General features: G+C 69.9%; 834 protein-coding genes, 4 tRNA genes, 11 pseudogenes and 1 riboswitch (2 of these 850 only partly in view). Of the genes and pseudogenes, 423 read left to right on the top strand and 426 right to left on the bottom strand.

From position 1 onward, the window contains the following. Both MMB17_RS10915 and MMB17_RS10910 read left to right on the top strand, forming a co-directional pair. Positions 1-2135, top strand: the 3' portion of a protein-coding gene (locus tag MMB17_RS10915) for a PAS domain-containing sensor histidine kinase (protein WP_238310306.1). It extends 238 nt beyond the left edge of the window; 2135 of the gene's 2373 nt are visible here — the last part of the coding sequence; its start codon lies beyond the left edge, outside the window; it ends in the stop codon at positions 2133-2135. Positions 2136-2301: 166 nt separating this feature from the next. After that, entirely contained in the window at positions 2302-4155 is a 1854-nt protein-coding gene (locus MMB17_RS10910) for an acyl-CoA thioesterase (RefSeq protein ID WP_241101932.1), read from the top strand. A gap of 7 nt (positions 4156-4162) precedes the next feature. Here the strand turns inward: MMB17_RS10910 and MMB17_RS10905 are convergent, their stop codons facing one another. From MMB17_RS10905 to MMB17_RS10885, 5 genes are all read right to left on the bottom strand, one after another. After that, the gene (locus tag MMB17_RS10905; protein WP_241101931.1) at positions 4163-4687 is read right to left on the bottom strand and encodes a GNAT family N-acetyltransferase; all 525 of its coding nucleotides are present in this window, start codon (positions 4685-4687) and stop codon (positions 4163-4165) included. Further along, a complete protein-coding gene (locus MMB17_RS10900) occupies positions 4675-4959 on the bottom strand; it encodes a type II toxin-antitoxin system TacA family antitoxin (protein WP_241101930.1) in 285 nt (94 codons plus the stop codon). Before MMB17_RS10900 ends, MMB17_RS10905 begins: the two co-directional genes overlap by 13 nt. Before the next feature lie 90 nt (positions 4960-5049). Then, positions 5050-7377, bottom strand: a complete 2328-nt coding sequence (locus MMB17_RS10895; RefSeq protein WP_241101929.1) for a putative bifunctional diguanylate cyclase/phosphodiesterase — start codon at positions 7375-7377, stop codon at positions 5050-5052. 501 nt (positions 7378-7878) lie between these two features. Then, positions 7879-8256: a response regulator gene (locus MMB17_RS10890; protein ID WP_241101928.1), complete on the bottom strand. Its 378-nt coding sequence runs from the start codon at positions 8254-8256 to the stop codon at positions 7879-7881. A gap of 148 nt (positions 8257-8404) precedes the next feature. Further along, positions 8405-11335: a bifunctional [glutamine synthetase] adenylyltransferase/[glutamine synthetase]-adenylyl-L-tyrosine phosphorylase gene (locus tag MMB17_RS10885; RefSeq protein WP_241101927.1), complete on the bottom strand. Its 2931-nt coding sequence runs from the start codon at positions 11333-11335 to the stop codon at positions 8405-8407. A gap of 146 nt (positions 11336-11481) precedes the next feature. On the opposite strand from MMB17_RS10885, the gene MMB17_RS10880 reads away from it, so the two are divergent. After that, positions 11482-12009 carry a sugar O-acetyltransferase gene (locus MMB17_RS10880; protein WP_241102170.1) on the top strand — a complete coding sequence of 176 codons (528 nt, stop codon included), beginning with the start codon at positions 11482-11484 and terminating at the stop codon, positions 12007-12009. Between the two features lie 541 nt (positions 12010-12550). On the opposite strand, the gene MMB17_RS10875 is transcribed toward MMB17_RS10880, so the two are convergent. From MMB17_RS10875 to MMB17_RS10860, 4 genes are all read right to left on the bottom strand, one after another. Next, entirely contained in the window at positions 12551-13954 is a 1404-nt protein-coding gene (locus tag MMB17_RS10875) for a HEPN domain-containing protein (RefSeq protein ID WP_241101926.1), read from the bottom strand. Positions 13955-14034: 80 nt separating this feature from the next. Further along, positions 14035-15471 carry a HAMP domain-containing sensor histidine kinase gene (locus tag MMB17_RS10870; RefSeq protein ID WP_420847374.1) on the bottom strand — a complete coding sequence of 479 codons (1437 nt, stop codon included), beginning with the start codon at positions 15469-15471 and terminating at the stop codon, positions 14035-14037. A gap of 65 nt (positions 15472-15536) precedes the next feature. Then, a complete protein-coding gene (locus MMB17_RS10865) occupies positions 15537-16235 on the bottom strand; it encodes a response regulator transcription factor (RefSeq protein ID WP_241101925.1) in 699 nt (232 codons plus the stop codon). Positions 16236-16478: 243 nt separating this feature from the next. Continuing rightward, positions 16479-17426 (bottom strand): hypothetical protein, encoded by a 948-nt coding sequence (locus MMB17_RS10860; RefSeq protein WP_241101924.1) that lies wholly within the window; start codon positions 17424-17426, stop codon positions 16479-16481. A gap of 596 nt (positions 17427-18022) precedes the next feature. Here MMB17_RS10860 and gltB point away from each other — a divergent pair. Together gltB and MMB17_RS10850 are read left to right on the top strand one after the other, a co-directional pair. Beyond that, positions 18023-22741 carry a glutamate synthase large subunit gene (gltB, locus tag MMB17_RS10855; protein WP_238310314.1) on the top strand — a complete coding sequence of 1573 codons (4719 nt, stop codon included), beginning with the start codon at positions 18023-18025 and terminating at the stop codon, positions 22739-22741. A gap of 94 nt (positions 22742-22835) precedes the next feature. Continuing rightward, positions 22836-24269 carry a glutamate synthase subunit beta gene (locus tag MMB17_RS10850; protein ID WP_238310315.1) on the top strand — a complete coding sequence of 478 codons (1434 nt, stop codon included), beginning with the start codon at positions 22836-22838 and terminating at the stop codon, positions 24267-24269. A 79-nt stretch (positions 24270-24348) separates the two neighbouring features. Here MMB17_RS10850 and MMB17_RS10845 read toward each other — a convergent pair whose 3' ends face one another. From MMB17_RS10845 to galE, 3 genes are all read right to left on the bottom strand, one after another. Further along, complete coding sequence (locus tag MMB17_RS10845) at positions 24349-25788, bottom strand: SGNH/GDSL hydrolase family protein (protein WP_420847373.1); 1440 nt, start codon at positions 25786-25788, stop codon at positions 24349-24351. A gap of 107 nt (positions 25789-25895) precedes the next feature. Further along, positions 25896-27074, bottom strand: coding sequence for a lytic murein transglycosylase (locus MMB17_RS10840; RefSeq protein ID WP_420847356.1), 1179 nt, complete (start codon positions 27072-27074; stop codon positions 25896-25898). After that, positions 27071-28063, bottom strand: a complete 993-nt coding sequence (galE, locus tag MMB17_RS10835) for a UDP-glucose 4-epimerase GalE (RefSeq protein WP_238310316.1) — start codon at positions 28061-28063, stop codon at positions 27071-27073. Before galE ends, MMB17_RS10840 begins: the two co-directional genes overlap by 4 nt. Before the next feature lie 376 nt (positions 28064-28439). Between galE and galU the strand changes: the two genes are divergently transcribed. Further along, positions 28440-29306, top strand: a complete 867-nt coding sequence (galU, locus tag MMB17_RS10830) for a UTP--glucose-1-phosphate uridylyltransferase GalU (RefSeq protein ID WP_241101923.1) — start codon at positions 28440-28442, stop codon at positions 29304-29306. 260 nt (positions 29307-29566) lie between these two features. Here the strand turns inward: galU and MMB17_RS10825 are convergent, their stop codons facing one another. Further along, positions 29567-30457, bottom strand: coding sequence for an N-formylglutamate amidohydrolase (locus MMB17_RS10825; RefSeq protein ID WP_241101922.1), 891 nt, complete (start codon positions 30455-30457; stop codon positions 29567-29569). A gap of 181 nt (positions 30458-30638) precedes the next feature. On the opposite strand from MMB17_RS10825, the gene cpdR reads away from it, so the two are divergent. The 4 genes from cpdR (at position 30639) to MMB17_RS10805 (ending at position 32686) form a co-directional block, all read left to right on the top strand. Continuing rightward, positions 30639-30995: a cell cycle two-component system response regulator CpdR gene (gene cpdR / locus MMB17_RS10820; protein ID WP_232631607.1), complete on the top strand. Its 357-nt coding sequence runs from the start codon at positions 30639-30641 to the stop codon at positions 30993-30995. Between the two features lie 99 nt (positions 30996-31094). After that, positions 31095-31352 (top strand): glutaredoxin 3, encoded by a 258-nt coding sequence (gene grxC, locus MMB17_RS10815; protein WP_241101921.1) that lies wholly within the window; start codon positions 31095-31097, stop codon positions 31350-31352. After that, positions 31352-32194: a carbon-nitrogen hydrolase family protein gene (locus MMB17_RS10810; RefSeq protein ID WP_241101920.1), complete on the top strand. Its 843-nt coding sequence runs from the start codon at positions 31352-31354 to the stop codon at positions 32192-32194. Before grxC ends, MMB17_RS10810 begins: the two co-directional genes overlap by 1 nt. An 18-nt stretch (positions 32195-32212) precedes the next feature. Continuing rightward, positions 32213-32686: a DUF1178 family protein gene (locus MMB17_RS10805; protein ID WP_241101919.1), complete on the top strand. Its 474-nt coding sequence runs from the start codon at positions 32213-32215 to the stop codon at positions 32684-32686. A gap of 166 nt (positions 32687-32852) precedes the next feature. Here the strand turns inward: MMB17_RS10805 and MMB17_RS10800 are convergent, their stop codons facing one another. From MMB17_RS10800 to MMB17_RS10775, 6 genes are all read right to left on the bottom strand, one after another. Next, complete coding sequence (locus tag MMB17_RS10800; RefSeq protein WP_241101918.1) at positions 32853-33494, bottom strand: phosphoribosylanthranilate isomerase; 642 nt, start codon at positions 33492-33494, stop codon at positions 32853-32855. A 4-nt stretch (positions 33495-33498) separates the two neighbouring features. Then, positions 33499-33861 carry a lipopolysaccharide assembly protein LapA domain-containing protein gene (locus MMB17_RS10795; protein ID WP_238310323.1) on the bottom strand — a complete coding sequence of 121 codons (363 nt, stop codon included), beginning with the start codon at positions 33859-33861 and terminating at the stop codon, positions 33499-33501. Between the two features lie 142 nt (positions 33862-34003). Beyond that, a complete protein-coding gene (ihfB, locus tag MMB17_RS10790) occupies positions 34004-34315 on the bottom strand; it encodes an integration host factor subunit beta (protein WP_238310324.1) in 312 nt (103 codons plus the stop codon). Positions 34316-34373: 58 nt separating this feature from the next. Then, positions 34374-35354 carry a signal peptide peptidase SppA gene (gene sppA, locus MMB17_RS10785; RefSeq protein ID WP_241101917.1) on the bottom strand — a complete coding sequence of 327 codons (981 nt, stop codon included), beginning with the start codon at positions 35352-35354 and terminating at the stop codon, positions 34374-34376. Positions 35355-35689: 335 nt separating this feature from the next. After that, positions 35690-36064 (bottom strand): YybH family protein, encoded by a 375-nt coding sequence (locus MMB17_RS10780; protein ID WP_238310326.1) that lies wholly within the window; start codon positions 36062-36064, stop codon positions 35690-35692. A 39-nt stretch (positions 36065-36103) separates the two neighbouring features. After that, the gene (locus MMB17_RS10775; protein WP_241101916.1) at positions 36104-36547 is read right to left on the bottom strand and encodes an OsmC family protein; all 444 of its coding nucleotides are present in this window, start codon (positions 36545-36547) and stop codon (positions 36104-36106) included. A 331-nt stretch (positions 36548-36878) separates the two neighbouring features. Between MMB17_RS10775 and MMB17_RS10770 the strand changes: the two genes are divergently transcribed. The 4 genes from MMB17_RS10770 (at position 36879) to MMB17_RS10755 (ending at position 42401) form a co-directional block, all read left to right on the top strand. After that, positions 36879-37343, top strand: coding sequence for a PAS domain S-box protein (locus tag MMB17_RS10770; RefSeq protein WP_373324951.1), 465 nt, complete (start codon positions 36879-36881; stop codon positions 37341-37343). Positions 37344-37431: 88 nt separating this feature from the next. Then, positions 37432-38682 carry a formyl-CoA transferase gene (frc, locus tag MMB17_RS10765; protein ID WP_238310329.1) on the top strand — a complete coding sequence of 417 codons (1251 nt, stop codon included), beginning with the start codon at positions 37432-37434 and terminating at the stop codon, positions 38680-38682. Between the two features lie 248 nt (positions 38683-38930). Beyond that, positions 38931-40151, top strand: a complete 1221-nt coding sequence (locus MMB17_RS10760; RefSeq protein WP_241101915.1) for an HPP family protein — start codon at positions 38931-38933, stop codon at positions 40149-40151. A 120-nt stretch (positions 40152-40271) separates the two neighbouring features. Continuing rightward, positions 40272-42401, top strand: a complete 2130-nt coding sequence (locus MMB17_RS10755; RefSeq protein WP_241101914.1) for an O-linked N-acetylglucosamine transferase, SPINDLY family protein — start codon at positions 40272-40274, stop codon at positions 42399-42401. Positions 42402-42429: 28 nt separating this feature from the next. On the opposite strand, the gene MMB17_RS10750 is transcribed toward MMB17_RS10755, so the two are convergent. The 3 genes from MMB17_RS10750 to oxlT all read right to left on the bottom strand — a co-directional run bounded on the left by MMB17_RS10750 (position 42430) and on the right by oxlT (position 46659). Further along, positions 42430-43146, bottom strand: a complete 717-nt coding sequence (locus MMB17_RS10750) for an alpha/beta hydrolase (protein ID WP_238310332.1) — start codon at positions 43144-43146, stop codon at positions 42430-42432. A gap of 97 nt (positions 43147-43243) precedes the next feature. After that, positions 43244-44995 (bottom strand): oxalyl-CoA decarboxylase, encoded by a 1752-nt coding sequence (gene oxc, locus MMB17_RS10745; RefSeq protein ID WP_241101913.1) that lies wholly within the window; start codon positions 44993-44995, stop codon positions 43244-43246. Positions 44996-45369: 374 nt separating this feature from the next. Next, positions 45370-46659: an oxalate/formate MFS antiporter gene (gene oxlT, locus MMB17_RS10740; protein ID WP_241101912.1), complete on the bottom strand. Its 1290-nt coding sequence runs from the start codon at positions 46657-46659 to the stop codon at positions 45370-45372. Between the two features lie 416 nt (positions 46660-47075). On the opposite strand from oxlT, the gene MMB17_RS10735 reads away from it, so the two are divergent. The 3 genes from MMB17_RS10735 to MMB17_RS10725 all read left to right on the top strand — a co-directional run bounded on the left by MMB17_RS10735 (position 47076) and on the right by MMB17_RS10725 (position 49733). Continuing rightward, positions 47076-47489, top strand: a complete 414-nt coding sequence (locus MMB17_RS10735; protein ID WP_241101911.1) for a CBS domain-containing protein — start codon at positions 47076-47078, stop codon at positions 47487-47489. A 110-nt stretch (positions 47490-47599) separates the two neighbouring features. Next, on the top strand, positions 47600-47896 hold the full coding sequence (locus MMB17_RS10730; RefSeq protein ID WP_238310336.1) for a hypothetical protein: 297 nt from the start codon (positions 47600-47602) through the stop codon (positions 47894-47896). 25 nt (positions 47897-47921) lie between these two features. Further along, positions 47922-49733, top strand: coding sequence for a zeta toxin family protein (locus tag MMB17_RS10725; RefSeq protein ID WP_241101910.1), 1812 nt, complete (start codon positions 47922-47924; stop codon positions 49731-49733). On the opposite strand, the gene MMB17_RS10720 is transcribed toward MMB17_RS10725, so the two are convergent. Next, entirely contained in the window at positions 49722-50444 is a 723-nt protein-coding gene (locus MMB17_RS10720) for an RlmE family RNA methyltransferase (protein WP_241101909.1), read from the bottom strand. The two genes, MMB17_RS10725 and MMB17_RS10720, sit on opposite strands and share 12 nt — an antisense overlap. A gap of 187 nt (positions 50445-50631) precedes the next feature. Between MMB17_RS10720 and MMB17_RS10715 the strand changes: the two genes are divergently transcribed. Further along, entirely contained in the window at positions 50632-51087 is a 456-nt protein-coding gene (locus MMB17_RS10715; RefSeq protein WP_238310339.1) for an SgcJ/EcaC family oxidoreductase, read from the top strand. Between the two features lie 22 nt (positions 51088-51109). Here MMB17_RS10715 and MMB17_RS10710 read toward each other — a convergent pair whose 3' ends face one another. Then, positions 51110-52243, bottom strand: coding sequence for a Ppx/GppA phosphatase family protein (locus MMB17_RS10710; RefSeq protein WP_241101908.1), 1134 nt, complete (start codon positions 52241-52243; stop codon positions 51110-51112). A gap of 156 nt (positions 52244-52399) precedes the next feature. After that, complete coding sequence (locus MMB17_RS10705; RefSeq protein ID WP_238310341.1) at positions 52400-52873, bottom strand: response regulator; 474 nt, start codon at positions 52871-52873, stop codon at positions 52400-52402. A 364-nt stretch (positions 52874-53237) separates the two neighbouring features. On the opposite strand from MMB17_RS10705, the gene MMB17_RS25240 reads away from it, so the two are divergent. From MMB17_RS25240 to MMB17_RS10685, 3 genes are all read left to right on the top strand, one after another. Next, positions 53238-54032, top strand: a complete 795-nt coding sequence (locus MMB17_RS25240) for a cold-shock protein (protein ID WP_276518065.1) — start codon at positions 53238-53240, stop codon at positions 54030-54032. A gap of 105 nt (positions 54033-54137) precedes the next feature. Then, on the top strand, positions 54138-54413 hold the full coding sequence (locus tag MMB17_RS10690; protein WP_420847355.1) for a hypothetical protein: 276 nt from the start codon (positions 54138-54140) through the stop codon (positions 54411-54413). 98 nt (positions 54414-54511) lie between these two features. Further along, positions 54512-54799 carry a PepSY domain-containing protein gene (locus MMB17_RS10685; protein WP_420847354.1) on the top strand — a complete coding sequence of 96 codons (288 nt, stop codon included), beginning with the start codon at positions 54512-54514 and terminating at the stop codon, positions 54797-54799. An 88-nt stretch (positions 54800-54887) separates the two neighbouring features. On the opposite strand, the gene MMB17_RS10680 is transcribed toward MMB17_RS10685, so the two are convergent. The 3 genes from MMB17_RS10680 to leuD form a co-directional block, all read right to left on the bottom strand. Next, a complete protein-coding gene (locus MMB17_RS10680) occupies positions 54888-55172 on the bottom strand; it encodes a toxin-antitoxin system HicB family antitoxin (protein ID WP_241101907.1) in 285 nt (94 codons plus the stop codon). Between the two features lie 54 nt (positions 55173-55226). Next, complete coding sequence (locus MMB17_RS10675) at positions 55227-56417, bottom strand: lytic murein transglycosylase (RefSeq protein WP_241101906.1); 1191 nt, start codon at positions 56415-56417, stop codon at positions 55227-55229. 81 nt (positions 56418-56498) lie between these two features. After that, the gene (gene leuD / locus MMB17_RS10670) at positions 56499-57104 is read right to left on the bottom strand and encodes a 3-isopropylmalate dehydratase small subunit (RefSeq protein ID WP_241102164.1); all 606 of its coding nucleotides are present in this window, start codon (positions 57102-57104) and stop codon (positions 56499-56501) included. Positions 57105-57279: 175 nt separating this feature from the next. Here leuD and MMB17_RS10665 point away from each other — a divergent pair, with 175 nt between their 5' ends. After that, positions 57280-57456, top strand: a complete 177-nt coding sequence (locus tag MMB17_RS10665; protein WP_238310344.1) for a hypothetical protein — start codon at positions 57280-57282, stop codon at positions 57454-57456. Positions 57457-57477: 21 nt separating this feature from the next. Here MMB17_RS10665 and MMB17_RS10660 read toward each other — a convergent pair whose 3' ends face one another. From MMB17_RS10660 to MMB17_RS10650, 3 genes are all read right to left on the bottom strand, one after another. Further along, entirely contained in the window at positions 57478-57786 is a 309-nt protein-coding gene (locus tag MMB17_RS10660) for an alkylphosphonate utilization protein (RefSeq protein WP_238310345.1), read from the bottom strand. Positions 57787-58808: 1022 nt separating this feature from the next. Next, entirely contained in the window at positions 58809-60107 is a 1299-nt protein-coding gene (ccrA, locus tag MMB17_RS10655) for a crotonyl-CoA carboxylase/reductase (protein WP_017482797.1), read from the bottom strand. Positions 60108-60292: 185 nt separating this feature from the next. Beyond that, complete coding sequence (locus MMB17_RS10650; protein WP_241101905.1) at positions 60293-61765, bottom strand: catalase; 1473 nt, start codon at positions 61763-61765, stop codon at positions 60293-60295. Between the two features lie 317 nt (positions 61766-62082). On the opposite strand from MMB17_RS10650, the gene MMB17_RS10645 reads away from it, so the two are divergent. The 3 genes from MMB17_RS10645 (at position 62083) to MMB17_RS10635 (ending at position 66382) form a co-directional block, all read left to right on the top strand. Beyond that, positions 62083-62508: a hypothetical protein gene (locus MMB17_RS10645; protein ID WP_241101904.1), complete on the top strand. Its 426-nt coding sequence runs from the start codon at positions 62083-62085 to the stop codon at positions 62506-62508. 262 nt (positions 62509-62770) lie between these two features. Next, entirely contained in the window at positions 62771-64837 is a 2067-nt protein-coding gene (locus MMB17_RS10640; protein ID WP_238310348.1) for a protein meaA, read from the top strand. 228 nt (positions 64838-65065) lie between these two features. Further along, a complete protein-coding gene (locus MMB17_RS10635) occupies positions 65066-66382 on the top strand; it encodes a glycosyltransferase family 61 protein (RefSeq protein WP_241101903.1) in 1317 nt (438 codons plus the stop codon). Positions 66383-66400: 18 nt separating this feature from the next. On the opposite strand, the gene egtD is transcribed toward MMB17_RS10635, so the two are convergent. Together egtD and egtB are read right to left on the bottom strand one after the other, a co-directional pair. Beyond that, positions 66401-67387, bottom strand: coding sequence for an L-histidine N(alpha)-methyltransferase (egtD, locus tag MMB17_RS10630; protein WP_241101902.1), 987 nt, complete (start codon positions 67385-67387; stop codon positions 66401-66403). A gap of 92 nt (positions 67388-67479) precedes the next feature. Then, positions 67480-68757 carry an ergothioneine biosynthesis protein EgtB gene (gene egtB / locus MMB17_RS10625; RefSeq protein WP_241101901.1) on the bottom strand — a complete coding sequence of 426 codons (1278 nt, stop codon included), beginning with the start codon at positions 68755-68757 and terminating at the stop codon, positions 67480-67482. 224 nt (positions 68758-68981) lie between these two features. On the opposite strand from egtB, the gene murI reads away from it, so the two are divergent. The 4 genes from murI (at position 68982) to MMB17_RS10605 (ending at position 71485) form a co-directional block, all read left to right on the top strand. Then, positions 68982-69854 carry a glutamate racemase gene (murI, locus tag MMB17_RS10620; protein WP_241101900.1) on the top strand — a complete coding sequence of 291 codons (873 nt, stop codon included), beginning with the start codon at positions 68982-68984 and terminating at the stop codon, positions 69852-69854. 100 nt (positions 69855-69954) lie between these two features. Continuing rightward, a complete protein-coding gene (locus MMB17_RS10615; RefSeq protein ID WP_241101899.1) occupies positions 69955-70155 on the top strand; it encodes a hypothetical protein in 201 nt (66 codons plus the stop codon). A 230-nt stretch (positions 70156-70385) separates the two neighbouring features. Beyond that, entirely contained in the window at positions 70386-71003 is a 618-nt protein-coding gene (rpsD, locus tag MMB17_RS10610; protein ID WP_241101898.1) for a 30S ribosomal protein S4, read from the top strand. A gap of 245 nt (positions 71004-71248) precedes the next feature. Further along, positions 71249-71485 carry a hypothetical protein gene (locus MMB17_RS10605; RefSeq protein WP_241101897.1) on the top strand — a complete coding sequence of 79 codons (237 nt, stop codon included), beginning with the start codon at positions 71249-71251 and terminating at the stop codon, positions 71483-71485. Positions 71486-71798: 313 nt separating this feature from the next. On the opposite strand, the gene rplS is transcribed toward MMB17_RS10605, so the two are convergent. Further along, entirely contained in the window at positions 71799-72197 is a 399-nt protein-coding gene (gene rplS, locus MMB17_RS10600; RefSeq protein WP_238310356.1) for a 50S ribosomal protein L19, read from the bottom strand. A 387-nt stretch (positions 72198-72584) separates the two neighbouring features. Next, on the bottom strand, positions 72585-74066 hold the full coding sequence (gene zwf, locus MMB17_RS10595; protein WP_238310357.1) for a glucose-6-phosphate dehydrogenase: 1482 nt from the start codon (positions 74064-74066) through the stop codon (positions 72585-72587). A gap of 274 nt (positions 74067-74340) precedes the next feature. Here zwf and MMB17_RS10590 point away from each other — a divergent pair, with 274 nt between their 5' ends. Then, complete coding sequence (locus tag MMB17_RS10590) at positions 74341-75936, top strand: L,D-transpeptidase family protein (RefSeq protein ID WP_241101896.1); 1596 nt, start codon at positions 74341-74343, stop codon at positions 75934-75936. Between the two features lie 60 nt (positions 75937-75996). On the opposite strand, the gene ppa is transcribed toward MMB17_RS10590, so the two are convergent. After that, positions 75997-76533, bottom strand: a complete 537-nt coding sequence (gene ppa, locus MMB17_RS10585) for an inorganic diphosphatase (protein WP_238310359.1) — start codon at positions 76531-76533, stop codon at positions 75997-75999. Between the two features lie 150 nt (positions 76534-76683). Then, positions 76684-77190 (bottom strand): GNAT family N-acetyltransferase, encoded by a 507-nt coding sequence (locus MMB17_RS10580; protein WP_241101895.1) that lies wholly within the window; start codon positions 77188-77190, stop codon positions 76684-76686. Between the two features lie 217 nt (positions 77191-77407). Here MMB17_RS10580 and MMB17_RS10575 point away from each other — a divergent pair, with 217 nt between their 5' ends. Beyond that, positions 77408-78133, top strand: a complete 726-nt coding sequence (locus tag MMB17_RS10575; RefSeq protein WP_238310361.1) for a fused DSP-PTPase phosphatase/NAD kinase-like protein — start codon at positions 77408-77410, stop codon at positions 78131-78133. A 4-nt stretch (positions 78134-78137) separates the two neighbouring features. Then, positions 78138-79121 carry a WcbI family polysaccharide biosynthesis putative acetyltransferase gene (locus MMB17_RS10570; RefSeq protein WP_241101894.1) on the top strand — a complete coding sequence of 328 codons (984 nt, stop codon included), beginning with the start codon at positions 78138-78140 and terminating at the stop codon, positions 79119-79121. An 11-nt stretch (positions 79122-79132) separates the two neighbouring features. Here the strand turns inward: MMB17_RS10570 and lpxD are convergent, their stop codons facing one another. The 7 genes from lpxD to frr all read right to left on the bottom strand — a co-directional run bounded on the left by lpxD (position 79133) and on the right by frr (position 88098). After that, entirely contained in the window at positions 79133-80224 is a 1092-nt protein-coding gene (lpxD, locus tag MMB17_RS10565) for a UDP-3-O-(3-hydroxymyristoyl)glucosamine N-acyltransferase (RefSeq protein WP_241101893.1), read from the bottom strand. A 47-nt stretch (positions 80225-80271) separates the two neighbouring features. Continuing rightward, positions 80272-82839: an outer membrane protein assembly factor BamA gene (bamA, locus tag MMB17_RS10560; protein WP_241101892.1), complete on the bottom strand. Its 2568-nt coding sequence runs from the start codon at positions 82837-82839 to the stop codon at positions 80272-80274. 325 nt (positions 82840-83164) lie between these two features. Then, the gene (gene rseP, locus MMB17_RS10555; RefSeq protein ID WP_241101891.1) at positions 83165-84325 is read right to left on the bottom strand and encodes an RIP metalloprotease RseP; all 1161 of its coding nucleotides are present in this window, start codon (positions 84323-84325) and stop codon (positions 83165-83167) included. Positions 84326-84536: 211 nt separating this feature from the next. After that, positions 84537-85715: a 1-deoxy-D-xylulose-5-phosphate reductoisomerase gene (gene dxr / locus MMB17_RS10550; protein WP_238310366.1), complete on the bottom strand. Its 1179-nt coding sequence runs from the start codon at positions 85713-85715 to the stop codon at positions 84537-84539. Positions 85716-85763: 48 nt separating this feature from the next. Continuing rightward, a complete protein-coding gene (locus MMB17_RS10545; protein WP_420847353.1) occupies positions 85764-86591 on the bottom strand; it encodes a phosphatidate cytidylyltransferase in 828 nt (275 codons plus the stop codon). A gap of 41 nt (positions 86592-86632) precedes the next feature. Then, a complete protein-coding gene (locus MMB17_RS10540; RefSeq protein ID WP_238310521.1) occupies positions 86633-87394 on the bottom strand; it encodes an isoprenyl transferase in 762 nt (253 codons plus the stop codon). Between the two features lie 140 nt (positions 87395-87534). Beyond that, positions 87535-88098, bottom strand: coding sequence for a ribosome recycling factor (gene frr, locus MMB17_RS10535; RefSeq protein WP_238310368.1), 564 nt, complete (start codon positions 88096-88098; stop codon positions 87535-87537). 302 nt (positions 88099-88400) lie between these two features. On the opposite strand from frr, the gene MMB17_RS10530 reads away from it, so the two are divergent. Beyond that, the gene (locus MMB17_RS10530) at positions 88401-88808 is read left to right on the top strand and encodes a polyketide cyclase (protein ID WP_241101889.1); all 408 of its coding nucleotides are present in this window, start codon (positions 88401-88403) and stop codon (positions 88806-88808) included. A gap of 23 nt (positions 88809-88831) precedes the next feature. Here the strand turns inward: MMB17_RS10530 and pyrH are convergent, their stop codons facing one another. From pyrH to MMB17_RS10470, 12 genes are all read right to left on the bottom strand, one after another. Beyond that, positions 88832-89554, bottom strand: coding sequence for a UMP kinase (pyrH, locus tag MMB17_RS10525; protein ID WP_238310370.1), 723 nt, complete (start codon positions 89552-89554; stop codon positions 88832-88834). A 132-nt stretch (positions 89555-89686) separates the two neighbouring features. Further along, positions 89687-90607 carry a translation elongation factor Ts gene (tsf, locus tag MMB17_RS10520; protein WP_241101888.1) on the bottom strand — a complete coding sequence of 307 codons (921 nt, stop codon included), beginning with the start codon at positions 90605-90607 and terminating at the stop codon, positions 89687-89689. 126 nt (positions 90608-90733) lie between these two features. Beyond that, a complete protein-coding gene (locus tag MMB17_RS10515; RefSeq protein ID WP_238310372.1) occupies positions 90734-91798 on the bottom strand; it encodes a 30S ribosomal protein S2 in 1065 nt (354 codons plus the stop codon). 164 nt (positions 91799-91962) lie between these two features. Further along, the gene (locus tag MMB17_RS10510) at positions 91963-92235 is read right to left on the bottom strand and encodes a hypothetical protein (RefSeq protein ID WP_241101887.1); all 273 of its coding nucleotides are present in this window, start codon (positions 92233-92235) and stop codon (positions 91963-91965) included. A gap of 35 nt (positions 92236-92270) precedes the next feature. Further along, positions 92271-93008, bottom strand: a complete 738-nt coding sequence (locus MMB17_RS10505) for a pseudouridine synthase (RefSeq protein WP_241101886.1) — start codon at positions 93006-93008, stop codon at positions 92271-92273. Further along, entirely contained in the window at positions 93005-93949 is a 945-nt protein-coding gene (locus MMB17_RS10500) for a class I SAM-dependent methyltransferase (RefSeq protein WP_241101885.1), read from the bottom strand. Before MMB17_RS10500 ends, MMB17_RS10505 begins: the two co-directional genes overlap by 4 nt. A 181-nt stretch (positions 93950-94130) precedes the next feature. Then, entirely contained in the window at positions 94131-95609 is a 1479-nt protein-coding gene (locus MMB17_RS10495) for a SulP family inorganic anion transporter (protein WP_241101884.1), read from the bottom strand. 237 nt (positions 95610-95846) lie between these two features. Then, positions 95847-96806: a GTPase Era gene (era, locus tag MMB17_RS10490; RefSeq protein WP_241101883.1), complete on the bottom strand. Its 960-nt coding sequence runs from the start codon at positions 96804-96806 to the stop codon at positions 95847-95849. Further along, positions 96799-97581 (bottom strand): ribonuclease III, encoded by a 783-nt coding sequence (gene rnc / locus MMB17_RS10485; RefSeq protein WP_241101882.1) that lies wholly within the window; start codon positions 97579-97581, stop codon positions 96799-96801. Before rnc ends, era begins: the two co-directional genes overlap by 8 nt. A gap of 1 nt (position 97582) precedes the next feature. Continuing rightward, on the bottom strand, positions 97583-98383 hold the full coding sequence (lepB, locus tag MMB17_RS10480) for a signal peptidase I (protein WP_238310380.1): 801 nt from the start codon (positions 98381-98383) through the stop codon (positions 97583-97585). A gap of 193 nt (positions 98384-98576) precedes the next feature. Further along, positions 98577-98981 (bottom strand): holo-ACP synthase, encoded by a 405-nt coding sequence (acpS, locus tag MMB17_RS10475; RefSeq protein ID WP_241101881.1) that lies wholly within the window; start codon positions 98979-98981, stop codon positions 98577-98579. Next, positions 98978-99739, bottom strand: a complete 762-nt coding sequence (locus MMB17_RS10470) for a pyridoxine 5'-phosphate synthase (RefSeq protein ID WP_238310382.1) — start codon at positions 99737-99739, stop codon at positions 98978-98980. Before MMB17_RS10470 ends, acpS begins: the two co-directional genes overlap by 4 nt. A gap of 233 nt (positions 99740-99972) precedes the next feature. On the opposite strand from MMB17_RS10470, the gene MMB17_RS10465 reads away from it, so the two are divergent. The 16 genes from MMB17_RS10465 (at position 99973) to MMB17_RS10390 (ending at position 114563) form a co-directional block, all read left to right on the top strand. Next, complete coding sequence (locus MMB17_RS10465; protein ID WP_241101880.1) at positions 99973-100980, top strand: LLM class flavin-dependent oxidoreductase; 1008 nt, start codon at positions 99973-99975, stop codon at positions 100978-100980. A 325-nt stretch (positions 100981-101305) separates the two neighbouring features. Beyond that, positions 101306-101734 (top strand): 30S ribosomal protein S6, encoded by a 429-nt coding sequence (rpsF, locus tag MMB17_RS10460; protein ID WP_238310386.1) that lies wholly within the window; start codon positions 101306-101308, stop codon positions 101732-101734. Positions 101735-101736: 2 nt separating this feature from the next. Then, positions 101737-101988: a 30S ribosomal protein S18 gene (gene rpsR, locus MMB17_RS10455; RefSeq protein ID WP_238310387.1), complete on the top strand. Its 252-nt coding sequence runs from the start codon at positions 101737-101739 to the stop codon at positions 101986-101988. A 161-nt stretch (positions 101989-102149) separates the two neighbouring features. Next, a complete protein-coding gene (locus tag MMB17_RS10450) occupies positions 102150-103163 on the top strand; it encodes a DUF2232 domain-containing protein (protein WP_241101879.1) in 1014 nt (337 codons plus the stop codon). 69 nt (positions 103164-103232) lie between these two features. Further along, positions 103233-103805: a 50S ribosomal protein L9 gene (gene rplI, locus MMB17_RS10445; protein ID WP_238310390.1), complete on the top strand. Its 573-nt coding sequence runs from the start codon at positions 103233-103235 to the stop codon at positions 103803-103805. Between the two features lie 139 nt (positions 103806-103944). Next, on the top strand, positions 103945-104319 hold the full coding sequence (locus tag MMB17_RS10440; RefSeq protein WP_238310392.1) for a YciI family protein: 375 nt from the start codon (positions 103945-103947) through the stop codon (positions 104317-104319). Positions 104320-104585: 266 nt separating this feature from the next. After that, on the top strand, positions 104586-106073 hold the full coding sequence (locus MMB17_RS10435; protein ID WP_238310396.1) for a replicative DNA helicase: 1488 nt from the start codon (positions 104586-104588) through the stop codon (positions 106071-106073). An 84-nt stretch (positions 106074-106157) separates the two neighbouring features. Beyond that, positions 106158-107270 (top strand): alanine racemase, encoded by a 1113-nt coding sequence (alr, locus tag MMB17_RS10430; RefSeq protein WP_241102163.1) that lies wholly within the window; start codon positions 106158-106160, stop codon positions 107268-107270. A gap of 62 nt (positions 107271-107332) precedes the next feature. Beyond that, entirely contained in the window at positions 107333-108757 is a 1425-nt protein-coding gene (gene radA, locus MMB17_RS10425) for a DNA repair protein RadA (RefSeq protein ID WP_241101878.1), read from the top strand. A 203-nt stretch (positions 108758-108960) separates the two neighbouring features. Continuing rightward, a complete protein-coding gene (locus tag MMB17_RS10420; RefSeq protein WP_238310400.1) occupies positions 108961-109569 on the top strand; it encodes a CvpA family protein in 609 nt (202 codons plus the stop codon). Positions 109570-109682: 113 nt separating this feature from the next. Then, positions 109683-111152, top strand: coding sequence for an amidophosphoribosyltransferase (gene purF / locus MMB17_RS10415; protein WP_238310401.1), 1470 nt, complete (start codon positions 109683-109685; stop codon positions 111150-111152). A gap of 4 nt (positions 111153-111156) precedes the next feature. Next, complete coding sequence (locus MMB17_RS10410; protein WP_241101877.1) at positions 111157-111897, top strand: SDR family NAD(P)-dependent oxidoreductase; 741 nt, start codon at positions 111157-111159, stop codon at positions 111895-111897. A gap of 43 nt (positions 111898-111940) precedes the next feature. Continuing rightward, a complete protein-coding gene (locus tag MMB17_RS10405; RefSeq protein WP_238310408.1) occupies positions 111941-112348 on the top strand; it encodes a dihydrofolate reductase in 408 nt (135 codons plus the stop codon). 81 nt (positions 112349-112429) lie between these two features. Next, positions 112430-113554 (top strand): carboxylate-amine ligase, encoded by a 1125-nt coding sequence (locus MMB17_RS10400; RefSeq protein WP_241101876.1) that lies wholly within the window; start codon positions 112430-112432, stop codon positions 113552-113554. 351 nt (positions 113555-113905) lie between these two features. Next, the gene (locus tag MMB17_RS10395; protein WP_241101875.1) at positions 113906-114265 is read left to right on the top strand and encodes a hypothetical protein; all 360 of its coding nucleotides are present in this window, start codon (positions 113906-113908) and stop codon (positions 114263-114265) included. 73 nt (positions 114266-114338) lie between these two features. Continuing rightward, positions 114339-114563 (top strand): hypothetical protein, encoded by a 225-nt coding sequence (locus MMB17_RS10390; protein ID WP_238310411.1) that lies wholly within the window; start codon positions 114339-114341, stop codon positions 114561-114563. Here the strand turns inward: MMB17_RS10390 and MMB17_RS10385 are convergent. Further along, on the bottom strand, positions 114556-115170 hold the full coding sequence (locus MMB17_RS10385) for a cytochrome b (protein WP_241101874.1): 615 nt from the start codon (positions 115168-115170) through the stop codon (positions 114556-114558). The two genes, MMB17_RS10390 and MMB17_RS10385, sit on opposite strands and share 8 nt — an antisense overlap. Positions 115171-115310: 140 nt before the next feature. Then, on the bottom strand, positions 115311-116063 hold the full coding sequence (locus tag MMB17_RS10380; protein ID WP_241101873.1) for a TetR/AcrR family transcriptional regulator: 753 nt from the start codon (positions 116061-116063) through the stop codon (positions 115311-115313). 200 nt (positions 116064-116263) lie between these two features. Between MMB17_RS10380 and MMB17_RS10375 the strand changes: the two genes are divergently transcribed. Continuing rightward, a complete protein-coding gene (locus MMB17_RS10375) occupies positions 116264-117388 on the top strand; it encodes a glycosyltransferase family 2 protein (protein WP_241101872.1) in 1125 nt (374 codons plus the stop codon). After that, entirely contained in the window at positions 117376-118494 is a 1119-nt protein-coding gene (locus tag MMB17_RS10370; protein ID WP_241101871.1) for a hypothetical protein, read from the top strand. Before MMB17_RS10375 ends, MMB17_RS10370 begins: the two co-directional genes overlap by 13 nt. Before the next feature lie 65 nt (positions 118495-118559). Here the strand turns inward: MMB17_RS10370 and proC are convergent, their stop codons facing one another. The 3 genes from proC to MMB17_RS10355 form a co-directional block, all read right to left on the bottom strand. Beyond that, entirely contained in the window at positions 118560-119381 is an 822-nt protein-coding gene (gene proC / locus MMB17_RS10365; RefSeq protein ID WP_241101870.1) for a pyrroline-5-carboxylate reductase, read from the bottom strand. Positions 119382-119389: 8 nt separating this feature from the next. Further along, on the bottom strand, positions 119390-119893 hold the full coding sequence (locus MMB17_RS10360; protein WP_238310420.1) for a type III secretion system chaperone family protein: 504 nt from the start codon (positions 119891-119893) through the stop codon (positions 119390-119392). Between the two features lie 293 nt (positions 119894-120186). Next, the gene (locus MMB17_RS10355; protein WP_241101869.1) at positions 120187-120468 is read right to left on the bottom strand and encodes an accessory factor UbiK family protein; all 282 of its coding nucleotides are present in this window, start codon (positions 120466-120468) and stop codon (positions 120187-120189) included. Between the two features lie 270 nt (positions 120469-120738). Here MMB17_RS10355 and MMB17_RS10350 point away from each other — a divergent pair, with 270 nt between their 5' ends. The 3 genes from MMB17_RS10350 (at position 120739) to MMB17_RS10340 (ending at position 123853) form a co-directional block, all read left to right on the top strand. After that, positions 120739-121470 carry a response regulator gene (locus tag MMB17_RS10350; protein ID WP_241101868.1) on the top strand — a complete coding sequence of 244 codons (732 nt, stop codon included), beginning with the start codon at positions 120739-120741 and terminating at the stop codon, positions 121468-121470. 13 nt (positions 121471-121483) lie between these two features. Then, the gene (locus MMB17_RS10345) at positions 121484-123052 is read left to right on the top strand and encodes an ATP-binding protein (RefSeq protein WP_241101867.1); all 1569 of its coding nucleotides are present in this window, start codon (positions 121484-121486) and stop codon (positions 123050-123052) included. Between the two features lie 168 nt (positions 123053-123220). Next, the gene (locus MMB17_RS10340; RefSeq protein ID WP_241101866.1) at positions 123221-123853 is read left to right on the top strand and encodes a hypothetical protein; all 633 of its coding nucleotides are present in this window, start codon (positions 123221-123223) and stop codon (positions 123851-123853) included. Positions 123854-123915: 62 nt separating this feature from the next. On the opposite strand, the gene MMB17_RS10335 is transcribed toward MMB17_RS10340, so the two are convergent. Then, entirely contained in the window at positions 123916-124572 is a 657-nt protein-coding gene (locus MMB17_RS10335) for a glutathione S-transferase family protein (RefSeq protein ID WP_241101865.1), read from the bottom strand. A gap of 377 nt (positions 124573-124949) precedes the next feature. On the opposite strand from MMB17_RS10335, the gene MMB17_RS10330 reads away from it, so the two are divergent. Continuing rightward, a complete protein-coding gene (locus MMB17_RS10330; protein WP_238310429.1) occupies positions 124950-126164 on the top strand; it encodes a polyhydroxyalkanoate depolymerase in 1215 nt (404 codons plus the stop codon). Positions 126165-126359: 195 nt separating this feature from the next. Next, positions 126360-126668 carry a 30S ribosomal protein S21 gene (rpsU, locus tag MMB17_RS10325; RefSeq protein ID WP_238310430.1) on the top strand — a complete coding sequence of 103 codons (309 nt, stop codon included), beginning with the start codon at positions 126360-126362 and terminating at the stop codon, positions 126666-126668. A 111-nt stretch (positions 126669-126779) separates the two neighbouring features. Here the strand turns inward: rpsU and MMB17_RS10320 are convergent, their stop codons facing one another. Further along, a complete protein-coding gene (locus MMB17_RS10320; protein ID WP_338041778.1) occupies positions 126780-127169 on the bottom strand; it encodes a response regulator in 390 nt (129 codons plus the stop codon). Between the two features lie 321 nt (positions 127170-127490). On the opposite strand from MMB17_RS10320, the gene MMB17_RS10315 reads away from it, so the two are divergent. Together MMB17_RS10315 and MMB17_RS10310 are read left to right on the top strand one after the other, a co-directional pair. After that, positions 127491-128276 (top strand): class II glutamine amidotransferase, encoded by a 786-nt coding sequence (locus tag MMB17_RS10315; protein ID WP_241101863.1) that lies wholly within the window; start codon positions 127491-127493, stop codon positions 128274-128276. Between the two features lie 74 nt (positions 128277-128350). Continuing rightward, positions 128351-129784, top strand: coding sequence for an NAD-dependent succinate-semialdehyde dehydrogenase (locus MMB17_RS10310; RefSeq protein WP_241101862.1), 1434 nt, complete (start codon positions 128351-128353; stop codon positions 129782-129784). Between the two features lie 46 nt (positions 129785-129830). Here the strand turns inward: MMB17_RS10310 and MMB17_RS10305 are convergent, their stop codons facing one another. The 5 genes from MMB17_RS10305 to MMB17_RS10285 are packed head-to-tail and all read right to left on the bottom strand — an operon-like array spanning position 129831 to position 137346. After that, complete coding sequence (locus MMB17_RS10305; RefSeq protein ID WP_241101861.1) at positions 129831-130991, bottom strand: VWA domain-containing protein; 1161 nt, start codon at positions 130989-130991, stop codon at positions 129831-129833. Next, on the bottom strand, positions 130988-133300 hold the full coding sequence (locus MMB17_RS10300) for a DUF5682 family protein (RefSeq protein ID WP_241101860.1): 2313 nt from the start codon (positions 133298-133300) through the stop codon (positions 130988-130990). Before MMB17_RS10300 ends, MMB17_RS10305 begins: the two co-directional genes overlap by 4 nt. A gap of 7 nt (positions 133301-133307) precedes the next feature. After that, complete coding sequence (locus tag MMB17_RS10295; RefSeq protein WP_241101859.1) at positions 133308-134408, bottom strand: ATP-binding protein; 1101 nt, start codon at positions 134406-134408, stop codon at positions 133308-133310. Between the two features lie 29 nt (positions 134409-134437). Beyond that, positions 134438-135976 (bottom strand): DUF5691 domain-containing protein, encoded by a 1539-nt coding sequence (locus tag MMB17_RS10290; protein WP_241101858.1) that lies wholly within the window; start codon positions 135974-135976, stop codon positions 134438-134440. After that, a complete protein-coding gene (locus MMB17_RS10285) occupies positions 135976-137346 on the bottom strand; it encodes an SWIM zinc finger family protein (protein ID WP_241101857.1) in 1371 nt (456 codons plus the stop codon). Before MMB17_RS10285 ends, MMB17_RS10290 begins: the two co-directional genes overlap by 1 nt. 498 nt (positions 137347-137844) lie before the next feature. Between MMB17_RS10285 and MMB17_RS10280 the strand changes: the two genes are divergently transcribed. The 4 genes from MMB17_RS10280 (at position 137845) to glnT (ending at position 142156) form a co-directional block, all read left to right on the top strand. Next, a complete protein-coding gene (locus MMB17_RS10280; protein WP_238310451.1) occupies positions 137845-138744 on the top strand; it encodes a class II glutamine amidotransferase in 900 nt (299 codons plus the stop codon). Then, positions 138744-139433 carry a GltB/FmdC/FwdC-like GXGXG domain-containing protein gene (locus MMB17_RS10275; RefSeq protein ID WP_241101856.1) on the top strand — a complete coding sequence of 230 codons (690 nt, stop codon included), beginning with the start codon at positions 138744-138746 and terminating at the stop codon, positions 139431-139433. Before MMB17_RS10280 ends, MMB17_RS10275 begins: the two co-directional genes overlap by 1 nt. Before the next feature lies 1 nt (position 139434). After that, complete coding sequence (locus MMB17_RS10270; protein ID WP_241101855.1) at positions 139435-140769, top strand: FMN-binding glutamate synthase family protein; 1335 nt, start codon at positions 139435-139437, stop codon at positions 140767-140769. 88 nt (positions 140770-140857) lie between these two features. Then, the gene (glnT, locus tag MMB17_RS10265; protein WP_241101854.1) at positions 140858-142156 is read left to right on the top strand and encodes a type III glutamate--ammonia ligase; all 1299 of its coding nucleotides are present in this window, start codon (positions 140858-140860) and stop codon (positions 142154-142156) included. A gap of 173 nt (positions 142157-142329) precedes the next feature. Here glnT and gltA read toward each other — a convergent pair whose 3' ends face one another. Then, positions 142330-143622: a citrate synthase gene (gltA, locus tag MMB17_RS10260; protein WP_238310456.1), complete on the bottom strand. Its 1293-nt coding sequence runs from the start codon at positions 143620-143622 to the stop codon at positions 142330-142332. Positions 143623-143936: 314 nt separating this feature from the next. Next, complete coding sequence (gltX, locus tag MMB17_RS10255; protein WP_238310459.1) at positions 143937-145364, bottom strand: glutamate--tRNA ligase; 1428 nt, start codon at positions 145362-145364, stop codon at positions 143937-143939. A 171-nt stretch (positions 145365-145535) separates the two neighbouring features. Between gltX and MMB17_RS10250 the strand changes: the two genes are divergently transcribed. Further along, complete coding sequence (locus tag MMB17_RS10250; protein WP_420847352.1) at positions 145536-147800, top strand: ComEC/Rec2 family competence protein; 2265 nt, start codon at positions 145536-145538, stop codon at positions 147798-147800. On the opposite strand, the gene lexA is transcribed toward MMB17_RS10250, so the two are convergent. Beyond that, positions 147794-148528: a transcriptional repressor LexA gene (gene lexA, locus MMB17_RS10245; protein WP_241101852.1), complete on the bottom strand. Its 735-nt coding sequence runs from the start codon at positions 148526-148528 to the stop codon at positions 147794-147796. The two genes, MMB17_RS10250 and lexA, sit on opposite strands and share 7 nt — an antisense overlap. 307 nt (positions 148529-148835) lie before the next feature. Between lexA and MMB17_RS10240 the strand changes: the two genes are divergently transcribed. The 4 genes from MMB17_RS10240 to MMB17_RS10225 all read left to right on the top strand — a co-directional run bounded on the left by MMB17_RS10240 (position 148836) and on the right by MMB17_RS10225 (position 151783). Next, the gene (locus tag MMB17_RS10240; RefSeq protein WP_238310523.1) at positions 148836-149573 is read left to right on the top strand and encodes a CoA transferase subunit A; all 738 of its coding nucleotides are present in this window, start codon (positions 148836-148838) and stop codon (positions 149571-149573) included. 20 nt (positions 149574-149593) lie between these two features. After that, a complete protein-coding gene (locus MMB17_RS10235) occupies positions 149594-150253 on the top strand; it encodes a 3-oxoacid CoA-transferase subunit B (RefSeq protein ID WP_238310464.1) in 660 nt (219 codons plus the stop codon). Between the two features lie 160 nt (positions 150254-150413). Beyond that, entirely contained in the window at positions 150414-150833 is a 420-nt protein-coding gene (locus MMB17_RS10230) for a hypothetical protein (protein WP_241101851.1), read from the top strand. A 26-nt stretch (positions 150834-150859) separates the two neighbouring features. Beyond that, positions 150860-151783, top strand: coding sequence for a bestrophin family protein (locus MMB17_RS10225; protein WP_238310466.1), 924 nt, complete (start codon positions 150860-150862; stop codon positions 151781-151783). Positions 151784-152008: 225 nt separating this feature from the next. Here the strand turns inward: MMB17_RS10225 and MMB17_RS10220 are convergent, their stop codons facing one another. Then, complete coding sequence (locus MMB17_RS10220) at positions 152009-152227, bottom strand: hypothetical protein (protein ID WP_238310467.1); 219 nt, start codon at positions 152225-152227, stop codon at positions 152009-152011. A gap of 639 nt (positions 152228-152866) precedes the next feature. Beyond that, entirely contained in the window at positions 152867-153769 is a 903-nt protein-coding gene (locus MMB17_RS10215) for a helix-turn-helix domain-containing protein (protein WP_241101850.1), read from the bottom strand. 593 nt (positions 153770-154362) lie between these two features. On the opposite strand from MMB17_RS10215, the gene MMB17_RS10210 reads away from it, so the two are divergent. The 3 genes from MMB17_RS10210 to MMB17_RS10200 all read left to right on the top strand — a co-directional run bounded on the left by MMB17_RS10210 (position 154363) and on the right by MMB17_RS10200 (position 158220). Beyond that, complete coding sequence (locus tag MMB17_RS10210; RefSeq protein ID WP_238310469.1) at positions 154363-154584, top strand: hypothetical protein; 222 nt, start codon at positions 154363-154365, stop codon at positions 154582-154584. A 215-nt stretch (positions 154585-154799) separates the two neighbouring features. After that, a complete protein-coding gene (locus tag MMB17_RS10205; RefSeq protein ID WP_241101849.1) occupies positions 154800-156077 on the top strand; it encodes a beta-barrel domain-containing protein in 1278 nt (425 codons plus the stop codon). 4 nt (positions 156078-156081) lie between these two features. Further along, positions 156082-158220, top strand: a complete 2139-nt coding sequence (locus MMB17_RS10200) for a peptidase domain-containing ABC transporter (protein WP_241101848.1) — start codon at positions 156082-156084, stop codon at positions 158218-158220. Between the two features lie 15 nt (positions 158221-158235). Here MMB17_RS10200 and MMB17_RS10195 read toward each other — a convergent pair whose 3' ends face one another. The 6 genes from MMB17_RS10195 to MMB17_RS10170 all read right to left on the bottom strand — a co-directional run bounded on the left by MMB17_RS10195 (position 158236) and on the right by MMB17_RS10170 (position 164501). Then, a complete protein-coding gene (locus tag MMB17_RS10195; protein ID WP_241101847.1) occupies positions 158236-159591 on the bottom strand; it encodes a GGDEF domain-containing protein in 1356 nt (451 codons plus the stop codon). Positions 159592-159598: 7 nt separating this feature from the next. After that, entirely contained in the window at positions 159599-160540 is a 942-nt protein-coding gene (locus MMB17_RS10190) for a TIGR02285 family protein (protein WP_238310473.1), read from the bottom strand. Positions 160541-160697: 157 nt separating this feature from the next. Beyond that, on the bottom strand, positions 160698-161723 hold the full coding sequence (locus tag MMB17_RS10185; protein WP_238310524.1) for a sulfate/molybdate ABC transporter ATP-binding protein: 1026 nt from the start codon (positions 161721-161723) through the stop codon (positions 160698-160700). A gap of 25 nt (positions 161724-161748) precedes the next feature. Next, positions 161749-162642, bottom strand: a complete 894-nt coding sequence (gene cysW / locus MMB17_RS10180) for a sulfate ABC transporter permease subunit CysW (RefSeq protein ID WP_241101846.1) — start codon at positions 162640-162642, stop codon at positions 161749-161751. Further along, positions 162635-163501, bottom strand: a complete 867-nt coding sequence (cysT, locus tag MMB17_RS10175) for a sulfate ABC transporter permease subunit CysT (RefSeq protein WP_241101845.1) — start codon at positions 163499-163501, stop codon at positions 162635-162637. The genes cysW and cysT overlap by 8 nt, the downstream gene beginning before the upstream one ends. A 7-nt stretch (positions 163502-163508) precedes the next feature. After that, positions 163509-164501: a sulfate ABC transporter substrate-binding protein gene (locus MMB17_RS10170; RefSeq protein ID WP_238310525.1), complete on the bottom strand. Its 993-nt coding sequence runs from the start codon at positions 164499-164501 to the stop codon at positions 163509-163511. A 485-nt stretch (positions 164502-164986) separates the two neighbouring features. Between MMB17_RS10170 and MMB17_RS10165 the strand changes: the two genes are divergently transcribed. Beyond that, positions 164987-166915: an adenylate/guanylate cyclase domain-containing protein gene (locus MMB17_RS10165; RefSeq protein ID WP_241101844.1), complete on the top strand. Its 1929-nt coding sequence runs from the start codon at positions 164987-164989 to the stop codon at positions 166913-166915. Here the strand turns inward: MMB17_RS10165 and MMB17_RS25235 are convergent. The 7 genes from MMB17_RS25235 to MMB17_RS10135 form a co-directional block, all read right to left on the bottom strand. Next, complete coding sequence (locus MMB17_RS25235) at positions 166894-167028, bottom strand: hypothetical protein (protein WP_276518064.1); 135 nt, start codon at positions 167026-167028, stop codon at positions 166894-166896. The genes MMB17_RS10165 and MMB17_RS25235 overlap by 22 nt on opposite strands. A 5-nt stretch (positions 167029-167033) precedes the next feature. Continuing rightward, positions 167034-167915: a WecB/TagA/CpsF family glycosyltransferase gene (locus tag MMB17_RS10160; RefSeq protein ID WP_420847351.1), complete on the bottom strand. Its 882-nt coding sequence runs from the start codon at positions 167913-167915 to the stop codon at positions 167034-167036. Then, the gene (locus MMB17_RS10155) at positions 167912-169477 is read right to left on the bottom strand and encodes a GumC family protein (protein ID WP_241101843.1); all 1566 of its coding nucleotides are present in this window, start codon (positions 169475-169477) and stop codon (positions 167912-167914) included. The genes MMB17_RS10160 and MMB17_RS10155 overlap by 4 nt, the downstream gene beginning before the upstream one ends. Before the next feature lie 282 nt (positions 169478-169759). Continuing rightward, positions 169760-170530, bottom strand: coding sequence for a polysaccharide deacetylase family protein (locus MMB17_RS10150; protein ID WP_241101842.1), 771 nt, complete (start codon positions 170528-170530; stop codon positions 169760-169762). Positions 170531-170533: 3 nt separating this feature from the next. Beyond that, positions 170534-171340 carry a class I SAM-dependent methyltransferase gene (locus MMB17_RS10145; RefSeq protein ID WP_241101841.1) on the bottom strand — a complete coding sequence of 269 codons (807 nt, stop codon included), beginning with the start codon at positions 171338-171340 and terminating at the stop codon, positions 170534-170536. A 207-nt stretch (positions 171341-171547) separates the two neighbouring features. After that, positions 171548-172507, bottom strand: coding sequence for a DUF6492 family protein (locus MMB17_RS10140; protein ID WP_241101840.1), 960 nt, complete (start codon positions 172505-172507; stop codon positions 171548-171550). Further along, positions 172504-173847 carry a lipopolysaccharide biosynthesis protein gene (locus MMB17_RS10135; RefSeq protein ID WP_241101839.1) on the bottom strand — a complete coding sequence of 448 codons (1344 nt, stop codon included), beginning with the start codon at positions 173845-173847 and terminating at the stop codon, positions 172504-172506. Before MMB17_RS10135 ends, MMB17_RS10140 begins: the two co-directional genes overlap by 4 nt. 139 nt (positions 173848-173986) lie before the next feature. On the opposite strand from MMB17_RS10135, the gene MMB17_RS10130 reads away from it, so the two are divergent. Beyond that, a complete protein-coding gene (locus tag MMB17_RS10130) occupies positions 173987-174925 on the top strand; it encodes a glycosyltransferase family 2 protein (protein WP_241101838.1) in 939 nt (312 codons plus the stop codon). A gap of 5 nt (positions 174926-174930) precedes the next feature. Next, positions 174931-176274 carry an O-antigen ligase family protein gene (locus MMB17_RS10125; protein WP_241101837.1) on the top strand — a complete coding sequence of 448 codons (1344 nt, stop codon included), beginning with the start codon at positions 174931-174933 and terminating at the stop codon, positions 176272-176274. Here MMB17_RS10125 and MMB17_RS10120 read toward each other — a convergent pair. Together MMB17_RS10120 and MMB17_RS10115 are read right to left on the bottom strand one after the other, a co-directional pair. Continuing rightward, entirely contained in the window at positions 176261-177409 is a 1149-nt protein-coding gene (locus tag MMB17_RS10120) for a glycosyltransferase family protein (RefSeq protein ID WP_241101836.1), read from the bottom strand. The two genes, MMB17_RS10125 and MMB17_RS10120, sit on opposite strands and share 14 nt — an antisense overlap. 301 nt (positions 177410-177710) lie before the next feature. After that, complete coding sequence (locus tag MMB17_RS10115) at positions 177711-177914, bottom strand: hypothetical protein (protein WP_238310485.1); 204 nt, start codon at positions 177912-177914, stop codon at positions 177711-177713. A 420-nt stretch (positions 177915-178334) separates the two neighbouring features. Here MMB17_RS10115 and MMB17_RS10110 point away from each other — a divergent pair, with 420 nt between their 5' ends. Genes MMB17_RS10110 through MMB17_RS10095 form a run of 4 tightly spaced genes read left to right on the top strand, consistent with a single transcriptional unit; the run spans position 178335 to position 181451 of the window. Continuing rightward, positions 178335-179657, top strand: coding sequence for an O-acetylhomoserine aminocarboxypropyltransferase/cysteine synthase family protein (locus tag MMB17_RS10110; protein ID WP_241101835.1), 1323 nt, complete (start codon positions 178335-178337; stop codon positions 179655-179657). A gap of 3 nt (positions 179658-179660) precedes the next feature. Further along, positions 179661-180674 (top strand): isopenicillin N synthase family dioxygenase, encoded by a 1014-nt coding sequence (locus tag MMB17_RS10105; RefSeq protein ID WP_241101834.1) that lies wholly within the window; start codon positions 179661-179663, stop codon positions 180672-180674. Next, positions 180671-180847 carry a hypothetical protein gene (locus MMB17_RS10100; RefSeq protein WP_241101833.1) on the top strand — a complete coding sequence of 59 codons (177 nt, stop codon included), beginning with the start codon at positions 180671-180673 and terminating at the stop codon, positions 180845-180847. Before MMB17_RS10105 ends, MMB17_RS10100 begins: the two co-directional genes overlap by 4 nt. Beyond that, positions 180840-181451 carry a beta-class carbonic anhydrase gene (locus tag MMB17_RS10095; protein WP_241101832.1) on the top strand — a complete coding sequence of 204 codons (612 nt, stop codon included), beginning with the start codon at positions 180840-180842 and terminating at the stop codon, positions 181449-181451. Before MMB17_RS10100 ends, MMB17_RS10095 begins: the two co-directional genes overlap by 8 nt. A gap of 27 nt (positions 181452-181478) precedes the next feature. Here MMB17_RS10095 and MMB17_RS10090 read toward each other — a convergent pair whose 3' ends face one another. The 4 genes from MMB17_RS10090 to MMB17_RS10075 all read right to left on the bottom strand — a co-directional run bounded on the left by MMB17_RS10090 (position 181479) and on the right by MMB17_RS10075 (position 185534). Beyond that, positions 181479-182255 (bottom strand): ABC transporter ATP-binding protein, encoded by a 777-nt coding sequence (locus tag MMB17_RS10090; RefSeq protein ID WP_241101831.1) that lies wholly within the window; start codon positions 182253-182255, stop codon positions 181479-181481. After that, on the bottom strand, positions 182249-183253 hold the full coding sequence (locus tag MMB17_RS10085) for an ABC transporter permease (RefSeq protein WP_238310491.1): 1005 nt from the start codon (positions 183251-183253) through the stop codon (positions 182249-182251). Before MMB17_RS10085 ends, MMB17_RS10090 begins: the two co-directional genes overlap by 7 nt. Before the next feature lie 10 nt (positions 183254-183263). Continuing rightward, a complete protein-coding gene (locus MMB17_RS10080; protein ID WP_241101830.1) occupies positions 183264-184346 on the bottom strand; it encodes an ABC transporter substrate-binding protein in 1083 nt (360 codons plus the stop codon). 264 nt (positions 184347-184610) lie between these two features. Further along, on the bottom strand, positions 184611-185534 hold the full coding sequence (locus MMB17_RS10075; protein ID WP_241102161.1) for an aliphatic sulfonate ABC transporter substrate-binding protein: 924 nt from the start codon (positions 185532-185534) through the stop codon (positions 184611-184613). Between the two features lie 540 nt (positions 185535-186074). On the opposite strand from MMB17_RS10075, the gene MMB17_RS10070 reads away from it, so the two are divergent. The 14 genes from MMB17_RS10070 (at position 186075) to MMB17_RS10005 (ending at position 203149) form a co-directional block, all read left to right on the top strand. After that, on the top strand, positions 186075-186980 hold the full coding sequence (locus tag MMB17_RS10070) for an ABC transporter ATP-binding protein (protein WP_241101829.1): 906 nt from the start codon (positions 186075-186077) through the stop codon (positions 186978-186980). Then, positions 186977-187870 carry a branched-chain amino acid ABC transporter permease gene (locus MMB17_RS10065; RefSeq protein ID WP_241101828.1) on the top strand — a complete coding sequence of 298 codons (894 nt, stop codon included), beginning with the start codon at positions 186977-186979 and terminating at the stop codon, positions 187868-187870. Before MMB17_RS10070 ends, MMB17_RS10065 begins: the two co-directional genes overlap by 4 nt. A 6-nt stretch (positions 187871-187876) precedes the next feature. Further along, positions 187877-188911: a branched-chain amino acid ABC transporter permease gene (locus MMB17_RS10060; protein WP_241101827.1), complete on the top strand. Its 1035-nt coding sequence runs from the start codon at positions 187877-187879 to the stop codon at positions 188909-188911. A 31-nt stretch (positions 188912-188942) separates the two neighbouring features. Further along, on the top strand, positions 188943-190292 hold the full coding sequence (locus MMB17_RS10055) for an ABC transporter substrate-binding protein (protein WP_241101826.1): 1350 nt from the start codon (positions 188943-188945) through the stop codon (positions 190290-190292). Further along, positions 190289-191080 (top strand): ABC transporter ATP-binding protein, encoded by a 792-nt coding sequence (locus MMB17_RS10050; protein WP_241101825.1) that lies wholly within the window; start codon positions 190289-190291, stop codon positions 191078-191080. The genes MMB17_RS10055 and MMB17_RS10050 overlap by 4 nt, the downstream gene beginning before the upstream one ends. A gap of 454 nt (positions 191081-191534) precedes the next feature. Beyond that, positions 191535-192917 (top strand): carbohydrate porin, encoded by a 1383-nt coding sequence (locus tag MMB17_RS10045; RefSeq protein WP_241102160.1) that lies wholly within the window; start codon positions 191535-191537, stop codon positions 192915-192917. 56 nt (positions 192918-192973) lie between these two features. Then, a complete protein-coding gene (locus MMB17_RS10040) occupies positions 192974-194377 on the top strand; it encodes an LLM class flavin-dependent oxidoreductase (RefSeq protein WP_241101824.1) in 1404 nt (467 codons plus the stop codon). Positions 194378-194387: 10 nt separating this feature from the next. Beyond that, on the top strand, positions 194388-195158 hold the full coding sequence (locus MMB17_RS10035; protein ID WP_241101823.1) for an ABC transporter ATP-binding protein: 771 nt from the start codon (positions 194388-194390) through the stop codon (positions 195156-195158). 10 nt (positions 195159-195168) lie between these two features. Then, positions 195169-196050 (top strand): branched-chain amino acid ABC transporter permease, encoded by an 882-nt coding sequence (locus MMB17_RS10030; protein ID WP_238310499.1) that lies wholly within the window; start codon positions 195169-195171, stop codon positions 196048-196050. Between the two features lie 6 nt (positions 196051-196056). Beyond that, a complete protein-coding gene (locus tag MMB17_RS10025; protein ID WP_241101822.1) occupies positions 196057-197097 on the top strand; it encodes a branched-chain amino acid ABC transporter permease in 1041 nt (346 codons plus the stop codon). 36 nt (positions 197098-197133) lie between these two features. Continuing rightward, positions 197134-198492: an ABC transporter substrate-binding protein gene (locus MMB17_RS10020; RefSeq protein WP_238310501.1), complete on the top strand. Its 1359-nt coding sequence runs from the start codon at positions 197134-197136 to the stop codon at positions 198490-198492. A 10-nt stretch (positions 198493-198502) separates the two neighbouring features. Further along, positions 198503-199288 carry an ABC transporter ATP-binding protein gene (locus MMB17_RS10015; RefSeq protein WP_241101821.1) on the top strand — a complete coding sequence of 262 codons (786 nt, stop codon included), beginning with the start codon at positions 198503-198505 and terminating at the stop codon, positions 199286-199288. A 29-nt stretch (positions 199289-199317) separates the two neighbouring features. After that, entirely contained in the window at positions 199318-200562 is a 1245-nt protein-coding gene (locus MMB17_RS10010) for an acyl-CoA dehydrogenase family protein (RefSeq protein ID WP_241101820.1), read from the top strand. Between the two features lie 1174 nt (positions 200563-201736). Further along, a complete protein-coding gene (locus MMB17_RS10005; protein ID WP_066922167.1) occupies positions 201737-203149 on the top strand; it encodes a hypothetical protein in 1413 nt (470 codons plus the stop codon). 6 nt (positions 203150-203155) lie between these two features. Here MMB17_RS10005 and MMB17_RS10000 read toward each other — a convergent pair whose 3' ends face one another. The 5 genes from MMB17_RS10000 to MMB17_RS09980 all read right to left on the bottom strand — a co-directional run bounded on the left by MMB17_RS10000 (position 203156) and on the right by MMB17_RS09980 (position 208944). After that, positions 203156-204400: a hypothetical protein gene (locus tag MMB17_RS10000; protein WP_066922165.1), complete on the bottom strand. Its 1245-nt coding sequence runs from the start codon at positions 204398-204400 to the stop codon at positions 203156-203158. A 1566-nt stretch (positions 204401-205966) separates the two neighbouring features. Next, entirely contained in the window at positions 205967-207334 is a 1368-nt protein-coding gene (locus MMB17_RS09995; protein WP_012753009.1) for a ThiF family adenylyltransferase, read from the bottom strand. Further along, a complete protein-coding gene (locus MMB17_RS09990; RefSeq protein ID WP_009865918.1) occupies positions 207331-207801 on the bottom strand; it encodes a Mov34/MPN/PAD-1 family protein in 471 nt (156 codons plus the stop codon). Before MMB17_RS09990 ends, MMB17_RS09995 begins: the two co-directional genes overlap by 4 nt. Next, entirely contained in the window at positions 207798-208235 is a 438-nt protein-coding gene (locus MMB17_RS09985) for a putative metal-binding protein (RefSeq protein WP_043766874.1), read from the bottom strand. Before MMB17_RS09985 ends, MMB17_RS09990 begins: the two co-directional genes overlap by 4 nt. Continuing rightward, a complete protein-coding gene (locus MMB17_RS09980; protein ID WP_142584743.1) occupies positions 208228-208944 on the bottom strand; it encodes a multiubiquitin domain-containing protein in 717 nt (238 codons plus the stop codon). Before MMB17_RS09980 ends, MMB17_RS09985 begins: the two co-directional genes overlap by 8 nt. A 154-nt stretch (positions 208945-209098) precedes the next feature. Here MMB17_RS09980 and MMB17_RS09975 point away from each other — a divergent pair, with 154 nt between their 5' ends. Both MMB17_RS09975 and MMB17_RS09970 read left to right on the top strand, forming a co-directional pair. Next, positions 209099-209488 (top strand): MbcA/ParS/Xre antitoxin family protein, encoded by a 390-nt coding sequence (locus MMB17_RS09975; RefSeq protein ID WP_012753006.1) that lies wholly within the window; start codon positions 209099-209101, stop codon positions 209486-209488. Positions 209489-209552: 64 nt separating this feature from the next. After that, a complete protein-coding gene (locus tag MMB17_RS09970) occupies positions 209553-210191 on the top strand; it encodes an RES family NAD+ phosphorylase (protein WP_238231842.1) in 639 nt (212 codons plus the stop codon). A 13-nt stretch (positions 210192-210204) separates the two neighbouring features. Here MMB17_RS09970 and MMB17_RS09965 read toward each other — a convergent pair whose 3' ends face one another. The 13 genes from MMB17_RS09965 to MMB17_RS09905 form a co-directional block, all read right to left on the bottom strand. Then, positions 210205-210549, bottom strand: a complete 345-nt coding sequence (locus MMB17_RS09965) for a hypothetical protein (protein ID WP_012753004.1) — start codon at positions 210547-210549, stop codon at positions 210205-210207. A 484-nt stretch (positions 210550-211033) separates the two neighbouring features. Further along, a complete protein-coding gene (locus MMB17_RS09960; RefSeq protein ID WP_066923656.1) occupies positions 211034-212893 on the bottom strand; it encodes a TniQ family protein in 1860 nt (619 codons plus the stop codon). 10 nt (positions 212894-212903) lie between these two features. Next, positions 212904-214025, bottom strand: coding sequence for an ATP-binding protein (locus MMB17_RS09955; RefSeq protein WP_066923658.1), 1122 nt, complete (start codon positions 214023-214025; stop codon positions 212904-212906). A 10-nt stretch (positions 214026-214035) separates the two neighbouring features. Next, positions 214036-216282, bottom strand: coding sequence for a DDE-type integrase/transposase/recombinase (locus MMB17_RS09950; protein WP_082222805.1), 2247 nt, complete (start codon positions 216280-216282; stop codon positions 214036-214038). Positions 216283-216501: 219 nt separating this feature from the next. Beyond that, the gene (locus MMB17_RS09945; RefSeq protein WP_012752999.1) at positions 216502-217188 is read right to left on the bottom strand and encodes a TnsA endonuclease N-terminal domain-containing protein; all 687 of its coding nucleotides are present in this window, start codon (positions 217186-217188) and stop codon (positions 216502-216504) included. Beyond that, positions 217188-218351 (bottom strand): hypothetical protein, encoded by a 1164-nt coding sequence (locus MMB17_RS09940; RefSeq protein WP_066927218.1) that lies wholly within the window; start codon positions 218349-218351, stop codon positions 217188-217190. The genes MMB17_RS09945 and MMB17_RS09940 overlap by 1 nt, the downstream gene beginning before the upstream one ends. A 91-nt stretch (positions 218352-218442) precedes the next feature. Beyond that, on the bottom strand, positions 218443-218595 hold the full coding sequence (locus MMB17_RS09935; protein WP_009863639.1) for a hypothetical protein: 153 nt from the start codon (positions 218593-218595) through the stop codon (positions 218443-218445). A 459-nt stretch (positions 218596-219054) separates the two neighbouring features. Then, entirely contained in the window at positions 219055-219546 is a 492-nt protein-coding gene (locus MMB17_RS09930; protein WP_158022375.1) for a hypothetical protein, read from the bottom strand. A 258-nt stretch (positions 219547-219804) separates the two neighbouring features. Next, positions 219805-221043, bottom strand: coding sequence for a hypothetical protein (locus MMB17_RS09925; RefSeq protein ID WP_238231845.1), 1239 nt, complete (start codon positions 221041-221043; stop codon positions 219805-219807). Positions 221044-221841: 798 nt separating this feature from the next. After that, positions 221842-222672: a hypothetical protein gene (locus MMB17_RS09920; RefSeq protein WP_241101819.1), complete on the bottom strand. Its 831-nt coding sequence runs from the start codon at positions 222670-222672 to the stop codon at positions 221842-221844. A gap of 321 nt (positions 222673-222993) precedes the next feature. Beyond that, positions 222994-224142: a multidrug ABC transporter ATPase gene (locus MMB17_RS09915; RefSeq protein WP_241101818.1), complete on the bottom strand. Its 1149-nt coding sequence runs from the start codon at positions 224140-224142 to the stop codon at positions 222994-222996. A 561-nt stretch (positions 224143-224703) separates the two neighbouring features. Beyond that, complete coding sequence (locus MMB17_RS09910; protein ID WP_009862913.1) at positions 224704-224940, bottom strand: DUF6894 family protein; 237 nt, start codon at positions 224938-224940, stop codon at positions 224704-224706. A 367-nt stretch (positions 224941-225307) separates the two neighbouring features. Beyond that, the gene (locus MMB17_RS09905; RefSeq protein ID WP_012752991.1) at positions 225308-225781 is read right to left on the bottom strand and encodes a hypothetical protein; all 474 of its coding nucleotides are present in this window, start codon (positions 225779-225781) and stop codon (positions 225308-225310) included. A 1071-nt stretch (positions 225782-226852) separates the two neighbouring features. Between MMB17_RS09905 and MMB17_RS09900 the strand changes: the two genes are divergently transcribed. The 4 genes from MMB17_RS09900 (at position 226853) to MMB17_RS09885 (ending at position 232004) form a co-directional block, all read left to right on the top strand. Next, a complete protein-coding gene (locus MMB17_RS09900) occupies positions 226853-227569 on the top strand; it encodes a YkgJ family cysteine cluster protein (protein WP_158022374.1) in 717 nt (238 codons plus the stop codon). Positions 227570-227824: 255 nt separating this feature from the next. Continuing rightward, positions 227825-229096: a sodium/hydrogen exchanger gene (locus MMB17_RS09895; protein ID WP_012752990.1), complete on the top strand. Its 1272-nt coding sequence runs from the start codon at positions 227825-227827 to the stop codon at positions 229094-229096. A 384-nt stretch (positions 229097-229480) separates the two neighbouring features. Next, positions 229481-229648: a hypothetical protein gene (locus tag MMB17_RS09890; RefSeq protein WP_012752988.1), complete on the top strand. Its 168-nt coding sequence runs from the start codon at positions 229481-229483 to the stop codon at positions 229646-229648. Between the two features lie 61 nt (positions 229649-229709). Beyond that, complete coding sequence (locus MMB17_RS09885) at positions 229710-232004, top strand: class I SAM-dependent methyltransferase (RefSeq protein WP_012752987.1); 2295 nt, start codon at positions 229710-229712, stop codon at positions 232002-232004. A 19-nt stretch (positions 232005-232023) separates the two neighbouring features. Here MMB17_RS09885 and MMB17_RS09880 read toward each other — a convergent pair whose 3' ends face one another. From MMB17_RS09880 to MMB17_RS09860, 5 genes are all read right to left on the bottom strand, one after another. After that, positions 232024-232539 (bottom strand): MgtC/SapB family protein, encoded by a 516-nt coding sequence (locus MMB17_RS09880; RefSeq protein WP_050772665.1) that lies wholly within the window; start codon positions 232537-232539, stop codon positions 232024-232026. A gap of 129 nt (positions 232540-232668) precedes the next feature. After that, positions 232669-233181 carry an RT0821/Lpp0805 family surface protein gene (locus MMB17_RS09875; protein ID WP_066923538.1) on the bottom strand — a complete coding sequence of 171 codons (513 nt, stop codon included), beginning with the start codon at positions 233179-233181 and terminating at the stop codon, positions 232669-232671. 140 nt (positions 233182-233321) lie between these two features. Then, positions 233322-235019, bottom strand: a complete 1698-nt coding sequence (locus MMB17_RS09870) for a TolC family outer membrane protein (protein WP_241101817.1) — start codon at positions 235017-235019, stop codon at positions 233322-233324. 141 nt (positions 235020-235160) lie between these two features. Further along, a complete protein-coding gene (locus tag MMB17_RS09865) occupies positions 235161-235547 on the bottom strand; it encodes a hypothetical protein (protein WP_012752983.1) in 387 nt (128 codons plus the stop codon). Positions 235548-235709: 162 nt separating this feature from the next. Next, positions 235710-236387, bottom strand: coding sequence for a Crp/Fnr family transcriptional regulator (locus MMB17_RS09860; protein WP_009863996.1), 678 nt, complete (start codon positions 236385-236387; stop codon positions 235710-235712). A gap of 295 nt (positions 236388-236682) precedes the next feature. Here MMB17_RS09860 and MMB17_RS09855 point away from each other — a divergent pair, with 295 nt between their 5' ends. Beyond that, positions 236683-237441: a pentapeptide repeat-containing protein gene (locus MMB17_RS09855; protein ID WP_241101816.1), complete on the top strand. Its 759-nt coding sequence runs from the start codon at positions 236683-236685 to the stop codon at positions 237439-237441. A 373-nt stretch (positions 237442-237814) separates the two neighbouring features. Here the strand turns inward: MMB17_RS09855 and MMB17_RS09850 are convergent, their stop codons facing one another. From MMB17_RS09850 to MMB17_RS09825, 6 genes are all read right to left on the bottom strand, one after another. Continuing rightward, positions 237815-238153, bottom strand: a complete 339-nt coding sequence (locus MMB17_RS09850) for a hypothetical protein (protein WP_012752981.1) — start codon at positions 238151-238153, stop codon at positions 237815-237817. Positions 238154-238240: 87 nt separating this feature from the next. Beyond that, positions 238241-238795, bottom strand: coding sequence for a hypothetical protein (locus tag MMB17_RS09845; protein ID WP_012752980.1), 555 nt, complete (start codon positions 238793-238795; stop codon positions 238241-238243). A 64-nt stretch (positions 238796-238859) separates the two neighbouring features. Next, on the bottom strand, positions 238860-242120 hold the full coding sequence (locus MMB17_RS09840; protein ID WP_012752979.1) for an efflux RND transporter permease subunit: 3261 nt from the start codon (positions 242118-242120) through the stop codon (positions 238860-238862). A 14-nt stretch (positions 242121-242134) separates the two neighbouring features. Further along, positions 242135-243484 carry an efflux RND transporter periplasmic adaptor subunit gene (locus MMB17_RS09835; RefSeq protein WP_012752978.1) on the bottom strand — a complete coding sequence of 450 codons (1350 nt, stop codon included), beginning with the start codon at positions 243482-243484 and terminating at the stop codon, positions 242135-242137. A 134-nt stretch (positions 243485-243618) separates the two neighbouring features. Continuing rightward, positions 243619-243981 carry a hypothetical protein gene (locus tag MMB17_RS09830; RefSeq protein ID WP_050772664.1) on the bottom strand — a complete coding sequence of 121 codons (363 nt, stop codon included), beginning with the start codon at positions 243979-243981 and terminating at the stop codon, positions 243619-243621. Positions 243982-244461: 480 nt separating this feature from the next. After that, the gene (locus tag MMB17_RS09825; protein ID WP_009864682.1) at positions 244462-244749 is read right to left on the bottom strand and encodes a helix-turn-helix domain-containing protein; all 288 of its coding nucleotides are present in this window, start codon (positions 244747-244749) and stop codon (positions 244462-244464) included. Positions 244750-244969: 220 nt separating this feature from the next. On the opposite strand from MMB17_RS09825, the gene MMB17_RS09820 reads away from it, so the two are divergent. The 4 genes from MMB17_RS09820 to MMB17_RS09805 all read left to right on the top strand — a co-directional run bounded on the left by MMB17_RS09820 (position 244970) and on the right by MMB17_RS09805 (position 249018). After that, positions 244970-245974, top strand: a complete 1005-nt coding sequence (locus MMB17_RS09820) for a DUF6634 family protein (RefSeq protein WP_241101815.1) — start codon at positions 244970-244972, stop codon at positions 245972-245974. 226 nt (positions 245975-246200) lie between these two features. Further along, a complete protein-coding gene (locus MMB17_RS09815; protein WP_012752974.1) occupies positions 246201-247535 on the top strand; it encodes a metallophosphoesterase in 1335 nt (444 codons plus the stop codon). A 103-nt stretch (positions 247536-247638) separates the two neighbouring features. Then, positions 247639-248394 (top strand): metallophosphoesterase family protein, encoded by a 756-nt coding sequence (locus MMB17_RS09810; RefSeq protein ID WP_241101814.1) that lies wholly within the window; start codon positions 247639-247641, stop codon positions 248392-248394. Between the two features lie 81 nt (positions 248395-248475). Beyond that, positions 248476-249018, top strand: a complete 543-nt coding sequence (locus MMB17_RS09805) for a metallophosphoesterase family protein (protein WP_241101813.1) — start codon at positions 248476-248478, stop codon at positions 249016-249018. Between the two features lie 163 nt (positions 249019-249181). Here MMB17_RS09805 and MMB17_RS09800 read toward each other — a convergent pair whose 3' ends face one another. The 9 genes from MMB17_RS09800 to MMB17_RS09760 form a co-directional block, all read right to left on the bottom strand. Continuing rightward, entirely contained in the window at positions 249182-249583 is a 402-nt protein-coding gene (locus tag MMB17_RS09800) for an ArsR/SmtB family transcription factor (protein WP_009865682.1), read from the bottom strand. A 119-nt stretch (positions 249584-249702) separates the two neighbouring features. Continuing rightward, positions 249703-250443, bottom strand: coding sequence for a cytochrome c biogenesis CcdA family protein (locus MMB17_RS09795; RefSeq protein ID WP_012752972.1), 741 nt, complete (start codon positions 250441-250443; stop codon positions 249703-249705). Then, complete coding sequence (locus MMB17_RS09790) at positions 250436-251143, bottom strand: ABC transporter ATP-binding protein (RefSeq protein WP_012752971.1); 708 nt, start codon at positions 251141-251143, stop codon at positions 250436-250438. The genes MMB17_RS09795 and MMB17_RS09790 overlap by 8 nt, the downstream gene beginning before the upstream one ends. Beyond that, on the bottom strand, positions 251136-252299 hold the full coding sequence (locus MMB17_RS09785; protein ID WP_012752970.1) for an ABC transporter permease: 1164 nt from the start codon (positions 252297-252299) through the stop codon (positions 251136-251138). Before MMB17_RS09785 ends, MMB17_RS09790 begins: the two co-directional genes overlap by 8 nt. 43 nt (positions 252300-252342) lie before the next feature. Continuing rightward, a complete protein-coding gene (locus tag MMB17_RS09780) occupies positions 252343-252807 on the bottom strand; it encodes a hypothetical protein (RefSeq protein ID WP_012752969.1) in 465 nt (154 codons plus the stop codon). After that, positions 252804-253361 carry a TlpA disulfide reductase family protein gene (locus MMB17_RS09775; protein WP_009863353.1) on the bottom strand — a complete coding sequence of 186 codons (558 nt, stop codon included), beginning with the start codon at positions 253359-253361 and terminating at the stop codon, positions 252804-252806. Before MMB17_RS09775 ends, MMB17_RS09780 begins: the two co-directional genes overlap by 4 nt. Further along, entirely contained in the window at positions 253358-255421 is a 2064-nt protein-coding gene (locus MMB17_RS09770) for a heavy metal translocating P-type ATPase (RefSeq protein ID WP_192285023.1), read from the bottom strand. Before MMB17_RS09770 ends, MMB17_RS09775 begins: the two co-directional genes overlap by 4 nt. 258 nt (positions 255422-255679) lie before the next feature. Beyond that, on the bottom strand, positions 255680-256306 hold the full coding sequence (locus MMB17_RS09765; protein WP_012752966.1) for a DsbA family protein: 627 nt from the start codon (positions 256304-256306) through the stop codon (positions 255680-255682). A gap of 85 nt (positions 256307-256391) precedes the next feature. Then, entirely contained in the window at positions 256392-257153 is a 762-nt protein-coding gene (locus MMB17_RS09760; protein ID WP_142585967.1) for a DsbA family protein, read from the bottom strand. A gap of 335 nt (positions 257154-257488) precedes the next feature. Here MMB17_RS09760 and mog point away from each other — a divergent pair, with 335 nt between their 5' ends. Then, positions 257489-258028 carry a molybdopterin adenylyltransferase gene (mog, locus tag MMB17_RS09755; protein WP_009864996.1) on the top strand — a complete coding sequence of 180 codons (540 nt, stop codon included), beginning with the start codon at positions 257489-257491 and terminating at the stop codon, positions 258026-258028. A gap of 507 nt (positions 258029-258535) precedes the next feature. Here the strand turns inward: mog and merA are convergent. From merA to MMB17_RS09730, 5 genes and pseudogenes are all read right to left on the bottom strand, one after another. Continuing rightward, the gene (gene merA, locus MMB17_RS09750) at positions 258536-259975 is read right to left on the bottom strand and encodes a mercury(II) reductase (protein ID WP_012752963.1); all 1440 of its coding nucleotides are present in this window, start codon (positions 259973-259975) and stop codon (positions 258536-258538) included. A gap of 269 nt (positions 259976-260244) precedes the next feature. Continuing rightward, positions 260245-260583: a cation transporter gene (locus MMB17_RS09745; RefSeq protein WP_012752962.1), complete on the bottom strand. Its 339-nt coding sequence runs from the start codon at positions 260581-260583 to the stop codon at positions 260245-260247. A 29-nt stretch (positions 260584-260612) separates the two neighbouring features. Next, entirely contained in the window at positions 260613-261017 is a 405-nt protein-coding gene (locus tag MMB17_RS09740) for a mercuric transporter MerT family protein (protein ID WP_009865694.1), read from the bottom strand. Positions 261018-261158: 141 nt separating this feature from the next. Next, positions 261159-261536: pseudogene (gene hisI / locus MMB17_RS09735) on the bottom strand (phosphoribosyl-AMP cyclohydrolase); the annotation flags it as partial. A gap of 85 nt (positions 261537-261621) precedes the next feature. Then, complete coding sequence (locus MMB17_RS09730; RefSeq protein ID WP_012752961.1) at positions 261622-262707, bottom strand: Vgb family protein; 1086 nt, start codon at positions 262705-262707, stop codon at positions 261622-261624. 63 nt (positions 262708-262770) lie between these two features. Here MMB17_RS09730 and MMB17_RS09725 point away from each other — a divergent pair, with 63 nt between their 5' ends. Beyond that, a complete protein-coding gene (locus tag MMB17_RS09725) occupies positions 262771-263205 on the top strand; it encodes a MerR family transcriptional regulator (protein WP_012752960.1) in 435 nt (144 codons plus the stop codon). Between the two features lie 732 nt (positions 263206-263937). Beyond that, entirely contained in the window at positions 263938-265296 is a 1359-nt protein-coding gene (locus MMB17_RS09720; RefSeq protein ID WP_012752959.1) for a dihydrolipoyl dehydrogenase family protein, read from the top strand. 766 nt (positions 265297-266062) lie between these two features. Here MMB17_RS09720 and MMB17_RS09715 read toward each other — a convergent pair. The 10 genes from MMB17_RS09715 to MMB17_RS09670 all read right to left on the bottom strand — a co-directional run bounded on the left by MMB17_RS09715 (position 266063) and on the right by MMB17_RS09670 (position 273510). After that, positions 266063-267274, bottom strand: a complete 1212-nt coding sequence (locus MMB17_RS09715; RefSeq protein WP_241101812.1) for an MFS transporter — start codon at positions 267272-267274, stop codon at positions 266063-266065. Beyond that, positions 267271-267510 carry a heavy-metal-associated domain-containing protein gene (locus tag MMB17_RS09710; protein ID WP_241101811.1) on the bottom strand — a complete coding sequence of 80 codons (240 nt, stop codon included), beginning with the start codon at positions 267508-267510 and terminating at the stop codon, positions 267271-267273. The genes MMB17_RS09715 and MMB17_RS09710 overlap by 4 nt, the downstream gene beginning before the upstream one ends. 14 nt (positions 267511-267524) lie before the next feature. After that, positions 267525-268205: a cytochrome c biogenesis CcdA family protein gene (locus MMB17_RS09705; protein WP_009866213.1), complete on the bottom strand. Its 681-nt coding sequence runs from the start codon at positions 268203-268205 to the stop codon at positions 267525-267527. Further along, positions 268202-268546 (bottom strand): heavy-metal-associated domain-containing protein, encoded by a 345-nt coding sequence (locus tag MMB17_RS09700; protein ID WP_012752955.1) that lies wholly within the window; start codon positions 268544-268546, stop codon positions 268202-268204. Before MMB17_RS09700 ends, MMB17_RS09705 begins: the two co-directional genes overlap by 4 nt. After that, a complete protein-coding gene (locus MMB17_RS09695; protein WP_012752954.1) occupies positions 268543-271005 on the bottom strand; it encodes a heavy metal translocating P-type ATPase in 2463 nt (820 codons plus the stop codon). The genes MMB17_RS09700 and MMB17_RS09695 overlap by 4 nt, the downstream gene beginning before the upstream one ends. A gap of 33 nt (positions 271006-271038) precedes the next feature. Further along, positions 271039-271260, bottom strand: a complete 222-nt coding sequence (locus MMB17_RS09690; protein ID WP_043766175.1) for a heavy-metal-associated domain-containing protein — start codon at positions 271258-271260, stop codon at positions 271039-271041. Then, positions 271257-271709 carry a MerR family DNA-binding protein gene (locus MMB17_RS09685; protein ID WP_009866299.1) on the bottom strand — a complete coding sequence of 151 codons (453 nt, stop codon included), beginning with the start codon at positions 271707-271709 and terminating at the stop codon, positions 271257-271259. The genes MMB17_RS09690 and MMB17_RS09685 overlap by 4 nt, the downstream gene beginning before the upstream one ends. A gap of 195 nt (positions 271710-271904) precedes the next feature. Then, on the bottom strand, positions 271905-272414 hold the full coding sequence (locus tag MMB17_RS25470; protein WP_238231528.1) for a hypothetical protein: 510 nt from the start codon (positions 272412-272414) through the stop codon (positions 271905-271907). Between the two features lie 100 nt (positions 272415-272514). Continuing rightward, positions 272515-272757 carry a hypothetical protein gene (locus MMB17_RS25465; protein ID WP_009866593.1) on the bottom strand — a complete coding sequence of 81 codons (243 nt, stop codon included), beginning with the start codon at positions 272755-272757 and terminating at the stop codon, positions 272515-272517. A gap of 522 nt (positions 272758-273279) precedes the next feature. Next, the gene (locus MMB17_RS09670; RefSeq protein WP_012752952.1) at positions 273280-273510 is read right to left on the bottom strand and encodes a DUF1289 domain-containing protein; all 231 of its coding nucleotides are present in this window, start codon (positions 273508-273510) and stop codon (positions 273280-273282) included. 44 nt (positions 273511-273554) lie between these two features. Between MMB17_RS09670 and MMB17_RS09665 the strand changes: the two genes are divergently transcribed. The 11 genes and pseudogenes from MMB17_RS09665 to MMB17_RS09610 all read left to right on the top strand — a co-directional run bounded on the left by MMB17_RS09665 (position 273555) and on the right by MMB17_RS09610 (position 285716). Further along, positions 273555-273833, top strand: coding sequence for a metal/formaldehyde-sensitive transcriptional repressor (locus MMB17_RS09665; RefSeq protein ID WP_009866592.1), 279 nt, complete (start codon positions 273555-273557; stop codon positions 273831-273833). 14 nt (positions 273834-273847) lie between these two features. After that, a complete protein-coding gene (locus MMB17_RS09660; protein WP_012752951.1) occupies positions 273848-274966 on the top strand; it encodes a nickel/cobalt efflux transporter in 1119 nt (372 codons plus the stop codon). A gap of 212 nt (positions 274967-275178) precedes the next feature. Next, on the top strand, positions 275179-275382 hold the full coding sequence (locus MMB17_RS09655) for a hypothetical protein (protein ID WP_009865907.1): 204 nt from the start codon (positions 275179-275181) through the stop codon (positions 275380-275382). 528 nt (positions 275383-275910) lie between these two features. Continuing rightward, entirely contained in the window at positions 275911-276387 is a 477-nt protein-coding gene (locus tag MMB17_RS09645; protein WP_012752950.1) for a hypothetical protein, read from the top strand. Positions 276388-276475: 88 nt separating this feature from the next. Further along, positions 276476-278208 (top strand): annotated as a pseudogene (locus MMB17_RS09640) (efflux RND transporter periplasmic adaptor subunit). An 11-nt stretch (positions 278209-278219) separates the two neighbouring features. After that, a complete protein-coding gene (locus MMB17_RS09635; protein WP_012752947.1) occupies positions 278220-281369 on the top strand; it encodes an efflux RND transporter permease subunit in 3150 nt (1049 codons plus the stop codon). 22 nt (positions 281370-281391) lie between these two features. After that, on the top strand, positions 281392-281757 hold the full coding sequence (locus tag MMB17_RS09630) for a hypothetical protein (protein ID WP_241101810.1): 366 nt from the start codon (positions 281392-281394) through the stop codon (positions 281755-281757). Between the two features lie 25 nt (positions 281758-281782). Then, on the top strand, positions 281783-282181 hold the full coding sequence (gene copM / locus MMB17_RS09625) for a CopM family metallochaperone (protein ID WP_012752945.1): 399 nt from the start codon (positions 281783-281785) through the stop codon (positions 282179-282181). Positions 282182-282360: 179 nt separating this feature from the next. Further along, positions 282361-282693, top strand: a complete 333-nt coding sequence (locus MMB17_RS09620) for a four-helix bundle copper-binding protein (protein WP_009865580.1) — start codon at positions 282361-282363, stop codon at positions 282691-282693. Between the two features lie 55 nt (positions 282694-282748). Continuing rightward, positions 282749-283228: a DUF305 domain-containing protein gene (locus MMB17_RS09615; RefSeq protein ID WP_009865581.1), complete on the top strand. Its 480-nt coding sequence runs from the start codon at positions 282749-282751 to the stop codon at positions 283226-283228. 67 nt (positions 283229-283295) lie between these two features. Next, on the top strand, positions 283296-285716 hold the full coding sequence (locus tag MMB17_RS09610; protein WP_012752944.1) for a heavy metal translocating P-type ATPase: 2421 nt from the start codon (positions 283296-283298) through the stop codon (positions 285714-285716). Between the two features lie 997 nt (positions 285717-286713). Here MMB17_RS09610 and MMB17_RS09605 read toward each other — a convergent pair. Next, complete coding sequence (locus tag MMB17_RS09605; protein WP_012752942.1) at positions 286714-287115, bottom strand: MerR family transcriptional regulator; 402 nt, start codon at positions 287113-287115, stop codon at positions 286714-286716. A 99-nt stretch (positions 287116-287214) separates the two neighbouring features. Here MMB17_RS09605 and MMB17_RS09600 point away from each other — a divergent pair, with 99 nt between their 5' ends. From MMB17_RS09600 to MMB17_RS09585, 4 genes are all read left to right on the top strand, one after another. Continuing rightward, positions 287215-289413: a heavy metal translocating P-type ATPase gene (locus tag MMB17_RS09600; RefSeq protein WP_012752941.1), complete on the top strand. Its 2199-nt coding sequence runs from the start codon at positions 287215-287217 to the stop codon at positions 289411-289413. Further along, positions 289413-289925 carry a signal peptidase II gene (gene lspA / locus MMB17_RS09595; RefSeq protein ID WP_009864915.1) on the top strand — a complete coding sequence of 171 codons (513 nt, stop codon included), beginning with the start codon at positions 289413-289415 and terminating at the stop codon, positions 289923-289925. The genes MMB17_RS09600 and lspA (MMB17_RS09595) overlap by 1 nt, the downstream gene beginning before the upstream one ends. A gap of 88 nt (positions 289926-290013) precedes the next feature. Next, positions 290014-291084, top strand: a complete 1071-nt coding sequence (locus tag MMB17_RS09590) for a L,D-transpeptidase family protein (RefSeq protein ID WP_012752939.1) — start codon at positions 290014-290016, stop codon at positions 291082-291084. 36 nt (positions 291085-291120) lie between these two features. Next, positions 291121-291843: a cytochrome c biogenesis CcdA family protein gene (locus tag MMB17_RS09585; RefSeq protein WP_012752938.1), complete on the top strand. Its 723-nt coding sequence runs from the start codon at positions 291121-291123 to the stop codon at positions 291841-291843. Between the two features lie 145 nt (positions 291844-291988). On the opposite strand, the gene MMB17_RS09580 is transcribed toward MMB17_RS09585, so the two are convergent. Then, complete coding sequence (locus tag MMB17_RS09580) at positions 291989-292180, bottom strand: hypothetical protein (protein ID WP_009861980.1); 192 nt, start codon at positions 292178-292180, stop codon at positions 291989-291991. Positions 292181-292624: 444 nt separating this feature from the next. Here MMB17_RS09580 and dgt (MMB17_RS09575) point away from each other — a divergent pair, with 444 nt between their 5' ends. The 12 genes from dgt (MMB17_RS09575) to MMB17_RS09520 all read left to right on the top strand — a co-directional run bounded on the left by dgt (MMB17_RS09575) (position 292625) and on the right by MMB17_RS09520 (position 311638). Next, positions 292625-294070 (top strand): dGTP triphosphohydrolase, encoded by a 1446-nt coding sequence (gene dgt / locus MMB17_RS09575; RefSeq protein ID WP_012752937.1) that lies wholly within the window; start codon positions 292625-292627, stop codon positions 294068-294070. Further along, positions 294063-294863, top strand: coding sequence for a hypothetical protein (locus tag MMB17_RS09570; protein ID WP_012752936.1), 801 nt, complete (start codon positions 294063-294065; stop codon positions 294861-294863). Before dgt (MMB17_RS09575) ends, MMB17_RS09570 begins: the two co-directional genes overlap by 8 nt. A 58-nt stretch (positions 294864-294921) precedes the next feature. Beyond that, on the top strand, positions 294922-297450 hold the full coding sequence (locus MMB17_RS09565; protein ID WP_238231525.1) for a tellurite resistance TerB family protein: 2529 nt from the start codon (positions 294922-294924) through the stop codon (positions 297448-297450). Between the two features lie 4 nt (positions 297451-297454). Continuing rightward, complete coding sequence (locus MMB17_RS09560) at positions 297455-298780, top strand: ATP-binding protein (protein ID WP_066925038.1); 1326 nt, start codon at positions 297455-297457, stop codon at positions 298778-298780. Beyond that, complete coding sequence (locus MMB17_RS09555; protein WP_012752933.1) at positions 298755-301022, top strand: DEAD/DEAH box helicase; 2268 nt, start codon at positions 298755-298757, stop codon at positions 301020-301022. The genes MMB17_RS09560 and MMB17_RS09555 overlap by 26 nt, the downstream gene beginning before the upstream one ends. Before the next feature lie 244 nt (positions 301023-301266). After that, entirely contained in the window at positions 301267-303927 is a 2661-nt protein-coding gene (locus MMB17_RS09550) for a PD-(D/E)XK nuclease family protein (protein WP_153874040.1), read from the top strand. Beyond that, entirely contained in the window at positions 303927-307301 is a 3375-nt protein-coding gene (locus MMB17_RS09545) for a UvrD-helicase domain-containing protein (protein ID WP_066918778.1), read from the top strand. Before MMB17_RS09550 ends, MMB17_RS09545 begins: the two co-directional genes overlap by 1 nt. 777 nt (positions 307302-308078) lie before the next feature. After that, positions 308079-308402 (top strand): ArsR/SmtB family transcription factor, encoded by a 324-nt coding sequence (locus MMB17_RS09540; protein ID WP_012752930.1) that lies wholly within the window; start codon positions 308079-308081, stop codon positions 308400-308402. Between the two features lie 678 nt (positions 308403-309080). After that, positions 309081-309506, top strand: a complete 426-nt coding sequence (locus MMB17_RS09535; RefSeq protein ID WP_066918776.1) for a YeeE/YedE family protein — start codon at positions 309081-309083, stop codon at positions 309504-309506. A gap of 2 nt (positions 309507-309508) precedes the next feature. Continuing rightward, positions 309509-309967 carry a YeeE/YedE family protein gene (locus MMB17_RS09530; protein ID WP_012752928.1) on the top strand — a complete coding sequence of 153 codons (459 nt, stop codon included), beginning with the start codon at positions 309509-309511 and terminating at the stop codon, positions 309965-309967. Further along, complete coding sequence (locus MMB17_RS09525) at positions 309967-310770, top strand: sulfite exporter TauE/SafE family protein (RefSeq protein ID WP_066918775.1); 804 nt, start codon at positions 309967-309969, stop codon at positions 310768-310770. Before MMB17_RS09530 ends, MMB17_RS09525 begins: the two co-directional genes overlap by 1 nt. A gap of 43 nt (positions 310771-310813) precedes the next feature. Continuing rightward, positions 310814-311638 (top strand): MBL fold metallo-hydrolase, encoded by an 825-nt coding sequence (locus MMB17_RS09520; protein ID WP_238231524.1) that lies wholly within the window; start codon positions 310814-310816, stop codon positions 311636-311638. Positions 311639-311875: 237 nt separating this feature from the next. Here MMB17_RS09520 and MMB17_RS09515 read toward each other — a convergent pair whose 3' ends face one another. Continuing rightward, entirely contained in the window at positions 311876-312115 is a 240-nt protein-coding gene (locus MMB17_RS09515) for a hypothetical protein (RefSeq protein ID WP_066918773.1), read from the bottom strand. A 553-nt stretch (positions 312116-312668) separates the two neighbouring features. On the opposite strand from MMB17_RS09515, the gene MMB17_RS09510 reads away from it, so the two are divergent. Continuing rightward, positions 312669-313787: an acyltransferase family protein gene (locus MMB17_RS09510; protein ID WP_066918771.1), complete on the top strand. Its 1119-nt coding sequence runs from the start codon at positions 312669-312671 to the stop codon at positions 313785-313787. 185 nt (positions 313788-313972) lie between these two features. Beyond that, positions 313973-315493, top strand: coding sequence for a sensor domain-containing diguanylate cyclase (locus tag MMB17_RS09505; RefSeq protein ID WP_241101809.1), 1521 nt, complete (start codon positions 313973-313975; stop codon positions 315491-315493). A gap of 338 nt (positions 315494-315831) precedes the next feature. Here the strand turns inward: MMB17_RS09505 and MMB17_RS09500 are convergent, their stop codons facing one another. Further along, a complete protein-coding gene (locus tag MMB17_RS09500; RefSeq protein WP_241101808.1) occupies positions 315832-316023 on the bottom strand; it encodes a hypothetical protein in 192 nt (63 codons plus the stop codon). Positions 316024-316288: 265 nt separating this feature from the next. Between MMB17_RS09500 and MMB17_RS09495 the strand changes: the two genes are divergently transcribed. The 7 genes from MMB17_RS09495 (at position 316289) to MMB17_RS09465 (ending at position 323036) form a co-directional block, all read left to right on the top strand. Beyond that, positions 316289-317362: a hypothetical protein gene (locus MMB17_RS09495; RefSeq protein ID WP_200672553.1), complete on the top strand. Its 1074-nt coding sequence runs from the start codon at positions 316289-316291 to the stop codon at positions 317360-317362. A 138-nt stretch (positions 317363-317500) separates the two neighbouring features. Beyond that, positions 317501-317878: a hypothetical protein gene (locus tag MMB17_RS09490; RefSeq protein ID WP_009862505.1), complete on the top strand. Its 378-nt coding sequence runs from the start codon at positions 317501-317503 to the stop codon at positions 317876-317878. Between the two features lie 75 nt (positions 317879-317953). Beyond that, positions 317954-318727, top strand: coding sequence for a metallophosphoesterase (locus MMB17_RS09485; RefSeq protein ID WP_200672554.1), 774 nt, complete (start codon positions 317954-317956; stop codon positions 318725-318727). Positions 318728-318770: 43 nt separating this feature from the next. Next, positions 318771-319058, top strand: coding sequence for a hypothetical protein (locus MMB17_RS09480; protein ID WP_096485555.1), 288 nt, complete (start codon positions 318771-318773; stop codon positions 319056-319058). 35 nt (positions 319059-319093) lie between these two features. Further along, positions 319094-320881 carry an AAA family ATPase gene (locus MMB17_RS09475; RefSeq protein ID WP_241101807.1) on the top strand — a complete coding sequence of 596 codons (1788 nt, stop codon included), beginning with the start codon at positions 319094-319096 and terminating at the stop codon, positions 320879-320881. Between the two features lie 218 nt (positions 320882-321099). After that, the gene (locus MMB17_RS09470) at positions 321100-321939 is read left to right on the top strand and encodes a metallophosphoesterase family protein (RefSeq protein ID WP_241101806.1); all 840 of its coding nucleotides are present in this window, start codon (positions 321100-321102) and stop codon (positions 321937-321939) included. Between the two features lie 119 nt (positions 321940-322058). Continuing rightward, the gene (locus MMB17_RS09465; protein WP_200672556.1) at positions 322059-323036 is read left to right on the top strand and encodes a 3'-5' exonuclease; all 978 of its coding nucleotides are present in this window, start codon (positions 322059-322061) and stop codon (positions 323034-323036) included. Between the two features lie 279 nt (positions 323037-323315). Here the strand turns inward: MMB17_RS09465 and MMB17_RS09460 are convergent, their stop codons facing one another. The 15 genes from MMB17_RS09460 to MMB17_RS09390 all read right to left on the bottom strand — a co-directional run bounded on the left by MMB17_RS09460 (position 323316) and on the right by MMB17_RS09390 (position 338845). After that, complete coding sequence (locus tag MMB17_RS09460) at positions 323316-325379, bottom strand: ATP-binding protein (RefSeq protein ID WP_200672557.1); 2064 nt, start codon at positions 325377-325379, stop codon at positions 323316-323318. Further along, entirely contained in the window at positions 325376-325906 is a 531-nt protein-coding gene (locus MMB17_RS09455) for a hypothetical protein (RefSeq protein ID WP_241101805.1), read from the bottom strand. The genes MMB17_RS09460 and MMB17_RS09455 overlap by 4 nt, the downstream gene beginning before the upstream one ends. Then, positions 325906-327279, bottom strand: coding sequence for an SIR2 family protein (locus tag MMB17_RS09450; RefSeq protein WP_241102159.1), 1374 nt, complete (start codon positions 327277-327279; stop codon positions 325906-325908). The genes MMB17_RS09455 and MMB17_RS09450 overlap by 1 nt, the downstream gene beginning before the upstream one ends. A 51-nt stretch (positions 327280-327330) precedes the next feature. Next, positions 327331-328479, bottom strand: coding sequence for an RNA-guided endonuclease InsQ/TnpB family protein (locus MMB17_RS09445; protein WP_241101804.1), 1149 nt, complete (start codon positions 328477-328479; stop codon positions 327331-327333). A gap of 350 nt (positions 328480-328829) precedes the next feature. Further along, a complete protein-coding gene (locus MMB17_RS09440) occupies positions 328830-329210 on the bottom strand; it encodes an adenylosuccinate synthase (protein WP_200671576.1) in 381 nt (126 codons plus the stop codon). Positions 329211-329268: 58 nt separating this feature from the next. Further along, a complete protein-coding gene (locus MMB17_RS09435) occupies positions 329269-330354 on the bottom strand; it encodes a glycosyltransferase (RefSeq protein WP_200671577.1) in 1086 nt (361 codons plus the stop codon). A 95-nt stretch (positions 330355-330449) separates the two neighbouring features. Further along, positions 330450-331088, bottom strand: coding sequence for a c-type cytochrome (locus tag MMB17_RS09430; protein WP_200671578.1), 639 nt, complete (start codon positions 331086-331088; stop codon positions 330450-330452). A 105-nt stretch (positions 331089-331193) separates the two neighbouring features. Next, complete coding sequence (locus MMB17_RS09425; RefSeq protein ID WP_241101803.1) at positions 331194-331907, bottom strand: copper-binding protein; 714 nt, start codon at positions 331905-331907, stop codon at positions 331194-331196. A 71-nt stretch (positions 331908-331978) separates the two neighbouring features. Continuing rightward, positions 331979-332263 carry a copper-binding protein gene (locus MMB17_RS09420; protein WP_012454462.1) on the bottom strand — a complete coding sequence of 95 codons (285 nt, stop codon included), beginning with the start codon at positions 332261-332263 and terminating at the stop codon, positions 331979-331981. Positions 332264-332433: 170 nt separating this feature from the next. Then, on the bottom strand, positions 332434-333855 hold the full coding sequence (locus MMB17_RS09415; RefSeq protein ID WP_063112023.1) for a multicopper oxidase family protein: 1422 nt from the start codon (positions 333853-333855) through the stop codon (positions 332434-332436). A 32-nt stretch (positions 333856-333887) separates the two neighbouring features. Then, entirely contained in the window at positions 333888-335495 is a 1608-nt protein-coding gene (locus MMB17_RS09410; protein WP_238231518.1) for a TolC family protein, read from the bottom strand. Further along, the gene (locus MMB17_RS09405) at positions 335495-335818 is read right to left on the bottom strand and encodes a hypothetical protein (protein WP_063110945.1); all 324 of its coding nucleotides are present in this window, start codon (positions 335816-335818) and stop codon (positions 335495-335497) included. The genes MMB17_RS09410 and MMB17_RS09405 overlap by 1 nt, the downstream gene beginning before the upstream one ends. 179 nt (positions 335819-335997) lie before the next feature. Continuing rightward, positions 335998-336459 carry a hypothetical protein gene (locus MMB17_RS09400; RefSeq protein WP_241101799.1) on the bottom strand — a complete coding sequence of 154 codons (462 nt, stop codon included), beginning with the start codon at positions 336457-336459 and terminating at the stop codon, positions 335998-336000. Positions 336460-337956: 1497 nt separating this feature from the next. Further along, entirely contained in the window at positions 337957-338289 is a 333-nt protein-coding gene (locus MMB17_RS09395) for a DUF305 domain-containing protein (protein ID WP_241101802.1), read from the bottom strand. A 313-nt stretch (positions 338290-338602) separates the two neighbouring features. Beyond that, positions 338603-338845 carry a hypothetical protein gene (locus MMB17_RS09390; RefSeq protein ID WP_063111113.1) on the bottom strand — a complete coding sequence of 81 codons (243 nt, stop codon included), beginning with the start codon at positions 338843-338845 and terminating at the stop codon, positions 338603-338605. Positions 338846-339277: 432 nt separating this feature from the next. On the opposite strand from MMB17_RS09390, the gene MMB17_RS09385 reads away from it, so the two are divergent. Then, complete coding sequence (locus MMB17_RS09385) at positions 339278-339832, top strand: sigma-70 family RNA polymerase sigma factor (RefSeq protein ID WP_238232135.1); 555 nt, start codon at positions 339278-339280, stop codon at positions 339830-339832. Continuing rightward, a complete protein-coding gene (locus tag MMB17_RS09380; protein WP_012454454.1) occupies positions 339829-340479 on the top strand; it encodes an NrsF family protein in 651 nt (216 codons plus the stop codon). The genes MMB17_RS09385 and MMB17_RS09380 overlap by 4 nt, the downstream gene beginning before the upstream one ends. A gap of 65 nt (positions 340480-340544) precedes the next feature. Here MMB17_RS09380 and MMB17_RS09375 read toward each other — a convergent pair whose 3' ends face one another. From MMB17_RS09375 to MMB17_RS09365, 3 genes are all read right to left on the bottom strand, one after another. Next, positions 340545-341444: a DUF6036 family nucleotidyltransferase gene (locus tag MMB17_RS09375; RefSeq protein ID WP_238232134.1), complete on the bottom strand. Its 900-nt coding sequence runs from the start codon at positions 341442-341444 to the stop codon at positions 340545-340547. Then, the gene (locus tag MMB17_RS09370) at positions 341441-341806 is read right to left on the bottom strand and encodes a hypothetical protein (RefSeq protein ID WP_063111109.1); all 366 of its coding nucleotides are present in this window, start codon (positions 341804-341806) and stop codon (positions 341441-341443) included. The genes MMB17_RS09375 and MMB17_RS09370 overlap by 4 nt, the downstream gene beginning before the upstream one ends. 213 nt (positions 341807-342019) lie before the next feature. Beyond that, positions 342020-343168 (bottom strand): RNA-guided endonuclease InsQ/TnpB family protein, encoded by a 1149-nt coding sequence (locus tag MMB17_RS09365; protein ID WP_238232132.1) that lies wholly within the window; start codon positions 343166-343168, stop codon positions 342020-342022. Between the two features lie 262 nt (positions 343169-343430). On the opposite strand from MMB17_RS09365, the gene MMB17_RS09360 reads away from it, so the two are divergent. The 6 genes from MMB17_RS09360 to MMB17_RS09335 all read left to right on the top strand — a co-directional run bounded on the left by MMB17_RS09360 (position 343431) and on the right by MMB17_RS09335 (position 350249). Next, entirely contained in the window at positions 343431-343715 is a 285-nt protein-coding gene (locus tag MMB17_RS09360) for a hypothetical protein (protein WP_066919396.1), read from the top strand. Positions 343716-343850: 135 nt separating this feature from the next. Continuing rightward, on the top strand, positions 343851-344252 hold the full coding sequence (locus MMB17_RS09355) for a hypothetical protein (RefSeq protein ID WP_066919394.1): 402 nt from the start codon (positions 343851-343853) through the stop codon (positions 344250-344252). Between the two features lie 237 nt (positions 344253-344489). After that, entirely contained in the window at positions 344490-345038 is a 549-nt protein-coding gene (locus MMB17_RS09350) for a FixH family protein (RefSeq protein ID WP_066919392.1), read from the top strand. After that, on the top strand, positions 345038-346567 hold the full coding sequence (locus MMB17_RS09345; protein ID WP_241101801.1) for an efflux RND transporter periplasmic adaptor subunit: 1530 nt from the start codon (positions 345038-345040) through the stop codon (positions 346565-346567). The genes MMB17_RS09350 and MMB17_RS09345 overlap by 1 nt, the downstream gene beginning before the upstream one ends. Next, positions 346564-349728: an efflux RND transporter permease subunit gene (locus MMB17_RS09340; RefSeq protein ID WP_241101800.1), complete on the top strand. Its 3165-nt coding sequence runs from the start codon at positions 346564-346566 to the stop codon at positions 349726-349728. The genes MMB17_RS09345 and MMB17_RS09340 overlap by 4 nt, the downstream gene beginning before the upstream one ends. Positions 349729-349778: 50 nt before the next feature. Further along, on the top strand, positions 349779-350249 hold the full coding sequence (locus MMB17_RS09335) for a DUF411 domain-containing protein (RefSeq protein WP_066924570.1): 471 nt from the start codon (positions 349779-349781) through the stop codon (positions 350247-350249). A 556-nt stretch (positions 350250-350805) separates the two neighbouring features. On the opposite strand, the gene MMB17_RS09330 is transcribed toward MMB17_RS09335, so the two are convergent. Further along, entirely contained in the window at positions 350806-352365 is a 1560-nt protein-coding gene (locus MMB17_RS09330) for an HNH endonuclease signature motif containing protein (protein ID WP_066924571.1), read from the bottom strand. A 932-nt stretch (positions 352366-353297) separates the two neighbouring features. Between MMB17_RS09330 and MMB17_RS09325 the strand changes: the two genes are divergently transcribed. The 7 genes from MMB17_RS09325 to MMB17_RS09295 all read left to right on the top strand — a co-directional run bounded on the left by MMB17_RS09325 (position 353298) and on the right by MMB17_RS09295 (position 361226). Further along, positions 353298-354131 carry an outer membrane protein gene (locus tag MMB17_RS09325; protein WP_238232128.1) on the top strand — a complete coding sequence of 278 codons (834 nt, stop codon included), beginning with the start codon at positions 353298-353300 and terminating at the stop codon, positions 354129-354131. 232 nt (positions 354132-354363) lie between these two features. Then, positions 354364-354825 (top strand): hypothetical protein, encoded by a 462-nt coding sequence (locus MMB17_RS09320; protein WP_241101799.1) that lies wholly within the window; start codon positions 354364-354366, stop codon positions 354823-354825. Between the two features lie 179 nt (positions 354826-355004). Then, positions 355005-355328 carry a hypothetical protein gene (locus MMB17_RS09315; RefSeq protein ID WP_063110945.1) on the top strand — a complete coding sequence of 108 codons (324 nt, stop codon included), beginning with the start codon at positions 355005-355007 and terminating at the stop codon, positions 355326-355328. A gap of 388 nt (positions 355329-355716) precedes the next feature. Next, positions 355717-356250, top strand: a complete 534-nt coding sequence (locus MMB17_RS09310; RefSeq protein WP_238231838.1) for a lytic transglycosylase domain-containing protein — start codon at positions 355717-355719, stop codon at positions 356248-356250. Positions 356251-356356: 106 nt separating this feature from the next. After that, a complete protein-coding gene (locus tag MMB17_RS09305) occupies positions 356357-358717 on the top strand; it encodes a heavy metal translocating P-type ATPase (protein WP_063110944.1) in 2361 nt (786 codons plus the stop codon). 134 nt (positions 358718-358851) lie between these two features. Beyond that, positions 358852-359670, top strand: coding sequence for a nucleotidyltransferase domain-containing protein (locus MMB17_RS09300; protein WP_012454435.1), 819 nt, complete (start codon positions 358852-358854; stop codon positions 359668-359670). Between the two features lie 266 nt (positions 359671-359936). After that, a complete protein-coding gene (locus MMB17_RS09295) occupies positions 359937-361226 on the top strand; it encodes an ABC transporter ATP-binding protein (protein WP_241101798.1) in 1290 nt (429 codons plus the stop codon). A gap of 133 nt (positions 361227-361359) precedes the next feature. Here MMB17_RS09295 and MMB17_RS09290 read toward each other — a convergent pair whose 3' ends face one another. From MMB17_RS09290 to MMB17_RS09235, 12 genes are all read right to left on the bottom strand, one after another. Continuing rightward, a complete protein-coding gene (locus tag MMB17_RS09290) occupies positions 361360-362814 on the bottom strand; it encodes an NADH-quinone oxidoreductase subunit N (protein WP_241101797.1) in 1455 nt (484 codons plus the stop codon). Then, positions 362811-364289, bottom strand: coding sequence for a complex I subunit 4 family protein (locus MMB17_RS09285; protein WP_012454432.1), 1479 nt, complete (start codon positions 364287-364289; stop codon positions 362811-362813). Before MMB17_RS09285 ends, MMB17_RS09290 begins: the two co-directional genes overlap by 4 nt. A gap of 14 nt (positions 364290-364303) precedes the next feature. Beyond that, on the bottom strand, positions 364304-366154 hold the full coding sequence (locus tag MMB17_RS09280; protein ID WP_241101796.1) for an NADH-quinone oxidoreductase subunit 5 family protein: 1851 nt from the start codon (positions 366152-366154) through the stop codon (positions 364304-364306). Then, entirely contained in the window at positions 366151-366462 is a 312-nt protein-coding gene (gene nuoK, locus MMB17_RS09275; RefSeq protein WP_012454430.1) for an NADH-quinone oxidoreductase subunit NuoK, read from the bottom strand. The genes MMB17_RS09280 and nuoK overlap by 4 nt, the downstream gene beginning before the upstream one ends. Beyond that, complete coding sequence (locus MMB17_RS09270) at positions 366459-367466, bottom strand: NADH-quinone oxidoreductase subunit J family protein (protein WP_241101795.1); 1008 nt, start codon at positions 367464-367466, stop codon at positions 366459-366461. The genes nuoK and MMB17_RS09270 overlap by 4 nt, the downstream gene beginning before the upstream one ends. After that, on the bottom strand, positions 367463-368368 hold the full coding sequence (locus tag MMB17_RS09265; RefSeq protein WP_241101794.1) for a complex I subunit 1 family protein: 906 nt from the start codon (positions 368366-368368) through the stop codon (positions 367463-367465). Before MMB17_RS09265 ends, MMB17_RS09270 begins: the two co-directional genes overlap by 4 nt. Beyond that, positions 368359-368697, bottom strand: a complete 339-nt coding sequence (locus MMB17_RS09260; RefSeq protein WP_241101793.1) for an NADH-quinone oxidoreductase subunit A — start codon at positions 368695-368697, stop codon at positions 368359-368361. Before MMB17_RS09260 ends, MMB17_RS09265 begins: the two co-directional genes overlap by 10 nt. Before the next feature lie 113 nt (positions 368698-368810). Beyond that, positions 368811-370124, bottom strand: a complete 1314-nt coding sequence (locus tag MMB17_RS09255) for an HlyD family type I secretion periplasmic adaptor subunit (protein WP_241101792.1) — start codon at positions 370122-370124, stop codon at positions 368811-368813. Next, positions 370121-371965, bottom strand: a complete 1845-nt coding sequence (locus MMB17_RS09250; RefSeq protein ID WP_066919349.1) for a type I secretion system permease/ATPase — start codon at positions 371963-371965, stop codon at positions 370121-370123. Before MMB17_RS09250 ends, MMB17_RS09255 begins: the two co-directional genes overlap by 4 nt. 121 nt (positions 371966-372086) lie before the next feature. Further along, positions 372087-373538, bottom strand: coding sequence for a calcium-binding protein (locus tag MMB17_RS09245; protein ID WP_241101791.1), 1452 nt, complete (start codon positions 373536-373538; stop codon positions 372087-372089). A gap of 380 nt (positions 373539-373918) precedes the next feature. Continuing rightward, positions 373919-375205 carry a type II restriction endonuclease gene (locus tag MMB17_RS09240; RefSeq protein ID WP_144766841.1) on the bottom strand — a complete coding sequence of 429 codons (1287 nt, stop codon included), beginning with the start codon at positions 375203-375205 and terminating at the stop codon, positions 373919-373921. 618 nt (positions 375206-375823) lie between these two features. Further along, a complete protein-coding gene (locus MMB17_RS09235; RefSeq protein ID WP_241101790.1) occupies positions 375824-376315 on the bottom strand; it encodes a hypothetical protein in 492 nt (163 codons plus the stop codon). Positions 376316-376531: 216 nt separating this feature from the next. Between MMB17_RS09235 and MMB17_RS09230 the strand changes: the two genes are divergently transcribed. Then, positions 376532-376786: a hypothetical protein gene (locus tag MMB17_RS09230; protein WP_241101789.1), complete on the top strand. Its 255-nt coding sequence runs from the start codon at positions 376532-376534 to the stop codon at positions 376784-376786. Between the two features lie 135 nt (positions 376787-376921). Here MMB17_RS09230 and MMB17_RS09225 read toward each other — a convergent pair whose 3' ends face one another. The 3 genes from MMB17_RS09225 to MMB17_RS09215 form a co-directional block, all read right to left on the bottom strand. After that, positions 376922-377098: a heavy-metal-associated domain-containing protein gene (locus tag MMB17_RS09225; RefSeq protein WP_238179521.1), complete on the bottom strand. Its 177-nt coding sequence runs from the start codon at positions 377096-377098 to the stop codon at positions 376922-376924. Between the two features lie 435 nt (positions 377099-377533). After that, positions 377534-377803 (bottom strand): hypothetical protein, encoded by a 270-nt coding sequence (locus MMB17_RS09220; RefSeq protein ID WP_066927216.1) that lies wholly within the window; start codon positions 377801-377803, stop codon positions 377534-377536. Positions 377804-377852: 49 nt separating this feature from the next. Next, the gene (locus MMB17_RS09215) at positions 377853-378185 is read right to left on the bottom strand and encodes a four-helix bundle copper-binding protein (protein ID WP_144766838.1); all 333 of its coding nucleotides are present in this window, start codon (positions 378183-378185) and stop codon (positions 377853-377855) included. Between the two features lie 160 nt (positions 378186-378345). Between MMB17_RS09215 and MMB17_RS09210 the strand changes: the two genes are divergently transcribed. From MMB17_RS09210 to MMB17_RS09200, 3 genes are all read left to right on the top strand, one after another. Then, the gene (locus MMB17_RS09210; RefSeq protein ID WP_066920382.1) at positions 378346-378648 is read left to right on the top strand and encodes a metal-sensitive transcriptional regulator; all 303 of its coding nucleotides are present in this window, start codon (positions 378346-378348) and stop codon (positions 378646-378648) included. Positions 378649-378946: 298 nt separating this feature from the next. After that, positions 378947-380314, top strand: coding sequence for a hypothetical protein (locus MMB17_RS09205; RefSeq protein ID WP_241101788.1), 1368 nt, complete (start codon positions 378947-378949; stop codon positions 380312-380314). 13 nt (positions 380315-380327) lie between these two features. Next, entirely contained in the window at positions 380328-381161 is an 834-nt protein-coding gene (locus tag MMB17_RS09200) for a hypothetical protein (RefSeq protein WP_241101787.1), read from the top strand. A 1124-nt stretch (positions 381162-382285) separates the two neighbouring features. Here the strand turns inward: MMB17_RS09200 and MMB17_RS09195 are convergent. Continuing rightward, positions 382286-384856, bottom strand: a complete 2571-nt coding sequence (locus MMB17_RS09195; RefSeq protein WP_241101786.1) for a sensor domain-containing phosphodiesterase — start codon at positions 384854-384856, stop codon at positions 382286-382288. Positions 384857-385593: 737 nt separating this feature from the next. On the opposite strand from MMB17_RS09195, the gene MMB17_RS09190 reads away from it, so the two are divergent. From MMB17_RS09190 to MMB17_RS09155, 10 genes are all read left to right on the top strand, one after another. After that, positions 385594-386043: a hypothetical protein gene (locus tag MMB17_RS09190; protein ID WP_066920372.1), complete on the top strand. Its 450-nt coding sequence runs from the start codon at positions 385594-385596 to the stop codon at positions 386041-386043. A 589-nt stretch (positions 386044-386632) separates the two neighbouring features. Continuing rightward, positions 386633-386806 (top strand): hypothetical protein, encoded by a 174-nt coding sequence (locus tag MMB17_RS09185; protein ID WP_009866584.1) that lies wholly within the window; start codon positions 386633-386635, stop codon positions 386804-386806. 100 nt (positions 386807-386906) lie between these two features. Next, a complete protein-coding gene (locus tag MMB17_RS09180; protein WP_009866585.1) occupies positions 386907-387641 on the top strand; it encodes a hypothetical protein in 735 nt (244 codons plus the stop codon). Between the two features lie 1237 nt (positions 387642-388878). Further along, complete coding sequence (locus MMB17_RS09175; protein ID WP_158022282.1) at positions 388879-390132, top strand: hypothetical protein; 1254 nt, start codon at positions 388879-388881, stop codon at positions 390130-390132. A 52-nt stretch (positions 390133-390184) separates the two neighbouring features. Beyond that, entirely contained in the window at positions 390185-390481 is a 297-nt protein-coding gene (locus MMB17_RS25390) for a hypothetical protein (RefSeq protein ID WP_353890197.1), read from the top strand. Beyond that, positions 390417-390683: a zinc ribbon domain-containing protein gene (locus MMB17_RS25385; protein WP_353890196.1), complete on the top strand. Its 267-nt coding sequence runs from the start codon at positions 390417-390419 to the stop codon at positions 390681-390683. Before MMB17_RS25390 ends, MMB17_RS25385 begins: the two co-directional genes overlap by 65 nt. A gap of 1 nt (position 390684) precedes the next feature. After that, the gene (locus tag MMB17_RS09170) at positions 390685-391206 is read left to right on the top strand and encodes a hypothetical protein (protein ID WP_012454410.1); all 522 of its coding nucleotides are present in this window, start codon (positions 390685-390687) and stop codon (positions 391204-391206) included. 479 nt (positions 391207-391685) lie between these two features. Next, positions 391686-393131, top strand: a complete 1446-nt coding sequence (gene dgt / locus MMB17_RS09165; RefSeq protein ID WP_012454409.1) for a dGTP triphosphohydrolase — start codon at positions 391686-391688, stop codon at positions 393129-393131. Then, positions 393124-393969: a nucleotidyltransferase family protein gene (locus MMB17_RS09160; RefSeq protein ID WP_012454408.1), complete on the top strand. Its 846-nt coding sequence runs from the start codon at positions 393124-393126 to the stop codon at positions 393967-393969. The genes dgt (MMB17_RS09165) and MMB17_RS09160 overlap by 8 nt, the downstream gene beginning before the upstream one ends. 395 nt (positions 393970-394364) lie before the next feature. After that, the gene (locus MMB17_RS09155) at positions 394365-394763 is read left to right on the top strand and encodes a hypothetical protein (RefSeq protein WP_131801295.1); all 399 of its coding nucleotides are present in this window, start codon (positions 394365-394367) and stop codon (positions 394761-394763) included. A gap of 432 nt (positions 394764-395195) precedes the next feature. On the opposite strand, the gene MMB17_RS09150 is transcribed toward MMB17_RS09155, so the two are convergent. Further along, positions 395196-395540 carry a helix-turn-helix domain-containing protein gene (locus MMB17_RS09150; protein WP_009866858.1) on the bottom strand — a complete coding sequence of 115 codons (345 nt, stop codon included), beginning with the start codon at positions 395538-395540 and terminating at the stop codon, positions 395196-395198. Between the two features lie 51 nt (positions 395541-395591). Between MMB17_RS09150 and MMB17_RS09145 the strand changes: the two genes are divergently transcribed. From MMB17_RS09145 to MMB17_RS09110, 8 genes are all read left to right on the top strand, one after another. After that, positions 395592-396326: an 8-oxoguanine DNA glycosylase gene (locus MMB17_RS09145; RefSeq protein WP_009866859.1), complete on the top strand. Its 735-nt coding sequence runs from the start codon at positions 395592-395594 to the stop codon at positions 396324-396326. Between the two features lie 119 nt (positions 396327-396445). Then, a complete protein-coding gene (locus MMB17_RS09140) occupies positions 396446-396790 on the top strand; it encodes a hypothetical protein (RefSeq protein WP_009866860.1) in 345 nt (114 codons plus the stop codon). A 161-nt stretch (positions 396791-396951) separates the two neighbouring features. After that, complete coding sequence (locus MMB17_RS09135; RefSeq protein WP_238255313.1) at positions 396952-397974, top strand: PfkB family carbohydrate kinase; 1023 nt, start codon at positions 396952-396954, stop codon at positions 397972-397974. Then, a complete protein-coding gene (locus tag MMB17_RS09130) occupies positions 397971-398603 on the top strand; it encodes a 7-cyano-7-deazaguanine synthase (RefSeq protein WP_012454404.1) in 633 nt (210 codons plus the stop codon). The genes MMB17_RS09135 and MMB17_RS09130 overlap by 4 nt, the downstream gene beginning before the upstream one ends. 48 nt (positions 398604-398651) lie before the next feature. Then, positions 398652-398951: a hypothetical protein gene (locus tag MMB17_RS09125; protein WP_241101785.1), complete on the top strand. Its 300-nt coding sequence runs from the start codon at positions 398652-398654 to the stop codon at positions 398949-398951. Beyond that, positions 398948-400129, top strand: a complete 1182-nt coding sequence (locus tag MMB17_RS09120) for a hypothetical protein (protein WP_142583508.1) — start codon at positions 398948-398950, stop codon at positions 400127-400129. The genes MMB17_RS09125 and MMB17_RS09120 overlap by 4 nt, the downstream gene beginning before the upstream one ends. Before the next feature lie 111 nt (positions 400130-400240). After that, entirely contained in the window at positions 400241-400936 is a 696-nt protein-coding gene (locus tag MMB17_RS09115) for an FRG domain-containing protein (RefSeq protein WP_238255312.1), read from the top strand. 9 nt (positions 400937-400945) lie between these two features. Continuing rightward, positions 400946-401287 carry a pPIWI-associating nuclease domain-containing protein gene (locus MMB17_RS09110; protein ID WP_012454400.1) on the top strand — a complete coding sequence of 114 codons (342 nt, stop codon included), beginning with the start codon at positions 400946-400948 and terminating at the stop codon, positions 401285-401287. Between the two features lie 735 nt (positions 401288-402022). On the opposite strand, the gene gyrB is transcribed toward MMB17_RS09110, so the two are convergent. Together gyrB and MMB17_RS09100 are read right to left on the bottom strand one after the other, a co-directional pair. Beyond that, positions 402023-404470, bottom strand: coding sequence for a DNA topoisomerase (ATP-hydrolyzing) subunit B (gene gyrB / locus MMB17_RS09105; RefSeq protein WP_241101784.1), 2448 nt, complete (start codon positions 404468-404470; stop codon positions 402023-402025). 217 nt (positions 404471-404687) lie between these two features. Next, positions 404688-405335 carry an MBL fold metallo-hydrolase gene (locus MMB17_RS09100; RefSeq protein WP_241101783.1) on the bottom strand — a complete coding sequence of 216 codons (648 nt, stop codon included), beginning with the start codon at positions 405333-405335 and terminating at the stop codon, positions 404688-404690. A 208-nt stretch (positions 405336-405543) separates the two neighbouring features. On the opposite strand from MMB17_RS09100, the gene MMB17_RS09095 reads away from it, so the two are divergent. Together MMB17_RS09095 and MMB17_RS09090 are read left to right on the top strand one after the other, a co-directional pair. Then, complete coding sequence (locus MMB17_RS09095; protein WP_241101782.1) at positions 405544-405912, top strand: DUF2946 family protein; 369 nt, start codon at positions 405544-405546, stop codon at positions 405910-405912. A 73-nt stretch (positions 405913-405985) separates the two neighbouring features. Beyond that, on the top strand, positions 405986-408298 hold the full coding sequence (locus tag MMB17_RS09090) for a TonB-dependent receptor family protein (protein WP_241101781.1): 2313 nt from the start codon (positions 405986-405988) through the stop codon (positions 408296-408298). 22 nt (positions 408299-408320) lie between these two features. Here the strand turns inward: MMB17_RS09090 and MMB17_RS09085 are convergent, their stop codons facing one another. Continuing rightward, positions 408321-409988, bottom strand: coding sequence for an alpha-amylase family protein (locus MMB17_RS09085; protein ID WP_241102158.1), 1668 nt, complete (start codon positions 409986-409988; stop codon positions 408321-408323). A 196-nt stretch (positions 409989-410184) separates the two neighbouring features. Here MMB17_RS09085 and MMB17_RS09080 point away from each other — a divergent pair, with 196 nt between their 5' ends. The 9 genes from MMB17_RS09080 to MMB17_RS09040 all read left to right on the top strand — a co-directional run bounded on the left by MMB17_RS09080 (position 410185) and on the right by MMB17_RS09040 (position 421241). After that, positions 410185-410673, top strand: a complete 489-nt coding sequence (locus MMB17_RS09080; RefSeq protein ID WP_241101780.1) for a hypothetical protein — start codon at positions 410185-410187, stop codon at positions 410671-410673. A 145-nt stretch (positions 410674-410818) separates the two neighbouring features. After that, positions 410819-411397, top strand: a complete 579-nt coding sequence (locus MMB17_RS09075; RefSeq protein ID WP_241101779.1) for a hypothetical protein — start codon at positions 410819-410821, stop codon at positions 411395-411397. A 148-nt stretch (positions 411398-411545) separates the two neighbouring features. Beyond that, entirely contained in the window at positions 411546-414554 is a 3009-nt protein-coding gene (locus MMB17_RS09070; protein ID WP_241101778.1) for a penicillin-binding protein 1A, read from the top strand. A 47-nt stretch (positions 414555-414601) separates the two neighbouring features. After that, positions 414602-415648, top strand: a complete 1047-nt coding sequence (locus tag MMB17_RS09065; RefSeq protein WP_241101777.1) for a hypothetical protein — start codon at positions 414602-414604, stop codon at positions 415646-415648. A 194-nt stretch (positions 415649-415842) separates the two neighbouring features. Then, a complete protein-coding gene (locus MMB17_RS09060) occupies positions 415843-417762 on the top strand; it encodes an ABCB family ABC transporter ATP-binding protein/permease (protein WP_241101776.1) in 1920 nt (639 codons plus the stop codon). A 166-nt stretch (positions 417763-417928) separates the two neighbouring features. Further along, positions 417929-418852: a sensor domain-containing diguanylate cyclase gene (locus tag MMB17_RS09055; RefSeq protein ID WP_238309186.1), complete on the top strand. Its 924-nt coding sequence runs from the start codon at positions 417929-417931 to the stop codon at positions 418850-418852. A 60-nt stretch (positions 418853-418912) separates the two neighbouring features. Beyond that, positions 418913-419623 carry a phosphatidylserine decarboxylase gene (locus MMB17_RS09050; RefSeq protein WP_241101775.1) on the top strand — a complete coding sequence of 237 codons (711 nt, stop codon included), beginning with the start codon at positions 418913-418915 and terminating at the stop codon, positions 419621-419623. A gap of 5 nt (positions 419624-419628) precedes the next feature. Further along, the gene (locus tag MMB17_RS09045; protein WP_241101774.1) at positions 419629-420471 is read left to right on the top strand and encodes a CDP-alcohol phosphatidyltransferase family protein; all 843 of its coding nucleotides are present in this window, start codon (positions 419629-419631) and stop codon (positions 420469-420471) included. A gap of 371 nt (positions 420472-420842) precedes the next feature. Then, positions 420843-421241: a phospholipase A2 family protein gene (locus tag MMB17_RS09040; protein ID WP_241101773.1), complete on the top strand. Its 399-nt coding sequence runs from the start codon at positions 420843-420845 to the stop codon at positions 421239-421241. 46 nt (positions 421242-421287) lie between these two features. Here MMB17_RS09040 and MMB17_RS09035 read toward each other — a convergent pair whose 3' ends face one another. Next, positions 421288-421686 carry a DUF3775 domain-containing protein gene (locus MMB17_RS09035; RefSeq protein ID WP_241101772.1) on the bottom strand — a complete coding sequence of 133 codons (399 nt, stop codon included), beginning with the start codon at positions 421684-421686 and terminating at the stop codon, positions 421288-421290. A gap of 198 nt (positions 421687-421884) precedes the next feature. Here MMB17_RS09035 and MMB17_RS09030 point away from each other — a divergent pair, with 198 nt between their 5' ends. Then, positions 421885-423378, top strand: a complete 1494-nt coding sequence (locus MMB17_RS09030; protein WP_241101771.1) for a hypothetical protein — start codon at positions 421885-421887, stop codon at positions 423376-423378. 282 nt (positions 423379-423660) lie between these two features. Here MMB17_RS09030 and selB read toward each other — a convergent pair whose 3' ends face one another. The 9 genes from selB to MMB17_RS08985 all read right to left on the bottom strand — a co-directional run bounded on the left by selB (position 423661) and on the right by MMB17_RS08985 (position 433998). After that, positions 423661-425562 carry a selenocysteine-specific translation elongation factor gene (gene selB, locus MMB17_RS09025; protein ID WP_241101770.1) on the bottom strand — a complete coding sequence of 634 codons (1902 nt, stop codon included), beginning with the start codon at positions 425560-425562 and terminating at the stop codon, positions 423661-423663. A gap of 90 nt (positions 425563-425652) precedes the next feature. Beyond that, on the bottom strand, positions 425653-426672 hold the full coding sequence (fdhE, locus tag MMB17_RS09020; RefSeq protein ID WP_241101769.1) for a formate dehydrogenase accessory protein FdhE: 1020 nt from the start codon (positions 426670-426672) through the stop codon (positions 425653-425655). Between the two features lie 3 nt (positions 426673-426675). Then, a complete protein-coding gene (locus MMB17_RS09015) occupies positions 426676-427401 on the bottom strand; it encodes a formate dehydrogenase subunit gamma (RefSeq protein ID WP_238309194.1) in 726 nt (241 codons plus the stop codon). Positions 427402-427452: 51 nt separating this feature from the next. Beyond that, a complete protein-coding gene (gene fdxH, locus MMB17_RS09010; protein ID WP_241101768.1) occupies positions 427453-428382 on the bottom strand; it encodes a formate dehydrogenase subunit beta in 930 nt (309 codons plus the stop codon). A 15-nt stretch (positions 428383-428397) separates the two neighbouring features. Next, positions 428398-431478: a formate dehydrogenase-N subunit alpha gene (gene fdnG / locus MMB17_RS09005; RefSeq protein ID WP_241101767.1), complete on the bottom strand. Its 3081-nt coding sequence runs from the start codon at positions 431476-431478 to the stop codon at positions 428398-428400. A gap of 159 nt (positions 431479-431637) precedes the next feature. Next, complete coding sequence (locus MMB17_RS09000) at positions 431638-431973, bottom strand: hypothetical protein (protein ID WP_241101766.1); 336 nt, start codon at positions 431971-431973, stop codon at positions 431638-431640. A gap of 60 nt (positions 431974-432033) precedes the next feature. After that, positions 432034-432786, bottom strand: coding sequence for an N-acetylmuramoyl-L-alanine amidase (locus tag MMB17_RS08995; protein WP_241101765.1), 753 nt, complete (start codon positions 432784-432786; stop codon positions 432034-432036). Further along, on the bottom strand, positions 432783-433508 hold the full coding sequence (locus MMB17_RS08990) for a J domain-containing protein (protein WP_241101764.1): 726 nt from the start codon (positions 433506-433508) through the stop codon (positions 432783-432785). Before MMB17_RS08990 ends, MMB17_RS08995 begins: the two co-directional genes overlap by 4 nt. Before the next feature lie 220 nt (positions 433509-433728). Then, on the bottom strand, positions 433729-433998 hold the full coding sequence (locus MMB17_RS08985; RefSeq protein WP_241101763.1) for a hypothetical protein: 270 nt from the start codon (positions 433996-433998) through the stop codon (positions 433729-433731). Positions 433999-434197: 199 nt separating this feature from the next. Here MMB17_RS08985 and MMB17_RS08980 point away from each other — a divergent pair, with 199 nt between their 5' ends. The 3 genes from MMB17_RS08980 to MMB17_RS08970 all read left to right on the top strand — a co-directional run bounded on the left by MMB17_RS08980 (position 434198) and on the right by MMB17_RS08970 (position 439309). Further along, on the top strand, positions 434198-434797 hold the full coding sequence (locus MMB17_RS08980) for an urease accessory protein UreE (RefSeq protein ID WP_241101762.1): 600 nt from the start codon (positions 434198-434200) through the stop codon (positions 434795-434797). Between the two features lie 96 nt (positions 434798-434893). Continuing rightward, a complete protein-coding gene (gene dusA / locus MMB17_RS08975) occupies positions 434894-435877 on the top strand; it encodes a tRNA dihydrouridine(20/20a) synthase DusA (protein WP_241102157.1) in 984 nt (327 codons plus the stop codon). 240 nt (positions 435878-436117) lie between these two features. Beyond that, positions 436118-439309 (top strand): autotransporter family protein, encoded by a 3192-nt coding sequence (locus tag MMB17_RS08970; protein ID WP_241101761.1) that lies wholly within the window; start codon positions 436118-436120, stop codon positions 439307-439309. Positions 439310-439400: 91 nt separating this feature from the next. On the opposite strand, the gene MMB17_RS08965 is transcribed toward MMB17_RS08970, so the two are convergent. Genes MMB17_RS08965 through cobS form a run of 3 tightly spaced genes read right to left on the bottom strand, consistent with a single transcriptional unit; the run spans position 439401 to position 441175 of the window. Further along, positions 439401-440093, bottom strand: coding sequence for a retropepsin-like aspartic protease family protein (locus MMB17_RS08965; protein ID WP_241101760.1), 693 nt, complete (start codon positions 440091-440093; stop codon positions 439401-439403). Further along, the gene (locus MMB17_RS08960; RefSeq protein ID WP_238309624.1) at positions 440090-440305 is read right to left on the bottom strand and encodes a DUF1289 domain-containing protein; all 216 of its coding nucleotides are present in this window, start codon (positions 440303-440305) and stop codon (positions 440090-440092) included. The genes MMB17_RS08965 and MMB17_RS08960 overlap by 4 nt, the downstream gene beginning before the upstream one ends. Positions 440306-440344: 39 nt before the next feature. Next, on the bottom strand, positions 440345-441175 hold the full coding sequence (cobS, locus tag MMB17_RS08955; RefSeq protein ID WP_241102156.1) for an adenosylcobinamide-GDP ribazoletransferase: 831 nt from the start codon (positions 441173-441175) through the stop codon (positions 440345-440347). Positions 441176-441319: 144 nt separating this feature from the next. On the opposite strand from cobS, the gene cobT reads away from it, so the two are divergent. Next, positions 441320-442339 (top strand): nicotinate-nucleotide--dimethylbenzimidazole phosphoribosyltransferase, encoded by a 1020-nt coding sequence (gene cobT, locus MMB17_RS08950; protein ID WP_241101759.1) that lies wholly within the window; start codon positions 441320-441322, stop codon positions 442337-442339. 48 nt (positions 442340-442387) lie between these two features. Continuing rightward, positions 442388-443605 carry a protein-L-isoaspartate O-methyltransferase family protein gene (locus MMB17_RS08945; RefSeq protein ID WP_241101758.1) on the top strand — a complete coding sequence of 406 codons (1218 nt, stop codon included), beginning with the start codon at positions 442388-442390 and terminating at the stop codon, positions 443603-443605. A 4-nt stretch (positions 443606-443609) separates the two neighbouring features. On the opposite strand, the gene MMB17_RS08940 is transcribed toward MMB17_RS08945, so the two are convergent. Then, positions 443610-445154, bottom strand: a complete 1545-nt coding sequence (locus tag MMB17_RS08940; RefSeq protein ID WP_238309206.1) for a sensor histidine kinase — start codon at positions 445152-445154, stop codon at positions 443610-443612. A gap of 228 nt (positions 445155-445382) precedes the next feature. Here MMB17_RS08940 and MMB17_RS08935 point away from each other — a divergent pair, with 228 nt between their 5' ends. The 4 genes from MMB17_RS08935 (at position 445383) to pyrF (ending at position 450215) form a co-directional block, all read left to right on the top strand. After that, positions 445383-445838 carry a (2Fe-2S)-binding protein gene (locus MMB17_RS08935; RefSeq protein ID WP_238309207.1) on the top strand — a complete coding sequence of 152 codons (456 nt, stop codon included), beginning with the start codon at positions 445383-445385 and terminating at the stop codon, positions 445836-445838. Positions 445839-445927: 89 nt separating this feature from the next. Continuing rightward, complete coding sequence (locus MMB17_RS08930) at positions 445928-448138, top strand: xanthine dehydrogenase family protein molybdopterin-binding subunit (protein ID WP_241101757.1); 2211 nt, start codon at positions 445928-445930, stop codon at positions 448136-448138. A gap of 684 nt (positions 448139-448822) precedes the next feature. Next, entirely contained in the window at positions 448823-449479 is a 657-nt protein-coding gene (locus MMB17_RS08925) for a uracil-DNA glycosylase family protein (protein WP_241101756.1), read from the top strand. Between the two features lie 31 nt (positions 449480-449510). Further along, positions 449511-450215 carry an orotidine-5'-phosphate decarboxylase gene (gene pyrF, locus MMB17_RS08920; RefSeq protein ID WP_241101755.1) on the top strand — a complete coding sequence of 235 codons (705 nt, stop codon included), beginning with the start codon at positions 449511-449513 and terminating at the stop codon, positions 450213-450215. 111 nt (positions 450216-450326) lie between these two features. Here pyrF and MMB17_RS08915 read toward each other — a convergent pair whose 3' ends face one another. The 3 genes from MMB17_RS08915 to MMB17_RS08905 form a co-directional block, all read right to left on the bottom strand. Further along, on the bottom strand, positions 450327-450944 hold the full coding sequence (locus MMB17_RS08915; protein WP_238309211.1) for a TetR/AcrR family transcriptional regulator: 618 nt from the start codon (positions 450942-450944) through the stop codon (positions 450327-450329). Positions 450945-451145: 201 nt separating this feature from the next. Continuing rightward, complete coding sequence (locus tag MMB17_RS08910) at positions 451146-451595, bottom strand: GNAT family N-acetyltransferase (protein ID WP_241101754.1); 450 nt, start codon at positions 451593-451595, stop codon at positions 451146-451148. A gap of 105 nt (positions 451596-451700) precedes the next feature. Then, positions 451701-451775, bottom strand: a tRNA-Thr gene (locus tag MMB17_RS08905). Between the two features lie 522 nt (positions 451776-452297). Here MMB17_RS08905 and rpsT point away from each other — a divergent pair. From rpsT to recQ, 7 genes are all read left to right on the top strand, one after another. After that, the gene (gene rpsT / locus MMB17_RS08900; RefSeq protein ID WP_238309213.1) at positions 452298-452564 is read left to right on the top strand and encodes a 30S ribosomal protein S20; all 267 of its coding nucleotides are present in this window, start codon (positions 452298-452300) and stop codon (positions 452562-452564) included. A gap of 585 nt (positions 452565-453149) precedes the next feature. Then, the gene (gene dnaA / locus MMB17_RS08895; RefSeq protein ID WP_241102155.1) at positions 453150-454667 is read left to right on the top strand and encodes a chromosomal replication initiator protein DnaA; all 1518 of its coding nucleotides are present in this window, start codon (positions 453150-453152) and stop codon (positions 454665-454667) included. Between the two features lie 242 nt (positions 454668-454909). Then, a complete protein-coding gene (dnaN, locus tag MMB17_RS08890; protein WP_238309214.1) occupies positions 454910-456031 on the top strand; it encodes a DNA polymerase III subunit beta in 1122 nt (373 codons plus the stop codon). A 40-nt stretch (positions 456032-456071) separates the two neighbouring features. After that, the gene (recF, locus tag MMB17_RS08885) at positions 456072-457229 is read left to right on the top strand and encodes a DNA replication/repair protein RecF (RefSeq protein WP_241101753.1); all 1158 of its coding nucleotides are present in this window, start codon (positions 456072-456074) and stop codon (positions 457227-457229) included. 7 nt (positions 457230-457236) lie between these two features. Further along, positions 457237-457848: a LysE family translocator gene (locus tag MMB17_RS08880; protein ID WP_241101752.1), complete on the top strand. Its 612-nt coding sequence runs from the start codon at positions 457237-457239 to the stop codon at positions 457846-457848. A gap of 185 nt (positions 457849-458033) precedes the next feature. Further along, complete coding sequence (locus MMB17_RS08875; RefSeq protein WP_241101751.1) at positions 458034-458228, top strand: hypothetical protein; 195 nt, start codon at positions 458034-458036, stop codon at positions 458226-458228. Beyond that, complete coding sequence (gene recQ, locus MMB17_RS08870) at positions 458225-460087, top strand: DNA helicase RecQ (RefSeq protein ID WP_241101750.1); 1863 nt, start codon at positions 458225-458227, stop codon at positions 460085-460087. Before MMB17_RS08875 ends, recQ begins: the two co-directional genes overlap by 4 nt. A gap of 29 nt (positions 460088-460116) precedes the next feature. Here the strand turns inward: recQ and MMB17_RS08865 are convergent, their stop codons facing one another. Beyond that, positions 460117-460302 carry a putative motility protein gene (locus MMB17_RS08865; RefSeq protein WP_241101749.1) on the bottom strand — a complete coding sequence of 62 codons (186 nt, stop codon included), beginning with the start codon at positions 460300-460302 and terminating at the stop codon, positions 460117-460119. Positions 460303-460569: 267 nt separating this feature from the next. Between MMB17_RS08865 and MMB17_RS08860 the strand changes: the two genes are divergently transcribed. From MMB17_RS08860 to MMB17_RS08830, 7 genes are all read left to right on the top strand, one after another. Next, the gene (locus MMB17_RS08860) at positions 460570-461805 is read left to right on the top strand and encodes a hydrolase (protein WP_241102154.1); all 1236 of its coding nucleotides are present in this window, start codon (positions 460570-460572) and stop codon (positions 461803-461805) included. Positions 461806-461996: 191 nt separating this feature from the next. After that, on the top strand, positions 461997-464222 hold the full coding sequence (gene purL, locus MMB17_RS08855) for a phosphoribosylformylglycinamidine synthase subunit PurL (protein ID WP_241101748.1): 2226 nt from the start codon (positions 461997-461999) through the stop codon (positions 464220-464222). A 24-nt stretch (positions 464223-464246) separates the two neighbouring features. Continuing rightward, positions 464247-464483, top strand: coding sequence for a BolA family protein (locus MMB17_RS08850; protein WP_232630094.1), 237 nt, complete (start codon positions 464247-464249; stop codon positions 464481-464483). A gap of 87 nt (positions 464484-464570) precedes the next feature. After that, positions 464571-464909, top strand: a complete 339-nt coding sequence (grxD, locus tag MMB17_RS08845) for a Grx4 family monothiol glutaredoxin (RefSeq protein WP_238309220.1) — start codon at positions 464571-464573, stop codon at positions 464907-464909. A gap of 127 nt (positions 464910-465036) precedes the next feature. Then, complete coding sequence (locus MMB17_RS08840) at positions 465037-465933, top strand: NAD(P)/FAD-dependent oxidoreductase (RefSeq protein WP_241101747.1); 897 nt, start codon at positions 465037-465039, stop codon at positions 465931-465933. Between the two features lie 184 nt (positions 465934-466117). Further along, complete coding sequence (locus tag MMB17_RS08835; RefSeq protein WP_241101746.1) at positions 466118-467071, top strand: SMP-30/gluconolactonase/LRE family protein; 954 nt, start codon at positions 466118-466120, stop codon at positions 467069-467071. 118 nt (positions 467072-467189) lie between these two features. Next, positions 467190-467393, top strand: a complete 204-nt coding sequence (locus MMB17_RS08830; RefSeq protein ID WP_241101745.1) for a hypothetical protein — start codon at positions 467190-467192, stop codon at positions 467391-467393. Positions 467394-467396: 3 nt separating this feature from the next. Here the strand turns inward: MMB17_RS08830 and MMB17_RS08825 are convergent, their stop codons facing one another. Further along, a complete protein-coding gene (locus MMB17_RS08825; protein WP_241101744.1) occupies positions 467397-468212 on the bottom strand; it encodes a hypothetical protein in 816 nt (271 codons plus the stop codon). Positions 468213-468548: 336 nt separating this feature from the next. Here MMB17_RS08825 and MMB17_RS08820 point away from each other — a divergent pair, with 336 nt between their 5' ends. Then, complete coding sequence (locus MMB17_RS08820) at positions 468549-468710, top strand: hypothetical protein (RefSeq protein ID WP_238309225.1); 162 nt, start codon at positions 468549-468551, stop codon at positions 468708-468710. Positions 468711-468837: 127 nt separating this feature from the next. On the opposite strand, the gene MMB17_RS08815 is transcribed toward MMB17_RS08820, so the two are convergent. Together MMB17_RS08815 and frc (MMB17_RS08810) are read right to left on the bottom strand one after the other, a co-directional pair. Next, entirely contained in the window at positions 468838-469026 is a 189-nt protein-coding gene (locus MMB17_RS08815) for a hypothetical protein (RefSeq protein ID WP_241101743.1), read from the bottom strand. 108 nt (positions 469027-469134) lie between these two features. Continuing rightward, complete coding sequence (gene frc, locus MMB17_RS08810) at positions 469135-470412, bottom strand: formyl-CoA transferase (protein ID WP_241102153.1); 1278 nt, start codon at positions 470410-470412, stop codon at positions 469135-469137. Positions 470413-470789: 377 nt separating this feature from the next. Here frc (MMB17_RS08810) and MMB17_RS08805 point away from each other — a divergent pair, with 377 nt between their 5' ends. Further along, positions 470790-471473, top strand: coding sequence for a GntR family transcriptional regulator (locus MMB17_RS08805; RefSeq protein ID WP_238309227.1), 684 nt, complete (start codon positions 470790-470792; stop codon positions 471471-471473). Positions 471474-471726: 253 nt separating this feature from the next. Here MMB17_RS08805 and MMB17_RS08800 read toward each other — a convergent pair whose 3' ends face one another. From MMB17_RS08800 to MMB17_RS08790, 3 genes are all read right to left on the bottom strand, one after another. Continuing rightward, positions 471727-474891 (bottom strand): efflux RND transporter permease subunit, encoded by a 3165-nt coding sequence (locus MMB17_RS08800; protein WP_241101742.1) that lies wholly within the window; start codon positions 474889-474891, stop codon positions 471727-471729. Between the two features lie 16 nt (positions 474892-474907). Beyond that, positions 474908-476101, bottom strand: a complete 1194-nt coding sequence (locus MMB17_RS08795) for an efflux RND transporter periplasmic adaptor subunit (RefSeq protein WP_241102152.1) — start codon at positions 476099-476101, stop codon at positions 474908-474910. A gap of 405 nt (positions 476102-476506) precedes the next feature. Further along, on the bottom strand, positions 476507-476887 hold the full coding sequence (locus MMB17_RS08790) for a hypothetical protein (RefSeq protein ID WP_241101741.1): 381 nt from the start codon (positions 476885-476887) through the stop codon (positions 476507-476509). A gap of 314 nt (positions 476888-477201) precedes the next feature. Between MMB17_RS08790 and MMB17_RS08785 the strand changes: the two genes are divergently transcribed. Both MMB17_RS08785 and MMB17_RS08780 read left to right on the top strand, forming a co-directional pair. Beyond that, positions 477202-477768, top strand: coding sequence for a L,D-transpeptidase (locus MMB17_RS08785; protein WP_241101740.1), 567 nt, complete (start codon positions 477202-477204; stop codon positions 477766-477768). 138 nt (positions 477769-477906) lie between these two features. After that, positions 477907-478710, top strand: coding sequence for a TSUP family transporter (locus MMB17_RS08780; protein WP_241101739.1), 804 nt, complete (start codon positions 477907-477909; stop codon positions 478708-478710). Positions 478711-478794: 84 nt separating this feature from the next. Here MMB17_RS08780 and MMB17_RS08775 read toward each other — a convergent pair whose 3' ends face one another. After that, a complete protein-coding gene (locus MMB17_RS08775; protein ID WP_238309232.1) occupies positions 478795-479841 on the bottom strand; it encodes a MaoC family dehydratase in 1047 nt (348 codons plus the stop codon). Positions 479842-479956: 115 nt separating this feature from the next. After that, a complete protein-coding gene (locus tag MMB17_RS08770) occupies positions 479957-480247 on the bottom strand; it encodes a YggT family protein (protein ID WP_238309233.1) in 291 nt (96 codons plus the stop codon). Between the two features lie 123 nt (positions 480248-480370). On the opposite strand from MMB17_RS08770, the gene MMB17_RS08765 reads away from it, so the two are divergent. Next, positions 480371-480446: transfer RNA gene (locus MMB17_RS08765), tRNA-Ala, on the top strand. 294 nt (positions 480447-480740) lie between these two features. Here MMB17_RS08765 and MMB17_RS08760 read toward each other — a convergent pair. From MMB17_RS08760 to MMB17_RS08730, 7 genes are all read right to left on the bottom strand, one after another. Beyond that, positions 480741-481370 (bottom strand): FRG domain-containing protein, encoded by a 630-nt coding sequence (locus tag MMB17_RS08760; RefSeq protein ID WP_003604313.1) that lies wholly within the window; start codon positions 481368-481370, stop codon positions 480741-480743. Positions 481371-481542: 172 nt separating this feature from the next. Continuing rightward, the gene (locus MMB17_RS08755) at positions 481543-482730 is read right to left on the bottom strand and encodes a carbohydrate kinase family protein (RefSeq protein WP_012455858.1); all 1188 of its coding nucleotides are present in this window, start codon (positions 482728-482730) and stop codon (positions 481543-481545) included. After that, entirely contained in the window at positions 482727-483047 is a 321-nt protein-coding gene (locus MMB17_RS08750; RefSeq protein WP_017484369.1) for a hypothetical protein, read from the bottom strand. The genes MMB17_RS08755 and MMB17_RS08750 overlap by 4 nt, the downstream gene beginning before the upstream one ends. Positions 483048-483083: 36 nt before the next feature. Next, entirely contained in the window at positions 483084-483728 is a 645-nt protein-coding gene (locus tag MMB17_RS08745; protein WP_003604316.1) for a 7-cyano-7-deazaguanine synthase, read from the bottom strand. Further along, positions 483725-484909, bottom strand: a complete 1185-nt coding sequence (locus MMB17_RS08740) for a nucleoside 2-deoxyribosyltransferase (RefSeq protein WP_003604317.1) — start codon at positions 484907-484909, stop codon at positions 483725-483727. Before MMB17_RS08740 ends, MMB17_RS08745 begins: the two co-directional genes overlap by 4 nt. Beyond that, complete coding sequence (locus MMB17_RS08735; RefSeq protein WP_003604318.1) at positions 484906-485307, bottom strand: hypothetical protein; 402 nt, start codon at positions 485305-485307, stop codon at positions 484906-484908. The genes MMB17_RS08740 and MMB17_RS08735 overlap by 4 nt, the downstream gene beginning before the upstream one ends. Before the next feature lie 61 nt (positions 485308-485368). Then, positions 485369-486034 (bottom strand): 8-oxoguanine DNA glycosylase, encoded by a 666-nt coding sequence (locus MMB17_RS08730; RefSeq protein ID WP_012455859.1) that lies wholly within the window; start codon positions 486032-486034, stop codon positions 485369-485371. Between the two features lie 114 nt (positions 486035-486148). Between MMB17_RS08730 and MMB17_RS08725 the strand changes: the two genes are divergently transcribed. Continuing rightward, positions 486149-486481 (top strand): helix-turn-helix domain-containing protein, encoded by a 333-nt coding sequence (locus tag MMB17_RS08725; protein WP_003604320.1) that lies wholly within the window; start codon positions 486149-486151, stop codon positions 486479-486481. A gap of 377 nt (positions 486482-486858) precedes the next feature. Then, positions 486859-487593: a type II toxin-antitoxin system PemK/MazF family toxin gene (locus tag MMB17_RS08720; RefSeq protein WP_003596782.1), complete on the top strand. Its 735-nt coding sequence runs from the start codon at positions 486859-486861 to the stop codon at positions 487591-487593. Positions 487594-487893: 300 nt separating this feature from the next. Here the strand turns inward: MMB17_RS08720 and MMB17_RS08715 are convergent, their stop codons facing one another. Together MMB17_RS08715 and MMB17_RS08710 are read right to left on the bottom strand one after the other, a co-directional pair. Further along, the gene (locus MMB17_RS08715) at positions 487894-488640 is read right to left on the bottom strand and encodes a hypothetical protein (RefSeq protein WP_003596783.1); all 747 of its coding nucleotides are present in this window, start codon (positions 488638-488640) and stop codon (positions 487894-487896) included. Positions 488641-488787: 147 nt separating this feature from the next. Then, a complete protein-coding gene (locus MMB17_RS08710) occupies positions 488788-489321 on the bottom strand; it encodes a hypothetical protein (RefSeq protein WP_003596784.1) in 534 nt (177 codons plus the stop codon). A gap of 402 nt (positions 489322-489723) precedes the next feature. On the opposite strand from MMB17_RS08710, the gene MMB17_RS08705 reads away from it, so the two are divergent. Further along, positions 489724-490236 (top strand): hypothetical protein, encoded by a 513-nt coding sequence (locus MMB17_RS08705; protein ID WP_003596786.1) that lies wholly within the window; start codon positions 489724-489726, stop codon positions 490234-490236. Positions 490237-491201: 965 nt separating this feature from the next. On the opposite strand, the gene MMB17_RS08700 is transcribed toward MMB17_RS08705, so the two are convergent. From MMB17_RS08700 to MMB17_RS08680, 5 genes are read right to left on the bottom strand one after another with little or no spacing between them, the layout of a single operon-like run. Then, a complete protein-coding gene (locus MMB17_RS08700) occupies positions 491202-492482 on the bottom strand; it encodes an MFS transporter (RefSeq protein WP_017484363.1) in 1281 nt (426 codons plus the stop codon). Then, a complete protein-coding gene (gene arsB, locus MMB17_RS08695; protein WP_017484362.1) occupies positions 492472-493539 on the bottom strand; it encodes an ACR3 family arsenite efflux transporter in 1068 nt (355 codons plus the stop codon). Before arsB ends, MMB17_RS08700 begins: the two co-directional genes overlap by 11 nt. Before the next feature lie 7 nt (positions 493540-493546). Then, positions 493547-493972: an arsenate reductase (glutaredoxin) gene (gene arsC, locus MMB17_RS08690; protein ID WP_003596791.1), complete on the bottom strand. Its 426-nt coding sequence runs from the start codon at positions 493970-493972 to the stop codon at positions 493547-493549. Continuing rightward, positions 493972-494499 carry an arsenate reductase ArsC gene (locus MMB17_RS08685; RefSeq protein WP_003596792.1) on the bottom strand — a complete coding sequence of 176 codons (528 nt, stop codon included), beginning with the start codon at positions 494497-494499 and terminating at the stop codon, positions 493972-493974. Before MMB17_RS08685 ends, arsC begins: the two co-directional genes overlap by 1 nt. Next, positions 494492-494851 (bottom strand): ArsR/SmtB family transcription factor, encoded by a 360-nt coding sequence (locus MMB17_RS08680; protein WP_003596793.1) that lies wholly within the window; start codon positions 494849-494851, stop codon positions 494492-494494. Before MMB17_RS08680 ends, MMB17_RS08685 begins: the two co-directional genes overlap by 8 nt. 50 nt (positions 494852-494901) lie before the next feature. Between MMB17_RS08680 and arsH the strand changes: the two genes are divergently transcribed. The 3 genes from arsH (at position 494902) to MMB17_RS08665 (ending at position 497994) form a co-directional block, all read left to right on the top strand. Beyond that, on the top strand, positions 494902-495648 hold the full coding sequence (gene arsH / locus MMB17_RS08675; protein WP_017484361.1) for an arsenical resistance protein ArsH: 747 nt from the start codon (positions 494902-494904) through the stop codon (positions 495646-495648). 262 nt (positions 495649-495910) lie between these two features. Next, positions 495911-497251: an anti-phage deoxyguanosine triphosphatase gene (locus MMB17_RS08670; RefSeq protein WP_003596795.1), complete on the top strand. Its 1341-nt coding sequence runs from the start codon at positions 495911-495913 to the stop codon at positions 497249-497251. A gap of 305 nt (positions 497252-497556) precedes the next feature. After that, a complete protein-coding gene (locus tag MMB17_RS08665) occupies positions 497557-497994 on the top strand; it encodes an EamA family transporter (RefSeq protein WP_003596796.1) in 438 nt (145 codons plus the stop codon). Between the two features lie 167 nt (positions 497995-498161). Here MMB17_RS08665 and MMB17_RS08660 read toward each other — a convergent pair whose 3' ends face one another. After that, positions 498162-500750, bottom strand: coding sequence for a recombinase family protein (locus tag MMB17_RS08660; RefSeq protein WP_003596798.1), 2589 nt, complete (start codon positions 500748-500750; stop codon positions 498162-498164). A 1709-nt stretch (positions 500751-502459) separates the two neighbouring features. On the opposite strand from MMB17_RS08660, the gene MMB17_RS25230 reads away from it, so the two are divergent. Next, complete coding sequence (locus MMB17_RS25230; RefSeq protein WP_276518062.1) at positions 502460-502591, top strand: hypothetical protein; 132 nt, start codon at positions 502460-502462, stop codon at positions 502589-502591. 90 nt (positions 502592-502681) lie between these two features. On the opposite strand, the gene MMB17_RS08655 is transcribed toward MMB17_RS25230, so the two are convergent. The 9 genes and pseudogenes from MMB17_RS08655 to MMB17_RS08615 all read right to left on the bottom strand — a co-directional run bounded on the left by MMB17_RS08655 (position 502682) and on the right by MMB17_RS08615 (position 514424). Then, the gene (locus MMB17_RS08655) at positions 502682-502930 is read right to left on the bottom strand and encodes a hypothetical protein (RefSeq protein ID WP_003596801.1); all 249 of its coding nucleotides are present in this window, start codon (positions 502928-502930) and stop codon (positions 502682-502684) included. Between the two features lie 66 nt (positions 502931-502996). Continuing rightward, positions 502997-504079: pseudogene (locus MMB17_RS08650) on the bottom strand (IS630 family transposase). 2029 nt (positions 504080-506108) lie between these two features. After that, positions 506109-506588: pseudogene (locus tag MMB17_RS08645) on the bottom strand (hypothetical protein); the annotation flags it as partial. Positions 506589-506809: 221 nt separating this feature from the next. Continuing rightward, positions 506810-507694, bottom strand: coding sequence for a 3'-5' exonuclease (locus tag MMB17_RS08640; RefSeq protein WP_231343940.1), 885 nt, complete (start codon positions 507692-507694; stop codon positions 506810-506812). 144 nt (positions 507695-507838) lie between these two features. Continuing rightward, positions 507839-509920 carry an AAA family ATPase gene (locus tag MMB17_RS08635; protein WP_003596813.1) on the bottom strand — a complete coding sequence of 694 codons (2082 nt, stop codon included), beginning with the start codon at positions 509918-509920 and terminating at the stop codon, positions 507839-507841. A gap of 48 nt (positions 509921-509968) precedes the next feature. Next, positions 509969-510484, bottom strand: coding sequence for a hypothetical protein (locus MMB17_RS08630; RefSeq protein WP_238257619.1), 516 nt, complete (start codon positions 510482-510484; stop codon positions 509969-509971). Positions 510485-510834: 350 nt separating this feature from the next. Continuing rightward, complete coding sequence (locus MMB17_RS08625) at positions 510835-511794, bottom strand: metallophosphoesterase family protein (RefSeq protein ID WP_003596815.1); 960 nt, start codon at positions 511792-511794, stop codon at positions 510835-510837. A gap of 244 nt (positions 511795-512038) precedes the next feature. Continuing rightward, positions 512039-513052 carry a metallophosphoesterase gene (locus MMB17_RS08620; protein WP_241101738.1) on the bottom strand — a complete coding sequence of 338 codons (1014 nt, stop codon included), beginning with the start codon at positions 513050-513052 and terminating at the stop codon, positions 512039-512041. A gap of 394 nt (positions 513053-513446) precedes the next feature. Beyond that, positions 513447-514424 (bottom strand): DUF6634 family protein, encoded by a 978-nt coding sequence (locus MMB17_RS08615; RefSeq protein ID WP_003596818.1) that lies wholly within the window; start codon positions 514422-514424, stop codon positions 513447-513449. On the opposite strand from MMB17_RS08615, the gene MMB17_RS08610 reads away from it, so the two are divergent. After that, entirely contained in the window at positions 514417-514968 is a 552-nt protein-coding gene (locus tag MMB17_RS08610; RefSeq protein WP_238229976.1) for a helix-turn-helix transcriptional regulator, read from the top strand. The genes MMB17_RS08615 and MMB17_RS08610 overlap by 8 nt on opposite strands. Positions 514969-515036: 68 nt before the next feature. Here MMB17_RS08610 and MMB17_RS08605 read toward each other — a convergent pair. The 3 genes and pseudogenes from MMB17_RS08605 to MMB17_RS08595 form a co-directional block, all read right to left on the bottom strand. Next, positions 515037-515503, bottom strand: a pseudogene (locus MMB17_RS08605) (VIT1/CCC1 transporter family protein). Between the two features lie 163 nt (positions 515504-515666). Beyond that, the gene (locus MMB17_RS08600) at positions 515667-516095 is read right to left on the bottom strand and encodes a MerR family transcriptional regulator (RefSeq protein ID WP_026105497.1); all 429 of its coding nucleotides are present in this window, start codon (positions 516093-516095) and stop codon (positions 515667-515669) included. A 225-nt stretch (positions 516096-516320) separates the two neighbouring features. Further along, positions 516321-518459, bottom strand: coding sequence for a heavy metal translocating P-type ATPase (locus tag MMB17_RS08595; protein WP_003596824.1), 2139 nt, complete (start codon positions 518457-518459; stop codon positions 516321-516323). Positions 518460-518523: 64 nt separating this feature from the next. Here MMB17_RS08595 and MMB17_RS08590 point away from each other — a divergent pair, with 64 nt between their 5' ends. The 3 genes from MMB17_RS08590 to MMB17_RS08580 all read left to right on the top strand — a co-directional run bounded on the left by MMB17_RS08590 (position 518524) and on the right by MMB17_RS08580 (position 520734). Continuing rightward, positions 518524-518946 (top strand): MerR family transcriptional regulator, encoded by a 423-nt coding sequence (locus MMB17_RS08590; protein WP_003596825.1) that lies wholly within the window; start codon positions 518524-518526, stop codon positions 518944-518946. A 137-nt stretch (positions 518947-519083) separates the two neighbouring features. Next, positions 519084-520040 carry a cation diffusion facilitator family transporter gene (locus MMB17_RS08585; RefSeq protein ID WP_003596826.1) on the top strand — a complete coding sequence of 319 codons (957 nt, stop codon included), beginning with the start codon at positions 519084-519086 and terminating at the stop codon, positions 520038-520040. A gap of 7 nt (positions 520041-520047) precedes the next feature. Further along, positions 520048-520734 (top strand): ZIP family metal transporter, encoded by a 687-nt coding sequence (locus MMB17_RS08580; RefSeq protein ID WP_003596827.1) that lies wholly within the window; start codon positions 520048-520050, stop codon positions 520732-520734. 59 nt (positions 520735-520793) lie between these two features. Here the strand turns inward: MMB17_RS08580 and MMB17_RS08575 are convergent, their stop codons facing one another. Further along, positions 520794-521198: a flagellar basal body rod C-terminal domain-containing protein gene (locus MMB17_RS08575; protein ID WP_003596828.1), complete on the bottom strand. Its 405-nt coding sequence runs from the start codon at positions 521196-521198 to the stop codon at positions 520794-520796. A gap of 525 nt (positions 521199-521723) precedes the next feature. Here MMB17_RS08575 and MMB17_RS08570 point away from each other — a divergent pair. Further along, entirely contained in the window at positions 521724-522470 is a 747-nt protein-coding gene (locus MMB17_RS08570; protein ID WP_017484348.1) for a response regulator transcription factor, read from the top strand. Then, entirely contained in the window at positions 522467-523798 is a 1332-nt protein-coding gene (locus tag MMB17_RS08565) for an ATP-binding protein (RefSeq protein ID WP_003596830.1), read from the top strand. The genes MMB17_RS08570 and MMB17_RS08565 overlap by 4 nt, the downstream gene beginning before the upstream one ends. 8 nt (positions 523799-523806) lie before the next feature. Here the strand turns inward: MMB17_RS08565 and MMB17_RS08560 are convergent, their stop codons facing one another. Beyond that, positions 523807-524502: a YoaK family protein gene (locus MMB17_RS08560; RefSeq protein WP_012455875.1), complete on the bottom strand. Its 696-nt coding sequence runs from the start codon at positions 524500-524502 to the stop codon at positions 523807-523809. A 278-nt stretch (positions 524503-524780) separates the two neighbouring features. Between MMB17_RS08560 and MMB17_RS08555 the strand changes: the two genes are divergently transcribed. Then, positions 524781-525044 (top strand): hypothetical protein, encoded by a 264-nt coding sequence (locus MMB17_RS08555; protein ID WP_003596834.1) that lies wholly within the window; start codon positions 524781-524783, stop codon positions 525042-525044. 223 nt (positions 525045-525267) lie between these two features. On the opposite strand, the gene MMB17_RS08550 is transcribed toward MMB17_RS08555, so the two are convergent. Continuing rightward, entirely contained in the window at positions 525268-525495 is a 228-nt protein-coding gene (locus MMB17_RS08550; RefSeq protein ID WP_003596837.1) for a hypothetical protein, read from the bottom strand. 654 nt (positions 525496-526149) lie between these two features. On the opposite strand from MMB17_RS08550, the gene MMB17_RS08545 reads away from it, so the two are divergent. Genes MMB17_RS08545 through MMB17_RS08525 form a run of 5 tightly spaced genes read left to right on the top strand, consistent with a single transcriptional unit; the run spans position 526150 to position 532696 of the window. Beyond that, positions 526150-527523, top strand: coding sequence for an efflux RND transporter periplasmic adaptor subunit (locus MMB17_RS08545; protein ID WP_003596839.1), 1374 nt, complete (start codon positions 526150-526152; stop codon positions 527521-527523). A gap of 11 nt (positions 527524-527534) precedes the next feature. Next, entirely contained in the window at positions 527535-530783 is a 3249-nt protein-coding gene (locus MMB17_RS08540; RefSeq protein WP_003596840.1) for an efflux RND transporter permease subunit, read from the top strand. A 26-nt stretch (positions 530784-530809) separates the two neighbouring features. Beyond that, positions 530810-531142, top strand: coding sequence for a hypothetical protein (locus MMB17_RS08535; protein ID WP_017484344.1), 333 nt, complete (start codon positions 530810-530812; stop codon positions 531140-531142). A gap of 27 nt (positions 531143-531169) precedes the next feature. Next, on the top strand, positions 531170-531712 hold the full coding sequence (locus MMB17_RS08530) for a hypothetical protein (protein ID WP_003596842.1): 543 nt from the start codon (positions 531170-531172) through the stop codon (positions 531710-531712). Positions 531713-531754: 42 nt separating this feature from the next. Next, positions 531755-532696: a cation diffusion facilitator family transporter gene (locus tag MMB17_RS08525; RefSeq protein WP_003596846.1), complete on the top strand. Its 942-nt coding sequence runs from the start codon at positions 531755-531757 to the stop codon at positions 532694-532696. 249 nt (positions 532697-532945) lie between these two features. Here the strand turns inward: MMB17_RS08525 and MMB17_RS08520 are convergent, their stop codons facing one another. Genes MMB17_RS08520 through MMB17_RS08510 form a run of 3 tightly spaced genes read right to left on the bottom strand, consistent with a single transcriptional unit; the run spans position 532946 to position 538311 of the window. Beyond that, positions 532946-533311, bottom strand: coding sequence for a hypothetical protein (locus MMB17_RS08520; protein WP_003596849.1), 366 nt, complete (start codon positions 533309-533311; stop codon positions 532946-532948). A gap of 32 nt (positions 533312-533343) precedes the next feature. Further along, the gene (locus MMB17_RS08515; RefSeq protein WP_003596851.1) at positions 533344-536571 is read right to left on the bottom strand and encodes an efflux RND transporter permease subunit; all 3228 of its coding nucleotides are present in this window, start codon (positions 536569-536571) and stop codon (positions 533344-533346) included. Positions 536572-536583: 12 nt separating this feature from the next. Next, positions 536584-538311: an efflux RND transporter periplasmic adaptor subunit gene (locus MMB17_RS08510; RefSeq protein WP_003596852.1), complete on the bottom strand. Its 1728-nt coding sequence runs from the start codon at positions 538309-538311 to the stop codon at positions 536584-536586. An 892-nt stretch (positions 538312-539203) separates the two neighbouring features. Between MMB17_RS08510 and MMB17_RS08505 the strand changes: the two genes are divergently transcribed. The 13 genes from MMB17_RS08505 to MMB17_RS08440 all read left to right on the top strand — a co-directional run bounded on the left by MMB17_RS08505 (position 539204) and on the right by MMB17_RS08440 (position 552072). Continuing rightward, positions 539204-540700, top strand: a complete 1497-nt coding sequence (locus MMB17_RS08505) for a DUF2235 domain-containing protein (RefSeq protein ID WP_003596853.1) — start codon at positions 539204-539206, stop codon at positions 540698-540700. Positions 540701-540766: 66 nt separating this feature from the next. After that, entirely contained in the window at positions 540767-541648 is an 882-nt protein-coding gene (locus tag MMB17_RS08500; RefSeq protein ID WP_003596854.1) for an AAA family ATPase, read from the top strand. 111 nt (positions 541649-541759) lie between these two features. Further along, entirely contained in the window at positions 541760-542773 is a 1014-nt protein-coding gene (locus MMB17_RS08495) for an ATP-dependent nuclease (RefSeq protein WP_017484342.1), read from the top strand. 171 nt (positions 542774-542944) lie between these two features. After that, entirely contained in the window at positions 542945-543226 is a 282-nt protein-coding gene (locus MMB17_RS08485) for a hypothetical protein (RefSeq protein WP_231343942.1), read from the top strand. Between the two features lie 302 nt (positions 543227-543528). Next, positions 543529-543750 carry a hypothetical protein gene (locus MMB17_RS08480; protein WP_003596862.1) on the top strand — a complete coding sequence of 74 codons (222 nt, stop codon included), beginning with the start codon at positions 543529-543531 and terminating at the stop codon, positions 543748-543750. 174 nt (positions 543751-543924) lie between these two features. Continuing rightward, a complete protein-coding gene (locus tag MMB17_RS08475) occupies positions 543925-545559 on the top strand; it encodes a Fic family protein (protein ID WP_003596864.1) in 1635 nt (544 codons plus the stop codon). A gap of 526 nt (positions 545560-546085) precedes the next feature. After that, positions 546086-546745, top strand: coding sequence for a response regulator transcription factor (locus MMB17_RS08470; protein ID WP_003596865.1), 660 nt, complete (start codon positions 546086-546088; stop codon positions 546743-546745). Beyond that, positions 546742-548037: a sensor histidine kinase gene (locus MMB17_RS08465; protein WP_003596867.1), complete on the top strand. Its 1296-nt coding sequence runs from the start codon at positions 546742-546744 to the stop codon at positions 548035-548037. Before MMB17_RS08470 ends, MMB17_RS08465 begins: the two co-directional genes overlap by 4 nt. 92 nt (positions 548038-548129) lie before the next feature. Continuing rightward, positions 548130-548906 (top strand): COG4705 family protein, encoded by a 777-nt coding sequence (locus MMB17_RS08460; protein WP_003596870.1) that lies wholly within the window; start codon positions 548130-548132, stop codon positions 548904-548906. Between the two features lie 68 nt (positions 548907-548974). Continuing rightward, positions 548975-549382, top strand: a complete 408-nt coding sequence (locus MMB17_RS08455) for a hypothetical protein (RefSeq protein ID WP_003596871.1) — start codon at positions 548975-548977, stop codon at positions 549380-549382. A gap of 71 nt (positions 549383-549453) precedes the next feature. Beyond that, positions 549454-550251 carry a COG4705 family protein gene (locus tag MMB17_RS08450; RefSeq protein ID WP_238229975.1) on the top strand — a complete coding sequence of 266 codons (798 nt, stop codon included), beginning with the start codon at positions 549454-549456 and terminating at the stop codon, positions 550249-550251. Further along, on the top strand, positions 550224-551000 hold the full coding sequence (locus tag MMB17_RS08445) for a COG4705 family protein (protein ID WP_003596877.1): 777 nt from the start codon (positions 550224-550226) through the stop codon (positions 550998-551000). Before MMB17_RS08450 ends, MMB17_RS08445 begins: the two co-directional genes overlap by 28 nt. A gap of 298 nt (positions 551001-551298) precedes the next feature. Then, positions 551299-552072: a phosphatase PAP2 family protein gene (locus MMB17_RS08440; RefSeq protein WP_003596879.1), complete on the top strand. Its 774-nt coding sequence runs from the start codon at positions 551299-551301 to the stop codon at positions 552070-552072. A gap of 16 nt (positions 552073-552088) precedes the next feature. Here MMB17_RS08440 and MMB17_RS08435 read toward each other — a convergent pair whose 3' ends face one another. Both MMB17_RS08435 and MMB17_RS08430 read right to left on the bottom strand, forming a co-directional pair. Then, entirely contained in the window at positions 552089-554755 is a 2667-nt protein-coding gene (locus MMB17_RS08435) for a PAS domain S-box protein (protein ID WP_003596880.1), read from the bottom strand. A gap of 129 nt (positions 554756-554884) precedes the next feature. Continuing rightward, positions 554885-556246 (bottom strand): sensor histidine kinase, encoded by a 1362-nt coding sequence (locus tag MMB17_RS08430; protein WP_012455880.1) that lies wholly within the window; start codon positions 556244-556246, stop codon positions 554885-554887. 640 nt (positions 556247-556886) lie between these two features. On the opposite strand from MMB17_RS08430, the gene MMB17_RS08425 reads away from it, so the two are divergent. From MMB17_RS08425 to MMB17_RS08395, 7 genes are all read left to right on the top strand, one after another. Then, positions 556887-557120, top strand: coding sequence for a hypothetical protein (locus MMB17_RS08425; protein WP_241101737.1), 234 nt, complete (start codon positions 556887-556889; stop codon positions 557118-557120). Between the two features lie 1107 nt (positions 557121-558227). Further along, entirely contained in the window at positions 558228-561515 is a 3288-nt protein-coding gene (locus MMB17_RS08420) for a PAS domain-containing protein (RefSeq protein WP_003602906.1), read from the top strand. Positions 561516-561663: 148 nt separating this feature from the next. Beyond that, complete coding sequence (locus MMB17_RS08415) at positions 561664-562083, top strand: hypothetical protein (protein ID WP_003602905.1); 420 nt, start codon at positions 561664-561666, stop codon at positions 562081-562083. Between the two features lie 80 nt (positions 562084-562163). Further along, positions 562164-562559 carry a FixH family protein gene (locus MMB17_RS08410; protein WP_003602904.1) on the top strand — a complete coding sequence of 132 codons (396 nt, stop codon included), beginning with the start codon at positions 562164-562166 and terminating at the stop codon, positions 562557-562559. Next, on the top strand, positions 562556-564040 hold the full coding sequence (locus tag MMB17_RS08405; protein WP_003602903.1) for an efflux RND transporter periplasmic adaptor subunit: 1485 nt from the start codon (positions 562556-562558) through the stop codon (positions 564038-564040). Before MMB17_RS08410 ends, MMB17_RS08405 begins: the two co-directional genes overlap by 4 nt. Further along, complete coding sequence (locus tag MMB17_RS08400; RefSeq protein WP_003602902.1) at positions 564037-567210, top strand: efflux RND transporter permease subunit; 3174 nt, start codon at positions 564037-564039, stop codon at positions 567208-567210. Before MMB17_RS08405 ends, MMB17_RS08400 begins: the two co-directional genes overlap by 4 nt. Positions 567211-567229: 19 nt before the next feature. Beyond that, complete coding sequence (locus MMB17_RS08395) at positions 567230-567706, top strand: DUF411 domain-containing protein (RefSeq protein ID WP_026105495.1); 477 nt, start codon at positions 567230-567232, stop codon at positions 567704-567706. Between the two features lie 13 nt (positions 567707-567719). Here MMB17_RS08395 and MMB17_RS08390 read toward each other — a convergent pair whose 3' ends face one another. Both MMB17_RS08390 and MMB17_RS08385 read right to left on the bottom strand, forming a co-directional pair. After that, entirely contained in the window at positions 567720-568460 is a 741-nt protein-coding gene (locus MMB17_RS08390; RefSeq protein WP_003602898.1) for an NYN domain-containing protein, read from the bottom strand. A 479-nt stretch (positions 568461-568939) separates the two neighbouring features. Beyond that, complete coding sequence (locus MMB17_RS08385; RefSeq protein ID WP_003602894.1) at positions 568940-569341, bottom strand: MerR family transcriptional regulator; 402 nt, start codon at positions 569339-569341, stop codon at positions 568940-568942. 100 nt (positions 569342-569441) lie between these two features. On the opposite strand from MMB17_RS08385, the gene MMB17_RS08380 reads away from it, so the two are divergent. The 4 genes from MMB17_RS08380 to MMB17_RS08365 all read left to right on the top strand — a co-directional run bounded on the left by MMB17_RS08380 (position 569442) and on the right by MMB17_RS08365 (position 574064). Next, on the top strand, positions 569442-571637 hold the full coding sequence (locus MMB17_RS08380) for a heavy metal translocating P-type ATPase (protein WP_012455882.1): 2196 nt from the start codon (positions 569442-569444) through the stop codon (positions 571635-571637). Beyond that, entirely contained in the window at positions 571637-572149 is a 513-nt protein-coding gene (gene lspA, locus MMB17_RS08375; protein ID WP_012455883.1) for a signal peptidase II, read from the top strand. The genes MMB17_RS08380 and lspA (MMB17_RS08375) overlap by 1 nt, the downstream gene beginning before the upstream one ends. Before the next feature lie 88 nt (positions 572150-572237). Continuing rightward, entirely contained in the window at positions 572238-573305 is a 1068-nt protein-coding gene (locus MMB17_RS08370) for a L,D-transpeptidase family protein (RefSeq protein WP_017484336.1), read from the top strand. Positions 573306-573341: 36 nt separating this feature from the next. Next, a complete protein-coding gene (locus MMB17_RS08365) occupies positions 573342-574064 on the top strand; it encodes a cytochrome c biogenesis CcdA family protein (RefSeq protein ID WP_003596964.1) in 723 nt (240 codons plus the stop codon). Between the two features lie 127 nt (positions 574065-574191). Here the strand turns inward: MMB17_RS08365 and MMB17_RS08360 are convergent, their stop codons facing one another. The 3 genes and pseudogenes from MMB17_RS08360 to MMB17_RS08350 all read right to left on the bottom strand — a co-directional run bounded on the left by MMB17_RS08360 (position 574192) and on the right by MMB17_RS08350 (position 576901). After that, complete coding sequence (locus tag MMB17_RS08360) at positions 574192-574515, bottom strand: YnfA family protein (protein WP_003596966.1); 324 nt, start codon at positions 574513-574515, stop codon at positions 574192-574194. A 90-nt stretch (positions 574516-574605) separates the two neighbouring features. Then, positions 574606-575524: pseudogene (locus tag MMB17_RS25380) on the bottom strand (efflux RND transporter permease subunit). 12 nt (positions 575525-575536) lie between these two features. After that, a complete protein-coding gene (locus MMB17_RS08350) occupies positions 575537-576901 on the bottom strand; it encodes an efflux RND transporter periplasmic adaptor subunit (RefSeq protein ID WP_003596971.1) in 1365 nt (454 codons plus the stop codon). A gap of 867 nt (positions 576902-577768) precedes the next feature. On the opposite strand from MMB17_RS08350, the gene MMB17_RS08345 reads away from it, so the two are divergent. The 3 genes from MMB17_RS08345 to MMB17_RS08335 all read left to right on the top strand — a co-directional run bounded on the left by MMB17_RS08345 (position 577769) and on the right by MMB17_RS08335 (position 580249). After that, a complete protein-coding gene (locus MMB17_RS08345) occupies positions 577769-578239 on the top strand; it encodes a hypothetical protein (protein WP_017484333.1) in 471 nt (156 codons plus the stop codon). Between the two features lie 176 nt (positions 578240-578415). Further along, a protein-coding gene (locus MMB17_RS08340; protein WP_085987088.1) for an IS3 family transposase occupies positions 578416-579596 on the top strand; the annotation gives its coding sequence in 2 pieces (ribosomal slippage) (positions 578416-578677 and positions 578677-579596; 1182 coding nt in all). A gap of 329 nt (positions 579597-579925) precedes the next feature. After that, positions 579926-580249, top strand: coding sequence for an ArsR/SmtB family transcription factor (locus tag MMB17_RS08335; RefSeq protein ID WP_003596992.1), 324 nt, complete (start codon positions 579926-579928; stop codon positions 580247-580249). Between the two features lie 6 nt (positions 580250-580255). Here the strand turns inward: MMB17_RS08335 and MMB17_RS08330 are convergent, their stop codons facing one another. Both MMB17_RS08330 and MMB17_RS08325 read right to left on the bottom strand, forming a co-directional pair. After that, positions 580256-581572: an ATP-binding protein gene (locus MMB17_RS08330; protein ID WP_003596994.1), complete on the bottom strand. Its 1317-nt coding sequence runs from the start codon at positions 581570-581572 to the stop codon at positions 580256-580258. Then, positions 581569-582231: a response regulator gene (locus tag MMB17_RS08325; RefSeq protein WP_003596996.1), complete on the bottom strand. Its 663-nt coding sequence runs from the start codon at positions 582229-582231 to the stop codon at positions 581569-581571. The genes MMB17_RS08330 and MMB17_RS08325 overlap by 4 nt, the downstream gene beginning before the upstream one ends. A gap of 102 nt (positions 582232-582333) precedes the next feature. Between MMB17_RS08325 and dsbD the strand changes: the two genes are divergently transcribed. The 11 genes from dsbD to MMB17_RS08270 all read left to right on the top strand — a co-directional run bounded on the left by dsbD (position 582334) and on the right by MMB17_RS08270 (position 591210). Then, a complete protein-coding gene (gene dsbD / locus MMB17_RS08320) occupies positions 582334-584079 on the top strand; it encodes a protein-disulfide reductase DsbD (RefSeq protein WP_003596998.1) in 1746 nt (581 codons plus the stop codon). Between the two features lie 39 nt (positions 584080-584118). After that, entirely contained in the window at positions 584119-584754 is a 636-nt protein-coding gene (locus MMB17_RS08315) for a DsbA family protein (protein ID WP_003596999.1), read from the top strand. Then, entirely contained in the window at positions 584754-585602 is an 849-nt protein-coding gene (locus tag MMB17_RS08310; protein ID WP_003597001.1) for a L,D-transpeptidase, read from the top strand. The genes MMB17_RS08315 and MMB17_RS08310 overlap by 1 nt, the downstream gene beginning before the upstream one ends. Beyond that, entirely contained in the window at positions 585589-586050 is a 462-nt protein-coding gene (locus MMB17_RS08305) for a DsrE family protein (RefSeq protein ID WP_003597002.1), read from the top strand. Before MMB17_RS08310 ends, MMB17_RS08305 begins: the two co-directional genes overlap by 14 nt. 253 nt (positions 586051-586303) lie before the next feature. Continuing rightward, a complete protein-coding gene (locus MMB17_RS08300) occupies positions 586304-586729 on the top strand; it encodes a YeeE/YedE family protein (protein WP_003597005.1) in 426 nt (141 codons plus the stop codon). A 3-nt stretch (positions 586730-586732) separates the two neighbouring features. Continuing rightward, positions 586733-587179, top strand: coding sequence for a YeeE/YedE family protein (locus MMB17_RS08295; RefSeq protein WP_003597007.1), 447 nt, complete (start codon positions 586733-586735; stop codon positions 587177-587179). Further along, complete coding sequence (locus MMB17_RS08290) at positions 587176-587985, top strand: sulfite exporter TauE/SafE family protein (protein ID WP_003597009.1); 810 nt, start codon at positions 587176-587178, stop codon at positions 587983-587985. The genes MMB17_RS08295 and MMB17_RS08290 overlap by 4 nt, the downstream gene beginning before the upstream one ends. A gap of 21 nt (positions 587986-588006) precedes the next feature. Further along, positions 588007-588918, top strand: coding sequence for an MBL fold metallo-hydrolase (locus MMB17_RS08285; RefSeq protein WP_003597874.1), 912 nt, complete (start codon positions 588007-588009; stop codon positions 588916-588918). An 11-nt stretch (positions 588919-588929) separates the two neighbouring features. Continuing rightward, the gene (locus tag MMB17_RS08280) at positions 588930-589316 is read left to right on the top strand and encodes a rhodanese-like domain-containing protein (RefSeq protein WP_003597873.1); all 387 of its coding nucleotides are present in this window, start codon (positions 588930-588932) and stop codon (positions 589314-589316) included. Between the two features lie 94 nt (positions 589317-589410). Further along, positions 589411-590133, top strand: coding sequence for a sigma-70 family RNA polymerase sigma factor (locus MMB17_RS08275; protein WP_003597872.1), 723 nt, complete (start codon positions 589411-589413; stop codon positions 590131-590133). Between the two features lie 33 nt (positions 590134-590166). Next, on the top strand, positions 590167-591210 hold the full coding sequence (locus MMB17_RS08270) for a YeeE/YedE family protein (protein WP_012455889.1): 1044 nt from the start codon (positions 590167-590169) through the stop codon (positions 591208-591210). 13 nt (positions 591211-591223) lie between these two features. Here MMB17_RS08270 and MMB17_RS08265 read toward each other — a convergent pair whose 3' ends face one another. Beyond that, positions 591224-591580 (bottom strand): ArsR/SmtB family transcription factor, encoded by a 357-nt coding sequence (locus tag MMB17_RS08265; protein WP_026105494.1) that lies wholly within the window; start codon positions 591578-591580, stop codon positions 591224-591226. Between the two features lie 33 nt (positions 591581-591613). Next, positions 591614-591901, bottom strand: coding sequence for a thioredoxin domain-containing protein (locus MMB17_RS08260; protein ID WP_012455890.1), 288 nt, complete (start codon positions 591899-591901; stop codon positions 591614-591616). 311 nt (positions 591902-592212) lie between these two features. On the opposite strand from MMB17_RS08260, the gene MMB17_RS08255 reads away from it, so the two are divergent. The 13 genes and pseudogenes from MMB17_RS08255 to MMB17_RS08195 all read left to right on the top strand — a co-directional run bounded on the left by MMB17_RS08255 (position 592213) and on the right by MMB17_RS08195 (position 602869). Next, on the top strand, positions 592213-592788 hold the full coding sequence (locus MMB17_RS08255; protein ID WP_003597867.1) for a thioredoxin family protein: 576 nt from the start codon (positions 592213-592215) through the stop codon (positions 592786-592788). Positions 592789-592955: 167 nt separating this feature from the next. Beyond that, positions 592956-593432 (top strand): sulfur oxidation c-type cytochrome SoxX, encoded by a 477-nt coding sequence (soxX, locus tag MMB17_RS08250; RefSeq protein WP_003597865.1) that lies wholly within the window; start codon positions 592956-592958, stop codon positions 593430-593432. A gap of 27 nt (positions 593433-593459) precedes the next feature. Next, on the top strand, positions 593460-593930 hold the full coding sequence (gene soxY, locus MMB17_RS08245) for a thiosulfate oxidation carrier protein SoxY (RefSeq protein ID WP_003597863.1): 471 nt from the start codon (positions 593460-593462) through the stop codon (positions 593928-593930). A 39-nt stretch (positions 593931-593969) separates the two neighbouring features. Beyond that, positions 593970-594299: a thiosulfate oxidation carrier complex protein SoxZ gene (gene soxZ / locus MMB17_RS08240; RefSeq protein WP_003597861.1), complete on the top strand. Its 330-nt coding sequence runs from the start codon at positions 593970-593972 to the stop codon at positions 594297-594299. 58 nt (positions 594300-594357) lie between these two features. Beyond that, the gene (soxA, locus tag MMB17_RS08235) at positions 594358-595224 is read left to right on the top strand and encodes a sulfur oxidation c-type cytochrome SoxA (protein ID WP_003597860.1); all 867 of its coding nucleotides are present in this window, start codon (positions 594358-594360) and stop codon (positions 595222-595224) included. Positions 595225-595239: 15 nt separating this feature from the next. Next, positions 595240-596919, top strand: coding sequence for a thiosulfohydrolase SoxB (gene soxB / locus MMB17_RS08230; protein WP_003597858.1), 1680 nt, complete (start codon positions 595240-595242; stop codon positions 596917-596919). 53 nt (positions 596920-596972) lie between these two features. Further along, complete coding sequence (gene soxC, locus MMB17_RS08225; protein WP_003597857.1) at positions 596973-598265, top strand: sulfite dehydrogenase; 1293 nt, start codon at positions 596973-596975, stop codon at positions 598263-598265. After that, positions 598249-598926 (top strand): c-type cytochrome, encoded by a 678-nt coding sequence (locus tag MMB17_RS08220; RefSeq protein ID WP_012455891.1) that lies wholly within the window; start codon positions 598249-598251, stop codon positions 598924-598926. Before soxC ends, MMB17_RS08220 begins: the two co-directional genes overlap by 17 nt. Further along, a complete protein-coding gene (locus MMB17_RS08215) occupies positions 598923-599873 on the top strand; it encodes an MBL fold metallo-hydrolase (RefSeq protein WP_338041774.1) in 951 nt (316 codons plus the stop codon). The genes MMB17_RS08220 and MMB17_RS08215 overlap by 4 nt, the downstream gene beginning before the upstream one ends. A gap of 62 nt (positions 599874-599935) precedes the next feature. Next, positions 599936-600397, top strand: a complete 462-nt coding sequence (locus tag MMB17_RS08210; RefSeq protein ID WP_003597852.1) for a DsrE family protein — start codon at positions 599936-599938, stop codon at positions 600395-600397. A gap of 167 nt (positions 600398-600564) precedes the next feature. After that, the gene (locus MMB17_RS08205; protein ID WP_017484328.1) at positions 600565-600747 is read left to right on the top strand and encodes an SRPBCC family protein; all 183 of its coding nucleotides are present in this window, start codon (positions 600565-600567) and stop codon (positions 600745-600747) included. Positions 600748-601268: 521 nt separating this feature from the next. Then, positions 601269-601980, top strand: a pseudogene (locus tag MMB17_RS25375) (hypothetical protein). Between the two features lie 637 nt (positions 601981-602617). Continuing rightward, positions 602618-602869, top strand: a complete 252-nt coding sequence (locus tag MMB17_RS08195; protein ID WP_012455893.1) for a hypothetical protein — start codon at positions 602618-602620, stop codon at positions 602867-602869. On the opposite strand, the gene MMB17_RS08190 is transcribed toward MMB17_RS08195, so the two are convergent. The 3 genes from MMB17_RS08190 to MMB17_RS08180 form a co-directional block, all read right to left on the bottom strand. Continuing rightward, on the bottom strand, positions 602870-603565 hold the full coding sequence (locus MMB17_RS08190) for a VIT1/CCC1 transporter family protein (protein WP_012455894.1): 696 nt from the start codon (positions 603563-603565) through the stop codon (positions 602870-602872). A 5-nt stretch (positions 603566-603570) separates the two neighbouring features. Then, the gene (locus MMB17_RS08185; RefSeq protein ID WP_012455895.1) at positions 603571-604116 is read right to left on the bottom strand and encodes a cytochrome b; all 546 of its coding nucleotides are present in this window, start codon (positions 604114-604116) and stop codon (positions 603571-603573) included. A gap of 367 nt (positions 604117-604483) precedes the next feature. Continuing rightward, a complete protein-coding gene (locus MMB17_RS08180) occupies positions 604484-605341 on the bottom strand; it encodes a Dps family protein (RefSeq protein ID WP_012455896.1) in 858 nt (285 codons plus the stop codon). A gap of 263 nt (positions 605342-605604) precedes the next feature. On the opposite strand from MMB17_RS08180, the gene MMB17_RS08175 reads away from it, so the two are divergent. Continuing rightward, positions 605605-605832 carry a hypothetical protein gene (locus MMB17_RS08175; protein ID WP_012455897.1) on the top strand — a complete coding sequence of 76 codons (228 nt, stop codon included), beginning with the start codon at positions 605605-605607 and terminating at the stop codon, positions 605830-605832. Between the two features lie 58 nt (positions 605833-605890). On the opposite strand, the pseudogene MMB17_RS08170 reads toward MMB17_RS08175, so the two are convergent. From MMB17_RS08170 to MMB17_RS08160, 3 genes and pseudogenes are all read right to left on the bottom strand, one after another. Next, positions 605891-606031 (bottom strand): annotated as a pseudogene (locus tag MMB17_RS08170) (glutaredoxin); the annotation flags it as partial. Between the two features lie 321 nt (positions 606032-606352). Then, positions 606353-607165 (bottom strand): hypothetical protein, encoded by an 813-nt coding sequence (locus tag MMB17_RS08165; protein ID WP_231343950.1) that lies wholly within the window; start codon positions 607163-607165, stop codon positions 606353-606355. A 434-nt stretch (positions 607166-607599) separates the two neighbouring features. Then, positions 607600-609054, bottom strand: coding sequence for a tyrosine-type recombinase/integrase (locus MMB17_RS08160; protein WP_017484323.1), 1455 nt, complete (start codon positions 609052-609054; stop codon positions 607600-607602). Between the two features lie 568 nt (positions 609055-609622). Here MMB17_RS08160 and MMB17_RS08155 point away from each other — a divergent pair. From MMB17_RS08155 to MMB17_RS08110, 10 genes and pseudogenes are all read left to right on the top strand, one after another. After that, on the top strand, positions 609623-610294 hold the full coding sequence (locus MMB17_RS08155; protein ID WP_012455900.1) for a hypothetical protein: 672 nt from the start codon (positions 609623-609625) through the stop codon (positions 610292-610294). Between the two features lie 882 nt (positions 610295-611176). Then, positions 611177-611936, top strand: a pseudogene (locus MMB17_RS08150) (IS5 family transposase). 74 nt (positions 611937-612010) lie between these two features. Continuing rightward, positions 612011-612765 (top strand): annotated as a pseudogene (locus MMB17_RS08145) (IS5 family transposase). Positions 612766-612920: 155 nt separating this feature from the next. After that, positions 612921-613985, top strand: coding sequence for a dTDP-glucose 4,6-dehydratase (gene rfbB, locus MMB17_RS08140; protein WP_241101735.1), 1065 nt, complete (start codon positions 612921-612923; stop codon positions 613983-613985). 10 nt (positions 613986-613995) lie between these two features. Then, positions 613996-614151 carry a hypothetical protein gene (locus MMB17_RS08135; protein WP_241101734.1) on the top strand — a complete coding sequence of 52 codons (156 nt, stop codon included), beginning with the start codon at positions 613996-613998 and terminating at the stop codon, positions 614149-614151. A gap of 74 nt (positions 614152-614225) precedes the next feature. Continuing rightward, the gene (locus MMB17_RS08130) at positions 614226-617468 is read left to right on the top strand and encodes a glycosyltransferase (protein WP_241101733.1); all 3243 of its coding nucleotides are present in this window, start codon (positions 614226-614228) and stop codon (positions 617466-617468) included. Between the two features lie 478 nt (positions 617469-617946). After that, a protein-coding gene (locus tag MMB17_RS08125) for an IS630 family transposase (RefSeq protein WP_241099727.1) occupies positions 617947-618908 on the top strand; the annotation gives its coding sequence in 2 pieces (ribosomal slippage) (positions 617947-618298 and positions 618298-618908; 963 coding nt in all). Between the two features lie 59 nt (positions 618909-618967). Further along, on the top strand, positions 618968-620299 hold the full coding sequence (locus MMB17_RS08120; protein ID WP_241101732.1) for a hypothetical protein: 1332 nt from the start codon (positions 618968-618970) through the stop codon (positions 620297-620299). Positions 620300-620333: 34 nt separating this feature from the next. Beyond that, positions 620334-620969: a hypothetical protein gene (locus MMB17_RS08115; protein WP_241101731.1), complete on the top strand. Its 636-nt coding sequence runs from the start codon at positions 620334-620336 to the stop codon at positions 620967-620969. A gap of 53 nt (positions 620970-621022) precedes the next feature. After that, on the top strand, positions 621023-622201 hold the full coding sequence (locus tag MMB17_RS08110) for an autotransporter outer membrane beta-barrel domain-containing protein (protein ID WP_241101730.1): 1179 nt from the start codon (positions 621023-621025) through the stop codon (positions 622199-622201). A gap of 371 nt (positions 622202-622572) precedes the next feature. On the opposite strand, the gene MMB17_RS08105 is transcribed toward MMB17_RS08110, so the two are convergent. After that, positions 622573-622827 carry a hypothetical protein gene (locus tag MMB17_RS08105; RefSeq protein WP_238309234.1) on the bottom strand — a complete coding sequence of 85 codons (255 nt, stop codon included), beginning with the start codon at positions 622825-622827 and terminating at the stop codon, positions 622573-622575. Between the two features lie 160 nt (positions 622828-622987). On the opposite strand from MMB17_RS08105, the gene MMB17_RS08100 reads away from it, so the two are divergent. Beyond that, positions 622988-623662 (top strand): polyamine aminopropyltransferase, encoded by a 675-nt coding sequence (locus MMB17_RS08100; protein ID WP_241101729.1) that lies wholly within the window; start codon positions 622988-622990, stop codon positions 623660-623662. Positions 623663-623695: 33 nt separating this feature from the next. Here the strand turns inward: MMB17_RS08100 and MMB17_RS08095 are convergent, their stop codons facing one another. The 3 genes from MMB17_RS08095 to MMB17_RS08085 all read right to left on the bottom strand — a co-directional run bounded on the left by MMB17_RS08095 (position 623696) and on the right by MMB17_RS08085 (position 624800). Next, positions 623696-623935: a hypothetical protein gene (locus tag MMB17_RS08095; RefSeq protein ID WP_241101728.1), complete on the bottom strand. Its 240-nt coding sequence runs from the start codon at positions 623933-623935 to the stop codon at positions 623696-623698. 428 nt (positions 623936-624363) lie between these two features. Continuing rightward, positions 624364-624534 (bottom strand): hypothetical protein, encoded by a 171-nt coding sequence (locus tag MMB17_RS08090; RefSeq protein ID WP_241101727.1) that lies wholly within the window; start codon positions 624532-624534, stop codon positions 624364-624366. Beyond that, on the bottom strand, positions 624531-624800 hold the full coding sequence (locus MMB17_RS08085) for a hypothetical protein (RefSeq protein ID WP_241101726.1): 270 nt from the start codon (positions 624798-624800) through the stop codon (positions 624531-624533). Before MMB17_RS08085 ends, MMB17_RS08090 begins: the two co-directional genes overlap by 4 nt. A 138-nt stretch (positions 624801-624938) precedes the next feature. Between MMB17_RS08085 and MMB17_RS08080 the strand changes: the two genes are divergently transcribed. From MMB17_RS08080 to MMB17_RS08065, 4 genes are all read left to right on the top strand, one after another. Then, positions 624939-625793, top strand: coding sequence for a DUF6502 family protein (locus MMB17_RS08080; protein ID WP_241101725.1), 855 nt, complete (start codon positions 624939-624941; stop codon positions 625791-625793). Positions 625794-625802: 9 nt separating this feature from the next. Beyond that, positions 625803-627146: a DUF5666 domain-containing protein gene (locus MMB17_RS08075; protein WP_241101724.1), complete on the top strand. Its 1344-nt coding sequence runs from the start codon at positions 625803-625805 to the stop codon at positions 627144-627146. A gap of 65 nt (positions 627147-627211) precedes the next feature. Next, complete coding sequence (locus tag MMB17_RS08070) at positions 627212-627619, top strand: DUF3307 domain-containing protein (protein WP_241101723.1); 408 nt, start codon at positions 627212-627214, stop codon at positions 627617-627619. Positions 627620-627704: 85 nt separating this feature from the next. Beyond that, complete coding sequence (locus tag MMB17_RS08065) at positions 627705-628997, top strand: adenylate/guanylate cyclase domain-containing protein (RefSeq protein ID WP_241101722.1); 1293 nt, start codon at positions 627705-627707, stop codon at positions 628995-628997. A gap of 88 nt (positions 628998-629085) precedes the next feature. On the opposite strand, the gene MMB17_RS08060 is transcribed toward MMB17_RS08065, so the two are convergent. The 5 genes from MMB17_RS08060 to MMB17_RS08040 all read right to left on the bottom strand — a co-directional run bounded on the left by MMB17_RS08060 (position 629086) and on the right by MMB17_RS08040 (position 636500). Next, positions 629086-629361 carry a hypothetical protein gene (locus MMB17_RS08060; RefSeq protein WP_241101721.1) on the bottom strand — a complete coding sequence of 92 codons (276 nt, stop codon included), beginning with the start codon at positions 629359-629361 and terminating at the stop codon, positions 629086-629088. A gap of 253 nt (positions 629362-629614) precedes the next feature. Then, positions 629615-631699, bottom strand: a complete 2085-nt coding sequence (locus MMB17_RS08055) for a hypothetical protein (RefSeq protein WP_241101720.1) — start codon at positions 631697-631699, stop codon at positions 629615-629617. Positions 631700-631724: 25 nt separating this feature from the next. Continuing rightward, positions 631725-634559 carry a DUF4159 domain-containing protein gene (locus tag MMB17_RS08050; RefSeq protein WP_241101719.1) on the bottom strand — a complete coding sequence of 945 codons (2835 nt, stop codon included), beginning with the start codon at positions 634557-634559 and terminating at the stop codon, positions 631725-631727. An 11-nt stretch (positions 634560-634570) separates the two neighbouring features. Next, on the bottom strand, positions 634571-635485 hold the full coding sequence (locus tag MMB17_RS08045; protein ID WP_241101718.1) for a DUF58 domain-containing protein: 915 nt from the start codon (positions 635483-635485) through the stop codon (positions 634571-634573). A 4-nt stretch (positions 635486-635489) separates the two neighbouring features. Next, positions 635490-636500: an AAA family ATPase gene (locus MMB17_RS08040; RefSeq protein WP_238309247.1), complete on the bottom strand. Its 1011-nt coding sequence runs from the start codon at positions 636498-636500 to the stop codon at positions 635490-635492. Between the two features lie 211 nt (positions 636501-636711). Here MMB17_RS08040 and MMB17_RS08035 point away from each other — a divergent pair, with 211 nt between their 5' ends. From MMB17_RS08035 to MMB17_RS08015, 5 genes are read left to right on the top strand one after another with little or no spacing between them, the layout of a single operon-like run. Beyond that, positions 636712-637140: a PaaI family thioesterase gene (locus tag MMB17_RS08035; protein ID WP_238309248.1), complete on the top strand. Its 429-nt coding sequence runs from the start codon at positions 636712-636714 to the stop codon at positions 637138-637140. Positions 637141-637154: 14 nt separating this feature from the next. After that, entirely contained in the window at positions 637155-637730 is a 576-nt protein-coding gene (locus MMB17_RS08030; protein ID WP_238309249.1) for a DUF1285 domain-containing protein, read from the top strand. Beyond that, entirely contained in the window at positions 637727-638392 is a 666-nt protein-coding gene (locus tag MMB17_RS08025) for a CoA pyrophosphatase (protein ID WP_241101717.1), read from the top strand. The genes MMB17_RS08030 and MMB17_RS08025 overlap by 4 nt, the downstream gene beginning before the upstream one ends. An 11-nt stretch (positions 638393-638403) precedes the next feature. Continuing rightward, positions 638404-638661 (top strand): DUF6111 family protein, encoded by a 258-nt coding sequence (locus MMB17_RS08020; RefSeq protein ID WP_238309251.1) that lies wholly within the window; start codon positions 638404-638406, stop codon positions 638659-638661. After that, positions 638658-639893 carry a CCA tRNA nucleotidyltransferase gene (locus MMB17_RS08015; protein WP_241101716.1) on the top strand — a complete coding sequence of 412 codons (1236 nt, stop codon included), beginning with the start codon at positions 638658-638660 and terminating at the stop codon, positions 639891-639893. The genes MMB17_RS08020 and MMB17_RS08015 overlap by 4 nt, the downstream gene beginning before the upstream one ends. An 8-nt stretch (positions 639894-639901) precedes the next feature. Here the strand turns inward: MMB17_RS08015 and MMB17_RS08010 are convergent, their stop codons facing one another. Then, positions 639902-640099: a hypothetical protein gene (locus tag MMB17_RS08010; protein ID WP_241101715.1), complete on the bottom strand. Its 198-nt coding sequence runs from the start codon at positions 640097-640099 to the stop codon at positions 639902-639904. 237 nt (positions 640100-640336) lie between these two features. On the opposite strand from MMB17_RS08010, the gene speG reads away from it, so the two are divergent. Continuing rightward, positions 640337-640891: a spermidine N1-acetyltransferase gene (speG, locus tag MMB17_RS08005; protein ID WP_238309254.1), complete on the top strand. Its 555-nt coding sequence runs from the start codon at positions 640337-640339 to the stop codon at positions 640889-640891. A gap of 42 nt (positions 640892-640933) precedes the next feature. Here speG and MMB17_RS08000 read toward each other — a convergent pair whose 3' ends face one another. The 3 genes from MMB17_RS08000 to MMB17_RS07990 all read right to left on the bottom strand — a co-directional run bounded on the left by MMB17_RS08000 (position 640934) and on the right by MMB17_RS07990 (position 645356). Beyond that, positions 640934-642775, bottom strand: a complete 1842-nt coding sequence (locus tag MMB17_RS08000) for an NADPH-dependent assimilatory sulfite reductase hemoprotein subunit (RefSeq protein ID WP_238309255.1) — start codon at positions 642773-642775, stop codon at positions 640934-640936. A gap of 192 nt (positions 642776-642967) precedes the next feature. Then, positions 642968-644740 carry a diflavin oxidoreductase gene (locus MMB17_RS07995; RefSeq protein ID WP_241101714.1) on the bottom strand — a complete coding sequence of 591 codons (1773 nt, stop codon included), beginning with the start codon at positions 644738-644740 and terminating at the stop codon, positions 642968-642970. Positions 644741-644852: 112 nt separating this feature from the next. After that, a complete protein-coding gene (locus MMB17_RS07990; RefSeq protein ID WP_238309257.1) occupies positions 644853-645356 on the bottom strand; it encodes an Lrp/AsnC family transcriptional regulator in 504 nt (167 codons plus the stop codon). A 207-nt stretch (positions 645357-645563) separates the two neighbouring features. Between MMB17_RS07990 and MMB17_RS07985 the strand changes: the two genes are divergently transcribed. The 4 genes from MMB17_RS07985 (at position 645564) to MMB17_RS07970 (ending at position 649185) form a co-directional block, all read left to right on the top strand. Then, a complete protein-coding gene (locus MMB17_RS07985) occupies positions 645564-646373 on the top strand; it encodes a phosphoadenylyl-sulfate reductase (protein ID WP_241101713.1) in 810 nt (269 codons plus the stop codon). Continuing rightward, complete coding sequence (gene cysD, locus MMB17_RS07980) at positions 646373-647326, top strand: sulfate adenylyltransferase subunit CysD (protein ID WP_241101712.1); 954 nt, start codon at positions 646373-646375, stop codon at positions 647324-647326. The genes MMB17_RS07985 and cysD overlap by 1 nt, the downstream gene beginning before the upstream one ends. Continuing rightward, positions 647326-648735, top strand: coding sequence for a sulfate adenylyltransferase subunit CysN (gene cysN, locus MMB17_RS07975; protein WP_241101711.1), 1410 nt, complete (start codon positions 647326-647328; stop codon positions 648733-648735). The genes cysD and cysN overlap by 1 nt, the downstream gene beginning before the upstream one ends. A 162-nt stretch (positions 648736-648897) precedes the next feature. Continuing rightward, complete coding sequence (locus MMB17_RS07970) at positions 648898-649185, top strand: GCG_CRPN prefix-to-repeats domain-containing protein (RefSeq protein ID WP_241101710.1); 288 nt, start codon at positions 648898-648900, stop codon at positions 649183-649185. Positions 649186-649203: 18 nt separating this feature from the next. Here the strand turns inward: MMB17_RS07970 and MMB17_RS07965 are convergent, their stop codons facing one another. After that, positions 649204-650163 (bottom strand): alginate O-acetyltransferase AlgX-related protein, encoded by a 960-nt coding sequence (locus MMB17_RS07965; protein WP_241101709.1) that lies wholly within the window; start codon positions 650161-650163, stop codon positions 649204-649206. 156 nt (positions 650164-650319) lie between these two features. On the opposite strand from MMB17_RS07965, the gene MMB17_RS07960 reads away from it, so the two are divergent. From MMB17_RS07960 to putA, 3 genes are all read left to right on the top strand, one after another. Next, the gene (locus tag MMB17_RS07960) at positions 650320-651522 is read left to right on the top strand and encodes a pyridoxal phosphate-dependent aminotransferase (RefSeq protein ID WP_238309263.1); all 1203 of its coding nucleotides are present in this window, start codon (positions 650320-650322) and stop codon (positions 651520-651522) included. Between the two features lie 599 nt (positions 651523-652121). Further along, positions 652122-653825 (top strand): MFS transporter, encoded by a 1704-nt coding sequence (locus MMB17_RS07955; protein WP_241101708.1) that lies wholly within the window; start codon positions 652122-652124, stop codon positions 653823-653825. A gap of 123 nt (positions 653826-653948) precedes the next feature. Beyond that, positions 653949-657050, top strand: a complete 3102-nt coding sequence (putA, locus tag MMB17_RS07950; protein ID WP_241101707.1) for a bifunctional proline dehydrogenase/L-glutamate gamma-semialdehyde dehydrogenase PutA — start codon at positions 653949-653951, stop codon at positions 657048-657050. 82 nt (positions 657051-657132) lie between these two features. Here the strand turns inward: putA and MMB17_RS07945 are convergent, their stop codons facing one another. Together MMB17_RS07945 and MMB17_RS07940 are read right to left on the bottom strand one after the other, a co-directional pair. Further along, positions 657133-657372, bottom strand: coding sequence for a DUF2188 domain-containing protein (locus MMB17_RS07945; protein ID WP_238309266.1), 240 nt, complete (start codon positions 657370-657372; stop codon positions 657133-657135). Positions 657373-657454: 82 nt separating this feature from the next. Continuing rightward, complete coding sequence (locus MMB17_RS07940; RefSeq protein WP_241101706.1) at positions 657455-657682, bottom strand: hypothetical protein; 228 nt, start codon at positions 657680-657682, stop codon at positions 657455-657457. Between the two features lie 101 nt (positions 657683-657783). Between MMB17_RS07940 and MMB17_RS07935 the strand changes: the two genes are divergently transcribed. Further along, positions 657784-658050 (top strand): hypothetical protein, encoded by a 267-nt coding sequence (locus MMB17_RS07935; RefSeq protein WP_241101705.1) that lies wholly within the window; start codon positions 657784-657786, stop codon positions 658048-658050. A 76-nt stretch (positions 658051-658126) separates the two neighbouring features. Here MMB17_RS07935 and MMB17_RS07930 read toward each other — a convergent pair whose 3' ends face one another. The 6 genes from MMB17_RS07930 to MMB17_RS07905 all read right to left on the bottom strand — a co-directional run bounded on the left by MMB17_RS07930 (position 658127) and on the right by MMB17_RS07905 (position 662006). Further along, a complete protein-coding gene (locus MMB17_RS07930) occupies positions 658127-658687 on the bottom strand; it encodes a glutathione peroxidase (RefSeq protein ID WP_238309269.1) in 561 nt (186 codons plus the stop codon). 74 nt (positions 658688-658761) lie between these two features. Further along, entirely contained in the window at positions 658762-659211 is a 450-nt protein-coding gene (locus MMB17_RS07925; RefSeq protein WP_241101704.1) for a response regulator, read from the bottom strand. 231 nt (positions 659212-659442) lie between these two features. Then, positions 659443-659748: a hypothetical protein gene (locus MMB17_RS07920; RefSeq protein ID WP_241101703.1), complete on the bottom strand. Its 306-nt coding sequence runs from the start codon at positions 659746-659748 to the stop codon at positions 659443-659445. A gap of 1 nt (position 659749) precedes the next feature. Then, positions 659750-661231: an Asp-tRNA(Asn)/Glu-tRNA(Gln) amidotransferase subunit GatA gene (gene gatA, locus MMB17_RS07915; RefSeq protein ID WP_241101702.1), complete on the bottom strand. Its 1482-nt coding sequence runs from the start codon at positions 661229-661231 to the stop codon at positions 659750-659752. A 94-nt stretch (positions 661232-661325) separates the two neighbouring features. After that, positions 661326-661613: an Asp-tRNA(Asn)/Glu-tRNA(Gln) amidotransferase subunit GatC gene (gatC, locus tag MMB17_RS07910; RefSeq protein WP_238309273.1), complete on the bottom strand. Its 288-nt coding sequence runs from the start codon at positions 661611-661613 to the stop codon at positions 661326-661328. A gap of 114 nt (positions 661614-661727) precedes the next feature. Then, complete coding sequence (locus tag MMB17_RS07905; RefSeq protein WP_241101701.1) at positions 661728-662006, bottom strand: hypothetical protein; 279 nt, start codon at positions 662004-662006, stop codon at positions 661728-661730. Between the two features lie 184 nt (positions 662007-662190). Between MMB17_RS07905 and MMB17_RS07900 the strand changes: the two genes are divergently transcribed. The 4 genes from MMB17_RS07900 (at position 662191) to panE (ending at position 665570) form a co-directional block, all read left to right on the top strand. Continuing rightward, the gene (locus tag MMB17_RS07900; RefSeq protein WP_241101700.1) at positions 662191-662769 is read left to right on the top strand and encodes an SMI1/KNR4 family protein; all 579 of its coding nucleotides are present in this window, start codon (positions 662191-662193) and stop codon (positions 662767-662769) included. Then, positions 662766-663269 (top strand): Holliday junction resolvase RuvX, encoded by a 504-nt coding sequence (ruvX, locus tag MMB17_RS07895; RefSeq protein WP_241101699.1) that lies wholly within the window; start codon positions 662766-662768, stop codon positions 663267-663269. The genes MMB17_RS07900 and ruvX overlap by 4 nt, the downstream gene beginning before the upstream one ends. Before the next feature lie 321 nt (positions 663270-663590). Continuing rightward, positions 663591-664451 carry a tetratricopeptide repeat protein gene (locus tag MMB17_RS07890; RefSeq protein WP_241101698.1) on the top strand — a complete coding sequence of 287 codons (861 nt, stop codon included), beginning with the start codon at positions 663591-663593 and terminating at the stop codon, positions 664449-664451. 186 nt (positions 664452-664637) lie between these two features. Continuing rightward, complete coding sequence (gene panE / locus MMB17_RS07885; RefSeq protein ID WP_241101697.1) at positions 664638-665570, top strand: 2-dehydropantoate 2-reductase; 933 nt, start codon at positions 664638-664640, stop codon at positions 665568-665570. Between the two features lie 31 nt (positions 665571-665601). Here the strand turns inward: panE and MMB17_RS07880 are convergent, their stop codons facing one another. Then, on the bottom strand, positions 665602-665781 hold the full coding sequence (locus tag MMB17_RS07880) for a hypothetical protein (RefSeq protein WP_238309279.1): 180 nt from the start codon (positions 665779-665781) through the stop codon (positions 665602-665604). A gap of 281 nt (positions 665782-666062) precedes the next feature. Here MMB17_RS07880 and MMB17_RS07875 point away from each other — a divergent pair, with 281 nt between their 5' ends. Next, positions 666063-666461, top strand: a complete 399-nt coding sequence (locus MMB17_RS07875; RefSeq protein WP_241101696.1) for an MAPEG family protein — start codon at positions 666063-666065, stop codon at positions 666459-666461. 106 nt (positions 666462-666567) lie between these two features. Here MMB17_RS07875 and MMB17_RS07870 read toward each other — a convergent pair whose 3' ends face one another. Then, positions 666568-668229 (bottom strand): outer membrane beta-barrel protein, encoded by a 1662-nt coding sequence (locus MMB17_RS07870; RefSeq protein ID WP_420847348.1) that lies wholly within the window; start codon positions 668227-668229, stop codon positions 666568-666570. A 291-nt stretch (positions 668230-668520) separates the two neighbouring features. Here MMB17_RS07870 and MMB17_RS07865 point away from each other — a divergent pair, with 291 nt between their 5' ends. The 5 genes and pseudogenes from MMB17_RS07865 (at position 668521) to rsmD (ending at position 674717) form a co-directional block, all read left to right on the top strand. Beyond that, positions 668521-669540, top strand: coding sequence for a KpsF/GutQ family sugar-phosphate isomerase (locus MMB17_RS07865; RefSeq protein WP_241101695.1), 1020 nt, complete (start codon positions 668521-668523; stop codon positions 669538-669540). 73 nt (positions 669541-669613) lie between these two features. Next, the gene (gene mutL / locus MMB17_RS07860) at positions 669614-671524 is read left to right on the top strand and encodes a DNA mismatch repair endonuclease MutL (RefSeq protein WP_241101694.1); all 1911 of its coding nucleotides are present in this window, start codon (positions 669614-669616) and stop codon (positions 671522-671524) included. A gap of 330 nt (positions 671525-671854) precedes the next feature. Beyond that, entirely contained in the window at positions 671855-672031 is a 177-nt protein-coding gene (locus MMB17_RS07855) for a DUF1328 domain-containing protein (protein WP_012456035.1), read from the top strand. A gap of 162 nt (positions 672032-672193) precedes the next feature. Continuing rightward, positions 672194-674138 (top strand): annotated as a pseudogene (locus MMB17_RS07850) (pseudouridine synthase). A 21-nt stretch (positions 674139-674159) separates the two neighbouring features. After that, complete coding sequence (gene rsmD, locus MMB17_RS07845) at positions 674160-674717, top strand: 16S rRNA (guanine(966)-N(2))-methyltransferase RsmD (RefSeq protein ID WP_241101692.1); 558 nt, start codon at positions 674160-674162, stop codon at positions 674715-674717. On the opposite strand, the gene MMB17_RS07840 is transcribed toward rsmD, so the two are convergent. Continuing rightward, positions 674714-675640 (bottom strand): hypothetical protein, encoded by a 927-nt coding sequence (locus MMB17_RS07840; RefSeq protein ID WP_241101691.1) that lies wholly within the window; start codon positions 675638-675640, stop codon positions 674714-674716. The two genes, rsmD and MMB17_RS07840, sit on opposite strands and share 4 nt — an antisense overlap. A 101-nt stretch (positions 675641-675741) precedes the next feature. On the opposite strand from MMB17_RS07840, the gene MMB17_RS07835 reads away from it, so the two are divergent. Further along, the gene (locus tag MMB17_RS07835) at positions 675742-677880 is read left to right on the top strand and encodes a molybdopterin-containing oxidoreductase family protein (protein WP_241101690.1); all 2139 of its coding nucleotides are present in this window, start codon (positions 675742-675744) and stop codon (positions 677878-677880) included. A 90-nt stretch (positions 677881-677970) separates the two neighbouring features. On the opposite strand, the gene MMB17_RS07830 is transcribed toward MMB17_RS07835, so the two are convergent. Together MMB17_RS07830 and MMB17_RS07825 are read right to left on the bottom strand one after the other, a co-directional pair. Continuing rightward, a complete protein-coding gene (locus tag MMB17_RS07830) occupies positions 677971-678702 on the bottom strand; it encodes a L,D-transpeptidase family protein (RefSeq protein WP_241101689.1) in 732 nt (243 codons plus the stop codon). 93 nt (positions 678703-678795) lie between these two features. After that, on the bottom strand, positions 678796-679005 hold the full coding sequence (locus tag MMB17_RS07825) for a hypothetical protein (protein WP_238309289.1): 210 nt from the start codon (positions 679003-679005) through the stop codon (positions 678796-678798). Between the two features lie 285 nt (positions 679006-679290). On the opposite strand from MMB17_RS07825, the gene MMB17_RS07820 reads away from it, so the two are divergent. The 5 genes from MMB17_RS07820 (at position 679291) to MMB17_RS07800 (ending at position 684732) form a co-directional block, all read left to right on the top strand. Further along, positions 679291-680739 (top strand): homospermidine synthase, encoded by a 1449-nt coding sequence (locus tag MMB17_RS07820; RefSeq protein ID WP_238309290.1) that lies wholly within the window; start codon positions 679291-679293, stop codon positions 680737-680739. Between the two features lie 148 nt (positions 680740-680887). Continuing rightward, on the top strand, positions 680888-681451 hold the full coding sequence (locus MMB17_RS07815; RefSeq protein WP_241101688.1) for a Uma2 family endonuclease: 564 nt from the start codon (positions 680888-680890) through the stop codon (positions 681449-681451). A gap of 22 nt (positions 681452-681473) precedes the next feature. Beyond that, positions 681474-681815 (top strand): hypothetical protein, encoded by a 342-nt coding sequence (locus tag MMB17_RS07810; RefSeq protein ID WP_241101687.1) that lies wholly within the window; start codon positions 681474-681476, stop codon positions 681813-681815. Between the two features lie 5 nt (positions 681816-681820). Beyond that, positions 681821-682678, top strand: a complete 858-nt coding sequence (locus MMB17_RS07805; protein WP_241101686.1) for a DUF1206 domain-containing protein — start codon at positions 681821-681823, stop codon at positions 682676-682678. A 92-nt stretch (positions 682679-682770) separates the two neighbouring features. Then, positions 682771-684732, top strand: coding sequence for an SDR family NAD(P)-dependent oxidoreductase (locus tag MMB17_RS07800; protein ID WP_241101685.1), 1962 nt, complete (start codon positions 682771-682773; stop codon positions 684730-684732). Here the strand turns inward: MMB17_RS07800 and MMB17_RS07795 are convergent, their stop codons facing one another. Together MMB17_RS07795 and MMB17_RS07790 are read right to left on the bottom strand one after the other, a co-directional pair. Then, positions 684733-685659 carry an NAD-dependent epimerase/dehydratase family protein gene (locus tag MMB17_RS07795; RefSeq protein ID WP_241101684.1) on the bottom strand — a complete coding sequence of 309 codons (927 nt, stop codon included), beginning with the start codon at positions 685657-685659 and terminating at the stop codon, positions 684733-684735. It abuts the gene before it with no gap. Then, positions 685656-686666 (bottom strand): MraY family glycosyltransferase, encoded by a 1011-nt coding sequence (locus MMB17_RS07790; RefSeq protein WP_238309296.1) that lies wholly within the window; start codon positions 686664-686666, stop codon positions 685656-685658. Before MMB17_RS07790 ends, MMB17_RS07795 begins: the two co-directional genes overlap by 4 nt. Before the next feature lie 222 nt (positions 686667-686888). On the opposite strand from MMB17_RS07790, the gene MMB17_RS07785 reads away from it, so the two are divergent. From MMB17_RS07785 to MMB17_RS07775, 3 genes are all read left to right on the top strand, one after another. Then, positions 686889-689771 carry a sensor domain-containing phosphodiesterase gene (locus MMB17_RS07785; RefSeq protein WP_241101683.1) on the top strand — a complete coding sequence of 961 codons (2883 nt, stop codon included), beginning with the start codon at positions 686889-686891 and terminating at the stop codon, positions 689769-689771. Between the two features lie 163 nt (positions 689772-689934). Further along, positions 689935-690303: a hypothetical protein gene (locus tag MMB17_RS07780; RefSeq protein ID WP_241101682.1), complete on the top strand. Its 369-nt coding sequence runs from the start codon at positions 689935-689937 to the stop codon at positions 690301-690303. 41 nt (positions 690304-690344) lie between these two features. Then, complete coding sequence (locus tag MMB17_RS07775) at positions 690345-691313, top strand: ferredoxin reductase domain-containing protein (RefSeq protein ID WP_373324873.1); 969 nt, start codon at positions 690345-690347, stop codon at positions 691311-691313. Positions 691314-691324: 11 nt separating this feature from the next. Here the strand turns inward: MMB17_RS07775 and MMB17_RS07770 are convergent, their stop codons facing one another. Further along, positions 691325-692290, bottom strand: a complete 966-nt coding sequence (locus MMB17_RS07770) for a homoserine kinase (protein ID WP_241101681.1) — start codon at positions 692288-692290, stop codon at positions 691325-691327. Between the two features lie 101 nt (positions 692291-692391). Further along, complete coding sequence (ispH, locus tag MMB17_RS07765; RefSeq protein ID WP_238309301.1) at positions 692392-693414, bottom strand: 4-hydroxy-3-methylbut-2-enyl diphosphate reductase; 1023 nt, start codon at positions 693412-693414, stop codon at positions 692392-692394. Between the two features lie 290 nt (positions 693415-693704). Here ispH and MMB17_RS07760 point away from each other — a divergent pair, with 290 nt between their 5' ends. Next, entirely contained in the window at positions 693705-695597 is a 1893-nt protein-coding gene (locus MMB17_RS07760) for a monovalent cation:proton antiporter-2 (CPA2) family protein (RefSeq protein ID WP_241101680.1), read from the top strand. A 48-nt stretch (positions 695598-695645) separates the two neighbouring features. Here the strand turns inward: MMB17_RS07760 and glgB are convergent, their stop codons facing one another. The 5 genes from glgB to treZ form a co-directional block, all read right to left on the bottom strand. Continuing rightward, entirely contained in the window at positions 695646-697796 is a 2151-nt protein-coding gene (glgB, locus tag MMB17_RS07755; RefSeq protein ID WP_420847372.1) for a 1,4-alpha-glucan branching protein GlgB, read from the bottom strand. Positions 697797-698077: 281 nt separating this feature from the next. Then, positions 698078-701332: a maltose alpha-D-glucosyltransferase gene (gene treS, locus MMB17_RS07750; RefSeq protein WP_241101678.1), complete on the bottom strand. Its 3255-nt coding sequence runs from the start codon at positions 701330-701332 to the stop codon at positions 698078-698080. A gap of 143 nt (positions 701333-701475) precedes the next feature. Beyond that, entirely contained in the window at positions 701476-704853 is a 3378-nt protein-coding gene (locus MMB17_RS07745) for a maltotransferase domain-containing protein (protein WP_241101677.1), read from the bottom strand. A gap of 84 nt (positions 704854-704937) precedes the next feature. Then, entirely contained in the window at positions 704938-709863 is a 4926-nt protein-coding gene (locus MMB17_RS07740; protein ID WP_241101676.1) for a malto-oligosyltrehalose synthase, read from the bottom strand. A gap of 34 nt (positions 709864-709897) precedes the next feature. Beyond that, positions 709898-711703 carry a malto-oligosyltrehalose trehalohydrolase gene (treZ, locus tag MMB17_RS07735; RefSeq protein WP_241101675.1) on the bottom strand — a complete coding sequence of 602 codons (1806 nt, stop codon included), beginning with the start codon at positions 711701-711703 and terminating at the stop codon, positions 709898-709900. 288 nt (positions 711704-711991) lie between these two features. Between treZ and MMB17_RS07730 the strand changes: the two genes are divergently transcribed. Next, the gene (locus MMB17_RS07730; protein ID WP_241101674.1) at positions 711992-712510 is read left to right on the top strand and encodes a hypothetical protein; all 519 of its coding nucleotides are present in this window, start codon (positions 711992-711994) and stop codon (positions 712508-712510) included. 9 nt (positions 712511-712519) lie between these two features. Here MMB17_RS07730 and MMB17_RS07725 read toward each other — a convergent pair whose 3' ends face one another. The 3 genes from MMB17_RS07725 to MMB17_RS07715 are packed head-to-tail and all read right to left on the bottom strand — an operon-like array spanning position 712520 to position 715610. Further along, positions 712520-714052 carry a PhnE/PtxC family ABC transporter permease gene (locus MMB17_RS07725; protein WP_241101673.1) on the bottom strand — a complete coding sequence of 511 codons (1533 nt, stop codon included), beginning with the start codon at positions 714050-714052 and terminating at the stop codon, positions 712520-712522. Further along, positions 714052-714717: an ATP-binding cassette domain-containing protein gene (locus MMB17_RS07720; RefSeq protein ID WP_241101672.1), complete on the bottom strand. Its 666-nt coding sequence runs from the start codon at positions 714715-714717 to the stop codon at positions 714052-714054. The genes MMB17_RS07725 and MMB17_RS07720 overlap by 1 nt, the downstream gene beginning before the upstream one ends. A 14-nt stretch (positions 714718-714731) precedes the next feature. Next, positions 714732-715610: a putative selenate ABC transporter substrate-binding protein gene (locus tag MMB17_RS07715; protein ID WP_238309311.1), complete on the bottom strand. Its 879-nt coding sequence runs from the start codon at positions 715608-715610 to the stop codon at positions 714732-714734. A gap of 164 nt (positions 715611-715774) precedes the next feature. On the opposite strand from MMB17_RS07715, the gene selD reads away from it, so the two are divergent. Further along, positions 715775-716830, top strand: a complete 1056-nt coding sequence (selD, locus tag MMB17_RS07710; protein ID WP_238309312.1) for a selenide, water dikinase SelD — start codon at positions 715775-715777, stop codon at positions 716828-716830. A 174-nt stretch (positions 716831-717004) separates the two neighbouring features. Here selD and MMB17_RS07705 read toward each other — a convergent pair whose 3' ends face one another. Then, entirely contained in the window at positions 717005-717142 is a 138-nt protein-coding gene (locus tag MMB17_RS07705; protein ID WP_238309313.1) for a hypothetical protein, read from the bottom strand. A 39-nt stretch (positions 717143-717181) separates the two neighbouring features. Next, complete coding sequence (locus MMB17_RS25225; RefSeq protein WP_276518061.1) at positions 717182-717316, bottom strand: hypothetical protein; 135 nt, start codon at positions 717314-717316, stop codon at positions 717182-717184. A gap of 335 nt (positions 717317-717651) precedes the next feature. On the opposite strand from MMB17_RS25225, the gene MMB17_RS07700 reads away from it, so the two are divergent. Further along, positions 717652-721107, top strand: coding sequence for an SbcC/MukB-like Walker B domain-containing protein (locus MMB17_RS07700; protein ID WP_241101671.1), 3456 nt, complete (start codon positions 717652-717654; stop codon positions 721105-721107). 3 nt (positions 721108-721110) lie between these two features. Here the strand turns inward: MMB17_RS07700 and MMB17_RS07695 are convergent, their stop codons facing one another. The 3 genes from MMB17_RS07695 to MMB17_RS07685 form a co-directional block, all read right to left on the bottom strand. Further along, entirely contained in the window at positions 721111-722364 is a 1254-nt protein-coding gene (locus tag MMB17_RS07695; protein ID WP_241101670.1) for a molybdopterin molybdotransferase MoeA, read from the bottom strand. Positions 722365-722482: 118 nt separating this feature from the next. After that, entirely contained in the window at positions 722483-723193 is a 711-nt protein-coding gene (locus tag MMB17_RS07690) for a hypothetical protein (RefSeq protein WP_241101669.1), read from the bottom strand. Positions 723194-723223: 30 nt separating this feature from the next. Continuing rightward, positions 723224-723856, bottom strand: coding sequence for a 2OG-Fe(II) oxygenase (locus MMB17_RS07685; protein WP_241101668.1), 633 nt, complete (start codon positions 723854-723856; stop codon positions 723224-723226). 195 nt (positions 723857-724051) lie between these two features. Here MMB17_RS07685 and MMB17_RS07680 point away from each other — a divergent pair, with 195 nt between their 5' ends. Together MMB17_RS07680 and MMB17_RS07675 are read left to right on the top strand one after the other, a co-directional pair. Further along, a complete protein-coding gene (locus MMB17_RS07680) occupies positions 724052-724351 on the top strand; it encodes a hypothetical protein (RefSeq protein WP_241101667.1) in 300 nt (99 codons plus the stop codon). A 167-nt stretch (positions 724352-724518) separates the two neighbouring features. Next, positions 724519-726633 (top strand): ABC transporter ATP-binding protein/permease, encoded by a 2115-nt coding sequence (locus tag MMB17_RS07675; protein ID WP_241101666.1) that lies wholly within the window; start codon positions 724519-724521, stop codon positions 726631-726633. A 9-nt stretch (positions 726634-726642) separates the two neighbouring features. Here the strand turns inward: MMB17_RS07675 and MMB17_RS07670 are convergent, their stop codons facing one another. The 3 genes from MMB17_RS07670 to MMB17_RS07660 are packed head-to-tail and all read right to left on the bottom strand — an operon-like array spanning position 726643 to position 728239. Beyond that, positions 726643-727359 carry an LrgB family protein gene (locus tag MMB17_RS07670; RefSeq protein WP_238309320.1) on the bottom strand — a complete coding sequence of 239 codons (717 nt, stop codon included), beginning with the start codon at positions 727357-727359 and terminating at the stop codon, positions 726643-726645. Next, the gene (locus MMB17_RS07665) at positions 727356-727772 is read right to left on the bottom strand and encodes a CidA/LrgA family protein (RefSeq protein WP_238309321.1); all 417 of its coding nucleotides are present in this window, start codon (positions 727770-727772) and stop codon (positions 727356-727358) included. The genes MMB17_RS07670 and MMB17_RS07665 overlap by 4 nt, the downstream gene beginning before the upstream one ends. Beyond that, complete coding sequence (locus MMB17_RS07660) at positions 727769-728239, bottom strand: tellurite resistance TerB family protein (RefSeq protein WP_241101665.1); 471 nt, start codon at positions 728237-728239, stop codon at positions 727769-727771. The genes MMB17_RS07665 and MMB17_RS07660 overlap by 4 nt, the downstream gene beginning before the upstream one ends. 257 nt (positions 728240-728496) lie before the next feature. Here MMB17_RS07660 and MMB17_RS07655 point away from each other — a divergent pair. From MMB17_RS07655 to MMB17_RS07620, 8 genes are all read left to right on the top strand, one after another. Then, positions 728497-728572 (top strand) — tRNA-Thr (locus tag MMB17_RS07655). A 90-nt stretch (positions 728573-728662) separates the two neighbouring features. Further along, on the top strand, positions 728663-729085 hold the full coding sequence (locus MMB17_RS07650; RefSeq protein WP_241101664.1) for a hypothetical protein: 423 nt from the start codon (positions 728663-728665) through the stop codon (positions 729083-729085). Between the two features lie 629 nt (positions 729086-729714). Further along, positions 729715-729870: a hypothetical protein gene (locus MMB17_RS07645; RefSeq protein WP_241101663.1), complete on the top strand. Its 156-nt coding sequence runs from the start codon at positions 729715-729717 to the stop codon at positions 729868-729870. Between the two features lie 446 nt (positions 729871-730316). Then, positions 730317-731090 carry a glycosyltransferase family 2 protein gene (locus MMB17_RS07640; protein ID WP_241101662.1) on the top strand — a complete coding sequence of 258 codons (774 nt, stop codon included), beginning with the start codon at positions 730317-730319 and terminating at the stop codon, positions 731088-731090. Further along, positions 731084-731773: a TVP38/TMEM64 family protein gene (locus MMB17_RS07635; RefSeq protein WP_241101661.1), complete on the top strand. Its 690-nt coding sequence runs from the start codon at positions 731084-731086 to the stop codon at positions 731771-731773. The genes MMB17_RS07640 and MMB17_RS07635 overlap by 7 nt, the downstream gene beginning before the upstream one ends. Before the next feature lie 116 nt (positions 731774-731889). Further along, positions 731890-733203 carry a DUF2142 domain-containing protein gene (locus MMB17_RS07630; RefSeq protein ID WP_241101660.1) on the top strand — a complete coding sequence of 438 codons (1314 nt, stop codon included), beginning with the start codon at positions 731890-731892 and terminating at the stop codon, positions 733201-733203. Between the two features lie 483 nt (positions 733204-733686). After that, on the top strand, positions 733687-733887 hold the full coding sequence (locus tag MMB17_RS07625; protein ID WP_241101659.1) for a glycosyltransferase: 201 nt from the start codon (positions 733687-733689) through the stop codon (positions 733885-733887). Next, complete coding sequence (locus MMB17_RS07620) at positions 733887-734780, top strand: SGNH/GDSL hydrolase family protein (protein WP_241101658.1); 894 nt, start codon at positions 733887-733889, stop codon at positions 734778-734780. The genes MMB17_RS07625 and MMB17_RS07620 overlap by 1 nt, the downstream gene beginning before the upstream one ends. 141 nt (positions 734781-734921) lie before the next feature. Here the strand turns inward: MMB17_RS07620 and MMB17_RS07615 are convergent, their stop codons facing one another. After that, complete coding sequence (locus MMB17_RS07615) at positions 734922-735185, bottom strand: hypothetical protein (RefSeq protein WP_241101657.1); 264 nt, start codon at positions 735183-735185, stop codon at positions 734922-734924. A gap of 796 nt (positions 735186-735981) precedes the next feature. Here MMB17_RS07615 and MMB17_RS07610 point away from each other — a divergent pair. Next, a complete protein-coding gene (locus MMB17_RS07610; RefSeq protein WP_241101656.1) occupies positions 735982-737652 on the top strand; it encodes a methyl-accepting chemotaxis protein in 1671 nt (556 codons plus the stop codon). A 590-nt stretch (positions 737653-738242) separates the two neighbouring features. On the opposite strand, the gene MMB17_RS07600 is transcribed toward MMB17_RS07610, so the two are convergent. From MMB17_RS07600 to MMB17_RS07430, 35 genes are all read right to left on the bottom strand, one after another. Next, positions 738243-738479 carry a hypothetical protein gene (locus MMB17_RS07600; RefSeq protein ID WP_241102313.1) on the bottom strand — a complete coding sequence of 79 codons (237 nt, stop codon included), beginning with the start codon at positions 738477-738479 and terminating at the stop codon, positions 738243-738245. A gap of 329 nt (positions 738480-738808) precedes the next feature. Next, positions 738809-742753: a S8 family serine peptidase gene (locus MMB17_RS07595; protein ID WP_241101655.1), complete on the bottom strand. Its 3945-nt coding sequence runs from the start codon at positions 742751-742753 to the stop codon at positions 738809-738811. Positions 742754-743274: 521 nt separating this feature from the next. Further along, complete coding sequence (locus tag MMB17_RS07590; protein WP_241101654.1) at positions 743275-743679, bottom strand: type II toxin-antitoxin system HicB family antitoxin; 405 nt, start codon at positions 743677-743679, stop codon at positions 743275-743277. Between the two features lie 61 nt (positions 743680-743740). Next, a complete protein-coding gene (locus MMB17_RS07585; RefSeq protein WP_241101653.1) occupies positions 743741-743896 on the bottom strand; it encodes a type II toxin-antitoxin system HicA family toxin in 156 nt (51 codons plus the stop codon). A 176-nt stretch (positions 743897-744072) separates the two neighbouring features. Then, positions 744073-744486: a hypothetical protein gene (locus MMB17_RS07580; protein WP_241101652.1), complete on the bottom strand. Its 414-nt coding sequence runs from the start codon at positions 744484-744486 to the stop codon at positions 744073-744075. A gap of 72 nt (positions 744487-744558) precedes the next feature. Next, on the bottom strand, positions 744559-744966 hold the full coding sequence (locus tag MMB17_RS07575) for a hypothetical protein (RefSeq protein ID WP_238310163.1): 408 nt from the start codon (positions 744964-744966) through the stop codon (positions 744559-744561). After that, positions 744966-745226: a hypothetical protein gene (locus tag MMB17_RS07570; RefSeq protein ID WP_241101651.1), complete on the bottom strand. Its 261-nt coding sequence runs from the start codon at positions 745224-745226 to the stop codon at positions 744966-744968. Before MMB17_RS07570 ends, MMB17_RS07575 begins: the two co-directional genes overlap by 1 nt. Before the next feature lies 1 nt (position 745227). Further along, positions 745228-745899, bottom strand: a complete 672-nt coding sequence (locus tag MMB17_RS07565; protein WP_241101650.1) for a lysozyme — start codon at positions 745897-745899, stop codon at positions 745228-745230. 208 nt (positions 745900-746107) lie between these two features. Beyond that, positions 746108-748081 (bottom strand): hypothetical protein, encoded by a 1974-nt coding sequence (locus MMB17_RS07560; RefSeq protein ID WP_241101649.1) that lies wholly within the window; start codon positions 748079-748081, stop codon positions 746108-746110. Then, positions 748081-748533, bottom strand: a complete 453-nt coding sequence (locus MMB17_RS07555; RefSeq protein ID WP_241101648.1) for a hypothetical protein — start codon at positions 748531-748533, stop codon at positions 748081-748083. The genes MMB17_RS07560 and MMB17_RS07555 overlap by 1 nt, the downstream gene beginning before the upstream one ends. A 46-nt stretch (positions 748534-748579) precedes the next feature. Continuing rightward, on the bottom strand, positions 748580-750304 hold the full coding sequence (locus tag MMB17_RS07550; RefSeq protein ID WP_241101647.1) for a hypothetical protein: 1725 nt from the start codon (positions 750302-750304) through the stop codon (positions 748580-748582). A gap of 76 nt (positions 750305-750380) precedes the next feature. Further along, positions 750381-750797, bottom strand: a complete 417-nt coding sequence (locus MMB17_RS07545) for a hypothetical protein (protein WP_241101646.1) — start codon at positions 750795-750797, stop codon at positions 750381-750383. A 3-nt stretch (positions 750798-750800) separates the two neighbouring features. After that, positions 750801-751982 (bottom strand): hypothetical protein, encoded by a 1182-nt coding sequence (locus tag MMB17_RS07540; RefSeq protein WP_241101645.1) that lies wholly within the window; start codon positions 751980-751982, stop codon positions 750801-750803. A 70-nt stretch (positions 751983-752052) separates the two neighbouring features. Beyond that, entirely contained in the window at positions 752053-752772 is a 720-nt protein-coding gene (locus MMB17_RS07535; protein ID WP_241101644.1) for a hypothetical protein, read from the bottom strand. Next, complete coding sequence (locus MMB17_RS07530; protein WP_241101643.1) at positions 752769-753890, bottom strand: baseplate J/gp47 family protein; 1122 nt, start codon at positions 753888-753890, stop codon at positions 752769-752771. Before MMB17_RS07530 ends, MMB17_RS07535 begins: the two co-directional genes overlap by 4 nt. Then, the gene (locus MMB17_RS07525; protein WP_241101642.1) at positions 753887-754456 is read right to left on the bottom strand and encodes a phage GP46 family protein; all 570 of its coding nucleotides are present in this window, start codon (positions 754454-754456) and stop codon (positions 753887-753889) included. The genes MMB17_RS07530 and MMB17_RS07525 overlap by 4 nt, the downstream gene beginning before the upstream one ends. A 3-nt stretch (positions 754457-754459) precedes the next feature. Further along, positions 754460-754954, bottom strand: coding sequence for a phage baseplate assembly protein domain-containing protein (locus MMB17_RS07520; RefSeq protein ID WP_241101641.1), 495 nt, complete (start codon positions 754952-754954; stop codon positions 754460-754462). After that, positions 754954-756003, bottom strand: coding sequence for a phage baseplate assembly protein (locus tag MMB17_RS07515; protein ID WP_241101640.1), 1050 nt, complete (start codon positions 756001-756003; stop codon positions 754954-754956). The genes MMB17_RS07520 and MMB17_RS07515 overlap by 1 nt, the downstream gene beginning before the upstream one ends. Then, positions 756003-757232, bottom strand: coding sequence for a DNA circularization protein (locus tag MMB17_RS07510; RefSeq protein ID WP_241101639.1), 1230 nt, complete (start codon positions 757230-757232; stop codon positions 756003-756005). Before MMB17_RS07510 ends, MMB17_RS07515 begins: the two co-directional genes overlap by 1 nt. Before the next feature lie 23 nt (positions 757233-757255). Then, complete coding sequence (locus MMB17_RS07505; protein WP_241101638.1) at positions 757256-759829, bottom strand: phage tail tape measure protein; 2574 nt, start codon at positions 759827-759829, stop codon at positions 757256-757258. 76 nt (positions 759830-759905) lie between these two features. Continuing rightward, positions 759906-760283 carry a hypothetical protein gene (locus MMB17_RS07500; RefSeq protein WP_238311736.1) on the bottom strand — a complete coding sequence of 126 codons (378 nt, stop codon included), beginning with the start codon at positions 760281-760283 and terminating at the stop codon, positions 759906-759908. Positions 760284-760414: 131 nt separating this feature from the next. Then, positions 760415-760798 (bottom strand): phage tail tube protein, encoded by a 384-nt coding sequence (locus tag MMB17_RS07495; RefSeq protein ID WP_241101637.1) that lies wholly within the window; start codon positions 760796-760798, stop codon positions 760415-760417. Positions 760799-760869: 71 nt separating this feature from the next. Beyond that, positions 760870-762360 carry a phage tail sheath subtilisin-like domain-containing protein gene (locus tag MMB17_RS07490; protein WP_241101636.1) on the bottom strand — a complete coding sequence of 497 codons (1491 nt, stop codon included), beginning with the start codon at positions 762358-762360 and terminating at the stop codon, positions 760870-760872. 3 nt (positions 762361-762363) lie between these two features. Next, complete coding sequence (locus tag MMB17_RS07485) at positions 762364-762594, bottom strand: DUF2635 domain-containing protein (protein WP_238311739.1); 231 nt, start codon at positions 762592-762594, stop codon at positions 762364-762366. An 8-nt stretch (positions 762595-762602) separates the two neighbouring features. Then, complete coding sequence (locus tag MMB17_RS07480; protein WP_238311740.1) at positions 762603-763379, bottom strand: hypothetical protein; 777 nt, start codon at positions 763377-763379, stop codon at positions 762603-762605. Further along, on the bottom strand, positions 763376-763786 hold the full coding sequence (locus tag MMB17_RS07475; RefSeq protein WP_241101635.1) for a hypothetical protein: 411 nt from the start codon (positions 763784-763786) through the stop codon (positions 763376-763378). The genes MMB17_RS07480 and MMB17_RS07475 overlap by 4 nt, the downstream gene beginning before the upstream one ends. A gap of 5 nt (positions 763787-763791) precedes the next feature. Beyond that, positions 763792-764289, bottom strand: a complete 498-nt coding sequence (locus tag MMB17_RS07470) for a hypothetical protein (protein WP_241101634.1) — start codon at positions 764287-764289, stop codon at positions 763792-763794. Between the two features lie 13 nt (positions 764290-764302). Beyond that, the gene (locus tag MMB17_RS07465; protein WP_241101633.1) at positions 764303-765340 is read right to left on the bottom strand and encodes a major capsid protein; all 1038 of its coding nucleotides are present in this window, start codon (positions 765338-765340) and stop codon (positions 764303-764305) included. Between the two features lie 6 nt (positions 765341-765346). Continuing rightward, a complete protein-coding gene (locus MMB17_RS07460; RefSeq protein WP_241101632.1) occupies positions 765347-765721 on the bottom strand; it encodes a head decoration protein in 375 nt (124 codons plus the stop codon). Between the two features lie 15 nt (positions 765722-765736). Next, positions 765737-766999, bottom strand: coding sequence for a S49 family peptidase (locus MMB17_RS07455; RefSeq protein WP_241101631.1), 1263 nt, complete (start codon positions 766997-766999; stop codon positions 765737-765739). Between the two features lie 40 nt (positions 767000-767039). Further along, positions 767040-768674, bottom strand: a complete 1635-nt coding sequence (locus MMB17_RS07450; RefSeq protein WP_241101630.1) for a phage portal protein — start codon at positions 768672-768674, stop codon at positions 767040-767042. Continuing rightward, positions 768674-768940: a gpW family protein gene (gene gpW / locus MMB17_RS07445; protein ID WP_241101629.1), complete on the bottom strand. Its 267-nt coding sequence runs from the start codon at positions 768938-768940 to the stop codon at positions 768674-768676. The genes MMB17_RS07450 and gpW overlap by 1 nt, the downstream gene beginning before the upstream one ends. Positions 768941-768944: 4 nt before the next feature. Next, complete coding sequence (locus MMB17_RS07440) at positions 768945-770951, bottom strand: phage terminase large subunit family protein (protein ID WP_241101628.1); 2007 nt, start codon at positions 770949-770951, stop codon at positions 768945-768947. After that, positions 770860-771522 (bottom strand): hypothetical protein, encoded by a 663-nt coding sequence (locus MMB17_RS07435; RefSeq protein ID WP_241101627.1) that lies wholly within the window; start codon positions 771520-771522, stop codon positions 770860-770862. The genes MMB17_RS07440 and MMB17_RS07435 overlap by 92 nt, the downstream gene beginning before the upstream one ends. A gap of 149 nt (positions 771523-771671) precedes the next feature. Further along, entirely contained in the window at positions 771672-772259 is a 588-nt protein-coding gene (locus tag MMB17_RS07430; RefSeq protein ID WP_241101626.1) for a phage tail protein, read from the bottom strand. A 344-nt stretch (positions 772260-772603) separates the two neighbouring features. Between MMB17_RS07430 and MMB17_RS07425 the strand changes: the two genes are divergently transcribed. Continuing rightward, entirely contained in the window at positions 772604-772864 is a 261-nt protein-coding gene (locus tag MMB17_RS07425; RefSeq protein WP_241101625.1) for a hypothetical protein, read from the top strand. A gap of 259 nt (positions 772865-773123) precedes the next feature. Here MMB17_RS07425 and MMB17_RS07420 read toward each other — a convergent pair whose 3' ends face one another. The 5 genes from MMB17_RS07420 to MMB17_RS07400 form a co-directional block, all read right to left on the bottom strand. Next, entirely contained in the window at positions 773124-773351 is a 228-nt protein-coding gene (locus MMB17_RS07420) for a hypothetical protein (protein ID WP_241101624.1), read from the bottom strand. Next, on the bottom strand, positions 773348-773524 hold the full coding sequence (locus tag MMB17_RS07415; RefSeq protein ID WP_241101623.1) for a hypothetical protein: 177 nt from the start codon (positions 773522-773524) through the stop codon (positions 773348-773350). Before MMB17_RS07415 ends, MMB17_RS07420 begins: the two co-directional genes overlap by 4 nt. Then, positions 773521-773736 (bottom strand): hypothetical protein, encoded by a 216-nt coding sequence (locus MMB17_RS07410; protein ID WP_241101622.1) that lies wholly within the window; start codon positions 773734-773736, stop codon positions 773521-773523. The genes MMB17_RS07415 and MMB17_RS07410 overlap by 4 nt, the downstream gene beginning before the upstream one ends. 2 nt (positions 773737-773738) lie before the next feature. Next, complete coding sequence (locus MMB17_RS07405) at positions 773739-774569, bottom strand: recombinase family protein (protein WP_241101621.1); 831 nt, start codon at positions 774567-774569, stop codon at positions 773739-773741. Between the two features lie 241 nt (positions 774570-774810). After that, positions 774811-775080: a hypothetical protein gene (locus MMB17_RS07400; protein WP_241101620.1), complete on the bottom strand. Its 270-nt coding sequence runs from the start codon at positions 775078-775080 to the stop codon at positions 774811-774813. Positions 775081-775428: 348 nt separating this feature from the next. Here MMB17_RS07400 and MMB17_RS07395 point away from each other — a divergent pair, with 348 nt between their 5' ends. After that, positions 775429-776193 (top strand): hypothetical protein, encoded by a 765-nt coding sequence (locus tag MMB17_RS07395; protein ID WP_241101619.1) that lies wholly within the window; start codon positions 775429-775431, stop codon positions 776191-776193. A 38-nt stretch (positions 776194-776231) separates the two neighbouring features. On the opposite strand, the gene MMB17_RS07390 is transcribed toward MMB17_RS07395, so the two are convergent. Then, a complete protein-coding gene (locus tag MMB17_RS07390; RefSeq protein WP_241101618.1) occupies positions 776232-777023 on the bottom strand; it encodes a hypothetical protein in 792 nt (263 codons plus the stop codon). Between the two features lie 952 nt (positions 777024-777975). On the opposite strand from MMB17_RS07390, the gene MMB17_RS07385 reads away from it, so the two are divergent. From MMB17_RS07385 to MMB17_RS07375, 3 genes are read left to right on the top strand one after another with little or no spacing between them, the layout of a single operon-like run. Continuing rightward, complete coding sequence (locus tag MMB17_RS07385; RefSeq protein ID WP_241101617.1) at positions 777976-778914, top strand: ABC-three component system protein; 939 nt, start codon at positions 777976-777978, stop codon at positions 778912-778914. Continuing rightward, entirely contained in the window at positions 778911-779162 is a 252-nt protein-coding gene (locus tag MMB17_RS07380; protein WP_241101616.1) for an ABC-three component system middle component 6, read from the top strand. The genes MMB17_RS07385 and MMB17_RS07380 overlap by 4 nt, the downstream gene beginning before the upstream one ends. Further along, a complete protein-coding gene (locus MMB17_RS07375; protein ID WP_241101615.1) occupies positions 779159-780934 on the top strand; it encodes an ABC-three component system protein in 1776 nt (591 codons plus the stop codon). The genes MMB17_RS07380 and MMB17_RS07375 overlap by 4 nt, the downstream gene beginning before the upstream one ends. A 78-nt stretch (positions 780935-781012) precedes the next feature. On the opposite strand, the gene MMB17_RS07370 is transcribed toward MMB17_RS07375, so the two are convergent. From MMB17_RS07370 to MMB17_RS07305, 14 genes are all read right to left on the bottom strand, one after another. Next, positions 781013-781956, bottom strand: a protein-coding gene (locus MMB17_RS07370; RefSeq protein WP_241101614.1) for an IS630 family transposase whose coding sequence is annotated in 2 segments (ribosomal slippage) — positions 781013-781620 and positions 781620-781956 — 945 coding nt in all. Because the reading frame shifts where the segments join, the coding sequence is not laid out codon by codon here. Between the two features lie 94 nt (positions 781957-782050). Next, positions 782051-784963 carry a hypothetical protein gene (locus MMB17_RS07365; protein WP_241101613.1) on the bottom strand — a complete coding sequence of 971 codons (2913 nt, stop codon included), beginning with the start codon at positions 784961-784963 and terminating at the stop codon, positions 782051-782053. 700 nt (positions 784964-785663) lie between these two features. Then, the gene (locus MMB17_RS07360; RefSeq protein WP_241101612.1) at positions 785664-786011 is read right to left on the bottom strand and encodes a hypothetical protein; all 348 of its coding nucleotides are present in this window, start codon (positions 786009-786011) and stop codon (positions 785664-785666) included. A gap of 29 nt (positions 786012-786040) precedes the next feature. Further along, positions 786041-786481 (bottom strand): Ros/MucR family transcriptional regulator, encoded by a 441-nt coding sequence (locus MMB17_RS07355; RefSeq protein ID WP_241101611.1) that lies wholly within the window; start codon positions 786479-786481, stop codon positions 786041-786043. A 183-nt stretch (positions 786482-786664) separates the two neighbouring features. Further along, positions 786665-787429 (bottom strand): hypothetical protein, encoded by a 765-nt coding sequence (locus tag MMB17_RS07350; protein WP_241101610.1) that lies wholly within the window; start codon positions 787427-787429, stop codon positions 786665-786667. A 656-nt stretch (positions 787430-788085) separates the two neighbouring features. Beyond that, the gene (locus tag MMB17_RS07345) at positions 788086-788331 is read right to left on the bottom strand and encodes a hypothetical protein (RefSeq protein ID WP_241101609.1); all 246 of its coding nucleotides are present in this window, start codon (positions 788329-788331) and stop codon (positions 788086-788088) included. Between the two features lie 14 nt (positions 788332-788345). After that, positions 788346-788612 carry a hypothetical protein gene (locus MMB17_RS07340; protein WP_241101608.1) on the bottom strand — a complete coding sequence of 89 codons (267 nt, stop codon included), beginning with the start codon at positions 788610-788612 and terminating at the stop codon, positions 788346-788348. An 11-nt stretch (positions 788613-788623) separates the two neighbouring features. Then, positions 788624-789775, bottom strand: coding sequence for a DNA polymerase III subunit beta (gene dnaN, locus MMB17_RS07335; RefSeq protein ID WP_241101607.1), 1152 nt, complete (start codon positions 789773-789775; stop codon positions 788624-788626). Beyond that, positions 789772-789990, bottom strand: a complete 219-nt coding sequence (locus tag MMB17_RS07330; RefSeq protein WP_241101606.1) for a hypothetical protein — start codon at positions 789988-789990, stop codon at positions 789772-789774. Before MMB17_RS07330 ends, dnaN (MMB17_RS07335) begins: the two co-directional genes overlap by 4 nt. Beyond that, positions 789987-790547: a RusA family crossover junction endodeoxyribonuclease gene (locus tag MMB17_RS07325; RefSeq protein WP_241101605.1), complete on the bottom strand. Its 561-nt coding sequence runs from the start codon at positions 790545-790547 to the stop codon at positions 789987-789989. Before MMB17_RS07325 ends, MMB17_RS07330 begins: the two co-directional genes overlap by 4 nt. A gap of 5 nt (positions 790548-790552) precedes the next feature. Further along, positions 790553-790819, bottom strand: coding sequence for a DUF2312 domain-containing protein (locus tag MMB17_RS07320; protein ID WP_241101604.1), 267 nt, complete (start codon positions 790817-790819; stop codon positions 790553-790555). 74 nt (positions 790820-790893) lie between these two features. Beyond that, entirely contained in the window at positions 790894-791346 is a 453-nt protein-coding gene (locus tag MMB17_RS07315) for a Ros/MucR family transcriptional regulator (RefSeq protein WP_241102150.1), read from the bottom strand. Positions 791347-791423: 77 nt separating this feature from the next. Beyond that, complete coding sequence (locus MMB17_RS07310) at positions 791424-791708, bottom strand: hypothetical protein (RefSeq protein WP_241101603.1); 285 nt, start codon at positions 791706-791708, stop codon at positions 791424-791426. Then, a complete protein-coding gene (locus MMB17_RS07305) occupies positions 791705-791956 on the bottom strand; it encodes a hypothetical protein (protein WP_241101602.1) in 252 nt (83 codons plus the stop codon). The genes MMB17_RS07310 and MMB17_RS07305 overlap by 4 nt, the downstream gene beginning before the upstream one ends. 918 nt (positions 791957-792874) lie before the next feature. Between MMB17_RS07305 and MMB17_RS07300 the strand changes: the two genes are divergently transcribed. The 4 genes from MMB17_RS07300 to MMB17_RS07285 all read left to right on the top strand — a co-directional run bounded on the left by MMB17_RS07300 (position 792875) and on the right by MMB17_RS07285 (position 795100). After that, the gene (locus MMB17_RS07300; RefSeq protein ID WP_241101601.1) at positions 792875-793234 is read left to right on the top strand and encodes a hypothetical protein; all 360 of its coding nucleotides are present in this window, start codon (positions 792875-792877) and stop codon (positions 793232-793234) included. A 388-nt stretch (positions 793235-793622) separates the two neighbouring features. Next, a complete protein-coding gene (locus MMB17_RS07295) occupies positions 793623-794360 on the top strand; it encodes a LexA family protein (protein WP_241101600.1) in 738 nt (245 codons plus the stop codon). Positions 794361-794363: 3 nt separating this feature from the next. Beyond that, positions 794364-794894: a hypothetical protein gene (locus tag MMB17_RS07290; RefSeq protein ID WP_241101599.1), complete on the top strand. Its 531-nt coding sequence runs from the start codon at positions 794364-794366 to the stop codon at positions 794892-794894. Further along, on the top strand, positions 794891-795100 hold the full coding sequence (locus MMB17_RS07285) for a hypothetical protein (RefSeq protein WP_241101598.1): 210 nt from the start codon (positions 794891-794893) through the stop codon (positions 795098-795100). Before MMB17_RS07290 ends, MMB17_RS07285 begins: the two co-directional genes overlap by 4 nt. Positions 795101-795178: 78 nt before the next feature. Here MMB17_RS07285 and MMB17_RS07280 read toward each other — a convergent pair whose 3' ends face one another. After that, positions 795179-795436, bottom strand: a complete 258-nt coding sequence (locus MMB17_RS07280) for a hypothetical protein (RefSeq protein ID WP_241101597.1) — start codon at positions 795434-795436, stop codon at positions 795179-795181. A gap of 171 nt (positions 795437-795607) precedes the next feature. Between MMB17_RS07280 and MMB17_RS07275 the strand changes: the two genes are divergently transcribed. The 11 genes from MMB17_RS07275 (at position 795608) to MMB17_RS07230 (ending at position 803875) form a co-directional block, all read left to right on the top strand. Then, on the top strand, positions 795608-796093 hold the full coding sequence (locus MMB17_RS07275; RefSeq protein ID WP_241101596.1) for a hypothetical protein: 486 nt from the start codon (positions 795608-795610) through the stop codon (positions 796091-796093). A gap of 98 nt (positions 796094-796191) precedes the next feature. Beyond that, positions 796192-796539, top strand: coding sequence for a hypothetical protein (locus MMB17_RS07270; protein WP_241101595.1), 348 nt, complete (start codon positions 796192-796194; stop codon positions 796537-796539). Then, on the top strand, positions 796539-796721 hold the full coding sequence (locus MMB17_RS07265) for a hypothetical protein (RefSeq protein WP_241101594.1): 183 nt from the start codon (positions 796539-796541) through the stop codon (positions 796719-796721). The genes MMB17_RS07270 and MMB17_RS07265 overlap by 1 nt, the downstream gene beginning before the upstream one ends. Further along, entirely contained in the window at positions 796721-797131 is a 411-nt protein-coding gene (locus MMB17_RS07260; protein WP_241101593.1) for a hypothetical protein, read from the top strand. Before MMB17_RS07265 ends, MMB17_RS07260 begins: the two co-directional genes overlap by 1 nt. Before the next feature lie 47 nt (positions 797132-797178). Beyond that, positions 797179-797889, top strand: a complete 711-nt coding sequence (locus tag MMB17_RS07255; RefSeq protein ID WP_241101592.1) for an ERF family protein — start codon at positions 797179-797181, stop codon at positions 797887-797889. Then, entirely contained in the window at positions 797889-798539 is a 651-nt protein-coding gene (locus tag MMB17_RS07250) for a lambda exonuclease family protein (protein ID WP_241101591.1), read from the top strand. Before MMB17_RS07255 ends, MMB17_RS07250 begins: the two co-directional genes overlap by 1 nt. Continuing rightward, positions 798539-799030: a zinc-finger-containing protein gene (locus tag MMB17_RS07245; protein WP_241101590.1), complete on the top strand. Its 492-nt coding sequence runs from the start codon at positions 798539-798541 to the stop codon at positions 799028-799030. Before MMB17_RS07250 ends, MMB17_RS07245 begins: the two co-directional genes overlap by 1 nt. Continuing rightward, complete coding sequence (locus MMB17_RS25220; protein ID WP_276518060.1) at positions 799030-799152, top strand: hypothetical protein; 123 nt, start codon at positions 799030-799032, stop codon at positions 799150-799152. Before MMB17_RS07245 ends, MMB17_RS25220 begins: the two co-directional genes overlap by 1 nt. A gap of 5 nt (positions 799153-799157) precedes the next feature. Then, positions 799158-799961 (top strand): hypothetical protein, encoded by an 804-nt coding sequence (locus tag MMB17_RS07240; RefSeq protein ID WP_241101589.1) that lies wholly within the window; start codon positions 799158-799160, stop codon positions 799959-799961. 207 nt (positions 799962-800168) lie between these two features. Further along, a complete protein-coding gene (locus MMB17_RS07235) occupies positions 800169-801368 on the top strand; it encodes a tyrosine-type recombinase/integrase (protein WP_241101588.1) in 1200 nt (399 codons plus the stop codon). Between the two features lie 362 nt (positions 801369-801730). After that, positions 801731-803875 (top strand): TonB-dependent receptor, encoded by a 2145-nt coding sequence (locus MMB17_RS07230; protein ID WP_241101587.1) that lies wholly within the window; start codon positions 801731-801733, stop codon positions 803873-803875. A 66-nt stretch (positions 803876-803941) separates the two neighbouring features. On the opposite strand, the gene MMB17_RS07225 is transcribed toward MMB17_RS07230, so the two are convergent. From MMB17_RS07225 to MMB17_RS07210, 4 genes are all read right to left on the bottom strand, one after another. Beyond that, a complete protein-coding gene (locus MMB17_RS07225; protein ID WP_241101586.1) occupies positions 803942-806080 on the bottom strand; it encodes a TonB-dependent receptor family protein in 2139 nt (712 codons plus the stop codon). A gap of 42 nt (positions 806081-806122) precedes the next feature. Continuing rightward, positions 806123-806512 (bottom strand): hypothetical protein, encoded by a 390-nt coding sequence (locus tag MMB17_RS07220; RefSeq protein ID WP_338041773.1) that lies wholly within the window; start codon positions 806510-806512, stop codon positions 806123-806125. A 66-nt stretch (positions 806513-806578) separates the two neighbouring features. Then, positions 806579-806791, bottom strand: a complete 213-nt coding sequence (locus MMB17_RS07215) for a TOBE domain-containing protein (RefSeq protein ID WP_241101585.1) — start codon at positions 806789-806791, stop codon at positions 806579-806581. Between the two features lie 152 nt (positions 806792-806943). Further along, positions 806944-807246 (bottom strand): hypothetical protein, encoded by a 303-nt coding sequence (locus MMB17_RS07210; protein ID WP_241101584.1) that lies wholly within the window; start codon positions 807244-807246, stop codon positions 806944-806946. A 172-nt stretch (positions 807247-807418) separates the two neighbouring features. Here MMB17_RS07210 and MMB17_RS07205 point away from each other — a divergent pair, with 172 nt between their 5' ends. From MMB17_RS07205 to MMB17_RS07190, 4 genes are all read left to right on the top strand, one after another. Beyond that, on the top strand, positions 807419-809143 hold the full coding sequence (locus MMB17_RS07205; protein WP_241101583.1) for an ArnT family glycosyltransferase: 1725 nt from the start codon (positions 807419-807421) through the stop codon (positions 809141-809143). 8 nt (positions 809144-809151) lie between these two features. Further along, entirely contained in the window at positions 809152-809910 is a 759-nt protein-coding gene (locus MMB17_RS07200; protein WP_241102148.1) for a glycosyltransferase, read from the top strand. 3 nt (positions 809911-809913) lie between these two features. Then, positions 809914-810246, top strand: a complete 333-nt coding sequence (locus tag MMB17_RS07195; RefSeq protein WP_241101582.1) for a lipid-A-disaccharide synthase N-terminal domain-containing protein — start codon at positions 809914-809916, stop codon at positions 810244-810246. 241 nt (positions 810247-810487) lie between these two features. Then, the gene (locus tag MMB17_RS07190; protein WP_241101581.1) at positions 810488-811084 is read left to right on the top strand and encodes a pyridoxamine 5'-phosphate oxidase family protein; all 597 of its coding nucleotides are present in this window, start codon (positions 810488-810490) and stop codon (positions 811082-811084) included. A gap of 6 nt (positions 811085-811090) precedes the next feature. On the opposite strand, the gene MMB17_RS07185 is transcribed toward MMB17_RS07190, so the two are convergent. Both MMB17_RS07185 and MMB17_RS07180 read right to left on the bottom strand, forming a co-directional pair. Then, the gene (locus tag MMB17_RS07185) at positions 811091-811546 is read right to left on the bottom strand and encodes a response regulator (protein ID WP_238309339.1); all 456 of its coding nucleotides are present in this window, start codon (positions 811544-811546) and stop codon (positions 811091-811093) included. A 29-nt stretch (positions 811547-811575) separates the two neighbouring features. Then, positions 811576-812043 carry a BLUF domain-containing protein gene (locus MMB17_RS07180; protein ID WP_238309340.1) on the bottom strand — a complete coding sequence of 156 codons (468 nt, stop codon included), beginning with the start codon at positions 812041-812043 and terminating at the stop codon, positions 811576-811578. A gap of 283 nt (positions 812044-812326) precedes the next feature. Between MMB17_RS07180 and MMB17_RS07175 the strand changes: the two genes are divergently transcribed. The 3 genes from MMB17_RS07175 to MMB17_RS07165 are packed head-to-tail and all read left to right on the top strand — an operon-like array spanning position 812327 to position 817448. Continuing rightward, on the top strand, positions 812327-813703 hold the full coding sequence (locus MMB17_RS07175) for a flagellar hook protein FlgE (RefSeq protein ID WP_241101580.1): 1377 nt from the start codon (positions 812327-812329) through the stop codon (positions 813701-813703). Between the two features lie 41 nt (positions 813704-813744). After that, the gene (gene flgK, locus MMB17_RS07170) at positions 813745-815634 is read left to right on the top strand and encodes a flagellar hook-associated protein FlgK (protein ID WP_241101579.1); all 1890 of its coding nucleotides are present in this window, start codon (positions 813745-813747) and stop codon (positions 815632-815634) included. 14 nt (positions 815635-815648) lie between these two features. Then, a complete protein-coding gene (locus MMB17_RS07165; RefSeq protein WP_241101578.1) occupies positions 815649-817448 on the top strand; it encodes a flagellin in 1800 nt (599 codons plus the stop codon). Between the two features lie 17 nt (positions 817449-817465). Here MMB17_RS07165 and MMB17_RS07160 read toward each other — a convergent pair whose 3' ends face one another. The 6 genes from MMB17_RS07160 to MMB17_RS07135 all read right to left on the bottom strand — a co-directional run bounded on the left by MMB17_RS07160 (position 817466) and on the right by MMB17_RS07135 (position 823510). Continuing rightward, a complete protein-coding gene (locus MMB17_RS07160; RefSeq protein ID WP_241101577.1) occupies positions 817466-818977 on the bottom strand; it encodes a DUF6880 family protein in 1512 nt (503 codons plus the stop codon). A gap of 24 nt (positions 818978-819001) precedes the next feature. Beyond that, complete coding sequence (locus MMB17_RS07155) at positions 819002-819424, bottom strand: (deoxy)nucleoside triphosphate pyrophosphohydrolase (protein ID WP_238309345.1); 423 nt, start codon at positions 819422-819424, stop codon at positions 819002-819004. Next, entirely contained in the window at positions 819421-820134 is a 714-nt protein-coding gene (locus MMB17_RS07150; protein WP_238309346.1) for an SIMPL domain-containing protein, read from the bottom strand. Before MMB17_RS07150 ends, MMB17_RS07155 begins: the two co-directional genes overlap by 4 nt. Beyond that, positions 820131-821387 carry a bifunctional glutamate N-acetyltransferase/amino-acid acetyltransferase ArgJ gene (argJ, locus tag MMB17_RS07145; protein ID WP_241101576.1) on the bottom strand — a complete coding sequence of 419 codons (1257 nt, stop codon included), beginning with the start codon at positions 821385-821387 and terminating at the stop codon, positions 820131-820133. The genes MMB17_RS07150 and argJ overlap by 4 nt, the downstream gene beginning before the upstream one ends. A gap of 228 nt (positions 821388-821615) precedes the next feature. After that, positions 821616-822185 carry a GNAT family N-acetyltransferase gene (locus tag MMB17_RS07140; protein WP_241101575.1) on the bottom strand — a complete coding sequence of 190 codons (570 nt, stop codon included), beginning with the start codon at positions 822183-822185 and terminating at the stop codon, positions 821616-821618. Positions 822186-822343: 158 nt separating this feature from the next. After that, complete coding sequence (locus MMB17_RS07135; protein ID WP_238309349.1) at positions 822344-823510, bottom strand: type III PLP-dependent enzyme; 1167 nt, start codon at positions 823508-823510, stop codon at positions 822344-822346. A 692-nt stretch (positions 823511-824202) separates the two neighbouring features. On the opposite strand from MMB17_RS07135, the gene MMB17_RS07130 reads away from it, so the two are divergent. From MMB17_RS07130 to MMB17_RS07115, 4 genes are all read left to right on the top strand, one after another. Next, positions 824203-825780 (top strand): glucan biosynthesis protein G, encoded by a 1578-nt coding sequence (locus tag MMB17_RS07130; RefSeq protein WP_238309350.1) that lies wholly within the window; start codon positions 824203-824205, stop codon positions 825778-825780. Continuing rightward, the gene (locus MMB17_RS07125) at positions 825777-826277 is read left to right on the top strand and encodes a GNAT family N-acetyltransferase (protein WP_241101574.1); all 501 of its coding nucleotides are present in this window, start codon (positions 825777-825779) and stop codon (positions 826275-826277) included. The genes MMB17_RS07130 and MMB17_RS07125 overlap by 4 nt, the downstream gene beginning before the upstream one ends. Before the next feature lie 140 nt (positions 826278-826417). Beyond that, the gene (locus MMB17_RS07120) at positions 826418-827509 is read left to right on the top strand and encodes an alkene reductase (protein WP_241101573.1); all 1092 of its coding nucleotides are present in this window, start codon (positions 826418-826420) and stop codon (positions 827507-827509) included. An 88-nt stretch (positions 827510-827597) separates the two neighbouring features. Further along, positions 827598-828248: an HAD hydrolase-like protein gene (locus tag MMB17_RS07115; protein ID WP_238309353.1), complete on the top strand. Its 651-nt coding sequence runs from the start codon at positions 827598-827600 to the stop codon at positions 828246-828248. A gap of 42 nt (positions 828249-828290) precedes the next feature. Here the strand turns inward: MMB17_RS07115 and MMB17_RS07110 are convergent, their stop codons facing one another. Continuing rightward, positions 828291-828788 (bottom strand): outer membrane protein assembly factor BamE, encoded by a 498-nt coding sequence (locus MMB17_RS07110; protein WP_238309354.1) that lies wholly within the window; start codon positions 828786-828788, stop codon positions 828291-828293. Positions 828789-828936: 148 nt separating this feature from the next. Between MMB17_RS07110 and MMB17_RS07105 the strand changes: the two genes are divergently transcribed. From MMB17_RS07105 to MMB17_RS07055, 11 genes are all read left to right on the top strand, one after another. Then, positions 828937-829497, top strand: coding sequence for a ubiquinol-cytochrome C chaperone family protein (locus MMB17_RS07105; RefSeq protein ID WP_241101572.1), 561 nt, complete (start codon positions 828937-828939; stop codon positions 829495-829497). Continuing rightward, positions 829494-830030, top strand: a complete 537-nt coding sequence (locus tag MMB17_RS07100; protein ID WP_241101571.1) for a YceD family protein — start codon at positions 829494-829496, stop codon at positions 830028-830030. Before MMB17_RS07105 ends, MMB17_RS07100 begins: the two co-directional genes overlap by 4 nt. 131 nt (positions 830031-830161) lie before the next feature. After that, positions 830162-831196 (top strand): phosphate acyltransferase PlsX, encoded by a 1035-nt coding sequence (gene plsX / locus MMB17_RS07095; RefSeq protein ID WP_241101570.1) that lies wholly within the window; start codon positions 830162-830164, stop codon positions 831194-831196. A gap of 14 nt (positions 831197-831210) precedes the next feature. Beyond that, positions 831211-832188, top strand: a complete 978-nt coding sequence (locus MMB17_RS07090) for a beta-ketoacyl-ACP synthase III (protein WP_241101569.1) — start codon at positions 831211-831213, stop codon at positions 832186-832188. Between the two features lie 137 nt (positions 832189-832325). Then, positions 832326-832646: an integration host factor subunit alpha gene (locus tag MMB17_RS07085; RefSeq protein ID WP_241101568.1), complete on the top strand. Its 321-nt coding sequence runs from the start codon at positions 832326-832328 to the stop codon at positions 832644-832646. 52 nt (positions 832647-832698) lie between these two features. Next, positions 832699-833172, top strand: a complete 474-nt coding sequence (locus MMB17_RS07080; RefSeq protein WP_241101567.1) for a MerR family transcriptional regulator — start codon at positions 832699-832701, stop codon at positions 833170-833172. Positions 833173-833223: 51 nt separating this feature from the next. Continuing rightward, positions 833224-833643, top strand: coding sequence for a hypothetical protein (locus tag MMB17_RS07075; protein WP_241101566.1), 420 nt, complete (start codon positions 833224-833226; stop codon positions 833641-833643). Positions 833644-833752: 109 nt separating this feature from the next. Then, positions 833753-834214, top strand: a complete 462-nt coding sequence (locus MMB17_RS07070; RefSeq protein WP_238309362.1) for a 4-aminobutyrate aminotransferase — start codon at positions 833753-833755, stop codon at positions 834212-834214. 231 nt (positions 834215-834445) lie between these two features. Further along, the gene (locus MMB17_RS07065) at positions 834446-836398 is read left to right on the top strand and encodes a PrkA family serine protein kinase (RefSeq protein WP_238309363.1); all 1953 of its coding nucleotides are present in this window, start codon (positions 834446-834448) and stop codon (positions 836396-836398) included. Between the two features lie 127 nt (positions 836399-836525). Further along, positions 836526-837824: a YeaH/YhbH family protein gene (locus tag MMB17_RS07060; RefSeq protein WP_241101565.1), complete on the top strand. Its 1299-nt coding sequence runs from the start codon at positions 836526-836528 to the stop codon at positions 837822-837824. Between the two features lie 142 nt (positions 837825-837966). Then, a complete protein-coding gene (locus MMB17_RS07055; protein WP_241101564.1) occupies positions 837967-839538 on the top strand; it encodes a SpoVR family protein in 1572 nt (523 codons plus the stop codon). Between the two features lie 13 nt (positions 839539-839551). Here the strand turns inward: MMB17_RS07055 and MMB17_RS07050 are convergent, their stop codons facing one another. Then, a complete protein-coding gene (locus MMB17_RS07050) occupies positions 839552-840373 on the bottom strand; it encodes a shikimate 5-dehydrogenase (protein ID WP_241101563.1) in 822 nt (273 codons plus the stop codon). 60 nt (positions 840374-840433) lie between these two features. Continuing rightward, positions 840434-840823, bottom strand: a complete 390-nt coding sequence (locus MMB17_RS07045) for a tautomerase family protein (RefSeq protein ID WP_238309367.1) — start codon at positions 840821-840823, stop codon at positions 840434-840436. A gap of 180 nt (positions 840824-841003) precedes the next feature. Between MMB17_RS07045 and MMB17_RS07040 the strand changes: the two genes are divergently transcribed. Next, a complete protein-coding gene (locus MMB17_RS07040) occupies positions 841004-841906 on the top strand; it encodes an HpcH/HpaI aldolase/citrate lyase family protein (protein WP_238309368.1) in 903 nt (300 codons plus the stop codon). Positions 841907-841970: 64 nt separating this feature from the next. Here MMB17_RS07040 and MMB17_RS07035 read toward each other — a convergent pair whose 3' ends face one another. Then, positions 841971-842324 (bottom strand): hypothetical protein, encoded by a 354-nt coding sequence (locus MMB17_RS07035; protein WP_241101562.1) that lies wholly within the window; start codon positions 842322-842324, stop codon positions 841971-841973. A gap of 134 nt (positions 842325-842458) precedes the next feature. Next, complete coding sequence (locus tag MMB17_RS07030; protein ID WP_241101561.1) at positions 842459-843133, bottom strand: HAD family hydrolase; 675 nt, start codon at positions 843131-843133, stop codon at positions 842459-842461. Between the two features lie 126 nt (positions 843134-843259). Here MMB17_RS07030 and MMB17_RS07025 point away from each other — a divergent pair, with 126 nt between their 5' ends. Next, on the top strand, positions 843260-844675 hold the full coding sequence (locus MMB17_RS07025) for a Wadjet anti-phage system protein JetA family protein (RefSeq protein WP_241101560.1): 1416 nt from the start codon (positions 843260-843262) through the stop codon (positions 844673-844675). Here the strand turns inward: MMB17_RS07025 and MMB17_RS07020 are convergent. Then, positions 844624-844914 (bottom strand): hypothetical protein, encoded by a 291-nt coding sequence (locus MMB17_RS07020; RefSeq protein WP_241101559.1) that lies wholly within the window; start codon positions 844912-844914, stop codon positions 844624-844626. The two genes, MMB17_RS07025 and MMB17_RS07020, sit on opposite strands and share 52 nt — an antisense overlap. Before the next feature lie 123 nt (positions 844915-845037). On the opposite strand from MMB17_RS07020, the gene MMB17_RS07015 reads away from it, so the two are divergent. Then, positions 845038-845673, top strand: a complete 636-nt coding sequence (locus MMB17_RS07015; RefSeq protein ID WP_238309373.1) for a DUF4194 domain-containing protein — start codon at positions 845038-845040, stop codon at positions 845671-845673. Positions 845674-845681: 8 nt separating this feature from the next. On the opposite strand, the gene MMB17_RS07010 is transcribed toward MMB17_RS07015, so the two are convergent. Then, positions 845682-846401 (bottom strand): cytochrome c biogenesis CcdA family protein, encoded by a 720-nt coding sequence (locus MMB17_RS07010; protein ID WP_241101558.1) that lies wholly within the window; start codon positions 846399-846401, stop codon positions 845682-845684. A gap of 199 nt (positions 846402-846600) precedes the next feature. On the opposite strand from MMB17_RS07010, the gene MMB17_RS07005 reads away from it, so the two are divergent. Then, positions 846601-846677 (top strand) — tRNA-His (locus MMB17_RS07005). 204 nt (positions 846678-846881) lie between these two features. On the opposite strand, the gene MMB17_RS07000 is transcribed toward MMB17_RS07005, so the two are convergent. Then, positions 846882-847553 (bottom strand): MarR family winged helix-turn-helix transcriptional regulator, encoded by a 672-nt coding sequence (locus MMB17_RS07000; protein WP_420847347.1) that lies wholly within the window; start codon positions 847551-847553, stop codon positions 846882-846884. A 191-nt stretch (positions 847554-847744) separates the two neighbouring features. On the opposite strand from MMB17_RS07000, the gene MMB17_RS06995 reads away from it, so the two are divergent. Further along, entirely contained in the window at positions 847745-849886 is a 2142-nt protein-coding gene (locus MMB17_RS06995) for a glycosyltransferase family 2 protein (RefSeq protein ID WP_241101557.1), read from the top strand. Positions 849887-849895: 9 nt separating this feature from the next. On the opposite strand, the gene MMB17_RS06990 is transcribed toward MMB17_RS06995, so the two are convergent. The 5 genes from MMB17_RS06990 to gcvT form a co-directional block, all read right to left on the bottom strand. Beyond that, the gene (locus MMB17_RS06990) at positions 849896-850288 is read right to left on the bottom strand and encodes a response regulator (protein ID WP_238309376.1); all 393 of its coding nucleotides are present in this window, start codon (positions 850286-850288) and stop codon (positions 849896-849898) included. A 132-nt stretch (positions 850289-850420) separates the two neighbouring features. Further along, positions 850421-851674 (bottom strand): adenosylmethionine--8-amino-7-oxononanoate transaminase, encoded by a 1254-nt coding sequence (locus MMB17_RS06985; RefSeq protein WP_241101556.1) that lies wholly within the window; start codon positions 851672-851674, stop codon positions 850421-850423. A 55-nt stretch (positions 851675-851729) separates the two neighbouring features. Beyond that, the gene (gcvP, locus tag MMB17_RS06980; RefSeq protein ID WP_241101555.1) at positions 851730-854576 is read right to left on the bottom strand and encodes an aminomethyl-transferring glycine dehydrogenase; all 2847 of its coding nucleotides are present in this window, start codon (positions 854574-854576) and stop codon (positions 851730-851732) included. Between the two features lie 64 nt (positions 854577-854640). Beyond that, complete coding sequence (gcvH, locus tag MMB17_RS06975; protein ID WP_241101554.1) at positions 854641-855003, bottom strand: glycine cleavage system protein GcvH; 363 nt, start codon at positions 855001-855003, stop codon at positions 854641-854643. Between the two features lie 27 nt (positions 855004-855030). Then, a complete protein-coding gene (gene gcvT / locus MMB17_RS06970) occupies positions 855031-856095 on the bottom strand; it encodes a glycine cleavage system aminomethyltransferase GcvT (protein ID WP_241102146.1) in 1065 nt (354 codons plus the stop codon). A gap of 259 nt (positions 856096-856354) precedes the next feature. After that, a riboswitch (glycine riboswitch) is annotated at positions 856355-856453 on the bottom strand. A 185-nt stretch (positions 856454-856638) separates the two neighbouring features. On the opposite strand from gcvT, the gene MMB17_RS06965 reads away from it, so the two are divergent. Continuing rightward, complete coding sequence (locus tag MMB17_RS06965) at positions 856639-857811, top strand: aminotransferase class I/II-fold pyridoxal phosphate-dependent enzyme (protein ID WP_241101553.1); 1173 nt, start codon at positions 856639-856641, stop codon at positions 857809-857811. Here MMB17_RS06965 and MMB17_RS06960 read toward each other — a convergent pair. From MMB17_RS06960 to MMB17_RS06925, 8 genes are read right to left on the bottom strand one after another with little or no spacing between them, the layout of a single operon-like run. Further along, positions 857808-858071, bottom strand: coding sequence for a catalase family protein (locus MMB17_RS06960; RefSeq protein ID WP_241101552.1), 264 nt, complete (start codon positions 858069-858071; stop codon positions 857808-857810). The two genes, MMB17_RS06965 and MMB17_RS06960, sit on opposite strands and share 4 nt — an antisense overlap. A 19-nt stretch (positions 858072-858090) precedes the next feature. Beyond that, positions 858091-859365, bottom strand: a complete 1275-nt coding sequence (locus MMB17_RS06955) for a hypothetical protein (protein WP_241101551.1) — start codon at positions 859363-859365, stop codon at positions 858091-858093. After that, complete coding sequence (locus MMB17_RS06950) at positions 859359-860297, bottom strand: tetratricopeptide repeat protein (RefSeq protein ID WP_420847346.1); 939 nt, start codon at positions 860295-860297, stop codon at positions 859359-859361. Before MMB17_RS06950 ends, MMB17_RS06955 begins: the two co-directional genes overlap by 7 nt. 1 nt (position 860298) lies before the next feature. Then, positions 860299-861225 carry a vWA domain-containing protein gene (locus MMB17_RS06945; protein ID WP_241101550.1) on the bottom strand — a complete coding sequence of 309 codons (927 nt, stop codon included), beginning with the start codon at positions 861223-861225 and terminating at the stop codon, positions 860299-860301. Between the two features lie 7 nt (positions 861226-861232). Further along, positions 861233-862255 carry a VWA domain-containing protein gene (locus tag MMB17_RS06940; RefSeq protein ID WP_420847345.1) on the bottom strand — a complete coding sequence of 341 codons (1023 nt, stop codon included), beginning with the start codon at positions 862253-862255 and terminating at the stop codon, positions 861233-861235. A 4-nt stretch (positions 862256-862259) separates the two neighbouring features. Beyond that, on the bottom strand, positions 862260-862715 hold the full coding sequence (locus MMB17_RS06935; RefSeq protein WP_241101549.1) for a DUF4381 domain-containing protein: 456 nt from the start codon (positions 862713-862715) through the stop codon (positions 862260-862262). Positions 862716-862754: 39 nt separating this feature from the next. Then, positions 862755-863681, bottom strand: coding sequence for a DUF58 domain-containing protein (locus MMB17_RS06930; protein WP_241101548.1), 927 nt, complete (start codon positions 863679-863681; stop codon positions 862755-862757). 14 nt (positions 863682-863695) lie between these two features. Continuing rightward, entirely contained in the window at positions 863696-864694 is a 999-nt protein-coding gene (locus MMB17_RS06925) for an AAA family ATPase (protein WP_420847371.1), read from the bottom strand. A gap of 235 nt (positions 864695-864929) precedes the next feature. On the opposite strand from MMB17_RS06925, the gene MMB17_RS06920 reads away from it, so the two are divergent. Next, positions 864930-865646, top strand: a complete 717-nt coding sequence (locus MMB17_RS06920; RefSeq protein ID WP_241101547.1) for an MgtC/SapB family protein — start codon at positions 864930-864932, stop codon at positions 865644-865646. A gap of 181 nt (positions 865647-865827) precedes the next feature. Beyond that, positions 865828-866514 carry an SDR family oxidoreductase gene (locus MMB17_RS06915; RefSeq protein ID WP_241101546.1) on the top strand — a complete coding sequence of 229 codons (687 nt, stop codon included), beginning with the start codon at positions 865828-865830 and terminating at the stop codon, positions 866512-866514. A gap of 6 nt (positions 866515-866520) precedes the next feature. Here the strand turns inward: MMB17_RS06915 and MMB17_RS06910 are convergent, their stop codons facing one another. Beyond that, positions 866521-866859, bottom strand: a complete 339-nt coding sequence (locus MMB17_RS06910; RefSeq protein ID WP_373324879.1) for a hypothetical protein — start codon at positions 866857-866859, stop codon at positions 866521-866523. A 187-nt stretch (positions 866860-867046) separates the two neighbouring features. Here MMB17_RS06910 and MMB17_RS06905 point away from each other — a divergent pair, with 187 nt between their 5' ends. After that, positions 867047-867904 carry a C40 family peptidase gene (locus tag MMB17_RS06905; RefSeq protein ID WP_241101545.1) on the top strand — a complete coding sequence of 286 codons (858 nt, stop codon included), beginning with the start codon at positions 867047-867049 and terminating at the stop codon, positions 867902-867904. On the opposite strand, the gene MMB17_RS06900 is transcribed toward MMB17_RS06905, so the two are convergent. From MMB17_RS06900 to MMB17_RS06885, 4 genes are all read right to left on the bottom strand, one after another. Further along, positions 867894-868367: an arsenate-mycothiol transferase ArsC gene (locus MMB17_RS06900; RefSeq protein WP_238309390.1), complete on the bottom strand. Its 474-nt coding sequence runs from the start codon at positions 868365-868367 to the stop codon at positions 867894-867896. The two genes, MMB17_RS06905 and MMB17_RS06900, sit on opposite strands and share 11 nt — an antisense overlap. Before the next feature lie 60 nt (positions 868368-868427). Then, entirely contained in the window at positions 868428-868934 is a 507-nt protein-coding gene (locus tag MMB17_RS06895) for a UPF0262 family protein (protein WP_241101544.1), read from the bottom strand. A gap of 65 nt (positions 868935-868999) precedes the next feature. After that, positions 869000-870295 carry a histidinol dehydrogenase gene (hisD, locus tag MMB17_RS06890; protein ID WP_241101543.1) on the bottom strand — a complete coding sequence of 432 codons (1296 nt, stop codon included), beginning with the start codon at positions 870293-870295 and terminating at the stop codon, positions 869000-869002. 34 nt (positions 870296-870329) lie between these two features. Next, positions 870330-870809 carry a DUF2948 family protein gene (locus tag MMB17_RS06885; protein WP_238309636.1) on the bottom strand — a complete coding sequence of 160 codons (480 nt, stop codon included), beginning with the start codon at positions 870807-870809 and terminating at the stop codon, positions 870330-870332. A gap of 244 nt (positions 870810-871053) precedes the next feature. Here MMB17_RS06885 and MMB17_RS06880 point away from each other — a divergent pair, with 244 nt between their 5' ends. Next, a complete protein-coding gene (locus MMB17_RS06880; protein WP_238309393.1) occupies positions 871054-871344 on the top strand; it encodes a hypothetical protein in 291 nt (96 codons plus the stop codon). A gap of 57 nt (positions 871345-871401) precedes the next feature. Here MMB17_RS06880 and murA read toward each other — a convergent pair whose 3' ends face one another. Then, a complete protein-coding gene (murA, locus tag MMB17_RS06875; protein ID WP_241101542.1) occupies positions 871402-872691 on the bottom strand; it encodes a UDP-N-acetylglucosamine 1-carboxyvinyltransferase in 1290 nt (429 codons plus the stop codon). A gap of 130 nt (positions 872692-872821) precedes the next feature. After that, complete coding sequence (locus MMB17_RS06870; protein ID WP_241101541.1) at positions 872822-872995, bottom strand: hypothetical protein; 174 nt, start codon at positions 872993-872995, stop codon at positions 872822-872824. 298 nt (positions 872996-873293) lie between these two features. Here MMB17_RS06870 and hemA point away from each other — a divergent pair, with 298 nt between their 5' ends. Then, entirely contained in the window at positions 873294-874625 is a 1332-nt protein-coding gene (gene hemA / locus MMB17_RS06865; protein ID WP_241101540.1) for a 5-aminolevulinate synthase, read from the top strand. A gap of 39 nt (positions 874626-874664) precedes the next feature. Here hemA and MMB17_RS06860 read toward each other — a convergent pair whose 3' ends face one another. From MMB17_RS06860 to MMB17_RS06850, 3 genes are all read right to left on the bottom strand, one after another. Then, entirely contained in the window at positions 874665-875426 is a 762-nt protein-coding gene (locus MMB17_RS06860) for an SURF1 family protein (protein WP_241101539.1), read from the bottom strand. 61 nt (positions 875427-875487) lie between these two features. Further along, the gene (pth, locus tag MMB17_RS06855; protein ID WP_241101538.1) at positions 875488-876093 is read right to left on the bottom strand and encodes an aminoacyl-tRNA hydrolase; all 606 of its coding nucleotides are present in this window, start codon (positions 876091-876093) and stop codon (positions 875488-875490) included. A 113-nt stretch (positions 876094-876206) separates the two neighbouring features. Then, on the bottom strand, positions 876207-876893 hold the full coding sequence (locus MMB17_RS06850) for a 50S ribosomal protein L25/general stress protein Ctc (RefSeq protein ID WP_238309398.1): 687 nt from the start codon (positions 876891-876893) through the stop codon (positions 876207-876209). A 418-nt stretch (positions 876894-877311) separates the two neighbouring features. Between MMB17_RS06850 and MMB17_RS06845 the strand changes: the two genes are divergently transcribed. Continuing rightward, the gene (locus MMB17_RS06845) at positions 877312-877569 is read left to right on the top strand and encodes a hypothetical protein (protein ID WP_238309399.1); all 258 of its coding nucleotides are present in this window, start codon (positions 877312-877314) and stop codon (positions 877567-877569) included. 153 nt (positions 877570-877722) lie between these two features. After that, on the top strand, positions 877723-879225 hold the full coding sequence (locus tag MMB17_RS06840; RefSeq protein WP_241101537.1) for a phosphomannomutase/phosphoglucomutase: 1503 nt from the start codon (positions 877723-877725) through the stop codon (positions 879223-879225). Positions 879226-879232: 7 nt separating this feature from the next. Here MMB17_RS06840 and MMB17_RS06835 read toward each other — a convergent pair whose 3' ends face one another. From MMB17_RS06835 to MMB17_RS06820, 4 genes are all read right to left on the bottom strand, one after another. Beyond that, entirely contained in the window at positions 879233-880531 is a 1299-nt protein-coding gene (locus MMB17_RS06835) for a TadE/TadG family type IV pilus assembly protein (RefSeq protein WP_241101536.1), read from the bottom strand. 43 nt (positions 880532-880574) lie between these two features. Further along, complete coding sequence (locus MMB17_RS06830; RefSeq protein WP_241101535.1) at positions 880575-881189, bottom strand: TadE/TadG family type IV pilus assembly protein; 615 nt, start codon at positions 881187-881189, stop codon at positions 880575-880577. Further along, positions 881186-881710: a TadE/TadG family type IV pilus assembly protein gene (locus MMB17_RS06825; RefSeq protein WP_241101534.1), complete on the bottom strand. Its 525-nt coding sequence runs from the start codon at positions 881708-881710 to the stop codon at positions 881186-881188. The genes MMB17_RS06830 and MMB17_RS06825 overlap by 4 nt, the downstream gene beginning before the upstream one ends. A 396-nt stretch (positions 881711-882106) precedes the next feature. Continuing rightward, complete coding sequence (locus MMB17_RS06820) at positions 882107-882598, bottom strand: pilus assembly protein N-terminal domain-containing protein (RefSeq protein ID WP_241101533.1); 492 nt, start codon at positions 882596-882598, stop codon at positions 882107-882109. A 529-nt stretch (positions 882599-883127) separates the two neighbouring features. Between MMB17_RS06820 and MMB17_RS06815 the strand changes: the two genes are divergently transcribed. From MMB17_RS06815 to MMB17_RS06770, 10 genes are all read left to right on the top strand, one after another. Continuing rightward, the gene (locus tag MMB17_RS06815) at positions 883128-883298 is read left to right on the top strand and encodes a Flp family type IVb pilin (RefSeq protein WP_238309405.1); all 171 of its coding nucleotides are present in this window, start codon (positions 883128-883130) and stop codon (positions 883296-883298) included. 535 nt (positions 883299-883833) lie between these two features. Further along, on the top strand, positions 883834-884007 hold the full coding sequence (locus MMB17_RS06810; protein ID WP_238309406.1) for a Flp family type IVb pilin: 174 nt from the start codon (positions 883834-883836) through the stop codon (positions 884005-884007). Positions 884008-884240: 233 nt separating this feature from the next. After that, positions 884241-884747: an A24 family peptidase gene (locus tag MMB17_RS06805; RefSeq protein WP_238309407.1), complete on the top strand. Its 507-nt coding sequence runs from the start codon at positions 884241-884243 to the stop codon at positions 884745-884747. A gap of 352 nt (positions 884748-885099) precedes the next feature. Beyond that, positions 885100-885885 (top strand): Flp pilus assembly protein CpaB, encoded by a 786-nt coding sequence (gene cpaB / locus MMB17_RS06800; RefSeq protein ID WP_238309408.1) that lies wholly within the window; start codon positions 885100-885102, stop codon positions 885883-885885. 11 nt (positions 885886-885896) lie between these two features. Next, the gene (locus MMB17_RS06795; protein ID WP_241101532.1) at positions 885897-887408 is read left to right on the top strand and encodes a type II and III secretion system protein family protein; all 1512 of its coding nucleotides are present in this window, start codon (positions 885897-885899) and stop codon (positions 887406-887408) included. Between the two features lie 63 nt (positions 887409-887471). Further along, complete coding sequence (locus MMB17_RS06790) at positions 887472-888206, top strand: CpaD family pilus assembly protein (RefSeq protein WP_238309410.1); 735 nt, start codon at positions 887472-887474, stop codon at positions 888204-888206. Between the two features lie 115 nt (positions 888207-888321). Next, a complete protein-coding gene (locus MMB17_RS06785; RefSeq protein ID WP_241101531.1) occupies positions 888322-889563 on the top strand; it encodes a CpaE/TadZ family protein in 1242 nt (413 codons plus the stop codon). Positions 889564-889601: 38 nt separating this feature from the next. Continuing rightward, positions 889602-891053 carry a TadA family conjugal transfer-associated ATPase gene (locus MMB17_RS06780; protein WP_241101530.1) on the top strand — a complete coding sequence of 484 codons (1452 nt, stop codon included), beginning with the start codon at positions 889602-889604 and terminating at the stop codon, positions 891051-891053. Next, a complete protein-coding gene (locus MMB17_RS06775) occupies positions 891050-892018 on the top strand; it encodes a type II secretion system F family protein (protein WP_241101529.1) in 969 nt (322 codons plus the stop codon). The genes MMB17_RS06780 and MMB17_RS06775 overlap by 4 nt, the downstream gene beginning before the upstream one ends. 88 nt (positions 892019-892106) lie before the next feature. Further along, on the top strand, positions 892107-893078 hold the full coding sequence (locus tag MMB17_RS06770; protein ID WP_241101528.1) for a type II secretion system F family protein: 972 nt from the start codon (positions 892107-892109) through the stop codon (positions 893076-893078). A gap of 165 nt (positions 893079-893243) precedes the next feature. On the opposite strand, the gene MMB17_RS06765 is transcribed toward MMB17_RS06770, so the two are convergent. Then, on the bottom strand, positions 893244-894089 hold the full coding sequence (locus tag MMB17_RS06765) for a tetratricopeptide repeat protein (RefSeq protein ID WP_241102142.1): 846 nt from the start codon (positions 894087-894089) through the stop codon (positions 893244-893246). A 221-nt stretch (positions 894090-894310) separates the two neighbouring features. Between MMB17_RS06765 and MMB17_RS06760 the strand changes: the two genes are divergently transcribed. Further along, positions 894311-895717, top strand: coding sequence for a leucyl aminopeptidase family protein (locus MMB17_RS06760; RefSeq protein WP_241101527.1), 1407 nt, complete (start codon positions 894311-894313; stop codon positions 895715-895717). 109 nt (positions 895718-895826) lie between these two features. Next, the gene (locus MMB17_RS06755; protein WP_241101526.1) at positions 895827-896405 is read left to right on the top strand and encodes a type 1 glutamine amidotransferase domain-containing protein; all 579 of its coding nucleotides are present in this window, start codon (positions 895827-895829) and stop codon (positions 896403-896405) included. A gap of 102 nt (positions 896406-896507) precedes the next feature. Here MMB17_RS06755 and MMB17_RS06750 read toward each other — a convergent pair whose 3' ends face one another. From MMB17_RS06750 to MMB17_RS06730, 5 genes are all read right to left on the bottom strand, one after another. After that, positions 896508-897338 (bottom strand): acid phosphatase, encoded by an 831-nt coding sequence (locus MMB17_RS06750; protein ID WP_241101525.1) that lies wholly within the window; start codon positions 897336-897338, stop codon positions 896508-896510. 91 nt (positions 897339-897429) lie between these two features. Then, positions 897430-898311, bottom strand: a complete 882-nt coding sequence (locus MMB17_RS06745; RefSeq protein ID WP_241101524.1) for an alpha/beta fold hydrolase — start codon at positions 898309-898311, stop codon at positions 897430-897432. Between the two features lie 17 nt (positions 898312-898328). After that, entirely contained in the window at positions 898329-899171 is an 843-nt protein-coding gene (dapD, locus tag MMB17_RS06740; protein ID WP_241101523.1) for a 2,3,4,5-tetrahydropyridine-2,6-dicarboxylate N-succinyltransferase, read from the bottom strand. A gap of 127 nt (positions 899172-899298) precedes the next feature. Continuing rightward, positions 899299-899754, bottom strand: a complete 456-nt coding sequence (locus MMB17_RS06735; protein ID WP_238309420.1) for a Crp/Fnr family transcriptional regulator — start codon at positions 899752-899754, stop codon at positions 899299-899301. A 90-nt stretch (positions 899755-899844) separates the two neighbouring features. Continuing rightward, entirely contained in the window at positions 899845-900531 is a 687-nt protein-coding gene (locus MMB17_RS06730; protein WP_238309421.1) for a response regulator transcription factor, read from the bottom strand. Positions 900532-900785: 254 nt separating this feature from the next. Between MMB17_RS06730 and MMB17_RS06725 the strand changes: the two genes are divergently transcribed. Continuing rightward, positions 900786-901322, top strand: a complete 537-nt coding sequence (locus MMB17_RS06725; protein ID WP_241101522.1) for a L,D-transpeptidase family protein — start codon at positions 900786-900788, stop codon at positions 901320-901322. A 12-nt stretch (positions 901323-901334) separates the two neighbouring features. Here MMB17_RS06725 and MMB17_RS06720 read toward each other — a convergent pair whose 3' ends face one another. Continuing rightward, positions 901335-902051 carry a YggS family pyridoxal phosphate-dependent enzyme gene (locus MMB17_RS06720; RefSeq protein WP_241101521.1) on the bottom strand — a complete coding sequence of 239 codons (717 nt, stop codon included), beginning with the start codon at positions 902049-902051 and terminating at the stop codon, positions 901335-901337. A 288-nt stretch (positions 902052-902339) separates the two neighbouring features. Here MMB17_RS06720 and leuS point away from each other — a divergent pair, with 288 nt between their 5' ends. The 3 genes from leuS (at position 902340) to holA (ending at position 906658) form a co-directional block, all read left to right on the top strand. After that, positions 902340-904937: a leucine--tRNA ligase gene (leuS, locus tag MMB17_RS06715; protein WP_241101520.1), complete on the top strand. Its 2598-nt coding sequence runs from the start codon at positions 902340-902342 to the stop codon at positions 904935-904937. A gap of 133 nt (positions 904938-905070) precedes the next feature. Next, positions 905071-905619 (top strand): LPS assembly lipoprotein LptE, encoded by a 549-nt coding sequence (gene lptE, locus MMB17_RS06710; RefSeq protein ID WP_241102141.1) that lies wholly within the window; start codon positions 905071-905073, stop codon positions 905617-905619. Between the two features lie 10 nt (positions 905620-905629). Further along, the gene (holA, locus tag MMB17_RS06705; protein ID WP_241101519.1) at positions 905630-906658 is read left to right on the top strand and encodes a DNA polymerase III subunit delta; all 1029 of its coding nucleotides are present in this window, start codon (positions 905630-905632) and stop codon (positions 906656-906658) included. Positions 906659-906687: 29 nt separating this feature from the next. Here holA and MMB17_RS06700 read toward each other — a convergent pair whose 3' ends face one another. The 4 genes from MMB17_RS06700 to mnmG form a co-directional block, all read right to left on the bottom strand. Continuing rightward, positions 906688-907578: a ParB/RepB/Spo0J family partition protein gene (locus MMB17_RS06700; protein WP_241101518.1), complete on the bottom strand. Its 891-nt coding sequence runs from the start codon at positions 907576-907578 to the stop codon at positions 906688-906690. Between the two features lie 71 nt (positions 907579-907649). Further along, positions 907650-908480, bottom strand: coding sequence for a ParA family protein (locus MMB17_RS06695; protein WP_238309427.1), 831 nt, complete (start codon positions 908478-908480; stop codon positions 907650-907652). Beyond that, positions 908477-909112, bottom strand: a complete 636-nt coding sequence (gene rsmG / locus MMB17_RS06690) for a 16S rRNA (guanine(527)-N(7))-methyltransferase RsmG (protein WP_241101517.1) — start codon at positions 909110-909112, stop codon at positions 908477-908479. Before rsmG ends, MMB17_RS06695 begins: the two co-directional genes overlap by 4 nt. 28 nt (positions 909113-909140) lie before the next feature. Next, positions 909141-910933, bottom strand: the 3' portion of a protein-coding gene (gene mnmG, locus MMB17_RS06685; protein ID WP_241101516.1) for a tRNA uridine-5-carboxymethylaminomethyl(34) synthesis enzyme MnmG. Its footprint extends 82 nt past the window's final position; only the last 1793 of its 1875 coding nucleotides appear in the window; its start codon lies off the right edge, out of view — the gene reads right to left on this strand; its stop codon occupies positions 909141-909143.

Here is a 910933-nt window from a genome sequence, read left to right as displayed (position 1 = left end):
ATGCCCATCTCGCGACGGGCGCCCTCGGCCAGGGCCGGGACGTGTCCTCCAATGAGAGCCTGCGCCGCCTGCTGCATCCGCGCAGCCTCGAGACCGGGCGCCAGGTCCTGGTGATCGACGCCGACGACCGGATCGTGGCCGCGCATCCGGCCCTGTCCGGCGGCGAGACCACCCTCACCGGGCTGCTGGAGGACGGGCAGCCCCTCGGCCTCCTGGGCGAGCGCGCGAGCCCGATGGTGGTGCGCCTCGCCGACGGCACCGAGGCGGTCGCCGCCATCCGCACCCTCGGCGGCACCGGTCAGGTGGCGGTGCTGCAGCCCGTGACCCACGTCACCGCGCAATGGTGGCTGGCGCTGCGCAACCAGGCCATCCTGCTCGCGGCGGTCGCCTGCGTCGTGCTCGGGTCCGGCCTCGCCTACGCCCTGCAATCCCGCCGGGCGGAAGCCGCCGACGCGGTCTGCGACCAGATCCGGCAGCGGCTCGAGACGGCCCTGGGCCGCGGCCGCTGCGGCCTGTGGGACTGGGACATCGCCCGGGGCACGATCTTCTGGTCCAACTCGATGTTCGCCCTGCTCGGCTACCCGCCGGAGGGCGTCCTGTCCTTCGGCCGGGTCAACGCCCTGATCCATCCCGAGGACGGCGACCTCTACAGCCTCGCCCAGGGTCTGGCCGCCAGCCAATCCACCGTGGACCACGAGTTCCGGGTGCGGGGCGCGGCCGGCGACTGGATCTGGCTGCGCACCCGGGCCGAGATCGTGGAGGATCACGGCGACGGCAGCCGCCACCTCGTCGGCATCGCCGTGGATGTCAGCGAGCAGCGCCGCTTCGCGGAGACCACCGCCACCGCGGATATGCGCCTGCGCGACGCGGTCGAGGCGATCTCCGAGGCCTTCGTGCTCTGGGACGACGCCAACCGCCTCGTCCTGTGCAATTCCAAGTTCCGCGACCTGCACGCCCTCTCCGCCGACGACGCGACGCCGGGCCGGCGCTACCAGGAGATCATGGGCCGGGGCGTGCTGCCGCCGATCCGCCGGGAGTTGCCCGAGCGCGGCGGGCCCGGCAACGCCGCCCGCACCTTCGAGGTGGAGCTCACCGACGGCCGCTGGCTCCAGGTGAGCGAGCGCCGCACCAAGGACGGCGGCTACGTCTCCGTCGGCACCGACATCACCAGCCTGAAACGCCACCAGGAACAGCTCGTCGCCTCCGAGCGCGAGCTGATCGGCACGGTCAAGGACCTCAAGCGCTCCCGCCGCACCCTCGAATTGCAGACCCAGCAGCTCGCCGATCTCGCCGAGCGCCATCTCGACCAGAAGGCCCAGGCCGAGATCGCCAACCAGGCGAAATCCGAGTTCCTCGCCACCATGAGCCACGAGCTGCGCACGCCGCTCAACGCCATCATGGGCTTCGCCGAGCTGATGGAGAGCGAGGTGTTCGGCGCGCTCGGCTCGCAGCGCTATCTCGACTATTGCCGCGACATCCGCACCAGCGGCACCTACCTGCTCTCGGTGATCGACGACATCCTGCACATGTCGCGCATCGAGGCGAAGCGGGTGAAGCTGTCCTGCCGCGGCCTCCCGATCGAGGGCGCGGTCTCCCGGGCCCTGATGCTCGTCACCGAGGGCGCCCGTGCCAAGGGCGTCGCCCTCGACGTGGAGATCGCCCCGAACCTCCAGGTGCATGCGGACGAGCGCGGCCTGCAGCACATCCTCGTCAACGTGCTCCAGAACGCGGTGAAGTTCACCCCCGCCGGCGGCCGCGTCAGCGTGCGGGCGCGCCCCTGCCACGGCTTCGTCCACGTCTTCATCGAGGATACCGGGATCGGCATCCCGAAATCCGCGATCCACAAGCTCGGCCGGCCCTTCGAGCAGGTCGAGACCAACCTCACCCGCACCCACAAGGGCTCGGGCCTCGGCCTCGCCATCGCCCGCTCCACCGCCGAGATGCATGGGGGCACCCTGCGCATCCGCTCCGAGGAGGGCGTGGGCACCATCGTGCTGGTGCGCCTGCCGGTGGAGGCACCGGGGGACGAGGCCGCCCGGGGCCGGGCCAGCGAGACGGTCGCCTCCCTGCTCGAGGCGGCGGGCGCGACCGCGCGGCCCGAGGCGGAGTGCCCGGGCGCCGTTCCGGTCTTCTGACATTGCACCGCAGCGAAGACCCGCCGGATTCGCCCGGATTCGCGGCGGCCCCTTAACCCGCCGGCAACACTGCCGAAGAAACCACTGATTGTGAGCATGAAGTTCGTGCCATCCGGCACGAACCCCGACATACCTCTCGACGGGGGTAGTGTTGGAGTATCAGGCGATGTCGTCTCCCGGCGGAGCAGGCGCACGGCCCGATTTTGCGCAATTATCCCGTTCCGTCTCCTGGGCCCCGACGATCGGGCTGTCCTGGCTCTGGGGCCTCGGCTTCTTCTACGCCTTCCACGTCACCCTCACCTATGGCTGGCTCGGCTTCCTCGCCTTCGCCCTGCCCAATGCCTTCGGCCTGTTCCTGTTCGGCTGGCTGCTCGGGGCGCCGGGCCGCGACCCGGCCAAGGTCTTCCGCAGCGCGGAATCGGGCTATGCCGGGCTGTTCCTGCTCGGCCAGCTCGGCGCGGTCGCGATCACCCTCTTCGCCTTCGTCGCCTATCTCTGGTTGCCCCTGAGCGGGGCGAGCCCCGCCGTCGCCGTGGGCCTGCTCGTGCTCGTGGCCTGCGCCGTGGGGCATGCGGTGCCGATCGCCCGCCTGCGCTTCCTCCACCTCGCCTATCTCGTCGTCGGGGTCGCCGCCGCGCTGATCGCCCTCGCCGCCCTGCGCGAGAACGCTGCCGCCGCCCCGCTGCCGCTGGCCGCCTTCGACGGGCGCTTCTACGGCCTCGTCCTGCCCTCCCTGGTCGGCTTCCTGCTCGGCCCCTGGACCGACGTGCAGCAATGGCAGCGGGCGGTGGAGATCCACCGCGGCGGCGGCTCGGTGCGCGCCGCCTACACCCTCGGCGCCCTGATCTTCCTCGGCCTCCTCGTCCTCAACGCCCTGCTCGCCGCCGCCGCGGGGCCGGAGGGGAGCATCGTCGCCGCGGACGGCGTCGCCGGGGCGCAGGCCGCCGTGACGCTCGCCTTCCTGCAGCATCCTTCGGGGATCGGGCTCGCGGCCTACGTCACCTGGGTGGTGATCGCGGCGCTCTCGACGATCGACGGCTTCTACGCGGCGACCCGCTGGTGGCTCACCTCCGCCACCGGCCGCAGCGTCTCGCCGCTGCTCGCCATCATCCCCGCGGGCTTCGTGGCCTCCCCCCTCTGGATCGTCCTGGCCGCCCTCGCGGTCGCCACGGCCATGGTCTCGGCCAAGCTGTCGATGATCTACCTGATGCTGCCCTATGCCACGGTGCTGGTCGGGGCCGCCGCCTGCCTCGTCGGCGAGACCCTGGGCGCCCCGCGCCGCTACGATGCCATGCTGTGCTGGCTGATCGGCGTGACCGCGGCGCTGATCTTCCTGCTCGGCTACGTGGCGCCGAGCCCGGCGCTGCTCGCCCTGTCGCCGCTTCTCGCCCTGCTCGGGGCGATCCCCACCGCCAACGCCCTGTTCGGCGGCCCCGAGCCCGCCCCGGCCGCCGCTCCCGCCGCCACGGCTTCCCCCGAGGCGAAGGTCGCGGTGCTGACGGTCTCCAACACCGACGCCGCCGCCTCCTTCGGCTTCGACGGGCAGTGGTTCGTCATGCACCTGCTGCCGACCTACGACGACACCAACTCCGTCGGGAACGTGTACTTCGCCAACTACGTGCGCTGGGTCGGCAAGGCGCGGGAGATGTTCTTCAACATCTGCATGCCGGATTTCGACCTGAAGACGACGAGCTATTACATCCTCACCCGCAACTTCCAGCACGAGTTCCGCCGGGAGGCGATGGAGTTCGAGCCGGTGACGGTGCGGATCCGCATCGCCAAGCACAATCGGAAATTCGTCACCCTCGCCCACGAGATCCACAGCGAGACCCACGGCCTGCTCGGCCGGGGCGAGCAGTCGCTGATGTTCGTGGACGTGAAGACCTACCACCCGCTCGACATCCCCGGAGCCATCATCCAGGGCTTCCTGCGCTACTGGCCCAAGGAATCGCCCCATTCCGGCGACCGCCCGAACCTCCCCGGCGATGTCGGCATGTCCGGCGACGCGCTGCTGATGTGAGGCCGCGCTATGCGTAAGCCGCGATCACGGTCTCGATCGGGAGAAACAGCACGAGGCTGTCGACCGGGTACTCGATGAACTCCGCCTGCGCCCAGTAGAAGCCTCTGGCCGCTTCGCTCTTGGCCTGGACCAGGACGGCACCGATCCCGATGCTGCGCGAGGCCGCCGCGATGCGGCGGAGGGCGTCCGCGAGAAGGTCGCCGCCGAGGCCCTTGCCGGCATGACGGCGATCGACCGCGAGTCGCCCGATCACCGAGACCGGGATCGCATCGGGCGCGTTGCGGCGAAACCTTCCCGGCGCGGCCGCCCGCTCGACCGCGCCCGCGGAGATGCAGACATAGGCCACGACCCGCTCTCCCTCGCAAACCACATAGGTGCGTGAGAAACGGCTCTCGTTCTTGAGCGCCCGGTGCCGCAGCCAATCGTTCAGAGCCGGCTCGCCGCAATCGAATTCGGACGGGTCGTGCCTTGGCGAGAGGGGGACGGGTGGGGCGAGCCGCGGCTCCGACCGTCCGGTCCCTACGTCTCCCATACCGGTGTCCGGCGCAGGAGCGCGCGCAGCTTCGGCCCGGGGGCCGGAGGAGCATCGAGAGCCCGGAGGAAGGACTCGTAACGTTCGGGCTCGAGGGCAAACAACTTCTGGTCGAGCAGAACTTCCAGGGCCTGCCGCCGGGCGCTCTCGACCATGAACTCGGTGCGGGTCTTTCCGAGGGCTGACGCCGCCTCATCGATGAGCCGGCGCGTTCCGGCTTCGATTCGGAGATTGATGCTCCCCTTGGTTTCGGTCGCCGACGCCGAGCCCATCACCGGATTCCCAAGTCTGGAAAGGCAAGGATACGCCTCCCGACACCGCGGGAAGATGATCCTCCGTATTGACAACGTCAATACGGAGGATCACGCCGCGTACGGCTTCCGGTCCGTGAGGCCGCCGCGGGCGGCGAGCGCGGCGGCTTCGGCGGCGGGCATCGGGCGGCCGAACAGGTAGCCCTGGAACTGCCGGCAGCCCTGGCGCATCAGGCAGTCCCGCTGGGCCTCGGTCTCGACCCCCTCCGCCGTCACCGTCATGCCGAGGGCCGAGGCCAGGTCGATGATGGCGCGCACGATGGCGATGTCGCTGGCATCGTCCGGCAGGTCGTTCACGAAGCTGCGGTCGATCTTGATCTTGTCGAAGGCGACCCGGCGCAGATAGCTGAGCGAGGAATAGCCGGTCCCGAAATCGTCGAGCGACAGGCGCAGGCCCAGGCCCCGCAGGGCGCGCAGCACCTCGTGCACCGCCGGCGTCGCCGCCAGGAAGACCGACTCCGTCACCTCCAGCTCCAGCCGCTCGGCCGGCAGCCCGCTTTCGCGCAGGGCCTCCCGCACGATCCCGGCGAGGTCGGAATGGCGGAACTGCACCGCGGAGAGGTTCACCGCGACGCTCAAGGGGCTGCCCCAGGCGGCCGCGATCCGGCAGGCCTCGCGGATGATCCATTCGCCGAGCGGGATGACGACGCCGGTCTCCTCCGCCAGCGGAATGAACTCGGCCGGGGAGACGAAGCCGCGGGCCGGGTGGCGCCAGCGCACCAGCGCTTCGAAGCCCTGGATGCGCCCGCTCTCCGCGGAGACGAGGGGCTGGAAATAGAGCACGAATTCGTGGCGCTCCAGGGCGCCCCGCAGGTCGGCGGTGAGCGCGCGGCGCGCCTCGATCACCTCGTCCATCTCCGCCTCGTAGAAGCGGTGTGCCTTCCGGCCCTCGCTCTTCGCCCGGTAGAGGGCGAGGTCGGCCTTGCGCATGATGTCCTGCTTGCCGTCCTCGGGCGCGACGGCGATGCCGATGCTCACGCCGATGCTGACGCGGATGCCGTCCAGGAAGAAGGGCATGGCGAGGGCGTCGACCACCTGCGCCGCCAGCGCCCCGGTCGCGTGGCGGTCCCGGGCGATGCGCCCCTCGACCAGCATCGCGAATTCGTCGCCGGCGAGCCGCGCCACCAGGGCGCCGCTGCCGGAGACCACCCGCAGGCGGTTGGCGACCCCCTGGAGCAGCGCATCGCCGGCCCCGTGCCCGAAGGCGTCGTTGACCGCCTTGAACTCGTCGAGATCGAGACAGAGCACGGCGAGGCGCCCGTCGGCGCCGAGGGCGTCCAGGGCCGTGTCCAGGCGCTCCTGGAACAGCACGCGGTTGGGCAGCTCCGTCAGGGAATCGTGCGTGGCGAGGTGGGAGAGCCGGTTCTCCGAGAGCTTGCGCTCGGTGATGTCGGAGCCGACCCCGCGATAGCCGGTGAAGATGCCCCGGCGGTCGAAGATCGGCTTGCCGCTCACCTCCCACCAGCGGCTGCGCCCGCCGATCTCCATCGGCAGCATCACGGCGCGGAAGGCGTGGCGGTCCGCGATGCAGTCCCAGATCTGCGCGGCGCCGGGGGCCGACCCCGCCCGGGCGAAGAGCCGTTCGAGGGAGAGGTCCTGAAGGGCGTAGGCCGGAAAGCCGGACACTTCGGCGAAGCGGGCCGAGACGTGCTGGAGCCGCAGATTGGCATCCGTCTCCCAGAGCCAGTCGCTCGCATTCTCCTCGAAGTCGTTCAGGAGCAGGCTGGTCAGCTCCTGCTGGCGCTCGAGATCGACCTGCACCTCCACCCGCATGCGCACGAGCCGGCTGAAATGCAGGATCGTGGCGAAGATGAAGGACGCGTAGAAGGTCAGGAGCACCGCGACATAGGCGTAGAACACGTCGCGGGTCAGCCCGAGGGCGAGATAGGAGCCCAGCACGATCGGCCCGGAATAGCCGATCGCGGCGCCCGGCAGCACGGCCGCGCTCATGCCGCAGGCGATCAGGCCGGCGCAGGTGCAGGCGATCAGCAGCCGCTCCTGCGGGTCGCTATCGACGAAGAGCATGACCGGGATCGAGGCGAGCAGGATGCCGAAGGCCAGGGAGAGGCCGTAGACGCCGAGCAGGTAGAACCGCGACAGCGCCTCCGGCTTGGGCCGGGTGCGCCAGCGCCGGCACTGGTCGATCGCGACCACCGAGAACCCGATGGTCACGGCGTCGAGGCCGCCGAGATAGAGCGCGGTCGCCGGTGACCAGAACAGCCAGGTCACGACCTGGACCACGCTCAGGCTGACGAGCACGGTGAAGGGGGCGAGCCGCAGGGCCACGTCGACCTGCTCGATGCGCACGCGGCGATCGAGGCTCCCGTCCCGGGGGCGCCCTCCGCCATCCGTATCGATCAGAAGCGACAGCAACATCATCTGGACCACACCCGCTGTTCCGCGGTTCTGTCGACTTTGGGCTTGAGCGCTTGCCTGCATGTTAAAGGAATGCCCGCTGCAGTTGCGGCGCTCCTGCGTTCCTGGCGATGCAGTTAAGAAAATGGAAACGTTTTCACGCCCATTCACCATATTCCTCGATGATGACACTGTGATTTCGTCAGAAATTCGTCCCTTTCGCCCCGATTTTCTGAGGCGCATGGAACGAATTTCATGGATCAGGTTTGGTATTCTCGTGTCATACGCCCGCGGATCGATCGGCGATCGATCCTGCCGCAGCGGCGACATCACGGATGCGTTTGCCGCGCAGCCGCTTCCCGACCGGCCATGTCTGGACCGGCCCCGGCCACATCTGACGCGCACGCGTCACGGCGCGGATCGCGGCCCGCCTGGCGGGGCGGCGCAAGTCGGGAGGGGCCCCGTCCCCGAACCGACCCGAAGCACGCTGAGGCTGCAGGATCCAGGCAGCACCGGAGGCCCGGCTCAGGCCGTCTGCATCAGCAGCTTCGACAGGGCACCGACGATGCGCCGGATCTGGATCGGCTTCTCCAGCCGTTCGACCCCGCCGAAGGCCGCCGGGATCACGGACTGGTCGTAGCCCGTGACGAAGACGAAGGGGATGCCGCGCTCCTTCAGGCTCCCGGCGAGGGTGAAGGAGGCTCCCAGGCCGAGATTGATGTCGAGCACGGCCGCGTCGGGGCGCTCCCGCGCCAGCCAAAGCCGCGCCGCCTCCTCGCTGGGGACCGGCCCGATCACCGCGGCCCCGGCCTCCCGGAGGGTGCGCGCGGTATCGGTCGCGATGAAATACTCGTCCTCCACGACCAGGATGCGCTGGCCCCTGAGAGCTGGTTCGACGGTCATGGCGCGCTCCCCCGGACAGGGTGGCCCTTCGCGGGGCTCCGGTCTCCGGGATGCTGGGCCGTCCCAACAGAGGCCTTCCAGCCGGCACCGTGCGCCCGCCCTCCCGAGGACAACCGCCCCGCGACCGCCGAGTTCGGCGGGGCGCGCGTCACGGCACAGGCTTGGCGCCACGTCCGAGCGCCCGGTCGAAGGCGTCGCGCACGAAGCGCCGCTCGGCCTCGATCTGGGCGGTGAGCGCCCGGGCATCGGGCAGGGAGGCGGCACGGGCGAGGCGCGCCAGCGCCACGGGGGAGGCCGTGTCGGGATCACCTTCCACCATCAGGCGCTGCCAATGGTGGATGCCGTCGAGCCAGCGATGGGCGGCGACGAGGTGCTCCGCCTCCGCCCGGTCGAGCAGGCCGGTCTCCCCGGCGCGGGCGAGGACGCCGCCGGTGTCGCGGCCGATCAGGTCCGGGTCCCGGGCCGCATGGGCGAGCACCAGGGCCTGGGCCAGGAAGTCGAGGTCGAGCAGGCCGCCCGGGGCCATCTTGAGGTCGAGGGGGCCCTTGTCGCCCTTCTGCGTCTCGACGAGGGCGCGCATGTCCCGCACCGCGCGGGCGACCTCCGCGGCCTCCCGCGGGCGGGCGAGCGCCGCGCGGATCGCCGCCTCGGCCTCCGCGGCGAGGCCCGCATCGCCCGCGATCACCCGGGCGCGGGTGAGCGCCATGTGCTCCCACAGCTCCGCCTCGCCCTCCTGATAGGCCCGGAAGGCGCGGAACTGGGTCGCCACCGAGCCCTGGCCCCCGCCGGGGCGCAGGCGCAGGTCGATCTCGTAGAGCCGGCCCCGCCGGGTCGGCGCCGTGAGCGCGGCCACGAGGCGCTGGGTCAGGCGGTTATAGGCCACCGCCGCGTCGAGGGGCCGGGGGCCGGCGCTCGTGCGGTCCTCGGGGTCGAAATCGTAGAGCACCACGAGGTCGAGGTCGGATTCCGCCGTGAGCTGGCGGGCGCCGAGGCGGCCATAGCCGAGGATGGCGAGCCGCCCCTTCGGCACCGCGCCGTGCTCGACGAAGAAGGCCGCCGAGACCGCCTCCAGGGCGGTGGCCACCGCCGTGTCGGCGATGGCGGCATGGGCCCGGCCGGCGCTTTCCGGCGTCAGGATGCCGGAGAGCAGGCGGGCGCCCGCCGAGAAGCGGAGCTGGCGGGCGGCGTCGCGGCTGCGGTCCAGGAACTCCTCGAAGCTCCCCGGCCGGCCGAGCAGCGCCCGGTACTGCGCCGCGATCTCCGCCGCGTCCGTGGCCGGCTCGACGAAGCCCGGATCGATCACCGCGTCGAGCACGTGGGGGCTGAAGGCCACGGTCTCGGCGAGCCGCGGGGCACTGCCGAGGAGGTCGGCGAAGAGCAGCCGCAGCCGCTCGTGCTCGCGCAGGATGGTGAGCAGCTCCACCGCCGCGGGCATGCGGCCGAAGGCGCGGTCGAGGGCGGCGAGCGCCGCATCCGGGTCGGGCGTGCCGGCGAGCGCCTTGAGCAGGGCCGGGGTCAGCTCGGTCAGCACCTCCCGCGCCCGCGGGCTGCGCACGGCGGCCCGGCGCCCGAAATGCCAGCCGCGCACGGTCTCGGCCACGGTCTCCGCCGCCCGGAAGCCGAGATGGCGCAGGGTGGCGAGCGTGCCGGGATCGTCCCCGGCCCCGCTGAAGACGAGGTTGCCGAGCTCCGAGGAGAGGTCGTCGCCCCCCTCGAAGAGCAGGGCGTAATGCGCCTGCACCCGCTCCGCATGGGCGAGCAGCGCCGCCTCGAAACCGGCCCGGTCGGCAAAGCCGGAGAACCGGGCGAAGGCCTCCAGCGCCTCGGGCTCGATCGGCAGGCGCTGGGTCTGCTCGTCGCGCAGCATCTGCAGCCGGTGCTCGATGGTGCGCAGGAAATCGTAGGCCGCGCGCAATTCGTCCCGGGCCTCGGCGGAGATCCAGCCGTCCGCGTGCAGCGCGCCGAGCATCGCCACGGTGGAGCGCCCGCGCAGCTCCGGCCGCCGGCCGCCGAAGACGAGCTGCTGCGTCTGCACGAAGAACTCGATCTCGCGGATGCCCCCGCGCCCGAGCTTGATGTCGTGGCCGGCCACCGCCAGGGTCTCGTGCCCGCGCACGGCATGGATCTGCCGCTTCATGGCGTGCACGTCGGCAATGGCCGCGAAGTCGAAATACTTGCGCCAGACGAAGGGCCGCAGCTCCTTCAGGAAGGCCTCGCCCGCGTCGCGGTCCCCGGCGACGGGCCGGGCCTTGATGAAGGCGGCGCGCTCCCAGTTCTGGCCCGTGGTCTCGTAATAGACATAGGCCGAGGCGAGGCTCATCGCGGTCGGGGTCGAGCCGGGATCGGGCCGCAGCCGGTAATCGACCCGGTGGACATAGCCCTCGCCGGTGCGCTCCTGCAGGAGCTTGGCCATGCCCTGGGCGAGGCGGCTGAAGAACGGCGTCGGCTCCAGCCCCTCCTTCAGGCGCCGGGCCTCGGGATCGAAGAACACGATCAGGTCGATGTCGCTCGAATAGTTGAGCTCCCGCCCCCCGAGCTTGCCGAGCCCGAGCACGACGAGCCCCGAGCCCGCCTGCGGCGCCTCCGGATCGAGGGGCCGGAAGCGCCCGGCGGCGGCGGCCTGGCGCAGCAGGGCGTCGGCGGCGGCCTGGACCGAGGCATCGGCGAAATCGGAGAGCGCCCGGGTCACCCGCGCCTGCGGCCAGAGCCCGCCGAGATCGGCCAGCGCCACGAGCAGCGCGTGCTCGGCCCGGTTCGCCCGCAGAGCCCGCCCGACCGCGTCGAGGTCGCCCGCCGGCGCCGCCCGGCCCGCCGCCGCCTGCGCGGCCACGATCCGCGCATCCGCCGCCTCGGGATCCGCGTCGAGGAGCCGGGCGAGGCGGGCGGGGTCGCGGAGGCACAGACCCCACAGGAAGGGCGAATGGTCGGCCAGCGCCAGGAGCAGGTCCTTGGCCGCCCCCTTGCGCAGGGCGGCCGGCAGGTCGGGCGCGATCTCGGCGAAGCGCGCCTCGGCCTGCCCCGGATCCGACAGCGGCGGCGCGGCGCCCAGATGCCGGCGCAGGGCGGCCTCGCGGCTCATGCGGCTCCTCCCGTTTCTTGGCGCCCGTCATCGCGCGTTTCGGGAGGGGGGTCCAGGGGAGGCCTCGCCATCCCGCCCGCCCGATCCATCTACCGCCCGAGCCGCAGGAGGAGCGCCCGTTGGACACCCGTTCGCAGAAGCAGAAGATGCTCGCCGGCGCTCTCTACGTCGCCGACGATCCCGAGATCGCCGCCGATTCCGCCCGGACCATGGCCTGGCTCGCCCGCTACAACGCGGCCCTGGCGCAGGACCCGGCCGAGCGCCAGGGCCTGCTGGAGGAGCGGTTCGGCTCCGTCGGGAAGGGCTGCAACATCCGCCCGCCCTTCCACTGCGATTACGGCTTCAACATCCACCTGGGCGAGGCCGTGTTCATGAATTTCAACGGCTGCATCCTCGACGTGGTCGCGGTGCGGATCGGCGACCGCACGCAGATCGGCCCCGGGGTGCAGATCCTCACCGCCGACCATCCCCGCGACCCGGCCCTGCGCCGGCAGATGCTCGAATGCGGCCGCCCGATCAGCATCGGCGCCGATGTCTGGATCGGCGCCGGCGCCCTGATCCTGCCCGGCGTCACCATCGGCGACGGCGCCATCATCGGCGCCGGCAGCGTGGTGACCCGCGACGTGCCCGTCGGCGCGACGGTGGTAGGGAATCCGGCGCGGGTGCGGGTGTGACGGTCCGCTTCCCCGACACGCGCCATCCCGCTTCGTCTCCACAAAAGGCCCCCGGCGCCCACCCGCATCGTCATGGCGAGGCAAAGCCGAAGCGATCCAGCGACGCCGCCGTTTCGGAGAGGGCAGTGCTCCTGGATGGCTTCGCTCGCGCTCGCCCTGACGAAGGGAGCTCGGCCAAGTCCGGCGTGTCGGGCAGCGACCCCGCCCCCGAGGGCAATAAGAGCCAAGTTTCGCGCACTACCAAAACGCGTGAACGCTGATCGCTTTCCTTTAATGTCATTAGCGATGGCGACTCTGGGCCGTTCCCGACCCATCGTAAGCGCTCAGCCAGCTTACCAGATTAGGCTCTAGAGTATTCAAAGACGGTCGCCCGCTCAGTCTTCACGGTGACAGCAGGATCAGTGTGGGCACCCTGTCCATCCGTACGATCGATAATTTTGCCATCACTTGAGTCCGCAGCATGGCATTCCAGGACGGGGCGTTCGACATGATGGTAGCCAGAATTCTAGCGCAGATGTAGATGTATTATTTAAATATATGGCTAACATTGGTCAGATTGCGTATTTTTGCTTTCTTCTATTAAATTTTCTATAAATTTAACCCTCATATCGTAATATTTAGAAAGTCTTGATACGCTAAAATTATCTTCCCTCAAGCCGACATTACCAAAATCCGATATAATCAAAAGAAGCAAATCTCGACCTAACATTCCCCCGAGATAAGATGCACGAAATAACTCGGGTGATTTGGGCGACATTGATCCATGAACAAGCTTAGATCTAGCGCGATATAGGATCTTTACTTGATCGATTATTTTTTCTCGCTCTCCAATTTCCGGTCGCGTGATGCATATTGCAGATATTCTATCTGCTAGAATAGAAGCAATATCATTTTTTTCATCCGTGATAACCATTCTTTCGAGCGCGGTCGCGTATTTCACAACCTTAGTAGAATAACTTTCATCTCTGACAGCCTCTCCGTACCATTGAGCAGCATCTAAGAATCTGCGCGACAGAGGTCTTTCTAAGATCGGGTTGACAGATGCTTCCAGTGCAACTCCACATAATTCAACTGCCTTCCTGAAATCCTCACGCTCAAAACAACTTGACCATCCAGAAGCAAAGTTGATCTGCCCAGCACCCGACATCGATAAAGATACATCGAGAGAACCTTCAGGCGACAAACTGAAAATTGCCCTATTATCGCGACGCAGCTTCGGACCTCCGACTCTCATATTGTCAGTCGAGCTCGCACCAAAAAGCAAATGCATACAATTTAGCGCCGAAGTAACTGCATAATCCGCAATATCCCTTGACACCTCGTCATCGCATCCAATAATTTCAACCTCTGCACTCCAGCGGAAATCTCTATAATATAACAAACCGTCCCTTAGCAGCCTCCTTAGATACGCTCTCCGCCTTGAATCCGATTCTTTCTTTCCTCTTAGATCCGAATTTTTCATTTTTTCAATTATATAATTTCTAGTATGACTCCTGTTTCTGAATTTTATTGGCCCTATATTGAACTCACCAATTTCATCTTCCGTCATTAGGTGACATGGAATAAGATATTTTTTATTTTTGCATTTAGTTTTTGCTTCTCGCCCAACAATGCTTAGGGTTTTTTCGATAGAAGACATTGTTATTGGTATTTTGCCAGTGAGAAACCGCTCGCTAAACCTTGCTTGCATTAGCTCCCTCAAGCGGATAGTAGATATATTACGAGCAATTCCAGCACGCTTGCCGGCCTCTCTTGCCAAATCATCTAAACTCTCCCCGGCGGCTCTACCAATAAGCCACGATCCTCCTGAAGCTGCCGGCACGCTATATGCCCAATCATCACTATTAATTAATTTGAAATCATGCTTAGAAAGCTCCCTGATCCTAAAAAACTCCCTAACAATAAAATTAGCATTCTCAACTAATTTATTCTTTTGGCCGCTCATAGTACCACCTTAACAATTAATTTATATTTACTAGCTGCACACATCTTACAGAAAACACAGCCATTGTAGATAAGATCTTACTATTCCATTTGTCCCGGCACCGTCACCACCACCCGCAACCCCGGCCCATTATCCTCCAAATCCAACCGCCCGCCATGCAGCCGCACCACGGCGTTGACGAGGCTGAGGCCGAGGCCGAAGCCGGGGTTGGTGCGGGCGGCTTCCAGGCGGACGAAGCGGGCCAGCACGTGGGCGCGCTCGGCCTCCGGGATGCCGGGGCCGTGATCGGCCACGGTGAGGCGCACGCCCTCGGGCACCCGGGCGGCTGTCATGGCGATGACCGGGGGGCCGGGGCCGCCGGCGCCGTATTTGATGGCGTTGTCGGCGAGGTTGGCCAGCGCCTGGCCGATCAACTCGCGGTTGCCGCGGATGGTCAGGCCGGGCTCGGCTTCGAGCGTCAGGGCGAGGCCCTTCTCCTCGGCGAGCGCCTCGTAGAGCTCGGCCACCTCCCCGGCGACCCGCCCGGCATCGAAATCCGCGAAATGGTCCGGCGCGCTGCCGGCCTCCAGCCGGGCGATGGTGAGGAGCGCATTGAACACGCGGATCAGCCCGTCGCTCTCCTCGATCACCGATTCCATCGCCGCGCGCAGCTCGTCGGCGCTGCCGGCCCCGCGCAGGGCCTCGTCGGCCCGGTTGCGCAGGCGGGTGAGCGGCGTCTTCAGGTCGTGGGCGATGTTGTCGGAGACCTCCTGCATGCCGCGCATCAGCTCGCCGATGCGCTCCAGCATCAGGTTGAGGTTCTGGGCGAGGCGGTCGAGCTCGTCGCCGGTGCCGGCCACCTTCAGGCGGCCGTCGAGATCCCCAGCCATGATGGTGCGGGTGGTCTCGGTCATGTCGTCCACGCGCTTGAGCACCCGGCTCGCCACGAACCAGCCGCCGACCACGCCGATCACCAGCACCAGGGCCAGCGAGGAGCCGAAGGTGTTGCCGATGACCTCGCGCAGGCGGTCGCGCTCGGCGGTGTCGCGGCCGACCAGCAGGCGGAAGCCGCCGGCCAGCGTGTAGACCCGCATGATCGCCCGGTGCTCGGCGCCCTCCTCCCCCTCGCTGCCGCGGCCATAGGGGCCCTCGAACTGGCCCGGCGCATCGAGCAGCCCCAGGGGCACCCGGGAGACGTTGCCGACCACATGCTCCCCGGCCGGGGTGGTGACGAGGTAGAGCGAGGCCCCGGGCTCCTTGGCGCGCCGCTCCACCACGGCGATGAGCCGGCGCAGCCCCCCTTGGGTGTATTGCTCGGACAGGCCGTTGATCTCGGCCTCGATGGTCGAGACGATCTGGTCGTCGAGCACCCGGCGGGCGTTCCAGGCGACGTAGCCGAGCGCCAGGGTCACCGAGACGGCGAACAGCACCAGATAGGCGAGGGAGAGCTTGAACGCCGTGGTGCGGAACAGCTTGCCGAGCCGGGCCGGCAGGCCTTCCCGCCCGGGGGGCGCGTCGCGCAGCAAAGCCGGGGGCAGGCGCGGGGCCGGCGGGGCCGGCGCGCGGCCGGAGGCGTCGTCCCCCGCGCCCGGCGACACCGCCCTCACGCCCCGCCCGCCGGATCGGGCCGGACCATGTAGCCGGCGCCGCGGACCGTGTGCAGGATCGGCTGGTCGAACCCCTTGTCGATCTTCGCGCGCAGGCGCGAGACATGGACGTCGATCACGTTGGTCTGCGGATCGAAATGGTAGTCCCAGACATGCTCGAGCAGCATCGTGCGGGTGACGACCTGCCCGGCATGGCGCATCAGGTATTCGAGCAGGCGGAATTCCCGGGGCTGCAGCACGATCTCCCGGCCCGCCCGGGTGACCCGGTGGGACAGGCGGTCGAGCTCCAGGGTGCCGACCTTGTACGCCGTGGGCTCGGCCCCGCCCGCCGGGCCGGCCCGGCGCCGGGCCAGCACCTCCGTGCGGGCGAGCAGCTCGGAGAAGGCGTAGGGCTTGGGCAGGTAATCGTCGCCCCCCGCCCGCAGGCCCTTCACCCGGTCGTCGACCTGGCCGAGCGCGGAGAGAATCAGCACCGGCGTCGTCACCCCCTGCTCGCGCAGGGAGCGGATCAGCGACAGCCCGTCGAGCTTGGGCAGCATCCGGTCGACGATCAGCACGTCGTAATCGCCCTCGCGGGCGAGCGCGTAGCCGTCGAGGCCGTCCGTCGCCTGGTCGGCGACGTGCCCCTCCTCCCGGAACGCCTTGGCGAGATAGGCGACCGCGTCCCGGTCGTCCTCGATGATCAAGAGCCGCATCGGCTCACGGCATAATCCGCCGGGACGCGGCTGGAAATGCGCCGATGCGCCCGGAATGGGGACATCCGAGGGAGCCGGCATGGGACCTCGCGGGGGCCGACGAAGCCGGCCTCGAAGCCCTCGGCCTTCGGCTTCGCGGCCGAAGGGCCGAGGCTTCGAAGCCTCGAGCGGCGTCAGGCTGGTCCCGCGGGCCTTACCGGAGGGTCGCCGGCGGATGACGAATCGGTCATCCGCCCCGGCGCCTCAGTTCGGGCCGGCGGGGGCCGCCTCGCCCCCGCCACCGGGCACGATGGTGGCGCCGCCGATGACGCGGACCTTCTTCTCGCCGGCCGGCGGATCCTGCCAAGCCGCTTTGGTATCAGGGGTTTTCGCCTCGGCCGGCTTCGCGTCGACCGCCGTTCCGGGGGACGGGGGCTGCACCGCGGCCGGCGTCGGCGGCACGCTGTGGGCGGCCTCCTTGACCGGCTCCTTCCCCTCCGGCGCCGCGGGCTTGGCCGCCTCGGCGGGGGCGGGCCTAGGAGGCTCGCCGGCCTTGGCGGAATCCCGGCCAACCTCTTGCGGCATCTCGAGTTTCGGCGCCGGCGCAGCGGGCGTCGCCCGGGGCGCGGCGGGCTTCTGCACGGGGGCGAGCTTGGCGCTGCGCCGCCCCGAATCGGCCCGGCCCCGGGCATCTGGGTTCAGCCCGAACGGCGCGGCCTCGGCCGGCCCGGGCGGCGTCGCGCTCAGGCCCGGCCGCTGCGGGCGGATGCCCGGCGGCCCCGCATCCGGGATGTCGGCGGGCGGCACAAGCCTCTCCGCCTCGCGGTAGACCCGGCGCGGCCGCGGCTCCTCCTCGGTCCAGCCGAAGCCGGCGGCGCGCGGCGGGCGGGCGCCCGGAAAGTAAGGAACATCAAGGCGTTCGCGCCCCAGCACCGCCCCACTGCGCGGATCCACGATCAGCCGGACGCGGGCCCCGGCCGGGTTCGTCGCGTCCACGACATAGGCCGCCCCGTCGAAGCGCGGCCGTCCGATCTCGGTGAAGCCCCGGTCGAACAGGCGGAAGGCCACCGCCCGCGGCGACATCAGCGGCTCGGCCTCCTCGAACTCGAAGGTGCGCCCGTAGCCCTGCGCCATCGCCGCACCGGTGGCGACGCTGAGCGCGAGAGCGGCAAGACTGGCGCGGAGGAAATGCGAGGTGCGGCGCGAAACCATGTGACCTCTCGTCGATCGGCCCGGGCGGCTTGGGCCGGGCGCCGCTTGAGGCGGCTTGTCCCGGCCCGGGCGCAGATCGTTCCCCGCAGGCCCCCGTGCTTGGCAAGATGTCGTTAACTTCAGAATTCGGGCGAGAATGCGGGGCGATTCGAGAACCGGCCCTCGCCCGGGTCGGCGCCTCGTGCCGGGTCGTGACGTGCCGTCGCGTCTGCCCTGCATAAAGCGGGGTCGAGCGCGGTGTCGGTGCACTTGCTGGAATACTTGAAATCTGGCACCGTCGATTTATAGGACAGTATCACTGTCCCTTTTCGGTGGCAGCCGCCTTCGGGCGCGCTGGGGGCTGTTTCGCGTGATCGACGTGACGTCCAAACGAGCTATCAAGCCGATCGCCGACACGGCGATCCGGGCGAGCGCGGGCTGAGCGAGCCTGCGCCACGCCCGCGGGTTGCGGGCGCTTCTCGAAGCCGAAGAGATCCCGCCACGACCCGACGCAAACTAACCGCGGTGTCCGAACGTCGCTTCCGTTCGGGCACGAAACATGCTCGCCTTCGGGTCGGGACGGAGATGTGACGGCGATGCGCATGGATTCATCGGGCATGAACGCCTTGGAACTGTCTGTGTCTGCAAATACCCGCTCTGACGACGTGAACATTCCCTCGCGCGCCGGCGACAAGCCGCTGATCGTCCGCGACCCGGCGCTGCCGAAGGCGGAAGGCAGCTACGATCCCGCGCGCGAGCGCGATGCCTGCGGCGTCGGCTTCATCGCCGACATGCACGACCGGCGTAGCCACGCCATCGTCCAGCAGGGCCTGAAGATCCTCGAGAATCTCGACCATCGCGGCGCGGTGGGCGCGGATCCGACCATGGGCGACGGCTGCGGCATTCTCGTCCAGATCCCGCATGTCTTCTTCGCGGAGGAATGCTCGCGCCTCGGCTTCGAGCTGCCGCCCCACGGCCAGTACGCCATCGGCCAGTTCTTCATGCCGAAGGCCGAGGATGCCCGCCGCATCATCGAGGAGATCGTCGAGACCTCGCTCGCCGAGGAGGGCCTGCCCCTCATCGGCTGGCGCGACGTGCCGGTCGATTCGAGCGACCTCGGCGCCGCCGTGAAGGAGACCGAGCCGCATCACCGCCAGGTCTTCATCGGCTGCCCGGCCACCATCACCGACCAGGACACCTTCGAGCGGCGCGTCTACATCGCCCGCAAGGTGATCTCGTCCAAGGTCTACGGCCATGGCGACGAGCGGCTGATGGAGTTCTATCCGGTCTCCGTGTCGACCCGGACCGTGGTCTACAAGGGCATGGTGCTCGTGCACCAGCTCGGTCACTACTATCTCGATCTGAAGGACGAGCGCTTCGTCTCAGCCATCGCCCTGGTGCACCAGCGCTTCGCCACCAACACCTTCCCGACCTGGCGCCTGTCGCACCCCTACCGGATGGTCGCGCATAACGGCGAGATCAACACGCTGCGCGGCAACGTGAACTGGATGAAGGCCCGCCAGGCCAGCGTCGATTCCGAGCTGTTCGGCAACGACATCTCGAAGATCTGGCCGATCTCCTACGAGGGCCAGTCCGACACCGCCTGCTTCGACAACGCCCTCGAGTTCCTCGTGGCCGGCGGCTACTCGCTCGCCCATGCGATGATGATGCTCATCCCGGAGGCCTGGGCCGGCAACCCGCTGATGAGCGAGGAGCGGCGCGCCTTCTACGAATATCACGCCGCCCTGATGGAGCCGTGGGACGGCCCGGCCGCGGTCGCCTTCACCGATGGCCGCCAGATCGGCGCCACCCTCGACCGCAACGGCCTGCGCCCGGCCCGCTACCTCGTCACCGACGACGGCTTGGTCGTGCTCGCCTCCGAGATGGGCGTGCTGCCGATCCCGGACGAGAAGATCGTGCAGTCCTGGCGCCTGCAGCCGGGCCGCATGCTGCTGATCGACCTGCAGAAGGGCCGCATCGTCTCCGACGAGGAGATCAAGGGCGAGCTGGCCGGCGCGCATCCCTATGCCGAGTGGGTGAAGAACACCCAGATCGTGCTGGAGGACCTGCATCCGATCCAGCCGCGGGCCTCGCGCACCGACGTGTCCCTGCTCGATCGCCAGCAGGCCTTCGGCTACACCCAGGAAGACCTGAAGCTGCTGATGGCGCCCATGGCCGTGACCGGCCAGGAGGCGGTCGGCTCCATGGGCTCCGACACGCCGCTCGCCCCGCTCTCGGACAAGCCGAAGCCGCTCTACAGCTACTTCAAGCAGAACTTCGCGCAGGTCACCAACCCGCCGATCGACCCGATCCGCGAGGAGGCCGTGATGAGCCTCGTCTCGTTCATCGGGCCGCGGCCGAACCTGCTCGACATGGAAGGCGCCTCCCGCCGCAAGCGGCTCGAGGTCCGTCAGCCGATCCTGACGAACGGGGATCTCGAGAAGATCCGCTCGATCTCGCATTTCGAGGACCGCTTCGACACCAAGACCCTCGACATCACCTTCCCCGCCGAGACCGGCGCGGCGGCGATGGAGGGCGCGCTCGATCGCCTCTGCGACCGGGCCGAGGTCGCGGTGCGCGGCGGCTACAACATCATCATCCTGTCCGACCGCGCGGTCGGGCCGGACCGGATCCCGATTCCGGCCCTGCTCGCCACCGCGGCCGTGCACAACTACCTGATCCGCAAGGGCCTTCGCACCTCGGTCGGCCTCGTGGTCGAGTCGGGCGAGCCGCGCGAGGTGCACCACTTCGCCTGCCTCGCCGGCTACGGCGCCGAGGCGGTGAACCCGTACCTCGCCTTCGAGACGCTGATCGCGATGAAGGACGAGTTCCCGCCGGACCTCACCGACGACGAGATCGTCTACCGCTACATCAAGTCGATCGATAAGGGCCTGCTCAAGGTCATGTCCAAGATGGGCATCTCGACCTACCAGTCCTATTGCGGCGCGCAGATCTTCGACGCGATCGGCCTCAATTCCGAGTTCGTCGAGCGGGACTTCTTCGGCACCGCCACCACCATCGAAGGCATCGGCATGGCCGAGGTCGCCCAGGAGACCGCGATGCGCCATCGCGACGCCTTCGGCGACGCGCCGGTCTATCGCAACGCCCTCGATGTCGGCGGCGAATACGCCTATCGCCTGCGCGGCGAGACCCATACCTGGACCCCGGACACGGTGGCGACGCTGCAGCACGCGGTGCGCCTCGGAGCGGCCGAGCGCTACCGCGAGTATGCCAAGCTCGTGAACGAGCAGGAGAACCACCTCAAGACCCTGCGCGGCCTGTTCCGCATCAGGACCGCGGAGGAGCTCGGCCGCCAGCCGGTCGACATCGCGGAGGTGGAGCCGGCCTCCGAGATCGTGAAGCGTTTCGCGACCGGCGCGATGTCCTACGGCTCGATCTCCAAGGAGGCGCACGAGACCCTGGCGATCGCCATGAACTCGTTCGGCGGCCGCTCGAACTCGGGCGAGGGCGGCGAGGAGCCGCGCCGCTTCAAGCCGCTGCCGGACGGCCGCTCGCGCCGTTCTGCGATCAAGCAGGTGGCGTCCGGCCGCTTCGGCGTGACCACCGAGTATCTCGTCAACGGCGACATGATCCAGATCAAGGTGGCGCAGGGTGCCAAGCCCGGCGAGGGCGGCCAGCTGCCCGGCCACAAGGTCGACGCCAAGATCGCCAAGGTCCGCTACGCCACCCCGGGCGTCGGCCTGATCTCGCCGCCGCCCCACCACGACATCTACTCGATCGAGGATCTTGCCCAGCTGATCTTCGACCTGAAGAACGTGAATCCGGCGGCGGACATCTCGGTGAAGCTCGTCTCCGAGGTCGGCGTCGGCACGGTGGCGGCAGGCGTCGCCAAGGCGCGCGCGGACCACATCACGATCTCGGGCTTCGACGGCGGCACCGGCGCGGCCCCGCTCACCTCGATCAAGCATGCCGGCGGCCCCTGGGAGACCGGCCTCGCCGAGACCCAGCAGACGCTCGTCATCAACGGCCTGCGCGGCCGCGTGGCGCTCCAGGCCGATGGCGGCATCCGCACCGGCAAGGACGTGATGATCGCGGTGCTGCTCGGCGCCGACCAGATCGGCTTCTCGACCGCGCCCCTGATCGCGGCCGGCTGCATCATGATGCGCAAGTGCCACCTGAACACCTGCCCCGTGGGCGTCGCCACGCAGGATCCGGTGCTGCGCAAGCGCTTCAAGGGCACGCCGGAGCACGTCATCAACTACTTCTTCTTCGTGGCCGAAGAGCTGCGGGAGATGATGGCGGCAATGGGCTTCACCAAGCTCGAGGACCTGATCGGCCGCTCCGATCTCCTCGACAAGCGCGAGGCGATCGACCACTGGAAGGCGCGCGGCCTCGACTTCACGAAGCTGTTCCACCGTCCCGATGTCGGGCCGGAGGTCGCGATCCGTCACGTCGAGTCGCAGAAGCACCCGATCGACACCGTGCTCGACCGGCGTCTCATCGAGAAGGCCAAGCACGCGATCGAGACCGGCGAGCCGGTGGTGGTCGAGGACGTGATCAAGAACTCCGACCGCGCGGCGGGGGCGATGCTCTCCGGCATGGTGGCGAAGGCGCATGGCCATGACGGCCTGCCCGACGACACCATCGTCGTGAAGCTCTCAGGCACCGCGGGCCAGAGCTTCGGCGCCTGGGTCGCCGCCGGCGTGACCATCGAGCTCTCGGGCCACGGCAACGACTACATCGGCAAGGGCCTGTCGGGCGGCAAGCTGATCATCCGCCCGAGCGAGGCGCTGAAGGCCTCGGCGACGCGGACGATCATGGCCGGCAACACCGTGCTCTACGGGGCGATCGCCGGCGAGTGCTACATCCGCGGCTCCGCGGGCGAGCGCTTCGCCGTCCGCAATTCCGGCGCGATCACGGTGGTCGAGGGCATGGGCGACCATGGCTGCGAGTACATGACCGGCGGCGTCGTCGTCTCGATCGGCGAGACCGGGCGCAACTTCGCGGCGGGCATGTCGGGCGGCATCGCCTATGTGCTCGACGAGGACGGCACCTTCCGCGAGCGCTGCAACCTCTCGATGGTCGATCTGGAGCCCGTGGAGGAGGAGGACGACATCATGCGTCGCTTCCACCAGGACGGCGACCTGGAGACGAAGGGCCGGGTCGACATCCTCGCGGACATGTCGGGCCACGACGAGGAGCGGCTCACGCAGCTCATCACCAACCATCTCAAGTATACCGGCTCGCCGCGGGCGAAGAAGATCCTCGACGACTGGGCGAGCTACCGCACCAAGTTCGTCAAGGTGATGCCCGTCGAGTACCGCCGGGCGCTGCGCGAGATGGAAATGGCCCGCATGCCGGTGGCGGCGGAGTGAGATGAGGGCGGCCGGCTCCGTGCCGGCCGCCGCATGTCAGGAACGGATAGGGCGGAGCGCGCGATCCCGAGGATCCGCGGCGAAGGGCTGATCGATGGGCAAGGTCACGGGTTTCCTCGAATTCGACCGGCAGGAGCAGAAGTACCAGCTCGCGGCGGACCGCGTGCGGCACTTCCGCGAGTTCACCCTGCCCCTCGACGAGTACGACCTGAAAAAGCAGGCGGCGCGCTGCATGGATTGCGGCATCCCGTTTTGCCACGGGCCGACCGGCTGCCCGGTCCACAACCAGATCCCGGACTGGAACGACCTCGTCTACCAGTCCGACTGGGAGGAGGCCGCCCGCAACCTCCATTCGACGAACAACTTCCCCGAATTCACCGGCCGCGTCTGCCCCGCGCCCTGCGAGGAGGCCTGCACGCTCAACCTCGAGAACCAGCCGGTGGCGATCAAGACCATCGAGCAGGCGATCGCGGACCGGGCCTGGAACATGGGCTGGGTGAAGCCCGAGCCGTCCAACACCCGTACCGGCAAGCGCGTCGCCGTGGTGGGCTCCGGTCCCGCCGGCATGGCCGCGGCCCAGCAGCTCGCCCGGGTCGGCCATGACGTGCATGTGTTCGAGCGCGAGCCCAAGGCCGGCGGCCTGCTCCGCTACGGCATCCCGGACTTCAAGATGGAGAAGCGCCACATCGACCGGCGCGTGAAGCAGATGGAAGCCGAGGGCGTGGTCTTCCACTACAAGGTCAATGTCGGCGTGAACAAAACCGTCGAGGAGCTGACCGCGGAGTTCGATGCCGTGCTGTTCTGCGGCGGCGCCGAGGATCCCCGCAACCCGCAATTGCCGGGTCAGGATCTCGACGGCGTGCATTACGCCATGCCCTACCTCGTGCAGTCGAACCGGCGCGTCGGCGCCGAGCCGATGCCGGGCAACGGCGAGCTGCCGATCATCGCAGCGGGCAAGAACGTCGTCGTCATCGGCGGCGGCGACACGGCCTCCGACTGCGTCGGCACCGCCTTCCGCCAGGGCGCGCTCTCGGTCACGCAGCTCGACATCCGCCCGCGTCCGCCGGAGCAGGAGGACAAGCTGACGGTGTGGCCGTACTGGCCGACCAAGATGCGCACCTCCTCGAGCCAGGCCGAGGGCGCCGAGCGCGAGTTCCAGGCCGCGACCCTGCGGCTCGAGGGCAACCGCAAGGGGCAGCTCACCGGCGTCGTCTGCGCCCGCGTGGACGAGAAGCGCAAGCCGATCGAAGGCTCGGAGTTCACCCTGCCGGCCGACCTCGTCTTCATGGCGATCGGCTTCGCCGGCTCGGTCACCAAGGGCCTCCTGGAGGAATCCGGCGTGGCCCTCGACAAACGCAACAACGTGCTCGCCAACACCGAGGATTACCGGACCTCGCATCCGAAGATCTTCGCGGCGGGCGACATGCGCCGCGGCCAGTCCCTGGTGGTCTGGGCGATCCGCGAGGGCCGTCAGGCCGCCCGCTCGATCGACGAGAGCCTGATGGGCGCGAGCCTGCTGCCGCGCTGAGCCGCAACCTCCGCGGAGGCGCGGAGGACGAAGGAACGACGCCCGATCGCTATGCGGTCGGGCGTTTCCTTTTGGCCCGTCAGCTCGGCGGCCACTTGAAATCGTCGGCGCGGCCGGGCTGCGGCATCGGGGCGGCGCCGCGCTGAAGGCTGCGCTCGACGGTCCCGGTGGCATCTCCCTCCCGCGGGCGGCCGGTGATCAGGAGGCCCCCGGGCGAGGTCTCGACCCGGCCGAGCGGCACCACCGGCCCCGCGGTCGGCTTCACCGGGAGGCTCGGAATGCCCGGCGGCTCCGGCAGAGGCGGCAACATCGCCGTGATCTTGCGGTCCAGCGCCGAAGTGTCGTCGAGGCTGACGCCCGCGCTCGCGGGGGCCGATGTGCCCGGCACGGCCGCAACCGGCGCGGCCTGCTCCGGCGTCAGCGTGCCGTTGGCGCCCATGATCCGCTTCAGTTCCACATCGGCGAAATGCGCCACCTTGCGCGCGCCGGCACTGGTGAAGTGAACGCCGTCCGAGGTCCGCAGGCGCGCCTCCTGCCCGTCGACGTCGGGACCGCTCGCGACATAGCGGTTCCGTTCGTCGACGAAGCCCTGCCAGATCTCGACGAAGCTCTGCCCGGCCTTCTGCACGCGCTCGCGCACGAGGTCGTTGATCGCGGTGAAATCGGTGGTGAGCGACTCGCTGCGCACCGGCGGCAGGCCGACCCAGATGAGAGGCACCTTGCGGTCGGTGAAGGCCTTGATCAGCGCATCGACCCGGGCGCCGTAGATCTCCCGCCACTTGTCCGAGAGGGGATCGTAGCTCTGATCCCCCTCGCGGATCGGCTGCCGGTCGTTCACGCCGACCATGACCAGGGCGTAGCTGCTTCCGGAATTGGCCTTGAGCCAGTCCTCGGCGGCTTTCGGCCAGTCGACCACGTCCTTGCGCACGAGCCCGCTATCGCCGCGGGAGCGATCGACGATGGCGACATTGGGATTGTCGGAAAAGGCCTCGTCGAGGCCGCGCCGCAGGTAGGAGGCCAGCGAGTCTCCGAAGACGGCGACCTGCGTCGTCGGTGCGGTTTTGGGCTCCGCCGGCTTCGGGGCGGCGACGGACGGCGCGGGCGGCACGGAGCGCTTGCGGCTGGTCCGCGTGCTGGGGGGCGACGGGCGCGGCCGAGAGGCCCGACCCGGCTCCGCGGAACTCGGCGGCCGCGCGGCGGGGGGCTGAGCCTGTTGCGGGCGGTCCTCCCAGGGCCAGTAGAATTGCCGGGGCGCCTCCTGGGGCGGCGGAGCGTAGCGGCGGGCGGTCGCGCGTCCGCCATAGCCGTAGCCATCGTCCTGATAACGGTCACGCAGGCGGCGCCGGGGCGGGGCGTAGTAGGGGTCGCCCCTCGGCGCGTCGTAGGCGTCGCCCCATTGCGCCCGAGCCGGCCCGGCGGGACTCAACAGCAGCATGAGGGCCGCAACCAGGATGCTAGCGAGAGCGGAGCCGAGCAGGCTCACGGCCAAGGTCCAGCGAGAAAACGGCTTGATGCGCATACCGTTGGGCTTGCCCGGTCGCGGTTGGCGGAGGGCTGTCATCTTAGCCGACCCTTTCCGATCCGTCTAAAGTCGGCCGGCCGCCCGTGCCCCGCCCTTCTGCCGAGTCACGGCCTTGCCTGGAGACGAGCGAGGAGCGCCGGGCTGGCATAGCCGTCGGCTGGGAGCCCTTCGCGGATCTGATATTGCCGCACCGCCTCGCGCAGGCGCGGCCCCGCGCGCCCGTCCTGCTCGCCCGCATAGAGCCCTTGCCCGGCAAGCGCCGCTTGGAGCTGGCGCAGCCCCGCCGTCTCGAGACGGGCCTCGCCCTTCGGCCAGGGGGCGGCGAGGACGGGGGCGCCGGCCAGCCGGTCCGCAAGGTGGCCGACCGCGAGCGCATAGGCGTCGCTCGTGTTGTAGCTGCGGACGACCTCGAAATTGTCGGTGATCAGGAAGACCGGGCCGCCGAGCCCCCCGGGCAGGAACAGGCTCCCCTCCCCCGCCTTCGGCATGGGCTTTCCGTCGGTCCGAGTGACGCCGCGTTGCGCGAAATCGGTCAGCGCCCCCCGGTAGCGCGCCAGGTCGAAGCCGGCCGGAAGCCGCACTTCGTAGCCCCAGGACAGAGCCGGGTTCCAGCCGAGAGACTGGAGATAATGCGCGATGGAGGCGAGCGCGTCGGCGTCGGAGCGCCAGATGTCGCGATGCCCGTCGCCATCGAAATCGACCGCCTCCTTGAGGAAGACGGAGGGCAGGAACTGCACCTGCCCCATGGCGCCCGCCCAGGAACCGACCATCCGTTCCGGCTCGATATCGCCCTGCTGGAGGATGGCAAGCGCGGCGAGCAATTCCCCCCGGAACAGGCTGCCGCGGTGACGGGCATAGGCGAGGCTCGACAGCGCGCGGAGGGTCGGGACGCGGCCGGCGCTGGCGCCGAAGTCGGATTCGATGCCCCAGAAGGCGAGCACCATCCAGCGCGGCACCCCCGTCTTCGCCTCGATCGCCTCAAGCGTGGAGGCGAGACGGGCGGCCTGCGCCCGCCCCTTCGCGATCCGGCCGGGCGAGACCGCGCCGACGAGATACTCCCAGACCGGGCGGCTGAACTCGCCCTGCTTCTTCGTGCGGGCGAGGATGTCCGGATCGGGCGCGGTGATGCCCCGGAAGGCCGCCTCGAACGTCGCGTCCGAGATGCCGCGATCGCGGGCCTCGCTGCGCAGCCCCTCGACGAAGGTGGAAAAGCTTTCCGCCTCGGCCAGGGAGCCGCTCGCGAGGAACAGCAGGGCAACCAGAGCCCGCGACAACAGCCTCAACGGAGATTTCGCTTGGCGAGCGCGTCTTCCCAGGCGAGCGCCTGCTCGACGATCCGATCGAGATCGTCGTGCTGCGGGTTCCAGCCGAGGTCATTCCGGATCCGGTCGGCCTGCGCGACGATCTGAGCCGGGTCGCCGGGGCGACGCGGAGACAGCCGCACCTCGAAATCGCGCCCCGAGACGCGCTTGACCACCTCGATCACTTCGAGAACCGAATAGCCGCGCCCGTAGCCGCAATTCAGGGTCAGGCTCTCGCCGCCCTGGCGCAGGTGGTTCAGCGCCACGAGATGCGCATCGGCGAGGTCGGAAACCTGGATGTAGTCCCGCAGGCAGGAGCCGTCCCGGGTCGGATAATCGGTTCCGTAGACATCGAGATGCGTACGCCGGCCGAGGGCGGCCTGCGTCGCGACCTTGATGAGATGCGTCGCGTTCGGGGTGGACTGCCCGCTGCGCCCCCGCGGATCCGCGCCCGCCACGTTGAAGTAGCGCAGCACCACGTAGCTGAAGCCGTGGGCCTTGGCCGCGTCGGCCAGCATCCACTCGCTCATCAGCTTCGAACGGCCATACGGATTGATCGGATTCGTCGTCAGGTTCTCGGGCACCGGCACCACTTCGGGTTCGCCGTAGACGGCCGCCGTGGACGAGAAGATGAAGTGCTTCACCCCGGTGCGCACCGCGGTCTCGATCAGCGCGCGGGTCTTCACCGTGTTGGCGAGATAGTAGCCGAGGGGATCCGACACGGAATCCGGCACCACGATCTTGGCCGCGAAATGCGCGATCGCATCCACGCGATGCTGGAGGATCGTCTCCGTCACGAGGGCCTGGTCGGCCACGTCGCCGACGACGAGCTTCACCTCAGGCGGGAGCGCCCAGTCGAATCCGGTCGAGAGATCGTCGATCACCACGACCTCGTCGTGGCCTGCGTCGATCAGCGCCAGCACCATGTGGCTGCCGATATAGCCGGCTCCGCCCGTCACCAGAACAGCCATCGCCCCTGCCCTTCTTATGGAACCGCGAACGCGGGTCTTTAGTGGTGCCGGTCGCGTCAGCCCAGCTCACCTGAGATCTCGTTTCGCCCACCCGCCTCCGCGGGTCCAGTCTTCATTCGCGAGACGGGCTTCCGCGCCTGCGACGCGGCGGGAGAGACCGGTTCGAAGGGCGAGCGTGCGACGGGGCGACGCCTCGAACTCCCGGTCGATTGCAACCGGAGCAGGACCAGCCCCGACCCGACAGGCTTCAGGTCCGATTAAGCTGCGGAATGGCCAAGTTTCACCACTTCGGGCGCTGCATGCACCGGAGCGTCGCGCTATGTAACGCACTCGTTACGGGCTCTTCCCGCCGAACGCCACATACGGGTCTCGATTCATGAAACCGATTCGCAAGGCCGTCCTTCCCGTTGCGGGCCTGGGCACACGCTTCCTGCCCGCCACCAAGGCCGTGCCGAAGGAGATGTTGACGGTCGTCGACAGGCCCGTCGTCCAGCATGTCGTGGACGAGGCACGGGAAGCCGGCATCGAGCACTTCATCTTCGTCACCGGCCGCGGCAAGGCGGTGATCGAGGACCATTTCGACATCGCGTTCGAGCTCGACCACACGCTTCGGGAGCGCGGCAAGACCGCGGCCTACGAAGAGCTGAAGAAGGATCTTCCCAAGGCTGGCCAAACCAGCTTCACCCGCCAGCAGGCACCGCTGGGACTCGGCCACGCCGTCTGGTGCGCCCGCGAGATCGTCGGCGACGAGCCCTTCGCGGTCCTGCTGCCCGACATGCTCAGCCGCGGCTGCATGGGCCAGATGCTCTCGGCCTACGAGAAGCACGGCGGCAACATCATCGCCGTCGAGGAGGTGAAGCCGGAGGAAACCCACCAATACGGCATCGTCAGCGTCGGCGAGACCTTCGGCCAGACCTTCGAGATCACCGGCATGGTGGAGAAGCCGAAGCAGGGCACCGCCCCTTCGAACTTCATCATCTCCGGCCGCTACATCCTCCAGCCCGAGGTCTTCTCGATCCTGGAGAAGGGCGAGAAGGGCGCCGGCGGCGAGATCCAGCTCACCGACGCGATGAAGCGGCTCGCGGAGACCCAGAAGTTCTACGGCATGCGCTACGACGGGCGCACCTACGACACCGGCTCGAAGATCGGCTTCCTCACCGCCAACATCGCTTACGGCCTGCAGCGGGAGGAGCTGTCCGACGCTCTCCGTCAGGAGATCCGGCAGCTTCTCGGAGAGGGCTGAGCCAAATCCGACCCGAATCCCCGCTCGCGCTGCATGGCTTGCGACATGCGCGCGCAAGTCATGCGACCGCGTCATGACAAGACCCCATTCTGGCTCTTGCCTTTTGTGCGGTGCACTGTATCTTGTGCATTGCAAGGTCGCGATGGCGTCGCGGCCCTGCAGCCCTTCTTGGGCGTTTCCTCCCTAGACTTCGGGCCGTCCTTCGGGACGGCCTTTTTTATTGCCCACAGGCCCGGACCGCCCTCACGGTCGTGGAGGCTTCATTCCGCCGCGATGCGATGGGGCGGCGCATCGACGACCTCGGCCGCAACGGCGGCCACGACATCCGTGAGCGTCTGCCGCAACGTGTCGAAACCGCAAGTCATCGCAAGACTACTCTCGTTCATATACAGAGCGCGATTGATTTCGATCTGAAGAGTGTGGCGGTTTAGGTTGGGTTCGCCGTAGTGCTCGGTGATGAAGCCTCCGGCGTAGGGCTTGTTTCTCACGACCTTATACCCTCGGGCCCTGAGCTGGGCCTCGAAGCCCTGGGTGAGGGCTTCGGAGCAGGCCGTGCCGAAACGGTCGCCGAGGACGAAGTCGGCATTGGCGCTCTCGTCCCGCCCGAGGCTCGAGGAGGGCATCGAGTGGCAATCGATCAGGATCGCCCGGCCGAACTGGCGGACCGTGCGCTGGATCAGCCCGCGCAGGGTGCGGTGATACGGCTTGTAGAGCTGCTCGATGCGCTGCACCGCCTCCTCCACCGGCAGCCGCTCCCGGTAGATCTCCTGCCCGTCGGCGACGATGCGCGGCACCGTGCCGAGCCCGCCCGCGACGCGCATCGAGCGGGTGTTGGCGAAGGGCGGCAGCCGCCCGTGGAACATGCGCGGGTCGAGCTCGTAGGGCTCCCGGTTCACGTCGAGATAGGCCCGGGGGAAGTTCGCCCGCATCAGCGGCGCGCCGAGGGCGACCACGGGGGCGAAGAGCCGGTCGACATAGGCGTCCTCGGAGCGGCGCAGGGCCAGCGCGTCGAGCCGCGAGGCGGCGAGGAAGTCCGGGGGGTAGACCGCGCCCGAATGCGGCGTGTTGAACACGAACGGCAGCGTATGCGCCGCAGGCTCGTCGATGGCGAAGGGCGGGTCGAAGGCGTCGGCAGGCTGCGTGTCGATCATCGGCGCGCGTTACCGCGGGAAGCGGGCGACAGGGAACATCCCCCCACTGTGGGGTGCCGGCAACGCTCTGTCCACCGTGCCGGTGCGCACGTGGCGGCACGGGCGCGATTTAAGACCTTGTTTACCATACGGACGCTTTATGGAATGAACGAAGCAGGTTCCTGGCCTAGGAAGCCGACCGATGAAGATCCTCCTCGCCGAAGACGACAACGACATGCGGCGCTTCCTCGCGAAGGCGCTGCAGAATGCCGGCTACGATGTCCTGTCCTTCGACAACGGACTCTCGGCCTATAACCGCCTGCGCGAGGAGCCCTTCGAGCTGCTCCTGACGGACATCGTGATGCCGGAGATGGACGGCATCGAGCTGGCCCGCCGGGCCACCGAGCTCGATCCCGACATCAAGGTGATGTTCATCACCGGCTTCGCCGCCGTGGCGCTGAACCCGGATTCGAAGGCTCCGAAGGACGCCAAGGTCCTCTCCAAGCCATTCCATCTGCGCGAGCTCGTCAACGAGGTCGAGAAACTGCTCGCCGCCTGAGCGGCCGGGATGGCGGCCGTGCGATGGCCGCAGTAGGAAGGAACGAGGCTCTTCCCTATATCGGAAGGGCCTTTTCTCATTCCTGCCAAAGCGCGGACGATGCAGCCGGTCACGATCTACACGACGGCCTGGTGCCCCTATTGCTCGGCGGCCAAGAGCCTGCTGCGCGAGAAGAACGTCGCCTTCACGGAGATCGACGTCGAGAAGACCGCCGGCGCCCGGGCAGCCATGGTCCAGCGGGCCGGCGGCCGCACCAGCGTGCCGCAGATCTTCGTCGGCGACACCCATGTCGGCGGCTGCGACGATCTCTACGCCCTCGACCGCGCGGGCCGGCTCGACCCGCTGCTCGCCGCCTGATGGCCGCCCCCGCCCCCACCCGCTTCGTCGCCGCCTGCGCCCAGATGCAGGCGGGCCGCGATCCGGCCGCCAACCGCGAGGCGGCCATCGCCGCCGTGCGCGAGGCGGCGCGGCGCGGCGCGCATTACGTGCAGACGCCGGAGACCACCTCGCTGGTCGAGCGGGACCGGGAGCGCCTGTTCTCCCACGTACGCACGCAGGACGAGGACGAGACCCTGGCCGCCCTGCGGGCGGTCGCGCGGGAGGCGGGCATCGTCGTCCATATCGGCTCGCTGGCGATCCGCAACGGCGAGCGCATCGCCAACCGCGCCTTCCTGATCGACGGGACCGGGGCGATCCGCGCCTCCTACGACAAGCTCCACCTCTACGACGTCGACCTGCCCAACGGCGAGAGCTGGCGGGAATCGGCGACCTATACCGGGGGCGATTGCGCGGTGGTGGTGGAACTCCCCTTCGCCACCCTCGGCCTCAGCATCTGCTACGACATCCGCTTTCCGGCGCTCTATCGCGGGCTGGCCGAAGCGGGGGCGCAGGTGCTCACCGCCCCGGCCGCCTTCACGAAGCAGACCGGCGAGGCGCATTGGCACGTGCTGCAGCGGGCGCGGGCGATCGAGACCGGCTCCTTCATGATCTCCGCCGCCCAGGCCGGCCGGCACGAGGATGGCCGCGACACCTTCGGCCATTCGCTGATCGTCGATCCCTGGGGCCGCATCCTCGCCGAGGCGGAGACGCCGGCCCCGGCGCTCATCCTGGCCGAGATCGACCTCGCGCTCGTCGAGGAGGCCCGACGCCGCATTCCCACGCTCGTTCACGCCAAGCCCTTCCGGATCCGGAAGGCTTGATCGCAAATCTGCTGTCCGATGATCCGTTACACGCTCGCCTGCGATGCGGGCCATGATTTCGAGAGCTGGTTCCCGTCGAGCGCCTCCTACGACGAGCAATCCGCGCGCGGGCTCGTCACCTGCCCGGTCTGCGACTCGGCCAAGGTCGGCAAGGCGCTGATGGCGCCCGCCGTCGCCCGCACCGACCGCGAGCGCTCCCGGCCCCCTGCCGCCCCGGCCGTTCCGGCTCCCCCCGCGGAGAGCCCGGCCGTGCCCATGATCGCCGAGCCCGAGCGGCAGATGCGGGCGATGCTGCGGGCCTTCCGCGAGCAGGTGACCCGCGACGCGGACGATGTCGGCGGCCGCTTCCCCGACGAAGCGCGGGCCATGCACTACGGCGAGGCGCCCGTGCGCGCGATCTACGGCGAGGCGACGCCCCAGGAGGCCAAGGCGCTGATCGAGGAAGGCATCGAGGTGATCCCCCTGCCGCCGGCCCCGGACGACCGGAACTGATCGGGGTTCGAGCGGTCGCCTCGTCCCCGCGCGCGGCTCTCGGCTTTACAGAGCCGCGCGTGCCGACGGAGCCCCTCTCCTCGCCCCCCGGGCGAGGGGATGCGCACCTGACCGAGGCCGCCCTCCGAACAAGGGGGAGCCCGCCGCAAGCCCCCAAAACCCCGCATCACCCCCCGCGGGCGGCGCGGATGAAGGCGGCGATGCGGTCGGGGCATTTGATGCCCGGGCTCGTCTCCACGCCGGAGGAGACGTCCACGGCCCGCAGGCGCGTGCGGGCGAGCGCCTCGGCGACGCTCTCCGGCGTGAGGCCGCCCGAGAGCATGGTGCCCGGTGCCAGTTCGGCCCGCTCGATCAGGGACCAGTCGAAGGCGAGGCCGTTGCCCCCGGGCCGATCCGCGTCGGCGGGCGGCTTGGCATCGAGGAGCAGGCGGTCCGCCACCGCTGCATAGGCGGGAAGCCCGGCGAGATCCGCCGCCGTGGCGATGCCGAGGGCCTTCATCACCGGCCGGCCGAAGCGCGCCCGGACCGCGGCGACGCGCTCCGGCGTCTCGTGGCCATGGAGCTGGATCACGTCCGGCGCGACCCGCTCCACGACCGCGGCGAGCAGGGCGTCGTCGGGATCGACCAGAAGGACGACCCGCTCGGCCCGCCCCCGGGCCCGCTCGGCGAGCGCCCGGGCCCGGTCCAGGTCGACATGGCGCGGGCTCTTCGGGAAATGGACGAGGCCGACGAGATCCGCCCCCGCCGCCAGGGCGGCATCGAGCGTCGCCTCAGTGCTCAGACCACAGATCTTGACGAGGACGGACACGGGATCAGCGCGGGGCGGGCAGCGCCACGCGGTTGGGAACCCGCAGGTTCTCGCCGGTCTGGCCGTTCACCGCCGCGACGTTGCGCAGATGCGCGGCCTCGCGCTCCAGCCGGTCGGCCTCGCGGCGATGGTACCGGGCGCGCCGGCGGGTCGTGCCCTGGCCGAACCAGCTCCCGATGCCGCCGACCAGGATGCCGAGGGCGACCGCGGCGAAGAGCACGGCATAGAGCGGCACCGCCAGGGCGAAGACCGGCTCCGGCGAGAACGGATCGGCCGAGATCGTGACGATCTGCCGGTTGGCCACCGCGAGCAGCACCACGACGATGGCGATGGGCAGCAGAATCAGGCTTTTCAGGAAACGAATCATCTCAAATCTCCGAAGGCTCGCGCCCCTCGCGTCCAGGGACCCCGCCCGGACGAACGCATCGCCTCGTCGCGAAACATGATGCGGAACGGCCGAGTCTCAAGCGCTTGCGCGCGAGGGCAGGGGCGGCCTTGCCGGCATGCCTTCAGCCATCCACCGCCTCGGCCGCGCCGATGCCGGCCTTGTTGAGGCGCAGGCGCATCTCCTTGCCGGTCTTGAACACGGGGATCGCCTTCTCGGAGACGGCGACCGCCTCGCCGGTGCGGGGGTTGCGCCCGCGCCGGGCATCCCGGCGCTTCACCGAGAAGGCACCGAAGCCGCGCAGCTCGACCCGGTCGCCCCGGGCCAGCGCATCGGCGATCGTGTCGAGGATCGCGTTCACCAGGGTCTCGACGTCCCGCTGATAGAGATGCGGGTTCTGCTCGGCGATCCGGAGCACGAGTTCCGACTTGATCATAGGCAGGTCTTCCGAAGGCGATGGTCGGGGCGGGCGCGCAGGGCCGGGCGGCGAGGGATCAGCGGGCCTCGCCCGCGGCGGGCCGCCAGAGGGCGAGCATGCCGCCGGCGCTCAGGCCGCGGCTCTCCTCGCTCCACGCCCTCAGATGGTCGGCGAGCCCGTCGAAGCCGAGCAGGCCCGCCACGCCGGCCGCCGACCACAGCTTGAAGCCGCCTTCCGATTTCGGCTTCCAGTCCTTCACGGGCAGATCCTTGGCGACGCCCTTCTCCCGCTCCAGCCAGGCGATGGCCTGGCGCTCGCCGCCGAGCTCGTCGACGAGCTTCAGGGGGATGCTCTGCCGTCCGCTGAAGACGCGGCCATCGGCGACCGTGGCGAGTTCCTTCTCGCTCAGGCCCCGGCGCTCGGCCACGAGCCCCTTGAACCAGGCATAGGTGTCGGAGACCACGGCGGCCAGCGCTGCCCGGGCTTCGGGGGAAGTCGGCGTGAAGCCCGAGGGCTCGGCCTTGAGGGGCGAGGACTTCACGGCCTCGACCTTGACGCCCACCTTGTCGAGGAGCGCCGACACGTCCGGATACTGGAACAGCACGCCGATGGAGCCGACCAGGGCGGTCTCGCGGGCGACGATGTGGTCGGCGGCGATCGCCGTGATGTAGGCGCCCGAAGCCGCCGTGCCGTCCACGAAGGCGACGATCGGCTTCTTGGCCGCCAGCGCCCGCAGGTTGCGGTAGAGCTCTTCCGAACCCGTGGTGGTGCCCCCGGGGGAGGAGATCGAGACCACGACGCCCTTGACCGCGCTGGCCTCGCCGACGCGCTTGATCAGCTTGGTGGTGTCCTCGCTGCCGGCGATGAAGCCGCCGATCGAGATCCGGGCGATCTGATTCTCGACGGCGCCGAAGCCGATGGGCTGCGTGCCGCTGCGCACCCGCAGGCCGACCGCCGCCACCGCGACGATAAGGCCGCCGATGCCGAGCACGCGCCAGAGGGACAGCTTACGGCGCAGACGGCGCCGGTCGATCAGGAATTCGGCATCCGCGGCCATCCGACGATCCACTCCCTGCGGTCCGGCCTTCGCCGGCCGGCTCTCGTTCGACCCAACCGATCGCGGCGCGCCCGGTCAACGAAGCGACACCGATCATTTCACATCCTCAGGTTGCGTGCATCGCACCTTTCGGACAGGACCAGCCGTCGCGGCGGCGGGCTGAACCCGGCCCGCGGAAGGGAACACCGCCAGCTGAACCCGGGGAGTTCTAGCCCCAGCTCCCACGGCCGGGCAAGGCCTCGAAGGCCCGCGCGGGCGTACCGGGCGGGCCTTCGCGCCTCCACGAAGTCACGACAGCCAAAACAGAATTTTCGTGCGCTGCGACTCGGGCCGGCTCAGGCGGGCTCGCCGCCCCGGACCTTGAGCTGGTCGATGGCCCAGAGCCAGGCCCCGTCCTCCTGGCGCCGGGCCAGCTCCACGGAGAGGGCGCCCTTGGGCAGGCGCGCGAAGGTGAGGGCGACGGCGCCGTTGCGGAGCGGCGCCAGGGTCTCCGGGGCGGGAAAGTCGGATTTCCGCGCCAGGAGATCGGCATAGAATCGGTGGATCTCCGCGTGGCCCGTGGCCACCACCTCGCCTGCGGCCAGCACCGCCTCCGGCTCGTAGAGGGCAACCAGCCCGTCCACGTCGCCGGCATTGGCGCGCTCGTTGAAGAGGCGGGCCAGATCTTCCGGCGCCCTGGCGACGGCGCGCTGCGTCTCGTTGTGGCTCATCGGATGCCCTCCCTGATCGTCTGTCGTTTCGTTGTGTCCCTAGCGGAGACGCGTGCCCTCGCCGTCGCGCACGCTGACCGAGACCGGGATCCCGGCCTTCACGCTCTCCGAGACCGTGCAGAAGCGCTCGAAGCGGGCGAGCACGTCGGCGATGCGGTCCATGCTGGCGGCCGGCGCCCCGAGGGCGATGGCCACCTCGATGCCCTGGAGCCGGAGCCGCCCCTCGTCGTTGCGGCCGACATGGCCGACCGCCTCCGCTTCCACGCCCTTGCCGTCCTGCCCGTAGCGGCCGAGCGCGAAGGCGAGGCTGGCGCAGAGGCAGTTGCTCACCCCGGCGATCAGCAATTGCTCCGGCGAGGGGCCCTCGCCGCCGCCGATCGGCACGGGCTCGTCGGTGAGGAGCTCGGGGAAACCGTCGCCGAACTCCACGCGGAAGGCGAAGCGCTCGATCTGGCGGATCCTGATTCTGGCCTCGGCGCCCATCTCTTTCCGTTCCTCCCCGAGCGCGCCCGCGGGGCCGCTCCCTCAGCGAACCGCCGACCGCGTCGATCGATCCAGACCGATCTTGACCTGAATTTCGTATCTGGTATACCAGATGCCAACACGACGTCGCGATGCAAGTCGCCGACAGTCGACATCAGGGAGGCGCCGAACGCCATGAACGATCGCGGCATCCTCGACGATCTTGCCGTCAGGCTACGGCCAGTATCCGTGCCGAAAATCGCGCAGGAGAACTGCGCCTCATCTTGAGTTCCCTTCAGAACGGAGCAGCCGCAGGCAGGTCTCTGCCTGAAACCGATTGAACAGCGTGGGTATCCCCATGTCCCAGACAATCGACGCGAACCAACCCGATCTCGCCCAGCTCGTGGCCGCGGCCGGGGATGCGGTGGTGGTCTCGGATGCGGAGGGATTGATCACCCTCTGGAATCCGGCCGCCGAACGGATCTTCGGGTTCTCGCAGGACGAAGCGCTCGGCCGGAACCTCGACCTGATCACGCCGGAGCGTCACCGCCAGCGGCATTGGCACGGCTACGCCAAGACCATGCAGACCGGCGTGACCCGCTACGGCACGCAGCTCCTGAAGGTCCCGGCGCTCCACAAGGACGGGCGGTCGCTCTCGATCGCCTTCACCGTCGCGCTGCTGAAGGCGCCCGACGGCACGGTCACCGGCATCGCCGCGATCATCCGCGACGAGACCGAGCGCTGGGAGGAGGAACGCCGGCTCCGCCGCCGCGTCGCCGACCTCGAAGCCGAACGTTCGAAGCTCGCCATTGCGTAACCGTGAATATTGTTAATTTATTTCAACAATAACACAATCACATTAACAAACGATCCGAAACCACAGTTCACTTAGGGAGAAAGCCAAGATGAGCAAGCCTCTCGACGGCATCAAGATCATCGACTTCACGCACGTCCAGGCCGGCCCCGCCTGCACGCAGCTCCTCGCCTGGTTCGGCGCGGACGTCATCAAGGTCGAGCGCCCCGGCGCCGGCGACGTCACCCGCAACCAGCTGCGCCACATCGAGGATGCGGACGCCCTCTACTTCACGATGCTGAACTCGAACAAGCGTTCGCTGACGCTGGACACCAAGACCCCCCAGGGCAAGGAAGTCCTCGAGAAGCTGATCCGCGATTCGGACGTGATGGTCGAGAATTTCGGCCCCGGCGCCCTCGACCGCATGGGCTTCACCTGGGCCCGCATCCAGGAGCTCAACCCGGGCATGATCCTGGCTTCGGTGAAGGGCTTCTCGGACGGCCACCACTACGAGGACCTGAAGGTCTACGAGAACGTGGCCCAGTGCGCCGGCGGCGCCGCTTCCACCACCGGCTTCTGGGACGGCCCGCCCACCGTGTCGGCCGCGGCGCTTGGCGACTCGAACACCGGCATGCATCTGGCCATCGGCATCCTCACGGCGCTGCACGCCAAGAACAAGTCGGGCAAGGGCCAGAAGGTCGCCGTCTCGATGCAGGACTCGGTGATCAACCTCTGCCGCGTGAAGCTGCGCGACCAGCAGCGCCTCGACGCCGTCGGCTATCTCGAGGAGTACCCGCAATACCCGCACGGGACCTTCTCGGACGTGGTGCCGCGCGGCGGCAACGCGGGCGGCGGCGGCCAGCCGGGCTGGGTGCTCAAGTGCAAGGGCTGGCAGACCGACCCGAACGCCTACATCTACTTCACGATCCAGGGCCATGCCTGGGCCCCGATCTGCAAGGCGCTGAACAAGCCCGAGTGGATCGACGACCCGGCCTACAACACCGCCCGTGCCCGCCAGGACAAGATCTTCGAGATCTTCGCCTTCATCGAGGACTGGCTGGCCGACAAGACCAAGTTCGAGGCGGTCGACATCCTGCGCAAGTTCGACATCCCCTGCTCGCCGGTCCTCTCCATGAAGGAGATCGCCGCCGATCCGTCGCTGCGCGCCAGCGGCACCATCGTCGAGGTGCCCCATCCGAAGCTCGGCTCGTACCTGACCGTCGGCAGCCCGATCAAGTTCTCGGACATGCAGGTCGACATCAAGGCTTCGCCGCTGCTCGGCGAGCACACCGACGAGGTGCTCAAGGACCTCGGCTACACCCCCGAGCAGATCGCCGCGATGCACGAGGCCCGCGCGGTCTGACGACCGGACCTCACGAGACGGGGATGGGGCGGCCTTCGCCCCATCCCGGACCAGTCCAGTCCATTCCGTTCCTTTCCTCCGCTCTCCCCCGGGAGGTCGTTTCGGCGGTACGCCGCCGACGCGGTCTCGCGTGTCACTCCGGGCCGATTCGTTCGGCCCGGTTTCTTTTTGGGACCTCGAGCCGTAGGGACCGAACGACGGGAAGCGCGGCCGCTCCGCCGTCGCCTCCAGCTTGAGGGAGTTCGCCGGTGCCGTCATCGCGCCTGAGCCGCCTCCTGCCCCAGCAGGCTCCGGTCAGCCTGCGCGAGCGCGTCCGCGCCGCCTGCGGCGCCCTGCTCGGCCTGCTCGTCACGGGGCTCGTCTCCCGCGCCGCCCTCGGTTCGGGCGCCGAATTCCCCGTCATGGTCGCGCCGATGGGCGCCTCGGCCGTGCTGCTCTTCGCCGTTCCGGCAAGCCCCCTGGCCCAACCCTGGTCGATCCTCGGCGGAAACCTCATCGCCGCCCTGGTCGGCGTGACGGTCGCCGCCCATGTCCCCGACCCGCTGGCCGCCGCCGCGATCGCCGGCGGGGGCGCGATCGGCCTGATGCTCGCGCTGCGCTGCCTGCATCCGCCGAGCGGCGCAGTGGCGCTCACCGCCGTGCTCGGCGGCCCGGCGATCCACGATCTCGGCTACGGCTTCGTGTTCTGGCCCCTGGGCGTGAACACGCTGCTGCTGCTCGCCTCGGCGGTCCTGTTCAACACCCTCACCGGCCGGACCTATCCGCACGGGGCGAGCATCGCGCCGGCCGCGCCCCAGGCCCCCGGCCGCGCGGGCCTCGCCGCGAGCGACATCGACGCGGCGCTGAAGGATTTCGACCAGGTCCTCGACATCGACCGCGGCGACCTCGAGGCGATCCTGCAGCGCGCCCAGCTCAGGGCCCTGCTGCGCCGCTCCGGGCCGGCGACCTGCGCCTCCCTGCTGACGCGGGACGTCGTCGCCATCGCCCCCGACACGCCCCTGCGGGAGGCGCTCCAGCTCCTGCGCCGCCACCACATCAAGATGCTGCCGGTGACGGACGAGAGCGCGCGGGTGCTCGGCGTGCTCACCCAGACCGACCTCATGGACAAGGCGGAGTGGCACCGGAAGGGGCCCCGGCTCGGGCTGGCCCGCCGCCTCCGGCTCACCGTCGGGCAGGGCCGCGCCCCCCATGGCTGCGCGGCCGACGTGATGACCACCTCGGTCGAGTCCCTGAAGCCGGAGATGGCCCTCGCCGAGGTCGCCGTGCGGATGGCGCAGGGGCCGCACCATCACCTGCCCGTGGTCGGGCCGGAGGGCCGCCTCCTCGGGGTGGTCTCCCAGACGGACCTGATCGCCACGCTGGTCGCCGAGGCGGCCACCCGCGGCACCTCCCCCCTGGCCGAGGCCGCGCCGAACCGCGCAAGAGGAGCGGAAGGCGGCCTCCTCGATCTCGCCGCCGGGGCGGGGTAGCCGCCCTGCCCGGACCGGGCCGCAGCGAAAGAGGCTCGCTTACGAAGCGTTAACCATGCGCGCCGACAATCCCGCGACACCAGCAGGGATGCCATGGCGCGCGGTTCGAAGCTCAGCAGGATGGCGTCCGGGAAGGCGCCCTCCCTCGGCAGGCTTCTCAGATCGGCCACCGAGCACCTCGCCGCCGATCGCGTGTCGGAGGCGGAACAGGACTATGCGCGCATTCTCGCGCAGGAGCCGGCGAACGCCGCCGCCCGTTACGGCCTCGGCCTGGCGGCGATGCGGCGCGGCGACCCCGCTCAGGCCGTGCCTCTCTTCGTGGAGGCGCTCCGCCTCCAGCCGCAGCAGGCGGTGCATTGGACGGCGCTCGCGACGGCGCTGCTCGCCTCCGACCGGCTGACCGAAGCACGGGCGATCCTCGACAAGTTCCGGAGCTGGGGCTTCGACGCCGCCACCATCCGACAACAGATCGCGCCCCTCGCCCGGACGCTGCTCGACCACGCCGCGACCCTGGTGCAACAGGGCCGACCGGCCGAGGCGGAGCCGCGGGTCGATCTCGTCATCGCCCTCGACGACAAGAATGCGGCCGCCATCCATCTGGCCGGCGTGATCGCGTCCCGGACGAAGCGGCCGGACCAGGCCTGCACCCTGTTCGAGCTCGCGGCGACGCTCGAGACGGACAACGCCACCTACCAGAGGGATCTCGGGGAGGCGCTCCTCGACTGCGGCCGGAAGGGGGCCGCCCTGCGCGCCTTCGAGCGTGTCGTCGAGCTCGACCCGTCCCAGGCCGATGCCTATGCCCGGCTGGCCGATCTCAACCGCCAGAGGGGGCACCTGCAGGCGGCCCTGCGGGCGAACACGGCGCTCCTCGGGCTCCAGCCCGACGCACCCTACGCCCGGAACAACCGCGGCGTCCTCCTGCAGCAGCTCGGCCGCCCGGCCGAAGCCCTTGCCCTGCTCGAAGAGGCGGTGGCGCGCGATCCCGGCGACGCCATCAGCTACAGCAACCTGGTCCAGGCCGCCCTCTTCACCAGCCCGGCCCGCGCCCTGCAGATCGCCGCCGAATTCGGCCTCCGCTACGCCGGGCTTTCGGAGGCCGCGCGGCGCTTCGCCAACGATCCCACGCCGGACCGTCCCCTGAAGGTCGGCTTCGTTTCGGGCGATCTGCGCGAGCATCCCGTGTCGCGCTTCATCGAACCCTTCCTGCAGCACCACGACCGCGGGCGGATCGAGGCCTTCGCCTACTTCACCGGGGAGGCGGACGCGACCACCGGGCGCTTGAAGCCGCTCTTCGAGGGCTGGCGCGAGATCGCCACCCTCGACGACGATCGCGCCGCGACCCTCATCCAGGCGGACGGCATCGACATCCTGGTCGACCTCGCCAGCCACAGCGCGGACCACCGTCTGCTCCTGTTCGCGCGCAAGCCGGCGCCGGTGCAGGTGACCTGGATCGGGCTTCCCCTCACGACGGGGCTCGCCGCAATCGACTACCGGCTGACCGACCCCCTCTACGACCCGGAGGGCAGCGAGGATCCGCTCTATGCGGAGACGCTCTGGCGGCTGCCGGGCGTGTCCTATTGCTACTGGCCGGACCGGACCGCCCCGGAGCCCGCCGAACAGGCCCCCTTCCAGGCGAACGGGTTCATCACCTTCGGCTGCCTGAACCGCTTCGAGAAGGTGAGCCCGGAGACGCTGGCGGTCTGGTCGGACCTGCTCCGCGCGGTCCCGGATTCGCGGCTGCTCCTCATCGTCACGGACCCGGAGGATCCGGACACGCAGGCGGAGATCGGGCGCCGGCTGACGGAGGCCGGGATCGATCCGCAGCGCGTCGCCTGCGTGCCCCGCTCGGGCACGGAGAAATACGCCCTGCACGGGCAGGTCGACATCGCGCTCGACCCCTTCCCCTTCAACGGCGGCACCACGAGCTACGACACGCTCCATATGGGCGTGCCCTATGTCGCCCTCAGAGGCGGCCAGACCCTCTCGCGGATGGGCGCGGCGGTGCTCGCCGGGGCCGGCCTGCACGCGCTCGTCGCCGAGACGACCGCGGACTACGTCGCCATCGCCGCCGGCCTGGCCGGCGATCCCGCCCGCCTGCTCGACCTCCGCCGCGGCCTGCGCGACAGGCTGCGCGCGAGCCCGCACATGGACCATGTCCGTCATGCGCGGGAGGTCGAAGCGGCCTTCGCGGGGATGTGGCGCCGCTGGTGCGCGGCCCAGGCCGGAGAGGCCGCCGCGGCCACCGCCTGAGGGCCGAGGCGCCGCGCGGGGATCGAGCCTACGCGTCGAACAGGAACGCGACCGCCCGTTCCACCACCGCCGGATCGTAGGCATGCGGGCCGTCATACTCGACATAGGTCAGGTCGTAGCCCGCCGCCTCCAGCAGGCGGGCATGGCGCCGGCCGCTGCGGTCGATCGGGATCTGCTCGTCGCGGGTGCCGTGCGAGAGGAAGATGCGCGGGGCGCCCGCCTGCACCTGGACGGTGAGGAAGCCCGCCGACGAGACGATCATGTGCGAGACCCGGTCGCCATTGGCGAGCCCGAGGGAGAGGGTGTAGCTGCCCCCGTCCGAATGCCCGGCGAAGGCGAAGCGGGCGGGATCGAGCAGGAAGCGGTCGGCGACCGCGGCGAGCGCCGTGTCGAGTCGCTCCCGGTCCGGCCCGTTGCCGGCGATCACGAGGTCCCAGGTCGGGAACAGCGATTGCGGGGCGAGCAGCAGGAAGCCGCGCGCCTCGGCGTGCCGCTCCAGCATCGGCAGGATCTTCTGCGCGCTGCCGCCGCCGCCATGGAACAGCGTCACCAGGGGCGTGGGCCGGCGCGGATCGATGCCGGCGGGGACGACCAGCACAGCGTCGCGCTCGGGGAACAAGCCGAGGTCGTGGCGCCCGGGGGGCAGGGGCGGCTGCGAGGGCAGCCGGTGCCGGAAATCCAGGCGCCCGGCGAGATGGGGATCGATCGGAGAGGCGGCCGGCGGCGCGGCCTGAGTCGCGGTCATGAGAGCCTCGTCGCGAAGGGGAACAACGAAAGGACCGCGATGCGGCTGGCGCATCGCGGTCCCTCGGCGTTTCAGTGCAGGGGACGCAGCCGCCCGATCACTTCTTCTTCAGGGTGCTCTGCGGGTTGAGGTTGCCGATATTGCCGCTCTCGCTGCCCGCGGCCGGGTCGATCACCGCGTTGATGAGGGTCGGCTTGCCGGAATCCATCGCCGCGTCGACGGCGCGCTTCAGCTCGTCCGGCGTGGTGACGTTCACGCCGACGCCGCCGAAGGCCTCCATCATCTTGTCGTAGCGGGAATCCTTCACGAACACCGTGGTGCCGGGATCGCGCCCGGTCGGGTCGATGTCGGTGCCGCGATAGATGCCGTTGTTGTTGAAGATCACGATGCAGACCGGCAGGTCGTAGCGGCAGATCGTCTCCACCTCCATGCCGGAGAAGCCGAAGGCCGAGTCGCCCTCGACCGCCAGCACCGGCTTGCCGGTCTCGACGGCGGCGGCGACGGCGAAGCCCATGCCGATGCCCATCACGCCCCAGGTGCCGACATCCAGGCGCTTGCGCGGCTGGTACATGTCGATGATGCCGCGGGCGAGGTCGAGGGTGTTGGCGCCCTCGTTGACGAGGATCGCGTCCGGCCGCTCCTTGATGACGGTGCGCAGCGCGCCGAGGGCCGAGTGGAAGCACATCGGCGACGTGTTCTTCATCAGCTTCGGGGCCATCTTGGCGATGTTGGCCTCCTTCTTGGAGCGGATCGTCTCGATCCAGTCCGCGGGCGGGGCCTTCCAGTCCTTGCGCAGGCCGTCGAGCAGCGCCTCGACGCAGGAGCCGATATCGCCGACGAGCGGGGCGGCGATCTCGACGTTCGAGTCCATCTCACGGGGCTCGATGTCGATCTGGATGAAGCGCTTGGAGCCCGGCTCGCCCCAGGTCTTGCCCTTGCCGTGCGAGAGCAGCCAGTTGAGGCGGGCGCCGACCAGCACGACGACGTCGGAATCCTTGAGCGCGGTCGAGCGGGCGGCGCCGGCCGAGAGCGGGTGGGTGTCGGGCAGCAGGCCCTTGGCCATGCTCATCGGCACGTAGGGGATGCCGCTCTCCTCGACGAGGGCGCGAACGGCCTCGTCGGCCTGGGCATAGGCCGCGCCCTTGCCGAGCACGATGAGCGGACGCTTGGCCGACTTCAGCAGATCGAGGGCGCGGGCGACGGAGGCCGGGGCCGGGATCTGGGCCGGAGCCGGGTCGATCACCTTGACCAGGGACTTCGCGCCGAGATGGCCGTCGATGACCTGCGAGAACAGCTTGGCGGGCAGATCCAGGTAGACGCCGCCGGGCCGGCCGGACACCGCGGCGCGGATCGCGCGGGCGACGCCGATGCCGATATCCTCGGCGTGCAGCACGCGGAAGGCAGCCTTGCAGAGCGGCTTGGCGATGGCGAGCTGGTCCATCTCCTCGTAGTCGCCCTGCTGCAGGTCGACGATCTCGCGCTCGGAGGAGCCGGAGATCAGGATCATCGGGAAGCAGTTGGTGGTGGCGTTGGCGAGCGCGGTGAGGCCGTTGAGGAAGCCCGGCGCCGAGACGGTGAGGCAGATGCCCGGCTTCTTGGTGAGGAAGCCGGCGATCGCCGCGGCGTTGCCCGCGTTCTGCTCGTGGCGGAAGGAGATGACCCGCAGACCCTCGGCCTGGGCCAGACGGCCGAGATCGGTGATCGGGATGCCGGGCACGTTGTAGATCGTCTCGATGCCGTTGAGCTTCAGCGCGTCGATGACGAGGTGGAAGCCGTCGGTGAGCTCGGTCTCCTGGTGCGGCACGGCCCCGGCCGTGATCGCATCGATGTTTTGGGCGATGGCGGTCATGTCTGCTGTCCTCCCAGGATATCGTTCGCGAATGGCCTTCGCGAGTTCGGGTCTTCGTCGGAGCCCGGCCCGGTGGCGTTCGGCCTCGGGTCCCGTTCGTCTCGGTTCCCGCGGCGCCCTCGGCGTTCGTTGAGGCGGGATGCCCGGCGGCGACCGGCGCGTCGGCCGATCGATTTGCATGTCTGGTATACCAAATACCAGAGAGGGGGTCAACGCGCGAGACGGCGGCGGAGCTCGAAAGACGCCTTCACGTTCGCGCGTGCGCCTCGCCCCCGATCCGTCCTCCCGGACGCCTCCGCAAGGACGTTGACGCGCCGCGGGTCGGGCCCGCGGCGCGTCGAGGACGGCCCGTCAGAGGGGCCTCGGGACGGCGCTCAATGCGCCGTGACGGGGGTCGGGCTCAGGGCCACGGGCGGCTTGGTGTAGGCGGCCCGCATCGGCTTGAGGACGAAGATCGCCATGAACGCGGCGATGATGTTGAGCGCCGCCGCCGCCAGGAACACGGCGTGCCAGCTGCCGGTCATGACCGTCAGCACGCTGGTATAGGGGACGATGAGCGCCGCGGTGCCCTTGGCGGTGTAGAGCAGGCCCGCATTCGTGGCGGCGTACTTCGAGCCGAAGGTGTCGCCGCAGGTCGCCGGGAAGAGGGAGTAGATCTCGCCCCAGGCGAAGAACACGAGGCCGGTCAGGATCACGAAGGCGAAGGGATCCTGGCCGAACTGGCTCAGCAGGTAGATGCCCACGCCCTCGATGGCGAACGAGAGGAACATCGTGTTCTCGCGGCCGATATGGTCGGAGACCCAGCCGAAGAAGGGCCGCGTGACGCCGTTGAGAACCCGGTCGATCGTCGCCGCGAAGGTCAGGGCCGGCAGGGTGATGCCGAGCAGGCTCACCGGGGTGTCGGCGATGTGGAAGTCCTTCGCGATCGGGCCGAGCTGCGCGGTCGCCATCAGGCCGCCGGCGGCCATCATCACGAACATCGCGTACATCACCCAGAAGATCGGGGTGCGCACCATCTCGCCGGGGGTGTAGTCGCGCTTGCTCTGGCTGACCTTGGCGACGTCCGGAACCTGGCCCTTCTTCGGGGCGACGAGGAACAGGGCGAGCAGCATCACGATGAGGCCCTGGCCGATGCCGAAGTAGAAGAAGGCCGACTCGTAGCCGTAGTTCTTGATCATCGCCTGGATCGGCACGACGGTGAGCGCCGAGCCCGCGCCGAAGCCCATGGCCGTGATGCCGGCGGCCAGACCGCGGCGATCCGGGAACCACTTCAGCGAGTTGCCGACGCAGGTGCCGTAGACCGCGCCCGCGCCCGTCCCGCCGATCGCGGCGGCGACGTAGAGCAGGAAGAGCGTGTCGGCATAGGAGTTCATCACCCAGGCGATGCCGCAGAGGGCGCCGCCGATCAGGGTGACGATGCGCGGGCCGTATTTGTCGACGAACCAGCCCTCGATCGGCACGAGCCAGGTCTCGGTGACGACGAACATCGTGAAGGCGATCTGGATGGCGGCACGGTCCCAGCCGTGACGCTCCTGCATCGGGTTCACGAAGAAGGTCCAGCCGTATTGCATGTTGGCGATCATGCACATGCAGATCACGCCGAATACCAATTGCAGCCAGCGGTTCGTCGGCGCTGGGCTTCCTGCTGCGACAGAGCTTGTCATGAGCGTTTCTCCTGAGGATTTGGATCGACTGCTTGATTTTTTGTTTTGTGATTTTTGTTGAGCGAAACCGCCCGCACTTTTCTGGAATTATCCTTCAAAGAATTCACATGGCTGAAATAATCGGCCGGGGCATGACGCCTGTCCGATGGGCAATATCCGGAAAATGGTCGCCAAGTTGTCGGAAGCCGGTTCAACAACCGGTCCGATGAGGAAGACGGGCGAACATCCGTCGCCATGTGCCCTGCGCCGGCACGGAACCTCCTCTCCACCCGCAATTGGCCGATGGACGAATCGTGCAAACCACTTGCCCGACACCGGCACCATAATTCATAATGCAGAATTGACAATAGGTATTTTGTATACCACCGTGGACAACAAGAAAGCTTCCCTCGACGGAGGCAGGACGGAGGAACGCCATGGAGACGATGCGAGGCGCCACGGGCGAGATGCGGGCGGTGCCGCGGATCCAGGCCGATCGCTCCGTGGAGGAGGCGGCCCAGCTCCTCACGCGCAGCGGCAGCAGCGCCGTCGTGGTGGTCGAAGGCAGCGGCGACGACGCCGCGATTCTCGGTCTCCTGACCGAGCGCGACATCTTCCGCGCCGTCGCCGCCGAGGGACCCGACATCTACAACGGCTGCGTCTGGCGCATCACCCGGCACGATTATGCATCGCTCGATATCCGCTCCTCCGACGAGGACCGGGTGCGGATGTTCTGCGAGCGCCAGGTCGACCACATCGCCCTGGTCGACGGCCTGCGCCTCGACTCGGTGCTGAGCATTTGGGACTGCGCCCGCGACGTGTGCGCGGCCTCCCACGGGGCGGGGCGGTGACGTGTCCGGCGAGAGGGACGCGGAACCCGAAGCGCCCTTTCGCTCTCTTCATCTCAGAACCGGCGGGAAGGCTCCCGCCCTCACGTGGCCTGAACGAGCGTAGTTGCACCATGAGCGCCGTCGAAGTGAAATATCTGACCGTCGTCGAATGCCCGGTGATCTTCCCGGGCGAGAACGAATACGCCATGTCGAGCTTCGACATGCTGCCCCGCCTCGGCATCACCCGCGGCCTCGAGAGCCGTCACGTGAAGGTTCTCGACAACCGCATCGTGATGGTCTGCATCTGGAAGAGCTCGTTCTGCGCGCGGCTCTTCTTCGATGCGGCCTGGACCGAGAAGGCGGCCGTGCTCTGGCCCGACACCTACCAGTTCCGTCTGGAGCCGATCGAGAACGCCTCGGCGGCCTGAGGCGAGACGAGGGGCGGCAGATGGCATGAGCAGCAGCCCCGCCCTCGCCGCCCCGAAGGCGGCCGTGCCCGATGCCTGGAATCCCGGGCTGGTCCCCGGGATCCCCCGCGCCTTCCTGCCGCTGGCGACGGTGTTCCGGCCGGAAAACGTCGAGACCACCCTGAGCGAGACCTTCGAGCTCAGCGACGCCTGCGGGCTGCCGGCGACGCAGCTCGCCCTGTTTCGTCCCGAGCGCCTCGTCGTGCACGAGGTGCTGATCCGGGTGATGGCCGATCTCTCGGTTCCGGTGGGCGAGGTCTATGCGGATCTCGGCCTGAACTTCCGGCGCATGGTCGCGACGATCCTGAGCGAGGGCATCGCGGCGCAGATGCCCGCCCTCCTCAAGCTCCTCGCCGCGATCCGGGACGAGGCGGCGGCCCTTCTCGAACGCGAGCTCGCCGAGCTCCTCGACGCGCCGGCCGAGCCGGAGGCCGCCGAGGCGCCGGAGCCCGAGGCGCTGCCCTGGTACCGCCGGCTCGGGAAGCGGCGGCCTCCGGTCGAGCCGTCCCCGCCGCCGGCCCGGCGGGAGCCGGGGGATCTCCTGCGCCGCCTCGAAGCCCGGCGCGCGGAGGCGGCTCCGGGGAGCCTGGAGGAGGCCGCCCGCGACGCGCTCCACCGCGTCCTGTCGAGCGTGCTCGCCCGCCACGGCTGCCTGATCCACGACCGGGCGCTCCTCTGCCGGATCGCCGGGATCCTGGTCTCGAACGACCATGGCAGCCGGCGGATCGGCCTCGCGCTGGAGCCCGCCTTCGATGCGGCCGCATCCCGCGCCGGCTACCGGCGGCTCGCGGCCCAGGAGCATCCCGTGGTGATGACGGTGAAGGGCGCCTCCGCCTCGGGCAAGAGCACGATCCGCCCCTATCAGCGCGACCTCGTCGAGCGCGGCGGCCAGAGCTGGTGCGACTTCGCGGTGATCACCCCCGACGTCTGGCGGAAATACCTGCTCGACTACATGAGCCTGGGCGCAGCGCGGCTCTATGCCGGGCCGCTGACCGGCCACGAGGTCGAGATCGTCGATGCCAAGCTCGACCGGCACGTGGCGCGCAAGGCCGCCGAGGGCCGGATCTCGCATCTGCTGATCGACCGTTTCCGCTTCGACAGCTTCTCCGCCGATCCGGCCGCGGAGGGGGGCGGCCAGTTGCTCAGCCGGTTCGGCCAGCAGGTCTATCTGCAGTTCATGGTGACGCCGCCCGAAGCGACGGTGGAGCGCGCCTGGAAGCGCGGCCAGGAATTCGGCCGCTACAAGGCCGTCGAAGACCTGCTCGCGCACAATGTCGAAGCCTATACCGGCATGCCGCGCCTGTTCTTCAACTGGGCCCTGCGGCGCGACAAGGCGGTGTTCTTCGAGTTCCTCGACAACGGCGTGCCGAAGGGGACCCGGCCGCGCACCATCGCCTTCGGCACCAACAACGCGATGGTGATCCTCGACGCGGCGGGGCTGATCGACATCGAGCGCTTCCGCAAGATCGACATCCACGCCCGCTGCCCGGGCGACGTCTACGGGAACGTCGATTCGGCGCCGGAGCGGAATGCCGGCTTCCTGAGGGATTGCCTGCGCCGGCTGCCGCGCGTCTGCTTCGCCGAGGCCGCCACGGGTCAGGTCTTCGCCCGCTACGAGCGGGGCCGCCTCGCCGGCATCGACCGCGAGACCCTGGCGCGGGCCTGCACCGATCCGGCCACCCGCGCCGCCCTCGCGGCAGCCGGGCTCCCGGCGGCGGCGGAACGGGCCGCCCCGATTCGCGAGGCGCTGCCCCGGCCCGATCCCGCGACTCTGGGAGCCTGGAGCCTACGCGTCTGACTCCGCGTCCTCGGGCGCCCCCGCCGTCGCGCCGCGATAGCCCATGGCCAGCACGTAGAGCTCGCTCGAATCCGCCCGGCTCGCCGCCGGCTTCACGTGGCGCACGCTGGCGAAGTCGCGCTTCAGGTCGGCGAGGAGCGTGCCCTCGGTGCCGCCCTGGAACACCTTGGCGAGGTAGCTGCCCCCCGGCGCCAGGATCTCCCGGGCGAAGGCCGCCGCCGTCTCGGCGAGGCCGATGATGCGCAGGTGGTCGGTCTTCTTGTGGCCCGTGGTGTTAGCGGCCATGTCGGACAGGACGAGATCGGCCGGGCCGCCGAGCAGCGTGGTCAGGCGCTCGGGCGCGGAGGGGTCCAGGAAGTCGAGGGTGATGAATTCGACGCCGGTCATCGGGTCGATCTCCAGGAGATCGATGCCGACCACCCGCCCCTGCGGGCCGACCACCTTGGCGGCGACCTGCGACCAGCCGCCGGGCGCGGCCCCGAGATCCACCACCCGCTGGCCCGGCTTGAGCAGGTGGAAACGCTCGTCGATCTCCAGGAGCTTGAAGGCCGCGCGGGAGCGGTAGCCCTCGCGCTTGGCCCGGGCGACATAGGGGTCGTTGAGCTGCCGCTCCAGCCAGCGCTTCTGGGAGACGGTGCGCCCCCGCGCCGTCTTCACCCGCTGCTTGAGATCGCCTCGCAGGCCGCCCTGCCCGCCGCGCCGGTCGCTCATGATACCAAACCCTTCACGGGATCGTCCTATCGCGCCGCAGCGGGCACGGGAAGATGCGGTCCGTGAACCCGTTCCGCCAAAGCCCGGCGGGATGAATTCACATAATGCAACGTTATAACGTTGTGTATCGTCCGCGACCGAGGGATGGTCCCGGCCGGCTGCGCGACCCAACCGTGAGAGGAGTGCCATGACGATCGACCCGAGCGCCGCGATTCCCGCCGACGCGGAGACAGCGGGGAATCGCAGTGCCGCCTCCTGCCTGACCGAGGCCGGCAAGGTGCTTCTGCAATGGGCGGAGACCATCGCCACGCGCGATGTCGCGGCGGTGCTGTCGCTCTACGCCCCGGACGCGATCCTCGTCCCGACCCTGTCGGACGACATCCGCGGGCGGGAGGAGGACCGGCGCCGCTACTTCGAGTCGTTCCTGTCGAACGACGGCATCAGCTGCGGCATCACCGTGCAGAAGAAGCGGGTCAGCCGAAAGCTCGGAACGGTGGTGATCGGCGGGCTCTATACCTTCACGATCCGGCGCGATGGCGCGGAGGAAGAGGTGCCGGCCCGCTTCCTGTTCACCTTCGAGGAGATCGGCGGCCGCTGGCTCATCACGGGGCACCATTCCTCGCGCACCGCCGAATCCGTCTGAGCGGCGGCGGCGCGGGAACGGGTCAGCGATAGCCCCGCCGGCGCCAGACCCCGTCCTCGCGCATCATGTTCATGAGCAGGCCCTCGCGCAGGCCCCGGTCGGCGATGCGGAGGCGGTCGGCCGGGAAGACCCGGCGGATCGCCTCCAGGATCGCGCAGCCGGCGAGGACGAGATCGGCCCGGTCGCGGCCGATGCAGGGATTGTCGGCGCGCTGGTCCAGGCGGGTGCCGAGCAGGTCGTCGATCGCGTCCGAGACCTCGGCGTCGCTCATCCAGAGGCCGTCGACCCGGCGCCGCTCGTAGCGGACGAGGCGCAGATGCATGGCGGCGAGCGTCGTCACCGTGCCGGAGGTGCCGAGCAGGTGGAAGAACGGCGCGGTGGCCGCGGCGGCGGCGCGGATCGCGAAGGGCGAGAGCAGATCGCCCACCTCCTCCACCATGCCCTCGAAGGTCAGCCGCGTGACCTCGGAGCCGCCATGCCGCTCGGCCAGGGTGACGACGCCCACGGGCAGGGAATCCCAGGCGCGGATGCGTAGGGTGGGATCGGTGGAGGGGTTGGTCGCCGCCCCGTCGAGCCAGGCGATCTCGGTGGAGCCGCCGCCGATGTCGAAGATCACGACCGATTCCGCTCGCGGATCGGCGAGCGCGGCGCAGCCGGTGACGGCGAGATAGGCCTCGGTCTGGCGGTCCACGATCTCGAGATCGAGGCCGACCTCGGCCCGGACGCGCTCGACGAAATCGGCGCCGTTGACGGCGAGCCGGCAGGCCTCGGTGGCGATCACCTTGGAGCGCACCACGCCGCGGGCCTCCATCTTGGCCCGGCAGATCTTCAGGGCCTCGACCGTGCGCGCCACCGCGGCCTCGCTCAGGCGGTCGGAATTCCCCAGCCCCTCGCCCAGGCGGACGATGCGGGAGAAGGCGTCGATCACCCGGAAGCCGTGGGAGGCGGGTTCGGCGATGAGCAGACGGCAATTATTGGTGCCGAGATCGAGGGCGGCATAGGCGTTGCGCCGGCCCGGCCGCATCGGCGGATAGGGCGCGGCATAGGCGCCCGAAGACGCGACCGGCCGTCCCCCGACAGGCGGCATCGTGCCTTCCCGCTGCAGCGACACGCTGGGTGCGGGGCGGACCGTCACGGCGGCACTGTCATCCCTCATCGGACGCGCCGGGTCCTCGCGGATCGTGGTGCGGCGACGCGCCGGACCATCCTGATCCATCACGCTACAATCAGTGCGGAAGTTCTGCAAAGGCCCGTTGTGACGAAGTCGCACTTTCATCACCGGCGCCCGCCGCGGCGGCGCCGGCCGCGGCGGTCACATCAGGGTCTTGCTGGCGCTGTTGGCGCGGGGAATCGGGCGCAGCAGGCTCTTGACCTGCGAGAAGGGCCGCGGCCGGCTGATCACCTCGTCGAGGCGCGACCACAGCGTCTTGGGCGAGAACGGCTTGGCGATGATCTCGTTGACGCCGAGGGCGATGGCCCGGTCCACCACGTTGCGGCGCGGCTGGGCCAGCATCAGGATGATCGGCACGGTCGGCGAGGGCGAGGTGGCCGGCGTGCGGGCGAGGCGGATGAACTCCTCGCCGGACAGGATCGCGAGGTCCCAGTCGAGAATCGTCAGGTCCGGCTTGCTCTCGGCCAGCACGCCCAGGGCCTCGGCCCCGTCCGGCGCCTCGAGGACGCGCTTGATGCCGACGCGCATCAGCATGTCGCGCACGATGCGGCGGATATAGAGGCTCTCGTCCACGACGAGGGCGGAGAGATCGGGGAAGGTCGGAGTCGCGATCATGTCGGCGGTGGCGGGACCCTCGGGCCTCAAGGCCGGATGCGAGGGGCAGGCTAGGCCGCGGAGGATTGCATTTCCCTGAATCTCAAAGCGAAACTTTCACCGTCCCGGCAGGCCGGGCCCGGGGCCCTTTGCCGGGAAAGGGGGACAAAGCGCGGAATCTCCGCATTTCACCCCCGAAAAAGCCGTTGCCGGCCGCCCCTGCCCTCGAAAGGTCCTTGCGGTGCGGGCGGGATTGCGTCAGGACTGACACGTTATTCTTGGTGACCGCTCCAGGGATGATGAGTGTGCGGAGCGTGGGCTGTCTCGCATAACGCGCACGCGATATTCGGGACGTTGGCGGGCGGACGGTTTTTGCGAGCTTTCTATGGGACGTGGGCGTGATTTTCGCGGGGGGTCGCAGAAGCGCGGCTTCGATGAAGGTGGTTCCGAGCCGCGTTGGCCCGACCAGCTTCCCCCCGAAGGTGGCTATGGCGGCGGCGGATACGGCGGCGGCAATTACGGTGGCGGCGGTGGCGGCAACCGGTTCGGTGGCGGCGGCGGCGGTTTCGACCGCGGACCCTCTCGGTCTGCCGCGCCGGCTCCGACCGGCCCCGAGCGCGATGCCACGGTGAAGTGGTTCAACAAGGAGAAGGGCTTCGGCTTCGTCGAGCTGGGTGACGGCTCGGGCGATGCCTTCCTCCACATCCGCGCGGTCGAGGCCGCCGGCCACGACGACCTGATGCCCGGCACGCGCCTCACGGTGCAGACCGCGCAGGGTCAGAAGGGTCCGCAGGTCACCGCCGTGACCAGCGTCGACACCTCGACGGCCGAGGCAGCGCCCCCGCGCGCGCCGCGCCCCCGCTTCGGCGGCGGCGATCGCTTCGGTGGTGGCGGTGACCGCTTCGGCGGTGGCGACCGCTTCGGCGGCGGCGGCGGTGGCGGCGGTGGTCGCTTCGCCAGCGGCCCGTCGGTCGAGATGACAGGCACCGTGAAGTGGTACGACCCGGCCAAGGGCTTCGGCTTCGTCTCCGTCAACGACGGCGGCAAGGACGTGTTCGTGCACCGCTCCGCCCTGTCGCGGGCCGGTCTCGACTCGCTCGCCGAGGGCCAGCAGGTCACGCTCGGCGTGGTCGAGGGCCAGAAGGGCCGCGAGGCCCAGAGCATCAGCGTCGATTACTGATCGACCCTGACGGCATTTCGGGAAGGCGGCGGCCGCAAAGCCGCCGCCTTTCTTTTGCGACATCCCCGGAAGCCCGGCGCCTGCCGTGCCGCCCGGAGTCGCCCCGTGTCCTTTCCCCGCGCTGCCCTGAGCCTTCTGCCCGCCGCCGCGCTGCTGCTGCCGGTCCTTGCCCGGGCCGAGGATTTCACCGGCTTCTATGCCGGCGTGAATGCGGGCTACGCCTTCGACCGGGACCGCGACCGCAGCCCCGCCTCTTCTTTCCCCGGCCCGGCCGGCGCGGCCCCGCAGGACCGCAACGGCCTGCCGCCGAGCGCCGAGGGCGCCGCGCGCCTCATGCAGCGCAACGCGCCCGGACGCGGCGCCGCCGCTCCGGGGCGCTGAAGGCTTCCTTCCTGACAGGACGCTGACGGCGACCGTCAGCCTCGCGGGTCCGCGTGCTGCCATGACGGCGGCGCCACCGAACGAGGAGGACGACCCCCATGCCGATGACATCGTTGACGAAGCCCCTGCTCGCCGCCGCCCTCACCCTCGGCGCGCTCGCCGGCCCCGCCCTGGCGGACGTCCCGGGCAAGGACTGGATGCCGATCGACCAGGCCCTCCGGAAGCTCACCGAGGCCGGCTACACCGACATCCGCAGCCTCGAAGCCGATGACGGCGTCTGGGAGGGCAAGGCCCTGAAGGACGGGAAGGCCGTCAAGGTCACGGTCGATCCCCATGACGGCACCATCGCCGAAAAAACCCGCAAACGGGACCGCCGCGCGGACTGAACAGCGAGAAGCCGGGGCGATGCGCGCCCCGGCTTTTTCATGACGGTCGAAGCGCCGTCCCTTCATGAGGCCGCGCCCGGAGCGGGCGCTACCGCGATCCCCTCGAAAGCGCCTCCTTCCGATCCGCGGGAAGCGAATCTTCCGCGGCCGGAGGCGCATCGGGTACGCGGGCCAGGAACATGTCGAGTTCGTCGAGAGACCGGCCCGCCGCGCGCTGCTCGAAGAACGCCGCCGCAGTCTCGACGGCGCCCACCTTCTGCGCCACGGCGGTCGCGATCCACTGATTGAGGCTGACACCGTCCTCCTTCGCCAGACGCGCCGCGGCACTCTTGATCGAGGCCGGGAGCTTGAGGGGATAGGTCGCCTTGCTCATCGCATCAGTTCCTCAAGGAGCGCCGCGCGTCCTCGCAAAGCGCGAAGGCCGCCCTCACCCCCGCCGCAACGCCTCCAGCACCTTGCCGCCGGCGCGACCGGTCTGGGGCATGCCGAGCTGGCGCTCGATCTCCTTGATGGCGTCGCGGGTCTTCTGGCCGACCTTGCCGTCCGGCTCGCCGACATCGTAGCCGCGGGCGGTAAGGCGGGTCTGGAGGTCGCGGCGCTCGGCGCGGGAGAGCGGCGGATCGTCCGTCGGCCACTCGGCCTGGACGCCGGGCCGGCCGCGCAGGCGGTCCGAGAGCACGGCGATGGCGAGGCCGTAGGATTCGGCGGCGTTGTAGGAATAGATCGCGTCGAAATTCTTCGTGACCAGGAAGGCCGGCCCGTCGATGCCGGCGGGCGCCAGGATGCCAACCGGCCCCTCCCCCGTCAGCGGGCGGCCATCGACCTTAGTGACGCCGAGCGAGGCCCAGTGGCCCACGGGCTTCTTGTTCTTCCGCCCGGCCGCAGCGACGTTGAAGCCGCGGGGCAGCCGCACCTCGTAGCCCCAGCCCTGCGCGTTCGACCACTTGGCCACGCGCAGGAAATTCGCCGTAGAGCCGACGGCGTCGGCCACGGAATCGACCACGTCGCGGCGCCCGTCCCCGTCGAGATCGACGGCGAGACGCTGATAGGTCGTCGGCATGAACTGGGTCTGGCCGAAGGCGCCCGCCCAGGAGCCGGTCAGGCGCTCGGGGGCGATGTCGCCACGGGCGATGATCTTCAGGGTGGCGAGCAGCTCGCCGCGGAAGAAGTCGCGCCGGCGGTTGTTCGAGCAGGCCAGCGTCGCGAGCGACTGCACCAGCGGCATCTTGCCGAGGTTCTTGCCGAAATTCGACTCGACGCCCCAGACCGCGGCGATGGTGTAGCGGTCGACGCCGTAGCGCGCCTCCGCCGCGGCCAGGGACTGGGCGTGCTGGCGCATGGCGGCGCGCCCGTCCTCGACCCGTTCGTCGTCGACGAGGGCGGCCATGTAATCCCAGATCGGCGTCTTGAACTCGGGCTGGGCCTGGGAGAGCTCGATGACCTTGTCGTCGAAGCCGATGCCGCGGGTCGCGGCCCGGAAGGCCTCGGCCGAGACGCCCTGGGCCGCGGCCTGGCTCTGGATCCCGGCGAGGCAGGACTCGAAGTCGGCGCGGGCCGCTCCGGGGAGCACGAGGCCCGTGCAACAGAGGAGGGCGAGGATCGTCGCGCGCGGCGTCATCGGCAGGGCTCCTTCCGGCTGAAGCTGTGGCCTCCGTTTAAGGCGCCCTCAAGGTAAACGAAGCGTGACGATCCGGCCCGGTCACGCCCATTCGCGGGCGGCGAGCTTCTTCTCGTAGGCGTCGATCGCCGCGGCCTGCTGGTCGAGGGTCAGGCCGATCTCGTCGAGGCCGTTGAGCAGGTTGTGCTTGCGGCCTTCGTCGATGTCGAAATGCAGCGTGCCGCCATCCGGGCCCTTGATGGTCTGGGCGGCGAGGTCGATCGTCAGGGTCGCGTTGGCGCCGCGCTCGGCATCCTCGAACAGCTTCTCCAGGTCCTCCGGGGAGACCACGATCGCCAGAATGCCGTTCTTGGCGCAGTTGTTGAAGAAGATGTCCGCGAAGCTCGTCGAGATCAGGCAGCGGATGCCGAAATCGGCCAGTGCCCAGGGGGCGTGCTCGCGGGACGAGCCGCAGCCGAAATTGTCGCCGACGACGAGGATCTTGGCGTTGCGGTAGGCGGGCTGGTTCAGGACGAAGTCCGGGTTCTCCGAGCCGTCGTCGTTGTAGCGCATCTCGGAGAACAGGCCCTGGCCGAGCCCGGTGCGCTTGATGGTCTTGAGATACTGCTTGGGGATGATGCGGTCGGTGTCGACGTTGATGATCCGCATGGGCGCCGCGACGCCCTCCAAAGTCGTGAATTTTTCCATCGTCGTCTCGCGCGCGTCGTCTGTCTCGGGCATCCTCGTGCCCGCCCGTTGGCCGGGCTTCTAGCAAGGGCCGTCCGGCACCGGAAGGCATGCGACGCCGAGAGGCCGCGCCAACGGCATCGGCCTTGCCTATGCTCGGCCGAATTCTGCCGGAAACCGGGGGCTCCTACGAGACATGGCCGAGACGTCCGACACCTTCAAGAAGGCGCCCAAGCGCAAGCCCGCCAAGGGCAAGAACATCGCCGTGTCGCCGGAGATGCGGCAGGCCTACGCGGACATGATCAAGCAGCACCAGGACAAGCAGGAGACCTACGGGCGCCACCTGCCCCAGGATCCGCCCCGCGGCCGCTGAGCCGGCCGCATCCCGGGCCCCTCAGCGCTTGCGCACGAATTCCGTGCGCAGGACGAGACCCTTGATGGTGTCGTGGCGGCAATCGATCTCCTCCGGGTCGTCCGTGAGGCGAATCGAGCGGATCACCGTCCCCTGCTTCAGGGTCTGGTTCGCGCCCTTGACCTTGAGGTCCTTGATCAGGGTGACGGAATCGCCATCCGCCAGGAGGTTGCCGGAGGCATCGCGCACCTCGGGCTTGCCCGCCGCGGCCGTAGCCGCCGCCATCTCGGAGGCCGGGCGCCACTCGCCGGTGGCCTCGTCATACACGTAGGAATCGTCGTCGTCGGACAAGGAACGGCCTCGGCTGGGAAGGGAGGCCCCTTCTCCCCGCTCGCTCCCGATGCGGCAAGAGGTCGCGCGAGCAGGGCAGGCCACCGCCCGATGCAGGCGGCGAGCACGCTCCCCCGGCCTGTTCCCCGCCGCCCGCAGTAGGGCCTCGGAAAGATCCAGGCGGGCCGAGCCGAGCCCCCTCTCCCCGCACGCGGGGAGAGGCCCGCATGGACCTCGTCGTCCATGCGGGAAGCGAAGGCGTAGCCGGAGCGATGGTGAGGGGGTGTCGACGGACGAGACTCCTCCGGAACCGCCCCCTCACCTTCGGCTGCCGCCTCGCTTCGGCGACGATAAGGTCGCCGAAGCCCTCTCCCCGCAAGCGGGGCGAGGGGATGCGCGTCGATCTTGCGCCCTGATGATCGGAGCGGGTGAGCCGAGCCCCCCTCTCCCCGCACGCGGGGAGAGGCCCGCATGGACCTCGTCGTCCATGCGGGAAGCGCAGGCGCAGCCGGAGCGGCGGTGAGGGGGAGTCGACGGACGAGACTCCTCCGGAACCACCCCCTCACCTTCGGCTGCCGCCTCGCTTCGGCGACGACGAGGTCGCCGAAGCCCTCTCCCCGCAAGCGGGGCGAGGGGATGCGCGTCGATCTCGCGCCCGGATGATCGGAGCGGGTCGAGCCGAGCCCCCTCTCCCCGCACGCGGGGAGAGGCCGAGCTGCACCTCGTCGTGCAGCCCGGGAGCGCAGGCGCAGCCGGAGCGATGGTGAGGGGGTGTCGACGGACGAGACTCCTCCGGAACCGCCCCCTCATTCTCGGCTGCCGCCTCGCTTCCGCGACGACAGCCATGAGCAGAACTCGGGTCAACCCGAGTTCCGATGTCGCCCAAGCCCTCTCCCCGCAAGCGGGGCGAGGGGATGCAGCTCGGCCGACGCGCTCGAACAGCCGGCTCGACAACACAAAGGAGCCACGCCCGCCCGGGCATGGCTCCTCGTTCGTCTCTCCCGCGGCGCCCGCCCTCAAGGTGCGCGCCGCAAGCATGAGGCTCACATCGCCTTGAGCGGGCCCGCCTCAATGACGTCTTCGACCGTGCGCAGGCCGGCGCGGGTCGAATTGACGAGCACCGCCATGTTGCCCGGCGGGTGCTGGTTCTTCCACATCTTGGTGTGGGCCGCCGGGATCTTGTCCCAGGGGAATACCTCGCTCATGCAGGGATCGACCCGCCGGTCCATGACGAACTGGTTGGCGGCCGAGGCCTGCTTGAGGTGGGCGAAGTGCGAGCCCTGGATGCGCTTCTGCCGCATCCAGACGTAGCGGGCGTCGAAGGTGATGTTGAAGCCGGTCGTGCCGGCGCAGAACACCACCATGCCGCCGCGCTTCACCACCAGCGACGAGACCGGGAAGGTCGCCTCGCCCGGGTGCTCGAACACGATGTCGACGTCGTTGCCCTTGCCGGTGATGTCCCAGATCGCCTTGCCGAACCGCCGGGCTTCCTTGAGCCAGGTGTTGTATTCGGGGCTGTTCACCTTCGGCAGCTGGCCCCAGCAATCGAAGTCCTTGCGGTTGATGACGCCCTTGGCGCCGAGGCTCATCACGTAGTCGCGCTTCGACTCGTCCGAGATCACGGCGATGGCGTTGGCGCCCGAGGCGGCGCAGAGCTGTACGCCGAACACGCCGAGGCCGCCGGAGGCGCCCCAGATCAGCACGTTCTGGCCGGGCCGCACGGTGTGCGGGGCGTGGCCGAACAGCATGCGGTAGGCGGTGGCGAGCGTCAGCGTGTAGCAGGCCGCCTCCTCCCAGGTCAGGTGCTTCGGCCGCGCCATGAGCTGGCGGGACTGCACCCGGCAGAACTGGGCGAAGGAGCCGTCGCCGGTCTCGTAGCCCCAGATGCGCTGGGTCGGCGAGAACATCGGGTCGCCGCCGTTGCACTCCTCGTCGTCGCCGTCGTCCTGGTTGCAGTGGACGATGACCTCGTCGCCGACCTTCCAGCGCTTCACCTTGGCGCCGACCTTCCAGACGATGCCGGAGGCGTCGGAACCGGCGATGTGGTACTCGCCCTTGTGCACGTCGAAGGGGGAGATCGGCTCGCCGAGGCCGGCCCAGACGCCGTTGTAGTTCACGCCGGCGGCCATGACGTAGACGAGCACCTCGTCGTCGCCGATGTCCCAGACCGGCAGCACTTCGAGCTGATGGGACTGCTCCGGCGGCCCGTGGCGCTCGCGGCGGATCGCCCAGGCATACATCTTGGCAGGCACGTGGCCGAGCGGCGGGATCTCGCCGAGCTCGTAAAGGTCCTTGGCTTCCGCCGTCTGGCCGGTCCAGGCCGGTGCTGCGCTCGCAGCCATCGTGGCTCTCCCTTATACGCTCGTTGTTGCCCGGGCCTCCGGGCTTAGCGACGCTATAAGCACGATGTTTCCGCCCTTCCAAGTGGGCCGAAAGGCGGAGACCGGCTCCAGATCCTGGAAAAAGGGCATCGGCCACAGCCGATGCCCTCCTGAATGCAATATACCGGGATTTCTCGGGTTTTCGGCTACTCGGCCGCGGCCCGGCTCCCGCCGATGCCGAGCCCCTCGGCGACCCCGCGCCCGAAATCCTCGTGCACCTTGTACCAATGGGCGATCATCCGCTCCTGGATGGGGCGGGGGCTGTCACTCATGGAGGTGACGATGTTCTCCACGAGCCGCTTGCGCCCGCCCTCGTCGAGCACTTTGGTCCAGAAGATTTTCGGCTGGCCGTAGAGATCCTCGTCGTCCCCCGGCCAGCCGTAGCGGCCGGCCTCGCCCTTGAGGCGCAGGGGCGGCTCCGCGAAGGACGGATCCTGTACCGGGCCGCCGAAGGAATTCGGCTCGTAATCGACCTGCGCGCCGTGATTGCCGTCGGTGCGCATGGCGCCGTCGCGGTGATAGGTCTGGACGGGGGCGTTCTTGGCCTGGTTCACCGGGATCTGCTGGTAATTGACCCCGAGCCGGTAGCGATGGGCGTCCGCGTAGGAGAGCACGCGATTCTGCAGCATCTTGTCCGGGGAGAAGCCGATGCCGGGCACCACGTTCGAGGGCTCGAAGGCCGATTGCTCGATCTCGGCGAAGTAGTTGTCCGGGTTGCGGTTCAGCTCCATCTCGCCGATCTCGATCAGCGGGTAGTCGGCATGCGGCCAGACCTTGGTGAGGTCGAAGGGGTTGATGCGGTAGCTGTCGGCCTCGAGCTCCGGCATGAGCTGCACCGAGACCCGCCATTTCGGGAAGTCGCCTGTCTCGATGGCGTGGGAGAGGTCGGCAGAGGAGTAGTCGGGATCCTTGCCGGCGACCTCGTCGGCCTCGTCGGCGGAGAAGTTCTGGATGCCCTGCTTGGTGTGGAAGTGGAACTTCACCCAGTGGCGCTCGCCCCTGTCGTTCCAGAGCGAGAAGGTGTGCGAGCCGTAGCCGTTCATGAAGCGCGCGGATTTCGGGGTGCCGCGGTCGGAATAGAGGAACATCACCTGGTGGATCGCCTCGGGCGAGAGGCTCCAGAAGTCCCAGCGGCGCCAATGCGGCTTCAGATGGGTGCGCGGGTCGCGCTTCTGGGTGCGGATGAAGTCGGAGAACTTGATCGCGTCGCGCACGAAGAAGATCGGCGTGTTGTTGCCGACGAGATCCCAGTTGCCCTCCTCCGTGTAGAACTTGAGGGCGAAGCCGCGGGGGTCGCGGGCGGTGTCGGCCGAGCCGGATTCGCCGCCCACCGTCGAGAAGCGGGCGACCATCGGCACGTCCTTGCCGACCTCGGTCAGCACCTTGGCCCGAGTGTATTCCGCCAGTGATCGGGTGAGGCGGAAGGTGCCGTAGGCGCCGTAGCCCTTGGCATGCACCACCCGCTCCGGGATCCGCTCCCGGTTGAAATGGGCCATCTTCTCGATGAGGTGGTAGTCCTGCATCAGCACCGGGCCGCGCGGGCCGGCAGTGAGGGAATTCTGGTTGTCGGAAACCGGGTTTCCGAAGGCTGTGGTCAGCCGCGGGCTCTGGTCTGCCATCGCGGGTTCCTCCTTGGCTGTCGGCACGATCGTCCTCGCCGGCTCAACGCACGAAGCGGAGGTTGGAGCCCTTCGAAACTGCGGCGTGGCGCCGCCTTCTTGCGCGGACGACCGACCGGGCCCGGGACCAGCCGCGGGAGGAAGAACCGCGCCCACGTCGGCGCGGGCGCCATCATCCCGGCAAAATTTCGAGAAGACGAAGGATTAAATCGGCAAAACACCTTCGTGTGCCGCAGCACATATTACCGGTATTTGCCCATTATCTTGCTCATATGCCTCGTCGTTAGGCAGGCCCTGACAATTACTGGAGCAAGATCTTGCGGCGCTTTCTCTCCTGCCTCTCGCTTGCGCTCGCGGTGCTCGCCACCGCGGCCGTCCCTGCAACATCGCGGCCGGGTGCCGGGAACGAGCGGCCCCGGGCCGCCAAGGCGGCCAAGGTGACCAAGCCCGTGCTGCCGAGGAACGCGGCCCCGCATTGGTCGAGCATCGCGCCCGACCTCGACCGCCTGCCCGCGCCGGGCTCGCCCCGCTCCATCCTCGTCCCCCGCGGCGGGCGGCTGGACGTGGTCCAGGTCCCGGCGGCGCCGAGCTGGCCCGCCGCGTCGCGGAGCACGTGCGAGATCGTCGTGAAGCGCCCGGGCGGCAACCCGACCCAGGACATGACGGGCTCGATCGGCCACGCCAAGAGCCACCAGAGCAATGGCGGCCCGGCCCGCATGCGGGTGTGCGCGAACGGCTATTGAGCCCGCACATCCTCTGAAACAGCCGTGAGCCGGCGCTCTCACGCACGGGCGAGTCCCCCTCGCCCGTGCCGTGCATGGCGCAATGCGGGACCTTCACGCGAAAAAATCCGCTTCACGCGGCATCAAGTTTTTCCAGTCGCCGGACCGACCGACCCCGACCTTTCTCCCAGATGACGAGCCGCGGCCGCTTCGCTACGGTGCCGCCGACATCGCGCGGCACGCGCGGGATTAAGACGAATTCTGGTATACGGAGTCGAGCGGGATGAGCGCCAGCGCGAGCGTCGCGGAGGTCAAGCGCGACAAACCTTGGATCATCCGCACCTATGCCGGTCACTCGACGGCGGCGGAATCCAACAAGCTGTATCGCGGCAACCTCGCCAAGGGCCAGACCGGTCTCTCCGTCGCCTTCGACCTGCCGACCCAGACCGGCTACGACCCCGACCACGAGCTCGCCCGCGGCGAGGTCGGCAAGGTCGGCGTCTCGATCGCCCATCTCGGCGACATGCGGAGCCTGTTCGACCAGATCCCGCTCGCCCAGATGAACACCTCGATGACGATCAACGCCACGGCGCCGTGGCTGCTGTCGCTCTATCTCGCGGTGGCCGAGGAGCAGGGCGCGCCGATCTCGGCCCTGCAGGGCACCACACAGAACGACATCATCAAGGAGTATCTCTCGCGCGGCACCTACGTGTTCCCGCCCGCGCCCTCGCTCCGGCTCACCAAGGACGTGATCCTGTTCACGACCAAGAACGTGCCGAAGTGGAACCCGATGAACGTCTGCTCCTACCACCTGCAGGAGGCGGGGGCGACGCCGGTCCAGGAGCTGTCCTACGCGCTGGCCATCGCCATCGCCGTGCTCGACACCGTGCGGGCCGACCCCGATTTCGACGAGGCGAGCTTCCCCGACGTCTTCAGCCGGATCTCGTTCTTCGTGAACGCGGGCATGCGGTTCATCACCGAGATCTGCAAGATGCGCGCGTTCAGCGAGCTCTGGGACGAGATCGCCCAGGAGCGCTACGGCATCACCGACCCGAAGAAGCGCATCTTCCGCTACGGCGTGCAGGTGAACTCTCTCGGCCTCACCGAGCAGCAACCCGAGAACAACGTCCACCGCATCCTCATCGAGATGCTGGCGGTGACGCTGTCCAAGCGCGCCCGCGCCCGGGCGGTGCAGCTGCCCGCCTGGAACGAGGCCCTCGGCCTGCCGCGCCCCTGGGACCAGCAATGGTCCATGCGCATGCAGCAGATCCTCGCCTTCGAGACGGACCTGCTCGAATACGACGACATCTTCGACGGCTCGACGGTGATCGAGGCCAAGGTCGAGGCCCTGAAGGAGCAGACCCGGGCCGAGTTGAAGCGCATCGCCGAGATCGGCGGCGCGGTGACGGCCGTCGAGGCGGGCGAGCTGAAGCGGGCGCTGGTGGAATCCAACGCCAAGCGCATCTCGGCCATCGAGAAGGGCGATCAGATCGTCGTCGGCGTCAACAAGTGGCAGCAGGGCGAGCCCTCGCCCCTCACCGCCGGCGAGGGCGCGATCTTCACCGTCTCCGAGACGGTGGAGATGGAGGCCGAGGCCCGCATCCGCGAATGGCGCTCGAAGCGCGACGACCGGGCGGTGGGCAAGGCCCTGGACGACCTGGAACAGGCCGCCCGCTCCGGCGCCAACATCATGCCGGTCTCGATCGCCGCGGCGAAGGCGGGCGTCACCACGGGCGAATGGGGCCAGCGCCTGCGCGAGGTCTTCGGCGAGTACCGCGCGCCGACCGGCGTGACCCTGGAGACGGTCACCTCCGGCGCCGCCGAGGAGGCCAAGCTCCTCATCGCCGACCTCGGCGAGCGCCTCGGCGAGACGCCGAAGCTCGTGGTCGGCAAGCCCGGCCTCGACGGCCACTCGAACGGCGCCGAGCAGATCGCCCTGCGCGCCCGCGACGTCGGCTTCGACGTGACCTATGACGGCATCCGCCAGACCCCGGCGGAGATCGTCGCCAAGGCGAAGGAGCGGGGCGCCCACGTGATCGGCCTGTCGATCCTCTCGGGCTCGCATGTGCCCCTGGTGCGCGACGTGAAGGCCAAGCTGCGCGAGGCCGGCCTCGACCACATCCCCGTGGTCGTCGGCGGCATCATCTCGACGGACGACGAGCTGGTGCTCAAGAACATGGGCGTCACCGCCGTCTACACCCCGAAGGATTACGAGCTCGACCAGATCATGGTCGGCCTCGCCAAGGTGGTGGAGCGCGCCCTCGACAAGCGCGCCGCCGACAAGGCGGATGCGGAGGCCGGCGTCCCCGGCGCGCCCAAGCGCAACGAGGGCGCCGGGCAGGTGTTCTGATGCGCCTGCCGTCGCGGTGGCCGCCGCCGCCGCGACCCGCCCCCGGAGGCTGACGCCGCGAAGGCCGGCCGCCGGGACGCTCCCGATCCGGCGCGCGACGCCGGATCGCCCTCCGCCGCGGGGCGGGATGTCGCTTGTCTTGCCGTCTCTCCCGGCGCGGCCGGCTCCGCCCCCTCGGGGCGCGCCGGCGCGCGGCTGGGCCGAACGGCACGGTCAGTCGGGCAGCAGATGGCGATCGACCTCGGATCCGTTTTCTGGCGCTACACCCACACGCACGACGCCACGGGACGGGTCATCAAGCTCGCCCCCGACGGGCGGATCGTCGGCCAGGAGCACCCGAACGAGTATTTCTGGGCGATCGAAGACGCGACGCTCGTCTTCCAGCATCTCGACGGCCGCAGAAGCGTCGAATTCGACCTCCCGGCCGGGACGGAGCGTCCGGACACCCTGGCGGGCCGCCTGGTTCTCTGGCCGGATTCCGGCATCGAGACGCGCCTGTCCCGGGAGCCGGGCCTCACCACCCTCACCGTCGAATCCGGCCGCAGACTCGCCGACCGGATCGACCTCATCGCCCCGGCGGTCAAGGTCGCGGCGCCGAAGGCCGCCGGCGACGGGGCGCGGGACAGCTACGTCGCCAGCGGAATCGATCTGCTGACCTTCCACGACGCGATCGTGCTCAACAAGTACGGCGCCATCGAGAAGGACGGCGCCGTCGTCCGCGAATCCCTGTTCCATTTCCCCTTCTTCATGGACAGGAACCTGCTCAAATTCTCGGAGGCGGAACTCGGCCGCTTCGACGTGGTGCCCACCTTGCGCGCGCGCCGGGCGCTCCACGCCCTGGCCGGGGTGTCCGGCAACCACTTCCACTGGCTCCTGTTCTTCGTCTGCAAGATCGCCCTCTACGGCGAGCTGCCGTCGCGCCGGAAGGACCTCGTCGTCCTGCTGCCCGACTATCTCTGGGAGGCGCAGCGGCAATCCGCCGAGCTGGTGGCGGAGCATTACGGGCTGCCGATCGTGAGGCTCCAGGATGCGGGGGCCGTCTTCGTGGAGGAATTGCTGGCGCCCTTCCAGCAGACCCCGCACGGGATCGACATCCATCCCGCCGCGATGACGGCTTTCGCGATCATCAAGCGGGGCACGGCCGGCCAGGCACCCCCGGGGCCGGAGCGCATCTACGTCACGCGCTCGGATTCCAAGTTTCGGCGCCTGGAGAACGAGGCGGAGATCGAAGGGCTCCTCGCCCGTTTCGGCTTCACGGTGGTCCGGCTCACCGGGCTGTCGCTGGCGCAGCAGGTCGCCCTCTTCGCCCATGCGCGCATCGTGATCGGGCCGCACGGCGCCGGCCTGACCAATCTCGCCTTCTGCGAGGCCGGCACGCGGGTGCTGGAATTCCAGCATCCGGACCATGTCAGCTGGTGCATGAAGCACCTGGCCTACCTCGCCGGGCTCGATTACCGCTTCCTCATGGGCCACGTCTCGATCGAGGACCGCTACCGGATCGACACCGAGGCCCTGTTCGCGATCCTGCGGGATCTCGTCGCCTGAAGCCGGCGGGCCGCGGCCTCAATCGCGCGGGCCCGTCCGCTCCAGCACGTGCACGGAGAACAGCCCCTCCGCGTCGGTCCAGACCTCCGCGGCCGACCAGCCGGCCTCGGCGGCGAGCGCCCGGAAGCCGGCGATCGTGTACTTGTAGCTGTTCTCGGTATGGATCGTCTCGCCCCGCTCGAAGCCGAAGCGGCGGCCGGCGATCTCGACCTGCTGCCGCGTGCGGCTGACGAGATGCATCTCGATGCGCGAGGCCTCGGGGTTGAACAGGGCGCGATGGGCGAACTGCGCCGCGTCGAAGCTTCCGGCGAGTTCCCGGTTGATGCGGGCGAGCAGGTTCATGTTGAAGGCCGCGGTGACGCCGGCCGCATCGTCATAGGCCGCCTCGAGCACCGCTCGGTCCTTGACGAGATCGACGCCCACGACGAGCCGGGCGCCCTGGCCGAGGATGCGGCCGAAGGTGTCGAGCAGCGCCACCGCCTCCTCCGGCCGGAAATTGCCGATGGTGGAACCGGGGAAGAAGCCGGCCCGGGGCGCGTCGCCCAGGGAGGCCGGCAGGGCGAAGGGCCGGGTGAAATCGGCCACGACGGGGGCGATCGCGAGATGGGGGAAATCCCCGCGCAGGGTCTCGGCCTGCTCGCGCAGGAACTCGCCGGAGACATCCACCGGCACATAGGCCGTCAGGTCCTTCATGTGGCGGAGCAGGCGGCGCAGCTTCACCGTCGAGCCGGCGCCGAACTCGACCAGCGCCGCGCCTTTCGGCAGGGCCGCCGCGATCTCGGGGCCGCGCTCGTCGAGGATCTTCAGCTCGGTGCGGGTGGGATAGTATTCCGGCAGCACCGTGATCTTCTCGAACAGGGCCGAGCCGGCGGCGTCGTAGAAGTACTTCGCCGGCAGCTCCTTGCGCGCGGCGCCGAGCCCGTTCCAGACATCGTCCCGGAACAGCCGGTCCTCGGGGGCCTGGGCGAGGGGCTTGGCGTCGTCGAAGCGGGGATGGACGGTCAAGGAAGATCCTCCGGCGGCGAGCGTTCGGGACCCCGGCAGGGCGCCGGGCAGGAAGAAACGTGCGATCTTGGGCAGGTGTTCACGTTCGGTCTTCACGCTCCGGTGGAGCGTGCATCCGAGAGGCGCAGGCCGGTGAACTGCCAGCGCTGGTGCGGGTAGAAGAAATTGCGGTAGCCGATCCGCGCATGCCCCTCCGGGGTCGCGACCGAGGAGCCGCGCAGCACGTACTGGTTCGACATGAACTTGCCGTTGTACTCGCCGAGCGCGCCGGGGAGCGGGCGATAGCCGGGATAGGGGCCGTAGGCGCTGCGGGTCCATTGCCAGACGCGGCCGAAGGCATCGCCCAGAAGCCCCTCGCGGGCGGCGACCTCCCATTCGGCCTCCGTCGGCAGGTCGCGCCCCGCCCAGCGGGCATAGGCGTCGGCCTCGTAATAGCTGACATGGGTGACCGGCAGGCCCGGATCGACGGGCCGGAGACCGGCGAGCGTCATGCTCGCCCAGCCGCCCTCGGCCCGGCGCCAGTAGCCCGGCGCCTCCCAGCCCTCGGCCTGGACCTTGAGCCAGCCGTCCGAGAGCCAGAGCTCGGCCCGCGCGTAGCCGCCATCCTCCATGAAGGCGCGCCACTGGGCGTTGGTGACGAGGGCCCGGTCGATCGTGCCCGGCAGCATCAGGACGTCGTGGCGGGGGGATTCGTTGTCGAAGGCGAAGCCTTCGCCCGCATGCCCGATCTGGGTGATGCCGCGGGGGAGCTCCGCCGTGCCGGTGCGCGCCTCCGCGGCGGGGAAGCGCCAGGCCGCGTCGTAGACGGGGCTCAGCGGGTTCTGGGCGAAGGCGTGCAGGATGTCGGTCAGCAGCAGCTCCTGATGCTGCTGCTCGTGGTAGAGGCCGATCTCCAGAACGGGGAGGATCGCGTCGAGGGCGGCGGCGGAGGCCTCGCGCAGCAGGGCGTCGACGGCGCGGTCGACATGGGCGCGGTAGGCCGCCACCTCCTCCATCCGCGGCCGGGTGATCATGCCCCGCAGGAAGCGCGGCTGCCGCGGCCCGGCCTGCACGTAGTACGAGTTGAACAGGTAATGCAGGCGCTCATCGTAGATGGCGTAGCCGGGCAGGTGCTCCCGCAGCAGGAACTGCTCGAAGAACCAGGTGACATGGGCGCGGTGCCACTTGGTCGGGCTCGCATCCTCCATGGACTGGACCTGCTGGTCCTCGGCCGAGAGCGGCGCCGCCCGCCGCTCGGTCTCCGCCCGCACCGCGTGGAAGGCGGCGATCCAGGCCTCCCGGTCGACGGGCCGGGCCGAGACCTCCGGCGGCGGGAAGGCCCGGGCCCCGGAGGCGGGACGGGAGGAGAAGACCGCTGCGCTCGCTGCCATCGGGAGGACCTCGTTCTCTGAACTCACGGCGCAGGTAGTCCGCGATTTCGCCGCGACAACGCGGAGGGAGCGGCACCGTTCGTCGCGCCCCCCCGCGCGCCGGGCCGGCATCCACAGGGTTTGCACGCGGCGAACCGGCGCCGCGGCCTTGATGCGGCCACGGTGAGCCGGCCTTAACCATCGCCCCCCGACACTTCGCCCCGAGGCAGAGACGGGTTACTCGCATGCGGATCGATCTGATGGCCGGAGCGACCTTCGCCGCCGCGTCGCCGGCTTCCCTTCGCGAACCGACGATTCTCGTCTTCGATTCCGGCCTCGGCGGCCTGACCGTGCTGGAGCAGGTGCGGGCGGCCCGGCCGGATGCGCGCACGCTCTATTGCGCGGACGACGCGGCCTTCCCCTACGGCGCCCTCAGCGAGCCGGTGCTGGTGGAGCGCGTCCTCGCGGTGATGGAGCGGCTGCTCGCCCTGCACGCGCCCGATCTCGTGGTGATCGCCTGCAACACCGCCTCGACGGTGGTGCTCCCGGCCCTGCGCCAGCGCTTCGTTACGCCCTTCGTCGGCGTGGTGCCGCCGATCAAGCCCGCCGCCGCCCTCTCGCGCTCGAAGGTGGTGACGCTGCTCGCGACCCCGGGCACCGTGGCCCGCAGCTACACCCGCGACCTCGTCGCCACCTATGCCGGCGATTGCGCCGTCACCCTGGTCGGCGCGCCGAACCTCGCCCGCTACGCGGAGGCCGAGATGGCGGGCGAGCCGGTGACGGATGCGGCGCTCGCCGCGGAGATCGCCCCCTGCTTCCGCACCCTGGAGGATGGCCGGCGCACGGACGTGATCTGCCTGTCCTGCACCCATTACCCGCTGCTGCTGCCCCGCTTCGAGGCCCTGGCCCCCTGGCTCGTCGGCTGGATCGACCCGGCCCCGGCCATCGCCCGGCGGGTGGTGCAGCTGCTCGGGCCGGGCGAGGCGCGGGACCGGCCGCAGCCGGTCCAGGGTATCTTCACCGGCGGCGCGGGCCTGAACCCGGCCCTCGAACGCAGCCTGGCCCGGCGCGGCCTTGCGGAGATCGGCGTCGAGGCTCTGCCCCTGCGGCGCGCGTGAGCGTCCCTGGCCGGCCCCTGACGCGGCCGGGACCCTCGCCGGTGCAGCCATGCATCGGATCCGGTGGGTCGCCGCACCCCTGCATGGCATTATTCTGCACATGCATCTCCAGACCCATCATCCCTACACCCTCACCGTCGAGCCCTCCCCCAGCCAGGCGCAGCGGTTTCGATGGGAGATCCGGCAGGGGCTGCGGGTGGTCGATTCCTCCAAGGATGTCTGGCCGACGCAGCGCCGGGCCGCGCAGGCGGGCCATGCCGCGCTCTGCGATCTGATCGCCGAGTGGCGGGCACAGCATTAGCCGCGCGCAATCGGCACGATCGTGCCGGTGCGCCCGGGGACCCGGCCGTCCTCGATTGACGCCGCCGCTCTTCTCGTCTAGGAGCGGCCGGTTCGCGGGGCTCCGATCAGGGGCCCCGTGGCATTTTCATACGCACCCGCGAGCGGCCCGAAACCCGCTCTGTCGTCCTTGCGGCGCGAGCCGCGAGGAAAAGGAGGGCGCGTTCCTCAACTTGTTCCAGAGGAACAGCGATGTCCAAACGCGTCCAGGCGAAGCACAAGCTCGATCGCCGCATGGGCCAGAACATCTGGGGCCGCCCGAAGAGCCCCGTCAACCGCCGTGAATACGGCCCCGGCCAGCACGGCCAGCGCCGCAAGGGCAAGATGAGCGACTTCGGCACGCAGCTGCGCGCCAAGCAGAAGCTCAAGGGCTACTACGGCAACATCACCGAGAAGCAGTTCCGCCGTTACTACGCCGAGGCGATCCGCCTGCGTGGCGACTCCGGCGAGAACCTGATCGGTCTGCTCGAGCGCCGCCTCGACGCCGTCGTGTACCGTTCGAAGTTCGTTCCGACCCCGTTCGCGGCGCGTCAGTTCGTGAACCACGGCCACGTCAAGGTGAACGGTCGCCGGGTCAACATCCCGAGCTACCAGGTGAAGGCCGGCGACCTCATCGAGGTCAAGGAAGCCTCCCGCCAGCTCGAGATCGTCGTGGTGGCGAGCCAGCTCGCCGAGCGCGACGTGCCCGACTACATCGAGGTCGATCATTCCAAGATGACCGCCCGCATCACCCGGATCCCGGGCCTCTCCGAGGTGCCCTATCCGGTACAGATGGAACCGAACCTGGTCATCGAGTTCTACTCGCGCTGATCCGAAGCTTCCCGCTTCGCCCTCAACGGAAAGGCCGCCCCTCGGGCGGCCTTTCTGCTTTGGGGCACCGGCCTTCGTCCGGCACGAGACGGTCCCGCACCAGGGCTTAATAAAATCCAGATTCTGTATCTTTGTGAACTATCAATCGCACCGGCAAACCATCACAGTATAACAATCACCGGCTGTAAGATCCCAGGCGCCGGTGCCGGAGAGACTTGTCCTCCCGCCGACAACCGGGCGACCTAATGCCGAGCACGGCCACCACGACCGACAGCCCCGCCCCGGGTCTCCCGACCTACCGGGCCTATTATCTCGACCCGACAGGTTCGATCCGCTCCGTCGTGGTGATCGAGGCGGAGGACGACGAGGCCGCCAAGGTGAAGGCCCAGTCCCTGGTGAACGGCCACGGCGTCGACCTCTGGGAGCGCGCCCGCTTCCTTGCCAGCTTCCCGCCCCTGCTCACCGCCCCGAAGGACGATTGAGCACCCGATCGGCGGGGGAGCGCGGCTGTTTCGCGTGCTCGGCCCGGTCTGCGACGGCCTTTCCTCTCCCCTCGGGAGAGGTGGCCGCGAAGCGGACGGAGAGGGCGGCGAGCTTTCCGGACCGCGCTCAGGGTCCCACTCCACCGCGCTGCGCGCGGTTCCCCTCGCCCGGGAGGCGAGGAGAGAGGCTCCGGCTCACCCCCATCGAATCATCCGGACGCGAGGCCAACGCGCAACGAAAAACCCGCCCCGAGGCGATCGGAGCGGGTCGAAGGGAGATCCGGGCCCACGCCGTGGCGCGGGCCGAAAAACCTTACTCGGCGGCGGCGACCTTGGCAGCCTTGGCGGCCTTCTCGGCGCGGTCGGAGCGCTCGACGATACGGGCCGACTTACCGCGGCGGTCGCGCAGGTAGTAGAGCTTGGCGCGGCGGACCTTGCCGCGGCGGGCCACCTTGATCGAATCGATCATCGGCGAATGGACCGGGAAGACGCGCTCGACGCCCTCGCCGTAGGAGATCTTGCGGACGGTGAAGCTCTCGTTGAGGCCGCCGCCGGAACGGGCGATGCAGACGCCCTCATAGGCCTGCACGCGGGTGCGGTCGCCTTCCTTGACGCGGACGTTGACGACGACCGTGTCGCCCGGCTCGAAATCCGGAATGGTCTTGTTGAGACGGGCGATCTCTTCCCGCTCGAGCTGCTCGATGATGTTCATGGAAAATCTCCGCCGTTGCGCCCGTCCGGCAAAGGCCGGGCGTCAGGATTTCGGCATCCTGTTGTGAGTTGGCCGGCTCTCTACAGGAACGGGAGCGGCTTGTCGATATGTCCGATCGTCCGCTTCGAGCGGGGCGACCCGCCGGCGCGCGCCGGCGTCCCCATCCCGGAACAGGTGTCGGAAACCGCGCACGTCCGCCGCAGGGACCCGACTCTTGCGCGAAGAGCATGGCCGGGTTTCTGAATGAGCGGTGCCATGCGCCGCCGGCACCCTTCCGAAACCGCCGCCCAGCCCTTACCTCTGGGAGACATTCTCCTCCCAAGGAAATGGATCGAAACTTTTCAGGCGCACCGGGTTACCGGGGCGCCTTTTTCTTTGACCCCGGCGCTACTTCAGCTCCTCGTGCCAGGTGCGGCCGTCGCGCTCGATCAGGGCGATGGAGGCGGTCGGCCCCCAGCTGCCGGCGGAATAGGGGCGCGGCGGCTCGGGCCGGTCGGCCCAGGCCTTGAGCAGCTTGTCCGCCCATTCCCAGGCGGCCTCCACCTCGTCCCGGCGCATGAACAGGGTGGCGTTGCCGCGCACCACGTCCATCAGCAGCCGCTCGTAGGCGTCGGGATAGCGCTGCTTGAAGGTCTCCTCGAAGGAGATGTCGAGATCGGTCGGGCGCAGGCGCATGCCGCCCGGCCCCGGATCCTTGGTCATTACCTCGAGCTTCATGCCCTCCTCCGGCTGGAGCCGGATGACCAGGCGGTTCGGCTCGCGGCCGAAGGATTCGGAAGGAAAGATCGAGAAGGGCGAGGCGCGGAACTGCACCACGATCTCGGAATGCTTCTTGGGCAGGCGCTTGCCGGTGCGCACGTAGAAGGGCACGCCGGCCCAGCGCCAGGAGCGCACCTCGAGCTTCAGGGCGACGAAGGTCTCGGTGCGGCTGGTGGCGGCCTCCGGCCCCAGATCGTCCTGGTAGCCGGCCACCGCCTTCCCGCCCACGGCACCGGAGACGTATTGCCCGCGCACCGTCACCGTCTGCACGTCGGCGGCGGTGATGGGCTTCAGGGCGCGCAGCACCTTCAGCTTCTCGTCGCGCACCGAATTGGCGTCGAGGGAGAGCGGGCTCTCCATCGCCGTGAGGCAGAGCAGCTGCAGGATGTGGTTCTGCACCATGTCCCGCAGGGCGCCCGAGGTGTCGTAATAGCCGCCGCGCCCCTCGACGCCCACGGTCTCGGCCACGGTGATCTGGACGTGGTCGATCACGTCGGCGTTCCAGAGCCGGTCGAAGATCGTGTTGGCGAAGCGCAGGGCCAGCAGGTTCTGCACCGTCTCCTTGCCGAGATAGTGGTCGATGCGGAAGATCTGGCTCTCGGGGAAGACGGCGCCGACGGCGTCGTTGATGGCGCGGGCCGATTTCAGGTCCTTGCCGATCGGCTTCTCCAGCACGACGCGGCTCTTCTCGCCGATCAGTCCGAACCGGTCGAGATTCCGGCAGATCGGGCCGTAGAGATCGGGGGAGGTCGCGAGGTAATAGGGCCGGATCCGGTCCGGCTGCTCGTCGAGCAGCGCCTTGAGGTCCGGCCAGCCGTCCTCGCCCAGCGCGTCGATATGGACGTAGCTGAGATGGGCCAGGAAGCCGTCGAGCTTGTCCTCGTCGAGATCGAAGGGCGCGATGAAGCTCTTGAGCGCGTCCCGGGCCTTCTCGCGGAAGGCCTCCTCCGTGAGCTCCGTGCGCGAGGCGCCAATGATGCGGCTCGTCTCCGGGATCTGCCCGTCGCGATAGCGGTGATAGAGCGCCGGCAGGAGCTTGCGCTGGGTCAGGTCGCCGGTGGCGCCGAACACCACGTAGTCGAAGGGTGCGACGGGGATGATGGTGGCCAAGGGCTCTTCTCCCGCTTCGTAAGTGCCGAACTTCTATCCCGAACCGATGCGCCGATCCACGCGGCCTGACGCAAGCAAGCCCTCCGCCAGAGCGGGGCCGGGCCGTGTGTTTCCGGCCCCGGCGGACTTGATGACATGGCCTCCGCCTCGATCGAGCGGCCCCGGCATCACGGCGGCGCAACCGTCACGCTCGGGGACAGGCGCGACAGCCTGCGGGAGGGGAAAAGTAACCATCCCGGCGCAACCTGCCGGCACGACCCCTCAGAGGCCGGCGATGTTGCTGCGTCACCACATCCTTCGTCCGGCGCTCCTCGCGCCGCTTCTCCTCGCCGCCGCCGCCGCGGGGGCCGAGTCCGCCCGCGAGGGCGCATCGGCGCCGCTGCCGCTCTCCGTGCAGCCCTCCTCGCAGGAGGCGGGCCCGGTCGCGCCCCCGGCGGCGCCCCAATCCGCCGCGCCGCAAGCCGCGCCGGTTCCGGCGGCCGACTCGGCCTCCGCGCCCGCCCGGAAGAGCCGCGAGCTGCCGGCCACGATCTATGCCAAGATCGCCGAGGACCCGCAGCCGAGCTTCACTCCGGCCACCTTCCTCGACACGGTGCGGATGGCCGAGCAGTACCGGGCGCTGGCGGAGGCCGGCGGCTGGAGCAGCCTGCCCGCCGGGCTCGCCCTCAAGCCCGGGGACCGCAACCCGGCCGTGGCGGCCCTGCGCGGCCATCTCGTGATGACCGGCGACCTCGCCGCCGACGCCGTGCATTCGGACCTCTACGACGCGCCGCTGGTGGCCGCGGTGAAATCCTTCCAGACCCGGCACGGGCTGCCCGATTCCGGCATCGTGGCGCGGCTCACGGTCAATGCCCTCAACGTGCCGGCCAGCGTGCGCCACCGGCAGCTCGCCGCCTCCGCCGAGCGGCTGATGGGGTCCACCTTCGCCTTCGGCGAGCGCTACGTGGTGGTCAACATCCCCTCGGCCGCGGTGGAGGCGGTGGAGAAGGGCGCGGTGGCCCGCCGCTACGTCGCCGTGGTCGGCTCGCCGGACAAGGCGACCCCGGTCGTGGCGACCCGCATCACCGACATCAATCTCAACCCGAACTGGACCCTGCCCGTCTCGGTGATCAAGAACGAGATCATCCCGACGATGCGCAAGAACCCGGGCTATCTCGCCAAGAACCACATCCGCATCTACGGCCCCGGCGGCGCGGAGGTGGACCCGACCGCGATCGACTGGTCGAGCGAGAAGGCGATCAACTACACGCTGCGCCAGGATCCGGGCTTCGACAATTCGCTCGGCCAGGTCCGCATCGACATGCCGAACAAATACGCGGTCTACATGCACGACACCCCGGCGAAGTCGCTGTTCGCCGGCAATGTCCGCTTCCACTCCCATGGCTGCGTCCGCGTCGGGCAGGTCAAGGAATTCGCGGCCTGGCTGCTCCAGGGCACCGAGGGGCCGAACGGGCCGGGCTCGACCTGGGGGCCCATCGAGATCGAGACCGGCATCGCCACCGGCGAGCGCCGGGACATCAAGCTCACCAAGCCGGTGCCGGTCGCCTTCGTCTACCTGACCGGCTACGCCACCGCGGATGGCCGCGCGCATTTCCGCGACGACATCTACGGGCTCGACAACCCGGCCACCCCCGCCCCCGCCGCCGCGGTTCCGGACGTCGCGACCACCGGCGCGATCGTGCCAAAGCCGGCTCCGAAGCCGGCGCGCCCGGCCTCGGAGCCGGCCTCGAAGCCGTCGGCGCCCAAACCGGCCGTCGAGGCGCGCATGCCGGCCCCGAAACCCGCCGCGAAGCCGCAGCCCCTGGAGGCCTCCGCTCCCCCGCGCGAGCAGCCCCCGATCCCGCCGGGCCTCGTCGGCCCCCGGGGCTGACGCACGAAAAAGCCCCGGCGGCGCCTGGCGCCCCGGGGCTGTTTTCAAGGAGATCCGGCCTCAGGCCTTGGACTTCTTGAAGCGCTCGACCCCTTCCAGGATCAGGCGATGGGCCTCGGCCTTGTCGCCCCAGCGCACCACCTTCACCCACTTGCCGGGCTCCAGGTCCTTGTAGTGCTCGAAGAAGTGCTGGATCTGCTGCAGGGTGATGTCCGGCAGGTCCGCATAGTTCTCGATGCGGTCGTAGCGCATGGTCAGGTGGCGCGAGGGCACGGCGATGATCTTCTCGTCCTCGCCGGCATTGTCCTCCATCACCAGCACGCCGACGGGGCGCACGCTGATGATGGCGCCCGGGGCGATCGCCCGGGTATTGGCGACCAGCACGTCGCAGGGATCGCCGTCACCCGACAGGGTGTGCGGGATGAAACCGTAATTCCCCGGATAATGCATCGCCGTATAGAGGAAGCGGTCGACGACCAGGGCGCCGGCATCCTTGTCCATCTCGTACTTGATCGGCTCTCCGCCCAGCGGGACCTCGACGATGATGTTGACGTCCTGCGGCGGATTCTTGCCGATCGAGATGGCATCGATGTTCATGGCTTATCCTGATCTGTCCGGCAGGAGGCCGTCTTTCCGGTCGCGGCTGCCTGCACGGCCCTTCTAGCCGCGCCGTACCGCCAAGGAAATCCGACATTCGACAGGCGGAGCGGCCTGTTACGCCCATGTCCGCACTCTGAACCGTGGGTTCTAAACGAAGATAAAGCCGATCTTCGGCAGGCAGGCGCCGGAGAGGCGCTCGACGGCCTCGGCGCTGCGCAGGCCGCCGAGCCCCTCGTAGAAGGCGATCGCCCGCGGATTGGCGGCGAGGGACCAGACGCCCACCCGCGCGAGCCCGTGATCGATCAGGTCGTTGCGCACCGCACGGAACAAGCGGGTGCCGAGGCCGATCCCCTGATATTCCGGCGTGATGTAGAGTTCGTCGATCTCGCCCTCGGCCCGCAGGGAGCGCTCCCGCGCCCGGCCATAGGCGGCGTAGCCCACGATCGTCTCCCCGAACTCCACCGCCGCGAGCCCGCGGCCGCGCCCGATCATGCCCTTCCAGGCCGTCGGGCCGCGCTTGGCGATGTAGCGCTCCAGAGCCAGGCCGGGGATGACGCCCTGATAGGCCTCTCGCCAGGCTGTATCGAACACGGCCGACAGCATCGCCGCGTCCCCTAGCCGTGCGCGGCGGATGCTGACCGTGGTCGTGCTCATGGAGACGTCCGCTCCCCGATGCGTCGGATGGCGCCATGATGCGCGCAAATCCGGGCGCGGGGCAACGGGGGATCGGCGGCGCCGAAGCGTCTCCCGCGTCGCAGCAGAAGAGGCTCCCCCCTGGCGCCCGTGGCGCCGCGTTGTCGCCCATCCGAACGGCTGCTAGAGCGGCGCGGGGCAGCATCCGGCCCCGGAGCGGCGATCGAGCCGGAGCATCGTGTTCAACCGTTTCCTCAAGCCCGAGACCCGCTACGCGCGCCGCATGGCCCGCATCGCCCGGTTCGAGCAGCCCATCGAAGGCCCGCTTGCCCGCGCCCGGGCCTGGGCGAACATGCTGCTCGTCGATCACGGCGTGTTCCGCCTGGCCTATCTCAACCGGCATCTCGTCGGCACCGGCCTCGTCTGGCGCTCGGCCCAGCCCTCGCCGCACCAGCTCGCCTGGTTCAAGCGCAAGGGCGTGCGCACGATCATCTCCCTGCGCGGGGGCCGCGAGCATGGCTCCTGGCCGCTGCAGCGCGAGGCCTGCGAGCGTCAGGGCCTGAAGCTCGTCGAGTTCGTCCTGCGCTCCCGGGAGGCGCCCTCCCGCGAGACGGTGCTCGCCGCCAAGGCCTTCTTCGAAGGCATCGAGTACCCGGCGGTGATGCATTGCAAGTCCGGCGCGGACCGGGCCGGTCTCGCCGCCGCCCTGTTCCTGATCCTGCACGAGGGCCGGCCCGTGCGGGAAGCCGCGCGCCAGCTCTCCCCCCGCTACGGCCACTGGCGTTTCGCCAAGACTGGGATCCTCGACGCCTTCTTCGCCCGCTACCTTGCCGAGGGCGAGCCCGCCGGCCGCAGCTTCCTGGAATGGGTGGAGCACGATTACGATCCCGAAGCCCTCAAGCGCGAGTTCCGCTGGGGCTTCTGGTCGGACCTCGTCGTCGACCGCCTGATCCGGCGGGAATAGCCGGATGAGCACGGGCTTGATCAGGGGCGCCGTGGCCTGGCTGCTGCCCGGGCGCCGGCCCGCGGAGACGCTGTCCGGCCCAGGGCCGCGCATCGCGGTGATCGGCAATTGTCAGGCGGAGGGCGTGGCCTTGTCCGTGGCGACGCTGCTGCCGGGGGCCCAAGTCCGCCTGTTCGGCCTTGCCGGCCTGCGGGCGCGGCGGGGCGGCCTGGAGACGCTGGTCGGGGAGCTGCGGGCCTTCGACCATGTCTTCGTGCAGGCCCTCGAACCGGGCAGCCTGCCCGGCAGCGGCCCGCAGGCCCTGTGCGCGGCCCTGCCGGCGGCCCGGCTCTATCCCTCGATCGTGTTCTCCGCCTTCCATCCCGACGCGATCTATGTCGGAGCCGCGGGAGGCCGGCTGGTCCCCTCCCCGCTCCACACCTACCATTCGGCGATCGTGCTGTTCGGCTTCCTGCGGGGGCTCACGCCCGGGCGGGTCGCCGCCCTGTTCCGGCGCGACGTGATGGTGCGGCTCGGCTATTTCGCCGCCTGGGACTCCTGCGCCTCCGACCTCATCCGGGCGAGCCGCGCAGTCGACTTCGATCTCTCCGGGGAGATCGCCCGCTGGGCCCGGCGTGGCGTGTTCATGCGGAATATCAACCATCCGAGCATCGGCGTGCTCGGCGAGGTGGCGGCGCGGCTGCTGCGGGAGGCGGGCTTCCAGCCGGCCGACATCGATGTGGGCGACTACGTGCCCGATCCACTCCTCAACGGAGTCGTCTGGCCGGTCTATCCGCCCATCGCCGAATTCTATGGGGTCGCAGGCTCCACCCTGTTCAAGGGACGCCGCCCGTCGGGCGGCGTGGCCCCCAGCTACGACCTCGACCGCCTCATCGCGGAGAGTTTCGCGCTCTACGAGACGACGGCCCGCGCGCAGCTGCGCTGCCACCGCACCGACTTGTGGGACGGCATCCCGGAGATCCGGGCGCTCTTCGACGGGGGCGCCTGAGCGAAAGCCGCTCAGGCCTCGTCGTCGGCGGCGCGCTTGCCGGGACGGGAAGCGGGAGCGTCCTCACCGCCGGAGCGGCGGGCGAGTTGGGCGAGCGCCGTCATCTCGCGGAACCAGGTCCGCACGGGCCGGGCCGGAGTGCCCCCCCAGCGCGCCCCCGGGGGCACGTCGCGGTTCACGTTCGAGGAGCCGGCGATCTGGGCGCCCATGCCGATGCGCAGATGGCCGACCACGCCGACTTGGCCTCCGAGCACGACGTAATCCTCCAGCGTGGTCGAGCCGGAGATGCCGACGCCGGAGACGATCACGCAATGGCGACCGATCACCACGTTGTGGGCGATCTGGACGAGGTTGTCGATCTTGGTGCCCTCACCGATCACCGTGTCGCGGCTGGCGCCCCGGTCGATCGTGGTGTTGGCGCCGATCTCGACATCGTCCTGGATGATGACGCGGCCGACCTGTGGCACCTTGAGATGGCCGCCGGCACCCATGGCGAAGCCGAACCCGTCCTGGCCGACGCGCACGCCCGGATGCAGGATGACCCGGTTGCCGACGAGCGCGTGGGAGAGGGTGACGCCGGCACCGATCGAGGAATCCCGCCCGACCCGGACATTGGGGCCGATCACGGCATTGGCCGCGACCACGCTGCCGGAACCGATCTCCGCGCCCGGTCCGATCACCGCCCCGGGATCGACGCGCACGCCGTCCTCAAGCCGCGCCTCGGGATGCACATGGGCCCCTGGAGAGATGCCGGCAGCGGCAAACAGCGAACCCGGCCGCATCGCATCGGGATGCAGGCGTGCGAGCAGCTTGGCGTAGTGGCGATAAGGATCGGCCGCGACGAGGGCGATCGTCGTCTCGGGCAGCCGGGCGGCGAAGCGCGGCGAGACCAGGCAGACACCGGCACGCGTCCGGGCGAGAGCCTCGGCGTAGCGCGCGTTGTCCATATAGGCGAGGTCTTCGGGGCCGGCGCTCTCGAGGGGCGCACAAGCGACGAAGGCGCGGGACGGATCCGCGCCTTCGGGAAGGGTGAGACCCGTGACGGCGGACACCTCTGCGAGGGTCAGGCCGGGTTCGGGCGCGAAGAAGACGGGATCGGTCATGAAAGCCATAACGCGCCGCCCGGGGATCGGGCGGCGCGTCGTTTCCGTCAGAAGCGCGAGCCGCCGGAGAAGCGGAAGGCCTGGATCTGATCCTTGCCCACGCGCCCGAAGGTCGTCTGGATGCCTTCGTCCTTGGTGAGGGCGTAGGCGTAGTCGAAGCGGATCGGGCCGAGGGGCGAGTTCCACAGGATCGAGGCACCGACCGAGGAACGGATGGTCGGCTTGTCGTGGACGTTCACGCACTCGGGCTCGACCTTGATCGCGTTCGAACCGAAGCTCGTGTAGTTGCAGAGGCCGCCCGGGGCGATGCCGTTGATGAAGCCGTCGCCATTCACGTCGAAGGAGCGGCTGCCGGAGTACCCGAACAGCGTACCCGCATCGGCGAAGACCGCGCCCTTCAGGCCAAGATCCTTCGGGATGCCCCAGATCGGGAACTGAATCTCGAGGGTGCCGCCGAAGTAAGTCGTACCGCCGATGGCGTTGGAGCGGGCATCGGCGATGCCGACGTCGCGCGGGCCGAGGCCGTTCGGGGCGAAGCCGCGCACCAGCGACGGCCCCATGAAGAACTGGTCGGTGATCCGCAGCGGGTTGCCGTCGAGCGCGGTGATGTGACCGCCCTGGATGCGGACGAAGCCGACCACGTCCTCCCAGAGTTCCTTGTAGTAACGGGCATCGCCCGTCACGCGGAAGAACTTGGAGTCGCCGCCGAGGCCGGCGATATCGGGCTTCAACTCGCCGTAGAAGCCGTTGGTCGGCCGCTGCAGGTTGTCGAGGGTCGAGTAGGCGAGCGTCACACCGGCGAGCGAGGTCAGGGTCGAGCCCTGCGAGCCCTTGAGCGCGATCGAGGCCTCGCCGTCGAAGGCGCAGTTCGGATAGGCGGGCAGACCGCCGACGTTGCGACCCGAGACCGGATCGATCGTGCCCGCCGGGTTCAGCTGGGTGTAGCCGGGGATCGGGATCGAGCAGTCGTTGAAGGGCCGCTTGATCGTGTTCGGGACCTTCAGCTCGGTGTTGTACAGCGAGTAGCGGAAGGTGACGCCGAATTCCTGGGTGATCGGCAGGCCGACGCGGAGCTGGCCGCCATAGACCGTGGTCTCGTAGCGCGAGTACCGGGTCAGGTCCGAGTACTTGTAGAAGGCGTCGAAGCCGGCTGCGAGACGGTAGCCGAGGAAGTACGGCTCAGTGAAGGAGAAGTCGAAGCCCTTGGCGTACTGGCCGCCCTGGGCGGCGACACGCACGTATTGCCCGCGTCCGAGGAAGTTGGATTCGGAGACGGAGACTTCGCCGATGATGCCGTCCTGGGTGGAGTAGCCGCCGGCCACCGAGAACGAGCCGGTGGGCTGATCCTCGACGTCGATGTTGACCACCACCCGGTCCGGCGCCGAGCCCGGCTCGTTGGAGAAGCGCACCTTCTTGAAGAAGCCCAGCCCGTTCAGGCGGCGCTCGGCCCGGTCGACCAGAACGCGGTTGTAGGCATCGCCCTCGCCCAGATCGAGCTCGCGCCGGATCACGTAGTCCCGGGTCCGGGTGTTGCCGCGGATGTTGATGCGCTCGATGTAGACCCGCGGGCCGTCCTCGACCACGAAGCCCAGCGACACCTTGTGGGTGGCCCGGTCGCGCTGGCCCGTCGGCCGCACCTGGGCGAAGGGGTAGCCCTGGCGGTTGACCTCGTTGGTCACCCCCACCAGCGTCTTCTCCACGTCCTCGGCGTTGTAGACGTCGCCGACCTGGGCGCGCACCTCGCCGTCCAGCGCGCCGGTATCGACCCCCGGAACCCGGGCATCCACTGCGACCGCGCCGACCGTGTACTGCTCGCCCTCGTCCACCGTGACGGTGATGACCCAGCCGGCATCCTCCGGCGTCTCGACGTAGCGCGCATCGGCGTTGACGATGCGGAAGTCGGCATAGCCGTTCTTGAGGTAGTAGCGCCGGATGATGTCCAGGTCGTTGGCGATGCGGTCGGGATCGTAGACGTCCGAGGTCTTGATGAACGACAGGAAGTTCATCTCGGAGGAGGTCATCATCCCGCGCAGGGTCGACTCCGAGTAAGCGTTGTTGCCCACGAAGTGGATCTCGCGGATGCCGGTCTTGTCGCCTTCCTCGATCTGGTAGACCACGTCGGTCCGCCCGTTCGGAAGATCCACCAGACGGTAGCTCACCCGCGCCGTCCCACGACCCGAACGCTTGTAAACGTCCCGGATCCGCTCAACGTCGGCGGAGATCACGGCCTGGCTCAGCGGGCCACGATCCTTGGCCTCGACCACACCCTCGAGCGTCGCCTTCTCGATCTTCTTGTTGCCCTCGAAGACCACGCGGCCGATCACGCTGTTCTCACGCACCCGCACGACGGTGGCGCCGCCGCGGGCCGAGACCTGCACGTCCGAGAAGAGGCCGGTGGAGAGAAGGTTGCGGCGCGCTTCCTCGGGCGAGCCCGAGGCGGTTCCCGTCACGTAGGAACGAATGGTGTCGGAGTCGACGCGGCGATTGCCCTCGACGACGATCTGCTGCGCCTGAGCGGCGACGCCGCCGAGAATCACGCCAGCGGCGGCGGTGGCGACCAAGACGATGGTCCGCTCCGCCGACTTGCGCCGGCGCTTCCCCGTCATCGACATCATGTATTCGCCCGTCTCTTTTATTATCAGCACGGGTTCGCACCCGCAGACGAGCGTCCATCGGACGCCCACCCTCTGGTCCCAGCCACGCTTCTATCGAGTTTCCCCTCGTTAGCAAACGTGAACGGGGGATCGACCTGTCGGGATTTTGGGGGTCGTGGCCTTCGCGCCACTTAACGGACGATGGCAGACTCGAAGCATCGTCGATTAAGGTGAATAGGGCGTAAATACGGCTACGCCCACGGCTTTTTCGAATAGCCGCGGGCGGGCGCAACGCTTTGTTCACCCTCGATCCGGGCGGAGCCGCGACCCCGCCCAGCGGGTCGCCTCAGGTGCCGCGGCCGCTCCAGGAAGCCCCCAGATTGAGGATGTCGTTCCAGGCCGCGAACAGCATCAGCATGATGACGAAGGCCAGCCCGATACGGAAACCGATCTCCTGCGCACGCTCGCTCAAGGGTTTCCCGCGCACGGCCTCGAAGGCGTAGAACAGGAGGTGGCCGCCATCGAGCAGCGGGATCGGGAAGAGGTTGAGCAGGCCGATCGAGACGGAGAGCAGCGCGGTGAGGCCGATCAGGCCCCCGACGCCGCCGACCCGGGCGACCTCGCCCGAGACCCGGGCGATGCCGATCGGACCGGAGAGCTGATCGGCGGATTCCCGCCCTGTGACCAGCTTGCCGATGTAGCTGAAGGTGCGGTCCACCACGAAGACGGTCTCGTGGACGCCGAACGTCACGGATTCGAGCGCGCCGTAATGGACGAGCTTGGCCGCGCCGGCATTGGGGCCGTTGATGCCCAGGCGGCCGATGCGATGGCGGCCGAAGGGCGTGCGCTCCTCGAAGGTGTCGGGCACGGCGGTCAGCGTCTCACGGCCGCCGTCGCGCTCCACCACCACGGACAGGCTCGACCCGGCGCTGCTGGCCACGATGCGCTGCATCTGCGCGAAGCTGCCGATCGCCTCGCCGTCGATGGCGCGGATCACGTCGCCGCCCTTGAAGCCGGCCCGCTCGGCGGCGCTGCCCGGCTGCACGGCCTCGACCCGGGCCGGCGTCTCGTAGCGGCCATTCACGTAGATCGCGCCGGAGAACAGCACGATGGCGAGGATGAAATTGGCGATCGGCCCGGCGGCGACGATGGCGGCCCGCTTGTGCACGGGCTGGGTCGGGAAGCTGATCCTGCGCTCGTGCTCGCTCATGCGGGCCACGGCCTCGGCATCGGGCACGCTCGCGCCGTTGGCATCGCCCACGAACTTCACGTAGCCGCCCAGGGGGATCGCGGAGAGCTTCCAGCGGGTGCCGCGGCGATCGTTGAAGCCGGCGATCTCGGGACCGAAGCCGATGGAGAAGGCATTGACGCCGACGCCGCACCAGCGCCCGACCAGGAAATGCCCCATCTCGTGCACGAACACGACGACGGTGAGCACGATCAGGAAAGGGATAACCGAGCCGAAGAAGCTCTCGGCCGTGCCGCCCATGGCGGAAAGGAAGTCCATCTGAGTCTCCCGAGGCCCTTCGGCCCCCGTTCTTCTCGACCGCTCCGCGCTGAGATCGGCGTCCCCCTCCACGAGGGCAAGCACGTCGCGTCCCGCGGATGGTCGCACGGCCCGTCGCGCGAGGCGAGCCTTTAATCCCGACCGTCTCGCCCCAGAAACCGGAGCCGGAACGAGGCGGCAGGGGCTTGTTGCGCCGAACGCCGGCGGGGTCTCACTCCGCCGCCGCGGCGGCGGGGAGGGCCTGGGACGCCCAGGCGCGCACATGCGCATCGATGGCGAGCGCGGCCTCGACGTCGGCGGGAGCCGCGCGGTATTCGGCGGCGAAATGCGTGCAGGCCCGCTCCACCAGTTCGGCGATGCCGTAGAAGGGAATGGCGCCGCGGATGAAGGCCGCGACCGCGATCTCGTTGGCCGCGTTCATCACGGTCGGCGCGCCGCCCCCCTCGGCCAGCGCGGCCCGGGCGATGCGCAGGCAGGGGAAACGGGCCTCGTCCGCCGGCTCGAAGGTGAGGCTGCCGGTCGCGGCGAGATCGAGATTGCGCCCCCGCTCGATGGTCAAGCGGTCGCCGAGGCCGAGGCAATGGGCGATCGGCACGCGCATGTCGGGCATGGCGAGCCCGGCGGTCACCGCGCCGTCGCGCCAGTAGACCAAGCCGTGCACGATCGACTGCGGATGCACGATCACGTCGAGGCGGTCGGCGGAGAGCGCGAACAGGTGATGCGCCTCGATCAGCTCCAGCCCCTTGTTCATCAGGGAGGCGGAATCGATGTTGATCTTCATGCCCATCGACCAGGTCGGATGGGCAGCGGCCTGATCCGGCGTCGCCGCGGCGATGCGCTCCCGCGTCCAGGTGCGGAACGGGCCGCCCGAGGCGGTGATCGTCATCTTGGCCACGTCGTCGATGCGGCCGTCGCCCAGGGCCTGGGCCAGGGCGTTGTGCTCGGAATCCACCGGCAGCAGGGTCGCGCCGTAGCGCTTGGCGTCGCGCATGAAGGCGTCGCCGGCGCAGACCAGGCTCTCCTTGTTGGCGAGCGCCACCGTGCGGCCGAGCTTCAGCGCCGCGCAGGTCGGCTTGAGGCCGGCCGCGCCGCTCACTGCGGCGACGACGATATCCGCGTCGCGGGCCACCGCTTCCAGCACCGCCCCCTCGCCCGCCCCGTGGGGGATGCCCGAGCCCGCCAGGGCCTCGGCCAGGGCCGGGCCGGCGGATTCGTCGGCAAGGGCGGCGAAATCGGCCTTCAGCTCCCGGGCGAGCGCGCCGAGGGCGGCGGCGTCGCGGCCGCCGACCAGGGCGCCGACGCGGAAGCGCCCGGCATGCTGGCGCAGGAGATCGGTGGTGGAACGACCGATGGAGCCGGTGGCGCCGAGGACGGTGACGGTGAGGCTCACGGGAGACATCCTGAAGTTTCGTCGGCGGGCATCATCAAGCACCCGAAATCAGACGGCAGCGAGGCGCCGCGCCAGGAGCGCGAGGCCGGCGAGGAGGGCGACCGCGAAGAAGCCGTCCAGGCGGTCCATGATGCCGCCATGGCCGGGAATGGTGTGCCCGGAATCCTTGACCCCGTAGCGACGCTTCAGGGCGGATTCGAACAGGTCCCCCCCCTGGCTGAGGACGGAGGCGAGGGCACTGACGAGCGCCACGGCGAGAAGCGGGAGGCGCCCGAACAGATCCGGGCTGCCCTCGCGGGCCGCGAGAACGACGCCGAGCCCGGCGAGCGTGCCCGCCAGAAGCCCGCCGACCGCCCCCGACCAGGTCTTGTTGGGGCTCACCCGCGGCATCAGCTTGGGGCCGCCCAGGAGGCGGCCGGCGAAATAGGCGGCGATGTCCGTCGACCAGACCACGGCGAAGATCCAGGCCGGTCCGACGAGGCCGATGGCCGGGTCCTCGCGCAGGGCCGTCGGCACGAGCACGACGACCGAGGCCGCGGCGAAGCCGAGCACGGCATGGAGCCGGCCGGTCGCCCCCCGTGCGGCGACCGCCAGGATCGCGACCGCCAGGGCCGCGATGGCGGCCGCTACGGGCAGCGGCAGACGGGCGAGGAGCGCCACGCACAGACCGATAAGGCCGGCGGCGCTGACGATCCCGAGAAGCCGCGTCGGCGCCGTGCGGCTCATGGCGAGCCATTCGCCCGCGCCGAGGATGCCCGCGGCGAGCCAGATCGCCGCGAAGGGCCAGCCACCGACGAGGAGCGCGGCCAGCACCAGGGCCGCGAGCACCACGCCGGAGACGGCCCGCAACGCGAACTCACGGGTGGCGAAGGGCATGCGCCGCGCGCCCGCGGGCGTCGGCGCAGAGCCGCGACCGCTCATCCCTGGGCCTTGCTGCTGAGGCCGCCGAAGCGGCGGTCGCGGCGATGATACTCGGCGACCGCTTCCAGGAAGGCGCCGTGGTCGAAATCGGGCCAGAAGGCCGGCGAGACCACGTATTCGGCATAGGCCGTCTGCCAGGTCAGGAAGTTCGAGAGACGCTGCTCGCCCGAGGTGCGGATGACGAGATCCGGGTCGGGGATCCCGGCCGTGTCGAGCGTGCCCGTGATCGTGTCGAGCCCGATCGCGTCCGGCTGCAGACGGCCGGCGGCGACCTCGGCCGCGATGCGCTGCATCGCCCGCAGGATCTCCTGCCGGCCGCCATAATTGAAGGCCACGACCAGGGTCAGGCCCTTGTTGTCGCGGGTGCGCTCCTCGGCTTCGGCGAGCAGGGCAGCGATGTCGGACGTGAGATCGCTGCGCTCGCCGATCACGCGGATGCGCACGTCGTTGGCGTGGAGCTCGGCGAGGTCCCGGCGCACGAAGAGCTTGAGGAGCCCCATCAGCTCGGCCACCTCGGTCGGGGGCCGGCGCCAGTTCTCCGACGAGAAACTGTAGATCGTCAGGTAGCGCACGCCGAGCAGGATGGCCGAGCGCACGGCGCGACGCACCGCCTCGACGCCCCGACGATGCCCCTCGAAGCGCGGCAAGCCGCGGCTCGAAGCCCAGCGGCCGTTGCCGTCCATGATGATCGCGACGTGCTGCGGGGGAGGCAGCGCGGGCTTGATCTCATGGCTCGTGGGCTCGGACTCGCCGGACAGCGCACCGCCCCCGCCATCGACCGCCGCCACCTGACGCGCGCCTTCCGATCGAATCAACGCGCCTCTCCCCCGATCCAGACCATGTAACACGGGGCGGCAACGCGCCGCCCCGCCTGAAATTACAACGGCGACCGCCGGGATCAGACCTGCATGATCTCCTTCTCCTTGGCGGAGAGTACGGTGTCGATCTCGGAAATATGGTCGTCGGTCGCCTTCTGCACGTCGCCCGCCTGACGCTTCTCGTCGTCCTGGCTGATGGCGCCGTCCTTCTCGAGCTTCTTGAGGATGTCGAGCCCGTCGCGGCGGACATGGCGCACGGCGACGCGGGCCTCCTCGGCGTATTTGTGGGCGACCTTGACCATCTCCTTGCGGCGCTGCTCGTTCATCTCGGGGATGCGCAGGCGGATGGTCTGGCCCTCGGTCATCGGGTTGAGGCCGAGATCGGATTCGCGGATCGCCTTCTCGACATGCGTTACCATCGAGCGGTCCCAGACCGAGATGGACAGGAGGCGCGGCTCCGGCACGCTCACGGTGGCGACCTGCGCCATCGGCATCAGCGCGCCGTAGGCCTCGACCTGGATCGGATCGAGCAGGCTCGGCGTCGCCCGGCCTGTGCGCAGGGAGCCGAGATCCTTGCTCAGGGAGGCGACGGCGCCCTGCATGCGGCGCTTGATGTCGTTGAGGTCGAAGTCCGGTGTGGCCATGTCGAAAGAAGGTCCCGACGCTTGGGCTGTGGAAGCGGCGCAGCCGGGCGAGCGGCTGCCTGCACGCGTTGCGGCTTCAATGAACGAAAACGCGTGCACCCGCAAATAGGAAGCGGCTGCCGAACGCCATCGGGCGGGTGCCGGCGCACCGCCTTTGCAAGCGTGGCGCGGCCCCGTCGCGCGGACGGATCGGGTCCCGTGCCTACCGATCCGCCCGGAGGCGCAACGCGCGATCAGCCGAGAAGGGCATGAGGCTGGTCAAATCCGGCATGCGCTCCGACAATGGTGCCCCTGGAGGAACCATGCTGGAAGCGAAGGTGATCACCTGCTCGGCCCGGCGGGAGGCGCGGGAGCTCTATGAAAGGCTCTGGCGACCCGAGAGCTTCCCGCAATGGGCCTCCGGCCTCAGCCAGGGGGCCCTCGAACGCGACGGCGAAGGCTGGACCGCCCAGGGACCGGAGGGTCCCGTGAGGATCACCTTCACGCCGCACAACCCCTTCGGCGTGATGGATCACCGGGTCGATCTCGGCGACGGCCGAAGCGTCTTCGTGCCCCTGCGGATCGTGCCGAACGGGGAAGGCAGCGAGGTCATGCTGACGCTGTTCCGGCAGCCCGGCACGAGCGACGCGCAATTCGCCGAGGACGAGGCCTGGATCCGGCGCGACCTGGCGGCGCTCGTCGCCCTGGCGGAGGGGCCTCCCGGCCCCTGACGCCTTACGGAGCGGGGACGCCCCTACGGCGCCACCAGGGTAGAGGGCGCATCGCCGGTCAGGATCGCGGTGACGGAGCTCGGCGGATGGAGCGAGCCGACCACGATGGACAGCCTGCTCTCGCGCGCCAGGGCGAAAGCGGCCGTGTCCATGATCTTGAGGTCGCGGGCGATGGCCTCGTCGTGGCTCAGCCGGTCGTAGCGCCGCGCGTTCGGATCGCGCTTCGGATCGGCGGAATAGACGCCGTCGACCTGGGTGGCCTTCAGCACCGCGTCGCAGCGCAGTTCCGCCGCGCGCAGCACCGCGGCCGTGTCGGTGGTGAAGTAGGGGTTTCCGGTGCCGCCGGCGAGCACCACGACCTGGCCCTTGTCGAGATGGTGCAGGGCGGGCTGCCGGGCGAAGGTCTCGCAGATCGTCGGCATCGAGACCGCCGACATGGTGCGGGCCGCCACACCCGCGGCGTTGAGCGCGGTCTCGATGGCCAGCGAATTCATCACCGTCGCCATCATCCCGAGCGAATCGCCCGTCGCCCGGTCGATCCAGCCGGCCTGGGAGATGCGGGCGCCGCGGATCATGTTGCCGCCGCCCACCACCACGGCGATCTCGAAACCATGCCGGATGGTGCTGGCGATGTCCTCGGCCAGGGACGCCAGGGTCGGCGGATGGAGCCAATAGCCGTCCGGGGCGGCAAGCGCCTCACCGGAGAGCTTGACGAGGACGCGACGGAACGGCGCCTTCTCCGGCATCTAGGGCTCCTCAATACGCTGGGGGGAACGCGAAGTCCCGCGGCTTCTATCAAGGCCCGTACCAGAACGTCGAGGGGCGACGGCATCGCTGCCGCCGCCCCTTTTCAACATGGAGGAAAGCGTGGATCGCGCTCAGCGCGACATGCTCGCGACCTCGGCCGCGAAGTCCGGGCCCTCTTCCTTCTCGATGCCCTCGCCGAGGGCGTAACGCACGAAGCCCTTGATCGCGACCGGGGCGCCGGCCTTGCCCTCGGCCTCCTTCAGGACCTGGGTGATGGTCTTGGAGCCGTCATGCACGAAGGGCTGCTCCAGGAGGGTGACCTCCTTGTAGTAGCTCTTCAGGCCGCTCTCGATGATCTTGGCGAGGACATGGTCCGGCTTGCCGGCGTTCTTCTCGCGCAGGATGTTGCTCTCGCGCTCGACGGTCGCGGTGTCGACGCCGGAGGCGTCGAGGGCCACCGGGTTGGTCGCGGCGACGTGCATGGCGATCTGGCGGCCGAGGGTCGACAGGAACTCGACGTCACCGGTCGATTCGAGCGCGACGAGCACGCCGATCTTGCCGAGACCCTCGCTGATCTGGTTGTGCACGTAGGAGGCGATCACGCCCTGGCCAACCTCGAGCTTGGCGACGCGGCGCAGGGTCATGTTCTCGCCGATCGTGGCGATCAGGTTCGAGAGCGTGTCCTTCACGGTCGTGGAGGAGCCGGGGAAGGTCGCGGCCTCCAGGCTCTCCAGGGTGCCGTCGGTGTTCAGCGCGAACTTGGCGGCCTCGCGGGCGAAGGCCTGGAAGCTGTCGTTGCGGGCAACGAAGTCGGTCTCGGAGTTCACCTCGAGGATCGCGGCGTGGCGGCCGGCGGACTCGACGGCGACGAGACCCTCGGCGGCGACACGGCCGGCCTTCTTGGCAGCCTTGGCGAGACCCTTCTTGCGCAGCCAGTCGATCGCCGCCTCGAGGTCGCCGTCGGTCTCGTTGAGCGCGCCCTTGCAATCCATCATGCCGGCGCCGGTCTTCTCGCGCAGCTCCTTCACGAGGGCGGCGGTGATGTTGGCCATGGCGATCCTCTTTCGATTCAGCGGTGTCTTGAAGTGAGTGAGCCCGGCGCTCGCTTAAAGCGCCGGGCTTTGCAGAGAGATGACGCGCGCCGCGGCACCGGGCCCGAGAGCCGGTGCCGTCGCCGATCAGGCCGCAGCGGCCTCGACGAAGGCGCGGGACTGCTCGATCCAGCCGTCGCGGCCGATGCGGCCGTTGAGCTTCAGATCGGCGTCGAGCTTGGCGACGTCGTCGGGCTGCATGGCAGCGATCTGCCAGTAGTGCCACACGCCGGCATCGTTGAGCTTCTGCACGAGCTGCGGGCCGACGCCGGTGAGCTTGGTCAGGTCGTCGGGGGCGCCGCGCGGGGCGGCGAGGAGCTCGAAATGCTCGGTCGACTCGGCGAGCGCCGCGACGTCGGCCGGGTTGATCGAGCCGGACTCGATGGAGGCAACGGCGTCGTCATTGGCCGGCAGCTCCTCGGCGGTCGGCTCCTCGGAGGCGCCGACATCGATGCCGAGCGCGCCCTGGCCGCGGCCGATGCCCTCGATCGCCGCGCGGGCGACCAGATCGCAGTACAGCGCAATGGCGCGGCCGGCGTCGTCGTTGGCGGGGACGACGTAGGTGATGCCGTCGGGGTTGCAGTTCGAGTCGACGATGGCCGCGACCGGGATGCCGAGGCGGTTCGCCTCCTTGATCGCCAGCTGCTCCTTGTTGGTGTCGATCACGAACAGCAGGTCGGGCACGCCGCCCATATCCTTGATGCCGCCGAGCGCCTTCTCGAGCTTCTCCTTCTCACGGGAGAGCATCAGGCGCTCCTTCTTGGTGAGGCCGACGGCGCCGCCATCGAGGGTCTCGTCGACCTTGCGCAGGCGCTGGATCGAGCCCGAGATGGTCTTCCAGTTGGTCAGCATGCCGCCGAGCCAGCGGGAATTGACGTAGTACTGGGCGGAGCGCTTGGCCGCCTCGGCGATGGCATCCGCCGCCTGGCGCTTGGTGCCGACGAACAGCACGCGGCCGCCACGGGCCACGGTGTCGCTCACCGCCTGCAGGGCGGAGTGCATCGCCGGCACGGTCTGGGCGAGGTCGATGATGTGGATATTGTTGCGGGTGCCGAAGATGTACGAAGCCATCTTCGGGTTCCAGCGGTGGGCCTGATGCCCGAAATGCGCGCCCGACTCGAGGAGCTGGCGCATGGTGAAATCGACGGCCATGATTCTTTGTTCTCTCCGGTTGGTACCGCCGCGGAGGAAGCGACCGACCTGAGGCCGGCCACCGGAAACGCCTCATTCATGCATGAGGCCGGCTCCGCGTGTGGGATGGGCGGGGGCGTTAGCAGAAGCGGGGACGCGGCGCAAGCCAAGCCCCTCCTCCAGGCTCAGCCCGCGACGCGGCCGACCTCGTCCCGGGTCCGCTCGATCATGGCGAGCACCGCGACGTAGAAGGCCTGCTGCAGGGGCGAGAAGGTGTCCGGCCGGATGCCGTCCGAAAGCCGGGCGAGCAGCGCGTCCAGGGCGGCCGGGCGCGCCCGCGGATCCGGCTCGGCCAGGGCGTGTTCGAGGACGGCGCCCTGCACCGCGGCGAAATCGTCGCGCTCGGCGCGCGCGATGAAGCCGTGCAGGACGGCGGCGGTCTGATCGATGGAAGCCATCGGCGCTTATGGGCCGCAATCGCCCCGCCAGGCAATCACGCAGATGGGGCGAAGACGGCGGCGATCTCGGCGGGCCCCATCACGCGGCATTCTCCCGCCGGCAGATCGGCCGGCAGGTCGAGGCCGCCGACCCGGTCGCGGTGGAGCGCCGTGACGTGATTACCCAACGCCGCGAACATGCGGCGGACCTGATGGTAGCGCCCCTCGTGCAGGGTCACGGCACAATGGGTCGCGTCCTGGCCCTCGAAGCCGACCGGCAGCAGGGGCTTGTCTTCGCCCTCCAGCATCAGCGTCCCGGAGGCCAGGACCGCCGCCTCGTCGCCCCGGAGCGGCCGGTCGAGCGTCACCTGGTAGCGCTTGGCGACCTTGGCCTTGGGCGAGATGATCCGGTGCAGCAGCGCCCCGTCATCGGTGAGCAGGAGCAGGCCGGAGGTCTCCTTGTCGAGGCGTCCCACCGTCGAAAGTGCGGGGTCGCGCCGGCGCCAGCGCTCGGGCAGCAAGCCGTAGACGAGCGGCCCCGCCTCCTTGTGCGAGCAGGTCACGCCCAGCGGCTTGTGCAGCATCAGGCAGAAACCGGGCAGGGGATCGAGTGGGGCGCCGTCGATCCTCATCCGCTCGGGCAGGTCGGCCTCGAGGGCGATACGGCCGCCGGCATCGTTCAACGCCGCGCCGTCGAGGGTGATGCGACCACCCCAGGCCAAAGCCTGGATCTCCCGGCGGGAGCCGTAGCCGAGATTGGCGAGGAGCTTGTCGAGACGGACGGACTTGCTCATCCGTTCCTCTTGCCGAAGGCCTTGCCGGAACCCGTGGCCTTGCGCGCCTCGATCACCTTGTAGCCGTCGCCCGCGGCCCTCTGCGTCACCTCGCGGAAATGCTCCCGCAGGGTGGCCTCGTAGGGCAGATGGGTGTTGGCGGTGAGCCAGAGGCTGCCGCCGGGGCGCAGGACCTGGGCCGCCCGGGCGATGAAGGCCTGACCCAGGCTGCGGTCCTCGGCGCCCCCGTCATGGAAGGGCGGATTCATCACCACGAAGTCGAGACGCGACAGGGCCTCGTCCGGCTGGCGCAGGTCGGCCCAGCGGAAGCGCGCGCGGGCGTCCCCCACGTTGCGCTCGGCCATGGCGACGGCGCGCCGGTCGATGTCGATCATCGCGAGCTGGGTCACCGCGGGCGAGCGCAGCACGGCCATGGACAGGATGCCGAGGCCGCAGCCGAAATCGGCGCCGCGGCCGGACAGCATCGGCAGGGTCTCGATCAGCAGGGCCGAGCCGGGATCGAGACGGTCCCAGGAGAAGATGCCCGGCTGGGTGCACAGAGCCATGTTGTCGATGTGGCGCGGCGCCCCCTCGGCGATGGCTTCCTCAAGCCCCTCCGGCCGTTCCGGCCGGGACAGGAGGCAGATCCGGTGATGGCGGCGCGCCTCCTCGGCGATCACGGCCCCGAAGGCGGCGAGCTCCTTGGCGAGGCGCGCCCCGCCCCGATCCTTGGGCGCCAGCGCCACGCAGCGCCCGCCCGGGGCGAGCCCGCGCAGCGCCAGTGCGAGGGTGTAGCGCCGCTCGATCGTGCCGGCGGGGGCGAGCACCACGGCGCCGTCGAGGCTGCCGGGGCTCACATCCTCCAGGCGCGGGGAGCCGGGAAAGAAGGGCGAGACCTGCGCCGCGCCGGAGGCGACCTCCACGAGGCCGGCCGGGGGGAGGCCGTAGACGACGTGCTGCATCTTTTCTGGAATTCGGACTTCAAACGCTTCGGTCCGGGAACGCACGTCGTGGCCGGAGGTCACGCGCGAAGCGGTGCCTCAGGTCGCAAACGGACGAATCGACCGGGGATAACTCTCGTATAGCCGGATTCGGCGGCGTCCGGGACGGCTTTTCGTGGGCCGCCCCGGCCTCGGCCGGCCCTCAGTGGCCGGCCGCGTCCAGGGCCGCGCCCGGCTTGTCGTAGCTGCCGAGCCGCTCGACCATGATGGCGGTGGCCGCGTTCATGCCGACGACCTCCACCGCGACGCCGTGATGGCGGAACTTCAGCACCACCCGGTCGAGGGCGTTCACGCTGGTGATGTCCCAGAAATGCGCGGCCGAGAGATCGATCACGATACGGTCGAGATCGGTTTCCCGGACATCGAAGGCCGCATGGAAGGCCTCCGCCGTCGCGAAGAAGATCTGGCCGCTGACCCGGTAGGTGCGAGCCCGCCCCGCGCGCGTGGAGGTGACGCCGAAGAGGCGCGTCACCTTGTGGGCGAAGAACAGCCCGCTCAGCGCCACGCCGAACAGCACGCCCCGGGCGAGGTCGTGGGTCGCCACCACCACCGCGACGGTGCCGAGCATGACGACGCTCGACGAGCGCGGATGCGTGAGGAGCGTCCGCAGCGACCTCCACTGGAAGGTGTTGATCGAGACCATGATCATCACGGCGACGAGCGCGGCCATGGGGATCTGCGCCACGTAGGGCCCCAGTACCACGATCAGGAACAGCAGAAAGGCGCCGGCCCAGAGGGTCGAGAGCCGTCCGCGGCCGCCGGAGGAGACGTTGATCACCGACTGGCCGATCATCGCGCAGCCGGCCATGCCGCCGAGGAAGCCGGAGGCGATGTTGGCCGCGCCCTGGCCAGCGCATTCGCGGTTCTTGTCGGAGGTGGTGTCGGTCATCTCATCGATGATCGCCGCCGTCATCAGGCTCTCCAGCAGCCCGACCATGGCGATGGTGGCCGATGTCGGCAGGATGATGCGCAGGGTCTCCAGGGTGAAGGGCACCTGCGGCAGGGCGAACCAGGGCAGCTCGCTCGGCAGCGCGCCCATGTCCCCGACCCGATGGATCGGCAGGTCGAGGGCCATCGCCACCGCCGAGAACAGCACGATCGTCACCAGGGGCGAGGGGATGGCCCTGGTCAGGTAGGGAAGCCCGTAGATCACCACGAGGCCGGCCGCCGTCATCGCGTAGACGATCGTGCCCTGGCCGATCAGCTCCGGCATCTGGGCGAGGAAGATCAGGATCGCCAGGGCGTTGACGAAGCCGGTCACGACCGAGCGCGAGACGAAGCGCATCAGGTTGCCGAGCCGGGCCGCGCTCGCGGCGAGCTGCAGGAGGCCGGTGAGGATGGTCGCCGCGTAGAGGTAGGCGACGCCGTGCTCCTTCACGAGGCCGGTCATCAGGAGCGCCGTCGCTCCGGTCGCCGCCGAGATCATGGCCGGGCGCCCGCCGGCGAAGGCGCTGACGACGGCGATGCAGAACGAGGCATAGAGCCCGACCTTCGGGTCGACGCCGGCGATGATCGAGAAGGCGATCGCCTCCGGGATCAGCGCCAGGGCGACCACCGTTCCGGCGAGCAGCTCACGGGTGACGTTCGGAGCCCATTCGCTCCGCAGACGGACGAGATTCATGGAGGCAGCGCTTTCGTGCTCCCGCGCGCCACGCGGCGCCGACAGGAGGCATGAGCCCGCGCGGCAGCGGCGCGGACAGATGAGGGAATAAGGGAAAAGGACGACGGAGAGCGCGCGGCTACGGCGGCGTGGGCCGGCTCTGGCGGGGGGCTCGATCCTGCGTCATGGGTCGGCGTGTAACAGGTTCATGCTGCGGCGCAACCGAAACATGGCCGCGCCGCCGAGAGAAAGCCCCTGTCAGTTGCGGGGGAACTCCAGCCCCATCTCCCGGTAGCGGGCGGGATCGTCGGCCCAGTTCTCGCGCACCTTCACATGCAGGAACAGGTGCACCTTGGCCTCGGCGGCCTCGGCGATCTCCAGCCGGGCGGCCTGGCCGATCGCCTTGATGGTCTGGCCGTTCTTGCCGAGCACGATGGAGCGCTGGCTCTCGCGCTCGACGAAGATGGTCTGCTCGATGCGCACCGAGCCGTCCTGCTTCACCTGCCACTGGTCGGTCTCGACGGTGGAGCGGTAGGGCAGCTCCTCGTGCAGGCGGTCGTAGATCTTCTCGCGGGTGATCTCGGCGGCGAGCATGCGCAGGGGCGCGTCCGAGACCTGGTCCTCCGGGTAGAGCCAGGGACCCGCGGGCATCATCGCGGCGAGCGACTTGCGCAGCGCCTCGATGCCGTCGCCGTTGAGCGCCGAGATCATGAAGGTCTCGGTGAAGGAGATGCGCTCGTTCAGGGTCTTGGCGAGGCCGAGCAGCTTCTCGCGGGGGATCAGGTCGATCTTGTTGAGCACGAGGAGCTTCGGGCGCTTCACGTCCGGGATGCGCCCGAGCAGCCGCTCCACCTCCTCGTCCACGCCCTTGCGCGCGTCGATCAGCAGGCAGATCGCATCCGCATCCGCGGCGCCGCCCCAGGCCGATTGCACCATGGCCCGGTCGAGCCGGCGCTTGGGCGCGAAGATGCCGGGCGTGTCGACGAGGACGATCTGCGCCGAGCCCTCCATCACGATGCCGCGCACCAGCGCCCGGGTCGTCTGCACCTTACGGGAAACGATCGAGACCTTGGTGCCGACCAGGGCGTTGAGCAGCGTCGACTTGCCGGCGTTCGGCACGCCGATCAGGGCGACGAAGCCGGCCTTCGCATCGGCCGGGATCTGCGGCAGCAGGCTTTCCGGCGCGGCTTCGTGTCCGTGGTCTTCGTCTTCAGCCATCGCTGTTCCCGTCCTGGGTTGCGCCGATCCCCTCCCGTGCCAGCACGGACTGGGCAGCCTCCTGCTCGGCGACGCGCTTCGAGGAGCCCGTGCCGAAACCGGGCTCGATGCCCTTCACCCGGACGGCGATTCGGAAGACCGGAGCATGATCCGGGCCGGAGCGCTCCACCACCTCGTAGACCGGGATCGGCAGGGAACGGGCCATCGCCCATTCCTGAAGAGCCGACTTGGCGTCGCGCCCGCGGGGCGCCGCCGTCTCCTGCTCCGGCCGGAAGGCCTCGCGCACGATCGCCTTGGCCTTGTCGAAGCCGGCATCGAGATAGACCGCGCCGAGGATCGACTCGCAGGCATCGGCGAGGATGGTCTGGTTGCGCCGCCCCCCGCCCTGCACCTCGCCGATGCCGAGCTCAAGATGCGGGCCGACCTGCCACTGCGTCGAGACCGCCGCGCAGGTCTCCCGGCGCACGAGGCCGGCGAGGCGGCGCGACAGCTCGCCCTCGTCGGCCTCGGGGAAGGCGGCGTAGAGCAGTTCCGCCACGGCGAGGCCGAGCACACGGTCGCCGAGGAATTCCAGCCTCTGATAGCTGCCGGTGCGGCCCGAATTCCCCGCCTTGCTGACATGGGTCAGGGCGAGCCGGAGCAGGTCCGGATCGGCGAAGTCGTGGCCGATGCGCGCCTCCAGCTCCTGCAGGGAAGGCCGGGGGCGCTGGGCGCGGCGGGCGCGGCTCGAGGGGCGCGGGGCTCCGCCGTCTCCGGGTGCGGGTGCGTCGCTCAAATCAGTGGATCGTCGAGAACAGGCGGCCCCAACGGACATCCGCCGGCCAGCGCCAGATCTGCCAGGCGGGCGTTCCCTCGTCGATCGAGAAGAAGATCATCTCCGCCCGGCCGACGAGGTTCTCGAAGGGAACGTAGCCGACGCTGGCGAGGTCCCGCGAATCCGTGGAATTGTCGCGGTTGTCGCCCATCATGAAGAAGTGGCCCGGGGGCACCGTGTAGAGCTCGGTGTTGTCCCAGAAACCGTGGTCGCCGTCGCGCTCGATCGTGCGGTGCACGACGCCGCCGGGCAGCGTCTCCTGGTACTGGGGCACCTTGGTCGACTGCCCGAAGGCGTCGAAGGTCTCGTAATCGGCGATGCGCTCGCGCTTGACCGGTTTGCCGTTGATGTTGAGCACGCCCTCGATCACCTGGATCTTGTCGCCGGGCAGGCCGATCACGCGCTTGATGTAATCGGTCGAGTTGTCCTTGGGCAGCTTGAACACGGCGATGTCGCCGCGCTTGGGCTCGGCGCCCCAGATCCGGCCCTGGCCGCCGATCGGCAGGTACTCGCCCAGCGGCAGGGAGTATTTCGAGTAGCCGTAGGAATATTTCGAGACGAACAGGTAGTCGCCGATCAGGAGCGTCGGGATCAGCGAGCCCGAGGGGATGTTGAAGGGCTGGAACAGCAGCGTGCGCACCACCAGCGCGATCAGGAGGGCCTGAACGCCGACCTTCACGGTCTCGCGGATGCTCGCCCAGGTGCCGGTGTCGGAGGACCGGAGGGCCGGCTTGGTCTCGTGATCCACGCGCGCGGTTTCCATCAGTCTCAGTCGTCTCCGCGGCGTCCGGGCCGGATCGGCCCGCAAGGCAGCCGCGTGGGATGCGGGCGCGTCTCGCCCGCGGGAGTGGCGGCGGTCTAGACCAAGCTTACGCCCCCCGCAACGCAAGCCTTGAGCGCAGTGCCCTTTCGCACCGGGCCGGCCCGCGGCCCGGCGAGGCGCCTTCTTAGCCTGCTCAGGGCTCTCCCGGCACCGCTTCGATGATCACGAAGGCTTGCGCCAGGGGCGGGTCGTCGGTGAGGGAGATGTGCAGCCTGGCCACGTGCCCGGCCGGCACCAGGGCCTCGAGGCGCGCCTGGGCGCCGCCGGTGAGTCGCAGCGTCGGCGCGCCGCCGGGCAGGTTCACCACCTCCATGTCGCGCCAGAACACCCCGAGCGCCATGCCGGTGCCGAGCGCCTTGGCGCAGGCCTCCTTGGCCGCGAAGCGCCGGGCGTAGGACGGGGCGCGGGCCGCCCGGGCGTCGCATTTGGCCCGCTCGGCATCGGTGAAGACGCGGTGGGTGAAACGGTCGCCGAAGCGCTCCAGCGAGGCCTCGATCCGGCGGATGTCGCAGAGATCGGAACCGATGCCGACGATCATGCGAGCCCCGCGGCGTTCTCCCGGGCCCGGTCCATCGCCGCGCGCATGTCCCGCACCGCCTGGCGCAGACCGACGAAGATCGCCTCGGCGATCAGCGCGTGGCCGATATTGAGCTCCTTCAGCTCGGGGATCGCCGCCACCGGGCCGACGCTGTCGAGGGTGAGACCGTGCCCGGCATGCACCTCGAGGCCGATCTGCGTGCCGTAGCGGGCCGCCCGCAGGATCCGGTCGAGCTCGGCGCGCAGGCGCAGGGCATCACCCTCGATCGCCGCCTCGCAATAGCGGCCGGTATGGAGCTCCACCACCGGCGCGGCGAGGGCCCGGGCCGCATCCATCACCGCCTCGTCCGGCTCGACGAAGAGGGAGACGCGGATGCCCGCCTCGGAAAGGGCCGCGATGCGGGGCGCGAGGTGATCCCGGCCGCCGACGATGTCGAGGCCCCCCTCGGTGGTGCGCTCCTCGCGCTTCTCCGGGACGAGGCAGGCGGCATGCGGCCTCGTGGCGAGCGCGATGCCGACCATCTCGTCGGTGGCCGCCATCTCCAGGTTGAGGGGCACGGAGAGCTGGCGCAGGGCGGCGATGTCGGTGTCTCGGATATGCCGGCGGTCCTCGCGCAGATGCGCGGTGATGCCGTCCGCCCCCGCCGCCACCGCCTCGTGCGCGGCGCGCACCGGATCGGGATAGGCGCCGCCGCGGGCGTTCCGCACGGTGGCCACGTGATCGATGTTGACGCCGAGACGAAGGGACGAGGCGGACACGGGGCCGGGTCTCCGAGGATTGCGCGGCCTGCTCTAGACGAGCGGGCCTTCGAAAGGAATGCGGGCGCGCTTCGTCCGGCTCCCGCGCAGCCCAGTCATGCCGGGCCCACATCGGAACGCGGCGGGCAGTCTTAACCCGCTCCGCTTGCGCGCGGGCGCAACACTTCCGATCTGGCAGGCGAAGGGGACATCGCCCGGGCGGCCCGGCCGCCCATCGCCAGGACATCCGCACCATGCCCCGCCTCTCGATCCTGGATCTCGCCTTCATTCCCGAGGGCGCGACCCCGGCCGATGCGCTCGCCAACAGCCTCGATCTCGCGCGCCATGCCGAGCGCCTCGGCTACAACCGGTTCTGGCTCGCCGAGCACCACAACATGGTCGGCATCGCCAGCGCGGCGACGGCGGTGGTGATCGGCCACGTCGCCGCCGGCACGAAAACGATCCGGGTCGGGGCGGGCGGGATCATGCTGCCCAACCACGCCCCGCTCGTGATCGCCGAGCAGTTCGGCACCCTGGCGGCCCTGCATCCGGGCCGGATCGATCTCGGCCTCGGCCGGGCGCCGGGCACGGACGGCCTGACCCTGCGGGCCCTGCGCCGCTCGCCGGACGCCGCCGACAGCTTCCCGCAGGACGTAGTCGAATTGCAGGCGCTGCTCGGGCCGCTCCAGCCGAACCAGCGAGTCCAGGCGGTGCCGGGCACCGGCTCGGAGGTGCCGCTCTGGATCCTCGGATCCAGCCTGTTCGGGGCGCAGCTCGCGGCGATGCTCGGGCTGCCCTACGCCTTCGCCTCGCATTTCGCCCCGGACGCCCTGCTGCCGGCGCTCGAGGCCTATCGCAGCCGCTTTCAGCCCTCCGGGCAGCTCCAGCGGCCCTATGCCATGGTCGGGGTGAACGTCGTGGCGGCGGAGACGGACGCGGAGGCGCGGCGGCTCTTCACCTCGGCCCAGCAGCAATTCACGAACCTCGTGCGCGGCACCCGCGGCCTGCTGCGCCCGCCGATCGACGACATCGAGACCTACTGGAGCCCCGCCGAGAAGGCCCAGGCCTCCCGGATGCTCGCCCGCGCCATCGTCGGCTCGCGGGAGACCGTGCGCGCGGGGCTCGACCGTCTTATCGCGGAGACCGGCGCGGACGAGCTGATGGTCGCCTCCGCGATCCACGATCACGGCGCCCGCCTCCGCTCCTATGCGATCCTGGCCGAAGCGGCGGAGATGCGCACGGCGGAAGAAGTCGCGGCCTGACGGCGCCTCGCCGGCAGCCCTCCCCTCTGCGAGCGACGAAGCCGAAAACCGCGGCCCCCTCGTTGCCATCCCGCGAAAACTCCGTTATGGGCGCGCCTTCGCGTTCGCTCCGGCCGGGGGCTGAACGGACGGTGCCGCCTGTGGCACAGGGTAAGTCAGTACTGACTTAATCCCGTCGTCCCGTGTCTCCGCCTTCGATCAACCGCTCGGGCCATCATCAAGGGCTCGAAGGGCTTGGCGCCGAGCGAAATGCGAGACGAACCGGCCCGAACTCTCCGCGCCCTGCGCGGCCGGGCTACCTTTGACCGTTAGACAAGGCCCGACAATGCCTCTCTACGAACACGTCTTCCTGGCGCGCCAGGATGTGACGTCCCAGCAGGTCGAGACCATGGTCGAGACCTACAAGGGCGTCATCGAAGCCAATGGCGGCACGATCGAGAAGATCGAGCCCTGGGGCGTCAAGTCCCTGGCCTACCGCATCAAGAAGAACCGCAAGGCGCATTTCACGCTCCTCAACATCTCGGCTCCCCCGGCGGCGATCGCCGAGATGGAGCGCCAGATGCAGATCTCCGAGGACGTGCTGCGCTTCATGACCATCCGCGTCGAGCAGCTCGAGGCCGAGCCGTCCGCGATGATGCAGAAGCGCGACCGCGACGACCGCAAGGATCGCGACCGCGGCGACCGTCCGCGTCGTCGTGACGACGACTTCGGCGGCTTCGGCGGCGGCGAGCGCAACTTCGGCGGGGAGAACTGATCATGGCTTTCGGTGCTGGTGGCGGCGGTGGCCGTCGTCCGTTCTTCCGTCGGCGCAAGACCTGCCCGTTCTCGGGCGCCAACGCCCCGAAGATCGACTACAAGGACGTGAAGCTGCTCTCCCGCTACGTGTCGGAGCGCGGCAAGATCGTTCCCAGCCGCATCACCGCGGTCTCGGCCAAGAAGCAGCGTGAGCTCGCCCAGGCGATCAAGCGCGCCCGCTTCCTCGGCCTGCTGCCCTACGTGATCCGCTAAGGGTCGTTCGGCTTCCCGGCCCGCGTGTCTCGCGCGGGCCGGTTCACCTTTCCCGAGGGCAGCCCTGGAACGGGCCGCCCGATCGCTGGGGTGGTCCGGGGATGTCTCTCCGCCGCTCCTAACCCTGCCCTCGACGAGGGACAGCGGGACAGCGGAATTCGATGAACAAGGACATCGCATACGGCGTCGGCGCGGGCCTCGTCTCGGCACTCCTGTTCGGGGTGCTTCTGAAGGCGACCCCGCTCGCGATCGTCCTCTACCTGCTGGCCCCGCTGCCGATCCTGATCGTCGGCCTCGGCTGGAGCTACAAGGCCGGCCTCGCGGCAGTGGCCGCCGGCAGCCTGGTGCTCGCCGCCTTCGTCTCGCCCTATCTGGCCTTCGCCTTCGCGGTCTATCTCGCGATCCCCGCCTGGTGGCTCGCCTATCTCGCCATGCTCGGCCGGCCCTCCGCCGACGGCAGCCTCGAATGGTACCCGACCGGGCGCCTGCTCGCCTGGATCGCCGGCACGGCGGCCCTGGCCTTCGTCGCCATCGCGGTGATCGCCTCGCCGAACTACGAGACCTTCCGCGCCCAGCTCGGGGCGATGTCGAAGCGCGTCGTGCAGGTGCAGACCCAGGCCCGCACCGGCGCCCCCGCCCCGACCGGAGCAGAGACCGGCAGCGACAAACCCGCGCCGGCCCAGGAAGCCGCCCCCGAGGACAAGGGCTCCGAGGACCTGCAGAGCGAGGTGGCCGAGGCCCTGGCCACGGTCGCCCCGGCGCTCGCCGCCCAGGGCCTCGCCGTGCTCCTGACCTTCTATCTCTGGGCGGCGGCGCGCATCGTGCAGATCTCCGGCCGCCTCGCCCGGCCCTGGCCGGACATCCCGGCCACGGCGATGCCGCGGGCCGCGGTGGCGCTGCTCGGGGCCGCCTTCGGCCTCACCCTGGTGCCGGGCTATCCGAGCGTGCTCGGGGTGGCGCTGGTCGGCTCCTTCAGCGCCGCCTTCGCCCTCCAGGGGCTCGCCGCCTTCCACGATCGCAGCCGCGGCCGGCCCGGGCGCGGGGCGCTGCTGATCGGCCTCTACGTGGTGCTGTTCGCGACGCAGGGCGTCGCCTTCGTCGCCCTCTTCCTCTTCGGCATCGCCGACACGGTGCTCGGGCGACGGCGCCCGCAGCCCGTGCCGGGGCGCCGCTGACCCCTCCCGCCGGGTGAACCCGGCGGATCCTGCAAACACCGAAAACCTCGACCGAAAGGACACAGAACCATGGACGTCATCCTCCTCGAGCGCGTCGCCAAGCTCGGCCAGATGGGCGAGACCGTGAAGGTCCGCCCGGGCTACGCCCGCAACTTCCTCCTCGCCCGCGGCAAGGCCCTGCGCGCCACCGAGGCCAACAAGAAGCACTTCGAAGCCCAGCGCGCCCAGCTCGAGGCCCGCAACCTGGAGCGCCGCAGCGAGGCCCAGGCCGTCGCCGAGAAGCTCGACGGTCAGAGCTTCATCCTGGTTCGCCAGTCCGGCGAGACCGGCGTGCTCTACGGTTCCGTCTCGGCCCGCGACCTCGCCGAGATCGTGACCAAGGAAGGCTTCACCGTGAGCCGCGACCAGTTCGTGCTCAACCAGCCGATCAAGACCCTCGGCCTGCACACCGTGCCGGTGCACCTGCACCCCGAGGTCGAGGTCACCGTGACCGTGAACGTCGCCCGCAGCGCCGAGGAGGCCGAGCGCCAAGCCCGCGGCGAGGTCGTCACCGAGCGCGAGCAGTTCAACCTCGACGACCTCGGCCTCGAGGTCGGCCAGGCGCTGGCCGATGCCGGCGAGGGCGCCGACGACCGCGGCTGAGCCGCTTTCTCCCGCGGCGGCAGCGCCCCGGGGAGAACCACTGAAAAAAGATCCCGGGCCGATGTCGGCCCGGGACCAGCCGCATCGTCTTTCGAGGAGACGGGGCCGACGATGCCCCGCTCCTTCGAAGGAGCGGACGATGCGGGTGATGGTTCTGGTGAAGGCGACCACGGAGAGCGAGGCCGGGCAGATGCCCTCCGCCGAACTCCTCGAGGCCATGGGCCGGTTCAACGAGGCGCTGGCGGAGGCGGGCATCCTCCGGGCGGCCGACGGGCTTCACCCCTCCTCCCGGGGCAAGCGGGTCGCCTTCGACGGCACGGAGCGCAGGGTCATCGACGGCCCCTTCGCGCAGACGAAGGAGCTGGTGGCCGGCTTCTGGCTCTGGGAGGTGAAGGACATGGCGGAAGCCGTGGACTGGGTGAGGCGCTGCCCCAATCCCATGCCCGGCCCGAGCGAGATCGAGATCCGCCCCCTCTTCGAGATGTCCGATTTCGCCGCGCTGCAGGGCTGTTGAGCCGGCGCGAAGCGTTCCGGGACCCCGTGGACAGCGGGGACGAAGCGCTTCCGGCGTTGACTTGTTCCCAATTCGTTCCAGCATATCACCCGCGATTCCGGTCCTCGGAACCGCGGGCGCTCGGCTTTCGGCGGGTGTGGCGCGGCGGGTGCAGCGCGGCCGGCGCGCCGCCCCTAAGGATCGGTTCACCGTGCCGCGGCATGGTCGGGCAGAGATACGGAGCGCGGCCCCGTCGGGCCGCCGGGAATGGAGATCGAGAGCGCGCCATGGCCTTGCCCAACGCCCTGACGGCGAAGCTCGAAGCGGTCCAGGCCGAGTACCGCGTCCCGCCCCACAATATGGACGCGGAGCAGGCCCTGCTCGGCGCGATCATGGTCAACAACGACGCCTATTACCGGGTGTCGGACTTCCTCCTGCCCGAGCACTTCATGGAGGAGGTGCACCGCAAGATCTTCGAGGTCGCGGTCTCCCTGATCAAGGCGGGCAAGCTCGCGACCCCGATCACCCTCAAGACCTATCTCGGCGACGCCGATCTCGGCGGCATGACGCCGATGCAGTACCTCGCCCGCCTCGCGGCGGAGGCGACCACCGTCATCAACGCCGCCGAATACGGCCGCACCATCTACGACCTCGCGATCCGCCGCCGGCTGATCACCATCGGCGAGGACCTCGTGAACGGCGCCTACGAGGCGCCGGTGGAGGCCGCGCCCCGCGACCAGATCGAGGCGACCGAGCGCCGGCTCTACGAGCTGGCCGAGGCCGGCAAATACGACGGCGGCTTCCAGAAGTTCTCCGACGCGCTCACTGCGGCCGTCGACATGGCGGCCAAGGCCTATCAGCGCGACGGCAAGCTCTCCGGCATCGCCACGGGGCTGACCGACCTCGACGCCAAGATGGGCGGCCTGCAGCCCTCCGACCTGATCATCCTCGCGGGGCGCCCGGCCATGGGCAAGACCTCGCTCGTGACCAACATCGCCTTCAACATCGCCAAGGCCTATCGCGGCGAGAAGCGGCCCGACGGCGTGATCGAGACCGTGAATGGCGGCATCGTCGGCTTCTTCTCCCTCGAAATGTCGGCCGAGCAGCTCGCCACCCGTATCATCGCCGAGCAATCCGGCGTGCCCTCCTACAAGATCCGCCGCGGCGACATCCGGCCCGAGGACTTCTACAAGATCACCGACGCCGCCCGGGAGATGCAGTCGATCCCGTTCTACATCGACCAGACCGGCGGCATCTCCATCGCCCAGCTCGCCGCCCGCGCCCGCCGCCTGAAGCGGCAGAAGGGGCTCGACCTGCTCATCGTCGACTATCTTCAGCTGCTCTCGGGCTCGGCCAAGAAGGGCGACAACCGCGTGCAGGAGATGACCGAGATCACCACCGGCATGAAGGCGCTCGCCAAGGAGCTGAACGTGCCGATCATCGCGCTCTCGCAGCTCTCCCGTCAGGTGGAGAACCGCGACGACAAGCGGCCGCAGCTCGCCGACTTGCGCGAATCCGGCTCGATCGAGCAGGACGCCGACGTGGTGATGTTCGTGTTCCGCGAGGAATACTACGTCAACAACAAGAAGCCCCGCGAGGGCACGGAAGAGTTCTTCGCCTGGGAGGCGGAGATGAACCGCGTCCACGGCAAGGCCGAGGTCATCCTCGGCAAGCAGCGTCACGGCCCCACCGGCACGGTCGAGCTGCAGTTCGACGCCAACATCACCCGCTTCTCGAACCTCGCCAGCGACGACCGGATGCCCGACCGGATCTGATCCGGATCGTGCTACAAGCCCTCATCCGCGCCCCGCGGGCGCAGTTGTGAGGGTCGCGGCGGGCCGGCCGGAGGAGAGCGGATCATCGCCTTCGAAGAACCAGAGGGTCGCGACGAGGCGCGCTTTTATCCCGCCCACGGCGCCCGCCTGACGATCGACCTGTCGGCGCTCGTCGCGAACTGGCGGCAGCTCGGCGCCTGCGCGCCGCAGGCCGAGTGCGGCGCCGTGGTGAAGGCGGACGCCTATGGCTGCGGGCTCGCCCGGGTCGCCCCCGCGCTGTGGCGGGCGGGCTGCCGGACCTTCTTCGTGGCGCATCTCGCCGAGGGGGTCGCGGCCCGCGCGCTGCTGCCGGAGGCGGCGATCTACGTCCTCAACGGCCTTGCCCCCGGCACCGGCGCGGCCTATCGCGCCCATGCCCTGCGCCCCGTCCTAGGGGACGGGGAGGAGATCGCCGAATGGGCGGCCCTGTCGCGGGGCGCGCTGCCGGCGGCGCTGCATGTCGATACCGGCATGAACCGGCTCGGACTGCCCGTGCCCGAGGCCCTGGCGCTCTCCGGCGATCCGCTGCTGGCGGAAGCGGGCATCGACCTCGTGATGAGCCATCTCGTCAGCGCCGAGCAGCCCGAGGCCGCCGTGAACGACCGCCAGGCGGCGGCCTTCGCCGCGATCCGCGCGGCCTTCCCGGGTCTGCGCGCCTCGCTCGCCAATTCCTCGGGCGGCTGCCTCGACGCCCGGGTCCGGCACGATCTGCTGCGCCCGGGCTACGCGCTGTACGGCGGCAACCCGCATCCCGGCCGACCGAATCCGATGCGGCCGGTGGTGCGGCTCGAGGCGACGATCCTTCAGTTGCGGGAGGTCGAGGCCGGGGAGAGCTGCGGCTACAACGCCCGCTGGACCGCGCCCGGCCGGCGCCGCCTCGCCACCCTGTCCCTCGGCTATGCCGACGGCTATCCGCGCGCGGCGAGCAATGCCGGCCGGGCTCTCGTCGGCGGCGTCCCCTGCCCGATCCTCGGCCTGATCTCGATGGATCTCATCATCCTCGACGTGACGCAGGCCCCGGAGGCCCGACGCGGCGGAACCGCCACCCTGATCGGCGGCGACCTCGACATCGACAAGGTGGGCGAGGCCGCGGGCACGATCGGCTACGAGATCCTGACGGGGCTGGGTTCCCGTTATGTTCGTGTCTATGTAGGGTAAGCCGGGCCGCGAGAGCCGGCCCCTCCCCTTCCTCCGGGCCCCTGCGGCCGGGACCGCAATCCATGGCCAAGATCCACCAGACCTTCGTGTGCCAGTCCTGCGGGGCGGTCTACAATCGCTGGCGCGGGCGCTGCGAGGCCTGCGACGGCTGGAACACGATCCAGGAGGAGGTGGCGGCGAGCGGCCCCCAATCCGGGCCGGCGGCGGCGCGGACCTCGTCCCGCGCCCGTGGCCGGGTCTTTCCCATGGAGGGCCTGACCGGCGAGGCCAAGGAGGCGCCGCGCACGCCCTCCGGCATCGCCGAGCTCGACCGGGTGACCGGCGGCGGCTTCGTGCGCGGCTCGGTGATCCTGCTCGGGGGCGATCCCGGCATCGGCAAGTCGACCCTGCTGATGCAGGCCTCCGCGGCCATGGCGGCCCAGGGTGCCCGCGTCGCCTACATCTCCGGCGAAGAGGCGGTCGGCCAAGTGCGCCTGCGGGCCGAGCGCCTCGGCCTCGCCAAGCATCCGGTGGAGCTCGCAGCGCAGACCAATGTCGAGGACATCGTCGAGACCCTGTCCCAGGGCCATCCGCCGGCGCTCGCCATCATCGATTCGATCCAGACCATGTGGACCGAGACCGTCGAATCGGCCCCGGGCACCGTCACGCAGGTGCGCTCCTCCGCCCAGGCCCTGATCCGCTTCGCCAAGACCACGGGCACGGCGGTGATCCTCGTCGGCCACGTCACCAAGGACGGGCAGATCGCCGGCCCCCGCGTGGTGGAGCACATGGTCGACGCCGTCGCCTCCTTCGAGGGCGACCAGGGCCACCATTTCCGCATCCTGCGGGCGGTGAAGAACCGCTTCGGCCCCACCGACGAGATCGGCGTCTTCGAGATGACGGATGCGGGTCTCTCCGAGGTGCCCAATCCCTCCGCCCTGTTCCTGGCGGGGCGCGACCATGCCGCGCCGGGCACGGCGGTCTTCGCGGGCATGGAGGGCACGCGGCCCCTCCTCGTCGAGATCCAGGCCCTGGTCACGCCCTCGGCTCTGGGCATGCCCCGGCGTTCCGTGGTCGGCTGGGATCCGAACCGGCTCTCCATGGTGCTCGCGGTGCTGGAGGCCCATGGCGGCCTGCGGCTCGGCACCCACGACGTCTATCTCAACGTGGCGGGGGGCCTGCGCATCTCAGAGCCGGCGGCCGACCTCGCGGTGGCGGCCGCCCTGGTCTCCTCGCTCTCCGGCGCGACGCTCGCGCCGGAGACGGTGTTCTTCGGCGAGGTCGGCCTCTCGGGCGCGGTGCGGCCGGTGGCCCAGGCGCAGGCGCGGCTGAAGGAGGCGCAGAAGCTCGGCTTCTCGCGGGCGATGGTGCCGCAGGGCCGGGGCGAGGAGACCGACAGGCTGCTCGCCACCCAGTCCCTGCGCCACATCGCCGACCTCGTGGCGGGCATCGTCGCCGATGCGCCCCGGCGCGGCGCGCGCAATGCCCGCCGGGCGGAGGTCGACTGAGGCTGCGGGGCCGCGCCAGGAGACTCGCATGAGGATCCCCAGCGTCGTGCACGGTGAAATCGGGCGCCTGTTTCGCGCAAGGTGACGGCCGAGGTTCGCGCTTGTATAACGCCCGCATCAAGAGCCGGAGGCGCGCGGCCCGGGCGAGCCCGCGTGTCGATGCCGAGCGGCCGTTCCCCGCCCTAAGCGATGCGTAGCCTGCGATGCCGTTTTCCATCCTCGACCTCGTGGTGCTCGGCATCGTGGTCCTGTCCGCGCTGCTCGCCGCCGTGCGCGGCGTGACCCGGGAGGTGCTGGCGATCTTCGCCTGGGTCGTCGCCGCGGCGGTCGCCTGGTCGCTGCACCCGCTGCTGCTGCCCACGGTGAAGCAGCACGTCACCAGCGACACGGTGGCCCTCGTCGCCTCCATCGCGGCGATCTTCCTCGGTACGCTGATCGTCGTCTCGATCATCACGGTGAAGCTCTCCGACCTCGTGCTCGATTCGCGGATCGGCGCGGTGGACCGCTCCCTCGGCTTCCTGTTCGGCGCCGCCCGCGGCTTCCTGATCTGTGTGATCGGATGGGTCTTCCTGGCCTGGCTCGTCCAGGGCCGGATGCCCGACTGGGCCGCCCAGGCGAAGACGCGCTACTATCTGGAGCAGTCCGGCAACGCCCTGGTCGCCCAGCTGCCCGACAATCCGGAGGGCTGGATCAAGAGTCTGCGCAAGCCGAAGGGCGAGGGCGCGCCGGAAGGCGGCGAGCCGCCGGCCGAGGGCGACACGCCGGCCCAGCGCACCGACGCCCAGCCTGCCACGCCCGCACCGCGGCGCTGACCCCGCCTGCCTGCATGGAACCGTTCTTGGTTCCGCCGCAGAGGTCGCTTAGATAGCGGGCTTTCCAAAGACGCTGCCCGTCGGGATCGGCCGGCAACGAGGAATCGGCAGGCATGTCAGAACAGAGCGCGCGGGACCTCGACTGGGACGCCGAGGGCGATACCCTGCGTGAGGAATGCGGCGTCTTCGGCATCTACGGACACGACGACGCCTCCGCCATCGTGGCCCTCGGGCTCCACGCCCTTCAGCATCGCGGCCAGGAGGCGGCTGGGATCGTCGCCTTCGACGGGGCGGTCTACCATTCCGAGCGCCGCCAGGGCCTCGTCGGCGATTCCTTCTCGGACCGCGCCACCATCGAGCGGCTGAAGGGCCAGGCCGCCATCGGCCATGTGCGCTACTCGACGACGGGCGGCACCATCCTGCGCAACGTGCAGCCGCTCTTCGCGGAGCTGGCGAGCGGCGGCCTCGCGGTCGCCCATAACGGCAACCTGACCAACGCTCTCTCCCTCCGCCGCGACTTGGTGCGCGACGGCGCCATCACCCAGTCCACCTCGGACACCGAGGTGATCCTGCATCTGGCCGCGCGCTCGCGCAAACCCCGCATCGTCGAGCGCTTCATCGACGCCCTGCAGCAGATCGAGGGCGCCTACGCCATCGTAGCGCTGACCAACAAGAAGCTGATCGGCGCCCGCGACCCCATGGGCATCCGCCCCCTGGTGATCGGCGAACTCGACGGCCGCTACATCCTCGCCTCGGAAACCTGCGCCCTCGACATCATCGGCGCCCGCTTCATCCGCGACGTGGAGAACGGCGAGGTGGTGGTGATCTCGGACGAGGGGCTGGAATCGATCCGCTTCGCCGAGCGGCGCCCGATGCGGCCCTGCATCTTCGAATACATCTACTTCGCCCGGCCGGATTCCGTGGTGAACGGCAAGAGCGTCTATGCCGTGCGCAAGAACATCGGCATCGAGCTCGCCCGCGAGGCCGGGGCCGAGGCCGACATCGTGATCCCGGTGCCGGATTCCGGCGTGCCGGCGGCCCTGGGCTACGCCCAGGAGACCGGCCTGCCCTTCGAGATGGGCATTATCCGCAACCACTATGTCGGGCGCACCTTCATCCAGCCGACCCAGTCCGTGCGCGAGCTCGGCGTGCGCATGAAGCACTCGGCCAACCGCGCCGCGGTGGAGGGCAAGCGCATCGTGCTCGTCGACGACAGCCTCGTGCGCGGCACCACCTCGGTGAAGATCGTGCGCATGATGCGCGACGCCGGCGCGACGGAGGTGCATTTCCGCATCGCCTCGCCGCCGATCACCTATCCCGACTTCTACGGCATCGACACGCCGGAGAAGGAGAAGCTGCTCGCCGCCACCCACGACCTCGAGGGCATGCGCAAGTATATCGGCGCGGATTCCCTCGCCTTCCTCTCGATCCCCGGCCTCTACCGGGCGATGGGCGAGGAAGCCCGCAACGAGGCCTGCCCGCAATACACCGACCATTGCTTCACCGGCGAGTATCCGACCGGGCTGACCGACCTCGCCATCGCCGGGCCGAAGCGCTTCGCGATGCTGGCCGAGGCGGACTGAGCGGATGGGGAAGCCCCTCGAAGGTCGCGTCGCCGTCGTTACCGGAGCCTCCCGCGGCATCGGCCGGGCCGCCGCCCTGGCGCTGGCCGGGGCCGGGGCCCACGTCGTCGCCGTGGCCCGTACGCAGGGGGCGCTGGAAGAACTCGACGACGCGATCCAGGCCGCCGGGTCGAGCGCCACGCTGGTGCCGCTCGACCTGACGGATTTCGACGGGCTCGACCGGCTCGGCGCCGCGATCAACGAGCGCTGGGGCCGGCTCGACGCGGTGATCGGCAATGCCGGCATCCTCGGCAACCTGATGCCCGTGGGCCATGTCACGCCCAAGGTCTGGGATCAGGTGATGGCGATCAACGTCACCGCCAATTACCGGCTGATCCGCTCCCTCGATCCGCTGCTGCAGCGTTCGGAGGCCGGCCGCGCCGTCTTCGTCACCTCGGGCGCCTCCGTGAAGTGCCGGGCCTATTGGGGCCCCTATTCCGTCTCGAAGGCGGCGCTCGACGCCCTGGTGCGCACCTACGCCGCCGAGACCGAGCGCACCCAGGTGCGGGCGATGCTCGTCAATCCGGGCCCGCTCCGCACCGCCATGCGCGCCGCCGCCATGCCGGGCGAGGATCCCCAGACCCTCCGGACGCCAGACGACCTCGCGCCCCATCTCGTGCGGCTCGCGAGCCCCGCCTGGAACGAAACCGGCCGGCTCTACGATTTCCCGAGCGACCGGGTGCTGGATTTCCAGCCCCCCGCCTGAGGGCGGCCTTCGTCCCCGGCCCCAACCTACCTTCGAGGACCGCATGATCGACGTCCGCTGCATCTGCGCCATCGGCCAGCGCGGCCAGCTGGGGCTGAACGGGCAATTGCCCTGGGAGGGCAACACCGATCCGGTCTTCGTCGAGGACGTGACCCGCTTCTTCCAGCTCACCATGGGCCACGTGCTCATCGCCGGCCCGAAGACGGTCTCCTCAATCCCCGAATTCGCCTTCAAGGACCGCACCATCGACGTGATCCGCTCGCACGAGGATCCGGAGACGGTGCTGAAGCGCTATCCCGGCCGGCGCATCTTCGTGGGCGGCGGCATCAAGGTCTGGGACGTCTACGCCCCCTATATCCAGCATTGGGACGTCACCCGCCTGCCCTATGACGGCGAGGCCGACCGCTGGTTCGATCCGGCCTGGCTCGTGGGCAGCGGACGGCCACGCTGAACCCTTCGCCCCCGGCAGCGTTCGTACTCACGCGTTGAGTGAGGCGGCGTCCGACCGGTCTCCGCGTCAGGGGATAGGGTGATGTCCGGCCACAGCTACCGCTTCGGCATCGAGGAAGAGTACTTTCTGGCCGATGCCGAGACCCGCGGGACGCCGCGCCGCTCGGTGAAGCCCTTCCATACGGAGGCCGGCGAGGCCCTGCCCGAGATCGGGCGCGAATTGCTCCAGTGCCAGGTCGAGGTCTGCACGCCGCCCTCGACCGCCTTCGGGGCGGCCCGCGACGTGCTCGCGCGCCAGCGGGACAAGCTCGCCGAGATCGCGGGGCGGCACGGCCTGCTCGTCTTCGCGGCCGGCACCCATCCGGTGGCGGACTGGGCGCGGCAATTGCCCACCAAGGGCGACCGCTACCGCGGCATCCTGCGCGATGTCGGGCTCGCCGGGCGGCGCAGCCTGATCTGCGGCATGCATGTTCATGTCGAGGTGGCCGACCCGGAGGCCCGCGTCGACCTGATGAACCGGCTCCTGCCGTTCCAGCCCCTGCTCTTCGCGCTCTCGGCCTCCTCGCCCTTCTGGCAGGGCAAGCCGACCGGGCTCTCCGCCTACCGCCTCAGCGCCTTCGGCGAGCTGCCGCGCACCGGCCTGCCGGAGCTGATCGCGGATGCCGCCGATTACGCGCGCTACATCCGGATCATGACCAAGGCGGGCTCGATCCAGGATGCGAGCTACCTGTGGTGGTCGCTGCGCCCCTCGATCAAGTTCCCGACCCTGGAGCTGCGCATCGCCGACAGCTGCACCCGGCTCGACGACGCCCTCGTCATCGCCGCCCTGTTCCGCTGCCTCGTGCGCCTCGTCGAGCGCCGGCCGGCGCTGAATGCCGGCCTCACCGGCGTCTCCCGGGCGCTCGCGGCGGAGAACCTCTGGCGGGCGCAGCGCAGCGGCGTCGAGGCGGAATTGATCGACGAGGCCTCCGAGGAGGCCTTCCCCTTCTCGGACTATCTCGCCAGCGTCCTCTCCCTCGTGGCGGAGGATGCCGAGGCCCTCGGCTGCGCGGCGGAGATCGAGGGCGCCCGCCGGATCCTGCGGGAGGGCACCAGCGCCGACCGGCAGATCGCGCTGTTCGAGGCGGCCCGCGGCGGCGAGACCAGCAACCGGCAGGCCCTCGACGCGGTGGTCGACTGGCTCGCCGAGACCTCCCGCAGCGCCTGAGGCGCCATCAGCAGTTTATGTGCGATCGCAAATACACGCGATCAGTTTCATGATCCGTTAGCCCTGCCTCGGCCGAGATCAGCCGCGAATTCCTCGATCGTTAACCCTCCATCGAACGTGTATTACCTCGATCCTCTTCCGGATCGACACGGCAATACTTGAGTAAGGCGCGACGCCTTATCCAGCCTTCAAGCGCGACACCCGCGCTGCATCGGGACATCGGTCGGGGCCATTGCCTCCGCCGTCGCCGGGATCGCCGCGACGGGCGGACGGTCCCGCGCGGCTTCCAGATGCTCACGGCAGCGCCCGCACCCCGCGCGGCGCAGGAAGGTTGGAAGGTCTGGAAGTCCCATGCGTTTCATGAATGGTCGCCTGAACGGGCAGCGGCGCGCCCACGCGGCGGAGCGGCAGGGCTCCGGTCGGAGCACGGCTTCGTTCGTGAGCCGGCTCGCCCTCGCCGCCGCCTGCACCCTCTCCGTCACGGCCTGCGTCAGCCCCAAGGAGCAGCGGGCCATGGATCAGAACCAGTGTCTCGGCTTCGGCTTCGAGCCGGGCACCGACGCCTTCGCCCAATGCATGATGGGTGTGACGCAGCACCGCGAAGCGCTGGCGCAAGAGCGAAACCTCGCCCTGCAGCACCAGAACATGGTGCGGTTCTGGCAGAACGAGCGCGAGTGGGAAGAGCGCCGCCGCGCCAATCTCGCCCGCTGAGGCGGCCTTCGGGCGATCGGAGCCGGCCGAACCGGCCCGATCGTCCGGGACGCCACCATTCTTGGAGTGACCGATGACTGAGGAATTCCGCGGCCCGCGCTACCCGACCGGCGCAATCATGAGCCTGGCCGTCCTGATCGGGATCGCGGCTTGGCTGTCGACCGCGAAGCCGAGCTACTTCATCCTGGCGGCGCTAGTCAGCATGATCGCCTTCAGCGTTCTCTACAGCCTCGTGCGCAAGCGCCTCGGCTGGCGGCCGCTGGATCTCGAGGCGCTGCCCAACCTCCCCTTCATCTGAGCGGGAGGGTGTCCGGCAGCGGCGGAAGCCTACGCGGGTCCTGCTCCGGCAGCATCCGGTCGAGGACGAAGTCGCGGCGGATGGCGACGTGCCAGACGGTCGCGAGGATGTGCAGCAGCACCAGCGCGTAGACCGCCCATTGGCCCGCGAGATGCGCCTTCTCGAAGGCCTCGTGCAACTCGGGGTTCTTCTCGAAGCCCGGGATGGAGAACAGCCAGAAATACGGCAGCGGATTGCCGTTGAAGGCGCTGAGCAGGAAGCCGGTGACCGGCATGATCAGGAAGATCGCGTAGAGCAGCCAGTGATTGATCCTGGCGAGAAGCGCCAGGCTGCGCGACTCGGTCGTCTCGGGCGGCGGGGGATTCAGAGCCCGCCACAGGATGCGCAGGGCCACGATCGCGAAGATCGTCAGGCCGACCGACTTGTGCAGGGTGAAGACGACCGGCTTGGCCGCCGCGTCCCTGGCGAGGCTGGTGCCGATCCAGGCGAGCGGAAGCACTGCCACCACTAGGGCCGACGTGAGCCAGTGCAGGGCCTGGGCGACCCCACCGTAGCGGGGAACGGTCGGCGGCGCGGTGCCGAGGGGCGCCATGGGCTGCAGGGGCATGGACATCCTTATCCGCCACGCGCCAACACGCATCGTCCGGGCCGTGACGGGCTCCCGGTCCGCCAGGCTTATTTAGAGCAATTTTAAACGGCAGCGTAGCCCCGAGGACGGGATGCCGCGGCCCAGGCGCAGCCCCCGGCTCAGATCGCGGCGGCGGAATCGCCGTCCACCGCCGGGTCCTCGTCCTTGACGGCGTCCCTGCGCCGGCCGCGGCCGGGGCGACGGTCGAGGAAAGCGCGGCCCAGGGCGCGGAACGGCGCGGCGAGGCGGCGGGCATCCTCCGCCCGCTCCATGAAGCGCTCGCCGCGGCGGATCTCCTGGTCCAGCCGGGCCATGGTGCGGGCGAGCGCCGGGTCGTCGTCCTCCAGCCAGACCTCGACGGTGCGGGCGAAGGCGATCACCACGCCCTGCAGCTTCACCCGCCCGAGCGGGCCCTCCGTGTCGATGCCGGCCGCCGCCAGCATGTAGCGGTGCGAGTTGAGGGCCACGTTGTTCAGCGCCATCAGGGAGAGCGGGTCGGCGCGCAGCGCATAGGCGATGCGGCGCAGGGCCGGCTTGTAGGGCGCCATGGCGTCGAGCCGGCGCATCAGCACGTCGAAGAGGCGCTCGCGGGTCGGCTCGTCGGCGAGGTCGGTCGCCTCCTCCTCCAGCACCTTCCTGTCGATGATGCGCGACAGGCCGCCGAGGATGGCGCCCTTGGACGGGAACAGCTCCCGCAATTCGGCGAGGCTCAGCCCGGCCTCGCGGGCCACGTCCCCGACCTCGATGTCGTTCCAGGGCTGCTCGGCGGCGAGCCGCATCAGCGCCTCGACGGCGGCTTCGCGGGGATTGGGCTTGGCCGACTTCCCCTTCGCGGCCTTGGCCACGGGCTTCGGATCGGGATTCGCTTCCATGGTCGCGCTCCGTCTCTGGCTGAGTGTCGCGGACCGGGACGGGCCGCCTCATCGGGCCTTACTTAAGCCCACTCGCGCCCGCTTGCAGGGACAAGGCGGAAATCAGGGCTGTGCATCACACCGATTCTTAAAAGGCCTGCCTCCATAGCAGGGGATGATCCGGGTGGTCCGCCGCCCGGCCCCGGCAGACGGAGGCCCCGATGCTCCACGCCCCGATCGTTGCCGAGCGCAGGCTCGTCCCGGACGACGCCCCCCTCGAGCTCGCCGTCATCATCCCCACGCGCAACGAGGCGGGCAATGTCCGCCGTCTGCTCGCCGGGCTCGAAGCGGCCCTCGCGACGATCTCCTGGGAAGCGATCTTCGTCGACGACGATTCGCCGGACGGCACCGCCGCGCTGGTGCGCGAGATCGGCCGGAGCAATGTCCGGGTGCGCGTCCTCCAGCGGATCGGACGGCGCGGCCTGTCCTCCGCCGTGATCGAAGGCATGCTCGCCACCTCCGCCCCCGTGCTCGCGGTGATCGACGGCGACGGCCAGCACGACGAGACCCTGCTGCCCCGCCTCTACGCGGCCGTGCGCGACGGCCACGACCTCGCGGTCGGCTCCCGCTACGTCGAGGGCGGCGGCACCGGCGACTGGGATTCGGGCCGCGCCGCGGCGAGCCGCTGGGCGACGCAGCTCGCCCGCAAGGTGACCCGAACCCGCCTGAGCGATCCGATGAGCGGCTTCTTCGTCCTGCGCCGCGAGGTCCTGGAGGCGGCCCTGCCGCGCCTGTCCGGCACCGGCTTCAAGATCCTGCTCGATCTCGTCGCCTCCTCGCCGGAGCCGCTGCGCATGACCGAAGTGCCCTACACCTTCCGGAGCCGCACGGTGGGCGAGAGCAAGCTCGATTCCGCCGTCGTCCTCGAATACCTGAACCTGCTCATCGACAAGACCGTGGGCCGCTTCCTGCCGCCCCGGCTGATCCGCTTCCTGCTGGTAGGCGGCCTCGGTCTCGGCGTGCACCTCGCCGTGCTCGGCCTCGGGCTGGCCCTCACCGCCCCCTTCGCCGCGGCCCAGGCCTTCGCCGTCTGGGCGGCGATGACCTTCAATTTCAGCCTCAACAACGTCTTCACCTACCGCGACCGGCGCCTGCGCGGCTGGCGGCTGCTGCCGGGCCTGCTGAGCTTCTACGCGGTCTGCGGGATCGGGGCCCTCGGCAATGTCGGCGTCGGCACCTGGGTGCACGGGACGCAGCAGATCTGGTGGATCGCGGGCATCGCCGGCGCGGTGATCGGCGCGGTCTGGAACTTCGCCGCCGCAAGCGTGGTGACATGGCGGCGCTGACCGCGGCGCCGGTTCCGGCGGCGTCGCGGCCCTCCCTGCCCGCGAGCCGCCTCGCCCGCCTGCCGGCCCTCGCGGCCCGGGCTCTCCTGGCCGGGCTCGCGGCGCTGATGGTCTACGGGCTCGCCCTCTCCTTCGCGCCGAACGCCGGAATGGTCCGGACCTCGCCCGACCCCGAGCAGACCGACGTGAAGCTCTACACGGCGATCGCCGAGCGCGTCGCCGCGGGCGAGGGCTACTACACCGCCGCCCTCGCCGAGCAGCGCCAGCGCGGCTACCCGCTCAAGCCCTTCGTGACGGTGCGCCTGCCCACCCTCGCCCTGTTGCAGGCACGGATCGGGATCGACGCGGCCCAGCGCATCCTGTGCGGCCTCGCGGCCCTGGCCGCCCTCGCCATGGCGTTCCGCCTGTTCCGGGATCTCGGCCCCGGCCGCGTCCTGGCCGCGGCCATCGCGCTCACCGTCGTCGGGTTGCTGCCCTTCGGCGTCCCGGTCTTCGGCTTCTGGCACGAGGCCTGGGCCTCGGTGCTAGTGGTTCTGTCGCTGGCCTGCCGCAGCCGGGAGCGCTGGATCGGGAGCGTACTGATCGGCTTCGTGGCGGTCGCCTTCCGCGAGCTCGCCCTGCCCTATCTCTGCGTCATGGCCTTCGTGGCGCTGGTCGAGGGCAACCGGCGGGAGGCGCTGGCCTGGATCGCCGCCATCCTCGCCTTTGCCGGGCTCCTCGCCGCCCATGCCCTGACGCTCAGCCACCTCGTGACCGCGGCCGACCCCGCCTCGCCCGGATGGAGCGCGGCCGGCGGCTGGCCCTTCGTGCTGAGCATGATCGGCGCCTGCACGCTCCTCACCCTGGCGCCGTTCCCGCTGGTCGCCCTGGTGGCACCCCTCTGCCTGCTGGGCTGGGCCGCCTGGCCCGGCGGCCTCGGCCTGCGGGTCGCCCTGCTGCTCGGCGGGCTGAGCCTCGCCTTCATGCTGATCGGACGCCCGGACAATTTCTACTGGGGGATGATGCTGGCGCCGCTGCTCTTCACGGGGCTCGCGGCCCTGCCCTTCGGCCTGCGCGACCTCGTTCACGCCGCGCGGGGACAGGCGCAGCCGCGGATCGCGGCCTGACTCACGCCGCCCGGGCGACCGCTCCGATCGAACGGGGAAAGAAGCGCCCGGCCCGCCGGCTTCGATCAGCCGGAAAGCTCGGCCGCCCGGCGGGCCGCCGCGGCCACGGCCTCCCGCATCAGATCCGGCATGGCGCCCTCGCGCATCAGCACCGCCAGGGCCGCCGCGGTGGTGCCGCCCGGCGAGGTCACGTCCCGTCGCAGCTGTCCCGCCTCCGTGCCGGTGGCCTCGAGCAGCGCCCCCGCCCCGGACACCGTGGCGCGGGCGAGCCGCGCGGCCGTCTCGGCGGGCAGGCCCGCCGCGATCCCGGCCGCGGCCAGGGTCTCGGCGAGCAGGAAGACATAGGCCGGCCCCGAGCCGGACAGGGCCGTCACCGCGTCGATCAGCCCCTCGTCGTCGAGCCACTCCACCAGCCCGGAGCAGGCCAGCAGGGCTTCCGCCGCCGCGCGCTGGCCGGGCGAGACCTCCGAGCTTGCCACGGCGCCGGTAGCGCCCCGGCCGATGCTGGCCGGCAGGTTCGGCATGGTGCGCACGACGCAGGCGAGGCCCGGAAGGCGGGCCTTGAGATCGGCGATGGTCTTGCCCGCGAGGACCGAGACGAGGAGCGTGCCCGGGCCGACGAACGGGGCCAGCGCGGCAGCGGCCTCGGCCAGCCCCTGCGGCTTGATCGCCAGCACCAGCGTCTCGGCCGGGGCGGGCGCGGCCGGGTTCACGGCGATGCCGCGCTCGGCGCAGAGCATCGCCATCTCGGGGGAGAGGTGCGGGTCGACGACCGTGGTGCGGGCGGGATCGAGGCCGCCGGCGAGCCAGCCCCGCAGCATGGCCCCGCCCATCTTGCCCACGCCGAAGAGGGTCAGCGAGGCGGGCAGGCCGGTGACGTTCGCCATCGCCCCACTCAGGCCTCGCCCTCGGTCTCGAACAGGACGGCGTCCAGGGATTCCCGGGCGCTCTTGCCGGCCCAAATCACGAACTGGAAGGCCTGGTAGTAGCGCTCGCAGGCATCGGTCGCGCTCTTCATCAGCATGGCGCATTGGCCCTGCGTCGGCGCGATGCCGCCGGTCAGCAGCAGGGAGTGGCGGAACATCACGACGCTGTCGGTCGACCAGAGATCGAAATGGCCGATCCAGAGCTGCTCGTTGACGAGGGTGACGAGCTTCAGCACCTCGGTCCGGCGCCGCTCCGGCACCTTGAGGTCGAAGGCGGAAGCGACGTGCAGCGCCTCGACGTCTTCGATCCAGGTGAAGGCGATGTGGTAATCCGTCCAGCGGCCCTGGACCGAGACCGACATCTCGTCGGCTTCCGCCCGGTCGAACATCCAGTCGCGCAGGGAGGCGATGCGTTCGACGACGTCGAGCGGGTGCTCGGGCCGGTCGTGATCTTCGATCTGGAGCTGGTTCATGGCGATCCAAGTTGTCGGCCGGTCGAGTCATGTCGAAACGGCCGGCGCAAAAGCAATTGCGGCCCGCAGATTGGGCAACCCAAGGTCGCGAACCTTCTCGCGAAGGTCTGCACCACGGATCATTTGACTCCGGCTGCGGTCCCGTCTTTCCGGTCGGGGCGAATCAGTGCTTTAGCGGTTATAACCTGCCCCGCCCGGAAGCTTCAAAGCTCCATTTGGGGTTGAGCGGTGGGCAACGCGCATTTCCACCGATCCTTCCTGTGCAAAATCACAGGCGGCCTCGAAGCCCGGGGTCACACCGCCTCGGAGCCGCCGGCCTTGGCTTCGAGGGCGCCGAGCTTGGTTTCGAGGGCGGCGACCCGGGTGGCGAGCGCCTCGTTCTGGGTCCGCAGCGAGGCGACGAGGTCGCGCAGCACGTCCACCTCCTCGCGGGTGGCGATGTCCATGTCGCGGATCAGGCGCTCGAACTGGCCCTTCACCAGGGTCTCGGCCTCCCGGCGCACGCCCTGGGCGGCACCGGCCGCATCGGTGAAGAGGCGGGCGAAATCGTCGAGGATGCGGTTCGGGCCCTGCATGGTCGGTCTCCCTGGAGCGCCGCCCCGGCGGTTTCGCCGGAGGGCCGAATCAGTGTCCGCTCCGACATAGGAATCGGCGCGACTCCGGGCAATCGCCCCCGTGAAAGGGATTTCGGCTTTTCCCGCCCCGGTTTCGGCAGGTTTCCGAACATCTCGGAGCCGCGGTCCCGCAACATCGGGTTACAAGGTTTGTTTCCCGACTCTCTTCGATCCGCAGCCGGTGCCGGGCATAACACCCGACAGAGGGTCGCCTTTCACTGCAGACGGATCATGAGCACCACCGCCGCCGCGCCCACGCCCCACATCCTTGTCGTCGAGGACGACCGCGAGATCAGCGCCCTCGTCGCCCGCTACCTGCGCGCCAACGAGTGCCGGGTGACGCTCGCGGGCGACGGGAAGGAAATGGACCGGGTGCTGCTCGACGCCCGGGTGGACCTGATCGTCCTCGACCTGATGCTGCCGGGCGAGGACGGCCTCAGCCTGTGCCGGAGGCTGCGGGCCAACTCCTCCATCCCGATCATCATGCTCACCGCGAAGTCGGAGGATGTCGATCGCATCGTCGGGCTCGAGATCGGCGCCGACGACTATCTCGGCAAGCCGTTCAACCCGCGGGAGCTCCTGGCCCGCATCCGGGCGATCCTGCGGCGGGGCGCCGGCAGCGACCGCCAGGAGGACGATGGCCTGCGCAAGCTCCATTTCGCGGGCTGGACCCTGGATGCGGCCCTGCGCCAGGTTCTGAGCCCGGAGGGTGCCCGCATCTCCATCACCGGCGCCGAGTTCGATCTGCTCCACGCGCTCTGCCTGCGCCCGGGCCGGGTTCTCTCCCGCGACCAGCTGCTCGACCTGACCCAGGGCCGCGCCGCCGGCCCGTTCGAGCGCAGCATCGACGTGCTGGTCAGCCGGATTCGCCAGAAGATCGAGCGGGACCCCCGCAGCCCGGAGATCATCCGGACGATCCGTTCCGGCGGCTACCTGTTCGCGCCGGAGATCACACGATCATGAGTGCGGGGATCGCATGAGCGCGGGGATCGAGGGCCTCGGCCCGAAAAACGGATATCACTTTTCGAAAAATGCCGGTGCGGAACCGCCGCAGGGCCCCGCGCGGCTCGCGCCGGCTTCCGGTTCCGAGGCCAGTCGGGAGGCCGCCCTGCCGAAGCGCCGGCGCTTTCCCTGGCCCCGCCCGCGCTCGGCGGCGGGTCAGATCGCCCTGCTCGTCGTCGCCTCGATCCTGGCCGCCCATATCTGCGCCGGCCTCGCCGTCCTGGCTCTGCGCGAGCCCTGGCGGGCGGAAGGTCATCCGGGGGTCGCGGCCACCCGGCTCGCCACGGTCGCCCGCCTCGTCGATGCCTCCGACCCCGCCGCGCGCGAGGGGGTGCTGACCTCCGCGGCCAAGACGCTGCCCGCCCTGCGGCTCTCCGCCTGGGACGGGACGCTGCCGGCCACCGGCGGCCCCAAGCAGGATCTTGGCGAGGGACGGGGGATGCTCGACCGCGTGCGCGAGGTCTTCGGCCCGAATCTCGACCTCACTCTCCTCGGAACCGGCGCCGGTCCGAATGGCGGCCGGCTCCTCCATATCGGCCTCGCCACCCCTTCCGGCGCCCGCCTCCAGGCGGTGCTGCCGGCCGAACCGCCGCGGCCCTCGCTCCAGGGGCCCCTCGTCCTCACCCTGCTCTTCCTGGGGCTGAGCCTCGCCATGCTCTCCCTCTGGGCGACCCGGGCGCTCACGGCGCCGCTCGCCCGCCTCGCCCACGCGGCGGAGGCCTTCGGGACCGAGGCGAGCCCGCTGCCCCTGCCGAAGCGCGGGCCGGAGGAGGTGCTGGCCGTCGCCCGCGCCCTCGACCGGATGCGCGCACGCGTGCATCGCCTGATCGACGACCGCACCCAGATGCTGGCCGCGATCAGCCACGACCTGCGCACGCCGATCACGCGGCTGCGGCTGCGCGCCGAGTTCATCGAGGATGAGCACGCCCGGACCGCGACCCTGCGCGACCTCGACCAGATGAACGGCCTCGTCGAGGCGGCCCTCTCCTACGTGCGGGACGGCCAGAGCGGGAATGCGGGGCCGATGCCGCTGATCGATCTCGCCTCGATCGTCCAGACCGTCTGCGACGATTTCAGCGACGTGGGCGCCGACGTGACGCTGGACCGTGCCCGTCACGTGCTGGTGCGCGGGCGGCCGGAGGAATTGCAGCGGGCGATCACCAACCTCGTGGACAACGCCGTGAAATATGCCGGCGCGGCGCGCATCGCGATGAGCGCCGGGCCGCACGGCATCGCCGTGGAGGTGAGCGACGAAGGCCCCGGCATCCCGGATGCCGAGCACGCGGCGATGCTGCAGCCCTTCGTCCGGGGCGATCGGGCCCGCAATCTCAACGAGGCGAGCGGCTTCGGCCTGGGGCTCTCGATCGTGCTGGCCATCGCCGAGACGCATGGCGGGCGGCTCGCTCTGCGCAACCGCGAGGGCGGCGGCCTCGTCGCCCGCATCGACCTGCCCGCGGCCACGGGTGGGGAGACGTCACGCCCGACGGGGTCGGATCCGGTTCCGGCGCGCAGGACGACGCCGCCGGCCGGACTCGAGGTGTAGGCCCGATCGATTCGAACCGGAAATTTGACGCGAAAGGTTTCTCAAGCCGCCTCCGAAACATCCGGAAACACAGGCACCGCCCGGCATCAGGATCCCGTTAAGCATGGCGGCCTCTCCTGAGCGTCGCGATCACGCATCCTGCGCGTATCGCCGCCACCGGAGCGATCGATGACCGCCATCTCCAGTCTGTTCTCCTCGACGAGCACCCAGGCGACCCGTCCGCCACCCCCGCCGCCCCAGGGCCAAGGCCAGGGCAGCGACCCGATCGCGGACGAGATCAGCAGCGCGCTGTCCTCGGGCTCGATCAGCTCGACCGATGCCACCGCCCTCACCAGCGCGCTGGACAGCATCCATTCGAGCCTGTCCGAAGACGATTCCGCGACCTCGGCGTCGAGCACGGGGTCGAGCAAGGGCGCCGCGCGCCACGACCCGAGCGCGATGAAGTCCAAGATCGACGGCCTGATTGCGGACCAGGTCAGCGCCGGCACCCTGACGAGCGATCAGGCGGACACGCTGAAGTCGATGTTCGCGGATGCCGCCGCCTCGGGTCCGGCCGGCATGCAGGGACCGCCGCCCCCGCCGCCTTCGGATGGCCTGTCCGCCTCCGCGAGCACGGATTCGAGCGACGGATCCTCCAGCACCACCGATTCCTCGAGCGCGGCGAGCAATGCCAGCGCGCTCCTCGCGGATTTCCTGAAGCAATTGCAATCGAATCTGGCGAGCAGCGCCAGCTACGGCGCCAACGGCAGCTCGAGCACCGCCTACGCCAAATCGAGCCTGGTGCTGGATTTCAACGCCTGAGCGGGCCGGCGCGTCGGAGGGCTTCGCGCCGGCCCCTCATCCTCGACGATTCCGGAGGACGATCAGAACTCCATGTCGAGTTCCTGAATCTCCTCCGGCTCGCCGGCCGCGGCCTCGGTCCACTCGGTCATCAGGTCCCAGGCGAGAATCGTGTCCTTGTAGGTGTCCGCCGTGAACGGCAGCCGCACGTCGTAGGTGCGAAAGCGCGTGCAGACGGGCGCGTACATCGCGTCCGCGAGCGTCGGCTTCGGCCCGAACAGGAACGGGCCGCCGGAGCGCGACAGGCAATCCTCGAAGATCGTGCAGATGCGCTCGATGTCGCCCTTGGCGCCGTTGAACACCTTGAAGCCGTGATGGAGCGCCCGCAGGTTCATCGGCAGCGCCGAGCGCAGATTGATGAATCCGCCATGCATCTCGCCCGACACCGAGCGGCACCGTGCCCGCTCGACCGGCGGCTCCGGCAGAAGCCCCGCCTCGGGATACGACTCGTTGAGATATTCCGCGATCGCGAGGGTGTCCCACACGCTGATCCCGCCATGGTCGAGCCGCGGCACCAGGAAGGAGGGCGAGAGCAGCAGCAATTCGGCCCGGATCGAGGCATCGGCCCCCGAGACGACGGCGGTCTCGAAATCGAGGCCGACCATCCGGCAGATCAGCCAGCCGCGCAGGGACCAGGAGGAGTAGTTCCGGCTCGAAATCGTCAGCGTCGCCGCAGCCATGGTCGTTGCCCTCCACCATTGTTGCCGAGGTGCGATCCAAGACTCGTACCAGCCGCCCTCCGGCTTCACGCCGGCCACGCTGTCCACCGAAATCGCCGCACGTCCGGGATCCGAAAATCTTCCTCGAAGTTATCGAATCCCCGGTGGGCATGATGCTCGCGTCGGGAGAAGGGCGAAAGCGGCTTCTCCCGGTGGCCGGTCCGGACGTCGGTGATGCGCGGATACGACACTCGTTCACATATATACTTTTTGCCGGTTGCGCGCCCTTGCGAGGCGGATGACCCTGCCGCCTCCTCGCAGACCGCCTGCGGGCTGCCGCGGGAGGGCGCCACCGGTCGTGCATCGGCGGTGTCCCCTCCCGCAGGAGACACCGGTCGATGATGTACGAAGCCTTCGACGTCCAGAGCGACATCGCGCGCCAGACCCGGGCCTGGGGCCGCGTGATCCGCGATGCGACCGCGCCGTTCGCCGATTCGCCCTTCGGCGGCCCGGCGAAATGGTGGTCGGCCGGTGCGCGCATGATGATGCGGGCGGGCCTCACCTTCACCCGGCCCTCCTACGGCATCAGCCGGGTGACGGTCGGCAACCGCGAGGTGCCCGTTCTCGAGGAGCCGGTGGTGGCCACGCCCTTCGGGACGCTGCTGCGCTTCCGCAAGGACGTCGAGACCGAGCAGCCGAAGGTGCTGGTGCTCGCCCCCCTGTCGGGCCACTTCGCGACGCTGCTGCGGGGCACGATCCGCACCCTGCTGCCCGATCACGACGTCTACATCACCGACTGGCACAATGCCCGCGACGTCCCGGTCTCCGAGGGCCGCTTCGGCTTCGACGACTATGTCGATCACGTCGTGCGGTTCGTCGAGACCATGGGCGAGGGCACGCATCTCCTGGCGGTCTGCCAGCCCGCGGTGCAGGCGCTCGCCGCGACCGCGGTGATGGCCCAGTCGAAGAACCGGACGCAGCCGCGCAGCATGACGCTGATGGCCGGCCCGGTGGATTGCCGCGTCAGCCCGACCAGCGTGAACGAGCTCGCCACCTCGAAGCCGATCGAGTGGTTCGAGCAGAACCTGATCGCCACCGTGCCCGCCCGCCACAAGGGCGCCGGCCGCAAGGTCTATCCGGGCTTCATGCAGGTTTCGGCCTTCGTCGCGATGAACGCCAAGCGCCACAGCCAAGCCCATAGCGACCTGTTCTGGCACTACATGAACGACGAGGCCGAGAAGGCGACCGCGCTGGAGACCTTCTACGACGAGTATTTCGCCGTGCTCGACCTCACGGCGGAATTCTACCTCGAGACCGTCTCGAAGGTGTTCCAGACCTACGACCTCGCCCGCAACGCGCTGACCTATCGCGGCACGCCGATCGACATGGGCGCGATCCGCCGCACGGCGCTGATGACGGTGGAGGGCGAGCGGGACGACATCTGCTCCGTCGGCCAGACCATGGCCGCCCATGATCTGTGCACGGGGCTCGCGCCGCACATGAAGAGCCATCATCTCCAGGCGGGCGTCGGCCATTACGGCGTCTTCTCCGGCCGCAAGTGGGAGGGCCAGACCTACCCGCTCGTGCGCAACTTCATCCAATCCCACGCCTAACGGTTTCACGCCGACTTCCAACGGCGTCGCCGTTGGTGTATGGCGTGAGGTCAGGTGCAAGCTTTCGCGCCGATTCGGACACACGACGCGTCCCTCCCGGGCCGATCCCGGGACAGGGGCGTTTGTCGGTTTTTCCCTTGAGGGGTCCGGATCGGGCGCGGTCCGGTAAAGACGTATTCCAGAGGATCAAGTCCGTTGCAGGTACTCGTTCGCGACAACAACGTCGATCAGGCGCTCCGCGTCCTCAAGAAGAAGATGCAGCGCGAGGGCATTTTCCGCGAGATGAAGCAGCGGAAGGCCTATGAGAAGCCGTCCGTGCGCAAGGCTCGCGAGAAGGCCGAGGCCGTGCGCCGTGCCCGCAAGCAGGCCCGCAAGACCGCCATCCGCGAGGGCCTGATCGCAGCCCCGAAGCCGAAGCCCCGTACCGGCGCCCCGCGCCGCCCCGGCTTCGGCCAGCAGCAGAGCCCGGCTCCGGCCGCCGCTGCTCCCGCCGTGGCCTCCTGAGGCCCTTCGCGCCGAAAACGATGAAGGCCGCTGCGAAGCGGCCTTTCCATCGGACGAGCGAGACGATCTGGCCCGGCTGTCCCCCGACAGCGCGGGCCTTTTCCGTTTGCGTCAGGCGTGCGGCGCCAGGGCGGCGCGCTCGGCCTGGACGAGGACGGCCAGCGGCACCCAGGGCTTGCGCAGGAACACCGCGTGAGACGGCAATTCCGACGCGCGGTCCGTCTCGCGCTTGGAGGTCACGACCAGCCGGACCTCCGGCCAGCGCGCATCCACCGTGCGGGCGAGCGCCACGCCATCCATCGCGCCGGCCAAAGCCGTGTCGGCGAGGACCATCGCCACATCCACGTCGGGCCGCTCCAACACGGAGAGGGCCGCTTCTGCGCTCTCGCAGGCGATGACGTCGAGATCCGTCTCCTCGATGAGGACGGAGGCGAGGTTGCGAAGGTCGGCATCCTCCTCGACGACGAGAGCCACGCGATGATCCGGGTTTGCGTGAGCCATGGAATCTCCTTCGCTCGTTCGAGTGGGGTTCCTCAGGTCCGGCGGAGCGGGACCTGCCTGTACGCGACGCGGGAAGGGGGACACCGCGGACAACGTGCGGCGCTCATCGACAACCGGCGGCCATGCCTTCGGGTTCAGCCCAAATCAGGAGGTTATGCTTCCAGGCGCCACGGCGCATTAAGAACCTGTTCACCATCCTGGCATGAATGTTAGCCTCCGCAAACGAACCTCGGCCTTCCGGACCGAGGCTTGCATGGGGTGCCGTTCAGGCGGCGGCTCGGGCACGCTCCCGAGCGAGACACGGAGGTTCAGAGGTCCGCGATGTGCCGTTTCCTGGCCTATCTCGGTGAGCCGGTTTTCCTGAACGAACTCGTCTGCGCGCCGACGCATTCCCTGGTGCACCAGTCCCTGCACGCCACCGAGGCGAAGACCGAGACCAACGGGGACGGGTTCGGGATCGGCTGGTACGGCGAGCGCCCGGAGCCAGGTCTCTACCGCGACATCTGCCCGGCCTGGTCGGACGAGAACCTGGTCAATCTCTGCTCGCAGGTCCGCGCGCGCACCTTCTTCGCCCATGTCCGCGCCTCGACGGGCACGGCCACCACCCGGGCGAACTGCCATCCCTTCGCCCATGGCCGCCACCTGTTCATGCATAACGGCCAGATCGGCGGCTATCACCGGATCAAGCGGCGGCTGGAGGCGCTGATCCCGGACGAGCTCTACGACACCCGCCGCGGCACCACGGATTCGGAAGCGATCTTCCTGCTCGCCCTGGCCGAGGGGCTGACCGAGGATCCGGTCGGCGCCATGCGCCGGACGGTGACGACCGTGCGCGCGCTGACGCAGGAGGCCAAGGTCACGGAGGCCTTCCGCTTCACCGCCGTCCTCACCGACGGCGAGACCCTCACCGCCTATCGCTGGGCCTGCGACGGACGCCCGCCGAGCCTCTACTACCGCGAGACGCCGCAGGGCCTGACCGTGGTGTCCGAGCCGATCGACGGCTGCCGCGAGGGCTGGAAGATCGTGCCCAAGGGCGGCACCCTGCGGGCGCGCCGGGGCGAAGGGGCGTCGATCTCTGCGCCCGACGCAGAGCGGATCGCCGCCTGAGGAGGAAACGCTCCTAACCGGCCCCGAACTGCGCTAGGTCCCGGCGGTCTCATCGCCGTAAGCGGGGCCTGCCCATGTTTCCCGACGTCAAGCTCCACATCGCCGGCCATTGGCGCGCGGGCGCCGGCGGCGACACCCTCCCGATCCTGAACCCGGCCACGGGCGAGACGCTCGGCCGGCTGGCCTGCGCCACCCGGGCCGACCTCGACGAGGCGCTGGAAGCCCTCGCCCGCGGCTTCGCCGCCTGGCGGGCCGTCTCGGCCTTCGAGCGCGGCAAGGTGCTCCGGAAGGCCGCCGGGCTGATGCGCGAGCGCGCCGAGACCATCGCCCGTCTGATGAGCCTGGAACAGGGCAAGCCCCTGGCCGAGGCGCGCATCGAGACCGCGGTGGCGGCCGACATCATGGAGTGGTTCGCGGAGGAAGGCCGGCGCGCCTATGGCCGGGTGATCCCCGCCCGGGCGGACGGCGTGCTGCAGATCGTGGTGCGCGAGCCGGTCGGCCCGGTCGCCGCCTTCACGCCCTGGAACTTCCCGATCAACCAGGCCGTGCGCAAGCTCTCCGCGGCCCTCTGCACCGGCTGCCCGGTGATCCTGAAGGGGCCCGAGGACACCCCGGCGAGCTGCGCCGAGCTGGTGCGCGCCTTCCTCGATGCCGGGGTGCCGGGCGATGCCCTAGCCCTGGTCTTCGGCGAGCCCGCCGAGATCTCCGGCTACCTGATCCCGCATCCGGTCATCCGCAAGATCACCTTCACGGGCTCCACCGCCGTGGGCAAGCAGCTCGCGGCGCTCGCCGGCCAGCACATGAAGCGGGCTACGATGGAGCTCGGCGGCCACGCCCCGGCGATCGTGTTCGACGATGCCGATGTCGAGACCGCCGTGCGGGTGCTCTCGGCCAACAAGTACCGCAATGCCGGGCAGGTCTGCGTCGCCCCGACCCGCTTTCTCGTCCAGGAGAAGGTCTATGACCGCTTCGTCGACGGCTTCGTGGCCGTCTCGAAGGGGCTGAAGGTCGGCCCCGGTCTCGAGGAGGGCACGCAGATGGGCCCCCTGATCCATGCCCGCCGGCTCGAAGCGATGGAGGCCCTGGTGGCCGATGCCAACGAGAAGGGCGCCACCCTGCGCACCGGCGGCAAGCGCATCGGCAACCAGGGCCATTTCTTCGAGCCGACCGTGTTCACGGACGTGCCCCTCGAGGCGCGCCTCATGAACGAGGAGCCCTTCGGTCCGATCGCCGCGATCCGGCGCTTCAGCCGCGACGAGGAGGCTTTGGAGGAGGCCAACCGCCTGCCTTACGGGCTCGCGGCCTACGCCTATACCCGCTCGGCGGAGCGGGCGACGCGGGTGGGCGCGCGCGTCGAGGCGGGCATGGTCTCGATCAACCACCACGGCATCGCCCTGCCCGAGACGCCCTTCGGCGGCGTGAAGGATTCGGGCTACGGCAGCGAGGGCGGCTCCGAGGCGATCGAGGCCTATCTCACCACGAAGTTCGTCACGCAGGCGAGCTTCTGAGGGCGCAAACGGGAAGAGCCCCCGGCGCCCCGGCGCCGGGCGTTCGCTATCGCGTCTCGGCGGCCGGCACGGCGGCGATGCCGGCCTGGGCCGCCCAGGCGCCGAGATCCTGCTTGCGGATCGCCGCCGCCATCAGGTCGGGGAACAGGTCCGGCGTGCAGGCGAAGGCGGGCACGCCCAGGGCGACGAGCCGCGCGGCGAGCGCCCGGTCATAGGCCGGCGCGCCCTCGTCGGAGAGGGCGAGCAGGGCGATCACCTGCACGCCGCTGGCGACCAGACGCTGCGCCCGCGCCAGCAGCCCGGCCTCGACGCCGCCCTCGTAGAGGTCGGAGATCAGCACCAGCACCGTGTCCTCGGGCCGGGTGATCCGGGATTCGCAGTAGCCCACCGCCCGGTTGATGTCGGTGCCGCCGCCGAGCTGCACCGAGAACAGCACCTCCACCGGATCGTCCATGGTGTCGGAGAGGTCGACCACCTCCGTGTCGAACACCACGAGCCGGGTCGAGACCGCGGGCAGCGAGGCCATCACCGCACCGAAGATGCTCGAATAGACCACGGAATTGGCCATCGAGCCCGACTGGTCGATGCACAGGATCACGTCCTTGAGCGAGCCGCGGCTCTTTCGGCCATGGCCGAGCCGCGTCTCCGGGATGATGGTGCGGTACTCCGCCTGGTAGTGGCGCAGATTCGCCCGGATGGTGCGGTTCCAGTCGATCTCGGCATGGCGCGGGCGCCGGTTCAGGCTCGCCCGGTCGATCGCCCCGTTCACCGCCTGGCGCAGGGGCTCCTCGAGCTTCTTCATCAGGGCGTCGACCACCTTGCGCACGACGAGGCGGGCCGTGTCCCTGGTCCGGCCGCCGAGCAGGCCGCGCAGGGAGATCAGCGTCGAGACCAGGGAGACGTCGGGCACGACCGCCTCCAGCATCTCGGGCTCGCTGAGCATGCGCTTGAGGTCGAGGCGCTCGAAGGCATCGCGCTGCATCACCTGCACGACCGAGGCCGGGAAGTAGTCGCGGATATCGCCGAGCCAGCGCGGCACCGAGGGCGCGGAGGCGCCGAGCCCTCCCTTGCGGTCGGAATCGTAGAGGGCGCCCATTGCCCGGTCGAGGCGCAGGTCGTGCTCCGAGAGGGCGCAGCCGGTCCCCTCGGCCGGCCCCCCCCCGAGCACGAGGCGCCAGCGGCGCAGGCGTTCGCTCTCGTCGCTCATTCCGGCGCTCCCGTTCCCGGCTCCGGGCCGAGCAGCCGATGGAGGATCGGCAGCACCCTGGCCGCGCGCTCCGCGTCGAAGATATAGCCCGGCGGCCCGGCCTCCGGCACGGCGCCTCCCGGCCGGCGCAGGGCCTCGCCGATCGCCCGGCGCTCGGCCGGGGCGATGGTCGCGAAGGTGCGGCGCACGAGGGGCAGAAGCTCCACGAACAGGGCCTCGTCGAGCCCCGTGAGCCAGTCGTCGAGGACGGCGAGCAGGTCCCGCCCGTGGATCAGGGCCGTGCCGCTGTCTTCGAGGAAGCCCTCGATCCAGGCGGCGGCCGGCGCCGCCCCGGAGGCCCGCGACAGGGCGCGGGCGAGGCGCTGGCCGGCCTCATCGCCGCTGACCACGCGATCGTCGAAGAGCAGGCGCACGGCACGGCCGACGACGCGGCCATGGGCATGCTCCTGGTCGGCAAGCGCCAGCAACGCCTCCTGCCAAGCGGCCTTCAGCGCCGGCTCATCCAGGAGCGACAGGGCGGCCGATACGGAAACGAGATGCCTCTTGGCGATGGCGGCGGCCTCGTCGTCGAGGCTCTGGCAGGCGGCGACGAGCCCGGCGGCCGCCCGCGGCACCAATCCGCGCACCACCGCCAGCACCGGCGCGGCGTCGGAGGCGCGGACCGAACCGTAGCGGGCGAGGTCGGCAAGCGGCGGCAGCGCCTCCATCAAGTCGAACACGTCCGCGGAGACGGCGGCGCGGTCGTTGAGCGCGCGGATAACCGCCTGCGTGGCCTCGGCGAGATCCGCATCGAGCAGCGTGCCGATCAGGCCCGACAGTTCCGAGACCCGGCTCGCCGCCCGGGCGCGCGCCGTGACGCGGCTTGCCGCAGCCTCGGCCACGGTGCCGCCCTCGGCGGAGGCCGCCACCAGTTCCACCACCCATTCCGGCTGCCAGGCCAGGAACCAGGCCTCCTTGAAGGTGCCGCGCCCGCGCGCCTCCCGCCGCGTGCCCCAGGGAATCCCGATCAAGGCGAGCCGGTTGAGGAAATGGCTGCGGGCGAGGTCGGTCTCCTTGCGCAGGTCGAGGGTGAGTTCCCCGGCCGTGGCGGAGGGCTTCAGGCGCAGGCGCCTGCACTGGGCCTCGAAATCGACCTCCACCGGCGTGCCCGGGCTGTCCGGCGGGGTGGCGCCGAGGCGCTCGCCGATCACGAGCCTGCGCCGGATCAGCGCCATCGGCCCCGGATCGGCGAAGCAGAGGGTCGCCTGGGCCGCCTCGTCGAGATCGTCGAGGGAGGGCCGGGCCCGGCCGCGGAAGCCCGCCAGGGCCTCGGCGAGGCGGGCCGCCTCGATCACCGAGGCCGGCGAGGCGTCGAGATCCGCCTCCCGCAGCAGCGCCGCGGCCCGGGCGAGCCAACGGGCGGCGACCCGGGATTCGTGGTTCCAGAGGGTGTCGTACCATTCCGGCGAGAGCACGCCGGCCCGGTAGCCGCTCGCCGTGGCGAGCCGCTCGTAGGACCAGGGCGCCCAGGCGGCGGCGACCTTGGTCTTCGGCAGCCCTTTCAGGGTCGCGGCGTCCGCCGCCGACTGCCCGCGCGCGTCGTGCCGCGCCAGGGCGGGCACGTGCCAGGCGCCGCAGATCACCGCGACGCGCTCGAAGCCCTCCTTGGCCGCCTTGCGGATGCACTGGCGCATCTGCGCCTCGCGGGCCTCCTCGCGGAAGGCCTCGTCGGGATCGGGGTCGTCCTGCTCCCGCAGGGCTGCCATCGCCTCCGCGATCGCGGCGAACACGTCCCCATCCGCCCCCGCCCGGCTCTCGACGAAGGCATCCCACCAGCGCTCCCCATCGGGAAAGCCCGCGGCCTGGGCCAGTTCGCCGAAGGGATCGCGCCGGATCGCGGCGGGCGCCGCCGCGGCGCTTTCCGGAGGCGCCGCCCCCGCGGAGGCGAGGGCTTCGGCCGGCGGCGCGTCCTGCGGCGCTTCCCCGCTCTCCTCCGCTTTACCGAAGCCGTCCGCGAGTTGGATCGCGTGGGGCAGGTCGATGAAGCGCAGGCTCGCCCCCGCCGCGATCCCGTGCCGCAACGCCACCCATTCCGGCGAGAAGGCCGCGAAGGGGAAGAAGGCGCAGGCCTGCGGCCGGTCCGGCCGATAGACGAGGAGGGCCACCGGCGGCGTCATGCCCTCCGCGGCGGCGAGGGGGATCAGCGCCTCGGCATCCGGCGGCCCCTCGATCAGCAGGCAATCGGGCGCGAAGGCGTCCAGGGCCGCGCGCAGCGAGCGGGCCGAGCCCGGCCCGTGATGGCGGATGCCGTAGAGGCGGATCTCGGGCATCGCGCGCTCAGGCGCTCTCGCGGGCGGCCCGGTACAGGTCCTTCCACTCGGCCCGCTCCTTGACCACGGTCTCCAGGTATTCGCGCCAGACGATCGCGTCCTGGACCGGATCCTTCACCACGGCGCCGCTGATCCCGGAGACGAGGTCCTGGGCCGAGAGGCGCCCGTCGCCGAAATGTGCGGCGAGCGCCAGGCCGTTGCCGACCACGCTGATGGCTTCCGCCGTCGAGAGCGTGCCGGAGGGCTGCTTGACCTTGCTCTTGCCGTCGGCGGTCACGCCCTCGCGCAATTCGCGGAAGATCGTGACGACGCGGCGGATCTGGTCGGCGCCCGGCGGCTCGGCCGGGATCTCGAAGGCGCGGCCGAGCGCGGCGACGCGGCTCTCGACGATGGCGATCTCCGCCTCGATCGTGGCCGGCGGCGGCAGCACCACGGTGTTGAAGCGCCGCTTCAGGGCGCTCGACAGCTCGTTCACCCCACGGTCGCGGTTGTTGGCCGTGGCGATGAGGTTGAAGCCCTTCTGCGCCGCCACCTCCTCGTTCAGCTCGGGGATCGGCAGGGTCTTCTCGGACAGGATGGTGATGAAGCTGTCCTGCGTCTCCGAGGGGATGCGGGTCAGCTCCTCGACGCGGGCGATGCGGCCCTCGCTCATCGCCCGCATGATCGGCGAGCCCACCACGGCCTCGCGGCTCGGCCCCTTGGCGAGCAGCAGCGCGTAGTTCCAGCCGTAGCGGATCGCCTCCTCGCTGGTGCCGGCCGTGCCCTGGACGATGAGCCGCGAGGTCCCGCTGATCGCCGCCGCCAGGTGCTCGCTGACCCAGCTCTTGGCGGTGCCCGGAACCCCGAGGAGCAGCAGCGCCCGGTCGGTGGCGAGCGTCGCCACCGCGACCTCCATGAGGCGCCGGTCGCCGATATATTTCGGCGAGACCGCGAAGCCGGACGGCAGCCGCCCGCCCAGCAGGTAGGTGACGACGGCCTGGGGCGAGAGCTGCCAGTTCGGCGGCCGGGGCCGGTCGTCGGCCGCGCGCAGGGCCTCGAGCTCCTCGGCGAAGGCGTCCTCGGCGGCTCGGCGCAGCGGCATGGCCTTGGTCCCGTTGGTCTGCGTCATCCTCAGGCTGTCTCCCGTGCGAATGCCCGTCAGGCGAAGTCGCGCCGCAGGGCGACGCGCAGCGCCAGGGTCTCGGCGAAGGCGGCGAGCTGGCCGTGCAGGCGGTGGTCCTCGCCCTCCGGCAATCGTGCCAGGATGGCGGCCGCCGCGGCCGCGGCGTCCTCGGTGGGGACGATCCGCTCGCCGAGGCGGTCGAGGAGCCAGGTCTTGGCGAGGCCGTCCCGGTCGGCCCGGGACCCGCGGGTGACCGCGGCGAGCCAGTCGAGGCAGGCGGCGCCGAAGCGCTCCGAGAAGACCGGAGGGCCGGTGACGAGCAGGGCGAATGCGTCCTCGATCGCGCCGTGAGGCAACGCCGCGGCCACGGTCCGCTCCCATTCCTCCGCCGGCAGCAGGGCCACGGTGCGGGCCCACCTCTCCCGCAGGGGATTCGTCGGCCGGATCCCGGACAGGCGCCCGGCATAGGCCTCCCCCAGAACCGCGGCCTGGGCGCGGACCCAGTCGGGGTCGCGCTCGCGGCGCACGCTGGCGAAGAAGCCCTCGAAGATCGCCTCGGCGAACTCGCTGTGCAGGCCGAGCTCGATCCAGAGCCGCGGCGGATGCTCGGCGAAGACATGCAGGGGCGCGCGGGCGAGAATGTCCCGCAGGAGCCCGGCCCGGGTGCCGCCGCCCCGGCGCTCGTAGGCGTTGGGCTCCACGCCGTCCCGGGCGAGGGCGGGCGATTCCTCGGGCAGCGTTACCACGAGCGCGTGCTTTGTCCCCCCGAGGAGACGCCGCTTGCTCTCGAGGACGAGGGCGGCCCTGGCGCGCGCGCCCATGCGGGCGGCGAGGCGCGAGCGCGGCAGGCGCGGGAGCAGGCCCTGGGCCGCCGCCCGCACGCCGGAGGACCGGTCGTCGAGGCAGGCTTCGAGGAAGGGCTCGTCGGCCTCGCTCAGCCCGATCTCCAGGATCGAGACCAGGGCGTGGCGCATCTCCGCCTTCTCGGCCCGGAAGCCCGCCTCCAGGGCGGCGCGGGCGCCCTCGGGGTCGCGCTGGCGGAAGGCGGCGAAGGCCGCCCGGCGCTCCTCCGTCGTCCCCTCGGTCCAGTCCCGCCCGGCGGCGGGGGAGGCCTCGCCGCCGCAGGCCTGCCGGAACCAGGCGATCTCCGGGCCGGCGATCCGGTCGAGGGCCTCGGGCCAGTCGCTGCGATAGGGAATCAGGGCCGGCAGCAGCCAGATCGGCGCACGCACGCCCGCCGCGCCGGCCAGCGCGCACCATTCCGCCAGCCGCGGGCGCGCGGTGCGGCCCCCGGCGAGGAGCAGGGCGAGCCGCGCCGCCGCGGCGGGCGGGCATTCCGGGCCGGCGGCCTCCCGCGGGGGGAGCGGCGCCAGCGCCTCCGCCGCCAGCCCTCGCCCGGCCAGGTGATGGAGCCCCTGCGCCGCGAGGCGCGCAAGCAGCCGCCCGCCCGAATCCGCCTCCGGGGCGAGGCCGGGGAAGGCATCGTCCAGCAGGGCGGGCGGCGCCCGCTCGGCCCCGATCAGGGCGGCGGCCAGGGCCGCCTCGAACCCGTCCGCGACAGGCACGGCACCCATCAGGCGGCCCGCGTCAGGATGGGCCGGAGGTCCTGCGCCGGCACCGCATAGAGATGGCCCTCCGCCACCAGGGCGAGGACGCTCAGCCCGAACCCGTCATAGAGCCCGAACAGATCGACCGGCCGCCCCGCCGCCACCGCGACGAGGGCGCCCACGCGCGGATCGGCCTTCAGGGCGAGGCTGCCCGTGGCGTCGCCGATGCCGAAGGCGGGAGCCTCCGCCCCCTCGGAAAGGTGCCCGAAGCGGACCTCGCGCAGCCGCAGGGGCCAGCTCTCCAGCCAGGGCGCCTGCGCCAGGGCCTGGGCGAAACCGTCGAGGGCCGCCGCGATGCCCGTCGCCCCCGGAAGGCCGGCGAAGGGCGCGGCACCGGCACGTCCCTCTCGAATCACCGCCCGCAGGGGCGGCGTGCCGGGATGGAAAGCGAGCGCGCCGCAGAAATCCTGACCGGCCGCCGGGACCGGCGGCAGCGGCGCGCCGGCGCTGGCATAGTCCACGATCTGCGCCAGGGCGCCGCTGCGGCGCCCGGCCAGCCAGACCGTGCGTGCGGTGAGCTTGTCCTCCTCCTCGACCGCATGGGCGAGCACCGCCCAGTCGTCGACCGCATCGGGCCGGGCGGCGAGATCCTCCGCACCGACCGGATAGCCCAGCGCCGCGCGCACGCTCGCCACTTGGTCCGGCGCCAGGGCATGGAGCCGCCGCGCCGCCCGGACCAGGAGCGCGAGCCGTCCCAGGGCGAGGGCCAAAGCCGCATCGGGCCGGGCGGCGCCGAGAACGGGGGCGCCCGCCGCCAGCCCCGGCAGGGCACGCACCCGGCGGGCGAGGCCCGGCGCCTGCCCATCGACGAGGCGGCCCGCCATCCGGTCCCAGAAGGCGTAGGGCTCCGCCCGGGCGGCGGCGAGGCCGCGGCGCATCAGGTCGCGCAGCCAGAGATCGAATTCGTCCAGGGCGGCCGCGACGCGCTCCTCGCGGGCCTGACGCCGCTTGGCCTGCGCCTTCTCGTCGACGGGCTTCGCGGGAGCCTGGGCCTTGGTCTCGGCAGCGGTCGCCCGGCTCTCCCGCCCCTTCATCCAGGCGGCGACCCAGTCCGGCGGTTCGGCCTCGGCGAGCGGCGCCGCCGCATCGAGCAGCATCAGCCCGAGGGCATGCTTGCAGGGAAATTTCCGGCTCGGGCAGGTGCATTTCGAAGCCGGCCCGGCGAGATCGGCCACCGTGCGGTAGGGGCTCGCCCCGCTGCCCTTGATCTCACCCCAGATCACCCCGCCCGCCCGGCCCGGTGCGCTCCACTTGGCAGGCTTGGCCTGATCCTGGCCGGCTTTGCGGCTCGACGCATCGGGGGCGAGGTCGAGAATCTGGGCAGCGGTGAGGCTCATGCGGCAGGACGATCGTCTTTCCATCGGGCGGCTGCAGAAGAGCGGCACGTTATACGGTCGAAGCGGCGTTGCAACCCCAATAACGCTCAGAAATCCCCCGGATTGACTTTGGATCTGTTCCGAACAACGCTCCGTTTTTCTGTTTCATATCGCTTGCGCGCCATCGAATGACGTGGCAGCGCGTCGCGATCAAGAGATCCGATAGAACAAGGCCCGGGATGCGGCGCCTGGTATCGCGTCATCGGGCGCCGATTCGGGCCGCCGGGGGCGCTTGCCGGTCCCCGCACCGCCGATCTCTCCCCTCTCACGCTTCGGCAGCCCAGGGCCGTCTCGGGCCGGCTTACCCTTGGATCGGGAGCCGGATTCCGTGCGGCCGCCAGTGGATCGGCGGGCACGAGGCGATTTCCTCTCAAGAAATTTCCATTACTCCTGATTGACGGACGCGGGCCGATATGCGACCTCTTTTCCCGAGAGATCCGACCGGGGGAGAAGAACGCGATGTGCGGCATCGTCGGGCTGTATCTGAAGACACCCAAACTTGAATCGCAGCTCGGCACGTTGCTGGCCGGGATGCTGGAAACCATGACCGATCGCGGCCCCGACAGCGCGGGCTTCGCGATCTACGGGACCGACACGGACGCGAACGGGGTCAAGCTGACCCTGCGCGGCCCGGACGCCGCGTCCCTCGACGAGGCGGTGACCGCCCTCGAGGCCCATCTCGGCACCTCCGTCGCCCGCACCGGCCGCGACACCCACAGCGTCCTCTCGCTGTCGGCGGAGCAGGAGAAGGCCGTGCGCGACTGGCTCGCCGCCGAGCGCCCCGGCATCGACGTGGTCGGCACCGGCAGCCGCATGGAGATCTACAAGGAGGTCGGGCTTCCGGCGCATGTCGCCGCCCGCTTCGACCTCGCCGGCATGACCGGCACCCACGGCATCGGCCATACCCGCATGGCCACCGAGAGCGCGGTGACCACCAACGGCGCCCACCCCTTCTCGACGGGGGCCGACGAGTGCCTCGTGCACAACGGCTCGCTCTCGAACCACAACGACCTGCGCCGGCGCCTGCGCCGCGAGGGCCTGAGCTTCGCCACCGCCAACGATTCCGAGGTGGCCGCCGGCTATCTCAGCTGGCGCATGCGGGAGGGCGACAGCCTTCAGCAGGCGCTGGAGGCGAGCCTGTCGGATCTCGACGGCTTCTTCACCTTCGTGGTCGGGACCAAGAGCGGCTTCGCCGTGCTGCGCGACCCGATCGCCTGCAAGCCGGCCGTGATGGCCGAGACCGACGACTACGTCGCCTTCGGCTCCGAGTACCGGGCGCTCGCCGGCCTGCCCGGCATCGAGAACGCCCGGGTGTTCGAGCCCGAACCCGCCAAGGTCTATGCCTGGGAGCGCCACTGATGCCGAGCTTCGACCTGCGTAGCGCGCCCCTGCGCGAACTGAACCGCAGCCTCCACGCGCTGCCCCCCGACACCAACGAGACCCATTGGACGATCACCGGGCCGGACGGGGCGCATGCCATCGCCGCCGGGCTCGACCGGGCCATCACCGTCGAGATCGAGGGCCATGTCGGCTATTACTGCGCCGGCATGAACAAGCAGGCCCAGGTCGTGATCCACGGCAGCGCCGGCACCGGCGTCGCCGAGAACATGATGAGCGGCTTCGTGCACGTGCGGGGCGATGCCGGCCAGTCGGCGGGCGCCACCGCCCATGGCGGCCTCCTCGTCATCGACGGCAATGCCGGCGCCCGCTGCGGCATCTCGATGAAGGGCATCGACATCGTCGTGAAGGGCTCGGTCGGCCACATGTCGGCCTTCATGGCCCAGGCCGGCACCCTGGCCGTGCTCGGCGATGCCGGCGAGGCCCTGGGCGATTCCCTTTACGAGGCGCGCCTCTTCGTGCGCGGCTCGGTGAAGAGCCTCGGCGCGGATTGCGTCGAGAAGGAGATGCGCGACGAGCACCGGGAGGCGCTCTACGCCAAGCTGAAGGCCGCGGGCCTGGCCGGCGAGGTCGACCCCTCCGAGTTCCGTCGCTACGGCTCGGCGCGCAACCTCTACCACTTCCACGTCGACAACGCCGGAGCCTACTGAGATGGCCGAGCATCCCAAGAGCCCGCGCACCGCGCCGCGCTTCTCGGCGACCTTCACGCCGGAAGTGATGTCGGAGATCCGCCGCGCCGCGGCGACCGGCATCTACGACATCCGGGGCGCCGGCGCGAAGCGCAAGCTGCCCCATTTCGACGACCTCCTGTTCCTCGGCGCCTCGATCAGCCGGTACCCCCTCGAGGGCTACCGCGAGCGCTGCGGCACCGAGGTGGTGCTGGGCTCGCGCTTCGCGAAGAAGCCGATCCAGCTCAAGACGCCGATCACCATCGCCGGCATGAGCTTCGGCTCGCTCTCGGCCAACGCCAAGGAGGCCCTGGGTCGCGGCGCCACGCTCGCCGGCACCTCCACCACGACGGGCGACGGCGGCATGACGCAGGAGGAGCGCGGGCATTCCAAGACGCTGGTCTACCAGTACCTGCCCTCCCGCTACGGCATGAACCCGGACGACCTGCGCAAGGCGGACGCCATCGAGGTGGTGATCGGCCAGGGCGCCAAGCCCGGCGGCGGCGGCATGCTGCTCGGCCAGAAGATCACCGAGCGCGTCGCCGGCATGCGCTGTCTGCCCCCGGGCATCGACCAGCGCTCCGCCTGCCGCCACCCGGACTGGACCGGCCCGGACGATCTCGAGATCAAGATCGGCGAGCTGCGCGAGGTCACGGATTGGGAGAAGCCGATCTACGTCAAGGTCGGCGCCTCGCGGCCCTATTACGACACGGCGCTCGCGGCCAAGGCCGGTGCCGACGTGGTGGTGCTCGACGGCATGCAGGGCGGCACCGCGGCGACGCAGGACGTGTTCATCGAGCATGTCGGCCTGCCCACCCTCGCCGCGATCCGCCCGGCGGTGCAGGCGCTTCAGGATCTGGGGCTGCACCGCAAGGTCCAGCTCGTGGTCTCCGGCGGCATCCGCTCGGGCGCCGACGTCGCCAAGGTGCTGGCGCTCGGCGCCGACGCGGTCGCCATCGGCACCGCGGCCCTGATCGCGCTGGGCGACAACGATCCCCGCTGGGAGGAGGAGTACCAGGCTCTGGGCACCACCGCGGGCGCCTATGACGACTGGCACGAGGGCAAGGACCCGGCCGGCATCACCACGCAGGATCCGGAGCTGATGAAGCGCCTCGATCCCGAGCTGGCCGGCCGTCGCCTCGCCAACTACCTCGCGGTGATGACGCTGGAGGCTCAGACCATCGCCCGCGCCTGCGGCAAGAGCCACCTGCACAACCTCGAACCCGAGGATCTGGTCGCCCTCTCCATCGAGGCGGCGGCGATGGCCCAGGTGCCGCTCGCCGGCACGGGCTGGGTTCCGGGGAAGACCGGAATCTGAGGAGGCACAGGGCCGCTCGCCGGAACGGGGAGCGGCCTTCTTCTTGAATGCGGGCCGGCCTCACGGTCCGCGCTGACGGAGCATGGCGATGCCGCTGGATCTCGAGAACGCCGCCAAGGAGCGCGGCATCAAGTACTTCCTGATCTCCTACACCGACCTGTTCGGCGGCCAGCGGGCGAAGCTGGTGCCGGCGGCGGCGATCAAGGGCATGGCCCGCGACGGCGCGGGCTTCGCCGGATTTGCCACCTGGCTCGACATGAGCCCGGCCGATCCCGACCTCTTCGCCGTGCCGGATCCGGACGGCCTGATCCAGCTGCCCTGGAAGCCGGAAGTGGGCTGGCTGCCCGCCGACCTCTACATGGACGGCAAGCCGGTCGCCCAGGCGCCGCGCAATCTCCTGAAGGCGCAGATCGCCGACGCCGCCCGGGACGGGCTGCAGATGAAGAGCGGCGTGGAGTGCGAGTTCTTCCTGATCACGCCCGATGGCAGCGCCCCGGCGGACAACGCCGACAAGCAGATGAAGCCCTGCTACGACCAGTCGGCCCTGATGCGCCGCTACGACGTCATCACCGAGATCTGCGACGCCATGCTGTCGCTGGGCTGGAAGCCCTACCAGAACGACCATGAGGACGCGAACGGCCAGTTCGAGATGAACTGGGACTACGACGACGCGCTGATCACCGCCGATCGGCACGCCTTCTTCAAGTACATGACCCGCTCGATCGCCGAGAAGCACGGCCTGCGGGCGACCTTCATGCCCAAGCCCTTCATGAACCTGACCGGCTCGGGCTGCCACGCCCATGTCTCGCTCTGGCGCGACGGGCGCAACATCTTCGCCGATGCCTCCGACGAGATCGGCCTGTCGCGGGAGGGCTATCACTTCATCGGCGGCCTGATCCACTCGGCCGACGCGCTGGCGGCGATCACCAACCCGACGGTGAATTCCTACAAGCGCATCAACGCGCCGCGTACCACCTCCGGCGCGACCTGGGCGCCCAACACCGTGACCTACACGGGCAACAACCGCACCCACATGATCCGCATCCCGGATGGCGGCCGCTTCGAGTTCCGCCTCGCCGACGGCGCGGCCAACCCCTACCTGCTCCAGGCGGGCCTGCTCGCCGCCGGCCTCGACGGCATCCGCCAGAAGCGCGATCCCGGCCAGCGCCTCGACATCAACATGTACACCCACGGCCACACCGTGGAGGGCGTGAAGCGGCTGCCGCTGAACATGCTCGACGCGATGCGGGCGCTGGAGGGAAGCGCAGTGCTGAACGAGGCGCTGGGCGCCTTCGTCCCGAGCTACCTCAAGCTCAAGACCGAAGAGTGGAACGCCTATTGCCGCCACCTGACCGAGTGGGAGCGCGAGACCACCCTCGACTGCTGAGGGGCCGGCCCGCGACCGCGGTTTCGCCAAGACAAAAGGGCCGGCGCCAGGCGCCGGCCCTTTTGTTGTGCGTGCGGAGGATCGCTGGAGATAGACGACACGATCGGGCCGACAGGTCGCCCCGTGTCCCGCCCCCAGCCGAGGTGGGCACCGCCCCGGCTGGGGAAAGGCTCTCAGCCCCGGCTGCTGATCGGCACGTACTGGCGCTCGTCCGGGCCGATATAGAGCTGGCGCGGACGACCGATCTTCTGGGACGGATCCTCGATCATCTCCGCCCACTGGGCGATCCAGCCGACGGTGCGAGCCACGGCGAAGAGCACCGTGAACATCGAGGTCGGGAAGCCCAGCGCCTTGAGGGTGATACCCGAGTAGAAGTCGATGTTCGGGTAGAGCTTCTTCTCGACGAAGTAATCGTCCTTGAGGGCGATCTGCTCGAGCTGCAGGGCCACCTCGAGCAGGGGATCGTCCTTCATCCCGAGCTCGTTCAGCACCTCGTGGGTGGTCTTCTGCATGATGCGCGCGCGCGGGTCGTAGTTCTTGTAGACCCGGTGGCCGAAGCCCATCAGGCGGAAGGGATCGTTCTTGTCCTTCGCCTTGTCGACGTACTTGCGCACGTTCTCGGGCCGGCCGATCTCCTCCAGCATCTTCAGCGCCGCCTCGTTGGCGCCGCCATGGGCCGGGCCCCACAGGCAGGCGATGCCGGCCGCGATGCAGGCGAAGGGATTGGCCCCCGAGGACCCGGCCAGACGCACGGTCGAGGTCGAGGCGTTCTGCTCGTGGTCGGCGTGCAGGATGAAGATCCGGTCGAGCGCCCGCGAGTAGATCGGGTTGACCTCGAACTCCTCGCACGGCACCGCGAAGCACATCCGCAGGAAATTCGAGGTGTAGTCGAGATCGTTCTTCGGATACACGAAGGGCTGGCCGATCGTGTACTTGTAGGCCATCGCCGCCAGGGTCGGCATCTTGGCGATCATGCGCAGGGACGCGATCATCCGCTGCGACTCGTCCGAGATATCCGTCGAGTCGTGGTAGAAGGCCGAGAGCGCGCCGACGCAGGCCACCATCACCGCCATCGGGTGGGCGTCACGGCGGAAACCCTGGAAGAAGCGGTTCATCTGGTCGTGCACCATGGTGTGGCGCGTGACCCGGTAGTCGAAATCCGCCTTCTGCGCGGCGGTCGGCAGCTCGCCGAACAGCATCAGGTAGCAGGTCTCGAGGAAGTCGCCCTGCTCGGCGAGCTGCTCGATCGGATAGCCGCGATAGAGCAGGACGCCCTTGTCGCCGTCGATATAGGTGATCTTCGATTCGCAGGAGGCCGTGGAGGTGAAGCCCGGATCGAAGGTGAACTTGCCGGTCTTGGCGTAGAGCTTCCCGATATCGATGACGTCGGGACCGATCGTTCCGGATTTGACGGGCAATTCGACGTGGTTGTCGTCCACGGTGATGGTGCTGGCGGAAGCGCTCATGGGAACGCGGACCCTTTCTCGCGACGGGGACAGCACCGGACCGAAACCCGCCGAAGACCGGCCCGGTCCGAAGCGAAAACCGCCTTTGCTGCGGTTGCTCACTGGGGAACCGGTTAACGGATCGATCGGTCGCCAGCAACGGGGCGGCACTCCCACCCGCTTCGCGCATGCGAAAAGCGGGCCGGGATGAAACCCCTTTTTTCAACCCCTGCTTAGGGCGCTCTCCGCCGAAGCGGACACCGGTTCGGCGTGAGAGCGCGCGTCACAAAAAAGGCTTGGAGCCGCTCCCGATGGCAACGCGATCGGAAGCGGCTCTAGGCGGCCGCGGCCTGATCGCGCAGCCGCGCCAGGCTCTCCTCGCGGCCGAGCACGGCCATCACGTCGAAGAGCGGCGGGGAAGTGGAACGGCCCGTGGTCGCCGCCCGCAGGGGTTGCGCCACCTGGCCGAGCTTGAGGCCCTGCGTCTCGGCGAACTGCCGCACGGCGGCCTCGGTGGCGGCCGCGCTCCAGTCCGGCAACGCCTCCAGCGCCGGCAGAATCGCCGAGAGCCGCTGCGGCGCCTCGCCCGAAAGGAGATTGCGCGCCTTGTCGTCCAGGGCGAGGGGGCGCTGGGCGTAGAGATAATAGGCGCTGTCGAGGAGCTCCACGAGGGTCTTGGCGCGCTCCTTCAGGCCCGGCATCGCCGCGACGAGCCGCGCCCGCAGCTCCGGCGAGAGCACCGCCGGCAGGCCGCGCGCCGGGCCGAGGCTCGGCAGGATCCGCTCGATCGCGGCGACGAGGTCCTCGTCGCTGCTGCCGCGGATATAGAGGCCGTTGAGGTTCTCGAGCTTGGCGAAGTCGAAGCGCGCCGCGGACCGGCCGATCGCCTTCAGGTCGAAGGCCGCGACCATCTCCTCGGTGGAGAACACCTCCTGGTCGCCGTGGCTCCAGCCCAGACGCACGAGGTAGTTGCGCAGGGCGCTCGGCAGGTAGCCGAGATCGCGATAGGCCTCGACGCCGAGCGCCCCGTGGCGCTTCGACAGCTTGGCCCCGTCCGGCCCGTGGATGAGCGGGATATGGGCCATGGCCGGCACGTCCCAGCCCAGCGCCTGATAGATCTGGCTCTGGCGGGCGGCGTTGGTGAGGTGGTCGTCGCCGCGGATGATCTGCGTCACCCCCATGTCGTGGTCGTCGACGACGACCGCGAGCATGTAGGTCGGGCTGCCGTCCGAGCGCAGCAGCACGAGATCGTCGAGATCCTTGTTCTGCCAGACCACCCGGCCCTGCACCGCATCCTCCACCGCGGTCTCGCCCTCGGTCGGGGCGCGCAGGCGGATCACCGGCTTCACGCCGGCCGGCGCCTCGGAGGGGTCGCGGTCGCGCCAGCGCCCGTCATAGCGCAGGGGCCGGCCCTCGGCCCGGGCGGCCTCGCGCATCTGCGTCAGCTCCTCGGGGGTGGCGTAGCAGTAATAGGCGTTGCCCGAGGCGAGCAGGCTCTCGGCCACCTCCCGGTGCCGGGCGGCGCGGGCGAACTGGTAAACCACCTCCCCGTCCCATTCGAGGCCGAGCCAGGACAACCCGTCGAGGATCGCATCGATCGCCCCCTGCGTGGAGCGTTCCCGGTCGGTGTCCTCGATCCGCAGCAGCATGCGGCCGCCGAAGCGGCGGGCATAGAGCCAGTTGAACAAGGCCGTGCGCGCCCCGCCGATATGGAGGTAGCCCGTGGGCGAAGGCGCGAAGCGCGTGACGACGGCAGACGACATCGGTTCTTGAACTTGAAGGCCTAGAGGTGACGACTTCGGGCGCGCGGACGAGCCGGTGACGCGTCTGAGCTGGGGAGGGCTGGCCCAGCCGGCGCTCCGCCCGAGCGGGCCGTGTAGCATGCATGATCCGATGCGTTAAGGAATCCCGGCGGCATCGGCCGCGTCGGGGCCATGCGCGCCATGGGGCGGCACGGATCAGGATGGGCGGAGGACAGGCGCGCGGCCATCGCCGCGATCCGCCTGCCCCCGCTCGCCGCCGCCGGCCCCGCGGTTCTGGCGGCCCTCGGGCAAAGCCTCGCGGAGGAGAGCGAGCGGCGGCGCCTGTTTCCCTGGATCGCCGTCGCGTTCGGGGCGGGCATCCTGGCCTGTTTCGAGATGACGGACGGGCTGCCGAACCTCGCCGCACCGCTCGTCGCCGCCGCCCTGCTCGCGGCGAGCCTGTTCGGCCTGCGGGCCCGCCCTGTGGCGACGGCCGTGGTGATAAGCCTGGCCGCCGCCTTCCTCGGCTTCGCCGCCGCGACCTACCGGATCCAGTCGGTGGCGGGACCGATCCTCGCCCGGACGACGATCGCGCCCCTCACCGGCGTGATCGAATCGATCGAGGAGCGGGAGGAAGGCGCCCGCCTCGTCCTCCTGGTCGAGAGCTTCGGCACGCTGACCGCCTCCGAGCGGCCGACCCGGATCCGCGCCTCCTACCGCAAGGCGCCGCCCCTGACCGCCGGCGACCGGATCACGGCGACGGCGCGGCTGCTGCCGCCGCCGGAAGCGGCCCTGCCCGGCGGCTACGACTTCGCGCGGGACGCCTATTTCCGCGGGATCGGCGCGGTCGGCTCGCTGACGGGGCGCATCGCCGTGCTGCCGCCCACGGCCCCCCTCCCCGGGAACCTGCGCCTCGCCGCGGGGATCGACACGGCCCGCAACGCGCTCACCCGCCGCATCACGGAGTCGATCGGCGGACAGGCCGGCGCGGTCGCCGCCGCCCTGGTCACGGGCAAGCGCGGCCTGATCGACGCCCGGACCAGCGACGTGCTGCGCGCGGCGGGCATCTATCACGTCATCTCCATCTCCGGGTTGCACATGGTGCTCGCGGCCGGGGTGGTGTTCTTTCTGGTGCGCGCGTCGCTCGCGGCCATCCCGATCCTGGCGCTCGGCTGGCCGATCAAGAAGATCGCCGCAGCCTGCGCCATGGCCGGCGTCACGGCCTATTGCGCCTTCTCGGGCTGGGACGTCGCCGCCGAGCGCTCCCTGGTGATGACGCTGGTGATGCTGGGGGCGATCCTGGTGGACCGGCCGGCGCTCAGCATGCGCAATCTGGCGCTCGCGGCCCTGATCGCCCTCGCCCGCGAACCCGAGGCCCTGCTCGGGCCGAGCTTCCAGATGTCCTTCGGCGCGGTGGCCGGGCTGATCGCCTGCGCGCCGCTGCTCGACCGCGTCTTTCCCCGGGCGCGGGAGGGCGGGCGCTGGCTGCGGCTCGCGGCCTCCGCGGCCACGGCCACCCTCGGCACGCTCGCCACCACCCTGGTGGCGCAGATCGCCACGGCCCCCTTCGCCACCTATCACTTCCAGACGGTGCAGCCCTTCGGCCTCGTCGGCAATGCCCTGACGCTGCCCCTGGTCTCGCTGGTGGTGATGCCCTCCGCGGTCCTCGGGATGCTGGCCACGCCCTTCGCCCTCGACCGGCCGGTCTGGTGGCTGATGGGCCTCGCGGTGAAGGGCATGCTCGCGATCGCGACCTGGATCGCGGGCTTCGACGCCGCGACCTTGGTTCTGCCCGCCTTCGGCACCGGCGCCCTCGCGGCGCTGACGCTCGCCCTGCTGCTGCTGGTGCTGCCCGGCGCGCGCCTGCGCTGGCTGGCGCTGCTCCCGGTCGGGGCGGGCCTCTGCCTCGCCGCGGGGCGGGAGCGGCCCGACATCCTGATCGACCGCCACGGCGCCGGCGCCGCCGTGCGCGGGAGCGACGGCCGCCTCGTCGCGCTGGGAAAGCCGTCCGCCTTCGTGCTCGAACAATGGCTGAAGGCGGATGGCGACGGCCGCCGCGCCGAGGCCCTGGCGGACCGGGCCGGCGCCCGCTGCGACCCGCTCGGCTGCACCCTTGCGGCCAAGGGCGGCCTCGTCGTCGCCTATGTCTCGGACAAGCGCGCCTTCCGCGAGGATTGCGCCCGCGCCGACATCGTCATCAGCGGGCGCAGCGCACCGCCGACCTGCGCCGCGCGCCTCGTGGTCGACCGGGGGACGCTCGAACGGCTCGGCGCCGTCGCGATCGACCTCAAGGGCGGCGCACCGGCCCTGACCGGCACGCGCGAGCAGGGCCGCAGCGCCCCCTGGCGCCCGCCCCCCAGGGAGGCGGCCGTTCCGGCAGCGTCTCCCACCGCGAAACCCGAGGCGGAGGACGGCGCCGAAGAGGCGCCGCCCGCCCCGGAGGAGCGGCTTCAGTAGCGGCGCACGAGGCTGACGAGGCGGCCCTGGATGCGCACCCGGTCCGGGCCGAGCACCCGCGTCTCGTAGGCCGGGTTCGCCGCCTCCAGCGCGATCGAGGAGCCGCGCTTGCGCAGGCGCTTCAGCGTCGCCTCCTCGTCGTCGATCAGCGCCACGATGATGTCGCCGGTATTGGCCGTGTCCTGCTTGCGGATCACCACGAAGTCGCCGTCGAGGATGCCGGCCTCGATCATCGAGTCGCCGCGCACTTCGAGGGCGTAATGCTCGCCCCCCGAGAGGAAGTCCGGCGACATCACGAAGGAATGGCTCGGGTTCTGGATCGCGGTGATCGGCGTGCCGGCGGCGATCCGGCCCATCACGGGGATCGAGACCATGCGGTCGTCGATCTCGGTGCTGACCGCCGCGGGCGGGCGGGCCGGGGGCTGCTTGGCGCGGCCGCCCTCGACCACGCTGGGGGTGAAGCGCCGCACCTCGGCGGGCGGGCCCGAACGCTCCGGCGGCCGGCCGGCCGCAACCTCGGGCACCCGCAGGATCTCGATGGCGCGGGCGCGGTTCGGCAGCCGGCGCAGGAAGCCCCGCTCCTCCAGCGCCGTGATCAGGCGGTGGATGCCGGATTTCGACTTGAGATCGAGGGCATCCTTCATCTCGTCGAACGAGGGCGGCACGCCGCTCTCGCTCATCCTGGCCTGGATGAACTGGAGCAATTCCAGCTGCTTGCGCGTGAGCATGCGCGACCCTTCACGAAGCCGGGGCGCGGATCCCGCGCACCTCGGAAACAAAACGCGAACACGTTAAACGTTCCGCAAGTGTTCCGCAAGCAGCGGGCTTCCCCCGACCGCCTTCGACATGAAAGATTCTGCCCGGATCGCCCCGCGCGGCAGGAGCACGACGTCGCGCGCCGTTACATCCCGCCCGCGACGACGCGGAGTCGGGTTTGACGCCGCCGCTTGTTGCGGTGCAAATCGCCATGGGCAGAATAGTGCGCCCCCCGGGCGAATCGATGCCGGCGGAAGGCGACTCTCAAAGGGTGGAATGATGCGGAAGGTGCAACCAGATGCCGCGACCGCGCTGAGCGGCCTCCTGCATGACGGCATGACCATCATGGCCGGCGGCTTCGGGCTCTGCGGCATCCCCGACGAGCTGATCGCCGCGATCCAGGAATCCGGCGTCAAGGACCTCACTGTCGTCTCGAACAATGCCGGCATCGACAATGTCGGCCTCGGCAAGCTGCTCGCCACCCGCCAGATCAAGAAGATGATCTCGTCCTATGTCGGCGAGAACAAGGAATTCGCCCGCCAGTATCTCGGCGGCGAGCTCGAGATCGAGTTCAACCCCCAGGGCACGCTCGCCGAGCGCATCCGCGCCGGAGGCGCCGGCATCCCGGCCTTCTACACCAAGACCGGCGTCGGCACCCTGGTGGCCGAGGGCAAGGACGTGCGCACGTTCGACGGCGAGGAATACGTGATGGAGCGCGGGCTCTTCGCGGATCTCGCCATCGTGCATGCCTGGAAGGGCGATACCGAAGGCAACCTCGTCTACCGGAAGACCGCGCGCAACTTCAATCCGATGATGGCGACCGCCGCCAAGGTGACGGTGGCGCAGGTCGAGCACCTGGTCGAGGCCGGCGAGATCGACGGGGACCACATCCACACGCCGGGCATCTTCATCAAGCGCATCCTGCACGTGCCGATCCGCGAGAAGCAGATCGAGCAGCGCACCGTGCGCAAGCGCAAGGATGCCGAGCCGGCCGCGGCCGGCGGCGGCCAGATCTGATCGAGGGAGAGGAGAGTACCATGGCCTGGACCCGCGATCAGATGGCCGAGCGCGCCGCCAAGGAGCTGAGGGACGGTTACTACGTCAATCTCGGCATCGGCATCCCGACGCTCGTCTCGAACTACATCCCCGAGGGCATGACCGTGCAGCTCCAGTCGGAGAACGGGATGCTCGGCATGGGCCCCTTCCCCTACGAGGGCGAGGAGGACCCGGATCTCATCAACGCCGGCAAGCAGACCATCACGGCGCTGCCGACCACGAGCTATTTCTCCTCCGCCGATTCCTTCGGGATGATCCGCGGCGGCCACATCAACCTGTCCATCCTCGGCGCCATGCAGGTCGCCCAGAACGGCGATCTCGCCAACTGGATGATCCCGGGCAAGATGGTGAAGGGCATGGGCGGCGCCATGGATCTCGTGGCCGGCGTCAAGAAGGTCGTGGTGGTGATGGAGCACGTCGCCAAGAACAAGGACGGCTCGGAGAGCCCGAAGCTCCTGAAGAGCTGCGACCTGCCGCTCACCGGCACGCAGGTGGTCGACATGGTCATCACCGATCTCGGCGTCTTCACCATCGACAAGAAGGGCGATGGCGGCATGACCCTGGTCGAGCTCGCCGAGGGCGTCACCGAGGACGAGGTCCGCGCCAAGACCGAGGCCGCGTTCACGACGGCCCTGCGCTGAGGCGCTTCCCGGAGGGCGCCCCGTTTCGGGACGCCCGCCGGCCCGCGGCCCTTGCCATGGCTAAGCGGGCATTAAGCCGACTCGTCGAAAAGTCGCGATCGGAGATTCGGGCGCCACCCGTGCCCGGCTCCTATCAGCGGACGAGACGAGAGTGTTGCGTATGCGTAGCGTTTCGACGGCGGACAACGTCATTCCCTTCCGTCGCCCGGCCGGCAAGCCGAACACGGGCTTCCAGGGCGGTTCCGCGGCCTTCGCGTTCCAGCCGAGCCCGGCCCATGTCCGGGCGCGCGCCGAGCAGCGCAGCCTGATGGAGGCGGTCTACGCCTCCGGCGGCCTGACCCTCGCCGCCGAGGACCGGGACAACAAGCTTCTCGCCTCCCGCCTCCAGGTCTACGGCTTCCTCGGCATCGAGGAGGTCGGTGAGGATGGCAGCCTGCGCCGCCTGCGCCCGTCCGAGGCGGTGCGCGCCCGCCCGGAGCGGCCCTGGCGCCTCTCGAAGGCCGGCTACGGCAGCGACCTCTCCGTCACCATCCCCTCGACGGAAAGCTTCCTCTTCGAGCAGGCCGGCCTCCCGGCCTGACGCGAGGCCCGGAAAGGCCGGAAACCATGGTCGTCCGCCCCCGCCCCGGCCTGTTCGAGATCCTGTTCACCCTGCGCGGGTCGATCCTGCCGGAGGTGGCGCCCAAGGTGATCGGCATCGCGGCGGTGGCCTGCGGCGTGGTGGCGGTCGAGCGGCACTGGCCTCATCCCTTCCCGGAAGCGGCGGGCATCGGCCCCTTCACCCTGATCGGGCTCGCCCTCTCGATCTTCCTGAGCTTCCGCAACAACGCCTGCTACGACCGCTGGTGGGAGGCGCGCCGGGCCTGGGGCCAGCTCATCACCGAGACGCGCAACCTCGCCCGCACGCTGCCGGCCCTGCTCGCGGGCCCGGAGCAGGAGGCGCGGCGGCAGCGCTGCCTGCGCCGCGTCTGCGCCTTCACCCACGCCCTGCATGCCCGCCTGCGCGGCGGGGACGAGGCCGCGGCGGCGGGGCCCTGGCTGCCGCCGGCGGAGGCGGCGCTTCTGCCGGGCCGCCCAAGCCCGGCGGACGCGACCCTCACCGCTCTCATGGCCGATCTCGGCGAGGGCATGCGGGCCGGCGCCCATGGCGAGGTCGGCCTCGGCCTCCTCGAACGCCCGATCGCGGCCCTCGCGCAGGTCCAGGCGATCTGCGAGCGCATCCAGGGCACGCCGCTGCCCTTCGCCTACACCCTGCTGCTCTACCGCACGGCCTGGCTCTACTGCCTGCTCCTGCCCTTCGGCTTGGCGGCGACTCTCGGCTGGGCGACGCCCATCGCCGCGGCCCTCGTGGCCTATACCTTCTTCGGCCTCGACGCCCTCGGCGACCAGCTGGAAGAGCCGTTCGGAACGGACGCCAACGACCTTCCCCTCGACGCCCTGCTGCACGTGGTCGACGCCACGATCCTCGACGCCCTGGGCGAGCCCCTCCCGGCGCCCCCGGCGCGGGCCCATGCCCATATCCTCAACTGAGGTCGCCCCCTGACGGCGCCGCCCGCCGGTCGGAGCGGGCGCGCCCCCGCGACCGGAAGGACCGGCCTTCGGCGCTCTCGCGCGCAAGCTCCCACGAAACACCCTGGCCCATGGCCCTCCGCGGGGGGATCACGGGGCCGCGAACCAGGGGCTTCGTGGGAGCAGACGGCCTCGAGCGGTCTCAGCGACCGCCCTCGGCCATCGCGAAGGCCCGGAGGGCCAGCCTTACTTGCCGGTCACGCCGCCGAGGACGCCGCCCACGGCACCGAGCACCTTGTCGAGGAGCCCCCCGACCAAGCCGCCGACCTGATCGACCGTCCCGGAAACCGCGCCGAGCTCCTGGCTGAGATCGACCCCGAGCCCGAGGCCGACACCGAGGCCACCCCCGACCTCGTCGAGCTCCGCAGCGTTCAGCTCGCGGACCGTATCGATGTTCTGCGACATAGTTTTTCTCCTAGATGATCAGACTATAGGACAAGTCTATCCCATAGCCACAGAGAGAAGCGCTCTAAGAAACGCCTCTGCCCGATAAAGGAGCACGGCCGGCAGGGAGCATCAACCCACGGATTTTCGCGGACATGCTGCGGCGAACAATTCGGTTGCGGACGATCCATGCGGGGCTATCCTTGGAAATAGCCTCCATCCCCCTCGTAAATTTGCCCTTTCTCGATCCCGCGCCGGCTTGCCATGCTGGGTTGTGGAAACTCTGCCCGCGGCGGGGCCTGGCGGGGGACGCGGGCGCTAAGGGTCTGTTCCCGGGCGAGAAACGAACCGATCCTGCGGCGGCCTGCCGCAGGCGGGCTCGGGATGACCCGCGCGGCCGCGCCGCACAGCATCGCGCACCCCGCAGAGGCGACCTTAACCGATTGTATTGCAAAGATTTTTTCGGAAGGCTCCCGGATCGCGCACGTCCTTTGCCGTCTCGCGGCTGCGAGATCCGAAGCGTGACGGAAATGTGGCGCCTCTCCTCCGGACGCGTCGTCCGGCCGCCTGATGGCCGCTTCGGCCGGGGCACGGCGCTCCGCGAACCCGAGAGCGGCGGCCGCGGCCGAAGGCGAACCGGGCCGTCTCCCCGGATTCGCCTCAGATCCCCGCATCGAAGGCGGCGCTGACCCGGGCGGCGCGGGCGACCTCCCGCGGGGTCACGCCCAGGACGCGTCGGAAGGTCTTGGCCATCTGGCTGGCATCGGTGAAGCCCGCCTGGCTCGCCACCGCGCGCAGGCTCGGCGCCCCCGCTTCGATCAGGTCGCGGGCCCGGTAGACCCGCTCGCGCAGGATGTACTGGTGCGGCGTCAGGCCGAACGAGGCCTTGAAGGCGCGCACGAGGTGGCCGACGCTCATGCCCGCGGCGTCCGCGAGTTGCGGCAGGCCGAGGGGCTGCGTGAGATGCGCGCCGATCAGCGCGCGCAATTCCGCCGCCTTGGTCGAGTGCAGCCGGGGCGCCGCCCGCGGGACCGGCGCCGCCCGCTCCGAGAACATCCGGAGCAGGGCGGTGGCGATGCTCTCGACCAGCACCGGACCGCCGGGGCAGCCCGCCTGCAGATCGGCGGAGACGGCCAGCAGGAGATGCGCCACGGCGGAGCGCGCCTCCGAGGGGAGGAATTGCGTCCGCACCCCGAGCTTCTGCACCGGCTCGTGCGAGAGCCGCTCCACCGCCTCCGGAGCCAGCTTCAGAGTGAGGTTCCGGAACGAGCCTTCCCAGGCCCCGACGACTTCGGAGCCGGGCTCCAGCACCGCGATGTTATCCCCTTGGAAATGATGGCTCTCGCCAGCGCAGGTGAAGGTCTGACGCCCCGGCGAAAGAGAAAGACCGAACTGCACCCCCTGCTGGGTCAGGGCGACGCGGCCGCGGGAGCCGAGCACCACGTCGGTGAAGCCGATGCCGCACCAACCCTGCTCGGCGCTGTTGCCGAGCACGGCATCGACATCCCCATCGAGATCCACCCTGCAACCGTAATCGTTGTAGTGGACCTTCATGGCCGGCATGCTCCCTCCCGCGTGGCCGGCCGCGTCCCAGGCCTTGCGAAGCGCGGCCGAAGCAATCGTCTTCAACTTGGTTCCGGCGACGATCTTGTCGATATCGCGCACCGGCGAAAAGCCCCGCCCCTCGGCTCGACAGAAGATTCGCCGCGTGAGCTCGGCCATTTTCCCGGAGCGAGGAGAATTCGGTTCTCAATCAGCCCCATTCCGTGTGAGGATTTTTCATTTTATGCAAAAGACCATTCGGCCTGCGCTACTGCGACAATCTGTCAGCGCCATCAAAATTTTTCTTGCAAGCTCAGTATTTTAGCGAGGCGACGTCGGCTTCGACGATCCGTGATCAATTTTCGACCAAACCAGACCGCCAGGCACAACCAAGCCGAGAACTTGTCTAGGCGAGCCCGAACACGGCGCTTGCGATCAAAAAACGCCGTTTCGCCACAATCCGGTATCGCGGGCTTCACAAAGGCTAATTTTCACCCTTGCTGACACGAGCCACCGATATACCTTGATCGACAGGAAGCAACGCCAAGCAGCGCTTCCGTATCGTCTAGCGCGAGGCAAGACTAACGCGCCAAAATCCTTCAGGAGATACACGCATGACCGAGAAGTTCGACACCATCCGTGAACTGGACGCGACCGAGCTGGACGCCGTGGGCGGTGGCCTGTCGCTGGGCCTGGGGCTCGATTTGGACCTCAGCAAGGAGCTGGGAGCTGTCTCCGGCGTGGTCGATCAGGTCGGCGGACTTGTGGGCGGGACCCTCGACAAGGTCCTCGGAGCCGTGGGCGGTCTCCTCGGAGGCCTGCTCGGCGGCAAGTAGGCGCCCGCGCTTCCGAACGGCATCGGCCCGGCCGATGCGCGCGGCAGGCCCCACCGGCCTGCCGCCTTTCGTTCGTCCGCCGCGATGTCTTCCCGCAGACCGGACGGGGTGTCGCCCCCCTCCCCTTCACCCGCGGGCGCCCTGAGCCTATCAGGGGCACGCCAAGACGCCCGGGGCGCGGCCCGCCGCGCCCTCCACGCCCATCCCGAGGAGCGATGCGGTCATCCCTGTTCCGCCGCGAGGTCGCCGAAGCCCGCAAGGAGGCATGGCTCGGCGAAGCCCAGATCGCGCAGCCGCTGCCGATCCGGCTGGTGACCGGAATCTGCCTCGCCCTCGTCCTCTGCGCGATCCTCTACGCGGCGCTCGGGACCTATACCCGCCGGATCCACGCCCAGGGCCTGCTCACGCCGAATATCGGCCTGATCACGGTGGCGAGCCCCGTCGCCGGCCGGGTGATCAGCTCCGGCGTGAAGGAGGGCAACCGGGTCGAGCGCGGACGCCTGCTCTACACCCTCGATCTCGACGCGGTCTCCTCCAACGGCCCGACGCAGGAGCGCGTCATCGACGAGCTCGGCCGGCAGAAGGAGAGCGTCCTGCGCCAGCGCAACGCGCGGGCCTCCATGGCCGAGACCGAGAAGAAGGCCCTGCAGGAGCAGCTCGCCAATCTCGAAGCGCAGTCGAGTCAGCTCGACGAGCAGATCAAGCTGCAGGAACAGCTCGTCGTCCCCCTCAAGGACCGGGTCGACGTGCTGGCCAAGGCGGTCTCCAACGGCCTCGCCCGGGCCGGCGACCTGCAGAGCCAGAACTACCTCTACATGCAGGCGAGCTCGCAGCTCGCCACCTTCCGCCAGACGGCCCTGCAGCTCGTCGGCAAGATCGGGGACATCCGGGCCAACCTGGCCTCCTTCGACGACAAGCTCACCCGCGACCTCGCCGAGATGGACCGCGCCGCCGCGCAGCTGGAGCAGCAGAAGGCCGAGAGCGAGGCCCGGCGCAGCATCGAGATCCGGGCGCCGGAAGCCGGCATCCTCACCTCGATCCGCGTGCAGGCCGGCCAGGGGGTCGCGGCCGGCGCGACGCTGCTGACGCTGCTGCCGAGCGAGGGCCGCCTCCAGGTGAACCTGTTCGTGGAATCCTCGGCGATCGGCTTCATCGACACCGGCGAGCCGGTGATGCTGCGCTACGCGGCCTTCCCGTTCCAGCGCTTCGGCCTCTACCGGGGCGTCGTCACCGAGGTCACCCGGGCGCCCCTCGATGCCGCCGACGCGCCGGACGACGCCGACACCAAGAAGCGGGCGGCCGACGGCCTCTACCGCATCGTGGTGCGCCCCGACGAGGACGGCGTGATCGCCTATGGCGAGAAGCGCCGGCTCGAAGCGGGCATGCGGGTGGAGGCCGACATCGCGCTGGAGAAGCGCCCCCTCTACCGCTGGCTGTTCGATCCCCTCTACCGGGTGAAGCGCAGCGTCGATCTCGTCACGCAGGGCGGCTGATTTCGTGAGTCTTCTCGATTCCGTGCAGTTCGGTTTCGGCCGGCGGTTGCCGGTCGTCCTCCAGGCGGAGGCGGCCGAATGCGGCATGGCCTGCCTGACCATGGTGCTCGGCCATCACGGCCGCCACGTCGATCTCGGCGCCCTGCGCCGCCGCCACGCCCTGTCCCTCAAGGGCATGACGCTGCGCAACCTGATCGACCTCGCCGGCAGCATGGGCCTCGCCACCCGGGCCCTGCGGGTGGAGCTGTCCGATCTCGGCCGGCTGAAGCGGCCCTGCATCCTGCATTGGGGCCTCAACCATTTCGTGGTGCTGGCCGAGGTGCGGCCGAAGGCCATCGTGATCCACGACCCGGCCCGCGGCCGCCGGACGCTGAGCCTCGCCGAGGCCTCCCGGGAATTCACCGGCGTCGCCCTCGAGGCCACCCCGACCGCGCAGTTCGTCAAGGAGAAGAAGAGCGCGGGCCTGGCCCTGCGCGACCTGTTCCGCAATGTCGGCGGCCTGCGCGGGGCGCTGGCCCAGATCTTCGTGCTCTCCTTCGGGATCGAGCTCGTCGCGATCCTGATGCCGATCGCCTCGCAGATCGTCATCGACGAGGTGATCGTGAACGCCGATCTCGACCTGCTGCTGGTCGTGGCGATCGGCCTCGCCCTGCTGCTCGTGGTGCAGCTCGTGCTCGCCGTGGCGCGGACCTGGGCGATCATGCTCACGGGCACCAAGCTCAACTACCAATGGTCGGGCTCGCTGTTCGACCACCTCTCCCGCCTGCCCCTCGACTATTTCGAGAAGCGGCATGTCGGCGACGTGATCTCCCGCTTCGGGTCCCTCGCCACGATTCAGAAGGGGCTGACCACCGACCTCGTCCAGGCGCTGCTCGACGGCATCATGTCGATCAGCATGCTGGTGATGCTGACCATCTATGGCGGCTGGCTCGCTTTGGTGGTGATCGCCTCCACGGTGCTGACCACGCTGCTGCGGGTCTTCGCCTACTCGGCCTATCGCGAGGGCACCGAGGAATCGATCGTGGCGGAGGCGCGCCAGCAGACGCATTTCATCGAGACCGTGCGCGGCATGGCGAGCGTGAAGCTCCTCGACCTGCGGGAGCGCCGCCGCGGCATCTGGATGAACCATTTCGTGGCCTCGCTGAACGCGCGGCTGCGGCTGCAGCGGCTCGACCTCGTGTTCGGGCGGGCCAACGAGTTCCTGTTCGGGGCCGACCGGCTGATCCTGCTGGTGCTCGGCGCCCGGGCGGTGATCGACCAGTCGATGTCGCTGGGCATGCTGGTCGCCTTCCTGTCCTACCGCGACCAGTTCTCCAGTCGCATCGGCAACCTGATCGATGCGGGCTTCAAGCTGCGCATGCTCAACGTGCAGACCGACCGGCTCTCCGACATCGTGCTGGCCGAGCCGGAGGAGCGCCACGAGGCGGTTCCCGTCGAGCCGGCGAGCCCGGCCATCGCCGGCAGCCCGGCCGGGGCCATCGCCGTGCGCGACCTCGGCCTGCGCTACGGCGCGGACGAGCCCTGGATCTTCCGCAACCTCGCCTTCGCCGTGCCGGCGGGCTCCTGCTTCGCCATCACCGGCCCCTCCGGCTGCGGCAAGACCACCATGATGAAGATCATGATGGGCCTGCTGCCGGCGAGCGAGGGCAGCGTGCTGGTCGACGGGCGCGAGATCCGCAGCCTCGGCACCGCCGCCTATCGCCGCCGCATCGCCGGCGTGATGCAGAACGACGGCCTGTTCGCCGGCTCGATCGCCGAGAACATCTCCTGCTTCGACGAGCGCCCGGACCAGGGCTGGATCGAGGAATGCGCCGCCCGCGCCGCGATCCTGGAGGACATCCGGCGCACGCCGATGGGCTTCGAGACGCTGGTGGGCGACATGGGCTCGACGCTGTCGGGCGGCCAGAAGCAGCGGGTGATCCTGGCCCGCGCCCTCTACCGGCGCCCGGAGATCCTGTTCCTCGACGAGGCGACGAGCCATCTCGACGAGGCGACCGAGGCCGCCATCGCGGCCGCCCTGCGCGAGTTCCGCATGACCCGCGTCATCGTCGCCCACCGCCCGGCCACCATCGCCCATGCCGATCAAGTGATGAGCTTCGGCCAGCCGGCGACGCAGCCCAAGGCGCTCACCGCCGCGCAGTAGCGGGCCTCCCCGGGATCAGGCGGCCTCCCGCGGGAGGCCGTTCGTCTCGACGCGGTTCCGCCCGCTGCGCTTGGCGCGATAGAGGGCCGCGTCGGCCCGGGCGACCAGCCCGTCCGCGGTCTCTCCGGGGCGGAGCGCGGCCACGCCGAAGGAGCAGGTGCGCAGGCCCACCACCGGCAGCTGGGTCGTCTCGATGCGCCGGCGCAGGGTCTCGGCGACCGACGCCGCCTCGGCCAGCCCGGCCCCCGGGCAGACCAGCATGAATTCCTCCCCGCCCCAGCGGCCGACCGTGTCGTCCGGGCGCCGGTCCGCGCGCAGGATGTCGGCGAAGGCCGTCAGCACCGCATCGCCCACCTTGTGGCCGTGCTGGTCGTTGATCGCCTTGAACTGGTCGATGTCGCCCAGGATCACCGCCAGGCCGGCGCCCTCCCCCGCCGCCCGGGACACGCCCGCCTCCAGGGCCTCGTCGAGCTTGCGCCGGTTGAACAGGCCGGTCAGCAGATCGGTGGTGGCGAGCACCTCCAGTTCCTGCGTCCGCTCGGCGACCTTGGCCTGCAGCGTCGCATTCATCTCCCGCAGGCTCCGCATCAGCAGCGCGTTGTCGTCGGAGGACTGGCGCAGACGGCGCATCATGGTGTTGAGGGCCTCGACCAGCGCGTGCAGCTCGTGGCGCCCCCCGGCCCGAAGCACGAGGGGACGGGTCTCGGGGCAGGCGCCGTCGAGCCGCGCCACGAAGGCGCCGATCTGCGCGAGCGGGCGGCCGACCATCCCGCGGATCACGGCGGCGAAGATGAACCACAGCATCACCGTCTTGATCAGCGAATTGATCAGGATGACGACCAGGGTGTGGCGCACCTGCTCGATGGCGATGCCGGTGTCGGAGAAGACCGTCCAGGAACCGACGCGGTGGCGCTGCCCGGTCTCGTCCGTATGGATCAGGTCGAAGCTGCGGCTGAAGGGCGTACCGAGACGCGCGAAAGCCCCCTCCGGCGCGACGGCATTCGTCCGGGTGTCGTCTCCGACAAGGCCGATCGTCTCGATCCGGACCCCGTGCTCGTCCCGCACCTCGACGCCGATCACGGCCGGGATCTCGCGGATGCCGCTCAGGATGCCGCGGAGCACCTCGGCGTTGAAGCGCCACATCGCGTCCTCCAGCCCCGGCCCGAAGGTCCGCTGCATCGCCGCGACATCCTCCCGAAGGTGCTCCCGCGCATGGGCGTATTCCAGGGCGAGCTGGATGCCGGTGAGCAGCACCGCCACAAGGAAGTAACAGCCGAAGATCACGCGGATCAGGCGGCCGGCCAGGGCGGTGGGACCGGCGCCGTCCGCCTCCGGCGCAGCGGGCGCCGCGTGTCTGCGCAGAAGCGCCATCACCGTCTCACTCGCCCGTCAGGAAACGCGTGTCGTAGACGGCGCGGATCTTTTGCAGATCGGCGGGCTCGGACCAGGACTCGACGATCTCCCGCCAGGCCGCGCCCGGACGCTCCTCGCGCAGGACGGCGTTGACCCGGGCGACGACCTCCTGCCCGTTCGGCGTGTTCGCGCACATGACCCGGGAGAAGACCGGCTCCGGGGTCTCGGCGAAGGGCAGCCCGACGAAAGCCTCCTCCGCACCGAGCCGGCGGGCGCCGTAGCGGGCGATGGTCGGATACTCGACGAGATAGTCGAGACGGTCGTTGAGCAGCATCCGGAAGGCTTCCGAGAACTCGGAATGGGTCGGCAGGGGCGCGTTCGCGCGCAGGAGCGCATCGATCTCAAGGCCGAGGGAGCGGTCGCGCAGGACGCTGGTACGCAGATCGCGCCGATCCTTGAGGAGCCCGTTCAGGGAGAGCGGCCCCAGGGCGTCGAAGGTCGCCCGCCGGGGGGCATGGACCATGATGCGCAGGGGATAGAACATCGACACCGGCAGGGAGAAGACCGCGAAGGTCTCCCGCTCCGGGGTCTTCACCCCGCCCACGAAGCACCAGTCGGCGCCCTTGCGGATCTCGTGGAGCACCCGGGGAAACGGCACGGTCACCATCCGGTGCCGGTAGCCGTCGAGCCGCTCGATCAGGCGCTGCCGGATCCGGTCGAAGATGCCCCGGTCCCGATCCGGCCCGTCGGTGATCATGAAGGGCGCGGCGTCGTAGATCGTCCAGCCGATCTCCTTGTCCTGGGCCTTAGCCGTCCCCGGCAGAAGCGCGGCGAGGAGAAGGGCGAGGACGGCGAAGGCGCCGCGGCCACGGTCGACGACGAAGCGGGAGGGCTTCGAGAACAGCCGCCGCTCCCGCCGATCCGGGGCCGGGGAGGCCACCACGTCGAGGCACGGGGCAGATCTCATTCGCCGGACGGATCCCACAACACGAACATGTGGTGGGCCTAGTCGCAGAAGATGCAGAATCCCCTAAGACGCGCGACACAACTGCATACAATCAAATTGCATGCAGAGATTGCAGCTCTGACGCGAGGGGCGGGACATTTCCCCTCGCGGGCATTGATCAGGGGAAGACGTAGCCGCCGACGATGCGCAGGCCCACCTCGCGGCCGGCCTCGTAGCGCTCGCCATCCGTGTCCTCCACGGCGAGGGTGCGCCCCTCGCCCCGGTCGACCTCGATGCGCTGGCGGCCCTGGCTGCGATGCGAGGAGCGCACGGTGCCGCCGAGATGCGCCTCGAAGCCGTCGGCGAACTGGAACTGCCAGGGCCGGACATAGAGCTTGATCGGGCCGATCACGTCCCGCGGCGCGGCGACCGGCGTCGCCCGGCCGTTGACGAGAACCCGGCCGCCCTCGGCGATCGCCTCGATCTCGATGGCGTCGCCCAGGAACTTGAGCACCGTGGCGGAGGCCGGGCTGTCCTGTACCTCGTCCGGGGTGCCGATCTGCTCCAGGCGGCCCTTGTCGAGCACGGCGACCCGGTCGGAGAGCTCCAGCGCCTCGTCCTGGTCGTGGGTCACGAAGATCGTGGTCTGCCCGGTGCGGTTGTGGATCTCCCGCAGCCAGCGGCGCAGGTCCTTGCGCACCTGGGCGTCCAGCGCGCCGAAGGGCTCGTCGAGGAGGAGCACCCGCGGCTCCACCGCGAGCGCCCGGGCGAGCGCGATGCGCTGGCGCTGGCCGCCGGAGAGCTGCGAGGGGTAGCGGTCCGCGAAGCCCGAGAGGCGGATCAGGTCGAGCAGGTCGCCGACGCGGCGCTTGATCTCCGCCTTGGCCGGCCGGTCCGCCCGCTTCCGGGCGTTCAGCCCGTAGGCGATGTTGTCGGCCACGGTCATGTGCTTGAACAGGGCGTAGTGCTGGAACACGAAGCCCACCGCGCGCTGCTGCACGGGCAGGCCCGTGGCATCGTCGCCGCCGAACAGGATGCGGCCGCTATCCGGGAAGTCGAGCCCCGCGATGATGCGCAGCAGCGTGGTCTTCCCCGAGCCCGAGGGGCCGAGCAGGCCCAGCAGCTCCCCCGCCCGCACGTCGAGGGAGAGGCCGTGCAGGACGGCGGCCGTCTCGAAGGTCTTCGAGAGATCCTCGACCCGGATCGCCGTCGGCTTGCCGACGAGGCCGCTAATGGCGGGCGCCGGAGGCGAGTTCGCTCGCGTAGCGCCACTCGAGAACGGATTTGATGACGAGCGTGACGAGGGCGAGACCGGCGAGGAGGGAGGCGACGGCGAAAGCGGCAACGAAGTTGTACTCATTGTAGAGGATCTCCACGTGGAGCGGGATCGTGTTGGTCAGTCCGCGGATATGCCCGGACACAACCGAGACGGCCCCGAATTCGCCCATCGCCCGGGCGTTGCAGAGCAGGACGCTGTAGAGCAGGCCCCAACGGATATTGGGCAGCGTCACCGTGAGGAAGGCGTGCAGGCCGGAGGCCCCCAGCGTCAACGCCGCTTCCTCCTCCGTGGTGCCCTGCTCCTGCATCAGCGGGATCAGCTCGCGGGCGACGAAGGGGAAGGTGACGAAGATCGTCGCGAGCACGATGCCCGGCAGCGCGAACAGGATCTGGATGCCGTGGCTCGCGAAGAAGGTGCCGAACAGGCCCTGCGCGCCGAACAGCAGCACGTAGATCAGACCCGAGACCACCGGCGAGACCGAGAAGGGCAGGTCGATCAGGGTGATGAGCAGGCTCTTGCCCGGGAACTCGAACTTGGCGATCGCCCAGGCGGCCGCCACGCCGAAGACCAGGTTGAAGGGCACGGCGATGGCCGCGACGATGAGGGTCAGGCGGATCGCCGAGAGCGCGTCCGGCTCGCGGAAGGTCGCGAGATAGGTCTCGAGGCCTTTCGACAGGGCCTGGGCGAAGACCGTGACCAGCGGCAGCACCAGGAACAGCGCCAGGAACACGACCGCGATCCCGATCAGCAGCCAGCGGATGCCGGCCCCTTCCGTGACGGCGCTGCGCGGCGCGGCCGGGGGCGGCGCCACGGCGAAGGTGGAGGCGGGCACGGCCTCAGACATAACCGAATCTCCGCCGGCTCCAGGCCTGGATCAGGTTGATCGCGAGCAGCGTCAGGAACGAGATCCCGAGCATGATCGTGGCGATGGCGGCAGCGCCCCCGTAATCGAACTCGGAGAGCTTGATGACGATGAGGAGCGGCGCGATCTCCGAGACGTAGGGCAGGTTGCCCGCGATGAAGATGATCGAGCCGTACTCGCCGACGCCCCGGGCGAAGGCCAGGGCGAAGCCGGTCAGCACCGCCGGCACCAGCGGCGGCAGCACGACCTTGGTCAGGGTAGCCAAGCGGGTCGCGCCGAGGGTGGCGGAGGCTTCCTCCACCTCCTTGTCGATCTCAGCGATGAGCGGCTGCACCGTGCGCACGGCGAAGGGCAGCCCGATGAAGACCATGGCGATGAAGATGCCCACCGGGGTGTAGGCCGCCTGGATGCCGAGCTTGGCGAGCTGCGCGCCGACGAGGCCGGTCGGCGCGTAGAGCGAGGCGAGGGCGATGCCGGCCACCGCGGTCGGCAGGGCGAAGGGCAGGTCCACCACCGCATCGACCACCTTGCGGCCAGGGAAGCGGTAGCGCGTCAGCACCCAGGCCACGAGGAAGCCGAAGACCGAGGAGACGAGCGCCGCCACCAGCGACACGCCGAAGCTGATCCTGAGCGCGCTCGCCACCCGCGGATCGCGGGCCACCTCGACGATGCCGGAGAGGCCGATGCCCGAGGCCTTGGCCACGAGGGCCGCGAGCGGCAGCAGCACGATCAGCGTCAGGCAGGTCAGGGCGTAGCCGAAGGTAAGCCCGAAGCCCGGGATCACGCTCGGCCGGCGGAAGCGCCGGGCGGGGCGCTGCGTGGGAGGGGCGGAAGCAGCCATGGGCGCCTCAGCGGCCGGCCTTGCTCAGCTGGTCGAACAGGCCGCCATTGTCGAAATTCTTCTTCTGGATATCGTCCCAGCCGCCCTGCAGATCCTCGATCTTGAACAGCTTGATCTCGGGCAGGAGGGCGAGGTCCTTCTTGTCGGCGGCCTCGCGCTTGATCGGCCGGTAATGGTGTTTGGCGAAGATCGCCTGGGCCGCATCCGTGTAGAGGAACTGCAGATAGGCCTCGGCCTGCTTGCGGGTGCCCTTGGCGTCGACATTGGCGTCGACGATGGCGACCGGCGGCTCGGCGTAGATCGAGGAGGGCGGCACCACCACGTCGAACTTGTCGGCGCCGAATTCCTGCAGGACGAGGAAGGCCTCGTTCTCCCAGGTCGGCAGCACGTCGCCGAGGCCGCGCTGGGCGAAGGTCACGGTCGAGCCGCGGGCGCCGGTATCGAGAACCGGCACGTTCTTGTAGACCTGACCGACGAAGGCGTTGGCCTTCTCAGCGTTCTTGCCTTCCTTCTCGTAGGCGTAGCCCCAGGCGGCGAGGAAGTTCCAGCGCCCGCCGGCGGAGGTCTTCGGGTTGGGGGTGATGACCTTGATGTCGGGATTGACGAGGTCGGCCCAGTCCTTGACGCCCTTCGGGTTGCCCTTGCGCACCAGGAACACGACCGTCGAGGTATAGGGCAGGCCCTCGTTCGGCAGCTTGCTGCGCCAGTCGGGAGAGATCTTCTTCGAGATCTTGGAGATGGCGTCGATGTCGGAGGGGATGCCGAGGGTCACGACATCGGCCGGCACACCGTCGATGACGGTGCGGGCCTGGGCGCCGGAGCCGCCATGAGAGGCGCGGACGGTGATCTCCTCGCCGGTCTTGGCCTTCCAGTCGGCGGCGAAGGCGGCGTTGATGTCGCGGTAGAGCTCGCGGGTCGGATCGTAGGAGACGTTGAGCAGCTCCGCCGCGCGGGCCGAGGCCGGCATCCCGAAACAGGCGATGGCGGCGAGGCCGGCCATGGCGAGGACGCCGCTGCGGCGGGTCGCGGAACGGGCGATCTTCGAGGCGTGGGCGGTCAAGACGAGCTCCGGAAGCCGGACGGCCCTCCCGATCCGAGGGGCCGTTCGTTGCGTGAATGCCCGGATGTGTTGTTCTTTTAAAAGAACGTTGTCAAGGCGAAGCCTCGCGTCACCCACTCACCGATCCGGGCCTTCCTCCTCTCGGAACGGCTCATTTTCGGCAAAAATAAAACAAAGTTCTATTATTTGATGCATAAGCGACAAGAACCCTCTCCACATCCGCCGTTCTAAAGAAAGAACGTCCGCCTTGGGAGACCCAAGGGGATTGTTCATATCCGGAGCTCAAAATGATGCCCGGAGCCGGCGCTGCGCGCCCTCGCCACGGACGCATCAGGGTCGGATACGAGGCCGTTCGGGCCTGTGCCGCGCCGGCGCGCCCTGCGGCGGTCGACCGCCGCAGGGCTCCGGAGCCGAAAGACGGTCGCGTGTCCAAACGCCGAAAGACACCCCAGAGCCCGCGCGCGGCGGCGGTCGGCCTGCAAGCCCTGCTCGCGGCGGTGTTCGCGCTCATCATCGTCACGGTCGTCGGCGGCCCGGTTTGGACCACCTATCGCGAGACGGCCGCCCTATCCTCGGAAGAGGCGACGGCCCGGTTCGATGCCCTGGCCTCGACCGTCGCGCAACGCCTGCGCGCGACCTTCGATCCGGGCTTGATCATGCTGGACGCGCTCGCGGCCATGCCGCTCGGGCGGATGGAGCCGCTCGCCGCAGGCCGGGTGATTCTCGCCATCATGCAGTCGGACGCGCGCCGCTCGCCCGCGGTGGCCGCCGTGCAGATCGGACGCGACGACGGCACCGCCCTCATCGTCGGGCGCCTCGACGACGACAACCGGGAGGTCGCCGGTGCCGTCTACGTCTTCAAGGTGGTCACCGCCGCACCGGACGGCCTCGTCCAGCGCACGTACCACCTCGACGAGCAGGGCCGCGAACTTGCCCAGACGGACACCACCCCTTCCGATTTCGATGCCCGGAACCGGCCCTGGTACACCGCCTCCGTCGTCACCCCGGAGACGATCACGACGCCGCCCTACCGCTATATCGGCCAGCGCAACATCATCGGCGTCACCCTCGCCCGGCGTGCCACCTCCGAACCCGGCATCGTCTACGGTATCGACATCACCCTCAAGCGCCTGTCCGGAACGCTGACCGCTCTCAAGCGGTCGAGCGGCGCGGATCTGGCGCTGTTCCATCCGGGCGGCCAGCTCGTCGCCGCCACCGAAGAGGCTGCGGAAGCCGCGCCCGACCGCCCCCTCATCGACGGCCTGCCCTCGATCACCGAGGCGGGCAACCCGCTGCTGTCGGCCCTGTTCCGCGCCTATGCCGCAGGCGGCGCCGTTCGGGACAAGATCCTGTCCATCGACGAGGAAGATTACTTCGTCCGCTTCGACCGGCCGGGCGCGGAAACGGGCCTCGTCACCGCCATCAGCATGCCGGAGAGCATCGTCCTCGGCCCCGCGGCGGCCCTGCGCGACCGGCAGCTCATCATCGGGCTCGCGGCGATGGTGGCGGCGGCCCTCGTCTCGCTCCTGGCGGCCCGGCAGCTCACCCGCCCGCTCGGGGCCGTGACCCGGGCGATCTCCGGCATCTCCCGCTTCGAATTCGAGGCGAGCCGGGCGCGGCCCTCCCACATCCGGGAGATCGACGAGCTCTGGACCATGGTTCTGATGCTCGAACGCACCCTGCGCACCTTCACCTGCTACGTCCCGGCCCACCTCGTGCGCTCCATTGCCCGCGACCGGAAGGTGCCGATGGTCGGCGGCATCCGGCAGGAGGTGACGGTGCTGTTCACGGATGTGGAGGGATTCACGTCGATGTCGGAGCGGGCCGACCCGCACGCCCTGATGACCCAGATGTCGCGCTATTTCGGCACGATCGCCGCGGGGGTGACGGCGTCGGGCGGCTTCGTGGACAAGTATATCGGCGACAGCGTCATGGCGGTCTGGGTCTCCTCGCCCGCCTGCCAGGACCACGCCGCCCGCGCCTGCGCCGCGACGCTGGACATCGTGGCGCGCCTCGAGGCGCTCAACGCCGCCTTCCGCCGCGAGGGCCTGCCGGGCATCCGGACGCGCTACGGCCTGAACACCGGCGCGGGCATCGTCGGCCATGTCGGATCGATCGACCGGCTGAGCTACACCGTGATCGGCCACACCGTGAACGTGGCGAGCCGGCTGGAGCAGCACAACAAGCAGCTCGGAACCACGATCCTCGTCAGCGAGGACGTGGTGAAGGCCGCCGGAGCCGGCTTCGCCTTCGCGCCGGCGGGGCTTGCCGCCATCAAGGGGCTGTCCTCCGGCATCCGGGTCTACGAGCTGCGGTCCGCAGCCTCTGCCGATCAGACCGAGACCCAATTATAGGCCAGCCACAGCCCGTGGGCGACGAGGGCCCACCAGGCCACGGTGATGCCGACCGCGCCGATCAGGCCGGCGGTCGGGATGTGCTTGCGCAGCGTCTCGGGGACCCTTCGCATCGAACCTACTCTCCGTTCTGGGCAAGGGCGCGCGGCGAGTTGCCGGCGCCGCGTCCGGCCTGCATCCGCGCCGCGACGCGGACGGCCTGGGCCCGCAGGCCGCTCCCCACCAGGAGGGCGACGGCGTGCGGATTGGTGAGGGTGTAACGGATCGTCAGCCGGGCCGGCTCCTGGCCGAGACGCCAGGCCCATTCGAAGCCGACGCGCTGGATCCAGGCCGGCGCGCGAGAGCGCGTGCCCGACAGGAAGTTGAACAGGCCACCCGAGGTCTTGATCATGCCGACGCGGGAGAGCCGGGCCCCGTGCTCCTGCACGAAATGCTGCTCCCGCGGCACTCCGAGGCCGAGCCAGAGGATGTCCGGGGCGAGGGCATCGATCTCGGCGAGCTTGGCCTCCAGGGCCGCGCCACGGTGGAAACCGTGGCTGCCTCCCAGCAGGCGCAGGTCCGGATAGAGCTTCCGGACATTCGCGAGCGCCCGCCGGTTCTCCTCCTCGGTGGCCCCGTAGAGATAGAAGCTGACGTCATGCGGGATCGCGGCCCGGGCGACGTGGTGGAACAGGTCGGTGGTCGCGACCCGCTCCGGCAGCCGCCGGCTCCCGAACCAGCGGGACAGCACCACCATCGGCTGCCCGTCGGGATTGATCAGGTCGGCCGCCTCGACGAGCTGCGCGAAATCCGGATCGCGGGCGCAACGCGAGAGCACCTCGCCGTTGGCGGAGGTGAGGAACAGGGGCCGCTCCCCGCGCGGCAGGCGCGCCGCCTCGATCATCAGCGCCACCGTCTCCGCCATGTCGGCGGCGGCGATCGCGACCCCGCCGAGGCGGGTCACCGGTACGGCGCGCATCAGAGCCGCGCCCGGCGCGGCTGCGGATTCCATCAGGCTCATCGCGCGCCTCCATAGGTGCCGACACCACGGCCCGCGGTGGTGGAGACGGCCGTCAGCAGGGGCGGGCGAGGGGGATCGTCGGGAAAGGGGGCGGCGCCCCGGCGCAGCGCCTGGGCGCCGGAGGCGCCCATCTCCCGGCGGAGGCGGTCCTCGCCGAAGGCCAGGGCGAGCCCGAGCAGCAGGCCCGCGCCGAAGCCCAGCATCGCCAGGGTCTTGGCCGGCGGCGGGTAGCTGCGCTGCAGCGGCCGCACCGCCGGGGTGATGACGCGGGCATTGCCGATGTCGAGGCGCGCCTGCTCGCTGGTCTCGCGGGCGCGGACGAGGAACGCCTCGTAGACCGCGCGGCTCGCCTCGGCCTCCCGCTCCAGCTCGCGCAGGCGGATCGAGGCCTGGGCGACGTCGACGGTGCGGCCCTTGGCCTGCTCGAAGCTCTGCTCCAGCGCCTTCACCGTCGCCTGGGCACGGGCGAGATCGGTGCGGGCCGCCTGGGCGAAGCGGCCGATCTCCTGGTCGATCAGGCGGCGGACCTGCTGGACCTGTGACTGGATCGAGCTGACGAGGGGATGGCGCGGCCCGAGATCGTGCATCAGCTCCGCCTGCCGGCGGCTGAGCTCGCTGTACTGGCCGCGCAGGGTCGTGATGGCCTGGGAGGCGAGCACGTCCTCGTTGCCGCCGGCATCGAGCCCGTCCTTGCGCATGCGCTCGATCTGGTCGACGCGGGCCTTGGCGTCGGTGGCCCGGGCGCGGGCGGTGGCGAGCTGAGCGGTGAGCTGGGTGAGCTGCTGATCGGTGACGAGGCTGTCGCGGGTGCCGACGAGGCCGTTCGCGGCCCGGTAGAGCTGAACCTTGCTCTCGGCGGCGTTCACCGCGTCGCGCAATTCGCCCAGCCGCGCGGCGAGCCCGGCGCTGGCGCGGTTGGCGGCGTCCGCGCGGTTGGCCGCCTCCTCCGCGAGATAGGCGGCGACCACGGCATTGGCGAGGCGGGCGGCCTTCTCCGCCTCCCGCGACCAGACCGAGACCTCGACGATGAAGGTGCGCCCGCTCCGGCTGACGCCGATGCGCCGCTGCAGGGCGTCGAGGGCGATGGCGGCGTCTCCGCCCGGATCGGCGACCGGCGGCTGCGACAGGCCGAGGGCGAGGCTGATCTTCCCGAGCAGGCCCGGATCGCCGGTGCCCACGAATTCCGGATCCCGGGCGAGGTTCTGGCTCGCCACCACCCGGGCGAGGACGTTGCTGGAGGTGATGACCTGCGCCTGGCTCTCGACGATGGTCATGTAGCCGGTGGAATCCTGATTGCCCGGCGTCAGCTCCTTGTCCATCAGCCGCAGGTCGCGCGGGTCGAGATAGAGCTGGACGCCGGCGGCGTAGCGCGGCGTCAGGGACTTGCCGACCAGGAAGGCGATGCCCGTGCAGGCGAGCGCGCAGGCGAGGATCACGAGGGCGCGCCGCCGGAGAGTCTGGAACACGCCGCGCAGCGACAGTCCCCAGGCGGAAGGGGCCCGCCCCGCCTCGGCGGCGGGCGGCGGACTCGTCCGGGGCAGACTGTCTTCGTACAGCAGCATGGATCGCTCCCGTGGGCCGCGACGCGGGCCGCGCGTCCCAAACCCGGATCCGCGAGACCGCTTCGAGAAGCGGATGCGCCCTTTCGGGACATCCGCCGCCGCCGCGGGCCGCGATGCCGTCCAGGTCGCAATCGCCTTGCCGCCGAGGCGCCTCGGCGGTGGTGCGCGCAACGCTGGATTTGGAGAAGGGAAGGCTCTCTCGCCGCGCGGCCCGGCCGCCGGCGGAACGCCCGATCGTGCCGAACGCAGGCTTGCGACGTTGCGGCGAAAGCGCGTGACCGATCAGAAGGCGCGGCGGCGGGCTTCGTCCATGGTCACGCAGGCGATGCCCCGCGCGGAGGCCGCGCGCAGCACGGCCTCCAGAAGCTCAGGCCGGCAGCCATAGGGACTCGGCGCGGGCGTGACGTCGTGCCCGTAGAAGATCAGCCAGCCCCGTTTCGCCAGGGCCTCGTCCATCAGGCGGTCGATCTCCCCCGCGTCGAGCGCCCCGTCGATCAGCGGATTGGCGCGCAGGAAGCAGCGGTCGACCCGGCCCGCATTGACGCCGGGGATGATGCTGCGGCCGGTCGCGAAGACGTCCCGCACGACCCGCTTGGCGCTCACCGAGCCATAGCCGTAGGGGAAGGCGAAGCTCCGCGGCTCGATGCCGGTGCCGAAGCTCCGAAGCGTTGCGCGGTTCCGGCCCACCTCCCCGGCGAAGCCCCGTCGGCCCAGCATCGGCACGAAAGCGTGGGACTCCGTGTGGCAGCCGATCTCGTGGCCGGCCCGGTGCAGCGCGGCGAGGCGGTCCGCCCCCGCATTGCGCCAATGCTCCGAGGGCGTGTCGACGAGCTTTCCGGCGATGTAGAATGTGCCCTTCGCCCCGTAGGCCTCGAGCAGGTCCACCCCCGTGGTGCAGGCGGAATCCGGCACGTCGTCGAAGGTGAGGCTGACCAGGGGCTCCCGCCCCTTCAGCAGCACGGTCGAGCCGGCGACATGCATCGCGACGCGATGGGCGAGACGCGCGCGCAGCTGGGACGGCCAGTGCCGGGCCTCGCGGGGCAGCGGACCCACGGCTCAGGCTCCCTGGCCGGCCGAGGGCGCGCGCTTGCGCAGGATCAGGTGGTAATCGCCGTGGCGCAGGTTCACCTTGCCGAGGAGGGCGAGGTTCATCAGGTCGGTGGCCGCGTCCATGAGGCTCGCGAGCAGCGGAAGGCGCTGGCGCATCTCGGCGTAGCGCGGGCTCTCGTAGACCCGCTCGTAGAGCGTCTCGAAGCCGAGGGGCTCGAGATAGGCCTTGAGCCGCCGCGGCAGCACCAGCGGATGGTAATGCACCGGGAAGGGCGGCTCTCCGGGATGGCCGGCCCGGGCATGGCCGCGGATGCGCCGGTAGTACCAGACGTGGAACCAGTGCGGCGAGACGCGCGTCACGAACCCCGACAGGGACCGGGGATTGGGCGCGCCGACGAGGAGGAGGCCGCCCGGCTTCAGAGCCTCGGCGAAACGCTGCAGGGCGGCCGCCACGTCCGGCAGGTGCTCGATGACGTTGTAGGTCGTCACGAGGTCGAAGCTGCCCGCCGCGAAGCGCTGAACCTGAATATCGCCCTCGACCCGGGTCGAGGCGTAGCCGTTGTTGGCAAGCTGGACGGGATCGATGTCGACCACGGTGACGCGACCGCGCCGGATCAGCTCGGCGGGCAGATAGGAATCCGCCCCCCCGCCGGCTTCGTAGATCGCGACCTCGCCGGCGGGCAGATGCTGCTGGAGCACGGCATGGACCCGCGCCAGGCTCGCGCCGGCCTCGCCGGCGGGAAGGGGCGTGCCCTCATGCAGCCCGACGGGCTCGAGCGGGATCGCGTCCAGGCCTGCGAACGTTGCGCTCATGGCCATCGCCTTCCTCCAAAATCTTTACAGGAAATCATCGGTCCAGCCCAGCCAAACAGTTGCACACCGCAACGATGACAATGTCTGGAACGACCGAACCAGTTATGCGTCAGAATTATTTCTGCATTTTTCTCGCTAGAAAGAAAGGATCACGTCCGCGTGATCCGTCGATATCGTTAAAATTGGCTCTTAGATTTGCTACATCCCTCACGCGGCCCGCGAAGAAGCCTCCGAAATCGACGGTTGTGTCTCCGAATAGTATCGGGCGAGGCTCGCACGGATCGTCGCCATGGGCGTCGCGCCGAAGGACTGGATGCAGAAGGCCCGCTCCCAGGGCTCCGCGGCCCGCAGCATCGCAAGGATGTCGGGCACCTCCAGGGGATCGGCGTCCCAGTGCGTCCGGGTGAAACTGCGGGCCGTCGGACTGTGGCGGGCGAGCAAGGCCGGCGTGTTCGCGACGAAGGCGCCGTAGGTCATGTATTCCGAGAAATCCCGGTCCCGGCACATCGCCGCGACCCAGTTGCGGCCGCTCAGGAGCTCCATCCGGGCGGTCATCGCCCGCACGCTCGCCTGATCCCAGACGATGATCTGGTCGATGTAGTCGTCGGCGGGCAGGACGGGCGCCGGCGTCCCCACGAGGCGGCTCGCGGTGGCGACCCAGAGCTTGTGGCGGACGGCCCCCTCCGTGACGCCGCCGGCATGGATGTGGAACGGCGCCGGGTTGGGCTCGGCCAGGGTCGCGAAATCGAAGTCGCGGAAGAAATAGATGTCGGAATCGATCAGGCAGAACCGCTTCTCCCGCAGGGCGCGCGCCGCCTCGATCTTCACGATCTGCTGGATGTGCCAGCCGCTCACCGGCTTGCCGTGGAAGGACCACCAGTAGCGGCGGCGGCGCCAGCGCAGAAGCGGGACCGGGCGCAGCCAGCGCGGCAGGAAGCGCGAGAGCGGCAGGATCTCGCGGTCGGGACGCGCATGGGGCGCGAACAGCGCCACGTCCTCGTCGTCGACGATGACGTAGTGTCGGCCGCGCCGGGGCACGTGCCGGTCGATGCTCTCGAACAGCAGCCGGCAGCGCTCGAGGTCGCCGCGATGGCTCAAGGTGATGATGCCGACGGTCTCGGGACGCGGCTGCGGGCCGGGGCCGGTCTCTTCGGGACTTCCGCTCATGATGCCGCACTCCGAACGAGCAGCCGGTAAACCACGGTGAAGGAGATCGCGTAGATCGCCAGGTAGACGGCGTTCAGCCAGACGCCCCAGGATTCCGAGCCGGGAGCGGCCAGGAGGATGAGGGCGACGGCGAGGGCCTTGAGGAGGACGAAGCTCGCCGTGAGGCCGGCGCGCAGGGTCATGCTGCCGAAGGCGAAGAACAGCTCGCCGTGGAATTCGAGCAGGTTGCGCACCGCCGGCACGGCGATGATGGCCGCGAGCATGCCGTAGGCCGCCGAGACGTTCGGCCCGAGGATGCCCGGGCGCAGATGGAGCATGGCGAGGAGGGCGAGCAGCATGCCGGTCGAGACGAGGGCCACCGTCCCTTCGAGCTTCAAGCATTGCCGGATCCGCTCCCAGCTCGCCCGGCGGGCGCGGATCAGCTCGCGCGAATACATCATGAAGATCGGCCGCAGCGGCACGCCGGTCAGGTCGATGAGCCGCATCGAGATCGCGTAGATGCCGGCCATGCGCTCGCCCGCCAGCGTCAGGATGACGAGCTTGTCGACCTCGGTCTGGGCCGTGAACAGCAGGTAGGAGAAGGCGAAGAGCAGCCCGTCCCGCAGGCGGCCCTTGAGCAGGGCCGTCCGGTGGCGCAGCCGGATCCGGGGATGGAAGGCGATGCTGAGCGCGACCGCCGCGGCGAGGTTGCCCGCGAGGTAATACAGGCTCCAGGTCTCGGCATGCCCCCCGCCCCCGGCCCAGAAGGCGACCGCCGCGACCGCGCGGAAGCCGACCGGCAGGGAGACGAGGGTCGAGGCGGCGGCGAAGCGGCCGAGCCCGTTATTCACCTGGACGAGAAGCTCGATCTGCCGCCACAGCACGATCTCGACGAGCATGATCGCGAGATAGGCCGGCAGCTCGATCACGTTCCGGAACAGGACGAGGTAGACGAGGCCCGCGACCGCGAAGAGAAGCGGCAGCGCCAGCACGGCGCAGAGGTAATAGGCGGCGAGATAGCCCGAAAGCGACGCGCGCCGGCCCGCCGCCGCCCGCATCACGTAGGACTGGAACCCGAACCCGGCGAAGCAGCCGATCAGCATGCCCGCGCCCGAGACCGAGGCGAAGACGCCCATCTCGGCGAGGCTGAGGGTGTTGGCCAGGACGAAGAAGTAGACCACCTGCAGCGCGAGGCGCCCGCCGGAGCCCGCCAGGAGCTGCGCGTAACTCGTAAGCAGCCCGCGATGGCCCGCGAGCAGGACGCCCAGACGGCCCGAAGCGGGACGCCGTCCCGGAACGGTCCGGGCCGGCAGGACGCGCGGCCAGCGCAGCGTCGGAAATCGGGACGAGTGAACGGTCATGGGCCGGTGCCGAGCAGACCGCATGCCAGTGTCGCGGTCCCGGATCGACTCCGCCGGCGCGGTGGCCACGCGGGCCGTCGATCGGCGACCGGACCTCTTCTTGCAGGGTGGGGGGCGACGGATCCACCGAGGTTCCAGAATGAGACATCCCGATCCCGCCGGCATCGACATCGTCGTCTGCGTGCCGACCTTCCGCCGGCCCGCCCATCTCCGGCTGACGCTCGACTCGCTGCTGGCCCAGACCATCGCCCGGCCCTTCGCCGTGGTCGTGGTCGAGAACGACGCCTCGGCCCGGGAAGGCAAGGCCGTCGCGGACGGCTACTTCGCGGCGGGACGCCTGAACGGCACCAGCGTGGTGGAGCCGAACCAGGGCAATTGCCATGCGATCAACACGGCCTTCGGCACGGCCCTCGCGAACTATCCGGCCGCGCGCTTCATCCTGATGTTCGACGACGACGAGATCGCCACGCCGCACTGGCTGGAGCGCATGGTCGAGACCGCCGAGCGCACCGGGGCGGGCATCGTCGGCGGCCCGGTACATCCGGCCCTCGCCGAGGGCCGGCGGGCGCTCGCCGCACATCCGGCCTTCGCCCCGGCCTACGACACCAGCGGACCGGTCCCGGTGATCTACGGCAGCGGCAACTGCCTCATCACCCGCGCGACCTTCCAGCGGCTCGGCCTGCCGCCCTTCGATCCCGGCTACAACTTCCTCGGCGGCGGCGACACCGACTACTTCGTGCGGGCGCAGGCGGCCGGCATCGCCTTCCACTGGAGCGCGGAGGCCGTCATCACCGAGACGGTGCCCCCCGAGCGGCTCCGGCTGCGCTGGCTGATGAGCCGCGGCCTGCGCATCGGCGCGATCAACCACCGCATCGACACGAAGCGGGCGCACGGCGTCGCCGGCCGGTCGCGCCTCCTGGCCAAGACCGCCCTGCTGCTGCCGGTCTCCGCCGTCCGGGCCCTGCGTCTCTACGCCCGCACCCGCGAACCGAGCATCGCCCTGCACCCGGTCCTCGTCGCCTTGGGCCGCCTGCTCGCCGCGCTCCGGATCGAGCCGCAGCCCTATCGCGCGGTGTGAGCCCCGTGGCGACCACGCGGGCGGCCGCTCCGGGCACCCGGACCCGTCCCCCGTCCCTGCTCGGCTATCTCGCCGAGCAGGTGGCCGAGATGCGCGTGCCGTGGCTCGCCCGCTGCCTCGTCTTCCTCGCCGGTCTCCTCGTCTCCTGGATCACCCTCAAGCCCTTCCCGAGCCTGTCGAACCTCGATGCGGGCGACATCACCACCGGCCAGGAGGGCGCGACCTACGTCACCTTCGGCCTGCTCGCCCTCGCCGCCATCGGCTTCGCCCTGCGCGAGCACGCGCCGGCGCTACGCTCCCTGCTGACGCGCAGCCTCGTCGCCCTGGTGGTCTGGCTCGGCCTCTCGGTCCTGTTGTCACAGGATCCTTCGACCTCCGCCAAGCGGCTGGCCCTCACCGGGGCGGTCTCGGTCTTCGCGGCCTGCCTGCCGCTGCTCGCCGGCTCCCGGCGGGAGCTGCGCAACCTGCTGGCCCTGGCCGCGGGCACGCTGCTCGCCCTGTGCTATCTCGGGATGCTGCTCGTCCCGCATCTCGCGATCCACCAGCCCAACGACTTCGTGGAACCCGCGCTCGCGGGGGCCTGGCGCGGCGTGTTCGGCCACAAGAACTACGCCGCCGCGGTGATCGCCCTGGTCGCCTTCATCGGCGTCGGCCTGTTCGGCATGGGCGCGCGCCTGGCCGGAAGCGCGATCGTGGCCGCGTCCCTGATTTTCCTCGCCGGCTCGGGCGGAAAGAGCGCCACGGCGCTGCTCGTGGTCACCTTCGCCCTGACCGGGGCCTTCCACCTGTTCCGCGGCTTCGCCGCCCGCGCGGCGATGACGCTCGGCCTGGTCTTCGCCCTCAACCTGTTCAGCGTCGGCACGGTGATCAGCGAGCCGCTGGGCACGGTGGTGCGGATGCTGCCAATCGACGCGACCTTCACCGGCCGCACCGACGTGTGGCGCTTCGCGGTCGACGCCGTGGCGGTGAAGCCCCTCACCGGCTACGGCTTCTCCGCCTTCTGGGGCACGGCCAAGGTGCGCGACAGCTCCGACGAGGGCGCGACCTGGGCGGGCTACGCCGCCCACAGCCACAACGGCTATCTCGACAGCGCGGTCAATCTCGGCCTGGTCGGGCTCGTCCTCACCGTGCTGGTCTTCCTGATCGCGCCCCTGCGCCACTTCCAGAGACTCCAGGAGGGGGAGGGCCGGAGCGATCCCCTCGCCTGGATGTTCCTGCGGATCTGGCTCTTCGGGATCCTGCTCTCGTCCATGGAGAGCTTCTTCTACGACCGGGCCGATCCGCTCTGGATGACCTTCCTGTTCGCGGTGTTCGGCCTCCACTACCTCGCCCGGTTCAGGACGCGCTGAGCGCCGCCCTCGCCCGGGCCGGCGCCGCCGGCGGGATCAGCCTCTCCAGCACGGCGGCCGCGTCGCGGAACCAGAGATCGGCGTCGATCTCCGGCAGCCGGGTCGGGCGCGCGGCAGCGGCGAGGACCAGCGCGGCATAGGCCTCGGCCTCCGCTCCGGGCGGGGCGAGCACGATGGCGCCCTCCTCCAGCAGCGCCCGGAAGCGGGGATGGTGATCGAACTCGTCCGCCCGCAGCGGCGCCGTCACCACGACCGGCCGCCCGGCCTGGACGCTGGCGAGGATGCTCGCCCGCCGCGCGGTCAGCCCCTCGGGCAGGACATAGGCGAAGGCGTCGACGGTTTCGAACAGGCCGTAGAGCTCCTCCGCCGTCGCGACGTAGCCCGACACCACGACATGCTCCGACAGGCCGAGCGCCGCGACCTTGCGGTGGAAGATGTCCTCGATCCCGTCCGAGGCCTTGATGAAGGAGCCGATGAAGACGGTGAGGACGTCGACGCCCCGCGCCCGCAGGGCGGCGGCGATGGCGAGCACCGCCTCCGGCTGCTTGCCGGGATAGATCGAGCCGAAATGGCCGAGCACCAGGCGCCCGGCCTGCCGCGCCGCGGCGAGGCGGGTGCGCAGGGGGCTGTCCGCGGTCTCGGCCGGCCGCATCATGTTGGGCGGCACCGGCATCAGCACGGCGCGTTTGGCGAGGAATCCGACGATCGGATCCGCGGCGAGCTCGTCGCGCACCTGGGGCGAGACCAGGACCACGTGATCGGACAGGAGCAGGATCGGCCGCAGCACGGCCCGGCGCAGGCGGTGCATGCCGCCCCATTCGTGCAGCACGGCGATGCGCCCGCGCCGGCGCAGGGCGGCGAGGGCGAAGGCGAGGACGGGGCCGGCGAGGGCCCGCTTCCAGGCCACCACCGGCATGTTGGCGACGAGGCTGCGCGAGCGGCCGATCGCCCGCCACAGCCGGCCGACGGGAAGCGTCTTCGGCTCCAGCAAGAGGGCTTCGTGTCGCCCGGGCTCCATCGCCTGCAGGGTGGCGAGCAGCCGGGCGGAGAAATCCCCGATGCCGCAGGGCGGGCGGCCGCTGCCCAGGAGGTGCAGGGCGGCGAGCGGCGTCTCGGAGGGGTCTGCGGGCGGCATGGTGGATCTTCCGGGGCTCGCGGCGAGCCCGGCCCACTCTGTCGCCTGCCCCTTAAGAGACCGCTTCACCGAGCGCGGACGGCCCTCCGCCCCCTCCCAAGGGGATCGGCGCCTCGCCCGAAGGCCCTTCCGTCACGCCGGCCCAGGGCCTAACCTTCCCGAATGAACGACGATCTGCGCGAGTCCCGTGCGGCCCTGATCCTGATCGCGGGCGCGGTCTTCTCCGTGCTCGCCTTCGGAGCGGTGACGCTCCTGTCGCAATTCGGCGGCTGACCGCGCCGGCCCTCCGGTACGGCGCGCTCTACTCGGCGATCTCCTTGAGGTGCCGGTCGATGGCCGCCAGCGCCTTGGCCTGCTCGGGGTCGGGATGCGGGCCGCTGACATAGGCGAGCGTCACCCGGGCGATGCGCAGGGCCGTCGCGAGATCGCGCCCCTCGCGGCGCGCCTCGTCGATCACGGCGGCCACGTCCACCATGATCTGTGCTTTGGCCGCATAGCCTCTCATGGCAGCGGACACCCCACGGGAACCTGCAACGCGTCGTATCCGGTCTCGGCCGCCCGAGCGGAGGCCGCGTTCATGGCCTTACCATAACCCGCCGCCGAATTGAGCCCGGCCCGGGATGCGACCCCCTGCCCGTAGGGAGGGGACCCGGGACGAAGCGCCCCCTTCGGCCGGGCGCGCAGGGAATTCTTCTGCATCCGCCCCCTGACGACGAACAAAGTTTCCCCTGCCGATCTTCAATAAAAAACCGGCTTTCATTGACATTTCTTTCGTCCAGAGGAACATTTTTACCCGCAGACGATCCCATATGATCCGAGAAAGCGCCGATATCGGCACGGCGAATACTTTCCTTTCGCCTTGGATCCGAGCCCGCGCCCGCCCCTGGGATGAACGTCTCCGAATTTCTCTTGACGGAAGCCGCGCATGCCGAACGCTGACCTGCCCTCGTCCCATCCGGAAACGCTCGCCCTCCATGCCGGCTGGCGGGCCGACCCGCAGACCGGGTCGGTGGCGGTGCCGATCCACCAGACCACCTCCTACCAGTTCCGCGACACCGACCACGCCGAGAGCCTGTTCGCGCTGAAGGAGCTCGGCAACATCTACACCCGCGTCACCAACCCGACGGTGGACGTGCTGGAGCAGCGCCTGGCCGCCCTCGAAGGGGGCGCCGCGGCGCTCGCGGTCGCCTCCGGCCAGGCCGCCTCGGCCCTGGCGATCCAGAACCTCGCCCGGGCCGGCGACAACATCGTATCCTCGACCGACCTCTATGGCGGCACCTGGAACCTGTTCGCCAACACCCTGTCCGAGCAGGGCATCGAGGTCCGCTTCGTCGATCCCGTCGATCCCGAGAATTTCCGCCGGGCGACCGACGCGCGGACGCGGGCCTATTACGCCGAGACCCTGCCCAACCCGAAGCTGACGGTCTTCCCCATCGCCGAGGTCGCGGCGATCGGCCGGCCGGAGGGCATCCCGCTCATCGTCGACAACACCGCGGCGCCGCTGCTCGCCCGCCCCCTCGAGCACGGGGCGGCCATCGTGGTCTACTCGACCACGAAATATCTCGGCGGCCACGGCATCGCCATCGGCGGGGCCATCGTCGATGGCGGCAATTTCCACTGGGCGGCCCATCCCGAGCGCCAGCCGGCGCTCAACACGCCGGATGCGAGCTATCACGGCGCGGTCTGGACGGAGGCCGCGGCGCCGCTCGGGCCCATCGCCTACGTGCTGCGCGCCCGGGTACGGCTCCTGCGCGACCTCGGCCCCGCCGTCTCGCCGCTCAACGCCTTCCTGACCCTGCAGGGGCTGGAGACGCTGCCCCTGCGCATCGAGCGCCACAGCCGCAACGCGCAGGGCGTGGCCGACTGGCTGAAGACCCGGCCCGAGGTGGTGCGGGTGATCCATCCCTCCGTCCAGACCGGCGCGGCCCGGGAGCGGGCCGACCGCTACCTCCGCAACGGCTATGGCGGCCTCGTCGGCTTCGAGCTGGCGGCGGGCCGGGCGGCCGGGCGCCGCTTCATCGACGCGCTCAAGCTGTTCTACCACGTCGCCAATATCGGCGACGCGCGCAGCCTCGCGATCCATCCGGCCTCGACCACGCATTCGCAGCTCAATGCGCAGGACCAGCGCGCCACGGGCGTCTCGGACGGCTATGTGCGGCTCGCGGTGGGGCTAGAGCATCTCGACGACATCCTGGCCGATCTCGACCAGGCGCTCGCCGCCGCAGGCACCCTCGCACAGGCGGCCTGAGCCATGGCGACCACCCTCCCCCTCCTCGACCTGCGCCGCCTCGACGGCGCGCCGGACGACCGCGCCGCCTTCCTCGCCGAGCTGCGCGAGGCCGCGCGCCAGGTCGGCTTCTTCTATCTCACCGGCCACGGCATCCCGGCCTCCGAGATCGCCGGCGTGCAGGCCCTAGCGCGGCGCTTCTTCGCCCTGCCGCTCGCCGAGAAGCGGGCGGTCGCCATGGTGAACTCGCCGCATTTCCGCGGCTATACCGAGGCCGGCCGCGAGATCACCCGCGGCCGCCCGGACTGGCGCGAGCAGTTCGACATCGGCGCCGAGCGGGAGGCGCTGCCCCGAGAGCCGGGCCTGCCCGCCTGGACCCGGCTCCAGGGCCCCAATCTCTGGCCGGCCTCCCTGCCCGGCCTGCGGGTGGGGCTCCTCGCCTGGCAGGAGGCGGTGACGCAGGTCGGCATCCGCCTGCTCCGGGCCTTCGCCCTGGCTCTGGGCCAGGAGGCGGAGGCCTTCGCGCCGATCTATGCCGGCGCGCCCAACCAGCACATCAAGATCATCCGCTATCCCGGGCGCGAGGCGACGCAGGACGAGCAGGGCGTGGGCGCCCACAAGGACAGCGGCTTCCTCACGCTGCTGGTCCAGGACGGCGAGGGCGGCCTCGAAGTCGAGACCGAGGGCGGCTGGATCGCCGCGGCGCCGGTCGAGGGGGCCTTCGTGGTCAATGTCGGCGAACTCCTGGAGCTCGCCTCCAACGGCTACCTGCGGGCCACCGTGCACCGGGTGGTCACGCCCAAGGCCGGCCGCGACCGCCTCTCGGTCGCCTTCTTCCTCGGCGCCCGCCACGACGCCACGGTGCCGCTCCTCGACCTGCCGCCGGACCTCGCCGCCGCGGCGCCGGGGCCGGCGAGCGACCCGGACAATCCCCTCTTCCGCGAGGTCGGGCGCAACTACCTGAAGGGGCGCCTGCGCTCGCATCCGGACGTGGCGGCCCGCCACTACGCGGATCTCACGGAGGCGCGCGCGGCATGAGACGCCTCCTCGACAATCTCAGGGCCATCCTGCGACGCGCGGAGCTTCCCGCCGGCCCGATCCCCCTCGCCTCCGGTGCGATGCTGAGCCACGAATGGCTCGCCCCCCACCTCATCCGCCTGCCGGCCGGCATGCCGGCTCCCGGGACGGCCAGCGGAGCCTCCGATGCCTGACCCCGCGACTCCGCCCGTCTACGAGGAGGTTCTCGCCGCCAACGCGGCCTATGCGGCGGGCTTCGACAAGGGCGATCTCGCCCTGCCCCCGGCCCGGCGCTTCGCGATCCTCACCTGCATGGATGCCCGCCTCGACCCCGCGAAATATGCGGGCCTGTCCGAGGGGGACGCCCATGTCATCCGGAACGCGGGCGGACGGGCGAGCGACGACGCGATCCGCTCGCTCGTGATCTCGCACAAGCTGCTCGGCACGCGGGCCTGGTTCGTGATCCACCATTCCGATTGCGGCATGGAGTTCTTCACGAACGCGATCATCGGCGACCTGCTGGAGGACAGCCTGGAGACCGCGGCCCTGGAGGACGGCGCCTGGGTCAATCCCCATCACGGCGGCGGCTCGGCGGCGGGGAAGGCCATCGACTGGCTGACGATCTCCGACCGGCTCGGCAGCGTGGCGGCGGATGTGCGCCGCATCCGGGCGCATCCCCTGGTGCCGGGGCACATCCCGATCTTCGGCTTCGTCTACGACGTCGCCACCGGCCGCCTCCTCGAGGTCGCCGCCGCCAGCGAAGCCGGCCGGCCGACGGCGGAGCCCCCCGGCGCCTGACGCCGCCGGGGCGGGTCGCGGCCGTCCTCAGGCGGGCTGCCCGAGGATGGCCAGGATCTCCCGGCGCAGGCGCACCAGCTCCGGATCGTCCCGGTGGCGCGGATAGGGCGCCGTGACCGGGATCTCCGCGCGCAGGGCTGCGGGGCGGTCGGAGAGGACGATCACCCGCTCGGCCAGCACCAACGCCTCCTCGACGTCGTGGGTGACGAGGACGGCGCTGAAGCGCTTCTCCTGCCAGAGCCGCAGGATCTCCGCTTGCATGGCGAGGCGGGTCAGGGCGTCGAGCTTGCCCAGGGGCTCGTCCAGCAAGAGCAGGCGCGGTTCGTTGACGAGGGCCCGGGCCAGGGCCGCCCGCTGGGCCATGCCGCCGGAGAGCTGGTGCGGATAGGCATCCGCGAAGCCCGACAGCCCGACGAGGTCGAGAGCGGCGCTGATCCGGCCCTGTTCCTGCCGGGCCGTGCCGCGGGCCTCCAGGCCCAGCGCCACGTTCCCGCGCACGGTGCGCCAGGGATAGAGCGTCGGATCCTGGAACACGAGGAGGCGGGACGGATCGGGCCCCTCGACGAGGCCCCCGTCGACGGTGATGCGGCCCTCGCCCGGCGGCTCCAGCCCGGCGATCAGGCGCAGCAGGGTGGACTTGCCGCAGCCGGAGGGGCCGAGCAGGGCGACGAAGCCGCCCGGCGGGAGATCGAGCCCGACGCGGTCGAGCACCGGCAGGGCCTGCCCCCTCAGGGCGAAGGCATGGCTGACGGATTCGACCCGCAGCCGCGCCCCGGCGGCCGTGTTGCGCGTGGCGGCTACCATTGCACCAACCCCTTCTGCCAGGAGAGCACCCGATCGCGCAGGCGGAACAGCAGGGTGATCAGCCCGGAGCACATCAGCGCCATCACGATGAGCGCGGCATACATGTTGGCATAGGCCGCCCAGCCCTGGGCCCATTGCAGGTACCAGCCGAGCCCCGCCTTCACGCCCAGCATCTCGGCCACGACCAGCACCGCGAAGGAGGCGCCGAGCCCCATGAACAGGCCGACGAAGACATGCGGCAGGGCCGCCGGGATCGCGACCCGCAGCACGAGGAAGGCCGGCGAGGCGCCGAGCGTGCGGGCGACGTCGAAATAGGCCTTGTTGACCCCGGCCACGCCCGACCAGGTCAGCACCGTGACCGGGAAGCCCGTGGCCAGCGCCACCAGGAAGGTGCTCGCCGACCAGGAGGACGGAAACACGAAGAAGGCGAGCGGCAGCCAGGCGGTCGCCGGCAGAGGCCCCACGAAGCGCAGGACCGGATGCGCCCAGTAGCCCACCGCCCGCGACCAGCCGATGGCAACGCCGAGGCCGAAGCCGGCCAAGGCCCCGATCAGGTAGCCGCCCGCGAGCAGCAGGAGGGAGGCGAGCGTGCTGGTGCCGAGCCGGGCGTAATCCTCGAGGAAGACTTCGAGGATGGCCTGGGGCGGCGGGAAGAACGGCATCGGCAGCAGCGCGAGCTTGGCCGTGACGACTTCCCAGGCCGTGAGCCCGAGCCCGGCGACCGCGAGCCAGGGCGCCCCATGGCGCAGGCGCTCGCCCGGGCGACCGAGGCGGCCGGCGAATCCAAGGGATGCGGCCAGCACGAGGCCGAGGCCGGCGGCGGCGAGGCCGAACTCGCGGGTATAGGCGAAGTCGCCGTCCTCGTGCAGGGCGAGGGTGACGGCGGCGAGGAGGAGCCAGGCGGGTCCCGCGGCGAGGCGCCCCCAGGGCAGGCGCGGCAGGGCCGCCCGGGCGGCTCGCGGCAGGGCGCCCGCGACGGCGCCGGTGGTCGCGCTCATAAGGCGCTCCTCAGCTCAGCACGTCGGCGTAGATGCGCTCGGCGAACTTGGCCGTGTCGGTCGTCCGCTTGAGCACCTTCACGCGCTTCAACTCGTCCCCGTAGAGCACGAGCTGCTCCTTGAGGTCGCCCCCGACCGGGCGGTCGCCATGCGCCTGGGACCTGAGCATCGCGGCCAGATCCTCGACCGAGCCCTTGCCGCCATAGCCGGAGAAGGCCTTGGCCGCCGCGACCGGGTCCGCGTGGACATGGTGCCCCGCCTCCAGCACGGCCCGGGTCAGGGCGCTCGCCGCCGCGCGGTCGTTGCGGATCAGGCTGCCGCGCAAAGCCACCACGCAGCAGGTGCGGGTGGCGTATTCGCCCGAGAGGTTGGTGGCGAGCTCGGCGAAGCGCGGATCCTTGAGCCAGAGCCAGGTGCGGGGATCGGAATCGGCGAGCGCCTGGGCCTCGCCCTTTTCGACCGCGAGGTTCAGGAGATCGGCCGGGTACTGGCGCCACTCCACCTCCGTCTCGGGGTCGATGCCGGCCTTGGCCAGCAGCAGCCCGAAGAAGTTCTTGGCGGGCGAGGCCTGATCGCTGATCGCGATGGTCTTGCCCTTGAGCGCCGCGATCTCCGTGATGCCGGCCGCTTTCGCGGTGAGGAGGCGCAGGCAACCGCCATGCAGCCCGGCGGTGATCTTCACGTCGAAGCCCTGCTCCAGGGGCTTCAGCCAGCGCAATGCCATGCCGATGCCGGCATCCGCCTTGCCCGTGGCGATGGCCTCCAGCAGCGCCTCGGTCGAGCCGCCGAAATTGACGAATTCCACGTCGAGGCCATGGCGGGCGAAGAGGCCGCTCTCCTTGGCCAGCGGCGCGGCGGCGGTGCAGATCGCCGTGGCGTTCCAGGCGAGCTTGATCGGCTTCAGCGGCCCCGTGGCCTCGGCCGCGGCCGGCCGGCAGAGCGGGCCGGGATCGAAGCCGCCGCCCGGGCCGGGCCCGAAGGCGCGGCCGGTGCCGAGCCCGAGGCCGAACGGCAAGGCCGCCGCCGCGGCGGCCCCCCGCAGCAGGAACCGGCGCGACGGCGAGCGGCCGTGACGCGCGAACGCATCGGTCATGGGGGTCGTCTCCAGGGCGCGTGAGCGCGACAGATGAGGAGCAGGCGGCAACGCGCGCCGCCTACCGAGTCCTCAAATGAATAATGACTTCACCAGTGTTCATTCGCGAAATCTTGAAGTCAATGAACGGTCATTCTCAATATTCATGAAAAGAGAAGAGATTGTTCCAGCAAGCCGGCCGGCACGGGAACGTCCTGCCAAGGACGCGAACCCCCTCCGACCCGCGAGGCGGAGGGGGTTCGAAAGACCTGGGGCGGGACGCCCTCAGCGGGTCGGCGGCTGCCAGAGGCCGAGGGCGGCCGCGTCGACCGGGCGGGGCAGCAGGCCCTCGGCCTTGAAGGCGTCGGCGATCTTCTGCTGCTCGGCGAGGCCCTCCCGCGTCACCGGCTCGACCTTGTAGCTGCGCCGGTCGTTCGCCTGGCGCACGATGGCCGGCTCGATCTTCCAGAGGGCGCCGAGCCGGGTCGCCGCCTCCTCCGGGTTCGCCTTCACCCAGGCACCGGCCTGGGCGAGCTTGGCGAAGAGCACGCCCAGCACCGCGCCGTTCTGCGCCACATAGGCGTCGGAGGCGAGGTAGTAGCGCTTGTAGAGGGACAGGCCGGTGCCGTCCCGCAGGATCCGGGCACCGGACTGCGCCTGGGCCGCCGACAGGAACGGGTCCCAGGCGACCCAGGCATCGACGCTGCCGCTGGTGAGCGCGCCGCGGCCATCGGCCGGGGTGAGATAGGCCGGCGTGATGCTGGTGAAGGGCAAGCTCTCGGCGCCGAGGGCCGCGAGCAGCAGGTAATGGCTCCCGGCGCCCTTGGTGACCGCGACCTTCCGGCCCTTCAGGTCGGCCACCGTCTTGATCGGGGAATCCGCGGCGACCAGGATCGCCTGGGCACTCGGCGACGGCGCCTCCTGCGCCACGTAGGTGATGCGGGCGCCCGCGGCCTGGGCGAAGACGGGGACCGTGTCGGCCACGTCCGCGGAGACGTCGATCTGCCCGACATTCAGGGCTTCCATGATCGGCAGCCCGCTCGTGAATTCGTGCCAGGAGACGGTGACGCCGAGGGGCTTCAGCGCATCCTCCAGGGCCCCCTCCTGCCGCAGCAGCGCGATCAGGGTCGAGGAGCGCTGGTAACCGATGCGCAGGCTCGCGGACGCGGCCGAGGCGCCCTCCGTCTGCCAGGCCAGGGCCAGCAGCATCAGGGCGACCGTCGCGAGCAGGGCGCGAAGACCGTGACGCATCGTTGAAAGACCTCGTTCGAGCCGATGAGGACAGCTCGCCTCGCAGAACTCATGACGTTCGGAAAATCGAACGTCAATGAAACGGAACGGCAAATACTTGGCGCTCAACGAGAGGATCTTTCATCGAATGCCAGCGGAAGAGTAGAAAAATCCCATCGCCTCCGCCGGGCCGGTTTTCTTAAGGTCCGGATTCGAGAGGCCGGAACGCCGCCCGGCGCCGGCAGCCGGGCCTGCAGGGGCGCCGCGGGCGGCATCGAGGGCAAAAACCAAAACCACCTCGCGGCACGGCCCGCCCGCGGAACGATCTTCGCGCGCGCCACCGAAATAAGAACGAATGTACTTTTGACTTTTCGGCCCTCCTCAATCCAAAAATAGACAAGGAAAGACATTGGCGGGTCCACGCAAGGATCCGCCATGGTCTCGCGCCCACCTTAACCGCATTCGGATGCCGCCGCGTCTTGCCGACGCGGCCGGCGTGCCATGGACGGATCCCAGATCATGCAGCCTGCGCTGCGCCTCGTCCGGTCGGCCCCGGACGGGGACGCCCCCCTCCGGCCCGCGGCCCGCCCCAGCGCCGTGCCCGTCCCACGTGCCGCGCCGGGCTTCGGCCGGGCGCAGACGATCCTGTCCGTGGAGGGCCTGTCCCTGTCCTTCGGCGGCACGGTGGCCTTCGCGGAGATCGACCTCACCGTCGGCGCGGGGGAGATCCACGCGGTGATCGGCCCGAACGGGGCCGGCAAATCCTCCCTCATCAACGCCGTCACCGGCCTCTACGCCCCGCAGGCCGGGCGTGTGCGGATCGGAACGGCCGCCTTCGCCCGCGTGCCGGCCGGGCGCCTCGCCGGGCTCGGCGTCGCCCGCACCTTCCAGAACCTCGCCCTGTTCAAGGGCCTGAGCGTCCTCGACAACGTGCTGTCCGGGCTGTCCGCGGCGCGGGAAGCGGGGCTCGCCGCCCAGCTCCTCGGACTGCCGGCCGCCCGGCGGGAGGCGCGGCGCCACCGCTTCGAGGCCGAGGCGGTGCTCGCGCATCTGGAGCTCGACGCCCATCGCGACCGGCCGGCGGGCAGCCTGCCCTACGGCCTGCAGAAGCGGGTGGAACTGGCCCGCGCCCTGGTCGCCCGCCCGAAACTCCTCCTCCTCGACGAGCCGATGGCCGGCATGACCGCCACCGAGAAGGCCGAGATGAGCGGCTTCATCCGGGCGGCGCGGGAGCGCACCGGCGCGGGCATCGTGCTGATCGAGCACGATATCGGCGTGGTGATGCGGCTCTCAGACCGGGTCAGCGTGCTCGACCATGGCCGGCGCATCGCCACCGGCAGCCCCGCCGAGGTGCAGGCGGATCCCGCCGTCATCGCCGCCTATCTCGGGCTCGAGGACGGCGACGCGGCGGAGGACGCGGCATGAGTCCCGATCTCGCCTTCCTCGTCGAGGTCGTCGTCGGCGGCCTGCTGTCGGGCGTGATGTACGCTCTCGTCGCGATCGGCTTCGTGCTGATCTACAAGACCTCCGGTGTGCTGAACTTCGCCCAAGGGGCGATGGTGCTGTTCGCCGCCCTCACCTTCGTCAGCCTGGTCGAGCGCGGCCTGCCCTTCCCCGCGGCGCTGGCCGCGACGCTCGCGGTGATGGTGGTCGTCGGGCTTTCCATCGAGCGGACCGTGCTGCGGCCCCTCGTCAACCAGCCGCCGATCACCCTGTTCATGGCCACCCTCGGGGTCGCCTACGTCATCGAGGGCGCGGCCCAGCTCGCCTGGGGCACGCAGGTGCACGGGCTCGACCTCGGCATCGACGACACGCCGCTCGAATTCGGCGGCGTGCTGGTGAGCCGGTTCGATCTCTTCGCGGCCACCGTCGCGGGCTTGATGGTCGCGCTGCTGACCGCCTTCTTCCGCTTCACCCGCACCGGCCTCGCCTTCCGGGCCGTGGCCGACGACCCGCTCGCCGCCCTCAACACGGGCCTGCGCCTGCCCCGGATCTGGTCCGCAGTCTGGATCGCCGCCGGCATCGTCGCCCTGGTGGCGGGCCTACTCTGGGGCGCGCGCCTCGGCGTGCAGTTCTCCCTGTCGCTCGTGGTGCTGAAGGCCCTGCCGGTGCTGGTGCTGGGCGGCTTCGATTCCATCGCCGGGGCCATCGTCGCCGGGCTGATCGTGGGCGCGGTCGAGAAGCTGTCGGAGGTCTATCTCGGGCCGCTCATCGGCGGCGGCATCGAAGGCTGGATCGCCTATGTCGCGGCGCTCGGCTTCCTGCTGGTCCGCCCCTCCGGCCTGTTCGGCCTGCGCGGCGTCGAGCGGGTCTGACCAGCCATGACCAGCCTCCCCCTCTCCGCCGCTCGCACCCCTCTCCCGGCCCGGGCCTTCGGCCTCGCCGCCCTGCTGGCGCTCGCCTACGGGGTCGTGCCCCTGATCGGCAGCAGCTACCTGTTCGAGGCGATCCTGACGCCGTTCTTGGCGCTGTCGCTGGCCGGGCTCGGGCTCAACCTGCTCACCGGCTATGCCGGGCTGCTCTCGCTCGGCTCGGCCGCCTTCATGGCGGTCGGCGCCTATGCCGCCTTCAACCTGTCCCTGCGGCTGCCCCTCCTGCCGCTGCCGGTCTCGATCCTCCTGGCCGGGCTGGTGGCGGCCCTGGCCGGGCTCGTCGCCGGATTGCCGGCGCTGCGGCTGCGCGGCTTCTATCTCGCGGTCTCGACGCTGGCGGTGCAGTTCTTCGTCGCCTGGGCGCTGAACCGCTTCGGCTGGTTCTCCAACGACAGCCCGTCCGGCGTCATCAACGCCCCCCGGCTGGTGGTGGCGGGCCTGTCCTTCGAGGATGCCCGCGGGCGCTACCTGTTCTCGCTCACCGTCGTCGCGCTGCTCACCCTCGCCGCCTGGCGCCTGGTGCGCTCCCCCACGGGCCGCGACCTCGTGGCGATCCGGGACAACGAGACCGCGGCCCGGGTGGTCGGGGTGAAGGTCGCCCGCACCAAGCTCCTGGCCTTCGCCCTCTCCTCCTTCGTGGTCGGGGTGGCGGGCGTGCTCTGGGCCTTCGCCTATTTGCGCACGGTCGAGCCGGCCGGGTTCAACCTCGACCGCTCCTTCCAGATCCTCTTCATCGTCATCATCGGCGGCCTCGGCACCCTGCGCGGCGCCTTCCTCGGGGCGGGCTTCATCGTGGTGCTGCCCCTGCTGCTCTCGCGCCTCGGCGCGGCCCTCCTCGGCGACGGCTTCGATTCCGGCACCCTGGAGATGGTCCAGCGCATCGTGCTCGGCGCCCTGATCGTGGCCGTGCTGATCCGCGAGCCCGCGGGCCTCGCCGCCCTGCTCGACCGGGCCGGCCGCCGCCTCGCCCGCGGATCCGCCTGAGCCTCCCCCTCTTCAAACCCGAAGGACGACCATGCCCCTGAGATCCCGCAGCCGCGCCGCCCTGCTCGCCGGCGCCGCCTTCCTCGCCCTCGCCGGCGCGGCCGGCGCCGACGAGCAGCATTTCCCGCTCCAGAGCTACCGGGTCGGCCCCTACGCCGCCGGCGGCACCGGCTTCTTCGGCGGCTTCATCGACTACCTGAACCTCATCAACACCCGCGACGGCGGCGTGAACGGGGTGAAGCTCACCTGGAGCGAGGGCGAGACCCAGTACGAGGTCGAGCGCGGCGTCGAGGTCTACGAGCGGCTGAAGTCGCGGCCCGGCATCGCCGCCTGGAACCCGCTCTCGGTGGGCATCGCCTACGCGATGATCGACCGCATCACCGCCGACAAGGTGCCGCTGATCACGATCAACCATGGCCGCACGGATTCCACCGACGGCCGCGTCTTCCCCTACGTCTTCCCCCTGCTGCTCAACCCCTACAGCGAGACCAGCGGCATCATCGAGTATCTCGGCACCCGGGAGGGCGGCCTCGAGAAGCTCAAGGGCAAGACCATCGCCGTGCTCTATCACGGCTCGCCCTACGGCAAGGAAACGATCCCGATCTACGAGCTGCTCGCCAAGAAGTACGGCTTCAAGGTCGAGCAGATCGAGGTGCCCCATCCCGGCAACGAACAGCAATCGCAGTGGCTCGCCATCCGCCGCCTGCGGCCGGATTACGTGGTGCTGCGCGGCTGGGGCGTGATGAACCCGGTGGCGCTCAAGACCGCGCAGAAGACCGGCTTCCCCGCCGACCGCATCGTCGGCAATGTCTGGTCGAATTCGGAGGAGGACGTGATCCCGGCGGGCGAGGCCGCCAAGGGCTACGTGGCCATCACCACCCAGGCCTCGGGCACCGAATATCCGGTGATCCAGGAGGTGGTGCGCAACGTCTACGACAAGGGCGCCGGCAACCTCGCCGACAAGAAGCGCATCGGCAGCGTCTATCACAATCTCGGCGTGCTCAACGGCATCCTCAACGTCGAGGCCGTGCGGATCGCGCAGGGCAAGTTCGGCAAGCGGACGCTCACCGGCGACGAGGTCCGCTGGGGCTTCGAGCATCTGCGCCTGGACGAGGCCCGCGTCGCCGCGCTCGGCGCCAAGGGGCTGTTCCACTCGATCAACGTCACCTGCGCCAACCACGAGGGCGAGGGCCGCGTCACCTTCCAGCAATGGGACGGAGCGAAGTGGAAGGTCGTCTCCGACTGGATCAAGCCCGACTGGGCGAGCCTGCGCCCGATCATCGAGGCCTCCTCGGCGGCCTATGCCAAGGAGCACGGCATCACCCCGCGCGATTGCGGCGCGGAAGAGAGCGGCAAGCAGGCCTCGGCGGAAGGCCGGTGACGGGCGGCGCCGATCCGGTCCTCCTGCGCGTCGAGGCGCTGGAGGTCGTCTATGGCGGCGCGGTCCGGGCGCTGGGCGGCGTGGACCTGACCGTGCGCGCGGGCGAGATCGTCGCCCTCGTCGGCGCCAACGGCGCCGGCAAGACCACCCTGCTGCGGGCGGTGTCGAACCTCCTGCCCGCCACGCGCGGGCAGGTCGTGGGCGGCCGCCTCGCCTATGCCGGGCGGGACATCGCCCGCACCCGCACCGACCGGCTCGTCCGCGACGGGCTCGTCGGCGTGCTCGAAGGGCGCCACTGCTTCCGCGCGCTGACCGTCGAGGAGAACCTGGTGGCTGGCGGCCTCGGGCGCGGCTCGGACCGGAACGCGGTCCGCGCCGATCTCGACCGCGTCTACGGCCTCTTCCCCCGCCTCGCCCAGAAGCGGGGCGTGGCCGCCGGCCTGCTCTCGGGCGGCGAGCAGCAGATGGCGGCGATCGGCCGGGCCCTGATGGGGCGCCCCCGCCTGCTCGTCCTCGACGAGCCCTCGATGGGGCTCGCCCCCCGGGTGGTCGAGGAGATCTACCGCGTCCTGTCCGGCCTGAACCGGGCGGAGGGCCTGACCCTGCTGGTCGCCGAGCAGAATGTCCGCCTCGCGCTGCGCCACGCCCATCACGCCGTCGTGCTGGAGAACGGCCGCAGCGTGCTCGCGGGCGCCGCCGCAGCCCTGCGGGCGCGTGACGACATCAAGGCGTTCTATCTCGGCCTCGCCGAGGTTCCGCCGGAGCCGCGCGCCGTCGCGCGGGCCTGAAAGCGCGGGAGGACGACCTCCTCCCCCAGGGGCCACCGGAGGCGGAAGCATCTTCCGCCGGTCGCCCCAAATAAAGTATGCGCTTTCATTGACTGAATAGCTTCAATACACGAAAACAATATCACACAAGAGCTGGCCGACCCAATGAATACGATATGTATTCTTGGATCGAGCGGGGCGTCGCGCCCGATCCGACCGGACGGCGCAAGACCCCTCCGGCCTCGGTGCAGGCGCCGCGCGCCGGCCTGCACCCGGCGTCCCCGATGCCCCGCCCCGTCCGACCTCACGAACCTGCGATGCCGCCGGTCGCTCGACCCTGCGCGGAGCCGCGAGAAAACGAGCCTTGATGACGAACGACGTGCCTTCCCCCGCCGCCCGATCCGCCGTGGTGCCCTCCGCGGCGCTCCTGCGCCGCCTGCTCCTCGGGACCTGCCTCGCCGGCGCCCTGCCGGTCATGGCCTCGCCCGTCCATGCGCAATCCGCGAGCGCGGTCGAAACCTTCACCCAGGAGGCCGGCCCGGCCACCGATTCCAACGCGATCGGCGTCGCCCCGGACGGCACGGTGAAGTGGCACGGGCCGCTCGCCCCCTACGCGGCCTCCCTCGCCGCCGCGGGCCTGAGCTTCGACGTCAACGTCTACAACTTCTTCTTCGCGAACCCGAGCGCGGGCCTGCGCCCGGGCCAGCTCTCGAACTCCGCCTATTACCTGCTCAGCCTCGATGCCGATCTCGACCGGCTCGCCGGGATCAAGGGCGGCTGGTTCCACTACACGCAGAGCTTCTTCGGCCTGCGCTGGAACAACCGCAACATGGGCGGCGACATCGGCGACTCCACGATCGGGTACCAGCCGACCTTCAACCGCGACTTCGCCCGGCTCTCGATCCTCACCTACGAGCAGCGGCTGCTCGACGACCGCCTCGCCATCGAGGTCGGGCGCACCCATCCCAACCGCTACTACGCCCTGCCCCCCTGCCAATCGAGCGTGAGCTGCTTCCAGGACATCCTGCAGATCAATGCCGGCCTGAGCTCGCCGCTCTACTCGGTCTGGGGCGCCAACGTCGCCTACAAGCTCTCGCCGAACGACTACGTCCAGGCCGGCGCCTTCAGCGTGACCAGCGGCGCCAACTTCCTGTCGGGCTACGACTGGGGCTACGAGCCGCTCAACGGCGCCCTGGTCCTGGCCGAGGCCGGCCATTCGACCACCTTCGCCAACGACCGCTATCCCGGCCGCGTGGCGCTGACCGGCTTCTACAACACCGCCGACCACGACGATAATTACCGCACGGTCTTCGGCACCTCGAAGGGGCTGAACCCGGGCACCCCAGTGCTCCAGCGCTCGGGCACCTCCGGCCTCATCCTCACCGCGAGCCAGGTGATCTGGCGCGCCGATGGCGGCGCGGACGCGGCCAACCTGAATCCGACCTCGATCCAGGCCTATACCAGCCTCGCCTACGCCCCCGACCCGACGATCCCGATCCGCTGGAACGCCTTCGCCGGCCTCACCCTGCAGGCCCCAGACCAGAGCCGGCCGCTCGACCGCTACGGCGTCAAGGTCAACTGGCAGCGCATCGCCGCCGACTACGCCCAGTTCCTGGCGGACGCGAACTTCCTCTCCGGCGGCTCCGGCGCCCTGTATTCGCGCGACAAGTTCGTCTTCGAGGCGAACGCCCATCTGGCCCTCGGCAAGGGCGTCTTCTTCGAACCGGTCGTCCAGTACCTCGTGAACGGCAATTCCTACTGGAACCCCTTCACGGCCAACCGCCCGAAGGACGGCTTCTATGTCGGCGCCACGCTGATCGTGCCGCTCGGGGCGATCCTCGGCCTCGCCCCGGGCTGAGCGGCCCCGGCCGCCAGCCCCGCCGCACGCCGGCTCCCCAGAACGGACGAAGCCCCATGACGCGCCCGATACGTTTCAACGCCTTCGACATGAACTGCGTCGGCCACCAGTCGCCGGGGCTCTGGGCCCATCCCCGCGACCGATCCTGGCAGTACAAGGACCTCGCATACTGGCAGGACCTCGCCCGCACGCTGGAGCGGGGCCTCTTCGACGGGATCTTCATCGCCGACGTCGTGGGCTATTACGACGTCTACAAGGGCTCGAACTGGCACGCCCTGCACCAGGCGGCGCAGATCCCGGTCAACGATCCGCTCCAGCTCGCCGCCCCGATCGCGCTCGCCACCGAGCATCTCGGCATCGGCATCACCGCCTCGACCTCGTTCGAACACCCCTACACCTTCGCCCGCCGCCTCTCGACCGCCGACCACCACACCAAGGGCCGCGTCGGCTGGAACATCGTCACCTCGTATCTGGAGAGCGGGGCGAAGAATCTCGGCCAGGCCGGGCTGAAGCGCCACGACAACCGCTACGAGGTCGCGGCCGAATATGTCGAAGTGCTCTACAAGCTGTTCGAGGGCAGCTGGGAGGACGGCGCGGTCCTGCGCGACCGCGAGCGGCGCATCTTCACCGACCCCTCCAAGGTCCACGAGATCGGCCATCGCGGCCGGCATTTCGAGGTGCCGGGCTACCATCTCTGCGAGCCCTCGCCCCAGCGCACCCCGGTGCTCTACCAGGCGGGCGCCTCGGGGCCGGGCAAGGCCTTCGCGGCGGCCCATGCCGAATGCGTCTTCGTCGGCGCGCCCCTGAAATCCATGCTGAAGGCCTACGTGGCCGATGTGCGCGCCAAGGCCGTCGCCGCCGGTCGCTCGGCCCGCGACGTGCTGATCTACAACCTCACCACCGTCATCGTCGCCGAGACCGACGAGGCCGCGCAGAGGAAGTTCGAGGAGTACCAGTCCTACACGTCCTATGACGGGGCGCTGGTCTTCATGTCCGGCTGGAGCGGGATCGATTTCGGCCAATACGCGCCGACCGACCTGGTCAAGAAGGTCGAGACCAACGCCATCGTCTCGATGGTCGAGCATTTCGCCTCCGGCGAGAAGCCGTGGTCGATTGCGGAGCTCGCCCGCTGGGGCGGGATCGGCGGCATCGGCCCGGTCTTCGTGGGCTCGCCCTCGACCGTCGCCGACATCCTGCAGGAATGGGTCGAAGAGACCGATGTCGACGGCTTCAACCTGGCCTATGCGGTCACACCCGAGACCTTCGAGGACACGGTCAACCTGCTGGTGCCCGAACTCCAGCGCCGCGGCGTCTACCCGAAGGCATACCGCCCCGGCACCCTGCGGGACAAACTGTTCGGGCGCGGCCCGCTCCTGCCCGAGACCCATCCCGCCCACGGCTACCGGGACATCGAGGCGGTGAAGGCCCGCGAGGCCTCCCGCCTCGCCGCGGCGGAGTGAGGCCGGGCCGATGGCGGATCCGATCCTCGAACTCTCCGACGTCTCCCTCTCCTTCAAGGGCATCAAGGCGATCAGCGCCCTCAGCTTCGCGGTGGCCCGCGGCGAGATCTGCGCGCTGATCGGCCCGAACGGCGCCGGCAAGAGCTCCCTCCTCAACATCCTGAACGGCGTCTACCGGGCCGATTCCGGCAGCCTCACCTTCGACGGGCAGCGCTTCGGCCGCATCAGCCCCGGCCGGGCGGCGCGGCTCGGCATCGGGCGCACCTTCCAGCACGCCGCCCTGTTCGGACCCCTCACCGTGCGCGACAACGTGCTGGCGGGGCTTGCCCGCCACAGCCGCACGACCATCGCCGAGCACGCCTTCGGCCTGCCCCGGGACGCGGCCGAGACGCGGCGCTTCCACGCCCTCGCCGAGGAGACCCTGAGCTTCCTCGAACTCTCCGCCCATCGCGACCGCATCGTCGCGACCCTGCCCTACGGCGTGCAGAAGCGGGTCGACCTCGCCCGCGCCCTGGTCGCCCGGCCGAAGCTGCTCCTGCTCGACGAGCCCATGGCCGGCATGAACGGCGACGAGAAGCGGGCGATGGCCCGGTTCATCGCCCGGACGCGGGAGGCCTTCGGCACCACGGTGGTGCTGATCGAGCACGATATCGGCGTGGTGATGAGCCTGTCCGACCACGTCGTCGCCCTCGATTACGGGCGCAAGATCGGAGACGGCGCGCCCGAGGCCGTGCGCAACGATCCGGCGGTGATCGCCGCCTATCTCGGCAAGCCGCATTGAGGGCGTCCCGATGAGCTTCTTCCTGGAAACGCTCGCGGGCGGCCTGCTCGCCGGCGTGATGTACGCCCTCGTCGCGATCGGCTTCGTGCTGATCTACAAGGCCTCGGGCGTGTTCAACTTCGCCCAGGGGGCGATGGTGCTCTGCGCCGCGCTCACCTTCGTGACGCTGACCGAGAAGGGCCTGCCCTTCTGGCTCGCCGGCCTGCTGACGCTGGCGATCATGGTCGCCCTCGGCGTCGCGGTGGAGCGGGTGGTGCTGCGGCCCCTCGTGAACCGCTCCCAGATCACCCTGTTCATGGCGACGCTGGGCCTGTCCTACGTCATTGAGGGCACGGCGCAGTTCCTGATGGGCGCCAGCGTGCACGAGCTCGATCTCGGCATCGTCGACCTGCCGATCGAGGTCGGGCCGATCCAGCTCAGCCGCTTCGACCTCGTCGCCGCGGCGAGCGCCGGGGCGCTGGTGATCGCCCTGTCCCTGTTCTTCGACCGCACCCGCATCGGCGTGGCCCTGCGGGCGGTGGCGGACGATCCCCAGGCGGCCCTCTCCATCGGCATCCGGCTGCAGACCCTCTGGGCAGCGGTCTGGGCGGTGGCCGGCTTCGTGGCCCTGGTCGCCGGCCTGCTCTGGGGCGCCCGCCAGGGGGTGCAGTTCTCCCTCACCTTCGTGGTGCTGAAGGCCCTGCCCGTCCTGATCATCGGCGGCTTCACCTCGATCGCCGGGGCGATCGTCGGCGGCCTCATCGTCGGCGCCGCCGACAGCCTCGCCGAGATCTACCTGGCGCCGCTCCTCGGCGGCTCCGTCTCCACCTGGTTCGCCTACCTGCTCGCCGTCGCCTTCCTGCTGGTGCGTCCCGCAGGGCTCTACGGCGAGCGCGCCATCGAGAGAGTCTGATCCGACGTGAACACCGCCGCCTCCTCCCTCGCCGCCCCGGGCCGGCGCCTCGCCCTGCCCGCGCCGCCCCTGCGCGCCGCCGGCCTCGCCGCCCTGCTCGCCGTCGCCGCCGTCGCGGTGCCGCTCGTCGCCACCGATTACTGGTACAACGCCATCCTGATCCCGTTCCTGATCATGGCGCTGGCCGGGCTCGGGCTGAACCTGACCATGGGCTATGCCGGCCAGGCCTCCCTCGGCACCGGCGCCTTCATGGCGGTGGGGGCCTACGCCACCTACAACCTGCTGCTGCGCCTGCCCGCATTGCCCCTGCCGGCGAGCCTCGCCCTCGGGGCGCTGATCACCGGCGCCGTCGGCCTCGTGGTCGGCCTGCCGTCCCTGCGCATCAAGGGCTTCTACCTCGTCGCGACGACGCTCGCCGCGCAGTTCCTGCTCGAATGGGTCTTCACCCAGGTGGGCTGGTTCTCGAACTACGCCACCTCGAGCTCCATCTCCGCCCCCCGCCTCGCCCTGTTCGGCCACGACCTGTCGAGCCCGGCCGGCCGCTACGGCCTGACGCTCGCGAGCGTCGTGGTGACGACGCTGATCGCAGGCAAGCTGGTGCGCAGCCAGACCGGCCGGAACTGGAAGGCCGTGCGCGACATGGAGACCGCCGCGGCGGTGATCGGCGTACCGGTGGCCCGCGCCAAGCTCTCCGCCTTCTTCGCCGGGGCCGCCGTGTGCGGGCTCTCGGGCGCGCTCTGGGCCTTCGCCTATCTCGGCACGGTCGATGCCCGCAGCTTCGACCTCGACCGCTCCTTCCAGGCGATGTTCATCATCATCATCGGCGGGCTCGGCAGCCTCTCGGGCAGCTTCATCGGCGCGGCCTTCATCGTGCTCACCCCGATCCTGCTGACGCATCTCTCCGGCGCCCTGCTCGGCAGCGCCCTCGACGGCGGCCAGATCTCGAACCTGCAGCGGATCATCTTCGGCGCGCTGATCATCGGCTTCCTGATCAAGGAGCCCAACGGCCTCGCCGCCCTCCTCGGCCGCCTGCGCCCCGGCCGCTGACCCCTTCTCTTCACATTGCCTTCCCGGAGACGAACCATGCCCCGCCTCACGCGTGCCCTGCGCGCCGCCCTCCTCGCCACCGCTTTGGCCGCCCCCTTCGCGGCGGCGCCCGCCTCAGCGCAGGACAAGGGGCGCCAGTACTTCCCGCTGGCCACCTTCCGGGTCGGCGCCTACGCCTCCTCCGGCATCCCGAGCTGGGCCGGCGTCATCGACTATTTCCGCTACATCAACGAGGTCGAGGGCGGCATCAACGGCGTGAAGCTGGTCTGGGACGAGTGCGAGACCGAATGGGCGGTCGAGAAGGGAGTCGAGTGCTACGAGCGGGTCAAGGGCGGCAAGGACGGCTCGCCGGTGCCGATCTTCCTGCCGCATGGCGACCCGGTCTCGAAGGCGCTCACCGAGAAGTCGGTGGCCGACAGGATCCCCCTCGTCACCACCGGCTACGGCCGCACCGAGGCCATCGACGGCCGCGTCTTCCCCTACAGCTTCACGGTGCTGTTCAGCTTCTGGAGCGAGGCCTCCTCGGCGATCAACTACATCGCCGAACAGGTCGGCGGGAAGGACAAGCTCAAGGGCCTCAAGATCGCGACCGTCTATCACGACAGCCCCTACGGCAAGGAGACCCAGGTCCCCCTCGCCCTGCTCGCCAAGACCTACGGCTTCGAGGACATCCAGATCCCGGTGCCGCATCCGGGCAACGACCAGTCGGCGCAATGGGCGCGCATCCGCCAGATCAAGCCGGACTGGGTCTTCCTGCGCGGCTGGGGCGTGATGACCCCGGTGGCGATCAAGACCGCGGCCAAGACGGGCTTCCCCGTCGACCGCATCATCGGCGGCATCTGGTCGGGCTCGGAGGAGGATGTGCGCCCGGCGGGCAGCGTCGCCAAGGGCTACCGCACGATCACGCCCTTCCCCGCCGGCCAGGACTTCGAGATCCTGAAGAAGATCAAGGCCGAGATCGTCGACAAGGGCAAGAGCGACCTCAAGGACCCGAAGAGCTTCGGCTCGGTCTACTACAATTCCGGGCTGATCGAGGCGATCATCTCCGTCGAGGCGATCCGCACCGCGCAAGCCCGCTTCGGCCACCGCCCGATCAACGGCGAGGAGGGCCAGTGGGGCCTGGAGCACCTCGTGCTCGACGAGGCCCGCCTGAAGCAGATCGGCGCCGACGGCCTGGTGCAGCCCCTGCGCCTCTCGGCGAAGGACCACGAGGGCGGCGGCGCCGGCAAGATCCTGCAATGGGACGGCGCCCAGTGGGCCATCGCCAGCAACGGCTGGGTGAAGGCCGACCGCGACTTGCTCCTGCCGCTGATCTACGAGCGGGCCGCGGCCTACGCCAAGGAGAAGGGCATCACGCCCCGCACCACCGACTCCGCCGACGCCGGCGCGAAGTGAGGGCGGCCGCATGAGCACGCCCCTCCCCGCCGCGGCCTTCCTGGAGGTGCAGGCCATCGAGGCGGTCTACGGCGCTTCGATCCTGGCCCTGCGCGACGTGTCCCTCGCCGTGGCGCGGGGCGAGATCGTCGCCCTGCTCGGCCCCAACGGGGCCGGCAAGACCACGACCCTCCGGGCGATCTCGAACCTGCTCGGGGCCCAGCGCGGCGCCCTGCGCCGGGGGGCGATCCGCTGGCAGGGGGCGCCCACGGCGCCCCTCGATCCGGCCGATCTCGTCCGGCGCGGCGTCGTGCAGGTGCTGGAGGGCCGCCACGTCTTCGGGCAGCTCACCGTGGAGGAGAACCTGCTCACCGGCGGCTACCTGCGCCGGCCGAGCCGCCGGCAGCTCGCCGAGGATCTGGAGCGGGTCTATGCTTGGTTCCCGCGCCTGAAGGCGCGGCGCCACGCCAAGGCCGGCCTCACCTCCGGCGGCGAGCAGCAGATGGTCGCGATCGGCCGCGCCCTGATGACCCGTCCGACCCTGGTGCTCCTCGACGAGCCCTCGATGGGGCTCGCCCCGATCGTCGTCGCCGAGATCTTCTCCATCATCGCCCGGCTCAACCGCGAGGAGGGGGTGAGCTTCCTCGTCGCCGAGCAGAGCGCCAACCTCGTCCTCGACCACGCCGACCGCGCCTACGTGCTGGAGAGCGGGCGCATCGTCGCCTCGGGCTCGGCGGCCGAGCTCGCCGCGAGCGGCCGGCTCGCCTCCCTCTATCTCGGCGGCGCCGAGTCCCCGGATGCCGCGACGCGGCACTGATCCCCGATCGAGCCAGGAACAGAGCCACGATGAGCCAGTCCGCATCCCCGTCCCCGGCCGCCTGGGGCGAGGCCCCGAGCCCGCGCTACGCCGCGCTCGCCGCCCGCTTCCGCCCGGTCTTCGCCCGCATCCGCGAGGGCGCCGTCGCCCGCGAGCAGGAGCGCCACCTGCCCCACGAGGCGGTGGGCTGGCTGCGCGAGGCCCGCTTCGGCGCCCTGCGGGTGCCGGAGGCCGAGGGCGGCTTCGGGGCGAGCCTGCCCGACCTGTTCGAGCTCCTCGCCGAGCTCGCCGAGGCCGATTCCAACCTGCCCCAGGCCCTGCGCAACCATTTCGGCTTCGCCGAGGACACGGTCGGCAGCCCGCAGGATCCGCGCCGGGCGCATTGGGTCGCGCGGCTCGCCGCGGGCGACCTCTTCGGCGGCGCCTGGTCCGAGACGGGCGCGGCGGCGGTCGGCCGCTTCGAGACCCGCATCCATCGCCTCGGCGAGGGCTGGGGGCTGACCGGGCGCAAATACTACACGACGGGCTCGCTCTTCGCCGACTGGATCGACGTCGTCGGCACCGGCGAGGCGGGGGAGGAGACCTCGGTGGTGGTGCCGGCCCGCGGGCCGGGGGTCGAGGTGATCGACGATTGGGACGGCTTCGGCCAGCGGCTCACCGCCAGCGGCACGGCCCTGTTCGAGAACGCGCCGGCCGTGGGCGAACCGCTGCCGACGGCCCTCCGCTTCGCCTACGGCCCGGCCTTCTTCCAGGCGGTGCATCTCGCCACCCTGACCGGCATCGCCCGGGCCGCGGCGGGCGAGGTGACGCAGGCCGTGAGGCGTCGCGAGCGCACCTATTCCCACGCCTCGGGGCCCCGCGCGAGCGCCGACCCGCAGATCTTGCAGGTGGTGGGCCGCGCCCACAGCCTCGCCTACGCCGCCGGCGCCCTCAACCGGCACGCCGCCCACGCCGTCCAGCGTTCTTACGAGGCCCGCATCCGTGGCCTGCCGGAGGCGGAGGCCCATGCCATCCATGTCGCGGTGGAGATCGAGCTCGCCCAGGCCCAGACCGTTCTGACGAGCCTGGTGCTGGAGGCGACGACGATCCTGTTCGACGCCCTCGGCGCCTCGGCCACCAGCCGCAGCCACAGCCTCGACCGGCACTGGCGCAATGCCCGCACGATCTCGTCGCACAACCCGCGCATCTACAAGGACCGCGTGGTCGGCGACTACGCCGTGAACGGCACCGAGCCGCCCTTCCAGTGGAAGATCGGCCGCGTCCTCGCGGAATAGCCCTCGGGCGGCGTCCGGCCCGTCCGGACGCCGCCCTTGTAATTCCTCAACGAAGTTTGTCCTGATTTCGGGGGCCGCCCGAGGGACCTCCTCAATCGAATTTAACTCGACTCTCTTAGAACATTGCCCTTGCGTGCTGCTGCTCTCAAAGAACTTTGACTTTGATGACAATCGGCCTCTGCAGCCCTCCTAGTCGCGCGCTCATGCGTTCGGCACGATAGCACAACGTAGGGCTCTCCTGCGCTCCGATGAGGGGCGGAGCTTGGGGAGTTGGCGGGCTCCCATGAGGCTGCACTCACGCCAGCGTAAGGCCATCTGAGTGCAAGGGGACGCCAGGGACGGATTGCGGCACCCAGGGCGACCGGTTTCGACACCGCCACGGCCCGAACTTGCTCGCTGCGCCGGATCGATCGGGGCCTCGACATCTCCCGACGAGCTGGGTCGGCTTCAACCACAACGTCGAACCTTGTCGCGCATCCGCGGCGGGACCGCAGGCTCCGCGACGTCGTCCGGGACGCGGCCCCATGACAATTCGTTCGCACTTCGCCGGCCTGGTTGAGCAACCCAACCGCCGGGATGGGGGCCGCGCAAGAATGATCGGAGAAGCCGGGCGTGCCCCCCACCCTCCGGCGGGATAAATTCTCTAGAAAGCCTGTCCTGATTTTGGCGTGCGCTGAAGGCGCGCTCTCAACAAAGTTTGTCTCGATTGCCAGAGAAGGCTGAACTTCGTGGGGTTTGTCGCGATCAGGCCAGCGCGTCGCGGCTGCACGGAGGGCGTGAACGGGGCCTTCCGAACGCCTCTGGCAGCCCCCGTCTGGCCCGCCTCCGGTGACGGACGGGATGCGCTGGGTCGAACGCGCCTCCACGAGCGTCCGCGAGCCCAGGAGCCAGGCGCGGAAGCGATCTGTCGGCCGCGCTCGGTCGGGACAGGAGCCGTGACTGACCCCGCTTCACGAACCCGAAAAGGCCGTCGTGCCTGCGCCTGCGGGGGCGGGAACCGGAACTGGGGCCAGAATCGACCGGCGGGCGGGATCGACTTCGGGTGAAGCTGCCATCCCGATGGCTCTCGCGGGCCCGCCCTATCGGTCCGCCCCACTTTGCTTTCGGCAAGGCTGCAAGGACAATGCCGACGTGGCGGATTCGCGACGGCCGGAGCCGCAGAGGAAGACAGCACGTGCGCGTACAACCTCTTGACCTGACGACCGACGGTGACCCGCACCCGATCAAGAGGCTTGCCCGCCTTGCGCTGCCCGAACCGCTCCGTGAGGCGGATGTCGCAGAGGATTTCGACCGTTGGATACGCGACAACGTCCCGAGCGAGAGGGACCGGATCGGCATGTTCGACCGGTTCGGAACACCGCCGCTGACGCAGCGCGAGCACGCCTTGTTCACGCTGCTGTCGATCCTGGCGATCGAGCACGGCGCCTGGCCGCTGGAAGAAGGATGCGGTCGGGCAATCCGGTGCCTGGAGGAGATCCAACGCCACTGGGCGCCCTCCGACCCAGTATCCTCATACCTTCGAGGGAAGGCCGCCGCGTTCGTCGCCCAAGGCTTTCGATGCGCGCGCGGCGAACCCGGGCGCCTGTTGTCGTTCCTGAACGGCGCGCCGCTCCGGGTCTGCGGGGACGGTACGGCGGCGCTGGCCTTCGGCGTGACCGCGCCGGTCAGCGACCTCATCTTCGATTTCAGGGACGACGCCTTTGCGCTCCACAGCCTGCGTTCCATGGTCGAAGGCGACCGAACCGCGTTCGACGCCGCCGTCCTCGCTCAAGCGGAAATCCTTGCTCCCGCGATCGAACGGGGGGTAGCCCGCCTCTTCGAGCGCTGCGCACCGCCCCCGGGAGACTACCTCGCCGCCTTCCGGGACGTTCTGTCCGACGAGAGGTGGCTCCCAACGCTGCTCGGGAAGCTTGAGGGCCGTGCCGACCTGCGGGACAGGGTTGGCGGCATGCCAGCCGCTGCGGAATGGCTGCGGGCCATCGCCGGCGCACGCGCCTGGAAAGCCAACGACATCCGGCGTCTCGTTCGGCTCGAACCGCTCTTCGAGGACGATCCAGAGGCCTTCATGGCGGCAATCGTCTCGGGTGTCCGCGCCTTGGAGGGCTCGGAGCCGGCAAGCGCGGTGTTCGCTGCCTTGAGCCTCCTGCACCTCGCGCGCCGGCGTCGCGCGGTCCGCTCGGAGTTGGCCGACGCCGAGCGAGAGGAGGCCTTCGTCTTGGCGCTACGGGATCTTCCGTCAGGGGAAATGATCGTCCGTTTGCACGCCCAGCTTGCCGACCTGCCCATGGATATCCCAGGCGCCCGCGCCGTGTGGCGCCATTTGGGCAACGCGGAGAAGGGCCTGTGGCAGTGGCGGATCCGAGCGGTCGTCGGCGACGACCGAGCCCTGCGGCGCGGCTTGGCCGAGTTCCTTCTCGCCTGGATGTCGCAGGACGTCTACCGCGACGTCGAGCGCCTGGTCGTCGATCTCTTGCCGCCCGCGCAGGAACTGGACGTCCTCCGCACGCTGGCCCAATCGTGCGACCGGCTCACCTCGCTGCGCGCGGGTTGCCTCGCCCGAGAGATGACCTTCGGCCTGCCGGACTGAACGGTCTCACCAACCGGGCGCAAACGGGTCGCCCGGACTTCCCGCCTCGTCGCGGCGGTGCGCGGCATGACGCCTGGACGGAAAGGACGAGACCCGTCCGTCCCCGTACCCCAGGCTGGCGGTCGCATCGATGAAGTCGCGGAGCGCGAGCCTTCCCGTCCGGTCGATGGCGATGATGTCGGCCGCCAAGGGTTGCCTGCGGTCGTCCGAGAGAGCCTCGGCGGCGGTCTCGGCGTCCGGGAAGAGACGCCCCAACGACAGGTCGCGGCCGGAGGACATGGCGATGCTGACGAACGACGCGAAATCCCACCCGGGCGAGCGCTCGCCGCCATAGGCGTCGACCTGCCCGAAGGCCGGCGCCTGACCGTGGGCCCAGACATCGTGGAACACCTCGGTCGCCGGCATGACGGTCGTGATGAAGGCCCCCTTCCTCGCCCAGGCCGGGTAGAAGAGGTACCAGCCCATCCCGGTCGAGAGGAACGTGTCGAGCTGCCGTCCCTCGTTCCTCCCGACGTCGGTCAAGCCCGTCGCGGTCGCGTTCTTGGCTTGGAAGAGGACGATCCGGTACATCGGGCGCCCGAGGACGTGCACGCCGGCGACGACCGCGAGGTCCGCCGCGAGAAGATCCCGGCCCTCCAGCATGGAGGCGGTGCCGAGGTCGAGCGTGTATGTTTCCGGCAGGCCGGCTCCCGCCTCGTCCATGGCCGGGATCACACGGTGCTCGACCGCGCTTTGGATGTAATGGAGCACCGCTTCCGTCTTGAGCGGCTCGGGCTTGCAGCGTCCGCGACGGAGGGCGACTTCCAAGCCGTACTGCAGGGCCGTGAACAGAATGGCCTGAACCGGGTCGGCCCAGTATCTGGGCGACATCGCGAGCAGCTGTGCGACGAGATGGTGCCGCCCTTCCTCCGCGGCTCGATCCGGATCGAACGCTCCCGCCCCGAGGCCGAGCGTCGGGGCAAGTTGACGCCAGCCGACGCCACGCGACGTCACTTCGCCGGTCGATGCCATCGCTCCCAGGCCTCGCCGGGTGTCCTCGGCCAGGCTCGGCCGGACGCCACCGGCGTACAACCGCTCCAGGGCTGCCAGGAGGACGCCCCGCTGCCGCGGGCTCAACCTCGCGGGTAGGGATGCGATGCCGGCGAGCTTCCCAAGGGCGACCGTGGTGCGCAGGCGGCCGAATGCCCGGATGACCGGGTGGTCGGTTTGCCATGCGTCTGATTTGTCCCAGTCGTGGAAATCGGCAGCCATCGCGTCGCTCTCAGTGAGGCGCGAGGGGATAGCCGACCCGGTCCCTGCGGGCCAGGGATTGCCGCGCAACTTCGCCGAGGGATGCCCCGAGGCGTCGGCTCCCAAGGGCGGGCATCCCGTCGGTCCGCGGTGACCATCAAGCCCTGCGCGGGCTCCATGGCGGCGCGCTCGCACGATGGAGTGCGCCCTGTTTGGATAGGTGACGAGCCGGTGCACGTGGCCATCCTCGCCCGGCACTCGACAGCGAGAGAAGCTCGACGCCGTCCCGTTCGCCGAACCGGGTCACCTCGGCTGGCACATCAGCGTCGCGCAGCTCACCCCTGAAAGTGCGCGCGTGCCGATGCCGCAACCGGCCGATCGGGCGGTCGTCGCGGAAAGGGCTCATGCCCGCACTCGACCCACCTCATCGGGCGGTGTCAGGCGCCGGCGTCGCCGCCCGGATGCCCGACCATGCACCCGGCGCACCAGACCGAATTCCTCTCGGCAAGCGAGCCTCGCTATGCGCATCCACGGCGCGCCAACTCGCCGCGGTAGCCGCCGGCATATTGGCCCTTGCCATCCGGCCTGCAGCGGCTCCGAACATCGCTCCTTCGCTGTGTCGGCAGAAGGCTCCCGGTCGGGGTGCTGACCGACACTCCCAGACGCCGCTCCATCCCCGCACGCGGGCCCCCTGCCTGTTGCCCACTGGCATTGTACGGGGCACCCCTTGCGCGAGGGCCGACGCGTAAAGAGCGGCGCTCGCAGCAGCGGCAAACAGGATCGTTTTCATATTCACCTCCGCAATCGACGATGGGGCGCGTACGTCTCGCCGTTTTCTTTGGATTTCGTCCCGCGGATCGCGGTGGTTACACGTCCGCGGATGTCCATGGCTTGTGACCGCGCGTGGCGTCCGATGCCGTGGGCGTTCCGCCGCTCCCGAGCGAGGCGGAGCGATGATGCCGGACGAAGCGACGGTAGCGGTCGATCAGCCCGGCCCTTGGCTTCGCCCCCCGTCCGCGCCTTCGCCACCACGGTGGCGGCTCTACGATCGCCAGGCCAGCGCTCTCGCCCACTGGGCGGGGCTCGCCGCCCGGGGCTTGGAACGGCCGATCCGGCGTGGGCCGGCGGGCCAAGCTATCGCGAAAGCTTGTCCCGATTTCCGGCCTCGCCGAAGGAACGCTCTCAACACAATTTGTCCTGACTTCCCGGGAAGCCTGTCCTTCGAGCGAGCCCGGCTGCCGGACCATGTCTGGGCGTGGCCCGCGGACGGGCGACGCTCGATGGGCGTGGACGTCCTATCAGCTCCGGCGCCGCCCCTTCCCGGGAGGGCCGACCCGGACGGCCTGCCGTGACCGGCCCCGCTCGGCGCCCGCCCCGAGGTCCGCCCCGGAGCCCGGCGAAGGGCCCGCCTGCCGTCGGCTCTTCCGCCTCATCCGCCGGCGTCGCGGCACTTCGCGCCGTGCCGCCGAGATCGGCCTCGACACCACCTCGCTCAGGGGCCGCCCGACGCTCCGGGCGCCTCGCCGCCCGGAGCGCGCCGCCCCGGAAAACGGTCCCGCGGGCCCGAGCGATCACGGCGTCGGCAGGTCACCCCGCCGCGTTCCGGCCCCAGAGGTGCTCGGCCGCCGCGTCCGATTCGGGCTTGGAGCAGAACTCGCAGTGCGGATCGCGCGCCCGCCGCAGCCGGCGCCGCCCGATGGGGGCCTTCCAGGGATCGACGGCCCAATAGTTGGTCGCCGCCGCCCCCGCGTTCGAGCGCAGAAGTTCGACCACCAGCAAGGCGCCGGCCATGCTCGACACGAACGCGAACGGGGCGAGCACCTGCCTGCCTTCCGGTGTCAGCAGTGTCTGTGCGGCGCAGAGCTGCTTGAAGAGGCTGTCATAGGCCGTGCCCACGATCCCCGCGGGATCGATCTGGGGATGGGCCCGATGGATCCGCCCGGCGGCCTCGGCCGAGATGAAACCCTCCCTGACCGCGGCGAGGTCGACGCCCAGCCCATCCGCGATCGAGCGCTCCCGCGCGTGCTCGTCGGGAACGTGACGGTAGATGCAGGCCATGCAGGCATCCTGCGTGGGCTGCCGGTGCGAGTGCACGACGACGCCGCGCACGTCGGTCGTGGACGCGTCGAGGACCCGGCCCGGAAGCTCCTTCTGGATCCCGCGCCGCGCGCGCCTGCTGTCGACCGTGACGATGGCCGTGGCGGGCGGCCCCGCGGATTTGCAATAGGCCGAGAAGTCCTGGACGAGTGGTTCGAACGCGAGCTCGGGGAAGTCGGCCGCGGCGCGCTCGGCGAGCGCGACGGCCTTGTCGCGGCCGACATCCTCGTCGCCCAGGTAGAGGCAGCGGTTGGGATTGCCTGAGCCTACCGTTTTCGGGTCGACGATGCGGAGGCGGCCGACGGCGCGCAGGTGGCGCAGGGCGCGAACGAAGCCGTGGGCCACGGCGCCGGCGCCGACGAGCACGGCGTCCGAGAGATCGACGGTCGTCGCGAGCGCCGCGTCCGGCACGCCGAGCTGGTCGAAGTCCAGCCGGAGCGGGTAGGCGACGGCCGGAAGTGCCGGGTCGTCGAGCAGCATCCGCAGGGTCGCGGCGGCCGCCGGGCATGCGGCGACGGCGGCCAGCAGGGGATGGGGCGGCGGGCCGCCCGTCCGCCCGACGGGGCGGACATCGACGGTGGCGCCGCCGGCGTCGATGGCGGCGTGCAGCCGGGGCAGGTCCGTCCGCGCGGCCGCCTCGCCGATGACGAGTTCGAGCTGCGCCTCCTCGGCCGGCGAGGTCACCACGCCGACGGTCCGCGCGAGCAGGGCCGCCACTTCCGCCGCCCAGGCGGCGTCCGCGCCGCCGGGAGGAGCGGTGACCAGAACCGCCCGGTTGAGGCGCTCGGACGCGTCGTCCTCGTCGCTTCCGAGGATGGCGGCCAGCATCCGGGCGTTCTCTTGGGCGGGCGTGATCATGGCGTCACCTCGATGCGGATGCGCTCGCCCGGCCGGCGCACATGCTCCCACAGTCCAGCGTCCGAGAGCTCGTAGACCATCGCCTCCTCCAGGAAGGTCCCGGGCGTCGCCGTCGCGGCGAAGCGCGGCAGCACCAGGGAGAGGGCCCCGCGATGCCGGACGATGGCCCAGGCGTCGTCCGCCTCGGAATGGAACGCCCTGCCCGGATGGGTATGGACCTGGGCGACGATCTTGAGACGGTGGGCGCGAAGGTGCCCCATCAGCGCGCGCATGCTCGCGGGCGGCAGGTGGAAGTAGTCCTCGGCGGTGGCCTGCTCGGGTTCGTAGACCTCCTGCACGGGCGTCGGCGCCGCCGAGGCCGAGCGCGCGAGCCAGAGCACGGCGCGCTCCTCGCCGCGCCGCCCCCCGACGCGGAGGCGGTCGAGGGTTTCCGCGAGGATGGCGGCGGTGCAAGCGACGGCTGTCATCCGACCGCCCTCTTCCAGCAGCGCCAGATCTGGTCGAGGATGCCGAGCAGATCCAGGCCGGACTGGCCGCGGTAACCGTCCCACCGCTCGCCGACATGGCTGAAGTGGGTGTGGTACTCGCGCGTTCCGCGCATGCAGACGAACATGCGGCCGGTCACGGGATGGGGACTGGGGTGGAAGATGCCGCCGGCCCCGGGGGGAGCCTGCGAGAGGTGTTGCCCGGCGGCGTCGAGCAGTTCGACCGACGGGGGGAGGTCGTCCCAATCGACGCAGGTGAAACGGAGCCTCAGGGGCGCGGCGGTCGGATGCCCGAGGATCACGTCGAGCACGGGATACTCCGCCTGAAGGACCGTCCAGTTGCGGTGGGCCGCGGTTCGGGAATCGAGGCGGCGCACGTCGCGCTCGAACGCGGCCCGGGAGAGCAGCTCAAGCACGGGCGCCCCCACCGCCCTCGCGGGGCCCCCACTCGATCTCGACCTCGCCGGAGAGCCCGTTCCCGGCAAAGGAGGCGGACGGATCGATGTCGCGGTTGCCGACGGTCGTGATCCACGTCGCGGTGTCGCCGAGCTCCAGCTTGCGCGCGGCGCGGACCAGCACGTCCGCGACCGGCGTCGTCGCGGGAACCCGCACCGCCCCCTCGGCCGGGAAAACGCCGCTCGTGGTGAACACGGTCACCAGCACGAAGTCCGGCCGTTGCGCGCGCCGCGAGACGATGTGCTCGACGCCGCGAGTCTCGAACGACACCGCGCCGCCGGGCCGCAGGATCTTGTCGGGCTCGTCCTCGCGCTCCAGCACGAGGTCGTGGCCTGCCGGGACGTGCAGGATGGCGAGGAGCTCGTCGACCTCGATCCGGCCGTCACCCCAGACCTGGCCGACCTCGTCCACCGTGAAGGAGAAGCTGCGGTCGCTGCGGAAGCCGCGAAACGCGCCGCCTTCCTCGGCGACGAGGTCGACCTTGTCGTCCGTGCCCACGAGGTGGGTGCGGCCGCCCCGGACCAGGATGAGCTGGTGCTCGCTCGCGGGCAAGAGGCCGGCCCTGGTGAGGACCTCACGCCCGGTGACCTCGCCGTCGTCGAAGCGAACCGGGGTGCCGTTCACCGGGAACACGAAGCTGCGGGCCCGCGCGTTATCCATAACCTTCATCCTCGTCTCCACCTGCTGGCGCGCGCCGACGTTCCCGTACACACTCTTGACGGACGACGGCCTTGGACTAAAAGACGCTTTCAGTCTCGGCTGGGACTGTATGTATCTGGACTAGGTCGGCCGTCAAGTCCGATTCTGGACCAGGGAGGGGTTGATGACGAATTCTGCCCACGGCGCCCGGAACGAGGCTGGGTCGTCGCGGCTCCCTGTGGAGCTCGAAGCGTTCTTCGCGATGGCCGACAGGTGGCACCTGAGCGCCGACGAGCAGATCGCGCTTCTCGGTTCGCCGGCGCGGTCGACGTTTTTCAAGTGGAAGAAGGAAGGGGGCAGCATCCCGCCGGACACGACGGAGCGGGTGTCTCACCTTCTCTCGATCTGGAAGGCGCTGCGCATCCTGTTTACCGTAGACGAGCGTGGGGACGAGTGGATCAGGGCGCCGAACGAGTATTTCGATGGGGCGAGCGCGCTCGACGTCATGCTCTCGGGGAAATTCGCGGACTTGTACAAGGTCCGCATCTACCTGGATGCTCAGCGTGGCGGCTGAAGATTTTTCCCTGACGACGTGGAAGGGTGACGCGTTCCGCTTGATCCCGTCCCGGTTTCCGCCCGTGTCCGTCTATGACGGGCTCGTGGCCGACGGCAGGGTCGAGGCCCTCGTCGCGGTCGAGGACATCACGAACCCGCGCCTCCGCTCGATTGACCGCCTCGCGCGGCTCCGACCCGGGGTCCCGGCCGATGCCCCGAGGCTGCAGAACTGGAACCACGCGCCCTTCGCCTACGGCAACCCGGAGGGCAGCCGCTTCTTCGATCACCTGAGGCCGTGCCTGGAACTGGCTGCGGACCGCCAGACCGCGCTCGCCGTGTCGGTGGCGCGTCGCGAGAGGTTTCTCGCCCGGACCCGTGAGGCGCCCATCGGCCTCGACATGCGCATGCTGCGGACGCCGGCCGAGGGACGCTTCGTGGACCTTCGCCACGTCCCGGCCGATCTCGACGCGAAGGCGTGCCGCGAGATCGGCGCCCGCGTATCCTCCGAGGCCGACGGGGTTCTCTACCACCCTCCCGAGCGCTCAAGCGCGACGTGCCTGGCCGTGCTCAGGGCAAGCGTGCTCGGCCGCTCGATCCAGACGGTGCACTACCGGTACGTCTGGACCGGCCGCCGCATCGCCCTCCTCTACGCGTTCGACGACGAGGGGCGCGAGGTCAGGCCAGAGACCCTGGGCGGCGAGGAGGACGTGCTCGCCGCCTGAGCTCCGCCGCGCCTCAGCGCAGCTCGCCTGCCGCCCAACCGTCCAGGCGGACGAACTCGTGGAACGTGCAGCCGCGAGCCTGGCAGACGACGCTCGGCAGGACCCGGCCCTCCGCCGTGACCGTGTGGTCCTTCAGCACGAGCGCGTGACCCTGCGAGCAGGTCATCTCGGCCTTGAAGCGCCTCACCGTCGACGGGTGGCAGGCCTTCCAGTGCAGCGGCGGCGGCCTGTCCCCACCGCCGTAGCGGCGGATCGTGACCTGTCGGTGCCGCGGTTCAACGGGACGTTCGGTTCGAGGCGCGTCGCCCGAACGGCCAAGCCAGAGACGGCGCAGGAGGGATCGGAGCCAGTCAAACATGCGGTGTCACCAACATCCACAAGGGCCGTGATTTCGCGAGCGTATGCCGTGCCCTGAGACCGGCCGAACGGTCGGGCACGCCGTCATTACACCATGCCGGCGCCCCCGACATCGTGAGGAGCCTGAACGCGGCGCAAGCTGGGGGCCATCGGTCCATCGCCGACAAGCAGGAGAGCCGGCGCTGGGGGGCCGAGCCCGTTCCCCGGCTGTAGGAGCACAATGGGACGGACTTCGGCGCAGGACGCTTCCCGCGACGAGACCTCAAGCACGGGAGGGCTTCGGCGAGTATTGGGCCGGTCCCGCGATCTTGCAGCACGCTGCTGCGAAATTGCCTTGGGCCGCCATCCTCTTGCGTCTCTCGGGTTCCCGGGCGGCGGCCGCCGCGTCGCAGGACCCGGGCGCCCGGTGCGCCCGCCGCGGGCTCTCGGATGGGGCAGCCCCGCACGGTCCGCTCACGTATCCCGCCGCCGAGGCGCAACCTCCGTTAGAGCGGGCGCGCATGCGTCCTGGGAATGCGGCGCCGGAGGTCCCGCGGTACATCCTCCCGGGACCACACCGTCGTGACCTTACGGCCGGCGGTCGCGAAAACCGGCTTGATGCCGGCCCGGTCGAGGGCTTCCCGCACCCACCGAATGCCGGATCCGATGTCCCTGGCGAGGGCCCCCGTGGTTGCGTACTCGCTCTCGAAGGCCGCCAACGCATCCTCCGGGACGAGGATCTCCCCGCATGCGGTCGCGGTCCCGGTCAGCAGGCCTTGCCGGACGATCAGGCCGACGACGTCGGACGGCACCGTGATGCGCCGGCCGACCTCTGCGAGGGTGAGGCCGCCGCCCCCGCGGGACCGGCGCGCGGCCCTGATGTCCTCCGGGTCGAGGAGGAACCCCGCGAGGCCGGGCGCGTCCCGCAGGACCGCCCTGACCCGGAGCTGTCCGGCCAAGATCATGGCGCAGGTGCCGCGCACGCCGTCGACCTTGCCGTGCTGGCTGGCGCGCGCGAGCGGCAGGAGGCCGGCGGGAGCGGCCTCGACGGTCGGCGCTGGGCCGCGGAGTCGGGCCAGCACGGCGTCGATGGCACCCCGGTCGAATACCTCGGCCTTGATGCCGGCGCGACGATGGATCTCGGCTGGCGGGACGATGCGGGCGGCCACCAGCATCCTGGCCTGTCGCTTGGCCAGCCCGAGCGCGGCGGGCAGGTCGTCCGCGCGGACCGCACGGTCGAGGAGCGCGCGGATCTCGGCGGCGGTCTCGCGGGTGATGCCGATGGGCGTGCCCCGCTTGGTCCGTTCCGGCCACGCACCCAGGGCCTTGACGTAGCCGGCGACGAACTCCGGCCGGCGCCCGCACTGGGCCGCGATCTCGGCGAGGCTGACCAGGGGGACATCGGCATGCCGGATCACCACCGAGGTCTTGTGGACCGGACCCCGTGCCGCGTGATGCGCGAAGAGGATCGCCCGCACCGCGTCACCGCTCCCTCCCGCCGGCAGTCGCTTCGCCCACAGGTACAGGTAGCCATAGACCTGTTCGGCGCCCCAGGCCCCGAGGCCGACATGGTCGGCTCCGGCCATCCCGTCGAGCAGGGCCTCGAAGGCGCGCGGCCAGTCCCGCGCGATGGCGAGGCCGGCCGAAAGCACCTCGGGATGGCGTTCCGCCGGAAACTTCGACAAGGCCCCGTCGGCGCCCCCGTGCCGGGCGACGCCCAGCCGCTCCATGGCGTCGCAAGCCTCTGCGAGCGTCAGCCCGTCGAGAATGGGGACCTCCGTCCTCGGCATGCCGCCGAGGCGGCCGACCACGTAGGCGTCCGCCAGGGTCGTGCCGGGCGCGACCTCGACGCCCTCGCAGGCCAGCAGGGGGTGGCCGTTCCTGCACCGGGTCAGCGAGCCGGCTTCCCAGGTGACGTCCACGCCGCAGGTCGGGCAAGCCGCGGCCAGCAGGACGTGATGCACCGGGCAGGTGCGGACGGCAGCCACGTCCCACCAGAAGCGCCGGTGAACGTTCCAATGGGCGTGACGTCCGGACCGCGGCCGGCGGAGGTCGTCGTCCCAGCAGCGCGGGCACCAGCGACGCGCGTTCGTCGTCCAGTCGTCCCGGTGGATCTCCTCGCCGGCGATCACGACCCTCCGCTTGGTGACCTCCGCCGGGGTCCATCGCAGGAAGGGCTCACCGTCACGGCCGAGCCGGTCCGCGAGGGGCTTGGCGGCGCGCCCCTGCAGGATGTCGCTCAAGGCATGGCCGGCGCTCCTCAGGCGTTCCCGGCTCCACGGCTCGCCATTGACGTCGAAGGCGCGCAGCAGGTGCGCCGCTGCGGATTCGCCCTCGACGACGGGCGGGATGATGGTCAGTCGCACCGACGTCCTCCTACGCGTCGTCCGGGTCGATGTCCGCTTGCGCGGTTCCCATCAGTCGGGTGAGCTTGTCGAACTCGATCTCCTTCAGCTTCGGGCAGGTCGAGATGTCGGGCACCCTGAACGGGTTCCGGTGAGGGCCGAGCTCGAAGATCTCGTCGAAGACGAATGCTAGGTGGTCGAGTTGGCTGATGCTCGGCGCGCCGCTTCGGATGGCGCGGAAGGCCGCCTTCTTGACGAGGTGCATCATCCGGCCGGTGTATCCCGCCGATGCCTTGAGCATGCGCTGGACCATGTCGTGCTCGGACAGGCCGGAGGGGGCCGGGAAGCCGAGCCGCGGCTCGATCAGCTCCAGGAACTTCGTCGCCTTCTTCACACAGGCCGCCGAGTGGCCGAGTGGCCTGATGGGCATGAAGATGCAGCGTCGGAGCAACTGGAAGTCCTCCTTGAGCACCCGCCTCAGCCACGGCATGCCGGAGAGCACGAGCGAGATGGGGCGCATCTCCGCCCCCGGCGGCCGCAGGGGGTCGTTCGGGTCCGGGAGGACGAGGTTCTTCAGCGTCTCGACCAAGGCCCGCCGCTCGTCGCCGGTGCGCCCGCGGAGGGCGTGGTGGAATTCATCGACCATGACGACCGACACGAGTTGGGCGTGCATCTGGTGGCGGACCCTGCGCCAGATGTCGTGCTCCTTCAGGGTGGCGCTGAGTTCCAGATCGGTCAGGGCGACGTACAGCGCGAGCCCCAGCGTCTTCAGGGTGCAGGGGCTGGGCGCCTTGATGAACACCAGCGGGCGCACGGGGCCGACCTCGTCACGGAACGGCACCAGGGACGGGCGCATCTGCAGCCGGGCGAGCAGATGCGACTTCCCGGCCCCGGAAGGAGCCGGAACGACAAGGCACTGGCCCTCGACGTCGTCGGCGAGGTCGGCCAGCATCTGGTCGAAGCGCGCGACCGCCTTGACGACGACGTCCGTGTTCACGTGGATCGTGTTCACGCGTCTCTTCCAGGCGCGCCGCTCCAGATCCTGGGGGCTCAGACGGGTGGCGAACCGCTCCCGGCGCGCGGGAACGGCCTCCTGCGGGGCGAGGACCGTGACGTCGGGGCGGAAGATGTCCGCTTCGTGGGCTTGCAGCATGCGATGGTCCTCACTCGGCAGTCCAGTTATCGGGATCGTCTGCATCGAACCCGATGTCGTCGGCCGCCGCCGCCGGCATGGTCGCCGCCGGCACGGTCGCCGCCGCGGTGACGGGCGGTGATCGTGCCGGCTCGGCGGCGACCGAGTCGTCCTGCGCCGCGCGGACCGGGCGCCCGCCGGTCTTGCGGCCCCCCTGCCCGATGCGGGGCGCAGGCGCCGCCTGGCCGTCGGCCGCGGCCGACGGCGCGGCCTTCCTCGGGCGCCGGGTCCGCAGCCGCTCGGCCTCGTGGGCGTTCTCGTCAGCGACGTCCCAGGCCACCTCGAACATCGGGTCGTCCGCGTGCTCGCGGAACCAGTCGACGTCGGTGCTGGCCAACCGCTGCGGCTTGACGCCGGCCTTGCGGCATTCGGCGCGAAGCAGCTCCATCGCGCGGACGAGGGTCGCGCGTGCGACGCGCTGGCCCTCCAGCGTCATGCGACGCGCCGTCCGGACCACGTCGCGCCACTCGGCAAGGGAGGTGCCGTCCGCCAAGGCGTCGTCGCAGGGAACCCTGATCCACCCGGCCTCCTCGTCCACCAGGACGAGGAGGTGGCCGAGATCGGACGCATCGACCTTGACGAGGAACTCCTCGCCGAAGTGGAAGCCTTTCCTGCGGCGGACGCCCTTCAGCTCGTCCGACTGGAAGGTGAGCCCGAGGAAGGTGATCCCGTGCCGCTGGATGGTCCTCGGGACCACGAGCGCGATGAGCGGGTCGAGGTCGTCGGCCGACGGCGGCAGGCGCGTGCCGTAGCCGATCAGGTCCTGCCAGCGCTGCAGGGGCGTGCGTCCCAGCAGCCCGCCATGCTTGCGGTTGTGATAGATGTCGACGACCCAGATCGTGAAGAATTCGATGAGCTGGGCGAGGGTCAGGGCGGCTTGCCCGACGCTGTCGTAGTCGCCCCGCTCGCGCACGTCCCGGAAGGTCCGGCCCGGCAGGTAGGCGCAGAAGTCGCGCGCGATCGTGCCGAGGGCCCGCTCGACCTTGCCCTTCAGGTGGGGCTTGCGCCGGGGCATGTAGCGAAGCTCGAACCGCAGCTGCCCGGCGGCCGCCTTCATCGAGCGGGAGTGGAATTCCCGTCCGTTGTCGAGCTTGACCACCTCCGGCACGCCGAACACGGGCCAGGACGTCTCGACGCGGACGCGGGTCAGGTCCTTCGGCAGCACCGCCATGCGCAGGCAATGCATCACCGAGGTCCAGGAGGGGCGCTCTTCGCTGAGATGGAACCCGACGATCATCCGGGTGGCCGCACAGATGGCGACCGTGAGCCAGACGCGCTTGGTGCGCTTGTCCTTCCGACGCCGGTTCCGCGCCGGGGTGCCGTCGCCTTCCAGAACCAGCACGTCGAGCGGCGTGTGGTCGATCTCGACGATTTCGAGCGGCCGCGTCGCCTGAGGAGCCTTCTTGACGTGCCGGAAGGCCTGCTCCGCCTCCGCGGGGCCCTGGCGGTGATAGATCTCGTCGAACCGACTGACGTTCGCCTTCACCCAGCGCCGGATGGTCATGGCGTCGGGCACATCGAGGGGCACGGCGCGCGTCTTGTTCTCGCGCTCGACCCGGCCCTGGATGAACAGGATGACGTGGCTGAGGGGGGGGCCGTTCCGGATGAGCCAGTCCTCGCGCACCCGCTCGGCGAGGATCACCTCGACTTCCGGGTCGAGGCGGAAACCCGCCCGCCCCTTCTGGTCGTGCAACGGGATCAGCGCCGCGAGGGCCCTGCCCCCCTTGCGCCAGCGCCCGTACCAACCCTTCAGCGAGGACCCGCTCACCCGTTCGAGCGGCACGTCGTCGGGATGGGAGCCCTCGTTCTCGATGACCCGTTGCCGACGCTCCGCCGCGACGAGCTTCGCGATCTCGGCGTAGCCCTTCAGGACCTTCTTGTGGGTCCGCTCGGCGAAGCACCGGTCGCAGGCCTGCATGTAGTCGAGGCGCATCAGCGCCGCGTCCTGCTGGCGGACATCGAACGTGTCGATGGTGCGGAGGAGGTTGTCCTGGACGCCTTGGGGCAGGCCCGCGGTCGTGTCCTCCACCAGTTGAAGGCGCCTCGGCTCGCCGAAGTAGAGGTCGGCCAGCTCGGCATGGCTCTTCGTGACCGAGACCGGCCTCGCCCCGAGCGTGCGCAGGGTGACGCCGCTCGCGTCGCGCGAGAGCACCTTGTGGTAGACGCCCTCGACGATGACGAGGGCGCCCTCCTGCAGGCGGATCTGGCAAGCGCCCATGTTCAACGCCGCCCCCTCCCGGGCTCGGACACGCGCAGCCGCCCGCTGCGGCAAAGGTCCAGCATCGCGGCCTCGCTCAGGAAAAGCGTGACGGGATCGGGCCCGAGCCGGCGCAAGAGGACGCCGGCCGCGGCGCGCGCGATGGCGTGGGGGATCCCGTCGACGAGCGCGACCGCGCCGCGGTGCGTGCGGATCTGAGACCGATCTCCTGTCATGGGGCTACCTCCGGCTCGGGGAACGGCGGACAAGGGCGTGGTCGTCGAACGGTCGGCCGGGTTCGGTGAGCTCGGCTTCCCCGCGCGCGACCAGGGCGACGACGGCCCGGAAGGCGCGGGTCCCGAGGCCCGAGGCCGCTCGGAGCTCCCGGACGCGGGCCTCGCCGCCGAAGCGGTCCAGGACGACGCGGATGGTGTGCTGCTCCGCCTCGTCGACGACGAAGCTTCGCTCGCTCGCGACGAGCGCCGCGTTCGCGACCCGGAGCGCGTCGATCTCGACCTCGGTCCAGAGCTCGAAGCCGTGGTAGCCGGCCGCGATGGCGCCCGCCGCCAAGCGGGGCCGGATCTCGTCCCAGCCGAGCCTGATCACCCGCTTCAGCGGCTTGACCTCGACGCAGAGGCGCCGCCCGTCGTCGATCTCGACGGCGAAGTCCGGCGTGTAGGTGTGCCACCGGACGCCGTCGTGCCACCGGAACGGGACGGGCTCCTCCTGGTAGCGCAGGACGGCGTCGTCCTGCTCCAGGAGGAGGATGAAATCCCGCGCGAGGAGGCCCTCGTAGGCCACCATGCGGTGGCCCATGCCCGGCTTGCCGGAGGGGATCTCGCCCGTGATGCAGTCCCGCCGTCCGGTGACGATCCGGCGGGACGGATTCGGCTTGCCGACATGCCGGCTTCGCAGGGTCCGGGACATCAGGCCCCTGCCCCGGCGCCGGGCATCCGCGCGGGCGCGGCCGCCGCCCCCAGGCGGATTGGATACCGCGTCACCCCCTCCTGCCAGCGGTCCAGCGGGGTCCGCCCGTCCCGGCGCGAGCGGCCGAGGTCGTGCTGGCTGAGCCAATCCTGCACCGCGGCCATCAGGCCGTCGGCCGTCGCCACCGCGGCCCCGGTCGCGGCGAGCCATTGCCCCAGGCCCGCCGCCGGCGCGGCCCCGCCCGCGGAGGCCGCCGGGCCGAAGCGCAGCTCGATCCCGAGCGCCGCCGCGGACCGCAGGACCGATTCGCTGCGGAACCGGGGGGCGTGGTCGAGCAGGAGGGCGTCCGGGAGACCGAGGCAGAGGCGGGCGACGCCGAGCGGCTCCGGCGTGGCTGCGGCCGGCCGGGCACCGAAGAGCCCGAGGACGGCGTCGCCGTCGGGCTCCGTCGTGGAGAGCCTCGCCGCGACCGTCACGCCGCTGTAGGCGTCCCGCGCGGTCAGCAGGTGGACGCGATCCGTGTCGAGTTCCGGCAGCGCGATGTCGAGGGTCTCCTCGCCGACGACCACCTCGCCCAAGGGGTGCCCGCTCGACATGTGCAGGAACCGGAAGACCTGCCGGGCGGGCGCCGCGGATCCGCGCGCCGGCGGCCGCATGCGGGCGCGGATCATCCGGCGAAGGGTGCCGGGCGCCGGCACCTGGTCGGGCGCGCACCCGCGGGCCAGGGCCTCTTCCCGGCACCGCTGCAGCGCCGCCTGCGTCAACAGGGAGAGCGAGGGCGCCGGCCGCAGGCGGGCCTGGGCGGCGGCCTCGTCGGCCACGGACCCGATCCAGGCGGCCCAGCGGGGCCGGGCCGGCACGGACCGCCGCCGGTCGGCGAGCGCGGCCACCTGCCCGCCGCTCGTGCGGAGCAGCCGCTGCCACCGCCTGACCTGCCGCAGCGACGGCCACTTGACGTCGTCCACCTCACGGCCGACCGCCGCGAAGGCGGCCGGCACGGCATCGGCGCCGCACGCGCCGGCCGGCAGGCCTTCCAGGGCCTGCACATAGGCCAGGCGCCGTCCGGCGCGGGCGCGCTGCGCCTCCGTCAGCTCCGAGAGGGCCGGCGGATCCGCCGGGGCGAGGGAGTCGCTCTGGACGGGAAAAAGTTCGAGCTGCGTCATGACCGCGGCGGTCCTCTGAAAGCCCGTGGCGGGCGTTGATGGAAGCTGGGCGAGGCGGCCCCGGCACTCGGGCCGGGGCCGGTCGTGCGGGCTAGTCCTCGGGCGCCTGGTCGTCCCAGGCCTCGGGCGTGAACTTGCCGGTGGGGTGGCCGAGAAGGAGGCCGAGGTCGTCGTCCCACGCGTCGAAGGCGGGATCGACGAAGCGGTCGCCGGCGGGCGGCTCGCCGCCGTACTGATCGGTCAAGGGCGTTCTCCTGGGGTCGCGAGGTCGGTGGCCCGGTCGAGGGCGTCCGTCGGACGGCCCCGGCTCGGCGGCATCAGGCGGCCGGGACACCCCAAGGAGGCGACACGCGCAGGCCCTTGCTTTCACGCGCGGGAGCTGGCATACGTGTCGGGCCTCGGCGTGTGCCTCATCCGGTCGGTGCGGTAGTTTCACGGTCGCGGTCGAAAAGGCTCGGACGTCGCTTGGGCCGGGGATTCCACTCCCCTTCCCGGCGCGGTCGAGCGATACACCTGCGGTGGCTTGGTGGTTAGACGCAGGTGATCTCAAGGCGTGCGGCCCTCGGGCCGTGCGCCTTTGTCATGACTCATGGGGCGCGACCGGAGCCGGTCGCGGAGGGTCGCGCGACCGCCCACGGCGGACGCGAACCGGTCTGATCTGGCCGGGCATTGTTACTCTCCCTCGAAGTCCCGGGACGGGACTTTACTCGGTTTCGCCCTGAGACGGCTGCGCCCGGAACTGGCCGAGCGCGTACCACATCTTCGCCTTCCGGTCGTGGATTATTTTCCCATCGCGCTTAAGCTTGGTCTTGGACTTCTCCGAGGCGTCGAGCTGGTAGCCGGCTTTCCGGACGACCTCGTTCACCTCGGCGCCGGACATCCCCCGGGGGCCCGCCTTCGCCAACGCCGTGACGATCACCTTCGCGACCGGGCCGGTGACCGCGGGCAGTTGCAGGGGCTCCGCCCCCGGCCGATCCGCATCCGCGGCCGCCCGCGGGAGGGCCACGGCCGGCGCGAGGCCGGAGCGCTCCAACGTGCCGATCAGGTGGTCGATGCCGGCCAGTTCGGTGGCGATCTCGCGAAGCTTCGCGGCACCGGCCAGCATCGCCGACCGCACGGCTTCGTGCATCTCCGCCTCGGCCTGCCGGGCCTGCTCGCGCAGCCTCTCCCGCGCCTGTTGCAGTTCGGTGAGCACGACCATCCCCCACAAGGCCCGCGGGCGGTCGCGCCCAGGCCGATTTTGAAATCCTACCCGGTCGCGGACCCCGTGGCAACCGGGTGAGACCCGGCCGCAAGGCGCCTGGTTAACGGGGTCCTGCCTGACCGACCCTGCTTCCGGCCGGGTGGCTTCCCGTCCGGACCGGCCGCGCAGACCTGGCCGGGCGCGCCCGCGGGCGGCGAGCCCGGGCCGGGCGTGCCGGCGCGCTCCGGCCGTTGGCCGGGTGACTCGGCGTCACCCCGCCCGGTAGGCCGCGGCCGGACCGACCGGCTCGCGCGACATGAAGGGCTGCCCCCTGCCCTCCGCCCAGGCGAAGCCAAGCGCGGCCAGCGCCGCCGTCAGCTGCGCGTCGTCGGCGGGAGCGATCCGCAGCCCGGCCCCCTCCGCGTCCGCGATCGCGACGAGCCGCTCCAGGAAGCCTGGGCGCGGCGCCCGCCCGGCCAGGCCGCCTACGACCAGGTCCCCCTCCCCCGACAGGCCCAGCGGCAGGTCCGGCAGGTCGTCCCCCCGGGTCAGCCGGCGCATGACCCGGTGCGCGGCGGTGTCGAGCTCGGCCGGGACCGAGGCGTCCAGCAGGGTGTCGGCCGCCGCGTCGGAGACCCGCGCCGCGCCGCCGCCCGGCAGGACCGCCGCGACGGACAGCTCGATCCCGCCGGCCCGGAGGTCGAAGCGGGCCGACAGGACGAGGCGGACAGCGGTGCGCGTCACGGTGATCGCCACCGCCCCGTCGAGTCCCTCGCCCGCGGCGTAGGACGCCGGACCCACCGCCAGTCCCCGATGCCGGCGCAGCAGGCGACCCAGGGCGGGGCCGAGCTCCGCGTCGACGATGTCCCGCGCGAGCGCGTCGGCGAGGCGCCGCCGCCAAGCCGGGCCGTCGCGGTCGCTCCTCCGGGCGCCGGGGGCCGGCAGCGCCCGGAGGACCGCGGCGGCGTGGCGGAAGCGCTGCCCGGCACTCGCGCCCAGCGCCTCTCGGTAGAGCGCATCCGCGACGGCCTCGACCAGCGGCGGCAGCCCCTTGGCCAGGGCCGCCCGCAGCCGCCGGCCGGCCGAGGCGGCCTGCGCCGCCCGGCTTGCCTCGCCGGCATCCGCCATCAGCGCCGCGGCCTGCCGCGCCTCCGGCGCGACCGTGAACGCGAGCGCCTCCAGCTCGTCGGAGGCCCGGAGGACCGCCGGCAGGCAATCGAGGAAGCGGAGGGCGCGCTCGACATGCGCGCGGGCGGAGGCGCCATCCTCGGGGATCCAGCGGGCGGCCCTGAGCAGGGCATCCCGCACCTGCGCGTGATCCGCCGGCGCGAAGGCCCCGGGGAGCGCGCGCAGGAGCGCGCGGTCGGCCGCCGCGCGCGACCGCGCCAGGGGGAGGACGATCCCGTCGTCCCAGACCTGCCGGAGATCCTTCCGGATCGCCCGCCTCAGGGCCGCGATCCGGGTCGCCCGGATGCCGCCGGCCACGAACGCCGCGTGCAGGTTCTCCATCGTCGCGTCGACCGTGTGCCGGGTGGCCGGGTGCGAGAGCGTCGCGATGGTTCGCCACGCCGTCGCGAGCTCTCCCGCGTCCGTTTGCGTGGGGCTGCTTCCGGCGCGGGAGGCCGGGACGACGGGAGCGGGGTGCATGGCCGGAGGATGCCCAGGAACGCGAGCGTCCGGCCGGGCGATAGGCCGCGGGACCGCGCCAGGCCGGCGCGATGGATCCAGGGCGCTTCGATCCGGGCCGCGGACGGCGCCCGGGAATCGGGCGCACGCCCCATTGTGCGGGCCACGGAGCAAGCCACAATCGGCGCCGCCCGGGCCGTGCCGCATCCCCTGCACCGGCGCGCGCCTCAGGTCGCCTCGCCGGTGTCCCAGGACGCCCAGGAGCCCGGCAGCGACGCGGTCTCGCGGGCGAGCCGGACGAAGGTGGCGAGGTCCTCGTTGGCGTCGTCGAAGGCGCCGTCGAGCAGGGTCCACGCCTCCGGCGCGGCGAGCGCCGCGCCATCGGCGAAGCCGCGGTCGTCCGGCCCGGTCCGCCCGCGGTCCCGCGGCGAGGCCGGGTCGACGGCCGCGCCCGGGTCGCGGGCGAGACGGCCGGCGAGCCGCCCGGCGCGCCCCGGGCGCGGTCCGGCGGCCCCGGCCCGGCCCGGGCGAGCGCGCCGGCCCGGGCCGGCGGGGCCTGGGATTCGCCGCGCGCCCGGGCGTTGCCCTGGAGGGGGCGCCGCGGGTGTTCGCCAATGTCGTCATCGTCGTCTCCGTCGCAGCAGGATCGATGGGGTGGCGCAGGTCGGAGGGGTTGCCGGCTCACCGAGCCCCGGCATCGCCGCGCAGGGCTGGCAGGCGGCGGGGCGTCGGCCGGGAACGCGGGGTCCGGCCTGCGGCGCCTCGGCGGCGGCGCGCGGCGGGGCGCCCGCGCCGCTCGGGAGCCGTCGCCGCCGAGGCGCGCGAAGCTCTCGGCGAGGTCCCTGAGGCGCTCGGCGGTGGCCTGGTCCGCGGGGAGCCGGCGGGGCTGAGCGCCTCCCCGAGGGCCGCGGCGTCGAGCCGCTGCGCGTCCGGGTCGGCCGCCGCGGCCTCCAGGACGGCCATGAGCAGGGTGCCCGACCGCAGCAGGCTGGCGGCCGGCGTGCCGGCCGCGAGGGCGGCGAGGTCCGCGCGACCGGGCGGGGCGAGGCGGACCGGGAGCGTCCGCAGCCTGCCTTCGAGGCGCCGGCATCCGGAGAGCGCGGCGGACCAGGGCAGCAGCCAGGGGGCGGCGGGCGCCGGCCGGCCGGGGCGGCCGCGTGCGCGACGGCCCGCAGGGCCCGGGCGGCGTGGAGCGGGCTCATGCCCGTCACGACCGCCACGCCGAGGCGGGCGCGGACCCGGTCTCGTCCAGCGCGGCGAGCGGCAGCACGAGGAAGACCTCGACCCGCCCGCCAGGGCTGCCGCCGCGCGGTCGAGCAGGCCCTGGAGCTGCGCCGCCGCGCCGTGGGCGACCAGGGCGGGCGGGCGCCGGCCGGCCGGCGCGGCCGGGCCGGGCGCGTGCCCGGGGTAGGCCAGGACGGTGGCCGGGCGCTCGACGCGCGCGAGGGCGGCGGCGGCCAGCAACGCCGCGTGGTATCCGGACGCATCGTCCGCGAAGAACCCATAGACCATGGCGGCATCCTTTCCGGTTGCGGGCCGCTGGAGCTTCCTTCTCTGAGGAAGGCTGAATTATACCAATGGTAAAATAGACTGGCTAGATTCGGTCTTGCCTGAAAGCAGTTCACCCCACCGCAATCTCTGGCCTTGGTTAACCGAAAGCAGTCTACGCGCCCCGACGTGCGGGGATGCGGGCCGCACCACCGCCACGCTTCCGACGGCTCGGCGAGCGGGCCGCGCGGGGAGCCGCGAGCCCGGTCTTCGCCGGACGCCGATCCGTTGCCCGTCGCGTTCCCGGCGAGCCCGCCGCGCCGGCGACGGGGCGCGGGCGAGCGCTCAGGCGGTCCGGATCGACCGCCCCGGCGCGTCAGTGAGACGCGGCCCCTGGTCCGATCGGGGACGGCTCACCGCCTTGGTGACCTCCTCGAACCGCGCGCTCGCGTCGGACCAGTTCTGGGCGAAGTCGAACAGCTCGCGCAGGGCCGGCGCGATCTCCTTGTAGGCCGCCAGCGCCGCGACCAGGGCGCCGAGCGAGAGGCGGCCCTGGACGACGAGGTAGCCGCCGATCGCGAAGAAGAAGAACGGCGTGAGGTTGGAGGTGTAGTTGTAGAGCCCCTTCAGCCGGCCCTTGAGGTCGTTGATCTCGACCCGCACCCGCTCAAGCTCCTCCGCCAACCGCATCTGCCGCAGCAGGGCCGACCCGCGTGCGGGGCCGGGCGCGGCCGCGGGCGCGCGGGCGGCCTCCTCCGTGGTCAGGAGGCCGCCGAGCGCCCGGGTCGCGTGGACCCGCGCGCGCACCCTGCCGTTCAGGCGCCGCTGGAGGCGGGGCAGGACGCTGAGCTGCACCGGCAGCATCATCAGCGCGGCCAGCGCGAGGGCGGCGTTCTGGAGGAGCAGGAAGGCGACGCTGGTCACCAGCGTGCCGCCCTGCACGAGCGGCACGGCCACGAGGCTGGCCCCGAAGTAGCCGATGGGCTCGACCTCCTGGACGGCGACGGCCGCGAGCGCGGCCCGGCGCTCGGGCGAGCCTTCCCCGCGCGCCCGCCGGACGATGGCGAGGCGTAGCCGGCGCACGAGGCGCTCGTTGACGCGCCCGCGCGCCCGGTTGACCGCGTACTTGGCGAGCCCGCCCAGCGTCAGCACGGCAAGGTAGCTGGCGCACAGGGCGAACAGGAGTTCCACCTGCGAGAGGGTGAGGCCCAGGACGGTCATCTCCGGATGGCCGTCCCCGTCCGCGTCGGTGATGGCGCGGTTGATGATGTGCTTGGGGATCTCCAGGAGAAGCCACGCCGCCGGAAGGGTCAGCAGCGAGAGCAGCACGAGGCGCAGCTGGAAGCGCAGCGTCGCCCGGACGATGAAGCGCTCCAGGCGCCACCCCGCTCGCCCTCGGACGCGCCGACCGCGGTCGGCGGCATCGGCCTCGGCCGGGCCCGCCGGCGCCGCCGCAGCCCCGCCCACCGCAGGCCGAACCGGACGATCAGCCATCCTGTCCAGGCCGGCGCGACCACGAAGACGAGCACGGCCAGGAGGTCGATCCACCAGTGGCCGTGCGGGTAGTCGAGCCCCGTGATCCGGTGGGCCAGGGCGTGGATGAAGGCTGGCGTCACCACGGGGCGCTCCGATGCCGGGATCGATCCCATCCCGTGGGGGCCGTCAGGCTTGCCCGCGCCGATGCGTGCGTGCCCGCGTCACGTCCCCGTTTCGCGTCCGGGCCTCGCCGGGGCTCCGCCGGCCCGGCCCGGCCGGTGACGACCGGGGATTCCCGTCCGCAGGCTCGGGCCGGGCGGCCAGGGCCGCCGCGCACGCGCCGCGGGACCGGGGCCTCCGGCAGCCGGGCGAAGCGATGCGGCGCCGCGCTCGCGCCCGGAGCTGCGCCAACCCCGGCCCGGGGGCGCGCGGCAGGCCCCGCGCGGCAGCGGGCGCGGTGCCGCCTTGACCTCCCGGCACGTGAGCGCGAACCGAGCCGCCGTCGCGCATCCGTTTCCCGCGGCCGGAGCGAGACGGGGCAAGGGCTGACGGCACGGTCCCTCGGCGGCTCGCATCGGCCTAGGTGACCCACTCCACGACGAGCGACAGCGTTGCGATCAGCAGGACGCCCCCGGCCTCGTCGCGCACCCGCGCGATCAGCGTGGTCCGGTCCTCGCCGGGCGGCAGGTCCCTGGCGAGCTCGGAAAGGGTGGCGCTGACCTCCTCCCGCACGGCCTCTCGGTCGGCGAGGTCGAGGCCGTCCCGGTCGAAGACCTTTCCGTTGGCGTCGCTGAAATCAAAGAAGTACCGCGGCATCGGCTGGATCCTCGCTCTCCGACAATGACGCCGCCTCGCGGACGAGGCGGTAACGGGCCGGCGCGGGCGTCCGGGCTCCCAATCCGGAGGCACGGCGGTTGGCATCGCCCCACAGAGCTTGCCGACGGCGCCCCTGCCCGCGGCGGCCGATGACCGGTCCCGCCGCCGTCGACATCAGGGAGGTCCCGGACGGGGGCGGGCCTGCCGCGGAGCGGGGCTGGCGGGCATGGGAGGGACGGCGCGCCCGAGTTGCACCGGCGACGCGGAGGCGTCGACCAGGGCACGGCCGGCCGTCGGCCGGGATCAGCTCAGGATGACCGGCTCGGCGACGCGGTTTCGGGGCGGCCGCGTCCGGGCGCCGCCCGCGTCAGGCGGTGCGTCTCGGCGGCCGCTCGATGCGCAGGAGGTGCGGGTCGGCGACGGCATCCTCCTGCAGCGCCCGGAGCCGCTCGGCCGGCCGAAGCCCCGATATGGCACCGGAGGCCGGCGGCGCGGGCACGGCGGCCTGGCATGCCAAGGGCGAACAGGTCGCCGGGCAGGAGGCGGCGCGCTTCTGCTGGGGCTGGTGCCGGTGGGAAGGCTTCGGCGCCACGTCGTCCGGAATGTCACCGGCCGCCTCGGCGGCCGCGGAGATCGCCTCGGCCCCCGCGCCGACGACGTCGCCATCGTCGGGCGCCGGCACGATGCCAACGCTCCATCCACCGTCGTGAGGATAGGCCGGGGGCTCCGCCACCGTCAGGTCAGCGAGGGAGGCGTGTCTCGGCGTCGTGCATTGCGCCGCCGGCGCGACGGCAATGGCCAACGCGAAAACGGACAGCACCAGGAAACGCGCGATCGCCACAGGTTCGCTGACCTCCCCCCGCCTCCCGCGGAGCATCGCACGAGCACGCAGCCCCGGCAATCCGGGACGAGCGTGCACCTCCCCCGGCCCGGAGGCGACGAACGATGGCCCGCGCTGGGTCCCGGTTGCGGTCGGCCGCATGACGCCTCGGCCGGGCCAACTGCGCCTCCCCGCGGCGCTGGCAAGACCGCCGACGGTCGGCGAAGGGACCCGCGATATGGCCTTGACCCTGTAGTGGCTACAGGGTGCATGAAGGCGGCCCTCCGGCCTGGCCCCCGGTGCCGGGCAGAGGGAGCGCCTCATGATCGCAGCGGCTCTTGCGGACCCGACGCCCGCGTCTCCCGCGGCCGCGAAGTCCCTTCGCTGCAGGACGAGGGGCATGGACAGGCCGCCCGGGACCGTTCCGGCCTGGGCCGCACCGTCCGGTCAGCCGGCGACGGCCGGGCGGATGCCCGAAACCACTTCGCGTGACCGGCGGCCCGATCCCTGAGAGCCATGCGCAAAACCGGACGCATCTCCGTGCCGACCGCGATCCGCCCGCTCCGCCTGGGCGCGTGCATGATCGCGCTTGCGCTGATCCTGGGGCTGGTCGGTCTCGCGACCGCGGCCACGGGCGGACCGGCCGAGAGGCAGGCTACCATCGCTCTCGCGGACCTGCCCGGCGTGCTGCGCGACGGAAGCCGCGAGCCTCCGGGCTGTTCCCAGGACTCCTTGCCTGGACCGGGCCTGTGCGGTGGCACCTGCGACTGCGGCTCGGGTCTCAGCCCGGCGCTCGAATGTCCCGGACGGCATCTGCTTGCCCGCCATCTTGGCGTTCCGCCGGATGCGGCGGCTTTGCCTTCGGCTGACCTGGATAAGCCGAGTAAACCACCACGACCTCGATACGTCGGTCTCTGCGGCATGCAGACGACAACCCGAACCGCTCAGCCAAATCATGGGTACGTATCGAGGTTCGCAATGGAGCGACGAGCGTTTGGCCGCCAATCAAGCCGGCGGCGAGCATCCGAACAGGTTCCATCCCGGCAGGGACACCCCATCCAAGTCCCGCTTCCGATGGGGATGCCGACGAATTTGGATCCACTGATCTATGGAGCTGCGACGAATATCGCTCGCGACGTCAGGGACGGCGGCCTGACGAGGTGCCGGTCCGCGGAAGGCAGCACCGCGGCGAAGATCGAAGCCCTTCTGAACTATCTGGAAGGCGTCGTCTTCAGGCATGGCGACGCTGCGGTCGACGGCCTGGTCGCGGACGCTCCGGGCGGACGCTTGCCGGTCGCCTGCAGGACGGGATGCGCCTGGTGCTGCCACCAGGATGTCGACGTGTCCATCCCGGAAGCGATCCTGATCGCGCGCAGGAGAGACGCGGCGCACGGCCCCGAAGGCCGGCCGTCGGGCGCACCCGCGCATCGACCGGCTCCCCTCCGCGTCGTCGGCCGGTCGCGCGCGGGCCTGCCGTGCCCGCTGTTGAGCGAGGAGAAAACCTGCTCGGTCTACGCGGTGCGACCGTTCGCATGTCGTACGTTGCTGTCCTCCGATGCCGTGCTGTGCGAAGACGCCTTGAAATCGGCGGTTTCCGGAAAAGCCGACGTCTACATGAAGTCCTATGGCGTCCTCCAACTTGTCGGATGCGCCCATCGGGCGGGCATCAACGCGATCACGAGAGAACTCGGTCTTCAACACGACGACGTGAGCCTCGTGTCGGCCCTGTCCCAGATCAGCGACGACAAGGACACCGTTGAGCGCTGGATGGCGGGCGCGAGGGTGTTCACGCCGAGAGCCGGTCCTTGACGGCAGCTCTGCCTCCCGAGCCCCGGCTTCCGGGCGTGGACGGCTTGGTGCCGCTGACTCGCCGGCCGAACGGCGCACGCATGACGGACAAGGGCCGAGATCTCCGCGCCGCGGCGGTCGGCCGTGCGGAACGGAGGTGTCCCGCGCCGGGCCGCCCGTTTTTGGGCGGAAATCCGGGACTCTCCGGGACGGCAACTCGGGTGACGGTCGGCGCCGCAAGGCCGAAGGGGAGGATGGTGTGACGGGGGATGAGGGATGAGACGGTTCCTGATGCTGGTCGCACTCGCGGTGCTGGCAGCCCTGCCGGGTGTGGGGATCCGCCTGACCGGCCTGCAGGTCGGTCCCATCGGCGAGATGGTGGCGTTCGGCGCCGCGATCCTGTCGGCCGGGTTCCTGCTCTCGTGGGGCGCGGAGGCGGCCGAACGCCACGTCTCCTTGGGCCTGATCGTCGCCGTCGTGGCCCTGGTGACCGTGCTGCCCGAATACGCGGTCGATCTCTACTACGCCTACCAGGCCGGCAAGGCGGGCCCGGACTCCCAGTACGTCCACTACGCCGCGGCCAACATGACCGGCGCCAACCGCCTCCTGGTCGGGCTGGCGTGGCCGTTGCTGGTCGCGCTGCACTGGCTGAAGGGGGGCGGGCGCGCCATCGCGCTGACGCGGAGCAACGCGGTCGAGATCGTCGTCCTGCTCGTCGCCAGCCTCTACGCCTTCCTGATCGTGCTGAAGGACACGATCACGCTGCTCGACTTCGCCGTGCTCGTCGCGATCTTCGCGGCCTATGTCTGGCGCGTGCGCGGCGGGTCCGAGGCCGAGGAGGACGAGGGCGAGGAGCCCGGCCCGGCCGCCGCCCTCAACGCGCTGACGCCCGCCGCCCAGTGGGCGTCCATGGCTGCGCTGACGGTGGTCGCCTGCGGGATCATCCTGGTCTCGGCCGAGCCCTTCGCGGAGGCGATGGTCGGCTCGGGCCGGCTGCTGGGCCTCAACGAGTTCCTGCTGATCCAGTGGCTGGCGCCGCTGGCGAGCGAGGCCCCGGCCGTCACCGTCGCGATCCTGTTCGTGGTCGCGGGGCGCGCCGCCAGCGGCCTCGCCGCCTTGGTGAGCGACAAGATCAACCAGTGGACGCTGCTCGTCGGCATGCTGCCCCTGGCGATGAGCGTCGGCGCGGGTTCGTTGACGGCCTTGCCGCTCGACGCGCGCCAGGCCGAGGAGTTCTTCCTGACCGCGGCGCAGTCGCTGTTCGCCCTGGCGCTGCTCCTGCGCCTGCGCCTGGGGCTCTGGTCCGCCCTCGCCCTGGCCGGCCTCTTCGGCATCCAGGTCGGACTGGCGTTCTGGTACCGGGAGGACGAGGCGCGCACCGTCGCGACGCTGACCGCCCTCGCCTGGGTCTATCTGGGGCTCGCCGCCGTCCTGTTCGTCCTGAACGGCCGCCGCCTGCTCGAAGTCGTGCGCGTCGCCGTCTCGGTGGCGCCGTCCGTCGGGCCACGCGCGCCCGGGGCGGCCGAGGCGACCGAGGGACGCCGGTGAGGCCCGCCGCGCGTGCCGCGCCCGAAGCGGGCCGCGCCCTGCCCGCGGCACGCCGGCCCGGGGCGGATCGGGGCGGCAGGCCGTCCCCTCTTGCCCCTGCGCCCTGCGCGCCGTCCCGGGCCGGCGCCGCCGCGGCGGAGCCGGCCCACGCGCGCAACCGGCCTTCGCGGCCAGCCACGCCGCCCGGATCACCTCCCGCATCATGCTCTTCCCGGACGCGCTTGCCTTCGACGGCGCGGCGCGAGCCCTGGGAGGCGGCGGACGGCGGGCGCGCCGCGACATGGGGGCGACGGGAGACCGCCTCCCTCGGCCGACCGCGGCGCGGCTGCGCGCAGGGCGTCGGCATCGGGGGGCGCGACACCCAACCAAATCCGGAGGCCCGGGATGGGCAGCAAGAAGATGGCGCGGCAGACGGCGCGCTGGAGCACGGGAGCCCGTGGCGGTCGCCGCCGCGTGAGGCGGTGGGTTCGGGCCGCCGCGCGGCGCGATCTGATCCTGCTGATGGCGGCCATCCTCGCCGCGGCGACCCTCCTGCTGGTCGCCTCGGGATGAGCGACGGTGGCGCGGGCCGGACGGGCGGCGGGGACTGGGTGCGAGCGGGCGGAGGACGGACATGCGGCAGCGTCGGAATCGGGCGGGTGACGGGACCTCGTCGGGCGCGGTCCCGTCGGCGGCGCTGCCGGCGCTGCGGCGGGCGGCCGAGGCCCTGAACGCCGGCCGTCTCGACGAGGCCGAGCACCAGGCCCGGTCGGTGCTCGCGGCCCGCCCCCATGAGCCCACCGCCCTCGACGTGCTCGGCTGCGTCGCCTTGAACCGGGGCCGGCCCGAGGAGGCGCTGGCCCACTTCGAGCGGGTGCGTGCGACGCGGTCCAAGGATCCGCTGCTGCAGTTCAACCTCGGCGAGGCGCACCGGCAGACCGGCGCGCCGGGCTCGGCCCTGCGCCACTTCCGGAAGGCCGCCGAGCTCCGCCCCGATTTCGCCGAGGCGCATGGCCAGGCGGGCGAGATGCTGCGCGCGCTCGGGCGCTTCACGGAGGCCGCCAAGGCCTACCAGAGCGCCTTGATGCTGAAGCCGGAGCTCGCCCACTGCCTGGCGGGCTTCGCGCTCCTGCTGGTGCGGGAGGGCGAGTTCGGCCAAGCCGTGCCCTTCTTCGAGGCCGCGCTCCGGGCCACCCCCGTCACGATGGCGCCGGCGCGGGCGCCGCTCTGGGCCAATCTCGGGAGCGCCCGCCTCCGGGCCGGCGAGACGCTCGCGGGCCTCTCGGCCCTCGCGGAGGCCGTCGCCTGCGCGCCGGACCAGCCCGGCTTCCCGCGCCTGCTCGCCCGCGAGCTCCTGCACCTCGGCGCGGTGCCGGCGGGACCACGTTTCCGGGCGGTGCTGATCGCCCTGTTCGGGCGGGCCGACGTCGACCCGCGCCTGCTCGCCACCGCGGCCGTCGCGGCGCTGCGGCAGGATGCGGCCGTCGACGGCCTGCTCGCCCGGTTGGCGGCCGATCCCCCGCGTGCCCGCGAGACCGTCGCCGAAGCCGATGCGGTCGTCCGCGCCCTGCTGGACGACGCGCTGTTCCGCGCGCTCCTCGCCGCCGCCCCCATTCCCGATCTCGGGCTTGAGCTCCTGCTGACGGAGGTGCGGCGAAGCCTGCTCCTGGCGGCGCGGGAGGGGGCGCCGCCCGCACCGGACCTCACCCTCGCCTGCGCCCTGGCGCGCCAGTGCTTCCTCAACGAGTACCTCTACTGCACCGACGAGCAGGAGGAGGTCGCCCTGGCGGCCCTGTGCGCGGGCTTCGGTCGAGCCGAGGCCGACGCGGGCGCGGCGGATTGGCGCCGGGTCGCCATCGCGGCCTGCTACCTGCCGCTGCATCGCACGGCCGCGGCCCGCCTCGACCTCGCCAAGGCCCCGCCCGCCCTGCGCGCCCTCGTGCGCGAGCAGGTCGAGGAGCCGGCCCAGGAGCGCGCCCTCGCGGACAGCCTGGTCCCGCTCAGGCCGGTGCGCGACGCCGTGTCCCTCCTGGTCCAGGCCCAGTACGAGGAGAACCCCTATCCGCGCTGGTCGCGCGCCCTGCTCGGGACCCCGCGTCCCTTGCGCGAGCGGGTCCACCTCGCGCTGCCGCACCTCGGCGCGGACGAGATGCCGGCGGTCGAGCGGCCACGCGTCCTCGTCGCGGGGTGCGGGACCGGCATCCAGACCATGCGGCTCGTGCAGTCGGTCGCGGACGCCTCGGTGCTCGCGGTCGACCTGAGCCGCAGCAGCCTGGCCTACGGCATGCGCAAGCTGGCGGAATACGGGATCGGGTCGGTCCGGCACCTGCAGGCCGACATCCTCGACCTCGCCAACCTGGGCGAGCGCTTCGACCTGATCGAGAGCTTCGGCGTGCTCCACCACATGCGCGAGCCCTTGCAGGGCTTGCGCGTCCTCTCGGGGCTGCTCGCGCCGGGCGGCCTGCTCTTCCTCGGGCTCTACAGCGAGATCGCGCGCGCCAGCGTCGTCGCGGGGCGCGCCCTGGTCGCGGAGCGCGCGCTCGCGCCGACCCCGGCCGGCGTGCGGGCGGGCCGGCGTGCCGTCATGGCCGGGGCCGTGGCGCAGCCGGACCTCGGCATGCTGCTCAGCCCCGCCTCCGACTTCTGGACCCTGTCGGAATGCCGCGACCTCATCTTCCACGTCGAGGAGCACCGTTTCACGCTGCCCGGGATCGGCGCGATGCTGGAGGCCTGCGGGCTGGAATTTTTGGGCCTGGAGCCCGAACGCCCGTCGGACCGGACCCGGTTCGCGGCCGAGCATCCGGACCCGGCCGCGGCGCGCTCGCCGGCGGCGTGGCACGGTTTCGAGACCCGCCATCCCGACACCTTCGGCGGCACCTATCGGATCTGGGCGCGGCAGGCGCGCCAGGGCCGGACCGGTTCGCGCTGACTTCCGATCCCGGGGGGCATCATTCGCTGTGCCCGGCCCCGCCCGTGCCGGCCGGCCCTCCCCCCGGCTCGGTGCCGGCGCCCCGGTCCTGCGACGCGGCGGTCCGCGGCTTGCGCTTCAAGGGCGTCAGGAGGGCGAGGACCAGGAAGTTGGACAGGGCCGGGATGAGGCCAAGGTCGTAGTAGCCGAAGCCGACGGCCGCCCCGATCACGCCCACGTTCCACAGGCTCGCCGCGGTCGCGGTGCCGTGCACGTTGTCGCCCCCCTTCAGGATGGCGCCACCGCCGATGAAGCCGATGCCGGTGATGAGTCCCTGGAGGATGCGCGCCTGCTCCGGCGTGCGCGCGCCGAGGAGCTCGCTGGCGAGCAGGATGAAGCCGCAGCTGGCGATGGCGACGATGGGGAAGGTGCGCAATCCGGCGCTGCGCGCCTCGCGCTCGCGGTTCCAGCCGAGCGGGAATGCGAACGCGAAGGCGAGGCCCAGCCGCACCAAGTGGTTGGGAAGGTCTCCCCAGATGCCCCAGTACGAACCCATGATTCCTCGCCGGTGTGAGAACGCCCCGATGGTCCGTCCGCGCGTCGTGCCGCCGTTCCGAGGCGGGCCGCCAGCGGCGCGCCGACGGTGATCCTCGCGCCTGACGGAACCTTCCCGGAGCGGCCCGCATCAGGGCGAGCGGGGTCCGGTCGGCTCGGCGTCGCGCCTCGTTACGCCCTGACGGTCCGGCGCGCTGCTCCCGGGGTCGAGTTCCGTCACCTCCCAGTCGTCGCCGACGTTCTGGCAGGCCGTGCCGCGGATCCTGGCGGTGCGCTGCGCCTCTTCCACGGTGGCCAGGAAGGCGCGGCAGATCCGCCCCGCGCGTACGACCGGCGCGGCGGTCGGCACGACGCTGCCCTTCCGCCCGCTCGCCGGGTTGTCCCACCGGATGCGCAGACCGTTCCCGCTGGGTTCCAACGCGAGGCCGAGGATGCCGCGCGCCCGGCGCCAATCCTCCGGGTCGAGCCCCGGGAACGCCAGGGGCGCCGTACGCTTCGGGTCCTGCCCCGGCACGCCGGGAGAACCGTCGGCAGGCCGGGAGATCGGCAGCGAGATCGCGCAGGCCGGCAGCGCCAGGATCAGGAGCGCGGCGCCGGCGCGGGACAGGGGACGTGCGGTTGGCCGGAGCCGGGGATGGGACATGACGGTGCGCTCGGCGGTGTCTGGCGAAGGCGGGGGCGGGTCGGGGCGCGCCGGCGGTCCCGGACCGCCCGGCAGCCCCGGCCAGGGATGAGCGGGCGGCCCCGGGGCGCGGACCTGGCGGCGGAAGGTCTTCCGTCCCATCAGCGGCCATCCGGTGTGCGCACGCCGGACCAGAGGTCCTTGACCTGATCGAAGTGCGTCTTCGGGCTGTAGGCCGCCACCGGCACCGCGATGAAGCGGGCGGTCAGGCGCCCGATCTGCTGCACGACGCCGTAGGAGAACACCACGCGGTTGCGCTGGGCCTGGATCAGCTGCACGCGGGCGTTCAGGAGCTCCTGCTGCGCGTTCAGCACGTCGAGGGTGGTGCGCTGGCCGACGCGGGCCTCCTCGCGCACCCCGTCGAGCGCGACCTCGTTCGCCTGGACCTGCGCCTGCGAGGCGATGACCTGGGCCTTGGCGGCCTCCAGCTGGCCCCAGGCCGAGACCACGGCGGCGCGGATCTGGTCGCGCAGGAACTCGACCTGCAGGCGCGTCTGGCCCACGAGCTCCTTGGCCTGCCGGATCTGCGCGTATTCCGATCCGCCTTGATAGATCGGGACCGTGATGCGGCCCACGATCGAGGCGGTGCGGCCGTTGTCGCCGGGCTGCTCCTGGTCGTAGCGCTGGGCGACCTGGCCGGTCAGGCCGACCTGCGGGTAGAGCCGGCCCTCCAGCACCTTCACCTGCGCCTCGGCGGCATCGACCGCGTGCAGCGCCGAGGCGATCTGCGGGTTTTCCTTGAGGCCGATCTCGACCGCGGCGTCGAGGTTGCCCGGCACGGGGCGGTCAAGCGGGCGGCCCGGCGAGAGCTGGCGCGGCTCCACGCCGATGACCCGGCGATAGATGCCGATGCTGGCGCCCAGCTGCGACTCCGCCGCGCTCACCTGCGAGCGGGCGAGCGCGAGGCGCGCCTCCGCCTGGGCGACGTCGGTCCGGGTCAACGCGCCGACCTGGAAGCGGAAGGCCGTCTGGCGGAGCTGCTCCTGCAGGACGGCGACGTTGTTGCGGTTCAGCTCCAGCGTCGCGGTATTCTGAAGCACGTCCATGTAGGACTGGACCGCACTGAACAGGGTCGTCGTCTCGGTGAGGCGCAGGCTCTCGCGCTGGCCGAGCACGGTCGATTCCGCGCGCCGGGTGTTGTTGTCGGTCTGGAAACCGTTGAACAGCGTCTGGTTGACGGTCAGGCCGGCGCCGCCCGGCAGGGCGGTCCGCGCGAAGCGTTCCCCGCCCTCGACGCCCTTCTGTCGCTCGACCCCGATGTCGGCGTCGAGGCGGATCGTGGGGCGGTAGCCCGCCCGGGCCTGCACGATCTCCTCGTCCGTCGCGCGCAGGCCCGCCCGGGCGGCGTTCAGCTCCGGGTTCGCGCGGAAGGCGCGCGCGAGGGCACCCTCCAGGGTCTCGGCCCGCGCGCCCCCGGTGGCGCCGGCCAGAAGGAGCGCGGCGCACAGGCTGCAGGCCGCGCGGGTCCGCCGCGATCGGGCGCTCGGCGACGGGGAGGAAGGCCGGCGGGCACCGTGCGCCCCTGGCCGGGCGGAGGTTTCGGCGCCGGCACGACCCGGTGAACCTGCGGGTCTGGGCGCCCGGGCGGGGCGGACCGCCGCGGCGGACCATTGCCCGGCCGGATCCGACCCGCGCGACGGCTCCGGCGTACCGCCCTGCCGAGGCTCGGCTGCGCGGCGTCCCCGACCCGCGGCGAGCGCCGAGGCCTGGCCCGCACGAGCGAGCGGGAACGCGCCGGCACGCGGCGCCGCGCCCGGGAAGACCGCCGGTTCGGGGTCGATGATGAGGGGAACGGGCATCGCCCACCCTGCGAGATGCTGCCACATGCCGCCCCGTCGCATCGACGGGACCCGCGCCGCGCAGGGCGGGCGCCTTCCCTTCCGGGCCTGGGGATGACCATGCAACCCGGGTTGCCGCCGCGGCATGCGGCGGCCGGCGGGTCAGGCGCGCGGGGGCTCGCTCGGGGGCGTCGATGCCACGGAGGAGAGGCGGGCGGTGCCGAGGGTGAATTCGGGCGGCCTGGCGATGCGCAGGGGCGTCACGACCGGGCTCTCCGGCCGGATGACGGCATGGCAGGGGCAGTGCGCGCTGCAACGGCCAGGCCCCGCAAGGCCGCGGTCCGCCGGCTCGTCCGCGGCGGGCGCCCCGGAGATGGCATCGAGCACGATGACGATGCCGGGCCCGCCGGCTTCCTCGTCCGGCGACGCGGGCGCGGTCAGGGCCGGGTCCACCAGGGAGACGGTCAGGGCGATGGCGAGCAGGCAAACCAGGGCGCGGCGCCAAACGCCGGACGCGTACCCGTCCCACCGCTGCCGAAGCCTGACCATACGCCATGCTTACGGGGGCGCGCCGCCCGGCGCAAGGTCTCGCGGAGGTGGGGGAGGCCAGCGTCCGAGGAGCCCGATCGTTCCCGCGCGCCGGCGGCGCGACCCGTCGCAGGACCCTCCTCGCGCGGAGGGTTTCGCGCTTCGCCGGGGTCCGGCCCGGCCTCAGGGGCGGAGCCGATGTCCGGCCAGGGCGATGCGGTCGCGGATCTCGACCTGCCCGCGCAGGACCCGGATCCATCCCGCGCGCTCCCAGCCGGCGAGATGCCGGCTGACGACCTCGCGCACGGTGCCGAGGTCGGCCGCGATCTGCCGGTGCGTCGCGGTCACCCTTCCGTGCTGGTCCGCTTGGGCGAGCAGGTGCCGGGCGAGGCGCTCCTCAAGGGGCGTGAAGGCGATCTCGTCGAGGAGCCCGAACAGGACGGCCATGAGCTTGGCGTAATCGTCGAGGACGAAGGCGCGGAACGCGGCCGAGGCCGCCATGAGGTGCCGGAAGGTCTCCGCCGGAAGCGCCGCCAGCACCGTGCGCTGCTCCGCGACGCTCTCGGCCGGGAAGGTGCCGCCGGCGAGCAGGCACTGGGTCGTGAGGACGCAGGTCCCCCGGGGACCCACCCGGTAGATCAGCATCTCGCGGCCGCCCGCGGAGATCCGGAAGACGCGTGTCCGGCCCTCGATGCACATCAGGTAGTTCGCGCACTCGCCTCCCAGCTCGTAGGCGGTCGCTCCCGCCTCCAGCACGGGAAAGCGCACGGCGCCGCGCAGGATGTGCCGGTGGTCGGCCGGAAGCGTCCCGAGCACGGGAAACTGCTCGAACCAGCGCTCGACGCGGTCGGCGTGAGACATGCGCGATGACCTTCAGCTCCGCGGCGCGCCGGTCGGGCGCCGGGGACGTTCCGGGACAGGCCGGCGTCGATGAGCGCGGGCACAAACGACCGATGCCGCCCGCGTTCGGATTGAGCCGCGCGGGCGCGCGGCGGTGCCGGTTCCGGCGGTGCGCGGGGCCCGAGCCCGTTCGCCGGGAACCGCGGGGACACCCATACGCAGGCACGCGGCCCTCCCGTTCTCGGCCGTCGTCGCCCGGGGTCCGGCGTCGGCCGCGGGCGACCTGCTCCGCCCCCTCGGCCGGACGATGCCGGACATGACGCAGGCGGGGACGGCCCGCGCCGCTATCGAGGCGACGATCGCCCGGGCGGCCGGCAAGCCGCTCAGCCTCTCGGACGGGCGCCTGTCCGGCCTGGACCTCAGGCGCGCGAACCTGCGCCCGTCCCGCTTGAACAGGGTCCTGCCGCGGGGGGGCGGTCTCCGCGTCGCGGCCCCCGACCAGGCCGGGCTCAAGACGGCCGACCTGGGCGGGGCGAAGCTCGTCGGCGCGCGTTTCTTCGGTCCGCAGGTCCGGGGGCGAACCCGCGCGGAGCCGACCGGAGCGGGGCCAGGACCTGGCCGCGACTTCGGCGGGGCGAGCGCCGGCGGCGCGCTCCGCGCCGGCCCGCGCGGCGACGCCGCCGTCCGGAACGCTGACGCGAGCGGGGCCGGCCTGCGCCGGCGCAAGGGCTGGGACGCGACCCCGGATTGCGACGCGCTCGTCGCGAACCGCGCCGGGACCGACCCGGCCCACCGGACCGCCCCGGCGGATCGGTCCGACGCCTCTCCGAACGCCCGTCCCGCGCGGGCGCGAGGCCGCGTCGGCGTCCGTGCGTTCCGGGGGCAGGGCTCCGATCCCGCGGGCCGTTACCCTCCCTGGATCGCCTCTCCGTACCGGAACGTGGCGGAGCCGCCGTCCATCCTCAGCGTTCCGGACCCGGCGAACGAGCTCGTCCCGTCGGCCGACCCGGTGCCGCGCTGGCCATTGGAGCAATTTGCCCCGACGGATGCCGGCAGCCCCGCCCCGGACGGATGAAACAGGCCGCTGCAGGTCGTCCGCCCGTCGGTCGCGTAGAACTCGCGCCGCAGCAGCCGGGTGGTCACGCTGCCCGTGAGGCGCTCCCCCGACGGGAGATGCAGGGTGAACGGGACCGTCGCGTAGCCCGGAACATCGGGCACGTGCAGGCAGCCCGTCACGCCGGTGGCCAGCCCCCAGGCACACGCGAACCTCCTCCAGCCGATCATCACGATCCCTCCCCGCCCGTGCCGGTCCGACCGACGCCCGCGCATGGCCCGGCCGCGGATGGGCGCCGGCCGTTGCGCTCGCCGCCTTCGGCGGCCCGGATCCCCGGATTGCCCGCAGCGGCGTGGCCGCTGCACCGCCCCGACCGGCCCGGTGCCGAACCCGGCTAGATCCCGGGGCCGCGCAGTCGATGGTAGAGAGCCCTGACGGCATCCATGTAGTCCTGACCCGGGTTCTTGGCGCAGAAGGTGCGCAGGAAATGGACTTGGGCCTGAAGCGGGACGGACGGCGGTGTCAGGTCCAGGTCTTCATCGATTCCTGCCGGCGCACGAATCAGCGCTCCGCTCATGAAACCTTGCGCCCAGGCGAAGAAGTACAGCTCGGCAGCTTGGTTCGCGGAGATCTCCTGGTTGAACGCTGCGCAGGTCTGGGCGCCGATGCCGACGATCTTGGCCGTCGATCCTGCCTGCGCGGACATCACGACCATGACGCCGAGGGCCACCATCACTGTTCGTCGCATCGATGCTCCCCGTCGCTCCAGTTTCGTAGGATGAGCCGGAGCCAGCGCCGTCGAACGCCGGCCGGTGGGTGGTCATGGCGCCATCCGGCGGTCCCGGGATTCGAGCAGGTCGGAGGTATGGCGGGCGGCGGGGTGGCCGGTCGCCGCCTCGTGCGCCGACGAGCATTTCTCGTAGAGCTCGCCCGCGGCGACCATGACGATGCGTTTTCCGCCGCCTTCGGCGGGGCGGACCGCCAGGAGCGTGCGCCCCGCCGGCCACGTCACGGCGTTCGGCAGCCCGGCCTCCTGCGGCTCGCCGTAGCGCCGCACCCCCTCCCGGTAGATCGCCGCGTAGGCCGGCACGAGCTCGGCCTCCGCGAAGGGGCGGCTGAACCAGATGACCTGCTGCAGACCCTCGTCCCCGCAGACCTCCAGGACGACCTGCTCGGTATCGGGCCCGGAGGCCGGCGCCCGGCCCTGGAAATAGAACAGGGCCGTGACGTTCCCCTCCCGATCCGCCATGGACGGTTTCGGCACGGACGTCAGCGGACCCCAACGCAGGCCGAAGGGTGCCTCCCCGGCAAGCGCCCCCGGGATGCCGGCCGCCCCCAGGAACGCGGTGGCGAGCGCACGACGAAACGTCCGCATCACGGGGCTCCCCCTCGGGTCCGTCGCGACCGCGCCTCGCCGGTCCGGGGATGCATGGCCCGGGTCACTCGGCCGCCTGCCGGAGCCGCGCCCGCGCGCCGGCCGAAGCCTCCTCGGCCCGGCGCGGGGAGCGCGCGACCTCCTCGCCGCCGAAGCGCGCGTACAGGGCCGGCAGGACGACCAGGGTCAGCAAGGTGGCGCTGATCAGGCCGCCGATGACCACGGTCGCGAGCGGCCGCTGCACCTCGGCTCCGGTCTCGGTCGCGAGCGCCATCGGCACGAACCCGAGCGAGGCGACCAGCGCCGTCATCGCCACCGGCCGCAGCCGGGTCATGGCGCCCTCCAGGATCGCCTCGCGCCGCGGCCGCCCTTCCGCGACGAGCTGCTTGATGAAGGTCAGCATCACCAAGCCGTTCAGGACCGCCACGCCCGAGAGCGCGATGAAGCCCACCGCCGCCGGCACCGAGAACGGCATGCCCCGCAGCCACAGGGCCGCGATGCCGCCGGTCAGCGCCAGCGGCACGGCGCTGAACACCAGCAGCGCGTCCCGGGGCGAGCCCAGCGCCGAGTAGAGCAGCAGGAAGATCAGGGCGAAGCAGACCGGCACCACGATCATCAGGCGCTTGCGGGCCGAGGCGAGGTTCTCGAACTGGCCGCCCCAGGTCACGTCGTAGCCCGAGGGCAGCCGCACCTGGCTCGCGACCTTGGCCTGCGCCTCGGCGACGAGCGAGCCGATGTCGCGCCCGCGGACGTTCGCGGTCACGACCACCCGGCGCCGGCCGTTCTCGCGCGAGACCTGGTTCGGCCCTTCCGCGACGGAAAAACTCGCGACCTGCTTCAGGAGGACCGACGCGGCGCGCCCGTTCGGGCCGGGCGGCAGCGGCACCGGGATGTTCTCCAACGCCTCCCGGTTCTCGCGCACCTTGTCGCTGAGGCGCACGACGATGGGAAAGCGGCGGTCGCCCTCGAACACCAGCCCGGCGTCCTTGCCGCCGATGGCCGCCCCGATGACCTCCTGGACGGCGCCGGTGCTGAGCCCCAGCCGCGCCGCTTCCGCCTTGTTGATCTTGATCTCCAGGAAGGGCAGGCCCGCCGTCTGCTCGACCTTGACGTCCTCGGCCCCGTCGATGCCCCGCAGGATCTCGGCGATCTGGTCGGCCGCCTTCGTCATCGGCCCGAACTCCTCGCCGAACACCTTCACGGCGAGGTCGCCGCGGGCGCCCGCCAGCAGCTCGTTGAAGCGCAGCTGGATCGGCTGGGAGAACTCGAACACGTTCCCGGCCAGGGCGCCGACCGCCTTCTCGATCTTCTCCTGGAGCTCGGCCTTGGACAGGTCCGGGTCCGGCCACTCCTCCTGGGGCTTCAGGATCACGAAGGTGTCCGAGGAGTTCTGCGGCATCGGGTCGGACGCGACCTCGGCGGTGCCGGTCTTCGAGAAGACGTAGGCGACCTGCGGGAAGCGGCGGATCGCCTGCTCGATCTTGAGCTGCATCGCCTGCGACTGCGACAGCGAAGTCGAGGGGATGCGCAGCGCGTTCATGGCGATGCTCTTCTCGTCGAGCGTCGGGATGAACTCGGCGCCGAGCCGGGTGAAGAGCAGGCCGGCCCCGGCCAGCAGCAGCAACGCCGCGACGATGAACACCATCGGCGCCCGCACCGCCCCGGCCAGCACGGGCCGATAGGCCCATTTGAGGGCGCGGATGATGACATTGTCCTTCTCGGTGACGCGCCCGGTGATCACGATGGCGATCAGGGCCGGCACGAAGGTCAGCGACAGGACGAAGGCGGCGGCCAGCGCGATGATCACGGTCAGCGCCATCGGCTCGAACATCTTGCCCTCGACGCCCGTGAAGGTGAGGAGCGGCACGTAGACGAGGATGATGATCGCCTGCCCGTAGAGGGACGGCTTGATCATCTCCTCGGCCGAGGCCCGCACCGTGGCGAGGCGCTCCTCGGTGTCGAGGGTGCGACCGAGACCGTGCTGCTTCTCGGCGAGATGACGCAGGGCGTTCTCGGTGATGATGACCGCCCCGTCGACGATGAGGCCGAAGTCGAGGGCGCCGAGGCTCATCAGGTTGGCCGAGATTTTCGCCTCGACCATGCCGGTCATGGTCATCAGCATGGCGACGGGGATGACCAGCGCCGTGATGATGGCGGCCCGGATGTTGCCGAGCAGCAGGAACAGGATGACGATGACGAGGGCCGCGCCCTCCGCGAGGTTCTTGGCCACGGTCCTGATGGTGGCCTCGACCAGGAGCGTCCGGTTGAGGACCGTCTGGACCTCGACGCCGGGCGGAAGCGACTTGCGGATCTCCGTCATCTTGGCGTCGACCGCGGCCGCGACCGTGCGGCTGTTCTCGCCGATCAGCATCAGCGCGGTGCCGACGACGACCTCCTGCCCGTCCTCGCTGGCCGAGCCCGTGCGCAGGTCGCGCCCGATCCGGACCTCGGCGATGTCCTTGATCCGCACCGGCACGCCGCCGCGGGTGGTGACGAGGACGTTCTCGATCTCCCCCATGCTCTCCAGGCGCCCGGCCGCGCGCACGACGTAGCCCTCGCCGTTGTCCTCCAGGTAGCGGGCGCCCTGGTTGGCGTTGTTGGCCTCCAAGGCCCGCGCCACGTCGGAGAAGGAGAGGTCGAGGGCGGTGAGCTTCGTCGGGTCCGGCTGGACGTGGTACTGCTTCTCGAAGCCGCCGATGCCGTCGACGCCGGCCACGCCCGGCACGGTCTTGATCTGGGGCCGGATGATCCAGTCCTGCACCGTGCGCAGGTACGCGGCCCGCTCCAGCTCCGTCCTGAGCCGCTGGCCTTCCGGGGTCAGGTAGCTGCCGTCCGGTTGCCAGCCCGGCTTGCCCGCAGGCGACACCGTCCGCTCGTCCGGCTTCGCGTAGTGGATCGACCACATGTAGATCTCGCCGAGGCCCGTCGAGATCGGGCCCATGCGGGGCTCGGCGTCGGGCGGCAGGTCCTGCTTGACCTGGGACAGGCGCTCGGCGACCTGCTGGCGGGCGAAGTAGATGTCGAGCTTCTCCGCGAAGACCGCGGTGACCTGCGAGAAGCCATTTCGCGATAAGGACCGGGTGTATTCGAGGCCCTTGATCCCGGCGAGCGCGGTCTCGACCGGGTAGGTGACCTGCTTCTCGATGTCGATTGGCGAGAGCGAGGGCGCGACCGTGTTGATCTGCACCTGGTTGTTGGTGATGTCGGGGACCGCGTCGATGGGCAGCTTGGTCAGGGCGTAGCCGCCGAAGCCGGCGGCCAGCAGCGACAGCAGCAGCACCAGCCAGCGCTGGTGGACCGAGAAGTCGAGGATGCGGGAGATCATGGGCGGGCTCTCGCTCAGTCGTTGTCGCCGGTCGCGGCCTTGCCGAGCTCAGCCTTGAGGAGGAAGGAGTTGGCGACCGCGATCTCGTCGCCCGGCCTCAGGCCCGAGACGACCTCGTAAGCATCGTCGTCGGAGCGCCCGAGCTCGATCTCGCGCTTCTCGAAACCGGTGGCCGTGCGCACGAAGACGACCTTCTCGCCGGCGACGGTCTGGATCGCGGCCTTCGGAACCCGCACCTTGACCGCATCCTGGCCGACCTCGACCTCGGCGGTGACGAAGGTTCCGGGCCGCCAGGCCATGTCCCGGTTCGGCAGCCCGACGATGACGCGGGCGGAGCGTGTGTCCGGGTTCAGGATCGGGCTGACGAAGATCACCTTGCCTTCGGCCTGCTTGTCGGCGTCGCCCTGGCTCGGGGTGACCAGGACCCGCGCGCCTTCCTTGACCTTGGCCAGTTCGGTGGTTGGCACCGCCAGTTCGATCCAGACGGTGGACAGGTCTGCGACCGTATACAGGTCGTCCGGGTCGCCCTGACCGCCGACGTCGGTGCCGAGGTCGACCTTGCGCTCAACCACGCGCCCGCTCAGCGGTGAGCGCAATTCGTAGCGGCGCAGCGTCGAGGTGTTGGGCGTGGTCTCGTCCCGTTTGGCCGCGCTCGCCACCTCGGCGGCGTTGAGGCCGAGGGCGGAGAGCTTCTGCCGGGCGAGGTCGACGCGAAGCTGCGCCTCCGAATAGACGGCCTTGGCATTGAGGAAGGCCGATTCGGCCGAGATGCGCTTTTCCCAAAGCGCCTGCTGCCGATCGAAATTGGTCTTCTCAAGCTCTGCCTTCACTGAGGCGGTGAGATACTCGCTCTTGGCGTCCGCGACCTCGCGGCTGTCGAGCACCGCGACGACCTCACCCTTCACAACCTCCTCGCCCAGGCGCTTGCGCATCTCGGCCACAATCCCGACCACGCGCGCGGGCACCCGGGCGATCCGGTCGGCGTCCGGCGCGATGGTGCCGGGAACGAGAAGGTGGCGCGCGAGCGTGCCCCCCTCCACCGTCACGACCGTGATGTCCTGCCCGGAAACCTGCTCGGGCTGCATCTTGATCACGGTCGGCTCGGCCTCTCCCCCACCCTCCCCGTGCGGATGCTTGGCGGTCGCAGGCCCGGTCTCCGGCTTCGCCCCTCGCGGGCGGGGATGCTCGCCCGCGGGCTCCGGGACGTCGGTCTCGGAGGAGGGCTGACCGGCGGCGGGCGCCGGGTGGATCCTCGGGACCCCGACCGAGGCGAGGGCGTCCTGGACGAATTCGGACACGCGGGGAACGGCACCGCCGATGGCGATGCCGGTGGCCAGGATGACCACGGACAGGAGAATGCGCATTGAGCCTGACTCGACCGGGACGCCGCTTGCCCGCCTGCGCGGCGGTGACGGTCGATCCCGCATGTTCACGTAAGGTGATCGACTGGCCCGGCGGATCGCCGGGCGGCCCGTGCCACCTCGGTGGCGCGGTCACCTCAGGCGCGAGGAGGCCTCGACAGCCGGTCCGGCCAGGTCGACGCGAGCGCGCCGACGGACCGGGACCGGTTGGGCTGGGCAGCCGCCGCGGGCGCCGTCGCGGGAGCGGCGTCCGCGGTGATGGCCTGGTGGCAGCTGCAATGCACGTGACAGGTCACGCCCGGATCGGACGTGTCGGTCGCGGAGCCGTCGGCCGGCGCGACCACCGAGAGTTCCGTCCCGGCAGGTGCCTTGCCGTGGTACGCGAAATCGGCTGCCAGGCCCAGGTCGGGAGCGGCGATGAGCAGGACGAGCACGAGCGCGAGCAGGCGCAGGGCGGTCACCGACCAGCCACGCCCGGCGTCGAAGCTCTTCTGCCGCATCCCGAGGGTCATCCCCGTCCTTATGGCGATTCGAGGCCGCGGATACAATCGGGTTCGTCGCGGTGCGGCGTCGGATCCCAGGCGGTGTCTCCGTACGCCGCCCGCCAATCGTCGTCGCGACGATGAGAGACGTGGTGCCCGCGGCGGCCCTGGCCGCCGTCCGGCATCATGGCGGTCCCGCGGCCCGCAGGGCGGGCGTCATGGTTTCGGGAGGCCGGGTTCGCCGCGGCCTCGAACGGAGGCACCGCCGGCCGTGGCGGCATGCCCCGCTCCCGGCGGTACCCTCACCGGCGGGCACCCCGGCGCCGGGCCGCGGGCGCACCGGCCGGACGCCGCCCCGGCTCGGGCCCGCGATGCGCTCACCAGGGCCGCCGGCGGGACCCCGGGACGGATTGGCCGCGGGATGACCGAGGCGCGTCGACCGGACCCCGCCGGACGCCGCCCGTGGCCGAAGGGCGGAGGCGGCCCGGCCCCGGGGCCTCACGGGCGGTCGGAGGGCGCCTCGTTCTTGCGGGGCGAGCGCGACCTTCGGTCGAGCTCGGACCGCGCCATCCCCGTCACGACGCCCGTGGCCCCGTCCCCGTGCACGAAGCGGGCGCCCTGCCCTTCCAGGGCCTGCCGGAGCCGCAGGGCCAATCCCTCGCTGAGGTCGGAGAACGCGTTCTCGTAATCGTTGATGCTCTTCTTCGACACCATCGACAGCTCGCGCAGATCGGATTGCGAGAGCCCGAGGAGGGCGCGCGCCGCTTGGCACAGGTACCCCGGCACCGGTTTTTCCGGTGGATAAGCATTAACCTTCGGGAACAGCAGCAGGTCATGGTACGGCTCTCCGCATTGAAAAAGCTTTATACCAATGATATAATTCCATTCGATTTCAGACGAGACGGTTTCGTGGCTGTCGGTGGACTTGGTGTCCGCGGACGGCTTCGGGCGTGCATGCTGGGGGTCTGCCATGATCGCTGCGTTCTTCGGTGCCGACGGACGTTCCGTGAGTGCCCATGCTGTCCTCGTGGCGACGGTCGCCGCCGCCGCCGGGCGGCCGGCGACGCTGGCGCGGATCACCCGGCCGGCCGAGCCGCGGCTGCCTCGCGGCACGAGGTTGCCGGACGCCGTCCGCGTTGTCGAGCTTCAGGCCGCCTCGGCCGAGGCGGCGGTGCAGGCCGCCTGCGAGGCCGCGACGGCCCGGGACCGCGAAGGCTGGCTGATCCTCGACCTGCCCGCCGAGTGCCTCGCCGCGCCGTCCCTGCGCGCGCATCTCGACGCGGCCGTTCTGCCGGTCGGCCCCACGCCGCTCGACGAACACTTCGCGGCCGCCGTGCTGGGCGACCCGCGCCTCGTGCCCCCCGTTCAGGCCGGGCCCCCGGCCCCGGTCTGGCTGCTCGGCTGCGGCCGCTCCGGCGGCGAGCCCGCCGTGGCGCGCTTCGAGCGCTCGATGCGCGCGGCGGTCCGAACCGGCGCTCCCGACGCGGCCGATGCGATCCGGGCCTTGCCGGTCGCGCTGCCGCGCCTCGGCCCGTCCGACGCCGCCGGCCTCGTCGTGGGCACCCTCACGTCCCGGCTCCTCTGCCAGGGCCTCCACCTCATCGCCGCCATCGAGGCCGCCGCCCGGCACCCCTCCGCCGCCCCGTTGCGACGGCAGGACCTGGCCGAGAGCCTCGGCCCGGCGCCGTCCGCCGGCGGCGGCGCGGACCACCGCGACACGGGCGAGCGCCTCCGCGACCTCGCCGAGGCGCTGGAGGCCATCGAAGAGGGCGCGGGGCCGTCGCCGCAGGACCTGGCGGACGCGCCCCTGCTGGAGGATTGGGACGTCGGGCTCCGGGCCGTGAGGGCCTTGACCGGCGTCGTCTCGGGGCACCCCGACTTCCCCCGGCCGTGCCGGATCAGGACCTCCGAGGTCTACGCCTCGGACGGGCGGACCTGGGTCCGGACCTATTCCCGCTGGTACAGGCTCGGGAGAGCGGTCGGCGACACGGCGCCCACGACCCTGCAATAGGCCGGCCCCGGCCGACGGCGCGACGCCGCGGCAGACCGGGCTGCGGATCACCCCCGCCTGACGGCGGGAGGCACCGCCCTCCCCCGGACCGTGCGCCGTCGGCCTCGCTGTCGGCCGGGAGCCGGCCGGCGTGGCCACGCCCGGTCGCGGCCGGCGCGCCAGCGTCCGCCGCCCACCCCCGCCGTGCGCCGGAGGCGCACCCTCCCCTCGCCTGGAGCCGCCGCCCATGACGGAGTCCCCGACTTGCCCCGCCGGACAGGGGCACGCCGCCCCTGCCGGCGCCCGCCGCGCCACCGGCCCGGACGTCCGGGCGCGGCAAGGCCCGGCCATCCTCCGCCTCTGGCGCGTGGTGCCCGCGACCGGGCTCCGGCCGGCCACGGCCGAGGCGCTGCTGGCCACGCTCCGGACCTGCGCGCCGCCCACCCGCCATCGCTCCTGGGGCGAGGCCCTCGACGGCGACGCCGCCGCCCTGACCCGCGTCGCGGTCACGGTCCTGCGGGTCTGCGGCCCGGAGAGCCGCCTGACGGACCTCGTCGCGAGCGCGCTCCTCGCGCAGGCGCTGCGGGGCGAGCCGGCCGCCGCGGCGCTGCTCGCGCACGCCCTGCGCCGGCTCGGCGAGCGTCGCCCGGGCGAGCCCCACCTCGCCCGGCTCGCCGCGTCCTGGGACGCCTGGGCGCCCCCGCCCGGGGACCGAGCACCGGGGGCCGCCGCGGGCGCTCCCGCCCGCGCCGCGCCGGAAGGGCGCGGCGACCGGTCCCGTCCCCCCGCCGGAAAGGAACGCGGCTTGCGCCTCTGGATCCTGTCTGACCTGCACCGCGACGTCGGCCTGCCCTGGACGCCCGCCGAGATCCCGGACGCCGACGTGGCGGTCGTGGCCGGCGACGTTCGGGAGGGCCTGGTCGAGAGCGTCACCTGGCTCGCGCACGTCATCCGCCCGCACATGCCGGTGGTGTGCGTGGCCGGGAACCATGAATTCTATCGGCGGACCTTCGTCGAGGAGCTCGCGCGCGGGCGGGCGGTCGCCGCGAACCTCGGCGTGCACCTGCTGGAGGACGACACCGTCGTGATCGGCGGCGTCCCCTTCTCGGGATGCACGCTCTGGACCGACTACGACCTCGACGGCCCCGACCTGCGCGCCGCCTCCATGGAGGATGCCCGCCGGGGCATGAACGACCATCGGCTGATCAGCTTCCAGACCAAGCCCCGGTGGATGCGCTTCCGGCCGGAGGAGGCGCTCGCCGTCCACCGGGTCTCGCGGGCCTACCTGGAGGGCGCACTGGCCGCTCCCGCGGCCGCGCCGCGTCGGCCGCACGTCGTGGTGACCCACCACGCGCCGAGCGCCCGCTCCGTCGCGCCCGCCTTCCGAGGCAAGCCCCTCAACCCGGCTTTCGCCTCGCGGCTCGACGCCTTCGTCGAGCAAGCCGGCCCGACCCTCTGGGTGCACGGCCACACCCACGCGTCGATGGACTACCGGCTCGGCGAGACGCGGGTGCTCTGCAATCCGAAGGGCTACGGCGGCGAGAATCCCGCCTTCGACCCGGCCCTGGTCGTGGAGGTCTGACGCCGCCAAGCCCGCGGATCGACGGCGGTTCCGCATGCCCCGCGTCCGGCGGGCGCGCCGCCCTGCCCCCGCGCGTCCTTCACCCCCTTTCCCCGGGAGCCCGATGACGAAGATCCCGCCCAACCTCGCGCGCCCGGTCGTCCCGAGGCGGCTTCCGCGCGGCCTGTGCGCGGGACCTGTCCCGGAGGGGCGCGACGCTGCCTCGCCGCGCCGGCTCGCGGCCGATGCGGCGGCCGCGTCGGCGCTCGGCACGGTCGGCACGGCGCGGGCCTCGAACCCCGAGGCCCCGGAATTCCCGCGGCCGGCGCCGGTTCTGCCGCCCCCGGACGGCGTCGCGATCCAGGCGTTGCGCCGACGCGGCGGCTTGGTCCGCCGGTCGCGCCCGGCTGCCGAGGCCGTGCCGCGCGTGCGGGAGCGCGGCCGGGGGTCGCTCGGGACGAGCCCGCTGACGGCGCCGCCCCCTGCGCCCGCGCTGGAAACGCCCCCGCGGGGCCGGCCGGGCCCGCTCCCCGCGCGCCCGCCGTTGCCGGTGGGCCCCGGGCACGCCGGTCGGGCGCCGGAGACCGCGCGCGGGCCCGGCGGCGGCGGGACGCCCGCGGGGATGCGCCTGTGGATCCTCTCGGACCTGCGGGTCGATCGGGCGCCCTACGAGCTTCCGCACCCTCTGCCGGAGTTCGACGCGCTGCTCGTCGCCGGCGACGTCTGCACCGGCATCGAGGCCGCGTTGGCTTGGCTCGCCCGGGCGCTGGACGGGCGCCAGGGAAGCCGGCCCGTGGTGATGGTGCCGGGCAACGCGGAGTACTGGTCCGACGTCCCCATGGTCGAGGCGCTCGCCCGGGGCCGCGCCCTGGCGCGGTAGCTCGGTCTCCATCTCCTCTCGGACGCCTGCGTACGCCTCGACGACGGCCACGGCCGCGGCGTGCACGTGGTCGGCGCAACCTTGTGGACGGACTGGGCCCTGCATGGGCCGGCCCGCGCCCGCCTCGCGCGAGGGTATGCCCGGCATCACTGGCCGGATGCCCGCCGCATCCGCCTGCGCGCCGGCCGTGACTGGTCGCCACCGGACGCCGCCGGGGCCCACGCCCGCTCGCGCGCCTACCTGGAGGACGCGCTCGGCTCCATCGCCTACCAGGAGGTCGGCTTCCGGGCGACCGCGACGTCCGTCGTCACCGGCGTCGCGCGCGGGGACCGCGCCGTGGTGTTGACCCACCATGCCCCGTCGCGCCGCTCCCTGGCCGCGGATTGGCCCGGCTGGCTCGGCGACGAGTGGGTCGCCGCCGCCCTCGTCTCCGACCTCGAACCGCTGATGAGCGGCTGGGGCGCCCCGAGCCTCTGGGTCCACGGTCACGTCCCGAGCCGCGCCGACTACAGGCTGGGCCGGACCCGCGTCGTGGCGAACCCCACACCGGGGCGGTACCGGGGCCCATCAGCACGGCCTGACGGCCGCGGTTGCCATGCGGGCCCCACCCGAGCTCCCACGTGAGCCCGGCTCCCCTACACCGGTTCCGGCGCCATCGGCCGACAGGATCCGGCGTGGTCACCCGATGACGGGACGGGCGCCCGCCCGGGCCGGAACCGCGGCGCCCGGGTTCCGGGTTGCGGCCCGGGACCCGCCACGTGGGCCCATGCCCGGTCGGTGGCTACGGCTAGCAAGAGCCGCCGCCGCACCCGATCTCCGTGCAGGCCACCACGCCCCGGGCGGTGTCGGCCACGAGCTCCTCGGTGAGGCGTAGCAGGCTCTCGACGCGCGGGTCGCTGAGGCGGTAGCGCACGAAGCGCCCCTCCTGCTCGCGCAGGACCAGCCCGCAATCGTACAGGCAGCCCAGGTGGTTCGAGACGTTCGACTGCGTCAGCCCCGTGGCCTGCACGATCTCCGACACGCTCAGCGCCCCGGGGCGCAGCGCCTCCAGGATGACGAGGCGCGAGGGATCGGACAGGCCGCGGCAGAGCTTGGCCATGTGTTCGGCCTTCCGGCGCAGGGCCGCCGGCGCAGCGCTGCGCTGGGGTCGAGCACGCCGCCCGGGCAGGAGGGTCTGGTCTTCAGCCATGCTTGGACATCGTCATTCGCTGATATGTGGCGCGACGCCTCTCGATCCCCAGCCCGGCCAGCCCGTGCGGCGCGTCGATGCCGGGTCTCCACCATGTGGAGCCGCACAAGCGCGCCTCGTCAGCCGATCCGGCCGAGGGCTGGCCAGGTTTCCAGCAGCCAGGAGCCGATCTCGGTCAGGCGGCCCGTCATCATGGCGAGCCCCATGCCGATCATCACCCCTCCGGCCGCGAGATTGAGGAGCCGCCCGAACCGGCCGAGGCCCCGCCCGAGGCCGAGCAGCCGGTCGGTGAACAGCGTGGCCAGCAGGAACGGCAGCCCGAGCCCGAGCGAGTAGGCGGCGAGCAACACCAGGCCGCCCGCGCCGGCGGTGACGGTGGTCACGGCGAGGATCGACCCGAGCACGGGTCCGATGCAGGGTGTCCAGCCGAAGGCGAAGGCCAGGCCGAGGAGGTAGGCCCCGCCGGGCCCGCCGCCGGCAAGCGCCCCGTGGTAGCGCAGGTCGCGTTGCAGGGCCGGGAGCCGCAGGACGCCCGTCGTCACCAGGCCGAAGAGGAGGATGACGGCGCCGCCGATGATGCCGGCCTCAGACCGGTAGGACAGGACGAGCCGGCCCAGCGCCGTGGCGCCGGCGCCCAGAAGGACGAACACGGTCGAGAAGCCGAGCACGAAACACAGCCCGAGGGGGAGCGCGCGGACGGCCGGACCGGCTCGCGCGCCGCTCCTGGCTTGGCCGGCGAGTGACCGGCCAGCCACGAAGGAAACGTAACCCGGCACCAGCGGCAGCACGCACGGGGACAGGAACGAGACCGCGCCGCCGGCAAAAGCGGTCAGCAGACCCGCCGTCGAGACCTCAGGCACCGGCGCGCTCCACGGCCGCGTCCGACGCGATCCGGCCGTCGCGGACGTTGACGAGCCGCTGCGCCCTCGCGGCCACGGCCGGGCTGTGGGTCACCATGACGAGGGTCCGTCCGTGGCGGTGAAGCGCGGCCAGCCGGTCGAGGACGTCCGCCTCGGCGGTCGAGTCCAGGTTCCCGGTCGGTTCGTCGAGAAGCAGGAGATCCGGGTCGTTGGCGAGCGCCCGGGCCAGGGCGACGCGTTGTTGCTGGCCCCCGGAGAGCTGGCCCGGCAGATGGCCGGCCCGGTCGGCGAGCCCCACTTGGTCCAGGAGGTCGAGCCCCTTGCCGCGTGCCCGGGACGCGGGCCAGCCGCCGAACCAGAGGGCGGTCTGAACGTTTTCGAGCGCGGTCAGGTGCGGCAGCAGATTGAAGAACTGGAACACGAAGCCGATCTTGCGCGCTCTCACCGCGGCGAGGCGGCGTGCGCTCAGGCGGGACAACTCCTCCCCATCGAGATGGACCTTCCCGCTCGTCGAGCGGTCGAGGCCGCCCATCAGGTGCAGCAGCGTGCTCTTGCCATGGCCGGAGGGCCCGACGACCGCGACCCAACTGCGCCGCTTGATCGCGAGCGACGCCTCGTCCAGGGCCACCGCCGCCGCCTCGCCGCGGCCGTAGACCCGGGAGACCTTCTCCAAGCGGACCAGCGCATCTGCCTCAGACATGTCGGATCGCATCCATCGGTGTGAGCCGCGCCGCGCGCCAAGCCGGATAGAACCCGGCGAGCAGCGCCAAGGCGACGGAGAACGCCAGCACGCCCGCCATCGTCCCGGGGTCGAGCGCCGGCGTGGGCGATTGGCGCAGGGCCGCCGTGAAGGGATTGTCGGCAAGGGACGGCCCGATCCGGTAGGCCGCCAGCACGCCGAGGCCGAGGCCGATCAGCCCTCCGAGCCCGCCGTAGAGACCGGATTCCAGGAGGAAGCCGATGAACAGCGTGCGCCGGGTTCCCCCGATGGCCTGCAGGATGCCGATCTCGCGCCGCCGCTCGTAGACGGCCGTCATGAGCGTGTTGGCGATGCCGAAGGCGGCGGCCACCACGCCGACGATGGCGACCGCCTGCATCGCCGCGCCGACGGTGCCGACGATGGAGAGGACCGAGCTCACGAGCTGCTTGTCCGACACCACGGCGACGTTGGCCGCCTCCTGGATGCGCAGGCTGATCTCGTCCGCCCGCTCCAGGTCGTCGACCTGCACGGCGACGAAGGAGACCTTGCCCTCGGTCTCGTAGATGCGCTGGACGACGGCGAGCGGCGCGAAGGCGGCGACGTCGTCCTTGGTTCCGGTCGTGTCCAGGACGCCGACGACCGGGAGCGGGCGGCCGCGGACGGTGAAGGTCTCCCCCGGCCGCAGCCCGAACTGCTGGGCGATGGCCGCGCCGATGACCACGCCTGCCTCGTCGGGTCCCTGGAAGTAGCGTCCCTGGCCCACGCGCCAGCCTTGGAGCGCCCGCATCGCCGTCGGCTGGATGCCGATCAGCGGCACCGGGCGGTTCCGGAAGGCCGTGCGCTGGTTCAGGTAGGGCACGGCCGTCCGCACCCCCGGCACCGCCGCGATCTTGGCGAGTTCCGTCATCGCGATGGCTTCCGGCAACTGCTCGCCGGTGAGAACCGAGATCTGCTCGTAGGCGCACCAGCCCTTCGGGGTGACGACGAGGTTCGCCCCCAGCCCCTGCGCCTGGCGCCGGATCTCCTGGGTCAGGCCCTGGCCGAGCGTGAGAAGGGCCACGAAAGCCGCGATGCCGACGGCCACGCCCGCCAGCGTGAACGCGAAGCGGCCGGGCCGGCGGACGAGATTGCGCCAGACAAGGGTTCCGAGATTCACGCTGCGTCTCCCGCCGAGCCTGCCGTCGTGCCGCCAGGGCGCGTCATTGGAACTGACCGTGGTTCTTCAGGCCGGTCACCCGGAAATACGGGTGCCGGTCGCCCTGGACGAGCTCGCCTTCCAGGTCGACCTCGTCCCAGCGCGCAACCGGCATCGCGGTCTCCGCGCTGACCGGCAGGTAGAACTTCGCGCAGTTCGTCGATTTGCAGATCTTGGCCTCGCGGGCATCCACAACCACGAACTTGCGGGGGCTGGTGCCCTCGGCTCTGGCGACGACCGCGCGCAGCGTGATGCCGCCCTTATAGTTGAAGGGATCCGCGGCGATGTCATCGACCTGGAGCGCGCCGGGCGGGAGCGGCCGGGGCGTGCCGCCCAGCCCAGCGAGGACGTTTCCGGTCGCGCCCCGGGTGTTGGCCCAGAGGGCTCCTCCCAGGACGGCGATGCCGACGGCCGTGAGCGTCGCGAGCGCGAGCCGGGACGTGCGCGAGGGGGGTGTTGCCGCGTTCATGAGGTCCTTCCTCTCTGTTGGGCGATGGCATTTCTCAGGATGGCCTCGATCCGCGGCCCGTCCCATTCCGCCGGCCCGACGAAGCGGCCGATCTCATGGCCGTCCCGGTCGAACAGGAGGGTGGTCGGCAGCCCCGCGGCCCCGACCTGCGGCAGGACGGCTCCCGCGCTGTCGAGGAACACCGACAGGTGCCGCACGCCGGCGGTTTCGTAGAACCGGCGCACGACCGCGGCGCCGCCCCGGTCCACGGACAGGGCGACGACCTGGAAGTCCGGCCCGCCGAGCTTGGCTTGCAGACGGTCCAGCGCCGGCATCTCGTGGCGGCAGGGCAGGCACCAAGTCGCCCAGAGATTGACGAGAACGACCTGGCCGCGGAAATCCGCCAGGCGAGCCGGATGTCCCTCGCCGTCCACGAACGCCAGCAAGGCGGGGGAACCGGGGCCGGCGACCTTCGACCAGAGCGCCCCGCCGGCGAGGAGCAGGACAGCGGGGACCAGCCACGCCAGGCGCCGGGTTGCCGGCCGCTTCAGGCTCTCCATGCGGGTCTGGCTCATGCCCGCGCCTCGGTCGCGCGCGGCACGGCTGGGTCTTGGTCAAGCCGAAGTGGCGGGCATCCGGGCTTGTCGGGACCGCCCCCGCCGGGCCGCGCGCCGGACCTCGGACGTAAGAGGCGGGCCGAGTTCGCGAGAATTCCGAAATCGGGTCCCGCCTGCGCGGCGGCTGCCAGCGTCGGCGGCAGGAGGCCGGACGCCGCGAGGCTGAGGCCGGTCAGGTTGTAGACGACCGTGAAGCCGAGGTTGAACCGCACGGCCCTCATGGTGCGCCGCGCGATGCGGACCACCTCGGGCACGAGGGTCCAATCCTCGCGCATGAGCGCGACATGCGAGGCCTCCAGGGCGACGCCGCTGCCCGCGGCGCCCATCGCGATGCCGACGTCGGCCTGGGCCAGCGCCGGTGCGTCGTTGACGCCGTCGCCGATCATCACGACGACGTGCCCGCGGCTCTGGTACTCCTTGACGACCGCGATCTTCTCCTCCGGCAACAGGTCGGCGCGGTAACCCAGGCCGAGCGGTCCGGCGAGCGCAGCGGCGGTGCGAGCGTTGTCGCCCGTCACCAGCTCGAAATGCCGGATGCCGAGCGCCCGCAGCGCGGCGAGGGCGGCCGGCACCGCGGGCCGCTCGGTGTCCGTCGCCGCCAGAACCCCGACAGGGCTGCCATCGCAGGCCACGACCACGAGCGTCTTGCCCGCCGCTTCCAGATCGGCCATCCGCGGCGGTATGTTAAATCCTTCCGGCAGCAGGCGTCTGCCGCCCACGGTGACCGTCGCGCCCGCGATACGCGCCCGCACGCCGTGGCCGGGCATGGCCTCGAAGTGCTCGGGCTCAGCCGGACAGAGCTGGCGTTCGGCCGCCGCCGCTCGCACCGCCTCGGCCAGGGGATGTTCGGAGTAGCGTTCCGCGCCCGCCGCCATCCTCAGCAACCGCTCCTCGCCCGGAGCGCCCGATCCATCGAACGGCACGACGTCCGTGATCCGAGGCCGGCCGAACGTCAGCGTGCCGGTCTTGTCGAGCAGCACCACGTCGGCCCTGGCGAGAGCCTCCAGGTAGCGCCCACCCTTGATCAGGAGACCGCGCCGGGCGGCGCTGCCGATCGACGCGATCATGGCGACGGGCGTGGCCAGCGCGAACGAACAGGAGCAGGCCACCATCAGCACCGCCGCGGTCGCGAGCGCGTTTCCACTCACGAAGAAGGTGGCGGTCGCGACGGCGATGACGACGGGCAAGTACCAGGTCGCGAACGTGTCCGCGATGCGCTGCACGTCGGCGCGGTGTCGGTCGGCCTCCTCGACCATCTTGATGACCCGGCCGAAGGTCGTGTCGACGCCGATGGCGGTCGCTCGGACACGCAGGGCGCCGAGTTGAGCGAAGCTCGCCGCGAAGACGCGCGCGCCGGGGCCCGCTTCGACCGGCATCGACTCGCCGGTGATCGAGGCCTGGTTCACGGTGGCCTGTCCGGCGATGACCTCGCCGTCGACGGGAACCTTCTCGCCCGGGCGCACGACCACGGTCTCGCCGATCCGCACCTCGGCGACCGGCACTTCGATCTCGGACCCGTGGCGCTCGACCCGGGCTTTTTCGGGAGCGAGGCTGGTCAACTCCCTGACGGCGCGGCGTGCGCGCTCGGCGGTGAAATGCTCGACGTAATCGGCGAGCCGCATGAAGAACACGACGATGATCGCGGCCGGCCAAGCGCCCGTGAGCACGGCGGCGCCGAGGCCGACCGTCATGAGGGTGTGCGAGGTCACCCGCCGCCTGAACGCGGCGCGCAGGACGGAACGGAAGATCGGGTAGCCGCCGAGGAGGACCGCCGCGAGCCAGAGCGGCCATGCGACAAACCCGGACAGCCGGTCCAGGAGACCGGACCATTCGGCGAAGACCACGAACCCGACGACAGCCCCCAGGGTCGCGCCGAAGGCGGCGAGCAGACCGGCCGAGAAGCTGGCCATCGTGTTCTGCAGCGCAGGGTCGCGCGCGGCCGAAACGGCGCCGCAGCCGTCGCCGCACCCGCATGCCGGGGCGTCGGCGGCGTCGTGGCCCGGTCGTTCGCTCAGCATGGCTCGGCCTCCGCGCGCGGGGCCGGTATCGGGGCGACACCCCGTGCGGTGCCGGCCGGCCCTGCTTCCGGCAAGCGCAGCGCGACCGCGCCGCCCGGGTCGCGCAGGTCCCGCGGCCGGGCGCTCGGATCCGGTGTCGCCGTGCGGTGCGTCACACCCGCGTGTTTCTGGGCGCCGATGCGGCGGGCAGGGGTATTCGGGGCCATTCACGAAACCGTGCGGAGGGGTGGGGACGAGCGCCCGGACGGGTTCGCCCCCTCAGGAACCGAGCATGGGGGCGATGATTTTTTCGATGTCCTCCATCGAAAGGTTCCCAGCGTACCTTTGTCCGTTGATGAAAAAAGTCGGCGTTGAACTCACCTTGAAGGTCTCGGTGGCGCGCCGCCTCACGGCGCTGACCGACGCGTATAACTTCTGATCTTTGAGGCAGGACTCGAATTTTTCTTGTTGAAACCCAGCTTGCCGCAGGATCGCCTGCAGATCGTCCAGGGGCTTGGCAGTGAAAGCCCAGTCCTTCTGATGATCGAAGAGTAGATCGGTGACCGGGTAATAGCTTGCATGGCCCTTGCAGCGGGCCAGCATGAATCCGGCGGTCGCCAGGGGGTCCAGCGGAAACTCGCGCAGGATGAAGCGCACCTTCCCCGTGTCGATGTAGCGCCGCTTCAGCTCCGGGTACGTCTCTCGGTGAAATGCCGCACAATGGCCGCATGTCAGGGACGCGTATTCGACAATCGTCACCCTGGCGTCCGGCGACCCGAGCACGACATCCCCGAGCGGCCCCGCCTCGGCGAGTTCCCGGGCCGATACGTTTTGTGCAAGGGCCGGCTTCACGGTTGCCGAGGCCGAGGCTATCAACAGCAGCCGAAGTGCTCCGCGTCGGTTCATCGCAATTCGCTTCCTCGGCAGATGCTTGGATGCGGCTCGCCCGGTCTGCGGAATGGGGCCTGGCGGGCGCTGGGATGCATGACGGTCAGCACGAAGCCCTGTCGCATTCGCGGATGTTCGCGATGGCCCGCTGCAGCGCTTCGACGCCCACCGCGCCCGCGATGATGCCGTCGTTGAGGACGAACGCCGGGGTCCCCGTTATGCCGAGCTGGTCGGCCAGGGCGGCATTCTCCCGGAGCACGGTCGCGACCGCCTCGTCCTGCATGTCCTTCCGCAGCTTCCCGGGATCGAGCCCGAAGTCCTTGGCGACCGCGAGGGCGCGTTCCCCATCGGCGCGGCCTCGCGTTTCCATCAGCTTGTCATGGAACTCTCGGAGCTTGCCTGCGGGCAGTCCCCGCTTCGCGGCGATTGCGACGCGGCTGGCGTCGGTCGAGGCCGCCCCGAGAACCGGGAACTCCTTGAGGACCACCCGCAGCTTCGGATCGCTCTTGACCAGGGCGTCCACATCGCTTCTCGCCTTTCGACAGTACGGGCAATTGTAATCGAAAAACTCCACGAGCGTGACGTCGCCGGCCGGATTGCCGATAACGTAATCGTTTGCGGAGTTGACCAGCTTACCGCGCGCTTCGCGCAGTGCGACAGCTTGTGTCGCCTTCTGCGCCTCCTGCTGGCGGCGCTCAAGCTCGGTCAAGGCCTCCTGAACCACGTCCGGGTTCTTCAGCAGATACTCCCTGATGACCGCTTCGAAGGCCGGCCGCTGCTCCGCGCTCAGGATGCCGGACTGACCCTGAGCGACGGCCGGAGCGGAGGCGAGCAACCCGATGAGGGCGAGGCGAAACGGGATCATGAGTGCCGAATGGCTCCTTCCGACCGGCCCCGACCGAGGGGCTTGCGGTACCGATCATCTCATCATATTGCCATGTGCTGATATGTCTGGCAAGCGCCTGGCTCGGGCGGCGCGCCGGCACACCCCGGCCGCGCGATCCTGGGGTGTCAGGCCGTCCTATGCGGAGATCCCGAAACGCGATGTCACGTTCAACGACGGCGACGGTGATACCGCAGGGGCGGCGCCGTTCACGCGGACGGAAGCACCGGAGCCATGGAGCGGTACCCTCGCGCCCGACCAGCGGCTCGCCTGCGTGACGAGGCTCTGCCGCACCTGAAGTTTGGAGACGGCCTCTCATGACCCCATCGGCCCGCCCGGCGCGGATCGGCATTCTGACGGTCTCGGACCGTGCGAGCTCAGGCGGCTACGCGGACGCGAGCGGGCCGGCCATGCATGCCGTCCTGGCGGAAATCCTCGCCTCTCCCTGGGAGGCGGTCGCGCGCACCGTGCCGGACGGCGTCGAGAGCGTGCGTGACGCCCTGATCCGGCTCGTGGACGACGCGCACTGTGACCTGGTCCTGACCACCGGCGGGACGGGGCCGGCGCCCCGCGACCTCACCCCCGAGGGTACCGAGGCCGCCTGCGACAGGATGATGCCCGGCTTCGGCGAACTGATGCGGCGGCGCGGCCTGGATCAGGTGCCGACCGCCATCCTGTCGCGGCAGACGGCGGGCCTGCGCGGCAAGGCGCTGATCGTGAACTGTCCCGGGCGTCCCTCGTCCATCCGCGTCAGCCTGCTCGCCGTATTCCCGGCCATCCCGTATTGCCTGGACCTGATCGGGGCAGCGCGTATCGAGACGGATCCGGCCGTGGTGCAGGCGTTCCGGCCGACTTAACCCGCCGGAGACCGCCCGGTCTGCCACGGTTCTCCCCTCTCCTTGCGATGGCGGCATCGATGGCGCAGAGGGCATTGAGGGACTGCCCACCGAGCAAGGCCCGGTGGCCTGTCGCGACGCGTGAGAACGGGTACGCGTACCGGATGACCGCCGTCGCGGGCTCCAGGCCGATCAGGTCCCGCCGCCGCAAGCGTCCCAGGCGGGCTCGCGCATGATCCTCGGCGACGCCCACCGTGGCGGCGATGGCGCCAGGGTGGACGTCCCCGTGCCGCGTAGAGGCGGCGGACGGCGCGCCAGAGCCGATCCTCATCGGCCTCCAGCGGACGCGCTTACGCCTCGATCAAGCTGGACCGCGCAGCCGTCGCCGGGCGAGCGCGGCCCGCGCGCCAGGCGAGACAGCGGCCGACCATTCCGGGCGGAGCACGCCCGGCCTGATCTCGACGGCAGAACGCTGCGGTCTCGCCTGCAGGTCGGAAGACATCCCCCTGCGGATCCTGGGCATCCCGGTTAACCGGCGCAGCAGGACAATTTCCTGACGTCCCTGTCGAAGGTCTGGGCCGCGAGCTTGAGACCCTCGACGGTGGTCAGGTATGGGAAGATCGTCTCCGCGAGCGCGTCGATGGTCAGCCCGCCGCGGATGGCCATCGCCGCCGTCTGGATGCTGTCCGCGCCCTCGGGGGCCAGGATATGCGCTCCCAACAGCTGCCGGGTCGCGCGATCCGCCACGAGCTTGATCAGCCCGCGCGTGTCGCGCGCCGCGAGCGCGCGGGGCACGTTGTCGAGCGTGAGCACCGAGGTGCGCACGTCGTACCCGGCCGCCCGGGCCTGCACCTCGGTGAGGCCGACGCTTCCGACCTGAGGGTCGGTGAACACCACGGCCGGCATCGCCCTGTTGTCGTAGCGCAGGCTGTCGCCGTTGAGGGCGTTCTTGGCGGCCAGTTTCGCGCCGTAGGCCGCCATGTAGACGAACTGGTCCTTCCCGGTGACGTCGCCGGCAGCGTAGATGCCCGGCTTCGAGGTGCGCATGCGGTCGTCGACCACGATGGCGCCCGTCGGCGTCTGGGCGACACCCGCGTCGGCGAGACCGAGGTCCTCGGTATTCGCGGTGCGCCCGGTCGCCGCCAGGATCCGCTCGGCCGTGACGGTCTCCCGGCGGCCGTCCCGCCAGAACGTAAGGCTCACGCCACCCTCCGTCCTGTCCACGGCCTCGTAGGACAGGCCGCCCAGAACGGCGATGCCTTCGCCGGCCAGATAGCCGGCGAGGGCCTCCCCGATCTCCGGCTCCGCCGCGGGCAGGAGCCGGCTGCGGCAGACGAGCGTCACGGCGACCCCGACCCGCGCGAAGGTCTGCGCAAGCTCCGCGCCGATGTAGCCGCCGCCGAGGACGATCATCGAGCGCGGAAGTTCGGTGAGGGCAAGCGCCGCGGTGCTGTCGAGGGGCGAGGCGTCGGCAAGGCCGGGAATGTTCGGCATGGCCGGGCGCGTGCCCGTGGCGATGAGGATGCGATTCGCCGCGAAATGCCGGCCCCCTGCCTCGACCCCGCCGGCGACGAGGCGCGCGCGACCCTCGTGGTAGGACACGTTGTTGTAGGCCGGCAGGAGGTCCGCGTACTTCGCCTGGCGCAGGCCCTGCACCAGGGCGTCCTTCTGGGCGACCTGGGCGCGCCAGTCGGTCACCCGAGCCTGGGCCTGGATGCCCGCGAACCGGCCGCCCGCGGTGTTGGCATGGTGCACGGTCTCCGCGGCCCGGATCAGGGCCTTCGAGGGGACGCAGCCCACGTTCACGCAGCTGCCGCCCAACGTGCCGTGCCCGATGAGGGCGACCTGTGCGCCCTGCTCGGCGGCCGTGATCGCGGCCGAGAACCCGGCCGAACCGGCGCCGACGACGACGAGGTCGTAGGGGCCGCTGCCGTTGTTCCCGCGCGGGGTGCTGCAGCAATCGCTCATGATCTCAGCTTCCGTGTGTGTTCGTCCGCGCCGCGGCACTCGGATGCCGCCGGACGCGTGGAGGTGTTGAACCGATCGGGCTTGATCCCGGCTGAGCTGCCCAGGACGAGGATTGGCGGGACCGGGACACCGTCGGCCCCGGTGGCCCCGGCCGCGAGACCGCCCGATCCTGGGACGGCCACCGGGATGGGCGTCGCGCGCCAGGGCGCGGCCGGGCAGGCGCCGGCTCGAAGGAGATGGCGGTCGCCAGAATGATGTCCCGGGCCTCGTCAGCGCGCCTGAGCGGGGCTGCCGGTGATGTCGGCGGCCGCGTTCCTCACCTCCTTCACGGAGGACGGGTACCCGGCGTTGGTGGCCGCCCCGGACAGGGCCTCGGCCGTGACCTTGTCGTCGTCGAAGGTCACGGTGGCCGTGGCCGTGCCGCCACGTTCGACGACCGTGACCTGGGTCACCCCGTCGAGGCGCGACAACGTCTTCTTGACGATGGGCGCGCAGGTGACGCAGCTCACGTTCTGGACGTCGAGAATGGCCGTGCGCGGGGCGGCGAAGGCGCCACCGGCCGGCGCCAGGACCGATCCGGCGATGAGGGCGCGAAGCAAGATCTTCATAGTGATCTCCTGGGTAAGGACGGTGAGGGTCAGACGAACAGGGGGGCGGTGTAGGGGAAGGTCACGGCCGCCAGGACGAGTGCGGCGGCAATCCACAGCCCGATCCTGGCGAGACGGCCCGAGCCGGGCCGCGCGCACGCGCCGGCATCCGCGCAGGCCGCCGGCCGGCGGTAGGCCCGCCAGAACCCGAAGCCAAGGAACGCCACCGCCGCGGCGATGAAGACGGGCTGGTAGCGCGCGAGCGCGGTCAGGTTGCCGATCCAGGCCCCGCTGACGCCGAGGCTGAAGAGTGCGAGGGGCAGGATGCAGCAGGAGGAGGCTCCGAGCGCGGCGAGGATGCCGCCGACGGCAGCGATCCTCTGCCCGTCCCCTTCGGCCTCGCTGCGCGGTGCGACCGTGCTCTCGCATGGAGCCGTGCCAACCAACTTGTCCATGTGGGATCCTTTCGATGTCCGGATTGTGCAACCTGTAGCGACTACAGGTGCAAGCGCTGATTTGGGCCGTTCACGTGTTCCTCGCTCCGGCCTCGGGACGGCTCTGCGGGCTGCCCCGGTGGGATCGGGTCCAGGATGAGGGATCGGCCCGTCCGGCCCGGTCACCACGCGACGGTAGAAGCAGCTGGAGCGGCCGGTGTGACAGGACCCTGCTCGACCGGCCAGGCGAACCCTCAGCCAGATCGCGTCCTGGCCGCAGTCCACCCGGATCTCCTGGACGTGTTGGACCTGCCCGCTCGTCGCGCCCCTGTGCCAGAGGCGCTGCCGGGACCGGCTCCAGAACCACGCCTCACCGGTCTCGATGCTCCTGTGGAGCGCGGCGGCCTTCATCCAGGCCAGCATCAGGACGGCGCCGGAGCCCGCGTCGGTGGCAACGGCCGGAAGCAGCCCGGCGCCGCCGAAGCGTGGCAATAGCGCGGCGCATTCCTCGCGGGCGATGGTCTCGCCAGAGTGGAACATGCGTCGCCCTCGGTCTTGCCCGTGCCGGGTCGCCGCCGGCGGACCTGCGGCCCCGTCCACGACCCGGCGAAGACCCGAGAGTCGCTCACCGGTTGCCGCCCTCGGGCCGGTGACGCCCGATCCCGTTCGAGCGGGCGAGGGCGAACCAGACGGCGCCGTCCGGATCGACTGCGATCCCGTTCGGTGCCTTGAGGCCGCCCAGACCGATCTCGCTGAGCCGTCCGCCCGGGGACAGACGGCTGAGCCGTCCGCCACAATGCTGCGTCACCCACAGCGCGTCGCTGCTGGCCGCGATGCCGCAGGGAGACCTCGTGCCCGTACAACGGGCAGGGTGGCCGTCCTCGGAAACGGAACCAGGCGCGCACGATGCGAGCGTAAACTCGGTCACGCTGCCGTCTGTCGTGATCCGACCGATGGCATCCGCCGCAGCCTCGGTGAACCACAGGGCGCCGTCCGGACCGGAAACGATATTTTGCGGGGCGCTATCTGGGGTCGGCAGCGGGAACTCCGCAACCTGGCCGGCCGGTGTGATCCGGCCGACCGTGTTGCTGTTGAAGCCCGTGAACCAGAGATTGCCGTCGGGCCCGAGCGTGATGCCGTAAGGCGTCAGGGTCTTGGCGAGGCTGAACTCGCTCATCCTCCCCTCGGCCGTGATGCGGCCGATCCGGTTCGTGCCCGACAGCGTGAACCACAGGGCACCGTCGGGCCCCGTCGTGAGGCCGAACGGGTAGCTCTCGGGCGTCGGGACCGGATATTCCGTGATCACGCCCGCAGGCGTGATGCGCCCGATCTTGTTGCCGCGGTTCTGCGTGAACCACAGGGCGCCGTCCGGACCGGCCACGATCGCCTGTGGGCGGCTGTCTTGGGTCGGGATGGGGTATTCGGTCAGTTCGCCGTCGGGAGCGAGCCGCCCGATCCTGTTGCCCTGCTTCTCCGTGAACCAGATGGTGCCACCGGGTCCGACGGCCACGCTTTCCGGGTAGCTGTCGGGGATCGGGAGCGCGAAGAGCCCCACGTCGCCGGCGTGCGCCGGGCCGGTCAGGGCCAGGACGACCGGAAGGCTCCCGAGGCGCAGCGGCCGGAGGCGGAAGCGCGAGATTTCGTCGATCACACTCCGGGCATGCCTGCGCAAGGCCTGGGGGACGCGGGCAATCAAGGAGAATTTCAACACGGCTTTCCCTCCCACCTTGGAGGGGCTAGCATCTGTAGCGACTACAGGTTCAAGGAGATTTGCATGGGCATCGTTCCTGCGTCGCGCGGACGCGCTGCCCTGACCATCGGGGCGCTTTCTGAGGGAACCGGCGTCAACATCGAGACGATCCGGTATTACGAGAAGGTCAAGCTCCTGCCGGCACCGCCCCGGACGGCCGGGAACCAGCGGATCTACGATCGAGCTCACCGGCAGAGGTTGACCTTCATCCGCCGGGCCCGCGAGCTCGGGTTCAGCGTCGAGGACATCCGGGCGCTGCTGACGCTCGTCGACCGCCACGCGGTCACCTGCGGGGAAGTCCAGGGCGTCGCCGACCGCCAACTGATCGCGGTGCGGGCGAAGATCGCCGACCTCCGGCGGATGGAGCGCGTCCTGAAGGACATGACCGCGGCCTGTATCGGCGGCCTCGTACCCGACTGTCCGATCATGGAGACGCTGTTCCAGGACGAGGACTCGTGACGCCTGCATCCGCCGGCCGTATGCTTCGGGCACGCGGCCGGCGGCTTCCCGCCGCCTCAGGTGGCCGACGGCCTGCTCCACACGTGACCGCCAGCAGCGAGCGCGCTCAAACCGGCACCCTCCGAGGCCGGCCGATAGGTTCGCGGGCAGACGCCGCCGAGCCTGTTCGACAATCCAGACCGAACTTCGCATTCACCTCTGGCCGATACGGAACCGAAGAAACTTCCGGCCCGGCGGAAACCTGAAGCTGCTCCAGGTTTGTTGACCATCGTGCGTGCGGCCATCGGCCCATCTTCTGTCGCCGGTCGGGTCAGACGCGGGCTCGTCCGAGGCACCAAGCCGAGCCGGGGCCCGCTTGCGCCTGTCTGGCTGCCGACCTGTTCGGGGAGGTTCCATGCTGTCCGCTCGCGGCCCTTCGCGTGAGGTGGGCAATATCCCGGAACCGGCGCGAGCGCGGGAGTCGCCACCTTCCTCGCCTTCGCCGCGCTTGCCCTCGTCCGCTGTGGCTTGCCCATCCATCCATCTTCCGTCCGACGTGCCACTGGCCTCCGTGGCTCCGTACGAACCGGCGGCCGCAGGTGCCCTTGCAGCGCTCGGGCGGGTCGGCTTCGGCTGACACCTCCGACGGTGCTGCGCCACCTGCGCGCGCAATGCGGGCCGTCCCGGCAGGGCTCGCGACCGAAGAGGAGCTGCCGGTGAGCAGGACATCCCTCGCAAGTCTGGGTGAACGAGATGGCTGGAAGCTACGACTTGATCATCATCGGCAGTGGCACGGCGGCCATGGTCGCGAGCAATCGGGCCTCGGCCGCCGGCCGTAAGGTCGCAGTGACCGACTTCCGGCCCTTCGGCGGCACCTGCGCCCTGCGCGGATGCGACCCCAAGAAGATGCTGGTGACCGGCGCCCAGGTGATGGACGACATCCGCCGCATGCGCACCCGCGGGGTGGTCGCGCCCGAGGCTCGGATGTCCTGGCCGGAGCTCATGGCGTTCAAGCGCACCTTCACGGCCCCGATCCCGGAGAAGCAGGCGAGGAACTACGCCGGGAAGGGCATCGACGCCTTTCACGGCCAAGCCCGCTTCGTGGGTCGGAACGCGGTCGCGATCGCGGGCGAGGGCGTTTGCGAGGCGCGGCACATCCTGATCGCGGCCGGAGCCCGCCCAGCGCCGCTCCCCTTTCCCGGCGCCGAGCACCTCGTCACCAACGAGGAGTTCCTGGAGCTTGAGGAGCTCCCGCCTCGTATCATCCTGGTCGGGGGTGGCTACATCGCGGCCGAGTTCTCGCACATCGCGGCCCGGGCGGGCGCGAGCGTCGCGATCCTGCAGCGTGGCGAGCGCCTCCTGACCCAGTTCGACCCCGAGCTCGTCGGTTGGCTCATGGAGAGCTTCCACGAGGCGGGGATCGACGTGCGGACGCGGCGCGCCGTCGTGCGGGTCGAGAAGGCGGGGCACGGGTACACGGTCCTGACGCGGTCCGAGACCGGCGCCGAGGAGGCGATGGAGGCCGACCTCGTGGTCCACGCCGCGGGCCGAATCCCGGATCTGGAGCCGCTGCAGCTCGATGCCGCCGGCGTCGCGCGGGACGAGCGCGGGCATCTCAGGCTCAACGCGTTCCTGCAGAGCCCATCGAACCCTGCCGTCTACGCCGCAGGCGACGCCGCCCGGACGGGGCCGCCCCTCACGCCGGTATCGAGCCACGACGCCAAGGTTGCCGTGCGGAACATGATCGAGGGCAATCAGTACCGGCCTGACTATCGCGGCGTCCCGAGCGTCGCCTTCACTATCCCCCCGATCGCGAGCGTCGGGCTGAGCGAGGCAGAGGCGCGGCAGAGGAACTTGAGGTTCCGCCTGCGGAGCCAGAGGGTGTCCGGCTGGTACACGGCCCGGCGCGTCGCCGAGCCCACCTACGGCTTCAAGGTTCTGGTCGACGAGGACACCGACCGCGTGCTCGGTGCGCACTTGGTCGGCCCCCACGTCGATGAGGTCATCAACATCTTCGGCCTGGCGATCCGGCATGGTCTCACGGCCGAAGACCTGAAAACGACGATGTTCGCCTACCCAACCGGAGCATCCGACATCGGATACATGCTCTGAACGGCTGCGTTCTCGACGAGCAGGTGAAGGCAGGCGGCCTCGGAGAGCGGGGGCGTGGCTTGCACCCGGCTGCGCCGTCGCAGCCGGACGGAGTCCCGCGGCGCCGCCTTCGTGACAGGCACGTCCACGTCGCTGATCGTCGACGAGGCCGCGACACCCGCCCCTGGGGCTTCGCCTCGCCCGGCCGAGAGTCCCCGACGCTCGCGCAGGTCCGCGGCTTGGCAAACCAGCGCGTGTACGGCGCAGCGGCAGCGAGGATGGCGGAGCCGCTCCAGCGCTTCCAGGGGCTCTGCACCGGGGCCCTCCTGCACGGTACGCTCCTGCTCCGCTTGCGCAGCGGGACTCGGTGCACCCGAGCGGCCCGCCGGCGCCGGTTGGGCCGTCCGCGGTCACCTCAAACTGGGCTGGTGGGCCGTCCCGGCCTTAAGAGGTGTCGAATGCGGGGCACGGCTCCGCTCCGACGCGTTCCGCCTCAGAGACCCTGCCGCCCCGGGACGAGAACGGACCGTCGAGGCTCAATGCGGCTGCCTCGATCGACTTCCATACGTCGGGGAAGCGCGTCCCGTGCCCTGCTCGTCCGCGAAGCCAAGGCATGCCTCGGCCACGCAGGCCGATGCCGACGACGGGTCGGCCGCGCCGGCGAGGGCCTCCAGGGCGCGCATGAGGTGCTCGGCCGCGTCGCGATGTCCCTCGCGGCGCGCCTGCCGGAATGCGGAGAGGATGACGGTGTCGAGGGTATCCTCCTCGAATTCGGGTGTTGGCGTGCTCAGGGGCGTCCTCCTTCGACGGACGGCGTCTCGGGCCTGAAGAGACGCACGGCAGTTGCGGCCAGCGCCAGTTCCGCCGCCGCGAACAGCGCGAGCGTCGTCCCGAACCCGAAGCGGAGCAATCCGCCGAAGAGCAGGCTTCCCAGCCCGAACCCGGTGAACAGCAGGCAGACGTTGAGCCCCATGGCCTGCCCCGGACGTTGGCCCCCGAGCGCGGTGACGACGCCGGCGAGCAGCGGCTGGGTCATGTCGTAGCCGAGCGACAGGACCGTCACCGCCACCGCCGCCAGGAGAAGCGGCGCGTTGAGGGTCAGGGCCGCCGCCGACAAGGCCCCCAGGAGCAGGCCGGCCGGGAGCAGGCGGCCGCGCCCTCGCCGGTCCGCGATGCGGCCGATGACGGGCCCCAGGAGGAAGCCCGGGATGCCGTAGCCGAGGAGCGCAAGGCCGACCCCGACGGGACCGAGCCCGTATCGCTGCTCGAAGTACAGGCCGAGCCAGGTGAACACGCCGGAATGGAACATCGAGTTGAGCAGGACAAAGCCGTAGGTGCGGCATCCGCGTGGGTTGAGCAGGAGGTCGCGATAGCCGCGGAACAGGTCGGGCAGCCGTGTCCCGGCCGCCGTGGCGCCCGGGATGATCCCCTGTGACGGCGCGAGGACGAGCAGGAGCGCGCCCCCGGCGACGCCAACGGTGAGGAATAGGCCGCGCCATCCCACGACCGGTTCGAGCAGGGCACCGAAGGTCGACCCGAAGGCCATGCCGCCGGCCATTGCCCCAAACAACCATCCCAGGGGGCGCCCGCGTCGTTCGTAGGGGAAGAGCCGGCCTACGAGAACCAGGCCGAGCGGAACGACCCCGCTCGCCCCCAGGCCGGTCATGAAGCGCCACATGGCGAGTTGCCCGACCGAGCTCGCCGTGGCCGTCAGGGCCGTCAGCGCCGCGAAGGTGCCCAGGGAACCCGCCATGACGCGCCAGACGCCGAGGCGGTCCGCCAGCAAACCGTAGACCAACGTCGCCGCGCCGTACGGGATCAGGTAGGCGGGAACGATGAGCCCGACGCGCTCGGGCGAGACGCCGAACCCCTGCGCCAACTGCGGCAGGACCGGCGCGACCATGAACGCCTGGAAGAAGATCACGAATGCCGCCGCCGCGAGCACGCGGAGCAGGCGCTCGCGGTCGACCTCCGCGGGCTCTGCCGCTCCGGGGATCATGCCTGCACCTCGGCGCCGTCGAACCCGCCGTTGGCGAGCGCCGCCCGGATCTCCGCGGGTCCGACGCGGGACGGCTCGAACCGAACGGCGACGTACTTGCGCCACGCGCTGGACCTCGCCTGCCGGATCCCCGGAACGGCCATCAGCAGGTCACGGACCGTCTCAGCGCACCTGTCGCACAGCATTCCCGGCACGGAGAGGGTGACCTCCGTCAGAAAGGCGGTTTCGTCGCTCATGAGGTCTCCGGGGTTCAGAGCAGGTCCGCGTAGACCCGCGCGTAGTAGGCGCTGACCAGTAGGAGGGCGGCGCCGCTGAGGAGCTGCAGGGCTCGGCCCCAGACGCCGAGGCGGGCCAGGCGGGTGACCGCGCTCCCGGCCGCACCGGCGGCGAGGAAGGGCAGGCCCCGACCGAGGCCGAAGGCGAGGGCGAGGACGACGCCGCGCCCGTCCCGACCCTCCGCGGCCGCCACCGTGAGCAGCAGCAACAGCGGCGCGGCCGAGGTGCCGACGCTGAACACCACGCCGTAGGCGAAGGCGCCGAGCAGGCCGGGGTGGCGCCAGGCCGTCAGCGCTCGGGTGCGCAGGCGCGGCCACCAGAAGGCGAGCAGCGCCGCCGCGAGCGAGACGCCGGCCATGAGCAGGGCCCAGCTCCGGCCGAACGCCTCCGTCGCGAGCGCGCCGAGATGTCCCACCGCGGAGCCGAGGGCGGCGAGGCTCAGGACGATTCCGGCGAAGAAGGACCCGGCCACCTGCAGGCCGGCGCGGCGGGACCCCGCCTCCGAGGCCCCGGCGACGCTGGCCAAGCCGAGCCCGACCGGCAGGGTGCAGGGGCAGACCGCGCTGGCCAGGACCCCGGCAAGGAACGCGATCCAGAGGGCGGCCGGCCCGCCGGCGCCGGTCGCCAGGGGCCGGACGAGATGTTCGAGCGTCACGGCGCCACCACGGGAGGACCGGGGGTGTAGCCGAGGCCCGCGACGGCCGTCCGCACGCGACCGAGCAGGAGGGGTCGGCCGGCGGCGTAGGTGACGCGGAGCGTGCGGCCGACGAAATCGATCTCCGCGTCGGTCACCCCGTCCACCTTCCGGACCGCACGCTTGATCGAGGCGGCGCAGGAGAGGCAGACCATGCCTTCCACCGGGAGGGTCGCGACCTTCAGATCGGAGCCGCGGCGTGACGTGGCCGGCGTGTCCTCTTGGGCCCGAACAGGCCCCACCGGTCCCAGGAGGAGAGCTGCCAGTGCGGCCGCCCCGCTCGAAGAAATCAGGAACCTCATCGCCGACCTCCTTCGATGGCGAGCCCGTTCGTCCCGGGCAGGCTGCCGACGCTCGTGATCGCCCCCAGGAACAGTCCGGGCTGGCCCCAGAGGGAATTGAGGAAGATCGCGGTGACGCTCACCGCCATGGCGACCATGGCCCAGATCGGGTTGATGAGGCCGGTCGCGGCGATCGGGATGCCGAGGCCGTTGAAGGCGAAGGCGAGCCAGACGTTCTGGAGCATCTTGGCGTAGCTGCGCCGGCTGATGCGGCGGGCGAGCGGCAGCGCGGCCAGGCGGTTCGACAGGATGATGATGTCGGCGGCCTCGATGGCGATGTCGGTGCCCCCGCCCATGGCGATGCCGACATCGGCCTGCATCAGGGCGGGCGCGTCGTTGATGCCGTCGCCGACCATCGCGACCTTGGCCGTCGCCTGGAGGCGCCGCACGGTCTCCGCCTTGCCGTCGGGCATCACCCCCGCGTGGACCTCGTCGATGCCCGCCTCGGCGGCAATCCGGCGGGCGGCCCGCTCGTTGTCACCGGTGAGCAGGACCGTCCTCACGCCCTCAGCCCGCAAGGCCGCGACCGCCTGCGCCGCGTCGGACCGCAGGCTGTCGTCGAGCGCGAGCAGACCCAGCAGGCGATGGTCCCGGCTGACCACGATGACGGTGCGCCCGGCCCCCTCCAGGGTCAGGATGCGCGCTGAAGCGGGCGCGAGATCGATGCCGTGGCCGGCGAGGAAGGCCGGGCTGCCGACCAGGACGTTGCCCGCCTCGGTCTGGGCGACGATGCCCTTGCCCGGGACGGCCTCGAACGAGGTCACGTCCGGGGGCACGGCGCCGCGAGCGAACGCGGCCTTGACCACCGCCTGCGCGAGCGGGTGCTCGGACGAGGCCTCGGCCGCGGCGGCAACGGCGACGAGATCGGCCTCGCTCCCGGAGAACGCCTCGACCTCGCGGACCGCGGGCCGGCCCTCGGTGAGGGTCCCGGTCTTATCGAAGACGACGGTGTCAACGAGGCGATAGCCCTGGAAGGCCTCGCCGGTCCGCATCAGGATGCCGTGCTCGGCGGCTTCGCCGGACCCCCGCACGATGGAGAGCGGTGCCGAGATCCCGACGGCGCAGGGATAGCCCATGACCAGGACGCTCAAGCCCGCGAACACGGCCCGCTCGATGTCGGGTTCGCCGCCCGCCAACCACGAACCGGCGAGCCAGCCGACGAAGGCCAGCGCGGCCACCGCGAGCACGGTCGGGGTGTAGACCTGCAGGACGCGGTCGACGAGGTGGAGCAGGCCAGGCTTGAGGGCGCGGGCGTCCTCGACCTCGCGCACCACCTTCTGCAGGAAGCTGCCGGCCCCCACCGCGGTTACCCGCACCAGCAGGGTGCCGGTGCCGTTGATCGAGCCGCCGATGACGGCGTCGCCCTCCGCGCGCTCGACCGGGATCGGCTCGCCGGTGACGAGGGCCTGGTCGACGGCGGAGCGGCCGCCCGCGACCGTGCCGTCGACGGGCACGCGCTCCCCGGGGCGGATGCGGACGAGGTCGCCGACTGCGACCGCGTCCAGCGGCACATCCCGCTCCTGGCCGTCCCGGACCACGCGGGCGGTCTCCGGCTGGAGGTCGAGGAGCCGCTTCACGGCCTGGGAGCTGCGCGTCTTGACGATGAGGGACAGCCACTCGGAGAAGATGTGGTAGGTCGCGACCATGACCGAGACGGCGAAGAACGGGGCCGTCGGGTAGTCCGGCCGGTCGAGAACCAGCCCGATGACGCCGCCGAGCATGCCCGCGAAGGCGCCGATTTCCAGCAGCACGTGCTGGTTCAGGATGCCGCGGCGGAGGGCCTGGACGGCCATGTGCAGGATGTGGCGCCCAACCCCGAAGACGAGCACGACCGCGAGCGCGGCGACGAGCCAGGGAGCGGAGGCCGTTAGGTAGCCCTGGAGGTTCAGGTAGAGCAGGCCGAGTGCCAGGACTGCGAGACCGGTGGTGCTGGCGGCCGCGGCGAGGAGGCTGGTCTTCCGCAGGACGAGGAAGACCATCGCGCCGAGGCTGAGGCAGACCAGGGCGGGTAGGAAGCCGATCCAGCCGAGGGTGGGATCCGCGATGATGGGAATGGAGGCGACGCTCAGGGCGACCGCCACGACGAAGCGGCGGCTCTCGCGCACGAGATCGCGCTCCTCCTCCTCGTAGGGCCGGACCTTGCGCGGGTCGGAGATGGTGTAGCCGATGTCGCGCAGGATCCCCAGCAGCGCCGCCGGCCGCGCGACCGCCGGGTCGTACTCGACGAGGGCCTGCTCGTGGGTCAGGCTGACCGCCACCTTGTCGACGCCGGGCTGGCTGCCCAGAGCCTTCTCGATGGTTCCGGTGCAGAGCGAGCAGTGCAGGCCGCCGATCCGGGCACGGATGCGCGCCCGGTCGGGCCGGCTCGCCGGCTCCTCGCTCCACAGGGAAAAGTCGGTGTCGAGGGTTGCTGCGGCCATCGGTCCGTCTCCAGGAATGTCCAGCCGGCCGGATCAGGCCGAAGTACGGGCCACGACCTGGAAGCCGCGCTTCTCGATCAGCTCGACGAGGCGGTCCTCGCTGGTGGTCGCCGGGTCGTAGAGGGCGCGGACGCGTCCCTCGTCGAAGGAGACGTCGATGCCGCGGACGCCGGGATGAGCCTCCAACAGAGAGCCGACCGAGGCGGAGCAGGCGGCGCACCGCCAGCCTTCGACCTTCAGGGTGACCGTCCTCATGGCGTCTTCCTCTTTCTCGGCGCGCCGCATCGGCACGCCGCCGGTGCCGGCGGTGCCTCGTCGAGGGCTTCCAGGATGGTGCAGCCACCCAGCCCGCCGTGGCCCGGGCACGAGGCGACCACGGCCTCCAGGGCGGCGCGGACGCGCAGGAGTTCGGCGATCCTCGCGTCCACCTCGGCGATCTTGTGCCGGGCCCGGGCCCGCACGTCGCCGCAGTCGGCCTGCGGGTCGGCGCGCAGGGCGAGGAGCTCCTGCGCCTCCTTGAGGGAGAACCCGATCCTCTGGGCCTGCCGGATGAAGCGGATGCGGGCGATCACCTCGGGCGGGTAGGTCCGATAGCCGGCCCCCTTGGCCGGCTGCGCGATCAAGCCCTGGCGCTCGTAGAACCGGATGGTCTCGACGCCGACGCCGGCCTCCCGCGCCGCCTTCCCGATGGTCGGATCCCGCATGTGCTGCCCCGGCATCACCAACGCCCCGTGAGCCTAAGGTCCGTACCGTAGTACGGGGTCAAGGGCGTTTTACGAGGGAAGTCTTTGGGCTCTCGCTCCCGGTTATCCTCCGTGGTTTCCGGAAGGGGCGGCCCATGGGCTCGGTCTGCCGCCGGGCGGCGGCCCGAGATGCCTCAGGGATAGGCTCGCACCGCGTCATCGTGCGATGCGGACGGGGCGGGCAATGGCCTCGCGGGTCCCGCGCAATTCGCTGGAGGGCAGGTAACGCGGGTCGAGGTCGCCCACGCGCGAGAACGCCGGCCCGGCGAACTGGGCGCGCACGTCGTCCCCGCGGTTGTCCCGAGCCACCCGGAAGAAGTTGCGCGCGGTCCCGCCCTCGACGCCGAGGGCGAGGTCGAGCATGCGCACGATGCCGGAATAGATGCTCGTGGTGCGCGCGACCTCGAAGGCCGCCGCGACGTCGCCGCCCGCCTTGCCCAGCCAGAGCACGTCGATGAGTTGCACCGTCTCGGCCGAGCCGCTCGCGGTCAGGCGTTCGGGCAGGCGGTTGAGGCAGCCGCCCGACAGGCGGCCGGGGCCGTAGGGACGGCCGGCGTCGTTCGAGGCGATCCAGACGTCGAAGCCGAGGGCCAGGCCGAGGTCCCGCAGCCAGCCCTGGATCTCGGTGTGGGTGTGGTCCGCCTTGCTCGCGGCCTGCGCCCGCACCCGGTCGAGGTCCGCCCGCCGGCGGGCCAGGGCCGCGGCCCCCGTCGCGCTCGGGCAGCGGCCGGACCCGACGTCGAACAGGAAGCCGGCGACGCCCCCGTCATCGTTCGAGAGGAGCGTCCGGTGGCTGGCGTTGAGGGCGACGATCCCCCGGGCCCATGGCGAGGGACTCGTCCCACTTGCCGAGTGTCGCGTTGGCCCCGGTCAGCGCGTTGTAGCCCTTCACGATGGCCGTGTTGAACGGGCTCACCCAGGTCGGGTGCAGGAAGTAGAGCAGGTTCGCCGCCGCCGGGCCGAGGCTCGTGATCCCCGCCTGGTCGAGCGCTTGGATGGCCGCGAGCACCTGCGCCTCGGCGGTGCCGCGCAGGCAGGCGTCGAGGAAGCGCCCGAAGGCGACCTGGTTGGCGCCGTCCTCGTGGATGTCCGGGATGCGCAGCTTCGGCTTCCAGAGGAAGGCGTGGTCGGCGCCGTGGAAGACCTGGCGCTGCTCTGCGATCGCGTGGGCCCCCGTCTCCAGTCACGAGCCGCGGTAGGCGTTGCCGAAGGTGTCGGCCCGGATCTCCTCGACCACGGCCTGGAGGCGGCGTCGGATCGCGCGGAAGTTCTCGATGCGCTCCTCCCACAGGGACCAGGTCCGGTGGGAGCCGCCCGGGTCGTCGCGCCAGGCCCGGATGCGGTTCCCGATCCAGGCCGCGTCAGGCAGGGAGGGTTCGGTCGGTCCCGGTCTCGTCCATCACCTGCATCGGCGCGGCATACCCGTCCTTCGCATCCGGATGGGAGCGTACCATCCCGCCTTCGGGAACGCTGTCATCGGCAAGGCTCACGCGGGCAGTGTGGTCGGTCGCGTCGAAGGCGGCGCGCTCGGTCAGGGCGCGGCCCCCTCCCCGCTGGCCTGCCGGACTCGGCGCGGCAATTCGCGCGCGAGCGCCGTGCGCCGACAGGGCGTCATCTTACGCCATGCCCTGATCTCCGAACTGGTCCGGCCGCAGCCGACGCACCAGCCCGACCGGCCATCGAACCGGCAGACGCCGGTGCAGGGATCCTTCTCCGTCACGGCACGCCCTCCCTCGCCCGCAACGGGCTTCTCGCTCGACATACATAGGGTAGCCCCCTATATTACGAAGCGAAGGGAGCCGACCCATGTCCCACACCGTCAAGGACAAGACCAAGCTTCTGGCGCGCGTGCGCCGGATCAAGGGGCAGGCCGAGGCCGTCGAGCGCGCCCTGGAGGCGGAGATCGGCTGCACCGACGTGCTGATGCTGGTCGCCTCGATGCGGGGCGCCATCAACGGGCTGACCGCCGAGCTGATGGAGGACCACATCCGCCATCACGTCGTCGACCCCGCTCGCGAGCCCGACCCGGAGCGTGCCAAGGGCGCGGCCGAGCTCATCGAGGTCGTCCGGACCTATCTGAAGTAGGAGGGCGACCCGTCATGGTCCCGTTTCCCGAATTGCTGCAGCAGGGGACCGCGCACGCCTGGCTGTTCGTGCCGAGCGCGATCCTGCTCGGCGCCCTGCACGGCCTGGAGCCCGGCCACTCCAAGACGATGATGGCCGCCTTCATCATCGCGGTCCGCGGCACCGTCCTGCAGGCGGTCCTGCTGGGCTTGGCGGCGACGCTCTCGCACACGGCGGTCGTCTGGGTGATCGCGCTCGGCGGCCAGTACCTGGGGCAGGCGTGGGGCGGCGAGGCGTCCGAGCCGTACTTCCAGCTCGCCTCGGCCGTCCTCATCGTCGGCATCGCGCTCTGGATGGCGTGGCGCACCTGGCGCGAGCAGCACCACGACCACCACCACGACGCCGAGGGCCACGGCATCATGGCCCGCGATGGCGTCTTCCAGCTGGAGGTCATCGAGGACGGCGTGCCGCCGCGCTGGCGCCTGAGCCGGGTCAAGGGCGTGCTGCCCCCGGCCCAGCGCGTCACCCTTGAGACGGTCCGACCCGACGGTGCCCGCCAGGCATTCTCGTTCGCGAGTGGGGGCGACTTCCTGGAGAGCATGGAGGAGATCCCGGAGCCGCATGCCTTCAGGGCACGGCTGCACCTCGATGGGTCCGCCGGGGCGGAGATCCACGAGGTCGCGTTCGAGGAGCACGGCCACGCACACGACCACCTGAACCTGGGCGACGAGGACGACGCACACGCCCGGGCGCACGCCGAGGCCATCCGGCGACGGTTCGGGGGCCGCACCGTGACCACCGGTCAGATCGTGCTGTTCGGCCTGACGGGCGGCCTGATCCCGTGCCCGGCCGCCATCACGGTGCTGCTGCTCTGCATCCAGCTCAAGCAGTTCAGCCTCGGCTTCGCGCTCGTCGTGTGCTTCAGCATCGGGCTGGCGCTCACGATGGTGTCGGCCGGAATCCTGGCCGCGCTCAGCGTGAGGCACGTGGCGAACCGCTGGTCGGGCTTCGACGCCTTCGCCCGGCGGGCCCCCTACGCCTCCGCGGCTCTGATCGTCCTGGTCGGCCTCTACACGGGCTGGCTCGGCTGGGAGGGCATCCGGCACGGCCACCAGGAGCCTGCGACGACGATTGCCGTGTGGGCGCCGGCCTGACGGGCGCCGCGGCCCTTGACCTTCCCACCAGGGGAAGCCCCATCTGCGTAGGACGCCACCGACGGGAGGGCGTCATGGTCCGCTACAGGGTCGAGAAAATGGGCTGCGGCGGCTGCGCCCGGACCGTCATACACGTCGTGACCGATATCCGATTTTGACGAAACCGTTCGATTCGATTCACAATCGGTCGATTGCGATTCTGGCGAAACACCATGGCAAATCCCGACCGCACCTACTTGGTTTACGCAACGAACACGGACGGCCACGAGGTTTGCGCAGGCGAATACGCGGCCAAGTGCGCAGATCATGCGATCAACCTGGCCAAGGCAGCCGGGTACGGCGGCACCATGGTCGCGCAGCCCTCGCCGGGTCAGCTCGTTCGCGACCATTACCGGAAGGACAAGGGGCGCGGCTGAGACTATCGCTGGACCGGTTCGGCCCCGACCTGGCCAGGCGGCGCGACCGCGCTCATGCGACGCCTCAGCGAACTCGGTGGAAAGCCCGGCTTGCGCGGCTTTCTTCGGGTGGCGCGTCTTTTCGAGGGAAAGCCATCAATTGTGGTTTTCACCTCCTGTCCCGGAAAAGCCTGTTGACCTTCCCACTATGGGAAGCCCCATCTGAGCGGGACGCCACCGAGGGGAGAGCGTCATGGCCCGATACAGGGTCTCGGAACCGGGTTGCGGCTGCGACCAGGCCGTCACGCGCCGTCCTCGGCGTCGAGTCCGGGGCTCGGGTCAATGCCGACCTGCGGGCCAAACGCGTGACGGGTTCGGGCGCCGGCGGCCTCGCCGACCGCATCGCCCAGGCCATCACGGCCGCCGGCTACCCGGCCGAGCCGTTGCCCGCGGCACCTTGAAACGCCGCCGCGGCAACCAAACCTGCACGCCGGCATTCACGTCCCTGACGACATAGTCCCGCCACTGGAAACGGTGTAAGCAGCCCTCATGAGCCCCGACCGGCAAATCGTGCGCCTGATGGCGGCGATGATCCTCGCGATCATCGCCTACGTCGCGCCGTCCGCCGTCCAGGCCCACGAGGGCCACGCGCACCATGGCCGCCACCAAGCCGCGGCGGCATATGTCCAGGCGGCGCCCTCCATCGCTGAGACCACGGTTTCCGCTGCCCCTTCGCGCGTCGTAAAGACGTCGGCGAGGCCCCGGACCGCTGTCGATCTTCAGGCGCCGGCCGTCGAGCCGGTGGCCTCGCTGCGAGCGAATGACGCCGGCGGTAGGTGCTGTCCGGCCGGCTGCAGGGGCTCCTGCTGCGGGACCATGGTCTGTTGCGCGTCGGGCATCATGTCCGGCACGGGGGCCCTGTCACTTCCCGTGGTCCGCACTGCCAAGCTGATCCCGCACGACGTCGCTGGCCGCCCGGGCGTCGGCCCCGAGGCCCTGCCCAAGCCGCCACGAACCCTCGCGTGACGTGAGGCGCGCCTGAGGCGCGCAACGCCCGGACTGCGTCCGCCATCGCGGCGTGCATCCGGACTTCCCGACGCGAGGATACCCATTCATGTCGACCCGTCTTGCCGCCGCCCCCGGGGCGGTGGCGCTGCTTGCCGCCGTCCTGGCGGGGCCCGCGCTCGCCCACGAGGGCATGACCACGGCGCCGCGCCGCCGCCCGTCACCAAGACCATCGCGCCGCGCGGCGAGGCGCTGTCCGACGCCTTCGAGCTCGTCGCCATCCCGCGCGACGGCACCCTGACGCTGTTCCTCGACCGCTTCCGGACGAACGAGCCGGTGCCCGGCGCGACCATCGAGGTCGAGACGCCGGAGGGGGCCAAGATCGCCGCGGCCACGCCCGAGGGCGGCTACGCGCTGCCGGTGCCCTGGCTGGCGAAGCCCGGCCGGCACGAGCTCGTGGCGACCGTCACGGCCGGGGATGCGGTCGACGTGTTGACCGTGGCGGTCACCGTGCCCGATCCCGCCGCGCAGGCAGCCGCAGCGGCCGCCAAGCCGACGCCGACGCAAGCGGCCTTTGGACGCGCCTCCGAGTTCGCCCACGGCCTCCGGGAGCGCCTGACGGCCAAGGACCCGACGCTGGTGGCGGCGGTCGCCGTCGCGTTCCTGCTCGGCATGCTCGTCACCGCGGTCGTTCGCGGGCGCCGAGGCGCCCCCGCCCTGGCGCTGCTCGCCATCGGCATCACCCTCATCCTCGGCACCGCCGCCTTCGCGCACGGCGACGAGGACCACGGCGAGCCGATGCGGGGGGCCGCCCTGATCGAGGCGCGGGCCCCCGGCTCGGCTGACCTCGCCCAGCGCCTGCCCGACGGCTCCGTGTTCGTGCCCAAGCCCACGCAACGGCTCCTCGTCCTGCGAACGACCATGACCGAGCAGGGCAGCTTCCACCGCTCGGTCGAGCTGCCGGGCCGCATCATCCCGGACCCGAACGCCAGCGGCGTGGTGCAGTCCTCGGTCGGTGGCCGGCTCGCGCCACCGCCCTCCGGCCTCTTCCCACGCCTCGGCACCAAGGTGCGCAGGGGCGACGTGCTCGCGACCGTGACGCCGCCGGTCCAGGCCGTCGACGTCTCCGACATGCGCCAGCGGCAGGGCGAGCTCGACCAGCAGGTCGCCATCGTCGAGCGCCGGGTCGAGCGCTATAAAAAACTCGCCACCACCGGCGCCGTGGCCCAGACCCAGCTCGACGACGCGGTCGCGGAGCTGAACGGCCTGCACGACCGCCGCGCCGCCCTCGACAAGATCCGGCAGCAGCCCGAAACCTTGGTGGCGCCCGTCGACGGCGTGGTGGCGCAGGCCGCGGCCGTGGCCGGGCAGATGGCCGCGCCCGGCGCGATGGTGTTCCAGATCGTCGACCCGAACCGCCTCTGGGTCGAGGCCCTCAGCTTCGACGCGCTGACCGCGGCGCAGAACGCCACCGCCCGGCTCGCGGATGGCCGGACCCTCAAGCTCGCCTACCAGGGCACGGGGCTCGCCGACCGCAACCAGGCTATCCCGGTGCAGTTCGCGGTCCTCGGCGACGCCGCCGGCCTGCGCGTCGGGCAGTTCGTCACGGTGCTGGCCGGGACCGAGACCGAGCAGGCCGGCCTGGCGCTGCCGCGCTCGGCCGTGGTGCGCACCGGCAACGGGCAGGACGTCGTCTACGAGCACACCACCGCCGAGCGCTTCGAGGCGCGGCCCGTGCGGGTCGAGCCGCTCGACGGCGCCCGCCTGCTGGTGGCCGAGGGGATCGGACCCGGCAAGCGGGTGGTGACCCAGGGCGCCGAGCTCCTCGACCAGGTCCGCTGAGGAGGCCGGCCATGTTCACCGTCCTCGTCAGCCAGTCGGTCCGCAACCGCCTGCTCGTCCTCGCGCTCGCCGCGGTGCTGGTGCTGTACGGCGCCTTCACCGCCACCAAGCTGCCGGTCGACGTCTTCCCGGACCTCAACAAGCCCACCGTCACCGTCATGACCGAGGCGGAAGGGTACGCGCCTCAGGAGGTCGAGCAGCTCGTCACCTATCCCATCGAGACCCGGATGAACGGGTTGCCGGGTGTCACCCGCGTGCGCTCGGTCTCGGGGGTCGGGCTCTCGATCACCTACGTCGAGTTCGACTGGGGCACCGACATCTACCGCAATCGCCAGCAGGTTGCCGAGCGGCTGTCGCTGGTGCAGGACCAGCTGCCCCGCGGCGTGACCCCGGTCATGGGGCCGATCTCGTCCATCATGGGCCAGATCCTGCTGGTGGCGGTGACGGGCGAGACCGCGACCCCGATGCAGGTGCGCGAGGTCGCCGACTTCACCATCCGGCCCCGGCTGCTGACCATCCCGGGCGTGGCGCAGGTCATCCCTATCGGGGGCGAGGTGCGCCAGTTCCGGGTCAGCCCAAACCCGGCGGCGATGCGCGCGCTCGGGGTGACGAACGCCCAGCTGGAGACGGCGCTCGCGCAGTTCGGCACCAACGCCGGCGGCGGCTTCACCGACCAGAACGCCCGCGAGTACCTGATCCGGAACATCGGCCGGACCATGAGCCTCGACGACCTGCGCAACCTCGTGGTCGCCACGGTCGCCGACGCCCCGGTCTACCTGCGCCAACTCGCCGAGGTGTCCTTCGCCGCGAAGGTGAAGCGGGGCGATGCCGGCTACATGGCCAAGCCCGCGGTCATCGTCTCGGTCGAGAAGCAGCCCGACGTCGACACGGTGCGGCTGACCCGCAGCATCGAGACCGCCCTGAAGGAACTCAACCCGACCCTGCCCGGCGGCATCAAGGCCGACCAGGTCTTGTTCCGGCAGGCCGACTTCATCGAGACTTCGATCCGCAACGTCGAGCGCGTCCTCGTCGAGGCCGTGCTGGTGGTGGCCCTGGTGCTGTTCGCCTTCCTCTTGAACGTGCGCACCACCGCGATCTCGCTGCTGGCCATCCCGGTTTCGGTGCTGACGACCGCTCTGGTGTTCCACCTGTTCGGCCTGTCCATCAACACGATGACGCTCGGGGGGCTCGCCATCGCCATCGGCGAGCTCGTCGACGACGCCGTCGTGGACGTCGAGAACATCTACCGACGGCTCGGCGAGAATCGGAAGGCGGGCAACCCTAGGAGCACCTTCGAGGTGGTGGTCTCGGCCTCGAACGAGGTCCGCTCCGGCATCGTCTACGCGACGCTGATCATCATCCTGGTCTTCGTGCCGCTGTTCGCGCTCTCAGGCATCGAGGGCCGGCTCTTCGCGCCCCTGGGGCAGGCCTACATCATCTCCATCCTGGCGAGCCTGCTCACCTCCATCACCCTGACGCCCGTGCTGGCGTCCTGGCTGCTGCCGGGGCTCCGGAACCTGGAGGAGCACGACAGCCGCTTGCTGAAGCTGCTCAAGCGCGGCAACGCCGCCCTGCTGCGGGTGGCTTTCCGGCATAAGGGCCTGCTGGTCGGCACCGTCGCGGCCGCGGTGGCCGCCGCCGGCATCGCCGCCTGGAACTTGCCGCGCGCCTTCCTGCCGCCGTTCAACGAGGGCTCGTTCACGGTCAGCATGACCTTCAACCCGGGCATCTCGCTCGCCGAGAGCAACCGGGTCGGGCTGATCGCGGAAAAACTGCTCCTGGAGATTCCGGGCGTGAAGGCGGTCGGCCGCCGGACCGGCCGGGCCGAGCTCGACGAACACGCCGAGGGGGTGCATTCCTCCGAGATCGACGTCGCCCTGGACGATGGGCTGAAGCGTCCGAAGCAGGCGCTCGTCGCCGACATCCGCGGGCGCCTCGGTGCCCTGCCGGTGGCGGTCAACGTCGGCCAGCCGATCTCGCACCGGCTCGACCACATGCTCTCGGGCGTCCGCGCTGAGATCGCGCTCAAGGTGTTCGGCGACGACCTCGACGCCCTGCGCCGGGTGGCGAACGGCCTGAGGGACCGCCTCGCCAAGATCCCGGGGCTCGCCGACCTGCAGGTCGAGCGGCAGGTCCGCATCCCGCAGCTGGAGGTGCGCGTCGACTACACCCGGGCGGCCCTCTACGGGGTCCAGCCCGCCGCGGTCGTCGAGCAGATCAGCCGCCTCTCGAACGGGCGGGTGGTCTCGACGGTCGTCGACGGCGTGCGCCGCTTCGACGTGGTGCTGCGCCTGTCGGAGAACCGGCGGACGACGGCTGGCCTCGGTGACCTGCTGCTGGAGACGCCCTCGGGCTGGGTGCCGGCGCGCCAGGTCGCGGACATCCGCGAGACGGACGGGCCGAACCAGATCCTGCGCGAGAACGCCCGCCGCCGCATCGTGGTCCAGGCCAACACCACGGCCGAGAGCGACATGGCCACGATCGTGGCGGCGATCCGCGAGGCGGTGGCCCAGGAGCCGATGCCGCCCGGCTTCTTCACCAGCCTGGAGGGCACCTTCCAGGCGCAGGAGGAGGCGAGCCGGACCATCGCGGCGCTCTCCGGCCTGTCCTTGGCGCTGGTCTTCGCCATCCTCTACAGCCGCTACCGCTCGGCCGCGCTGGCGCTCATCATCATGGGCAACGTGCCGCTCGCCCTGATCGGCTCGGTGGCGGCCCTGTGGCTGGTCGGGCAGCCGCTCTCGGTCGCGTCGATGATCGGCTTCATCACGCTGACCGGCATCGCGGCCCGCAACGGCATCCTCAAGATCAGCCACTACCTGAACCTGTCGCTGCACGAGGGCGTGCCGTTCGGGCCCGAACTCGTCGTGCGCGGCAGTCTGGAACGGCTGACCCCGGTGCTGATGACGGCGCTCTCGGCCGGCGTGGCGCTGTTGCCGCTGCTCTACGACGCGGCGAGCCCGGGCAAGGAGATCCTGCACCCGGTCGCGGTGACGATCTTCGGCGGCCTGATCAGCGCGACGTTGCTCGACACCTTCCTGACCCCCGTCCTGTTCCTGCGCTTCGGCCGCAGGCCGCTTGAGCGGCTGCGTGCGCTGCACGCCGAGGCGCCGGCCTACCCATCCCCGGACGGCGCGCCCCCGCGGCCGGCCGAGGCCTACTGACCCCGCAACCGAGGAGTTCCCCATGATCCTTTCGAGAGTGACCCTGGCCGCCGGCCTGCTCGCCGCGACCGCCGCCTACGCCCACGAGACCACCGGCCAGCACGGCGGCCGGGTGGCGGACGCGGGCAAGTTCCACGTCGAGCTCGTCACCAAAGGCGAGACCGTCGACGTGTTCCTGTTGGACGAGGGCCAGAAGCTGGTCCCGACCTCCGGCTTCAAGGGCACGGCCATCCTCGTCGTCGGCGGCAAGCCGACCCGCGTCCCCCTGGAGCCCGCCGACGGCAACCGCCTGTCCGGCAGGGCCGCGGTCGCCCTCGGCGAAAGCCCCAAGGGGGCCGTGCAACTCACTGGTCCCGACGGCGCGACCGCCAGCGGCAAGTTCAACTGACCCCTCGCACCAGGAAGCCTCCTCGATGAAGACCCTGACCTCGACCCTCGCCGCCGGAGCCCTGGCCCTCGGCCTCTCGGGCATCGCCTTAGCGCACGAGGCCCACGACCATGCCAGCCATGGCGGTCACGACCACGCCGCCATGGCTGCCGCGGACAAAGCGGACACGCCGGCCACGAAGGCGTTCCGGGACGTCGATGCCGAGATGCACCGGAACATGGACATCCGCTACTCGAACGACGTCGACGTCGATTTCGTGCGCGGCATGATTCCCCACCACAAGGGCGCCGTCGGGATGGCCAAGGTCGCCCTCCAGCATTCCAAGGACCCCGAGATCCGGAAGCTGGCTGAGGAGATCATCAAGGCTCAGGACGTTGAGATCGCCCAGATGGAGGCCTTCCTCAGGAAGCGCGGCACCAACTGAGCGGTCGCGTCCGCGCGCAGGCGGCCCTCCCGAATACGTGATGCTTCAGAGTATTTATTTCAGAACGCATCTGTATCCCGTGAGTTCTATATTAGGGTAATGACGGTCTGACTTATCTGATACTGAGTCAGCATTCCAGTCGTGCCGCAAACCTTGCGATGGATAGACGGAGAACCTGAATGCACCAGATGTCGAGCGAGATGCAGTCCTGCATCGACGAGTGCCTACGCTGCTACCAGACCTGCCTCAGCATGGCCTCGAACCACTGCCTCCCGGCCGGCGGCAAGCACGTCGAGCCCGAACACTTCCGGCTGATGCTCGCCTGCGCCGAAATCTGCCGGACCTCGGCGCACTTCATGCTGTTGGGGACCGCACACCACAAGCATACCTGCGCCGAGTGCGCCGACGTCTGCGAGGACTGCGCCCGCAGCTGCGAGCAGGTCGGCGACATGCAGCAATGCGTCGAGCAGTGCCGCCGCTGCGCCGAGAGCTGCCGGAAGATGGCCGCCTGATGGATCCGGGGCGGCCGACCGGGCCGCTCCTCACCCCCAACGAGAGAAGGCAATCATGCTTGTTCGTACCCTGATTCTCGCCGCGGCCCTGGCGCTCCCGGGCGCCGGGATGGCTCTCGCGGCCGACCACGACCATGGCTCGATGCAGTCCGCCGTGAAGCTGCCGGAGGCCTGCAAGGCGGCCACCGCCGGCAAGGACGCCATGATGAAGGACATGCAGGGGCACATGTCCCAGGCCATGCAGGGCATGGGCGGCCAGATGACCGAGACCCAGAAGGGTCTCCAGCAGGCCATGATGTCGATGAACGGCCCGATGATGCAGGGGATGATGGCGGGCGACCCCGACGTCGCCTGGATCTGCGCGATGATCCCGCACCACCAAGGCGCCATCGACATGGCCCGCGCCGGGCTGAAGGGCGCCGACAACGCCGAGAGCAAGCGCCTCGCCGAAAAGACAATCGAGGAGCAGGAGAAGAGCATCAAGGAGCTCGTCGCCTGGCTCGACAAGAACGCCAAGACGGAAGGCAACCAGTAAGCCGCCGGCTGTCGTCGGGTCGCTTGCGGCCCGGCGGCGCCCGCTCGGCCATGCGGAAGGAGCGGTCATGAGCGACGCGCCACAGGGACACGATCCTGCCCCAGGAGGCCACGGCCATGCCGAGCACGGGCACGCACACGGCCACGACCACGGCCACCATGCCGGCGTCACGGAGAGCGAGGACGGCGCCTTCCGCGTGAAGGACCCGGTCTGCGGGATGATGGTCGACCCGCATGCGACGAAGCACCGGGCCGAGCACGACGGGCACCCCTACTACTTCTGCTCGAACGGCTGCCGGACCAAGTTCGAGGCCGACCCGGTCCGCTACGTCGACCCCGGCCGGGCCGCGAAGAAGGCCGACCCGGTGCCCGAGGGCACGATCTACACCTGCCCGATGCACCCCGAGATCCGGCAGCTCGGCCCAGGGGCGTGTCCGATCTGCGGCATGGCCTTGGAGCCGGTGCTGGTCGGCGCCGACAAGGGTCCGAGCGAGGAACTCGTCGACATGACCCGGCGGTTCTGGATCGGGCTCACGCTGACCCTGCCGGTGTTCGCGCTGGAGATGGGCGGCCACCTGACTGGCCTGCTCGACCTCCTCGGCCAGCAGAATTCGAACTGGGTCCAGTTCGTCCTCGCGACCCCGGTCGTGCTCTGGGGAGGCTGGCCGTTCTTCGTGCGCGCCTGGGCGTCGGTGCGCAGCCGCAACCTCAACATGTTCACCCTGATCGCGATGGGCACCGGGGTGGCCTGGGCCTACAGCGTCGTCGCCACCGTTGCGCCCGGACTCTTCCCGCAGGCGCTGCGCGGTCACGGCGGGGCGGTGCCGGCCTACTTCGAGGCGGCCGCGGTCATCACGGTGCTGGTGCTCCTCGGGCAGGTCCTGGAGCTCCGGGCCCGCGAGAGCACGGGCGGGGCGCTCCGCGCGCTGCTCGACCTCGCGCCGAAGACGGCCCGCCGCATCCGGCCCGACGGGACGGACGAGGAGGTGCAACTTGACGCCATCGGCGTTGGCGACCGCCTTCGCGTCCGCCCCGGCGAAAAGGTGCCGGTCGACGGTGCCGTCGTGGAGGGCCGCAGCTCCGTCGACGAGAGCCTCGTGACCGGGGAATCGATGCCCGTCACCAAGGAGGTCGGCACCTCCGTCATCGGCGGCAGCCTCAATCAGTCCGGCGCCCTCGTCATCGAGGCGACCAAGGTCGGGCGCGACACCATGCTGGCCCGCATCGTCCAGATGGTGGCCGAGGCCCAGCGCTCTCGCGCGCCTATCCAGCGTCTCGCCGACCAGGTCGCCGGCTGGTTCGTGCCGGCGGTCATCGGCGTGGCGGCGCTGGCCTTCATCGCCTGGATGGCGTTCGGGCCGGAGCCGCGCTTCACCTTCGCGCTGCTGGCGGCTGTCGCAGTGCTCATCATCGCCTGCCCCTGCGCGCTCGGCCTCGCCACGCCGATGTCGATCATGGTCGGCGTTGGCCGCGGCGCCGGGGCCGGGGTGCTCGTCAAGAACGCCGAGGCGCTGGAGCGCATGGAGAAGGTCACCACGCTGGTGGTCGACAAGACCGGCACGCTGACCGAGGGCAAGCCAGCGGTGACGCGGGTGGCGGCGGCGACCGGCTTCGACGAGGCCAGCGTGCTGCGCCTCTCGGCGAGCGTCGAGCGGGCGAGCGAGCACCCGCTCGCCCTCGCCATCGTGAAGGCGGCCGAGGAGCGCGGGATCGGCCTGGCTCCCGTGGCGGATTTCGACAGCCCGACCGGCAAGGGCGCGCTCGGCACCGTCGAGGGGCGCCGGGTGGCGCTCGGCAACGCCGCCTTCCTGCGCGAGCAGGGGGTGGAGGTGTCGACTTACGCGGCCGAGGCGGACGACCTGAGGCGAGATGGGGCGACCGCGATCTTCGCGGCCGTCGACGGGCGCGTGGCCGGCGTCATCGCGATCGCCGACCCTGTCAAGGTCACGACGCCCGAGGCGCTCGCCGCGCTCCGGGCCGAGGGCATCCGGGTCGTGATGCTGACCGGCGACAATCGGACGACCGCAGAGGCGGTGGCGCGCCGCCTCGGGATCGAGGAGGTCGAGGCGGAGGTGCTGCCCGACCAGAAGGCCGCCGTGGTCGAGCGGCACAAGGCGGCCGGCCAGGTCGTGGCGATGGCCGGCGACGGCGTCAACGACGCTCCCGCGCTCGCCGCCGCCGACGTCGGCATCGCCATGGGCACCGGCACCGACGTGGCCATCGAGAGCGCTGGGCTGACCCTGCTCAAGGGCGACCTCCTCGGCATCGTGCGGGCGCGGCGGCTGTCGAAGGCGGTGATGGGCAACATCCGCCAGAACCTGTTCTTCGCCTTCGTCTACAACGCGGCCGGCGTGCCGATGGCGGCGGGCGTCCTCTACCCGTTCCTCGGCATCCTGCTCTCGCCCGTCATCGCCGCCGCCGCCATGGCGCTGTCTTCGGTCAGCGTGATCGGCAACGCCCTGCGCCTGCGGGCGACCCGGCTCGGTTGAAGCGTCCCACCTCGGAGCCCCTTGTTCGCGCCCGTCGTCCACGACCTGATCCACCGGGTCACCGGCCTGGATCAGCCCCACGGCCCTGGGTGGATTGAGCTCGTCTCGGTCCTCGTTCTCGTCGTGGCGCCGGCCTGGACGGGAAGGCTGGCGCTCCGCCTCGGCTGGCGCTGGCTGCGCGGACGGCAGCGCCGTCGCGGCGCCGGAAGCCCGGAGCGGCGGAGCCTTGAGCGCGACGTCCCGCGGGCGACGCTGCGCTTCCAGCTGCGCCTCGTGCTGCTCTCGCTGCTGACGCTTCCGGCGGCGTGGCTTCGTCCAGGGCCGCCTCTCGCTCGACGCCCTGGTCGCGGCGCTGGCAGCCTTCAAGGAGATCGCGCCGGCCCTGCGCGAGCTGTTCGGCTTCGCGCAAGGCTGGTCCGACGCGAGAGCGCGGTTCGAGGAGATCACGAGGTCGCTGCAAGCACTTGAGTTGGCCGTGGGGCTGCGCGGCCTTGAGGTGAAGCTGGAAGCTCGCCACAGCGCGGCCGGACCCGCGTCGATCATCCACGCCATGTCGCGGCAGCTATCCGCTGTCGGGGTTCGCGGCGTCCTCCCGAAGTTCCGCAATTGAAGACCAGGCGCCGGTTCGTTCGTGCGCGCCTTCCATCGATGTTCGGCCGTTATATGGCATCCCGGACGCTCGCATTGCGTGCTCGCTCATACACTGCTCAGGCTTGAGTGAGTTGTCCGGACGATCGTTGTGTTCGGGATCTCGATGCGCGCCGCGGTGGAACATTGCATCATCGTCGGCGAGGTGAGGTGATGAGACAAGGCGCGGCTGTGCTGGCAGCGGAGGATGCGGGCCCTCACCGTCGCGCCAGGGCCGCCGTCCGGGCGATGGCCACGGTCGCCCCCCCCTCCCCCCCGCCGTGGCGTGCTGCGGGTTCGCGGCCAAGGGCCGTTCGAGAGACGGGAGCTGATGCCCCTTGCGTCGCCTGCGGAGCCAGCCGCACGTCCCTCAGGCGGGGTCGACCATCGGCGAGAGGGCCTCGATGATGCGGCAGTCCGCGACCGACCCGCAGCCGCACTGGCCGATGACCTCGCGCAGTTCCGCGGCGAGCCGGGCCAGGTCGGCCAGCTTGCGCTCCACGTCGGCGAGGTGGGCGCGGGCGATGATGTCGACCTCGGTGCACGAGCGCTCCCGGTCGTCGGAGAGCGCCAACAAGTCCCGGATCTGCTCCACCGTGAACCCGAGGGTGCGGCTCCGCCGGATGAAGCTCAGCCGGCGCAGGTGCTCGGGCCCGTAGAGCCGGTAGTTCCCGCTCGACCGCGCCGGCGGGGGCAGCAACCCGACCTTCTCGTACCACCGCACCGTCTCGACGCGGGTCTGCGTTGCCTCCGCGAGCCTGCCGATGGTCATGGACGCGGTTTTGCTCACGGCTTGACCCTGCAGTGACTACAGGGTGCATGTAGGCACCCGTCCCGGTCCGGTCCAGGGCTCGGACGAACGGAGCGCAGCATGAACCAGGCCGCCCCCGCGGACACCCTGTCCCCGTCCGCCCCCGGCGCGCAGGCCCTGCGCTACAGGGTCAGGGGCATGGACTGCCCGACCTGCGCCGGGAAGATCGAGACCGCCGTCTCCCGGCTGCCGGGCGTCGCGGACGTGCGCGTGAACTACGGCAGCCAAATCCTCGACCTCGCGCTCGACGAGGCCGCGACGCCGAGGACCGACTTGGAGGGGCGCATCGAGCGCCTGGGCTACGGCGTCGCGCCGCTCCCCACGGCCGCGGACCTGGCCAGGGCGCAAGCCTCGGGCGGCGCCCCGCCCGCCGAGAGCGCGGAAGAGCCCGAGCCGCCGCTCTGGCGGAGCCGGAAGGCGCTGCTGGGCATCCTCATCGGCGCCCTGTTCGCCGCCGGCTTCCTCGTCGAGCGGATCGCGCCGGGCCTGGCGGGCGAGTACGCCTACTGGCCGGGCGCGCTCGTCGGGCTCGCCTATTACGGCCGCCGGGCGGTCCTGGCGGCGTTCGCCGGCACGCCCTTCTCCATCGAGATGCTGATGTCGGTCGCGACCGCGGGGGCGCTCGCCATCCACGCCGCCGAGGAGGCCGCCATCGTCGTGCTGCTCTTCACGGTCGGCGAGATGCTGGAGGTCGTGGCGGCGGGCCGGGCGCGCGCCGGGATCAAGGCGCTCGCCGCCCTGGTGCCGAAGACCGCCCGCCTCGTCGACGGGCCCGACGGCGCCATCCGCGAGGTGCCCGCGGCGTCGCTGGCCATCGGGCAGGTCGTCGTCGTGAGGCCGGGCGACCGCGTGCCCGCCGACGGCGTGATCACCGACGGCGCGTCGAGCCTCGACGAGTCCCCCATCACCGGCGAGTCGGTCCCGAAGCCCAAGGAGGTCGGCGACCCGGTCTTCGCGGGCAGCGTCAACGCCGACGGCGCGCTGCAGGTCCGGGTCACCAAGACGGCGGCCGACAACACGGTCGCCCGCATCCTGCACCTCGTCGAGGAGGCGCAGGCCTCGAAGTCGCCCACGGCGCGCTTCATCGACCGGTTCAGCGCGGTCTACACGCCCATCGCCTTCGCGTTCGCCGCCGCGGTCGCAATCGTGCCGCCGCTGCTGCTCGGCGCCGACTGGGGCACCTGGGTCTATCGGGGCCTGGCGCTCCTCCTGATCGCCTGCCCCTGCGCGCTGGTGCTCTCGACCCCGGCCGCCATCGCGTCCGGGCTGGCCGCCGGAGCGCGGCGCGGGCTGCTCGTGAAGGGGGGCGCCGCGCTGGAGGTCATCGGGCGGGTGCGCACGGTCGCGTTCGACAAGACCGGGACGCTGACGGCGGGGCGGCCGCGGGTCACCGACATCCTGGCCCTCGCCCCGGACGCGTCGGAGCGGTCGCTTCTCGGGTTGGCCGCCGCGGTCGAGAGCGGAAGCAGCCACCCCATCGCCCGGGCCATCCTCGACCGGGCGAACACGGACGGGGTGCCGCTGCGGCCGACGCGGGACGCCCGCGCCATCCCCGGCAGGGCGGTGCAGGCCACGGTGATGGGCCAGACGGTGCTCGTCGCCTCCCCGCGCCACGCCGCCGAGAGCGCGCGGCTCGGCCCCGAGGCGGACCGCGCCGTCGCGGAGCTGGAGGCCGGCGGCAAGACGGTGGTCATCGTCGTCCGCGGCGCCGAGGCCCTGGGCGCCATCGCGGTCCGGGACGAGCCCCGCGCCGACGCGGCCGCCGGCATCGCGGCCCTGCGGAAGCTCGGCGTGCACAGCGTGATGCTGACCGGCGACAACCGCCGCACGGGCGGGGCGGTCGCGTCCGAGCTCGGCCTCGACGTGAAGGCCGAGCTCCTGCCCCAGGACAAGCTCGCCGAGATCGCGGCCCTGAAGGAGAGGGGCCCGGTCGCCATGGTCGGCGACGGCATCAACGACGCCCCGGCCTTGGCCGCCGCCAGCGTCGGCATCGCGATGGGCGGCGGCACCGACGCGGCCCTGGAGACGGCGGACGCGGCGGTGCTGAACGACCGCGTCGGCGACGTGGCCGCGCTGGTCTCGCTGTCCCGGGCGACCCTGGGCAACATCCGCCAGAACGTCGCCATCGCGCTCGGCCTGAAGGCGGTGTTCCTGGTGACGACCATCGCCGGCATCACCGGCCTCTGGCCCGCCATCCTGGCCGACACCGGCGCGACCGTCCTGGTGACGGCCAACGCGCTGCGTCTTCTGAGGGCCTGATGAGCTCTTCGTCAGGCTGGGCCGGCCGCATGGCGACCGTGGCCGTGGTCATCCTCGCCTCCACGGCCATCGACCTCGGCGCGAAGGCGGTGGCCGAGGCGTGGCTGACCGAGGGCGTGCCCCGGGGCTTCGTGCCCTTCGTCGACCTGAGCCTGTCGTTCAACCGGGGCATCAGCTTCAGCCTGTTCGCGGCGCACGATCCGTCCTCCCTCGCGCTGCTCCTCGCCCTCCAGGGTACGCTCACCTGCCTCGTCATTGCCTGGGCGCTGGCTACGACGGGCACGCTCGAACGTCTCGGGCTCGCCGCGATCGCCGGCGGGGCGGCTGGAAACTTCCTCGACCGGCTCATCGACGGCGCCGTCACCGACTTCCTCGACCTGCACACCGGCGGCATTCGCTGGTTCACCTTCAACCTGGCCGACACCTGGATTTCCGCCGGCGTCGTCCTGCTGCTCCTCGAAGGCCTTTCCGCGCGACGGAGCCATCCCGGTGCCGGGGAACCAGTCCCATGAGGGGCCCGATTCCGCCGAACCACGGCCACGACAACCTGGCATCAACCCTTCGGGCCCAGGCTCGTGCGCCCACCCCAGCGAGGCCGACATGCTGAAGACGACGACGCTCGGTCTGGCCCTCCTCCTGGCGCTGTCCGCCTGCCAGGACGGCCAGTACGCGGCCTCGACGCGCCACCTCGCGCCGATCCCGCCCGCGACCCTGGCCCTGATGTCGACCAAGGGGGTCTCGGCGGCCGACCCGATCCTGATGCGGGCCTACAAGAAGGAATCCGAGATCGAGCTCTGGAAGCGCGGCGCGGACGGCAGGTACGCCCTCCTGAAGACCTATCCGATGTGCCGCTGGTCGGGCCAGCTCGGGCCCAAGACCCGGGAGGGGGACCGGCAGGCGCCGGAGGGCTTCTACGCGGTCACGCCCGCGTCCCTGAACCCGAATTCGAGCCTCTATCTCTCGTTCGACCTCGGGTACCCGAACGAGTACGACCGCTCCCTGGGACGCACGGGCGCGCACCTGATGGTGCACGGCTCCTGCTCGTCGCGGGGCTGCTTCGCGATGACGGACGAGGCGATCTCGGAGCTCTATGCCGTGGTGCGCGAGGCCTTCGCGGGCGGGCAGCGTGCCGTCCAGTTCCAATCCTATCCGTTCCGCATGACCCCGGAGAACCTGGCCCGGCATCGGCAGGATCCGAACGTCGCGTTCTGGAGGAACCTCAAGGAGGGGTCCGACCGCTTCGAGGTGACGTGGGCCGAGCCGGTCGTCGGCGCCGCGGGCGGTCGCTACGTGTTCGATGCCGGCGGCGACGAGGCCACGGCCGGCGCGGTCGCGCGGAAGCAGGCGGACGACGAGCGGCAGGTCGCCGCCCTCGTGGCGAGCGGGACGCCGGCCGTCCGGCTGGTGTACGAGGACGGTGGCCAGCACCGGGCTTTCCGCGAGACCATGATGGCGATGGGAAACGGGCTCGGCGAGGTGAGCCGCCCCGAGGCCCTGGCCGCAGGGCCGCGCGAGGTCGCGATGCCGGCCTCGGGCCCGGTTGCCCTTGCCGGACAGCGCGAGCCGGTCCGGGGTGCGGCGGCACGCAAGCCGCCGGGGCCCGGCGGGACCGAGGCGGAGCGCCAGCGCCCCCGCAAGACCTTCGCCGCGGCGGGGGACGGGCGGGAGTGACGAGCCTGCCTTCATCCCTGCGCCGGGCCTGAGACCATGGCCATCGACGCCTCAAGCGTGGGCTTCGTGGCGGCCTTCGCGGCCGGCGCCGTGTCGTTCCTGTCGCCCTGCGTGCTGCCCCTCGTCCCGGGCTACGTGTCCTACGTCGCGGGCCAGTCGGCTGCCGGCGGGCGCGACAGCCTGCGCACGCTCGGCCTGAGCCTCTGCTTCGTGCTCGGGTTCACGACCGTCTTCGTCGCGTTCGGCGCGGGGGCGAGCGCGCTCGGCTTCGCCCTGCTCGCCCATCGCGAGGCGCTGAACCTCGCCTCGGGCCTCCTCGTGATCCTGTTCGGCCTGTTCACGGCCGGTCTGCTGCGGCCCGCCTGGCTGCAGCGCGAGCTGCGCTGGCACGGCGATCCGCCGGGGCGAGGGCCGGTCGCCGCCTATCTCCTCGGAACGGCCTTCGCCTTCGGATGGACCCCCTGCATCGGTCCCGTCCTCGGCGCCATCCTGGCGGTCACGGCCTCCTCGGCCTCGGGCAAGGGCGTCGCCCTGCTCACCGTCTACTCGCTCGGCCTCGGCGTGCCGTTCGTGGCCGCGGCCCTGTTCCTGTCCGGCTTCGTCGCGCGCCTTCGGACCCTGCGCTGGTTCGGCCGTGCCCTTCAGGTGGTCGGCGGCGGCGTCATGGTGGCGATGGGTCTGCTGATGATCACCGACCGCATGACCGCCGTGGCCGCCCTCATCCTGGAGGCCTTCCCCGCGCTCGGGCGGATCGGTTGAGCCGGGCGAGCGCGCAGGCGCCCGCGCGGCGGCAGAGGCAGCCGCCGAGGCAGGGCGTCGTTCGCGCGGAGCGGGTCAGCTTCGTGGCCGCCGGCGCGGGATCCGGACCTCGCCGTCCCCAACCCGGGGACGGAACGACGGCGGGTCAGGAACGTAGGGAGGCGCGCCTCAAGCGAGCTTCGCGCGCGGCGCGGATCGGCGCGAGGCGGTCGCGCAGGGCCTCCATCCGAGCGATCTTCTCGCCGAAGGTCAGGGCGGCGAGCTCGCGGCGCCCTTCCGCTTTCCGAGCAAGGATGTCGGACCGGTCGGGATAGGCAGCGGTCGAAGCGTTCTTCATGACACCGTCGACCCTACGGCGCACCGATCCGCGACGCCAACCACCGGGCGGAAGGCCTGCCACTTCTCGACCGGCTTGATCCGTACCGACACGGGGGCCGGGCCGTTCAGCCAAGCTGACGCGTCGCCCTTCCCGCGATCCGGCGGGCATAGAGGAGGCCGCCGGCGCCCGCGTCAGGCGTACGGGACCGCTGCCGATGGCATCCGTGCGAGGCCGCATGCCTGCCCGGCCGCCCCTCAGCGCCGCCGCCATCGTTCCCGCAATGTTCCCTTTCCGGTCCGGGTGCCCTACCCTCTTGCGACGCGGGCCGGCACCATGCGGAAACGAATCCGTGGACAACGGCCGGAATCGGACGTGACGGGCGGGAGAGCCGGAACGTAGACCATGCGTCATGCGGTTGTGGGAGGCGGCGGAGCCGGCGTCGCCGCGGGGACAGGACCGAGGATGGGCGAGCAACTCGACTGGACGGCCCTTCTGAATTCCCGGCGTCGCAAGCCGAGGCCCGGCGGGAAGGCGCACGAACCGAGGCTGGGCGAGGATCGGACCCAGCACGAACGCGATCACGACCGCATCCTGTTCTCCACCCCGGTGCGGCGCCTCCAGGACAAGACGCAGGTCTTCCCGCTGGAGCGCAACGACAGCGTCCGCACGCGGCTGACCCACAGCCACGAGGTGGCGAACATGGCGCGGAGCATGGGGACCACCCTGGCCTTCGTCCACGGCGAGGCGCTCGGCTTCCCGGCGTCGGTCGAGCCCCTGCGCAACGTGCCGGCCCTGCTGGAGGCCATCGGGCTCGCCCACGACCTCGGCAACCCGCCTTTCGGGCACCAGGGCGAGACCGCGATCCAGACCTGGATGAAGCGTCACGCGACACCCCGTTCGGAGGAGCCGGGCTCCTTCGCGATCTTCGACGCGCCGGGCCTGACCGAGCCGATGCGCCGGGACTTCCTGGCGTTCGAGGGCAACGCGCAGGCGTTCCGCTTGCTGACCCGGCTGCAGATCCTGAACGACGATTTCGGGCTCAACATGACCTACGCCTTCCTGGCGGCCCTGATGAAGTACCCCGTGCCCTCGGACGCGGTCGACAAGTCGTCCCATGCCCGGAAGAAGTTCAACTTCTTCCAGTCCGAGGCCGGCATCGCCGCGGAGGTCTGGGCGGAGACCGGGCTGCGCCAGGGCGTGCGGCATCCGCTGACCTTCGTGATGGAGGCTTGCGACGACATCGCCTACTCGGTCGTGGACGTCGAGGACGCCGCCAAGAAGAACCTGATCAACTTCAACGTGCTGACGGCGTGGCTGCGCCACGATGCCTGCGACGACGAGGTCACCCTCGGGGTCTGCGAGCGGGCGGAGCGCTACCATGCCGACTTCCGCGACGAGGGACTCTCGCCCGGGGAACTCGACGACATCTCGATGCAGATGTTCCGCGTCGACGCCATCGGGACGATGGTCCGGGCGGCCGTCGGGGCCTTCGTCGCCAACCGGGACGCCATCATGGCCGGCGCGTTCGACAGGGAGTTGATGGCGGCCTCGGACGCCGTCGTGCTGTGGACCTCGCTCAAGCGCTTCGCGAAGTTCCACGTCTACCGCCACCGCAGCGTCCTTGAGGTCGAGCTCGCCGGCCACCGCACGCTCCACGAGCTCATGGACATGTTCTGGACGGCCGTGGTCGAGCGCAAGGACCCGGACGACCTGAGGTCGGATCGCGAGGCCCTGCCGGCCTACGTCTACTCCCGGATCTCGGAGAACTACCGGCGGGTCGCCGAGGCTCCGGGCAACCGGATGCCGATGCGCTACCGGGAGTTGCAACTCATCACCGACATGATCTCGGGCATGACCGATACCTTCGCGGTATCGCTGCGCGACGACCTGGGGCGGCACCATGGCTGACCCGGGCAGGCGCGCCCGGGACGGGGCCGAGCTGGGCCGGCGGATGCGGGCCTTCCTCGCGGACGAGGCCCGTGGCGGCGACGAGATCGCGGACCTGATCGGCCACCTGGGCCAGGCCGGCGAGGTCGCCATCTTCGGGGGCATGCCCCGCGACATCGCCTGGGGCGGGGCCGACGCGTTCGGGTCGGACGTGGACCTCGTCGTGGACACCGCGCCGGGGCGCCTGGCGGAGCTGCTGCGCGACGGCCGCGCCGTGCGCAACCGTTTCGGCGGGTACCGGATCGCCGGCCGCCGGCACTCCTACGACGTCTGGGCCCTCCCCTCCACCTGGGCGGTGCGCACCGGCCACGTCCGCGCGACGCGCCTGGCCGACCTCGTCCACACGACCTTCTTCGACCGGGACGCCGTGCTGTACCTGTGCGGCTGCCACCGGGTTCACCACGGCCCGCGGTTCGCGGCCTGGCTGGGTCACGGCACGGTCGACATCAACCTGGAGGAAGACCCGAACCCGCGCGGCACGGCGCTCCGGGCGCTGCGCATCCTCCTCGAACCCGGGCAGGCCGTCGGCCCGAGGCTGGCCGACTACCTGCGCCGGATGGCGACGGCGCCCGGCCACCATCTCGACGCGGATACCGTGTCGCGGCTCGCCGCGGCGGCGAACCTTGCCGGCGCGCCGTCCCGGCCTGTCGGACCCGTGGCGCAGCGCCGGTGCAGCCCTGCCGAGGGCCGGGCTCGGGCACGGGATTGGCGCGCCGACCCTGCTGGGCGCAGGGGTGGCCGTGGCGAGCGGTGAGGCGCGGTCCATGGCAGGGCGCGAACCGGGGGCCGGCCGAGCCCGGGAAGGCCTTCTGTTGCTCGGATCGGCCGTGGCGCTGGCGGCCGCCGCGATGCAGTTCGTCCAGGTGGGCTGGCCGGCCCTCGTCACGGGCGCGACGGTCCTCCTGGTCGGCTGGATGAGCCTCGGACGCCGTTCGGGCGACCGCGCGACGGGCGCGGGCGCGACCACGGAAGCCGCGAGCGCGCCGGTCGACCCCGCGCCGTCCACGATCCATGCTCCGCCTGACCCGCCTGACCTCGCCATCCCCGCGACCCCCCTGCCCGCCCCGCCCGAGGGACCGCGAGACACGTTCGGTCGACGGCCCCCCGAGGCGGTTGCCTCCGAGGCGCACGTCGAGCCTGCCTTCACGGTCACGCCCCTACCCGACGATCCCGCGCCCGTGCCGCAACCCTCGCCGGAGGGGCGCGGCAAGCGGGGCCGGTCGGCGCGCTGGGTCCCTCCCGGCGAACCGGTCGAGATCCAGGGCCTGACGGTGACGGGAGGGCTGATCTACGTCGGCGAGAAGCTCGGGTCGGATCCGTGGCGCAGGGAGAACTGCCTGATCGATCCCGCGCTTCCCGTGGCGAAGGCGGGGCGGGGCTCGGCGACCGGCCTGACCTACTGGTGCCGGTACGACGGGCTGAACCCGGCGGGCCGCCGCGCCTACCTGGACTGGCTGGCCGGGGGGCGCTCCGACCCCGCGGCCAGCATCGCGCTCGTCTTCCTGTACTTCTACGGTCTGGAATACCGGCTGTTCAAGGAAGGGGTCGCGGCCGACGCGCCCGTGCTGGTCGCGGAGGTCGAGCGCCTGCGCGCGATCTACGGGGCGAACAGCTCGTTCCAGGCCTATGCGCGGAGCTTCGTCGAGGCCGCCCGGCTGTTGGTGCCCGCGGCGGAGGAGCGGCGTCCCGAGCTGAACCTCGACCCGAATTTCTACAGCTACGAACTGCCGCTCGCCGTCAGGGTCCATCTCGGCCGGAAGCTGGCCGACGGCCAGCCCCTCGACGCGGACGACGCCCTCCTCTGGCTGGCGGGCCTGCCCGACCGCGGCTTCCGCACGCCGGTGACGCGATGCCCGGACGAGTTCGCGGCGCTCTGGCGCCTCCGGTTCCCGGCCAAATACCCGAAGGGACTCAAGGTCGGCGCGCCGAAGGCGCGGATCAAGGCGTCCTATCGAGCCGCCAGTTCGACGTTCCAGGTGGACCTCAAGGCGCCGGGGTCCCTGCCCGATATCGCTGCCGTCTCCGCCCCCGTGAGGAAGCTCCGCGAGCTCGTCGAGGCCTGCACCGACGAGCTCGATGCGTTCAGCCGCTTCGTCGGCAGGCGCCCGGACGCCCGCGGGAGCGTGCAGGCGGCCCTGCTCCTGCCGCCGGACCTGGCCTGCGCAGGCGACGCGTGGACGGCCGTCGGCGAGCGCTGCGAGGCCCTGTTCGCCGCCGGAGCGGCCATGCCGGCCACGTCCCTGCGCCGGCTGCTTGAGGTGATGGAGATCCCGCTGCCGGAGGAAGGCCGCGTGCCGCAGGCCGGCGTGACGCAGCTCTGCCAAGCGCTCGACCGGGTCGGCATCGGCATCGAACCGGACCGCCGCTACGGGCCGGAACCTCGCGCCGGCGCCTCGGCCTCGGACGCCGATGCGGCGGTCGTCCTGTTCAAGGGGGCCGCCGGGGCACCGGTCGACGCGACACGCCCCGAGTACCTGGCGCTGCGCGGCGTCATCGAGGCCGCATGCCTCGCCGCGGCGTCGGACGGCGCGGTGTCCCAGGGCGCCGCCGACGGGATGCTCGCCGCGATCCGGGGCACCGATACCCTCAGCCTTGCCGAGAAATCCCGCCTGACCGCCTACGCCCTGTCGATCCACCGCAACCCGCCGAAGCCGCAGGGGATCCTGAGGCGGTTGGCGGGCCGCCCCCTGTCCGAGCGCCAGGCCTGCGCGCGGGCGGCGCTCGCGGCCGTCATGGCCGGCGGTCAAGCCAAACCCGCGGAGGTGCGGTTCCTCGAACGGTTGCACGCGTTCCTCGCGCTGCCGGCCGACGGGATCTACGCCGCCCTGCATCGCGGGCCGCTCGGGTCGGCCGCGTCGGCGGAGCCGCGGGGCGCCGACGGGAGCCAACCGCGCGGGGACGTCGGCGACCGCGCTTCCGGGCGCGTCGTCATCGACGCATCGCGGCTGGAGCGCGTTCGCCGCGAGACGCAGGCGGTCGCAAGCCTGCTCTCGGACATCTTCGTCGAGGACTCGGCGCCCGGGTCAGGTGCGGGCACGGTTTCGCCGCCGGGTGGCGTCGCCCCGGAAGCGCCCGCGCCGGCACCGGCGGACACGGGCCCGGCCGGGCTCGATCCGGCCCATGCCGGCCTGCTCGCCGCGGTCGCCGCATCCCCGGACCCGATGCCGCGCGAGGCGTTCGACCGGGCGGCCCGCGCGAACGGCCTGTTTCCCGACGGGGCGCTTGAGACCATCAACGAATGGGGCTTCGAGCGCTTCGACGAGGCCTTGATCGAGCACGACGACCCGGTCACCATCGCGGCCCACCTTCGCCTCCACCTGCTCCCCAGCACCACCGCCTAGCCCCATGCAGCCAGCCCCGACCATCCGCCCGCGGGACCGTGACGCGATCCTGCAGGCCCTCTCGGCCGGCGTCGTGCCGCGCACGGGCCTGCGCCACGTCCAGGTCGGGCGCGCCGCCGAGATCGCCGCCCTGGTGCGCGACATCGACCGCGTCGCCGACGAGGGGTCCTCGATCCGGTTCGTGATCGGCGAGTACGGGGCCGGGAAGACCTTCTTCCTCAACCTGGTCCGGCTCGTCGCCCTCGAACGCAAGCTCGTCACCGTGCACGCGGACCTCGCGCCGGACCGCCGCTTGCACGCCAGCGCGGGGCAGGCGCGGGCCCTCTACGCCGAGGCCCTGCGCAACATGGCGACCCGCACCAAGCCGGACGGGGGCGCCCTGGGCAGCGTCGTCGAGCGCTTCGTCACGGACGCGGTCAAGGAGGCGCAACAGGCCGGCCTGCCCGTCGAGCGGGTCATCGACCGCAGGCTCGCGCCGCTCCAGGACGAGGTCGGGGGCTACGACTACGCGGTCGTCCTGAAGGCGTACTGGCGCGGGAGCGAGGACGGGAACGAGGCGCTGAAGGCGGCGGCCCTGCGCTGGCTCCGCGGCGAGTTCTCGACGCGGACCGAGGCCCGGCAGGCGCTGGGCGTGCGGACCATCGTCGACGACGACAACGTCTACGACGCGCTCAAGCTGCTCGCCGCCTTCGTCCGGCTCGCGGGCTACGGCGGCCTGTTCGTCGTCTTCGACGAGCTGGTCAACCTGTACAAGCTCCAGAGCGCGCAGGCGCGCAACCAGAACTTCGAGCAGGTCCTGCGCATCCTCAACGATGTGCTGCAGGGGAACGTGCGCGGGCTCGGCCTGGCCCTGGGCGGCACGCCGGAATTCCTGCTCGACACCCGCCGCGGGCTGTACAGCTACCAGGCGCTCCAGAGCCGGCTGGCGGAGAATGCCTTCGCGAAGGGCGGCCTGGTCGACCTGTCGGGCCCGGTGATCCGGCTGCAGAACCTGACCCCGGAGGACATGCTGATCCTGCTGTCGAACATCCGGGCGGTGTTCGCCGGCGGCGACCCCGCCAGGCACCTCGTGCCGGACGAGGCGCTCGGCGCCTTCATGGGTCACTGCAACGACCGGATCGGCGAGGCCTACTTCCGGACGCCGCGCAACACGATCCGCGCCTTCGTTCAATTGCTTGCCGTCATCGAGCAGAACCCCGGCACGGGCTGGAAGGAGCTGCTCGGGCACGTCGAGGTCCGCAGCGACGACCAGGCAGATGACGCCGGGGCGGACGCCGACGTCCCCTCCAGCCCGGCGCCCGGCGATGAGCTCGTCAGCTTCCGCCTCTGAGCGGCGCCTCCGCGACGGGGCCTTCGACCGCCTCGCCCCGGAGGTCCGCTCCTGGATCCGGGAGCAGGGTTGGACGGGGCTGCGGGACATCCAGGCGCGCGCGATCGACGCCGTCCTCGACGGCGGTGACGACGTGTTGGTCGCCGCGGCGACGGCGGCCGGCAAGACCGAGGCGGCCTTCCTGCCCATCCTGACCCGGATCGCCGGCCGGGCCGAACCCGGCCTGGCGGTGCTCTACGTGAGCCCCCTGAAGGCGCTCATCAACGACCAGTTCCAGCGGCTCGACCAGCTCTGCGAGCGGATGGAGATCCCGCTTGTCCGCTGGCACGGGGATGCGCCGCAATCGGCCAAGGCGCGGATGCTGGCCAAGCCGGCCGGCATCGCCCTGATCACCCCGGAATCCGTCGAGGCCCTGCTGATCCGGCGTCCCGCCGATGCCAGTCGATTGCTGGCGGCGTTGGATTTCGTGGTCGTCGACGAAGTGCATGCCCTCCTGTCGGGCCCACGGGGGCTCCACCTGGCGTCGCTGCTGAGACGTGTCGAGGCCCTCGGCGCGCCGGGCAGGACGCGACGGGTCGGCCTGTCGGCCACCATCGGCGACGCCGAGGCTGCGGCGGCCTGGCTTCGCCCGACCGCGCCGGAGCGCGTCCGCCTGCTCCAGGACGGCGGGGCCGGCCTGGACCTCCAGCTTCGGATCCTCGGCTACCTGGAGCCGCTCGACGCCGACGGCACCGACGGGGCCGAGGCGGAGGGCGCGGCCGGCGCAGGGCCGGTGCCGGCACTCGACGCGATCACGGACCACCTGTTCGCCTCGCTGAGGGGCAGCAACAACCTGGTCTTCGGCGGCTCCAGGCGGCTGGTGGAGGCCCTCTCCGACAGGCTGCGGCGCCGGGCCGAACGGGGCGAGGTCCCCAACGAGTTCTTCCCGCACCACGGCAACCTCTCCAAGGAGTTGCGCGAGGAGCTCGAAAGCCGCCTCAAGGACGCGTCCCTGCCGACCACCGCGGTCTGCACCTCCACCCTGGAACTGGGCATCGACATCGGCTCGGTGCGGTCCGTCGCCCAGGTCGGCGCGCCCCGCTCGCTGGCGTCGCTGCGGCAGCGCCTGGGCCGGACGGGGCGGCGGCCGGGCGTGCCCGCCATCCTCCGGATCTACGTCCGCGAGCAGGAGCTCGACACGCGCTCCTCGGTCCTCGACGAGCTTCGCCAGGACGCGGTGCGCGCGGTCGCGGCCATCCGCCTGCTCGCCGCCCGCTTCGTGGAGCCGCCGCTGGCCAGCGACGCCGCGCTCGCGACCGCCCTGCTGCACCAGGTCCTGTCCGTGATCGCGCAGCGCGGCGGCGCCCGGGCCGACGCGCTCCATCGGCTTCTCTGCGGTCCCGGGGTGTTCGCCTCGGTGACGCCGGGCGACTTCGCGGAGCTGCTGCGCGGCGCGGCCCGGACGGGGGTGGGCCTCATCGAGCAGGCGCCGGACGGCACGCTGCTCCTGGGCGAGCGCGGCGAGCGCCTCGTCCACGCGCGCGAGTTCTACGCCCTGTTCGACAGCGGGGCGGAGTGGCGCCTGGTCGCCGGGACCCGGGCGCTCGGCACGATCCCGCTCACCAACGCGGTCGCCCAGGGCACCCTGGTCGTCTTCGCCGGGCGCCGCTGGCTGGTCGAGGAGGTGGACGAGCGGGCCCACGTCCTGCAGGTCTCCGCGCACCGGGGCGGGGTGATCCCGAAGTTCGAGCGGCTGTTCGCCGAGCCCACGCACGACCGCCTCCTCGCGGAGATGCGCGGCGTCTTCGAGGCCGACGACGTGCCGGCCTACCTCGACGCGCGGGCCCGCACCTTCCTCGCGGAGGGGCGGTCGGCCTACCGCCGCCTCGGTCTGGGACGCTCCCGGATGGTGCACACCGGGCGCGACCTTCACCTCTTCGCGTGGCGCGGCAGCGCGACGTGCGACGTCCTGGCGGTCATCCTGTCGATGCTCGGGTTGCCGGCGGAGCCGCACGACCTTGGCGTCACGCTCCCCGGGGTGAGCCCGGACGACGCCCGAGCGGTCCTGCGCAGGGTTGCGAGCATGGTGCCGGGCGATTTCGCGGCCGTCGCGGAGTTCGTCGGGACCATCCAGACCGCGAAGTACGACGAGCATGTTCCGGAGACGCTGCTGCGGCGCTTCTGGGCCCGGCGAAACGAGGGCGTCCTGGCGCGGATGCCGGGCTTGGCCGCCGAGATGCTCGACGGCGTGCCCGAAGCCTGACGCCCGGTGACGGGCGCGGCCGAGCGGGCCCAGGGGAAGCTGGCGACCCCGAGCGGGCCGCGCTGGGCACGGGCGCGCCGGGAAGAGCGCGCAAGCTCGCGCCCGGGCGCGGAGCCAAAGCCTCGGCCATCGTCAGGTTCGAGCAGGTTGTGCACGGCTGGGCCGGGGCGACTCGTACGAGCTTGACCGTTTCTTCAGCCTCGCCGGAGATGGGTGACGGTCGACGGTCGGGGAAATGATTCGCATGATGGCGCGCCGGACGGTGGTGATCCAAGGCCGCCTCGCCATGTCGGACGGCCGGCTGGCCGCCGCGCGCCGGTCCGACCATGGCGTCCAGCTCATGCCCGTGGAGCGCATGGTGGCGCGCCTCGCCGGGGGCTTCGCGCGACCGGTCGACGACGAGACGCTCAAGAGCCTTCTGCCGGCCGCCCTCGCCGAAACGGACCTCGGCGAGCTCGATCCCATCAAGACGCTGCCGGGCATGGTCGACGCCGCCGCCGAGACCGTGCGGAAGGCGTGGCTGGCCGCCTTCGACCTGGCGCGGTCGGCCGACCCGGCCGACCGGACCGCCTCGGTCCGGCGCCTGGAGGAGGCCGTCCTCGCCCGCCTGCCGGCCGGGATGATGCGGCCCGTCGACCTCGCCGAGGCCGCGCGGGCGCGTCTCGCCCACGCGCCGCGGGTGCTCGGGCCCGTCGAGATCGTCGGGCTCCCGGACGTGCCGCCGTGCTGGCGCGGCCTCGTCGCATCCCTGGTCGCGCACGTTCCCGTGACCTGGGTGGCGGGGCCGCGCTCCGTCCCGGATTGGGTGGAGGCGGCCGGCATCCGCGTCGTCACGTGCGCGCCGGAACGGCCGGCGGTCGCGGTCTGCAGCGCGGCGACCCCGAGGCACGAGGTCCTGGAGGCGCTGCGCTGGGCCCGCGAGCTGATGGCGTCCGGGCAGGCCGCGCCCGCGGACATCGCGGTCGCGGCCTGCCGCACCGAGGAGTACGACGACGTCGTGCTCGCGCTCCGGGCGGAGGCGAACCTCGACGTGCGCTTCGTCCACGGGGTGCCCGCCGCCAGCGTCCGCGAGGGGCAGGCCGCGGCCGCCCTCGCCGACGTCCTGGTCAGGGGGATCTCGCAGGACGGCGTCCGCCGCTTGGCGGCCCTCCTGCGCGACGGCCCCGGTCCCTTCGCCGCGTTGCCCGAGCGATGGACCCGCGTCCTTCCGCGCGAGGCGCCGCTGACCGACCCGACGGCCTGGGAACGGCTGCTGAACAGCCTCCGGGCAGAGGATTTCCCGGACGGGCAGGACCACGTCCCGGCGCTGCGGGACGTCGTGGGCGTGCTCGTGCAGGGCGTGTCGGTCGCGGCGGAGGCGGGAGAGCGCTTCCTGCACGGCCTGGCGCTCCGGATCTGGCGCAAGGCCTTGATCGAGGGGGCGCCGGCCGTCGTCGACCTGACGCTGGGACGCCTGCGCATCGACGACGGGGCGGACGCCTGCGCCTCGGTCGTCTGGGCCCCCGCCTCGGCGCTGGCCGCCGCCCCGCGGCGCTTCGTGCGCCTGCTCGGGCTGAGCTCGCGCGGCTGGCCGCAGGTCAGCGCGGAAGATCGGCTGCTGTCGGACCATCTCGTGCCGTCCCGTCTTCTCGACCCCTTCCCCAGGCCGCTGGCCGACAGGAGCGACTTCCGCGCGATTCTGGCCACCAGCGCCGGGGCCGTCGTGCTGTCCCGGCCGCGGCGCGGCCCCGACGGGCGCCTGCTCGGGAGGAGCCCGCTGCTGCGCGAGTTCGGCGCGGCCGAGACCTACCTGGGGCGCAACCGCGTCCCGGCCCACGCCGTGGGCGAGGTCGACCGACTCATGGCCCGGCCGGCGGAGTTCCGCGCGACGGCCCCGGCCATCTGCGCGGCGGGCTGCTGGCGGGCCTGGGGCCGGGCGGAGCTGACCGCGCACGACGGGCGCGTCCGGCCGGACCACCCGGTCGTGCTCGCGATCCTGGATCGCACCCATTCCGCCCGGTCGCTGCGCAAGCTCCTGCGCGACCCGCTGGGCTTCGTCTGGACCTACGGGCTCGGCCTGGAGACGGCCGACGCGGCCGCGGAGCCGCTCACGCTCGGTCATCAGGCCTTCGGCAACCTCCTGCACGAGGTGCTCGAACGCGCGGTGGTCGCCCTGGAGGCGGATGGCGGCTTCGCCCCGTCGACGGACGCGGGCAAGCGCCGGGCGCTGGCCGCGGTCCTCGCCACCGTCGCCGAGGTCTGGGAGCGCGAGCGCCCGATCCCGCCGCGGCTGATCTGGCGGCGGACCCTGGACGAGACGGCCGCGCTCGCCCTGGCCGCGCTCACCCACCCCGACCAGCCTCTCCTCGGGCAGGGAAGCTGGGTCGAGGTCCCGTTCGGCGGGCAGCCGCCGAAGCGCGACCACCACCCCCTCCCCTGGGACAGCGACGCCACGGTCACGATACCCGGCACCGGTTTCCGGATCTCCGGCTACATCGACCGGCTCGACCTGTCGCACGACCGCGGCAGCGCGCGGGTGCGCGACTACAAGACCGGCAAGCCCCGCGAGGCGGGGACGGTCCTCGACGGCGGCCGCGAACTGCAGCGGTGCCTGTACGGCTACGCCACCCGCGTGCTCCTCGGCGCGGACGTGTCGATCGATGCCTCGCTGCACTTCCCGCGGGAATCCCTGTGCCTCCGGCTCGAACGGCCGGACGAGGCCCTCGACGAGCTGGCCACGTATCTCGTCGCGGCCGGCGCGAGCCTGCGGGCCGGCAACGCCTTCGCCGGCCCCGATGCCCGGGATGCCTGGAACGACCTGGCCTTCGCGCTGCCGGCGAACGCCGACAAGACCTACTGCCCGCGCAAGCACGACCTGGTGACGACGGCGCTCGGCGAGGCCGCCCGCGTCTGGGAGGCCGCCTGATGACCGCCCACGACCGGGGCCTCGCCGACGCGGCCCAGCGCGCGCTCGCCATGACCGCCCACGACAGGTCGCTGCTCGTGGAGGCCGGGGCCGGATCCGGGAAGACGGCGCTGATGGCCGGCCGCATCGCCATGATGCTGGCCGCGGGCGTCGCCCCCGGATCCATCGCGGCGGTCACCTTCACGGAACTCGCCGCCAGCGAGCTGCTGGAGCGCGTCGGCGAGGTCGTCGGCCGGCTGGTCGAGGGGCAGGTCCCGGAGGAGCTGCGGGTCGTCCTCCCGAACGGGTTGTCTCCGGATCAGCGAGCCCGGCTGGTCGAGGCCGGCGAGCATCTCGACGCGCTGGCCTGCACCACCATCCACGGGTTCTGCCAGCGCCTGGTCAAGCCCTACCCGGTCGAGGCCGACATCGACCCGGGCGCCCGGGTCGCCGACGAGGCGGAGGCGGACGGCATCTTCCAGGATCTGCGCGACGGCTGGCTCCGCGAGTGCCTCTCCGGCGGCGGCGGCCTTGTCGCGGAGATGGTGCTGGCCGACCCGGACGCGGCCCTGGCGGCCATCGACCGCGTGGCCGGCTGCCTGCGCGAGGGGCGCGCGGTGGGCACCGCGCCGGCGGAACCCCTTCCCGACCTGGTGCGGGCCTTCGGCGCCAGCGTGCAGGCCTTCGCGGACTTCCAGCGGAGCTGCGGGGTTTCCGAGGGTGAGACCGCCGCGAACGTGCGGGCGTTCCAGGCGATGGCCGCGCGGCTGCCGGACACCGGCGTCGCCGACGCCGACCTCGTCGCCATCCTGACGGCGGCGGCGGAGGCGAGCCTGTGCAAGGCGGACGGCGACTTCGCGAAGTACCGCGGGGGCAAAGGCAAGTGGGCCGGCGCCGCCAAGCTGGTCGGCCTTCCGAAGACGGAGGCCGACCGGCTCCAGGCGTCGGCCGAGCGCCTGCACGTCGCGTGCTGCGAGGCTTGGCGCCGGCTGAAGGCCAACGCCGCGAGCGAACTCCTGGCCAGGCTCGTCGGAACGGTGCGGACCGTTCTCGACCGGTACCAGGCCCGAAAGCGCGACGGCGCCCTGCTCGATTTCGACGACCTGATCGCCGCGGCCGCCACGCTGCTCCGCGCGCACGAGACCGTGCGGCAGGCGCTGGGGCGCCGCTACCGCCACGTCCTGGTCGACGAGTTCCAGGACACGGACCCGATTCAGACGGAGATCCTCTGGCGGCTGTGCGGCGAGCTGCCCGACGGCGCGGCCGACGCGTGGACGGAACGCGTGCTGCGGCCGGGCGCGCTGTTCCTGGTCGGCGATCCGAAGCAGGCGATCTACCGCTTCCGCGGGGCGGACGTGTCGACCTACGTCCGGGCGCGCGACCGCATCCTCGCGCGCTCGCCCGACGACGTCCTCGCGATCTCGACGAACTTCCGGTCCTGCCGCTCGATCCTCGCCTACGTGGACGAACGCTTCGGCGACATCCTGAACGGGGTCGGGCAACCCGGGTTCGCGGCGCTCGACGCCTTCCATCCCGACCACGACCGCGGACCCTGCATCGCGGCGCTCGACGTGCCGGCCGGTGCCGACGGGGCGAAGCGGACCGCGGAGGCGCTGCGCGACGCCGAGGCGGAAGCGGTCGCGGACCTTTGCGCGCGCCTGATCGGGCACCAGCTCGTGACCTGCAAGCGCGCGGGCACCCGCACGCTCCGGGCCGGCGACATCGCGCTGCTGGCACCGAGCGGGAGCGACCTCTGGCGGTACGAGGAGGCGCTTGAGGCCAGGGGCATCCCCGTCTCGACCCAGGCCGGCAAGGGCTTCTTCCGGCGGCAGGAGGTGCATGACCTGATCGCGCTGACGCGGGTGCTCGCCGACCCGCGCGACACGCTCGCGCTCGGGGCCCTGCTGCGGGGGCCGGCCGTCGGCCTGACCGACGAGGAGTTGCTCGACCTCGTCGACGGACTGCCGCGCGACCCGGAGCGCCCGGAGAGCGTCCCCAGGCTGCGCCTGCACGTCGATGTCGCGCACGTGAACCATCCGGTGGCCCGGCCGGTGCTGGAACGGTTGCAGGCCCTGGCGAAGCGGGCGCTCGGCACGACACCGCACGACATCCTCAGCCAAGCCGTCGACGCGCTCATGCTGCGCCCGGTGGTGCAGCAGCGTCACGACGGCCACGCCGAGAGGGCGCTGGCCAACATCGACCTGTTCCTGGAAATGTCGCGCCCGTTCGCCGTGCGCGGCCTGCGGGCCTTCGCGGGGGCGATGAGGGCGGCCTGGGAGGGCCGGACGCGCACGGTCGAGGGCCGGCCGGACGCGCAGGAGGCCGCGGTCTCCTTGCTCACCATGCACGCGTCCAAGGGGCTCGAATGGCCCGTCGTGATCCCGATCAACACCACCACCCGGACCAAGGCCGTCTCCGGAGCCCTGGTCGACCGCGCCTCGAACTGTCTCTACTGCCCGGTCTTCGGGGTGCGCCCGGCCGGTTACGACGAGGCGCTGGAGGCCGAGAAGCGCGAGGTCGGGAACGAGCGGGTCCGCCTCTGGTACGTGGCGGCGACGCGGGCCCGCGAGACGCTGGTGCTCACGCGGTTCGCCGAGCCGGGCGCCAGCACGTCCTGGTCGGCGGTGGTCGACCTCGGGCTGGCGGATTTGCCGTCCATCGACGTGGAGCGGCTGCCGGTCGGGACGCCGGCCGTCGCGCCGGAATTCGCGAACGGTCAGACACGGGAAATCTTCGCCGCCGAGGCCGCCGCCGTCGCCCGGCAGCGCCGCTTGCGCTGGATCGTCCCCAGCCGCGGCGATGCGGCGGGTCCCGAGACGTCCGGCGCCCCCGGCCTGGTCGAGGGCGGTACCGACGGCGGGCGCGGACCCGGGGGACGGCCGACAGGCAGCCGGGAGCGCGGCATCCTCATCCACAAGCTGCTGGAGGAGATCCTCACGGGCGAGGCGAGCGAAGGCGACGATCTCGGACGGCGCGCCGGGCTCCTCGCCCGGCAGCTCGGTCTCGGAACCGGCGACGCTGCCGGGGCCGAGGTCGACCTGGCCGAGGTCGCGGCCAGCGTGACCCGGGCGCTCGGCCTTCCCGAGATCGCCGGGATCCGCGAGCGCCTCCAGGCCGAGTTGCCCGTGTTCGGGTTCGAGAGCCTCGCCGACGAGGACCAGGCGACGGCGGGCGTGGTGGACGCGATTGCCTGCGACGCGGTCGGCAAGCCGGACATCGTGGTGGACTGGAAAAGCGACGTGGATCCTGCGGAGGCGGTCCTCGCCGACTACCGGCGTCAGGTGGCCCGATACCTTCTCGCGACGGGCGCGCGCCTCGGCCTGATCGTCTTCGTGACGAGCGGCCGGGTCGTCCCGGTGACCCGCGCCGCGATGGCCGACGTCGGGGCTGGATGAGCGACGAGGAAGAGCGGCCGGGCTTCCGCAGGCCGCTGCGCGGGCATCACCCGGCCTGTTCGGAAGGCCGCCATGTTCCCGGAACGGAGGGTCCGGTGCCGATGCCTGGGGAGAAGCCTTGCCTCGACGTGGGAGCCTGCGCCTTCGCGAACGGCGGAGGAAGGCACTCATCACTTGCCAGGTCAACGCGGCTCGGCCTGCTCCGGCTCGTGAATGAGCAAGGACGCAGAGTGTGAGCAAGTTCAAGCGGTTGACAGCGGATCCCCGGGTCTGCGTGAAGAGCGCATGAAACAGTCCGTTCCCGGGGATCGGCAGGCTCGGTCGCTGGCCGGCGCCGACGGGCGTGGGCGGGCGCGTGTGCTCTGCCCGTCCCGGTGTGGCCGACGCCGCCGTCCCGTGCTGGCCGCGGCGCGGACCATGAACCCGTTGCGCGAGAGCGACCTGCCGGGCGGTCTCCCCCGAGCGCGTGCCGAGCCCGCCGCTGCCGACTGAATTCCGGTGGCGCCGCCTTGAGACGTCCATCAGAGAGCTTCCCGGACGGCTTCGAGCGCGCGCTCCCGCCCGCAGGCGCGGTTGTCCTGCGTCCCACGGTGGACTCACCGGCTTCGACGGATGATGCTCCCGCGGGAAACATGCGATGCCGGGCGAAGATGTCGAGCGCGTTACGCGCCGGCCACGTCTGCCTGCCCGGCATCGCCAGGGTTGGGAATTCCTGTCAGAGCCACCATGTTAGTGCCAGCTAAAACAGGGTTGTCTAATACAGGGCGGCCGACGTCGATGGATGCGGTGACAACGACCGACCTGCTGCGCCTTCAGGACAAGGCGGCCGATGCCGCGCGCCTGCTGCGCCTTCTCGCGAACGAGAAGCGTCTCCTCATCCTATGCCTGCTGGTCGCCCGGGGCGAGATGGACGTGACGAGCCTGGCCGAGGCGGTGGACCTCAGCCAATCGGCCCTCTCGCAGCATCTTGCCAAGCTGCGCGAGGACGGGCTGGTCGCCTTCCGGCGCGAGAGCCAGACGCTCCACTATCGCCTGGAGGATCCCCGCGCCGCGCGCCTGCTCGCGACGCTCAAGGACATCTTCTGCCCGGAGGCGGGCTGATCGGGTAACCAGGGCTCCGCCAGGCGCGCGCTCCGCCGCGTCGGCGGCTTGGCCGTCCACCCAGCGCCGCCGTGACGGCGTGGTCGACCCGGCTGCCACGGTCGTCGGCTCCGGGGCCAACCGGATCGGAACCCCCGGCGTGCCCGCAGGGCGTCGCGCTCGACATCGATCGCCCGGGCGGCCCGAAGGTCGAGGCGCCTCAGGACAGGCAACGGCGGGCCCCAGTCCTGGACGGCGTGAGGCGGCAGAAAGGCGGCCACGGCCGCCGGGAGCCGTGACCGGCGCCGGTCCGTGACCGCTCCCGAGAGCCATCCCGGCCAGCGTCGCCGCGTTGGCCGCCGACGTGGGCCCGCGATCCCATTCCCGTCCAGTTCGCGCGACCGCCGGCCGCTCGCCTCGGGATGCCCCCGTGCCAGCGGAGGCTCTCGTGAAGCGCCGCCTCGATCCGGCGGTTCACGCCAGGGGCGGTGTGGAGCGCGGCCCGTTCCGCCGTCCCGGACCATCCGGCGTCTCCCCGCCATCCCTTGACATTTGATTAGATATTTCTAATTTAGACATCACTAATCTGGTTGCGCCGTCGCTGGACGCTGCCGCTCACGACGGCCACGCCCCCGGCGCCTGAGGGATCGCTCCAAGCCTGCGCGAGACGCCCGGCACCGCGGTCCAGGAGTGAGTGCCATGGATACCTTCACCCCGCTTTCCGCCGTTTTCGGCGGTCTCATGATCGGCGCCTCCGCAGCGCTCTTCCTGATACTCAACGGCCGCATCGCGGGCGTCAGCGGCATTCTGGGCGGCCTGCTGCCGCCGAGCACCGGCGGGATCGGCTGGCGCGCCGCCTTCCTCGCCGGCCTGCTTCTCGCGCCCCTCGTCCACGCCGGCCTCGGCGGCGGCAGGCCGCCCGTGGCGGTCGAGGCCTCGCTCCCGCTCCTCGGGCTTGCGGGATTGCTGGTCGGTTTCGGCGCGCGGCTCGGAGCCGGCTGCACCAGCGGCCACGGCGTCTGCGGCGTCGGCCGCGGCTCGCCCCGCTCCCTCGTGGCGACCGGCACATTCATGGCCGCCGCCGCCGTGACGGTCTTCGTCACGCGTCACCTGATCGGAGCCTGACCATGTCCAGGATCGTGTCCGCGTTCGCGGCCGGCCTGCTGTTCGGGCTTGGCCTCATCGTCTCCGGCATGGCCAACCCGGCCAAGGTCCTCGCCTTCCTCGACGTGACCGGCCGCTGGGACCCGAGCCTCGCCTTCGTCATGGCGGGTGCCGTCACGGTCTCGGCCGCCGGTTACCGCATCGCGACGCGCCGGGGCCGGCCAGTGCTCGCGCCCAAGCTGGAGATCCCGACGCGGCGCGACCTCGATCCGCGCTTGCTGACGGGCGCCGCGGTCTTCGGCATCGGCTGGGGCTTGGCCGGCCTCTGCCCCGGGCCGGCGCTGACCCTCCTCTCGGTCGTGCCGACCCGGGCCGCGGTCTTCGTCGCCGCCATGGTCGTCGGCATGCTGCTGTTCCAGGCCCTGCCATCCGCCGTCTCCCGGCAAGCGGCGTCCACCTCTGCCGCGCCGGCGGATGCGTGATGGCGAGCTTCGTCACCTTCGGCCTGGCGGCGGGCTCGGGTGGGCTCGTCGGCGTGGTCCTCGGCCTCGTCGGCGGAGGCGGCTCGATCCTGGCAGTGCCCCTCCTGACCTACGCGGTCGGCGTGAACTCGCCCCATGTCGCCATCGGCACCAGCGCCCTGGCGGTCTCGGTCAGCGCGGCCGGCAACCTCGTCCCGCAGTGGCGGGCCGGGAACGTGAAGTGGCGGTGCGCAGGGGCGTTCTCGCTCGCCGGCGTCCTCGGCGCCCTGGCCGGCTCGGCCGCGGCCAGGGCGGTCGACGGGCAGAGCCTGCTCGCCCTGTTCGGGTTCGTGATGCTGGCGGTCGGCGGCCTGATGCTGCGCCGGCGGCGCGGCGAGGGCGATCCGGACGTGCGCCTGACCAAACGGAGCGCCCCGGTGCTCCTGCCCTGGCTGCTCGGCATCGGGTTCGCGGTGGGCCTGTTCTCCGGCTTCTTCGGAATCGGCGGAGGCTTCCTGATCGTGCCGGGCCTGATGCTGGCGACGTCCATGCCGCTGCCCATGGCCATCGGCACCTCGCTGGTGGCGGTCAGCGCCTTCGGGGCGGCCACCGCCGCGAGCTACGCGGTCTCCGGCCTGATCGATTGGACGCTGGCCGGGCTGTTCATCCTGGGCGGCGCGCTCGGCGGCCTCGTCGGCGCCCGCCTCGGCCAGCGTCTCGCCGGGCACAAGCGCGCCCTGACCATCACCTTCGCCGGCCTGGTGATCCTGGTCGGCCTCTACGTCGTCGCGCGCGGCCTGCCAGCCTTGCTCGGTCGGGCGTGACGTCCAGAGCCCCGAAGCCGTTCATCCCGAACCGGAGGAATGCATGTCAGACCTGACCGCAACGTCCCTGCACGGACGCCCGCTCGTGACGGGCTTCTACGAGCAGCGCACGGGCAGCGTGCAGTACGTCGTCGCCGATGCGGAGACGAAACACTGCGCCATCGTCGACCCGGTGCACGACTTCGATCCGAAGTCGGGGGCGACCGCCACCCGCTCGGCCGATGCCCTGCTCGCCCATATCGCGCGCGCGGGCTACAGGCTGCAGTGGATCCTCGACACGCACCCGCACGCCGACCACTTCTCGGCGGCCGGCTACCTGCACGACAGGACGGGCGCGCCGACCGCCATCGGCGAGAAGGTCGTCGAGGTGCAGAAGCTCTGGAAGGGGCTCTACAACCTGCCCGAGACTTTCCCGGCGGACGGCTCGCAGTGGGATCGCCTCTTCGCCGACGGCGAGCGCTTCCGGATCGGCAACCTGGACGTCGAGGTGCTGTTCACGCCGGGCCACACCCTGGCCTCCGTCGCCTACCGGGTCGGCGACGCCGCCTTCATCCACGACACCTTGTTCATGCCCGACAGCGGCTCGGCGCGGGCGGACTTCCCGGGCGGCAGCGCGCGCACGCTCTGGCCTTATTATAGCAGCCGCGTCCACGGCGGCACATCCACCGAGCGCTTCTTCCTGTTGATGAGGCGCCAGAAGGGGCTGTTGCGCCGTGCTTATGTGTTAGGATCGGCGACCGCATGGTGGCGACAGCGCAGGTCGGTCTGCCCGGGGCCTTTGTCCGGCGCCCGGCGGGCAACACGGTCCTGCTGCCGTACAGACTGCTCAGGCAGTTCAGCCTGCGCTTCAGGCGGGTCGCCTGCTTGAGGATCGGCCTGCGCTGACGATGTCTCGGCCCGGGGGGCGCTCAGCGTGCGACACGTGGCGGGCCGCTGGTACGGGCTCGGCGCCCTCGTCCTTGGACGACCTCCTGCCCGCACCCATGTGCTTCCCGGATGTCGCCTGTCGGCCACCCAGAACCGCCGCCACGCGGTAGCCTCGGTCCGCCCGGTCCAAATGCCGGTCAGGTCTCCCCCTCCCTGCTGCGTGCGGGTTCGCCTGCCCTCAGCCTCGGGCGCGTGGCCCGTAGAAGCGGTGCGCGTTCCGAACCACTCCGGGTTCATGCTCCCTCGGGAGATCGCGCCCATCCGTCATGGCGTTGATCACCTCGAACGCGTCCTCGATCCTCTCGAAAGCGCGACCGCCTTCGAGGTCCGACACGAACGTCCCGTCCGCCGCCAGGAAATAGATGACGTCGTCGTGTCTCAGGTAGACGTGATACTCGTCCGGCCGGTCTTCGCCCAACGTCAGCCCCCACTCCGCGAGCGGCCTATATGGAACGCAGCGAGGCCGGCACACACCGTAGAAAGTACGGTTGCGCGGGATCTGGGATTGACGGCCGTCCGTGGCGGGCGACCGTATGGCGTGAGACGTTGAGCGTGCCGGAGCGAGGTACGATGTCCCGGTGGCCGAGCGCGCGTTTGCCCGACCGGCCTGGTGACGGTGGCGCGGGAGAGCGGTGCGATGACACCACGCCGGGCGCCGGCGGCAACCCCGGCTGCGCTTTCCCGGCCCTTATCGGTTGAAGTTGTGCCGCCTCCGGGCGGCCTCGGGCGCAAGCCGTGGACACCGCTGGAGCGCGCCGGAACGGGTTCGACGCGGCTTCGCAACGCGCCACGGGACGCAGGGCAGTTCGTCCGGGGGGGCTGGTCGGCGCATCGGCGAACGTGCGCTGGTACCGCGGCCGCGGCTTCGTTCAAGTTCCGTTGTCCATCATGGACGGTCGCGCGCCGGTGCTGCCGCTCGCTTAACCGGCTCCGGCGAAACTCGGCCCCGGGCTGGGATACGGGGACGGATCGTGGGCGGGCGGGCGAGAACTCAAGCGGAGGAGGAGCTCCGATACGCCTGGGTCGACGTGGCAAAGGGCATCTGCATCTTGCTCGTGGTGATGATGCACTCGACCCTCGGCACCGGCGAGGCGATGGGTGGGGAGGGCTTCCTGCACCCGGTCGTCGCCTTCGCCAAGCCGTTCCGGATCCCGGACTTCTTCCTGCTCTCGGGTCTGTTCGTCGGACGGGTGCTGGACCGTGACTGGCGCCGCTTCGCCGACCGGCGCATAATCCACTTCGCCTACTTCTACCTGCTCTGGCTGCTGCTTCAGTCGGCGTTGAAGTACGAGACCGTCGCCGGGGATGGGGGCATCCCGGCCTTCCTGGCTCACCTTGCCCTCGCCCTCGTCGAGCCCTACTCAACGCTGTGGTTCATCTATCTCCTCGCCGTGTTCTCGATCGTGACGAAGTTGCTGCGGCCTTTGCCTGGCCCGGCGCTTCTCGGGACCGCCGCGCTGTTGCAGATCATGCCGGTCCAAACCTCCTCCTTCCTCGTTGAGGAGTTCTGCGCCCGCTACGTCTACTTCGTCGGCGGCTACCTCCTGGCCGACCAGATCTTTGCCTTCTCCGATGCCGTGCGGCGCTACCGGCGGCTGGCGCTTGCAAGCCTTGGGGCCTGGGCGTTGGCCGAGGGCTGGCTCGCCTTCACGCCGTCGGGCATCCCGGACCACCCGACCCTCGCGAGCCTGCCGGGGGTGGGTCTCGCGGCCGGATTCGCGGGCGCGCTGGCGATTGTCGCACTTGCCAGCTTGCTGGCCGAAGCGGGAGGCGTCGTGACGGGGGCGCTGCGTACCTGCGGGAAGCGCTCCATCGTGATCTATCTTGCCTTCTTCCTGCCAATGGCCGCCTGGCGCAGCCTGATCGTGAAGACGGGCGTGATCGAGGATGTCGGATTGGCCTCGCTCGCCGTGATGAGCGTCGCCGTCGTACTGCCTCTTCTCTTCGAGCGGCTCATCCGCGGCACCTGGCTCGGCTTCCTATTTCGCCGTCCCCGCGTTCTTCATCTCACGGGTACAAGGAGCGGTGAGGCAGCGCTCACGACGCCGCTGACCGGCAGCCGGGTGATCGAACGTCAGGCTCGCGGTTAGCGCAGGACCCGGGGGGGGCGTCTCGTCGGTGACGAGCAGGTCGAGGCTCGCGCGGCCGATTGCCTCGGCGAGCCCGTCCGTCAGGCGTGGGCGGGCCGGACAACCCTTCCGCACTCGCAAAGACCCGTTAGGTCTCGGCGTGTCAGGATCGAAGCGACGACAACGCAGCCGGGGAACGCCGCGCGATGATCCTGCCTCGGCGCCTCCCGCGCATCCTCCGGTCCGGCCGCAACTGGGTCGCGCTCAGCGTGCTGGCGCCCGTCGGCATGCTGGTCACGTCAGGGCTCCTGCTGCTGGAGGTGCGCCGTGACGCCTGGGACAAGGCCGAGCAAACCTCGAAGAACCTACTGCAGGTCATCGAGCGTGACATTGCCCGCAACGTCGAGCTCATCGACCTGTCCCTGCAGGCGGCGGTCGAGAACCTGCGTGCGCCCGAGGCGGCGGGGGCCGGCCCCAAGCTGCGCCAACTCATCCTGTTCGACCGGGCCGCCACCGCCAAGGACCTCGGGGTCATGCTGGTCATCGACGCCGACGGTGACGTCGCGGCCGATGCGGGCGCCGTCCCTCCGCGCAAGGGCAATTACGCCGACCGCGACTACTTCCAGGTCCACAAGGCGCGCTCGGACGTCGGCCTCCATATCGGCCGACCGCTGATCTCGCGCCTGACCGGGGAGCGCATGCTGCCGTTCAGCCGCCGCATCGCCAACCCCGATGGCTCGTTCGGCGGCGTTGCGCTTGGTACGCTCAAGCTATCGTACTTCACCCGGCTGTTCGACCGGATCAGCCTCGGTCATGAGGGTGCGATCAACCTCTACATGCAGGACGGCACGCGCGTCGTGCGCCATCCCTACGTCGAGGCCGACATCGGCGTGAACATCGCCGGCACCCGGAACTTCGACCGGTTCGTGCGCGAGGGCGGCGGCGCCTTCGTCGGCACCTCGGTCCGGGACGGCGTCGAGCGCCATTACGCCTTCACGCGGGTCGGCGACCTACCCCTCGTCCTCAACGTCGCCGTCGCCACCGCCGAGGTCGAGGCCGCATGGCGGACGAAGGCGCTCGGTATCGCCGCCGTCGTACTCGTGCTGTGCGGGCTGACGGTCACGCTGTCGCTGCTGTTCGGCCGCGAGCTCCGCCGCCGCGCGGAGATGCACGCCGAGATGGCCCGCCTCTCGCGCACCGACGCGCTGACCGGCCTTGCGAACCGCCGCCGGTTCGAGCAGGTCCTCGCCCGGGCTTGCGAGGACGCCCGACGCACGGGCAACCCGCTGTCGCTGCTCGTCGTCGATGCCGACCATTTCAAGCGCTACAACGACCGTTACGGCCACGCTGTGGGTGACGAGGTGCTCAAGGGCTTGGCCGGCTGCCTCAAGGCTGCCGTGCCCCGGCCCGGCGACCTCGCCTGTCGGGTCGGCGGCGAGGAGTTCGTGCTGCTCTTGCCGAACACCGACGCTGCGGGCGCGCGGCGCGTCGCCGAGAGGGTGCACGCCCAGGTGTCGGGACTGGCAATCGCCTCGGCCGGCATCGCGCCAGGCGCCGTCACGGTCAGCATCGGGCTGGCGACGGGGATAACCGACGCCGACCTCTACGGCTTGGCCGATGCCGCCCTCTACGAAGCCAAGGCATGCGGCCGGAACCAGACCCGCTGCGCATCGCCCCTAACGGGCAGGTCAGCCGGCGAGCCGCAGTTTCGTCTGGTCGGCGCCTGAGACGCTCGGCCGGGGCACGATGGCGTCGCGATGCCCGTGATGGCAACCCTCACGGCAGCGATCCTCGGGTGGGTCGTTCTCGACCTCAGGCGCCCGCCATAGCGGGGAGCTGGCCTGAGCGGGGCGGGGCCGCATCTTGGAAGCGATGGTCTTGCCAGGGCGCCGAGCCTGGTTCTCCAGGTCCGAAGGTTGACACCCGCTTCACTGGGGAACCGTGGGCAACGGCTGGATGCGAGCCATCCCGTGACGTCCAGCCCTGTTGCTCGACCACCGCAAGCCGATGCCGGTAGAAACGTACCCACATGTAGAGGCAAGATCCCTTCGCGGAACCAAGCTGTTTAGCCTCGCCCGGTGCCCTCCTCCGCGTCATCGCGCTTCACGTGCGGCCTGCTGACCAGAACGCCAATCGCTTCTCCGCTTCGGTAGAAGCGCGCCCCACGGTTCTCCAGGGCTTCGCGCAAGGCGCGGACCACGCGGCTTCGGGGCTCCACCTTCTGGTTCTCGAAGTCATTTATGGTCTTCTTGCTCACGTCCGAGAGTTTCGAGAACTCAAGCTGCGTCAGGCCGAGCAACTCGCGAGCCGCTTGGCACACAACGCCCGGAAGGGGGGCGCCGGGCTCCAGCTCATCGACGTTGGCTGAGGATAAGTCGAGCGGCGGCTTGCTTTGCTCGTGATAAAATATTACACCCGTGGTATAGTTCCATCTCGTTGTTTGAGCTCGCCCGTCCGCGCGTGGTCCCACTCCATCGCCGGCATCCGTGGCCCGCTCCGCTCTCTCGGGATGGGACTGCTCCATGCTCTACGCCTTCTACGGGGCCGATGGCCGTTCGGCCGCGACCCATGCCGCCCTCGTGGCGGCCCACGCCCTGGCGACCGCCGCACGGCCCGCCACGTTGCTGAGGATCACCGAGCGGGGACAGGGCCTTGCCCGGATCCCGGAGACGATGCCAGAGGCCCTGTGCGTCGTCGAGGCCGAACCCGGCGACCTCATGACCTTCGACGATCCGGAGGAGCTGATCAGGCAGGCACGGGCCACGGCGCGGGACGTCGTCCTGGACCTTCCGCTCTCCTGGCTCCCCGTGCGCAGCTTGCGCGAGGCGGCGGCCTTGTCGGTGGTCGTCGTCGGCCCGGGCGCCATGGAGGAGCGCCTCGCAGCCTTCGCCCTTGGTCAGTGCGGGGAGCAGGTAACCGCGGGGCGGCCTGCGCCGGATCAGGCTTCGGGCGCGGGGCCGGAGCCCGGATCCCCTGCCCCGATCTGGTTGCTCGGGGCCGGACGGGCCGGCGGAGGTCCGGACGCCACCCGTTTCGAACAGGCGATGCGCCCCCTCCTCCGCCGCGCCGGGGCCGGCGACGGCTGCCGGTTCCTGCCCGTGGCCCTGCCTGCGCCGACGCGGTCCGAGACGCACGCCGTCGCGGCGGGCCATCCGCTGGCCGGAACGGTGCGCCAGGGCATGCTCCTTCTCGCCGCCATCGAGGTGGCCGCCCAGGATCCCTTCGTCGCTTCCCTCGACAGCGGGCGGTTCGCCCGCGCGCTCGGCCTCGATCCCGAGATGCCCGTCACCCCCGACGAGCGGCGGCTCTGCGACCGGCTGCGCGACCTCGCCGACGCGCTGGAGGCGCTGGAGCAAGGCGGACCGGCTCCGGAGGAGATGGCGCGGGCGCCGCTCATGGAATCCTGGAGTTTTCTGAGCGGCCGGACGCGGGTGCTTGCCGGCGTCTCCTTCGGCCACCCGACCATCGCTTCCGGGCGCCCCACCCTCACCTCGGACGTCTTCGCCACGGACGGAAGAACTTGGGCGCGGACGCTGTCGCGCCTCTATCGCCTGGGGACACCGGCAGAGGCGACGCCGGCGGCGGGGCTCCAGTGAGCGCGCGCCCTCCCGCCCATCCCGACGCCATGGAGATAGCCTGACATGTCCCGACCCGCTTCCGGGCGCCGCGACGCCTGCCCGGCCGCTCCCGCGTGCCCGCCCGCCGCCAACGCCGCGCTGAGGCGCGCGCCCCCGATGCTCAGGCTGTGGCGGGTCGTGCCGCCGCAGTCCCTCGGTCCCGCGACGGCGCGCTCGCTCCTCATGGTGTTGCGCGCGGTCGAACCCCCTTGCGCCCGGCGACGCTGGGACGCCGCGCTCCGGGGCGATCCGGTCGCGACCACGCGCATCGCGCTCACGGTCCTGCGCCTGGAAGGGGTGAGCGGACCGGCGGCCGACACCGTCGCGAGCGCCCTGCTGCTGCGTGCCTTGTGCGGTGATCGAACCGCCCCGGTCGTCCTCGCAAGCGCGCTGAGGCGATTGGCGCGCCGACGTCCGGACGAGCGTCACCTGGTCGAACTCGCCGCGCGGTGGGCGGCCTGGGTGCCGCGCGTCCCGCCGGCGCCGCGGCCGTGACCGACCGGGACCGGTTCGCCCCGGCGCCGACCGAGAACCCCTGCCCCGCATCCCAATCGCCCAAGGACGGCACCCATGCGCATCTGGATCCTGTCGGACCTCCACCAAGGAGTGGGAGGGCCACCGTGGAACCCGGCCCGTATCCCCGAAGCCGACGTGGCGGTCGTCGCGGGCGACGTCTGCGAGGGGCTGGGCGCCGCGGTGGACTGGGCGGCCGAAGCGCTCGGACGCCACATGCCGGTCGTGATGGTCGCCGGCAACCACGAGTTTTACCGCCGCATCCACGGCGAGGAACTCGCGCTGGGCCGTGCCGCCGCGCAAGCCGCCGGCATTCACCTGCTGGAGGACGAGGCGGTCACGCTCGGCGGCGTCCGGTTCTGCGGGGCCACCCTCTGGACCGACTATGCGCTCAATGGCCTTGAACGGCGGCGGGCGGCGATGGACGCCGCCGGCCGTGGCCTCAACGACCACCGGCGCATCCGCTGGGGTCACGCGCGGCGGCCCTTCCGCCCGGAGGAGGCGCTCGGCCTGCACGAGGCCTCGCGCGCCTTCCTGGACGCCGTCCTCCGGGAGACCCCCGGAGGGTTGCCCCAGGTGGTGGTCACGCACCACGGCCCGGCACCGGCCTCCGTCGCGCCGGCCTTCGCCGGCGACCCGCTGAACCCGGCCTTCGTCTCCAATCTCGGGCCGATGATCGAGGACCGGCGCCCCGCCCTCTGGGTTCACGGTCACGTCCACGCCAGCCTCGACTACGTGCACGCCGCCACACGGGTGATCTGCAACCCCCGCGGGTACGGCTCCGAGAACCCGGCCTTCCGCGCGGATCTCGTGGTGGAGGTCGGCGCGTGAGGACGCCTCCCTCATGGGGCGTCGCGGCAAACGGGGGACTTGGATGACCGCCTACCTTCCGGCCGACCTGCACGAGCAGGTCGCCGCCCTGCGCACGCTGCTCGGCCGCCTGGAGCGGGTCGTCGCGGGGGCGTCGCCGATCCGCAGGGAGCTCGCGTGGGCCCCCCTCGTCGAGGGCTGGGTGCCCGCCTCGCAGCCGCTTCCCGCCATCGTCGGCGTGATCGACGGGAGCGCCGTGCTGACGGGCCGGATGTGGGCGCTCGACCCGAACCTCGGATGGGCGCTGACGGAGGAGGGCTGGCTGCGCCTCGGCCAGCGCGGCGAAGCCTGACGCGTCGGACCACGAAGATGGAGGACGAATTTCCTTTGACCGGTCCTGTCGTACCCCCGAGCCTCGCGCGCAGGATCGTCCTGCGCCACCTGCCGCGCATCCTGCGTGCGGGCCTAGATCCCGACGGCTTGTACGGTCGGGTGCCGGTGATGCTGGCGCGCGACGCGGGGGCCGTCGACGCCGGCCTCGGCGAGGCGGTCCTGGCCTGGATCGCGCAAGGACCGGCGCGGGACATCCACGACGACCTTCCGGAGATGGCCGCCGGGACGGCGCCGCGGGGTCCCAGGGCCCTGCTCAGGCGCGTCCTGAGGTTGCGCTCTGACGGCCGCGAGGAGCGGCCGTCAGAGGTCCATCCCTCGGAGGCCCGCACGCTCGTCGGCCTCCTCGACGGGTTCGCGGCCGCCCACGACTCCGTCACGGTCCGGGAGATCGCGGACGCGGTCCTCGTGTTGACCGCCTCGCCCGCCGACCGGTCGGCCGCGGCACGCTTGGCCGCCTCGATGTGGCGGGAGCTGCCGCGCATCGACGAGAGCGCGGCGATCCTCCGGCTCCTCGACATGGCGGAGGAGTTCGACGACGACGACGACAGCTTCGTCTCGGCCGAGGCGGGCCGGCACGGACTCCTGCCCTTGCCCGTGCCCGAGGACGCCCGGGCCGAGGTTCTGCGCCGGGCGTGGGTCGAGGCCATCGACGCGGCCATCGCGGACCTGCGGGTGCAGGCCCGCGCCCTGGCGCTCGGCCTGTCCGCGCTCGCCGTCGGCGAGACCGAGTGCTACTACGGGACCGAGGGGATCGGGAGCGCGGCGCTCCGGTTCGGCGAGGCGGCGCTCGGACCCGTCGAGCGGCGCGCCCGCGCCGCCGAGCGCAGGCGCGCCGAGCTGGCCGCCGCGCGCAAGACCGCCGAGACGCCCGGGAGCGCCGCGCCCGCGCCGGCGGACGAGCCCGACGCGGGCGTGCCCGAGGGACACGTCCTGGTCTGTCCGGCCATCGGCGCCACCGGCTCCGGCAAGGGCCGCGACGTGACCAAGGGGTACGAGAAGTCCATCGCCAAGCCCCTCCCGTTGGTCCCGACGCCCGATCTCGTGCGCGTCCGGCGCCGGCTGCTCTACGAGTTCCCCCAGGCGGGCGGGGCCGTCGATTTCGTCCTATGCGATCTGGTGGGCAAGCCGTTCGTCCGCCTCGGCCACCTCCTCATCGTGGGTCCGCCCGGCAGCGGGAAGTCGCGCTTCGTCCGCCGGTTGGGCGAGGAGCTCGGGACCGGGGTCTTCCGGGTCGACGGCTCGAACGACGCCGGGGCGAGCTTCGGCGGCACGGAGCGGCGGTGGTACTCCGCCGAGCCGGCGCGACCGTTCATGGCGGTGAACCGGTTCCTGCAAGCCAACCCCCTCGTCCTGGTGGACGAGGTGGACAAGGCACCGACCCGCAGCGACTACGGACGGCTCTGGGATGGCATGATTTCCTTCCTAGAGCCCGAGACCGCCGCACGGTTCCCCGACCCCTGCGTGCAGGCGGAGCTCGACCTCTCCTGGGTCTCCGTGGTGGCGACGGCGAACGTGGACTGGAACTTGCCGGCGCCCCTGCTCGACAGGCTGAGGCGGATCGAGTTCCCGCATCCGGGTCCCGAGCATCTTGAGGCGCTGCTCCCCGCCCTGCTCGCCCAGGCCGCGGCCGAGCGCGGGACCGACCCGCGCTGGGTCCAGGGGCTGACGGGCGAGGAGGTGAGGGTCCTCCGCAGGGCGTGGCGGGGCGGTTCGGTGCGCCGCCTCCGCCGGATGCTGGACGTCTTGCTGCGCCACCGGGAGCAGGCGGCCGTCAGGCACTGACCGCCACTCGCCCCACCCCACAGCACGGCCGGCGCCCCTGCCCGCCGCTTCGCGACGGAGAACCCCGGACGTTGTCAGGCCGCATCCTCCCCGAACCGTATGTCCTGCCCCCGGTCTTCCGGCCCGGGCGCGCCCGCCGCAGCCTGGACGCAACCGCGGCCTCCAACGCGCGGACCCCCCTGCTTCCCGCCCGGTCGGAGGGGATGCGGCTCTGGATCATGTCCGACCTCGCCGTCCGCGACGGCGCGTTCGCCCTGCCGGATCCGCTTCCGGACCATGACGCCCTGCTGGTCGCCGGCGGGATCTCCGAGGGGCTGGTGGCCGCGGTCGAGTGGCTCGCCGGGGCGCTCGGCGACCGGAGGGCCGGCCGGCCCGTGGTGCTGGTGCCGGGGATCAGCGAGTACCGCGGCGGCTTGCCTCCGCACGAGACCCTGCGGCTCGGGCGCGAGAGGGGGCGTGAACTCGGGGTCACCATCCTGATGGACGACGCCGTCCGGCTCGACGACGGGCGGGGGGCGGCCGTCCACGTTGTGGGGGCGACGCTCTGGACCGACTGGGCGCTCGGCGGTGCGGCATACGCCGGCGGCGCGCGCGCGCGGGCGCGCAACATGTGGCGGGGCGGCGACAACATCCTGGCGGAGCGCGACCGGACCTGGGACCCGTACGACGCGGCCGGTGCCCATGCCCGGTCACGCGCCTACATCGAGGACTTCCTCACCAGCGTCGTTATCCAGTCCAACGGCATCTCGGTCCCGCCATCATCGCTGGCCGCCGGGGTGCGTCCCGGCGACCGGGCCGTGGTCCTGACCCACCACGCGCCGTCGGCGCGTTCGCTGCATCCGGGCTGGCCGGAGTGGCAGTGCGAGGAGTGGGAGGCCACGACCTTCGCGTCCGACCTGGAGGACGTCCTCCGGGCATGGGGCGCGCCGGCGCTCTGGGTCCACGGCCGCGTGCCGGCGGCGGCGGACTATCACATCGGAAGGACCCGGGTGCTGGCCAATCCATGGCGGAGGCAGGGCAACCGGGCTTTCGACCCGGCGCTCGTCGTCTGCGTCTGAACCCTCTCCCCTCCGTTTTCCGCCCAGCGAGCCTGCGAGGGCTGCCGCGGACCACGGGAAGCCTCTTTGAGCCCCGCCTCCCGCAGCCCGCCGCGGCGCGAACCCGGAAAGGTCTCGACATGTCCCTCAACTCCATCGCGAACGTGACCGCGCGCCCCGGACTCCAAGCGCCGGGCGGCGCGGCCCGCCTCGCCGCGGGCGCGACGTTGCTCGACGGCCACGCCCCCGCGGCGCCTCAGAGACACCGTCCGGACCGGCCGCAGGCGCGGACCGGCGTCGCGGAGCCGGCCGGCCTCCACCAGGCGTTGCTCGTCCTCGATATCGAGACGGTGCCCGACGAGGAGCAGGTCCCGTCGGATTGGCCGTCCGAGAAATTTCCGAAGGCGGCCTGGCACAAGGTGGTCGCGGTCTCCTTCGTCGAGGCGGCCATCGCCCGCGACGCGGCAACCGGAACCGAGGCATACCAGATCCGGTCGTGCCGGAGCGGGGGCGAGCCTGGATGGGACGAGGAGCGCCTGCTGCGGGCCTTCTGGAAGTTCTTCGCGGCCGGCCGCTACAGGGTCGTCACCTGGAACGGCCGCAGCTTCGACCTCCCCACGCTCCTGCTGCGCTCGTTGATGCACGGTATCGCGGTGCCCTCCTGGTACAGGAGGGGGACCAAGTGGGACGGCTACGGCCACCGCTACGCCGTGGACTGGCACTCGGACCTGATGGAGGTCCTGGCCGAGTTCGGGGCCTGCGCGCGGCTGACCCTGGAGGAGGCCGCCGGGCTCCTGGCCCTGCCCGGGAAGCTGGGCGAGCACGGCTCGCAGGTCGCCGCCATGATCGCCCGCGGCGAGATCGGGCGCGTGCGGGCCTATTGCGAGACCGACTGCCTGAACCTCTTCGTGCTGTACCTGCGCTGGGCGCACCTCACCGGAAGGACCGGCCCGGAGGCCCACGACGCTGCCATCGACGGCCTGATCCGGTACCTGGGGTCCGAACGGGCGGCGCGCCCGCACCTCGGTGCCTTCGTGGACGCATGGCGGCGGGCGACCGAATCCCGGTCCGCCTTCGTCTCCCGGCCGCCGCAGGCTTGGCCCGCCGTGGCGGGCTGAGGTCGGCCGGCCCGGACGCTCCCGCGCACGACCGGGACGGGCCCGCCGGCGACGAGGGCTTGGTCGGCGGGGCCAACGACCGGGACCGGGCCGCCGCCGTGGGGAGCGCTGGCACCGCCGGCCTGTCCCGACGGACGTCCCCATCGCCGATGGGTCGCGGCGAGCACGGCCGTCGCACGCGCGCAGCCTTCCGTCGTCGAGGGTACGGGCGCGTCTATCGCGGGTGGGACACTTGCCCCGGCCGGATGGGCCGCGACGCCGGCGGATACCCGCGCCGTTTCAGCCGGCCGCACTCAGGTCCCTGGTTCTCCCGAGCACGCCGGCGATCGCCGGTGCGATGTCCGTCGAGCGGGTGACCGAGGCCCCACCCCCGGAAACCAGATCCAGGTCGTGACGCCGGCCGGGGGCCGCGGGCTCGCTGATCAGACGCCGGCACAGCAACTCGGCCAGCGAGGGGTCCTCGACGGCACAGACGATCTGCCGACCCGACCGCTGCAGGGCCGAGAGCACCTCGACAAGGTGCAGAGCCCGGAAATCGTCGATGTGCTGGACCGGGTCGTCGAGCATGAGCGTCCGCCAGGTGCACCACGGTCGGGATAGGTGCACGGAGAGGAGGAAGGCCAGGCCGGCCGCGCGCCTCTGCCCGCTGCTGAAGACGAATTGCGGGTTCAGCCCGTTGCCGACCCTCAGGCTCAGGAAGCGCTTCACGTCGCCGCGGATGCCGTAATCAATGGTGCGCCACTCGGAATGCGGGCGTAGCCGTTGGTACAGCTCGTTCAGCAGCGGGCTGATGACCGCGAGGCGCTCGTCGATGATCTCGGCATTCGTCCTGCGGACGGTACGGTCCAGCGTCCGGGCGGCGGTCACGGCCGTCCGGACCCGCGCGAGCCGGTCCCCTGCGGCGTCGGCCTCCGCCCGGAGCGCTTCGACGTGCGCTTCGAGATCCGTCACGCGTTCCACCGCTTGCGAGGCCTCCAAGGTGAGGATGCTCCGCTCCAGGTCGATCAACCGACTCCGTTCGGCCTGCACGGCCGCGTCGAGGGCGCCGGCGTCATGCGCGAGCTTCCCGTCCAGCGAGCGTCGCACGAGCTCGGCCGACAGCGCCTCTTCGCGGGCCGACAGCTCGGCCTCGGCGGACGCGAACCGGAGGACCGCCGCCTCGGTCTCCCGCAGGATCTCGGCCGCGGCCTCGTGCCGGGTCCGGGCCGCCGCGAGTTCGGCGCGCGCCTCCGGCACCCCCGAGTGCCGGGCGGCGAGCCGCTCGCGCGCAGCCGCGAGCCCCGTCTCGAATTCGGAGGCGCCTTGCGGCGCGCGACAGAGCGGGCAGCGGTCGTCATGAAGCCCGACCCGGCTGCCATGGTCGACCAGGATGGCCAGCGACGCGGCGAGCGCGTCGGTCTCCTGCTCCCGACGAAGGCGCGCCTCGGCGGCCTCCAGCGCGTGGCGGGCCTCCCGGACCGCGACCTCGGCCTCGGCCGCCGCCACCGCCGCCGCGTCCCGGCTCGCGCGGAATTCGGGGCCCGCGACCGTGTCGCGCAACGCGCTCACCGCGCGAACCTCGTCCGCGACCCGGCCCATCTCGCCGAGGCCCAGTCGGCGGCCGGCCAGCGCCTGCCGCGCCGCCGCGACCCGGCTCCCCAAGTCCTGGCCGCCGGCCGCCGTCAGCCCGTCCAGGCTGGACAGGGCCGCGGCGATGTCGCCGGCCTTCAGGGCGACGTCCCGGGTCTCCTCCAGGTCGGTCAACGCCGCCGTCAGGCGCGCGCGCGCCTCCTCGTAGGCGTGCGCGGCGGCATTGTGGGTGCCCTCGGCGGCGGACAGGACCTCGCGCGCCTTGGCGGCGTAATCCGGACCTTCGATGGCACCCAGCGCCGCGCGCACGAGCTCGAAGCGCTGCGTTTCCGTCAGGTCGAGGCTGAGCGCCGCGATCCATTCGTCGCGGATGATGGAGGTCCTGCAGACCTGCTGCAGCGCCCGCTCCGGCTTCGCGCCCGGAACGCAGAGCATCGCCTCGATGCGCGCCGCGTCCCAGTCGGCGCCGGTCTCGCGCGAGCGCGTCACGGCGAAGCCGCTCCCGTCATCGGCACGGAATCCCACCGTGACGAAATGCGCCTCCGGCTGCCCTTCGCCGCGCCACCAGACATAGTCGTCGAGGCTTTCCTTCGCCGCCTTGTCGACGAGGTACTTGTCGATCTGGCCCGTGAGGGCGAACTCGACCGCGTCGCACAGCGTGCTCTTCCCGACGCCGTTCCGTCCGCAGATCACGGTGAAGCCGGGGCCGAAATCCACGCGTTGGCGCTCCCGGAAGCCCCGGAAGCCGCACAGTTCGAGGTAGTCGAGCCTCATGGCGCATCCACCAGGATGCGCGCCACGTCGGAAGCGCTCGCGACGCCCAGGAACGCTGCCACCGCGGCGTCCGGGACGTCGCTCAACCGCGCCCGCAACCGCGCCCGGTAGTCGGCGCCGCCGATCGTGGGCGCGCTGAGCACCGGCAGGAGGGGCAACAGCGTCCTGCGCAGGTCGGCAGCCGTGCGCAGGTCGCCGCGCGCGATCTTGCGGGTCATGGAGAAGTCCTCCTCGATCCGCTCGATCTGCCGCGCGAGGACGGGGTCGGAACCGCTGGCCAGGAACAAGGCGTAGAAGTTCCAGGCCTTCGCGCCCGCGGAGCGCAGCGCGGCCGCATGTCGGCCGAGCGTGGCCTGCTGGACTTGCCGCCAGTCGGCGAGCAGGCCCTCGCCGCTCCCGAAGACGTGCAGGAACCCGGCGACGGAGGCGTTCTCGAAGCAGACGACCGGCACGCTGCCGCCCGGCCAGGTCCACGTCTCGTAGCCGGCCGAGCGGAGCAGCACCTCGGACTGGGTCGCGATGTCCATCACACACCGAGCTCCTGGCGTGCGGCGGGAAGGTCGAGCCACGCCGCTGATGCGCCCGGCCGGATGATGTCGCCCGGACGCCCCTCCCGCACGAGGTTCACCGGCAGGCCGACGTCGAGGGCCCCGGCGCAGACCACGACGTCGGCGACGTCGAACGGCGTCTCCCTGAACCGGTCCTGCGTCGTCTGGAGCAGCGTGCCCGAACCGTTCACGACCCTGACACGACGGCCCGCGAGATCATAGCCGACGGAGGTCTGGACGGCACCGGCGCGGCGCAGCAACAGGTGCGCGTAGCCCAAGACCTCGGAGGGGCCGGGGTTGCGCAAGGTCGCCGCGGCGGTGGCCGGCACCCCCTCGGCGTCCCGGCGAAGGCCGTAGAGGTCCTCGCTGCCCAGGTCGGGCGGATCGAGCCAGGTCGGCTCGCACGCCGCCCCCGTTTCCCGCTCCAACGCGGCGCGTCCGGCGTGCAGCACCTTGCGGAGGTACCCTTGGGAGAACGCCCTGCGCAGTTCGTCCAGGACCTCGGCCCCCGAGCGCCTGACATGCGCGAAGCGGACGTTCCCCGAATTGGCCAACGTCCAGAGCTCGGGGGCCTTGGCCTGCAGGACGTCCTCGCCCGCGAGGTCGACCAAGGTCACCGACAGCGGCGCGACGCCCGTCATCGCCTCGGCAAGAACGGCATTGAGGTAAGACCAGTCCGACCAGAAGCCGACGACGAGCAGGTCCTTCTCGCGCAGGTTCGCCGCCATCCAGGTCTTGGTCTTGGCGATGCGCGCGGCGATCACGCCGTCCCCGGTGAGTTGCGAGGCCGTCCAGACCGTGGCGCGCCGCTCGCGCACCGAGCAGCCATGGAACTTGAGCAAGGGCGCGTGCATGCGGGCCCGCACGGTGGCCTCGTCGCCGTCGAGCGAGGCGGCGAGGTCGAACCCGTAATCCTGCGCGCGACGCTCGATCAGGTTGTCGTAATTCGCCGAGACGGCGCCGGCAGCCATGCGCGTGATCAGGAAGTCCGCCACCGCCGCGTGGCCGGCGTTCGGCGGCCTGACGAAGCTCTCCCAGGGAACGAGGGCCTCGATGAAGACCGAGCCGAGGGTGTCGTCCCTCGCGAAGATCTCCGCCAAGGCTTCCAGGTCGCCGCGCAACTCCGGCGGGCACGCGGGGTCGATGCTCATGACGTACCGGTCGTAGCAACTGGCGGCCACGGACCATGCCGACGGTAGCGAACTCGGCGGCGCCATCGACAGGCCGGCACCGCAGAGTATGACGAGGCGCCCCGCCTCCATGGAGGCGAGCAATCGCGCACGAACCGCCGCGTCCAAACCGCCCCCCCCTTTGCCGCGCAAACCTTCGCGATGGCGATAGACCGAGATCACACTCAAGTTGACATCCTCCCCGCCCTGAAGGACGGGGATTCCTACCGCGTGTCAGGCCGCGAGGGCCGGACCCGCCTCGGTGGGTTCCTGGGCCGACGCCATCACGGGCGAAGTCTCTCCGTAGGCTAACCGGGCGTGCCCCGCCCTTGCGATGTTGATGGACGCCACGTCGTCCGCGTTCGCCTCGTGGCCGCACGCCACGCACCGGAACACGGCCTGGCTCGGGCGGTTCCCCGCCGCCACGTGCCCGCACTCGGGGCACGTCCGGCTCGTGTTCGGCGCCGGCACCGGCAGCAACCAGCCGCCGAGCCACTCCTGCTTGTACCCGACCTGCCGGCGGAACTCGCCCCACCCCTGGTCCAGTATCGCCTTGTTCAGCCCCGCCTTCTGACGGACGTTCACGCCCGGCTCCTCGACCGTCCCGGCCGCGCTTGCCGTCATCGCCCGCACGTCCAGGTCCTCGACGCAGACCACCGCGTGGTTCTTGCTGACGGTCGTCGAGGCCTTGTGCAGGAAGTCGGAGCGGATGCGGGCGATGCGTGCCTGGACCCGTTGTACCTTCGCCTTCGCCTTCCTCCATTTCCTACTGAACCTGATCTTGCGGGCCATCGCCCGCTGCGCCTTGGCGAGCGACGCCTCGGCCTTGCGGAACGCGTTCGCCGGCTCGATGACCGTGCCGTCGGACAGCGTGGCAATGCGCGTCACGCCGACGTCGATGCCGACAAGCGTCGTCGACGGGTGGACCGGCTTCTCGACCTCGCGCTCGGTCTGGACCGAGACGTGCCACTTGCCGGCCTTCAGCGAGACGGTGACCTGCCCGATCTCGCCCTCGACGGCGCGGGAGGCGCGGTAGCGCATCCAGCCGAGCTTGGGCACGCGGATGCGCCCGTTCGGCTGGTCGAGCTCGACCTTCTGCGGGTGGCGGAAGGCGTCGTCCTTGCCCTTCCTCTTAAAGCGGGGGAGCTCGGCCCGCCCCTCGAAGAAGTTGCGGTAGGCGCGGTCGAGGTCCTTGAGCGCCTGCTGCAGGATCTGGCTGTGCACCTCCCTGAGCCAGGCGGTGGCGGGGTCGGCCTTCCAGGCGGTGAGGTGCTTGCAAAGGTCCGCGTAGGAGAGGTGCTTGTCGCCTGCGGCGTACCGCTCCTTCTGCAGGGCGAGGGCCCTGTTGAAGACGGAGCGGCGCGCGCCGCAGGATCGGCGCATGAGCCGTTCCTGCGCGCCGTCTGGCCGAAGGACGAACCGGTATGCCTGGACGCGAAGCACGGGTCGAGGCTAGAACGGATGCGGAACGCCGGCAAGGGCCTTGTTGCGGATGCCGGGCAGGCTTCTGTCGCGGCCGGCGCTATCCATCCCCGCCCTGAAGGACGGGGCCTTCCGCGCTTCTACGGTCACCGGAACCAATTCGCACCCGACCGGGTGGACGCTTTCGTGGCATGGCTTCGCGGCATGCCGGGCCGCGGCTTCCTGGGACGGCCGGCGAACTGGCCCGCCTGACAAGCGAGCCGCGGCGCCGACCGTCACCCTCCCGGCCGCCGGTTCGTGAACCCGGCCGCTCAAGCCTTGTTCGTGAACCGCGCGGAGGCGGCCTTGCCGCCGACCTTGAGCGACACCGTGGCCACGACCTGGCCGGTCGCCGCGACGGGCAGCTTGCCCTGCACGCTGTTGGCCCCAGCCGGGCTGAGGGCGACCTTGTAGCTCTTGCCGCCGACGAGCACCGTTGCGGTGCCCGAGACCTGCGCCGCCGGAACGGGCTTGCGCATCTCGTCCAGGATGTAGACCGTCACGTCGGTGTCCTTCACCACGAGTTCCAGCCAGAGCTCCTGGGCTTCCTGCACGAGGCCGCCGTGCACGGCCTGGGGCGGCTCGCCATGGGCGAGGGCAGAGCCGGATGCGAGGCTGAGGGCAAGAACCAACGGAATCGCGCAGAACTTCATCGTGCTTTCCTCGTAACAAGCCGGAAATCGGTGGTAAACGCGTCGTCGGCGCGGTTTCCTAGGTTCCATGTCGCCCGGACAGGGAGCGGCGAACTCTGCTGTCCTGCTCCAGGATTGCCTCGAACAAGGCGACGTAGGCCGTGGCCGCGCGCCGCGGGGAGAAGTCGGCCGCGCGCCGTCGGCGTCGGTCGGCGTCGCCCGGATCTTCCAAGACGACCTCGATAGCCTCGGCCATCTTCGCGGCGTCGCCGACCGGAACGATAACCCCAAGCGCCGGGTAAAGCAGGATCTCGCGCGGCCCGTCGCAATCCGTCGCGACGACGGGCATGCCGTGGGCCAAGGCCTCGACAACGGCAAGACCGAAGGCTTCGACGCGCGAGGACAGAACGAGGCAACTCGCCTCTGCGAAGGCTGACCAAGGTTTCATGACATAGCCGCGAAGCTCGACCCGGTCGGACAGGCCGAGGCGGTCGATCTCGGCTGCGAGGCTCGCATGCTCGACCCCCTCCCCGAGGATCACCAAGCGCGCGCTCGGTTGTCGTACCTTGGCGAAGGCGCGCAGGAGGGTCTGATGATCCTTCGCATGGTCCAGGCGACCCACGGAAAGGATGACCGGCACGGTCCGGTTGGGTGCCTTCTCCGCCACGCGATCAGAGAGGACCGGATTGTAGATCCGGCTCAAGCGGCTCGGATTGGCCGCAAGCCTCTCCTGCAGGTATCGGGCAAGCCCGTCCGAGACGGCGATTGTACGAGCGGCCATCCGGGTGAGAAGCGGCGTGGCGAGGTAGCCGATGCGGCTGAGAAGCCCACGCTCGTTCGCCGTATAGCCATGGTACGTGATGACGCTCCGGCGCAAGCGGCCGGCCAGGACCGCTGCCACCGTGTGCTTGAGGTTTGAGGAGGCCAGCGCGGAGATCGTGACGTCCGGCCGCTCGCGACGTATCAGCCCGGCAAGGCGCGCCGTTGAGCGTAGATGTCCGCCTCCTAACACGACAAGCCGAGCATCGGGGCTCAAATAAGCCATGTTTTCCCGGGCCTCGTAATCAACGGCCACAACTACCTCATGTCCGAACTTGCAGAATTCAGTGGCGAGGATTGCCCACACACGTTCTGCTCCGCCGCCCGCCAGGGCGTGCACGTACATGAGAATCCTACGCGGAACAGTTCTCGGCCTGTCGGAAGCAGGTAGAGCATTCACCGGAAGTATCCTGCCTTGGCGCTGGCGTCGTACGGCTCCTGCTAATGGTTGTGCTTGTGGCGCGCGCCGCTGTCCGGCTGCGCTGTGCTGGAGGGGTTCTCCGCCGCCTTGGTGCCATCCGTCCCGGCGGCGCCGTGGTTCATTCCAGCATGACCCTCGCCTGCCTGTGCCTGCATCCACAGGTCGTTGTACTCGTCGTCGGTCATCTCCGGCAGCTTCCGCAGCAGCGCGACCGTCGCCCAAAGCATCTCGTCCCCGTCGCTCGCCATCGACGGCATGCCGCTCATCTTGATGCCGTTCTTCAGGATCCAGAACAGCTCGCCCGCACTGTAGCGCTTCGCGGCCTCCTTGAGATTGGGCGGCTCAGGATACATGCCCTCCGCGACCTCGCTGCGCTTGGTGCCCGGCCCGCCATGGCACGTGGCGCAATGCTCGGCGAAGTGCCCGACGGCCGGCACCAACCTGGGTTGTTCGTCGTAGCCCGCCGGCGGCAGCAGGCCGGCCGCATGGGCTCGGATCGAGCGCACCCGTGCCGTCTCCAACACCCACGAGGTCAGGGCCCAGTGCGGCTCCGTGGCGGCGACGTTGAAGACGCCCGCGTAGATCACGGCCGCGGCGGCGACCGTCGCCAGGATGCCGGCCGAGAGCAACGTGAGGAAGACGATCTTGGCGGTTCGCATGGAGGTGTCCTGAGTGACCGGTTTCGAGCCGGGCCGCCCACGCGTCAGGTGCGGGGGCGCCGTCGGCCGAACTGGGATGAGCGCGCTCTCGACGGGTTGGTCTTCTCACCGCGCCTTCTGGATGCGCGTGATGGCAAGCTGCCCGTTCACCCGGTCGGCGGAGAACCGGACCCGGTCACCGGCTTTCACCCCCTTCAGGATGGCGGGGTCGGCGACCCGGTAGGCCATGGTCATGGCGTCCATGTCGATGTTCGGGATGCGCTCGTGGTCCAGCGTGACCTTGCCAGCGGCCTCGTCGACCTTCTGGACGGTCCCGCTCACGAGAGGCGTGTTGGCAGCGGGCTGGGCCGCGGCGGGCTTGGCGGGGGACGCCGGAGCGGGCGACGGCGACGCGGGCTGGGTCGAGCCGCCCGCCTGCGCCTTGCGGTCCAGCGGACCCTCGCCGGACGGCGTCTGGTTCGGCTGCGGCCGGTAGTCCGACTGCCGGCTCCGGACCTGCCATTCCTTGAGGGCGTCGATCTTCTGCTGCTGCTCGTCCTGGATCTTCTGCGCGGTCTCGCGCAGCTGGCGGTCGCCGCCGTAGTCGAGCTGCGCCTTGGCAAGGAAGAGGGACTGCTCGTAGCTCGCGATCAGGAGCTCGGCGAAGTCCCGGTCCGGGTCGCCGGTCAGCTTGAGGTTCCTGAAGCGGTCGGCCATGACCTCGCGCACGCGCTCCAGGGCGGCCGGGGCACCCTTGGCAGGTTGCGCCCAGGCCGTCCCCGATACCGGGCCGGCGAGCGCCACGGCCATGGCGGCGGCGAACAGGGATAAACGTCGCATGTGACTTCCTCCGCGGCATGGGGCCGCCGCGCGTGATCGGGCGTGCCCGCGCGGCGGGCCCGTTCGAGGCGCTACTTGGCTTTTTGGATCTGGGTGACGGTGTACTGGCCGCCGGCCTCGTCGACGTCGAACTCGACCTTGTCCCCGGACTTCAGGTCCTTGAGCATCGCCGGGTCCTTGACCTTGTAGGCCATGGTCATGGCGTCCATGTCGAGCTTCGGAATGCGCTCGTGGTCCAGCGTGACCTTGCCGGCGGCCGGGTCGACCTTCGTGACCGTGGCCTTGACCGATTGCGCCCAGGCCGGGCTCGCCAGAGCCAGCAGCGCGGCGAGGGCGAAGGGAGGTACCTTCCTCATCGTATTCTCCTGATGGTCGTTGTGCCGCTGCACGGGCACTTGTTGAGGGGCGATGGCGCCCGCGCAGCGGCTTTCGGGCGGACTAGGTCCACCCGAACCCGTCCGGCGGTGCCCGCCCGCATCGGGGCGTCGTTCCGGCGGAAGCTTGGAAGACATCCGGCATCGCCGGCTCAGTGGTTTCCGTGACCGCCCGGGTTGGAGGCCGTCCGGCGCTTGCGCGGGTCGACCACGCGCAGGTCGGTCTCGCGGGCTTTCCGGCCCTTGGGCGTGTCCGGCGCCCGCGTCGGCTCGGGCAGGGGCTCGCCGGTCCACTCGTAGGCCAGCGTGCCCTCTGGGTGCTGGTACCAGCCCGGATCCCTGTAATCGCCGGGCGCCACGTCGGGGCGGACCTTCAGCACGGTGAACATGCCGCCCATCTCGACCGATCCGAACGGGCCGGCGCCGGTCATCATCGGCAGCGTGTTCTCGGGCAGCGGCATCTCCATCTCGGCCATGGAGCCCATGCCGGTCGAGCCCATCGGCATGTAGCCGGGCGCGATCTTCTGGATGCGCTTCGCCGTGCTCTTCAGGTTCACGCCGATGTAGGTGCGCACCGAGTGGCCCATGGCGTTCATGGTGTGGTGCGACTTGTGGCAGTGGACCGCCCAGTCCCCCAGGTTGTCGGCGTTGAACTCGATGGCCCGCATCTGGCCGACCGCGACGTCAGCGGACACCTCGAACCACTGGCGCTCGGGCGGGATCCAGCCGCCGTCGGTGCCCGTGACCTTGAAGTCGACCCCGTGCACGTGGATTGGGTGGTTGGTCATGGTCAGGTTGCCGAAGCGCATCCGCACCTTGTCGCCCTGGCGCGCGACCATGGGGTCGATGCCCGGCCAGACCCGGCTGTTGAAGCACCACATGTTCATGTCGAGCATCGTGTTGACCTTGGGCACGTACGACCCGGCCTCGATGTCGTAGGCGTTCAGGAGCCAGACGAAATCGCGGTCGACCCGCCGCTCGGCCGGGTCGCGCGGATGCACGACGAAGAAGCCCATCATGCCCATCGCCATCTGGACCATCTCGTCCGAGTGGGGGTGGTACATGAAGGTGCCCGAGCGCCTGAGGATGAACTCGTAGACGAAGGTCTTGCCCGGCGGGATGCCGGGCTGGTTCAGGCCCGCCACGCCGTCCATGCCGTTGGGCAGCGTCTGGCCGTGCCAGTGCACGGCGGTCGCCTCCGGCAGCTTGTTGGTGACGAAGATGCGGACCTTGTCGCCCTCGACCGCCTCGATGGTCGGACCCGGCGACTGGCCGTTGTAGCCCCAGAGATGGGCCTTCATCCCAGGGGCCATCTCGCGCACCACGGGTTCGGCCACGAGGTGGAACTCCTTCCAGTCCCCGCGCATGCGCCAGGGTAGGGTCCAGCCGTTCAGCGTCACCACCGGCTGGTAGTCCACCCCGGTGGTGGGCACGAGGGGCGGCTGTGTCGTTGCCTTGTCCATCGAGGGCGCCTCGGGCAGGCCGGCGGCCTGCGTCCGCCCGCTGATCATGGACGTCCCTGCGAGGACCAGTCCGCCGGCCCCGAGCAGGTTCCTGCGCGAAATGTCAGTCATCGGTTTCTCCATGGGTCTCGTGCGATGCGGCATCAGCCGCCGGGCGTGGCGGAAGCGAGGGTGTCGCCACCGCCGCCGGCCACCGCCTCGGACCCGGCCGATTCGCCGCCGAAGCCTTCGCCGGTGAAGCCCCCGCCGATGACGGCCGCCCTGAGGTCGGTCGCCGCGATCCAGAAGTCGCGCTGGGCCTCGATGGCCTGGATGTTGCTCAGGATCCGAGAGCGGGCGTCGATGATCAGGGTGGTGACGTCGATCAGCATGCCGCTGTACTGCAGCAACGCCTGGTCCTGGATCGTCTTGCGCAGGGGCAGAACGCTCCCCTGGTAGTGACGGGTGATGTCGTACTGGCCGCGGTAGCGCTGGTAGGCCTCGCGCACCTCAGAGCGGGCGTTGACCGCCTTCTCCGCGAGGCGATGGGCGGCGCCGAGATAAGCCTCCCGCGCGCCGCGCACGACCGTCGTCCCGAAGTCGTAGATCGGGATGACCAGGTCGATGGAGTAGCCGCGCCCGAAGCTCTTGTCGCGAGTGACGTTGAAGCCGCCCTGCTCGTTCGGCTCGAAGGCCTTCGCGCGCTCGTAGCGGTCGGAGTAGCCGACATCGAGCACGTTGATGAAGCCGCTGACCTGGTTGAGGCCGTACTGGCCCGCGAGCGACTGGAGTTCGAAGCGCGCCGTCTGGATGTCCGCGCGCTTCTTGATTGCCTCGGCCTCGATCTGGGTGCCGCTCACCAACCGGCCGGGCAGCGACGGCAGGCCGTTCGGAAGCTTGAAGTCGATCTCGCGCCCCCAGAGGCCGAGCAGGCGGATCAGCTTCTCGCGCTCGACCCGTTGCAGGACGCGCGCCTTGGCGAGCTGCGCCCCGAGCTCGCTGTAGAAGGCGTGCTCGCGCGCCTGCTCCAGCTTGTTCAGCGCGCCCGTCTCGCCGAGCTGCTTGGCCAGGGTGGAGGCGGAGCCGGCGCTCGCGAGCGCCTGCTCCAGGTAGGCGACGGACTGGTTCGCCGACACCGTGCGATAGAACTGGCGCCGCGCCTCGCCGGCGAGCCGCAGCACCTGCCCGACCGTGCGGTACTGCTCCGCCCTGAAACGGTTCTGGGCGATGGGGATGCGGACGGGCAGCGTCAGGAGCTCGATGAGGCTCGCGGTGAGGGAGCGCTCGACCTCCAGCGTGAAATCGCCCCCGGTCCGGCTGAGGGAGAGCCGGGGGACCGGCGGCAAGGTCGCCTGGACGAACTCGGCTTCCGACACGCCGAGGTCGTTGAAGGACGCCTGCAGGGCGCGGTTCTTCAGGAGGGCGACCTGAACCGCGCTGTCGGGCGTCAGGGGGCGCCGCAGCAGCTGGTCCGCGCGCGCCGCCGCGCCGGTCGCGGCGATCTCGTCGGACACCTTCACGATGTCCTTCCTCAACTCCAGGGCGGCGTAGCTGTGCGCCGGTCCGAGACCGCCGTCGGCCGAGAAGCCCACGCAGCCGCCAAGCGGCACCCCGACCGACGCCAGGAGGGCAGCGGTCCGGGCGCGACGGCCGAGCGACGCTGCGGCTCCCCGGCGGGCGCCGGACCCGCGAGTCTGAGGCAAGGTCATCCGTGAGTTCCCTTTGTGGGTTAGTCCGGGGGCGGGCGGGGTTTGGTTACAGGCGGGTCCCATCACCGCCCTCCCGTGTCGCGCTTGCCGCCCATGCCGGGCATGTTCATGCCGGGCATCCGGGAGTGGTCCATGCCCTCCATGCCGCCCGAGCCGGACTTCGGCGTCACGGCGCGGTTGAGCTCGCGCCAGTCCTTGGGATCGACCACGTCGTAGCGCGCCACGCCCGCGGTGACCGCGGAGTAGCGCGGCGCGCGCACGGCGACGGCGGGATCGGCCGGGGCGACGAGCCAGTGCGGCGCGGCGGTGGGCACGCAGGCCGCCAGCGGCAAGGCCGTGAGCGCCAAGGCCGTGAGCGCCACGGCCGGCCTGAGGGAGGTGAGCATCGCTGTGATCCCGAACGGGGGCTGGCGGCCGCGCTCGGGGGCGCGGACCGGCGGACAGGGAGTGGGGCGCGGGCGCGGCTGCGCCGGCCATGCCGGGCGCGGCCCGCGCAGGCAGGATCCTGGTCAGGGCGCGGCCGGGAGCGGCGTGCGGGCGCGGGCGGGCGCTCGGCCCGCCGCGGTCAGGCGCGCTGCCGGGGCGGCCGCTCGATGCGCAGGGGACGCGGCTGGGCGACGCCGTCCTCCTGGGCCAGGCCGATGGGCTCGGAGGGGCGCAGGGTCAGCGCCTCGCCCGGCCAGGGTGCGTCCGGCACGGCCGCCTGGCAGGCCAGGGGGCAGCAGGTGGCCGCGCAGCTGACCGGGCGCTTGTGGTGGCCGTGGCCGCCCGGGTGGTGCTGGCCGGCCGAGGCATGCCGCTGGCAGTCGGGGCCGTCCGCGCCGTCCGCCTGGAGGGCCGCTCCCGCGGGCGCGTCGGCGGAGGCGGCTCCGTGTCGGTGGTGGGTGTGCGGGTCGGCGGGGGCCGCGGCCTGGTCGACGGCGGCGTGATCGGCTGCGGCGTGGCGCTTCATCGTGCACGGCGCCGCCGGGGCGATGGCCACGGCCATCGCCAGCACGGCGAGCAACACTGCGCGAAGAACTGCCAAGGACCCAGAGACCCTGCCAAAACCCGACCCAATCGTCGCACGGATGGACTTGCCGGGCAACGCACGAACACTTTGATTTAATGTGAACCTGCCTCGGCCCTCGGCGCTGTTGGAATTCGGTCACAGGTCATGCCCGCGCGGCGGCCGATAGGTGTCGAGATCGTGCCGGCGGGCTTCTGGAGGCTCGTGACTTGGGCGTCTCTGCGTGGGGTGCGATTGCCTGCGGCCTAGGCCGGCTCGCGACGATGCGGATCTCCCCAGGCGCCCGTGACGCCGGTCTTGCCTTCCGAGCTTTGGGCGGGGCCTCGATGTCAGTCCTGACCGGGGCAAGAGGGCGCCGGCCCGTGAGGCTCGGACGCCCGCCCCCTCGGCCTCCCGGGTGCCGGGTCCGAGATGGTCGCGATGCGACCTGATCCTGTCCTCGGTGCCGCGCCAGGGTGCACCACGGACCGCGCAGCCTCGTCTCACCGCCGAGCGCCGGCCGGCTCGGGGCGCTCGGTGACGGGGCGTTGGGGCGCGCGCCGGATCGAACCGGTCGTCAGGCCGTCGTCGAGCGATCGGAATGCGGGACGCAACTTCTGATACCGTTCGTTGCGCCAAGCAGGGGGGACGTTGTCCCAGGCGCCGGCAAGGGCGTGACCCGGCATCCAGGCCATCAAGGCGGCGCCCAGAAGGGCGGCATGGACAGCTCGGTTCATGGCTACGTTTCCCTCTTCTCAAGAAGCTGGCGGCTTCTCGGAAGAGTTCGGGGCCGACGCGGAAAAGGTTGCAGACCGTTCGAATCTCGAACTGCGGTCGGGCCAAGACCCCGGGGCCGCGCCCCGGGGAGACCAGCCCGGCATTGCGGTGTCCCACCGGCTCCGGGCCCGGTCTGCGCCCGGCCCGGTCGCAGCCTGACCGCAGCGGTCGGACGACACGACGAGATGGACGGCGTCGCGGCCTGCCGCCACCCGCGCGGAACCCGGCTCTCAGCGGGCAGGCTGCCGCCGCGCTTGCCCGACGTGGCCCGGAAAACCCAAGCCGAACCGATCCCGGACTCGGGGCCGGGACAGCTCATCGGGATGGCGCGGAACAGATCCTGGGCGAACCGGCATTCGTGGGCGAGACAGAACCGGACTGTCTCGACATCGGCCGGTGGCACCGGCGCAGCCGCGGCGCAACCTCGCCGCCGAACTTCCGGACGATGCAAGCGCGGCACTTGGCATGCGCGCCTGAGTTCAAGGACAGCAGGTGTCCCTTATGCAGGGGGAGCGCCAATAGGGTCCCCTGACGCCGGCTGGACGCTCCCTCCTCCGGCCGTGGCCGTGTCCGCTTTCGGCGACGGGGAGAAGTTGTTCGGCCAGCCTGACCCCGACGACCCGGACGGCGGTGATCCCGGCCGGCGGGAGAGCCTGGCCGGGACCGTGGCTAGCGGGCTCGCCAGACGAGGCGGCGCCGAGCCGTCGAGTCGTTGCCCTGACCCGTCGGCGGTCCGCAGCGAGGCCAGGGGTGGAAGATCTACTTCTCCTTCCGGATCTTGGTCTGGATCTCGCGCAGGCTCTTTTCGTTTTCCTCCTTCGTCTTCCGGGCTTCCTTCACCACCGTCTCGTCCTTCGAATGCTTGATGGCGGCCTCGGACATGTCGACCGCGCCTTGGTGGTGTGCCGCCATGCCCTTCATCCAGGCCAGGTCCGGATCGGGGTCCATCATGCCCTGCATCATCGCCTTGTTCATCTTGTCCATGGCTTCCATGGAGTCCTTCTGCAGAGGGCCCATGTTCTTCATGTCCATGCCCGACATGGACCCGCCCTGGCCGCCTTGGGCGAGCACCGGTGTCGCGCCGGAAGCCATGAGTGCCGTGGCTACGAGTGCGGTTCTCACTACCTTCATGCGAGCCTCTCTGTTCGTTTTACCCTGTGGGGGTACAACCCGGCGGCGTGATCCAGGTTCGCCGTCCGATCGCGCTTTTCTGTTGGGTTGGGTCGTAGGCCGGGCGCGAACAAGCCGGCTGCCATCCGGATGGCCGTGCCCGCCAGCCCCCGGCGTCCGGCAGCCGCGGTCCGGGGTGACGCCACGGGAACGCTGAGCTCCCGGCGAGCGCGCCCGTCGCCGAGAGGGCCACGGGCGACGGGCTTAGGGTGTCGGTGGGACTTGGCACCCCGTGTCAGTGGCGCCCTTCCCGGTGGTGGCCGCCCTCGCGGACGACCTCATGATGCTCCTCGTGATGGTCCGCCTCACCATGATGGCCGTGCGTCTGCCTGTGCTCGATGACGTGTCCATGGCGCTCCGCGCCGTGTTGGTCGCCGTGGGCGGCCCCGACTTCGTCGAGCGCCCGCGCCGGCCCTGCCGTGGACCCGAATGCGGCCGCGGCGGCCACGAGCAACCCGACCTGCAACAGTCTCGACATCCCTTCACCTCCATCGTCGTTCTGCGGCTCAAGGAGCGCGCTTGGCCCCATATACGATCCGGGGGTATTCAGGCGTTTTGTTCCTCCGCGAGCGTTCCGAGCAAGATGGAGGGGCCGGACGACAGCGGGCGGGCTGGGTCGCTGGGGTGGTCAAATGGGCAGGCGGGGCCCTGTAACCATCTGCGCGTTTCCTACGGATTGGTCCTGGCGGGCACCCCGTCCGTGCGAGGCGGCGGGACCAGGCCGGCCGCTCCGGTGGTCGACCCCTTGCCCGCTCGCGTCTCGGGTTCACCTTAGCCCCGGCGGAGGCTGCGCGGGCTGGTGGGCGCGTGTCCGGGGCCGGCACGCGCGGATCGAATGCGAGGCGAGCCGCGGTGACGTGTTTGATGGCCGGGTCAGACGCGTCTTCGCGGTGTGGCCGAGAGAGGCGTCTTGATCAGTCAGGAAGACGAGTTGCGGGCCTTGCTGTCGTCCGGCCTCGCCGGAAGCGCGGCGGACTACCGGTTGTTCCTGGAGCGGCTTGGTCCCCACCTGCGGGCCTATTTCAAGGGTAAGCTCGCGCGCTCCGGACGCGCCGCGCCGGAGGCGGAGGACCTTGTCCAGGAAACGTTGATGGCGGTTCACACGCGACGGCACACCTACGACGTTGGCCAACCGGTCACGCCCTGGCTCTACGCCATCGCGCGCTACAAGCTCATCGACCACCTCCGGCGTACGCGCGCCTCCCTCGCCGACGTGCCCGTCGAGGATGCGAGCGAGCTGGTCGCGCGCGACGACCACGCCGCCGTCGAGAGCACGCTCGACGTCGAGCGCCTGCTCGGTCGCCTTCCCGGCAAGATGCAGCAGGCGATCCGGGCCATGAAGGTCGAAGGTCTGAGCGTGGCCGAGGCCGCGACGCGCTCCGGCATGTCGGAATCGGCCATCAAGGTCAGCGTCCACCGCGGGTTGAAGGCGTTGGCCGCCTTGGCAGGGGGCAAAGGGGAATGAAGACCGACGAACTCATCGGCTTGCTCGGCGCGAGCTTCGCCAGCGAGCCTGCCAAGTCTCCCGGCATGCTGAGGCGGATCGCGCTCGGGGCCGCCATCGGGGCCGCCGGGGCGCTCTGCCTCGCCCTTCTCGCATTGGGCGTCCGGCCTGACTTGGGTGAAGGCAAGTCACTGACCTTCCTGCTGGCCAAGCTGGCCTTCGCCCTCGCCGTCGGTGGCTTGGCCCTGCGCTACCTCGGTCGCATCGCTCGCCCAGGGGGCGAGAGGAGGGTGCATCTCGGCATCGCGGCCCTGCCGTTCGCGGCGGTCATGGTCCTCGCTGCCCTCAGCCTCGCCAACGCGCCGGCGGCCCACTGGGGGACCATGCTCACCGGCCACATGTGGCTCGAATGCCTCGTCTCCATCCCGGTGATTGCTGTGGTCCCCTTCGCGACCCTGATGTGGGCGGTCCGGAGGTTCGGCGCGCCGACGGACCTCGTCCGGGCCGGGGCCCTGGTCGGGCTCGCCTCGGGAGGCGTGAGCGCGATGGGCTACGCGATTCACTGCATGGACGACACCGTACCCTTCATCGCGCTCTGGTACGGCGGCACGATTGCCCTCTGCACGCTGGCGGGCGCGCTTCTTGGTCCTCGCCTGCTGCGCTGGTAAGGCCGTCGGCTCGCCCGTAGGCACGGGCGAACCGCTCCCGGCCCGCCGCGCGCTTCAGGGGCAGGTCAGCCCGGAGGCGTCCAGTTCGGCCGTGGGTACCCGGATAGGTCACCGTGTCGCGCGGCGCGGACGCGCGGATGTGCGTCCCACGCCTCCTGCGTCAGCGCCTCCCCGTCGATCAGGAAGGCGCTCGCCCCGTCCTGCGCCACCACCGCGGGGCCGAGAGGATTGTCGAGGATATCGTAGAGACCGGCCGCCTCGTTCCAGGCGCGGACCGAGACCGAACGGCCCTCGTCCATGAGGAAGGCGCAGTGCGTCCACGCGGGATGGGGCGGCACGACGGCCCCTGCCCGCACGGGTGCGGCGGTCGCGCGCCCGGGAGGTGAGGGAAGGCCGGCGAGGAAGGCGAGCGCACGCTGTGCCAGAACCTCCTCGAACCCGCATTCCGCTACGCGCGCCTGGATGACGGCAAGGTCGAGAGGCCGGGCCTGATGGTAGGCCGCGATGTAGTCCCTGTCCTTGTCGGCAAGGCGGGCGAGCTTAGAAACGATCAGATCCTCCGGGCCGGGGGCCACCACCGTCACGGTCGCCGCGCCGTGGCCTCTCACCTCCCGCACCACCGCGCGCGAGGGCCACGAGGGCGGCAGGCGGGCGGTGCGGTCGTCGACGCCGTCGATGTAGAAACCGTGAGCCGTGTGGAAGTGCGAGCCCTCGCCGAAGATGACGGAGATCTCTTCGGATGCCTCCGCGAGGTCGTCGTCCTGGGCGGCCTCCCAGGCCCGAGCGTTGGCGGGATAGGCGTCGATCTCGGGCGACATGCACATCGTGACCGGCGCGCCGGGCCAGCCCACGAGGATGCCCTGGCTGCCGACGACCACCACGGTGCGGGCCTTGAAGTGCAACGCCAGCGAACGGGCGGTGCGCTCCAGGTCCGCGACCGTCCGGATCTCAATCGGACGGCTCACGCCGGGACGGAGGAGCCTTGGCGGCCGGCATGCGCCGCGCGTTGGGCGGCCGCGCCTTTACGTGCCAGGCGCCAGATCCGCTTTCGGACGTTCGGGTCGCGCACGAACGACACGCCCTCCCCTTCCAGGAACGGCGAGGACAGCCGAAGCCGCTGCATACCCTCGTCCCGCCGGGTGAGGAGTTGCCGGATCGTCCCCGGCGGCTGCCCGAGGATCTCGCGCCACTCGGAGACGAAGGTGCGCTCGGGGTAGTCCGCCTCAAGCCGCATGACGGCCATCTTGGCGCTATCGAGGATGCCCGGGTCGCGCGCGAGCCGACGCGCCACCAGCCGATGGATCATCAGCTTGGCACGGTCGTTCACGACTTCCCTGTTTACCTCGGGACGCACGGGATGCCTCTGGAGCCACACGCGTTTCGGACCGTGGGCATTATGCCCGACGCCCGGAGACCCGACAACGTCGGAGTTGGGGCTCGGTTCGACTTCCACAGAACTTCGGTCCCCGCGGATATGGGGTCTGGCACCGGTCTCTTTGACATCCTCCCCGCCCTGGAGGGCGGGGATTCCTACCGCGTGTCAGGCCGCGAAGGCCGGACCCGCCTCGGTGGGTTCCTGGGCCGACGCCATCACGGGCGAAGTCTCTCCGCAGGCTAACCGGGCGTGCCCCGCCCTTGCAATGTTGATCGACGCCACGTCGTCCGCGTTCGCCGCGTACCCGCACGCCACGCACCGGAACACGGCCTGGCTCGGGCGGTTCCCCGCCGCCACGTGCCCGCATTCCGGGCACGTCCGGCTCGTGTTCGGAGCCGGCACCGGCAGCAGCCAACCGCCGAGCCACTCCTGCTTGTACCCGACCTGCCGGCGGAACTCGCCCCACCCCTGGTCCAGGATCGCCTTGTTCAGCCCCGCCTTCTGACGGACGTTCACGCCCGGCTCCTCGACCGTCCCGGCCGCGCTCGCGGTCATCGCCCGCACGTCCAGGTCCTCGACGCAGACCACCGCGTGGTTCTTGCTGACGGTCGTCGAGGTCTTGTGCAGGAAGTCGGAGCGGATGCGGGCGATGCGTGCCTGGACCCGTTGTACCTTCGCCTTCGCCTTCCTCCAGTTCCTACTGAACTTGGTCTTGCGGGCCATCGCCCGCTGCGCCTTCGCGAGCGCCGCCTCGGCCTTGCGAAACGCGTTCGCCGGTTCGATGACGGTGCCGTCGGACAGCGTGGCGAAACGCGTCACGCCGACGTCGATGCCGACAAGCGTCGTCGACGGGTGGACCGGCTTCTCGACCTCGCGCTCGGTCTGGACCGAGACGTGCCACTTGCCGGCCTTCAGCGAGACGGTGACCTGCCCAATCTCGCCCTCGACAAGCCTGCTCGCGCGGTAGCGCATCCAACCGAGCTTGGGCAGGAAGACCCGCCCGTTCGGCTGGTCGAGCTCGACCTTCTGCGGGTGGCGGAAGGCGTCGTCCTTGCCCTTCCTCTTGAAGCGGGGGAACTCGGCCCGTCCCTCGAAGAAGTTGCGGTAGGCGCGGTCGAGGTCCTTGAGCGCCTGCTGCAGGACCTGGCTGTGCACCTCCTTGAGCCAGGAAGTGTCGGGTTCGGCCTTCCAGGCGGTGAGGTGCTTGCAGAGGTCGGCGTAGGAGAGGTGCTTGTCACCGGCTGCATACCGCTCCTTCTGCAGGGCGAGGGCCCTGTTGAAGACGTAGCGGCGCGCGCCGCAGGAGCGGCGCATGAGCCGTTCCTGCGCGCCGTCGGGCCGAAGGACGAACCGGTATGCCTGGACGCGAAGCACAGGCCAAGGATAGAACGAATGCGGAACGAAGGCAAGGGGATTGGATCGGTGCCCGGGCAGGCTTCTGTCGCGGCCGGCGCTATCCATCCCCGCCCTCAAGGGCGGGGCCTTCCGCGCTTCTACGGTAACGCATCGTCCGCGCGTCCCGAAGTCGTCGGTAGCGGCGCCGTGAAGGCAAACGCGAAAGACGATGGAGCATTCGATGAAGTACATCCTTGCAACCTTGGTGGCCTCCACCCTCATGACCGGCGGCGCTTGGGCGCACCCGAGGCTGACCGGCGAGGCCGTTCCCTCGGCGGGCTGGAGCGTCCTGGAAGGCCCGACGGGAGCCGCGCCCGAGGTGACGGGCAGCCTCGGCCGCGTTTGGGAGGGGCGTGATCTCCAGGGACGGGACCTGAGGAGCAGCACGCGCGGGAATGCCCAGTTCCCCGAGCGTCCCGCCGCGGCCCAGAACCTCGGCACCACTTCGGGCGGACCCGCGTTCTAATCAACGTCGGGCACGTTGCGGGAGCGGCTGTAACCCGTGGGCCCGCACCCGCGAACTTGTATTCGCCGGGCTTGTCGCGAGCCCGGCGCGTCCGGGGCTAGGCAAAGCCCCCGATCAGTGGGATCCTGGAAACGGATGTCGATCCGATCCACCATAGCGCGCCTGCTCACGGCCCTCGCCGTGCTCGGCCTGATCGCCGGGGCATCCGTCGCCCCCGCGCAGGCGCGCGCCTTCGTGGGCGACGGCGTTCAGCGGGACATGGTCGCTCAGCAAGGCGGCGTCACGACGCCACACGTCGCGCCGATGCCCGACGACATGCCGTGTTGCGATCCCGAGCCCTCGGGCCCGGACTGCCGCGACACCAAGGCCTGTCCCTTCGCGGTGGCCTGCGCCGCGAAGATCGTGCCGGGGATCCTGCCATCCCCGCCTGCCGATGGCGGCCCGGTCGCCCCGGTCCTCCTGCCCGTTCGGCAGGACCATATCCGGCCGAGTTTGGCCGCAGCCCCGCAGGCCCCCCCTCCCAAACCGCGTTCCTGAGCACGCCCGAGAGCGGTGCCGCCCCGTGCATGAGCATGCACGGCAGCCTTCGCGCACCGCCGCGCCGCGGCGGCCCGAACGGTCGGGGTCCCGCATCCAGACGCTCCGGAACAGGATCATCCCCGTGTCCACCGAACATCCCGCATCCCCGCGGCCGCGTCCTGCCCCGGCGCATCCCGCACGCCCCGAGCCACGCGCGGCCCGTCTCCCCATCCGCTCAGTCCTAAGGGTGGCGCCATGACGGGCCGGGAGGACTTTTTCGACGCTTACCAGAAGGAGCACCGGCCGGCAGGGCGAGGCGCTTGGCTCCTGCTCGGGCTCGTCCTCATCGTAGCAGCCCTAGCGGGAGCCGGCGCCGGTTACGCGCTCGCGCGCGGCGCATGGGTCATTCCCGGCGCGGTCGCGGCACGGCTTCCGGAACCGGTCGCGGCCTGGCTGCCCAAGGGCGCGCCACTCATGCCCCCGGACCTCAAGGATTATTCCTTCGAGCTCCTGGATCCCGAGACTAAATCGGGCGAGGCGACGCTCAGGGTGCGTCTGCTCGACAAGCGCGCCGGCAAGCCCGTGGCCGACGCGCTTGTCTACGCCCGCCGCCTCGACATGGCACCCGACGGGATGCCGACGATGACGGGTAAGATGAAGCCGGAGGCGAGCCCGGAGCCGGGCATCTACGCCTTCAGGGCCAACCTGGCGATGGAGGGCCGCTGGCGCCTCTCGCTGGCCGCGAAGGTACCGGGCGAGACCGGCACCGTCCAAGACCAACTCGTGCTCAGGGCCGTCGAGTGATGGACCAGACGACACCGATCCACCTGGCGCGGCGACGTGACCGCGCGCACCCGGGCGGCCAGGCGAAGGCGTGGGTCGCGGCCCTCGTTCTCCTGCCCCTCGCCGTCGGCGGCGGCGCCCTCGCCGGGCTGAAGGCCGGCGAGGCGGGATGGCCCCTGCCGGCATGGTTCCCAGCCTCGGTCTCCGGTCTGCTCGTCGGTCGCGACGCGAAGCCGGCCGCGGCCGCGGATGCGCCCGTGCTCTACTACCGCGACCCCGACGGAAAGGCGGCTTACGCGCTCGCGCCGGCGAGGACGCCCGACGGACGCGCCTACCTTCCGGTGCATGTCGGCGAGGATGTCGACTTCGAGCCGCGGCCCGCGGCGGCGAAGGAGACCGAGGCGAACGCCACCTACGCCGCGCCCCCGGCCGTGGGCCGGAAGATCCTCTACTACCGCAACCCGATGGGCCTGCCCGACACCTCGCCGGTGCCGAGGAAGGACTCGATGGGGATGGACTACCTCCCCGTCTACGAGGGCGAGGCCGAGGACGGGAACACCGTCAAGATCTCGCCCGGCAAGGTCCAGCGCACCGGCGTGCGCACTGAGCGGGCCGAACGTCGCGTCGTCAGCCGACCGGTGCGGGTCCCCGGCACCGTCACGCTCGACGAGCGGCGCGTCACCGTCGTGGCGACACGCTCGGATGCCTACGTCGACCACGTCGAGAACGTGACGACGGGCGACCGGGTGCGGAAGGGCCAGCCCCTGGTCCACGTCTACTCGCCCGAGATCAACGCGGCCGCCGCCCAGCTCATCGCAAATCCCGGCTTCGACGGGGCCCGGCGGCGGCTGCAGAACCTGAACGTCTCGGATGAGGTGATCAACGAGATGGAGCGGACCCGGAAGGTGCCGATGGCCATCACCTGGTCCGCGCCCCGGGACGGCCTCGTGCTGCAGCGCACCGCCATCGAGGGCATGAAGGCTGCGGCCGGCGACACCCTGTTCCGGATTGCCGACATCTCGGTGATGTGGGTGCTGGCCGACGTGCCCGAGTACGACCTCGGCAATGTCAAGGTCGGCCAGCCCGTCAGCGTGCGCGTGCGCTCGCTGCCCGGGCGCAGCTTCACCGGCAAGGTCGAGCTGATCTACCCGCAGGTGAACACGCAAACCCGCACCACCCGCGTGCGCATCGAGTTGCCGAACCCCGACGGGGTACTGCTGCCCGACATGTACGCCGACGTCGACATCGGGACCGGGGCGACGAAGCCCGTCGTCGCGGTCCCGAACGATGCCGTCATCGACACGGGCGCGCGCCAGGTCGTGCTCGTGGACAAGGGCGAGGGTCGCTTCGAGCCGCGCGAGGTCAAGGTCGGCGCCCGCGGCGAGGGCTACACCGAGATCCGCGAGGGTGTGCAGGCCGGCGAGCAAGTCGTGACCGCGGCCAACTTCCTCATAGACGCCGAGAGCAACCTGAAGGCGGCGCTGCAGAGCATGGCCGCGCCCAAGCCCCCCGCCGAGCCCCGGGCGCAGGCCGAGGAGAAGCCAGAATGATCGCGCGCCTCATCGGCTGGTCGGCCCGCAACCTCGTCCTGGTGCTGATCGGGACCGTCTTCGTGGTGGCGGCCGGTCTCTACAGCGTGCGCACCCTGCCGCTCGACGCCATCCCGGACCTCTCGGACGTGCAGACCATCGTCTACACCGAGTACCCGGGGCAGGCGCCCCAGGTCGTCGAGGACCAGGTCACCTACCCGCTGACCACCGCCATGCTGACGGTGCCGAGGTCGAAGGTGGTGCGCGGCTTCTCCTTCTTCGGGGTCTCGTTCGTCTACGTCATCTTCGAGGACGGCACCGACCCGTACTGGGCCCGCTCGCGCGTGCTCGAATACCTGAGCGCGGCCGGCAAGCGCCTGCCGACCGGCGTGACGCCGACGCTCGGGCCCGACGCGACGGGCGTGGGCTGGGTCTACCAGTACGCCATCGTGGCCAAGCAGCAGACGCTCGCCGAGCTGCGCTCGCTTCAGGACTGGGTGGTGCGCTTCGGGGCCTCGCGCGCCGAGGGCGTGGCCGAGGTCGCGGGCGTCGGCGGCTTCGTGAAGCAGTACAACGTCGTCGTCGACCCGAACCGCCTGCGCGCCCAGGGCATCCCGCTCAGTAGGCTTCGGGAGGCGATCCGGTCGAGCAACGCGGATGTCGGCGGCCGCACGGTCGAGCTCTCCGAATTCGAGTTCATGGTGCGCGGGCGCGGCTACCTGAAGAGCGTCGCCGACATCGAGAACATCGTGCTGAAGACCGAGGCCGGCACCCCGCTGCGGGTGCGGGACATCGCCCGGGTCGAGCTCGGGCCGGACGAGCGGCGCGGCATCACCGAGCTGAACGGCGAGGGCGAGGTCGCGGGCGGCATCATCCTGCAGCGCTTCGGCGCCAATGCCCTCAACGTCATCGAGGGCGCCAAGCAGCGCCTGGCCGAGGTCGCCGCGAGCCTGCCGAAGGGCACCGAGATCCTGCCGGTCTACGACCGCTCGCAGCTGATCGAGGCGGCCATCGACACCCTGAAGCACACGCTGGTCGAGGAGAGCGTCATCGTGGCGCTCGTCTGCATCGTGTTCCTGCTGCACCTGCGCAGCGCGCTGGTGGCCATCCTGATGCTGCCGGTCGGCATCCTGATGGCGCTCGGCGCGATGCATCTCCTTGGGATCGGCGCCAACATCATGTCGCTGGGCGGCATCGCCATCGCGGTCGGGGCCATGATCGACGCCGCCATCGTCATGATCGAGAACGCCCACAAGCACCTGGAGCGGGCGCCCCCGGGCAAGCCCCGGGTCGAGATCCTGGTGGAGGCCGCGGCCGAGGTCGGCCCCTCGCTGTTCTTCTCCCTCCTGGTGATCACGGTAAGCTTCCTGCCGATCTTCACCCTGGAGAGCCAGGAGGGACGCCTGTTCGGGCCGCTCGCCTTCACCAAGACCTTCGCCATGGCGGCGGCCGCGCTCCTGTCGGTGACCCTGGTGCCGGCCCTCATGGTGCTGTTCGTGCGCGGGCGCATCATCCCCGAGCACCGCAACCCGCTGAACCGCCTCCTGATCTGGGTCTACCGCCCGGTCATCAGGGTCGTGCTCCGGGCCAAGGTGCTGACCATCCTGCTGGCGGTGGCGGCGCTCGGCCTGACCATCTGGCCGGCCCGCCAGCTCGGCTCCGAGTTCATGCCGGACCTGAACGAGGGCACCCTGATGTACATGCCCACGACCCTGCCGGGCATCTCGGTGACCCAGGCCGGGGAGCTGCTGGCGACCCAGGACCGCATAATCAAGTCCTTCCCCGAGGTGGCCTCCGTCTACGGCAAGGCGGGGCGCGCCTCGACGGCGACGGACCCCGCCCCCACCGAGATGTTCGAGACCATCATCACCCTGAAGCCGAAGGCGGAGTGGCGTCCCGGCGTGACGCTGGCGAGCCTCAAGGCCGAGATGGACAAGGCCCTGCAGTTTCCCGGTGTGTCGAATGCCTGGACGCAGCCGATCCGGGCCCGCATCGACATGCTCTCGACCGGCATCCGCACGCCGGTCGGCATCAAGATCTACGGCACCGACCTGACCGAGATGGAGAAGGTCGCCCGGCAGGTCGAGGCGGTCGTGCGCAACGTGCCGGGCACGTCGAGCGCCTACGCGGAGCGGGTCATCGGCGGCTACTTCCTCGACATCACGCCGGACCGGGAGGCGCTCGGGCGCTACGGCCTCATGGTCGGGGACGTGCAGGACATCATCGCGACGGCGCTCGGCGGCGAGAGCGTCACGAACACGGTCGAGGGCCGCGAGCGCTACACCGTCAACGTGCGCTACCCGCGCGCCTTCCGTTCAAATCCGCAATCCATCGCCACCGAAGTGCAGGTGCCGTTGCCGGCCGGCGGCACGATTCCGCTGGGCGAGGTGGCCAAGGTCCAGCTGACCCGGGGGCCGACCTCGATCCGCACCGAGAACGGACAGCTCGCGGTCTACATCTTCGTCGACCTGAGCGGGCGCGATCTCGGCGGCTACGTCGCCGAGGCCCGGAACGCGGTCAACACGGAGGTCCAGCTCCCGCAGGGCATGAGCATCCAGTGGAGCGGGCAGTTCGAGTACCTGGAGCGGGCGGAGGCCAGGCTGAAGATCGTGGTGCCCGTGACCCTGCTCGTCATCTTCCTGCTCCTCTACCTCAACTTCCGGCGCCTGACCGAGACGCTCATCGTCATGCTGTCCCTGCCCTTCGCCCTGGTCGGCGGGGTGTGGCTGATGTGGTGGATGGGCTTCAACATGTCGGTCGCGGTGGCGGTGGGATTCATCGCGCTCGCCGGCGTTGCCGCGGAGACCGGCGTGATCATGCTGGTCTACCTCGACCATGCCTGGGACGAGCGGCGGGCCGCCGCCCTGGCCGCTGGGCGGGAGACCACGCGTGCGGACCTGTACCAAGCCATCATGGTGGGGGCGGTCGAGCGGGTGCGCCCGAAGATGATGACGGTCGTCGCCATCATGGCGGGCCTGCTGCCCATCCTCTGGAGCTCCGGCGCGGGGTCGGAGATCATGCAGCGGATCGCGGTGCCCATGATCGGCGGCATGGTCTCCTCGACCGTGCTGACCCTCGTCGTGATCCCGGCCATCTACGGGCTCGTGAAGGGACGGAGGCTGACGCTTCGGCAGGAAGGGTCGGCCGCCGTGCAAGCGGGGCTTCCCCGGGCCGCCGAGTGAGCGGGGCTGGACAGGCCGTCCCGGCGGCCGTGAGAAGACAGGAGTCGACTATGAGCGAACTATTCCGACCGTCCCGGCGCATCGTGGTCCTCGGCCTGGCGGCGGTCGGCGTACAGGCGGCATGGGCGGAGGATCTGCCGGAGGTCGTCGCCACGAAGGACCCGAGCTGCGGTTGCTGCGAGGCCTGGGTCAAGCACCTGCGCGACGAGGGTTTTCGCGTCCAGGTCGTGAACGCCCCCGTGAACCCGGTCAAGGCGAGGCTCGGGGTGCCGCGGGAGCTGGCCTCGTGCCACACGGCCCAGGTCGGCGGCTACGTCATCGAGGGGCACGTGCCCGCGTCGGCCATCAAGCGGCTGCTCGCGGAGAAGCCGTCCGCCACCGGCCTCGCCGTGCCCGGCATGCCGGTCGGCTCGCCCGGCATGGAGGTCGAAGGGGTGGAGCCGGCCACCTACGAGGTGGTGCTGTTCGGCCCCGGCGGGCGCACCACCTTCGCGCGGTTTCGCGGCGGGCAGGCCGTCTAGCCGGGCATGGCGGCACGCCCGCCGGGGCAAGCAGGGGGGCTTCTTGACCGAGGTCGACCGGAACGCCGCGGCTTTGACCTTCGAGGACGACGAGGACGACGGCGTGGCTTGCGGCGTCGGCCCGTGCATCGCCGTCGCCATCGTCAACAAGAGCAAGAGATGGGCCGGCTCGTGCCACTTCGGCGACGTCCGCTACGGGCGGAGGAGCCGAGGCGGTTCCTGTCGAGGGCCTCGAAGGCCGGCGACATCGACGGTCTCGTCGGGGTGAGGATTGGGTGGGGTGACGATACCGACCCCGGGACCTCGACGCAGGTTAGCCTGGGGCGCCGCGGCGGCACTGGCGGCGGTGCCGGCCTTCCGCCCCGGGGCCTACCCACCGCTCCGGCTGAATGCAGGGGCCTGCAACGTCACCGCCGGCGCGGGTCCGGCCGACATCCGGTTCGAACCGGGGCGCCCGAATGGGGCGACGCGCCGTGACGGTGGCCTTGGGACTGGGCGGTCGAAGCGCCGGTCGCCCTCGCGTTGGGACCTCGGGGAAAACGGCAGGGTCGCTTCGCTAATCCTCGATCCAAGCGAGCTGCCGCCGGTACACCTGACCCTCGCCACCACAAGACCGGCAATCGAAATCGTGCCGCTGCCCCGTCCCCTTGCAGCTCGGGCACTCCACCAAGTCATATTGCGACCAGTCGTACCGATCCGCCAGTTGCCGCTCCATGCGCCCGTCGCCGCCACAGGGTGGGCAGTCGTAGCCGTTGACCTGTCCGCTGCCGCCGCAGAGGCGGCACGGCACCTCGGCGTAGTCCGATAGGTCGACGCGCTCGGCGTGCCGTGCCTCGACCCGCCCGTCGCCCTGGCACACGGGGCAATCGAGGCCGTCCCGTCGCCCGCTTCCGTGGCAGAGAGGGCAGTCGACCTCGTCGTATGCGGTTGGGTCGATCCTGTCGGCGACGTGCCGCTCCATCGACCTCTCGCCGCCGCAGGCCGGGCACTCCTCGCCACGCCGGCGCCCGACGCCCGCGCAGACGGGACAGGGCACTTCCTGGTAGTCCCTGGCGTCGACCGCTTCCGCGTGGCGACGCTGCATGCGACGCTCGCCGCCGCAGGCCGCGCATGGGCTCCCGTTGCGCTGGCCCAGCCCGTCGCAGACCGGACAATCCACCGCTTGGTAAGCCGATACGTCGATTCGGCGGGCCTCCGCCGTGCCGATGTAGCCCTCGCCTCCGCAGGCCGGGCAATCGGAGCCGTCCCACGAGCCCGCACCCCCGCAGAGCGGGCAGGCGGTCATCGAGGCGTCCCTCAGGAACTCGTCCCGCGCCTCGACGACGGCCGCGGCGAACGTCCGTATCCGAGCCTCGGGCAGCGCCCGGGCTCCCTTCGCCGAGCTGGCGACCTTGGCCGCGAACTTGCCGTAGGACCGGCCGACGGGACCGGCCGTTGGCTTCGCGGTCGCGGCCCTGCTCGCGGTCTCTTCCAGCGCGACGATGTCCTGTTCAGCGAGGGCGACCGCGGCGCCGTGGGCCGCGGCGAACTGCGCGTTGGCAAGCAGGCCGCCGATCTCCTCGATCTGCCGGACGAGTTGCAGGACGGCGAGGCTGGCGTTCCGTTCGATGGTCCACCCGCGCACGCGCCGGTTGACGAGCATCTGCTTCACGGCCCGCACGGTCGCGAGGTCGACGTCGCGGGGCATGTACACGCCCTTGTCGAAGTCCGTGTGGTGGTTCGGGCAGAGCCAGACGAGACCGGCGGGATGATGGCTCAGGGTTTGCGCGACGGGCTCGATGTGCGCGGCCTCGCAGTTCGCGCCGTGGTTGCAGATCGCGCAGCCGCAGTTCGCCTCAAGCTTGATCTCCAGGCGAACCTTGTCGGGCATGTGCGGACGCGTCTTGCCCTCCGTAACCGGCCAAGGTTCCCGCAGGAACTTGTCGAAGGCGGCGAGTTCGGCTTCCTCGTACCAGCGCAGCCCGTCCGCGGTCTCGCACGCGAGCTTGCGCCGGATGCCGGCCTTGGCCCCGTATCGCGTGAAGTATTCGAGGAGTTCCGGCGACATCCGAAGGCGGATCGCCGCTTCGACCTCGGACAGCTTCCCTTTGCCTTCGGGCTTGGTGTTGCTCGCCATCCAGGGGGCTCAAGCGTCCGTTGTCACCGTCTTTGGCGTACCGGCCGGGGACGGCCGCCAGCCGAGGGATACGACGCGGCGGTCGCACCTCGGCCCACCGGCTCGGGCCGGGCGGGCCCTTCTAGACTTGCCGGCGCCACCCGGCAACGACGCGCCCGGACCGGCCTGCCCGATGTAAGTTCAGGCCGAACGGCATTGGACGCCCGGACAGAGGTGCCGCCGATGAAGCCGTCTGCGTACGCACCCGTCCCGCGATGAAAACGAGCGCTGCCTCGGCTTCTACCGGCCGAAGCAGGCATACGATGGGCCATGGTGACACGTGCCGTGATCATGACGCGTGAAGTGGTTGTAGAAGCCGCGCTCGTGAGCGAGATGCTCGCACTCGTGATAGGAGTAAACGCAGCCGAGAAAGACCGGGCGGTCGTGTACCCGGAGTGTCCTTCCGGCCGGTGCGAGGCCGGGGCTCGACTCGTCGTCGAACGCCGCGCCGGAGGGCGGCGGTGTCATGCGGAAGCCCACCGCACCTGCCCCGGTCGGGGCCAAGACCAGGGCGATTGCGGAGACGTAGAGAACTCGTTTGAGCATCGCGCATCCCCTCCCGCTCTTTTCGCGCAGTTGAGATCCCCCGTCCGGGAGGGGTAACGCACGGGCGGCCGAGAACGGTTGCAAACCCCCAGGGGGTAATTGGCATGGCCGGACCGCGAAGTTTCCGGATCGGGTCGAGTTTCGAGCCGATCCGGACGCGCGTGACCGCGTCTTCAAGCCTTGCGCGCACGCCTTACCCATGAAGACCTGAGCTCCCGCCGTTGATGCCAGCAGCCTGTCGGCAGTTACCCCCTCGGGGTACGTTAAGGGAGCATCAACCACGCCGTGGGAGGGTCCGGTGAAGAGGGCTGCGGGCGAGGGACCGGACGATGGGTGGAATGGATCGCATGGCGGGAACGCTCGGGCTGCTCGGCTGCGGCCTGGTCTGCGCGACGTTCGTGGCCCCGTCGCACGCGGCCGACCTGCCGCCGACCGCGCCGTTGCCGGAGCTGCGCGGAACCCTCCCCCCGGAGGCCGAGGTTTCCGGCTTTTACCTCCGCGGCGACGTCGGTTTCAGCAACCAATCCGTGGAACGGCTCTCCAACAGCCTGGACGCGCTCGGCACCATCGAGAAGGTCAATCTCGGCTTCGCGGGCGCCCCGCTCGCCGGCGCCGGCGTCGGCTACCGCTTCGGCCGGTGGTTCCGGACCGACGTCACGGGCGAGTATCGCAGCGCCGCCGCGTTCACCGGGCTTGAACGCTATCGCGACGCGAGCCTGCCGCTCGGGTACGGCACCGACGAGTACACCGCGTCGAAGCGTGAACTGGCCGTGCTCCTCAACGGTTACGTCGATCTCGGGAATTGGTACGGCCTCACGCCGTTCCTGGGCGCCGGCGTCGGCGCGGTGCGGATCACGCTCGACAATTTCAAGGACACGAACGTCGTCACTCAGGGCCTCGCCTACGCGAAAGCAGGCTCGAAGACGAACCTTGCTTGGGCGTTGCACGCGGGTGTCGGCTACGAGGTGAGCCCGAGCTTCACGGTCGAGCTCGCATACCGCTACCTCAATCTCGGCGACGGAAAGACCGGCACGGTCTACAACTATGCCGGCCAGTGTGGGTCCTGCGAGGCGCTGACCTTCAAGAACGTCGATTCGCATGACGTGAAGCTCGGCTTGCGCTGGGCACCCTGGGCCGCGGTCGCCCCGACCGAGCAGGCGCCGCTGGTGCGCCGGTACTGAGCTCGCGTGGCCGTCCGCGCGGGACTCGCGCCGGCGGCGGGCTCCCCGAGCCGCGACGGCCGCCCCCGCGCGGGCAGGATGGGGCGGGTGCACGGCCGAGGCGATTGGCTTGTGGCCCGAAACCGCCGGTAAACAGCTTCAGACGCTCTACCAAAAGCTTAAGTACGGGTACGTTGCCGATATTGCCCGCCTGTGTAAGGATCGGAACCGGTTCGAGAGGGTCTCTGGGTCCTTGGCAGTTCTTCGCGCAGTGTTGCTCGCCGTGCTGGCGATGGCCGTGGCCATCGCCCCGGCGGCGCCGTGCACGATGAAGCGCCACGCCGCAGCCGATCACGCCGCCGTCGACCAGGCCGCGGCCCCCGCCGACCCGCACACCCACCACCGACACGGAGCCGCCTCCGCCGACGCGCCCGCGGGAGCGGCCCTCCAGGCGGACGGCGCGGACGGCCCCGACTGCCAGCGGCATGCCTCGGCCGGCCAGCACCACCCGGGCGGCCACGGCCACCACAAGCGCCCGGTCAGCTGCGCGGCCACCTGCTGCCCCCTGGCCTGCCAGGCGGCCGTGCCGGACGCACCCTGGCCGGGCGAGGCGCTGACCCTGCGCCCCTCCGAGCCCATCGGCCTGGCCCAGGAGGACGGCGTCGCCCAGCCGCGTCCCCTGCGCATCGAGCGGCCGCCCCGGCAGCGCGCCTGACCGCGGCGGGCCGAGCGCCCGCCCGCGCCCGCACGCCGCTCCCGGCCGCGCCCTGACCAGGATCCTGCCTGCGCGGGCCGCGCCCGGCATGGCCGGCGCAGCCGCGCCCGCGCCCCACTCCCTGTCCGCCGGTCCGCGCCCCCGAGCGCGGCCGCCAGCCCCCGTTCGGGATCACAGCGATGCTCACCTCCCTCAGGCCGGCCGTGGCGCTCACGGCCTTGGCGCTCACGGCCTTGCCGCTGGCGGCCTGCGTGCCCACCGCCGCGCCGCACTGGCTCGTCGCCCCGGCCGATCCCGCCGTCGCCGTGCGCGCGCCGCGCTACTCCGCGGTCACCGCGGGCGTGGCGCGCTACGACGTGGTCGATCCCAAGGACTGGCGCGAGCTCAACCGCGCCGTGACGCCGAAGTCCGGCTCGGGCGGCATGGAGGGCATGGACCACTCCCGGATGCCCGGCATGAACATGCCCGGCATGGGCGGCAAGCGCGACACGGGAGGGCGGTGATGGGACCCGCCTGTAACCAAACCCCGCCCGCCCCCGGACTAACCCACAAAGGGAACTCACGGATGACCTCGACCGGCATGCGCTCGATGGCCGAGACGGAGATGCCGCTTTTCGGGGTCGCGCGCTTCCGGAAGGCGCGATGAGGCACCCGTACATGATGAGGGCGGCGTCCCCGCCCGGGGGAGCGTCCGCCGGCGCGCGGCAAAGGCTGCCGGGCGCGCTCGTACGTCCTCGACCCCGGCTGCTCCTCGTGCTCTGCGCGGCGCTCCTCCTTTCATCCCCGGCCGTCGCTGCCGGGGATGGACCCGCGGGCGCGTCCGCCCCTGCCGCGCCGTCGTCCTCCGGCGATGCGGCTCACGCGGCGTCGGGTCAGGCCGGCTACCGGCGGATGCTCGCACGCGAGGCCGAAACGCGCGGATTGCCCCCGGCCATCGCCGATGCCGTCGCGTATGTGGAGAGCGGGTACGATGCCGGCGCGGTCGGTGGGGTCGGCGAGCTCGGACTGATGCAGGTCCGGCCGACAACCGCGGCCATGCTCGGTCACACGGGTACCGCCGGGGCCCTCCTCGATCCCGCGACCAACATCCGCTTCGGCGTGGCCTACCTCGCACAAGCTTGGAAGCTCGCGCAGGGCGATCTCTGCCGCACGCTGATGAAGTACAGGGCCGGCCATGGCGAGGAGCGGATGAGCCCGCGCTCCGCCACCTACTGCCAGCGGGTGCGGGTCCGCCTCGCCGCGGCCGACGCTTCGCTCGCCGGGACCGCCTTACCCTCCTTCCAGGAAGGCGTCCGCGGGATTCCCGCGGCACGCCTCACGGAGCGGGATCCCCGTTCGGCAATCGCGCGGCGCTTGTGGGCCGAGCATGCGGCCCGTGTCCGCGGCATCGGGGCGCGCATCGACCGCATCATGGGCGGCGGCTGAGAACCTGTCGGAGCAAGCCACTTGAACGTCCGTCCCAGCCCCGTCCCGCCCGCCGTCAAGTCGCGTGTCCGCCCCGCCGGCGGCGGCCGCATGGAGGTCTGAACCCATGGACCACGGTCACCACGTGCATCATGCCCACGGGCACCGTCGCGGCCACGGCGCGGCCTACGCGGCCGGGGAAGCCGCGACGGACCCCGTCTGCGGAATGCGGGTCGATCCTGCGGCTACGCCCCACCACGCCGAGCACGACCACGCGACCTACCACTTCTGCTCGGCGGGATGCCGCGCGAAGTTCGTGGCCGAGCCGGCACGCTACCTGACGGCTGACAAAGGGCCGCCGGAAACCCCTGCCGGCACGGTCTACACCTGCCCCATGCACCCGGAGATCCGCCGCGACCGACCGGGCAGCTGCCCGATCTGCGGGATGGCGCTGGAGCCGCTCACGCCGACGAGCGGCCCGGTCGAGAACGCCGAGCTCAAGGACATGAGCCGCCGCTTCTGGATCGGCCTCGTCCTGACCCTCCCCGTCTTCGCCCTGGAGATGGGGGGACATCTGACGGGCCTCGTCGACCGCCTCGGCCTGCAAACCTCGAACTGGGTCCAGTTGCTGCTCGCCTCGCCCGTCGTCCTCTGGGCGGGTTGGCCGTTCTTCGAGCGGGGCTGGCAGTCGCTGGTGAACCGCCGCCTCAACATGTTCACCCTCATCGCCCTCGGGACCGGCGCGGCCTACCTCTACAGCGTCGCCGCGACCGTGGCGCCGGGGCTCTTCCCCGAAGGCCTGCGCGGCCACGGCGGGGCGGTGCCGGCCTACTTCGAGGCCGCGGCGGTCATCACCGTCCTGGTGCTGCTCGGGCAGGTGCTGGAACTCGGGGCCCGCGAGCGCACCTCGGGCGCGATCCGGGCGCTGCTCGACCTCGCCCCACAGAAGGCCCTGCGTCTCGGGACGGAAGGGACCGACGAGGAGGTGCTCGTCTCGGCGGTGGCCGTCGGGGACCGCTTGCGCGTCCGGCCCGGCGAGAAGGTGCCGGTCGACGGCGAGGTCGTCGAGGGGCGCTCGGCCGTGGACGAGGCGATGATCAGCGGCGAGCCCATCCCCGTCGCGAAGGAACCCGGCTCCCTCGTGGTTGGCGGGAGCCTGAACACGACCGGGGGCTTCGTGATGCGCGCGACGCGTGTCGGGGCCGAGACCACCCTGGCCCGCATCGTCGCGATGGTCGCCGAGGCCCAGCGCTCGCGCGCGCCGGTCCAGCGACTGGTGGACGATGCGGCGGCCTGGTTCGTCCCCGTGGTCATCTCCGTCGCCGCCCTCGCCTTCGTTGCCTGGATGGCCTTCGGGCCGGAGCCACGCTTCACCTACGCCCTGCTCGCGGCCGTGGCGGTCCTCATCATCGCCTGCCCCTGCGCCCTCGGCCTGGCGACGCCGATGTCGATCATGGTCGGGGTCGGCCGCGGCGCCCAGGACGGGGTCCTGGTCAAGAGCGCCGAGGCCCTGGAGCGGTTGGAGAAGGTCGACACGCTCGTCATCGACAAGACGGGGACCCTGACCGAGGGCAAGCCCAAGGTCACCGCCGTGCTCCCGGCCCCCGGTTTCACGGACGCCGACGTGCTGCGCCTCGCCGCGGCGGTCGAACGCGCGAGCGAGCATCCCCTGGCCCTCGCCATCGTCCGGGCCGCGGAAGCGCGGGTCATCCCGGGCGCCGTGGCGTCCGACTTCGAGGCACCGACCGGCAAGGGGGCGCTCGGCACGGTCGAAGGACGGCGCGTGGCCATCGGCAACGGGCGTTTCCTGGAGGAGCAGGGGACGGACGTGACGCTCCTCCAGGCGCGGGCCGAGGAGGTGCGGAGCCGGGGCGCGACGGCGGTCCTCGTCGCCGTGGGCGGGAAGCCGGCCGGCGTCATCGCCATCCAAGACCCCGTCAAGACGAGCACGTTCGAGGCCCTGCGAAGGCTGCGGGGGGAAGGCTTGCGCATCGTCATGTTGACCGGCGACAGCCGGACGACGGCCGAGTTCGTCGCCAAGTCGCTGGGCATCGACGAGGTCGAGGCCGAGATCCTTCCCGACAGGAAGGCGGAGGTGGTCAGGACGCTCCAGGGCCAGGGCGCGGTCGTGGCGATGGCTGGTGACGGGGTCAACGACGCGCCGGCCCTCGCTGCCGCGGACGTCGGGATCGCGATGGGCGGCGGCACCGACGTGGCCATCGAGAGCGCGGGCGTGACGCTGCTTCGCGGAGACCTGGTCGGCATCGTCAGGGCCCGGCGCCTGTCCCGGGCAACGATGCGCAACATCCGCCAGAACCTGTTCTTCGCCTTCATCTACAACGCGCTGGGCGTGCCGGTCGCTGCCGGACTGCTCTACCCGTTCCTCGGCATCCTCCTCTCGCCGGTCATCGCGGCGGCCGCCATGGCGCTCTCGTCGGTGAGCGTGATCGGGAACGCCCTGCGCCTCCGCACGGCGCGGATCGGCTGAGCCAGGACCATGACATGCGCACCGCCCCCCTCCGCCGAGGGGCCAGTCCGATCCGTGTGCCGGAAGCCCCGCGGACGAATCCGGGGACGTGCTCCCCTCGCTCCTCCGAGCAACTGCATGAGCCCGTGGAGACGATGATCACGCACCCGCTCGCACTCGGCGTCGCGGACGCCCACCTCGCCGCGGTCGATACCGCCGTCCCGGACTTCGTCGAGGCCTTGTACCTCGTCGGCTCCGCCGCCATGGGCGATTTCCGTCCGTCCCTCAGCGACGTGGATTTCGTGGCGGTGACGCAGGCTCGTCCCGGGAACGGCGAGCTGGTCGCCCTCGCCGAGGCCCACGCCCGCCTGGCGCTTGAGCGACCGACCCCGGCGCTCGACGGCATCTACCTGACCTGGGACGACCTGCGGGACGGCCCCGTCGGCATCCCGGACGGCCCCTGCGTCCAGCGGGGACGGTTCTTCGCGTCCGGATGCCACGACCGGCATCCGCTCACCTGGAGCGTCCTGGGGACCAGCGCGGTCACCGTTCGCGGTCCGCTCTGCGCGGGCACCGGGCTCTGGCGCGGAGCGGCCCACCTGGAACGGTGGGCCCTCGCCGGCGTCGATGAATGCCGGGGCCGATGGCTCGGAACCGACACGGCGGACGAGGCGACGCTCCTCGCGGCGGACGGGGTCGAACGGGCCGTCCTCGGCATGTGCCGGCTCCACTACATCCTCGCGACAAGGGTCGTGCCCTCGAAGAGCGACGCCGGCTTGTACGGCTTGATCACCTTCCCGCCGGAGTGGCATCGCGTCATCGACGAGGCCCTGCGCATCCGCAGGGAGCCCGCGGCGGCCTGCCTCTACGAAACGCCCGGCGAGCGCCGCCGCGACGCGTTGGCCTTCGTCCGCGCCGTCGCCGACGACGCGCGCGCGTCGGGAACCGATGGGGGCGGTCCGCCGCCTGGCTGAGGGCGCCCGGCCTGCGGCACCCGGGAGCCGCCACCGCCGGGCTCCCGCGTAAGGCCGCCATCGCCCTTCCGAACCTGGACCTTGCGCCGAGCGCTCGAAGAGGCCGGTAAAGGGCCTTTGGTCCCGTGTCGGGCCTCGCCCCGCCGCGCGCGATCAGGGGGCCCGTGGGGGTGAAGGCCGCCGGGGCCATCGGAGGGGGGCCGATTGCCCGGTTGGCCCTGTCCCCTGCCCGCATAGAAGCCAGAGTCCGTCGCCAGGAGTACCCGTTGCTCACCCCGCCGATTATCCACGACCTCATCCACTGGACGTTGGGCCTCGACCACGCCCACGCCCACTGGTGGATCGACCTCGTCACCGTGGTGGTCCTCGTCGTGGCGCCTGCCTGGACCGCTTGGCTCGCGGCCCGGTCGGGCCTGCGCTGGGCCGCCGCCCGACGGGATCGTGTCCGCAAGGGGAGAGCGGTGCCCTCGTCCGCCGCGTCCACGGGCGCCGCGGGGCGGCCAGGTTCCCGTGAGACCGGCGCGGTGCCGCTGGAGGCCTACGTCGTGCGTGCGACGTCACGGCTGCAGGTCCGTCTCGTGCTCCTCTCCGTCCTGACGCTGCCGGCGGCCTGGCTCCTCCTTGAGATCCCCAAGCACATCATCAACCACGCCCTTGCCGATGACGCGGGCGACGGTCACCCGAAGATGGCCTTCCTCGGCCTCCATCTGGGCCGCGTCGAGCTGCTGTTCGCGCTGTGCGCCAGCTACCTGGCGGTGCTCACGCTCAGCGGCCTCGCCAAGTACGCGGTCAATCGGGTCCGCGGGCGCGTGAACGAGCGCCTCGTGCGCCGCCTCCGCCTCGCCATCGTCCGGCGCGCGCGCGGCGAGCGCTCCGCCGAACGGCGGGCCACGCTGGCCGCCGTCGCCGTCCAGGAGGTCGAGCCCATCGGCTACTTCGGCGGCAGCCTCGTGGTGGTGCCGCTCGTCCAGGGCGGCACGCTCGTGACCAGCATCGTCTTCCTCCTCCTGCAGAACGCCGCCCTGGCCCTCGCGGCCCTGATCATGCTGCCGGTCCAGCTGACGATCCTGCCGCGGTTGCAGCGGCGGTTGAACGCGAAGGTTCGGCAAAGGGTGCATGCCACCCGTGAGCTGGGGGCGCTGCTCACCGCTCCCGTGGTCGCGCGGCCGGCCGGCGGCGAAGCGTGCGAGCCCTCCGGCCTGGGCCGGCAGATGCGCCAAGCCCGGGGCCTTGAGCGGGTGCGCATCGAAATCAACGACCTGAAGGGTCGCCTCAAGGGCCTTTACAACTACACCGCGAACCTCACCCCGTTCTTCTTCTTCTCGATCGGCGGCTACCTCGTCGTGCAGGGGCGGCTCTCGCTCGGCGCGCTCGTCGCCGCCCTGGCCGCCTACAAGGAGATCGCCCCGGCCATGCGCGAGCTGTTCGACTTCGCCCAGGACTGGTCCGACGCGCGCGCACGCTTCGAGGAGGTCACCAAGGCCCTTGGGCCGGCCGGGCAAGAGCAACGCGCGACGGAGAGGCCGGTGCGCGACCGGACCGTTCGAGCGGCCTGAGCGGAGCCGGGAAGCGCCGGAGCCTCGCCGGGAGGAGGCGTCCGGCCCCGCCCGACGACGCGATCCCCCGGCCGCGGGTCCCCGAAGGCCGGCAACCCCCTCATCCTCCGGGACGCACCCGGCGCGACCGCGCCTACCGCAGCAGCGTCGAGCCGAGCTGTGCCAGGCCGCGCCCCAGGCCCGGCGCGATGCCGAAGCCCAGCGTTCCCGCCGTGCACAAGCCGAGCGCCCATGCGTAGCCGGCGCCGGATGCCGGCCGCTCGATACGTTCCGGTTCCCTGAAGTACGCCTCCGCGATGACGGCTGCGTAGTAGAAGAGCGCCACCGCCATGTTGGCGGCGGCCACCACGGCGAGCCAGGCGAAGCCCCCCTCGATGGCGGCCACGAGCAGGAAGACCTTGCCGGCGAAGCCCGCCAGCGGCGGGACGCCCGCGAGCGACAGGAGGGCGAGCGCCAGCGCCGCCGCCGGCCCCGGCGCCCGCCGTCCGAGGCCGCGGATCGCGGCGAATCCGTCGCTCCCGGTCATGCGCTCGACCTGCGCGACCACCGCGAACGCCGAGAGGTTCATCAGGAGATAGGCCACGAGGTAATAGCCTACGGCCGGCAGGGCCTCCGGGGCCCGCCCGGCCACCGCCACCGCCATCAGCACGTAGCCGGCCTGGGCGATGCTGGAATAGGCCAGCAGGCGCTTCAGGCTTGCCTGGCGGAGGGCCACCAAGTTGCCGAAGGTCATCGTCGCGGCGGCCAGGAGCGCGAGCACGGTGGGCCAGGCGGCGAGGCCGTTCGGCATCGCCGCCAGCAGGAATCGGAGGAGGCCGGCGAACGCGGCCACCTTCGGCACGACCGAGACGAAGCCCGAGGCGGGAGCCGTCCCTCCCTGGAAGACGTCCGGGGCCCAGACGTGGAAGGGCACCAGCGTCATCTCGAAGCCGTAGCCGACGAGGACCAGGCCGAAGGCCAGCGCCACCCAGGCCCGGTCGGCGCCGGCCAGCCCCGCACCGATGGCCCGCAGGTTCAGGCTGCCGGTGAGGCCGAACAGGAAGGTCAGGCCGTAGGCCATCACCGCCAGCGCGGCGGCGCCGTAGAGGAAGTACTTGAGTGTCGCCTCCTGGGCCGGCCCGTCGCTCCGCACGAGCAGGACGAGCAGATAGGAGGGGAAGCTCACCATCTGCAGGAACAGGACGATGAGGCCGAGGTCGGTGGCCGCCGTGAGCCCCATGCCGCCGACGGTCGCCATGAGCAGCGCGACCGGGTAGTGCGGTTCCTGCTCGCTCGCGCGGAAGTGGGAGCCGAGCGAGAGCAGGCTCACCAGGGCGCCGGCCTCGATCACCAGCTGGTAGAAGCCCCGGAACGGATCGACGGCGTAGGTGCCGCAGAAGGTCTCCCGCGGCGGGGCCGTCAGCATCGGCGCGGTCAGGCCCATCGCGACGAGCAGGGCGAGGAGCGCGACGGCGGCGGGCAGGCGGCGCCACCGGCCCCGGACCCAGCCGGCAACCGGGACCAGCGCGAGGGCGGTCCCGGCCAGCACCATCTCGGGCCCGACGGCGCCGAGATCCATGCAGCCGCCCATCGTCTGCCCACCGGTCATGGCAGGTGCGCCAGGGCTGCGGTCGTGCCGTCGAGCAGCGCGACGAGGACGGACGGCAGGACGCCGAGGCCGAGCGCCAGGACCGCGAGCGCCCCCGCCGAGCCCGCCTCGGCCGCCGTCAGGGGCGGCAGCGCCGGCATGTCGGGCGGCGCCCGACCCATCAGCAGGCCCGTCACGAGCCGGAGGTAGACCGCGGTCGTCACGACGAGCGCGAGGACGGCGAGCGCGGCGACCCAGGCGGAGAGCTGCAGGGCGGCGCCGATGGCCTGGAACTCAGCGATGAAGCCGGACAGGCCCGGGAGCCCGAGCGAGCCGAAGGCGAGCAGGCCGAACAGGCCGCTGAAGGCCGGCATCGAGCCGATCAGGCCGCCGAAGCGGGCGAGTTCCCGCGTGCCGGCGCGATGCTGGAGCATGCCCACCAAGAGGAACATGCCGCCGGTCAGGAAGCCGTGGCTGACCATCTGCACGGCGGCGCCGTTGAGCGCCAGCCGGCGGACGCCCTCGTTACCGGCCAGTGCCGCCACCGCGACGCCGAGCGTGACGAAGCCCATGTGGTTGACGGAGGTGTAGGCGACGAGCCGTTTCATGTCCGTCTGCGCCAGTGCCGCCAGGGCCCCGTAGAGGAGCGACGCCAGGGCCAGGGCGACCAGGAGCCAGCCGAACCGGGCGACCGTGTCCGGCAAGGTCGGCAGCAGCACGGCGAGCATGCCGTAGCCGCCCATCTTCAGTTGGAGGCCCGCCAGCACGACGCTGCCCTCGGTCGGTGCCTCGACATGCGCGTCGGGCAACCAGTTGTGCAGCGGCACGACCGGGAGCTTGACCCCGAACCCGAGGAGTAGCGCCAGGAAGACGAGGCCGCCCGCGAGCGGGGTCCGGTCCAGCGGCCTCGCCTGGACGATGGCCGGTAGCGAGAAGGTGTGGGGCTCCATGGCGAGATAGAGGGTGAGGAAGCCGAGCAGCATCGCGAGGCTGCCGGCGCGGGTGTAGAGGAAGAACTTGAGCGCCGCGTAACGCCGCCGCTCCCCGCCCCAGATGCCGACGATGAAGTACATCGGCACCAGGCCGACCTCGAAGAACAGGTAGAACAGCAGCAGGTCCTGCGCCGCGAACAGCCCGATCAGCCCGGTCGCGAGCAGGAGGAAGAGGAAGGCGTGGGCGTGTGCCCGGTCGTGCTCGCCCAGCACGTAGACCATCACCACCGTGAGCAGGATGGCGGTGAGCAGGATCAGCGCCAGGGAGAGACCCCCGACGCCGACGTCGTAGCTCGCCCCGAGCGACGGGATCCACGGGAGCGTCATCCGCCATTGCAGGCCGCCGGCCCCTGGATCGAAGCCGGCCCAGAGGACCACCGCCGCGCCCAGTGTCAGCACGGAACCGGCGAGGGCGACGCGGCGGACGAGGCCGGGACGGTGACGTGGCAGCGCCAGCACGGCGAGGCCCGTGAGGAGCGGCAGGAGGATGGTCGCGGTGAGCATCGGGTCCAGTCCCCTCAAGGCCAGAGCATCAGGGCGCCGGCGGCGAGCGCCGCCGCGGTCCAGGCGAACAGACCGAGCGTGTAGAGGTAGAGGCGACCGGCTTGGAGGGCGCGGAGCCGCTCGCCCCCGGCGGCGAGCCCGGCGGCGAGGCGGTCGCCGCCGCGCCCGAAGCCCCCTGCCTCGATGCGCCCGGCCCACCCGGCGGCCCGCCGGGAGCCGCCGGCGACCGCGCCGGCCCCGGCATCGAGCGCCCCCTCGGTGGCCGAAACCGTCCGGGCGAGCCACATCGCGCGGCGCGCCGGGGCCTCGGTGGCGGCTTCCAGCCCGGAGGCGAGCCGCGCGGGGAGCGCGCCGAGCGCGGGCGCACCGCTCCACCCCCTCGCCGCGCCGAGACCGAGCCCGAGGATTCCGGCGGCGAGGCCGAGACTGCGCCACCCGGCCTCCGTCTCGGGCGCGGCGGCGAAGGGCAGAGCGGCGCCGAACCGCCCGGCCAACAGCCAGCCGAGGCCGGCGGCGGCGAGCGCGAGCAAACCCATGCCGGTCCGCATCGCCCAGCGGGGCTTGCGCGGGCCGACCGTGCCGCGGCGCCTCCCGAGGAAGGTCGCGGCCCCCGCACGCCCGATGTAAATCCCGCCGAGCAGGACGAGCAGGACGACCAGGGACCCAGTCCCCGGGCCGTGCCGCGACGCGACCGCGAGGATTGCCTCCTCGCTCAGGAACCCGGACAGGGGCGGCACGCCGGCCAACGACAGGGCCGCGACCAGAAAGGCGGCGCCGGCGAACGGCAGCGCGCGAGCGAGGCCGCCGAGTCGACCGAGGGCGCGCGTGCCCGCCCGTTCCTGCACGATGCCCGCGGCGAGGAACAGGGTCGATTTGAAGGCGGCGTGCGCCGCGAGGTGGAAGGCGGCCGCGCGCGGGCCGCCCAGGCCGAGGGCCACCATCATCTCGCCGAGCTGCGAGCAGGTGGACCAGGCGAGCACCCGCTTCAGGTCCGCCTCGGCGGTCGCGATGAGGCCGGCGGCGAGCGCCGTCGCGGCCCCGATCCAGAAGAGGGTGTCGAGCGCGACGGGCGACGCCGCGAAAACCGGGTACAGGCGCAGCACGAGGAACACGCCGGCGGCCACCATCGTGGCGGAGTGCAGCAGGGCCGAGACCGGGGTTGGCCCGACCATCGCGTCGGGGAGCCAGCCGGAAAGCGGTAGCTGGGCGCTCTTGCCGACCGCGCCGGCCAGCATGAGGAGCGCCATGGCGGTGACCGTGCCGGGGGCGATCCGGCCCCCCTCGACGGCACCGACGAGGACGTCGACGTCCGTGGTCCCTACGGCGGCGAGCGCCAGGAGCCAGCCCAGCAGGAGGCCCACGTCGCCGATCCGGGTCATCAGGAACGCCTTGGCGGCGGCCTCGGCGGCGCCAGGCTCCGCATGGTCGAAGCCGATCAGGAGGAACGAGGCGAGCCCGACCAGTTCCCAGGCCGCGAACAGGAGCGCGAGGGAGTTCGACAGCACGAGCGCCAGCATGGCGCCGACGAACAGGCCGAGCTCGGCGAAGAAGCGGGGCCGGTCGTCCCTTCCGGCCATGTACCCGAGGCTGTAGAGGCCGACGCAGAACGCGACGCCCGCGACCACCGCCGCGACGAACCACGTGAGCGGCGTCGCCGCGAGCCCGACGGTCAGCCGATAGCCGCCGCTCTCGAACCAGGTCGCCGACAGGGCGGCATCGGACGGCAACGACGCGAGGCTGGCGAGCGACAGGGCGACGGCGCCCACGACGAGCCCCCCGCCGCCCCAGGGCAGGCGGCGACCGATGCCGAGGGCGGCCGTGGCCGCGAGGAGCGGCAGGAGCGGGATGGCGAGCAGGACGGTCATCGCTTCAGGTCGGCGTAGGCGTCGACCTCGGACGTCCGGCGCTGCCGGTACAGCAGCAGGACGAGGGCGAGCCCGATGGCCATCTCGACGGCGCCCACCGTGACGACCAGGATGGCGAGGATCTGCGCGGAATAGTCGCCCGGCGCGGTGAACCGCCAGAACGCGACGACGTTCAGACCGATGGCGTTGAGGAGCACTTCGACGCCCATCAGGATCATGACCGCCGAGCGCTGGGCGACCACGGTGTAGAGGCCGATGGCGAACAGAAGCGCGCCGACGACGAGGTAGGCGGTCAGCGGTACCGTCATCCGATATGTCCCCCGTTCCGGTGGTGGGCCTCTTGCTCGTCCGGGCGCTCCGCCACCCGATCCGGGGTCGCGAGCGGCGCGAGGCGGTCGTTCCGGATCGGCTCGGGCTTGGCGTCGACAGCGACCTTGGCGGCGCGCAAGGCGTCGTCCGGGTAGGCCGAGGGCCGGGCGAGCAGCACGGCGCCGAAGATGCCGATCAGGATCAGGAAGCCGGCGCCCTCGAAGGCGACCATGTACTTCTCCATGAGGAGATGCCCGACCCGGCGTGCCGAGTCCGCGTCCGGCACCGCCTCGGGCATCGCCGGCCAGGCCGGCCGCAAGACCAGCATCCCGACGAGCACGGCCCCGACGCAGAGGGCGAGCCAGGCCGCGACGGGGCGCACGGGCGTCACCATCGACATGTCCATGCCACCCATGTCCATGCCGCCATGACCGCCCCCGTGCGCGTGGTCGTGCCCGTGGGAAGCCTGTCCGTGTTGGTGGGCCGCGCGCTCGCCGTGCCCGCCCTGGGCCTCGTGCGGCATGGCTTTCGCCGCCCCGTCGTGCGCGTGGGCGTGGTCGCCGCTCGCCGCGCCGCCGTGCCGGGGCCGGTGGCCGCCGGAGTGGCCCTCGTGGTGTCCGGTGGCGGCGGCTTGGTCGCCGGCTTCGCCCTGCCGGTGGCCGTCCTGCCCGACCTCCGCGGGCTGGCGCGGGACGAGCCCCTTGCTGAACCAGCGCTCCAGCGGGGCCATGTCCATGCCAGCCATCATCGCCCCGCCCGGGTCGTGCATGACCAGCACCATGAACAGGATCATGACGAGGAAGCCGCCGATGTACATCATGACCTGGAGCAGCCCGATCAGGTCGGCGGACAGCAGGATGAACAGGCCGGCGACCCCGATGAAGGAGGCCATCAGGAAGATGCCCGAGCGGAACATGCTCATGGTCGTGGTCATGCCGAGCGCGCCCGCGACCGCGACGAAGGCGCAGACCAAAAAGGCGGTGAGCTCGAAGGCGGCGGTCATGCCCGTGGTCCCACGCCGAGAAGGATCAGGCCGCCGACGAGGAGCACGTTGACGAGACCCGCCGGGATCAGGACCTTCCAGGACAGCGCCAGCATCCCGGCCGTCGAGAACGGCCGGACGCAGCGTCCGAGCCCCAGCATCAGCGCCATCAGGGCGTAGGTCTTGGCCAGCATCCAGGCCCAGCCCGGCAGCCACGGCCCGGACGGCCCCCCGAGGTAGAGCACCGCCCCGACCGCCGCGACGACGAAGAGCACGCCGGCGAGGGCGACCCGCCACAGGAGGCCGGACCAGCCCCCGGCCGCGCCGAGCACGCCGCCGCCGATGGATCCGGCGAACGGCTCCAGGAACGGGGCGCGGTAGGACTGCATCAGCCCCGTGACGAGGTAGAGGAGGAAGCCCGTGGGCTGCAGGACGACGAACCACAGGTCTCGCTGCGCCTCGACGACGGCGACCGTCGACAAGGAGCGTGCCATCATGACCACGCCGACATAGGCCAGGCCGAGCGGCACCACGTAGGCGACGAGTTGGGCCACGATGCGGTAGCAGGCCTCCACGGCGTCGGGCGTGTTCGCGCCCCAGCCGGCGAGCGCCAGGCCAAGTACGACGAAGTCGACGACGACGATGACGTAGAAGAGGCCGACGCCGAGATCCCGGCCGATCAGACCCGGCCCGAACGGGATGACCACCATGGCAAGCGCGACCCCGCCGAGCGCCACCGCCGGCCCGGCCGGCAGCAGCCAGCGGTCGGCGTTGGGCAGGTCCAGGCCGCGCCTGAGGTCGACGTCGCGCGCCGGCCCGGCCTCCAGGCCCCGCCGCGAGAAGAGGCGCTCGACCGCAAGGGTCAGGGCGGCGCCTCCGAGGAGCGCAGCCAGCACCGCCGCGGCGCTCGCCACTACTCCCATCGCAGGCCGCCCATGCCCCAGGCGTAGGCGATGCCCGCCGAGAGGAGCGCGATGAACACCAGCATGTCCAGGAACGCGGTCACGCCGATATCGGCGAAGACGATCGCCCAGGGATACATGAAGATCATCTCCATATCGAAGGCGAGGAAGATCAGCGCGTATACGGCGTAACCGAAGCGGAACTGCGCCCAGGCCTGGGGTGCACGGCTCGTCCGCCTCGGGACCCGCGCGAATGCCGCCGCGGCCAGCAGCGCGAGGCCGGCGGTCATCAGCAGCACCAGCGCCACGAACGCGTAGTCGCTCACGGTCGACCCCGGCAGCGGTTCCATCCTTGCTCCTCCCCTCCCTCGACGGGCTTCGCTCGCCAGGCCCGGGCCACGGGACCGCACCGCCCCTGCGCCTGGAACCGATGTCGCGACGGCGGGATACGCCCCGGCCTTCCTCAATCTTCCTTGAACGCCCGCCGGACCTGATCGTTGAGGGGCTTCGTCAGGTAGGAGAGCACCGTCCGCTCGCCCGTCTGGATGAAAACCTCGGCCGGCATGCCCGGCACGAGCTTGATCCCCTTGAGCCGCGCGACGTGGTCCGGTTCCGGCTTGACGTGGACCTTGAAGAAGCTCGTGCCCGTCTTCTCGTCCGTGATCTGGTCGGCGGCGACGAGGCTGACCGTGCCCTCGATCTCCGGGGTGGTCCGCTGGTTGAACGCGGTCAGGCGCAGCACGGCCTTTTGTCCGAGCCGGACCTGGTCGATGTCCTTCGGGGCGACCTTCGCCTCGATCACGAGCGTGTCCGCCCTCGGGACGATCAGCATGATGGGTTCGCCCGGGCTGACCACCCCGCCGATGGTGTGGACGGCGAGTTGATGGACCATGCCGTCCTGCGGGGCCCGGATGTCGATGCGCTTGAGCTGGTCCTCGGCCGCGACCCGCTTCTCGACGAGCTCGGCGATCTTGCCCTGCACCTCGCTCAACTCCTTCGCCACCTCGCTGCGCAGGTCCTGGTCGACCTGGATCACCTGGAGCTCGGTTTCGGAGATCTTTCCCTTCGCCTGCGCGACGGAGGCGACGAGCTGCCCGTGCTCGCCCTCCAGGCGGGCGGCGTCGCGCTCCAGGGCGGTCACGCGCTGGATGGGGACCAGGTTCTTGCGCCAGAGGTCGCGCACGCCTTCGAGCTCGCGGTTGATCAACTCGGTCTCGCGCCGCTTGCCGGCGATCTGGCCCGTCAGGCCCTGGATCTCCTCCCGGAGCTGGCCGGTCCTCTCCTTCAGCTGCGCCTTCTGGCCCGCGCGGGCGTCCCGGCGCAGCTCGAACAGCCGGGTCTCGCCTGCCATCACCCTCCCCGCCTCCGGGTCGCCTTGGGCGCGGCCCCGGAGGACGGCCGCGAACGAGACCCGGGGGGCGCCGTCGCGTTCCGCCTCCAGGCGGCCCTGGCGCGCGGTCAGCTCGGCCAGGCTCTTGTCGACGACGGCGAGGTCGGCGCGGGTCACGGTCTCGTCCAGCCGCATGACGACCTGGCCGGCGCGCACGAGGTCGCCGTCCCGGACCCGCAACTCGCCCACCACGCCTCCGGTGGGGTGCTGCACCTTCTTGACGAAGGAATCGACGACGAGCGTCCCCGGTGCCACGACAGCGCCGGCGAGCTCGGTGGTGGCCGCCCACCCCCCGAGGCCGACGGTGAGCAGGGCGGCGGCCGCCAGGCTCAGGACGAGGTGGCGCCGGACGGAGCGGCGGATGTCCCAAGGGCGCTGCGCGCTCATGCCCGCGCTCCTTCTGACAGGGCCCCTTCGGCGTCGGCGACCACGCGCAGCGGCACCGGTCTCTCGGATGGCGGGCGCTCCTTGCCCTCGACCCGAGGCAGCCGGGCGCTCGCGGCCGCGGCCGGGCGCTTCAGGGCGGACAGGACCTCATCCTTGGGCCCGAAGGCGCGGACCCGGCCGTCCGCCATGAACAGCACGCGATTGACCGCCGCGAGGGCGCTCGGGCGGTGGGCTACGATGATCACGGTGCCGCCGCGGGCGCGCACGTCCCGAATCGCGCGGTTCAGGGCGTCCTCGCCCTCCGCGTCGAGGTTGGAGTTCGGCTCGTCGAGGACGACGACGAACGGCTCGCCGTAGAGGGCGCGCGCCAGCGCGATGCGCTGGCGCTGCCCTCCCGACAGGGCGGCCCCGCCTTCGCCGATGGGCGTGTCGTAGCCCCTCGGCAAGGAGCACACGAGGTCGTGGACGCCGGCGGCGCGTGCGGCGGCGACGATGGCCTCGGAGGGCGCGTCCGGGTCGAAGCGCGCGATGTTCTGCGCCACCGTGCCGGCGAAGAGTTCGACGTCCTGCGGCAGGTAGCCGATGTGCCGGCCCAGCACCTCCGGCGGCCACTGGTCGAGGGTGGCGCCGTCGAGCCGGACGCAGCCGCGGAGCGGCGCCCAGATCCCGACCAGGGCACGGATGAGCGAGGACTTGCCGGAGCCGCTGGCACCGATGACGCCGAGCCCCTCGCCGGCCCGCAGCGAGAAGGTGGCGTCTTCGACGAGGGCATGTTCGAGCCCGGGGGCCGTGACCGTCACGGCCTCGACCCGGACGCTCTCGCAGGGGGGCGGCAGGGCGACGCTCAACCGCTCGCTCGGGAACGAGGCGAGGAAGGCCTTGAGGCGCCCCCAGCCCTGTCGGGCCGCCACGAGCGATTTCCAGTGCGCCACCGCCAGCTCCACCGGGGCCAGGGCCCGGGCGACCAGGATCGAGCTCGCGATCATGATGCCGCCCGTCGCCTCGCCCGCGATCACGAGGTAGGCGCCGACGCCGAGCACCAGGGATTGCAGGGTAAGGCGCAGCACCTTGGCCAGGGCCCCGAACCCGCCGGCGACGTCCGATATGCGCCGCTGGGCCACGAGGTTGCGCTCGCTCGCCTCGGCCCAGATGTCGCCCGTGCGCGGGGCCATACCCATTGCCCGCAGAACCTCGGCATTGCGCCGGCCGGCCTCTGCCAGGGTGTAGCGCTGTCCGGCCGCTGCGGCCGCTGCCCGCGACGGACGGCGGGTCAGGAGGTCCGTGACGAGGGTGATGGAGACGAGAAGCAGCGCACCCCCCAGCACCGCCGCGCCGATCCAGGGGTGGAAGGCGAAGCAGAGCAGCAGGTAGAGGGGGATCCAGGGCAGGTCGAACAGGGCGGCCGGCCCCGGGCTCGACAGGAAGGTGCGAACCTGGTCGAGGTCGCGCAGCGGCTGCAGTCCGTCGCCGTGACGCGAGGCGACGAGCGGGGCCTGCACCACGGCGTCGTAGGTGCGGCGCCCGAACGCCCGGTCCACGGACGCGCCGATCCGGACGAGGAGGCGGTTGCGCAGCACGTCGAACAGGCCCTGGAAGCCGTAGAGGACGAGAACGATGGCGGCGAGCCCGAGCAGCGTGGGCACGCTGCGGCTCGGCAGCACCCGGTCGTACACCTCCAGCATGAACAGCGAGCCGGTGAGATAGAGCAGGTTCACCAGGGCGCTCAGCAAGCCGACGCCGAGGAGCGCGCCCCCGATGCCGGGACGCACCTCGGCCGTCGTGGAAGACGGTTCGTCATCGTTGGCCGCCACGGCGTTGTTCGCGAGCGCGGTTGGCTGCATGTCGTTCTGCCTCATGCGAGGGGGCTGGCGCGGGATGGCCGGGCGGCCTTCCAGGTGCGGGCCGGGCAGCGCGAAGCACCCGGCCGCGCGGCCCCACGCATGAGCGCGGGGCCGCACCCGCTCAGGCGAGCATGTAGTCGTGCTCCGGGCTGGCGGACGCCGTCGCGGTCTCCTGGAAGATCAGCCTGGAGCCCTCGCCCGTGATGGCCGGGTCGTCGATGAAGGAGCCTCTCGTCCCGTCGTCGGCATTCCACATGAAGTCGTCCTGCGCGAGATCGCTCGTCTTCAGCCCCTGGAGCAGGATCGAGCCGTCGCCCTCCGTCGTCGTCCAGCTGACGCGCACCCCGCCCGAGACGTCGGCGACCGTGACCTCGTCCGGCGTGATGTCGCGGAAGGCGATATGGTCGAACGCGCCCGGACCGGCGTCGAAGCCGCCGGAAACGATGTCGTTGCCGGTGTCCGGACCGACGATGAAGGCGTCGGCGCCGTCGCCCCCGTTCAGCACGTCGTCGCCCCGGCCGCCGTCGAGCATGTCGTGGCCGGCCCCGGCGTAGAGCACGTCGTTGCCGTTCTCGCCCATCAGGTTGTCGGCCTGGTCCCCACCGTAGAGCTGATCGGCGCCGCGGCCCCCCATGAGGTGGTCCTGCCCCTCTCCGCCGTCGAGGACGTCGCGTCCGGCGTCGCCGGACAGGTCATCGTCCCCCGCGCCGCCGGAAAGATGGTCGGCGCCATCCTGGCCATAGTAGAAGTCGCGGTCGGCCGTACCCTCGAAGGCGTCCCGGCCCGCCGTGCCGACCTTCACGTTGAACTCGTCGAAGCGGAAGGCATCCTCGGCGGTCGTCGCGCTGCCCGCGTCGGGGGCGGAGAGGTTGCCGCCCTCGTCCTTGATGAACTTGTCGGCCGTGACGGTCTCGGCGTCGGCGCCGGTCGGACGGATGACCTGGCGATCGTCGGTGAACATGAAGTCGTCCTGGGCGAGCTGCGACTTCTCGAACCCGGCCAGGAGGACCGACCCCCCCTCGCCCACATCCCAGCTGATCCGCACGCCGGCGTCGGTGTCCTCGAAGCGAAGGTCCTCGGCGTTCAGGCCGCGGACGGCCAGGTGGTCGAACATGCCGGGGCCGCCCTGGAAGTCCTGGATCACGTCGTCGCCGCTGTCGGGGCTGATGACGAAGGCGTCGCCGCCGGGCCCGCCTATCAGGATGTCATCGCCGGCGCCGCCCTCAAGGTCGCCGTGGCCGACCCCTTCGTCGAGGTAGTCGCGCCCGTCCTCACCGCGGAGTCCGTCGGCCGCGTCGCCGCCGATGAGCACGTCGGCGCCCCTGCCGCCATCGAGGTGGTCCATGCCACCATCGCCGACCAGGACGTCGCGACCGTTGCCCCCGAGCAGGTCGTCGTTCTCGCCGCGGCTCGCCAGGTAGTCGGCGGCGCCCCGGCCGAAGGCGGTGTCCATCGCGCCCGTCCCGGGATAGGCGTCGAGGCCGGACCCGCCGATGTACAGCCTGTGGTCGCCGAAGCTCAGCTGGCTGGCAGGTTCGTCGTGGGAGCTCTGATGCTGCCGATTGTGCGTCATCTGCCGGGTCCTTGCGCTGTTCGAGGGAGCTTGCGTGCAACCCGCCGGCGTGTGGTACTAACCGGACATACCCCTGCAGGGTACACCTCGCTAGAACTCCGGCATTTGCCGCATTGTTTCCCGCTTTTCCTCCATCTGGGGCCGTTTGACGCGACCGGGTGCGCAGGGTCGGCGACGGAACCTTCGAGGCTCGGGCCGGGACGACTGCGTCGCATCGGATACCGTGGGAGGGTTTGTTGCGCCGGTCCGGGACGCTTCCGATGTGGATCGTGCCGCGTCCTGCGGGTCCGCGACGGCGGGCGAACTTGTCGTCGGCGCTCGGCCGGCGACGTTCGCAGGCCTCGCTCAGCGAGAGGAGCGGCGCGGCCTCGGGACCCCGCCTACGGCCGGAGGCGCGCGGTCACGGGACGCGCGATGGCCAGCACGCCCTTCAGGCCGCTGCCGAAGCGCGCGATGCTCGCGCGGTGGTCGCGGAGCTCGCTGTAGGGAAGGTAGCGCAAGTCCAGCTCGCCCACCCGGGAGAAGGCCGGACGGGCGAATTGCGCCCTGACGTCGCCCTCGCGACTGTCCGGGGCCACGAGGAAGAAGTTGCGGCCGGTTCCACCCTCGATGCCCAGCGCGAGGTCGAGCATGCGCACGATGCCGGAGTAGATGCTCGTCGTGTGCTCGACCTCGAAGGCCGCCGCGACGTCGCCGCTCGCCCCGTCGAGCCAGATCACGTCGATCAGGCGGACCGTTTCGGCCGAGCCGTTCGCGGTCAGCCGTGCAGGCAGGCGCTCCAGGCATCCGTCCGATAGCCGGCCGCCGGCGTAGGGCCGGCTCGCGTCGTTCGCGGCTATCCAGACGCCGAAGCCGAGCGCGAGGCCGAGATCCCGCAGCCAGCCCTGGATCTCGGTGTGTGTGTGGTCGGCGTCCCGGGCGGCCTCGACGGCCTTCGAGGCGCCGGCGGCCTCCGCCCGGACGCGGCCGAGGTCCTCGCGCCAGCGCTCCAGCGCCCCCGCCGTGTCGCGTTCCGGCAGCGGGTAACGGCCGGAGCCGACGTCGAACAGGAAGCCGGCGGCCGCGCCGAGGTCGTTCGAGAGAAGCGACCGGTGGGCGTCGTTGAGGGCGAGGATGCCCCGGCGCATGGCGAGGTACTCGTCCCACCTGCCGAGCTTCACGTTGGCGCCGGCGAGGGCGTTGTACCCCTTCACGATGGCGGTGTTGAACGGTGGCATCCAGGTCGGGTGCAGGAAGTAGAGCAGGTTCGCGGCCGCGGGGCCCAGGCCCTTGATGCGCGCCCGGTCGAGCGCCTGGACCGCCGACAGGACATGCGCCTCGGCGTTGCAACACAGGCACGTGTCGAGGAACCGGCCGAAGGCGAGCTGGTTGTCGCGGTTCTCGTAGATATCCGGGATGCGCAGCTTCGGCTTCCAGAGGAAGGCGTGGTCGGCGCCCTTGAAGACCTGGCGTTGCTCCGCGATGGAGTGGACAACCGTCTCCAGCGAGGAGCCTCGGTACGCATTGCCGAAGGCGCCGGTCCGGATCTCCTCGACGACGGCCTGGATGCCGCGCCGGATCGAGCGGAAGTTCTTGATACGCTCCTCCCACAGGAACCACGTCCTGTAGGAAGCGCCGGCATCCTCGCGCCAGTGCCGGAGGAGCTTGCCGACCCAGGCTTCGTCCACGTCCGTCCCCCCTCCTAGACCCGAGCCAGGCTTCCGCCGCGGAGCATGCCCCGGCCCGGTATCCGACGCCACTAGGTCAACTCCGAGTCGTTCCGGCGCCGCCGAGATCGCGGCGGCGGTGTCGCAACGGCGCAACGGCCTGGCCGTCGTTCGGACCACGGCGGCCGGTCAGCCGGACCGGGCTGCGGGCCTTGCGCGTGCACCGGCCACGGCCCCGGTGCCGGGTCGCCGTGCGCAGGCGCCGCCAGGAAGCCTTGATCGTCATCAGGGCGACGATCTCCGGTCCCGCGGTATCGCCATCGTTGTGAGGTCCCGGGAGGTCTCGGCGAGGCACGTGCGCAGGCGCGCGGCTCGCCCGGGGAGCCCGGCACCGCCCGCAGCCAACTCGCGCGTGGCGAAGTGGCGAGTCGGTTTGAATTGACCCGGGCGTCTCGACGGAGGAGGCCTGGTCTCGCCGCAGGACAGGACCACACGTGCAGCAGTGCCAACGCTCGCCCCGCGGCTTTCGCTCCACCCTCGTGCAGGCCGAGCAGCCCGCCGTCGTGTCCCGGCGGCCGGGCATGACGAGGATCGCGCCAATCCTATCCGCTGCCGCCGCTAGCAGGTCGATGAGCAGGGCTAAACGGGTGGCGCGCAGGTGTTGCGCCGAATGGCCCTCGCTCGGCGCTCCTCGCGGCGCATCCCGCGCAGGGCGGGCACCGGCAGTCCCGCCTCGCGGCGGGCGCGGCGCTCGGCCGGGCCGTCCAGCCGCAGCAGCGGCGGCACCATGCGCGTGGGGTCGGTGGCGACCAGCACAGGCACGTCGCGCATGAGCAGGGCCGCGTTTTGCCGGGCGCGGGTGAGCGAGCGGTTGGCACCGCGCTCCGCCAGCCTGAGCACCGTCGCCCGCTCGCGTTCGTCAGCCCACGAGGTCTCGCGGGCAGCCATCCTGCGGGCCCTGCGCGCCCGGTTGCGCTCCGTGGTCACCGTGCACGCGTGTTCGGCCTTGGCTGACCGATGGGCATGATCGGTGCCGACGCGGAGCAGCCAGAAGTTGTCTGTCGTGACCGACCAGTCGTCGGTGCCGCGGAAGCGCAGCTTCGGCAGCGGCCTGCCCGCCTCCCTGGTCATGACGCGGTCCCGCACGCACTGGACCCTGGCGCGGCAGCCCTCGGCGACGGCATTGTTGAGCATGGAGTACGGGAAGGAGCGCAGGACCGGGAGGCGCTCGCACGGCCGGGTCAGCTCCGGCTCGGGCCGACGGCAGTTGGTACGTGCAGGAACCTGGGCGACGTCTCAGGCGCCGGGGTAGGGCCCTTTCCATCCGCCTAACCTCACGGAGAGGCAGTGGGCAAAGGCGTGGGCGAAGGGGACGCGCGCCTCGATGGCGGCATTGCAGGGCAGACGGCAGAGTTGGCCGGCGTGGCCGAGCCCGCCGACCAGAACTGGTCGGCGAAGACGGTGCCGGACACGGTGCGTCCCCTTCGCCTTCCGCAGCGGCTGAGTGTTCCCCATTCTTCCCGGATGGGCGCGGGCGTCTTCACGGTCAAACCTGATCGCGGCAGGACGCTGGCTTCCGGCGACGAGGGGGAACGAATTTAAGATGACCCACCACCCGTGGCGAGCCGGGCTTGGCGACCGCCTAGCTGGAAGGCTGATGGGCCGTCGCAGGGTAAGGGTCCCGGTGCGGAACGACATCGCATCCCACTGTCCGGCCTTCGCACCGGGACCGCGGCGTCATGCCGCCGGTGAAGGGGTATAGCCGGCGGACGCAACCGCCCGTGCCACGGCGGCCGCGTCTTCCGTCCCGCCGACGGTGAGCGTCTTGCTTCCTAGGTCGACGGTCACTCGCGTGCCGGGCAGGTCTCGCACGATGGCGGCCGTCACCGCTCGCACGCAGTGGCCGCACGTCATGTCCTCGACCCGAAGAACCACCGTGTCGGGTTGGGGCCGGCGTGCCGGGAACGGCGTGGCGACGGAGTTGTTCGTGCAGCAACACATTCAGGGTCTCCTTCTTGAGGACCCCGCCCAAATGGGGCTTCCCATCGTTGGAAGGTCAAGGGCCGCCCGGAGCGTTCGCAGCCGATGCGCCGACCTCAGTCAGCCGGCGAGCGCGGCGGCCGCTCAAGCGGGCGGTGCGAGGCGTCGACCCTTCCTCGGGTTGCGCCACCATCGAGCACGGATCCGGCGCGGGTACCGAGGCGCACCGCACTAGCCGGATTGGCGTGCCCGCCCCGGTCGCGCGTCGCCCCGGACGACCGCTCCCCGCGGGCCTGCCCCGCTTCGGGAACCCCGTTGCGCGGCGGCGATCCTGACGAGGCAGGCCCGGCAGGGGGCGGAATGCCCCGTTCAGCGACTGCCGCCGCCGCTGCCCTGCGGGACGGCGCGCGCCGGCTGGCCGGCGTTGCCAGCCGCTGCCGAGTCGGTCTGGAGGGTGGATGCCCCGGTCGGACCGGGGGCGACCACCACGTTCCGGTCGTTGCCGGTCGTGCCCGGCGTGCGCGTGACCACGGGCTCGGCGGATCCCGGCACGCCGGGCCTGGCGGGCACCTGCGCGGAGGCGGCGCCGGGAAGCGCCGCGGCGAGCAGGCCGGCGAGCGCGAGGGACAGCTGACGCATCGATGTTCTCCGTCTCGCGACGATGCTGTGGTGGGAGAGCCCCTCGGGCTCAGGCGGCCATCTTGCGGCAGCTCTCGGCACAGCGGCGGCACTGCTCGACGCAAGCCTGCATGTCGCCGACCTGTTCGCAGCTGCGGGCGCAGTCCTCGCAGACGTCGGCGCACTCGGCGCAGGTATGCTTGTGGTGCTCCGTGCCGAGCAGCATGAAGTGCGCCGAAGTCCGGCAGATCTCGGCGCAGGCAAGCATCAGGCGCAGGTGCCCGGGCTCGACGTGCTTGCCGCCGGCGGGCAGGCAGTGGTTCGAGGCCATGCCGAGGCAGGTCTGGTAGCAGCGCAGGCACTCGTCGATGCAGGCCTGCATATCGTGGCTCATCTGATGCATGTCGTCGCTCGCATTGTTCGGGAGGATGCTAAGCCTTACTATCAGGGGAAGCCCCGAGGCCGACGAGGCCGGGGCGTCGCGAATGTCAACATACCCAACCGGGGTATTGTTCCGGGTCCCGGGGCCAGCGGTCGCCCGACCATCAGAGGTACACGGCAGCATGGCAGGTTCCGAAGAGGACCATGGAGGCGTCCCGGTCGACCATAGGCAGCAGATCCCGCGGCTCCGTCGAATCGAGGGGCAGGTGCGCGGCGTGCAGCAGATGATCGAGAACGGGCGCTACTGCATCGACGTCGCGCACCAGATCGACGCGGTGGTCGCTGCGCTCAGGCGCGTGCAGTCGGACATGGTGCGCGACCACATGCACGCGCTGGTGCAATCCTCGCTGGCCGGGAACCTCTCGGATACCGAGCGGCAGCGCCTGGCCGACGAGGTCGGCGGTCTCATCGCTCGCATCGTCTGACACCTCCGGCATTCCCGCCAGGCCCGCTCAAGGTCCCGCGCCTGGAAGTCCGGGCAAGAGGCGCGCCATGGCGCCGCCGTAGCTGCCGTCCGGCGCTGCATTCTGCCGGCTGGCCATCGCGGAGGTTGCCCGGCATGGGGCGTTACGATGGCGCCGGGGCAGCCTGCCCCGCCGCCCGGATTGTCGCACTTTGGCAACATCCCGCCGGATCCGGCCAGGAGCCGCGGATTAACTCGCGACTGGCTTTGACGAACGATTGTCGGCGCGTTTACCCATGAGGGGTATAACGGAGGTGCCGATGGCCGGTATGTCGCGACGAGCCCTTCTCACCGGCGCCGCCGGGGTCTTCGGCGCGGCGGCATCCCTGCCGCGGGGCGTCGGCCGGGCCCTCGCGCTCGAACAGCGCAACGGGGTGAGCTTCCTCAAGGGGCCTTACAACCTCGCCTTCTTCTACCGGCACAACCGCGCGTACCGCATCGGCGCCGGGATGCACTTCTTCCACTCGAAGCAGCACGACTTGCTGCAGTTGACGCGCTTCGAGGACCACGCCGCCGTCGACGCCCGCTTCGACAAGGAGGCCCAGGAGTGGCTGCGCGATCCGCCGGCGACCGAGCCGGAGATGCCGTACTACTCAAGCTACGTCGACCGGGCGATGCACACGCTGTTCCGGACGATCGACTGGACGCACATGCATCACGAGCAGACCTACGACGTGATGTCGTTCCGTGAGATCCCTTGGGCCGAGAAGAAGGTTTGGACGGACCGCACGGTCCGCTACTACCTTGAGATGCAGACGCCGGGCGTGCCCCGCAGCGTGGCGCCGCTCGAACTCACGATGCGGCGCGCGGGCATCATGATGAAGCCCTACCTGAACAACTTCCGGAACTTCTACCCGCTCGACCAGAGCCTGTTCTACGTCGCCCACTGGTGGCATCCGGCCGTCTACGAAGCCCAGATGATCTCGGGCAACCATGACCAGGAGGCCGCGATCAAGGCCGTCGAGGAGACCATGTACCGCGAGGTCCTGCCCGACCGCCCCCAGCGGATGGTGCTCTCGCGCGAGATCATGCCGCGCTACTCCCGAATGAGCCCGGAGAGCGCAAACATCTTCGACAACCTGCACATGCTGCACGGCATCGCCTACTCGATCCTGGCCTACAAGGGCTGGTCGGTCGAGGAGAAGCGGGCGGAGATGTACCGCGTCATCGAGGCCATGGGCTACCAGCCCGGCGACGAGGTTTACGCGCGCAAGTTCCGCGAGCCGTATCCAGGATACGATCCGCGCACCTACCCGGCCTGGGTGCGCTCGCCCCAGGGCGCGATGGGCATGATCATGATGGACATGCTCATGGAGATGCTGCCGATGATGTATCCGGGCGGCCTCTCCAAGGACCGGAAGGCCGCCGTCATGCGGCAGATGATGATGAACGGCCGGCTCGGAATCGAGCCCGGCGAGGTTCCCGGCTCGCTCCACGACGCCTTGATGCAGGTCGCCCCCGGCATGCGGATGATGCCGGGCTCGACCGAGCCCGGGGAGACGCCGGCCATGATGGTCGAGCACATGGTCTCCGCCTGGAAGGCCAAGGCCGCCCGCATCCCGGACGTGGCCCCCATCGACATGGGCGTCGAGCCGAGCCTCGGCCCGGCCCGCGTCGCCGTGCGCTGAGGAGCCCCGCGCCATGCCGAAGATCGTTCGCGCCGTCCTCGCGGCCGCCCTCGTCGCCTCCGCCGGCCCGGCGCTCGCCGCGGATCACACCAACCTGGAGGAGGGGCTGCCCATCACCGTTGAGGACGCCTACCCGATCAAGGAGAACGGCCTCGAAGTGCAGTCCTACTTCCAGTATAACCGCACCCGGAACGACCCGCGTGGCCTCAGCAGCCTGATGGCCGTGCCCCGCGTGGAGTGGGGGGCCTTCAAGAACTTCCAGTTATCTGTCGAGGCGCCTTACAGGGTCGGCACGGCGAGCGACACCGACCAGGGAGCGTTCCGGGCCCAAGGCTTCTACAACTTCAACCAGGAAGACCTCGTCCTGCCGGCCCTGGCGGTCGCGCTCGGCGTCAACACCCCCTACGGCCGCATGGCGGGCGGGACCGAGACCGAGCTCAAGTTCCTGGCGACCAAGAGCATCGGCACGCCGGACCCGGAGGGGCTTTCGCCCTACTCCTACGTGCCGCGCCGGATTCACTTCAACGCGTCATGGTTCCACAACTACGACCCAACCACAGGGCGCGAGGCGGAGCGGCGCGACCGCTACCGTGTCGGGGTGGGCTACAGCCAGCTGGTGTCGAACAACGTAGTGCTGGTCGCCGACATCTTCCGCGAGACCGACCGCGAAAGGGGGCGCGCGGTGAACCTGGCTGAGATCGGCGCCCGCTACATCGTCACGCCCCAGACAGTCTTGACCGGGGGTGTCGGGGTCGGCTTCGGCGGCGACCGCCGGCAGGACTTCCGCGTCACGGCCGGCCTGCAGCATTCGCTAAGCTTCCCGTACTCGTTCGACCCGCCCCGCTGAAAGGCCGGACGCGCAGCCTCCCGCAGCCCTCGGCTGGTTTACCGCGAGATCGGAGAGTTCGAATGGGCCCGGAACGCCATGCCTGGACATCCAGGAACGCCGGGCGAAGGCGCCGTGTGCGGCCGGGCGTCCTGGCGGCCGCGCGGAGGACGTTCCTGCGCATCCTGTTGGCCATCGCCGTCGCGGGGGCGTGCGGCGTCGTCGGCAGGCAGATCCTAACCTCCGCGGCCTCGACGGAGCCCTACGCGAGCGGCCAAGGCCCGCGCGAAACCCTGGGAACGCTGCGTTGACCGGCTTACGCCGGCGAAGGCGGTCGTCGGATTTGGGGCAATCCGCGCCGACGCGCGACGGGGCGGCGGCTGCACGGTCGCGGTGCGTCCATGCACGCTCGCACAGGACCAATCCCGGCGGCTGCTGGTGCCGCCGGGTGCCACGGATGCGCGGCGTTCTTCGAGGGGCTCCTTGTCCGCGCGTGCGGCACAGGAGGCCGGCGAGGCGCGCGTGCGCGGCGAGAGGTCGAACACGTGGCCCCGGCGCCCGAGCGGTCGAGAAGCGGGTCCGGGACGAGTGCGGGCGCGCGCGACCGGACGAGCGGGTCGGCGTCTTGCGTTCGCCGTCACCACGGTGAGGGATCTACGCATGCACCTCTGCATTGCGTCGTAGCTGGCCGGGAGGCGTCGCGGCTGGGCCGAGGGGTGGACCGGCTGCCGTTAAAACTTCGAGAGGCATCCAGGGTCCGACGAACCCGCTCCCGAGAACGCCCGCCGGCTCAGCCTGGCCGGAACGTGCTGGGGGGGCGGCCGGCCGCGACCGGTGAGGCCGCGAACAGGTCCGCCGGCGAGGTCTCGTCGAGCGCCGTGGTCGGCCGAGCCTCCATGGGCGCCTCCGACCGCCTCCGCTGTCTTGGTAACCGCGAAGTGCCGGCCGGGTATCCGACCCTGCGACGGCGGCGACGAACGTGACGGACGTTCGCCGAATCGAGCGTACCGCAACGAATCTTAAGCGGCCGTGTCGCCTACCGCCAAGCTAGCTGCGCGGCATCCGCCGGATCATCCGCGGCGCGCAGGCCAGGGCGGTCCGCATCGTGACCTGCCCCGCCCGCAGCGGTCCCAGGGCTGCCCGGGTCATGCGGCCTTCGTCCCGGCCTTCCGGCGCAGGAAGGCGGTGGCCTCGGCCGCGGGCAGGGGTTTGCCGAACAGGTATCCCTGCGCCTCGCCGCAGCCGGACAGCCGCACCGCGTGGAGCTGCCGCTCCGTCTCGACGCCCTCGGCCGTGACCGCAGCGCCGAGGGAGGCCCCTAGGCCGGCGATGGCCCCGACGATGGCTGCCGTGCCCGGATCGTCCACCGCCTCGACGAAGGAGCGGTCGATCTTGATCCGGTCGAGCGGGAACCTCCGCAGGTAACTCAGCGAAGAGTATCCTGTGCCGAAGTCGTCGAGCGCGAAGCGCACGCCGAGGCCTCGCAACTCGTGCAGGAAGGCCAGGACCGCGGGGTTGTCCCGCAGGAGCGCGGTCTCGGTGATCTCCAACTCCAGGCGACCGGCGTGCAGGCCGGTGGCGGCCAGCGTCGCGACGACGCCCTCGACCAGGCCGGGCCGCATCAGCTGGACGGCCGAGACGTTGACGGCCAGGCGCATGTCTCCCGGCCATCGCGCCGCCTCCTCGCAGGCGTTGCGGAGCACCCACTCGCCGACCGGCACGATGAGCCCCGTTTCCTCGGCCACCGGTATGAAGGCGTCCGGCGGGACGCGGCCTCGGGTCGGGTGCGTCCAGCGGATCAGCGCCTCGAACCCGGTGATCGCCAGCGAGCGCGCGTCGACCACGGGCTGGTAGTGCAGCTCGAACTGGTCCCGCGCGAGCGCCCCGCGCAGGTCGAGCTCCAGCCGCTGCCGGCCGCTCGCGGCCTGACCCATCGCAGGGTGATAGAACCGGTACCCGTCGCGGCCCGAGTCCTTGGCCGCGTAAAGCGCGAGGTCGGCGTTCTTGAACAGCGTGTCGCCGTCCCGGCCGTGCTCTGGCGCGAGCGCGATCCCGATGCTGGCCCCGACCGTGATCTCGTGTCCCTCGATGCGGAACGGCGCCTGAAGGGCCTCGACCAGGCGCGCGGCCACGGCGGCGCCCTGCCCCGGGTTGGCGACGGGAGCGGTCAGCACGGCGAACTCGTCCCCGCCGAGCCGCGCCAGGACGTCCCCCTCCCGTAGGCGGTCGCGCATCCGGGCAGCGACGGACCGTAGCAGCGCGTCGCCGGCCGGGTGGCCGAGCGTGTCGTTCACCGCCTTGAAGCGGTCGAGATCCAGGCAGAGCACGGCGCACGTCGCGTCGTGGTGGCCGACTTCTGCGAGCCGTCGGTCGAGGCACTCGCGGAAGCGGGTCCGGTTCGCGAGGCCGGTCAGCGCGTCGTGGTGCGCCATGTGGGCGATCTGGGCCTCGGCCCGCTTACGCGCGGTGATGTCCGTGTAGGTGCGCACCATCCCGCCGCCTTCGAGCGGCACCGTACGGACCTCAAGGACGGTCCCCTCCGGGCGCTCCCGCTCGTGGATCCGGCTGTCGGCCTCCCTCGCCTGCTCCCGTCCCGAAGGAGGCAGCGCCTCGGCCGGGTCCGCCGTCTCGCCGCGGGCGACCTGATGGCGCCGCACCGCCTCGAAACTCGGCTCGCCGCGCAGGAGCTCCCCCGGCAGGTCGAGAAGCTCAAGCGCGCGCCGGTTGTGCACGCGGACACGCCGTGCGGCGTCCACCATAAGGAGGCCCTGGTCCATGTGCTCCAAGGTTGCGCGGAGCAGCGCCGAGGTCGCGCGCAGGTCGTCCTCGACCCGGACGAGGTCGGTCACGTCCATGCAGGCGCCGAACAGCCCGACGACCTCGCCCGCGGCGTCCCGCTCGGCGACCGCGTGGGCCAGCACGACGCGGATCTCGCCGTCCGTACGAACGAAGCGCGGACGATGCTCGTAGGCCTCACCTCCCATGGCGGTCCGCTCAAGGCGGACGCGCACATCTTCTCGGTCCTCCGGATGGAACGTGTCGAGCACCGCTTGCTTCGTCGGCGCCCCGGCCCCGGGTGGACGGCCGAAGATGGGGTACATCCCGTCCGACCACGTGATGCGCTCGCTGGGGAACGCGATGCGCCAGTGGCCGATCTTGGCCCAACGCTCCGCCAGGCCGAGGTCGCGGTTTGCCCGGTGCAGTTCGTTCTCGCGCGCCTGCAGGGCGACCTTCGTCTCCTGCAGGCGAAGGTGCGAGACGGCGAGGGCGGCGAAGTCGCGGAGCCGGCGCCTCCGCGCATCATCCAGCGCCCGCGGCTGCGTGTCGATGAGGCAGAGGGTGCCGAGCCGCAGGCCGTGCTTCAGGCTGAGGGGCGCGCCGGCGTAGAACCGGATGCCGGGCGCGCCGGTGACGAGCGGGTTGCCCGCGAAGCGCGGGTCCAGGCCGGCATCCTCGACCACGAGGATGTCGTCTGACCGGATGGCGTGGTTGCAGAAGGCGGCATTCCGGGCTGTGCTGACCGCGAAGGTCCCGACGCCCGCCACGAACCACTGCCGTTCCGCGTCGACGAGGGAGACGGCCACGGTCGGCGTGCCGAGCATCTCGGCGGCGAGGCGGCAGATGGCGTCGAGATCGGGATCGGGCGGCGAACCGAGGATGCCGAGGCTGCGCAGGGCCGTCAGGCGTTCGGCCTCGTGATCGGCAGGCGGGATCATGCGCTCGTCCAGTGCCCGGCCGTTCGACCGGCCTTCATCGGGAGGGGCGGGCGGCTCGCTGCGCCGCCGTTCAAGCGAACGTATCGGCGTCAACCGTTAAGGCATACCTACGGGGGGTTCTGGGCAGGCATTCTGGCCCGGCCGCCTCGCTAGACTGGCCATGGACAGGGCGCCGGCGTCTTGTGGGCCGGGGCGGTGGGCTCGCGCGGCATGCCGCGCCCCCTGGCCGGCCTTCCCTTGAAACGGTCGCGACACGCGACTTGCGGGGGCCGCTGTCTGAGCCGCGCGGCCTCGGCCGGCTGACCCACGCATGGTCCAGCGGGGGCCTGGCCATGGCCGGTTTACACCAGGGCCGAGCTGCATCGGCGCCGGTTCCCGACGGCGCCATGGCCGTGTTCGGCGCAATGACCGCGAGCGAGCGCTGCCGCGGGGGAGGCTCCGCACCGGCACCTGGCCCTGGGCTCCAGCGGCGTCGCGTCGGAACGGGCGACCGCGTCCGGCCCGGTGTCCATCCGGGTGGCGCGCCGAGGCGCGGCCGAGATGGCTCTAGAGGGCGATACGCATCCGGTGAAAGGCTTGTTTAACCTTACCGCCATTCGCTAGCGGGCCATGGTCCGAAATGCTTGCCGTCCGCCGCCGGGTGCCGTAGCTATGGCCATGGCCATGGCCATGGCCATGGATGCCCTGGCCTGCAGCTTCGCCCAGGGCTGCGCGGCTTCAGGCCAGGGGAGCACACCATGTTCAACGACCTTCGCTCCGCCGTCAGGCGCATCGAGGAGGAGATCGATAAGGTCGTCGAGGAGCAGAACAGGTTCCTGCGCTCGACCGCGTCGCGTCTGGCGGTCCTCTACCTTCAGAAGGAGCGCATGGAGGAGCTGTTGGCAAAGGCGGGGACGGAGCCTGTCCCGATGCCCTCGCCCGTGACGCCGACCTCGCCCCCTACTCCGGCGAAGCCCGTGCGGACGGGGGCGCCTTCCGTGGTCCTAGGTCGTGCGGCCACGGTGATCGTGGAGGCGCTGGAGCGGGCTGGAGAGGCCGGCCTGTCCGGGACCGAGCTGAACGATGCCGTCCGAGACGCCAAGATGAGCAAGGACGCTTCCGAGAAGGCGAAGACGCGTTTGAAGCGCCTGGGCCTGGTCCGCCACGATGAGCTTGCTCGCCGGTGGTACGCGCTGCCTCCGGCGTAAGTAGGCACCAGATGACGGCGGCCGGAGAAGTCGGGGCGGGCGGGTGCCTGAACCTTAACCAACCGGGAAAAGTCAGTCCAGGCAAGCTACACCGCAGGTGTAAAAACTTGCCGGAACATGGTACTATTCGACTTGGATGATGGAGGCGTGCATGGCGGCCAGTCACCTCAAGCGGGCGTTGACCTCTCGCCCGCATGCTCCGGCGGCTGACCGGCCGGTCGGGCGGGCACGGGCTCGTGGCCCGCCCTTGGTTCGGGCCGACCCGGGACCCCAGGTCTCGGACGGGCAAAAAGAAACGCGCGGCCCATGGGCCGCGCGCTTTACCCTGAACTCGCCTCTCAGTGTCGCAGCTGCCGCGAGTGTCAGGCATCCCGCACCCTAGGGTTCGGGATCGGCCAGCCAAGGCCAACGGGTTCCTCCGGGAGGCTGCCAGGCCCCGCGGATCGACAGTCGTACCCTAGCCGCACCTGCGCGCCTGCGCAAGCGTCTCGTTGCGCCCGTCCTGGATCCCGTTGGCGACCATCGCCGAGGACCCGCCGCCCTCACGGCATGCGGGCCCGGTCCCTTCGCCTGCGAGAGGACAAGACCCATGGACGACCTGGATTTCGGTGGCCTCACCGGCGCCGACGACGACCCCGTCACCGCCGCCTTCCTCGACCCCGACTTCGACCGGTGGGACGGCGACGTCGCGCGTGCCCTGGGCCGCCGGGCCGCCGACTTCGACGGGCGGGGCCCCTCCGACGCCGACGACGCCGACCGCTGAGCGTCCGCACCGCGGTGCGCTCCCCTCCCTCGGCTCCGGCCGGGGGAGCCCCCTGTCCAGCGACGGGCCGCCCTTGCGGCCGTCATGCCGGAGTTCCCCGATGAAGATCCGTGACCAGGAAACGACCACCTCCTCCCCCTCCCTCGACGATGCCGCCCGGGCAGCATCGTGCCGCCAGGTGCCGCCGGACGCGCACGGCCGGTGCGTGCCCGTGAGCGCCCCCTCCCCGCGTGCGCTGGCGTGCGTAGGCATCAGCCAGGCAGCCCTCGCCGTTCGCGTCGCGGACCTCGGCCTCGATGTCGTCCACATGACGCTGGCCCGCGACGAGAGCACGGGCCTGGTCGTCGCCGCGGCCCTCGACGCGGCGCGGCGCCGGCCGGTCGATGTCCTCGGGCTGTTCGGTGACGGCTCGGGCACGGCAGGCGGGCTCGGTGCCGTCTGGCCGTGCCTGGGCGTGCCGGAAGTCATCGTGGTGGACCACGCCGTCGGGTACCATGACACGGGCTTCCACGAGGCCGCGTGGCGGATGGGGATCCAGGTCCTGCACCGGCCCGCACGTGCACTGCCGGGACAAGCGCACCTCAACGCCCTGTTGGGCCGGTCCGGGTCCTGTCGCGACGGTCAAGGGCGAAGCGCCGTCACCATGGCGGCGCTCGTCGGCGCGGTGCATGCCTGGATCGCCGCCTGCTACGCGTCCCCGCGCGGTCGTGACGTGGACGCGGTGCGGACCGCGCCGCCCGCCGTCCCGCCGGGAGCGTCACGGGCCCACGCCTGGACGTTGCGGGGCAAGGCCGGCCGGAACCTGGTTGGCCGGATGGCGGCCGGCCGCCGCTAGGCCCGGCAGGGCCCTGGACCCGCCGGCGCTCGTCGGGCCCGAGCGTCCGACCCGGAGAGCCAAGCGCCCCCGATTCAGGGGCCGGTGTCCCTGCTCCGCGGCCCCCGGATACGGGGCCGCGGCATGCCCTCGCCTCGGGGCGCCAGCCGTCGGGGGCAGGCCGCTCGCATGACGCAACCGGCGAGCTGCCTGAAGGCGTCAATGTCGAGGAAACCAGGGCCGTGAGAAGGCGTGCACGAGCGTCGCCCTCCTCGTGGCAGCCATGCACCGCCCGCCACCGGCGCGACCGCGGCCCCGCCGGGCCCGTCCCAGCCCCCGGCCGGTCGATGATGCGAAACGCCCGGCGCCTCGTCTGCTCGTCGAGATGCACGTGCCCGCCTTGGGCGGCCCGGGCACGGGTCACGGTCCGTGACCTGGGCGCCTTCGCCGAGCCATGACACCTCCGCCAGGCGGGGTACGGGTCCGGTCAACATCGGTCGCGGCTCGGGCCCCTCCGACCAAGTCGGCGCGAGCCGGCCCGCGCAATCCGCCACCCAGCCTCCGGCCCAGGTACCCTCCTCGCTTACGCCGCGGGCCCGGAAGGACCCGCCGGCTTCCGCTCGCCCGACAAGGAGGAGGCGCGGGCCGGTGGCCGACCGGTGCGTGCTTCGGAGGGCCAGCTGGCCGACGAACCCGCCGGGCGCCGCGCCATGCTCGACCGTGGGCTCCCCCCCAAGCAGAGCCCTGATACAGGTCGCGGGTTCCGGGCGGCTGTGAGACACGCGGAGGGTTCAGACCCCGGTCGACTCCCGGTCCACGTCACCGCCCTCCCCGAGCTTCGCCGGACTGGGGCTGGGCCTGAGAGCTGCGCAATCCTGTGGCTGCCCGGGCCAGGTCTGGCTTGGCACGCGCCTCTCCCCTCGCGGACTCCTGGCCGAAGATCGGGGTGGCGGGTCGCAGCTTGTCCCTTTCACGACCGCCCGGACGATCAACGCGTGCTCCCGGGCGGAGCAGCACTCTGTCGATTCGGGCCGGCGCCACTCGCAAGCGGCGGTCCCGGCGGGCCCCGCTGGGGTGCCCGATCCCCGGCGGCGCGGCTCCGTCCCAACCCTCCGGTGCTCGCATGTCTCCTTCCGGCCACGTCCCGTATGCCTCGAACGCGCCCGACGCTTCTGCCGCCGGCATGCCCTCCGTCCCGGAAGGGGAAATCCGGCGGGCGATGCGGGCCGTCGTCGCGGTTTGTCCGCCCGAATCGGGCATGATCCTGAACGTGTTGCTGGACAACCTTCTCACCGCCAGCCGAGCGGGAGGCATCCTGCGGTCCAAGCTGCACGGCCTGGACGTCGGGTTGCGCAAGCACCTCAGGCAAACGTGGCTCGACGGGGTCGTCGTGCCGCTCGCGAGGACGCGCAACCCACTCCATCGCGCCGCCTCCTCCGCCCTGCCGCAACTGCGGGACCCACGGGACGTCTCCGGCCTCCTCGCGGCGGTGAGACAGATCGCGGGCGAGGTCCCGGAGCACACCACGGCGCGGGAGCACCTCGACGGCGCCGTCCGCTTCCTGGAAGCGCTCCCGATCCTGATGCGCGCGGTCGAGGCCCTCGAAGCCCGGACCTTCGCCCAGGGTGCGGGCCGCTCGCGAGCGGTCGGGTACAATTCGGGCGCACGCGACGACACGCGTGCCCGTCAGGTGCGGTCGGCCGCCCATGAGTTCCGCAAAGCGGCGAGGAAGGCGCTCGCGCCCCTCGTGCTGCGCCTGGCGGACGCCGTCTTCGAGGCGGAGCTCGGAGCGGTCCGGAGCGCCGCGTTCGCCCGAGCCGCGCCGGTCCTGCGGTCACCCCCGGTCGGCGGTCCGAGGAAGCGGGGCTTGGCGGGGCCACCCTGGCGCCGTCGCCTGCTCGACGGGCTGCAGGGCGATATCTGGGGCGGCTTCGGAGCGGCGCTGGAAACCGTGCTGCGGCGCCATCCCGGGCTGGAGGTCACGGAGATCGCCGTCGACCGCAGCGGCGACCTGTGCGGGCGGGCTCGGGCGGTCCTGACGCGGCACGGGGTCCGGTTTGCGGTCGCCACCTGCTTCGACCTTCAGGTCGGCTCGATGCGGCACAGGGCGGAGGATCTCGTCGGACCGGGCCACCGGGTCGACCAGCCCACCTGGGCCGAGGTGGACGCGTGTCTCGACGCTCATGTTCCGCCGGAACTCGACACCGCCTCCTTCCGCCTGATGCGCCACATCCTGCAACGGGACGGTGGCGACGGCTTCGTGCTCGATGCCTATGCGGAGGACCAGCTCGTGATCGCCTGCCGCGCCGGTGGCCGGCTTCCGGAAGAATTCGCGGACTGGCTCGTCGAGGCCGCAGACGCGTTGGGGGTGACCCTGAGGTTCGCCGCGGACGACGGTGGCCCACCGGTTGCCGAACTGGCGCGCGTCGGCTTCGCGTGGGCGGAGGGAAAGGAGCGGTTCTTCATGACGCGGTCGGCCGTGCCCGACCCGGGAACCGGCCCCCTGCCCTGAGCGGCGTGGTGCCACCACCACGCTCGCGCTCTCGACCGGCCAGCGAACGACGCTGCCCGAGAGCCTGGGGCGGATCGAGGCGCGGAAGTGGAAGGCGCAGAAGGTCGTCTCGCGTCGCAAGCGCGGCTCGAACCGACGCCGCCGGGCCCAAGTTCGCGTCGCGCGCCTGCAGGCGCGGCAGGCCCGCATCCGGCGCGACTTCCACCATCGCGAGGCCCTGGGCGTCGCCCGCCGCTTCGGCGTCGGCCGAGGAGCCGGGCCGCAACGTCCGGCAGAAGGCAGGGCTGAACGGCGCCATCCTGAACGCGCGCTGGCATCAGTTCGCGACGATCCTGAGCTACAAGATTGAGGAGAGAGGCGGTCAGGTCGCGACCGTTCCGGCTCGGTTCACGAGCCAGACCTGCGCCGCGTGCGGCGTCGTGGATGCGAGGAGCCGCGGGAGCCAAGCGCGCTGTCGACTGGAGGGGACCTCGCGGTTCCCGAAAATCCCCGTCGTTCACGGCGGGGAAGATGTTAGGGTGTTGTCGAGCTTAGATGCCAGGGGGAGCTGACATGGTGATCGTCAGGATGCCGGGTGGCGATGTCGAGTCTATCGCTCCGGACGAGCTGCTCTGGATGCGGCAGGCCTTTGACCACGAGTTCAAGGATGCGGTGATGCTCCGCATCACGGGTGACCGGATCTATTCCGTGGAAACGGTGGCGTCCCTGGCCGCGAAGTTCGCCGCAGCCGGGGCCGCCATGGCTCGGCTGACCCCTCCCGAGGGCGCCATCGAGATGATGGTCAGCGCCGAACGGGTCCGCGAGGTCGAGCCGCCGAGCCCCGCCATCCACCACGAGGGTGCCGGATCGGTCCTCAAGTTCGGTCCCAAGCTGATGCTCGCCGTGCGTGAGAGCGAGGCCCAGGCGAAGTCCATCCTGGCTGAGGCGGTTAAGGGTCGGCCGCCGGCACCTGCGGCATTGGCGGCGGCGGCCCTGGGAGGCGCCATCGTCGGTGCTGCGGTCGCCGTAGCTGTGACGGCGCCGGGCGCGGGAGGCCCGGATCCCGAGGCACAGGAACGCCCGGGACCAGCATGAGAGCCACGGCGGATCGCCCGGCCCGCTCGTGCCCCCTCGCCCGGCCCGCCATCCATGTGCCGCCGGGGCGGGGGCCGCTGTGTCCGCGCACCGGGAGTGACAGCCGGCGGGCCACAGGTGGCGATGCAAGCGACGCGCGACCGCGCGCCGCCTCCGGTACGGGACGGCCCAGGGCTTTGAGCAGGACACGCCGGTCGGGCAGATCTCCGGCATGAGCCGCCCCTCCGGGTTCGGTGGGGACGGGGCGAGGCAGGGACCTCCGGATGGGCCGGCCAACACCGATTTCGTTCTCTCTATGTTCCAATCTTGGAGCGCCTGCCCTAGTGTCTTGCTGGCGCGAGCGGCACCGTACCGAACGGAATCCGTGGACAACCGCAGGATCCTGGCGTGACGCGTCGGAGGGCCGGAACGTAGACCGGGGCGCACGGTGTTGTGGGTGGGCGATGGACCGGGCGTCCTCGCCGCAACGGGATCGAAGGATGGCCGATCAACTCGACTGGAGACGCCTCCTCAACGCGCAGCGGCGCAAGGGAAAGGCCGCAGGCAGAGCCTACACGGCGCGGCTGGGCGAGGACCGGACCGAGCACGAACGTGACCACGACCGTATCCTGTTCTCGACCCCGGTGCGGCGCCTCCAGGACAAGACGCAGGTCTTCCCGTTGGAACGCAACGACAGCGTCCGCACCCGGCTAACCCACAGCCACGAGGTGGCGAACATGGCGCGGAGCATGGGAACCACCCTCGCCTTCGTGCACGGCGGGGCGCTGGGTTTCCCCGGGGAGGTCGAGCCCCTGCGCAACGTGCCCGCCCTCCTGGAGGCCATCGGGCTCGCCCACGACCTCGGCAATCCGCCGTTCGGACATCAGGGCGAGACCGCGATCCAAACCTGGGTGAAGCGGCACTCCGTGCCGCGCAAGGATGACCCGGCCTCGTTCGACATCTTCGACGCGCCGGACCTGAGCGAGCCGATGCGCCGTGATTTCCTGAAATTCGAGGGCAACGCGCAGGCGTTCAGGCTGCTGACGCGATTGCAGATCCTGAACGACGACTTCGGCCTGAACATGACCTATGCCTTCCTGGCGGCCCTGATGAAGTATCCCGTGCCGTCGGACGCGGTCGACAAGACCTCCCAGGCAAGGAAGAAGTTCAACTTCTTCCAGTCGGAGGCCGAGATCGCCGCCGAGGTCTGGGCCGAGACCGGCTTGCGGGAGGGCGTCCGCCATCCCCTGACCTTCGTGATGGAGGCTTGCGACGACATCGCCTACTCGGTGGTGGACGTCGAGGACGCGGCCAAGAAGAAGCTGATCAACTTCAACGTGCTCATGGCTTGGCTGCGTCACGACGCGTGCGACGACGAGTTGACGCTCGACGTCTGCGAGCGGGCCGAGCGCAGCCACGCCGAGTTCCGGGACGCGGGATTGTCGCCCGGGGAACTCGACGACATCTCGATGCAGATGTTCCGCGTGGACGCCATCGGGAAGATGGTGCGGGCCGCGGTTGGGGCGTTCGTGGCGAACCGGGATGCCATCATGGCCGGCGCGTTCGACAGGGAGCTGATGGCGGCCTCCGAGGCGGTCGTGCTGTGGACCTCGTTGAAGCGCTTCGCCAAGTTTCACGTCTACCGCCACCGCAGCGTCCTCGAAGTCGAGCTCGACGGGCACCGGACCGTTCACGAGCTCATGGACATGTTCTGGAAGGCCATCATCGAGCGCAAGGATCCGGACGACCTGCGCTCCGACCGCGAGGCGTTGCCGGCCTACGTGTATTCCCGGATCTCGGAGAACTACCGGCGCGTGGCCGAGTCGCCCGGGAACGCGATGCCGATGCGCTACCGCGAACTGCAGCTCGTCACCGACATGATCTCGGGTATGACCGACACGTTCGCGGTGTCCCTGCGCGACGACCTGAGGCGGCACCATGGCTGACCTTGGCTCCCCCGTCCGCGACGGCGCTGAGCTGTGCCGGCGGATGCAGGCGTTCCTGGCGGACGAGGCTCGCGGGGGCCCCGAGATCGCGGATCTGATCGGCCATCTCGGGCAGGTGGGCGAGGTTGCGATCTTCGGCGGCATGGCCCGGGATATCGCCCGGGGCGGGGCTGCGGCCTTCGCATCGGACGTGGACCTGGTCGTGCACGCGCCGCCGGAGCGCTTGGCGGAGCTGATGCGGGACGGCGCGGCCGTTCGGAACCGCTTCGGCGGCTACCGCATCGCCGGGCGCCGCCACTCGTACGACGTCTGGGCCCTACCCTCCACCTGGGCGGTCCAGTCCGGGCACGTGCAGGCCGCCCACCTGACCGACCTGGTGCACACCACCTTCTTCGACTGCGACGCCGTGCTTTACCTGTGCGGCTCCCGCCGGGTTCACCACGGACCGCGTTTCACCGCCTGGCTGCGCGACGCCATCGTCGACACCAACCTGGAGGAGAACCCGAACCCGCACGGGGTCGTGGCCCGCGCGTTACGGATCCTCCTCGAACATCGGCAGGCCGTCGGGCCCGGCTTGGAGAGGTATCTCCGCAGGATGGCCAAGGGGCACGCGGGCTGCCTCGATGGGGACCTCGCATCACGCCTGTCACGCATCCTCGCAGGCCTGCGCCCGCTGCCCGACGGCCTGGGAGCCACGGCCGCCGCGCGGCACCCGGGTGCGGGTGGTGAGGCGCCCGGGCGGGGCGAGCGGGACCGGGCGAACCGGCATGGCTGCCCCGACCGTTCCCATGTTCCGTGGCCGGCGCCGGGGCGGTTGAGGTGTCCCGGATCATCCTGATCCGGCCCGCGTGCTCCCGCGTTCGAGGCTGATGCGCCTCGCGAGTTGCCGGGCCCTATCCATGGAACCGGCCTTGCGCTGAGGTGGACGCCGCCACCCCTGGTCACCGGACCGAGGTTAAGCGTCAATCGCCCCATGGCAGCGCGCGGCGGGCCGCAAGGCATGGTGGCCGCGTGCGAGCATGGCCGTGTGGCGGCGCGTTTCCCGGACCGGAACGTCCTCGGAGAGGACCGGCCGACGGGGTACGACGCCGCGACGAGGAAGAAGGGCGCGGGCCTGTCGCCGCGCTCGTGGGTCCAACTCGATCAAGGCCGTGGGCTCGGACGCTGCAGGGAGCCTGACGGACGCTTCCGGGGTTGTTCCCGGCGGGCTCCTCCGGGTCGGCCAGGGATGACGTGCGAACCCACCGCCAGAACGAAGATGGGCCGTATGAGCGCGGCGCGATGGAGAGAGCACGCCTGAGTTTCGAGCGCGTGGTCTCCTTGCGCTGCGTGGTCTCGTCGACGGAGGCGGTCGCGCCGATCGGACGCGCGCTGTTGCCGGCCGCGGAAACGGCTGCGGCGAGCGCGTGCAGGTTGGCCGTGCCGCGCACGCTCGCCTGCTCGGTCGCGACCTTCGCCGTGGCCGCGGTGGCGCATGGCACCGTCTGGAGCACGCGTCCGACGCGCGATGCGCAGGTCATGCCCTCGACCTTGCTTCGGGCCCGTTCGGCACGGCCGACGCAGGACGCGCAGCTCATGCCCTCGACAGACCGGTTGATTGTCGTTCCCGCGGACTTCCTGGGCCGGGACTGAGTGCCCGCACCGTCCGCGTGGCCGGCGCACTTCCGTCGCCGGCGTGACGGCGGTCGGGCCCGGCAAGCGACCGTTCGTGCGGACGTCGTCGGCCGCGTGTGGGCCGGGTATGGCTTCGTGCCGGCCGCGAGCCCCGGTGGACCGGAGGGCCGGGGACCGACGCCGAAACGCGGCCTGCACGGCTCTGCGCCGAAGCTCTGGCGGCGTTCCTCTCGCACTGGCCCGAAGCCGGTTCAGCAGCCGGGCCGGCGCCGCTTTCCCGGGGCGGCATAGGTGCGTAACGCCGCGTGCTCGGAGCCGCGCCGGAGGCCGACACGTCGGCGCTCGCCGCCCGGCTGCAGACCAGGCACGGCCGCCCGCAAACGGCCGTTGACCGCACCGGACGACCCTGGAGCGTGGTCCGTCGTGAACGCCAAAAGCCCTGGATCGCCGTCAAGCTCGGTCAGAGTATTCATTTTCATTCACAAGCAGCAGCGCCGCGTCGATCACGTCGCGGAAGGCCGGCGAGCGTTCACAGGCCGCGAGGAGACGCCGCGTCCACGCTTCCGACGGGTGGGCGACGCCCGCGGGCCGCGCGGCGAGATAGGACCGTATCGACGCCTCTAGCTCCGGGCGGGGCCTCTGCTGACCGCGCAAGAGCTTGGAAATGTTGGCCTGGCTGGAGCCCAGCGTGCGGGCGAGCGCCTCCTGGCTCAGGCCGTCCTCGCGCCGGGCTCGTTCCAGCGCCGCCGCGATGGCGGCGCGCTCGCCGCCTGATCCGATCTTGCGTCCCCTCATGCTTTGAATGAAAATGAATATTCGGGGACGGCGTCAAGGGGAATCACGACTATGCTGCTCGAAGCGGACGGCGGCCCGACGGCTGCACGGCGTTCGCCGCCTGATCCAGATGCCGAGATCGTGCCCGGGGTGCGCTGGGGGCGGCCCGAGTGGGTGCCGAGTGCCGCGTTCTGGGCGGACATGGTCAGCCGCGCCAGCGAGCAGTCCGACGGGTTCGTCAACCGCGACGGGTCCCTGCAGGAGGAGGTCGGGTTTTGCCTGCTCGGCGGCTACGGCATCACGGCTGAGGTCAACCATGCGGTTCACGACCGGTTGATGGAGGCCGGCGTGTTCGTGCCGGGACGCCGCCCGGCCGAGGGGGATCTCGAAGCTCTCCTGCTGCAGCCGGTCCTGCTCGGCGGCCGCCCGGTCCGCTACCGGTTCCCGCACCAGCGGGCCCGCCGGCTCGCGGTCGCGTTGGGGATGATCGAGGATGACCCGCCGCCGACCGACGACGCCTTGGCATTCCGGCGCCACCTCATGCGGATTCCGGGCATCGGGCCGAAGACCGCATCCTGGATCACGCGCAACTGGCTGGGCAGCGACGAGGTTGCGATCCTGGATATCCACATCATCCGGGCCGGTCTCCTGATCGGCCTCTTCGACCGGTCGATGCGGGTGCCGCGCGACTACGAGGCGCTGGAGCGGCGCTTCCTGGAGTTCTGCGGGGCGCTCGGCGCCAGGCCGTCCCTGCTCGACGCGGTGATGTGGCGGGCGATGAGGAATATCGGCCGGGGCCCTGTTTGACGGCGGCCGGGAAAAGAGGCCACTGTCGTCTAGGTTCGCGCCCAGGGATCGCGATGTCAGGCGGTAGCAAGTCCAGCACACGCAGGGGCCCGCGTCTGGGGCCGGGTACGTCGTCACCCGTGTCGCCTTCGGGGCGGGAGGGCCAGGGCGGTGGGGCAGGGCTCGGTGGGGGCGCGGACCCTTGCAACCTGCGCTACGACACCGACCTGACGGGGGTGCGGGCCCCTGCGGTGGTGACGGTCCGCGAGCGGGACGTCCTCGACGTGACCTTGCACCGGGAGGATCCCTTCGAGACGGCCGTGTGCCGCACGCGGCCCGCGGCCGACATCGTCGGCTCGCTCGCGGGCATGGAGGGCTTGGACCAACTCCTCGGCTGCCTGCGCGCCGGACATCTGTACGAGGCCCGCGTCATCGAGGTCGATCGCACCCGCTGTCGCGTCTTGGTCGAGCGGGTGACGCGTTGATCGTCGCCGGCGGCTGCTACCTGGAAGTTTGTGCCGTCCCGCGTTGGAGGCGCCTCTTCGGGTCCGGAGGGCGGGCCGCCGCATCGGTCGGCCGGCTCTCGCCCGGAACCGAACTCCATACCTATGCCCACCGGGGGTGGGTCTCGGACGTCCGGAGCTCGATGCACGCGTTCGGTGTGGGCGCGACCGTCCAACCCATCGACGAGAGAATCTCGTTCTCCTACTTCCATCCCCTCTCGCCCGCGTTGCTCGAACCGGCCGTACCCGCTGCGCAACCTGTCCTGACCGTGTCCGGCGACGTGGTGCTTCGGTTCGGCTTCGTGGAAGGCGACGCCGTCGTCTCCGCGCGGCGCGCCGTCCACGATCCGCAGACCGGCCATGCGGCGAGCCCCTTCCGCGCTAATGGCTCCCGGGCCGAGCGGCTCGCCGTCGTGCTGAACCAGGGCGAGGCAGAGGCCGCGACCGGCGCGGCGGGCGACGACGTGGGCACCGCGCTTCTCGCCGCGCACGACGCCGAGATCGTCGTCGTCAAGCGCGGGTGCGAGGGCGCGCGCGTGTTCCGGGTCGGGGGCATGCCGGCCGACATCCCGGCATACCGCTCGGAGCGCGTGTTCAAGATCGGGTCGGGCGACGTGTTCAGCGCGGCCTTCGCGCACCATTGGGGCGAGCGCGGGCTGGACGCCGTCGACGCCGCGGACCTGGCCTCACGCAGCGTCGCGCACTTCGTCGACTACCACGCGCTGCCCCTGCCCCCCGCCGCCGAGCTCGCGTCCCAGTCTGCCCTGCCCGCTGGCCGGCGTCCGGGCCTGATCTACCTGGCGGGACCCTTCTTCGATCTCGCGCAGCGTTGGCTCGTCGAGGAGGCGCTCGAACGGCTCCAGGCACTGGGCGCGCCGGTGTTCTCCCCCTTGCACGAGGTCGGTACGGGCCGTCCGGCCCAGGAAACCGCGGCTGCCGATCTCGAAGGCCTGGACCGCTGCGCCGCGCTGCTCGCGCTGCTCGACGGCGCCGATCCGGGCACCCTGTTCGAGGTCGGGTACGCGCGCGCCCGCGGCAAGCCCGTCGTCGTCCTTGCCGAGCGCCTCGACGACCCGAACCTGACGATGCTCGTCGGCACCGGCTGCCGGGTCGCTCGCGACCTCACATCCGCGCTCTACCAGGCGGCCTGGGCCGCCATGGAATGAGGGCGCTCCTGCTCTCGGGCGGCCTCGACTCGGCGGCCATCGCCGCCTGGCAGAGGCCGGACGTCTGCCTCACGGTCGATTACGGACAGAGGCCGGCCAAGGGCGAGATCGCCGCGGCGGACTCGGTCGCGCGCGAGCTGGGACTTCGCCACGAGATCGCGCGGGTCGACCTGTCGGCCCTTGGCCTTGGCCCGCTCGCGGGGCGCGCGGCCTCGGATCTGGCGCGCGCGCCCGAGTGGTGGCCTTACCGCAACCAGATGCTGGTGACGCTCGCCGGCATGCGGTTCGTGGCCGAGGGACTGACCGAGATCCTGCTCGGGGCGATCAGGACGGATGTTCATGCCGACGGTCGCGCTCCCTTCCTGCGGACCGTCGACCGGCTGATGCACCTGCAGGAGGGAGGCGTCCGGGTCATGGCCCCCGCGCGCCACCTTTCGGCCCTGGAGCTTGTCAGGCGGTCGGGGATCCCCCGTTCACTCCTGGGTGCCACCTTCTCCTGCCATGTCATGGAATACGCCTGCGGTCGGTGCCGTGGCTGCGAGAAGCACCAGGAAACGCTGGCGCGCATCGATGGCGGCCGGGCCCGCGCCGGCACCGCGGCCCGGGCGTCCGCGGCGACGGGAGGTTGAGTCATGTCGGGAGGACCCCCGGGCCGGCGAGGGCGGGCTCCGCGGCGATTGCAGCAGTCCGGCGACGGTTGCGACCTCCACCTCACCGTCGACCTGATAGGGGTGCGTCGTGAGGCGGCGGACCGGGTACGCGAGGGCGACGACCTGCGGATCGAGCTTGTCCACGAGGGGGCCGCGGTCGGCGCGATCTGCCGGAACGGCGAGGGCGCCGTGGTGGGCGCCCTCGCCGCGTTCCCGGGTCTGACGCGGCTTCTCGACTGCCTCGCGCGGGAGGTGCCCTTCGTCGCCCATGTCGAGGAGGTCTCGTCGACGCGGTGCGTGGTGACGGTGTCGAGGACCGACCCATGATCATCGTGGGCGGCAGTTACCGGGAGGTCTGCGCTTACCCGGAATGGGACCGGATTTACGGTTCCGGTGGCCGGGCCGCCGTGGCCGTGAGCGGGCTCGCGCCCGGCTCCGTGCTGCACACCTACGCCTACTCGGGTTGGGCGGCGGACGTACGCGCGACCATGGCGTCGTTCGGCGTCCGTGCCGAAGTGGTCGAGATCGAGAAGGAACTCGTCTTCGAGTACTACCATCCCCTGAGCAAGGAGCCCGTGCCCAAGGCGTCGGCCGGTCTGCCCCGCATCACGGTCTCCGGGGAGGTCGTGCTGAGCTTCGGGATGCTGGAGGGGCCGGCCACGGTCGTGGCCGGCCGGGCCGTCCACGACCCGCAGTCGGACAGTCCCGAGGCGGCCTTCTCGGCGTCAGGGTCGCGGGCGGGCGAGCTGGCATACGTGGTGAGGGACTACATGCTCGCTGCGGCGGATTCGTCGCAGGAGGCGATGGATGTGGCGACACGCATCATGGCCGATGAGGGCGCCTCGGTCGTTGTCGCCCGCCACGCCATCGGCGGCGCCAGCGTCTATGTCGGTGACACGAAGCCGCGGCTGGTTCCGGCCTACATATCGGACACGTGGTTCAAGATCGGCTCCGGCGACGTGTTCTGCGCCGCCTTCGCGCACTACTGGGGCGAGCGCCGGCTCGACCCCGTCGAGGCCGCCGACCTGGCATCGCGCAGCGTCGCCCATTTCAACGACGGTCATCGCCTGCCTCTCCCGGCGCCGCATGCCTTGAGCGCTCTCGTGCCGCAGCCGGACACGGCGCATGGGGGGCGGGTCTTTCTTTCGGGACCGGCGGCGACGCTGCCTCAACGTTGGCTCCTCGACCAGGCACGGTGGTGGCTTCTTGATCTCGGGAGCGAGGTGTTCTCGCCGTTCCATGAGTACGGCGAGCGGCTTGCCGCGAGCGCCGGTCCCGCGCTCGCCGGACTGAGGGCCTGCACGGCTGTCCTCGCGCTTGCGGATGGCGGCGACCCGGGAACGAGCGCCGTCATCGGGCACGCCCGGGCCGTCGGGGTTCCGGTGGTCGTCCTGGCGGAAGCGGTGGCTGCGACGGACCTCGCGGTGCACGCGGGCATGTCGTGCGAGATCGCCCGCGACTTCACGACCGCCCTGTACCGCGCGCACCTGGCCGGAATGCGCTGACCCGACCGGACATCGTCGATGAGACCTCCGACCCGACCCCCTCCCAAACCGCTCCGTGGCGTCTCGGCGGAGCCGGTCCAGCCGCGTGGCCCAGCTTCGGCCGCGGACACCGTGGAGCGTCTCAAGTCGGCGCAGGAGACCTGGCAATCCTTCCAGGACTTCCTGGACCGGCGCATGCACTCGCGCTGGGTCTTTCGGGGCTGCGCGTCCCGCGAATTCCTATGTGTGCCGAGCGCGGGCCGCACGCCGAACCACGACCCGCTGTTCGAGGAGCACCTGTTCCGCGCCTTCAAGCGCGAGGCACGGTTGCACGTCTCGCTGCCGGGGGCGACCGATTGGGACTGGTTGGCCCTGGGGCAGCATTTCGGGCTGCCGACGCGCCTCCTGGACTGGACGACCAACCCACTCGTCGCGTGCTTCTTCGCGGTCTCCAGCGACCCCTTGGACGCCGATGCCGTGATCTACGCCTATCCGGTGGACGACACGCTCGTCATAAATCCGGAGGGCGGACCGGGCCCGTTCGAGATCGACCGCGTGGGGTTCCTGCTCCCGACCACGACGGCCCCGAGGATCGCGAGCCAGCGCGGGTTGTTCTCCGTCCATCCCAGGCCCAGCGAACCCTGGATGCCGAGCGGACTGGCTGAAAACAGCTTCGTCATACCGCGAGGGGTCCGGTCGCGCTTCCAGCGCAAGCTCTTCAGCCTCGGCATCGATGCGGCCCATATCTGGGCTAGCCTTGAGGGCGTATGTCTCTCGCTGAGCTGGCAGTATCGGCAGCGTCTCGGCATTGGCGCCGCCGTGTTCTGAGGAGGTTGCATGCCGGGCCCTGACGCAGCAAGCACGGATGCGGCTGTCCTCCAGGCCGTCGCAACGGCCGTGCGAGAGATCGACCTGACCGGGACCGAAGCCTGGGGGGACCTGGGCGCGCTGTCGGCGCACACGCACGTCGACTCCGTCGAGGTCTTCGCCGACGAGATCAAGGTGCGTGCCGGCAGCTTCGAGGGCCCGATCAACGTCCATTGCACCCTGAATTACGGGAACGGCGCGGACGGCCTTACGGTATCGGAGACCTTTCCAGGACGGTTCGAGGGCAGCCTCTCCCCCGCGGGGCCGGTCATCCTACGGCTGAAGGTGGACACGAGCAGCTTCTACGCCTGAAACGGCCACGGGAACCGCAGGGGCGTATTTATGGTGACGGAGCGGAGGGATGAGTCCCCCTCTACGTCAGACACGACGGTGATGCGTACTTCCTGACCGAAGGCGGGCCATTCGCACCTGACCTCGATTGCGGTCGACTGTTCTATGAACCTGGCGAGGACTTCGGGATCATCAACGATCCGACGGACGGGCGCGACCCGCCGTTCAAGAGCGAGCCTGGCTCGTTGAGAAATGCTCGGCGACGGGTGAAGCCGAGAGGCCGATTTCCGGCCGACGTGCCTCCCGGTGGGCGTAGTTGGCGGGGCGCGGTGCATCCGGGGGGATGCCGCGGCCGCGCCGTTATTCACCAAGCTTTGCTATTTTCCCTACGCGTAAGCACCAGATTACCTTTAAGCAAAGACAGCCGACTGTCCGTGGATCTCCCGAACCAGGTGAGATCTCAAGCTGGCGTTGGCTTTCACGTCGGAAGTAGGCACTTGCGCCTGTCCCGTGCTATAACGAGCGCCACGGATGGCGCGCGCTCTTTTCGCCCTCGGTCTCGAACGCCAGCTGCCTGTTGAACGCACCAGGATGCCCGGGAAGAACACTTAATCGCTTTCATAGGTCAGCCTATTCGCTTTGAAAGGCAGCCTAATCACTTTCCCCCAGAGCCGCGAGGGTCGAACTTCTCAGTAAATCCGGTCAAGTTACCCTTCCATAGGGTCAAACTTTACTGAGAAATTACAGCCCTCTCGCTCAGATGTCGAGATTGGCGACGCTCAACGCGTTTTCCTGGATGAACTCGCGGCGGGGCTCCACCACGTCGCCCATCAGCTTCACGAACAGATCGTCCGCGTCGGTCAGGTCCTTCACCTTCACCTGGAGCAGCGAGCGCGTCTCCCGGTCGAGGGTGGTCTCGAAGAGCTGGTGCGGGTTCATCTCGCCCAGGCCCTTGTAGCGCTGGAGCTGCAGCCCCTTGCGGCCGAAGGCCATCACCGCCTCGAACAGGGCCACGGGGCCGTGCAGCACCGTCTCGTCGCCCTTGCGGGCCAGCGTCACCGGCTCGCCGTAGATCTCCTGCAGCGCCTCGGAGCGGTCCGCCAGGCGGCGGGCCTCCTGCGAGGCGATCAGGCTCGCATCCAGCGTCGAGACCTGCTTCACGCCGCGCAGCGTCCGGCTGAAGACGTAGCCGCCCTCGGAGGCCGCGCCGGTCCAGCCCCGCTCGATATCCTCGGCGATGCGGTCGAGCCGCTTGGCCGCGACATCGGCCAGCACCTCGGCCTCGCTGGGATTCTCCGCCGCGTCCCGGGCGAAGGCGCCGGCCAGCACGGCCTGCTCCACCACCGAGCGGTCGTAGCGGGTGTGGAGCCCCTGCAGGATGCTGCGGAAGCCGCGGGCCTCCTCCACCAGGGTCTTGAGCTGCTCGCCACCGAACTCCGTGCCGGAGGCGAGGCGCAGCACCGCCCCCTCGACGCCCTGGTCGATCAGGTAGTCCTCGAGCGCCCGCTCGTCCTTCAGGTAGATCGTGCGGCGGCCGCGCTCGGCTTTGTAGAGCGGCGGCTGCGCGATGTAGAGGTGCCCGCGCTCGATCACCTCCGGCATCTGCCGGAAGAAGAAGGTGAGCAGCAGCGTGCGGATATGCGAGCCGTCCACGTCCGCATCGGTCATGATGATGATGCGGTGGTAGCGCAGCTTCTCCGGGTTGAAGCCCTCGCGGTCCGTCGAGGAGCGGCCGATGCCGGCGCCGAGCGCCGTGATCAGCGTGCCGATCTCCGCCGAGGACAGCATCCGGTCGGCGCGCACGCGCTCGACGTTGAGGATCTTGCCGCGCAGCGGCAGCACCGCCTGGAAGGTGCGGTCGCGGCCCTGCTTGGCCGAGCCGCCGGCGGAATCGCCCTCCACCAGCAGCAGCTCGCACTTGGACGGGTCGCGCTCCTGGCAATCGGCGAGCTTGCCCGGGAGCGAGGCGATGTCGAGGGCGCCCTTGCGGGTGATGGTCTCGCGCGCCTTGCGCGCCGCCTCGCGGGCGGCGGCGGCGAGCACGACCTTGCCCATCACGGAGCGGGCCTCGCCGGGATGCTCCTCCAGCCAGTTGGACAGGCCCTCGTTGAGGATGTTCTCCACCGCCGGGCGCACCTCGGAGGAGACCAGCTTGTCCTTGGTCTGCGAGGAGAATTTCGGGTCGGGCACCTGCACCGAGACGATGGCGGTCAGGCCCTCGCGGCAATCGTCGCCGGTGAGCGCCACCTTCTCCTTCTTGGCGATGCCGGAGGACTCGGCATAGCCCGTGAGCTGGCGGGTGAGCGCCGCGCGGAAGCCGGCGAGATGGGTGCCGCCGTCGCGCTGAGGGATGTTGTTGGTGAAGGGCAGCACCGTCTCGTTGAACGAGTCGTTCCACCAGAACGCGCATTCGACGCGGATGCCGTCGCGCTCGCCCAGCACCGTGACCGGCTTCGACATGCCCTCGACCGGCTTCCGGGAACGGTCGAGATAGCGCACGAAGGCCTCGACGCCGCCCTGGTAGCAGAGCTCCTCGCGCTTGTGCTCGGCATGGCGCGCATCGGTGAGCACGATGCGCACGCCCGAATTGAGGAAGGCGAGCTCGCGCAGGCGCTTCTCCAGCGTCGGGTAGTCGAACTCGATCATCGAGAAGGTTTCGGGCGAGGGATAGAAGGTCACCTCGGTGCCCCGGCGCTCGCCGGCCGGGCCGACCACCTCCAGCGGCGCCACGGCATCGCCGTGGCGGAACTCCATGCGGTGCTCCTTGCCGCCGCGCCAGATCCGCAGCTTGAGGCAGGTGGAGAGGGCGTTGACCACCGACACGCCGACGCCGTGCAGGCCGCCGGAGACCTTGTAGGAATTCTGGTCGAACTTCCCGCCCGCATGCAGCTGGGTCATGATGACCTCAGCCGCCGAGACGCCCTCCTCCTTGTGGATGTCGGTGGGGATGCCGCGGCCGTTGTCGGTGACCGTGCAGGAGCCGTCGGCGTTCAGCGTCACCGTGACGAGGTCCGCGTGGCCCGCGAGCGCCTCGTCGATGGCGTTGTCCACCACCTCGTAGATCATGTGGTGGAGGCCGGAACCGTCGTCGGTGTCGCCGATATACATGCCGGGACGCTTGCGGACCGCATCGAGGCCCTTCAGCACGCGGATCGATTCTGCGCCGTAGCTGTCGGCGTGTTCGTTGTTCTCGTTATCGGACATGCAGTTCCTCGGGCAGGCGGTTTCCGGCTTCGTGGTTCCCACGCGAGGGCCTCGTCGGCCCAGGCGCGCGCCTGCGATTCGTTCGGGTCCCCTGATATAGGGGTTTCGCCTTGGGATTACATCGTTTTCCGGCCACCGAGCGCCGCCTGATTCCCCCTCTTGAAGGGGGGAGCTTAACGCGGCGTTAGGGCCCTGCCGGGGGCCCGCGGGGTCCGCCTCAATCCTGCAGGAACGGGTTCGTCGCGCGCTCCTTGCCGAGGGTGCTGGTCGGGCCGTGGCCGGGGGTGAAGGCGACGTCGTCGCCGAGGGGCAGCAGCTTCTCCTTGATCATGCGGATGAGCTGCTCATGATTGCCGCCGGGCAGGTCCGTGCGGCCGACCGAACCCTGGAACACCACGTCGCCGACCAGCGCGAAGCGGGCGTCCCGGCTCACGAACACGACGCTGCCCGGGGAATGGCCGGGGGCGTGCAGGATGTCGAAGCCGAGGCCGCCGACCGTGACGCTGTCGCCCTCGTCGAGCCAGCGGTCGGGGGTGACGGCGCGGGCGCCGTCGAGCCCGTAATCGGCGCCGGTCAGCGGCAGGCTGTCGAGCAGGAACTTGTCGGCCGCGTGCGGGCCCTCGATCGGCACGCCGCCGAGGCGCTCCTTCAGCTCGGCCGCGCCGCCGGCATGGTCGATATGGCCGTGGGTGAGCAGGATCTTCTCGACCCTCACCCCCTGATCCCGGATCGCCTTCTCGATGCGCTCGAGGTCGCCGCCCGGATCGACCACCGCGCCGACCTTGGTGGCCTCGTCCCAGATCAGGGTGCAGTTCTGCTGGAAGGGCGTGACCGGGATGATCCCGGCGCGGGGCGTTCCTGGCATGGCGGTCCCTGTGCGCGAAAGGCGCCTTGGCGGCGCGTCCTGCCGCCTTCTAGCGCGGAACGCCGGCCGGGGCATCCCGGGCCGGCGGCGTGACCGCCCGGCCACAGGGTGGCCCCATGCGCCCGGAACGCGCCGGCCAAGCGCGGCCGTGGCTGGCGGCCCCATCACGCGCCCGCTATCGCTGCCGCCGCGGAACGAAGTGGGGCACGTGGCGCAGCGCGGCATCATCGGAGCGGGGCTGATCCTCCTCGCGCTCTGGCTCCAGGCCCTGGCCCCCGCGGCCGCCCTGCGCGCCATGGCGCTCGCCGCCGATCCCGTCGCCCATGCCGTGATCTGCGGCCCTTCCGGCGCGGAGACCGACCCGGACGATCCCGCCCAACAGGCCCCGCACGCCGCCTGCCAGCTCTGCGGCCTCTGCGCCGCGGGCCTGACCGGCGCCATCCTCCCGGCCGCGCCGCCCGCCCTGGCCGCCCCGTCCTGGCGGATCGCCGCCGCCTGGCCGATCCCGCCCCCGCCCGCCCGGATCGTTTCCGACCATCCCCCCGGCCAGCCCCGCGCGCCGCCTGCCTCCGTCTGATCGCCAGCGCCCTTCCCGACGCCCTCCGCGGCGGTGCCGCCCGCACGCCGCCGGATCAGACGAGTCTTCCCCGATGCCTTTCTCCCTCCCGCAGGGCCCTGCCGCCCGTGCGTCCCTCCTCCGTGCGCCCGCCCTCCTCGCCGTCCTGCTCCTGCCCGCGACGCCGGCCCGGGCCGAGGATTCCCCCGCCATCACCCTCGAAGAGGTCTCCGTCGCCGGCACCGGCAAGGCGTTCGGCGTCGCGGGCCCGCCCGGCTCGGCCGCGGCGGTGATCGAGCATCCCGTGGGCCAGGTGGTCACCGCGGTGGGCCGCGAGAACGTCATCGCCAACCGGCCGGCCACCGGGATCGGCGCGGTGCTGCTCAACAGCCCGGGCGTCACCGTGCGCCAGGGCAACGGCGCCCGCGACGTCGTGATCTCGATCCGCGGCAACAACGCCCGCTCCACCGGCGTGACCCGCAACATGGTGGTGCTGGAGGACGGCTTCGTCGTCACCCAGCCCGAGGGCTTCACGCGGTTCGATCTGGTGGATCCCCGCGCCTATTCGCGCATCGACGTCTTCCGCGGCCCGCAATCGGCGCTGTTCGGCAACTTCGCCACCGGGGGCGCCCTGGCCTTCCGCACCCGCACCGGCCGCGAGATCGATGGCTACGAGGTCGGCGTCGATGCCGGCAGCTACGGGCTGCTCAGCAACTACTTCACCGTCGGCGGCGTGAGCGGCCCCGTCGAGATCAGCCTGTTCGCGAGCGACGTGCGCGGCAACGGCTATCAGGAGCATACCGGCTACGACACGCAGACGGTGAACCTGCTCGCGAGCTACACCCCGACGCCGGACAACCGCTTCACGCTCAAGGTGATCGACAACGAGGTGCATGCCGACATCGCCGGCCGCGCCTCCCTCGACGAGTACCGGCTCAACCCCTTCCAGCGCGGCTGCGCGAGCGCCGCGACGGCGGCGCCGGGCTGCGTGACCTACTCGCTCTTCCGGAACGGCGCCTTCGGGACGAGGATTCCCGTGACGGCCGCGCAGATCGGCCTGGAGCGGAAGGACCGGCGCACCATCGTCGCCGCGCGATGGGAGCACGACGTGGACGCCGACACGACCTGGCGGATCCAGGCCGGCTTCGACGAGCGCAACATCAACCAGGCCTTCTACACCTCGTCGGGGCGCGGCAGCATCCCCTCCCTCAACGTCCTGGCCGACGTGACCCACCGCTCGGAGCTGTTCGGCCTGCCGGCCCTCACCTACGCGGCCCTGAACCTCAGCGCGCTGGACGGCCACTCGCCGACCTTCAACCTCACGCCCTTCGCCGGGCCGCGCCTCGGCGCCCTGATCGGCGACCAGTTCTCGCAGCAGGCCAATCTCGGCGGGCGCGCCCGCACGGAGCTCGCCCTCTCGGAAACCTGGACGGGCGTGCTCGGCATCAGCGCCGAGAACACCTGGATCAAGGGGCGCAACCTCGCCTATTCCTACACCAACGGCAGCCTGACCCGCAGCCTCGCCACGGCCGACCGCAGCTTCCTCAACGTCGCGCCGGAACTGGCCCTGGTCTACCGGCCGAACGAGGCCCTCGCCGTCCGGGGGCGCGTCGCCACGGGCTACGCGACGCCGGGGGCGAGCAACCTCTTCGTCACCTCCGCCGGCCTGCCGGGCAACAACACGCAGCTGCAGACGCAGGAGAATCTCGGCTTCGACCTCGGCGCGGACTGGACGCCGCTGCCGGACCTTCGCCTCAGCCTGACCGGCTTCTACGAATTCTATCGCAACGAGCTCCTGTCCCAGTCGCCGGGCTTCGGTCTCCTCAGCTACACCTTCAACGCCCCCGCCTCGGAGCATCGCGGCATCGAGTTCGGCGCGGAGTGGCTGTTCGGGGAGGGCTGGCGCGGCACCCTCGCCTATACCTTCGACGACCAGTTCTACACCGACTACGTGGAGCAGCTGAGCGCCGGGGCGGCGCCGGTCCGGTTCGACCGGGCCGGCCACGCGATCCCCGGCGTGCCGGCCCACCAGCTCCTCGCCCGGATCGGCTACGACGTGCCGGCCGGCCCCCTGGCCGGCCTCGGGGCCTTCGCGGAAACGATCGTGCAGGACGGCTACTACCTCGACAACGCCAACCTGCTGCGGGTGCCGGGCTACGCGATCGTCAACCTCAACATCCACTATTCGCGCCTGCTGCCGGCCGGCTACGCCAAGCGGATCGACCTCTACGGGGAGGTCCGCAACGTGTTCGACACGACCTACATCGCCTCCGCCAATCCCCTCGCCAACTCGCTCAACGCGACGACGGGCCTGCAGAACGGGCGCGACGTGCTCGCGGCGACCTCCGGCTCGATCTATGCCGGCGCCCCGCGCACCTTCGTGGCCGGGATGAAGCTGAGCTTCTGAAGGGCCGGCGCAGCGCGGGCGATCAGTTCGCGCTGCGCTTCAACAACGCGTCGAGGCCGCCGACACGGTACCAGTGGTAGCCGTAGCCCTCCAGCACGATGCCGTGGCGGCCATCCGCCCCCGCCTCGCTGCGGGCGCCGGTGAGGAGGTCGACCAGCACGGCGCCCTCCGGCCCCGGCACGCCGGTCTCGAAGCGGGCCTCGACGGGCTTGGCGTCGAGGTTGTGCACGCATAGCACGGAGTTGTTGCGCCAGTCGTAGCGCAGGGCGAGCACGGCGTTCTCGCCGGTCTCGATCACCGTGAAGTCGCCCCAGCCGATCTCCGGCACCTCCTTGCGCATCCGGATCACGCTCTGCATCCAGTTGAGCAGGGAGCGCGGGGCGTGGCGCTGCGCGGCGACGTTGACGTGCGGGTAGCCGTAGGGCCCCGCGTCGATGGGCGGGCTCACCGGCCGGTCGCTGCGGGTGAAGCCGCCCTGGGCGTCGGCGGTCCATTGCATCGGCGTGCGGGCGCAGTCGCGCTCCGGGATCGAGAGGTCGTCGCCCATGCCGATCTCGTCGCCGTAGCGCAGCACCGGGGTGCCCGGCAGGGAGAACATCAGGGCGTAGGCGAGCTCCAGCCAGCGCTGGTCGCCGTTGAGCATCGGCGCGAGCCGGCGGCGGATGCCGCGGTCGTAGAGCTGCATGCTCTTCTCGGGGCCGAACTTCGCGAAGACTGCCTGCCGCTGGGCCTCGGTCAGGCGGCCGAGATCGAGCTCGTCGTGGTTGCGCAGGAACATCGCCCACTGGGCCGAGGGCGGCCGGTTCCAGGTCTTCTTCAGGGCCTTGACCAGGGGCCGCACATCCGCGGCGGCGAGCGCGTAGAACAGGGCCTGGTTGACCTGGAAGTTGAACATCATGTGCATGCGGTCGGCATCGTCGCCGAAATAGGCCATGTCGTCCTTCGGCAGCACGTTGGCCTCGGCCAGGATGATGGCGTCGCCCGAGCGCCATTGCAGGAACTCGCGGAAGTCCCGGAGCAGGTCGAACCGCTCCTTGGGCGCGCCCTTCACCGCGGCGCCCTTCTGGGCGATCACGAAGGGCACCGCGTCCATGCGGAAGCCGGAGACGCCGAGCTCCAGCCAGAAGCCCATGATCTTGAGGATCTCGGCCTGCACCTCCGGGTTGGCGGTGTTCAGGTCGGGCTGGAAGTCGAAGAAGCGGTGGAAGTACCAGGCCTTCGCCGTCTCGTCGTAGCTCCAGGTCGTCTTCTGCACGCCCGGGAAGACCATGCCCTCGTCGTAATCGGCCGGCCGCGTCTTCGACCAGACATACCAGTCGCGGTAGCGCGAGGCCGGGTCGGAGCGGGCCGCCTGGAACCAGGGATGCTGGTCCGAGGTGTGGTTGACCACGAGGTCGATGATGACCTTGAGCCCCCGCTGCTTGGCCGCATGGGTGAAGGCCACGAAGTCGCCGAGCGAGCCGTAGGCCGGATCGACCCCGTAATAGTCGGTGATGTCGTAGCCGTGGTCGCGCTGGGGCGAGGGCTGGAACGGGTGCAGCCAGAGCGCTGTGACGCCGAGGCCGAGCAGGTAGTCCAGCCGCCGCTCGAGGCCGGCGAAGTCGCCGGTGCCGTCCCCGTCGGCATCCATGAAGGTCCCGACCGACAGGCAGTAGAACACCGCGTTCTTGTACCAGAGGTCGCGGATCACGCTGGCTTTCATGGAACGGGCTCCGGACGGCGACCCGGCTCAACCCCAGCAAGAGCTTAACCGTTCCGCGAGAGTCCGGTGAGGATCGCGGGACGATTGCAGGATGTTTGCTCAGGCAAGCTTGACGGCACGAACGGCGCCCGTGAAGCGTGACGACAACACCGCGCGATCGAGACGGTGTCTTTGGGGGCGTTCGATGAAGACTTGGATCCTGGGCGTGGCGCTGGCCGCCGCGCTGACGTCGTCGGCCTATGCGCGCAACTTTGCCGTGCCGAACGGGAACCCGGCGGTCACCATCGTCGTGCCGGACGACTGGAAGATCAAGGAAATCGATTACGGCTATTCCGCCAAGTCGCCCGACAGCGCGGTGATGTTCTATGTCGAGTACGCCAAGGGCAAGAAGCTCGACGCGATGATCAATCTGAACAAGGATTGGATGGCCGAGAACGAGATCGACGGGTCGGTGAAGCCGGAAGAGCGCGAGATGGACTTCAACGGCACCAAGGGCCAGGTGCTGCGCTACAACACCACCGATTCTCAAGGAAAGACCATCGTCGACTTCGTGCTGCTCGAAGGCGGCGGCGGCAACGTGGTCATGCTGACGCTCTGGGGCTCCCAGGAGGAGCGCGCAGCCAATTCCGAGGCCATCAGCGGCATCATGAAAAGCGTGCGGCCGATCCGGTAGGCGACCGGGCGCCTGACAAGCCTCCGGCCGATCGGAACCGATCGCGCCGGCTCCCCTCTCCCCGCCCGAAACCGGGCGGCCCCGGGCTCCGTCGGGAAGAGCAGACAGCCGGATCAACCGGACCCGGCACGAAAGGATCTCCAAGATGAAGCGCGTGGTCGCGGGCCTGGTGCTGGTGCTGCTCTCGGGCGTGGCCGCCCGGGCGGCGGAGGATTTCTGGGGAGGAGCCGCCCCGAAACCGGCCGCCCCGGTGCGGAGCGCGGGCGGCGGCCTCGCCGAGGTGGAATCCCTGGAGGCGGCGCTCGCCGAGGCCTGGGAGAAGACCCCGCTGACCCAGCGCCACGTCGTCTTCGTCTCGGAGAAGGCGGCACTCTACGGCGCCTACACGGAGCGCCCCTCGCGCGTCTTCGCCAAGGGCGAGGATCTCGTGACCTATCTCGAGCCCATCGGCTTCACCTGGAAGGCGGATGCCGACGGGGTGAACCATTTCGGCTTCGTGCTCGACTTCACGGTGAAGAGCCGGGACGGCAAGGTGCTCGCCGGGCAGGACGGGTTCCAGCGCTTCGACTTCGCGAGCCGCTACAAGAACCGCGAGGTCTTCATGAACATCACCATGTCGCTGAACGGCATCGAGCCGGGCGACTACGTGCTCGGCTACGCCCTGCACGACCGCAACGGCAACAGGGTCTCGCGCTTCGAGCAGCCCTTCGCGATCAAGGAATGAGCGGGCGGGCGGCCATGGCCGGCTCCCCGGCCGGCGCACCTTAAAACAGCCGCGTTGTGCACCCCATCTTGCGGGGGCCCGCCCTGCGGGCGCCCGAGCGCGGCCCCCGCCGCGGGCGGGCCTCCCGTCCGCCCGCGCTCCGGTCTGAATGAACCCCATCCTGATCAAGCTGTTCGCGACGGCGCTGACGCTCAGCCAGGTCACGACGCGGCCCGACGACGTCCGCACGCGCTTCGATCCGGCCACGGACGGCCCGCAGGTGGTGCAGATCCTGCGCGACGGCTGCGCCCATATGCGCAAGGCCTTCGACATCGAGGACATCAACCTCGACGAGCTCATCAGCACGGCGATGGAGGATCCGAGCGCGGTCGCCGGCGACAACGCGCCCAAGATCCTGCACGGGCTCGACCTGACCGAGCTGAACACGAGCTACAAGCAGTTCTGCAAGGGCGAGAACCCGGCCTCCTCCCCCTTCGACCCGAAGGCGGTGATCGCGTTCTACAACAAGGCCGTGACCGACCTGCCCTCCGCCGAGGCGCTGAGGGACGCCAAGCTGCCCGGCGCGACCGTGATCCTCGACCAGGCCGGGAAGCCCTATTCGGAAACCTTCGAAGCCAACGGCCGCCGCCTCGCGGTGCCCGTCGGCGCGATCCCCGATATGGTCCGGCAGGCCTTCGTCGCGGCCGAGGACAAGCGCTTCTACCAGCACCACGGCATCGACGAACGCGGCGTCATCCGCGCCTTCATCGGCAATCTCGCCGCGCCGGGCCGGCCGGCCGGCGGCTCCACCATCACGCAGCAGGTGGTCAAGAACCTGTCGGTGGGCGACGACGTCACCTACGAGCGCAAGATCCGCGAGATGATCGTGGCCGCGCGGCTGGAGCGCATCCTCGACAAGCCGCACATCCTCGGCCTCTACCTCAACGGCATCTATCTCGGCCGCGGCGCCTACGGCATCGAGATGGCGGCGCGCTCCTGGTTCGGGAAGTCGGTCGGGCAGCTCACCCTGCCGGAGGCCGCACTGCTCGCGGGCCTGCCCAAGGGGCCGAACTACTACAGCCCCGACAAGTATCCCGACCGGGCCCGGGAGCGGCGCGCCTACGTGCTGACCCGGATGAAGGAAGACGGCGCGATCACGGACGCGCAACTGAACGAGGCGCTGAAGAGCGATCTCGGCATCCGCCCGCCCGAGACGGCACGGCGGGAGTCCGGCTTCTACTTCGTCGAGCATCTCGGCCGGGAGGCGCGCACCTTCGCCGGTCTCGAATCCCTGACGAGCGCCTCCTACACCGTGCGCTCGACCGTGAATGCCGGCCTGCAGACGGCCACCGAGACGGCCCTGCAGGAGGGGCTCTCCACCTACGAGCGCGCCACCGGCCGCGCCCGCTACGAGGGGCCGGAGCTGAACCTCGCCGAGGCGGTCAGGAAGCTGGAGGCCGCGCCGCCCCCGGCGCCCGAGCCGGCCCCCGCGGAGGAGCCGAAGCCGGTGCCCGTGCCGAACGGGGTGAAGGCCGGAAAGGCCCTGCCGCCACCGAAAGCCGCCGCGAAGCCCACGGTGAAGCCCGCCTGGCAGCGCGCCCTCGAAACCGCCCGGCCGGTCCTCTACGACGTGCACTGGCCGCTGGCCGTCGTGCTCCAGACCGGCAAGAACGGCACCAAGGTCGGCCTCGCCGACGGCCGGGTGGCGAGCCTCGATCCGGGGCCGGCCCGCGGCAAGCTGCAGCTCTACGACGCCGTGCGGGTGCGGCTGCGCGACCCCAACGCGCGCGTGCCCCGCGCCGACCTGCGGGTGCGGCCCGCGGTGCAGGGCGCCGCCATCGTGCTCGAGAACCGCACCGGCCGCATCCTCGCCATGACCGGCGGCTTCGCCTATCCCCTGAGCCAGCTCAACCGCGTCACGCAGACGGTGCGCCAGCCGGGCTCCACCCTGAAGCCGCTGACCTATCTCGCCGCGCTCAATGCCGGCCTCCAGCCCAACACCCTGGTGATGGACGCCCCCGTCACCCTGCCGCCGATCGGCGGCATCGGCGAGTCCTGGTCGCCGAAGAACTACGACGGCGGCGGAGCGGGTGCGACCACCCTGCGGCGCGGCCTCGAATTCTCGAAGAACCTCGTCACCGCCCGCCTGCTCCAGGGCGGCATCGCCGAGAAGGCGCCGGCCTCGCTCCAGCGGGTCTGCGACATCGCCCTCGAAGCCCAGCTCTACGCGGAATGCGAGCGCTACTATCCCTTCGTGCTCGGCGCGCAGCCGGTGCGGATGATCGATCTGGCGAGCTTCTACGCGGCCATCGCCAACGAGGGCGGCCGGCCGAGCGCCTATGCGCTGGAGAGCGTCGAGAAGGACGGCAAGGCGGTCTACAGCCGCGCGCCGAAGGATCCGGTGCGGATCGGCTCGGCCGACCGCGTCGCCTTCTACCAGCTCAAGACCATGCTCCAGGGCGTGACCCAGCACGGCACCGCCGCGGCCCTGTCCGGCGTCTCGGCCTATGTGGCCGGCAAGACCGGCACCTCCGAGAACGAGAACGACGCCTGTTTCGCGGGCTTCTCCAACGAGATCACGGTGGTGGTCTGGGTCGGCTACGACAATGCCGACGGCACCCGGAAGACCCTGGGCCGCGGCCAGACCGGCGGCCACGTCTCGGTGCCGATCGCCCGCACCATCTTCCAGGCGGCCTGGGCCAACGGCGTGCCGAAGACGCCGCTCTCCGGCCCCTCGCCGGAGGCGCGGCCCCTGATCGCCGACCGTCCGATCGAACCCCGCAGCGGCCAGCTCGTCGCGGGCGGCGGCTTCCTGGAGCATTTCCGGGTGAAGGACGGGCGCGTGGCCGACACGCAGTACAACCTCGTCCCCCGCGAGACCCTCTACGCCATGCGGCCCGATGGGGAGGACGGCGATCTCGGCGGCGGCGAGGACGGCGCCGACATGGCGGGCGATGCCATCTACGGCCAGCGCCGCCGCGGCGACCTGCTCGATCCCTTCGCCGATCGCGGCGATCCCGCCCCGCAGCGGCGCCCGCCGCAGGACGAGTACAGCCCCTGGCCCGGGCGCAACCGCTACGGCCAGGCCCAGCCCTCACCCTTCGGCGACGACGAGTCCTATCCGCGCCAGCGCCGCCGCGACCCGGACTACCTGTTCGGCGACGATCCGCGCTACTGAGCCGCCGCCGACGGCCCGGCCCTCCCCCTCTTCCTCAAGGACAAGACGTGATCAGGCAGCTTCCGGCCTCCCTTCTCCTCGCGCTCGGCCTCGCGGCCCCGGCCGCCGCGCAGGAGGGCATGAAGATCCAGCCCGCATCCACGCCCTCCGCCGTGCAGGACGTGCCCTCCCTCGACGGGCAGGCGGTGCCGAAGCCCGGCACGATCCTGTTCACGGACCACCGCGACAAGGCCTCGACCAACCCGGAAAGCGGGCTGATCCTGTTCAAGGACTGGCGCAAGGCGCGTCCCGAGGAAGCCGAGATCCTGGCGCCCTATCCGAGCTATGCCGAGCCGGACTACACCGTGACGCTCAACGGCACGACGAAGCCGCGGCACGAGACCCTGAAGGTCTATGTCGCGGAGGGCCGCTTCACGATCGCCAAGCCCGCCTCCGCCATCGACCTGTCGCGCTTCGCCAAGCTCGATTTCGTCGCGAAGATGGACCCCGCGATCAAGCACAAGGCCCTGACCCCCGGGGAGGTGACCCCGACCAAGGACCCGGCGGCCGCCTTCGCCAAGCGGCCCGACCGGCCCTGGTGCGGCGCCCCCGAGACGACCTGCATCGAGTCCCGCTACGATCTGGAAGGCAAGCTGCCCCTCGGCGTGAAGCTCGCCAACAAGCTGGAGCTCGGCTCCTCGAAGAAGATCGCGGAATTCGTCTCCTTCCAGAGCGAGCTGCGCCCGCTCTCGGCCTCCGAGGCGGCCGGGTTCGGGGCGCTCACCCGGATCGCGACCCCGCCGAGCGGCGGCCTCGAGCAGACGATCTTCTGGGTCAACCAGATCCTGCGCTTCGGCAAGTTCCTGGCGGTGTTCCAGCCGGCGCCGGACGACCCGAACAGGACCGTGGTGACGACCTACATGGCGCTCGCGGTGAAGGCCGACGTGCTCGACCGCAAGCAGGAATATTCCCGCGTGCCCGTGCTCAAGAACCTGCTGCCGGTGCAGGTGCTGATGGGCAATTCCTCCTTCAACACCGGCACCTCGATCAGCGCCGGCCTGCCGGTCTATGCCCGCAACCGCATCGCCGCCTTCGCGGAGGCTTTGGGCAAGTAAGGCGCATCCGACGCGAACCGGCGGCAGCGCGATCTCCGCGGAATTGCGGCGCCGGCGAGGGGATTCAGGCCTGGGCGCGTGACGAAGCGCGGGGAGCTTCTTCCCCGAAGGCACTGTGACACGCCGCCGGGTGCGTTCGCCGGGCGATGGGCCTATATGCGGCGGACACCACGTCTCTTCAGAACGCTTCCATCATGGCATCCGAACCCGCTCCGGCGGCGGCGCGCGCACCGGCCCCGCCCGCGCGTCCCGGCCTCGTCGCCACGCTCCAGCGCCTCTGGCCCTATCTCTGGCCCCATGGCCGGCGCGACCTCCAGGCCCGCGTCTTCGTCGCCTTCGGGCTGCTGCTCGTGGCCAAGCTCGCCACGATGGTGATGCCCTTCACCTTCAAATGGGCGACCGACGCCCTCGTCGCGGCGGTCGGCGGCAAGGAGCCCTCGCTTCCGACCGGGCTGCTCGCCGCGCCGATGCTGCTGATCGGCGCCTACGGCCTCATCCGCATCGCCATGGCGGCGCTGACGCAGGTGCGCGACGGCCTGTTCGCCAAGGTGGCGATGCACGCCGTGCGCCGCCTGGCGCTCCAGACCTTCGAGCACATGCACCGCCTGTCCCTGCGGTTCCACCTGGAGCGCAAGACCGGCGGCCTCACCCGCGTGCTGGAGCGGGGGCGCAACGGCATCGAGGAGCTGTCGCGCCTGATGGTGCTGACGCTGGTGCCGACCGTCGTGGAGCTGGTGCTCGTGCTCGGCATCCTCGCCTACGAGTTCGACTGGATCTACTCGGCCGTGGTCGCGGCCATGATCGCCGCCTATCTCGGCTACACTTGGAAGGCGACCGAGTGGCGCATCGCGATCCGGCGGCGGATGAACCATTCCGACACCGACGCCAACGGCAAGGCCGTCGACTCGCTGCTGAACTACGAGACGGTGAAGTATTTCGGCGCGGAGACGCGCGAGACCGAGCGCTACGACGCCTCGATGGCCGCCTACGAGAAGGCCTCGACCCAGACCTACGTCTCCCTCGCCGTGCTGAATGCCGGCCAGGCGATCATCTTCACCATCGGCATGACGGCGGTGATGTGGCTCGCCGCCCGGGACATCCTGGCGGGCCGGGCGACGATCGGCAGCTTCGTGCTCGTCAACACGATGCTGGTTCAGCTCTCGATCCCGCTCAACTTCGTGGGCATGATCTACCGGGAGATCAAGCAGGCGCTCATCGACATCGACGACATGTTCCTGATCCTGCACCGCAATCCCGAGATCGCGGACAGGCCGGGGGCGCTTCCCCTGCGGGTGGAGCGCGGCGTCGTGCGCTTCGAGGACGTGCGCTTCGCCTACGACCCGGCCCGGCCGATCCTGCGCGGCGTCTCCTTCGAGGTGCCGGCGGGCCGGACGGTGGCGATCGTCGGCCCCTCGGGGGCGGGCAAGTCGACGCTCTCGCGCCTGCTCTTCCGCTTCTACGAGCCGCAGGAGGGCCGCATCACCATCGACGGGCAGGACATCGCGGCCGTGCGGCAGGAGAGCCTGCGGGCCGCCCTCGGCATGGTCCCGCAGGACACGGTGCTGTTCAACGACACGATCGGCTACAACATCCGCTACGGCCGCTGGGATGCGGACGCCGCGGAGATCCGCGAGGCGGCGCGCCTCGCCCAGATCGATCGCTTCATCGCGAGCCTGCCGGAAGGCTACGACACGCCGGTCGGCGAGCGCGGGCTGAAGCTCTCGGGGGGCGAGAAGCAGCGGGTCGCCATCGCGCGCACCATCCTGAAGGGACCGCCGATCCTCGTCCTCGACGAGGCGACCTCGGCGCTCGATTCCTTCACCGAGCGGGAGATCCAGTCGGCCCTCGACCGGGTGGCGGAGGGGCGCACCACGCTGGTGATCGCGCACCGCCTCTCGACCGTGGTCAATGCCGACGAGATCCTCGTTCTGGATCACGGCCGCATCGTCGAGCGGGGCACCCATGGCGCGTTGCTGGCGCAGGGCCGCATCTACGCGGCGATGTGGAACCGCCAGCGGGAGGCGGACGCCGCTCTCGAGACCCTGAAGCGCACGGCCGAGGAGGAGGCGATGGAGCAGCTTCCCACGCGCCGGGAGCCGGCGACGGCGGAGTAGCGGCGACCGGGCGCCCCACAAAGATCGTCTTAACCGGCCCCGGTTACGGTCGGTGGGTCGAAAGCGGAGTTGATCGAACCCGCGCATGCCTGGCCCTTCGAGACGATCGCGCTCCCTCCCCACCTCGGCGGGGGAGAGGATTCGGCTGCTCGAAGCGCAGATCCGGTTGCAGAACGCGATCATCCGCGCGCAGGCCAAGGAACTCGCCCATTCCCGCAAGACCTTCGACCGCGCCTCGCAAGCGGCCCGGATCGGCGTGTGGGAATGCGACCTGCCCTCCGAGACGCTGCGCTGGACGGACGTGGTCTACGACCTGTTCGACATGCCGCGCGGCAGCAAGGTCGATCGCGGCCGTGCCCTCGCCTGCTACACCGAGGAGTCGCGCCGCGCGCTCACGGCCCTGCGCAATCGGGCGATCGCCGAGCGAAGCGGCTTCAGCCTCGATGCGGAGATCGTCACCGCCGCCGGCTGCCGCCGCTGGATCCGCCTGACCGCGACCGTCGAGTCGGAGGGCGGGCATGCCGTGCGCATCTTCGGGATGAAGCAGGACATCACCGAGGAGAAGATCCTCTCGGACCGTACCCAGTACCTGGCGAATTTCGACGCCATGACCGGGCTCGCCAACCGCCATCGCTTCCAGGCCCGGCTGCACACGCCCTTCCACGCGCTGATCCTGGTCGACCTCGACGGCTTCAAGGGCGTCAACGACAATTACGGCCACGCGGTGGGCGATGTCTGCCTCGTCGAGACCGCCCGGCGCCTGTCGGATCTCTGCGGCAGGGTCGCCCTCGTCGCCCGCATCGGCGGCGACGAGTTCGCCCTGCTTCTCGATGGGGCGCCCGAAGACGGGCTGGAGGCGCTGGCCGCGCGCATCGTCGCCACCCTCGGCCAGCCGATCCGCCACGGGGGCCTGAGTTTCCACGTCGGCGCCTCGGTCGGCGTCGCCCTCGCGGCCCGGGAGGACCCGGATTCCCTGTTCGGCCAGGCCGATGCCGCCCTCTACGCCGCCAAGAACGCGGGGCGGAATACCTACCGGTTCGCCCCACCCGCTGCCGCACCGGCAGCGGGCCGCCACGAAAGGCGCGGTTGACGCGGGCACGCCCCCCTGCCATCGGGCGAGGGTCCACGCCCGCTGATCCGCCGGAGCCTCATGTCCGACCTCCTCGAGACGATCCGCCGAACGCTCGTGCCGATCCACAAGGAGGGCTATCCCTTCATCCTGATCGGCATCGTGCTCACGGTGCTGTTCGGCTACTTCTCCCAGTTCCTCGGCTGGATCTTCCTGATCCTGACCCTCTGGGTCTGCTACTTCTTCCGCGACCCGGAGCGCGTGGTGCCGGTGGGCGACGGGCTCGTCGTCTCCCCCGCGGACGGCCGGGTGAACCTGATTTCCACGGTGCTGCCCCCGCCCGAGCTCGACCTGCCGCCCGAGCCGATGCTGCGCATCTCGGTCTTCATGAACGTGTTCGACTGCCACGTGAACCGCGTGCCGGTGACGGGCCGGATCGGGCAGATCCACTACACGCCGGGCCTGTTCCTCAATGCCGAGCTGGACAAGGCGAGCGAGGACAACGAGCGCAACGGCCTCGTGATGGAGACGACCCATGCGGGCCGGCCGGTGCGGATCGGCGTGGTGCAGATCGCCGGCCTCGTGGCGCGCCGCATCGTCGGCTTCGTCTCGGCCGGGGATTCGCTCCAGGTCGGCGAGCGCTTCGGCCTGATCCGCTTCGGCTCCCGCGTCGACGTCTACCTGCCCGCCTCGACCCGCGTGCTGGTCGGGCTCGGCCAGAAGGCCGTGGCCGGCGAGACGGTTCTCGCCGATCTCGGGGGTGGCCCGGAACGGGCGTTTCGCCGTATCTGACCGCGATGGACGATCTCTTCGCCCCCTTCGAGCCCGATCTCAACGAGCCGCGCCGGCGCCGCTTCAAGCCGGTCCCGTTCCGGATGATCGCGCCCAACATGATCACGCTCCTGGCGCTCTGCCTGGGGCTGACCGCGATCCGGCTCGCCTTCGAGGGCAAGTTCGAGCCGGCGGTGATCGCCGTGGTGGTCGCCGCCGTGCTCGACGGCATCGACGGGCGCGTCGCCCGCCTGCTCAAGGGCACCTCGCGCTTCGGCGCGGAGCTCGACTCGCTCGCGGACTTCGTGAATTTCGGCTGCGCCCCGGCCCTGATCCTCTATGGCTTCGCCCTGCACGACCTGCGCTCGGTCGGCTGGATCGGGGCGCTCGTCTTCGCCATCGCCATGGCGCTGCGGCTCGCCCGCTTCAACGCGATGCTGGACGATCCCCACCGGCCGGAATGGAAGAAGGACTTCTTCGTCGGCATGCCCGCCCCCGCCGGCGCGCTGACGGGCATGCTGCCGCTCTACCTCAACTTCCTCGGCCTCTCCTTCGAGGGCTGGGGCGCGCCGGTCATCCTGGCCTATATCCTCGTCATCGCCCTGCTCGTGGTCTCCACGGTGCCGACCTTCTCCGGCAAGACCTGGGGCAAGCGCGTGCCCCGCGACTGGGTGGTGCCGATCTTCCTCGTGGTCGTGGTGGGCTTCGGCCTCGTCATCAGCTTCCCCTTCGAGAGCCTGGTGACGGTGAGCCTCGCCTATCTCCTGCTCCTGCCCCTCGGCACCCTCCAGTACCGGCGCCGCCTGAAGCAGGAGCCCGCGCCCGCCCTGCCCGCCTCCGGCCCCGACGCCCCGCCCGAGGGGCCCTGAGCCCCCTCGGGCGGCCCCTTGGCCCTTCGACGATCCCTCCGGCTGCCTCCCGGTCGATCCCGCGGAACGAAATCGGGCCCTGGGCATTCCTGCCCGGGCTCGAAACGGTTCAGAGATCTTGAGAGCAGCCGCGTTTCTCTTCGCTTCTTCCGGAACACGGCGCTCGAACGTCCTCCACCGCGCCCGCGCGTCCTCGCACGGGGCGGCGCGTCGCGACGCGCGCGATCGAGGCTTCACGCGCCGCCTTTCCGCCGAAGAATCCCTGCGGACGCATGCTTGTCGCGGGGGCGCCTCCGCCCATGTTGCGCTGCGAGGGGTTTTCGACAGAGCGGAGGACTTGGACAATGATCGTCCCGAAGACTCGCGATGGCATGAAACGAACGCTGCTCGGCCTTTCGCTTCTCGCGGCCGCCGTGGCGCCTCTGCCGGCGCTGGGGCAGGAGGGGCAGAGCGCCCCGCCCCCGATCACCCTGCCGATCGCCCCCCAGGACAACCCGCTCTCCAACGGCGATCTCGTCTTCTACGGCAATTACTGCGGCCCGGGCAGCAAGGGGCCGGGCCTGCCGCCGATCGATGCCCTCGACGCCGCCTGCATGCATCACGATGCCTGCTCGCCGGCGGTGGGCAGCGGCGCCCTGCCCAGCTGCGGCTGCAACCGCCGGCTCTACAAGGAGGCCCGGGCGGTCTCCCTGCGCCGGGACCTTCCCCAAGACACGCAGATGGCCGCCCAGGTGGTGATGGAGGGGGCGAAGACCCTCGCCTGCCGCTGAGCCGCCCACGGCACCGCCGCCTCGACGGGGGTGCCGCCGAAAGGCGTCAGGCCTGCGGCGTGTCGGGCACGATGCCCAGGGCGTCGAGCCCCTCGTCCAGGAGGTCGCTCGCGTTCGGCGTGCCGAGCAGCTCCTTCACCACGCCGTCGCCGGCCTCCTCGCGCTCGCGGGCGAAGCGCACGGCGTTCGGCCATTCGGCGGCTTCCATGTCGCCGCGGCCGACATAGAGGAGGGCGAGCAGGTTGGCACGCTCATCGTCGTTGAGCCCCCTCAGGAACGAGCGGATCTCGCCTTCCGTGGCATCGTCCGTGCCGCCCACGAGCACGTCGGTCGCGCCGTCATCGATGGGGTTCGAGCCGGAATCCGGATCCGTCGGGCCTTCCTTCACCTCGATCGCCCGCAGCCTGAGGATGGTCTCCGTGACCTTGTCGAGGGCGATGTCCATTCACGAAACTCCCGTCTCTGGCATGGCGGCGCGGAGGCGTCTCGCCGGCCCCGCCTTGGAGCCCCGACAACACGCCAGAGGCCCCGCGGGTTCGCTTGCCGGCTGCGGCCGTGCCGCCGCGCCATCCGACGAACCGAAATCATTGGATGCCGGCGCCGCAAGACTTCGTGCAACAATTGCGTTTGGCTAGAAGACGTCGTGACCCTTCCCGATCCGTCCCGCCTCGCCCCTCTCGGCGCCGCTCTCTGGGGTGCCGCCCTCCTGGCCGCGACCGGCCTTCCCCGGCCGGTTTCCGCCGAGACGGAGAACAGCCTGCCCGCCTGCTATCCCACGGCCGGAGGCGCCCTGGAGATCTGCCGGAGCCTGGGCGAACCGGAAGGGCTCCTGTTCGCGCCGCCCCCCTGCGCCTTCGCCTACGGCGTGCAGATCCTCCGCCTGAAATGGCGCGGGGCGCCGGGTCCGCTGCAATTCGTCTATCACGCCGAGCCGAAGCGCGAGACGCGGCGCGGCCACCGGGGGGCGGAGGACGGATGCCCGGGCGATCTGCGCGCCACCGATCCGAGCCTCGGCGGGACGCTGAGGACCGGCCGGCAAGCGGAGCAGCTCGTCGCGACGATGCCCCCCTCCGCCTATCGCTTCTGGGCCGGGCAGGCGGCCTCGGGCGAGGCGCCGCGGCGGAAGAAGCGCCGGCGGGGCCGCAGGGCGCGGGAAGAGCAGCACCAGGAGATCCGCATGGTCGCCGCGGCCGAGGAGGCCAGCGGCGCCCGCGATCCGATGACCGTGGCCGGCCGCGACTGGGCGGGCGACGACACCTATGCCGTCCTGATGCTCGCCACCGAGACCAACGACCAGGGGCGCCGTCACGTCCTGATCCAGGCCCGCACCGCGGATTTCGAGCATTTCGACCTGCGCACCCGCGACGAGAGCGGCGCCACCGCCTGGACGCCCTTCGGCGAAGAGGCGTCGCAGCCCCGGCGGCGCGGCCGGCGCAGCGCGCCGTCGGCGCCGGCCCTGGCACCGGTGCTCGACGAGGCCGGCAAGCCGATCACCGGCCATTGCGCGGCGCAGGGCGCCGAATCCCGAGGGCTGGTCGGCTCCGTGAGCGTGGTCGACCAGACCTATTACTACTTCTACACGGATGTGCTCCCGTCCGATTGCGGCGAGCCGGCGGCCAAGCGCCGGATGGGGCTCTACCTGCGCACCAGCAAGGACGTGATGGCCGAGCGCAGCTGGTCGGCACCGCGCATGATCATCGAGGGGCTGCCGCCGGACACCCTGATGCGGGTGGCCAAGGCCAAGGGCATGGAGCGCTGGGCGGTCGCCTATTCCTGCTTCCGGCCCGCCAACGCCCCGGGCGGCCCGGTGGCGGATGTCTGCCTCCAATACACGGCCACGCTCGCGCCCGGCACGATCGCGGGCCTCACCCTGTTCTCCGAGCCGGTCGGCGCCGTGCGCTCGCCGGCCTTCCTCGGCCTGCGCTCGGGGGGCGACGGCAGCGGACGCTACGGCCGCGACGGCTTCTTCTGGATGACCGACCGCTACGGCAACCTCGACACGCCGTCGATCTACCCCGGCAAGGACGGCTTCCTGACCTGGCTCGACCGCCAAGCCCCGCGCAGCGACGGCAGCGAGGGTTCGAGCCTCTATGGCCGCCCCGTCTACTGGTCGACCTGGAGCGTGCGGACACGCTAGGGCGCTCCCCGCCGACGCGGATCCGGTTCGGCGAAAGACAGCGCGTCAGGACAAGGGCCTGGGGCCGTGCCCGGATTCGTCTCAGCGCCGCGAGGCGAGGTCGCCCGCGCGCCGGTGCCACATCAGCATCAGGCCCGCCACGACGAGCCACGGGCAGGCGATCCCGATGAAGAACGACATCCGATGTCCTCCCACGGCGCCGGACGTCGCGGGCCATCCCGCACCGGCCCCAGAATGATAAGCCGGGCCGGCGCCGCCGCAAGGCTCGGGCGAGGCCCGGGGCTATCCCGGGCGCCCGTCCTCGCCGAGGATGACGCGGCGGTCGCCGATCCGGCGGGTGAAGCGGATCGCGTCGAGATGCTCCAGCAAGGGAATCGAGAACTTGCGGGAGATGCCGAGGGTCGCCCCCGCCTCCCGTGCCAGGAAGCCCTCCCCGCCCCGGTCGGCCGGATAGGTCTGCGCGAGTTGCCGCTTCGCCTGCGCGATGGCGTCCTTGTGGAACAGGATCGTCCGCTTCTGCACCCGGTCGAGGGCGCGCACGAGGGTGCCGGCGCCCAGCAGGAAGGCGAGCGCCTCACGCCGGCGGATGTCGCGGCCGACCGCCTCGATCTCGTCGGGCGGGGTCAGGCCGCCCTTGCGGAAGAGGGCCTCCAGGGCGCGGACATGTTCGGTGGCGTTGCGGGCGGGATCGAAATCCGCCCGGCGGAACAGCGTGCCCGCCTGAACCGCATCCTTCGTGGCGACGAGGTCGCGCAGGGCCGCGGCGGCGACGGCCTCGCCGAGGCCGCTCTCCCGGGCGAGCCGGTCGAGGGGGACGCCGTGCTCGATCGGGTGATCGCGGTGATGGCGGGCGAGCGCCGCCAGCACCGTCTCGCGCAGGCGCGTGAAATGCGCCGCATCGACGAGCCTGTCCCCGACCGGACGGGCGCGGATCTCGCTCAGGCGGCGGCGTACCCGATCCGGGGCCACGCCGACGGCGCGGACCAGATCGGCCTCGCTCACGCCCTCCAGGCCCCCCTGTGCCAAGCGGATGTCGAGGGCTTCGCGAGGGCCGCCGGCCGCGAGCGCGGCCAGATCCGCCAGCACCTTCGCGTCGTTGCGCTTGCGCCGCCGGGAGAGCGGATCGAGCACGCGGCCGCCGGCCACGGTGATCGGCGGCGCATCCAGGCGGAGGATGAAGGGCTCGCGCACCGGAAGCGCGATGTCCTCCTCGGCGCGCAGCTGCGCATAGGCGGTCTCGCCGGGCTCCAGGGCTTCCCGGTCGAGCAGGCGCAGGCGCGCGGGGACCTCGGCGGTGCCGTAGAGGAGCCGGCAGGCGGTGCCGCCGGCAAGCGGCGCCGCGGCGGAGGCCACGGCGGTGAGCACCACGTCGATCCAGCGGGTCGGCGCGAGAAGACCGGGCGCGCACAGGGCCTGGCCCCGGTGCAGATCGGACAATTCGATGCCGCGCAGGGCGACCGCCGTGCGCCGGCCGGGCTCCGCCGTCTGCACGCTGCGGCCGTGGATCTGCAGGCTGCGGACCGTGACGGCGCGGCCGCCCGGCATCAGCGCGAGCTTGTCGCCGACCGCGAGGGGGCCGCGGCGGAGCGTCCCGGTGACGACCGCGCCGAAGCCCGCCCGGGCGAAGACACGGTCCACCGGCAGATAGGGGAAGCCGTCGTCGATCGCCGCCGGGGCGTCCTTCAGGAGCGCGCCCAGGGCCTGGGCCAGGGCTTCGAGGCCGGTGCCGGCGACGACGGAGGTCGGCACCACCGCCGCCTGTTCGAGCCCTGCCCGCGCCGCCACCGCGGCGAGCTCCGCGCTGCGGGCGGCGACGGCCTCCGGGCTGACGAGGTCGCATTTCGTGAGGGCGATCACCCCCCGGCGCACGCCGACGAGCCGGGCGATCTCCAGATGCTCCACCGTCTGCGGCTTGATGCCCTCCTGCACGTCGACGGCGAGCAGAACCGCGCGCATGCCGGTGGCGCCGGAGATCATCGCCCGCACGAAGCGCTCGTGGCCGGGCAGGTCGACGAGGTCGATCTCACCCTCCGGCCGCCGCAGCAGGGCGAAGCCCGGGACGATGGAGACGCCGCGGGCCTGCTCCTCCTTCAGGCGGTCGGTCTCGACGCCGGTGAGGGCGCGGACGAGGGCGGTCTTGCCGTGATCGACATGGCCGATCACGCCGACGAGGAGCGACTTCATGGACTCGGGACGATGCAGGCGGTGACGGACAACCGCTGATTAGAGACGGCGTCCCCCCGGGTGAAGGCCCTTGCCGCGGTCAAGGCCGGATCAGGTCACGAAGAGCAGGTTGAGCCCGGCCTTGCGGAAGCCGTCCTCGACGATCTTCAGGTCGAGGCCGTAGGAGGCCACGTCGTCGGCGATGGGGTCGAGGGCCGGGTCGCGGTGCTGGTGCAGGTGCTTGAGATAGCTGTGGCAGGTGCCGCAGGCCTCGACCTGCACGTCCTTCGAGAGCTCGTCGAGGCCGTAATAGCTGATGTCCTCGCCGGAGCCGCAGGCGGCGCAGCGGATGCGCACGTGGTTCCACAGGGTGCCGCAGAGGGAGCAGGACAGGTAGCGGGCCTTGTCGGCCGGGGTCCAGGACACGATCAGGCTCGCGGTCGGCGCGCCGCCGCAGGCCGGGCAGACGCCGTCGGCGACCGGCTTCAGAGCCTTCGGGGTCAGCCGCGCGGCGAGCCCCGCGAGATGGACCTGAAGGGCGCCGGCGACGAAGACGCATTCGGCCATGCGCTCGACCGGGAAGGCGCCCTCGAAGATCTGCAGGGCGAGGTCGAGCCGGTCCTCGGCCGGCGCCGCCTTCAGCGCGGCGAGCGTCTGCCGCGCGGCCTCGGGCGCGCCGGAGAGGTCGACCTTGTCGAGCAGGGCGTCGAGGCAGGCGGGAAAGCCGCTTTCGTCGGAGAGCACGCTGCGCGAGAGCGCCGGCATGCCGTGCTCGGCGCGCAGGGCGAGATCCGCCTCGGAGACGGGCGCCCCCGCCTCGGAGCCGGGGCTCTCCGCCTGCACCGCGGCCTGGGCCTCGGCGATGGCCGCGAGGAACAGGAGGTAGCCGCCGAGGGGATGCTCGGGCGCGAGCGCCCGGAAGCGGGCGGCGCGATCCCGGAACAGCGTCTCCGGCGCCGGCAGCCGCACGAACGGCACCGCGCCCGAGATGCCGATCTGATCGGGATCGGGCTTGATCCGCTCGAGCCGGCGGGCGGTCGCCTGCCGGGCCTCCGCCTGCTCGGCGGGGGTGGAGGGCGTGTCGTTGCCCGCCCCCTCCTTCGAGGGAGCGCGCTTGAAGAAACGGGCCAAATCTCAGTGTCCGCGCTTGTCGGTCGATCCGGTGCGGGTCGGCAGGCTGGCCGCGATCTGGCGGAACCACTTGCGGTGGTGCCGGTAGGCCCAGCCCCCCGTCACCGTGCCGCGCACCATCGCCCGCCCGGTGCCGCGCACCCAGATGCCGGCATAGATGTGCACGACGATGATGGCGATGGCCACCACCGCGGCGAGCGAGTGGCCGAGGAGCGCCCAGCGCTGCGTCTCGATGGTGGTGGCGCCGCCGAAATACTGCTCCCAGATCGCCAGCCCCGTGACGAACATGATGCCGATCAGGGCGGTCTGCCCCCAGAACACGCCCTTCTGCCCGGCATTGTACTTGCCGAGCTCGGGCAGGCGGTCCTCGCGGTTGGTCACCACGTCGCCGATATGCTTCGACCATTCCACGTCGTCGCGGTTCGGGATGTTGAGCCGCCAGAAGCGGATGAACAGGAACGCGAAGCTGACCACCAGCGCGACGCCCATCCAGGGATGGAAGGCGCGCGTGGTCTGCCCCCCGCCGAACAGGGCGGTGAGGAAGTTCAGGTAGGGCGTGAACATCGCCAGCCCGGACAGGGTCAGCAGGGTGAACAGGATCGCGGTGATCCAGTGGTTCACCCGCTGCAGCCCGGTATAGCGGGGCACGTAGAGGACCTCGGACGCCTCGGTCTTCACTTCCCGAAGAGGCCGGACCTCGCTGTCGCGAACGTCGGTATGGATCGTCATCGGATCAGTCTCGTTCGAACGCCACCAGGGAGAATACCACGATCCGGCCGCTCACGACGGCCGGATCTCTCTGCCCCCTTCGCGCGCCGCCTTGTCCTTGAGGTCGATCGCCTCCTCTTCCTCCTCCGGCACCACCTCGTTCGGACCGGCGGTGACGTAGTGGAAGAAGCCCGCGAGGGCCGCAAAGCCCATCGTGGCGAGGCCGAACACCTTGGCGCCCCCCTTCCAGAAGGAGACGAGCGGCGAGATCTTCGGATCGTCCGGCAGGCCGTTATAGAGGTGCGGCTTGTCGTTGTGGTGGAGCACGTACATCACGTGCGTGCCGCCGACCCCCTTCGGGTCGTAGAGCCCCGCATGGTCGAACCCGCGCGACTTGAGGTCGTCGATCCGGTCATGCGCCTGTTCGACCATGGCCTCCTTGGTGCCGAACATGATCGCGCCGGTGGGGCAGGCCTTGGCGCAGGCCGGGGCCTGGCCGACGGCGACGCGGTCCGAGCACAGGGTGCACTTGTAGGCCTTGCGGTCGGTCTTCGAGATGCGCGGGATGTTGAAGGGGCAGCCCTTCACGCAATACGCGCAGCCGATGCAGTTCTCCTCGACGAAGTCGACGATGCCGTTGGAGTACTGCACGATCGCCCCCGGCGACGGGCAGGCCTTGAGGCAGCCCGGGTCGGTGCAGTGCATGCAGCCGTCCTTGCGGATCAGCCATTCGAGATTGCCGGCCTCGTTCTCGTATTCGGTGAACCGCATCAGGGTCCACGTCTTCGCGGTGAGGTCGTGCGGGTTGTCGTAGACGCCGACATTGATGCCGACGTCGTCGCGCAGGTCGTTCCACTCCTCGCAGGCCGATTGGCAGGCCTTGCAGCCGATGCACTTCGACACGTCGATGAGCTTGGCGACCTCCTCCTGGGCGCGGATGGCCGGCGGCTGGTCCGTGGAGGCGGAGCGCTGCCGGATATCGAGGGAGCTGTAGTCAGCCATGGTTCACACCCTCCCTCACGCGACCCGGTCCGACGGAGGCGAGGTCGGCTCGATGTTCACGAGCCAGGCCTTGAACTCCGGCGTCTCGGTGTTGGCGTCGCCGACCACGGGGGTCAGCGAGTTCGGGTGCCATCCTTTCTTGGTCTGGCCGATGAAGCCCCAGTGCTGCGGCATGCCGACCACGTGGACCTTCTTGCCGTCGCAGATCAGCGGCTTGATGCGCTTGGTCACCACCGCCTTGGCCTTCACCGAGCCGCGCTTCGACCAGACGCGGACCCAGTCGCCCTTGGCGATGCCCTTCTCGCGGGCGAGCTCCTCGGAGATCTCGACGAAGGCCTCCGGCTGGAGGATCGCGTTGATCTTCGCGTGCTTGGTCCAGCCGTGGAAATGCTCCGTCAGCCGGTAGCTCGTCGCCGCGTAGGGGAACTCCTCCGAGGTGCCGAGATCGGCCAGGTCACCCTTGAAGATGCGGGCGGCGGGCGCGCCCTTGATCTTCGGGAAGGCGGCGTTGGCGACCGGGGACTCGAAGGGCTCGTAATGCGTCGGGAACGGCCCGTCGCGCATGAGGCCCCGGGTCCATAGCCGGGCGACGCCCTCCTGGTTCAGGATGAACGGGCCCATGCCCTTCTCGGGGGCCACGGTGGCGCCGTAGTCCGGCACGTCGAAGCCGACCCACTGCTTGCCGTTCCACTCGATGAGCTTCTTCTTCTCCGACCAGGGCTTCCCGTCCGGGTCGCACGAGGCGCGGTTGTAGAGCACGCGGCGGTTGGCCGGCCAAGCGAAGGCCCAGTTCGGCGCGATGCCGCGATTGCCGGGATCGGTGTTGTCCCGGCGGGCCATGGTGTTGCCCTTCTCGGTGTAGCAGCCCGAGTAGATCCAGCAGCCACAGGCGGTCGAGCCGTCGTCCTTGAGCTGCGCGAACCCGTCGACCTGCCTGCCGGCGGGGATCGTCGCCCCCGTGGCGTCCTGGATCGGGGCCAGCGTGTAGCCGTTGAGCTCGCGGGCGAGCTCCACCGGCGTCGGCGATTCCGCCAGGGCGTAGTTCCAGGTCAGGTTGACGATCGGATCCGGGAAGGCGCCGCCGTCCTTCTGGTACATCGCCTTCATCCGAAGGAAGATCGCCGACATGATCTCGATGTCCGAGCGGCACTCGCCCGGCGCATCCTGAGCCTGCCAGTGCCATTGCAGCCAGCGCGAGGAGTTCGAGAGCGACCCCTCCTCCTCCGCGAACAGCGTGGTCGGCAGCTCGAAGACTTCCGTCTGAATCTTCGTCGGATCGACGTCGTTGTACTCGCCGTGGTTCTCCCAGAAGCGGGCCGTCTCGGTCTGGAGCGGGTCCATGACCACGAGGAACTTCATCTTCGAGAAGGCCTCGGTCATCTTGGCGCGGTTCGGGAACGACAGCAGGGGGTTGAAGCCCTGGATGACGTAGCCCGTCATCTTGCCCTGCTTGGCGAGCTCGAACCCGCGGATGACGTCGTAGGTCGGCACGTCGAGCTTGGGCAGATAGTCGTACGCCCAGTCGTTCTCCTTCTGCGCCTTGTCGCCCCACATCGCCTTCTGGAAGGAGACGAAGAACTTGTTGTAGTTCTGCCAGTAGCTCATCTGGCCGGGGCGCAGCGGCTTGAACTGCCGCTTGGCGATGTAGGACGCGTAATCCGGCTCCTTCTCGATCGGGATGTTCAGATAGCCGGGGATGAGGTTGCTCATCAGCCCGATATCCGTGAGCCCCTGGATGTTCGAGTGGCCGCGCAGGGCGTTCATGCCGCCGCCCAGCATGCCGATATTGCCGAGCAGGGTCTGCACGATGCACATCGAGCGGATGTTCTGCGAGCCCTTGGAATGGTGCGTCCAGCCGAGCGCGTAGAGCGAGGTCATCGTCTTCTCGGGCGACGACGTCTCCGCGATCATCTGGCAGACCTTGAGGAAGGTCTCCTTGGGCGAGCCGCAGATCCGCTCCACCATCTCGGGCGTGTAGAGCGCGATGTGCTTCTTCAGGAGCTGCATCACGCAGCGCGGATGCTGCATCGTCTCGTCGACGACGGCGTAACCGTCGGGACCGATCTCGTAGTCCCAGGTGGTCTTGTCGTAGTCGCGCTTGTCCTCCGAGTAGCCCGAGAATAGGCCCTCTTCGAACCCGTAGCCGTCCTTCACCACGAACGCGGCGTTGGTGTAGGCGGTGAGATAGCGATGCTGGAGCTTGTCGTTGTCGATCAGGTACTTGGCGACACCCGACAGGAACGCGATGTCCGTCCCCTGCCGGATCGGGCAGTAGAGATCGGCCACCGAGGCGGTGCGCGTGAAACGAGGATCGATGACGATGAGCTTGGCGTTGTTGTGCGCCTTGGCTTCCACCACCCACTTGAACCCGCAGGGGTGAGCCTCGGCGGCATTGCCGCCCATCACGGTGATGAGGTCCGCGTGCTTGATGTCCATCCAGAGGTTGGTCATCGCACCGCGGCCGAAGGAGGGCGCCAAACTGGCGACCGAAGGACCGTGTCAAACCCTGGCTTGGTTGTCGAAGACCAGGGCCCCCATGCTTCGGACCGTCTTGTAGGTCAGCCAGGCCGTCTCGTTGGTGGTGGCCGAGGCGCCCAGGAAGCCGGTGGTGATCCATCGGTTGACCGTGAGGTCGCCGTTCTTGGCCACGAAGTTCTTGTCGCGGTCCTCCTTGAGGAGCGTCGCGATCCGGTCGAGGGCGAAGTCCCAGGAGACCCGCTTGAACTCGGTCGTGCCGGGCGCCCGGTATTGCGGGTACTTCGTGCGGGTCTCGGACCGGATGAAGTCGAGGAGCGCCGAGCCCTTCGGGCAGAGCGTGCCGCGGTTGACCGGATGATCCGGGTCGCCCTCGACATGCATCACCGCGGACTTGGCGTTCTTCGAACGGTCGCCGAGGCTGTAGAGGATGACGCCGCAGGCCACCGAGCAATACGGGCAGGTGTTCCGCGTCTCGCGCATCTGCGCGAGCTTGTAGGGCCGCACCGCGGCGGCCATGGCGGGCTCGAGCCCGCCGAATCCGAGGGCGCCGAGCGAGCCCCCTGCGAGGCCGGCGCCCAGCCCCTTCAACAACCCGCGCCGCGAGACCTGGACCGTCATGGCCTGACCCTGTTGAGAGGTATTCTCATTCCAAATCGTTTCCCAGGAACGCGCCCTGGTGGCAAGTGCGGTCGCGTGACACACGACCCTAAATTGTTGCGCGCAATCGATACGTTCGAAGGCCGGATTCCATCCCAAGCGATGGCGGGTTAGCCCTCCTTATTTCGACGGCGAGGCCGGATTGCTGCCGGACGGGTTCGGCGTGCGGTGCGGGAGCGGCTCCTGGGGCTCCTGGCCGGTCTTGTTGGGGGTTTCGCTCGGCGGCACCGGGCGGTCCTTGTTCTGCGCGGTCGACTGGCCGCCCGGATCGGGCGCGTCCTTGCCGGCGGATTGCTCCCGCGGCACCGGCGCCTGGCTCCAGCCGTCATTGGCGCTGCGCGACGTGTCCCCGAGCACGTCCTGCCCCTTGATGCCGCCCTTGTCCTGCGCAAGGGCAGGCAGCCCCGAGGCGGCGAGCAGGAGCACGGCGGCGGCGAAACGGGTGAGATGCGGCACGGCGGCCCTCGATCGTTGCGGATCCAGGGAAAGCGCGCCCGCGCCGCGGGAGTTCCTGCCTCAGAAGCCGCGGGCGGCGATCAGGTCGCGCAGGGTGGTGATGGTGGAAGAGTCGGCGACGCCGTCGACCCGCGCCTGCCGGAAATGGCGCTGGAAGGCCGTCACCACCGCCTCCGTCCGGGCATCGAAGAGGCCGGTCACCGGCTGGTCGTAGCCGTAGAGGGCGAGCATGGCCTGGAGCGCCTCGACCGGCCGGCCGGATTCGCCCCGGCTGAGGAAGCGGCCGTCGCGGATCGGGCTCGGCGGCACGTGATGGCCGATGCCCGCCGCGGCGAGACGATCCCAGGGAAAGTTCTCGCCGGGATCCTCCTTGCGCTCCGGCGCCACGTCCGAATGGGCGAGCACCCGCGCCGCGGGGATGCGCCGGCGCGCGACGATGTCCTGGCACAGGGCGATCACCCCCGCGATCTGCGCCTCCGGATAGGGCGGCAGGCCGCCGTCATGGCCGGGATGGACGATCTCGACGCCGATGGAGCGGGAATTGATGTCGGTCTCGCCCATCCAGACGGCCCGCCCCGCATGCCAGGCGCGGCGCGCCTCGGGCACGAGCTGCACCGCGCGGCCATCTTCGTAGACGAGATAATGGGCCGAGACCTCGGCGGCGGGGTCGCGCAGCCGGGCGAGCGCCAGGGCGGCGTTCTCCATGCCGGTATAGTGGAGGATCAGCATGTCCGGGGCGGCACCGCTGCGCTCCCCGTGATTCGGCGAAGGCAGGACCTTCTCCGCGAACGGGCTGTCGGGGACGAGGCTCACGTGATGCCCCGCTCCGCGGCGATGCGGTCCCAGGCCGCGTTCAGGGCGGCGAGCCGGTGGGTCGCGATCGCCACCGCCTCCGGCGGCAGGCCGCGGGCCATGGCCCGGTCGGGATGGTTCTCGGCCACGAGCCGGCGGTACTGCGCCTTGAGGGCGGCGTCGTCCGCCTCCCGGCCGAGGCCGAGCACGAGATAGGGATCGTCGGGCAGGCGGACATGCCGGGCGGCGACGCGCAGGAAGCCCGCCTCGTCGAGGCCGAAGATCGCCGCCACGTCGCGCAGATAGCGCTCCTCCTTCTCGTGGATCGCGCCGTCGGCCTTGGCGATGTGGAAGAGGCCGTCGAGCACGTCCTCGAGCAGGGCCGGCTCGTCGCGGAAGGTCGAGGCGAGCTGCTGGGCATAGGCCTCGAAGCCGGCGGTCGTCGTCTTGGCGAGGTCGAACAGGCGCGCGACCCCGGGCCGGGCCGCGGGCGCGACCTGGACCACGCGGTCGAAGGCCTCGATCTCGGAGGGCGTCACCACCCCGTCGGACTTCGCCATCTTGGCGGCCAGCGCCACGAGGCCGGTGGTGAAGACCACGTCCTTGGGCGTCGCGCCGAGCAGCGCGCCCTCGCGGTCGACCAGGAAATGCCCGGCCACGCCGCCGAGCAGGGCGCCGAGCGGCCCGCCGAGCAGGGCCCCGAGCCCGGCGCCCCCGATCTTGCCCCAGAGACCGGCGCTCATGTGCGGGGCGCTCCTGCGCGGAGGGCGCCCGCGGACGGGACGGGCGGGGCGGCGGGGGAAAGCAAGGTCGGCATCATCGGCAGGCTGTCGCGGCTTCGCCGGTTAACCCCGGAAGCGCGCGCCGGTGCAACCGCGCCGTGGCGGCTCCGCCGCCGAAAACGCGAAGGCCGGGGCGATCGCCCCGGCCTCGCGCGCTTGAATTCAACCCTGACGGCGATTCTTAACGGCAGTACACGTCGCCATAGGCGTCGCGGTAGGTGCCGTAGGGGCAGCGCGGCGCGGTGGCCGCACCGGCGATGGCGCCGCCGGCGCCGATGGCCGCGCGCCGCGCGAGCGCGCCGCCGGCCCGGCCCGTGGCGAGGCCGCCGATCGCGGCGCCGAGGCCGGCGCCGAGGGCACCGCCGCCGAGGGCCCGGTCCTGGGGCGTGTTGCAGGCGCCGACGGACAGGGCGAGCGTACCTGCGAGCACGGCTGCGACGAGCTTCTTCATGACCGAGAACTCCCTTGTGCGGTCCCGCGCCCGGCCTGATTTCACCGTGGCGCCCTAACCCAGCTTAGCCATTATGCACATGAATGGCGCCGGAACGGTCTAGGTTCCGCCTCTTTCGTCGGGGGGCATGACTTTTTTGCCGCAGACCGCCATGTGTGCGGCGGAACGCAGCCGGCCCGTCACCCATCTCGAGGATTCCATGCCCAAAGCCACCCTGATCGTCCGCAAGCCCGCCGTCCGGCCCGAGCAGGTCGTCGACACGATCGCGCTCGACCATGCCGGCCGGCGCGCGACGCACGGCGCCCTCACCGCCGCGGGCGGCCTCGGCTTCGAGCTCGCCCTCTCCAACGCCGCCGGTCTGGAGGACGGGGACGCCCTGAAGCTCGAGGACGGGCGCCTGGTCGCCATCCGCGCGGCGGACGAGCCGCTCCTCGAAGTCCGCGCCGGCAACCCGGCCCGGCTGCTGCGCCTCGCCTGGCAGCTCGGAGGCGAGCACGTCCCCACCGAGGTCGGCTCCGAAGCCCTCTACGTTCCGGTCACCGCCAACGCCCTGGTCCGCAACGCCGGCTGCGAAGCCGCCCCGGTCACCCGCCCCTTCAAGCCCGAAAAGCCCCCCCACGACCATAGCCAGTGCGGCCACGACCACCATCATCACGATCATGGGCACGGGCACGGCCATGCCCAGGCTCACGACCATGCGCACGATCACGGACATGAGCATAAGCACGGTGCCGAGTGCGGCTGCGGCCATGATCACCATGACCACGACCATAAGCACGGGCATCACCACGACCATTGAGGCCCTCGCGTTGAAGCCGAAACGGCGAGGAGCTATCCGCTCGCGATGACCAAGCCTCTCCTCAATGCCGAAGACCTGCGCTTCACAGTGGCACCGATGATGGACTGGACCGATCGGCGCTGCCGGTCGTTCCACCGTGTCCTATCGCGCCGGGCCCGGCTCTATACCGAGATGGTGACGACGGGCGCCGTGCTGCACGGACCGCGGGACCGGCTGCTCGGCTTCGACGCCGTCGAGCATCCTGTCGCCGTGCAGCTCGGCGGCTCGGATCCGGCCGATCTGGCGGCGACCGCCCGGATCGCCGCCGATTACGGCTACGACGAGGTCAACCTCAATGTCGGCTGCCCCTCCGACCGAGTGCAGGAGGGCCGGTTCGGCGCCTGCCTGATGCGCGAGCCCGCCCTGGTCGGCGACTGCGTGTCGGCGATGAAAGCGGCCGTCTCGATTCCGGTGACGGTGAAGTGCCGCATCGGCGTCGACGACCAGGATCCGGAAAAGGCCCTCGACAGCCTCGCGCAGGCGGTGATCGCAGCGGGCGTCGACGGGCTGATCGTGCATGCCCGCAAAGCCTGGCTGAAGGGTCTGTCGCCGAAGGAGAACCGGGACATCCCGCCCCTCGATTACGGCCGGGCGGCCCGCCTGAAGGCGGTCCATCCCGCCCTGCCGATCGCGGTCAATGGCGGCGTCACCACGATCGCGCAGGCCAAGGCGCTCCTGCACGACCTCGACGGCGTCATGATCGGCCGGGCGGCCTATAGCGACCCGGCAATCCTGCTCGACGTGGATTCCGAGATGTTCGGAGAGACGCCGCCGGTCGCCAACGCCTTCGAGGCGGTGGAAGCCTTTGCTCCCACCATCGCCCGCGGCCTCGAAGAGGGACTGCGGCTGCACGCCTTCACCCGGCACATGCTCGGCCTGTTCAACGGGCGCCCGGGCGCTCGGGCCTATCGCCGCCATCTTGCCACCGCCGGTATGGCGCCCGAGGCCGGGCTCGCCACGCTGCGGGAGGCCGTGGCCCATGTCATGCGGGCGACGGCTTCGGCCTACGGCACCGACGAGGGGTGGCAGACGGCCTGCTAGCACGCGCCGAAATGGATGCCAGCTCGGCGAGAGAACGCGCATCGAGACGAGGTTCGCCAATGCCTTTCTTTTCGCCGGCAAATTAGTCAAAAATCTTATTCGGCAAATATTTGTGGCAGCTGAAACACATGCTTCCGAAACAAATATTGTGACGGATTATGACTGAGCGTTGAACCGTAGCAGCCGCTACGCCTCCGGGAAGCAACCACCAGCTGACTCGCTCCCCGGGGGACCTTCATCATGCGGTTCGATCACGGCGTCTCGGTCGCGGCCATCCTGGCCGCCACGATCGGGGCAGGCGCGGCTCAGGCCCAGACGGCCAACACCACGCCCGCCAACGTCAACGTCCTCAACCTGCTCTCGCCCTTCCTGGGCCTCAACGCGACGGCAACGGGCCAGGCCACGCTCCAGACCAATCTCGACCAGACGGTCGCCCTGAACAACGGGGCGTCCTCAGACCGGCAGGCCCAGGCGATCAGCGATAAGAATCTGCCCGGCAACGCGAGCAACAATCTCTCCTCGGTCGGCCTCGGCATCTACGGCCCGGGCGCCAACCTCGCCGGCGGCCTGCCCGCCCAGACCCCGATCAACGGCATCACGCCGATTCAGGCGGTGGGCGGCCTCGGCGCCCGACTCGGTCCGATCTTCCAGCGCGGCACCGCCAACGGCACGAGCGGCCCCCTCGGCGCCACCGTGGACCTGCTCGCCCGCGCCTCTTCCTTCACCGGCACCGATCTCGGCGTCGCCAAGAACTTCTTCGCCAACGGCGCGCCGAACAATCCGGCCGTGACGCCCGCGGGCTACGTCCCCATCCCCGCTGTCGCCCCGGCCGGTCATACCCTGCCGAGCTTCAACGGCCTGCCGAACACGAGCAACAGTGTCTACGATCTCGCCTATGGCGTGACCAACACGCAGCCGGGCCAGAACGTCTACGGCGATTCTCGCCCCGTGCAGGTCGTGCCGGATCGCCTGAACAAATTCGACCCGACCGCCCTCGGCGGGCTGGCGACCAACCCCTCCTTCCCGAGCGGGCACACCACCTACGCCTTCACCGACAGCATCCTGATCGCGATGCTGGTGCCGCAGCAATACCAGAGCATGATGGCCCGTGCCGCCGATTACGGAGCGAGCCGCATTATCCTCGGCGTGCATTACCCGCTCGACATCATCGGCGGCCGGGCGCTCGCGAGCTACGACCTCGCTCAGGCCTTCACCAATCCGCTCTACGTCAACAACGCGGCCACCACCGGCACGGCGATCAACCTGCCGAGCCTGTTCACCCAGGCCTCGGGCCAGATCCAAGCCTATCTCTCCGCGCAATGCGGCGACACCGTCGCCAATTGCGCCTCGAGCGCAGCCAACAACGCGGGCAATCCCTATACCGCCTCCGCCGCGAACCAGGCCCTCTACCAGCAGCGCCTGACCTACGGGCTGCCGACACTGAGCTTCGCCGCCGCCCCGCGCGAGGCGGCACCGGCCAATGGCCCCGACGCCTCGATCCTGCTCGCCCCGCTCTACGGCGGCAGCACCGCTGCGGCCAAGACGATCGCGCCCACGGGCGGCCTCTACGGTTCGCTGCAATCCGGCACGATCAACCAAATCCTGGTGAACACCGAGACCAATGCGCTCGCCGCCTTCTACGGCACGCCCCTCAGCTACTGGAGCCGCATCGACCTCTATTCGGCCGCCGGCTATTTCGGGAACGTCACCGGCAGCCTGCGGATGGACCCACTCGACCGGCTGACCACCGACGTCATCGTCGGCAATGGCGGCACGCTCTTCGCGGACGGCACCATCACCGGCCGCACCGTCCTGACCGCTGGCGCCGTCCTCGGCGGCACGGGCAGCCTCGGCAGCCTTACGGCCCTGAGCGGTTCGACGGTCGCCCCCGGCAACGGTCTTGGCACACTGACGGTGGCCGGGAATGCCGCCTTCCTCTCGGGAGCGACCTACCAGGTCCAGGCCAATGCCGCCGGCCAGGCTTCGCGCCTCGCCGTCGGCGGTAGCGCCAGCCTCGGCGGCACAGTGGACGTGCAGGCCCAGGGCGGCCTCTACGCCCCGCGCACGGCCTACACCATCCTGACCGCCCAGGGCGGCGTGAGCGGCCAGTTCTCCAACGTCAGCGCGAACTTCGCCTTCCTCACCCCGAGCCTGCGCTACCAGGCCAACGAGGTCGATCTGACGCTGACCCGCAACGACATCGCCTTCGCCGCCATCGCGCAGAACCGCAACCAGGCCGCCGCGGCCGATGCAGTGCAGAGCGCCGGCCCCGGGGCGGGTGTCTATGACCGCACGGTCGGTCTCACCACGGCGGAGGCGCAGGACGCCTTCCAGGCCCTGTCGGGCGACGTGCATGCGAGCGCCGCCTCGGCCGAGTTCGGCACCGCCTTCTTCGTCCGCGAGGCCATCCTCGACCGGCTGCGCCGGGGCGGCAGCCCGGGCTATGCCGAGACCGCTGATTTCGGCAACCTGCCGGCGACCTACACCGCAGACCTGCCAGGCCGCACGGCGCCGGTGGCGGTGGTGCCCGCCCGGGTGATCGACCCGCGGGTATTCGGGCTGTGGGGCCAGGGCTTCGGCAGCTTCGGCGACGTCCGCAGCGATGGCAACGCCGCCGGGTTCACCCGCCAGACCAGCGGCTTCGTGCTCGGCGCCGACCTGCGGCTTGAGAACGGCTTCCGTCTGGGCGTGGCCGGCGGCTACGCCTTCACCAATCTCGACACCAGCGGCCGCCAGCAGACGGGCGAGATCGGGAGCGGCTTCGGCGCGGTCTATGGCGGCACCGAGCTCGGCCCGGTCGCCCTCCGGCTCGGCGCGGTCTATGCTGACAATTCCCTGCGCACGCGCCGCACCGTCACCTTCCCCGGCCTGTCCGAGGTCGAGACGGCGCGCTACGGCGGCTCCACGGTGCAGGGCTTCGGCGAGCTCGGCTACCGCTTTGCCCTGGGCTCCGGCGCCCCTTCCGCCCTCGTCAGCAAGGACCCGGTGGTCGCGCCCGCCGCGCCGCTCTCCTACATCGAGCCCTTCATCGGCGGCGCCTATGTCAGCATCCACCACGACCGCTTCGCGGAGACGGGCGGCCTAGCGGCCCTGCGCGGCTTCGGCCGCGACACCGATGTCGGCACCTTTACCGCGGGCGTGCGGGCGCAGACGGTGTTCGACCTTGGGCTCGGCGCGCCGGTCTCGGCCTATGCCATGGCCGGCTATCGCCGCGCCTTCGGCGACGTGGTGCCGACCGCGCTCCTGGCCTTCGGCACCGGCCCGAGCTTCGTGACGGCCGGCATCCCGATCGACCGGGATGCCCTGGTGGCCAATGCCGGCCTCGACCTGCGCGTCTCGGCCAATGCCACGATCGGCATCGCCTATACCGGCCAGGTCGGCGAGCGGGCCCAGGACCACGCGGTGAAGGGCAACTTCACCCTGCGCTGGTGAGGCCAGCAAGCCTTCCGGCGCGACCATGACGCGGCAGATACGAAAGGGCGTCGCCGGCAACGGCGGCGCCTTTTCGGTTCGGGCGGAGGCTTCAGCGGCTGCGCAAGATCAGTCGGTCGCCGCGCACCTCGTAGGAGGGTAGGCGGGTGAGGAAGCTCTGGCCGAGCAGGTTCTCGGACAATGTGCCCGGCCGGCTCACCATGGCATCGACGCGGCGTTCGGTGATCGGGCCAATCGTGATCGATTCGAGCTGGGTCGGGGCGGCGAGCGTCGTGCCATTGGCGGTCGCGACGCGAATATGGAAATCCGCGGCCTCCGGCCTGATCCCGAGCGCGGCGGCTGTGTCCGCAGTGAGCACGACGCTGCTCGCTCCGGTGTCGAAAGCGAAGCGGCGCTCACCCTGGCCGTTCACGTCGGCGAGCACGGAGAAGCCGCCGTCGGAGCGGCGGGTGATCGTCACCTCGCCGCCCGGCCCGACCACCGCCGTACCCGGGCGAAGCACGCCCATCAGGTTGGCGCCGACCTCCTGCGCCTGCTCACGATAGGCATAGGCGCCGATCACCACGAGGAAGAGCACGACCCAGATCGCGAGCTGCCCCAACGTCCGCCCGGCCCCCTCGCGAAAACGGCGCAGGAAGCCGGTCCCGAACAGGATCAAGAGCGCCCCCCCGGAGGCGAGGCCGGCGATCTGGTCCGAGCTGAGGCCGCCGAAGCCATTGCTGGCATCCGTCGCCACGAGGACGACGAGGGCAAGGCCGAGAAGGCCGAGGAGGAACCACATCATCGTCGGGGTGCGACCTCCCGATCCGGATAGGCCCGGCGCAGGCGCTCGGGCAGCTCGGCCATGATGGCCCGGCGTTGCGGCTCGGAGAGGGAGCCCCAGGCGCCGATCTCCCCGCGGGTGCGCCCACAGCCCTCGCACAGGCCCGTCACGGCATCGAGGATGCAGACCTTGGTGCAGGGGCTCGACGGCTTCGGCGCGGCGGAGACGAACATGGGCGTGAGGTGGGACGACAACGGCGCGGGGTCCAGGGCTCAGACGGGAATGGCAGCGAGCATGACCAGTAAAGCGCCGACCTCTGCCACCTGCTGGCAGGCCCCGATGACGTCGCCGGTCTGGCCGCCGATGCGGTCGCGCGCGAGGGCGCAGAGAGCGAGCGACAGGGCGGGCGCGAGCAGCAGGGTCAGCACCAGCCCGAGCAGCGGCAGGCCGAGGGCGAGACCGATCAGGGCGAGCAGCAGGCAGAGCCCGGCCGCGATCCCCACCGTCGTGCCCGTGGGGCGCCCCACCGAGGCGCCGGCCCCGCCCGGCCGGGCCGGGGCGAGCAGCACCATCGGGGCGAGGGCCGCCGCGCGGGAGATGGCGGCGGCGAGCAGCAGCACCAGGGCGGCGTGGAGCCCCGCCCGATCGAGCAGGGTCGCGAGCGCGCCGGCTCGCAGGGCGAGCACCAGGAACAGGGCAGTGCCGCCATAGGCGCCGATGCGGCTGTCGCGCATGATCTCCAGGCGCCGCTCCCGGGTGCGGCCGCCGCCGAAGCCGTCGGCGACGTCGGCGAGCCCGTCCTCGTGCAGGGCGCCGGTGACGAGGGCCGAGACCGCGAGCGCCAGGGTGGCGGCGACGAAGGGGCCGAGGCGGATCTCCCAGGCCCCCACCATGACGAGGGCCGCCGGCAGAGCGAGAATCACGCCGGCGAGGGGCAGCATCCGCGGAACCGTGCGGAAATCGGGCGTGGCGTAGGGATCAGGCTCGTAGGGCAGAGCCGGAATCGGCAGGCGCGAGTAGAACCGCATGCAGGCCGCGAGATCGTAGAACACGCCCGCGCCGGGAAAGGCGGGTCCGAGATCCTGCCCGCCATTGTCGTTCATCGCCAGCCTCACGAAGAGCCCCGGATCCCTCGGCGCTGCCCGCTCGCCTTCACCACGGTCGGCCACGCCGTTATAGCTCCGCTCTTTCCCCGGCCGCAGCCCTTCGGCCACGGTTTCTTGGCTCTCTGCACGGACAATTCCGCGATGTCGGACTCCACCTCTCCCTTCGCGGATATCCGCGCCCTGATCGCGCAGATGCCGGATGCCGATGCGGATGCCGTCGCAGCGGTCCGCGCCCGGGACAGCGTGCTGACCAAGCCGCCGGGGGCGCTCGGCCGCCTGGAGAACTTGGTCGAATGGCTCGCCGCCTGGCAGGGCAAAGGTAGCCCGACTCTCGACCGGCCTCTCGTCTGCGTCTTTGCCGGCAGCCACGGGGTGGTGGCGCGGGGTGTCTCGGCCTTTCCGGCGGCAGTGAACCGTCAGATGCTCGACAACTTCGCGGCCGGCGGGGCGGCGATCAACCAGCTCTGCGCGACCTATGGCCTCGGCTTCCGGGTGTTCGACCTCGCCATCGACATGCCGACCGGGGACATCTGCGAGGGGCCGGCGCTCGACGAAAAGGCCTGCGTGGCCACCATGGCCTTCGGCATGGAGGCGGTCGCCGCCGGCACAGATTGCCTCGGGGTGGGCGAGATGGGCATCGGCAACACCACCATCGCCGCGGCGATCTACACCGCCCTCTATGGCGGCGCGCCGGCGCACTGGGTGGGGCGTGGCACCGGCGTGGACGAGGCTGGCCTGACCCGCAAGGCGGAGGCCGTGGCCCTGGCGCTGAAGACCCACGAAGGGCATCTGGACGACCCGCTGGCGGTGCTCGCCCGCCTCGGCGGCCGCGAGATCGCCGCCATGGCCGGCGCGATCCTCGCCGCCCGGCTACAGAAGGTGCCCGTAGTCATCGACGGTTACGTCGCCACCGCGGCGGCGGCGATCCTGCACGCCCTCGACCCGCGCGCCCTCGACCATTGCATCGCGGGCCATGTCTCGGCGGAGGGCGCCCATGCGGAGGTGCTGGAGCGCCTCGGCCTGCCCCCGCTGCTCGCCTTCGGCATGCGCCTGGGCGAAGCCTCGGGCGCGGCCTTGGCCATGGGCGTCCTGAAGGGCGCCCTCGCCTGCCACCGCGACATGGCGACCTTCGAGCAGGCGGGCGTCTCCGGCAAGCTTTGACACCGCTTCGCGGGCGGACCATCCTGAGGGCCCGGATCAGGCCCAGCCATGAGGGTACCCGAGACGGCCGCGCACGAAACCCGCTTCCTCCGGATGCTGGACGGGAGCTTCCGCCGCTACGGGGCGGCGGAGGGCCTGCCGCCCTCCCTGGCCGAGGCCGTACGGGCCACACCCCGGCACCGTTTCGTCCACCGTTTCCGCCTGAGTGACGACGGGGACATTCAGGATTTCGAGGCGGCACCGGAAGCGTGCCTTGATGACATCTACAGCGATGCCGTAATGCGCCCGGTCGGCGCGGACGGGGCCGCCCTGCCGTCGAGCAATTCCCAGCCCAGCTACATCCTCTGGCTACTGCGCCTGCTTGGGATCGAACCGGGGCAGCGGGTCCTCGAGGTCGGCTCGGGCTCGGGCTGGCTCGTCGGGGTGATGGCGCGGCTCGCCGGCCCGGAGGGCCGCGTCGTCGGCGTCGAGATCATCCCCGAGCTCGCCGCGCGCAGCCGGCAGGACCTTGCCGGGCTCGGCCTCAACCAAGCGACCATCGTGACCGGCGACGGGACGGCGGCGGTCGCGGGCGGCCCCTTCGACCGGGTGATCGTCACCGCCGCGACCTGGGACCTGACAGCAGCGCTCTTCGCGAACGTCGTCGAGGGCGGTCGCCTGCTGGTGCCGATCCTGATGCGCGGCGGCGGGGATGTCTGCCAGGTCGCGCTCCTCCACCGGGAGGATGCACGCCTCGTCGCCGAGAAACGGATCCCGGGCTTCTTCGTGCCCCTGGTCGGGCCGGGCCAGCCGGCCGGTCGGTCTTTGCCACGCCTGGAGGAAGCGCTTCGGATGTACGGCCTGCCTTCGGAGCCCACGGCCTCATGGCCCTTCCCGCTCGCGGCGTTCTGGCCAGTGGCGGCCGCCTTCGGCCTGTTCCTGCGGATCGCGGAGCCGGGGACCCTCGCCCTCGCGACGGGCGGAAAACTCCCGCCCACGATCGCCCTGTGCGCGCCATCGGGCGGCTCCCTCGCCCTGCTCCGCGGCGACCGGCTCGAGGTCTACGGCACGCAGGAAGCGGCACGGATTCTGATCGAGGCCTATCGGCGCTGGGCCTCCCTCGGCATGCCTGGACCGGAGAGCTTCGCGCTGGAGGTCGTCCCGGCCGCCGGGGCGCCTGCGGAGGCGCCGGGCCTGCATGTGGAGCCTCGCGGCGCGAGCGCCCTGGTCTGGCGCCTGCCACCGGATCTCGGCGCCTGGTCGATCCTGGCGGGCGCGCTGCCCTGAGCCCTCAGGCCGCCCAGGGACGTCGCCGGCGCCGACGCGGGGGCTCCTCGGCGACCGGCGCACTGAGATCGACCGCGGGCAGCGCGTCCATCACGCGGGTCGCCGGGAAGGTGACGATGACCTCCGTGCCGTGGCGCGGCTTCGAGACGAGCTGGAAGCCGCCGCCATGGAGATCGACCAAGCCCTTCACGATGGGCAGCCCCAGACCCGAGCCCTGCTCGGCGGTCTTGATGGCGAGCGCCCCGCGGCCGAAGGACGACATCACGATGCCGAGCTCCTCCTCGGGGATGCCCGGCCCGGAATCCTTCACGCTCACATATTGTCCGCCCGAGGCGGTCCAGCCAACCTTGAGCACGATCTCGCCGCCCTGAGGCGTGAACTTCACGGCGTTTGTCAGGATATTGAGCACGATCTGGCGCAGCGCCCTCTCGTCCGCCCAGAGGCGGGGCAGCGAGTCGTCGATCAGGCACTGGATGGACTGGTTCTTCCCCCGCGCCCGCAGGGCCATCATGTGCCTGCACTCCTCGACCGTGTGGGCGAGCTGCACCGCCTCCTCGTTCAGCTCGTAGCGCCCCGCCTCGATCCGCGAGAGGTCGAGGATCTCGTTGATCAGGTTCAGAAGATGCATCCCGCTGTCGTGGATGTCGTTGGAATATTCGAGATAGGCCGGAGCGGTGTGGGGCCCGAAGACCTCGTTCTTCATCACCTCGGAGAATCCAAGGATGGCGTTGAGCGGCGTGCGCAGCTCGTGGCTCATGGTGGCGAGGAAGCGGGACTTGGCGAGGTTGGCCTCCTCCGCCCGGCGCCGGGCCTCGTCGGAATTGGCCTTGGCCTGCTCCAGCTCGGCGAAAATGGCGTCCTTCTCCGCCCGCGACTGCACAGTCCCGACCGCGGAGGCGTAGAGCCGGCGCGAGAGCACGGTGAAGAAAGCCTGCGACCCCACCGTCATCACGACGAGCAGGATCATGTTCGCATCCTGCGAGACCAGGAGCAGAGACAGCGCGGCCAGCGTCAGCGGCAACACCCCGCCGAGCGCCGCGATGGGAACGGTGGCCGCGACCATGGTCGCGACCGCCGCGACGATGGTGAGACCGAACAGGGCGAAAGTGCGCGCCTCCATCGCGGTGAGCAGGATCATCCCCGCCCAGGCGCCGCTCTGCACGAACTCCCCGAGGATGAACACATTGCGCCAGCGCCGGAGCGCGGCGACGTCGTGCCCCCCGCGCAGGAAGCGGCGGCAGAGACGCGTCATCATGAGGACGACGAGAATCACGCCGCAGCACCCGATGCCGACAGTGGCCGGCGACACGCGCAGGGTCGCGGCCACGGCCAGCGCAAGGGCCAGCAACACGAGCGGGATGCAGGACCCGGCGCGGTACTCGGCGTAGAGCCGCATCAATTCGTGGTCGAAGGCGCGCTCCAGCCCGCTCTTCGAGGTCAGACGTTCGCGCGCCGAGCGCATCTCGCGCGCGATACCGCGGCGGCGAGCCACCTCCTGCGAGGACGGCCCACGTCCGCGCTGAACCATCTCCGCCGTCAGATCGGGCATGCCGGTGTGGGAACGCTGGGGGGCGGAGCGGCGGGGGGCCTGCCCCGGATCGGAGCACCCAGATTGCGCGCGATATGTTAAGAACCGGCTGCCGAGACCGGGAGAGTTTTCACCGTACCGGCAGAAAGCGGCTTGAAGCCGCCGCGGCCTCATGTGCGCCGGCGCACATCGGCCGGGGCGAGACCGGGACTAACCCCAGCGCCTGGGGCCTTGCGATCGGAGACTGGCATGTTCACGATCACCGTCAACGGGACGTCGCATCAGGTCGAGGCCGATCCCGAGATGCCCCTGCTCTGGGTGCTGCGCGACCGCCTCGACATGACGGGCACCAAGTATGGCTGCGGCATCGCCCAGTGCGGCGCCTGCACCGTGCATCTCGACGGGCAGCCGGTGCGCGCCTGCCAAACCCGCATCGGCGATGTCGGCGAGGCCAAGGTCACGACCATCGAGGGCGTGTCCGGCAAGGTCGCCGAGGCCGTCCAGACCGCCTGGCGTGGGCTCGACGTGGTCCAGTGCGGCTACTGCCAGTCCGGCCAGATCATGTCGGCCATCGGCCTGCTCACCGACAATCCGAAGCCCTCGGATGCCGATATCGACGGTGCCATGGACGGCAACGTCTGCCGATGCGGCACCTACCAGCGCATCCGCGCCGCCATCCACGAGGCTTCCCGGACCCTGGGCTGAGCCCCTCCGAGGCCGAAAGGCCCCTCGCCGCCCCACCGCTTCGGCGGGGCCGCAGATTCCTCAGGCTCCCTGCCGCACCGGAGGTCCCTATGCTGAAAACCGCCCGGCCCGACGCCCAGCGCCCCGCCCCTTCCCGCCGCGCGTTCCTCAGCGGCGGCGCGGTCGCCGCGGGCGCGATCCTGATCGGCTTCCGCCTCGACCTGCGCAATCCGGCCCGCGCGGCTGGGGGCCCCGATTTGTCGAAGGTCGGGGCCCAGCCCAACGCCTTCCTGCGCATCGCCCCCGACGATACCGTCACGGTGATGATCAAGCATCTCGACATGGGCCAGGGCAACACGACCGGGCTCGCCACCATCCTGGCCGACGAGCTTGACGCCGACTGGTCGAAGGTGCGCACCGCCTTCGCCCCCGCCGATGCGCGGCTCTACAACAACCTGCTGATGGGCCCGGTGCAGGGCACCGGCGGCTCCACCGCCATCGCCAATTCCTGGTACCAGTTGCGCAAGGCGGGCGCCGCGGGCCGCGAGATGCTGGTGACCGCCGCCGCCTATCGCTGGAAGGTGCCGGTAGCCGAGGTCACGGTCGAGAAGGGCGTGGTACGCCATGCCGCCTCGAACCGGGCGGCCCGCTTCGGCGAACTTGCGGAGACGGCGGCGAGCCTGCCGGTGCCGCAGGAGCCGAAGCTCAAGGAGCCGGGCGCCTGGACGCTGATCGGCACACGGGTGCCCCGCCTCGATTCCGTGGCCAAGACCAACGGCAGCGCGATCTACTCCCTCGACATCCGCCGCCCGGGCCAGGTAACCGCCCTCGTCGCCCACAGCCCGCGCTTCGGCGGGGTGCCGAAACGCGTCGACGACAAGGCCGCCCACGCCGTACCCGGCGTCCTCGCGGTGGTGACGATCCCGACCGGCGTCGCCGTGATCGCCAGGGACACCTGGAGCGCCATGAAGGGCCGCGAGGCCCTGTCGGTGATCTGGGACGACTCCGCCGCCGAAACGCGCTCCTCCGATACGATCCTTGCGGAATACCGCACCCTGGCCGAGAAGCCCGGCCTCGTCGCCTCGGCGAGCGGCGAGCCCGACAAGGCGACCGCCGAGGCCGCCAAGGTGCTGGAAGCTGAGTTCAGCTTTCCCTATCTCGCCCATGCGGCGATGGAGCCCCTGAACGCCACGATCGAGCGGGCCGCCGACGGCTCCTTCGACGTCTATGCCGGCTGCCAGCTCCAGACCATCGAGCAGGCGGTGGTAGCCGCCACCCTCGGCGTCACGCCGGAGAAGGTGCGGCTGCATACCCAATGGGCCGGCGGCTCCTTCGGCCGCCGAGCGACGCCGGGTGCGGATTACTTCGCGGAAGCCGCCCAGATCGTGAAGGCCTGGGACGGCAAGGCGCCGGTCCATCTGGTCTGGACCCGCGAGGACGACATGACCGGCGGCTTCTACCGCCCGACCGTCTACCACAAGGTCAGGGCCGGCCTCGATGCCAAAGGTGCCATCCTCGGCTGGCAGCACGTCATGGTCGGCAAGTCGATCATGATCGGCTCGCCCTTCGAGGCGATGCTGATTAAGAACGGCATCGATTCCACCACCGTCGAGGGCGCCTCGGACACGCCCTACCAGATCCCCGCCTACCGCTTCGAAGTGCACAATGCCCGCGAAGGCGTGCCCGTCCTGTGGTGGCGCTCGGTCGGCCACACCCACACCGCCCATGCGATGGAGGTGTTCATCGACGAGCTGGCCCACGCCGCCGGGGCCGATCCCCTCGCCTATCGCCTGTCGCTCCTGAACCGCGCGCCGCGGCTCTCGGGGGTTCTGAAACTCGCCGCCGAGAAGGCCCGCTGGGCCGACAAGCCGGCGGAGAAGGGCCGCGCCTACGGCATCGCCGCCCACGTATCCTTCGGCTCGTACGTCGCTATGGTGGCGGACGTGACGGTGGGCGCCTCCGGCGTGAGGGTGAACCGCATCGTCGCCGCGGTCGATGTCGGCATCCCCGTGAACCCGGACGTGATCCGCGCCCAGGTGGAGGGAGCGGTCGGCTTCGCCCTGTCCTCCGTGCTGCGCAACAGGATCACCCTGAAGGACGGCATGGTGCAGGAGACGAACTTCGACAGCTACCAGCCGACCCGGATCAGCGAGATGCCGAAGGTGGAGGTGCACATTACCCCCTCCACCACCGACCCGACCGGCATCGGCGAGCCCGGCGTCCCGGTGTTGGCCCCGGCCATCTCGAACGCCATCTTCGCGGCAACCGGCCAGCGCCTGCGCTCCCTGCCCCTCGACACGGCCGGGCTGAAGGGGGCCTGAGCGCCAATCCGATCGCGCGGAGCGACTTCCGAGATCTCGGTCGGGCCCTGAGAGACGTTTGAAGCGTCCCCGTGTGGGAAGGGGTCGGGGTGCTGCAGAAGGCCCCTGCTCGATCCAGCACACTGCTTCCGACCCGCATCGTGCCTGCCTGATCTGGAAGGGCACGATGCAGAGTCCGGGCGAGCCCAGGATCTGCGAGGAGGAAAGGCCCCTCCATCGGCCTGCGCGAAGCGCCGCCTCAGCGCCAAGACTTCGCGCTCGCCTCGGAATATCCCCCAAGATCATGAACGAAGGCGTGATCGACAGGAATCTTTCGGAATCAATTCTCGGCGCGTCTCATCGCGACGACTCGCAATCCATCCTGATCCCTGGGGGCACGCGATGATGCGCAAATCAGGCTTCGCGCCCCTGCTGGCGATCTCCGCGCTATCGCCCACCCATACCTTCGCCTGCGGCGAGGGCGCCGCGGAAGGCGACGGGAAGTGGCTGTCGAACCGGGGCGCCGCGGTGGCAGCCGATAAGGCCGCGGCCCTCGACAAGTTCGTCGCGGGCAGCGACGCTACCGCACCACCGACACCTACGTCTTCTGCGTGAATCCCGAGGGCGTGACCCGAGCCGGAAGGCCGACGCGACACGGTAACGCCCCGCTCGCCGGAACAGGGACGCCTCTCCATCTCAGGAAGCATGTCCCCCTCTTCCACCGCCTTCGAGGATGTCGCCGCGGATCTGCGCGCCTGCCGGCTCTGCCGGGACGCCCCCGCCTTCGGCCCGCCCCTGCCGGTCGAACCCCGCCCGATCGTGCAGGGCAGCCGCTCCGCCCGACTCTGCATCGCGAGCCAAGCGCCGGGCAACCGCGCCTTCCGCAGCGGTGTGCCCTTTCAGGACCCCTCCGGGATCCGTCTGCGCGATTGGCTCGGCCTCGACGAGGCGGCCTTCTACGACGCTTCCCGGCTCGCCATCGTGCCGATGGGCGCCTGTTTCCCCGGCCACGACGCCCAGGGGGGCGACCTGCCACCGCGGCGGGAATGCGCTCCGCGCTGGCGGGAGGCGCTCCTCGCCGGCCTGCCGCGGATCGAGCTGATCCTGGTGATCGGACAATACGCGCAGGCCTGGCATCTCGGCCGCGGCCGGGGTCTGACCGAGACGGTGCGGGACTGGCGCGCGATCCTCGACGCCCCGCGCCGCCCCCGCGTGCTGCCTCTGCCCCATCCCTCCTGGCGCAACAGCGGCTGGCTCAAGCGCCATCCCTGGTTCGAGGCGGAGCTTCTGCCGGTGCTGCGGGAGGAGGTGGCGCGGGTGATGGCGCCGCCGGCGGCGTTGACAGAGCCGCCCTCGGCGTGATGGTGCGGACTACCCCGCCGCAGAGTTGCCGATGCCCGATTTCGCCGATCCCCGCGACCGCCTGATCGTCGCCCTCGACCTGCCGAGCGTGGCCGAGGCGGAGGCGCTGATCGACCGGATCGGCGATGCCGCCACCTTCTACAAGATCGGCTACCGCTTGGGGTATGCTGGCGGCCTCGCCCTCGCAGCCGATCTCGCCCGGCGCGGTCTTAAGGTCTTCCTCGACCTCAAGCTCCACGACATCGGCAACACGGTGGAAGAGGGCGTGCGCGCCGTCTCCGACCTCGGCGCGACCTTCCTCACCGTGCATGCCTATCCGCAGACCATGCGGGCCGCCCTGCGCGGACGCGGAGCCGGCCTGAAGATCCTGGCGGTGACCGTGCTCACCTCCTACGACGATGCGGACGCGGCGGAAGCGGGCTATGCCCTGCCCGTGGGCGAGCTCGTCGCCCGGCGCGCGGCCCAGGCCGCCGAAGCCGGGATCGACGGCATCGTCTGCTCGGCGGCGGAGGCGGAGCGCGTGCGCGCCATTGCGGGGCCGGACCGGCTCATCGTCACCCCCGGCATCCGCCCCGCCGGCGCCGATCACGGCGACCAGAAGCGGGTGATGACCCCGGGCCAGGCCCGGGCAGCGGGGATCGACCACGTCGTCGTCGGCCGACCGATCACCGGCGCCGCTGATCCCAGAGCGGTGGCGCAGGCCATCGTCGCCGAGATGCAGCCGGCGGCTCCGTAGAAGGCTGCGGGATCCTCAAGATCTGGGCACGACGGGCCAAGCCCGCCTCGTCATCCTCGAAGCATCACGGCCCACAGTCTCGCCGAGCCGATGCCGGTTCTCGCTCCCGAGTCAGGCGGCCGGGCGCAGGCCGCCGAGCAGGAAGGCGATCATCGCCTCGAGTGGCGGCACGGGTGCGTCCGGCGTCTGGCTCACCAGAACGGGATGGCAGTAGCGCACGATCGCCACGTGGATGCAGGCGGCCGCGGTCACGGGATCCGAGACGGTGAATTCCCCCCGGCGCACGCCGTCGGCTACGACGCGCTCGAAGACCGCGCCGATCCGGTCGACATGCTTACGGCAGACGTCCCAGCTCTCGGTCATCGCCGCCTCGACCATCTCATGCATGCGGGGGAACGCCTCGCAACGCTCCAGGCAATCGCGATGGAGGGTCGTGATGATGTCCGCCAGCCGATCGGCAGCGCTGAGGCCCGGCGCATCCGCGATGCTGAGGATCAGCGCTTCGATCTCGCTGGTGAGGCGCTCCACGACCGCCTCGTTGATCGCCTTCTTCGAGTCGAAGAACCGGTACACGTTCGCCGGGCTCATCCGGAGCGTCTTCGCGATGTCGGCCACCGTGGTCTTCTGGTAGCCGATCTCCCGGAACGAGCGCTCCGCAGTCGCGATGATGCGACAGCGCGTGGTCGGGGCGTTCTCCTCCGCGAGTGCGGCGTCGGTCTCGGTCGTCATCGTGGTGAAGCCTAGGGATCGGCTCGGGCCTCGTCAAAGAGGCGCTACCACAGGAACGTTTGGCAAGGGAAAGCGATGCCCTATCCCCGCATCGTCGCTTTCATTCTTCCGAGTGTCGAGATCGGGACCTTTGCGGGACGGAGCCGATCCGACCAGCAGCCTGGACGGAAGAGCCCGTCACTCTCGCGGCACGGCCGCCCGTCAGCTTTTCTTCCGAAGGGGGCGCACGAAGCAGCCTGCGGTCTTGAGGAAGCCGGTCGCCTCGCAGAACGCCCCCAGACCCGGCACCTGCGGCGGCACGAGAAGCTGCAAGCTGCCGCAGCCCGCCAAGCGGGCGGCCTGGGCGGCGGCCTTGAGGAGCTGGCGCCCGATGCCGCGGCGACGTTCCTCCGGGCCCACCAGCAGCTGCGTGATCTGAGCGATGAGAGAGGCCTGTTCGAGGGCCGGATACCAGTGCAGGACCACGATGCCGCTCGGCGGCCCCCATTCCAGCGCGAGCAGGGCCGTGCCATGCGTGTAACGGATCGCGTCGAGCTGCTCGGCCAGCACATGCGAGGGCACCGGATGCCCGGCGGCCCGCATCAATTCGGCGAGGCCGGGCGCATCGGCGGCCGTTGCCGTGCGGATCTCAAGCCCGTAGCGGCTTCCCAACGGCATCTCCGATCATCGGCATACCCAAGGCAGCGCCGCGCATCCCCGGCTCGGCCGCCGAGATACCGCAGGTTCGGCGCCTGAAATTTAAGTGTTTGGGAAAACTGGTGCTGCGAGAGAGGATTGAACTCTCGACCTCCTCATTACCAATGAGGTGCTCTACCACTGAGCTACCGCAGCAGGAGGGCCGGCAGCGCGTCGGCCCCGGACGGAGGCGGCATTAGCGGAAGCCGGACGGCTTTGCAACGCCTTCTCGGCCGCCGAGGCAAGAAGGCGAGCCCGACCATGCGCGACGTGGCCGTGGCGCCGCACCGGCGAAGCCTGCATCCGCCCCCTCCGCGCCCGGTTGGCACACCCTGTTTGTCGCCCGACCATGAAAGAGGTCGCGGTGCGGAACACAGCTTCCCTCTCCTGCCGTGCGAACAGTGTCTCCCTTGATGATCGGGCCGTTTCGGAGCATGACGCGCGGCGATGTGGCTCCGGAGGCTCTGGTGCGAACGGCCTGTCTCGACGCTTTTCGGGCCCGCGCTCAACTTGATTGACGCAGGACCGGAGCGCCGATATAGAGCCCCATCCGCCGCCGGGCGCCATCAGTGCGAATCGGCGGCTTCGTCATTGCCTGAAGACATGACGCGCCGGCCGATCGGCCGCTCCCTTTGAGAGCGGGGCGCATCGGCGCCGCCCGACCAAACGAGGATGCCCATGGCCAACACCGTGTCGGCCAAGAAAATGACCCGCAAGATCGCCAAGCGCACGGCGATCAACCGCTCGCGCCGCTCCCGCATGCGCACCTTCGTCCGCAAGGTCGAGGAGGCCATTGCCACCGGCGATTCCTCCAAGGCTCTTGAGGCGCTGCGCGCCGCCGAGCCGGAGATCATGCGCGCCGCCCAGCACGGCATCGTTCACAAGAACAATGCCTCCCGGAAGGTCTCGCGCCTCAGCGCTCGGGTGAAGGCGCTCGCGGCCTGAGGGCCAGCACCGCTTCCCATCGCGTTCGATTCGGAATCAGCCCTGCCATTCGGCGGGGCTTTTTTCATGTCTCGCGCGCCGCGCACGGCCCCAAGGATCGCCCGGCACGCTTGTGCACCGTCGAGCGCGAGTTGTTCACAGGATGTTTCGAGTTGTCCCCGGGTGCCCCTTGCAGCCTCCTGACGGACACCGGTTTCAGAACCCGTTAACGATAATCAAAATCGTTCCAGTTGCAGCGCGTCATGCACGCCGTGTAGCTTAACAAAACGTATCCGAAGTCGCTTGGATACCAAGTTTCAACGACTTGCACCGGCATGATCCCCAAGTCGCCTGCGGATTCTTATCTCAACGCTGCTTTGCCGCGCCGCAGGAAGCAGGGCCGAACTGTCCCCATAACTCCCAATGTTAGGAGAACGATAGAGAATTGTTGATAGACCTCCACCATCGCCAAGCGGCGGCGGTGCGGGCCTTGACAGCCCCATGACGATTCGGGGGCCTCGCGAATCTCCGCGAGTCCACCTCTTACTCAGTGTGTGCGTACGCAGCCGCGGCGGCTCCCCGTTCCGGCTGCGAGGAGAGCGTATGATGCACCTCGACGGCAGTATGGCGGACGGTGCCGGTGGCGGCAGGAACGGCGAGAACGGGAGCGACGTCCCGGCCGCCTGGACCCGGGTGAAGCGGCGGCTGCGCGCCGAACTCGGCGAGGACGTATTCGCGAGCTGGTTCGCCCGGCTGGAACTGGAGGACGTGAGCGGCGGGACCGCCCGCCTCACCGTGCCAACCCGGTTCCTCAAGAGTTGGATCGAGTCGCATTATCTCGACCGCGTCCTGAACACCTTCCGGGCCGAGACGGAGGCCGTCGAGCGCATCGAAGTCGGCGTGCGCGGCCCCTCGGCCTCGCCGCGGCCGGCCTCCGCATCGGCCAAGCCTCACCCGACGAGTGCGCCGCTCGCCCGCATCCAGGCCAGCGCCGCCTCCATGGCAGCCATCTCCACCGGCGCCGAGCCGCTGCCGGACGCAGAACTGCCGCTCCAGCGCGCAGAAACCGGGGTGCCGGGTGACCTGAACGGAGCTCCGCTCGACCCCCGCCTCACCTTCTCGAACTTCGTGGTCGGCCGCTCCAACGCCCTGGCCCATGCCGCGGCCGAGCGGGTCGCGAGCCACGAAGGCGAGGGCACCCTCTACAACCCGCTCTACGTCCATGCCGGCGTGGGCCTGGGCAAGACGCACCTGTTGCACGCGATCGGCCACGCGGCCCGCGAGGGCGGGCGCCGGGTGATCTACCTCACCGCCGACCGCTTCATGTACGGCTTCGTCAACGCCCTACGCACGCAGAACGCCCTCGCCTTCAAGGAGCGGCTGCGCGCCATCGACCTGCTGATCCTGGACGACGTGCAATTCATCCAGGGCAAGTCGATCCAGGCGGAGTTCGGCCACACGCTGAACGCGCTGGTCGATGCGGGCAAGCAGGTGATCGTCGCCTCCGACCGGCCGCCGGCCGAGCTCGAGGCCCTGGACGAGCGGGTGCGCTCGCGCCTGGCCGGTGGCCTCGTCGTCGAGATCGGCAGCCTCGACGAGTCGCTGCGCGCCTCCATCCTGCAGGCGCGGCTCACGGCGGTGCGCCTCGCCCATCCCGGCTTCGAGGTCTCGCCGGCCGTGGCGAGCTACGTCGCCAAGGCCATCACCGCCAACGGACGCGACCTCGAAGGCGCGGTGAACCGGCTGCTCGCCCATGCGACGCTCACCGGCGCTCCCGTGACGGTCGAGACCGCGGAGAACGCGATCCGCGATCTCGTGAAGAACCGCGAGCCCAAGCGCATCAAGATCGAGGACATCCAGAAGCTCGTCGCGAGCCGCTACAACGTCTCGCGCTCCGACATCCTGTCGGAGCGGCGCACCGCCGCCGTGGTGAAGCCGCGTCAGATCGCCATGTACCTCTCCAAGGTGTTGACGCTGCGCTCGCTCCCGGAGATCGGCCGCCGTTTCGGCGGGCGCGACCACACCACGGTCCTCCATGCCGTGCGCAAGATCGAGAAGCAGATCGGCGAGGACGCGACGCTCGGCGACGAGGTCGAACTCTTGAAGCGCATGCTGATGGACTGAGCCGAACGCCAAAGGACCGCATCGCCGGACGCCGCGCCCCATCCGAGGGGGTGCGGCGTCGTCGTTTTCGGAGCCGAACCGTCGCTCGCGATCCGGTCCACCCCGACCTCGCGCCGCCAATCACTTGGGGTTGATCGCGGCCCTGTCTCTTGCGTTGCCGGTGCCGGTTCGCCAAGTTGCCGGACCGCGACCGATCTCGGACAGTCGCGGGACGATCGGTCGAAGCCAGAGTTTTTCGAAAGATGAGAGTCACCGTCGAGCGCGCGGCCCTTCTCAGGTCGCTCGGCCACGTGCACCGGGTCGTCGAGCGTCGCAACACGATCCCGATTCTCTCCAACGTGCTGCTGCGCGGCGGGCCGGACGGGCTTGAGCTGAAGGCGACCGACCTCGACATCGAGGTGACCGAGACGATTCCCGCCGATGTGGTCGATGCGGGCGCCACCACGGTGCCGGCGCATGTCATCTACGACATCGTCCGCAAGCTGCCCGAAGGCGCGCAGGTCTCCCTGGAGACGAGCGGTGAGACGGGGCAGATGACGATCCGTTCGGGCCGCTCGCGCTTCGCCCTGGGCGCGCTGCCGGAAGGGGACTTCCCGGATCTCGCCGCGGGCGAATTGCCCCACCGCTTCACCATCGGCGGCCTCGACCTGAAGCGTCTCATCGACAAGACGCAGTTCGCGATCTCGACGGAGGAGACGCGCTACTACCTCAACGGCATCTACCTGCACACGCTCGATGCCGATGCCGGGCTGAAACTGCGGGCGGTCGCCACCGACGGGCATCGCCTCGCCCGTGTCGAGATCGACGCTCCCGAAGGCAGCGGCGGCATGCCGGGCATCATCGTGCCGCGGAAGGCCGTGGCCGAAATTCAGAAGCTCGTGGACGATGGCGGCGAGACCGTCGAGGTCGAGCTGTCGCCGGCCAAGATCCGCCTGCGCTTCGCCGGCGGCGTGACGCTGATCTCGAAGCTGATCGACGGCACCTTCCCCGATTACCAGCGGGTCATCCCCTCCGGGAACGACAAGTACCTCACCGTCCAGCGCGACGAGTTCGCCAAGGCGGTGGACCGCGTCTCGACGATCTCGTCCGAGCGGGGCCGCGCCGTGAAGCTCGCCATGGGCGAGGGGCGCCTCGCCCTCTCGGTGAACAATCCGGATTCCGGCTCGGCCACGGAAGAGCTCGACGTCGACTACGATGCGGCCACTCTCGATATCGGCTTCAACGCCCGCTACCTGCTCGACATCACCGGCCAGCTCGAGGGCGACACCGCCCTGTTCAAGCTGGCGGATCCGGGCTCCCCGACCCTGATCCAGGACAAAGAAGGCGCCTCTGCCCTCTACGTGCTGATGCCGATGCGGGTGTGACGCAGGTTTCGAAGACGACGCCTGCGTCTATATCGTTTGCATGGATACGATGCCGGCCGGGGCGCCGCGCCTCAGCCGCCTGATCGCCCGCGACTTCCGCAACCACGCCGATCTCGATCTCGTGCTCGGGCGGCGCTTTGTCGCGCTGGTGGGCGAGAACGGAGCGGGCAAGACCAATCTTCTGGAGGCGATCTCGCTGTTCTGCCCGGGCCGCGGCCTGAGGCGGGCAGATTTCGCGACCATGGCCCGCCAAGGTGGTCCGGGGGGCTTTGCCGTGTCCGCGACCCTGTCCGGCGACGGAGACGGTCACCGACTCGGCACCGGCCTGGAGCCGCCGGGGCATGACGGCCGGGCGGCGCGGCTGTGCCGGATCGACGGTGCCGCGGCCTCCTCACCCGTCGCCTTCTCGGAATTCCTGCGCGTGGTCTGGCTGACGCCGGATCTCGACGGGTTGTTCCGCGGTCCGGCCGGCGACAGACGGCGCTTCCTCGACCGGCTCGTGCTTGCCGTCGATGCCGGGCACGGCGCCCGGGTCTCCGCGATGGAACGGGCGCTGCGCTCGCGCAACCGCCTGCTGGAGGAACGCCCCGACGATGCCCGCTGGCTCGACGCCATCGAGCGCGAGGTGGCCGAGCTCGGCATCGCCGTCGCCCTTGCCCGCCGGGAGACCGTGGAGCGCCTCGACCGCCTGATCGCCGAGAACAGGGACGACGCACAGCCTTTTCCCTGGGCGAGCGTTCGGCTCGAAGGCGATCTCGACGACCTCGTCGCGGTCTGGCCGGCTCTGGAGGCGGAGGACCGCTTCCGCCGCGCCCTGCAGCAGGGGCGCCATCGCGACCGCGCTGCGGGTCGTACCCTCATCGGACCACAGACGACGGATCTCGTCGTGCGCCATGGGCCGAAGGACGTGCCCGCCGGGACCGCCTCGACGGGCGAGCAGAAGGCCCTGCTGATTGGGCTCGTCCTCGCCCATGCCCGCCTCGTCCAGGCGATGAGCGGGCTTGCGCCCCTCATCCTCCTCGACGAGGTCGCCGCCCATCTCGACCCGCGCCGCCGCGCCGGCTTGTTCGACGCCCTGGAAGCGTTGCCGGGACAGGTCTGGATGACGGGGGCGGATCCGGCCCTGTTCGTGGAGCTCGACGGGCGCGCCGATGTGGTACGGATCGTGGACGGCCACGTGGTGCCGTCCGACGCCTGATTCCACCATGCCCCTGTCGAGCCTCGCCCTGTTCGCCACCGTCTATGTGGTCGCCGTCGCCACGCCGGGGCCCGGTGTGGTCGCCCTCGTCGCCCGCGTCCTGGCGCGTGGGCCGCGCGGCGTGCCGGCCTTCATCGCGGGTTTCCTCGTCGGGGACCTCGTCTGGTTCTCCATCGCGGCAACCGGCTTCGCGATGCTCGCACAGAGCTTCGCAGCCCTGTTCATCGGGCTCCGCTATCTTGGCGCGGCCTATCTCCTTTATCTCGCATGGCGCGCCTGGACCGCTCCGGTCGAACCGGTGACGACGGAGCCTCTGCAGGGCGAGGGCCGCCTGCGCCTGTTTCTCGGCGGCTTCGCACTGACCCTCGGCAACCCGAAGGTGGTGCTGTTCTTCCTGGCGCTGCTGCCGAGCGTGGTCGATCTCGAACATCTCGATGCGCGCGGAATGGCCGAGATCGCGGCCGTCATCGTGATCGTGCTCAGCACGACCCTCGGCGGCTATGCCGTCGCGGCTGCTCGAGCCCGCCGCCTGTTCGTTTCCCAAAGGGCTCGCCGGGCCGTCAACCGCGGGTCCGGGGCCGTCATGGGCGGCGCGGCTCTCGCTGTGGCCAGCCGCTGAGGTCGGCTCGGCACAGGAGGGCCGCCCTCACGTCGAGGCGCGAGACGCGGGCACCGACGAATATCCCGTCATTGCCAGCTTCACCGAAGAACGCTTTGTCGGGCCATGCGATTCCGGAGCGGCTTGATCGCTCCCGGCCATGCGTCCGGCGACAGTTCCCGCCACGCGGGCTCATTTACGAGGGCATGACGCACCGCCTCGGTCTTGCTCCCGCGCGCCCGCGGTGCCAGCTTCTCGGCGAGGCGTTCACCTCGTCGCTGCGGACGTTTTTAGAGGCATGCGCGGCTTCGCTGCTTAGACATCCGAAACGCATCGCCTACACGCCCGCCCCGCAAACCGGCCGCTCCGGCTTCGATCCGATTTTCGCAGAGACACCATGACCGCTCGCCTCGACGAGGCCCGTGCCGCGCTCCGAAAGACCTTCGGCTACGACGATTTCCGGCCCGGCCAGGATGAGGTGATCGGGGCGGTGCTCGACGGCGAGCACGTCTTCGCCGTGATGCCAACCGGGTCGGGCAAGTCGATGACCTACCAGCTCCCGGCTCTGGTGGATGCTGGATTGACGGTGGTGGTCTCGCCGCTGATCGCCCTGATGCACGATCAGGTGCAGCAGATGCGCGCCTTCGGCATCGAGGCGGCGACGCTGAATTCCACGGTGACCGAGTCCGAATCGCGCGAGGCTTGGCGCAAGATCCGGAACGGCGAGTTGCGCCTGCTCTTCGTCTCGCCGGAGCGGCTGCTGATGGAAGGCTGCATGGACGCCCTGTGCGGGGCCGGCGTGCGCCGTCTCGCCGTGGACGAGGCCCATTGCGTCTCGCAATGGGGGCACGACTTCCGGCCGGAATACCGCGAGCTCGCCCGTGTCCGCGAGGCGCTGGGCAACGTGCAGACGCTGGCCCTCACCGCCACCGCCGACCAGGCGACGCAGGCCGACATCTCCGAGCGGCTTTTCCCGGCCGGCCGGCCGCCGCGGACCTTCGTCCATTCCTTCGATCGGCCGAACATCCGGCTGACGTTCGAGCCCAAGGACAATCCGACACGGCAGTTGGAGCGTTTCCTGCGCCCCCGGCGCTCGGAGAGCGGCATCATTTATTGCTCGTCCCGCAAGCGGGTGGAGCAGCTCGCCGACAGCCTCAAGGCGGATGGCTTCAAGGCCTTCCCCTACCATGCCGGGCTCGACCAGGGCACGCGCATGCGCAACCAGGACACCTTCCTGCAGGAGGACGGGGTGGTGATGACCGCCACCGTCGCCTTCGGCATGGGGATCAACAAGCCCGACGTGCGCTTCGTCTGCCATGCCGACATGCCGACCAATGTCGAGGGCTATTACCAGGAGATCGGCCGCGCCGGCCGCGACGGCCTGCCCGCGGACACACTCACCCTCTATGGCCTTGACGACATGGCCCTGCGGCGCCGTCAGATCGACGAGAAGGAGATCCCGGACGAGCGGCGCCGGGTCGAGCGCCGCAAGCTCGAGGCGATGATCGCGCTCTGCGAGGGCGCGACCTGCCGCCGCGAGTCGCTGCTGGCCTATTTCGGCGAGACCAGCGCCCCCTGCGGCCGCTGCGACCTCTGCCGCGGCGGGGTGACCCTGATCGACGGCACCGTCCCCGCCCAGAAGCTCCTTTCCGCGATCGTGCGCACCGGGCAGCGCTACGGCGCGGCCTATGTCTGCGACCTCGTGCACGGCAAGGAGAGCGAGCAGATCCGTCGCAACGGCCACGCCGCCCTCAAGACCTTCGGCGTCGGCGCCGACAAGCCGGTCGTGGCTTGGCGCGCGATCCTACGCCAGCTCTTCGCGGCAGGCGCGGTTGCCGAGAACGCCGACGGCTATGGCGGCCTGTCCATGACCGAGAAGGGCGAGGCGATCCTATTCGGTCGCGACCGGATCGAGCTGCGCCCCGATCCGGAGCCACGCAAGGCCGAATCCCGCAGCCGGCGTTCCGCCCCCCGCGAGGACGACGCCCTTCAGCTCGGCGAGGCGGACGAGGCCCTGTTCCAGCACCTGCGCGGTCTGCGCGCCACTATCGCCCGGGCGGAAGGCATCGCCGCCTTCATGGTCTTCCCCGACCGGACGCTGATCGAGATGGCCCGCGCCAAGCCCGTCGATCTCTGGGCCCTACGCTCGGTCCACGGGGTCGGCGAGCGCAAACGCGAGGCCTATGGCGAGCGCTTCGTGACCGCGATCGCGGAATTTCTGGCCGATGACGGGCAGCGCCGCCGGACGATCACGGGCTGACGGCTAAGATCGGACGCGGGGCGACCGGTTCACACCTTCACGTCGACGAGCTTGCCCTGTCCCGGTGGCGGGGCGGGCGACGCATTCGCCGTACTCGCCACGAGACCGGCGACGGCGCGCTCCGCATCGATCTGCTGGCGTGCCACGGCCGTGCCGACGTTCTGCGAGAACGAGGCGGCCAGCATCTGCGTGGCTTGCGAGGCGATGGAGGTCATGCCTGCAGCCTAGGGCCATCCCCGTGAAGGCGCAGTTACCGCGACACCGAAGGATTGATCAGAATGATGGTTCTCGCCTTCGGAAAACGATGCAGCAAGACCTCGGCGTTCGTGTCTGGCTTGCGTGAGAGCCAAGCCCTGCCCATGGGCGATCGTCCAAGCGTGCCCTTACGGTCGCGCGCGTGACTCTTTCGCACTCGCCCCTGGCGATCCGCATCGTGTAGGCACGCGGCTCCCTCACGCCTTCGCCCGAGGAGCCGCCGAGTCATTTCCGAGAGTCCCGCTTCGAGCGCCCCCTTTCGCCGTCAGGTCTTCTACCTGCCCGGCTTCGACCCGCGCGATCCCGAGACCTATTGGGGCCTCTATCGCCGCGAAGCCCGCTTCACGGCCGGTCGGCGTGGCCTCGGAATCACGGTCGGCGAGCCGGTGCGGAGCTCCGATGGCCTCAGCCTCGACTGGACGATCCGCTGCGAAGCCGGGGCACGGCACGCCGAGACGCGCTATACGCTTCTGCGCTGGGAAGAGATCGTCCGCAGCCGCTTCCCCCGCTCCAACCTGATGCGCCTTTGGGCGATCCCAGCGCTCTGGTGGCGTCTCCGGCGCAGCGGCTACACGAAAGCCTTCCGCAAGGAGGCGCGCCGCTTCGCCCGAGTCATCTACGGCGTGCATCAGATCTATGCCGCCTTCGTGCTGCTGGCCGTTGTGGCGGCGACGCTGCTGGTGACGGGCACGCCCCTCAGCGGCGGGCCGGCCGCACTGACCGCTCTCCTTATCCCGCTCGTAGCCTACGGAATCCTCGGGCTCATCACCCGCGTCACCAAGGGCAAGCCGCTCTACATCGCCCACCTCGTCGACGACACGGCCTTCACCCACGACCACGCGAGCGGGGCCGAGACCCGCATGCGCGGCCGGCTCGGCGCCTGGGCCGAGAAAATCCGCGCCGCGGAAGGCCAGGCGGACGAGATCGTGGTGATCGGCCATTCCTCGTCGAGCTTCCTCGCGATCGAAGCATTGGACCGGCTCCTGTCCACCGACCCCGATTTCGGCCGCCGCAGCACGCCCGTGACCCTCGTCACGATCGGCAGCGTGATTCCCTGGATCACCCTCGACCCCCGGGCAGTGGAGATGCGGGCCGCGCTCCAGCGCTTCGGAGCCGCCTCGGCGATCGCTTGGCTCGACCTCAGAGCCAAATGGGACTGGCTCTCGATCCACCTGCGCGATCCCCTCCAGGCGAGCGGGCTCCCGGCGGCCGCCCCGGGGCGGCTCGTGGCGCAGCACGTGCGGATCGAGGACCTGATCGAGCCCCGGATCGTGGCCCGGCGGCGCTGGAACCTGTTCCGCATGCATTTCCAGCTGCTGATGTCGAGTTGCCGCCCGGACACCTTCGACTACATCGCCTTCACGGCCGCCCCGGAGCCCGTCCACGCCTATGTGGCGGCGCGCCGCAAGGCGGGGCAGCAGGGGGCAGCGCAGGATCCGGAGGCCGCCATCGCGGGGGTATGAGCGGATCGCGCACAAGAGAGTGTTTGCAGGCTCGGCCCTGACGCTCTAGAGCCGCATCCACGCACATGAATGCAGATCCTGGATTCGCAGGGTAACATCCCGCCCGCGGTTGCCGTCTCCTGTCGGACGGCCGCAGCGTGTCGTGGACGCCTGACGCCGGACGGCGTCAGGTGAGGCTTCAAGGTCTTGGCATGTTCCGAAACGACGTTCCGATCACTCCCGAACTCGTCCGTCAGCACGGCCTCACGCCCGAGGAATACGAACGCTTCCGCGGGCTGATCGGCCGGGACCCGACGCTGACCGAGCTCGGCATCGTCTCGGCGATGTGGAACGAGCACTGCTCCTACAAATCCTCGCGCAAGCATCTGCGCGGCCTGCCCACGAGCGCGCCCTGGGTGATCCAGGGGCCGGGCGAGAACGCGGGCGTCATCGATATCGGCGACGGCCATGCCTGCGTCTTCAAGATGGAGAGCCACAACCACCCGAGCTTCATCGAGCCCTACCAGGGCGCGGCGACCGGCGTCGGCGGCATCCTGCGCGACGTCTTCACCATGGGCGCCCGGCCGATCGCGGCCCTGAACGCGCTGCGCTTCGGCGCGCCGGACCACCCCCGCACCCGCCACCTCGTCTCCGGCGTGGTCGCCGGCATCGGCGGCTACGGCAATTCCTTCGGCGTGCCCACGGTGGGCGGCCAGGTCGGCTTCCACCGCCGCTACGACGGCAACATCCTCGTCAACGCCATGGCGGTCGGCCTGGCGAAGACCGACGGCATCTTCTACGCGGCGGCCACCGGCCTCGGGAATCCGATCGTCTATCTCGGCTCCAAGACCGGCCGCGACGGCATCCACGGCGCCACCATGGCCTCGGCGGAGTTCGACGAGGAGAGCGAGTCGAAGCGCCCGACCGTGCAGGTCGGCGATCCCTTCGCCGAGAAGCTCCTGCTCGAGGCCTGCCTGGAGCTGATGGCCTCCGGCGCCGTCATCGCGATCCAGGACATGGGCGCGGCGGGCCTAACCTGCTCTGCCGTGGAGATGGGCGCCAAGGGCGATCTCGGCGTCGAGCTGAACCTCGAATGCGTGCCCGTGCGCGAGGAGGGCATGACGCCCTACGAGATGATGCTCTCGGAGAGCCAGGAGCGCATGCTCATGGTGCTCAAGCCCGGCATGGAGAAGGAGGCCGAGGCCATCTTCGTGAAGTGGGGCCTCGACTTCGCGGTGATCGGCCACACCACCGACACCCTGCGCTTCGTCATCAAGTGGCACGGCGAGACGGTGGCCGACCTGCCGATCAAGGAGCTCGGCGACGAGGCCCCGCTCTACGACCGGCCCCATCTGCCCAACACCCACCAGCCGGTGGTGAGCGCGGCCGAGGTTCCGGCGAACGTGCCGAACGCCGAGGCCCTGAAGCGCCTCGTCGGCTCCCCGGAACTGGCCTCGAAGCGCTGGGTCTACGAGCAGTACGACCACTTCATCCTCGGCAACACCGTGCAGAAGCCCGGCGGCGACGCCGCGATCGTGCGGGTCGAGGACGGCCCCAAGGGCCTGGCGCTCACCTGCGACGTGACCCCGCGCTATTGCGAGGCGGATCCGGTCGAGGGCGGCAAGCAGGCCGTGGCGGAGGCCTGGCGCAACATCACGGCGGTGGGCGGACGGCCGCTCGCCATCACCGACAACCTCAATTTCGGCAATCCCGAGAAGCCGGAGGTGATGGGCCAGTTCGTCGGTTGCCTGAAGGGCATCGGCGAGGCCTGCCGCGCCCTCGACTTCCCCGTCGTGTCGGGCAACGTCTCCCTCTACAACGAGACCAACGGCGTCGGCATCCTGCCGACCCCGACCATCGGCGGCGTCGGCGTGATCGACGACGTGGCCCGCCACGCCACGATCGCCCTGAAGCGCGAGGGCGACGTGCTGGTTCTGCTCGGCCGCACCGAGGGCTGGCTCGGTCAGTCGCTCTATCTCGCCCAGATCGCCGGCCGCGAGGAGGGCGCGCCCCCGCCCGTCGACCTCGCCGCCGAGCGCAAGGTCGGCGACTTCGTGCGCGGACTCATCACCGGGGGCATCGTCGACACGGTGCACGACCTCTCCGATGGCGGGCTTGCCGTGGCGCTCGCCGAGATGGCCATGGCCGGTGGGATCGGCGCGGCCCTGCCGGAGGTCGCCGGCGCCCTGCCCGCCCATGCCTATCTCTTCGGCGAGGACCAGGGCCGCTACCTCATCGCCGTCGAGGCGGAGGCCGCCACCGACCTGCTCTACAGCGCCTCGGCGCAGGGCATCGACGCGGCCATCGTCGGCGTCACCGGGACAGACCGTTTGACCCTGCCGGGCGGCGAGACCATCTCGGTGGCCGAGTTGTCCGCGGCCCACGAGGGCTGGTTCCCCGCCTATATGGCGAGCCAGCCCGCGGGCGCCGCGGCCTGAAGCCCTTCGAGAAGGACCGTTCCGATGCCGATGGATGCGCGCGAGATCGAGGCGATGATCCGCGAGGCGCTGCCCGACGCCACGGTGGAGATCAAGGATCTCGCCGGCGACGGCGACCACTATGCCGCGACCGTGATCTCCTCCGCCTTCAAGGGCAAGACGCGGGTCGCCCAGCACCAGATGGTCTACGGCGCCCTGCAGGGACGCATGGGCGGCGTGCTGCACGCCCTTGCGCTGACCACGGGCGTTCCCCAGGATTAAGGGATTCCGCGCGCGGACGGGTTTGCCCGGGCATCGCGCCACCGGACTCCGACGATCAATTCGCAGAACCGCGCAAGGACGGGACCCATGACCGACATCAACACGGCGATCCAGAACGAGATCGCCTCCCAGGACGTGGTCGTGTTCATGAAGGGCACGCCGCAATTCCCGATGTGCGGCTTCTCGGGCCAGGTCGTGCAGATCCTCAATTACCTCGAAGTGCCGTTCAAGGGCGTGAACGTCCTCGACGACATGGCGATCCGCGAGGGCATCAAGGCCTTCTCCAACTGGCCGACCATCCCGCAGATCTACGTGAAGGGCGAGTTCGTGGGCGGCTGCGACATCGCCCGCGAGATGTTCCAGTCCGGCGAGCTGCAGCAGTTCCTGTCCGAGAAGGGCATCCCGGTGAAGACCGCCGCCGCCTGACCGGCGCCGGAGCGGACGGAGGAAGGGCGCCGCGGGCGCCCTTTTTCGTGCGCGCTGGCCAGAACGGCGGGAAACGCCTGCGGCCTCAGGGACTTCCCTTCGGAGCGAGCGTCGCCGGAGGGAGCGCATGCGGGATGTCATCATCGTGGGCGGCGGCCCGGCCGGGCTGAATGCCGCCCTGATCCTCGGGCGCAGCCGGCGCAGCGTGCTCCTCTGCGACACCGGCGAGCCGCGCAACGCGGCCACGCCCCAGACCTGGGGCCTGTTCACCCGGGACGGCACGGCCCCCTTCGACCTGCGGGCCAGGGCCCATGCCGATCTCGACCGCTACGAGACCGTGCGGCGGCGGCAGGTGGAGGTGGTGGAAGCCCGGCGGGTGGAGGACGGCTTCGAGATCGTCCAGGCCGATGGGCGCCGCGAGCGCGCCCGCCGCCTGATCCTCGCCACCGGCCTGCGCCAGGAACTGCCGCAGGTCGAGGGCTTCGACACCTATTGGGGCCGGGGCGTGCATGCCTGCCCCTATTGCGACGGCTACGAGGCGCGGGACCGTGCTCTCGTCGCCTATGGCGAGGGGCATGGCGGCTGTGGGCTCGCCCTGGAGCTGACCTGCTGGAGCCCCGACGTGACCCTCTGCGTCGAAGGCGAGGCGTCCCTGTCGGAGAAGGACCGGGCGCGCCTTGCCCGCAACCGCATCCACGTGGTCGAGGGGCCGGCCCTCCGCCTGGAAGGCGACGGCGACCAGCCGAGCCGTCTCGTGCTCGCGGACGGGCGCGCGATCGCCTGCGCGGCCCTGTTCCTGATGCCGGATACCTGCGCCCCCTCCCCTCTGGTGACGCAGCTCGGCTGCGAACTCACCGAGCGCGGGGTGGTGCCGACCCGGGACTACGAGAAGACCAACGTGCCGGGTCTCTACGTGGCCGGCGACGCCTCCCGCCGGGTGCAGTTCGCCGTCGTCGCCGCGGCGGAGGGCGCAATGGCCGCCTTCGCGATCAACACGGAGCTCATCGCCGAGGACACCCGCTGAGGCTGGTTTCGGGGTGAGGCGGTGGCGCCTCTCCTCGCCCCCTGGGCGAGGGGGACCGCGCGCAGCGCGGGGGAGCGGGTGCCCGAGCACGGGGCCGGAGGCGAGAGGACGGGGCCGGATATCGGCTCGGGGCCCGGCGTTGTCTCCGAAACGGGACCGGTCCCGTCCGGAGCGATCGAGAGCCATGGCCCCACGCCTGCACCCGCACAGCCCCCGCGTCGCCGTCGCCTGCGGCTGCACGCTCGGCGAGGAGGTGATCTGGGACGCGCGCTCCGGCCTGCTGATCTGGGTCGATATCGAGAACCCGGCGATCTGGCGCCACTGGCCGGCGACGGACGAGACCACGCGCCTGCCCCTCGACGAGAAAATCGGCTTCGCGCTTCCGACGCAGGAACCCGACCGGGTCGTCGCCGGCTTCCAATCCGGCGTGGCCCTCGTGTCCCTGTCGGATGGCAGCCGGGAGCCGATCGTGCGGCCGGAGCCGCATCCGCCGGGCAACCGCCTCAACAGCGGCCATGTCGGGCCGGACGGCGTCCTCTGGTTCGGCAGCATGGACGACGCGGAGAAGGCCGATACGGGCAGCTTCCATCGCTGGGACGGGCAGCGCCTCGCGACCTTCGGCGGCCGCCACGCCGTCACCAACGGCCCTGTCCTGAGCCCGGACGGATCCTGCCTCTACACGATCGCGACGAGCCGGGACCTGGTGCGCCGGCACCCGATCCTCGACGGGATGATCGGCGAGGCGGCGCCCTTCATCCGCTTCGAGAAGGGCTGGGGCCACCCGGACGGGCTGACCGTCGATGCGGAGGGCTTCGTCTGGATCTGTCACTACAACGGCTCGCGCATCACCCGCTTCGCGCCCTGCGGCGAGATCGAGCGCGTGCTGCCGATGCCGACGGCGTTGGTGACCAAATGCACCTTCGGCGGCCCGGATCTGACGACTCTCTACGTCACCACCTGCCTGAGGGGCCGCGATCCGACCCTGGACCCGATGGCGGGCCATCTCTACGCGGTCGAGACCGGCATCCGCGGCCTGCCCGGCAATATCTACGGATGCACGGGCGCCCCGGCGCCCATTATTGACTCGTTAAGTTCTCGTGCGCCTTCGCACCGCGGCGAGACCCCCGCGATGCAATGATGAAGATGTGATGAACCGCGAAAGCTTCGCGGAACTTTTCCCCGTAAGTCCCGTTATCGAACGGTCGAGCTTCCCGCTCGGCGGTCGCGAGACCCGGATGGCGGCCCAGGAGCCGGTCATGGCTGTCTTTGATGCGAAGGATCCGACGCTAAATTCCGACGATGCAGCCCTGCTCGCGCATGTGCTGCATCCGACGCCCGCGACCCGCGCCCATGCGAAGCTGCGCGGCCGGCGGCTGCTCAAGCGGGCCAATCCCTTCGCCGTCCAGCCCGAGGATCCGACGCCGGCGGTCGACGGCGCCCTCTCCCCGGCCGCGCGCTGACCCTCACCAGCTCTGCGTCGTGATGAGTCCCTGCTTCGTCACGACGACCCAGTTGCGGCCGCGCCGCTCGATCGCCTCGACCCGGCCGATCCCCGGCACGGAATCGCCCGGGGCGACCTCCACCAGCCGCCGCTTGCGATCCTCCAGCATCGCGACCCCGTCATAGACCTCGCGCACGGCCCAGCTCTCGATCGCCTCCGGCTTCGGCTTGTCGGGCAGGCTGCCGGTCGTCTGGACCGGATCGGCCTTCGCCGTCGGAGCCGGGGCGGGCGACGCCGCCACCGGCGCGGCCGCGAGGCGCTTCTCGATCAGCGCAGTCAGGCTGGCCTGGCGGGCGGCCTGCTCGCGCTCCGCCTGCTCGAGGCGCTCGCTCAAGGCCGCGATGTGCTTGTCGAGCACCTGCTCCATCTTGCCGATGCGCTCGCCGAGGACACCCGTGACGGACTTGCGGTCCCCGCGCGCAGCCTCGCCCTGATCCTTCAGCCCGGCCACGGCCTTGGTGAGCCGCTCGACCTCGACGTTCAGCCGCGCGCTCTCGAGGCGGCCCGCCTCGAGGCCGGCGGCCATCTGGCGTAGCGCCTCGTCGCTCCCGCCCTGCGGCGCGGCCACGAGGCCGAGCACGCCGCCGAGGGCCAGGGCGCCGGCGAGGGCGCCGAGCATCAGCGGGTTGGGCTTGAAGGCCGGAATCCGCGATGCGGGGGTTTCGGCGGATGTCGCGGAACCGGAGACGGCCTGCTTCAGCAGGGCCTCGGGCGAGAGCGTGGGGGCGGAGGCCTTCTTCAGGTCGTCCTTGCCGGCGGTGTCGACGGAGTCGGTCATGACTCGTGCTTCCCGTAAACCTCGGAAAGCATTGGTTAAGCACGTTTGTTTACCAAACCCTTACCGGCCTCCCGCCCCGCGCCCTTCCCTGCGCCGAAGCCTTCTCCCCGACTCTCCGAAGCCAGCCCTCGACGGCCTCGTGCCGATCCCGCAGCGCGGCATGCTGGGCCGTGTCGGCCGCCGTTTCCCCTGCGTCAGGCCCTCCATCGCAGCGCGCAGCACTTCGATCCATGCGTGGGACGCATGCTGGCATCTGGTATTTTGTACTTCATATCCAATGATGCGAGGGCTATCTCACTCTTGTTCGCACCGCACCATCGCTTCTGGAGGGGTCACATGATCGGTACCGTACTTTCTTCTCTGGTCCTGCTCTTCGCCGTGCAGGCCCTGCTCGTCGTCAAGCTCGCCGACAAGCTCACCGCCGATGCCGCCGCCCGCCAGGACAGCCACAAGGGCGTCGCGCAGCCGGCCGGCCGCTACGCCGCGCACGCCGCGTAAGCCGACCTCGATCACCCCGGCGGCCGTCCGGCCACCGCGTGATCCGATTCGCGTCTCCCAGCGCCCGCGCCTGACGGCGCGGCGCTCGGCCATGCCTCCCCAGAGGTCCCGTTCGGTTCCGGATCGCTCAGACGATGCCGGAGAGGGCTGGGATCGGGCCCGAAGGCGTGTCCCGCACAGGCCCAGCAAATCCGGTCGCCCCGCCGACCGGAAACCCGAGCGTCTCGTCGTCGGCCGCCGGAAGGGCCACGGATGTCTCCTCCTCGGAGGCTTGCCCGAACGCTTCGGCAAGCAGAGCAAGCGCTATGTCGGCCATCAGGCGTCCTCCCGTTGGGGGCCAGGGGTCCCGCAGACGCCCTAACTCACGATTTGGTATCTGGTATACCAATAAGCGCTATAATGCAAGATGTGCCGCGATAGCGCGCTATTCTGCGGCCGCTTTCTGCACGTAGCCGGTGGCGCCCGACGCCACGATGCGCTGAATCTCCCCCTCCGAGCAGCCGAGCACGTCCCGCAGGATCTCCTCCGTATGCTCGCCGAGCAGGGGAGAGCGGGTGATGGCCACCGCGTTCGCCGACAGCTTGATCGGATTTCCGACCGTCAGATACGGCCCCCGGGCCGGATGCTCGACCTCGACGACGGTACCGCTCGCCCGCAGGGCCTCGTCCTCGGCAATCTCCTTCATCGACAGGATCGGCCCGCACGGAATGTCGTAGGCGTTGAGGATCTCCATCGCCTCGAACTTGTCGTGCTTCATCGTCCACGCCTCGATGCGCGTGAAGATCTCGTTGAGATGCGGCAGGCGCGCCTTTGGGGTGGCGTAGCTGGGGTCGGTCTTCCAACCGGGCTCGCCGATGATGTCGCAGATCGGCTCCCAGACCGCGCCCTGCGTGATGAAGTAGATGCAGGCGTTGGGGTCCTGCTCCCAGCCCTTGCACTTGAGGATCCGGCCGGGCTGGCCGCCCCCGGAATCGTTGCCGGCCCGGGGCACGGAATCGCCGAAGGGAATGCCCTCGCCGAACTGGCTGTATTCCATCAGAGGGCCGCGCTCGAGGCGCTGCTGGTCGCGCAGCTTCACCCGGCAGAGATTGAGCACGCCGTCCTGCATGGAACAGTCGACCCGCTGCCCCTCACCCGAATGGGTGCGGTGGAACAGGGCGGTGACGATGCCGAGGGCGAGATGCAGGCCGGTGCCGGAATCGCCGATCTGGGCGCCGGTCACCATGGGCAACCCGTCCCGCCAGCCGGTCGTGGAGGCGGCGCCGCCCGCGCATTGCGCGACGTTCTCGTAGACCTTGCAATCCTGGTAGCGGCCGGGGCCGAAGCCCTTCACCGAGGCGAGGATCAGGCGGGGGTTCTCCGCATGCAGCGTCTCCCAGGAGAAGCCCATCCGCTCCAGGGCGCCGGGGGCGAAGTTCTCGACCAGCACGTCGCATTCGCGGATCAGGCGCCAGAGCACCTCCTTGCCGGCCGGGTTCTTGGCATCGATGGTGATCGAGCGCTTGTTGTGGTTCAGCATCGTGAAATAGAGGCTGTCCACCCCCGGGATGTCCTGCAGCTGCTGGCGCGTGGCGTCGCCCGTTCCGGGGCGTTCGATCTTGATCACGTCGGCGCCGAACCACGCGAGAAGCTGCGTGCAGGTCGGACCGGACTGGACATGCGTGAAGTCGAGCACCTTCACGCCGTCGAGCGCCTTGCCCATCATCGCTTCCTCCTGAGAGCCGGTCTTTCCGCGCGGCGCATCGTGCGGAGCCCGTCCCGCGGCCTCGCGCCGCATCGGAAGCTCCCCGGAAGGCTCCTCAAACGGAGCGCGTCCCGCGCACGAGTCGGGCCGTCACCCCTGCCGACTCTTCGCGAATAATCTGGCATACCAGATGCCAGACGTCAATTTTTTAGGCACCTGCCATGCGTCCGTTGCCGGGTGGAAGGCTCTTCCCCTTCACGCGCGACCTGGGCAGAACTTCCCGGAGAGCCGGCCGTCGCCTTGTCTTTCGCAAGGGGAGTCGCCATGGTCGAGGTCGTTTGCACGCTGCAGTGGTCCCTCGACCAATCCGGCTCGGAACGCGAAAACCTGGTGAGATGGAAAATTTCGCAATAAAGCCGATCGTGCCGGCGACGAGCTTGCGGACCCTTGCCTACGAAGCACTGAAGTCCGCGATCACCAACATGGACATCTACGGACAGGCCGGCGACGTCCGCCTGGACGAGCGCGGTCTGTCCCAGACCCTGGGCGTCAGCCGCACCCCGATCCGCGAAGCGCTCACCGTGCTGGAGCAGGAAGGCTTCGTGCGCAACGAGCCCCGCCGGGGCGTCTTCGTCGTCAAGAAGACGCGCAAGGAGATCGTCGAGATGATCCAGGCCTGGGCGGCCCTGGAGAGCATGGCGGCGCGCCTCGCCTGCACCCACGCCTCCGACGAGGATCTCGCCTGCATGCGGCGGATGTTCCCGGAATTCTTCGAGGGCAGGCCCTCGGACCATCTCGACGAGTATTCCGAGGCCAATATCCGCTTCCACCAGAAGATCATCTCGCTAGGCCAGAGCGAGGTGATCAAGGACATGTGCAGCAATCTGCTCATGCACGTGCGCGGCATCCGCAATCAGGCCCTGCGCCAGGGCGACCGCGCCTCGAAGTCGATCGAGGAGCACATTCAGATCATCGAGGCGCTGGAGGCGCGGGACGCCGTGCGGGCCGAGCGCCTGGTGCGCGACCACGGCCTCGGCCTCGCCGCGCATGTGGAGCAGTACGGCGCCCATCTCGACTGAGGCTGTTTCCGAACGGTGGCAGCAGCAACTGCGGTTTTTCCTTCCCCTTTGGGGGAGGTGGCCGCGAAGCGGACGGAGAGGGCGGCGCCGTGGTGCCCGGCATCGGACCCGGCGCACTCACTCCACCGCGCTTCGCCCGATTCCCCTCGCCCAGGGGGCGAGGAAAGGCCGCCACCCGAGCAGGCGCTCCCGGCGACAAGGAAAAGGCCCCCTTCCCGGAAGCGGAGAGGCCTTTTCGTTTGCGGTGCCGGGCCTATTCCGCCGGCACGGAATGCCCGTGGGGCATGGGGGCCGAGCCCGGCTCCGCCGCTTCGCCCTCGGCGGCATCCTTCCGCCTAAAGAATCGCATCACCACCACGAAGAAGACCGGCACGAAGAACACGGCGAGCACCGTGGCCGAGATCATGCCGCCCATCACGCCCGTGCCGATGGCCTGCTGGCTCTTCGAGGCGGCGCCGGTGGCGATGGCGAGCGGCACCACGCCGAAGATGAAGGCGAGCGAGGTCATCACGATCGGGCGGAAGCGCAGGGTCGCCGCCTGGATGGTCGCCTGGACGAGGCTGGTGCCGGGCTTCCAGAGGTCCTTGGCGAATTCCACGATCAGGATCGCGTTCTTGGCCGAGAGGCCGATGATCGTGATGAGCCCGATCTTGAAATACACGTCGTTGGGCATGCCCCGCAGATAGACCGCGGCCAGGGCCCCGACGACGCCGAGGGGGATCACCAGCAGCACCGAGAACGGGATCGACCAGCTCTCGTAGAGGGCCGCCAGACACAGGAACACGATCAGCACCGAGAGGGCGAGGAGCAGCGAGGCCTGGGAGCCCGCCTGCTTCTCCTGCTCGGACTGGCCGGTCCAGGTGTAGCCGAAGCCCCGGGGCAGGAAGGTCATCAGCCGTTCCATCTCGGCGATGGCATCGCCCGTGGTGTAGCCCGCCCGCGGCTCGCCGGTGAAGCGCACCGATTGGTAGCCGTTGAAGCCGACGATCTGGCTCGGCCCGAGGCTCCATTTCAGGTCGGCGAAGGAGGACATCGGCACCATGGTGCCCTGGCTGTTCTTCACCGCGTAGTTCATCAGGTCGGCGGCCTGCATGCGCTGCAGCTGCTCGGCCTGCACGTAGACGCGCTGCATCTTGCCGCGGTTCGGGAAGTCGTTGGTGTAGACCGAACCGAGATTGACCTGGATCGCGGCATTGATGTCCTCGAACTTCACGCCGAGGGCGGCGGCCTTCTCGCGGTCGATCACCAGCTCCGCCTGAGGCGTGGGCGGCAGGCCCTCGATCTTCACCTTCTGCAGGACGGGGCTCTGCTTGGCGAGGCCGAGGAGCTGCGCCTCCGCCGCGGTGAGGGCCGAGTAGCCCTTCTGGGCCCGGTCCTGCAGGCGGAAGGAGAAGCCCGCCGCGTTGCCGAGATTGTCCACCGGCGGCGGCTCCTGCGCGTCGACCACCGCGTCGCGGTAATCGGCGAGCGCCGCATTGGTGCCGTTGACGAGGGCGATGGCGGAATTGGCCGCGTCCCGCTCGGACCAGGGCTTCAGGGTGACGAAGGCCTGGCTCAGATTCGGCCCCTGGCCGGAGAAGGAGAAGCCGTTGAGCATCGTCACCGTGGCGACGCCCGGCTGGGCCAGGAGATGCTCCTCGACCTTGCGCACCGCCGCCTGGGTCCGGTTGAACGAGGCGCCCGCCGGGGTCTGGATGTCCACGGTGAAGAAGCCCTGGTCCTCGACCGGCAGGAAGCCCTCCGGCAAGCGCAGGAAGGCGAAGGCGGTGCCGCCCACCAGGATCAGGTAGATCACCATCACCCGGCCCGACTTCTTGATGAACCAGCCGGTGCCGCGGCCGTAGCGGGCGGTCTCGCGGTCGACGATCCGGTTGAACCAGCCGAAGAAGCCGCCCTTGGCGTGGCCGTGGCCCTTGGCGATGGGCTTGAGCAGGGTGGCGCAGAGCGCCGGCGTCAGCGTCAAGGCCAGCAGGGCCGAGAAGGCGATGGAGGTGACCATCGCGATCGAGAACTGCCGGTAGATGATGCCGACCGAGCCGGGGAAGAAGGCCATCGGGATGAACACGGCCACCAGCACCAGGGTGATGCCGATGATCGCCCCGGTGATCTGGCCCATGGCCTTGCGGGTCGCCTCCTTCGGGGGCAGGCCCTCCTCGTTCATGATGCGCTCGACATTCTCCACCACGACGATGGCGTCGTCGACGAGGATGCCGATGGCGAGCACCATGCCGAACATGGTCAGCACGTTCACCGAGAAGCCGGCGAGCAGCATCACCGTGACCGTGCCCATCAGGGCGATCGGCACGACGATGGTGGGGATGAGGGTGTAGCGGATGTTCTGCAGGAACAGGAACATCACGATGAAGACCAGCACCACCGCCTCGACCAGGGTGTGCAGCACCTTCTCGATCGAGGCCTTCACCGCGGGGGTGATGTCGTAGGGGATGTCCCACTTCAGCCCCGGCGGGAAGAACTGGGACAATTCCTCCATCTTGGCGCGGATCGCCTTGGCGGTCTCCAGGGCGTTGCCGTCGGGGGCGAGCGTCACCGAGATGCCCGCCGCCTCGCCGCCGTTCAGCCGGGTCGAGAACTGGTAGGCGTCGCCGCCGAGTTCGATCCGGGCGACGTCGCGCAGGCGCACGTTCGAGCCGTCGGAATTGGCGCGCAGCACGATCGCGCCGAAATCGTCCACCGTGCTGAGCTGTCCCTTCACGATGATCGGCGCGAACACGGCGTGATCGACCGGACTCGGCTGGGCGCCGACCGCGCCGGAGGCGATCTGGATGTTCTGGTTGCGGATCGCGTCGGTGACGTCGCCCGGCGTGAGGGAGAGGCCGCGCAGCTTGTCCGGGTCGACCCAGACGCGCAGGGAGCGCTCGGTCGAGTAGAGGGTGGCGCGGCCCACCCCCGGGATGCGGCGGATCTCGTTGATCACGTTGCGCATCAGGAAGTCGCCGAGCCCGATCTCGTCCATCTTCCCGTCGGTCGAGACCAAAGTGATGATGTTGAGGGTGGCGGCCGAGGCCTCCTCCACGAGGATGCCGTTCTGGCGCACCTCCGCGGGCAGGCGGGCCTCGACGCGCTTCAGGCGGTTCTGCACCTCCACGGAGGCGAGCGCCGGATCCGTGCCCGGCTGGAAGGTCGCGGTGATGTTGATCGAGCCGAAGGAGTCGGTGGTCGACTCGAAGCTCATGATGTTGGCCGCGCCGTTCAGCTCGTCCTCGATGAGGCGAGTCGTGCCCGTGTAGAGGCTCTCGACCGAGGCGCCGGGGAAGGCTGTCGACAGGGCGATCGAGGGCGGGGCGATCACCGGATACTGCGCCACCGGCAGCATCGGGATCGCGAGCACGCCCCCGAGGATGATGAAGAGGGCGACGACCCAGGCGAAGACCGGCCGGTCGATGAAGAAGCGTGCCATGCTTGCGCGCCCCTCCTCAGCGAACTTCAGCGATGGCGGGCGGGGCGATCGAGTCCGTCGAGGCCGCGTCGCGCTCGCGGCTGTCCGTGTCGACGGGCTTGCCGGTCTCCGGCGCCACCGTCTTCCAGGCCACCGACTTCACCTCGATGCCGGCCACGATCTTCTGGAAGCCCTCGACCACGACCTTGTCGCCGGCCCGGAGCCCCTCGCGGATCACCCAGTTGCCGCCGACGACGGGGCCGACCTCGACCGGCTGGAGCATGACCTTGTTGTCGGGCTTGACCACCCAGACCTCGGGCTTGCCGTCGTTGGTGCGCTGGATCGCCTGCTGCGGCACGGCGATGGCGTCGGAATCGATGCCCTGCTCGATGCGGGCGCGGACATACATGCCCGGGAAGAGCTCGTCGTGCGGGTTCGGCAGGAGCACGCGCAGGGTCACCTGGCCGGTGCTCGGATCGGCGGTCACGTCGGAGAAGAGCAGGCGGCCGGCCGAGCCGTAGAGGGAGCCGTCATCCATGATCAGGTGGACGTTGGCGGCGTCGTGGGCCAGCTTCGAGAGCTCGCCGGAGGCGATGTCCCGGCGCAGCTTGTTCAGCTCGCCCACCGACTGGGTGATGTCGACATAGATCGGGTCGAGCTGCTGGATCGTGGCGAGCACGCCGGTGGAGCCCTGGTCGATCAGGGTGCCCTCGGTGAGCAGCGCCCGGCCGATGCGGCCGGAGATCGGCGCGCGCACGTCGGTCCAGGCGAGGTTGAGCCGGGCCCGGTCGCGGGTGGCCTTGGCGCCGGCGACCTCCGCCTCCGCCTGCTTCTTGGCGGCGAAGGCCGTGTCGTACTGCGCCTGGCTCGCGGTGTTGCGGGCGAGCAGGGTCTCGAGCCGCTCCGCCTGCTGGCTGGCGAGGACGAGGGCGGCCTCGGTGCGGGCCAGGGCGGCCTCGGCGCTGGCGAGCTCCACCTCGTAGGGCGCCGGGTCGATCTTGTAGAGGATGTCCCCTTCCTTCACCGCGCTGCCCTGCTGGAACAGCCGCTTCACCACGAGACCGGAGACGCGGGAGCGCACCTCGGCGATTCGCATGGGGGCGACGCGGCCGGGCAGGTCGCGCACATAGGGGATCGGCTGGGGCTGCGCCGTGACGACGCTGACCTGCGGCGGCGGCAGGGGCACGGGGGCCGAGGCCTTCTGCTCGTTGCAGGCCGAGACGGCGACCATGACGAGGCTGGCGGCGAGCGTCGCGGCGAAGGCCGCCGGACGGTTCCGGCGCGGCTTCGAACGGGGCGACACATTCAGGCGGGACGACACGTGGGATTCGCTCCTGCAATGACGCTTGGCCGCGTCCAGCCCCGGCGCGGGAAAGCCGGGGACGGACGCGCGGGCGAGACCCTGCCGCGCCGCGATCCGGCGCGTGCGGACAGGATTCTGGCAATCGCCGGGCCAAGCAGGCGGCCCGGAAGGCGGATGCGGGATGCATCGCGTCGGCGTCGCGGACGATCCGCGCGCCTGCGCGGACCGCTCGATCCTGACGCGTATCCTGGAGACGGATCTTGGCATTCCCACGACCGTGCCCGCCGCGCGGGGGTCGACCGAGGACCGGGGCGTCCGAAATGCCGACCCGGATCAGGCCCTGGGCGGCCGGTCGGGGCAGCGCCGCTCCGCGAGGGCGCAGCCGATATCGGAGACGGGGCGCAGGCTGCGGCCGTCGCCGGTCACGAAGGGCGGGACCGCATCCGCGAAGAGCCGGCGCCCGTCGCCGGGCAGGTCATCCGCATCGAGGGCGGGCGCAGCGGCACGCAGGCTCGCCAGATGGTCGGGCACCGCGGGCGCCGTGCCGAACCCGGACAGGCCCGTGCTCACCGCCGAGACGCGGAAGGGCGCCTCGGGCGGATAGTCCGACGCGATCCCGCTGGCCGCGACGAGGCCCATCGTCAGGATCCCGACGAGGGCGGCCACGGTGGCGCGGATGCGGCGGAGCGCAGGCAGGCAGAACGGTTTCGACACGGATGCGGAGTCTGGTGCTTTGCCGGAGACGGCGCAATCGGGTGCGACATTCTGTCGGCCACGAAAGCATCGTCCCCGTGGAACGAAAAACCCGCGGTGCTGAACGGGACGATCGCACGGCCCTGCCGTCCGTGCAGAACCGCATGCATTTCGCGCAAGCGTTGCAGGAATGGCACGTCCGCGCCTTCCTCTTGCCCCGAGCGGCCGCCAATCGCCAGGAACGTCCGAGCCCGAACCGACCCTTCGCGGTCCGCCAAGGTGAACGCGCTTCCGCGGATCGGACCGCACGGCTCACCGCTTCAAGGAGGATCCTGATGCCGTACCGCCGCACCCTTGTCGGGGCATCCCTCGTGCTCGGGCTTCTCGTCGGGCAGCCCGCGACGGCCAACCCACTGGATTCCGGACCGCTCGCCGACTTCATCAACGTTTTCAAGACGCAGGCGATTCCCCGCGAGACCGTGCCCTATGCCGGCAAGGAGAAGCCCGGCACCGTCGTCGTCTCCACGCGCCAGCGCCGGCTCTACTACGTCCTGCCCGGCCACGAGGCGATCCGCTACGGCGTCGGCGTCGGCCGCGAGGGCTTCTCCTGGTCCGGCATCAAGACCGTCACGATGAAGAAGGAATGGCCGGATTGGCGTCCCCCGGCCCAGATGCTGGCCCGCCGCCCGGACCTGCCGCGCTACATGGCCGGCGGGCAGGACAACCCGCTCGGCGCCCGCGCGATGTATCTCGGCTCCTCGCTCTATCGGATCCACGGCTCCAACGAGCCCGAGACCATGGGCGCGGCCGTCTCCTCGGGCTGCATCCGCATGACCAACAAGGACGTGGTCGATCTCTACGATCGGGTCCGGGTCGGCACGAAGGTGATCGTCCGCGACTGAGCGGTCGGGCGCGCGCCGGCAACCGTCGCGCACCGCAAAAGCTGCTATAGGCGCCGCTCCGGCGGCCGGGCCTCGCCCGGCCGCCCTCGTCCCGAGCCCTCCCGTGCGCCTGCCCCCGACATCCCCGAAGGCCCTGCCATGATCGGCGGGGTGGATCCGAGCCTGATCGCCGGCCTGTTCGGCGTCGCTCTGGTGGCGGGCACCTGCGACGCCATCGCCGGCGGCGGCGGCCTGCTGACCCTGCCGGCCCTGCTGCTCGCGGGTCTCGATCCGGTGAGCGCGATCGCCACCAACAAGCTCCAGGGCAGCGCCGGCTCGGTCTCGGCCACGCTCGCCTTCGCGCGGCGCGGGCTGATCCGATGGCCGGAGGCCGCCCCGGCGGCGCTCGCGGCGGGGGCCGCCTCCGTGGCCGGCGCGCTCTGCGTCAGTCTGCTGCCGAAGAGCGCCCTCGACGCCCTGGTGCCGCTGCTGCTGATCGGCATCGCGGTCTATTTCGCCACCGCCCGGCGCATCCGCAACGAGGACGCCGCCGCGCGGCTCTCGCCGAAGACCTTCGCCCTGACGCTCGCCCCCGCGGTCGGCTTCTACGACGGGGTGTTCGGGCCCGGCGCCGGCTCCTTCTACATGATCGGCTTCGTGACCCTGCTCGGGCTCGGGATCGTGCGGGCGACGGCGCACACGAAGCTCGCCAATGCCGCGAGCAATCTCGGCAGCCTCGCCCTGTTCACCCTCCAGGGCACGGTGATCTGGCCCGTGGGCCTCGCCATGGCGCTCGGCGCCTTCCTCGGGGCGCAGGTGGGCTCGCGGCTCGCCATGCGGCTCGGCGCCCGACTGATCCGGCCGCTCCTCGTCGTCATCGCCTGCGCCATGGCCGCCCGCCTCCTCGCCAATCCGGAGAACCCGCTGCGGCGGGCGGGGCTCGGCTGGCTGTTCGGGGGCTGAGGCACTCCGGAACGGAGAAGGGCCACCGCCCACGGGAGCGATGGCCCTTCCGGACGCCGTTCGACGGCGAGCCTGAACTTGGCCTCAGCGCGGGATGAAGGCCCAGTAGTCGAGGTCGAGGATCACCGCCGGATCGTAGCCGTCGCCCTGGCGGTCGGGATAATTGGCGCAGGGCTGGTTCTTGGTCGCCACCGTGCGCAGGCGCAGGGCGCCGATATCGGTGCGGCCGGGCAGCTCCGCGGTCTCCAGCACCTCGCTCCAGGCATAGACCGTGTCGCCGGCAAAAAGCGGGGCGACGTGGCGGCCGCCATTGATCCCGGCCAGGGCGAAGGCGTTGGCGAGCCCGTTGAAGCTGAGGGCACGGGCCAGCGAGATCACGTGGCCGCCATAGATCAGGCGACGGCCGAACCGCGTCTCCTTGGTCGCATGCGCATCGAAATGCACCTTGGCCGTGTTCTGGAACAGGCGCGTGGCGATCTGGTGCTCGGCCTCCTCGACGGTCATGCCGTCGACATGGTCGATGCGCTCGCCCGCCGCGTAATCGGCGAAGCGGTGCGGGCTGCCGGCCAGCGCCGTGTCGTAGGCCTGCGGCGAGAGGGGCGGCAGGGAATGGGCGAGATCGGTCGGGTCGACCACCTTGGCCAGCGTCGGCACATGCTCCTCGGCGACCTTGGCCTCGGGGTCGCGCTTGCGCACCAGAACCCAGCGGCAATAGCTGAGCACGGTCTTGCCCGCGGAATCCGAACCCGTGGAGCGGACATAGACCACACCGGTCTGGCGGTTGGAGCTCTCCTTGAGGCCGATCACCTCGGACACGGTCGAGAGCGTCTCGCCCGGATAGACCGGCCGGTGGAACCCGCCCTCGGCATAGCCGAGATTGGCGAGCGCGTTCAGGGAGATGTCGGGCACGGTCTTGCCGAACACGACGTGGAAGGTGAGCAGGTCGTCGAGGGGGCTGGCGGGATAGCCGATCGCCTTGGCGAAGGCGTCCGACGACTGGACCGCGAAGCGCGGGCCGTAGAGGGCGGTGTAGAGCGCCACGTCCCCGGCCGTCACCGTCCGGGGAGTCGCGTGGCGGATGGTCTCGCCGAGGCGGAAATCCTCGAAGAAGCGGCCGGGATTGGTTTTCATTGTGAATGCGCCTTGAAAAATGACCGACCGGGGATGGCCCGAGCAACGGCGTCGTTCTGTGCCAAGCCCCTCCCGCGCGCAAGACGCGCAAGAGGGGATGAGTTCGGCACCGGCGTCAGTAGGCCATCTGGATGGCGAGGTCGGTCACGAGCTTCTGAACGAACAGGAGCAGCAGGATCAGGATGATCGGCGAGATATCGACGCCGCCGAGGTTCGGCAGCAGGTTCCGGATCGGCCGCAGGGCCGGTTCCGTGACGCGGTAGAGGAACTCGCCGATCTGCGCGACGATCGGGTTGCGCACGTTCACCACGTTGAAAGCGACGAGCCAGCTCAGCACCGCACTCGCGACGAGAACGTAGATGTAGAGCTGGATGACGGTGTTGAAGAGCCAGAGCAGGGCGTTCATGCGGGGGATATCGGTCCTCGGCACCCCGCGCTCGCAACCGGCGCTGGATGCGCATGCGGCGACGGGAAATTTCCGGAATTGACAGGCCGAAGCGAGCCAGCCTACAAGGCCGGCGCTCCGGACGGGGCTGTAGCTCAGATGGGAGAGCGCCGCAATCGCACTGCGGAGGTCAGGGGTTCGAATCCCCTCAGCTCCACCACCGACTTTCGCTTGAAAATTGGTGTGTGGCATCAAGGACTTGGGGAGTGGCAGCTCCCGGATAAATCCCAATTCCTCCCACGCTTCCGTTTCGCTAAATCCCAGGCGTGGTCCGGTTTTCGACAGGATATCCACACCACCCCCGCGCAGCTACGGGGGCAACCCTTGCTGTGCCTGACCCACGCCGTGCGCGTTGGTAGAGGGCGCGCCGGCCGGTGAATATCGAAGCCTGCACCGGCTTGGCGGGACCGCCGTCGTCCGGACCGGATGATCCAGGGATTCCGAGCGGCGGGGGCTACAAGGCCGCGCCGAGCCCGATTCGGAGGCGGTACTGCCACGTCAGCGAGAGGCAGACGCCTTCGAGGCTGGCCCAGATGTGGGCCGCATCCACGCCGAGCTGGAACAGGTTGCGCTGGAAGACCGCGCGGGTGTCCCGCGGGATCTCGAAGCTGTTCTCCGCCATGCCGGGCGGCGTCCACGCCGAGGCCGGATCGGGGTGGGCCGAGAACAGGCCCTTCTGGCTCGCGATGCGGGGCGCCAGGGCGGAGGGCAGCAGGAAGCCGACCTCGGCGATCTCGAAGGGGCCGGGACCCCGCTCGGGGTCGATCATGGAACTGCCGCCGAGCGGATGCGCGTACACGATGGCGTCCTCGTTCGCGGGCTGGCTGGCAACGGCGAAGAAGCAGGCGATGAGCGGATTGGTCGTCCAGTCGAGCAAGCGGGTCGGGAGACCGTAATGCTGACCCAGCGCCAGCCAGTCCCAATCCGTCGCCCCGGGCATCGCGACGTGCAGCCTGGCCTCGCGCTTGAAATCCTGGAACAGTTGCCGTTCGTGGCGCGGGTCGAACTCGGCGCCCCGGCCGGCGCTGGGCTTGCACTCGAAGGCCTTCGACGCGCAGCCGCGGAACACCCATCGTGAGTTCATGCGTGCCGCCAGGAAGGCGTGGAACGCCTGCCAGCGCTCCTGCGCCGGCCCGCCCTCTCCATCGCCGGACCCCGATGGTCCGGACGGGGACGGCGTGCGATCAGGCGCCCGCAGGCGCGCCGGAGCGGGTGGAAACCGTGGCGGCCTCAACGGGTGCCCTCCCGGCCGCCGATCACCGCAGGCATGCCACACACGTCCGGTAGAGCGCCGTGGCGAGATCGTGCGTCACCTCGCAGCCGCTTCCCGAGAACATCGTCAAATCCCCGCCGGAGGCCGTCTCGGCGAGCAGCACCACCGGCATGCCGTTGGCTTGCGCGTAGCCGACGTGAAGGTTCGTCCCGAGGTCGGCGACGTCGCCCAGGGCTAGGAGGGCTGAATGGGGCACGCGAGGCCGGGGCGGCCAATTCGCTCGCGTGGGTGAGCGGGGGCCGTCGTCCGCAAACGCCGTCTCCGTCCTGAACCCGAGCGCGTCGAGGTAAGCGGCCGCCTCGTCGAAGAGCCATCTTTGGGCCATGGTCCGGCGCGGTCCGGACAGGTAGACCCGGCAACCCGACGCGGGGCGCCCGGGCACCGCCTCCATCCCTTCGAGCTCGTCCGGCGGAGGCAGCGGCAACCGAGCCCCGTCGTTGAACCACGCCACGCAGCGGGACGCGAGGTCGGCCGCCCCCACGGCGTCGAAGCCACGCTCGCCCCAATAATGCGCGAAGGCCGCGCAGAAGACGTCGCCGGCCCCGATCCTGAACCAGCGGCGGGCGGCGTACGCCGGCACCGGGATGCCGGGGGCGTCGCCCCGGTACACCGTGGCACCGCCGAATGCGTGGCGCGACACGACGAGCGTGGCGCCCTCGCGGGCCATGACGCCGGTCGCGGCGTCGCGCGGGTCCGGGAGCGGCCCGAGCCGGACCAAGTCGGCATCCTGCACCACGTAGGCGAGTTGCTCCGTCGCCCGCGAGCCGGAACGCACGAAGGAGGACGCGGGGTCGGCGGAGCGCGGGTCGTAGACCGCCCGGCCGGCCGTGAGCCGGGCCGTGCCCTCCAGCATGCCGAACCCGAGCACGACGTCGCCGGTGACGGCCAGGTCGGCGTAGCGCCGGCCGGCCTCGGGAACCCAGCTCTTGCGAAGGGGATGCCAATACTCGAATTCGAGCCGCTCCCCGATGGCGACGATGTCCGTCTCGACCTCGAAGGCGGCCATGGTCGCCCGGAGGTCGCCGGCCGACTCGGCGTAAGCATACGTGCTCAGGCGGGTGCCCGGGGACAGCGCGCTCACCGCCATGGCGGCGCGCGCGCCCGAACCGAACAGGCCGGCCCAGGCGGGGAACGCGCAGCTCTCGAAATATGTGCCGCCGACGACGTTCACGCCTCGGCCCTCGTGACCGTAACGGTGCAGCGCGTCGCGCCGACATCCTCGATGAGGGCCTCGAACCGCACCCCCTGGTCGAGGCAGCCGAGCAGGCTCACGAGGCCGCGGAACGCGGCGAGGGCGCCGACGGTCGCCCCGTCGGCGGTGCGGCAGACTGCGGTGCTGGCGCCCGCGCCGGCCACGAGGTCCACCTCCAACACGTCTCCGGCCTGCAGGCCGCGCGTGGCGTCGCGGCGGACACCGATCAGGTCGACCGTGAAGGTCAGGTCGCACTCGTCGGACCCTGTCCGGACCTGTCCCATGCCGTACGGCATGCGGCGGCGTTTGGGTGGGAGCCCTCCGCCCATTCGTCAACCCTCCGCCCGCGCCGCGTCCGGTCGGTCCGGGGCCGCGCGGGATGCCTTCACGTCGGACCGCAGGCCGAACGACCGCAAGGTCTCGCGATGCTTCTCGCATCCGCGGCACTGCCCGCAGGCATATTCCATGACGTGACAGGAGAATGTCGCACCGAGCGCCGAGGCGGGAAGGCCGGACGCCGCGAGAAGGGCCGGCCCGCTCAGGTGCCGTGCGGGCGCCACGACGCGCACCCCACCCTCCTGGAGCCGCATCAGTCGGTCGAGCGTCCGCAGGAATGGGGCGCGTCCGTCGGCGTGGACATCGGTCGCCACCGTTCCGATGAGGATCTCCGACAGGCCTTCCGCGACGAAGCGCATGCCTGCGAGGGTGACCAGGATCTGGTTGCGGTAGGGCCACCATTCGGGGGCACGCGCGAGCGCGGCGGGCTCCCCGCCGGCCAGGGGCCCGAGGCCAAGCCCGGACAGGTCGACCTGAAGCGTTTCGAGCCGCAGCCCGAACTCGGCCGCGATGGACGTCGCAGCCGCCCTTTCGCCCGCCGCCGGCCGCTGGCCGTAATCGACGAACAGGCAGGCGTCCGGCCTCTGCCACCAAGCGAGGGCGGTCGAATCGAGGCCGCCGGAAAACAGCAGAACCCTCATCGCAGCGAGGCCCACACGACCCGATAGAGGGCGGAGGCGAAATCGTCGACGACCTCGCAGCCGGTGCCGGCCAGCATGGTCAGGTGATGCTCGTCGAGGCGTTCGGCCAGCACGACCACTGGGATGCCGCGCGCCCGCGCATGTCCAACCTCGAAGATCGAGCCCGGGTCCGCCCCGTCGAGCAGGGCGAGCACGGCTTGGCAGCCGTCGAGCCCCGCGAGGTCGGCGGTGGCGAGGGCGACGGCGCCGCCCCCCGTGCCCACGTCGTGCAACGGCGAGAAGACAGACGCGCCGAGGGCGTGCAGCCGGTCCCGTGCCTCCTCGACGAGCCAGCGTTGGGCGATGTGGAAGAACGGGGCCGCGAGGTAGACGCGGCCGGGCTCCCCGCCCACGGGTGCGAGCGCCTGGTCGGCGAGGTCGGCGGCCGCGGGCAGCGGCAGCGAGCGCGTGTCGACGAAATGGTGGACCGCGCGCGACGCCAGGTCGGCCGCCGCCGCGGCGTCGAGGCCGCGCTCGCCCCAGTGATGCGCGAAGGCGGCGCTGAAGACGTCGCCCGAGCCGATCTTGAACACGCGGGCGGATCGATAAGCGGGCACCGCGACGGGGTCGCGACCAGGCCGGTGGACGGTCGCGCCCGAGCAGCCACGCTTGACCACGACCACGTCGGCCGCGTGCAGGGCGAGAACGGCCTCGCCTGCGGCCGGCCCCTCCTCGCCCGTCGCCCCCTCCGCCTCCCCCTCGTTCAGGACTACGGCCAGGGCCTCGGCCCGGGACCCGTTGGCGCGGAACGGGACAACGTCGTCGCCCTGCGGGTCGTGGACCGCCCGCTCCGCGGACACGACCGCGTCGCCCTCCACGAAGCCGAAACGCAGCACGACCCGCCCGTCGACCGAGAGGGCCGGGTGTCGCGTCGGCACGCCGGGCCGCAGCGTGGCCGGCGACAGGGCATGGAAGTAGCCGAAGCTGATCTCCTCGGCGATGGGCATTACCGTCGCCGTCACCCCGCAGGCGTGCATCGAGCTCTCGACGTCGCGGGCCCAGCCTGCGAAGGCATAGGTGTGAAGGCTGCTGCCCGGCGAGAGCTGCCCGACCGCCGCGGCGGCACGGCCGCCCGAACCGAACAGCCGGCGCCAGCGCGGGATCTCGCAGATCTCCAGGTAGGACCCTCCGGCGACGATCAACCCAGCACCGGTGCGATGGCGACGCGACAGAGGAGGCGGCCGACCTGCGTCACGGTCGCCGCGTAGCGGTGGTGGGTGCGCAGGCAACCGAGAAGTTCGTCGAGGCCTTCGACGTTCGCCAGCGTGCCGACCACCTGCCCGGCGGGGCGGGTACGGCACACGGCGGTCTCGAACGCACCCGCCCTGTGCAGCGCGACGTCCAGGACGTCGCCGATGCGCACGACGGCGACGACGTCGGCCCGGACCCCGGTCAGTTCGACGTCGTAACTGAGGTCGCAGGGCGAGCCCGTCGGCGCATTCCCGCCCTCCGATCCGGCGGTCGAGCTCGGCGCGCCCGGCCCTGCACCGGCCGGCGCGACCAGGCGACGGCCCGAACTTTTCTTGCTGCCCCCCGACATCCCGCTTGCCCGGCCACTGGTGAAGGAGACCTGATTTCTTATCGGCCTCCGCCGTCGCCGGTCAAACCGGTCCCCGGCCGATGTTGCGCATCGCCCGCCACATGACGGCATCGACCAGCGACGGCTTCGCGTCCAGGGCCACGCAGAACTGCAGGAAGCGCCGTTCGAGCGCCTCGTAGTCCCGCGGGAGGCGGATCGGCCGCTCGAACAGGCCGATCAGGAGGCCTGCACGGATGATGTGAATGTCGAGGATGGCGACCTCGTCCGAGCCCAGCCAGTTCCGGGTGACCCACGAGGCGGTCTTCGGACCGACGCCGGGCAGGCGCATCAGGTGGCGTCGGAAGGCCAGGGCGTCGCTCGACGGCGGAGGATCGGTCTCGATGAGCGTCAGCGCGTCGGCGAGCCTGCCCGCCCTCTGCTTCGGGAAGCGGTAGCGCACCGACCTTTCGCCGATGCGGACCGGCCTGCGCAGGAGGGCCTCGATCTCATCGGCCCCGGGACGACGGCCCGGCTCGAAGATCCCATCCGCGGCGAGCGCGCGATGGACCGCGTGGTTGACCTCGGCCGTGATGCCGTAGCCCCCGAGCAGACAGAAGCCGATCTCGTGGGCCAGGCTGACCTCCCGCCCCACGAACCCGTCGACCGGCTCGCTGGCCCGACCGACCATGAAAGCCCAGAACGCGGCACTCGGCACCCATTCCGGGCGCCCCCACCGCACCCCCGGCATCAATTCGGCCTCCGGGTCCGCGGGAATCGTCGCGACCGACCGCGTCCTCCCGGACGTCTGAGCCTGCATCCTGCGCGCCTTGATTATTCGTTATCATTCGATTTTATTGACTTCATGAGCGGAAGCAAGCGGGCGGCTGACGGCGGGGATGCGCATGCGCTGGCGATTGCCCTCGGTCGCGTGCGTCGAGAGCGCGGGCTTACGCAGGCTGCCCTTGCCAAGATCCTCGGCGCGAGCCAGGCGACCATATCGAAGCTATTGGCAGGGCAACATAAGCCTAGACCCGCGCTGCATCTCGCCGCGGTTCGGTTCATCGGTGCGCACCCGTCGGAGGATCCCGCGGCTTTCTCGAACCTGACGCTGCGCGTGGAGGCGGCTGCACGGCAGTCGGTCGCGTTCCGAGCGCTCCTGGAGGCCGCGGTGGCGCTCTTGAATGAAAACGAATAGCCGCGCCGGGCGGTGCGGCAAGGTCGGGAACCGTCGTTCTCGGCGCCGGATGGAACGTGCCCCGGGACCAGGCCGAGGCGGCGCGCCCGGGCGGCGGGACCCGGCGCCTCGATGACGAGCGCGGGTGCCGCCCCCCCCGGGCCTGGTCGCTCAAACGAATGCATCCACGGCGGGTAGGCCCCGGCATGATCGCGGCGCCCGGGCGCCGGCGGCGCTCGGCCCCTTCGGCGTGGGATGACAATGGTCCGGCGTGCGGATACGGCGTCGGCCGAGGTGTTTGCCGACTTCGAACGGATCGGCTCGCCCTCGGCCTGCCCGACGCGACGTCGCCCGGGCTACGCCATCGCCTTCCCATCGGCAGGAGCATTTGTCTCGGGGTGCCCCACGCCTTTCGCATGTTCAAGGCCATGACGGATCTCGGCTTCGCCCAGGGCGAGGCGCTCGCCGTCGGCGGATTGATGGAGATTTCCCGGCATCCCGATACCCGCTTCGACGGCGAGGCTTGCCTCGACCGGCTGTGCGAGGGAGGCTTCGCCGAAGAGGCCGCGGAGGCGGTGGCCAGCGCGTTGCGCCACTGCTTCCTGTCGGAGAAGGCCACCGCGCAGTACGAGCGGACCAAGCTGAAGACGGCGCTGGTTCGCGGCGGCATCGCCGCCGCGAAGGCGGACGCGTTCCTGACGACGCTGGAAGGTTCGGTCGTCACGCGCCGCACGGCCGAGGTCAGGCGGCCGGTTCCGCACGCTCCGAGCCCCGGCCGGGTCGTGATGTGCGATTTCACCTACCTCGTGAAGCCGGAGATGCAGAAGGAACGGCGGGCGATCGTCGTGTCCTCGCGCTCGGCCGGCGCCGCCGGGCGCTGCACGGTGGTGCCGGTGAGCAAGAGCCCGCCCCGGGAGAACAACACCCATCATTTCCGGTTCGAGCCGGGCACGTATCCCTTCTTCCACCAGACCGACCCGGTTTGGGCCGTCTGCGACCACATCTATACCGTTTCCCTGGTCCGGCTGTGGCAGGTCAACGTGAACCGCCGCCCGGCGCTGCCGTCCATCTCGCCCGCCGAGCTCGCCGGCATCCGAGCGCTCCTCGGAACCGTGCTGGGCCTCGATCATTGACCCGGCGAGGCGGATATGCGATATCCCTCTCACTCGCTGGAGGCGGGTCACACCGTCTTTTCAGCTGACCGAAGATGCTCGCCATCGGAGGTCGGGGTTTGCCCGCGGGTATTCCCCTCAAACGAAAGCTCCGCTCAGGCGGGGCTTTTTCGTTGGCGGTATGCGCCTCGAACGCACAAGGACCGCCGTACACCCACGCTGCGCTCCTTCCTGGCACACGTCACGGCCCGAGAGGCGAGAGCTTAAGCTTGGCGAGGGCCGGCCCTGCATCCGGGCGTCGGCGCCATCGGCCGACGCCGGCTAGGGCCGATCCGAGGCGGCACCCTGGCAGAACCGAACGAGGTCTGCAGGATCGACATCGTCGGATACGGCCCAGAACCAATCCAACAACTCGGGCAGCCACTGGCGACCGATGCAGCAGCGCGTGCGCCCGGGCCGACTCAGGTCGAGGCGCGACAGGGTGCCGGCCATGACCAAGCGCCGCTCTCGATGGACCAGGACGTGAAGTTCGGCACCGCTGCACGCGATCCGAACTCGGGTCTCCGGCGTGCCGACGACGAGGGCGATTTCATCGCCGCGCATCGAGTCCTTCGCTCCTAGGGAAGCGGTGCACTCGGCGAGGAACCGAACGAGCTTCGGGCCCGTGAGGCGGGCTTGGCGCGCCGGGAACCGTGCGACGAAGGGTGAGCGCTCGGAATGCGACCGGCGCGGCGGTACGAAGTTCCGCGGCGAGGTCTCGCCGGCGAACGCGCGCCATGGCGCAGCCAGTGCCTCCAGCACGGACAACCACTCTCCAACGAGGCAGTACCCGGTCGGCGGCGCCCCATCCCTCGCGGTCAAGGAGGCAACGAGCGTTCCCCGCACGATCAGGCGAAAGGCCCGCGCGCCCGCCGCGGTGACCAGGCCGCGGATGACCATGCCGGGAGCGATCTCGTGCTCGCTCATGGTTCCGTCGGCGGCCCGGCTGCGCGGCGGCGTCACGACCGAGAGCAGGGCGACGAGAGACAGGACGTGCAGGCGACGCGCGTCGCCGAACGAGGTGGTCATGTGCGCTCCGAGTCCATGTTTGCGTTGGATGGTCGAACGGGCGGTAGGCCGCGGGCTTGCCGGGTCTCGATCTCCGCCAGCGCCCTGCCTTCCTGCGCAGGGAGCCGATCTGCGAGGCGATGGATTCGCCTTGCCATGGGCGGGCGATCAGACCCGACCCGGCCCGGCGGGACCGGACCTGCCTTTGCTGCGGGGCCTCTTCGCCGACGGGCTGTAATGCGTCCCGTCGAAGTCGACCCAACCGGCCTTGCGAAGCCGCCGCATCGCGGCCAGGAGGGAATTGTCGCGCGCCTCGGTCCGCTCGCCCCCGTCCCAGTCCCTCAGCTGTCCGAGCAGCTCCCGGGATGTCAGGGGCTTGCCTGCGCGCTTGACGAGGTCGTACGCAGCGGCGCTCACCCCCTTGAGCGGGCGGGGGGACCTCTTGGGCCGAGGACCGGCTTGCGGTGCCGCGACCTCCTTGGCGCTTGGCGGCACCTGCTGCGCAGGCTCCGGGGATGGAGGCGGCGTGACAGCCTCGGCACCGCGCCCGATGGGCGCCGATGCCAGCCAGTTCGCCAAGGCAGGGGGCACGGCCGCCGTTCCGGACAGGAAGGCGTCGATGACGACGCGCTTGAGCACGGGTTCCGCGTGGAGCCGCCAGTATTCCTCAGCCCGCTCCGCCGCCCAATCCGAGTCGCCCATGGTGCCGCACCTCCGTTGCGCCACACTAACCTCCGACGGTTACACGTCCACATGGATATCTAAGCGGGGTTAGAGGCGACGCGATTTATCCACAGGGAGTTTCGCGTCACGGCGGAGGGATGGCCACGGCGGATTGCAGAGATCCTGGTGGACGTGGGTCGGCCGCCGACGTGGGGAAGGCGACAACGTACCCGACCGCTCCCGCGCTCGGCGACGGAACAGGCGCCCAGGTCGCGGACCAGGTCGCCGCCTGGGCGGCGGCGGTGAAGGGGCAAGGCGCCTTTCCAGCCGGACCTCGTCCTGGCCGGGGCGACCCGAAGCAGCTTCGGACGCGGCCTTGCCTTGACCGCTCCGTAGCGAGCTGAATCCATTGGCTCACCGTACGCAGTCCCATGGTCCGCGATGTTCCGCCCGTCCTCGATCTTCTTCGCAAACCGCAAGGTGCACGCCCTGCGCGCGCAACTCGCCAATGTCCGGCAGCCTATCGCCGAGGCGACCGCTCGACAGGTCGTCGCGCTGGCGTGGGGGTGGCAGTCCTGGAGCGAGTTGCTTTCGGCGCTTGAAACGCCCGGCACGCCCACGCCGCTCGACGAGGAACTCGTCGGCCCGGATGCCCGGGCCGGGGCCATGAGCCTCATCAACACGCGTATCGTGGGACAGCGCAGCAAGAGTTCAAGCTGCGCTCTCCAGACCGTCGTCGGCCTGCCGCCGCCAGTTTGCCTATCGCTGAGCGCCTTCCTGCGCCTGACCGGACGTCATCCCGTCGGCACTTGGCTGACACCTGAAGCATACCGTGAATTGTACGAAGCATCCGTCGCGCCGAGGCCGGATTGGGCCCTGGATCTCCTGGACCATAAGCGACGGTCGCGGGAGGTGCCGCAGCGGTTTCCGCTTCCGCCGGATCGACCACGCTGATCGAAGGACTCCGACGTACAGGTCACGTCGCCCGGGGGGGCAGCGGTTTCGGGCGGATCGGTCACGACTTGGATCAGGTGACCGGGCCATCGCCAGCCTTCCCCGAGCCGCGGATCGTGGCAAGCTGCCGAGATGGCCGGCCGGTCTGCCGGGTTCCGCTCGCGACCGACCGTATGGGCACGGCTCATGCGCTGCTAGACCCGTATCGACGCCTCGCTGGCTTGAGACCTGCGCATGCGTCGCCGACGAGGACGACGGCATCATCAGCGAAGCCAATATCGCGCGTGAGCGGCGGCGTCGCTGGGTGCCCTCGGCCTGTCGCTGATCGGCTGCGGACAGGAGACGGGCGCTGGCGGGCCGGCCGTGCGGGCGGATGACCGAAGTCGCGGTGTTCCACGTCGTGTGCATGGACGTGCGTCGCGCCCGCGGGGCGATGGCCCACGAGGGCGCTCGGGATCACACGGATGCTGCGCACTGGCTAATTCCAGTAAGCGCTCGGCCGCGGTGCTCCGATTGCTGCGGTTAGCAGACTTGAACACCACTCTAGCGACAAGGCGGCGGCAGCCATGCATGGCACGAAACTGCCGAGATGCCGTTCTTCGTTTCGGTTTCCGGGCCCGGGCGTAGGAGGCCAGTTATCTACTACAGGATCCTGAGGACACGTAACCACCCAAAATCAAAAAAATCGCGCATGTACAGATAGATATCGCAGAGAGCAGACATTTGGGCGACCGGCCTCCGCTGGCTCCCAAGCGGAGGCTCGGGAGCCAGCGGAGACCAGTCGCCCAATTTAGAGATGTCTGCCACAAATTGTTGAAAGATCAATGACATCGGGTGCTTTGCGCGGCCGCCAGAGGCCGACGTGGACGGGCCACTGCCGCCTGGATGTGGTGCCGAACCGGCCACCTTATGATGCTCAACCCGGTATTCCGGTGCCGGGCACCATTGTTCTGCACTGAAGCAACCTAGAGCGAAGAAGGGGGGCCGTTTCGAAGGCGGCCTTTCGGCTTGGCTGCTGACGCGAAGCACCTGTTCTTCGAAACCGCCTCGGCCTCGCCAGGGATGCCGACCGCTTCCGGTCGTGTGCCCCACAAGGCGCCTGCCAAACCGACGTTCGCGAGCGCGAGCACCGCCAGAAGGGCATAGGCCAAATCGGGGCCGCCGTAGGTGAGGACCGTGGCCCCCAGCGACGGAGCAAGAGCCTGGGCGATCAGGCTCGGCCGGGCGAGCCGCCCCGCCAGAACCGGGTAGCGTTCCGACCCGAACAGGGCGAGCGGCACCGTGCCTCTCGCGATCGAGTAGATCCCGTTGCCGGCACCGTAGAGCACCAAGGCGATGCCGACCGCAGGAATGCCCAATGCCAGGATTGCCAGCCCGAACGCCACGAGGGCCATGGCCACGTTTAGCGTCCAGAGCGGGTGGTGCCGCCCCTTATTGGCCATCTCGACAACGCGGGCTCCGACCTGGGACGGCTCGATCAGGGCGCCGTAGGATACGGCGGCGGCAAAGGCCACGCCGCGTGCCTGCAGCAAGGTAATCAGGTGGACCGAGATCAACGTCATCACGGTGCCGCCGAAAACCAGCACGCCGGCCATCAGCGCGAAGGCGCGCCGTTCCCGCGAGGTGAGCGGCGCCTCGCCAAGGTGTTTTACGTCCCCGCCGTTAGCCAAGGCAGGCGCCTCAGGGATCAGACCGAGCACCAGGGGAAGCGTGACGAAGAGGTGCAGCCCGGCATAGGCAAGACATGTCGAGCGCCAGCCGACCTGCTCGACGAGAAGGGCCGAGAGCGGCCAGCAGACGGTGCTGGCGAACCCACCCCATAGGGTCAGGGTGGTGATGGCCGGGCGCGCCTCGTCGCCGTAGAGCCGGCCGAGGGTGGCGAAGGCCGGGTCGTAGAGGCCGCAGCCCATCCCGAGCCCAATGACCAGCCAGCCGGACAGGAACACCGGAAGGTTCGGTGCCAGGCCGATCACCAAGTGGCCACCCGCTAGCAGCAAGGCCGCAGATACAAGGACCGGCCGACCCCCGTGCCGGTGGATGGCGATCCCGACCCGGGGCGAGGCGATTGCCGCGACCAGCAGGCCGACGGACAGCCCCCCGACCACCCAGGCGAGCGGCCAACCCGTGTCGGCGGCGATGGGCCCCGCGAGCACCGCCGGCAAGTAGAAGGACGAGCCCCAGGCGAGGATCTCCACCACGCCCAGGGCCGAGATGACGACGAGGCGGTTGTGGACCTCAGACCTCACGGGAGGCAGGCTTCAGCGCCGCTGCCTTGCCGGCCGCTCCACGCTCGTACCAGCCCTGCGAGCGGTTCACGATCCATACGACGGAAAGCATGACCGGGACCTCGATGAGGACGCCGACCACGGTGGCCAGCGCCGCGCCCGAGTTGAAGCCGAACAGGCTGATCGCGGCCGCCACCGCGAGCTCGAAGAAGTTCGAGGCGCCAATCAGTGCCGAGGGCCCGGCCACGCAGTGCTGCTCGCCCGCGGCGCGGTTCAGGATGTAGGCCAGTCCCGAGTTCAGGTAGACCTGGATGAGGATAGGTACCGCCAGGAGCGCTATCACCGCGGGCTGCGCCAGGATCTGCTCGCCCTGGAAGCCGAACAGCAGCACCAGGGTCGCGAGGAGCGCCACGAGCGAGGCCGGCCCGAGCTTGGCGAGCGACCGGTCGAGCGCCGGCTGCCCGCCCGAGGCGAGGAGGGCGCGGCGCACGACCTGGGCGATGATCACCGGAACGACGATGTAGAGCACCACCGACAGCACCAGCGTGCCCCAGGGCACGGTGATGGCCGACAGGCCGAGCAGCAGGCCGACGAGGGGCGCGAAGGCCACCACCATGATGGTGTCGTTGAGCGCCACCTGGCTCAAAGTGAAGTGCGGCTCGCCGCGGGTCAGGTTCGACCAGACGAACACCATCGCCGTGCACGGCGCCGCCGCCAGGATGATGAGCCCGGCAATGTAGCTATCGACCTGGTCGGCAGGCAGGTAGGGCCGGAACAGGTAGCCGATAAACAGCCAACCGAGCGCCGCCATCGAGAAGGGCTTCACGGCCCAGTTGATGAACAGCGTCACGCCGATGCCGCGCCAGTGCCGCCCGACGTGGCGCAGCGAGGCGAAGTCGATCTTGAGCAGCATGGGGATGACCATGAGCCAGATCAGGACGGCGACCGGCAGGTTCACCTTGGCGACCTCAGCGTCGCCGACGGCGTGGAAGAAGCCGGGCATGACGTGGCCGAGGGCGATGCCGGCCACGATGCAGAGGGCGACCCAGAGGGTCAGGTAGCGTTCGAAGGTGCTCATGGTGTCCTCAAGCGGTGGCGACGCGGCGGCCGCGCTCGTCGACCACGCGCTCGCCGTCCTCCTTCACGAACTCCCCCTGCTGGGCGGGGAGGAGGTCCAGCACCGCCTCGGATGGGCGGCACAGGCGCACACCCTTGGGGCTGACGACCAGCGGGCGGTTGAGCAGGACGGGGTGCGCCTCGACCGCGTCGAGGAGTTGCTCGTCGGTCAGCGCCGGGTCGGCGAGGCCGAGCTCGGCGTAGGGCGTGCCCTTCTCGCGCAGGACATCCCGGACCGAGAGGCCCGCGCGGGCGAGCATCTGCTTGAGGAGCGCCCGGTTCGGTGGCGTCTTCAGGTACTCGACCACGTGCGGCTCGATGCCGGCGTTGCGGATCATCGCCAGGGTGTTGCGGGACGTGCCGCAGGCGGGGTTGTGGTAGATGACGACGTCCATCACGCGACCTCCGGGCGGGCCGAGGTCGCGCCGGCCATCTGGCCGATCTCGCGGACCTTCGACGACAGGGCGACCTGGTCGAGGCTGCCGAGCGGCAGGGCGACGAAGGCCGCGATCCGATTCTTGAGGTAGCGCTGGGCGGTGACGAAGGCGCGCTTGCGCTCCATCTCCGAGCCCTCCGCCGCGGCGGGGTCCTCGATGCCCCAGTGGGCCGTCACCGGCTGGCCCGGCCAGTACGGGCACGTCTCGCCGGCGGCGTTGTCACAGACGGTGAAGACGAAATCCATGACGGGGACTTCGGGACCGGCGAACTCGTCCCACGACTTCGAGCGCAGGCCCTCCGTCGGGTAGTCGCTTTCCCGCAGGACCTGCAGCGCCAGCGAGTGCGGCTCGCCCTTCGGTCGGCTGCCGGCCGAGAAGGCGCGGAAGCGCCCGCCGCCCTCCTTTTTGAGCATGGCCTCGGCCAGGATCGAGCGGGCCGAGTTGCCGGTGCAGAGGAACAGGACGTTGTAGACTGGCTCAGGCATGGAGGGTGTCCCCGGTGGTGCAGTCGCAGGCGGCGAGCGCGGCGACGGCCGGGGCGCACACCTCGGGGTGGCCCTGGCAGCAGTCACGCATGAGGAACTGGACGAGGTCGGACAGGCCGGCGTAGGCGGCGCTGTAGATGACCGACTTGCCCTCGCGCCGGGAGGTGATCAGCCCGGCGTGCGAGAGCTCCTTCAGGTGGAAGGACAGGTTGTTGCCGGCGACGTTCACCGTCTCGGCGAGGACGCCCGCGGCGAGGCCGCCCGGACCGGCGGTGACCAGGGCGCGCACGACCCGGAGCCTATGCTCCTGGCCGAGGGCGGCGAAGGCGGCGAGGGCTTGCCGTTCGTCCATCGAATGACCTACATATCAACTATCGTTGAAACATAGAGGAGTTAAGCGCCTTGGACAAGCCCCAGCAGCCGTTCGCCGACGGGGTGCCGAACCTCTCCGAGGCGCATTTCGAGGTGCCGACCGAGGAACGGATGGCGCCGCCGACGCCGCTCGACCATGCGCCTCGATTCCTCGTCCTCTACGGGTCGCTCCGGGATCGGTCCTTCAGCCGGTTCCTGGCCTACGAGGCGGCACGGCTGCTGGAGGCGATGGGCGGGGAGGTCCGCATATTCCACGCGGACGGGCTACCGCTGCCCGACGACGCGCCCGTCGAACATCCGAAGGTGCAGGAACTCCGGCAGCTCTCGATCTGGTCGGAGGGGCAGGTCTGGGTCAGCCCGGAGCGGCACGGCAACATGACCGGGGTGATGAAGGCCCAGGTCGACTGGCTGCCGCTGAGCGAGGGCTCGGTGCGCCCGACGCAGGGGCGGACGCTTGCGGTGATGCAGGTCTCGGGCGGATCGCAGAGTTTCAATGCGGTCAACAGCCTGCGGGTGCTGGGGCGCTGGATGCGGATGATCACCATCCCGAACCAGTCGTCGGTGCCGATGGCCTACAAGGAGTTCGATGACGCCGGCCGAATGAAGCCCGGGCCGCTCTACGACCGGGTGGTGGACGTCTGCGAGGAGCTGATGAAGTTCACTCTCCTGATGCGTGGACGGGCCGACTACCTCGTCGACCGCTACTCCGAGCGTAAGGAGCGCGAGCCCGAGCGCCTCAAGGGCGTCGCCGCCGACATCGGGTTCGTGCAGCGGTAGACGGACCGTTCCCCCGTGGAGCGAGCCTCGGTCCCGGCCTGCGGATTGCGCTGTCAGCCTCCCTTACGGGCGTAGCGGCCCTTGTCCCGCGGCTCGAAACACCGACGGTGGAAGACCCGCACATCCAACTGCCAAGGCTCCTAAGAGGACGGAGGCGCCGTGTGCAAGGAACCGCGGCGGCATCGACGCTTTCCGTTGGTACCCAGCGCAGCCGAGAGGTACCGGCTGCCTGGATCGAGTTTAGCCGCGAAAGTGATTGCATATGGATTGGTACGACCGCCGCGAACCATGGCAGGCCCAGGCCGACGACGCCCGCGATGGGGCCGCCACCGATTACAGCCGGGTCATCCACTCCGCGTCGTTCCGGCGTTTGCAGGGCAAGACGCAAATCCTGAACCTCGGCGACAGCGACTTCTACCGGACGAGGCTCACCCATTCGCTTGAGGTCGCGCAGATCGCCGGCGGGATCGCGCGGCGGTTCGAGAAGGTTTATGCCGACCATTCCGCCCGGCAATACATCCCGGACCTCAGCATGATCCAGGCCGTGGGCATGACCCACGACCTCGGCCACCCCCCGTTCGGCCACGGCGGCGAGGTCGCCCTGAATTTCTGCATGCGCGGTGCCGGCGGTTTCGAGGGCAACGGCCAGACCCTGCGCATCCTGTCCAGGCTGGAAAAGTTCTCCAAGGCCGCCGGCGCGAACCTGATGCGGCGCACCCTGCTCGGGGTTCTGAAGTATCCCGTGCCCTTCAGCCTCGCGATGAACGCGGACATCCGCCCCGCCCTCCACGTCGGCCCGGAGTCGATCCGGATCATCGACCGCGAGGCCTCCAAGCCGCCCAAGTGCTACCTGGATTGCGAGCAAGACGTCGTCGACTGGATCCTCGCCCCACTCAGCGAAAAGGACCGCAACGCCTTCACCGAGGCCCGCGATCAAGAGGGCAAGCACCGCAAGCCCCTCCACAAGTCGTTCGATTGCAGCATCATGGACGTCGCCGACGACATCGGCTTCGGCATCCATGACCTGGAGGATGCCCTCGCCCTTGGCCTGGTAACGCAGGTGGATTTCGAAGCGCACGTGACCGAGGAGAAGAGCTCAAGTTTCCTCAACAGTCTCAAGGAGAAATACCCGGAGGAGTTCGGCAACAACGTCTATGAGGGATTCCTTGATCGGCTGTTCGGTGCCGGCGATACCCGGAAGAGGTGCATCGGCCGGATGGTCCATCACCTGATCACGAACTGCGTGATCGAGACCAGGGAGGAGTTCGACGAGCCCCTCGTTCGATATCGGGCTGCCATCGAAGCCGGAGCGAACACCTTCCTGGAAGCGCTGAAGGAACTGGTCCGGGAGGTCGTCATTCGCAGCCCGGGGGTCCAGCACCTCGAATTCAAGGGTCAGGGTATGGTCGTCGCGGTGTTCGAGGCCCTCGCCTCGGAGCCGAAGTCGTTCCTGCCGCGGTCGACCTACGAGGCGTACGAAAAGGCGCCTGACGGTCGGCGCGTAATCTGCGACCACGTGGCCGGCATGACCGACGCCTTCCTCATGCGCACTTACGAGCGCTTGTTCAGCCCGAGGATGGGTTCCGTGTTCGACCGCCTCTGACCGACCCGCCGCCCGGTTTAAGCGAGCAACCCGTGATTCCTTCCTGCTCCCGGCCCACGTCAACCCCAGATGCGTGAGGGCCTCACCGATGCCGAAGGGGCGGGCAGACCGGGACGACCTCCCTTCCGGCGCCGGCGGAATGCTGAGGCGGCAGCCTCGCCCCGCTCCATCTTGCCGGGGCGCGGCAGCGCTACGGCGCCGTGGATCATCGGCATCCGCATAAGACCGTCGAACAGCGTTGCATGTTGCTCGGTTCGGCGGCTGCTCGTCACGACCCCTTTCGTTTCCGACTTTCGGAGATGCCCATGAAAGCCGTGCTGGCCTCCTGGCAGTTCTGGGCGTTGTTCTCGGCGGCATTTGCCGCGCTGACGGCGATCTTTGCCAAGATCGGGATAGAGAACATCAACTCGGACTTCGCCACCTTCATCCGTACGGTGGTGATCCTGTGCGTCCTCGGCGCGCTTTTGGCCGGCACGGGCCAATGGCAACCACTCGATTCAGTTTCGGGACGAACATACCTGTTTCTTGTCCTATCGGGGCTCGCCACCGGTGGATCGTGGCTCTGTTACTTCCGCGCCCTGAAGCTCGGGGATGCCGCCCGCGTGGCGCCCATCGACAAGTTGAGCGTCGTCCTGGTGGCGGTCTTCGCGACCATCTTCCTCGGAGAACGCCTGACCGTCCCCAACTGGTTGGGCGTCGGTCTGATAGCGGCCGGCACGATCCTGGTCGCCTACAGGAGCTGAAGGCTGGCCGCGTGCCCTTTCGCCCGGAGGCGTACGCAGGATAGCGCCCGGGACGCCGCGACCAGCACGGGCGTTGGCCGATCGCCATCGAGCACTCTCTGCATTCGTTCCTGCGCCCAACGTCCAGACCCTTGACGCTCGCCGTCCAAGAACACGGCTGGCGGCGCCTAGGCCGCGTCCCTCTTCCGCCCGGCAGGCGACTTGCGTCGGCGCGCTCGATGGACGGCCGGGGCCACGCCGCCGTTCCTGGCGTAGCGCGAGCGCCTGGGTGACGGGCCCTGCCACTGCGCCGAACCCCGGAGCATATTGGCCAAGCGCCCGACATCCAAGTCATCGAGAAGCTCAGGGAAGCGCAGCGCCCATAGCTCCAGCAACCGGTCCCAACTTCCGCTGCGGACCAGCCGGCGCACGGAATTCGTGAGGTTCCGTTCGTCACCGAACCGCTCCGGCATCCTGCGCCATGAGAGGCCGGTCCGCAGCGCCAGGATCACCGCCTCCAGAAGCAGCCGGCCGGGAATGCCCGGGGTGCCCTTGAACGAGATCTCGATGGACGAATGCAACAGCGGCTTCGAGGCCAGCCATTGCTCGTCGGTGAGCGCATCCTGGCCATTCAGGGCGTGGAAGCGTGCGGCCGGCCCCCTGCGCTTGCGCCAATCATCACCGCCAACCTTCCAGCGCGCCCGCGCGGCCTCGACCGGACCGAGGTCCAGTCCGGCCACGAAGGAAGGGTCCGCCTCGCGAAGGAGGTCAATCAGGATCTGGTCCCCTGCGGCATAGACGAACCGCGAGAGTGCACGCCGCATCTCCAGCGCGTCGCCGAACGCCGCCGACAGCAAAGGCAGGCCCGTCCGGAGCCGGAGCAGGAGGGCGTCGACCAGAGCCCGCGTCGGGATGTGGCGCGAGTCATTCCTGTGGCCCGTGACGTCCGGGAGGTGCTTGGCGACGAGGGCCCAACGCGCGTCGTCGATCCGATAACCTCCGGTTGCCATAAGCCGCTGGGCGTCTTCGCGAAGGCGGACATGGCGTCCCATCGGCTGCTCGACATCGACATGGATCACGTCCAAGCTAACACCGGGCGAGCCGCAGCTCCCGTCCTCCTGTAGGAACGCCAAGAAGTCCAGGTGGATGGCCAGGCCCAAGGTCCCCGCCGGCCGGCCATCCCGTATGACCACCACCCGCTGGACGAGGCGGGCAAGGGCGGCGGAGACCTTCGCCTCCGCCTCCGTCAAGGCCCTGAATGGCACCCGCTCGATAAGGTGATCCAACGTGGCGGAAAGTGTTCGAAGCCTCTCACCGGCTTCGTCCACCTCGGGCAGTTCGGCGAGGCCCGCCGAACGGGCCTGAAGGTCTGCGAGCTCCCCCGTCAGCCGGCTCCTCTCCTCGGACAACAGGTCGGATGGATAGGTCGATTCAAGCTCCTTGACGAGCGCCCGGCGAAGCTGTTCGCGGGTGACCGCAATCTTACGCGCAACATCCGCACGGGCGGCGCGGCGGGCGGCGGAGGCCTCACGTAGCGAGCGGTCGACGGCAGCCGCGAAATCCTCCTCGCCGACGAAGGACCGCAGCTTGCCGCAAACGGCGGTGAGGACGGCGCGCTCCACGGTCTCGTGCATAACGGAGTGACGCCTCGCCGGGCAGCAGCCCCCGTCCGACCAGACGTTGCAGGTTAGCTGTCGACCACCCAAGGTGAACCGCTGGCCTTCGACCCCGGCGCAGTCGCACGTCGCCTTTCCGGCCAAGAAGTGGCTGTGCTCGAACTTCTGCTTCCCCCGGGGGCGTCGCTTCTCGTTGACAGCGAAAAACAGATCGTCTGGCACAATTCGAAGGTGATCGAAGTAGTTGCGCGTCATCTCGCTCGGATGCCGACGCTGGACGGTGACCTTCCCCGATTTGCGGTCGAACGTATTCAAGGTAAATGGATAGTACCATCTACCCGTATAGGCCAACTGGCCCAAAACGTTCGCAACGGTCGATTTCGTCCATCTGCAATCCTTCGTCGGTCCTGCAACCCCGCGTTCCTTCATGATCCGGCCGATGCTTCGGTAGGAAATTCCCGCGGCTGCCATTTCAAAGATTGAAAATATGGTCTTCTCTTCCTCGGGGTGACGCACGAGGAAGCCCCTTTCTTCGCCGTACCGATATCCGAAGAACGCACCGGAATGGGCGCCGCCCTGGGCAGCGTGCTGGAACCTGCCCATGCCCATGATCAGGGTGCGACGGTCCCGATCCGCCTCGGCCTTGAGTGCCGCTTCGATGACCTCCTTCTTGTTCAGTGCCTTGAAGTCGCCGGCGCTATGAAATTCCACGCCAAGCTCATTCAATTCCTCGCATACTTCGACCGCATCGTAAGTTTCGCGGGACCACCGGTCAAAGTCCTCAACCATGATGACTTTTATCTTGCCAGACCGACAGTCTTCGAGCAAACGCTGCAGGCTTTCACGATCACGCATTGATCGGGCACTTCGAGCAGGGTCGTCATACAGCACGTAAATCGCGTAACCAAGCTTCCTCATGTAAGCGGTTACAACCTTGACCTGACGCTCGATGCTCATCTCCTTCTGCTTATTAGACGAGTAGCGAGCGTAGAGGCCCACGGGCACAAGCTTGTCCGGTGGGCCGAAGCCGTCACGGCGTTCGACATCCAGGTTCCGTCGAAGGGCCAACCGGTCCAGAGGGCACAATGCCGTCGTATCGACCACCTGCCGCAGATCCACGGCGCCAGGCATCAGGTCGGTCGTCCGTTCACCGTGGGCCATCGCAACGCCGCTCCATGCGAAGAGAAGGGAGAATTGCTTGCCTGAGGACGCGATAGCCGGGACGTGCGCGGGTTCGCTTTACGTCCATCTCGGTGCGCCGGATGGCTTTCCTTTGACTCCGCCCGAGACCGTCACGTTCTCCTCGACGCACCTGGCCGGGTCGCAAGCGGTCATCCTTCCAGGCATCCCGGTAGCGACCGGCGTTCGAATCCATGCCGCGCGACGCCACGTACGCTTCGGCTCGCTCCCGCCGACAAGCGACTTCGGGCGCTTGGCCGTGATTTTCGTCTCTCCCGTCCACGGGGCCGGGTCTCCGCTGCACCATCGCGATGTGAATTTCGCATCCTGGCCGGAGCATTTCGCGTCACGGCGACATCTAATTCCAGGTCGCCCGCGTACAAGTCCCGACCGGCAACTTTCCTATTCTGTCCGCGCGCGACCAGCCTTTGGGCGTCCGACCGTTCGGCGGCCATCCCCACCAAGCCCTCGAACAATGCGTCTAAGACCGTGAGCGGCCGTCCTGAACTGGACGATTCGCCCCGAAACCTCTGGATGCCGAACGACATCGTTCGCTCCCCCTGTTCCATTGAAATTACCCCTGGATCGCGCATGGCGGCTGGCGTACGAGAAACGCGCGTCGGCCGCCCCTTCTGGGACGGCCGCGCCGCATCGACGAAACGTGGGTGAAGTCTCTAATTATACCGCAGGTATATACAACTGCAATACCGGAGGCCGATCCGGAACTCGTCGCCATGTGCGGCGACCGACGGGACGAAAGGGCATCGCGGCCGCACGCGGTGCCGAAGGTAGCCTGTCCAGTTGCAAGAGACCGTTTCCGTTCTCAATGAACCTCAAAGGTCGATGCGGAAGCGGTATGGCGCGTTACGACGCCGCGGAACCGCCACCTGACTTGCGATATCCGCGAGCGCCACCTCCGACCTTGTCGTCCCAGTCCCCGTTGCGAATGCTCCGTCGGTACGGGCAGGTGTCCAGGGCGTCGGCTTCGGTCCGTACCAAGCAGCCCGTGAAGGGCATTCACGACGTTTGCCGGGCGGCTAGGCTCGGAGCAATCGGCCTGCTCCTGAGGAGCAAAAGCACAGCCGCTGACCGAGATGACGTGGGAACCGATGGCCCCCAGGGCCATCCCGGAGAGCACTGACCCTATGCCTGTCGTCGGTGCTGCCGGGCCGTTGCCGAATTCCCCTTACCGAAGTTCCCGCAATCCACAGGTCGACACGACCATCCTGGTCCGGCGCGGCGAGGGTGATGGTCAAGCAGGCGGATCGGCGGTAGAATATACTGGCGATATAAATACGACGCTGGTGCCGCCAAGTGCCGATAGGGTTTGGCTGCCCCTGCGCCAGTGGTCGGACGGTATCGCGACGTCGAAGTCCCCCGGGCGGTAGGCTGCCCCGCCCTGCAGATCAACCGCACCGACCGCGAGCACATGGCCGCGACCGGTGTCAGACGATTTACGACTCCGGTTCCCCAGACACGAAGCGCACTCTAGCAACGGGAGTGAGACGATGAGGCACGCGAGTCCGCGCGACGTTGAGCAGGATAAGGCTCCGTCAAGCTCAACCGGAAGGGCCACACGCCGGCGCCTTCCGCCGACCAGGGAACGGTTGGGCAGGCTGAGGGCGGTATCAGATCGCGTCGTCGAATCCACCGAATACGATGAGGAGACCCAAGGAGCCTTCGTCGAGGTGATGGGTCCCGAACTGCTCGACGTCGCGTTCGACGAACTCGGGGACCTCGCCTTGGTCCGAGGCGAGCTATCGGACAGCTTGCGGCTGCATGTTTCGGCCCTGCAGCGTCTCGACGAGGAGGACCTTTGGTGACGCAGGGCCGAAGCTGCGCCAATCCTTCCTGAGGTCCAGGTGAGTTTAGCCCGCCGGCGCTCTCGGGAGGCGCCGGACACTTCGCCAACCCTACCCGGCGCGCGTCCGCTTGCCCAGCGCGCCGTCCCAGCCTGGGAGGCGCGCATAGGCGTCCTTGCCAACCCTCTGGAAGTATCGCTCGTATTCGACGCTGATCTCGATCTTCTTGCGCGGCATCCCCTCGGATAGCGCTTCCTTGACCAAGCGGCCGCCCTTCAGCGTCGTCATTCGCAGCCGAACCATGATGTCCGCAACCGACATGCTGCCTTGCGCAGGCAGGATCTCGTAGGCTTCGTGCATCACGCGATCCCAGAACTCCTCAGAACGCACGTGGTCCAAGCGCCGGCTAATACCAATCGGCATGGTTCATAACCGATAGGCCCATTCGCGCAGTCCGAGCGACATGATCATCCAAGGCTGTGCGACGAGCTTGTTCCAAGCCTCGCAGCATTGATCGAGGATGTCCTCGTAGGAGTCGAAGATCCGGTCGCCGAGCCAGTTCTCGCGCAGGAACTGCCAGACATTCTCGACCGGGTTGAGTTCGGGCGCATGAGACGGCAGCGTCAGCAAGGTGAAGTTGTCGGGGACGACGAGGTCGGCGGCGACGTGCCAGCCGGCGCCGTCGAGGATTTGGACGGCGTGCGCGCCGGGATCGACGGCGCGGCTGATTTCGGCCAGATGCGCGTTCATGGCCGGTGTGGCGCAGCGGGGCAGGACGAGACCGGCGTCCTTGCCCTTCTCGGGACAGATCGCCCCGAAGATGTAGGCGGACGCCGTGCGCTGATCCTTGGGCGCCGTGGGCCGGCTGCCCTTGCGCGCCCACCGGCGCGGGACCGTGTTCTTCTGACCGACGCGGGCTCTCATCCTGAGGCTCTCGAAGGACGTCCTGCCACCAGAGTTCGAGCGGCGTGTCGACTGGCAGTTGGGCGCGGATCGCGCTCACGCGGGCGGGGAGGTTTTTTTAAACGCCGTCAGCGCCGCCGGGTCCTGCTGATGATGGCGCGGACGGGCCGACAGCTTGGCATAGCCCATCCGCTTCACCTCCCGTCCGACACTGCTCTCGTCGAGGCTGACGCCGAAGCGCGCGAACAGCCAAGCCGCCAAGTCCTTCAGCCGCCAGCGCACCACGCCGTCCCGTTGCAGGTCCGGCCCTTCCTCGATGGCAACCGCGAGCGCCTGCCGCTGGGCCGCGTCGAGCTTGAACCGCGGGCCGGGCTTCTTGCGCTCGATCAGGCCGTCCGGCCCGGCCGCGTTGAAGGCCAGCACCCAGTCGCGCACCGTCTGCAGGCCGACCGCGCCGATCCGCGAGGCCTGCGTCCGGCTCCCACCCTCGTAGATCGCGGCCAGCGCGAGAAGCCGCCGGCTCTGACCGGCATCGCGGCTCTTCCGCGCCAGACGTCGCAGGGTATCCGCATCGAAATCCTCGCGCAGATCCACGGCCTTCGACATGGCAAACCTCCTAGCTTGCCACATCGAATCACATCCGCCGCTTCCGCGTAAACCCGCGAGTCCTCACCCGTACCGATTGGTATTATGGGTACGCTGATTGTGCAGCAGAGATGCGGGACAATTTAAGCGCAGCAATTCCTGGTTGCCTCGCTCGTCGCCGGCTTTGCGCCGAAAACGGCCGTTTGCGGATCATTTTGGAACGAGACTTCGACTTTTCCGTCCCGTCGAGCGTTACGTGCCTGTAGGAAATGCGCACCCGCCGCCGCTCGCTGTTCACATCGTCTTCGGCGGCGGTCGTTGAACCTGCCAAGGTCGCCACACGAAATCGATCCCCGTAATTGCGGAGTTTATTCCATGACACGTACGTCTAAATTCAGAGCCTCACTCATCGCTGGCTTTGCTGCGCTCGCACTAGGCTTTGGCTTGGCAACAATCCCCGAACCGGCAGCCGCCCAAGGCCATGGCTACGGTCATTCCCGCGGTCATGGTGGCGGCTACGGCGGTCACGGTGGCGGCGGTCGGCACGGCTATGGCGGCGGACATCGCAGATCGTACAGTGGGCACGGCGGCGGTCGGCGACATGGCTATTCCGGTGGGCACGGACGCTCGGGTGGCGGCGGTCATCACAGGGGTGGTGGCCACTAGGGACACAAACTAGAAGCTTGATCCCGCAAAGATTGTCTTGAGCCCAAGCATTAGGCGAGGTTGGCGGGACTCAGTCATCGGATGACGGCAAATAGTTCGTTACTCAGAATAATTCTCCGACGTAACGAAATCCGATCCGGAAGCAAAGCACAGCCATGTTTTTTCTTCCAAATCCGAGCACAGGAGAATGATGTCGTGATGAAAAAGTCAGCAAGAGCAATGATCGCTGCGGCCTTTGCCGTATCTCCAACAGCAGTCTTCGCTCAGCATATCGATGTCAATCCGGGCGGGGTTCGGGTGGAAGGCGATAGCCACGGACGACGCGTTGTCGAAGAGCGTAGCGAGGGCGGCCATCATGAACCTCGCAGAGAGCACCACGAAGAGCGTCGAGAGGGACACCATGGCGATGCCCCGCGGGAACGTCACTGACGCCTTGAGATAAAAAGAGCTGTGAATAAGCGACGGGTGGCCATTACAGGTCGCCCCTCGTCTACATTTCAACGATATTGTCTAGGCCGACTAGCACAGATCAATTCAGTTGCTTCTGAAGCTGACGTACAAACAAGGGGAATTTACAGCTTAGCTGTGGCTATAAAATATATTTTTATTACTGTATAACTCTTCACCTTATTTGCTTTCTTCGAAGTCATGTGATGGAACGCTCCTGCCAAGCGCGCGGGCGAGGTGGGATGAAAACACCATTCAGCAGAGCCTGCCGGATCGCACCCGTGCGTTCAGGCGTTGGGCAAGGCAGAGGGCCTTGACCCGCTCAAACGAGTCTTCGGGAAGGGACGCGCAACGCAAAGGAGAAATAGTTATGGCTCGTCTTGGTAGGGTGAAGACGGCACTGAGTGTCGGCCTTCTGACGGTCACGCTCGTCATCAGCCTCGTGGCCATTCCGAGTGCGGCCCAGGCTGAAGGCCATCATGGCGGCTATGGCGGAGGACATGGGTTTTATGGCGGCCATGGCGGAGGCCACAGGTACTATGGCGGCCACGGTCGCACTTATGGGTATGGTGGTTTTGGCTATGGGCGCCGCTACTATAGCGGTCGCGGCTACCGCAGAGGACACGGACATTACGGCCATAGGCGGGGTTACTACGGGGTCCCCGTTGCAGCTGGATTGATCGGTGGCTTGGCGCTCGATGGGCTCGTGGCGCACAGCCCATACTACGGCCACTACGGTTGTGGTTACGCTCCGAGCTTTGATTACCACTACGGTTACTGAGCACGGTCGAGTGTGCCTGCTATACTATTATTTGTCGTCGGGGCCGGATGCTCAACGGTAGATCCGGTTTCGGCTCAGTCTGATATCGATTTTGCGATCTAGTTGCGTCATCATCTGCGAGGCGACTTCTCATAGTCTTCATTTGTTCGTCGTCAGTGTCGCCCGGCTGAGCTCGACCGCAATGCTCAAGGCTTCGGTTGTCTGAAGCTGGGTTTGCGCGGTGATCACGTCTGAGCGAGCAGCGACACAGGCAGCGTACTGGTTCTGAGTGATCACGAGGCTGCTGTCGCCGTTCCCGTCCAGGACCAGCATCACGCCGAGGTCCCTGGCGCTCGCGGCACGGTCGAACAGGATCATCTGCCGTGCCTTCGGGCTCGCTTCCGCGGTCTCGGGCGCGCGCAGGTTGTCGACGACGGCCCGCAGCGAAAGGTCGATGATCTCGACGTTGCGGGCGATGTCGCGTTCGATGACCTGCATGAGGTTCCTGGAGGTCTGCTCGGCCTTGTCCCAGGCATCGCGACGAAGATCGAGGAGCATCGACGCCGACACGATCAGCACGCCGATAGGTGCCAGGACCCCGAGCGCCACCCAAGCGCGGCTATATTCAAGTGGTCGCGAAAGGCGCGGCAGGGTCATCGGCTGTTCCCCCCTGGGCTTGCTGGCCGTTGCCCGATCCTTCGCACGCCAGCCATTACGGTCGATTTACCCCGATGGCTTTCGACGCCTTCGACTCACTCGTGGCTAACGCCCGGTTTTATCGCGGTCTCACGCCGGACCGGCGGATCCGGGCGCGGGACCTGCGTCCCGCCGCCCGCTCATGGGGCATCCCGAGGATTGGCTACTCCGCGACCCGGCCCTCAGGCCCCAAGCGAGCTCCGTCGAGCTCCGTGACAGGTGTCCGGACCAGCCACCACCGCACCCGACCCGGTCGTTCGACCCACATGCATCGGCGCGCGCGATCCAGTCCGTCGCCATTCCTGCGCGAAGGCCGCCAAGTGCGGGCGGGCCGGCCCCTCCGCATCGAGGTAGCGCAGGAATCCCTCCACGGCTGCATCGTGGCCCGCGGCATCCGTCCTGCCCGTCAGATGCGCCCAGCGCATGAAGATGACGTAGAGGTTCGCCACGTCGGTCTCGCAGTAGTCCCGCACCCGACCGAGTTCGTCGCGCGCGACCAATTCGGCGACGCAGGACCCGTGCTCGCCCATCTTGCCCGGTGCGCCGACCGCCGCCGCAGCCTCCTCCAGGGTGAGACGCGAGGCCGCCCCGAAGGCTGAGATCGCATCCATGAGGTCGAGGTGCCAGTCCTGGGCGTAGCGCTGCCCGTAATTGGCCCAGCGCGTTCCGCGAAGAAACCATGCGGGGGCCGCGAGACCGTGCATCAACGAGCGGGCGAGGACCACCGGCATGTCGAACGCCCTGCCGTTCCAGGTGACGAGCCTGTAGCGTCCCCCCTCGAAAAGCCGCCAGAAGGCGCGCAGCAGACGTGCCTCGTCCCATCCCGGTTCGCCGCCGCTGCGGCAGGACCGCAACTCGTAGGTCTCGACCCCCGTGCCCGGCTCCCGACCGACCCCCGCCTCGATCACCGAGATGGCGACGACCTGATGCCACATGGCCTTTGGAAACCGGTCGGCCGGCCAATCCGCGGGCGTTAGGATCGGGTCCGGAACGGTCTCGATGTCGAGCATCATCAACGTGTCCGGGCTGCCCTCGTCGAAGTCGCGGCGGCGCAAGGGATGTCGCATGGTGTCAGGGCGCGGCTCCGCCCCGGGTGAGGCGGCGTCGAACAACGTCCGTTCCGCGAGCGGGCGACGGGCGGGTGAGCGCGACGCGGACGGGTCCCGGCATGCAATCGGTCGGCGTACGAAGGACGTCATGGCCTCTCCACTTCAGATGTCGTGCGTGCGGTGGGCACCGCGGCCCGGACCGGCGCGGCGTCGGGGGGAGGCGGCCTTTCCCGAGAACAACGCCCGAATGGCCGCGTCGTCGAGGTAGGCCGTGCGGAACAGGGCCTCCGCGATCCGTTCGAGGGCGAGGCGCTCGGTCCGCATGAGGTCGCACGCGCGCTCGTAGGCCAGCCGGAGCCGCTCAAGGACCGGGCGCATCAGCCAGGGCATCCGGGCCAGGTCGATGTCCTGGGCGGGGGCCAGGGACAGCAGCGGGAAATCGGCCGAGAACCCCCACGACGCCTCCATCGCCGCGGCGCATCGGGTCGCCTCGGCGAGATCCGAGACCGCGCCGGCGGAGACGTCGCCCAGGAGCACCTCCTCGGCCGCGCGGCCCGACAGGATCATCACCAGGGACCGTTCGAAGTCGCCCTCGGTCAGGGCTCCGTAGGCATCGACGAGCGCATGCTCGGTCAGGCCGCCGGTCGGGGCGATGGTTAGCGTCACCGGTCCGCTCGCGCCGCTGGCCAGGAGCGCGACCGCATGCCCGGCCTCGTGGACGGCGCAGCGCATCCGGAGCCCATCCCCGAGCGCCGGCGTCCCATCCGAGGAGCCTGCCAGGATGTCGTCCACCGTGAGGGTGCGGCCGGCCCGTCGCGCGCTGCCACGCGCCCGCCGCACCAGCGCCTCGACGTCGGCACCCGTCATGCCCCGCAGCAGCGGGACCACCGGCGCAAGGTCGAGGTCATCGGCGTCGGTCCCGAGATACTGGACCAGCATGCCGGTCAGCGCGTCGAGACCGGGAAGCTCGATCCGAAAGTGCCGTTCAAGCCGCCCCGAGCGCAAGATCGCAGGATCGATCCTCGAAGGATGGTTGGTCGTGCCGACGACGACGACCCCTTCGCGGCCGACGGCGCCGTCGAGGTGTTCCAGGAGGGCGTTGACGACCTGGCTGGAGTAATCGCGATGATGTTCTGAGAAAGTATTCCTATCTCCAAAGGAATCGAGCTCGTCGATCAGGACCACGCAAGGCGACCGCCGCGCTTCCTCGAAGAACTGCCGCATGGCGCCCAGGGTATGGCCAAGATGTCCGTCACGGGAGCCCTGCCACTGCGCGAGGGAGCCCGGATGAAGCGGTAGGTTCGCGCTTCGGGCCAGGGCCGCCGCGAACCGTGTTTTGCCCGTGCCGGGCGGCCCGCTGACGAGGGCGGCCGATTCACAGGCGGCGAACGGGATGATCCCCTCGTGCCACGACCGTAGGTCCGCCACCAGGCCGAGCCCCCAATCCCGGGCGGCTCCGAGACCGAGCGAGTCCTCAAGGCGGGGCGCGTTCGCGGTGCGCTGCCTCTCTCGCAGGCGCGAACGCCCGAGGCGCTCCAGGGCCTCGGATGCCCCGCGACCCGGGCGGATACCGAGCCGAAGGTCGGCGGCGGCCCGGACCGCCACGCAGTCCCCGAGCGCGGCGAGGGGCGGAACCTCGCCGGTCACCGCCTCGATCACCAGGCTCAGCACCTCGGCGTCGAGCGGAGCGACGAGAACCTCCCGGTCGACGGCGCGCAGGAAGTCGCGCGGCAGCGTCCTGGCGGGATCCGACGCGACGCCGATGAGCGGGACGCCGGCGACCACGGCCGCGCCGACGGTTTCGTTGCCGCGGTCGGGCCTATGCTCGCGCGAGGCCCCGTCACGCGCGAACACGACGACCTCCCGCCGGCTGCGGTCGTTCCAGGCCCCGCGCCCGCCCTCGCCATCCCGAACCCTCCATCCCAGTCCGAGGAGGCAGGGTCCCACGACGCACCGCATCGGCTCCACCCAATCCGGAGAGGATACGCGCACCAGTAGGACGGGGAAGCCGTCATCGGCCGCGGGAGGTCCTGCCGGAGCGAACGCGCGCCCCAGCATGACCGCGGCGGCCACGACGTCGGCGGCCAGCCGGGGCATGAGTGATGCCTCCCGCCGGCCGAGCGCGAGCGCGTCGAGCTCGGCTTCGTCCAGGCACCATGATGGATCCGGGCTCGCGGCTTCCTTCCGCAACGCCTCGACGAAGGCGCGCGCCATCGCGCAGGCCGCCTCGTTCGGTTCGGGCATGGCATCCTCCGGCTTCGCACGGGACTTCGATGGTGGGGGGCCGATGGTTCAGCGGCGGCGAGACTTGCGCATCCTCGGTCGCGCCCATCGCGCCGCGAGCCGCATGAGCCGGCGCTCGTCGGCGCTGCGCCGTGCCAGCGCGCGCAGGGCGTAGGCGATGACCGCCGGCGCGGTCGCGTCGCCGCGCTCGGCCATCAGCAGGAGATTGCCCATCACGAGATCCGACGCGACCGAAGCCGCGCCGCACGTGCGGACGTGACGGATGGCGAGCGCCGTGGCCGCGGCCGCGTCCCCGTCCCTTGCCGCGGACCAGCGCGTTTCGCCGAGTATCGACGTCGTCGCCAGCAGCCGCGCGAGGGCCGTTGCTTCCGCCCGGTCGAGGCGTCCAGGCGGGTACGTCCGCCAAGCCGCCACCACGCCGGCTTCGACCCTGGGCGGCACGCCGCGCCGCGGGGTTCGGATCGCACGCCGCAAAACCGAACACGAAACCACCCGGCCAGGCTCCGATGCCATATCCACCTCCAGCAGCCCCGCCCGTTCCAAGGCGGTCAACGAATCCGTCACGCTTTCGAAAAACTCGGCCGGTGCCCCCGCGGGGAGCCGGAACGACCCGATAGGCGAATAGGCGGTCGCCGCGCGGCGGACGGGCTCGGCTTCACAGCCCCCAAACCGATTGGCCCGGCTGTCGAATTGGCCACGACTTTTGAGAATACCTATATTATACCTGTGATATATAATACGATCAAGCCACTGCTGTCTTTGGCGGCTGGGAAAAGTCGTGGCGGCGGCAGCCCGAGGCGGGAAGCCAGCGAAGGGCGCCGTCCCCGCCCAACCTTTCCCGGCTCCCGATGCCCGTCGGCCTGTCCGAGGAGCTTGGTGCGGGCGGCCCTGGGCCGTAGGTCGACGTTCCCATCTCAGGCCTCGACCACCAAGGCTGAGTCGAAGGCATCGGCCGCATCCCAACGCCGCAAGGGGTTGGCGACCACCCTGGTCCGGCCAATGCGGTAATCCGCCGGGGCGACGGCCCGGCCGTGGACCCAGAGCGTCGGCGCCCCCCAGGCGTGCATGACATCCTCCAGGTCCGAGGCATGCGAGGCTGCCAGCCAGGCGTCCCCGAGCCATCCCGTCCAGGCGTCGGGCAGCGAACGGCGTGAAGGCGCGAAGTGGGTGAGCACGACGGCGCGGTCCCCGGGGCGAACACCGGGCACGAGCGTCCCGGGTCCCCTCGCGACGTTCAGCGATTGACACACGATGCTGGTGAGGGCGTCCTCGATGTATCCCCGCGATCTTGCATGGGCCCCGAGGGCGTCGAGCGGCGACCACGGGCGCCCCCGCCGAAGCAGGACGCGCCGGCAATCCGCCCAGCTGTGGCGGGCCGCGACCCTGGCCAGGCGGCCCTCGAAGCTCCCTTCGAGGCACCAGTCGGTCCACAGGGTCGCCCCGACCACCACGGTCCCGCCGCCGGCCTCGGGACCGATGCGTACCGCGTCGTCGGCGAGCAGGTGGATGCCGAGGTCCCGGGCGAGCTCCCGGCCGCGGGCGACCGCCTCCACCATGGGCGTCTCGGACCACAACTCCGCGCTGCCCGCCACCATCAGGACGGGCCTGTTCCCCTGTCTGCCGTCCAGGGCCCGCGCCAACCAGTTCAACGCGACGTCCAGCCCGATGGCCACTCCGCCCGCGACCAGCAGGACGTCGAACTCAGGAAGCGGATCGGGGAGCCGGAACTCGGGATTGCGGTCGACGAGCAGGTCGGACAGGATCCAGAACCTCGCGTTCTCCCTTCGGCTCCCGACGGAGGCCGGTCCGGGACAGGCCGTCCGCACCTCGGGCGTCGGGTCGATCCGCGCTCGGGGCCGAAACGGAAGCGGCAACGGCTCCGGGACCTCGGCGCCCGGAACACGACGAGGGGGGCGAACATGCCGCGTCATCGTAGCCCCCCGGCGGCCGCCGATCCCGTTCCGGTCGAGCCCGGGGAGCGGAACGGGATGGGATGCGGCGGAGGTGCTCCCCGGCATCCTAGCGCACGAGGCTCACGGGCGAAGTCCGGCAAGGGCGTCTCCATCGGCTCTCGGCTTGCGGGAGGCAGTCAGGGCGGGGCGGCCGCCCCGGGCGGTCTCAGACCTCGACGACCAGCCCGGGCTGGAAGCGCGGGTTCTCGCCGGGATATCCTCGCGGGTTGCAGAGCACGCGGGTCCCGCCGAGGCGGTAGTCGAACGGCGTATGGGTGTGCCCGTGGACCCAGAGCGAAGGCCGACCGGCCTCGATCAGGTCGTCCAACCGCGACGCGTAGGCGGCATTGAGCGGCTTGCCGAGGAACCGCGGCGCGACGCTCCCCGCCGCGGGAGCGTGATGCGTGACCACGACGTGCGCCCGCGTCGTCGCGTCCGCGGCGGACCGGAGCGCGGTTTCGAGGAAGCGGCGTGACGCGAGGTGCAGCGCGAGCGCCTCCTCCGGCCGGAACCGCCGCCACTCCGGCTTGCGGCTCCAGGCGATGAGGCGGTGATCGTTGAGGCCCACGCGTGCGTCCCGCATGGCGGGGACCCGCGTCGCCGGTCCGTCGAGCTCGTAATCCGTCCACAGGGTGCATCCCGAGACCACGACGTCGCCGAAGCGGACGGTGTCGTTCTCCAGGAGGTGAATTCCGGCCTCCATCGCGGCCGCGCGCCCCGCCTGCAACTCGTCCGGCAGGCATCGACGGTAGAATTCATGGTTTCCGGCCACGAACGCGACCGGCATATGCGGCCGGACCGTCGCGGCGAGCCACGCGATTGACTTGACGAGGCCCTCGCCGACGTCGCCGGCGACCACCGCGAGATCGGCCCCGGGGATCGAGGCTGGGGTCCATGGACTCCCGATGTCGATGTGCAGGTCCGAAAAGATCCATAGGCGCATCGGTTCTCCCTCGGTGTCGTCACCCGGAAGCCGCAGCCGGTCCGGCGCCCCGTCGTCGCTCCCGGCGGAGACGCCCGCCGGCTTAAGTTCCACCCGGGACCGCCACGCATAGGCGAACCGGGCATGGTGCGGTCCGCCCGTCCCGTCGGCGGCGAGACGGTCGAGCGCATCGGCGAGGAACGTCGCGGCAGCCTTTTCGCCGCGAAGCGCCAGCGCGAGCGCCGCGGTGGCGACCACGTCGACGTCGGGATGCGCCGGACCGCATCGTCCGAGGACCGCCCGGGCGTCGCGGAGCGCCGCCGGGGCGTCTTCCCATTCCGAGGCGGCCACGGAGGGACCGGACCCTTGGAGGGCAGCCGTCGCCGCAGCCAGCAACGGCTTGGCCAGATCGGGCGCGAGGGCGCCCGGCCCGACCGTCCGCCACAACCTGGTGAGGGACGTCGAACCGCCCGCCGCCGGCAGCGCCCAGCGACGTTCGCCTTGGGGGTGCACGGGCATCTCCTGACATCCTCGCATGGCCGCCCGGACAGGCGGCGAGGGCTCCCCCGCCCACATCTCGACGGGCGGGACCGGCTTCCGCCTTTCGAGCGAGGGAGGGGCGACCCGCCTCGACGGAAAGGGAGACGGTGCGCTACTGCAGGGAGGGACGCGGACCGGCGGGCCGTCCCAGGCGGTAGAGCCTGGAATAGGTGCGCGCCCAGGTACGACGGTCGGAAACGTAGACTTCCGAGGTTCGGACCCGGCGACCTGGGGGAAAGTCCGGATGGTGCGTGACGCGACCGACGAGCGCCGCGACCGGCCGCATCCCGAACTCCCATTCCTCAAGGACGGGGGCGGCGGCGAGCTCCTCCGCGGACGGGTATTCGCCGTCCTCCGCGGCGTCCAAGGCATCGGCAAGGTCCCGGAGCCGGTCCTGCGCGTCGCGGCGGTCCGCCTCGCCCATCCCGGCCAGGACGGGAGCGATGACGTCGCCGGGATGCCCCGGCATCGGGACCGCACCGGGTACGACCGCGTTCAGCACGCGAAGCGCAGCGCGAACGGACAGGGACGCGAGCAGGGATCCATGGGCCGGGGCGGCGGCGTCCCGCAGCGGAGCCGGCAGGCCGCGAGGGATCACGCGGATCGAGGTGTCGTCCAGGCCCGCGGCCGCCGCCGTGTCGCGCACGGTTCGGTCGGACGCTCCGAGTGAGGGGAAACCGCACCCCAGCAGCCAAGGGACGGCGGCATGCGCGGTCGCGCGCAGCATGGACACGGCCATGGCGCGTTCGAGGACGGACGGTCCGACGGCGATCACCCTGGGACATTCCCCGAGATCAACCGGGCAGTCCGCCGCCCACCCTGGCGGCAGGTCGAGCACCACGAGGCGTCGCGCGGGATCGGCGGCCGCTTCCCGCGGGAAGTCCTCTGCGAAGGAGGGACCGTCCCTGCAAAGCTCGACAACGCGCAGCGTGTCCGGCACGCTGTCGAGTCGAGGCAGCCGGGATTCGTGCGCGCCTACGACGCGCAGGAGCGTCGTGGCGGTGCCGACCGAGGCTGCGGCACGGGCAATCAGGAAGGCGGCGTGCGTGCCAACGGCACGGCCATCGCCGCCGAACAGCGCGATGATCATGGCGAAACCCCAAAGGCGGAAAGCGGCCCTCCCGCTCGACGATCAGTCGGGCGGGGGCGGGCAGTCGGCGGTGCTTGTTGAAGTTCCCAATTATACCTGTGCTATAAAAATCTTTCAAGCCTCGCCCGACGCGCCTCGGGGAGTGGACTTCGCCTCGGCTGCGGATTTCCCTCCGGACCGGACCGTGCCAGGATACCTATGCCAAGCCGCCCGCCTGCTGGTCGGTCTCACCCAGCAGGAGCTTCACCTGCTGGCGCGCGTTTCGAAGAAGTCGATCAACGACTACGAGAACGGCTTCATCGCGATCCGAGTCGCGCTTGCGAAGCGCTTGGTCGCGGCCCTTCGCGGCGCGGGCGCCCGTTTCATCGCGGGCGAGGGATACGTCGGCGTGATCGTGAGCGGGCGGAGAACGGAGGCGGGCGTCCCGGCGGCTCCCTTCGGACAGGGAGTCCAGGAAGCCGGGATCGTCTCCGACCCGGGTCCCTCGGGCGGTTCCGCCAAGCCGCGCCCCGCCCGCGGCAGGCGTGCGTCGCAGGGGGATTGAGGCTCGAAATCCCCCGGTGGCGGTTCTCGGCGCGTTCCAGGCTCACCCCGTCCTGCCTTCGAGCCTCGTCACACGACCTTGCCGACGAGGCTCCCGATGCCTGCGGTGACGCCCACGGCGAGTGATCCCCGGAACGTCACCTGTACTGTACCGTCGCCCGCGGCACTGCGGCACCACCCGCCTTCGCCCCGAGGGCGCCGAGAATGGCGAGGAACACCAGCGAGGCCGCTACCTCCGTGTATTCGGGCCCGCGCTCGACGTAGATGCGAGCGAGATTTTGGCGCTTCGCCAGGGGTCGTCGGTGAGTTCGAGCCGCTCGCGGTCGGCCCGCTCGGTCTCGGACCGGGAATTGACCGAAGGGCACTTCCCGACCGCCATCGACATCGCGCTAGCCATCAGGATCTCCCCGTTTGTGCGTGGCGGACACCGCGACGCCGACGCTGAGGCTCGCGGTCGATACGGGTCCATCGTTGGTGCTAAACGCCGCGACGCGAAGCCAGCCGGCACGGTCGATAAGGTGCTGTGCGGGTCCTATTTACGGCTACGGCGAGAACAGCGAGGGTCGGCAGGCCCAACGTGTTCATCCGAAAGACCTTTGACCGCAGCACGAGCTGAAACTTTCGTGGCGGATAAACCAGCGCTGCGTCATGGCCGACACGGCGCAAGCTTGCCCGGCTTTTCCTGAGCAGGTCCCGGATTCAGGAGATGCGGCCGTGCTCATGCGCGCACTGTCGATGGTCGGCCAGCGTCTCGATCACCCGACACTCCCCCACCCGACCGTGGCCACATGCCTCGACCATGCGCCGCAACTCTCCGCGCAAAGCCACGAGTTGCCCGATTCGACGCTCGACCTCGGCCATGTGTCGACGGGCGATGCCGTCCACCTCCGCGCAGGACCGGTCCGGCTCGGTGGACAGAGCCAGCAACTCGCGAATCGCCTGGATCTCGAATCCGAGTTCGCGCGCATGACGGATGAAATTGAGCCGGGATATCTCTGTCTCCAAATAGCGACGCTGCTTGCCCTCGGTGCGGGTCGGGGCCGGCATCAAGCCTGCTCCCTCGTAGTAGCGGATGGTTGGCACCTTCACGCCCGTGCGGCGCGACAGCTCTCCGATTGAAATGTTCATATCCCGGCCAAACCTCCAGTCCTTAGAGGTTGCACTCTCCTTCCTCCTCGATGGGAAGGGGGCACGAAAGCGGATGGCTCCGACGAACTGTCCGAACGCCATCCGTCACTCGACCGTTTTAAGCCGCCGCAGCCCATCCTTTTGACCTTGAAGCTTTGCGTGACGCTCTCCCGTTGATGACGTCGCACACGGATGGGACCTCCCATGGTGGGAACGTGAAGGGCCTCAGGCGCTCGATCTTCCCTCTCCAAGGAGCCGCAGCGCGTTTGCCGTCACCAGCACGGTTGCCCCGGTATCCGCCAGGATGGCAGGCCATAGGCCGGTGACCCCTAGAACCGTCGTGACCAGGAACACTGCCTTCAAGCCGAGCGCCAGGGCGATGTTCGTCCTGATGTTGAACAGCGTCCGGCGCGAAAGCTCGATCATCCGGGCGATGTCTGCGACGCGTCCGTGCAGGGCCGCCGCATCCGCCGTCTCAAGCGCCACGTCGGCGCCCCCACCCATCGCGATACCGACGTCCGCGGCCGCGAGCGCCGGCGCGTCGTTGATGCCGTCGCCGACCTTGGCCACCACGGCGCCAGTGGCTTGGCGCTCCCGCACGATCCGCTGCTTGTCCTCAGGCAGGAGCTCGGCCCACACCTCGATGCCGAGCGCGGCCGCCACGGCCCAGGCCGTCCGCGCGGTGTCGCCGGTCAGCATGATCGCGCCGACGCCGAGCGACGCAAGGCGGTCGACCCCCTCCCTCGCGTCGGACCTGGGCTCGTCTCGCATCGCGAGCAGCCCGGCTACCGCCCCGTTCGCGAGGAGCACGGACACGGTCTTACCCTCGCCCTGGAGCCCGGAGACCCGCTCCTCCTGATCGGGCGTGAACGGCACGCGCGCGCCGGCTTCCCTCGGCGAGCCAAGGAACAAGTCGAGCCCCCCGACCTTGCTGGCGATGCCCTTGCCGCCGAATGCCTGGGCCCCGAATGCCGGGGGCACCGGCGCTCCGGCCTCGGCGGCCTTGGCCAGCACGGCCCGGGCGAGCGGGTGCGAGGAGCCACCCTCAAGGGCGCCCGACAGCGACAGCACGTCCCGCTCGGACCTCCCGAATGCCACCACGTTCGTCACGACGGGCTTGCCCTCCGTCAGGGTTCCCGTCTTGTCGAAGGCGACCGTCGTCACCGAGGCCAGCCGCTCCAGGACGGCGCCGCCCTTGATGAGAAGCCCGCGCCGGGCCCCGGCCGAGAGGCCGGCCGCGATGGCCGCCGGCGTCGAGATGACGAGCGCGCAGGGGCAGCCGATCAGCAGGATCGCCAACCCCTTGTAGACCCAATCCCCCCACGCGCCGCCCGTGAGAAGCGGCGGGACCACCGCCACCAAGGTGGCCACCGCGACGACGGCGGGGGTGTAGACCCTGGAGAACCGGTCGATCAGGCGCTCGGTCGGCGCCTTCGCCTCCTGCGCTTCCTCCACCAGCTGCACCACCCGGGCGATGGTGTTGTCCTTGGCAGCCGCGGTCACCCGGACGCGGAGCGCCCCGTCGCCGTTGACCGTCCCGGCGAAGACTGCGTCGCCAGGCTCCTTGCGCCTCGGCACGCTCTCACCGGTGACCGACGCCTCGTCGACGTCGCTCCCGCCGTCGAGGATGGTCCCGTCCGCCGGGACGCGGTCACCCGGCCGCACCAGCACGGTGGCGCCGACCTTGAGGCTCGCGGCGGGCACAGATTCAGTCGTGCCGTCGCGTTCCAGCAGCGCCGTCTCCGGGACGAGACCGGTCAACCCACGGATGCTCGCCCGGGCTCGACCGGCAGCGACGCCCTCCAGAACTTCGCCGATCAGGAACAGGAAGACGACGGTCGCCGCCTCCTCGGTCGCCCCGATGACGGTCGCGCCGACGGCGGCGATCGTCATGAGCATCTCGATGGAGAAAGGCGTCCCATGCCGGGCGGCCAAGATAGCTCGTCGGGCAACCGGCACCAGCCCAACCGCCATGGCCGCGAGGAAAGCCCAGCGCTCGGTAATCGGCGCGACGTGCCCGAGCGCGTAGGCTGTCACCAGGGCCGCGCCGCAGGAAGCCGCCAGCAGGGCTTTCGGCGCCCTCCACCAAGGTGTCTCAGCGGTATCCCCCAACGCCACGGCGTCCGGGTCCTCGGCCCCGTAGCCGAGGCCGCGGACGGTGTCAGCGATCATTCTCGCATCGGTCCCGGGTCCGTGACGCACCGCGAGCGTCTCGGCGGCCACCGAGACCTGCACCTGCGCGATGTCGGGCAGGCGGCGCACGGCGGCCTCGACCTTCGCCGCGCAGGACGCGCAGTCCATGCCGGTCACCCGCAGGCGGGTCGTCGGGACGTCGGTCCTGTCCAGGGTCGCTGCTTCGGTCACGGCGGGTGCCTTCCTTGTGGTTAAGGCGACCCTACTTCCTCTAGCGACTAGAGGAGCAAATATCTTGAAGCCCATCGCAATCGGGGAATTGTCGCGGCAGGCAGCCGTGAAGGTGCCGACCATCCGATTCTACGAGGAGCGCGGACTCCTGCCGCGCGCGTCCCGAACGGAAGGCAACCGGCGGACCTACGGCGCGGCCGACGTCCGCAGGCTTCGGTTCATTCGGCACGCGCGTGAACTCGGATTTGAGATCGAGGACATCCGCGCGCTGCTCGATCTCGCCGAGCAGCCGGAACGCCCGTGCGGGGAGGTAGACGCAATCGCCCGCCGGCATCTCGCTGACATCGACGACCGGATTGCGCGGCTCACCGGGTTGAGGGTGGAGGTCCAGGCGATGCTGGATCAATGCTCGCGGGGCAGTGTCCGGGAATGCCGCATCGTCGAGGTGCTGGCCGATCACGGTGAATGCCTGCACGAGGTTCACTGATGCCTACGGCCACGCGGAATTGGATTTTATGCGCTCACCACGTTCGAAACCCCTTGCTCCTCCAGTCGCTAGAGGAATTAGGCGTGCCGCATATGTCGGACGCCCCGCCGAGGGCATGAAGCCGAGCGGATTTCCCAATGACCGGACACGCAGATCGCTCCGTCCGTGCCCTCCGTGACGGAGGTGGACACGAACACGGCCATTCCGGCAATGCTCAGGCATCCTTCGGTTTCGGAAGGGCCTTCGCCGTCGGCATCGGTCTGAACGTCGCCTTCGTGATCGTCGAGGCGGTCTACGGGTTCTTGAGCAATTCCCTCGCCCTCGTCGCCGACGCAGGCCACAACCTCTCGGACGTACTCGGGCTCGCCGTCGCCTGGGCCGCGGCCATTCTCGGGAAACGGGCGCCTAAGCCGCGCTACACCTACGGCATGAAGAGCTCCTCGATCCTGGCCGCCTTGTTCAACGCGGTCATCCTCCTCGTCGCCATGGGCGCCATCGCCTGGGAGGCCGTCCGGCGCTTCGGTGAGCCCGCACCGGTGGCCGGGACCACCGTGATGGTGGTCGCGGGCATCGGCATCCTGATCAACGGCATCAGCGCTTGGCTGTTCGCATCGGGGCGCGAAGGCGACCTCAACGTGAAGGGGGCCTTTCTGCACATGGCCGCCGATGCCGCCGTCTCGGCGGGCGTCGTCGTCGCCGGCCTGCTTATCGCCCTGACGGGTTGGCGTTGGCTCGATCCGGTGACCAGCCTACTCATCGCCGCGGCGGTCGTATGGAGCACTTGGGGACTCCTGCGCGACAGCGTGCGGATGTCGCTCGCCGCCGTGCCCCCCGGCATCGACCCTGACGCCGTGCGCGCGCATCTGCGGGGCTTGGAGGACGTCACGGCCGTCCACGACTATCACGTCTGGCCGATGAGCACGACCGAGGTCGCCCTGACGAGCCATCTCGTAAGGCCGGACGGCACGGACGACGCTTTCCTTATACGAGCCGCACGCGAATTGAGGGGCCGCTTCGGGATCGTCCACGTCACGTTGCAGGTCGAGACGAGCGAGACGACCGCCTGCGCCCTGGCCCCGGACGGCGTGGTCTGAACCTGCGATGCAAGCCTGGCTCTATACCCTCATCCCGGCAGCCGCCGCCGTCCTCGGCGCCGCGGTCGCCGTCAACATGCGGCCGGGACCCGTCTTGGTCAGCGCCATCCAGCACTTCGCCGCAGGCGTCGTATTCGCCGCGGCGGCGGGCGAGATCCTGCCTGACCTCAAGCATGCCGGATCGCCTTGGGCCACCCTGGTCGGCGGCGGCGTCGGTGTTGCCGCCATGCTCGCGGTCCGCACTCTGGAGCGTCGGGTGAAAGGACCAGTCGGTCTACTGACCGTCACCGGAATTGATATCTTGGTGGACGGGCTCGTCCTCGGCATCGCCTTCGCAGCGGGCGCCAAGGCCGGTTTCCTGCTTACGGTCGCCCTGACCATCGAGGTGCTGTTCCTCGGCCTGACCGTCGCGAACGAACTCGGCGAGGGCGGAACCTCGAAAGCCAGGGTGGTCGGCTTGACCGCCGCCCTCGTCGTCCTGCTGCCGCTCGGTGCGCTGCTCGGCGGCCCGGTCGCCACGCTGCCCGCGGCCATCCGCGGCGGCTTTCTCGCCTTCGGCCTGATTGCGCTCCTCTACCTCGTGACGGAGGAACTTTTGGTCGAGGCACACGAAACGGAGGACCGTCCATGGGTGACCGCGATGTTCTTCGCAGGCTTCCTGCTATTGCTCTTGCTCGATGAGCTTGTCGGTTGATGGCGCACGTGCCGGCCGCGTTTGATGCGTCATCACGAAAGGCTTTCGGGTCGATGACATCAGCTCTTCAGTAGCGCGAGCGTCTTTCCTTTCAGGTCGTCAAAGGTCGCGATAGTGCGCAGATTGGCCTCGTACGCTCGCATCGCAGAGCGAAGTTCGGACATCTCGACCGTAGGGCGGACATTGGGAAGCTTGAGGTTGCCGCCAGCATCGGCGGCGGGGTGTCCAGGACTATGAACCGTCGGGAATTCGGTCTTGTCGCGTACGATACGGATGGCCGGTGCCTCTTCGGTGTTGCCCGTGATCGGCTCGAACACTGCAATCTTGCGCCTATAGGGTTCGCCGTCTGGGGCGGACGCCGTGGAACGCGCGTTGGCAATATTCTCGACCGACACGCGCATGCGACCCTGATGTATGCGTAGGGCGGCAGACGCCAAGCTTGGCCCGGAAATGTCGTCCTTCATCGCCGCCAGCCTCCCTCTTGCCGGCATCCTGTCCCGGCGTGCACAAATTTGTTAATCAAATCTAATGAGTTAGAGTTAAAAAAAGGTTAATTCACGCCTCATGGTGTTAGAGTAATCCGAGCGCCGGCCCGTCCGAATTCAGGAGTATTCGGCGATGTCTTCGAACCACCGTTCAGCTCTTTTCCGGGAAATCGGGCGAACGAGCATCGGATCGCTCCATTCGCACCTCCGCGACAGCCGGATCCATAGGCCGATTTGTACTCACCCGGCATCGACCGCTTCTGACTTCAAAATTTTGATATCCTCGTAAATTACATTTAATTATGTATAGAGCATACTATCAAATCAAATTGGTCGTATTTTTGGTCGAGCAGTCGTATCGACAATATAAAATATGCAAAATTTATACAAGTGACTTCATTGACGTTCGTGGCCCACTCGATGAGAGTCCCCTGATGCGTTATCTGAATCTGACGGAGACTTTGTTCGCAATGGACCCCGCGGCGATGGATGAAACGGTGGCTGATGGAACGCGATGACAGGCCGGGAGCGGGCTGCGCACAGGAGCACATCCTCCTGATCGAAGACGACGACGGCATGCGGGTGTTGGTCACGCGACTCCTGAGGGAGAGCGGCTACCGCGTCACCGGTTGCCGCAGCGGCGCCGAGATGTGGTCGCTTCTGCCCGGGAAGTCGGTCGATCTCGTCTTGCTCGACGTGATGCTGCCCGGCGCCTCCGGCTTCGATCTGCTGCGGGCGCTGCGCAGCAAGGGCACCGTGCCGGTCATCATGCTCTCCGCCCGCAACGAGGAGGCGGACCGGGTACTCGGACTCGAACTCGGAGCCGACGACTACGTCGCCAAGCCGTTCGGCCGGCCGGAACTCCTTGCCCGCATCCGCGCGGTGCTGCGTCGGACCACCATCGCGCCGGCCGCCACCGCGGCGGAGAGGGCACAGGTTCTGACCTTCGCCGGCTGGCGGCTCGATTTGCGCAGCCGGCAGCTGACCGATCCCGGGGGGGCTGCCGTAGACCTCTCGGGGGCCGAGCACGACCTACTCATGGTGTTCCTAGAGCATCCCGGGCGCGTGCTCGGCCGCGAGCAGATCCTGGAGATGAGCCGCGGACGGCTCGCCGCCCCGTCCGACCGTAGCGTGGACACCCTGGTCAGCCGCCTGAGGCGCAAGCTCGAACCGCCCGAGGGCACGCTCCCCGTGATCAAGACGGTTCGCGGCTCCGGCTACATGATGGCCGCCAAGGTCGAGCGGGCGTGAAACAACTGGTCGATCTTGCCCGCAGCCTGGAGGGGCGCACCGTCGCCGTGCTGTTGCTGGCGGTACTCGTGGTCCACGGGGGCGCGTTGTTGCTGTACCGTCAGTCGGCGTCGGCCGCGGCCGACGAGGCGTTCGCGAACGAAGTGGCGCGACAGCTCGTCTTGGCGCGGGAAGCGGTACTGCGGCGACCGCCGGGGGAGCGCGGCATCGAGGCAAAAGCCCTCTCGTCGGGTCATTTCGAGATAGGCTGGGAGCGGGGGGAATCCGCCGAGACGGGCAAGACAGACCCCGCCTTGCGCGATCTGCGCGAACGCGTCCTGGAGATCGAGCCCGTGCTCGGCCCAGGTCTGGCGCTCGCCCTGGCGGCGCCGGACGAGCCGCTGCACCAACAGGACCTGCGCGGCGCCTTCCCGCTGCCGGACGGCAGTTTCCTGACCTTCCGGTCCGCCCATTCGCCTCACCTGGTCCACCTTGCACCCTGGGCGTACCTCGCCACCGCGATGGCGATCCTGGTCGGCGTCGCCGCCGTCGTGCTGGTGCACCGGATCGCCGGCCCGCTCAGGGAACTTACGCACGCCACCGTCCGGATCGGGCACGGTACGGTCGTGTCCGTGCCTGAGGTCGGACCGGACGAGACGCGCGGGATCGGTCGGGCGCTGAACGCGATGCAAGGGCGCATCCACCGCCTCGTCGCGGAACGGACGCAGGCTTTGGCGGCGGTCTCGCACGATCTGCGCACGCCGATCGCCCGGCTCCGTCTTCGCCTGGACAAGGTCGATGACCTTGCGGACCGCCGTGCCATGGCTGCCGACCTCGACGACATGCAGGCCATGATCGACGCGACGCTGTCGTACCTGCGTGGCGAAGCCGACCCGGAAGCACGGCAGGTCGTCAACGTGGCGAGCGTGCTGATGAGCGTCGCCGACGCCTCCGCGGACGTGGGCCGCGAGGTGGGCTACGACGGCCCCGGCCGGGCGCTGGCGTCGGTACGTCCCGTTGCCTTCCGCCGCGCGGTCGAGAACCTTGTCGACAACGGTGTGCGCTACGGGATCCGGGTCCGGGTCGGCATCGAGATCGAAGAGGCGACCCTGGTGGTGCGCATCGACGACGACGGCCCCGGCATCGCGCCGGAGGACGTCGCCCGGGCCTTCCAGCCCTTCACCAGGCTGGAGGGGTCGCGTAACCGCAACACGGGCGGGACGGGGCTCGGACTGACCATCGCCCGGCGCGCGGTCGAGGCGGACGGCGGCACGCTCGTCCTGTCGAACCGGCCAGAGGGCAGCCTGCGGGCCGAGATCCGCCTGCCGAGGGCGAAGGGACGCGATTGAGACGCGGCCTACCGGGCGGTCGCCGGTGCGTCGGGGTGCGCGTCCGGCTGCGCCGACCGCTCGTTCGAGACATAGCCGCTCCCAGGCAGTGCCACCGTGAGGATGATGCCTGCGACAGCCAGCGACGCGGACAGGGCCGCCGGAACGAGGAAGGCATCGGGACCAAGGGCCTTCTGGATGAAGCCGCCGGCGACCGCGCCAAGCGTCAGGCCCGCCCAAAGCGGTGCCTGGAGCCAGAACGACGGCGCGGGCTTGTGCAGGACCATGTTCGCCAAACCGGTCCCGAAACGTACGACGGTTCCGGTGACGTAGGTCAGGGCGAGGCTCCGCCCGGCCTCATCCTGCAGCGTCGCATTCAGCATGCCGAGGGCAAGGACGACGGGATAGGCATGAAGAGGAAACGCATCGGAAGCTTCCGGCAGGAGGTTGCCGATGGACAGCAGGACGGCCTGCGCGCCGAGCAGGACCGAAAGACGCCACCGCCCAGCCCAAGCCGCAACAAGGGTGCCGGCGAACGCACCGAAGCAGAACAGCGCGATGGTGCTGCCGAACCTGGTGACGCCCGACCAATCGAAGGAACTGGCCGCGACGCCGAACCGGGTCGTGTTCCCACTCATGAACGACATGAACAGTTGAGAGTGTTCCAGGAAGCCTATCGAGTCGGCCGAACCCGCCAGGAATGCCAGCGCGACGGCCAGGGGCACGCGGGTCTCGGGTCTCGACGGGAAAGATCTGTCCACTTGGCCACCTGTCGCTGCCGCGTCGGATCTCGCCGGGGTCGCGTTCGACCCGGCGTCCGGTCCTGCGGGGAGCCGGTAGGGATACGTCGACCCCATGGCCGAGGCTTTGCTCGACCTTGACGAAGTGTGTCGGCACGCGCGCCTGACACACTTCGTCACGAACGCGGCGAACGGCAGTCAAACGGGTCGGCTATCTCCACTCCTCAAGCGGCCGATGTGGCCGATGGAAGGGATACAGATCGATGAAGCGTACGCTTGCCGCCGTTCTCACCGCCGCGATGCTGGCCGGAGCGGCCACGCCCGCCCTCGCGGTCGACGGGCACGGCAACGCCTCCAATCCGGAGCGCAGCGTCCCGAACTCGGGCGACGTCTCCGGCGGACCCGCCCACCGTGACGATCCGCGGGTGCGGGAGGCGCAGGAGAAAGGCCCGGACGGCAAGCCCGCGCACCGCGAAGGCGACGGCCACGCGCACGGGCACAGCCAGGATAAGCCCGGCAAGAAGTAAGCTTCCCACGAGGTGACACGATGAGCGGGAGACGCGCGATGCGATTGCTGCCCCTGCTCGTCGTCTTCGCGCTCCTGGCAACGGGCCTCGGCTACGCGCTCGCGGCGTCCCCTTGCCCGGACGACTTTTCACGGTGCGATACAGCCCCCTCACGCATCGTGGAAACGCCCGCCTCGACGCAAGTCGGGGCGGGCGTCCGCCTTGGTTCGGTCGACCGAAACGTTCAGTCGTCGAACTCGCGGTGATCGTGGCGCTCAAAGCCGTGGCGGTTCTCGTCCCGGTCGTCGTGATGATGGCGACGAACCTCCACGTGGTCGTGGTCGCCGTGATGGTGGCGGCGCACCTCCTCATGATGGTGGGGAGGTGGTCCGTAGCCGTAATGTTGGGCCGACGCGGTCATGGGGACCGATGCGAGGGCAGCGGTCGTCAGGGTGATCAAGCGACGTTTCATGGACGAAAATTCCTTGCTGGTCGCACAAGGCTCTGCCGACGGCTTTGAACGGGGCGTGAAGCGACCATTCAGTATCCTCCGACCAGGGAAGCCTTCACCACAACGGGCGACCGCAGCTTGCGACACAGCCTCGGAATCGCAGATAAGGACGGTGATGACTTCGGCGCGGCGCCATATGAGCTTCGGAGCGATGACGGGGTGGTGGGCAACCGCCGCCCTCGCGCTCGTCCTGGCGCTGGCCATCGCGATGCCCGGCGCCGGTCTCATGGACGACCTTGTCTCTCACCAGGGCCGTCAAGGCCATGACAGGAGCGAACTCTCGCTCGTCCCGCATACGGTGTCTGGCCTGGATCATGCCTCCGACCCCGGGTCAGCCGACCACGTCCATTGCGGTTGCCACGTCGCCTTGAGCACGACCGTCGCCGGCGATGCCCCGCTCCCCGACGGAACGCGCCCCTCCTACGCCAGATTGTCCGAGAGGATGCCCTCGGTCTCTCCCGACCGCCTGCCAAGGCCGCCGCGCGCCTGAGGTGACGCCGCGAAGGCGGCGCGTCACGAACCCGGGTCCGACCGACCCGAGCCGTCTCCTCACGTCACCGACCGCGATTGTCCGGCATGTCCGTCATCGGCTTCCGGCACGCCCGAGCAGGCATCATGCGCATCATCCTGACCGCCCTCATCCTGGCCGTCGGCGTCCTCGTGGGCGCTGCGGTTCCCGCCGTCTCCGGCTTCGTCCAGGGGCTGTTGATATCGGCTGGCCTGCCGCCGACCGTCTTCAACCTCGCCAGCGGCCCCACCGCCGCGAATTCCGCCGAGGCTTCCCCCGGCGAGGCGGGCCACGCCGCGGGCGACGGACACGGTCACGGTCACGGCAAGCCGGCCAGTAAGCCCGGGGCCGAGCAGACCCAAGGCGAGCATGACCACTCCGAGGCCGAAGGCGAGGAAGGTCATGTCAAAATGACCGCCGAGCAGATCGAGAACCAGGACATCAAGGTGGCCAAAGCCGAGGGCGCCATGCTGTCTCGCCATATCCTGGTGCCCGGTACGATCACGCCCGACACCGACCGGATCGCGCGGGTCCCTGCCCGGGTCGTCGGCACCGTCGCCGAGATGCGCAAGCGCCTGGGCGACGCCGTCAAGAAGGACGAGGTCGTTGCCGTCCTGGATAGCCGCGAGGTCGCGGACTCCAAGAGCGAGTACCTCACCGCCTCGGTGAAGGCCGACCTGGAGAAGACCAATTTCGAACGGCAGCAGGCGCTCTGGGACAAGCGGATCTCGGCCGAGAGCGCCTTCTTGAATGCCAAGGCGGTCTATTCCGAGGCGACGCTGCGCCAGGATCTGGCGCGGCAGAAGCTGTCGGCGCTGGGGCTCGACGCGACGGCGGTGGCCAAGCTGGCCAAGCGCGACGAGACCACCCCGAACCTGTCGAGCCTGCGCCAGTACGAACTGCGCTCGCCGATGTCGGGGCGCATCGTCGAGCGAAAGGTCGACGTCGGCACCGCGGTGGGCAAGGAAGGCGACCCTTCCGACCTCTACACCGTCGCCGACCTCTCAACGGTGTGGATCGAACTTGCCGTTCCGACCTCGGAACTCGCCAAGGTCAAGGAAGGCGCGTCCGTCACGGTCGCGCCGGGCCAGGAGGGCGGCGTGCAGCACGAGAAGGGCAAGGTCGTCTTCGTCAGTCCTTTCCTCACCGCCGACACGCGTGCCGCCAAGGTCATCGTCGCCCTGCCGAACAAGGACATGGCCTGGCGTCCGGGCACCTACGTCACCGCCGAGGTCGAGATCTCGCGGGATGCCGTTCCGGTGAGCGTGCCCAAGGCGGCCCTCCAGACCGTCGAGGGCAAGCGCGTCGTCTTCGTCCGCACAGACGAGGGCTTCGAGAAGCGCGAGGTCGAACTCGGGCGCTCCGACGACGACGCCTACGAGGTCGCCTCGGGTCTCAAGCCCGGCGAGGCCATCGCCGTCGGCAACACCTTCCTCCTCAAGGCCGAGCTCGGAAAGAGCGAAGCCGACCACGCGCATTGAGGGGACGGGCCATGATTTCGAAGATCCTCGACTTCTCCGTCCACCAGCGCTGGCTCGTGCTGCTGCTGTCGCTGCTGGCGGCCGGATTCGGTGGCTATGCCGTGACCAAGCTGCCCATCGACGCCGTCCCGGACATCACCAACAACCAGGTCCAGATCAACACGACCGCGCCCTCGCTCTCGCCCGTCGACATCGAGAAGCAGGTCACCTACCCGGTCGAGACCGCGCTCGCGGGCATCAAGGGGCTGGAATACACCCGCTCGCTCTCGCGCAACGGCTTCTCGCAGGTCACCGCCGTCTTCGCGGAGAAGCTCGACATCTACTTCGCGCGCCAGCAGGTCGCCGAACGCCTCTCGCAGGTGAAGCAGGACCTGCCGCCCGGCGCCGAGCCCGCCATGGGCCCGATCTCGACCGGCCTGGGCGAGATCTACATGTGGTCGATCCACTACGCCAAGCCGGGCGAGCGCCAGGTCTCGGCCGCGGGTAAGCCCGGTTGGCAGCCGGACGGCAGCTACCTGACGCCGGAAGGTCAGAGCCTCAGGACGGAACTGGAGCAGACCGCCTACCTGCGCACGGTCCAGGACTGGATCATCCGCCCACAGATCAAGACGGTCCCGGGGGTCGCCGGCATCGACGGCATCGGCGGCTTCGAGAAGCAGTACCACGTCCAGCCGGACCCAACGAAGCTCGCCGCCCGCGACCTGTCCTTCGGTGACGTCGCCCGCGCCCTGGAGACGAACAACGCCAACCAGGGCGCCCGCTACCTGGAGGACAACGGCGAGGGCTACGTCGTTCGCGCCGCCGGGCGCCTGGAGAGCATGGACGAGATCGGCGACGTGGTCGTCGCCACCCGTGCCGGCGTCCCGGTGCGCATCCGGGACATCGCCGAGGTCCGCATCGGAAAGGACTTGCGCACCGGCTCCGGCAGCGAGAACGGCCAGGAGGTCGTGATCGGCACGGCCCTGATGTTGATCGGAGACAACAGCCGTAAGGTCGCCGCCGCGGTCGACGCACGCATGGAGCAGATCCGCAAGTCGCTGCCGCCGGGGGTCGAGGTGCAGACCGTCCTCGACCGTACCCGCCTCGTCGAAGCCACCATCAAGACCGTGGCCAAGAACCTGTCCGAGGGCGCCGCCCTCGTCATCGTCATCCTGTTCCTGCTGCTCGGCAACATCCGCGCGGCCATCATCACGGCGCTCGTCATCCCGGTCGCCATGCTGATGACCATGACCGGGATGGTCGAGGCGAAGATCTCGGCCAACCTGATGAGCCTCGGCGCGCTCGACTTCGGCCTGATCGTCGACGGGGCGGTCATCATCACCGAGAACGCCCTGCGGCACCTCGCCGAGAAGCAGCACGAACTCGGGCGGAGCCTCGACACCGAGGAGCGCCTGCAGACGGTGCGGGCCTCGGCCGAGGAGATGATCAAGCCCTCCCTCTACGGGCAGGCCATCATCATCCTGGTCTACGTCCCGCTCCTGACCTTCACCGGGGTGGAGGGCAAGATGTTCGAGCCGATGGCGCTGACAGTCATCATCGCGCTCGTGGCCGCCTTCGTCCTCTCGCTGACTTTCGTGCCCGCCCTGATTTCCATCGTCATCACCGGCAAGGTCACCGAGGAAGACAACTTCATCATCCGTGCGTTCAAGGCAGCCTACCGCCCGGTGCTGGCCGCTGCGGTCCGCGCGCCCGTCGCCTTCGTCGTCGGAGCGCTCCTGCTCCTCGTCGGTGCGGGAATCCTCTCCACACGCCTGGGCACCGAGTTCATCCCGCAGCTCGACGAGAAAAGCATCGCGCTCAACGCCACACGCATCCCCTCGACCTCGCTGACCCAGTCCCAAGCGATGCAGCTGAAGGTCGAGCAGGCCGTGTCAAAATTCCCGCAGGTTGCCTACGTCTTCTCGAAAACCGGCACGGCGGAGGTCGCATCGGACCCGATGCCGCCGAACTCGTCGGACACTTTCGTCATCCTGAAGCCTCAGGAGGAATGGCCCGACCCGAGCCTGTCCAAGGCGGACCTGCAGGAGCAGATCGAGAAGGCGGTCGGCGAACTCGCCGGCAACGTCTACGAGTTCTCCCAGCCGATCCAGCTGCGTTTCAACGAGCTCTTGGCCGGCACCCGCGGCGACCTCGCCGTGAAGGTGTTCGGCGAGGAGTTCGAGCCGATGCTCAAGGCGGCCAATCAGGTCGCCCAGGTGCTGCGCGGCATCACCGGGGCCGAGGACGTCAAGGTCGAGCAGACCGCCGGCCTGCCGTTCCTGGAAATCAAGATCAACAAGGCCGAGGCCGCCCGCTACGGGCTCAGCGTCGGCGCCATCCAGGAGGTCATCGGCGCGGCCATCGGCGGCAAGGATGCCGGCGTGGTGTTCGAGGGCGACCGGCGCTTCCCCATCGTCGTGCGCCTGAACGACAAGGTGCGCGAGGACCGCGAGGCATTGGAGAACATCCCGGTGCCGCTTCCTCCGGGGCTGAACGGACGGGCGAGTTCGGTCCTGCTCAAGCAGGTGGCGTCGTTCTCGGTGACCGAGGGGCCGAACCAGATCTCGCGCGAGAACGGCAAGCGTCGGGTCGTGGTGACGGCCAACGTGCGCGGCCGCGACATCGGCTCGCTGGTGGCGGAGGCGCAAGGAAAGGTCGCCGCACAGGTCCAGCTTCCGTCCGGTTACTACGTCACCTGGGGTGGCCAGTTCGAGAACCTCGCCTCCGCCAAGCAACGTCTCATGATCGTGGTGCCGGTCTGCTTCTTCCTCATCTTCCTGCTGCTCTACTCGGCGCTGGGCTCGCCCCGGGACGCCCTGCTGGTGTTCAGCGCGGTGCCCCTGGCCCTGACCGGCGGCATCGCGGCGCTGTGGCTGCGGGGCATGCCCATCTCGGTGCCGGCGGCGGTCGGGTTCATCGCGCTCTCGGGCGTGGCGGTGCTGAACGGCCTCGTGATGCTGACCTTCATCAAGCAACTCGTCGCCGAGGGACGGCCCAAGCGCGAGGCCATCCTCGAAGGCGCCATGATCCGGCTGCGGCCGGTGGCGATGACGGCGCTCGTCGCCTCGCTCGGCTTCGTGCCGATGGCCATCGCCACGGAAACCGGCGCCGAGATCCAGCGGCCGCTCGCGACCGTGGTCATCGGTGGCCTGATCAGCGCCACCTTGCTGACCTTGGTCGTCCTGCCGGCCCTGTACGCGCGCTTCGGCAGGGTCGAGACCACGGCAGCGGCTGAGCGCCCGGCGCCGTCGGTTCCTCGCCAACTCAAGGCGGCGGAGTAGCCCCGATGGGAAGGGTCCGGTCGGGCATGCTCGTGTGGTTCGGCTTGACCATGGCCGTTCAGGCCGAGCCGACCAAGATCGTCGGCATCGGTGCCGCCTCCTGTGCCCGGTTCGGCGCGGATGCCGCGGCGCAGCCAGCCATGGAGCGCGACTACTTCGCCTGGGCGCAGGGGTTCATGAGCGGCGCGCTGATCCGGGCGCCGGACGGGGTCGACGAGGGCTTGGACCTCGCGCCGCCCTCCATGCCCTTGGCCGCCCAGGCGGACTTCCTACGCACGTTCTGCGCGGCCAATCCGGCCACCGATTACTCGGACGCGGTTCGTGCCCTCTACCACCGACTGCGTGGACCCGCGTCCTAGGAACCGGGTCCGACGGGAGACCGAGCGATGAGGTGGCACCTGCGCGTCCTTCACGCGGCCGCATTCGCGGTCGTCCCGGCCCTCGCCGCCGATGCGGGCGAGGCGCCGTTCGGCCTTGCGTGGGGACCGCTCTCCGAAGTGCCCCGTCCGCTGAAGGTCGACCGCGAGGCGAACTTGACGGCCCTGTACTACCCGCAGGGTTGGCGGCCGGCCACGGGACCCGGGACGGCCGAGGTCATCCTGGTGATCTGCCGGACCGAGGGGCTGCAGCAGGTGGTCTGGGTCGGCGTGCCACTCTCCGGCGACGACCTCGCGAAAGCGCGTCGGGCCATCCACGACGAAGGCGTTCGCCGTTACGGCGAACCCGAGCCGGGACCGACGGCGGATGCGGAACTCTGGCCCGGTGGGCAGGCGCTGCTGGCCAGCCGCGAAACCGCGGACGGACGGCGCGAACTCGTCATGACGACGTTCGGCCCCGGATACCAGGCCTGTTCCGGGACGCACCACGTCGAGGCCGGGCATCCGGCTGGCGCACACGTGGCCGACCTGATCGGCGGAATCGCGCCCTGAAACCCGCGGTCGGACACATCATCGCAAACCTGGGATCGGCATATGGGACACGGACACGCACACGGCGGCGGCCATGGGCATTCGCACGGCGGCGGCATTCCCTCGGGCTCGGCTGCGGCCCGCAACAAGGGACGCCTCGCCTGGGCGCTCGGGCTGACCTTGACCTACATGTTCGCCGAGGTCGTCGGCGGCCTGCTCACCGGCAGCCTCGCGCTCCTGGCGGATGCCGCGCACATGGTCACGGACGCCGGCGGCCTCGCCCTGGCGTTGCTCGCCATTCACTACGCGGCCAAGGCGCCGACGGCGGGCAAGAGCTTCGGGTATATGCGCTTCGAGATCCTCGCGGCGCTCGCCAACGCCGTCGTGCTGCTCGGGGTCACCGCCTACATCCTCTACGAGGCCTATCGGCGCTTCGTGGAGCCGACCGAGATCCTCGGCTGGCCGATGATGCTGGTGGCGCTGGTTGGGCTGGGCGTGAACCTCGCCAGCATGAAGCTGCTGTCGGGCGGCTCGTCCGAGAGCCTCAACGTGAAGGGCGCCTACTTCGAAGTCTTTTCGGACATGCTGGGCTCGGTCGGCGTCATCCTCGCGGCCCTCGTGGTGATGGGCACGGGCTGGACCTGGGTCGATCCTCTCATCGGCGCCGGCATAGGCCTGTTCATCGTACCCCGGACCTGGCGACTGCTGAGCGAAGCCCTTCACATCCTGTTGGAGGGCACGCCTCCCGGCGTGGACCTCGCCGCCCTGAAGACCGAGATCGAGGCGATGCCGGGGGTGCGCCGCGCCTACGACCTGCATGCCTGGACGTTGACGTCGGGCTTCGACGCGATGAGCGGGCACGTGGTGGTCGACGACGTCGCCGGCGGGCCGGCGGTGATCCGTGCCGTGCGGGGCCTAATGAAGGAGCGGCACGGCATCGAGCACGTCACCGTCCAGGTCGAGGACGAGGCACTCTCCGCGGAGTTCCCGCACCTTCCCGTCTGAGGCGGCGCGGCCATGGTAGGCAAGAAGCTGGCCCGGGAAATCGAGAGATGGGAGTCCAAGCCGCGCGGCAGGCGTCGTGCCCGTCCGCACGTCAGAAGGCGGGCGGGACGCGACCTCGTCAAGGTGCTGGCGGTGTGCTTCCTGCTCCTGGGCTTCCTGGTGCTCCTGGGCCATTTGTCCTGACCCGGAGGTAGCCGGGCCGAGGCGGCCTGCGCGGAAGGAACCGCACGGGCCGCCCCACCGACGGCCCTACTGCTTCTCGAACCGCGCCTGGATGTTGTGCCCGTGCATCTTCGCGGACAGCACGACCTTCGCTCCCGCCGCCAGCGGGGCCTTAAGGTCGGCCATGAGCTTGTTCGGCGCCCCCGGCTTCAGGGTCAGCGTCTCCGTCTTGCCTCCGACCTGCACGAATGCCTTGGCCGAGAGGCCGGCGGTCTCGACCGGCTTGCCGTCCTCACCGGTCACGAAGAAGGTGATGCCGGTCTCGGTCGCGACGAACTCGACGGGATGTCCATCGGCGACCGTCGTCTGGCCGCCGTTCGGGCCGGCGGCGAGGCAGGGCGACGCGAGGGCGATGGCGACGGCAACGACGGCGAGGCGGAAGGGGGAGCGCATGACGATGTCCTTTCTCGGGGGTCGGGAAGGTCTCAGAACGCCTCGACGGGCGAACTTCTCGGTGCCTCGGGTGAAGCCTCGGGGCGGTGACGGGCCTCGTCCCGCAGCCGCTCCAGGGGCTTGCGGCCGAAGGTCAGGAACAGCACCGGGGTCAGCACGGTGTCGAGCAGCGTCGCACTGATCAGGCCGCCGAAGATCGTCACCGCCACGGGGTGCAGGATCTCCTTGCCCGGCGCGTCGGCGCCGATCATCAGCGGCACCAGGGCGACGCCCGCCGAGAGCGCCGTCATCAGGACCGGCGCCAGCCGCTCCAAGCTGCCGCGGATGACGAGGTCGCGCCCGAACGGCATGCCCTCGTGGATCGCCAGGTTCAGGTAGTGGCTGATCTTGAGGATGCCGTTGCGGGTGGCGATGCCGGTCAGCGTGATGAAGCCGATCATCGAGGCGACCGAGAGTGGCTGCCCGGCTATCCAAAGGGCGGCCACCGAGCCGATCAGGGCGAGCGGGATGCTGCCTAGGATGATCAGCGTGAAGACGACCGAGCGGTAACGGGAGTAGAGCAGCGCGAAGACCAGGGCGAGGGAGAGCAGCGACAGCAGGCCGATGGTCCGGCTCGCCTCTGCCTGGGCCTGGAAAGAGCCCTCCAGGCTCGTGGCGTACCCGTTGGGCAAGTTCGCCGCGGCGACCTTCTCCTGGATGGCCTGGACGATCTTTCCCATGTCGGAGCCGGGTTGGGTGTTGGCCTGCACGACGATGCGGCGCCGGGCGTTCTCGCGCAGGATCTGGTTCGGCCCGTCGGTCTCGCGGATGTCGGCGATCTGGCGGGCCGGCACCCAGCCGGACGGGGTCTCGATGAGGAGGTCGCCGAGGCGCTGGGTCGTGCGCATCGTGTCGGAGAGGCGCATCACCACGTCGAAGCGGCGGTAGCCGTCCACCACCCGCGAGACCACCTGCCCGTTCGACAGGCGGCTCAACTGCTCGACCAGGGCCGCGGGTTGGACGCCGTAGAGGGCCGCGCGGGCATAGTCGACGCGAATTTCCAACTGGGGGATGAGCACCTGCTTCTCGACCTGGAGGTCGGCGAGGCCGGGGATGTCCGAGAGCCGCGCCCTCGTGTCCTCGGCGAGCGCGCGCAGGGTGTCGAGATCCTCGCCGAAGATCTTGAGCGCGATCTCGGCGCGCACGCCCGAGAGCATGTGGTCGAGCCGGTGCGAGATCGGCTGGCCGACGTTGACGCTGACGGGCAGCACCGCGAGGCGCCCGCGGATGTCGGTGACGAGTTCGGGCTTGGGTCGCGACCCCGGCTTCAGGTCGATCTCAAGGTCGGAGGAGTGGACGCCTTCCGCGTGCTCGTCGAGCTCGGCCCGGCCGGTGCGGCGACCGATGGACTTCACGTCCTGCATCTCCAGGAGCAGCCGTTCCGCCACCAGTCCGATCCGGTTGCTCTCGGCCAGCGAGATGCCGGGGTTGAAGGTCATGTTGACCGTGAACGAGCCCTCGTTGAACGGCGGCAGGAAGGTGCGTGGCAGGAAGGTCGCCGCGAGCCCGGCCGCCGCCACCGCCAGACCGGCGACCGCCATGACCGGCCGGCCATGCCCGAGCAGGCCGCGCAGCAGGGCGGCGTTCCCGCGCTTAAGCCACTTGAGGAATTGGCTGTCATGCTCCTCCAGTCGCTTGAGGCCCGGCAGCAGGTAGTAGGCCAGCACCGGCGTCAGGGTGATGGAGACGAGGAGGCTCGCCAGGATCGAGACGATGTAGGCCTGACCCAGCGGGGCGAAGAGCCGGCCCTCGATGCCCGACAGGGCGAAGAGCGGCACGAACACCAGCACGATCACCATAGTGGCGTAGACGATGCCGGAGCGCACCTCGTTCGAGGCCTCTACCACGACTGTGAAGACGCTTTTGGGGTTACCCGCTTTACGGTTCTCGCCGAGTCTCCGAAAAATGTTTTCGACGTCGACCACCGCGTCGTCGACGAGTTCGCCGATGGCGATGGCGAGGCCGCCAAGGGTCATCGTATTGATCGACAGCCCGGCGAGGTGGAACACGACCGCGGTCGCCAGGATCGAGACCGGGATCGCCGTGAGCGAGATCGCGGTGGTGCGCACGTTCAAGAGGAAGGCGAACAGCACCACCGCGACGACGACGACGGCCTCCATCAGCACCGTCTCGACGTTGCGTATCGAGGTCTCGATGAAGTTCGCCTGCCGGAAGATGAGCTGGTCGGCGCGCACGCCCTTGAAGGCGCATGCCTCGCCGACGGGTTCGGCCACGGACGGACCCGTCCGATCCGAGCTGCCCTTGCCCGCGTCGGGGCCGCAGGCGTTCAGGCTGGCGGTGATCTCCGCGAGGGCCGTCTCGACCTCGCGGGTGAGCCGCACCGTGTCGACGGCCGGCTGCTTCTCGACCGAGACCACGACCGCGGGCGCGCCCATGTAACCGGCATCACCCCGCTTCACCCGGGCCGCGAAGGAGACCTCGGCCACCTGCCGCAGGTAGATCGGTCGGCCGTTGACGGTGGCGACGACCATGTTGCGCAGGTCGTCGAGGCTCATGCTCCGGCCGAGGTTCCGGATCAGGTACTCGCGGGCGTACTGGTCGGTGAAGCCGCCGCCGGTGTTGGTGCCGAACTGAGCCAGCGCCGTCTCCAGTTGGCCATGGGTGACGCCGAGCGCCCGCAGGGCCGTGGGCTGGGGCGCGACGCGGAACTGGCGCACCTCGCCGCCCATCGGGATCACCTGGGCGACGCCGGGGATCGAGAGCAGGCGTGGTCGGATGGTGAAGTCGGCGAGTTCCCGCAATTGCATCGGCGAGACCGTGCCGCCGTTGAGGGCGACCATCACGATCTGGCCCATGATCGAGGAGACCGGACCCATCATCGGGTTGACGTTTGGGGGTAGTTGCGGGCGCACCATCGCGAGGCGCTCGGCGACCTGCTGGCGGTTGCGGTAGATGTCGGTGCCCCAGTCGAACTCGACGTAGATCACCGAGAGGCCGACGCCGGACACGGAACGCACCCGGGTCACGCCCGGCAGGCCGTTCATCTGCGTCTCGACCGGGAACGTGACGAGCTGCTCGACCTCCTGGGGGGCGAGTCCCTCGGCCTCGGTCATGATCGTCACCGTCGGCCGATTGAGGTCCGGGAATACGTCGACCGGAAGCTTGGTCGCGGTGAAGGCACCGTAGATGACGAGCACCGCGGCAAGCGCCAGTACGAGGAGGCGGTTGCGCAGGGATTGCGTGACGAGGAGCGTGAACACGGGTTGGCCTCCTCAGCGGACCTGGTTGAGGAGTTCGGCGCCTTGGGTCACGATCCGCTTGCCCGCGGCGAGCCCGGAGACGACCAGCACCTGCCCCGCATCGAGCGGCTCGACCCGCACCTCGCGGGGCTCGAAGCGCTCCGGCGCGGTGTGCTCGTAGACGATGCTTTGGCCGTTGCCGCCACGCACCACGCTCATGCGCGGAAGCGCCAACCCCTTCTGCTGTGCGTCGGTTGCGGCCAGCACGGTGACGAACTGCCCGGTCCGCAGTTCCGACGGCGCGCCTTCGACGGCGAAGTGCATCGGCACGGCTTGGCTGCGGTCGGCGAGCCCTGCGCCCATGTAGGCGAGGCGCAGCATGCGACCGTCGGCAAGGCGGGCGGTGGCGTGCTGGCCGCCGGTGAGGGCGTCGAAGCTCAGCGCCTCGATCCAGAGGCGGGTCGGGTCGACGATCTGGAACACCTGCACGCCGGGGCTCGCCATCTGCCCGGCCACGGCGGTCGCCTCGGCGATCACGCCGTCGACCGGCGCCTTGAGTGCTTCGGGCTGCTGGCGGATTGTGTCGAGGGCGGCGCGGCGGTCGAGCAGACCCTTCAGCTCGGCCTGGGCGTCCTCCAGTTGCACCTGCGATACGGCGCCGCCCGGTGCGAGCTTGCGGTAACGTTCGACCCGTCGCTCCGTGACTGCGATCTGCTGGTCGAGTTCGCCCTGGCGTTGGCGCATGTCGGAGGCGTCGACCGCCTGCACCGGCGGCGTGACATAGGCCAGCACCTCGCCCTTGCGCACCCGCGTGCCGAGCCGCGGGAAGATCCCGGATTCCGGCGGCGAGAGCCGGCCGCCGACCGAGGACTGCACGACCCCGCTGGCACTCGGATCGGGCACGATGCGCCCCGGCAGCTCGACGGTGCGGCGCATGATGTCGGAGGATGTCACCACCGTGCGCACGGCCAGTACCCTCTGGGTGGGCTTGGGCACGAAGATCGACCCGTCCGGTTGACGTCGCGCCAAGTCCTGTCCCGCCGGCGCCGGGGCGGCCATGAGGGTGGTTTGCGATCCGGGGGCACTCCCGTGACCGTGCCCCTCGCCCGCGAAGGCGCGCGGCGCGAACGCGAGGGCGACGATGAGGGCGACGAGGGCAGTGGCCGGCAAGTAACGGCGCCCCTTCATCAGGAGCGTGACCGCGATGCCGAGAAGGAAGCCGGTGCTGCCGATGGCCAGCGGCAGCGGGTCGGCCTCCTTCAGGTGGCGCTGAAAGTCGTGGGCCGCGGCGAGGCCGGATGCCCACGCGGAGACACCCGCCTCAGACTTCGGCGGCGGTGCCTCCCGCACCGTCAACGTGACCGGAAACATGTCGGTTGAGCCTGCCGCGGTCACGGTGAAGAGCACCTCGTGCTCGCCGGGGTGCAGGCTCCAATGTGCATCGACCGCGTAGCTGCCGTCCGGCATGGGCGAGGCGGTGAGGGAGCCGTCCGGCGTCTCGGCTCGGACGACGGCGTCCGTCACAGGCTCGTTGGTGCCCACACGGTCGAGGAACACGGCCAAGCGGCCGCTTCGGACGATGGCGACCAATTCGAGCGCGTCGGTGCTCGACGTACTGCGCGGCGCTGTAGCCGCCGCCGGAGCCTGCGCCTCGTTGCCGTGGTCGTGCCCCTCATGGGCGACGGCGAGCGTCGGCGCACCGGCCCAGAGGCCAAACGCCAGGAGAGCCGTCCGCAGGGCGGAGGCGGAGAGAACACGCATGGGATGATCGAGCCTTCGCGTAAAGGAGGCTGGCGGCTGTCGTTCACGGACAGCCGCTCAGGGCGCGCGTTGGAGCGCGGACCTCAGGCGAAGGTTCGAGGGGGTTCGGGAAGCGTCTCAGGAACCACGCTGTCGAACGTGACTTTGCGGACGCCAGCCAACGTTCGCTCGGGCTTCCAGGCAACCACGACGGTCAAGCAGTCCCAGCGCGCGAACGACACTGGGCAGCAAAGGCCGCAAGGACCAGCCACCGACTCTTCGGCGCTTCGGTCGGCATGGCCCACCATGTCGTCAACCTGACCTGGCCCTCCGGTCACTTGGTACCCGACCGAGACGGACGTGTCGTGTCCGACGTGAAGCTCCCCCGCGTGCGAGTGTCCCGCACCCGCCACCGAAAAGGCGGCAAGCGACACGATCTGGAAGACCGTGAGCAACGAACGCCAAAAGGACCGGGTGGCCGACATGATGCGGGGTGCATAGCACATCCACGCGGGCAGACCATGAGCTATTTGGCGCTCAACGAGTGGCGCCCCGACGAAAGTCCTTGGATGTATCCGCCCCAACCGTTCGGTCCGGTGAGCGAGGTTCAAATCCGGGCACCGGCGGGGCCGGCCGCCGGTAGGGGGTTAGGTCCCGGCCGCCATTCCGGCCGCCTTGGTGTCAGGGGTGAGGTTGTTCGCGTGCAGGGCGCGACTTCGCCCGCCGGGCTTCGTGCTCGGAGGCCATGGCCTCCGTCAGCGCGTACACTCTGGTCGCAGATTGGGAACAAACAAGGAACCTGGCGGTTGCGACTCCCGAAGCTGGGCTTAACCGGTCTGACTGGGCGTCGGACGCGATCCAGCCTCGCAAGATGGGCTCCATTCCAGGACCATCCCGGCTGCAGGAGGGGGGCGTGGCTAAGAACATCGTGGTCTTCTCGGATGGCACCGGCCAGGAAGGTGGCCTCCGCGAGGAACAGCGCCTCAGCAACGTCTACAAGCTCTACCGCGTCTGCCGGGTCGGGCCGGACAGCGGCATCGACCCGCGCGAGCAGGTCGCCTTCTACGACGCCGGCCTCGGCACGGACGGCTCGGCCCCGGGTTTCGTCGGTGCCTACCGCCGACTGCAGAAGCTGCTGTCCTCGGTGACCGGCCTGGGCATCACGAAGAACATCGCCGACTGCTACGAGTTCGCCATCAACCACTACGAGCCCGGCGACCGCATCTACCTGATCGGCTTCAGCCGAGGGGCCTACACGGCCCGTTGCGTGGCCAACGTTCTGTTCCTGTGCGGCGTCCCGACGAAAGTGCCGGGCGGAGACCTTCCACGCTTCCGCAAGGCGACGCGGGACATCGCGGATGAGGCGGTGATCAAGGTCTATGAGTACGGCGCGGGTTCACCCCGGGGCGGCGACTACGAGAAGGACCGGTTCGAGTTGGCGAGGCGATTCCGGCGCAAGTACGGGTCGGGTGACGACCTTTCCTCGAACGTGGCACCGCACTTCATCGGCGTGTTCGACACCGTCGCCTCGCTCGGCGCGACCGGACCCAAGTGGTGGGGCATTGCGGCCGGCCTGACGATCCTGGCCGTGCTGGTTGCAGCCGTGCCCGCCGTCTTGTCCGACCTAGCGTTCGGCACCGGCTACTGGCGCCCGTTCCTGGCCACCCTCTCGCTCACTGCGGCGTTCGTCCTCTGGCGTTGGCTGCCGACAGCGGTCAAGACCATCACCGACTCACCGGTGAACGGGAAGGCGCGCTGGCACATCGCGCAATGGCGCTCCGGGAACTACGACCAACTGCTGAGCGGCCATGTCGGCTATGCCCGGCATGCCCTCTCCATCGACGAGACCCGCGCCGACTTCCCGCGGGTCAGGTGGGGCAGCCGGGACGGGGTGCGGAAAAAGGTCCAGGGCGAGCCCGATCCGCTCATCCAGATGTGGTTCGCCGGCAACCACTCCGACATCGGCGGCAGCTACCCCGAAGCCGAGAGCCGGCTGTCCGACGTCGCGTTGCAGTGGATGGTGGAGCAGGCCACCAAGATCCCGGATCCGCTTCGGGTCGACGGGATGGTGTCCGAAGAGCCCGGTACCGGCCGGCTGCACCTGCATCCGGCGTCCGATGGCATGCAGCACTGCGAGGTCGCAGGCATGCACGACTCCATCGCCGGCATCCTTCCCCGCTGGCTGTCCCGTCGGATGGGATGGCTGGGATGGCCGGTGAAGGTCCGGGAGATCCCGGAGGATGCCCTGGTCCACCCGAGCGTCAGGGAAAGATTCGATCTGGCCGAGGTGACCCAATGTGATGGGAAAGGTCCTTATAGGCCGTTGGCGTTGGCGAACCACCGGGACTTCAGGACCGCTTATGCGCCGGGCTCGCCAAACCCAGGGGCAGCGAAATCCGGCATCGTCTAGCAGACCAATCTGCGATTGCAGTTGCTTGGCCATCCGCGAAGCTGCGGACCGACTACGAGGGATGGAATGAGGCTCGACAGTTTCAGGGTCACCAATTTTCGCAGCGTCGAGGATTCGGAAGAGGTCACGCTCGGCGACATGGTCTGTCTTGTCGGCAAGAACGAGGCTGGCAAGACCGCCCTCCTTCAAGCCTTGGCCGGCCTGAATCCCCACCCGGCGACACCAACGGTATTCGATAGGGAACGGGACTACCCCAGGCGGCACCTGAACGAGTACGACGCACGGCATCCGAAGGAGGAGGGCGAGGCAATCGTCATCACGTCCAAATGGTCCCTATCGCCCGAGGATGTGGCGACGCTGGCCGAAGCGTTGGGCCCCGACTGTCTCCGGTCGCGTCAGATCACCCTCTCGCGCCGCTACGACGACGAAACCTTCCGCATCGACGTTCCGCTGAACTACCCGGCCATCGCCGAGTACCTGATGGCCAGCCACGGCCTCGGCGAAACCGTCAGGGAACCGCTTGCGGAAGCCACAACCACGGACATGCTCCGAAAGGCGTTGGAGGCGTTGGCGGAGCCGACGCCGGACCAAGTCGCGCTCCTGGAAACGATCAGGTCGTTCCCCGGCCAGAACGCGGTGGGTTTCGTTGGGAGCTACATCCGCTCCGTGACGCCCCAGTTCATGTACTTTTCGTATTACGACCGCATGGCCGGGCAAATCCGGGTCGACGACATCGTACGCAACGGGGACGCACCGTACCACCATCCCGGACATCCGCATGGAAACACGCATTTGGACGTCGGCGAGAGGGTTTTCCTCGACTTCCTCGAATTCGCCGGGACCTCGGTGGAGGAGATCAAGGCGTCGACGACCTACGAGTCGCTGAACGCCAAGTGTGAATCCGCATCGAACGCCATCACCGACCAATTGCAGGAATACTGGACGTAGAACGCGTTCCTGGAGCTTGAGGTCAGGGTCACGAAGGCGGAAGCGGGCGACCCCGCCCCGTTCAACGCCGGCGCGATCGCCCGCGCCCGTGTCAGGAACACCCTTCACAGGGTGACGGTGCCGTTCTCGGAGCGTAGCGCCGGGTTCATCTGGTTCTTCTCGTTCCTGGTGAAGTTCGCGCAGGTAAGCAAGCGTGGGGGCAACCAGATACTCCTGCTGGACGAGCCGGGGCTGACCCTCCACGGCAAGGCCCAGGCCGATCTGCTGCGGTACTTCGCCGACCGACTCCTGCCGAAGCACCAAGTGGTCTTCTCCACGCATTCGCCCTTCATGGTGCCGCCCGACGACCTGACGCTCTCCCGGATCATCGAGGACCAGGTCGAGCAGAAGCGTCCAGGCTTCTGGACGACGAAGGGTACCAAGGTCAGGGGCGACGTGCTCGCCACGGACCCGGACACCCTCTTCCCCCTCCAGGCCGCCTTGGGCTACGACGTCACCCAGGCGCTGTTCATCGGCAAGCACACCCTGCTGGTCGAGGGACCGGGCGACATCCTGTTCCTCAAGGCCCTGTCGGCTCAGCTGAAGCGACGGCGACGGACCGCGCTCGACCCCCGCTGGACGATCTGTCCGGCCGGTGGGCTCGACAAGATCCAGTCGTTCGTCTCCCTGTTCAAGGGCGCGAACCTACACCTGGCGGTGATGTCCGACAGAGCCCAGGGCGACAAGCGCAAGCTTGAGCAGCTCAAGGCCGCCGGTGCCATACCAGAGAGCCGCATCATGAATTATCCCGACGTGCTCGGCATCGCCGAGGGCGACGTCGAGGACATATTCGAGCCCGAGACCTATGTCGGCATTGTCAACGGCGCCTTCGAGCTCAAGGGGCGTTCCGCACTGACCCTAGCCAAGCTTGACAAGGATGCACCGGGCCCCGGCCGGCTGGTGAAGCGCATGGAGACGGTGTTCAGGATCCTCCCGGCATCCACGCCGGAATTCGACCACTTCAGCCCGGCTGATTGGCTCATCCGCAATCCCAGTTTCCTGGACGGAAACGGCCCTGGCGTCGTGACGACCCTCGACAACGGTGAGAAGGTCATCGAGGCCATCAACGCTGCTTTGCCACGGTAACCGGTCAACCCGACGCTTTTCACCGCGACAGGCGACCCGAGCGCCTCGCCCGCACGAAGGGCCGGCAACAGTCGTCAGTGGACGCTCTATTGCACCGTATATCCCTGCCATAACTGTGCCCGGCACCTCGTCACCGCCGGGGTGAAGCGGGTCTATTACGTCGAGCCTTACGTGAAGAGCCTCGCGGTCGAGCTTCACTCCGACACCATCGTTACGGAACTTCCGCAACGGCCCAAGGACGGAAAGGCGCCGACCCAGGCCCAGATGGTCATCGTTCCATTCACCGGCGTCGGCGAGCGAATGCATGAGGATTTCTTCATCAAGAAAGGTGATCTGAAGGACGAGCACGGCACGTTCGTGCCTCCCGGCGGGGGCCTGCCCGAACATGCCGTCCGGCTGCGTGACTTGGCCTCCGTCGAGAGGCGTGCCGCCTCCTTGGTCCCGGAAGCCTGACGATGGCCGAACGCAAGATCCTCAGCTTCCCGACCCGGGCGCTGGCGCCGCATGCCGTCCCGTCCATGCCGGACCTGCAATACACCCTCTTCCCCGGCCAGGACGACTGAGAGGGCGCCGTCGCCTTCGTCGACATCGAGGGGCTGACGGAGGAGCCTCTGCTGCGCCTGATTGCGACCAACGCCGCGCGGGCACTCGTCGATCTGAGGCCGCGACCCGTCTTCCAGCGTCCCCGCTTCCGGCACAAGAACGTCGTCTTCTACCTGCACGACCGGGACATCCGGTACGTCGAGTTCGCGCTGATGGCGCGCTGGCCATCCCGGGACAAGGCCGTTGCCGCGATGCATTCCTCCGAGGCATACGCCAAGATCGAGCCGGTCCTCGAACACGGGCTGGCCATCTGCCTCTACGACCAGTCCGCCGAGGACCTCGGCTGGCTCGATGAGATGCGGCGCCTGCTCAGGCATTCGAAGGGATATCGGGCCGAGGTGAACCCGCGCTCCTTGACCGGCATGCCGGTCTGAGGGGGTCTTCGACTTCCAACCGCTCGGAGACATGGTTGCCTTGTCCGGGAATCGAGTAGTAGACGGGTATATCAGCCTGCCTTAGGGCAATTGCGAGCTTATGTTGTTTTAAACGACACAAGAGGTTATTATGTCGATATAAGCGACGGGGCTTCCGCCGCCCGGGGGCGTTAAGTGGCTACGACGCACGGTGATCTGATCCTCACGCGAGGCGACCCGCAACGCGACCGGTCCCTTCAGCGGCAGGCCGCCGCCGGCAAGCTCCGGCGGGTCGGCGACGGCATCTATGCGGTGTGCAACGGTCGTCCCGTCGAAGAGATTGTCTGCGGCGGATGGGCTCCCATCCTCGCTCGATACGCGCCTGGTGCCGTGCTCAGGGGCCGGACTGCCCTGCAGAGGAATCCCTGGCGTGAGCGCGGGCCGGACGGGCGCGTCGTCTTCCCGGGCTGGGTGTTCGCGACCGATCCGCACGGGAAGGCCCGCAGGCGGTTGTCACTGCCCGGCTTGGAAATCAGAACCTTCCCCGGTCCAGGGCCGTTGGAGGGGGACATGTCCTTCCTCGGGGTCTACCTTCCGAGCGACGCGCGCGCCCTGCTGGAGAACCTGCAGGCATCACGCGCACGGAGTGGGCCTAGCCGCACCGTCGGAAGGGAAGGCGTCGAACGAGAGGTCGAGCGGTTGCTGAAGACCGCCCATGAGGACGGTCTCCGGGAGATCCGGCAGCGGGCCGAGTGCATCGCAGGCTCGCTTGGGGCGGAACAGGAACTGCAGGTCCTCCTCGATATCATCGGGACCATCCTCGGAACGCGCAAAGCCGGTTTGGTCGCAAGGGACGTGGCCGCGCGGCGCCGGCCGGACGACCCCTACGACCCCGAGTGCATGGAGCGCCTCAAGGTCTTGGCGATGACCCTCGGGCGCGTCGCGCCCGACTTGGCCGACCCGCACGTCGGTCCCGGCGAGCGGGACTGCACGTCATTCGTCGAGGCGTACTTCACCAACTACATCGAGGGCACGCGCTTCCTCGTCGACAAGGCGCGGCGCATCGTGTTCGAGCACGAACCGGCCGATGGGCGGCCGCAGGACGGTCGCGACGTGACGCAAACCTTTGCCCAGGTCGCGAGCATCGTGCCGGGCGAGGCGCGCGCATCGTCCGTCGATGAGTTCATGGCCGAGATCCGCGAGCGGAACGCGCGGTTGCTCGACGCGCGCCCCGACAAGAAGCCGGGCGAGTTCAAGGAGGATGCCAACAGCGCCGGCAACACCGTCTTCGTGTTGCCTGACCTCGTCAAGGGGACTCTGCGCGAGGGTTTCGCCATGCTGCGCGACCTGCAGGCCCCGTTCGCCCGCGGCGTGTTCGCCCACACCCTCATCGTCCTCGTCCATCCCTTCAACGACGGCAACGGTCGGACCGCCCGCATCATGATGACGAAGGAATTGGTCGGCGGGGGGAAGTCGCGAATCGTGGTGCCGACCATCTACCGGTCGGACTACATCGGGGGGTTGCGGGCGCTTACCGCACCCGGCGCCGCTCAAGCCGCGCCCCTCGTGCGCGCGATGCTGCGGTGCCAGTCCGTCACGGCCCGCATCGCTTCGCCGGACCTCGACGAAACGTTGCGCCTTTGGGCCTCGACACACGCTTTTCTGGAAGACGAGAAGAACGCGAGGTTCACCGACCCGAACGTCAACGTGGACATCGTATGGCGGCGAGGCATCCCGGCCCCCGCCTCCTACTGGCAGGAACTCGACTTGACGGCCCAACTCCAGGACGATGTCACCGGCCTGATACCCCTTGAACATCAAGTCGTATAGAACGACGATGACGCACTTCCAACGACCAAAAACTACAAAGGCCGCGTGATGACGTTCATGATGGTAGGTCGTTGCGTCACTCGCCTGCAAGGCCAACTAGGGGCGAGGTGCCGGAACGGGCAGTATGTGGTTTTGGGTCCGGCCACCACCGGCGATTCGGCAACGCGCCATCCGCATTCATCCCGAGCCATTTGGTGTATCGCAAGCCCGACGGTGATCCGTGCTGTCCGCTCGGCGCCGTCATGACGGCTCGCCATATGCCCAGTGGCGGCAGGTCGGACGCAGACGTCGGCACGTGGCCGGAAATCTCCCGAAACCCGACACCGCCTCCGAGGCGCCGATCCAGGGCTGCTTTCCTCAAGTCCAAAGGAATGCTTACGCCTTTAGGGTAAGCGACTTCTCACGTCGCTGTTGTCTCGGCTGCAGGCTAGGACCGGTCCGTGGCGCGGCTCAGTTCCGGCTCCGGCTTGCGAGCGGTCACGGCCAGCACCGCGCCATGAATGCTCCGACCCGAACAAGGCGACCCATGCGCGTGCTGCTGATCGAGGACGACCGCATGATCGGCGAAGGGTTGTCGCACGGCCTTGCCGCCGAAGGCTACTCCGTCGATTGGGTACGCGACGGCCCCATGGCCGAAACGGCGCTGCGGGTCGGCGGCCACGCATTGGTCCTGCTGGACCTCGGCCTGCCGGGCGCCGACGGCCTGCAGGTTCTCAGGTCCGCGCGGACGGCGGGCAACGACATGTCGGTGCTCATCATCACGGCGCGGGACGGACTCGACAGCCGCGTCGCCGGCCTCGACCTCGGGGCCGACGACTACCTGGTCAAGCCGTTCGAGATGCGCGAGCTGCTCGCCCGGATGCGGGCGATCCTGCGGCGCCGGGCCGGGCGGGCGACCGCGCGGCTCGTGGCCGCCGAGACCGAACTCGACACGGAGAGCCATGTGCTATCCCACGCCGGAACCGTCGCGGTCCTGTCGGCGCGCGAATACGCCCTCATGCACGCGCTCATGGAGCGACCGGGGCGCATCCTCTCTCGGGCGCAGATCGAGGAACGCATCTACGGGTGGGGCGAGGAGGTCGAGAGCAACGCGGTGGACGCCCTGATCCTCACGGTCCGCCGCAAGGTCGGCAAGGGCGTGATCCTCAACGTCCGCGGCGCAGGCTGGATGGTGCCCAAGCCATGAGGGCCGCCTCCTTGCGCCGCACGACGCTCGGCTGGATGACCGCCCTGCTCGCCGGAATCGGCTTGGCCGCGATGGTCGCGGCCTATGCCCTCGCGCGGATCGAGGCGGCCGATTTCCTCGACGGGCAGTTGCGGCAGGTCGCCCTCAACGCCGGTCCCGGGCTCCCGGACGCGGACGCGCCGCCCGCCGCCGACCAGGACCCGGAGGACCAACTCGCCGTCACCATCTGGAAGGACGGGCAGGTCCTGCGCGACGACCGCGGCGTCGACGTCCGCCACCCCGGCCGCACGGGATACGCGAACGTCGTCATGGGCGGCGAGCTCTGGCGCACCTACACGACCGCCAACGGCACCACGACGGTCCGGGTCGCCCAGCGCGACGTCGTGAGGGCGGAGTTCGCACGCAATGCGGCGCTCGGCGCCGTGGCCCCGCTGCTGCTCCTCGTCCCGCTGTCGTGGATCGTCGTCGGCTGGGCGATGAACCGGGCGCTCGGGCGGCTCGACGGCTTGGTGCATGACCTCGCCGGGCGCGGCGCCGCCGCCCAAGGCCCCTTGCCGACGCGCGGCGTGCCGACGGAGGTGGCGCCCCTCGTCGAGGCCATGAACGGGCTCATCCTTCGCCTGCAGGCCGCTCTGGCCGCCCAGAAGCGGTTCGTGGCCGACGCGGCGCACGAACTGCGTACGCCGCTTGCCGCGATGCAGATCCAACTCGACTCCCTCGGCGGGCCTGCCGGTGGCGGGGGCGACGCGCGGCGTATGGCGCTGGCGGACGGCCTCCGGAGGGCGAACCGGCTGGTGGATCAACTGCTCCGTCTCGCCCGGCTCGACGACGGTGCCGAGGCCCGTCCTGCATCCGTCGACCTCGGCCAGCTCCTGCTCGACTGCGTCGCCGACCACGTCGTGCTCGCCGAGCGCAAGGACATCGACCTGGGCGTGCATATCGAGACACCCGCGACGCTTCACGCGTCGGAGGACGAGGTCCGCGTCCTGTTCGCCAACCTGGTCGACAACGCCCTGCGCTACACGCCGTCGGGAGGCCAGGTCGACGTCCGTCTGCTGAACCGGAACGGTGCGTGCGTCGTCACGGTTCGGGACACCGGCTGCGGGCTGCCGCCGGGAAGCGAGGGCCGCCTGTTCGACCGCTTCTTCCGGGCCGCGCCACCGGAAGTCGAAGGCACAGGGCTCGGGCTCGCCATCGCCCGCCGCATCGCGGAGCGCAACGACCTCGGCCTGACGGTCGAAAACCGACGTGACGGGCAGGGGACCCTCGCAACCGTCAGACTGCCGGCCTGAGGCCGAGCCTGCGGCTCCTCCGGACGAAGCTCATTCTGCCCTCATTCTGGCTCGCTATCACCGTGCCCGACCATGACGGACGGGAGACGGGGATGAGCGAGATCCAGCGCCAGGTCTTGAACAAGGTACCGGAGGTCACCGCGGCCTTCTGGGTCATCAAGATCCTGTCCACGACCGTCGGCGAGACCGGCGCGGACTACCTCGCGGTGAACGTCGGCCTGGGTGCCGCCGTCACCGCCACCCTCACGGCCGGCCTCCTCGCGGCCGTCCTCGCCCTGCAGGTGCGCGAGCGGCGCTACGTGCCCTGGACCTATTGGTCGACCGTCGTCCTCGTCAGCGTGGTCGGCACGCAGGTCACCGACATCCTGACCGACAAGCTCGGCGTGAGCCTCTTCGTCAGCACCGGCGTGTTCGCGGCCGCCCTCGCCGCCGTGTTCGCCCTCTGGTACGCGACCGAGCGGACGCTCTCGATCCACGCCATCGTGACCCGGCGCCGCGAGGCGTTCTACTGGCTCGCCATCCTCCTGACCTTCGCGCTCGGCACGGCCGCGGGCGACCTGGCTACCGAGGCGCTGGGGCTCGGCTTCAATCTCGGCGTCGTCATCTTCGGCACGATCCTGGCCGCCCTCGCCCTCGCCTGGCGCCTCGGCGCGAACCCGGTGACGACCTTCTGGCTCGCCTACATCGTCACGCGCCCCCTCGGCGCATCGCTGGGCGATCTGCTGTCGCAGGCACGGGAATACGGCGGCCTCGGCTTCGGCACGGCCTCCACCAGCCTCGCCTTCTTCTCCGTCATCGTCGCCCTGGTGACGTCCCTGAGCCTCGTCTCCGGACGCCCTGGCGAGCCGGCCGGACAGCGGCGGGCCTGACCGTCCGCCGCCTCCCGCATCCCCATCCTCCAGTCCTTCCAACGCCGCACGACACGGAGCGAACGACCATGCGAAACATCCTCCTCGCCGCCATCGCCGCGACGGTCATCGGTGCCACGGCCGCCCCCCTGGGCCTGCTGGCGATGCAGGACGCCGCCGTCGGAGCGACGCCCAAGGCGATGGCGGCCTCGAAGCTTGGCGACCTCTCCAAGTTCCGGACCATCGTCGTCGACGTGAAGGCGATGACCGACCGGGGCGACCTCGCCGCCGCCAAGACGCGCATCAAGGACCTGGAATTGTCCTGGGACGCGTCCGAGGCCGGCCTGAAGCCGCGAGCCGCCGCCGACTGGCACGTCGTGGACAAGGCCATCGACCGCGCCCTCGACGCGCTGCGGGCGTCGAACCCCGATCCGGCCGCCTGCCGTCGCGCGGTCGACGACCTGCTCGCCATCATCGACCAGACCCACACCGCGTGAGCCAGCCCTCGCTTTCCCACGGCAGCCCGATGCAACCGACCGAGCGACCCGGACACGTCGAACCCGCCAAGGTGCCTGAAGCCACCGCCGGGTTCTGGGCCATCAAGATCGTGGCCACGACCCTGGGCGAGGTCGGCGGGAACGCCGTCACGTTGACGCTCGGCCTCGGCTATCTCGCCGGCACGGCGATCTTCGGGGCCGCCCTGGCGGTGCTGCTGGCCGCACAGGTCCGGGCGGACCGCTTCCATCCGATCCTGTACTGGGCCGTGGTCACCGCGACGACGCTCGCAGGCACGACCCTCGCCGACTTCTGCGACAGGTCCCTCGGCATCGGCTACGCGGGCGGGTCCCTGGTGCTGCTCGGATCGGTCGTCGCGACCCTGATCCTGTGGAAGCGCACGCTCGGCACGGTCGCCGTGGAGACGGTGCGGTCCCCGCGGGCCGAAGGTTTCTACTGGGCCACGGTCATGTTCTCCCAGACGCTCGGCACCGCGTTGGGCGACTGGATGGCTGACAGCAGCGGGCTCGGGTACAACGGGAGCGCGCTCCTCATCCTCGTCGCGCTGGCCGTGGTCACGGCCCTCCATCTGCGAACGCGTGTTTCCAGGCCCATGCTGTTCTGGACGGCGTTCGTCCTGACGCGGCCGCTCGGCGCCACCCTCGCCAACTCGCTCGACAAGCCGGTCGCTTCCGGCGGCCTGGGCATCGACGACATCACGATCTCCGGCGTGCTCGCGCTCGTCATGGCCGGGGCTCGTCCTCCTCATCCCGCAGCGTGCCGGTCGCCGGGCGGCCTGCGCCGACGCGCCGTGAGGTTTTTCTCGAAGAAGGAGCAGGTCCGATGGACGACCGTTACGAACGCGCCCTGAGCAAGGTACCCGAGGTCACGCTGGGCTTCTGGATCATCAAGATCCTGGCCACGACGCTCGGGGAGACCGGCGGCGACACCGTCACCATGACCCTCAACTGGGGCTACCTCGCCGGCACCGCCCTGTTCGCCGTGCTGCTGGTCGCGCTCGTGGTCGCCCAGATCATATCGAAGCGGTTCCACCCGGTCCTGTACTGGTCCACGATCGTCGCCTCGACCACCTTCGGTACGACGATGGCGGACTTCGCCGACCGCTCGCTCGGCATCGGATACACCGGCGGGTCGACCCTGCTACTCGCCTGCCTCGCGGCCGTGCTCGGGCTTTGGTACGCGACCGAGGGCACCGTGTCGGTGGACACGGTTTCGACCCCGCGGGTCGAGGCGTTCTATTGGGGGGCGATCACCTTCTCGCAGACGTTGGGCACCGCGCTCGGCGACTGGCTCGCGGACACCGGCGGCCTCGGCTACGAGGGTGGCGCCCTCGTCTTCGCGGCGGCGCTCGCGGTCGTCATCGCCCTGTACTACCGGACCTCCGTTTCACGGGTCACGCTCTTCTGGGCGGCGTTCATCCTGACCCGCCCGCTCGGGGCCACGGTGGGCGATTTCCTCGACAAGCCGGTCGCCAACGGCGGGCTGAACCTGAGCCGGCCGCTCGCTTCCGCCGTGATCGCGGCCTTCATCGTGGCGCTCATCGTCCTGCTACCGCAGCGGGCCGGCCGTCATCCGGGCGCGGACGCGACGGCGTCATGAACCTGCGGTCGACACCGCATGGCGACGCGCCGGGGCCCCGCCCTTGTCCGGCGCCGCGGCGACTTCGTCCACGGGGCCGTGCGCGCGACCTGCCCCCGATCCGTGGAGTTCGCACGGATGCCGGCGGCCCGGGGACGGCGGCCGCGCGCATCCCGAGGCCGGGCCAGAAGCAGTCGCCGTGGGTCAGGGCCGCGGTCCATCGACGATCCTTGCATCCCCGGTCTGGCCGCCTCGCCCCACGGGCGACGCGCGTCAGACCTGGGGCGGCGTACCGAGGTCCGGCCGGGAGGCGAGGCGGATGAACGAATTGGGTGCCTGGGCAGCAGCCGTGACGCGCCTCGGGAAACGGGAGCTCGGCCTCGTGGCGACGCTGTTCTGCGTCGCCGCACTCCTCCTCGCGTTCGGCCTCCTCGCCGGCGAGGTGATGGAGGGTGATACCATGGCGTTCGACACCCGGGTCGCGCGCTTCTTCCGTCCACTCGGCGCCGCCGGCCCAATCGGGCCGGCCTGGGTGCATGAGATGGCGCGCGACGTGACCTCCCTTGGGAGCATGGTCGTCCTGTGCTTCCTGCTGGCTGCGACCGTGGGGTACCTGCTCCTGGTCCGCAGGCGTGGGACTGCCCTCCTGGTGGTGGGCTCGATGCTGGGCGGCACGGTCATCAGCTTCGGCCTGAAGCTGCTCTTCAACCGCCCTCGTCCCGACATTCCCGGCGGCATCCAAGTGTTCACAGCCAGCTTTCCCAGCAGCCACGCCATGCTCTCTGCGGTGACCTTCCTGACGCTGGGGGCGATCATGACGAGGGTCGCAGCGGGCGCACGGCTGAAGGCGTACTTCATGGGGCTCGCCGTCTTCCTCACCGTCGTCGTGGGGCTGAGCCGCGTCTACATCGGCGTCCACTACGCGACCGACGTGTTGGCGGGCTGGTGCGTCGGGTCGGCCTGGGCGGTGCTGTGCTGGATCGTGGCGCTGCGCCTCCAGCGGCGCGGCCAGGTCGAAGCGTCGGGGGCGGCCGGTGAGCCCGACCGTACGGCTCATGCGGATTCGAAGCTGTCCGTTCGGACCTTGCGTTAGCGTCGCCTTACGGCGCTCAAATGGCTCGGCCGTGCTGCCGGATCACCCGGTTCAGGGTGCGCCCGAGTTGGTCGGCGGCGTAGGGCTTGTGCAGCAGCTCGAAGCCGTCACCACCTCCCTGGGCCAGCGCATCGCTGTAGCCGGACGCCAGGACGACCGGCAGGCCGGGGAGCCGCCCGCGCAACAGCTTGGCCATGGCGAGGCCGCCCATGCCGGGCATGACCACGTCCGAGAACACGACGTGGAAGCCGGCGCCATCCGGGCCGAGCCGGTCGAGGGCCTCCTCGGCGTTCGCCGCCCAGTCCGTCGCGAAGCCCAAGTCCTGGAGGATCTGCGTGGCGAATCGCCCGACCTCGACGTTGTCCTCCACGACCAGCACGCGCCGCCCGGCTCCGGACGAGGTGGCCTCGTCTCCCGTTTCATGTCTGCCCGGCTCCGGGGCGGCCTCGATCTCGGGCAGGTACAGCGTGAACGTGGTCCCACGCCCCGGAGCGCTCTCCACGTTCACGTCGCCGCCCGATTGCTTGGCGAAGCCGAACACCTGGCTCAGGCCCAACCCCGTTCCCTTGCCGACTTCCTTCGTGGTGTAGAACGGCTCGAAGATGCGTCCGAGGAGCTCCGGGGCGATGCCCGTGCCCGTGTCCGACAGCGAGACCGCCGCGAACGGCGCCGGGCTGCCGCCGTGACCGCGGATCGAAGGCATCCCCTGCGAGCAGGACAGCCGCAGCGTCAGCGTGCCCTCGCCGTCCATAGCGTCGCGGGCATTCACCGCCATGTTGATGACGGCCGTCTCGAACTGGCTCACGTCGGCCAGGACGTGACAGGGACGCTCGGGCAACTCGGTCAGCACGCGGATGCGCGAACCGGTCACCGTGTCGAGCATGTCGGCCACGCTTTTCAGACGGGCGCCGGCCTCGAACACCTCGGGCTTGAGCGCCTGCCTTCGGGCGAAGGCCAGGAGTTGCCCGGTCAGCTTGGTGGCGCGCTCCACCGTGTCCGAGACCGCGTCCATGTAGCGCCTTCGCCTGTCGTCCGGCAGGTCGGGTCGCCGCAGGAAGTCGACAGAGGACCGGATGATGGTCAGGAGGTTGTTGAAGTCGTGGGCCACGCCCCCGGTCAGCTGGCCGACCGCCTCCAGCTTCTGCGACTGCCGGAGCGCCGCCTCCGCCTCGCCCAGGCGGGCGGTGCGCTCCTCGACCCGCTGCTCAAGCGTCGCGTTCAGGGCCGCGAGCTGCCCCGCCGCCTCGCGCAGGGCGGCGTCGGCGCGCACGCGCTCGATATGCGCCCAGCAGCGCTCCGTCACCTCGCGGAGAACCGCAAGGTCGTCGCCCGACCAAGCCCGCGCCACCCGGTCGTGGATGGCCATCATGGCCGTCAGGCGCCCGTCCTTGACCAGGGGCATGCAGGCTACCGCCGCGACACCAACGGCCTGGAAGGAGGCAGCGTCCGCAGCCGGCAGTTCAGACCGGACGTCGCCGACGACGAGCAACTCGCCCGAACGAAGGCAGGTCGCGGCCAGCGTGCCGAAATCGGTGAGGCGGTAGCGCCCGACGATGCTCGGCGAGCCCTCCGCCGACCAATCCCCGCGGATGGTCAGGCCTTCCCCGTCCGGGTCCATGTCGGCGTAGGCGCAGTTCGAGAGACGCAGATGGCCCGCCACCATGCGCGTCGTCACCGACAGGATGCCCTCGGCATCTGTGTTCCCGGCGGTCTCCGTGCCGAGTGCGTCGAGGAAGCGCAGCCTTGCCTCGTTGGCTTGCCGGACCTCCTCGGCTCGCCGCCGCGCCGTGATGTCGATGGCCGTGCCGAGCGCCCGGACGCACGCTCCTCTCGCGTCGAACAGGCCCTTGCCCTTGGCCGCGACCCAGCGGACGACGCCATCCTCCTTTCCGACCGTGCGGTACTCGACGTCGTAGGTCGCGCGCCGCGCCGGGTCGAGCGCCGAGGCGAAGGCCGCGCTCGTCACCTCCAGGTCGTCCGGATGCAGCCCGGCATAGAAGTCGGCCATGCTGCAGGGCACGCCCGGCGAGATGCCGAACATCGCCTTGGTACGATCCGACCAGGTCAGCACGTCGGTGGTCAGGTCGAGGTCCCAGGTCCCCACCTCGGCGGCCTCGGTCGCGAGCCGCAGGGATTCCTCGCTGAAGGCCAGCCGCTCCAGGTTGGCCCGCCGCTCGGCCGTCAACGCCGCGTTCTCGTCCTCCAGCACGACGAGGCGCTCACGCTCGACCGTCACGTCCAACTGGCTGGCGAAGAAGTATGCGAGATCGCCGCCCGCGTCGTTGACCGGCGCCAGCAGCAGCCGGTTCCAGAACGGTGTTCCGTCCTTCTTGTGGTTGCGGATGTCGATCTCGATGGACCGGGGCGCGACGATGGCCTCGCGGATCAGGCGGACTGTCTCCGGGTCGGTCTCAGGGCCCTGCAGGAAGCGGCAATTGCGCCCGAGGATCTCCTCCCGCGCATAACCGGTCAGGCGGCAGAAGGCATCGTTGACGAAGACGATGGGATTGTCCGGCCGGCGCGGATTGGTGATGACCATCGGCATGCGCGTTGCCCGCACGGCAGCGGGGAACGGGTCGGTCCCGCCATCAATTCCGGCGAGTTCGGCCTCGATCCTGGCTTGGTCGCGTCGGAGCCGCTCAGGCGTCGCGCGGTATGGGGGTGGCTTGACCGTGTCGTCCATCAGGCTTCGGTTCTAGCAGCCGTTGCCACAATTCGCAGCGGGGTCGGGCGCGGCGGTCGCCGGACCCGCCAAGTCGCCCGGTGAAATTTTCACAACCGAGCGACCCCGAAGGCGAGGCGCCCGACCGGACTACGCCAGGACGGAGGCCGGCAGCCTTACCGTCACGGTCGTCCCGCCCGCGCCGCTTGCCATCGCGAGCGTTCCGTTGAGCTGGCGGACGAACGCCTCGACGAACCGGGATCCAAGGCCGGAACCCGGGCCGCTGGTCGCGTCCAGCCCGATGCCGTCGTCGGCGACCGTGAGCACCGCCTCACCGTCCCGGCGCCTGAACCCGAGGAGGATGCGGCCCCCTCCGGACGGAAACGCGTACTTCACCGCGTTGGTGGCGAGTTCGTTGACGATCAACCCGACCGTGACCGCCTGGTCGGCGACGATGGACAGCGGTTCCGCCTCGACGTCGACGGCGATGCGGGCCTCGGCGCCGAGCAGGCTGGAACGCAGGCTTCCGGCGATGCCCTCCAGATATGGCCCCATCGCCACCGGGCCGAGCGTCGAGGAGCGGGAGATCACGTCGTAGAGCTCGGCCACGGCGCCGATGCGGCCCTGCATCGCGCGGTAGCCCTCGACGCAGGGTTCGGCCGCCCGGCGGATTTCGTACGAGACGAACGAGGTGATGATCTGCAGGCTGTTCTTGATGCGATGGGCGAGCTCGGCGGCGAGAAGGTCGCGGTGCCTCTCCAGCATTCGCGCCTCGGTCACGTCCTCGAAGACCAGGAGCAGCCGAGTGATATGGTTGCCGGGACGGTGGACCTTGCGGGCGTTGAGCTTGAAGATGCGCCGACCGAGTCCCGGGAACTCGTCCTCGACCTCGAAGCCGTCGATGGCCATGTCGTCGGGCACGATCCGCCCGAGCAGATCCTGGAGCCGCCCGACCCGCCACTGGCCTTGCGACAGGTCGTAGAGCGACGTGCCGACCACAGTCCCAACGTCGAGGCCGAACATGCGCAGGAAGGAGCGGCTGGCACTGACCACTGTCATGTCGGCTTCGAGGACCACCAGCGGGTCTCGAACCGTGTCGACGATGCCCTGGGCGAGAAGTCGCTGTCGCTCGGCCTCGGCCCGGGCCTCGTGCTCGCCCGTGACGTCGTCGATGGCGAGGAGCAGGTATGGAACGTGGCCGTCCTCCCTGAACACCTTGCGGGCGTTGAGGCGCATGCACTTCACGCCGATGCCGGGAAAGTCGTGCCCGACCTCGTAGCCCTCGACGGTCCCGTCGCGCGGCACGATCTCGCCGAGCAGCGTGCGCAGTTCGGGGATCCCCCACTGGCCGTTGCCGAGCTCGAACAGCGGCCGTCCGACCGTCGCCTCGGGCTCGACCTTGAAGGTGTTGTAGAAGGCGCGGTTCGCCGACTTGACCCTAAGGTCCATGTCGAGAACCAGCAGGCTGGTCCGGACGGTGTCGACGATGTCTTGCGAGCTTACCGTGTCCATGCGTCCACCGTCGGGTTCGAAGCTACCCGTCCGCACGGTCCACGAACCCTAGCCGACCGGTGGGACGCGAGTCCGCGTAGTGGATGCGGGCGGGTTCACACGGCCGTCTCATTTCCCAGCCGTCCGCCACCGGAGCCGGGGGGGGTCGCAAGATTATCCCGGGCAACCTAACAGGGCGCCGCCGCTTGCGGCAATGGCACAGGCTCCAAGCCATTGTGCCGCAGTCCCGACGACCGCGCCCCGATGCTTTGCGGGTGGCGGACCAGCATCCCAGGCGCCGTTGCCGGGGGTCCCTCTGGACGACGGCCTCGGCGAGGTTCGGCGCACGCTGGCGGCCACCAGCACCGCGAGCTCGATCACGCGCACGGCGTCGAGGACCGACATCAACACGACCGCACGGTGGTGCGCGAGTGTCACCGCCACGGCGACGCCCGCAAGCGCGCCATCGTGGAGGAGCACGGCCACCGTGTAGCGGAACGTCGACCCGGGGCCGGGACGGCGGCATCGGCGGGCGGCCCAGTCCCACGCTCCTCGAAAGGTCGGCGAACCCAGCGTGACGGTTGCCTGAACGGCGGTTTCAGAACGCATTCAACGGCGGCGGCGCAACCTGCCGTTATACGAATCCCCGGAGGATACAGCGATGCGGCGACACCTTGCAGGCTTGATGGCCGCGGCCATCGTCATCGCGCCGGCCGCGGCCTCGGCCCAATATTACGAGCGCGGCTATGGCGAACGGCGGCCGCACGATCATGTCGAGGTCTACCGTCACGGCGACCATGACGACGTCGTAGTCCGGCACCATCACACGCGCCGCGACGAATACGACCCGCGCCGGTTCGAGCGGCACCATCACCACCACGACTTCGACGACTGAGGTCGCAGGCCGGAATTGGGGGCGGCGCATGGGGAGTAACGTGCGCGGGAGGCTTCGCGGGCGCGTACCCGATGCCCGCGGCCAGGCGCGAAAACCCGCGAGTTCGGGTAGCATCCGCATGTCCGCACCGCCTGCTTGGACGGGCCGCCCGGAGAACTCCTATCTCCTGCCGGGCATTTCGTGCCTGTACCCGTGCGCATGCCAGTCGTTGTCCGCGTGCGCGGGCTTGCCGTCGGGCACCTTCTCCCCCGCCGGAGCGCGAGCCGTTGCGGTGGGTTGGTCCGCCGGACACGGCTCCGGTGTTCAGGACCGTTCGCTTGAAGTTCGGGACGTTGCCATGCACGTCCAAGATGAAGGCAGGATCCTCGGCGGCCTCCTGCATCCCGGGGGAGAGCAGCCGCGACCGTCCGCTTCAACTGTCCGCCATCCGGCGGCAACCGCATCGGTCAATTCGAACAACGAGGTAACCACGCCGTTAGTGGCTGGATCGCTGGGTCCGCGACGAGATGTGTCCGCGACCGGACACCCGGCCGAGGAAGGTGGACATCGGCCGGCAATTCGCCCTCCGGGCCGGTCGCCAGGGCGACGCGCACTTACGAGTGTAGCGCGCGCCAACTCGGTGGTTCTCCAGCACGCGTCGGGGGGCGGCCAGGCGCACTGTCGCCAGCACCTGGTCGCCGCCCGTATGCGGCATCCCGAAAGGGAGCTTCGAAGCTGCGGAGTTCGAGCCTGACCTGAGTGGCCTGCCGCGTTCCGAGACGGGGCCGCCATAGGTCGGGGACGGACGGCGCAAGCTCCGTCGGAACGCCGGGTGGGACAAAACGGGAGACATCCCGACCAGCCAAACGTGTTAAGCCGCTGCCATGCCCGCCAAGCGCTCGCGTCATACCTCCCTGGTCGTGCCCGTCGCCGGATGGTCGAAAAGCCAAGCCACCCAAAGTAAGCACACCTCGGCCAGCGAGTTCACCCGCGCTTCGATGCGCGTGAAAGCCCGGCACGAGGCTCACACGGTAGGTCAGGTCCCGTGGTCGACACGGTCTCCGCTAGCGCAAGGGCAAGCCTGATCCGATGACCCAGGCTCCGGGCTTCCTGGCAGGAGGGGGCAACATGGGCGCGCGGATGCGCGCCCACGATTGGGCGTCGACGTTCCTCGGGCCGGCGGACCGGTGGCCGCAAGCCTTCGTGACGCTGTTGCGAGTGATGCTCAGCTCGCGCCAGCCGATGTTCCTGTGCTGGGGTCCCGAGCGTACGCTCGTCTACAACGACGCCTACGCCCCCATGCTCGGCGCCCGGCATCCCGATGCCCTCGGTCGCCCGTTCTTCGATGTCTGGCCCGAGGTCCGCATCGAGGTCGGGGTCCTGATGGATCGGGTGTATGCCGGCGACCCGGTGCACATGGACGACCTCCAGCTCACCTTGCACAGGAACGGCTACCCCGAGGAAACGCACTTCTCGTTCTCCTACACGCCCGTCCCGGACGACAGAAACACGGTCGCGGGGCTGTTCTGTGCCTGTACCGAGATCACCAAGCAGGTCCTGGCCGAGCGCCGCCTGTCGGCCGAGCGCGAGCGCTTCGCCAGCCTCTTCGAGCAGACCCCGACGTTCATGACCGTGCTGCGCGGCAGGGAGCATCGGTTCGAACTGGCCAATCCCCGCTACCTGAAGCTCGTCGGCCACCGGGACGTCGTAGGCAGGACGGTCGCGGAAGCCCTGCCCGACGCGGTCGAGCAAGGGTTCCTGGAAATTCTCGACCAGGTCTACGACAGCGGCGTGCCGCAGACGTTCCATGGCATCCGCTACGCCGTGCAGGCGGTGCCGGGCGGCCCGCATGACGAGCGCTTCGTCGACGTCGTCTACCAACCGATCCGGGATGTCGACGGTACGGTCGGGGGTATCTTCATCGAGGGCGCGGACGTCACCGACCGTGCGCGGGCGGAGACGCGGCGCGAGGCGCTGGTGCGGATCACCGACCGGTTCAATGAGCTCACGAGGGCGGACGACATCGCTTTCGCGGCCTCGCAGGTCCTCGGCGAGACGTTGGCGGTCAGCCGTGTGGGATACGGCACCATCGACCCCGACGCCGAGACGCTCCACGTCGAGCGCGACTGGAACGCACCGGGCGTCGAGACCCTCGCCGGCGTCGTGCCGCTGCGGACCTACGGGTCGTTCATCGACAGCCTGAAGCGCGGCGAGTTCGTCAGCATCGCGGACGTCGAGCGCGACGATAGGACGGCGGGCGCGGCGGAGGCCTCGAAGGGGCGCGGCGCGCACGCCTTCGTCAACGTGCCGGTGCTCGAACAGGGTCGGCTCGTGGCCGCCCTCTTCGTCAACCATGCCGAGGTGCGGGACTGGGCGCCGGACGACCTGGCCTTCATCCGGGAAGTCGCGGGCAGGACCCGCATCGCGGTTGAGCGGAGCCGTGTCGAGACGGCCTTGCGCGACCTCAACGCCGACCTCGAACGGCAGGTCGCCGAACGGTCACGCGAGTTGAGCCGGACTTGGCAGGTCTCCACGGACCTCCTGGGCATCGCCGACGACGCCGGATTCTTCGTCCGGACCAACCCGGCCTGGAAGTCGCTGCTGGGCTGGAGCGATGCGGAGGCCGCACGCATCCCCTTCGTCGAGCTGGTCCACCCCGACGACGTCAGGGCCACCCACGCCGCGCTGGATCGGCTACGGGCCGGGGAGGCGGTCCTCCGCTTCGAGAACCGCTGCCGCACCACCGCCGGTGGGTACCGCTGGCTAGCCTGGGTCGCGGTCCCCGAGGGCGGGCAATTCTACTGCAGCGCGCGGGACGTGACGGAGGAGAGGGAGCATGCCGCGACCCTCGCCGAGCGTACCGCCGAGCGCGACCGGCTCTGGAACCTGTCCGAGGACATGCTGGCCCGCGCCAACTACCAGGGGACGATGTCGGCGGTGAGTCCTGCCTGGACCCAGGTGCTAGGCTGGTCCGAGGCCGAGCTCCTGTCGCGGCCCTACGCGACCTTCATGCATCCCGACGACACGGACCAGACGCTTGCGGCCCTCGTCCGGATGGGCGACACGAAGCGGCCAACCCGGTTCGAGAACCGCATCGCCGCGAGCGACGGGTCGTGGAAGTCCATCGAATGGACCGTGGCGCCCGAGCCGGACGGGCTGCACTTCATCGCCGTCGGTCGCGACCTGAGCGTGGCGAAGGCGCGCGAGGCGGAACTCGCGGCGGCTCAGGAAGCCCTGAGGCAATCGCAGAAGATGGAGGCGGTCGGACAGTTGACCGGCGGCTTGGCGCACGACTTCAACAACCTGCTCGCCGGCATCTCCGGCTCGCTGGAACTGATGCAGACCCGGATGCAACAGGGACGGCTCAGCGATGTCGACCGCTACATGGCGGCCGCGCAGGGCGCCTCGAAGCGCGCGGCCGCCCTGACCCACCGCCTGCTCGCCTTCTCGCGCCGCCAGACCCTGGCCCCCAAGCCCACCGACGTGAACCGCCTCGTCTCCGGCATGCAGGAATTGATCCAGCGTACGGTCGGCCCGGCCATTCCCGTGGAGGTCGTCGGCGCATCCGGGCTGTGGCCTGCGCTGGTGGACCCACCGCAGCTTGAGAACGCGCTGCTCAACCTGTGCATCAACGCGCGTGACGCGATGCCGGACGGCGGGCGCATCACGGTCGAGACCGCCAACAAATGGCTCGACGAGCGGGCCGCACGCCAGCATGACATGCCCGAGGGGCAGTACCTCTCCCTCTGCGTCACCGACACCGGTACCGGCATGCCGCCGGACGTCGTCGCGCGGGTGTTCGAGCCGTTCTTCACCACCAAGCCGCTGGGCGAGGGCACTGGACTCGGCCTCTCGATGATCTACGGCTTCGCCCAGCAGTCCGGCGGGCAGGTGCGTATCTACTCGGAAGTCGGCAGGGGCACGACCGTGTGCGTCTACCTTCCGCGCCACTACGGCGAGATCGCCGAGGACACGGGTGACGAAGTCGCGACGACGCTACCCCGCTCCGAGCAGGGCGAGACCGTCCTCGTCGTGGACGACGAGCCGACGGTCCGCATGCTGGTCAACGACATCCTGGAGGATCTCGGCTACACCGCCATCGAGGCCGCCGACAGCGCCGCGGGCCTCAAGGTGCTGCAGTCGGACGTCCGTATCGACCTTCTGGTGACGGACGTGGGGCTGCCAGGCGGCATGAACGGCCGGCAGATGGCCGATGCCGGCCGCGTCACCCGTCCCGACCTCAAGGTGCTGTTCATCACCGGATACGCCGAGAATTCCATTCTCGGGAACGGCCATCTCGCACCGGGCATGGCGGTCCTGACCAAGCCCTTCGCCGTCGACACGATGTCTGCCCGCATCCGCTCCATGATCGAGGCGTCGGATGCAGGGCCGCTCGGGCGACGCCTGGTTCCCTAGGGCCTGACCCGGGACGACCGTAAGTCAGGCTGCCATCCTGGGCTTGACCTTCCCACCGTGGAAAGCCTTATCCAGGCCACCTGCAGGTCGCTGCGCGCGGGAAACCGGGAGGCTTCATGCGCGCCCTGAAAACTGGCATCCTCGATTCGTGACGTTTTGGCTCGCCCTTCGGCGGCTGCTCCCGCTCATGGCGGTTGTCAGCCTCGCCCTGACGCCGGTGACCGCTTCCGCGGCCGCCGTGGGCATGCGCGCCTCCATGACGGCGCAGGCGCAAGGGTCCCGCGAGGCCATGCCCGGCATGGGCCATGAAGCGATGGGAGGGACCGACATGGCCGGCATGGCCATGGACGACATGCGCTGCTGCCCGCCCGAGAAGCCACTGAACCCGGACTGCGCCAAGGCGGGTTGCCCCCTAAAGGCGCTCTGTAACGCCGGCGTCGCCTCGCTCCTGCCGACCGCGGTCCCCATCCCGAGGCCGGGGGCGACGTGCGCCGCGCCGGCTTGGCCCGAAGCGGCCTCGTTCGCCAGCGTGCACGGCCCCCCGCCGCCAGAGCCTCCCAGAGCCTGACCCGATGCCGCCGGCGCCTGCGCCGGCACGGTGACGCGCGTCCGCGCGTGGCCATCCATCGCATTCAGGAGACGACAAACGTGACCCGGAAATCCTTCTCGCGCGCCCTCTGGGCTGCGCTGTTCGCTGCCGCCCTGACGGGGCCAGCCGTCGCCGACATCAAGGACTACGCGTTCGAGCTCGTGCAGCGTGAGGCGAAGGTCGGCGAGGCCGTCCTGTCCGTCCGCCTCGTCGACAGGCGCACCGGCAAGCCGGTGACCGACGCCGTGATCTTCGCCAAGCGCATCGACATGGCCCCCGACAGCATGGAGGAGATGGTCTCGAAGATCGAGCAGGTCCCCTCGACCGAGCCGGGCGTCTACCGCTTCAGGGCGAAGCTCTCGATGGCGGGAGGCTGGCGCCTGTCGCTCGGGGCCAAGGTCCAGGGCGAGACGGGCACAGTCGAGAACAAGCTCGTCTTCCAGGCCGTCAAATGAGCCGGGCGGGCTGGACGGCCGGTGCCCTCGCCGCGCTGGTGGCAGGGAGCGCCGGCTACGTCGCCGGGCACGGTGGCAATCCCGTGCCGGCGCTCGTCGAGCGCGCGCGGAGCCGGCTCGCCCACCGCCCCCCCGGCGAGCCGGCTCCGGTCACCCCGTCCCCCGCGAAGGCGACCGGGCCGGTCGTCTACTATCGGGACCCGGACGGGAAGCCGGCCTACTCGCTCGCGCCGATGCTGACCGCCGACGGGCGCGTCTTCCGGGCCGTGCGTGCCAGCGAGGACGTGCGATTCGATGACCCGGAGGACGGCGAGGCCATGCCCGCCGACAGGGCCGCGAACGGCATTTCGGGGCAGGGTGCGGCGACGTCCGACGCCCGGCAAGTGCTGTACTACCGCAACCCGATGGGCTTGGCCGACACCTCGCCTGTGCCGAAGAAGGATTCGATGGGGATGGACTACATCCCCGTCTACGCGGGCGAGGACGAGGGCGGCGTCGTGAAGGTGGCGCCGGGCAAGGTCCAGCGCACGGGCGTGCGGACCGAGCTCGCGGAGCGCCGCGTCCTGTCTCTGCCGGTGCGGGCGCCGGGCAGCGTCGAGGAGGACGAGCGCCGCATCTCCGTCATCGCCATGCGCACGGACGCCTTCATCGAGAAGGTCGAGCCGGTCACCACCGGCGACCACGTCCACAAGGGGCAGCCGCTGCTGCGCCTGTTCGCGCCCGAGATCAATGCGGTCGCGGCCCAGTACCTGACCTCCATCGGCTACGAGGGGGGCCGCCGGCGGCTGGAGAACCTTGCCATCCCGCCGGAGGTCATCGACGAGATCGAGCGCACCCATAAGGTACCACCCTCCATCACCTGGTCCTCGCCCCGGGACGGCGTCGTGGTCGAGCGCAACGTCTCGGACGGGATGAAGGCCAAGTCCGGTGACGTCCTGTTCCGCATCGTCGACCACACGCGCGTCTGGGTGCTGGCCGACGTGACCGAGCGCGACCTCGCCGGGGTGGCGGAGGGACAGAGGGCGACGGTGCGGGTGCGGGCCTTCCCGGACCGGACCTTCACCGGGACGGTGACCCGGATCTACCCCCACCTCAACATGGAGACCCGGACCGCCCGCCTGCGCGTCGAGCTGCCGAACCCCGACGGCGCCCTGCGCCCGTCGATGTACGCGGACGTCGAGATCGCGACAGGCGACGCCAAGCCAGTGGTGGCGGTGCCCGACGACGCGGTCATCGACACCGGCGAGCGCCAGGTCGTGCTGCTCGACCACGGCGAGGGGCGCTTCGAGCCGAAGCCGGTGACGGTCGGCCTCCGCGGCCGGGGCTACGTCGAGATCCGCGAGGGGGTCACGGCCGGTGACCGCGTGGTTACCGCGGCGAACTTCCTGATTGACGCCGAGAGCAACCTGAAGGCGGCGCTGCAGGGCATGACCGCGCCCAAGGATGACCAGCAGGCGGCGAGCGCGGGAGGCACGCCGTGATCGCCCGCCTGATCGGCTGGTCGGCCCGCAACCTCGTCCTGGTGCTGATCGGGACCGTGTTCGCGGTGGCGACCGGCGTCCTGGCGCTCAAGACCCTGCCGCTCGACGCCATCCCCGACCTCTCGGACGTGCAGGCCATCGTCTACACCGAATACCCCGGGCAAAGTCCGACGACCGTCGAGGACGTCGTCACCTTCCCCCTCACGACCGCCATGCTGACGGTTCCGAAGGCGAAGGTGGTGCGCGGCTTCTCGTTCTTCGGGGTGTCCTTCGTCTACGTCATCTTCGAGGACGGCACCGACCCGTACTGGGCGCGCTCGCGCGTGCTGGAGTTCCTCAACGGTGCGGCGAGCCGCCTGCCGGTCGGCGTGACGCCGACCCTCGGACCCGACGCGACCGGTGTGGGCTGGGTCTACCAGTACGTCGTCGTCGCGAAGGAACGGACGCTCGCCGAGCTTCGGTCGCTGCAGGATTGGGTCATCCGGTTCGGGGCCTCGCGCGCGGAGGGCGTGGCCGAGGTCGCGGGCGTCGGCGGGTTCGTGAAGCAGTACAACGTCGTCGTGGACCCGAACCGGCTGCGCGCGCAGGGCATCAGCCTCAACAAGCTCCGGGACGCCATCCGGTCGAGCAACGCCGACGTCGGCGGGCGCACGGTCGAGCTGTCCGAGTTCGAGTTCATGGTGCGCGGGCGCGGTTACCTGAAGAGCGTCGCCGATATCGAGAACATCGTGCTCAAGACCGTGGGCGGCACGCCGCTGCGGCTCCGGGACGTCGCCCGGGTCGAGCTCGGGCCGGACGAGCGCCGCGGCATCACCGAGATGAACGGCGAGGGCGAGGTCGCCGGCGGCATCGTCCTGCAGCGCTTCGGCGCCAACGCACTCAACGTCATCGAGGGCGTCAAGGCGAAGCTCGCAGAGGTCGCGAAAAGCCTGCCGGCCGGCACCGAGATCCTGCCGGTCTACGACCGCTCGCAGCTCATCGACGCGGCCATCGACACCCTGCGCCACACGCTGGTCGAGGAGAGCATCGTCGTCTCTCTCGTCTGCATCGTGTTCCTGCTGCACGTGCGCAGCGCGCTCGTGGCCATCCTGATGCTGCCGGTCGGCATCCTGATGGCCTTCGCCGGCATGAGGGCGCTCGGAATCGGCGCCAACATCATGAGCCTGGGCGGCATCGCCATCGCGGTCGGCACCATGGTCGACGCCGCCATCGTGATGATCGAGAACGCCCACAAGCACCTGGAGCGGGCGCCCCCGGGCAAGCCGCGGGTCGAGGTCCTCGTCGAGGCCGCTGCGGAGGTCGGGCCGTCCCTGTTCTTCTCGCTCCTCGTCATCACGATGAGCTTCCTGCCGATCTTCACCCTGGAGAGCCAGGAGGGACGGCTGTTCGGGCCGCTCGCCTTCACCAAGACCTTCGCCATGGCGGCGGCGGCGCTCCTCTCGGTCACGCTGGTGCCGGCCCTGATGGTGCTGTTCGTGCGCGGGCGCATCGTCCCGGAGCACCGCAACCCGCTGAACCGGCTCCTCATCTGGCTGTACCTGCCTCTCATCGCCGGCGTTCTGCGAGCCCGACTCCTCACCATCCTGCTCGCCGTCGGCGTACTGGCCGCGACCGCTTGGCCGGCCCGGCAACTCGGATCCGAGTTCATGCCGGAGCTCGACGAAGGCACGCTGCTCTACATGCCGACGACCCTGCCGGGCATCTCGGTGACCAAGGCCGGCGAGCTCCTCGCCACCCAGGACCGCATCATCAAGAGCTTCCCCGAGGTGGCCTCGGTCTACGGCAAGGCTGGGCGCGCCAACACGGCCACCGACCCCGCGCCGATGGAGATGTTCGAGACGGTCATCGCCTTGAAGCCGAAGGCGGAGTGGCGCCCGGGCGTGACGCTCGCGAGCCTCAAGGCGGAGATGGACGCGGCCCTGCAGTTCCCGGGTGTGTCGAATGCCTGGACGCAGCCGATCCGCGCGCGCATCGACATGCTCTCGACGGGCATCCGCACCCCGGTGGGCGTGAAGGTGCTGGGCACCAACCTCAGGGCGATGGAGGGGGTCGCCCGCCAGGTGGAGACGGTGGTGCGGGCCGTGCCGGGCACGTCGAGCGCCTATGCCGAGCGGGTCATCGGGGGCTACTTCCTCGACATCACGCCGGACCGCGAAGCGCTCGGGCGCTACGGCCTGATGGTCGGGGACGTGCAGGACGTCGTCGCGACGGCCCTGGGTGGGCAGTCCGTGACGAACACGGTCGAGGGCCGCGAGCGCTACACCGTCAATGTGCGCTACCCGCGCGCCTTCCGCTCGGACCCAAGGGCCATCGCGACAGAGGTCCAGGTGCCGCTGCCGACCGGCGGCACGGTGCCGCTCGGTGAGGTGGCGAAGGTCGAGCTCACCCGAGGGCCGACCTCGATCCGCACCGAGAACGGGCATCTCGCGGTCTACCTCTTCGTCGACATCGCCGGGCGAGACCTCGGCGGCTACGTCGCCGAGGCGCGCAAGGCGGTGGCAGACGCGGTGCGGCTTCCCCAGGGCACGACCCTGCAGTGGAGCGGACAGTACGAGTACCTGGAGCGTGCGGAGGCGCGCCTCGCGGTCGTGGTGCCGCTGACGCTGCTGATCGTGTTCCTGCTGCTCTACCTGAACTTCCGGCGCCTGACCGAGACACTCATCGTGATGCTGTCGCTGCCTTTTGCCCTGGTCGGCGGGGTGTGGCTGCTCTGGTGGATGGGCTTCAACCTGTCGGTCGCTGTGGCGGTCGGCTTCATCGCCCTGGCTGGCGTCGCTGCCGAGACCGGGGTGATCATGCTGGTCTACCTCGACCACGCCCTCGACGAGGTCCGCGCCCAGTGCGAGCGCGAGGGACGCCCGCTCGCGCGCCCGGACCTGCGCCGGGCCATCATGGTCGGCGCGGTCGAGCGGGTCCGGCCCAAGATGATGACGGTCGTCGCCATCATGGCGGGCCTGCTGCCCATCCTCTGGAGTACCGGTTCAGGCTCCGAGGTCATGCAGCGCATCGCGGTGCCGATGATCGGCGGGATGGTCTCCTCGACCGTGCTGACCCTGGTGGTCATCCCGGCGGTCTACGCCCTGGTGAAGGGGCGGGGCCTGCCCCCGGCCGGCGCGGTCCGCGAGGGGACGGATGGTGAGGCGATGCGGCTGCCGCAGGCGGCCGAGTGAGAGCGAACGGTAGATGACGATGAGGAGCGATGCGATGCCATCCAGACGTACCGTGCTCGTGGGTTTGGCGGTGGGGCTGATGCTTGGACGGGGCGCCTTGGCGGAGGGGCCGCCGATGGTCGCGGTGACCAAGGACCCGAGCTGCGGCTGCTGCGAGAGATGGGTCACCCACCTGCGCGAGGCCGGCTTCACCGTCACCGTGACCGAGGGCCCGGTGAACCCGCTCAAGATCCGCCTGGGGGTGCCTCGCGAGCTTGCCTCCTGCCACACCGCCCAGGTCGGCGGCTACGTGATCGAGGGGCACGTCCCGGCCGGGGCGATCAAGCGGCTCCTCGCGGAGCGACCCGAGGGAATGGGTCTGGCCGTGCCAGGCATGCCGGTCGGTTCGCCCGGCATGGAGGTCGAGGACATGCAGCCTGATACCTACGACGTCGTCCTGTTTGGGAAGGACGGTCGGTCGACGTTCGCGCGGTACCGCGGCGGGGAACTAACCTGAGGCCACGGCGGATTCAGCGCTCGGGCATCGCCGCCGCCGGCGCGGCCGCCTTCGCCCCCGACTTGGGCGCGGGCTTCGGACGCTGGTCCCACATCACGTAGCCGGCCGGCGGGTCGTACTCGTGCGGGCGCATGACGGAGGCCTGCCCCTCCGCGGTGACGAGCCCCGGGAACAGCGCCCTCTCGATATGCTCCCGGTTAAGCGCGATCTTGTGCGGGGTGTGCGACAGGATGTGCTGCGAGTGGGTCCGGCCCGGGGGGCTGACGCTGACGAGCTTCTTGCCGGGAAAGCGCTTGGCGAACAGCTTGGCTGTCGCCGCCTGGTCCGTATCGGCGGTCAGGAGATATGCAGTATCCATGACGTCCTGTACTGCGTCGTCATAGACGCTAAGCGCGAGATTGATGTCCGTCGCCTTCTCGGTCGGCTTCTGCCAAGTGGAGCCACAGTCCCGGCACTTGGCGTCTTCATGGCTGAAGTGGCCGAGGACGGTCTCAACGCCGACCAGTTTGAGGGCGCGGACCAGGCGCTCGTGGCGGATTTTCTTGCTGTGATCGCCCGGGTAATAGGCCGTGCAGAACACGACGCGAACGAGCTCCTCCGACTGGCGCGAGATGATCGACTCCCCCAGCTTCCAGAAGTTGCACCACTTCAGAAAGGGCTCTCCTAAATCATTGACGGAATGATACAAATTGAAGCCATCGATGTAGAGTGCAGCCCGGATCCTGGATTTTCCCGCTTGACTATCCAGCTCCATGCACTCATATCCGATCCGTCAACGCTGAACGGTGCGCCGTCAGCAACCCATGGGTTCCGGCCCGTGTGAAGCCCACAGGTTCCAACCTGTGGGCTTCTTGGTTTCCGAGGCTGTTCTATCCTGAGTTCGCCTCGCGTAGTACTGTCTTTTTGTCTCTCGCGAGTTGACCGCGCCGGCCCTTCGGGCTTTGGCCGCCGGCATGTTATCCCCGGGCCTCTTAAGGTCGCGGTGGCAAGCCTGCGATGCTCGTCGGGCGGAACGGGGCGGTTCGCGTGGAACGCCATTCCTGGGGCCAGAGGAACGCGGGCCGCCGCCGTCGCATCAGGCCGCACGTCCGGACCGCCGCGCGCCGAGCCTTCGTCGCGATCACGGTCGCTGTCCTCGCCGTCGCGTGCTGCGGGTTCGCGGCCAAGGGGCTGTTCGAGAGCCGAGTGCTGATGATGCCCTACGTCGCTCGCTGACCCCCGCGCCCAGATCGCTCACGCGGGTTCACCCAACGGCGATAGCGCCTCGATGATGCGGCAGTCGGAGACCGACCCGCAGCCGCACTGGCCGATGACCTCGCGGAGTTCCGAGGCGAGCCGGGTCAGGTCGGCCAGCTTGCGCTCCACGTGGGCGAGATGGGCGCGGGCGATGGTGTCGACCTCGCCGCAGGAGCGATCCCGGTCGTCCGCCAAGGCGAGCAGGTCCCGGATCTGCTCCACGGTGAAGCCGAGGGCGCGACCGCGGCGGATGAAGCTCAGCCGGCGCAGGTGTTCGGGCCCGTAGAGCCGGTAGTTGCCGCTCGACCGCGCCGGCGGGGGCAGCAACCCGACCTTCTCGTACCACCGGACCGTTTCGACACGGGTCTGCGTGGCCTCCGCGAGGCTGCCGATGGTCATGGAAGAAGCGCTCCGCACGGCCTTGACCCTGTAGTGACTACAGGGTGCATGTAGGGGGCCTTCCCAGTCCGGACCAGGAGCCCGGCGAACGGAGCGCACCATGAGCCAGGCCGCCGGCGCGGACCGCACATCCTTCCCCACGAACGGTCCGCAGGCCCTGCGCTACAGGGTCAAGGGCATGGACTGCCCGACCTGCGCCGGGAAGATCGAGACCGCCGTCTCCCGGCTGCCGGGCGTCGCGGACGTGCGCGTGAACTACGGCAGCCAAGTCCTCGACCTCGCGCTCGATGAGGCTGCGACGCCGAGGACCGAATTGGAGGGGCGTATCGAGCGCCTGGGCTACGGCGTCGCGCTGCTCCCCACGGCCGCGGACTTAGCCATGGCCCAAGCCTCGGGCGGCGCCCCGCCCGCCGGGACCGCGGAGGAGCCTGAGCCGCCGCTCTGGCGGAGCCGGAAGGCGCGGCTGGGCATCCTGATCGGCGCCCTGTTCGCCGCCGGCTTCCTGGTCGAGCGGATCGCGCCGGGCCTGGCGGGCGAGTACGCCTACTGGCCAGGGGCGCTCGTCGGGCTCGCCTATTACGGCCGCCGCGCGGCCGTGGCGGCGTTGGCCGGCACGCCCTTCTCCATCGAGATGCTGATGTCGGTCGCCACCGCGGGGGCGCTCGCCATCCACGCCGCCGAGGAGGCCGCCATCGTCGTGCTGCTCTTCACGGTCGGCGAGATGCTGGAGGTCGTGGCGGCGGGCCGGGCGCGTGCCGGCATCAAGGCGCTCGCCGCCCTGGTGCCGAAGACCGCCCGCCTCGTCGACGAGGCCAATGGCACCATCCGCGAGGTGGCCGCTGCGTCGCTGGCCATCGGGCAAGTCGTGGTCGTGAGGCCGGGCGACCGTGTGCCTGCCGACGGGGTGATCACCGACGGCGCGTCGAGCCTGGACGAGTCCCCCATCACTGGCGAATCGGTCCCGAAGCCCAAGGAGGTCGGCGACCCGGTCTACGCCGGCAGCGTCAACGCCGATGGCGCGCTCCAGGTCCGGGTCACAAAGACGGCGGCCGACAACACAGTCGCCCGCATCCTGCACCTCGTCGAGGAGGCGCAGGCGTCGAAGTCGCCCACGGCGCGCTTCATCGACCGGTTCAGCGCGGTCTACACGCCCATCGCGTTCGCGTTCGCGGCCGCCGTTGCGGTCGTGCCGCCGCTGCTCGGCGCCGATTGGGGCACCTGGATCTACCGGGGCCTGGCGCTCCTCCTCATCGCCTGCCCCTGCGCGCTGGTGCTCTCGACCCCCGCGGCCATCGCCTCCGGACTGGCCGCCGGTGCGCGACGCGGGCTGCTCGTCAAGGGCGGCGCCGCACTGGAGGTCATCGGGCGGGTGCACACGGTCGCGTTCGACAAGACCGGGACGCTGACCGCCGGACGGCCGCGGGTCTCGGACATCCTGGTCTTCGCCCCGGACGCGTCGGAGCGCTCGCTTCTCGGGTTGGCTGCCGCGGTCGAGAGCGGAAGCGGCCACCCCATCGCCCGGGCCATCCTCGACCGGGCGAGCGCGGACGGGGTGCCGCTGCGCCCGACGCGGGACGCCCGCGCCATCCCCGGCAAGGCGGTGTCGGCCACGGTGATGGGTCAGACGGTGCTCGTCGCCTCCCCACGCCACGCCGCCGAGAGCGCGCGGCTCGGCCCCGAGGCCGAGCGCGCGGTCGCGGACCTGGAAGCCGGCGGCAAGACGGTGGTCATCGTCGTCCGCGGCGCCGAGGCCTTGGGCGCCATCTCGGTCCGGGACGAGCCCCGCGCCGACGCGGCGGCCGGCATCTCGGCCCTGCGGAAGCTCGGCGTCCGCAGCGTGATGCTGACCGGCGACAACCGGCGCACGGGCGAGGCGGTCGCGTCCGAACTCGGGCTCGACGTGAAGGCCGAGCTCCTGCCCCAGGACAAGCTCGCCGAGATCGCGGCCCTGAAGGCGGCGGCTCCGGTGGCGATGGTCGGCGACGGCATTAACGACGCGCCGGCGCTCGCCGCCGCCAGCGTCGGCATCGCGATGGGCGGCGGCACCGACGCGGCCCTGGAAACGGCGGACGCGGCGGTGCTGAACGACCGGGTGGGCGACGTGGCGGCGCTGGTCTCCCTCTCTCGGGCGACCCTGGGCAATATCCGCCAGAACGTCGCGATCGCCCTCGGCCTGAAGGCCGTGTTCCTAATGACGACCGTCGCAGGCATCACCGGCCTCTGGCCGGCCATCCTGGCCGACACCGGCGCGACCGTCCTGGTGACGGCCAACGCGCTCCGTCTCCTGAGGGCCTGATGATCTCCCTGTCAGGGTGGGCCGGCCGGGCGGCGACCGTGGCCGGGGTGGCGGGGGCCGCCGCGGCCATAGACCTCGTCGCCAAGGCGGTGGCCGAGGCGTGGCTGGAGGAAGGCGCCGTCAGGGGCGCACTGCCCTTCGTCGACCTGAGCCTGTCATTCAACTACGGCATCAGCTTCAGCCTGTTCCCGGCGCACGACCCGTCCTCCCTGGCACTGCTCCTCGCCATCCAGGGCACGCTCACCTGCCTCGTGGCCGGCTGGGCCCTGGCCGCGGGCGGCGGGCTCGAACGCCTCGGGCTCGCCGCGATAGCGGGCGGGGCCGCCGGCAACTTCGTCGACCGGCTCATGGACGGCGTCGTCACGGACTACCTCGACCTGCACACCGGCGGCATCCGCTGGTTCACCTTCAATTTGGCGGACGTCTGGATCTCGACAGGCGTGGTGCTGCTGCTCCTCGACGGACTTCCCCTGCGGCGGAGGCATCGCAGCGCCGGGGATCCGATCCCGTAAGCGGCCCGCTTCCGCCGAACCGCAGCCACGGCAACCTGTCATCAACCCTTCGAGCCCAGGCTCGGAGGCCGACCTCGGCGAGGCCGACATGCTGAAGACGACAACGCTCGGTCTGGCCCTCCTCCTGGCGCTGTCCGCCTGCCAGGACGGCCAGTACGCGGCCTCGACGCGCCACCTCGCGCCGATCCCGCCGGCGACCCTGGCCCTGATGTCGGCCAAGGGTGTCTCGCCGGCGGATCCGATCCTGATGCGGGCCTACAAGAAGGAGTCCGAGATCGAGCTCTGGAAGCGCGGCACGGACGGCAAGTACGCCCTCCTGAAGACCTACGCGATGTGCCGCTGGTCGGGTCAGCTGGGGCCCAAGACCCGGGAGGGGGACCGGCAGGCGCCGGAGGGCTTCTACGCGGTGACGCCCGCGTCCATGAACCCGAATTCGAGCCTCTATCTCTCGTTCAATCTCGGGTACCCGAACGAGTACGACCGCTCCCTGGGACGCACCGGCGCGCACCTGATGGTGCACGGCTCGTGCTCGTCGCGGGGCTGCTTCGCGATGACGGACGAGGTGATCTCGGAACTCTATGCCGTGGTGCGGGAGGCCTTCGCGGGCGGCCAGCGCGCCGTCCAGTTCCAGTCCTACCCGTTCCGCATGACGCCGGAGAACTTGGCCCGGCATCGCCAGGACCCGAACATCGCGTTCTGGAGGAACCTCAAGGAGGGGTCCGACCGGTTCGAGGTCACGGGGGCCGAGCAGGGCGTCGGCGTCGCCGATGGCCGATACGTGTTCGATGCCGGCGACGAGGCCACCGCTGGCGCGGTCGCGCGGAGGCAGGCGGATGACGAGCGGCAGGTCGCCGCCCTCGTGGCGAGCGGGACGCCCGCCGTCCGGCTGGTGTACGAGGACGGCGGCCAGCACCGGTCGTTCCGAGAGACCATGGTCGCGGCCGGAGGCGGTCTCGGCGAGGTGAGCCGCCCCGAGGCTCTGGCCGCAGGGCCGCGTGAGGTCGCCGTGCCGGCCGCGGGCCCGGTTGCTCTCGCCGGCAAGCGGGAGCCGGTCCGGGGTGCGGCGGCGCTCAAGCCGGCGGGGCCCGGCGGGACCGAGGCGGAGCGCCAACGCCTTCTCAAGATCTTCGCCGCGGCCGGGGCCGGTCAGGAGTGACGATCCTGCGTCCATCATTCCGCCGGGGCTGAACCGATGGCCATCGACGCCTCAAGCGTGGGCTTCCTGGCGGCCTTCGCGGCCGGCGCCGTGTCGTTCCTATCGCCCTGCGTGCTGCCCCTCGTTCCGGGCTACGTGTCGTACGTCGCGGGGCAGTCGGCCGCCGGCGAGCGCGACAGCCTGCGCACGCTCGGCCTGAGCCTTTGCTTCGTGCTCGGGTTCACGACCGTCTTCGTCGCGTTCGGCGCGGGGGCGAGCGCGCTCGGCTTCGCCCTGCTCGCCCATCGCGAGGCGCTGAACCTCGCCTCGGGCTTGCTGGTGATCCTGTTCGGCCTGTTCACGGCCGGTCTGCTGCGGCCCGCCTGGCTGCAGCGTGAGCTGCGCTGGCACGGCGATCCGCCGGGTCAGGGGCCCGTCGCCGCCTATCTCCTCGGAACGGCCTTCGCCTTCGGATGGACCCCATGCATCGGTCCCGTCCTCGGTGCCATCCTGGCAGTCACGGCCTCCTCGGCCGCGGGCAAGGGCGTCGCCCTGCTCACCGTCTACTCGCTCGGGCTTGGCGTGCCGTTCGTGGCGGCGGCCCTTTTCCTGTCAGGCTTCGTCGCGCGCCTTCGGACCCTACGCTGGTTCGGTCGTGCGCTTCAGCTCGTCGGCGGGGGCGTGATGGTGGCGATGGGGCTGCTGATGGTGACCGACCGCATGAGCGCCGTGGCTTCCCTCCTCGTGGAGGCCTTCCCCGTGCTTGGGCGGATCGGTTGAGGCATGGTCCTCCGCAGGCGTGCTGTTGAGCATGCGACTGCAGGCTGCCACGAGCGTGAGCCGACCCTTGTTGAAGAACAAGATTCGGCACTATCCTGGGTAAGCCGCGCGCATCGCCGCGAGGGCCTCAGGGGCGTGGGCCGAACAGGATCACCGTCATGCCGACGAGGCAGATCGCACCGCCCGTAACGTCCCATCGGTCCGGACGGTAGCCTTCCGCACCCCATAGCCAGAGGATGGCCGCCACGATGTAGATGCCTCCGTAGGCCGCATAAGCCCTGCCTGCCGCCTCGCTCTCGACTAAGGTAAGCAGGTAGGCGAAGAGCGCAAGCGATGCCATGCCGGGGAGCAACCAGAGGGGTGATCTGTCCAGGCGCAGCCAGGCCCAGAACGCGAAGCATCCAACGATTTCGGCGAGGGCCGCGCCCGCATAGGCGAGGAAGGTCGTCATTTCTGAGTGGTCTCGTTGCTCTTGAAGTCTGTCAAGCTTGCAATGCGAGGTCCGCGATCCTGATAGGACTGCCGCTGGTTCGCGTGGTGCTCACGGATACTGTTCGGCGACCTGCCGGAACAGAGCGGCGCCACCGTCGTCCTCGTCATGGCTGACCGGCGCCGTGGCGCGGGCGCCGCCGAAGCGCGCATAGAGGGCCGGAAGTACGACCAGGGTCAGCATGGTGGCGCTGATCAAGCCGCGGATGAACACGGTCGCGAGCGGCTTCTGGACCTCCGTGCCGGTCCCCGCCGCCAGCGTCACCGGGACGAACCCGAGCGAGGGCAACAAGCGCGGTCATGGCGTCCTTCAGGATGGCGATCAGCGCCGGCACGAAGGTCAGCGACAGGACGAAGGCGGCAACGAGCGCGATGATGACGGTCGGCGCCATCGGCTCGAACATCTTGCCCTCGACCCTGGCCACGCCCGGCACGGTCTTGATCTGCGGCCGGACGATCCATTCCTGGAAGGTCCGCAGGTAGGCGGCCTTCTCCAGCTCCGTCCTCAGCCCCAGTCCCTCAGGTGTCAGGTATCTGTCGTCCGATTGCCAGCCCGGTTCGCCTAAACACGACGCCTTCCACGCGTCGGGCGCCGTGTAGCGCACGGTCCACATGAATATCTCGTCGAGGCCGGTCATGATCGGCCCCATATGAGGCTGGAATTCGGACGGCCGCCCCTCGCGCGCCTCGCCTAGGCGCTCCACCAACTGGCGGCGGGCGAAGTAGACCTTGACCTCGTCGGCGAAGACCGCCGTGACCTGGGAGAAGTCGTTACGCGAACGCAAACGGATGTATTCCGAACCCTTGATGCCGGCGAGCGTGGTCTCGACCGGTCAGGTCACCTGCTTCTCGATATCGAAGGGCGAGAGCGTGGGCGCGACGGTGTTGAACAGCACCTGGTTGCTGTTGATATCGGGCACGAAGTCGAGCCAGCCCTGTCGAACGGGGAAGGCGAGGATACGGGAGATCAGGTCCGGTCGCCCTCAGTCGTCGCCCGCTTCGGATTTGCGGAGCTCGGCCTTGAGGATGAAGGAGTTGGCAACCGCGATGGTGGCGCCCGACTTCAGTCCGGAGACGACCTCGTAGGAATCGTCGTCCGAGCGTCCGAGCTCGACCTCCCGCTTCTCGAAGCCCTCCTCAGTGCGCACGAAAACGACGCGCTCGCCCCCGACCGTCTGCAGGGCGGCCTTCGGGACGTGCACCTCGACCGCGTCGTTCGCGATCTCCACCCCGGCAGTGACGAAGGCGCCGGGGCGCCATGCAAGGTCAGGGTTCGGCAGGGCGACGATGACCCGCGCCGAGCGGGTGTCCGGGTTCAAGAACGGGCTGACGAAGACGACCTTGCCGTCGGCATGGCGGCCGCCGGCCTCATGGGCATGGGTGACAGCTACGGGTGCGCCCTCCCGAACCATGGCGAGCTCGTGTGTCGGCACCGACAGCTCGATCCATACGGTCGAGAGGTCGGCGACGGTGTAGATGTCGGCGGGGTCGCCCTTGCCGCCGACCGTCGTCCCGACCTCGACCTTGCGCTCGACGACCCGGCCGGCGAGCGACGAGCGGAGCTCGTACCGGCGCAGGGTGGATTGGTTCAGGGTGGCACCTTCTCGTTTCTGTGCGGCTGCGACATCGGTCGCGCTCAGCCCGAGGGCGGACAGCTTCTGGCTGGCGAGGTCGACGCGCAAGGTGGCTTCCGTGTAGGTTGCCCTGGTCCGCAGGTAGACCTGCTCCGACGAGATGCGCTTGTCCCAGAGCGCCTGCTGCCGGTCGAAGTTGGTCTTCTCCAGCTCGGCGCGTACCGAGGCGATGAGGTACTCGCTCTTGGCGTCGGCGACGTCACGGCTTTCGAGGACGGCGACGATCTCGTCCTTGGCAACCCGGTCGCCGAGGCGCTTGCGCATCTCCGTGACGGTACCCACGACCCGGGCCGGGACGCGCGCGATCCGGTCGGTGTCGGGGGTGATGGCGCCGGGTACCAGGAGGTGCCGGGCGAGCGTGCCGCCCTCGACTTTCACGACCGAGATGTTGAGCGCCGCCACCTCCTCGGGTCCCATCCGGATTGCGCCCTTCTCGGGGTGCTCCTCGCCCGGCTCGTACCCGTGCTTCCCGATCTCGTGGCCGTTCGTGGCCTTGGGGGTTCCCGGCTTCTTGACGTCGTCATCTCCGTCGGGCGGCGTCCCAGCCTTCGAGGGTTCGTGGTTGGCGGTGATGGGTGGCACGGTGATGGTGAACAGGTCTTTCGGCAGCCCGGCGGCGGCCAGATTGTCCCTGACGAAGCGGGCGACGGCGGGGACGGCTGCGCCTATGGCGATGCCGGTGGCCAGGAGGACCGCGAACAGGAGGAGGCGCATGGGGGCCGCTCGACAAGGACGCCGGACGGCCTGCTTGGGCGGTCACGGTCGTTCCCGTTGGATCAGGTGATGGACGAACCGGCGCCGAGATGTGGGCCGGGCGAACGCGCTCTTGGGAGCGCGGCTTCACCTTACGCGCGGGGCGGTCTCGCCAGTCGGTCGGGAGTGACGGAGGTCGGAACCTCGGCCACCCAGGAAAAGCCCAGGCCGGCGAACTCCGTCGACGGCGTGACGTGGGAGGAGACTTGGAGAGGGGCCACCTGATGGCAGCCACAAAGGAGGCGGCAGGCCAAACCCGGATTGCCGGCCTCGGTGGGCATGGGCGTGACTAGCGTCCCCACACCGATTGCGTTTTGGTAGCGGCCGCCATGATCAGCAAGATCGTCGCCGGAGCCCGCAACGGTCGAAACGATGAACATGGCCAGGGCAAGCAAGAGCGCGCGGGCACCGAATGCGCACCACTCCTGCAACACGGCACAACGCCTATGCCAACCGCCGACACCCATCGAGGTTCTTATGCGCGATTTTGGTTTGTTCGCACAAGAACAACCATCACGCCCCGACCCTCCCAAATCGGGAAGCCCCACTACCCGCGGCACGTCATCAAAGAAAGCGCGTCCTGTTCCGTTACAAGATCGGATGCGGCGGCTGCACCAAGCCCATCACCTGCACCATCCAAGCCATCGAGCCGTGCGCTCAAGTCGGGATCAATTTGCGGGCCGATCTCGTGTCCGTGGCCGCGGATCCGGCTGAGCCGCTGCTCGCGGCAGCTTGAAATGCCGCAGCGGCAACCAAACCTTCATCCCCCCATTTTCGTTTCACATGCGGACATGGTCCCGCCACCGAAATCGGTGTAAGCCAGACCTCATGAGCCTCGACCGGCAAATCATGCGCCTGACGGCGGTGGTGATCCTCGCGATCATCGCCTACGTCGCGCCGTCTGCCGTCCAAGCCCACGACGGCCATGCCCACCACGGTCGTCATCAATCAACGACTCAGGCGAACGCAGCGCCTCCCGTCGCGACGAGGCCGATTACCCTCCCGTCCCGCATCGTCGGTGGCCCTGCCGAAACCCGGCTTGCGCTCGACGGACAATCCCCGGCAGCCGAGCCGCTGTCTTCGCTGCAGGCTGACGATGCCGGTGGGAGATGCTGCCCTGTCGGCTGCAGGGGCTCATGCTGCGGGACGATGGTATGCTGCCCGTCCGGCGTCGTCGCCGGCGCCGCGTCGCTTTCCAGGCCCCTGTCTGGGAACGTCGTGCTGATCCCGCACGACGTCGATGCCCGTTCAGGCGTCGACCCCGAGGCCCTGCCCGAGCCCCCACGAACCCTCGCGTGAAGTAGGGCGCGCCTGAGGCGCGCGACGCCCGGAATGCGCCCGCTATCGGCGCCGTCCGGACTTCCCGACGCGAGGATTCCTATTCATGTCGACCCGTTTTGCCGCCGCCTATTGGCCAGCCCCCATTGAAGTGGTCCGCCCTGAAGTATGGCTTTTGTGCCAGGAGGACGGACGAGATGGCAAAGCGACCCAAGCCCGAGGAGATTGTTGCCAAGCTGCGGCAGGCGGACGTGCTGGTCTCGCAGGGACAGAGCGTGGCGGACGCGATCCGCTCGATCGGCGTGAGCGAGGTGACGTACTATCGCTGGCGGCGTGAGTTCGGAGGCCTGAAGACGGATCAGGTACGCCGGATGAAGGAGCTGGAAGTCGAAAACCAGCGGCTGCGCAAGGCAATTGCCGACCTGACGCTCGACAAGCTGATCCTGCAGGAGGCGGCTCGGGGAAACTTCTGAGCCCCGCGCGCCGACGTGCGTGTGTCGAGCACATCGTTCAGACGATGAAGGTGTCCGAGCGCCGGGCCTGCCGGGCGCTCGGACAGCACCGCTCGACGCAGCGCAAGGTGCCGCGGGGCAGAGATGACGAGGCCACTCTGACAGCCGATCTCGTTGCGTTGGCGGAGCGGTACGGCCGCTACGGCTATCGGAAGATCAGCGCCTTGCTGAAGGCGGCCGGCTGGCTGGTCAACGACAAGCGCGTCGAACGCATCTGGCGGCGCGAAGGCCTGAAGGTCCCGGCCAAACAGCCCAAGCGCGGCCGCATCTGGGGCGGCGCCGGCTCGTGCCTGCGATTGCGGGCGGAGCACCGTGATCACGTCTGGTCTTACGACTTCGTCGAGGCACGCACGCACGAGGGGCGCAAGTTCCGGATGCTCAACGTGGTCGATGAGTTCACTCGCGAGTGCCTGGCGATCCGCGTCGCGCGCAAGCTCAAGGCGGCGGACGTCATCGACGTGCTGTCCGACCTGTTCATCCTGCGCGGCGTGCCCGGCCACATCCGCTCAGACAATGGTCCGGAGTTCGTCGCCAAGTCGGTGCGGGCCTGGATCACCGGCGTCGGCACCCAAACAGCCTACATCGCACCGGGCTCGCCGTGGGAGAACGGCTACGTCGAGAGCTTCAACGCTCGTTTGAGAGATGAACTTCTGAACGGCGAAATCTTCTACACGCTCAAGGAGGCGCAGATCGTGATCGAGAGTTGGCGGCGACACTACAACGGCGTGCGTCCGCACGCCTCGCTTGGCTATCGACCGCCGGCCCCAGAGGTGTTCATGCCCGCCTTCACCGCTTGGCCGGCTGCGCTCACCAGACCGGCTCCGCCAGCCACGCTACCCATGGAGGAGAGACCGACCCTGCACTAACTTTGAACTTGGACCACCTCGGGGGGGCCAATCAAATGGCCGACGCAATATCTCCGCTTTCCCACCCCTTAGTACCGCACCGGAGCAATCCAGAGCAAAAGGGGGCCGCCAATACAATGGCGGCCCTTGGCCTTTGCGACCGACGCAGATCACTCCTTCCGCGCCTGCGCCCGATTACCTCGGGGACGATGGCAGCAAGGCGGCACCAGGAAAAGCCTTTGATGACCTCCTGGGCGAAGCCGCGGAGTGGGCAAAGAAGGAGCACAGCCCCTGATTTTATATTAGGATCGCCTAAATAAGATAAGGCTGACATTCTGGGATACGGACCGATGGACGTAGCGACTCCGACCGACCTGATGCGCCTGCAGGACAAGGCCGCCGACGCGGCCCGCCTGCTCCGCCTCCTCGCCAACGAGAAGCGGTTGCTCATCCTGTGCCTGCTGGTCGCCCGCGGCGAGATGGACGTGACCAGCCTCGCCGGGGAGGTCGAGCTCAGCCAATCGGCCCTGTCGCAGCACCTCGCCAAGCTGCGCGAGGATGGGTTGGTCGCGTTCCGGCGCGAGAGCCAGACGATCCACTACCGCCTTGAGGACCCCAGGGCCGCGCGGGTGCTGGCGACCCTCAAGGACATCTTCTGCCCGGAGCTCGGCTGACCGGTCTCAGCCCGGGAGGATCTCCGCCTCAAGCCCCGGGCGATCCGTCCGGTTGCGCAGCCGCAGGCTCAGGCCACTCCGGCGGGACGCCATCTCGGCGATGGCGAGGCCGAGACCGCTACCCGTCTCGCTCTTGTGTCGCCCACGGAAGAACCGTGTCGTGACGTGGGGCAGTTCCTCCTCCGGAATGCCCGGTCCCTCGTCGCGAACGACGATGCCCTCGCCATGCGGCCGCGCGCCCCAAGCCACCGTGCCGGTCACCATGTGCTGCACGGCGTTCTCGTGCAGATTTCGGACTGCGAGGCGCAGGCCTTCCGGGTCGGCCAGCAGCGTGTAGCCCCGTAGCCCCGGATCGATTTGGGTCCGGACCCCGGGAGGCGTCCGCATCCCCTCCACGGTCTCCGTCACCAGTGCGCCGACGTCGACCTCCGCCAGGGAGGGCGCCTCCCCTGCGGCATCGAGCTGGGCGGCGTCGAGCAACTGGCGGACGAGGCGCGTGGTCCGGTCGACGGCCGCAAGGATCTGTCTCAGCGCCGCCTTCGCCACGTCCGGGTCGGTGGCGGCCATGGCGACCTGGGCCTGGACCTTGAGGCCGGCGAGCGGTGTTCGCAGTTCATGCGCGGCGAAGGCCGTCACTTCCCGTTCGTGCCGGCGGGCCGATTCGACCTTGAGGAACAGCCCGTTCAGGGCGTCTGCCAGGGGACGCACCTCCGCCGGCGTCCGATTTGTGTCGATCGCACTCATGTCGTCGGCGCCGCGACCCGCGAGGTCCCGCGCCATCAGCCGCAAGGGACGCAAGCCCCGACCGAGGCTCGCCCAGATCAGCATGCCGAGCAACGGAACCATCAGGATGGCGGGTGTGACCAGGCCCATGATGAGGTCAGTGACGAGGCGCTCGCGGAGGCCAAGACGATCACCCACCATGACCCGCACACCTCTCTCGGCATCCTCCACGGTGAACACCCGCCAGGTCTCGCCGTCGACCTCGCGCTGCGAGAAGCCGGCCGGCGCGTCGGTCAGGCGGCGCTCCGGGGCCCCGGTCGACCGCGCTACCATGCGCCCGTCGAGCGACCAGATCTGGCAAGAAAGCTGCCGCTCGTAGGCCGTCGGGGCCGGGAAGGTTCGGGGTGCCCCGTCCGGGCCAGCGCTCCCAACCGCACCCACCAGGGAACTGACCATGCGGGCGGCTTCCTGCAGGCGGTTGTCGAGGACCTGCTCCACCTCGCGCTTCGAGCCGAGATAGATCCAGGCGACCGCGCTGAGCCAGATCAGGCCGGTGGCGAGGACGAGGATGGCGAAAAGCCTGACGCGTAGCGACCTCATGCGAGTGCCCTCATCCGGTATCCGAGACCTCGGACCGTCTCGATGGCGTGCTTGCCGATCTTGGCACGCAGGTTGTGCACGTGGACCTCGACCGCGTTGCTCTCGACCTCCTCCTGCCAGCCGTAGAGCCGCTCCTCCAGTTCGACCTTGGAGCGAAGCACGTTAGGTCGTTCCATGAGGGCCGCCAGAACCATGACCTCGCGCCGGGAGACGGCGACCGGCACACCGTCGACGGTGACGGCAAGGCTGCCGGGGTCGAGCCGAATTCCGCCGTGCTCCAGGAGCGCGGCGGCCCGACCCGAGGCCCTCCGGACGACGGCACGGATGCGGGCGGAGAGCTCGTCGAGGTCGAAGGGCTTGCCGAGGTAGTCGTCGGCGCCATCGTCGAGCCCGGCGATCCGGTCGGTCACGGCGTCCCGGGCCGTCAGCAGGACGACCGGCGTCCGGTCGTTCCGGCGGCGAAGCCCCCGCAACACGTCGAGGCCGGAGCCGTCGGGCAGCATCAGGTCGAGCACGATGGCCGAGAACGCGCTCGTGGCGAGCGCCGCCTCGGCGTCGGCGCAGGTTGCGACGCAATCGACCGTCGCCCCGCCCAGGCCCAAACCAGCCCTGAGACCGTCCGACAGGATGGTGTCGTCCTCGACGACGAGGATGCGCATGCGTGTCTCCCTTTACGGCCCCCATCCTCCGGGCCCCGCTTAAGCCTGGCTTAAGCTGCGTTTCCGACCCGCGGCGGGCCGATCCGATCCCGGACCCTGCCCATGCCGAACGTTTTCACCCACCTTATCCTCGCTGCCCTGCTCTGGACCGGCTCCTCGCTGTGGTCACCGGGGCAGTGCCGCGAGCCCGGTGCGCGGCCGACGCCCTTCACCGTCGATGCGGCTCGCGACCCAGACCTCTCGCTGCGCCTGCGATGGACCATCGCCCCCGGCACCTACCTCTACCGTGACAAGATCGCCGCCACCGACGCGAGCGGCAGGGAGCTTCCTGTCAGCACCCAGCTCGGCGAGACCAAGGATGACCCCAACTTCGGGCCGACGGAAGTCTATCACGGCGCGACGGAGGCCATCGTGCCGGGTGCGGCTCTCGCGGGGGTGCGCGAGGTGCGCGTCACCTATCAGGGCTGTGCCGAGAAGGGCATCTGCTACCCGCCGATCAACAAGGTCATCGAGGTCCCCGCGCTAGGTCCGCAGGCGACCGCGACCGCCGCGACGCCGGCCACGGACGCGCAGGCCGAGCCCGCGAGCGGCCTGCTCTCGGGCCATCTCGCGGGCGTCCTGGCGACCTTCCTCGGGCTCGGCCTGCTCCTGGCCTTCACCCCGTGCCTGCTCCCGATGGTCCCGGTGCTGGCCGGCATGCTGGCCCGGTCCGGGGAGCGGCTCTCGGCCGGACGAGGTTTCGTACTCTCCGGCACATACGTGATCGCGATGGCGCTGGCCTACGGGACGCTCGGCGTGGCGGCGGCATGGTCCGGGCGCAACCTTCAAAACGCACTCCAGACTCCCGCCGCGCTTGGACTGCTCGCCGCAGCCTTCGCCGCCCTGGCCCTGTCGATGTTCGGCGTGTTCGACCTGGCGCTGCCGTCCGGCGTCGCCGGCCGGCTGTCACGCCTGAACGGAGGCAAGCTTGGCGCGCTCGGCGCCGCCGCTGTCATGGGCTTCACCTCCGCCCTGATCGTCGGGCCCTGCGTGACGCCGCCACTCGCCGCGGCCCTCCTCTATGTCGCCCAGACCGGCGACGTGGCGCGCGGCGCCGCCGCCCTGTTCGCGCTCGGCCTCGGCATGGGCCTGCCGCTGATCGCATTCGGGACGTTCGGGGCGGGTATCCTGCCGAAGTCAGGCCCTTGGCTGGTCGCGGCCAAGCAGGCCTTCGGCGTAGTCTTCCTCGCGTTGGCCATCACCATGGTTTCGCGCCTCGTGCCGTCCGAGGTCTCCCTCGTGCTCTGGGGCGCGCTGGCGATCGGCGTCGGCGTGTTCGTCGGGGCGTTCGACGTCCTCAGGGCGGGTGCCGCGGGCCGGCTAAGCAAGGTCGCCGGTATCGTTGCCGTGACCTACGGCTGCGCCCTCGTCGTCGGCGCCGCGGGCGGCGGGACCGACCCGCTCCGGCCGCTCGCAGGCTTCGGCCCGTCGCGAGCGGTTCACGTCGAGGAGAGCCGGTCTGTCTCCTCCGTCCCGGCTTTCGAGGCCGCCCTCGCGGCGGCCCGTGCCGCGGGCAAGCCGGTGCTCGTCGAGTTCGCCGCCGACTGGTGCAGCGTCTGCAAGACCAACGAACGGACGGTCCTGGCTGACCCCGGCATCCGGGCGAGGCTGAGGGCCGTCTCGGTCATCCGCGCCGACGTCACCCGCGACGACGACGCCACCCGCGCCCTGATGCGGCGCTTCGAGGTGGTCGGACCGCCGACCCTCATCCTGATGCGCCCCGACGGCGGCGAGGTCCGCGAGGCCCGCACCGAGGGCGAACTCACGGTCGAGGACCTGAAGCGCCGCCTCGCCCTCGTCGGCGCCTGAGCCCCCCTTTTCGACAAACCAAGTTTCACGGAGACCACCATGGACCGCAGGACCCTGCTCGCCCTTATGCCCGCCGTCGCGCTCGCGCCTGCCCTGTTGTCGCTGGCGCCCCCCATCGAGGAGGCCTTCGCCCAGGGCGTCGACCCCAACGCCATCCTCAACGACCCGGAGGTGCCGGTCTCGGGCAACCCGAAGGGCGACCTGACCATCGTCGCCTTCCTCGATTACAACTGCCCCTTCTGCAAGAAGGCCGAGCCCGACCTCATCCGTCTGGTGAAGGCGGACGGGCGCATCCGCCTCGTCCACAAGGACTGGCCGATCCTCGGCGACGCCTCCGTCTACGGCGCCCAACTCGCCCTCGCGGCGAAGTACCAGGGCCGCTACGACGAAGTGCACCGCGCGCTCATGGGGATTCCGGGCCGCAAGATCCCGAAGGAGCGGATGCTGGAGGCGGTGGCCGCCTCGGGCGTCGACGTCGCCCGCCTGGAAGAGGACCGGAAGGCGCACCAGGCCGAGATCGCGGCCCTGCTCCAGCGCAACCTCGACCAGGCGGACGCCCTGGGGCTCCAGGGAACGCCGGTCTTCCTGATTGGCCAACTCAAGGTCGCGGCGGCGCTCGATTACGACGGCTTCAGGCAGGCAGTCGCCCAGGCCCGAGCGCGGGGTCGCTCGTGATGCCGCGGCCCCTCCGCCTTACGACGTTGATCGCGCTCGCCTCGGCGCTCGGCGCCTGCTCGACCTCGCAGGGGGCTCCGGCCCCCGTCGCGGAAGCCCGGCCGCAGATCACCCCGGAGGTCTTGCGCCGGTACGCCGCCGTCACGGACGAACCCTTCCCGGTCGAGGCGGTCGACCCGCGCGACCTCAAGGCTCGCAACGTCCGCCAGTTGGTCGACTACCCGTCAAAGGAGCTGCCCGGCACCCTCGTCGTCGATCCATACAAACGCTTCCTCTTCCTCGTCATGGAGGGCGGCAAGGCGATGCGCTACGCGGTCGGGGTGGGCAAGGCCGGATTCGAGTTCACCGGCGAGGCGACCGTTGCCCGCAAGGCGTCCTGGCCGCGCTGGACGCCGACGCCCGACATGCTCCGGCGTGATCCGGAGCGGAACGGGCGCTGGGCCGGCGGCATGCCGGGCGGCGACAGGAACCCGCTCGGCGCCAGGGCGCTCTACCTGTTCAAGGACGGCAAGGACACGCTGTACCGTATCCACGGCACGACGGAACCATCGAGCATCGGCGAGGCGGTGTCCTCGGGATGCATCCGCATGCTGAACCAGGACGTGATCGACCTGCACCGGCGCGTCCCCACCGGCACGAAGGTGGTGGTGCTCGGGTCCCGAGGCACCGTCCACGCCGCACGGCCAAAAGCGCCGGAGACGACGGGCAGCCTCGGGAACGGCGCATCCTCCGGACCGAAGCCGGACGACGGCCTCGATCATGCGGGGCTCGACAACCTATCGCGCAGCGCGTCGGAAGCACCCGAGCCTCCGGCCTATGACGGGGAGGCGGACGATGACGGTCTTTAGGAGCCTGATGATCGCGGTCGTGCTTGCGACCCTGGGCGTAGGGGCCGCCCATGCCGGCCCGGAAGCGCCGGCCGGGTACTACGCCGACCAGAAGGTGGTCTACCACAACGACGGCGGCCCCGACGGAGCCGCCTACTTCAAGCGCCTGCTCGGCAATCTGCGCAACCACGTCGAGACCGTGGGCAAGACCCACGTTGAGATCCGCGTGGTGAGCCACGGCGACGGGGTCGGGCTCTTCCAGTCGGCCGCGAGCGACAGGGAGCTCGCCGCCCGTATCGATGCCCTCAAGGGGATGGGCGTTCGGTTCCTCGTCTGCGGCCATACCCTGCGCGAGCGGAAGATCGACCGCAACACGCTCTACGGCGTCACCGAGGACGAAGTGGTGCCGAGCGGTGTCGCCGAACTGGCGCGGCTGCAGGGCATGGGGTTCGCCTACATCCATCCCTGAGTTGGTCGAACGGGAGACGGCGAGCCTCCCGTCGGCATCGATGCCACGCCAACGATGGCGTCCGCCCAAAGGCGAAGGCGCCCGTGCGCCACCGCACCCCCTCTGCGCGTCCCAATCCAGGCCGTCGGTTTCACGCTTGCCATTCCATTAGATGATGCTAAATAAGAGTTATCTAATGTTCTGGTTTGGCAGGGGAGGACGTCCCTTGCGCCCCGCCGGGCATCCCCCGGACCACCGTTTGGGAGCGACCACCATGGACGGCTTCACGCCTGTCAGCGCCCTCGCCGGCGGTGCCTTGATCGGCACCTCCGCGGCCCTGTTCCTGCTCCTCAACGGACGGATCGCCGGCATCAGCGGCATTCTCGGCGGCCTCCTAACCCCGCCATCTCGCGAGACGGGCTGGCGCGCCGCCTTCGTGGCAGGACTCGTCCTGGCGCCGTTCGCCTACGCCGGCCTGGGTGGCAGCCTGCCGCCGCTGACGGTGGATGCCTCGTTCCCGCTGCTCGTGGTCGCCGGTCTGCTGGTCGGGTTCGGATCGCGCCTCGGTGCCGGCTGCACGAGCGGCCACGGTGTCTGCGGCATCGGCCGTGGCTCGCCCCGCTCCGTGGTCGCCACCGGCACCTTCATGGCCGTCGCCATCCTGACCGTCCTCGTCGTGCGCCATCTCGTCGGAGCCTGAGCCATGGCCAAGACCGCCTCCGCCTTCGCCGTCGGTCTCCTGTTCGGCCTCGGCCTCCTCGTCTCCGGCATGGCTGATCCGGCCAAGGTTCTCGCCTTCCTCGACGTGACCGGGCGCTGGGACCCGAGCCTCGCCTTCGTGATGGCTGGCGCCGTCGCGGTCTCGGCGACGGGCTATTTCGTGGCGCGGCGCCGTGGGCGGCCGTTGCTCGCCTCCCGGCTTGAGATCCCGACCCGGCGCGACCTCGACCCGCGCCTGATCGCCGGCGCCGCGGTGTTCGGTCTCGGCTGGGGCCTCGCCGGCCTGTGCCCGGGGCCCGCCCTCACCCTGCTGACGGTCGCACCGGCGCAAGCTGTGACCTTCGTCGTCGCCATGGTCGTCGGGATGCTGGCGTTTCACCTTCTTCCGGCGGCAGCCCCGAAGCCGGCGGTCCAGGGAGCCGACGCATGACGCCCGGCCTGCTGACATCCGGCCTCGCGGCCGGCTCGGGCGGGGTCGTCGGCCTGATCCTCGGTCTCGTCGGCGGGGGCGGCTCGATCCTGGCGGTCCCGCTCCTGACCTACGTCGTCGGCGTGTCCTCGCCACACGTGGCGATCGGCACCAGCGCCCTGGCGGTGTCGGTCAGCGCGGCCGGCAACCTCGTCCCGCAATGGCGGGCGGGGAACGTGAAGTGGCGCTGCGCGGCGGCATTCTCGGTCGCCGGCGTCCTCGGCGCGCTGGCCGGCTCGGTCGCTGCGAAGGCGGTCGACGGGCAGAGCCTCCTGGCCCTGTTCGGTGTCGTGATGCTCGTGGTCGGGGGCCTGATGCTGCGCAAGCGGCGCGGTGACGGCGACCCCGAGGTGCGCCTGACGAAGGCCAACGCCCCGGTACTCCTGCCCTGGCTGCTCGGCATCGGGTTCGCGGTCGGCCTGTTCTCCGGCTTCTTCGGCATCGGCGGGGGATTCCTCATCGTGCCGGGCCTGATGCTGGCGACGTCGATGCCGCTGCCGATGGCCATCGGCACCTCGCTGGTCGCGGTCAGCGCCTTCGGGGCGGCGACCGCCGCGAGCTACGCCGCCTCCGGCCTGATCGACTGGCCGTTGGCCGGCCTGTTCATCCTGGGAGGCGTGCTCGGCGGCCTCGCCGGCACGCGCCTCGGCCAGAGGCTCGCCGGGCGCAAGCGAGCCCTGACCGTCACCTTCGCCGGCCTCGTCATCCTGGTCGGCCTGTACGTCGTCGCCCGCGGAGCCCTGCCGCTCCTCGGCGCCAACACCTGAACCCGAAAAAGGAGGCGTTTCATGTCGGACCAGACCATCGCAGCCCTGCGCGGGCGTCCCATCGTGACCGGCTTCCATGACGAGCCGACCGGCAGCATCCAGTACGTCGTCGCCGATCCCGGGACGAAGCGCTGCGCCATCATCGACCCGGTGCTCGACTTCGATCCGAAGTCCGGCGCGACCGCGACCCGCTCCGCCGATGCCCTGCTCGCCCACATCGAGCGCGAGGGCTACGAGCTGGAGTGGATCCTCGACACCCATCCGCACGCCGACCACTTTTCGGCGGCCGGCTACCTGCACGACAAGACCGGCGTCCCGACCGCCATCGGCGAGAAGGTCGTCGACGTGCAGCGGCTTTGGAAGGGGCTCTACAACCTGCCCGACACGTTCCGGACGGACGGTTCGCAGTGGTCGCGGCTCTTCGCCGACGGCGAGCGCTTCCGGATCGGCGACCTCGACGTCGAGGTGATGTTCACGCCCGGCCACACCATGGCCTCCATCGCCTACCGGATCGGCGACGCCGCCTTCATCCACGACACGCTGTTCATGCCCGACAGCGGCTCGGCGCGGGCCGACTTCCCAGGCGGCAGCGCGCACGCGCTCTGGCGCAGCATCCAGCGCATCATGGCCCTGCCGGACGAGACACGGCTGTTCACTGGGCACGATTACCGCCCGGGCGGGCGCGAGGCGGCCTGGGAGAGCACGGTCGCCCGGCAGCGGGCCGAGAACCCGCACCTCGTCGAGGCCCCGACCGAGGAGGCGTTCGTCCGCATGCGCGAGGCACGCGACCGCGAACTGCCGATGCCCAAGCTCATCCTGCATTCCCTGCAGGTGAACATCCGAGGCGGCCGCCTGCCCGAGCCCGAGGCGAACGGCAAGCGTTACCTGAAGATCCCGCTGGACGCCCTCGACGGCGCGGCCTGGGGCGAGTGACGGAGGAAGCCATGACCATGAGAAGCGCGAAGGATTTGGTGGCGGAAGCCAACCGCGAGGTTGAGACCCTGTCGGCCGAGGAGGCGCTCGCACGCCTCGGCCAGCCCGACACGATGCTCGTCGACGTGCGCGAAGGCGAGGAATTGGCCAAGACCGGCAGGATCGCCGGCGCGGTCCATGTGCCCCGCGGCTTCCTGGAGTTCCAGGCCGACCCGGAGAGCCCGACCCACAAGGCCGAGCTCGGCGGCGGTAGGCGCCTGGTACTCTACTGCGCCTCCGGCAACCGGTCGGCCCTGGCCGCCAAGGTGCTCAACGACATGGGCCTCGGACCGGTCGCCCACGTTGCCGGGGGCTTTCCGGCACTGGTCAAGGCGGGGGCCTCGGTCGACCCCGCCTGAGGACCGTTCGGGCGGTCAAGCTCGGGGTTCCGCATCACAACGAATGCATCGTGCGGTCGTCGCACCTTACCCTCACTCGAAAAGGCATCCGACCGTGACCGACACCCCGCATGCCGCCGATCCAACGGCTTTGCCCAGCGGCGATTGCTCCAAGGCGGGCATCGCTGCCCATCTTACGGGTCCGTTGCGGGATTACTTCTCGGTTGCCGAGCACGCGGCCATCCCGGAGAGGCTCTCGCTCCTCGTCGAGCGGTTCGAGGCGTCGCTGGTCGCATCCGGCGAGCGTCTCGGGGTCACGTTCCGCGACGATCTCCTCCGGGCGCTGCCGATGCTTCGGACGTTCGCGATGTCCCTCTGCGCGAATGCGGCCCGCGCCGACGACCTCGTGCAGGAGATGATGGTCCGGGCATGGGCCAACCGGGAGAAGTTCGTGCCCGGCACCAACTTCACGGCCTGGAGCTTCACGATCCTGCGCAACCAGTTCTACACCGAGATGCGCAAGGCCAGGCGCGAGGTCGAGGACGCCGAGGGCGCGCACGCCGCGACGCTTACGGCGGCACCGGACCAGGACCACGTCGTGGCGCTCGGGGCCGTGATGAACCTCATCGGGACGCTGCCGCTCCCGCAACGCCAGGCGCTGCTGCTCGTGGGGGCCGAAGGCTTCACCTACGAAGAGGCGGCAGCCCGCCTCGGCTGCCAGGTAGGGACCGTCAAGAGCCGGGTGAGCCGCGCACGGAGCCAACTTGTCGCCAGCCTGACGCAGACTGTTCCGTCGCTGTGCGTCACGGGACGCTACGATTCTCACACGGCCGTTTGACAAGGCCTTTCAAGGGTGAACGAATCTAGGCTGATGTTGGACACGCTGCCTGCTTACCTTCTCCGGGCGGCGCTCGGCCTCGCCCTTGGAGCACTGCTCGGCACGGTCGCACGGCGGGGTCGCTTCTGCACGCTCGGCGCCATCGAGGATGCCGTCTACGCGCGTGACACCCGCCGCGCGCGTGCTTGGCTGCTGGCGATTGGCATCGCCATCCTCGGCACCCAACTTTTGGAAGCCGCTGCCGGTCTCGACCTCTCCCGGTCGATCTACACGGGGCCGCGCTTGGAATGGGGCGCGATGATCCTCGGCGGGGCGATGTTCGGCTTTGGGATGGCGCTCGTAGGGACCTGTAGCTTTGGGGCTCTCATTCGGCTCGGCGGGGGAGACCTACGAGCCCTCCTCGTCCTGCTTGTGCTCGGCCTCTCAGCCTATATGGCAATCAGCGGCGTGACGGCGCTCATGCGCGTGACGATTACTGAGCCGTTAAGCGTCGATCTCGGAAGCCAGCGCCTCGGCGCTCTCCTGCGGCTCGATCAGGCGGGCCGCATTGTCGTGAGCGTCGTGGTAGGCGTCGGCTTCTGTATCGCGGCGCTCACGAGCGGCGCCTTCCGGGAGACGAAGCGGCTGCTGGTCGGCGCTATCGTGATCGGATGTGTGATCGTCGCCGGATGGTGGGCCAACGGAAGCGCGGGCTTCGACGAGTTCGAGACCCAGGCGGTCGGCTCCTTCAGCTTCGCTCGACCTGTCGGCGATACGTTGCTCTACGCCATGCTCGCGAGCGGCACGAAGATCGATTTCGGCGTGGCCTCGGTCTTCGGCGTCCTGGTCGGATCTTTCGCGTCGGCACGCCAAGCGGGCGAATTCTATTGGGAAGCGCCCGACGATGCCCGGGAGGTGAAGCGCCACCTTCTCGGCGCGTTCCTAATGGGCACGGGCGGCGTCACTGCCCTCGGCTGCACCATCGGCCAGGGGTTGAGCGGTCTCTCGACGCTGTCGGTCGGCTCGATGCTCGCCCTCGGCGCGATCCTCGTCGGAGCCCGAGCGGGTCTCTACTTTCTCGTAGACCGACATACGTGAGGGGCTTCAAAGGTTACGGCGTACGTCCGTTGCAGAAGGCGCGGTGCAAGGCAGCGATGATTTCGCGAACCTCGGGCCGGGCCAGCGCATAGTAGATGTTCTTGCCGTCGCGGCGGGCCTCGACGAGATCGTCGGCCCGCAACCGCGCCAACTGCTGGGACACGGCGGGCTGGCGCAGGTTCAGCAGTTGCTCCAGTTCCGAGACTGAGCGCTCGCCCTCGACCAACAGGCAAAGGATAACAAGGCGCGCCTCGTGGCCGAGAGCCTTCAGCAGCTCGCTGGCATCACGTGCATTGGCCAGCAACAGTTCCAGGTCGAGGCTGCCCGGGGCCTCGGCGCTCGTCACCGGCTGCGCTTGCTGCAACGGCATCATCTCACCCTTTTCCTTGCCGTCTAAAACCCGTCACGGGGAAGCCGGTAGCTGTTTCAGCAACCGCTCGGCCCGCCCCCAGAAAAACTCCTCGCCCGGATAGCCCTCGATCCGGTCGACCTCGGCGCCGCCTTCGATGAGGACGAATGTCGGTGTGTAGAGGATCGGGCGCTTGAGCGTGAGTCCGGGAGGGATGCCTGCGTCGAGATCGACACGGCGCAACGGCGCCCGCTTCCCGATATCCGTCTTCGGATAGATCGGCCCGATCTCCTTGTCCCACACCTTGCACCACGGGCAGCCGCGCCGCTCGAATTTGACCATTTCGGCGGCCTCGACGGAGCAAGGCCATAGGGCGCCCCCCCAAGCCCCCGCCATGACTGCCCGCCTCGTTTCCCGCATCGACCTTCCCAAGCTCAAGACCATCACTTTGATATAGCAAAAATCGAATGTGTTCGAGTGGAAGCGACGTGGCCGCCGGGATTGTGATTGGCCCCGGAACAGCGGACTCAATCGCCCCTTCACCTCGCCTCCTCTCAAAGCCACAGCAGCAGCGGGTATCAGGGGCAACGGATTGCCAGATGCGGGAAATTCGCACTACACATGCACGAACAAGAATATTTGGAGGGGACGTCATGTCGACCCGGCGCCGGTTCCTTGCGGGTGCCCTCGCGCTTGGCCTGCCTTCCAAAGCCATGGCCCAGGCGATCCAGGGCGATGACGGTCTCTACCGGGAGCCCTGGTTCCTCGAAAGCTTCCTCGACCTGTCGGACGATCTGAGGGCGGCCCGGGACCACGGCAAACGTCTTGCCGTCCTTTGGGAGTTGAAGGGCTGTCCCTACTGCAAGCAGATCCACCTCGTGAACTTCGCGGATCGGGCGACGAGCACGTATATCCGCGAGCGTTTCGATATCCTGCAGTTGAACTTCATCGGTTCGCGCGAAGTCACCGATTTTGACGGGCAGACCCTTTCCGAAAAGGGCTTCGCGGAGAAATACGGGATCTACTCCACGCCGAGCATACAGTTTTTCCCGGCGGAAGAATCGACGCTCGCGGACAAGCCGCCTCAGCAGCGCGAGGTCCTGCGCCTTCGGGGTTATGTCGCGCCTGAGGAGTTCCGGCGAACCTTCGCCTTCGTGGCCGAGCGAGCCTACGAGCGTACGAACCTGCAGGACTACCTGCGCTCCCCGGAGGCGGCGCGGCGGGGCTAACAGTTCGGCCGCGATGATCGGTGGCCTCCTGATTAACGCTTGACTCGAAAGCGATAAGCGTCAAACTTGCAAATATTCGCATATGTCGATTGGTTCGCCCATCGGCAGTGCGTGCGGTTCGAAACGACCGCACCCGCCGCAATGACGGCGCACCGAGGAAACGCCAGATGCGTAGGCCGATCACAGCCTTTGCGCTCGCAGGACTTTGCGTCCTCGCGACCGCCGCCGGAGCCGAGACGGCTTCAACCGGGCTTGCACCGTTCAAGGTCGTGGCCGTCGACGGCAGCGACGCGATCCCCGAGCCGCTTACCGACAAGCCGGGGAATGCGGCGGCCGGCGCCAAGGTCGTGGTGAACCGCCGCCAGGGCAACTGCCTCGGCTGCCATCAGGTCTCTTCGCTGAGCACCGAGTCCTTTCACGGCGAGATCGGACCCTCCCTCGACGGCGTCGCCGAACGGTGGGACGCGGCGCATCTGCGCATGATCGTCGTCAACCCGAAGCACGTCTTCACCGAGGCGACCGTGATGCCTGCCTTCTACCGGATCGAGGGCCTTCATCGCGTGCGTCCCGAGTTCCAGGGCAAGCCGATCCTGACCGCGCAGCAGGTCGAGGACGTCGTCGCCTACCTCACGACCCTGAAGTGATCTCGCGGGCTGAAGGAGCCGCTTCCCATGACCTCTGCCAAGATCCCCGCATTGAACCGCCGCCAAGCCCTGGCCTTCGGCACCGGAGCCGTCGTGGCAACCGCCTTCGCCTTCCGCGCTGGACCGGCCCTGGCCGCGAAGCCTGCGACCGATGAGGCCATCAAGGCCTTCACCCGCGGCAAGGAGCCCGTGAGGGGCAAGGTCAAGCTCGAACTCCCCGAGATCGCCGAGAACGGCAACACCGTACCGATGACGGTGAGCGTCGACGTGCCGATGACGCCGGAGAGCTATGTCGAGGAGGTGATGATCGTTGCCGAGGGCAATCCGAACCCCGGCGTCATCAGCTTCCACTTCACGCCGTCGAGCGTCGCCGAGGCGAACACGCGCATCCGTCTTGCCGAGACGCAGAACGTCATCGCGGTCGCCCGCATGAACGACGGCTCGGTCTTCAGCGACGTCCGCCAGGTGAAGGTCACCATCGGCGGCTGCGGCGGCTAACCCACACGCAACAGCATCGAACGAGGACGGGAGGACCACATGGCCGACGTGAAGCCGCGGATCAAACTGGACAAGAAGGATGTCGCAAAGGGAGACATCATCGAGGTGAAGACGCTCGTCTCACACACGATGGAATCCGGCCAGCGCAAGGACAAGGACGGGAAGACGATCCCGCGCAAGATCCTGAATAAGTTCACCTGCGACCTGAATGGCAAGACGATCTTCAGCGCCGACATAGAGAGCGCGGTCTCCGCCAACCCCTACTTCCAGTTCAAGATCAGACCCGAGGAAACCGGCACGCTGACCTTCACTTGGATCGATGACGACGGGTCGAAGACCCAGGCCACCGAGCAGATCAAGGTCGCCTGACGCGCGCCCGGGGCCGATTGCCCCGGAGCGCCTCCCCCGCCGCGCCGGAGCCCTCGCAATGGTCCGCCCCATTCCCTTTGCCGTCACCGCGCTCGCGCTCGTCGCGCTGGCCGTCGCACCCCATGCGCAGGACATGCCCTCCGCGCCCGCCGCTAAGGAAGGGTCCGAGCGTCCGGCCTGGCAGGCGCACGGCCTCAAGGTCCAGAACCCGAATTCCCCGTTTGATGAAGTTGTCTCCGGCCTGTATTTCCGCTCCAAGGAAACGCAGGACATGCAGGCCGACGACTTCAACAATCCGGGCTTCCTCGCCGTGGAGCAGGGAGAGGAACTCTGGTCGAAGGTCGATGGCGCGGCGGGAAAGTCCTGTGCGAGCTGCCACAACGAGGCATCGACCTCGATGAAGGGCGTCGCGGCGGCCTATCCGAAGTGGAACGAGAAGCTCGGCAAGCCGGTCAATCTGGAGCAGCGGATCAACATCTGCCGCAGCGGCGCCCTGAAAGCCGAGCCCTGGGCCTTCGGCTCGTCCGAACTTACGGCCATGACCACCTACGTCCGTAACCAGTCCCGCGGGATGCCGGTCGCCGTGAAGGTGGACGGGCCCATGACGCCCTGGTTCGAGCGAGGACAATCGCTCTACTACCAGCGGAACGGCCAACTCGATCTCGCTTGCGCGAGCTGCCACGAGAAGAACCACGGCAAGTATCTCCGGGCCGACTTCCTCAGCCAGGGGCAGAGCAACGGATTCCCCGTCTACCGCCTGCGCGACCAGCGGCTGGTGCCGCTCCACGAGCGCATGGAAGGTTGCATGCAGGACGTCCGGGCCACGCCGTTCAAGCCGCTCTCCGACGAGTTCCTCGCCCTGGAGACCTACGTCGCGTGGCGCGGCCTCGGCCTTCCGGTCGAGACGCCCGCCGTGCGCAACTGAGGGCCTGATCCTGCCATGACCTCACGCCGCGACTTCCTGCAGATCGCCGCCGCCACCGCGGCCCTGGTGCCGACGGGCTGGACCCGCGCCTTCGCCCAGCAGCGCCTGACCCAGGACGACCTCCTGGCCTTCGAGCCGATGGGCAACGTCACCCTGGTCCATCTCACCGACATCCACGCGCAGTTGCGGCCCGTGCTGTTCCGCGAGCCCTCGACCAACCTCGGGATGGGCGAGGCGCGCGGTCAGGTCCCCCACGTCACCGGACGCGCCTACCTCGACCTCTACGGCATCCCCGGCGGCTCGCCGCTGGCCTATGCGCTCACGCCGGAGGACTACGTCGCGCTGGCCCGCAGCTATGGCCGGATGGGCGGCCTCGACCGGATCGCCACGGTGCTCGACGCGATCCGCGCCGAGCGAGGCGACAAGGTGCTGTTCCTGGACGGCGGCGACACTTGGCAGAACAGCTACACCTCGATGGTGAGCAAGGGCCAGGACATGGTCGACTGCATGGCGCTGCTGAAGCCCGACGCCATGACGGGCCACTGGGAGTTCACCCTCGGCACCGAACGGGTTAAGGAGATCGTGGACGGGCTCGGCTGCCCGTTCCTGGGCCAGAACGTTCGCGACGCCGAATGGAACGAGCCGGCCTTCGAGGCCACGAAGATGTTCGAGCGCGGCGGCGCGAAGGTCGCGGTGATCGGGCAGGCCTTTCCCTACACGCCCATCGCCAACCCTCGCTGGATGATCCCCGGCTGGTCCTTCGGCATCCGCGAGGAGGACGTGCAAGCGAGCGTCGACAAGGCCCGGAAGGAGGGCGCCGACCTCGTCGTGCTGCTCTCCCACAACGGCTTCGACGTGGACCGCAAGCTCGCCTCGCGGGTGAAGGGAATCGACGTCGTACTCACCGGACACACGCACGACGCGCTGCCTCAGGCGGTAAAGGTCGGCAACACCCTACTCATCGCCTCGGGCAGCCACGGCAAGTTCCTCACCCGCGTCGACCTCGACGTGCGGGACGGGGCCGTGAAGGGCTACCGTTCGAAGCTCATCCCGATCTTCTCCGATATCATCGCCCCAGAGAAGACGATGGCGGCCAAGATCCGGTCGATCCGTGCGCCCCACGAGGCGATGCTGAAGGAGGAACTCGGCCGGACCGAGGCCCTGCTCTACCGGCGGGGCAACTTCAACGGCACGCTCGACGACATGATCTGCGATGCGCTCCTGTCCGAGCGAGAGGCTGAGATTGCCCTCTCGCCCGGCTTCCGCTGGGGCACGACCCTCCTGCCCGGCCAGTCGATAACCCGCGAGGACGTCTACAACGCCACCGCCATCACCTACCCGGCGGCTTATCGGATGCCGATGACCGGCGCCCGGCTGAAGGAGGTGCTGGAGGACGTGGCCGACAACCTCTTCAACGCCGATCCGTACTACCAGCAAGGTGGCGACATGGTGCGGGTGGGCGGCGTGTCCTACGCCATCGACGTCGCTCGCCCGGCCGGCAGCCGCATCTCAGACCTCACCCTCCTGCGCACCGGCAAACCCATCGAGGCTGGCACCAGCTACACCGTGGCAGGATGGGCGAGCGTCAACGAGGGCACCGACGGCCCGCCGATCTGGGACGTCGTCTCCTCGCACATCAAGGCCAAGGGAACGGTGAACCCGACGCCCGCGCAGGTCACCGTCCGTGGCGCCTAGTCGTCTCCAATATATTCACACATTGCTATACTTGAAACAGTTCGGAGAGGCCGATGTCTGAACCGAAGCCGCGCCCCGATCCGTCCGGGCCAACCTCTCGAAGATCCTTCCTGCGCACCGGCCTCGCCCTCGGCGGAGCGGTCGGCACGGGGGCTTTTGCGGGCCGCGCAGCCGCCGCGCCGGACGCGAAGAACCTTCCGCCGAGCGTACCGGAATGGTCGCAGTCGCTCGGTGAGGGTGTCGTCAGCCGGCCCTACGGCCGCCCGTCGAAGTTCGAGGTGGACGTGATCCGCCGCGACGTCGAATGGCTGACCGCCTCGCGCCAGAGTTCGGTCAGCTTCACGCCGCTGCACCAGCTGGAGGGAATCATCACCCCGAACGGCCTGGGCTTCGAGCGCCACCATGGCGGCATCGCCGAGATCGATCCGTCCGAGCATCGGTTGATGATCCACGGCCTCGTCGAGAAGCCGCTGATGCTGACGCTGGAGGACATCAAGCGCTTCCCCCGCGTCAACCGGATCGCGTTCCTCGAATGCGCGGCCAATTCCGGCATGGAGTGGAAGGGCGCGCAGCTCAACGGCTGTCAGTTCACCCACGGCATGATCCACTGCGTCATGTACACGGGCGTCCCGCTCAAGCGCTTGCTCGAAGAAGCCGGTCTCAAGACCAACGCCAAGTGGCTGTTGCCGGAGGGCGCCGACGCCGCGGCGATGACCCGCTCCGTGCCGATCGAGAAAGCGTTCGACGACGCCATCGTCGCCTACGCCATGAACGGAGAGGCGCTCTATCCCGAGCACGGCTATCCGCTCCGCCTCGTCCTGCCGGGATGGCAAGGCAACATGTGGGTGAAGTGGCTGCGCCGGATCAAGGTCGGCGACGAGCCCTGGCACACCCGCGAGGAGACGTCGAAGTACACGGCACTCATGCCGGACGGTCAGGCGCGGCGCTTCACCTGGGCCATGGACGCGAAGTCCGTCATCACCAATCCGAGTCCGCAGGCGCCCATCCACGGTAAGGGCTTCACCGTGCTTTCGGGCTTGGCGTGGTCGGGGCGGGGCGCGATCAAGGGCGTGGACGTCTCGCTCGATGGCGGCCGCAACTGGCGGGCCGCGCGGCTCGACGGGCCGGTCCTCGATAAGGCGCTGACGCGTTTCTATTATGAGTTCGACTGGAACGGCGATCCGCTGCTGATCCAGTCCCGCGCCATGGACGAGACCGGCTACGTCCAGCCGACCAAGGCGGCCCTGCGCCAACACCGCGGCCTGAACTCGATCTACCACAACAACGGCATCCAGACCTGGCACGTGCTGCCCAGCGGGGAGATCGAGAATGTCGAGGTCGCGTAACCGTCTTTCGGCCGCCCTTGCGACCGTCCTCCTCGCGGCCACGCCGGTGGCGGCGGAGCGTCTGAACATCGGCCGCGTCGCGACGCCGGAGGAGATCAAGGGCTGGGACATTGACGTGCGGCCGGACGGCCAGGGGCTTCCTGTCGGCAAGGGAACCGCGGCGCTCGGCGAGACGGTCTTCCAGGAGCGCTGCGCCAGCTGCCATGGCGAGTTCGGCGAGGGCGCGGGACGGTGGCCGGAGCTCGCCGGTGGGTCCGGCACGTTGAAGTCCGACAGTCCGGTTAAGACCATCGGGTCCTACTGGCCCTACGCCTCGACCGTCTTCGATTTCATTCACCGGGCAATGCCGTTCGGCGCGGCACAGACCCTCACGCCGGACGAGACATACTCGGTCACCGCCTATCTCCTCTATCTCAACGACATTCTGAAGGATCAGGACTTCGAGCTGAACGAGAAGAACCTCGCCAGCATCCGCCTGCCTAACGAGAAAAACTTCTTCATGGACGACCGCGAGACGGCGGAGAAGGAGTTCTGGACGGCCAAGCCCTGCATGACGAACTGCCTGCCGAAGGAAGCGTCCATCACGAGCCGCGCTCGCATCCTCGACGTGACGCCAGACAAGGCTGCCGAACCCGCGAAGAAGGCCCCGCCGGTCCAATGACGAGCCGTCCCAACTCCGCGGGAACGCGCTGCGACAGGCGGTTGTTCTTGGGTGGCCTCGCAGCGGGCTTCGCGGGCGCGTGGCCCGTCCGCCGCGCTTCGGCGAACCAGACAGCGGCGCTCAGGGTCGGCGCCGCCTCCGTGGAGACGGCGAGCGACGGCACGCTGTCCTCCTCCCTCGCCTTCATGCTGCCCGACACGCCGCGCGCGGAAGTTGAAGCCGTCTTTAAGGCCGAGGGTCAGCCCGCGGAGGCCACCCCGATTCCGACGAACCCGAGCCTCGTTCGGATCGGCTCGGAAGTCATTCTGATCGATGCCGGCTCGGGCAACTCGTTCCAGCCCACGGCCGGCAAGCTCGGCGAGACGCTGGAGAGCCGGAACATCTCACGTGAGGCGATCACCCAGGTGGTGTTCACGCACGCCCATCCCGATCATCTCTGGGGCGCGGTCGATGATTTCGACGACAGCGAACGGTTTCCCAATGCCCGCTACGTCGTGCCGGCCGCGGAATGGGATTTCTGGACCCGCGAGGATGTCGAGACCCGCGTACCGGATTGGCTTAAGGGCCTCTCCGTAGGCTCGCGACGGACCCTGCGACGCCTTGAGGCGAAGGTGGAGCGCCGTAAGCCCGGCGAAAGCATCGCTCCCGGCCTCACCTACGTCGCGACGCCGGGGCATACGCCCGGTCACGCCTCCGTCCTTGTCGAAGCCGGTCGGGAGCAGGTACTGATCGGCGGGGATGCCTTGAGCCACGCGGTTGTGTCGTTCCGCCGCCCCGCCTGGGCCTTCGGAAGCGATCTCGACCGTGACCTCGCGGCGCGTACCCGCCTCACCCTGCTGGACCGCTTGGCGAATGAGCGGATGACGCTGATCGGCTTTCACCTCCCGAGCTCAGGCGTCGGACGTGTCGAGCGCGTTGGTGCGAGTTATCGCTTCGTACAAACCTGACGACACGATTTCGCAGGAATATTCCTGTCGGAACAGGACCGTTCGCGAACGGAGTGGACACGATGATGCTGTCGCGTAGGGGCGTGTCCGGACTGGCCGCGCTGATGGCTTGGCTCGTGGCGAGCAGGGCCTCGGCGACCCAATCGGCTGACCCCAAGACCCATCGGGTCGCACTGCAGGTCAGTTCTCGCGAGAACGGCGTGTTCGACCTCGCCCTCAACAACGCGGTCAATCTCGCACGCGAATACAGCAATCAGGCCGAGGAGCTTGAGGTCGAGATCGTTGCCTATGGGCCGGGTCTGCACATGCTGCGGGCCGACACATCGCCCGTGACGTCGAGGATCCACTCCATCACCGAGAGCGTGCCGGGAATCGTACTCTCGGCCTGCGGCAACACCATCAAAGCCATGGAGAAGGCAGAGGGGCACCCTCTGGAATTACTGCCACACGTCGGCATCGTTTCGGCTGGTGCAGTCCGTCTCGTGGCACTTCAGGAGGCAGGTTGGAGCTATCTCCGCGTTTGATCGCGCCGGGTCGCCGAAGGCTAGCCATTGGTTGGTCGCGAGACTGCCTCAGGGGTACATCGAGTGCACCGTTCACACATCCGCGTTTGGCGTAGTCCGCCTTCGGTCGCGCAGTAGCTGGTTCCTCGGCGCACACGACGCGCTCAAGGTTTTACAGGAACCGATGAATGCTCGGAATCGCCGTCCCCGCCGTGGCGCTGGCCATGGTCGTCGTCACGCCTGCCCTTGCGATTGAAGTGACGAAGAGCGTGATGGTGCCTGCATCGCCCGAAGCGGTCTGGAAGATGGTTGGCGGGTTTTGCGGCATCGGCAACTGGCACCTCGTCATCGAGAAGTGGGTGCTGTCTTAGAAAGGCGGCAGGCAGGAGTGAACATTGTCGATGAAGGGCAGTGACACCATCATGGAGGAAGAACAGTTCCGCGGCGACAAGAAGATAGACTACACATGCACGATAATCTCCCGCCCGCTGCCTGTGTAGAGCTATAAGTCCATGCTCATAGTGTAGAAGGACGGGAGCGGATCGAAGGTATCCTGGGCCGGAAACGTCAAGCCCAAGGGGGCCTTTGATGCTAAAGCCAAGGAGACAATTGCTGAAGTCTAGGAGGCGGGCCCGAGGGTCATCGCCGACAAGTCCCAGTAATCACGTCGGCAGGCGCAGAGATTTTGGGGCCGCTCTTTCGCACTTGGAGCGGGATCGGCCTAGATCAAAATCCGTCACCGTCGAGTAAGACGCGGATCACACCCAGGGCGTCGCCAACGTACTGCTACGCCCCGCAGCGACCTGACTGGGCGATCACATGGTGTTGCTTCGCGCCGAACCGTTCCTCTGACCTCCTATCTTCCAGGGCGACATCGAAGGGACGGTCGAGAATGCGACAGGTGAAGGTCAGGCTGATCGAGCCGGGGCTGCCGCCCCGGCGGACGCGCTTGAAAATTCCCGGTTGGGCGGGCGATCCGGAGCCCCGCACAGAAGGCTCGCAGGATTATGCCTGGCACTGCATCCCGCTCTTGGAAGCGGTCAAAGGCGGGATCGAGCTGTTCTACGCCTACGACGCCGAATTGGGCGTGAGCACCAGGGCCGCAAGACTGGTCTTTGAGGGAATTTCGCCGAGCCCGGCGGACCGGGACCGCAAAGGCCGCCGCTCTGGAGCTTCGGCGAGGCCTACTACGCCTATCGGATCCTCATCGACCTAAGGGTCGAGGAGAATTAGGTGATCAGGACCGAGATCCACCCACGCTTCTACACCGACTGGACCGGAACAGTGCCGGTCGCAATGCCGGCACTCATCCGGCACTGGGGGCCGACGATGTACTTCATGGTGTTCAAGGCCCCGGACGAAGGCCGCAGGCATATCTTCCGGAAGGACGAGCCGTTCATGCAGGTGTCCGTCGTCTCGGTTGAGGCCGATTTCGAGCTCATGGCGATGAACGAAGAGGAGGCGCCGAGCGCGAACTCCAATCGCGACGCATCTACCCCAGCCGCGAGACGCTGGCGGCGGACTCGCAGTGGACCTCGGCGACCCACACCGTGTTCGGCGGAACCTACCGGCGCATCCTAGGCGCCGCCAAGAGCCAGCGGTAAGGCTGGGCGGGGTGCGGAACCATCCACCCCGCCGCATCAGGCTCTGTACCCGTACGGCATGTCGCAGCAGTGATGGTGATGGTGGCGATGATAGTAGTATTGCGCCTGCTGTACCGTGGCCTCGCCCTAAGAGGCGGCAAGTAGCGGTTTGGCCTTCGCCGCGACCTCGTCCGGCTCCTTTAGGAGCGCCACAGCGTCGGGGATGGGCTTGGGCAGGTCGGCGTAGCTCTCGGCACGCATGGCCGCGGTTAGCACGGTCTGGGCAGGCATCGCGGCCTGTGCTGGGTCGGCGGCCGCGAGCAGGTTGACGGCCCCGATCAGGCAGCGACTGGCTTGTCCATCGACGGGAACCTCCCTTGAATGGCGCGGCCCGCCCCGGGAAAAGCGCGGACGGAAGCGCCGCCGGAAACACCACCTGCGGTAAAGCAGTTCCGGCTTGCCCAAGGCCAGGCAAGCACTTCTCCAACATGAGCATTGAAGTGCTTGCCGCCACTCGCTATTGTCGGTGCCGGCATTCGATGAAATTGATTTTAGTCAATTTCATTCACATCTTCAGTTGCTAAATGCAGCTCGACTACACACTGCATCGTCGTCGCAGACATGCGGCGTGTGCCTGCCGCTTTTCGAGGAGACTGCGATGGCGAGACGTTTGCGTTGGTTCCTGCTGGTTCAACTCGCGGTCGTGCCTGCAGCGTTCGCCCAGCAACCTGCGGCGTCACCGGACGCGCCGGCGTCCTTCGTCGAACCAACGAACGCGGCCCACCGGCACTGTTCCGGCTCGTGTCTGAAGACCGGCGCCCTGCAGTGGTTCTGCCGGCCCGACCAGACGTGCTCCATCGATTGCGCGACCGCGCCGCCGAAGATGCACTGCCACGATCCGCAGCGGTAGTCAGACGGCCTTGCCGACCAGGCTCCCGATTCCTGCCGTGACGGCCATGGCCAGTACGCCCCAGAAGGTCACCCGCGCCGTCGCCCGGGCGATGGGGGCGCCGCCCGCCTTGGCGCCGAGTCCCCCAAGCACCGCCAGGAATACCAGCGAGGCCCCCGACACCGTATAGACCGCGATGTTGCCGGGCGAGAGCGCCGCCGTCGCCAGGGGTAAGGCCGCGCCGGCCGAGAAGGTCGCCGCCGAGGTCAGCGCCGCCTGGACCGGCCGAGCCGTCGTGACCTCGGAGATGCCGAGCTCGTCCCGGGCATGGGCGCCGAGCGCATCCTTGGCCATCAGTTGTTCCGCGACCTGCAAGGCGAGCGCATGGTCGAGGCCCCGGTCGACGTAGATCCGCGCGAGTTCCTCCCACTCGGCGGCCGGGTCGTCGCCGAGCTCGCGCTGCTCGCGGGCGAGGTCGGCCTGCTCGGTGTCGGCCTGGGAACTCACCGAGACGTACTCGCCGGCCGCCATCGACATCGCGCCTGCCACGAGGCCCGCGCTGCCGGCGACGAGGATTTCACCCGTGTTGGCGGACGAGGCTGCCACACCCACGATCAGGCTCGCGGTGGAGACGAGGCCGTCATTTGCGCCGAGGACGGCGGCTCGCAGCCAGCCGATGCGGTCGATCAGGTGCCGCTCCTGGTGGACGGGTCGCATGGGCGTCAGGATCCCCGGGGCAGCATGCGGCGCAGGACGGCGTCGTGCCAGAGGTAGTGGTGCACGAGGGCGGCGACCGCGTGGAACAGGGCCAGGACCATCAGCACGTTGGCGGCCAACCCGTGCCAGTGAGTCAGGGGCCGCCGCCACTCCGGGTCGCCGATCTGCGGCAGGCTGACCGGGCCGAGGGAGACACCGCGCACGAAGGCGTTGGCGATGCCGAGGCCGACGATGACCAGCAGCAGGACGTAGAGCGCGGCGTGGGTCGCCTTCGCCAGGCGATGAAGGGGCCCAGGGTCATCGACCGGCAGGTCGCGGCCCCGGGCCCGCCGCCAGATGAGGAAGGCTACGACGAGGCCGGTGAGGACGAAGCCCAGGTCGAAATGGGCCGACCAGATGCCGGAGCGCAGGGCACTCTTTGGGACAAGGTCTTCGAGGAACGTCCCGACCAGCCATAGGCCGAGCACGAGCGCCGCGGTCAACCAATGCAGCGCGATGGTGCCGCCGTCGTATCTCGCCGTCGGCCGTGTCGTATCGTCGGGTGCATTCATGGTCGAGATCCTGCCTACGCCGGTGATGCTGCCGGGGGATGACGGTCGCCGACGGCTGGACCCGCCGGGGCTATGGCTCGCCTGCCCTTGGCGCTGATGAACCAGAGACCCTCCGGGTCCCGGCTCGACAGCCGCGGGCGGATCAACCCGCGTTCCCTCAGGGACCGGACCGTGCGCATCTCCCAGGGCTTGGGCGAGACGAGCGGTCCCTCCCGGTCGAGCCGGAGCAACATGGCTCGCTGGCCGGGCGTGAGGGGAGGCTGAGGCGTCGTTCGATCCCGGGGGCGCATCTCTAGTTTGGAATTAATATAAACTGATCGCGGGTCAAGGGGAAACCCCGCGCCTGACGGCGCGGGGTTGGCTGTCGTCAGGGCTTGGCGGGTGTTTGGGCCGGAGCCTGCTGGCCCTGCAGGTCGACCGGCTTGTTGTCGTTGAGGTCCCAGCCGGTGTTCGGGTCGGTGTGCGTCCGCTGGAGCTGCGCCCGCATCTGCCACTGGTACTTGGCGATCCCGTGCTCGACCTCCTGCAGCAGGTTCGACGTGGTGGGGTCGACGTCCTCGGTCGTCTTGATGGCCGCGTGCACCTCCTCGCCGACGCGCTTGTAGGCGTTGGTGAACCACACGAGGATCTGCGCATCGTCGAGGAAGCCGCCGGGAATCTCCGGCACGCCGGAAGTCTTCACGATGGTGTTCGCGCGCCCGTCGGCCGAGACGCCGACCGCGAGGAGGCGCTCGGCGATGGTGTCGGCGTACTTCGACAGGCCCTCGTAGTGCTCCTGCAGCAGGAGGTGCAGCGGGTAGTACAGGGTGCCCGATGCGTTCCAGTGCGCCTGCTTGGTCTGCAACTGGAGTTGCTGCAACTCGGTCAGGGTCTGCTGAAGGGCGGCGACGTCCTTCTTCATGCCCTCCTCGCCGGCACCGAGGTCGATGACCGGCTGGCGGCTGACCTCGTTCGTCGGGAATGCCCCGAGGGGCTGGCGGCTTGTCACCTGGGTCTGCGAGGACTGGCGAACGCCCTCGGTCTTGTTGCTAGGGCCCTGTGAACCCGCGGGCTGGGTCGCGGTGGTTTCCTGGGCGACCTGCATGCGCGCCAGGATCTGTGCGGCGGAGGGGGCGACCGCCTTGGCGGGGGTTGAGGCTGGGGCGGCCTCGCGTGCCAGGGCTGGTGTGAGCACGGTCGAGGCCAGGAGGAGCATGGCCGCCAGGGCGTGGATCGGACGGGTCATCGGGAACCTTGGGAACGCTGCATTGGGTGAGGTCCCGCACGCCTTCGGGCAGCCGGGAAGCCCTAGCTGGGACGAACACGGCCTCCCCCTCGTTCCGGTATGAACCCGAATTTAGGCACCGGGGATTCCTGCCCCGCTTGTCCCCTGGCGAGGTCTCGGCCATGTCACGGGAGCGTTTTCGGATAGGTTTCCGGAGGCCGTTCATTGCTTGACCTCATCGTCGGGCGCGCTGACGGGCGGCCTCGCCCGAGGGGAGCAAACCGTTGACGTCCACGCGGCGCTTCGAGGTGCGGTTGGCGACCCGCGACGGACGTCGGGTCCTGACGGCGCAGGCGGAGCGCGAGGTCGCGCTGATGGCCGAGTCGGTGATGAGGCGTTACGGCGACGACATCCTCGACGTGGGCTTTTCGGTCGCGGCCCCCGACCCGGCGGCGAGCCGGCGGATCGCCCTCTACCTCTCGACGCTGGTCAACGAACTCGACCCGGCTTGAGGTCTACGCCCCGGTTCTCGCGCGGGGCAGGTGGTTCCCAGGGTGGTGCGCAAGACACTCAACGGTGCATCGCCAGCATCCAGAAGGCCATAACGACCATCATCACGTTCTCGGTGAGCGGGACGAAGCCGAGCGGGACCTTGCTCGACCCGCCCACGCAGGCGCACTTGATGTCGCACTTGTCGAGATGGACCGCCTTTGAACACCGAGACTGAGTCTAAGCGGGCGCTGCGAGCGAGCCCCGCGGGGGTGCGGTTTCGCGACTTCGAGGCCGGGTATGAGGTTGCGCTGACCCGATACCCTGCGCGCGTGGCATCCGAGCGTCGGCCTTGACGCCCATCGCGCCCACTTGGTTGTCCCATTCGGATGCCACTTTGGGCGGGGCGCAGCGGGCGCCCGACGCAGCGTGGCCGGCTCGCGCCCCTACCGGAACCGGATCGGGCAGGGGCGGAGCGTTTCTTGAGACCGGATCGGCGGGTCAGGTGTCGACGCACGGTCGCGTAGCGGGAAGCGATTCCGGCTATCGAGGTCCGGCAGCGGATGCGCTGCCCGTCGGCCAGGATGCCGCCGGCAGTTCCGGGACGGCGTCGCGACAGGACCTGGCAATCCTCCGCATGCCCCGATCCCGCCTGTTGGAGGCGGCCGGCGATGCCGGCGTACCCAGCGCCCGTTCGATGTCGTCCAGCCGATCCGCCAGATCGGACAGGCGTCCGGCCAGGGCTTGGTCAGCCGGATGGGATGCCGGGGACATCAGGTCGGACATCGTCGCGAGTTCGACAGCGGCCGCGTCGGGAACCGCAGCGGCGACCTCAAAGGTCGCCGCCAGCAGGATCCCGATGCGTAGGGTCTCAAGCGTCGGAAGCCCGCGGTCCATGGCGGCCTTCACGGATCGGCCGGGCAAAGGCACCCGGACCGGCAGCGTCCTCGCGGCGGCTTCGGTGCCGCGTCCCTGCAGGCCATGCTTGGGCGATGCGGCAGGCCCATGAGGCCGCCCCGCCCCGAACGTCAGGAGCCACGGGCGCCGCGCGCAGCGATCGGATGCGTCCCGACGCTTCGCGCCGGACGCGAGCTCTCCGCCGGCAGCGTGACCGGCGGACCGCCTAGCGCGCCTGGCTTGCAGGGGGTCCCCTCCGGAGACCACGGCCACGTCGAGGTGGGTCCAGACGCCGCCCTCATGCAGGAAGCCGAGCGGGGCGACGAAGCCGACGTCGGCTTGGCCGCCGGCCGCGGCCCGCGCGAGCATCGCGGACATGTCCGCCCGGGATGCCGCCGCGTCCTCCATGGATGGACCGCAGGTCGGCCGCCCGATCTCGTGTCCGTCGATGACGGTCATGAACCGTCCTACGCACGCGAGCCCGCAGCTGGCCAACAGCGCGGCGTAAAGAGCGGAACCATCGTCAGAAAAGAACCCCACGACCATTGCCACCTCCGTCAGTGCACGCTCGAACCTCGCCCCCTGCGACGCTTATTTATACCATCAGTATAATACCTGCGACAAGGTGGCGGTGGCGCGGAGCCGACCCGAAGCCGTCATGAAGGTTACCGCAAACCTCCAGGATGCAGACAAATGACCTTGGGTCACGTCGCGTGGCTCGCGACGCCCAGGCGCTTGCTCCCGGGACGAGGCCATCACGCGAGGGCGACGCCGATGGGCGAGGCGAGACCCGCTGCCCGTAACGGTTCCTGGGGGGGACGGAGCAAGCCGGTCGCGCGGACGGCTGCCCGTGCGGATGCCGGATGCGCCCGACCGCCCGTCGAAACCGCGCCCTACCTGGGATGCGCCCGCGGCCTGAGGGTCATCTCATCGCGGATCGGGCTGCCGTCCAGCGGGGGCAACTTGAGCTTGGCGATGGCTCGACGCGCCGCGCGCATGTGCGGCCCCTCGCTGTATACGTCCAGGGTGATGCTGCTGCGCTTGTGCCCGACGATCGCGGAAATCATCTCGCCCGGCACCCCGGCCTGCTCCATGCGGCTGCTGAACCAGCGCCGGAAGGAGTGGAAATTCACCAGGGACCGCCGCTTGCCGGGCACCACCTCGTCGACCCCGACGCTTCGGCGGTATTCCGTGAACCGGTTCGAGGCCTTGAAGCTGCGCTCGCGCATCGAGTCGGCCTTCTTGACGGGGGGCCATTCCGGAAAAAGGTCGTCCTCGGGCTGCTTGCCGGCCGTTCGCCGGGCGACGAGTTCCGCCAGGTCGGCATGGATCGGGACGTAGCGGGCCGACGCCTCCTGCTTCTGAGGCTTGAACAGGAAGCAATTGTACGCCGTGTCGCGGACCTTCAGGTCGACGATGGCGTCGAGCCGCGCCCCGGTCAGCGCCCCGATCAGCATCAGGTCTCGCAGCTTCGGCGGGGCGGGCCCGCGGAGCAGGTCCGCGAGTTCACTGTCCTTGAAGGGCCTCTCCTTCTGGTCGTGCTTCTCCTTCGGGCCCTTGAGGCGGACGTTGGCGAACACGTTGCCCGACACGGCCGCCGTCCTCGGCACCATCCACTGCCAGTAGCCGGAGAGCCGGCCGATGTACTTGTTGAGCGTCACGTGGTGGAGGCCGGTCATCTCGACCAGCGCGTCGGCGAAGGCGTGCGCGCGCCTCACGTCGATCTCCTGAAGCGTGGCCGGGATGCGCTCGCGCTTGCACCATTCCTGCAGGAAACGCAGCGCGCGGGCGTCGTCCGCCCGGGTCCGGTCCTTGACGAAGAGCTGCTTGCGGTAGTCCTCGTGCATCAGGTCGACGGGAGTCGCCCGACCGTGCGAGATCGCCGAGAAGAGCATGGCCTTCTCGGTCTGCTCGGGAAGCGCCTCCTCGACCTCGTTCGGACCTTCCTCGGGATCTTCGACCCTGACCCAACGCGCGTCCTTCCAGCGGATCTCCGCATGGCGCTCGTAGACCGCCTCCTGAAACTCCTGCCAATCCTCGGCACTGCCGTTCCGCTTGAGTTCCTCGGCGACCTTCGAGAACTCAACGGCGATCTTCATGTCGTCCACGCCGGGGCGCCCCACCGCCTCCATGGCCTCCGCGATCCGCCGCTTGAAGCGCTCCACGTGCTTCCTCTTGAGCACGTTCGCCTCCCTGAGGCTGTCCGTGCCGAGATTGTGCACGAGCTTCGTGGCCCCGAGGGCGCGCCGCACCGGTACCGGAACCGAGACCGTGACCCGCCACGTACCGCCGTGCAATTCCAGGTAAGCCTTCTTCGGGTCGGGCGTGCGGGCCAAGACGTACTCCATGCGGAGCCCAGCGCGGCGACGCTTCACTCCTGCCAAGCGGGATGCCGGGCACCTCAGACAGTCAATCGTCGGTCCGCTGCAGTGTCGATGATGGGGCGAGTACCTTGATCCAACACTAACGCGTCGTGCTGCTGCCAACCGGCTCCGCCCCGGTCCCCAAGCCGGTCGCCGTGCTAGTCGTGGGCGAATAATTATACCGTAGATAAGAAACGATGGCCACCGCCCGGCGCGCAGCTAGGACCGATGCGCGTCGGCGAGAGCGAGCTCATGTCACTTCATGCCCAGCGAGATGCAGGGCCGATGACACGACCGGACCGTCATGCCGGTGCTTTGCTCCCTTTTGGCAGGACGCATCACGCGCCGAGGGGCGCCTCATACACCGGGATATGGATGTGGGTTTCTCCGGAAGCCTCGCGACCGTGCCGACGCGGGTATGCAGCAGCGCCCACAGGGTCCGAGTCCGGTTACGCGCTCTCAACCACGCCATCGTTTTTGCGGCGCGGGTAGCCTGGGCGTTCACGACTGCGAGTCTTGTTCCGTGCACCCTGTTCGCAACTTGGGGGGATACATGGACCAGCGGCTCCTGGCACAGCTAACCGGAATGGCCAACAAGCACGCTCAGGCGTTGAACGCCTTACCCGTTCGGGAACGCATGGAATACATGCGCTCGCTCGTCGGGTCGGCTGACTGTGCCTGGGCCGTGTTCCCGGACGGGGAGGGATCGGGCGTCCCGCACGTGATCCTCGTCAAGGGGAAGCGCGTGGGCCGGCGTATGGAGAAGTCCGGCCGCCTCAAGGGGAAGGTGACCGCGGTTCCATGCATCGACCGCTTCATGGCGGAGGCGTTGAACGATGCCTTCGGCGACGGGTCCACCACCTTGCCAGGAACTGCGCAACCCTCTCCTGAAGTCGCGGCCTTGCTGCGTGCGAACACGACCGAGATGCGCCGCCTTGTCGATGAGGCGAACCGAAACGGCGATCTCGTGAGGGACGGAAAGGTGACCGTGGAAGACCTTTTCCTCCGGGCCGACGTGGTGCACGCGGTCTGGTCGGACCCATCCTCTCCCGGTGGCGTCGGCAAGATGCTGGCCAAGGGCGAAGGCCGGCTCATGCTCATCAGCCAGGGCACCAAGGGCGTTCCCACCAGAACCGTGGCCCTCCGGTTCCTCGACCGCGTCCAGGCCGAGCAAGCTTGGCTCATTTACGGCGACGGACGCGGCGCGATGAGCCAGGCATCCTGAACCGGCCTTCGCGTTCGGCTTCACCCGTAGTCGCGGGCGAGCGGCGTGGCATTGCCGACCCGGGGTCACACGGGCCATCGGCACATGGGCTTGCGGTTCTCGCCGGGGACGACGGAGGCGGCATGACCTGCACGCGCCCGGGATCGAGGACGGTCGGCAGGCTTCGCGGTCTGCCACCCTCCTCAGGCGGACGAACGACGGCGCTGTCGCAACCCAAGAACGGTCCGATCAGGCCGGGGCGGTGAAACGCGTCGAACGGACCCCTGCCGTATCACGGACCGCGAACGCGCATGCTCCAAGGCAGAACAGGCACGCCGGCGAAGGCCGCTCCCTTGACCCGTGCGGCGCTTCGCACGAGGGCGAGGCTGTCCCTACACACGAACACGTCGATGCGTTGTTCCGGGGTGGGGCTCTCAAAGCGTCGCCGCTCCGGCATCCGAGCTGGATGGAACCACGACGGACCGGGTCGAGCATGACCGCGGGATCTGGCGGCGAAGGCCGCTGATCCCCATCCGAGGCGGGGAACCCCTGGCGGTGGTAGGACGAGGCCCAAGGATCCATAAATCCCATGGCCCTCCCAAGCCATCTCCCGACAAGTCACGGAGGGGAAAGAGTATTTTTCCAGTTCAATGGCTTAGCTCCGACCGGGGTAACGGTCCCCTCAGCTCCACCAAGCTTTTTTTGCGAAGAAAAGCCAAATGGTGGCAGGACTTACGTTTATAGGTCCAACGAAGTTTATTAGGTCCAACGAATAAGACCTAATAAGACTCACGGCTGGGTGTGCTTGAGGCCCAGAAGGGTCGACGAAAAATCCACCGATCCGATTGATCGATCCCTCGCACCGGGCGCTATCACTCGTGAGCGTTCGGGCGCTTTGGATGTCTGGTTTTCAGCGACGCACAGTGGCAGCGGAGGGCGCCCCTGATCCATTGGTCGTCCCGATCAGCGTGGCTCGACAGGCCGCGACAACCGGATGTTCGTGGAGGGCGTCCTCTGGATCGTGCGCACCGGCTCGCCCTGGCGCGACCTGCCGGAGGCGTTCGGGGACTGGAACAGCGTGTTCAGCCGCTGGAGCCGGAAGGGCGCATGGTGGCGCATCTTCGAAGCGATGTCGGATGATACCGACTTCGAGTATCTGATCGTCGACTCCACCATCGTGCGCGCTCACCAACATGCGGCGGGCGCGAACAAGGGGGGTCTGACGATCAGGCCCTCGGTCGCTCCCGTGGCGGCCTGAGCAGCAAGATCCATCTGGTCGTGTGCAGACTGGGTTGTCCGGTGCGCTTCGCCCTCACGGCCGGCCAGACGGGCGACGCGCCTCAGGCCGAGGCGCTGCTGAAGGGCCTCCCCGCCGCTGTGGTCCTGGCCGACGCAGCCTTACGACAGCGATCGCCTGCGGGACATGATCGCCGGCAAGCGGGCGAAGGCTGTCATCCCGAACAATCCATCACGCACCCGCAAGCACATCCTCGACCGCCCCCTCTCCACGGAGCGGCATCTGAGTGAGTGCTGTTTTGCCAAGCCCAAGCAGTTCCGGCGGGTGGACACCAGCTATGAGAAAACCGCTCGCAACCATGCCGCCGTCGTCACCCTCGCCGCCATCGTTCTCTGGCTCAGGCAACTGTCCACGCCGCCTAGGTAGGGGACTCATACAACCAATTGCTTTCTCTTGCGTTTTCTTCCTGGGTATGGGGCTTCCTGCGTAGGAGGATCGCAATGGCACGGCTGTTCTGGCTCTCGGACGAAGCCTGGGCGCGGATCGAACCGCAGTTGCCTCACGGTCAACCGGGCAAGCCGCGGGTCGATGACCGGCGGGTGATCAGCGGCATCCTACATGTGCTGAAGGTCGGCTGCCGCTGGCAGGACACGCCCTCTGCCTACGGCCCGCACACGACGATCTACAACCGCTACAACAGGTGGTCTCAGCGCGGTGTCTGGCAGCGGCTTTTTGCCAGGCTCGCTGCCGCAGGTCCTGTCCCCGAGGAGCTGATGCTCGATGCCTCTCACGTGAAGGCACACCGCTCGGCATCCGGCGGAAAAGGGGGGCCTGGATCCAAGCCATCGGCCGCTCGCGCGGCGGCTTCACGAGCAAAATCCATTGCTTGGCCGATGGTCGTGGCCGACCGATTGCGTTCACCCTGACACCGGGCAACGTGGCCGACATCAGTATGGCGTTGCCTCTGTTACAGGCCGTCGTACCACCCAAGCGCCTGATTGCCGACAAGGCCTACGACGCACAGAGCCTGAGGGATTGGTTGAAGAGCCGCAAGGTGATCGCCACCATCCCGTCCACGGCCTCCCGGACGGTCCCCTACAAGCACAGCCGGATCGCCTACCGGCGGCGCAACCGGATCGAGCGCCTGTTCGGCCATCTCAAAAACTGGCGGCGCGTCGCGACCCGATATGACCGTTTGTCTTGCAACTATCTGGCCGCCGTCGCGCTCGTTTCCTGTGTCGTCGCATGGACCTGAATGAGTCCACGACCTAGTCCTAGGGCAGCCTCGAACATCGACTCGCGAGCGTCGCAGGGCCTTGACTTTGCCGTGTTCAGCCGTCCTACGAAACTGGAAATCATTTTTCAGCGGGACTCTGGTGGCGTGGCTTTGATGCAGCGGAGACGGGAAAAATGCGTCTTCTGGTGACAGGCGGTTGCGGCTTCATCGGCTCGGCTCTGGTGCTGCACCTGGTGCAGGATCTCGGGCATGAGGTCGCCACCCTCGACGCCCTGACCTATGCGGCCAATCCGATCTCCCTGAAGCCGCTCGAGGGCAGTCCCCATCACCGTTTGGTGGAGGGCGACATCTGCGATCCGGCGACCGTCCATGCCCTCTATGCCGACTTCAAGCCGGACGCGGTGATGCATCTGGCCGCCGAGAGCCATGTCGACCGCTCAATCACCGACCCGGGCGCCTTCGTGCGCACCAACGTGATCGGCACTCAGGTGATGCTCGACGGCGCCCGCACCTACTGGGAGGGCCTGACCGGCGAGGCGAAGGCGGCCTTCCGGTTCCTTCATGTGTCGACGGACGAGGTCTACGGCTCGCTGCCGCCTGGGGGCTTCTTCACGGAGGACAGCCGTTACGACCCGCGCTCCCCCTACTCGGCTTCGAAGGCGGCTTCGGACCATCTCGCGCGGGCCTGGCACGAGACCTACGGCCTGCCGGTGCTGGTGACGAACTGCTCCAACAATTACGGGCCGCGCCACTTCCCCGAGAAGCTGATCCCGCTGATGATCCTCAACGCCCTGGAGGGCAAGAGCCTGCCGGTCTACGGCGACGGCCTGAACGAGCGGGACTGGATCCATGTCGAGGATCACGCCCGCGGCCTCGTCGCGGTGCTCGAGCGCGGCCGGCTCGGCGCGACCTACCTGCTCGGCGGCCGTTCGGTGCGCAACAACCTCGCCGTGGTGAAGGCGCTCTGCGCGGCCTTCGACCGGCTGCGCCCCGAGCACGGGCCGCACGAGCGCCTGATCGCCTTCGTCGCCGACCGCCCGGGCCATGACCGGCGCTACGCGATCGACCCCTCCAAGGCCGAGGCCGAGGTCGGCTGGGCACCCACGAAGGTGTTCGAGGAGGCGCTGGTCGACACGGTGCAATGGTATCTCGACAACGAGGATTGGTGGCGCCCGATCCGCGAGGGCCGCTATTCCGGCGAGCGCCTCGGCCTCGCCCCGGCCCGCAAGAGCGCCTGACGCGACGCCCATGGAGATCCTGATCCTCGGCGGTGCGGGCCAAGTCGGCACCGAGCTCCAGGCCTTTCCATGGCCGGAGGGCGCACAGGAAACATTCCTCAAAACTGAATTAGTCTTTGAGTCTCCAGGCATGCACCTGCCAAGTTATATCATTAAGACCTCATGATGATATAACCCGCACGAAGTGCCTGCAGTCTAAAAAACTGAAGCAACCGCACGCAGATTAGTCTGGGAATAAAAATGGGATACTCTGCAATCCGAAGTTCAATTTTGTTCAATCCAATTTGGTATAAGTCTCAATTAGATAATCAATCCGATCCCAACATCGACGAGCAAGAGCTCTTTTTGCACTACAGAAATTATGGAGCACGGCTAAAACTATCTCCGCACCCACTGTTCTCAGCGAAATGGTACGTTGACAGCAATCAGAGTGCTCAAAAGGCTTTTGAAAATGGCATGGATCCTCTCGAACATTTTTTATCACATGGGGCCGAAGACAACCTCTGGCCCAATCCGCTTTTTAATATGAAATATTATATCGACAACTGCCAAGTATATCGCGAGCACTTGAGCGCTACGGATCCCCTTTCTCATTTTATTCGTTTTGGATCAAAGCATCAACAGTCGCCGCATTTATTGTTCGACATTGGCTGGTATATTGAAAATAATCCTGGAATTTCTGAGATGCTGGATATGAACTTAGATCCACTATCTCACTTCTTAATGTATGGCGCACATCAAGGCTTCTCTCCGCACCCCCTTTTTGATACGAAGTGGTACCTTCAACAAAATAAAGCTGCTCAAGAAGCTTTAGCGGAAGGAATAGATCCTCTTTCTCATTTTATTCAATTCGGCTCTAAAGAACTATATTGGCCGAATCCTCTATTTGATACTAAGCGATATCTTGCTGAAAGTGCCGGTTTCAAATTTGGACTAGAAAAGGGAATCGACGCCTTAACTTATTATTTGCAATTTGATAGAGAGAGATCTGTATCCACGCATGAGCTGTTTGACATTAATTGGTATAAAAAAAATTATGTGAGTCCAACTGGACCAGAGCAGGATCCGCTTATTCATTTTTGCAAAATAGGGCGTCGGACAAACAACCCGTGTCCGTTCGGACGCTTTAACTTTGATGCAGGAACCATTTCGATAAATAAGCCCGACTTAACTTTGAGCGAGACTCCCCTGGTTTCGATTATTGTGGTAAATTTTAACGGGCGCCAGCATCTAAGTGATTTGTGCGAAGGATTGAGAAGTCAAACATATAAAAATTTTGAATTAATATTTGTCGATAATGGGTCGACTGATGGATCGATTGAAACAATCTCAAAACTTGACCCAACGGCTAAAGTAATTCAGCTAGAGTCGAATGTTGGGTTCGCTTGCGCAAACAATCAGGGCTTTCTTCAGTCACGTGGAGAGCTGATTGTGCTATTGAATAATGACACATATCCCCAGACGGCTTGGCTCGAAGGGCTTGTTGTTGCAGCAAAAAATAATCCCGATGCTGCAGCGGTAACTTCGAAGGTCTTATTCTGGGAAAAATTTGCATCGCTGCAAATCGCGAGCCGGGAGCGATTTTCGCTTTGCAAAGCGACGCTTCTACAATCGTTAGACTACCTCAAAATAATTCAAGATTACGGATCAGAGACTGACGAAAAGTATTTCCCAGAAAAATCCGGTAGTATGTTTGTTCTTGAATTGAAATTGCCTATCACGGGGACGGGGGTCGATATTAAAATCTCTACCACTGAGCCGGACGCGGCCCTTACACTCAAAAGCAGATATTCAAAGGATATCATAAATGTAAAAGAGGCGAACCACTTTGCTAGATACAATTGGTCGGAGTACGATAAAAAATATGCAAAATTTGTCATTAATAATGCTGGTAGCCACGAGCCTAAATGGCTCCAAACGGGTGATATTGGTTTCGGCGAGTACGACAACGGGCAGTACAATCGAGAATGCCGTGTCGATCTTATCTGCGGGTGCTCTGTAGCTATAAAAAGAAATGCGCTTGATGGAAGACATATTTTCTTTAAAGATTTTGTTGCATATTACGAAGATAGTGAGTTGTCGAGACGACTACGGGCAGCTGGCTTTGATTTAATTTACACTCCAACTTCAGTCGTTCGACACAAACATTCTGCAACCTCAGTCGAAAAGTCTAATTTTTGGCTGAAATATGTGAATAGAAACAAAGTTATATATGAATATCTCTTTGAAGACGCTCTAGTTAGGAATCAAACGTTAGACTCTCGCATAAGGGAACTGAACCACTACAGCCACTGGCTGAATTCATCAGAAGATCGCAAGACTGATGTTGAACGGCGCTCTGCATCTATTTATCCACAAATAATAGAAGAAATAAAGACCATCTGTGAGAGCAGCCAATTTAAGAATAAAAGCGTTGAACGCACAAAGAGGATTGGCATTTACAATCGCTTTTGGAATACACTAGGTGGTGGAGAAGCGCATGCGTTGAGATTTGCCGCGATACTGCAAAAGCATGGGATAGTTGAGTTGATTTCAAATGAAGATTTCGAAATATCGGTGCTTGAAAAATACTTCTCGATGGATCTAAGCTCTACATGCAAACGCATAATAAGAGACTTCAATACAGGTGTCACGTCTGATTACGATCTGCTTATCAACTCTTCATACATGGATGAAACACCCTCTATTGCTCGCAAGTCGTATTATATCGTGAGTTTTCCAAGCAAAAATCCATCTCTTCGTTTTCTTCAAAGTTACAATTTTATCCCAAATTCGAATTATACCTTGTCTTGGATGAAAAAATATTGGGGAAATACGTTTAAAGCAGAACTGGTATTCCCTTCTGTACCAGACATACTAATACCGGATGGCAAGGCAAAGAAAGAAAAAATAATCCTGTCGGTGGGAAGATTTTTCAAAAGCGGACACAGCAAAAATCAGGTTGAAATTGCCAAAGCTTTCAAGAGCGCTGTAGAGAATAATTCTACCTCAAGAGAGTGGAAGCTTGTAATGATGGGTAGTGTGAACGATCAGGATTATTTTGAAGAAGTCAGAAAAATTACAAAATCTCTCAACTGTGAATTGGTGCCTAACGCGTCGATCGCTGAAGTAAAAGCAGCGTATGAGTCCGCCTACGCTTATGTACATGCCGCCGGCTTAGGAAAGCATCCGGATGACTCGCCAGCGGATTTTGAACATTTTGGCATGACAGTCGCCGAAGCGGTTACCAACAGATGTTTTCCGATCGTTTACGATGCGGCTGGACCTTCCGAAATAATAGATTTGATCGGCATTGGCCAAAAATACAAAACTGAAGTTGAATTATCAGAAGCGATCAGTCTTACAATTAAAACATATAACGATGAAATATCTCGCGCCAAAATTATAGATTCCCTATCTAAAAAATCCTCATATTTTGAGAGGACCGTCGAAGGATCGAAGCCAGTCGAAGATATGTTGACTTTTTTGCAGAAGGTCAAATAATCGCCGCGCCTTTGTTTACCTCTGCTTTTGTTTAAAAAGTTGGAGTTACTGCTTTCAGTGTGATTCGCAAAAATTCCGAAGATGCGCCGTCTATCATTGGATAGCGATTCATCAACGGAATTTTTGCGAACACATAGATTTGATAGGGTGCGTCGGAGCTGTAGTTTCGTGGCGTGAACGCTGCGAATGAGATGCTGCTCTAACCACAATATCGTTGATCTGAACGAGAAGATCTGACAGAGCCGCTGGATCTGATCGAAGATGGTGAAGCTCGCGCCGCATCCGCAGAACTCGTATGTATCTTTCTGGCTCTCGCAGTCTTTAAAGAATCGGCGCAAGCGGTCGAACTTGGCATGTGCTGGCTCGGCATGCTCTTCTCGGATCTGCGCCGTGATTAGGGCAGATGGCTACTAGGGCCGTTCCCGGCGGTGTTGCGACAGGACGGTGGCTGGAGCGTTGACCGGTGAAGGATCCAGCGATGCCTTCACCGTTGTCTGTCGATCTGCGCGAGCGCGTCGTGGCGGCCGTGACAGAGGGCGCTTCCTTCCATCAGGCGGCGGCGCGGTTCGGGGTGAGCGTGTCGAGCGCCAGCCGCTGGTCGCAACGGTTTGCGCAGCAGGGTCACGCCGCCCCCAAACCGACACACGGCGACGACCGCCTGCCGGCGATCGAGGCGCATGCGGATCTGATCCTCTCCCTCGACGAGGCCCAGCCCGAACGCTTCCTGCGTGAGGTGCGCGACGCCCTGGCCGAGCAGGGCGTGCAGACCAGCACGAGCGGGCTGTCACGCTTCTTCGCTCGCCATGGGATCACCCGTAAAAAGGGGCGCTGTACGCAACGGAGCAGGAGCGGGCCGACGTGAAGGCGGCGCGTGAAGCGTGGTTCGCGGCCCAGCCTGACCGCGACCCCGACAGGCTCGTCTTCCTCGACGAGACGGCGGCCGCCACCAACATGGCCCGCCGCTACGGCCGCGCCCCGTGCGGCGAGCGCTGCCGGCTCCTCGTGCCCCAGGGCCATTACAAAACGACCACTGTCACCGCCGCCCTGCGCACCACCGGCCTGTGCGCCTTCGACCTCGCGGATGGCGCTACCAATGGCCAGCGCTTTCGCGACTACGTCGCCAACCGCCTCGGCCCGGTGCTGCGGCCCGGCGACATCGTGATCCTCGACAACCTGCAAGCTCACAAGGTCAGCGGCATCCGCGAGCGGGTCGAGGCGGCCGGCGCCCGGCTGCTCTACCTTCCGCCCTATAGCCCCGAGTGCAACCCGATCGAACAGATCTTCGCCAAGCTGAAAGCCCTGCTGCGGAGCGCAGCCGCCCGCACCCTGCCAGACCTCTGGGACGCCATCCGGCACGCCTTCACCCGCTTCACCCCAGACGAGTGCCGCAACAGCCTCGCCGCCGCCGGCTACGACAACGACTTGGCCGTCGCTACGTAGGCGGGAACCGCTCTAGAGACGCGGAGGCCCAACAGGTCCTGAACAGCGACCGGGACGCCTTGATCGATCTCCGAACCGCGAGTGCCGGTCGGGATGCCGACAAGACTTGGTTCTCACAGTGGGTCACGTCGACACAAGGTGCCGAGGGCGCCTCGTTCGGTTACGACAATCGCGGAACAATCGGCAGTCGCGGACGGACTACGACCGCCGTCGACCTCGCTTCGATCGGCGGGACCGGCAGCGATGGCTACAGCGATTATGCGCCGTCACGCGGCGGGATCGGCGGCTTCGTGAGTCTGTACCAGTCCGGGCTCGTCCAATCCGGCAGCCTGAGCGAAGGGCCGCTGATCAGAATCGTATCGAAGGGGGGATCGAACGGATACGTCGCGGAAGCGAAGAGCGCAGCCAATGGTGCTGATGCTGGCGGGGTCACGTTCGTTCAGCGCGGCGCGCCCATCACCGCTACTGCTGCCGATCTGAGGGCCGGGGTTCCGCTGGTCTGGCTTCTGTCCCAGGGGAGCCAAGGCGGATCGGGGGGGATCGAGCGGGCGATCGGGGTCAGCGGTCTACGATCGGATGCGGGGAGAGGTGGCAACGGTAGGGCTGCGACCGCCGAGATCGACGGGATCCTCGGCACCACAGGTGTCAATCTGGCAGGATTGCGTGTCACTGCCCAGGGCGGTGACGGCGGCAAAAACGGTGTCGGGCCGTTCAGCGGTGCCCGCGCGGGCGCGGGCGGCGAGAGCGGAGAGGCTTCCGTCAAGATTGGCGTCGGGGGGGGGATCGTAACGGAGGGCGCGAACGCGCCAGCCGCCATCGTCGAGGCACTGGCGGGCAAAGGCGGATCCATTGACGTGGAAGGGGCCGTCGGTGCCAATGGCGGCAACGTCGGCGGTACGGAGCAGCGTCCCTCCGTTCTTTTCGACAACAGAAGTATCGTAAAGACAAGGGGTGACAACGCGACGGCGGTTCTACTTCAGAGTATTGGCGGCAACGGAGGCGAAGGTTCGTCCGACCGAACCAATGGTCGGCGCGGCGGTGTGGCGGGTGATGGTGGCCACATCGCCGCACTCAATGCAGGGACGGTCATGACGGCGGGCGATTACGCGTTCGGGATCGTTGCCCAGTCCCTTGGCGGCACAGGCGGTCGCGGCGGTGACGGCCTGTTCAAAGGCGGCAGCGTCCTCGTCGACAATATGGGTGAGATCCTACCCGAAGGGGAGGAAGCGTCGGCCCTCGTTGCCCGGAGCATCGGCGGCGGCAAAGCGCTCGATGCCTTTCAGACAAGGATACCAAAACCCTCCGAGATCGGCGCCGGCGGCGCGGGGGGGGGGGGGCGGCGGCTTCCTGTTCTACGGCTCGGGAGGGGAAGGCGGCAGCGGCGGCGATGACGGTCAGGTCACCGTGCGCAACGGTGGCACGATCATGACGATGCAGCCCCGTGCCTACGGCATCCTGGCGCAGAGCGTCGTCGGCGGCGGCGGCGATGGCGGCGTTGCCCGCAGCCTTTTAGGGCTCTTCGGGTCTGTCGCGCTGGGCGGTGGCGGTGGCGGTGGCAGTGGCGTCTCGGTCGACAACGCAAACACTGTCCATACCCGTGGGCCGAACGCGACCGCCATTTTCGCTCAGAGCGTGGGCGGCGGCGGTGGAACTGGCGGCGGCTTCCAGGGCGCCGGCGAAGAGACGATCAATGCGAACGTCAATGTTGGCGGCAGCGGCGGCAAGGGTGATTCCGGCGGAACCGTCACGGTCAGCAACGGCAGGAACGCTTCGGTCATTACCGATCAGGAAGGGGCGCACGGCATCTTCGCCCAATCGATTGGTGGTGGTGGCGGCGTCGGGGGAGGCTTTACCGGCAAAGAGAAGTCCGCCTCGTTTGATTTTTCGACCAAGGGGATGCTCGCTCTCGTCAAGGAGATGCTCGACGTCAACAAAATTGTCGTAAAAACCTATGGAAAGAGAGACGATATTGATCAATGGCTTAAATGGTACACGAACAAGAATACCGCCCCGCAGGATTTGATCGGATTTCTGAAGAGCGGGGCTAGTACACCTTCCTGACGGCGGGCAGCATCACGAACATGACGGCGGCCGCCGCCTCGACGGCGATTCAGTTGGACTCGGTTCCGGTCACCTGGGCGATCCTGCGGTCGGGCAACAGCCTCGCCCTGAGCCCGACGGCGCGCTTCACCACGCCCCTCGGGATGAGCCTCACCGGCGACCAGAAATCCACGGCCGAAGCCCTGCAGACGCTGTGGAACAACGGGTCGATCGGCGAGGCCGATCTGTTCGCCCGCTTCCTCTCCGTGGAGAGCAAGAAGAGCTACGCCGCGGCGCTCGACGATCTGAACCAGGAATCGAACCAGTACGTCCTGACCGGCCGCACCCTCGACACCCGGGCCGGCCTGAAGCGGGCCATGAGCTGCCCGGCCTTCGAAGGCTCCGGCACCCTGTTGCGCGAGGGCGAGTGCGTCTGGGGCCGCGTCACGGCGGCCCGCACCAGCCTGTTCTCCTCACCCGGCGAGGGCGGCTACCGCCAGAACGCGCTCAGCTACCAGGGCGGCCTGCAGACCGAGTTCGCCCCGGACTGGTTCTTCGGCCTGTCGGGCGCCTATACCCGCGCCTACCAGAACGACTCCGACCGCATCAGCGGGACGACGAGCGACGCCGCCGACGTCTCGATGGCGCTCAAGCACCAGGTCGGCCCCTGGCTGTTCGCGGCCTCGGCCAATGTCGGCTACGCCTGGCAGGACAATCTCCGCTCGGTCAGCATCGGCGAGGGGATCTGGTCGGCGCGCAGCAAGTCGGAGGTGCTGACGGCGGGCGGGCGCCTGCGGGCGAGCTACCAGTTCCTGTTCGACGGCTGGTACATCAAGCCCTACGCCGACCTCGACCTGCTCTACACGCACAGCCCGGCCTATTCGGAGACGGGCGCGCCGGAGATCAATCTCGACATCCGCGCCATGAGCAAGACCCTGGTGGCCTTCAGCCCGAACGTCGAGATCGGCGGCCGCTTCGATTTCGACAACGGCCGCTGGCTGCGCCCCTACGGCACCCTCGGCGTGACGCTCCTGTCCGACGACCACTTCACCGGCCTGGCGAGCTTCCAGGGCAGCGGCAGCCTCGGGGTGTTCGCCACCGCCTCGCGCATCCCGGACACGATCGGCGAGGCCGGCCTCGGCTTCCAGATCGGGCTCGGCGGCGGCATCGAGCTGACGGGCGAGTACCAGGCCCATGTCGGAGACCGCTTCCTCTCGCATACCGGCACCGCCCGCCTCTCCGCACGGTTCTGACTCAATTCGCGATCCTCGGATCATCGATCGGCAGGCCCGCGTGCCGTTCTAAAAACGTCTCATGAAACGCGGTCTGGCGCGCGGGAAAGAATAATCCATGTGCAGCACCAAGATCGTGCCTGCCAGCGCTGCCCGATCCGAGGCGCGGGGGTGGCCGCCTTTTGGCTGCTCAAGCGACGGACGCGGCTCGAACGCTGGTCAAGCTTAGGCTGAGGCCGCGCACGCTCAGGGCTGCGATATCGTGCTGATCCGCACAACCGGCGATCGGCCGAAGCGTGTCCCGACAGGCCCGTCCGGGCTTCGGATTTGCAGACAAGAGGGGCGCGAGGCTCCGAGAGCCCCGCGCGGACGAAGACGCGTCTTGGGAGGCCCTATTCGCGCGGCGGCTTCAGAGGAGCCGGGGGCGAACGGAGCAGGCTCTCGATCTCGCGCCGCGGGCGCCCGGCTTTCTGGGCGATCGCCTCATCCTGCTCGGTGATGAGGTCCCGGGCCGGACCGTCGCCGTCCAGCCCTCCGAGAAGCTCGACCGGAACGCGCCGGTTGGAGGAGCGGCTGCCGTCCGCATAGACGACGTCGAACAGCACGAACCCGCGTTCCTGCGGGAGAGACTTGATACGCTTGGCCATCAGCGCTCATAGAACCTGGGCGGATGGCGCGACAGCCCCGGTGGCTTCGCCAAGCCCTGCGCTCAGCGCACGGTCGGCCGCATCGTTCTGAGGCGATCCCCTGACGGCTTCGGCTCCTTCCCCCTGCACGCCGCCGCACGGCGCCACGAGAAAGCACGTCATGACCGCATGGGTCCATCTCGACACCGGCCTGATTCCCGGGGGCGGCCGAAACCTCAGCCTGATGCAGCGGGGCGACGAATTCTCGATCGTCGTCGACACGATCGAGTTGATGAACAGCACGCGGGGCGACTCGGAAGAGGCGCTCGCGACCCTGGCCTGCACCCCGATCGCCGGACGCCCGCGGGCGCGGGTTCTGATCGGGGGCCTCGGCATGGGCTTCACCCTCCGGGCCGCCCTGAAGGTGCTCGGGCCCGATGCGGAGGTCGTCGTGGCCGAGCTGGTGCCCGCGGTCTCGGGCTGGGCGCGCGGTCCCCTCACCAAGGTCTTCGCCGGCTGCCTCGACGACTCGCGCGTCGTCCTGCGGGAGACGGATGTGACGCGCCTGATCCAGTCCGGTCCCGGCGCCTGGGACGCCATCCTGCTCGATGTCGACAACGGCCCGGAAGGGCTGATGCGGCGGGCGAACGACCGCCTCTACGACGTCTGGGGCCTGCGGCGCGCCTGGTGGGCGCTCAAGCCGGAGGGGGTGCTGGGGGTCTGGTCCGGCACGCCGGACCGCAAGTTCAAGACGCGTCTGAAACGGGTCGGCTTCGGCGTTCAGGAAACGCGCATGCCGGCCAGCGGGCAGAGCGGCCCGCGGCACGTCGTCTGGGTCGCCACCCGCGCCGCCTGAGACGGGCCGGCTCGTCGCGGACGCGCCGGGATCCTACGGTTCGACCACCGCCGTGCCCGCGCTCACGGCAAGGGTCTGTCCCGCCCCCTCGCAGCCCTGGCCCATTTCGTCCCGGCATTCTTGCGCCTCGCACCGCCGGGCGTTGTCGATCGGCGGAAACAAGGCGCCCAGGCCGCTCGCGACGCCGTGCAGGATCGGATCGTAATCCGAACCGAAGCCGCGGGGATGCGGGTCAGCGGCGGAGAGGAAGCGGAGGTGGGTCGGTGTGGACATGGATGGCAGGGAGCCGCTGTTGTCGAGCGCGTATCCCCGCATAATTCCGCCCGGCCTCCCCGGTTCAGGACCGCCGCCGATCATTCTACGTCTTGGGGCCGACTCTCGGGCCGCGATTGTTCGATTTGGACTTCAGCACGGGCTTCGCACTCTCTGGCTTATCGGCCAGGAGCCGCTTCACGCGCTCGTTGAAATCCGTTGCCGAGACGGACTGAGCGCCGCCGACATTCGCCGTACGAACCATGATGTCCTCTGCCGAGCTGCCCAAGGCACGCGATTGCGCAGAGGGTATCCTTCATATGGAGGAGAGCGGCCGCGGGGCGAGAGGCCTCACCGAAATAAAGAACCATGATAGCGATCCGCGCCGGCGGAGACCGTGGGACACCCGTCTCCCACGGCCGAGCGGCGGATCCGCGCGGTCGCCCGGCTCAGAGCGCCAGCAGGAGCGGGCCCACCACGCAGGCCGAGACGATCAGGCACAGGGCGAAGTCGAGGATGCGCTCGCCGCCGCAGGGCTCATCGAGATCCGGGTCCATCCAGGCCTCGCGGCGAAGCCCCTGGCCCATGCCGCGCAACAGGCGTGTCGACGCCGCGATCATGGCCGGAGATCCTCGATCCGATAGGTTCGCTTCGCCGCCCCACCCGGAGGGCTTGAGGGCAGGGCGGCGAAGGCTCGCACCGCCGTCTCGCCGTCGCTGCGGGTGAGCGCGGCCACGGCTTGCCCGGCGACGGGCGAGAGCAGGACGGCCGCGAGCAGCAGGCCGCGTTGCAGGGGTCTCAAGGAGAGGTCCGCGAGAGACGGCCGCGCCCGGCGCAGCCGCAGCCCCTCGGGGGACGGTGACAACGGCGGATGGATCTCCGTCACGCTCGATCTCCGTGGGAAATTTGACCACACAAAGTTACGTGTGCAAAAATCCCACGTCAACGGCAAAATCGCCGTTCAGGCCTGGAAAGGGCAGATTGTGGGATTGTCTCCCACGCACAGCCTTCTAAGACTCGCGGAATGTCCGAGCCGATCGATCCAGCTCCGCCCGAAGGCACCGCGCTGCATGCGCCGGTGGCGCGCCTGCTGCGGCCGCTGGTGCGGCTGTTCGTGAGCCGGGGCATCACCTTCCCGGCCCTGACGAACCTGCTGCGTGAACTCTACGTCAACGTTGCGGAATACGATTTCGCCCTGCCCGGGAAGGAACAGACCGACAGCCGCGTGAGCCTGCTCACCGGCATCCACCGCAAGGAGGTGCGGCGCCTGCGCGGGGCGGGCGCCCCGGTGAGCCAGGTGCCGGCGGTGGTCTCGCGCACGAGCCGCATCATCGCCCGCTGGATCGCGGCGCCCGAATTCACCGATCGCCAGGGCCGCCCCCTGCCCCTGCCGCGGGCGGCGGAGGAGGGAGCCGCCTCCTTCGAGAGCTTGGTGGCGGGCGTGACCCGCGACGTGCGCCCGCGCGCCGTGCTTGACGAGTGGCTCGACCGGGGCCTCGCCGTCCTCGACGAGCAGGGCCGCGTCGTGCTTCTCGAATCCGCCTATCTGCCGCGCGGAGGCGGCGAGCCGCAGCTCTATTATTTCGGCCGGAACCTGCACGATCACGTCGCCGCTTCGGTGGAGAACATCCTCGGGGAGGCGCCCCGTTTCCTGGAGCGCGCGGTGCATTACGACGGCCTGTCTGCCGAACTCGCCGAACGGCTCGAGGCCCGTGCCCGCGAGATCGCCATGGATGCCCTGCGGCAGGCCAATGCCGAGGCGCATGCCGCCTGCGAGAGCGATCCGGGGGGGCGCCACCGCTGGAACTTCGGGATCTACGTCTACCGGGAGGAGGTTCCGCCCGCGCCCGGCGCATCCAACGCCGACGCGACGGCCTGAGGCGGCCCCGTGCGCGAACCCTCCGACCACCGCGGCGGCACCCGACGGGCGCTGCTGGCGCTCCTGACCGGTGTCGCCACCCTCTGGCGGCCGGGGCGCTCCCCCGCCGCCCCCGACGCGCCCGAGGATCGGGGCATCGGCGGCACCGGCGCCAGGCCGACCGAGGAGGAGACCCCGGGCGGCGACCGCGGCATCGGCGGCACCGGCGTGATCGGCACGATCCGCCGGTTCGGCTCCATCATCGTCAACGACCTGCGCATCACCTATCCGGCCGATGTCGCGGTGCGCATCGACGGCGAGCCGCGGCGGGCCGGCGACCTGCGCATCGGCCACGTGGTGCGGGTGGTGGCCACCGGCGCCGAGGGCGCCCTCTCCACCCGGGCCATCGAGGTCAACAGCGAGGTGGTCGGCCCGGTCGAGGCGGTGGGCCAGGGGCGCCTCACCGTGCTCGGGCAGAGCGTGTCGACCGTGAAGTCCGGCGCCTGGAAGGTCGGCGACCGGGTCGCGGTCAGCGGCCTGCGCCGCCTCGACGGCGTGATCGTCGCGAGCCGCGTCGAGCACCGGGCGGAGGGTCCCGACCGCGTGGCCGGGCCGGTCCGCAAGGCGGCGAACGGCACGCCCGCGATCGGCGGCCTGCCCCTCGCCGGGCTGTCCCCCCGGCTCGTGGGCCGCCGCATCGTGGCGGAGGGGGCGATGCGCGACGGCGCCTTCGCCGTCTCGGGCGCCCGCGATGCGAGCCGGCCCTTCCCGGCCGCGATCGGCCGGGCCTCGATCGAGGCCTATATCGGCCCGGGCCGGGACGGGCTGCGGCTCGGCTCGGGGCTGGGGGTCGCCGGAGCGCCGGATGCGGACATGCCCCGCGGCGGCAGCCGTCACGCCGTCCTCTCGGTCTCCCCCGGCCGGGACGGGCGCCTCACCCTCGACGGCCTGCGCTTCGAGGGCCGCGGCGGCCCGACAGGGCCGGGCGGTCAGCCCGGCGGCGGCTTTGGCCCGAACGGCGGGCCTGGCAACGGCAGTCCGGGCGGCAGCGGCCCCGGCGGCGGCGGACAGGGTGGGGGAAGACCCGGCGGGGGCGGCTTCGGCGGCGGGCATGGAGGCGGGCCGGGCGGCTATCCCGGCGCCGCGCCCGGCGGTGGGACAGGCCACGAATTCGGGCGGGGCCAGGGGCCCGGCGGCTACCCGATCGACACGCGCCCCGGCTTCGGTGGGGGAGACGGCTTCGGCGGCAGCCCATCGCCGGGCGGGGCCGGCAGCCCCGGCGGCTTCGGCGGCGGTGGTTTCGGCGGCGGCGGCCCGAGTGGCGGCGGCTTCGGCGGAGGCGGTCCCAGCGGTTTCGGCGGCGGGCGGCGGTGAGACCGCGTCGTCCTCGGGAAAGCTGGAAACCCGACGTTAACCCTGCCGCGCGAGCCTGACCGGCGATGCCGAGCCCGTCGATTCCGTCGCACGATCCGGCGGCGGTCCTGGCGACCGCCGCGCTCGTCGCCCTATTCGCGTTGAAGCACGTTGTCGCCGACTTCCTGCTCCAGACGGATTGGATCGCCCGCGGCAAGGAGAGCCGGCGCGGCTGGCTGCGGCCCCTCTGCGCGCATGTGCTCTGCCACGCGGCGCTGACGCTCCTGATCGCCCTCGCCCTGGCGCCGCGCCTGTGGTGGCTCGCCCTCGTCGATTTCGCGATCCACATCGCCATCGACCGGGTGAAGACCCTCACGAGCCGCTGGGGGCCGTGCCGGCCGGGCCAGCCCCGGTTCTGGTGGCTGATCGGCCTCGACCAGTTCCTTCACCAGATCACCAATATCGGGCTCGCCGCCGCAATCCTGTTGATGTGACCGCGTTCCCACGGTCGAGATCGGCGACTGAACCGTTTACGGGGAGCGGGCGCCCTCGGAAGCGGCGCCCAACCCTGGAGATCGAATGAGTCCCGAGGCGCGCTCCGCGAGCACAGACCGCGAGGGCGAGACCCATGCCGAGCGCCTCCTGCAGGGCGCGGCCGGCAGCCGCCTCATCGCCATGCACGCCCTCGTCGTGGTGGTGCTGCTCGCCATGGCCCAGAGCTACGACGGGTCGGTACACGGGCTGAGCCATTGGGCGGTGCTCGGCGCCTATGCCGTCTGCTCGATCGGCCTCGCCCTGGCCGACCGCTGGGAGCGGCGCCTCGACGCCTTGGGCGTCGGCCATGCCGGGCGCACCGAATGGCTCGCCTGGGCCTCGACGCTGCTGAACGCCGCCGTGGTCATCTATGTCGAGGTCGAGCACATGCTCGCCGGCGTGGTGGCGGGCTCCGACGACGCCGCCACCGCGGTGAGCCGCCTGCCGGCCTTCCTGCTGCTGCTCCAGACCGCCCTGAGCATGCGGGTCTGGCACACGCTGGTCTTCTCGGGGGCGGTGGCGCTGGCCTGGGGCGGGGCGCTCCTGGTCGCCTCCCTGCGCGGCAGCCTGCTCGGGCCGCACGTGACCCTGACGGAGGAGGTCTCGGGGCTGCTCGCCTTCTGCGCGGCGAGCTTCGTGGTGGTCGATGGTGTGCGCCGGCTGCGCCGGGCGGTGGGCACGGCCCTCGGCCTCGAACGCGAGCGCAGCCTGCTCGCCCGTTTCGTGCCGGGCAGCGTCGCCGCGCGGCTCGCGGAGGAAGGCGGTCTCGGCACACCGCGCCTGCGCCATGCCTGCCTGCTGGCCCTCGACATCCGCGGCTTCTCGGCGATGAGCCGGGCGCGGCCGCAGCCCGAGGTGGTGGAGGCGCTGCTCGGCGTGCGGGCCCTCGTCCACGGGGCAGTGACCGAGCAGGGCGGCATCGTCGACAAATATGTCGGCGACGGCATCCTGGCGCAGTTCGTGGTCGGCTCGGTGGAGCGGCAGATGACCGGCGCCCTGGCCTGCGCCCGCACCATCGAGGCGCGGCTCGCCCGCCTCAACGGGGACCGCGAGCGCCAGGGCCTGCCGCCCCTGCGCGTCACCATCGCGCTTCATGCGGGCGACGTGCTGGTCGGCGTGTTCGACGACGGCTTCCGGGCCGAATACACCGTGCTCGGGCCGGCGATGAACCTGCTCGCGCGGCTCGAATCCCGCGCCAAGGCGGCGGACCTGACCCTCGCGGCCTCCGAGGATTTCGCCCGGCTGCTCCAGGCCGAGCAGGCCGCCGGCGTGCGCCGGGTAACGACCGCGCCGGGCGATGAGATCGCCCTCTACGCGATCGAGGACGGCCGCCCCTGAGTCGTGACAACGAAAAACCCGCCCGGCGCAGGCCGGACGGGTTTCTGGAAGGGGCGAAGGCGGCGCTGAGGCGCCGAAAGGCCATCGCCTAACGGGCGGTGCCGGAGCTCCAGCGGGGGTTCACCGGGGCAGCGCGGCGCACGTTATGGGCGCCGGCATTCTCCGAGAGCATCGGCGCGCCGAGGATCTGGCCGGTGCCGCGGCTCTGGGCCCAGACCGACTTCGGATCGTGATAGGGGTCGCTGATGTAGGAGCTCATATGGGCGCCGCCGGCGGCCTGCTGGCTGCCCTCGGCCAGGGCGAAGGCCGCGGCGGGGAACACGATGGCGGCGGCGAAAGTGGCGGCAGCTACGATGTGCTTCATGAATTCATCCCTTCCTTTATCTCGGTTTCGGCTCCGGAAACTTTTGCTCCTCGAACCTGAACTGAAGATAGGAGAGATCTTTCTGAATATCGGTGCGTGACGGCACGTCCTTGCTGTTGCCCTTTAATCCACCGGCTCGTTTCGGCCGCGTGCCGGTCCGCACGCCAACCGGTCGCGGCTTTAATCCGACGGGATGAACCGGAGGGCGCCCCGTGTGCGGCCGGCGCACAGGCTGCGCCGTTTCGGGCCGGGCTCAGGCGGCCCGGCCCCGGCGTCCCTCGACCAGCCACATCGCCAGAACGGCGGCCGCGAGCGCCGCGAGCGCCCAGAGGCCCACCGCGAGGGGATAGACCTCGACGCCGCGGATCGTGGCGCTGTCGCTGGGGCGGAAGCCGATCCAGTCGGCGCCCCCCAGGCGGCCGCCGCGCACGATCTGCAATCGGGGCACCACCGTGTTACCGGAAGCGTCGGCGAGGCGACGCACGGTGCCGCCGGAGCCCTCGGCGACGGCCTTGGTCCGCTCGGTATCGCTGAACACGTCGGCGAGCTCGCGCGGATTGGCCGGCCCGACGCTGACGAAGGCGACGAGATTGCCCGCGCGCACGGTGTGCAGGCCGAGGCGCTGGGCCTCGAAGGTGGCGCTGAACAGGCCGGGCTCCGCCTGCTTGAGGTCGAGCCGGCGCTCCTCGCCGGTGGGACCGGTGACGGTGACGGGCTCGGCGGTCTCCGCCATGGTCTGGCGCTCGATGCGGACCTCCCGGCCATGGCCGGTGGTCTGGGCGCGCAGGGCCTCCTCTTCGAGGGCCGGCTCCTTCATCAGCCAGTGGGCGAGGCGGCGCAGCAGGTCGAGATAGGGGCCGCCCTGCTGGTAGCCCCGGGCCCAGAGCCAGGCCTGGTCCGACAGCATCAGGGCGACGCGGCCCTTCTCCTCCCGGGAGAGGGCGAGGAGCGGCTGCCCGTCCGCCCCCTGCATGATCGGCTGCACGCCGGGCCGGACCTGGGCCGCGATCAGCCGCACCCAATCGCCCCAGTTCGGCGGATTCGCCTCTGAGCCGGGCAGCGCCCGGGTGACGGGATGGCGCTGGCCCGTCTCGGTGAGCGCCGCCTTGTAGGGCTTCTCCAGCACCTTGCCGCTCGGATCGCCCGGCAACACCGCAGCGAGGCGGGTTCGGGCGAGGCTCGCCGGGCTCGCGAATTCCGGCCCGGCCGCGATCAGCACCGCGCCCCCCTCGCGCACGTAGCGGACGATGTTGTCGAAATAGGCCGAGGGCAGCACGCTCTGGTTGGCGTAGCGGTCGAAGATGATCAGGTCGAAGTCCTTGATCTTCTGGACGAACAGCTCGCGCGTCGGGAAGGCGATCAGGGAGAGCTCGGAGATCGGCGTGCCGTCCTGCTTCTCCGGCGGGCGCAGGATGGTGAAGTGGACGAGGTCGACGCTGGCGTCCGACTTGAGCAGGTTGCGCCAGGTGCGCTCGCCCTGGTGCGGCTCGCCGGAGACGAGGAGCACCCGCAGCTTCTCGCGGATGCCCTCGATCGGGAGCACGGCCCGGTTGTTCACCGTGGTCAGCTCGCCCGGCAGCGGATCGACCTCGATCTCGACGACGTTCGGGCCGCCATGCTCGATCTTGGTGGTGAGCGAGAAGGGTTGGCCGGTGGGGAAGGTCCGCCGGCCGATTTCCTCGCCATCCCGGCGCACGGTGACGGTGGCCTGCCCGGTGCCGCCGCGCTCCTGCACCTCGGCGCGGATGGTCAGATCCTTGCCGACGATGCCGAAGCGGGGCGCCTCCAGGAGCTTGATCTGGCGGTCGCGCTCGTCGGCGTGCCCCGTGACCAGGACGTGGAGCGGCGCCTTGATGCCAAGCGCCTCGAGCGAGGGCGGCACGTCGTGCACCACGCCGTCGGTGAGCATGACCACGCCGGCGAGCCGCTCCGGCGGCACGTCGGCCAGCGCCTGGGTCAGCGCCGTGAACAGCTTGGTGCCGTCGTCGCCCTCATGGGTGTCGGTCACGTCGATGAAGCGCGGCTCGATATTGGCGAGCGTGCCGAAGCGGCGCTGCAGCTCGGCGCGCACCGCATCGGTCATCTGCGGCCGGTCGCCCAGCGCCTGGGAGCCGGAGCGGTCGACCACGATCGCCGCGACGTCCTTCACCGGGTCGCGGTCCTCGCGCACGAGGGAGGGATTGGCCAGCGCCGCGAGCACCAGGGCCAGGGCGATCGCCCGCAGCAAGGCGGTGCGCCCCCGCGCCACCAGGGCGAGCACGGTGAACAGGGCGACCACCACCCCGAAGGCGGCGAGCACCGGCCAGGGCACGAGGGGCGTGAAGCTGAGGCTCAGCATGGGACGGTACTCTGCGCGACGGTCCTCACTGCCCCAGCCGCTCCAGCAACGCGGGAACGTGGACCTGATCGGCCTTGTAGTTGCCGGTCAGCGTGTAGATCACGAGGTTGATGCCGCCGCGGAAGGCCATCTCCCGCTGGCGCTGGTCGCCCCCGGACAGGGGATAGAGCGGCTCGCCGCGCCGGCCGATGGCCCAGGCGGCGGCGAGATCGTTGCCGGTGATCACGATCGGCGTCACGCCGTCGCCGGCCCGGGCGGGACGGCGCTCGGCCCCCTCGGCGGCGGGCGGCAGCGCCTCGACCCAGGTCTGGCCGCTGCTGTAGCGGCCGGGAAAGCTGTCGACGAGGTAGAAGGCCTTGGTGAGCACGTGGTCGGCCGGCACCGGCTCGAGCTCCGGCACCTCCAGCGTCGCGAGCATGCGGCGCAGATAGGCGCCCTCCGGCGTGGCCGGGCCGCCGGGCCGGGCGGTGAGGGCGTCGCGGGTGTCGAAGATCACCGTGCCGCCGTTGCGCATGAAGGCGTCGATCTTGCGGATCGCCGCCTCGCCCGGCTGCGGCCGGCTCGGCACGATCGGCCAGTAGATCAGGGGATAGAAGGCGAGCTCGTCCTTGGCCGGATCGAGACCGACCGGCTCCCCCGGCTCCAGGGCCGTGCGCGCGGCGAGCATCTGGGTCAGGCCGGACAGGCCGGCCCGGCTCGCCGCGTCGGCCGCCGCATCACCGGTGACGACATAGGCGAGCCGGGTGATGAGGGCGGATTCGACGCCGTTGGGCCGGTTGGCCGCCGCCTCCTGCGCGAAGGCGGGCCGCAGGGTCTCCCCCTGCCACGCGAGGAGACCGAAGGCGAGGAGGGCGAGCGCCGCCGGCCGGTTGCGCAGGCGGCCGAGGCCGCCGCGCCCCTGGCCGAAGAAGCCGCCGAGCCAGAGCGCGGCCACCGTGTCGAGGACGAGGAGCAGCAGCGCCGCGCTGAACAGGGCGGCGCGCAGGTCGATCATCTCGGCCCCGGCGAGCCCCGCCCGGCGCACGTCCCGCAGGCCGGCGAGGTCGAGGGGCACGAGGCGGTCGCCCGGCTTCATCGCATTGACCGCGATGCCCCCGTCCGGCGGCCCGTAGAAGCCCGGCGGGTGCTCGTAGGTCGCCCGATCGGCGTAATCCGCCGCCACCGCGGTGGCCGTGGCAGGGGGCGAGCCGAGCGCCCCGAAGCCGTCGAGGGTGAGGCGCGGGGCGAGCACCGCCGCCTTCGCCCCGGCGGCGCCCTCCCCCGCAGGCTTGGCGGCCCCGGCGAGGCCGACGACCCGGCGCAGCATGTCCACGAACAGTCCGGACAGGGGCAGGTTCGACCAGGTCGTGTCGGCGGTGACGTGGAACAGCACGAGCAGGCCCTGGCCGCGCTTCTGCGCCGTGACGATGGGCGTGCCGTCCTGCAGGGAGGCCCAGGTGCGGCCGGGCAGGTCGCCGTCGGGCTCCGCCAGGATCTGCCGGCGCACGCCGATATCGGCCGGCGGCGTCAGGCCGGCGAAGGGTCCTTCCTGCGGGAAGGGCGCCAGCGTCTTCGGGCTGTCCCAGGAGAGCGTGCCGCCGAGGGAGCGCCCGCCCCGGCGCAGGCGCACCGGCACCAGCGGATCGTTGCCGGCGGCGAGCCGCGGCCCGGCGAAGCGCAGGAGCAGGCCGCCCTCGTCCACGAACTTTTCCACCCGCACCTCGGTCTTCTCGTCCAGCGCGCCGACATCGGCGAGCACCAGCACCGAGACCTGGTTGTCGAGCATCTGCGCTACGGCTTCCGCGGTGCCGACTCCGCCGCGGGGCTGCTGCACGTCGGCGAAGGGGCTGAGCGCCCGCGAGAGATAGTAGGTCGGCGCGAGCAGCGGCTGCGACTGGTCCAGGGTGCCGCCGAAGACCAGGCCGACCCGGCGGCGCTTGCCGCGCTCGTCCATCAGCACCACCGCCCCGGCGGAGCGCTCGCCCGCAATCTCGAGCCGGGCGATGGTGTTGCGGATCTCCACCGGCAGGTCGAACCCGACCTCCGCCTCGGTCGCGTCGGGGGCGAGGGTGAAGGGCGTCTCGGCAAGCGGCAGGCCCTTCTGGTCGAGGGCGCGCACGAGGCCGGCATCCCGGCCGTTGGGGGCGGCGCGCAGCACCTGTGCCGCGAGCCGGCCGCCATTCTCCGCGGCCGAGAGGACGAGCGCCGGCGGGCGCTCGGCGGCGCGCAGGGTCAGGGCGGTGCCGTGCCGCTCCACGATCCCGGCGAGGGCCTTGCCGAAGGTGCCGGGCTCGGTGCCGGCGACCCCGTCGCTGATCCAGACCAGGGCCGCGTCGGGATTGCGCTCGAAGAAGGCGGCGAGCGCACTCACATGCGCCTCGCGATCGGCCCGGAACGGGTGCGGCTGCAGGGCGCGCAGGCGCTCCAGCGCCGCGGCCGGGGCGCGGGCCTCGATGGCGCCGGCGGGCTCGGCCGTGGCGAGGAGGGCGACAGGGCGCCCGTCGCGGGCGGCGGCCTCGATCTCGTCGCTCGCCGCGCGCTGGCGGTCGCGCCAGTCCTGGGCGGCGGTGACGCCGTTGTCGAGGAGCACGAGGAGCGGCGTGCGCCCGGCCGAGGCGCCGATCCCGGCCGGGTTCCAGACCGGGCCCGAGACGGCGAGGATCAGGAAGGCCGCGGCAAGGATGCGCAGCAGCAGCAGCCAGGGCGGCGTGCGGGCCGGCGTCTCGCGCTTCGGCAGCAGGTCGAGGGCGATGCGCAGGGGCGGGAAGGCGATGCGCCGCGGGCGCGGCGGCGTCACCCGCAGGAGCACCCACAGGACCGGCAGACCCACCAGGGCGGCGAGGGCGAAGGGTGCGGCGAAGGTCAGCGGAAGTCCGAACAAGGGCGCGTTCCTCAGCCGCTTCCGCGGGCGGCGGCGACCAGGGTGAGCAGGCGCAGGGCCGCCTCGCTCGCCGGCCGGTCCGTGCGATGGATCGTCAGGGTCCAACCTTGTGCCCGGGCGATCTCCGACAAGCCGTCGCGATGCTCGGCGAGCCGCCGCCGGTAGGCTTCGCCCCAGGCTCCGGCATCGCCGATGTCGAGATGGTCTCCCCCCTCCGGGTCGTGCAGGCTCGCCTGGCCCGCGAAGGGGAAGGTCTCCTCCACGGGATCGACCACGGCGACGAGATGACCGTGGGTGCCGCCGCCCCCGATCGCCTGCACGCTGGCGCGGACCTGGTCGAGGGGCGAGAGGAAGTCGCTGACGAGGATCGCCTCGTCGAAGCGGCCCGGCGTGGCCGGGGGCGGCCGGTCCTGGGTCAGGCCCGCCTCGTCGCGCACCAGGGCCTGGGCCAGGCTCTCGACCACGTTGCGGCCGGCGCTCGCCCGGGTCAGCCCGAGCAGCCCGACCCGCTCGCCGCCCTCGACGAAGGTCTCGGCCAGGGCGAGCCCGAGGACGAGCGCCCGCTCGACCTTCGGCACGAGGGCGAGGTCGGAGGCGAAGCCCATGGAGGCGGAGCGGTCGATCCAGAGCCAGATGTTGTGGGCGGCCTCCCATTCCCGCTCGCGGACATAGAGCCGGTCGTCCCGGGCCGAGCGGCGCCAGTCGATGCGCGCGGCGGCCTCGCCCGTGACGAAGGGACGGAACTGCCAGAAGCTCTCTCCCGGGCCCGCCCGGCGCCGTCCGTGCAGACCGTGGGCGAGGGTGCTGGACACCCGGCGCGCCTCCAGGATCAGGCGCGGCATCCGCTCCGCGAGCGCCTGCGCGTCCTGGATGGCGGGACGACCGGGCCGGCGCTCCGCGCCATCGAAGAGGCGAGGCGAAGCCATCCGCTCAGAGCTTGCCGACGAGCTGGCCGATCAGGCCGGTCACGGTCTCGCCATCGGCCCGCGCGGCGAAGGTGACGGCCATGCGGTGCTTGAGCACCGGCTCGGCAAGGGCCTTCACGTCGGCGATGGAGGGGGCGACGCGGCCCTCGATGAGGGCGCGGGCGCGCACGGCCAGGGTCAGCGCCTGGCTGGCGCGGGGGCCGGGCCCCCAGAGAAGCTTCTTGGCCACCGCCGGATCGCCGCCCTCGGGGCGGGCGGCCCGCACGAGATCGAGGATCGCATCGACCACGGCGTCGCCCACCGGCAGGCGGCGCACGAGGCGCTGAGCGGTGAGCAGCTGCTCGGTGGTCATCACGGCCCGGGCGTGCTGGTCCTCGACGCCGGTGGTCTCGACCAGGATGCGGCGCTCGGCGGCGCGGTCGGGATAGCCGACGTCGATCTCCAGGAGGAAGCGGTCGAGCTGCGCCTCGGGCAGGGGATAGGTGCCCTCCTGCTCGATCGGGTTCTGGGTCGCGAGCACGTGGAAGGGCCGCGGCAGGTCGTGGCGCTCGCCGGCCACCGAGACGAAATGCTCCTGCATCGCCTGGAGCAGGGCCGATTGGGTGCGCGGGCTCGCCCGGTTGATCTCGTCGGCCATGAGGAGCTGCGTGAAGACCGGCCCCTTCACGAAGCGGAAGGAGCGGCGGCGCTCGGCATCCTCGTCGAGGATCTCGGTGCCGAGGATGTCGGAGGGCATCAGGTCCGGGGTGAACTGCACCCGGCGGGCATCGAGCCCGAGGACCGTGCCGAGGGTCTCGACGAGCTTGGTCTTGGCCAGGCCCGGCAGGCCGACGAGCAGACCGTGGCCGCCGGCCAGGATGGTGACGAGGGCGAGGTCGACCACCTTCTCCTGGCCGAAGATCACCCCATGGATCGCCTCGCGCGCCTGCCCGATCGCTTCGAGGCAGGTTTCGGCTGTGGCGACGATGCCCTCATCGAGGCTGGTCGTGCCGGCCGTGGCGGCGCCCTGTGCCATCGGATCCCCGTCTCCTGATGCGGCCGCCCGGAAGAACGGCCCACGAAATGTGCAAGTCTGGAACCGAATCCCGCCGCATGGCAAGCGCCGGGGGCACGCGGCATTTCGCATCCGCCCTATCTGGCCGAGTGGGAAGCCCTCCGGAGGCGGCGCCTTTGCGCCCGCCCCGCCCCTGGCCCATCATGGGCGCGGAGAGGCAGAGGATGCGCGGATGAACGAAGGCAGCGGCATGGGGTTTCCGGACGGGTGGGAGGCCTTCACCGACCCGGGCTTCGTCGCCCATGTCGGGCCGATCTATCACCGCACGGCGGAGGGCCGGAAACGCTTCGCCTTCCGGGCCGAGGAGAAGCACGGCAACCTCGTCGGCCTCGTCCATGGCGGCATGCTCCTCACCTTCGCGGACCGTGCCCTCAGCATCTGCGTGATGGAGGCGCTCGAGGGCGCGAAATGCGTGACCATCGAGATGACGAGCCAGTTCGTCGGCGCGGCCCAGATCGGCGACCTCGTCGAGACCAGCCCGGAGGTCGTGCGCAGGACGTCGTCCCTGGTCTTCGTGCGCGCGATCCTGACCAGCGGCGACCGGCCCCTCGTCTCCGTCTCGGGGATCTGGAAGGCCTTGCGGGACAAGTCGGGCGGCTGAACCGGATTTCTTCGATGAGCGAGACGGCAAACGACCCCACCTTCTCCCGCCTGAGCGCGGCCCTCGGCAGCCTGCCCCCGCGCGGATTGCCGCCGGTCGAGCGCTGGAACCCGCCCCATTGCGGCCGGATCGACATGCGGATTGCCGCCGACGGCACCTGGTATCACGAGGGGACGCCGATCCGCCGGCCGGCGCTGGTGAAGCTCTTCGCCTCGATCCTGCGCCGGGAGCCGGACGGGGAGATCGTGCTGGTGACGCCGGTGGAGCGGGTCGGCATCACCGTGGAGGACGCGCCCTTCGTCGCCGTGGAGATGGCGGTGGAGGGCGAAGGCGAGAGCCGTCGCATCGGATTCAGGACCAATGTCGACGATCTCGTCTCGGTGGACGACGACCATCCCCTGCGCTTCGAGCAGGGGGCGGACGGGGGCCTGCGGCCTTATCTCCATGTCCGGCGCGACCTCTGGGCCCTGGTCAGCCGGTCCCTGACCTACGATCTCGTCGGGATGGGCGAGGAACGCATGATCGACGGACAATCCTGGTTCGGGCTCGCGGCGGCCGGCCGCTTCTTCAGGATCGCCCCCGCCGCATGAGAGTGCCCGATGCCGCGGCCGCCGGCCGCCCCGACACGATCGAAGACTTCCTCGCCCGCGCCGAACGGCTGCTGAACCGTCATCCGCCCGGCCTGGGCGGCCCCTTCGCCAATCCCCGCGGCGACCACAGCCTCGACCCGGCCGGGCTCGCCCATGTGCCGGGCGCGCCGCATCGCCTGGCCGCGGTGCTGGTGCCGGTGGTGGCCGGCCCGGAGGGCCTGTCGCTCCTGTTCACGACCCGCGCCGCGCATCTGCGCGACCATTCCGGCCAGATCGCCTTTCCCGGCGGCAAGATCGAGCCCGGCGACGCGACGCCGGCGGACACCGCCCTGCGCGAGGCCGAGGAGGAGGTGGGCCTGAACATCGGCGAGGTCTCGCCGCTCGGCTATCTCGACCCCTATCTCTCGGCCACGGGCTTCCTGGTGACGCCGGTGGTGGGCCTGGTGAGCACGGGCGCCCGCGTCGCCCCGAACCCGGCCGAGGTGGCGGACGTGTTCGAGGTGCCGCTCGCCTGGCTGATGGACCCGCTGCGCTTCGCCGTGCATTCCCGCGAGTGGAAGGGGCGGATGCGCTACTTCTACGCCATTCCCTTCGGCGAGCGCCTGATCTGGGGCGTCACCGCGGGCATCGTGCACAACCTCTACGAACGCCTCTATCGGTAAAGCCGGAGCGCATGGGTCGTCTCGTCCTCCAGGAACTCGCGGTGTTCGCGCTGCCCTTCCTGGCTTTCGCCGCCTACCTGCTCTTCGCCCGGCGCTCGCCCCTCGACCGAATGCAGTGGGATCCCTACTGGACCCGGCTGGTGATGGCGGGGTTGTTCGCGGTGGTCGCTTCCCTCGTCATGACCGGGATCACCGCGACTCGGCATCAGGACGGCTGGGTGCCGAGCCGCATCGAGAACGGCCGCCTCGTGCCGGGGCATTTCGAGTGAGCGCACACCGCCTCGACCCTGACGGCCCCGGCCGCCTTCTGGCCCGTCCGGGCGTGCAGGTCTGCCTGGCCGCGCTCCGGGTGGAGGGCGAGGCGACGCGGCTCGTCGGCGGCTGCGTGCGCGACGCGCTCCTCGGCCGGGACGGGGCGGATATCGACCTCGCCACCACCCTGCGGCCCGAGGACACCCTGGCGCGGGCCAGGGCCGCCGGCCTCAAGGCCGTGCCGACGGGCTTCGAGCACGGCACCGTGACGCTCGTCGTGGACGGCGTGCCGCACGAGGTGACGACCCTGCGGGAGGATATCGAGACCGACGGACGCCATGCGGTGGTGCGCTACGGCCGCGACTTCGCCCGGGACGCCGAGCGGCGCGACTTCACCATCAACGCCCTCTCCCTCTCGCCGGATGGCCGGGTGCACGACACCACGGGGGGCCTCGCCGATCTCGCAGCCGGCCGCGTCCGCTTCATCGGGGATGCGGCCATCCGCATCCGCGAGGACGCCCTGAGGATCCTGCGCTTCTTCCGCTTCCACGCCCGCTACGGGCAGGACGCGCCGGACCCGGAGGGACTGGCGGCCGCGATCGCCGCCCGCGACAGCCTCGACCGGCTCAGCCGGGAGCGTGTGCGGGCGGAGCTGCTCAAGCTGCTCGTCGCCCCGCGCGCCGTGGAGGCGATCGCGACCTTGAGCGCGACCGGCCTGCTCGGACGCATCACCGGGGGCGTCGGCGAACTCGGACGTCTCGCCCGGGCCGCGCGACAGGCCCCGTGCTCCGACATCGCGCGCCTCGCCGCCCTTTCCGTGCAGAGCACCGCCGATGCCGGGCGCCTGCTCGAGACCCTGCGCCTGTCCAAGGCCGAGCATGCTCGTCTCCTGGCCTATGCCCGGGCGCTGGCGCGGCTGCACGGCCTGACGGAGGTGGATGCGCGCGGCCTCCGCGCGCTGGCCGCGGAGTTCGGGCCGGAGGCGGTCCGCGACGTGCTGGCAGCGGTCGAGGGAGAGCCCCGTCCCCGGATTTCACGTGAAGCACAGGCCGCGCTCGATGCGCTCGACCATAAACCCGTGATGCCGCTCAGCGGCGGCGATCTCGTCGCCGCGGGATTGGCCCCGGGGCGCGCGGTCGGCCAAGCGCTCGCCGCGGCGAAGGCCCTCTGGCTGGCGGAGGGCTGCCCGACGGACGAGGCCGCGCGGGCGCGGCTGCTGGACGCCGCGCTGACCTCGGCGCAGGCCTGAGCCGGGTGTCAGGATCCGAATTGCGAGCCGAGCTGCTCGAGATATTCGGCGAGGTCGACGCCGCCCACCCGGGTGCCGTAGGCGAAGCGCATGCCCTGGCGGATATCGATGCTGGCGCTGCGGGTGGTCAGGGTGAAGGGCTTCACGCAGACCCATTCCCCGTCCCGCCGATGCTCGAAGAAGCGTAGAATCTCGTGCCTGGCCATCGCCCTCTCCCGCGCCCGGATACCGCCGGCGAGAGAACGGGCGAAATGCTCACAAGGTTCACCACGTCATGAGAATTTTCGACACGCCACGGCTAAGCTTTCCCAGCCTCCCGAGCATTGATGATTCGCAGGAACTTTGGCGCATGGGACAGTAAAGCGTAACCGTCGCGCTCCCGTCATGGAGCCGGCGCAAGAACGCCGATCCGACCCCTCTCCCCGCAACCGACTGACCGCCCCATGCCTGCCCACATCAAGCTGAGACCGCTGGAACGGGAGGACCTGCTCTTCGTCCACCAGCTGAACAACAACGACAGCATCATGCGCTACTGGTTCGAGGAGGCCTACGAGTCCTTCGCCGAGCTGTCGCAGCTCTACGAGCGCAACATCCACAACCAGACCGAGCGACGCTTCATCATCGCCACGGAGGACAACCAGCCGGCCGGGCTGGTGGAGCTCGTCGAGATCAACCACCTGCACCGGCGCTGCGAGTTCCAGATCGCGATCCATCCCAATTTTCAGGGGCGCGGCTACGCCAAGCGCGCCACGCGCATCGCCATGGACTACGCCTTCAGCGTGCTCAACATCCACAAGCTCTACCTGCACGTGGACAAGGACAATGCCCGCGCGGTCGGGATCTACGAGAGCTGCGGCTTCAAGCCCGAGGGCATCCTCAAGGACGAGTTCTTCGTGAACGGGCGCTACCGCGACGCCGTGCGCATGTGCCTGTTCCAGCCGGCCTATCTGAAGCAGCGCGGGGCCGGCGACGTGCTGGAGCCGGTGCTGAAGACCTGACGGAATCCGGCTGCCCGGGACCGGGCAGCCGGGACGCCCTTGTCAGGCCACGGGCTGGAGCGCGCCGGTGCGCTCGTGGAAATCCGGCCCGTTGCCGGTCTTGGCCACGTAGCCGGCGCGGATCACGAAGTCGCCGAAATGCTCGCCCTTCCGGCGGCCCTTGGCATAGGCCGCGAAGAGAGGATCGAGGGTCGCGCGGATCTCGCCGGCCGTGACGTCCTCCTTGTAGAGCTTGCTCAGGCGGGAGCCGTCGAAGGCGGCGCCGAGATAGAGGTGGTAGCGCTCGGGGCCGCGGCCGACGAGGCCGATCTCAGCGATGTAGGGCCGGGCGCAGCCATTCGGGCAGCCGGTGGAGCGGATGGTGATCTCCTCGTCCTGCAGGCCGTGTCGGGCGAGGCTCTCCTCCAGCTCGGAGATCAGGTCCGGCAGGTAGCGCTCGCTCTCGGCGAGGGCCAGGCCGCAGGTCGGCAGGGCCACGCAGGCCATGGAGTTGCGGCGCAGCGCGCCCGCGCCCTTGGTGAGAGCGTATTCGTCGACCAGCGCCTCGATCTCGGCGCGCTTGGCCGCCGGCACGTTGGCGATGATCACGTTCTGATTGCCGGTGAGGCGGAAATCGCCCTCGTGCACCTGGGCGATGCGGCGCAGCCCCGAGAGGAAGCGCGGGCCGCCCTCCACGTCCTTGATGCGGCCCGAGGGCACGTAGAGGGTGAGGTGGTGGCGCCCGTCCTCGCCCTCGACCCAGCCGAAGCGGTCGCCGTTGCCGGTGAAGGTGAAGGGCTTGGGCTCCTCAAGCTTCTTGCCGAGGCGGTTCTCGACCTCGGCCCGGAAGGCGGCGAGGCCGAAACGCTCGATCGTGTATTTGAGCCGGGCGTTCTTGCGGACCTTGCGGTTGCCCCAGTCGCGCTGGACCGTCATCACGGCCTCGGCGACCTTGAGGGCGTCCTCGGGCTTCACGAAGCCCATCACGTCGGCGGTGCGGGGGAAGGTGTCGGTCTCGCCATGGGTCATGCCCATGCCGCCGCCCACGGTGACGTTCCAGCCCGTCACCTTGTTCTTCTTGTCGAGGATGGCGATGAAGCCGAGGTCGTGGGCGAAGATGTCGACCTCGTTGGAGGGCGGCACCGCGACCACGATCTTGAACTTCCGCGGCAGGTAGGTCTTGCCGTAGACCGGCTCGACCACCGCCTCGTCCTCGCCGCCGACCACGCGCTCGCCGTCGAGCCAGATCTCGCGCCAGGCCTGCGTCTTCGGCAGCAGCGTGTCGGAGATGTCCTTGCCGAGCTGGTAGGCTGCCTTGTGGGCGCCCGCCTGGGCCGGGTTCGTCGCGGCCATGACGTTGCGGTTCACGTCGCCGCAGGCCGCGATCGTGTCGAGCAGCGCCGAGTCGATCGCTGCCATGGTCCGCTTGAGGTTCGACTTGATGACGCCGTGATACTGGAAGGTCTGGCGCGTGGTCGCGCGCAGGGTCCCATTGGCGTAGGTCGTCGCGATGTTGTCGAGGATCAGCCACTGCTTCGGCGTCACCACGCCGCCGGCGATGCGCAGGCGGATCATGAAGCTGTAGGCCTTGTCGAGCTTCTTCTTGGTGCGCTCGGGCCGCAGGTCGCGGTCGTCCTGCAGGTACATCCCGTGGAACTTCACGAGCTGCCCGTCATCGTCCGAGATGGCGCCGGTGGCGTGCTTCAGGAGCCCGTCGGCCAGCGTGCCGCGCAGATAGCCGCTCGCGATCTTGATGTGCTCGTTGTGGGAGAGGCCGGCCGCCCGGGCCGCCTCCGCATCGTCGATCGGCCGCCCGGTCGGCGGCGTCTCGTAGCGGCGCGCGCCCACGCCGGGCGTCTCCACGGCGGGCCCGTCGGTGGTGTCGATCGGCTTGTGGTCGTCCATGGCGGTGATCCGATACCTGCAGCCCTCCCCCCTCTGCGGGGGAGGGTGCCTCGCGGATGCGAGGCGGGAGAGGGGAGCGACGGTGCAGCCTGGCTGCGCCTGCCGCGAAATCTCCGGAGGCCGGGGTCCCCTCACCCGACCCCCTCCGGGGCCACCCTCTCCCGCGGCGGGCAGAGGGAGCGTCGCGTGTCTTCAGTACACGTCCTGCTGATAACGCTTGGCGCGCTCCAGGGACGCGACATGGGCCTCCGCATCGGCGGCGCTCAGGCCCTTCACGGACTGGAAGGCGCGGACCACGGCGGCGCGGACGTCCTTGGCCATGTTCTTGGCGTCGCCGCAGACATAGAACGAGGCGCCCCCATCGAGCCAGGCGACCACGTCCGCCGCGTTCTGGTCGATCCGATCCTGCACGTAGATCTTTTCCGGCTGGTCGCGGGAGAAGGCCACGTCGATCTTGGTGAGCGAACCGTCCTCCAGGGCCTCCTGCCATTCGAGCTGGTAGAGGAAGTCGTGGGTGAAGTGGCGGTCGCCGAAGAACAGCCAGGCGCGGCCCGGGGCTTCGGTGGCGCGGCGCTCCTGCACGAAGGCGCGGAAGGGCGCGACGCCGGTGCCGGGGCCGACCATGATGATGTCGGTCGCCGGATCTGCGGGCAGGCGGAAATGCTTGTTCGGCTTCACCCGCACCCGCAGCTTGGCGCCGTTGGCGATCCGGTCGGCCACATGCACCGAGGCGACGCCGGAGCGGGCGCGGCCATGGGTCTCGTAGCGCACGGCGGCGATGGTCAGGTGCACCTCGTCGCCGACCTCCTTGCGGGAGGAGGCGATGGAATAGGCCCGCGGCGGCAGCGGCCGGGTGACCGTGTTGAGGTGCTCGGCCGTCAGCGTCACGGGGAAGCGTTCGAGCAGGTCGATCAGGTGCCGGCCCTCGATCCAGGCCTTCACCTCGCCGCTCTCCACGAAGGCCTGCGCCTCGGCATGACCGGTGGCCTTGGCGAAGCGCTCGACCGTGGTCGGCGACAGGGTGGTGATGTCGCGCTCGGCGAGCAGCGCCTTGCGCAGGGCTTCGTCGCCGGACAGCCCCGTGGCCTTCAGGATCTCCTCGACGAGTTGCGGGTCGTTCTCGGGGAAGATCTCCAGGGAGTCGCCGGGCTCGTAGGCGGGCGCCCCGTCCTCGAATTCGAGGGCGAGATGGATCGTCTCCTTGTCCGAGCGCGAAGAATTCAGGTTGATGTGGTCGATCACCTCGACCACCACCGGCTCGCGGCTGAGCTCGGCCTCCTCCTCGCCGCCGGTGGCGCGGAAATCGACCGCCACGACGTTGCCGCCGGCATCCGCCGGGGCCAGGGCCTTGAGCGCCCCCTTGATCCAGTCGGCGGCGGGCTTCTCGAAATCGAGGTCGAGATCGGCGCGGTCATAGGCGCGCTTGGCGCCGAGGGCCTCGAAGCGCGCGTCGAGCGCCTTCCCGATGGCACAGAACTCCGCGTAGCTGGTGTCGCCGAGCGAGAGCACGCCGAACTCGACGCCGTCGAGCCGCGGAGCGCCCTCCCCCATCAGCTCGCCATAGGCGCGCACGGCCCGGGCCGGGGGCTCGCCCTCTCCCCAGGTCGCGGCGATGGCGATGAGCTTGCCGGCCTTGGGCAGGGTGGCGAGATCGAGATCGGCGAAATCGATCACCTTCGGCTTGAAGCCCTGCTTGCGCGCGAGCTTGCTCACATCGCCGGCGAGCTTCTCCGAGTTGCCGGATTCGGAGGCGAAGACGATCGTCAGCGGTTCCGCCGCCTTCGGAGCCGCCGCCGGCTGCGCCGCGGCCTCGGGCTGGATGCCCGCGGCGGCATCGAGCCCGGCGAGGAAGCCCGTGAGCCAGGCGCGCTGGATCGGCGTCGCCGTCACCAGGACGGAGTCGAGGCTTGCCCGTTCGCGCTCGTCGAAGGGGGCCGTGCGGGGAAGGATCGCTTGTCGAGACATTATACGTGCCATGTCGTCTGCCAGAGCGCCGCTGTCAACGGAGGAACGTCCGTTTTACAGAACAGGCCCACGGGAGAACGAGCCTTTTGCGCGCGCAGCAAGTTAAAGAATTTTATTCTCCGACCACGGCGAGCTGCGGGGTCGCGCGGCCGCGGGGCGGCGGGGCGGGCAGCGGCAGGGCGGTGGTGGACTTCACCTTCTCCATGGCGAAACGCGAAGTGACGTTCTTCAGCGGCAGCGTCGCGATCAGGTTCTTGTAGAAGGTGTCGTAGGCGGACATGTCGGCCACTACGACCCGCAGCATGTAGTCCACGTCGCCGGCCATTCGGTAGAATTCCAGCACCTCCGGCATCGCCGCGATGCGGTCGGCGAATCGCTCCAGCCAGTCCTTGGAATGGTCCGCCGTCTCGATGGAGACGAAGACGGTCAGCCCGAGCCCGAGCTTGACGGGATCGAGCACCGCCACGCGGCGGTCGATCACGCCATCGGCCTCCAGCCGCTGGATGCGCTTCCAGCACGGAGTCTGCGACAAGCCGACCTGCTCGCCGATGGCGGCGATCGAAAGGGTGGCGTCCTTCTGGAGGAGCGCAAGGATCTTGAGATCGATCGAATCCAAGGGGCCTCCTATCCGGGCTCGCACCCGGCATCCGCAGGCATCTGCGAGAAGATTCTTTTACCATTCGGCGGCCAAGCCGAACCATTCGCTTCAATCCCCCTCCCTCACAGGAGAGGATTGCGCGCAAAGCGACTGGGGACGCCTTGACAGCGTTCGTTATAGCGAACATTTCAGGCGTCGTACAAGCAGGTAATCGAAGCAGCCCACATGACGCACGCCCTCCAGCGCGCGGCCGCGGACCTCGCCGAAGCCATGGCGGGGCTGGATCTGACGAGGCGGATCCGCCTCGTCGAGGACCGGGTGCCGGGCCGGCTCGTCTTCACCACCAGCCTCGGCATCGAGGACCAGGCGCTCACCCACGCCCTCGCGATGGCCAAGGGCCGGACCGAGATCGTGACCCTCGATACGGGCCGCCTCTTCCCCGAGACCTACGACGTCTGGGCCGAGACCGAGGCCGCCTACGGCATCCGCATCCGCGCCTACGCGCCCGAGCGCGCGGCTGAGGAGGCCTTCGTCGCGGCGGAGGGCATCAACGGCTTCCGCCATTCCATCGCTGCAAGACAGGCCTGCTGCGGCTTCCGCAAGGTCGAGCCCCTGGCCCGGGCCCTAGAGAACGCCGCCGGCTGGTTCACGGGCCTGCGCGCCGGGCAATCGGCCAACCGGGCCGACACGCCGCTCGCGGAGGCCGACGAGGCCCGCGGCCTCATCAAGATCAACCCGCTCGCCGACTGGAGCCGGGCGGATGTGGACAGCTTCGTGAAGGACAACTACGTCCCCTACAACGTCCTGCACGACCGGGGCTTCCCCTCCATCGGCTGCGCGCCCTGCACCCGTGCCGTGCGCATCGGCGAGAGCGAGCGGGCCGGGCGCTGGTGGTGGGAGCAGGAATCCAAGAAGGAATGCGGCCTGCACGTGCACAGGCCGGAGGGCGACGTCGCGCCCGGGCAGGAGGCCGCGGCCTTCGAGGAGCCCGCGCGCGCGGCGACATCCCGCGAGAACAGAAGGGAACTGGTTTGATGAGCGGTGCCACCGCCGAAGCCCGGCTCGCGCCGGGCTCCGCGCCCGCCCGGGCGCGCCTGACGCATCTGCAGCGCCTCGAGGCCGAGAGCATCCAGATCTTCCGGGAGACGGTCGCCGAGACCGAGAACCCCGTGATGCTCTACTCGATCGGCAAGGATTCCTCCGTCCTGCTGCATCTGGCGCTGAAGGCCTTCGCCCCCGGGCGCCTGCCCTTCCCCCTGCTCCACGTCGACACGACCTGGAAGTTCAAGGAGATGATCGCCTTCCGCGACGCCCGCGCGAAGGAGCTCGGCCTCGACCTTCTGGTGCACACCAACCCAGACGGCCTCGCCAAGGGCGTCGGCCCGGTGAGCCACGGCTCGGAGGTGCATACCGACGTGATGAAGACGCAGGCCCTGCGGCAGGCACTCGACCAGCACAAGTTCGACGCGGCCTTCGGCGGGGCGCGGCGCGACGAGGAGGCGAGCCGCGCCAAGGAGCGCATCGTCTCCCTGCGCAACGCGCAGCATCGCTGGGATCCGAAGCGCCAGCGGGCCGAGCCCTGGCACCTGTACAATTTCAAGAAGCGGCGCGGCGAGAGCTTCCGCGTGTTCCCGCTCTCGAACTGGACCGAGCTCGATATCTGGCTCTACATCGAGCAGGAGCAGATCCCGATCGTGCCGCTGTACTTCGCGGCCGAGCGGCCCGTCGTCGAGCGCGAGGGCCAGCTCATCATGGTCGATGACGAGCGGCTGCCCCTGAATCCCGGCGAGACGCCGCAGTTGCGCCAGGTCCGCTTCCGCACGCTCGGCTGCTACCCGCTGACCGGCGCGGTGGAGAGTCCTGCCAAGACCCTGCCGGAGATCATCGGCGAGACGCTCGCCGCCCGCACCTCCGAGCGCCAGGGGCGCGTCATCGACAAGGACGGCGCCGGCGCCATGGAGCGCAAGAAGCAGGAGGGCTACTTCTGATGACCGTCCACCCGTCACCGGAGGCCTTCGGCTACGAGGCCTTCCTGCACGCGCACCAGAACAAGGAAGTGCTGCGCTTCATCGCCTGCGGCTCCGTGGACGACGGCAAGTCGACCCTGATCGGCCGCCTGCTGCACGACACCAAGCAGATCTTCGACGACCAGATCAGCGCGCTCCAGCGCGACTCGCGCAAGCACGGCACGCAGGGCCAGGAGGTCGACCTCGCCCTCCTCGTCGACGGCCTCCAGGCCGAGCGCGAGCAGGGCATCACCATCGACGTGGCCTATCGCTTCTTCTCCACCGAGAAGCGCTCCTTCATCGTGGCCGACACCCCCGGCCACGAGCAGTACACCCGCAACATGGCCACCGGCGCCTCCACGGCGGACGTCGCGGTGATCCTGGTCGATGCCCGCCAGGGCCTGACCCGGCAGACCCGCCGCCACGCCCTGCTCGTCTCGGCGCTCGGCATCCGCCGCGTGGTGCTGGCCGTGAACAAGATGGACCTGCTCGGCTGGTCCCAGGCGCGGTTCGACGAGATCGTGGCGGGCTTCGACGCCTTCGCCCAGGGCCTCGACTTCGCCGAGGTGCGGGCGATCCCGCTCTCGGCCAAGAACGGCGACAACGTCGTGCTGCCGGGCGCCGCCGCGCCCTGGTACACGGACGTGCCGCTCCTCGCCTATCTCGAAGAGGTGCCGGTGAAGTCGGAGGAGCGGGCCGCCGCCTTCCGCCTGCCGGTGCAGTGGGTCAACCGGCCGAACTCCGACTTCCGCGGCTTCTCCGGGCTGATCACCAGCGGCTCGGCGGCGCCGGGCGACAAGGTCGTGATCGCTCCCTCGGGCAAGACCTCGACCATCGCCCGCATCTTCACCGCCGACGGCGACCTGTCCCGGGCGAGCGAGGGACAGTCGGTCACGCTGGTGCTCGCCGACGAGGTCGACGCCTCCCGCGGCGCGGTGATCGCCACGGCGGATGCCCCCCTCACCGTCACCGACACCCTCGACGTGCGCCTGTTCTGGGCCTCCGAGACCGAGCTGGCGCCGGGCGCGAGCCTCTGGGCCAAGGTCGGCACCACCACGACCAACGCGGTGGTGAAGGCGATCCGCCGCCGCATCGACCCGGAGACGGGTCAGGCGGCGCCGGCGGAGAAACTCGCCGTCAACGACATCGGCGACGTGACGCTGCAGCTCGACCGGGAGATCGCGGTCGACGCCTATCGCGACAGCCGCGACACCGGCAGCCTGATCCTGATCGACCGGGAGACCACGGACACGGCCGCCCTCGGCCTGATCCAGGCCCCGGCGCCCAAGGCGCCCGTCGAGAAGGGGACGGCCGGGGACGAGGCCAAGCGCAAGAGCGCACCCTCCGGCGGCTTCCTGTCCCGTCTGCGCTGGGTCTTCGGCGGCATCTGACGCAGCCGCCCCATCCCCCGAACGAAGGCCCGCCGTTCCTCGAAGCGGCGGGCCTTCACGTTTTCCGGACGGCCTGCCGCAGGCCCTTGAGATCCCGGCCCCCTCCCCTCTCTGTGTCCGGGTTCGGCGCCCTCGGCGCCGGGACCAACAGGAGGAACTCCCATGTCGAAGCGTCTGCTCGGGCTCGCGGCAGCCCTGGCTCTGGGCGGCCTGACCGCGACCGCCTCCACGGCCGGCGCGGCTCCCCTCGGGGCCGGCACGGCCGGCCTGACCGGCAGCGATCTCGTCACCCATGTGGCGCAGGGCTGCGGCCCGGGCGCCGGCCGCGACGCCTACGGCCGCTGCCGCGTCTTCGCCCGGCCCTATTACGGGCCGCGCCCGGGCTTTTACGGCCGCCGCTGCTTCTTCCGCCCGACCCCGTTCGGGCCGCGCCGCGTCTGCCGCTGGTAAAGGCGACGGCGGGCGGCCTCAGCCGGAGGCCGCCTGCTCCCCGTGTGCGGCCATCTCGGCCCCGAAGCGTTCCCGCGCATAGGCCTCGAGATCGAAATCGTCGGTCGGCAGGCGGAACATGAAGCGCTCGGCGAGCTGGGTGAGCATCAGGTCGGGCTTCACCCGCTCCACGTAGCCCCAGTCCACCGCGGACGACCACACGAAATGCACCTCGCGGAAGGTCTCGGCCAGCATGCCGGTGAGCATGATCGGCGAGAAATGCGCGTAGGAATCCCCGAACAGAACCACCCGGCGCGGATCGGCCTGCGGCGACGTGTTGGCATAGATCACGTGCGAGCCGACATGCAGCTTGTCGGGCTCGCCCGACGCCTCGCGGAACCGCACGATCGGGCTCGCATAGGTCCGCTCGGCGTCCCGCAGCAGGTAGTGGAAGGGCACGCTCTCGCCGCGGGGCGGATCGAGCTTCTCGCCGAGATCGCCGATCCGCTCCCGCGCCCCGTGGAAGCGGGTGCCGAGATCCGGCACGGGGACGGCCTTCCAGGCGGCGCAGAGCCGTTCGTAGGCGAGATGGCAACCGGCGAAGGACCAGTGGCTGTCCGTCTTCAGGTAGAGATCCTGGGCGTCGCGCGCCGCGCGGAAGGCGCCGACGAGGTCGAGACAGGCCCGGCGCGCCCGCGGATGGAACAGGAGGCCGCGGCGCAGCCGCAGGGCCGGCGACAGACGGACGTCGACCGTGAGGCCCTCGCCGAGCCTGTGATCGTAGACCGAGAGCTTCTCCGGCACGATCAGGTGCCGGTAGCCGATCCCGAGGGCGGCGCAGCGGCGGGTGCGCGCGATCAGGAGCCGCCGCCAGCCCTCGATCTGCCGCTGCATGAAGGGCGAGCGGCTGAACTGGCCGACGACGTTGTTGCTCCCCGCCGTGAGGAACAGCCAACCGTCGCGCCCGACATGGACAAGGTTGGCGGGAAGCTCGGACATGCGGGCTAGATAGGGCGGTTCGGCCGGTGACGAAATCGCAGCGCAGGTATGGAGCCACCGCATCCGCGCCACCTTGCCGGCTCACCGGGCCGGGACTAGGGTCCCGCCCGCTTCCGGCAAGGCCGGAGCCCCTGCCGAACACCGGAGTTTTTCGAGATGGGCTTTCTGGCCGACGCCCTGTCCCGCGTGAAGCCGTCCGCGACGATCGCGATGACGCAGAAGGCGCGGGAGCTCAAAGCTTCCGGCATGGACGTGATCAGCCTGTCGGTGGGCGAGCCCGATTTCGACACGCCCGACCACATCAAGGAGGCCGCGATCGAGGCGATCCGGCGCGGCGAGACCAAGTACCCGCCCGTCTCCGGCATCGTGCCCCTGCGCGAGGCCATCGCGAAGAAGTTCAAGCGCGAGAACGGCCTCGACTACAAGGCTTCGCAGACCATCGTCGGCACCGGCGGCAAGCACGTCATCTACAATGCCCTGCTCGCGACCCTGAACCCGGGCGACGAGGTGGTGATCCCGCGGCCCTACTGGGTGTCCTATCCCGAGATCGTGGTCCTGTGCGGCGGCACGCCGGTCTTCGTGGAGACCGACATGGCCCACGACTTCAAGCTGCAGCCCGAGGCGCTGGAGCGGGCGATCACGCCGAAGACGAAGTGGATCATCCTCAACTCCCCCTCGAATCCCTCGGGCGCGGCCTATACCCGCGACGAGTTGAAGAAGGTCACCGACGTGCTGATGCGGCACCCGCAGGTCTGGGTGCTCACCGACGACATGTACGAGCACCTGACCTACGGCGACTTCGAATTCGTCACCCCCGCCCAGGTGGAGCCGGGCCTCTACGAGCGCACCCTCACCATGAACGGCGTCTCGAAGGCCTATGCCATGACCGGCTGGCGCATCGGCTACGCCGCCGGTCCGGAAGCGCTCATCAAGGCGATGGATTTCGTCCAGGGCCAGCAGACCTCCGGCGCGACCTCGATCTCGCAATGGGCGGCGGTCGCCGCCCTCGACGGCACGCAGGAGCATCTCGCCCGCTTCAAGGCCGCCTTCCAGGAGCGGCGCGACCTCGTGGTGTCGATGCTGAACCAGGCCAAGGGCCTGAAATGCCCGACGCCGGAGGGCGCCTTCTACGTCTATCCCTCCTGCGCCGAGCTGATCGGCCGCAGGACGGAGGCCGGCAAGGTGATCGAGACCGACGAGGATTTCGTGACCGAGCTTCTCCAGGCGGAGGGCGTGGCCGCCGTCCACGGCTCCGCCTTCGGCCTGGGCCCGAACCTTCGCATCTCCTACGCGACCTCGAACACCGCCCTGGAAGAGGCCTGTCACCGCATCCAGCGCTTCTGCGCCTCCCTGCGCTGAGCCGCACGTCGCGGGGCCATATGCCCGGCCCCTCGGCGGCGCTGCCTTCGGTGGCGCGGCATCCCGCCCCTGCGACCGGCTGCGCCTTCTGGTTGCGAACGGCAAAGCCGGCCTCTACATCGGCACTCCCCGCGGCCGATGCGCCCGACGGTTTCGCGAGCCCTCTCGGGCCGGCGTGGCGGCGGGGCCGGCAGTGACGGGGCGGCCCGGACCAGTTCTCTGTGCCGACCCTGTGAGGCTCAGTGGGCCGAGCAGCTGCAGGAGCGTCGGCATGGCGGGGAACAGGAACCGCGATCCCGGCGCATGGCCCACCAGATCCGCGCTCACGCGCCATCGATCCCGCGCGTGAGCCGCGCCGGGGCATGACCCGGGACGGCGCTTGGCCGGCCAGCAAGCGCACGCGGCCGATCGGGCCGGCATCGCCCGCCGCGCCCTCACGCCTCGCCGAGGCATCCCTCACGGGCTTGTGACAATCCCGCAAATTCTGCGTTCAAAACGCATTTTCGGCCGGGCATCCCACTTTTGGACATCTCTGACTTGCCATAGCGTCGCATCAGCCTTGCGCCAAAAGCAAAGCAGAAACGTCCCGGAGAAACGCCATGGCCACAGCGACAGCCGTGCCACACGCTCACGCTCCCGCTCAGCCCATGAGCCGAGCGGAGAAGAAGGTCATCCTCGCCTCCTCCCTCGGCACCGTGTTCGAGTGGTACGATTTCTATCTCTACGGCTCGCTCGCCGCGATCATCGGGGCGCAGTTCTTCTCCGCCTATCCGGAATCGACGCGCAACATCTTCGCGCTGCTGGCCTTCGCCGCGGGCTTCCTGGTTCGGCCCTTCGGCGCCCTGGTGTTCGGGCGGGTCGGCGATCTCGTCGGCCGGAAATACACCTTCCTCGTCACGATCCTGATCATGGGCCTGTCGACCTTCATCGTCGGCATTCTGCCCAATGCCGAGCAGATCGGCATCGCGGCCCCGATCATCCTGATCATCCTGCGCCTGCTGCAGGGCCTGGCGCTCGGCGGCGAGTATGGCGGGGCGGCGACCTATGTCGCCGAGCATGCCCCGCACGGCCGCCGCGGCTTCTACACGAGCTGGATCCAGACCACGGCCACGATGGGCCTGTTCCTGTCGCTGCTCGTCATCCTCGCCACCCGCACCATCACCGGCGAGGACGCCTTCAAGGCCTGGGGCTGGCGCATCCCCTTCCTCGTCTCGGTGCTGCTGCTCGCCGTCTCGGTCTGGATCCGGACCCAGCTCGCGGAATCGCCGGCCTTCAAGAAGATGAAGGAGGAGGGCAAGACCTCGAAGGCGCCGCTCTCCGAGGCCTTCGGCCAGTGGAAGAACGCCAAGTTCGCCCTGATCGCGCTGCTCGGCCTCACCGCCGGCCAGGGCGTGGTCTGGTACACGGGCCAGTTCTACGCGCTGTTCTTCCTGCAGAGCATCCTCAAGGTCGACGGCTACACCGCCAACCTGCTCGTCGCCTGGTCGCTGCTGCTCGGCACCGGCTTCTTCGTGTTCTTCGGCTGGCTCTCCGACAAGATCGGCCGCAAGATCATCATCCTGGCCGGCTGCCTGATCGCCGCCGTGAGCTACTTCACGGTCTTCCAGCACATCACCTCGCTGGCGAACCCGAAGCTCGAGAAGGCGATCGAGACGGTGAAGGTGAGCGTGGTGGCCGATCCCGCCGAATGCGGCACGCTGTTCAACCCGATCGGCACGGCCAAGTTCACCGCCCCCTGCGACCTCGCCCGCGACTACCTCGCCAAGTCCTCGGTGAAATACACCACCGAGGCCGGCCCGGCGGGCCAGCCGACCAAGATCGTCGTCAACGGCACCGAGATCCCCTTCCCCGCAGGCATGCCGGCAGCGGATTTCAACAAGGCCGCGGGCGCCGCGCTCCAGGCCGCGGGCTACCCGAAGCCGGGCGACACGGACATCGTGAAGATGAGCAACCCCTTCGACGTGTTCCGGCCGCAGGTGGCCGGCGTCATCGGGCTCCTGTTCGTCCTCGTGCTGTTCGTGACCATGGTCTACGGCCCGATCGCCGCCGCCCTGGTGGAGCTGTTCCCGACCCGGATCCGCTACACCGCGATGTCGCTGCCCTACCATATCGGCAACGGCTGGTTCGGCGGCCTGCTGCCGGCCACCGCCTTCGCCATGGTGGCCCAGACCGGCGACATCTATTACGGCCTCTGGTACCCGATCGTGGTCGCCGTGATGACCTTCGTCATCGGCCTGATCTTCGTGCCCGAGACCAAGAACCGCGACATCTTCGCGGAGGACGAGGCGCCCGTACGGCCCTGAGCCGTCAACGTCGCCCTCGTCGGAAGGCCCCGCCCGCGGCGGGGCCTTTCCCGTTTCGCCCGGGCGGAGAGCCGGACGGCATCGGGCGTGCTAGGCTCCGGCGAGCCTGGACCGCGCGCCACGATGACCGACCCGCTTCCCCGCTTCGAGGCCCCCTACGCGCCCGACGACGCCGCCCTGGCCGAGGCGCTGCTGGCGCAGGCGCCGCTGCCGCCCGCGGCCGAGGCCGCAGTCGACGCCCTCGCCCTCGACCTGATCGGCGCGATCCGGGAGGGCGCCGGGCACGGGGCGGTCGAGGCGCTCCTGCGGGAATACGCGCTGACCACCCGCGAGGGCCTCGCCCTGATGAGCCTCGCCGAGGCGCTGCTGCGGGTGCCGGATGCGGGCACGAGCGACCGGCTGATCGCCGACAAGCTGCGCGAGGGCGACTTCGCCCATCACGAGATCCGCTCCGAGACCGGGCTCGCCCATGCCGCCGCCTGGGCGCTCGGCCTCGGCGCCCGCCTCGTCGCCCCCGAGGACAGCCCCGAGGCGACCTTGTCCGGCATGGTCCGCCGGCTCGGGCGCCCGGCGGTGCGCAACGCCGCGCAGCGGGCGATGCGGCTGATGGGCGGCCAGTTCGTGCTGGCCGAGGAGATCGGCGCCGCCCTCAAGCGGGCGGCCTCCGGCGAGCGGCGGCGCTACCGCTACTCCTACGACATGCTCGGCGAGGGCGCCCGCACGGCCCAGGACGCCGCCCATTACCGGGCAGCCTATGCGGAGGCGATCGCGCGGATCGGCGCGGAGGCCGGCAACGGCCGCCTGCCGGACCGGCCGGGCATCTCCGTGAAGCTCTCCGCCCTGCATCCCCGCTTCACGCCCTTGCAGGCACCGCGGGTGATGGCGGAGCTGGTGCCGGTCCTGCGCGACCTCGCCCGTGCCGCCCGGGCCCACGATCTCAACGTCACGGTCGATGCCGAGGAGGCCGAGCGGCTGGAACTCTCCCTCGACGTGTTCGGCGCCGTGCTCGCCGACCCGGCCCTCGCCGGCTGGGACGGGTTCGGCCTCGCGGTCCAGGCCTATTCCAAGCGCTGCCTGCCCGTGATCGACCATGTCGCGCATCTCGCCGAACGGTTCGACCGCCGGCTGATGGTGCGCCTCGTCAAGGGCGCCTACTGGGACAGCGAGATCAAGCTCGCCCAGATGCAGGGGCTGGCCGACTATCCCGTCTTCTCGCGCAAGCCGATGACGGATCTGAGCTATCTCGCCGCCGCGCGGCGGCTGCTCGCCCGGCGCGACCGGCTCTACCCGCAATTCGCCACCCACAACGCGCTTACCATCGCGACCATCCTCGGGCTCGCCGGGCAGCTCGACGGCCCGGGCGACGGCGGCGCGGGCTTCGAGTTCCAGCGCCTGCACGGGATGGGCGAGGCGCTCTATGCGCGCCTGCTCGAACGCAAGCCGAGCCTCGCCTGCCGGGTCTATGCCCCGGTCGGCGGCCATCGCGAGCTGCTCGCCTATCTGGTGCGCCGCCTCCTGGAAAACGGCGCCAATTCCTCCTTCGTCGCCCGGGCCACCGACAGGGCCGTGCCGGCCCGGACCCTGCTCGCCCGGCCGCAGGCGCTGATCGAGACCCCGTCGCGGGCCCGCCATCCGCGGATTCCTCTGCCCCGCGACCTCTTCGGCGAGACACGCCGCAACAGCTCAGGCCTCGCCTTCGGCGACGGGGCGGCTTTGCGGCACTGTCTCGCCGAGCGGGACGCCGCGGCCGGCCCGGGCCACGCCGCTCCGATCCTCGACGGGCGCGCGCGGGAGGGGGTGGAAAGGTCCGTTTCGAGCCCGATCGACGGCGCCTCCCTCGGCCCGGTGATCGAGGCGACCGCGGCGATCGCGGCGGAGGCGATGGGCTTTGCCGCCGCCGGTTTCCCCGCCTGGGCCGCCCGGCCGGCGGGCGAGCGGGCGGCCTGCCTCGACCGGGCGGCGGAGGCGCTGGAAGCGTCGCGGGGGCGCTTCCTCCACCTGCTCCAGGCGGAGGCCGGCAAGACCCTCGACGACGCCCTGGCCGAGTGGCGGGAGGCGATCGACTTCCTGCGCTACTACGCCGCCGAGGGCCGGAGGCTGTTCGGCGCCCCCGTCCCGCTGCCGGGGCCGGCGGGGGAGAGCAACGCCCTGTCGCTAAGGGGACGCGGGGTGTTCGTGGCGATCTCGCCCTGGAACTTCCCCCTGGCGATCTTCCTCGGGCAGATCTCGGCCGCGCTGATGGCCGGCGACACGGTCGTCGCCAAGCCCGCGCCGCAGACGCCGCTGGTCGCGGCGGAGGCCGTGCGCCTGCTCCACGCGGCCGGGATCCCGGGCAGCGCCCTGCAGCTCGTGCCCGGCGGCCCGGAGGTGGGCGCGGCGCTGCTCCGCCACCCGGCGCTGGCCGGCGTGGTCTTCACCGGTTCCACGGCCACCGCGAAGGCGATCGACCGGGCGCTCGCCGCGCGGGACGGGGCGATCCTTCCGCTGATCGCCGAGACCGGGGGCATCAACGCGATGATCGTCGATGCCACGGCCCTGCCCGAGCAGGTCGCCGACGATGTCGTCGCCTCCGCCTTCCGCTCGGCCGGGCAGCGCTGCTCCGCCCTGCGCCTGCTCCTCGTCCAGGCGGACGTCGCCGACCGCATGATCGCGGCCATCGCGGGCGCCGCCTGGGAGTTGAAGGTCGGCGATCCGCGCGATCTCGCGAGCGACCTCGGCCCCGTCATCGACGCCGCCGCCAAGGCGCGGCTCGTTGCCCATGTCGCGCGGATGCGGGCGAGCGCAAAGACCCATCTCGCGGATGCGGGGCCGGCGGAAGGGCTCTTCGTCCCGCCGCAGATTTTCGAGCTCGCGCGGGTGGAGGACCTGACGGAGGAGGTGTTCGGCCCGATCCTGCACGTGGTCCGGTATCGGCCCGAGGCGGTCGAGCCGGTTCTCGCCGCGGTGGCGGCTAGCGGCTACGGCCTCACCCTCGGGGTGCAGTCGCGCATCGACGCCTTCGCCACGCGCGTGGCCGCCGCGCTCCCGCACGGCAACGTCTACGTCAACCGCAACATGATCGGCGCGGTGGTGGGCAGCCAGCCCTTCGGCGGCACCGGCCTGTCCGGCACGGGGCCGAAGGCCGGCGGCCCCCACTACCTCGCCCGCTTCGCCACCGAGCGGACGCTGACCGTCAACACCGCCGCCGCCGGGGGCAGCGTCGGCCTGATCACCCTCGACGGGTGAGCGCCCCGCGCCTCTCCTCGCCCTCCGGCGAGGGGACCGCGTGCTGCACTGGATGCGGGAGGCCGGCTTTCGCGCCGTTTCCCTAGCCCTCGACCTTGGCCTTCGGGCGATCGTTGCCGCGGGCGACTTCCTCGTGCTCGACGCCGCGTCCGTCCTGATAGCGGATGCCCTCGGTCGAACCCGGCACCTGCTGCTCCGCCGCCGCGGCCTGGGCCGCTTCCAGGGCTTCCGCCCGGCTCGGGAAGGTCTCGGAGATCGTGTCGCCGACGCGGTAGGCGTAGCCCCCGTCATGCTCGATGATGTGATAGACGACCTCGCCCATGCGCGCTCCTCACTTTGTCTTTGCCCTTGAGAAGCGCGAACACGGCAGGCCGCGGGGGAGTTCCCTCCCGGGGTGCCGCGCCTCAGTGGCGCGTGGTGCCCCGGCCCGGCAGTTGCGCGAGGACGCTCTCGCAGCCGGCGACGAGCGAGCCGCGCACGTCCTCCGGGTCGAAGCCGGCGCCATCCGGGAAGGCGAGGACATGGACATGGTCGTCGCCCTCCCGGCGGATGCGGGCGACCCAGCCCTCCGCCACCCGCTCGAACCGGGCCTCGTAGGTCTCGCCGTCGCGCTCGAAACGGTGGGGATCCATGGCATCGTCCTTCGCTGAAGCGGCGCGGCCCGCCGCCCCGCTGTCGCGATATGGGGTGGCGCCCTATCCTTCCGCCAATGCCGCCGCGCGAGGAGATGCCGATGCCGAGACGCCGAACCCTGGCCGCCGTTTCCGGCCTCTGCCTGCTCGGCCTCGGTGCCGGCGGCGCCTGGGCGCAGGGCATGCCGGGCCTGGCCGGCAGCACGGTCGGCCTGCCGGCCAATCCCTTCGCCTCGAACTATCCCTCCGAGCCACCGCCCGCGATGCGCCCGGCCCCGCGGGAGCGGATGATCGTGCGGCGCTCGCACCGGCGGCGGGGTGTGGCGGAAGAGGCCCCGCTGCCACCCGCCGAGGTGCCCTACCGGTAGGGGCGGCGTCCACGTCGTCCTGCCGATGGCGGCCCTCGTGATCGGCCTCGTCGCCGTCACGCGCTGAGCTGGCTCTCTAGGCGGCGCCGAGTTCGGCGCCGATCGCCGCGATCACCCGCGGATCGGTCGGCTCGACCTGGGTGGCGAAGGCGGCCTTCAGGCTGCCGTCGCGGCCGACGAGGTATTTGTGAAAATTCCAGCGCGGGGTCTCGCCCGGCTTCCGCTCCGCCGCCCAGCGATAGAAGGGATGGGCCGCGGCCCCCTTCACATGCGTCTTCTCGGCGATCGGGAAGGTCACGCCGAAATTCTTGCGCGCGGCCTCCGCGATGGCGGGGCCGTCCAGGGGCTCCTGATTACCGAAATCCGGCGAGGGCACGGCGATCACGGTGAGGCCCCGCTCGCCGAAGCGCGTCCAGAGGGCCTGCAAGCCGGAGAATTGCGGAGCGAAGCCGCAGGCGGTGGCCGTGTTGACGACGAGGATCGGCTTGCCCGCATGGGCCGAGAGCGGCAGCAGGCCGCCGCCCGGCTTCTCGAAGCTGAAGGCAAAGGCGCCCTCGGCCTTGCCGTCCTCCGCCCGGGCCATTCCCGCGGCGAAGGCACCGATGAGAACGAGGCAGTCGCGGCGCAGCAGGGTCATGGCTCGAGCCCCGATTCGGATCCCGCCCGTCTCACTTAGAACCGACGAGCCTCTTGGGAACCGCCGCGGCGATCTCACGCACGCTTGTGGGCACGTTCGGGCGCGTCCGCCGGTACGCGCGAGCGGAGCGCCTGGCGCACCCGCTTGGTCACGCCCTCCTCCTCCGCATCGGCCGGCAGGATGATCGCGTCGGGCGGCAGGGTGGAGACCGCCGATTCGTCGCCCGCGTAGATGATGCCGAGATTGGGACGCAGCGCCTTGGCTTCGGCCGCGAGCCGGGAGCAGCAGAGCTCACCCTGCAATTCGGCGTCGGTCACCAGAACGTCCACCGGGATGCCGAGTACGAGAACGGTGAGGGCGTCGACGCCCGAATCGACCGTGGTGGCGCAGAAGCCGGCCCGCCGGATCTGGGCGCAGACATCGTTGCGCCAGCCCTTGCGGCGCCCTGCGACCAGGATCTGAACCCCGTAGCAGCCGCCCTGTGGCTCGACGCGCTGGGCGAGCACATCAGGAGGGGCAGCCACGGAACCGGACGATCCGGTCTGCGTCAGGCCGTCAACTCCGCTGTACCCGGATTGGTGTCTGCGCTGCATCGCAACACCGTAGGAGAGCTATAACAAAAGTTCAAGCAAGCGCCGCATTTCGTCATCCGGGCCGGCGGAGGCCCGGCGGGCCGCCGCGTTCTGTCGAGCGCAGCACGCTGCCGTGAAAGATAAATCCGGGCGAAAGGTGCTTACGCCCGGAAGGGGCGAGGGTCAGCGGCGCGGGGCGAGGACCCGCCGGCCGAAGAAGCCGAGGCAGGCCCACAGGAAGGCCGCGACCGTGCGCACGGGGAAGAAGGTCGGCAGATCGTGGCCGACCGGCGCGGGCCAGGGCACGCCGAGCGCGGTGATCAGCCAGGAGGCGAGGACCGAGACGGCGAGCGCGGCGATGGCCGCGATGAAGACCTTGCCGAACTGGTCCGCCTTCCAGCCGAGGAACAGGGCGAGCCCGATCAGGATGGGATCGAACCCGGCCAGCAGCCAGACGGAGACGGGATAGGTCGGGACGACCGGGGGCACGTCAGGCCCACCAGGCCGGCGGCAGCTGCACCCGGCCGGCGGATTCCTCGACGACCTGCGCGGCCGCGAACAGCGTCTCCTCGTCGAAGGGGCGGCCGATCAGCTGAAGGCCGAGGGGCAGTCCCTGCGCGTCGAGCCCCGCCGGCACGGAGATGCCCGGCAGGCCGGCCATGTTCACCGTCACGGTGAACACGTCGTTGAGATACATCTGTACCGGGTCCGCGCTCGCCATCTCGCCGATGCCGAAGGCGGCCGAGGGGGTGGCGGGGGTGAGGATCGCGTCGACGCCGTCGGCATAGGCCGCCTCGAAGTCGCGCTTGATCAGGGTGCGGATCTTCTGCGCGCGCACGTAATAGGCATCGTAATAGCCGGCCGAGAGCACGTAGGTGCCGATCATGATGCGGCGGCGCACCTCGCGGCCGAAGCCGGCGGCGCGGGTGTTCTCGTACATGCCGACGATGTCCTTGCCCGGCACGCGCAGGCCGTAGCGGACGCCGTCGTAGCGGGCGAGGTTCGAGGAGGCTTCCGCCGGGGCGACGATGTAATAGGCGGGCAGGGCGTATTGGGTATGCGGCAGCGAGATCTCCTTGATCTGCGCGCCCGCGGCCCGAAGCCAGTCCGCGCCCTGGTCCCAGAGCTTCTGGATCTCGGCGGGCATGCCCTCGACCCGGTACTCCCTCGGGATGCCGATGGTCAGGCCCTTCACGCCGCGGGTGACCGAAGCCTCATAATCCGGCACGGGCCGGTCCACCGAGGTGGTGTCGCGGGGATCGTGACCCGCCATGGAGGCGAGCAGGATCGCCGAATCGCGCACCGTGCGGGCGATCGGGCCGGCCTGATCGAGGGAGGAGGCGTAGGCGATGATGCCCCAGCGCGAGCAGCGCCCGTAGGTCGGCTTGATGCCGACCGTGCCGGTGAAGGCCGCGGGCTGGCGGATGGAGCCGCCGGTGTCGGTGGCCGTGGCGCCCAGGCAGAGATGCGCCGCGACCGCCGCGGCCGAGCCGCCCGAGGAGCCCCCCGGCACCAGCGGGGCCTCGGAGCCCTGGCGGCGCCAGGGGGAGACCGTCTTGCCGTAGGCGCTGGTCTCGTTGGACGAGCCCATGGCGAACTCGTCGAGGTTCAGCTTGCCGAGCATCACCGCGCCGTCCCGCCAGAGATTGGCCGAGACGGTCGATTCGTAATGGGGCTCGAACCCTTCGAGGATCTTCGAGCCCGCGGTGGTCGCCACCCCGTGGGTGCAGAACAGGTCCTTGATGCCCAGCGGCAGGCCTTCGAGCGACCGCGCCTCGCCCTTAGCGATCTTCGCGTCGGAGGCCTCGGCCATCGCCAGGGCGCGCTCCGGCGTCTCGACGAGATAGGCGTTGAGCGCCCGCGCCTTCTCGACCGCGGCGATATGCGCCTGCGTCAGCTCGCGCGCCGAGAACGTCTTCGCCTTCAGCCCGTCGCGGGCCTCGGCCAGGGTGAGTTCGTTGAGTGCCGTCATGCCCTTAACCGTAACGTCGCCCCGTGAGCGAGGCTGGCGCGGCGCCCGTTGGGGGGCGAGACCGCGCAGCGGCGATGCCTGGCCGCGGGATCGTCTACTCGACGACCTTCGGAACCAGGAAGTAGTTGTCCTCGGTCTCGGGGGCGTTGGCCACGATGTCGGCGGCCCGGCCGCCGTCGTTCACCACGTCGGTGCGCTTCTTCATGGCCATGGGGGTGACCGAGGTCATCGGCTCGACGCCGGTCACGTCGACCGCGCCGAGCTGCTCGACGAAGGCGAGAATCGCGTTCAGCTCGCCCCGGAGCGGCTCAACCTCTTCGTCCGTCACCGCGATGCGCGCCAGATGCGCGATGCGCCGTACCGTCTTCGCGTCAACCGACATGCCGCCCTTGAGAAGGAAAGTGCCTTGCAGGCCCGGGCGGACAATCCGGCGGGCCTCAGGGGCGGGCTATAGCAGAGCGCTTCGCGGGCCGGCAACGCCGGGCACGCGACGGCCTCAGGTGATGACGTGGCCCTCGACCAGGGTCGGCTCCACGGCGATGCCCGGCGGCCGGTAGCGGTCCGACAGGCGGTAGCCGAGGAACAGCACCTCCGCGGCCAGGGCCAGCATGATGAGGTGGCGGCGCGGCATCGTCCGCCGCATCCCCGTGACCGGATCGCGCCGGCCGATCGCGACCAGGGCCTCCTCCGGCACCCGGCGCCGCCGGACCATGCCGGCGACGGAGCGGCCGGACCGGTTGCGCGGGGGGTCGGGGAGGCGGGTCGCGGCGGGCACGGGCGTCTCGTCGGAAATGGTTAAGCAATCGTTAACGCAATCCGCGTGCGGACGCTCCTGCCGAGCCCCGACAACCTTCCGTTATGGTTAACGGAGCCGGGGACAGCGGTGGACAAGCCGGGGCGACCCGCCCTAAGCCGCCGCCTCGGGCCGGGAACGGCCCTTCGTCGAGCGGGCCGGTGCGATGTGGGCTGACGTCTTTTCCGAATTCCGGCCGGGCCTCGTCTCCGAGCCGGACGAGATCGCCCGGGCGGAGGCCGAGCTCGGCTTCGCGCTGCCCGCCTCCTACAGGAGCTTCTGCCGGGACTGCGGGGCCGGACGCATCGGCGGCCATCTGCGCCTCTACACGCCCCTGCCGATCGAGGCGGCCGATCTGGTGGTGCGGGCCGAGCTGATCGCCCACAGCATCGCCACGGCGATGGAAGGGCTGTCGGAGAGGGGCGCGGCGCCCGGCTTCGCCCTGCCCGCGGAGGCCCCGGCCGGTCTGATGGACCGGGCCTGCTTCTTCGGGGAGACCGAGGGCGGGGATTTCGTGTTCTTCGACGTGACCCCCGGCTTCGAGGAATACGACATCTTCGTGCTCGCCGCCGATCTCGAGACCGTGCGCCATGGCGGCGCGGATCTGCGCGCGTTCCTGCGCGGCCTCCAGGGGCTCGATGTCGTCGACATCCTCGGCGAGGAGGCCGCGCCCCTGCCCGCGCGCTTCCTCGGCGACGATGCGGCGGCGCTCGCCGCCCTCGGGCAGGCGGAGGGCGCACCGTGAACCGCGAGGCGATCGCCGCCTTCGCCGAGGAGTCCCGCGCGGCCGGCCCGCGGCTGATCGGGCTCGATCTCGGCACCAAGACGATCGGGCTCGCGCTCTGCGATGTCGGCCGGCAGATCGCCTCCCCCCTGGAGACGATCCGGCGGGTGAAGTTCACGCCGGACGCCACCCGCGTCGCCAAGCTCTGCACGGAGCACCGCGTCGGCGGCCTGGTGATCGGGCTGCCCCTCAACATGGACGGGTCGGAGGGGCCGCGCGCCCAGTCGAGCCGCGCCTTCGCCCGCAACCTCAAGCCGATCCTGCCCCTGCCGGTGCTGTTCTTCGACGAGCGGCTCTCCACGGCCGCGGTGACGCGCACGCTCCTCGAGGCCGATGCCTCCCGGGCGCGCCGGGGCGAGCTCGTGGACAAGCTCGCCGCGGCCTACATCCTGCAGGCCTGCCTCGACGTGATGCGCGGCCTCGACGACGCCGACGCGCCGGAACTCGACTTCATCCCCTGAGTCGCCCGCCCGGGCCCGCCGGGGCGGCGCGCGCCCCGAAAATTGCGGCGCGAAAGCCACAGCCAGGCGCCGGGACGGGCCTGCGGGAGCCCCTGGAGACCGCCCGCGGGCAGGGGCCATACCTTCGCCACATCCCCCCGCTTCAGCCTTTGGAAACCGCGACGTTTTAAGTGCCCGTACACCGCGATGCGGAATGGTGGCCCGAAACGCGTCGGACCGTCGCCGCCGATCGACCCGAGCCTCGCCAGGCGAGCGCGAAAGGGCCGATCGCGAGGCGCGGACCCGGGCGCGACGGGCCTCGGGCCGGAGGGGGTTCGAAGGATGAAGCTGATCTCGCTGCGTGCCGGCAAGACCGGGCTCTACGGAGCGCTCGCCCTCACGGCGGCGGCGCTCGGGGGCTGCGAGACCTATGGCAGCGCCGCCGCGCCGCGGCAATTCGCGGTGCTCGAATCCGACACCACGGGCGCGACCAACGTCAACATCGCCTCGCTGAGCGAGGTGATCGCCCGCAACCCGAACGATGCCGCCGCCTACGTCACCCGCGGCGCGGCCTATGCCCGCGCGGGCCAGTTCGGCGACGCTATCGGCGACTTCTCGAAGGCGATCCAGCTCGATCCGAACTCGGCCTCCGCCTACACCAACCGGGCCCTGGCCAACCGCCAGACCGGGCGCAACGACGCCGCGCTGCAGGACTTCTCCAAGGCCATCGCCAACGACCCGAACTTCGCCGCCGCCTATATCGGCCGCGCCAACCTGCTGCGCGCCCAGGGCGACCTCTCGGGCGCGATCAATGACCTCAACGTCGCGATCCGCCTCAACCCGGAATCGGCCGAGGCGTATCACGCCCGCGGCCTCGTCAAGCAGCGTCAGGGCCACGACGCCGAGGCGATCGGCGACTTCGCCGCCGCCATCGACCGCAACCCCTTCGTCGCCGCCCCCTACGCGGCCCGCGGCCAGAGCCTGATCTCCACGAACCAGTTCGACAAGGCGATTGAGGACTACAACGCGGCCCTCAACGTGAATTCGAAGGACGCCGCGTCCTGGGCCTATCGCGGCCTCGCCTACGAGAAGACGAACCGCCGCAAGGAAGCCACCGAGAGCTACCAGCAGGCCGCCCGCCTCGACCCGTCCAACCCGATCGCCAAGCAGGGCCTCGGCCGCATCCAGGGCAGCCTGTTCTAGGGCGCTGAACCGTCACGACAAAGGCTCGGAGCCGCGCCCGACCGCCTTCGGAGCCCTTCGCGAGGCGTCCGGCACGCGGTGCCGGGCGCCTTCGTCATCGGCCGCACCCCCCTGAACCTTGCGCGCGCGCACCGCACCTCCTACGCAGCGGGAAAGCCCGAACGGGCGCTCAGGGAGGGTTCTCGGATGCGTGTTCTCGTCGTCGGAGCCGGTGCGACCGGCGGGTATTTCGGAGCCCGGCTCGCCGAGATCGGGCGGGACGTGACCTTCCTCGTGCGTCCGGCCCGGGCCCAGAGGCTCGCGGAGGCCGGCCTCAAGGTGCTGAGCCCGGTGGGCGACGCGCAGATCGCGTCCCCGCGGACCGTGACCGCGGACACGATCCCCGGCCCGTTCGACCTCGTGCTCCTGAGCTGCAAGGCCTACGATCTCGACACCGCCCTGCGCGACGTCGCCCCCGCGGTCGGGCCGCAGACGACCGTGCTGCCGATCCTGAACGGCCTGTCCCATCTCGACGCCCTCGACGCCGCCTTCGGCGCGGAGACGGTGCTCGGCGGCAGCTGCGCCATCGTCGCCACGCTCACCAAGGCCGGCGAGATCCGGCAGATGAGCGAGCTGCACAGCCTGACCTACGGCGAGCGCGACGGCAGCCGCAGCGCGCGCGTCACGGCGATCGAGGCGCTGATGGAGGGGGTGCGCTTCCAGGCCCGCGCCAGCGACAAGGTGCTCCTGGAGATGTGGGAGAAGTGGGTCTTCCTGGCGACGCTCGCCGGGGCCACCACCCTGATGCGGGCGGCGATCGGCGACATCGTCGCAGCGCCGGAGGGCCGGCCCTTCGTCGAGGCGCTGCTGGAGGAATGCCGCGCGGTCGCGCAGGCCGCGGGCTATCCGCAGCGCGAGAAGGTCTACGAGGGCGCGCGGAAGATGCTGACGGCGGAGAAATCCGCCATGACCGCCTCGATGCTGCGCGACATCGAGAACGGCGCGCGCATCGAGGGCGACCACATCGTCGGCGACCTGATCGCCCGCGGGCGCGCCTTCGGCGTGGAGACGCCGCTGCTCGCGCGCGTCTTCACCCATCTCAAGGCCTACGAGAACCGCCGCGCCCGCGAGACCGCGTGAGCGCGGGCGTTCCGATGAGGCTCGTCTCCGCTCAGTAGCCCTGCTGCGGCGGCGGGGGCGGCGGGTTGCCGTATTCGAGCTGGGTCTTGGCGTCGTAGGGGCGGCGCGGCGGGGGCACCGGATCGGCCACCGGCGCGGCGGGCGCGGAGGCGCAGGCGGCGACGGTGAGGGTCAGCAGGCCGGCGGCGCAGAGCTTGAGGCGGTTCGTCATGGGGCTCCTCGGCGCCGCGCGGATAGGGTGCGGCGTGGTGCCGTGTTCGGCCGGCAAGCGGCCGGAAGCTTGACCGCACCATGACGCCCCACGGGCCGAAGCGTGGCCATCTCGCGGCGCGGTCAATGGGATGTGCCGCCCATCGGCGGGCGGTTCTCAACACAGGGCAAGGAATTTCCACCTCGCCCCGCAACGAACGGCAGGCCTTCGGGTTGCCCCGTCGCCGTGTCCCTCCCCGGGCGGAGCCGGCTCCCGCCCCCCGCTCCTGAGGATTCCCGCGCGTGATCTTTCCCATCACCACCGCGTTCTACGCCGGCCTTCTCGGCCTGATCCATGTCGGCCTGACCGGCTGGGTGATCGGAGGCCGGCTCTCCACCAACACCCTGTTCGGCGACGGCAACGACAACAGCCTGTTCAAGCGCATCCGCTCGCAGGGCAACTTCACCGAGAACGTGCCGCTGGCCCTGGTGCTGATCGGCCTGCTCGAAGCCGCCGGGGGCGGGCATACCCTGGTCCAGACCCTGCTGATCGTCCTCGTGATCGCGCGGATCCTGCACCCGATCGGGATGTTCGCGCCGAAGAACTCGCCCCGCCAGTTCGCCTGCCGCGGCGGCGGCATCCTCGCCACCCTCGGCGTGATCGCCGTCGCCGCGATCGCGCTGCTGATCCGGGCCGCCTGAGCGCCGAGAACGCTCTGCGCCGAAGGGGACACCGGTTCGGCGTGAGCGCGCGCGTCACGACAAAGGTTTGGAAGCGCTGCCGATGGCAACGCGATCGGAAGCGGCTCTAAGGGTTCACCCGCACCCCGAGCAGGACCGTGTCCGCCTGGTAGCTCGAGGCGGCCGCCGTGCTCGTCAGTTCCTGGTGGATGTAGCTGCCGCGCAGGGTCAGCCAGCGATTGAAGCGATAATCGAGCCGGGCGGTGGCGGAGAAGCCGCGCTCGCGGATGCTCACCCCCTGATAGTCGTTGGCGATGTAGGCGCCGCCGAGCGTGATCGAGAGGTTGCGCAGGAGGTCGTGCTGCACCTCCAGGGTGGCCACGTTGGTGGCGACGCCGCTCGCCCCGGCCACCGAGGTCTCGATGACGCCGGTCTGCTGGTTGAAGCGGACCGTGGTGAGCGGGCTTACGGACCAGATCAACGCGGCGTTGATCAACGGCGAGGAGATGGCGCGCAGGCGGGCATCGACATAGTCGCGCCGCTGCAGACCGCCGGAAACCTCGCCGGTGATGAACCGGGTGAGCGCGAAGCTGGCGCCGCCGGTGAGCGCCACTCCGTCCGAGTCGCGGCGGAAACCCTGCTGGTCCACCGGCGTGTCGTAGACGCGGGTGTCGACGATGGTCTCGACGAAGGGCGTGATCGCCGGGGAGACCTCGTAGCCGATCCGCAGGCGCAGGCCGTACTGGTTGGTGTCGCGGTCGCTCTGGATCAGCGGCGCGCCGCTCGCGAGCCGCGCATCCTCGAAGATCTGGCGGTCGATCGAGCCGCGCAGCGTCACCTGCAGGCGGTTGAAATTCTCGGTGACGCCGACGGTGCCGCCATAGGTGGCGTAGATCGGCCGGCTCGTCGCCTGGCTGCCGACCTCCGGGCTGCCGAGACGCAGGGTGTCGAGGAGGAAGCGCGTCTCCACGTCGATGCGGGTGTCGCGGTTCATATCGACCCGCAGCCGCGTGGTGCCCGCGGCATTGGGCCGGCTCGAGGCCTCGTTGTCGGGATATTCGAGATAGCCCCCGCGCAACTCGCCCTCGAGGGCGCTCGACGACCAGTCCGAGCGGAAGACGACCTCGCCCTCGCTGCGCAGCACCAGGGAGGGCTTGGCGAGGTTCCCGCCGATCTGGTCCGGGTTCGAATCGTAGCCGATGCTCTGGGTGAAGGCCGGCAGCACCGTGAAGGTGCCGAGCTTGATCCCGAGGGGGGCATAGGCCTGGTCGGCGGCGATCGGCCGGCGCAGGGCCGTGCCGAGCAGGATGCCGGTGGGGTTGAGCAGGCCGAGCACGGGGATCGGCGTCGGCAGGGGCACGCCGGAGACGGCGGGCTGGATCACCGGCGTCAGGCGCAGGTCCGTCGTGAAATCCTGGATACGGCCCCGCGTGAGCTGGCGCGTCGGCAGGCCGATCCGGCGGGGCGGGGCCGCGCGCAGGCGCAGCAGGCTGGGCCGCGCGGCATTCGGCGTGTTGGCGACCGAAGAGATCGCGCTGCCGCCCGAGCGGAAGCGGGGCAGCCGCGACAGGCCCTCGCCGCCCCCGGAAACGCCGACGCCGGCCTCGCCTCCGCCCGCGCTTCCGGCAGACGGGTTCACGCCGCGCAGGCTCGGCAGGTCGTCCGCGCCCGGCTGTGCGAACAGGCGGTTCTGGCGCTTGGGCGAGAACAGGTCCGCGCCCGCGGCGTCGGGGGCCTCCTGGGCGAGGGCCGGCCCGACGAGGAGTCCGGCGGCGAGGGCGAGCGCCACGGCCACGGTCCGCGCCGGCGCGCGGGCCGTCCGGGCTGTCTCTGCGATCGGCCGCGGGCGCTTCACGGGCTTGGGGGCTTTCCGCCATCCGGGCAAGAGTCGCCCGGCATCGCCCCCGGGCAGGCATGGTTAACCGGGCTACACCGGACGTGGTTAACGGGCGGTCAACCGGCGGCCCCTATTCAGGAAGGGCCTCGGGCGGAGCCATGAGGCGACCACAATCCGGCGCGATGGCGGGACGCATCACAGACCACCGTCGCGCTCCGAGCGACCCGAGAGAGCACATCCGGCATGGCACGGCCCCAGCGCATCGAGGACCAGGACGGCGCCCCGGCGGAGTCGCGGGACCCGGCCATCGCCTCGGCGCTGCGCACCCTGGAGACCGAGCGCGACGGCCTGACCTGCCTGATGGAGGCGGTCGGCAACGGGCTCGGCGCGGCCTTCTCCGCGGCGGTCGCCCGCATCGGGACGGGCAGCGGCCGGGTGATCTGCACCGGCATGGGCAAGTCCGGCCATGTCGCCCGCAAGCTCGCCGCGACGCTCGCCTCCACCGGCACCCCGGCCCTCTACGTGCACCCGGCCGAGGCGAGCCACGGCGATCTCGGCATGATCCAGGCCGAGGACGTGGTGCTGGCCCTGTCCTGGTCCGGCGAGACCACGGAGCTCGCCGACATCATCGGCTATGCGCGCCGCTATCGGGTGACGCTGGTGGCGATCACCTCGGGGGTCACCTCCACCCTCGGGCGGGAGGCCGATATCTGCCTCGCCCTGCCCAAGGCGAAGGAGGCCTGCCCCAACGGGCTCGCCCCCACCACTTCCACCGCGATGCAGCTCGCCCTCGGCGACGCCCTCGCCATCGCCCTCCTCGAAGCCCGGGGCTTCTCGGCTCGGGACTTCTCCGTGTTCCACCCTGGAGGCCGCCTCGGAGCCTCGCTCCGCCAAGTCCGTGAGGTCATGCATGGCGGGGCAAGCCTGCCGGTGGTGCCACTCGGCACCCCCATGCGCGACGCCATCCGCGAGATCGACGCCAAGGGCTTCGGCTCGGTGATCGTGACCGACGCGGAAGGCCGGCTCGCCGGCATCGTCACCGACGGCGACCTGCGCCGGGCGATCTTCCGCGAGAACCTCGATTCCGTGGCGGTAGAGGCGGTGATGACCCGCAATCCCCGCACGGTCAGCCCCGAGACCCTGCTCGCCAAGGCCCTGGAGATCCAGGAGACCAAGAAGATCACCGCGCTGATCGTGATCGAGGCGGAGCGACCGGTCGGGCTGGTGCATTACCACGATCTGCTGCGGGCCGGCGCCGCCTGAGGGCGGGACAGCGCCCGCCGCGGCGCGCCTGCGCCTTTGAGCGCCCGCCGCCGCCCGCTATGATCCCGCGGCGATGTCCGCCCTTCCCGAACCGGTGATCCCCCGCGCCGCCGTGCGCCGCCTCGACGCGATCCTCGTCGACCGCATCGCTGCGGGCGAGGTGGTGGAGCGGCCGGCCTCCGCGGTGAAGGAGCTCGTCGAGAACGCGATCGATGCGGGCGCCCGCAGCATCGAGGTGACGATCGAGGGCGGCGGCCGTCGGCTGATCCGGGTCGTCGACGACGGTTGCGGCATGGGGCCGGAGGATCTCGAACTCGCGGTCGAGCGCCACGCCACCTCGAAGCTGCCCGATGGCGACCTGAGCCGGATCGGCACGCTCGGCTTCCGCGGCGAGGCCCTGCCCTCGATCGGTGCCGTGGCGCGGCTCTCCATCGTCTCCCGGGCGGAGGGCGGCGAAGGCTGGAGCCTCGTGGTGGAGGCGGGGGTGAAGGGTCCCTTGCGCCCGGCCCCGGCGGCGCGGGGTACGCGCATCGAGGTCACCGACCTCTTTGCCGCGACGCCTGCCCGGCTCAAGTTCCTGAAATCCGACCGGGCCGAGACCCTGGCGGTGGCCGAGGTGCTGCGCCGCCTGGCGCTCGCCCAGCCGCGGATCCGCTTCACCCTCAGGACCGAGAGCGCCACGCCGACCGTCTTCCCCGCCGAGAGCGAGCCGGGACCGGCGGCGCAGCTGCGCCGGGCGGCAAGCGTGCTCGGGTCGGATTTCGCGGGCAACGCCGTGCCGCTCTCGCTGGCCCGGGAGGGCTTCCTGCTCGAAGGCCATATCGGCCTGCCGACCTATCACCGGGGGGCGGCCGGCCACATCCACTTCACGGTCAACGGCCGGCCGGTGCGCGACCGCCTGCTGCTCGGGGCCGTGCGCGGAGCCTATGCCGACAGCATGGCCTCCGACCGCCATCCCGTGCTCGCTCTCGACCTGACCTGCGATCCCGCCCTCGTCGACGTGAACGTGCATCCGGCCAAGACCGAGGTGCGCTTCCGCGATCCGGGCCTCGTGCGCGCCCTGGTCGTCAGCGCGATCCACGCCGCCCTGGCCCAGGCCGGGATGCGGTCTGCCACGACCGGGGCCGCGCGCACCCTGGAGGCGCTGCGGCCCGGCGGCTTCACCACCCATTCCGGACGGCAGGCCTTCCCCTCGCCGGGCCGCCCGAGCGTCTCAGGCCCTTCCGTCGCGGCCCCCGCGGGCTGGCGGATGCCCGAGCGGACGCCGCCGGCCGGCGGCTTCTCCGACACGCCGCAGAGCCTGTTCGAGGCCGATCTCGCCCCGCCCGCCGCCGACCTTCGGGAGCCACCGGAGGCCGTCTTCCTGCCCGAACCGAGCGAGCATCCCCTCGGGGCAGCCCGGGCTCAGCTCCACGAGACCTACATCGTCGCCCAGACCGCGGACGGCATCGTCATCGTCGACCAGCACGCCGCCCATGAGCGGCTGGTCTACGAGCGGCTGAAACGCGAGCGGGCCGGCGGCGGCATCGCGCGTCAGGGCCTGCTGATCCCCGACGTGGTCGAGATGGCGCCCGCCGAGGCCGAACGGCTCGTGGCGGCCGCCGCCGAACTGGAGGCCCTCGGCCTCTCGATCGAAGCCTTCGGCCCCGGTGCGGTGCTGGTGCGGGCGGTGCCGGCGGCCCTGGCCGGCGGCTCGGTGCGCGATCTCGTGCGTGATGTGCTCGATGCGCTCCTCGACAGTGGGCTGGACGAGGGCGCGCCGGCCGGCGACGGCGATCCGCTGACCCGCCGCCTCGACGCCATCCTCTCCCGGATGAGCTGCCACGGCTCGATCCGCGCCGGGCGCCGCCTCAAGCCGGAGGAGATGAACGCGCTCCTGCGGGAGATGGAGGCCACGCCCCATGCCGGCTCCTGCAACCATGGCCGCCCGACCTTCGTCGCGCTGAAGCTCACGGATATCGAGCGTCTGTTCGGGCGGCGTTGACGGGGCCGCGGGAAGGCCCGGATCCTGCCCCTGGCGCAGCGCCTCGGAACATCGCCTGATCGCGGTCCGTTGGTTTTTCGCAGGATGCGGGACGGTCAGGTCTCGGACCGGGTCGCGACGATCCGGTCCGGCCGAACTTCGAAGCCCTTCAGCGTCTCCCCGGCCATCACCCGCTTTTGTAAGCCGGCGCGGAACGATCCGGCAGCTTGGCAATTTCTAGGGATGAGACCGCATCGCCGGCCCGACCGGCGGGGAGCGGAAGACATTCTCCGGATCCGGGCCGCACCGAGCGGCGCCGGCCAGCCGGAAGACAACCTGTCGGAGGATACCATGATCGGTTGGGCCGTAACCTTCCTCGTCGTCGCGCTGATCGCGGCGCTGCTCGGCTTCGGCGGCATCGCGGGCACCGCGATGGAGGCTGCCAAGATCGTCTTCTTCGTCGCCATCGCCCTGTTCCTGATCTCGGCGGTGATGGGCGCCGTGCGGGGCCGTTCCCCCCGGCTTTGAGGCGGGGCACCTTCGGGTGCCCGGATCGCATCGGAAAAGGCGGCTTCGGCCGCCTTTTTCTGTGCTTGATCCCGCTGCGGCAGGCCCGAGCCATGAATCCGGCGCGCGGCTTCTCGATCGGAACGCCTCGCAAGCCGGGAAGGCCTCTGATATGGGGCGGGCATGAACGACATGAATGACGACGCGCCGGGCGGGCAGGACTCCGCACCGCACGAGGCCGTGCCCCAAGAATCCACCGGCGCCGAGGCGCCCCCGCAGGCAGACACCCCGGCGAGCGGGGGCGACGCGCCCCTGCGCCGCAAGGGTGCCAAATCGGCGAAGGCCCCCGCGGAGCCGGTCGAACCCGAGGCGGGCTACGAGGGCGAGCGCATCGCCAAGGCGATCGCCCGGGCAGGCCTCGCCTCGCGCCGCGACGCCGAGGTGATGATCGAGGCCGGCCGCGTCAGCGTGAACGGCAAGGTGATCCACTCGCCCGCCCTCAACGTGACCGACAGCGACCGCATCAGCGTGGACGGCGAGCCCCTGCCGGCCCGCGAGCGCACCCGGCTCTGGATCTTCCACAAGCCCCGGGGCGTCGTCACCACCGCCCGCGACCCGGAAGGGCGCCAGACCGTGTTCGACGTGCTGCCGGAGGATCTGCCCCGGGTGGTCGCGGTCGGCCGGCTCGACATCAACACCGAGGGCCTGCTGCTGCTGACCAATGACGGCGGCCTCGCCAAGGTCATCGCCCATCCCGATACCGGCTGGCTGCGCCGCTACCGCGTGCGCGCCTTCGGCGAGATCACCCAGGCCGATCTCGACAAGCTGAGGAAGGGCGTCACCGTCGACGGCATGGAATACGGTCCCGTCGAGGCCAGTCTCGACCGGGTGCAGGGCGACAATGCCTGGATCACGCTCGGCCTGCGCGAGGGCAAGAACCGCGAGGTCAAGCGCATCCTCGAGCATCTCGGGCTTTCCGTGAACCGGCTGATCCGGCTCTCCTTCGGGCCGTTCCAGCTCGGCGACCTCGAAGTCGGGCTCGTCGAGGAGATCCGGACCAAGGTGCTCAAGGAGCAGCTCGGCAAGGGCCTCGCCGAGCAGGCGGGCGTCGATTTCGAGAGCCCGGTGCGCGACCCCATCGCCGCCTTCGGCAGCCCGAAGAAGACGGCCAAGGCCGCGGCCCAGGCCGCCGCCGCCGAAGCGCCGCGCCCGCCCCGCGCCTCCCGCGGCGCGCCCGCCGAGCGGCCGCAGGCCGGCTTCGCCCGGCCGGGCCGTCCGGCCCGCGATCCCTCCCGTCCCGCCGCGCCGGCGCGGGGTGCCAACCGGCGGCATGGGTCCGGGGCCGCGCCAGTCGATCTGGCATGCCGATGCGGACGAGCGGCCCCGTGGCGGCGGCGTGCCCCGCCGGGGCGCCGATCCGAAGGCGGCCCGCGCCCAGGCCGCCGAGCGCGGCCGCGAGCGCGTCGGCTCGATCCAGACCGGCGAGCGGCGCGTTCTGGTCGAGCGCCTGCAGCCCACGCCGGAGCAGCCGGCCCCCGAGCCGCACCGCCGGGTCAAGTTCCGCAGCCGCGACGAGGAGGCCCGTCCCCCCCGGGGCGACGCCCGGCCGCCGCGCGGCGATGCCCGTCCCCCGCGCGGGGAAGGCGGCGAAGCGCGTCCGCGCCGCCGCGAGGCCGAGGCCCGCGGAGCCTTCGAGGGGCAGGGCGAGCGGCGCGGACCGCCGCGGGAGCGGGCGGCCGGGTCGCGCCAGGATCGTCCCCGTCAGGATCGCGCGCCGCAGGATCGCCCGCGTGAGGATCGTCCGCGCCAGGATCGGGCTCGGGACGATCGTCCCCGGCAGGAGCGCCCGCGCCAGGAGCGTGCGCACCAGGAGCGTTCGCGTGACGGCGGTGAGGCCTTCGAGCGCAAGGCCGGCGGTTTCCGCGGCCGTGCCGAGGGCGAGCGCGGCGCCTCCCGCGGCTTCAAGCCCGGTCCCGCCCGCGGCGGGGCGGGCAAGGAAGCCGGCGGCGCCAGGGGGGGCTTCAAGGCCGGCGGCCGTCCCGGCGGCGGCAAGCCCGGCGGACGCCCGGGCGGCTTCTCCGGCAAGCCCGGTCCCCGCGGCGGCGGCAAGCCGCGCGGGTCGAAGTAGCCCGGTCCGGGAGCGGCAACGGTGAGGATCGTCGGCGGGCGGCTCGGAGGCCGCCGGCTCGCGGGACCACGCACGGACGCGATCCGGCCGACCACGGACCGGATGCGCGAGGCGTTGTTCAACGTCCTCGCCCATGCCTATGACGACGTGGTCGAGGGCGCGCGCGTGCTCGACCTCTTCGCCGGCACTGGCGCCTTCAGCTTCGAAGCGCTCTCCCGTGGCGCCGAATACGCCCTCCTCGTCGACGAGGGCTCGGAGGCGCGGGCGATCATCCGGAGCAATATCGAAGCGCTGGGCCTGGAAGGCGGGACCCGCCTGTTCCGCCGGGATGCCACCAAGCTCGGCCCGGCGGGGCCGGCTGGCCCCTTCGACCTGCTGTTCTGCGACCCGCCCTATAACCGTGATCTGGCCCCGAAGGCCCTCGCCTCCGCCGCTTCCGGCGGCTGGCTCGGCACTGGCGCCCTGGTCCTCGTCGAAGAAGCCGCCGCCGTGCAGGTGGCGCCGCCACCCGGGTTCACGGCGCTGGAGCGGCGCGATTACGGCGACAGCGCCGTCACGTTTCTTCGCTATCAGGGTTAATTTTCACGGGAAAACCGCTCGTTCCAGCGCCAGAGCCCAAAGGCGATGGCGAGGAGCACGAGGCCGGCGGCAAGCAGGCTGAGCGGCGTGGCGCCGAGCCGCTCGAACCACTGCGTATAGAAGTGGATCCCACCGAAGATCGCGGCGAGGTTGAGCACCCAGCGCCGGTTCTCCCGCACGGCCCAGGCACCGACCGCAAGCAGCGCGAGCGCCCAGCCGATCACGAAGGCCTCGGCCGGGATCGAGCGGCCGAACGACTCCCGCATCCCGGATTGCGTCTCGTCGCCCCAGAGCGAGCCGACCCAGAAGCCGAGATTGACCAGGAACAGCGCCGTGCGCGCGCCGATCAGGGCGAGCCGCTCGCCCGCAGGGGGCAGATGCTTCGACAGCCGGTAGAGGCCGAAGGCCAGGGCGGAGAAGACGAGCACCGTCGCCGCGGGCTCGGGAATCGCGATCGAATAGACCGCGTGGCTGTAGCCCGCGCGGGCGTCGAGGGCCCCGGACAGCCCGAACACGGCGAGCACCGCAAGCAGGCCGCTGCCCGAGAGCAGGGCAGCGACGGCGAAGACCGCCGTCACGGTCAGGAAGGAGGCGGCGCTGCCCTCCTGCAGGACGACGAGGCCGCCGCCGAAGAGCAGGGCGCCCACCAGCACGAGGATGGCGCCGAGCACCCGCCACGCAGCGAGCCGGGCGAGCAGGCCCGTACCTCCGGCCAGCATCAGCCCGCCGAGGGCGAGCGCCGCGCGGGGATCCGGCACCAGGGCGAGCGCCGCGAGGCTCACCGCGGCGACGCCGAAGCCGATCAGGATGTTGATGGCGAGGGAAGCGCCCTCCTTCGCCGAGAGGGCCAGGAGCCGGTCGTGCTCCTCCGCGGTGATCCGCCCCTCCGCCCGCAGGCGGGTGAGATCGAGGGTGACCTTCATGAGCCTCTCATTAGAATTATAATTGACTTACGAACCGCACGACGGCCAGTCTCCCAGCAACAAGATGCCGAAAATGCAACCGGAGGGAGAGGAGACGCACCATGGCCGCCACTTCTGCGAGCACCACCAAGCTGGGCGCTTGCCCGCATGACTGCCCCGACACCTGCTCGATGATCTATACCGTCGAGGATGGGCGCCTGACCGGTGTGCGCGGCAACCCGGACCATCCGATGACCCGGGGCGCACTCTGCACCAAGGTGCACGATTTCGAGCGGCACCACTACAATCCCGACCGCGTGCTCTACCCGATGCGCCGCACGGGCCCGAAGGGCTCGGGCCAGTTCACCCGGATCAGCTGGGCGGAGGCCCTCGACACGATCCATGACCGCTTCCAGGACGTGATCGCGACGCACGGCCGCGAAGCGATCCTGCCCTACAACTATCTCGGCAACGAGGGCGTGGTGCAGGGCCTCACCGTCGGCGATGCGTTCTTCAACCGGCTCGGCGCGAGCGTGGCGGAAAAAACATTCTGCGGCTCCGGCTCCTGCACGGCCTGGCTGCTCACCGTCGGCCCCACCAACGGCCTCGACCCGATGAGCTTCACGCAGTCGAAGTACATCATCATCTGGGGCTGCAACTCGATCTCCACGAACATCCACCACTGGCACGTGGTGAAGGAGGCTCAGCGCCGCGGAGCCAAGGTGGTGGTGATCGACCCCTACCGCTCCCGCACCGCCAAGGAGGCGGATTGGCACCTGATGCCGCGCCCCGGCACGGATGGCGCCCTGGCGATGGCGCTGATCCACTGTCTCATCAACGGCAACCTGATCGACCGGGACTATGTGGAGAAGCATACCCTCGGCTTCGACGCGTTGAAGGAGCGGGCCGCGCCCTTCACGCCGGAATACGCCGCCGGGATCTGCGGCGTCGCGGCGGAAGACATCCGCATGCTGGCCCATGAATACGCCACCACCCGCCACGCCGCGATCCGCCCCGGCGTGGCGGTGGAGCGCAGCGCCGGCGGCGCCCAGGCCCTGCGCGCCATCTTCTCCCTGCCGGCCCTGACCGGCGCCTGGAAGGACCCCGGCGGCGGCATCTATCAGATGCCGCTCTGGGAATTTCCCGTGCATTGGGACCGCGTCTGCCGGCCGGACTGGATCCCGGAGGGCACGCGGGCGGTCAACGTGCTCAAGCTCGGCGCGGTGCTGAACGGCGAGGCGGGACTGAATCCGGGCATCCACGCCCTGATGGTCTACAACGCCAACCCGGTCTCGAACTCCACCGAGACCGCCTCCATCAAGAAGGGCCTCGCCCGCGAGGACCTGTTCACGGTGGTGAGCGAGCACTTCGTCACCGACACGGCCCGCTACGCCGACATCCTTCTGCCGGCGACCATGGCGGCCGAGCACGACGACATGATGTTCTCGTGGGGCCACTTCTTCTTCACGCTCAATCAGAAGGCGATCGAGCCCCCGGGCGAGACCGTGTCGAACGCCGAGCTGTTCCGGCGCCTCGCCCAACGCTTCGGCTTCACCGATCCCCAGTTCTCCATGAGCGAGACCGAGCTGATGGAATGGTATCTCGACTGGGACAGCCCGAAGATGGCCGGCGCCAGCATGGCGCATTTCCGCGCGCATGGCTGGTATCGCCTCGATATCGGCGATCCCGAGACGCGCACGCCGCATGCGGAGGGCAACTTCCCGACCGCCTCGGGCAAGTGCGAGTTCTACTCGGAGGCCGCGGCCGCCAACGGCAACTTCGTCGCCCCGCCCTTCCGGCAGATGTACGAGGCGATGCAGGGCGGCGAGCCCCTCGACCCCCTGCCGGGCTACGTGCCGGCGAACGAACGGCCGGAGACGAACGGCGCGCTCGCCGCGCGCTTCCCCCTCAACATCGTCTCGCCGAAGAGCCACGGCTTCCTCAATTCGCAATACGCGAACGAGACCCACAAGATCGCCAAGCAGGGCAACCAGGCGATCCTGATCAACCCGCGGGATGCCGGCGGGCGGGCCATCACCGAGGGCGCCCTGGTACGGGTGTTCAACGACCGCGGCACCTTCCACGGCGAGGCGCGGGTGACGGAGGACGTGCCGCCGGGCGTGGTCGTCGCCTCCCTCGGCTACTGGCACGCCCTCAACCGCGACGGGGCGGTGAACGTGGTCTCTTCCGCCACCTATGGTGGCATGGGCCATTCCCCGACCTTCAGCGACAACCTCGTCGAGGTGCATCTCGCAGGATAGGCCGCCTCACGGCTCGCCGACAGGCACGGCGAGCCGCATGGTCGGATCCCGGGCCGCCGACCTCATGGCGGCGGCAGGCCTGGGGCAAGCTCACGGTCGCGGCAGGCAGGCCGAGAAGCGCGGCAGCACCGTCTCGGGCAGGATCGCGATCGCGGCTCCCCGGCTCGCGAAATTCTGGATGGCGGCAACCCGTCTCTCGGGCAGGGCGACACAACCCGCCGTGCCGGTCGTCGGCCCGCGCCAGACATGCAGGAAGATGCAGGAGCCCGCCCGTTGCGCGGCGTCGCTCGGATAATCGATGACGAGGCCCCGCCGATAGAGCGGTTCGGCGCCCATGTCCTCACCCTTCGGCGCAACGCGTCCCTGCCGGACCGGGACGAGATGGTTGTAGGCAGGCGAGTCCGGGTCGTCGACGCAGACCGTGCGGCCGGGTCTCAACACGAGGTGACCGGGCCGGACCGTCGCCGGAAAGCCGAAACTGCGGCCGAGCCAGTAGAGACCCGCGGGCGTACGACCGTCCCCTTCGCGCTTGACGGGCTCACCGGGTCGAGCGGCCTCGCGGAACGGATGACCCCAGGCGAGACCGTGGCGCCCGAGCACGACCGGTTCCGGTGGCGAGACGGCGTGCCAGGAGGCGTCCGCGCCGCTGCGCCGGAAAAGCCGGAGACGGCCGTTCCCGCTCGCGAAACCGGCGCCGGTCACCAGGACGAGCCGGTCGATGCCCGCCGGCAGAGATTCGCAGGCCCCCTCCCGCGCCTGGGCGGAGGCCGCCGCAAGCCCGACGAGAAACGGGGCGGCGCAGCGTCCGATCGGCAGAGGCAAGGCAGCAACCCGGTCCGCAGCCGGCACGCTCCCCGGCGGCCGGTGGCGAATCCTAGCGGCGCGCGGCGCGTCCGTCGACGGCGCGGTGGGTCCTCAGCGCTGGTTGTAGGGCCAGGCGGTCGAGGAGCTGAACAGATCGGTCTCGGCGGCGGTGCGATGACAGGCGCGGGTCTGGGCACCGACGGCATGGCCGGCGCGGCGCGCGGAGCGGACGAGGGCGCTCAGGAGCGTGATGATGCCCGGATCGCGGTCGATCGCCTCGACCTCCGGGCGGACGGGCTGGGCCGTGAGCACGGTCAGCATGGTGTGGATCCCCTTGGCGTCAGGTGGTGCGAAGCTTGGTGTCTCCTCCTTGTTGCATTGCAATATAAGCATGCTCCGGTCGCTCGTCCTTGCCCGGCCTCCGACTCAGACTTGCACTCAGATCATAGCGTCGAGATCAGTGCTTCACCGTTCCGCAAGATTCTCGTGATCCGGACGGTTGACCGCGGGGCGTCGAACCGTCATCCGCACGTCATTTCCAGGCATCAAGCACGCCGCTCCGCTCACGCGAGCCGCACGTCATTATCCGAAGGAGTGCCCTGCGCCATGTCCGACGCAACCCAGACCGAGTGGCCGGTCCACGGCCGCATCACCGGCCCGATCGTGATGATCGGCTTCGGCTCCATCGGCCGGGGGACGCTGCCGCTCATCGAGCGCCATTTCGAGTACGACAAGAAGCGCTTCACGGTCATCGAGCCCTCCGACGCGCACAAGGATCTCGCCGAGAAGCACGGCCTGCGCTTCGAGCAGGTGGCGCTGACCAAGGAGAACTACCGCGACGTCCTCACGCCCCTGCTGACCGAGGGCGGCGGCCAGGGCTTCTGCGTGAACCTCTCGGTCGACACCTCGTCGCGGGACATCCTGGAGCTCTGCCGTGAGCTGGGCGCGCTCTACATCGACACCGTCGCCGAGCCCTGGACCGGCTTCTACTTCGACAAGGGCCTGAGCCAGGCCGACCGCACCAACTACGCCCTGCGCGAGAACATCCTCGAGGCGCGCCGCGCCGCCCCCGGCGGCCCGACCGCCGTTTCCTGCTGCGGTGCAAACCCCGGCATGGTCTCCTGGTTCGTCAAGCAGGCGCTCCTGAACATCGCCAAGGATACCGGCTCGACCACCCCCGAGCCGAAGACCCGCGAGGAATGGGCCGCGCTGATGCGCGAGCTCGGCGTCAAGGGCGTCCACATCGCGGAGCGCGACACCCAGCGCGCCAAGCACCCCAAGCCCATGGGCGTGTTCGTCAACACCTGGTCGGTCGAGGGCTTCGTGTCCGAGGGCAACCAGCCGGCCGAGCTCGGCTGGGGCACGCACGAGACCTGGAAGCCCGAGAACGCCCGCGGCCAGGAGAAGGGCTCGCGCTGCGCGATCTTCCTGCTCCAGCCCGGCGCCGATACCCGCGTGCGTACCTGGGTGCCGACCGCCGGCGCGCAGTTCGGCTTCCTCGTCACCCACAACGAGGCGATCTCGATCTCCGACTACTACACGGTCCGCGAGAACGGCGAGGCGGTCTACCGTCCGACCTGCCACTACGCCTATCACCCGGCCAACGATGCCGTGCTCTCGCTGCACGAGATGTGGGGCAATGCCGGCAAGGTGCAGGAGAAGCACCACATCCTCGACGAGAACGAGATCGTCGACGGCATCGACGAACTCGGCGTGCTCCTCTACGGCCACAAGAAGAACGCCTACTGGTACGGCTCGCAGCTCTCCATCGAGGAGACCCGCCGCATCGCCCCCTACCAGAACGCGACCGGCCTGCAGGTGACCTCCGCCGTGCTCGCCGGCATGGTCTGGGCGCTGGAGAACCCGGAGGCCGGCATCGTCGAGGCCGACGAGATCGACTTCCGCCGCTGCCTCGAGGTGCAGACGCCGTATCTCGGCCCCGTCGTCGGCGTCTACACCGACTGGACCCCGCTCAGCGACCGCCCGGGCCTGTTCCCGGAGGACATCGACACGAGCGACCCCTGGCAGTTCCGCAACGTGCTGGTGCACGGCTAAGCGGCGGCTGGCCGCTCGCCCCGCGGGCGGCCCCTCGCCGACGACGGGACGGCGCGTCTCTCATTCCGAGGCGCGCGCCGTCCCGGCCGAGGCTCCCGCGCCGCCGGCCCGCCATGCTAGGATCGGCCCTCCTCACCGGAGGCTGATCATGGTCGCCGCCGCCCTCCGCGACACCCGCATGCAGGTCGCGGAGGATCGGGCCTGGGTCGAGGACCGGCCCGACGAGGAGCGCCGGCAGCCGGTCGACGGCGAGTCCGTGCCGATGGCCCCGCAGAGCGAGGGGCATCGGCAGATCGTCGCGAATCTCCTCGGACGCCTGTCCGGCCTCGCCCGCGCGCGCGACTGCCGGGCGATCCCGGGCATCGCCGTGCCGAGCGATACGATGGATACCTTCGCGCCGATCCCCGACGTGATCGTGCGCTGCGGCCCGAGGCTGCGTGACGGCGATGCCCGCGATCCGGTGCGCGTCGCCGAGGGGCTCTCGCCCCCCACCATGAGCCGGGACCGGGGGCGCAAGACCGACTTTTACCGCTCCATCCCCTCGCGGCACCTCTTCCTGATCGTCTATCAGGACGAAGCACGGGTGGACGTCTGGCGGCGGGGCGACGGGACAACCTGGGCGGAGGCCTGCGGGCTCGGCGCGGTCGTCGCCCTGCCCGAGCTCGACGGCACTCTTGCCGTGGCCGACCTCTACGACGACATCGGCTTCTGACACGAACGGCGCAGGCTCGGATTTGCCCCACTTCGAAGACTTCTACGCGAACAAGCTGCGCGGCTCCCTCGGCGTGACGGATGCGGATTCCGTGCTCGACCTGCGCGGCACGAACCGCCCCACGGCGGAGGCCTCGCTGAACGACATGCTGGAGCGCAGCCGCTTCGCCAAGGGCAAGACGGTGGCGATTCGCCTCGACCCGCCGCCGGAAGGGGGCGGCGAGACCCTGTTCCAGCCGGTGGGCCGCCAGCTCCTCGACGCCAAGCGCCGCGGCTGGATCGAGCGGCTGCAGACGCTGCCGGCCCAGGACGGGCTCGGTTTCTACGTGGCGCTCGCCGGCAAGCCGGAGCGGGAGCGCGACTGACCGGCATGGCCTGGAGCCGGCACGACAACGCCCTGGAGCATCTCGCCCGCTTCGGCTACGGCGCCCGCGGGCTCGTCTATTGCGTGGTGGGTGCCCTTGCCCTGCTGGCCGCCCTCGGACAGGGCGGCGCGGCAGGCGACAGCAAGGGCGCGCTGCGGAGCCTGATGGGCAGCCCCTTCGGCGCGGTCCTGGTCGGGGCCATCGCCCTCGGCCTCGCGGGCTTCGCCCTCTGGCGCCTCGTGGAAGGGACGATCGATGCCGACCGGCGCGGGCGCTCGGCCAAGGCGCTCGTCGTGCGCGGCGCGCATCTCGTCAGCGCCGCGACCTATGCCGCCCTCGCCGTCAGCGCCGGCCCACTCGCCTTCGGGATCGGCCGCGCCGCCGCCGGCGGGGACGGGGTGCAGGACTGGACGGCCTGGCTCCTGGGCCAGCCCCTCGGCCCCTGGCTCGTCGGCCTCGTCGGGCTGGGCGTCGCCGGGGCCGGGATCGGCTACCTCGCCAAGGCCTGGCGGGGCGACGTCGCCGCCCGTCTCTCGCTCCCGGGCGGCGCCGAGGCCTGGGTGAAGCCCCTCGGCCGTTTCGGCTATGCCGCGCGCGGAATCGTGTTCCTCCTGATCGCCGGCTTCGTGCTCGCGGCGGCCTGGACCCAGGCCTCCTCCGAGGCGCACGGCCTGTCCGGCGCCTTCGCGGCCCTGCGGGCGCAACCCTTCGGGCGGGTTCTGCTCGGGGTCGTCGCCGCGGGCCATCTCGCCTTCGGAGCCTTCGGCATGATCCAGGCCCGCTACCGCCATATCGACGCCCCGGATATCGACCGGGCGGACGACGCCGTGTCGAAATTGATCCGGCAGACCGCTGGCTCGTAGGTCATCGTCTGCGCCGGGTCGGCGCCCCACCCGTCGCGTTGACATCTCCCGAGGCGCCGCCGATACCCTGCGCGGCCTCCCGCGAAAGCATCATGCAGCAGCGCACCCTCAAGACGGCGGCGATGGTCGGCCACGATCTCGTGGCGACCGCGGCGGCGGTGATCCTCACTTTCGTGTTCCGTTTCCACGGCGACCAGCTGACGGAGCGGCTGCACGCCCTGCCGCTGCTGCTGCCCCCGTTCCTCGCCTTCGCCGGCTTCGTCTACGCCTGGTTCAAGCTCTACCGCACGAAGTGGCGCTTCGCCTCGCTGCCGGATCTCGCCGGCATCGTGCGGGCAGCGAGCGTCTGCGCCCTGACGCTGCTGGTGCTCGATTACGTCCTCGTTTCCGAGAACCTCTACGGCTTCTACTTCTTCGGCAAGATCGCCATCGCCCTCTACTGGGTGCTGCAGATCTTCCTGCTGGGCGGACCGCGCCTCGCCTTCCGCTACCTGAAATACACCCGCTCCCGGCAGAGCCATGCCCGCAGCGCCACCACCCCGACCCTGCTGCTCGGGCGCGGCGCCGATATCGAGATCGTGCTGCGCGCGATCGAGGCGGGCTCCGTGCGCCGGCTCGCGCCCAAGGGCATCCTCTCGCCGCGGGCGGACGAGGCGGGGCAGATGATGCGCGGCGTGCCCGTGCTCGGCGGCTTCCAGGACCTGGAGAAGGTCGTGGCCGATCTCGGCAATCGCGGCCTGCCGGTGCGCCGGCTCGTGGCCACGCCGAGCGCCCTCGCCCCGGAGGCGGAGCCCGACGACCTGATCGCCCGGGCCCGCCGGCTCGGCCTGCCGCTCGCCCGGGTGACGAGCCTCGGCGAAGGCATGCGCGACGCCGAGCTCGCCCCCCTCGAGATCGAGGATCTGCTGCTCCGTCCCACCGTCGCGATCGATCGGCCGCGGCTGGAGCGCTTCCTCACCGGCGCGCGGGTCATCGTCACCGGCGGCGGCGGCTCCATCGGCTCGGAGATCTGCGCCCGGGCTTTGGCCTTCGGCGCGAGCGCCCTGCTCGTGGTCGAGAATTCGGAGCCGGCCCTGCACGGCGTGCTCAACAGCCCGGCCCTGCTGACCGCGGAGGCCGAGCTGCGCGGCGCCCTCGCCGATATCCGCGACCGGGAGCGCATCGCGGCGCTCTTCGCGGAGTTCCGGCCCACCTACGTGTTCCACGCCGCGGCGCTCAAGCAGGTGCCCTATCTGGAGCGCGACTGGGCGGAGGGCATCAAGACCAACGTGTTCGGCTCGATCAACGTGGCCGAGGCCACGGTGGCGGCCGGCGCCCGGGCCCTGGTGATGATCTCCACCGACAAGGCGATCGAGCCGGTCTCCCAGCTCGGCGTCACCAAGCGTTTCGCGGAGATGGTGGCCCAGGCCCTCGACGCCGAGCAGGCCGGCCCGACGCCGACCCGCCTCATCGCCGTGCGCTTCGGCAACGTGCTCGGGTCGGTCGGCTCCGTGGTGCCGGTGTTCAAGGCGCAGATCGCCCGGGGCGGCCCCGTGACCGTCACCCATGCGGACATGGTGCGCTACTTCATGACCGTGCGCGAGGCCTCCGACCTCGTGCTCACCGCCGCCTCCCATGCCGACCGCGAAGCCCGCGAGCCGGCGACCGCCGCCTCCGACCAGCGCGCGGCGGTCTACGTGCTCAAGATGGGCCAGCCCGTGCGGATCAAGGATCTCGCCGAGCGGATGATCCGGCTCGCCGGCTTCGAACCGGGAGAGGACATCGAGATCCAGGTCACCGGCGCCCGGCCGGGCGAGCGCCTCAACGAGATCCTGTTCGCCCGCGAGGAGCCCCGGGTCACCCTCGACGGCATCGAGGGGGTGATGGCGGCCAAGCCCGTCTTCGCCGACCGCAGCGTGCTCGAGGCCTGGATCGCCCGCCTGCGGGCGGCCGTGGAGCGGGGCGACCGGGCCGCGGCGGAGGCGGTGTTCGAGGAGGCCGTCCCGGATTTCCGGCTGCGGGCGGGGGCGATCCCGGCCGCGCCCGTTTCCGCGCCGCAGGCCGTCTCCGCCTGATCAGGCGGAGAGGCGCGCGAGCTGCGCGAGCCCTTCGCGAGACGGGAAGGCCGGCGACCAGCCCAAGGCGGCGAGCCCGTCGGGGCGGGCGACCAGGGAGCCGGCGAGCCGGTCGAAGACCTCGCGGCGCCCCGTGACGTGGCAGGCGAGACCGATCAGCGGGGCGGGCACGGGCAGAAGGCCCGGTGCGCGGTCGAGCCCCTCGCGCAGGGCGCCGAGCATCTCGGGCAGGGTCAGCGGATCGGGATCGGCCACGATGAGCGGGCGGCGCAGGGGGCCGGCGACCCCGAGGGCGGTCGCCACCGCCGCCGAAAGGCTCTCCACCGAGACCAGCGAGCGGCGCCCGGAAAAACCGCCCAGCGGCAGGGGATAGGGCAGGCGCGCGAGCCGCAGCAACGCCGCCATGTTGCCCTTCACCCCCTCGCCGTAGACGAGCACGGGCCGCAGGGCCACCCAATCGAGATCGAGGGAGGCGAGCGCCTGCTCGGCGGCGAGCTTGGAGCGGCCATAGGCGTCGGTCGGCGCGGGCGCGTCATTGTCGCCGAGGGGAGCAGGGGCGCTCGGACCGGTCTGGGCGCGGATCGAGGAGAGGAAGACGAAGCGGCGCACCTTGGCCCGCTGCGCGGCCTCCGCCAGGTGCCGGGTCGCTTCCGTGTTGGAGGAGCGGAAATCGTCCTCCGGCGCACCGGACATGGCATGGGCGAGCCCCGCCGAATGCACCACCGCGTCGACGCCGGCCAGCGCGGCGGCCATGTTCATCGGCCGGGCGAGATCCCCGACCACGGCGCCGCTCGCCCCCTCCGGCAGCGTATCGATGGGCCGCCGCAGCAGCACGCGCACCCGGTAGCCCCGGGCGCTGAGCGTGCGCAGGAGATGGCGACCGATGAAGCCGGTGGCCCCGGTGAGGGCGATGGTCGGTCCGGTCACGCGCGCAGGGTCCTCGATGGCTTCGGCCTGGAGAAACGCCGCAGCAGGGCGGCCACGAGCGCGAGGGCGCCCGCGAGGCAGAGAAGCCTGACCGGCCAGGACGGCCAAAGCAAGCTCGCGGCGGCGAGCGCGTCGAGGGCGAGCCCCAGGGCGAAGACGGCGCCGACGACCTCGGGCACGGAGAAGCCGTTCACCGTGGCGACCTGGTAGAAATGCGAGCGATGGGCCTGCCAGACCTTCTCCCCGCGCTTCAGGCGCCAGAGCAGGGTGAGGGTCGCGTCGGCCACGGGATAGAGCGGCAGGATCAGCGCCGCCACGATCTGGCCCTCGAGCGCCAGCCGATAGAGCAGCCAGGCGACGAGGAGGCCGATGGGCAGCGAGCCGACATCGCCCATGAAGAGCCGCGCCACCGGCCGGTTGAAGGGCGCGAATCCGAGCAGCCCGCCGAGCAGGCCGGCCGCGAGGAGGGTGGGGACGGCTCCGAAGCCGCCTCCGAAGCCGAGGACGACCAGGAAGCCGCTAAGTGGCACCATCTCCGCCACCGTCATCCAGTCGAGCCCGTCCATGAAATTGACAAGGTTCACGAACCAAAGCCCAGCCAGGACGGCGATGATACGCTCCAGCCAGAGCGGCCATTCGGGCAGCAGCCGCCCGCCCGCCGCCATCACCACCGCCGCGACCGCCAGCGCCTGCAGCAGGAAGCGCAGGGCGGGGCTCAGGGGGCGGATGTCGTCGACCGCGCCGATCACGGCAAGCACCAGCGCCCCGATAACGAGCGTGAGGAATCCGGCGTCGCCGGCCCCGGCGGACAGGGCGAAGCCCACGGCCACGAGGAGCGCCGCAGCGACGATGGCGATACCGCCGCCCTGCGGCGTCGGCACCCTATGGCTCGAACGGGCATTCGGCCGGGCCAGCGCATAGCGGGCGAGCACGGGCTTCAGCAGCACGATCAGGCCGGCGCTGACGCCACAGGCGAGGGGCACGGCCAGGAGGGGAGCGAGCGTCATCCCCCCGCTTTAGCGCGCCTGCTCACGAAGGGCAGGCCCGATCCACTGCCGTGCCCGGCTTGTTTTGGCCGCAAATCGGAGCGACCCCAGGGACGGTGTCACGGCCAATGAGCGGTGGGCGCCGTCCGTTCCGGGGAAGCTTCGCCTTGCCGGCCGGCCGCCCCGCCGATACGACTTGCCGAACGCGCCTGCCTGTTCCGCCGGCCTCAAGAAATCGCCCCGTTGCGCACAGTCTCCTTCGTCCTCCTCCTGCTGACGGCCCTGGCCTGCGCCCTCGGGACGACCGGCCCCGCGCGTGCCGTGGAGGCGGTGCGCGTCACTCCGAACACGCCAGCGATCGACCTGACGCCGATGATCGAGCGCTACCGCTCGGACGGCGACCTGATCCAGATCTCGACCGCCCCGGCCAAGGACGGGATCGTGCGCCGCATCGTGGTGAAGGCCCGCGAGGCTGGGGCGCGACCGGACTGGATGGTGTTCGCGCTCACCAACGACACCGACGAGCAGATCCAGCGCCTGCTGGTGGCCCCGCATTTCCGGCTGGTCGGCTCCGGCGTGGTTTGGCCGGATCTCGGCGGTTCGCGCATCGCCGCCATCACCGCGAGCGAGGGCGAGCGCCCCGACCGCCAGGACGGGCTCGATGCCGACGAGTTCCTGATCACCCTCGACCCGGACACGACGATCACCTTCGTCGCCGAGCTGAAGGGCCCGAACATCCCGCAGGTCTATCTTTGGGACCAGGAGGCCTATCAGAAGAAGACCAGCGGCCTGACGCTCTACAAGGGCATCATCATCGGCATCTCGGGACTGCTCGCCCTGTTCCTGACGATCATCTTCGTGGTGCGCGGGGCGATCATCTTCCCGGCGGCAGCGGCGCTTGCCTGGTCGGTGCTCGCCTATGCCTGCATCGATTTCGGCTTCCTGCAGCGGGTCTTTCCGATCAACGAGGTGGCCGAGCGGATCTACCGGGCCTCGGCCGAGGCGGTGCTCGGCGCCACCCTTCTCGTCTTCCTATTCGCCTATCTCAACCTGTCGCGCTGGCACGTGCGCTACAGCCACGTCGCCTTCTTCTGGCTCGTCTTCCTCGCCGGCCTCGTCGGGCTCGCGGTGTTCGACCCGCCGGTGGCGGCGGGCGTGGCGCGCATCTCCATCGCCGCGGTGGCCGGGGTCGGCCTGCTGCTGATCCTCTATCTCGCCGTGCATAACGGCTACGACCGCGCCATCCTGCTGGTGCCGACCTGGATCCTGCTGCTGGTCTGGGTGGCGGCGGCGGGCTTCGCGGTGACGGGCCAGATCGGATCGGACCTCGTCCAGCCGGCCCTGATCGGCGGCCTCGTGCTCATCGTCATGCTGATCGGCTTCACGGTGATGCAGCACGCCTTCGCCGGAGGCGGCCTGAGCCACGCCCTCGTCTCGGACACAGAGCGCCGCGCCCTGGCGCTGACGGGGGCCGGCGACATCGTGTTCGACTGGGACGTGCCCGGCGACCGCGTCTATGCCGGCCAGGAAATCGAGCGTCAGCTCGGCCTGAAGCGCGGCGCCCTGGAAGGGCCGGCCGCGACTTGGCTCGGCCTGCTGCATCCCTTCGACGTGGAGCGCTATTCCGCCGCCCTCGATACGGTGATCGAGGAGCGCCGCGGGCGCATCGTCCACGATTTCCGCCTGCGCTCGACCGGGGGCGCCTATCACTGGTACCGGCTGAAGGCCCGGCCGGTGATCGGCACCGACGGCGAAGTGATCCGGGTGGTCGGCACCATCGCCGACGTGACCGAGTTGAAGACCGCCGAGGAACGGCTGCTGCACGACGCGGTGCATGACAGCCTGACCGGCCTGCCAAACCGCGAGTTGTTCTACGACCGCCTCGACGCCGCCATGGCGCTGGCCGGCCAGGACGCCCGGCTGAAGCCGACCGTGATCGTGCTCGACATCGACCGCTTCAAGACCGTCAACGACGCGGTCGGGCTGTCGGCGGGCGATTCCATCCTGCTCACCCTATCGCGCCGCCTCGGCCGGCTCCTGCGCCCACAGGACACGCTGGCCCGGGTCGCCGGCGACGAGTTCGCGGTGATCCTGCTCTCGGAGCGCGACCCCGACCGCATCCTCGCCTTCGCCGAGATGATCCGGCGCACCATCGCCACCCCGGTGACCTATGCCGAGCGCGAGGTTTTCCTCACCGTCTCGACGGGCATCGCCCTCTACGAGGCCGGCACCACCCTCAAGCGGGAGGAAGTGTTCAAGAACGCCCAGATGGCGATGATCCAGGCCAAGCGCGGCGGCGGCGACCGCATCGAGGTGTTCCGCGCCAACATGCGCACGGAGCGCTCCGACCGGCTGATGCTGGAGAGCGACCTGCGCCGCTCCCTGGAGCGAAACGAGATCAAGGTGCTGTTCCAGCCGATCGTGCGGCTGGAAGACCGGACGGTGGCGGGCTTCGAGGCCCTGCTGCGCTGGGACCATCCGCGCCTGGGGCGCATCTCGCCCTCAACCTTCATTCCCCTGGCCGAGGAGACGGGCTTCATCGTCCAGCTCGGCAATTTCGTGATCGAGCGCGCGGCGCTGGAGCTCGCCGCCTGGCAGCGCTCCCTCGACGTCGAGCCGCCGATCTTCGCCTCCGTCAACGTCTCCTCGCGCCAGCTCCTGCGCCACGACCTCCTGCACGATGTGAAGACCGTGCTGGCGCGCACCGGCGTGCTGCCGGGCTCGCTCAAGCTGGAGCTCACCGAGAGTCTGGTGATGGAGAACCCGGAATACGCCGCGCAGATGCTTGCCCGGATCCACGACCTCGGCGCCGGCCTCTCCCTGGACGATTTCGGCACCGGCTACTCGTCCCTGTCATATCTGCAGCGCTTCCCCTTCGACACGATCAAGATCGACCAGTCCTTCGTGCGGCAGATGGGCAGCGGGCAGGACGTGATCCTGCGCTCGATCGTGAAGATGGCGCAGGAGCTCGGCCTCGCGATCGTAGCGGAGGGCGCCGAGTCGGAGGCCGACGCCCAGGCCCTCCAGGATCTCGGCTGCGACTACGCCCAGGGCTTCGCCTTCGGCGAGCCGATGACGACGCTCCAGGCTCGCCAGCTCGTCGGCGCGACACCCGAGGCGGCCTGACCGGCGTCCCGGCGCGAAGCTGTCAAAAGCGTCCGGATCCTGAAGCGGGACGGCGCCGGAAAGCCAGATCTTAAACGTCCCTTAACCATGTCTGCCCAAAGCTGAGCGCGACACCGAAGATCGCTGTGGATGCGGTCGGGGCGGCGGTGAGGAGCGGGAAGCGATGGCCGAGGCGGCGAGGCGGGCGACGGGGGGGCACAGCAACGATGTCGTACGGCGTCTGATCGCCCGTCCGATCCGGCTGAAGCAGATGGACATCGAGGCGCCGCGTTCCACCGTCCCGGCAGTGCCCGCCCCAATCGAGATCGAACAGGACGTCCCGCAGCCCACTCCGGTACGCCCGGACGCGACGCAGCTTCAGGCCAATCTCCAGGTGCTCAAGGCGGTTCTCGCGGCCGAGCGCGAGGAGATCGCCAAGCTCAGGATCTGCGCCGGCCTCGATGGCGAGCAGCCCGAGCTCGGCGAGGAGGCCCGTGCCGTGCGCGAGCGCTGGGCCGCCATGGTCGACCGCCTGCTGCACGCCTCCGCCTGATGGCGCCCGAAGCGCCGCTTCCGTCGCTGCCACGGAAGAAGATGGAGACGACCATGAGCACGCGCTGCTCCCTCGTCGTCAATGGCAAGACCGTGCGTTGCGCCACCGGCGACACGCCCCTCGAAACCGCGCTCGCCGACGGCATGATCGCGGCCACCCAGGGCGTCCACGGCGTGACCGCCCTTGGCCAAGCCGCCCTGCGGCGCGGCCGGCCGCGTCTGCGCCGATCCGAAGCGGTGAAGCTTCCCGAGATCCCCGAGCGCGACGGCGAGGGGCTGGCGGAGGTCGAGCCGCGCGCCGGCAAGCCGGCCCTCGCCAAACGTGCCGGCACCCTCACAGAAGTGACGCGGCTCTCGCCCCGTCTGGTCCAGGCGGTGGTGACGCTCACCAAGCCTCTCGCCGTCGAGCCCGGGCATCAGGTCGTCCTGAGCCCGGAGGGCTTCGCGCCGCTGACCTTGACGCCGAGCCTGCGCGTGGACGGAGCGGCCGAACTGAACGAACTCGTCTTCCACCTGCGCTGCGGGCAGGAGGGCGCCGAGGAGGGCTTCGCCGCCGCCCTCGCGAACGGCCTCGCCCTCGGCCACGAGGTGAAGGCGAAGGGGCCGGTCGGCCGCGGCCAGTACCGCCCCGGGGGCGGTCGCCTCGTGCTGGTGGCCTCCGAGACGGGATTTGCCGGGATCTGGGCGATCGCCCGGGCCGCCCGCTACATCGAGCCCGCCCGCGAGATCCATCTCGTCGTCGGCGCGCGCGATCCCCTCGATCTCTACATGCGCCCTGCCCTGGACTGGCTGAAGGCGACGGGCGTATCACGCATCACCCTCGTCTCCGAACGCCACCGGCAGCGCCCGCCGGAGGTGCGGCCGGGCCCGCTCACCGCCCATGTGCCTTCCCTGCGGACGACGGACGCGGTCCATGTCTCGGGCTGCGCCGCGACGGTGGGTGCAGTGGAGGTGCTGGCGGCGGCGACCGGCGCACGCTGCTACCCGATCCCCCTCGATCCGAACGCCTGATTTCGGCGGGATCAGCCCCGCCAGCCGTAATCCCGCGCGTGCGTCGCCTGCCGGTGGAAGGCGAGGCGCCTATCGTATTCGAGGGGGTCCTTCGGCCTCACCAGGGCACCCGGCGGCACGTTCAGCCAATCGACGAGGCGGGTCAGCATGAAGCGCATGGCCGCGCCCCGAGCGAGGATCGGCAGCGCCGCGACCTCCTCGGGCTCGAGGCGCCGCGTCTCCTGATAGCCGGCGATCATCGCCTCGGCCTTGTCGTGGTGGAAGGTGCCGTCCGCCTCGAAGCACCAAGCGTTGAGCGAGATCGCGAGATCGTAGGCGAAGGCGTCGGTGCAGGCGAAGTAGAAATCGATCAGCCCCGACAGCGTGTCCCCGATGAAGAACACGTTATCGACGAAGAGATCGGCATGGATGACGCCTCCGGGCAGCCCCTCCGGCCAGGAGGCCTCCAGGACGGCGAGATCCTCGCGGGTGCGCGTCGCGAGCCCCGGGGCGACGTCGTCGGCCTGCGCCGCGCTCTGCGCGAAGAGGGGGCGCCAGGAGGCGACCGAGAGGTTGTTCGGCCGCACCATGCCGAAATTGCTGCCGGCCTCGTGCAGGCCGGCCAGGGCCCGCCCCAGGGCATAGCAATGGCCGGCATTCGGCCTGCTGACGGAGACGCCCTCCAAGAAGCTGACGATCACCGCCGGGCGCCCGCAAAGCCGGCCCAGGGCTACGCCGGCCCGGTTGCGCACGGGCTGCGGGCAGGCGAGCCCGCGCCGGGCGAGATGCTCCATCAGGTTGAGGAAGAAGGGCAGGTCCTCCTCGCGCACCCGCTTCTCGTAGAGGGTGAGGATGTAGTTGCCCGTGGTCGTGTGCAGGAAGAAGTTGGTGTTCTCCACCCCCTCCGCGATGCCCTTGTAGGAGAGCATCGCGCCGAGATCGTACTCGGCCAGGAAGGCGGCGAGCGCCGCATCGGGGACCTCGGTGTAGACGGCCACGGGACTTGCTTTGCTCACGGGGTCGAAAAAAGGGGCGCCGGCTTCAGCCGTGCGCCCCCGCCGTCATGATCCGTCCCGAGGGACGGAACCTGTTTGGAAGCCTATTCGGCCGCCTCGCTGCGCAGCTCGCGCGGCAGCGGGAAGGACATATCCTCGATCGTCACCGAGACCTGATCCACGGTCACGTCGAATCGGGCGGCGAAGGCGTCGATGATCTCCTCGACGAGCACCTCCGGCGCGGAGGCGCCGGCGGTGAGGCCGAGGCGGCGCACGCCCTGGAAGGCGTCCCAGTCGATCTCCTCCGCCCGGAGCACGAGGCGGGTGATCGGGCAGCCGGCGCGCTCGGCGACCTCGCGCAAGCGCTGCGAGTTGGAGGAGTTCGAGGAGCCGACCACGATCAGGGCGTCGACCCGCGGCGCGACCTCCTTCACCGCCTCCTGGCGGTTGGTGGTGGCGTAGCAGATGTCGTCCTTGTGCGGGCCGTGGATGCCGGCGAACTTGGCCTTGAGCGCCTCGACGATGTGCTTGGTATCGTCGATCGAAAGGGTGGTCTGCGTCACCCAGGCAAGTTCCTGGTTGGCCGGGGGCTCCAGGGCGGCGATCTGCTCGATATCCTCGACGAGGGTGATCGAGCCCTTGGGCAGCTGGCCCATGGTGCCCACCACCTCGGGATGGCCGGAATGGCCGACGAGCAGCACGTGGCGGCCGCGCTTGTGGTGGATCTCGGCCTCGCGGTGGACCTTGGTCACCAGCGGGCAGGTGGCGTCGATCGTGGTCAGCCCGCGCATGTCCGCATTCTGCGGCACGGTCTTGGCAACGCCGTGGGCGGAGAAGATGACGGGCGCGCCGCTGTCTGGCACCTCGTCGAGCTCGCGGACGAACACGGCGCCCTTCCGCTTCAGCGTCTCGACCACGTACTTGTTGTGCACGATCTCGTGACGGACATAGACCGGCGCACCGTAGATCGCGAGCGCCCGCTCCACGACGTCGATCGCCCGTACCACGCCGGCGCAGAAGCCGCGCGGGGCGCAGAGCAGGATTTCGAGGGGTGGCTTCTCGCCGGTGATGGCCGGCTGGGGCACCCGATCGGGATCGGCAGTCAGGTTGATGGTGTCGGCGCTCATGATCCGCGGGATGTGCGAGGGGCGGGTCGGGCTGTCAACAGCGCCGGGACATAAGGCCCCGGTCCGTGCCGTCTGTAACACATCCCGCACGCGACGTGACCCCCATGCACGTCGATCGCTGCCCCACGATCAACCTGGGGTCTCTTGGACCGACCTTCGGCTGGACCTCCCGTCGCGTTTCAGGCGCCGGCGGCCCCTCCGACGTGTGAAGAATGGCACCCGTCGCGGCCTCGCGCCGCCGGGCGCGCCGGGCTATGGGCGGGGAACCGTCTCACGCTGATCGGAGTGCCATGGCGAACGCCACGACTCATGCGAGCTTCCTGCCGCCGGTCCTGACCTTCCTGACCGCGGCAGTGGTCGGCGTGCCGATCGTGCGGCTGCTCGGCCAGAGCGCCGTGCTCGGCTACCTCGTGGCCGGGGTGGTGATCGGCCCCTCGGGCTTCTCGCTGATCGCCGAGCCCGAGACCGCGGCGAGCGTCGCCGAGATTGGCGTGGTGCTCCTCCTTTTCATCGTCGGGCTCGAGCTGGAATTGTCGCGGCTCGTCTCGATGCGCCGCGACATCTTCGGCCTCGGCGCCGCGCAGCTCGCCGTCTGCGCCCTGATCCTGGCCGGCGCAGGCGCCCTGTTCGGCCTCCACGCCGGCGCCGCCACGGTGATCGGCGTCGCGCTGGCGCTCTCGGCGACGGCGGTGGCCCTGCAGCTCCTGGAGGAGCGGGGCGATCTCGGCACCTCCTACGGCAGCCGCGCCTTCGCGGTGCTGCTGTTCCAGGACATCTCCGTCGTCGCGATCCTCGCCCTGCTGCCGCTGATGGCCTCGGCCGGGGGGACGCCGGAGGGCGGCTGGCTCTCCGAAGCCCTGCATTCCGGCGCAACCGCGGCCGGGGCGATCCTCGGTGTGGTGCTGATCGGGCGCTACGGCCTCAACCCGCTCTTCCGCCTGCTCGCCGCCTCCGGCGGGCGCGAGGTGATGACAGCCGCGGCCCTGCTGGTGGTGCTCGGCACGGCGCTGATCATGGAGGAGGTCGGCCTCTCCATGGCGATGGGCGCCTTCCTCGCCGGGGTGATGCTCGCCGAATCGAATTTCCGCCACCAGCTCGAAGCCGATATCGAGCCCTTCCGCGGCATGCTGCTCGGCCTGTTCTTCATGAGCGTCGGCATGTCGATCGACGGGCGGCTGGTGGCGGCGCAATGGCCGACCCTGTTCGGGGCCACCGCCCTGGCGATCGGCGTGAAGATCCTGCTCGTCTCCCTGCTGTTCCGCCTGTTCGGCTCCCCCTGGCTCGATGCGGTGCGCGGCGGCGCGGTGCTGGCGCCGGCGGGCGAGTTCGCCTTCGTGATCCTGCCCGCGGCGGGCGATCTGAACATCGTCGACGCCACCGCCACGCGGTTCGCGGTGGCGCTCGCGGCGCTGACCATGCTCGTCGGCCCCGTGGCCGCCAAGGGCCTCGACGCGCTGCTCGCCGCGCGCCGCCCGGAGGTGGAGGAGCCGCCCCCAGATCTCGTCGAGACCACCGAGACCCGAGTGCTGGTGATCGGCTTCGGGCGCTTCGGGCAAATCCTGACGCAGGTCCTGCTCGCGGAGGGAATCAGCGTCACCGTGATCGACAAGGACGTGGAGCAGATCCGCGCCGCCACCCGCTTCGGTTTCCGGATCTATTACGGGGACGGCACCCGGCTCGACGTGCTGCGGGCGGCCGGGATCGGCCGGGCCGAGCTCGTTTGCATCTGCATCGACGACGCCCAAGCGGCTCTGAAGATCGTGGACGTGGTGCACGAGGAATTCGCCAACGTGCGCACCTATGTGAGGGCCTATGACCGCACCCACGCCGTCGAGCTGATGAACCGCGATGTCGACTTCCAGCTGCGCGAGACGGTCGAATCGGCCCTGACCTTTGGCCGGGCCGCCCTCGAAGGGCTCGGGGTGCCGGCGGAAGCGGCGGCGCAGCGCGCCGAGGACGTGCGCAAGCGCGACGTGGCCCGGCTGGTGCTCCAGCAGGCCGGCGCCCTGCCGGACGGTGTCGGCTGGATGCGCGGCGGCACGGGGGAACTGCGTCCCGAGCCGCTTACCGCGCCGCAGCGCCCGGCCCGCGCCCTCAGCGCCGAGACCCGCGGCCTGATCGGCTCCGAGCGCCAGCTCGCGGCCCAGCGCGTGCTGGAGCCGGAGGAGGCGGAGGAAAGCTGAACGCGTCCCGGCGGAGCCCGGGGCTCCGCCGGCGGGGGGTTGCCCGCGTCAGCCCTCGCGCACGAAGATCATGGTCGAGAGCGGCGGCAGGGTCAGGCTGAGGGAATGGGGCAGGCCGTGGCTCTCCTGAGCCTCGGCCTGGACGCCGCCCATATTGCCCAGGTTCGAGCCGCCGTAGCGCTCCGCGTCCGAGTTGATCGCCTCGCGGTAGAAGCCGCCCGCCGGCACGCCGATGCGGTAGCCCTCCCGCGGCACGGGGGTGAAGTTCGAGACCACGACGGCGATTTCGCCCTCCCGTCCCTTGCGCGCCCAGGCGATCACGCTGTTGTCCTGGTCGTCCGCCACCAGCCACTGGAAACCGCCGGGTTCGGTGTCGCGCGCGTAGAGCGCGGGCGTCGCCACGTAGAGCCGGTTCAGGTCGGCGATCAGGTCCTTCACGCCGCGGTGGAAGGGGTCGTCGAGCAGGTGCCAGTCGAGGGACTGGTTGTGGTTCCACTCCCGCTCCTGGCCGAACTCGCCGCCCATGAAGAGCAGCTTCTTGCCGGGATGCCCCCACATGAAGCCGAAATAGGCGCGCAGGTTCGCGAATTTCTGCCAACGATCGCCGGGCATGCGGCCGAGCAGCGAGCCCTTCCCGTGCACCACCTCGTCGTGGGAGAGCGGCAGCACGAAGTTCTCGGAGAAGGCGTAGAGCAGCCCGAAGGTCAGGTTGTGGTGGTGGTAGCGCCGGTGGATCGGATCTTCGGAAATGTATTTCAGGGTGTCGTGCATCCACCCCATGTTCCATTTGAAGCCGAAGCCGAGGCCGCCCGTATAGGTCGGGTGCGAGACGCCCGGCCAGGAGGTCGATTCCTCCGCCACCGTGATCGTGCCCGGGGCGTGGCTGTAGGTCGCCTCGTTGGTCTTCCGGAGGAAGTTGATCGCGTCGAGGTTCTCGTTGCCGCCATACTGGTTGGGGATCCACTCCCCGGCGCGGCGTGAATAGTCGAGATAGAGCATCGAGGCGACGGCATCCACACGCAGGCCGTCGAGGTGGTAATGCTCCAGCCAGAAGCGGGCATTGGCGGCGAGGAAAGCCGAGACCTCCGTGCGCCCGAAATTGTAGATGTAGGTGCCCCAATCCTGGTGGAAGCCCTGGCGGGGATCGGCATGCTCGTAGAGATGCGTGCCGTCGAACAGGCCGAGGCCGTGGGCGTCGAGGGGGAAGTGGCCCGGCACCCAGTCGAGCAGGACGCCGATGCCCGCCTCGTGCGCGGCGTTGACGAAGGCGACGAAGTCATCGGGCGTGCCGAAGCGGCTCGTCGGCGCGAACAGCGAGACCGGCTGGTAGCCCCAGGAACCGTCGAACGGATACTCGGTGATCGGCAGGAGCTCGATATGGGTAAAGCCCATCTCCTTCACGTAGGGGATGAGGCGCTGCGCCAGCTCCTTGTAGGTCAGGTAGCGGTTGCCCTCGTCCGGCACCCGGGCCCAGGAGCCGAGATGGACCTCGTACACGGCCATGGGCACGTGGCGCGGATCCTTCTCGCCGCGCGTCCTCATCCAGGCGTCGTCGTGCCAGGCGGGCTCGCCGGTGCCCTGGAGCACGGAGGCCGTCTCCGGCGGATGCTGGGCGCGGAAGGCGACGGGATCGGCCTTGAGCGGCAATAGCGCCCCGTCGGGGCCGCGGATCTCGAACTTGTAGTTCTGCCCTACCTTCAGGCCCGGTACGAACAGCTCCCAGACGCCGCCATCCGGCCAGAGCCGCATGGGATGGCGCCGGCCGTCCCAGTCGTTGAAGTCGCCGACGATGCTCACGCGCTTGGCGTTCGGCGCCCAGACCGCGAAGCGGAACCCGTCGATGCCGTCGAGCGTGCCGGCCTGGGCACCGAGCACGCGGTAGACCGCGTTGCTGCCGACCTCGCGCAGGGCATGCAGGTCCTGCTGCTCCAGGGACGAGCCGAAGCCGTAGGGGTCGTGGCGGTTGCGGGTGCTGCCGTCCCAGAAGGCGACCTCAATCTCGTAGAGGGGCCGCCCCTCGCTCTTCACCCGCGCGACATAGAAGCCGTCCGGATGCACCCGCTCGAACGGGATGCGCTGGCCGGCGGTGAGGAGGGTCGCCCCCTGGGCTTCGGGCAGCACCACCCGGACCTCCCAGGCACCGGCGCCGGCCTGATGTGGGCCGAGCACGGCGAAGGGGTCGCCATGGTCGGCCGCCATGATGGCGGCGACCGCTTCGGGGCTCACAGCGATGCCCGAGGGAATCGTGGAAGTGGGCCGGGGCGGCTTGCCGGGCTCGGATGTGCCGGAGAGAGAATCGGCGGGCTGGGGCGCATTGGCCGGGGTGGCAACAGGGCCGGAAGCGGGCCGGACCGTGCCCGGCCGCGCCTCGACCGCCGGGGAAGAGGGGCTTTCCGTAGGAGCCACGGCACGCGCCGCGGCCTTCTCGTCCAGCACCGTCATTCAGACACCTCTCTCACCGGTTTCCGGAATGCGAAGACTCAGGCGCGCTTCGCTTCGTCCAAGATGTTGAGAACCCCCCGGGCCGGGATTTCGATCCAGTCCGGGCGGTTATTGACCTCGTAATCGACCTCGTAGAGCGCCTTCGTGAGAAGGCTCAGGCGCAGCAGGCGGGCATGGGTCTGCGGGTCGGTCACCGCAGCGCGGCTGTCTTCCAGGGCCGCGTCGTAGCCCTGCAGGAACGCCGCATCGATCATGCCACGCCAGGCAATGGCCGCGTTGCGGGCGCGCTCCTCGCTGTCGCCGAAGCGGGCCGCGATCTCCCGCACCACCGTCTCCGCACCATAGGCAAAGGAGCGCAGCATGCCGGCCACGTCCCGCAGCGGGGTCGACTTCGCCCGGCGCTCGTCCGCCGGCCGGGCCGGCTCGCCCTCGAAATCGACGATGACGAGATCGCCCTCGGAGGCGAGCACCTGCCCGAGATGGAAGTCGCCGTGGATGCGGATCTTGTGGGCGCCGACCGGCACCGTGCGGGCGAGATCGTCGATCAGGGCCTCGACCTCGCTGCGGCGGGCGGCCAGGGCCTCGCTCGCCGAACCCGGGGACCAGGCCGTGATGGCGTCCAGACCCCGGAAGGCCCGGCTCATCTGGAAGCGGGCATCCGCCGCGAGCGTCTCCACATCCGCAGGCGAGAGCGGCTCGGCGGCGAAGGCCGGGTCGTCCGTCGCGATGGAGAAGGCCTTGTGCATCTCCGCCGTGCGCCGGCCGAGCAGGTCCGCCCAGCGCAGATGCGGATGGAAGGCCTCCTCCGGGATCGGCGCCTCGCTCTCGGGGGCGAGCACCACGATGTCGAAGTCGCGACGCAGGCCCTCCAGCATCAGCGTCCAGGCGTCGCCCTGGTTCGGCACGAATTTCTGCAGCAGCGCCAGGGCGGTGCGGGTGCCATCCTCGGCCACGTGCTCCAGGGTGCCGAGCAGAGCCGGGGTATTGGCGAAATGCGCCTCTTCGGTGAGGAAGCGGCCGATCTCGATCTCGGGATGCACCCCCGTCTGCAGCCGGCGCAGCAGCTTGAGCATCATCTTCGAGCCGATGGCGACCGAGGTGTTGCTCTGCTCGGCCGCGAGCCGTCGCACCTCACCGACCTCGAAGGGCAGGTCGGGATCGTAGGCGGAGGTGGTCGAGAAGACGAGCCGGCCGCGCTCGCTCGGGATGGTCAGGCCGTCGCGCATGGCCTCGATCAGGGCGATGGCGAAGGGCGGGGCCACCGCCGCCTCGTAGAGCAGGCCGGTGCGCGGGCCCCGGCGCACGCGGGCGACCGCGTGATCCATCAGGGATTCGTCCTCGCGGCCTTCGTCCACCGCGAGCGGCACGAAGTAGTCCTGGCGCTCGCCGTTCACGAGGGTGACGGCGATCTGCGGCAGCAGGAACTTGCCCTCGCCGGTGCCGTCCTTGACGATGGCGCTGTCCGTGACCTGCACCCCCTTGATGCGGGAGCCCTTGGCGCCGAACCAGCGCCGGCCGCTCAGGAAGGGGGGCGCCACGGTGCGCTCGAAGGCCACGCGCTCGCGGCCCTTCATCAGGGTCTCGACCCCGCCGGTCAGGACCAGGGTGAACAGCTCCGGCGAGAGCGGCTGCGGGCCGACCTCGCCCGTATTGGCCGCCGAGAGCGAGAACCAGTAGAAGCCATAGGCCGGCAGCGTCAGCAGGTAGGGCAATTCGCCGATCGCCGGGAATTCCGTGCCGCCGGTGAGCTCGATCGGGATCGCCCCGCGCAGGTCGGACAGGTCGAGCTGTACCGCCTGCGGCGCCCGCGACAGGTTGGCGACGCAGAGAATGCGCTCGTTCTCGTATTCGCGGATCCAGGCCAGGACCTTGCGGTTCGCCGGGTAGAGGAACTGGATCGCGCCGCGCCCGAGGGCGACCGAGTTGTTGCGGATCGCGATCATGCGCCGCGTCCAGTTGAGCAGGCTCGTCTGCGCCTGGGTCTGCGCCTCGACGTTGATCGCGTCGAAGCCATAGATCGGGTCCTGGATCGCGGGCAGGAACAGCTTCTGCGGATTGGCGCGGGAAAAGCCGCCGTTGCGGTCCGGGGACCATTGCATCGGCGTGCGCACGCCGTCGCGGTCGCCGAGATAGATGTTGTCGCCCATGCCGATCTCGTCGCCGTAATAGAGCACCGGCGTGCCGGGCATCGACAGGACGAGGGACTTCATCAGCTCGATCTTGCGCCGGTCGTTCTCGAGCAGGGGCGCGAGGCGGCGGCGGATGCCGAGATTGATGCGGGCACGCCGCTCGGCGGCATAGAACGACCAGAGATAGTCACGCTCCTCCGCGGTGACCATCTCGAGCGTCAGCTCGTCGTGGTTGCGCAGGAAAATCGCCCACTGGCAGCCTTCCGGGATCTCCGGGGTCTGCCGCATGATGTCGGTGATCGGGTGCCGGTCCTCCCGGGCGATCGCCATGTACATGCGCGGCATGAGGGGGAAGTGGAACGCCATGTGGCATTCGTCGCCCTCACCGAAATACTGCGCCGTCTCCTCGGGCCACTGATTGGCTTCCGCCAGCAGCATCCGGTCGGGATATTCGGCGTCGAGGGCCGCGCGGATTTTCTTGATGACGGTGTGCGTCTCGGCGAGATTCTCGCAGTTCGTGCCCTCGCGCTCGACGAGGTAGGGGATCGCGTCGAGGCGCAGACCGTCCACGCCCATGTCGAGCCAGTAGCGCATCACCTCGATCACGGCTTCGAGCACGGCCGGGTTGTCGAAGTTGAGATCCGGCTGGTGCGAATAGAAGCGGTGCCAGAAATACTGCTTGGCGACGGGATCCCAGGTCCAGTTCGAGACCTCGGTGTCGAGGAAGATGATGCGCGTGTCGGAATATTTGTCGTCCGTGTCGGACCAGACGTAGAAATTCCGCTCCGGCGAGCCGGCCGGCGCCTCGCGGGCGCGCTGGAACCAGGGATGCTGGTCCGAGGTGTGGTTGATGACAAGCTCGGTGATGACCCGCAGGCCGCGCTCGTGGGCCGCCTCCACGAAGCGGCGGAAATCCTCCATCGTCCCGTAGGACGGGTTGATGTCGCGGTAATCGGCGATGTCGTAGCCGTCGTCCCGCAGGGGCGAGGGATAGAACGGCATCAGCCAGATCGCCGTGACCCCGAGGTCGCGGACGTAGTCGAGCTTCTGGGTCAGGCCCTCGAAATCGCCGATCCCGTCATTCGTCGAGTCGAAGAACGACTTGACGTGGATCTGGTAGATGATGGCGTCACGGTACCATTGCGGGTCGCTGCGATCGATCATCGCGTCGGCTACCTCACGTCGCGGGTTCGAGGACGTCTCGGACAGGGCCCGCCGGGCAGGCGGGAAGGGACGGAACCCTCCGGGTCGGATTCGGCCGAAGCCGGATCCCGCCCGAAGGGCCCCGGTCTAGCAGGGGCGGAGTCTCACGCAACCCGCCGCGGCGCGCGAAGACGCCAGATCAGGACCGAGCGGTCGGCGGGATCGAGGGCGATGCGGTGGGTCTTGCCGCGCAGCTCGAATTTGTAGCCGAGCAGCAGATCTTCGACATCCACGGCCCCGTCGTCGGGCTGGCCGAGCAGCCAGAGCGGCACCTCGTAGGAGCATTCCTGGCGGTTCCTCGGATCGAGATTGACCATGACGAAGACGCAGTTGTCCTTCTCGGGCGTCGTCTTGGCATAGGCGAGGATGTTGTCGTTCCAGGCGCCGGTGAAGGTGATGTTCCGGAAGTCCCACAGGGCAGGGTTGTCCCGCCGGATTCGATTGAGCTTGATGATGTGCTCGCGGATGTTGCCGGGCCGGTGGTAGTCCCAGGCCTTCAGCTCGTATTTCTCGGAGTCGAGATACTCTTCCTTGCCCGGATAGGGCGCGGCCTCGCACAGCTCGAAGCCGTTATAGATGCCGTAGACGGAGGAGAGGGTCGCCGCGAGCGTCGCGCGGATGACGAAGCCCGGCCGCCCGCTGGTCTGCAGGAAATACGGGTTGATGTCCGGCGTGTTGGCGAAGAAGTTCGGGCGGTAGTACTCGCCCATCTCGCCGGCGAGCTCGACGGCGTAGTCGGTCAGCTCCTGCTTGGTGTTGCGCCAGGTGAAGTAGGTATAGCTCTGCTGGTAACCGGCCTTGGCGAGCTTCTTCATCATCTTCGGCCGGGTGAAGGCCTCCGCGAGGAAGATCACGTCCGGGTAGATCCCGTTCACCTCGGCGATCACCCATTCCCAGAACGGCACCGGCTTGGTGTGGGGATTGTCGACGCGGAAGATGCGCGCCCCGAGCCTGGCCCAGCCCAGGAGGATGTCCCTCAGCTCGATCCAGAGGGAGGGCAGCGCGCCGCCGTAGAAATGGACGTTGGAGATGTCCTCGTACTTCTTCGGCGGGTTTTCGGCGAATTTCAGCGTGCCGTCGGGGCGCCACTCGAACCATTCGGGATGCTTTTTGATCCAGGGATGGTCGGGCGAACACTGGATCGCGAAATCGAGGGCGATCTCCATGCCGTGCGCATGGGCGGCGCCGACGAGGCGGCGGAAATCCTCCAGGGTGCCGAGCTCGGGATGCACGGCCTCGTGCCCGCCCTCCTCCGAGCCCACGGCGTAGACCGAGCCGACATCGCCCTCCTGCGCCTTGAGGGTGTTGTTCTTGCCCTTGCGGTTGGTCTTCCCGATCGGATGGATCGGCGTGAAGTAGAGCACGTCGAAGCCGAGCTCGCGGATCTCCGGCAGGCGCCGGATCACGTCGTCGAAGGTGCCGTGCCGGTTGGGGTCGCCGGATTGCGAGCGGGGGAAGATCTCGTACCAAGCGGAGAAGCGGGCCGCGAGGCGGTCGGCCACCACGGGCAGGTTCACGGGATAACGGGACAGGTTCACCCGCTCGGAATTGCGCCGGATCAGCCGTGCATTCTCGGGGGCCAGGATCTTCTCGAGGATCGCGGGCGAGCCCTCCGGCTCGGCGGCCAGCGCCTGGACCAGGGCGTTCAGCCGGTCCTTGTCCCGGCCCTTGGCGAGGTCGGCGGCGATCTGCACCAGCTCGATGCCCTCGATCGTCTCGAGCCGCACGTCGACCCCGGCATCGCGCTTCTTCAGGGTGTCGCGGGTCCAGGAGGCGAAGGCGTCCCGCCAAGCGATCACGGTGTATTCGTAGCGCCCGTTGCGCTCCAGCGGGAATTCCCCGCCCCAGCGGTCGTTGTCGATGAAGACCATCGGGTATTGCCGCCAGGGCCCGCCATCGGCGGTGCGGGCGACGATGGCCGCGTCGATGATCTCGTGGCCGTCGGAGAAGATGTCGGCCTCGACCCGGAGGGTCTCGCCGACGATGCGCTTCACCGCCGAGCGGCCGCCGTCGATCTCCGGCGTCACCGCCTCGATGACGACGCGGCCCTTGCCCTCGGGGGCGACGGGCTTCGGCGCGGCCGAGGCCTCCGCCTCGCCCGCGGCGAGGATGCGCAGCTCGCCCGGCAGGAGGTCGATGGAGGCGCCCGGGTGGAAGGCAATGGGCTCGGATTTCGGCGTGCGGTCGACGAAGGCGCCGAGCCGCCCCCCGGTGCGGGCGATCAGCGGCCCGGCCTCGACCGGCACGGGGACGTCGGTGGGGTTGTAGAGCAGGAGCAGGCCGGAGGTGGCCGAGGAGGGGTGCCCGGTATTGGCGCGGAACAGGGCGACGAAGGGCGCGTCCGGCGCCGAGAGCCGCATCTGCACGCCCTCGACATTCGCCGCCGGGATCTCGGCGCGCAGGGCGTTAAGGGCGGCGATCTCCGCCGAGATGTCGATGCCGGTGTCGTGCTCGCGCCTGCCCGGATGGGTCTCGACCACGTGGAGCGCGCGGGCATAGCCCCATTCGTAGCCGATCGGCATCAGCACGCCGGCGGAGAAGAAGGCGGCGAGCGCGTAGCGGGTCCGCAGCTTCGCGGCGATCGCCTCCGGCCCGCCGGACAGCCCGGCGGCGAGCCGGGCCATGTCATGGTTCTCGGGGAAGGCGATGGAGGGGACGATCACCCGCAGGCGGTCGTATTGCTCCAGCGCCCAGGGCGCCTTCAGGTCCCACCAAGCGAAGGAGTTGAACAGGTAGTCGAAGCCGGCCCCCGCCGTCGCCTGCGCTTCCTCGAAGGTGCAGCCCAGGGTCTCGGCGGCGAAGAGCGCGTCCGGGTCGCGGGCCTTGGCCGCCGCGATCAGGTCGCGCCAGACCGGGGCCGGCACCTTGTAGGCGGCATCGCAGCGGAAGCCGCGCACGCCGAGCGCCTGCAGGCGGGCGATGTAGCCGTCGAAGATCTTCGTCAGCTCCGCCCGGGCGTGCTCCGAATGGTAGTCCAACTCGGCGAGGTCGCCCCAGACCGTACGGATCGAGGGATCGTCGGGATCGACCGCCGCCGGGCTGACGATGGCGCCCGCCGCATCGCGCACATAAAGGTCCGGCCGCTCGCGGGCGAGCCGCGCGTCGTTGGCCGTGTGGTTGATGACGAGATCCGTCATCACGGAGAGGCCGCGGGCGTCGGCCGCACGGCAGAACCGGGCGATCTGCTCGTCGTCCGGCGTGCCATCCTCGTCGCGGAAGCGGGGATCGAGCCGGTCGAGGTCGGCGACCGCATAGAGGCTGCCCGAGCCCCCGGTCTGGTGGAACGGGTTGAGATAGACCCAGTCGAATCCGAGCTGCCCGATGCGCGGCAGTTCCGCCGTCCAGGCCGAGACCTTGCCCACGAGGAGCGGGAACAGGTTGTAGATCCGCGGCCCCTCGGCCCGGGGCGCGAGGCCCGCGGGCAGCGCCACCGCCGCATCGGTCGGCGTCGCCGGGCTCGTCGCGGTGTTGGGTGCGTTCATACCGTTCTCCCTCGGCCGTCCGCCGGCGGCCTTGTCATGTGCTCGGACCCTGCCCGTATCCAAAAGCCCCGGGCAAGCGATGGTTCACACCTGCCGACGCAGCACGGCGTAGGGCAGCCGTGCGAAGAGCGCACCGAGATCGAGCCGGCCATCCTCCGCGCCGACCTCGCCGCCGGCCAGATCGCGCCAGTGGCTGCCCTCGTCCACGCTCAGGGCAGTGCCGGCGAAGGCCGCGCCCGACCAGGGGATGCCCTCCTTCGCGAGCCCCGCGACGAGGCGGGGCACAGCCACGATCAGGTCGCCGGTCCCCGAGACCGCATCCGAGCGGATGAAGGCGACGACGTTCTCGGCCCGCTCGCCCTTGGCCTCGAGGGGCTGGTAGTCGGCATCGGCGTAGAAGCTCGGATGGGCCGCCCGGTCGGCGAGCAGGCGGGCAAGCGTCGCCTGCTTCACCCGGCCGTCCCACCAGGTGCCGATCAGATCGGCGGGAGATGATCCCGCCTCCAGCGCCGTGGCGCGGGCCGCGTAGTCGACCGGGCGCCGGTTGTCGGGATCGACGAAGGAAAAATCCCAGAACTCGGTGCCCTGATAGGTGTCCGGAATGCCGGGCAGCGTCGCCTTCAGCACCGTGCGGCCGAGCCCCGCGATCATGCCGAGATGGGCGAGCCGCCGGGCGAAGGGGCGCATGCGGGCCAGGAAGTCCGAACCCGGGGCGACGATCCTCGCGAACAGCGCGTGCACGGCGCCTTCGTAGGCCTCGTCGACATTGACCCAGCTCGAGCGGCGCTTGCCCTCGCGCAGGGCCTTCTCCGCATAGGCGTCGAGGCGCTTTCGGAAATCCTCGATCGCCGCCGCGTCGTCCTGTTCCAGGAGTTCCAGGGGCCAAGCGCCGAGGATCGCCTGCAGGAACATCCACTGGTCGTTGGCGTCGGGCGCCGGCTCGTCGTCGTGGGTGGACAAGTGCGGCCCGGCGGTCTCGCGCCAGATGTCCCAGGCCCGCGCCCAGTCCTCCGGCAGCTCGGACAGGGCGAGCTGGCGCGACCGCGCATCCTCGCCGCGCTTGGTGTCGTGGGTCGCCGTGGCGATCATGGCGTTGGGCCAGTCCCGGGCCCGAGCCGCCTGCAACGCGTGGAAATGGGGAAGGTCGAGGCCGTACTCGCCGGGATCGCCGCCGACCTCGTTGAGGGCCAGGAGCTCGACGTAGCGGTAGAACAGCGTGTCCTCCAGGCTCTTGGCCATGACCGGGCCGGTGAGCTGCTGGAAGCGGCGGCGGAAGCGCAGGATCACGGCCGGGTCCGGCCGGCCCGGCCCCGTGGTGTCGATGCGCCCGAGCAGCGCGTTCTCGGCGAAGTCGTGCACCGAGCGGTCGGGCAGCGCGCTCCAGCGCTTGGCCTTCTTCACCGCCCCCTCGATGAGGGCGATGTCGGCATCCTCCACATCGCTCTCGTCGAGATCGCCCGGCAGGTAGGAGCGGTAGGTGGGGAAGCGCGCGATGATCTCGATCAGCGCCCGCCGGATCGTGTTCACGGAGAAGTCGCGGGTGCGCCGGTCGGCATCGGCGATCAGCTTGAGGTCGCCGGTGATCACCTCCAGCTCGGAGGCGAAGCTGATCTCGAGGATCTCGGCCTTGGCCGCACGCAGCTGGAAGCCGTAGGGCTCGTCGAAGCCCGTCGCCCAGCGGTAGAAGCGTTCCACCCGGGTCTTGCGCTCGCGGTCGACCAGGATGCCGTCGAGCTGGTTGAGCACGTCGTAGCCGGTGGTGCCCGCCACCGGCCAGGCCCGCAGCTTCTCGCCCGGCTCCAGGATCTTCTCCACCACCACGTAGAATCCGGGACCGACGGCCGCCTGCAGCGCGCGGGCATAGCCGAGCGGATCGGCGAGTCCGTCGATATGGTCGATGCGCAGGCCGTCGATGCGGCCCTCCTCGACCAGGCGGAACAGGAGCGCGTGCGACTTCTGGAAGATGTCCGACTTCTCGACGCGCAGGCCCGCGAGGGAGTTCACGTCGAAGAAGCGGCGGTAATTGATGTCGCTCGAGGCGATCCGCCAATGGGCGAGCCGGTAGGACTGGCTCTCCAGCAGGCGGTGCAGCGGCCCGAACGTGTCGGGATAGTCCTTGTTGCCGTTGAGGAGATGCAGCGCCCGGTAGATCGCCGCGGCGATCTGGGGCGAGGCGCGCACGGCATCCGCGAGATCCTGCTTCAGGGTCTCGGCCTCGGCGGGGAAGTCGCGGCGGCGCTCCCCGTTGGTCTCCTCGCCCATGTTGCGCAGGCGCTCGGAGATGGCGAGCACGTCCGCCGAGGGGTCGTCGCCGATCTCGCCGAGCGCCGCGAGCGCCCGGTTCAGGATCGAGGGATATTGCAGCGGGCAGACCGGGAACTGGTGCTCGTAGTGCCAGACGCTGAAGGCACCGGCCGCCTCGTCGAACTTCAGTTCCAGCGTGCCCGTCTCCAGGGCCTCGCCGTAGCGCGCGCCGAGAAAGGGGATGACGAGCTTGCCGTTGGCGCCGAGCCGCTCCCAGTCGATGTCGAAGGCATGGGCGTAGGGCGAGAGCCCGCCCCATTCGAGCACCGAGAGCCACCAGGGATTGTCGGCCCCGCCGACGCCCATGTGGTTGGGCACCACGTCGAGCAGGAGCTTGAGGCCGTGTGCCTTGAGGGCGTCCGAGAAGGCGACGAAGCCGTCCTCGCCGCCGATCTCGGGATTGATCTGCGAGTGGTCGACGATGTCGTAGCCGTGGGTCGAGCCCGGCCGGGCGCGCTGCAGGGGCGAGGCGTAGACGTGGCTGATGCCGAGCCGGGCGAGATAGGGGACGATCTCGCGGGCATCCGCGAAGGTGAAGCCCTCGTGGAACTGGAGCCGGTAGGTCGCCCGGGGCGGCGCCGAGGACAGCCGGGCGGCGCCCGAGCGGGGGCCGCGATCCTCCGCGGCGAGCGCGGCGGCGAGCTTGGCGAGCGGGCCGCCCGGGGCGGCGATGGCCTCCAGGCTCCGATCGAGCTTGCGCCGCCAGTTCGGATAGCCCTCCGTCGAGCCCGGCACGTTGGCCTGGCTCAGCTCGCCGACCACGTCCTCGTATTGCACGGCGGTGAGGATCGAGGGGGCGCGGGCGAGGTAGCGCGCGGCCGCCTCGAAGGGCGCAGCCTCCGGCGGCTCGGCGCCCGGCAGCAGCTGCTCGCCAGCCAGCGCCTCGGCCAGGCGGTGGCGCTCGGCCACGCGCTCGGCCCGCTCCGCATCGGCCCGGTCGGAATCGTACAGGCCCAGGGACTGGCGGGTGTCGGTGTCGACGCCCCGCCACCAACCGACGAAGGTCGGCAGGTCGTGGGTGGTGATGGCGGTGAGCGCGTTGTGCGGGTAGGCCGAGGGCGCCTTGAAGCGGCCGCCCTGCTCCCGCTCGAAGGCGAGGATCCGGTAGCTCAGGATGCCGGCCTGCATCAGGGCATCGGAAAACCCCTCCGGGGCGGTGCCGAGATCCTCGGCGATGACGAGGCACTTGGCGCGGTGGCTCTCGAGCCGCAGCACCGCCAGCATCGGCTCGAAGGGCATCGCCACGTAGGCGCCGGCCTGGGCCGACTGGCCGAGGGGGATCAGGAACAGCCGGGCGAGCTGGAAGGCGTGGTCGATGCGGATCGCGCCGGCATGGCGCATATTGGCCTGGACCAGAGCCCGGAACGCCTTGAGGCCGTCCCGCTCCAGTTCCAGCGGGTGGAAGGCCGGCAGGCCCCAGTCCTGGCCTCGGGGCGCGAGCAGGTCTGGGGGCGCGCCGATCGAGACGCCGTTGGCAAAGCGCTCGGGATGCGACCAGATTTCGGAGCCGCCTCGGTCGGCTCCGACAGCGAGGTCACGGTAGAGGCCGATCCGCATGCCGGAGGCCAGAGCCGCTTCGGAGGCTTCCCTCAGCTGCTCGTCGGCAAGGAACTGCAGCCACAGGTGAAAATTCACCCGCTCCGCCTGCTCCCGAGCGAAGACCCGCACCGCCTCCGTTCCCGCCCGGCGGTATTCCTCCGGCCAGTCGCCGAGCCACTTGGCGCCCCGGGCGGAGAAATGCTCGGCCAGGGCCTCGAAGGTCGCGTGAGATTCGAGGTTCTCGCCCCCCTCCTTCCGGAAGGCGGCGAAGGCCTCGTCCCGGCCGGCGCGGGCGGGTGAATCCTGCCAGAGCGCCTCCAGGGCCGGGGCGAGCACCTCCCAGATGCCGGCGTGGTCGACGAGGGCCGCGTCGCGCAGGGCCTCGATCCGCGGGGTTTGCTCAGCAAGAAGCTGTTCCGCCCGGCTCCCGGAGAAGCCCGGCAACACGCCCGGCTCGATGAACAGCGTCTCCAGGAACAGCCGCGAGGAGGGCGAGTAGGGGGAGATCTTGCTCCGGTCGGTGGGGAAGAGCGCATGGACCGGGCTGAGCCCCAGGAAAGAGGCGCCGCGCAGGCCAGCGTCGCGGGCGGCCCGGCCCGCATCGGCATAGGTCCCGATCCCGAGATTGTCCGGGGAGCGCAGGCCGTAGAGCTGGGCGGCCATGCCCCAGTCGCGCGCCCCCTCCTCCGCATAGGCGCGGGGTCGCCAACAGCGCTTCGGCGCCGCGATCACATGGGCCTCCGCCCGCCGCTCGCCGAGGGCGGCGGTGAGATGGTGGTAGCCGGGCGTGAGCGGCGGCAGGTCGAAGCCGGGACCGCCCTCCCCCATGGTGACCGGAGCGCGCCCCTCTCGGGCATGGCTGCGCTCATCCACGAGGCGCCAGGCGATCGAGCCGGAGGTGCCATCGGCCAGCACCGGCACGCGCAGGCTCCGCCGCGCTTCGGTGGGCAGGAGCGGCGGGATCAAGGCCCGGCGCACGGCCTCGACCCTGGCGAGGCTCTCGCCGATCTCGGCTTCGTTGCCGACGGCGAAGCCCAAAGCGGCGAGCATGCCACGGCGCACGTCGAGCCCGGTTTCGACGCGGTGGCCGAAGGCATCGGTATAGCCCGGGGCGATGCCGACGAGGTCGGTCAGACGCTGGAGGAGGTGTTCGGGGACGGCGTCCATGTCCGGCTTCAGGCTTTCTCGCTCACGCGCGCGGTCATTCGGGGGCACCGACCAGGAACACACCGGTCCAGGGCGGCAGTTGCAGCGCTTCGCGCGAGAGGCCGCTCGACCAGATCACCTGGCCGCCCGCGCGATCGGCAGCGTACTCGCCGTCCCCGACATTGGCGACGAAGCGCAGGGTGCCAGCCTCGAAACGCCAAGTGCAATCGACGACGCCCGGCGCGGGGACGTGGGCTTCGGCCCCGCGGAAGCCGGACTTCGTCAGCGGCACCACGGTCTGGTGGCGGATCTGGATCAGGTTGCGCGTATCGGCCCAGACCGCCCGATGCAGCCCGGTCTCGGCCTCGTCCCAGTAGATCTTGGAATCCGTGAAGGTCTTCTCCTCGGTGGGATCGGGGATGACCGAGGTATCGTCGGCGAAGGCCGCGAAGCTCTTGAACTCGCGTCGGCGCCCCTCGCGCACGGCCTTGTTCAGCTCCTCGTCGGGGGCGAAGTCGACGAAAAACAGGAAGGGCGCGGAGGCCGACCACTCCTCGCCCATCCACAGCATCGGGATCTGGGGCGCGAGCAGCAGCCCGGCCCGGGCAAGCGCCAGCTTACCCGAATCGGCGAGGTGGCTCAGGCGCTCGCCCAGCGCCCGGTTGCCGACCTGATCGTGGTTTTGAAGGAAAGTGACGAAGGCGGAGGGCGGCAGATGCGCCGAGGGCTCGCCACGGGGATGGTTGTCGAGGGTCTTGAAGGGTTCGCCCTGGTAGGCGAAGCCCTCGGCGAGGCAGCGGGCGAGGTGCTCCACCGGCTTGTCTGCGAAGCTTTCGTAATAGCCGGCCTCCTCGCCGGTGAGCAGCACGTGCCAGCAATGGTGCAGGTCGTCCGCCCATTGCGCGCTGTGCAGGCGCGGCTTCTCCGCCTCGTCACGTTCGAGCCAGCGGGCCTGGTTGGCCTCGTTCTCCAGGATCAGGTGGACGTGACGATCCGGGAAACGCTGCCGGACGGTCTCGCCGAGCTCGGCCAGGAAGTGCTTTTCGGAATCATCGAGGATGGCATGCACCGCGTCGAAGCGGATGCCGTCGAAATGGTATTCCTCCAGCCAGTAGAGCGCGTTCTGCAGGAAGAAGTCGCGCACCACCCGGCCCGCCTCCTTCCCGTCGAAGTTGATGCCCGCGCCCCAGGGGGTCTGGTGCCGTTCGGTGAAGAAGCTCTTCGCGTAGGCGTGGAGGTAGTTCCCGGCCGGGCCGAAGTGGTTGTAGACGCAGTCGATGAAAACCATCAGCCCCTTGGCATGGGCGGCGTCGATCAGATGCTTCAGGTCCTCCGGCCGGCCATAGACGGCATCGGGGGCGTAGGGCAGAACGCCGTCGTAGCCCCAGTTGCGGCGGCCCTTGAAGTCGGCGAGCGGCAACAGCTCCAGGGCGGTGACGCCGAGATCGACGAGGTCGTCGAGGCGCTTCTCCAGGCCGGCATAGGTACCCTCGGGCGTGGCCGTGCCGACATGCAACTCGTAGATCACAGCCTCTTCCCAGGGGCGGCCGCTCCAGTCGGAATCCTGCCAGTCATAGGCCGCGGGGTCGACGAGTTCGGACAGGCCGGAGACATCCTCGGGCTGAAAGCGGGAAGCGGGATCCGGCACCACGAGGGCGCCGTCGATGCGAAAACCGTAGCGGGCCCCGGCTTTCACGCCGGGCACGACGAGGCGCCGCCAGCCCTCGCCCGCCTCCGGCACCGGGTGCTCCTGCCCGTCGAGGACGAGGGCGACCTCCTTCGCGCTCGGCGCCCATAGGGCGAACCGCGCACCGTCCGCTTCGAGCGCGCCGCCGAAGGCCATGGCATGGATGCGCCGCATGGAGCTCAGGATCCTCGTTTTTCCGGCAGCAGCGTCGCGCGGGCTCGGTCAAGCCGGCGCCTGCTGGAGAAGGCGGCGAACCCTTTCCGGTTCCCGGCGGACTTATGGCGCCGGATGCGGCCGGCAACCGCTCTGCAGCATGGAATCGGCACCGTTTCGCAGATGCGAGACATGCGTCTCGCAGGCGGACCCCGGATGCGTCGGGAGCGTTGCAATTTTCGGTCGCATGTCCACGAATTCGCCCGGGTCGGCTGCTCTACGACGCGGCTTCAATCTCCGGATGCGTGCATGCGAGTCGTCAGAGCCACCGTCCTTGCCGGCCTCCTGATCGCGGGCGGCGCCGGCGCCTACCTGACCTGGGCGCTCACCAGCGATGCCGGGTACGAGGGGGGCGGCCGCGCCCTGAAGGGACGCTACGGCCTGCTCTATCTGCCCGAGCCGGAGCGGCGCAGCCTGCGCAAGCTCGCGATGATGAAGGCCGCCTCGCACTGCGAGTGGGAGCTCGACGAGGAATTCTGGGGCCGGATCTACCGGCTCTATGTCGGGGAGGAGCACTCGGTCCGGGCCGCGGTCTACGCCGCCCTGCTGGAGGACCAGGAGCGTTATTTCCAGGCGGATGACGACCATCGCCGCTGCGAAGCGGCCTGGTCGCGCTTCGGAGCCAAAGGCGCGGAGATCCGAGGCGTCCTGCGGGCGGCGATCACACCGCCGGGCACGGCTCCGGGGGCCGCCGCCATCCTCGACGCCAAGGCCATCGACGCGACGGTCGGCGACCGGACGGCGGCCGCGGAGGCCTCGGCCCCGTAAGCCCCCCCTTCACCGGGCCGGTTCTTCTTGGCCGATCGGCGCGGACAGGCGGGTCGGCAGGGTGTTGATGCGCAGCGCCCGACGCAGGCCGCGCGACAGGGCGTCGACGGCGATGGCGAGCAGGGCGGTCGCGAGGATCAGCACCACCGCCACGTCGAGGCGCAGCTCCGAGATCGCCGCATCGACGTAGAAGCCGAGCGTCGCCACGCCGAGGATGCCGAAGATCGCGCTCTCGCGCAGGATGATCTCCCAGCGATACAGCAGATAGGCCAGGAACTGGCCGTAGAGCCGCGGCACGGTCTCGTAGGCGTAGAGGTTCAGGCCCGCCGGCGCGTCGGGGCGGTAGCCAATCTCGTCCGCGTGCCGCCCCAGCAGGTAGCCCACGATCCCCGCATTGTGGATGGCGAGCGCCAGGATCGCCGGCAGCATCGAGGGGCCGAGGAGCTGCAGGGCGACGTAGGCCAGCATGTATTCCGGCGTCGAGCGCACGGTGACGAGCAGGATCCGCCCGAGCGGCCGCCCGATGGGGCCCGTGAAGCGCCGCGAGACCAGGGGAAACAGCGCCAGGGCGCCGAATGCGGTCGCCACCAGGGCGATCTGGGCCAGCACCAGGGTCTGGAGCAGGCCGGGCAGGATCTGGCCGGTGAGGATCGGCGCGAGCCAGGCCCAGAACCGCGCCCAGGTCTCGATCGCCAGGAGCGGCGCATCCCGCAGGGGTGCCGGGACGATGTCGTGCCCGAGGAAGCGGGCGAGACTCGCCCCGACATCCGTGGCACCGACCGTGGCGGGCAGGGCCAGCACGCTGCCCACCAGGAGGAAGGGCAGGGTCTTGGTCCGCATCCAGAGCCGGCGGGTGCCGATCAGGGCATAGAAGACGAGGAGCAGCGCGCCGGCCTCGCCGTAGCGGCCCTGGCGGAAGGCGGATTCGAGATAGAAGCCCATGGTCGGCAGGCCGATGAAGCCGAGCACGAGGGTCGAGCGCAGGCCGCATTCGAGGCGATAGAGCGTGTAGTGCCGCAGCGAGGCGGCCACGACCGGCAGCCGGGCATAGGCGAAGGCGGCGATCGCCCCCGTACCCGGCGGCAGGGTGCGCAGGGCCGAGAGGTCCGCCTCCTCGATGATCTCGGCATAGACCTTGGCGCAGATGCCGGCATAGGGCAGCGCGATGGCGAGGATCCCGGTGGTGGCCGAGAGCCCGAAGATCTGCATCAGCAGGAGCGCCCAGAACAGCTCGTGCACCGCCCGCAGGAAGGCGCAGAGGAGGCGCACCGGCCGCGAGCGGGCGAAGGGGATCGCCAGCAGGAAGCCCGCCCCCGCCCCGAGCCCCACGCCGAGCACGGCGAAGGCCACGGTGTAGGCGATGCTCCGGATCTCGACGGAGAGGAAATCGGGCCGGATCAGGCCCGCGAGCAGGCGCTGCAGATCGGCGAAGGGGTTGAGGCTCGAGACATGGAGATCGGCCGTGAGCAGGGCGGCCAGCGCCAGGGCGACGAACCAGCGGCTGATCGAGGCGTAGCCGGGCCGGGCGAGGAAGGCGTCCATCAGGCGGCCGCGTAGAAGGGCGCCAAAGCCGCCGCGTCGAGGCCCCGGCTCGGCGCGTCGAGGACGATGCGGCCGTTCTCCAGCACCACCACCCGATCCGTATGCGCAAGGGCGAGGCCGACGTCGTGCAGGGCCACGACGAGGGTCTCGTGGCGGGCGCAGAGCAATTCCAGCACCGCCGCGCCCTGCTGCCGGTCGAGGGCGGAGACGGGCTCGTCGGCGAGCAGGATCGGCCGGCCGTTATAGAGGGCGCGGGCCACCGAGACCCGCTGCTGCTGCCCGCCCGAGAGTTCCCCGGCTCGGGCGAAGAGCTTCTCGGCGAGCCCCAGGCCGCCGAGCACCGCCCGCACCTCGTCCACGTCGGCCCGGGCCGGCAGGACGAGGGTGCGCAGGTTGTGCCAGGTCGAGCGTCGGTCGAGGCGGCCCATATAGACGTTGTGGAACACGCTCAGGGGATGCACCAGGGCCGAAGCCTGGGGCACCAGGGCGACCTGGGCCGGCCCCTGGGCGTGGATCAGCCCGATCAGGGTCGACTTGCCCGCCCCCGAGCGCCCGAGCAGGGCCACCCGCTCGCCCCGGCGCACGGTCAGGTCGATGCCGGAGAGGACCGGCCGTCCGCCATAGGCCGCCGAGACGTTCGTGAGGGCGATCGCATTCTCCGGCACGGCGGAGCCTGCCCTCAGTCGAGCAGGCCGGTCGAACGGCCCACCTCGATCAGCGGCGCATAGGCCGCGTTGTCGACGGGGATGAACTTCGAGCGGCCGAAGGGCTCGAGGATGGCCGGGTCGGTGATACCGACGAGGGCTGCCCTCAGCTTCTCGGTGAAGCCCTCCCCGTAGGTCTTGTCCACGTCGCCGCGCACGGTCCACTGGTAATCCGGGAAGGTCGGGCTCTCCCAGATCACCGCGACCGCCTTTTGATCGATCTTGCCGGCCTTGCCGTCGAGATCCCACACCGAATAGTCGACCGCCCCGACCTCGAAGGCGCCGGACTGGACCAGCTGGATCGTGCGGCTGTGGTCGCCCGAGAAGCCGACGCGGGAAAAGACCTGCTCCGGCGTCTTGCCCGGGAAGGCCTGGCGGATGAAGTGCTCCGGCATCAGCCGGCCGGAGGTCGAGGCGCGGGCGCCGAAGGTGAAGGTCTTGCCCGCGATCGCCTTCGGGAAGTCGGCGCCCTGGGCGAGGCCGGTGGCGGCGTTGGCGATGAAGTAGGTCTTGAAGGCCGCATCCTCGGCGCCCTGGGCGATGGCCTGGCTGCCCGGCACCGCTTTGCGGGCCTGGACGCCGGTGAAGCCGCCGAACCAGGCGAGCTGGACCTGGCCGTTGGTGAAGGCGGTGACCGCGGCCGGATAGTTCTTCACCGGGATGTAGCGCACCGGCACCCCGAGCTTGCCCTCGAGATAGGTCGCGACCTTGCCGAAGCGCTCGACGAGGCGGCTCTCGTCCTGATCGGGGATGCCGGTGAAGACGAAGGGCGGCTTGGCGCCCTCCTGCGCGTGGGCCGAGGCGAGGGCGCCGGCGAGAAGGGCAAGGCACGACAGGACGGCACGACGTCGCATCGGAAACTCCGAAATCTCCGCACGCAAGGGCGGGACGCCGCCCGGCGGATCATCATGCGAGGTAGCAGATCGGACGCGAACGCGGCAGGGTTGAACCCCCTATGCTGCGGTGGACAGGCTACGGCCTTTCCGCCCGAGCTCGGATCGGACAACAGGAGACGACGATGGATGCGACGCAGCCCCGCCTCACCAGCCTCGCCCATGGCGGCGGTTGCGGCTGCAAGCTCGACCCCGCGATCCTGCGCGGGCTGCTGGCCGATCAGCCCATGGGCGGCCCCTTCGAGCGGCTTCTCGTCGGCAACGAGACCTCGGACGACGCCGCGGTCTGGGCCCTCGACGACCGCACCTGCCTGATCGCCACCACCGACTTCTTCATGCCGATGGTCGATGACCCGCACGATTTCGGGCGCATCGCCGCGACCAACGCGATCTCCGACGTCTACGCCATGGGCGGCCGGCCGATCCTGGCCCTCGCCATCCTCGGCATGCCCGTCGGCAAGATCGCCCCCGAGACCGTCGCCGCGATCCTGAAGGGCGGGGCCTCGATCTGCGCGGAAGCCGGCATCCCGGTGGCCGGGGGCCACTCGATCGACACGCCGGAGCCGATCTACGGGCTCGCCGTGATCGGTACCTGTCCCCGCGAGCATGTCCGCCGCAACCGCGACGCCAAGGCCGGTGACGCCCTCATCCTGACGAAGCCCCTCGGCGTCGGGATCTATTCGGCGGCGATCAAGAAGGAGGCCCTGCCCACGGGCGGTTATGCGGAGTTCATCGCGAGCACGACGCTGCTCAACCGGGTCGGTGCCGTCCTGGCCGAGGATCCCGACCTGCATGCCATGACCGACGTGACCGGATTCGGGCTGCTCGGCCATGGGCTGGAGGTCGCCCGCGGCGCCGGGCTCGGCCTCCTGATCGAGGCGGACAAGGTGCCCCTTCTGCCCAAGGCCGCGGCGCTGGCCCGCGACGGCTTCGTCACCGGGGCCTCGCACCGCAACTGGACCGCCTTCGGCGAGTCGGTGGCGCTCCCGGAGGGCTTCCCCGATTGGCGGCGCCACCTGCTGACCGATCCCCAGACCTCGGGCGGCCTGCTCGTCAGCTGCGAACCGGAGGCCGCCGAGTCGATCCTCGCGCGGATCTGGCAGGCCGGTCACCCGACCGCCGCCATCATCGGGCGGGTGGAGGAGGGACCGGCGCGGATCCGGGTGCTGGCGAACGGCTAGGCGCCCCCCCGGAAGGCCCCCAAAGCCCGGGCGGCGTCGCATGCGGCGAAGACAAGCGAGGACGCAGCGAGCCTCGAACACGAGAAAGCCGGCCGTCTCGTCGGAGAGGGCCGGCTTTCTCGTGTTCGCTGTCTGCTGCGCGGTGCCGGAATCCGGATCCGGCCAGGGCCGGGCTCAACGGCCGCCGACGGCGTGGGCGGTCTGGGCCGGGATGCCGGCCGGGGCGGTGAAGCTCTGAGCCTGGGCTTCCATGGCGAAGCCGAACAGGACGAGGGAAGAGGCGAGCAGGGCGAGAGCGACGATACGGTTCATGACGGGTCTCCTTGGAAGGGGGGATTGGAGAGAGGGGATTCAGCGGCCCTGGACGGCGGCGCCGGGAGCGGCCTGAACCGGGATGCCGGCGGGGGCGGTGAAGCTCTGGGCCTGGGCGGCGCTGCCCGCGACGAGCGAGAGGGCGACCAGGGCGGCGGAAACGAGACGGGACATGGTGGGCTCCTTCGTAGGGTCTTGGAGGCGGCCCCGTTGGCCGCTTCCGATGAGAGGAAGATGGCCCCGTTCGACTTGGCGAAACAGCCGAATAAATTTGATCGAAACTTTCGATATTTCAGAAAAGTCAGCGGCTTATGCGGCGCGCAGGGACAGCCTGCCCAGGCCGGCATCTGCCGCGGGCATGATCGTGCGGCGGAGACTGCCGCCTCCCGACCGGGTGAGGCGCATCCACACCGGCCTCAGCCCGCCGGACCTCCGGCGCTTGCATCCCGGGGCGGCGGCGTCCATGCCGGGACGATGATCGTTCCAGGACAGGCGCGCGGGCCCTAACGGTGTACCGCCTCACCGATATCGCGCTCTCGAATTGGTACCTGATCCGGCGTGAGCAGATCCGGATCCGGGGCGCGACCGCGCTCGTCGGGCCAACGGGGGCGGGCAAGTCCACGATCTTCGACGCGGTCGGCACCGTGCTCGCCGGCAACAATGCGAGCCGCCTGGCCCTGAACGCCTCGGCCTCCGGCCGCAGCGCGCGCACCGTGCGCGACTACTGCCTCGGCTGGATCAGCGACCCGGCGGAGGGCGGCCGGCCCACCCGGGAAGCCTGCGAGACCATCATCGCCCTCGTCTTCGAGAACGAGGCCTCGGGCCGGATCGTCACGGTCGGGCTGGCGCTCGCCGCCCGGGCGGAGGAGGCCAAGGAAGAGACGCTGTCGCGCTTCATCAGCGTCGACCACCGCTTCGAGATCGCAGACTATGTCCGCGAGACCGCGGAGGGCAGCTATGTGGCGCCCTGGGTCGAGATCGCCCGCGACCTGCGCGCCAAGCCCGGCCGCTTCGAGGAATTCCGCACCTCCGGCGAGCGCTTCACCGCCGAGGTGCTGGCCACCCTGCGCGAGGGTGCCCCGGTGCCGGAGCCGCGCCACTTCCTGCGCACCTTCGCCAACGCGGTCGCCTTCAAGCCGATCTTCGATTCGAGCGCCTTCGTGCGCAGCTTCGTGCTGGAGCCCGAGCCCCTCGATGTCGGCCGCATCCGGCAATCGGCGGAGAACTGGCGCCGTCTGCTGGAGACGATCGAGGAACTGGAGCGGCGCCTCGCCCATCTCGCCCGCATCGTGAAGCGCTACGAGGCCTGGGCGGAGGCGAGCCTCACGGCCACTTTCGAGGAATTGCGCGCCGCGAGCGCGGATCTGCGCCGCCGCATCCTCGACGTCGCCGCCCTGAGCACCAGCCTTCAGGACGTGTCCGAGCGCCTGCGCATCGCCCGCGACAGCGTGACGACGAGCCAGGGCTTCGTGCGCGAGATCGACGGCGAGATCGCCGCGCGCAAGGCACAGATCGCCGGCAGCGCCATGGAGGGGCGGCTCGCCGCCTCCGATGCCGGGCTCGCCATGGCCGCCCGCGACCGGCGCGACCTCGCCAACCGCGTCTCCGCCCTGGTCTCCCTGGTGCAGGAGGCCGGCCGGCTCGGCACCATCGCGGCGGAGCTGCGCCGGATCGATCCCGACGCGGCCCGGATCGTCGAGGCCTGCGCCCGCTCGGGCCTGCGCCGGGACGCCCCGCCGGAGGAGACCCTGCGGGCGGACGGCCCCCTCCCCCGCCTCGTCGAGAGCCTGCGCCAGTTGCCCGACATCGCCGGGCCCCTCGAGGACGCCGCCGAGGATCTGGCCCTGCGCGCCCGCGAGCAGGAGCGCGAGGCGCAGGCCCTCGGCGCCGAGATGGCCGGCGGACGCGAGCAGGCCGGGCGCCTCGCCCCCGACACCCTCGCCTTCCGCGACGAGCTCGCCCGCATCGGGATCGCGGCGGTGCCGATCTGCGAGCTCGCCGAGATCACCGATCCGAAATGGGGGCAGGCACTGGAAGGGCTGCTCGGCCGCGCCCGCGAGGCGCTGGTGGTCGATCCCGACCGGCTCGACCGAGCCTTCGGCGTGCTCGAATCCCGGCGCAGCCAATTCTACCGCTGCCTGCTGGTGAAGACGACGGACACGGCCAAGCGCTCCGCCCGCCGCTTCGACGACGGGCCGATGGGCCTGATCGACACCGACGACCCCCATGCCGAGGCCTTCCTCGCCGCCCGCCTCGGCGGCTACGACCTCGCCCCCAACGACGCCGCGCTGCGCCACATGAGCCGCGCCATCGCCCCGAGCGGGCGCTCGACCTCCGGCATGGCCTATTCGGTCAACCGGCCAGTGCAGCTGATGATGACGCGGGGCCATCGCGGCCCCACCGCCGAGGGACGCCGCAACCTGGAGGTGGCGACCGAGGAGGCGCGCCGCCTGCGCAACGAGGCCAACCTTCTGCGCGAGGCCGCCCGCAACGCCGCCATGCTGCGGGTCCGGCTCGCCGAGGGCCTGCCAGACATCGCCGCCCTGCGCGAGGAGGCGGACGCGATCGAGGGCCGCCGCCGCTCGCTCTCGACGGAGCGCGAGAGCGCCGCCAAGGCCGATACCGGCGCCCTCGAAGCCGAGATCGCGGAGCTGACCAAGGAGCGCTCGGCCTATCTCACCGAGCTCGTGCAGGTGCTGGAGCCGAAGCGCGACGCCCTGCTCTCCGAGGAGGCGACGCTGAAGGCGAAGCTCGCCGCGACCCGGGAGGCGGCCAAGGCGGCGCTCGCCGCACGCCGCTCCGCCTATGCCCGCTGGTCGGGCGGGGACAGCGTGCGCATCCGCCTCGTCCGCCCCGACCTCTACGATGCCGGCTCGCTCGCGGCCTGCCGGGCCGATCTCGCCGAGCGGGACGCCAAGGGGCTCGCCGACGCCGCCGCCTTCGCGCGCAACGCCGCCAAGGAGGCGACCGAGACCGCCCGCCACCAGGGGCGCGCGGCCGAGCGCGACCTCGCCGAGTATTGCGTGCAGTGGCGCATCGACAATCCCCTCGGGCGGGGCGCCGACGCACCGGCCTCCTTCGGCTACAGCTGGGCCAAACGGGCCCATGACGAGGTGGCCGGCCACGAGCTGCGCCGCTACCGCGAGCAGGCGCTGCGGGCGGAGGCCGAGATGCGCCGCCTGATGACGGAAGACCTGCTGACCCGGCTCGCCGACAAGTTCGAGCGCGTCCGCGCCCGGCTCGACGCCCTGAACGAGCGCCTCTCCTCCCAGACCTTCACCGGCCAGACCTACGCCTTCGAGGCGGCGGTGGACCGGCGCTACGCCGCCGTGCACGCCCTGGCCACCGAGGTCGCCCGCTCGGCGGATGCCGCCCAGGCGATCCTGCCGGGCGACGGCACCACGGCGGAGGGTCCGCTCAAGGCGGCGATCGAGGAGATCTCGGCGCTGATCGCCGGCGAGGAGAGCGCGGCCCGGCTCGCCGATTACCGCAACTACTTCGTCTACGAGATCGGCATGCGCGACCGGGCGGGCAACCGCACCACCATGTCGAACCGGGCCCTGCGCGGCTCCGGGGGCGAGGCGCAGGCCCCGTTCTACGTGGCCATCGCCGCCTCGCTCGCCTCCGCCTATTATCCCGGCGACCGGCCCGGCGATGAGAATCCCGGCCTCGGCCTGTGCCTGCTCGATGAGGCCTTCTCCAAGCTCGACGTGCGCAACAGCCAGGCCCTGGTCGACCTCTACCGGGCCTGGGGCCTGCAGCTCCTGATCGCCGCGCCGGAGGACAAGCGCACCACGCTGACCGAGGTGATGGACACCATCGTCACGGTCTACAAGAGCCCGGACTTGAAGGGCGTGCGCATCGAATCCGAGCACCCGCTGGAGGCGGCCAAGCGTGCGCTGGCCGCGATCAATCCCGAGCGCATCGGCCTCGAAGGCTTCCGCCCCGCCGACGCGGCGGAGTGAGGACTACCAGAGCAGGGCGTGGGGGTAGAACCCGACCACCGCCCCCTCGGTCACGTTGCCCATGGCTTCCGGGATCACGGCGAGGCCGTCGCTCTCGGTGAGCGAGCTCAGCATGCCGGAGCCCTGCTGCATGTCCTTGCGGGCCTCGGCCGTCCCGTCCGGGCCGACAGCGAGGCTCACCCGCACGAATTCCCGGCGGCCGGGCTGGTGGCGGTGGGTGAAGGCGGCGCGCACCGGCTGCGCCCGGGGAGGGGCGTAGCGCTCCCCGCTCAGCGCGGCGAGCAGCGGGCGCACCACGAACAGCAGGGTGACGTAGGCTGCGGCCGGGTTGCCGGGCAGGCCGACGAAGGGCGTCTCGCCGATCCGCCCCACCGCCACGGGCTTGCCCGGCTTGATCGCGAGCTTCCACAGGTCGAGCCGGCCCGTTGCCGCCAGCGCTGCCTTGACGTGGTCCTCCTCTCCCACCGAGACGCCGCCGGAGGTGAGGACGAGGTCGTGCGCCGTCGCGGCCTCCGCGAGCCGCCGCGTGAGGGTCACGGGATCGTCGCGCAGGATGCCGAGATCCGCGGTCCCCGTGCCGAGCCGGGCGAGAAGGCCGAGGAGCATCGCCCGGTTGGCGTCGTGGATCTGCCCGGGGCGCAGATCCGCGCCGGGCTCGGCCAGTTCGTCCCCCGTGGAGAACACCGCGACGCGCAGGCGAGGGCGAACGCTCAGGGCGTCGAGGCCGGCCGCGGCGGCGAGCGCCAGATCCTGCGGGCGCAGGCGCCGGCCGGCCGGCACCACGCGGCTGCCTTTGGCGACATCCTCGCCGGCCCGCCGGCGATTGGCGCCCCGCGACTGGCCAGGCGGCAGGAGCACGTGACCGTCCTCGACGCGCACGTCCTCCTGCATGAAAACCGTGTCGGCGCCCGCGGGGATCGGGGCGCCGGTGAAGATGCGATGGGCGACGCCCGCCGTGGCGAGCCCCTCCGCCGATGCGCCCGCCGGCAGCCGGCCGCCGAGCGGCAGCCGCGTCGGCGCGTCGGCCCGCAGGTCGGCGAAGCGGACGGCGTAGCCGTCGACCGCGGCATTGTCGAAGGGGGGAAGGTCGTTGCGCGCGAAGGCATCCTCCGCCGCGACGCGCCCGTCCGCCTGGGTGAGGGCCACCGTCTCGCGACCGGCGCCCGGGGGCAGGGCCTCAATGAGCCGCGCCACGGCGGCCTCGATGGAAAGCAGTTTTTCGCTTTCCTGAACGCAATCATCCCTCAAGCCGGCCATCGGCGTCCCATCGTGGCGCTTCCGTCGCGACCCGGCACGCGCTCTCTCCGGAGCGTTCCGCACGGGCTGTGGCTTCCCTGCACCCTGTGGACGGGAAAAGCCAGGGCGCAAGGCGGGATCATCCGTTGCGCCGGCCGCAGCGGATATAGGCGGTGGTGCCCTTCGCGCTCGTCCAGACCAGACGGTCGCCCTCGACGAGGAGACGGACCTGCGAGGTCCAGCGCCGCCCGCGCTCGCTGCATTCGGCGGTCATGGCCCAGGTCGGCCCCTCGCGATGCCCGCTGCGGAAGCGGCAGAGGGTGCGGCCGGCCTGCGCCCCGTCCTGGCTGATGGTGGCCGGGATGTAGCCGCGGCGGCGGGAGGGCGCCCCGCAGGCCGCCGCCGTCGGCCCCCAGGTGCCGACATAGTCCGCCGCGGGGCTCGACAGGGGCGTGGCCGCGGCGGGTGCCACCGGCGGCGGGGCGGCCTCGACCGGCGGCTGGGGCGGGAAGGACGCGTCGTTTCCGACAGCGGCCATCGCGATGCGACGGGGCGCTTCGGCCCGGGCGCCGGTCTCGTCCGGATCGCGCCAGCGGCGGGCCGGCGCGGCGAGCCCCATGGGCCGGAGCAGGTCCTCGCCGCTCTCGTCCCCATTGGCGACGCTCTCCCGATGCTGCGCCGCGCGGGTCTCCGCGCCGAAATCGTCGAACAGGACGAGCCCGGCAAAGGTCAGCAGCGCGCCCCATCCGGCGGCGAGCGCCATCGGCAGCACGAGGCGCAGGCGGCCCCGGGCGGGCGCCCTATCCGGCTCCGCCTGCGGCCCCTCGTCGAGGATGATCGCCCCCTGCATCCGTTCCAGAGCCGCGCCGCGGCCTCCCCGTCAGCGTCCGAAGATTCCCTTCAGGAACTGGGCCGTGCGGTTGCGCTTCTTCTTGCGCTCCAGTTCCGCCGCATCCTTCACCCAGGCCACCTGCACCACGCGGCGCTCGCCCTCGAAGGGCTCGTGGCCGTGCCAGGAATTGTCCGAGCGCAGGAATGCGAACATCGTGCCCATGGTCGGGGGGACCTCGACGGCGAAGGGCGCGTAGTTCTTGCCGTCGTAGAGCACCCGCAGGCGGCCGGCGGCCGGGGCGTCCCAGGCATCGTTCATGTAGACGAGCAGGGTCATGACCTTGGACGGGCCGTCCGTGTGGATCGAGCCGTATTTCAGCTGGCTCCGCTTCATGATCGTGGTCAGGCGCGGGCAGGAGACGAGGTCGATGCCGAACTTGTCGCCGAGGATACGGGAGAACTCGTCGCTCTCGAGCTCGTCGATCAGCGCCTTGAAGCGGCCCTTCAGCGCCACCTCGTCCACCGTGAGGTAGCCGGGCTTGGCGATCGCCGGGAAATCCTGGCGGATCTCGTCGATCGCCGCCTCGTTGAGGACGCCGTTGCCCAGGAAATACGTGTAGGGATCGCGCGAGACCGGCGCGGCGCGCACGGCCTCCAGGTTGAGGATCGACAGGCCCGTCATGGTCGGCATCCGTCCCAGGCGCGACGCGGCGGTCCAGAATAGGCGCGCGTCACGAATTGTTAAGGGCCTTCGGGGCCCGGCCGCAATCGTAGACTGCTCGATTGCGGCAAGCCCGCGGCAAGGCCTTTGCGGCGCCCGACGAACCCCTTATGCTCAAGCTTGGGCCCAGAGAATGAGCGACGGCCGGTGCGTTCGATGAAATCCGTCGCGTTCGCGTTGCTGGAGGGCACGTTCGCCGTGTTGCCGGCAGCTGCACAACCGGCCCCCTCGACCCTGCGCACGACCTGCGACGAGGCGATCGCCCTGGTGCGCCGGGAGGGCTCGGCCAGCTTCACCACCCCGCTGGGTCGGGAGCACTTCGTGCGCGACCGCGGCTTCTGCGAGCTCACCGAGATCGCGGAGCTGCGCTTCGTGCCGACCCGCGACAACCCGCAATGCCCGATCGGCTATCGCTGCCGCGAGCCCGATTACGACGACTGGGACTGGGACAAGTAGCCCCGGCCGGCCCCGGCGGGCACGCGGCCGCCCCTCGCCGGTGCGGATTACAAAAATTTCAGGAGACGGAGGGGCTTCCACGCCACTATCTCGCCATGGCGCGCCCGCACAGGCGGCGGCGCCTCCCGGTTCCGAGACCGGGAGCGAGAACGTGAAGGAGAACCCGCGTGGCCGCACTCAAGAGCGGGCTCGGCATCCAGGCCGTCCTGACGGGACTCGTCGCACTGGCGCTGCTGCTCGCGCCGGGCATGCCCGCGCCGCCCCTCTACGTGTCGCTCGCCGGCTTCGTGATGGCGGGCATCCTGCTCGCTTCCGCCAATCTCTCCGCCTATCTGAAGGTCTTCGTCTCGGTCTACGGCGTCGGCTACCTGTTCCTGGCGCTCGCCAAGCAGGCGGCGGGGCTCGGCCTTCTGCCGGGCACGCTCGCCGCCCTGCTGCCGCCGGACTTCGCCGCCACCGGCGCCGTGGTCTTCGCCGGAATCGTGCTCGCGATCTCCTATCTGGAGCCGATCCGCGCCATCACCCTGATCGCCGATCCCTATTTCGCCGATCGCGGCCAGCCGACGCAGGAGATCGGCCCGTTCCGCTTCCTCGGCACCACCGAGGGCCGGATCGGCCAGCGCCTCGTGGCGCTCTCGATCTTCATCACCTTCGCGCAGGTGGCGCTGCAGCTGCGCCTGAACTTCTGGTACCGCGACCTCTTCAACGCCCTGCAGGAATACAAGGCGGACGTGTTCTGGTACCAGCTCGTCTGGGTGTTCGGGCCGCTCGCCACCGTTTGGGTGATCATCGGGATGCTCGACGTCTTCGTCGATGCGAGCCTGCATATCCGCTGGCGCACCTGGCTGACCCGCAGCCTCTACGAGCGCTGGCTCGACGGCGGCACGCATTACCGCATCGCCTTCACCGGCGAGCACGCCGACAACCCGGACCAGCGCATCCAGAGCGACGTCAACCTGTTCATCCAGCAGACGACGACGCTCTCGATCCGCCTGCTCTCGCAAGCCGCCACCCTGGTCTCCTTCATGGTGATCCTGTGGGGCCTGTCGCGGGACTTCATCCTGCCGTTTACCGAAATGGTGGTGCCGGGCTTCCTGGTCTGGCTCGTGGTCGGCTACGCGGTGGTCGGCACCTGGCTCACCCACGTGATCGGCCGCCCCCTGATCGGGCTCGACTTCCGGCAGGAGAAGGTGGAGGCCGATTTCCGCTTCTCGCTCGCCCGCTCGCGCATCTACTCGGAGCAGATCGCGCTCCTGCGCGGCGAGCGCGCCGAGACGGTGCGGCTCTGGGGCCTGTTCGGCTCGATCATCGAGAACTACCTCGGGATCATCTACCGGCGGATCAAGCTCGGCAGCTTCACGCTGTCCTACAGCCAGATCAGCGTGGTCTTCCCCTACATCCTCGCCGCGCCCTCCTACTTCGCCAAGAAGATCACCCTCGGCCAGTTCCAGCAGACGGGCGACGCCTTCTCCAGCGTGCAGTCCTCGCTCTCGTTCTTCATCAGCTCCTACACCACGATCGCCTCCTACAAGGCGAACACCAACCGCCTCGCCTCCTTCAAGCGCGCCATGACCAAGGCGGAGGCGCTGACCGGGGCCGGCTACGGCCTCGTCCAGGGCAACGAGACCGGCCGCGACGTGACCGCCAAGGATCTGGGCCTGAGCCTGCCGGACGGCCGCGAGATCCTGCGCACGGAGGGCCTGTCCCTGCGCAAGGGCGCCGCCACGCTGGTGACCGGCCCCTCGGGCTCGGGCAAGTCGACCCTGTTCCGGGCGATCGCCGGGATCTGGCCCTTCGGCAAGGGCCGCATCGACGTGCCGGCGGGCCAGTCCGCCCTGCTCCTGCCGCAGCGGCCCTACCTGCCCCTCGGCACTCTGCGGGGCGCGGTGGTCTATCCGAGCACCACCGACCAGTTCTCCGACGCGGCGATCAAGGAAGCCCTCGTCGCCGCGCAGCTGCCCCAGCTCGCCGAGCGCCTCGACGAGGTCGACGCCTGGGACCAGCGCCTGTCCGGCGGCGAGCAGCAGCGCCTCGCCATCGCCCGGGCCGTGCTCGCCAAGCCGGACTGGCTCTTCCTCGACGAATCCACCGCCGCCCTCGACGAGGACAGCGAGGCCAAGATCTACACGATGCTGCGCGAGAAGCTGCCGGGCACGACCATCGTCTCGATCGGCCACCGCTCGACCCTGCACGCCCATCACGACGCCCGCATCGACCTGCAGCCGGCCAATGACGGCCGCTTCGTGCCCAAGGCCCTGCCGGCCCCGGCCGCGGCGGAGTGACGGAGAACCTCAGCGCAGCAGGCTGACCGCCACCGGCACCAGGATCGCGGTGAGGAAGGCGTTCAGCCCCATGGCGATGCCGGCGAAGGTGCCGGCGACCTCGCTCACCTGGAAGGCCCGGGCCGTGCCGAGGCCGTGGGCGGCGAGCCCCGCCGCGAAGCCGCGGGCGCGCATGTCGGTGACGCGCAGGAGCGCCATCAGCGGCGAGACGATCACCGCGCCGGCCACCCCCGTGATCATCACGAGCACGGCGGTCAGGGTCGGGTCACCGCCCAGGGTCTCGCTGATGCCCATGGCGACGCCGGTCGTCACGGATTTCGGCGCCAGCGCCACGATGACCGGATGCGGGATGCCGAGCGCCTGGGCGAGCACCATCGCGGTGCCGAGCGCCGTCACGCAGCCGACCGCCAGCGCCGCGAGCATCGGCACCAGGGCGCGCATCACGGTGACGCGCCGCTCGTAGAGGGGAATCGCCAGGGCCACGGTGGCCGGCCCGAGCAGGAAGTGCACGAATTGCGCGCCCTCGAAATAGGTCGGGTAGGGCGTGCCGGTGAGCTTCAGGACGAGGCCCGTCATCCAGATCGCGTGCAGGACGGGATTGGCCAGGGGATGCCGGTCGGTCGCCGCCGAGACCCGGTCGGCGACGGCGTAGGCGATCAGGGTCACCGTCAACCAGAGCAGCGGCGTGCGGGAGAGATAGACCCAGAGGGCGAATTCGCCGCTCACGACTCCCCGCCGCCCATCGTGTCGCCCGACCGGCGCGCCACGAGGCGCGACACCCAGACGAAGGTCGCCACCGTCGCCGTCAGGGTGGCCGCCACCGAGACGAGCAGGACGATCGCGAGAGAGAGGCCGTTGGCGGCGAGCACGTCGAGCCGGCCGACGATACCGACCCCGGCGGGCACGAACATCAGCGACAGATGCGCGAGCAGCCGCTTGCAGGTGTCCTCGACGGTGCCGTCGACGAGGGGCGGCGGCAGGATCCGCGCAGATGCGCGGGGCGAGGCGTCCCGCAGGCAGAGGAAGCCGAGCATCAGCGCCATGCCGATCACCGGGCCGGGCACCGGCAGGCCGATGCTGCGGGCGGCGACCTCGCCGAGGAGCTGCGCCGACAGGATGAGCGCGAGGGCGACGATCATGCCGAAGGCGGGATCGCGGAAACCGCCGCCGCCCGGGCTTTGGCCACGCGCGCCTCGTCGAGGCCGAACAGGGTGCCGAGGCGGCAGACCAGCGCCTCCTCGAATTCGTGCACCGCGCCGTCCGCGCCCGCCACCGACCAGGCCATGGCGACGAGGCGCGCCCGCTCGGCTTCGTCGGTCGCGCCGATGCCCTCGACGAGCCCCGCAAGGTCGCGGGTCTCGGCTTCGAAGGTGCCGGCGCGGGCGATCAGGCTGCGCGCCTCCGCTTCCGAGACGGCATAGTGCGTGCGCACCAGGCGCACCAGGCGCTCCATCTCCTCCGCGGCCAGCACCCCGTCCGCCCGCGCCACATGCACGAGGAGGGCGACCACGGCGATGGGCGCCTCCTCCTCCGGGGCGATGTCGGGCGCGGCGGGCCGGCCGAAGGCGGCGGCGGCATAGGCGATGAGTCGGTCGACGAGGGCCATGACCCGTCCCTGAACAAGCGGAGCCCCGCCAGCCTCGATTGCGGGCCGAGCCTCCGTCAAGCGAGCGAACCCGCCTTCCGACGCCGGGCGGCCGGTTCCGGGCCCTGCGTGTCCCAGTTGCATCGGCTGGCCGGCTGCGCGACAGGGTCGCTCTCGCGGTGATCGCACCGTTTCCGTGCACGCGAACGCCTTGCCAAGGCGGCACGGCCCGTCTAGACGGATCCCCGATCGTTCCGGCCTTTCGCCGCGAGCGCGCCGCCGCAATAGCTCAGCTGGTAGAGCATCTCATTCGTAATGAGAGGGTCGGGGGTTCGAATCCCTCTTGCGGCACCAACAATTTCAATGACTTAGAGCTGATCGGAGCGGCGGCAGGCGCCGAACTCCCCAGATATTCCCCCAAAACCCCTTTTTTCGCTCTGCCGCATGGCCGATTCGAACCGTGCCTCCCGACCTATGATCGTCGCTGACCTCCACGCCCAGCTCCAGGTGATGGACAGGGATCTGGACACCACAGTGAGCGCCTACATCGCCGACCCGAGCACTTACCCATTTCAGCTGGAACAGGGGTTAGGTGTCGACTCGGCTGCAGCGGTCGAATCACCACCAAGCGTGGGCAACACCTTGCTTGACCAAGAGGCAAGCCGATGCCGGGCCGCACTGCACCGCGCTATCCTCGCCGCACCCGCATGTCAGGGGTGGGGGATCGAGCGCCTCAAGCACTATCTGAAAGTTGAAGAGCGCCACCTTCTCAAGCGGAATCTCAACTCAGGATGGCCACAACCTCAGATCGAACCCTTGCACTGTTTGATTTTCTCGCAGTCAGAGATAATTATCAGTATTCTGTAGTCTATGGCTCAAAATTTTGCCAAAGATGTGGCCGATCTCGAGCAGAATCCGTCGCGCGGGCTCGGCAAGCCAAGAATATTCTTCCTGTCGCGAGATTTATTCCAATTGAAGCGCCAGTTCGTAAAACATGAGCAATTCATGCTCAACTTTATCATCGATCAGCGCTTTGTAGGGCAAATTAGCCTGCCTCGATCTGGACCCAGCCCCCCATATCGATCCTGGCGAATTTCTATCGATTGGTCCACGAATTTTAGGTTGTGGTGCGGCAACGCTTTACCAGCCGCTGACTTCCTCACTTTGCTGACATCGGGCTGTTACGCTTGGCGCACTTGATCATGCGATCGCTTAGCGACAGCTCTGCAATGGGCGAACGTCTCGGTTGCGGAGGCTTCGCTCTCCGCAGCCGCGCCCCCCCGCAATGTAATCGGTGAGGGGGCGGGCCCGGCGACAACTTTAGATTGTGCCGAGTCGCTTCTTTTCAATTTTTGCTTAAAATTTTCCTCAGGGGTATATTAAGAAAATAAACTACTATAAATTTGATGGCGCATGAAATATATGAGGTTGCATCCATGCCTAATGTGTCTATCGAAGCCCGATTCGAGCTAGAATTAAATTGGATATTTGATTGCTTGTCAACCAACTATTCGTCAGAAGATAAATATTCGATTTCAATTATACTCTCTGACATGGAATTAGAGGCTCAACAAGCAAGAGTCTCTGAAGCGTTGGTTCGTGCAATCGCTTATTTGCAGTTTGAGGTAGGGCTCGAAGAAGCGCTTCATTGAAAGATGGAATTTCATAGGCAGTGATTAGAGCGGCCGAGGCCCATCGCCCTCTTGCCGCGCCCGATGATCTGCAACGAGATGGCCAAGGGCCCGTAGGTCAACGACGTTGCAGTCCCCGCCTCCGTTAGGCGACACCCGATCATCGTGCAGAGAGCTGTCACGAAGAGGAGCGATCGCAGCACTCGCGCTAGCAGCCGCGCAATTTCGGTTGGCGACAAGGCCCAGGGACCGAGCCGGCGCGGATCCGATCAAGCTTGACATGACAAGCGGTCGGCTCGCATAGCAATTGCGTGTGAAAAATTCCCACAAACCTTCGAGTCGGAGACGCGGTTGAGGGCTCGGTGTCCGATAGCCCTCCTCAGCTCTGACGCGGAAAGAAACGGGCCTCGCAGCTGCAGCTGCATCCGCTGCGGTCGAGGCGGGTCAGGAGACGGAACGATCGAACCATGCTGCACGGACAGTCCGTCACCGTCGTCCTGCCCGCCTATAATGCCAGCCGCACACTGCGCAGGACTGTGGAAGAGATCCCCCGGGACATCGTCGACGACATCATTCTGATTGACGATGCCAGCGCTGACGGAACCGTCGCGCTAGCCCGCGAACTCGGATTGTTCACGGTCCTGCATCCCCATAACCGCGGCTATGGCGCGAACCAAAAGACCTGCTACCGGGTGGCGCTTGAGCGAGGAGCGGACATCGTGGTCATGCTCCATCCCGACTATCAATACTCCCCGCGTCTCGTCACTGCGATGGCCTCGATGATCGTCTCGGGCGAGTACGATGCAGTTCTCGCCTCCCGCATTCTCGGCAAAGGCGCCCTCTCCGGCGGCATGCCGCTCTACAAATATCTGGCTAACCGCGGCCTGACGCTCGTCCAGAACTTGCTACTCGGTCAGAAGCTCTCCGAATATCATACCGGCTATCGTGCCTGGAGCCGACGGCTTCTTGAAAGATTGCCGCTGCTTCGCTGCTCTGACGACTTCGTCTTCGATAACCAGATGCTTGCCCAAGCCATCCATGGCGGCTTTCGCGTCGGCGAGATCTCTTGTCCTACCCGCTACTTCCCAGAGGCGTCCTCGATCAGCTTCCGCCGCAGTGTGATTTATGGCTGCGGCGTGCTGGAGACCTCACTTGCCTACCGGGCCCACCTTCTGGGCCTGAAGCGGTCGTCGCTTTTCTCGGCAGGCGTGCAGGATCACCTGCCGACCTTTGGATGCTGAAGGCGCAGTCGACCGCCCGCTTCGTTCCGGCCGCGCTCGCCTTTGTCGCGCTGGCGAGCGCCGCGGTCGGATGTTTGGCGCCAGAGATGGTCGGAGTCGTCCAGGCGCGGATTACGTCCTTTGCCGAGGGTGCCGGGCCTGGCGGCTGGATCGTCCTAGTTCTGCTTCAGGTCACGATCGCAGCGAGCGGGCTGCTACCAGCCTCGCTGATCGGCGTCCTGGCCGGTGCCCTGTATGGCCCTGTCTTAGGGTTCGCGTTGGCCTCCGTTGGCACCATCGCGGGAGCTTGGCTGAGCTTCGCACTCGCCCGCCACCTCAAGCCCAGCCCGAACCCGCTGGCACGATCCCGGATCGAAGCCATCCAGGCCGCTCTCGCGCGCGGAGGGTGGCAGGCGGTCTGCTTGCTCCGTCTCTCTCCCGTGATGCCGTTCGCCCTCACGAGTTGGGCCCTGGGGTTCAGTGGTATTTCGAGTGCGGCCTATCTCGCTGGGACGGTTGCCGCTCAGCCTGCACTCCTCGTGTTCGTCTTGATCGGCAGCGCCGGTCGAGTGGGCTTGAACGCTTCCACTCAAGGCGTTCTTCTCACTCTCGGACTCGCTGCGACGTGTGCGGTTCTACTCTGGCTCCGGCGCGCGCTCGCGCGCGAGACGGATAGTCACACACTTGAGCGGCCCTCCCGGTGAAGCCGTTCCTGACGCGTATGGCCAATCCTTTCGGTGCACCTGCCTGCATCGCGGGTTTCCTCCTACTAGCATTCCCACTCTGCCTCTGGTTTGCGCTCCTGTCGCCGATCGGAGATGTGGCCGACGAGCCGGCCCATCTCATGCGGACGGCAAGCCTCATCGACGGACAGCTCATCGCGCATCGTGAGTTCCAAAGCTTGCCGGATGGCCGCGTCGCGAGCGCGGCCGGGGTGACGGTCGATCCCGTCTGGAGAAGCTTGAGCCGGACGCGCGATTTTGACGACCCGCGCCACCCGATGCGCCTGTCCGTACCGACGCCGCAGGATCTGCCCTGGAGTTTGAAGCCCGCTTTCTTCCCGATCTATACGATCGGCACCTACTGCCCAATCTTCTATCTGCCCGCTGCCCTAGGCCTCGGTGCGGGGCGGGCAGCCGGCCTTGGCCCGTATTGGGCTGCGCGGCTCGGCCGTCTCGCGGCCGCTCTCGCCTACGCGGCCCTCGCACTCGCTACCTTGGCCTTGGCTAGGCGCGAACGCGTCCTGTTATTCGGTCTGCTGGCCTTGCCGATGTCCCTGTCGCTCGCCGGATCCTACAACCACGACGGCCTCATCATCGCTGCTTCCGCTCTGGCGGTGGCGCTGGCCACGCGTGGCTGGGACACCGCATCCTGCGGACGCCTGCAGCCTTCGACAGTCGGTGCCGCGGTATTGATCGCGCTGATCGTGTTGGCGAAGCCCCCTTATGCGCCGCTCGCGGCGCTGCTCCTCGTGCCTCTGTCCCGTACGCGCGGAGCGATCCTCAGAACGCTGATCTTGGCAAGCCTCGCCCTTCTCCCGGGCTTGATCTGGGCAGGCTATGCTGCGGCCTTTGTGGCGACGCCGGTCCCTCGTCTTCCCTACGAGGCGGGCCCGCTCTGGCTGGGATCTCGCCCCGCTCTCTTCGATGGGACTGATCCCGGCGCACAACTCCGCGTTCTGCTGGCGGAACCGTCCAGGTTTCTGACCATTCCGGCGACCTATCTCGCGACGTTGAAGCATATCCTCTGGCTTGGCGCTGGAGCGATCGGGATTCTAGGTTGGCTTGATTGCCCTCTTCCTCCTTTTCTCTACGTGGCCTGGTTCGTGGCCCTGTGCGGGGCGGCTCTGGCACGCGACCATCGCAGGGCCGAGCTACGTGGTCGGGACAGCGCTCTCCTGGCCATTGCGACCCTCGTTTGCCTTTGGGCAATCGTATTGTCGCAGTACCTAACTTGGACCAACGTTGGCTATGCCCGTGTCGATGGTCCTCAGGGACGATACCTGCTGCCGCTCCTGCCGCTCCTCGTTCCCTGCATTCGCGGCTTGGGTCCCCTACGCGAGGTGCGGTTGTTCGGCGCGCTCCCTTATGTGGCTGCAGCCCTCGGTGGCCTGATCCCTTGGTTCATGGCCTGACGCGGCGATCGGTGACACTTGACCTTACCGACCGAGGTCAAGCCCTGGGCCATCCCAGCTTTCAGTCGCTCTTGCCATCCGCTTCGGTGACGTGCCGATCACCGTGGAAGTGGACGCCGTGGTCGACGGCCCAGGCGACCTGAACGGGCGCGACCTATTCCTCCTCCTATTCGCGCCGCGGACGGTCGAGGCCGTGCTCCCAGCGGACGATCGCAGCACTCGCGCTGGCAGCCGCGCAATTTCGGTTGGCGACAAGGCCCAGGGACCGAGCCGGCGCGGATCCGATCAAGCTTGACATGACAAGCGGTCGGCTCGCATAGCAATTGCGTGTGAAAAATTCCCACAAACCTTCGAGTCGGAGACGCGGTTGAGGGCTCGGTGTCCGATAGCCCTCCTCAGCTCTGACGCGGAAAGAAACGGGCCTCGCAGCTGCAGCTGCATCCGCTGCGGTCGAGGCGGGTCAGGAGACGGAACGATCGAACCATGCTGCACGGACAGTCCGTCACCGTCGTCCTGCCCGCCTATAATGCCAGCCGCACACTGCGCAGGACTGTGGAAGAGATCCCCCGGGACATCGTCGACGACATCATTCTGATTGACGATGCCAGCGCTGACGGAACCGTTTCGGAGAGCTGGCTGAGCTTCACGCTCGCTTGCCGCGTAAAGCTTAGAGCGGCCGGCTGATGATTCCACTGAAGGCTGCTCTTGACAGTATGCCCTCCTGGCGGCGCTGGCGTGCCCATGCCCGCGCCCGCCGCGAACTCCACTTGGTCGTGGAGCGCCACATCGCGCAGCGACTTCGGGCCATCAACGCTGAACTAGCTACCATGACACCCGGCACGCTCCTGCTCGCCGGAAACTCGCATGCCGAATGCCTGGGACCATTCCTCACTGGCCTACCGGTGGTGAACGTCGGGATCGGCGGCACTTTCGCGCCAGGCTACGCGGAACAACTTCCGCACCTGACCTGCCAAGTCCGTGCCGGGGTTGCAGTTTTATTCCTCGGCAGCAACGACATCCTCCGGAGGGAAAAGCCGCTGTCGCCGCGCAGTGAGCGGCGGTTTGATGCGGCGGTCATCCAGACTCTGACCTGGCTGCGCGACCGCGCAGAGGTCGTGCTTGTTGCGGCCGTGCCGCCCCTCGGGGAAACAGCGGCACTGCATCGTGATCCGGCTGCGGTGCTGGCCTACACGGCACGCCTGGGGCAGCTGGCAGAGGCCAACGGCGGACATGTATTTGACCCGTTTACAGCCCTACGTGCAGGCGACAGTGGACTCAGCATCACCGATGCCATGGCCGAAGACGGCGTGCACCTGCGCGACTACGCTCCCCTCGCCCAAAACGTCCTACAGGCTGTTTTGGCGGCGGCAACGTTGGGCCTGTTCATCGCGGTGATCGCAAGCCATGTCTTATGGAGCAGCTCAGGCTGTGGCGCTCAGACTTGGCGCAACCCCGTAACAGGACAAGATGAGGCGATCAGCGGCGCGCGGCTCAACCTCAAGGACATTCCAGTCTGTCAGGAAGAACGCTCAACGATCTGGCGGTGTAAAAATCCCCCTCACGCCCTAGGTATTTGATCCGGTGGTGTGATAATATATTCGATCGCCGCACCGCGAGAGACACGCTTGTTAGACGTGCCCTCTTATGCGACCAATACTGCCTCTGCGCTTGACCAAGCAGAGGCAGGAACCGATCAAGTACCGGCAAATAAAAATGCGTCAATGCTTCGGCTTTTCGCCGATGCAGGGGTGGAATACGCCTTTTTTGGGATAGTGATCTTTCTTAAAAGGCTCAATGACCATTTTTCCAACTCTTATCAATGATTCACCAAGATTATTAGGCAGACTATAGGCCAATTTATTAAAAACATCTCCAAGACTGACTCCAGCCGAAACCTGATCAAGCTGCTGGTCGGATAAGGGGCTCGTGTGCTCGCCGGAAATTTGATCGGCCACCGCGCGGGCAGCTTTGGGGTCAGACATAAGATATCTCCATGAATGCGCTTCAAAGCACCCTTCGCATTCTCCGATCATTAGTAGGACAGCTCTGTTGCTAGATCATTTTGCAGATCGTATAAAAGCACATCGATTAAACGGAATTTCGATTTAGGATAAACGCCCGACGTGGTTACGCACACCATCGGTCACCTGCTGGGCCGGGCCGGCTAAGGCCTGTCACTCTTCCTACCGCATAGGACGATCTGCAACGATTCATCCGGGAGCGGACGTTGCAGACCGGCAGCCTCGGCCTAACGCGCGTGCAATCAGATCTCACCTTTTTCATCGGTGGACAGGATTACCCGCTTCGCCTTCTTGGGAGCTTCCATAGCGCCCTGTTTAGCCCCGTCGTCCGGAAGAAGTGCGACTAGTCTATCACCTTGCAGCCCTTGACCTTGCCGATCAAGATCAAGCGATTGAAAAATCCCATCTTTCAATCAGTTTTGGCCATTCGGTGAAATTCGGCACAATCTATCGCTCGCCTAAAGGCAAACGCTGCATTGTATCCATCGAAAAGCGCGCCGATCTCCACGGTCGCTTTTATTGGCGTGCCTAGGCGGCTTCATAGGTCGAACAATTGATTAAGTGGTGCGTATTTAGTTTCTATTATTCAATTATATGCCCAACGCCTAGCACCGCATGAAATCAAGTATGGGTTGAAAATCTATAGAGTTCAATCACAAATTCAGACGTCTTCAGCAATTTGGCTTGCGAAATAGTCTTAACCTAAATCAATTTTAACGAATTACCAATTTAATAACCATGATCAATTGGGGGGCTTATGAATTTCAAGGTCAAACACACGCTCATCAGTCTCGTTTGCGGGCTCACTGTTGCCATCTTGTCGCAAGGGACGCTCGGCGTCTTTCAGCTTCGATCGATAAACGACAATGCGCTTGACCTCTCACAGAACTGGCTACCAAGCGTGCGCGAATTGGGAGAACTCAAGTATAAGGTCACTCGACTACGCCTCGTCGATGCGCGCTTCGTCACCGCAATCGAGCCGGTCAGTGATCTGACCAAAGTTTCGGATCAGCGGTTCCGTGAAGCCGAAGCGATCGCAGCCCGCTACGAGCCTCTGATCTCCAGCGCGGAAGAGAGGACTCTGTGGGACACGTTCAAGCAGCAATGGAGCGAGTACCTCACCTATCGCACGAAGCTGATGGCTGCAGCGCAGGCCAAGGATCAAGCAACCCTCAACGACCTCTTCCAAACATCGCGCAAAGTCTTCGATGGAGCGCTCAATACTCTCGAACGTGACACCGCTTTGAACATAGCGGGCGGTGAACAGGCCACAGCGAATGCCGATCATACCTATTCGCGCTCGATCTGGCTCACGATGCTCCTCTGCTGCCTTGCGTTGGCTGGTGGCATCGGGGCTGTTGCATACCTGATCCTGGGCGTCACCCGTCCGATCGACCGCCTCGTCGCGCGGATGAAGAGTCTCGCCGCAGGCGACCTCCAGGCAGAGATTCCCTACACGACTCGGACCAACGAGATCGGCGCGATTGCTGTCGCTCTGGAGGCCTCGCGCGACAATTCGATCCGAACCCGCCAGCTCGAAGCTGAGACCGCGCAAGCGCGATTGGCTGCCGAGGAGCAGCGCAAGGCAGGCATGCGCCAGATGGCGAACGATTTCGAGGCGGCGGTGGGCGGGATCATCAGCTTGGTCTCCTCGTCCGCGACCGAGCTGCAAGCCACGGCAGAGCAGATGACCTCGACAGCCAACGAGACGGCCTCGCAATCCACCACCGTGGCCGCCGCCGCCGCGCAGGCCGCCTCCAACGTCCAGACCGTGGCCTCCGCCGCCGAGGAACTGGGCTCCTCCGTGCAGGAGATCGGCCGGCAGGTCGCCGGCTCCGCTAGCCTCGCCCAGTCAGCCGTCGGCGAGGCCGACCAGACCGCCGACCTCGTCCAGGCGCTGAGCCAGACCGCGGCCCGGATCGGCGACATGGTGGGTATGATCTCCTCGATCGCCGGGCAGACCAACCTGCTGGCGCTCAACGCCACGATCGAGGCGGCGCGCGCCGGCGAGGCGGGCCGCGGCTTCGCGGTGGTGGCCGCCGAGGTCAAGGAACTCGCCGGCCAGACCGCCCGGGCGACCGAGGAGATCGCCCGTCAGATTGGCGAGGTGCAGGGCGTCACCGGTCAGGCCGTAACGGCGATCGGCGGCATCACGGGCCGGATCCGCGAGATCGACACCGTGGCCACCTCGATCGCCGCGGCGGTCGAGCAGCAGGGCGCGGCCACGCAGGAGATTGTCCGGAACGTAAGCCAGGCCGCCCAGGGCACGGGGGAGGTGACCAGCAACATCGCTGGCGTCGCTCGGGCGTCGGATGAGACCGGTGCGGCCGCGAACCAGGTGCTCTCGGCTGCCTCCGAGCTGTCGCGGCAGTCCGAACATCTCGGTGCGGAGGTCGCTCGCTTCCTCGCCACCGTGCGAGCGGCCTGACGTCGCCCCCGCCGCGTTCAGCAAGCACGATAGGGCTTGATCATTGATCGGGCGTCCGCTTCTGCCCCGACAGGGAGCAGAAGCGGACGGGTCAAATTCACCCCATTGCCGACCTCGCGAGAACGTATCCAGCGCCGGCTTTGGACCATCGAATCCACATTTCATACTCACACGGTCGCCATCTCCGCGATCTGCGTCGTGTAGCGCTGCGAGCGCATCTCGAACTTCGTCGTTCAATCCTTACGGGCGCGCCAAGCCCGGCACGCCGGGAGATCCTCCCAGGGCGTAGCCGGTGCGGCAGCGATCCGGACAAAAACGAACAAGCCCGCCGCGGCGAACCGGGCGGGCCTAAATGGCAAGGCTTGGGACTGCCTTGGCTTACCGAAGGCTGGCCGGTGGCCTGGGATAGCTCGGGCCTCGGCCATCCTGGGGTGACACAGGCGTTGGACGGCCCTTGCCCATCAGAGCGTCCATCACGGACTGCGCGTGCAGCTCGCCGGCCGCCTGCACTGCCGTGATCGGCTTGCTGCCGCCCTCGGCATACAGATCCGAGCCTTCGTCGGGATCGCCCGCACCACCTCGCAGGAGCGCTACTTGAACAGTTCCTTGACGTTCTTGGCGAGCAGCTGCGGTTGATGAGTGAGCAGACGCTTGCCGGTCGTGAGGTCTCCGCTCACGATCATAAGTCCGCCAATCGCCGTGCCCATGGTGTGGATCATAACGCCACCCAAATCCCCAGCCGACACCTGATCGAGAGCGTCCTCGGACAGGAGAACGGGCTCGGCGGCCTGATCGATGGTCATCGAGGTCGTGTCGCGATGGGTCATGGGAAAGATCTCCTGATGTCGATGCGACGTCTTGTTGGCGTCTGTCGTGATTTACACCGGATCGCCCCGGCTTGGCTGTGTTCGGGAGCACGCGGCCACGCTTTGCTGCCGCGGCGATCCACAGGGGCACCGGCGCCGCCGAAAGAACGCCCGCCAGGATACGACTTCGGAGAGGTCGGCCTCCTGAGGACGGTGGTGTCGGGGGGCACGCGTGAGCGGCATCGGGCGACAGCTTTGGAGCATCGAAGCCGAACGTCACACCCAGGCGGTCAGCAACGCCGCGACCGGCGTGACCCGCGAGCGTTCGCGGGCGGTGGTTCACGGAGACCTCACCAGGCGGCCTGGAGGCCTGCGGAGAAGACCTGCGCAGTGGCGCCGGAGCGCAGATCGCCCGTATAACCCAGCCTCAGCTGCACGCCCTCCGCGACGGCACCCGTCAGGCTCACCCCCAGGACCGCGCCGTCCCGGCCAAGCGCGCTCGTCCGGCTCGCGAACGCCGCCCCGAACAGCCCCGAGCGCACGACCGCGTAGGTGTCGGCGAGCTCGTGCGCCCAGTACGCCCGGCCCTCCAGGCGCAGGTCCGCAACGCCCGCGAAAGCCACGTTCGTCACGCGCCCACCTACGAGGCTGCGCGCCGCATCGAGATCCACCAGCACGAAGCCCTGGCTGGCCAGCCCACCCCGCTCGGCCACCCGGCCTCGCGTCAGGCGATCGTAGCTGAAGCCCACCTCCGGCACGACCTCGACCGGCAGACCCGCCGCCAGCACGTATCCGGCAAAGCCCGCGACCCCGCCGCTCCAGCCCGAGGCCAGGCCGCTCGCCGGCGACACCGCCGAGCCCAGCACCACCGTCCGGTCGATCCGACCGTCCGCGTACGACACCCCCGCCGTGCCGCGCAGCACCACCGGGCCCAGGCGGGTGCTCGCGTAGAGGGTGCCGCCGTAGCTGTCGCTGGCGAACCGGCCCAGCCCCGCGCCCCGTGACGTGCCGTCCTCGCGCAGGTAGCTGAACGCCCCGCCCACCTGCGTATCCGCCCCGACCTGCCGGTCGACGCCGAGCAGCAGGCCGCCCGCATCGAACCCGGCGCCCGAGGCTGCCCGGTCGCCGGCTCGCGTGCCGAACCCGTACAGCGCGTCGGCCCAGACCCGGCCCTCGCCCACCGCCAGCGGCTGATCGGCAGCCCCGGCGCCACCGCGCACCTGCAGCGCCGCGCGGTTCGGGCCCAGGCCCAGATCGTCCGCGCTGAACGCAGTCGCACCCCCGCCCAGTCCACGCTGGTGCTGGTCGATCGTGTCGGCGATCAGCCGGCGAGCGGCGAGGTCGGTCATCACCGCATCGCCGTAGCTCTGGCCCGACAGGCTCGCCAGGCCGCCCGCCAGGGTCGTCGGGTCCGCCGCGTAGAGCGGGTCGAACACCCGCGCCCGCGCCGCGTCCGGCCGCGTCCCGGCGGCCGGACGGGTGCTATCGAGGGCGGCGCCCACCGCCTGGGCATTGCCCGACTGGGAGAGGCCTAGGCCGGCGAGGTTGCCGTAGGCGGCCGGTGTCACCACGAGGTCGAGGCTGGTGGCCGCGTAGAGCGCGTCGAAGCGCGTGCCGGCGGGCAAGCCCGCCGTCGGCTGGGCCAGCCCGGTGAACGAGCCCGACAGTCCCGCCTGGGCGGCGAGCACGCCGAAGCGCTGGCCGAGCGCCGGGGTGAAGCTGTTGGTGGCGTTGCCGGTGATGCCGCGCAGGACCGGCACCAGGGTGCCGTTGGCCGCGACCGTGCCTGTGGTGCCGAGCGCCAGGAGGCGGGCGTAGCTACCAGCACCCGTGCCGATGCCCGGGCCGTCGATGTCGAGGCCGAAGCTGCTGCCGGGGGCAAAGGCGACCGGGCCGAGCACGGTGAGCGTGCCGGGGGAGTTGCCCGGCCGCAGGGCGCCGGCGACCGTGACGGGCGCCGCGATGGTGCCGATGCCGCGCAGCGTGCCGGGGGCCGCGACTGTGACCGGCGAGGTCCAGACGCCGTTGAGCGAGAGCGTGCCGGCCTGGATCGTGGTCGGGCCGGAGAAGCGACCGGTGCCGTTGAGCGAGAGCGTTCCGGTGCCGGCCTTGATCAGGCTGGTGGGGCTGGTGCTCTCCAGGATGGCGCCGGCGTAAGCCGAGGAGGCCGCGCCCGTGACCGTGAGGGTGCCGTTGCCCAGGACGGCGGAGGCGGAGCCTTCGAGGCTTGCCACGGTGAGGGCGCCGCCGCCGAGGTCCAGGGCGCCGGTATTGGTCAGCGTGGTGAGACCGGCGAGCGGGCCGGTGATCTGGAGCAGGCCGGCATTGGTCAGCGTACCGTTGAATTGGCCGGAGAGGCGGGCGATGCCGGTATTGGTCAGGTCGGTGGTGAGGGTGCCCTCGCTGGCGACGAGCCCGGCATTGCTGAGGCCGGCGGCTGCGGTGAGGCTGGCGGTCCGGGCGACCGTGACGAGGCCGGCATTGGTGAGTGGGCCGGCGAGGCTGTAGCTGCGGGTGACGGCGAGTGTCGCGCCGGCGGCGTTGGCCAGGGTGCCGTTGCTGGCGACGGGGCCGGAAACGGCGAGCAGGCCGGCATTGTTGGCGATCGCCCCGTCGATGCGGCCGGCGCTGGCAAGCACGGTGCCGGCATTGGTCAGGCCACCGTTGATCGTGCCGCTGGTGGAAAGCGTGCCGGCATTGGTCACACCGCCCGCGATGGCGCCGGCGTTGACGAAGCCCGCCCCTTGATGGACCGTCACCGGTGATACGAGGCTCCCCTCCGCCGTCAGCTCCAGCGTCCCGGCCTCGATGGAGGCGCCGCCCGTGACGGTGTTGGCCGCCGATAGGACAACGGTGCCAGGTCCGGTCTTGACGAGCACGCCCGGCTGGCTGCCGTCGGCGATCGGACCTGCGAAGGTGGCGGTGCCGAGATCGATCTGGAGGGTGCCGGGGCCGCTCAGCTTGAGCGGGCGAACGGTGGTGAAGCTGTCGGCCAGGACCTCGAGGGTGCCGCCGCCGATGGCCAAGCCGGTGCCGGCGGCGCCGAGATTGGCATCGCTTGAGACGGCCAGGGTGCCGCCGTAGACAGCGGTGCCGCCGGTATAGGTGTTGTGACCGGTGAGTTCGAGGGTGCCGAGGCCGGTCTTGATCAGGCCGCCGACGCCCGAGATGTCGTTGGAAAAGGTGCCCGACCAGCCTTTGGTATCGGTTTCGAAGTCGGCGACGAACTGCGCCGGGCCACGCACCGCTTTGCCGAGATTGAGCAGGCCCCATCCATAGATGTCATCGACGCCGGGCGCTCCGAGATCGGTCGCAGTGGTCAACAGCGTCTGCTGCAGTTCGTACGCCGAGAACCAGGGAAAGGCCTGCTTCACCACCGCCGCGGCTCCCGTCACCACCGGCGCCGCCATGGAGGTGCCTTCATCGAGGCCGTAGCGCATCTGGGTGGGAGAGCTACGCAGGCTCGGCAGTGTCGAGTAGATGCCGACGCCCGGCGCCACCAGGCACCAGTCCCGGGCGACGCCGCAGCGATTACTGAAGTCGGCGATGACGTTGTTGGCGTCGACTGCTCCGACCGCGAGCCAGTTATCCTTCAATTCCGGAAAGAGATGCGGCAGGGCCGGTAAAGGGTCGGGATTCGGCAGAGCGGCGTTGCCGTTCGCCACTACCATCAGGATGCCGGCCTCGGCGAGGCCGCGCGCGCCCTCTAGGACCTTAGGAAACTGCGTCACCACCTCGTTGCGCGTCACGTTCGTGACGTCTGGAGCGAGCGGCGATGGCTCGCCGCCGATTCTGTAACTCGCATTGATGACGGAGACGCCCTGCGAAGCGAGGAAAGGCCACGGCGTCGAGGCATAGAGATCGAGCCCGCCGAATGCCCCGAGCTTCGCAGGCACGATCTGCGCCTCGAAGGCGACGCCGTGCATGCCCTTGCCGTCGCGCGCGGCAGCCGCGATGCCGGTGACGTGGGTGCCATGCGGCGTGAAATCGGAGTTGGTCCCCGGCTCCAGCGTCCGGTTGGTGAGGAAATTATAGCCCGGCAGCACCCGCCCGAGGAATTCGCTGTGGCGTGAATCGAGGCCTGTGTCGGCGATGCCGATCAATACGCCCTTGCCGGTGAAGCCCAGCGCGTAGGCTTCGGCGGCATTGACCTGCGCCAGTGCATGGGAGGCGAAATATTCCGGCGTCTCGAAACTCGCCGCGGTCTGCGCCATGGCGGTGCCGGCCGACAAAAGCAAAGCCGCCAGCGAGGTCGTCGACGCCACGGCGAGGCGGAGGGAAATGGGGCTGTGCACGGTCGATCCAGTGGGAGGGTGGCGCCGGTCCGACTGGGCGGAGCCCGATCACGACGCGATTCGCCTGCGGATCATCGAGCCCGCCCCCCTCGGCGTCCAGCGGAACTTCCCCCTTGAGACCTTTGCGGAGCTGGGGCAGAGCCCCCCCGGCGATGCCGGTTTAGCACTCCCTGGTGGGCACTTTGAGGTCAGACGGTAGGATGGCCGGCGACTTCGACGCGCCCCGAGAGCCGAAGCACGGCTTCGCTCCAACCAAGCGGGAGGCCTGCGCGGCCCTGAAGGGGACTTGGCGCCTTGAGGCTGAGTGGCTCGCCCGCGTCCGCGCCGTGATGGAGACGACGCACGGATACTGGAGCGGATCTCTCGCCCAGCACGTTTTCGATGGCAGGCCGTTGCCGGTGTGCCGGGTTGGCCCGTGAGATGAAAAAGCCCGCCGCGGCTGAGCCGGGCGGGCGATGAAACTTCTGGGAGAAAAGTGAAAGGGCGTCTCAAGTGGCAGGCCAGCCTCAGTTAATGATACCCTATGCGGGCTCGGTCGCCGCCTCCAGCGCTTTCTCGATGAAGCCGGACCGGGTCAGGCCGGCCGCTTCTGCCGCCTCGTCGGCCACGCGCAACAGCCCCTTGTCGATGGTGATGTTGATGCGCAGCCGCTCGCCCGGAACGCGCCGTGGGGCGATCAGCTGAGCGAGTGCACCGGTCGACATTACCTCCGGATCCTCCGAGATCTCCGACCATGTGCGAGGCGCAGGAATCGGGTCGCCATCAGCGCGCAGGGCAGCCAAGTGACCGGACAGAGCTTCGCGGGCGGCATGTACCGCTTCCTCGAAGGTGTCGCCCTCGGAGACGCAGCCGGGCAGATCGGGGAAGGTCACGCCCCAGGAACTGTTACCCTCCGGGGGATGAAGGAATGCGAAATAAGAGTTCATGAGCGCCACCAACAGAATACAGAAAAAGTGAAGCGGAACGAGAGACACGGACAGGCGGGGCCTAGATCCCCGCCGCTTTCTTGATGGACGCGACCGCTTTCGGGTGCATGTCCTTTTTGGGATGAGGGACTGTGATCTTCCCAGGCTTTGCTGGATGCTTGAAGTGGTGGTGGCTTCCCGTGACTGAGTGCTGGGTCCAGCCTGCCGCTTTCAGCATCCGAATGAGATCTCTTGAGTCCATGTCTCCGTTCCGCTTCGGTAAGTATGAAATACACACACCGTACGGGGAGCGCAAGGCAAATGTGTATATCGTGTGTATGAAATGAAGTGAGGAAAAAGCCGCCAAGCGCGGGGCCAAGCGAGCGAAGTCCTAGCCAATCTTCCAGGTGCTCATCACGGCTGGCGGAGCTTGGTGATCCTGGCCCGAAGATCCTCGTCGTTTCGCTCCAGCTCCGCCATCTCGTCCTGGATCTCGGCCGAGCGCCGCTCCAGCGTCACGCGCCGCACGCTGTCGGCCTTCGGATAGACCGCCGCATTTGCCGCCGTCTCGAAGCGCAGGCGCGCCCGTTGCTGCACGATCGCCTGGCGCTGCAGCTCGAGGGTGCTCACGGCGAGCCCGTCGATCTTCTTCGACGTCGCGCTGTTCGACGCGTCGATCGAAGTCACCACGGTCGCAATCTTGGCCTCGACGAAGGCCTGGCTCGCCGGTAGCGGCAGCCCGAGCGACGTGTAGGCGGCCAGGAAGGTACCGCCGACGCCGAGGATGGCCGCGCCCGTCTTGCCGTGTTCGAGGAGGGTCGAGAACATGGTGGCCCCCAAGGCCGGAGGCGCGACGGTGCTCCGGTCGCGCGAAAAGTCCCTCCCCAGGGAGGGGTCGAGCTATTTGCTGAAGATGCGGCGCACTGCGCTGATGCCGACCTTCACGCCGGCGACAGTCAGGAGCACGTTGATCTCCAGCCCATCGTAGGGCGGCGGCAGCTTGGCGATCTGCCAGTTGAAGTGGTGCACGCTGTCCAGCACGATCGCGCCAAAGTGGTAGAGGCAGAGCGCGAACAGGGATGGCACCATCCAGGCCGTCCAGGGGGATTCGGAGAGCTTCGCGCGCTCGGCCGCGATCACCTTCCGCTCCTCGACGTAGGCCGTGAGCTGGGCCTGGATCACCGCGGCATCCGCGGTGACGTTCTGGCCGTTCGTCAGCACCCCGTTGTCGGAGCGCTTGGCGAGGAGGTCGAGCAGTTTCCCGGCAACGCCGGGCAGCCCGAGCAGGAGTGAGGCGATCCAGCCCATCACCGCGGCTCCTCACCAGGGCCGGGCCCGGGTCCGCGCGCCGCATCGCGCAGGTTCTTCAGCATCGGCGGCAGCACGAGCCGCGCCAGCGTCAGGGCGGCACCGATGCGGGTGCCGAATCCCTCGTAGCCGGCCGGAAGCACGGTCGACCAGTCGAAGCCGACCACCGCGTTCAGGATGTCCGGCAGCGAGAACAGGAAGGCGAGCAGGTAGATCCGCACGCCGACGAGGCGCGCGTTCAGGCGGGCGATCAGGTTCATCTCAGGAGGCCTTCCGGGAGAGGAGCGCGTGCACCCGCGACCAGAAGCCGGGGGCCGCCGCCGCCTGCTGGGAGGGGAGCTTGGGAGGGGAGCTCGGCACCGAAGGAGGGGAGCTCGCCAGGCCCGTGATCGGCGCGAGCGGATCGAGCGGTTTCGGCACCGTGCCCGGGTCCGCGGCGCCGGCCGGAACCTTCACGGGGTTCTTGTCCCCGCGCCGGGCATTCGGCAGCGCCTCGCTGTAGGGCGTCGCAGCCTGGTCGCGCTCGCCCTGCCGGCGCGGGATGATCGAGGCCGGCTTGTTCCACATCAGGAACGCCTCGATCGCGCCCGCCATGTCCCCGGCATTGGCGCGCCGGACCACGCTGGACTGCGCGAAGGCGACCGGCCCGATGTTGAAGCAGAGCGACACGCAGGCGTCGAAGAACTCCTGCGGGAAGGCCCGATCGCTGCGCAGCGCCTTGCGGACCGGATCGACGTATTTCTCGACGCCCTGAGCGAAGAGCGCGTCGCTTTGCGCCTGGGTGATGGTGAGCCCGGGCTTCACCACGATCAGGCCCGAGGCGGTGGTGATCCCGACGCCGATGGTCCAGATGCCGACCGCGTCCTTGTAGGCGGTCAGCCGCTCGCCTTCGCGCGCCTTGAGGGCAGCGCGGCCGATGGGAGAGAGGTCCATCGCGATCTCCGATGACGGTCGGGAATAAGGGGCGCCCCGCCGCACGAGCGGGGCGGGAGGGGCAGAGGACCTTGGCGAGCGCGGCAGGCTTTTCAGCGCTTCAACGTCACTGCATGGCGACGCATTTGATTGTTCCGTTGTCGTTGGCGCACATCTTCACGGAGCCGTCGTCGGTGCGGCGAGCGAACTGGACCAAGTGTGTCCCCGCCTATTTCCAGGCGGGGATGTAAACAGTGGTCCCGTCAGATGTCTTCGCCGTTATCCAACTATAGGGTGCGCTCGGTGCCGTAGCCGGGCTGTTCGCCCCAAGGGTCGCCGAGGCCGACCCTGTCGTGTTCGCGATGTTGAGGCGCAACGCACCATTCACGGTCACGGCGCCAGCACCGGAGGGGATCAAGTCGATGCTGGCATTCGCGTTGCCCTCAGCCAGGAGATGCACGGTCCCATTGGCGCGCCGGGCCACGAGGCCGGTATCGTTGTCCGAGGTGGCCGCCGTCCGGACGGCCGGACCGCCGGCTGCCCAGAGCCGGGCCGAGCCGTCCGCACCCTGCGGCTTAAGATCGAGGTCCGCGTTGACGCTGCTGCTCTGGACGTTGAGCGACATGTTGCCGATGTCTGACCGCATCAAGATCGTGCTGTCTCCGCTCGGGTTGTCGACCGAGAGGACTGTGCGCCCGTTGGCTTCGAGGTTCACAGACCCGCCCGAGCCAGTCGCCGTGAGCCGGGGACTGAAGGTCGGCACGTCCGAGCGGGAGTAGAAGTCCGACAGCTTCACGACGAGCCCGACGCCGGAGGCCGGGACGATGTTGGTGCCACCGCCCGCGAACTCGATATTGCTGGCCTGGATCACGTTGGCGTTGGCCGCAGAGCCGCCATCGGCGACGTCAAAGGCATTCTTGCCCGCGCCGGACCGATCCCACTGCGCGACGTAGCCGTTCGAGACCTGCACGCGGTTGCCGGTGCCGGTGATGGCAACCGCCCCCACATCGGCCAGCCGGCTATCCAGATTGTTGACCTGCACCGACACGTTGTTGGCCGCAATCTTCAGCGCCGTGCTGCCGGGCTGCGAACCGCCGATCGGCGAGTTGCCCTGATGCACCAGGTTCGTCACCTGTCCGGTCGTGCCATTGCCGTCGATCAAAATGCCGGCTTGAGTGAGGTCGCCATCGATATTGACCGCCTGGAACTTGTTGGTAATGCCGTTGGCCGAACTGGTGAAGTGCAGCGCCGAGCGCATAGCAATGGCGAAGATGTCTCGGAAGAAAGGATTGTCGTTCCGGGCCGAGACGATGGCGTCCGAGTTCGCGATCTGCCATGTGAGGATGCGCGGATCGTCGGAGGCGTAAGTCCAGAAGTGGACTCGGCCGATCCGCGGCAGATCCTGTGCCTGGTCGATGCTGACGCCGTAGCGATAGACTTGGCCGTAAAGCCCATCCACATCGAGACGACCGGCGTTGAAGCTGTTGATGCCGCGCGTCACGCTCAGAAGGAAGACGTTCGAGAATTTGACGGTTCCAAGAGTGTTCTGGATGTCCCAGACGGGCGGATATTCGACGGGCGCCCAGGTCGCGCCGGTGAGGCCGGGCTGCTGCTGCCAGACGGCGATGTCACGGAACTCCGAACCACGACTTGGCTGGCCGCTGACGGCAAACGGCGTGAACGACGGGTCGGTGATCTTGATCCACGAGCCCTCGCCGATCGCCGCGCCTTCACGCCAGCCCTGCCCCTGAAACCGAATAGCCGTTGTCCACGGCACCGGGCTGTTAATCCAGCACACGCCGGCAGCCTGGGAAATCGTGCCACCACGCGTTCCGAGCTTGGTAATGGCAGCACGAAGGGCAGGGCCGCAGTCGGTGTTGCCGCTCTTGTCCCAGCCGAAATCTGAGAGCTGAACGTTCTCGTCGAAACGTGCCATCAAGGAGCGCGCAACGGCGCCGGAGCCGGGTACGCGCAAGCTCATCTCGCCCACGTCTCCGGTCGAGCCCGGCCCCCCGATCTGCAGCGCGTCCGGGGTCAGGATCGTCTTGCCGGCCTGCCGCTTGCCGAGGCTCGGCAGACCGGAGCCGAAGCTGATCGTGCCATCGCTCTTCAGCGTGCCCGGCGAAAGCGGGCGATCCTGGGAGAGCGCCGGCCCGGCGGCGAGCAGGGCGCCGAGAACGGCGAGAATGCGAAGCGCGATCATCAGGCAAGGATCCACAGGTTCGCAGCGCCCCGGCGGAAGCCGAGGCCCTGATAGGGGTTGGTGATCTGGATGGAGGTCTGGCCGGCGATGCTATCGCCCGTACCGGGACCGACCTGGATGGTGATCGGGAGCGTTTCGGAGCAGGCCCCGCTCTCGTCCGCGATGAAGAGCACCTGCCCGAGCGGGTAGCGATCGGGCAGGAACACCGTGCGCGGCGCGGTGAGAGCCACCAGCCCGATCTGCACATCCGTGGAGAGACAGTGATAATCCAGATCGGGAACACTGGTATGGTGGATGGCTGCGCAGCCCTCGATCGCATCCGGAATGCTCGTGGTCCGGCCGCCGATCGTGACGGGCGCCAGCGGGATGATGGCACTCACGACGCCGATGGCAGGCAGGTCGCTGGGCACGCCGCCCGCAAGGGTGCGCAGCTTCAAGGGACCGCTGGCCATCGAAGGATCCTGATTATTTAGAAGGTGAGAGCCGCGAACGGACGGGCTACGGAGCGCCCTGGCTGACGCCGCCGAGGAACTTGGCGACACCGTTGCCGTCGATCGACGCAATGAGCGTCTGATTGGACTCGTTCATCACGTAGAGCTTGTTTCCGTCTGAATAGATCGCGAACGGACCGAGCTTTATTTTCTGATTGGTCCCGGCAACGACACTGTAGGGAACCGTTGCATTCGACGTGTTCAAGCCTGAGACCGAATGCGATCCGATCACGTTGACGGCATTCTTCGATCCGTCGTTGATCTGGATGCTGTCGTCACTGACGGTTCCCTGAAGCTTGAGGCCGATCGGGGCGATGCCTCTCGTCCAGATGAAGCTGTCCGACTTGTTCCCCTGCACGTCGAGCGCAGTGAGGCCCGCGGACTTGTCGACGATCGTGCCGTTGGCGTGAGTCTTGCCGGAGTTCGCGATGAGCGTCGATCCGGCGTTCGTGTCGTCGAAGAAGCACGCCGTCCGGATGAGCCGGGTCGAACTCTCCTGATAGAAGGTACCGAGGTCGAAGAAATACCCGCCCGACTGCCCCACCGTTCCGGTGATCCAGTGAGCGGCAAGGCTCATGTATTCCGAGATGCCGTTCTGGAAGATGCCGCAAACGTTACCGCTCGTATTTCCGACGAAGGAATTGTAGGCGTTGTTGTTGAGGTCGATCTCGTTGGCGGCGACGAACTTGCCGGTGTACCCGGGTTTCAGCGTCGTGGTGCCTGCAATGCCCCACATCTGGCCACCGCCCGGATAGCCGGCGACCGCGTATCCGAAGCAGGTCTTACCGTCGTTCATGTATCCGGCAGCGCCCGAGTGAGCCCCGGTTACATTGTGAAGCTCCACATGGAGCCCCACCTCCTGGCAGTCATTGTCGCGCTGCGTCTGGAAAATCCAGGCGCTGCCGGCCCGCAGATGATCGCCGGGAACGAATCCGGATGGCGGCGCCACACCATAGGCGTCCGCAGGGCAGGCGTCAGTGGCATCAAATGCGATGCCGCTGTTTGTCTTCGGCGTCGTCGAGCGGTTGACCAGCGGGCTGACGAAAGCTGCCTGTGCCGGGGACGATTTCCCGATCACCGTGCCGTCAATGGTACCGCCCGAAACAGTTACATTGGCAGCATCCTGTTGGGCAATCGAGCCCAGGCCGAGCTGACTCCGCGCAGCGATTGCATCAGCCGCCTCGACGATCGGCCGGCTGTAGCTCGTGACCGAGGCGAAGCCCCCGCTCGACAGGATGAGGGCATCGCCATCCTGGATGAGGGAGGCCTCGCCGAGAGTGATGGTGATCGCGCTCGCCGTATCGGCGCGCCCGATCTGCTGGCGCCACTTCGCGCCGGCAGGCACGGCGTTGACCAGCGAGCCACTCGGACCCGGGAACAGGTTATCATCCCCGGCGAAAGCGCCGAAGATTTCCGTCATGGTTCCAATGGCTTGCACCAGGGCGGTCACGCCGACGGCCACGTCCTGCGCCAGGATGCCGAGGACACGGCCGTAATGGCTGGTATCGTAGGGGTCGGCCGGGATCATCTGCAGCCCGGCACTGACCACGACGGTGCCCTTGGTCATCGCCGCGGCCGCCACGCGCTCGACGAAGGCCGCACCGCCTCGGGTCAGCTCGGTCTGCCGAACGCGGACGAGACGGCCGTTCTGATGCACGGGCACGAGTTCGTTGCCGGTGATCTGGGCAGCCGCAGGCAGCGCCGGAACCGTAATGGTCACCAGATCGCTCATCGGACTCTCGGGAGATGTGATGGGTAACTCGGAAGGCGGCGGGGACGAACGCGCCGATGCGGCCGTCGCTCGGGCTCTACGCCTCGATCAGAGCGGCCGCGCGGAACAGGTCGTCGATCTCGGTCGAGGTCAGGCCGAGAGTGGTACCGATCTGCACGACGTAGGGGTTGGTCCGCTGCCAGCTCGAGGCCTTGTCGAACCACAGCTTCACCTCGTCGGTCCCCTCGGCCACGAGCGCCTTCACCCGGGCGAGCAGGCCGATCCGCAGCAGCTGGATCTGGGCCTGCACGCTGGATACCGCACCCGGAACCGGTGGGGGCTCCGCGGGGGCCGGGACGAGGGCCCCGTCCTGCAGCATCCAGGCCTTCGGGGCGGCGAACTGCTCGAGGGTACAGGGGACCTCGTGCTCGTGCGGCTCGTAGCCGGGAACGGAGGTCTGCGACGAGCCGATCCCGCGGCCGGTCGCGGGATCCAGAAGAAGATAGGTCTGCATGGGTCAGCCCGGGATGAAGAGGTAGGTCAGGTACTGCGACGCCGGGAACTGGATGGATTGGGACGGCTGGCAGTCGCTGCTGACCGTCACCGCGTCCCCCGCCGAGACCTTGGCACTCGCGATCGAGGTGCTCGCGCCGGAGATGCTGTCGCCTGCCCCGGTGGTGGCGTTGCCGTTCACCGACACCGTCGCGGAGTTGGCGATGTTGCCGTTCGACGGGCTGGAGTTGAGCGTCGAGAACACCAGCACCACGCCGGCGAAGGTTGCCGTGAAGCTGGCGCTCAGCCGCGAGTTGACGCCGGTCTGCGGCAGGTAGGCGAAGCGCTGCTGGGTCCCCGTGAAGCCTGATCCGGGCGGCGCGATCTCCTGGGCGAGGTTCAGGAGCACCAGGTTCGTGCCGTCATAGGTCAGCGCCGCGACCCGGCTGATGTCGCCCGGGCGCAGCGCGTTGCCGTTCGAGCGCACCACGTTCCTGGCGCCGAAGCCGTTGAGGTCGGCTGTGACCGGCCCCGTGTTCGAGCCCGACAGGCCGATGATGTAGAGGGCATCGACCTCGTAGCGGGCCGGGCTCGGCGAGAGGCTGGCGACGATCGTGTTGACGCTGCCCGAGTTGGTGCCGCGATACAGCGGCGCCGGCGCGCTTCCTATGCCGTGCAGCTGGAGTGCGGTCCCATCGTCGAGAAGAACGATGGTCTGGCCCGCGACCCAGTCGCCCCTCCGGATCGCCGTGCCATCGGGCCGGACCACGTTGCGGAGGCCCGGTCCAAGGCTCGCCTGCGTCCCACCGTCCACGGAGTCGTGCGCGACCTTGACGATGTAGGCGACGAAGGGCTCGTAGCTCGCGATCGCCGGCGACACGGCTGCACTGACGACGGCAGCTGCGTTCGACGTATCCGTGCCGTGATGCCAGAGCGCCGGGCCCGGCGTACGGCTGGCGATCGCCTTCCACAGCATCGCGTCGTCGGCGTTGTCGAGATCGATCCCGGATGCGCGGATCGCGTAGCGCAGCTGGGCGAGCAGGGCATTCGCCCAGACGGCCTGCAGCTGCGTGCCGTCGCGGTTCGCCTGGCTCGAACAGGGCGCGAACCACGTGTCGGTGCCACCGAAAATGCGGGTGTCGGACGGCCGCGAGGTCACGGCTCCGACCGCCGAAGCGGGGCCGAGCAAATCGAGGTTGGCAACCATGAGGATGAGGCTCCGGCGCGTCCGGAACGACCGGCGCGGCAGGTGAAGGGTGCCCTGTCAGGGCCGGCGGTCACGCGTGGATGAGGATGGCCGCGTTCTGCTCGGTCACGACGGGCGATGCCGTTTCGGTGCCGAGAACCTGAGTGCCGTAATCGAGCTGGTAGGCGACCTCGACGTGAGCGGGCACGACCCGCTCGAGGAGACAGGCCAGCGCCGAGATGTCGGGATCACAGCCGAAGACCGCGTCGAGAATGCTGCAGTCCATCGAGACGGCGCCGGCCGACGTCTGCGTGTAGGCCGGGCTCTGGTTCAGGTAGACCGTGAAGAGAAGGTGCGAGCGCACGTAATCGCCGCCGGCGACGGCGCAGTCCATCACCATCATGTCGGCATAGCTCGCGCAGTCCCCATTGTCGCTCGAGCATTCGATCTCCCACCCGGCGCGCCGTGCGATCTCCCGGTAGTAATCGCACCGGGTGCCCCCGAGCGCGGCCACCTTGCTGCAGAGGTCCGGGAACGGGTCGCAGGCGTCGGGAAGGCCATACTCGACGAGCCAGGCGTCCTCGAGCTCGTCGGTCGTGCCGCACCAGAACTGCCGGCGCAGATCGCAGATGCGCTGGTGGGCGAAGGCGAAGACATGCGCCACGCCGCGCCAGAAGCCCCACTGCACGCTCCCGGGGCGGTGCGCAGCCGCCCAGGCAAGCCCCGAGGGCAAGAGCGCGCGGAGCTCGGCGTGGCAGTCGTCGAGATCCGGGCAGTACTCCGGATCGATGCCGCTCAGGCAGTCGCTCACGAGGAGACCTGCGGGAAGGAGAGGGTGCCGAGCACCGGGATGAAGCCGGCCGGGATCACCACGTCCGCGCCGGGCGCAGCGAGGCCGTGACTGTCCTCCCCGGAGGCCTGCGAGACCGCCTCGTCGAACCAGCTGGCCGACATCGTATGCGGCGTGGTCAGGAACGGCAGGGCGGGGTGTCCCGCATCGGTTCCGGAGACGCGGCCGCGCCGGGCGATCATATCGGCGAGCTCGGTCCGGATCGCGCTCTGGACGCTCTTGATGTTCGGCGCGAGCTTGGAGAGCGTGACGTTGATCGGGTAGGGCTGGGCGGCCAGCACGAAGACGTCCGCATCCGAAGGCGCGTAGAGCTGGAGGTGCTCGGAGATGCGGACCAAGTCCGCCTGGGTCGGGATGCCGTTGGGCCGGCTGTCGTCCATCAGCGGGTAGACCGCGACCGTGCCGCGGCCGAGGGGGCGGCGGGCCACGAAGACCCGGGTCACCCCGGCGACCTCGCCGGCCCAGGTCACGTAATCGGCCGGTGCGCCGCCGTGGATCGGATTGCGCTTTCGGAACAGCACCCGTGCCCGGAGGCTCGTGCCGATATCCTCCGGCTCGGCGCCGCCCTTCAGGCCGGCGGCATCGACGGTGATGCTGTCGATCGCGCCGGAGGTGCCGTCGCCGGGATCGAGGAGCGCATCCGCTTCCGTGTTTCCGGCTGTGCCGGCGACGAGGGCAGTGACGCCCATCGCGTAGGTCTCGGCGCCCGTGGTGGTCCGGGCCGCGGCGGTGACGAAGGCGGCTCCATCCGAGCGCAGCAGCGTGGCGCCCTTCAGCACGGTCGAGGGGCCGCTCGTCGCGATCACGACGGTGCCGACCGCCGGCGCGGCCGGCTGCCGGGACAGCCCGAACTCGGTGGCGTGCCGCAACACGCCGTCGGGGCTGGCCGTGTGGGCGAAGATGTCCTGGCGCACGATGTCGAGGCGCTGGAACAGGGCCGCCATCGCCCCGCCGATCACCTTGGCGGTGACGTAGAGGTTGTTCGGCCAGATCGCGGCGTCCGAGCCCTTCAACTCGGAACGGAAGCTCAGGCGGGCCCGGCGGACCGTGTCGGCGAGGCTCGGGATCGTGAAGCTCACGCGACCTGCTCCCAGATCTGTTCGAAGCGCCGCGCGAACAGCGTGGTGCCGTCCCGCGCGTAGAGGCCGACCTCGAGCTCGATGCGCTGGCGCGGCTCGTTCAGCGCCGCGGTGCACGCGATGCGCGCGACGATCCCTTGCGGGCTCTGCAGAGGCTCGAGGGCCTCGTAGGCGAGCTGCTCGGCCCAGCGCCGCATGTCCTCGCCGGGCGGGCCCGACAGGGGCGCGCGCCGGAACAGCCAGAGCAGGGAGCCGAGCGGGCCCTCGCCGGCGGCGGCGTCGACGTCGATGGCGTCGCCCCACCAGCCGCGCGGATCGCCGTCGGCGAGGTAGGCGAGCGGATGGTCGGTCGGGCAACGCCGGTCCGTGAACAGGCAGAGGATCACGGCGGAGGCGAGCCCGGCCTTCGCCTGCAGGCCACCACGGTTGCTCGGCTCGTCGCTGCCGGCGAGAGCCCAATCCGCGCCGTTCTCGAGCGCGACGAGGTCACCCGACCAGACCGTGTCCCAGACCAGGTACGGATCGCCGTCGCAGCCCTCGGCCTGACGGATGCGCACGTCGAGCATGGCTCAGACCGCATAGACCTTCGAGGCGGATCCTTGGGCGGTATCGCCGTGGCTGTCGACGTCGCCCTTGCGATGGACGAGCTGGCCGCCCTCGCCGCCGAGGTGGACCTCGCCGTCGAGCACGATCTTCTGGCCCTTGAGGGTGATGGTGCCGCCGCTGACGAGGCGGATGTTCTTCTCGACCAGCGAGATCGCGTTGCCATGGGCATCGTAGATCACGGTGTCGCCGGCCTTCTGCTTGGACGGCCGGTGGTCCTTGTGCTCGCCCTGCAGGAACAGCATCCGGTCCGAGCGGCCCCCGAGCGCCAGGACGAACCCCTCGGACCCGATCGGCGGCACCGAGGAGACGCCGTGCCCTTGCTGGCGGTAGACCTTGAACTCCTCGCCCTTCAGCCCGGTGGCCGTGACGATCTGCTGGGTGCCGTCGTCCTCGACCTTCTTGATCGCGGCGCGGCGCAGCATGGTGCGCACGGCGTCGTCGTTGTCGAAGTAGGCCATCAGGTGCCTCCGAGGCCCCAGCTGGAGCCGGACTTGTTGCCCTTGCCGGCCTTGCCGCCGAAGGCGCGCGGGTCGCAGAGCTCGAGGCGTGTCTTCGAGCCCTCGCCATCCTTCGAGAAGTTGACCGACTTGATCAGCATGTCCTGCATGATCGACAGGAACGGGCTCTCGACCCAGACCAGGTAGCCGGGCTCCCAGAGCTTGCCGGCCTGGTCGCGGAAGCCCTGCGTGGTGATGGTGGCGGAGAGGGCGTTGCCGGCCGCGCGATCGCGCCGGGTCTCCGCCCGCTTCTTCACCGTCTTCTCGTCGGTGTCGTCCTCCTGGATGACGATGACCGGGCGGTGCCGGCCCACGGCAGCGTCCCTGACCTTGGCCTCCAGCTCGAGGGCGCCCTTGCCGTGCCCGGCCGCGCGCTGCCCCCTGACGGTGTAGGAGCTGTGCCGGTTCGACCAGTCGTGGTTGGCGTCCCCGACCAGGAGGTTCACGCCCTCGATGAGGCCGCCGGCGTGCCGCTTGGATCCGGCCTTCGTGACCTTCATCCCGCCCTCGGCGGTGCCGGTGACGGTGCAGCCCTGCTTGCGCGCCAGGCGCTCGAGGCAGCGGAACAGGGTCTCGCCCGGCGTGTGCTGGTAGGCTTCGACCTTCTCGAGCTGCTGGTCGGTCTCGATCTCGACGGCGATCCCGTTGGCGAGCTCCTTGGCGATCGCGACCGGGTCCTTCTTCTCGATCCGCCCGGTCTTGTGGTCGGCCGAGCAGTCGATGGCATCCTGGCTCTTCGAGCGCCCCGAGATCCCGATCGACGCCGAGCTCGCCGTCAGGGAGGGCCTGTAGGCATCGACGTAGCCGGTCAGCAGCAGGTCGCCGTTCGAGGCGATCGTCACCTCCGAACCGGCCGCGAAGATGCCGTGCGTCGCGCCGGGCCCGAACTCGGCGGCGATCGTCGCCTCGAAGCTGCGCGCGGCCGCGTCGAACTCCGCGGTCACCGACACGCTCTCGAAGGCCGTGTAGGGCGTGCCCCCGACCGAGATCGTCACGATTTCCTGGGGCATCAGTAGGCCAGCGCCTCGATCGTCGTCGGCATGCGCGAGGGCACGCGCACGGCATTGCGGGCGACGAGCTCGTCGGCCCGGGCGGGATCCCCGTAGAGCCGGTAGGCCAGCACGATCGCCGGCAATCGGATCCTGGTTTCCACGCTCACCACCGGGGCGAGGGTGGTGATGACGTTCGACAGGTAGGCCACGACGGCGTTGCGTAGGCCCTCGAGGGCCTCGAACAGCGCCGTATCGCCGGCGCCGGCACAGGCCTCGAGCTCCGCCCCGAAATACTCCGCCACGTCGGCCCGGGCCGTGACGCCCTCCGCCCGGGAGGCGTAGGCTTGGCGGGCCAGCGCCTCGGCATAGGCCGTGAGCGCCGCGACGCGCAGGACGCGGAGCGCAGCGTTCTGTGCGGCCACGGCCCGCTTCCGGTTCTCCGTCGCGGTCGGGGCCGCCGCCACGGCGGCCGCCGAATCCACCACCGACAGGAAGGCCGGGGCGGCCAGCGCGGGGGCGAGACCGTCGCCGAGGTCGCGCGCCGCGGCGACGAGGCCGGCCGCCGGCGTCGACGGGTCGGTCTCGATCGCAGCCGCGTCGACGGTGGCGAGCGCGCCGAGGATCTGGCCCTGGGCGAGAGACACGGCGGGGTCGACGGGATTGTCGAGGCGCAGGACATCGAGGGTGAGCGCGGCCGTGTCGAAGGCGTCGACTGCGGCACCCAGGACGTAGTCGGGCACCAGCGTCGTCGCATCGGCGGCGATCCCGATCAGCGAGAGTGCGCCCTGGAAGGCGCTGCCGATGACGCCTTCGACGGCATCGGCCGCCACGAAGATGAGGTTGGCGAGGCTCGCCGCCGTGAACAGGGCCGAGGCGTAGCCTTCCCGGACGAAGGAGAGGCTATAGGCGATGTAGCCGAGGCGATCCCGCTCCCGGGACCGCTTGAAGTCCTGCCCTCGGACCTGGATCGGGCCGTGGGTGGGCAGCACCAGCGAACCGGCGCCCTCGCGGTCGACGGCCGCCGTCAGCGCCCGGGCGCTCGTGGTCGCGCCCTCCGAGGCCAGATAGGCCGTGACCTCGAATTTACGGGCCTTCGAGCCGAGGTCCTCGATATAGGGGTCGTCCCGTCCGGGGAACTCGTGCACGACCAGGCGGCGACCGCCGGCTTCCTCGTCGTTGAGGACGAAGAAGGGGACGCCGCGGAAGGAGGCGGGCCAGAGCTCCGCGCTGGGATCGCAGCCCGACATGACGATGTCCTACGGTGTCGGGATCAGTCCCGGCCGCCGCGGCCGGCGTCGGGCGAGGATTTGCCGGTCGAGCCCGGCCCGTTCGAGACGAGCGAGGAGACCTTGCCGGAGAGCTGCATCACCTGGTTTTCCAGCCCGGTGATCTTCGTGGTGAACCACTGCGAGGGCTCGACCGTGATGTTGCCGGTCAGGCTCGCCTGGCCCGTCACCTCTCCGGAGAGGGGCGGCAGCGTCTTCACCTCCGCCGTGATCGGGCTCTTCCCGTCAGCCGAATTGCCGCCTGCCTCGTCGGAGCCGGAGCCCGGCATCTTCGGGCCGGACAAGGCCCCACCGTTTTCCGGCATCGCTTTGATCTCGACCGGAAGCGGCGTGGAAGGGTCTCCGCCCATCCAGGTCGGCATCCGCGATCGCCACCAGGCGACGATCTTGGAGCCGCCCGCCGCCGGCGCCTGCGCCTCGGCCGCGGGCAGGCCCGGCAACTCGTCGGACGGATTCACGGAGATGTCGGGACGTCCGCCATGCACGATGCCCTTCGTCTCGTCGGAGCCGTAGACCAGCACCGCGGTGAGGGCGGCGGCACCCGCCAGCGGCAGGCCCGCACCGGCGAGAAGGGGGAGCATGGTCCCGGCTCGTCCTGCCCCGGCACCAGCGCCCGCCGCCGCGGCAGCCGCCTTCGGGCCCGCGCCCTGTGCGCCGAGCGCGACTGCAGCCTCGTTCAGGAGCCCCGCCGAGACGTCGAGGGCAGCGGCCGACTTGCCCAGGCCGAACCCGTTCAGCAACTGGTAGGACATCCAGCCCGCACCGGCGAGACCGGCGCCTGCGACGGCCGTCCCGCCCGCGAGCGCAGCGGCCGGGTGCTCCTTGGCCACGTTGGCGATCGCATTCAGCCGCTCGGCCAGCGTGTTCAGGAGGCCGGCCGCGGTCTCCATGGCGGGGGAAGAGGCGGCGCTCGCCAGGTTCTCCAGTGCGGCGGTGACCGCCTTCACCGTGGCGGTCGGATCCTTGCCCAGGTTCCGCTGGTACACCTCGTCCAGCGTGCCCGCCTTGTTGATGCTGTCCTCGTCCTTGTGCAGCCGCTGCCGGGACAGCTTCTGCGAGAGCGCCTCCGCGAACATGTTCGAGTTAGAGTTGCGGAAGAGCGTCCCGAGGGCCTTGGACAGCTCGAGCTTGTCGTCGACGTCGACGCCCTTCTTCCTCAGGGCTGGGATCAGCGTCTTCTCCGCCCATTCGAGCGGATCGGTCAGGGCGGTGTTCGTGTCCTTGACCGCGCCTGCCTTCCACGAGACGGCGTGGCCGCCCTTCATGATGGCCATGTTCTTGTCGAGGAGGCCGAGATTGACCCATTCCTCGGCCTGCTTCTTGTCGTTGGCCTTGCCCATGATGACGTTGCGGAAGGCGTTCGCGCCGGTACCGGCCCGGTCGCCGCCGAATTCCGTCACCAGGGACGGCACGATCTTCGACATGAACCGCTCGGAGTAGAGCGGCAGCGAGGCCTTCGCCTGCTGGGCGAAGTTGACCATCTCGCCCGGGTTGAAGTTGCCGCGCGTGAAGATCATCGCGCGCATCATCTCGCCGGCCTCGCGCTGGAACACCGGCGTGTTCCCGGCGGTCCCGCGCATCTCGAAGAATCGGGCCAGCTTGTTGCCGAGCTCGCCCGGGCCATCCATCACCTTGTCGCCCGCGCTCATCTTCAGCGCGAAGGCCGATTTCTGCATGAACGGCAGGTTCTCGATCGCGTGGTGGAGCGAACCGAAGGCGCCCGTCGTCTCGTTGATGACCTTGAGGTTCTCCTCGTAGGTCGCCGTCGGCACCGCGGCGGTCGCAGCGAGCGAGGCGTGCTCGATCTCGCGCATCTCTTCCGGCGTGCGTCCGGCATTCTGCAGGGCGACGACCTCGTGCTGGTAGCGAGCGCCGGCGTGGATGGTGTCGCCGATACCGTGGGCCACGCTGTGCACGCCGACATAGCCGGCGGCGCCATAGGCGAGCGCGTGGCCGACCCCGAGCTTGCCGATCTCGTGCTGGCGCCGCTCCGCGGCCTGCTGCTTGGCGAGCGTCTGGGACGCGACGTCCCGCAGGTTGCGCTGCTCGGCCGCCTGTCGGTGGAGGGCAGCCGTCGTCTGCTCGACCGAGGCCTTCAGCGCGCGCTCGTGCGCAACCAGGTTCTCGACCGGCACCCCGAACTCGGCGAAGGCGCGCCGGGCCTTCCCGAGTTCAGCCGCCTGGCGTTCGACCGCTGCCGTGGCCGCATTCACGGCGCGCTGCGCGACCTTGCTCTGGGCCGTCAGCTCCGTGACCGCCTTGGCGTCCTGGACTTTCCGGGCGGCCGCCAGTTCGAGCGCGAGCCGATCGGCGCGCTGCTGGGCGCCGTTGAGGCCGAGACGCGCCGAGGAGAGCTTCGACTGGGCGGCGTTGATGCGGTCAATCGCCTCGAGCTGCCGCCGGGTGTTGGCCAGGGACTGGTTCAGGCGCTCGACGTCCGCCGAGACCTTGACGCCCTTTCCCAGGCTTTTCAGCCGCTTGTCGATCCCCTCGATGACCTTGGAGAGGCGGTCCTCGCCGCTGATGACGGCCTTCGCTTCGATGATGCGTCCGGCCACGGCTCAGCCTCTCATCGTCGCGGTTTCTTGGATCGCTTGATGGTCTGGCGGTACCACCAGAGCATCTCGTTGATGGTCAGGCCCTGGACGTCGAGGGGGGACCATCCGAGCTCGAAGACGAAGTCTGCTGCGACGTCTTCGAGGCCCCGCTCGCCGCGGCGGGTTCGAGGAAAAAACCGATGATCTGGTTCCGGATCTTGAAGGTGTCCGCAACACCGAGCTGGTCGAGGAGGGAGCTTTCCTTGGGCTCGACCACCAGGAGCTCTGCGTAGCGCGCCAGAGCTTCGTGATCCTCCACCAGAACCGGCGAGGCCCCCTTCGGGAAGTGCATGGTGAAGGGCTGGCCGATCGGCATGATGTCCCGCCATTTCGGCTCGCGCAGGACAACCTTGTGGATCGCGCCCTCGTGGCCCTCGATCGGGCGTTCCAGGTCGACGGTGACGGTCTTGGCCATGGATCCTGCTTCAGGCTGGAGGACGGGCTGGGCGGCGCGCGGGGATGGGCAGTCCGGATGCTCTCACGGCTGCACCGGGGAATCCGGCGCGCCGACGAGGCCCGCGAAAATTTCGCAGGCTTGAGCACGGGTCAGGAGATGATGCGCTTGTAGGTGCCGCCGGCCCAGGTGACGTTGGAGATCTCGCCGGACGAGGTGTTGTACTTCGGCCGGCCGATCAGACGCGTGCCCGTGAACAGGTGCTGGCGGCCGTGATCCTCCTCGACGATCGTGATGTTGACCTTGCAGTTCTTCATCCGGTCGGGCCAGGAGCCGGAGCACGTCTCGGTGAACGAGCAGTCGCCCCCGACCGGCATCATCTTCGTGGTGTAGTAGGTCGAACCGTCCTGGTTCGATTCCGCCGAGACCTCCCGGTCGGAGATGTCGAGCGTGATCTCGCCGCGGGCGACGAGCTTCTCGCTCCCGGCGGTGATGGTGATGCGACCGCCGAAGGAATCGCAGCAATCGGAGCTCATGGCAGGCCTCCGCCTCCGCCGGCCCTCTCAGGACCGGGCGGGGTGTCGTGAAGGGAAGGGACGGAGAGGCCTCAGGCGGCCTGGTACTGGAGGTAGGTGGTCACGTTGCCGGCGAAGACGCGCAGCTGGTTGACCACGTCCACCGGCAGGTAGGCGTTCAGCCGGCTCGCATCGTTCGGGTCGCGCCGGACCACCACGAACTGGGCGAAGAGGTCGGCCTTCTCGAGGACGCCGAGGTTCACCAGCGCCTGGTAGGCGTGGATGAGGGTCATCTTCACCGCGTTCTCCGTGGTGAGCTCCGGCAGGCCGGCCGGGTTGTCGTCGACGAGGGCCTGGCGGGCGTGGTTGGCCGAGACGGCGGCGCGGAAGAAGCGCACCGCGAACATCATCTGCGCCAGGGTCTCGATGTCCCGGAAAGTGGCATCGGGCACGCCGTTGGCGTCGACCTGCTCGGTGGTGAGGATGCGGTCCGCGAGGACGACGCCGTCCGGGGTGACGCGGGTGGCCGAGATGCCGTCGACGTAGAGCGCCTGGCGATCGGCGGAGGACCACCAGAGGGAGCGATCGTCGGGCGGCAGGTCGCCGACGAGCTCCAGGGTCTGCAGCGGCCGGGACAGCTCCGGTGCATCCGACAGGTGCGCGGCGGCCAGGGCGGCGAGGCGCGCAGTGCGCTCCCAGATCGGGGGCGGGGCGGCCTGGGAGCCGAGGATCGAGACGTGGCGGTCGTTGCGGCTGTTACCGAGCGTGACCAGCGTCGAGAGGCTCCCGTAGGCGGCCGTGAGCGCATGGCCGAACAGCAGCTTCGAGGGCGACCAGCGGCCGGAGACGTCCGACAGGAAGGCGCGCATCGAATCGAGCGAGGTGGCGTCGGCGTAGGGCAGCGCGATCCAGTCGAACTCGTCGTCACCGAGGTTGGCGAGCGGCGTGGTCAGCGAGGGCACGCCGGTTCCGCCGGACAGCGCCACGATGGTCGTCCTGCCGACCAGGCCGTTCACCTCCTTGGCGGGCAGGAAGACGTCGAGGCCGTTCGACAGCGTGCCGACATGGCGTGCGGTCAGATTCACCTTGGCCGGATTGGTCCCGTCGACGGCGGCCGTGACCGGCACGAGCGCGGCGTTGACCGCCGAGGCGATGCTGGCCGCGATGGTGGCCGCGGTGTCGCTCGCCAGGACCTGGATGGTCAGGCGGACGCCGCAGACGCGCAGGACGCCGACGGTGGTGATCCCCGGCGCCGTGTTCACGGTCAGCGAGCCCGCGGCGGCCGAGCCGGCCGGCTCGGCGAGCGGCAGGATCCAGATCGGCTGGTAGGGGGCGACCTTGCGCGCGGCGCGGAACATGCCGACCAGCATCGAGCCGACGCCCCCCAGCGCGGTCAGCTCGCGCTCGGACTGGACCGGGCCGTAGGGCACGCCAGCGGGCGCGGCGCCGCCGGCCAGCTTCTGGCCGATGAGCAGGAGACGCGACTGGCCCTGATAGGGCGAGCCACCGGAATTCACCTCGAAATAGGTGAAGGGGACGAGCAGATTGCCCGGGATGGTGTTGAAGGCGACGCCGGCGGCCATGGCTTACGGCTCCTGGGACACGGAGGGAGCGGCCTTGGGGGCCGGGGCTTCGGGGGCATCGGCGGGCGGGCCGCCCTCGATGACGTCGCCGTCGCGCAGGCGGCGGGACCAGTACTCGTCGAGGGGCACGTCGCGGCCCTCGATCGGCAGGGGCGCGTAGCCGCGCTCGGGCATGCGCACGAGGGCGGCCTCGCCGTCGTCGAGAAGACGCGGCGTCACGAAGACGGTGTGCATGGAAGGGCTTACCCGGGGTTGAGGACGAGCTCGGCGGAGACGTCGGGCGTCCCGTCGCCCTCACCGGAGAGGGCGAAGTCGAAGCCCATGCCGAGGCTTCGCAAAGCCGGCAGGGGCGGCTTGGCGCGGTCGACGGCGACCAGGGCCTCGGCGAATTTCGCGCAGGCTTCCGCGGCATAGGAGCCCGGGGCGACCGCCTTCGCGACCGTCGAGAGCGGTGCGGGAAGGGCGTCGAGGCCGGTGGCACCCCGAGGCGGCATGGGGCAGCCGTCGTGCACCCGGCACTTGAGGGTGAGGATGCGCGCGGCGACCCGGTCACCGTGCTCGTCCGAAGCCGCCCGGTGGCTCTCGTAGCCGTGGATCTTCGCGATCTTCCGGAAGGCGGCGGCGATCGCCGTCGCGCCGTAGGCCAGCGTGAGCCAGATCTGGCCTTCGAGGAAGTCGAGCTGCGCCTCGAGGGCCGCGTCGGTGACCGGATAGCCGATCGCGAATCCTTGCCCCTCGTCGGCCTGGGCGACCATCGAGAGCTCGATGACCAGGTCGACGTTGCGCCAGAAGGGCGGGCCGCCGGCGGGCGAGACCCCGTCCTTCATGTCGGTGGGGGTGCCCTCGTCGCCATCCGTCTGGACGATGAGGATCGGCTTGGCGTCGGACAGGCTCTTCGGATCGATCGCGCCGATGCGGCTGTCGAAGACCCGGTTCTCGGCAAGCGTCGGTCGGGCGCCTTTGACGCCGGCGAGCGCGCCGACCGTCGCCAGGCGCAGCGCGGCCCGTGCGAGCGTCATCTGGCCCGCTCCACGATCACCGGCATCCAGATGCGGCCGGCGTCGTCAGGCTCGACCTTCGCGACACGATAGGTGACGCCGGTCTTCTGCCGATGAAGGAGATCGTTGGGCCGTGGCTCCCAGGGCAGGCTGTGCCGCATGACGGAAACCTTCAGTTCCGCCCCGACCGTGCGCTGCGCCGTATTCGCCGCAGTCGCTCGCGCCTGCGGGAAGTAGACTTGGCCTGCCTCGTGGAAGGTCATGATCGCCCTCACCGTGGCACGGCCGAAATCGGCCCTGGCCGTGCCGTTCACATCGCCATCGTCGGCGGCGGCAGAGGCGACCGGCTCGACGAGGAAGGGCTCGCCGAAAGCGGCATCGATGGCGGCGTCAGCCGCCGCCATCGCGTCTTCGAAGTTCCCGGCCATGGGGATCAACTGGCGCGCCGGCGACGGCCCGCGGTGTCGCCCTCAGCTGCCTGTTCGCCGTCCGTCGGCCGCTCGCTCTCAGGTGCTGCATTTCCGTCGCCGGACGGCGACGTCGCGGCCTCGAGTTCGGCTCGGGTCGCAGCCAGGGCGGCCTCGGCAGCCGAGAGCGAGGACTGAAGCTCTTCGATCTCGCGCAGCCGCGCCGCGGCAAGATCGATGTTCGCGTCGCGCTCGAGGACGAGGTCCGCCCGCTCGCGTGCGGCCGCCTCGATCTCGCCGGCGAGCCGAACGAACTCCGGCGAGGGGACGCCGGCCGGACGGCCGACGAGCACCTTCGCCCACTCGGGCAGCTCGTCGCCGTAGGGGAAGGCAGCGCCCTCCTCGACGGCACGGAGCGCGATCTCCTCGGGCTCGTCGTACTGGTGACCAGCCATGAGGGTCCGCTTCACGTTCCCGGTCTCGTCGACCGGGTACGTGAAATCGGCCAGCATGCGGATGTGCATGGCGCTCTCCGTCTTAGGCCGAGGTGCCCTTCACGAGAAGGGCGGGCCGCTTGCAGAACGGCAGCGGGTTCGATTCCGTGTGGATCTCGATGCCCTTGTCGAACTTCATGCGCTCCTGCTTGGCGTAGATCGGGGTTCCCAGCGCGGGCGCCTGGTTCACCTCGTCGATGGAATCCGGAGGGGCCCAGTAGGTCGCGAAGGTCTGCTGCGTGCCCTCGGGATAGAACTGCGCCGTGCCGGCATCGATGAAGCGGGTCGTGGTGCTCGATCCGTCTCCGGCGAGATAGGACGCCGAGCCGCGATACTCCTCCCAGGTGATGTCCTGGAAAGTGAAGCCCTTACGCACGTCGTTGCGCAGCGGCTCCTGGCCATTCTGGTAGAACTTGTAGGCTTCCTTCACGCTCGGATGCGCGATGAAGCCCTGGAAGAACTCGGGCGAGCAGAGCGCGCGAACGCCCGACATGACGTCGCCCTTGAGGTTGTCCTCCATGTACCCCCTCACCGAGCGTGAGGCGCCGCCGACGTCGAAAGCCGGATCGGACAAGGTGAACGTCACGGTCTTGGGGGTGATCCCGAACTCGTTGAAGAGGTTGTAGATCACCGAGCCGTCGGCATCGAGGATGATGCCCTTGAGGGCGCCGACCCGAAGGTTCTCCCAGGTGATGTGGTGCTTGTTCGCCATGTCCGAGAGCTTCTCGGTCATGGCGTCCTGCATGATCGCGAGCGCATCGGTCGCGCCGTAGCGGACGCGGTTCTGCAGGTCTGCGGCCGTCAGGGCATCGTCGTGGGGGATGTGCGGGATCAGGAAGAGCCGCTTCTCACGCCGGTTGCGCACACCCTGGGTGGCCGGGCCGCCGCGCTCGCGCGCCGGGAGGAGATTGAGCACGCCGTTGCGGTACTCGATCTCGACGTAGGTGGTCGCCAGCGCGCGATCCGGGAAGACGCCGAGCTGCCCGAGGCGCTGGTACATGTTGGGCACGACGTTGACCGCATCGGTCAGCGCGCGCGCCGCGAAGTGCGGGCTCTGGAAGAGGTCGAGAACGGTGGCCATGTGACCTTACTCCCCCTGACGGGCGACGATGCCGAGCGCCTTCAGGGCGGCGAGGGCGGCGGTCTGCTGGTTGCTGGTGGTTCCGGCCGGCCACTCGATGCCGTTGCGGACCACGGCGGCGTGGCGGGCGACCCAGTTCACGCGGACCGCGGTGGCCTGCGCGTCGAGATGGACGGCCGAGAGGCCGACCACGGTGCCGGTGGAGTCCGAAGCGCCGGGAACCCAGGCCACCGGATTGCCGGACGCATCCAGGGCGACCGGGGAGCCGAACTCGAGCACGGTGCCGGCGGGCACGGTGCCGCCGTCGTAGCTGTAGTCGGGGTGGTAGAAGCGGAGGACGTCGGAGAGCCGCTTCGGCTCACGGGCGAGCAAGGATGCCATCGTGGTGGGCCCTCCTCAGGCCTTGGAGATGCCCAGGCGGGCACGCATGCGGTCGGCGAGGCTCGGGCCCTGGTGTTCGCCGTGGGCGCCACCGGTGCCGAGATCGGGGTTGGACTGGCCGCGCATGGCCGCGACGAAGTCGTTGCCCTCGGCCTGCGGGGCATTCTTGGGCGCCTTTGCCAGCACGGCCGCGGCGCCCTCGGCCGCCATGTCGGTGTCGAAGGCGAGGTGGCTGGCGAGGTCCTCGCGACCCTTAGCCTGGTCGGAGCCGAGGATCGCCTTGCAGCGGGCGCGTTCGCTCGTGACGCCATCCGCCTTGCCGGCCTCGCGGCCCGTCTTCTCCCCGTCGGCGCGCGCGGCGGCGACGGCTGCCTCGTGGGCCTCCGGAGTGATCATCTCTTCGTCCTGTTCTTCAGGGGGGGTGAGTTCGGCCTGAAAGGCCGAGACGGCGTCCTCGAGCGAACCGACCGCGTCGGCGAGGTTGTTCGAGACCGCCTCGTCAGCCGAGAAGCAGAGGGCTTCGGTCGCGCGGACCGCCTTCTCCTTCAGGCTGCGGTTGCGTGCCACGGTGGACACGAACACGTCGTAGAGCCCGTCGATGCGGGCCTGGATCCGGGCGCGCACCTCGTCCGGCAGCGGCTGCGCGCTGTTCCCGTCGACCTTGTGCTTCCCGGCATGGATGAACGTGATGGCGAGACCGGCCTTCTCCAGGGCGGCCGAGCGGTCGACATGGAAGGTGACGACGCCGATCGAGCCGACGCCGCCCGTCCGGGAAACCCAGATCTTGTCCGCCACGGATGCGATCGAGTAGGCGGCCGAGTAGGCGCCCTCGTGCGCGAAGGCCCAGATCGGCTTCTTGCCCCGCGCGGCGTACATCGCGTCGACGAGATCGAAGTTGCCGGCGACCTCGCCGCCCGGGCTGTCGCAGATCAGCGCGATGCCCTTCACCGCGGGATCGGCCAGACCGCGATCGAAGGCGCGGCGGATGTAGACGTAGCCGGTTACGAACGTGCCGACCGCGAAGGAGAAATCGTGGAGCAGGACGCCCTTCACGGGGATCTGCAGCACGCCGTCGACAACCACGTAAGGGCGGAAGGCGGCCTTCCACGAGCCCGCCTCCGGCCAGAAGCCGTCGTCGGCCGCTGCCGCCTCCCGGAGCATGGCGGGACCGTGCTCGATCCCCATCACGGCTTCGAGGCAGGCCTCGAAGCGGTCACGGCGCTCCGGCGCGACGAGCGAAGGCTCGCCGGCGAAGCGCGCAAGCAGCGGGTTCGACATGTCGGGTTCTCGATTGTGGGCGGGCCGAAGCCCGGTCGGCTCAGGCGCCGGCTGACTTCTTGGGCTTGCGGTCGCCTTCGGACTCCTCGTCCGAGGTCTCGGCCGCTGCGCCCGGCGCCTTCACATGGATGTCCGGCAGGCCGAGGGAGGCGGCGAACTTGCGCTCGCGCGCGCGTTGCTGGAGCACCTCCTGCCAGTCGGCACCCTGTTCGGCGCACTCCTTCTCCAGGGTCGAGAAGCCGCTCTCGATGCGCATCGCCGCAGCGCTCGCTTCCTTGAGGGGGTCGACCCAGCCCTTGCCGGGCCCGATCCACCGGGCCGCGCAGTAGGCGGCCTTGTGGAGGTGGAACGGCCGCTTCTTGGCGAGACCGCCGGGGAGCTCGATGCGGCCGGTCTGAATGCCCTCCTCCAACACCGCCGCGTACCACGGCATCAGGAAGCCCGTGCCGAAGAAGCCTTGGCGGGCGGTGAAGCCGCGCCACACCTCGATCAAGGCGGCGCGTGCGCTCGAGTAGTTCACCTGGCTCCAGTCGGAGCTGAGCTGCTCGTAGGTGGTGCCCAGGGCAGTGGCGATGTTGCGCAGCGACACGCGCTCGAACATCTCGAAACCCGGGTTCGGGCGCATTGCCTGCGAGAAGGTCACCTTTTCGCCGGGGAAGAGGTAGTTCAGCTTCACGCCGGGCATCTGGATCGGCGCCGCGTCCCAATAGGCGAGACGCTGATCCTGATAGCCGGACAAGGCTCCGCCGATCTGGGCCTGCGTCAGATCCATGCCGCCGCCCATCGATTTGGCGAGCTCGGCATGATCGAAGGGGCTCTCGACGAAGGCCGCGAGGAGCGCGTTCAGAACGGCGGCCTGGACCTCCGCTTCATCATAGCGGCCGAGCATCCGCAGCTTCTTCACGATGGCTGCGAACTTGGAGACGCCCCGGTACTGGTCGGCGCGGTCGGGCTCGTAGTGGTGGAGAACCTTCCGGCGCCCCCAGGACGTCTCCCGCTCGATCCGCTCCCAGGCCAGGATCGTCGTGGTGGCCTTCAGGTCACCGGGGTGACGGGTACGGATGTGATAGGCGACCGGCTCCTGGTAGCGCCCGAGCTCCACCCCGTCCTGCATCCGCTCATCGTCGATCCGCCCGGACGGCGACGACAACCGATCGGGGTCGATCAGGCGGAGCGCCGTGGCCGTCGGGCCGCCCCGCTCCAGCCAGAGCAGGGTGCCCAGGGCCTCTCCGTCCCAGACGAAGTGCCGGAAGGCGAGCGCCAGGAGGCCGCCGACCGTCAGGCGCCGACCGGCATCGCACCAGCAATCAGGGTCCGTGGCATAGTCCTGCCAGAACCCCTCGAAGATTTCGCCGAGCGCGGCCGCTTCGTCCGGGTCGAGCCCGAGCGTGCGCGCGTTCGGGGTCGAGGACAGGCGCCAGCCCGAACCGATGATCGCGTCGACGAGCCGCGAGACGCCGCCCGAGGCCCAGCCATCGTTGCGCGCCATGTCGTGGATGCGCGACGAGAGCAGGTCCCGGTCGAACGAGAGGGCGCTCTGGGCCGAATAGTTGAAGGGGAAGAACCGGGCGAGATCGCTATGCCGGTAGGAGGCCCCCTCGTAGGCCGTGTCGCCGGCGACGACGCGCCGTGCCGGGTTGCCGTCCGGCCCCAGGATTTTCGGTGCGCCGTCCATCAGAACAGGATCCGGCGAGCGGGCGTCCGGGCGAACCCGGTCCATGACGTGAGCGGAAGGCCCAGCGCGGTCTCCAGGCCATTGATGTAGGCGCGTAGCGCCGTGAGGTTGGTGTGGTCCCAGCGGACCATCCGCCCGTCCGCGTGCCGCGCCTCGAGGGTCTGCGCACCGGTCATGAGGCGATGGTAGGAGCCCCGGGCGTCGACGAGCTGCTGCTCCTGCTGGGCGCGCAGGGCCGTGGCGTCCGTCACCAGGATGGTCGCCATCGAGCTACCTGCGGTTCAGCTTGGCCAAACGTGCGGCCAGGTCGTGTTGCGGTTTCGGCTCGGGCATCTGCCCGGGCCTCACGTTCAGGCGCCGCGCTTCCCGCTCGGCCTGCCAGCGCTCGGGGGACCAGGCCGCCACACCGTAGGTCCAGAGCATCGCGCGGGCGTAGACCCGGCAATCGAGCGCCTCGTTGCGCTCGTGCAGCTTCTTCCACTCGAACTTGCCCGTCCGGCTGCGCACCCGCTGCTCGGCAACGAGCTGCTGGCACCATCCGGAATCCAGGTAGTCCGGGACGTGGACGTAGCCGTACGGGTACCCGGACGCGGCGATCTCCTCATCCGTCGGCCGGTTCAGGCCGAGGAAGCGGTAGAGCTCGCCCTTGAAGACTTCGCCGAACACGCCGTGCAGCCGGATGGCCCGCTTGCGCTGGCCGAGAGGCTGATAGGTCGGCGTCGCAACGGGCGAGTTCGGCTCGTATCCGGGCCGGCCCTTCACGGCGTAGACGAAGGCCTGATCCTGGGTGGCCACCCAGGTGTAGACGGCGAGCGTCTGGTCACCGGTGTCGACGGCGACCCGATCGAGCCCGATCTCGGTCCCGCTCGGATGCCGCCATTTCTGGCGCATCGCGGCCTCGATCGGCGCCCAAGTCCGGGGCTCGTCCGCCCGGCCGTAGCTGATCTCGCGCTGGATCGCCCAGGACTCGGCGTTGTCCCCGAAGCCCCAGACATGGAGCTCGACGCGATCGCCCTGAACGTCGATCGCCCCGAGCATCATGACGACGCCGTCCGGCACCGTGCCGGGTGCCCAGGACTCGCGGCGGTCATAGAGGCGCTGCCACTCGGGAGCGTCCTCGCCGTCCTGGAAGGGCAGGCCGAGCTGCGTGTTGTAGAAGGTCTTCAGCAGGTTCGGTTTGCCGACCGCCTTCAGCCACTTCCGGGCCATGACGGCGAGCCCTTCCCAAGGGCTATAGAGCTTGGACCCCCAGAAGCCGGCGTGGCCGTCGAACGGCGAACGCTCCCCGCATTCCCGGCAGAGAGAACGGCCTTCAGCGTCCCAAGCCTCCGGCTCCTGCTCGATGCCGCAGCAGGTGAACCGCGCCGTCTGGCGCCAGACGATCGCGCCTTCGGTCTTGCAGAGCCGCTGCCTGTCCTTTTCCGAGAAGGGCTCCGGGCAAGCCTCGCAATGGTATTTCGCGGTCTCGGGCAGGTGCTGGCCCGCCGCATCCTTGTCCCAACGGACCCGCTCCCAGGTCATCACCTGCAGGTGACCGCAGGCCGGGCACGCCACGAAGGGCTTCCGCTTGTCGGACGCCTCGTATTCCTGGTCGATCCGCGACGAGCCTTCGATCGTCGGCGAGCACACCCGGGCGCTCTTCCGGTTCCAGAAGGTCGCCGAGCGTTCCTCGACAAGGGAGAGCGGATCGCCCTCCTTGCCAGCCGAGGCGGGATACTTGTCGACCTCGTCGGCGAGTACGATCCGGATCGGGCGCGAGGCCAGGTCGACCGGGCTGTTGGCTCCGACGATGGTGAGATGGCCGCCGGGGAACTCCTTGTGGGAGATCGTGGTCCCGCTGTCGCGCGAGCGCGGGTCCTTCACCCGCTCGCGGAGCTCCGGCATGTCCCGGCGCATCTTGTCGAAGCGATCCTTCGACCAGGACTCCCCGAGCTTCGTCGTCGGCTGGATCAGGATGATCGGAGCCGGATCCTGATGGATGTGGTAGGCCGCGATGTTGTTGAGCAGCTCCGTCTTGAGGAGCTGCGTGCAGGCCATCACGGTGAGGGTGTGGACGATGGGGTCGGTCCAGGCCAGCATCGGCCCGCGGGCGATCTCGACGTTCGATGTCAGCCAGTCGCCCGTGACGCTTGAGGCCTCCGGGCTCAACTTGCGGAACTGCTCCGCCCACTCGACGAGGTTGAGCTTAGGCGGAGGACGGAGCCCCCTCCGCGCCGCTAGCGCCAGCCGTTGCGCCAGCCGCTCCCGGGTCAGGGCCGAAATCAGCTGAGAGTGCATTCAAGGCTTTGGAGACCTCAGCGAAGAGGCGATCACGAACGACGTGCGGGTCCGGCTCGTTCGTCAGCGCTTGGGCGAGGTTGCCCGGGATCGCGAGAAGTCGGGCACGGCAGCGGCTGAAGGCCTTCTCGACCGCCGCGCCGACCACTTCGATCTCGACGAGCTCGCCGCGGGCCTTCGCGATGCCCATGGCGCGTTCGCGTGCCTTGAGGATCATGTCGGCCGTACGGGCCTTGCCGAAGTCGATGCCCCCGTCGGCATCCTCGGCGCCTTCCTCCTGCAGGACCTGCTTGAGCAGCGTCAGCGCTGCGCGGGCATCTTCCTCGGTGCGGACGGGCGGCGCTGCGGACTGCGGACCCTGCGGACCAAGGTGCGGACCCTGGTCCGCAGAGGTCCGCACCTTGGTCCGCGCCGGATCGGTGCTCCTGTGCCAGTCCTGCTGGGCCTGTGCCGGGTCGTAGCTGCCGTCGGCTAACTTTTTGATCCGACCGGCTTCTTCGGCCTTCCTGACCGCCTTCTCGGAGACGCCGAGGAGCTCAGCGAGCTTCCGGCCGGACACCCCGATCGCCATAGGTGCGGACCTTGAATTTCGAGGCTGTGGCTAGCGAGATCCCGGGCACTCCCGCCCGCGGAGGGTCGATCTTGGGGGAAGGACCCGTGGCATACCAGATGCCAACCCTCGCCCCCTCTCTGGCATGCCAGATGCCATCCAACCCTCCCTCACGCGCCGCCGATCACCCTCCCGAGCTCGTGCTCGAGGCGGGCGGGCAGATCGCTGGCGGCCATCGAGTAGAAGACCTCGGCGCTGGCGCCCTTCACCATCTCCTCCGGGATGAACAGGCCCGAGCGGACCACGTGGAAGCGGTCCATGCCGGTCGAGGTCTTGCTGTTCAGGCGTTCGAAGACCTGGCCGTTCCAGTTCGGCTTCACGACTCGATGCGGCCACCAGCCGGCCTTCATGAAGGTGCCCGCGTAGACCTCACGCTTGGACCAGGGCGCGGCGCTCACGCCCTTCGCGGTCTCGCGGGCTCCGAAGTGCTTCAGGCGGATATCGCCGCCGTGCGAGCGAATGGCGTAGGTGAGCGCCCCTTCCGAGGCCTTGCTCTCCCGGAGCGCCTTCACGATGACCTTGCGCTTCAGGCCCGTCTGCGGGACCAGTGCGCGGATCATCCGCGTCCTGGCCTTGGCGCCCGTGTGGTTGATGGCCCGGGCCAGCGCCAGAGGCGCCTTCTTCCCGGCCGCACCGATCTGGTTGCCGAGCCGCTGGATCGCCGAGGCGTCGAGGCTGACGAGCAGGCCGCCGCTCATCGGCCGAGCCTGGACCTCGCCGTCGCGATGCGGGTGGCGAGGGCGGCGCGCGCGTCCTCCGCGGCCGTGCGCCCGACGAAGCCGGCCTGCGCCGCAGCGGCGCGGGCGTCACCGCGCGCGATGGCCTTCGTCGCCTGGACGATGGCGGTACGGCGTTCCGAGCAACGGCAGCCCATGTCAGTGACCTACGGTGATGGTGACGTATTGGCCCGACACCGGGTCGAGCACGCGGACAGTCTGGGGCATCGGCGCGCCGTGAAGCGGCCGGCGGCGTCCCGCGGGGGCGTGACGCCGGAACCGCCTGTCGGCGGGGCCGGCCGGCGAGCACCGCAGCAGGATAGCTGATGCCCGCAGCGCCGCGGCTCGCGCAGCGGCAAGATGATCACGGCGATGGCGCCGGCGAGCAGCGCCACGGCGAGCACGCTCCAAGCCTCGACGGGCTGGACGAGCTGGTCAGCAAGCCGCTCGCGCACCGCGGCAACGCTCATCGCGCCGAAGACGGCGCCGAGCATGGCAGCGAAGACGGGACGCAGCATCGTCAGAACCCTCCGTGCCCGAGCCTGCGCACGAAGCGCCAGAGCCAACCGCGAAACATGAGCCCGTGACCTGATGCGTCGGCCGCGGCAGTTGCTGGCTCATCGGCGCCGGCCCTTGGTCCGGCGAGCGGCTGCGTGGGCGGCACGCTCCTGTCGACCGCGCTCGTGGCCATCCTCGTAGGACGAACGACACACGGAATCGGCAAGCGGTACGGCCAGCGGCTTTCCCATCGCGCCGCGCCAGCGGCCGAGAGCGAACGACGTCGAGCAGGTCACGGGATGCTCCGAGAAGCGGTGCGGGCGTCAGCCACGCGATATTCGGCGAGGCTCAGCATCGCGCGGGACCCTCACCAGAAAGACGGTGGCCCCAGACCTGAGCCGCCGCAGCGGTCAGCTCTTGCCGACGTCGGAGGTGCTCTCGCGCAATGCGAAGCTGGCCGATCGACGGCACGCGGTCAGAGATCATCCTGCGGATCGCCGGCATGCAGCGATCGGCGACCACGATGTCCTGCAGGAGCGCTGGCAGCCGCTTGAACTGCGCGTCGGTGAGCGTCACAGCTGGAGCCTCTGCATCATGGCCCGGCGCACCTCGCGCGCCTCGGCCGCGGCAATCGCAGCGAGCGCCTCCTCGGTCGGCGCAGTCTCAGCGAGCGCTTCGGCCTCCTCGCCGGAGAGCACCGGATCGGGCTCGGGAGAGGTGTCGGCGAGGCGATCGGCAGGGCTGATCAAGCGCGCACCCGGACAGCGACAGGCAGTTGCTCGGCGAAGACGTGGTCCCAAGCCTTCGCCGCGCTGGCGAAGAGTTCGGCATCGTCGCGGGCGGGCACCCAGCGGATGCGGGTGCTCTGGGCGGCGAGGAAGAGCGGAGCTTCCCGGGACGAGGAAGCGAGTTCGATCGCCCAGCCGGTGAGGCCGGATCGGAAAGCGATGCGCGGGGGCATGGTCAGACGATGATGGCGGTGTGCGCGCCCTGCTGAAGGACGTGCGTCTCGGACCCATTCCAGGTGAACAGGTATTCGATGACGCCGCGGTGCTTCGGGTTGTCGAGCAGCTTGGCGAGCGTGGAGACCCGCCAGATACCGCCCTTCGGCGACGGGATGCCGTCGGCGTTCAGGCCGTCCGCAATCGCCTGGAGCGTCCGCCGCCGGCGCCGCTCCTGATGGATCCGCTTCACGACCCGGGCCTGATCCGGGACGACGGCGAGGCCGCCCTGCAGGTCCTTGGTGTAGCCGTAGGGCGCCTGCCCGCCGGCGAAGCCGCCCTTTGCGGCCTTGGCCATGCGCCCGCCCGCGGTGCGGTCCCGGATCACGAATCGCTCGTTCTCCGCCATGCCGGCGAAGATCGCGAAGAAGGTCCGGCCCATCGGGTTCGACGTGTCGATCACCGACTCCGTCACCGACCGGAACGCCACCTCGTGCTGCTCGGCGAGATCCGAGACCGTGGTGAGTGCATGGCGGATGTCTCGGGACAGCCGGTCGATCTTCGCCACGAGCAGGACGTCGAAGCCGCCAGCGGCCGCCAGATCAAGGACGCGGGCGAACCCAGGCCGGTCGGCTGGGCGGGTCGCGCCCGAGATGCCGGGATCCGTGACCAGCTCGACCAGGTCGTAGGCCTGGCTCAGCGCGAAGGCACGGACCGCCTGCTCCTGCGTTTCGAGGCCGTGGCCGGAAGCGGCCTGCTCGTCGGTGGAGACGCGCAGGTAGGCGACCGCCCGGGTGGCAATGGCGGCCTTGGCCTCCGATTGGATTTTATTCCGGGCCTTCAGGCGGCCCACGCGACGCGAGCCCTGAACCACCTTTAAGCCTCTGAATTTGCTTATTTATTTCGCTAGGCAAACAGCAATTTGCCTATCAATTCCACCGTCTCTTAAGACGGTGGAAATCGCCTCGGCTCGACGCCGACATGATCGGGAAACAGCGCCACCGTACGAAGCTGTGCTGCGTCGCTGTATCCGTTCTCGGCGCGGCCGGCGAGCCGAGGGCTCCTTTCCCATTGTTCTCGGCTTGCCGTTTCATTCACCGCCTTAGGGAGGCGGATTGCTCGGCGAGCTGTCTCGGGCGCCGTGCCACCACCTCGAAAAAGCGTCCGCCATAACTGCGGCGTCCGGTGGCGAGGCTCAGCATCTCGGGCACACCGATCTGCCGGCGGAGCTGCCAGACCAGGGCGCGGATGCGCTTGCAGTGAGCGTCTTTCGCCTCGAGGTATTCGGCTTGGTCACGATAGCGCCGACGGCAGAAGGCTTCGGCCTCTTGCTCGATCGCCGTGACGATGGCGTGAGCGCTCATTGAGGGCCCAGGGCCAGGAGCGTCATGTCGATGACCATTCCAAAGATCGGGTCCGGCATCTGCCGGCGAAAGCCCGGAGTTGAGGGCGGTTCGGATGCAGATCCTGCCGGAGCGCTACGGGCCGGTGTCATAAGATCGCTTCGCGGGGCACGAGGTGACGCCCGCGAGCTTCAGGATCTTCTCGGTCGGGCGAGGGCCCGAAACGACAATGGCCCCGAGCGGGTGTCCGCCGGGGCCGAAGAAAACTTTGCAGAATGGGATATGCCACAAGGAAAGGTTGGTACGCAAGTGGGCATATGACGGGAGCCCGCATGGCGCTCTCGGCAGCTTCAAGCCACAACGATAAGCATGAGCAATGATCTGATTCCGTCCGAAGATTCCCAACCGAAGGCGATGGGGGCCGGGCCGCAACTTCTGCAGAAGGTTGGCACACTCATCGTCAAGGCCGCGCTTAACAGTGTGCCTCTAGCTGGCCTAGCCTTAGACCTTGGGCAAATGGGGATCGATTTTGCCAATGCTCGCGTGACGGAGCGCTTTTTCGAACAACTCGGCGAACGTATCGATCGTCTCGAAGAGGACGCACGGGAACGACTGAAGCAAGATCAGGTTCATCAGACCACAGCAGATGCTGCGATACGACGGCTCTTAACCGAAACAAATCCGAGGATGGCCGATGCGCTCGCTCGCGCAGTTGCTGAACTCGGAAAGCCACATCGATCTGCGATGGAAAGAATGGAGGTTGCCCGCGCCTTAAGCGTACTTACGGAACCAAACCTCCATCTCTTGCAGACGTTCTATCGGGGGCGCCTTCCACATCCAGCATTCACGGAAGCCGAGAACAAGCTAATTGAAGGGGTTCTAGCTGACAGTCATTGGGTTGGTTTCATTGTGCGCGAGTCGATGCCCGCAATCTCGTGGGTTGGCCCAGTGAAGAGTTTGGAAGCTGCCGGATTGATCGAACTTGAAGGGGAAGAGGATTTTGCCCGAAGTGCTTCAGGCCCAGACTTTCCGATGGTTCGCCGAGTGTTGCCGCTCGGAGAAATTGTTGTACGACTGTGCTTTGCCGACCCGAACACTCCAACCTTCGGGAAATACGCGCCTGAAAGAGTCTGATAGCTTAGTATTAGATACGACTCCACCACATCGCTTTCTCAAGCGGTCTCGGCCGGTTCCGAATCGCCGCGGCGGTAGATCTGCCGGACCTCGGAGTGGCGGCGAGGCCGCTGGCGCCGGCCGGCGACGCGCTGGTCCTTCAGGATCACCTCCCGGGGCGGGAGCAGGCTCGGCACGATCTCGATCGGAGCTGGCTCGGGCTCGCCCTCTTCGGTCCAGGGCATCCGTGGCGCGGTCGGACCGGAGAGCTCGATGGTCTGGAGGCCCATCACCTGCAGCAGCTCGGTGATGTGCTCCAGCGCCGCCCACCAGGCCGCGTACTTCGCCCGGTCGAGGGCGACAGTCGCCGCGCTCGGGCAGAAGCGGATCTTCGTGAAGGCGCCGGCTGGATAGACGCCTTTGCGGATGGGCTTCGTCGGCAGATCGTGGGTGACGAAGATGGGCTGGCCCTGTGCGTCCTCGTATTCTCGGGCCTCGCGGACCCACACGGTGGTCTGGCCGGTGATGGAGCGGACCGGCTCAACCGCCACCCTGTCGTTCGTGTCCGGGCGAGTGCGGGAGGTGGCGCACGCGATGAGGACAGCGACCGTCTCCCGCCGAGCCTTCTCCATGATGCCGACCTGGTCGAAGCTCTCACCGATCCGGTAGGGGATCAGGAAGCCCCAGAGGTCGAGCTTCTCGACATCGCAGCCCTTCACCGCGTTGATGATCAGCACCGCGTCCGGATGCGGCTCGCCCATGGCCAGCGGAAACCCCGGATCGTGGTTGGCCCAGTTGTCGATGCGGCCGCCGAATGCGCCGGCCCGCCACATCGGATGAACCGCTGGCAAGACAGGGCCCCTCAAGGCCTGGTCGGGGCGCATCTTCGGCGCCTCTTCACGGAAGGCCCATTGAAGGGCCTGTTCGATGTCGAGCTTGCGCTTGCGAGCGGGCTCGGAACTGGCAGACGTCGAAACGCACGCCGACACGGTCATCCTCACGAAGCTAGCGCCGTTTCAAAACAAACGGGCAACACCCTTCGGGTCGGGCGCTTCTGGCACCACTGTCAAGCTGAAGCGATAAGAGGGGCAGAGCGATTGCTGCCCTCGCAGCGTATCACGTCCGCGACGAGCAATATTTTAGTGTTAAGGTGGCCGCCACTTCGATGACCGGATATTTGAATGAAGATCAACGCAAAAACACTCGCCAATATCATAAGCGCGCAATTGAATATATCTTGAAAGCCGACCTATCCGCTCCGGTTTGCTCGGCAGCCTTGCGCTCCTCTCGGCTCCTCCGAAGCACAGGCAACAATTGCGCAGCTTGCGGGTTCAGTTGCGCCATGAGCCGACATTTGGCTTGTGAGGCCTGAACCACCGCTCTTGACCCTTAGCCGACATCCGGAATGCCTGCTCGTGGGCAGTCTGATGAGGCTGGTCCACATCAAATCATTCAGCGTTTCGAGTGCACCTTTTCGGGCAGTCCGCTGCTATGCCCGTGATGAGCAGGAAGACAGTACAAGTTGGACCGATGAGGACGATAGTGAGATGCCTGCTGCCGCATCCAGGCTATGTAGAACATAAGAGAAATATGATGGTGCTTGGTAGCACGTCACTCGACGTCGCTAGCGTCCAACGGTGAGCTGATGTCACTCGCCACCAACAGACCTCGCGTGGATGTCTGCGGTCGCGTTGCGGGTTAGTCGACCCGTGGTATCCTTCGGCTGCAGTCACCAGCGGGTGTGTACGGCACCGCCCCTGGGGTGGGTGACCGGCGCCCCCGAAATCAGCCGCGCGGTCGCCCATGCCGATGACATCCTACCAGCGTTGGATGTACCAGACCTCCCTTGCTCTGTTGGTCAGGAGCGCCTCTGGGACCGCGTTCCAGGACTTCTTCTCGAAGGTGATGGAGAAACGTCACGGCGCCGATTTTCTTCGCGTGCGAGCCATGGGCAGCCTCGGCGACAAAGGCTGCGATGGGTACCTTCAATCGACCGGCTGCGTCTTCCAGTGCTTCGGCAAGACCGAGGACGCCGCCCTCAACGTGAAGACGCTCGTCAAGAAGCTGAACGACGACTACGCGTTAGCGAGCAAGCACCTGGGCGCCATCATGAAAGAGTGGCACTTCGGTCATAATCTCGTGAATGGCGTCCCAATTGAGTTCGTGATGGCGGTCGAGGCCCTAAAGACCGCCAATCCTCAGCACGTCATCGGCGTAATCGGTCCGGCGGGGCTGGAGGCACGCGTTTTTGAGCTTGACGAGGGCGTCCTCTCCGACCTGCTCGGTCCCGCGGCGACCGCCGAAGACGGACAGAACCTCAAAATGGAGGAGGTCGCGGCGCTCGTCGCGTCCCTAATGGTCAGCATCGACAACGCCCCCTTGCCGGACGGCGACCCGCTGGAGGTCCCCGTCGACAAGCTCGAAACGAACCGGCTTCCACCGCGCTGGTGCGGATTGATCGCGGGCGGCATGAAGAACGCGCCATTCGTTGCCGACTATCTCGACAACCATCCCGTGCCTGAGACGGGCAAGAGGTTGGCCTCTGAGTTCAACCTCCGCTACCGGGCGCTAAAGCTGGAAGGGCTCGGCCCCGGCGAGACTATGGATCGCCTGTTCGAAGCTATCACGGGCATCGGCAGCGTGTCCGTCTCCAGGCAGGTTGCTGCCGTCGCGCTGCTCGCGCACCTGTTTGAAAGTTGCGACATCTTCGAGGACCATCGCACGAAGGTGGCGGCGGCATGATCCTTCCAAGCAAGCATCTGAGCCAGAGCCGGGCTCTCGTCGGCGTCGGAGCCGAGATCCTGGCGCAGCTGGACGAGCCGCGCTCCGTCTCCGAACTCTGGGAGCGGGTGCGCGCCGACAGGGCCGGGCGTACCGACGCGGTACCCATCACCTTCGACTGGTTCGTGCTGGCTTTGACGTTCCTGAACGCGATCTTCGCCGTCCGGTTCGAAGGGGGCGTCGTCACGACGGCCAAGGAACAGTCGTGATCCTATCCATCGAGAGCGACCTTCCGACCTTCAAGAGCGTCCGCTTCCACGACGGCCTGAACGTGCTTCTGTCGGACCGTGCGCCCGAGTCGGGGGACAAGCAGACGCGCAACAGCGCGGGCAAGTCGAGCTTGGTCGAGGTCGTCAACTTCCTCTTGGGCTCGAAGGCGGGCAAAGAGTCGCTCCTACGACATCCCAAGCTGAAGGAGTACACCTTCGAGGGGACGTTCCGACTTGGGGACGAACCGGTCACAGTTAGGCGGTCCGGGAACGAGCCCGCGCGCATCCTCATCGATCCGTCGCAGGCCGAAAGGCTCGGCATGGCGGCGAGGAAGGACCGGGACACGGGCGACACCTACGTCTCGAACGAGGTCTGGAAGGAGGCGCTCGGGCATTGGATGTTTGGCCTGCCGGCGAAACTCAAGGGATCAGCCTATGAGGAGCCGTTCACTCCGAGCTTCCGCTCGATGCTGTCCTACTTCGTGCGTCGGAACCCGGGCGGCTTCATCAGCCCCTTCAAGCACTACGAGAACCAGTTCGTCTGGGATTGGCAGGTCAACCTGTCCTACCTGCTAGGCCTGGATTGGACGGTGCCGTCCGAGCTACAGCGCGTGCGCGAGAAGGAGCGCCAGCTCGAAGAACTGAAGAAAGTGGCGAAGGGCGGCGGAGCGCTCGGCGAAGTCATCGGCACTGTGGCCGAGCTCCGGCCGAAGCTGGTCCTCGCCGAGGCGAAGGCCGAGAAGCTCCGGACCGACCTGGCGAACTTCAAGGTCGTCGACTCCTACAGGGAGATGTCAGACAGGGCTGCCGAGGCACGCAACGAGATGCTGCGGATCGAGCGCCGCGCAACCTCCATCAAGGAAAACCTCGCCTACCTGAGGACCGCTCTGGAACGGGAGCGGGCGCCCGAGACTGGCGACGTCGAGCGCGTCTACGCCGCCATCGGCATCGAGCTACCCGACATGGCCCGTCGCCGCTTCGACGCCGTGAACTTGTTCCATCGGTCCGTCGTCGAGAACCGCCGCACCCATCTGCAGGCCGAGATCGCGGAGTTCGAACGCGAACTCGCCGACGGTGAGGCGAAGACCAGCGCGCTCGACGCGTCGCGGCAGGAGATCCTGCGCTTTCTGGACGGCGGCGGCGCCTTCGAGGATTTTCTGCTCCTGCAGAAGGAGCTTGCGACGCTGGAGGCCGAGGCGGCCTCGCTCCGCCAGCGGTTCCAGGCGGCAGAGCTACTTGAGGGGCAATCGACCCAACTGGAGATCGACCGCTCCAGCCTCAGGCTCAGGCTGCAGGCCGACCATCAGGCCCGGAAGACCCGCCTGAACGAAGCGATTCTGTTCATTGGTAAAGTGATCTCGACTCTCTACGCCGACCGATCGGGAGAGTTCGTCGTGGAAGCGGCCGATACCGGTCCCAACTTTCGCATCACCATCCAGGGCGATCGTGGCGGCGGCATCTCCAGCATCGAAATCTTTTGCCTGGACTTGGCGCTCCTATTCTTCACGTCGAGGGAGCGTCGCGGCCCGAGATTCCTCATCCACGATAGTCACATCTTCGACGGCGTCGATGAGAGGCAAATCGCCTTGGCGCTCAACCTGGGCGGCCAAGTAGCGAACTCGGTCCGGTCGCAGTACATCGTGACGATGAACTCGGACATCTTCGACAGGCTGCCGTTGGCCGAAAGTCACAAACGGGATGACATCGTGTTGCCGGTTCGGCTGGCCGATCTCGACGAGAAGAGCGGGCTGTTCGGTTTCCGGTTTGATTGAAGGTCCCGCACGGTCTCTCGACTCTCCCTGCAGCGTCGGGGATTGCAGCTGGACCGCTCAGGCTAGAGCGATTTCGGTTTAATCTGGTTCATATCCTGCTGCGGCGAAGTAGTTGGCGCATTCGTCTGGCGTGATGGTGTCGATCAGCCTGCCGATGGCCGCCCACAATCCCTCGACGGTGCGAGCGGCAGCCTTGCGCAGGCGCGCCTTGAGCTTGGAGAAGGCCATCTCGATCGGGTTGAAGTCCGGCGAGTAGGGCGGGAGGAACAGCAGCCTTGCGCCGGCCGCCTCGATCGCAGCGCGCACGGCCGGTCCTTTGTGGCTGCCGAGGGTGTCCATCACGACGATGTCGCCGGGGGTGAGTTCGGGCACGAGGACGCGCTCGACATAAGCCTGGAAGGCGTCGCGGTTGATCGGCCCGTCGAGCACGAACGGTGCGGCCATCCCGGACAGGCGCAGGCCCGCGACGAAGGTCGTGGTCTTCCAATGGCCATGCGGCACGGGGGAGCGCAGCCGCTCGCCACGCGGAGACCGTCCGCGGGTGCGGGCCATCTTGGTCGAGGTCCAGGTCTCGTCGAGGAATACGAGGCGGGTGGGATCGAGGTCGGGCTGGCCCTCGAACCAAGCCTCGCGCGCCGCCTTCACGTCGGGACGGTCCTGCTCCGTGGCATGCGCTGTCTTTTTTTGTACGTCAGGCCGCGCGCGTCGAGGAAAGCCCAGAGGGTACCCAGCCCAACCGTGAGGTCGTGCTCCTCCCGCAGGCGGGCACGCATCTCCTCCAGGGTGATGTCATCCGTCTCGGCGATCAGGGCTCGCAGGAAGGCCTCATGGGGATCGAGCTTGGAGCGGCGGGCTCGTCCCTGGGGGAGAGCCGCCACCGTCCCGGTCGCCGTGAGCGCGGCCATCCAACGGATCGCCGTGGCCACACCGACCCCGAAGCGAGCCGCCGCCTGCCGACGGGAGGTGGCTTCGGCGGCGTCGACGACCCGTTCGCGGAGGTCTTGGCTGTAGGGGCGGCCCATGCTCGGCTCCTCTTCAAGAGCCCGCAGTGAATCAGCATCACGTCCGCCGGTGAACCCCCGCAAGCCGATTCAGCCCAAACCGAAACCGCTCTAGTCATGAAAGATGGCCGTCATGACCGTTGTCGGACCAGCCAAAGATGTCCGGATGCTCGGCATCGTCGTCCCGAAGCCGGTAGCGGGCAATCAGGAATCGTTCGAGGCCTTCGAAACTCAGGAATGAAGGGGCTCGAAGCTGACGGCCGTCGAGAAATGCCGCGAGGTACATGTCCGAGTGGATCTTGATCGTCTCAGGCGAGAAGATGCTTGGATCGAGTGCGTCTTCCTCAGCCTCCGGGGTGTCCGCCATCTGGAGCATGACGTCCCGCATCCTCTCTTCCGGTACGTCGCGCTCGGCCAGCCGGTGGTTCATCGCTATGTTGTTCACGATGCTCAGGAGTTCCCAGTCCTTCGCGCCTTTTTCGCGAATGGCCCGAAGGGGTCGCATTGCGACGGTATCCGCCTTCAGGCGCTCGAGGGTGAACCTCACCGGAGCCAGCGCTCGTTCGTAGCGGATCGAAATATCGAGCTTTGCGGTTTCCGCCTCGTAGGTCGGACCCGGTCCATCGAACCATCGGACGCGAGCGCCGGCACGAGATCCGAAATGCCGATCCGGATCGAGTTCGCCCGCGGTTGCCCTGACATCTTCGGCGAATGCCGTTTCGGAAACGAAATTCCGATAGAGTTCGGCATAGGGGCGGCCGACGAAGATGGGCTCAAAGATTGATGCGTCCATCGATTTCATCAGGTTTTCTTCCGAGAGAACGGTACACAGATGAACAATAGCCGAAAACAGAACGATGGCGTCGATGCCGTGATCTTCATTTCTGTCTACGGTCGGCAGCGTGACAGCAATCGCGCAGGCTTCGTGATCGATGATCTCGAAAGTCAACCTGTCCCGACTTTCATCGAACTCGAGCTTGATCGTGACCGAGCACGGGATGATGCCCAGGTCGCGGTCGGCCATCGCGCAGGCGGCGAGCTGCAATTCGGCGACGAGTTGCTCGGCTCCGGGTGTCGTTGCGTAGCAGTTCGCGAAATCGCAGCGCCAATCGATCCCGAGGGCACTCCAGCGGACGCGTCGGGTCGGTCCTAGGTCGCCGAACGGCCTGTCGAGCATCGCGCCCTCCAGGTCCGTCCAGACGCTGTCCCAACTCCCTCGGTTCCAGAAGCCGGCTCGGCTGTCGGCTTCGCTCCAGATGGGGTCCCTGATCGCCGGCGGCCATTCGGCTGCGAGCGGGTCGATGCTTTCGCGGGCCGCGGCGTTTCCGCGTTTCAGGAGACCGAGCAGCGCGGCCAGTTGATTGAGATTGTCTTGCACCCGCGGATGCTCTGCCAAGTCCATCGGGCGAGGATCGTGCTCGAGGTGGGCCGCAATCATCATGGGGACCAGCTGCATGAATCCCAGCGAATTGCCGGCGACATCCTCGGCATCCAGCACCTCGAGTATCGCGAGAGGCAGCAGGTTCTCCACCCGGCCGGGCTTCTCGCAACGCGCGATGAAGGCGGCCGCCAACGCCTGATACTTCGCGGCGTAGGCTAGCCCGAGGCCGCCGTACTGATCGGCTAGAGACAGCAGGATACGAAGCGTACCGGCGAGCTGCTCGCCCAGAAACCACTTCGTCTTCGCCTTGTGAAATTCGCGGATCGCGGCCGTCGCATCGCCTCGGTCCAGGAGGCCGAATGCCCGGTCGACCGCTTTCTCGCCGGCCGCGGCGCTTCCGGCACGCTTCTCGAATAGGTCGTCGGTCCGCGACGCGAGCGCGCGCAGTCCGCTGTTCTCGCCCAGCTGGACGAGGATCCTCGTCAGGAAATCCGAGAACTCCTCGATCGGAAACAACGGAGCCTCGGCCGCATGGTCGAGCATCTCGTTCCAGAACCCGAATGCCCGATCGAGATCGCGCTCGACGGTCGGATCGGACGGGGTCATCTCCAGATCACCCCGTATCCGTAGCAACCCGCTCTGGCGCCCCGGCCCGATGCCCGGCTCCGCCAGGCATCCCTCGACGATGCCGACCAAGGTGGTGCGGCGGGCGAATAGCTCCTGCGGGTCCACATCGTATTGCCCGAGACCGAAACCTCCGAGGCCGTAGGTCGATAGACAGGCGGCGTCGGTGAGCTCGCCGATGCCGAGGTGATCTGCGACGTCGCTGAAATAGTCGACTACAAGCTCGGCCGCCGGCGTCATGTCGCCCTTGCCGCGGAGATTGCCGACGGCGATCTCGTACATCGCATCCCGCGCAAGGGCGCGCTGCGTCGGCCCGGTCAGGAAGACCGCCATCTTGTCTAGCCAGAAGCGGAGATCCGGACGCGCGGCTTCGTCGAACGTCGCCGTGCGCAGGCCTGCCTTGACCTCGAGGAAGTGCGCGCGGCTGAACGGGACGGGGGTGCGGTCCTGCCAGTTCCGCCGATGCTCGACGTAGCTCTCCTCGAGTTGCGCGAACGGCGCCACCTCGGACGGCAGATGAAGGTACTCTTGAGCGATCCAGAAGATGTCCGGCTCGGCCAGCCATTCGGCGATCGCGTTGCCGTCGAAGATCTGGAGCTCGAGGCCGCTGTCCTTCGCCCATTTGATCAGTTTGAGGCGCTTCGCGATCGGCAGGTTGGCCTCGCAGAAGTAGACGATCTCGTCGACGTCGCCGCGAGCGAGGTGGGGTCTGACGTCCGCTCGAATTTTCGCCTCGATCGCCTTCTCCAGGCTGCAGTCGAAGACGAGTCTCCGGGCACCGCTCGAACGCGCAGCGAAGCGGTTTCCAGGAGGGGCCGGCGACGAGTGGCGGGTCTTGAAGGACTCGAAGTCCCGACCGCCGTCTCCCCCGCTGCCGACGGGTCCGGTCGCTGGGAGAATGTTGCTCGCTATGCGGGCGCGCGCCACATGGCGGGCGAGGTGCTCGAACTCGTGCTGGGCGTTCCTGGCGCCCATCTCGGACAGATGGAAGCGGATAAGGCTCGAGAGGTTCGCGGGATTCATGCGGACGGAATTCGGATGTCTCGACCCCAAGCGACCGGACCGACGATCTCGTGAAGCCGGATAGATAGTCGCGCGATCGGACCTTTCTCCGTCGAGAAGGAAGGCGCGGCACGTCGGTCCGCAGAAATAGCTACGGTCAAAAGTCCTCGCGGGCAACTTCAGACTTCGCTGATGCTGATGAAGGCTCGGACCACGCGAAGCCGTGGCGCACATCGTCCCGCTGACCGTTGTCGAGCTTCGCGGCGGCTTCTGGAAACGACCCGTCAACGCGGACCATCTATTCCTATCGGCGTTCTACGGGGAGCCACGGCGCCGCCAGTTCAGGAAATCGAAATCGCAGCCGTGCGGCTCTGGCGCGAGAACTGGCGCGTCAGCGTGCGCAACGGCCAGGTAGTGCTCCCGCGAGGTGGTTCCTACACCTACATCGGTCCCGTGCTCGCGACCTGGAAAGTCAATACGGTCGTAGAACGAAGCAAAAGGGGCAAACCTATGACCACTTTGCGAGCGCTCCGGTGATCTTCTGCCGACTGATTTGGGTCGGCACCGGACGGACGGTCACCTGGAACTGAATGTCCGCTACCGGGCGATCAGCTGATGTCCGCTCTTGGCGCTAAGCCGCTGTTCAGCCGGCGGATGCTGAACAGCGGCTTACCAGCCGTTGCAGATGGTGCCAGACATTGCGATTGATCAGTCACCTACCTCATTCGACCCCTCCAGCCGGTTGGACCATCACCAGCAAGAGGTGAGTTATCGCCAGATCGACATGGCGCTGCGCCGTCGTTCGGCTCCAACCGCGCAGGCGGCAGGTCTCACGGAAGGCGCCTTCGTCGGCCTGGGCGCGGCACCACGCCTTGAGCTGCTCGCGATGCTCCCGGTCCGGGATCTCCCGCTCGACCAGGCGACGGATGCGCAGGTCGAGCGGGTAGGGACCGAGATCGGGGTCTGGGGGCTTATCGGTCAGGGCTGAGATGATCCACGCCACAGCCTGCCGGTGACTGTAGCGCGGCGGGTAAACCGGAACGTCAGGTTTTGCGATACGCGACGCCATCACGCTCCGAGCCGAGTCCTGCTTGGCGCCTACGCGGCGTGTTTCGCCGGTCCGCCGGACCGCCCGAGACCGATCTTTTTGGCCAGAGCGGAGCGCGCCACCGAATAGTTGGACGCAACCATCGGGTAATCGTCCGGCAGGCCGTAGAGCCGACGGTAGGCGACAGGGTCGAGCCCATGGCTGCGGAGGTGCCGCTTGAGCGCCTTGTACGGTTTGCCGTCGATAAAGCTGATCAGCGCCTCGGGCGTAATCGACTTCCGGATTTGTCCCGGGGTCGCGTGCTCGATCTCGTCGTTCTCAGTTGGGGCGACCGTCGGCGCTGCGCCCAGGCCGGAGATCGTCGCGTAGACTTGGCTGATCAGTCCGGGCAGCTCCTTAGCCGGCAGGACGTTGTTCGTGACGAAGGCGATCACGATGTCGGCCGTGAGGCTCAGCGAAAGATCGTCGATGGTCGTGTTGTCGTTGGACATGGTGTGCTCTTCAGGTTGGCAGGGGGCTGGACGACCTGCCGGAGCGGCATGCTCTCGGCCGTTGACCACCAGGTCTTGCAGAAGCCGCATCCGCGCCAGCAGCGGATCGTCCGGGCGCTATCCCAACAAATGACGCTGGTGAAGACGGGTCTGCCGCAGGAGGGGTAGCCAAAAATCGGAGCGCTAGCCTCTGACAGCTTGGCGCCGCGCGATCGCTGCCCTGCGCTCCGCCTCCGCCGTCTGGAAGCGCCGGACATGCGCCATGTGCTCGGCGGTGCTGCCCTGGCGCGCCGCCGCGCTCAGATCCTCGTCCAGGCGCCTGCCGGCTTCGGCGATGGAGGCGATGAGCTGCCTCGCGGCGGCGGCGCCCTTCTCGCGCTCCTCAGCCGTCGGGCGTTTCGAGCGTCCGTCCGCCGGCTTGGCCAGGAGCACCGCGTTGAGGTCATAGCGCTCGACCTTCATCTCCGTGATCATCTCGTCGACGGCCCGGCGCATGTCGGGCGGGGTCGGCGGGAAAGCGTAGTTCGGCCACGGGAAGCGACGCTGATTCCAGCTCTTGCAGGCCCGGTGGACCACGCCGACCGGGAACCCCTCTACCGCCTCGACGAAGTCGTTCACCATCATCACCCCGTTGACCGGGTCGAGGGCGCGGAGCTGCGAGAAGCCCATCAGGAAGGCGTGCAGCCGGTCGTGAACCCGCTGCCGATCCCAGGCCTCAGCGCCCGCTTCCAGCCAGGCGTCGAGCTCATTGCGCAGGGCGAGGAAGCGCTGCCGCTCAGCCGGCGCCAGCGCGAAGCCGGTCGAATTCCAGGAGCCGTCCTCGCTCCTCTTCGTCGACGCCCTGAGCGTTGCCAGCCGCTCCCGCTCGGCCGGCGTCATGGGTGGCACCGGCTCGCCGGTCACGAGGGCGGTCGAGGTGTTCGAAGGGGTCGCGATAAACCGAGACATCGCCTTGGGCCTTTCGTTGTGCGAGGTGGGAGAGACCGTTGCCGGAAGCGTGGTGCGCAGAGGGCGGGGCCCGGGAGGGCGACTTGCGCACCTCGCGGCGGCCGATCTCGCGGAAACGGTTCCGGAGAGTGGCGACCCAGTCGAGCTTTCGACCGCGGATGCCTGGGATCCCGCGCCAGTAGTCGCAGAACTCGGCCAGGGGCTCGGCCGCCTCGGCACCGACGTAGCCGAACTCGGCTGCGACCCGCTGTGCTTCGGCCGAGGTCGCGAAGTCGTCCGGGATGCGCTTGCCCCGCCGTTCGTCGGCCCCCTTGGGGGCAGAGGACCCTTTAGGGTCCGAGGGGGAAGACTCTGGGGGGATAGTTTTAGGGGGTGTGGGGGACCTTTGGGGGGGTAACGCCTCGTCACGCTCCGTCACGGTGCGTAACGCGTTACGAGCGTTACGGTCTCTGAACCTGCGCTGCCGTTCGGCATTCGCGGCGCGCCTGCTCTCCGCCGCAGCTTCCGTCCTAGCCCGGCGCTCGGCCTCTTCGGTCTCGATCGCGCGAATGGCCACCGCGCCGCGGGCGAGTTCCATCGCCACGCGCTGCAGCAGCTCCGGCTCAAGGCCAGCTCGCGCTAGATCCGCGATGAGGGTGGGATCGGCCACTGAGCACCTACTTCGCAGGGGCGGTGTCATTGGAGGCAGCCTCGCTACGCTGGCGGAGCTGCTCGGCATTGTCCCTGACCCACTCCAGGGTGCGCACGGCCGCCTCGAGGGGACCGAGCTTCGAGCGGCAGGCGCCGGTCTCGACGCTGCGGTGGCGCTCAGGCGCGCGCTGCCAGGCCTCAACGGCCGAGCGGATGCTGACGAAGCATCCGCGTACCTCGTCGATCTGCTGCTGGATGGTGGGGCGTTCCATCTCGGCCATGGTGGTCAGCCCATGCCCGGCGCCGCGATGAAGCTCTGGGCGTTGCCGTCTCCGAGCAAGCCGGAATCGGCAGGGACCAGGTAACCCTCCGAAATGGCGCGACGGCTGGACGCAGGGGGCGCCGAGAGCCCCCCAGGCTCGAACCAGAAGGTCAGCACGTCGACGTCGTCCCCGATCGCGCGAGGCTTGTAGCCGCGGCAGAGGGTCTTGCCGGACCGGCAATGCTCGATGACGGAGCGCACCCGCTTGGGTAGATTCTCATATTCGGTCATCGTCGCTCTCCTCAGACGCGCATCGGCATCAGGACGGACAGGGAGCCGCCGAGGGCGGCGTCGGGCTCGATTCGAATCGGGGAGCCGGGATCCGTGATCTGCAGCCGGAGGCTCTTCGAGCCGATGCGAGCCGCAGCGCGCGCCATGCCGGCGAGGTACTCTGCGTTGATTCCGATCCGGCCGCAGGCGAGCTCACCTTCGGCGGCCAGCCGCGTCGTCACTTTGCCGAAGTCGGGATTGTCGCTGGTCAGGCGGACGCCGCCATCACAGTCCGAAAGAACGACGGCCCGACCGCGGTCGCTCGCGTTGGCCTTGGCCAAGCGCAGCGACATGGCGAGTTCGCCGACGTTCAGCGCAATGACAGCGCCTCCAGACGGCGGAACGACCCGGCGCCAGTCCGGGAAGGTGCCGTCGATCAGCTTCAGGCGCAGGCGCGCGCCGCCACCTGAGATTTCCAGCTTGCTGGGAGAGCCATTCGAATCGGCTCCGAAGGCGACGAGCGTGACCTCGGAGGCGCCAACCAGTGGCAGGGCCACCTGGACCGCTTGGCGGGGCATGATGATCGGGCTGCGGTCCTTGACCTGACCCGCGAGGTTCGAGCTGCGTGAGACGAGACGATGCCCGTCGGTCGCCGTGGCGATCGCGGCACCGTCTCGCACCTCGAGGCAGACCCCGTTGAGGTAGTAGCGCGTGTCATCCGTCGACATCACCTCGGCGGCGCCGCCGACGAGGTAGGAGAAAACGCCCTCGGCGAGTTGCAGCTTCCAGAGCTGATGCTCGACGCTGAGCGTCGGGTGATCCTGCACCGGCAGAGAGCAGGAGCTAGCCTCCGTCGCCCCCGCAGAGAGCGTCACGATGCCATTCAGGTCACCCTCGAATCGGACCGTGTCGGCCGGCAGCGAGCGCAGCAGGTCGCGGAGGCGGTAGGCCGGCAGGCAGGTTGCGCCTTCGCCTTGTGCTTCGATCTCGCTTCGCACCTCGGTGTCGAGGTTGGTGCCGGTCACCGCGAGCGTCCCGAAGCCCATCTCGAGGCGCACGCAGGAGAGAATCGGTACCGTGTGGCGGCGCTCGATGGTGGTGGCCGCACGCGTGACCGCCTGCAGAAGGTCGGCTCGCTTCGCCTCGAGCCTGAAGGGGGGCGCCTCGTTCTTGCTGCGGCTCATCGGCTTGCTCCTGCGGCACGGGAAGCCGATCGGGCGGCGTAGCGCCGGTCCTGCTCGGCCGTGATGATGCGAACGACCTCGGGCTCCGAGATCTCCGAACCCTCCTGGGTCAGGACCTCGCTGATGACGGCCGTGTCGAAGCCGCCGAACCAGAGTTCGAGGACGGCATCCGAAATGGCGAGATCGGCTGCCGCTGGCTGGGATGTTTCCGTCATGACCGCGCCTCCGCGAGGACGGTCAGGACCTGCCCCTCGGTCAGGCCGAGAGCGACGGCGATGTAGGCGACGGACTGGCCCTCGCGGGCTCGGACCAGGATCTCGGCCTGGTCCTCCGCCTCGACCGGGATCGCGACAAAGACCATGCGGATGTCGGTGGCGGCCGCTGCGCGCTGCGCGTTGACGCTGCGGACGTAGCGCGGCCCGTCGTCGGCGATGACGCCGAGCTCCCGGGCGAGGTCCAGACAGGGTTTGATGCGGTTGTCGATGTCGCCGGCGAAGGGCGGCATGTGGATCGTGACGTCGCACGGGCCCGCGATGCGGCTCGGCCGCTGCAGGCCTGCCACCAGCATCGCGTTGTTGCGCCAGCCCCGGTAGGCCGGCGTCTTGATGCGGCCCCGGCCGGCGACGTTCGCGAACAGGGAGTTCGTGCTCGGCGGGGTCGGGAAGGTGATCTCGACCGTCGAGGCGATGGGGCGCTGCGCGTATTGCGGGCGCTCCTCCGGTTTGGGGCGGCGCGCGCTTCGACGCTTTGCTGAGGGGGAAGGCGCGCGCATCGGCGTCAGACCATCCCGAGCGCTTGCATATAGAGTTCCAGGATGGCCTCGGCCTCCTGGCGCTCGGCATGGTCGCGCTTCCGGATTTTCAGGATCTCCCGGAGCACTTTCACGTCGAAGCCGTTCGCCTTGGCCTCAGCGAAGACATCCCTGATGTCGCCGGCGATCCCTGCCCTCTCTTCCTCGAGACGCTCGATGCGCTCGATGATGCTCTTCAACTGGTCGGCGGCGACCGAGGACGGATCGACGGCGGGAGCGGGGGAGGCAGCCATGGGGAATCCAGCGATGGAAAGCGGAGGCCGCCCGCCGGCGACGAATGCGCGAAAGGGCGGACGGCAGTGGGGGATCAGGCGGCGACGTCGTGCCGGGCTGGCGCCTCGGGCACGCCGCCGCGACCCAACCCGATCTGCTTGGCCAGGGCCGAGCGCTGGGCAGCGTAGTTCGGCGCGACCATCGGGTAGTCGTCGGGCAGGCCGAAGCGCTGGCGGTAGGTGTGCGGCTGGAGGCCGTGCGTGGTCAGATGGCGCTTCAGCGTCTTGTAGGGCTTGCCGTCGAGGAAGCTGACGATCGCGTCGGCCGTGATCGACTTCCGAATCTGAGCGGCGCTCGCCTTCTCGACGGTTTCGGCAACGAGCTCGGCCGGAGCCGGAGCGGCTGAGAGCCCGGCGATCGCCGCGTGCACGTTGCGGATCAGCGCAGGCAGCTCGGATGCCGAGATGGCGTTCCGGCTCACGAAGGCCGTCACGATATCGCTGGCGTAAGACAAGGCGGGATCGAACGCGGCACCGCTATCGAGCAGCGCCACGCGGTTGTTGTTTCCGGACATGGTCGTGGGTCTCCAGGTTTATGGCGGGATCCGCCCGCCGGCGGCAGCGGTCAGCCCTTCGGCTCGGCCGCGGGAACGGGAACTCGGCGCGGCACCAGCGGCTCAGCGTGAGCGAGCCTGTGGGCGAGCCGGGCATTGCGATGCTTCTCACCCGCGATCTGGGCGAAGTGCCCGAAGGCGGCGAGGTCGAAAGGCACCTCGACCGTAACGGCGCCGTCCGTGACGAGGAGGGCGCCGTCACCGACCCCGTCCACGATCGTGACGCTCTTGATGACGCCGCCGGCAGCGTTGCGGATGACGAAGCCCGCACCGGTGAGTTCGAGGTGCTCAGTCACCGTTCGCCCTCACCCACCAGCGGAGCCACCAGGGCAGCGGCGCTCCCGCCTCCCGGAGCATCCGCGCTCGGCGCCAGAGCCAGGCCCGGCTCCTCGCTCTGATCCATTGCATCGTCCTCCCTCCCGAGGGCGAAGAAGGCCGCCCGATCCTCGTCGGCCTGGGCGTCCCAGTGATTGCAGTTGGCTTGGTAGGTCGCCCGGATCCGAAGGAAGGTGTCGGCGTCGAGCCGCACGGGCTGGTTGCCCACGAATTTCCGGACCCAGGAGGAGGTTGTGCCGATCGCCCGAGCGACAGCGTCATAGGCAAGCATGCGGGAGCCGGTGCGACGCTCGGCATGCCGAATGAGCGCGCCCACAAGCGGGCCAGCGAGGTTAGCCGCGGTCTGCATTGTCCGATTTCGGGCAAAAATTGTCCGCACCTGGGCACTCCGACATGCTGAATTGCATCTCGGAGTTCGGCGGCGCCGGACGGAAACTTGGAGCGACGAACAGAACAGAGATCGAAGGCGCATCACCGCCCACATCTTGGCGGAGCAGGTGGCGATGCGCGGAAGCTATTGGAAAAGCCCGAAACGGGGCCGCTTCCCTGGCAGGGGAAGCGGCCAAGTCTTGGGAGGAAACGCTCCGAGGAACCACAGGTGCGTGGGAACCACGCAAAAGGGGACGGCCGCACCAGTCGTTGGAAGCGACGGTGACCATGGGGGCATTGGTCGAGCGGCCGATCGGCGACGGGATTGCCGCCAATAGGGGGAAAGTGAGGGAGCCGGAAATCACGTCGCTCCAGTATCGGAACGGCCGCGAGAGGCTTTCGCGAGCACGGCTAATCGGAAAGCGCAGGAACGAGGACGGTCGGTAGCCTTCAGCGCCTCGCCTGCGGCCACCAGCGCGCACCCTGTCCAGATCCGTCTCGTCAGGGCTGAGAGCCGTCCAATGCTGATGCGAATCGACATCGACCCGGCCTTCAGCCGGAAGCGCCTGGATGGTGAGTGTGGGGCGGGCCCCGTCGCGCAGGGTGAAGCGAAGAGGGCGCGTCATGCTGCGACCTCCGGCTCAGAAGCGGTACGTGACCGGGCTGCGGCTTGTGCATCAGCCAAGTCGTCCACGATGCTCGACCGAGTTGCAGCGCGTGCTCGCGCGGCAAGCCGATCAGAGAAAGGCACGCGCTGATGGAAGGCGACGACCCCAGGAACGAGCTCGACAAATTTTCCCAAGCTCTTGTCGATCAGTTGAAGATCGAAATTCAACTCGCCGTCACGCACCTGGTGACCGCAAACTACGAAATTGCGCGCGCTCAGATCGAAATGCTCCGACAACGCACGCTGCGCCGCCTGAAGACGATCGATTTCGAGCACGGAAGCTGGCTCGCTCGGATGAGCTCGGACGAACTTCCCGAGAACGATGTATTGAAGGTCATCCGGATCACAATTGCCGTCGTCGAAGAGGCATTTGACGGCGCGCTCTGTACCGTCGCCGAGAACGAGAAATCGGCTTTCGGGGAGGACGGAGAGAGCGATCTCCCCGAATGATCCGGAGAGGTGGATCCGGCCGCTCTGCGGCCACCAAGAGGAGAGCGTCATCACGCGGCGACCCCGGGCGCGGTTGGCGTAGGGCGCGGAACGTCGTCCGGCCACTCCACACCCTCGGGCCAGTGGTCCGAAAACCACTGAAGGCCGTTGTGAAGACGCTCCGACCCCATGTCCGCGCCCTCACGAAGCCGAGAGATCGCGTTGCCGGAGCCGTAGACGATGGTGGAGACACGAGACTCCGAGCGCACTACGGCGCGGGAGTACGTCTCGGAAACCAGCAGGAGTTGGTCGCGCAGTCTCATGGTCGGCACTGTGCGATAAAACTATCGCACAGTCAACGATAAAACTATCGCTGTGTGTCCACTAGCTGGTGCGATAAATCTGACGCATGACGGAGGAAGCCGACCAAGCCGTACTGGCGCGCATACAAAGTCGCTTGCTTGCGCTCGGCTTGAGCGAGCGCGGCGCTGCCGAAAGATCCGATCTAAGCGCTTCTGCGATTAGGAATATCCGCGAAGGAAAATCGCAATCCCCGAAGCTGGAGACGATTCGCAAGCTGGCTCCGACCTTGGAAACCACGCCCGAATGGTTAGCCTTCGGAATCGAAGCCGCGATCCCGCCCCCTGCGCTAATTGCTCCTCAGCTTTTGCCGATCGTCGGCGAGGTAGCTGCCGGCCGCTGGCTCGAGGCCCAAGACATCGTGGACGTCGCGCCATTCGATCCGATCCCCGTCACGCCCGATCCGCGTTGGCCGGAGGAGGCGCAGTACGGCCTTGTAATCCGAGGCACATCACTCAACCGATTTGCTGAGGACGGTGACGTGCTGGCATGCGTAGATGCGGTTGCGGCCCGCTACCGCCGCCCGCGGGACAACGATCTCGTCATCGTGGAAATGCGGCGCGACGCCGGCTTTCTGCGGCAGCTCACCGCCAAACGGTACATGCGCCAGGGAAACCACGTCGAGCTCTGGCCCGACTCCCACGACGAGCGCTGGAAAAAGCCGATCATCATCCCGCTCACTGAGAACGGGCTAGGCGCCGAGATCGACGACGAGGACGGCCGAATCGAGATCCGTGTCAAAGCCATGGTGACGTGGCTGCACCGTTCAATGCGGCGGCGGGGGTAGCGGGTGTCATCCTTCGCTGCGGCGAAGGCGAAGTGGCTTGATCGACAAGAAGAGGCCCGCCGGAGGGCGGGGACCAACGTCGAGGCCTTCGTCGGGCGCCCTCTCAATCTCGGCGCCTGGAGCGGCCGGACGCTTCAGGCCTACGAAGAGCAGTGGCTTGCCGAGCAGCGACACAATGATGCCGGCTGGGATTGGCCGGAGATCATTCGGCGCTATCGCAATGAGCCGGACGCCATGTCGATCGCAATGTGGTCTGAAGCGCGCCTCAGTGGCTTGGCACTCGCGACCACGAGCGCCGAAGCCGTCACCGTAAAATTTCTTGAAGGTGATCCGAGGCCGGATTGCCCGCTGCGTGGCCTTCGGGCATTAATCGCTGTGGAAGCAGCGATGATGTACGGTCAAGGGATCGGACGGCGTGAGGTCCGCGTTGAACCCGTGAACGATACGCTGGCAACCATGTACTGCGACATGTTGGGTTTCGCACTTGCGAAACCGCCCCGTGGCGCGGCATATTACGTGAGGGTGATCCCATGATGCACGCTCTCGCCAAATTCGCCGACCGCGCCTATCGCGTGGTCTTCGACAGTCCTCCGCTCCCCGAGCCGGAGCCCATCAACGCGCGTCCGCGTCCGATGACGGGGCTTCTCGCGACCCTTTCGGCTGAGCAGAAGGCTGCGCTTCTGAAGTACCGCGGTCCGGAGAACCACGGCTGCGAGACGATGAAGCGCGTCCCGGCCTGACCGATCTGCAACGTGATTCGGCGAGAGCCCCGCTTCGGCGGGGCTTTTTATTGCCCGGCTAGGCAAATCCCCCCCGCGTCAGAAGGGAAGTGCGTCCTTCACGTCGGGCGGCACGGAGCCGTAAACTGCCACCGTGATCAATTCACCTTCGTCGAACTCGCCGCCGCCGCGGCGAAGGAAGGCGACCGCTCCCGGCACCGCGCCCTGCTCGACCTTTCCTTCCGCGTAGCGACACGCCTCTGCAGAACTCTTGCAAGGCGTGAATCGAGCCTGGGCCAGCCGTCCCCGACCGTCACGCACGAACGTCTGAACCCCGTAGATATCGCCGCTCTTCACGAGTCGCCTCCGCTTGCTGACGGCTGCAAGGCTTTCGCTGAACTTTGAACAAATCAAGAACGAAATTCAGGTTTGTGGAAAACCAAATGCGATTTTTTTATCTCACTTGTCTTGACGCGATATTTCTATCGCACATATTGATCCTATCGCCATCCCGCGATGGAGCTGCCCGTGTCGACCATCCCCAACGAAGCCATCAAAGCCGAGCGCCAGGGTAGGCTCAAAGCACGCATCGCTGAGATGCGCTCCGAGGCTGCTGCCAAGCAGGCCACGGCCGAACAGCTCAACGCCACCGTTCCAAACGACAGCGCGTTCTGGATCCAGCCTGCGCTCGGCAACGCCGCTGGTCGCGCATTCGCCCGTCGACACGACAATGCCCGGAGCAAGCTCGTCCGGGCTGGTGAGCTGAACGCCGAAGCAACCGATCTTCTCAGCCGCGCCGACGCTATGGAACGCGCCGGCGCTCGCGTGGTCGGAGATGCCAAAACCGCCCGTAAGGCGGCGGTCGCCGCATGCTCCGTCAGTGTCGGCGAAATGGTCCACACGACGCACTACGGTGTCCGCCGAGTCGTGAAGGTGAACGCCAAGACCGTTCTCGTCGAGGGCGCCTTCGGGCCGCTCAAGGTCGAGAAACAGTTCGTTCGGAAGGCCGCCTGACATGGTCGCCTTCGTCCAGAACCTGATCCCATTTCTGCCGGTTATCGTGATCGGCGCCGTGGCGGCTGTCGGCTATCACTGCTGGGGCCGAGCCTGACATGGCCGCCGCCCTCGCCCTGGCGCCCGAGGCGCTTCCCATCACGGCGGTATCCGAGTTCCGGTTAGTGCCGGATGGCTCCCGCTGGCTGATCCAGCAGCGGATCTTCGACGGTCGCTGGTTCACGCTCCGGTCCGTCTTCGACCGCGGACATGCCGAGACCTTCTGCGATCAGGAGGCGCGGAAGTTCCTCGGCAACAACCCGGGCTGGCACGTGAAGACGCACGGTCTGACCGGCTACCGCTTCCTCGGGACCGGCACGCCGACGCGAGCGATGCCCGCGAACAACGAGCATCGCCTCGGCCCGGCCGACTGTTTGGAGCCGGGCTACGCGACGGGGCGGCGGTGATGGCACCGCACCTCGATACTGTCGAAGCGCTGGGGCGGCTCGCAGCGGGCCGCTTTGTCCCCGCCCAGAAATATGCGGCGCTCCAGCGCCTCGGCTTCATCAGGGTCCGCGGGCACGGCCCCGGCTCGAAGCCGTCGCTCACCGAGGCTGGCCGCCAGAAGCTCGCGGATGGCCGCCTCTGATGGTCTACCAGCTCGAACCCACCGGGCGCGCCAGCTTCTCCGTCCGCCTCAACGGCGTGGAGGCCGCGGCCCTCTACTTCGACGCCGCCGCGGCCGACGGCCCCGAATGGGCGCTCACCGCGAACGTGGAGTGGTTCCGGACCGAGCCGCAGCTCCCGCGCCCGTTCCGCCGGTTCACGCACACCTTCGAGACGCTGGCGGTGGCCTGCGCCTTCCTCGGCGTGGCCGAGCCGCCGCCGCTCTCGCCCTTCTCGGCCGCGGAGATCGGGACGCTTCTCATCGAGGCCCTGCATGCGGTCCGGGCGCCGCTCGACCTCACCCCCGCCCAGCGCGACGCGATCGGCCGCCTGCTGATCGAGCGCCTGCGGCCCGACCTGTCCTTCCACCCTAATCAGCAGGTTGCTGCATGAGTGCTCAACGTCAGGAAATCGTGCCGGCCGAGGAGCGGCCGGCACCCGTGGCCACGCAAAGCGAGACCGGCGCAATCCTCAGCATGATCGAGCGCGCCGCCCGCGATCCTTCGATCGACCTCGACCGCATGGAGCGCCTCTTCGAGATGCGCGAGAAGATGGTCGCGCGGGAGCGGGAGACCGCCTTCAACGCGGCCATGGCGGCGGCCCAGGCCGAGATGCCGCGCGTGCTGCGCGACGCCGCGAACAGCCACACCCAGTCGCGCTATGCTCGCCTGGAGACGATCGCGAAGAAGATCACGCCGATCATCACCCGGCACGGCTTCTCGCTGTCGTTCGACACCGGCGAGCCCGCGCGCCCGGGCGAGATCCGCATCGTCTGCTCCGTCGCCCACAAGGACGGCCACACCCGGACGCACCAGGTCGACCTTCCGTCCGACACCGCCGGTGCCCAGGGCAACCGGAACAAGACCCCGGTGCAGGGCTTCGGCTCGACCGTCAGCTACGGCCGCCGCTACCTCACCCTGATGATCTTCAACGTCGCCCTCACGAACGAGGACGACGACGGCAACGCCGGCCGCGATGCCGGTCCGACCATCACGGAGGATCAGCTCGTCGAGTTGCGCGACCTGGTCGAGGCCGTCGGCGCCGACCTCTCGAAGTTCATCCGCCATCTGGGCGTCGAGAGCCTCGCCGACCTGCCGGCGAACCGCTTCGACGCGGCCGTGCGCGACCTCAAGCGGAAGGAGCGCCGCTGATGTCGGAGATGGTCCAAGGCTCTGCCGAGTGGCTGGCCGCCCGGATCGGGCGGCTCACCGCCTCCCGCGCCGCCGACGTCGTGGCGAAGACGCTCAAGGGCACGCCCAAGGCCGAGCGCGAGCGCTACCTGATGGAGCTCGTCGCCGAGCGGCTCACCGGGCTGACCGCGCCGCATTACGTGTCGGCCGAGATGCTCTGGGGCTCCGAGCAGGAGCCCGCGGCCTGCTTCGCCTACGAGTTCTTCACCGACCTCGACACGGCGAAGGTCGGTTTCGTCCCGCACCCGACGATCGCCATGTTCGGCGCCAGCCCGGACCGGCTTGTCGGCGAGGAGGGGCTCGTCGAGTTCAAGTGCCCGACGACGCGCACCCACCTGGAGACGGTCCTGAGCGGCGTGATCCCGCCGGACCACTTCCCGCAGCTCGACGCGCAGCTTGCCTGTTGCCCGGGCCGCCAGTGGGTGGATTTCGTCTCCTACGATCCGCGTCTCCCCGACGACATGCGCCTGTTCGTCCGACGTGTGCTGCGCAGCGACCGGGCCGAGGCGATCGCCAAGCTCGAGGACGAGGCGCGGATCTTCCTGGCCGAGGTGGACGCGCGGATCGAGCGCATCGCCGACGCCTGCCGTCCGCAGCAGGAGGCCGCCTGATGCCGGCGCCGACCTGCTCGTGTGGGGCGACCGCCCGGCTCACCAGCGGCGCTGAGGTCTATCCGAACCGCCCCGACCTCGCCGACACGCCGATCTGGACCTGCCCGACCTGCGAGGACACCTATTGCGGCTGCCATCCGGGCACGGAGGAGCCGCTCGGCACGCCGGCCGATGCGGGCCTGCGTGAGGCGCGGATGCTGCTCCATCGCTGCCGCGTCGATCCGCTCTGGAAGGACGCGCACAAGCTCGAGGCCTACGGGGGCCTCGACGCGGCCGATGTGAAAGCCGTGCAGCGGGCCGCCCGGGTGCGGGTCTACCGCTTCCTCGCCGCCCGGATCGGGCTGACCGAGGAACAGTGCCACGTCGGCATGTTCACGCTTGAGCAGTGCCGGGAGGCATGGGTCGCGCTCCAGGGCGTGACGTACCCGCAGATCCGCGACTGGGCGAAGTTCGGCGACCGCCGGAAGCCGGGCAAGCGGAGCGCCGCCTGATGCGCCCGCTCGTCATCGACAGCTTCGCGGGAGGCGGCGCCTCCAAGGGCAGCCGAGCCGTCGCCGCCGCGGTGTGCCGTGCCATCGGGTTCGCGCCCTCCCTTCAAGCCGCAGCCGAGTGACCGCCATGGCCGAGAATAGCACCATCACGCGCGATACCGTCATGGCCGGCGGCCTGCGCGATGCCGGGCACCTGAACTATGGCCGCCGCGGCGGCGGCACGATCTGGCAGCACACCACGATCCCGCGCCTCTCTGCGATCGACCGGCCGACGCTGGACGATGAGGAGACCAAGCGACTCGGCGTGTCGCGGCTCCGGGAGTGGAGCGTCGACGGCGGCCGCGCCGGCAGCCTCGATGACGCCATCGCGGCGCTGAACGTGCCGCCGGTGTTCACCCCGGAGGAGGCCGAGGTGCTCGCCTTCGTGCCGATGGAGTGGACGAAGCTCGTCCCCTTCCGCGACGCCCTCGGCGCGGGGCTCGGGCGTGAGGTCACAACCACGCTCCTGATGCTCCGCCACAAGGGTGACGACCTGATCGCCCTCCGTGAGCGGGTCGCCGCTGCGAAGGAAGGGAGCCGAGATCTCGATGTCGCGATCATGCTCGGTCTCGGCCTTCTCCGGCGCGAGAACCGTCTCGCCGGTTGCCCCGGCGAAGAGCCCTTGTGGCGCTACTGGAACGACGCGACGAACGCCAGCGGCGACGAGGACGTCATGGTGCCGAAGGTCTCCACCAGCCTCGACGCGGCGGTTGCGCTGCTCGGGAAGGTGCTGCCGGGCGCGGGCTGGGACATCTTAGGCAGTGGAGCCGGCTTGGTATGGTCGCCCCACAGGGATGCCCCCTTTTGGGAGTGCGCTGCAACCCCGCCGCTCGCCCTCTGCCTCGCCCTCCTCACCGCCAAGATCGCAGAGACAGAGGCCGGCGATGCGTAGCGCGAGCCTGCCGGGCCCGGGTGAGGTCACGGACGACACGATGCTGCCGCTGAAGCTGGCGGCCGCCCTGGCTCAGGAGCATGGCGTCCTCGCCGCAGCCTCGGCGAAATCCTTGCGGCGAGAGGCCGACCGTGGTCGGCTGGAAATCTGGGAGCCCTTCGGCCGCCAGCACACGACTCTCGGCGCCATCAAGCGGATGATCAAGCGATGCCACGTCCAGCCAAGGGCGCCCGCCTCTACTACCGCCGAAAGGATGACCGGTGGGTCATCAAGGACACCGGCGCCCCCGAACTCGGAACTGGCTGCTCTTATGGAGAGCGCGACGAAGCTGAAAGGCAGCTCCAAGCGCACCTCGCCAAGAAGCACCGCCCGGAGTTCGGGCGCGGTGATCCCGCTGAGGTCAGCGTCCTCGACGTCCTGACCCACTATGCCACTGCGCGCGCGCCACAGCTCAAGCGCGGGGACATCACCTCGAGTGCCCTGCCCCACCTCGGGACGTTCTTCCAGGGGAAGAAGGTCGCGCATCTGACGCCGGATCTCTGCCGAGCCTACGCGACGTGGCGCTCGGCGCAGCCGCAGGCACGCTTCAAAGTCGGCCCGGGCTATCGCTACCAGAACGTGGACGACGTCCCGCGGGTCGGGCTGCAAACGGCTCGCCGCGAGCTGGCCGTCCTGTCCTCGGCCTGCGGCTTCGCCCACAAGGAGCACAAGCTGCTCTACCCGGTCGTGATCACTTTGCCCGACAAGGCACCGCCCCGCGATCGGTGGCTCACCCGCGACGAGGCCGCCCACATGATCTGGGCAGCGCTCGGCTTCCGGAACATTGCGAACGACCCGAGCGGGCGGCCGGTGTGGCGGCGACCGCGGGTGAGGAAACCGGACGGCACGTTGCGCGCGGAGCTGGACATGGCCCGCCACGTCGCTCGGTTCATCCTCGTCGGGCTCTACACCGGTACCCGGCACGATGCGATCCTGCGCCTGAAGTGGCTGCCGACCACCGAGGGCGGCTACGTCGATCTGCGCAGCGGCATCATCTATCGGCGCGGCCTGCGAGAGGGCGAGAGCTCGAAGAAGCGCACACCGGTGCCGATGTCCCGCCGGCTCTGGGCGCACATGCGCCGCTGGCAGCCGCAGAGCGTGTCGCACGTCATCGAGTTCGAGGGTCTGCCGCTGGTGAAGCTGCGGCGCGCCTGGAATACGGCCCGGATCGCGGCCAGGCTCGGCGAGGAGGTTACGCCTCACATCCTGCGGCACACCTTCGCCACCTGGGCCGTGATGGATGGCGTCCCATTCGGTAAGGTGGCGCAGGCGCTCGGCACGACGGAGATGATCGTGCAGGACGTCTACGGCCACCACGCGCCCGAGCACCTCCGCAGCGTGGTGGAGAGCGTGAGCCGGCGACGCTGACAGGCGAACGCCGGGCGAACATCTCCCCCGATATTCCCCCGAAACCGGGGGATTTCAGGGGATCAAGATGGGCCAATATGGACCGCTACAGAGTGGGCGGCGCTCTTAGGCCCGGCAGGACATGCCATTCGTAATGAGAGGGTCGGGGGTTCGAATCCCTCTTGCGGCACCACCTTTCCTCCACAGATCCCTGATTTTGGTCGTCTGACCCTGGGAACCCAATTCTCCGGGCCGGCTGCGGCGTGGCCTGACGGAACGCCCTCCCACCCTCCCGAAGACATCGAAAGCGACGAGCCCTTGACACGTCGGCAAGCTTTAGCTCCATCATATAGCACAAGCTATAATATGTTGATGGAGCTAACATGCCGCGAGGGTTCGCTGCGGTGGTCTGCCGGGCCGGCATCGGTCTCGTCGGCTTCGGCGCCATGCCGGCGGAGGCGGAGGAGACGAGCCTCGAGGAAATCGCGGTGACCGCCGTGAGCCGGCCGGCCGCGTCCTCCGGTGGCGCCGGCGCAGGGGATGGCCGGCGGGTTCCGGTGGGCGTGCTGCCGGTGGTGAGCGACAGCTTCTCGTCGGTGACGGTGGTGCCGGGCAGCGAGCTTGCGCGGTCGCAGCCGACCTCCCTCGGTGACGCCCTGTTCGACAGGCCGGGCCTGTCCGCCTCCACCTTCGCGCCAGGATCGGCCTCCCGCCCGATCATCCGCGGCCTCGACAACAGCCGCGTCCGTCTCCAGGAGAACGGTTCCGGCGTGCAGGACGTGTCGGATCTCGGGGAAGATCACGCCGTCCCGATCAACCCCCTCGTCAACGACCGCATCGAGGTGATCCGGGGGCCGGCCGGGCTCCGCTACGGATCCCAGGCCATCGGCGGGGTGGTCTCGGCCGAGAACAACCGCATCCCGACCGTCCTCCCCTCCGGCGGCTTCGGCAGCCGGGTCACGAGCGGCTCTTCCGCGGTCGACAACGGTCGCAACGTCGCCGCCACCGTGGATGCCGGCAGCGGGAACGTGGCCGTCCATGCCGACGGCTTCCGCAGCGTCGCCGACAGCTACGACACGCCCCTCGGACTCCAGCGCAACTCCGCCTCCGAATCCCAGGGCGGGGCGCTCGGAACCTCCTACATCTTCGACCGCGGCTTCGTCGGGCTCTCGTTCAGCCATTACGACGCGCTCTACCAGATCCCCGGCCTCGCCTCGGCGGCCCGGCGCACCCGCCTCGACCCCACCCAGGACAAGCTGCAGGCCCGCGGGGAATACCGGCCGCTGGAGGGGCCGTTCTCCGCCATCCGCTTCTGGCTCGGCGGCGCGCATTACCGCCACAACGAGATCGGCCTCGGCCCCGGCGGCGCCGACGGCATCCAGGCGACCTTCAAGAACCGGGAGGCCGAGGGACGGCTGGAATTGCAGCACGTGCCGGTGGAGACCGCCTTCGGCACCCTGAGCGGCACCCTCGGCTTCCAGTCGGACCGGCGCAAGCTCAGCATCTCGGGGGCCGAGGGCGGGCTCCTGCGCCCCAGCGACACCCGCGCCAACGCCGCCTATCTGTTCGAGGAACTCTCGCTGGAGCACGGCCTGCGCCTGCAGGCCGCCGGCCGCATCGAGGGCAACCGGGTCAGCGGCACGGAGGCGGTTTTCCCGCCCGGCTACCTGCCGGACGGCCCCGGCGACGAGCCGGCGGAGTTCGGGCGCCGCAGGCGATTCGCGCCGAAGAGCGCGAGCTTCGGCCTGCTTCGGGACCTGCCCTACGATCTCGTCGGCAGCCTCACGGCCTCCTATGTCGAGCGTGCGCCGGCGGCGGCGGAGCTGTTCTCCCGCGGGCCGCACGACGCGCCCGGGACCTTCGAGATCGGCGACCCGGACCTGAAGCTCGAACGCGCGCGCACCCTCGAACTCGGCCTGCGCCGCGCGTCGGGACCGTTCCGGCTCGATGCCACCGGCTATGTGACGCGCTACACCGGCTTCATCTTCAAGCGTCTGACCGGTTTCACCTGCGGCGACACCTTCGACACCTGCGGCCTCGACGGCGGCCCCTTCGGGCAGGTCGCCTATGCGCAGGCCAACACCACGTTCTACGGCGCCGAGATCGCGAGCCAGCTCGACCTGATCCCCGTCGGCGACGGCTTCGCCGGGCTCAGCGCGCAGTACGATTTCGTGCGGGCGCAGTTCGACGACGGCAGCTTCGTGCCGCGCATCCCGCCCCACCGGGTGGGCGGTGGCGTGTTCCTGCGCTCCGGCCCCTGGTACGCCCAGGTCAGCCTGCTCCACGCCTTCGCGCAGACACGGACCGCGGCCCTGGAGACCGCCACGCCGGGCTACAACGACCTGAAAGCCGAGGTCGCCTATACTCGGGCCCTGGATCCCACGGTGGATGGCCTGAGCGAGGTCAGCCTCGGCCTGCGCGGCACCAACCTGCTCGACGACGTGATCCGGAACGCCGCCTCCTTCAAGAAGGACGAGGTCGTGCTGCCCGGGCGCAATCTCCGGCTGTTCCTGACCGCACGCTTCTGAGGGACCGGACCCGTCGAGGCCCGCAAGGGGCGCCACGGAGCGGGGACGCCCAGTGGCGCAGGATCCTCAGAACGAGGCGCGGATGCCGCCGAAAACGCTGCGGCCGTTGCCGGGATAGAAGGCGGCGAGCGCCGCCGCGCCGCCCGCCATCGTGGCGGCGTTGGTCACCACCGAGATATCGGAGATGTAGCGCGCATCCGTCAGGTTGCGGGCATCCACGAACAGGACGACGCCGTTCTTGAATTCGATCCCCGTCTGCACGTTGAACAGCGCGTAGCCCGGCACCTTGAGGGTGTTGGCATGGTCGGCGAAGGCGCCGTGCGGCACCCAGTCGACCGAGGGCGACACGTAGAAGCCGCTCGGATGGGCGTAGCTCAGCACCGTGCGCAGCACGTCGCTGGGCAGGCCGGCGATGCGGTTGTTGCCGTAGACCGGGTCGCCGACGAAGCGGAAGTCGTTGTGCGTCCAGATCTGCGTGGCGACGAGCGTGTCGCCGATGCCGGTCAGGTCGCGGGCGAGGTCGAGGGAGACCGCGGCCTCCACGCCCTGGTGCCGGGTGCGCGGGGCGTTGAAGGTCGCCGAGGGGATGTTCAGACCCGGATTGATCGAGAAGTTGATCAGCTCGTCGCGGATCTCGGCCCGGTAGAGGGTCACGTCCCAGGCCAGGCGGTCGAGGCGCCCGCGGGTGCCGGCCTCGTAGGTCCAGCCGCGCTGCGCCGCCAGGGGCACGAAGGTGGTGCGGAGATTGTTCGTCTGCGCGAGGTCCGAGAAATCCGGCACGTCCCGCGAGCGGGTGATGTCGCCGAAGACCTGGATGTCCGGCAGCGGCTGCCAGAGCAGGCCGAGCTTCGGGTTCACGCCCTCGTAGGTCGCGTTGGCGAACTGGACGTTCGGATTGCCGGGCAGGCCGCCCTTGTTGCTGTAGGTGCGGTTCGAGGAGAACAGCTTGGCGCCCGTCATCAGCGCCACGTCCGGCAGGAACCAGAACCGGTTCTCGGCATAGGCCTCGTAGTTCGAGGCGCTCTGCAGGGCGTCAAGCGTCTGGGCGCCGCGCCGGCCCGCCAGGTTCACGTATTGGCGCGCCGCGTTGATGCCGGCGAAGGCGCGCAGGCCGAGGATCAGGTCGTTGCGGTAGCCGGCGATGTCGAAGGTGCCCGCCCAACGGGGCGCGATGCCGTAGGTCCAGCCGTCCTGGTCGATCACCTGGAAAATCGGGTGATCGAGATTCTTGTGAATGACCCAGCTGTCGATATCGAGCTTGCCGACATCGAGCACGAAGGAGGTGCGGTTGGCGAGCCGCTCGGTCTCGACCTTGCGCGACTGGTTGCCGATCAGGGCGTTGCGGCTGGCGATGGTCGGATTGTTCAGGGCGTCCGAGAGGGTCAGCGTGCCGGGCAGCTTCTGGTCGGTCAGGTAGGCGCCGAGATAGAACCGCGTCTCCACGCCCGGCGCGAGCCGGTAGCCGATATTGGCGTTGAAGTTCCGGGTGGATTGGGTCTCGTGATCCCGGTAGCCGCTCGAGTCGGTGAGCGTGCCCGAGACCAGGACATCCACCGGCCCGAGGATGCGGGAGACCTGGAAGCTCTCGCGGAAGGTGTTGAAGCTGCCCACCTCGAACCGGGCGATGTTCGGCGCGAAGGCCGTATAGGCGGTCGGCGTCACGAAATTGACCGCGCCGCCCAGCATGGTCGCGCCGAAGGCGAGGGCGTTGCCGCCCTTGTAGACCTCGACGGAGCGCAGGGCGAGCGGATCGATCTGGTAGAAGTCGCCGCTGCCATCGGCGAGGTTGAGCGGGATGCCGTCCTGCAAGAGCTCGATGCCGCGGACATGGAAGCCGCGGGCGATGCCCGAGCCGCGCAGGGAGAGGCGCATCTCCTGGCCGTAGCGCTCCTGCACGAACACGCCGGGCACGTCCTTGAGCACGTCCCGCACGGTGTTGGCGTAGCGGTTCTGGAAGCTCGCCGCATCGACGAAGGCGACCGAGCCGACGGTGGCATTCACGGCGGCCCGCTGCGCCGCCACGCTCGGTACGGTGACGGATCCCGAGGCCTCGCCGGAGGGCGCGACCGGCGCGCTCGCGCCGGCGACGCTGATTTCGGACAGGGTGGTCGCGTGGGTGCCGGCGGATTGCGCGAGGGCGGAGGAGGAGGCGAGCAGGGTCGAGAACAGGGCGGCGTGACGCGCGACCCGTGGAAGAGGCAGCATGACGAGAATCCGTGGTCTGAAGGATCGGAAAAAGGCGATCGATCAGGCAACGGGCGGGGCGCGCGCGTTGGCGGGGCGCCTGGGCGGGGCGCGGGGAAGGGCAACGGTCTCGGGACGCCAGGCGATGCGGGTCGCCGCCGGGACCGGCCAGACGACGGGCTGGGCCGCGAGCGCCGGCGCGACGAGTCCGGCGCCGGCCTGGGCGGAAGGGCAGCAGGGAAGATGCCCGTGGACGGGATGCTTCCCGTCGGGCGCGTCCGGGGTGCCCGCCTCCGGCGCGCAGAGGATATGGGCCGGGCCGAAGCTCGCGGGGAAGACGGCCGTGCCGAGCACCACGTGCAGGGCGAGCGCGTAGAGCGCGGCCACGGCGATGACCGCGCGGCAGGCAGCCCATCCCGGCACGCGCATCCGCATGCCCTGGCCTATGGCCAAGCTCGGGCCGTCGTCAATGCCGGCGAGGGGAGGGAAGGCTCCGGGCGAACCTGCCCTCGGGAGGGGTCAAGGTTTGACCAGCAGCACGTTCACCGCCTTGGCGACGATCTGGACGCGGTCGCCCTGCTTCAAATCGAGGGCCTCGAGCGAGTCGCGGGTCATGACGGAGGTGACGAGGAAATCGGTGCCTTCGATCCGCGCCTCGACCTGCGCCATCACCGATCCGCGCTTGATGGCGACGACCTCCGCCGGGATGTTGTTGCGGGCACCGTGCTTCATCGTCCGAGCCTCCCTGGTCTGGCGGCGAGCGCCGAGCCCGACCTGTCGCGGCGAGGCCGAAGGGCAAGGGCGGGCCGCCCCGGCCGGCGCGCACGAAAAAGCCCGCGGCGAGATCCTCGCCGCGGGCTCCAAACGGTCGTCGTGACGGGAATTTACCGGTCGCGGCCGCTCAGGAGCTTCTCGAGCGCGGCAAGGCCGCTGCGCTCCGCCGCCTCTTCCGTGGTCTGGAGCCGATCGGCCCTCTGGAAGAGCTTGCCGTTCTTGCGGATCGCCCAGGTGAAATGACCGGCGGGGCGGTCGCAGGCGGAGATTTCGAGGGAGTAGGGATGCTGCGTGTCGTTGCTCATGGCTGCCATATAGGGTGCCGCCGCGGCCTCTTCCATACCCCCGCAGCGCACCATGACCATCGAGGACTGCATGGCACGCACCGCATTTGACAATGCGAGCGGATTCATCGACACGGCGGACCTTCTTCCCGGGCGCGCGATCCGCCGGCCGGGATCTGGCGAAAGCTGCCGGCGCGCGAGGGGTGCGGCCGCATGGCGGAGACCGTGAAGGTCCGGACAACCGCATGACCCGCCTCCCCTTCCCCTCGAGCGGCCTTCCCTCCTCCGCAGGCGTCGCCGCGTGACGAGCTATGCCGCTTCTCCCGCGCGGGACCGGGCGCGACGGGGCGCCGCCGGCCGCGTCGAAGACCTTCTGGCCGTCCTCTCCGCGAGCCACGGGCGCGCCTGCGCCGCCCTCCTGGCGCTCGGCCTGATCTGTTTCCTGCCCGGCTTCGTCTCGCTGCAGCCGATGGACCGGGACGAGCCGCGCTTCGCCCAGGCCTCCAAGCAGATGCTGGAGACGGGCGACCTCGTCGACATCCGCTTCCAGGGCGAGGCCCGCCACAAGAAGCCGGTCGGGATCTACTGGGTCCAGGCCGCCTCGGTCGCCGCGGCGGAGGCCCTCGGGGTGCCGGAGGCGCGCCGGACCATCGCGCTCTACCGGATTCCCTCGCTCCTCGGGGCGCTGGCGGCCGGGCTACTGACCTACTGGGCCGCCCTCGCCGTCCTGCCGCGGCGCGGGGCGCTGCTCGCCGCCGCCCTGTTCACCGCCTGCGTGATGCTCTCGGCGGAGGCGCGGCTCGCCAAGACCGACGCCCTGCTCTGCGCCTGCGCCGCGGCGGCGATGGGGGGGCTCGCCCGGGCCTTCCTGCGGCCGGAGCCGCTGTCGCGGCGGGGCGGGGCCCTGTTCTGGGTCTTCTTCGCCCTCGGCGTCCTGGTGAAGGGGCCGATGGTGCCGCTCTTCGTCGGCCTCGCCGCCCTGGTTCTGTCCTGGCGCGCCCGCTCCGCCCGCTGGCTGCTGCGCCTGCGGCCCCTGCCGGGGCTTGCCCTGACGCTCCTCGTGGTGGCGCCCTGGTTCGTCGCAATCGCCTGGCGGACGGCGGGGGCCTTCTACGGCGAGGCCGTCGGGCACGACATGCTCGGCAAGGTCGGCGGCGGCGCGGAGCGGCATTGGGGACCGCCCGGCGCCTATGCGCTCGCCTTCTTCGCGACCTTCTGGCCGGGCGCCGCCTTCGCCGCCCTGGCGATCCCCTTCGCGTGGCGGGAGCGCCGCACGGAGGCGGTCGCCTTCCTGCTCGCCTGGATCGTGCCCGCCTGGCTCCTGTTCGAAGCGGTGCCGACCAAGCTGCCCCATTACGTGCTGCCCCTGATGCCGGCGGTGGCGATCCTGACCGTGCTCGCGGCCCTGCGCGGCGGCCTCGATCCCGCCCGACGCGGCGCCGTGGCGGTGGCGAGCCTCGCCGCGCTGATCCCGGCCGGCATCGCCGGCGGCCTCGTCTTCGCCGCCTGGCATTTCGACCGATCCGTACCCCTCGCCGCCCTGCCCCTGCTGCTGGCCGCCTGCGGCGTCGCCGCCCTGGCGGTCGCCGCCTTCGCCCGCGGCGCGGTGGAGGCGGCGCTGGCGATCGCGGTCGCGGCCTCCGCCCTGCTCGCGCCCGCGGTGTTCGGGCTGACCCAGCCGGTTCTGGCGAGCCTGAAAGTCTCGCCCCGCCTCGCCGCGATCCGCGACGGCCTCGGCTGCGCGGATCCGAAGGTGGCGAGCCTCGGCTACCGCGAGCCGAGCCTCGTCTTCCTGATCGGCACCGATCTCGCCACGCCCGCGACGGGGGCGGAGACCGCCGCCTTTCTGCGGGAGCCCGGCTGCCGCCTCGCCTTCGTCGAGGACCGCTCCGCCGCCGAATTCGCGGCCGCCGCCACGGCCTCCGGCCTCGCGCCGCGGCCGGTCGGCCGGGTGACGGGCTTCAACATCAATGGCGGCAAGCCCGTCGGGCTCTCCGCCTACGCCTCCGGGACCGCCTCACCGTGAACGACGCGATGCTTTCCGGCGCGGCCGCCGCCCCCCGCCTCAGCGTGGTGGTGCCGGTCAAGAACGAGAGCGGCAATGTCGAGGCGCTGGTCTCCGAGATCGGGGCCGCCTGCGCCGCGCTGACGCCCTTCGAGGTGATCTATGTCGACGACGGCTCGACCGACGACACCTTCGCGGTGCTGGAGCGGGCCCGCGCCATCCGGCCCTGGCTGCGCATCGTCCGGCACGATCGCAGCGGCGGGCAGAGCGCCGCGATCCGCAGCGGCGTGCTGCGGGCGCGGGCCCCCGTCATCGCCACCCTCGACGGCGACGGCCAGAACGATCCGGCCTTCATCCCCGCCCTGGTCGCGGCCCTCGACGAGGGCGGCCCGGGCGTCGGCCTCGCGCAGGGCCAGCGGGTCGGCCGCAAGGACGGCCGCCTGAAGACGATCCAGTCCCGCATCGCCAACGGCGTGCGCGGCCGCATCCTGCGGGATGCGACCCGGGACACCGGCTGCGGCCTCAAGGTCTTCCGCCGGGAGGTCTATCTCGCCCTGCCCTATTTCGATGCGCTCCACCGCTTCATGCCGGCCCTGGTGAACCGCGAGGGCTTCCGCGTGGTGCACCGGGACGTGGTCGACCGGCCGCGCTTCACCGGGCGCTCGAATTATGGCCTGTTCGATCGGCTCTGGGTCGGCATCCTCGACCTCGCCGGCGTGTGGTGGCTGATCCGCCGCCGACGCCCCGCGCCGCGGGCGAGCGAAACGCTGCGCGAAGGAGCCCGCTGATCCATGCTGATCCAGCTCGCCGAGGACCTGCCGGCCTATTTCTACGAGGTGTTCGTCACCCGCTTCGACTTCTGGCTGGTGTTCGGCGTCACCGCCCAGCTCGTCTTCGGGGCGCGCTTCATCCTGCAATGGCTGGCGAGCGAGAAGGCCGGCCGCAGCGTGATGCCGCTCTCGTTCTGGTTCATCTCGATCGTCGGCGGCCTGATGACGCTGGTCTACGGCTTCGTCCGCAAGGAGCCGGTGATCATCATCGGCCAGGGCCTGTCCACCGGCATCTACCTGCGCAACCTCGCGCTGATCTTCCGCGAGCGCCGCCGCGCGGGCGCGAAGCGCTAGACTTTCCCGTCGGACGCCGATCCAGGATCCGCTCCTCGCGAAGGCCGGGCGCCGCATAGGGTGAAACGAACGGAACGGCGAGCACAGATCAAGACGATCCCAAGCAGGCCCGTCGGCCAGCCCCGGCCACATCGCCCGCCGGCCCTGCTATGCGCAAAATTCCCTGATGCGCAATTGAATTTCCTTACCGTATTATTACTCTACGAAGGCTGTTGTTCTGCCCGCATCGACGAGCCGATCTGTGGACGCCCTGCCACCCTTTTACGACAACCTCGACGCCGCACACGAGGCGCTCTGGCGACTTCTCGAGGATGGGGTGCACGACCGTCGCAGCGCCTTCCACACCCCGACGCTGGGGACGGTCGACGCCCAGGGCCGGGCCCAGATCCGCACCGTCGTGCTCAGAGCCGCCGACGCCTATGGCGGCACCCTCCGCTTCCACTGCGACCGCCGCTCGGAGAAGGCCACCGAGATCGCCCTGAACGGCGGTGCCTCTCTGCACGCCTTCGACGCGGGCGCGAGGATCCAGATCCGGGTGGAGGGCAGCGCGCGCCTCCACACCGACGACCTCCTGGCGGACGAAGCCTGGCGGGAATCCCGGGAGCAGAGCCGCCTCTGCTACGGGATCGCGCCGAGCCCCGGCACGGCGCTGCGGGAGGGCGGCGACTACACGCTGCCCGACACGCCGCAGGCGATCGCGGCGGGCCGGAAGAACTTCGCGGCCGTGGTGCTGCACGCGGAACGGCTGGAATTTCTCTACCTCGACCATCGCGGCCATCGCCGCGGCCTCTGGCTGCGCAGCGACGCGGGCTGGGTCGAGTGCTGGCTGGTGCCCTGACCGCCCTCAGAACTTGCCGAGCAGCGGGAAGTCCTGGCTCAGGGACGATTCGGTCGGCAGCGGCGCCTCGCGGCGGCGCGGCTTGCGGTTGAGGACCTGCTTCAGCTTGGTCTTGAGCAGGGCGATGTCGAAGGGCTTAAGGATGAAGGCATCCGCGCCTGCGAGATGCGCGACGTTGATGTCCTCGAAGTTGAACGACGTCTCCGTCAGGATGAAGGGCGTGTTCGTCAGGGCATCGTCGGCCCGGATCTCGCGCAGGAGCTGAATCCCATCGATCGGCTCCATGTCGAGATCGGAGATCACCAGGGCGTATTTGCGCGTACGCAGCTTCTCCAGCGCCTCGGCCGCGTCCGACACGCCCTCGACCTCGGGGAAGCCGAGGCGCGTCATCAGCTCGACCTCGAGCCGGAGGAGCTTGGCTTGATCGTCGACGATCAAGATCGGGGGAGGCGCTTCGCTCATGGCCACCTATCGCTTCTGCACGAAGCCATTCACACGAACAGATGGTCGATGCCCTGGCGGGACATCGATTCGGATTGCAACGTGATCGCCAAGGCGTGGATGGCAGCGCCGCGCGGGGTGCCGCGCTGGAGCGCGGGCAGCAGCGCCGCCTTGTTGAAATGCGTATCGTTGGTGCCGTTGCGCGAGACGCAGGTGAAGGAGGTCACGAATTCGCGCTTGGTGATTTCCCGCCACTCGATGATCTGCACCTCGCGATGGCGCTGGTCGACGGAGATGCGCTGGAAGGTGTCGTGAATCGACTGGCGCTCGCCCTCGAGCACCTGCATGGCGAAATTGCCTTCCACGATCATGAAGCTCGTCACCACCGCGAACTCGTTCTTCTTCTGCGCCTGGCGCGTGATCTCGCCGAGCTCGCGCGCCCGCACCGCCGGCTCCGCCGAAAGGTTGAGGCGGGAGAAGTAGATCAGGTGGACGAGGCTCGACCTCTTCTGTCGCATGGGGTCCGCTCTCAATCACTCGGAAGCGATCGTTACGGCGGCGGCTATAACGTGGCGTAAACGTCCAGAGCGAGATTCCCGTCTTCGTGACGGGATTCCAGGGGCGGAAATCTAGCCGGAAACGCCGGCTCGGCCGGCAGAAACTGCCGGGGCGGCCGGGTCAGGAGGGCCGAATTTGCCCGGCAGCCCGCGACCGGATCCATAAAAATCAAAGACTTAGATCTGGCACTGACCTTGCGCCGCCTCCCCCGAGGGTGAGTGCGCAAAACGCGGGGCTTCGATCATGGACGTGTTCTCGGCGCTGCAGACGGCAGTCTCGGGCCTGAAGGCCCAATCCTTCGCGCTCGACAACATCTCGGGCAACATCGCCAATTCGGCGACCACTGCCTACAAGCGGACCGATACGAGCTTCAGCGACCTCGTGACCGAGTTCGACAACCCGAAGCGGCAGGTCGCCGGCTCGGTCGCGGCCGATTCCCGCAAGACCACCTCGGTCCAGGGCCTGATCAGCGCCACCGACACCGCCACCAACATGGCGCTGAACGGCGACGGCTTCTTCGTGGTCCAGACCAAGACCGGCATGTCCGGCAGCACGTCGACCTTCTCCGGCGACGTCTATACCCGGCGCGGCGACTTCGCCCTCGACAAGAACGGCTACCTCGTCAACGGCGGCGGCGCCTACCTGACGGGCTCCACCCTCGATCCGGCGTCCGGGAACGTCACCGCGACAGGCTCGCCGATCCAGATCTCCAGCGCCACGCTTCCGGCCAAGGCCACCTCGACCATCACCTACTCGGCCATTCTGCCCAAGACGCCGGCCACCGGGAACACCTCCTCGTCCCTGCTGCCCGCCTTCTCGGACGGCACCGATGCCCGCGTTCTCTCGGGCACCGGCACCGGCACGGTGACGACGGCCAATGCGTCGACCTTCGTCAACGACAGCATCACCGGCCCGACGCTGACCGTCTACTCGGCGGGCGGCGACGCCACGACGATCCAGACCCGCTGGGCCAAGGTCGCCAATGCCAGCGCCAGCGCGGGGACCAGCGACACCTGGAACCTGTTCTACGCCAACAACAACACCTCGACCGGCACGGACACGAGCTGGACCAATGTCGGCCAGGCCTTCACCTTCAATTCCAGCGGGCAGCTCTCCGCACCGACCGGCGGCTCGGTCCCGCTCTCGAACGTGACCATCGGCGGGACCGCGCTCGGCAACCTCACGCTCAAGCTCGGCTCGGGTGGCCTCACGCAACAGGCCTCCTCGGCCGGCACCGCGATCACCAACGCCCTGTCCCAGGACGGCTACAGCGCGGGCACGCTGAAGTCGCTCTCCGTCACCGAGAACGGCACCATCCAGGGCACCTACACCAACGGGCGCACCCTGAGCCTCGCCACGGCCGCGACGGCGCGCTTCGCCAATGCGGACGGCCTGGTCGCCGATTCCTCCGGCACCTACGCGCAGACGGCGGATTCGGGCGAGCCCCTCAGCGGTCTGGGGGCCACGACGATCGTGGGCTCCAACGTCGAGGCCTCGAACACCGACATTGCGAGCGAATTCTCGAAGATGATCGTAACCCAACAGGCCTATTCTGCGAACACGCGGGTCATGTCGACCGCGCAGAACATGATGTCGGACCTGCTGAACGTCATCCGCTGAGGACGCGAGATCATACGCTCTGAGCGTGGAAGGAGGCCGAGGTGTCGTTCAGCGCCCTGAATACCGCTGCCGCCGGCCTCAAGGCGACGCAGGCCCAGATCGGCGTCGTCTCGCAGAACATCGCGAATGTCGGCACGACGGGCTACGTCAAGCGCACGCTCGACACGGTCTTCACCAATGCCGGCAATGCGGGCGTCGCCACCGGCACCATCGCCCGCGTCATCGACGCCGCCGCCCTCAAGCAGTTGCGCTCGGAGACCTCGGGCGCCGCCTATACCTCGATGATCGCGCAGGTGCGCAGCCAGATCGACACGCTGTTCGGCACGCCGGGCAGCGCGAACGCCCTCGACGGGCTGATGAACACCTTCACGCAGTCGCTGCAGACGCTGTCCTCCGACCCGACCTCGACGGCGGCGCGCTCGCAGGTGGTGGCGGCCGCCTCGAGCCTCGCCTCGGGGATCAACGGCGTCGCCGAGGGCATCCAGTCCCTGCGCACGGCGATGGAGGCGCAGCTCTCCACCGACACGTCGCAGGCCAGCACCTATCTCGCCTCCATCGCCTCGCTGAACGCCAAGATCACGGCGACGCCGGAAAGCGACGGCAGCCGGGCCGATCTCGAGGATCAGCGCGACCAGGCCCTGACCAGCCTGTCGGCCCTGATGGACGTGAACGCCGTGCCCCAGACCGACGGCACGGTCACCGTGCTGACGACGGCCGGCGCCACCCTCGTCGACCATGCCGCGGCGGCGAGCCTCAGCTTCGATTCCCGCGGGACCCTGACGGCGGGGGCCACCTACGACAACGACCCGACGAAGCGCGGCGTCGGCACCATCGTCGCGACCACGCCGGGAGGGGCGACGATCGACCTCGTCGCCTCCGGGGCGATCCGCTCGGGCAGCCTCGCCGCCGAGCTGGAGCTGCGCGACAGCGTGCTGCCGCAGGCCCAGCGGCAGATGGACGACCTCGCCGCCGGCCTGTCCCGGGCCCTGACCGACGCGCAGGTGACGGGCACCGCGGCGAGCGCCGGCGGTAAGTCCGGCTTCGACCTCGACCTCACCGGCCTCTCCGCCGGCAACGCGATCACCCTCACGCTGAAGGATTCCGCGGGCGCCACCCGCAACCTGATCCTGATGCCGTCGAACACGACGCCGCCCGCGAGCGTCCCGGCCGCCCTGACCAACGATCCGAACGCCACGATCGTCCCCATCACCATCCCGAATCCGTCCTCGTCGGACCCGAGCGCGGTCCGCACGGCGATCGCCAACGCCCTGGGATCGAGCTTCACCGTCTCCGCCGTGCCGGGCGGGGCGAGCGGAGCCGTGCGCATCCTCTCGAACGGCGCCTCCGGCGACCCGAGCCTGCTCGCGGCCAATGCCAGCGTCACCCGGGTCGCCTCGACGAGCGACACCAAGAGCGGCAACGCGCAGATCGCGCTCTTCGTCGACGGCGCCGACAAGGGCCTCTACACCGGCTCCTTCGACGGCGGCGCGCAGCTCACGGGCTTCGCCCAGCGCATCACCGTCAACCCGACGGTCGCGAACAACAACGCGACCCTGGTCGTGTCGAGCGCGACCAGCAGCACCGGCGACGGCACGCGGGCGCAGGCCCTCTACGACGCCCTGACCAAGACCAACCAGACCTTCTCCGCGGCGAGCGGGATCGGCGGGGTCGATGCCCCGACCTCGTCGACGCTGGCGAGCTTCCTCCAGAACGTCATCGCGAGCCAGGGCCAGGCGGCGACCACCGCCAAGAGCCTCGACGAGGGCCAGTCCATCGCCCTCTCGACGGCGCAGAGCCGCTTCGCCTCGCAATCGGGCGTCAACATCGACGAGGAAATGTCGAAGCTGATCGAGCTGCAGCAGGCCTATTCCGCCAATGCCCGGGTGCTCTCGGCGGCGCGGGACATGCTCGACACGCTGCTGCGCATCTGACGGGGATCTGAGGCATGAGCAACATCCCCCCCTTCGCCGCCGGCAGCTACGCCTCCGACCGGCAGACCGCCAATCTCGTCAAGCTGAAGGGCCAGCTCGCCGCGCTGACGACGCAGCTCACCACGGGCCAGTCGGCGCAGAGCTACGGCGGCCTGGGCGCCGGGCGCACCACCAGCCTCTCCGCCCGCGCCGCGATCAGCGCCCTCGACGGCTACACCGCGGCCATCACAGCCGGGACGACCCGCGTCAGCCTCGCGAGCGCCGGCCTGACCCAGCTCTCGACCCTCTCGGACACGGTCCAGCGCAGCATCACCGCCTATCTGTCGCCCTCGAGCAGCACGCTGCTGAGCACGGTGGGCAGCATCGCCGGCAACAGCCTCGACGCCGCCATCGACGCCCTGAACCAGTCGGCGGCGGGGCAATACATCTTCGCCGGCCGCGACTCGGACAACGAGCCGGTGATCGACAGCGCCACCATGCTGAACGGCGACGCCAGCAAGGGCCTCGTCGGGCTCAAGGCGCTGATCGCCGAGCAGAAGACCGCCGATCTCGGGCCGAACGGCGACGGCCGCCTCACTCCGACCGCGAGCGGGTCCACCGTGACGCTGACCGAGGATGGGAGCGCCGAGGCCCGGGCCAATTTCGGGTTCTCGCTCCTCTCGGCCAAGAGCTCGAACACCAGCGCGATCTCGGCCACGCCCACCGCCGCCACCGCGGCGAACGTGGACGTCGCCTTCGCGAGCCAGCCCGCCGCCGGCGACCGGGTGCGGGTCGCCCTGCTGCAATCGGACGGCAGCCAGAAGATCGTCGACCTGACCGCCACGACCAGCGCGGACGGGGGCGCCAACACCTTCAAGATCGATCCGGGCGGGGACCCGGCCGTGACGGCGGCGAACCTGAAAGCGGCCCTGGGAACGGGCGCGCAGATCGCCAGCGTGCAGAGCGCGAGCCCGCCCGGCATCAGCGCCAGCTTCACCGGCGGAAGCCCGGCCTCGGCCAGCCTCGCCGTCAACGGGACGCCGGCCGCGGGCGATACCGTGACGGTGACGGTCGGGCTCCATGACGGCAGCACGCAGACCATCACCCTGACCGCGGCGGCCACCGCCGCTGCGAGCTCGACCACCAGCTTCGCCATCGGCGCGACCCCGGCGGCGACGGCGGCCAACCTCTCCGCCGCCCTGACCAACGCGCTCAAGAACACGGCGCAGACCGCGCTCTCGGCGAGCTCGGCGCTGCGGGCCTCGCAGAACTTCTTCGACGGGTCGAGCAGCGCCGGGCTCGCCCCCCGCCGGGTCTCGGCCGACGGCAACGGCTATGCCGAGACCGCCAGCACCGGGACGGTGATCTGGTACAAGGGCGACGACACCTCCCCGGATGCCCGCTCCACCGCCACGCTCCAGGTCGGCGCCACCCAGACCGTCCAGGTCGGGGCGCAGGCCAACGAGGCGCCGATCAAGGGCCTGCTCGCGAGCCTCGCCGCGGTCTCCGCGGAGGGGAGCGTCAATGCCTCGGACACGGTGGCGACCACGCGCTACGCCGCCCTCGCCCAGAAGGCGAACACGCTGATCATCGGCAGCAAGGAAGGCCTCACCCAGATCAGCGCGGATTTCTCCCGCGCCAACTCGACGATGACCGCCGCCAAGTCCAACGCCGCGGAGACCAAGGTGACGCTGCAGAACGCCATCGACGGCGTCGAGGGCATCTCGACCGAGGAGGTGATGGTGAAGCTCCTCGATCTGCAGACCCAGCTCCAGGCGAGCTACCAGCTCACCTCCAAGATCGCGCAGCTCTCCCTCGTGAACTACATGAGCTGATCCGTTCGGCGCCTGCGTCAGCCCTCCACCTGGCTCCAGAAGCCGCTCTTGCGGCCGTGGGCCCTGCGCAGGCCCTCGCGATAGGCGGCGTGGTCGGGCACGAGGCTGCCCGGCGCCAGCTCGGCCTCCAGGGCCTCCAGCCGGGCGAGATGGCGCGCCCCGTGGCCATAGGCCGGGGCGCGGCCTCGTTCGAGGATGTCGTCGATGAGCGCCCGGTAGAGGAGGCTCGCGGCGAGCGGATGGTCCGGCTCCAGCGCCTCGGCAGCGGGCGCGAGCAATTCCCAGTTTCGGCCCTCCCATTCCGTGCGCCGGTCGATCACGAGGCGGGCGGCCCGGCCGAGATCCGGCCAGCGCAGGAAGAAATAGAGTGCGCCGTGCGGATCCGTGCGGGCGGCCGCATGGGCGAAGGCGCGGGCCAGGGCCTCGTCGTCCTCGAAATCCGGCAGCCGGGCGAGGTAGTCGCGCAACGCCTGGGGATCGAGCCCGCGCTCGAACTGGCCCCAGCGCAGGGCCTGCGCCTCCTCCGGGCGGCCGAGCGCCTCCAGGGCGGCGATTTCCACGATCCGGCTGTGCCGGTCGTCCGGCCACGGCCCCGCCGTGCCGGCGATCATGTCCGCGCGGGTCAGGACGACGAGGCCGGGCCGGGCCGGCCTGCGCAGCCAGTCCAGCGCCTCCTGCGGCCGCCCGGCGGCGATCAGCCGTTCGGCGATGGCCGCCCCGTTCGGCCGCTCGGGGGAACGCTCCGTCTCCAGGGCGATGAAGGCCTCGACGTCGCCCCGGGCATCGGCCACCGCCTGACGGAGCTCGATCAGCCGCATCCGGTCGAGCCGCATCTCCCAGTCGAGGACGCCGGCGCCCCCCTTCCGCGTCCGGGCCGGAAGCGGCGGGGTCGCGGCGGCGAGATCGGCGTCGAAGGCCTCGAGCGCCTCTCCCGACAGCGGGGGGATGAGGGCGGCGACGACGCCGGCGAGCAGGCCGAGCCCGTCCCCCGCGAGCCGCGGCACCAGGGCCCGCGCGGTGGCGAGCGCCGCCTCCGGCGTCAGGCCGGCCGCGATTTCACAGACCGTCTCCGCCGCCGCCTCGTAGAGCCCGTAGACTTGGCCGCTCGAATCCTCGACCCGCTCCAGCACGCCTCCGGCTCCGGCGAGGAAGCGGATCAGGCGGTCGAGCGCCATGCCGGGATCGAGGCGCCTGAGATCGACGCGGATCGTGGCGAGCATCGCCGCGAGATCGGCGGCGAAGGCTTTGCGCTTCTGCCAGTCGATGAAGCCGCGGGCCTTTTCCAGGGCGGCGAGCCGGCGGTCGACGAGGGCCGCGACCGCATCCGCCCCCTGCAACCCGGCGAGCGCGGCGCTGACGCGCTTGCGGAAGGCGGCATTGATCCCCGTCTCTTCCAGGACGAGGCGGATCAGCGTCGCGGCGTCGAGGGCGGCGAGCGTCTCCTCGGAGGGCGTGGTCGAGCGGCTCGCGCGCTTGCGGGCCGGCTTCGCATCGGATCCGGAAACCTTCGGGGCCGTCCTGCGCGCCATGCCCTTCGCCTCACGGGGCCGCGGTCACGGCCCGAGCAGATCGATCAGGAAGGGGATGAGCGGCTCGTCGGCCGGCGGCATCGGCATGTCGCGCAGGGCGGCGGGCCTGACCCATTTCAGCCCCTGGCCTTCGAGGGCGCGGGGGATCCCCTCCCAGCGCCGACACACATAGAGCGGCATCAGCAGATGGAAATCGGGATAGGCGTGGCTCGCGAAGGTGAGGGGGGCGAGGCAGGGCTCCTTCACGACGATGCCGAGCTCCTCCGCCAGTTCGCGGATCAGCGTCGCCTCGGGCCGCTCCCCCGGCTCGACCTTGCCGCCGGGGAACTCCCACAGGCCGGCGAGTTGCTTGCCCGGGGGGCGCTGGGCGAGCAGGATCCGCCCGTCCGCATCCACCAGTGCGACGGCGACGACGAGGAGCAGGCGGAGCGGCGCGGTCTCGCTCACGGCTTGATCACGAACACGGCCTCGACCTCGGCCCCGGTCTCGATGCTGCCCGCCTCGATCGGCACGGCGGCCCGCTGGCGCCGGTCGGCCTTGGCCATGGCGGCATAGGGGGCGGGGCGGGTAACGATCTCGTTGCGCGGCGGCGTGGTGATGGCGAGGGCCGGCCCGAGGGTGACGCCCGCCGCCTGGGCCAGACGCTCGGCCTGGGCACGGGCATCCTTCATCGCGGCGACCTGAACCGCGGCCAGGGCCGCGGCCGGATCGCGCAGGCCGAAGCTCACGCCCTCGATGCGGTTGGCACCGGAATCGAGGGCCCGCCGCATCAATTCGCCCAGCTTCGGCATGTCGCCGAGGCGGATCTCGACGCGGTTCGAGGCGACGTAGCCGTCCGGCTGCTCGCGCACCGTGCCGTCGGGCTGGCGCACGGACTTGGTGGCCGGCTGGAGCGAGAGCGAGGAGGTGCCGATATCGGCCTCCGGCACGCCCATGCCCTTGGCCGTGTCGATGAGGCCGCGGGCGGCCTTGCTTGCCGTGTCGAGGGCGGCCGCCGGGGTTGCCCCCCGGCTCTCGACGCCCACGATCACCGCCGCGAAATCCGGCGGCAGCTGGCTCTCGGCCCGGCCGATCACCCGGAGGCGGCCCTCGTCGTCCGCGAGCGCCGGACCGGCGAGGGGCAGCGCCGCGAAGGCGGCGAGGACGAGCCGCCTCACGAGCGGTAATCCCCGTTGATGGCGATGTATTCCTTGGTCAGGTCGCAGGTCCAGACGCGGGCGCGGCCGGCGCCGAGGCCGAGATCGACCCGCACGGTCACATCCTGCTCGCGCATCACCGCGCTCGCCGCGGCCTCGCTGTAATCCGGATCGCGGGCGCCCTGGTGGGCGACGCGCACATCGCCGAACCAGATCGCGAGGCGGTCGCGGTCGGCCGGCTCGCCGGCCTTGCCCACGGCCATGACCACGCGGCCCCAATTGGCGTCCTCGCCCGCGACCGCGGTCTTCACCAGCGGCGAATTGGCGATGGAGAGGGCGATGCGGTGGGCGGAGGCGTCGCTCTCGGCGCCCTCGACCAGGACGGTGACGAACTTGCGCGCGCCCTCCCCGTCCTTGGCGACGAGCTGGGCGAGCTCGATCAGGATCTCGTCGAGCGCCGTCCGGAAAGCATCGAGGCGCGGGTCGTCGGCGCGCTCGATGGCCGGATTGCCGGCCTTGCCGGTGGCGAACAGGAGCAGCGTGTCGGAGGTCGAGGTGTCGCCGTCCACGGTCACGCAGTTGAAGCTCTTGCGCGTCCCGGCCGCGAGCAGCTCCTGGAGAACGTGAGCCGGCAAAGCGGCATCCGTGAAGGCGAAGGACAGCATCGTCGCCATGTCGGGAGCGATCATGCCCGCGCCCTTGGCGATGCCGTTGAGGGTGACCGCGACGCCCCCGATCTCGACCCGGCGGGTGGCGAGCTTGGGGAAGGTGTCCGTGGTCATGATGGCGCGGGCCGCCGCGCTCCAGGCGGACGCGCCGGTCTCGGCGCGGGCGGCGCAGGCCTCGAGCACGCCCTCGAACTTGCGGGCGTCCAGCGGCTCGCCGATCACCCCGGTCGAGGCGATGAAGACCGCGTTCGGGGCGCAGTCGCCGGCCTTGGCGGCGATCTCGGCGGTCAGCGCCACGGCGTCGCGGCCCTTCAGGCCGGTGAAGGCGTTGGCGTTGCCCGAATTCACGACGAGGGCCCGGGCCGCGCCGCCGCCCTCGACGAGGGCCTGCCGGCACCAATCGACCGGGGCCGAGGGGCATTTCGAGCGGGTGAACACGCCGGCGGCGGTGGTGCCGGCCTCGAGGGAGACCCAGAGCACGTCCGTGCGCCTCGCATAGCGGATCCCGGCCTCGGCGGTGGCGATCCGCACCCCGGCGATCGGGGGAAGCTCGGGATAGGAGGTCGGGGCGAGCGGGGAAATGGCGGGCGGGTTTGCGGATGACATGCGTCGCGGCTCCGTCCTGGCCGCGGAAAGCGCGGCGGCGCCCTGTTGCCCCGCGCCCCCGCGAGCGTCAACCGTGTTTGCGCAGGCAACGAACCGGCGTTTTTCGCAAGGCCCCACGGGCGCGGCGGCGAGTGGATCGGGCGAGCCGTCCTTGCCGAAGGAAAGCGTCCCCCGGATGCAGGGGCTTAGCCCGTTTCGGGCAGGTGGCGGGGCGCGGGCGCCCGCGCCTCAGGCGGCCTGTCGTCGTGCCGCCGCCGCATCGGCGCCCACCGCGCCCTGCGCGACGAGGGGGACGATGTCCGGCGCACCGGTCGGGCGCAGGGTACCGGCGGCCCCGGCCAGGGCACCGGGCGTCAGTTCCAGGCCGAGGAAGCGCTCGCGCTCGAAGGGGCCGGGCATGAACAGCGCCGCCGCCTTCTCCGGCGCGAAGCCGAACCGGGCGTAGTAGGGCGCATCCCCCACGAGCAGCACCGCGGCGTGGCCGAGCCCGGCGGCGCGGGCCAGGGCCGCGCGCATCAGGCGGCCGCCGAGGCCGGCGCCCTGCAGGGCGGGATCGACCGCGAGCGGCCCGAGCAGGAGCGCGGGGCGGCCGCAGCCGGTCTCCACGTCCCACAGGCGCACGGTGCCGACGAGGCGGCCCTCGTCGTCGGTGGCGGCGAGCGCAAGGCCCTCGGCCGGCAGGCGGCCCTCGCGCAGGCGCTGGGAGCTCTTCAGGAAACGGCCCGGGCCGAAGCAGGCATCGAGCAGGCGCTCGCGGGCCGCGACATCCGAGGCGATCTCATCACGGATCTGGATCACGGCCGTACCCTCCCAAGGTCGCATCGAGCGGGAAGAAACAGCCCTCGCACCTGCCGGGGCAGGCCGTCCGGGACACGTCGGTGGATCAGCGGCGCGGGGTATTCCGCGCCGTGCTTCTGGCGGAAGAGGCGTGAACGGAGCCTGACCGGACGCCCGGTTCAGATCACGATCTGCTCGAGGGGCGGGAAGCCGTTGAAGGCGACCGCCGAATAGGTGGTCGTGTAGGCGCCGGTGCCCTCGATCCAGACCTTGTCGCCGATCGAGAGGGAGACCGGCAGCGGGTAGTGGTTCTTCTCGTAGAGCACGTCGACCGAGTCGCAGGTCGGGCCGGCGACCACGCAGGGGGCCATGCGGTCCTCGTCATGGTCGGTGCGGATCGCGTAGCGGATCGACTCGTCCATGGTCTCGGCGAGGCCGCCGAACTTGCCGATGTCGAGATAGACCCAGCGCACCTCGTCCTCGGCCTCGGACTTCTTCGAGACGAGCACCACCTCGGCCTCGATCAGGCCGGCATTGCCGACCATGCCGCGGCCCGGCTCGATGATCGTCTCCGGGATCCGGTTGCCGAAATGCTTGGTGAGCGCCCGGAAGATCGCATCGCCGTAGCTCTCCACGCCCGGCACCGCCTTGAGGTACTTGGTCGGGAAGCCGCCGCCGAGATTGACCATCGACAGGCCGATGCCGCGCAGGGCGCATTCGCGGAAGATCATGGAGGCGGAGGCGAGCGCCCCGTCCCAGGCCTCGGTGTTGGCCTGCTGCGAGCCGACATGGAAGGACACGCCGTAGGCCTGCAGGCCCTCCCGGTGGGCGTGCTCCAGCACGGTCACCGCCATCTCCGGCTCGCAGCCGAACTTGCGCGAGAGCGGCCAGTCGGCGCCGGCGCCGTCGCAGAGGATGCGGCAGAAGACCTGGATGTCGCCGGTCTCGACACCGGCCGCGCCGGCGGCCCGGGCGATCTTCTCGACCTCGACCTGGCAATCGACCGCGAAGAGGCGGATGCCGAGCTTGAGCGCGCGCACCACGTCGCGCTCCTTCTTGATGGTGTTGCCGAAGGAGACGCGGTCGGGGGTCGCGCCGGCGGCGAGCGCCATCTCGATCTCGGCGACGGAGGCGGTGTCGAAGCAGGAGCCCATCTCGGCGAGCAGGCGCAGCACCTCCGGCGCGGGATTTGCTTTCACCGCGTAGAAGACGCGCGTGTCGGGCAGCGAGCGGGCGAAGGCGGTGTAGTTCTCGCGCACGACCTCGAGGTCGAGGACCATCACCGGGCCCTCGTCACGGCCGAGATCACGGCGCACGCGCAGGAAATCGCGGATGCGATCGGTCATTGGTCGTCCCCACCACAGGTTCGAGGCGCCGTCTTCGGGCGCAGAATCGAATCGGGACGGCCCCGGGGAGCCGCCGGCGTCAGGGGGCGATGCGTCGCGCGGCCGACCGTGCTTTGGAGACACGAACGTCCGTGCGGGCGCAGAGCACCCGGAAGCTGCCGTGGATTGGATGGGGAATCCCCAACCGCACGCCGGGCAAAGAGAAACAAGCCTCTTCGGTGTCGGCCTTTGGAGGGCCGACGAGACCAAAAAAGCCCGTTCGTCGTTGCTTTAAGCTGCGTCCCCCGTGGAGAGCGGGGTTCGCCGGTTTCGCCTCCGGCTGTCGGTTGTTGTCGGGGTCTGGTGTCGCCACCCGGATGCCGGCCGTAGGGATCCACCCTTGCGACCATCGATCCTTTAAGACCCCTGGCGGCTGTCCGGCAGTTGACCGGATGCCCACCAACCGACACGCGGCCACAGGCACGTGCGAAATTGGGCAGGCGCCATATACGCATCGGCCCCTTCGGGAACAAGCGCCCTCCGCGCGATTCCGAGCGGTTTTTCCCAGCCCTCACGGGAACGTGGCAGAATGGCCGCAGCCGGGCCGCCCGCACCTTTTCAAGGACGCGGGAACGGTCCATTGATCCGGCTCGTCCGCCCCGCTCGACCTCACGCGCCGGCCCCGCGGACGGCCCGGCAGCCTGCACGGAATCATGACAGAGCCCACCCGCCGCGCCGTCGTCTCGGCCCTTGCCGCAGGCGGAGCCTTGAGCCTGTCCGGCCTGGCGGCAACGGCCGAGGAGAAGGGCTATGCCCCCCGCCCCTTCGGCTTCGAGGAGGTCGAGGAGCGGGCCCGGGCGCTCGCCGCCGCGCCCTTCGACGCCCGGGTGCCCGCCCTGCCCCCCGCCTTCGCGCAGCTCGATTACGACGCCTGGCGCGACATCCGCTTCAAGCCGGGCAAGGCCTTCCTCGGCGAGGAGGGCAGCCGCTTCCGCCTGCAGCTCTTCCACCGCGGCTTCCTCTACGAGCGCCCGGTGACGGTGAACCTCGTGCGCGGCGGCATCGCCACCCCGATCCCCTACAAGGCGGACCTGTTCGATTTCGGGCGCACCAAGGTCTCGGGCCCGCTGCCGCTCGATCTCGGCTTTGCCGGCATCCGCATCCACACGCCGCTCAACAAGCCGGACCTGCTCGACGAGCTCATCGTCTTCGTCGGCGCGAGCTATTTCCGCTTCCTCGGGCGCGACCAGGTCTACGGGCTCTCGGCCCGGGGGCTCGCCGTGAACACCGAGGCGAAGGACGGCCCCGAGGAGTTCCCGTTCTTCCGCGAGTTCTGGGTGGAGGTGCCGGGCAAGGATGCCGAGACCGTCACGCTCCATGCCCTGCTCGACGGCCCCTCGCAGACCGGCGCCTACCGCTTCGTGGTGCGGCCGGGCGAGGAGACCATCGTCTCCGTGCAGACGACCCTGTTCCCCCGCCGCGCCCTCGGTCTCGTCGGGATCGCGCCGCTGACCTCGATGTACTTCATCGGCGAGACCGACCGGGGCCACAGCGACGATTATCGCCCGGAGCTGCACGATTCCGACGGGCTGCAGATCGCGGCCGGATCCGGGGAATGGCTCTGGCGCCCCCTCGACAACCCACAGGCGCGGCGGATCTCCTATTTCGGCGACCGCGACCCGAAGGGCTTCGGCCTGATGCAGCGCGACCGGGACTTCTCGAGCTACCAGGACCTGGAGGCCGCCTATCAGCGCCGGCCGAGCTACTTCGTGGAGCCGGAGGGGGCCTGGGGCGAGGGCGACGTGGTCCTCGTCGAGCTGCCGACCGACAACGAGGCCGCCGACAATATCGTCGCCTTCTGGCGCCCGCGGCAGCCCTACCCGGCCGGCGCCCCCGTCCGCCTGAACTACCGGATGCGGGCCCTCGCCGGGGTCAAGCTCCACCCGAACGGCCAGGTGCTCAACACCTTCCTCGCCGCCTCGGCGGCGAGCGGCGGGGCCCGCAGGCCGGAGGACCAGGACGCCCGCCGGCGCCGTCGCTTCCTGATCGATTTCGGTGGGGGCGACCTGCCCTATTTCCTGCCCGATCCCTCCGCCCTCGAAGTCGTGGCGAGCGCCACGGCGGGGCGGATCGCGGCCACCTCGATCACGCCGAACCCGTATGTGCGCGGCTTCCGGGTCGCCGTCGACGCGGTCCTCGACGGGCCGGGCACCACCGAACTGCGCGCCTTCCTGCGCAGCAAGGACCGCACGCTGACCGAGACCTGGTCGTTTCCCTGGACCGTCGCGTGAGCGCCGCGGCTGCCGAGCGGGCGCCCCGCCTCGCCCCGACCATCCGGCCGGCGCGGATCGCCGACCTCGATGCGCTGGTCGCCCTGGAGCATGCCGCCTTCGCCGGCGACCGGGCCGAGCGCCGGGCGCTGCGCCACGCCATCCGCTCGCCCAGCATGAGCCTGCTCGTGGCGGTCGCGCAGGAGCGCGACGGCGACCTCCTCATCGGCGCAGCGACGCTGGAGCGGCGCAAGACCAGCCGGATCGCCCGGCTCTCCTCCATCGCCGTGTCCCCGGCCCGGGCCGGGCAGGGCCTCGGCGCCCAGCTGCTCGCGGCGGCGGAGGCGGATTCGCGCCGCCACGGCCGCACCCGGCTGCGCCTCGAGGTGCGGGTCGACAACGGCCCCGCCATCCGCCTCTACGAGCGCAGCGGCTATGTCCGCTACGGCGCCAAGCCTGATTATTACGAGGATGGCACCGAGGCCTGGTGCTACGAAAAGGCGCTGTCCGACGACTGAGCGCGCCCGCTGCGGTGCGAAAGAGGTGCGCGAGCGCACCTCCCGCCCCTGGCGCGCGGGATGATCCCGCCCAACCTGCTCTCTCCGAGTGGGCAATTGGGCCGGCACCCCGCGCGGGCCGCGCCGATCACGAGGATTTCATGCCGTCTCTGTTCGATCCGATCCGCCTCGGCAGCCTTGAGCTGCCGAACCGCATCCTCATGGCGCCCCTGACCCGGGGCCGCGGGACGCGTACGCACGTGCCGACCCCGATCATGGCCGAGTACTACGCCCAGCGCGCGAGCGCCGGCCTCATCATCTCCGAGGCGACCGGCATCAGCCAGGAGGGGCTTGGCTGGCCCTACGCGCCGGGCATCTGGTCGCAGGAGCAGGTCGAGGCCTGGAAGCCGGTGGTGAAGGCGGTCCATGAGGCGGGCGGCCGCATCGCCCTGCAGCTCTGGCACATGGGCTACCTCGTCCATCCCGACTTCCTCGGCGGCGAGAAGCCCGTCTCCTCCTCCGTCGCGACCGCGCCGAGCGAGGCCCACACCTACGAGGGCAAGAAGCCCTACGGCGAGGCGCGGCCCCTGCGCGAGGACGAGATCCCGCGCCTGCTCGCGGATTACGAGAACGCGGCCAAGAACGCGGTCGCGGCCGGCTTCGACGGCGTGCAGATCCATGCCGCCAACGGCTACCTGCTCGACGAATTCCTGCGCGACGGCATCAACAAGCGCACCGACCGCTACGGCGGCTCCATCGAGAACCGCGTCCGCCTCGTGACCAAGGTGGCCCAGACCGTGGCCGGCGTGGTCGGCCCCGAGCGCACGGGCATCCGCTTCTCGCCGAACGGCCCGGTCCAGGGCGTGGACGATTCGAACCCGCACCCGCTGTTCGCGCTCGCTGCCGAGACGATGGCGCGCATCGGCCTCGCCTATATCGAACTGCGCGAGCCGGGGCCGAACGGCACCTTCGGCAAGGCCACGGTGCCTCCGGTCGCCCCGGTGATCAAGAAGGCCTTCGGCGGCCCCGTCATCCTCAACTGCGACTACGACGGGCCGAAGGCGCAGGCCGCCCTCGACGCGGGCGAGGCCGACGCCATCGCCTTCGGGCGCCCCTTCCTCGCCAATCCCGACCTGCCCCGCCGCATCGCCGAGGGCGCCCCCCTCAACAAGGACGACATGCCGACCTGGTACAGCCGGGGCCCGCAGGGCTACATCGACTATCCGACCCTCGACGCGGCCAAGGCCGCGTAAGCGCCCGCCATCGGACCGCACGAGGGAGGGCGCCGCGCCGAGCGGCGCCCTTTTTCGTTCCCGCGGACCCCAACGAGAAGGCCGCCCCTTGGACGCCGTCACGCGCCCTGCCTGTCGCCTCGTCGTGTTCGATTTCGACGGGACGCTGGCCGACACCTTTCCCTGGTTCTGCGGCGTGCTGAACGAGGTCGCCGACCGCTTCGGCTTCCGCCGGGTCGCGGCGCACGAGATCGACACCCTGCGCGGCCTCGACGCCCACGGCGTTCTCAAGCAGCTCGGCGTGCCCCTGTGGAAGGTCCCCGCCATCGCCCGTCACATGCACGGGCTCGCCGCCCGGGATGCCGGGACGATGCGGCTGTTTCCCGGCATCCCGGAGATGCTGGCCGCGCTCCAGGCGCAGGGCCTCGCCTTGGCGCTGCTCAGCTCGAACACCGAGGCGAATGTGCGCCGCGTCCTCGGGCCGGAGGCGGCCGCCCGGATCGGGCACTACGCCTGCGGCGCGGCGTTGTTCGGCAAGGCCCGGCGCCTCCAGGCGCTGCTGCGGCGCTGCGGCGTCCCGCCGGGCGCGGCGCTGTCGATCGGGGACGAGATCCGGGACTGGGAGGCCGCCCGCGCCGTCGGCTGCCGCTTCGGCGCCGTGGGCTGGGGCTACACGCGGGCGGACGCGCTCGCGGCGCGCGGCCCCGATCTTCTGCTGAGCCGGCCGGAGGCGCTGCTCGAAGCCCTGGTGCCGGCCTGAGGCTCAGGCCGGCTTTCCGCGGAGGGTTCTTGGCGAGGGACCTTACTGGCCCCGGTTCGCGCCCGGCACCACCGAGGCGCCCGCGCCCGAGCCGAAGGGCTCGTAGCGGGTCAGGCCGCGGAAGAGCTGGCTGAGGAAGGCGCGGTCGGCGCCGCTCGTCGGCGTGGTCCGCTCGATGAAGTCGAAGATGCGGCCGTCCTGCAGGCCGTAGAGCGCCACCCGCTCCACCCGCATGCCGCCGTTGAAATAGACCGCGGTCACCTTCTGGTCCTCGACCGACTCGCCCAGGAACAGCACCGTGCGGCGGGTGTTCTGGGTGATGTAGTACCAGGACTTGTTGCCCACGGTGGACACGGTGGAGGGCGTGCCGAGGATCTGCAGCACCTGCTCGGCGCTCATGCCGGGCTTGACGGTGGCGAGCGCCGCCTGATCGACCTGGTAGCCGTGACGCAGCTCCTCGCCGATGCAGGCGGAGAGCCCCGTGCCGACCAGACCGAGCACGGCGAGCCGTGCGAGCGAGGAGACGAGACGGCGCGACATCGAGGCCCCTTGTTCCGGAGGTGGCGCCCACCGCGATTTCTCTCGCGCGTCTACCGGGCTTGCACCTTGACCGTTGGCTGCCGTACCGCGGGGTTATGGCTTTGACAAGGCAAGCTCGGCCACAGCGGGCCGGCATCCGGAGGATGCGATGATCCTGAGCTTCCTGCGCCGCCGGGATCCGAACGGCGCGGCGATCCGCCTCCTCCACGCCCGCGTCAACGCGGCGGCCCGGGCGCCGGCCCTCTACGAGGGGCTCGGCGTTCCCGACACGGTCGAGGGCCGGTTCGAGGCCCTGTGCCTGCACGTGATCCTCGTCCTGCGCCGCCTGGATGCGCTGCCCGCGCCGGCGGGCGACGTGGCGCAGGACCTCGTCGATTCCGTCTTCCGCCAGCTCGACGCCTCCCTGCGCGAGCTCGGCGTCGGCGACATCGGCGTTCCCAAGCGCATGAAGAAGCTCGCCGCCGCCTTCTACGGGCGGGCCGACAGCTACGGCGCGCCCCTCGGGGCGGGCGACCGGGCCGGCCTCGCCGCGGCATTGGCGCGCAACCTGCTCGGCGCCGAGGCGGCCGAGGCGGGAGCCGGCGCCCTGGCCGATTATGTGATGGCCAGCGCCGGGACCCTGTCCGGCCTCGATCTCGACGCCCTGCTCGGGTCCGGCCCGTGCTTCGCCGACCCGGCGTCGTTCCACCACCCAGGGAGGGCTGCATGACGCGTTCCGACACCCGATCCGGGCCGACCCGGCCCGAGACCAGCCCGCTCTCGCGGTCGATGCCGGTCGAGCGGCTCCTGCGCAACCGCGCCGAGATCGTCGTCGAGGCGAGCGAGGCGGAATGCGTGGCGCTGGCGCAGGATTTCGGCCTCCCGGCGATCCGCGGCCTCGTCGGCCGCTTCCGGCTCTCGGGCTCGCAGGAGCGGCTTCACGTGACGGGAAGCGTCGAAGCCCTCGTGACGCAGACTTGCACGGCGAGCCTGGAAGGCTTCGAGGCGGCGGTGTCCGAGCCCGTGGACATCACCTTCTCCGACCTCGCGATGGACGAGGCCGGAGACGGTGCCGAGAACGTCGACACCCCCGACCCCATCACAAACGGCCGGATCGATTTCGGCGCTCTCACCGCGGAGTTCCTCGCGCTCGGGCTCGATCCCTATCCGCGCAAGCCCGGCATCGACTTCGAGACCGTGAGCGTCGGGGCAGATACGAGCCCATTCGCAGCGCTCGGTCGCCTGCGCGAGGGGGAGGGCTGAGCCAAGCCCTGCAGTTTTCGTTTGCCCCCCGCCGCTCGATCGCTATTTTCCGCGCGCCATTGGGCGGGCCGCGTAACAGGCGTGGGTCCCGCGGAAGCTGAGCCTCTCCCCGAGGCAGCGACACGGAAGACATGTCGGCACGCGTTTGCATCTCGCTCGACGCCATGGGCGGCGATCACGGACCCTCGACCGTCGTCCCGGGCGCGGCCATCGCCCGGGAACGGCATCCCGAGACCACCTTCCTGATGTTCGGTGACGAGGCGGTGGTCCGCCCCCTTGTCGAGGCCGAGCCGCGCCTGAAGGGCGCCGTCGAGATCCGCCACACCACGGTCTCCGTCGCCATGGACGATAAGCCGAGCCAGGCGGTGCGCCAGGGCCGGGGCAAGTCCTCGATGTGGCGCGCGATCCAGGCGGTGCGCGACGGCGAGGCCCAGGCCGCGGTCTCGGCAGGCAATACCGGCGCGCTCATGGCGATGTCGAAGATCTGCCTGAAGACCATGGCGGGCATCGAACGCCCGGCCATCGCCTGTCTGTGGCCGACGATCCGCGGCGAGAGCGTAGTGCTCGATGTTGGCGCCACCATCGGCACCGATGCCGAGCATCTTGTCGAGATGGCGGTCATGGGTGCGGCCATGGCCCGCATCGTCCTCGACATCGACACCCCCTCGGTCGGCCTGCTCAATGTCGGCACCGAGGAGATGAAGGGTAACGAGGCCGTCAAGGAGGCCGCCCGTCTTCTGCGGGAGAACGACCCCGCCAATTTCTCCTATTACGGCTTCGTCGAGGGCACCGATCTCGGCCGTGGCACGACGGATGTCGTCGTCACCGAAGGCTTCACCGGTAACATCGCCCTCAAGACCGCCGAGGGAACAGCCAAGCAGATCGCGACGTATCTGAAAGCGGCCATGGGGCGCACGCTCTCGGCCAAGATCGGCTATCTCTTCGCGCGCCAGGCCTTCGCGGCCCTGCGCGAGAAGATGAATCCGAGCCGGGCCAATGGTGGCGTGTTCCTCGGGCTCGAAGGCATCGTCATCAAGAGCCACGGCTCGGAGAACGCGCAGGGCTTCGCGGCGGCAGTCGACCTCGCCCACGACATGGCCCGCCACGATCTGATGCGCACGATCCGTGACATGCTCGAGCGCACGCCCGCGGTCGTGCAGATTTAGAAAGGACCGATCAGATGGCGCTCCTGCGCTCCGTCGTCGTCGGCTGCGGCTCCTACCTGCCGAGGCAGGTCGTCACGAATGCCGATCTGGAAACCCGGGTCGAGACGTCGGACGAGTGGATCGTGCAGCGCACGGGCATCCGGCAGCGCCACATCGCCGGCCCCGACGAGACCACCTCCGTGCTCGGAGCGCAGGCGGCGAAGGCGGCCCTCGATCGGGCCGGTCTCTCCGGCGCCGACATCGATCTCGTCATCTGTGCCACCTCGACGCCCGATCACACCTTCCCGTCCACCGCCACCCAGATCCAGGCGATGCTGGGCATCGAGACCGGATTCGCCTTCGACCTCCAGGCCGTCTGTGCCGGCTTCGTCTTCGCCGTCGCGACCGCCGACCGCTATCTCGCCACCGGCGCAGCCAAGCGTGCCCTCGTGGTCGGGGCGGAGACTTTCTCCCGCATCGTCGACTGGGAGGACCGCACCACCTGCGTGCTGTTCGGCGACGGGGCGGGCGCCGTCGTCCTCGAAGCGCGGGAGGGCGGCGGCACCACAGCCGATCGCGGCGTTCTGGCGAGCTGCCTGCGCTCGGACGGGCGTCACCGCGCGAAGCTCTACGTGGATGGCGGTCCGGGCTCGACCGGGACCACTGGCAAGCTGCGCATGGAGGGCAAGGAGGTCTTCCGCTTCGCCGTCGGCTCGGTGACCGACGTGATCGAGGAGACCTTCCGCGCCTCGGGCACCACCGCCGAGGATCTCAGCTGGTTCGTGCCGCATCAGGCGAATCGCAGGATCATCGAGGCCTCTGCCGACAAGCTCGGCATCGCCCGCGAGAAGGTGGTGCTGACGGTCGACCGGCACGGCAACACATCGGCCGCCTCGATCCCGCTTGCCCTCGACGCCGCCTGCCGGGACGGGCGCATCCGCGAGGGCGACCTCGTGATGATCGAGGCGATCGGTGGCGGCTTCACCTGGGGCGCCGCCCTGATCCGCTGGTGAGCGGGCCGGCGCCGTTGCCCGAAGCGGCATGAGCTGTCAACCGCAAGCTTCGGTTGACCCACGCCTGTACGCCGATTAGCGTTCCGCATCATAGAGATACGCGGTCGCGGTCGAGTCGGCCCAAAGGGGGTGAACGCATGTCGGGGAAGACGGTCACACGCGCCGATCTGAGCGAGGCCGTCTATCAGCAGGTCGGCCTGTCGCGCTCGGAATCAGCTGCCCTCGTCGAAACCGTGCTCGCCGAGATCTGCGGGACCCTCGAAGCCGGAGAGACGGTGAAGCTGTCCTCCTTCGGCTCCTTCGTGGTGCGCTCCAAGGGCAAGCGGGTCGGCCGCAATCCGAAGACCGGCGTCGAGGTCGAGATCGAGCCCCGCCAGGTCATGGTGTTCAAGCCCTCCAACGTATTGAAGGCCCGCATCAATGGCCTGAACGGCGCCGCGGATTCCGACGAGGATTGAGGGAGCCGAAGTGTCGCTGGTCTCGCGAAACGCCGTCCGCTGAGCCTCACCGATGCCGCTCGCCCTCAATCTCGCCTCCGGCCCGAACGAGGATCGGACCGACAAGCGCCCCGGCGCCTTCCGAACCATCACCGAAGTCGCCGAGGAGTTGGCAACGCCCCAGCACGTGCTGCGCTTCTGGGAGACGCGCTTTCCCCAGATCAAGCCGCTGAAGCGGGCGGGCGGCCGCCGCTACTACCGGCCCGACGACGTCGATCTCATCAAGGGCGTGCAGCACCTGCTCCATCGCCAGGGCTACACCATCAAGGGCGCGCAGCGGGTCCTGAAAGAGAAGGGCGTGCGCTTCGTGCAGGCGGTCGGGCGCGGCGAGGCCGAGGCGGGCGCCCCGGAACCGGAGAACGAAGCCGTTCCCGGGGAGACCCTGTCGCCCGGCGGGCGCGTCGCCCTTGAGGGCGCACTCGCCGAGCTTCGAGGCTGCCGTGCCTTGCTGCAGCGGCTCGAGGCCGGGGACTCCGAAGAGCCCTGACTCCGCGAGGGCCGTGATCGAACTTTGCGCGAGGAAGGGCGTTGAGGCGCCATGGCCGAGCCCCGCCGCCAGATGTCGCCGACCCAGGAGCTGATCGCCCGCGTCATGCGGATCGTGCGGATCTGCCCCGATGCCGCCTCGGAAGTGCTCGAGCTGATGTTCCTCGTCAGCCAGATCGAGGCACTAACGACCGTCGATCGCGAATATCGCGATGCGCGCCGGGTGATCAGCCGCCTGCGCAATCCCCTCTGGGAGATGGGACCGACCGAGCGCGAGCACCTGCTCAAGGCCGCCGACACCATCCGCAAGGCCTGCGCGCTCAAGGAAAACGACATCCCAGTCACGCCGATTGCCGATCTCGGCGAGCGCGAGCGCATCGAGAAGCATCTGCTCGCGGCCCTGAGCGGAGAGCTTGACGCAACCCAGCTCGCCCGGGTGACCGGCGCTGTCGCCGCCGCCCTCCAACACTGATCGGTCCGCAACCAGCGCGATCACCCTCGACGTGGCGTCCGCCGCCTCCCACATCGGGGACGCGGATCCGAGCGACGAACCGCGCCGTGTTACCGGGAGAGACCTGACGATGCCCGCCCTCCGTCCGACCACCGCCTTCTGTGCCGCGCTGTTCCTGACAGCGAGCCCAGCCCTGGCCCAGACCACGGTGACCCGCAGCGAGACCGCGGCACCGGGCAAGGTGGTCCGTCTCGTGATCGCCCCCAACCTCAAGAAGGACTGCTCGCCCGGCCCGACTCCGGAGATCCGCGTGACGGAAGCTCCGAAGAACGGCAAGCTCGTCACGAGAGCCACCAAGCTGAAGACGCCCGCGAGCTACCGCTGCCCGAACAAGGAAGCGGAGGTGCAGGCGCTCTACTACCAGAGCAAGGCCGGCTTCAGCGGCGCCGATGCGGTGACGGTGGAAATCAAGACCGCCGAGGGCACGGTCGAGAAGCAGGATATCCGCATCACCGTCGATGCGAAGGCCGGCGAGGGCAAGGCCGACGAGAAGAAGAAGGACGTCGGCTCCAAGGGCACGACAGACCTGTGAACAGCGCGCAGCTCTCCAGGCCTGCTTGCTGCAGCGCACAGGGGCTCGGCTGCCCCTGTGCCCGGGGCAATACCGAGGTAACCGGGCATCTAACCGACTTCGTTCGTTAAAGGTGTGACCCGTTTCCCACGCGGTGGATCCGTCGTCATTGCGGTGCGACAAAACATGCGATGTCAGTTGCATCGGAGTCGAGACAGGATGAAGCTGTCTCCAGCGTGAAGGGGTGTTCGAATGCCGACGCACTCGACGAACGACCTGTTCCAGAGCTTCGCTCGTGGTTACGAGGCGCGCCGAGACACGGAGATGACGCTCTCCGAGTATCTTGAGGCCTGCCGGGACGAGCCTCTGATGTACGCGAGCGCGGCCGAGCGCATTCTCGACGCGATCGGCAAGCCGGAGATGGTCGACACCGCCCGGGATCCCCGCCTCGGCCGCGTGTTCATGAACCGGACCATCCGGATCTACCCGGCCTTCTCCGAATTCTATGGCATGGAAGAGACGATCGAGCGGATCGTCTCGTTCTTCCGCCACGCGGCCCAGGGCCTCGAAGAGCGCAAGCAGATCCTCTACCTGCTGGGGCCGGTCGGCGGCGGCAAATCCTCCCTGGCCGAGCGCCTCAAGGCCCTGATGGAGGTGCACCCGATCTACGTGCTCAAGGCGGGGGACGAGGTCTCGCCGGTCTTCGAGAGCCCGCTCGGCCTGTTCGATCCCGAGACCATGGGCCAGGAGATCGAGGAGCGCTTCGGCATACCACGGCGCCGGCTCACCGGCCTGATGAGCCCCTGGGCGCTCAAGCGCCTCGACGAGTTCGACGGCGACATCTCGCGCTTCAAGGTCATCAAGATCCGGCCCTCGCGCCTGCGCCAGATCGCCATCGCCAAGACCGAGCCGGGCGACGAGAACAACCAGGACATCTCCTCGCTCGTCGGCAAGGTGGATATCCGCCGCCTCGAAACCCTCTCCCAGGCCGATCCGGACGCCTACTCCTATTCGGGTGGCCTCAACCGGGCGAACCAGGGCGTTCTCGAATTCGTCGAGATGTTCAAGGCGCCGATCAAGATGCTGCACCCCCTGCTCACGGCGACGCAGGAGGGCAACTATGTCGGCACCGAGAATATCGGCGCGATCCCCTTCACCGGCGTGATCCTGGCCCACTCGAACGAGGCCGAGTGGCAGTCGTTCAAGACCAACAAGAACAACGAAGCCTTCATCGACCGTATCTACGTCATCAAGGTGCCCTACTGCCTCCGAGTGACGGAGGAGCAGCACATCTACGACAAGCTGATCTCCCGCTCGGAGCTGTCGCAGGCCGCCTGCGCCCCGGGCACGCTGGAGATGCTGGCCCGGTTCTCGGTGCTCTCCCGCCTGCGCGAGCACGCGAATTCGAACTTGTTCTCGAAGATGCGCGTTTATGACGGCGAGAGTCTTCGCGAGGTCGATCCCCGCGCCCGCTCGATGCAGGAATACAAGGACACCGCCGGCGTCGACGAGGGCATGGACGGGATCTCGACCCGCTTCGCCTTCAAGGTGCTTGCCGCAACCTTCAATCACGACACCACGGAGGTCTCCGCCGACCCCGTGCACCTGATGTACGTGCTGGAACAGGCGATCCGGCGCGAGCAGCTCGCCCCCGAAACCGAGAAGCGCTACTTGGAGTTCATCAAGACCGAGCTGGCCCCGCGCTATGCGGAGTTCATCGGCCACGAGATCCAGAAGGCCTATCTCGAGTCCTACCACGATTACGGGCAGAACCTGTTCGACCGCTACATCGACTACGCCGATGCCTGGATCGAGGATCAGGACTTCAAGGACGCCGAGACCGGCCAGCTCCTCAACCGCGAACTCCTGAATCAGGAGCTCACCAAGATCGAGAAGCCGGCGGGCATCGCCAATCCGAAAGACTTCCGCAACGAAGTGGTGAAGTTCGCCCTGCGCTCGCGGGCCCAGCATGGCGGGCGCAATCCGTCCTGGACTTCCTACGAGAAGCTGCGCGAGGTGATCGAGCGGCGGATGTTCAGCCAGGTCGAGGAACTGCTGCCCGTCATTTCCTTTGGTTCAAAGAAAGACAGCGAGACCGAGAAGAAACACGGCGAGTTCGTCGATCGCATGACCGAGCGGGGCTATACCGAACGGCAGGTCCGGCGGCTGGTCGAGTGGTACATGAGGGTCAAACAGGCGGGCTGAGCGGGCTGCCCCGGACGATGCGGCGCCTGCCCGACTCTCCGCCGCACGTTCAAGGCGGTTGTCCCGGTCCCACGGACCGGGACAGGCCGGGACCAGGGTTCGAAGACGAGGCGCTAAGCGACACCGGATGCACATCGTCGACCGTCGGCTCAATCCGGGAGGCAAGAGCCTCCCGAACCGCCAGCGCTTCCTGCGTCGGGTCAAGGACATGGCGCAACGCGCGGTCCGGGAATCGGCCCGCGAGAAGGACATCAAGGATCTCGGCAAGGATGGCCGGATTTCGGTGCCCGGCGACGGGGTGCGCGAGCCCCGCTTCAGCCGCCAGCCCGGCACGGGCCTGCAGGACTACATCATCCCCGGCAACAAGACCTACGTTGAGGGCGACCGCATCGAGCGGCCGCCGGGCGGCCAGGGCGGGGGCGGTGCCGGCGAGGGGGGCGAAGGCTCCGAGAACAGCGAGGACGCCTTCCACTTCGTCTTGACCCGGGACGAGTTCCTGGAGCTCTTCCTCGACGACCTGGAACTGCCCGATCTCGCCAAGCGCCGCCTGTCGGTGGTCGAGACGGAGGGCCTGCGCCGGGCCGGCTATACGGTGTCCGGTTCCCCGGCGAACCTCGCCCTGTCGCGCACGCTGCGCAACTCGATGTCCCGGCGCATCGCCCTGAAGCGGCCGAAGCTCGAGGAGCTTGCCGCCCTCGAGGCCCGCATCGCCGAGACCCACGAATTCGATCCCGACCTGCCCAAGCTGACGGCGGAGCTGGAGGCCCTGCGCGAGCGCTCGAAGCGCATCCCCTACGTCGATCCGATCGACCTGCGCTTCCGCCGCTTCGAGCCCTATCCGCGGCCCATCGCCCAGGCGGTGATGTTCTGCCTGATGGACGTGTCCGGCTCGATGACCGAGCACATGAAGGACCTCGCCAAGCGCTTCTACATCCTGCTGCACATCTTCCTGACGCGCCGCTACAAGCATGTCGAGATCGTCTTCATCCGCCACACCGACAAGGCGACGGAGGTGGACGAGGAGACCTTCTTCGGCTCCCGCGAGACCGGAGGCACGCTGGTCTCCTCGGCTCTGGTCGAGATGAAGCGCATCGTGACCGAGCGCTACGACCCAGCCGACTGGAATATCTATGCGGCCCAGGCCTCGGACGGCGACAACGTGTCGAGCGACGGACCGACCGCGACCGAGCTTCTGCGCAGCCACATCCTGCCGGCCTGCCAGCATTTCGCCTATCTCGAGGTCGGTGACGAGAACGGCCCCCGCGCCGGCTTCGTGGAGCACCGGACCACGCTCTGGCGCACATACGAGGCGCTGGCCAAGGCGGGCGAACCGCTGGCCATGCGCAAGGTCAACCACCGCCGGGATATCTACCCCGTCTTCCGCGAGCTGTTCGGGCGAAGCCAGGACGCCAAGGCGGAGGCCTAGCTTCTATGCTCTTCCCCCTCGCGGGGGAGGAGTCGGAGGTGGGGACGGTGCCGGACAAAAGCCCGGCGGGGCCTCCTGAACCACCCCTACCCTTGCCCCTCCCCACATGGGAGAGGGGAGACGCGTCGAGAAGGATTCTCGCATGGCCGCGAGCCTGAGCCGCACGAAGTCCACGGCGCCCAAACTGGGCGAGTTGCTGTTCACCGGCAACGACTGGGATTTCGATACGATCCGGCGCATTCACGACGCCTGCGAGGGCATCGCCGGCCCCGAACTCGGCCTGTCCTGGTATCCGAACCAGATCGAGATCATCACCGCCGAGCAGATGCTGGACGCCTATGCCTCGATCGGCATGCCGCTGTTCTACAAGCACTGGTCCTTCGGCAAGCACTTCGCCCAGCACGAGTCGAGCTACCGGCGCGGCCTGATGGGCCTCGCCTATGAGATCGTCATCAATTCGGATCCGTGCATCTCCTACGTGATGGAGGAGAACACGGCCACGATGCAGACACTCGTGATCGCGCACGCCGCCTTCGGCCACAACCACTTCTTCAAGAACAACTATCTCTTCCGGCAATGGACGGATGCCGAGGGCATCCTCGACTATCTCGACTTCGCCAAACGCTACATCGCGCGCTGCGAGGAGCGCTACGGCCACCATGCCGTCGAGCAGTTGCTCGATGCGGCACATGCGCTGATGAGCCAGGGCGTTCACCGCTATCCCCGCAAGAAGCGGCCGGACCTCGCCTCCGAGCAGCGCCGGGAGCGGGAACGGGAGGAGCACGGCGAGCAGATCTTCAACGATCTCTGGCGCACGCTGCCGCAGAAGGCCGGCGCCGCCAAGGCCGATCCGGCCCTCGACCGCCGCCGGGCACTTCTGGAGCTGCCCCAGGAGAACCTGCTCTACTTCTTGGAGAAGGTGGCCCCACGACTGCGGCCCTGGCAGCGGGAGATCCTGCGCATCGTCCGCTTGGTGGCGCAGTATTTCTACCCGCAGCGCCAGACCAAGGTCATGAACGAGGGCTGCGCCACCTACTGCCACTACCGGATCATGAACGCGCTCTCGCAGAAGGGCCAGATCAACGAGGCGGCCTATCTCGAGTTCCTGACCTCGCACACCAACGTCATCCGCCAGCCGAATTTCGACGAGCGCGGCTTCGGCGGCCACAACCCCTATGCCCTCGGCTTCGCCATGATGCAGGACATCGCCCGCATCGCCGAGGACCCGACCGACGAGGATCGGGCGTGGTTCCCCGACATCGCCGGCCGTGGCGACGGCATGGAGATCCTGCGCGATTGCTGGGAGAACTATCGGGACGAGAGCTTCATCGCCCAGTTCCTGTCGCCGAAGCTCATGCGCGACATGCGCCTGTTCCACGTCGTCGACGATCCCGACGAACCCGAGATGCGGGTCGAGGCGATCCATGACGAGCGCGGCTACCGCAAGATGCGCCGCTCCTTTGCCCGGCAATACGACGTGGCCTGGCTCGATCCCGACATCGAGGTGGTCGATGTCGACCTCGAAGGCGATCGCAAGCTGATCCTGCACCACAAGGCGCTCAATCGCATCACCCTGCAGAAGGACGATGCCCGGCGCGTGCTGCAGCACCTCGCCAATCTCTGGGGCTACGACGTCCTCCTCAAGGAGGTCGATCCGGCCACCGGCTCGGTGCTGACCGAGCACACGGCCACGGCCCGGCCGGTCTTCTTCTGATCGAAGAGGGCGATCAGCCGACGCGGGCGAAGGCAGCCGCCGCCTCGACGGCCGCTGGCTCGGGGCGGATGCCGGTATAGAGCACGAATTGTTCGAGCGCCTGCAGCACCGCGACCTCGGCCCCCGAGATCGTCGCCTTGCCCCGCGATCGGGCCGCCCGCAGGAAGGGTGTCTCCACCGGCAGGGCGACGACGTCGAACACAGCCTGCGCCGCCGCGATCATCGCCTCGGGGAAGGCGAGCTGCCCCTCGCCGCCCCCTGCCATGCCGAGGGGCGTGACGTTGATCAGGACGGGCGCGGTGAGGCTCCCGAGATCCTCCGCCCAGCCATAGCCGTAGGCTTCCGCCAGGGCCGGGCCGCTCCGCCCGTTCCGGGCAACGATCGTTCCCTGCCGGAAGCCGCCATCGTGCAGCGCGGCAGCGACGGCCTTGGCCATCCCGCCGCTGCCGCGCAGCAGGAACGGCGTGGCCGGGTCGATCCCCGACTGTTCGAGGAGACTGCGGACCGCGCTGTAATCGGTGTTGTGCCCGGTGAGCCGACCGCCCTCGTTGACGATGGTGTTGACGCTGTCGATCGCCTGGGCGGATGGGGCCAGCCCGTCGAGGAGCGGGATCACCGCCTCCTTGAATGGCATCGAGATCGCGCAGCCACGAATGCCGAGCGCGCGGATCCCCCCGATGGCAGCGGGAAGATCCGTCGTGGTGAAGGCCTTATAGACGTAGTCGAGGCCGAGTCGTTCGTAGAGATGATTATGAAAGCGCGAGCCGAAGGTGCCGGGCCGGGCTGCCAGGGACATGCACAGGGTCGTGTCCCGGCCGATGCTGGTCCTGTCCATCCCTGACCTCGGCATATCGCACGCGGCGGCTCGCCTGGGCGGGCCGCCGCAGATCGAACCTCAGAGTTCGCCGGTGAGGAACTGGGCGCGGCCGTGACCGAATGACCAATCCTCGTCGGTGTTCTCCACCATCGAGATCATCACGTCAGCGGGTGCGATGCCGCAGGCGGCCTGCAACTTCTCGGTGAGGAGACGGTAGAACAGCTCCTTCTTCTCCCGACCACGCGGCCGGGTGATCACCTGCACCACGACCACGTCCTTCGTCCGTGGGATGCCGAGGCCGGTATCCTCGACGATCATGCGCGAAGGCTTGTGCTCGGTGACGATCTGGTAGCGGTCGCCCGCAGGCACCTGGAAGGCTTCGAGCATCGCCTCGTGTGCGGCGTCGAGCAGAGTCTTCAGCTCGGCCTTGGAGCGGCCTTCGATCAGGTCGAAGCGGATGAGCGGCATCGGTCGTTCCGGACTATTGGGGGAGGCGCCCGACTCTGGCTGTTGCGGATCGGACTCGCTTATTAGCGCCCCGAAGCCCGGTGTTTCAAACGTGGCCGGCCTTTCCGCATTGCGGGAGCGCAATGCTGGCATGAGTGCTGCGCTGCGCTACCATGGCTTCACAACAGGGAGTCCACGCCAATGTCCGATCCGCGCCTGCGCCGCAGCGTGCTCTATATGCCCGGCTCGAACCAGAGAGCCCTCGACAAGGCGAAGACGCTGCCGGCCGACGCTCTGATCCTCGACCTCGAGGATGCGGTCGGACCCGACGAGAAGGTGCTCGCCCGCGAGCAGGTCTGCGCCGCGGTCAAGGGCGGCGGCTACGGCCACCGTGAGCTCATCATCCGCGTCAACGCCCCCCAGACGCCGTGGGGCGAGGCGGACCTGCGGGCGGCGATCGAGGCCCGGCCCGACGCCATCCTGATGCCGAAGGTCTCCTCCCCGGCAGTGCTGGAAAGCATCGCCGACCATCTCGAGGCGCTCGATGCCCCCGACGACATCGCGGTCTGGGCGATGATCGAGACGCCGGCGGCCATTCTCAACATCCAGGAGATTGCCAAGGCGCGGCGCGACCGGCGCTCCCGCCTCACCTGCTTCGTGCTCGGCACCAACGACCTTGCCAAGGACACTTGGGCACAGTTGGTGCGCGGCCGGGTACCGATGCTGCCGTGGATGATGTTCACCCTCGCCGCCGCCCGTGCCGAGGGGCTGACCATCCTCGACGGCGTCTGGAACGACATCGCCGACGTGGATGGCTGCCGCGAGGAATGCCGCCAAGCCCGCGATCTCGGCTTCGACGGCAAGACCCTGATTCACCCGAACCAGATCGAGCCGGCCAACACTTCCTTCGCCCCCACGGAGGAGGAAGTTCGCCGCGCCCGCCTCGTGATCGATGCCTTTGACCTGCCCGAGAACGCCAAGCGCGGCGCGATCAAGGTCGAGGGGCGCATGTACGAGCGCCAGCATATCAGCATGGCCCGGCGTGCCGTGGTCTGGTCGGAGACGATCGCGCAGCGTGACGCCGCAGCCTCGAACGCAGCCTGAAACGAGAGAGGGGCCGCACCCTCCGGTGCAGCCCCTCCATCCGTGCGCCTCTGTCAGTCTCGGCTCAGTAACCGTAGCCGTAATAGGTCGGGCCGCCCCAGGAATAGCCGGCATCGTAGTCGTAGCTGCGATACACCCGGCGCGGACGGGCATAGTAGTAATCGTCGTAGCCGACGCTGCGGTACCCGTAGCTCGGAGCGTAGCCGTAGCCATAGGCCGGGGCGGCGTAGCCATAGCCCCCACCATAACTGTAACCGTAGCTGTTGGAGGCGGCGGCACCGAGCAGAGCGCCGGCGGCAAGGCCACCGACCACACCCGCGGCGATCGCGCCACCGCGGCCGCGCGCTTCGGCACCGGTGGAGGCAAGGGTGCCGGCAGCCATCAAGGCAGCGGCCGAGAGCACAGCGATCTTCTTCATCGATCAACTCCTCGATTGTTGAAGCGAAATTGCCACAGGCAAGCTGAACCCTGCCTGAAGCGAATGGCCCTCCAACGACGGAGCGAGGGATTCGGTTCTCCCCGCGCGGCAGACCGACGCATCTGCGCCCTGCTTCAACGCCGTCCGCCGACCTCGTCCAGATGCTCGAGCAGCTCGGCCGGATCCGCGTAGACCCGCGCCGCGCCGGAACGCTCCAGCTCGTCCGAACCGTAGCCCCCCGAAAGCAGTCCGACGCCGAGCCCCCGGCAGCGGCGCGCTGCCAGCATGTCCCAGATGGAATCGCCGACGATCACCGCATGCTCGATCGGGGCCGAGAGCCGGGCCGCGGCGGCGAGGAACAGGTCCGGGTCGGGCTTGGCGTATTTTACGAGGTCGCGGGTCACCACCGGCACGCTCTCGGGATCGACCTCGAGGGCGACGAGATTGTGACCCGCCGTCTCCATCCGGCCGCTGGTGGCGATCGCCCAGGGAATGCGGTTCTCCGTGAGCGTGCGCAGCAGCGCCTTCGCGCCGGGGAGCGGCACCACGCCCTTGGACAGGCGGGCATAAGCCTCCGCGTGGAGCCGGCGCAGCCGGTCCATCCGTTCCGGGTTCATCTCGAGGCCGGTCTCGCGCAGGAGTTGGTTGGTGAACAGGCCGCCGCTCATGCCGATCTTGCGATGGATCCGCCAGACCGAGAGCGGGATGTCCTCCGCGTCGAGGGCTTCCTTCCAGGCGAGCACGTGCTGATAGACGCTGTCGACGAGCGTTCCGTCGAGATCGAACAGGAAGACGGTCTCGATGCGCATGGCGGCCTCCTTGCCGTCGTTTCGCGATCGTCTCGCGAGGTCATCGCCACAACGGACAAGAGGCGGGGACGATGCAAGGGGCGGCTCTTGCCGCCGGGGACACGAACGTCGATTCTGTCCGGCGCAATGCTCTTCACCCGCCTCTCGGACGATCTCTTCCGGCCCCTGGCCTCCCCCAGCCGCGCCTTCAACGCGGCTCTGTTGCTGCACCTGAACGCCAAGGTCTTCGCGGACACCGCCGAGCCGGTGCGCAAGAGCGAGCTTCTGGCCGCGATCGGGGATTTCTCCGCGGCCTTCACGCAGCCCGAGATCGCCGACGACGAGACCACCCCCATCGACCCGGTGGAGCGGCGCTCCGCCGTCTACCGGCGCCTGCTCGATGCCGGCTGGCTGGTGGAGCGGCGGGAGCGCTACGTGCCGGTGGTCGATTTCGATCCCGAGGCGCGCATCCTGATCGAGGAATTGGCCCGGCTCGACCGGGGCGAGACCCGCTCCTATGGCGGCGCCGTGCTGGAGGTGCTGGGCAGCCTGGAGAGCGCCACGGCCAACCCGGCCGAGCGCTCCGAAGCCCTGGTGAACGCGGCCAAGGCCTCGCGCAGCTTCCTCAGCCACCTGCGCAGCCTCGCCGGCTCCATGCGCAAGATCGAGGAGCGCATCCTGCGCGAGGAGGACCAGCGCGCGGCCTTCCGGCTGTATTTCGAGGAATTCGTGGCGCGCCACCTCGTCAGCGACTACCGGACGCTGCACACGCGCTTCAATCCGTTCCGCTTCCGCTCCGGCATCGTGCGCGAGGCCGGCCGGGCCTTGCGCGATCCCCTCACCATCCGTGCCCTCGCCGAGGCCGGCCTGCGGGAGGGCCGGGCACCGAACCTGCCGGCGGCGGAGAAGGCCGTGCGGGCGGATCTCGCCGAGATCCTGTCGATCTTCGAGGGGCTCGACCGGCATCTCGACGCGGTGGCCGAGATCGTGGCCCGGCTGGAGCGCCGGATCGCGGCGGCGCTCCGCTACATGGACCATCGGGACTCCGACCGGATCGAGCGCACGGCCGCGGCCCTGCGGGCGGTGGCCGCCGCCGCCGAGCTCTCCGACATGCCGGTGCCGCAGGTGGCGATGCTGCGCTTCCCCATTGGCGAGCCGCATCTGCGCAAGCCCCGCGCGCAACGATCCGATATCTTCGTCGAGGCGCTGCCCGAGATCACCCTGGATCCTGCGATCGAGGCCTTCATCGAGGCCAAAGACACCTTCCGCCAACGCACCCAGATCAGCCCCGAGCGCATCACCGCCTTTCTCGATGCGCGCCTGTCGGAGACGGACACGCTGCGCGGCTCGACGTTGCCCATCGCGGATGTCGACGACTTCGTCGTGTTCCAGCGCCTGCGTGAGATCGATGTGCTGTTCGGCGGCGCCCTCGGCGAGCGCTACCGCGTGCTGCGGCAGCCGGGCCGCCTCGCGAATGGCTGGCTCGATTGTCCGGATTTCACGATCGAGCGCTACCAGCCGGGGACCTCGCCGAAGCCGTCAGGCGCCGGGCGGCGGCCATAGGGATCGACGCGGAGCAGCCTCTCGCGGCGGCCATAGGCATGGCCGCCGCGAGAGGCCTCGGACACGTTGCGCGGGCCGGCGAGGCCCTGCGTGCCGCCCGGAGCAGTGGCTGCCAGTTGGCCGCCGGGCGGCGTGAAGCTGCCGCCGCGGGCGGAGGCTCCGTCGGGAGAAAGCGTCAGGCCGGCGGCGAGGCTTGCGCCCGCGCCCGCCAGCAGCCAACGGAAGGTGTTCCGGGTCATGGACAGGCTCCTGAGGAAATCGTCCCTTGCAATCCCCGGGAAACGACGGCCGGAGCCATCGGGTCCGCCAAGAACCCTGCGTCGGTGCGGCACGGGCCGCGGAACTGAGGAGACGGGAGGACCATGCTCGAAGCGTTTCGCGCCATCGTCGACGGCGAGGAGCCGCCCCCGCCCGGCGCGAAACCGCCGAGCGAGGAGGAACTGACGCGGGCGCTTCAGGTGCTGCTGAAGAACCAGTGCGTCTACGCGCAGACGACGGGGATCGGTCGCTCCTACGAGATCGCCCGGCACTATGCACCCTTCTTCAAGGACTACTTCGCCTGCCTCGGGCACGGCTTCGAGGTGTCCCACCGCGACCAGATGGTCTTCCTGCGGGTCCCCCAGGAGGGCGTGCGCCACGATGCCCAGTCCGAGCGCCTGCGCAAGGACGAGACACTGGTGCTGCTCGCCTTGCGCCTTGCCTACGAGGAGGGCCTGCGCGACCACCGCGTCACCACCGAGGGCGTCGTCGAATGCACCACCGACGACATCGCCGAGGCGATCCGCACCGCCACCCGCAGCGACCCGCCGGACGAGATCCGGCTCAACGACATCCTGCGCCTGTTCGCCCGCAAGGGCGCCGTGCGGCTGGGCGAGCGCGACCGGACCGAGCGCATCACCCCGCTGATGGTGCTGCCCGGGATCAGCGTGCTTTCCCCCGACGCCTGGATGGAGCAGGTCCGCGCCTGGGCGAATGCACAGGGCGAGCCGGAGGCCTGAGCCACCCCTCAGTACCGAGTCGTAAGCGCCGTCAACCAAGCCGGAGAGGCCTCGACCAGGGCCGTCTCCAGCCTCTTGTCGAGCCCGCTGACGATGGCGAGGCCGGTGACGACGAGGATCAGTCCGAGCGCCAGCTTGAGCCCGCGCCCAGCCCGCATCATCCGGTCGCGGGCGCGCACGAGCAGGCCCCGGGCGAGGGTGCCGAACACGAGGAGCGGCAGGGCCGCGCCGAGGCCGAAGAGCAGCATCGTCGTCGGGACGCTGGCGAGATCCTTTCCCTGCGCGGCCAGCAACGAAGCGGCGCCGAGCGTCGGGCCGACGCAGGGGCTCCAGACCGCCCCGAGGAGCAGCCCGACGCCGAATTGCCCGCCGAGCCCGCGTCCCGGGAGATGGCCGAAACGCATCTCCGCCCAGTTCGAGACCGGCCCCCCAGCACTCGCAAGCCGCGTCTGCACCGCGGGACTGACAAGCACCAGCCCGATCGCGATCAGCAGGATCGCGGCAGCGCTCCGGAAGACGCCCGTATCGAGGCCGATGGCAAAGCCGATCGTGGCGACGAACAGGCCGATCACGGTGAAGGACAGGGCAAGCCCCGCCGCCAGCGCCACCGGCCCGAGCCGATGCTCGGAGGCAGCCGCCCCCAGCACCAGGGGGAGCAAGGGCAGCACGCAGGGCGAGAGCACCGACAGGATGCCGGCCAGGAAGGCCAAGCCGAAAGACGCGATCATGGCTTGGGCGCTCCCCGGCGGGACCTCGCGTCTTCCGCGCGTGCCCCTTTTCGCTGTGCTCCATGAAGCCTGCGGCAGGCCGCAAAGTCCGGCAAGGCACGGCGTCGTCACATGTTTTCAGGCCGTTTTTCCCGATCTCGCCGGAAGGCATCATCCTCGCTTGAAAAACCCGCGATCCCGCGATACACCGCCCCCGCGTGCCGCCGTAGCTCAGTTGGTTAGAGCACTAGATTGTGGATCTAGGGGTCCCCCGTTCGAGCCGGGGCGGTGGTACCATCTCTTTCAAGCTTCTCGCTCAGACGCTTCCCGGCCCAAGGCCTTAATGGCGCTTCAGGCATGGCGAGGCCGGGCCGAACCATGCTCGTGCGAAGCCCATCCCGCGGCATTCAACCCAGACGGCATAACGACAAAAGCCCTCTCTAACAGCGTGCTCGGCCGTTAGAGAAGGCTCGGATCGTTTCGTGATGAATGGACCGCCGCTCAGGCCGGGCGGCCGATCGCGTCTGTGCCGAGCAAGGGCTCGACGTCGTCATTCCCGTCGAGATCGCCGTCCGGGTCCATGTCAGCATCCGCCTCGTGGCCCGTGACGCCGGCGGCCTCGGCGAGGTTGCTGGCGGAGCGGCGCAGGAGCTTGCGCAGGCGCCGCTTCTCCTTGTTGTCGAAGCCGTCGAGCAACTCCGCCTCGACATCATCCCAGATCCGCTCGATCGCCGCGGCCTTGGCCAGGCCCGCCTCCGTGAGACGGACGCGCACGATACGCCCGTCACCGGCTTCCGCCCGGCGTTCCACGAAACCGAGGGCGGCGAGCCGCGAGATCGTCTTGGAAGCGGTCGGCGGGCGCACGCGCAAGGTTGCAGCGAGATCGCCCATGGTCATGCTGCCGGCAGCGGCCAGGGCCTGCACCACCTGCTCCTGCCCCGCGAAGAGATCGAGCGCAGCGAGCCGGTCGCCGACACGGGCGCGGTGCAGCCGCGCAGCCTGGACCAAGGCCCAGCCCACACTCTTGGCCGCGGGCGGACGCAGCCGCTTGGCGGCCTTGCCCTCCTTCTCCGCCGCCTTGTCGGACGAGGCCTTCAGGGTCGACTTGCCGAGGAGCGACGCGGTCGTATCGCTGGCGGACGCCGCCATCGGCTCCTCCACCGTTGCGGACATGACGTGCACCCCTCGATCCTCGCTACGCGGCGGGCAAAAGACCCGACGGGGCGCATGTGCCAGCCTAGCCATGAAGCTTCGATGACAGAAGCCCACTGCACCCATGCATCTTGCCTTGAGGCTGCGCGCGCCCCAAGCACCGCAGGCCGATCGGGCAGTCGGCGGAAAAGAGGGCGCGGAGCGGCATGCGCATGGGGATCTTTGGCGCGCGGCCGGCACGGATTCGCCCCGCGCGCGGCCTGAGCCGCTCGGCCGAGGGACATTGGCAGGCGGCCGAAGACACTGCCTCTCTCATCCTCGAGACCGATCCGCCGGCGCACCGGCTTTCCGGCCGTTGGGTCCGGCTGCGGACCGACCTGCGTGCAATCGGCGAGGCGCCCCTCGCGCTCACCCTCGCCTTCGAGGCGGAGGAGAGCGCCCTGCATATCCGGCCGAGCCAGACCGGAACGGGAAGCGAGGACGTGCTACGCCTGCCGCGAGGGTTGCGGAGGATCGGGATCGAAGCTGCCGGGCCCGGCGCCTTCCAAATCACCACCGCCCGCGTGGAGCCGCTCGCCCCGCCACAGGTCGCCTATCACCTCGCCCGCCGGATCCTCCTGCGGCTGCCACCGGGCGAGCGCTCGCCAGCGCGGCTCCTGCGCCGGGCCTTCGGCCTGATCCGGACCGTGCCGCCCCGGGAAATCCTGCGCCGGCTGGCCCGCGGGGCCGGCCCGAAACAGGCCGCGGCCTCCTACGACGCCTGGATCGCGGCGGTGGAAGCGCCCGCGACGCCCTCCCCCATGGCGATGGAGGCGGCCGCGCGCGCTTTCCGCCTCAAGACCCGCTTCAGCCTGATCGCCTGGGTCGAGGATGCCAGGGCCGCGCGCACCCTGGCCGAAGATCTGGTCGCACAGGGCTACGGCGAATGGGAGCTTCTGCTCTGCTGCCCAGCCTCGGCGATGCCGGATCTCGGCGATCATGTGGGCGACCCGCGGATCAAGTTGCGGCCTCGAACGCTCGAGCCCGGCCGCGTCGCGGTGTTAAATGGAGCCCTGGCCCAAGCCTCGGGCGCCTACACCGCCTTTGTCGAGGACGGCGATAGGCTTTCGCCCCAGGCGCTCTTCGCCCTGGCCCGGCTGATCGAGGCCGATCCGGAGGCCGACCTCGTCTACACGGACGAGGACAGGATGACGGCGGCGGGCGGGCGCGACGCGCCCTTCTTCAAACCCGATTGGTCGCCCGAGACCTTCGAGGCCGTGCCCTATCTCGGACAGTTCCTCCTCTACCGCACCGCCCTCCTGCGCGAGGTCGGCGGCTACCGGGAGGGTTTCGAGGGCGCCCTCGACTACGACCTCGCGCTCCGCGTGACCGAGCGGACCGATCGCGTGCGCCACTTGGCGCAGGTTCTCTGCCACCGGGCAGCGGACGCCCCCTCGCCCACCCTCGGTTCCGACGCCGCGCGGCGGGCGTTGGCGGAGCGGCGCGCGCGCACCGGCCGCCTCGGAGCCGCGCCCCTCGTGTCCATCGTTATCCCCAGCGCCGGCCGTGACAGCCTCGTGCGCGGCGCCTCGGTCAATCTCCTGGCGAACTGCCTCGCGTCCCTGCGCGAACGGAGCACCTACCCGCACATCGAGATCGTCGTCGTCGAGCACGGGGCTCTTCCCGCCCCCGCCCGGGCCGCCATGAAGGCCACGCAAGCGCGGAGCGTTCCCTATCCCGATCCCGTCTTCAACTTCGCCGCCAAGATGAATCGCGGGGCCGCGGCGGCTCGGGGCGAGGTGCTGGTCTTTCTCAACGACGACATCGAGGTGATCACGCCGGACTGGATCGAAGCGATGCTGAGCCTCCTCCAGATCCCGGAGGTCGGTGTCGTCGGCGCCAAGCTCGTCTACGAGGGCGGCGCGCTCCAGCATGTCGGTGTCGTATTCGGAGACGGCCTGCCGGATCATGTCCGCCGCGGTTTTCCCGGCAGCGACCCGGGCTATGGCTTCTCCAACATCGCCAACCGCAACTATCTCGCCGTCACCGGGGCCTGCATGATGGTGCGGCGGCGGGATTTCGAGGCGGTGAGCGGCTTCGACGAGGGCTTTCCCGTCAACTACAACGACGTCGACCTCTGCCTGCAGATCGGGGCGCGGGGCCAGCGCACCGTCTTTTGCGCGCAGGCCGTGCTCACGCATTTCGAGAGCCGCAACCGCGTGCCCACGGTCGATCCGCGGGAGCAGGCTCGCTTCCGCGCACGCTGGGGGACGCGTCTCGCGCGAGACCCCTACTATCCCCGCTGGTTCGGCACCCAGCCGCCCGCCTTCGAGCTGGACTCCGAACGCTTCCGCATCCCGCTTCCAAACGAGTGACGCGGCAGCTTAGCAGGTCGGCATCAGCCCCTTGAGCTGAGCCAGGATGTCCTCGCCGGCGCAGGGGCGCGAGATGAACTTCGCACCCCGGGGCATACGCTCGGGATCGGGGGCAGCGCGACCGGACACGATCAGGATCGGTAGTTCCGGCCGGGCCTGCGAGACGGAATTGGCGAGATCGAACCCGTTGACCCGGCCAGACAGCTCCACATCGGTCACCAGGCCGCAGATATCCGGCCGTGCCTGGAGGATGCTCAAGGCGCGTTCGGCGGAAGCGCATTGTACCGTGTCGTAACCGCCATCCTCAAGGACGTCGCCGAGGTCCATGATCGTGAGCGCCTCGTCCTCGACGAGAAGAATGACCGGCCGTTCGGGCGCCAGATTCGTCGTGTCGCTCCCCACGATGCACTCCTCCAGATCGATCCGAGACCCACGCGATGCCACCGAGCGCCGTTCAGGCTAGCTTCAGTTTCACCCTGAGCCAACGGGGAAGGGGAGCCGGGGTTGCAGCGCGAAGGTCGCGCCGGCCAATATTCATCCTGTCGTTTCGCGCACCACCGCCTGCACGGCGTCGATCAGGCTGTCGAGATCGGCGGGAGCGATCGTCAAAGCAGGGGTGAGATAGACGATCCGCCCGAAGGGCCGCACCCAGACGCCGCGATCAAGGAAGCGCCGCTTGAGATCGGCGAGATCGGGCGTTCCCGCGAATTCGACGGTGCCGACGGCGCCAAGAACCCGGATGTCGGCCACGCCTGGCCGCCCCTTCAGGGACGCGAGCCCTTCCGTCAGCCGCGCGGCGATCCCGGCACACTGGGCAAGACGAGGCTCGGCTTCGAACAGGTCGAGGCTGGCATTGGCCGCCGCGCAGGCGAGCGGGTTGGCCATGAAGGTCGGTCCGTGCATCAGCGCTGCCGCAGGATCGTCGGACCAGAAGGCCGAGAAGATCTCCGTGGTCGCCACGGTGGCGGCGAGCGCCAGGGTGCCACCGGTCAGCGCCTTGGACAGGCAGAGGATATCAGGCACCACGCCGGCCTGCTCACAGGCGAACATCGCCCCGGTGCGGGCGAACCCGGTGAAGATCTCGTCGGCGATGAGCGGCAGGCCGTGCCTGCGGGCAAGGCGCGCGACCGTAGCGAGCACCTCCGGCGGATGCATCAGCATCCCGCCCGCCCCCTGCACCAGGGGCTCGACGATCACCGCCGCGAGTTCATGGCGGTGACGGGCGAGCATCGCGTCGAGGGCTGCCTCCTGCTCGGGGCGGCGCGGCAAGTCGGCGAAGAGCTGGGTCGGCAAATAGGCGCCGAAGAGGCGATGCATCCCCTCCTCGGGATCGCAGGCCGACATCGCGCCCATGGTGTCGCCGTGATAGCCGCCACGGAAGGCCAGCACCCGCGTCCGGCCGGTCTCGCCCCGGTTGAGCCAGAGCTGCACCGCCATCTTCAGGGCGACTTCGACGGCGACCGAGCCGGAATCGGTGAAGAAGACATGGTTCAGATCCCCCGGCAGCAGGGCGGCGAGCCGCCGCCCCAGCCGCTCGGCCGGCGCATGGGTCAGCCCGCCGAACATCACATGCGGCATGCGCGCGAGCTGATCGGCCATCGCCGCGGCGATGTGCGGGTGATTGTAGCCATGAATGGCCGTCCACCACGAGGCGATGCCGTCGATCAGCTCGCGCCCATCGGCCAGGGTGATACGCGAGCCCCGCGTCGCCACCGCTTCTAGCGGCGGCGCGGCGGTCTTCATCTGGGTGTAGGGGCGCCAGAGGTTTTGAGTGCCGAGCGCGGTCATCCGCGCGGGATGGGGGGTGGCGGCGGGAGAGTCAAACGCCGCCCGCCCCCTCCCCCTACTGCGCCGCCTCGCCATAGGCCTCCGGCGGCGGGCAGGAGCAGACGAGGTTGCGGTCGCCATAGGCGTTGTCGACGCGGTTCACCGGCGGCCAGTACTTGTCCATCCGGAAGGACCCAGTGGGGAAGCAGGCCGCCTCCCGCGAATAGGGCCGCTCCCAGGCGCCGATCAGGTCCTGCACCGTGTGGGGCGCGTTCTTGAGCGGGTTGTCGGCCTTGTCGATCCGCCCCTCCTCAATGGCGCGGATCTCCTCGCGGATCGCCAGCATGGCGTCGCAGAAGCGGTCGATCTCCGCCTTGGTCTCGGATTCGGTCGGCTCGATCATCAGCGTGCCGGCCACCGGCCAGCTCATGGTCGGCGGGTGGAAGCCGCAATCGATCAGGCGCTTGGCGATGTCCTCGACGGTGACCCCAGCGCTCTTCTGAAAGGGGCGCACATCGACGATGCATTCATGCGCGACCCGGCCGTTCCGACCGGCATAGAGGATGGGATAGGCGCCCTCCAGCCGCTTGGCGATGTAGTTGGCGTTGAGGATCGCCACCCGCGTCGCCTGGGTCAGGCCGCGCCCACCCATCATCAGGCAGTAGCTCCAGGAGATCGGCAGGATCGAGGCCGAGCCGAAGGGAGCGGCCGAGACCGCGCCCGCCTCGCCCGAACGCGGATCGGAGGGCAGGAACGGGATCAGGTGCGCCTTGACGCCGATGGGCCCCATGCCCGGCCCGCCGCCGCCATGCGGGATGCAGAAGGTCTTGTGCAGGTTGAGATGGCTGACATCGGCGCCGATGTCGCCGGGCCGGGCGAGGCCCACCATTGCGTTGAGATTGGCGCCATCGAGATAGACCTGCCCGCCATGGGTATGGACGATCTCGCAGAGCTCACGCACCCGCGCCTCGAACACGCCGTGGGTCGAGGGATAGGTGATCATGCAAGCGGCGAGCTTTTCGGAATGCAGCTCGGCCTTCTTGCGAAAATCCTCGACGTCGATGTTGCCCTGAGCGTCCGCACCGACGACCACCACGCTCATGCCGCACATCTGCGCCGAGGCCGGGTTGGTGCCGTGGGCCGAGGATGGGATCAGGCAGACGTTGCGGTGCCCCTCGCCGCGCGACCGGTGATAGGCGCGGATGGCCAGCAGCCCCGCATATTCGCCTTGGGCGCCGGAATTGGGCTGCATCGAGATCGCGTCGTAGCCGGTGACGGCACAGAGCTTCTGGCTCAGGTCGTCGATCAGCTCCTGGTAGCCCTCGGCCTGATCCACCGGCACGAAGGGATGGATCTCCGAGAATTCGGGCCAGGAGATCGGCAGCATCTCGGCGGTGGCGTTGAGCTTCATGGTGCAGGAGCCGAGCGGGATCATCGCCCGGTCGAGGGCCAGATCGCGATCCGCGAGGCGGCGCATGTAGCGCGTCATCTCGCTCTCGGCCCGGTTCATGTGGAAGATCGGATGCGTCAGATACTCGGAGGTGCGCTCCAGAGCCTCCGGCAGGCGCGTCTCGGGATAGGCCTCGTCATAGGGCAGGTCGGCGCCGCCGAAGGCGCGCCAAACCGCCTGCACGATGTCGGGCCGGGTGCGCTGGTCGACGCTGATGCCGATGCGGTCATCACCGACCTTGCGCAAGTTCACCCCGTTTTCGACGGCGCTGCCCAGGATCACGCCTTGGAAGGGTCCGACCTGGACGGTAATCGTGTCAAAGAATTCCTTCGGTTCGACCGTGAAGCCCAGCCTCTCCAGGCCCGCCGCCAGGCGCACTGCGTCGCGGTGGACCCGCAGGGCGATGGCCTTGAGGCCCGCTGGCCCGTGATAGACCGCGAACATCGAGGCGATGACCGCGAGCAGCACCTGGCTCGTGCAGATGTTCGAGGTCGCCTTCTCCCGGCGGATATGCTGCTCGCGGGTCTGCAGGGCGAGCCGATAGGAACGGTTGCCGCGGGCATCGACCGAGACGCCGACGATACGGCCCGGCAGCGCCCGCTTGTGGGCATCCCGGGTTGCCATATAGGCGGCGTGCGGGCCGCCGAAGCCCATGGGCACGCCGTAACGCTGCATCGAGCCGATGGCGATGTCCGCGCCCATCTCGCCCGGAGGCTTCAGGAGCGTCAGCGCCAGCGGATCGGCCGCGACCACGCCCAGCGCACCCGCCGCGTGCAGCGCGGCGATGGGCCCCGTGAAATCGTGGATCGCCCCGTTCACCCCCGGATACTGGAACAGCGCGCCGAACACGGCGCCCGCGTCGAGGTCGGTGAAGGGGTCGCCGACCACGACCTCCCAGCCGAGGGGCGCCGCCCGGGTCTTCAGCACGGCGATGGTCTGGGGCAGGCAGTCGCGATCGACGAAGAAGGCGTTCTTATCGGACTTTGCCACGCGCCTGGCCATGCCCATGGCCTCTGCCGCAGCGGTCGCCTCGTCGAGGAGCGAGGCGTTTGCCACATCGAGCCCCGTCAGGTCGCAGACCATGGTCTGGAAGTTCAACAGCGCCTCGAGGCGACCCTGGCTGATCTCCGGCTGGTAGGGCGAATAGGCCGTATACCAGGCCGGGTTCTCGAAGATGTTGCGCTGGATCGCCGGCGGCATCGTGGTGCCGTGGTAGCCCTGGCCGATCAGCGAGACGAGCAGTCGGTTCTTGTTCGCCGTCGCCCGCAGCTTCTCCAGCGCTCGGCGCTCGGTGAGGGAGGGGCCGAAATCGATGTACTCGGCCTGCCGGATATCGGGGGGCAGCGTCTCGTCGATCAGCGCGTGCAGCGACCGGGCGCCGACCGTCTCCAGCATCTGGTCGATCTCGCTGAGCCTCGGCCCGATATGCCGGCGTGCGGCGAAATCGAAGGGATCGTGCTTGTCGTATTTCATGGGATGCCTCTCGGGCAGAAGGGCTGTGCGACCCTCCCCCTCCGCGGGGAGGGTCGGGGCGGCACTATCCGGCGAAGGCCGCGTAGGCGGCCTCGTCCATCAGGCCATCCATGGCCGCCACGTCGTCGAGCTTCAGCTTGTAGAGCCAGCCCGCGCCCTGCGGGTCGGCACCGACCGAGGCCGGATCGGCCACCGCCGCCTCGTTGATCTCGGTGACCTCGCCGGAGAGGGGCGCATAGACGTCCGAGGCTGCCTTGACGGATTCGACCACCGCCGCGGCCTCCCCCTTGGTGAGTTTGGCGCCGACTTTCGGCAGTTCCACGAAGACGAGGTCGCCGAGCTGCTCGGCGGCATGCGAGGTGATGCCGACCGTGGCGACGTCGCCCTCGAGGCGCAGCCATTCGTGCTCGTCGGTGAAGCGCAGCATGGGAAAACTCCTGATAGATGAGGGGGATCAGCCGCGCTTGAAGCCGGCGGGAACGAAGGGGAGGGGAGAGACGGAGAGGGCGAGGCGCTGGCCGCGGACCTCCGCGAACAGGCGGGTGCCGGGGGCGGCGAGGGCCGCCGGCACGAAGCCCATGGCGACGGGCCCTGCCACGGTCGGGCCGAAGCCGCCGGAGGTGACCAGCCCGACGGGCGTGTCTGCCCCCTCCTCCGCGAAGAGCATGGCCCCGGCCCGCACGAGCGCGCGGCCCTCCGGCTTCAGGCCGACGCGGCACCGCGGAGGGCCGGCCGCCATCTCGGCAAGGATACGCTCCATACCGAGAAAGCCGCCCGCCCGCGCCCCGCCCGCGCGGCGGGCGGGGGAAATCGCCCAGGCAAGCCCCGCCTCGACCGGGCTCGTGGTGGTGTCGAGATCGGCGCCGTAGAGCGGAAGCCCCGCCTCCAGGCGCAGGGAATCCCGGGCGCCGAGGCCGATCGGCAGCACCCGAGGATCGGCGAGCAGGGCCTCGGCGAAGTCCTCCGCCCGGTCCGTAGGAATTGCGATCTCGAAGCCGTCCTCGCCGGTATAGCCGGAGCGGGCAACGAGACAGGGCGCGCCGAGGATCTCGACCGCCCGCACGTCCTGGAAGCGCATGGCCTCCACCTCCGCGAAGCCGGCGAGCACCGCCCCGGCCTGGGGACCCTGCAGGGCGATCAGCGCCCGATCCTCGACGGTGAGCGCCACCTCGGCCGGCAGATGCGCTCGCAGATGCGCCTCGTCGGCGATCTTGCAGGCGGCGTTGACCACCACCACCAGCCGGTCCGGCAGCCGTGCGACCATGAGGTCGTCGAGGATGCCGCCCGCCTCGTTCGTGAGGTAGCCGTAGCGCTGCCGCCCCGGCGCGAGACCGAGGATGTCGATCGGGATCAAGGCTTCCAGGGCGCGAGCCGAGTCGGCCAGATCTCGGCTGCGCAGCTCGATCTGGCCCATATGCGACACGTCGAACAGGCCCGCTGCCGCACGGGTGTGGAGATGCTCCTTCAGCAGCCCCGCAGGATACTGAAGCGGCATCGCATAGCCGGCAAAAGGCACCATCTTGGCGCCGTGCCGCAGATGGAAGGCATGGAGCGGCGTGCGCTTCTCGGGCGAAGCGGCCTGCGCAGGGGTCGAATCGGGAAGGGTCCGCTCAGGGGCAATCTGGGTCATCAAGGCTCCCACGACGATCGGCTCTCGCCTGCCGGCCGGCAGGCGAGTCGCCCCCATCTGTCGCGGTTACCTGAGAGCTTCCCCCGCGCCCTTGCGAGCCCGAGGTTTCTCCTTCGGTGGACGCCAAACGGCGCCTCTCTCCAGATTGTCCAACGATACGGTGATTGTGCCTGAGAGTTTCCGGGGGTGGTTGCTCCGTCGGCGCCATGGCCGGCATGGCCGGCCTGGGCTCTCCCGTATCGTCTGTATCGGACCATTTCAGGGTGGCATGCTGCAGCGCGGGAGGCAAGGCGGCGTCGACCACCGCAGCAGCCGAAGCAGTGACGACATGCGCAGCCTGTTGCGAAAACGGCCTGTGCGCCCCCAGCCCTCACCTGGCGACGGAGCATTCGGTCCGCTTGACATCCCCGTCGGGCGCCGCTGTGAGACGGTATGTCAGATCCCGCTGCCAGCCTCGACGCCTTCGCGTGCGAATCGCTCGCCGCGCTCGACGCCTCTTCCCTGCGCCGCCGGCTCGTGCCGACCGCGCGCGGCGCGAGGAGCCGCGCGACGCGGGATGGACGCGCGCTGATCTCTTTCTCCTGCAACGACTATCTCGGCCTCTCGCAGGATCCCCGCGTGATCGCTGCGGGCCGCACGGCGCTGGAGCGCTATGGCGCCGGGGCCGGGGCCGCGCGGCTCGTCACCGGCAACCACCCGCCCCTCGTTGCCCTGGAGGAGCGGCTGGCCGCCCATAAGGGCAAGGAGGCGGCCCTTGTCTTCGGCAGCGGCTATCTCGCCAATCTCGGTATCGTCTCAGGCCTCGTCGGCCCGGGCGACCTCGTCCTTGTCGACGCGCTCGGCCATTCCTGCCTGTTCTCGGGGGTGAAGCTGTCGGGCGCGGAGATGCTGCGCTTCCGCCACAACGACCCTTCGCATCTCGCCGAACTGCTCGGCCGCCGCCGAGGCAAGGCGAAGCGGGCCCTGATCCTGACGGAGCGGATCTTCAGCATGGACGGGGACCGGGCGCCGATCGAGACGATCCTGGCGATCGCGGCCGAGCACGATGCCTGGACCCTGGTCGACGACGCCCACGGCCTCGGCGTGGTCGAGCCCGGGGCGCGGGCACCCCTGGAGATGGGCACCCTGTCGAAGACGCTCGGCTCCTATGGCGGCTATCTCTGCGCCTCGCGAGCGGTGATCGACCTGCTGACGAGCCGCGCCCGCAGCTTCGTCTACACCACCGGCCTACCCCCGGCCTCCGCCGCCGCCGCGCTGGCGGCCCTGGAGATCGTCGAGGCCGAGCCGGAGCGCGCCGCCCGGCCGCTCGCGCTGGCCCGCCGCTTCACGGACAGGCTCGGGCTCCCGCCGGCGCAGAGCCCGATCGTGCCGGTCATGGTCGGCGCAGCGGAGGAGGCGCTCACCTTGTCCCGCGCCCTGGAGGCGCGGGGCTTCCTCGTCGTGGCGATCCGGCCGCCGACCGTGCCGAAGGACACGGCCCGCCTGCGGGTGGCCTTCTCCGCCGCCCATGACGAGGGCCAAGTCAATGCCCTGGCCCAGGCGCTGGCCGAGCTCAGGATAGAGCCCCCAAACCCACACCAAACCGCCGGATCGAGCTTCGATTAGCCGGCTATTTCCGACGCCTCGGAGCGGGCTTCGCTCCAGGCTTCCTGGCGCGGCACGGTGATCCGGGCGACGGCAACGTAGGGGCTCTCCGTCTCCGACCAGGGCTTCGAAGCGTCCTCGATCGGCATCGTCGCGGCGGTGCGCAGCTCCGCCTGCAGCTCCCAGACGCTCTCGTTCCCGGCGAAGAAGGCGGTGACGGCCTCGCGCAGCCCGTTGGGCTTGCCGTTCACGTCGAGGGGCGCGTCGGTCGGGGGGCGCATCCCCTCGCCTGAACCCGCCTCAGCCGGACGCCGGCCGGTAGCCGTCGAGGGGCGCGAGCTTCGGTGCGGGGGCGAGCGGGTCGGCAGGGGTCCGGCACGGGCGGGCGAGGCGGCGGGCGAGGGCCGGCAGGTCGGGCGCCGGTGCGCGGCCGGTGCCGTAGACATGGGCGTCGAGGGCGGCGAGCGGCGCGGCGAGGGCGGGATCGGCCTGCCAGCAGGCGGCCAGCGCCGGCTCGGCCTGCTGGGCCTGGGCCAGGGTGGCGCGGAAGCCGGTCGCGTCCCCCGAAGCGGCGGCCCGGCTCAGGCGCCGCCGCAGGGCGCCGTCGAGGCGCAGCCACCCGCGTCCGGGCACGATACCGACGAGAAGCAGCCCGAGCCCGAAAGCGGCGAGCCCCGCGGCCAGCACCACGCCCCAGGAGGCGGAGGCGACCGGCGTCAGGTTCTCATCGCGGTCGACCAGGCCGCCGCCGATCTGGCGGGCGGGGATCTCCGCCTCCCGCATCACCCGGGACACGGTGTCGAACCAGGGGATCTGGATGGCGTCCAGCGGGATCGCCTCCGGCACGCCGGGGCGGATGTCCCATTGATAGGTCGCCCGGGCCACCGGCCCCTGCGGGGTGACGATGGTCTCGCGCTTCACCGGGCCGGAGAAGGTGACGATGCCGCGGGTGCGCATGACCGGGCGGGGCGGCAGGCCCTCAGCCAGCACGCCCTGGGCCTCCAGGGTGACGATGCGGCGGGCGGTGGCGCCGACCTTCAGGGTCTCCGGATCCGGGTCCCAGCTGTCGGTGATGCTGACGTCGCGGGCGGCGAGCCACCAGGGCTCGGGGGCCTCCGGGCCGCCGGTCGGCTGCGTCCAGGTCGCCACGGGCAGGGCGGTCGGGGCGGAGCGCACCTCCACCACCTTGCGCTCGCCATTGTCGTTGATTGTCAGCTTGTGGACGAAAGGCTCGATGGTGAAGTCGCCGGCATGGTGGGCGAAGATGGCGACGGTACGCTCGAATTGCAGCGCCATCTGCCCGTCCGGCATCCGCGTGCGCGACCAGCTGTCCCGGCCGAGCTGCGTCCAGGAGAAGTTGGTCAGCGTCGGCTGAATCACCTCCTCCAGCAGGATCTGGGTGCGGTAGACGCCGCGCAGATGCAGCAGCACCATCTCCCGGGCATAGGGCGTGGCGTTGCCGCCCACCTCCGGCGTCACCGTGAGGCCGAGGTCGCCCTCGTCGAGGGCGCGGGCGCCCGGCGCGGCGGCGAGCAGCGCGACCAGGGCCAGGAGCAGCCGGGCGAGCCTCACCATGGATTGCTGCCTCCGGGGATCGCGGTGCCCGCCTCGATGCGGCGGATCTGCTCGGCCTTGATGCGCAGCTTCAGGAAGCGGCCGGGATCGTCGGGCAGGGTCTGCAGCCAGAGCCGGTCGGGATGGATCTCGTGCGCCTCGAAGCTCTTGGTGACGCGCCGCGCCTCCCGCTCGGGCGCGGCGGCGACCATGGCCGAGCCGGCGCCGGTGCGGCCGCGCCCGGCGGCGTCGCTCGCCGAACCGCGGGCCTCGCCCTTGCCGGAATCGATCGATTGCTGCTCGGCCTTGCCGCGGCGGGCGACCTTGCTGTTGCCGGGCAGGGAGGCGCTGGCGCTCGCCTCCTTGTTGCCGGCGAGCCCCTCGCCGCTCGAGGCGGCGTTGATGTCGTCGTTCTGGTCCTGGTTCGTGGTGTTGTTGTAGCGGGCGCCGTATTGCGCGGTGCCGTTGGCGAGGCCGCCGCCCTTGCCGCGGTCGATCGGCTCTTCCATCAGCTTGGCGATCAGGGAGCGGTTGGCCTGCGCGTCCCCGTCGCGCGGGTTGAAGGACAGGGCCTCGTCATAGGCCGCAAGCGCCCCCTGGAAATCGCCGGAACGGGCCAGCGCGTTGCCGAGATTGTAGCGGCCGCGCTTGCCCTGCTCCCGGAACAGGGCCGCCGCCGCCTCGTAGCGGCCGGCCTCGTAGAGGGCGGGGCCGCGCCAGGCCGGATCGGTGATGACCGCGGCGGCGAGCCCGGGCAGGCCGAGCCCCATCAGGGCGCGGCCGAGCCCGGTGCGCGGCTCCGAGACGAGGCTCAGGCCGAGGATGCCGGCACCGGCCAGGACGAGGCCGGCGAGCCGGGCATGGCGGCGCCAGCGCCGGGAGAGGCCGGCCAGGGACGGGACCCCGAAGGGGACAGCGCCCGCGAAGCTGCGCCGATCCGGCATCGCGACCATCTCAGGCGCTCCTGCGGAAGAGGACCAGGGCCGGGATCAGGGCGGCGAGCAGCAGCCAGCGGCCGAGATCGGCGAAGGCGAGCACGCTGTAGCCGCCGGCGGCGAGATGCTGCGCCGTGCTGGCGCCGACCCGGTCGAGCACGGGGCCGGGGGCGTCGACATCGGCGGCCCGGCCGCCGCCCGCGCTCGCGAGCCGGCCCAGCGCCGCCGCGTCGGGCTGGGGGGCGCCCGGGGGGAGGGGGCGGGAAGCCGGCACGAACAGGGTGTGCAGGTGCCAACCCTTGGCCCGGATCGCCTGTGCCTCGCGCTCGGCGGCTTGGCCGACGCCGTCCCCGTCACTGATCAGCACGACGTCCGCGGCGACCACGTTGGCCTCGGCCAGCGTCCGGCGGGCCAGGGCGAGGCCGCGCTCGGGATGCGTGCCCCGGTCGGGGATGGTGTCGGCGTCGAGGGCGAACAGCATGGTGCCGAGGCTGTCGCGGTCGGTCGTCGGGGAGGCGGCGAGATAGGCGTCGCCGGCATAGATCACCACCGCCACGGAGCGGGTGCCCGCTGCCTGCCCCACCGACTCCGCCGCCTGCCGGGCGTCCCGGAAGCGGCCGCCCTCGGTGACGGAGCGGGACAGGTCGAGCACGACCACGGTGGCGTCGAGGTTGCGGAAGGCCGCCGCCTCCGGCCGCTCGACCGCCGGGCCGGTCAGGGCCAGGGCGATCACGGCGGCGAGGAGACCGGCGGCGAGGTTCGCCTGCCGGCGCCCGCCCAGCACCGCCCCGCGCCGGGCGAGGAGCGCCATCAGGGCGGGATCGACCGCCTTGCTCCAGTCGCCCAGCGGTGCCGAGCGCCAGGCCGCGCGCAGGACCAGCACCGCCACGACGGGCAGGGCGACGAGCCAGAGCGGGCGGAGGAGGGCGAAGGCGTCGAGGGTCATGTCCGCCTCACCGTGCCCGCCGCGTGGCGAGCAGCCCGCAGGCGCAGAGGAAGGCGAGGGCGGCGGGCCAGGGCCAGAGGTCGCGCCGCAGGGGCACGGGCGGCGCGGCGGCGCGCGCGCCCTCCAGGGTGTCGATGGCGCCCGCCACGTCCTGGAGATCGTCCGTCGTCTTCACGCGGAAGGCCTTGCCGCCGCTGACCTCGGCCATCTCGCGCAGGGTCTGCGCGTCGACCACGTCCTGCTCGCCGTCCGGGTTGTCGTCCATGTCCCGCGGGCCGAGGGCGATCGTGTAGATGCGCACGCCGACCTCCTTGGCCAGCGCCGCCACGTCCCTCGGCAGGGTCTGGCCGGCATTGTTGGCCCCGTCCGAGAGCAGCACCACGACCTTGTCCTTGACCGGAGCGCCCTCCTCCGGGCCGGGCTTGCCGGCGCTGAGCCGCTTCAGGGCGAGGCCGAGGCCGTCGCCGATGCCGGTGGAGCGGCCGACCAGACCGATCGTCGCCTCCTCCAGGGCGTGGGCGACGGCGGCGGTGTCGAAGGTCGGCGCGGCGGCGACATAGGCCTCGTTGGCGAATTGCACGAGGCCGATCCGGTCCCCCGCCCGCGCCCGGATGAAGCCGGCGCCCACGCGCTTGACCGCCTCCAGCCGGCTCACGGTTTCGCCGTCGAGGAAGAAATCCTTGCGCTCCATGCTGCCCGAGAGGTCGAGGGCGAGGATGATCTCCCGGCCGGAGGCGGGCAGGGCGCTCGCGGGCAGGACCAGGCGCGGCCCGGCGAGCGCCACGGTCAGGGCGATCCACAGGATCCAAATCAGCCAGGCCCGGCCGCGGCCGCTGGCGACCAGGCCGGCGCCGCGCTCGGCCCCGCCGACGAGGGTCGGCGGCACCAGGAGCGCGCCGCTGCCGCCCTCGCGCTCCGCCGGCATCAGCCGCGCGGCGATCAGGGGCAGGGGCAGGAGCAGCAGCGCGAGGGGCGCGGCGAGATCGAAGGCGGTGAGGGCGGCGGAGAGCCAGGCGGGCAGGGCGAACATGGCGTCAGGCCCGGATCTTGGCGAAGAGCCGGCCGAGCTCGGCATCGAGGGCGGCGGAATCCGCGGCGGCCGGCCGGCGATAGAGCCCCTCCACGAGGAGGCGGCCGCCGCCCCGGCTGAAGAAGGTGGTGGCGAAGGTCTGGTCCAAGATGGAGGCCCAGGCCTCCCCGCGGCTCGCGGCGGCCGCCTCCCCTTTCAGCGAGCGCACGACCCGGCGCAGCAGCCGGGCCTGGGCCACGCGCCGGGCTTCGGGCTCCAGGGCGGCGGTCCGGGCGAGCTCCCGCAGGGCCGCCCGGCGCAGGGAAGCGCTGCGGCGCGCCTGCAGGACCCGCACCAGCCCGACGAGCAGGGCGAGGGCGAAGCCGGCGGCGATGGCGGCCACGACCGCCCCCTGTACGCCGGTGCCGCCGGTGGGCAGGTGCAGGCTGCGCAGGGCGGAGAGATCGGGCGCGGGCGTCACGGCTGCCCGCCCGGCGAAGGCGCCTCGGAGGACGACATCTCAGAGCAGGGCATCGAGCCGCTCCATCAGCGGGGCGTAGCTCTCCGGACCGGCCTCCGCATCGATGCGCAGGCCTTCGACGCCCCGGCGATGCAGATCGAGCAGGCGCTCCTCCAGCCCGTTCGCCGCCGCGCGGCCGCGGGCCTGGAGGGTGCCGCGCGCCCCGTCCGGCGTGGCGAAGGGGTAGAAGCCGGCCGGGCGGTCCCGCTCGAAGGCGTCGCTGACCACGAGGGCGCTGATCGAGAGCCGCTCAGCCAGAGCCGTGAGCAGCGGGTCGAAATCGGGACCAGGGGCATCGAAGGCACTGGCGACGACGAGATGGCCGCCGGAGGGCAGCAGGCTGCCGGCCAGGGTGAGGCTCTCCGAAAGCGGCGGGTCGGCCCGCTCGGACGCGGCCAGGGCCCGGGCATGGGCCTGGGCGAGGGCGCCGGTGACCGCCGTCATCGCCCGCTCGCCCCCGGCCGGGCGGATCACCGCGGGCTCCCCGAGGCCCGCCGCGATCAGGCCGATGCGGCCGCCATCGCCGACGATGCGCCAGCCGAGCAGGGCGAGGGCCTCCGCCGCCGCGACGGAGCGCAGGGCCCGCCGCGTCCCGAACAGCATGGAGGGCCGGAAATCGGCGAGGAGCACCACCGCCCGGTCGCGCTCGTCGTGATGGGTGCGGACATGCAGGATGCCCGTGCGCGCCGTGGCGTTGCGGTCGATGTGGCGCCGGTCGTCGCCCTCCGACCAGAGCCGCACGTCGTCGGGCTCGGAGCCGCGGCCGCGCTTGCGCGTGACGATGCCGCCGGGCAGGCCGGCCAGGGTGCGGGTCGCCGGGGACACGCCGCGCCGGGCGAGATGGCGCAGGCCCATCAGCACCTCGCCGGACAGATGGACCCCGGGGGCGAGGAGGGGATCGTCGGCGGGGGCGGGGGCGGCGGACATGGACGCGTCCCGCCTCAGAGCGCCCGGGTCCGCTCGACGAGCCCCTGGATGATGCCGCGGGTGGTGCGCCCCTCCGCCGCCGCCCGCCAGGTGAGGCCGATGCGGTGGGCGAGGGCGTCGGCGGCGAGCTCCGCCACGTCCTCCGGGATGACGTGGTCGCGGCCCGCCAGATAGGCCCGGGCCTTGCCGGCCACCATCAGGGCGAGGGTGCCGCGGGGGGAGGCGGGATGCTCGATCGCCGCGCGCAGTTCCGGCGCGACCGCGTCGGTGCGGGTGCCGGCGACGAGCCGCACGAGATAGTCCTTGAGGGCCGGCGAGACATAGGTGGCGAGCGCCGCCTCGCGGGCCGCCCGGATCTCCGCCAGGGAGAGCTTCACCGGCATCGCCTCGGCGTGGTGGTTCAGCTCGCCCTCGACCAGGTCGAGGATGCGCCGCTCGCTCGCCTCGTCCGGCATCTCGACCACGACGTGGAGCAGGAAGCGATCGAGCTGGGCCTCGGGCAGGGGGAAGGTGCCCGCATGCTCGATCGGGTTCTGGGTCGCCACCACCATGAAGGGATCGGGCAGGGCGTGGGTGTGGCCCGCCACCGTGATCTGGCCCTCGGCCATGGATTCGAGCAGGGCCGACTGCACCTTGGGCGGGGCGCGGTTCACCTCGTCCACCAGGATCAGGGAGTGGAACAGGGGGCCGGGCAGGAACTCGAAGGTGCCGGCATCCTGGCGCCACACCGTGGTGCCGGTGAGGTCGGCCGGCATCAGGTCCGGCGTGCACTGGACGCGGGCGAAGGAGCCGTCGAGCCCGTCCGACAGGCGCTTGACCGCGCGGGTCTTGGCGAGACCCGGCGCGCCCTCGATCAGCAGGTGGCCGCCGCTCAGGAGACCGATCAGCAGGCGCTCGACGAGCTTGTGCGCCCCGATCAGGCCGTGCTCCAGCCCCTCGCGCAGGGCGAGGATGCGCGCCCGCGGATCCTCGGCGGCGGGGGAGGGCGCGACGGCGCGCGGCGCCAGGCCCACGCCGCTCACGCGCGCGTCTCCCGATGGGGGACGAAGTCCCGCTTCATGAACGTCTCCTCGGTATGGATTCTTAGGCGATCCATAGGTTAGCCGGTGTGCCTGCTGCCGCGCCCGGGCGTCAATCCCGTCGGCGAAACCCGGGCAATTTGCCTCGGCACCCCCGCCGCCCGCACCGTCCCCGAACGATCCCCGCACCATCACGGAAACGTCACGAACGCTCGATTATGAGCCCTGGATGCCCGGCCCCTTCCCGATCCCGACGCCCGAAGCCGTCAATTCCGCGATCAGCCTCGTCGTCGCCTTCGGCCTCGGCACGCTGATCGGGGCGGAGCGCCAGTTCCGGCAGCGCACCGCGGGCCTGCGCACCGCCGTGCTGGTGGCGGTCGGCGCCTCGGCCTTCGTCGATCTCGGCATGCGGCTGACCGGCGGGGACGGCGCCGTGCGCACGGTCGCCTACGTGATCTCCGGCATCGGCTTCCTCGGCGCCGGCGTGATCATGAAGGAGGGCACCAATGTGCGCGGCCTCAACACCGCCGCCACCCTCTGGTGCTCGGCCGCGGTCGGCGCCTTCGCGGGGGCGGACCTGCCCCTGGAGGCGATCTTCGTCACCGCGGCGGTGCTCGCCGGCAACACGCTGCTGCGCCCCCTCGTCAACCTGATCGACCGCATCCCGATCGACGAGAGCCAGACGGAGGCGACCTACGAGGTCCAAGTCACCACGGACGCGGAGGCCGCCGGCCCGGTCCGCGACCTGCTCGTGGAGCGGCTGGAGGCCGCGAACTACCCCGTGGGCAGCGTCGAGGTGGAGGAACGCGGCGAGGAGGTCGTCGAGGTGGTCGCGACGCTGACGGCGCGGGCGGTCGAGGGCGAGGAGCTCGATGCCGTCACCACGGCGCTCGCGGCCGCTCCCGGCATCCGCCACGCGACCTGGTCGGTGCGCGCGGGCGACTGAGCGATCGGACCGGCGCCGCTCCGAAATTTCATCCCTGGACCATGTGCGCCCGCGCACCTGTGCCTGGACCATGTGCGCCCGCGCACCTGTGCGCAGGGGAGCCTCTTTCCGGCCGCTGCGGCGAACCCGACTTCGCCCGCTGCGGCCGGGCCCTTGATCCCGCGGCCGCAGGAGAGGTGACATGGCATCCTCGCATAAGAGCGCGCTCATCGTCGGGGCCTCGCGCGGCCTGGGTCTCGGTCTCGTCGAGACTTTTCTGAAACGCGGCTGGCGGGTCACCGCGACCCAGCGCAAGACCTCGCCGGAGCTGGAACGGATCGCGGCGCCTGCCCTGTCGGTGGAGACCGCCGACATCGACGACGACGCTTCCGTGGCCGCCCTGCACGAGCGTCTGGCCGGCCAGCGCTTCGACCTGATCTTCGTCGTGGCCGGCGTGGCGACCCAGGCCCACGATCCGATCCACACCGTGCCCCGGGCGGTCGCCTCCCAGGTCTATCAGACCAACGCGGTCAGCCCCCTGCGCTTCGCCGAGGTGTTCGCGGGCTCCGTCGCCCCGAACGGCACCCTCGCCTTCATGAGCTCGATCCTCGGCAGCGTCGCCCTGAACGAGAGCGGGGATTGGGAGAATTACCGGGCGAGCAAGGCGGCGCTCAACACCTATGCCCGCAGCTTCGAGGTCCGCCACCGCGAGGACGGCTTCGGCGTGCTGCTGCTGCATCCGGGCTGGGTGCGCACCGATATGGGCGGCCCGGAGGCGGATATCGACGTGGAAACCAGCGTGACCGGGATGGCGGACGTCATCGAGCGCCGCCTCGGGGAGAAGGGCTGCCTTTATCTCGACTACCGGGGTGAGACGCTGCCCTGGTGAAAACGGTCAGCGGCGCGGCTCGATCGGACGTCCGCGCCGCTCCACCACCACGGTCGGCCGCGCCCGGCGCTCCACGATGACCGTGCGCGGCCCCCGGCTGGGATTGCCCGGCGTCATGATCCGCTCGGGCGCCCGTTCCGGCTTCGCCTTGGCCTTGGCCGCCTCAAGGACGTGCGGGCGCACCTCGTCGACGGGCAGACCGATTAGGCCCGCCGCGATCTCGACCTGCTGCTCGGTGTCGTCCGCGAGATCCTGGGCCGCGGCAACGGCCTCCTCCACGGTGGGGGGCTCGCGCCGCACGCGGATCGGCGGCAGATCCTGGAAGCTCTTGGGCGGATTCTTCACGGCACGCCTCGCGGTCATCATGTGCCAAGCATAGGACGGACCAACCCGATTGTGCAGCGCATCACGCGCAAGCCCGATGCGCGGCTTGCACGGCTGCCGCGCTCGGGGAAGACCCGCCGCTCTCCTCCGGCAACCCATGAGGGGCCACCCGGTTGTCCGGATTTCGGTGAAGCCTTAAGCCCGGGGGATGTCGATCGACACGCGCGATCCCCGCCTGACGCCCGCCCGTCCCGACCTCGCCGATGCGCGGCTGCGCGGCGTGGTGGAAGCCGCGCGCTATGTCGAAGGGCAGCCGCGCCGGGTCGTCCTGCCCTCCACGCCCCTGCGGCGGGCGCCGCGCGCCGATGCGGCGATCGACACCGAAGCGGTGATGGGGGACCCCGTCACGGTCTACGAGACCCGCGACGGCTTCGCCTACGTGCAGCAGGAGCGCGACGGCTATGTCGGCTATCTCGCGGAGGCGGCCCTCGGGCCCGCGGATCCGGAGCCGACCCACCGGATCAAGGCCCTGCGGACCTTCATCTATCCGGAGCCCGACCTGAAGCGGCCCCCGCTGGCGCATCTGAGCCTCGGCGCCTGCCTGACGGCGGTCGATACGGCGGGCGACTATCTCATGCTTTCGGGGGGCGGCTACGTCTTCGCCGGCCATGCGGGCGGCCTCGACGGCTTCGAAGCCGACTTCGCGGCCACGGCCGAGCGCCTCGAAGGCACGCCCTATCTCTGGGGCGGGCGCACCAGCCTCGGCCTCGACTGCTCGGGCCTCGTGCAATTGTCGCTGCTGATGGCCGGCCTGCCCTGCCCCCGCGACGCCGACCAGCAGGAGCGCGGCCTCGGCACCGCCCTGCCCCTGGAGCCCGACGCCCTGCGCCGGGGCGACCTCGTGTTCTGGAAGGGCCATGTCGGCCTGATGCTCGACGCGACCCGCCTGATCCACGCCAACGGCCACCACATGGCCGTGACGGTCGAGCCCCTGGCCCTCGCCATGGAGCGCATCCGGGTGAAGAGCTACGGCCCCGTGACCGGGATGCGCCGGATCAGCCCTTGAGCCGGCTCTTGATGCGGAAGATCAGCCCGTCGCGCACGTCGCGGTAGCCGTCGAGGCGCTGCTCGCGGGAGCCCTCCTGCAGCACCGTCGGATCGGGCGTCGGCCAGTACTCGACATCGGCGGCGAGCGTCCGGGTCAGTTCGAGGGCCCGGTGATGGGCCTCCGGCGCCAGGGTGATGATCAGGTCGAAGTTCAGGCCCTCCCACTCCTCCAGGTCCTCGACCGTGCGCGGCTTGTGGCGGGAGGCGTCGATGCCGATCTCGTCGAGGGCCGCGACCATGAAGGGATCGCGCGGCTCGCCCGAGCGCACGCCCGCGGACTGCACGTAGATCGACTTGCCGAAATAATGGCGCGCGATCGCCTCCGCCGCGAGCGAGCGCACGGCGTTGAAGTTGCACATGAACAGAACGGACTGAACCCGCCGCTTTCGGGCCGGGCCGTCCGGTGTGAGCGCCTCCGCCATTCCTGGTCCTGCGGCCTCAGGGAAAAGCGGGCCGAGCGAGAGGCCGCGTCATGGCGTGCCTCATCCCTTCCAGTGCAAGGCGAAGACCAAGGTGAACAGGCGCCGGGCGGTGTCGTGGTCGAGATCGACCTTGCCTTCGAGCCGCTGCCGCAGGAGTTCGGACGCCTCGTTGTGCAGGCCGCGGCGGCCCATGTCGATCGCCTCGATCTGCGTCGGGGAGGCGGTCCGGATGGCGTTGAAATAGCTCTCGCAGATCATTTCGTAGTCGCGGATCACCCGCCGGAACGGGGTGAGCGAGAGCAGGTGGGTCATCACCGGCTCGCCGTTCTCCCGGGTGATGGCGAAGGAGAGCTTGTTCTCGACGAGGCCGAGATTGAGTGCGTAGGGGCCTTCCTGGCCCGGCACCACGAAGACGTTCTCTTCGAGGATGTCGAAGATCGCGATGGCGCGCTCGTGCTCCTGGTCGCGGTTGCCCCGGGCGATGGAGCCCTCGTCGAGGCTCACCGCCACGAGGCGGTTCCTGGACCGCTCGCTCGCCCCCGCTTCCTTGTCCGCTTCGGCCGTCATCGTGCTGGCCTTCTACCGTATCTGCACGAGGGGCGAACCCCCGCCCCTCATGTCGGAGCGTCTTGTCAGAGATTGAGCCGAATCGCGACCGAGCGCGCATGCCCGTCCAGACCTTCCGAGCGCCCGAGGGCGATCGCGGCCGGCCCCAGCGCCCGCAGGGCGGCCGGGTCGCAACGCAGGATCGAGGTGCGCTTCATGAAGTCGAGCACGCCGAGTCCCGAGGAGAAGCGGGCCGAGCGGGCGGTGGGCAGCACGTGATTCGGGCCGCCGACATAGTCGCCGATCGCCTCCGGCGTATGGGCGCCGAGGAAGATCGCGCCGGCATTGCGGATCCGGCCCGCCAGGGCCTCGGCCTCCTCGGTCTCGATCTCCAGATGCTCCGGGGCGAGCTGATCGACGAGGGGGATCGCCTGCTCGAAGCTCTCGACGCGGATGATGGCGCCGTAATCCCGCCAGCTCGCCCGGGCGATCTCGGCGCGGGGCAGGGTGGTCAGAGCCCGTTCCACCGCCTCCTCGGCGCTGCGCGCCAGCGCATCCGAATCGGTGATGAGGATGGCCTGGGCCGCGGTGTCGTGCTCGGCCTGGGCCAGGAGGTCGGCGGCGATCCAGTCGGGGTTGGCCGCCCCGTCGGCCAGGATCAGCACCTCGGAGGGGCCAGCGATCATGTCGATGCCGACCTGGCCGAAGACGCGCCGCTTGGCGGCCGCGACATAGGCGTTGCCCGGCCCCACGATCTTGGCGACCGGCGCGATCGTCTCCGTGCCGTAGGCCAGGGCCGCCACGGCCTGGGCGCCGCCGACCCGGTAGATCTCGTCGATGCCGGCGAGCTTGGCGGCGGCGAGCACCAGCGGGTTGAGCTGCCCCTCCGGCGTCGGCACCACCATGACGATGCGCGGCACGCCGGCGACGCGCGCCGGCACGGCGTTCATCAGCACCGAGGAGGGGTAGCTCGCCGTGCCGCCGGGCACGTAGAGGCCGACGGATTCGAGGGCGGTCCAGCGCCAGCCGGCGGTCACGCCGAGATCGTCGGTGGCGAGGTGATCGCCGGGCACCTGGGCGCGGTGATAGGTCTCGATCCGCTCGGCGGCGAGGGCCAGGGCGGCCCGCGCCTCGGCCGGGCAGGCGGCCACCGCCGCCTCGACCTCGTCCGGGGTCACCCGCAGGCGGGCGGGGGAGAAATCCTCGCCCAGGCGGTCGAAGCGGCGGGTGTAGTCGACGAGGGCCGCGTCGCCCCCGGAGACCACGCCGGCGATGATGCCGCGCACGGTCTCGTCCACGTCCTCGGCGATCTCGCGCTTGACGCTGAGCAGGCGGCGGAAGCCTTCCGCGAAACCGGAATCGCGGGAATCGAGGCGGATCATGGACGTGGACCGGGGCAGGAGAGGGGGAGACGGCTCATCGGGCGTTGCCCTGAAGGCCATCCTGGAGGGCGATGCGGCCGGCGGCCTCGGCTTCGTGGTCGGGGCGGCCCTCCGCCTCCCAGACCGGGCCGAGATCGCGCATGCGCACCTCGATGCATTCGAGATCGAGCCGGATCGCCGCGCCCCCGGCGAAGACCAGGGTGGCGCAACCGGAGGGCGGATCCCCCGGCTCGAAGGTGATCGCGAGCAGTTCGAGGGGCTCCGCGGAGGGGTTGTCCGGCGCCAGGCCCCTGGCCTTCACGCCGAGCACGCGCTCGAAATGCAGGCCGGTGAGCCGGCGGCGCGGGGGCGTGCCCTCGGGCGCGGCCCAGTCGAAGCGGCGGGCGACCAGCACGAAGCGGCGCTGCGCGGGAAGCCAGGTCATGTCCCCCCGCTGCAGGACGGCGTCCTGGAGATGGGCGGAGATGACGGCGAGGTCCTCGGCGTCGAGGGCTGCGAGCTTCAGGAGCTCCATGGCGGGTCGCGGCTCGGGGAGGCGGCTGACGGGCGACGCCACGGGGCGTCGGCGCATCAGGTAGCGAGCACATGTGCCCACGGCAACCGCCGATGAGCGGGGCAGGGGCGCGCCGCGCGACCGGGCCGGACCGACGCGGGGCGCGAACCTGACTTTTCCGGCGAACCTTGGCCTCTCAGTCCGCGTTCATCTCCCGGTCGATATCCGGGGAGCCGGATCAGCCACCAATTAGGGAGTTTGGGCGGTGAAGCGCTTCGTGCTGGCGGCAACGGCCGCGGTCACCCTCGCGACGGCGGTGCCCGCGAGCGCGCAATATTATCGGGATTACGGTTACGACCGGCCGCCGCCGCCGCGCTACTATCGCGACGAGGACGATGACGATCGTCCCCCGCCGCCCCGCCGGCGCTGGCGCGGCGGCGGCAGCGTCTGCGTGACCGCCCGCGGCAACTGCCCGGCCCCGCCCCTGCCGCCGAACTCGTCCTGCGCCTGCGACATCCCCGGCTTCGGCGTGAAACGCGGCGCCACCGCCTACTGAGACGTCCGGGAGCCCCGCCCGATCGTGATCCGATCGGGCGGGGCTTCGCGTGTCAGGTCAGACCCGCACGCGCTCGATCCGGGCGCCGCAGCGGCCGAGCTTGGCCTCCAGCGCCTCGAAGCCGCGGTCGAGGTGATAGACCCGGTTGATCTGGGTCTCGCCCTCCGCCGCCAGCCCGGCGATCACCAGGGAGACCGAGGCGCGCAGGTCGGTGGCCATCACCGGGGCGCCCTTCAGACGCTCCACGCCCTCGACGATGGCCGCATCGCCGTCGAGCCGGATCCGGGCGCCGAGCCGGGCCAGCTCCTGCACGTGCATGAAGCGGTTCTCGAAGATGGTCTCCCGGATGCGCGAGGAGCCCTTGGCGAGCGTCATCAGCGCCATGAACTGCGCCTGCAGGTCGGTCGGGAAGCCCGGGAACGGATCGGTGGTCACGTCGACCGCGGCGATGCCGGCGCCGTTGCGGCGCACGCGGATCCCGTCCGGCACCGGGGTGATCTCGGCCCCCGTGGTCGCGAGCACGTCGAGGGCCGCGTGCAGGAGGTCGGCGCGGGTGTTCTCCAGAACCACGTCGCCGCCGGTCATCGCCACGGCCATGGCGTAGGTGCCAGTCTCGATCCGGTCAGGCAGGACCTCGTGGCGGGCCCCGTGCAGGCGGGCCACGCCCTCGATCTCGATGCGCGGCGTGCCGGCGCCCTTGATGCGCGCGCCCATCTTGATGAGGCACTCGGCCAGATCGACCACCTCCGGCTCGCGGGCGGCGTTCTCGATCACCGTGGTGCCGTAGGCGAGCGCAGCGGCCATGAGGGCCACGTGGGTGCCGCCGACCGTGACCTTCGGGAAGCTGATCTCGCCCCCGCGCAGGCCGTTCCTGGTCTTCGCGACCACGTAGCCGCCGTCGATCTCGATCTGCGCGCCGAGCTTCTCCAGCGCCATGATCAGCAGGTCCACCGGCCGCGTGCCGATGGCGCAGCCGCCGGGCAGGGAGACCTTGGCCTCGCCGAAGCGGGCGAGCAGCGGCGCCACCACCCAGAAACTCGCCCGCATGGTCGAAACGAGCTCGTAGGGCGCGGTGGTGTCGATGACGTTCGAGGCGGTCAGCCGGATGGTCTGGCCGGTCTCGGTGGTCTGCCCGGGCCGCTTGCCCACCACCATCTGGTCGACGCCGTGATTGCCGAGGATGCGGGTCAGGGCCGTGATGTCGGCGAGCCGGGGCACGTTGACGAGCTCCAGCGTCTCGCCGGTCAGCAGGCTCGCGATCATGAGGGGCAGCGCGGCGTTCTTGGCGCCCGAGATCGGAATGACCCCGTTGAGCTTCGCCCCGCCGGTGATGTGGATGCGGTCCATGTCGATCCTTCGGGCGCCGGCTCGGCCTCTCGGCTTCAGGCCGGCGCGTTCCTGCAATCCTCCCGGCGCGGGAGCGCCGAGGCGAACGGCCACGTATAGGCCGGATTTGGCGGAAAGGGGACGGCGCGACTCAGCATGCGCCGGGTATCGGCTTCCCCGGACGGTGCACTTCGGCGACCGCCTCCCCCGGCTCCTCGGACCGGCCCCGGGCCTGGTCCTTGCGGCGCCTCAGGTTGTCGCGCAGGGCCGCCTTGAGCCGGTCGCCGCGGGCGTCCGGACGTTTGTCCCGGTTCTCGTCGCTCATCCGCGCATCCGTGATCGCGCGACCCATCGTCCCAGGCGCGGATACCGGCTTTGCTCGTCCGTCACAACGGGTGCAAAGCAGGAATGTCTCGAACTCACCTTGAACCAATTCCAGATCGGTCTGTATCCTGTCGTTCCGTCGTTGGAATGGTGTGAGGCCGTTTCGGTGACCGCACGGAAGGGAGTCGCGGGAGAGAGCGGCTCGAAGCCGGATGCTCTCGAACAAGCGAGAGCGGGACCGCAGACTTGAACCCGACGGTTCACTCGGAGCCGGCGGCCAGCACATGCGTCGAGGACGGATGCCCGTGGATCGGATGCCCGCAAAGACCGACAGGATCGAGACACTCTCGGCTGCCGGCGGAACACGCAAAGATTGCGCCAGCCCGGCGCCCAAGCTCGATTACGAGCGCTTTTTCGCCACGGCCCTGAACCGCCTGCACAGCGAGCGGCGCTACCGCGTCTTCGCCGATATCGAGCGCATCGCCGGCCAGTTCCCGCAGGCCCGCTGGCGCAAGTCGGATGGCGGAACCCGCGAGATCACCGTGTGGTGCTCCAACGACTATCTCGGCATGGGCCAGCATCCGGAGGTGGTCGGCGCCATGACCGAGACCGCCGCCCGCTGCGGCGTCGGCGCGGGCGGCACCCGCAACATCGCGGGCAACACCTCGCCGCTGGTGGATCTCGAGCGCGAGCTCGCCGACCTGCACGGCAAGGAGGCGGGCCTCGTCTTCACCTCGGGCTATGTCTCGAACCAGACCGGCATCGCCACGATCGCCAAGCTGATCCCGAACTGCCTGATCCTGTCGGACGCCTTCAACCACAACTCGATGATCGAGGGCGTGCGCCAGTCGGGCTGCGAGAAGCGCGTCTTCCGCCACAACGATCTCGGCCATCTGGAGCAGCTGCTGATCGAGGCCGGCGACCGGCCGAAGCTGATCGTGTTCGAATCCGTCTACTCGATGGACGGCGACGTGGCGCCGATCGCGGCGATCTGCGACCTCGCCGACCGCTACGGCGCCATGACCTATATCGACGAGGTGCATGCGGTCGGCCTCTACGGCGACCGCGGCGCCGGCATCGCCGAGCGCGACGGCGTGATGCACCGGGTCGACGTGATCGAGGGCACGCTGGCCAAGGGCTATGGCTGCGTCGGCGGCTACATCACCGGCTCGGCGGCGCTCTGCGACGCGGTGCGCAGCCATGCGGCCGGCTTCATCTTCACCACCGCCCTCCCCCCGGCCATCGCCGCGGCGGCCCGGGCCTCGGTGCGTTACCTCAAGCATTCCCAGGCGGAGCGCGCGGCGCATCAGCGCCAGGCGGCCAAGACCAAGGCCGCCCTCGACGCCGCCGGCCTGCCGGTGCTGCCGACCGAGACGCATATCGTGCCGGTGATGGTGGGCGACGCGGAGCTGTGCAAGGCGGCCGCCGACCACCTGCTGGAGCGCCACGGCATCTACATCCAGCCGATCAACTACCCGACCGTGCCCCGGGGCACCGAGCGCCTGCGCATCACGCCGACGCCGTTCCACGACGACGCCCGCATCGCGACCCTGACGGACGCCCTGGTCGAAACCTGGAACACCCTGGACCTGCCCCGCGCCGGCACGATCTTCGCCGCCGCGGCGGAGTGAGGCCGCGGCCGCTTCCGGTTCGCCGGAGCGGCCCATCCCTCAGTCCGCCTGCGTCTCCTTGAGGCGGCGGGCGGCGAAGACCGAGAAGACGCCCACCAGGCAGGCGGCGATGCCGAACCAGGTGAAGGCGTATTGCAGGTGGTTGTTGGGCAGGTCGACCCGCAGCTGGCCGCCCCGCGGCCAGCCGCCGGGATTGGCGGTCGCATCCGCCTCGATCATGTAGGGCGCCACCCGATCGAGCCCGCGCGCCGCCGCGATACCGGCGATGTCGCGGTTGAACCATTCGCCCCGGGCCGGATCCGGCGCCGGCACGAACAGGCCGCGGGGCTCGCTCGCCCGCAGCATGCCGGAGACCCGGGTCTCGCCCGCGATCTGGCCGGCCTTGCGGTCCTCCGGGTTCTTCAATTCGGTCGGCACGATGCCGCGATTGACCAGGATGACCGAGCCGTCCGCCCGCTGGAGCGGGGTGATCACGTAATAGCCCTGGAGGGCGCGACCGGGCGTGTCGCCGGGAGCGAGCCCGTGGACCAGCGTCTCGCGGTCGTTCAGGAGCACGCCCTCGGCGGCGACGTGCCGGAACTCGTCGGCCTTCGCATCCCAGGCCTCGAAGGGGGGAGGCGGCACCGGCGCGGCCCGGGTGCGCTCGACGATGCGGGCGATCAACGCCTCCTTCTCGCCCTTGCGGGCGAGCTGCCAGAACCCGAGTCCCAGCAGGATCGCGAGGCAGACGAGGGTGGCGAGGCCGGGCGCGATCAGGCGGCGCCAGGGCGCGGGCGCAGGATAAGCCGCTTGCTGGCTCAACGGTGGTGAACTCCTCGGCCGGGACGGGGCGGCAGGGATATCCCGTTGCCCACCCGCGGCGTCAATTGCGGCCGATCGGCTTCTGCTCGTCCCAGCCCCGCCCCGCCATGGCGAGATGGACCTTGTTCTGGAAGCTCGCATCCTCGCCGGCGGCGAGCAGGGGCGCATGGTCGGCCACCGCCCGGCAGAGATCCTCGACCCAGGGCTCCTCGGCCTTGGCGAAGTCGTTGAGCACGTAGGCGTGGACCAGGGCCTTGTCCCCGGGGTGCCCGATGCCGAGGCGGACCCGGCGATAATCGTTGCCGCATTGCGCCGTGATCGAGCGCAGGCCGTTATGGCCGGCATTGCCGCCGCCGGTCTTCACCCGGAGCTTGGCCGGAGCGAGATCGAGTTCGTCGTGCAGCACCATCACGTCGGAGAGGGCGATCTTGTAGAAGCGCTGCGCCTCCGCGACCGAGCGACCGGACTCGTTCATGTAGGTGAGGGGCTTCAGCAGGATGACGCGCTCGCTGCCGAGCACCGCCTCGCTCGCCTCGCCCTGGAAGCGCTTCCGGAACGGGGCCGCCCGGTGCACCCGCGCGATCTCGTCGAGGGCCAGGAAGCCGATATTGTGGCGGTTGCGCGCGTAGCGCGGGCCGGGATTGCCCAGGCCGACGATGAGCCGCATGGAACCTCGCCTTCGCAGGAGACGGGAGGGAACAGGCCTTCCGAAACGAAAAAATGCCCCGGCAGGGTGCCGGGGCATCGTCAGGGCAAGCGATCGGGCCGAAGCCCCAAGGCTCAGGCCTCGTCGGACTTCGCTTCGTCGGCAGCCTCGCCCTCGGTCTCCGCCTTCTCCTCGGCGGCCTCGGCGGACTGGGCCTCGGCGATGGCGGCTTCCTCGGCCTCGACCTCGGCGCCGAGCACCGTCGGCGGCACGATGTTGGCGACCACGTCCTCGGCGGCGCCGGTATAGGTGCCGGCCGGGAACTTCACGTCGGAGGCGTGGATGACGTCGCCGATCTGGCGGCCGGTCAGGTCGATCTCGATCGCGTCCGGGATCTGGTCCGGGGCGACGTCGAGCTCGAGGGTGTGCTTGGCGATGTTCAGCGTGCCGCCGTTCTTCTTGATGCCGGGCGCAGCCTCCTCGTGGAGGAAGTGCACGGGCACCTCGACCGTCACGGTCTGGCCGGAGACGACGCGCAGGAAGTCGACATGCAGCGGCACGCCGGTCACCGGGTCGAGCTGGAAGTCGCGCGGGATGGCGCGGATCTTCTTGCCGCCGGCGGCGATCTCGAACACGGTGGTCTTGAAGCCACCGGCATAGATCAGGGTGCGGGTGCGGATGAGGTCGATGGCGATGGCCTGCGGGGCCTGGCCGCCGCCGTAGATGACGGCGGGAATCTGGCCCTGGCGACGAACGGCCCGGGCGGCCCCCTTGCCGACCCGGTCGCGTGCCACGGCCTCAAGCGGCTTGATTGCGCTCATGGCGTGATCCTTTTTCGATTGCGGTCGGGGGAACGACAAAGGCCGCCCGAAACGGACGGCCCAGCTACCGATCCCCGATGCGCCCGTGCCTCCAAGGGTGTCTCAAGGGCGCGTCCCGCCCATACACGCATCCGGGGGCCTGCGCAATGCGGACCGTGCGCCTTCCGCCGCCCCATCGCGCGGCGCATGACGACAATCCCCGGCCGGCGACGCGAAGACGTCGCCGCGTCGACGGAAATCGTCGCGGCGCGAAGCGGGGCTGGAGCGACGCTCCCCGCCGCCGGATCCGGTCCTTGCCCAGATCTGCGAAGAGGAGATTCTGCCTTTCGACCGCTGGGGATCCGGCATCGCCTTTTTCCGGAACGACCCGAGCGGCGGCAACGTTTTCCGGCTGTTCAACATAACCTGGAGGAAACCCATGAAAGTCTCGGCGATTGCGCTCCTGACCGCTTTCGGCTTCGCGACGGCCGCCATGGCCGCGGAAGACCGGGGCGCCTCCTCGAAGGCGCCCGGCCACGAGATGCAGCAGGATCAGGGCCGGATGCAGGGCTCGCCCAACGCGGCCGGCTTCGGCAAGAAGGACGGCGCGGGCGACACCACGGGCTCGACCGGTTCCACCACCTCCGGCTCGTCCGGCAGCGGCTCCAGCAGCACGGGCACCGCCAAGCCGCACTGATCGCGGCCGCGCAGAAAAGGTCGGGCCGTTGCGGCGGCCCGGCCTGTCTGGTTAACACTTTTTGGCCCCGACAGGCCCCGGTGGCCGCTTCCCCCCATGCGGCCAACCGGCTACTCCCGACGACGCACACGACGATCGATCGGGAAGGGCCGCATGTTTCCTCAACCGCAGGCATCGCTGACGCCGAACACCTTCGCGTTCGAGCAGCTTCCCCTGGTGAAGCCCACGGGCTTCCGGGAATACGACGCCCGCTGGCTGTTCCCGCAGGAAATCAACCTGATGGGCGTGCAGGCCCTGGGGCTCGGCATCGGCACCCTCGTGCACGAGCTCGGCGTGCGCCCCGAGATCGTGACCGGCCACGATTTCCGGGCCTATTCCTCCTCCATCAAGCTGGCGCTGATCGCTGGCATGCAGGCGGCGGGCCTGCGGGTGAAGGATATCGGGCTGGCCCTCTCGCCCATGGCCTATTTCGGGCAATTCGCCCTCGACTGCCCCTGCGTGGCGATGGTGACCGCCTCGCACAACGACAACGGCTGGACCGGCGTGAAGATGGGCGCCAACCGCCCGATGACCTTCGGCCCGGAGGAGATGAGCCGGCTCAAGGAGATCGTGACGAGCGGCGCCTTCCAGTATCGCGAGGGCGGCGCCTACGAATTCGTGCCGAACTTCGCGGAGACCTATCTCGCCGACCTCCTGGAGCGGGCCAAGCCGATCACGCGCAAGCTCAAGGTGGTGGCCGCCTGCGGCAACGGCACCGCCGGCGCCTTCGCCCCCAAGCTTCTGGAGCGGCTCGGCGTCGAGGTGATCCCCCTCGATGCGGAGCCGGACTACACCTTCCCCCGCTACAACCCGAACCCCGAGGACATGGAGATGCTCCATGCCATCGCGGCCAAGGTGAAGGAGACCGGCGCCGATGTCGGCCTCGGCTTCGACGGGGACGGCGACCGCTGCGGCGTGGTGGACAACGAGGGCGAGGAGATCTTCGCCGACAAGATCGGCGTGATGCTCGCCCGCGACCTGTCCAAGCTGCACCCGAACGCGACCTTCGTCGTCGACGTGAAGTCGACCGGCCTCTACCACACCGATCCCGCGCTGCAGGCGCAGGGCGTGACGACCGACTACTGGAAGACGGGCCATTCCTACATCAAGCGCCGGGTCAACGAGCTCTCGGCGCTGGCCGGCTTCGAGAAGTCCGGCCACTTCTTCTTCAACGCCCCGATCGGGCGCGGCTACGATGACGGGCTGATCACCGCGATCGCGGTGATCGAGATGCTCGACCGCAACCCCGAGGCCTCGATGGCCGATCTCTACCGGGCCCTGCCCAAGACCTGGGGCTCGCCGACCATGTCGCCCCATTGCCCGGACGAGGTGAAGTACGGGGTCGTCGACAAGGTGATCGCTCGCTTCCAGGCGATGCAGGCGGCGGGCGAGCCGGTGGGCGGCGCGACGATCACGGATCTCGTCACCGTCAACGGCGTGCGCGTGTCGACCGAGGACGGCACCTGGGGCCTGGTGCGGGCCTCCTCCAACAAGCCCGAGCTCGTCGTGGTGGTGGAGAGCCCGGTCTCGGAGGCCCGCCTGCGGGAGATGTTCCAGGCCGTCGACGCCATCCTGCGGGAGAACCCGGAAGTCGGCGCCTACAACCAGACGATCTGAAGCGGCCTCAATTGGTCAGGCGGACGGAGTTCACCGCGGTGTCGAACAGCTTGTTCATCGCCGCGCCGATGTCTCCGTCCGTCGAGACGGGGAAGAACAGGCCGTCCGAGGCGCAGGATTGGAGCCGGGTGGCGATCTTGCTCGAATAGGGGGCCACGAACGCGTTGTAGAAGCCGTTCACGGTGAGCGGCAGATACGTCGTGTAGATGATGCCGATGCGGACGTTGTTGTCCTTCAAGGTCTGACACAGGGCCGGATTGAGTGGGCTGATGAACCGGTTCGCATTGATCTTGTAGCCCGCGCTCGGCTCGCTGACGCTCCCGTCGATCGGCGTATCCTGGACGCCGTCCGTCACGAAGAACAGGAACCGGATCGGCGAATCCGGCGTGATGCCGGTCCCGCTCTTCGGAATCGTTTTCGTGATGCCGGGGAGGGCGCGCTCATAGGAGGTCTGGTTGTCCGGCTCGCCATAGAGAGAATAGGCGAGGTCGATCTTGGTGGCGTCGCTCTTCGTCGAATCGAGGTTGCTTGTCAGGTTCGACACCTTCGTCAGCACGTCGCTGAAGGTCCAGACCTCCATCCGATACTGCTGGGACAGCTTCATCGCCGTCTTGGCCCGGTCGACAAGTCCCATCACCGCGTCGCGCAGCACCTGGATCCGCAGCTTGATGCCGTAGCGCGCGGCAAGATGGTAATAGTCCCCGGCATCGTCACCGGTGATGTTGCCTTTGCTGTCGAAGGTATGCTTGTGGCAGGCGAAGGCGCATTTGTCGCTGGTGATCGTCTGCATCTTCGCGATGTCGGCGTCGGTCGCCGCAAGCCCCATCGAGGGCGAGTTGTCGAGCAGCAGATAGAAATCGATATATTGCGAGACACCGCGGGTGGCCGCTGCAGTTCCCTGGATCTTCATGCTGGAAAAATTCATCAGCTTGGTGAGCGTGGTGTCGATCGTGCCCTCATAGGAGGCCGACAGGCTGACCTTCGACGCGGTCGTCACGACGCTCGGCGTGAAGGACTGCACGGTCACGCCCGGGATCTTGGCGGCCTCGCTCCGGAACTGCGTCTGCATCGCGGCAAGGGCGGTCGCGTCGATCGTATTGCTCGGCTGGCTGACGACCGAGAGCAACGCCGCGTCCAGGGCCGCATCGAGACGCACCTTGGCCGACGAGCGGCGCCCGTAATCGATGGCAACGCCGGCCACGCAAAGCAGCGGGATCGTGGCGATCCCGAACAGCACGGCCATCTGGCCCGACCGGTCGCGGGGCAGGCCGCGAATGCGCGAGAGGGCCTTCGAGAGGAGGGTCATGGCAGGGCGGACTCGATAGAAAGGTGCGAAGCGTCCGGAGGCATCAGGCGCATTTCTGCCCACCGGGCAGCACGATCTCGGTATCCGTGCGCTCGGCCCACGGAATCTGTTCCTTGATGGTGAGGCCGCCCGGCCCGAAGATCGCCGCGACGATCGTCGAACCCATGAGCGGGGCGTAGGGCATCGTGACCTCGGCCTGGAGATAGCGGCCCTTGTCGAACTGGAAGCTCGCCGGCACGGGCGGCAGGTCGCTGGTGCCGGCGACGGTCCCCCGTGCCCGGGCCGACGCGTTGCTCGTCGCCGCGCTGGAGCAGACCTTGCCGGTGACTTGGTTGTTCACCTTCGTGACCCCCATCGCGCTGATGACGATCTTCGCCCGGTTCGAATCGTAGGGTTGCAGGATCACCCGGGCGGCGTCGAAGATCGGCGCCATGTTGTCGGGCGCGGCACGGCCGGTGATGTCGGCGACGGAGCGGGTGACGAGGCTGACCTTGCGGCTCATGTCGACCGCGCTCGCAAGTTCGGCGGTGCCGACATAGACGAGCAGCATCGCCGGCAGGACGATTGCGAATTCGAGGGCGGCGAGCCCGCGGCTGTCGTGCCGGAAGCTGTGCAGCCGCGCGGAGGCGGCACGGGCTGCTGCCGAGAGCCGGGTCATGAGCAGACCTTCGTCGAGTCGTAGGGCTCGACCCGGAACACGCTGGCGGCCTGGAGGACGCGCCGGCCTCCCGGCAGCGTGACGGTGCCCGGGTTGAGCAGCGTGGAGAAGACGGGGAAATCGACCGCGGCCTGGACCAGCACGATGGCGTTGCCCCGGCCGCAGGCATAGCCGGTGCCGAAATTCGGGTTCCAGTCGCGGATGCCGCTGCCGCTCGTGACGGGGCTGAGGGGCGCCACGTTCGAGAAGGCGTCCACGGTGGAGATGTTCAACTTCACGTTCGCGCAGTTGAAGATCACCTTCCGCGGCTGCCCGTTCTCCTGGCACAGCTTCTTCCGGAATGCGTCGAGCAGATCGGACGCCTTGCTGAGATTGGCGTTCGCGGTTTGGAAGTTGCCCGTGTAGATCTCGCGGGTCGTGTCGGCGACGGCCTGCTGCAGGGACATCTGCGCCCAGAAGACGATCGCCGTCTCGATGGTCGACAGCAGGATCGCGAGGAAGGGAACGAGCACGATGGCCATCTCGACGGCCGTCGCACCGCCCGCATCCCGCCCGAAGCGGCGCAGAACCCGGTGACAGCCCCACCGCGGAGGCTCTCGAACGACCGGATCGTCATGCGCTGGAGCCATCGGCCGCTCTCGACAGGACGGAAGGCCGAGGCACGACAAGCGCCCCTGCGGCCAACACCACGTGGAGGCGACAGGGTACCGGAAAACAGTTTTCCGAAATGTTGCGAAGATGCGCGACTCGAATTCGGACGCTTCGCCGCGACCGGCACGGTTAACGCGCCCTCAGCGACAACGCGCCTCCCGATCTCAACAGAATTTCCCGATTAGGTTGTGTTCAGATAATTCAATCAATCCCAGATTATGCCCCTCCCGCGGCTTCGACGAGGCACCATGTCGGAGGGGCGCACCTCAATGACCGGCCGCGCCGGCCGTCGCGAGGGCACGCCGCTGGTCGGCCTGCCCGCTCACCTCGGAGAAGTACTTGCTCGAATCGCCGAGCTGCACCGAGGGCTGGCAGTTCGGCGTGCAGGCATAGGATTCCCGCTCGAGCCCGCGCTGGACGGTGACCACGGAGGCCTGGGGCGGCGACTGGACCGAGATGCTCGTCTCCGCGAGCATCGCGCCGGTCCCGTCGAGCGCGATCAGATTGGTGCGGCCGAAGCTCTTGCCCGTGAGGATGACGACCCCGTTCCGCTGGAGCGACACGTCCGCGATCATCGGGTTGCCGATGATCACCGTGAGGGTGCGTTCCGGGAGCCGCATCACCTTGGCATTGTCCACGAGCACCGTGATGTCCGGGCGCTCGCTGCCCTCGTTCGCCAGGGCGGCCTGAAGGCTTCCGAGAAGGACGGCGGCCACGGCGAAGCCGAAACGCTGACGGGACGACGGAAAGCGCAGCATGATCCCTCACTGGCACGCGGGCCCCGAGGCGGCGGAGGCAGCCGGCCCGTCGCATCAGCGGATCGCGCATCAACGGCATCGTTCATCGAGCCCGGCGAGAATGCCGCGGGAGTGGTGAAAGAACCGCTAATCCCCATCCCGTCTCCGCCCGACTCCCCTCGGGCCGGCACCGTTCCGCCCCTACGCAAGACCATCGCAGGCAGGCGGTCCCGGCCTCCCATGGCCCGATCGTCCACCGCGCCCCTTCGGCACGTCGCGCAGCCCAGCGCCGCAACCGGCGGGGATACGCACAGCGCGCCACCCTGAATACAGGACACGAAAGATAATCAAGCACAAGTTGCAATCTCTTTCAGGAGCCAAAACTTTTGCCTGATCATTGCGACAATTTTCCGCAAAAACTGCATTGTATTCTATCGGCTTAACATAAAATCAATGGGATCTTTCCATTCGTCTCTCTGCATTGGCGCGAAACGCATACAGCGTCTCGTTGTATCAATTTGCAAAAGACTGGTTGAGATGGGGCTTTATCATGAAGAACATCGTCAAGCGCTTCCTCTCCAATGAATCCGGCGCCACCGCCATCGAATATGGCCTGATCGCCGCCATGATGGCCGTCGCCCTCATCGCCCTGTTCACGACCCTGCGCGGAAACCTCAACGTCGCTTTCAACAACATCGGCAGCACCCTGACCAAGAAGTGATCTCGGCAGCGCCCCAGGGGGATCCGATCGGATCCTGATGAGGCGGCCGCACCGAACCGGCCTTCGCTGCGGCGAGAACGCCCCGAGACGATCGAGAGAAACGCAGAAGGGCCGGCCTGACGATGTCAGGCCGGCCCTTCTGCATAACCGCTCATGTGTCCCGGCACCAATTCTCCGGCCCGATGCGCCCAGCCAGGATCACGCCGCCGGCGCGAGGCCGGACGGCCCCATGATCCCTCGAAGCCCCCGTGTTCACACGTCCCCGGCCCTGGAAGCGTGCTCTGGCAAGATAGGCCCGGTTCGGCCCGCGGAATGGCTACGCTTGCGGGAATCAAGCTCAGCCATGCAATCCTGCTGAGATCAAATCAAGGTCCGCTTAACCGTGACGCGGGTTGCCTTGGCAGGACTGGAACTCCGGGATCAATTTAACCCAACATCAACGCGTGTGATCTATCCCTAGCCCTGCCACCGATCGAGGCGTTCCAAAGACTTCGACGGTTACTTCGCAAGTTTATCGAGTCAAAGGAGAACACCCGTGAAGAATATCGTCAAGCGCTTCGCCTCCGACGAGTCCGGTGCCACCGCCATCGAGTACGGCCTGATCGCCGCCATGATGGCCGTCGCCCTCATCGCCCTGTTCGGCACCCTGCGCTCGAACCTCAACACCGCCTTCAACAACATCGGCAGCACCCTCACCAAGACCAACTGATCGGGAACGGCGGCGCTTCGACGCCGCCTGCATCCGGTGAGGCTGCGGCGTGACCGCAGACCGAATGGGAAGACGAGGCCGCCATCGCCGCAGCCTCGTCTTGTCCGTTTTGGGGAACCCGGACATCGCCCCGCGGTCCGAAGGATGCTCCGAACGGGATTGGCGAATTCTCAACCCGGTCGCGCCATGCTGCCCGGGTCCGCTCTCCCCTCCCCCGCGCGATCGAGGCCGGCATGGTGACTTTCGCCCTCTGCATCGTCTTCCCGTTCCTGATGGCCTATGCCGCGGCGAGCGATCTGCTGACGATGCTGATCCCGAACCGGGTCAACCTGCTCGTGATGCTCAGCTTCGTCCTCTACGTCGTCGGAGCGGGCCTCGGCTGGGCGGAGATCGGCAACCACGTCGCGGCCGGCGCGCTGACCCTGCTCCTGACCTTCACCCTGTTCGCCCTCGGCTATATCGGCGGCGGCGACGCGAAGCTGGCGGCGGCCACGGCGCTCTGGATCGGGCTCGACCACATGGCCGACTATCTTCTCGTGGCCTCCGTCTTCGGCGGGGCGCTCACGCTGCTGATCCTCTACATGCGCACCTATCCGCTCCCGGGCTTCACGGCGCGGCTTCCCTTCGCGCTGCACCTGCACGATGCGAAGACCGGCATCCCCTACGGCATCGCCCTGGCCGCGGCCGCCCTCGCCGTGCTGCCGATGACCCAGGCCTGGCAGCACCTGCCCCTCGGCTAGGGCACTTCGCACCGAAGCAGAGGCCGCTTCGGCGAAAGGGAGCGCGTCGGAACAAGGATGTGGAGCCCGGCGGGGCTCTCATCCAGTCTTTCCAGGGCCCATCGAAGCAGAGCGCCGGCCTTCCGGCGCTTTTGTCTTGGGCGCGACTGATGCCGGCGGGGCAGCATCAGCCGTTGCCCCGGCCATCTCCAGTTGCCCGGCGGGCTTGTCTTGAGCGCGTCTTGTAGACCTTCCGCATTCGAGACAGCCCCCGATCGGCACCGTGACGAACGGTTAACCTTAATTTGACGAATCCGCCCCAAAGCTCAGGCCAGACGGCGGCCTGCGCCGTCGACGGATCAGCGCGACGCCGATGAAACCAGCCCGTCTTGCCCTCCTTGCCGTTGCTGTCGTGGCAGGCGGTGGCGCGGCCTTCATGATGAGTGGGGATCCGCCGCCGCCCCCGGCGCCGGTCGCCGTCGCGCCGCCGCCGGTGGAGCACGCCGAGATCCTCGTCGCCGCCGCCGATCTTCCCGTGGGCCAGACCCTGAAGCCCGAGGATCTGCGCTGGATGCCCTGGCCCGAACAGGCCGTGGCCCCCGGCTACATCACCCGGAAATTCGCGCCCGACGCGATCAAGGACACGGCCGGTTCGATCATCCGGACGGGCTTCCTGGCCAACGAGCCGATCCGCGCCGAGAAGCTCGTGAAGGCCGGCAGCGGCTTCATGTCGGCGATCCTGCCCGCCGGCCTGCGCGCGGTCGCGGTCACCACGGACACCCGCGGCTCGAGCACCGCGGGCGGGTTCGTGCTGCCCAACGACCATGTCGACGTGATCAAGACCTATCGCGACGACGCCAATGGCGGCGAGCAGATCTCCGAGACGGTGCTGACCGACGTGCGGGTGCTCGCCGTGGGGCAGGTCGTCCAGGAGAAGAACGGCGTGAACGTCGTCACCGGCGAGACCGCCACCCTCGCGCTGACCCCGACCCAGGCGGAGATCATCACCCTCGCCCAGAAGGTCGGCCAGCTCTCCCTGTCCCTGCGCAGCATTCAGGACGCCGGGAAGGTGGCCGAGGCGATGGCCGATGCGGGCGCCGACGGGACGATGACCATCGTCCGCTTCGGCGTGGCCAAGCAGCAGCCCACCCGCCGGTGAGGAGAGGACCGATGTTGAAGACCCATCGCCGGGCAGCCGTCTCCGCATTCCTCGCCGGCTTCGCGCTGAGCACCCTCCCCCAGGGCGCCGCCCGTGCCGAGATGCCGACCACCGTCGCCAACAGCACGGTGGTGACGATCGGGGCCGGCGATGCGAACGTCGCCCGCAAGATCGAGCTGACCCGCGGGCGCTCCCTGATCCTCGATCTCCCCCGGGACGCCAAGGAAGTCTTCGTGGCGAACCCGGCGGTGGCGAACGCCGTGGTGCGCTCGACCCGCAAGGTCTTCGTCATCGGCGTCGACAACGGCGCCACGTCCATCTTCGTGATGGATGCCGAGGGCCGCCAGATCGCCACCCTCGACGTCACCATCGGCAGCGAGCTGAAATTCGATCTGCTCTACCAGATCCTCAATCAGAACTTCCCCGAGGGCCGCTTCGACATCCGCTCCGCGGGCAACTCGATCATCCTGTCCGGTTCCGTGGCCTCGGCGGCCGATGCCGCCCGCGCCTTCGACCTGGCCCAGGCCTTCGTCGGCACCGGCACCGGCATCGGCGGGAATGCCGCCCCCGGCGGCAGCGCACGCGGCACCGTCATCAACAACCTGACCGTGCGGGAGCGCGACCAGGTGATGCTGCGCGTCACCGTGGTCGAGGTGGCCCGCAGCGTCATCAAGCAGTTCGGCATCAACACCAGCGGCAGCTGGTCGGCGCTGAACCCGGTCGCGAGCAACCACTCGATCCTCTCGCAGTCCAACCCCTTCCCGATCACCGGCGGCAACACGCCGGCGGACAACTTCCTGCAGGCCTCGGTGAAGAGCGGCGGGTTCTCGCTTCAGGCGACGCTCAAGGCCTTCGAGCAGGCCGGCGTCTCGCGCATCCTCGCCGAGCCGACCCTCACCGCGATCTCCGGCGAGGCGGCCAAGTTCACGGCGGGCGGCGAGTACCCGGTGCCCTCCAGCGCCTCCTGCGCCGTCGGCATCGTCTGCAGCCCCGGCATCACCTTCAAGACCTACGGCGTGTCGCTGACCTTCACGCCGGTCGTCCTGTCCGAGAACCGCATCTCGGTCCGGGTCGGGACCGACGTCACCGAGATCGATCAGCAGAACAGCTTCAACTACGCGGTCGGCGATCAGGCCGTGGCCGTGCCCGGCACCAAGGTGCGCAAGTCCGAGACCACCGTCGAGCTGCCGTCCGGCGGCACGATGATGACCGCGGGCCTGATCCAGCAGGTCGGCAAGCAGACGATCAGCGGGCTTCCCGGCCTCATCAACCTGCCGATTCTCGGCGCCCTGTTCCGCTCCCGCGACTACCAGCGCCAGGAGACGGAGCTGATGATCATGGTGACGCCCTTCATCGCCAAACCGATGCAGCCCTCGCAGGTCTCCCGCCCCGACGACGGCTTCGTGCAGGCGACGGACCCGCAGGCGGTCCTGCTCGGCCGTATCAACAAGATCTACGGGGTCGCCGGCGGCAGCCCGATCGGCGCGTCCTACCGCGGCCGCGTCGGCTTCATCGCCGACTGATCCGGACCGAATCCTTCCCGAGGCTCAAGGCCGGCGCGGCGCGCCGCATCAGGAACTCGAACGATGGCCCTCCCTCGCAGCAGGATGCCCCTCGCCCTTCTCGGCCTCGCCCTCCTCGCCGGCCCCCTCGCGGCCTGCAAGAGCGACCGGGTCGACACGACGGGCGCGCTCTATCCGAACGACGTGCGCACGCGTCACCCCTTCGTCCTGGCCGACGGCACCCGGACTCTCGATGTGTTCCCGATCGGCCCGGGCCACCTCTCCCCGCGCCAGGCGGCGGATCTCGATGCCTTCCTACTGGAATTCCGGCGCTTCGGCCGCGGCACGCTGGCGGTGGACCTGCCCCAGGGCGTCGCCCCCGGGCTGGTGCCGTCGATCGACCGGACCGCGGCGGCGATCCGCGCGGTCGGCGCGCAGAACGGCATCCCGGCCCGCGCCTTCGTCGTCTCCGGCTACACCGTGGCCAATCCGGCCCTTGCCTCCCCCGTGCGCCTGAGCTTCCAGCGCATGGAAGCCAAGGTGGCGGGCCAGTGCGGGCTCTGGCCGCAGGATCTCGGCACTTCGGATCCGGCCTTCTCCCTGCGCAACGATCCCTACTGGAATCTCGGCTGCGCGACGCGCTCCAACATCGCCGCCCAGATCGCCGACCCCACGGACCTCGTCCAGAGCCGCAGCGAGGGCCGGATCGACACCGTACGCCGCAGCAAGGTCATCAACGAGCTGCGCGAAGGCAAGGATCCATCAACGCAATGGCGCCAGGATGGCGCGGCGAGCGTCAAATCTCAGGTCAGCCAGTAGCCGATCCGGCCGGAGGCCGGGGGCGGCGAGACGCCCCCGGCCTCCGGAAAGCCCTTGCCAACGCCCTGCCCGATACCGGCGCTCCGCCGGGGGGCGCACCAACCGGAAGCACGTCATGTCGGACCCGAACGAGGCCTTCGATCGCGTCATCGCCCCGGTCCCGCGGATCACGATCCAGGCCTATTGCGAGTCGCCCGAGACCGCGGCCCTGATCGAGGAGGTCGCCACGGACCGCCGGATGCACAAGGCCCATGTGAAGGTCCACATGGGCGGCGGCGCGGCGGCGGTGGAAGCCTATCGACACGCACCGACGCCCAACGTGATCGTCATCGAGATGATCGGGATGAAGTCGCGCCCGCTCGAATGCCTCGATGCCCTGGCCGAGGTCTGCGACGAGGGCACCAAGGTCATCGTGATCGGCCACGTCAACGACGTGCTGCTCTACCGGCAGTTCATGCAGCGGGGGGTGAGCGAGTACCTGATGGCCCCGGTCGAGCCCGTGAGCCTGATCGCCGCGATCTCCGACCTGTTCACCGCGCCGGGCGCCAAGCCCGTCGGACGCACCATCGCCGTCTGCGGCGCCAAGGGCGGCGTGGGCGCCTCCACCCTCGCCCAGAACCTCGCCTGGACCGTGGCGCGGGACGGGACGGCCACGGTCATCGTCGATCTCGACATCGCCTTCGGCACGGCGAGCCTCAACTTCAACCAGGATCCGCCCCAGGGCATCGCCGAGGCGGTGTTCGCCCCCGAGCGCCTCGACGCGAACCTGATCGACCGCCTGCTCTCGAAGTGCAGCGACAATCTCAGCCTGCTCTCGGCGCCGGCCACCCTCGACCGCACCATCGACCTCGCCGAGCCCGCCCTCGACAACGTGGTGGAGCTCCTGCGGGCGACGATTCCCGTCGTGGTGTTTGACGTGCCGCATCAATGGACCGCCTGGACGCGGCGGATGCTGATCGGCGCCGACGAGATCGTCCTCGTCTCGGAGCCCGACCTCGCCGGCCTGCGCAACACCAAGAATCTGCTCGGCCTCCTGCAGCAGAACCGCCCGAACGACCGCCCCACCCGGGTCGTGCTCAACCGGGTCGGCATACCCAAGCGCCCGGAGATCGCGGTGGGCGAGTTCGCCAAGGCGCTCGACCACACGGTCTCGGCGACGATCGCCTTCGAGCCGGCCCTGTTCGGCACGGCGGCCAATAACGGCCAGATGATCGCGGAGGTGCAGGGCAATGCGAAGCCGGTCGAGATCTTCGCGGAGCTCGCCGCCGCCCTCATCGGCCGTACCGAGGTCCGGCGCAGCCGCGTCAACCTGCTCGAGCCGCTGCTCGCCAAGCTCGCGCGCCGGAAGGCGTCCTGAGATGCCTCGCCCCTCCCCGGCTCTGAAAGCGCAGCGGCATGTTCGGTCGTAGATCCAGCGCAGCCCCGACCCCGACCCGTCCGGCCGTGCCCGCCGCGCGGACGGCTCCGCCGCCGGCGGAGGAGCCGCGCCGCGCCGCGCCCGATCCGGTCGCGCGCCCGGCGGCCGCGCCGCCGCCGCCGCCGATGCAGAAATCCGAGGACTATTTCCGCACGAAGAGCATGGTCTTCGGCGCGCTGATCGAGGCCATCGACCTCACCCAGCTCGCCCGCCTCGACGGCGAGACGGCCCGCGAGGAAATCCGCGACATCGTCTCGGAGATCATCGGCCTCAAGAACATCGTCCTCTCGATCGCCGAGCAGGAGGAGCTGCTCGACGACATCTGCAACGACGTCCTCGGCTACGGCCCCCTGGAGCCGCTGCTCGCCCGCGACGACATCGCCGACGTGATGGTGAACGGGGCCGACCGGACCTTCATCGAAGTCGGCGGCAAGATCCAGCTGACGAATGTCCGCTTCCGCGACAACCAGCAGCTGATGAACATCTGCCAGCGCATCGTCAGCCAGGTCGGGCGCCGGGTCGACGAAGCCTCGCCGATCTGCGACGCGCGCCTGCCGGACGGCTCCCGCGTCAACGTCATCGCCCCGCCCCTGGCCATCGACGGGCCCGCCCTGACGATCCGAAAGTTCAAGAAGGACAAGCTGACCCTCGATCAGCTCGTGAAGTTCGGCGCGATCTCGAAGGAGGGCGCCAAGATCCTTCAGATCATCGGCAAGACCCGCTGCAACGTGGTCATCTCCGGCGGCACCGGCTCGGGCAAGACCACCCTGCTCAACTGCCTGACCGCCTATATCGAGCACGACGAGCGCGTGATCACCTGCGAGGACGCGGCCGAGCTGCAATTGCAGCAGCCGCACGTGGTGCGCCTCGAAACCCGCCCCCCGAACATGGAGGGGCAGGGGCAGGTCACCATGCGCGACCTCGTGAAAAACTGCCTGCGCATGCGGCCCGAGCGGATCATCGTCGGCGAGGTGCGCGGGCCCGAGGCCTTCGACCTGCTCCAGGCCATGAATACGGGCCACGACGGCTCCATGGGCACGCTGCACGCCAACAGCCCCCGAGAATGCCTGTCGCGTATCGAATCCATGATCACCATGGGCGGCTTCACGCTGCCCTCGCGGACCCTGCGCGAGATGATCGTGGGCTCGGTCGACGTCATCATCCAGGCGATGCGCCTGCGCGACGGCTCCCGCCGCATCACCCACATCACGGAGGTGATGGGCATGGAGGGCGACGTCATCATCACCCAGGACCTCATGGTCTACGACATCATCGGCGAGGACGCGAACGGCAAGCTGATCGGGCGCCACCGCTCCACCGGCATCGGCCGCCCGCGCTTCTGGGAGCGGGCGCGCTATTACGGCGAGGAGCGGGCCCTGGCCGAGGCGCTGGACGCCGCCGCCGTGGGCAATACCGGAGACGAGCCGTGAGCGGCTCCGCGCCGCTCGCGGCCGGCCTTGCCGCCGTCGCCGCAGGGGCGCTGGCCTATGTCGTCCTGATGCCCTGGCTCTCCGGCGAGAACCGCGCGGAGAAACGCCGCAAGGCGATCGAGGGCTCCCGCGCCTCCGGGGTCGAGCGCGTCACGGCCGTCAACCGCCGGGAGCAGGTCGCCAAGAGCCTCAAGGAGCTGGAGGCCAAGAAGGACAAGACCAAGGTCACCCTCGACCTCAAGATCGCCCGGGCCGGGCTCGACTGGACGCGGCAGAAATACCTCCTCGTCTCCGTCGCCCTCGCCCTGCTCACAGCGGGCCTCGGCTTCATGATGACCGGCAGCCCCGTGACCGCGGCCGGCGCGCTCATCGCGGGCGGCTTCGGCCTGCCGCTCTGGATCCTGGCCTTCCTGCAGAAGCGGCGCATCAAGACCTTCGTCGAGGAATTGCCGAACGCCATCGACGTGGTGGTGCGTGGCCTGCGCTCGGGCATCCCCCTCGGCGATTGCCTGCGGATCATCTCGCGGGAGGCGCGCGAGCCCCTGCGCAGCGAGTTCCGCATGGCGATGGAGGCCCAGGGGCTCGGCCTGTCGATGAGCGACGCGATCCTGCGCATGCATGACCGCGTGCCCGTCACCGAAGTGAACTTCTTCGCCGTGGTGATCGCCATCCAGCAGAAATCCGGCGGCAACCTCTCCGAGGCGCTGGGCAACCTGTCGCGGGTGCTGCGCGAGCGCCGCAAGATGCGGGCGAAGGTGCAGGCGATGAGCATGGAGGCCAAGGCCTCGGCGGCGATCATCGGCTGCCTGCCGGTGGGCGTCGCCCTGATCACCTATCTGTCGAGCCCGGATTACGTCTCGCTGCTCTGGACCACGAATGTCGGCAAGATCGCGCTCGTACTCTCGGGGATCTGGATGCTCGTCGGCATCCTGGTGATGAAGAAGATGATCAACTTCGACATCTGACGGCCGGTCCCCGTCATGACCTTCCTCTCCGCGCCATGCCCGCACCGGACGGGTCTGGCGCTCCGGTTTCCCGCGGGCGGAGCACGCCATGCTTGAGCTCATCGCAGAGAAGATCTCCGATCCCCGCTTCGTCGGCATGGTCCTGACCGGCATCGCCGTGGCCGCGACCGCCTTCACGCTGCTGCAGCCGCTGCTGGAGCCCGACCCGCTCGGCAAGCGGATGAAGCTCGTGAGCGACGAGCGCGAGCAGATCCGCCTGCGCGAGCGCGAGCGCCTCAACAACGGCAAGGGCTCGCTGCGCGTCGAGCCGAAGGCCTACATGAAAAGGATCGTGGAGCAGTTCAATCTCAGCAAATGGCTCGGCACGGAAACGGCCAAGGCCAAGCTGATGATGGCGGGCTACCGCTCCACCAGCGCGGAGACGGCCTTCCTCTTCTTCCGGCTGGTGATGCCCGCGGGGATGGCGCTGTTCGCGCTGTTCTACCTCTTCGTGCTCCAGGCGATCGACCAGCCCTTCCTCGTGCGCGTCGGCCTGGTGCTGCTCGCGACCTTCATCGGCATCAAGCTGCCGGAGATCTATCTCTCGAACCAGATCAGCAAGCGGCAGGCGGAGATCAAGCGGGCCTGGCCGGATGCCCTGGACCTGAGCCTGATCTGCGTCGAATCCGGCATGTCGATGGAGAACGCCTTCCGCCGGGTCAGCACGGAGATCGCGACCCAGTCGGTGGTGCTGGCGGAGGAGTTCGCCCTGACGACGGCCGAGCTCTCCTTCCTGCCCGACCGCCGCAACGCCTACGAGAACCTAGCCAACCGCACGGGGCTGGAATCGGTCAAGGCCCTCACCACCGCCCTGATCCAGGCGGAGCGCTACGGCACGCCCCTCGGCCAGGCCCTGCGCGTGCTGGCGCAGGAGAGCCGCGACACGCGCATGACCGAGGCCGAGAAGAAGGCCGCCGCGCTGCCGCCGAAGCTGACCGTGCCGATGATCCTGTTCTTCCTGCCCGTGCTGTTCGTGGTGATCCTGACGCCGGCGATCATCCAGGCCTTCGGCTTCAAGTAGGATCGGCGGCTCCGTCCGGTTTCACGTGGAAACCGAGCAGGCGCGCGGAAGAGCCCCCCGCTGGCCCCCTGCCTCCAGCCGCCTCGATGAGCGGAGGCGGCGAGCCCCAGGGATTCGGCCCCGTCCCGGCCGGCGGCCGGGATCCGGGGCCGCGTGCTTCGATCCTTACTGAGCGGCGGCGACCTGCGCCGGCTTGCGGCCGGCCGCGCGGGTCGGCCTTCCCGCGCCGGCGCGGGCCGCCATGGTGCGCAGCGCGGTCATGTTCGCGGCCACCTCCGCTGGCGGCAGATCCTGGCGCAGCACGGATTCGGCCTCGTCCAGGCGACCCTTCAGCCCGAGGACGAGGGCGAGGTTCTGGCGCACGCGGGAATCGGCCCGCGGCTGCGTGGCGGCGAGGCGCAGCGTGGTCTCGGCCAAGTCGAGCTTGCGCGAGAGCGCGTAGGAGAGGCCGAGATTCGAGAGGACGGAGGGCTCGTTCGGCGCGATCTTGAGGGCCGCCTCGTAGAGCCCTTGGGCGCGGGCGGAATCGCCCATCTGATCGGCCACCGTGCCCTGCGCCGAGAGCACCCGCCAATCGGGCTGCGCGGGCGTATGCGCGTTCTGAAGGACCTCCAGCGCCTCCTGGAAGCGCCCGACCTCGGCCAGGCTCTTGCCGTAGGCGGCGAGCACGGCCTGGTTCTTCGGATTGCGCAACGCCGTCTGTTGCAGCACGGCGACCGCCTGGGGCGCCTGCTCGGTGGCGCGCAGGGCCCGCGCGTAGCGCATCGCGGCGCCGACATCGGACGGGTCGGAATTGTAGCGGGCGGCGAGGGCGTCGACATCCGCCTTGGACACACGGCCCCCGCCCTCCGGCTTGCTCTGGAACATCGAGACGCCTCCGATCGAGCCGGTGGTCTCGGGGGAACCCGACTGGCAGCCGGCCAGAAGAAGGGCCGTCAGAGCCGCGACGGCGAGGGGGCGCGAACCGACAACCCCGCCCGAAAGCTCAGGGGAAAGGCCGAACCGCCGCATCATGATCTTCTCCGCAACCAAGCCGCGGCGCCAGCGCGCGAGCGGCCCAGAGGTGATAGGTCGTTAACCCTAACGCTGCGTTAAGCATCTCCGGCGGGGGCGCACTGGGGGCCCTGCCGCCGGCTCGGGAGGAGCGCGGCACCCTGGCCGAACCCGGTCGGAGTCGGTAAGCCGGAGACGTTTCACGGGAAAACCTCCCTGCCCTCCAAGCGGCTTCGCGCATGTCGATCGAACGGACCGAACCCTCCTCCCTGGATCTCCTACCCGCCGGCAGCCCTTCGGTCCCGGTCCATTGCCTCGGTCTGGCGCGCTGGGCGGAGTTCGCCGCCAGCCTGCCCGCTTCACAACAGGCCTTCGCGAAGGCGCTCGACTTCACGCCCAAGGCCGGCAAGCTCTGCCTGCTGCCGGATCAGGAGGGTCGTCTCGAGCGGGTGCTGTTCGGCCTGGGCGATCTCGAATCCGCCTCCAGCGATCCCCTGCAGGTCGGCCGCCTGCCCGGCCTGCTCCCGCCCGGCGACTATCGCCTGGAGCCGGAGAGCGACGGCGCGCCCGCGGTGGCGGCCCTGGCCTGGCTGATGGGGAGCTACCGTTTCGCGCGGTACCGGGACACGGGGGCCGCGCCGCCACGCCTCGTCGCGCCGGAGGGCATCGACGGCGAAGCCGTGCTGCGCGTGGCCCGCGCCGTGGCGGCCGGTCGCGACCTCATCAACACGCCCTCGAACGATCTCGGCCCGGCGGAGATCGAGGCCGCGGCCCGCACGCTTGCCGCGCGCTTCGGGGCCACCCTCTCGGTGACGGAGGGGGAGGCCCTCGCGGCCGGGTTTCCGCTCGTCCACGCGGTCGGAGCTGCCTCCCCCCGCGCGCCGCGACTCATCGACATGAGCTGGGGGCCTGAGGATGCGCCGAAGGTCACCCTCGTCGGCAAGGGCGTCGTGTTCGACACGGGCGGCCTCGATATCAAGCCCTCGGCCGGCATGCTGCTGATGAAGAAGGATATGGGCGGGGCGGCCGTGGCCCTGTCCACGGCCGAGATGGTCATGGGTGCCGGACTCAAGATTCGCCTCCGGGTGCTGATCCCGACGGTGGAGAACGCGATCGCCGGCAACGCCTTCCGGCCCGGCGACGTCATCCGCTCCAGCGCGGGCCTCAGCGTCGAGATCGGCAACACCGATGCGGAGGGCCGCCTGATCCTGGCCGATGCCCTCGCCCTCGCCGATGCGGAGGCACCGGATCTGTTGATCGATTTCGCGACGCTGACGGGGGCCGCCCGCGTCGCCCTCGGCCCCGATCTCCCGGCCTTCTTCACCCCCGACGACGCGCTCGCCACGGAGATCGAGGCGGCCGCGCGCGCCGCGCTCGATCCGGTCTGGCGGCTTCCCCTGCACCCGCCCTATGCGAGCTTGCTTGAGTCGAAGGTCGCCGATCTCAACAACGTCTCCGGCGGCCCCTTCGCCGGGGCGATCACCGCCGCACTGTTCCTGCGCCGCTTCGCCCCGAAGACGCAGGCGCATGCGCATTTCGACCTGTATGGCTGGAACCCGTCCACCAAGCCCGGCCGGCCCGAGGGCGGCGAGGTGCAGACGGCGCGCCTCGTCCATCACCTGCTGGTGACGCGCTACGGCGGCTGAGCCTCCTTCGGGGATCGTCCCGCGGCGGGAGAACGCCCCTTTGTCGCTGGAACGATCCCCGAAGGCCCCGGTTGCCCAGGCAATCCGTCACCAGCCGGGAGAACAGCCCATGCCTGACATCCAACAGGCCAAGATCCTCATCGTCGCCACCGATGGCTTCGAGGAGAGCGAGCTCACCGTCCCCCAGACGAAGCTCAGCGCGGCCGGCGCGACCGTTCACGTCGCGGCACCGAAATCCCGCCAGTCGCAGGACGCGATCAAGGGATGGGACAAGACCGATTGGGGCCGCAGCGTGAAGGTCGACCGCGACGTCGAGAGCGTCGAGCCGGCCGATTACGACGCCCTGGTTCTGCCGGGCGGCCAGATCAACCCGGACAAGCTGCGGCTGGAGCCCAAGGCGATGGAGGTGATCCGCACCTTCCTTTCCTCCGGCAAGCCCGTCGCCGCGATCTGCCATGCGCCCTGGCTCCTGATCGAGGCCGGCGCCGTGAAGGGCCGCAAGCTCACCTCCTTCGCCTCGATCCGCACGGATGTCGCCAATGCGGGCGGCGAGTGGCAGGACAAGGAAGTGGTGACCGATGGCGGCATCATCACCAGCCGCAACCCCGGCGACCTCGACGCCTTCTGCGCCAAGATCGTCGAGGAGGTGAAGGAAGGCCGTCACGAGCCGCGCCACCTCGCCGCCTGACGCTTCGTTCCAGGATCGGAAAGGGACCGCCACGCCGTCGGCGCGGCGGTCTTTTTTGCCGGCGAAGGACCGCCGGAGGACGATGCTCTTCCCGGGCGCCGATCAGAGCAGGGGCGTGCGGGCGGCGGCATCCTCGCGGGTGCAGATCGCGGGATCCGGCTTCTCTCCGGCCGAGGCGAGGGCCTTGGTCAGGTCAGCCCGGGCCCGTTCGAGGTCGCGCCGGAAATCGGCATTGCCCTGCAGGGCGGCCACCAGGGCCGAGGCGGCCATGCGGGCCGCTTCCACGTCGCTCATCCAGTGCACGCCGCAGACGACCCGGCTCTCGCCGTAGACGCGGCCGCGCACCATGAACTGGGTCGCCTTTTCCGGGACGAGCTGCGCCATGATCAGGGCATAGGCCCATCCTTGGGTCGAATGGCCCGACGGATAGCTGAAGCTGTCGGCCAGCTCCGGCGAGCGCACCACGCAGATCGGCGAGTCGTTGCCGATGAACGGGCGCAGGCGGCGATAATGCCGCTTCGTCGACCGCGTGGAACGGGCGATGTCGACACGGACCCGCTCGAGCAGGTTCATCAGGTCGGGAAAGCGGGCCTGGTCGATACGCTGCCCGAGCACGCAGGAGAAGTCGCTGAGGATGGCCGAGGCCCCGTCCGCCACGTCGGCCGTGGCGAGGGCCCAGCGCTCCGTCCCGTTATAGGCCCGCGTGGCGTTGAAGGCAGCCCGGTCGGCCGCCTCGGCCGCCGAGTGGCCGGCCGGCGGCGGCGGCAGGATCGCCAGGATATCGGGGGTCTTGGTGTCGTCGAGATAGGGGGCCGGCTTGCCCGCCTTGAGGCGATCGGCCCCGACGGAGGGGGCCGCCGTCTCGGGGGCGGCGGAGGCCACCATCGGGATCGCCGTGAGCAGGGCAGCGAGGAACGTCGACAGACGGGGCATCAATCTCGGGTCCTGACTTCGCGGCGACGGATGGGGCACCGGCATAGCATCGACGTGCGACGTGACCTTCTCAGTCCCGTCACGGAGGGGCTCACGCGCAAGCGTTCGCGGACACTGTCACCCTCACGGCGGCAGCCACCTCCCGCGGGTATTCCTCATGGGGGCTGAGGGCGCCGGGAATAGTCGTCGCGGGATGGCCGAGTGTGGCGCTCAACGCGTCCATCTCCGCGGCCGAGCGGCGCGGGGCCCCGACGGGGCGGAGCACGCTCAGAGGGGGCAGGGGGCGCCGGAACAGGGCGTGGAAGGCCTCGCGGCTCTTCACCGGGTCGAGGCCGCCGGTCACGAAGGCCGCCGTGCCGAAGCGGCCGTTACGCTGCCGCGTGATCCGATGCTTGGCGCGGATCACCTCCGGCGTGACGTGATCGGCCTCGGCATAGACATGGGCGCGCATCATGCGCCCGATCACCGGCGGGCTGATGTTGACCCGGTAGAGCGCCTCGCCGAGCACCGGCGCTTCGACGGCCCGGCGGATGCGGGCGAAGAGCGGCGCCCGCTCCTGCCCCATCACCGTCGGCAGGGGACCGCGCCAGGTCGGGGCGACCAGGACCAGCCTCTCGAAGGCGCCGGGATGCCGCGCCGCGGCGGCGACGAGATAGCCTGCGGCATGGCCGGCCGCGAGGCCGAGCGCATAGGGGCCGGGCGCGGCGGCGAGCAGGGCGTCCAGGAAGGCGTGGAGGGTGCCGGGATTCAGGGGCAGGCGCGGACGCGCCTGCGCGCCGAAGCCGGGCCAGTCCGGCACGCGGCAGCGATAGGCCCCGCCGAGCTCTTGCGCGAGCGGCAGCATCTCCTCACGCGCCGAGATGGAGGAGAGGGCCGGCAGGAGCAGCGCCTCCGAGCCCGTGCCGAGAACCGCGCAGGGCGTCGGCACGGGCGTTCCGGCGATGGCGAGATCGAGGATGCGGGTCTCCGCCATCGCCGTGAGGCTCCCGATCAGGTCCGCAGGAGTTCGTTGATACCGGTCTTGGCCCGCGTGCCCGCATCGACCCGCTTGACGATGACCGCGCAGTAGAGGCCCGGGCCGGGGGTGCCGTCCGGCAGCGGCTTGCCGGGCGTCGTGCCGGAGACGACCACGGAATAGGGGGGCACCCGGCCGTAGAAGGTCTCGCCGGTGGTGCGGTCGATGATGCGGGTCGAGGCGCCGATATAGACGCCCATCGAGAGCACCGAGCCCTCGCCGACGATCACGCCCTCGGCCACCTCGGCGCGGGCGCCGATGAAGCAATTGTCCTCGATGATGACCGGATTGGCCTGGAGGGGCTCCAGCACGCCCGCGATGCCGGCTCCGCCCGAGATGTGGCAGTTCTTGCCGACCTGGGCGCAGGAGCCGATCGTCACCCAGGTGTCGACCATGGTGCCCTCGCCCACATGGGCGCCGAGATTGATGAAGCTCGGCATCAGCACGGCGCCGGGGGCGATGAAGGAGCCGCGGCGCACGAAGCAGCCGGGCACCGCGCGGAAGCCGGCGGCCCGGAACTCCGCCTCGCCCCAGCCGGCGAACTTGGACGAGACCTTGTCCCACCAGGGAGCGCCGCCCGGGCCGCCCTCGATCGCGACCATGTCGTTGAGACGGAAGGAGAGCAGGACCGCCTTCTTCAGCCACTGGTTGACCTGCCAGCTGTCGCCCACCTTCTCGGCGACGCGGGCGCGCCCGGAATCGAGCAGGTTCAGCGCCTCCTCCACCGCCTCGCGCACGGCGCCGGTGGTCGAGGTCGAGATGCCGGCGCGCTCCTCCCAGGCGGTTTCGATGGTCTTTTCGAGATCGGCGTGGGACATCGGTCGCGGCTTTCGACGGCGTGGAAACGAGACCGGTGCTTACAAAAGCACGCCCGCCCTGTCACCGGGCCTTCGCCCGCCGCTCTTCTTCACGTCCCAGGGAATTCTTCGCCCCGAAGGTGCCGTCTCAGACCGGCGTGAGGAATCGCCCGCGCAGATCGGCCAGCGCCCCGCTCAGCGCCGCCAGATCCTGGCTGAGCCAGCCATGGATCCGTGTCGCGGCTTCGGGGAATTCGCGCAGCACCCGGGCCATAAGTTGCGGCGTGATCCGCATCACTTCGGAGCCCTCCCGCGCCCGCGCCTCCGCCGGCCGCTCCCCCGCCAGGAAGAGCGCGTGCCGCCCGATCAGGGTCGAGGGACCGGCCAGGACCGGCTCGGCCCCGTCCGCGCGCGGCATCAGCGCAATCAGGCCGGAGAGCACGACATAGCCGCCGTCCGAGCGCTCGCCGCGGGCGAACAGCACCTCGTCCGCTGCCAGCTGGCGCCGCTCCCCGGCGAAGGTGAGCAGGCGCAGGGCGTCGCGGTCGAGGAATTCGAACACGGGCGCGGCGGCGAGGATCGCGATGTCGTCGTCGAGCCCCAATCCGTCCCTCGCCTCACGCCTCGTCCCGCCAACCCGCCAGGATCCGGCGGGGACCTTAGCGGAAGCCGCGCGCCTGCGAAACGCCGCCCCTCACGGCAGCAGCTTGTAGCCCCCAGCTTCGGTCACGAGGATCTCGGCCGCGGCGGGGTTCGGCTCGATCTTCTGGCGCAGGCGGTAGATATGCGTCTCGAGGGTGTGGGTGGTGACCTGCGCGTTGTAGCCCCAGACCTCGGCGAGCAGGGTATCCCGAGGCACCACCTCGCGGCCCGCGCGGTAGAGGAAGCGCAGGATCGCCGTCTCCTTCTCGGTCAGCTTCAGCTTGGAGCCGCGATCGCCGACGAGAAGCTTCGCCCCGGGCCGGAAGGTGTAGGGGCCGATCTGGAAGACCGCATCCTCGCTCGCCTCGTGCTGGCGCAGCTGCACACGAATGCGGGCGAGCAGCACGGCGAACTTGAAGGGCTTCGTGACGTAGTCGTTGGCGCCCGATTCCAGGCCCTCGACCGTGTCCTCCTCCGAGTCCTGGGCGGTCAGCATGATGATGGGGCCGCGATAACCGTTGCGGCGCATGACGCGCACCGCCTCGCGCCCGTCGAGGTCGGGCAGGCCGACATCCATCACGGCGAGGTCGACGCGCTCGTTAGAGACACGCTCGATCGCGGCACCGGCTGTCGCCTCGCTGACGATGCTGAAATCCTCGTAACCCTCGAGCTGCTCGATCAGGGTCTCGCGCAGCGCATCGTCGTCGTCGCATACGAGGAGGCGGTAAGCTGTCGTCATCGAGGGGGAGACTTTCCCTTGGCGCACCGAGCGTTTGTGGGCCGGGCCGTTGGCCCGAACGGACCACCGCAGCGGAGAGGATGCGACGTCAAGCCCGACTCCTTCCCAAAGCCCAGCCAGGGGAGGCTGGACCTGAGCCGCAGAATTAATCCGTTTTGCCACACTTGGAACGTGCGCTGACCCCTTATGCAGCAATTTCCGTGTGCGTGATCGAAACCGCAGGTCAATAGGGCCCCCGAGGAGAAGTCCCTTCCATGAAGCGCACCACGATCACGATCCTGCGCGCGAAGCCACTGGCGGGGGACCGGCGGCGGGGCAAGCTGCTGGTCGGCCCGCTGGTGCTTCCCTGTGCCCTGGGCCGCGGCGGCATCGTCCATAACAAGCGGGAAGGCGATGGCGGTTCGCCCCGCGGCACCTTCCGCCTGCGGGGGGGCGCCTACCGGCCGGACCGGTTCGTCCTGCGCCCTGCGACGCGGCTGCCCCTGAAGGCGACGCGGCCCGAGGACGGCTGGTGCGATGCGCCGCGCGACCGCCGCTACAACCGCCCGATCCGCCTGCCCGCGCCGGGGATCAGCGCGGAGCGGATGTGGCGGCCAGACGGCCTCTACAACGTGGTGATCGACCTCGACTATAACCGCGGCCCGATCCGCCCGGGTCGCGGCTCGGCGATCTTCCTGCACATGGCCCGGCCCGGTTTTCCCCCGACCGAGGGCTGTGTGGCCCTGCGCCCCGCCGATCTCGTGCGGCTCCTGCGCCGGCTCGGGCCGAAGACCCGGCTCGCCATCGGCTGAGCCGGGCCTCTCTCAGCGCTTCGCCCGGGCGCCGAAGATCGCCGTACCGACCCGGATATGGGTCGCGCCCATCTGGATCGCGGCCGGATAGTCGGCGCTCATGCCCATGGAGAGGAAGGGCAGATCGTGCTCCTTCGCGAGCCGGGCGAGCAGCGCGAAATGGGGGGAGGGCGGATCCTCGGCCGGGGGAATGCACATCAATCCGCTGATGACGAGCCCATGCGTGTCGCGGCATTCGGCGAGCAGGGTGGCGAGCTGTCCGGGGCTGACGCCGCCCTTCTGCGGCTCCTCCCCCGTATTGACCTGAATGAGGAGTTTCGGCCGGCGCCCGACACGCTCGATCTCCTTGGCGAGAGCTGCGGCCAGGGAGAGCCGGTCCAGGGAATGGATCACGTCGAACAGCTCCACCGCCTCGCGGGCCTTGTTCGACTGGAGCGGCCCGACGAGGTGGAGCTCGACATCGGGAAAGCGCTCCCTGAGCCCCGGCCACTTGGCCTTCGATTCCTGCACGTAGTTCTCGCCGAAGATCCGCTGCCCCGCCTCCAGCGCCGGCAGGATCGCCTCCGCCGGCACGGTCTTCGAGATGGCGATGAGGCGGATCTCCGCCGGATCGCGCTCGCTGTCCTCGGCGGCGCGGCGCAGGCCCTCGCGCACGTCCGCGAGACCCGCCGCGACATCGGCCTCGCCGACCGGCGGCTTTTGGTCGAGCGGGGCGGGTGCGTCCGTCATGATCTCTCCTGCAAGCGCTGCCGCGATAGGCTTTGGGGCCGTGCGGCGCCCTCCTGTCCCGGCTCCCCGCGATATGGTCGCGTTGCCCCCTCCCCCGCAAACGGAAAATCCCGCAGGACGTTCAATAGGCGGCGCGAGTGAGGCTCGATGGAAACGGGCGGGGCGACGCGTCAGCACACCTGATCCGCATACGCCGTTGACGCTGCGCGCCGCGGATATGCTAGTGCCGGCCCGACCGCGCCCGCCTCAAGCCTGCGCCTGCCCGTTTCCCGCGCCGCGACCCGAGCCATGACGAACCCGAACCCGACCGCACCCGAGCGCTACAACGCCAAGGATGCCGAGCCGCGCTGGCAGGAGGCCTGGGCCAAGGCCGGGATCTTCGCGACGAAGAACGAGGATCCGCGCCCGAAATACTACGTGCTGGAGATGTTTCCCTATCCGTCGGGGCGCATCCACATGGGCCATGTCCGCAACTACGCCATGGGCGACGTGGTGGCCCGCTACAAGCGCGCCAAGGGCTTCAACGTGCTCCATCCGATGGGTTGGGACGCCTTCGGCCTGCCCGCCGAGAACGCGGCCATGGAGCGCAAGGTCAACCCGCGCGCCTGGACCTACGACAACATCGCCACCATGCGCGGCCAGTTGCAGAGCATGGGCCTGTCACTCGACTGGAGCCGCGAGATCGCGACCTGCGATCCCGCCTACTACAAGCACCAGCAGCGCATGTTCCTCGACTTCCTGAAGAAGGGACTCGTCACCCGCCGCACCGCCAAGGTGAACTGGGACCCCGTCGACCACACCGTGCTCGCCAACGAGCAGGTGATCGACGGGCGTGGCTGGCGCTCGGGTGCCCTGGTCGAGCAGCGCGAGCTGACGCAGTGGTTCTTCAAGATCACCGACTTCGCGCAGGACCTCTTCGACGCCCTCGACGGGTTGGAGCGCTGGCCGGAGAAGGTCCGGCTGATGCAGAAGAACTGGATCGGCCGCTCCGAGGGCCTGGAGGTCCGCTTCGGTCTCACGAAGCCCCAGGGGGAGATCGATACGATCAAGGTCTACACGACCCGGCCCGACACCCTGTTCGGCGCGAAGTTCCTGGCGATCGCCGCCGACCATCCCCTCGCCACCGCCCTGGCGGAGCGTTCGGCCGAGCTGCAGGCCTTCATCGAGGAATGCCGCCGGATCGGCACGGCGCAGGAGGCGATCGACACCGCGGAGAAGCTCGGGCACGACACCGGCCTGCGGGTCCGCCACCCGCTCGACCCGGCCTGGGAGCTGCCCGTCTACGTCGCGAACTTCGTGCTGATGGATTACGGCACGGGCGCCGTCTTCGGCTGCCCGGCGCATGACCAGCGCGACCTCGACTTCGCCAACAAGTACGGGCTCGGCAACACGCCGGTCGTCTGCCCCGAGGGCCAGGACGCGGCGAGCTTCGTGATCACCGACACCGCCTATGACGGGGAGGGGCGGATGATCAATTCGCGCTTCCTCGACGGCATGAGCACGGAGGAGGCTTTCCGCACGGTCGCGAACCGGCTCGAAGCGGAGGTGCTCGGCGGCGCTCAGGTGGCGCAGCGCAAGGTGCAGTTCCGCTTGCGCGACTGGGGCGTCTCGCGCCAGCGCTATTGGGGCTGCCCGATCCCGATCATCCATTGCGAGACCTGCGGCCCGGTGCCCGTGCCCGTCGCGGACTTGCCGGTGCAACTGCCGGAGGAAGTCTCCTTCGATGTGCCCGGCAATCCGCTGGAGCGCGACCATGCCTGGCGCAACGTGCCCTGCCCGCGTTGCGGCGCGGCAGCGCGGCGCGAGACCGACACCATGGACACCTTCGTGGACTCGTCCTGGTACTTCGCCCGCTTCACCGCCCCTTGGCTGACCGACGCGCCGACCGACCGCGGGACCGTCGACCACTGGCTCCCCGTCGACCAGTATATCGGCGGCATCGAGCACGCGATCCTGCACCTGCTCTATGCCCGCTTCTTCACGCGGGCGATGCGCGAGACCGGCTGGGCCGGCGTCTCCGAACCCTTCGCCGGCCTGTTCACGCAGGGCATGGTGGTTCACGAGACCTACAAGGACGAAGGCGGCGCCTGGGTGCCGCCGGCGGAAATCCGCTTCGACAGCGAAGGCGGCGAACGCCGGGCTTTTCACGTGAAAACCGGTGGGCCGATTGCGATCGGCGCCATCGAGAAGATGTCGAAGTCGAAGAAGAACGTGGTCGATCCCGACGACATCATCGCGAGCTACGGCGCGGACACGGCCCGCTGGTTCATGCTGTCCGACTCGCCGCCGGAGCGGGACGTGATCTGGACGGAGGAGGGCGTGCAGGGCGCCGCGCGTTTCGTGCAGCGCGTCTGGCGTATCGTTCAGAATGCGGCTGCGGCGCAGGGTGCCGGCGGGCCGACCGATGCGGCGCTCCGCAAGGCCGCGCACAAGGCGCTGGCCGCCGTCGGCGAGGATGTGGAGCGGCTGCGCTTCAACCGCTGCGTCGCCCATATCTATACCCTGGCAAATGCCCTCGACGAGGGATTGCGGGGTGGAGCAGGGCAGGCAGCCGCCGCGGAAGCGGCCGGCATCCTCGTGCAGCTCATCGCACCGATGATGCCGCATCTCGCCGAGGAGAGCTGGCAGGCGCTCGGCCGCGCGGGCCTCGTGGCGGAGGCTCCCTGGCCGGAAGCGGACCGCGCGCTCCTCGTCGAGGACGAGATCACCCTCCCCGTCCAGGTCAACGGTAAGAAGCGGGCGGACGTCACCATCCCCCGCGAGGCCGATACCAAGGCCGTCGAGGCCGCGACGCTGGCGCTCGAGGCGGTGCAGCGAGCCCTGGAGGGGCGCGCGCCGAAGAAGGTCATCGTGGTGCCTCAGCGGATCGTGAACATCGTCGTATGAGGCAGTGCCCCGATTTCGGCACCTGCCACGTCCAAGCCGCAGAGGATTCGTAAAGCATGGCGTGGCAGAGTGACCCGGAACGGCGTCTGCCGTACAAGCTTGGGCGGAAACGGGCGGGCGGCACCGGACGATGATGCGTTTCGCGACGAAGAAGACGGGGATCCGGATCGCCCTTGCGGCGGGCTTGACGCTCAACCTCTCCGCCTGCTTCCGCCCGCTCTACGGTCCCACCGCCTCGGGCGAGTCCATGCAGGTCGCCCTCGCCTCCGTGCAGGTCGACGACGTGGTGATGGCGCAGGACCAGGAGCGCCTCGGTCATTACCTCCGCAGCGAGCTGATGTTCGATCTCGACGGCTCGGGCCAAGCGGCGACGCCGAAGCGCTATCGCCTCAAGATGCAGGGCAGCGAATCCGTCACCACGCCGATCGTGTCCTCCACGACGGCGCGGGCCGAAGCCGGTACCATCATCGGTACGATCAAGTTCTCTCTGGAGAGCCTGGACGGTACCAAGGTCTATAGCGAGGGCGTCGCCACCTCGACCGCGACCTACGACCGCTCGATCCAGCGTTTTGCCTCCCTGCGCGCGGCCCGCGACGCGGAGATCCGCCTTGCCAAGGTTCTGGCCGAGCAGATCAAGACTCGCATCGCCTCCGTCCTCGCGGTGAAGCCCGCCGGCTCGTGACGGCCCGGCGATGACCGCGGTCAAGGCCGGCGACGTCGACGCCCTGATTCGCCGTGGACCTGCCGCCCATGTGCTGGTGCTGCTGGTCTATGGGCCCGATACGGGCCTCGTCAGTGAGCGGGCGAGCGCCCTCATCAAGCGCTTCGTGCCCGACACGGACGATCCCTTCGCGTTGATCCGGATCGAAGGCGATGCCCTCGCGTCGGATCCCGGACGCTTGGTGGACGAAGCGGGCACCCTCGGCCTGTTCGGCGAGGCGCGCACGGTGTGGGTGCGGAGCGGAAGCCGCAACTACGCCCCCGCGGTCGAAGCGCTGCTTGCCTCGGAGGTGTCCGGCGCGCGTGTGGTGGTGGAAGCGGGGGACTTGAGCAAGTCCGCCCCGCTTCGCACCCTGTGCGAGCGCTCATCCAAGGCCCTGGCCCTGCCTTGCTATGCGGACGACGCACGCTCGCTCGCCGAGTTGATCGACCGGACCCTCGAAGCCGAGGGCCTCTCCATCGCCCGGGATGCCCGGGACGTGTTGGCCACGAGCCTCGGCGGCGACCGCCGAGCCAGCCTCTCGGAGATCGGCAAGCTGGCCCTCTACGCGCATGGCCAATCGAGCGTCAGCCTGGACGATGTCGAGGCGGTGGTGAGCGATGTCGGCGCGAGCGTTCTCAATACCCTGATCGATGCCGCGTTTGCCGGGCGTCTCGCCACGGTGGAAGCCGAGTATCGGCGCTTCCGCCACGAAGGGCTGGATCCCTCCGTGCTGCTCGGCAACGCCCTGCGTCACGCTCTGGGGCTTCTCTCAGGCCGGCTCGACAATCCGGGTGCCGGCCCTTCCGAGCTCACCGCCTCCTGGCGCGGACTGCATTTCCGCCGCAAAGCGCTCGTGGAAACACAATTCGCCCGCTGGTCCACCGAGGATTTGCGCCGGGCCGTTACCCTGCTTCAGGACGCAATTCTGGCCTGCCGCAGGGCCGAGCCGGATCTCGCCCATGCCCAGGGTGCCGCTGTCCTGCTCTCGATTGCAGGACGAGCCGCGAAGCGGGGCTGATCCGGCTCCAGCGTCGGGAGTGCGGCCCGTCAGACACCCAAGCGCTGGCGAAGCGCCTCCAGCTCCTCGGCATTGCCGTAACGGATCCGGATCTCGCCTTCGCCACTGGCCTTGGCCTTAACGGCCACACCGAATCCCAAGGCCCTGGTCAGTGACTGCTCCAGCGTGCGCAGATCCGCATGAGCGACCGGATCTCGCCGGGGCCGGCCAGGACGCGGCAAGTCCGAAGAAGTCGCCTCCTCGGCGGCCAGGGCTTCCACCTCGCGGACCGAGAGGCCTTCCGCCACGATGCGCCGGGCGACGGCCTCGGGATCGTGCAGAGCCAGGAGCGCGCGGGCATGGCCCGCAGTGATCTCGCCGGCGGTGACGCGGTCCTGGATCGCCAGAGGGAGCTGGAGAAGCCGCAGGGTGTTGGCGAGATGGCTGCGGCTCTTGCCCAGGATCTCGGCCAATTCCTTCTGCGTATAGCTGAATTCCTGCATCAGCCGCTCGTAGCCGGCGGCCTCCTCGATCGCGTTCAGGTCGCTGCGCTGGACGTTCTCGAGAATCGCGAATTCGAGCGAGGCCCGGTCGTCGATATCGACCACGACCACCGGCACATCCGTTAACCCGGCGCGCTGCGCCGCACGCCAGCGACGCTCGCCCGCGACGATCTCGAAGGTGCCCGGGACGCCGCTCAAGGCGCGCGCTACGATCGGCTGGATGACGCCGCGCGTCCGGATCGAAGCGGCCAACTCGTCGAGCTCTGTTTCGGCGAAATGCCGCCGAGGATTGCGTGGGTTCGGCCGCAGGAACTCGACGGCGACCTTCTTCTGCGCCTCCGCTCCGCGCGCCTCGCCACCGGTCTCCTCATCGTTGAAATCGCCGATCAGCGCGGCAAGTCCGCGTCCCAGGCGCGGCCGCGCCGATTCATCCGCCATCGCCAAAAGACCTACTCCATCACACCATCGAGGCCGGACCGTTCGCCAGCACCCGTCGGAAACCTTGTTCGTCAGGCAGCGGCAGCCGGCGGCGGCACACGACCTTCCCGCTGGATCACCTCGGATGCGAGCCGCAGATAGGCCTGTGCCCCCGCACATTTCAAATCGTAGAGCAGCACCGGCTTGCCGTGGGAGGGCGCCTCGGACACGCGCACGTTGCGCGGGATCATCGTCTCGTAGACCTTGTCGCCCATAAAGCCGCGCACATCGGCCACGACCTGGGCCGAAAGATTGTTGCGCGGGTCGTACATGGTCAGCACCACGCCCTGGATCTGCAACTTTGCATTCAGAGCCGAGCGAACCTGCTCAACCGTACGCAGAAGTTGGCTGAGGCCTTCGAGGGCGAAGAATTCGCATTGGAGGGGGACGAGGACGGCGTCGGCTGCGGCCAGCGCGTTGATCGTCAACAGGTTAAGCGAGGGCGGACAGTCGATCAGCACGTAGCCGAAACCCGGAGGCTCCGAGGCGGCTGAGAGATTTCCGAGGATGCTTCGAAGCCGATGGGCCCGGTCGGGGGCGTTGGCGAGCTCCAGCTCCAGGCCGAGCAGGTCCATGGTCGAGGGCGCGACGGAGAGCCGGGGCACCGCCGTGGCCACCACCGCGTCGCGCAGCTGCGCCTCCCCGGCCATGACATGATAGGTCGAGACCTTGCGCCGCCGCCGGTCGATACCGAGCCCGGTGGAGGCGTTGCCCTGCGGGTCGAGATCGATCACCAGCACGCTCTCGCCGATGGCGGCCAGGGCCGTGCCGAGATTGATCGCCGTCGTCGTCTTGCCGACGCCGCCCTTCTGATTGGCCAGCGCGATCACGCGCAGGGGCTTGTCTGTGGGGGTATGGGTCATGCGTCCACGCGGGAAAGGTTCGTGACCAAGACGATGCGCGCGTCAGAATCGGTACGGCTCGCGATCAGGTCGTGGTCGAATCTCCATCCTCGCTGCGCTTCGGTCAATTCCGCCGCTGCATCACGTCCCTTCGGAAACACGCCGATCGCACCTTTTTTCAACAAGGGTTCCGACCAAGCGAGCAACTGTTGCAGCGGCGCCAGGGCCCGGGCGCAGACGATGTCGGTGACCTCGAGATCCGGCATCACAGCCTCAATGCGCTTGTTCAGGACCTGCACCGGCGCCCTGGTCAGCCGGGCCGTCTCGGTGAGGAAGGCGCATTTGCGCGCATTGCTCTCCACCAGTTTCACGTGAAAACCGGGCCGCTCCCGCCCCGCAATGGCCAGGATCAGCCCCGGGATGCCGGCGCCGGAGCCGAGATCGACCCAGCGTCGCGCCTCCGGCACCAGGGCGAGCAACTGCAAGGCATCCGCCACATGGCGCGACCAGACCTCCGAGAGCGTCGCCGGACCGACGAGATTCTTCACGGACTGCCAGCGGCGCAGCTGTTCAACGTAGAGGTTCAACGCCTCGCCTGTTTCACGTGAAACCCCGGATTCGGCGAGAACCCGATCACGTTCCGCATCGGCCATGCCCAGCCTGCTCCTCGTCCGACGTGGTTCAGGCGGCGCGCGAGGCGCGGCCCTGCCGGGCATGGGCGGCGAGCAGGGTCAGCGCCGCCGGCGTCATGCCCTCGATCCGCGCCGCCTGCCCGAGGGTGGCCGGCTTCACCGTCTCGAGCTTGCCCCGCATCTCGTTGGAGAGCCCGGCAATGCGCCCGTAATCGAGCCCGGCCGGCAGGGTCACGCCCTCGTCGCGCCGGAAGGCGGCGATATCGGCGCTCTGCCGGTCGAGATAGACCGAATAGGTCGCATCCGTGCGCAGACGCTCCGCCACCGCGGGCGCGACGCCGCCGAGCTCCGGCCAGACCCCGGCGAGCCGTTCCCAGGTGATCTCCGGGTAGGACAGCAGCTGGAATGCCGTGCGGCGGATGCCGTCACGATTGAGCGAGATGCCCTGCGCGGCCGCCTGGGTCGGCGTCAGGCTCAGAGCGTCGAGCTGCCGGCGCGCCGCTTCGAGCTTCGCCTGAGACGCCTCGAAATGCGCGAGCCGCCCGGCGCCGACGCAGCCCAGGGCCGCCCCCTTGGCGGTCAGCCGCTCGTCGGCATTGTCGACGCGGAGGGACAACCGATATTCCGAGCGCGAGGTGAACATGCGGTAAGGCTCGCTCACCCCGTGGGTGACGAGGTCGTCGATCATCACGCCGAGATAGGATTCCGCCCGGTCGAACAGGGCCGGGGCCGCGCCGCCCGCGAGGCGGGCCGCGTTGAGCCCGGCGACCACGCCCTGGGCCGCCGCCTCCTCGTAGCCGGTGGTGCCGTTGATCTGCCCGGCCAGGAACAGGCCGGGGAGGCGCTTCGTCTGCAGGCTCGCATCGAGCTCGCGCGGATCGATGTAGTCGTACTCGATCGCGTAGCCCGGCCGCAGGATCCGCGTCTTTTCGAGCCCGGGGATCGCCGCGATGATCGCCGCCTGGACCTCCTCCGGCAGGGCCGTGGAGATGCCGTTCGGGTAGACGGTGGGATCGTCGAGCCCTTCCGGCTCCAGGAAGATCTGGTGGCCCTCCCGGTCGCCGAAGCGGACCACCTTGTCCTCGATGGAGGGGCAATAGCGCGGGCCGCGGCTGGCGATGCCGCCGGAATACATCGGCGAGAGATGCAGGTTCTCGCGGATGAGGTCGTGGACCGCCCGGGTGGTGCGGGTGATGCCGCAGGCGATCTGCGGCGTGGTGATCCGCTCGGTCAAGGTCGAGAAGGGCACGGGCTCCGCATCCGCGTGCTGCATCTCGAGGCTCGCCCAGTCGATGGTGCGGCCGTCGAGGCGCGCGGGCGTGCCGGTCTTGAGGCGGCCGAGGCGGAAACCGAGCCGGTCGAGGGTGAGGGCGAGGCCAATGGCCGGTCCCTCGCCGACGCGGCCGGCCGGCACTTGCCGGGGGCCGATATGGATGAGCCCGCGCAGGAAGGTGCCCGTGGTGATCACCACCGCGCCGGCGGACAGGCGGCGCCCGTCGCTCAGGACGACGCCGGCCACGCGCCCCTCCGAGACCGCGAGATCCTCGACCTCGCCCTCGACCAGGGTGAGCCCCTCCGTCGCCGCCACGGCCGCCTGCATGGCGGCAGCGTAGAGCTTGCGGTCGGCCTGGGTGCGCGGCCCCCGCACCGCGGGGCCCTTGCGCCGGTTGAGCAGGCGGAACTGGATGCCCGCCGCATCGGCCACCCGCCCCATCAGGCCGTCGAGGGCATCGACCTCGCGGACGAGATGCCCCTTGCCGAGGCCGCCGATCGCCGGGTTGCAGGACATCGCGCCGATCGTCGCCGCCCGGTGCGTCACCAGGGCCGTGCGCGCGCCCGTGC

This window comes from Methylobacterium organophilum (assembly GCF_022533465.1).
Classification (GTDB): Bacteria; Pseudomonadota; Alphaproteobacteria; order Rhizobiales; family Beijerinckiaceae; genus Methylobacterium; species Methylobacterium organophilum.
This window is presented reverse-complemented; position numbering and strand designations above follow the sequence as displayed.

Coding starts and splice junctions, on each gene's coding strand:
- MMB17_RS07930 (WP_238309269.1), bottom strand. CDS start 658,687: ATGACCCTGCTGCGCCGCGACTGCCTCGTTCTCATCGGTGCCTTCGCC.
- MMB17_RS08195 (WP_012455893.1), top strand. CDS start 602,618: ATGGCGAGACGTTTGCGTTGGTTCCTGCTGGTTCAACTCGCGGTCGTG.
- MMB17_RS08570 (WP_017484348.1), top strand. CDS start 521,724: ATGGAACGCGATGACAGGCCGGGAGCGGGCTGCGCACAGGAGCACATC.
- MMB17_RS08510 (WP_003596852.1), bottom strand. CDS start 538,311: ATGCGTGTTCTCTCCGCCTCCGCCCTGCGGACGGCTCTCCTGGCGTTT.
- MMB17_RS06820 (WP_241101533.1), bottom strand. CDS start 882,598: ATGCTGCGCTTTCCGTCGTCCCGTCAGCGTTTCGGCTTCGCCGTGGCC.
- MMB17_RS08065 (WP_241101722.1), top strand. CDS start 627,705: ATGAGTCCCGAGGCGCGCTCCGCGAGCACAGACCGCGAGGGCGAGACC.
- MMB17_RS10105 (WP_241101834.1), top strand. CDS start 179,661: ATGGCGACCACCCTCCCCCTCCTCGACCTGCGCCGCCTCGACGGCGCG.
- MMB17_RS07260 (WP_241101593.1), top strand. CDS start 796,721: ATGGTCTACCAGCTCGAACCCACCGGGCGCGCCAGCTTCTCCGTCCGC.
- treS (WP_241101678.1), bottom strand. CDS start 701,332: ATGATCGATCGCAGCGACCCGCAATGGTACCGTGACGCCATCATCTAC.
- MMB17_RS06955 (WP_241101551.1), bottom strand. CDS start 859,365: ATGGTGAGGCTCGCCCGGCTGCTCCTGGCCCTGGTCGCGCTGCTCGCC.
- MMB17_RS09405 (WP_063110945.1), bottom strand. CDS start 335,818: ATGCTCACCTCCCTCAGGCCGGCCGTGGCGCTCACGGCCTTGGCGCTC.
- MMB17_RS10155 (WP_241101843.1), bottom strand. CDS start 169,477: ATGCTGCTGTACGAAGACAGTCTGCCCCGGACGAGTCCGCCGCCCGCC.
- MMB17_RS06720 (WP_241101521.1), bottom strand. CDS start 902,051: ATGACGGACGCACCCGCCCCGCTCGACCAAAAGCCGCCGGTCGGCGAG.
- MMB17_RS06920 (WP_241101547.1), top strand. CDS start 864,930: ATGCCCGGCCCCTTCCCGATCCCGACGCCCGAAGCCGTCAATTCCGCG.
- MMB17_RS07620 (WP_241101658.1), top strand. CDS start 733,887: ATGATTCCACTGAAGGCTGCTCTTGACAGTATGCCCTCCTGGCGGCGC.
- MMB17_RS08930 (WP_241101757.1), top strand. CDS start 445,928: ATGCTGAAAACCGCCCGGCCCGACGCCCAGCGCCCCGCCCCTTCCCGC.
- MMB17_RS08990 (WP_241101764.1), bottom strand. CDS start 433,508: ATGAGCGCCGGTCTCTGGGGCAAGATCGGGGGCGCCGGGCTCGGGGCC.
- dusA (WP_241102157.1), top strand. CDS start 434,894: ATGATGGACTGGACCGATCGGCGCTGCCGGTCGTTCCACCGTGTCCTA.
- MMB17_RS06745 (WP_241101524.1), bottom strand. CDS start 898,311: ATGGCGGAGACCCGCATCCTCGATCTCGCCATCGCCGGAACGCCCGTG.
- MMB17_RS07385 (WP_241101617.1), top strand. CDS start 777,976: ATGCCGATGACATCCTACCAGCGTTGGATGTACCAGACCTCCCTTGCT.
- MMB17_RS10715 (WP_238310339.1), top strand. CDS start 50,632: ATGACGATCGACCCGAGCGCCGCGATTCCCGCCGACGCGGAGACAGCG.
- putA (WP_241101707.1), top strand. CDS start 653,949: ATGACCGACCCGCTTCCCCGCTTCGAGGCCCCCTACGCGCCCGACGAC.
- MMB17_RS08055 (WP_241101720.1), bottom strand. CDS start 631,699: ATGCTGAGCCTCAGCTTCACGCCCCTCGTGCCCTGGCCGGTGCTCGCC.
- MMB17_RS07035 (WP_241101562.1), bottom strand. CDS start 842,324: ATGAAGAAGATCGCTGTGCTCTCGGCCGCTGCCTTGATGGCTGCCGGC.
- MMB17_RS09585 (WP_012752938.1), top strand. CDS start 291,121: ATGGCCATCGACGCCTCAAGCGTGGGCTTCGTGGCGGCCTTCGCGGCC.
- MMB17_RS10580 (WP_241101895.1), bottom strand. CDS start 77,190: ATGAGCACGACCACGGTCAGCATCCGCCGCGCACGGCTAGGGGACGCG.
- MMB17_RS07460 (WP_241101632.1), bottom strand. CDS start 765,721: ATGGCATCCTTGCTCGCCCGTGAGCCGAAGCGGCTCTCCGACGTCCTC.
- MMB17_RS09080 (WP_241101780.1), top strand. CDS start 410,185: ATGAAGACTTGGATCCTGGGCGTGGCGCTGGCCGCCGCGCTGACGTCG.
- MMB17_RS10440 (WP_238310392.1), top strand. CDS start 103,945: ATGCGGGTGATGGTTCTGGTGAAGGCGACCACGGAGAGCGAGGCCGGG.
- MMB17_RS09190 (WP_066920372.1), top strand. CDS start 385,594: ATGTTCAACGACCTTCGCTCCGCCGTCAGGCGCATCGAGGAGGAGATC.
- MMB17_RS07080 (WP_241101567.1), top strand. CDS start 832,699: ATGCCGCTCGCCCTCAATCTCGCCTCCGGCCCGAACGAGGATCGGACC.
- MMB17_RS07955 (WP_241101708.1), top strand. CDS start 652,122: ATGGCCACAGCGACAGCCGTGCCACACGCTCACGCTCCCGCTCAGCCC.
- MMB17_RS08285 (WP_003597874.1), top strand. CDS start 588,007: ATGTCGGACCAGACCATCGCAGCCCTGCGCGGGCGTCCCATCGTGACC.
- MMB17_RS10890 (WP_241101928.1), bottom strand. CDS start 8,256: ATGACCGTCGAACCAGCTCTCAGGGGCCAGCGCATCCTGGTCGTGGAG.
- MMB17_RS09040 (WP_241101773.1), top strand. CDS start 420,843: ATGAAACGAACGCTGCTCGGCCTTTCGCTTCTCGCGGCCGCCGTGGCG.
- dgt (WP_012752937.1), top strand. CDS start 292,625: ATGGGCGAGCAACTCGACTGGACGGCCCTTCTGAATTCCCGGCGTCGC.
- MMB17_RS09365 (WP_238232132.1), bottom strand. CDS start 343,168: ATGCGCCGCTCCTGCGGCGCGCGCCGCTACGTCTTCAACAGGGCCCTC.
- MMB17_RS08585 (WP_003596826.1), top strand. CDS start 519,084: ATGACCGGACACGCAGATCGCTCCGTCCGTGCCCTCCGTGACGGAGGT.
- MMB17_RS08795 (WP_241102152.1), bottom strand. CDS start 476,101: ATGGTCGCCGTCTCGGCCTGCAACGAGCAGAAGGCCTCGGCCCCCGTG.
- cysN (WP_241101711.1), top strand. CDS start 647,326: ATGACCGTCCACCCGTCACCGGAGGCCTTCGGCTACGAGGCCTTCCTG.
- MMB17_RS07295 (WP_241101600.1), top strand. CDS start 793,623: ATGACGGAGGAAGCCGACCAAGCCGTACTGGCGCGCATACAAAGTCGC.
- MMB17_RS07615 (WP_241101657.1), bottom strand. CDS start 735,185: ATGTCTGACCCCAAAGCTGCCCGCGCGGTGGCCGATCAAATTTCCGGC.
- radA (WP_241101878.1), top strand. CDS start 107,333: ATGGCCAAGATCCACCAGACCTTCGTGTGCCAGTCCTGCGGGGCGGTC.
- MMB17_RS10195 (WP_241101847.1), bottom strand. CDS start 159,591: ATGGCGCTTCTGCGCAGACACGCGGCGCCCGCTGCGCCGGAGGCGGAC.
- MMB17_RS08705 (WP_003596786.1), top strand. CDS start 489,724: ATGTTCCGCCCGTCCTCGATCTTCTTCGCAAACCGCAAGGTGCACGCC.
- MMB17_RS08010 (WP_241101715.1), bottom strand. CDS start 640,099: ATGGCCAGGCACGAGATTCTACGCTTCTTCGAGCATCGGCGGGACGGG.
- MMB17_RS10290 (WP_241101858.1), bottom strand. CDS start 135,976: ATGGGTGCCGTGCCTGTCGCGGACGGGTTCGAGGCGGCCCTGGCCGCC.
- MMB17_RS07200 (WP_241102148.1), top strand. CDS start 809,152: ATGCTTTCCGGCGCGGCCGCCGCCCCCCGCCTCAGCGTGGTGGTGCCG.
- MMB17_RS10450 (WP_241101879.1), top strand. CDS start 102,150: ATGAACAAGGACATCGCATACGGCGTCGGCGCGGGCCTCGTCTCGGCA.
- MMB17_RS07800 (WP_241101685.1), top strand. CDS start 682,771: ATGCAGCAGCGCACCCTCAAGACGGCGGCGATGGTCGGCCACGATCTC.
- MMB17_RS08070 (WP_241101723.1), top strand. CDS start 627,212: ATGCCGAGCCCGTCGATTCCGTCGCACGATCCGGCGGCGGTCCTGGCG.
- rseP (WP_241101891.1), bottom strand. CDS start 84,325: ATGGACTTCCTTTCCGCCATGGGCGGCACGGCCGAGAGCTTCTTCGGC.
- MMB17_RS08335 (WP_003596992.1), top strand. CDS start 579,926: ATGGACGTAGCGACTCCGACCGACCTGATGCGCCTGCAGGACAAGGCC.
- MMB17_RS09725 (WP_012752960.1), top strand. CDS start 262,771: ATGGGCATCGTTCCTGCGTCGCGCGGACGCGCTGCCCTGACCATCGGG.
- MMB17_RS10235 (WP_238310464.1), top strand. CDS start 149,594: ATGGCCTGGACCCGCGATCAGATGGCCGAGCGCGCCGCCAAGGAGCTG.
- selB (WP_241101770.1), bottom strand. CDS start 425,562: ATGAAGTCGCTCCTCGTCGGCGTGATCGGCCATGTCGATCACGGCAAG.
- MMB17_RS10385 (WP_241101874.1), bottom strand. CDS start 115,170: ATGCCCCTGCAGCCCATGGCGCCCCTCGGCACCGCGCCGCCGACCGTT.
- MMB17_RS08665 (WP_003596796.1), top strand. CDS start 497,557: ATGAAAGCCGTGCTGGCCTCCTGGCAGTTCTGGGCGTTGTTCTCGGCG.
- MMB17_RS09545 (WP_066918778.1), top strand. CDS start 303,927: ATGACCGCCCACGACCGGGGCCTCGCCGACGCGGCCCAGCGCGCGCTC.
- MMB17_RS08025 (WP_241101717.1), top strand. CDS start 637,727: ATGAGAGTGCCCGATGCCGCGGCCGCCGGCCGCCCCGACACGATCGAA.
- glnT (WP_241101854.1), top strand. CDS start 140,858: ATGCCGCTGGATCTCGAGAACGCCGCCAAGGAGCGCGGCATCAAGTAC.
- MMB17_RS10160 (WP_420847351.1), bottom strand. CDS start 167,915: ATGAGCCTGATGGAATCCGCAGCCGCGCCGGGCGCGGCTCTGATGCGC.
- MMB17_RS08305 (WP_003597002.1), top strand. CDS start 585,589: ATGACGGTCTTTAGGAGCCTGATGATCGCGGTCGTGCTTGCGACCCTG.
- MMB17_RS09865 (WP_012752983.1), bottom strand. CDS start 235,547: ATGGTCAGGCTTCGGCAGCGGTGGGACGGGTACGCGTCCGGCGTTTGG.
- MMB17_RS07610 (WP_241101656.1), top strand. CDS start 735,982: ATGAATTTCAAGGTCAAACACACGCTCATCAGTCTCGTTTGCGGGCTC.
- MMB17_RS06780 (WP_241101530.1), top strand. CDS start 889,602: ATGTTCGGTCGTAGATCCAGCGCAGCCCCGACCCCGACCCGTCCGGCC.
- MMB17_RS06870 (WP_241101541.1), bottom strand. CDS start 872,995: ATGAGCGACGAGAACCGGGACAAACGTCCGGACGCCCGCGGCGACCGG.
- MMB17_RS06905 (WP_241101545.1), top strand. CDS start 867,047: ATGTCGATCGACACGCGCGATCCCCGCCTGACGCCCGCCCGTCCCGAC.
- MMB17_RS08545 (WP_003596839.1), top strand. CDS start 526,150: ATGCGCATCATCCTGACCGCCCTCATCCTGGCCGTCGGCGTCCTCGTG.
- glgB (WP_420847372.1), bottom strand. CDS start 697,796: ATGGCGGCCGACCATGGCGACCCCTTCGCCGTGCTCGGCCCACATCAG.
- MMB17_RS07725 (WP_241101673.1), bottom strand. CDS start 714,052: ATGGACGCCTTCCTCGCCCGGCCCGGCTACGCCTCGATCAGCCGCTGG.
- MMB17_RS08180 (WP_012455896.1), bottom strand. CDS start 605,341: ATGACCCGTCCGATCCACGCCCTGGCGGCCATGCTCCTCCTGGCCTCG.
- MMB17_RS09070 (WP_241101778.1), top strand. CDS start 411,546: ATGAACCCCATCCTGATCAAGCTGTTCGCGACGGCGCTGACGCTCAGC.
- MMB17_RS07430 (WP_241101626.1), bottom strand. CDS start 772,259: ATGAGCGGCGGCCTGCTCGTCAGCCTCGACGCCTCGGCGATCCAGCGG.
- MMB17_RS07650 (WP_241101664.1), top strand. CDS start 728,663: ATGGCCGATTCGAACCGTGCCTCCCGACCTATGATCGTCGCTGACCTC.
- MMB17_RS10065 (WP_241101828.1), top strand. CDS start 186,977: ATGAGTCCCGATCTCGCCTTCCTCGTCGAGGTCGTCGTCGGCGGCCTG.
- MMB17_RS09285 (WP_012454432.1), bottom strand. CDS start 364,289: ATGCTCACCGCGACCATCCTCCTGCCGCTCCTCACGGGCCTCGCCGTG.
- MMB17_RS10720 (WP_241101909.1), bottom strand. CDS start 50,444: ATGAGCGACCGGCGCGGCGGGCAGGGCGGCCTGCGAGGCGATCTCAAG.
- MMB17_RS10100 (WP_241101833.1), top strand. CDS start 180,671: ATGAGACGCCTCCTCGACAATCTCAGGGCCATCCTGCGACGCGCGGAG.
- MMB17_RS08135 (WP_241101734.1), top strand. CDS start 613,996: ATGGAGATCCTGATCCTCGGCGGTGCGGGCCAAGTCGGCACCGAGCTC.
- MMB17_RS10590 (WP_241101896.1), top strand. CDS start 74,341: ATGTTGCTGCGTCACCACATCCTTCGTCCGGCGCTCCTCGCGCCGCTT.
- MMB17_RS09995 (WP_012753009.1), bottom strand. CDS start 207,334: ATGATCACGCCCGCCCAAGAGAACGCCCGGATGCTGGCCGCCATCCTC.
- MMB17_RS08345 (WP_017484333.1), top strand. CDS start 577,769: ATGAGCCTCGACCGGCAAATCATGCGCCTGACGGCGGTGGTGATCCTC.
- MMB17_RS09580 (WP_009861980.1), bottom strand. CDS start 292,180: ATGAAGAACGCTTCGACCGCTGCCTATCCCGACCGGTCCGACATCCTT.
- MMB17_RS07030 (WP_241101561.1), bottom strand. CDS start 843,133: ATGCGCATCGAGACCGTCTTCCTGTTCGATCTCGACGGAACGCTCGTC.
- MMB17_RS10780 (WP_238310326.1), bottom strand. CDS start 36,064: ATGAGCCACAACGAGACGCAGCGCGCCGTCGCCAGGGCGCCGGAAGAT.
- MMB17_RS07165 (WP_241101578.1), top strand. CDS start 815,649: ATGAGCAACATCCCCCCCTTCGCCGCCGGCAGCTACGCCTCCGACCGG.
- MMB17_RS07475 (WP_241101635.1), bottom strand. CDS start 763,786: ATGGCCGGGAACTTCGAAGACGCGATGGCGGCGGCTGACGCCGCCATC.
- dnaA (WP_241102155.1), top strand. CDS start 453,150: ATGCACCTCGACGGCAGTATGGCGGACGGTGCCGGTGGCGGCAGGAAC.
- MMB17_RS08655 (WP_003596801.1), bottom strand. CDS start 502,930: ATGCACGAAGCCTACGAGATCCTGCCTGCGCAAGGCAGCATGTCGGTT.
- MMB17_RS09920 (WP_241101819.1), bottom strand. CDS start 222,672: ATGGTCTATGGGTTCTTCGCGGACGATGCGTCCGGATACCACGCGGCG.
- MMB17_RS08815 (WP_241101743.1), bottom strand. CDS start 469,026: ATGGCCGACATAGCGCTTGCTCTGCTTGCCGAAGCGTTCGGGCAAGCC.
- MMB17_RS09550 (WP_153874040.1), top strand. CDS start 301,267: ATGATGGCGCGCCGGACGGTGGTGATCCAAGGCCGCCTCGCCATGTCG.
- MMB17_RS06960 (WP_241101552.1), bottom strand. CDS start 858,071: ATGCGCCCCCCGACCGACGCGCCCCTCGACGTGAACGGCAAGCCCAAC.
- MMB17_RS09610 (WP_012752944.1), top strand. CDS start 283,296: ATGAGCGACGCGCCACAGGGACACGATCCTGCCCCAGGAGGCCACGGC.
- MMB17_RS08760 (WP_003604313.1), bottom strand. CDS start 481,370: ATGAACTCACGATGGGTGTTCCGCGGCTGCGCGTCGAAGGCCTTCGAG.
- MMB17_RS10190 (WP_238310473.1), bottom strand. CDS start 160,540: ATGAGATCTGCCCCGTGCCTCGACGTGGTGGCCTCCCCGGCCCCGGAT.
- MMB17_RS07560 (WP_241101649.1), bottom strand. CDS start 748,081: ATGATCGCGCTTCGCATTCTCGCCGTTCTCGGCGCCCTGCTCGCCGCC.
- MMB17_RS09880 (WP_050772665.1), bottom strand. CDS start 232,539: ATGGGTTCGTACTGGGGCATCTGGGGAGACCTTCCCAACCACTTGGTG.
- MMB17_RS06965 (WP_241101553.1), top strand. CDS start 856,639: ATGTCAGATCCCGCTGCCAGCCTCGACGCCTTCGCGTGCGAATCGCTC.
- MMB17_RS09620 (WP_009865580.1), top strand. CDS start 282,361: ATGCACCAGATGTCGAGCGAGATGCAGTCCTGCATCGACGAGTGCCTA.
- MMB17_RS08825 (WP_241101744.1), bottom strand. CDS start 468,212: ATGACCGACTCCGTCGACACCGCCGGCAAGGACGACCTGAAGAAGGCC.
- MMB17_RS08640 (WP_231343940.1), bottom strand. CDS start 507,694: ATGCGACATCCCTTGCGCCGCCGCGACTTCGACGAGGGCAGCCCGGAC.
- MMB17_RS07555 (WP_241101648.1), bottom strand. CDS start 748,533: ATGGCCAGCGGTCCCTTGAAGCTGCGCACCCTTGCGGGCGGCGTGCCC.
- lepB (WP_238310380.1), bottom strand. CDS start 98,383: ATGGAAACCGCGCGCGTGGATCACGAGACCAAGCCGGCCCTCCGGTCC.
- MMB17_RS07660 (WP_241101665.1), bottom strand. CDS start 728,239: ATGGCCCTCGTCGACCGACTCATCGCCTATGCCGCCGCCGCCTTCGGC.
- MMB17_RS10345 (WP_241101867.1), top strand. CDS start 121,484: ATGAGCGCGGGGATCGAGGGCCTCGGCCCGAAAAACGGATATCACTTT.
- MMB17_RS07105 (WP_241101572.1), top strand. CDS start 828,937: ATGATCCTGAGCTTCCTGCGCCGCCGGGATCCGAACGGCGCGGCGATC.
- MMB17_RS09440 (WP_200671576.1), bottom strand. CDS start 329,210: ATGAAGTTCTGCGCGATTCCGTTGGTTCTTGCCCTCAGCCTCGCATCC.
- MMB17_RS08770 (WP_238309233.1), bottom strand. CDS start 480,247: ATGAACGCCCTGCTCTGGCTCTTCAACACCGTCATCCAGCTCTACATC.
- MMB17_RS10340 (WP_241101866.1), top strand. CDS start 123,221: ATGACCGCCATCTCCAGTCTGTTCTCCTCGACGAGCACCCAGGCGACC.
- MMB17_RS25220 (WP_276518060.1), top strand. CDS start 799,030: ATGCGCCCGCTCGTCATCGACAGCTTCGCGGGAGGCGGCGCCTCCAAG.
- MMB17_RS09455 (WP_241101805.1), bottom strand. CDS start 325,906: ATGGACATCGCGACCCAGTCCGAGGTGCTGCTCCGCTCGGCCGGCTAC.
- MMB17_RS07500 (WP_238311736.1), bottom strand. CDS start 760,283: ATGGCCAAGACCGTCACCGTCGACCTGGAACGCCCGATCGAGGGCCAC.
- MMB17_RS08940 (WP_238309206.1), bottom strand. CDS start 445,154: ATGCCCGATCTGACGGCGGAGATGGTTCAGCGCGGACGTGGGCCGTCC.
- MMB17_RS10910 (WP_241101932.1), top strand. CDS start 2,302: ATGTCGTCTCCCGGCGGAGCAGGCGCACGGCCCGATTTTGCGCAATTA.
- rpsF (WP_238310386.1), top strand. CDS start 101,306: ATGCCTCTCTACGAACACGTCTTCCTGGCGCGCCAGGATGTGACGTCC.
- MMB17_RS08330 (WP_003596994.1), bottom strand. CDS start 581,572: ATGAGGTCGCTACGCGTCAGGCTTTTCGCCATCCTCGTCCTCGCCACC.
- MMB17_RS08405 (WP_003602903.1), top strand. CDS start 562,556: ATGAGCCGGGCGGGCTGGACGGCCGGTGCCCTCGCCGCGCTGGTGGCA.
- lspA (WP_012455883.1), top strand. CDS start 571,637: ATGATCTCCCTGTCAGGGTGGGCCGGCCGGGCGGCGACCGTGGCCGGG.
- MMB17_RS06755 (WP_241101526.1), top strand. CDS start 895,827: ATGCCTGACATCCAACAGGCCAAGATCCTCATCGTCGCCACCGATGGC.
- MMB17_RS08785 (WP_241101740.1), top strand. CDS start 477,202: ATGCCGTACCGCCGCACCCTTGTCGGGGCATCCCTCGTGCTCGGGCTT.
- MMB17_RS08985 (WP_241101763.1), bottom strand. CDS start 433,998: ATGAAGAAGCTCGTCGCAGCCGTGCTCGCAGGTACGCTCGCCCTGTCC.
- MMB17_RS08360 (WP_003596966.1), bottom strand. CDS start 574,515: ATGACGACCTTCCTCGCCTATGCGGGCGCGGCCCTCGCCGAAATCGTT.
- MMB17_RS08530 (WP_003596842.1), top strand. CDS start 531,170: ATGAGGTGGCACCTGCGCGTCCTTCACGCGGCCGCATTCGCGGTCGTC.
- MMB17_RS09255 (WP_241101792.1), bottom strand. CDS start 370,124: ATGAGCGCGCAGCGCCCTTGGGACATCCGCCGCTCCGTCCGGCGCCAC.
- galE (WP_238310316.1), bottom strand. CDS start 28,063: ATGGCTGTTCTGGTGACGGGCGGAGCCGGCTATATCGGCAGCCACATG.
- MMB17_RS08820 (WP_238309225.1), top strand. CDS start 468,549: ATGATCGGTACCGTACTTTCTTCTCTGGTCCTGCTCTTCGCCGTGCAG.
- MMB17_RS07585 (WP_241101653.1), bottom strand. CDS start 743,896: ATGCTGAAAGCGGCAGGCTGGACCCAGCACTCAGTCACGGGAAGCCAC.
- MMB17_RS10145 (WP_241101841.1), bottom strand. CDS start 171,340: ATGAGCGCAACGTTCGCAGGCCTGGACGCGATCCCGCTCGAGCCCGTC.
- MMB17_RS10070 (WP_241101829.1), top strand. CDS start 186,075: ATGCAGCCTGCGCTGCGCCTCGTCCGGTCGGCCCCGGACGGGGACGCC.
- MMB17_RS07680 (WP_241101667.1), top strand. CDS start 724,052: ATGAAATCCGTCGCGTTCGCGTTGCTGGAGGGCACGTTCGCCGTGTTG.
- MMB17_RS10355 (WP_241101869.1), bottom strand. CDS start 120,468: ATGCAGGGCCCGAACCGCATCCTCGACGATTTCGCCCGCCTCTTCACC.
- MMB17_RS09390 (WP_063111113.1), bottom strand. CDS start 338,845: ATGTCGAGACTGTTGCAGGTCGGGTTGCTCGTGGCCGCCGCGGCCGCA.
- MMB17_RS10295 (WP_241101859.1), bottom strand. CDS start 134,408: ATGACGCAGACCAACGGGACCAAGGCCATGCCGCTGCGCCGAGCCGCC.
- ihfB (WP_238310324.1), bottom strand. CDS start 34,315: ATGATCAAGTCGGAACTCGTGCTCCGGATCGCCGAGCAGAACCCGCAT.
- MMB17_RS09150 (WP_009866858.1), bottom strand. CDS start 395,540: ATGAGGGGACGCAAGATCGGATCAGGCGGCGAGCGCGCCGCCATCGCG.
- MMB17_RS10410 (WP_241101877.1), top strand. CDS start 111,157: ATGGGGAAGCCCCTCGAAGGTCGCGTCGCCGTCGTTACCGGAGCCTCC.
- MMB17_RS10665 (WP_238310344.1), top strand. CDS start 57,280: ATGGCCGAGACGTCCGACACCTTCAAGAAGGCGCCCAAGCGCAAGCCC.
- argJ (WP_241101576.1), bottom strand. CDS start 821,387: ATGTCATCCGCAAACCCGCCCGCCATTTCCCCGCTCGCCCCGACCTCC.
- MMB17_RS07940 (WP_241101706.1), bottom strand. CDS start 657,682: ATGGATCCCCACCGTTTCGAGCGCGACGGCGAGACCTACGAGGCCCGG.
- MMB17_RS09800 (WP_009865682.1), bottom strand. CDS start 249,583: ATGGCTGAAGACCAGACCCTCCTGCCCGGGCGGCGTGCTCGACCCCAG.
- MMB17_RS08100 (WP_241101729.1), top strand. CDS start 622,988: ATGACCGCATGGGTCCATCTCGACACCGGCCTGATTCCCGGGGGCGGC.
- MMB17_RS10885 (WP_241101927.1), bottom strand. CDS start 11,335: ATGAGCCGCGAGGCCGCCCTGCGCCGGCATCTGGGCGCCGCGCCGCCG.
- MMB17_RS06840 (WP_241101537.1), top strand. CDS start 877,723: ATGTTTCCTCAACCGCAGGCATCGCTGACGCCGAACACCTTCGCGTTC.
- MMB17_RS09360 (WP_066919396.1), top strand. CDS start 343,431: ATGAAGTACATCCTTGCAACCTTGGTGGCCTCCACCCTCATGACCGGC.
- MMB17_RS09490 (WP_009862505.1), top strand. CDS start 317,501: ATGCTCAGGCTGTGGCGGGTCGTGCCGCCGCAGTCCCTCGGTCCCGCG.
- MMB17_RS07855 (WP_012456035.1), top strand. CDS start 671,855: ATGATCGGTTGGGCCGTAACCTTCCTCGTCGTCGCGCTGATCGCGGCG.
- MMB17_RS08395 (WP_026105495.1), top strand. CDS start 567,230: ATGAGGAGCGATGCGATGCCATCCAGACGTACCGTGCTCGTGGGTTTG.
- selD (WP_238309312.1), top strand. CDS start 715,775: ATGGATGCGACGCAGCCCCGCCTCACCAGCCTCGCCCATGGCGGCGGT.
- MMB17_RS08535 (WP_017484344.1), top strand. CDS start 530,810: ATGCTCGTGTGGTTCGGCTTGACCATGGCCGTTCAGGCCGAGCCGACC.
- MMB17_RS07000 (WP_420847347.1), bottom strand. CDS start 847,553: ATGTCCGCAACGGTGGAGGAGCCGATGGCGGCGTCCGCCAGCGATACG.
- MMB17_RS25230 (WP_276518062.1), top strand. CDS start 502,460: ATGGGTCCCGAACTGCTCGACGTCGCGTTCGACGAACTCGGGGACCTC.
- MMB17_RS08980 (WP_241101762.1), top strand. CDS start 434,198: ATGCCCAAAGCCACCCTGATCGTCCGCAAGCCCGCCGTCCGGCCCGAG.
- MMB17_RS10850 (WP_238310315.1), top strand. CDS start 22,836: ATGGGCAAGGTCACGGGTTTCCTCGAATTCGACCGGCAGGAGCAGAAG.
- MMB17_RS08430 (WP_012455880.1), bottom strand. CDS start 556,246: ATGGACACGGTAAGCTCGCAAGACATCGTCGACACCGTCCGGACCAGC.
- MMB17_RS09235 (WP_241101790.1), bottom strand. CDS start 376,315: ATGACCAGGGAGGCGGGCAGGCCGCTGCCGAAGCTGCGCTTCCGCGGC.
- MMB17_RS08525 (WP_003596846.1), top strand. CDS start 531,755: ATGGGACACGGACACGCACACGGCGGCGGCCATGGGCATTCGCACGGC.
- MMB17_RS08035 (WP_238309248.1), top strand. CDS start 636,712: ATGAACGAAGGCAGCGGCATGGGGTTTCCGGACGGGTGGGAGGCCTTC.
- MMB17_RS09245 (WP_241101791.1), bottom strand. CDS start 373,538: ATGACGCACAATCGGCAGCATCAGAGCTCCCACGACGAACCTGCCAGC.
- MMB17_RS10140 (WP_241101840.1), bottom strand. CDS start 172,507: ATGAGCGGAAGTCCCGAAGAGACCGGCCCCGGCCCGCAGCCGCGTCCC.
- MMB17_RS09485 (WP_200672554.1), top strand. CDS start 317,954: ATGCGCATCTGGATCCTGTCGGACCTCCACCAAGGAGTGGGAGGGCCA.
- cobS (WP_241102156.1), bottom strand. CDS start 441,175: ATGAACGACAATGGCGGGCAGGATCTCGGACCCGCCTTTCCCGGCGCG.
- MMB17_RS09100 (WP_241101783.1), bottom strand. CDS start 405,335: ATGCCAGGAACGCCCCGCGCCGGGATCATCCCGGTCACGCCCTTCCAG.
- MMB17_RS10725 (WP_241101910.1), top strand. CDS start 47,922: ATGAGCAGCAGCCCCGCCCTCGCCGCCCCGAAGGCGGCCGTGCCCGAT.
- MMB17_RS10860 (WP_241101924.1), bottom strand. CDS start 17,426: ATGGTTTCGCGCCGCACCTCGCATTTCCTCCGCGCCAGTCTTGCCGCT.
- MMB17_RS10390 (WP_238310411.1), top strand. CDS start 114,339: ATGACTGAGGAATTCCGCGGCCCGCGCTACCCGACCGGCGCAATCATG.
- MMB17_RS08915 (WP_238309211.1), bottom strand. CDS start 450,944: ATGACGACCGAGACCGACGCCGCACTCGCGGAGGAGAACGCCCCGACC.
- dsbD (WP_003596998.1), top strand. CDS start 582,334: ATGCCGAACGTTTTCACCCACCTTATCCTCGCTGCCCTGCTCTGGACC.
- MMB17_RS10015 (WP_241101821.1), top strand. CDS start 198,503: ATGAGCACGCCCCTCCCCGCCGCGGCCTTCCTGGAGGTGCAGGCCATC.
- MMB17_RS06835 (WP_241101536.1), bottom strand. CDS start 880,531: ATGACCCTCCTCTCGAAGGCCCTCTCGCGCATTCGCGGCCTGCCCCGC.
- MMB17_RS10130 (WP_241101838.1), top strand. CDS start 173,987: ATGAGACATCCCGATCCCGCCGGCATCGACATCGTCGTCTGCGTGCCG.
- MMB17_RS07085 (WP_241101568.1), top strand. CDS start 832,326: ATGTCGGGGAAGACGGTCACACGCGCCGATCTGAGCGAGGCCGTCTAT.
- MMB17_RS10320 (WP_338041778.1), bottom strand. CDS start 127,169: ATGGCTCACGCAAACCCGGATCATCGCGTGGCTCTCGTCGTCGAGGAG.
- lspA (WP_009864915.1), top strand. CDS start 289,413: ATGAGCTCTTCGTCAGGCTGGGCCGGCCGCATGGCGACCGTGGCCGTG.
- MMB17_RS07120 (WP_241101573.1), top strand. CDS start 826,418: ATGCCGTCTCTGTTCGATCCGATCCGCCTCGGCAGCCTTGAGCTGCCG.
- MMB17_RS09560 (WP_066925038.1), top strand. CDS start 297,455: ATGCAGCCAGCCCCGACCATCCGCCCGCGGGACCGTGACGCGATCCTG.
- MMB17_RS09035 (WP_241101772.1), bottom strand. CDS start 421,686: ATGGACATCGCCCTCGACAAGGTCACGGAGACCATCCTCAGGCTGCGG.
- MMB17_RS07175 (WP_241101580.1), top strand. CDS start 812,327: ATGGACGTGTTCTCGGCGCTGCAGACGGCAGTCTCGGGCCTGAAGGCC.
- MMB17_RS09270 (WP_241101795.1), bottom strand. CDS start 367,466: ATGACCGCCGCCTTCGAGCTCACCGCCTTTTTGGTCTGCGCCTTCGTC.
- MMB17_RS09180 (WP_009866585.1), top strand. CDS start 386,907: ATGAAGATCCGTGACCAGGAAACGACCACCTCCTCCCCCTCCCTCGAC.
- MMB17_RS09760 (WP_142585967.1), bottom strand. CDS start 257,153: ATGATCCCGTTTCGCCTCGCCCTCATCGGGTTGCTCGCCTCCGCTCCG.
- MMB17_RS08470 (WP_003596865.1), top strand. CDS start 546,086: ATGCGCGTGCTGCTGATCGAGGACGACCGCATGATCGGCGAAGGGTTG.
- MMB17_RS10805 (WP_241101919.1), top strand. CDS start 32,213: ATGATCCGTTACACGCTCGCCTGCGATGCGGGCCATGATTTCGAGAGC.
- MMB17_RS08455 (WP_003596871.1), top strand. CDS start 548,975: ATGCGAAACATCCTCCTCGCCGCCATCGCCGCGACGGTCATCGGTGCC.
- soxC (WP_003597857.1), top strand. CDS start 596,973: ATGTCTGAACCGAAGCCGCGCCCCGATCCGTCCGGGCCAACCTCTCGA.
- MMB17_RS07525 (WP_241101642.1), bottom strand. CDS start 754,456: ATGCTCGACGTGCGCATCCGTCAGGCCGAGGGCTGCGACGGCGATCCG.
- ccrA (WP_017482797.1), bottom strand. CDS start 60,107: ATGGCTGCGAGCGCAGCACCGGCCTGGACCGGCCAGACGGCGGAAGCC.
- MMB17_RS10730 (WP_238310336.1), top strand. CDS start 47,600: ATGAGCGCCGTCGAAGTGAAATATCTGACCGTCGTCGAATGCCCGGTG.
- MMB17_RS08310 (WP_003597001.1), top strand. CDS start 584,754: ATGCCGCGGCCCCTCCGCCTTACGACGTTGATCGCGCTCGCCTCGGCG.
- murI (WP_241101900.1), top strand. CDS start 68,982: ATGCGGATCGATCTGATGGCCGGAGCGACCTTCGCCGCCGCGTCGCCG.
- MMB17_RS10095 (WP_241101832.1), top strand. CDS start 180,840: ATGCCTGACCCCGCGACTCCGCCCGTCTACGAGGAGGTTCTCGCCGCC.
- MMB17_RS09990 (WP_009865918.1), bottom strand. CDS start 207,801: ATGACAGCCGTCGCTTGCACCGCCGCCATCCTCGCGGAAACCCTCGAC.
- MMB17_RS09665 (WP_009866592.1), top strand. CDS start 273,555: ATGTCCCACACCGTCAAGGACAAGACCAAGCTTCTGGCGCGCGTGCGC.
- leuD (WP_241102164.1), bottom strand. CDS start 57,104: ATGGAAAAATTCACGACTTTGGAGGGCGTCGCGGCGCCCATGCGGATC.
- MMB17_RS07025 (WP_241101560.1), top strand. CDS start 843,260: ATGCTCTTCACCCGCCTCTCGGACGATCTCTTCCGGCCCCTGGCCTCC.
- MMB17_RS07840 (WP_241101691.1), bottom strand. CDS start 675,640: ATGAAGGTCACCCTCGATCTCACCCGCCTGCGGGCGGAGGGGCGGATC.
- MMB17_RS08725 (WP_003604320.1), top strand. CDS start 486,149: ATGAGCGGAAGCAAGCGGGCGGCTGACGGCGGGGATGCGCATGCGCTG.
- MMB17_RS07775 (WP_373324873.1), top strand. CDS start 690,345: ATGGAGACGACCATGAGCACGCGCTGCTCCCTCGTCGTCAATGGCAAG.
- MMB17_RS07690 (WP_241101669.1), bottom strand. CDS start 723,193: ATGCAGGGGGCGATCATCCTCGACGAGGGGCCGCAGGCGGAGCCGGAT.
- MMB17_RS07825 (WP_238309289.1), bottom strand. CDS start 679,005: ATGCTGACCGTGCTCACGGCCCAGCCCGTCCGCCCGGAGGTCGAGGCG.
- MMB17_RS09480 (WP_096485555.1), top strand. CDS start 318,771: ATGACCGCCTACCTTCCGGCCGACCTGCACGAGCAGGTCGCCGCCCTG.
- MMB17_RS09325 (WP_238232128.1), top strand. CDS start 353,298: ATGGCGGGAACGCTCGGGCTGCTCGGCTGCGGCCTGGTCTGCGCGACG.
- MMB17_RS10435 (WP_238310396.1), top strand. CDS start 104,586: ATGGCCTTGCCCAACGCCCTGACGGCGAAGCTCGAAGCGGTCCAGGCC.
- MMB17_RS09630 (WP_241101810.1), top strand. CDS start 281,392: ATGATCCTTTCGAGAGTGACCCTGGCCGCCGGCCTGCTCGCCGCGACC.
- MMB17_RS07945 (WP_238309266.1), bottom strand. CDS start 657,372: ATGGGCGAGGTCGTCTATCACATCATCGAGCATGACGGGGGCTACGCC.
- MMB17_RS09380 (WP_012454454.1), top strand. CDS start 339,829: ATGAAGACCGACGAACTCATCGGCTTGCTCGGCGCGAGCTTCGCCAGC.
- MMB17_RS10300 (WP_241101860.1), bottom strand. CDS start 133,300: ATGCCCGAGATCCGCCTCTACGGCATCCGCCATCACGGGCCGGGCTCG.
- MMB17_RS07060 (WP_241101565.1), top strand. CDS start 836,526: ATGCACATCGTCGACCGTCGGCTCAATCCGGGAGGCAAGAGCCTCCCG.
- ppa (WP_238310359.1), bottom strand. CDS start 76,533: ATGAACATCGATGCCATCTCGATCGGCAAGAATCCGCCGCAGGACGTC.
- MMB17_RS07590 (WP_241101654.1), bottom strand. CDS start 743,679: ATGAACTCTTATTTCGCATTCCTTCATCCCCCGGAGGGTAACAGTTCC.
- MMB17_RS07285 (WP_241101598.1), top strand. CDS start 794,891: ATGATGCACGCTCTCGCCAAATTCGCCGACCGCGCCTATCGCGTGGTC.
- MMB17_RS07900 (WP_241101700.1), top strand. CDS start 662,191: ATGTGGGCTGACGTCTTTTCCGAATTCCGGCCGGGCCTCGTCTCCGAG.
- MMB17_RS07160 (WP_241101577.1), bottom strand. CDS start 818,977: ATGGCGCGCAGGACGGCCCCGAAGGTTTCCGGATCCGATGCGAAGCCG.
- MMB17_RS08185 (WP_012455895.1), bottom strand. CDS start 604,116: ATGAATGCACCCGACGATACGACACGGCCGACGGCGAGATACGACGGC.
- MMB17_RS10350 (WP_241101868.1), top strand. CDS start 120,739: ATGAGCACCACCGCCGCCGCGCCCACGCCCCACATCCTTGTCGTCGAG.
- MMB17_RS09840 (WP_012752979.1), bottom strand. CDS start 242,120: ATGATCTCCCGCATCCTCGACTTCTCGGTCCACCAGCGCTGGCTGGTG.
- holA (WP_241101519.1), top strand. CDS start 905,630: ATGACCGCGGTCAAGGCCGGCGACGTCGACGCCCTGATTCGCCGTGGA.
- MMB17_RS25225 (WP_276518061.1), bottom strand. CDS start 717,316: ATGTCCCGTCTCGTTTCCGCCGCCCTGGTCGCCCTCTCGCTCGTCGCG.
- MMB17_RS06790 (WP_238309410.1), top strand. CDS start 887,472: ATGGCCCTCCCTCGCAGCAGGATGCCCCTCGCCCTTCTCGGCCTCGCC.
- mutL (WP_241101694.1), top strand. CDS start 669,614: ATGTCCGCCCTTCCCGAACCGGTGATCCCCCGCGCCGCCGTGCGCCGC.
- MMB17_RS07450 (WP_241101630.1), bottom strand. CDS start 768,674: ATGGACGGCGCACCGAAAATCCTGGGGCCGGACGGCAACCCGGCACGG.
- MMB17_RS10650 (WP_241101905.1), bottom strand. CDS start 61,765: ATGGCAGACCAGAGCCCGCGGCTGACCACAGCCTTCGGAAACCCGGTT.
- MMB17_RS09495 (WP_200672553.1), top strand. CDS start 316,289: ATGCTCTACGCCTTCTACGGGGCCGATGGCCGTTCGGCCGCGACCCAT.
- MMB17_RS09885 (WP_012752987.1), top strand. CDS start 229,710: ATGCGGCAGCGTCGGAATCGGGCGGGTGACGGGACCTCGTCGGGCGCG.
- MMB17_RS07265 (WP_241101594.1), top strand. CDS start 796,539: ATGGCACCGCACCTCGATACTGTCGAAGCGCTGGGGCGGCTCGCAGCG.
- MMB17_RS06750 (WP_241101525.1), bottom strand. CDS start 897,338: ATGCCCCGTCTGTCGACGTTCCTCGCTGCCCTGCTCACGGCGATCCCG.
- MMB17_RS09655 (WP_009865907.1), top strand. CDS start 275,179: ATGGCAAATCCCGACCGCACCTACTTGGTTTACGCAACGAACACGGAC.
- MMB17_RS07015 (WP_238309373.1), top strand. CDS start 845,038: ATGCTCGAAGCGTTTCGCGCCATCGTCGACGGCGAGGAGCCGCCCCCG.
- MMB17_RS09875 (WP_066923538.1), bottom strand. CDS start 233,181: ATGTCCCATCCCCGGCTCCGGCCAACCGCACGTCCCCTGTCCCGCGCC.
- MMB17_RS07240 (WP_241101589.1), top strand. CDS start 799,158: ATGGCCGAGAATAGCACCATCACGCGCGATACCGTCATGGCCGGCGGC.
- dapD (WP_241101523.1), bottom strand. CDS start 899,171: ATGTCCCACGCCGATCTCGAAAAGACCATCGAAACCGCCTGGGAGGAG.
- galU (WP_241101923.1), top strand. CDS start 28,440: ATGAAACCGATTCGCAAGGCCGTCCTTCCCGTTGCGGGCCTGGGCACA.
- MMB17_RS06765 (WP_241102142.1), bottom strand. CDS start 894,089: ATGCGGCGGTTCGGCCTTTCCCCTGAGCTTTCGGGCGGGGTTGTCGGT.
- mog (WP_009864996.1), top strand. CDS start 257,489: ATGACCCCATCGGCCCGCCCGGCGCGGATCGGCATTCTGACGGTCTCG.
- MMB17_RS07040 (WP_238309368.1), top strand. CDS start 841,004: ATGTCCGATCCGCGCCTGCGCCGCAGCGTGCTCTATATGCCCGGCTCG.
- MMB17_RS07625 (WP_241101659.1), top strand. CDS start 733,687: ATGCTGCACGGACAGTCCGTCACCGTCGTCCTGCCCGCCTATAATGCC.
- MMB17_RS10900 (WP_241101930.1), bottom strand. CDS start 4,959: ATGGGCTCGGCGTCGGCGACCGAAACCAAGGGGAGCATCAATCTCCGA.
- proC (WP_241101870.1), bottom strand. CDS start 119,381: ATGGCGAACGTCACCGGCCTGCCCGCCTCGCTGACCCTCTTCGGCGTG.
- MMB17_RS10110 (WP_241101835.1), top strand. CDS start 178,335: ATGCCGAACGCTGACCTGCCCTCGTCCCATCCGGAAACGCTCGCCCTC.
- MMB17_RS10375 (WP_241101872.1), top strand. CDS start 116,264: ATGCTCCACGCCCCGATCGTTGCCGAGCGCAGGCTCGTCCCGGACGAC.
- MMB17_RS06985 (WP_241101556.1), bottom strand. CDS start 851,674: ATGACCGCGCTCGGCACTCAAAACCTCTGGCGCCCCTACACCCAGATG.
- MMB17_RS10750 (WP_238310332.1), bottom strand. CDS start 43,146: ATGACCGCGACTCAGGCCGCGCCGCCGGCCGCCTCTCCGATCGATCCC.
- MMB17_RS10710 (WP_241101908.1), bottom strand. CDS start 52,243: ATGAGGGATGACAGTGCCGCCGTGACGGTCCGCCCCGCACCCAGCGTG.
- MMB17_RS09745 (WP_012752962.1), bottom strand. CDS start 260,583: ATGAAGATCTTGCTTCGCGCCCTCATCGCCGGATCGGTCCTGGCGCCG.
- MMB17_RS10090 (WP_241101831.1), bottom strand. CDS start 182,255: ATGGTAGCCGCCACGCGCAACACGGCCGCCGGGGCGCGGCTGCGGGTC.
- MMB17_RS10875 (WP_241101926.1), bottom strand. CDS start 13,954: ATGAGCGGCCAAAAGAATAAATTAGTTGAGAATGCTAATTTTATTGTT.
- MMB17_RS08480 (WP_003596862.1), top strand. CDS start 543,529: ATGGCGCGCTGGCCATCCCGGGACAAGGCCGTTGCCGCGATGCATTCC.
- gpW (WP_241101629.1), bottom strand. CDS start 768,940: ATGGCGACCATCCTGGTGACGGACGCCACGGCCCTGCGCGCCCAGCAG.
- rpsT (WP_238309213.1), top strand. CDS start 452,298: ATGGCCAACACCGTGTCGGCCAAGAAAATGACCCGCAAGATCGCCAAG.
- MMB17_RS07225 (WP_241101586.1), bottom strand. CDS start 806,080: ATGCTGCCTCTTCCACGGGTCGCGCGTCACGCCGCCCTGTTCTCGACC.
- MMB17_RS10170 (WP_238310525.1), bottom strand. CDS start 164,501: ATGGCCGGCCTCGCCGCCATCGCCTGTTTCGGGATGCCGGCCTCGGCC.
- MMB17_RS06815 (WP_238309405.1), top strand. CDS start 883,128: ATGAAGAACATCGTCAAGCGCTTCCTCTCCAATGAATCCGGCGCCACC.
- MMB17_RS09290 (WP_241101797.1), bottom strand. CDS start 362,814: ATGACCGGTGGGCAGACGATGGGCGGCTGCATGGATCTCGGCGCCGTC.
- MMB17_RS06805 (WP_238309407.1), top strand. CDS start 884,241: ATGGTGACTTTCGCCCTCTGCATCGTCTTCCCGTTCCTGATGGCCTAT.
- MMB17_RS08270 (WP_012455889.1), top strand. CDS start 590,167: ATGTTGGACACGCTGCCTGCTTACCTTCTCCGGGCGGCGCTCGGCCTC.
- MMB17_RS10370 (WP_241101871.1), top strand. CDS start 117,376: ATGGCGGCGCTGACCGCGGCGCCGGTTCCGGCGGCGTCGCGGCCCTCC.
- MMB17_RS09590 (WP_012752939.1), top strand. CDS start 290,014: ATGCTGAAGACGACGACGCTCGGTCTGGCCCTCCTCCTGGCGCTGTCC.
- frc (WP_241102153.1), bottom strand. CDS start 470,412: ATGGGCAAGGCGCTCGACGGCGTGAAGGTGCTCGACTTCACGCATGTC.
- MMB17_RS06770 (WP_241101528.1), top strand. CDS start 892,107: ATGCTTGAGCTCATCGCAGAGAAGATCTCCGATCCCCGCTTCGTCGGC.
- MMB17_RS08090 (WP_241101727.1), bottom strand. CDS start 624,534: ATGATCGCGGCGTCGACACGCCTGTTGCGCGGCATGGGCCAGGGGCTT.
- MMB17_RS06915 (WP_241101546.1), top strand. CDS start 865,828: ATGGCATCCTCGCATAAGAGCGCGCTCATCGTCGGGGCCTCGCGCGGC.
- MMB17_RS09110 (WP_012454400.1), top strand. CDS start 400,946: ATGCCGGGCCCTGACGCAGCAAGCACGGATGCGGCTGTCCTCCAGGCC.
- MMB17_RS07345 (WP_241101609.1), bottom strand. CDS start 788,331: ATGGAACGCCCCACCATCCAGCAGCAGATCGACGAGGTACGCGGATGC.
- MMB17_RS08840 (WP_241101747.1), top strand. CDS start 465,037: ATGCGGGATGTCATCATCGTGGGCGGCGGCCCGGCCGGGCTGAATGCC.
- MMB17_RS09470 (WP_241101806.1), top strand. CDS start 321,100: ATGTCCGACCTCGCCGTCCGCGACGGCGCGTTCGCCCTGCCGGATCCG.
- soxB (WP_003597858.1), top strand. CDS start 595,240: ATGACCTCACGCCGCGACTTCCTGCAGATCGCCGCCGCCACCGCGGCC.
- MMB17_RS08255 (WP_003597867.1), top strand. CDS start 592,213: ATGTCGACCCGGCGCCGGTTCCTTGCGGGTGCCCTCGCGCTTGGCCTG.
- MMB17_RS07960 (WP_238309263.1), top strand. CDS start 650,320: ATGGGCTTTCTGGCCGACGCCCTGTCCCGCGTGAAGCCGTCCGCGACG.
- MMB17_RS07055 (WP_241101564.1), top strand. CDS start 837,967: ATGGCCGCGAGCCTGAGCCGCACGAAGTCCACGGCGCCCAAACTGGGC.
- purF (WP_238310401.1), top strand. CDS start 109,683: ATGTCAGAACAGAGCGCGCGGGACCTCGACTGGGACGCCGAGGGCGAT.
- MMB17_RS08680 (WP_003596793.1), bottom strand. CDS start 494,851: ATGGACGAACGGCAAGCCCTCGCCGCCTTCGCCGCCCTCGGCCAGGAG.
- MMB17_RS10210 (WP_238310469.1), top strand. CDS start 154,363: ATGACCGAGAAGTTCGACACCATCCGTGAACTGGACGCGACCGAGCTG.
- MMB17_RS10500 (WP_241101885.1), bottom strand. CDS start 93,949: ATGCAGCACGTCGTCTACGGCCTCCCCCCGGCCGGCCTCGTGGAGGTC.
- MMB17_RS08105 (WP_238309234.1), bottom strand. CDS start 622,827: ATGGCCAAGCGTATCAAGTCTCTCCCGCAGGAACGCGGGTTCGTGCTG.
- MMB17_RS08365 (WP_003596964.1), top strand. CDS start 573,342: ATGGCCATCGACGCCTCAAGCGTGGGCTTCCTGGCGGCCTTCGCGGCC.
- MMB17_RS09090 (WP_241101781.1), top strand. CDS start 405,986: ATGCCTTTCTCCCTCCCGCAGGGCCCTGCCGCCCGTGCGTCCCTCCTC.
- MMB17_RS09615 (WP_009865581.1), top strand. CDS start 282,749: ATGCTTGTTCGTACCCTGATTCTCGCCGCGGCCCTGGCGCTCCCGGGC.
- MMB17_RS09845 (WP_012752980.1), bottom strand. CDS start 238,795: ATGCGGACGTTTCGTCGTGCGCTCGCCACCGCGTTCCTGGGGGCGGCC.
- MMB17_RS10240 (WP_238310523.1), top strand. CDS start 148,836: ATGCGGAAGGTGCAACCAGATGCCGCGACCGCGCTGAGCGGCCTCCTG.
- arsC (WP_003596791.1), bottom strand. CDS start 493,972: ATGGACGTCGTCATCTACCACAACCCCGCCTGCGGCACGTCCCGCAAC.
- MMB17_RS07340 (WP_241101608.1), bottom strand. CDS start 788,612: ATGACCGAATATGAGAATCTACCCAAGCGGGTGCGCTCCGTCATCGAG.
- lpxD (WP_241101893.1), bottom strand. CDS start 80,224: ATGACCGATCCCGTCTTCTTCGCGCCCGAACCCGGCCTGACCCTCGCA.
- MMB17_RS09765 (WP_012752966.1), bottom strand. CDS start 256,306: ATGAACCGACGCGGAGCACTTCGGCTGCTGTTGATAGCCTCGGCCTCG.
- MMB17_RS08880 (WP_241101752.1), top strand. CDS start 457,237: ATGCCCCTGTCGAGCCTCGCCCTGTTCGCCACCGTCTATGTGGTCGCC.
- MMB17_RS10545 (WP_420847353.1), bottom strand. CDS start 86,591: ATGCCCTTCGCCACCCGTGAGTTCGCGTTGCGGGCCGTCTCCGGCGTG.
- MMB17_RS08660 (WP_003596798.1), bottom strand. CDS start 500,750: ATGGCCCACGGTGAACGGACGACCGACCTGATGCCTGGCGCCGTGGAT.
- pyrH (WP_238310370.1), bottom strand. CDS start 89,554: ATGCCGGAGAAGGCGCCGTTCCGTCGCGTCCTCGTCAAGCTCTCCGGT.
- MMB17_RS08615 (WP_003596818.1), bottom strand. CDS start 514,424: ATGATCATCGCGCTGTTCGGCGGCGATGGCCGTGCCGTTGGCACGCAC.
- MMB17_RS08000 (WP_238309255.1), bottom strand. CDS start 642,775: ATGGACGACCACAAGCCGATCGACACCACCGACGGGCCCGCCGTGGAG.
- MMB17_RS08775 (WP_238309232.1), bottom strand. CDS start 479,841: ATGAAAACCAATCCCGGCCGCTTCTTCGAGGATTTCCGCCTCGGCGAG.
- hemA (WP_241101540.1), top strand. CDS start 873,294: ATGCCCGTGGATCGGATGCCCGCAAAGACCGACAGGATCGAGACACTC.
- MMB17_RS09555 (WP_012752933.1), top strand. CDS start 298,755: ATGAGCTCGTCAGCTTCCGCCTCTGAGCGGCGCCTCCGCGACGGGGCC.
- hisD (WP_241101543.1), bottom strand. CDS start 870,295: ATGATCCGCCTCGATTCCCGCGATTCCGGTTTCGCGGAAGGCTTCCGC.
- MMB17_RS09420 (WP_012454462.1), bottom strand. CDS start 332,263: ATGAGGAAGGTACCTCCCTTCGCCCTCGCCGCGCTGCTGGCTCTGGCG.
- MMB17_RS09425 (WP_241101803.1), bottom strand. CDS start 331,907: ATGCGACGTTTATCCCTGTTCGCCGCCGCCATGGCCGTGGCGCTCGCC.
- MMB17_RS07890 (WP_241101698.1), top strand. CDS start 663,591: ATGAAGCTGATCTCGCTGCGTGCCGGCAAGACCGGGCTCTACGGAGCG.
- MMB17_RS08325 (WP_003596996.1), bottom strand. CDS start 582,231: ATGCGCATCCTCGTCGTCGAGGACGACACCATCCTGTCGGACGGTCTC.
- MMB17_RS09015 (WP_238309194.1), bottom strand. CDS start 427,401: ATGACGATCCATACCGACGTTCGCGACAGCGAGGTCCGGCCTCTTCGG.
- MMB17_RS10635 (WP_241101903.1), top strand. CDS start 65,066: ATGGCGATCGACCTCGGATCCGTTTTCTGGCGCTACACCCACACGCAC.
- MMB17_RS07760 (WP_241101680.1), top strand. CDS start 693,705: ATGGCGAACGCCACGACTCATGCGAGCTTCCTGCCGCCGGTCCTGACC.
- MMB17_RS07425 (WP_241101625.1), top strand. CDS start 772,604: ATGCCCGCAGCGCCGCGGCTCGCGCAGCGGCAAGATGATCACGGCGAT.
- MMB17_RS06950 (WP_420847346.1), bottom strand. CDS start 860,297: ATGGTCGCGATGCCGGATCGGCGCAGCTTCGCGGGCGCTGTCCCCTTC.
- MMB17_RS10035 (WP_241101823.1), top strand. CDS start 194,388: ATGGCGGATCCGATCCTCGAACTCTCCGACGTCTCCCTCTCCTTCAAG.
- MMB17_RS09965 (WP_012753004.1), bottom strand. CDS start 210,549: ATGTTTGACTGGCTCCGATCCCTCCTGCGCCGTCTCTGGCTTGGCCGT.
- MMB17_RS07880 (WP_238309279.1), bottom strand. CDS start 665,781: ATGACGAACCGCCTCAAGCTCTGCGCCGCCGGCCTGCTGACCCTCACC.
- MMB17_RS09175 (WP_158022282.1), top strand. CDS start 388,879: ATGATCCTGAACGTGTTGCTGGACAACCTTCTCACCGCCAGCCGAGCG.
- MMB17_RS09660 (WP_012752951.1), top strand. CDS start 273,848: ATGGTCCCGTTTCCCGAATTGCTGCAGCAGGGGACCGCGCACGCCTGG.
- purL (WP_241101748.1), top strand. CDS start 461,997: ATGTTCCGAAACGACGTTCCGATCACTCCCGAACTCGTCCGTCAGCAC.
- MMB17_RS09415 (WP_063112023.1), bottom strand. CDS start 333,855: ATGACTGACATTTCGCGCAGGAACCTGCTCGGGGCCGGCGGACTGGTC.
- MMB17_RS07705 (WP_238309313.1), bottom strand. CDS start 717,142: ATGAACCGTATCGTCGCTCTCGCCCTGCTCGCCTCTTCCCTCGTCCTG.
- MMB17_RS07815 (WP_241101688.1), top strand. CDS start 680,888: ATGGTCGCCGCCGCCCTCCGCGACACCCGCATGCAGGTCGCGGAGGAT.
- gltA (WP_238310456.1), bottom strand. CDS start 143,622: ATGAGCGCTTCCGCCAGCACCATCACCGTGGACGACAACCACGTCGAA.
- MMB17_RS07540 (WP_241101645.1), bottom strand. CDS start 751,982: ATGGTTGCCAACCTCGATTTGCTCGGCCCCGCTTCGGCGGTCGGAGCC.
- soxY (WP_003597863.1), top strand. CDS start 593,460: ATGACCTCTGCCAAGATCCCCGCATTGAACCGCCGCCAAGCCCTGGCC.
- MMB17_RS07010 (WP_241101558.1), bottom strand. CDS start 846,401: ATGATCGCGTCTTTCGGCTTGGCCTTCCTGGCCGGCATCCTGTCGGTG.
- MMB17_RS09465 (WP_200672556.1), top strand. CDS start 322,059: ATGTCCCTCAACTCCATCGCGAACGTGACCGCGCGCCCCGGACTCCAA.
- MMB17_RS10395 (WP_241101875.1), top strand. CDS start 113,906: ATGCGTTTCATGAATGGTCGCCTGAACGGGCAGCGGCGCGCCCACGCG.
- MMB17_RS08745 (WP_003604316.1), bottom strand. CDS start 483,728: ATGAGGGTTCTGCTGTTTTCCGGCGGCCTCGATTCGACCGCCCTCGCT.
- gltB (WP_238310314.1), top strand. CDS start 18,023: ATGAACGCCTTGGAACTGTCTGTGTCTGCAAATACCCGCTCTGACGAC.
- MMB17_RS07970 (WP_241101710.1), top strand. CDS start 648,898: ATGTCGAAGCGTCTGCTCGGGCTCGCGGCAGCCCTGGCTCTGGGCGGC.
- MMB17_RS10205 (WP_241101849.1), top strand. CDS start 154,800: ATGCGGTCATCCCTGTTCCGCCGCGAGGTCGCCGAAGCCCGCAAGGAG.
- MMB17_RS09540 (WP_012752930.1), top strand. CDS start 308,079: ATGGATGCGGTGACAACGACCGACCTGCTGCGCCTTCAGGACAAGGCG.
- rpsR (WP_238310387.1), top strand. CDS start 101,737: ATGGCTTTCGGTGCTGGTGGCGGCGGTGGCCGTCGTCCGTTCTTCCGT.
- MMB17_RS07465 (WP_241101633.1), bottom strand. CDS start 765,340: ATGGCCACCGTTCTCGACCTCTTCCAGAGCCCGCACTTCGCGGCGCGC.
- MMB17_RS08925 (WP_241101756.1), top strand. CDS start 448,823: ATGTCCCCCTCTTCCACCGCCTTCGAGGATGTCGCCGCGGATCTGCGC.
- MMB17_RS07365 (WP_241101613.1), bottom strand. CDS start 784,963: ATGAATCCCGCGAACCTCTCGAGCCTTATCCGCTTCCATCTGTCCGAG.
- MMB17_RS08080 (WP_241101725.1), top strand. CDS start 624,939: ATGTCCGAGCCGATCGATCCAGCTCCGCCCGAAGGCACCGCGCTGCAT.
- MMB17_RS06900 (WP_238309390.1), bottom strand. CDS start 868,367: ATGGCGGAGGCGCTCACACCGGACGGCCCGGCCCGAAAGCGGCGGGTT.
- MMB17_RS09530 (WP_012752928.1), top strand. CDS start 309,509: ATGTCCAGGATCGTGTCCGCGTTCGCGGCCGGCCTGCTGTTCGGGCTT.
- MMB17_RS08040 (WP_238309247.1), bottom strand. CDS start 636,500: ATGGCACAGGGCGCCGCCACGGCCGGCACGACCAGCCTCGATGAGGGC.
- MMB17_RS08935 (WP_238309207.1), top strand. CDS start 445,383: ATGTTCACGATCACCGTCAACGGGACGTCGCATCAGGTCGAGGCCGAT.
- MMB17_RS10845 (WP_420847373.1), bottom strand. CDS start 25,788: ATGCGCATCAAGCCGTTTTCTCGCTGGACCTTGGCCGTGAGCCTGCTC.
- MMB17_RS10530 (WP_241101889.1), top strand. CDS start 88,401: ATGCTGGAAGCGAAGGTGATCACCTGCTCGGCCCGGCGGGAGGCGCGG.
- MMB17_RS10270 (WP_241101855.1), top strand. CDS start 139,435: ATGGCCGAGCATCCCAAGAGCCCGCGCACCGCGCCGCGCTTCTCGGCG.
- MMB17_RS10465 (WP_241101880.1), top strand. CDS start 99,973: ATGCCCCGCCTCTCGATCCTGGATCTCGCCTTCATTCCCGAGGGCGCG.
- MMB17_RS08800 (WP_241101742.1), bottom strand. CDS start 474,891: ATGGCACGCTTCTTCATCGACCGGCCGGTCTTCGCCTGGGTCGTCGCC.
- oxlT (WP_241101912.1), bottom strand. CDS start 46,659: ATGACAAGCTCTGTCGCAGCAGGAAGCCCAGCGCCGACGAACCGCTGG.
- gltX (WP_238310459.1), bottom strand. CDS start 145,364: ATGTCGTCTGCCGTCGTCACGCGCTTCGCGCCTTCGCCCACGGGCTAC.
- rplI (WP_238310390.1), top strand. CDS start 103,233: ATGGACGTCATCCTCCTCGAGCGCGTCGCCAAGCTCGGCCAGATGGGC.
- MMB17_RS07330 (WP_241101606.1), bottom strand. CDS start 789,990: ATGACGGAAACATCCCAGCCAGCGGCAGCCGATCTCGCCATTTCGGAT.
- MMB17_RS07665 (WP_238309321.1), bottom strand. CDS start 727,772: ATGATCGTCGCCCTCGCGCTCATCCTGTCGGCGCAGCTCCTCGGCGAG.
- gatC (WP_238309273.1), bottom strand. CDS start 661,613: ATGTCGGTTGACGCGAAGACGGTACGGCGCATCGCGCATCTGGCGCGC.
- MMB17_RS09060 (WP_241101776.1), top strand. CDS start 415,843: ATGGCATCCGAACCCGCTCCGGCGGCGGCGCGCGCACCGGCCCCGCCC.
- MMB17_RS08440 (WP_003596879.1), top strand. CDS start 551,299: ATGAACGAATTGGGTGCCTGGGCAGCAGCCGTGACGCGCCTCGGGAAA.
- MMB17_RS10080 (WP_241101830.1), bottom strand. CDS start 184,346: ATGACCGATGCGTTCGCGCGTCACGGCCGCTCGCCGTCGCGCCGGTTC.
- MMB17_RS09170 (WP_012454410.1), top strand. CDS start 390,685: ATGGTGATCGTCAGGATGCCGGGTGGCGATGTCGAGTCTATCGCTCCG.
- MMB17_RS09505 (WP_241101809.1), top strand. CDS start 313,973: ATGATCCTGCCTCGGCGCCTCCCGCGCATCCTCCGGTCCGGCCGCAAC.
- MMB17_RS09395 (WP_241101802.1), bottom strand. CDS start 338,289: ATGGCTTCCGGCGCGACACCGGTGCTCGCCCAAGGCGGCCAGGGCGGG.
- MMB17_RS08460 (WP_003596870.1), top strand. CDS start 548,130: ATGAGCGAGATCCAGCGCCAGGTCTTGAACAAGGTACCGGAGGTCACC.
- MMB17_RS07400 (WP_241101620.1), bottom strand. CDS start 775,080: ATGAGCGCTCACGCCATCGTCACGGCGATCGAGCAAGAGGCCGAAGCC.
- MMB17_RS08555 (WP_003596834.1), top strand. CDS start 524,781: ATGAAGCGTACGCTTGCCGCCGTTCTCACCGCCGCGATGCTGGCCGGA.
- MMB17_RS10895 (WP_241101929.1), bottom strand. CDS start 7,377: ATGATGTTGCTGTCGCTTCTGATCGATACGGATGGCGGAGGGCGCCCC.
- MMB17_RS08540 (WP_003596840.1), top strand. CDS start 527,535: ATGATTTCGAAGATCCTCGACTTCTCCGTCCACCAGCGCTGGCTCGTG.
- MMB17_RS10040 (WP_241101824.1), top strand. CDS start 192,974: ATGACGCGCCCGATACGTTTCAACGCCTTCGACATGAACTGCGTCGGC.
- MMB17_RS09265 (WP_241101794.1), bottom strand. CDS start 368,368: ATGGGAGTAGTGGCGAGCGCCGCGGCGGTGCTGGCTGCGCTCCTCGGA.
- MMB17_RS07635 (WP_241101661.1), top strand. CDS start 731,084: ATGCTGAAGGCGCAGTCGACCGCCCGCTTCGTTCCGGCCGCGCTCGCC.
- MMB17_RS08550 (WP_003596837.1), bottom strand. CDS start 525,495: ATGAAACGTCGCTTGATCACCCTGACGACCGCTGCCCTCGCATCGGTC.
- MMB17_RS07230 (WP_241101587.1), top strand. CDS start 801,731: ATGCCGCGAGGGTTCGCTGCGGTGGTCTGCCGGGCCGGCATCGGTCTC.
- lptE (WP_241102141.1), top strand. CDS start 905,071: ATGCGTTTCGCGACGAAGAAGACGGGGATCCGGATCGCCCTTGCGGCG.
- MMB17_RS10225 (WP_238310466.1), top strand. CDS start 150,860: ATGGTCGTCCGCCCCCGCCCCGGCCTGTTCGAGATCCTGTTCACCCTG.
- MMB17_RS07570 (WP_241101651.1), bottom strand. CDS start 745,226: ATGAACCTGATCGCCCGCCTGAACGCGCGCCTCGTCGGCGTGCGGATC.
- MMB17_RS10285 (WP_241101857.1), bottom strand. CDS start 137,346: ATGAGCCTCACCGCTGCCCAGATTCTCGACCTCGCCCCCGATGCGTCG.
- MMB17_RS08600 (WP_026105497.1), bottom strand. CDS start 516,095: ATGAACATTTCAATCGGAGAGCTGTCGCGCCGCACGGGCGTGAAGGTG.
- merA (WP_012752963.1), bottom strand. CDS start 259,975: ATGAGCGATTGCTGCAGCACCCCGCGCGGGAACAACGGCAGCGGCCCC.
- frc (WP_238310329.1), top strand. CDS start 37,432: ATGAGCAAGCCTCTCGACGGCATCAAGATCATCGACTTCACGCACGTC.
- MMB17_RS09135 (WP_238255313.1), top strand. CDS start 396,952: ATGCACGCGTTCGGTGTGGGCGCGACCGTCCAACCCATCGACGAGAGA.
- MMB17_RS09890 (WP_012752988.1), top strand. CDS start 229,481: ATGGGCAGCAAGAAGATGGCGCGGCAGACGGCGCGCTGGAGCACGGGA.
- MMB17_RS09790 (WP_012752971.1), bottom strand. CDS start 251,143: ATGTCTGAGGCAGATGCGCTGGTCCGCTTGGAGAAGGTCTCCCGGGTC.
- MMB17_RS10605 (WP_241101897.1), top strand. CDS start 71,249: ATGCCGAGCACGGCCACCACGACCGACAGCCCCGCCCCGGGTCTCCCG.
- MMB17_RS08130 (WP_241101733.1), top strand. CDS start 614,226: ATGGGATACTCTGCAATCCGAAGTTCAATTTTGTTCAATCCAATTTGG.
- MMB17_RS07545 (WP_241101646.1), bottom strand. CDS start 750,797: ATGCAGACCTATCTTCTTCTGGATCCCGCGACCGGCCGCGGGATCGGC.
- MMB17_RS10795 (WP_238310323.1), bottom strand. CDS start 33,861: ATGATTCGTTTCCTGAAAAGCCTGATTCTGCTGCCCATCGCCATCGTC.
- MMB17_RS07520 (WP_241101641.1), bottom strand. CDS start 754,954: ATGGCCTACTTCGACAACGACGACGCCGTGCGCACCATGCTGCGCCGC.
- MMB17_RS08300 (WP_003597005.1), top strand. CDS start 586,304: ATGGACGGCTTCACGCCTGTCAGCGCCCTCGCCGGCGGTGCCTTGATC.
- MMB17_RS10115 (WP_238310485.1), bottom strand. CDS start 177,914: ATGAGAGGCTATGCGGCCAAAGCACAGATCATGGTGGACGTGGCCGCC.
- MMB17_RS09980 (WP_142584743.1), bottom strand. CDS start 208,944: ATGAAGGTTATGGATAACGCGCGGGCCCGCAGCTTCGTGTTCCCGGTG.
- MMB17_RS07935 (WP_241101705.1), top strand. CDS start 657,784: ATGCCGAGACGCCGAACCCTGGCCGCCGTTTCCGGCCTCTGCCTGCTC.
- MMB17_RS08830 (WP_241101745.1), top strand. CDS start 467,190: ATGGCTGTCTTTGATGCGAAGGATCCGACGCTAAATTCCGACGATGCA.
- MMB17_RS09700 (WP_012752955.1), bottom strand. CDS start 268,546: ATGAGGTTCCTGATTTCTTCGAGCGGGGCGGCCGCACTGGCAGCTCTC.
- MMB17_RS07780 (WP_241101682.1), top strand. CDS start 689,935: ATGGCCGAGGCGGCGAGGCGGGCGACGGGGGGGCACAGCAACGATGTC.
- MMB17_RS07640 (WP_241101662.1), top strand. CDS start 730,317: ATGCTGCACGGACAGTCCGTCACCGTCGTCCTGCCCGCCTATAATGCC.
- MMB17_RS09670 (WP_012752952.1), bottom strand. CDS start 273,510: ATGTCGAGCGAGAAGCCCGTTGCGGGCGAGGGAGGGCGTGCCGTGACG.
- soxA (WP_003597860.1), top strand. CDS start 594,358: ATGGTCCGCCCCATTCCCTTTGCCGTCACCGCGCTCGCGCTCGTCGCG.
- MMB17_RS07730 (WP_241101674.1), top strand. CDS start 711,992: ATGCGAGTCGTCAGAGCCACCGTCCTTGCCGGCCTCCTGATCGCGGGC.
- MMB17_RS08220 (WP_012455891.1), top strand. CDS start 598,249: ATGTCGAGGTCGCGTAACCGTCTTTCGGCCGCCCTTGCGACCGTCCTC.
- MMB17_RS08730 (WP_012455859.1), bottom strand. CDS start 486,034: ATGCCGGGGGTGCGGTGGGGGCGCCCGGAATGGGTGCCGAGTGCCGCG.
- panE (WP_241101697.1), top strand. CDS start 664,638: ATGCGTGTTCTCGTCGTCGGAGCCGGTGCGACCGGCGGGTATTTCGGA.
- MMB17_RS08875 (WP_241101751.1), top strand. CDS start 458,034: ATGACGCACCGCCTCGGTCTTGCTCCCGCGCGCCCGCGGTGCCAGCTT.
- MMB17_RS08965 (WP_241101760.1), bottom strand. CDS start 440,093: ATGATGTGGTTCCTCCTCGGCCTTCTCGGCCTTGCCCTCGTCGTCCTC.
- era (WP_241101883.1), bottom strand. CDS start 96,806: ATGGCTGAAGACGAAGACCACGGACACGAAGCCGCGCCGGAAAGCCTG.
- MMB17_RS07470 (WP_241101634.1), bottom strand. CDS start 764,289: ATGCACATCCGCATGCTGGCCGATTTCACGTACCCGGTCGACGAGACC.
- MMB17_RS07270 (WP_241101595.1), top strand. CDS start 796,192: ATGGCCGCCGCCCTCGCCCTGGCGCCCGAGGCGCTTCCCATCACGGCG.
- MMB17_RS09690 (WP_043766175.1), bottom strand. CDS start 271,260: ATGAGGACGGTCACCCTGAAGGTCGAAGGCTGGCGGTGCGCCGCCTGC.
- cysW (WP_241101846.1), bottom strand. CDS start 162,642: ATGTCTGAGGCCGTGCCCGCCTCCACCTTCGCCGTGGCGCCGCCCCCG.
- MMB17_RS10825 (WP_241101922.1), bottom strand. CDS start 30,457: ATGATCGACACGCAGCCTGCCGACGCCTTCGACCCGCCCTTCGCCATC.
- MMB17_RS09350 (WP_066919392.1), top strand. CDS start 344,490: ATGACGGGCCGGGAGGACTTTTTCGACGCTTACCAGAAGGAGCACCGG.
- MMB17_RS10305 (WP_241101861.1), bottom strand. CDS start 130,991: ATGAGCGACGAGAGCGAACGCCTGCGCCGCTGGCGCCTCGTGCTCGGG.
- MMB17_RS08610 (WP_238229976.1), top strand. CDS start 514,417: ATGATCATGGCGAAACCCCAAAGGCGGAAAGCGGCCCTCCCGCTCGAC.
- MMB17_RS09950 (WP_082222805.1), bottom strand. CDS start 216,282: ATGGGCGCTTGCCAGATCCGCCTGCAGGAGGGCGCCCTCGTCATCGTC.
- MMB17_RS09280 (WP_241101796.1), bottom strand. CDS start 366,154: ATGACCGTCCTGCTCGCCATCCCGCTCCTGCCGCTCCTCGCGGCCACG.
- MMB17_RS07320 (WP_241101604.1), bottom strand. CDS start 790,819: ATGGCTGCCTCCCCCGCTCCCGCCGTCGATCCGTCCTCGGTCGCCGCC.
- MMB17_RS10280 (WP_238310451.1), top strand. CDS start 137,845: ATGTGCGGCATCGTCGGGCTGTATCTGAAGACACCCAAACTTGAATCG.
- MMB17_RS10680 (WP_241101907.1), bottom strand. CDS start 55,172: ATGAGCAAGGCGACCTATCCCCTCAAGCTCCCGGCCTCGATCAAGAGT.
- MMB17_RS09955 (WP_066923658.1), bottom strand. CDS start 214,025: ATGCTGCAAGCCCACGAAGCGGACATCTTCCGCCCCGACGTCACGGTC.
- MMB17_RS10705 (WP_238310341.1), bottom strand. CDS start 52,873: ATGATCGCGACTCCGACCTTCCCCGATCTCTCCGCCCTCGTCGTGGAC.
- MMB17_RS10120 (WP_241101836.1), bottom strand. CDS start 177,409: ATGCCGCCCGCAGACCCCTCCGAGACGCCGCTCGCCGCCCTGCACCTC.
- rplS (WP_238310356.1), bottom strand. CDS start 72,197: ATGAACATCATCGAGCAGCTCGAGCGGGAAGAGATCGCCCGTCTCAAC.
- MMB17_RS09355 (WP_066919394.1), top strand. CDS start 343,851: ATGTCGATCCGATCCACCATAGCGCGCCTGCTCACGGCCCTCGCCGTG.
- MMB17_RS08670 (WP_003596795.1), top strand. CDS start 495,911: ATGGATTGGTACGACCGCCGCGAACCATGGCAGGCCCAGGCCGACGAC.
- MMB17_RS08805 (WP_238309227.1), top strand. CDS start 470,790: ATGGAAAATTTCGCAATAAAGCCGATCGTGCCGGCGACGAGCTTGCGG.
- cysT (WP_241101845.1), bottom strand. CDS start 163,501: ATGGCTGCTTCCGCCCCTCCCACGCAGCGCCCCGCCCGGCGCTTCCGC.
- lexA (WP_241101852.1), bottom strand. CDS start 148,528: ATGCTCACGCGCAAGCAGCTGGAATTGCTCCAGTTCATCCAGGCCAGG.
- oxc (WP_241101913.1), bottom strand. CDS start 44,995: ATGACCGCCATCGCCCAAAACATCGATGCGATCACGGCCGGGGCCGTG.
- MMB17_RS08045 (WP_241101718.1), bottom strand. CDS start 635,485: ATGGCTTCGCCTCGCCTCTTCGATGGCGCGGAGCGCCGGCCCGGTCGT.
- MMB17_RS07745 (WP_241101677.1), bottom strand. CDS start 704,853: ATGAACGCACCCAACACCGCGACGAGCCCGGCGACGCCGACCGATGCG.
- MMB17_RS10275 (WP_241101856.1), top strand. CDS start 138,744: ATGCCGAGCTTCGACCTGCGTAGCGCGCCCCTGCGCGAACTGAACCGC.
- MMB17_RS07075 (WP_241101566.1), top strand. CDS start 833,224: ATGGCCGAGCCCCGCCGCCAGATGTCGCCGACCCAGGAGCTGATCGCC.
- MMB17_RS10495 (WP_241101884.1), bottom strand. CDS start 95,609: ATGAATCTCGTCCGTCTGCGGAGCGAATGGGCTCCGAACGTCACCCGT.
- MMB17_RS08380 (WP_012455882.1), top strand. CDS start 569,442: ATGAGCCAGGCCGCCGGCGCGGACCGCACATCCTTCCCCACGAACGGT.
- MMB17_RS10045 (WP_241102160.1), top strand. CDS start 191,535: ATGGCCTCGCCCGTCCATGCGCAATCCGCGAGCGCGGTCGAAACCTTC.
- MMB17_RS07355 (WP_241101611.1), bottom strand. CDS start 786,481: ATGTCCAACGACAACACGACCATCGACGATCTTTCGCTGAGCCTCACG.
- bamA (WP_241101892.1), bottom strand. CDS start 82,839: ATGATGTCGATGACGGGGAAGCGCCGGCGCAAGTCGGCGGAGCGGACC.
- MMB17_RS09915 (WP_241101818.1), bottom strand. CDS start 224,142: ATGGCTGATCGTCCGGTTCGGCCTGCGGTGGGCGGGGCTGCGGCGGCG.
- MMB17_RS09815 (WP_012752974.1), top strand. CDS start 246,201: ATGACGGAGTCCCCGACTTGCCCCGCCGGACAGGGGCACGCCGCCCCT.
- MMB17_RS09535 (WP_066918776.1), top strand. CDS start 309,081: ATGGATACCTTCACCCCGCTTTCCGCCGTTTTCGGCGGTCTCATGATC.
- MMB17_RS07495 (WP_241101637.1), bottom strand. CDS start 760,798: ATGAGCTCCGATTGCTGCGATTCCTTCGGCGGTCGCATCACCATCACC.
- MMB17_RS09460 (WP_200672557.1), bottom strand. CDS start 325,379: ATGAGGCTCGACTACCTCGAACTGTGCGGCTTCCGGGGCTTCCGGGAG.
- dnaN (WP_238309214.1), top strand. CDS start 454,910: ATGAGAGTCACCGTCGAGCGCGCGGCCCTTCTCAGGTCGCTCGGCCAC.
- MMB17_RS09200 (WP_241101787.1), top strand. CDS start 380,328: ATGCCGAAGATCGTTCGCGCCGTCCTCGCGGCCGCCCTCGTCGCCTCC.
- MMB17_RS07050 (WP_241101563.1), bottom strand. CDS start 840,373: ATGGACAGGACCAGCATCGGCCGGGACACGACCCTGTGCATGTCCCTG.
- MMB17_RS09145 (WP_009866859.1), top strand. CDS start 395,592: ATGCTGCTCGAAGCGGACGGCGGCCCGACGGCTGCACGGCGTTCGCCG.
- MMB17_RS07685 (WP_241101668.1), bottom strand. CDS start 723,856: ATGACGGGCCTGTCGATCCTCAACCTGGAGGCCGTGCGCGCCGCGCCG.
- MMB17_RS08030 (WP_238309249.1), top strand. CDS start 637,155: ATGAGCGAGACGGCAAACGACCCCACCTTCTCCCGCCTGAGCGCGGCC.
- MMB17_RS08520 (WP_003596849.1), bottom strand. CDS start 533,311: ATGCGCTCCCCCTTCCGCCTCGCCGTCGTTGCCGTCGCCATCGCCCTC.
- MMB17_RS10615 (WP_241101899.1), top strand. CDS start 69,955: ATGCATCTCCAGACCCATCATCCCTACACCCTCACCGTCGAGCCCTCC.
- MMB17_RS07210 (WP_241101584.1), bottom strand. CDS start 807,246: ATGAATCCGCTCGCATTGTCAAATGCGGTGCGTGCCATGCAGTCCTCG.
- acpS (WP_241101881.1), bottom strand. CDS start 98,981: ATGATCGTCGGCATCGGTTCCGATCTCTGCGACATCCGCCGGATCGAG.
- MMB17_RS09410 (WP_238231518.1), bottom strand. CDS start 335,495: ATGGGACCCGCCTGTAACCAAACCCCGCCCGCCCCCGGACTAACCCAC.
- MMB17_RS09710 (WP_241101811.1), bottom strand. CDS start 267,510: ATGAGCGACGAAACCGCCTTTCTGACGGAGGTCACCCTCTCCGTGCCG.
- MMB17_RS09305 (WP_063110944.1), top strand. CDS start 356,357: ATGGACCACGGTCACCACGTGCATCATGCCCACGGGCACCGTCGCGGC.
- MMB17_RS10515 (WP_238310372.1), bottom strand. CDS start 91,798: ATGGCCGTCGATTTCACCATGCGCCAGCTCCTCGAGTCGGGCGCGCAT.
- MMB17_RS10775 (WP_241101916.1), bottom strand. CDS start 36,547: ATGGGCGCCGAGGCCAGAATCAGGATCCGCCAGATCGAGCGCTTCGCC.
- MMB17_RS06730 (WP_238309421.1), bottom strand. CDS start 900,531: ATGACGACAGCTTACCGCCTCCTCGTATGCGACGACGACGATGCGCTG.
- cobT (WP_241101759.1), top strand. CDS start 441,320: ATGTCGGACTCCACCTCTCCCTTCGCGGATATCCGCGCCCTGATCGCG.
- MMB17_RS10060 (WP_241101827.1), top strand. CDS start 187,877: ATGACCAGCCTCCCCCTCTCCGCCGCTCGCACCCCTCTCCCGGCCCGG.
- MMB17_RS10315 (WP_241101863.1), top strand. CDS start 127,491: ATGTGCCGTTTCCTGGCCTATCTCGGTGAGCCGGTTTTCCTGAACGAA.
- murA (WP_241101542.1), bottom strand. CDS start 872,691: ATGGACCGCATCCACATCACCGGCGGGGCGAAGCTCAACGGGGTCATT.
- MMB17_RS08715 (WP_003596783.1), bottom strand. CDS start 488,640: ATGACCACCTCGTTCGGCGACGCGCGTCGCCTGCACGTCCTGTCTCTC.
- MMB17_RS07135 (WP_238309349.1), bottom strand. CDS start 823,510: ATGACCGATCGCATCCGCGATTTCCTGCGCGTGCGCCGTGATCTCGGC.
- MMB17_RS10335 (WP_241101865.1), bottom strand. CDS start 124,572: ATGGCTGCGGCGACGCTGACGATTTCGAGCCGGAACTACTCCTCCTGG.
- MMB17_RS10755 (WP_241101914.1), top strand. CDS start 40,272: ATGGCGTCCGGGAAGGCGCCCTCCCTCGGCAGGCTTCTCAGATCGGCC.
- MMB17_RS08160 (WP_017484323.1), bottom strand. CDS start 609,054: ATGGAGTACGTCTTGGCCCGCACGCCCGACCCGAAGAAGGCTTACCTG.
- MMB17_RS06695 (WP_238309427.1), bottom strand. CDS start 908,480: ATGACCCATACCCCCACAGACAAGCCCCTGCGCGTGATCGCGCTGGCC.
- MMB17_RS07410 (WP_241101622.1), bottom strand. CDS start 773,736: ATGCCCCCGCGCATCGCTTTCCGATCCGGCCTCACCGGCTGGGCGATC.
- tsf (WP_241101888.1), bottom strand. CDS start 90,607: ATGGCCAACATCACCGCCGCCCTCGTGAAGGAGCTGCGCGAGAAGACC.
- MMB17_RS10510 (WP_241101887.1), bottom strand. CDS start 92,235: ATGGCTTCCATCGATCAGACCGCCGCCGTCCTGCACGGCTTCATCGCG.
- MMB17_RS06795 (WP_241101532.1), top strand. CDS start 885,897: ATGTTGAAGACCCATCGCCGGGCAGCCGTCTCCGCATTCCTCGCCGGC.
- MMB17_RS09445 (WP_241101804.1), bottom strand. CDS start 328,479: ATGCGCCGATCCTGCGGCGCGCGCCGCTCCGTCTTCAACAGGGCCCTC.
- MMB17_RS09635 (WP_012752947.1), top strand. CDS start 278,220: ATGTTCACCGTCCTCGTCAGCCAGTCGGTCCGCAACCGCCTGCTCGTC.
- MMB17_RS07380 (WP_241101616.1), top strand. CDS start 778,911: ATGATCCTTCCAAGCAAGCATCTGAGCCAGAGCCGGGCTCTCGTCGGC.
- MMB17_RS10135 (WP_241101839.1), bottom strand. CDS start 173,847: ATGACCGTTCACTCGTCCCGATTTCCGACGCTGCGCTGGCCGCGCGTC.
- MMB17_RS09315 (WP_063110945.1), top strand. CDS start 355,005: ATGCTCACCTCCCTCAGGCCGGCCGTGGCGCTCACGGCCTTGGCGCTC.
- MMB17_RS07575 (WP_238310163.1), bottom strand. CDS start 744,966: ATGGGCTGGATCGCCTCACTCCTGCTCGGGCTGCCCGGCGTTGCCGGG.
- MMB17_RS09160 (WP_012454408.1), top strand. CDS start 393,124: ATGGCTGACCTTGGCTCCCCCGTCCGCGACGGCGCTGAGCTGTGCCGG.
- MMB17_RS09775 (WP_009863353.1), bottom strand. CDS start 253,361: ATGAGCCAGACCCGCATGGAGAGCCTGAAGCGGCCGGCAACCCGGCGC.
- MMB17_RS08465 (WP_003596867.1), top strand. CDS start 546,742: ATGAGGGCCGCCTCCTTGCGCCGCACGACGCTCGGCTGGATGACCGCC.
- MMB17_RS08685 (WP_003596792.1), bottom strand. CDS start 494,499: ATGCCTGAGCCAGTCTACAACGTCCTGTTCCTCTGCACCGGCAACTCG.
- MMB17_RS07965 (WP_241101709.1), bottom strand. CDS start 650,163: ATGTCCGAGCTTCCCGCCAACCTTGTCCATGTCGGGCGCGACGGTTGG.
- rpsD (WP_241101898.1), top strand. CDS start 70,386: ATGTCCAAACGCGTCCAGGCGAAGCACAAGCTCGATCGCCGCATGGGC.
- MMB17_RS09780 (WP_012752969.1), bottom strand. CDS start 252,807: ATGAACGCGGCAACACCCCCCTCGCGCACGTCCCGGCTCGCGCTCGCG.
- MMB17_RS07440 (WP_241101628.1), bottom strand. CDS start 770,951: ATGCACTCTCAGCTGATTTCGGCCCTGACCCGGGAGCGGCTGGCGCAA.
- pth (WP_241101538.1), bottom strand. CDS start 876,093: ATGCGGCTCATCGTCGGCCTGGGCAATCCCGGCCCGCGCTACGCGCGC.
- recQ (WP_241101750.1), top strand. CDS start 458,225: ATGACCGCTCGCCTCGACGAGGCCCGTGCCGCGCTCCGAAAGACCTTC.
- treZ (WP_241101675.1), bottom strand. CDS start 711,703: ATGCGGCGCATCCATGCCATGGCCTTCGGCGGCGCGCTCGAAGCGGAC.
- MMB17_RS08780 (WP_241101739.1), top strand. CDS start 477,907: ATGATCGGCGGGGTGGATCCGAGCCTGATCGCCGGCCTGTTCGGCGTC.
- MMB17_RS09345 (WP_241101801.1), top strand. CDS start 345,038: ATGGACCAGACGACACCGATCCACCTGGCGCGGCGACGTGACCGCGCG.
- MMB17_RS10220 (WP_238310467.1), bottom strand. CDS start 152,227: ATGTCGCAGAACATCGATACGGTCCGCGAGCTGAACGCTGCGGAGCTC.
- MMB17_RS07395 (WP_241101619.1), top strand. CDS start 775,429: ATGAGCAATGATCTGATTCCGTCCGAAGATTCCCAACCGAAGGCGATG.
- MMB17_RS09185 (WP_009866584.1), top strand. CDS start 386,633: ATGGACGACCTGGATTTCGGTGGCCTCACCGGCGCCGACGACGACCCC.
- MMB17_RS08315 (WP_003596999.1), top strand. CDS start 584,119: ATGGACCGCAGGACCCTGCTCGCCCTTATGCCCGCCGTCGCGCTCGCG.
- MMB17_RS06995 (WP_241101557.1), top strand. CDS start 847,745: ATGGGGATCTTTGGCGCGCGGCCGGCACGGATTCGCCCCGCGCGCGGC.
- MMB17_RS10330 (WP_238310429.1), top strand. CDS start 124,950: ATGATGTACGAAGCCTTCGACGTCCAGAGCGACATCGCGCGCCAGACC.
- gyrB (WP_241101784.1), bottom strand. CDS start 404,470: ATGTCCGATAACGAGAACAACGAACACGCCGACAGCTACGGCGCAGAA.
- MMB17_RS08425 (WP_241101737.1), top strand. CDS start 556,887: ATGCGGCGACACCTTGCAGGCTTGATGGCCGCGGCCATCGTCATCGCG.
- MMB17_RS09855 (WP_241101816.1), top strand. CDS start 236,683: ATGACGCAGGCGGGGACGGCCCGCGCCGCTATCGAGGCGACGATCGCC.
- MMB17_RS07485 (WP_238311739.1), bottom strand. CDS start 762,594: ATGCACACCGTCTTCGTGACGCCGCGTCTTCTCGACGACGGCGAGGCC.
- MMB17_RS07455 (WP_241101631.1), bottom strand. CDS start 766,999: ATGTCGAACCCGCTGCTTGCGCGCTTCGCCGGCGAGCCTTCGCTCGTC.
- MMB17_RS09860 (WP_009863996.1), bottom strand. CDS start 236,387: ATGTCTCACGCCGACCGCGTCGAGCGCTGGTTCGAGCAGTTTCCCGTG.
- MMB17_RS08205 (WP_017484328.1), top strand. CDS start 600,565: ATGCTCGGAATCGCCGTCCCCGCCGTGGCGCTGGCCATGGTCGTCGTC.
- MMB17_RS09335 (WP_066924570.1), top strand. CDS start 349,779: ATGAGCGAACTATTCCGACCGTCCCGGCGCATCGTGGTCCTCGGCCTG.
- MMB17_RS09215 (WP_144766838.1), bottom strand. CDS start 378,185: ATGCATCAGATGAGCCACGATATGCAGGCCTGCATCGACGAGTGCCTG.
- MMB17_RS08265 (WP_026105494.1), bottom strand. CDS start 591,580: ATGCCGTTGCAGCAAGCGCAGCCGGTGACGAGCGCCGAGGCCCCGGGC.
- speG (WP_238309254.1), top strand. CDS start 640,337: ATGCCTGCCCACATCAAGCTGAGACCGCTGGAACGGGAGGACCTGCTC.
- frr (WP_238310368.1), bottom strand. CDS start 88,098: ATGGCCACACCGGACTTCGACCTCAACGACATCAAGCGCCGCATGCAG.
- MMB17_RS09740 (WP_009865694.1), bottom strand. CDS start 261,017: ATGGACAAGTTGGTTGGCACGGCTCCATGCGAGAGCACGGTCGCACCG.
- MMB17_RS09830 (WP_050772664.1), bottom strand. CDS start 243,981: ATGCGGCAGAAGAGCTTCGACGCCGGGCGTGGCTGGTCGGTGACCGCC.
- MMB17_RS09685 (WP_009866299.1), bottom strand. CDS start 271,709: ATGCGGGATCCGACCATCGGGAAGGCGGCGCGGGAGGCCGGCGTCGGC.
- gcvP (WP_241101555.1), bottom strand. CDS start 854,576: ATGAAATACGACAAGCACGATCCCTTCGATTTCGCCGCACGCCGGCAT.
- cpaB (WP_238309408.1), top strand. CDS start 885,100: ATGAAACCAGCCCGTCTTGCCCTCCTTGCCGTTGCTGTCGTGGCAGGC.
- MMB17_RS09525 (WP_066918775.1), top strand. CDS start 309,967: ATGGCGAGCTTCGTCACCTTCGGCCTGGCGGCGGGCTCGGGTGGGCTC.
- MMB17_RS09870 (WP_241101817.1), bottom strand. CDS start 235,019: ATGCCCGTTCCCCTCATCATCGACCCCGAACCGGCGGTCTTCCCGGGC.
- MMB17_RS09720 (WP_012752959.1), top strand. CDS start 263,938: ATGGCTGGAAGCTACGACTTGATCATCATCGGCAGTGGCACGGCGGCC.
- MMB17_RS09045 (WP_241101774.1), top strand. CDS start 419,629: ATGGACGATCTCTTCGCCCCCTTCGAGCCCGATCTCAACGAGCCGCGC.
- MMB17_RS10880 (WP_241102170.1), top strand. CDS start 11,482: ATGCTCGCCGGCGCTCTCTACGTCGCCGACGATCCCGAGATCGCCGCC.
- MMB17_RS09910 (WP_009862913.1), bottom strand. CDS start 224,940: ATGCCGCGGTACTTCTTTGATTTCAGCGACGCCAACGGAAAGGTCTTC.
- MMB17_RS08735 (WP_003604318.1), bottom strand. CDS start 485,307: ATGTCGGGGGGCAGCAAGAAAAGTTCGGGCCGTCGCCTGGTCGCGCCG.
- MMB17_RS08850 (WP_232630094.1), top strand. CDS start 464,247: ATGCCGATGGATGCGCGCGAGATCGAGGCGATGATCCGCGAGGCGCTG.
- MMB17_RS06930 (WP_241101548.1), bottom strand. CDS start 863,681: ATGTCCGCCGCCCCCGCCCCCGCCGACGATCCCCTCCTCGCCCCCGGG.
- MMB17_RS08865 (WP_241101749.1), bottom strand. CDS start 460,302: ATGACCTCCATCGCCTCGCAAGCCACGCAGATGCTGGCCGCCTCGTTC.
- MMB17_RS10020 (WP_238310501.1), top strand. CDS start 197,134: ATGCCCCGCCTCACGCGTGCCCTGCGCGCCGCCCTCCTCGCCACCGCT.
- MMB17_RS07740 (WP_241101676.1), bottom strand. CDS start 709,863: ATGGACGCCGTCCCCGAACACCTCCTCCAGCGTCTGACCGACCTCGTC.
- MMB17_RS09435 (WP_200671577.1), bottom strand. CDS start 330,354: ATGTACGTGCACGCCCTGGCGGGCGGCGGAGCAGAACGTGTGTGGGCA.
- MMB17_RS09340 (WP_241101800.1), top strand. CDS start 346,564: ATGATCGCGCGCCTCATCGGCTGGTCGGCCCGCAACCTCGTCCTGGTG.
- MMB17_RS09940 (WP_066927218.1), bottom strand. CDS start 218,351: ATGACGCAGCTCGAACTTTTTCCCGTCCAGAGCGACTCCCTCGCCCCG.
- MMB17_RS07185 (WP_238309339.1), bottom strand. CDS start 811,546: ATGAGCGAAGCGCCTCCCCCGATCTTGATCGTCGACGATCAAGCCAAG.
- MMB17_RS10360 (WP_238310420.1), bottom strand. CDS start 119,893: ATGAACCAGCTCCAGATCGAAGATCACGACCGGCCCGAGCACCCGCTC.
- MMB17_RS09250 (WP_066919349.1), bottom strand. CDS start 371,965: ATGCAGCCAACCGCGCTCGCGAACAACGCCGTGGCGGCCAACGATGAC.
- MMB17_RS06940 (WP_420847345.1), bottom strand. CDS start 862,255: ATGTTCGCCCTGCCCGCCTGGCTCTCCGCCGCCCTCACCGCCTTCGAT.
- MMB17_RS07195 (WP_241101582.1), top strand. CDS start 809,914: ATGCTGATCCAGCTCGCCGAGGACCTGCCGGCCTATTTCTACGAGGTG.
- MMB17_RS06785 (WP_241101531.1), top strand. CDS start 888,322: ATGTCGGACCCGAACGAGGCCTTCGATCGCGTCATCGCCCCGGTCCCG.
- MMB17_RS09225 (WP_238179521.1), bottom strand. CDS start 377,098: ATGACGTGCGGCCACTGCGTGCGAGCGGTGACGGCCGCCATCGTGCGA.
- MMB17_RS07490 (WP_241101636.1), bottom strand. CDS start 762,360: ATGGCCGCCGGCGTCGCCTTCAACACCATCCCGGGCAATCTGCTCGTC.
- MMB17_RS10010 (WP_241101820.1), top strand. CDS start 199,318: ATGAGCCAGTCCGCATCCCCGTCCCCGGCCGCCTGGGGCGAGGCCCCG.
- MMB17_RS10380 (WP_241101873.1), bottom strand. CDS start 116,063: ATGGAAGCGAATCCCGATCCGAAGCCCGTGGCCAAGGCCGCGAAGGGG.
- MMB17_RS08020 (WP_238309251.1), top strand. CDS start 638,404: ATGGGTCGTCTCGTCCTCCAGGAACTCGCGGTGTTCGCGCTGCCCTTC.
- MMB17_RS06885 (WP_238309636.1), bottom strand. CDS start 870,809: ATGGAGCTCCTGAAGCTCGCAGCCCTCGACGCCGAGGACCTCGCCGTC.
- MMB17_RS08750 (WP_017484369.1), bottom strand. CDS start 483,047: ATGCCGTACGGCATGGGACAGGTCCGGACAGGGTCCGACGAGTGCGAC.
- MMB17_RS08575 (WP_003596828.1), bottom strand. CDS start 521,198: ATGAAGGACGACATTTCCGGGCCAAGCTTGGCGTCTGCCGCCCTACGC.
- MMB17_RS09975 (WP_012753006.1), top strand. CDS start 209,099: ATGACGAATTCTGCCCACGGCGCCCGGAACGAGGCTGGGTCGTCGCGG.
- grxD (WP_238309220.1), top strand. CDS start 464,571: ATGACCGACATCAACACGGCGATCCAGAACGAGATCGCCTCCCAGGAC.
- MMB17_RS25240 (WP_276518065.1), top strand. CDS start 53,238: ATGGGACGTGGGCGTGATTTTCGCGGGGGGTCGCAGAAGCGCGGCTTC.
- MMB17_RS07065 (WP_238309363.1), top strand. CDS start 834,446: ATGCCGACGCACTCGACGAACGACCTGTTCCAGAGCTTCGCTCGTGGT.
- plsX (WP_241101570.1), top strand. CDS start 830,162: ATGTCGGCACGCGTTTGCATCTCGCTCGACGCCATGGGCGGCGATCAC.
- MMB17_RS09570 (WP_012752936.1), top strand. CDS start 294,063: ATGGCTGACCCGGGCAGGCGCGCCCGGGACGGGGCCGAGCTGGGCCGG.
- MMB17_RS07995 (WP_241101714.1), bottom strand. CDS start 644,740: ATGTCTCGACAAGCGATCCTTCCCCGCACGGCCCCCTTCGACGAGCGC.
- MMB17_RS09050 (WP_241101775.1), top strand. CDS start 418,913: ATGTCCGACCTCCTCGAGACGATCCGCCGAACGCTCGTGCCGATCCAC.
- rfbB (WP_241101735.1), top strand. CDS start 612,921: ATGCGTCTTCTGGTGACAGGCGGTTGCGGCTTCATCGGCTCGGCTCTG.
- MMB17_RS07480 (WP_238311740.1), bottom strand. CDS start 763,379: ATGACGCTCGCACGGGCCGCGCTGCGCCTGGCGACGGTCGGCGCGCTC.
- MMB17_RS09605 (WP_012752942.1), bottom strand. CDS start 287,115: ATGACCATCGGCAGGCTCGCGGAGGCAACGCAGACCCGCGTCGAGACG.
- cpdR (WP_232631607.1), top strand. CDS start 30,639: ATGAAGATCCTCCTCGCCGAAGACGACAACGACATGCGGCGCTTCCTC.
- MMB17_RS08960 (WP_238309624.1), bottom strand. CDS start 440,305: ATGTTCGTCTCCGCCGCGCCGAAGCCGTCGAGCCCCTGCACCAAGGTC.
- MMB17_RS10685 (WP_420847354.1), top strand. CDS start 54,512: ATGCCGATGACATCGTTGACGAAGCCCCTGCTCGCCGCCGCCCTCACC.
- rsmG (WP_241101517.1), bottom strand. CDS start 909,112: ATGGCCGATGCGGAACGTGATCGGGTTCTCGCCGAATCCGGGGTTTCA.
- MMB17_RS07245 (WP_241101590.1), top strand. CDS start 798,539: ATGCCGGCGCCGACCTGCTCGTGTGGGGCGACCGCCCGGCTCACCAGC.
- MMB17_RS07435 (WP_241101627.1), bottom strand. CDS start 771,522: ATGGCGATCGGGGTGTCCGGCCGGAAGCTCGCTGAGCTCCTCGGCGTC.
- MMB17_RS09600 (WP_012752941.1), top strand. CDS start 287,215: ATGAACCAGGCCGCCCCCGCGGACACCCTGTCCCCGTCCGCCCCCGGC.
- MMB17_RS07350 (WP_241101610.1), bottom strand. CDS start 787,429: ATGTCTCGGTTTATCGCGACCCCTTCGAACACCTCGACCGCCCTCGTG.
- MMB17_RS06825 (WP_241101534.1), bottom strand. CDS start 881,710: ATGGCCATCGTGCTCGTTCCCTTCCTCGCGATCCTGCTGTCGACCATC.
- MMB17_RS10640 (WP_238310348.1), top strand. CDS start 62,771: ATGAGCGCCAGCGCGAGCGTCGCGGAGGTCAAGCGCGACAAACCTTGG.
- MMB17_RS08350 (WP_003596971.1), bottom strand. CDS start 576,901: ATGCGCCTCCTCCTGTTCGCGGTCCTCCTGGCCACCGGCATCGCCATA.
- MMB17_RS07215 (WP_241101585.1), bottom strand. CDS start 806,791: ATGAAGCACGGTGCCCGCAACAACATCCCGGCGGAGGTCGTCGCCATC.
- MMB17_RS07835 (WP_241101690.1), top strand. CDS start 675,742: ATGGCCGCCACTTCTGCGAGCACCACCAAGCTGGGCGCTTGCCCGCAT.
- MMB17_RS09075 (WP_241101779.1), top strand. CDS start 410,819: ATGAAGCGCGTGGTCGCGGGCCTGGTGCTGGTGCTGCTCTCGGGCGTG.
- MMB17_RS07865 (WP_241101695.1), top strand. CDS start 668,521: ATGGCACGGCCCCAGCGCATCGAGGACCAGGACGGCGCCCCGGCGGAG.
- MMB17_RS08215 (WP_338041774.1), top strand. CDS start 598,923: ATGACGAGCCGTCCCAACTCCGCGGGAACGCGCTGCGACAGGCGGTTG.
- MMB17_RS06845 (WP_238309399.1), top strand. CDS start 877,312: ATGAAAGTCTCGGCGATTGCGCTCCTGACCGCTTTCGGCTTCGCGACG.
- fdxH (WP_241101768.1), bottom strand. CDS start 428,382: ATGGCTGACTACAGCTCCCTCGATATCCGGCAGCGCTCCGCCTCCACG.
- MMB17_RS06760 (WP_241101527.1), top strand. CDS start 894,311: ATGTCGATCGAACGGACCGAACCCTCCTCCCTGGATCTCCTACCCGCC.
- gatA (WP_241101702.1), bottom strand. CDS start 661,231: ATGACGGCACTCAACGAACTCACCCTGGCCGAGGCCCGCGACGGGCTG.
- MMB17_RS08970 (WP_241101761.1), top strand. CDS start 436,118: ATGCGGTTCGATCACGGCGTCTCGGTCGCGGCCATCCTGGCCGCCACG.
- leuS (WP_241101520.1), top strand. CDS start 902,340: ATGACGAACCCGAACCCGACCGCACCCGAGCGCTACAACGCCAAGGAT.
- MMB17_RS07550 (WP_241101647.1), bottom strand. CDS start 750,304: ATGAGCGATCTGGTGACCATTACGGTTCCGGCGCTGCCTGCGGCTGCC.
- MMB17_RS07820 (WP_238309290.1), top strand. CDS start 679,291: ATGTCCGACGCAACCCAGACCGAGTGGCCGGTCCACGGCCGCATCACC.
- MMB17_RS06850 (WP_238309398.1), bottom strand. CDS start 876,893: ATGAGCGCAATCAAGCCGCTTGAGGCCGTGGCACGCGACCGGGTCGGC.
- gcvH (WP_241101554.1), bottom strand. CDS start 855,003: ATGCTGCGCTTCACCGACGAGCACGAATGGCTGCGCCTCGAGGGCGAC.
- MMB17_RS07020 (WP_241101559.1), bottom strand. CDS start 844,914: ATGACCCGGAACACCTTCCGTTGGCTGCTGGCGGGCGCGGGCGCAAGC.
- dgt (WP_012454409.1), top strand. CDS start 391,686: ATGGCCGATCAACTCGACTGGAGACGCCTCCTCAACGCGCAGCGGCGC.
- MMB17_RS06945 (WP_241101550.1), bottom strand. CDS start 861,225: ATGACCCTCGACGCCTTCGCCCTCCTCCGCCCGCTCTGGCTCGTCGCC.
- MMB17_RS07715 (WP_238309311.1), bottom strand. CDS start 715,610: ATGCGACGTCGTGCCGTCCTGTCGTGCCTTGCCCTTCTCGCCGGCGCC.
- MMB17_RS10215 (WP_241101850.1), bottom strand. CDS start 153,769: ATGCCGGCCATGAAGGTCCACTACAACGATTACGGTTGCAGGGTGGAT.
- nuoK (WP_012454430.1), bottom strand. CDS start 366,462: ATGACGGTACCGCTGACCGCCTACCTCGTCGTCGGCGCGCTTCTGTTC.
- MMB17_RS09850 (WP_012752981.1), bottom strand. CDS start 238,153: ATGGTGGCCCTCGGCGTCATGGTCGTGATGTCCGCGCAGGCAGGATCG.
- MMB17_RS09205 (WP_241101788.1), top strand. CDS start 378,947: ATGGCCGGTATGTCGCGACGAGCCCTTCTCACCGGCGCCGCCGGGGTC.
- MMB17_RS09770 (WP_192285023.1), bottom strand. CDS start 255,421: ATGCTGAGCGAACGACCGGGCCACGACGCCGCCGACGCCCCGGCATGC.
- MMB17_RS07360 (WP_241101612.1), bottom strand. CDS start 786,011: ATGGCGTCGCGTATCGCAAAACCTGACGTTCCGGTTTACCCGCCGCGC.
- MMB17_RS07695 (WP_241101670.1), bottom strand. CDS start 722,364: ATGGCCGGCTTGAGGGATGATTGCGTTCAGGAAAGCGAAAAACTGCTT.
- MMB17_RS10810 (WP_241101920.1), top strand. CDS start 31,352: ATGGCCGCCCCCGCCCCCACCCGCTTCGTCGCCGCCTGCGCCCAGATG.
- MMB17_RS08710 (WP_003596784.1), bottom strand. CDS start 489,321: ATGGGCGACTCGGATTGGGCGGCGGAGCGGGCTGAGGAATACTGGCGG.
- MMB17_RS08165 (WP_231343950.1), bottom strand. CDS start 607,165: ATGACCGTCATCGACGGACACGAGATCGGGCGGCCGACCTGCGGTCCA.
- cysD (WP_241101712.1), top strand. CDS start 646,373: ATGAGCGGTGCCACCGCCGAAGCCCGGCTCGCGCCGGGCTCCGCGCCC.
- MMB17_RS08420 (WP_003602906.1), top strand. CDS start 558,228: ATGGGCGCGCGGATGCGCGCCCACGATTGGGCGTCGACGTTCCTCGGG.
- MMB17_RS07110 (WP_238309354.1), bottom strand. CDS start 828,788: ATGTCGCGCCGTCTCGTCTCCTCGCTCGCACGGCTCGCCGTGCTCGGT.
- MMB17_RS07130 (WP_238309350.1), top strand. CDS start 824,203: ATGACAGAGCCCACCCGCCGCGCCGTCGTCTCGGCCCTTGCCGCAGGC.
- MMB17_RS06895 (WP_241101544.1), bottom strand. CDS start 868,934: ATGACGGCCGAAGCGGACAAGGAAGCGGGGGCGAGCGAGCGGTCCAGG.
- MMB17_RS07565 (WP_241101650.1), bottom strand. CDS start 745,899: ATGGACCTCTCTCCCATCGGCCGCGCTGCCCTCAAGGCGCGCGAAGGC.
- MMB17_RS08385 (WP_003602894.1), bottom strand. CDS start 569,341: ATGACCATCGGCAGCCTCGCGGAGGCCACGCAGACCCGTGTCGAAACG.
- MMB17_RS09715 (WP_241101812.1), bottom strand. CDS start 267,274: ATGATCCCCGGAGCGGCAGAGCCCGCGGAGGTCGACCGCGAGCGCCTG.
- MMB17_RS07180 (WP_238309340.1), bottom strand. CDS start 812,043: ATGCGACAGAAGAGGTCGAGCCTCGTCCACCTGATCTACTTCTCCCGC.
- MMB17_RS07515 (WP_241101640.1), bottom strand. CDS start 756,003: ATGCCCCAGGAAATCGTGACGATCTCGGTCGGGGGCACGCCCTACACG.
- MMB17_RS07250 (WP_241101591.1), top strand. CDS start 797,889: ATGTCGGAGATGGTCCAAGGCTCTGCCGAGTGGCTGGCCGCCCGGATC.
- MMB17_RS10085 (WP_238310491.1), bottom strand. CDS start 183,253: ATGAGCGCGACCACCGGCGCCGTCGCGGGCGCCCTGCCGCGAGCCGCC.
- MMB17_RS08210 (WP_003597852.1), top strand. CDS start 599,936: ATGATGCTGTCGCGTAGGGGCGTGTCCGGACTGGCCGCGCTGATGGCT.
- MMB17_RS10230 (WP_241101851.1), top strand. CDS start 150,414: ATGCGTAGCGTTTCGACGGCGGACAACGTCATTCCCTTCCGTCGCCCG.
- MMB17_RS09330 (WP_066924571.1), bottom strand. CDS start 352,365: ATGGCGAGCAACACCAAGCCCGAAGGCAAAGGGAAGCTGTCCGAGGTC.
- dnaN (WP_241101607.1), bottom strand. CDS start 789,775: ATGAGCCGCAGCAAGAACGAGGCGCCCCCCTTCAGGCTCGAGGCGAAG.
- soxX (WP_003597865.1), top strand. CDS start 592,956: ATGCGTAGGCCGATCACAGCCTTTGCGCTCGCAGGACTTTGCGTCCTC.
- MMB17_RS09945 (WP_012752999.1), bottom strand. CDS start 217,188: ATGTCCCGGACCCTGCGAAGCCGGCATGTCGGCAAGCCGAATCCGTCC.
- MMB17_RS09645 (WP_012752950.1), top strand. CDS start 275,911: ATGAGCCCCGACCGGCAAATCGTGCGCCTGATGGCGGCGATGATCCTC.
- MMB17_RS09520 (WP_238231524.1), top strand. CDS start 310,814: ATGTCAGACCTGACCGCAACGTCCCTGCACGGACGCCCGCTCGTGACG.
- MMB17_RS10030 (WP_238310499.1), top strand. CDS start 195,169: ATGAGCTTCTTCCTGGAAACGCTCGCGGGCGGCCTGCTCGCCGGCGTG.
- MMB17_RS07600 (WP_241102313.1), bottom strand. CDS start 738,479: ATGACCCATCGCGACACGACCTCGATGACCATCGATCAGGCCGCCGAG.
- MMB17_RS06830 (WP_241101535.1), bottom strand. CDS start 881,189: ATGACCCGGCTCTCGGCAGCAGCCCGTGCCGCCTCCGCGCGGCTGCAC.
- MMB17_RS09430 (WP_200671578.1), bottom strand. CDS start 331,088: ATGCGAACCGCCAAGATCGTCTTCCTCACGTTGCTCTCGGCCGGCATC.
- egtB (WP_241101901.1), bottom strand. CDS start 68,757: ATGGCAGCGAGCGCAGCGGTCTTCTCCTCCCGTCCCGCCTCCGGGGCC.
- MMB17_RS10865 (WP_241101925.1), bottom strand. CDS start 16,235: ATGCGGCTCTTGATCATCGAGGACGACCGGGACGCGGTCGCCTATCTC.
- MMB17_RS07790 (WP_238309296.1), bottom strand. CDS start 686,666: ATGACGCTCGCTCCCCTCCTGGCCGTGCCCCTCGCCTGTGGCGTCAGC.
- MMB17_RS07100 (WP_241101571.1), top strand. CDS start 829,494: ATGACGCGTTCCGACACCCGATCCGGGCCGACCCGGCCCGAGACCAGC.
- MMB17_RS08290 (WP_003597009.1), top strand. CDS start 587,176: ATGACGCCCGGCCTGCTGACATCCGGCCTCGCGGCCGGCTCGGGCGGG.
- MMB17_RS08115 (WP_241101731.1), top strand. CDS start 620,334: ATGACGATGCAGCCCCGTGCCTACGGCATCCTGGCGCAGAGCGTCGTC.
- MMB17_RS25235 (WP_276518064.1), bottom strand. CDS start 167,028: ATGCGAAGGGTCCCCGAGACGCTGCGCAAGCACATCCCGACCGCCGGC.
- MMB17_RS10250 (WP_420847352.1), top strand. CDS start 145,536: ATGCGCGCCATGGGGCGGCACGGATCAGGATGGGCGGAGGACAGGCGC.
- MMB17_RS10905 (WP_241101931.1), bottom strand. CDS start 4,687: ATGGGAGACGTAGGGACCGGACGGTCGGAGCCGCGGCTCGCCCCACCC.
- MMB17_RS10405 (WP_238310408.1), top strand. CDS start 111,941: ATGATCGACGTCCGCTGCATCTGCGCCATCGGCCAGCGCGGCCAGCTG.
- MMB17_RS10570 (WP_241101894.1), top strand. CDS start 78,138: ATGAGCACGGGCTTGATCAGGGGCGCCGTGGCCTGGCTGCTGCCCGGG.
- MMB17_RS08190 (WP_012455894.1), bottom strand. CDS start 603,565: ATGCGACCCGTCCACCAGGAGCGGCACCTGATCGACCGCATCGGCTGG.
- soxZ (WP_003597861.1), top strand. CDS start 593,970: ATGGCCGACGTGAAGCCGCGGATCAAACTGGACAAGAAGGATGTCGCA.
- MMB17_RS10675 (WP_241101906.1), bottom strand. CDS start 56,417: ATGACGCCGCGCGCGACGATCCTCGCCCTCCTCTGTTGCACGGGCCTC.
- MMB17_RS08370 (WP_017484336.1), top strand. CDS start 572,238: ATGCTGAAGACGACAACGCTCGGTCTGGCCCTCCTCCTGGCGCTGTCC.
- recF (WP_241101753.1), top strand. CDS start 456,072: ATGGATACGATGCCGGCCGGGGCGCCGCGCCTCAGCCGCCTGATCGCC.
- MMB17_RS09260 (WP_241101793.1), bottom strand. CDS start 368,697: ATGGAACCGCTGCCGGGGTCGACCGTGAGCGACTACGCGTTCGTGGCG.
- MMB17_RS09925 (WP_238231845.1), bottom strand. CDS start 221,043: ATGGAGAACCTGCACGCGGCGTTCGTGGCCGGCGGCATCCGGGCGACC.
- MMB17_RS08635 (WP_003596813.1), bottom strand. CDS start 509,920: ATGCCCGAACCGAACGAGGCGGCCTGCGCGATGGCGCGCGCCTTCGTC.
- MMB17_RS10505 (WP_241101886.1), bottom strand. CDS start 93,008: ATGAGCAAGTCCGTCCGTCTCGACAAGCTCCTCGCCAATCTCGGCTAC.
- MMB17_RS07510 (WP_241101639.1), bottom strand. CDS start 757,232: ATGTCGGGCTGCGATCCCAGCGCGGAGCTCTGGCCCGCCTCCTTCCGC.
- MMB17_RS07090 (WP_241101569.1), top strand. CDS start 831,211: ATGGCGCTCCTGCGCTCCGTCGTCGTCGGCTGCGGCTCCTACCTGCCG.
- MMB17_RS10075 (WP_241102161.1), bottom strand. CDS start 185,534: ATGCTGCTGGCCCTGGCCTGGCAGACGGAGGGCGCCTCGGCCGCGTCC.
- MMB17_RS09130 (WP_012454404.1), top strand. CDS start 397,971: ATGAGGGCGCTCCTGCTCTCGGGCGGCCTCGACTCGGCGGCCATCGCC.
- copM (WP_012752945.1), top strand. CDS start 281,783: ATGAAGACCCTGACCTCGACCCTCGCCGCCGGAGCCCTGGCCCTCGGC.
- MMB17_RS10400 (WP_241101876.1), top strand. CDS start 112,430: ATGTCCGGCCACAGCTACCGCTTCGGCATCGAGGAAGAGTACTTTCTG.
- MMB17_RS08095 (WP_241101728.1), bottom strand. CDS start 623,935: ATGTCCACACCGACCCACCTCCGCTTCCTCTCCGCCGCTGACCCGCAT.
- ispH (WP_238309301.1), bottom strand. CDS start 693,414: ATGAGCGCCGACACCATCAACCTGACTGCCGATCCCGATCGGGTGCCC.
- MMB17_RS07235 (WP_241101588.1), top strand. CDS start 800,169: ATGCCACGTCCAGCCAAGGGCGCCCGCCTCTACTACCGCCGAAAGGAT.
- MMB17_RS09210 (WP_066920382.1), top strand. CDS start 378,346: ATGGCAGGTTCCGAAGAGGACCATGGAGGCGTCCCGGTCGACCATAGG.
- MMB17_RS08390 (WP_003602898.1), bottom strand. CDS start 568,460: ATGGAGCTGGATAGTCAAGCGGGAAAATCCAGGATCCGGGCTGCACTC.
- grxC (WP_241101921.1), top strand. CDS start 31,095: ATGCAGCCGGTCACGATCTACACGACGGCCTGGTGCCCCTATTGCTCG.
- MMB17_RS09310 (WP_238231838.1), top strand. CDS start 355,717: ATGCTCGCACGCGAGGCCGAAACGCGCGGATTGCCCCCGGCCATCGCC.
- MMB17_RS09810 (WP_241101814.1), top strand. CDS start 247,639: ATGACGAAGATCCCGCCCAACCTCGCGCGCCCGGTCGTCCCGAGGCGG.
- MMB17_RS06700 (WP_241101518.1), bottom strand. CDS start 907,578: ATGGCGGATGAATCGGCGCGGCCGCGCCTGGGACGCGGACTTGCCGCG.
- MMB17_RS07325 (WP_241101605.1), bottom strand. CDS start 790,547: ATGCGCGCGCCTTCCCCCTCAGCAAAGCGTCGAAGCGCGCGCCGCCCC.
- gcvT (WP_241102146.1), bottom strand. CDS start 856,095: ATGGTGCCTTTTGCCGGCTATGCGATGCCGCTTCAGTATCCTGCGGGG.
- MMB17_RS08435 (WP_003596880.1), bottom strand. CDS start 554,755: ATGGACGACACGGTCAAGCCACCCCCATACCGCGCGACGCCTGAGCGG.
- MMB17_RS09120 (WP_142583508.1), top strand. CDS start 398,948: ATGATCATCGTGGGCGGCAGTTACCGGGAGGTCTGCGCTTACCCGGAA.
- MMB17_RS08445 (WP_003596877.1), top strand. CDS start 550,224: ATGGACGACCGTTACGAACGCGCCCTGAGCAAGGTACCCGAGGTCACG.
- MMB17_RS08945 (WP_241101758.1), top strand. CDS start 442,388: ATGAGGGTACCCGAGACGGCCGCGCACGAAACCCGCTTCCTCCGGATG.
- MMB17_RS10420 (WP_238310400.1), top strand. CDS start 108,961: ATGCCGTTTTCCATCCTCGACCTCGTGGTGCTCGGCATCGTGGTCCTG.
- arsB (WP_017484362.1), bottom strand. CDS start 493,539: ATGAGCACCTTCGAACGCTACCTGACCCTCTGGGTCGCCCTCTGCATC.
- MMB17_RS08835 (WP_241101746.1), top strand. CDS start 466,118: ATGGCCCCACGCCTGCACCCGCACAGCCCCCGCGTCGCCGTCGCCTGC.
- MMB17_RS07985 (WP_241101713.1), top strand. CDS start 645,564: ATGACGCACGCCCTCCAGCGCGCGGCCGCGGACCTCGCCGAAGCCATG.
- MMB17_RS07045 (WP_238309367.1), bottom strand. CDS start 840,823: ATGCCGCTCATCCGCTTCGACCTGATCGAAGGCCGCTCCAAGGCCGAG.
- MMB17_RS08260 (WP_012455890.1), bottom strand. CDS start 591,901: ATGGTCAAATTCGAGCGGCGCGGCTGCCCGTGGTGCAAGGTGTGGGAC.
- MMB17_RS08295 (WP_003597007.1), top strand. CDS start 586,733: ATGGCCAAGACCGCCTCCGCCTTCGCCGTCGGTCTCCTGTTCGGCCTC.
- MMB17_RS08280 (WP_003597873.1), top strand. CDS start 588,930: ATGACCATGAGAAGCGCGAAGGATTTGGTGGCGGAAGCCAACCGCGAG.
- sppA (WP_241101917.1), bottom strand. CDS start 35,354: ATGGCCGCGGATGCCGAATTCCTGATCGACCGGCGCCGTCTGCGCCGT.
- MMB17_RS09895 (WP_012752990.1), top strand. CDS start 227,825: ATGAGACGGTTCCTGATGCTGGTCGCACTCGCGGTGCTGGCAGCCCTG.
- MMB17_RS10735 (WP_241101911.1), top strand. CDS start 47,076: ATGGAGACGATGCGAGGCGCCACGGGCGAGATGCGGGCGGTGCCGCGG.
- MMB17_RS07580 (WP_241101652.1), bottom strand. CDS start 744,486: ATGTTCTCGACCCTCCTCGAACACGGCAAGACGGGCGCGGCCATCCTC.
- MMB17_RS09300 (WP_012454435.1), top strand. CDS start 358,852: ATGATCACGCACCCGCTCGCACTCGGCGTCGCGGACGCCCACCTCGCC.
- MMB17_RS09695 (WP_012752954.1), bottom strand. CDS start 271,005: ATGGCCGCAGCAACCCTCGACACCGACTTTTCCCTGTGGAGCGAGGAG.
- MMB17_RS09835 (WP_012752978.1), bottom strand. CDS start 243,484: ATGCGCATTCTCCTGTCCGTGGTCATCCTGGCCACCGGCATCGCCATC.
- MMB17_RS08155 (WP_012455900.1), top strand. CDS start 609,623: ATGGACCAGCGGCTCCTGGCACAGCTAACCGGAATGGCCAACAAGCAC.
- MMB17_RS07070 (WP_238309362.1), top strand. CDS start 833,753: ATGCCCGCCCTCCGTCCGACCACCGCCTTCTGTGCCGCGCTGTTCCTG.
- MMB17_RS10310 (WP_241101862.1), top strand. CDS start 128,351: ATGTTTCCCGACGTCAAGCTCCACATCGCCGGCCATTGGCGCGCGGGC.
- MMB17_RS09220 (WP_066927216.1), bottom strand. CDS start 377,803: ATGCGTCAGCTGTCCCTCGCGCTCGCCGGCCTGCTCGCCGCGGCGCTT.
- MMB17_RS07805 (WP_241101686.1), top strand. CDS start 681,821: ATGGCCTGGAGCCGGCACGACAACGCCCTGGAGCATCTCGCCCGCTTC.
- MMB17_RS10000 (WP_066922165.1), bottom strand. CDS start 204,400: ATGGCTGCCGATTTCCACGACTGGGACAAATCAGACGCATGGCAAACC.
- MMB17_RS07300 (WP_241101601.1), top strand. CDS start 792,875: ATGGAAGGCGACGACCCCAGGAACGAGCTCGACAAATTTTCCCAAGCT.
- MMB17_RS06725 (WP_241101522.1), top strand. CDS start 900,786: ATGAAGCGCACCACGATCACGATCCTGCGCGCGAAGCCACTGGCGGGG.
- MMB17_RS10055 (WP_241101826.1), top strand. CDS start 188,943: ATGCCCCTGAGATCCCGCAGCCGCGCCGCCCTGCTCGCCGGCGCCGCC.
- MMB17_RS08580 (WP_003596827.1), top strand. CDS start 520,048: ATGCAAGCCTGGCTCTATACCCTCATCCCGGCAGCCGCCGCCGTCCTC.
- MMB17_RS08500 (WP_003596854.1), top strand. CDS start 540,767: ATGAGGCTCGACAGTTTCAGGGTCACCAATTTTCGCAGCGTCGAGGAT.
- pyrF (WP_241101755.1), top strand. CDS start 449,511: ATGCCCGATTTCGCCGATCCCCGCGACCGCCTGATCGTCGCCCTCGAC.
- MMB17_RS08060 (WP_241101721.1), bottom strand. CDS start 629,361: ATGAAGCACATCGTAGCTGCCGCCACTTTCGCCGCCGCCATCGTGTTC.
- MMB17_RS09195 (WP_241101786.1), bottom strand. CDS start 384,856: ATGATCCCGCCTGCCGATCACGAGGCCGAACGCCTGACGGCCCTGCGC.